This is a genomic window from Moraxella sp. K23 (assembly GCF_041154765.1).
Taxonomy (GTDB): Bacteria; Pseudomonadota; Gammaproteobacteria; order Pseudomonadales; family Moraxellaceae; genus Faucicola; species Faucicola tetraodonis.
In genome coordinates this window covers 692058-1614803 of the sequence record NZ_AP031595.1, presented here as the reverse complement: position 1 = coordinate 1614803, position 922746 = coordinate 692058, and the positions used below count along the sequence as shown (strand labels likewise).

General features: G+C 43.7%; 784 protein-coding genes, 11 tRNA genes, 3 other RNA genes, 7 pseudogenes and 2 riboswitches (2 of these 807 running past the window's edge). Of the genes and pseudogenes, 415 read left to right on the top strand and 390 right to left on the bottom strand.

The window, feature by feature from the left end:
* From nuoL to ACAM37_RS07075, 4 genes are all read left to right on the top strand, one after another.
* Positions 1-1559, top strand: partial view of an NADH-quinone oxidoreductase subunit L gene (gene nuoL, locus ACAM37_RS07090; protein WP_007115477.1) — the 3' portion only. Its footprint begins 343 nt before the window's first position; the window shows 1559 of its 1902 coding nt (coding positions 344-1902); its start codon lies beyond the left edge, outside the window; the stop codon is at positions 1557-1559.
* A 5-nt stretch (positions 1560-1564) separates the two neighbouring features.
* Positions 1565-3151 (top strand): NADH-quinone oxidoreductase subunit M, encoded by a 1587-nt coding sequence (gene nuoM, locus ACAM37_RS07085; RefSeq protein ID WP_007115478.1) that lies wholly within the window; start codon positions 1565-1567, stop codon positions 3149-3151.
* Positions 3152-4672 carry an NADH-quinone oxidoreductase subunit N gene (locus tag ACAM37_RS07080; protein WP_369625855.1) on the top strand — a complete coding sequence of 507 codons (1521 nt, stop codon included), beginning with the start codon at positions 3152-3154 and terminating at the stop codon, positions 4670-4672.
* A gap of 93 nt (positions 4673-4765) precedes the next feature.
* Positions 4766-5605, top strand: coding sequence for a ferredoxin--NADP reductase (locus ACAM37_RS07075; RefSeq protein ID WP_369625854.1), 840 nt, complete (start codon positions 4766-4768; stop codon positions 5603-5605).
* An 88-nt stretch (positions 5606-5693) separates the two neighbouring features.
* Here the strand turns inward: ACAM37_RS07075 and ACAM37_RS07070 are convergent, their stop codons facing one another.
* Positions 5694-6410, bottom strand: coding sequence for a hypothetical protein (locus tag ACAM37_RS07070; RefSeq protein WP_369625853.1), 717 nt, complete (start codon positions 6408-6410; stop codon positions 5694-5696).
* Positions 6411-6769: 359 nt separating this feature from the next.
* Here ACAM37_RS07070 and ACAM37_RS07065 point away from each other — a divergent pair, with 359 nt between their 5' ends.
* The 4 genes from ACAM37_RS07065 (at position 6770) to ACAM37_RS07050 (ending at position 10214) form a co-directional block, all read left to right on the top strand.
* The gene (locus ACAM37_RS07065) at positions 6770-7639 is read left to right on the top strand and encodes an energy transducer TonB (protein ID WP_369625852.1); all 870 of its coding nucleotides are present in this window, start codon (positions 6770-6772) and stop codon (positions 7637-7639) included.
* 30 nt (positions 7640-7669) lie between these two features.
* The gene (locus ACAM37_RS07060; RefSeq protein ID WP_369625851.1) at positions 7670-8374 is read left to right on the top strand and encodes an HAD family hydrolase; all 705 of its coding nucleotides are present in this window, start codon (positions 7670-7672) and stop codon (positions 8372-8374) included.
* Positions 8375-8475: 101 nt separating this feature from the next.
* Positions 8476-9571, top strand: a protein-coding gene (gene prfB, locus ACAM37_RS07055) for a peptide chain release factor 2 (RefSeq protein ID WP_099807750.1) whose coding sequence is annotated in 2 segments (ribosomal slippage) — positions 8476-8547 and positions 8549-9571 — 1095 coding nt in all. Because the reading frame shifts where the segments join, the coding sequence is not laid out codon by codon here.
* A 106-nt stretch (positions 9572-9677) separates the two neighbouring features.
* Complete coding sequence (locus ACAM37_RS07050; RefSeq protein ID WP_060994748.1) at positions 9678-10214, top strand: gamma carbonic anhydrase family protein; 537 nt, start codon at positions 9678-9680, stop codon at positions 10212-10214.
* Between the two features lie 96 nt (positions 10215-10310).
* Here the strand turns inward: ACAM37_RS07050 and ACAM37_RS07045 are convergent, their stop codons facing one another.
* From ACAM37_RS07045 to asd, 3 genes are all read right to left on the bottom strand, one after another.
* Positions 10311-11990, bottom strand: coding sequence for a hypothetical protein (locus tag ACAM37_RS07045; protein ID WP_369625850.1), 1680 nt, complete (start codon positions 11988-11990; stop codon positions 10311-10313).
* Between the two features lie 157 nt (positions 11991-12147).
* On the bottom strand, positions 12148-13602 hold the full coding sequence (locus tag ACAM37_RS07040; protein ID WP_369625849.1) for a type IV pilus assembly protein FimV: 1455 nt from the start codon (positions 13600-13602) through the stop codon (positions 12148-12150).
* Positions 13603-14044: 442 nt separating this feature from the next.
* Positions 14045-15187 (bottom strand): aspartate-semialdehyde dehydrogenase, encoded by a 1143-nt coding sequence (gene asd, locus ACAM37_RS07035; protein WP_060994751.1) that lies wholly within the window; start codon positions 15185-15187, stop codon positions 14045-14047.
* Positions 15188-15499: 312 nt separating this feature from the next.
* Between asd and ACAM37_RS07030 the strand changes: the two genes are divergently transcribed.
* The 5 genes from ACAM37_RS07030 (at position 15500) to ACAM37_RS07010 (ending at position 19571) form a co-directional block, all read left to right on the top strand.
* Entirely contained in the window at positions 15500-16630 is a 1131-nt protein-coding gene (locus ACAM37_RS07030; protein WP_369625848.1) for an endonuclease/exonuclease/phosphatase family protein, read from the top strand.
* Positions 16631-17131: 501 nt separating this feature from the next.
* Positions 17132-17884, top strand: coding sequence for a ribulose-phosphate 3-epimerase (gene rpe / locus ACAM37_RS07025; RefSeq protein WP_369625847.1), 753 nt, complete (start codon positions 17132-17134; stop codon positions 17882-17884).
* A 35-nt stretch (positions 17885-17919) separates the two neighbouring features.
* The gene (locus tag ACAM37_RS07020; RefSeq protein ID WP_227523097.1) at positions 17920-18228 is read left to right on the top strand and encodes a hypothetical protein; all 309 of its coding nucleotides are present in this window, start codon (positions 17920-17922) and stop codon (positions 18226-18228) included.
* A gap of 117 nt (positions 18229-18345) precedes the next feature.
* Positions 18346-18666: a hypothetical protein gene (locus ACAM37_RS07015; protein ID WP_007115494.1), complete on the top strand. Its 321-nt coding sequence runs from the start codon at positions 18346-18348 to the stop codon at positions 18664-18666.
* Positions 18667-18848: 182 nt separating this feature from the next.
* Positions 18849-19571 carry a hypothetical protein gene (locus tag ACAM37_RS07010; protein ID WP_369625846.1) on the top strand — a complete coding sequence of 241 codons (723 nt, stop codon included), beginning with the start codon at positions 18849-18851 and terminating at the stop codon, positions 19569-19571.
* Positions 19572-19667: 96 nt separating this feature from the next.
* Here the strand turns inward: ACAM37_RS07010 and rluB are convergent, their stop codons facing one another.
* Positions 19668-20531, bottom strand: coding sequence for a 23S rRNA pseudouridine(2605) synthase RluB (gene rluB / locus ACAM37_RS07005; RefSeq protein ID WP_036591148.1), 864 nt, complete (start codon positions 20529-20531; stop codon positions 19668-19670).
* Positions 20532-20922: 391 nt separating this feature from the next.
* Here rluB and ACAM37_RS07000 point away from each other — a divergent pair, with 391 nt between their 5' ends.
* Together ACAM37_RS07000 and ACAM37_RS06995 are read left to right on the top strand one after the other, a co-directional pair.
* A complete protein-coding gene (locus ACAM37_RS07000; RefSeq protein ID WP_369625845.1) occupies positions 20923-21084 on the top strand; it encodes a DUF805 domain-containing protein in 162 nt (53 codons plus the stop codon).
* A 50-nt stretch (positions 21085-21134) separates the two neighbouring features.
* The gene (locus tag ACAM37_RS06995; RefSeq protein WP_369625844.1) at positions 21135-22241 is read left to right on the top strand and encodes an RNA-guided endonuclease InsQ/TnpB family protein; all 1107 of its coding nucleotides are present in this window, start codon (positions 21135-21137) and stop codon (positions 22239-22241) included.
* Between the two features lie 13 nt (positions 22242-22254).
* On the opposite strand, the gene scpB is transcribed toward ACAM37_RS06995, so the two are convergent.
* From scpB to ACAM37_RS06965, 6 genes are all read right to left on the bottom strand, one after another.
* Positions 22255-22800 (bottom strand): SMC-Scp complex subunit ScpB, encoded by a 546-nt coding sequence (gene scpB, locus ACAM37_RS06990; RefSeq protein ID WP_062334329.1) that lies wholly within the window; start codon positions 22798-22800, stop codon positions 22255-22257.
* On the bottom strand, positions 22797-23585 hold the full coding sequence (locus tag ACAM37_RS06985; protein WP_369625843.1) for a segregation and condensation protein A: 789 nt from the start codon (positions 23583-23585) through the stop codon (positions 22797-22799). The genes scpB and ACAM37_RS06985 overlap by 4 nt, the downstream gene beginning before the upstream one ends.
* Complete coding sequence (locus tag ACAM37_RS06980) at positions 23582-24208, bottom strand: nuclease-related domain-containing protein (protein ID WP_076774466.1); 627 nt, start codon at positions 24206-24208, stop codon at positions 23582-23584. Before ACAM37_RS06980 ends, ACAM37_RS06985 begins: the two co-directional genes overlap by 4 nt.
* 7 nt (positions 24209-24215) lie before the next feature.
* Entirely contained in the window at positions 24216-24830 is a 615-nt protein-coding gene (locus tag ACAM37_RS06975; protein ID WP_369625842.1) for an O-methyltransferase, read from the bottom strand.
* Positions 24831-24840: 10 nt separating this feature from the next.
* Positions 24841-25932, bottom strand: coding sequence for a tryptophan--tRNA ligase (trpS, locus tag ACAM37_RS06970; protein WP_369625841.1), 1092 nt, complete (start codon positions 25930-25932; stop codon positions 24841-24843).
* Positions 25933-26050: 118 nt separating this feature from the next.
* Positions 26051-27040 carry an LpxL/LpxP family acyltransferase gene (locus tag ACAM37_RS06965; protein ID WP_282841620.1) on the bottom strand — a complete coding sequence of 330 codons (990 nt, stop codon included), beginning with the start codon at positions 27038-27040 and terminating at the stop codon, positions 26051-26053.
* 535 nt (positions 27041-27575) lie between these two features.
* Here ACAM37_RS06965 and ACAM37_RS06960 point away from each other — a divergent pair.
* The 3 genes and pseudogenes from ACAM37_RS06960 to ACAM37_RS06950 form a co-directional block, all read left to right on the top strand.
* The gene (locus ACAM37_RS06960) at positions 27576-29666 is read left to right on the top strand and encodes a carbon starvation CstA family protein (RefSeq protein ID WP_472826342.1); all 2091 of its coding nucleotides are present in this window, start codon (positions 27576-27578) and stop codon (positions 29664-29666) included.
* Between the two features lie 89 nt (positions 29667-29755).
* Positions 29756-30040 carry a YbdD/YjiX family protein gene (locus tag ACAM37_RS06955; RefSeq protein WP_007115971.1) on the top strand — a complete coding sequence of 95 codons (285 nt, stop codon included), beginning with the start codon at positions 29756-29758 and terminating at the stop codon, positions 30038-30040.
* 86 nt (positions 30041-30126) lie between these two features.
* Positions 30127-30213, top strand: a pseudogene (locus ACAM37_RS06950) (hypothetical protein); the annotation flags it as partial.
* Between the two features lie 124 nt (positions 30214-30337).
* Here the strand turns inward: ACAM37_RS06950 and ACAM37_RS06945 are convergent.
* From ACAM37_RS06945 to ychF, 16 genes are all read right to left on the bottom strand, one after another.
* Entirely contained in the window at positions 30338-30865 is a 528-nt protein-coding gene (locus ACAM37_RS06945) for an O-acetyl-ADP-ribose deacetylase (RefSeq protein WP_095355714.1), read from the bottom strand.
* Between the two features lie 62 nt (positions 30866-30927).
* Positions 30928-32796 carry a monovalent cation:proton antiporter-2 (CPA2) family protein gene (locus tag ACAM37_RS06940; protein ID WP_369625840.1) on the bottom strand — a complete coding sequence of 623 codons (1869 nt, stop codon included), beginning with the start codon at positions 32794-32796 and terminating at the stop codon, positions 30928-30930.
* Positions 32797-32813: 17 nt separating this feature from the next.
* Complete coding sequence (locus ACAM37_RS06935; protein ID WP_369625839.1) at positions 32814-33569, bottom strand: hypothetical protein; 756 nt, start codon at positions 33567-33569, stop codon at positions 32814-32816.
* A 314-nt stretch (positions 33570-33883) separates the two neighbouring features.
* Complete coding sequence (locus ACAM37_RS06930) at positions 33884-34924, bottom strand: cation diffusion facilitator family transporter (RefSeq protein WP_369625838.1); 1041 nt, start codon at positions 34922-34924, stop codon at positions 33884-33886.
* 131 nt (positions 34925-35055) lie between these two features.
* Entirely contained in the window at positions 35056-37296 is a 2241-nt protein-coding gene (locus ACAM37_RS06925) for a primosomal protein N' (protein ID WP_369625837.1), read from the bottom strand.
* 151 nt (positions 37297-37447) lie between these two features.
* Positions 37448-37828 carry a Rid family detoxifying hydrolase gene (locus ACAM37_RS06920; protein WP_099833696.1) on the bottom strand — a complete coding sequence of 127 codons (381 nt, stop codon included), beginning with the start codon at positions 37826-37828 and terminating at the stop codon, positions 37448-37450.
* Positions 37829-37855: 27 nt separating this feature from the next.
* Positions 37856-40021: an HD domain-containing protein gene (locus ACAM37_RS06915; protein ID WP_369626846.1), complete on the bottom strand. Its 2166-nt coding sequence runs from the start codon at positions 40019-40021 to the stop codon at positions 37856-37858.
* Positions 40022-40389: 368 nt separating this feature from the next.
* Positions 40390-40656, bottom strand: a complete 267-nt coding sequence (gene rpoZ / locus ACAM37_RS06910; protein WP_007116517.1) for a DNA-directed RNA polymerase subunit omega — start codon at positions 40654-40656, stop codon at positions 40390-40392.
* Between the two features lie 81 nt (positions 40657-40737).
* Positions 40738-41172: a ClpXP protease specificity-enhancing factor gene (locus ACAM37_RS06905; RefSeq protein WP_007116516.1), complete on the bottom strand. Its 435-nt coding sequence runs from the start codon at positions 41170-41172 to the stop codon at positions 40738-40740.
* A 25-nt stretch (positions 41173-41197) separates the two neighbouring features.
* A complete protein-coding gene (locus tag ACAM37_RS06900) occupies positions 41198-41809 on the bottom strand; it encodes a glutathione S-transferase N-terminal domain-containing protein (protein WP_007116515.1) in 612 nt (203 codons plus the stop codon).
* A 148-nt stretch (positions 41810-41957) separates the two neighbouring features.
* Positions 41958-42671 carry a cytochrome c1 gene (locus ACAM37_RS06895; protein WP_060994769.1) on the bottom strand — a complete coding sequence of 238 codons (714 nt, stop codon included), beginning with the start codon at positions 42669-42671 and terminating at the stop codon, positions 41958-41960.
* Entirely contained in the window at positions 42671-43888 is a 1218-nt protein-coding gene (locus tag ACAM37_RS06890) for a cytochrome b (RefSeq protein ID WP_175405749.1), read from the bottom strand. The genes ACAM37_RS06895 and ACAM37_RS06890 overlap by 1 nt, the downstream gene beginning before the upstream one ends.
* 19 nt (positions 43889-43907) lie before the next feature.
* Positions 43908-44492 (bottom strand): ubiquinol-cytochrome c reductase iron-sulfur subunit, encoded by a 585-nt coding sequence (gene petA, locus ACAM37_RS06885; RefSeq protein WP_007116512.1) that lies wholly within the window; start codon positions 44490-44492, stop codon positions 43908-43910.
* Between the two features lie 250 nt (positions 44493-44742).
* Positions 44743-45129, bottom strand: a complete 387-nt coding sequence (rpsI, locus tag ACAM37_RS06880) for a 30S ribosomal protein S9 (RefSeq protein ID WP_007116510.1) — start codon at positions 45127-45129, stop codon at positions 44743-44745.
* Between the two features lie 10 nt (positions 45130-45139).
* Positions 45140-45568 carry a 50S ribosomal protein L13 gene (gene rplM / locus ACAM37_RS06875; protein WP_007116509.1) on the bottom strand — a complete coding sequence of 143 codons (429 nt, stop codon included), beginning with the start codon at positions 45566-45568 and terminating at the stop codon, positions 45140-45142.
* 192 nt (positions 45569-45760) lie between these two features.
* Positions 45761-46852 (bottom strand): redox-regulated ATPase YchF, encoded by a 1092-nt coding sequence (ychF, locus tag ACAM37_RS06870; RefSeq protein ID WP_062334373.1) that lies wholly within the window; start codon positions 46850-46852, stop codon positions 45761-45763.
* Between the two features lie 314 nt (positions 46853-47166).
* Here ychF and rsmA point away from each other — a divergent pair, with 314 nt between their 5' ends.
* Entirely contained in the window at positions 47167-48021 is an 855-nt protein-coding gene (gene rsmA, locus ACAM37_RS06865; RefSeq protein ID WP_309592838.1) for a 16S rRNA (adenine(1518)-N(6)/adenine(1519)-N(6))-dimethyltransferase RsmA, read from the top strand.
* 50 nt (positions 48022-48071) lie between these two features.
* A complete protein-coding gene (locus ACAM37_RS06860) occupies positions 48072-48902 on the top strand; it encodes a symmetrical bis(5'-nucleosyl)-tetraphosphatase (RefSeq protein WP_309592839.1) in 831 nt (276 codons plus the stop codon).
* 31 nt (positions 48903-48933) lie between these two features.
* Here ACAM37_RS06860 and ACAM37_RS06855 read toward each other — a convergent pair whose 3' ends face one another.
* The 4 genes from ACAM37_RS06855 to ACAM37_RS06840 all read right to left on the bottom strand — a co-directional run bounded on the left by ACAM37_RS06855 (position 48934) and on the right by ACAM37_RS06840 (position 54983).
* Positions 48934-49455, bottom strand: a complete 522-nt coding sequence (locus tag ACAM37_RS06855) for a thioesterase family protein (RefSeq protein WP_369625836.1) — start codon at positions 49453-49455, stop codon at positions 48934-48936.
* 133 nt (positions 49456-49588) lie between these two features.
* Complete coding sequence (locus tag ACAM37_RS06850; protein ID WP_369625835.1) at positions 49589-51052, bottom strand: transglycosylase SLT domain-containing protein; 1464 nt, start codon at positions 51050-51052, stop codon at positions 49589-49591.
* 670 nt (positions 51053-51722) lie between these two features.
* Complete coding sequence (locus ACAM37_RS06845) at positions 51723-52499, bottom strand: Nif3-like dinuclear metal center hexameric protein (protein WP_472826312.1); 777 nt, start codon at positions 52497-52499, stop codon at positions 51723-51725.
* Between the two features lie 96 nt (positions 52500-52595).
* Complete coding sequence (locus ACAM37_RS06840; RefSeq protein WP_369625834.1) at positions 52596-54983, bottom strand: site-specific recombinase; 2388 nt, start codon at positions 54981-54983, stop codon at positions 52596-52598.
* Between the two features lie 299 nt (positions 54984-55282).
* Here ACAM37_RS06840 and ACAM37_RS06835 point away from each other — a divergent pair, with 299 nt between their 5' ends.
* The 9 genes from ACAM37_RS06835 (at position 55283) to ACAM37_RS06795 (ending at position 63273) form a co-directional block, all read left to right on the top strand.
* Entirely contained in the window at positions 55283-56446 is a 1164-nt protein-coding gene (locus ACAM37_RS06835; protein ID WP_369625833.1) for a DNA-directed DNA polymerase, read from the top strand.
* A 93-nt stretch (positions 56447-56539) separates the two neighbouring features.
* On the top strand, positions 56540-56887 hold the full coding sequence (locus ACAM37_RS06830; protein ID WP_313091703.1) for a PilZ domain-containing protein: 348 nt from the start codon (positions 56540-56542) through the stop codon (positions 56885-56887).
* A 287-nt stretch (positions 56888-57174) separates the two neighbouring features.
* A complete protein-coding gene (gene cmk, locus ACAM37_RS06825; RefSeq protein ID WP_369625832.1) occupies positions 57175-57924 on the top strand; it encodes a (d)CMP kinase in 750 nt (249 codons plus the stop codon).
* A gap of 137 nt (positions 57925-58061) precedes the next feature.
* Positions 58062-59732 (top strand): 30S ribosomal protein S1, encoded by a 1671-nt coding sequence (rpsA, locus tag ACAM37_RS06820; protein WP_050324503.1) that lies wholly within the window; start codon positions 58062-58064, stop codon positions 59730-59732.
* 271 nt (positions 59733-60003) lie between these two features.
* Positions 60004-60300 carry an integration host factor subunit beta gene (locus tag ACAM37_RS06815; protein WP_036603685.1) on the top strand — a complete coding sequence of 99 codons (297 nt, stop codon included), beginning with the start codon at positions 60004-60006 and terminating at the stop codon, positions 60298-60300.
* A 161-nt stretch (positions 60301-60461) separates the two neighbouring features.
* Positions 60462-60821: a lipopolysaccharide assembly protein LapA domain-containing protein gene (locus ACAM37_RS06810; protein ID WP_219330980.1), complete on the top strand. Its 360-nt coding sequence runs from the start codon at positions 60462-60464 to the stop codon at positions 60819-60821.
* A gap of 77 nt (positions 60822-60898) precedes the next feature.
* Complete coding sequence (pyrF, locus tag ACAM37_RS06805) at positions 60899-61600, top strand: orotidine-5'-phosphate decarboxylase (RefSeq protein ID WP_369626845.1); 702 nt, start codon at positions 60899-60901, stop codon at positions 61598-61600.
* A gap of 17 nt (positions 61601-61617) precedes the next feature.
* Positions 61618-62409 (top strand): metallophosphoesterase, encoded by a 792-nt coding sequence (locus ACAM37_RS06800; RefSeq protein WP_369625831.1) that lies wholly within the window; start codon positions 61618-61620, stop codon positions 62407-62409.
* A gap of 114 nt (positions 62410-62523) precedes the next feature.
* Positions 62524-63273 (top strand): histidine phosphatase family protein, encoded by a 750-nt coding sequence (locus tag ACAM37_RS06795; RefSeq protein ID WP_369625830.1) that lies wholly within the window; start codon positions 62524-62526, stop codon positions 63271-63273.
* A 92-nt stretch (positions 63274-63365) separates the two neighbouring features.
* On the opposite strand, the gene ACAM37_RS06790 is transcribed toward ACAM37_RS06795, so the two are convergent.
* The 3 genes from ACAM37_RS06790 to ACAM37_RS06780 form a co-directional block, all read right to left on the bottom strand.
* On the bottom strand, positions 63366-64532 hold the full coding sequence (locus tag ACAM37_RS06790) for an acyl-CoA desaturase (RefSeq protein WP_050324109.1): 1167 nt from the start codon (positions 64530-64532) through the stop codon (positions 63366-63368).
* 204 nt (positions 64533-64736) lie between these two features.
* Positions 64737-66380, bottom strand: coding sequence for a sensor histidine kinase (locus tag ACAM37_RS06785; protein WP_369625829.1), 1644 nt, complete (start codon positions 66378-66380; stop codon positions 64737-64739).
* A gap of 3 nt (positions 66381-66383) precedes the next feature.
* Positions 66384-67019 carry a response regulator gene (locus ACAM37_RS06780; protein WP_036603711.1) on the bottom strand — a complete coding sequence of 212 codons (636 nt, stop codon included), beginning with the start codon at positions 67017-67019 and terminating at the stop codon, positions 66384-66386.
* Positions 67020-67356: 337 nt separating this feature from the next.
* On the opposite strand from ACAM37_RS06780, the gene ACAM37_RS06775 reads away from it, so the two are divergent.
* From ACAM37_RS06775 to radA, 13 genes are all read left to right on the top strand, one after another.
* Positions 67357-67950 carry a 6-pyruvoyl trahydropterin synthase family protein gene (locus ACAM37_RS06775; RefSeq protein ID WP_369625828.1) on the top strand — a complete coding sequence of 198 codons (594 nt, stop codon included), beginning with the start codon at positions 67357-67359 and terminating at the stop codon, positions 67948-67950.
* A gap of 78 nt (positions 67951-68028) precedes the next feature.
* The gene (tsaE, locus tag ACAM37_RS06770) at positions 68029-68466 is read left to right on the top strand and encodes a tRNA (adenosine(37)-N6)-threonylcarbamoyltransferase complex ATPase subunit type 1 TsaE (protein WP_312535483.1); all 438 of its coding nucleotides are present in this window, start codon (positions 68029-68031) and stop codon (positions 68464-68466) included.
* On the top strand, positions 68459-70051 hold the full coding sequence (mutL, locus tag ACAM37_RS06765; RefSeq protein ID WP_369625827.1) for a DNA mismatch repair endonuclease MutL: 1593 nt from the start codon (positions 68459-68461) through the stop codon (positions 70049-70051). The genes tsaE and mutL overlap by 8 nt, the downstream gene beginning before the upstream one ends.
* A gap of 3 nt (positions 70052-70054) precedes the next feature.
* Complete coding sequence (miaA, locus tag ACAM37_RS06760; protein WP_369625826.1) at positions 70055-71107, top strand: tRNA (adenosine(37)-N6)-dimethylallyltransferase MiaA; 1053 nt, start codon at positions 70055-70057, stop codon at positions 71105-71107.
* 158 nt (positions 71108-71265) lie between these two features.
* Positions 71266-71811, top strand: a complete 546-nt coding sequence (gene hfq, locus ACAM37_RS06755; protein ID WP_369625825.1) for an RNA chaperone Hfq — start codon at positions 71266-71268, stop codon at positions 71809-71811.
* A 355-nt stretch (positions 71812-72166) separates the two neighbouring features.
* Entirely contained in the window at positions 72167-73135 is a 969-nt protein-coding gene (locus ACAM37_RS06750) for a KpsF/GutQ family sugar-phosphate isomerase (protein WP_313420947.1), read from the top strand.
* 57 nt (positions 73136-73192) lie between these two features.
* Positions 73193-73717 (top strand): KdsC family phosphatase, encoded by a 525-nt coding sequence (locus ACAM37_RS06745; protein WP_007116349.1) that lies wholly within the window; start codon positions 73193-73195, stop codon positions 73715-73717.
* A 178-nt stretch (positions 73718-73895) separates the two neighbouring features.
* On the top strand, positions 73896-74468 hold the full coding sequence (lptC, locus tag ACAM37_RS06740) for an LPS export ABC transporter periplasmic protein LptC (RefSeq protein WP_369625824.1): 573 nt from the start codon (positions 73896-73898) through the stop codon (positions 74466-74468).
* 195 nt (positions 74469-74663) lie between these two features.
* Positions 74664-75173, top strand: coding sequence for a lipopolysaccharide transport periplasmic protein LptA (lptA, locus tag ACAM37_RS06735; protein ID WP_099807794.1), 510 nt, complete (start codon positions 74664-74666; stop codon positions 75171-75173).
* A gap of 57 nt (positions 75174-75230) precedes the next feature.
* Positions 75231-75974 (top strand): LPS export ABC transporter ATP-binding protein, encoded by a 744-nt coding sequence (lptB, locus tag ACAM37_RS06730; RefSeq protein ID WP_007116346.1) that lies wholly within the window; start codon positions 75231-75233, stop codon positions 75972-75974.
* Between the two features lie 24 nt (positions 75975-75998).
* Positions 75999-76436: a PACE efflux transporter gene (locus ACAM37_RS06725; protein WP_369625823.1), complete on the top strand. Its 438-nt coding sequence runs from the start codon at positions 75999-76001 to the stop codon at positions 76434-76436.
* Positions 76437-76438: 2 nt separating this feature from the next.
* Positions 76439-77557: a GIY-YIG nuclease family protein gene (locus ACAM37_RS06720; protein ID WP_201664472.1), complete on the top strand. Its 1119-nt coding sequence runs from the start codon at positions 76439-76441 to the stop codon at positions 77555-77557.
* Positions 77558-77571: 14 nt separating this feature from the next.
* Positions 77572-78969 (top strand): DNA repair protein RadA, encoded by a 1398-nt coding sequence (radA, locus tag ACAM37_RS06715; RefSeq protein WP_278932375.1) that lies wholly within the window; start codon positions 77572-77574, stop codon positions 78967-78969.
* Positions 78970-79046: 77 nt separating this feature from the next.
* Here the strand turns inward: radA and ACAM37_RS06710 are convergent, their stop codons facing one another.
* The 4 genes from ACAM37_RS06710 to ACAM37_RS06695 all read right to left on the bottom strand — a co-directional run bounded on the left by ACAM37_RS06710 (position 79047) and on the right by ACAM37_RS06695 (position 82558).
* Positions 79047-79379 (bottom strand): hypothetical protein, encoded by a 333-nt coding sequence (locus tag ACAM37_RS06710; RefSeq protein ID WP_096488671.1) that lies wholly within the window; start codon positions 79377-79379, stop codon positions 79047-79049.
* 227 nt (positions 79380-79606) lie between these two features.
* The gene (locus ACAM37_RS06705; RefSeq protein WP_369625822.1) at positions 79607-80401 is read right to left on the bottom strand and encodes an ABC transporter ATP-binding protein; all 795 of its coding nucleotides are present in this window, start codon (positions 80399-80401) and stop codon (positions 79607-79609) included.
* 78 nt (positions 80402-80479) lie between these two features.
* Positions 80480-81385, bottom strand: a complete 906-nt coding sequence (locus ACAM37_RS06700) for an ABC transporter permease (protein ID WP_309592855.1) — start codon at positions 81383-81385, stop codon at positions 80480-80482.
* Between the two features lie 180 nt (positions 81386-81565).
* Positions 81566-82558: an ABC transporter substrate-binding protein gene (locus ACAM37_RS06695; RefSeq protein WP_472826341.1), complete on the bottom strand. Its 993-nt coding sequence runs from the start codon at positions 82556-82558 to the stop codon at positions 81566-81568.
* A 515-nt stretch (positions 82559-83073) separates the two neighbouring features.
* Between ACAM37_RS06695 and ACAM37_RS06690 the strand changes: the two genes are divergently transcribed.
* Positions 83074-83325 (top strand): hypothetical protein, encoded by a 252-nt coding sequence (locus ACAM37_RS06690; RefSeq protein WP_076774410.1) that lies wholly within the window; start codon positions 83074-83076, stop codon positions 83323-83325.
* Positions 83326-83451: 126 nt separating this feature from the next.
* Positions 83452-83583, top strand: a complete 132-nt coding sequence (locus ACAM37_RS06685; RefSeq protein ID WP_369625821.1) for a hypothetical protein — start codon at positions 83452-83454, stop codon at positions 83581-83583.
* Positions 83584-83681: 98 nt separating this feature from the next.
* On the opposite strand, the gene ACAM37_RS06680 is transcribed toward ACAM37_RS06685, so the two are convergent.
* Entirely contained in the window at positions 83682-84740 is a 1059-nt protein-coding gene (locus ACAM37_RS06680) for an ABC transporter substrate-binding protein (RefSeq protein WP_369625820.1), read from the bottom strand.
* A gap of 433 nt (positions 84741-85173) precedes the next feature.
* Between ACAM37_RS06680 and ACAM37_RS06675 the strand changes: the two genes are divergently transcribed.
* Positions 85174-85335 (top strand): hypothetical protein, encoded by a 162-nt coding sequence (locus tag ACAM37_RS06675; RefSeq protein ID WP_007116336.1) that lies wholly within the window; start codon positions 85174-85176, stop codon positions 85333-85335.
* 158 nt (positions 85336-85493) lie between these two features.
* Here ACAM37_RS06675 and metG read toward each other — a convergent pair whose 3' ends face one another.
* Complete coding sequence (metG, locus tag ACAM37_RS06670) at positions 85494-87584, bottom strand: methionine--tRNA ligase (RefSeq protein WP_369625819.1); 2091 nt, start codon at positions 87582-87584, stop codon at positions 85494-85496.
* 212 nt (positions 87585-87796) lie between these two features.
* On the opposite strand from metG, the gene apbC reads away from it, so the two are divergent.
* Both apbC and ACAM37_RS06660 read left to right on the top strand, forming a co-directional pair.
* On the top strand, positions 87797-89023 hold the full coding sequence (gene apbC, locus ACAM37_RS06665; protein ID WP_096488674.1) for an iron-sulfur cluster carrier protein ApbC: 1227 nt from the start codon (positions 87797-87799) through the stop codon (positions 89021-89023).
* Between the two features lie 128 nt (positions 89024-89151).
* Positions 89152-89961: a cation efflux transmembrane domain-containing protein gene (locus ACAM37_RS06660; RefSeq protein WP_369625818.1), complete on the top strand. Its 810-nt coding sequence runs from the start codon at positions 89152-89154 to the stop codon at positions 89959-89961.
* A 75-nt stretch (positions 89962-90036) separates the two neighbouring features.
* Here ACAM37_RS06660 and ACAM37_RS06655 read toward each other — a convergent pair whose 3' ends face one another.
* From ACAM37_RS06655 to ACAM37_RS06645, 3 genes are all read right to left on the bottom strand, one after another.
* Positions 90037-91362 carry an LD-carboxypeptidase gene (locus tag ACAM37_RS06655; RefSeq protein WP_369625817.1) on the bottom strand — a complete coding sequence of 442 codons (1326 nt, stop codon included), beginning with the start codon at positions 91360-91362 and terminating at the stop codon, positions 90037-90039.
* A gap of 61 nt (positions 91363-91423) precedes the next feature.
* Positions 91424-91711, bottom strand: a complete 288-nt coding sequence (locus tag ACAM37_RS06650; RefSeq protein WP_060994799.1) for a hypothetical protein — start codon at positions 91709-91711, stop codon at positions 91424-91426.
* A 110-nt stretch (positions 91712-91821) separates the two neighbouring features.
* Complete coding sequence (locus ACAM37_RS06645) at positions 91822-92367, bottom strand: hypothetical protein (protein ID WP_369625816.1); 546 nt, start codon at positions 92365-92367, stop codon at positions 91822-91824.
* Positions 92368-92503: 136 nt separating this feature from the next.
* On the opposite strand from ACAM37_RS06645, the gene dnaQ reads away from it, so the two are divergent.
* From dnaQ to ACAM37_RS06610, 7 genes are all read left to right on the top strand, one after another.
* Positions 92504-94216, top strand: coding sequence for a DNA polymerase III subunit epsilon (gene dnaQ / locus ACAM37_RS06640; protein ID WP_369625815.1), 1713 nt, complete (start codon positions 92504-92506; stop codon positions 94214-94216).
* 193 nt (positions 94217-94409) lie between these two features.
* Positions 94410-96101 carry a hypothetical protein gene (locus tag ACAM37_RS06635; RefSeq protein ID WP_369625814.1) on the top strand — a complete coding sequence of 564 codons (1692 nt, stop codon included), beginning with the start codon at positions 94410-94412 and terminating at the stop codon, positions 96099-96101.
* 18 nt (positions 96102-96119) lie between these two features.
* Entirely contained in the window at positions 96120-96938 is an 819-nt protein-coding gene (nudC, locus tag ACAM37_RS06630; protein WP_369625813.1) for an NAD(+) diphosphatase, read from the top strand.
* A gap of 130 nt (positions 96939-97068) precedes the next feature.
* Entirely contained in the window at positions 97069-97878 is an 810-nt protein-coding gene (locus tag ACAM37_RS06625) for an RnfABCDGE type electron transport complex subunit B (protein ID WP_369625812.1), read from the top strand.
* A gap of 81 nt (positions 97879-97959) precedes the next feature.
* The gene (gene nth / locus ACAM37_RS06620; protein WP_198510517.1) at positions 97960-98604 is read left to right on the top strand and encodes an endonuclease III; all 645 of its coding nucleotides are present in this window, start codon (positions 97960-97962) and stop codon (positions 98602-98604) included.
* Between the two features lie 199 nt (positions 98605-98803).
* Positions 98804-99337, top strand: a complete 534-nt coding sequence (locus ACAM37_RS06615) for an inorganic diphosphatase (RefSeq protein ID WP_065252420.1) — start codon at positions 98804-98806, stop codon at positions 99335-99337.
* Positions 99338-99468: 131 nt separating this feature from the next.
* Positions 99469-100842 (top strand): 3-deoxy-D-manno-octulosonic acid transferase, encoded by a 1374-nt coding sequence (locus tag ACAM37_RS06610; RefSeq protein WP_369625811.1) that lies wholly within the window; start codon positions 99469-99471, stop codon positions 100840-100842.
* Positions 100843-100965: 123 nt separating this feature from the next.
* Here ACAM37_RS06610 and ACAM37_RS06605 read toward each other — a convergent pair whose 3' ends face one another.
* The 10 genes from ACAM37_RS06605 to ACAM37_RS06560 form a co-directional block, all read right to left on the bottom strand.
* Positions 100966-101766: a 3-hydroxybutyrate dehydrogenase gene (locus ACAM37_RS06605; RefSeq protein ID WP_036589350.1), complete on the bottom strand. Its 801-nt coding sequence runs from the start codon at positions 101764-101766 to the stop codon at positions 100966-100968.
* Positions 101767-101832: 66 nt separating this feature from the next.
* The gene (locus ACAM37_RS06600) at positions 101833-102615 is read right to left on the bottom strand and encodes an acetoacetate decarboxylase (RefSeq protein ID WP_076774388.1); all 783 of its coding nucleotides are present in this window, start codon (positions 102613-102615) and stop codon (positions 101833-101835) included.
* Between the two features lie 218 nt (positions 102616-102833).
* Positions 102834-103550, bottom strand: a complete 717-nt coding sequence (locus ACAM37_RS06595; protein WP_369625810.1) for a 16S rRNA (uracil(1498)-N(3))-methyltransferase — start codon at positions 103548-103550, stop codon at positions 102834-102836.
* Positions 103551-103612: 62 nt separating this feature from the next.
* Positions 103613-103702: transfer RNA gene (locus ACAM37_RS06590), tRNA-Ser, on the bottom strand.
* 427 nt (positions 103703-104129) lie between these two features.
* On the bottom strand, positions 104130-104435 hold the full coding sequence (locus tag ACAM37_RS06585; RefSeq protein WP_313091573.1) for a CopG family transcriptional regulator: 306 nt from the start codon (positions 104433-104435) through the stop codon (positions 104130-104132).
* Between the two features lie 214 nt (positions 104436-104649).
* Positions 104650-105138, bottom strand: a complete 489-nt coding sequence (locus ACAM37_RS06580) for a hypothetical protein (protein ID WP_312384468.1) — start codon at positions 105136-105138, stop codon at positions 104650-104652.
* 32 nt (positions 105139-105170) lie between these two features.
* Positions 105171-105689, bottom strand: coding sequence for an IS630 family transposase (locus tag ACAM37_RS06575; RefSeq protein ID WP_369625809.1), 519 nt, complete (start codon positions 105687-105689; stop codon positions 105171-105173).
* Positions 105690-105709: 20 nt separating this feature from the next.
* Positions 105710-106090, bottom strand: a complete 381-nt coding sequence (locus tag ACAM37_RS06570) for a helix-turn-helix domain-containing protein (RefSeq protein ID WP_095357001.1) — start codon at positions 106088-106090, stop codon at positions 105710-105712.
* A 185-nt stretch (positions 106091-106275) separates the two neighbouring features.
* Positions 106276-106351, bottom strand: a tRNA-Asn gene (locus ACAM37_RS06565).
* Positions 106352-106532: 181 nt separating this feature from the next.
* Positions 106533-106608, bottom strand: a tRNA-Asn gene (locus ACAM37_RS06560).
* A 412-nt stretch (positions 106609-107020) separates the two neighbouring features.
* Here ACAM37_RS06560 and ACAM37_RS06555 point away from each other — a divergent pair.
* The 4 genes from ACAM37_RS06555 (at position 107021) to ACAM37_RS06540 (ending at position 108420) form a co-directional block, all read left to right on the top strand.
* Positions 107021-107470, top strand: coding sequence for an acyl-CoA thioesterase (locus ACAM37_RS06555; protein ID WP_050772869.1), 450 nt, complete (start codon positions 107021-107023; stop codon positions 107468-107470).
* Between the two features lie 8 nt (positions 107471-107478).
* A complete protein-coding gene (locus tag ACAM37_RS06550) occupies positions 107479-108153 on the top strand; it encodes a DUF2059 domain-containing protein (RefSeq protein ID WP_369625808.1) in 675 nt (224 codons plus the stop codon).
* Between the two features lie 87 nt (positions 108154-108240).
* Positions 108241-108316, top strand: a tRNA-Val gene (locus tag ACAM37_RS06545).
* Between the two features lie 27 nt (positions 108317-108343).
* Positions 108344-108420: transfer RNA gene (locus tag ACAM37_RS06540), tRNA-Asp, on the top strand.
* A gap of 365 nt (positions 108421-108785) precedes the next feature.
* Here the strand turns inward: ACAM37_RS06540 and ACAM37_RS06535 are convergent.
* From ACAM37_RS06535 to cydD, 7 genes are all read right to left on the bottom strand, one after another.
* Positions 108786-109490 (bottom strand): potassium channel family protein, encoded by a 705-nt coding sequence (locus tag ACAM37_RS06535; RefSeq protein ID WP_065263424.1) that lies wholly within the window; start codon positions 109488-109490, stop codon positions 108786-108788.
* 23 nt (positions 109491-109513) lie between these two features.
* On the bottom strand, positions 109514-111295 hold the full coding sequence (locus tag ACAM37_RS06530) for a TrkH family potassium uptake protein (protein ID WP_369625807.1): 1782 nt from the start codon (positions 111293-111295) through the stop codon (positions 109514-109516).
* Positions 111296-111427: 132 nt separating this feature from the next.
* The gene (locus ACAM37_RS06525; protein WP_369625806.1) at positions 111428-113341 is read right to left on the bottom strand and encodes a sensor histidine kinase; all 1914 of its coding nucleotides are present in this window, start codon (positions 113339-113341) and stop codon (positions 111428-111430) included.
* A gap of 62 nt (positions 113342-113403) precedes the next feature.
* Positions 113404-114072: a response regulator gene (locus ACAM37_RS06520; RefSeq protein WP_309593517.1), complete on the bottom strand. Its 669-nt coding sequence runs from the start codon at positions 114070-114072 to the stop codon at positions 113404-113406.
* Positions 114073-114203: 131 nt separating this feature from the next.
* Entirely contained in the window at positions 114204-115127 is a 924-nt protein-coding gene (locus ACAM37_RS06515) for a PepSY domain-containing protein (RefSeq protein ID WP_369625805.1), read from the bottom strand.
* 210 nt (positions 115128-115337) lie between these two features.
* Entirely contained in the window at positions 115338-117125 is a 1788-nt protein-coding gene (locus ACAM37_RS06510; protein ID WP_369625804.1) for an amino acid ABC transporter ATP-binding/permease protein, read from the bottom strand.
* 4 nt (positions 117126-117129) lie between these two features.
* A complete protein-coding gene (gene cydD / locus ACAM37_RS06505) occupies positions 117130-118827 on the bottom strand; it encodes a thiol reductant ABC exporter subunit CydD (RefSeq protein WP_369625803.1) in 1698 nt (565 codons plus the stop codon).
* 456 nt (positions 118828-119283) lie between these two features.
* On the opposite strand from cydD, the gene ACAM37_RS06500 reads away from it, so the two are divergent.
* From ACAM37_RS06500 to ACAM37_RS06475, 6 genes are all read left to right on the top strand, one after another.
* The gene (locus ACAM37_RS06500; RefSeq protein ID WP_369625802.1) at positions 119284-120912 is read left to right on the top strand and encodes a cytochrome ubiquinol oxidase subunit I; all 1629 of its coding nucleotides are present in this window, start codon (positions 119284-119286) and stop codon (positions 120910-120912) included.
* Positions 120905-122041 (top strand): cytochrome d ubiquinol oxidase subunit II, encoded by a 1137-nt coding sequence (gene cydB / locus ACAM37_RS06495; RefSeq protein ID WP_282849854.1) that lies wholly within the window; start codon positions 120905-120907, stop codon positions 122039-122041. Before ACAM37_RS06500 ends, cydB begins: the two co-directional genes overlap by 8 nt.
* A 32-nt stretch (positions 122042-122073) precedes the next feature.
* The gene (cydX, locus tag ACAM37_RS12225) at positions 122074-122286 is read left to right on the top strand and encodes a cytochrome bd-I oxidase subunit CydX (protein ID WP_007116301.1); all 213 of its coding nucleotides are present in this window, start codon (positions 122074-122076) and stop codon (positions 122284-122286) included.
* 270 nt (positions 122287-122556) lie between these two features.
* Positions 122557-123843, top strand: coding sequence for an ammonium transporter (locus ACAM37_RS06485; protein WP_454795025.1), 1287 nt, complete (start codon positions 122557-122559; stop codon positions 123841-123843).
* A gap of 107 nt (positions 123844-123950) precedes the next feature.
* A complete protein-coding gene (locus tag ACAM37_RS06480) occupies positions 123951-124703 on the top strand; it encodes a hypothetical protein (protein WP_369625800.1) in 753 nt (250 codons plus the stop codon).
* 252 nt (positions 124704-124955) lie between these two features.
* On the top strand, positions 124956-125528 hold the full coding sequence (locus ACAM37_RS06475) for a BLUF domain-containing protein (protein WP_369625799.1): 573 nt from the start codon (positions 124956-124958) through the stop codon (positions 125526-125528).
* Between the two features lie 159 nt (positions 125529-125687).
* Here the strand turns inward: ACAM37_RS06475 and ACAM37_RS06470 are convergent, their stop codons facing one another.
* The gene (locus ACAM37_RS06470) at positions 125688-126263 is read right to left on the bottom strand and encodes a BLUF domain-containing protein (RefSeq protein WP_369625798.1); all 576 of its coding nucleotides are present in this window, start codon (positions 126261-126263) and stop codon (positions 125688-125690) included.
* 159 nt (positions 126264-126422) lie between these two features.
* Positions 126423-126854, bottom strand: coding sequence for a BLUF domain-containing protein (locus tag ACAM37_RS06465; protein WP_369625797.1), 432 nt, complete (start codon positions 126852-126854; stop codon positions 126423-126425).
* Positions 126855-127025: 171 nt separating this feature from the next.
* Here ACAM37_RS06465 and ACAM37_RS06460 point away from each other — a divergent pair, with 171 nt between their 5' ends.
* Entirely contained in the window at positions 127026-127970 is a 945-nt protein-coding gene (locus ACAM37_RS06460) for an alpha/beta hydrolase (protein WP_369625796.1), read from the top strand.
* A 340-nt stretch (positions 127971-128310) separates the two neighbouring features.
* The gene (locus ACAM37_RS06455; RefSeq protein ID WP_369625795.1) at positions 128311-129765 is read left to right on the top strand and encodes an NAD-dependent succinate-semialdehyde dehydrogenase; all 1455 of its coding nucleotides are present in this window, start codon (positions 128311-128313) and stop codon (positions 129763-129765) included.
* A 103-nt stretch (positions 129766-129868) separates the two neighbouring features.
* Here ACAM37_RS06455 and pncB read toward each other — a convergent pair whose 3' ends face one another.
* The 4 genes from pncB to ACAM37_RS06435 form a co-directional block, all read right to left on the bottom strand.
* The gene (gene pncB / locus ACAM37_RS06450; RefSeq protein WP_369625794.1) at positions 129869-131062 is read right to left on the bottom strand and encodes a nicotinate phosphoribosyltransferase; all 1194 of its coding nucleotides are present in this window, start codon (positions 131060-131062) and stop codon (positions 129869-129871) included.
* A 91-nt stretch (positions 131063-131153) separates the two neighbouring features.
* Complete coding sequence (locus ACAM37_RS06445) at positions 131154-131660, bottom strand: flavin reductase (RefSeq protein ID WP_369625793.1); 507 nt, start codon at positions 131658-131660, stop codon at positions 131154-131156.
* Positions 131661-131680: 20 nt separating this feature from the next.
* Positions 131681-132736, bottom strand: a complete 1056-nt coding sequence (locus ACAM37_RS06440) for a methionine synthase (protein WP_369625792.1) — start codon at positions 132734-132736, stop codon at positions 131681-131683.
* A gap of 78 nt (positions 132737-132814) precedes the next feature.
* The gene (locus ACAM37_RS06435) at positions 132815-133792 is read right to left on the bottom strand and encodes a DUF1852 domain-containing protein (protein ID WP_369625791.1); all 978 of its coding nucleotides are present in this window, start codon (positions 133790-133792) and stop codon (positions 132815-132817) included.
* Between the two features lie 168 nt (positions 133793-133960).
* Between ACAM37_RS06435 and ACAM37_RS06430 the strand changes: the two genes are divergently transcribed.
* Complete coding sequence (locus ACAM37_RS06430) at positions 133961-134122, top strand: hypothetical protein (protein WP_156627573.1); 162 nt, start codon at positions 133961-133963, stop codon at positions 134120-134122.
* Between the two features lie 344 nt (positions 134123-134466).
* Positions 134467-135588 carry an energy transducer TonB gene (locus tag ACAM37_RS06425; RefSeq protein WP_369625790.1) on the top strand — a complete coding sequence of 374 codons (1122 nt, stop codon included), beginning with the start codon at positions 134467-134469 and terminating at the stop codon, positions 135586-135588.
* A gap of 134 nt (positions 135589-135722) precedes the next feature.
* On the opposite strand, the gene ACAM37_RS06420 is transcribed toward ACAM37_RS06425, so the two are convergent.
* The 6 genes from ACAM37_RS06420 to ACAM37_RS06395 all read right to left on the bottom strand — a co-directional run bounded on the left by ACAM37_RS06420 (position 135723) and on the right by ACAM37_RS06395 (position 141602).
* Positions 135723-137237 carry an OmpP1/FadL family transporter gene (locus tag ACAM37_RS06420; RefSeq protein WP_369625789.1) on the bottom strand — a complete coding sequence of 505 codons (1515 nt, stop codon included), beginning with the start codon at positions 137235-137237 and terminating at the stop codon, positions 135723-135725.
* A 245-nt stretch (positions 137238-137482) separates the two neighbouring features.
* On the bottom strand, positions 137483-137704 hold the full coding sequence (gene infA / locus ACAM37_RS06415; protein WP_007116282.1) for a translation initiation factor IF-1: 222 nt from the start codon (positions 137702-137704) through the stop codon (positions 137483-137485).
* Between the two features lie 127 nt (positions 137705-137831).
* The gene (truA, locus tag ACAM37_RS06410; protein ID WP_369625788.1) at positions 137832-138638 is read right to left on the bottom strand and encodes a tRNA pseudouridine(38-40) synthase TruA; all 807 of its coding nucleotides are present in this window, start codon (positions 138636-138638) and stop codon (positions 137832-137834) included.
* Between the two features lie 61 nt (positions 138639-138699).
* Positions 138700-139794 carry an asparaginase gene (locus ACAM37_RS06405; RefSeq protein WP_369625787.1) on the bottom strand — a complete coding sequence of 365 codons (1095 nt, stop codon included), beginning with the start codon at positions 139792-139794 and terminating at the stop codon, positions 138700-138702.
* Between the two features lie 8 nt (positions 139795-139802).
* Positions 139803-140429, bottom strand: coding sequence for an rRNA maturation RNase YbeY (ybeY, locus tag ACAM37_RS06400; protein ID WP_369625786.1), 627 nt, complete (start codon positions 140427-140429; stop codon positions 139803-139805).
* 3 nt (positions 140430-140432) lie between these two features.
* Positions 140433-141602, bottom strand: coding sequence for a PhoH family protein (locus tag ACAM37_RS06395; RefSeq protein WP_369625785.1), 1170 nt, complete (start codon positions 141600-141602; stop codon positions 140433-140435).
* A gap of 357 nt (positions 141603-141959) precedes the next feature.
* On the opposite strand from ACAM37_RS06395, the gene ACAM37_RS06390 reads away from it, so the two are divergent.
* Positions 141960-142036, top strand: a tRNA-Met gene (locus ACAM37_RS06390).
* Between the two features lie 202 nt (positions 142037-142238).
* Here the strand turns inward: ACAM37_RS06390 and putP are convergent.
* Together putP and trmB are read right to left on the bottom strand one after the other, a co-directional pair.
* The gene (gene putP / locus ACAM37_RS06385) at positions 142239-143726 is read right to left on the bottom strand and encodes a sodium/proline symporter PutP (RefSeq protein ID WP_369625784.1); all 1488 of its coding nucleotides are present in this window, start codon (positions 143724-143726) and stop codon (positions 142239-142241) included.
* A 209-nt stretch (positions 143727-143935) separates the two neighbouring features.
* Positions 143936-144772 carry a tRNA (guanosine(46)-N7)-methyltransferase TrmB gene (gene trmB, locus ACAM37_RS06380; protein WP_472826340.1) on the bottom strand — a complete coding sequence of 279 codons (837 nt, stop codon included), beginning with the start codon at positions 144770-144772 and terminating at the stop codon, positions 143936-143938.
* A gap of 127 nt (positions 144773-144899) precedes the next feature.
* Between trmB and ACAM37_RS06375 the strand changes: the two genes are divergently transcribed.
* A complete protein-coding gene (locus tag ACAM37_RS06375) occupies positions 144900-145847 on the top strand; it encodes a pilin (RefSeq protein ID WP_369625782.1) in 948 nt (315 codons plus the stop codon).
* A gap of 141 nt (positions 145848-145988) precedes the next feature.
* Here the strand turns inward: ACAM37_RS06375 and htpG are convergent, their stop codons facing one another.
* Positions 145989-147959: a molecular chaperone HtpG gene (gene htpG / locus ACAM37_RS06370; RefSeq protein ID WP_369625781.1), complete on the bottom strand. Its 1971-nt coding sequence runs from the start codon at positions 147957-147959 to the stop codon at positions 145989-145991.
* A 238-nt stretch (positions 147960-148197) separates the two neighbouring features.
* A complete protein-coding gene (ispH, locus tag ACAM37_RS06365; RefSeq protein WP_076774283.1) occupies positions 148198-149166 on the bottom strand; it encodes a 4-hydroxy-3-methylbut-2-enyl diphosphate reductase in 969 nt (322 codons plus the stop codon).
* 196 nt (positions 149167-149362) lie between these two features.
* Between ispH and gmk the strand changes: the two genes are divergently transcribed.
* Positions 149363-149980 carry a guanylate kinase gene (gene gmk / locus ACAM37_RS06360; RefSeq protein ID WP_007116269.1) on the top strand — a complete coding sequence of 206 codons (618 nt, stop codon included), beginning with the start codon at positions 149363-149365 and terminating at the stop codon, positions 149978-149980.
* Positions 149981-150019: 39 nt separating this feature from the next.
* Here the strand turns inward: gmk and ACAM37_RS06355 are convergent, their stop codons facing one another.
* Complete coding sequence (locus ACAM37_RS06355; protein ID WP_312384541.1) at positions 150020-150967, bottom strand: LysR family transcriptional regulator; 948 nt, start codon at positions 150965-150967, stop codon at positions 150020-150022.
* Positions 150968-151102: 135 nt separating this feature from the next.
* Between ACAM37_RS06355 and ACAM37_RS06350 the strand changes: the two genes are divergently transcribed.
* The 5 genes from ACAM37_RS06350 to ACAM37_RS06330 all read left to right on the top strand — a co-directional run bounded on the left by ACAM37_RS06350 (position 151103) and on the right by ACAM37_RS06330 (position 156424).
* The gene (locus ACAM37_RS06350; protein ID WP_369625780.1) at positions 151103-152341 is read left to right on the top strand and encodes an acyl-CoA dehydrogenase family protein; all 1239 of its coding nucleotides are present in this window, start codon (positions 151103-151105) and stop codon (positions 152339-152341) included.
* 127 nt (positions 152342-152468) lie between these two features.
* The gene (locus tag ACAM37_RS06345) at positions 152469-153536 is read left to right on the top strand and encodes a phosphotransferase family protein (RefSeq protein WP_369625779.1); all 1068 of its coding nucleotides are present in this window, start codon (positions 152469-152471) and stop codon (positions 153534-153536) included.
* Positions 153537-153544: 8 nt separating this feature from the next.
* Positions 153545-154309 (top strand): histidine phosphatase family protein, encoded by a 765-nt coding sequence (locus tag ACAM37_RS06340; protein ID WP_369625778.1) that lies wholly within the window; start codon positions 153545-153547, stop codon positions 154307-154309.
* 97 nt (positions 154310-154406) lie between these two features.
* Positions 154407-155210 (top strand): SDR family oxidoreductase, encoded by an 804-nt coding sequence (locus ACAM37_RS06335; RefSeq protein ID WP_099834483.1) that lies wholly within the window; start codon positions 154407-154409, stop codon positions 155208-155210.
* Between the two features lie 401 nt (positions 155211-155611).
* On the top strand, positions 155612-156424 hold the full coding sequence (locus ACAM37_RS06330; protein WP_369626843.1) for an SDR family oxidoreductase: 813 nt from the start codon (positions 155612-155614) through the stop codon (positions 156422-156424).
* A gap of 129 nt (positions 156425-156553) precedes the next feature.
* Here the strand turns inward: ACAM37_RS06330 and msrAB are convergent, their stop codons facing one another.
* Entirely contained in the window at positions 156554-158287 is a 1734-nt protein-coding gene (msrAB, locus tag ACAM37_RS06325) for a bifunctional peptide-methionine (S)-S-oxide reductase MsrA/peptide-methionine (R)-S-oxide reductase MsrB (protein ID WP_369625777.1), read from the bottom strand.
* A 326-nt stretch (positions 158288-158613) separates the two neighbouring features.
* Between msrAB and ACAM37_RS06320 the strand changes: the two genes are divergently transcribed.
* A complete protein-coding gene (locus ACAM37_RS06320; protein WP_369625776.1) occupies positions 158614-159921 on the top strand; it encodes a sensor histidine kinase in 1308 nt (435 codons plus the stop codon).
* 9 nt (positions 159922-159930) lie between these two features.
* Positions 159931-160491 carry a response regulator transcription factor gene (locus ACAM37_RS06315; RefSeq protein WP_369625775.1) on the top strand — a complete coding sequence of 187 codons (561 nt, stop codon included), beginning with the start codon at positions 159931-159933 and terminating at the stop codon, positions 160489-160491.
* Between the two features lie 211 nt (positions 160492-160702).
* On the opposite strand, the gene ACAM37_RS06310 is transcribed toward ACAM37_RS06315, so the two are convergent.
* The 8 genes from ACAM37_RS06310 to ACAM37_RS06275 all read right to left on the bottom strand — a co-directional run bounded on the left by ACAM37_RS06310 (position 160703) and on the right by ACAM37_RS06275 (position 167970).
* Positions 160703-160915 carry a cold-shock protein gene (locus ACAM37_RS06310; protein ID WP_007116258.1) on the bottom strand — a complete coding sequence of 71 codons (213 nt, stop codon included), beginning with the start codon at positions 160913-160915 and terminating at the stop codon, positions 160703-160705.
* A 321-nt stretch (positions 160916-161236) separates the two neighbouring features.
* Positions 161237-161956: a glycosyltransferase family 2 protein gene (locus ACAM37_RS06305; RefSeq protein WP_369625774.1), complete on the bottom strand. Its 720-nt coding sequence runs from the start codon at positions 161954-161956 to the stop codon at positions 161237-161239.
* A gap of 14 nt (positions 161957-161970) precedes the next feature.
* Positions 161971-162573, bottom strand: a complete 603-nt coding sequence (locus ACAM37_RS06300; RefSeq protein WP_369625773.1) for a class I SAM-dependent DNA methyltransferase — start codon at positions 162571-162573, stop codon at positions 161971-161973.
* Complete coding sequence (locus ACAM37_RS06295) at positions 162566-163387, bottom strand: PIG-L deacetylase family protein (RefSeq protein ID WP_369625772.1); 822 nt, start codon at positions 163385-163387, stop codon at positions 162566-162568. The genes ACAM37_RS06300 and ACAM37_RS06295 overlap by 8 nt, the downstream gene beginning before the upstream one ends.
* Complete coding sequence (locus ACAM37_RS06290) at positions 163375-164472, bottom strand: acyl-CoA dehydrogenase (RefSeq protein ID WP_369625771.1); 1098 nt, start codon at positions 164470-164472, stop codon at positions 163375-163377. The genes ACAM37_RS06295 and ACAM37_RS06290 overlap by 13 nt, the downstream gene beginning before the upstream one ends.
* A gap of 54 nt (positions 164473-164526) precedes the next feature.
* Positions 164527-165942, bottom strand: a complete 1416-nt coding sequence (locus ACAM37_RS06285; RefSeq protein WP_369625770.1) for an alpha,alpha-trehalose-phosphate synthase (UDP-forming) — start codon at positions 165940-165942, stop codon at positions 164527-164529.
* Positions 165930-166763: a trehalose-phosphatase gene (gene otsB, locus ACAM37_RS06280; protein ID WP_369625769.1), complete on the bottom strand. Its 834-nt coding sequence runs from the start codon at positions 166761-166763 to the stop codon at positions 165930-165932. The genes ACAM37_RS06285 and otsB overlap by 13 nt, the downstream gene beginning before the upstream one ends.
* A gap of 43 nt (positions 166764-166806) precedes the next feature.
* Positions 166807-167970 (bottom strand): zinc-dependent alcohol dehydrogenase, encoded by a 1164-nt coding sequence (locus ACAM37_RS06275; RefSeq protein ID WP_369625768.1) that lies wholly within the window; start codon positions 167968-167970, stop codon positions 166807-166809.
* 669 nt (positions 167971-168639) lie between these two features.
* On the opposite strand from ACAM37_RS06275, the gene clpB reads away from it, so the two are divergent.
* The 3 genes from clpB to ACAM37_RS06260 all read left to right on the top strand — a co-directional run bounded on the left by clpB (position 168640) and on the right by ACAM37_RS06260 (position 172362).
* Positions 168640-171237, top strand: coding sequence for an ATP-dependent chaperone ClpB (gene clpB / locus ACAM37_RS06270; RefSeq protein ID WP_369625767.1), 2598 nt, complete (start codon positions 168640-168642; stop codon positions 171235-171237).
* A gap of 106 nt (positions 171238-171343) precedes the next feature.
* Positions 171344-171919, top strand: coding sequence for a dCTP deaminase (gene dcd, locus ACAM37_RS06265; protein ID WP_007116249.1), 576 nt, complete (start codon positions 171344-171346; stop codon positions 171917-171919).
* A 200-nt stretch (positions 171920-172119) separates the two neighbouring features.
* Complete coding sequence (locus tag ACAM37_RS06260) at positions 172120-172362, top strand: hypothetical protein (protein WP_369625766.1); 243 nt, start codon at positions 172120-172122, stop codon at positions 172360-172362.
* Positions 172363-172421: 59 nt separating this feature from the next.
* On the opposite strand, the gene ACAM37_RS06255 is transcribed toward ACAM37_RS06260, so the two are convergent.
* The 6 genes from ACAM37_RS06255 to ACAM37_RS06230 all read right to left on the bottom strand — a co-directional run bounded on the left by ACAM37_RS06255 (position 172422) and on the right by ACAM37_RS06230 (position 182224).
* Positions 172422-174206, bottom strand: a complete 1785-nt coding sequence (locus ACAM37_RS06255; RefSeq protein WP_050324226.1) for an acyl-CoA dehydrogenase C-terminal domain-containing protein — start codon at positions 174204-174206, stop codon at positions 172422-172424.
* Positions 174207-174350: 144 nt separating this feature from the next.
* The gene (locus tag ACAM37_RS06250) at positions 174351-176144 is read right to left on the bottom strand and encodes an acyl-CoA dehydrogenase C-terminal domain-containing protein (protein WP_369625765.1); all 1794 of its coding nucleotides are present in this window, start codon (positions 176142-176144) and stop codon (positions 174351-174353) included.
* Positions 176145-176292: 148 nt separating this feature from the next.
* Positions 176293-178137: a putative bifunctional diguanylate cyclase/phosphodiesterase gene (locus tag ACAM37_RS06245; protein WP_369625764.1), complete on the bottom strand. Its 1845-nt coding sequence runs from the start codon at positions 178135-178137 to the stop codon at positions 176293-176295.
* A 2-nt stretch (positions 178138-178139) separates the two neighbouring features.
* The gene (locus tag ACAM37_RS06240; RefSeq protein ID WP_369625763.1) at positions 178140-179009 is read right to left on the bottom strand and encodes a 16S rRNA (uracil(1498)-N(3))-methyltransferase; all 870 of its coding nucleotides are present in this window, start codon (positions 179007-179009) and stop codon (positions 178140-178142) included.
* A 270-nt stretch (positions 179010-179279) separates the two neighbouring features.
* Positions 179280-180647 carry an adenosylmethionine--8-amino-7-oxononanoate transaminase gene (gene bioA / locus ACAM37_RS06235; RefSeq protein ID WP_369625762.1) on the bottom strand — a complete coding sequence of 456 codons (1368 nt, stop codon included), beginning with the start codon at positions 180645-180647 and terminating at the stop codon, positions 179280-179282.
* A gap of 401 nt (positions 180648-181048) precedes the next feature.
* The gene (locus tag ACAM37_RS06230) at positions 181049-182224 is read right to left on the bottom strand and encodes a helix-turn-helix domain-containing protein (RefSeq protein ID WP_369625761.1); all 1176 of its coding nucleotides are present in this window, start codon (positions 182222-182224) and stop codon (positions 181049-181051) included.
* A gap of 196 nt (positions 182225-182420) precedes the next feature.
* Here ACAM37_RS06230 and exaC point away from each other — a divergent pair, with 196 nt between their 5' ends.
* Entirely contained in the window at positions 182421-183932 is a 1512-nt protein-coding gene (exaC, locus tag ACAM37_RS06225; protein WP_282840895.1) for an acetaldehyde dehydrogenase ExaC, read from the top strand.
* Between the two features lie 265 nt (positions 183933-184197).
* Here exaC and lldD read toward each other — a convergent pair whose 3' ends face one another.
* From lldD to lldP, 3 genes are all read right to left on the bottom strand, one after another.
* Positions 184198-185346 (bottom strand): FMN-dependent L-lactate dehydrogenase LldD, encoded by a 1149-nt coding sequence (lldD, locus tag ACAM37_RS06220; RefSeq protein WP_369625760.1) that lies wholly within the window; start codon positions 185344-185346, stop codon positions 184198-184200.
* 126 nt (positions 185347-185472) lie between these two features.
* Positions 185473-186246 (bottom strand): FCD domain-containing protein, encoded by a 774-nt coding sequence (locus ACAM37_RS06215; RefSeq protein ID WP_369625759.1) that lies wholly within the window; start codon positions 186244-186246, stop codon positions 185473-185475.
* A 13-nt stretch (positions 186247-186259) separates the two neighbouring features.
* Entirely contained in the window at positions 186260-187933 is a 1674-nt protein-coding gene (gene lldP, locus ACAM37_RS06210; RefSeq protein WP_472826339.1) for an L-lactate permease, read from the bottom strand.
* Between the two features lie 615 nt (positions 187934-188548).
* Between lldP and mdh the strand changes: the two genes are divergently transcribed.
* The 3 genes and pseudogenes from mdh to dld all read left to right on the top strand — a co-directional run bounded on the left by mdh (position 188549) and on the right by dld (position 191820).
* Complete coding sequence (gene mdh / locus ACAM37_RS06205) at positions 188549-189679, top strand: iron-dependent methanol dehydrogenase (RefSeq protein ID WP_369626842.1); 1131 nt, start codon at positions 188549-188551, stop codon at positions 189677-189679.
* Between the two features lie 131 nt (positions 189680-189810).
* Positions 189811-190095, top strand: a complete 285-nt coding sequence (locus ACAM37_RS06200; RefSeq protein WP_369625757.1) for a hypothetical protein — start codon at positions 189811-189813, stop codon at positions 190093-190095.
* Between the two features lie 50 nt (positions 190096-190145).
* Positions 190146-191820, top strand: a pseudogene (dld, locus tag ACAM37_RS06195) (D-lactate dehydrogenase).
* A gap of 227 nt (positions 191821-192047) precedes the next feature.
* Here dld and metF read toward each other — a convergent pair.
* Both metF and ahcY read right to left on the bottom strand, forming a co-directional pair.
* Positions 192048-192890 carry a methylenetetrahydrofolate reductase [NAD(P)H] gene (metF, locus tag ACAM37_RS06190; RefSeq protein ID WP_369626841.1) on the bottom strand — a complete coding sequence of 281 codons (843 nt, stop codon included), beginning with the start codon at positions 192888-192890 and terminating at the stop codon, positions 192048-192050.
* 183 nt (positions 192891-193073) lie between these two features.
* Positions 193074-194462 (bottom strand): adenosylhomocysteinase, encoded by a 1389-nt coding sequence (ahcY, locus tag ACAM37_RS06185; RefSeq protein WP_369626840.1) that lies wholly within the window; start codon positions 194460-194462, stop codon positions 193074-193076.
* 476 nt (positions 194463-194938) lie between these two features.
* Here ahcY and ACAM37_RS06180 point away from each other — a divergent pair, with 476 nt between their 5' ends.
* Together ACAM37_RS06180 and ACAM37_RS06175 are read left to right on the top strand one after the other, a co-directional pair.
* Positions 194939-195748 carry a hypothetical protein gene (locus tag ACAM37_RS06180; RefSeq protein ID WP_369625756.1) on the top strand — a complete coding sequence of 270 codons (810 nt, stop codon included), beginning with the start codon at positions 194939-194941 and terminating at the stop codon, positions 195746-195748.
* 162 nt (positions 195749-195910) lie between these two features.
* A complete protein-coding gene (locus ACAM37_RS06175) occupies positions 195911-197368 on the top strand; it encodes an alanine/glycine:cation symporter family protein (protein ID WP_369626839.1) in 1458 nt (485 codons plus the stop codon).
* Positions 197369-197510: 142 nt separating this feature from the next.
* On the opposite strand, the gene ACAM37_RS06170 is transcribed toward ACAM37_RS06175, so the two are convergent.
* Entirely contained in the window at positions 197511-197969 is a 459-nt protein-coding gene (locus tag ACAM37_RS06170; RefSeq protein WP_159676132.1) for an Lrp/AsnC family transcriptional regulator, read from the bottom strand.
* 164 nt (positions 197970-198133) lie between these two features.
* On the opposite strand from ACAM37_RS06170, the gene leuA reads away from it, so the two are divergent.
* The 5 genes from leuA (at position 198134) to ACAM37_RS06145 (ending at position 203161) form a co-directional block, all read left to right on the top strand.
* Positions 198134-199864: a 2-isopropylmalate synthase gene (leuA, locus tag ACAM37_RS06165; protein WP_050324243.1), complete on the top strand. Its 1731-nt coding sequence runs from the start codon at positions 198134-198136 to the stop codon at positions 199862-199864.
* Positions 199865-200070: 206 nt separating this feature from the next.
* Positions 200071-200391 carry a YcgL domain-containing protein gene (locus tag ACAM37_RS06160; protein WP_369626838.1) on the top strand — a complete coding sequence of 107 codons (321 nt, stop codon included), beginning with the start codon at positions 200071-200073 and terminating at the stop codon, positions 200389-200391.
* Positions 200392-200457: 66 nt separating this feature from the next.
* Positions 200458-200913 (top strand): hypothetical protein, encoded by a 456-nt coding sequence (locus ACAM37_RS06155; RefSeq protein ID WP_007116910.1) that lies wholly within the window; start codon positions 200458-200460, stop codon positions 200911-200913.
* A 148-nt stretch (positions 200914-201061) separates the two neighbouring features.
* Positions 201062-201964 carry an AAA family ATPase gene (locus ACAM37_RS06150; protein ID WP_369625755.1) on the top strand — a complete coding sequence of 301 codons (903 nt, stop codon included), beginning with the start codon at positions 201062-201064 and terminating at the stop codon, positions 201962-201964.
* Between the two features lie 9 nt (positions 201965-201973).
* Positions 201974-203161, top strand: a complete 1188-nt coding sequence (locus ACAM37_RS06145; RefSeq protein WP_369625754.1) for a vWA domain-containing protein — start codon at positions 201974-201976, stop codon at positions 203159-203161.
* A 113-nt stretch (positions 203162-203274) separates the two neighbouring features.
* On the opposite strand, the gene ACAM37_RS12220 is transcribed toward ACAM37_RS06145, so the two are convergent.
* Positions 203275-203859, bottom strand: a complete 585-nt coding sequence (locus tag ACAM37_RS12220; protein WP_099833790.1) for a septal ring lytic transglycosylase RlpA family protein — start codon at positions 203857-203859, stop codon at positions 203275-203277.
* A gap of 413 nt (positions 203860-204272) precedes the next feature.
* Positions 204273-205418: a rod shape-determining protein RodA gene (gene rodA, locus ACAM37_RS06135; protein WP_159676136.1), complete on the bottom strand. Its 1146-nt coding sequence runs from the start codon at positions 205416-205418 to the stop codon at positions 204273-204275.
* A gap of 335 nt (positions 205419-205753) precedes the next feature.
* Here rodA and ACAM37_RS06130 point away from each other — a divergent pair, with 335 nt between their 5' ends.
* A complete protein-coding gene (locus ACAM37_RS06130) occupies positions 205754-206692 on the top strand; it encodes a D-Ala-D-Ala carboxypeptidase family metallohydrolase (protein ID WP_369625753.1) in 939 nt (312 codons plus the stop codon).
* Between the two features lie 39 nt (positions 206693-206731).
* On the opposite strand, the gene ACAM37_RS06125 is transcribed toward ACAM37_RS06130, so the two are convergent.
* Together ACAM37_RS06125 and ACAM37_RS06120 are read right to left on the bottom strand one after the other, a co-directional pair.
* On the bottom strand, positions 206732-208204 hold the full coding sequence (locus ACAM37_RS06125; protein ID WP_369625752.1) for a M16 family metallopeptidase: 1473 nt from the start codon (positions 208202-208204) through the stop codon (positions 206732-206734).
* An 82-nt stretch (positions 208205-208286) separates the two neighbouring features.
* A complete protein-coding gene (locus tag ACAM37_RS06120) occupies positions 208287-209801 on the bottom strand; it encodes a M16 family metallopeptidase (RefSeq protein ID WP_369625751.1) in 1515 nt (504 codons plus the stop codon).
* A gap of 314 nt (positions 209802-210115) precedes the next feature.
* Between ACAM37_RS06120 and ftsY the strand changes: the two genes are divergently transcribed.
* Together ftsY and ACAM37_RS06110 are read left to right on the top strand one after the other, a co-directional pair.
* Positions 210116-211327, top strand: coding sequence for a signal recognition particle-docking protein FtsY (gene ftsY, locus ACAM37_RS06115; protein ID WP_472826311.1), 1212 nt, complete (start codon positions 210116-210118; stop codon positions 211325-211327).
* Position 211328: 1 nt separating this feature from the next.
* Complete coding sequence (locus tag ACAM37_RS06110; RefSeq protein WP_219620315.1) at positions 211329-211874, top strand: methylated-DNA--[protein]-cysteine S-methyltransferase; 546 nt, start codon at positions 211329-211331, stop codon at positions 211872-211874.
* A gap of 19 nt (positions 211875-211893) precedes the next feature.
* Here the strand turns inward: ACAM37_RS06110 and ACAM37_RS06105 are convergent, their stop codons facing one another.
* Positions 211894-214557: an AAA family ATPase gene (locus ACAM37_RS06105; RefSeq protein WP_369625750.1), complete on the bottom strand. Its 2664-nt coding sequence runs from the start codon at positions 214555-214557 to the stop codon at positions 211894-211896.
* 303 nt (positions 214558-214860) lie between these two features.
* On the opposite strand from ACAM37_RS06105, the gene glpK reads away from it, so the two are divergent.
* The 3 genes from glpK to ACAM37_RS06090 all read left to right on the top strand — a co-directional run bounded on the left by glpK (position 214861) and on the right by ACAM37_RS06090 (position 218570).
* Positions 214861-216459 carry a glycerol kinase GlpK gene (glpK, locus tag ACAM37_RS06100; RefSeq protein WP_369625749.1) on the top strand — a complete coding sequence of 533 codons (1599 nt, stop codon included), beginning with the start codon at positions 214861-214863 and terminating at the stop codon, positions 216457-216459.
* A gap of 393 nt (positions 216460-216852) precedes the next feature.
* Complete coding sequence (locus ACAM37_RS06095; protein WP_472826310.1) at positions 216853-217860, top strand: endonuclease/exonuclease/phosphatase family protein; 1008 nt, start codon at positions 216853-216855, stop codon at positions 217858-217860.
* A gap of 20 nt (positions 217861-217880) precedes the next feature.
* Positions 217881-218570, top strand: a complete 690-nt coding sequence (locus ACAM37_RS06090) for a TetR/AcrR family transcriptional regulator (RefSeq protein WP_065252496.1) — start codon at positions 217881-217883, stop codon at positions 218568-218570.
* A gap of 93 nt (positions 218571-218663) precedes the next feature.
* On the opposite strand, the gene ACAM37_RS06085 is transcribed toward ACAM37_RS06090, so the two are convergent.
* The gene (locus ACAM37_RS06085) at positions 218664-218810 is read right to left on the bottom strand and encodes an entericidin A/B family lipoprotein (RefSeq protein WP_060994912.1); all 147 of its coding nucleotides are present in this window, start codon (positions 218808-218810) and stop codon (positions 218664-218666) included.
* 290 nt (positions 218811-219100) lie between these two features.
* Here ACAM37_RS06085 and ACAM37_RS06080 point away from each other — a divergent pair, with 290 nt between their 5' ends.
* Positions 219101-219625, top strand: a complete 525-nt coding sequence (locus tag ACAM37_RS06080; protein WP_099807880.1) for a tRNA (cytidine(34)-2'-O)-methyltransferase — start codon at positions 219101-219103, stop codon at positions 219623-219625.
* Positions 219626-219634: 9 nt separating this feature from the next.
* Here the strand turns inward: ACAM37_RS06080 and ACAM37_RS06075 are convergent, their stop codons facing one another.
* The 3 genes from ACAM37_RS06075 to tusD are packed head-to-tail and all read right to left on the bottom strand — an operon-like array spanning position 219635 to position 220779.
* Entirely contained in the window at positions 219635-219970 is a 336-nt protein-coding gene (locus ACAM37_RS06075; protein ID WP_369625747.1) for a TusE/DsrC/DsvC family sulfur relay protein, read from the bottom strand.
* A 5-nt stretch (positions 219971-219975) separates the two neighbouring features.
* Positions 219976-220308, bottom strand: coding sequence for a hypothetical protein (locus tag ACAM37_RS06070; protein ID WP_369625746.1), 333 nt, complete (start codon positions 220306-220308; stop codon positions 219976-219978).
* A 30-nt stretch (positions 220309-220338) separates the two neighbouring features.
* Complete coding sequence (gene tusD / locus ACAM37_RS06065; RefSeq protein WP_472826338.1) at positions 220339-220779, bottom strand: sulfurtransferase complex subunit TusD; 441 nt, start codon at positions 220777-220779, stop codon at positions 220339-220341.
* A 328-nt stretch (positions 220780-221107) separates the two neighbouring features.
* On the opposite strand from tusD, the gene ACAM37_RS06060 reads away from it, so the two are divergent.
* Positions 221108-222556: a glycosyltransferase family 4 protein gene (locus ACAM37_RS06060; protein ID WP_369625744.1), complete on the top strand. Its 1449-nt coding sequence runs from the start codon at positions 221108-221110 to the stop codon at positions 222554-222556.
* 147 nt (positions 222557-222703) lie between these two features.
* Positions 222704-223300 (top strand): phosphatase PAP2 family protein, encoded by a 597-nt coding sequence (locus ACAM37_RS06055; protein ID WP_369626836.1) that lies wholly within the window; start codon positions 222704-222706, stop codon positions 223298-223300.
* 32 nt (positions 223301-223332) lie between these two features.
* On the opposite strand, the gene truC is transcribed toward ACAM37_RS06055, so the two are convergent.
* The 6 genes from truC to ACAM37_RS06025 form a co-directional block, all read right to left on the bottom strand.
* Positions 223333-224145: a tRNA pseudouridine(65) synthase TruC gene (gene truC / locus ACAM37_RS06050; protein WP_369625743.1), complete on the bottom strand. Its 813-nt coding sequence runs from the start codon at positions 224143-224145 to the stop codon at positions 223333-223335.
* 70 nt (positions 224146-224215) lie between these two features.
* On the bottom strand, positions 224216-225604 hold the full coding sequence (locus ACAM37_RS06045; RefSeq protein WP_369625742.1) for an APC family permease: 1389 nt from the start codon (positions 225602-225604) through the stop codon (positions 224216-224218).
* Positions 225605-225855: 251 nt separating this feature from the next.
* Entirely contained in the window at positions 225856-226581 is a 726-nt protein-coding gene (locus ACAM37_RS06040; RefSeq protein ID WP_369625741.1) for a Smr/MutS family protein, read from the bottom strand.
* Positions 226582-226662: 81 nt separating this feature from the next.
* Positions 226663-227484 carry an indole-3-glycerol phosphate synthase TrpC gene (gene trpC / locus ACAM37_RS06035; protein WP_369625740.1) on the bottom strand — a complete coding sequence of 274 codons (822 nt, stop codon included), beginning with the start codon at positions 227482-227484 and terminating at the stop codon, positions 226663-226665.
* A 15-nt stretch (positions 227485-227499) separates the two neighbouring features.
* The gene (gene trpD / locus ACAM37_RS06030) at positions 227500-228630 is read right to left on the bottom strand and encodes an anthranilate phosphoribosyltransferase (RefSeq protein WP_369625739.1); all 1131 of its coding nucleotides are present in this window, start codon (positions 228628-228630) and stop codon (positions 227500-227502) included.
* Positions 228631-228757: 127 nt separating this feature from the next.
* Positions 228758-229384, bottom strand: a complete 627-nt coding sequence (locus tag ACAM37_RS06025; RefSeq protein ID WP_369625738.1) for an anthranilate synthase component II — start codon at positions 229382-229384, stop codon at positions 228758-228760.
* Between the two features lie 493 nt (positions 229385-229877).
* On the opposite strand from ACAM37_RS06025, the gene glnA reads away from it, so the two are divergent.
* The 5 genes from glnA to ACAM37_RS06000 all read left to right on the top strand — a co-directional run bounded on the left by glnA (position 229878) and on the right by ACAM37_RS06000 (position 234739).
* Positions 229878-231287, top strand: a complete 1410-nt coding sequence (gene glnA / locus ACAM37_RS06020; RefSeq protein ID WP_062330134.1) for a type I glutamate--ammonia ligase — start codon at positions 229878-229880, stop codon at positions 231285-231287.
* Positions 231288-231433: 146 nt separating this feature from the next.
* The gene (locus ACAM37_RS06015) at positions 231434-232222 is read left to right on the top strand and encodes a DUF4124 domain-containing protein (protein WP_369625737.1); all 789 of its coding nucleotides are present in this window, start codon (positions 231434-231436) and stop codon (positions 232220-232222) included.
* A 52-nt stretch (positions 232223-232274) separates the two neighbouring features.
* Positions 232275-232955, top strand: coding sequence for a 4'-phosphopantetheinyl transferase family protein (locus tag ACAM37_RS06010; RefSeq protein ID WP_369625736.1), 681 nt, complete (start codon positions 232275-232277; stop codon positions 232953-232955).
* A 272-nt stretch (positions 232956-233227) separates the two neighbouring features.
* Positions 233228-233440: a cold shock domain-containing protein gene (locus tag ACAM37_RS06005; RefSeq protein ID WP_007116878.1), complete on the top strand. Its 213-nt coding sequence runs from the start codon at positions 233228-233230 to the stop codon at positions 233438-233440.
* Between the two features lie 123 nt (positions 233441-233563).
* Positions 233564-234739 carry a DEAD/DEAH box helicase gene (locus tag ACAM37_RS06000; RefSeq protein WP_180949405.1) on the top strand — a complete coding sequence of 392 codons (1176 nt, stop codon included), beginning with the start codon at positions 233564-233566 and terminating at the stop codon, positions 234737-234739.
* 82 nt (positions 234740-234821) lie between these two features.
* Here the strand turns inward: ACAM37_RS06000 and ACAM37_RS05995 are convergent, their stop codons facing one another.
* The gene (locus ACAM37_RS05995) at positions 234822-235160 is read right to left on the bottom strand and encodes a septal ring lytic transglycosylase RlpA family protein (RefSeq protein WP_099807891.1); all 339 of its coding nucleotides are present in this window, start codon (positions 235158-235160) and stop codon (positions 234822-234824) included.
* A 340-nt stretch (positions 235161-235500) separates the two neighbouring features.
* Positions 235501-235861: a transfer-messenger RNA gene (gene ssrA / locus ACAM37_RS05990) on the bottom strand.
* Positions 235862-236097: 236 nt separating this feature from the next.
* On the opposite strand from ssrA, the gene ACAM37_RS05985 reads away from it, so the two are divergent.
* The gene (locus ACAM37_RS05985; RefSeq protein ID WP_369625735.1) at positions 236098-236913 is read left to right on the top strand and encodes a hypothetical protein; all 816 of its coding nucleotides are present in this window, start codon (positions 236098-236100) and stop codon (positions 236911-236913) included.
* A gap of 46 nt (positions 236914-236959) precedes the next feature.
* Here the strand turns inward: ACAM37_RS05985 and ACAM37_RS05980 are convergent, their stop codons facing one another.
* From ACAM37_RS05980 to ilvA, 3 genes are all read right to left on the bottom strand, one after another.
* Positions 236960-237709: a YebC/PmpR family DNA-binding transcriptional regulator gene (locus ACAM37_RS05980; RefSeq protein ID WP_369625734.1), complete on the bottom strand. Its 750-nt coding sequence runs from the start codon at positions 237707-237709 to the stop codon at positions 236960-236962.
* 145 nt (positions 237710-237854) lie between these two features.
* Positions 237855-239198: an ABC1 kinase family protein gene (locus tag ACAM37_RS05975; protein ID WP_007116873.1), complete on the bottom strand. Its 1344-nt coding sequence runs from the start codon at positions 239196-239198 to the stop codon at positions 237855-237857.
* Positions 239199-239399: 201 nt separating this feature from the next.
* A complete protein-coding gene (ilvA, locus tag ACAM37_RS05970) occupies positions 239400-240950 on the bottom strand; it encodes a threonine ammonia-lyase, biosynthetic (protein WP_065252514.1) in 1551 nt (516 codons plus the stop codon).
* Positions 240951-241174: 224 nt separating this feature from the next.
* Here ilvA and rpiA point away from each other — a divergent pair, with 224 nt between their 5' ends.
* Positions 241175-241864, top strand: a complete 690-nt coding sequence (rpiA, locus tag ACAM37_RS05965) for a ribose-5-phosphate isomerase RpiA (protein ID WP_369625733.1) — start codon at positions 241175-241177, stop codon at positions 241862-241864.
* Positions 241865-241996: 132 nt separating this feature from the next.
* Here the strand turns inward: rpiA and phbB are convergent, their stop codons facing one another.
* Positions 241997-242770 carry an acetoacetyl-CoA reductase gene (phbB, locus tag ACAM37_RS05960; RefSeq protein ID WP_369625732.1) on the bottom strand — a complete coding sequence of 258 codons (774 nt, stop codon included), beginning with the start codon at positions 242768-242770 and terminating at the stop codon, positions 241997-241999.
* 595 nt (positions 242771-243365) lie between these two features.
* Here phbB and glnE point away from each other — a divergent pair.
* The 6 genes from glnE (at position 243366) to ACAM37_RS05930 (ending at position 251226) form a co-directional block, all read left to right on the top strand.
* Positions 243366-246188 carry a bifunctional [glutamate--ammonia ligase]-adenylyl-L-tyrosine phosphorylase/[glutamate--ammonia-ligase] adenylyltransferase gene (glnE, locus tag ACAM37_RS05955; RefSeq protein ID WP_369625731.1) on the top strand — a complete coding sequence of 941 codons (2823 nt, stop codon included), beginning with the start codon at positions 243366-243368 and terminating at the stop codon, positions 246186-246188.
* An 86-nt stretch (positions 246189-246274) separates the two neighbouring features.
* Entirely contained in the window at positions 246275-247219 is a 945-nt protein-coding gene (locus tag ACAM37_RS05950; RefSeq protein ID WP_007116868.1) for a branched-chain amino acid transaminase, read from the top strand.
* Positions 247220-247315: 96 nt separating this feature from the next.
* A complete protein-coding gene (locus tag ACAM37_RS05945) occupies positions 247316-248146 on the top strand; it encodes a glycosyl transferase (protein WP_369625730.1) in 831 nt (276 codons plus the stop codon).
* Positions 248147-248153: 7 nt separating this feature from the next.
* Positions 248154-249245 carry a glycosyltransferase family 4 protein gene (locus ACAM37_RS05940; RefSeq protein ID WP_369625729.1) on the top strand — a complete coding sequence of 364 codons (1092 nt, stop codon included), beginning with the start codon at positions 248154-248156 and terminating at the stop codon, positions 249243-249245.
* A 16-nt stretch (positions 249246-249261) separates the two neighbouring features.
* On the top strand, positions 249262-250233 hold the full coding sequence (locus tag ACAM37_RS05935) for a glycosyltransferase family 2 protein (RefSeq protein ID WP_369625728.1): 972 nt from the start codon (positions 249262-249264) through the stop codon (positions 250231-250233).
* Positions 250234-250251: 18 nt separating this feature from the next.
* Positions 250252-251226 (top strand): capsular polysaccharide synthesis protein, encoded by a 975-nt coding sequence (locus ACAM37_RS05930; RefSeq protein ID WP_369625727.1) that lies wholly within the window; start codon positions 250252-250254, stop codon positions 251224-251226.
* A 109-nt stretch (positions 251227-251335) separates the two neighbouring features.
* Here the strand turns inward: ACAM37_RS05930 and ACAM37_RS05925 are convergent, their stop codons facing one another.
* The 4 genes from ACAM37_RS05925 to aspS form a co-directional block, all read right to left on the bottom strand.
* Positions 251336-252121: a hypothetical protein gene (locus tag ACAM37_RS05925; protein WP_369625726.1), complete on the bottom strand. Its 786-nt coding sequence runs from the start codon at positions 252119-252121 to the stop codon at positions 251336-251338.
* A 62-nt stretch (positions 252122-252183) separates the two neighbouring features.
* Positions 252184-252966 carry a glycosyltransferase gene (locus ACAM37_RS05920; RefSeq protein ID WP_472826309.1) on the bottom strand — a complete coding sequence of 261 codons (783 nt, stop codon included), beginning with the start codon at positions 252964-252966 and terminating at the stop codon, positions 252184-252186.
* A gap of 18 nt (positions 252967-252984) precedes the next feature.
* Positions 252985-253929, bottom strand: a complete 945-nt coding sequence (locus ACAM37_RS05915; RefSeq protein WP_369625725.1) for a lysophospholipid acyltransferase family protein — start codon at positions 253927-253929, stop codon at positions 252985-252987.
* Between the two features lie 22 nt (positions 253930-253951).
* Complete coding sequence (aspS, locus tag ACAM37_RS05910; RefSeq protein WP_369625724.1) at positions 253952-255772, bottom strand: aspartate--tRNA ligase; 1821 nt, start codon at positions 255770-255772, stop codon at positions 253952-253954.
* Positions 255773-256022: 250 nt separating this feature from the next.
* On the opposite strand from aspS, the gene sohB reads away from it, so the two are divergent.
* The 4 genes from sohB (at position 256023) to ACAM37_RS05890 (ending at position 261141) form a co-directional block, all read left to right on the top strand.
* Positions 256023-257015, top strand: a complete 993-nt coding sequence (gene sohB / locus ACAM37_RS05905; protein WP_369625723.1) for a protease SohB — start codon at positions 256023-256025, stop codon at positions 257013-257015.
* Positions 257016-257136: 121 nt separating this feature from the next.
* Positions 257137-257799 (top strand): DUF1543 domain-containing protein, encoded by a 663-nt coding sequence (locus ACAM37_RS05900; protein WP_219331126.1) that lies wholly within the window; start codon positions 257137-257139, stop codon positions 257797-257799.
* 134 nt (positions 257800-257933) lie between these two features.
* Positions 257934-260024 carry an AAA family ATPase gene (locus ACAM37_RS05895; RefSeq protein WP_369625722.1) on the top strand — a complete coding sequence of 697 codons (2091 nt, stop codon included), beginning with the start codon at positions 257934-257936 and terminating at the stop codon, positions 260022-260024.
* A 28-nt stretch (positions 260025-260052) separates the two neighbouring features.
* Positions 260053-261141 (top strand): type I glyceraldehyde-3-phosphate dehydrogenase, encoded by a 1089-nt coding sequence (locus ACAM37_RS05890; RefSeq protein ID WP_369625721.1) that lies wholly within the window; start codon positions 260053-260055, stop codon positions 261139-261141.
* Positions 261142-261246: 105 nt separating this feature from the next.
* Here ACAM37_RS05890 and purH read toward each other — a convergent pair whose 3' ends face one another.
* From purH to mrcB, 5 genes are all read right to left on the bottom strand, one after another.
* Positions 261247-262827 carry a bifunctional phosphoribosylaminoimidazolecarboxamide formyltransferase/IMP cyclohydrolase gene (gene purH, locus ACAM37_RS05885; RefSeq protein ID WP_369625720.1) on the bottom strand — a complete coding sequence of 527 codons (1581 nt, stop codon included), beginning with the start codon at positions 262825-262827 and terminating at the stop codon, positions 261247-261249.
* Between the two features lie 151 nt (positions 262828-262978).
* Positions 262979-263308: a helix-turn-helix domain-containing protein gene (locus tag ACAM37_RS05880; RefSeq protein ID WP_286130508.1), complete on the bottom strand. Its 330-nt coding sequence runs from the start codon at positions 263306-263308 to the stop codon at positions 262979-262981.
* Between the two features lie 253 nt (positions 263309-263561).
* Positions 263562-264740 carry a DUF3426 domain-containing protein gene (locus ACAM37_RS05875; protein WP_369625719.1) on the bottom strand — a complete coding sequence of 393 codons (1179 nt, stop codon included), beginning with the start codon at positions 264738-264740 and terminating at the stop codon, positions 263562-263564.
* Between the two features lie 235 nt (positions 264741-264975).
* Entirely contained in the window at positions 264976-265884 is a 909-nt protein-coding gene (gene prmA / locus ACAM37_RS05870) for a 50S ribosomal protein L11 methyltransferase (protein ID WP_369625718.1), read from the bottom strand.
* Positions 265885-266072: 188 nt separating this feature from the next.
* Positions 266073-268670 carry a penicillin-binding protein 1B gene (gene mrcB / locus ACAM37_RS05865; RefSeq protein WP_369625717.1) on the bottom strand — a complete coding sequence of 866 codons (2598 nt, stop codon included), beginning with the start codon at positions 268668-268670 and terminating at the stop codon, positions 266073-266075.
* 187 nt (positions 268671-268857) lie between these two features.
* Between mrcB and ACAM37_RS05860 the strand changes: the two genes are divergently transcribed.
* Positions 268858-271596: a heavy metal translocating P-type ATPase gene (locus ACAM37_RS05860; RefSeq protein WP_369625716.1), complete on the top strand. Its 2739-nt coding sequence runs from the start codon at positions 268858-268860 to the stop codon at positions 271594-271596.
* Positions 271597-271616: 20 nt separating this feature from the next.
* Here the strand turns inward: ACAM37_RS05860 and ACAM37_RS05855 are convergent, their stop codons facing one another.
* Entirely contained in the window at positions 271617-272540 is a 924-nt protein-coding gene (locus ACAM37_RS05855; protein WP_369625715.1) for a hypothetical protein, read from the bottom strand.
* A 360-nt stretch (positions 272541-272900) separates the two neighbouring features.
* Between ACAM37_RS05855 and ACAM37_RS05850 the strand changes: the two genes are divergently transcribed.
* Complete coding sequence (locus ACAM37_RS05850) at positions 272901-273686, top strand: DnaA ATPase domain-containing protein (RefSeq protein ID WP_312275777.1); 786 nt, start codon at positions 272901-272903, stop codon at positions 273684-273686.
* A gap of 77 nt (positions 273687-273763) precedes the next feature.
* Positions 273764-274444, top strand: a complete 681-nt coding sequence (locus tag ACAM37_RS05845) for a DUF2057 family protein (protein ID WP_369625714.1) — start codon at positions 273764-273766, stop codon at positions 274442-274444.
* Between the two features lie 84 nt (positions 274445-274528).
* Here the strand turns inward: ACAM37_RS05845 and gspM are convergent, their stop codons facing one another.
* From gspM to ACAM37_RS05805, 8 genes are all read right to left on the bottom strand, one after another.
* Positions 274529-275020: a type II secretion system protein GspM gene (gspM, locus tag ACAM37_RS05840; protein WP_312533365.1), complete on the bottom strand. Its 492-nt coding sequence runs from the start codon at positions 275018-275020 to the stop codon at positions 274529-274531.
* A 21-nt stretch (positions 275021-275041) separates the two neighbouring features.
* Positions 275042-276313, bottom strand: coding sequence for a type II secretion system protein GspL (gene gspL / locus ACAM37_RS05835; protein ID WP_369625713.1), 1272 nt, complete (start codon positions 276311-276313; stop codon positions 275042-275044).
* Between the two features lie 36 nt (positions 276314-276349).
* On the bottom strand, positions 276350-276802 hold the full coding sequence (gene sixA / locus ACAM37_RS05830) for a phosphohistidine phosphatase SixA (protein WP_369625712.1): 453 nt from the start codon (positions 276800-276802) through the stop codon (positions 276350-276352).
* A gap of 33 nt (positions 276803-276835) precedes the next feature.
* Positions 276836-278062 carry an NAD(P)H-dependent glycerol-3-phosphate dehydrogenase gene (locus ACAM37_RS05825; protein WP_369625711.1) on the bottom strand — a complete coding sequence of 409 codons (1227 nt, stop codon included), beginning with the start codon at positions 278060-278062 and terminating at the stop codon, positions 276836-276838.
* A gap of 88 nt (positions 278063-278150) precedes the next feature.
* Positions 278151-278723: a nitroreductase family protein gene (locus ACAM37_RS05820; protein WP_369625710.1), complete on the bottom strand. Its 573-nt coding sequence runs from the start codon at positions 278721-278723 to the stop codon at positions 278151-278153.
* 43 nt (positions 278724-278766) lie between these two features.
* Complete coding sequence (locus ACAM37_RS05815; protein ID WP_144917534.1) at positions 278767-279414, bottom strand: hypothetical protein; 648 nt, start codon at positions 279412-279414, stop codon at positions 278767-278769.
* 41 nt (positions 279415-279455) lie between these two features.
* A complete protein-coding gene (zapE, locus tag ACAM37_RS05810) occupies positions 279456-280577 on the bottom strand; it encodes a cell division protein ZapE (RefSeq protein ID WP_369625709.1) in 1122 nt (373 codons plus the stop codon).
* Between the two features lie 200 nt (positions 280578-280777).
* The gene (locus ACAM37_RS05805) at positions 280778-281476 is read right to left on the bottom strand and encodes an alpha/beta hydrolase (RefSeq protein ID WP_369625708.1); all 699 of its coding nucleotides are present in this window, start codon (positions 281474-281476) and stop codon (positions 280778-280780) included.
* Between the two features lie 269 nt (positions 281477-281745).
* On the opposite strand from ACAM37_RS05805, the gene ACAM37_RS05800 reads away from it, so the two are divergent.
* The gene (locus tag ACAM37_RS05800; protein WP_369625707.1) at positions 281746-282153 is read left to right on the top strand and encodes a hypothetical protein; all 408 of its coding nucleotides are present in this window, start codon (positions 281746-281748) and stop codon (positions 282151-282153) included.
* 68 nt (positions 282154-282221) lie between these two features.
* On the opposite strand, the gene ACAM37_RS05795 is transcribed toward ACAM37_RS05800, so the two are convergent.
* Positions 282222-282713 (bottom strand): hypothetical protein, encoded by a 492-nt coding sequence (locus ACAM37_RS05795; protein WP_007116834.1) that lies wholly within the window; start codon positions 282711-282713, stop codon positions 282222-282224.
* A 145-nt stretch (positions 282714-282858) separates the two neighbouring features.
* Here ACAM37_RS05795 and ACAM37_RS05790 point away from each other — a divergent pair, with 145 nt between their 5' ends.
* On the top strand, positions 282859-283284 hold the full coding sequence (locus ACAM37_RS05790; RefSeq protein ID WP_369625706.1) for a hypothetical protein: 426 nt from the start codon (positions 282859-282861) through the stop codon (positions 283282-283284).
* 79 nt (positions 283285-283363) lie between these two features.
* Here ACAM37_RS05790 and ppc read toward each other — a convergent pair whose 3' ends face one another.
* Positions 283364-286234, bottom strand: a complete 2871-nt coding sequence (gene ppc / locus ACAM37_RS05785) for a phosphoenolpyruvate carboxylase (protein WP_369625705.1) — start codon at positions 286232-286234, stop codon at positions 283364-283366.
* Positions 286235-286569: 335 nt separating this feature from the next.
* On the opposite strand from ppc, the gene ACAM37_RS05780 reads away from it, so the two are divergent.
* The 9 genes from ACAM37_RS05780 to ACAM37_RS05740 all read left to right on the top strand — a co-directional run bounded on the left by ACAM37_RS05780 (position 286570) and on the right by ACAM37_RS05740 (position 296533).
* Complete coding sequence (locus tag ACAM37_RS05780; RefSeq protein ID WP_369625704.1) at positions 286570-288552, top strand: propionate--CoA ligase; 1983 nt, start codon at positions 286570-286572, stop codon at positions 288550-288552.
* A gap of 61 nt (positions 288553-288613) precedes the next feature.
* Positions 288614-289222, top strand: coding sequence for a LuxR C-terminal-related transcriptional regulator (locus ACAM37_RS05775; RefSeq protein ID WP_369625703.1), 609 nt, complete (start codon positions 288614-288616; stop codon positions 289220-289222).
* Positions 289223-289328: 106 nt separating this feature from the next.
* The gene (locus tag ACAM37_RS05770) at positions 289329-290822 is read left to right on the top strand and encodes a CoA-acylating methylmalonate-semialdehyde dehydrogenase (protein WP_369625702.1); all 1494 of its coding nucleotides are present in this window, start codon (positions 289329-289331) and stop codon (positions 290820-290822) included.
* Positions 290823-290991: 169 nt separating this feature from the next.
* Entirely contained in the window at positions 290992-292152 is a 1161-nt protein-coding gene (locus ACAM37_RS05765; RefSeq protein ID WP_007116828.1) for an acyl-CoA dehydrogenase family protein, read from the top strand.
* Between the two features lie 41 nt (positions 292153-292193).
* On the top strand, positions 292194-292970 hold the full coding sequence (locus ACAM37_RS05760; protein ID WP_369625701.1) for an enoyl-CoA hydratase: 777 nt from the start codon (positions 292194-292196) through the stop codon (positions 292968-292970).
* 13 nt (positions 292971-292983) lie between these two features.
* On the top strand, positions 292984-293424 hold the full coding sequence (locus tag ACAM37_RS05755; protein ID WP_369625700.1) for a hypothetical protein: 441 nt from the start codon (positions 292984-292986) through the stop codon (positions 293422-293424).
* A 13-nt stretch (positions 293425-293437) separates the two neighbouring features.
* Positions 293438-294634, top strand: coding sequence for an enoyl-CoA hydratase/isomerase family protein (locus tag ACAM37_RS05750; RefSeq protein WP_369625699.1), 1197 nt, complete (start codon positions 293438-293440; stop codon positions 294632-294634).
* A gap of 34 nt (positions 294635-294668) precedes the next feature.
* Complete coding sequence (mmsB, locus tag ACAM37_RS05745) at positions 294669-295595, top strand: 3-hydroxyisobutyrate dehydrogenase (protein WP_369625698.1); 927 nt, start codon at positions 294669-294671, stop codon at positions 295593-295595.
* Positions 295596-295717: 122 nt separating this feature from the next.
* On the top strand, positions 295718-296533 hold the full coding sequence (locus tag ACAM37_RS05740; RefSeq protein WP_369625697.1) for a Cof-type HAD-IIB family hydrolase: 816 nt from the start codon (positions 295718-295720) through the stop codon (positions 296531-296533).
* Positions 296534-296636: 103 nt separating this feature from the next.
* On the opposite strand, the gene ACAM37_RS05735 is transcribed toward ACAM37_RS05740, so the two are convergent.
* On the bottom strand, positions 296637-297392 hold the full coding sequence (locus ACAM37_RS05735) for an IclR family transcriptional regulator (RefSeq protein WP_050324324.1): 756 nt from the start codon (positions 297390-297392) through the stop codon (positions 296637-296639).
* A 286-nt stretch (positions 297393-297678) separates the two neighbouring features.
* On the opposite strand from ACAM37_RS05735, the gene xthA reads away from it, so the two are divergent.
* The 3 genes from xthA to ACAM37_RS05720 are packed head-to-tail and all read left to right on the top strand — an operon-like array spanning position 297679 to position 299937.
* Positions 297679-298491, top strand: coding sequence for an exodeoxyribonuclease III (gene xthA / locus ACAM37_RS05730; RefSeq protein ID WP_369625696.1), 813 nt, complete (start codon positions 297679-297681; stop codon positions 298489-298491).
* Positions 298492-298520: 29 nt separating this feature from the next.
* Positions 298521-299735 (top strand): bifunctional glutamate N-acetyltransferase/amino-acid acetyltransferase ArgJ, encoded by a 1215-nt coding sequence (argJ, locus tag ACAM37_RS05725; protein ID WP_369625695.1) that lies wholly within the window; start codon positions 298521-298523, stop codon positions 299733-299735.
* Between the two features lie 19 nt (positions 299736-299754).
* Positions 299755-299937, top strand: coding sequence for an NF038104 family lipoprotein (locus ACAM37_RS05720; RefSeq protein ID WP_076775972.1), 183 nt, complete (start codon positions 299755-299757; stop codon positions 299935-299937).
* Positions 299938-300006: 69 nt separating this feature from the next.
* On the opposite strand, the gene ACAM37_RS05715 is transcribed toward ACAM37_RS05720, so the two are convergent.
* Positions 300007-300783, bottom strand: a complete 777-nt coding sequence (locus ACAM37_RS05715) for a TrmH family RNA methyltransferase (protein ID WP_369625694.1) — start codon at positions 300781-300783, stop codon at positions 300007-300009.
* On the bottom strand, positions 300783-301760 hold the full coding sequence (locus ACAM37_RS05710) for a class 1 fructose-bisphosphatase (protein WP_369625693.1): 978 nt from the start codon (positions 301758-301760) through the stop codon (positions 300783-300785). Before ACAM37_RS05710 ends, ACAM37_RS05715 begins: the two co-directional genes overlap by 1 nt.
* A 296-nt stretch (positions 301761-302056) precedes the next feature.
* Here ACAM37_RS05710 and ACAM37_RS05705 point away from each other — a divergent pair, with 296 nt between their 5' ends.
* Genes ACAM37_RS05705 through ACAM37_RS05695 form a run of 3 tightly spaced genes read left to right on the top strand, consistent with a single transcriptional unit; the run spans position 302057 to position 304835 of the window.
* Positions 302057-303040, top strand: coding sequence for an aspartate carbamoyltransferase catalytic subunit (locus ACAM37_RS05705; RefSeq protein WP_413816290.1), 984 nt, complete (start codon positions 302057-302059; stop codon positions 303038-303040).
* Positions 303041-303089: 49 nt separating this feature from the next.
* Positions 303090-304256, top strand: a complete 1167-nt coding sequence (locus ACAM37_RS05700; protein ID WP_369625692.1) for a dihydroorotase — start codon at positions 303090-303092, stop codon at positions 304254-304256.
* Between the two features lie 54 nt (positions 304257-304310).
* On the top strand, positions 304311-304835 hold the full coding sequence (locus tag ACAM37_RS05695; protein ID WP_369625691.1) for a DUF2127 domain-containing protein: 525 nt from the start codon (positions 304311-304313) through the stop codon (positions 304833-304835).
* 81 nt (positions 304836-304916) lie between these two features.
* Here ACAM37_RS05695 and ACAM37_RS05690 read toward each other — a convergent pair whose 3' ends face one another.
* Entirely contained in the window at positions 304917-306938 is a 2022-nt protein-coding gene (locus ACAM37_RS05690) for a YihY/virulence factor BrkB family protein (RefSeq protein ID WP_369625690.1), read from the bottom strand.
* 237 nt (positions 306939-307175) lie between these two features.
* On the opposite strand from ACAM37_RS05690, the gene wrbA reads away from it, so the two are divergent.
* Both wrbA and ACAM37_RS05680 read left to right on the top strand, forming a co-directional pair.
* The gene (gene wrbA, locus ACAM37_RS05685) at positions 307176-307781 is read left to right on the top strand and encodes an NAD(P)H:quinone oxidoreductase (protein ID WP_369625689.1); all 606 of its coding nucleotides are present in this window, start codon (positions 307176-307178) and stop codon (positions 307779-307781) included.
* Positions 307778-308200: a hypothetical protein gene (locus ACAM37_RS05680; RefSeq protein ID WP_369625688.1), complete on the top strand. Its 423-nt coding sequence runs from the start codon at positions 307778-307780 to the stop codon at positions 308198-308200. Before wrbA ends, ACAM37_RS05680 begins: the two co-directional genes overlap by 4 nt.
* 74 nt (positions 308201-308274) lie before the next feature.
* On the opposite strand, the gene ACAM37_RS05675 is transcribed toward ACAM37_RS05680, so the two are convergent.
* On the bottom strand, positions 308275-308943 hold the full coding sequence (locus tag ACAM37_RS05675) for an alpha/beta hydrolase (protein WP_369625687.1): 669 nt from the start codon (positions 308941-308943) through the stop codon (positions 308275-308277).
* A 245-nt stretch (positions 308944-309188) separates the two neighbouring features.
* On the opposite strand from ACAM37_RS05675, the gene hrpA reads away from it, so the two are divergent.
* The 14 genes from hrpA to lpxA all read left to right on the top strand — a co-directional run bounded on the left by hrpA (position 309189) and on the right by lpxA (position 328022).
* A complete protein-coding gene (gene hrpA, locus ACAM37_RS05670; protein WP_369626834.1) occupies positions 309189-313403 on the top strand; it encodes an ATP-dependent RNA helicase HrpA in 4215 nt (1404 codons plus the stop codon).
* Between the two features lie 322 nt (positions 313404-313725).
* A complete protein-coding gene (rimO, locus tag ACAM37_RS05665) occupies positions 313726-315204 on the top strand; it encodes a 30S ribosomal protein S12 methylthiotransferase RimO (RefSeq protein ID WP_309596435.1) in 1479 nt (492 codons plus the stop codon).
* 23 nt (positions 315205-315227) lie between these two features.
* The gene (locus tag ACAM37_RS05660; RefSeq protein ID WP_309593359.1) at positions 315228-315572 is read left to right on the top strand and encodes a DMT family transporter; all 345 of its coding nucleotides are present in this window, start codon (positions 315228-315230) and stop codon (positions 315570-315572) included.
* A 371-nt stretch (positions 315573-315943) separates the two neighbouring features.
* Positions 315944-316672, top strand: a complete 729-nt coding sequence (gene pyrH, locus ACAM37_RS05655; protein WP_095355537.1) for a UMP kinase — start codon at positions 315944-315946, stop codon at positions 316670-316672.
* Positions 316673-316711: 39 nt separating this feature from the next.
* Positions 316712-317266 carry a ribosome recycling factor gene (gene frr / locus ACAM37_RS05650; protein WP_007116803.1) on the top strand — a complete coding sequence of 185 codons (555 nt, stop codon included), beginning with the start codon at positions 316712-316714 and terminating at the stop codon, positions 317264-317266.
* A gap of 44 nt (positions 317267-317310) precedes the next feature.
* The gene (gene uppS / locus ACAM37_RS05645) at positions 317311-318051 is read left to right on the top strand and encodes a polyprenyl diphosphate synthase (protein WP_239742110.1); all 741 of its coding nucleotides are present in this window, start codon (positions 317311-317313) and stop codon (positions 318049-318051) included.
* 19 nt (positions 318052-318070) lie between these two features.
* Positions 318071-318958: a phosphatidate cytidylyltransferase gene (locus ACAM37_RS05640; RefSeq protein WP_369625686.1), complete on the top strand. Its 888-nt coding sequence runs from the start codon at positions 318071-318073 to the stop codon at positions 318956-318958.
* Positions 318959-319222: 264 nt separating this feature from the next.
* Positions 319223-320443, top strand: coding sequence for a 1-deoxy-D-xylulose-5-phosphate reductoisomerase (gene ispC / locus ACAM37_RS05635; RefSeq protein ID WP_369625685.1), 1221 nt, complete (start codon positions 319223-319225; stop codon positions 320441-320443).
* A 129-nt stretch (positions 320444-320572) separates the two neighbouring features.
* Positions 320573-321940, top strand: a complete 1368-nt coding sequence (gene rseP, locus ACAM37_RS05630) for an RIP metalloprotease RseP (protein ID WP_369625684.1) — start codon at positions 320573-320575, stop codon at positions 321938-321940.
* Positions 321941-322270: 330 nt separating this feature from the next.
* On the top strand, positions 322271-324664 hold the full coding sequence (gene bamA / locus ACAM37_RS05625) for an outer membrane protein assembly factor BamA (RefSeq protein WP_369625683.1): 2394 nt from the start codon (positions 322271-322273) through the stop codon (positions 324662-324664).
* Positions 324665-324677: 13 nt separating this feature from the next.
* Positions 324678-325190, top strand: coding sequence for an OmpH/Skp family outer membrane protein (locus tag ACAM37_RS05620; protein WP_197931422.1), 513 nt, complete (start codon positions 324678-324680; stop codon positions 325188-325190).
* 109 nt (positions 325191-325299) lie between these two features.
* Positions 325300-326352, top strand: a complete 1053-nt coding sequence (lpxD, locus tag ACAM37_RS05615) for a UDP-3-O-(3-hydroxymyristoyl)glucosamine N-acyltransferase (protein WP_369625682.1) — start codon at positions 325300-325302, stop codon at positions 326350-326352.
* A gap of 129 nt (positions 326353-326481) precedes the next feature.
* Entirely contained in the window at positions 326482-326997 is a 516-nt protein-coding gene (fabZ, locus tag ACAM37_RS05610; protein WP_369625681.1) for a 3-hydroxyacyl-ACP dehydratase FabZ, read from the top strand.
* A 248-nt stretch (positions 326998-327245) separates the two neighbouring features.
* Positions 327246-328022: an acyl-ACP--UDP-N-acetylglucosamine O-acyltransferase gene (gene lpxA, locus ACAM37_RS05605; protein ID WP_050324348.1), complete on the top strand. Its 777-nt coding sequence runs from the start codon at positions 327246-327248 to the stop codon at positions 328020-328022.
* Between the two features lie 127 nt (positions 328023-328149).
* Here the strand turns inward: lpxA and tgt are convergent, their stop codons facing one another.
* The 4 genes from tgt to ACAM37_RS05585 form a co-directional block, all read right to left on the bottom strand.
* Positions 328150-329286, bottom strand: a complete 1137-nt coding sequence (tgt, locus tag ACAM37_RS05600; RefSeq protein ID WP_369625680.1) for a tRNA guanosine(34) transglycosylase Tgt — start codon at positions 329284-329286, stop codon at positions 328150-328152.
* 67 nt (positions 329287-329353) lie between these two features.
* Positions 329354-329920, bottom strand: a complete 567-nt coding sequence (locus ACAM37_RS05595) for a hypothetical protein (RefSeq protein WP_369625679.1) — start codon at positions 329918-329920, stop codon at positions 329354-329356.
* Positions 329917-330990 carry a tRNA preQ1(34) S-adenosylmethionine ribosyltransferase-isomerase QueA gene (queA, locus tag ACAM37_RS05590; protein WP_369625678.1) on the bottom strand — a complete coding sequence of 358 codons (1074 nt, stop codon included), beginning with the start codon at positions 330988-330990 and terminating at the stop codon, positions 329917-329919. Before queA ends, ACAM37_RS05595 begins: the two co-directional genes overlap by 4 nt.
* Before the next feature lie 7 nt (positions 330991-330997).
* On the bottom strand, positions 330998-331579 hold the full coding sequence (locus ACAM37_RS05585; protein WP_201664270.1) for an acyl-CoA thioesterase: 582 nt from the start codon (positions 331577-331579) through the stop codon (positions 330998-331000).
* A gap of 115 nt (positions 331580-331694) precedes the next feature.
* On the opposite strand from ACAM37_RS05585, the gene ACAM37_RS05580 reads away from it, so the two are divergent.
* Positions 331695-332273: a DUF924 family protein gene (locus tag ACAM37_RS05580; RefSeq protein WP_369625677.1), complete on the top strand. Its 579-nt coding sequence runs from the start codon at positions 331695-331697 to the stop codon at positions 332271-332273.
* Here the strand turns inward: ACAM37_RS05580 and queG are convergent.
* The gene (gene queG / locus ACAM37_RS05575) at positions 332270-333397 is read right to left on the bottom strand and encodes a tRNA epoxyqueuosine(34) reductase QueG (RefSeq protein WP_369625676.1); all 1128 of its coding nucleotides are present in this window, start codon (positions 333395-333397) and stop codon (positions 332270-332272) included. The genes ACAM37_RS05580 and queG overlap by 4 nt on opposite strands.
* 70 nt (positions 333398-333467) lie before the next feature.
* Here queG and ACAM37_RS05570 point away from each other — a divergent pair, with 70 nt between their 5' ends.
* Complete coding sequence (locus ACAM37_RS05570) at positions 333468-335144, top strand: NAD(P)H-hydrate dehydratase (RefSeq protein ID WP_369625675.1); 1677 nt, start codon at positions 333468-333470, stop codon at positions 335142-335144.
* A gap of 111 nt (positions 335145-335255) precedes the next feature.
* Here ACAM37_RS05570 and ACAM37_RS05565 read toward each other — a convergent pair whose 3' ends face one another.
* A complete protein-coding gene (locus ACAM37_RS05565) occupies positions 335256-335690 on the bottom strand; it encodes a DUF4124 domain-containing protein (RefSeq protein WP_369625674.1) in 435 nt (144 codons plus the stop codon).
* 815 nt (positions 335691-336505) lie between these two features.
* Between ACAM37_RS05565 and ACAM37_RS05560 the strand changes: the two genes are divergently transcribed.
* The 8 genes from ACAM37_RS05560 (at position 336506) to ACAM37_RS05525 (ending at position 343968) form a co-directional block, all read left to right on the top strand.
* Positions 336506-338221 carry an acetolactate synthase 3 large subunit gene (locus tag ACAM37_RS05560; RefSeq protein ID WP_257619637.1) on the top strand — a complete coding sequence of 572 codons (1716 nt, stop codon included), beginning with the start codon at positions 336506-336508 and terminating at the stop codon, positions 338219-338221.
* The gene (gene ilvN, locus ACAM37_RS05555) at positions 338221-338712 is read left to right on the top strand and encodes an acetolactate synthase small subunit (protein WP_203171804.1); all 492 of its coding nucleotides are present in this window, start codon (positions 338221-338223) and stop codon (positions 338710-338712) included. The genes ACAM37_RS05560 and ilvN overlap by 1 nt, the downstream gene beginning before the upstream one ends.
* A gap of 48 nt (positions 338713-338760) precedes the next feature.
* Positions 338761-339777, top strand: coding sequence for a ketol-acid reductoisomerase (ilvC, locus tag ACAM37_RS05550; RefSeq protein WP_007116783.1), 1017 nt, complete (start codon positions 338761-338763; stop codon positions 339775-339777).
* Positions 339778-339925: 148 nt separating this feature from the next.
* The gene (locus ACAM37_RS05545) at positions 339926-340465 is read left to right on the top strand and encodes a hypothetical protein (RefSeq protein WP_369625673.1); all 540 of its coding nucleotides are present in this window, start codon (positions 339926-339928) and stop codon (positions 340463-340465) included.
* A gap of 212 nt (positions 340466-340677) precedes the next feature.
* Positions 340678-340890 carry a cold-shock protein gene (locus ACAM37_RS05540; RefSeq protein ID WP_007116781.1) on the top strand — a complete coding sequence of 71 codons (213 nt, stop codon included), beginning with the start codon at positions 340678-340680 and terminating at the stop codon, positions 340888-340890.
* A 469-nt stretch (positions 340891-341359) separates the two neighbouring features.
* Positions 341360-342109 carry an electron transfer flavoprotein subunit beta/FixA family protein gene (locus tag ACAM37_RS05535; protein WP_050324357.1) on the top strand — a complete coding sequence of 250 codons (750 nt, stop codon included), beginning with the start codon at positions 341360-341362 and terminating at the stop codon, positions 342107-342109.
* An 83-nt stretch (positions 342110-342192) separates the two neighbouring features.
* On the top strand, positions 342193-343125 hold the full coding sequence (locus tag ACAM37_RS05530) for an electron transfer flavoprotein subunit alpha/FixB family protein (RefSeq protein WP_369625672.1): 933 nt from the start codon (positions 342193-342195) through the stop codon (positions 343123-343125).
* Positions 343126-343332: 207 nt separating this feature from the next.
* A complete protein-coding gene (locus tag ACAM37_RS05525; protein ID WP_369625671.1) occupies positions 343333-343968 on the top strand; it encodes a hypothetical protein in 636 nt (211 codons plus the stop codon).
* Between the two features lie 87 nt (positions 343969-344055).
* Here the strand turns inward: ACAM37_RS05525 and corA are convergent, their stop codons facing one another.
* From corA to ACAM37_RS05510, 3 genes are all read right to left on the bottom strand, one after another.
* Positions 344056-345216: a magnesium/cobalt transporter CorA gene (gene corA, locus ACAM37_RS05520; protein WP_257621452.1), complete on the bottom strand. Its 1161-nt coding sequence runs from the start codon at positions 345214-345216 to the stop codon at positions 344056-344058.
* A 506-nt stretch (positions 345217-345722) separates the two neighbouring features.
* Positions 345723-346106 (bottom strand): DUF2237 family protein, encoded by a 384-nt coding sequence (locus ACAM37_RS05515; protein WP_050324360.1) that lies wholly within the window; start codon positions 346104-346106, stop codon positions 345723-345725.
* 44 nt (positions 346107-346150) lie between these two features.
* Entirely contained in the window at positions 346151-346744 is a 594-nt protein-coding gene (locus ACAM37_RS05510; protein ID WP_369625670.1) for a glutathione S-transferase N-terminal domain-containing protein, read from the bottom strand.
* 318 nt (positions 346745-347062) lie between these two features.
* On the opposite strand from ACAM37_RS05510, the gene ACAM37_RS05505 reads away from it, so the two are divergent.
* The 3 genes from ACAM37_RS05505 to ACAM37_RS05495 are packed head-to-tail and all read left to right on the top strand — an operon-like array spanning position 347063 to position 350499.
* Positions 347063-348358: an ATP phosphoribosyltransferase regulatory subunit gene (locus ACAM37_RS05505; RefSeq protein ID WP_369625669.1), complete on the top strand. Its 1296-nt coding sequence runs from the start codon at positions 347063-347065 to the stop codon at positions 348356-348358.
* A gap of 57 nt (positions 348359-348415) precedes the next feature.
* Positions 348416-349714: an adenylosuccinate synthase gene (locus ACAM37_RS05500; RefSeq protein WP_369625668.1), complete on the top strand. Its 1299-nt coding sequence runs from the start codon at positions 348416-348418 to the stop codon at positions 349712-349714.
* Between the two features lie 56 nt (positions 349715-349770).
* Positions 349771-350499, top strand: a complete 729-nt coding sequence (locus ACAM37_RS05495) for a sulfite exporter TauE/SafE family protein (RefSeq protein WP_007116771.1) — start codon at positions 349771-349773, stop codon at positions 350497-350499.
* Positions 350500-350501: 2 nt separating this feature from the next.
* Here the strand turns inward: ACAM37_RS05495 and ACAM37_RS05490 are convergent, their stop codons facing one another.
* The 4 genes from ACAM37_RS05490 to ACAM37_RS05475 are packed head-to-tail and all read right to left on the bottom strand — an operon-like array spanning position 350502 to position 353351.
* Positions 350502-351128 carry a LysE family translocator gene (locus ACAM37_RS05490; protein WP_369625667.1) on the bottom strand — a complete coding sequence of 209 codons (627 nt, stop codon included), beginning with the start codon at positions 351126-351128 and terminating at the stop codon, positions 350502-350504.
* Positions 351129-351169: 41 nt separating this feature from the next.
* The gene (locus ACAM37_RS05485; RefSeq protein ID WP_369625666.1) at positions 351170-351988 is read right to left on the bottom strand and encodes an ABC transporter permease; all 819 of its coding nucleotides are present in this window, start codon (positions 351986-351988) and stop codon (positions 351170-351172) included.
* Positions 351985-352701 carry an ABC transporter ATP-binding protein gene (locus ACAM37_RS05480; RefSeq protein ID WP_369625665.1) on the bottom strand — a complete coding sequence of 239 codons (717 nt, stop codon included), beginning with the start codon at positions 352699-352701 and terminating at the stop codon, positions 351985-351987. Before ACAM37_RS05480 ends, ACAM37_RS05485 begins: the two co-directional genes overlap by 4 nt.
* Before the next feature lie 56 nt (positions 352702-352757).
* Positions 352758-353351 carry a cob(I)yrinic acid a,c-diamide adenosyltransferase gene (locus ACAM37_RS05475; protein WP_369625664.1) on the bottom strand — a complete coding sequence of 198 codons (594 nt, stop codon included), beginning with the start codon at positions 353349-353351 and terminating at the stop codon, positions 352758-352760.
* A gap of 107 nt (positions 353352-353458) precedes the next feature.
* Between ACAM37_RS05475 and cysS the strand changes: the two genes are divergently transcribed.
* The 4 genes from cysS (at position 353459) to pdxH (ending at position 358854) form a co-directional block, all read left to right on the top strand.
* A complete protein-coding gene (cysS, locus tag ACAM37_RS05470; protein ID WP_369625663.1) occupies positions 353459-354907 on the top strand; it encodes a cysteine--tRNA ligase in 1449 nt (482 codons plus the stop codon).
* A 237-nt stretch (positions 354908-355144) separates the two neighbouring features.
* Positions 355145-356611, top strand: coding sequence for an IMP dehydrogenase (gene guaB, locus ACAM37_RS05465; RefSeq protein ID WP_369625662.1), 1467 nt, complete (start codon positions 355145-355147; stop codon positions 356609-356611).
* 202 nt (positions 356612-356813) lie between these two features.
* Positions 356814-358169 carry a phosphoglucosamine mutase gene (gene glmM / locus ACAM37_RS05460; RefSeq protein WP_282840999.1) on the top strand — a complete coding sequence of 452 codons (1356 nt, stop codon included), beginning with the start codon at positions 356814-356816 and terminating at the stop codon, positions 358167-358169.
* Between the two features lie 25 nt (positions 358170-358194).
* Complete coding sequence (gene pdxH / locus ACAM37_RS05455; protein WP_313060398.1) at positions 358195-358854, top strand: pyridoxamine 5'-phosphate oxidase; 660 nt, start codon at positions 358195-358197, stop codon at positions 358852-358854.
* A 55-nt stretch (positions 358855-358909) separates the two neighbouring features.
* On the opposite strand, the gene ACAM37_RS05450 is transcribed toward pdxH, so the two are convergent.
* Complete coding sequence (locus tag ACAM37_RS05450) at positions 358910-359629, bottom strand: Bax inhibitor-1/YccA family protein (RefSeq protein ID WP_007116760.1); 720 nt, start codon at positions 359627-359629, stop codon at positions 358910-358912.
* Positions 359630-359830: 201 nt separating this feature from the next.
* Here ACAM37_RS05450 and ACAM37_RS05445 point away from each other — a divergent pair, with 201 nt between their 5' ends.
* The gene (locus ACAM37_RS05445; RefSeq protein ID WP_007116759.1) at positions 359831-360763 is read left to right on the top strand and encodes an NAD(+) kinase; all 933 of its coding nucleotides are present in this window, start codon (positions 359831-359833) and stop codon (positions 360761-360763) included.
* A gap of 49 nt (positions 360764-360812) precedes the next feature.
* On the opposite strand, the gene ACAM37_RS05440 is transcribed toward ACAM37_RS05445, so the two are convergent.
* Entirely contained in the window at positions 360813-362156 is a 1344-nt protein-coding gene (locus tag ACAM37_RS05440; RefSeq protein WP_369625661.1) for a lytic murein transglycosylase, read from the bottom strand.
* A 253-nt stretch (positions 362157-362409) separates the two neighbouring features.
* Between ACAM37_RS05440 and ppnP the strand changes: the two genes are divergently transcribed.
* Positions 362410-362697 (top strand): pyrimidine/purine nucleoside phosphorylase, encoded by a 288-nt coding sequence (gene ppnP / locus ACAM37_RS05435; protein WP_050324377.1) that lies wholly within the window; start codon positions 362410-362412, stop codon positions 362695-362697.
* Positions 362698-362763: 66 nt separating this feature from the next.
* On the opposite strand, the gene ACAM37_RS05430 is transcribed toward ppnP, so the two are convergent.
* Positions 362764-363744 (bottom strand): pirin family protein, encoded by a 981-nt coding sequence (locus tag ACAM37_RS05430; protein ID WP_369625660.1) that lies wholly within the window; start codon positions 363742-363744, stop codon positions 362764-362766.
* Positions 363745-363901: 157 nt separating this feature from the next.
* On the bottom strand, positions 363902-365857 hold the full coding sequence (locus ACAM37_RS05425; protein ID WP_369625659.1) for an ATP-binding cassette domain-containing protein: 1956 nt from the start codon (positions 365855-365857) through the stop codon (positions 363902-363904).
* A gap of 104 nt (positions 365858-365961) precedes the next feature.
* Between ACAM37_RS05425 and ACAM37_RS05420 the strand changes: the two genes are divergently transcribed.
* Positions 365962-366237 (top strand): SlyX family protein, encoded by a 276-nt coding sequence (locus ACAM37_RS05420; RefSeq protein WP_309595980.1) that lies wholly within the window; start codon positions 365962-365964, stop codon positions 366235-366237.
* Here ACAM37_RS05420 and ACAM37_RS05415 read toward each other — a convergent pair.
* The 3 genes from ACAM37_RS05415 to ACAM37_RS05405 form a co-directional block, all read right to left on the bottom strand.
* Positions 366234-366632 carry a type II toxin-antitoxin system death-on-curing family toxin gene (locus ACAM37_RS05415; RefSeq protein WP_036604258.1) on the bottom strand — a complete coding sequence of 133 codons (399 nt, stop codon included), beginning with the start codon at positions 366630-366632 and terminating at the stop codon, positions 366234-366236. The genes ACAM37_RS05420 and ACAM37_RS05415 overlap by 4 nt on opposite strands.
* Complete coding sequence (locus ACAM37_RS05410; protein ID WP_007116753.1) at positions 366632-366802, bottom strand: hypothetical protein; 171 nt, start codon at positions 366800-366802, stop codon at positions 366632-366634. Before ACAM37_RS05410 ends, ACAM37_RS05415 begins: the two co-directional genes overlap by 1 nt.
* Before the next feature lie 82 nt (positions 366803-366884).
* Positions 366885-367982, bottom strand: coding sequence for a 3-deoxy-7-phosphoheptulonate synthase (locus tag ACAM37_RS05405; RefSeq protein ID WP_083106196.1), 1098 nt, complete (start codon positions 367980-367982; stop codon positions 366885-366887).
* Between the two features lie 329 nt (positions 367983-368311).
* On the opposite strand from ACAM37_RS05405, the gene lpxB reads away from it, so the two are divergent.
* Positions 368312-369700, top strand: a complete 1389-nt coding sequence (gene lpxB / locus ACAM37_RS05400; RefSeq protein ID WP_369625658.1) for a lipid-A-disaccharide synthase — start codon at positions 368312-368314, stop codon at positions 369698-369700.
* A gap of 76 nt (positions 369701-369776) precedes the next feature.
* On the opposite strand, the gene ACAM37_RS05395 is transcribed toward lpxB, so the two are convergent.
* Together ACAM37_RS05395 and purD are read right to left on the bottom strand one after the other, a co-directional pair.
* Positions 369777-371201 carry an ABC1 kinase family protein gene (locus tag ACAM37_RS05395; protein WP_369625657.1) on the bottom strand — a complete coding sequence of 475 codons (1425 nt, stop codon included), beginning with the start codon at positions 371199-371201 and terminating at the stop codon, positions 369777-369779.
* A gap of 186 nt (positions 371202-371387) precedes the next feature.
* A complete protein-coding gene (purD, locus tag ACAM37_RS05390) occupies positions 371388-372692 on the bottom strand; it encodes a phosphoribosylamine--glycine ligase (RefSeq protein ID WP_369625656.1) in 1305 nt (434 codons plus the stop codon).
* Positions 372693-372760: 68 nt separating this feature from the next.
* Between purD and ACAM37_RS05385 the strand changes: the two genes are divergently transcribed.
* A complete protein-coding gene (locus ACAM37_RS05385; protein ID WP_369625655.1) occupies positions 372761-373483 on the top strand; it encodes a ribonuclease HII in 723 nt (240 codons plus the stop codon).
* A gap of 213 nt (positions 373484-373696) precedes the next feature.
* On the opposite strand, the gene ACAM37_RS05380 is transcribed toward ACAM37_RS05385, so the two are convergent.
* Positions 373697-374152: a DIP1984 family protein gene (locus ACAM37_RS05380; RefSeq protein ID WP_065252602.1), complete on the bottom strand. Its 456-nt coding sequence runs from the start codon at positions 374150-374152 to the stop codon at positions 373697-373699.
* Between the two features lie 35 nt (positions 374153-374187).
* Positions 374188-375090, bottom strand: coding sequence for a glycerophosphodiester phosphodiesterase (locus tag ACAM37_RS05375; RefSeq protein WP_099833929.1), 903 nt, complete (start codon positions 375088-375090; stop codon positions 374188-374190).
* A gap of 147 nt (positions 375091-375237) precedes the next feature.
* On the opposite strand from ACAM37_RS05375, the gene ACAM37_RS05370 reads away from it, so the two are divergent.
* From ACAM37_RS05370 to pgeF, 3 genes are all read left to right on the top strand, one after another.
* Positions 375238-376275, top strand: a complete 1038-nt coding sequence (locus ACAM37_RS05370) for a hypothetical protein (protein WP_369626802.1) — start codon at positions 375238-375240, stop codon at positions 376273-376275.
* 144 nt (positions 376276-376419) lie between these two features.
* Positions 376420-377601, top strand: a complete 1182-nt coding sequence (gene prpF, locus ACAM37_RS05365) for a 2-methylaconitate cis-trans isomerase PrpF (protein WP_369626801.1) — start codon at positions 376420-376422, stop codon at positions 377599-377601.
* 67 nt (positions 377602-377668) lie between these two features.
* Positions 377669-378577, top strand: a complete 909-nt coding sequence (pgeF, locus tag ACAM37_RS05360) for a peptidoglycan editing factor PgeF (protein WP_369626800.1) — start codon at positions 377669-377671, stop codon at positions 378575-378577.
* A gap of 57 nt (positions 378578-378634) precedes the next feature.
* Here pgeF and ACAM37_RS05355 read toward each other — a convergent pair whose 3' ends face one another.
* The gene (locus ACAM37_RS05355; RefSeq protein ID WP_369626799.1) at positions 378635-380287 is read right to left on the bottom strand and encodes a peptidylprolyl isomerase; all 1653 of its coding nucleotides are present in this window, start codon (positions 380285-380287) and stop codon (positions 378635-378637) included.
* Between the two features lie 251 nt (positions 380288-380538).
* Positions 380539-383508, bottom strand: coding sequence for an LPS assembly protein LptD (locus tag ACAM37_RS05350; protein WP_369626798.1), 2970 nt, complete (start codon positions 383506-383508; stop codon positions 380539-380541).
* A 165-nt stretch (positions 383509-383673) separates the two neighbouring features.
* Between ACAM37_RS05350 and ACAM37_RS05345 the strand changes: the two genes are divergently transcribed.
* From ACAM37_RS05345 to ACAM37_RS05330, 4 genes are all read left to right on the top strand, one after another.
* Entirely contained in the window at positions 383674-384831 is a 1158-nt protein-coding gene (locus ACAM37_RS05345; protein ID WP_369626797.1) for an aminoglycoside phosphotransferase family protein, read from the top strand.
* A gap of 6 nt (positions 384832-384837) precedes the next feature.
* The gene (gene murU / locus ACAM37_RS05340) at positions 384838-385536 is read left to right on the top strand and encodes an N-acetylmuramate alpha-1-phosphate uridylyltransferase MurU (protein WP_369626796.1); all 699 of its coding nucleotides are present in this window, start codon (positions 384838-384840) and stop codon (positions 385534-385536) included.
* Positions 385537-385714: 178 nt separating this feature from the next.
* The gene (gene tkt, locus ACAM37_RS05335) at positions 385715-387712 is read left to right on the top strand and encodes a transketolase (protein ID WP_369626795.1); all 1998 of its coding nucleotides are present in this window, start codon (positions 385715-385717) and stop codon (positions 387710-387712) included.
* Between the two features lie 8 nt (positions 387713-387720).
* The gene (locus tag ACAM37_RS05330) at positions 387721-388458 is read left to right on the top strand and encodes a phosphoribosyltransferase (RefSeq protein WP_083106203.1); all 738 of its coding nucleotides are present in this window, start codon (positions 387721-387723) and stop codon (positions 388456-388458) included.
* A gap of 23 nt (positions 388459-388481) precedes the next feature.
* Here the strand turns inward: ACAM37_RS05330 and ACAM37_RS05325 are convergent, their stop codons facing one another.
* Complete coding sequence (locus ACAM37_RS05325) at positions 388482-389267, bottom strand: UDP-2,3-diacylglucosamine diphosphatase (RefSeq protein WP_369626794.1); 786 nt, start codon at positions 389265-389267, stop codon at positions 388482-388484.
* A 9-nt stretch (positions 389268-389276) separates the two neighbouring features.
* Entirely contained in the window at positions 389277-389786 is a 510-nt protein-coding gene (locus ACAM37_RS05320; protein WP_369626793.1) for a peptidylprolyl isomerase, read from the bottom strand.
* Between the two features lie 212 nt (positions 389787-389998).
* On the opposite strand from ACAM37_RS05320, the gene ACAM37_RS05315 reads away from it, so the two are divergent.
* Together ACAM37_RS05315 and ACAM37_RS05310 are read left to right on the top strand one after the other, a co-directional pair.
* Positions 389999-391750 carry a glutamine--tRNA ligase/YqeY domain fusion protein gene (locus ACAM37_RS05315; RefSeq protein ID WP_369626792.1) on the top strand — a complete coding sequence of 584 codons (1752 nt, stop codon included), beginning with the start codon at positions 389999-390001 and terminating at the stop codon, positions 391748-391750.
* A 355-nt stretch (positions 391751-392105) separates the two neighbouring features.
* Positions 392106-393140: a D-alanyl-D-alanine carboxypeptidase family protein gene (locus ACAM37_RS05310; RefSeq protein WP_369626791.1), complete on the top strand. Its 1035-nt coding sequence runs from the start codon at positions 392106-392108 to the stop codon at positions 393138-393140.
* A gap of 111 nt (positions 393141-393251) precedes the next feature.
* Here ACAM37_RS05310 and ACAM37_RS05305 read toward each other — a convergent pair whose 3' ends face one another.
* Complete coding sequence (locus ACAM37_RS05305) at positions 393252-393578, bottom strand: TraR/DksA family transcriptional regulator (protein WP_007116729.1); 327 nt, start codon at positions 393576-393578, stop codon at positions 393252-393254.
* 278 nt (positions 393579-393856) lie between these two features.
* Here ACAM37_RS05305 and ACAM37_RS05300 point away from each other — a divergent pair, with 278 nt between their 5' ends.
* From ACAM37_RS05300 to ruvA, 4 genes are all read left to right on the top strand, one after another.
* Positions 393857-395047 (top strand): phosphoglycerate kinase, encoded by a 1191-nt coding sequence (locus ACAM37_RS05300; protein ID WP_369626790.1) that lies wholly within the window; start codon positions 393857-393859, stop codon positions 395045-395047.
* A gap of 175 nt (positions 395048-395222) precedes the next feature.
* Positions 395223-395627 (top strand): hypothetical protein, encoded by a 405-nt coding sequence (locus tag ACAM37_RS05295; RefSeq protein ID WP_007116727.1) that lies wholly within the window; start codon positions 395223-395225, stop codon positions 395625-395627.
* Positions 395628-395841: 214 nt separating this feature from the next.
* On the top strand, positions 395842-396879 hold the full coding sequence (gene fba / locus ACAM37_RS05290; RefSeq protein ID WP_007116726.1) for a class II fructose-bisphosphate aldolase: 1038 nt from the start codon (positions 395842-395844) through the stop codon (positions 396877-396879).
* 107 nt (positions 396880-396986) lie between these two features.
* The gene (ruvA, locus tag ACAM37_RS05285) at positions 396987-397607 is read left to right on the top strand and encodes a Holliday junction branch migration protein RuvA (RefSeq protein WP_065252615.1); all 621 of its coding nucleotides are present in this window, start codon (positions 396987-396989) and stop codon (positions 397605-397607) included.
* A gap of 52 nt (positions 397608-397659) precedes the next feature.
* Here ruvA and accC read toward each other — a convergent pair whose 3' ends face one another.
* The 6 genes from accC to ACAM37_RS05255 form a co-directional block, all read right to left on the bottom strand.
* Positions 397660-399027 (bottom strand): acetyl-CoA carboxylase biotin carboxylase subunit, encoded by a 1368-nt coding sequence (gene accC, locus ACAM37_RS05280; RefSeq protein WP_096488859.1) that lies wholly within the window; start codon positions 399025-399027, stop codon positions 397660-397662.
* Positions 399028-399083: 56 nt separating this feature from the next.
* Positions 399084-399503 carry an acetyl-CoA carboxylase biotin carboxyl carrier protein gene (gene accB, locus ACAM37_RS05275; RefSeq protein WP_007116723.1) on the bottom strand — a complete coding sequence of 140 codons (420 nt, stop codon included), beginning with the start codon at positions 399501-399503 and terminating at the stop codon, positions 399084-399086.
* 168 nt (positions 399504-399671) lie between these two features.
* Complete coding sequence (aroQ, locus tag ACAM37_RS05270; protein WP_096488860.1) at positions 399672-400163, bottom strand: type II 3-dehydroquinate dehydratase; 492 nt, start codon at positions 400161-400163, stop codon at positions 399672-399674.
* 10 nt (positions 400164-400173) lie between these two features.
* Positions 400174-401355, bottom strand: a complete 1182-nt coding sequence (locus tag ACAM37_RS05265) for a tRNA nucleotidyltransferase/poly(A) polymerase-related protein (RefSeq protein ID WP_369626789.1) — start codon at positions 401353-401355, stop codon at positions 400174-400176.
* A gap of 83 nt (positions 401356-401438) precedes the next feature.
* Complete coding sequence (locus tag ACAM37_RS05260) at positions 401439-403745, bottom strand: NADP-dependent malic enzyme (RefSeq protein ID WP_050324403.1); 2307 nt, start codon at positions 403743-403745, stop codon at positions 401439-401441.
* A gap of 141 nt (positions 403746-403886) precedes the next feature.
* Complete coding sequence (locus ACAM37_RS05255) at positions 403887-405401, bottom strand: protein adenylyltransferase SelO (protein WP_369626788.1); 1515 nt, start codon at positions 405399-405401, stop codon at positions 403887-403889.
* A 314-nt stretch (positions 405402-405715) separates the two neighbouring features.
* Between ACAM37_RS05255 and ACAM37_RS05250 the strand changes: the two genes are divergently transcribed.
* Complete coding sequence (locus ACAM37_RS05250; protein WP_369626787.1) at positions 405716-407059, top strand: calcium-binding protein; 1344 nt, start codon at positions 405716-405718, stop codon at positions 407057-407059.
* 44 nt (positions 407060-407103) lie between these two features.
* Positions 407104-407784 carry a lipoyl(octanoyl) transferase LipB gene (gene lipB / locus ACAM37_RS05245; RefSeq protein WP_369626786.1) on the top strand — a complete coding sequence of 227 codons (681 nt, stop codon included), beginning with the start codon at positions 407104-407106 and terminating at the stop codon, positions 407782-407784.
* Positions 407785-407830: 46 nt separating this feature from the next.
* Here the strand turns inward: lipB and ACAM37_RS05240 are convergent, their stop codons facing one another.
* Positions 407831-408784: a LysR family transcriptional regulator gene (locus tag ACAM37_RS05240; RefSeq protein ID WP_369626785.1), complete on the bottom strand. Its 954-nt coding sequence runs from the start codon at positions 408782-408784 to the stop codon at positions 407831-407833.
* A 255-nt stretch (positions 408785-409039) separates the two neighbouring features.
* Between ACAM37_RS05240 and ACAM37_RS05235 the strand changes: the two genes are divergently transcribed.
* The 3 genes from ACAM37_RS05235 to ACAM37_RS05225 all read left to right on the top strand — a co-directional run bounded on the left by ACAM37_RS05235 (position 409040) and on the right by ACAM37_RS05225 (position 411705).
* Positions 409040-410158 (top strand): DUF805 domain-containing protein, encoded by a 1119-nt coding sequence (locus ACAM37_RS05235; protein WP_369626784.1) that lies wholly within the window; start codon positions 409040-409042, stop codon positions 410156-410158.
* Positions 410159-410426: 268 nt separating this feature from the next.
* Entirely contained in the window at positions 410427-410798 is a 372-nt protein-coding gene (locus ACAM37_RS05230) for a hypothetical protein (protein ID WP_099808000.1), read from the top strand.
* Between the two features lie 172 nt (positions 410799-410970).
* A complete protein-coding gene (locus tag ACAM37_RS05225) occupies positions 410971-411705 on the top strand; it encodes a hypothetical protein (protein ID WP_076776097.1) in 735 nt (244 codons plus the stop codon).
* 153 nt (positions 411706-411858) lie between these two features.
* On the opposite strand, the gene ACAM37_RS05220 is transcribed toward ACAM37_RS05225, so the two are convergent.
* From ACAM37_RS05220 to ACAM37_RS05210, 3 genes are all read right to left on the bottom strand, one after another.
* Positions 411859-413055, bottom strand: a complete 1197-nt coding sequence (locus tag ACAM37_RS05220) for a S1 family peptidase (RefSeq protein WP_369626783.1) — start codon at positions 413053-413055, stop codon at positions 411859-411861.
* Positions 413056-413141: 86 nt separating this feature from the next.
* Positions 413142-413744: a TerD family protein gene (locus tag ACAM37_RS05215; RefSeq protein WP_007116711.1), complete on the bottom strand. Its 603-nt coding sequence runs from the start codon at positions 413742-413744 to the stop codon at positions 413142-413144.
* A gap of 67 nt (positions 413745-413811) precedes the next feature.
* Positions 413812-414390, bottom strand: a complete 579-nt coding sequence (locus ACAM37_RS05210; RefSeq protein WP_007116710.1) for a TerD family protein — start codon at positions 414388-414390, stop codon at positions 413812-413814.
* Positions 414391-414933: 543 nt separating this feature from the next.
* Between ACAM37_RS05210 and tolQ the strand changes: the two genes are divergently transcribed.
* The 9 genes from tolQ (at position 414934) to purF (ending at position 423886) form a co-directional block, all read left to right on the top strand.
* Entirely contained in the window at positions 414934-415662 is a 729-nt protein-coding gene (tolQ, locus tag ACAM37_RS05205) for a protein TolQ (protein ID WP_369626782.1), read from the top strand.
* Between the two features lie 56 nt (positions 415663-415718).
* Entirely contained in the window at positions 415719-416186 is a 468-nt protein-coding gene (gene tolR, locus ACAM37_RS05200) for a protein TolR (protein WP_369626781.1), read from the top strand.
* A gap of 116 nt (positions 416187-416302) precedes the next feature.
* Positions 416303-417268 (top strand): cell envelope integrity protein TolA, encoded by a 966-nt coding sequence (tolA, locus tag ACAM37_RS05195; RefSeq protein ID WP_369626780.1) that lies wholly within the window; start codon positions 416303-416305, stop codon positions 417266-417268.
* A 126-nt stretch (positions 417269-417394) separates the two neighbouring features.
* The gene (locus ACAM37_RS05190) at positions 417395-418705 is read left to right on the top strand and encodes a TolB periplasmic receptor (protein WP_369626779.1); all 1311 of its coding nucleotides are present in this window, start codon (positions 417395-417397) and stop codon (positions 418703-418705) included.
* A 61-nt stretch (positions 418706-418766) separates the two neighbouring features.
* Entirely contained in the window at positions 418767-419771 is a 1005-nt protein-coding gene (locus tag ACAM37_RS05185; RefSeq protein ID WP_369626778.1) for a hypothetical protein, read from the top strand.
* A 74-nt stretch (positions 419772-419845) separates the two neighbouring features.
* A complete protein-coding gene (locus ACAM37_RS05180; protein WP_007116703.1) occupies positions 419846-420358 on the top strand; it encodes a DUF4870 family protein in 513 nt (170 codons plus the stop codon).
* Between the two features lie 277 nt (positions 420359-420635).
* Positions 420636-421679 (top strand): quinone-dependent dihydroorotate dehydrogenase, encoded by a 1044-nt coding sequence (locus ACAM37_RS05175; RefSeq protein WP_312177869.1) that lies wholly within the window; start codon positions 420636-420638, stop codon positions 421677-421679.
* A 24-nt stretch (positions 421680-421703) separates the two neighbouring features.
* Entirely contained in the window at positions 421704-422237 is a 534-nt protein-coding gene (locus ACAM37_RS05170; RefSeq protein ID WP_312177867.1) for a CvpA family protein, read from the top strand.
* Positions 422238-422350: 113 nt separating this feature from the next.
* Positions 422351-423886 carry an amidophosphoribosyltransferase gene (gene purF / locus ACAM37_RS05165; protein ID WP_369626777.1) on the top strand — a complete coding sequence of 512 codons (1536 nt, stop codon included), beginning with the start codon at positions 422351-422353 and terminating at the stop codon, positions 423884-423886.
* 38 nt (positions 423887-423924) lie between these two features.
* Here purF and ACAM37_RS05160 read toward each other — a convergent pair whose 3' ends face one another.
* The 5 genes from ACAM37_RS05160 to yajC form a co-directional block, all read right to left on the bottom strand.
* Positions 423925-424302: an AzlD domain-containing protein gene (locus ACAM37_RS05160; RefSeq protein ID WP_099808009.1), complete on the bottom strand. Its 378-nt coding sequence runs from the start codon at positions 424300-424302 to the stop codon at positions 423925-423927.
* Between the two features lie 61 nt (positions 424303-424363).
* Positions 424364-425071 (bottom strand): AzlC family ABC transporter permease, encoded by a 708-nt coding sequence (locus tag ACAM37_RS05155; RefSeq protein WP_369626776.1) that lies wholly within the window; start codon positions 425069-425071, stop codon positions 424364-424366.
* A 70-nt stretch (positions 425072-425141) separates the two neighbouring features.
* The gene (gene secF, locus ACAM37_RS05150) at positions 425142-426290 is read right to left on the bottom strand and encodes a protein translocase subunit SecF (RefSeq protein WP_369626833.1); all 1149 of its coding nucleotides are present in this window, start codon (positions 426288-426290) and stop codon (positions 425142-425144) included.
* A 125-nt stretch (positions 426291-426415) separates the two neighbouring features.
* Entirely contained in the window at positions 426416-428311 is a 1896-nt protein-coding gene (gene secD / locus ACAM37_RS05145; RefSeq protein WP_062330427.1) for a protein translocase subunit SecD, read from the bottom strand.
* A 154-nt stretch (positions 428312-428465) separates the two neighbouring features.
* A complete protein-coding gene (gene yajC / locus ACAM37_RS05140) occupies positions 428466-428810 on the bottom strand; it encodes a preprotein translocase subunit YajC (protein WP_409520150.1) in 345 nt (114 codons plus the stop codon).
* Between the two features lie 346 nt (positions 428811-429156).
* On the opposite strand from yajC, the gene ACAM37_RS05135 reads away from it, so the two are divergent.
* Positions 429157-429666: a hypothetical protein gene (locus tag ACAM37_RS05135; protein WP_369626775.1), complete on the top strand. Its 510-nt coding sequence runs from the start codon at positions 429157-429159 to the stop codon at positions 429664-429666.
* A 227-nt stretch (positions 429667-429893) separates the two neighbouring features.
* On the top strand, positions 429894-432950 hold the full coding sequence (locus tag ACAM37_RS05130) for a LysM peptidoglycan-binding domain-containing protein (RefSeq protein ID WP_099833957.1): 3057 nt from the start codon (positions 429894-429896) through the stop codon (positions 432948-432950).
* Positions 432951-433113: 163 nt separating this feature from the next.
* Here the strand turns inward: ACAM37_RS05130 and ACAM37_RS05125 are convergent, their stop codons facing one another.
* Complete coding sequence (locus ACAM37_RS05125) at positions 433114-433386, bottom strand: HU family DNA-binding protein (protein WP_007116691.1); 273 nt, start codon at positions 433384-433386, stop codon at positions 433114-433116.
* Positions 433387-433835: 449 nt separating this feature from the next.
* Here ACAM37_RS05125 and ACAM37_RS05120 point away from each other — a divergent pair, with 449 nt between their 5' ends.
* The 8 genes and pseudogenes from ACAM37_RS05120 to fdx all read left to right on the top strand — a co-directional run bounded on the left by ACAM37_RS05120 (position 433836) and on the right by fdx (position 440593).
* Positions 433836-434498, top strand: coding sequence for a hypothetical protein (locus ACAM37_RS05120; protein ID WP_309595935.1), 663 nt, complete (start codon positions 433836-433838; stop codon positions 434496-434498).
* A 206-nt stretch (positions 434499-434704) separates the two neighbouring features.
* A pseudogene (locus ACAM37_RS05115) lies at positions 434705-435136 on the top strand (Rrf2 family transcriptional regulator); the annotation flags it as partial.
* A 152-nt stretch (positions 435137-435288) separates the two neighbouring features.
* Complete coding sequence (locus ACAM37_RS05110) at positions 435289-436506, top strand: IscS subfamily cysteine desulfurase (RefSeq protein ID WP_369626774.1); 1218 nt, start codon at positions 435289-435291, stop codon at positions 436504-436506.
* Between the two features lie 84 nt (positions 436507-436590).
* The gene (gene iscU / locus ACAM37_RS05105; RefSeq protein WP_050324430.1) at positions 436591-436974 is read left to right on the top strand and encodes a Fe-S cluster assembly scaffold IscU; all 384 of its coding nucleotides are present in this window, start codon (positions 436591-436593) and stop codon (positions 436972-436974) included.
* Positions 436975-437082: 108 nt separating this feature from the next.
* Entirely contained in the window at positions 437083-437403 is a 321-nt protein-coding gene (iscA, locus tag ACAM37_RS05100; protein ID WP_065252641.1) for an iron-sulfur cluster assembly protein IscA, read from the top strand.
* Positions 437404-437454: 51 nt separating this feature from the next.
* On the top strand, positions 437455-438087 hold the full coding sequence (locus ACAM37_RS05095; protein ID WP_369626773.1) for a Fe-S protein assembly co-chaperone HscB: 633 nt from the start codon (positions 437455-437457) through the stop codon (positions 438085-438087).
* A gap of 175 nt (positions 438088-438262) precedes the next feature.
* Entirely contained in the window at positions 438263-440215 is a 1953-nt protein-coding gene (gene hscA / locus ACAM37_RS05090) for a Fe-S protein assembly chaperone HscA (RefSeq protein WP_369626772.1), read from the top strand.
* A 39-nt stretch (positions 440216-440254) separates the two neighbouring features.
* Positions 440255-440593, top strand: a complete 339-nt coding sequence (gene fdx / locus ACAM37_RS05085; protein WP_036597564.1) for an ISC system 2Fe-2S type ferredoxin — start codon at positions 440255-440257, stop codon at positions 440591-440593.
* A gap of 131 nt (positions 440594-440724) precedes the next feature.
* Here fdx and ACAM37_RS05080 read toward each other — a convergent pair whose 3' ends face one another.
* Both ACAM37_RS05080 and ACAM37_RS05075 read right to left on the bottom strand, forming a co-directional pair.
* A complete protein-coding gene (locus ACAM37_RS05080) occupies positions 440725-442593 on the bottom strand; it encodes a SurA N-terminal domain-containing protein (RefSeq protein WP_369626771.1) in 1869 nt (622 codons plus the stop codon).
* Positions 442594-442786: 193 nt separating this feature from the next.
* Entirely contained in the window at positions 442787-444478 is a 1692-nt protein-coding gene (locus tag ACAM37_RS05075; RefSeq protein ID WP_369626770.1) for an ATPase, read from the bottom strand.
* 222 nt (positions 444479-444700) lie between these two features.
* Between ACAM37_RS05075 and ACAM37_RS05070 the strand changes: the two genes are divergently transcribed.
* The 4 genes from ACAM37_RS05070 (at position 444701) to ACAM37_RS05055 (ending at position 449024) form a co-directional block, all read left to right on the top strand.
* A complete protein-coding gene (locus ACAM37_RS05070; RefSeq protein WP_007116680.1) occupies positions 444701-445399 on the top strand; it encodes a DUF8198 family protein in 699 nt (232 codons plus the stop codon).
* An 86-nt stretch (positions 445400-445485) separates the two neighbouring features.
* The gene (gene ubiE / locus ACAM37_RS05065; protein ID WP_369626769.1) at positions 445486-446517 is read left to right on the top strand and encodes a bifunctional demethylmenaquinone methyltransferase/2-methoxy-6-polyprenyl-1,4-benzoquinol methylase UbiE; all 1032 of its coding nucleotides are present in this window, start codon (positions 445486-445488) and stop codon (positions 446515-446517) included.
* A gap of 55 nt (positions 446518-446572) precedes the next feature.
* Positions 446573-447214 (top strand): hypothetical protein, encoded by a 642-nt coding sequence (locus tag ACAM37_RS05060; protein WP_369626768.1) that lies wholly within the window; start codon positions 446573-446575, stop codon positions 447212-447214.
* Between the two features lie 145 nt (positions 447215-447359).
* Positions 447360-449024, top strand: coding sequence for an ABC1 kinase family protein (locus ACAM37_RS05055; protein ID WP_369626767.1), 1665 nt, complete (start codon positions 447360-447362; stop codon positions 449022-449024).
* A 4-nt stretch (positions 449025-449028) separates the two neighbouring features.
* Here the strand turns inward: ACAM37_RS05055 and ACAM37_RS05050 are convergent, their stop codons facing one another.
* The 3 genes from ACAM37_RS05050 to rubA form a co-directional block, all read right to left on the bottom strand.
* On the bottom strand, positions 449029-449988 hold the full coding sequence (locus tag ACAM37_RS05050) for an alpha/beta fold hydrolase (protein WP_312523073.1): 960 nt from the start codon (positions 449986-449988) through the stop codon (positions 449029-449031).
* Between the two features lie 95 nt (positions 449989-450083).
* Entirely contained in the window at positions 450084-451523 is a 1440-nt protein-coding gene (locus ACAM37_RS05045; protein ID WP_369626766.1) for an FAD-dependent oxidoreductase, read from the bottom strand.
* A 20-nt stretch (positions 451524-451543) separates the two neighbouring features.
* Entirely contained in the window at positions 451544-451708 is a 165-nt protein-coding gene (gene rubA / locus ACAM37_RS05040; protein ID WP_036589380.1) for a rubredoxin RubA, read from the bottom strand.
* Positions 451709-452085: 377 nt separating this feature from the next.
* Here rubA and ACAM37_RS05035 point away from each other — a divergent pair, with 377 nt between their 5' ends.
* Complete coding sequence (locus ACAM37_RS05035) at positions 452086-452622, top strand: adenine phosphoribosyltransferase (protein WP_312114429.1); 537 nt, start codon at positions 452086-452088, stop codon at positions 452620-452622.
* A 115-nt stretch (positions 452623-452737) separates the two neighbouring features.
* On the opposite strand, the gene ACAM37_RS05030 is transcribed toward ACAM37_RS05035, so the two are convergent.
* Positions 452738-453676 (bottom strand): transaldolase, encoded by a 939-nt coding sequence (locus tag ACAM37_RS05030; RefSeq protein ID WP_369626765.1) that lies wholly within the window; start codon positions 453674-453676, stop codon positions 452738-452740.
* A gap of 407 nt (positions 453677-454083) precedes the next feature.
* Here ACAM37_RS05030 and pheA point away from each other — a divergent pair, with 407 nt between their 5' ends.
* The 7 genes from pheA (at position 454084) to ACAM37_RS04995 (ending at position 461718) form a co-directional block, all read left to right on the top strand.
* A complete protein-coding gene (gene pheA, locus ACAM37_RS05025) occupies positions 454084-455184 on the top strand; it encodes a prephenate dehydratase (protein WP_096488894.1) in 1101 nt (366 codons plus the stop codon).
* Positions 455185-455238: 54 nt separating this feature from the next.
* The gene (gene hisC / locus ACAM37_RS05020; RefSeq protein WP_007116670.1) at positions 455239-456324 is read left to right on the top strand and encodes a histidinol-phosphate transaminase; all 1086 of its coding nucleotides are present in this window, start codon (positions 455239-455241) and stop codon (positions 456322-456324) included.
* A 4-nt stretch (positions 456325-456328) separates the two neighbouring features.
* Complete coding sequence (locus ACAM37_RS05015; RefSeq protein ID WP_369626764.1) at positions 456329-457231, top strand: DMT family transporter; 903 nt, start codon at positions 456329-456331, stop codon at positions 457229-457231.
* On the top strand, positions 457232-459466 hold the full coding sequence (locus ACAM37_RS05010) for a bifunctional prephenate dehydrogenase/3-phosphoshikimate 1-carboxyvinyltransferase (protein WP_369626763.1): 2235 nt from the start codon (positions 457232-457234) through the stop codon (positions 459464-459466).
* A 125-nt stretch (positions 459467-459591) separates the two neighbouring features.
* Positions 459592-460590 carry an EamA family transporter RarD gene (rarD, locus tag ACAM37_RS05005; RefSeq protein ID WP_219331250.1) on the top strand — a complete coding sequence of 333 codons (999 nt, stop codon included), beginning with the start codon at positions 459592-459594 and terminating at the stop codon, positions 460588-460590.
* Positions 460591-460601: 11 nt separating this feature from the next.
* Positions 460602-461129 (top strand): dihydroneopterin aldolase, encoded by a 528-nt coding sequence (gene folB / locus ACAM37_RS05000; protein ID WP_369626762.1) that lies wholly within the window; start codon positions 460602-460604, stop codon positions 461127-461129.
* A gap of 40 nt (positions 461130-461169) precedes the next feature.
* A complete protein-coding gene (locus ACAM37_RS04995; protein WP_138019277.1) occupies positions 461170-461718 on the top strand; it encodes a 2-amino-4-hydroxy-6-hydroxymethyldihydropteridine diphosphokinase in 549 nt (182 codons plus the stop codon).
* On the opposite strand, the gene ACAM37_RS04990 is transcribed toward ACAM37_RS04995, so the two are convergent.
* Both ACAM37_RS04990 and ACAM37_RS04985 read right to left on the bottom strand, forming a co-directional pair.
* On the bottom strand, positions 461715-463415 hold the full coding sequence (locus ACAM37_RS04990; RefSeq protein ID WP_369626761.1) for a sigma 54-interacting transcriptional regulator: 1701 nt from the start codon (positions 463413-463415) through the stop codon (positions 461715-461717). The two genes, ACAM37_RS04995 and ACAM37_RS04990, sit on opposite strands and share 4 nt — an antisense overlap.
* A 159-nt stretch (positions 463416-463574) precedes the next feature.
* A complete protein-coding gene (locus ACAM37_RS04985) occupies positions 463575-463856 on the bottom strand; it encodes a subtilase-type protease inhibitor (RefSeq protein ID WP_007116663.1) in 282 nt (93 codons plus the stop codon).
* Between the two features lie 51 nt (positions 463857-463907).
* Here ACAM37_RS04985 and ACAM37_RS04980 point away from each other — a divergent pair, with 51 nt between their 5' ends.
* From ACAM37_RS04980 to iscX, 7 genes are all read left to right on the top strand, one after another.
* Positions 463908-464075, top strand: coding sequence for a hypothetical protein (locus tag ACAM37_RS04980; protein ID WP_369626760.1), 168 nt, complete (start codon positions 463908-463910; stop codon positions 464073-464075).
* A gap of 235 nt (positions 464076-464310) precedes the next feature.
* Entirely contained in the window at positions 464311-465360 is a 1050-nt protein-coding gene (locus ACAM37_RS04975; protein ID WP_369626759.1) for a ribonuclease Z, read from the top strand.
* A gap of 222 nt (positions 465361-465582) precedes the next feature.
* Complete coding sequence (locus ACAM37_RS04970) at positions 465583-466704, top strand: Re/Si-specific NAD(P)(+) transhydrogenase subunit alpha (RefSeq protein WP_369626758.1); 1122 nt, start codon at positions 465583-465585, stop codon at positions 466702-466704.
* A 43-nt stretch (positions 466705-466747) separates the two neighbouring features.
* Positions 466748-467110, top strand: a complete 363-nt coding sequence (locus ACAM37_RS04965) for a proton-translocating transhydrogenase family protein (RefSeq protein WP_050324454.1) — start codon at positions 466748-466750, stop codon at positions 467108-467110.
* An 11-nt stretch (positions 467111-467121) separates the two neighbouring features.
* Complete coding sequence (locus ACAM37_RS04960; protein ID WP_099834497.1) at positions 467122-468510, top strand: NAD(P)(+) transhydrogenase (Re/Si-specific) subunit beta; 1389 nt, start codon at positions 467122-467124, stop codon at positions 468508-468510.
* Positions 468511-468598: 88 nt separating this feature from the next.
* Entirely contained in the window at positions 468599-469111 is a 513-nt protein-coding gene (locus ACAM37_RS04955) for an acyl-CoA thioesterase (protein ID WP_203171874.1), read from the top strand.
* A gap of 13 nt (positions 469112-469124) precedes the next feature.
* On the top strand, positions 469125-469325 hold the full coding sequence (gene iscX / locus ACAM37_RS04950) for a Fe-S cluster assembly protein IscX (protein ID WP_007116656.1): 201 nt from the start codon (positions 469125-469127) through the stop codon (positions 469323-469325).
* 250 nt (positions 469326-469575) lie between these two features.
* On the opposite strand, the gene dapE is transcribed toward iscX, so the two are convergent.
* Positions 469576-470814 carry a succinyl-diaminopimelate desuccinylase gene (gene dapE / locus ACAM37_RS04945; protein WP_369626757.1) on the bottom strand — a complete coding sequence of 413 codons (1239 nt, stop codon included), beginning with the start codon at positions 470812-470814 and terminating at the stop codon, positions 469576-469578.
* Between the two features lie 186 nt (positions 470815-471000).
* On the opposite strand from dapE, the gene ACAM37_RS04940 reads away from it, so the two are divergent.
* Positions 471001-471615, top strand: coding sequence for a LysE/ArgO family amino acid transporter (locus ACAM37_RS04940; protein WP_472826330.1), 615 nt, complete (start codon positions 471001-471003; stop codon positions 471613-471615).
* Here the strand turns inward: ACAM37_RS04940 and ACAM37_RS04935 are convergent.
* Complete coding sequence (locus ACAM37_RS04935; protein WP_369626755.1) at positions 471601-472215, bottom strand: 2OG-Fe(II) oxygenase; 615 nt, start codon at positions 472213-472215, stop codon at positions 471601-471603. The genes ACAM37_RS04940 and ACAM37_RS04935 overlap by 15 nt on opposite strands.
* A 146-nt stretch (positions 472216-472361) precedes the next feature.
* Between ACAM37_RS04935 and ACAM37_RS04930 the strand changes: the two genes are divergently transcribed.
* The 7 genes from ACAM37_RS04930 (at position 472362) to ACAM37_RS04900 (ending at position 485593) form a co-directional block, all read left to right on the top strand.
* Positions 472362-473249: a 23S rRNA (adenine(2030)-N(6))-methyltransferase RlmJ gene (locus ACAM37_RS04930; protein WP_007116651.1), complete on the top strand. Its 888-nt coding sequence runs from the start codon at positions 472362-472364 to the stop codon at positions 473247-473249.
* A 129-nt stretch (positions 473250-473378) separates the two neighbouring features.
* Positions 473379-474308, top strand: a complete 930-nt coding sequence (gene pssA / locus ACAM37_RS04925; RefSeq protein ID WP_369626754.1) for a CDP-diacylglycerol--serine O-phosphatidyltransferase — start codon at positions 473379-473381, stop codon at positions 474306-474308.
* Positions 474309-474473: 165 nt separating this feature from the next.
* On the top strand, positions 474474-476135 hold the full coding sequence (locus tag ACAM37_RS04920; protein WP_369626753.1) for an alpha/beta hydrolase family protein: 1662 nt from the start codon (positions 474474-474476) through the stop codon (positions 476133-476135).
* Positions 476136-476606: 471 nt separating this feature from the next.
* On the top strand, positions 476607-479435 hold the full coding sequence (gene gyrA, locus ACAM37_RS04915) for a DNA gyrase subunit A (RefSeq protein ID WP_369626752.1): 2829 nt from the start codon (positions 476607-476609) through the stop codon (positions 479433-479435).
* Positions 479436-479608: 173 nt separating this feature from the next.
* Complete coding sequence (locus ACAM37_RS04910) at positions 479609-480304, top strand: glutathione S-transferase (protein ID WP_369626751.1); 696 nt, start codon at positions 479609-479611, stop codon at positions 480302-480304.
* A gap of 279 nt (positions 480305-480583) precedes the next feature.
* A complete protein-coding gene (gene aceE, locus ACAM37_RS04905) occupies positions 480584-483397 on the top strand; it encodes a pyruvate dehydrogenase (acetyl-transferring), homodimeric type (RefSeq protein WP_369626750.1) in 2814 nt (937 codons plus the stop codon).
* A gap of 81 nt (positions 483398-483478) precedes the next feature.
* Positions 483479-485593, top strand: coding sequence for a 2-oxo acid dehydrogenase subunit E2 (locus ACAM37_RS04900; RefSeq protein ID WP_369626749.1), 2115 nt, complete (start codon positions 483479-483481; stop codon positions 485591-485593).
* A gap of 103 nt (positions 485594-485696) precedes the next feature.
* Here ACAM37_RS04900 and ppsA read toward each other — a convergent pair whose 3' ends face one another.
* Entirely contained in the window at positions 485697-488063 is a 2367-nt protein-coding gene (gene ppsA, locus ACAM37_RS04895; protein ID WP_007116643.1) for a phosphoenolpyruvate synthase, read from the bottom strand.
* A 454-nt stretch (positions 488064-488517) separates the two neighbouring features.
* Here ppsA and ppsR point away from each other — a divergent pair, with 454 nt between their 5' ends.
* The 10 genes from ppsR (at position 488518) to kdsB (ending at position 498991) form a co-directional block, all read left to right on the top strand.
* On the top strand, positions 488518-489402 hold the full coding sequence (gene ppsR / locus ACAM37_RS04890; protein WP_007116642.1) for a posphoenolpyruvate synthetase regulatory kinase/phosphorylase PpsR: 885 nt from the start codon (positions 488518-488520) through the stop codon (positions 489400-489402).
* A 109-nt stretch (positions 489403-489511) separates the two neighbouring features.
* Positions 489512-491206 (top strand): Si-specific NAD(P)(+) transhydrogenase, encoded by a 1695-nt coding sequence (gene sthA, locus ACAM37_RS04885; protein WP_369626748.1) that lies wholly within the window; start codon positions 489512-489514, stop codon positions 491204-491206.
* The gene (rsmG, locus tag ACAM37_RS04880) at positions 491206-491853 is read left to right on the top strand and encodes a 16S rRNA (guanine(527)-N(7))-methyltransferase RsmG (RefSeq protein WP_007116640.1); all 648 of its coding nucleotides are present in this window, start codon (positions 491206-491208) and stop codon (positions 491851-491853) included. The genes sthA and rsmG overlap by 1 nt, the downstream gene beginning before the upstream one ends.
* 101 nt (positions 491854-491954) lie before the next feature.
* Positions 491955-492755 carry a ParA family protein gene (locus tag ACAM37_RS04875; RefSeq protein WP_314026745.1) on the top strand — a complete coding sequence of 267 codons (801 nt, stop codon included), beginning with the start codon at positions 491955-491957 and terminating at the stop codon, positions 492753-492755.
* A gap of 178 nt (positions 492756-492933) precedes the next feature.
* Positions 492934-494085, top strand: a complete 1152-nt coding sequence (locus ACAM37_RS04870) for a ParB/RepB/Spo0J family partition protein (protein WP_369626747.1) — start codon at positions 492934-492936, stop codon at positions 494083-494085.
* A 50-nt stretch (positions 494086-494135) separates the two neighbouring features.
* The gene (locus ACAM37_RS04865; protein WP_076776211.1) at positions 494136-494759 is read left to right on the top strand and encodes a MotA/TolQ/ExbB proton channel family protein; all 624 of its coding nucleotides are present in this window, start codon (positions 494136-494138) and stop codon (positions 494757-494759) included.
* A gap of 30 nt (positions 494760-494789) precedes the next feature.
* Positions 494790-495245, top strand: coding sequence for an ExbD/TolR family protein (locus tag ACAM37_RS04860; RefSeq protein ID WP_007116636.1), 456 nt, complete (start codon positions 494790-494792; stop codon positions 495243-495245).
* Between the two features lie 63 nt (positions 495246-495308).
* Complete coding sequence (gene msbA / locus ACAM37_RS04855) at positions 495309-497072, top strand: lipid A export permease/ATP-binding protein MsbA (protein ID WP_369626746.1); 1764 nt, start codon at positions 495309-495311, stop codon at positions 497070-497072.
* A complete protein-coding gene (gene lpxK, locus ACAM37_RS04850) occupies positions 497072-498175 on the top strand; it encodes a tetraacyldisaccharide 4'-kinase (protein ID WP_369626745.1) in 1104 nt (367 codons plus the stop codon). The genes msbA and lpxK overlap by 1 nt, the downstream gene beginning before the upstream one ends.
* A gap of 21 nt (positions 498176-498196) precedes the next feature.
* Positions 498197-498991, top strand: coding sequence for a 3-deoxy-manno-octulosonate cytidylyltransferase (kdsB, locus tag ACAM37_RS04845; protein WP_369626744.1), 795 nt, complete (start codon positions 498197-498199; stop codon positions 498989-498991).
* Between the two features lie 57 nt (positions 498992-499048).
* On the opposite strand, the gene ACAM37_RS04840 is transcribed toward kdsB, so the two are convergent.
* The 3 genes from ACAM37_RS04840 to ACAM37_RS04830 all read right to left on the bottom strand — a co-directional run bounded on the left by ACAM37_RS04840 (position 499049) and on the right by ACAM37_RS04830 (position 501520).
* The gene (locus ACAM37_RS04840; RefSeq protein ID WP_369626743.1) at positions 499049-500050 is read right to left on the bottom strand and encodes an LLM class flavin-dependent oxidoreductase; all 1002 of its coding nucleotides are present in this window, start codon (positions 500048-500050) and stop codon (positions 499049-499051) included.
* 70 nt (positions 500051-500120) lie between these two features.
* Positions 500121-501047, bottom strand: coding sequence for a LysR substrate-binding domain-containing protein (locus ACAM37_RS04835; protein ID WP_062330529.1), 927 nt, complete (start codon positions 501045-501047; stop codon positions 500121-500123).
* A 74-nt stretch (positions 501048-501121) separates the two neighbouring features.
* The gene (locus tag ACAM37_RS04830; RefSeq protein ID WP_312275622.1) at positions 501122-501520 is read right to left on the bottom strand and encodes a type II toxin-antitoxin system HicB family antitoxin; all 399 of its coding nucleotides are present in this window, start codon (positions 501518-501520) and stop codon (positions 501122-501124) included.
* 338 nt (positions 501521-501858) lie between these two features.
* On the opposite strand from ACAM37_RS04830, the gene ACAM37_RS04825 reads away from it, so the two are divergent.
* The 4 genes from ACAM37_RS04825 to ACAM37_RS04810 are packed head-to-tail and all read left to right on the top strand — an operon-like array spanning position 501859 to position 506481.
* Entirely contained in the window at positions 501859-503457 is a 1599-nt protein-coding gene (locus tag ACAM37_RS04825; RefSeq protein ID WP_369626742.1) for an AmpG family muropeptide MFS transporter, read from the top strand.
* Positions 503458-503461: 4 nt separating this feature from the next.
* Entirely contained in the window at positions 503462-504316 is an 855-nt protein-coding gene (gene prmC / locus ACAM37_RS04820) for a peptide chain release factor N(5)-glutamine methyltransferase (protein ID WP_369626741.1), read from the top strand.
* 43 nt (positions 504317-504359) lie between these two features.
* Positions 504360-505154 (top strand): HesA/MoeB/ThiF family protein, encoded by a 795-nt coding sequence (locus ACAM37_RS04815; RefSeq protein ID WP_369626740.1) that lies wholly within the window; start codon positions 504360-504362, stop codon positions 505152-505154.
* Between the two features lie 13 nt (positions 505155-505167).
* Positions 505168-506481: an ABC1 kinase family protein gene (locus ACAM37_RS04810; protein ID WP_369626739.1), complete on the top strand. Its 1314-nt coding sequence runs from the start codon at positions 505168-505170 to the stop codon at positions 506479-506481.
* A gap of 12 nt (positions 506482-506493) precedes the next feature.
* Here ACAM37_RS04810 and ACAM37_RS04805 read toward each other — a convergent pair whose 3' ends face one another.
* Complete coding sequence (locus ACAM37_RS04805) at positions 506494-508704, bottom strand: DNA primase (RefSeq protein ID WP_369626738.1); 2211 nt, start codon at positions 508702-508704, stop codon at positions 506494-506496.
* Between the two features lie 87 nt (positions 508705-508791).
* Positions 508792-509874 carry an outer membrane protein assembly factor BamD gene (locus tag ACAM37_RS04800; RefSeq protein WP_369626737.1) on the bottom strand — a complete coding sequence of 361 codons (1083 nt, stop codon included), beginning with the start codon at positions 509872-509874 and terminating at the stop codon, positions 508792-508794.
* Between the two features lie 244 nt (positions 509875-510118).
* Here ACAM37_RS04800 and ACAM37_RS04795 point away from each other — a divergent pair, with 244 nt between their 5' ends.
* On the top strand, positions 510119-511174 hold the full coding sequence (locus tag ACAM37_RS04795) for an RluA family pseudouridine synthase (RefSeq protein WP_369626736.1): 1056 nt from the start codon (positions 510119-510121) through the stop codon (positions 511172-511174).
* A 93-nt stretch (positions 511175-511267) separates the two neighbouring features.
* Here ACAM37_RS04795 and ACAM37_RS04790 read toward each other — a convergent pair whose 3' ends face one another.
* The 3 genes from ACAM37_RS04790 to ACAM37_RS04780 form a co-directional block, all read right to left on the bottom strand.
* Positions 511268-512083, bottom strand: a complete 816-nt coding sequence (locus ACAM37_RS04790; RefSeq protein WP_369626735.1) for a TIGR03915 family putative DNA repair protein — start codon at positions 512081-512083, stop codon at positions 511268-511270.
* Positions 512084-512167: 84 nt separating this feature from the next.
* The gene (locus ACAM37_RS04785; RefSeq protein WP_369626734.1) at positions 512168-513424 is read right to left on the bottom strand and encodes a putative DNA modification/repair radical SAM protein; all 1257 of its coding nucleotides are present in this window, start codon (positions 513422-513424) and stop codon (positions 512168-512170) included.
* Positions 513425-513608: 184 nt separating this feature from the next.
* On the bottom strand, positions 513609-514184 hold the full coding sequence (locus ACAM37_RS04780) for a hypothetical protein (protein ID WP_369626733.1): 576 nt from the start codon (positions 514182-514184) through the stop codon (positions 513609-513611).
* 348 nt (positions 514185-514532) lie between these two features.
* Between ACAM37_RS04780 and ACAM37_RS04775 the strand changes: the two genes are divergently transcribed.
* The 9 genes from ACAM37_RS04775 to ACAM37_RS04735 all read left to right on the top strand — a co-directional run bounded on the left by ACAM37_RS04775 (position 514533) and on the right by ACAM37_RS04735 (position 530201).
* A complete protein-coding gene (locus tag ACAM37_RS04775) occupies positions 514533-515729 on the top strand; it encodes an amino acid aminotransferase (protein WP_369626732.1) in 1197 nt (398 codons plus the stop codon).
* A gap of 297 nt (positions 515730-516026) precedes the next feature.
* On the top strand, positions 516027-516809 hold the full coding sequence (locus ACAM37_RS04770; RefSeq protein ID WP_219332871.1) for a vWA domain-containing protein: 783 nt from the start codon (positions 516027-516029) through the stop codon (positions 516807-516809).
* 61 nt (positions 516810-516870) lie between these two features.
* Positions 516871-518997 carry a protein phosphatase 2C domain-containing protein gene (locus tag ACAM37_RS04765; RefSeq protein ID WP_369626731.1) on the top strand — a complete coding sequence of 709 codons (2127 nt, stop codon included), beginning with the start codon at positions 516871-516873 and terminating at the stop codon, positions 518995-518997.
* Positions 518998-519000: 3 nt separating this feature from the next.
* On the top strand, positions 519001-521472 hold the full coding sequence (locus ACAM37_RS04760) for a hypothetical protein (protein ID WP_369626730.1): 2472 nt from the start codon (positions 519001-519003) through the stop codon (positions 521470-521472).
* 41 nt (positions 521473-521513) lie between these two features.
* Entirely contained in the window at positions 521514-522233 is a 720-nt protein-coding gene (locus ACAM37_RS04755; RefSeq protein ID WP_007115300.1) for an RDD family protein, read from the top strand.
* 50 nt (positions 522234-522283) lie between these two features.
* Positions 522284-524524, top strand: coding sequence for an FtsW/RodA/SpoVE family cell cycle protein (locus ACAM37_RS04750; protein WP_369626729.1), 2241 nt, complete (start codon positions 522284-522286; stop codon positions 524522-524524).
* A gap of 75 nt (positions 524525-524599) precedes the next feature.
* On the top strand, positions 524600-527623 hold the full coding sequence (locus ACAM37_RS04745; protein ID WP_369626728.1) for a hypothetical protein: 3024 nt from the start codon (positions 524600-524602) through the stop codon (positions 527621-527623).
* Between the two features lie 25 nt (positions 527624-527648).
* A complete protein-coding gene (locus ACAM37_RS04740) occupies positions 527649-529241 on the top strand; it encodes a hypothetical protein (RefSeq protein ID WP_369626727.1) in 1593 nt (530 codons plus the stop codon).
* A 57-nt stretch (positions 529242-529298) separates the two neighbouring features.
* The gene (locus ACAM37_RS04735) at positions 529299-530201 is read left to right on the top strand and encodes a pseudouridine synthase (RefSeq protein ID WP_203171908.1); all 903 of its coding nucleotides are present in this window, start codon (positions 529299-529301) and stop codon (positions 530199-530201) included.
* Between the two features lie 9 nt (positions 530202-530210).
* Here ACAM37_RS04735 and thiE read toward each other — a convergent pair whose 3' ends face one another.
* From thiE to ACAM37_RS04715, 4 genes are all read right to left on the bottom strand, one after another.
* Positions 530211-530873 (bottom strand): thiamine phosphate synthase, encoded by a 663-nt coding sequence (gene thiE, locus ACAM37_RS04730; RefSeq protein ID WP_369626726.1) that lies wholly within the window; start codon positions 530871-530873, stop codon positions 530211-530213.
* A 33-nt stretch (positions 530874-530906) separates the two neighbouring features.
* Positions 530907-531839 carry a lantibiotic ABC transporter permease gene (locus tag ACAM37_RS04725; protein WP_369626725.1) on the bottom strand — a complete coding sequence of 311 codons (933 nt, stop codon included), beginning with the start codon at positions 531837-531839 and terminating at the stop codon, positions 530907-530909.
* A 261-nt stretch (positions 531840-532100) separates the two neighbouring features.
* Positions 532101-532403, bottom strand: coding sequence for a polyhydroxyalkanoic acid system family protein (locus ACAM37_RS04720; RefSeq protein WP_007115308.1), 303 nt, complete (start codon positions 532401-532403; stop codon positions 532101-532103).
* A gap of 72 nt (positions 532404-532475) precedes the next feature.
* Complete coding sequence (locus ACAM37_RS04715; RefSeq protein ID WP_050325368.1) at positions 532476-533075, bottom strand: TetR/AcrR family transcriptional regulator; 600 nt, start codon at positions 533073-533075, stop codon at positions 532476-532478.
* 223 nt (positions 533076-533298) lie between these two features.
* Between ACAM37_RS04715 and ACAM37_RS04710 the strand changes: the two genes are divergently transcribed.
* The 5 genes from ACAM37_RS04710 (at position 533299) to ACAM37_RS04690 (ending at position 538707) form a co-directional block, all read left to right on the top strand.
* Positions 533299-534048 (top strand): SDR family NAD(P)-dependent oxidoreductase, encoded by a 750-nt coding sequence (locus ACAM37_RS04710; protein WP_369626724.1) that lies wholly within the window; start codon positions 533299-533301, stop codon positions 534046-534048.
* Between the two features lie 49 nt (positions 534049-534097).
* On the top strand, positions 534098-535759 hold the full coding sequence (locus ACAM37_RS04705; RefSeq protein WP_369626723.1) for an NAD(P)/FAD-dependent oxidoreductase: 1662 nt from the start codon (positions 534098-534100) through the stop codon (positions 535757-535759).
* A 6-nt stretch (positions 535760-535765) separates the two neighbouring features.
* The gene (locus tag ACAM37_RS04700; RefSeq protein ID WP_369626722.1) at positions 535766-536704 is read left to right on the top strand and encodes a DUF1365 domain-containing protein; all 939 of its coding nucleotides are present in this window, start codon (positions 535766-535768) and stop codon (positions 536702-536704) included.
* Positions 536705-536733: 29 nt separating this feature from the next.
* On the top strand, positions 536734-538218 hold the full coding sequence (locus ACAM37_RS04695) for a class I SAM-dependent methyltransferase (RefSeq protein ID WP_369626721.1): 1485 nt from the start codon (positions 536734-536736) through the stop codon (positions 538216-538218).
* A gap of 72 nt (positions 538219-538290) precedes the next feature.
* Positions 538291-538707 carry a DUF2177 family protein gene (locus ACAM37_RS04690; RefSeq protein ID WP_203171913.1) on the top strand — a complete coding sequence of 139 codons (417 nt, stop codon included), beginning with the start codon at positions 538291-538293 and terminating at the stop codon, positions 538705-538707.
* Positions 538708-538782: 75 nt separating this feature from the next.
* On the opposite strand, the gene ACAM37_RS04685 is transcribed toward ACAM37_RS04690, so the two are convergent.
* The 3 genes from ACAM37_RS04685 to ACAM37_RS04675 all read right to left on the bottom strand — a co-directional run bounded on the left by ACAM37_RS04685 (position 538783) and on the right by ACAM37_RS04675 (position 541234).
* Entirely contained in the window at positions 538783-539514 is a 732-nt protein-coding gene (locus ACAM37_RS04685; RefSeq protein WP_369626720.1) for an SDR family NAD(P)-dependent oxidoreductase, read from the bottom strand.
* 3 nt (positions 539515-539517) lie between these two features.
* Positions 539518-540561, bottom strand: coding sequence for an NAD(P)/FAD-dependent oxidoreductase (locus ACAM37_RS04680; RefSeq protein WP_369626719.1), 1044 nt, complete (start codon positions 540559-540561; stop codon positions 539518-539520).
* Between the two features lie 157 nt (positions 540562-540718).
* A complete protein-coding gene (locus ACAM37_RS04675) occupies positions 540719-541234 on the bottom strand; it encodes a fasciclin domain-containing protein (protein ID WP_083710815.1) in 516 nt (171 codons plus the stop codon).
* 263 nt (positions 541235-541497) lie between these two features.
* Here ACAM37_RS04675 and ACAM37_RS04670 point away from each other — a divergent pair, with 263 nt between their 5' ends.
* Positions 541498-542943 (top strand): FAD-dependent oxidoreductase, encoded by a 1446-nt coding sequence (locus ACAM37_RS04670; protein WP_369626718.1) that lies wholly within the window; start codon positions 541498-541500, stop codon positions 542941-542943.
* 83 nt (positions 542944-543026) lie between these two features.
* Here the strand turns inward: ACAM37_RS04670 and ACAM37_RS04665 are convergent, their stop codons facing one another.
* Positions 543027-544691, bottom strand: a complete 1665-nt coding sequence (locus ACAM37_RS04665; protein WP_369626717.1) for a fatty acid--CoA ligase — start codon at positions 544689-544691, stop codon at positions 543027-543029.
* Between the two features lie 272 nt (positions 544692-544963).
* Between ACAM37_RS04665 and ACAM37_RS04660 the strand changes: the two genes are divergently transcribed.
* The 3 genes from ACAM37_RS04660 (at position 544964) to ACAM37_RS04650 (ending at position 547473) form a co-directional block, all read left to right on the top strand.
* On the top strand, positions 544964-546151 hold the full coding sequence (locus tag ACAM37_RS04660) for a JmjC domain-containing protein (protein ID WP_369626716.1): 1188 nt from the start codon (positions 544964-544966) through the stop codon (positions 546149-546151).
* A gap of 12 nt (positions 546152-546163) precedes the next feature.
* Positions 546164-546835 carry a hypothetical protein gene (locus tag ACAM37_RS04655; protein ID WP_369626715.1) on the top strand — a complete coding sequence of 224 codons (672 nt, stop codon included), beginning with the start codon at positions 546164-546166 and terminating at the stop codon, positions 546833-546835.
* An 80-nt stretch (positions 546836-546915) separates the two neighbouring features.
* Complete coding sequence (locus ACAM37_RS04650; protein ID WP_007115322.1) at positions 546916-547473, top strand: hypoxanthine-guanine phosphoribosyltransferase; 558 nt, start codon at positions 546916-546918, stop codon at positions 547471-547473.
* 100 nt (positions 547474-547573) lie between these two features.
* Here the strand turns inward: ACAM37_RS04650 and recD are convergent, their stop codons facing one another.
* From recD to ACAM37_RS04635, 3 genes are read right to left on the bottom strand one after another with little or no spacing between them, the layout of a single operon-like run.
* Complete coding sequence (gene recD, locus ACAM37_RS04645; RefSeq protein WP_369626714.1) at positions 547574-549532, bottom strand: exodeoxyribonuclease V subunit alpha; 1959 nt, start codon at positions 549530-549532, stop codon at positions 547574-547576.
* A 29-nt stretch (positions 549533-549561) separates the two neighbouring features.
* Positions 549562-554091 (bottom strand): UvrD-helicase domain-containing protein, encoded by a 4530-nt coding sequence (locus ACAM37_RS04640; RefSeq protein WP_369626713.1) that lies wholly within the window; start codon positions 554089-554091, stop codon positions 549562-549564.
* A 25-nt stretch (positions 554092-554116) separates the two neighbouring features.
* A complete protein-coding gene (locus tag ACAM37_RS04635; protein ID WP_369626712.1) occupies positions 554117-558676 on the bottom strand; it encodes an exodeoxyribonuclease V subunit gamma in 4560 nt (1519 codons plus the stop codon).
* Between the two features lie 362 nt (positions 558677-559038).
* Here ACAM37_RS04635 and ACAM37_RS04630 point away from each other — a divergent pair, with 362 nt between their 5' ends.
* Positions 559039-559257: a hypothetical protein gene (locus ACAM37_RS04630; RefSeq protein WP_138019329.1), complete on the top strand. Its 219-nt coding sequence runs from the start codon at positions 559039-559041 to the stop codon at positions 559255-559257.
* Between the two features lie 24 nt (positions 559258-559281).
* Here ACAM37_RS04630 and ACAM37_RS04625 read toward each other — a convergent pair whose 3' ends face one another.
* Positions 559282-559953, bottom strand: coding sequence for a YoaK family protein (locus tag ACAM37_RS04625; RefSeq protein ID WP_312114306.1), 672 nt, complete (start codon positions 559951-559953; stop codon positions 559282-559284).
* Positions 559954-560139: 186 nt separating this feature from the next.
* The gene (locus ACAM37_RS04620) at positions 560140-560943 is read right to left on the bottom strand and encodes an enoyl-ACP reductase FabI (protein WP_060995757.1); all 804 of its coding nucleotides are present in this window, start codon (positions 560941-560943) and stop codon (positions 560140-560142) included.
* A gap of 190 nt (positions 560944-561133) precedes the next feature.
* Here ACAM37_RS04620 and folE point away from each other — a divergent pair, with 190 nt between their 5' ends.
* Positions 561134-561712 (top strand): GTP cyclohydrolase I FolE, encoded by a 579-nt coding sequence (gene folE, locus ACAM37_RS04615; RefSeq protein ID WP_369626711.1) that lies wholly within the window; start codon positions 561134-561136, stop codon positions 561710-561712.
* A gap of 245 nt (positions 561713-561957) precedes the next feature.
* On the top strand, positions 561958-563016 hold the full coding sequence (locus tag ACAM37_RS04610; protein WP_369626710.1) for an NAD(P)H-dependent flavin oxidoreductase: 1059 nt from the start codon (positions 561958-561960) through the stop codon (positions 563014-563016).
* A 78-nt stretch (positions 563017-563094) separates the two neighbouring features.
* Here the strand turns inward: ACAM37_RS04610 and ggt are convergent, their stop codons facing one another.
* The 5 genes from ggt to ACAM37_RS04585 form a co-directional block, all read right to left on the bottom strand.
* Positions 563095-564864 carry a gamma-glutamyltransferase gene (ggt, locus tag ACAM37_RS04605; RefSeq protein ID WP_369626709.1) on the bottom strand — a complete coding sequence of 590 codons (1770 nt, stop codon included), beginning with the start codon at positions 564862-564864 and terminating at the stop codon, positions 563095-563097.
* 235 nt (positions 564865-565099) lie between these two features.
* Positions 565100-566503: a siroheme synthase CysG gene (cysG, locus tag ACAM37_RS04600; protein ID WP_369626708.1), complete on the bottom strand. Its 1404-nt coding sequence runs from the start codon at positions 566501-566503 to the stop codon at positions 565100-565102.
* 103 nt (positions 566504-566606) lie between these two features.
* On the bottom strand, positions 566607-567242 hold the full coding sequence (locus tag ACAM37_RS04595) for a phosphoadenosine phosphosulfate reductase domain-containing protein (RefSeq protein WP_099834025.1): 636 nt from the start codon (positions 567240-567242) through the stop codon (positions 566607-566609).
* A 219-nt stretch (positions 567243-567461) separates the two neighbouring features.
* Positions 567462-568037 (bottom strand): DUF934 domain-containing protein, encoded by a 576-nt coding sequence (locus tag ACAM37_RS04590; protein WP_312175971.1) that lies wholly within the window; start codon positions 568035-568037, stop codon positions 567462-567464.
* A gap of 3 nt (positions 568038-568040) precedes the next feature.
* Positions 568041-569750 (bottom strand): nitrite/sulfite reductase, encoded by a 1710-nt coding sequence (locus tag ACAM37_RS04585; protein WP_312385405.1) that lies wholly within the window; start codon positions 569748-569750, stop codon positions 568041-568043.
* Between the two features lie 278 nt (positions 569751-570028).
* Between ACAM37_RS04585 and sat the strand changes: the two genes are divergently transcribed.
* Positions 570029-571285, top strand: a complete 1257-nt coding sequence (sat, locus tag ACAM37_RS04580) for a sulfate adenylyltransferase (RefSeq protein ID WP_369626707.1) — start codon at positions 570029-570031, stop codon at positions 571283-571285.
* A gap of 203 nt (positions 571286-571488) precedes the next feature.
* On the opposite strand, the pseudogene ACAM37_RS04575 reads toward sat, so the two are convergent.
* From ACAM37_RS04575 to ACAM37_RS04560, 4 genes and pseudogenes are all read right to left on the bottom strand, one after another.
* A pseudogene (locus ACAM37_RS04575) lies at positions 571489-572199 on the bottom strand (sulfate/molybdate ABC transporter ATP-binding protein); the annotation flags it as partial.
* Between the two features lie 41 nt (positions 572200-572240).
* Positions 572241-573095 (bottom strand): sulfate ABC transporter permease subunit CysW, encoded by an 855-nt coding sequence (cysW, locus tag ACAM37_RS04570; protein WP_224053998.1) that lies wholly within the window; start codon positions 573093-573095, stop codon positions 572241-572243.
* A complete protein-coding gene (gene cysT / locus ACAM37_RS04565; protein ID WP_065252716.1) occupies positions 573092-574003 on the bottom strand; it encodes a sulfate ABC transporter permease subunit CysT in 912 nt (303 codons plus the stop codon). Before cysT ends, cysW begins: the two co-directional genes overlap by 4 nt.
* Positions 574004-574236: 233 nt before the next feature.
* Positions 574237-575385 (bottom strand): sulfate ABC transporter substrate-binding protein, encoded by a 1149-nt coding sequence (locus ACAM37_RS04560; protein ID WP_083710830.1) that lies wholly within the window; start codon positions 575383-575385, stop codon positions 574237-574239.
* A gap of 254 nt (positions 575386-575639) precedes the next feature.
* On the opposite strand from ACAM37_RS04560, the gene xseA reads away from it, so the two are divergent.
* Both xseA and xseB read left to right on the top strand, forming a co-directional pair.
* Entirely contained in the window at positions 575640-577157 is a 1518-nt protein-coding gene (gene xseA, locus ACAM37_RS04555) for an exodeoxyribonuclease VII large subunit (RefSeq protein ID WP_099808092.1), read from the top strand.
* A gap of 23 nt (positions 577158-577180) precedes the next feature.
* The gene (gene xseB, locus ACAM37_RS04550; protein WP_036603655.1) at positions 577181-577375 is read left to right on the top strand and encodes an exodeoxyribonuclease VII small subunit; all 195 of its coding nucleotides are present in this window, start codon (positions 577181-577183) and stop codon (positions 577373-577375) included.
* Positions 577376-577443: 68 nt separating this feature from the next.
* On the opposite strand, the gene ACAM37_RS04545 is transcribed toward xseB, so the two are convergent.
* From ACAM37_RS04545 to ACAM37_RS04535, 3 genes are all read right to left on the bottom strand, one after another.
* On the bottom strand, positions 577444-579492 hold the full coding sequence (locus tag ACAM37_RS04545) for a potassium transporter Kup (protein WP_369626706.1): 2049 nt from the start codon (positions 579490-579492) through the stop codon (positions 577444-577446).
* A 153-nt stretch (positions 579493-579645) separates the two neighbouring features.
* Entirely contained in the window at positions 579646-581223 is a 1578-nt protein-coding gene (locus ACAM37_RS04540; protein ID WP_369626705.1) for a DHA2 family efflux MFS transporter permease subunit, read from the bottom strand.
* 8 nt (positions 581224-581231) lie between these two features.
* On the bottom strand, positions 581232-582533 hold the full coding sequence (locus ACAM37_RS04535; RefSeq protein WP_369626704.1) for an HlyD family efflux transporter periplasmic adaptor subunit: 1302 nt from the start codon (positions 582531-582533) through the stop codon (positions 581232-581234).
* Positions 582534-582828: 295 nt separating this feature from the next.
* On the opposite strand from ACAM37_RS04535, the gene ACAM37_RS04530 reads away from it, so the two are divergent.
* Positions 582829-583386 carry a TetR/AcrR family transcriptional regulator gene (locus ACAM37_RS04530; RefSeq protein WP_096488966.1) on the top strand — a complete coding sequence of 186 codons (558 nt, stop codon included), beginning with the start codon at positions 582829-582831 and terminating at the stop codon, positions 583384-583386.
* Positions 583387-583458: 72 nt separating this feature from the next.
* On the opposite strand, the gene ACAM37_RS04525 is transcribed toward ACAM37_RS04530, so the two are convergent.
* Entirely contained in the window at positions 583459-584571 is a 1113-nt protein-coding gene (locus ACAM37_RS04525; RefSeq protein WP_312175957.1) for a metallophosphoesterase, read from the bottom strand.
* A gap of 260 nt (positions 584572-584831) precedes the next feature.
* Between ACAM37_RS04525 and mnmA the strand changes: the two genes are divergently transcribed.
* Positions 584832-586007 (top strand): tRNA 2-thiouridine(34) synthase MnmA, encoded by a 1176-nt coding sequence (mnmA, locus tag ACAM37_RS04520; protein ID WP_369626703.1) that lies wholly within the window; start codon positions 584832-584834, stop codon positions 586005-586007.
* Positions 586008-586083: 76 nt separating this feature from the next.
* Here mnmA and ACAM37_RS04515 read toward each other — a convergent pair whose 3' ends face one another.
* From ACAM37_RS04515 to tnpA, 4 genes are all read right to left on the bottom strand, one after another.
* Positions 586084-586965 carry a metal ABC transporter permease gene (locus tag ACAM37_RS04515; protein WP_282849560.1) on the bottom strand — a complete coding sequence of 294 codons (882 nt, stop codon included), beginning with the start codon at positions 586963-586965 and terminating at the stop codon, positions 586084-586086.
* Between the two features lie 63 nt (positions 586966-587028).
* Positions 587029-587823 (bottom strand): metal ABC transporter ATP-binding protein, encoded by a 795-nt coding sequence (locus tag ACAM37_RS04510; RefSeq protein ID WP_369626702.1) that lies wholly within the window; start codon positions 587821-587823, stop codon positions 587029-587031.
* Between the two features lie 216 nt (positions 587824-588039).
* Positions 588040-589224, bottom strand: a complete 1185-nt coding sequence (locus ACAM37_RS04505) for a metal ABC transporter solute-binding protein, Zn/Mn family (RefSeq protein WP_369626701.1) — start codon at positions 589222-589224, stop codon at positions 588040-588042.
* Between the two features lie 227 nt (positions 589225-589451).
* Positions 589452-589862: an IS200/IS605 family transposase gene (gene tnpA, locus ACAM37_RS04500; protein WP_144917722.1), complete on the bottom strand. Its 411-nt coding sequence runs from the start codon at positions 589860-589862 to the stop codon at positions 589452-589454.
* A 48-nt stretch (positions 589863-589910) separates the two neighbouring features.
* Here tnpA and ACAM37_RS04495 point away from each other — a divergent pair, with 48 nt between their 5' ends.
* Both ACAM37_RS04495 and ACAM37_RS04490 read left to right on the top strand, forming a co-directional pair.
* On the top strand, positions 589911-591017 hold the full coding sequence (locus ACAM37_RS04495) for an RNA-guided endonuclease InsQ/TnpB family protein (RefSeq protein ID WP_369626700.1): 1107 nt from the start codon (positions 589911-589913) through the stop codon (positions 591015-591017).
* A gap of 130 nt (positions 591018-591147) precedes the next feature.
* Positions 591148-591927: a MipA/OmpV family protein gene (locus ACAM37_RS04490; protein WP_369626699.1), complete on the top strand. Its 780-nt coding sequence runs from the start codon at positions 591148-591150 to the stop codon at positions 591925-591927.
* A gap of 66 nt (positions 591928-591993) precedes the next feature.
* Here ACAM37_RS04490 and ACAM37_RS04485 read toward each other — a convergent pair whose 3' ends face one another.
* Both ACAM37_RS04485 and ACAM37_RS04480 read right to left on the bottom strand, forming a co-directional pair.
* Complete coding sequence (locus ACAM37_RS04485) at positions 591994-592263, bottom strand: hypothetical protein (RefSeq protein ID WP_369626698.1); 270 nt, start codon at positions 592261-592263, stop codon at positions 591994-591996.
* Between the two features lie 60 nt (positions 592264-592323).
* On the bottom strand, positions 592324-593199 hold the full coding sequence (locus tag ACAM37_RS04480) for a DNA/RNA non-specific endonuclease (RefSeq protein WP_369626697.1): 876 nt from the start codon (positions 593197-593199) through the stop codon (positions 592324-592326).
* A gap of 281 nt (positions 593200-593480) precedes the next feature.
* Here ACAM37_RS04480 and queC point away from each other — a divergent pair, with 281 nt between their 5' ends.
* From queC to rlmKL, 5 genes are all read left to right on the top strand, one after another.
* Positions 593481-594191, top strand: a complete 711-nt coding sequence (gene queC, locus ACAM37_RS04475) for a 7-cyano-7-deazaguanine synthase QueC (RefSeq protein WP_369626696.1) — start codon at positions 593481-593483, stop codon at positions 594189-594191.
* 107 nt (positions 594192-594298) lie between these two features.
* Positions 594299-594613 (top strand): hypothetical protein, encoded by a 315-nt coding sequence (locus ACAM37_RS04470; RefSeq protein WP_096488976.1) that lies wholly within the window; start codon positions 594299-594301, stop codon positions 594611-594613.
* A gap of 145 nt (positions 594614-594758) precedes the next feature.
* Positions 594759-595259, top strand: coding sequence for a peroxiredoxin (locus ACAM37_RS04465; protein WP_369626695.1), 501 nt, complete (start codon positions 594759-594761; stop codon positions 595257-595259).
* A 70-nt stretch (positions 595260-595329) separates the two neighbouring features.
* Complete coding sequence (locus ACAM37_RS04460; RefSeq protein WP_369626694.1) at positions 595330-596460, top strand: mechanosensitive ion channel family protein; 1131 nt, start codon at positions 595330-595332, stop codon at positions 596458-596460.
* An 82-nt stretch (positions 596461-596542) separates the two neighbouring features.
* Entirely contained in the window at positions 596543-598789 is a 2247-nt protein-coding gene (rlmKL, locus tag ACAM37_RS04455) for a bifunctional 23S rRNA (guanine(2069)-N(7))-methyltransferase RlmK/23S rRNA (guanine(2445)-N(2))-methyltransferase RlmL (RefSeq protein ID WP_369626693.1), read from the top strand.
* 57 nt (positions 598790-598846) lie between these two features.
* On the opposite strand, the gene ACAM37_RS04450 is transcribed toward rlmKL, so the two are convergent.
* The 3 genes from ACAM37_RS04450 to dusB all read right to left on the bottom strand — a co-directional run bounded on the left by ACAM37_RS04450 (position 598847) and on the right by dusB (position 601704).
* Complete coding sequence (locus ACAM37_RS04450) at positions 598847-599680, bottom strand: META domain-containing protein (RefSeq protein ID WP_369129151.1); 834 nt, start codon at positions 599678-599680, stop codon at positions 598847-598849.
* Positions 599681-599877: 197 nt separating this feature from the next.
* Positions 599878-600516, bottom strand: coding sequence for a peroxiredoxin (locus tag ACAM37_RS04445; protein ID WP_007115366.1), 639 nt, complete (start codon positions 600514-600516; stop codon positions 599878-599880).
* A 189-nt stretch (positions 600517-600705) separates the two neighbouring features.
* Positions 600706-601704 (bottom strand): tRNA dihydrouridine synthase DusB, encoded by a 999-nt coding sequence (gene dusB / locus ACAM37_RS04440; RefSeq protein ID WP_369626692.1) that lies wholly within the window; start codon positions 601702-601704, stop codon positions 600706-600708.
* A gap of 285 nt (positions 601705-601989) precedes the next feature.
* On the opposite strand from dusB, the gene rlmN reads away from it, so the two are divergent.
* The 9 genes from rlmN (at position 601990) to ACAM37_RS04395 (ending at position 613509) form a co-directional block, all read left to right on the top strand.
* On the top strand, positions 601990-603189 hold the full coding sequence (gene rlmN / locus ACAM37_RS04435; RefSeq protein WP_369626691.1) for a dual-specificity RNA methyltransferase RlmN: 1200 nt from the start codon (positions 601990-601992) through the stop codon (positions 603187-603189).
* A gap of 216 nt (positions 603190-603405) precedes the next feature.
* On the top strand, positions 603406-604356 hold the full coding sequence (pilW, locus tag ACAM37_RS04430) for a type IV pilus biogenesis/stability protein PilW (RefSeq protein ID WP_369626690.1): 951 nt from the start codon (positions 603406-603408) through the stop codon (positions 604354-604356).
* A gap of 1 nt (position 604357) precedes the next feature.
* The gene (locus ACAM37_RS04425) at positions 604358-605266 is read left to right on the top strand and encodes a helix-turn-helix domain-containing protein (RefSeq protein WP_369626689.1); all 909 of its coding nucleotides are present in this window, start codon (positions 604358-604360) and stop codon (positions 605264-605266) included.
* Between the two features lie 64 nt (positions 605267-605330).
* A complete protein-coding gene (ispG, locus tag ACAM37_RS04420) occupies positions 605331-606446 on the top strand; it encodes a flavodoxin-dependent (E)-4-hydroxy-3-methylbut-2-enyl-diphosphate synthase (RefSeq protein ID WP_369626688.1) in 1116 nt (371 codons plus the stop codon).
* A gap of 46 nt (positions 606447-606492) precedes the next feature.
* Positions 606493-607791 (top strand): histidine--tRNA ligase, encoded by a 1299-nt coding sequence (gene hisS / locus ACAM37_RS04415; protein WP_201664113.1) that lies wholly within the window; start codon positions 606493-606495, stop codon positions 607789-607791.
* 65 nt (positions 607792-607856) lie between these two features.
* Positions 607857-608684, top strand: coding sequence for a YfgM family protein (locus ACAM37_RS04410; protein ID WP_369626687.1), 828 nt, complete (start codon positions 607857-607859; stop codon positions 608682-608684).
* Positions 608685-608777: 93 nt separating this feature from the next.
* Positions 608778-610019, top strand: a complete 1242-nt coding sequence (gene bamB / locus ACAM37_RS04405) for an outer membrane protein assembly factor BamB (protein ID WP_369626686.1) — start codon at positions 608778-608780, stop codon at positions 610017-610019.
* 201 nt (positions 610020-610220) lie between these two features.
* A complete protein-coding gene (gene der / locus ACAM37_RS04400; protein ID WP_369626685.1) occupies positions 610221-611624 on the top strand; it encodes a ribosome biogenesis GTPase Der in 1404 nt (467 codons plus the stop codon).
* 34 nt (positions 611625-611658) lie between these two features.
* Complete coding sequence (locus ACAM37_RS04395; protein ID WP_369626684.1) at positions 611659-613509, top strand: sensor histidine kinase; 1851 nt, start codon at positions 611659-611661, stop codon at positions 613507-613509.
* Positions 613510-613562: 53 nt separating this feature from the next.
* On the opposite strand, the gene ACAM37_RS04390 is transcribed toward ACAM37_RS04395, so the two are convergent.
* From ACAM37_RS04390 to tsaA, 3 genes are all read right to left on the bottom strand, one after another.
* Positions 613563-614702: a D-alanyl-D-alanine carboxypeptidase family protein gene (locus ACAM37_RS04390; RefSeq protein ID WP_040403236.1), complete on the bottom strand. Its 1140-nt coding sequence runs from the start codon at positions 614700-614702 to the stop codon at positions 613563-613565.
* A gap of 223 nt (positions 614703-614925) precedes the next feature.
* Positions 614926-615318, bottom strand: a complete 393-nt coding sequence (locus ACAM37_RS04385; RefSeq protein WP_095355351.1) for an MCR_0457 family protein — start codon at positions 615316-615318, stop codon at positions 614926-614928.
* Between the two features lie 188 nt (positions 615319-615506).
* Positions 615507-616238: a tRNA (N6-threonylcarbamoyladenosine(37)-N6)-methyltransferase TrmO gene (gene tsaA / locus ACAM37_RS04380; protein ID WP_369626683.1), complete on the bottom strand. Its 732-nt coding sequence runs from the start codon at positions 616236-616238 to the stop codon at positions 615507-615509.
* 177 nt (positions 616239-616415) lie between these two features.
* On the opposite strand from tsaA, the gene ACAM37_RS04375 reads away from it, so the two are divergent.
* The gene (locus tag ACAM37_RS04375) at positions 616416-617192 is read left to right on the top strand and encodes a ferredoxin--NADP reductase (protein ID WP_369626682.1); all 777 of its coding nucleotides are present in this window, start codon (positions 616416-616418) and stop codon (positions 617190-617192) included.
* 72 nt (positions 617193-617264) lie between these two features.
* Here ACAM37_RS04375 and ACAM37_RS04370 read toward each other — a convergent pair whose 3' ends face one another.
* The 20 genes from ACAM37_RS04370 to ACAM37_RS04275 form a co-directional block, all read right to left on the bottom strand.
* Positions 617265-618716 (bottom strand): capsule assembly Wzi family protein, encoded by a 1452-nt coding sequence (locus ACAM37_RS04370; RefSeq protein ID WP_369626681.1) that lies wholly within the window; start codon positions 618714-618716, stop codon positions 617265-617267.
* Complete coding sequence (locus ACAM37_RS04365) at positions 618688-619242, bottom strand: sugar transferase (protein ID WP_369626680.1); 555 nt, start codon at positions 619240-619242, stop codon at positions 618688-618690. The genes ACAM37_RS04370 and ACAM37_RS04365 overlap by 29 nt, the downstream gene beginning before the upstream one ends.
* Before the next feature lie 5 nt (positions 619243-619247).
* Entirely contained in the window at positions 619248-620174 is a 927-nt protein-coding gene (locus tag ACAM37_RS04360; RefSeq protein ID WP_369626679.1) for an NAD-dependent epimerase/dehydratase family protein, read from the bottom strand.
* 52 nt (positions 620175-620226) lie between these two features.
* A complete protein-coding gene (locus ACAM37_RS04355) occupies positions 620227-621258 on the bottom strand; it encodes a WaaS/CpsH family glycosyltransferase (protein WP_369626678.1) in 1032 nt (343 codons plus the stop codon).
* Between the two features lies 1 nt (position 621259).
* Positions 621260-622399, bottom strand: coding sequence for an NAD-dependent epimerase/dehydratase family protein (locus ACAM37_RS04350; RefSeq protein WP_369626677.1), 1140 nt, complete (start codon positions 622397-622399; stop codon positions 621260-621262).
* Positions 622396-622998 carry a DapH/DapD/GlmU-related protein gene (locus ACAM37_RS04345; RefSeq protein ID WP_369626676.1) on the bottom strand — a complete coding sequence of 201 codons (603 nt, stop codon included), beginning with the start codon at positions 622996-622998 and terminating at the stop codon, positions 622396-622398. Before ACAM37_RS04345 ends, ACAM37_RS04350 begins: the two co-directional genes overlap by 4 nt.
* On the bottom strand, positions 622982-624079 hold the full coding sequence (locus ACAM37_RS04340; protein ID WP_369626675.1) for a glycosyltransferase family 4 protein: 1098 nt from the start codon (positions 624077-624079) through the stop codon (positions 622982-622984). The genes ACAM37_RS04345 and ACAM37_RS04340 overlap by 17 nt, the downstream gene beginning before the upstream one ends.
* Positions 624076-625395, bottom strand: a complete 1320-nt coding sequence (locus ACAM37_RS04335) for an O-antigen polymerase (protein WP_369626674.1) — start codon at positions 625393-625395, stop codon at positions 624076-624078. The genes ACAM37_RS04340 and ACAM37_RS04335 overlap by 4 nt, the downstream gene beginning before the upstream one ends.
* Positions 625396-625398: 3 nt before the next feature.
* Positions 625399-626253 carry a glycosyltransferase family 2 protein gene (locus tag ACAM37_RS04330; protein ID WP_369626673.1) on the bottom strand — a complete coding sequence of 285 codons (855 nt, stop codon included), beginning with the start codon at positions 626251-626253 and terminating at the stop codon, positions 625399-625401.
* Positions 626254-626270: 17 nt separating this feature from the next.
* Positions 626271-627557, bottom strand: a complete 1287-nt coding sequence (locus ACAM37_RS04325) for an oligosaccharide flippase family protein (protein WP_369626672.1) — start codon at positions 627555-627557, stop codon at positions 626271-626273.
* Between the two features lie 38 nt (positions 627558-627595).
* Positions 627596-629020, bottom strand: coding sequence for a mannose-1-phosphate guanylyltransferase/mannose-6-phosphate isomerase (locus tag ACAM37_RS04320; protein WP_472826329.1), 1425 nt, complete (start codon positions 629018-629020; stop codon positions 627596-627598).
* A 31-nt stretch (positions 629021-629051) separates the two neighbouring features.
* The gene (gene rfbC / locus ACAM37_RS04315; protein WP_369626671.1) at positions 629052-629606 is read right to left on the bottom strand and encodes a dTDP-4-dehydrorhamnose 3,5-epimerase; all 555 of its coding nucleotides are present in this window, start codon (positions 629604-629606) and stop codon (positions 629052-629054) included.
* A gap of 8 nt (positions 629607-629614) precedes the next feature.
* On the bottom strand, positions 629615-630511 hold the full coding sequence (gene rfbA, locus ACAM37_RS04310) for a glucose-1-phosphate thymidylyltransferase RfbA (RefSeq protein WP_369626670.1): 897 nt from the start codon (positions 630509-630511) through the stop codon (positions 629615-629617).
* Positions 630512-630514: 3 nt separating this feature from the next.
* Positions 630515-631429 carry a dTDP-4-dehydrorhamnose reductase gene (rfbD, locus tag ACAM37_RS04305; protein WP_369626669.1) on the bottom strand — a complete coding sequence of 305 codons (915 nt, stop codon included), beginning with the start codon at positions 631427-631429 and terminating at the stop codon, positions 630515-630517.
* Between the two features lie 32 nt (positions 631430-631461).
* The gene (gene rfbB, locus ACAM37_RS04300; RefSeq protein ID WP_369626668.1) at positions 631462-632529 is read right to left on the bottom strand and encodes a dTDP-glucose 4,6-dehydratase; all 1068 of its coding nucleotides are present in this window, start codon (positions 632527-632529) and stop codon (positions 631462-631464) included.
* A 22-nt stretch (positions 632530-632551) separates the two neighbouring features.
* Positions 632552-634483 carry a polysaccharide biosynthesis protein gene (locus ACAM37_RS04295; RefSeq protein WP_369626667.1) on the bottom strand — a complete coding sequence of 644 codons (1932 nt, stop codon included), beginning with the start codon at positions 634481-634483 and terminating at the stop codon, positions 632552-632554.
* A 44-nt stretch (positions 634484-634527) separates the two neighbouring features.
* Positions 634528-636696 carry a polysaccharide biosynthesis tyrosine autokinase gene (locus ACAM37_RS04290; protein ID WP_369626666.1) on the bottom strand — a complete coding sequence of 723 codons (2169 nt, stop codon included), beginning with the start codon at positions 636694-636696 and terminating at the stop codon, positions 634528-634530.
* A gap of 99 nt (positions 636697-636795) precedes the next feature.
* Positions 636796-637227 (bottom strand): low molecular weight protein-tyrosine-phosphatase, encoded by a 432-nt coding sequence (locus ACAM37_RS04285; RefSeq protein WP_369626665.1) that lies wholly within the window; start codon positions 637225-637227, stop codon positions 636796-636798.
* Between the two features lie 16 nt (positions 637228-637243).
* Positions 637244-638362: a polysaccharide biosynthesis/export family protein gene (locus ACAM37_RS04280; RefSeq protein WP_369626664.1), complete on the bottom strand. Its 1119-nt coding sequence runs from the start codon at positions 638360-638362 to the stop codon at positions 637244-637246.
* Between the two features lie 318 nt (positions 638363-638680).
* Positions 638681-638767, bottom strand: a tRNA-Leu gene (locus tag ACAM37_RS04275).
* A gap of 242 nt (positions 638768-639009) precedes the next feature.
* Here ACAM37_RS04275 and modA point away from each other — a divergent pair.
* Entirely contained in the window at positions 639010-639951 is a 942-nt protein-coding gene (modA, locus tag ACAM37_RS04270; RefSeq protein WP_369626663.1) for a molybdate ABC transporter substrate-binding protein, read from the top strand.
* A 40-nt stretch (positions 639952-639991) separates the two neighbouring features.
* Here the strand turns inward: modA and ACAM37_RS04265 are convergent, their stop codons facing one another.
* The 4 genes from ACAM37_RS04265 to ACAM37_RS04250 all read right to left on the bottom strand — a co-directional run bounded on the left by ACAM37_RS04265 (position 639992) and on the right by ACAM37_RS04250 (position 644472).
* Positions 639992-640411, bottom strand: coding sequence for an HIT family protein (locus ACAM37_RS04265; protein WP_095355331.1), 420 nt, complete (start codon positions 640409-640411; stop codon positions 639992-639994).
* A gap of 70 nt (positions 640412-640481) precedes the next feature.
* A complete protein-coding gene (locus ACAM37_RS04260) occupies positions 640482-641837 on the bottom strand; it encodes a serine hydrolase domain-containing protein (protein ID WP_369626662.1) in 1356 nt (451 codons plus the stop codon).
* Between the two features lie 97 nt (positions 641838-641934).
* Positions 641935-642831: a MaoC family dehydratase gene (locus ACAM37_RS04255; RefSeq protein WP_369626661.1), complete on the bottom strand. Its 897-nt coding sequence runs from the start codon at positions 642829-642831 to the stop codon at positions 641935-641937.
* A 258-nt stretch (positions 642832-643089) separates the two neighbouring features.
* On the bottom strand, positions 643090-644472 hold the full coding sequence (locus tag ACAM37_RS04250; RefSeq protein ID WP_369626660.1) for a 3-oxoacyl-ACP reductase: 1383 nt from the start codon (positions 644470-644472) through the stop codon (positions 643090-643092).
* Positions 644473-644797: 325 nt separating this feature from the next.
* On the opposite strand from ACAM37_RS04250, the gene ACAM37_RS04245 reads away from it, so the two are divergent.
* Complete coding sequence (locus tag ACAM37_RS04245) at positions 644798-646111, top strand: acetyl-CoA C-acetyltransferase (protein WP_369626659.1); 1314 nt, start codon at positions 644798-644800, stop codon at positions 646109-646111.
* 134 nt (positions 646112-646245) lie between these two features.
* Here the strand turns inward: ACAM37_RS04245 and ACAM37_RS04240 are convergent, their stop codons facing one another.
* The gene (locus tag ACAM37_RS04240) at positions 646246-646536 is read right to left on the bottom strand and encodes a YeaC family protein (RefSeq protein WP_160001629.1); all 291 of its coding nucleotides are present in this window, start codon (positions 646534-646536) and stop codon (positions 646246-646248) included.
* Positions 646537-646788: 252 nt separating this feature from the next.
* Here ACAM37_RS04240 and ACAM37_RS04235 point away from each other — a divergent pair, with 252 nt between their 5' ends.
* Positions 646789-648825, top strand: a complete 2037-nt coding sequence (locus ACAM37_RS04235) for an Lnb N-terminal periplasmic domain-containing protein (RefSeq protein ID WP_369626658.1) — start codon at positions 646789-646791, stop codon at positions 648823-648825.
* 36 nt (positions 648826-648861) lie between these two features.
* On the opposite strand, the pseudogene ACAM37_RS04230 reads toward ACAM37_RS04235, so the two are convergent.
* From ACAM37_RS04230 to ACAM37_RS04210, 5 genes and pseudogenes are all read right to left on the bottom strand, one after another.
* Positions 648862-648993 (bottom strand): annotated as a pseudogene (locus ACAM37_RS04230) (AEC family transporter); the annotation flags it as partial.
* A 12-nt stretch (positions 648994-649005) separates the two neighbouring features.
* Positions 649006-650112: an RNA-guided endonuclease InsQ/TnpB family protein gene (locus tag ACAM37_RS04225; RefSeq protein WP_099808147.1), complete on the bottom strand. Its 1107-nt coding sequence runs from the start codon at positions 650110-650112 to the stop codon at positions 649006-649008.
* Between the two features lie 160 nt (positions 650113-650272).
* A complete protein-coding gene (mnmG, locus tag ACAM37_RS04220; protein WP_201666268.1) occupies positions 650273-652159 on the bottom strand; it encodes a tRNA uridine-5-carboxymethylaminomethyl(34) synthesis enzyme MnmG in 1887 nt (628 codons plus the stop codon).
* 207 nt (positions 652160-652366) lie between these two features.
* Entirely contained in the window at positions 652367-652651 is a 285-nt protein-coding gene (locus tag ACAM37_RS04215) for a hypothetical protein (RefSeq protein WP_007117325.1), read from the bottom strand.
* Positions 652652-652826: 175 nt separating this feature from the next.
* The gene (locus ACAM37_RS04210; protein ID WP_369626657.1) at positions 652827-653771 is read right to left on the bottom strand and encodes a DUF3025 domain-containing protein; all 945 of its coding nucleotides are present in this window, start codon (positions 653769-653771) and stop codon (positions 652827-652829) included.
* A 305-nt stretch (positions 653772-654076) separates the two neighbouring features.
* On the opposite strand from ACAM37_RS04210, the gene ACAM37_RS04205 reads away from it, so the two are divergent.
* Positions 654077-655021, top strand: coding sequence for an RDD family protein (locus tag ACAM37_RS04205; protein ID WP_369626656.1), 945 nt, complete (start codon positions 654077-654079; stop codon positions 655019-655021).
* Here the strand turns inward: ACAM37_RS04205 and ACAM37_RS04200 are convergent.
* Positions 655018-655656, bottom strand: coding sequence for a methyltransferase domain-containing protein (locus ACAM37_RS04200; protein WP_369626655.1), 639 nt, complete (start codon positions 655654-655656; stop codon positions 655018-655020). The genes ACAM37_RS04205 and ACAM37_RS04200 overlap by 4 nt on opposite strands.
* A 90-nt stretch (positions 655657-655746) precedes the next feature.
* Here ACAM37_RS04200 and ACAM37_RS04195 point away from each other — a divergent pair, with 90 nt between their 5' ends.
* The 3 genes from ACAM37_RS04195 (at position 655747) to ACAM37_RS04185 (ending at position 658297) form a co-directional block, all read left to right on the top strand.
* The gene (locus ACAM37_RS04195; protein ID WP_369626831.1) at positions 655747-655959 is read left to right on the top strand and encodes a DNA gyrase inhibitor YacG; all 213 of its coding nucleotides are present in this window, start codon (positions 655747-655749) and stop codon (positions 655957-655959) included.
* Between the two features lie 93 nt (positions 655960-656052).
* Complete coding sequence (locus ACAM37_RS04190) at positions 656053-657237, top strand: aspartate aminotransferase family protein (RefSeq protein ID WP_369626654.1); 1185 nt, start codon at positions 656053-656055, stop codon at positions 657235-657237.
* Positions 657238-657364: 127 nt separating this feature from the next.
* Entirely contained in the window at positions 657365-658297 is a 933-nt protein-coding gene (locus ACAM37_RS04185; protein WP_369626653.1) for a manganese-dependent inorganic pyrophosphatase, read from the top strand.
* A gap of 62 nt (positions 658298-658359) precedes the next feature.
* Here ACAM37_RS04185 and ACAM37_RS04180 read toward each other — a convergent pair whose 3' ends face one another.
* Positions 658360-659319 carry a TerC family protein gene (locus tag ACAM37_RS04180; RefSeq protein WP_369626830.1) on the bottom strand — a complete coding sequence of 320 codons (960 nt, stop codon included), beginning with the start codon at positions 659317-659319 and terminating at the stop codon, positions 658360-658362.
* 436 nt (positions 659320-659755) lie between these two features.
* Between ACAM37_RS04180 and dinB the strand changes: the two genes are divergently transcribed.
* Positions 659756-660811, top strand: a complete 1056-nt coding sequence (dinB, locus tag ACAM37_RS04175; RefSeq protein WP_369626652.1) for a DNA polymerase IV — start codon at positions 659756-659758, stop codon at positions 660809-660811.
* A gap of 161 nt (positions 660812-660972) precedes the next feature.
* Here dinB and acnB read toward each other — a convergent pair whose 3' ends face one another.
* A complete protein-coding gene (gene acnB / locus ACAM37_RS04170; protein ID WP_369626651.1) occupies positions 660973-663573 on the bottom strand; it encodes a bifunctional aconitate hydratase 2/2-methylisocitrate dehydratase in 2601 nt (866 codons plus the stop codon).
* 390 nt (positions 663574-663963) lie between these two features.
* Between acnB and lipA the strand changes: the two genes are divergently transcribed.
* The 5 genes from lipA to ACAM37_RS04145 all read left to right on the top strand — a co-directional run bounded on the left by lipA (position 663964) and on the right by ACAM37_RS04145 (position 668570).
* Positions 663964-665052 carry a lipoyl synthase gene (lipA, locus tag ACAM37_RS04165; RefSeq protein ID WP_203171987.1) on the top strand — a complete coding sequence of 363 codons (1089 nt, stop codon included), beginning with the start codon at positions 663964-663966 and terminating at the stop codon, positions 665050-665052.
* A 112-nt stretch (positions 665053-665164) separates the two neighbouring features.
* Positions 665165-666052, top strand: coding sequence for an alpha/beta fold hydrolase (locus ACAM37_RS04160; RefSeq protein ID WP_369626650.1), 888 nt, complete (start codon positions 665165-665167; stop codon positions 666050-666052).
* Between the two features lie 196 nt (positions 666053-666248).
* On the top strand, positions 666249-666683 hold the full coding sequence (locus tag ACAM37_RS04155; protein WP_036598052.1) for an RNA-binding S4 domain-containing protein: 435 nt from the start codon (positions 666249-666251) through the stop codon (positions 666681-666683).
* 125 nt (positions 666684-666808) lie between these two features.
* Entirely contained in the window at positions 666809-667918 is a 1110-nt protein-coding gene (gene murB / locus ACAM37_RS04150; protein WP_369626649.1) for a UDP-N-acetylmuramate dehydrogenase, read from the top strand.
* The gene (locus tag ACAM37_RS04145; RefSeq protein WP_076774159.1) at positions 667893-668570 is read left to right on the top strand and encodes a YdcF family protein; all 678 of its coding nucleotides are present in this window, start codon (positions 667893-667895) and stop codon (positions 668568-668570) included. Before murB ends, ACAM37_RS04145 begins: the two co-directional genes overlap by 26 nt.
* Position 668571: 1 nt before the next feature.
* Here ACAM37_RS04145 and ACAM37_RS04140 read toward each other — a convergent pair whose 3' ends face one another.
* Positions 668572-668895 carry a rhodanese-like domain-containing protein gene (locus ACAM37_RS04140; protein ID WP_313421342.1) on the bottom strand — a complete coding sequence of 108 codons (324 nt, stop codon included), beginning with the start codon at positions 668893-668895 and terminating at the stop codon, positions 668572-668574.
* A 285-nt stretch (positions 668896-669180) separates the two neighbouring features.
* Here ACAM37_RS04140 and ccoS point away from each other — a divergent pair, with 285 nt between their 5' ends.
* Together ccoS and ACAM37_RS04130 are read left to right on the top strand one after the other, a co-directional pair.
* The gene (ccoS, locus tag ACAM37_RS04135; RefSeq protein ID WP_007117308.1) at positions 669181-669411 is read left to right on the top strand and encodes a cbb3-type cytochrome oxidase assembly protein CcoS; all 231 of its coding nucleotides are present in this window, start codon (positions 669181-669183) and stop codon (positions 669409-669411) included.
* A gap of 90 nt (positions 669412-669501) precedes the next feature.
* The gene (locus ACAM37_RS04130) at positions 669502-670446 is read left to right on the top strand and encodes a sulfite exporter TauE/SafE family protein (protein ID WP_369626648.1); all 945 of its coding nucleotides are present in this window, start codon (positions 669502-669504) and stop codon (positions 670444-670446) included.
* A gap of 416 nt (positions 670447-670862) precedes the next feature.
* Here the strand turns inward: ACAM37_RS04130 and ACAM37_RS04125 are convergent, their stop codons facing one another.
* The 5 genes from ACAM37_RS04125 to ACAM37_RS04105 form a co-directional block, all read right to left on the bottom strand.
* The gene (locus ACAM37_RS04125) at positions 670863-671066 is read right to left on the bottom strand and encodes an oxidoreductase-like domain-containing protein (RefSeq protein WP_007117306.1); all 204 of its coding nucleotides are present in this window, start codon (positions 671064-671066) and stop codon (positions 670863-670865) included.
* A gap of 69 nt (positions 671067-671135) precedes the next feature.
* Entirely contained in the window at positions 671136-674738 is a 3603-nt protein-coding gene (gene mfd / locus ACAM37_RS04120; protein WP_369626647.1) for a transcription-repair coupling factor, read from the bottom strand.
* A gap of 224 nt (positions 674739-674962) precedes the next feature.
* Positions 674963-676219, bottom strand: coding sequence for an alanine racemase (gene alr, locus ACAM37_RS04115; protein ID WP_314027694.1), 1257 nt, complete (start codon positions 676217-676219; stop codon positions 674963-674965).
* 165 nt (positions 676220-676384) lie between these two features.
* Positions 676385-676900 carry a ribonuclease E activity regulator RraA gene (gene rraA, locus ACAM37_RS04110; RefSeq protein WP_369626829.1) on the bottom strand — a complete coding sequence of 172 codons (516 nt, stop codon included), beginning with the start codon at positions 676898-676900 and terminating at the stop codon, positions 676385-676387.
* A gap of 44 nt (positions 676901-676944) precedes the next feature.
* Positions 676945-677658 carry an NAD-dependent epimerase/dehydratase family protein gene (locus ACAM37_RS04105; protein WP_369626646.1) on the bottom strand — a complete coding sequence of 238 codons (714 nt, stop codon included), beginning with the start codon at positions 677656-677658 and terminating at the stop codon, positions 676945-676947.
* 350 nt (positions 677659-678008) lie between these two features.
* Between ACAM37_RS04105 and rpsT the strand changes: the two genes are divergently transcribed.
* A complete protein-coding gene (gene rpsT / locus ACAM37_RS04100; protein ID WP_007117302.1) occupies positions 678009-678278 on the top strand; it encodes a 30S ribosomal protein S20 in 270 nt (89 codons plus the stop codon).
* A gap of 179 nt (positions 678279-678457) precedes the next feature.
* On the opposite strand, the gene adk is transcribed toward rpsT, so the two are convergent.
* From adk to ACAM37_RS04070, 6 genes are all read right to left on the bottom strand, one after another.
* Complete coding sequence (adk, locus tag ACAM37_RS04095) at positions 678458-679114, bottom strand: adenylate kinase (RefSeq protein ID WP_096489041.1); 657 nt, start codon at positions 679112-679114, stop codon at positions 678458-678460.
* A 261-nt stretch (positions 679115-679375) separates the two neighbouring features.
* Complete coding sequence (gene ccmI / locus ACAM37_RS04090) at positions 679376-680656, bottom strand: c-type cytochrome biogenesis protein CcmI (protein ID WP_369626645.1); 1281 nt, start codon at positions 680654-680656, stop codon at positions 679376-679378.
* Positions 680656-681180 (bottom strand): cytochrome c-type biogenesis protein, encoded by a 525-nt coding sequence (locus ACAM37_RS04085; protein ID WP_406877285.1) that lies wholly within the window; start codon positions 681178-681180, stop codon positions 680656-680658. Before ACAM37_RS04085 ends, ccmI begins: the two co-directional genes overlap by 1 nt.
* 47 nt (positions 681181-681227) lie before the next feature.
* Positions 681228-681803, bottom strand: a complete 576-nt coding sequence (locus tag ACAM37_RS04080) for a DsbE family thiol:disulfide interchange protein (RefSeq protein WP_369626644.1) — start codon at positions 681801-681803, stop codon at positions 681228-681230.
* Entirely contained in the window at positions 681790-683874 is a 2085-nt protein-coding gene (locus ACAM37_RS04075; RefSeq protein ID WP_369626643.1) for a heme lyase CcmF/NrfE family subunit, read from the bottom strand. Before ACAM37_RS04075 ends, ACAM37_RS04080 begins: the two co-directional genes overlap by 14 nt.
* Before the next feature lie 66 nt (positions 683875-683940).
* Positions 683941-685251 (bottom strand): DUF445 domain-containing protein, encoded by a 1311-nt coding sequence (locus tag ACAM37_RS04070; protein ID WP_203172000.1) that lies wholly within the window; start codon positions 685249-685251, stop codon positions 683941-683943.
* A 481-nt stretch (positions 685252-685732) separates the two neighbouring features.
* Here ACAM37_RS04070 and mrdA point away from each other — a divergent pair, with 481 nt between their 5' ends.
* Together mrdA and rsmD are read left to right on the top strand one after the other, a co-directional pair.
* Positions 685733-687712 (top strand): penicillin-binding protein 2, encoded by a 1980-nt coding sequence (mrdA, locus tag ACAM37_RS04065; protein ID WP_369626642.1) that lies wholly within the window; start codon positions 685733-685735, stop codon positions 687710-687712.
* A gap of 35 nt (positions 687713-687747) precedes the next feature.
* A complete protein-coding gene (rsmD, locus tag ACAM37_RS04060; RefSeq protein WP_369626641.1) occupies positions 687748-688371 on the top strand; it encodes a 16S rRNA (guanine(966)-N(2))-methyltransferase RsmD in 624 nt (207 codons plus the stop codon).
* A gap of 108 nt (positions 688372-688479) precedes the next feature.
* On the opposite strand, the gene ACAM37_RS04055 is transcribed toward rsmD, so the two are convergent.
* The gene (locus ACAM37_RS04055; RefSeq protein ID WP_007115268.1) at positions 688480-688725 is read right to left on the bottom strand and encodes a hypothetical protein; all 246 of its coding nucleotides are present in this window, start codon (positions 688723-688725) and stop codon (positions 688480-688482) included.
* Between the two features lie 385 nt (positions 688726-689110).
* Here ACAM37_RS04055 and ACAM37_RS04050 point away from each other — a divergent pair, with 385 nt between their 5' ends.
* On the top strand, positions 689111-690499 hold the full coding sequence (locus tag ACAM37_RS04050) for a deoxyguanosinetriphosphate triphosphohydrolase (protein ID WP_369626640.1): 1389 nt from the start codon (positions 689111-689113) through the stop codon (positions 690497-690499).
* Positions 690500-690607: 108 nt separating this feature from the next.
* Complete coding sequence (locus tag ACAM37_RS04045; protein WP_065263795.1) at positions 690608-691231, top strand: TetR family transcriptional regulator; 624 nt, start codon at positions 690608-690610, stop codon at positions 691229-691231.
* A 109-nt stretch (positions 691232-691340) separates the two neighbouring features.
* Here the strand turns inward: ACAM37_RS04045 and ACAM37_RS04040 are convergent, their stop codons facing one another.
* Positions 691341-696134, bottom strand: coding sequence for a translocation/assembly module TamB domain-containing protein (locus ACAM37_RS04040; RefSeq protein WP_369626639.1), 4794 nt, complete (start codon positions 696132-696134; stop codon positions 691341-691343).
* 160 nt (positions 696135-696294) lie between these two features.
* Positions 696295-699594: a BamA/TamA family outer membrane protein gene (locus tag ACAM37_RS04035; protein ID WP_369626638.1), complete on the bottom strand. Its 3300-nt coding sequence runs from the start codon at positions 699592-699594 to the stop codon at positions 696295-696297.
* Positions 699595-699723: 129 nt separating this feature from the next.
* Here ACAM37_RS04035 and ACAM37_RS04030 point away from each other — a divergent pair, with 129 nt between their 5' ends.
* Positions 699724-701046: an MFS transporter gene (locus ACAM37_RS04030; protein WP_369626637.1), complete on the top strand. Its 1323-nt coding sequence runs from the start codon at positions 699724-699726 to the stop codon at positions 701044-701046.
* A gap of 262 nt (positions 701047-701308) precedes the next feature.
* Positions 701309-702121, top strand: a complete 813-nt coding sequence (locus ACAM37_RS04025) for a M23 family metallopeptidase (RefSeq protein WP_135888950.1) — start codon at positions 701309-701311, stop codon at positions 702119-702121.
* A 123-nt stretch (positions 702122-702244) separates the two neighbouring features.
* On the opposite strand, the gene pdxA is transcribed toward ACAM37_RS04025, so the two are convergent.
* Positions 702245-703297 carry a 4-hydroxythreonine-4-phosphate dehydrogenase PdxA gene (gene pdxA / locus ACAM37_RS04020; RefSeq protein WP_135888951.1) on the bottom strand — a complete coding sequence of 351 codons (1053 nt, stop codon included), beginning with the start codon at positions 703295-703297 and terminating at the stop codon, positions 702245-702247.
* A 313-nt stretch (positions 703298-703610) separates the two neighbouring features.
* On the opposite strand from pdxA, the gene ACAM37_RS04015 reads away from it, so the two are divergent.
* Positions 703611-704012 (top strand): hypothetical protein, encoded by a 402-nt coding sequence (locus tag ACAM37_RS04015; protein ID WP_135888952.1) that lies wholly within the window; start codon positions 703611-703613, stop codon positions 704010-704012.
* 77 nt (positions 704013-704089) lie between these two features.
* Here ACAM37_RS04015 and ACAM37_RS04010 read toward each other — a convergent pair.
* A tRNA-Arg gene (locus ACAM37_RS04010) sits at positions 704090-704165 on the bottom strand.
* A 148-nt stretch (positions 704166-704313) separates the two neighbouring features.
* Here ACAM37_RS04010 and dnaE point away from each other — a divergent pair.
* The 4 genes from dnaE to cysE all read left to right on the top strand — a co-directional run bounded on the left by dnaE (position 704314) and on the right by cysE (position 710298).
* Complete coding sequence (gene dnaE / locus ACAM37_RS04005; protein ID WP_369626636.1) at positions 704314-707874, top strand: DNA polymerase III subunit alpha; 3561 nt, start codon at positions 704314-704316, stop codon at positions 707872-707874.
* Between the two features lie 172 nt (positions 707875-708046).
* Positions 708047-708391, top strand: coding sequence for an Hpt domain-containing protein (locus ACAM37_RS04000; protein ID WP_144917791.1), 345 nt, complete (start codon positions 708047-708049; stop codon positions 708389-708391).
* A gap of 24 nt (positions 708392-708415) precedes the next feature.
* Positions 708416-709252: an RNA methyltransferase gene (locus tag ACAM37_RS03995; protein ID WP_369626635.1), complete on the top strand. Its 837-nt coding sequence runs from the start codon at positions 708416-708418 to the stop codon at positions 709250-709252.
* Positions 709253-709371: 119 nt separating this feature from the next.
* Positions 709372-710298 (top strand): serine O-acetyltransferase, encoded by a 927-nt coding sequence (cysE, locus tag ACAM37_RS03990; protein ID WP_472826337.1) that lies wholly within the window; start codon positions 709372-709374, stop codon positions 710296-710298.
* A gap of 60 nt (positions 710299-710358) precedes the next feature.
* Here the strand turns inward: cysE and ACAM37_RS03985 are convergent, their stop codons facing one another.
* The gene (locus tag ACAM37_RS03985; protein ID WP_135888957.1) at positions 710359-711876 is read right to left on the bottom strand and encodes a S41 family peptidase; all 1518 of its coding nucleotides are present in this window, start codon (positions 711874-711876) and stop codon (positions 710359-710361) included.
* 23 nt (positions 711877-711899) lie between these two features.
* A complete protein-coding gene (gpmI, locus tag ACAM37_RS03980; protein WP_369626633.1) occupies positions 711900-713522 on the bottom strand; it encodes a 2,3-bisphosphoglycerate-independent phosphoglycerate mutase in 1623 nt (540 codons plus the stop codon).
* Positions 713523-713824: 302 nt separating this feature from the next.
* Here gpmI and ssrS point away from each other — a divergent pair.
* Positions 713825-714023: non-coding RNA, 6S RNA (gene ssrS, locus ACAM37_RS03975), on the top strand.
* A gap of 59 nt (positions 714024-714082) precedes the next feature.
* Here ssrS and ACAM37_RS03970 read toward each other — a convergent pair.
* From ACAM37_RS03970 to hemW, 8 genes are all read right to left on the bottom strand, one after another.
* The gene (locus ACAM37_RS03970; RefSeq protein ID WP_060995436.1) at positions 714083-715381 is read right to left on the bottom strand and encodes an NCS2 family permease; all 1299 of its coding nucleotides are present in this window, start codon (positions 715379-715381) and stop codon (positions 714083-714085) included.
* Between the two features lie 230 nt (positions 715382-715611).
* The gene (gene gspK, locus ACAM37_RS03965) at positions 715612-716835 is read right to left on the bottom strand and encodes a type II secretion system minor pseudopilin GspK (RefSeq protein ID WP_369626632.1); all 1224 of its coding nucleotides are present in this window, start codon (positions 716833-716835) and stop codon (positions 715612-715614) included.
* A 26-nt stretch (positions 716836-716861) separates the two neighbouring features.
* Positions 716862-717674, bottom strand: a complete 813-nt coding sequence (gene gspJ / locus ACAM37_RS03960; protein WP_369626631.1) for a type II secretion system minor pseudopilin GspJ — start codon at positions 717672-717674, stop codon at positions 716862-716864.
* Entirely contained in the window at positions 717671-718093 is a 423-nt protein-coding gene (gene gspI / locus ACAM37_RS03955) for a type II secretion system minor pseudopilin GspI (RefSeq protein ID WP_369626630.1), read from the bottom strand. The genes gspJ and gspI overlap by 4 nt, the downstream gene beginning before the upstream one ends.
* Complete coding sequence (locus tag ACAM37_RS03950; protein ID WP_369626629.1) at positions 718090-718752, bottom strand: pilus assembly FimT family protein; 663 nt, start codon at positions 718750-718752, stop codon at positions 718090-718092. Before ACAM37_RS03950 ends, gspI begins: the two co-directional genes overlap by 4 nt.
* 100 nt (positions 718753-718852) lie before the next feature.
* Positions 718853-719554 carry a TetR/AcrR family transcriptional regulator gene (locus tag ACAM37_RS03945; protein ID WP_369626628.1) on the bottom strand — a complete coding sequence of 234 codons (702 nt, stop codon included), beginning with the start codon at positions 719552-719554 and terminating at the stop codon, positions 718853-718855.
* A gap of 259 nt (positions 719555-719813) precedes the next feature.
* Positions 719814-720599: a TatD family hydrolase gene (locus ACAM37_RS03940; protein ID WP_369626627.1), complete on the bottom strand. Its 786-nt coding sequence runs from the start codon at positions 720597-720599 to the stop codon at positions 719814-719816.
* Between the two features lie 78 nt (positions 720600-720677).
* The gene (gene hemW / locus ACAM37_RS03935) at positions 720678-721826 is read right to left on the bottom strand and encodes a radical SAM family heme chaperone HemW (protein ID WP_369626626.1); all 1149 of its coding nucleotides are present in this window, start codon (positions 721824-721826) and stop codon (positions 720678-720680) included.
* 194 nt (positions 721827-722020) lie between these two features.
* Between hemW and ACAM37_RS03930 the strand changes: the two genes are divergently transcribed.
* Both ACAM37_RS03930 and ACAM37_RS03925 read left to right on the top strand, forming a co-directional pair.
* Complete coding sequence (locus ACAM37_RS03930) at positions 722021-723076, top strand: hypothetical protein (protein ID WP_369626625.1); 1056 nt, start codon at positions 722021-722023, stop codon at positions 723074-723076.
* 208 nt (positions 723077-723284) lie between these two features.
* On the top strand, positions 723285-724655 hold the full coding sequence (locus ACAM37_RS03925; protein ID WP_369626624.1) for an MATE family efflux transporter: 1371 nt from the start codon (positions 723285-723287) through the stop codon (positions 724653-724655).
* A 210-nt stretch (positions 724656-724865) separates the two neighbouring features.
* Here ACAM37_RS03925 and cysK read toward each other — a convergent pair whose 3' ends face one another.
* Together cysK and ACAM37_RS03915 are read right to left on the bottom strand one after the other, a co-directional pair.
* Complete coding sequence (cysK, locus tag ACAM37_RS03920) at positions 724866-725882, bottom strand: cysteine synthase A (protein WP_099834123.1); 1017 nt, start codon at positions 725880-725882, stop codon at positions 724866-724868.
* A gap of 211 nt (positions 725883-726093) precedes the next feature.
* Positions 726094-726993, bottom strand: a complete 900-nt coding sequence (locus tag ACAM37_RS03915) for a LysR family transcriptional regulator (RefSeq protein ID WP_369626623.1) — start codon at positions 726991-726993, stop codon at positions 726094-726096.
* Between the two features lie 263 nt (positions 726994-727256).
* On the opposite strand from ACAM37_RS03915, the gene ACAM37_RS03910 reads away from it, so the two are divergent.
* From ACAM37_RS03910 to purB, 7 genes are all read left to right on the top strand, one after another.
* Positions 727257-727655, top strand: a complete 399-nt coding sequence (locus ACAM37_RS03910; RefSeq protein WP_369626622.1) for a CidA/LrgA family protein — start codon at positions 727257-727259, stop codon at positions 727653-727655.
* Between the two features lie 42 nt (positions 727656-727697).
* On the top strand, positions 727698-728387 hold the full coding sequence (locus ACAM37_RS03905) for an LrgB family protein (RefSeq protein ID WP_050325538.1): 690 nt from the start codon (positions 727698-727700) through the stop codon (positions 728385-728387).
* 147 nt (positions 728388-728534) lie between these two features.
* Complete coding sequence (gene dapD / locus ACAM37_RS03900) at positions 728535-729356, top strand: 2,3,4,5-tetrahydropyridine-2,6-dicarboxylate N-succinyltransferase (protein WP_369626621.1); 822 nt, start codon at positions 728535-728537, stop codon at positions 729354-729356.
* A gap of 118 nt (positions 729357-729474) precedes the next feature.
* Positions 729475-729879 carry a carboxymuconolactone decarboxylase family protein gene (locus ACAM37_RS03895; RefSeq protein WP_060995450.1) on the top strand — a complete coding sequence of 135 codons (405 nt, stop codon included), beginning with the start codon at positions 729475-729477 and terminating at the stop codon, positions 729877-729879.
* Positions 729880-729951: 72 nt separating this feature from the next.
* Positions 729952-730674 (top strand): 7-carboxy-7-deazaguanine synthase QueE, encoded by a 723-nt coding sequence (gene queE, locus ACAM37_RS03890; protein ID WP_135888972.1) that lies wholly within the window; start codon positions 729952-729954, stop codon positions 730672-730674.
* A gap of 73 nt (positions 730675-730747) precedes the next feature.
* Positions 730748-731764 (top strand): multidrug resistance efflux transporter family protein, encoded by a 1017-nt coding sequence (locus ACAM37_RS03885; protein ID WP_284034189.1) that lies wholly within the window; start codon positions 730748-730750, stop codon positions 731762-731764.
* A gap of 80 nt (positions 731765-731844) precedes the next feature.
* The gene (gene purB / locus ACAM37_RS03880; RefSeq protein ID WP_369626620.1) at positions 731845-733227 is read left to right on the top strand and encodes an adenylosuccinate lyase; all 1383 of its coding nucleotides are present in this window, start codon (positions 731845-731847) and stop codon (positions 733225-733227) included.
* Between the two features lie 114 nt (positions 733228-733341).
* Here purB and nfsA read toward each other — a convergent pair whose 3' ends face one another.
* From nfsA to pepN, 6 genes are all read right to left on the bottom strand, one after another.
* Positions 733342-734118 carry an oxygen-insensitive NADPH nitroreductase gene (gene nfsA / locus ACAM37_RS03875; protein WP_369626619.1) on the bottom strand — a complete coding sequence of 259 codons (777 nt, stop codon included), beginning with the start codon at positions 734116-734118 and terminating at the stop codon, positions 733342-733344.
* A 55-nt stretch (positions 734119-734173) separates the two neighbouring features.
* Positions 734174-735037: an HpcH/HpaI aldolase/citrate lyase family protein gene (locus ACAM37_RS03870; protein ID WP_369626618.1), complete on the bottom strand. Its 864-nt coding sequence runs from the start codon at positions 735035-735037 to the stop codon at positions 734174-734176.
* Between the two features lie 117 nt (positions 735038-735154).
* The gene (locus ACAM37_RS03865; RefSeq protein WP_099834130.1) at positions 735155-736510 is read right to left on the bottom strand and encodes a solute carrier family 23 protein; all 1356 of its coding nucleotides are present in this window, start codon (positions 736508-736510) and stop codon (positions 735155-735157) included.
* Between the two features lie 39 nt (positions 736511-736549).
* Positions 736550-737305 (bottom strand): nitroreductase family protein, encoded by a 756-nt coding sequence (locus tag ACAM37_RS03860; RefSeq protein ID WP_099834131.1) that lies wholly within the window; start codon positions 737303-737305, stop codon positions 736550-736552.
* Between the two features lie 21 nt (positions 737306-737326).
* Positions 737327-738595 (bottom strand): YbfB/YjiJ family MFS transporter, encoded by a 1269-nt coding sequence (locus ACAM37_RS03855; protein WP_369626617.1) that lies wholly within the window; start codon positions 738593-738595, stop codon positions 737327-737329.
* 54 nt (positions 738596-738649) lie between these two features.
* On the bottom strand, positions 738650-741349 hold the full coding sequence (gene pepN, locus ACAM37_RS03850) for an aminopeptidase N (protein WP_472826328.1): 2700 nt from the start codon (positions 741347-741349) through the stop codon (positions 738650-738652).
* Between the two features lie 201 nt (positions 741350-741550).
* Here pepN and ACAM37_RS03845 point away from each other — a divergent pair, with 201 nt between their 5' ends.
* Positions 741551-742018: an MgtC/SapB family protein gene (locus ACAM37_RS03845; protein WP_072092957.1), complete on the top strand. Its 468-nt coding sequence runs from the start codon at positions 741551-741553 to the stop codon at positions 742016-742018.
* Between the two features lie 93 nt (positions 742019-742111).
* On the opposite strand, the gene uvrB is transcribed toward ACAM37_RS03845, so the two are convergent.
* Entirely contained in the window at positions 742112-744229 is a 2118-nt protein-coding gene (gene uvrB / locus ACAM37_RS03840; RefSeq protein ID WP_369626616.1) for an excinuclease ABC subunit UvrB, read from the bottom strand.
* Positions 744230-744670: 441 nt separating this feature from the next.
* On the opposite strand from uvrB, the gene metK reads away from it, so the two are divergent.
* Both metK and ACAM37_RS03830 read left to right on the top strand, forming a co-directional pair.
* Positions 744671-745837, top strand: coding sequence for a methionine adenosyltransferase (metK, locus tag ACAM37_RS03835; protein ID WP_007115720.1), 1167 nt, complete (start codon positions 744671-744673; stop codon positions 745835-745837).
* A gap of 88 nt (positions 745838-745925) precedes the next feature.
* A complete protein-coding gene (locus ACAM37_RS03830) occupies positions 745926-746237 on the top strand; it encodes a DUF3144 domain-containing protein (RefSeq protein ID WP_065263831.1) in 312 nt (103 codons plus the stop codon).
* 108 nt (positions 746238-746345) lie between these two features.
* On the opposite strand, the gene ACAM37_RS03825 is transcribed toward ACAM37_RS03830, so the two are convergent.
* A complete protein-coding gene (locus ACAM37_RS03825; RefSeq protein WP_369626615.1) occupies positions 746346-746705 on the bottom strand; it encodes a hypothetical protein in 360 nt (119 codons plus the stop codon).
* 372 nt (positions 746706-747077) lie between these two features.
* On the opposite strand from ACAM37_RS03825, the gene prpB reads away from it, so the two are divergent.
* The 4 genes from prpB (at position 747078) to ACAM37_RS03805 (ending at position 753685) form a co-directional block, all read left to right on the top strand.
* Entirely contained in the window at positions 747078-747971 is an 894-nt protein-coding gene (gene prpB, locus ACAM37_RS03820; protein ID WP_198510405.1) for a methylisocitrate lyase, read from the top strand.
* A gap of 90 nt (positions 747972-748061) precedes the next feature.
* The gene (prpC, locus tag ACAM37_RS03815; RefSeq protein ID WP_369626614.1) at positions 748062-749234 is read left to right on the top strand and encodes a bifunctional 2-methylcitrate synthase/citrate synthase; all 1173 of its coding nucleotides are present in this window, start codon (positions 748062-748064) and stop codon (positions 749232-749234) included.
* A 98-nt stretch (positions 749235-749332) separates the two neighbouring features.
* Entirely contained in the window at positions 749333-751939 is a 2607-nt protein-coding gene (gene acnD / locus ACAM37_RS03810) for a Fe/S-dependent 2-methylisocitrate dehydratase AcnD (RefSeq protein ID WP_369626613.1), read from the top strand.
* 90 nt (positions 751940-752029) lie between these two features.
* The gene (locus ACAM37_RS03805; RefSeq protein WP_313378615.1) at positions 752030-753685 is read left to right on the top strand and encodes a DUF262 domain-containing protein; all 1656 of its coding nucleotides are present in this window, start codon (positions 752030-752032) and stop codon (positions 753683-753685) included.
* 75 nt (positions 753686-753760) lie between these two features.
* Here ACAM37_RS03805 and serS read toward each other — a convergent pair whose 3' ends face one another.
* Positions 753761-755026 carry a serine--tRNA ligase gene (serS, locus tag ACAM37_RS03800; protein WP_369626612.1) on the bottom strand — a complete coding sequence of 422 codons (1266 nt, stop codon included), beginning with the start codon at positions 755024-755026 and terminating at the stop codon, positions 753761-753763.
* Between the two features lie 293 nt (positions 755027-755319).
* Between serS and ACAM37_RS03795 the strand changes: the two genes are divergently transcribed.
* The 6 genes from ACAM37_RS03795 (at position 755320) to ACAM37_RS03770 (ending at position 761372) form a co-directional block, all read left to right on the top strand.
* On the top strand, positions 755320-756006 hold the full coding sequence (locus ACAM37_RS03795; protein WP_204155898.1) for a YcxB family protein: 687 nt from the start codon (positions 755320-755322) through the stop codon (positions 756004-756006).
* A 272-nt stretch (positions 756007-756278) separates the two neighbouring features.
* On the top strand, positions 756279-756872 hold the full coding sequence (locus tag ACAM37_RS03790; protein ID WP_472826327.1) for a Dps family protein: 594 nt from the start codon (positions 756279-756281) through the stop codon (positions 756870-756872).
* 318 nt (positions 756873-757190) lie between these two features.
* Positions 757191-758324 (top strand): class Ia ribonucleoside-diphosphate reductase subunit beta, encoded by a 1134-nt coding sequence (nrdB, locus tag ACAM37_RS03785; RefSeq protein WP_369626611.1) that lies wholly within the window; start codon positions 757191-757193, stop codon positions 758322-758324.
* Positions 758325-758364: 40 nt separating this feature from the next.
* A complete protein-coding gene (locus ACAM37_RS03780; protein WP_007115706.1) occupies positions 758365-758625 on the top strand; it encodes a 2Fe-2S iron-sulfur cluster-binding protein in 261 nt (86 codons plus the stop codon).
* 269 nt (positions 758626-758894) lie between these two features.
* On the top strand, positions 758895-760799 hold the full coding sequence (gene rpoD, locus ACAM37_RS03775; RefSeq protein WP_076774107.1) for an RNA polymerase sigma factor RpoD: 1905 nt from the start codon (positions 758895-758897) through the stop codon (positions 760797-760799).
* A gap of 228 nt (positions 760800-761027) precedes the next feature.
* Positions 761028-761372, top strand: a complete 345-nt coding sequence (locus ACAM37_RS03770) for a YbeD family protein (protein ID WP_253852179.1) — start codon at positions 761028-761030, stop codon at positions 761370-761372.
* Positions 761373-761492: 120 nt separating this feature from the next.
* Here ACAM37_RS03770 and ACAM37_RS03765 read toward each other — a convergent pair whose 3' ends face one another.
* Positions 761493-763886, bottom strand: a complete 2394-nt coding sequence (locus ACAM37_RS03765) for a hypothetical protein (protein ID WP_369626610.1) — start codon at positions 763884-763886, stop codon at positions 761493-761495.
* A 228-nt stretch (positions 763887-764114) separates the two neighbouring features.
* On the opposite strand from ACAM37_RS03765, the gene ACAM37_RS03760 reads away from it, so the two are divergent.
* From ACAM37_RS03760 to ACAM37_RS03735, 6 genes are all read left to right on the top strand, one after another.
* On the top strand, positions 764115-765020 hold the full coding sequence (locus ACAM37_RS03760; protein ID WP_138018023.1) for an ATP-binding protein: 906 nt from the start codon (positions 764115-764117) through the stop codon (positions 765018-765020).
* Position 765021: 1 nt separating this feature from the next.
* Positions 765022-766371 (top strand): DUF2868 domain-containing protein, encoded by a 1350-nt coding sequence (locus ACAM37_RS03755; protein WP_007115700.1) that lies wholly within the window; start codon positions 765022-765024, stop codon positions 766369-766371.
* Between the two features lie 2 nt (positions 766372-766373).
* Positions 766374-766928, top strand: a complete 555-nt coding sequence (locus ACAM37_RS03750; protein WP_369626609.1) for a hypothetical protein — start codon at positions 766374-766376, stop codon at positions 766926-766928.
* Between the two features lie 31 nt (positions 766929-766959).
* Positions 766960-768522 (top strand): DUF3482 domain-containing protein, encoded by a 1563-nt coding sequence (locus tag ACAM37_RS03745; protein WP_369626608.1) that lies wholly within the window; start codon positions 766960-766962, stop codon positions 768520-768522.
* 164 nt (positions 768523-768686) lie between these two features.
* Positions 768687-769385, top strand: coding sequence for a VIT1/CCC1 transporter family protein (locus tag ACAM37_RS03740; RefSeq protein WP_369626607.1), 699 nt, complete (start codon positions 768687-768689; stop codon positions 769383-769385).
* A 215-nt stretch (positions 769386-769600) separates the two neighbouring features.
* On the top strand, positions 769601-771094 hold the full coding sequence (locus tag ACAM37_RS03735; protein ID WP_369626606.1) for an alanine/glycine:cation symporter family protein: 1494 nt from the start codon (positions 769601-769603) through the stop codon (positions 771092-771094).
* 90 nt (positions 771095-771184) lie between these two features.
* Here the strand turns inward: ACAM37_RS03735 and ACAM37_RS03730 are convergent, their stop codons facing one another.
* Positions 771185-772351 (bottom strand): MFS transporter, encoded by a 1167-nt coding sequence (locus ACAM37_RS03730; RefSeq protein WP_369626827.1) that lies wholly within the window; start codon positions 772349-772351, stop codon positions 771185-771187.
* A 488-nt stretch (positions 772352-772839) separates the two neighbouring features.
* On the opposite strand from ACAM37_RS03730, the gene ACAM37_RS03725 reads away from it, so the two are divergent.
* Entirely contained in the window at positions 772840-773856 is a 1017-nt protein-coding gene (locus ACAM37_RS03725; protein ID WP_369626605.1) for an alpha/beta hydrolase, read from the top strand.
* A 117-nt stretch (positions 773857-773973) separates the two neighbouring features.
* On the opposite strand, the gene ACAM37_RS12215 is transcribed toward ACAM37_RS03725, so the two are convergent.
* On the bottom strand, positions 773974-776313 hold the full coding sequence (locus ACAM37_RS12215; RefSeq protein ID WP_472826326.1) for a DEAD/DEAH box helicase: 2340 nt from the start codon (positions 776311-776313) through the stop codon (positions 773974-773976).
* A 527-nt stretch (positions 776314-776840) separates the two neighbouring features.
* Positions 776841-776937, bottom strand: an RNA gene (gene ffs, locus ACAM37_RS03715) — signal recognition particle sRNA small type.
* 312 nt (positions 776938-777249) lie between these two features.
* Between ffs and ACAM37_RS03710 the strand changes: the two genes are divergently transcribed.
* The gene (locus tag ACAM37_RS03710; RefSeq protein ID WP_309593444.1) at positions 777250-778041 is read left to right on the top strand and encodes an SIMPL domain-containing protein; all 792 of its coding nucleotides are present in this window, start codon (positions 777250-777252) and stop codon (positions 778039-778041) included.
* A gap of 73 nt (positions 778042-778114) precedes the next feature.
* Here the strand turns inward: ACAM37_RS03710 and pal are convergent, their stop codons facing one another.
* Both pal and ACAM37_RS03700 read right to left on the bottom strand, forming a co-directional pair.
* Positions 778115-778633, bottom strand: a complete 519-nt coding sequence (pal, locus tag ACAM37_RS03705) for a peptidoglycan-associated lipoprotein Pal (protein WP_060994275.1) — start codon at positions 778631-778633, stop codon at positions 778115-778117.
* A 233-nt stretch (positions 778634-778866) separates the two neighbouring features.
* On the bottom strand, positions 778867-779355 hold the full coding sequence (locus tag ACAM37_RS03700; protein ID WP_472826336.1) for a DUF6231 family protein: 489 nt from the start codon (positions 779353-779355) through the stop codon (positions 778867-778869).
* Positions 779356-779655: 300 nt separating this feature from the next.
* On the opposite strand from ACAM37_RS03700, the gene ilvD reads away from it, so the two are divergent.
* The 6 genes and pseudogenes from ilvD to ACAM37_RS03670 all read left to right on the top strand — a co-directional run bounded on the left by ilvD (position 779656) and on the right by ACAM37_RS03670 (position 788238).
* On the top strand, positions 779656-781557 hold the full coding sequence (ilvD, locus tag ACAM37_RS03695) for a dihydroxy-acid dehydratase (protein ID WP_099808222.1): 1902 nt from the start codon (positions 779656-779658) through the stop codon (positions 781555-781557).
* 258 nt (positions 781558-781815) lie between these two features.
* Complete coding sequence (gene alaS / locus ACAM37_RS03690) at positions 781816-784488, top strand: alanine--tRNA ligase (protein WP_369626603.1); 2673 nt, start codon at positions 781816-781818, stop codon at positions 784486-784488.
* 281 nt (positions 784489-784769) lie between these two features.
* Positions 784770-785561, top strand: coding sequence for a glutathione-dependent disulfide-bond oxidoreductase (gene yghU / locus ACAM37_RS03685; RefSeq protein WP_369626602.1), 792 nt, complete (start codon positions 784770-784772; stop codon positions 785559-785561).
* Positions 785562-785788: 227 nt separating this feature from the next.
* Positions 785789-787072, top strand: coding sequence for an aspartate kinase (locus tag ACAM37_RS03680; RefSeq protein WP_369626601.1), 1284 nt, complete (start codon positions 785789-785791; stop codon positions 787070-787072).
* A gap of 318 nt (positions 787073-787390) precedes the next feature.
* Positions 787391-787594, top strand: a pseudogene (gene csrA, locus ACAM37_RS03675) (carbon storage regulator CsrA); the annotation flags it as partial.
* 269 nt (positions 787595-787863) lie between these two features.
* A complete protein-coding gene (locus tag ACAM37_RS03670) occupies positions 787864-788238 on the top strand; it encodes a HopJ type III effector protein (protein ID WP_099808227.1) in 375 nt (124 codons plus the stop codon).
* 124 nt (positions 788239-788362) lie between these two features.
* Here the strand turns inward: ACAM37_RS03670 and tadA are convergent, their stop codons facing one another.
* The 3 genes from tadA to ACAM37_RS03655 all read right to left on the bottom strand — a co-directional run bounded on the left by tadA (position 788363) and on the right by ACAM37_RS03655 (position 790251).
* On the bottom strand, positions 788363-788911 hold the full coding sequence (gene tadA / locus ACAM37_RS03665; protein WP_472826325.1) for a tRNA adenosine(34) deaminase TadA: 549 nt from the start codon (positions 788909-788911) through the stop codon (positions 788363-788365).
* Between the two features lie 16 nt (positions 788912-788927).
* The gene (gene ung / locus ACAM37_RS03660; RefSeq protein WP_007115680.1) at positions 788928-789644 is read right to left on the bottom strand and encodes a uracil-DNA glycosylase; all 717 of its coding nucleotides are present in this window, start codon (positions 789642-789644) and stop codon (positions 788928-788930) included.
* A gap of 118 nt (positions 789645-789762) precedes the next feature.
* Positions 789763-790251 (bottom strand): MaoC/PaaZ C-terminal domain-containing protein, encoded by a 489-nt coding sequence (locus ACAM37_RS03655; protein WP_369626600.1) that lies wholly within the window; start codon positions 790249-790251, stop codon positions 789763-789765.
* A gap of 536 nt (positions 790252-790787) precedes the next feature.
* Between ACAM37_RS03655 and nrdA the strand changes: the two genes are divergently transcribed.
* Complete coding sequence (nrdA, locus tag ACAM37_RS03650; RefSeq protein WP_369626599.1) at positions 790788-793076, top strand: class 1a ribonucleoside-diphosphate reductase subunit alpha; 2289 nt, start codon at positions 790788-790790, stop codon at positions 793074-793076.
* 30 nt (positions 793077-793106) lie between these two features.
* Complete coding sequence (locus ACAM37_RS03645; protein ID WP_219331427.1) at positions 793107-793868, top strand: hypothetical protein; 762 nt, start codon at positions 793107-793109, stop codon at positions 793866-793868.
* Positions 793869-794126: 258 nt separating this feature from the next.
* Here the strand turns inward: ACAM37_RS03645 and ACAM37_RS03640 are convergent, their stop codons facing one another.
* Positions 794127-795890 (bottom strand): mechanosensitive ion channel family protein, encoded by a 1764-nt coding sequence (locus ACAM37_RS03640; RefSeq protein WP_369626598.1) that lies wholly within the window; start codon positions 795888-795890, stop codon positions 794127-794129.
* Between the two features lie 240 nt (positions 795891-796130).
* Here ACAM37_RS03640 and ACAM37_RS03635 point away from each other — a divergent pair, with 240 nt between their 5' ends.
* A complete protein-coding gene (locus ACAM37_RS03635) occupies positions 796131-796568 on the top strand; it encodes an HIT domain-containing protein (protein ID WP_369626597.1) in 438 nt (145 codons plus the stop codon).
* A 39-nt stretch (positions 796569-796607) separates the two neighbouring features.
* Positions 796608-797960 (top strand): adenylate/guanylate cyclase domain-containing protein, encoded by a 1353-nt coding sequence (locus ACAM37_RS03630; RefSeq protein WP_369626596.1) that lies wholly within the window; start codon positions 796608-796610, stop codon positions 797958-797960.
* A gap of 139 nt (positions 797961-798099) precedes the next feature.
* On the opposite strand, the gene ACAM37_RS03625 is transcribed toward ACAM37_RS03630, so the two are convergent.
* The 4 genes from ACAM37_RS03625 to recJ form a co-directional block, all read right to left on the bottom strand.
* Positions 798100-800337 carry an NADP-dependent isocitrate dehydrogenase gene (locus ACAM37_RS03625; protein ID WP_369626595.1) on the bottom strand — a complete coding sequence of 746 codons (2238 nt, stop codon included), beginning with the start codon at positions 800335-800337 and terminating at the stop codon, positions 798100-798102.
* 383 nt (positions 800338-800720) lie between these two features.
* The gene (locus tag ACAM37_RS03620; RefSeq protein WP_369626594.1) at positions 800721-801788 is read right to left on the bottom strand and encodes a TerD family protein; all 1068 of its coding nucleotides are present in this window, start codon (positions 801786-801788) and stop codon (positions 800721-800723) included.
* Positions 801789-801840: 52 nt separating this feature from the next.
* Positions 801841-802926, bottom strand: coding sequence for a helix-turn-helix transcriptional regulator (locus ACAM37_RS03615; RefSeq protein WP_369626593.1), 1086 nt, complete (start codon positions 802924-802926; stop codon positions 801841-801843).
* A gap of 292 nt (positions 802927-803218) precedes the next feature.
* Positions 803219-804997: a single-stranded-DNA-specific exonuclease RecJ gene (gene recJ, locus ACAM37_RS03610; RefSeq protein WP_369626592.1), complete on the bottom strand. Its 1779-nt coding sequence runs from the start codon at positions 804995-804997 to the stop codon at positions 803219-803221.
* A gap of 342 nt (positions 804998-805339) precedes the next feature.
* On the opposite strand from recJ, the gene ACAM37_RS03605 reads away from it, so the two are divergent.
* From ACAM37_RS03605 to ACAM37_RS03575, 7 genes are all read left to right on the top strand, one after another.
* Positions 805340-805828, top strand: coding sequence for a hypothetical protein (locus ACAM37_RS03605; protein ID WP_312115148.1), 489 nt, complete (start codon positions 805340-805342; stop codon positions 805826-805828).
* A 161-nt stretch (positions 805829-805989) separates the two neighbouring features.
* Complete coding sequence (locus tag ACAM37_RS03600; RefSeq protein ID WP_369626591.1) at positions 805990-807927, top strand: TonB-dependent receptor domain-containing protein; 1938 nt, start codon at positions 805990-805992, stop codon at positions 807925-807927.
* A gap of 285 nt (positions 807928-808212) precedes the next feature.
* Positions 808213-809469 carry a two-component system sensor histidine kinase NtrB gene (locus tag ACAM37_RS03595; protein ID WP_369626590.1) on the top strand — a complete coding sequence of 419 codons (1257 nt, stop codon included), beginning with the start codon at positions 808213-808215 and terminating at the stop codon, positions 809467-809469.
* 84 nt (positions 809470-809553) lie between these two features.
* Positions 809554-811332 (top strand): sigma 54-interacting transcriptional regulator, encoded by a 1779-nt coding sequence (locus ACAM37_RS03590; protein ID WP_369626589.1) that lies wholly within the window; start codon positions 809554-809556, stop codon positions 811330-811332.
* On the top strand, positions 811329-812312 hold the full coding sequence (locus tag ACAM37_RS03585; protein ID WP_369626588.1) for a serine/threonine-protein kinase: 984 nt from the start codon (positions 811329-811331) through the stop codon (positions 812310-812312). Before ACAM37_RS03590 ends, ACAM37_RS03585 begins: the two co-directional genes overlap by 4 nt.
* A 111-nt stretch (positions 812313-812423) precedes the next feature.
* Positions 812424-812508 (top strand) — tRNA-Leu (locus tag ACAM37_RS03580).
* 253 nt (positions 812509-812761) lie between these two features.
* Positions 812762-813913 (top strand): AAA family ATPase, encoded by a 1152-nt coding sequence (locus tag ACAM37_RS03575; RefSeq protein WP_007114975.1) that lies wholly within the window; start codon positions 812762-812764, stop codon positions 813911-813913.
* A 94-nt stretch (positions 813914-814007) separates the two neighbouring features.
* Here ACAM37_RS03575 and clpA read toward each other — a convergent pair whose 3' ends face one another.
* The 6 genes from clpA to proB all read right to left on the bottom strand — a co-directional run bounded on the left by clpA (position 814008) and on the right by proB (position 822095).
* Positions 814008-816467, bottom strand: a complete 2460-nt coding sequence (gene clpA, locus ACAM37_RS03570) for an ATP-dependent Clp protease ATP-binding subunit ClpA (RefSeq protein ID WP_369626587.1) — start codon at positions 816465-816467, stop codon at positions 814008-814010.
* A 500-nt stretch (positions 816468-816967) separates the two neighbouring features.
* The gene (locus ACAM37_RS03565; protein ID WP_369626586.1) at positions 816968-817453 is read right to left on the bottom strand and encodes an ATP-dependent Clp protease adaptor ClpS; all 486 of its coding nucleotides are present in this window, start codon (positions 817451-817453) and stop codon (positions 816968-816970) included.
* A gap of 42 nt (positions 817454-817495) precedes the next feature.
* Complete coding sequence (locus ACAM37_RS03560; protein ID WP_369626585.1) at positions 817496-818356, bottom strand: hypothetical protein; 861 nt, start codon at positions 818354-818356, stop codon at positions 817496-817498.
* A 289-nt stretch (positions 818357-818645) separates the two neighbouring features.
* A complete protein-coding gene (gene argC / locus ACAM37_RS03555; protein ID WP_312116362.1) occupies positions 818646-819713 on the bottom strand; it encodes an N-acetyl-gamma-glutamyl-phosphate reductase in 1068 nt (355 codons plus the stop codon).
* A 21-nt stretch (positions 819714-819734) separates the two neighbouring features.
* Complete coding sequence (gene hemE / locus ACAM37_RS03550; RefSeq protein WP_369626584.1) at positions 819735-820844, bottom strand: uroporphyrinogen decarboxylase; 1110 nt, start codon at positions 820842-820844, stop codon at positions 819735-819737.
* Between the two features lie 102 nt (positions 820845-820946).
* Positions 820947-822095 (bottom strand): glutamate 5-kinase, encoded by a 1149-nt coding sequence (proB, locus tag ACAM37_RS03545; RefSeq protein ID WP_369626583.1) that lies wholly within the window; start codon positions 822093-822095, stop codon positions 820947-820949.
* A 313-nt stretch (positions 822096-822408) separates the two neighbouring features.
* On the opposite strand from proB, the gene ACAM37_RS03540 reads away from it, so the two are divergent.
* Positions 822409-823290 (top strand): DegV family protein, encoded by an 882-nt coding sequence (locus ACAM37_RS03540; RefSeq protein WP_369626582.1) that lies wholly within the window; start codon positions 822409-822411, stop codon positions 823288-823290.
* Between the two features lie 74 nt (positions 823291-823364).
* Here the strand turns inward: ACAM37_RS03540 and obgE are convergent, their stop codons facing one another.
* From obgE to ACAM37_RS03520, 4 genes are all read right to left on the bottom strand, one after another.
* Positions 823365-824585: a GTPase ObgE gene (gene obgE, locus ACAM37_RS03535; protein ID WP_203172067.1), complete on the bottom strand. Its 1221-nt coding sequence runs from the start codon at positions 824583-824585 to the stop codon at positions 823365-823367.
* Between the two features lie 152 nt (positions 824586-824737).
* The gene (locus ACAM37_RS03530; protein ID WP_369626581.1) at positions 824738-826090 is read right to left on the bottom strand and encodes a glyceraldehyde-3-phosphate dehydrogenase; all 1353 of its coding nucleotides are present in this window, start codon (positions 826088-826090) and stop codon (positions 824738-824740) included.
* 126 nt (positions 826091-826216) lie between these two features.
* A complete protein-coding gene (locus ACAM37_RS03525; protein WP_472826324.1) occupies positions 826217-826810 on the bottom strand; it encodes a lipocalin family protein in 594 nt (197 codons plus the stop codon).
* 174 nt (positions 826811-826984) lie between these two features.
* Positions 826985-828016 (bottom strand): NUDIX domain-containing protein, encoded by a 1032-nt coding sequence (locus ACAM37_RS03520; RefSeq protein ID WP_369626579.1) that lies wholly within the window; start codon positions 828014-828016, stop codon positions 826985-826987.
* 152 nt (positions 828017-828168) lie between these two features.
* Here ACAM37_RS03520 and hemP point away from each other — a divergent pair, with 152 nt between their 5' ends.
* Complete coding sequence (gene hemP / locus ACAM37_RS03515) at positions 828169-828333, top strand: hemin uptake protein HemP (protein ID WP_007114963.1); 165 nt, start codon at positions 828169-828171, stop codon at positions 828331-828333.
* A gap of 108 nt (positions 828334-828441) precedes the next feature.
* On the opposite strand, the gene ACAM37_RS03510 is transcribed toward hemP, so the two are convergent.
* The 3 genes from ACAM37_RS03510 to orn all read right to left on the bottom strand — a co-directional run bounded on the left by ACAM37_RS03510 (position 828442) and on the right by orn (position 830252).
* Positions 828442-829206 carry an SDR family NAD(P)-dependent oxidoreductase gene (locus ACAM37_RS03510; RefSeq protein ID WP_369626578.1) on the bottom strand — a complete coding sequence of 255 codons (765 nt, stop codon included), beginning with the start codon at positions 829204-829206 and terminating at the stop codon, positions 828442-828444.
* A 10-nt stretch (positions 829207-829216) separates the two neighbouring features.
* On the bottom strand, positions 829217-829381 hold the full coding sequence (locus ACAM37_RS03505) for a hypothetical protein (protein WP_369626577.1): 165 nt from the start codon (positions 829379-829381) through the stop codon (positions 829217-829219).
* 319 nt (positions 829382-829700) lie between these two features.
* The gene (gene orn / locus ACAM37_RS03500; RefSeq protein ID WP_284034242.1) at positions 829701-830252 is read right to left on the bottom strand and encodes an oligoribonuclease; all 552 of its coding nucleotides are present in this window, start codon (positions 830250-830252) and stop codon (positions 829701-829703) included.
* A gap of 183 nt (positions 830253-830435) precedes the next feature.
* On the opposite strand from orn, the gene rsgA reads away from it, so the two are divergent.
* The 5 genes from rsgA to ACAM37_RS03475 all read left to right on the top strand — a co-directional run bounded on the left by rsgA (position 830436) and on the right by ACAM37_RS03475 (position 834148).
* Positions 830436-831506, top strand: a complete 1071-nt coding sequence (gene rsgA / locus ACAM37_RS03495; protein ID WP_369626576.1) for a ribosome small subunit-dependent GTPase A — start codon at positions 830436-830438, stop codon at positions 831504-831506.
* A 131-nt stretch (positions 831507-831637) separates the two neighbouring features.
* Positions 831638-832066, top strand: coding sequence for a rhodanese-like domain-containing protein (locus tag ACAM37_RS03490; RefSeq protein WP_007114958.1), 429 nt, complete (start codon positions 831638-831640; stop codon positions 832064-832066).
* A 134-nt stretch (positions 832067-832200) separates the two neighbouring features.
* Positions 832201-832461, top strand: a complete 261-nt coding sequence (gene grxC, locus ACAM37_RS03485) for a glutaredoxin 3 (RefSeq protein ID WP_036589920.1) — start codon at positions 832201-832203, stop codon at positions 832459-832461.
* A 142-nt stretch (positions 832462-832603) separates the two neighbouring features.
* Positions 832604-833035: a protein-export chaperone SecB gene (gene secB, locus ACAM37_RS03480; RefSeq protein WP_050325070.1), complete on the top strand. Its 432-nt coding sequence runs from the start codon at positions 832604-832606 to the stop codon at positions 833033-833035.
* A 312-nt stretch (positions 833036-833347) separates the two neighbouring features.
* Positions 833348-834148 carry a pteridine reductase gene (locus tag ACAM37_RS03475; protein ID WP_369626575.1) on the top strand — a complete coding sequence of 267 codons (801 nt, stop codon included), beginning with the start codon at positions 833348-833350 and terminating at the stop codon, positions 834146-834148.
* 76 nt (positions 834149-834224) lie between these two features.
* On the opposite strand, the gene ACAM37_RS03470 is transcribed toward ACAM37_RS03475, so the two are convergent.
* From ACAM37_RS03470 to folD, 6 genes are all read right to left on the bottom strand, one after another.
* Positions 834225-835577 (bottom strand): S1C family serine protease, encoded by a 1353-nt coding sequence (locus ACAM37_RS03470; RefSeq protein ID WP_369626574.1) that lies wholly within the window; start codon positions 835575-835577, stop codon positions 834225-834227.
* Positions 835578-835825: 248 nt separating this feature from the next.
* Positions 835826-837373, bottom strand: a complete 1548-nt coding sequence (gene lysS, locus ACAM37_RS03465) for a lysine--tRNA ligase (protein WP_369626573.1) — start codon at positions 837371-837373, stop codon at positions 835826-835828.
* 96 nt (positions 837374-837469) lie between these two features.
* Positions 837470-838564: a peptide chain release factor 1 gene (prfA, locus tag ACAM37_RS03460; RefSeq protein WP_076774066.1), complete on the bottom strand. Its 1095-nt coding sequence runs from the start codon at positions 838562-838564 to the stop codon at positions 837470-837472.
* 135 nt (positions 838565-838699) lie between these two features.
* Positions 838700-839857 carry a beta-ketoacyl-ACP synthase III gene (locus tag ACAM37_RS03455; protein ID WP_369626572.1) on the bottom strand — a complete coding sequence of 386 codons (1158 nt, stop codon included), beginning with the start codon at positions 839855-839857 and terminating at the stop codon, positions 838700-838702.
* Between the two features lie 266 nt (positions 839858-840123).
* Positions 840124-840834: a class I SAM-dependent methyltransferase gene (locus ACAM37_RS03450; RefSeq protein ID WP_369626825.1), complete on the bottom strand. Its 711-nt coding sequence runs from the start codon at positions 840832-840834 to the stop codon at positions 840124-840126.
* Positions 840835-840969: 135 nt separating this feature from the next.
* Complete coding sequence (gene folD, locus ACAM37_RS03445; protein WP_036589930.1) at positions 840970-841839, bottom strand: bifunctional methylenetetrahydrofolate dehydrogenase/methenyltetrahydrofolate cyclohydrolase FolD; 870 nt, start codon at positions 841837-841839, stop codon at positions 840970-840972.
* 223 nt (positions 841840-842062) lie between these two features.
* On the opposite strand from folD, the gene ACAM37_RS03440 reads away from it, so the two are divergent.
* Both ACAM37_RS03440 and ACAM37_RS03435 read left to right on the top strand, forming a co-directional pair.
* A tRNA-Cys gene (locus ACAM37_RS03440) sits at positions 842063-842136 on the top strand.
* A gap of 178 nt (positions 842137-842314) precedes the next feature.
* Positions 842315-842401 (top strand) — tRNA-Leu (locus ACAM37_RS03435).
* Between the two features lie 91 nt (positions 842402-842492).
* Here ACAM37_RS03435 and tfpB read toward each other — a convergent pair.
* The 3 genes from tfpB to ACAM37_RS03420 form a co-directional block, all read right to left on the bottom strand.
* A complete protein-coding gene (gene tfpB, locus ACAM37_RS03430; RefSeq protein WP_369626571.1) occupies positions 842493-844265 on the bottom strand; it encodes a type IV pilus assembly ATPase TfpB in 1773 nt (590 codons plus the stop codon).
* A gap of 102 nt (positions 844266-844367) precedes the next feature.
* Positions 844368-845837: a DHA2 family efflux MFS transporter permease subunit gene (locus ACAM37_RS03425; RefSeq protein ID WP_369626570.1), complete on the bottom strand. Its 1470-nt coding sequence runs from the start codon at positions 845835-845837 to the stop codon at positions 844368-844370.
* A 186-nt stretch (positions 845838-846023) separates the two neighbouring features.
* Positions 846024-847667, bottom strand: coding sequence for an ATP-binding cassette domain-containing protein (locus tag ACAM37_RS03420; RefSeq protein ID WP_369626569.1), 1644 nt, complete (start codon positions 847665-847667; stop codon positions 846024-846026).
* 141 nt (positions 847668-847808) lie between these two features.
* Between ACAM37_RS03420 and ACAM37_RS03415 the strand changes: the two genes are divergently transcribed.
* Positions 847809-848012, top strand: a complete 204-nt coding sequence (locus ACAM37_RS03415) for a type II toxin-antitoxin system VapB family antitoxin (protein WP_040403039.1) — start codon at positions 847809-847811, stop codon at positions 848010-848012.
* On the top strand, positions 848009-848419 hold the full coding sequence (vapC, locus tag ACAM37_RS03410; RefSeq protein ID WP_173846724.1) for a type II toxin-antitoxin system VapC family toxin: 411 nt from the start codon (positions 848009-848011) through the stop codon (positions 848417-848419). The genes ACAM37_RS03415 and vapC overlap by 4 nt, the downstream gene beginning before the upstream one ends.
* A gap of 1 nt (position 848420) precedes the next feature.
* Here the strand turns inward: vapC and ACAM37_RS03405 are convergent, their stop codons facing one another.
* From ACAM37_RS03405 to prmB, 13 genes and pseudogenes are all read right to left on the bottom strand, one after another.
* A complete protein-coding gene (locus ACAM37_RS03405; protein ID WP_369626568.1) occupies positions 848421-849443 on the bottom strand; it encodes an ABC transporter permease in 1023 nt (340 codons plus the stop codon).
* On the bottom strand, positions 849443-850492 hold the full coding sequence (yejB, locus tag ACAM37_RS03400) for a microcin C ABC transporter permease YejB (protein WP_060994387.1): 1050 nt from the start codon (positions 850490-850492) through the stop codon (positions 849443-849445). Before yejB ends, ACAM37_RS03405 begins: the two co-directional genes overlap by 1 nt.
* 47 nt (positions 850493-850539) lie before the next feature.
* Positions 850540-851340 carry a hydroxyacylglutathione hydrolase gene (gloB, locus tag ACAM37_RS03395; RefSeq protein ID WP_099834194.1) on the bottom strand — a complete coding sequence of 267 codons (801 nt, stop codon included), beginning with the start codon at positions 851338-851340 and terminating at the stop codon, positions 850540-850542.
* 14 nt (positions 851341-851354) lie between these two features.
* A complete protein-coding gene (locus ACAM37_RS03390; RefSeq protein ID WP_369626567.1) occupies positions 851355-853247 on the bottom strand; it encodes an extracellular solute-binding protein in 1893 nt (630 codons plus the stop codon).
* A gap of 146 nt (positions 853248-853393) precedes the next feature.
* On the bottom strand, positions 853394-854497 hold the full coding sequence (gene serC, locus ACAM37_RS03385) for a 3-phosphoserine/phosphohydroxythreonine transaminase (RefSeq protein ID WP_369626566.1): 1104 nt from the start codon (positions 854495-854497) through the stop codon (positions 853394-853396).
* Between the two features lie 121 nt (positions 854498-854618).
* Positions 854619-855503: a hypothetical protein gene (locus ACAM37_RS03380; protein ID WP_369626565.1), complete on the bottom strand. Its 885-nt coding sequence runs from the start codon at positions 855501-855503 to the stop codon at positions 854619-854621.
* Positions 855504-855578: 75 nt separating this feature from the next.
* Positions 855579-856682: a chorismate synthase gene (gene aroC, locus ACAM37_RS03375; RefSeq protein WP_369626564.1), complete on the bottom strand. Its 1104-nt coding sequence runs from the start codon at positions 856680-856682 to the stop codon at positions 855579-855581.
* 3 nt (positions 856683-856685) lie between these two features.
* Positions 856686-856988: pseudogene (locus ACAM37_RS03370) on the bottom strand (restriction endonuclease); the annotation flags it as partial.
* 36 nt (positions 856989-857024) lie between these two features.
* Complete coding sequence (locus tag ACAM37_RS03365) at positions 857025-857273, bottom strand: hypothetical protein (RefSeq protein WP_369626563.1); 249 nt, start codon at positions 857271-857273, stop codon at positions 857025-857027.
* Positions 857267-858043: a protein NO VEIN domain-containing protein gene (locus ACAM37_RS03360; protein ID WP_369626562.1), complete on the bottom strand. Its 777-nt coding sequence runs from the start codon at positions 858041-858043 to the stop codon at positions 857267-857269. Before ACAM37_RS03360 ends, ACAM37_RS03365 begins: the two co-directional genes overlap by 7 nt.
* A 2-nt stretch (positions 858044-858045) precedes the next feature.
* A complete protein-coding gene (gene dcm, locus ACAM37_RS03355) occupies positions 858046-858471 on the bottom strand; it encodes a DNA (cytosine-5-)-methyltransferase (protein WP_309596013.1) in 426 nt (141 codons plus the stop codon).
* A gap of 112 nt (positions 858472-858583) precedes the next feature.
* Entirely contained in the window at positions 858584-858781 is a 198-nt protein-coding gene (locus ACAM37_RS03350; protein WP_309596012.1) for a hypothetical protein, read from the bottom strand.
* 21 nt (positions 858782-858802) lie between these two features.
* Positions 858803-859858 (bottom strand): 50S ribosomal protein L3 N(5)-glutamine methyltransferase, encoded by a 1056-nt coding sequence (gene prmB / locus ACAM37_RS03345; RefSeq protein ID WP_472826335.1) that lies wholly within the window; start codon positions 859856-859858, stop codon positions 858803-858805.
* A gap of 633 nt (positions 859859-860491) precedes the next feature.
* Between prmB and ACAM37_RS03340 the strand changes: the two genes are divergently transcribed.
* On the top strand, positions 860492-861934 hold the full coding sequence (locus tag ACAM37_RS03340; protein WP_369626561.1) for a L,D-transpeptidase family protein: 1443 nt from the start codon (positions 860492-860494) through the stop codon (positions 861932-861934).
* Between the two features lie 136 nt (positions 861935-862070).
* On the opposite strand, the gene ACAM37_RS03335 is transcribed toward ACAM37_RS03340, so the two are convergent.
* Positions 862071-862292: a hypothetical protein gene (locus ACAM37_RS03335; protein ID WP_219331461.1), complete on the bottom strand. Its 222-nt coding sequence runs from the start codon at positions 862290-862292 to the stop codon at positions 862071-862073.
* A 424-nt stretch (positions 862293-862716) separates the two neighbouring features.
* On the opposite strand from ACAM37_RS03335, the gene ACAM37_RS03330 reads away from it, so the two are divergent.
* The 8 genes from ACAM37_RS03330 to yaaA all read left to right on the top strand — a co-directional run bounded on the left by ACAM37_RS03330 (position 862717) and on the right by yaaA (position 869233).
* Entirely contained in the window at positions 862717-863181 is a 465-nt protein-coding gene (locus tag ACAM37_RS03330) for a hypothetical protein (protein ID WP_369626560.1), read from the top strand.
* A 141-nt stretch (positions 863182-863322) separates the two neighbouring features.
* The gene (gene rpsF / locus ACAM37_RS03325) at positions 863323-863751 is read left to right on the top strand and encodes a 30S ribosomal protein S6 (RefSeq protein WP_007114929.1); all 429 of its coding nucleotides are present in this window, start codon (positions 863323-863325) and stop codon (positions 863749-863751) included.
* Positions 863752-863766: 15 nt separating this feature from the next.
* The gene (gene rpsR / locus ACAM37_RS03320; protein WP_007114928.1) at positions 863767-863994 is read left to right on the top strand and encodes a 30S ribosomal protein S18; all 228 of its coding nucleotides are present in this window, start codon (positions 863767-863769) and stop codon (positions 863992-863994) included.
* A 15-nt stretch (positions 863995-864009) separates the two neighbouring features.
* Positions 864010-864468 (top strand): 50S ribosomal protein L9, encoded by a 459-nt coding sequence (gene rplI, locus ACAM37_RS03315; protein WP_060994380.1) that lies wholly within the window; start codon positions 864010-864012, stop codon positions 864466-864468.
* Positions 864469-864742: 274 nt separating this feature from the next.
* The gene (dnaB, locus tag ACAM37_RS03310; RefSeq protein WP_369626559.1) at positions 864743-866164 is read left to right on the top strand and encodes a replicative DNA helicase; all 1422 of its coding nucleotides are present in this window, start codon (positions 864743-864745) and stop codon (positions 866162-866164) included.
* A 27-nt stretch (positions 866165-866191) separates the two neighbouring features.
* Positions 866192-867274, top strand: coding sequence for an alanine racemase (gene alr, locus ACAM37_RS03305; protein ID WP_369626558.1), 1083 nt, complete (start codon positions 866192-866194; stop codon positions 867272-867274).
* Positions 867275-867403: 129 nt separating this feature from the next.
* Positions 867404-868324 (top strand): ornithine carbamoyltransferase, encoded by a 921-nt coding sequence (gene argF / locus ACAM37_RS03300; protein ID WP_007114922.1) that lies wholly within the window; start codon positions 867404-867406, stop codon positions 868322-868324.
* 102 nt (positions 868325-868426) lie between these two features.
* Positions 868427-869233: a peroxide stress protein YaaA gene (gene yaaA / locus ACAM37_RS03295; RefSeq protein WP_369626557.1), complete on the top strand. Its 807-nt coding sequence runs from the start codon at positions 868427-868429 to the stop codon at positions 869231-869233.
* Positions 869234-869460: 227 nt separating this feature from the next.
* Here the strand turns inward: yaaA and groL are convergent, their stop codons facing one another.
* Complete coding sequence (groL, locus tag ACAM37_RS03290) at positions 869461-871101, bottom strand: chaperonin GroEL (RefSeq protein ID WP_007114919.1); 1641 nt, start codon at positions 871099-871101, stop codon at positions 869461-869463.
* A gap of 171 nt (positions 871102-871272) precedes the next feature.
* A complete protein-coding gene (locus ACAM37_RS03285) occupies positions 871273-871566 on the bottom strand; it encodes a co-chaperone GroES (protein ID WP_198001374.1) in 294 nt (97 codons plus the stop codon).
* Positions 871567-871968: 402 nt separating this feature from the next.
* On the opposite strand from ACAM37_RS03285, the gene ACAM37_RS03280 reads away from it, so the two are divergent.
* Both ACAM37_RS03280 and ACAM37_RS03275 read left to right on the top strand, forming a co-directional pair.
* Positions 871969-872664 (top strand): DUF3108 domain-containing protein, encoded by a 696-nt coding sequence (locus ACAM37_RS03280; protein WP_369626556.1) that lies wholly within the window; start codon positions 871969-871971, stop codon positions 872662-872664.
* 272 nt (positions 872665-872936) lie between these two features.
* Positions 872937-874340 carry an outer membrane protein transport protein gene (locus ACAM37_RS03275; RefSeq protein ID WP_369626555.1) on the top strand — a complete coding sequence of 468 codons (1404 nt, stop codon included), beginning with the start codon at positions 872937-872939 and terminating at the stop codon, positions 874338-874340.
* Positions 874341-874391: 51 nt separating this feature from the next.
* Here ACAM37_RS03275 and ACAM37_RS03270 read toward each other — a convergent pair whose 3' ends face one another.
* Complete coding sequence (locus tag ACAM37_RS03270; RefSeq protein ID WP_060994372.1) at positions 874392-875282, bottom strand: LysR family transcriptional regulator; 891 nt, start codon at positions 875280-875282, stop codon at positions 874392-874394.
* Between the two features lie 247 nt (positions 875283-875529).
* On the opposite strand from ACAM37_RS03270, the gene leuC reads away from it, so the two are divergent.
* The 5 genes from leuC (at position 875530) to ACAM37_RS03245 (ending at position 881297) form a co-directional block, all read left to right on the top strand.
* The gene (gene leuC / locus ACAM37_RS03265; protein WP_353550946.1) at positions 875530-876948 is read left to right on the top strand and encodes a 3-isopropylmalate dehydratase large subunit; all 1419 of its coding nucleotides are present in this window, start codon (positions 875530-875532) and stop codon (positions 876946-876948) included.
* A 9-nt stretch (positions 876949-876957) separates the two neighbouring features.
* On the top strand, positions 876958-877608 hold the full coding sequence (gene leuD, locus ACAM37_RS03260; RefSeq protein WP_007114912.1) for a 3-isopropylmalate dehydratase small subunit: 651 nt from the start codon (positions 876958-876960) through the stop codon (positions 877606-877608).
* A 302-nt stretch (positions 877609-877910) separates the two neighbouring features.
* On the top strand, positions 877911-878555 hold the full coding sequence (locus ACAM37_RS03255) for a hypothetical protein (RefSeq protein ID WP_007114911.1): 645 nt from the start codon (positions 877911-877913) through the stop codon (positions 878553-878555).
* A 130-nt stretch (positions 878556-878685) separates the two neighbouring features.
* Positions 878686-879756 (top strand): 3-isopropylmalate dehydrogenase, encoded by a 1071-nt coding sequence (gene leuB, locus ACAM37_RS03250; protein ID WP_060994371.1) that lies wholly within the window; start codon positions 878686-878688, stop codon positions 879754-879756.
* Positions 879757-879977: 221 nt separating this feature from the next.
* Positions 879978-881297: a L,D-transpeptidase family protein gene (locus ACAM37_RS03245; protein WP_369626554.1), complete on the top strand. Its 1320-nt coding sequence runs from the start codon at positions 879978-879980 to the stop codon at positions 881295-881297.
* A 54-nt stretch (positions 881298-881351) separates the two neighbouring features.
* On the opposite strand, the gene ACAM37_RS03240 is transcribed toward ACAM37_RS03245, so the two are convergent.
* The 7 genes from ACAM37_RS03240 to ruvC form a co-directional block, all read right to left on the bottom strand.
* Positions 881352-881576, bottom strand: a complete 225-nt coding sequence (locus ACAM37_RS03240; protein WP_369626553.1) for a hypothetical protein — start codon at positions 881574-881576, stop codon at positions 881352-881354.
* Positions 881577-881579: 3 nt separating this feature from the next.
* Positions 881580-882785 (bottom strand): RtcB family protein, encoded by a 1206-nt coding sequence (locus ACAM37_RS03235; protein WP_369626552.1) that lies wholly within the window; start codon positions 882783-882785, stop codon positions 881580-881582.
* 758 nt (positions 882786-883543) lie between these two features.
* Positions 883544-884053, bottom strand: coding sequence for a peptidoglycan-binding protein LysM (gene lysM, locus ACAM37_RS03230; protein ID WP_007114907.1), 510 nt, complete (start codon positions 884051-884053; stop codon positions 883544-883546).
* Positions 884054-884345: 292 nt separating this feature from the next.
* Entirely contained in the window at positions 884346-885449 is a 1104-nt protein-coding gene (locus tag ACAM37_RS03225) for a calcium:cation antiporter (protein WP_369626551.1), read from the bottom strand.
* A gap of 86 nt (positions 885450-885535) precedes the next feature.
* Entirely contained in the window at positions 885536-886933 is a 1398-nt protein-coding gene (locus ACAM37_RS03220) for an MFS transporter (protein ID WP_369626550.1), read from the bottom strand.
* A 100-nt stretch (positions 886934-887033) separates the two neighbouring features.
* Positions 887034-887894, bottom strand: a complete 861-nt coding sequence (gene purU / locus ACAM37_RS03215) for a formyltetrahydrofolate deformylase (RefSeq protein ID WP_007114904.1) — start codon at positions 887892-887894, stop codon at positions 887034-887036.
* 167 nt (positions 887895-888061) lie between these two features.
* Entirely contained in the window at positions 888062-888664 is a 603-nt protein-coding gene (gene ruvC / locus ACAM37_RS03210) for a crossover junction endodeoxyribonuclease RuvC (protein WP_060994366.1), read from the bottom strand.
* 255 nt (positions 888665-888919) lie between these two features.
* Here ruvC and ACAM37_RS03205 point away from each other — a divergent pair, with 255 nt between their 5' ends.
* The 4 genes from ACAM37_RS03205 (at position 888920) to ACAM37_RS03190 (ending at position 892554) form a co-directional block, all read left to right on the top strand.
* Positions 888920-889555 (top strand): FxsA family protein, encoded by a 636-nt coding sequence (locus ACAM37_RS03205; RefSeq protein WP_096489146.1) that lies wholly within the window; start codon positions 888920-888922, stop codon positions 889553-889555.
* A gap of 260 nt (positions 889556-889815) precedes the next feature.
* The gene (locus tag ACAM37_RS03200; protein ID WP_007114900.1) at positions 889816-890523 is read left to right on the top strand and encodes a CoA transferase subunit A; all 708 of its coding nucleotides are present in this window, start codon (positions 889816-889818) and stop codon (positions 890521-890523) included.
* A 17-nt stretch (positions 890524-890540) separates the two neighbouring features.
* Complete coding sequence (locus tag ACAM37_RS03195) at positions 890541-891170, top strand: 3-oxoacid CoA-transferase subunit B (RefSeq protein WP_007114899.1); 630 nt, start codon at positions 890541-890543, stop codon at positions 891168-891170.
* A gap of 169 nt (positions 891171-891339) precedes the next feature.
* On the top strand, positions 891340-892554 hold the full coding sequence (locus ACAM37_RS03190; protein ID WP_369626549.1) for an SEL1-like repeat protein: 1215 nt from the start codon (positions 891340-891342) through the stop codon (positions 892552-892554).
* A gap of 66 nt (positions 892555-892620) precedes the next feature.
* Here the strand turns inward: ACAM37_RS03190 and rnt are convergent, their stop codons facing one another.
* The 3 genes from rnt to ACAM37_RS03175 all read right to left on the bottom strand — a co-directional run bounded on the left by rnt (position 892621) and on the right by ACAM37_RS03175 (position 896059).
* Positions 892621-893349, bottom strand: a complete 729-nt coding sequence (gene rnt / locus ACAM37_RS03185) for a ribonuclease T (protein ID WP_369626548.1) — start codon at positions 893347-893349, stop codon at positions 892621-892623.
* Positions 893350-893394: 45 nt separating this feature from the next.
* On the bottom strand, positions 893395-894477 hold the full coding sequence (gene pyrC / locus ACAM37_RS03180) for a dihydroorotase (protein WP_369626547.1): 1083 nt from the start codon (positions 894475-894477) through the stop codon (positions 893395-893397).
* A 175-nt stretch (positions 894478-894652) separates the two neighbouring features.
* Positions 894653-896059: a hypothetical protein gene (locus tag ACAM37_RS03175; RefSeq protein WP_369626546.1), complete on the bottom strand. Its 1407-nt coding sequence runs from the start codon at positions 896057-896059 to the stop codon at positions 894653-894655.
* Between the two features lie 482 nt (positions 896060-896541).
* On the opposite strand from ACAM37_RS03175, the gene ACAM37_RS03170 reads away from it, so the two are divergent.
* Complete coding sequence (locus ACAM37_RS03170) at positions 896542-898650, top strand: hypothetical protein (protein WP_369626545.1); 2109 nt, start codon at positions 896542-896544, stop codon at positions 898648-898650.
* A gap of 76 nt (positions 898651-898726) precedes the next feature.
* Here the strand turns inward: ACAM37_RS03170 and ruvB are convergent, their stop codons facing one another.
* Both ruvB and ACAM37_RS03160 read right to left on the bottom strand, forming a co-directional pair.
* The gene (gene ruvB, locus ACAM37_RS03165) at positions 898727-899710 is read right to left on the bottom strand and encodes a Holliday junction branch migration DNA helicase RuvB (protein ID WP_007115934.1); all 984 of its coding nucleotides are present in this window, start codon (positions 899708-899710) and stop codon (positions 898727-898729) included.
* A 93-nt stretch (positions 899711-899803) separates the two neighbouring features.
* Entirely contained in the window at positions 899804-900256 is a 453-nt protein-coding gene (locus ACAM37_RS03160; RefSeq protein ID WP_369626544.1) for a hypothetical protein, read from the bottom strand.
* 456 nt (positions 900257-900712) lie between these two features.
* Positions 900713-900829, top strand: a riboswitch (glycine riboswitch).
* A gap of 31 nt (positions 900830-900860) precedes the next feature.
* A riboswitch (glycine riboswitch) is annotated at positions 900861-900994 on the top strand.
* Between the two features lie 139 nt (positions 900995-901133).
* On the opposite strand from ACAM37_RS03160, the gene gcvT reads away from it, so the two are divergent.
* From gcvT to ACAM37_RS03130, 6 genes are all read left to right on the top strand, one after another.
* Positions 901134-902267: a glycine cleavage system aminomethyltransferase GcvT gene (gene gcvT / locus ACAM37_RS03155; RefSeq protein ID WP_369626543.1), complete on the top strand. Its 1134-nt coding sequence runs from the start codon at positions 901134-901136 to the stop codon at positions 902265-902267.
* A gap of 114 nt (positions 902268-902381) precedes the next feature.
* Positions 902382-902768, top strand: coding sequence for an MliC family protein (locus ACAM37_RS03150; protein WP_128679871.1), 387 nt, complete (start codon positions 902382-902384; stop codon positions 902766-902768).
* A 247-nt stretch (positions 902769-903015) separates the two neighbouring features.
* Positions 903016-903396: a glycine cleavage system protein GcvH gene (gene gcvH, locus ACAM37_RS03145; protein ID WP_007115930.1), complete on the top strand. Its 381-nt coding sequence runs from the start codon at positions 903016-903018 to the stop codon at positions 903394-903396.
* A gap of 149 nt (positions 903397-903545) precedes the next feature.
* The gene (locus tag ACAM37_RS03140; RefSeq protein ID WP_369626542.1) at positions 903546-904280 is read left to right on the top strand and encodes a nitroreductase family protein; all 735 of its coding nucleotides are present in this window, start codon (positions 903546-903548) and stop codon (positions 904278-904280) included.
* Between the two features lie 110 nt (positions 904281-904390).
* On the top strand, positions 904391-907273 hold the full coding sequence (gene gcvP / locus ACAM37_RS03135; protein ID WP_369626541.1) for an aminomethyl-transferring glycine dehydrogenase: 2883 nt from the start codon (positions 904391-904393) through the stop codon (positions 907271-907273).
* 168 nt (positions 907274-907441) lie between these two features.
* Positions 907442-908833, top strand: a complete 1392-nt coding sequence (locus tag ACAM37_RS03130; RefSeq protein ID WP_369626540.1) for a GntP family permease — start codon at positions 907442-907444, stop codon at positions 908831-908833.
* Positions 908834-908894: 61 nt separating this feature from the next.
* On the opposite strand, the gene ACAM37_RS03125 is transcribed toward ACAM37_RS03130, so the two are convergent.
* From ACAM37_RS03125 to ACAM37_RS03115, 3 genes are all read right to left on the bottom strand, one after another.
* Positions 908895-910106: a ribonuclease D gene (locus tag ACAM37_RS03125; protein WP_369626539.1), complete on the bottom strand. Its 1212-nt coding sequence runs from the start codon at positions 910104-910106 to the stop codon at positions 908895-908897.
* Positions 910107-910188: 82 nt separating this feature from the next.
* Entirely contained in the window at positions 910189-910797 is a 609-nt protein-coding gene (recR, locus tag ACAM37_RS03120; protein ID WP_007115924.1) for a recombination mediator RecR, read from the bottom strand.
* Between the two features lie 146 nt (positions 910798-910943).
* Positions 910944-911273 (bottom strand): YbaB/EbfC family nucleoid-associated protein, encoded by a 330-nt coding sequence (locus ACAM37_RS03115; protein WP_007115923.1) that lies wholly within the window; start codon positions 911271-911273, stop codon positions 910944-910946.
* A gap of 179 nt (positions 911274-911452) precedes the next feature.
* Here ACAM37_RS03115 and ACAM37_RS03110 point away from each other — a divergent pair, with 179 nt between their 5' ends.
* Positions 911453-912217: an NAD-dependent deacylase gene (locus ACAM37_RS03110; protein ID WP_369626538.1), complete on the top strand. Its 765-nt coding sequence runs from the start codon at positions 911453-911455 to the stop codon at positions 912215-912217.
* A 99-nt stretch (positions 912218-912316) separates the two neighbouring features.
* On the opposite strand, the gene ACAM37_RS03105 is transcribed toward ACAM37_RS03110, so the two are convergent.
* Positions 912317-913558: an O-succinylhomoserine sulfhydrylase gene (locus ACAM37_RS03105; protein ID WP_369626537.1), complete on the bottom strand. Its 1242-nt coding sequence runs from the start codon at positions 913556-913558 to the stop codon at positions 912317-912319.
* Positions 913559-913715: 157 nt separating this feature from the next.
* On the opposite strand from ACAM37_RS03105, the gene ACAM37_RS03100 reads away from it, so the two are divergent.
* The 3 genes from ACAM37_RS03100 to dusA all read left to right on the top strand — a co-directional run bounded on the left by ACAM37_RS03100 (position 913716) and on the right by dusA (position 918136).
* The gene (locus ACAM37_RS03100; protein ID WP_369626536.1) at positions 913716-915413 is read left to right on the top strand and encodes a phospholipase D family protein; all 1698 of its coding nucleotides are present in this window, start codon (positions 913716-913718) and stop codon (positions 915411-915413) included.
* 299 nt (positions 915414-915712) lie between these two features.
* Positions 915713-917035, top strand: coding sequence for an MFS transporter (locus ACAM37_RS03095; RefSeq protein WP_369626535.1), 1323 nt, complete (start codon positions 915713-915715; stop codon positions 917033-917035).
* A gap of 132 nt (positions 917036-917167) precedes the next feature.
* Entirely contained in the window at positions 917168-918136 is a 969-nt protein-coding gene (dusA, locus tag ACAM37_RS03090; protein WP_369626823.1) for a tRNA dihydrouridine(20/20a) synthase DusA, read from the top strand.
* Between the two features lie 17 nt (positions 918137-918153).
* Here dusA and ACAM37_RS03085 read toward each other — a convergent pair whose 3' ends face one another.
* The 4 genes from ACAM37_RS03085 to ACAM37_RS03070 form a co-directional block, all read right to left on the bottom strand.
* The gene (locus ACAM37_RS03085; protein ID WP_369626534.1) at positions 918154-918888 is read right to left on the bottom strand and encodes a CPBP family intramembrane glutamic endopeptidase; all 735 of its coding nucleotides are present in this window, start codon (positions 918886-918888) and stop codon (positions 918154-918156) included.
* 29 nt (positions 918889-918917) lie between these two features.
* The gene (locus ACAM37_RS03080; protein ID WP_369626822.1) at positions 918918-919748 is read right to left on the bottom strand and encodes an alpha/beta fold hydrolase; all 831 of its coding nucleotides are present in this window, start codon (positions 919746-919748) and stop codon (positions 918918-918920) included.
* A 74-nt stretch (positions 919749-919822) separates the two neighbouring features.
* Complete coding sequence (gene sppA / locus ACAM37_RS03075) at positions 919823-920905, bottom strand: signal peptide peptidase SppA (RefSeq protein ID WP_369626533.1); 1083 nt, start codon at positions 920903-920905, stop codon at positions 919823-919825.
* Between the two features lie 91 nt (positions 920906-920996).
* Positions 920997-922746, bottom strand: the 3' portion of a protein-coding gene (locus ACAM37_RS03070; RefSeq protein WP_369626532.1) for a ComEC/Rec2 family competence protein. Its footprint extends 1088 nt past the window's final position; only the last 1750 of its 2838 coding nucleotides appear in the window; its start codon lies off the right edge, out of view; its stop codon occupies positions 920997-920999.

Below are 922746 nucleotides of genomic sequence, written 5' to 3'. Positions count from 1 at the left end.
ACGCAAGATTTTTTAGCTATATGAACCTGTTCGTCGCAAGTATGTTGTTACTTGTGCTTGCTGACAATTTAGTGCTGTTGTACTTAGGTTGGGAAGGCGTTGGTATCTGTTCTTACTTATTGATTGGTTTTTATTATCACGAGCGCGCCAATGGCCGTGCTGCGATGAAAGCCTTTACCGTAACCCGTGTGGGTGATGTGTTCTTAGCGTTTGGCTTATTTTTGTTGTTCCGTGAATTGGGTACGTTAAATATCTCAGATATCAATGCCAATGTATCGCAAATGCTAACGTCGGCAGGGTCAACGGTGACGATTTTTGGTCATAGCTATCCTACTATCAAAGTTGCGGCTGTGATGCTAGTGCTTGGTGCGATGGGTAAATCTGCACAAATTCCGCTACATTCTTGGCTTGCTGATGCGATGGCAGGTCCTACGCCTGTTTCAGCCTTGATTCATGCGGCAACGATGGTTACCGCAGGTGTGTATTTAATTGCCCGTTTACATCCTGTGTTCTTATTGACCCCTGATGTGTTGGCAAGTTGGGTGGGTATCGTTGGGGCAACAACATTGTTGGTTGCTGGTTTCTGTGCGCTTGCACAAACCGATATCAAACGTATCTTAGCTTATTCAACCATGAGTCAAATCGGCTATATGTTCTTGGCATTAGGGGTAGGCGCTTGGCAAGTTGCAATTTTCCACTTGATGACCCATGCGTTCTTTAAAGCTTTATTATTTCTAGGGTCGGGCGCTGTTATCTTGGCTTACCATCATGAGCAAAACATCTTTAAAATGGGTGGGTTGTTTTATAAAAATAAATTCCTATTTGCGGTGTTTGCGATCGGGGGTGGGGCACTTGCTGCGATTCCTTGGATTACGGTGGGTTATTACTCAAAAGATGAAATCATTTGGGAAGCCTTCGCATCAGGTCATATGAATTTATTTTGGATGGCAGTGGTGGGTGCGTTTTTAACCTCGATTTATACGTTTCGTATGATTTGGATTGTGTTCTTTGGTGAAGAAAAAACGCCTATTCACGATCTTAAAGGTTGGACATACTGGCTGCCGCTCGCGGTATTGCTAGTGTTATCAACTGCGGTGGGGGCGATGATTCATCCACCATTAGCAGGCGTATTGCCACAAAGTTTTAGCGTGATTCATCCTGAGGTAGAACATGGTAAGCACACGGCAGAAATGATTGTGATGGCTGCGATGTTGGCGGGGTTGATTGTGGGTGCTTTCTTGTTTGCCCTAGATAAAGGTCGCATCGTGAGTAAGTTTAACCAAACAGGTTTGGGCCGTGCGCTTAATTACTGGTGCTATCATGGTTTAGGTTTTGATGCTTTGTATGACATTGTATTTGTTAAACCATTCTTATTGATTGGTAAGTTGATTAAAATTGACCCGATTGACCGCACTTGGAATATTTTACCAGCCCTATCGTTGGCAGGTAACCGAGTGGCGACATGGTTCCAATCTGGCTCGATTCGTGGGTATGCTGCAAGCTTCGGTCTTGGCATGGCAGTATTGTTGGTGTTGGTAATGATGATGATAGGGAAGTAACAGTTATGCAAAATAATCTCTTATTACCCGCCTTGATATTTATTCCAATCATTGCAGGTTTTCTGTGCTGGTTGGTTGAAAAAGTTGATGAACGTTTACCTCGTTGGATTGCGTTCCTTGGCATGCTATTAACGTTTTTGATTACGGTAGCTATTTGGCAAAACGGTAACTTTATTGGTTCAGCACAAACCATTGCTGAGGTGACTGCTAAACCGACTTGGTTGGCAGAGTTTCAATTACCTTGGATGCCCTCATTGGGGGTCAGTTTCCATCTAGCCATTGATGGGTTATCGCTGTTGATGGTGAGCCTAACAGCCTTCTTAGGTATGATGGCGGTGGCGTGTTCATGGGGTGAGATTACTCGCCGTGTGGGCTTCTTCCATCTTAATCTACTTTGGAGCTTGGGCGGTGTTATTGGTGTTTTCCTAGCAATCGATATGTTCTTGTTCTTCTTCTTTTGGGAGATGATGTTAGTTCCTATTTATTTCTTGATTGCAATCTGGGGACACAATGCGATTGGCGGTAAAACCAAAGAATATGCCGCAACCAAATTCTTTATTTATACCCAAGCATCGGGTCTGATTATGTTGATTGGTATTTTGATTTTGGTGATGATTCATGCATCAACCACAGGTCAAATAACTTTTAACTATATGGACTTGCTAGGTACAGATCTTGGCAAATGGCAATACCCAATCATGCTGATGTTCTTTATTGGCTTTGCGGTTAAATTACCAATTTTCCCACTGCATGGCTGGTTACCCGATGCGCACGCACAAGCACCGACTGCAGGCTCGGTGGATTTGGCTGGTATTTTGATTAAAACTGCGGCGTATGGTTTATTGCGGTTTGTCCTACCACTATTCCCAGAAGCCAGTGCTCAGTTTGCACCGATTGCGATTACTTTGGGGGGTATTGGTATTTTCTACGGGGCTTGGCTTGCGTTTATGCAGCAAGATATCAAGCGGTTACTGGCTTATACCAGTATTTCACATATGGGTTTTGTGGTACTTGCGTTGTATGCCGGTACGTTAATTAGTTTCCAAGGCTTGATGATTCAAATGTTGGCACATGGTCTTAGCTCAGCGGCATTATTTATCATGAGTGGTCAGCTTTATGAGCGTCTACATACCCGTGATTTGAGCCAAATGGGTGGTATGTGGGGTCAAATGCGTTATTACCCACCGTTACTTATGTTCTTTGCCGCGGCATTATTAGGTATTCCAGGTACCGGTAACTTTATTGGGGAGTTCTTAATTCTGTTAGGTTCTTTTGCCTCGCATCCTGTGGCAGTGGTGTTTGCTACCTTTAGCTTAGTCGTTGCCGGTTTATACGCATTAATTATGATTTATAAAGCATTATTTGGTACGCCAACAGCGACGATTGAGAAAATGTCACCGATGCGTGATATCAATGCGCGTGAAGCGGCAATCTTGTTGGTGCTTGGGTTTGGTTTATTATGGTTAGGTCTATATCCCCAATCATTCTTAGATACCTCTGACCATAGTATGCACTGGATTAGTCAGGCATATCATGTCCAGCAAGTTGCACCTACTGCTCAAGAGCCATTTGCTCATATGGAGGTAAAATAGATGAATCCTATTATTCCATTTGCTAGCAATGTGCTCATGCCATTGTTTCCAATGATTTTAATTTCAATCACCACGGTGGTGGTGATGATTGCCATCGCCATGAAGCGTTCAAATTTTGTGGCAGGTACCATCAGTGTGATTGGCCTTAATGCCGCCTTGTTTGTTGTCCTTATACAATTATTGGGTGGCAATCCTGATAGCATGTTGCATGGTCTGTATGAATTATTTACGCCATCGCAAGGCTTGATTGCTCCCTTATTTGTAGTGGATAGCTTTGCCCAGTTCAATATGGTGATTATTTTAATCAGCTCGCTTGCGTGCTTTACCTTGGCGTATGGTTACATTGGAGGCTATCGCGATAATAAAGAAGAGTTGTATTTGCTACTGCTTATCTCAACATTGGGCGCGCTGTTTATGGTATGCGCTGATAACTTAGCTTCTTTCTTTGTCAGCTTAGAGTTATTGTCGGTACCGCTATATGGTATGTTGGCTTATACTTATGCGCGTGGTAAATCGTTAGAAGCGGGTTTTAAATACCTCATTTTATCGGCGACAGCCTCTGCTACCATGTTGATGGGTATGGCATTAATCTACTCAAACACAGGTACTTTATCCTTCCGTCAAATTGGTATGGCAATCGTACCCATGTTTCAAAATGGTATGATTATGCCGATTTTGGTGGTGGGGACTGCATTAATGTTATTTGGTATTGCCTTTAAACTCTCAGCAGTACCATTCCATACTTGGACGCCAGACGTTTACCAAGGTGCGCCTGCGCCTGTGGCGACTTTCTTAGGCAGTGTTTCCAAGGTAGCTATGATGGCATTAGGGTTACGTTTTTTACTGTCTACGGCAACCTTAGCCTTGCCAGCAATCAATACCTTGATTGTGGTGATTGCCAGCTTATCGATGATTATCGGTAACGTACTGGCGCTTCGTCAGCACAATATAAAACGTCTGTTAGCTTATTCATCCATTGCGCATATCGGCTATGTGTTAGCCATCGTCAGCGCCGTAAAAGTTGAATCGGCAGGTTTTGTCAGCCTTTACATGGCAGTGTATGCGTTTACCACCATTGGTGCGTTCGGTGTCGTGACTATCATGTCAAGCCCGTATAAACGTCAAGGTGAAGCAGAGTTAGTTGAAAACTTCCAAGGTATTTTTTGGCAACGTCCTGTACTGACCGCTGTATTGACCGTGATGCTATTATCATTGGCAGGTATTCCATTGACCGCCGGGTTTATCAGCAAATTCTTTGCGATTTTTGCTACCGTTTCTGCGCAAAGTTGGTGGCTCACTGCCATGATTATCGTGGGTAGTGCAATTAGCTTGTATTACTATCTAAATCTTATGGTCACCTTGTTTAGACGTCCCCAAGAAGTACAGCCGCACGATGCGGTCAATCATTGGGGTATTCAAGCAGGCGGCATCATGGTGTTGTTGGTGACGTTAGCGGTATTGTACTTCGGTATTTTCCCCGAAACGTTATCAAAAATTATCACGCTAGTTCGCATATATTAATCCAATTTTAGTACTGCGAATAAAAAAGCGTATCTTAGCTCATTAAGGTACGCTTTTTTGTTTATAATGATGCAAAAAAATGGTCAAAATAACATGTCAGATGATAAAAGTATTCGCGTTAAAGTGATTGAAGTGACTCGTTGGGCGCCCACCTTGCTAAGTTTTAAAGTCACGCGCCCCGATGGCTTTAAATTTACCGCAGGGCAATTTGTTAGGCTCGGTATCCATGGCAAAGATTTACAATATTTTGCAAACAACCATGAGACCAAGTTAATAACTTCTGAGACGCAAGATAAGCCCATTGACCTTGATGGCTATGTGTTTCGCGCGTATTCCGTCGCATCTTCGCCCTATGATGAATTTATTGAATTTTTCTCGGTGGTCATTCCTGAGGGGGAATTCACCAGTAAGGTTAATCATATCCAAGTGGGCGATAGTTTATTGCTTAATACCACGCCATTTGGCTACTTGACCTTAGCCCGCTACCAGTTACCCCTGCCCAATGATTTATGGTTACTGGCAACAGGCACAGGTTTAGCCCCATTTTTATCGATTTTAAAGACCATCGAGGTATGGCAGCAATATCAGCGCATTATTTTGGTGTACAGCGCACGCACCTCGCAAGAGCTGGCTTATCAAGCGGAGATTGACGCGATTAAGTCAATCTATGGCGACAATGGAGCAGCGTTTGTATTTTTGCCCATTGTCACGCGAGAAGCGGATTATGCGGGGGAAAAAGCGCGGATTCCCAATCTGATATTGTCGGGCAAGTTAACCGAGTTGGTAGGGCAGAAACTGGATAAAGAGCGCAGTCACGTGATGCTATGTGGTAACCCGCAAATGGTCGAAGATACCAAAGAAGCGTTAAAATCGATTGGATTGACCATGAATCGGCGCGGTGAAGGTAATATCGCCGTTGAAAACTATTGGTAAGCACCTCGTTAATTGGCAAAGCACAATCGGTAAAAAATCAGTAGAGCAAAAGCGGTAAAGGATGAGGTTTGATACCGATGAAAAAATTCTAAGCCGCTTTAGTTGCGTTTGCTGTTATTGCAGGATTATCCGCTTCAGTAATTAATTGGTCACTACTACCTATATTGAGAATTTCACCGACGTTGGCATTGGCTCTCAGCAGTAGTTGCTGTTCAGCAAGATAACCGTGATTAACTTGCACCTTGCGCAGCGTCGCCATGATTTTTTCGTTTTTCTTCAGCCAGCGACCAATATCGAGATACAAGATATCATCTTTTTGGTGCACCAAATTGATTTTCTCCAAAATCATGCCGAGCGGGTCTTTCTTTAACACCCGTTTAAAAAACCAAAGCGCTACATGAATCGCTTTTGATTTCACATAGGAATCTGAATACAAGCCAATGACATCAGTGTCAGTCAATTGCTGAAATACCAAGCGCTGGCGATAACGGTCAAATTGGGCATGTACCACACCTAAATTGACAGCAAGGTCAGCGTAGATGCCTTTATAGTTAACCGTTGCATACAGTCGAAGCCAGCCTTCATGAATCTCTAGATGCATGGCCAATATCGCTTTGACCTTTGCCACCACAAATTTTTGAATGGCATCGTTTAGCTGCTTTTCGGTGGCGGGCACGATAAACTCTTGACCGGCAAAATCTTCGATTTTCTCATACCACGTTTGCGATTTTTGCATCAGTTCACGTGCGATTTCTTCAGAATGGGTGGCAAAAAATTCATCCAGTTGCGTTTTGCTCGTTATCACGATCGTTTCTCATTTTTTATATTTGTATTGAAAGCTATTATTGTAGTCAGTTTTTGGGCATTGTAAAGTTGCTAATCATAAAGTCATTAATCATAAAGTCGCTGACCCGTCTACAAAAAATCTTGTACCAGTAATTGGTAAACATTGATTGCTACTTATTAATTGCTCACCACTGATTGCTAATGGCGTATGAATTTAGCTTCAGCCAAGGTTTGATTTAATCTATAATATCTGCGCGTTATAATACATGAGTGATTTGTATTTTTTTAGCAAGGTTGTGGAGATAGCGTCGTCATCGTTCAAAGGGTTATATTTTGTTGTATAGCAAAGACAGCCACAGTTATGTTTTTCAAAAGTTAATGCCACATACTACGGCTTGCAAAGACAGCGCCATGCTATTTGCTACCATTATGGCGGTGGCAATTCATGCGGCTGTTATTTTTGGTATACAATTTGAAGATAAAAGCTCACCAACCGCAGCGGTGCAAGAAGTCACCACGGTGTTGACCGAAAATCTGCAAAAGAATGAAAAGGCCGATTTTATCGCCAATGCAGGCCAGCAAGGTGGCGGTGAGTCCAACGAAAAGCTACGGCTTGAAAACAATACCATGAGCCCTTTAGAAGACGAGGCAATCAATGAAACCGATGATATCGTGAGTCAAGAACGCCAAACGCGCCAAGAAGCGTTTCAAGAAAGTTATCTACGTACCACGTTAAGCTTTGAAAAAATCCGCAGAGAAAATAATAATAAAAAACAAGATGATAGCGAAAATCTAGCCGCGCAAGAACAGCGAGTACAGGCACAAATTGCCACCCTTGAAACCAAAATCAGCAGTAACCGCCAATTACTAGCCAAAAAATCTGCGGTCAAAACTATCAGCAGCAACTCCACCACCACGGGTGAAGCCGCGCGCTATATCGAGAATTTTCGCCAACAAGCCTATCATATTGGTAACCAGCAATATCCCCAAGAAGCCCGCGCCAAAGGCATTAAAGGCGATGTCATGCTGATGGTGATTATCGAGCCTAACGGGCAAGTCAAATCTATCAAAGTCTTACAGTCATCAGGCGCTACCATCTTGGATGAAGCAGCAAAAAATTCGGTGCGTAAAGCCGCGCCATTTGGTAAGTTCTCAAAGGAAATGCAAGATTATTTGGAGCTGCGCATTATCCGTACTTGGCGATTTGGTGATACCTTAACCGTTGATGACCAAAACCCCGCAATTTAACTTTTTAATAACTATGATAAAGGCTGTCCTATGTCAACCGTACTACACAAAGAATTGGCGCTATTTGACCTCGATAACACCCTCATTGATACCGATAGTGACTATATGTGGGGCGAGTTTTTGGTCAAACATCATCTGGTAGAAGAAGCGCTGTATCGTGCTAAAAATCGGGAGTTTTATGAGCACTATATCGCAGGAACGCTCGATGCGGTCGTCTATAATGAGTTTGTGGCAGGCTTTTTAAAACAGCATACTTTAGCCCAGTTACATGAATGGCGTGAGCAATATTTGCAAGATGAAATCGCGCCAAAAGTGCGTCCAAAAGCGGTTAACGCTATCCAATCGCATTTACAAGCAGGGCACGATGTGGTAGTGATTTCTGCCACCAATGCCTTTGTGGTCAAAGCGATTGCTAACAAATTATTTTTGGTAGAGGAAGATAATATTTTAGCCACTGAGCTTGAAGTCACCGAGCAGGGGTACACGGGTAAGGTCGCAGGACAGCCAAACTTTAAAGAAGGCAAAATCATTCATTTAAAAAATTGGATTGCTCAAAAAAACGCACAAGGTATTACTTATACCAAAACTTATGCCTATTCGGATTCAAAAAATGATTTGCCGCTATTAGAATGGGCGGATGTAGCGATTGCGGTATGCCCCGATGATACTCTACACGCGCATGCCTTAGCGCATCATTGGGCAGTGGAAGATTGGTCGATGAAAGCACAGGCGTAGTAGGCGACAGCTAAGATTAATGGCGACAGCTAAGATGAATCCAGTGATAGATTCAGGTATAATAGCGCATTTTTCATAGTAACACGTTAAGGTAACCTCGCATGGAAATCAACCCGTATTTAGAGCATATCAAAGACTTAACTGACCGTGGCAACCAGCTTCGGGGGTATCTTTGACATCGAAGCCAAGCAAGAGCGTTTGGAAGAGGTCAATTTAGAGCTTGAAAACCCAGAATTGTGGAACGACCCAGAGCGTGCCACCAAAATCAGTAAAGAAAAATCGCAGCTTGATAATGTCATTGGCGTGATTACCGCTTTAGACGACAAGTTGGAAGACGCCAAAGCCATGATTGACTTAGCGGTGGAAGCCGATGATGCAACGCTATTGGCAGACGTACAAGCGGAACTCGATGAGGCCGAAGCCAAAGTCGCAGATTTAGAATTTAAACGTATGTTTAGCGGTGAGATGGATGGCAACAACTGCTATGTTGATATCCAGTCAGGCTCAGGCGGTACCGAAGCCCAAGACTGGGCAGAGATGCTGCTGCGGATGTATTTACGTTGGTGTGAATCACATGGCTTTAAAGCCGAAATCATGGAACTATCAGCAGGTGGTGTCGCAGGGATTAAAAGCGCATCGATTCATGTCAAAGGTGACTATGCGTTTGGCTGGTTACGTACCGAAATCGGCGTGCATCGTTTGGTGAGAAAATCACCGTTTGATAGCAACAACGGTCGCCACACGTCGTTTGCGGCGGTGTTTGTATCGCCTGAGATTGATGATAATATTGAGATTGATATCAACCCTGCCGATTTACGCATCGATACTTATCGCTCAAGCGGTGCAGGCGGTCAGCACGTTAATACCACCGACTCTGCGGTACGTATCACCCACCAACCGACAGGCATTGTGGTGGCGTGTCAAAATGAACGTAGCCAACATGCCAACAAAGACACGGCAATGAAAATGCTACGCGCCAAACTGTACGAGCGTGAAATGATGCAGCGTATGGAAAAGCAACAAGCGCTAGAAGAAACCAAATCGGATATCGGTTGGGGTAGTCAAATTCGCTCGTATGTGCTCGATGACTCGCGGATTAAGGACTTACGAACAGGGGTGGAAACTTCCAATACCCAAGCGGTGCTAGATGGCGACCTTGATAAATTTATCGAAGCGAGCCTAAAAGCAGGGCTTTGATTTAACTGCGCTGCCTACAATAACCCATTGCTAATTTATCCGCACTTGCTAAAATTAGAGGGTCAATTTTTTAGTTGACACTCTTTTTTTTTCATAAGGATTTGATATGCTGTACCAATGGCAAGACAAAAAACCCACTTATCAGGCACCCTTCACAGGCTGGGTCGCAGACTCCGCTGAAGTCATAGGCGATGTGCATTTAGCTGATAACGTCAGTGTGTGGTTTGGCGCGGTGATACGCGCGGACAATGCGCCGATTTATTTGGGCAAAAATAGTAATGTGCAAGAAAACAGTGTGATACACACCGATGAAGGTATCGCCGTCACCATTGGCGAAGGCGTGACGATTGGGCATTTGGCGATGCTACACGGTTGCACCGTTGGTGATAATAGCTTGATTGGTATCGGTGCGATTGTGCTCAATAATGCCCGAATCGGCAAAAACTGCATTATCGGTGCCAATGCGCTTGTCACCGAAAATATGCAAATCCCAGATAATTCCATCGTGATGGGAAGCCCGGCTAAAGTTGTCAAAACCTTGCCGCAGGCGCGTGAAGTGATGCTTCAACAATCAGCTTTACATTATGTTGAAAAAGCAAATGCCTTTAAAACGGGACTTAAACCCATAGCGATTGAGTATTAAGTTTTTTGCGTATTAAGTTGTTATAAAGTAATTCAAAAAAAATTTGACTAAAAAAAGGATAGTCACTTTACTATCCTTTTTTTATGCAATACATGATTAAGCAATACGTTGTCTCAGCGCTGCCGCACGTTCTACCAACGCCGTGTTGTTGCTGTCTTTGATTTCATCAAGCAAGCGTTTGGCACTGTCATATTCCCCTAAATTCACATACTGTTCTGCCAAATCTACGTTTAGCGTATCCGTGTCGATATCCTTAATGACATCGAGTATCTCTGATAAATCTTCAACAACTGGCGCAGTTGTTAGGCTTGCGTTATCTGCTATCGATGGCGTTTCAGGACTAGCGGTTGGGGTCGTAGTTGTCTGATTAGTTACTTGAGTAGCTGCATCATCAAAAGACAAATCAATCAAGTCGTCCGATGGGGTAGGCTCAGTGACCAAGACATTTGACGTACGGTCTTGGGCTTTGATCGTGTCATCGTCTAGCGCAAAATCAAACATATCATCTGAGATAAGTAGCGAGTCAGGTTGGCTAGGGGCTTTGACTTCTATAGGATCGCTGACTTTGGCCAAGTCAACGACAGGCTCAGCGACTGAGGGGGTAGCAGGCGTGGCTAATGTGGATGCTTCTGTAGTAGCGTCATTGGTTGGAGTAACCGTAACCGCTGGCTCAACGTTCAACTCAAAGTCGAAATCAAAATCATCTGCGAGCTTCTCAGCGCTCGGTGCAGCCGATGGGGTCGTTATCATTGGTTCTACAGCAGTAGCGGCAGGTGTTGATTGCGTCTCTGGTAAACTAAAGTCAAAGTCAAAATCGCTGTCGCTAATAGCATTGTTATTGTTATTGACGTTACTTGCTGACGCGGTTGTAACAGGTTCATCTATCGGCGCAAAAATTTCGGTAGGTGATTCTAGGGCAAGGGCAGCGACAGTCGCAGCGGTCGCGGGCTCTTTGCTAGGTGGATCAAAATCAAAATCGTCAAAAGTGAACTCATTTGATTGTGATTGCGCCGCTGTAGTTTCAGTGGGGAGAGGGGCTATTTTGGTTTCAGGTACATCGAGTGCAAAGTCAAAATCTAACTCGGTATCGGCTTTGCTGCTAATACCATCAACTGGGTTTGCTGGCTGTGCCACTTGAGTGACGGTCGGCCTGACAACATGTAAGGTGCTGTTGATTGCGGGTTTATCACTGTCTTGTTTAAACCCTGGCAAATCAAAATCAAGTCCATCAGGTTCAACCGCTTCAGCGGTATGGGTCATCGCTGTGCTGCGTGCATTTATCGATTGTTCTTCATCTACCAGCGTTTTTAGGTTATTGGCTTGGGTGGTGAGATCAATATCGTTCAGTGCCAATACCTCTAGGTAGAAGCTATTAAAGTGCTGATAATCTTTGGCTAAAGCATAGGTATTGAGCAAGGTAAAATTCAACTCACTATGTGAGGGGTGGTTTTTTAGCGCGCGACGTAACATTGTGGTGGCGCCATCATAGTCTTGGTTTTGAATCAATTGCTCAGCCGCTTGTAACTCATGATGTACATTCTCTGCAGTCTTGAGGGTTTGAGCAGCCTGCAAAGTCGATTGCGGCAGGTTAGGCGCAGCATAGGGGCTTGGATGCTGTGATTGACGTTGCAGTTCTAGTTCGCGTTGCTGCTCAGCCAACGTTTTTGGACGTTTGACTTGGGTCTGAGTATCAACCGTTGTCTGGCTCTTACCTTTTTTCATCAAGAAAACGCCAGCAATAACTACCAAAATCACTACTGCTGCGATACCTATCATTATCGGATCCATCTTTCACCTCATCGTTACGGTAGATAGTTATCATTAGGGCATAGCAAGATATGAGCTACCGCTTTATGCGACTAATGAATCACCACAAATTTGTTGTACGTTATGAAATGACACAGCACGCAGGCAATATCATCCATGCGCTATATTATTTTTTGTTTAACTCTTTTAAGCGTTTTTCTAATTGGGCAAGCTTGGTGTTTTGTATTTTCAAGCGATTTTCCGCGCCTACTAAGTCTTGATTGAGTTTGTTAACTTTAGTGGCTTGCTGGGCGGTGGCTTGGCGTTTTTGCTGCACTTGAGCCGCTACTTGGGATGACATCGCTTTGCCTAATTTGTTGTTGTTGGTACTTTGACCTTGCACTGATCCCTTGGTATGATTAGGTGCGATGATGGTCATTTCAGATTTTTTAGTCGCTGCGTATGGCCGCGGTGTTTTTTGTGCTTTAAGTGTCTTTTTTGTGGTTTTTAGGGTGGCTGGTTTTTTAGCAGCAGATTTTGCTGCGATGACAGATTTTTTGCTTGCGACACGTTTTTTGTTTTGACGATATCGTTGTCGCGCTTTATTGGCCGATTTTATCCCAATTTGTGAAGGGACTACTTTGTATTTTGGGATTTGTAATTGGGTATTGGCGACAAGTTTGGTTGGGTCATTATCGGGGAACGCGGTCGGGTTGGCTGCCATGATATCTGCCATCACTTGATCGACATCTTTGCGGTTTGCCGCTGCGATGTTACTGGCGATGGTCCAAAGGTTGTCATTGCGCTGTAATGTATAAGTGGTTGTTTCGCCAATGATTTGCGGGTTTTTGGCGCTATACTTAAATTTGGATTTGTCTAAAGGTTGATTGCCATAACCAGCTGCTGGGCTTGGTAATTGATTATTTACGGCGTTTGTTTGGATGGGATTTTGCGGTTGTGGCACGGCTGGCGTATAGACAGTGCCATTTGGCTGGACAGTTCGAACCGTTCGCGTCTCTTGGATACGCAGGTAGTCACTGTTTTCGCTAGCTTGCGTCATTGGGGCAGCGCCAGCGGGCATACCAGTTGTAGGTAAATTAGGCAGCTGGTTGATGGTGGTTGATGGTAACATTATCGGCTGCATGGGCATAGGGTCGGGCGACATAACAGGCAACTGCACAGGATTGGCCGAACCTATGACGATGTTTTGCGCAGGTGATTGCAAAGCCGTGGTATTGGCTTGCGTGGTGATTTTTTGTGCGCTGTCGATGGGCATCAACAAGGTTTTTGGCAGCGTTTTGGTTACGCCATTTTCCGTGATATTGAGCACCACATCGGTAAATGGGGCATTAATCGCACGTTTGGTGGTCAATACAATCTGACCGCCATTGCTACTGGTTGGGACAAATTTGATTTGAATATCGGCATCTTTTGACAAGCCTAGCTGGCGATATACATCAGCTTGGGCGACTGTGACAGAAAAAGTTCTTGGATTGATATCACTGACATTAATACTGGCGTTTAAAGGTTGGTTTTGTTGGGTTTGTACATAAGTATCGCCAATATTGACGGCATAAGCGACAATGGGAAGCGATAAGGGAAAACCCAATACCAAGTGTACAGAGTATTTTTGCCAAGACATAAAAAATCCTTGCTGAGGGTATCATAGCCTAGTTAGGGGTGTTAAAAAATGCCTACTTGTGTGGTCGCATGGTAGTCAATATACCGACAGGCAATATTCAAATATCAAATTAATCGATAGTCCAACAACTTGACAAAAGTTTCAGTCAAATTATCTGCTCAACTTTACACTTTTTGTCCAAAACTCTCAATAGTCTGGCTCGCTTATTATTGGCATAAAGCCCGCTGTTGATAGCAATTTGAGCGTGGATTGATGCTTGGATAATGACGCTGTACTATCAATACCCTGACAATACCCTGACAATACCCTGATAAAGGCAATTTCTGTTTACTGGTCATGGCGTTTTTTAGGGGTAAATAACGGATTAACACTATCAGGTTTATCTACTCAGGCATAAAAAAACACGCCTTAACAAGCGTGTTTTTTTTATAAAACCTTGGGTTTATAATTGATTGCGGATAATCGCAAGGGTGCGGCGTAATGGCTCTGCCGCGCCCCATAACAATTGATCGCCCACGGTAAAGGCAGATAAATATTCGCCCCCTAGATTCATCTTGCGAAGACGACCTACGGCAACTTTAAGGGTGCCAGTGACCGCGACTGGGGTTAAACGCTCAACCGATGCAGATTTGTCATTTTCTACCACATCTAGCCACTCATTACCACTGTTACGAAGCGCAGCTTCAATTTCTTCTAGCGGGATGTCTTTTTTTAGTTTGATAGTCAAGCCTTGTGAGTGACAACGCATGGCACCGATACGCACGCAGATACCATCAATCGGCACAATGTTGGCATTCGTCTTGTCTGCATCATTGCCTAAGATTTTGTTGGTTTCAACACAGCCTTTCCACTCTTCTTTTGATTGACCGTTTTCTAGTTGTACATCAATGTAAGGAATTAAGCTACCAGCAAGCGGCGCACCAAAGTATTGTTTTGGGAACTCGCTGCTACGTTGTAATTCGGCTACTTTACGGTCAATCTCTAAAATTGCACCTGCCGGGTTATTGAGTTCGTCTGCGACGCCATCATGGATGTAGCCCATGCCCTTGATAAGCTCACGCATGTTGTTGGCGCCCGCACCACTTGCCGCTTGGTAAGTCATCGCCGATACCCATTCAACCCAATCACGTTTGAACAACTCGCCAATCGCCATCAACATCAAAGATACCGTACAGTTACCACCGATAAAGTCTTTTTGACCATTTTTGATAGCGTCGTCAATGACATTGCGGTTGACCGGGTCTAGGACGATGATGCTATTGTCAGTCATACGTAGGGTGCTTGCTGCATCAATCCAGTAACCTGTCCAGCCTTTATCACGTAGCGGTTGATGGACTTCTTTGGTATAGTCACCGCCTTGACAAGTAATAATGGCATCACAAGCCGCTAAAGCCGCTAAGTCATGCGCATCTTCAAGCTTGCTAGGGGCAATGCCATTTGGGGTAGGGGCATCGCCACCGGCATTACTGGTAGAGAAAAACACGGGGGTAATCCCTTCAAAGTCGTTTTCATCCATCATACGTTGCATTAATACTGAACCGACCATTCCACGCCATCCGACCAAACCTACGCGTAGCTGACTCATGATAACCCTTCCTTACTGTAAACAAAATAAATAGTGCAGAAAATCCACATTGATTTTTCAATTAGTAACCTGTTACCTTGCCTGTATTTGTAAGATTTTGCAAGTGAATTTTTTTTTAGATGGGGCATCTATTTGGCTATAGGTAATATGCTGATAGCGATGTCACGGTGAAAAATAGCGTTTGGCAACACAACTGCAATTTATCAGCATTATTTTTGCGGCTACTATATCGCCATGCTATTGATAACAAGCTAATGATAAAAAGCTAATATTGACCAACGTGAACCGCAATATAACATGAAAGGATAGACAATGACGCTGTTGTTACAGTTGCTAGCAGGTTTTGTGGTTTTTGCAACTTTTTGGGCAACCATCCCTAGGTTTGAATGGTGGTTTAGGGTTGCTGATTTTCCCAGAAATCAATTGATTTTTTTGGGGGTGGTGGCGCTTATTGGCTTACTCTGGCTGGGCGCTTTTGACAGTCGTTGGCAAATTGGATTAATTTTGTTGCTGCTTATTGCACTGGCTATGCAAGCGTACATGGTGTTGCCTTATACGTTTTTGTGGAAGAAACAAGTGCAAACGGCAAAGCCAAAATCACGCGATTATCAAGTGAAATTGTTGGTTGCCAACGTGTTGACGACCAATCCAAATAAACAAGCTTTAATTGACCTTATCCATACCCATCAACCCGATATTGTATTGACACTTGAAACTGACCAAGCGTGGCAAGACGCCTTAAGCCCCATTGACGCTGACTATCCATTTAGTGTCAAAGTGCCACTCGATAACTTATATGGTATGCATTTGTACTCAAAGCTTGAGCTTATCAATCCCCAAGTAAAATATCTGGTGGTTGATGATATCCCATCAATTCATACCCAAGTTCGCCTAGCCATGGGAAAGGTTGTTTGGCTATACTGCTTGCACCCCATGCCACCGAGTCCAACCGAAGCGGATAAATCGGTGACACGGGATGCTGAGCTATTAATGGTAGGCAAACATATCAACGCCAACGATTTGACGGTGATTGTTGCAGGTGATCTCAACGATGTGGCGTGGTCGCATACCACACGCATGTTCCAGCGTATCTCAGGACTACTAGACCCTCGCATTGGGCGAAAATTCATCAATACCTTTCACGCCAGTTACCCATTTTTGCGCTGGGCGCTTGACCATGTTTTTCACAGCAATCACTTCACGCTGGTATCGATGGCGCGTATGCCGAACATTGGCTCTGACCATTTTCCCGTGCTCACTACTTTACAATATGAACCTGAAGTCATGGATGAGCAGCCTGAACCTTTGCCAAGCATCGCCGATCACCAAGAGGCGAAAGAAACCATCAAAGAGGGCGTTAAAGAAGGCGAAAAGCTATCGGAAGCTCAGACTGATAGCGCTAATGATGCTAGCAAATTATTGACAGGCGCATGCGAAAGTTAGCAGCGGGCAAGCTAAAACTGCATGTAAGCATTTGCTTACAACAGATTCCGCCTTTTGCGGCTAGTAACCAACGGTGCAACAACCTACAATGAACTCATCAACACAAGGATGATACCAAGGAATGGTAGTGTTGAGACGCTCAGGATGAGTAATATCATGGAAAGCCAATAATAATAACATAGTTGACATGAAGTGCCCTAAAACCCAAGTCTATTGCCCTAAGACTTGGGTTTTATCTTTTTTGGTACTTATCAATCATAATCTAGCCTAATTTAGCATAGTCTAGCTACCTTGTTTTGGCTACTTAAATACAAATGCTGCAAGGCTTATGGCAGATTTATTTTCACGGACAGCAAATAATCGCTGTCAATAGTCCTAGTCACCAAATATTAGCCACCAAATAATAGCTACCAAATAATAGTCACCAAATAGTCGAAGTTTTTTAAAATAATCTTTGCTAAAATATCCGCACTTTTTAATCAAAGCTGACGGACAATGACGATGAACCAGTCTGAAATTCTTGAAGACTCACCTAAACAAGCCCCTAATAAATTTGCCCATCCAAATAATGATAGCCAATTTTTGATTGCCCCTTCGATTTTGTCGGCAGATTTTGCCCGTCTGGGCGAGGAGGTCGAGAAGGTTATTGCCGCAGGTGCGGATGTGGTGCATTTTGACGTGATGGACAATCATTATGTCCCAAATTTGACCTTTGGTAGCATGATTTGTCAGGCGCTGCGTGATTATGGGGTAACTGCGCCGATAGATGTGCATTTGATGGTGTCACCGGTTGATAGTATGATTGAGCAGTTCTTAAAAGCGGGCGCTAGCATCATTACCTTTCATCCAGAAGCCACGCAACATGTCGATCGCTCGTTACAACTCATCAAAGATGGCGGCGCTGACTGTGGACTGGTGCTGAATCCTGCCACGCCGCTACACTATCTAGACTATGTGATGGATAAAGTTGACCAGATTTTATTGATGAGTGTTAACCCAGGGTTTGGTGGGCAAGCATTTATTGATGGCACCCTCAAAAAAATAGAAGCGGTGCGCGAAATGATTAGGCTATCGGGTCGCAATATTCGTCTTGAAGTCGATGGCGGTATCAAAGCCAGTAATATTCGTGCGGTTGCCGAAGCAGGGGCTGATATGTTTGTCGCAGGTTCAGCGATATTTAATCAACCTCATTATCGCCAAGCGATTGATGCGATGCGTGCCGAACTGGCTTTGGTCGGTCGCTTGCCAGCGTAAATGCTACACAAGCAATGATACACAAGGAAATTGGTATGGACGTTCAATCCCCATCTTTAGTACCCAAAGGGCTGACAATTGGACTGGCAATATTTGCGGTGTTGCTAGGGTTGGCAGGTTTTGGGTTTAGGTTGATGTTTGGCGATAGTTTCTCATCAATGCTGCCCTCACTGGTGAGCACCATTGCGATTTTTTGGTTGGGTATCCCACTGGCTTTTGTTGTGGGCTCGAAGGTGTTAAATCGCTACTCAGGGCGTGCACCGATTCAAAATCGCAATGCATTAACCTTGGGTTTGTTATTTAGCTGTGTGGCGATGCTATGGATGATGGCGGCATATTCGTAACGGTTCGCTCGGTGAGTCGGTACCCATCAAGACATTGAGATTAACGCCACAAATTGATGCTAGACATTGACGCTACACATAACACCAATCCTCAGTAATTATTTAGGAATTTATTGAATGGCATTGCCACATTATACTAAGCAAGAATTATCGATTTATCCCAGCAATCTTCCAAAAGGCTTAATCAACACACTGATAGTTGCTTGCTTGCTGTTAGGGTTGGCGGCTTTACGCAGTAGTAAGGGAATGCAAGGCTGGCTCAATGTCATCGAAAATTGGGTGTTTATGCTATTGTGGATTCCGCTTGCCGTCACCCTTTGCGCATTACCTTTTAAGTTACGGGATGACAGCTTTGAGCTTAAATTGGCGTATTATCTCGGCATGTTTGTGGCATTTTTATTTGAAATTAATAAACTTCGCTATTGGCATACCATGTAAACATGACGATTTAGGGTAAGTAATAGCTAAAAGTTTTGCGCAATACTTTTTTTGACCGATGAATTTTTAGGCTTAGCCAACGCTAACATGCTTGAATTTTTAAACAGTTGCATTCATAGTAATGCTATATTTGCTTTTTATAGGCAGGCTGTTATTGATAGACAAGCTGTTAGGGCGTATAGATGAATATTTTGCTCAGTGTTTTGTTGACCGTATTGATAAGCTTTTTGGCGTATCGATGGATAAGGCTGGCTTGGTATAAACTACATGATATGGCAGGTATTGAGGTCGGTATGTCTCAATATTCTGTGCCGTCCACAGCATCGCCGGCAAAACCAGAAACCATGCGCTTGGCGTACCAATCAAACATGCCAATTCCCAATACCTTCGGTAGTGATAGCCGTTTTAACTTAATGCCACCTGCTAGCAAAAATGCAAGCAATAAAAAATGGTTCAAAGCAAAAAATCAACAACCGCGATTATCTTCACCTTCGATTTTGGGTATTGATGGCGCGTCAATTGAACGTATGCCAACAGCTGCTGTGATGCTGCTTGATACAATCCATGATAAACTCATTCGTTATCAGGCGTGGCAACGTGACCAAAGTCAGTCAGTCAACCAACCAGACCACCCGCAAACCCAATGGTTGACTGAAAATAAGTTTGTGGTCAACCGCTTGATTGAGCAGACGATTCCCGAAGCTGTACACCAGTATGACCAAATTGCCAAATATCATCCCAGTCAGCTCAATCAAAAAATTCAGGGGGAGATGACCGCAGGCGAGATGCTCATTGAGGTATTGGCTCGGGTCAATCTGCAATTAGATGAATTGCTCAATGAGATGTTTAATGAAGTCAGCCAGCAATTTGCGTCAACTTACCGCTATGTCAAAAATCGCACGTAGTTGATGGTAGATTAACATTGGTATATTAAAATGAAAAAAGCGTATCAATTTGATACGCTTTTTTTATAACTTTCTTTTTTGTGAGTTTTATAGCGGTTAGCTGCTTCTTTTTTCTTTATCGCGGCGTAAGTGATGACCCCCACGGCGCGCTTTCAGCGGTTTTTTCTCAAAGCGTTCTTGGCGGCGTTTGGCAATGCCATAAAGCCCTGTGCCTTGGCGCGGGCGAATGTTGACAAGTCCTGCTAAGGTGTCAATCTCACGGCGATCTAGCTCAAGATAGCGACCGGTACGAAGCTCCCTTGGGAGACTGACAGAGCCGTAACGGATACGTAGTAATCGGCTTACTTTTAAGCCTTGCGATTCAAATAAGCGGCGTACTTCACGATTGCGACCTTCTTTGAGTTTGACTTGGTACCATTTGTTGATACCTTCACCGCCTTTTTCAACGATGTCATCAAACTGTGCCATACCATCTTCTAGCATGACGCCACGTTTGAGATTTAAGATAATCTCCGGGGTGACTTCCCCCATCACACGCACCGCATACTCGCGCTCTATTTCATTTGATGGGTGCATCAGACGGTGAGCCAGTTCACCATCATTGGTAAATAGCAATAAACCCGTTGAGTTGATGTCTAACCGACCCACCATTACCCAGCGGTCATGGTTCAGTGGTGGCAGGCGCTCAAACACCGTGGGACGACCTTCTGGGTCATGGGCTGAGCAAATTTCGCCTTCTGGCTTGTAATACATCAATATACGGCGGCGTTTTTCGTTTTCTGCGGTATAGCGTAGCAAACGTCCATCGACTCGGATTTCATCACCCTGTCCGACACGGTCACCAATGGTAGCGACAGTCCCGTTAACACTGACGCGACCTTCGCGAATCACATCTTCCATTTGGCGGCGCGAACCTAAGCCTAGACGGGCGAGGGCTTTTTGCAGTTTTTCGTCTTTCATTCAATAATCCTTTAATAGGTAGCAACATTTCACAATGTTGTGCTAGCATGAAACTTCATGCTTGTGCCTATTGTAGGACAAGCGATGGTTGAATGCTAGTATAAAGTCATGTGGCTAAATTTTAACCAGTATTTTAACCAAAAAGTTAACATAAATAATGTCACATTGTAAAAATTATTTTAGGTTATAATCATCGACATAAGTAAATTAATACAACTATAAGGAATAATAACAATAAAAGGGCAAATAGCCAATTTCTCGCCGCAACAGGGTCAAGGTATCATCATGGGGGATGATGGCAAAAATTACCCATTTACTAGCCAATAATGGCAACAAGCCACGGCACCGATGGTAGGACAACAAGTAGAATTTAGTGTCGATGCAGAGGGTTATGCGGTGGCAGTTGTCGGGGCTTATTTCTTTGGCGTTGATGATTCCCAATATCGCAGTCGGTGTTCGCTGTTTGCATGATGTTAATAAATCAGGTTGGTGGATGCTGATTGTCTTTATCAGCCGTTGCCGTAAAACCACCGACTTTAGGCGGTGGATATAAGGCAACTTGTACACTATAACGCTTGCATAAATTTTGCTAAAATAATTTGCATGAAAACACTCAAGCTACGCATACGAGATAAACATACTGATAAACTCAACCGCCTAAGCGGTTTAGTGAATTTCGTATGGAACTATGTGAATGACTTGAGTTACAAGCATCTGCAAAAGACTGGTAAATTCTTTTCAGCTTACGATTTAAACGAATACACCAAAGGTAGTGGTGAACTGCTAGGCTTACACAGTCAGACCATCCAAGCCATCAATGAAACCCACGCCAAAGCTCGAAAGCAATTCAAAAAAGCCAAACTAAACTGGCGAACCAACAACCCAAATTCAAAACGTAAATCATTAGGCTGGCTACCGTTTAAACAATCTGCCATCAAACACATCGCCACACACCAAACAGGTAAAAAAGGCTTAAAATCCACCTTACAGCTTAGTTTAGCCAAAGGGCAAAAGCTAATCATCGACCTATGGGACAGCTACAACCTTAGCCTATACCAAATCAACACATGCGAATTGGTACAAGACAGCCGTAACCGTTGGTATGCCTGTATCACTATCAAAGACTACCCTAAAACACAATGCGGTACAGGTAGCATTGGCGTTGACTTAGGCTTAAAAGACAGTGCCACTACCTCAAGCGGTGACAAACTCACCATCAAGCAAACGCTCAAATATGCCAAAGATTTAGCCATTGCTCAACGAGCTAAAAACAAACAACGTATCAAGGCTATCCATGCCAAAATCAAAAATACACGCCAAGACCTCATCCATAAATTCACCACCCAATTAGTCAAGGACAATGCCCTAATCGTGGTCGGTGATATTCAGAGTAATCAATTTAACAGTAAAAAAGGCAAACTCGCCAAATCGGTTTACGATGCAGGCTGGTTTGAACTCAAACGACAACTGACCTACAAATGCGAGAACGCAGGTTGCCGTTTTGAAATCGTGAATGAGAGATACACGACCCAGCGATGTTCGTGTTGCGGTGAAATCACCGCCAATAGTCCGAAAGGTAGAAAATCGCTTGGAATAAGAGAATGGATATGTGCTTCGTGTGGCACATGGCATGATAGAGATATCAATGCCAGTAAGAACATTCTTGCGGTCGGGCTTGACCGTCTTGTAGAAGGAATCCCCTTGCTTTAGCAAGGGGAGGAAGTCAAATCTCAAGCTGTTGCACATCAGGCAGCTTTGGTAAATCTTGCAAGCTTTTAAGCCCAAAGGCGGCTAAAAACGCTGGGGTAGTATGCAGTAGTGCAGGACGTCCCAGCGTATCGCGAAATCCTTGCTCAATAATCCAGCCTTTATCAAATAGTTGCCGTAAAATATTGCTCGATACAGTCACGCCACGAATTTGTTCAATATCGCCACGCGTCACCGGTTGTTTATAAGCAATCACACTTAACGTCTCTAATAACGCTTGGCTTAAGGTTTCTTGACGCTGGGGAAAAACTTGCTGAATAAGCGGGCTAAAGTCATTGGCGATTTGTAATCGGTAGCCGCTCGCGGTATCCGCTAAGGTTAACGCGCCTTGTGATAGACGCTGCTGCAAGACCGTGAGCGCCATGCTCAGTTGGTTTGGATTAATCGATAGCCAGTGACATAGCTGTTTGGCAGTAATCGGGGTTTCTGAGGCATGTAAAATCGCTTCGATAGATTTGCTATGCTGCTGGGCAAGCTGATGTTGTTGGTTAAAATCGGTCATGACGATGCCCATATCAAGGTTAGTTCGCTTACATCGGAAGATTCGTCATTTTGTTGTGCGACAAACTTTAGCATCCGTTGTTTTGCTAATTCTAAAATGGCGACAAAACTCACCACCACACCCAGTTTGCCTTGTGATTTATCTAATATGTCGTGGAAAGTGCCTTGACCACGACTTGTCAACATACGGCTAATACTTGCCATACGCTCTGCTAATGGCACGATATCGGCTTTGACATGGTGCATTTGGTAATCGGGTTTTAGCTGCATTTTGATTAAACTGTCGGCAAGCATGGTGGCAGGATAGGGTGCAATCTCTTTGGCTAGTATATCAGGGCTTGGCAAACTGGCGTATGCCAAAAATACATCGCGCTCAAGCCGCATTAATGCATCGATACGCTGACTGGCGTGTTTGATTTGGGCGTATTGTTCAAGTCTGTCAATCAGCTGCTTGGTGGGGTTTTTTTCATCTTTTGGCCGTTGCGGGCTTGGTAGTAACAATTCGCTTTTAATAGCAATCAAGGTACTTGCCATCAGCAAATAATCACCTGCCAACTCAAAATGATTGTCATCCAATTCCTCAATATAAGTCAGGTACTGCTCGGTAATCGGCAAAATCGCTGTGGTGGTGATATCAAAGTTATTTTTTTTGACTAAGTACAGCAAAAAATCCAGCGGGCCTTCAAACTGCTCCAGCCAAATGGCAAAGGCTTCAGGCGGAATATAGAGGTCTTCGGGCAGACTTTGAACAGGCGTCTCAAAAATTCGAATGGCTAAATTGGTCATTTGTGATGTTGTTTTTTTAGGTTTTGAATATGCTGATGGCGAGTTTTAAGCGTATTATCAAGACGATTTTTAGCCAATAATTGGCAGATTCGCTGAACTTGTATGTCGCTGAGTTTTTGTTGGTCAAATGACAAAATATAATCTGTGAAGTTTCCCAAGCGGCAAATATTGGCTGGAAAATTACTTTTTAATTCACATTCACCTGTAAATACAATAACTGAATGAAAAACGTCATTCGGTAACTCTAATAAATTCTCTAATGTTTTGATATGTTTATAATTTTGTCGTAACGGATTTTGGAAAAGATGTTTTTTGCCATAAATGTTTTGCGTCCATTTGGCATCTTTGACTTTACCATAAATCCACCCTTTATAGTTTTTAGTTTCAACTACGAAAATACCAAAACGCGACACATAAATATGGTCAATTTGCGTAGAACCTTCATCAGTTGCTAAAGTGACGTTTTGCAAATCATGGTAGCTATCATGTGGCAGCTTGCGATTAGCAGCTTTTTCAACCATTTTTTCGCCAAACCAACCTTTAAAAGTAGGCGATTTTAAAAAACTAATGATAAGGAAAAGAGGAATTAACCACCAAATTTGTTTTAATAATTCCCATAGCATTTTGTTTTTAATCCTTTGATTGTTTAACTGCTAAAAACAATCCTGCCCCAATTGATAGGGTAGAGCACAGATAGTTGTTGTCCTGTTCAAAGGCTGACAAAAACGCTGCTACTTCATCGGCATGAGAAATCACATTATCGACAATCAGCATATCGCCAAAGGTCAGTAACCGCTTAAAGTCAGCCACATAGTCGCCATAAAACCTACGCTCTGCATCCAAGAAAATCACATCAAAATGGGCGGTCGACTGACGTAAAAAATCCTTCGCATCGACTTGTTGTAGCGTGATATTGTGGTCAAACTGCAAGGTACGCAGGTGATTGCGAGCAGTTAGTAATCGCCATTCATCGATATCAATTGAGGTCAATGTGGCACTATCCGCGGTATTGGCTCGATTGATTTGGGCTAACGCATAGCCTAGCCATAGCGTAGAATAGCCCGTTGATGTACCAATTTCTAACATATTTTTAGCCCGCTTGCTGATAACCAGACTGGCAAGAAACTCGGCTGAATCAGGCTCAAGGTGGCGATGTCGGTTGAGACGGTTGGGCTGCGCATCGTCAAAGGCTTTATCGATTTGATAAAGCCTATCGGTATAGGCTTTAAAGTGTGCAAATGACATGAGTGACTCGTTATTTTTTGAGTTTGGCAAGGGGTTTGATACCAATGGCTTTTCGTACTTTTTCAAGGCGTTTGCGCGCATCACGGCGGGCTTTTTCTGCGCCCATTTGTAGGATTTCTTCCAATTCTTTTGGATTCGCCATCAATTCATTGTAACGAGCACGGAAAGGGGCAATTTCGCTGTTAATTTTTTCAAACAACACTTCTTTGGCATCCCCCCAACCGATACCTTGCTCAAAACGTTGACGCAGTAGTTGTTGTTCTTCTGTGCTAGCGAATGCACGATAAATCTCAAAAATCGTGGATTCATCGGGGTTTTTGGGTTCTTCTGGTAACTGTGAATTAGTAACAATACGCATGATGGCTTTTCGCAGCGCTTTTTCACCGTCTACTTGCGACTGATTTGATGAAGGGTTGCCAAATAACGGAATGGTATTGCCATAGCTTTTTGACATTTTACGACCATCAAGCCCCGTCAGTAGCGGCGTGTCATCATCTACCATGGCTTCGGGCAATACAAAAATCGGTTTTTCCGGGTCACAATAGCGAAAATTAAAAGTACCTGCGATATCACGTGCCATCTCGATATGCTGGATTTGGTCTTTCCCCACAGGCACATGGGTGGCATTGAACATCAAAATATCCGCGGCCATTAGCACAGGATAACTAAATAACCCCATCGAAATGCCAAAATCAGGGTCAGTGTCTGGCGTTTCACGGTTAGCATCTACGGCGGCTTTGTAGGCGTGCGCACGGTTCATCAAACCTTTAGCACAGTTACAGTTGAGTACCCAAGTTAGCTCTGGAATTTCGATAATATCCGACTGGCGGTAAAACACCACGCGCTCAGGGTCGAGACCACAGGCAAGCCACGTCGCGGCAATTGCCTTGGTCGATGCATGAATCGCCTCAGGGTCATGGCATTTGATGAGTGCATGCAAATCCGCCAAGAAAAAATAAGCGTCGCTTTCTCCGGTACTGGCGCCTTGTATCGCCGATTGTATGGCTGGGCGAATGGCACCGACGTAGTTGCCAAGATGGGGAATACCACTGGTGGTAATACCGGTTAAAATGCGGCGCGGCGCGGCTGTTTTATCATTCATGTTCAAAATTCCAAACAAAAGCAAAAAAAATACAAAATAGGCAAAAAAATTGTCCGCTAGTATAGCGGTTTTTGACTACAAATTCATGCCAAAAATTGGCTGAGCCCCATGAGCCAAATTAGCGGTAATAGCGGATACCCGTAGGCTGAGTTTTATAGCGCCGATGAAACCACATGTATTGGGTTGGGTCGATACGGATATAATTTTCTAATAGCTGATTGATGCGTTTGGCATCCGCTAATTCATCTTCGGTTGGGTAGTTGTCAATGATAGGCGAGAAGATAATGTGATAATGCGGTTTGCGACCCTTTGGCATCTCATCCGGGGTTTCCCGATAGAAATGCAATATCATCACGGCAGGCGGATTGGCTTTATTGCCCAGTTTTGCCATACGACGTGGTGCAGTCAAAGTGGCAGCGGGTACCCCAAAAAAGTCTGCCATCACGCCTTGTTTTAGCCCAAAATCTTGGTCGGGGGTGATCCATACCACATGATTATCTTTAAGATTTTTGGCAAAATGGCGCATATCGCGATGACTGATTTGGTCGCTATAAACCTTTGAGCGAGCATTGAAAATAAACCAATCAAGCAGTGCATTGTTTTGCGGTCGATACACCACATCCAGCGGGGTGAACATCGTGGTCAGTCGTCCACCCAAATCGAGCAAAGTTGAATGGATGCCAAGTAAAATCACCGCTTTACCTTGCGATTGGGCGTTTTTGACATGGTGCAGCCCTGATACGGTGACACAGCGGGTAAATACATCAGGTCGATACCACGCACACAGACTCTCAAACACACCCACACCGGCATTGATAAAAATCTTCTCTGCCATTTCTAAACGCTGATCTTCGCTGAGCTCTGGAAACGCCAATGACAGATTGGTCAAAGTATCGGCTCGGCGGCTTTTAATTAGTCCAAATAACAATTTTCCCAAAAAATGACCGATTTTAAATTGATAGCGCAACGGCAAATAAATCAATGGCAAAATCAGCGCGACCCCAAGCCAAATCCCCCAATATTGCGGCAACAAAAACTGCCACTGAAAAGGCTTACGCGCTGTACGGTTATCTGATTGCAGTTTTTGCAACTCGCTCACCTTTGGCATGCCTTCAAGTGTTACAGTTGACTGATGTAGCAGATTGGCATCGGCATTACTGGCAGTATCAACCGGAGGCATTTTGGCTGTTGGGTCAAACATTTGGGGCTTATGATTTTGGGTTGGTTTCATAGGGTATGTTTCATTAAAAAAAGCATAAAAAAATATAAGAAAAGACATAAAAAATGCAAAAATAAATGCCGTGGCAGTGACTCGGTCGATTAAGTTTGTAAAGCTGGTCAAAAAATATAAGCTAAAATGTACAGGCATTTAAGCCGATTGGGTCATTATACCAAACAACGACGCAGGCTAAAGCCAGTAAATTTAGTATATATTGGGTAACAGTGATACATTGAATGACGCATGACCACCAATCCATGTTACAATTTGCAAAATATTACAAAAAACTAGCAATGATTATTTAACGTAATTACATGTTGATTTAGTTCCATTTAACACAATTGCTTTTTAACATACTTGCGTTTATCTCTATCCTAGGATGATCTTCATATAAAAAGGAGTTGACATGCAGACAAATTCCGCAATGACAAGTAACTCCCCCATGCTATCAAAGATAGTATGGTTACTTGTTGCAGTTATTGGCGCAGTGGCATTAGGGACAATCGCCCTGCACCGCGGCGAAAGTATCAATGCGGTGTGGCTCGTCGCCGCTGCCGTGTGTTCGTATAGCATTGCTTATCGCTACTATAGCTTATTTATCGCCAAAAAAGTCTTTGAACTCAATCCCCGCCGCGTGACACCCGCTCATCGCCTAAAAGATGGCTTAGATTATGTACCTACCAATAAATACGTCTTATTTGGTCACCACTTTGCTGCGATTGCTGGGGCAGGTCCTTTAGTCGGTCCTATCTTAGCGGCACAAATGGGTTATTTGCCAGGTACGCTATGGCTCATCATTGGTGTGGTATTTGCAGGTGCGGTACAAGATTTTACTGTACTATTTATCTCGACCCGCCGTGATGGCAAGTCACTGGGTGAAATGGCAAAAGACGAGCTGGGTACTTTTACGGGTATTACGGTGATGCTCGGTGCACTCGGCGTGATGGTCATTATTCTTGCCGTACTGGCACTGGTGGTCGTTAAGGCGCTAGCGCACAGTCCTTGGGGACTATTTACCATCGCGGCAACGATTCCTATCGCGCTACTGATGGGCATCTACATGCGTTATTTACGCCCAGGTAAAATCATGGAAGTGTCTATCATCGGCTTTGTGTTGATGATGGCGGCGATTGTATTTGGTGGCGATATTGCCAAAGACCCTGCGATGGCTGAATTGTTTACCTTGACAGGTACCCAGCTGACTTGGGCATTGATGATTTATGGTGTGGTAGCATCGGTATTGCCTGTGTGGTTGCTGCTTGCGCCGCGTGATTATTTATCAACTTTTTTAAAAATAGGGGTGATTGTAGGTTTGGCACTGGCGATTGTCTTTACCATGCCAGAGTTAAAAATGCCTGCGGTTACCAAATTCATCGATGGTACGGGCCCCGTATTTAAAGGCGGGTTATTTCCGTTCTTGTTTATTACCATTGCTTGTGGTGCTATCTCTGGTTTTCACGCGTTGGTATCGAGTGGTACGACCCCAAAACTTGTGGATAATGAAGTGGATACTCGCGCCATTGGTTACGGTGGTATGCTCATGGAGTCGATGGTTGGTATCATGGCAATGATCTGTGCCACCATTCTTGACCCTGGTATGTACTTTGCGATTAATGCCCCAGCAGCGCTTTTAGGTACAACCCCAGAGACAGCGGCAGCCGCTATCCAAAAATTGGGGTTTGTAATTACCCCCGATGCGCTTACGACACTAGCGCAGCAAGTGGGTGAGAGCTCAATTATCTCACGGACAGGCGGTGCACCGACCTTTGCAATTGGGATGGCGCATATCTTATCGTCTATCTTTGGTAGTACCGCAATGATGGGGTTTTGGTATCACTTTGCGATTTTATTTGAAGCCTTGTTTATTTTGACTGCAGTCGATGCAGGGACGCGTGCTTGTCGTTTTATGGTACAAGACACCATTGGCATCGTGGTGCCATCGGTACGTGGCTCAACCAATCTAGGCGTGCATTTGCTTGCGACTTTGATTGCAGTAGCCGCTTGGGGCTTCTTTGTCTACCAAGGCGTGATTGATCCGCTTGGGGGCATTAACTCATTGTGGCCACTGTTTGGCATCGGTAACCAAATCTTGGCAGCGATGGCATTGACACTAGGTACCGCAGTTTTATTTAAAATGAAAAAACAAAAATATGCTTGGGTCACTGTGGCGCCCACGGTTTTCTTATTGATTACCTGTCTGACAGCGGGTTGGCAAAAAATCTTCCATGAAAATCCAGCGATTGGTTTCTTGGCGCAAGCGCACAAATACAGCGCCGCGATTGCCAAAGGTGAAGTGTTAAAACCTGCCAAAACCTTGGATGAGATGCAAACCATCGTATTCTCAAACTATGTGGATGCCGTGCTTTGTGGCTTCTTTATGATTGTGATGATTGTCATGATTTTCGGTACGATTCGCGCATTAACAAAAGCCTTGGCAAGTGATAAACCTACTGTGGTTGAAGGTGAGGCGATTTATGAAGATCCAAAACCCTTGAATATTTCTGCACCGCATTAGTGAAAAATTACCAGCAATTGCACAATATTGTATTGTGCAATTGCTTTGATTTCACCAAAACCATGCTGGGCAGATAGAAGGAGCGTCACATGAGTAATAATGCGTTAATCGCTAACTTGATTAAAATGACCTTAAAGGCGCAAAAGGAGGTAATTTTTAGCCCAAAAAATATGACCCGCCTAATCACGCTGGTCAAACGGATGCAACAAAGCTTTCGTTTGATGGTCGGTGTCCCTGATTATGCGACCTACGTCAGCCATATGCAGGAGCAGCATCCTGATCTAGAGCCGATGGATGAAAAGACCTTTTTTCGCTACTGCGTCGATGCGCGCTACCCGAGTAATGGCGGTGGCATGAAGCGATGCCCTTGTTAATCAAAAAACATTAAAAAAACAGTCTAAAATTAGGCTGTTTTTTATCAAAATTGAATTGTTAATTTTTGTAAATATGGCCAATGATTGTCGGCAAAAATGACCCAAGATTTATACACAATCGCCCGTTGGCAGGTCTGGTGGCAGTGTGTGTAGGCTCTCATATCATGCACCCTTAAGGCGGTTTATTGTTTCATTTTTCATGATTGCAAGTTGGCAGTCGCCCATGGATTTGGACATTGCGTTCAGATACTGCTTTGCGATAGTTAAGGCTTCGCCATCATGTAAAATTTGCATATTTTAATTTTCGGGTTGGACTAAATTTAGATAAAGCTGATAATTTTCTGCATCAAAACAGACAAAGATAATGTCTTCAAATTCATGATTTTCGTTTTGCTTGACGAAATCTTTTACGGTGTTTACCGCAATTTGTGCGGCTTGTTGTTTTGGAAAACGATACACACCCGTTGAAATATTGGGAAAAGCAATGGTTTTAACGCCGTTTTGCTCAGCAAGTTTCAGCGATTCGGTGTAACAGCTTGCTAGTAGCGCTGACTCATTTGACTGTCCGCCATGCCAAACAGGTCCGACGGTGTGAATCACATATTTGGCGGGCAAATTCCCTGCAGGGGTAATCACGGCTTTGCCAGTAGGACAACCGCCTTGCTCATCATGAATCACTCGACAAGCCGCAAGTAGTGACGTACCTGCTTTACGGTGAATAGCGCCATCAACCCCACCACCACCGAGCAATGAATTGTTGGCAGCGTTGACAATCGCATCAACAGCTAGGGTCGTAATATCTTGTTGTACGACACGGATTTGCATGCTTGTACCCCTTATGATTTTTAACATTTTAAATGTTCGTTTCTATTGATGGTTTGTTTGGGTTATTTTTTGGTTTGCGAGTAGGATTCATCAGCCAATTTTTCAAACCGCTCTTTTTCTTTATGGAGTTCATTTTTCGCGGTGGTCATATCGCTATCAAATAAGCTTTCGAGTTCTTGAATCGCCGATTGTGCTGAGGCAATCATCTCTGCTTCATCTTCATAGATGGCGCGCTGCCGTTCAATCAATGCGTCATCATAATCGCGGAACATTTGCACGGTTTTTCGCGCGGTTTTTGGCTCCATGCCCAATACTTCCAAGGTTTCGCGTGACATATCTAGCGAAGATAGGTAGGTTTCTCGCCAAATATACTTAACCCCCGCATCGCGCAAACGATAATAATGCTCACGGTTTTTGGCACGTGCCAAGATGGTCAGATGCGGATAATTGCGTACGGCATAATCGGCCACCGTTGCAGACAGCTCGATATCACCAATGGCAATAATAAAAACTTTGGCTCGTTGAAGCCCTGCTGCGCGTAGGATTTCTGGATTTTTGGGATTGCCATAGTATACTTGGTTACCAAATTTGCGGACGAAATCGACTTGGTTGGCAGATTTTTCAATCGCGGTAAATTCAATATTGTGCATGCGTAGCACACGACCGATGATTTGCCCGACACGTCCAAATCCTGCAATCACCACTGCGTGCTCATGGTTGGGTATTTTGTCGTATTCTTTACTGGGCTTAGCTTTGGCAAATATCGGATTACCAATTTTTTCCAGTAATAAAAATGCCAGTGGTGTCATTGCCATTGAAACAGTTACCACAAGGTTTAAGATATTTTGTTGTTCACGGGTTAACAGATGCTGGGCGGTCGCCACGCTAAACAGTACAAACGCAAATTCCCCGCCTTGCGCTAGCGTCACCCCAAGACGGATACTACTTTCGTTTTTGTTGCCCATGAGCCGTGCAATGATTGTCAGCACCACAAACTTAATGAGCATCAGCAATACTGCCAAGCCAATGATGAGGAAGGGCTTGGCGACAATTAATTTGACGTTGGTGAGCATACCGACTGACATAAAAAACAGCCCAAGCAGCAAACCTTTAAATGGCTCAATACTCGCCTCTAACTCGTGGCGGTATTCGGAGTCAGCCAGTAGCACCCCGGTTAAAAATGCCCCAAGTGCCATTGACAAGCCTATATAATTCATCAATAGCGACACACCCAGTACGATAAACAACGCCGTGGCGGTGAGCAGCTCGGTGGCGTTACTAGAGGCCACGAATTTAAAGAAAGGACGTACCACAAACCGACTGACAAATATCATGCCAGCAAAAATACTGATGACTTTGGCAAAATAAATCCAATCGTAATTTTGCTCTTGCGCGCCCGACAAAAATGGCAATGCGGCAAGTAAAGGAATAACCGCGATATCTTGAAACAATAAAATAGTAAAGGCTTGCTGACCATGCGTGGTGGCAAGCTGCTTTTTTTCACCCAATAACTGCAACACAAACGCCGTTGATGACAGCGCCAAGCCAAAACCGATGACAAAGCTATTTGATAGCCGAATATCTAAAAAATACCACGATAGCAGCATCAGCACCACGCCCGTGACAATCACCTGCAGCCCGCCTAACACAAAAATCTGTTGCCTAAGCGCCCAAAGCCGAGAGGGCTGTAGCTCCAAGCCAATAATAAATAATAGCAGCACGACCCCAAATTCAGAAAAATGCAGCAAGTCATCGGGGTTACCCGCAACTTTTAAAAAACTCGGACCCAGCAATAAGCCTGTAAACAAATAACCCAATACCGTGGCGATACCAAAACGCTTTGCAAGCGGTATCAAAATCACTGCCGCACCCAAAAAGATAGTTGCGTCAAGCATCATAGAACTATCAGCACTGGCAGCAAGCACAAACATACAAAACCTCAATATTTTTAATTTTTGACAAAAATTTTCCAAATCCCGTTATCGGCAATCGCATTTTTATAGGCGTCATTGCGTTTTTTACGGGGAGTCTGCCGACTGTCCACCACTTTAAAGTCTGCTAATGTTTGAATGACCAAACCTGTGCGATAAAAACGAATCCGTTCAGGCTCTAGCAATTCACCTTTGGGATTGCGACAAAACACATAAGCGCGTAAATCAATAAATTCACGATGCGCCACCAGCCGCACGTCTTCGCTTTTCGCTAAGGCATTTTCCATCGCTATTAAGTGGGCATCCTCATACGGACCGCATTTTTCAACCAGTGCACCCACCGAGCCAAAATTTTTGGACTCTTTGGCTTTGGTACGGGTCAAATGTAGTTTTTGCACATGATAAATAAACTGCGGTATCTCAAGGCTTGCGGGTAATGGCAGATAATCAGGCGGCAATCCTGCCGAAGGATAAAACGCTTTGGCGCGATCAATCAAAGCTTGCCAGGTTTGCTCATAGCTTTGCACCTCTGCCAAATTGCCTGCATAAATAGGCAAATCTTGAATTTGGGTCAGATAGGGCGGCGGAAAAAAATTATCCCGAAACTGGGTAATATCAGCTTGCAAGGTGGAGAGCAATAACTTGACCTGTTTTTTATGCGCCTTTTCATCGACCAGCAATGCTGAGGGATTGCCATTATCTGAGTGGTCTGAGACATCAGATTGGGTGAGATGCAAGTTGGGTGCCACAAAAGGTGCAGAACGGTGTGTCATACGCGTTTACCTCCAGTAAGCTATTGATTTTTATATAGATTTAATAGAAACCTAAATAGATATTAAATACAGATGTTTAATTGTTTGGCAAACGTTTAGCAAGCGTTTAGCAAATAAGGCTTGCCACAGCATGGTGCTGATTCATCCTAACATATTTAGCCTAAGTAATGCGCACAATTAAGTAATTAATCGTAAGAAAAATTAAATCGCCAAAGCCATTCAAACTAAAAATCCAAAATTACAAAAACCCAAAAACAAAACCAATGACGCTCAGCGGCAACATCGACTTTTTGCACTTCGGGTCAAAAAGTCGGTTAGTGCGCGTGCGCATGGACAGGGGTTGCGCTAGTAATATCACAATTAAACTGCGCGGAGTGCGCATGCAAATCACTCTCAAATTGAATGGTACTGTGCCCAATGCCTAAATGCTGTAACTCATGCTGTAAGTCTGATAATAGCGCATCAGTTTGCTGTAGGGTAAGCGAGCTTGGGACAATGATATGACAAGATAAGCTATGTAAGCCGCTGGTAATCGTCCAGATATGTAAATCATGAACCGATAACACGTTTGGGTGGGCAGAGAGGGTGTTGATAATAACGCTTTGGTCAATATCATTGGGCGCGCCTTCCATCAAGATATGGGCGGCGTTTTTGACGACAGCATAGCCACCACGAACAATCAGTAGCGCCACCAAAACACTCACCGCCGCATCTGCCCACACCCAGCCAAACAGCATAATCACGATAGCGGCAATTATCGCAGCCACCGAGCCGAGCAAGTCACTTAATACATGTAAATAAGCGCTTTTCATATTGAGATTATCGGTATCACCACCGTGCATCAGTTTGGCGACCACCAAATTGACGATAAGCCCAATAGTACTGATAACTAGCATACCCGTGGTAGCGATTTGTGGCGGCTGCTGAAAACGCAGCACCGCTTCATAGATAATACCTGCACTGATAATCAGTAGCGTCAGACCATTGATGAGTGCAATCAAAATCTCAAAACGGCGATAGCCAAAAGTTTTATGGGAAGTAGCAGATTTTTTACCGATGATAAACGCAAACAAAGTCATGGCAAGTGACACCGCATCACTAAACATATGACCTGCATCTGATAACAACGCCAAACTGCCAGTAATATAACCGCCGATGACTTCAACAATCATATAGCTTGCAATGATGGCAAACGCTATCGTGACGATACGCTGATTATCCGTATGACTGTGACTATGACTACTGTGGCTGTGACTGTGGTCAGCGTCCTCATGGCGGTGATTGTTGCCATGATTATGCTCATTAGGGTGCTCATCAGTAGGCTGCTTTGAATCTTGAAGCGGTTTTGGGGTCATTGTTATTTACTTACCCTAATTAATGGTAAAAATTAGCTAAATTGTAGCCCAATCAGCGACTTGAAAAAAGCCCATTTAAACATCAGCGTGAAATAAGCGCTTTAGCACAAGCAATTGTTTTGCAAGTCAGGTTAAGACCAACTCATCGGATCAATGTCAATCGATAGTCTGGCATACTTTGCCGATGGCAATGCAATCGTCTGTCGCCACCAGTCCGACAATAGCTGCTGGCGAACGTGGCGTGTTTTGGTCAAAATTAATAAATGCGAGTGATAGCGACTGTTTTTCTTTGCCATCGGCGCATCTACCGGGCCATTAACCGCAATACCCAAGGCTGTCATGTGCTGGCGTGATGGCAATAGCGCAATCGCTTGATGCAAAATTTGCTGATTGTTTTCTAACGATTTGCTTTCCACCCGTACCAAACAAGCGTAAGTCAATGGCGGCAATCCCAACATGCGCCGCTCAGCCAATAATTGCTGGGCAAAACTCAGATATCCTTCACGTACCAAAGTCAGTAACGCAGGATTTTCAGGTTGTAGGGTTTGTATCAATACCAGACCTGCTTTATCGGCACGACCTGCACGACCTGCCACTTGGATAATCAGCTGGGCAGTATGCTCAGGCGAGCGAAAATCTGAGGATAAAAAACCGCGGTCAGCATTGGGGATTGCCACCAACGTCACATTGGGGAAATGATGCCCTTTAGCCACCATTTGCGTGCCCACCAAAATGGCTTTGGGATTGTCAGCAATACGCTGATACACTTGCTCCCAACTGTTTTTTTTACGCGTGGTATCACGGTCAATCTGAATCACAGGCGCATCGGGGAAAAGCTCAGTTAACCCTTCAACCATCCGCGCAGTACCCATGCCTACGGGGTCAAGATTGCTACTACCGCAGCTAGGGCAATGTGTCGGGATGGCTTGCTGCCAATCGCAGTGGTGGCATTTTAGCATTGCCACTGGCTGAAAATGCACTGTCAAATGCGCATCACAGCGCGGGCAGTCTGCTTGCCAGCCACAAGCATCACACAATAAGATGGGCGCGTAGCCACGACGGTTTAAAAATACCAATACTTGCTCATCTTTATCCAACGTTTGCCGAATGGCTTGAATTAAGCTTTGCGCCAAACCGTTTTGCCATGCCTGTTGGCGCGCATCAATCAACTGCATGATGGCAGGTTTGGCGTCACCTGCACGCTGGGTCAAAGTAAGCTCGGTGAGTTTACCTTGTTGGACCAAATACAGGCTTTCAAGCGATGGCGTCGCGGTGCCCAAAATCACCGGACAATTAAGCTGAAAACCACGATAGAGCGCCACGTCACTGGCGTGATAGCGCAGTGAGTCTTGCTGTTTGTAAGATTGGTCATGCGATTCATCGACAATAATCAGCCCTAAATTGGCAAATGGGTATAACACTGACGAACGCGTACCGATAATAATTTGCGCATAGCCCAGTCGGCATTGTTGCCAGCCATCAAGCCGCACGGTGTCATTAAGTCCTGAATGTAGCATCAATACTTGGGCTTCAAATCGTTCGGCAAATCGTTGTCTGGTCTGTGGGGTCAGCCCAATTTCTGGCACTAAGATAAGCACTTGTTTGCCTTGCGCCAGTACCGTTTGCATCACTTGCAAATACACTTCGGTCTTGCCACTTCCGGTAATCCCATTGAGTAAAAAACCTTCATAGTGTGGCTGCTGGCAGGCGTGGGTGATTTTTTGCACCGCTTGTTGTTGCTGCAAATTTAAGGTGAGCGGCGTGGTGGCAAGCTTAGCAAGCTTGGGTAAAGATGGCATTTGATAAACAGGCGCAATCAGACCTTTTTGCTCAAATTTTTTTAAATAAGCGGGTTCAACGCCATTGTCTATCAGCGCAAACTCAGTTACAAGCTTTGTGTCATTGCTATGCGAATTACTATGCGAATTGCCATGCGAGTTGATGACCAATTCACATAAAGCAAATTGTTGGCGTTGTTTTTTGGCACTGGCGGAAAAATCCTCGTCAGTGGCATCGCGTAATTGTCGCCAACATAATTGTCGGTAGTCGAGCGTCATTCCTTGGCGAATCAAAGTCGGCAGCATGACAGAAAACACATCACCAAGCGGATAGCAGTAATAAGCAGACAGCCAATAAGCGAGTTTTAGCAATGCCTCATCGACAATCGGCAGCTCATCAAGTATGTCCAATACAGGTTTAATCGCATTTTGCGTAAGCTGACTGTGCTCGATATGCGCCACCACAATGCCGACCAATTTGCGCGCACCAAACGGTACTCGGACGCGGCAGCCAATCGCGGGCAACGCATCGCCCACAACGCGATAATCGAACACCGAATCAATGGGCACAGGTAAGGCAACTTGTATCAGCAAAACACACCTTTAAAAATTGTTGTAGGGTTGAATTATAGCCCAATTCTATACGTTAAACTGTGGTCAGATGGGCAAAAATTTGACATAAAAAAAGGCAAGTCTTGTAACTCACCTTCCATTTGAGCGGGTTAACAGTCATCTAAAACCAAAATCAATCTAAAACCAAAATCGCTTCAATTTCGACCACCGCACCTTTTGGCAAGGCAGCCACTTGCACCGCGGCACGGGCAGGGTAAGGCGCAGTTAGGCGCGCCGCAAAAATCTCATTTAAGGCAGTAAAATCTGCCAAATCAGTGAGCGAAACATTAAATTTCACCACATTGGCTAACGAACCACCTGCGGCTTGGCAGATAGCATCGATGTTTGACATGACTTGGTTGGCCTGATTAACAAAGCCATCGGCTAGGGTCATGGTGTTTGGGTCGAGTCCGATTTGACCTGAAATATAGACAGTCTTATCAACTTTCACAGCTTGTGAATAAGTGCCTACCGCAGCAGGGGCATTGTCAGTATGAATGATGTCACGGCTCATATTATTTCCTATTACAGTATGATGGGTTTATAAAATATCTTTATTTTTTGGCGCAGACGTGTTTTGGCTCTGAGAAAGTAGCACTTCGTCATTCCATTGATACAGTCTTACGATATTGGGGTAGCCCAAGAAGGTGCGTAGGCGCTGAATTAAGCTTGCAATTTGGTCACGGCTTTGCACCACCACAAACAGCAAGGTATAGCCATTACGCTGTTCGATATATTCAAAACCCGCCTGAGTATCACGCACAATAAAGATTAAATCACTGATTTGCTCATCGGTCAGGTTTTGATTAATTTTTAGCGCGGCATCAAAATAAATACGCTTGGATATCTCATCCTCACTGTTAGATACCCGCCAATGTAGGGGAATCACTTGGTATTCATTGACACGGCGAATTTCATCAATTGAAAAACATTTGTGTCGATGCACCACCAAGCCATTTTTCGAAATATGCCCGACAATCGGGTCGCCATACACAGGATGACAACAGCTTGAAAAATTCATCTCCATATTGGCGGCATCCGCAATCAAGCTTTGCGGTTGGTTAGCGGCATGGGCGCTGGCTTGGTTTTTGGCAAGCTGCTCTTGGGTTAATAGGCGCGAAACGGCAATCTGCGGTAGCAATTTACCTGTGGTAAACTCCGTAAAGAACGCACTTTTATCCTGTAAGCCACGCCAATCAAGTAGCAGTTGCCATTGTTCATCGCTCACATCAGCGAGTGAAAGATTTTGCGTTTTAAGCGCGCGCTCAAAGGCGGTTTTACCTTCGTGCTCTTTTTGCTCAGGATTTAAGCCTTTTAACCATTCAAACAACGCACGCCGCGCTTTATTGGTTGCCACAAAACCCAGCCACTCCGCTTTTGGAATCGCATTGGGGTCAGTATGAATTTTGACCCTATTGCCGGTTTTCAAAATCGTACCCAGTTTGGCTTCTACACCATTGATTTCAGCGCCCGTTGCACGGTTACCGATATGGGTACTGATAGTATAGGCAAAGTCCAGCGCTGTGGAGCCGCGCGGCAACTCATAGGCATCACCGTTTGGGGTATAGCAAATAATTTTACGTTCGTGAAGATAATCAATCAGTTTATCAACCACCGTCACCGCATCAGATGGCTGCTCTTCGATATCGCTTTCATTATCGGCAATCAAGTTTTGCAGATTGCGTAGAGAGGCCTGAATCACTGACTGGCTAAGCGGCGATGCGGCTTCACCCATCAAAATCCCTAAACGGGTGGTTTTGAGCATGGTTTTAGTCAGAATGACCACTTTGATGGTGTCATGGTCGTTTTTATAGGTAATGGTAAACGATTGGTTGCCCCCCGCACGCGGATGGCGGATATTATCTTCGATACACTCAGGCGCAATTTGGTATTTATTGATAAAATACTTGGCGATTTGGTCGCAGTCTTCCACTTTATCCATAACTAGCATAAATTCATAATGCCACAGCAAATCGGTGATTTCGCCGCGGTTTTTAAAAAACTGGCGAAACAAAGTCACGCGATTATCGACATCTTTGACATAACCTTTAACGCCCAGTCGGCTCAAAACAATATTTAAATAATTATGAATAGCTTCTTGTTGAAAGGTGCGCCCCAAACCATGCTGCATAAGTTTATCGGATAACTTGTTATACATAGGCGCATTTAGGCTGCGATAACATAAAATCTCGATATAGTCGGCTAAATCATTCAGCCCAAGCGTACGAGCAAACGGCACATAAAAATCCAACGTTTCTTGTGCGGTTGCCTGTTGTTTTTTCTCAGGCACCGCTTCGATGGTGGTCATATTGTGTAAGCGGTCAGCCAATTTGACAATCAACACGCGCGGGTCTTCTAGCGTTGCGGTAATAATGCGGTAAAAAGTCGCGGCTTTATTGATGTGTTTTTCATTGGAGGATTTTAATTTGGTGACACCATTGACGATTTGCGCAACTGCCTTGCCAAACTCTCGGGTCAAATCTTCTTCAGTGGTAGGCGTATCTTCCACGGTATCATGCAAAATCGCCGCCACAATGGTATCGACATCCATGCGAAAACTACCCAAAATCTCCGCCACTGCGATAGGGTGGGTGATATAAGGCTCGCCAGATTTGCGTTTATCTTTGATATGGGCTTGGTCGCCAAAGGCACAGGCTTTGAGAACAATTTGCTGTTCGTCATCATCCAAATAATCCAATACACGCATTAGGTCAAACTGTGCAATATCCACATCAGGATGGCTTAATTTTGGTAAAGTTGATATATTCAAAAATGTGCCCTCAACGTACGATCGATAGGTTTAACCTGCTAAAAAATTCATATTGTCCTGGTCAGCAGTTAACTCTATCATAAAAAACGGTTGGATAAAAATAGCTGGTATCAAACCAGCTAAAGTTAGCAAAAACGTATTATAAAGATATCTTAATTATTCGCAAAATTACTGCGAATTGTCAAGCTAAGTTACATATAATTCCACGTTTCATTCCACGTTTAATTCAACTAAAAAGTCACCTAAAAAAGGTGACTTTTTATAAAATAATAGTCGCTAACTAGTAACAGTGGCTTAAGCTACCATTAGAATCCATGACCACTTGAAATGCTCAAATCAACATGGTGAAATTTGTTAGGCAATTCGCGCTCAGGTTGATTTAAAATCTCTTTAGTCACAAGGCCCTCAGCGATTTCGCGCAGGGCAAGTACGGTTGGTTTATCATTTTCACGCTCAACCATAGGTTCTGATACACCGCGTGCGATTTGGCGCGCACGTTTACTGGCAATAAGAATCAAATCAAAACGGTTGTGGATATTTTCTAGACAATCTTCTACAGTGACACGTGCCATGACTATGGTTATCCTATTCAAAACTAAAAAAGTAATTGATTATTTTAACAAAATTAAACCCATATTGCCAGTGACAATGCACTAATCCAAGATTTTTAACCCTGCTTTGTTCTCACGTTTTGGACGTTGTGCGTCGGTGGACTCTGCTGGTTGACTGGCATTGATTTCAGATTGCGGGGCATTATCGTATTCCGTTGGGTCAAAGAACATGCCTTGTGAATTTTCTCTGGCATAAATCCCCATCACCGCTTGCATCGGTACCCATAATTCTTGCGAAACGCCGCCAAATCGCGCATGAAAATTAATAAAATCATTATTAATGACCAAATTACCTGTGGCACGACTAGCGATATTAAGTACGATACGACCATCTTGCACATATTCGACAGGCACCGTGACATTGGGCTGTGTCGTATCGACCATGATATGTGGGGTTAGGTTATTGTCTTCAAGCCATTCAAAAATAGCGCGTACCATATAAGGGCGAGTCGGGGTGAGTTGAAAGTCGTTTTCCATGATGATTCTCTTATTTTAATGATTACTATTTTAAACTAGTTTTAAAGGTTGGGCGATTAAACATCCGCTCCATATATTGATACAACGGACGGCATAGGTGCAGCGGCAATTCAATACCCATGGGTTTTAAGCGATATAAAATCGATGACAAAATGCAATCACATACACCCATGGTATCTGAAAGAAAAAAAGCTTTATGGGCAAACAGCGGCGCTATGGTAACCAGAGATTCAGTCAGTTGCTTTCTTGCAATCTTTGCTTGGTTGACATCTAATGTATCCTTATCGGTCAATAGCGTATCTGCCAATTTAATCCAATCTTTCTCAATGCGCCACCATAATTGACGGTATTGTGCCTTTTCAATCGGATTTTCAGGTAGCAGTTTGTTCTGATGATAGCGCTCTTCAAGGTATTCAAAAATAATGCGATTGTTATATAAAATCAATTCACGATGAATAAATACCGGCAGCGTGTTGTAAGGATTGATATCAGGTAAATCTTCGGCAAAATCCTCATCATCACGAATGTTCGTCTCGCTAAATTCTATTTTTTTCTCAAGTAAAACCAGTCTTAATTGGTGACTTAGATAGCCATCATCGGCATAAATCAACGGGGTATTCGAAGTAGGGGTCAACATAGTTAAAAATAATAAGCTGTATCAGCGTAAAGGATAAGCCTAGCTTAAAATGACTGAATTAGCAATAACTGTGAAAGTTATCATACCAATCAAGCAATAAATGCGCATAAAAAAAGGTAGCCTAAGCTACCTTTTTTTATATCAATCCTTATTTAACGTCTTTCCAAAATTCTTTATTGAGTAAGTACACTGGAATTAATAACGCAAGTAAGAATAAGATGACCCAAAAACCATATACTTTACGTTGGTGCGCTTGCGGCTCTGCCATCCACGCCATAAAGTTGACGATATCACCAATATTACGACGATATTCTTCTTTTGAGGTGTTCATTTGCATATCATGAAGGACGAACGGCATGGCAACATTCGGCAGTACGATATTGTTGGCACCCCAAGGACGACTTGGATCTTCATAGAAGGCTAACAAGTACGTATAAACCCAATCATTACCACGTAGACGGGTTTCAAGTGACAAATCAGGTGGCTGGGCACCAAACCAAGCTTTTTGAAGCTCTGGGTCCACGCCTGCATTGATATGGTCACCGACTTGGTCAGTGGTCAGCATCAAGTATTTTTCCACCAACTCTTTTGGAATGTCCAAGTCTTTGTACATTTTTGAGTAGCGAACATATTGCGCTGAGTGACAGCCTGCACAGTAACTCATAAATAATGAGGCACCACGTTGAATGGACGCTTTATTGGTCAAATCCACAGGAGCGGTTTCACAAGCCAAATGCGCGTCTTTACCCTCAACTGTTTTGTAGGTGCCACAGCCGCCTTCGCTAGCTTGTGCGGCTGTCGCGCCCAAACCTAGTGCAACTGTCAAACCCAATCCAGCAACTAATTTTTTAACCGCTTTCATTAGTGACCTCCAGTTACACGTTCAGGTGGCTGTTTGCAAGTTTCAATCGATGTATAGATTGGCATTAGCAAGAAAAACAAGAAATACAAAATAGTACAAATACGTGCCACAATCGTTGCGGTATCACTTGATGGAATTACCCCTAAGTAACCTAAGATCAAGAAACTAACAACAAAGATAGCAAGCGCAATTTTTGACAAAATACCCTTATAACGCATTGAACGCACGGGCGATTTGTCTAACCAAGGCAATACAAATAAAATAGCAATTGATGCTGCCATCACAATAACACCCGGCAGGGCTGAACCAAACATAGATGGGGTTGCACGTAACATCGCATAAAAAGGCGTATAGTACCAAACAGGGGCAATGTGAGCAGGTGTCTTAAGTGGGTTTGCTGCTTCAAAGTTTGGTGGCTCAAGGAAGAAACCGCCGCCTTCTGGGAAGAAGAATACCACGGTAAAGAAAATGATAAAGAATACCACGATACCAATCATATCATGTACGGTGTAGTACGGGTGGAAAGCCACGCCATCAAGGGGTACACCATTTTTATCTTTAAGTTTTTTGATATCAATACCATCTGGGTTATTAGAACCAACATGGTGCAATGCTACCAAATGAACAAATACCAGACCCACTAAAATCAAAGGAATCGCAACAACGTGCAAGGCGAAGAAACGGTTTAAGGTAATACCCGAGATGATATAGTCACCTTTTACCCATTCTCCCAATGCATCACCAATAAATGGAATCGCGGCTGGTAAATTTAAAATAACCTGCGCACCCCAGAAAGACATATTACCCCAAGGTAATAAGTAACCGAAGAAACCTTCTGCCATTAAGCACAGATAGATACCCATACCGATGAGCCAAACCAGTTCACGGGGTTTTTGGTATGAACCATACAACAAGCCACGGAACATATGCAGATACACGACCACGAAGAATGCCGAGGCACCAGTGGAGTGCATATAACGGATTAACCAACCACCTTGTACATCACGCATAATGTATTCTACAGAAGCAAATGCGCCTTCTGCACTTGGGTTGAACATCATGGTTAGCCAAATACCCGTCACTAACTGATTGACCAATACCACCATTGATAATACGCCAAAGAAGTACCAAAAGTTGAAATTCTTTGGTGCGTAATACTTTGACATATGGTATTCATAAGTTTCTGTCGCTGGAAAGCGCGCATCCACCCAATGCATAAATTTCTTTGCACTCATATTATGCCCCCACCGTTAAGATAGTACCGCTGATGCTATACTCAGGAACTGGCAAATTACGAGGCGCAGGTTGACCCTTAAAAACACGTCCAGCTAAGTCATACTTTGAGCCGTGACAGGGGCATAAAAATCCGCCAACCCAGCTGCTGCCACCCAAATCTGCTGCGCCGACATCAGGACGATAACCTGGTGCACAACCTAAGTGAGTACAAACCCCTTCACACACTAGAACTTCACTATTGTCTTTTGAGCGGCTATTATTTTTGCAGTAGTCAGGTTGTAATGAACCTTCTGATTTTGGATCGGCAAGTGATGATTCTACTTTTGATAAATTATCCATCATCTCTTTGGTACGTTTGACAAGATAAATCGGTTTACCACGATATTTGATAACAATCATTTGTCCTGCTTCGAGTTTGCTTAGGTCTTGGCTAACAGGTGCGCCCGCAGCTTCTGCTTTTGCACTTGGATACCATGAACGCACAAACGGCGTAGCAATAGCAGCGACACCGACTGCGCCCATAGCGGCAGTGGATGCGATTAAAACTCTTCGACGCTTAACGTCGACGCCTTCGGCATGGCTCATTAAGAACTCCTCCAGATTAATGAAGTGGGTAACCATATTCCCACACTGGGTTTGTGGCTATTGTAAATCAGTTGTTACAGAATTGCCACCTTAGCTGTGCCTAAATTACGCTAATTTTGCTATTTTATGCTATTTTTGCAATAAAATAAATTACCTAAGGTAAATAAAAAAGACCCTTGCAGTAAACAAGAGTCTTTTTTGTAAACGCCAAAAAACGCGGTCGATACGAGAATTTCGACCACGAAAAATATTAACGTTTTGAGAATTGGGGACGTTTACGTGCTTTACGTAAGCCCAATTTTTTACGTTCAACTTCACGCGCGTCACGAGTCACAAAGCCCGCTTCTTTAAGCGCTGGTTTTAAGGTTTCGTCTGACTCGATCAATGCACGGGTGATACCGTGGCGAATCGCGCCCGCTTGACCATTGATACCGCCACCTTTTACAGTCACATAAATATCATATTTGCTAGCAGCATCCAGTAATTCTAAAGGTTGACGAACAACCATTACTGATGTTTCACGACCAAAGTATTGATCAAGTGGTTTACCGTTGACGACGATGTTACCTGTACCCGCAGATAAGAACACACGAGCTGTTGAAGTTTTACGACGACCTGTACCGTAATTGCGTTCCATGTGTTACTCCTTAGATATCTAATACTTGAGGTTGTTGAGCAGTATGAGGATGCTCAGTACCTGAGTAAACTTTTAACTTTTTAATCATCGCATAGCCCAATGGACCTTTTGGCAACATACCTTTAACCGCTTTGTTAAGTACGTCAGCAGGTTTGTGTGCGATAAGTTTGGTAAAGTTAGTCTCTCTGATACCACCTGGGTAACCGGTGTGACGGTAGTATTTTTTGTCTTGCGCTTTTTTACCAGTCACGGCAACTTTCTCAGCATTAATCACAACGATATAATCGCCTGTGTCAACGTGAGGGGTGTAAGAAGGCTTATGCTTGCCACGTAAGCGTGATGCGATTTCGCTCGCCAAGCGACCTAATGTTTTACCTTCAGCGTCGACGATGTACCAATCGTGTGTCACTTCATGTGGTTTAGCACTGATAGTTTTCATGTTTAAAAACCTTTTTGAGTTAATAGTTGAGAGTGAGTGTCTGGGAAACGAGGGCTCTCAAAATTACGAACGCATATTATAGGGATTAAGATAGTGACTTGCAATACAAGTCAAGCATTTTTAAAAAATAAACTTGCAAAAAATAGGCAACTAAAATTGCCTATTTATATCAATCGGCGTATGCGTGCACAATCAGACATTAAATCTAAAGTGCATCACATCGCCATCTTGCACGATGTAGGTTTTACCTTCGAGGCGAGATTTACCTGCCGCTGCCGCGCCTTTTTCACCGTTGTATTCAATAAAATCATCAAACGCAATCACTTCGGCACGGATAAAACCACGCTCAAAGTCGGTATGAATCACGCCTGCTGCTTCAGGGGCAGTCGCACCGACTTTGACCGTCCAAGCGCGCACTTCTTTAACCCCTGCGGTAAAATACGTTTGCATATTAAGCAGCTCATAACCTGCGCGAATCACACGGTCAAGCCCTGCCTCAGTCATACCCATACTTTCTAAAAACTCTTGTTTTTCATCGTCATCCAGCTGGGCGATTTCAGATTCGATTTGGTTGCATAGCGCGACCACCAACGCATCATCTTTTGCCGCAAATTCCCGTACTTGGTCAAGATAAGGATTGTTGTCAAAGCCATCCTCGCTCACGTTGGCAATATACATGGTCGGTTTTAGGGTGATTAAACCATAACTGCGGATGATTTTTTTCTCATCCTCGTCCAGATTTGCCATGCGCGCAGGCTTACCATCGGCTAAAAATGGCTCAATTTTGTTAAACACATCCAGCATGGCTTTGGCGTCTTTATCACCGCCTTTGGCTTTTTTACCGACATTGATAATCGCACGGCTGACTGCTTCAAGGTCAGCTAGCGCAAGTTCGGTATTGATGGTTTCGATATCGGATAATGGGTTGACGCGCCCATCGACGTGAATCACGTTGTCATCATCAAAGCAGCGCACCACATGGGCAATCGCATCGGTTTCACGGATATTGGCTAAGAACTGATTACCCATGCCTTCGCCTTTGGATGCACCTGCCACCAGACCTGCGATATCCACAAACTCCATTGAGGTGGGCACAACGCGCTCAGGTTTGACGATATCGGCAAGTTGCTTGAGACGTGGGTCGGGTACGGGTACAATCCCAGTATTGGGATCTTTGGTACAAAATGGGAAATTTTCTGCCGCAATCCCAGCTTTGGTCAATGCGTTAAACAGGGTTGATTTACCAACATTTGGCAGTCCGACGATACCACAATTAAAGCCCATATAATGCTCACTAAATAAAGGGTTAGTTAAATTTGTTGCATTATAACAACTTAGTCATCAGAATTCGACAGGCGATTGACGCATCAAAAAATTGAACCATCAAAAATTTAACCCATCAAAAATTTGTAGCATGATATAAACTACAAAAATTTAAATTGAGCGATTGGGCAGATTGTTGTCATGAAATTGTCATAATGGAGCGTCAAGCTATGCTATAATTATCAGCTTGATAGTGATTTGTGTCTGATTACGGTGAGAGTTATCGTGTACTGCGCAACATTGATAATTATTTCATTTTTATAGGAATGTTTTGAGTGACAGTCTCTGCTTTTTTATCCCATCAGCCTAGAAAACGTTTTGGGCAAAATTTCTTACATGATCAGGTGATTATTGGGAGAATTATTGACAGTATTCATGCAGATCGCGATGATTTGATGGTTGAAATTGGTCCAGGCATGGGCGCGATTACTGAGCCGCTACTCAAGGAAGTCAATCGCTTGACTGTTGTCGAGCTTGATACCGATTTGGCAGACAGCTTGCGCATTCGCATTGGCGCCAATAGCAATGAGGGCTTAACCATTGTCAAAGCCAATGCCATGGAAGTGAATTACCGTGCGCTATTCCAGCAAATCATTGGCGATAACCCTAATGCTACCACCGACAAGAAAATGCGCATTGTCGGTAACTTGCCATACAATATTTCTACGCCGTTATTGTTTCATTTATTAAGTTTTGCCGATGTCATTGAAGACATGCATTTTATGCTACAAAAGGAAGTGGTGGATCGCATCACCGCAGAGGTGGATAGCAGAGAATATGGTCGCTTATCCGTCATGATGCAGTATTATTGTGAAACCGATTATTTACTGACGGTGCCAAATGGGGCATTCAACCCCCCACCCAAAGTGACGAGTGCGGTATTTCGACTCAGACCTTATCAACAAAAACCGATTGTGGCTGACGATGAAAAGCTGTTTGCCCTTGTGGTGCGTGAGGCATTTAATCATCGCCGTAAGACACTGCGCGCGATTTTTAAAAAATCGCCGATTTTGCCTGCGGTCACAGAACCCCAGCTTGTGGCATGGGGACTTAATCCACTGGCGCGTCCCGAGACCTTATCAGTACAAGATTTCGTGACTTTAGCAAACGGCATTGCGGCAAATGGTTAATTTTTTTTTGTAGCTGTTTAAAATTTTACTTTCAAGATGTATGAGGTGTTATGGGTTTTCGACATCAATTTGTCATTGGCGATATTCAAGGCTGTTATGCCGATTTGCAGGCACTGCTCAAGCAAATTGGGTTTGATGAACAGCAAGACAAATTATGGTTTGTCGGCGATATCGTTGCACGCGGTGAAGACTCGCTGAGCGCGCTGCGTTTGGTAAAACGTCTTTGCCAAGCTGGTGCTGCCGAAATGGTGTTGGGCAATCATGATATTAACTTAATCGCCGTATGGCGTGGTGTCATAAAGATCAAAAAAAAGGATAGAACCCAAGCGATTTTTGACGCCCCAGATTGTGATGAATTACTCAATTGGCTTCGTCGCCAGCCGCTGCTTGTCTATCCCAATGATAAAACCGTGATGGTGCATGCAGGCATCCCGCCAAACTGGAGTATTACCCAAGCAGCCATGCATGCGTCAGAATTGCAAACTCAGCTGCAAAGTAGCTTATGGCAACTCGATAGACTGCTGCCAAACCTGTATAGCGATACCGCTGTTCCTTGGTCAAATATGCTGACAGGCTACGCGCGTATGCGAGCGATTTGCAATTATTTTACTCGTATGCGCCTGTGTCAAATGGACGGCACGCTAGAGTTTAGCTTTAAATCCAGTTTGGATGATAAAATGCCAGAGGGGTTTCGTCCGTGGTTTGAATGGCAAGTGCCGCGCGAACGTAAAATCTTATTTGGTCACTGGGCGGCGCTAAAAGCCAAAGTGGATTTGGCAAATGCCAGAGCGACTGACGCAGGGTGTGTGTGGGGCGGCAGTATGATGGCATACCGCCTAGAAGATGAGCAAATTACCTGTCAAACTTGTAAAGCAAAATAACCTTTCTTTGTAAAGCAAAATGACCCTAAAGTTACCGAGCGAGCTGCAGCAGCTGTACAAATGCTTTGGGCAAACGGGTAGGGCGAACTTGGGTTTGCCCATTTTCATCTTTGCTAGTAGCCACGCATACAATACTTATCTCAGCTTTGCTTAACAGCTGCTGGTGGCTATCATAAATCCGCTGCTCAAGCTGTAATGACGCAGATTTACAGTCTGCCGTCTCAATCGCAACGGTGACTTCGCTATCAAGCAGAATCGGACGCAAATAGCGGATGTTGGCTTGGCTCACTACAAATTGGATATCAGGTTTGCCACTATCGCTATGGTGAGTAACGTCATGACTCACAGCCTCGGCTGAATGCGCTTGATAAAAATAACTGGTCATCCCCAATGCACGTAACCAGTCGCGGCGACAACGCTCAAAAAGCTTTAAATGATTGGCGTGATACACAATTCCGCCTGCATCGGTATCTTCTAAATAAATACGGTATTGGTTGGCATAAACAGGCTGAGTGCTTGATTGAGTGTGGGGCTGATTCTGGAGCTGGGTCACGTGGTATCCTTAGATTAATAATATTAACAATAAATTCAGTAATTTTTAAAAACCACAAAGTGATAGCATAAAAAAAAGAATGGCGTTAAACCATTCTTTTTTGAAAATTTGCCGTTTTTTATACACATACTCATCAAGTCAATTGACGATGATTGACTTTGTCTAATTTTAACGCCTCCAAATAACTGCGAATATGGGTGACGTAATCTAAGCATTGCACGTAACGGCTATTGCTTTGACTATTGACTTTCAAATACTGATACACGGCTGCCCAATTGTTGCCATCAATACCGCGCTTTTGCAAAATCTGCTGGATATCTTTAATCGCTTGTGGACCCATATTGTAAGCCGCTAGGGTAAACCATACCCGATCCGATGCTGGTACTTGGGCAAATTCATGTTGCAGCTGACTGAGATACTTAGCGCCGCCTTGGATGCTCTGCGTCGGGTCAGTCCTATTATCAACGCCCATCGCATTGGCAGTGGCATTGGTTAACATCATGATACCGCGCACACCCGTTGGCGAAGTGGCTTCTGCATCGAGATGCGATTCTTGGTACCCCATTGCCACAAGCAGTTCCCAATCAAGACGGTATTTGTTTGCTGTCTGCTTAAAAGATGGCTCATAGATGGGCAACACGCGTGTCATGGTATCGGCAAAATGTTGTTGATTAAACGGCTCTGCCAATGGTGTTTGACTATAAAACGCGGCTAAATGTTGATTACGGGTGAGCGATTGACCGCCACAAAGGAAGTTTTTTACATCGTCGTTGAGTTTGACATCGTTGGGGTTTAGCTGTATGGCAACATGCTCGTTGAGACCCTGCTTTGATAAATAATCTTTGTCACAGCTTAGACTCAGCGATGATAACGCAGTGGCGTTTTGGTAATCCGACCCATTGGTCAAGGCAATATCGGCTTTGCCCGTTTTGACAGCCGCCATCGCGTCCCCATCAGTGGCAAATACTTGTGTGCTCATGGTAACATCCAATCGCTTGGCATAATGGCGCATGACATCATAGCCAAAGCCGTGCTCAAAACCATCTTGAGCAAAATAGGTGGTATTACCATTGACGGTGGCAATACGCAGCTGCTTTTGAGATAGAATACTATCAAAAGTCGCCATTTTTGGTGCTGCAACCATGCTAGTAGGTGAGGCAAGGGTATTAGCATTGCCATTGTCGACTTTGTCAGTAACGCCCATCTGAGTGGCAACATAAGCTAAGGGCAAACCAATCCCCATCACAGCTGCCAGCTTTTTACTGGCACTCAACCATTTTAGCGGCTTGATAAAGCGATCAATGAGCCGAGCGGACGGATTAGCCAGTTGCCCCAAATCTTGCACGTGGCTAGGCACCGCTGGCACACGAGACTGGGCAATTTTTGGCGACATCACCCCACACAAACAAGGCTTGAATTGAATCGGAAAGAATTGCAAGCGTTTAAATTGGGTCGCGTATTTACTAAAGTGTAATAAAGGGTGTTGAAACGGGTATAAAGTTAAAGGGCTTAAAAATGCTTTGACCGACATCGAAATCGACGCAGGATAGGTCAAAGCCAAATCATCACAATACTCAAATGATGAGTTTAGCGGCATGTGTCACTCCACGGTGCACATACGTTAGATACGTTAAATTAATAAAAAACAACTATGCCAAATGAAAACATTTTATGAAACTAAGAACCGAATCGATAGTCACGCCCAGTACCCGTCAAACTAAGCACCAGTTAAACCTAGTACTAGTCAAAATAAGCACCAGTCAGCCAAGCCACATAAGTACATGGCTTAATCCAACTATCTAACTCTATCCTAAATCTAGCCAAAAAAGCTTCCATCCAAAATAGGTCGTTATTAACTTAACGCTAAAAAAAGAGCCAAACAGGTTGGCTCCCCTTATACCTAGGACGGTGATAAATCCCTATCCATCGTAGAGAACTATCGAAATAAATAATAATCAAGTACAACCCGAAAAAGGGTTAAAATTTTTGTAAGTACTGGCAAATTAAAAATTTTTTAATAAGCCCAAGCACTTACCTAAAGAATTTAACGTAGGGTAACGTATGGCACGCATAAAATAAATAAACAATAACAATATTTACTGCATGGCATTACAGTTAGTTATATGAAACAATGGGGGTATTGTAGTGAAATTAAAGTTACGCGTCATGTGGTTGACGGTAACGAAAGGCAAATTTATGATAAAAAGCGTAAAAAACCCGCTAAAATGCAATTAACGGGTAATAATTAGTCAATAAATTGCCCGATTTTACACAGGATTATCGATATCGACAAAATCAACGGTCAAAGCAAGATTTTCTTTGACATAATTCCCCAATGCAACCACACCACCTCGCTCGGTGGCATGATGTCCACAGGCAAAATAATCAATACCCAGCTCACGCGCTATGTGAGTCGTTCGCTCTGATACTTCACCGGAGATATAGGCTTGACAACCCATTTGTGCCGCTTGCTCAATCATATCCTGTGCGCCACCCGTACACAGACCAATGCGCGAAATTGTTTGATTACCCCCGGATAAATGTAGGGGCGGACGGGTTAAGGTAGTCGATAGTTTGTTGGTGAGAGCTGCAATCGACAACGGCGCTGCTAAATCCACGATATTACCAATCGGATGTTTTTCATTAGGGTATAGCGGCGACAAATCACTCCAGCCCAGCGCTCGCGCTAATTGGGCGTTATTGCCCAATTGGGGATGAGCGTCTAACGGTAAATGATAAGCCAGTAAGGAAATGCCGTGTTGCATCAACAAACGAATACGCTTGCCTTTCATGCCAATTAATGGCGCAGGTTCCCCTTTCCAAAAATAGCCATGATGCACCAAAATCGCTTGGGCATTGTGCGCAATCGCTTGTTCAATCAATGCCTCAGAGGCTGTGACACCGGTGAGGATGTGCTGTATCGGCTGCCCACCATCCACTTGCAGACCATTGGGACAATAATCTTGGAATTCATTAATTTTTAATAGCTCATTTAACCGATGCGCCAATTGAGTCGGACTCATTGAAGTTGCAGGTTGGTTCATTGTAGTTTCCAAAATTGTATCTTTCAAAATTCTGTCTTCCAAAATCGTATCTGCCAAAAAGTTATCATGTTTCTACAGTATTTAGTGTTTCATCAATTATTTAGGTAGTTTGCTTGCCGTGTCATTTGGGGTGATATTGTCGACCGCCTTTTGCACCACTTTTTCTTTAATTGCCTGTTTTTTCTCTGCAATTTCTTCATCAGTCAATTTTTCCGTATGGCTGATATTGTCGATATGGGGCATAGTAGCATGCGGATGTTCTTCTGGCTGTGATGTCAGGGCAGTTTTATGTCCTTTATTATTTTTACCATCGTTTGCAATCGGTTTGTCATCATAGATAATATTACCATCGCTATCGATGAGCGCATAGTTCATCGGCTGTTTACGCGGGATAAAAAAGTCAGAGGGTTGGGTCATCAAATGCGAGGCGACCAATTCAAATAAGAATTTCCACTCAAAGACTTTCACGTCACGCGCGCGTAGGGCGGTTATTAACGCGAGTGAAAAACTCACCAACAAGTTAATCATACCGATGACCATCACTCCAAATAGGCTAACCAAAATAATACCGATTTCTGGAAACTCGCCCGTGTTGGCATAAATATTAAAAATCCCATGAATAAAGTTGGCAGATGCAAAGGCAATGTGGCGAATATCGAGCGGCAAGCCAAAAATATAACCGATGGTCGCCGTACTACCTAAAAAGCAGCCGAATAAAAAGTTGCTCATAATCGCACCCAGATTGCGCTCGATAAAATCGCTAAAACGCAATAACGTCACAGGTCTCATTATCCGTTTGAGGGTAGGATGGTTGCGGATACGCTCACCAATTTTGTTGTGTACCGCAAGATTATCATAATAGCCTGCAATCAACCCTGAAATATACAAATACACCCCAGCAATCGCGGCATGAAAGATAGCAAGCGAGGTAAACGGGTTGAGATCATGCAGCAAGTGCTCTGCGCTAGCTTCCGATGTTAACGGACGACCCAGTCCATACAGCCACAGGGACGAAATCAGTAGCGCAATGGGCATTGCAATTGAAATATTACCCATAATGGCAATAAACTGGGTGCGCATGATATCAACGACCAATTCTGTCAATTTGGTAAATCGTGCCGCTTTGCGTCCTTTTACCTCTGAGATGGTTGAAGCAATCGCGGCAGCCGTCATGGCAGGCTGTTTGGTCGCCACTGTACCGCCAATGATATGAATTGCCACAAAGCCAAGACCGTAAATCATACTGTTTAAAAAAGCCACGCCAAAAGGTGCCAGCGGTAAGGATTTCCCTAGGATTTTAAGGGTCGCCATACAGCCGATGAGTAGACCACCCAATGCTGCTTTTTTATACATACGGCGATAGCCCGCTTTATCGGTACTGATATAATGCTCGCCGACCTTACTGGCAGTCTCAGTCACACGGCGCGACAAGAGCGCGGTATTGATGCCAAATAAATATCTAAAACTACTGCGGTGGTATGAATCTTCATACAACGTGTTAATGAGCTCTATGATGGTTTTTTTCTTGATATGATCGTTGTCAGATAGCAGTGACACCAACAATTCAAGACGCTGCAGGCTTTGCTCAAGGCGCACCAACATATTGGTGGTACGCACAGTAATACCGGTTCGATGTATACGGCGACGGATGTTTTGCATCATAGTACGCGCTTGGTCGGTCAACACTAAAATTTGACTGCTATCCACCTCAGGCTGTGGCATCGCTTGCTCATCCCCTGGCTGCATGCTGAGCTGGTATTGACTGACAAATTCAGCGACTTCGCGATTTAGCGCAATGAAAGTATCTTGATTGTCAATCGGATTGGGAAACGCCTTTATTAAATCAGCATTGAGCCCGATGCCGTTGATACGCGCAGTTAAAATAGTAATGGCTTTGAGCACATTGGCTTCAAGCGCTTGCACCAATGCTTCTTTGCCTGCGGGTACTTTAAGAATAAGTATCAGTTCAATCCACCAGCGCTCATGGATTAAGCGCACCCAGTAGCGAGTTTTTGGAGTGGCAAAAAACGCATTAAATAAGCCAATCAAATCGCGGTCATCGGGTACAGAGGGTAATAGCTTTTCACCGACCAAATCAAAAAATTGCGAAGTAAAGCCAGCGTCTGACAAGATACCCAAATCCGTGTATAGCGACACCTGACGATAACGACTAATCAAGGTAAGCATAAACACACAAAACCCTTCTGCCCACACACGATTGCCGCGCAATAGTCGAACGAATAGTGCCATCTGTTCATTGGCGGTCGTAGCATCATTTGCGCGGTTACGCAAGGTATCTAGCAGTTGTTTAAATAGGGTAACTTGCGGAAAGTCACGCAGCGCATTAATTTCGTTTAAAATAGTAGTTAAACGCGCTTCTAAGGTTGGCATCACCTTCAATTGGTCTGCCATATCCGCCGCATCATAACGATGTTGGGCATTGGGTAACGTATCTTGATTATTAGGTTGCGATAAATTCGTCAAACTAACCTCGAAGTAAACAGAAAATTGAATCGTTTTTTTAAATAGGGTGAATCACAACTATAAGAAAAAATACGAAAATAGATATCTTAAGATGAAAATTTAATCGACTCATCAGAAAAAATCCATCATTTATTTGCAACAAAAATCTTATGGGCCAAGGTTTAAAGACAGTAAGGGATAAAATAACGCGACGTGTTACCGCATTCATGTCTTCGAGAAAACAACCTGACTGATTATCCTAATTGATTATCTAGCTGCAGCGATTATACTATAGTTACTCTGTTGACTGATTTTTTTCTATGGCATCGACTATAACTACCCAAGCAAAAAGCACCAAACAACCCAATATCGAATCAACACACAATGAGGTAACCCAATACTACTATCCAGATCCCGTGAGCCAACAGGTGATACAGCAGTGGCTATTTATGGATTTACTGCCGTGGCAACAGGCAACTTGGCAGTATTTGACCACCCATATAGACGCCTTGCCGCACGCGATGTTGTTTGCAGGCAATGCGGGGACTGGTAAACGTGCTTTTGTGTATCGGTTTGTCGCATGGGCATTGTGTGAGAATCAACGGGACAATGTACAAGGTGTGGCAACTGCCTGTGGGCAATGCCAAAGTTGCCAATGGCTGATTGCCAATACCCACCCCGATCTTTATCAAATTCCCACACCCACCGTGGCGCGTGACGCGTCGCCCAAACCTAAAGTAAACAATGCTCTTGTGGCGCAAGCCCCAACCCATCAGTCAAGTTATAGCATCAAGATTGACGAAATTCGGGAATTACAGCCGTTTGTCACGCAGTCGAGTGGCGGATTAAGAATTGTGGTTATTCACCAAGCGGATGCGATGACTCTAGCAGCCAGTAACGCGCTTCTTAAGACATTAGAAGAACCTGCCGAAAATGTATTAATGCTATTAATTAGCGATAGTCCTTCGCAGCTACTGCCAACGATTCGCTCGCGGCTACAGGCATTTTCAGTGAGCCATGTGACCCCCGATCAGTCAATGCAAGCGATGCAGCAGTTATTGCCAAATACCGATACTGCGACGCTACAACAAGTCAATGGATGGTCTGGTTATGCGCCTTTTTTGGCACTGCAAATGTTACACAGCGAATGGTATCAACACCGCCAAACTTGGATAAACAGCTTTCAAGCGGTTCGTAGCGGGCAACGTACGCCTGTACAAGCCAGCAACTATTGGCAAAAAACGCTGACATTGACGGACTTTTTGTACTTGTCGCAAGCTTTGTTAATACCATTGGGGCAATTTGCCGTCGGTATCTCAGCGTCATCCAATGACTTAGATTTTGGCAAGCTGCAGCCACTACCGACATTAAAGCAAATTAGCCAATTACAACAGGTCATCGATCAAATCTGGCAAGATAGACAGCAACATATCCAAGATAAGTTATGCTATGATAAAATTTTTAGCACCATGCTTGATTGCTAATTTACTCAATTATCTATATTACCCAATTATCTATATTATTTATCATTCACCATACGTTGGTAACCCCATGCGTTAGTAAAAGGAACAGTGATTATGGCAATGCCATCTCGTGGCGGTATCACCACCATTAACTATGATACGATCGAAAAATTGTATGCTAGCTATCTGCCTTTTATTGAAAACGGTGCGTTATTTATTCCTACTAACCAGCAGCAACAACTAGGCAGTCAAGCCTTTGTGGCAATCACCTTGCCAAATTCGAGTGAGAGAATGCCGCTGCATGGCAAAGTGGTGTGGGTCAACCATCGCGCACAGGCACAGCGCCCTGCAGGCTATGCGTTACAGCTTGGCAAAGACGAAGCAGGGTTACGTATCAAAAACGAAGTTGACCGGCTGTTAGCGGGTCATATCAGCTCAGATAAACCCACCTTTACGCTATAAATTTTGGAAACTGTTGAACCTTTGGCAGTTTTAGCCTGTGATTGTTAGAAGCCAGCGATTGCTAAAGGTGAGCTTATGCTTAATCCGGTAAGTCGCTAGCTTTTTTTCTTCTATCGCGCAATGGTTAATCATCACTCTGCGTATCGGTGCATTTCTCGTTTTTAGTCCCTTTTTGCATTGGCAAAAAATGAGACGCAATTTAGTCAATCCTTGTGTCAAATTACTTGTATAAAATAGCTTTCAGGCGTAAAATATACGACTATTTTTGCTTTGTTCCTAAGAATGGCATGTCACAAACGTTAACGCAACCGTCTTTTGATCTAACCGCGAGCCTGCCCGTCATCACCATTGATGGCTCAAGTGGTGCAGGTAAAGGTACATTGACGGCAAGACTGGCAAAGCTGCTGGATTATCAAATTTTAGATTCAGGAGCGCTGTATCGGATTGTGGGGCTTGCAGCCCACCAAGCGGGTTTGTTAACGGACAGCATTGATGAAACTGCGCTAGCTGATTTAACCCAATCGTTAAAAATTGAGTTTGCAGCCGCAAAAGCGGGTTCTGAGCATGTGACAGTGCTCGTGAATGCCAACGATGTGAGCGAAGTGATTCGCACCGAAGAAGTGGGGAACTTTGCGTCAAAAGTCGCGGTATTTCCGAAGGTGCGTCAAGCCCTATTGGATTTACAAAAAAATATGGCAACGTCGCAAGGCAACCCAAAAAAGGGTTTGATTGCAGACGGGCGTGATATGGGCACAGTGGTTTTTCCCGATGCGGCGCTGAAAGTTTATTTGGTCGCATCCTCTGAGGCACGAGCCGAGCGCCGTGTCAGTCAGTTAACCCATGCTGGCAAACAGGCAGATTTTGAGGAAGTTTTGGCACAAATTATTGCGCGTGATGAGCGTGATAGTACACGCAGTGCTTCACCGGCTAAGCCTGCCGATGATGCGATAGTGATTGATAGCTCAGCCATCGATGCTGAGCAAGTGTTTAAGCAAGTTTGGCAACTGTGTGTTGAACGTGGTTTGACAATTAACTAACTATTTTTTAACTAACAGTTTTTAAAAATTTTATCGATTTTTTATAGGCACTAAAACCAGCCTTATGTTTATGAAAAATCTTAATTTGAACCGTACTGTGCTGGACAGGCTACGGCTATACAAAGGTAAATTTTATGATGGAATCATTTGCTGAACTGTTTGAAGCAAGCCAAGTACTTGACGTAGAACGCGGTGCAGTTATCTCAGGTACCGTAGTTGCGATTGATAGCGACTGGATTACCGTAGATACGGGTCTAAAATCAGAAGGTATCGTTGCGCGTTCAGAATTTTTGAATGAACAAGGCGAGCTTGAAGTAGCAGTTGGCGACCAAGTTCAAGTCGTTGTAGATGCGGTTGACAATGGTATGGGTCAAACCCTATTGTCACGTGAAAAAGCAAAACGTGCTGAAACTTGGAACGTACTTGAAAAACTTTATGAGAACAATGAGATCGTAACCGGTCTTATCTCTGGTAAAGTTAAAGGTGGTTTCACGGTTGATATCGGTTCAGTACGTGCGTTCTTACCAGGTTCATTGGTGGATACTCGCCCAGTACGCGACACTGCGCACTTAGAAGGCAAAGAGCTAGAATTTAAAGTCATCAAGCTGGATCAAAAACGCAACAACGTCGTTGTTAGCCGCCGCGCTGTGATGGAATCTGAAAATTCAGCAGAGCGTGAAGCACTACTATCTAACCTTGAAGAAGGTCAAGAAGTGGTCGGCGTGGTGAAAAACTTGACTGATTACGGTGCATTCGTAGACCTAGGTGGTATCGATGGTCTATTACACATCACAGATATGGCATGGCGCCGTATCAAGCACCCATCAGAAGTGGTTGAAGTGGGTCAAGAATTAAAAGTTAAAGTATTAAAATTTGACCGCGAACGTAACCGTGTCAGCTTAGGTCTAAAACAACTAGGCACTGACCCATGGCAAGACGTTCTTAACAACTATCCAAAAGGTACTAACGTTAAAGCACGTGTAACCAACCTGACTGACTATGGTTGTTTTGCTGAAATCGCTGATGGTATCGAAGGCTTGGTACACGTTTCTGAAATGGATCATACCAACAAAAACATCCATCCTTCAAAAGTAGTACAAATCGGTGACGAGATCATGGTTCAAATCCTTGATATCGATGAAGACCGTCGTCGTATCAGCCTAGGTATCAAACAAACCATGCCAAACCCATGGGAAGAGTTTGATAAGAACCACCAAAAAGGCGATAAAGTATCTGGTACTATCAAATCAATCACTGACTTCGGTATCTTTATCGGTCTAGAAGGTGGTATTGATGGTCTAGTTCACTTATCAGACCTTTCTTGGACTGAAAGTGGTGAAGAAGCGATTCGTAACTACAATAAAGGTGATACCGTTGAAGCGGTCATCTTGTCTGTAGATGCAGAAGCTAACCGTATCAGCTTGGGTATCAAACAACTTAACAGTGACCCATTCAACGAATACCTAGTATCAAATGATCGTGGTGCAGTAGTGAAAGGGGTAGTAACTGACGTTGATGCCAAAGGCGCTAAAGTAAAACTAGCTGATGATGTAGAAGGCTACTTACGTGCTTCAGAAATCCAACAAGACAAAGTAGATGATGCGACCACTGTACTGAATGTCGGTGATGAAGTTGAAGCGAAAATTGTTAGCGTGGATCGCAAAACTCGCGGTATCAACCTATCAGTTCGTGCAAAAGACGAAGCAGAGCAACGTGATGCTATCAAAGCATTAAGTTCAAATGCAGCAGCTGATACCCAACCAAAAACCATTGGTGACTTAATCAAAGAGCAACAACAAAACCAATAATCGGTTTTGTGAGTGATAAAAAAAGCGACTAACTTAGTCGCTTTTTTTTATTTTCACCTTTTAGGTAGCAAAATGGAATATTTAGTCTAAAAAAAGCCGCCGAATTTAAGGTGGTTTTGTTATAATATGCGAAGAAAAGTAATGAAATGTAATTTTTCATTATTAGAATTGTTAATAGATTGCTGGATAAACTTGAACTGTAACGAAGTTTTTAAAACCATCATTCTGTAATTTAGACTACGACAGTTACGTTTAGCGTGTTAGGGGTAGTATGGAAAAAGTGTTAAACAAATCTGATTTGATCACTAGATTATCAAGTGAATGTGAGAATATACCAGAAAAAACCATTGAGGATGCCACCAAGCAAATCATTGATTTGATGGTCGATACCTTATCTCAAAACGGACGTGTCGAGGTACGCGGTTTTGGTAGTTTTAGTTTGCATCATCGTGAGCCACGTGTGGCGCGCAACCCTAAAACAGGCGAGAAAGTTACCGTGAAAGCAACGGCGATACCGCATTTTAAACCTGGCAAAGCATTGCGAGAGGCAGTCAATCATCATCGTTAGTTGCGGTTTTTGAGCCATTTAACGTTGTTGAACTTACGCTATGGTTTAATATATGATTGATCAAAAAGAGTGGACAAAAAATCCACTCTTTTTTTTGAATTATCTGTAATAATAGTGGCATTCAAAAATGTAGATTGATTAAAATAACCAAGGAGGAAACTATGCGTTACCTGTTAGCGATTTTGTTGTTCGTGGTCGTTGGTTATTCATTGATGTTGGTATTGGTGAATAACAACCAAGTCGAAGTAAATTTACTGTTTAGCCAAGTGCCACAAATGAGTTTGGGGTTACTGCTGATTATTAGCATTGTTTTAGGGGTCATCGCGGGACTATTGATGGGGTTGATTTTATTTCGTGTGTTACAGATGAAACTGGAAAATCAGCGCTTATCTAAAGAGTTAAAGCAAACCCAAGAAAAATTGATGCAAACGCAGCATAATTATGAACAGCATTTAGCGCAAACTAGCAATGCAACGATTGCACCTACCGTAGCCAACCCTAATTTACCACCCGTACGATAAGCAATCCATACTATCATGTTAAAAAAAAGAGTCAGTTTGTTATGAATCAAGTGGCAGTACCGCAAGCAACATCACTCATCAAATCAGCCATCAAGTCACCCATTATCGTGGCATTGGATAACATGGATGACCGTCAGGCATTAAGCTTGGCGGATAAATTGGATCCTACATTGTGCCGGGTGAAAGTTGGCAAAGAGCTATTTACCAAATATGGTAATAGCTTAGTGACATCCTTACATCAGCGTAATTTTGAGGTGTTTTTGGATTTAAAATTTCATGATATCCCCAACACCACTGCGCAGGCGGTATTAGCGGCGGCTGATTTGGGGGTGTGGATGGTCAATGTACATGCCAGTTCGGGGCGCAGCGCCATGCAAACGGTGAAAGCGCGTCTATCAGCGCAAAACTACCAAACCTTAGTGATTGCGGTGACGGTGCTGACCTCTATGTCACAGCAAGATTTGGCTGAAGTGGGCATCACTGACTCGGTGGAACATCATGTCAAGCGACTAGCATTATTGACGCAGCAATCTGGGCTTGATGGGGTGGTTTGCTCTGCACAAGAAGCCAATGTGCTTAAACAGCTTTGCGGCAAGGATTTTCTGTTAGTCACCCCAGGTATCAGGCTGCCAGAAGACGCCAGTAATGACCAAACCCGCATTTGCACGCCCAAAGATGCCATAGCAAATGGGTCTGATTATTTGGTGATTGGGCGGTCAATCACGGCGGCAGCGGATCCCACTGCAAAACTGCAATATATCTTGGATACGTTAAAATAATCCATTTCGAGTCATGTATGCCAGTACGTTTTCAAGTGTTAAGTGATTTACATATTGATAGCTATGCAAGAAGGGATTTGCCGATTGGTGAAATCCCATACACAAATGCCGATGCTATTTTAGTAGCGGGTGACACATCCAATGGGCTTTTGGGCATCGAATGGCTCATCGGCGAATCGAAGCGACTTGAGAAACCAATTTTTGTGATTGTGGGCAATCATGAGTATTTTGGTCATAATATTCTTGAGTTAGATGCCCAAATAAAGGCATTGACGCAAGATACGCAAGTGCACTTTTTACAATGCGCGAGCTTTGAATTTATGGGTGTCAGAATTATTGGTACAACGCTTTGGACGGATTATCAATATCAACCACAAGATAATACGTTGGAGATTGCTCAGCAGTTTATGCGCGATTATCGCGAGATTTATTATGATAACCGACTGTTAACGCCCCAAGATACCGTATCTATTCATGAGCGGCAGCGGGCATGGTTACAAAATGCCTTAAAACAAAGCCAAAAAGATGCTATGCCCACCGTGGTGATGACACATCATAGCATTAGTCCATTATCTATCGCACCAAAATATGCCAATTTTCCCAGTAATGCGGGATTTGTTGTTGATTTGAGCGAATGGTTACAGAGCGATTTTGCGCCTGATATTTGGCTGCATGGACATACCCATGAAGCGTTTGATTATCAGCAAGGTCATACACGTGTTATTGTCAATCCCAGAGCCTACCCTAATGAAATCAGTAGTACCGGGATAGTTTTTGACTGGCATAAAGTCATTGAAGTCATGGTATGATTGGCGCGTTTGCCGCAGTAACATCCCATTTAATCGCTTAAATTTTTGACCTCATCAATTTATAGTATCAATTTGTGGTGCAAAGATAAAAAGATATAAGGAATGCGTATTTAAATGTCTAGTTCAATCAACACCATGCCTGCTCATTTACCGCCCAGTATGATTGACTCGGTCAAGCTACTGCCGAAACATGAGCGATTAATCCTATTTACTCGCCATTCATTACGCGAGATGTCAGATAAGAATGGCTTTGCCAGTTATGCATTACCACTAACACCAAAAGGTAGAGTGTTGGCGGAGTCTTGGGGGCGTTGGTTGGCTGCCAACTTAGATTACTCGATGGATGTAGATAGCATCAGTAGCCCGATACAACGTTGTATTGATACCGCGATTTTAATGCAAGCAGGGGCCGGCATCTCAAGGAATGTGTCGCACCAATCACTGTTGGTAGAGCCAGGTAGTTTGGTGGTTGACCATGAAGAAGTGAGTAAGGTATTCAAACAAATTGGTGCGCTCAATTTTATCAATCGTTTTTTGGCGGGCGACATGGCAGGGATTAAAGCGCCACATAAAGGCGGTTTGGATTTATTAGCGCTTTTATTTCAGCATCAGCCAAAGCACGGGCATTTATTACTGGCGGTTAGTCATGATACGCTATTGTCAGCGTTTTTAGCGGTGATGATGGGCGTGGGTGAAATTAGCTGGGATGATTGGCCAAAAATGATGGAAGGGGTGTTTTTGTGGTTTGATGATAAACCCTTTAGTGAGGCAAAAGTACATTTTATTTGGCGTGGACAGTGCTATGAACGCCGATTGATTGAATTGTTAGACCCATTTTCACCCTCTTATCCGTTACAAGACTAATCGGTACCCAACAAAACCATAAAAATAATAAAGGTAGGACTTTATCCTACCTTTTTTGACACAGTCAACCTTTAAACATTTTCATGTTTTAATCAAACATGTTTGCCTTTTAAATGATTAACCAAATTTTCAATTTGTTGAGCATGATTGCGAAGTTTATCCTCGATGCCACTAAACTGGTCTTTTAGCTTATCATCAACTTCATGAATACGCTGGGCGAACTCATTTTTTTTCATCTCAATGGCTTGCGTTTTTAACGCTTGCCATTCTGCAATCGTTTGTTTAAAGGCTTGTTGTTCACTGTTTAAACGATCTTTTATCACTTGGAAATCGCTGGTTAAATTCCCTGAAAAAGTCGCAACTTTTTTCTCAGCACGTTTGAATGCCATTTCTGTTTGCGCATGCTGAATAGTAACATCTGGGACACGTTTTAAATCCCAAGTCAAACCGATTTTTGACAAGCCATAAATAATCCATTTGCTAGGATCATATTGCCACCATTTTACCCCATTGCGATAGTCGTATTGGAAAAAGTGATGGTAGTTATGATAGCCTTCGCCCCAAGTGAAAATCGCCAGAATCGGATTATCACGCGCGGTGTTGGTATCGGTATAAGGACGGGTACCAAACATATGGCAAAGCGAGTTGATAAAGAAAGTAAAATGATGGCTTAACACCAAGCGCAGTAACCCTGCAAGTACTAAGGTACCTGCAACATCACCCACCATCCAACCAAACAGCGCCGGCAACCCAATATTGGCCAATAAAATCCACAGGGCATAATATTTATCTTGCGCGACTAACACAGGATCAGCTTTTAAATCTGGGATATTTTTGTAGTCATAGTGGCCGCTTGGGTAGTTTTTGAGCATCCAACCGATATGTGAGAACCAAAAGCCACGCTTGGCAGAGTAGGGGTCTTGATAGATATCATCGACGTGGCGGTGGTGCAAACGGTGACCGGCACACCAGTCAAATACTGACCCCTGAACAGCTAAGGTGCCGCCAATCAGAAAGAACCATTTGACAATCGGATGCGCTTGGTAAGTACGATGTGACCATAAACGGTGATAACCAACGGTAATACTTAACCCATTCCAAGCCATAAAGAATGCGAAAATTGCCCAAACTTGCCAACTGACGCTATGTGTCCACAAGTAATAAGGTACAATCAATAAAGCCGCCAAAGGCGTGCTAATTAAGACAAACGCAGGGATCCAATTGATGGGCGCGTTTTCAAAAGATTGAGGTTGTGCCATAGAGATAAATGTCCTGAGGATGATCAAAATACGACATGTATTTTTTTAATCATTGACGCTATATTGTACTGAAAAAATGGAAAAAAGTGAACACATATACACTCAAATTCCCGACAATTTTGCTAAATTGATATCGATAAACTTACTGTAATATGAATGCTTTAGCCAAAAAATTCAATTAAAAATTTTAGCTACAAAGATATTTTAGACGGATGGTAAAGTTTTGGTTTGACAAATAATCCGAAAGCAAGTTTGCCCCTCACTGGGCACATATTCTAGATTGGCATAATTCGCCTGACAAAAGGCCTGCGACAAATAAAGCCCCAGACCCGTGCCCTGATTATCGGTGGTAAAAAACGGATTAAATAAATACTGAATATTTTCTTTGGCAACGCCGTGACCCGTATCTATCACATCGATATGAATAGATTTGCCAGATTCATACACTTGAAGGGTGACAAAAGCATGAGGCTGGGTTTTGCTACTAAAACGCAGCCCGTTATTGATAAGGTTGACCAAAATCTGTGCTAGCTGATAGTTATCAAACATAAAGCCTTTATCAGTATGGCAGTGCAGAAAAATATTCTGCCCGCTAAAGTTTTCTTGTATAAAATCGTTTAGCCAAGTTTTGGGTTCAATATAAACAAAATTAGGGCGCTGCTGACGAGATAATTTAAGCACATCTTCGATGATTTTATTGACCCGAATGGTTTGGTGATAAATCATCTCATATAGCAGGATATTATCATCGGATAAGCCACTGTCAGCCTCATTAACTTCCTCCATTAATAATTGACTGGCTTGGCTAATGGTTGCCAGCGGGTTACGAATCTCATGGGCAATACTGGCGGATAATTGCCCCAGCGACGCAAGTTTTAACTGCTGCGCGCGGCTAAACTCGTGGCGTAAATCTTCAATAAAAATAATGGCATATTGCTGTCTTAATTGGGTGATACGAAGTCGCAAGTCATTAAAACTTTGGTGATTGGGCTCAATGCCAACGGCCAAAGGTGTGCTAGCAGTCGCTGCGCCGAGCCGCACTATTAAAGTTTCTTCAGGCTCTTGGATGATGGGTGCAAGTCTTGCGGCTAATAAGGGGGAAATGTCTAGTAAATTAAAATTATCAAGGGCCTTGGGCAGATGTAGTTGTTCGAGTGCGGTATCATTGGCGATAAAAATTTCTAAATCGTGGGATAATACCACCACCCCTTGGTCAATGATTTGCACGATTTTATTGTTGATGGCATTTAGCGCATTGACTTCATTGACTTGGCGCTCAGAGAGCAGCTCAATTTGTTTAAGCCGTTTGGATAACGTATAACTTAAATAAGCCACTCCGATAAAGCTAATCGCCATCGAAGCCACGTTATTAACCAGCGCGTAGTTCACATCGTTTTTTAGGGTTTGATAAAACTGCTGATAAATAACCAACGTGATGGCAAAAATAGTCAGCAAAATAGCTTGGTTGGAGCGCACCAACATAAAGGCCGCCGCAACTTGCACCAAAAACAGCAAAATCACTTGTAAATCATTACCACCGCTAAAATACAACATGGTAGTGAGTACCAGCGCATCGACAGTTAGCCCGACCATCAACAGCGGATTTTTGGGATAAAAATAATACAAAATAAATAAAGCAATACTAAAGAAAAAATAGAAAAAAGTGGGAAAAAGATTAATCAATACCCAATAGTCATGCTGTGCACTTTTTAATGCCCACATAAAACTAAAGGAAAAAAAGATAGCAATAATAATACGGTAAGCATTGTAGACGTTACCGATTTTTTTGGTTTTATCTTGGGTACTTGGCTTATCAAATAGCGATGAAAACGCAGGATTGGTAATCATGGTTTAGGGTTGAATCAAACCGTGACGCATAGCCAAATGGGTAAGTTTGACATCACTGTCGATATTAAGCTTTTCAAAAATACGATAGCGGTAGGTATTGACTGTTTTGACACTCACAAACAACTGATCGGCAATTTGCTGTGGACTTTTGCAATTGACCACCATCATCGCCACCTGCATTTCTCGCTCACTTAGCGCATCAAATGGCGACTCTGAATTGTCAGTGAATAAAATATCAGCAAGCTGCTCGGCAACATCGGCGCTAAAATAACGCCCGCCTTGGTGGACTTTTTTGATGCCTTTAATCATCTCATCAAGCGGTGTACCTTTGGTGATATAGCCACTCACCCCTGCTTTGATGAGCATGGATGGGTAGGGCTGCTGAACCAAAGAGCTGACCGCCAAAATCTTAGTATTTTTATCGGTTTGAAGCAGGCGCTTAGTGACTTCTAACCCGCCAATGGTAGGCATATTGACATCAAGTAACACCACATCGGGTTTTAATTGTTTGGTTTTGATAATCGCGGTTTCACCATCGGCAGCTTCACCAATTACATCAATGTCAGGGCTATCTGACAGCATCCGTACGATACCCATGCGGACTAAATCATGATCGTCAACGACCAATACTCTAATCATCATTTTTTATCTCCACCGCGCTTATCTATGCTTATCTTTATGCCAACAAAGTTTTGTATCAACAAGACTTTATATAAAAAAGAGTCAGCTAAAGAAAACTCATTTTTCAAAAATAACTGTCTATCCCCAAGTTTTTATATTAGCACAGTTAGCGATTTAAGACGTGAGTTACTGTCTTAAATGTGACTAGATTTTTTGTTTAGGTTATGGGTAAATTTAGGTAGGCAAATTTGCGTACATGACTAAAATTCGCTTAACTTGCCCAATAGCTTTATAATAGCTAGCATTCAAACCCTTATTACTGCTAAATTACTGCTAAAAAAATGCGAATCCCATTATGAGAATTAGAAAGCTGTTTAAATTTGAAAATGCCCATATCGTGCGCAATTGTAGCTCCGATCGCTGCAAGTACTCGATTCATGGGCATAGTTACCAAATCGAGCTGATTTTAGAAGCGCACCGCCTCGATCACGGGCAAATGGTGTATGATTTTGGGCTGTTAAAATCATCGATTAAAGACATCATTGATAGTTTTGATCATGCTATTTGTTTTTGGGATAAAGATGACCCTGACTATATTGACGCCTGCAAAAAATTTAGCGCGCGATGGATTAGTTTGCCCGTTTCGCCCTCGGCAGAGCAGTTTAGCCGCGTGGTATTTTTTTGGGCAAGAGAAATCTTAAAACAAACCCAAATGCAAAATGGCGAAACCGATGTCAAAGTGTATTCCGTCATCGCCCACGAAACAGCCACAGGCTATGCACAGTGCTTTGAAGAGGATGTCGATAATACCCAAATGGGCGCATTGACGCTAGGTGATTTTGAATTTAGCGAGCAAGTAAAAGCCGAATGGCATGACCCAAACATGTATGACAAATTAAAGAAAGGCGAAAAATTTTTCAATCCGACAGTGGTTTTACAAGTTGACTAAGCTGTTGGTATCTGACGGGGTCGTTGTAACGATTTTTGATTTAGGACAAACATTGGGCAAGCTGGGAAATTAATCGACATGAATAAAACTATCCTCCTAAAATCTGAAATCGACACCCAAGCCTTAGCCAAAGAGCTTGCCAAAATGAATTTAACCGGTAGCGTTTGGCTGTCGGGTGATTTGGGTGCGGGTAAGACCACGCTTACCCGCTATTGGCTACAGGCAATGGGGCATACAGGCGCGGTAAAAAGTCCGACTTTTACCCTGGTTGAACCTTATCGTATTACGCAGGACGATGGTACAATTAAGCCGGTTTATCATGCTGATTTATACCGCCTTAATGATCCTGAAGAATTGGAATTTATCGGCTTTTATGAATATCAAGATGAGCCAAATAGTTTGGTCATTATTGAATGGGCGAGTCGTGCAGCAGGCTATTTGACGCCGCCCAATGCCACCCTTGATATCAAACGCCTGGATGATGAACAACGAGAAGTGACGATTAGTTTTGCCTGACAACCGTATTCATAAATTATCCCCACTGCTTATCAACCAAATCGCTGCTGGCGAGGTAGTGACGCGTCCGGCTTCTGTGGTCAAAGAACTGATTGAAAATGCGATCGATGCCAAGGCTACTCATATTCGAATCGATATCAAACAAGGCGGGCTTGGGTTGATTCAAATTAGTGACAACGGCATGGGAATTCATCCTGATGACATGACGCTTGCAGTCACTCGCCATGCCACCAGTAAACTTGCTAATGTCAGCGAGTTGGTTGGTATTCATAGTTTAGGCTTTCGCGGCGAGGCACTAGCGAGCATTGCAGCGATATCGCATTTGACATTAACCAGTAGTCACAATGACAGCGGCATAGGGCAACAGCTGAGCGTGAGCGGTAGTGAGGTAAGCCAAGCTACTATTCGCCCTATCGTAAAACATCGCGGCACGTGTGTCAGCGTTCGCGATTTGTATTTCAATGTGCCAGGCAGACGCTCGCACCTAAAAAGTATTGCCACAGAATTTGCCCATATTGAACAAGTCGTGCAGCGATTAGCGATTAGTTTTGCCGATGTGCAGATTGAATTATATCATCAAGACAAATTGCGTTTTAGCTTAACGCAGTCAGCCAAAGCACCTCACCAAAATTTAGAGGGTGCTGCATTGCCTTTTTTGCCCGCGTTTAGTTTGGCGCGGCTTGAACAAGCGTTAAATTTGCCATTGGCTGAGATTGCACAGCCATTTTATTTATCGCTGCAAGGTTTACAGGCACAGACAGAGGATTTAAATGCCCAAGTCACCGGCTGGTTTTTTATCGCCCATAAAAATAATCTGCCAAAACTGATTTATATCAATCATCGTTTGGTCAGTGATTTGGCGATTAGTCAAGCCATACAAAAAGTGGGTCGCAAGCTAGGTATTGGCATCGATAATTCGCTACAAATGGGCTATGCGTTGTCTTTTGAGCTGCCTGCCGAGTGGATAAATGTCAATATTCACCCAAGTAAACAACAGGTCAAAATCCAACCATTGACCAATATATTAGCTTGGTTGTCTCAGCATATGCTAGCGCAATTGCAGCCTAAAATGACTGCGTTAAAAACCCTGCAACAGCAAGTTTACGTGATAAATACTGATGACAGTAACGTCGATAAATTTCAAAAATTGCCTGCAGGTGAAACTACGTCCATTCAGTATATAAAGACCAGTGAGATAAAGACGGGTGAGAAACCCAACGCCACCCATGAGCTAACCCATGTTGCCGAAAATCAGTCGCTTTATCAGCTAGTAACCAAGGGTGATTTTGATAAGTTAACTGATAGCGACTCGATACAGCTAGTGACCTTATTTGAAAACAAGCATGAATTTGAAAACCAGCATCAAACTTTTGCTTTAATTTTTTGGCAAGGATATTTTTATCTGCTTGATTTACAATATCATCATATAGACAGTTATGATAAAGCGTATGTTCAATCTTATTTGAATCAAGCTGCTTTTACCCAAATTACCGATAATGCCATTCGAGTCAGTGAAACTGACATGCTACAATGGCTGCTGTCGCATTCATCTAATTTCCAGTCATCTTCAGAATCCCCAGAATAAGCTATGATAACAGCCGATAAACAAGACGTGATTTGCCTGATTGCACCTACTGCCAGCGGTAAAACAGCGTTGGCGTACGAACTCTACGAAACAGGCAAATATCGTCTTATTTCGGTAGATTCTGCCTTGATTTATCGGGATATGAATATTGGTACCGCCAAACCGACACGTGAAGAATTGGCAAAGTATCCACATGCGCTCGTTGACATCATTAGTCCTGAGCAAAGCTACAGCGTTGCCCAGTTTGTCAACGATGTGGACTATCATATCAAGCTTGCGCATCAGCAAAATAAAACACCCGTGCTGGTGGGTGGAACGATGATGTACTATATGGCACTGATTCAAGGTATTAATGATATCCCAGCAACCTTGCCGGAGATTCGCCAACAAGTCAGCCAACTGATTGCCGAGCAGGGGATTGAACAGCTGCATGCTTATTTAACCCAGGTAGATCCTATTCTTAGTAAGCAACTCAAAACCACAGATACACAAAGAATTGGCAGAGCGGTGGAAATCTATCTACAAACAGGTAAGCCATTAAGCGCTTGGCAGAATCAGCCCGCTAGGGCGTTAGCCGACAATCCACATCAGCGTTGGCAGATTTTAGCCGTCATGCCCGATCGTGATTGGTTACACAAGCGTATCGCACTTCGGCTAGATATCATGTGGCAGCAAGGCTTTTTACAAGAAGTGATTGCCCTGCAACAACAGTATCACCTTACGGCTGATCTGCCATCCATGCGCTGCGTTGGCTACCGGCAAGCTTGGGATTTTTTAGAAAAAATACAAAATACAACAGTGTTTACATATGATAATAATGAAGAAAATTTTCATGATGATGTGGTGCGTTTTTTACTAAACACGCACAGCTCCCCAATTGAAGATTATAGACAAACTATGCAAAATGAGGCATTATATGCTACAAGACAGCTAGCAAAACGCCAATATACATGGATGCGTAAGCTAGTAAGTACACAACAATTGGTTGAGCGGTTTGCTATAACACCCTTAACAACTATTGATCAGGCAAGAACGCTGCTAATAAAAACAAGTTAAAAGCAGTGCTATGCTTGGATAATACTATCTAAGCGCTTGTTTAGTGTAGCTATTACCATTCGTGTTAAGCCAATAAGCTGTCATTTAAGGTATAATTAAAAAGTCGTCTAAAAATATAATAATTTAACTAACTTTCTGTTTATTTCTGGGAGAAACCTATGTCAAAAGGTCAAACACTACAAGACCCTTTCTTAAATTCTTTGCGCAAAGACCGTATTCCAGTGTCTATTTTTTTAGTCAATGGTATCAAGCTTCAAGGTCAAATCGAATCTTTCGATCAATATGTGGTGTTACTCAAAAACACTGTCAGTCAAATGGTGTACAAACACGCCATTTCGACGGTAGTACCAGCCCGTAATCCACGTTCAGCCACGCCAATGCCAGGGGCAAGTGGCTATGGTCAGTCTAGCCAACTGGGCTTTGGTCAAGCAGGCGGTTTTGAACAATCAGGCTATGGCGCAAATCGCACAGGATTTGCTAATCGTGGTGGCTTTGGCGATCGCGGTTTTGATGGCGGCGGTTATGACAATGACCAACGTGGCTACCCGCAGGAGCGTACAGGGTTTGCGCAAGCACCGTATGATCGCAGTGGTTTTGCTGACCGTGGTTTTGATAGCGGCTATGACAATATGAATTTCGAGCCTACTAAAGACGATGCCAATTTTGACGATGATGCCAACGGCAATGGTGAAGACAAGTATTAATTTTTAAATTCCAAATATGATACTAAGTGGCGAACCCTATCAGTGTTCGCCATTTTTTATAGCTTTTATAACTTGTCTTTTATAGTTTACTTGGAACTGATTTAGCAATGCCTAGATTGTTAATATAAACTCGATGAAATGTTGTCAAAATATGTATTTTCGGACTTATCCCGTGAATATTAGCTTAAATTACGCTATGATAATCAGAGTTTAAAAAATTTTAAATTTTTAGCTTTAAAGATTGTTTATGCTAACTATCAAACGCCCAAATAAGCGTATAGCAATAAGCGCATAAAGATAAGTGCCCAAAAAAAGCGCACCAACAGCCATCTTGAAAAATTAGTGAGGAATTATCTTGGATGCATCGGTTGATTATTTAAAGCATGCCAAAGACGCTATCAAAACAGAACAACATGCTTTAGATTTGCTGATTGAACAGCTAGATGAACGATTTGTGACCGCTTGCCATTTGATTGAAAACTGTCAGGGGCGTGTAGTGGTGACAGGCATGGGTAAGTCAGGGCTTATTGGTCGCAAAATTGCAGCGACTTTTGCCTCAACGGGAACGCCGTCTTTTTTTATGCATCCTGGTGAAGCAGGTCATGGCGACTTAGGCATGTTGGTCAAAGGCGATGTGTTAATTGGCATCTCGAACTCAGGTGAGTCAGATGAAATCCGCACGTTACTGCCCGTGGTAAAAAAACTGGGTATTCCGCTCATTAGTATCAGCCGTGACAAACGTGGTATTTTACCAAGATCTGCCGATGTGGCGTTGACTTTAGGGGCGTCTGAAGAAGCCTGTCCCCTTGGATTGGCACCGACATCCAGTACCACAGCTACTTTGGCACTGGGAGATGCGTTAGCGGTTGCGTTGGTGCATAGTAAGCATTTTACCTCAGAAGATTTTGCTTTATCACACCCTGCGGGGGCATTGGGTCGCAAATTATTAACCCAAGTAAAAGACTTGATGCATGTGAATAATCTGCCAACCATTCATGAGCACTCGACGCTTAACGAAGCCTTGTTCAGCATGACGGGTGGCAGACTGGGGATGACGGTGATTACCAATGCAAACAATCAAGTCGTGGGCGTATTCACCGATGGCGACTTGCGCCGTGGCTTAGCGCGCCAATTGGGGCTTGATACGCCGATTAGTGAGGTGATGTCAACCAATCCAAAGTCCGTCAATCCTGATATGCGTGCGTCTGATGCGCTGACATTAATGAATGAACAAAAGATAAATCAGCTATTAATCATTAATGATGATAAGACTTTAGCGGGTATTTTGACCTTGCATGAGCTACTGCATGCGGGTGTGAATTAATAGGCTTAAAATAACTACTTTTAAAGTAACTAGGCTTACAATAATAAGGATAAGGTCATGCAAAGTCTGCTCACTAAAGCAAAAAACGTTAAACTATTGGTCATGGATGTGGATGGTGTGTTGTCCGATGGAAAAATTATCTATGATGCCAACAGTGTTGAAACCAAAGGCTTTAATGTTCAAGATGGCTTTGGTATTCAGCGTATTCACCAAGCAGGTATTCAAACTGCCATTATAACGGGTCGCACTAGCGCCATTGTCACGCATCGCGCCAAAGAATTAAAAATTACCCATCTAGTGCAAGGGCGGGAAGACAAATTGACGGCGCTCAATGAATTGTTAGCTAATATTGGTATCTCGCTAGCAGAATGTGCTTATATCGGTGATGATTGGCCAGATATCAAAGCCTTGCAATCCGTCGGATTTGCTGTAGCCGTGGCAAATGCTAATGGCGAAGTCATCAAACGGGTCGACATGGTTACCACGCGCTCAGGCGGAGAAGGGGCAGTTCGTGAGTTATGTGATTTGATTTTAAAAGCAACGGGTCATTACGATGATATTTTGGCCAGTTATGTGGTTTAGGTCATATAACTTGGTTTAAGGGATTTATGCTAAGGGATTTGTTCTAAGTGATTTTTTTTGAAAGTGGTTTATTTTAAGTGATTTAGTTTAAGCAATTTGTTTTAAGTGATTTGCGTATGCGGTTTAGTGTGGTAACGTCCGTTTTTATCAAATTTTTTGGCAATGTTAGGTGGCAATCGTGTCAACAAAAACGCTATTTATTTTAGGCTTATTATTTATTATCGTATCGGCCTATTTTTATGCGCAAAACGATGCTCGCTTGACCCAAGTATCCCTCAAACCGACCGATATTGATTACCAAGCAGAGCAAATCAAAGCGCTACAAACGACGGAAACAGGTAGTGTTGGCTATCAGTTAATAGCGGCACAGGTAACCCATTACCAAAATGCCAATACCGCCGTGATGTCCAAGCCGCAGATTGTTATCCGTCCAAAAAATGAGCGTGAAGTAACCTTGGTGGCAGACCAAGCACAATTGGATGAAAATAAGCAGATTGCCAAACTGATAGGTAACGTGACCTTAACCAGCGTTCCGTTGCTCACCCAAAATACCAGTATGTCGAATTTGCCCGTTAAAATGATAGGTAAAAACTTTGTCGGTGACTTGGTCAATAATACAGTAATGACTAATGAACCGCTTACCTTTATCCATGGGAATAATCGGTTTGATGCCAAACAATTTAGTGGTGACTTGGCAACGGGTGATTACGGTTTTGGACAAGTGAGTGTGATGATTCAACCTGCACAGTAGCTAACCCTAACCCTAACCCTATCTCTATGGAGTAGAGTGGCTACTGTTAAGATAGTCATTCAGTTGCGATGTTGACGGGATTTAAGTGAGTATCAAAAATCTTTAACTTCGGTGCTAATTTAATCTATATTGTTGATTTTAAAATTTTTATATAAAAGGTTTAACATGATTGTGGTGAAGACTCGACAATTAATAATGGCTGGCGGTGTGTCAATTGCTGGCATCCTTGCGGCATCGAACGTGGCAAACGCCTTGCCATCAGACGCCAATGAGCCGATTCGGTTGTTGGCAGACAAAGCGACGTACAGTGAGCGCTCTGGGGTGACAAGCTATACAGGCAACGTCACCATCAGCCAAGGCACGCTCAAAATGGCGGCGGATAATTTAACCGTCAATTTGACGCAAACCCGCGCCATTGAAAGTGCAGTCGCAACCGGGCGTCCTGCCACTATTCAACAAATTGTGACACAAGAGAAGGGCTTGGCGAAAGGTCAGGCGAATCGAATTGATTACAATGTCAAAACAGGGCTTGTCACCCTCACGGGTAATGCGCGTTTGACCCAAAATGGCGGTAGTTTTTCTGGCAATGTTATCCATTACAGTCTAAAAGTGGGTGATATTGAGGCAAAAGCAGGGAATAACCAACGAGTTGAATTGGTATTTCCGCCACAAGCGACGAACCGTGTGGGCGTTCGTAATCGCTAGTATTGTTTAATCTGCTTTCGCTTTGTTTATTGCCATTGTTTAGTTCTAGGATTTATTATGTCACAACCGCAAGCCAACCAGACTCTAATCATGCAGCACCTTGCCAAACGCTATGGCAAGCGTTGGGTGGTTAAAGACGTGTCTTTTTCGGTAGAACAAGGACAAGTGGTTGGGTTACTTGGTCCAAATGGGGCGGGTAAGACTACCAGCTTTTATATGGTCGTTGGTCTGGTCAATATGGACAAAGGGCAAATACAGCTCGGTAATCAAGATTTGTCGGCATTGTCTATGCACGAGCGCGCCGCAGCAGGCATTGGCTACTTACCGCAAGAAGCGTCAATTTTTCGCAAATTAACCGTTGAAGAAAATATTCTATCGATTTTGCAAACTCGCACAGATTTGGATAAAGCGGGGCAGCAGCAGCAACTTGAGCAGCTGATTGGGGAATTTAATTTGGGTCATGTGCGCCACTCATTAGGGATGAGCGTGTCAGGCGGTGAGCGCAGACGCTGTGAGATTGCTCGCAGCCTTGCCTCAAATCCCAAGTTTATTTTGCTTGACGAGCCTTTTGCGGGAGTCGACCCGATTTCAGTAGGCGATATCAAAGAGGTGATTATTAAGCTCAAACAGCGCGGTATCGGCGTGCTCATCACCGATCACAACGTGCGTGAGACTTTGGCTATCTGTGAGCATGCCTATATTGTCAGTGAAGGACAAATTATTGCGGCAGGCACGCCAGAGCATATTTTAGACAATGAGTTAGTACGTAAGGTCTACTTGGGTGAAAACTTCATGGTCTAGCAAGATTGTTCAAGGCAAAACGTGATGACCACCAAAGCACGCATCTGGCAAGCGATTTTATTTGAGACAATCGCCATACTGCTATCATTAGGCTGGGTAAAATTACTCAGCTTTTTTGGCTTTACGGGTAGTGAATCGCAGCATAACTCAAGTATATTGGCGCTACTGATTGGCATTTCACTCATCGCCATGATTTGGACATTTATTTATAACTTATTGTTTGATAAATTTTTTACCGGTGAAAAACTGGCTCGACCGCTATGGCTACGGGTACTGCATATAGTGGGGTTTGAAGGTGGCTTGTTGGGCTTTACCTTACCACTGGTTATGTGGGTGATGAATATTGGATTGTGGCAAGCGTTTATGCTCGATATTTCGTTGACCTTACTTATTTTGGTATATGGGTTTGTGTTTTATTGGGTATATGATTGGGTTAGGGCGAGAATGATAAAAGGAAATTAAAAATGGCAGAAATCAGTAAAGAAAATATGGATTTTATATTAAAACATGCAATTCCACTTGAAGAAGTCTTTGATGCTACAGGGTGGAAATCTAAAGATTATAAAGAGTTTATGAAAGAAAACGGATATTTAGTTGCCTATGGTGTTACACGTTGCTCGAATGGCGGGCATGAATTAAGAACTCGTTATGGTCATTGTGTTATCTGTGACCCTGCAAAAATCGCTTACGTCAAAAGAAAGAATTTATCTGGATATGTTTATATCGCAATCTCTTTGGAAAATAAATTGTTAAAAGTTGGCTGTGCAAAGGATTACAAAAAGAGGATTTTCTCGTTAAACTCTCAACATTATGGCGAAATCAATGACTGGCAGTTAGTTGCTTATTCATATCAAGATAAGATGGGTGAAGTTGAGCATAAGATTCAGTTACAATTTTCAGATTATCAAGTTAAGAGACCGTTTAATAAGGACAATAAATCTGTTGAAGCAAGTGAAATTTTTGATATTAATTTACAAACCTTATTGAATAAAATTGATGAACTGGGTTATGAATTCGAATTTCCTAATCAAACACTAATTCAATTATTATCTAGCTCAAATACGAAAAGTAAACGCCCTAAAAAACAGATTTATCAAATCCCAATAGGCACTGTTCAAACTAACCCAACTAAAAACCAGTTAAGTCATAAAGAAAAAGTCACGATTGAAGCACAAAGAGCAACAATAGATGAGTTGATAGAAGAAGGTAGAAGGAAAGTTGAAGAAAAAGCTAGAGCTGATGCTATCGAGCAAGAGCAAAGACGATTAGAAGAAATCGAAAGAGAACGTTTGAGATGTAGAAAAATAGATGAAGACCAAAAACGTGCAGAAGCAGAAAGGATTTCTGTGGAACAGCAAGAGATAATAAAATGCACTAAAATGGAATGGGAGTATATTGAGAGTAGAAATATTTATACTGCAAAAAATTCCGTAGAGGAATATAACAGATCATCCCAAATAAACCCAATCAATACAATCAACAAATCGAAAATAGAAAGTCATAAAACTAGAGATACTATAGTATGGGTAGTTTGTATTGCAATCTTAATTAGCGTACTAATACTTATTTTCACAAATAAATAAAATAAAAGACAAAAATGGCAAAATCAAAATTATCCTATGTGTGCCAGCAATGTGGCGCAAACTTCGGTAAATGGTCGGGACAGTGTGCCGAATGTGGCGCCTGGAATAGCCTTGTCGAAGCGCCGACGGTCAGCATGCCACATCATAAACCTGTCACCAAAAAAGCCAGCAACTACGCGGGCGAACAATCGAGCGTCATGCCACTTAATGCAGTGCCTATGTCACTCGATACTAGGCTACCAACGGGTGTTGGTGAGTTTGATCGGGTGTTAGGCGGCGGCTTAGTAGCAGGTTCTGTGGTGCTGATTGGGGGTGATCCTGGTATTGGTAAATCCACTATCTTGCTACAGACGGCGATTCACATGGCAGAAAACCAAAGTCTAGCCGGCAGTGCACTGTATATTACGGGTGAAGAATCGTTGTCACAAGTGGCGATGCGAGCTAGTCGTTTGGGGTTACCCAATAACAACTTAAAAGTATTGGCAGAGACCAATGTTGAAATGATCTGCCAAGCCCTAACCCAAGAGCAACCAGCCGTCGCCATCATTGACTCCATTCAGACTTTGTTTACCGAAGCTATCCAATCCGCGCCAGGCGGAGTCAGTCAAATCCGTGAATCAGCGGCGATTCTGACGCGCTATGCCAAGCAAACGGGTACAGCGTTATTTTTGGTCGGGCATGTGACCAAAGAAGGGGCGCTAGCAGGCCCTCGCGTGCTAGAACATATGGTGGATGCGGTGCTGTATTTTGAAGGGCAATCAGACAGCCGTTTTCGAATGATTCGTGCGGTGAAAAATCGTTTTGGTGCCGTCAACGAGCTGGGCATTTTTGCCATGACGGACGCAGGACTCAAAGAAGTGGCAAATCCATCGGCGATATTTTTAAGTCGCTATGATAAACCGATTGCAGGCTCAGTGGTCATGGTTAGCCGTGAAGGTACCAGACCGCTACTGGTTGAAGTACAAGCGCTGGTCGATGAATCGCAAGGACAACCTAGGCGCATGGCATTAGGTTTAGATTATCAGCGCTTAGCCATGTTGCTGGCAGTCATGCACCGCCATGGCGGTATCCAAACCAATGGGCAAGATGTGTATGTCAATGTGGTAGGCGGGGTCAAGGTGCTTGAAACCGGCTCAGATTTGGCGGTGTTATTGGCCTGTGCGTCTAGTATCAAGGAAAAGCCTTTGCCTTATACCCTGGCAGTATTTGGTGAAGTGGGCTTGTCGGGTGAAATCAGACCTGTTCCCAATGGTCAAGAGCGTCTAAAAGAAGCGGTGAAACATGGCTTTACCCATGCGATTGTACCCAAAGCCAATGCACCCAAAACGCAATTAGAGCAATATCAAGGTCTCAAAATTATCGCGGTTGAGCGATTAGATGATGCGATTGATAGCGCCTTTAATTATCTATAAATAAAGGAATCATCTATAAATAAAAGATATAAAAAAAGCTGAAAAGTAATGTTTCAGCTTTTTTATAATTGACTTTTTTATTCTGCATCAGCCGCAAAATTAAAGTATTTGGATTGACTGCCAATGATTTTTTCAACTGCTTCAATCACTTCATCCACCACATCATCATACACGCCATAGTGAAGCTCATTGCGAAACGAGGTAAACGGACTTTTACGTAGACCTGAACGCACTTCAGTAATACCATTTTTATGGTAAATAAAATCAACTTTACCATTGGTATTTAATACACAGCTTAACCGTCCATCTTTTACCATCATATCTACGCGCTCTGGCATAAAGATGTATTCATTGACATTTAACGTTTTGTCTTCGACAGCTTTCGTAACAAGTGATTTTAAATCAAACATAATGACCTCAAAGGATATTGTTTTTTATAATTAAAATTGAGAAAAATAGCAGTATTGTCACTGCTTGCTTATCCAGTGTTATTATGAAGAATTAATTTATCACTGTGTGTAAAAAAATGGATAACTTATGTTATCCATCTTCATCATGTTAAGTGCTAGGGTTTATTTAACTTATTCTATTTAACCCACCGTATTTGACACACCGTATTTAATTGGGCGCAGTTAACTTAGCTTAAAATTAAGCTATCATCTTCTACCACTTCGCCACGGGTGCGTTCAAACATATTGAGTAAATCATGGACAGTCATGCCTTTGCGTTCATCGCCTGATACGTCTAGTACCACTTGCCCTTGGTGTAGCATGACGGTGCGCGTGCCATGATTGAGCGCTTGCTGCATGGAGTGAGTGACCATCATGGTGGTGAGATTGATTTCTTGGACGATTTTATCGGTCAGTTCTAAGACGAAAGCGGCGGTTTTTGGGTCAAGGGCAGCCGTGTGTTCATCGAGTAGTAAAATTTTTGACGGCTGCAGGGATGCCATTAATAGGCTAACCGCTTGGCGTTGCCCGCCTGATAATAAACCCATACGGTCAGTGAGTCGATTTTCTAACCCCAATTTTAAAATCGCCAGTTTTTCACGGAAAATTTCACGGTTTTTGTGATTCAATGCGCCTTTTAAAAAACGCGATTCGCCACGCTTGTAAGCAAGTGCCATGTTTTCTTCAATGGTTAAGGCTTCACAAGTACCTGCCATTGGGTCTTGAAAAACCCGTGCTACCCAATGTGCCCGTTGGTGGGCAGATTTTTTGGTCACGTCAATATTGTTTAAGGTGATTTTGCCGCTATCGACCCGAATCGTGCCAGCGACGGCATTTAAAAACGTCGACTTACCTGCGCCGTTGGTGCCAATGACGGTGACAAATTCACCCGCTTCAATACGCAGGCTGATGCCACGTAAGGCAGGGTTTTCGATGGGCGTACCAGGATTGAATGTCAATCGTAGGTTGTCTGCGTTCATCATAAGGCATTGTCCTTTTACTTTACTTTTACTTTATAAGTTGTTAAGTGCTAAAGCTAAAATCAACTATTTGATGCCAAGTTAAGCAGCATGCTTATGGCGATTGCTTAAGATTTTTGATTTGATTTTTGGCAGGATTAAAGCAATCACCACCAGCAGTGCGGTGACTAAGTTAACATCTTGAGGACCAAAACCAATCGCACGTAAGGTATCATTTGACAACGCAATTTGGATAAAGAATTTATAAAGAATCGCCCCGACAATAGCAGATAGGGTAATCCACAGCATTTTTTTGGCAGGGATAATGGTTTCACCAATGATAACGGCGGCAAGACCAATCACAATGGTGCCAACACCAATGGAAATATCGGCACCGCCTTGGGTTTGCACAAAAATCGCACCAGCAAGCGCAATCAGCCCGTTAGAAATCGCCATCCCAAGCAAGATACTTCGAGAGGTAGCAATCCCTTGTGCTTGTGACATTTTAAGGTTAGAGCCAGTTGCCCGCATTGCCAAGCCCATCTCAGTACTAAAAAACCAGTCTAGGAATAATTTGGCAGCAATCACCACACCACCAATCACCACACAGCGCATCCAATAGCCGTTACTATCAGTCACCAGTTCGCCAAATATTGTTGGCTCACCGAGCAATGCCAAGTTTGGCGCTTGCATAATACGTAGATTGACGGCATACAGCGCGACCATGACTAAAATACTGGAGAGTAGCTGTAAAATACCAAGTTTGACATGTAGCCAAGCCGTTACCAAACCTGCAACACCGCCAGCAAGCATACCAAAGATACAAGCCAGCCAAGGGTTGACATCCGCAATGATTGCCACGCCTGCGACAGCACCGCCTAAGGGAAAACTACCATCCGCGGTCAAATCTGGAAAATCTAACACCCGAAATGAAATGTATACGCCCAAAGCCACTAACGCATAGATTAGACCGCTTTCTAGGGCACCAAATAAAGCAAGTAACGACATAACTGTTCACACAAAAAAGTAAAGACCGCTTGTTAATTCAACAAGCAGTCAGGTGTTAAGGTAAACCAAGTGGCGTTAAGCGTAATGCGACTAAAGTACAAATACGCGCTTTGAAACTTTAGTTGCCACTGGGAAATTAAATTTGCAATCACATTAAAACAGCTAAAACTAACGAATGATTTATTGTTTAGCTTTTGGCGCAGGTTCTACTTCGGCTGCCTGACTAATTAACTCTTGTGGCAGCGTAATGCCAACTTCTTGCGCATGTTTTGGGCTAAGGTATAAGTCAAGCTTATTCATCGTGATAGGCTTGATGGTACCCGGTTTTTCGCCTTTTAGGACGCGTCCAACGATTTTACCTGTTTCGATGCCCAAATCTTTGTAGTTAATACCCATTGCCGCGACTGCACCACGGGCAACGGAGTCCGTATCGGACGCCACTAGAGGGACTTTGATTTCTTTAGCCGCTTGGTAAAGCGACTCATAAGCGGATACCACGTTGTTGTCAAGTGAGGTATAGATGAGCTGAACTTTACCTTGTAGACCGCGAGTGGCTTGGGGAATATCGGTAGTGCGCTGTGCAGGTGCCGCAACGATGTTGATACCCATCGGTTTAAATTTTGTTTCAAGCGCTTTCAGTACCACCGTTGAGTTGACTTCCCCTGGGCTGTATACATAGCCGACTGATTTGAGATTTGGTACGACTTTTTTCATCAGCTCAATCTGTGGCTCAAGTGGCAACATGTCTGATGCGCCTGTCACGTTGGTGCCAGAGGCTTCCCAAGATTTTATCAGTTTCGCTTCGACAGGGTCGGTAACCGCAGAGAAGATAACAGGAATTGAGTTGGTCGCTGCAATGACGGATTGCGCCGATGGGGTAGCAATAGCAACGATGGCATCGGGTTTATCCGCAGCAAATTGTTTGGCAATTTGACCGGCAGTCGCCGTATTGCCTTGGGCTGATTGGAAATTTACTTTTAGGTTTTGACCTTCTTTAAAGCCTTCGTTGCCAAGCTCTTCAATCACACCTTGACGAACGGCATCTAATGCTGGGTGCTCAACGATTGCCGTGATAGCAACAGATTTGGTATCGCCTGACGCAGCTGTCGTTGCGCTTGCTGTGCTTGCAGTACTGGCATCAGCTGTTTTATTGTTAGATTGGCTGCAGCCCATCAGGCTTGCCATACAAATTCCACCTAGCATCATTGCTTTGGTCAAACGAGAAACACCAAATATAGCGTTCAACATATATCACTCCAAAAATCCATCCATAGGGTAACAATTAAAAAGGTTATAAAAAGGTAAATCTTAAAAAGGAAAATCTTACACTTCAATAACAATATCCTACAGCATTGTTAAACATTATTTACATTTTATCAGCTAATTTTGCAGTCGCATAGCGTTATATGTATTAGGCAAGTTTGCCAATCATGATTAAAGCTTTGGGTAACTGCTTAAAAAGGCATTTTCTGATAAATTCCTATAACATAACAATCTGCCTCATTTCGCTAATGTATCATTTTTTAATAATAATTCGCTAAGTCATCAGCTAATTAATAAGTTATCGCGCATTGTTTTTAAGTAGAAAGAAAATTACCACAGCATTGTCATATTAAGTTACATTTTAATTTTATAATATAGCTTCATACAAAATTACTTATACAAGGTACAGACAAAGGTGTATAACAATGAAAAAATCGACATTATTAACTAGCTTACTTTTAGCGGGCTCGTTCGTGGCTTCACCCGTTGTTTTGGCAGACCCTGGTCATAGTAAGGCTCAATATAAACAAGACAAAAACTGGAAACAGCAACAGAAACACTATAAATATGACCGTAAAGAAAACCAACGTTACAACACAAACCATGATAGAGACCGCGACAGAGGTGATAATCGATACTACGATAGTCGTACGGGTCGCTACCTAACCCATGATTAGTATCGCCAATTACCCCCAGGTCTACAAAAAAATGTCGCACGTGGTAAAGCGGTACCACCAGGCTGGGCAAAAAAACTAGACAGTCGTTATTACAGCGTCAAGCGATATAATGACCGTAATGTCTATGTGTTAAATAACAGTGCTTATCGCCAGGCGAAGGTTATCAGTCGCCCGCGTCCAGGTGAAGTGCGCCTACGTGTTGACAACCGCGTACTTGATGTGCTTGAAGCGACACGTGTTATTTTAAATGTGCTTTAAATTTTTAAATGTGCTTTAAATAAGGCATCGTTTCACTGCCGAGTTTGAAGAACCCGTCTATTTAGTTAGGCGGGTTTTTTTTTATTTACCCATAACAATTATTTGTCAATTTTTCGCTCGGGTGTAGTATCAACGTTAATCGCGCCTTTTAATAGTTCAGGATTTAGTGTTAAGCCTTGGGCTTGTGCATGTTTTGGGCTCACATATAAAGTTAATTGGTTCATTACTTCGGGTTTAACTTGACTGACAGGCGTGCCATCCAAAATTTTGCCTACCATTTTGCCTGTGGTACGTCCAAAGTCATAATCATTGACGCCGAGTGCTGCCGTAGCGCCGCGGCGGACGCTAAACTCATCGGAGGCGATGATGGGAAGTTTTAGTGCATTGGCTGATTGCACCATTGATTCAAATGCCGACGCCACATTATTGTCCATTGAGGTATAAATCAACTGGGCTTTGCCGCCAAGACTGTTAGTTGCCATGGCAATATCAGTGGGACGGTTGGCTGGGATATCCACTAAGTTCATGCCACGCTTTGGTAGCGCAATGCTGAGTTTATCTCGCAGCGCCACCGAATTCATTTCACCTGCGCTAAACACATAGCCAATGGATTTAGCTGACGGCATGATTTTTTGCATAAAGTCGAGCTGCGGTGCTAGCGGTAATTGGCTGGATAAACCTGTGATGTTGGGCTGAGTCGGGGTGTTTTGTTGAGTAATAAGCTTGGCAGCCACAGGATCCGACACAGCTGTATAAACAATCGGTATCTCTTTGCTAGCGGCAGCCAACGACTGGGCAGTAGGGGTGGAGATTGCCACGATAGCATCAGGTTTATCAGCGACAAATTGCTTGGAGATTTGTCCTGCCGTTGCCGTATTGCCTTGTGCTGACTGAAAATTTACGGTTAGATTTTGCCCTTTGATATACCCTTCAGCAGCCAATTCATCAATAATACCTTGGCGAATGGCGTCGAGCGATGGGTGTGCCACAATCGCAGAAATGGCGATGGTTTTATTGGGTTTTTGGCTGGCAGTGGCTGAGGGTTTGCTAGACGTGTCTGCAGCTTGCGCGGGTGGTTTCTGAGGTGAGCAGGCGGCTAAAGATAATCCAATAATGGCGCAGATAGCGGACAATTGACCGTGTGTGAATGACAACATAGTATTCCCCAATCATCAAAATTGTTTTGTAAGCAGAGTATATCATTTCAACGTACTAGTTTGCTATAACATAAATAAAAGTTTGCGACTATGGCTAAATTTTTATGGATTAGAAGATTTTATAAGCTCTTTGATAAACAGTAGCTTATTAACAAAACCTTTTATGAATACCACTATATGAGTAGGTTTAATTACATAAAGTCCTTAATTGAAACATAAAGTATAAATATTATTTAATATTTCATGAAATTGTCATAATAAAATGGTATGAAAATCTTTCGATATCTTTTAGAATACAACTTCTACTCGCAGCATTATTTATCTTTTTTAAACGATTCGTTGCAGCGTTGATTAAGTTAAACATGTCTGTGCTTAGTAAAGGTAAATGATTCATAGATGGAATCATCGTACACTAACTCAACAAGGAGGCTATATGAACTCATCAAACTTGATGGCAGGCGTATTAGTAGTTGGTGCTATTCTACCTTCGGCTGAAGCACCCCATTATTGCCAATACAATAAGTCAGCTAATCCGGTTAGAGCCAATCGAAAATCTATACCCGTTCGCATTAGCGTTAGCAAAAGCGACCGTTAATCGGGCTACATTATCGATTTTTTGATATTTAGGATAGCTTAATAAAAAAACCGCTGGTAATTATCAGCGGTTTTTTGTTGTGATCAAAAAAATGATTAAGAATGTGTCAAAATGTTTCAGCTCATCGCAATCAATCACAGTTAAGCCAGTTAAGCCCATTAAGCAAGGGTCGCACCCGCAGGGATATGGTCATCTAGCGTAACCACGGTCAATTGACCCGCTTTTTCAGCCGATAAAATCATACCTTCAGAAATACCAAACTTCATTTTTCGTGGCGCAAGGTTGGTGACGCAGACCACGGTTTTGCCCACCAATTGTTCAGGGTTATAGAATTTGGCGATACCGCTAAACACATTGCGCGTTTTCACATTGCCCTGCGCATCTGTCTCACCCACATCTAGGGTAAATTGCAGCAATTTATCTGCACCTTCCACGTTATTGCAGGCTAGTACTTTTGCTACGGTCATTGTGACTTTGGCGAAGTCATCGATACCAATCAATGCTATATCGCCAGTGGATTGCTCGCTAGCGGCAGATTGTCCAGTTGAGGCTTGATTGGCGATAGCAGGCTGCTTGTTTAAATCTTCTTTTGAGGCGTCCACCATCGCAGCAACTTTATCTTTGTCAACCCGCTGCATCAATGGGGTAAAGGCGTTGATGGTATGCCCGACCAATAACGCATGACGGCTATCAAAATCTAGGCTGTCAACATTGAGAAAAATTCGTGCTTTTTCACACATCAATGGTAATACAGGGGCAAGATAAACCACCAATTGACGGAAGATATTAAGCGCGACGGTACACACCGCTTGTACTTCGGCTTGTTGACCTTCGACTTTGTTGAGTGCCCACGGTTTTTTGTCATCGATGTACTCATTGGCTTTGTCTGCGCACGCCATAATCAGACGCATGGCTTTGCTAAATTCGCGCGCTTCATAAGCGGCAGCGATGTCTTCGCCCGCATCAATGATTTGTTGCACCAAAGCAGGCTCGCTGATTGTCAGTGCCAGTTTACTGCCATGATTTTTATGGATAAACCCCGCGCAGCGACTAGCGATATTGACGACCTTACCCACCAAGTCTGAATTGACTTTTTGCATAAAGTCTTCGAGGTCAAGATTGATATCTTCAACACTGGCAGATAATTTACTAGCAAAGTAGTAACGCAAGTATTCAGGGTCAAGGTTTTGTAAATAGGTATCAGCTTTGATAAAGGTGCCGCGAGATTTACTCATTTTCTCGCCATTGACGGTCAAGAAGCCATGCGCATTGATGGCAGTTGGGGTTCTAAATCCTGCGCCTTCCAGCATCGCTGGCCAAAACAGGGCGTGGAAATACACGATATCTTTACCGATAAAGTGATAAACTTCGGTGTTGTTATGATTTTCTTTTGACCAATACTCATCAAAATTTAAGCCTAACTGCGCACCTTGTTGGTCACACAAGTTTTTGAAACTTGCCATATAACCGACAGGCGCATCGAGCCACACATAAAAATACTTGTCGGGTTCACTGGCTGGGGTGTTTGGGATTTTAAAGCCAAAATACGGCGCATCGCGGCTGATATCCCAGTTGGCAAGCCCTGCATCAAACCATTCTTGTAATTTGTTGGCGATAGAGGTCTGCAGGCGACCTTCTTTACGCGTCCAATCCTGCAAAAATTCGTTAAAATTTGGCAGGTTAAAGAAGTAATGGATGGATGATTTCAAAACAGGCGTTGCACCTGAAAGCGTTGAGTAGGGATTTTTGAGTTCGGTGGCATTGTAGGTCGTGCCGCAGACTTCGCAGTTATCGCCGTATTGGTCTTTTGCGCCACATTTTGGGCATTCGCCTTTGACAAAACGGTCTGCCAAAAACAAGCCTTTTTCTGGGTCATACAGCTGTTCAACTGCTTTGTGCGAGATATGACCGTTTTCATACAAGCGATTATAAATCAGCTGGGAGTAATGCTCATTTTCTGGGCTATGGGTTGAGTAGTAGTTGTCAAAATCAATTAAAAATCCCGCAAAATCTTTTTCATGGGAGGCTTTGACATCGGCAATTTGCTCTTCAGGGGTGACGCCGTTGGCTTCTGCTTTGAGCATAATCGCTGTGCCATGGGCATCATCGGCACATACATACGTCACTTGATGACCCAATGATTTCATGGCGCGTACCCAAATATCGGTTTGGATATACTCAACCAAATGCCCCAAATGAATCGGACCATTGGCATAGGGCAGGGCGCTGGTAACTAAAATTTTTCTCACAATACACCTGTTATTGATTTGTTTAAAAAAACGTTATTATTGCTGTATGATAGCTTAAATCGCATCATTTCCCAACCAATGGGCATCAATCAAACAAGAAAAATTACTTTTCACACAGATATGTTCAACCTGTCTCTGTGAAAATTGGCAATAAACCCCACTTAACAGGGGTTAAAATCGTTAAAATAACAACATTGGGGTAAGCAACTATCATGTTCAACTTTATCAAACCAAAAACCGTGGCTACAGTGGATGAGTCCACGCTTAATCAGTTATTTGATGACTACCGTGTCAATCACCAGCCAATTAGCCAGTATGTCAAAGGGTTTAAACAGCAAGGTAATACTCTGACATTGGATTTGCGCTTGCCCGATGACTGCAATCCTGAACAAATCCATCATGATTTGAGCCAAAAGCTGCATATCCATGGGGTCAGTGAGGTGAATATGAATATTACCTTGTTTGACAGCACTACTGCACCAAAACCTACCACCAAAGGCAGTGGCTCAACCCTACCCAAAACCACCAATGCCATGCCACCTGTCACTCAGGCTGCGCCACAAAATAACAAGTTAGTCACAGAAACCCCTGAACCTGCGATTGCCAAAAAAGCCACCACCCAAGCAGAATTAACACCGCATCCACGTATCGAGCATATTATTGTGGTAGCTTCGGGCAAAGGCGGCGTTGGCAAATCGACGACGACGGTGAATATCGCCTTAGCGCTGCAAAAACTGGGCAAACGCGTGGGCGTGTTGGATGCCGATATCTATGGCCCCAGTATTCCAAGTATGCTTGGCGTGGCAGGTCAGCAGCCGCAGCTGGAGCATGAGCAATTTGTACCGATTGCAGCGCAAGGTATGCCGATGCTATCTATCGGTAGCTTGTTGAGCGATGACACTACCCCGATTGCTTGGCGCGGTGCCAAAGCCACAGGCGCACTGATGCAGCTTTACAATCAAACCAACTGGCCAAATCTGGATTATTTGGTGATTGATATGCCACCTGGGACGGGGGATATTCAGTTGACGCTCGCCCAACGTATTCCTGTGACCGGTGCGGTGATTGTGACCACCCCCCAACATATTGCCTTACTGGATGCGCAAAAAGGCATTGAGATGTTCCGCAAAACCCATATCCCTGTGCTGGGCGTGGTAGAGAATATGGCGCTGCATACTTGTAGTAGCTGTGGTCATACCGAAGCGATTTTTGGCGAAGGCGGCGGTGATAAAATGGCAGCACAGTATCAAGTGCCACTACTGGGGCAATTACCACTGGCAAAAGGCATCCGCGAGCAAGCCGATAAGGGCGAGCCGTCCGTGATTGCCAATCAAGGCGCAGGCGATGAATTTGCCGACTATTATCTCAATATCGCTAAAAATATCGAAGCCAATATCGCCAAATTTGCCAAAACGCATGATAACAATCGGATTTTTTAAATTGAAATCTGATAGTCAATGCGAGCGTATTTGAAAAATTACAAGCCTGTTTTCATGTTAAAATTCAAACAGGTTTTAAAATAATATAAGCCCCAATTAACCATGTCTTCAATTCAATTAGATGAGTTATGCAAAAAACGCTATTTAAAATTGCTAAAATGGATTGCCCATCTGAAGAGCAAATGATTCGGATGGCATTAGCGCCCAATACCCGAATTCACTCGCTAGCCTTTGATATTGCCAATCGTCAGATGACAGTAATTCACGAAGGCGATGCTGCAGTGATATTGCAGCAACTACAGCCGCTAAATTTTGACAGTTCGATCATTGGCTCGGAACTCACCCAAGTGACTGATGCAGCCAATAGCAAAACTAGCAACGATCACCAACAAAGCAAATTGTTATGGCAAGTGCTTGTTATTAACTTGCTGTTCTTTATCATAGAATCCGTGAGTGGTTGGCTAAGCGGCTCGATGGGATTAGTCGCTGATAGTCTAGATATGCTTGCCGATAGCTTCGTATATGGGTTAGCGTTGTTTGCCGTGGGTCATTCGCTGCAAACCAAACAGCTGACTGCTAAGGTCGCAGGTGTGTTGCAGTTACTGCTTGCTGTAGCGGGATTGGTGGAAGTGGTGCGTCGATTTTTAGGTGCAGAGACGATACCAAATTTTGCGATGATGATAGGTATCTCGATGTTGGCGTTACTCGGTAATGCTTTATGTCTATATCTACTTCAGAAAAGTAGAAGTAAAGACGTACATATGCAAGCCAGTATGATATTCACGTCCAATGATGTGATTGTCAACTTAGGTGTCATCTTGACTGGGGTGTTAACGTGGTTTACCCAGTCGCGCTATCCCGATCTGTTGATTGGGCTCTTGGTCTTTGCCTTGGTCGCCAGTGGCGCGGTTAAAATTTTACGTTTGTCTAACAATTAATCTTGCAAGTAGCTTTGAAAGTAGTGTTTCAAGTAATTTTTCAAGTAAGCATGCAATCAATCTGCCGAAAATACGTTAGACGAATAATTTAGTTAAATCTAAATTGCCAAAGTTTGCATCGGTTTTAAGATGATAAAACTGGTTGAATGTCGCTTGATAGCCACTACCCACATTGTCAAGTGTGACAGGAACGCCTAACGGAAAATTAATGCGTCTTGCTACATGCCCAAAGGGGAAATCTGTGTAGATGGGTCGCCCTGTCGTTTGTTGGATGGTACGGATGACGGTATCAAAGGTGTAATCGCCATTGTAAGCATCACTGATACCGCTAAAATTAAATTTGCCCAGCACAATCGCTTGCTGTTTTGCCACAATACCTGATAACACCAAGGTTTGTAACATACGCTCGATACGGTACGGCTGCTCACCGGTATCTTCCAAAAACAAAATCCCGTTGTCGACAGCTGGCATATACGGCGTGCCCACCATTGCAGATAACACACTAAGATTACCGCCCCATAAGATGCCTTTTATCGGCTTAGCCAAGGGACGCGCAGTGTCACGATAAAGCTGAGTTTCTGGCACTTGGATACGCAGCTGGTTTTGGGTACAAAGGTTGATAAAACTTTGGATGGTATCAGTATTCACCTCTGTTTTGCCAAAGTCACTACTGAGCATTGCCCCTGCCACATAGGGGAGATGACCTTTGGCGTACATGGCAAGCTGCAAGGCAGTAAAATCACTAAATCCCATCAGCAGTGTGCCACGCTCTTTGAGTTTTTGCGTCAGCGTTCGCCACTGCTGATCACTTAGTTTGTTGAGCAAACGCATCGCGCCATAGCCGCCACGCACGCCGAGTAATATCTTAGGCAGCTCATGTACAGGTCGATTAAGTAATGCGGTAATATCGCCCAATCGCTCACTGTCTGAACCTGCAAAGCGCAAATAACGTCGGCTAATCACTTCTGGATTGTCGATATAAAATCCCGCTTGGGTGAGTCGGTGAATCGCCAGTAAGTTACGCTGTTCATCACTGCCAAATCCCGATGGCGCTACCAGATGGAGGTGGACACCGCGACCTTTGAGGGCTTCACAATTGGCTTTGATGGTCGCAAAGTCCCATTGGGGCCATTGGGGATTAATGGGCACTGTTTCCATGAGCGTATTGCCATTGGGCATAGCGCTTAGCTCGCCAAAAGCCATGTTATCAACATCGTTGTTTGACCCATACCGCTGTGAAGGTTGGCTAATCACTTGCCCGCTAATGGTCAAATCCGCTTTTGCACCCGTTACCGTCGCTGCCGATAGCGCTATCCCTGTCTTTAGCAGTCGGCGCCGCGTTAAGCCAGCCAAGTGGGTGGTAGTCATGGGGGCGTGAGTATTCGCCGTTTTTTGAGACATTTTATTATCCAAACAAATTCATCGACTTACAAAAAATCATGGTTCAACTAATCGGGTATGTTTAATCCGGTAGATTCATCTTATTGTTGGTATCTGCCGAAATACCATAGTAAAAGACCCCTGTCGCCACCAAACTCGATACCAACACAAACATCATATCAAGCGCAGCTTTGTGCATAACATATAAATTCAATAGCGCAAAGACCACGAGCGCGACCACAAAAAAAATCGCCGTGTATTGCCATTTTTTATCAGTTGGGATGGCGGCGTCTTTGTAGTGAAAATGACGGATACTAAAGCCACTAGTGTATGCCACTAAGCCTAGCACTAACCATGCAAAAAAATTCATCGCTTATTCTCTATTAATCGTTTGGGTTAAAATTTGGATGAGACGTATTAACTCAAGCATCAAATCAAGCAGCAAACCAAGCTCATCAAGTCAAGCAGCAACTCAGGTGATTACAGTTTGGTGGTTTGCTCGCATGCCACTTTATAGACAGTATTGCTACCTTTGTAGATATAACCCAGATACGGGCTGTCAAATTGCGGGTTTAGGCTTGCAAAACTATCGGTGATTTTGGCGAGCACGAACACGCGGTCGGGACGGGCAATGATTTTTTCTAAGTATTGATGTTCATCGGCTTTGATGTCAAAGTATTTTTGTATATCTGGGCTGTCAGTGGCGATGACTTGCATGGCTTCAGGCTTGTCCCAGTTTTTGCTGGGGTCGTTAAACTCGCGCATTTGCATGGCATAGTTGTCACCATTTTTGATGATTTTGATTTGGGCAGGTTCTGTATGGCTGACTGTGTAACAGCCCACAAACACATCATCGCTAGCGGCAGGTTGTGATAACGCTGGCGACTGTTTTGCGCCATCGCTGCTAGTCGTTGCAGGCGATTGGGGCTTGTTACAAGCCGCCAAATTTAGGCTTAGCGCACAGACCATAGCCATACCCAACTTGGTCAACACAGCTGACACGCGCGCACGAGATTTTTTTTGCATAGACGTCCTTTAAACCTGCAGATAGCAACTATAAGCGGTTATTATAGACGTTTTGGCATGGCTTTTTATGCTTTTTTTTCTTATACTGAGGGCTATTTTTTTTGATTGTTTTGCTGTTTCATATGGGTTGTTATCTATGTCAAATCATGCCTTAACGCCCCTTGTGGGTCGAACCCTTGCTTACACTGATGGCGCCTGCCGTGGCAATCCTGGTAAAGGGGGCTTTGGTGCTGTGGTGATTTTACCGACGGGTGAGCAAATTGATATTTGCGGGGGTGAGGCACATACCACCAACAACCGCATGGAGCTGATGGGTGCGATTGCCGCACTGGAAAATAGCCCAAAAGCGTTACCGATTCAAATCTGGTCAGATTCTAGCTATGTCATCAAAGGCATCAGCGAATGGCTGGCAGGGTGGAAAAAGAAACATTGGAAAAATGTCAAAAATGTGGAATTATGGCAGCGACTTGATGGGCTGTGTAGGCAGCGACAAATTGACTGGCAATGGGTCAAAGGACATGCCGGTCATGATGGCAATGAATATGCCGATAAACTTGCAAACCAAGGCATTGACCAACTACCCAAAAGCTTTAACAAAGTGATTAAAAACCCACCCAATCCTACCACTGATTTAGATGTTAAATCGGATTTTAGTGATAAAAACCCTGATTTTGATGATAAAAAAAAAGACCTGCTCATGAACCCAATGTCAACCGATAACAACCCAGTCCTCAATCACTCAGCGTTAACCCGCGATTTTGGCGATGCGTCTTTTGATGACGTGCAAGATATGGCGTTTGCCGACAGTGAGATAATGGGGGATATCTTTTTGCAGGCACTTGACGGTGAGCCAGCCCCAAGCACTATTCAAACAAGCAATACCCAAACAAGCAAGGCTCAAACCCGCCATACTCAAGCTAGCCATACTCAAACCAGCATCGATGTATCAACTCAATCATCGTTAGGGGGGCAGGCAACTGACTTACCAACAAGTGCTAACCCACATTTTGCGGTGTTCACCAACCCACAAGGGCAATTTGTCGCGCAAGATGACAGCTTGATTGCCCAGCGTCCCGTGTTTAACGGTATTACCAGCCAGCCCAACCCGACTTTTATACCTTTATTACCCATCGCCAAACACAAAGGCACTGCCAATCGCCAACTGATTCTCGATACTGAGACCACAGGGTTTGAAGCGCAAAATGGTGACCGTATCATTGAGGTCGGTGTTGTTGAGATGATTAATCGACGTTTTACCGGTGAAAAACTGCATGTCTATATCAACCCAAAAATTGAGATGGGTGAGGAAGTCATTCGCGTTCATGGCATTCACAATGTGTTTTTAAATGATATGCCCGTGTTTGAGCAAGTCGGTGAAGCGATTTATGACTTTTTGCAAGGCGCAGAACTCATCGCGCATAACGCGGGGTTTGACATGAGCTTTTTGCAAGCTGAGTTTGCGCGACTTGGCTTGCCTGATATCCACCAAACCGTCACTGTGACAGACAGCCTTGCCATCGCCAAACGCATGTTCGCAGGGCAGCGCAATACCTTGGATGCGCTAGTTAAACGTCTCAATGTCGGTAAACAAGACCGTACCTTCCACGGGGCGTTACTTGATGCCGAGATTTTAGCGGAAGTGTATCTGGCGATGACAGGTGGACAGGTTGCGTTGGCGATTGATGATGATGTCGGCGGCGGTGTCGGCGGCGCAACTGAGCATCAGCGTTTTAGCACGACTATCAAGCGCTTTTTAGCAAGTAGTGACGCTGAGCAGGCGCATCTTGAATGGCTTAACGCCTTAAAAGATAACAACCCGCAGCTGGCTGAAAACTGGGCGAGTATTTAACAATAAACAATGCCTTATTAAATTTTGTAAAAGCATTTCTTTGATGGGCAAAATTTCATGATAGAGTGTAATTATTGTGCGGGTGTTAACACTTTGACATAGACACTGGCATAGGGACGTCTTACAATAATCAGCAATAAGCGTAGCTGTCATTTTACCTTTATCAACTTAAAGTCATTTTGGATAAAAAAACATGAGTCTGCCAAGTCCTAACTCACAAAAACTAACGGCCACCAATTTTGATTTGCCTTCATTGCATTTATTAAGACCTGAGATTGCCGTGACGCTACACGATGCCGAGATGCATTTAAGTGAGTTTAATGACGACAGTAGTCAAGCGCCTTTGCTACTTGATTCCGTGGATACCTTGGCGCAATTGGCAAAAGTACTGCAGTTGATTCAATTAGAGGAAGGGTATGAACTTGCCAATAGTCTATCGGCAGGACTGCAAAAACTCTATGACGAGCGTGACCAAGCCAACCGTGACAAAGCTGGCAATGATATGATAATGGATGTGTCAGAAGGCATCATGACATTGGCGCGTTATATCGAGTTTGTATTACTTAAAGAGACCATTGAACCTTCGTTGTTGTTGCCGATTATCAATCAACTTCACAGCGATTTGAATCAGCCAGCGCTGCAGCTATCAGACTTAACTGGCCACAAAAACAGCAGCATCGCGATTGCCAACCCGGAACAAAATTACCAACCGTTAACATCACTCGGCATTGACCCAAAAAAATTAGTGGAAGCTTATCGCGCAGGCCTGAGCGTGGCGCTCACCGCACAAAGCAATCAATTATCGCCTAAAGAGCGAGACAAACTCAAAGCCATGCAAGCTGCGTGTGAAATGGTTTCAAAACGTACCGATAGTTTGTTTTGGCATGCTGCTGATGCGGCGGTATCAGATTTGGCAGGGGTGTTACCGCTTAGTAACCTGCAAAAGCGTGCGCTGATTTTTGTTGAACAACAATTTAATGACTATCTGCCTGTCAATGATTCTCGTTTTGCTGATTTGGTGCAGTTTGCCAGCTCAAGAGATAGCCAGCTTGCCTTGCAAGTTCAGCGCAAATTCTCAGCCAATACCTTAAACGAAACCCAGTTAACAGCCATGCGTCGCTTCTTATTTGGCCCTGACTGTGAAGTGACCAGTGCGCTCAACCACATCATCCAGCAAGAAATTGACTTGATTAAATCTGCCAGTGACAGTTATGCCCGCCAAGTTAACCTCAATTCAAGTACAGATGAGATTGATAGCATGGCCCAGCGTTTGCATGATTTAAGTAATGTGTTTAAAACCTTAAATTTAAATGAGGTTAGTGCGGCGCTGAATCAACAAACTGGCAAAGTAAAAACTTGGACGCAGCCAACGCCTAATGATTTTGATGAATTGCTTGGCACTTTAATGATGGCGGAAAATGCGGCGATTAACCTGGCAAAATCACATACCCCAGGTGCGGTAACATTGCCCGTGTACAACCAAACAATTTCGCTACATCAAATCGAAACGGCTCACAACACCCTCGTTCAAGAAAGCCGTACCGCCATTGCCACCATTGAAACTGCGCTCAATGATTATCTAAATGACACCGACAAAGATATTCTACATATCAAGCCTGTGCCTGATATCATGCGCACTATCTCGGGTGCTTGCTTATTTTTAAACTTACCTCGACAAAGCCAACTGCTCAAACGCGCTGCTACAGTGCTACAAAACTTAATCGAGCAACAGGGTGGTAAGTTGTCAGAGCATGAGCTTGCTAAAATTGCCGATATTGTGATGTCAGCAGATTATTATCTAGAAAGTCTTGAAACGAACAAACCCGCAGGCAATCATGCAATGTATGTCGGCTATCGCAGCTTACAACACATGCTTGTAGCTTAGGGTAATTTGGTAACCAATATGACCGCATTACACCATGATTTGCTTATTTGTGATAACGATAAGTTCGCTTGTATAGGCGGACTTCCTTTTTTTTATCGTTGTGAGGACGTGCCCGCTCAGGCCGTTAAAGTGGACAGCGATGAGGCAGGCAACAGTATTTATGCCATTGCCCATCAAGATATCGACTTGTCACAATTGCCAGAAGAAATTACAGGACAGATTGAGTTTCTGCGCTTTCGACATCTGATTGGCAGCCTTGATGCGCTACAAACCAGCCAATTAGCCAAAGCCATGCAGTTGTTACGCTTTCGTCAAGATCATCAGTTTTGTAGCCGCTGTGGTACGCCCACGGAGTTACACCTCATTGAAAATGCCACCGTTTGCCCTAGATGCCATTATCACCAATATCCCAGAGTACAGCCTTGTATCATCACCGCCATCATCAAAACCACCGCGGACAAACCACAGATTTTGTTGGCGCATCATCTACGGGCGACCGATAGCAAAATGTATACCGTGCTGGCAGGTTTTGTGGAAGTGGGTGAGAGCTTAGAGCAATGCGTGCATCGTGAAGTGATGGAAGAGGTGGGGTTATCTGTCAGCAATTTGCGCTATTTTGGCAGCCAACCGTGGCCTTTTCCCAGCAATTTAATGGTAGGCTTTATTGCAGAGTACCAAAGTGGCGATATCAGCATAGATAACAATGAGCTGATGGATGCCCAATTTTTTGATATAGATAGTTTAGATGAAAACGGCCCTATCATCCCGCCAAAAGGCACGATTGCTTACCAACTGATCGAATGGGTCAAACAGCATTACCAATCTAAAACAGATTGATTAAGTGATTTGTCTTGATGATTTGTCTTGATGATTTGTCTTGATGATTTGTATTGATAGGTTATAGGCGAAATAGGCATGAGCTATGCTAAAATATACACTGATGATTATAGTGAATAAAAATTGAGCCATGTCTGATTGCCAACCTGTTTTCGAGGTACCCAATCTATTTAATAATTTAAACCTAAATAGCCTAAGTATCGAGCATCAACGATTAATACAACAAATTGACCAAGTCCTGCCGCAAACCCAATGCGGGCTATGCGGTCATCCTGAAGGCTGTCTGCCGTATGCCACATCCATTGTCACACTGGGCGAGTCACATAACCAATGCGTGCCCGGTGGACAATCAGTTACTGACCAAATCGGCAAGTTGCTTGCGCGTATACCACTAACAGCTGAAGCATCAAAGTGGCAAACCGATCCCGCTACCAATCGTCCGATGGAAATGCGAGCCATCATTCGAGAAGAAGATTGCATTGGCTGTACCAAATGTATTCCTGCGTGTCCTGTCGATGCCATTATTGGCTCAGGCAAGCGTATGCACACCATTTTTACCGACCTATGCACAGGCTGTGAGCTGTGTTTGCCACCCTGTCCAGTGGACTGCATCGAGCTGGTGCCCTTCACACGGTTGATGGATGACGCGACAAGGCAAACCGAACAAGACGGATTACGCGCGCGCTATTACGCGCACCTTGACCGTATCGAACGCCAAGTCAATGACAATACCAATGCCAAACCTGTGGTCAGTATGGTACAAGCCAAACTCAATGATATCAAAGTCGATATCGATGCAGCAGCGGCTAAAAACGCCATTGAAGCGGCAAAACTACGCACCCAAATCAAAAAATTAGAAAAACAACTTGCCGTACGCGCAGATGACAATAAACAAGCCTTGGTGCAAGCCTTGCAGCAGCAACTTGCGACACTGCCATAACCTAAAGAGTGCATAATGGTTGCCAACATCAAACCAAAAATCCAAGTGCCCAAAACCGCAGAGACACCGCCCTCACGGCGCATGCCCAATAAAAACGTGTTGCCGTTTTTCCAAAAACTAGCCGCAGCCATTGAAAAACCAGAGACGGAGCTGGAATATCAGAGCAACTTTGAATTGTTGATCGCGGTCATACTGTCGGCACAAGCCACCGATGTCAGTGTCAATCTGGCTACCCGCAAACTATATGCCGTTGCCAATACCCCGCAAGCAATTTTGGATTTGGGTGAAGCTGGGCTAAAAAGTTATATCAAAACCATTGGGCTATATAATAGCAAAGCCAAAAATGTGATGAAATGCTGTCAAGACTTGGTGGATAAATTTGCTAGCGAAGTACCGCAAACCCGCCACGAGCTTGAAAGCCTAGCAGGGGTAGGGCGAAAAACTGCCAATGTGGTGCTTAACACCGCCTTTGGGCAGCCCACTATGGCAGTGGATACCCATATTTTTCGTGTCGGCAATCGCACAGGCTTGGCAACGGGTAAAAATGTGCGAGAAGTGGAAGATAAACTCATCGCACGCATACCACAGAATTATATATTGGACGCGCACCATTATTTGATTTTGCATGGGCGTTATACTTGTAAAGCTAGAAGTCCCGAATGTGGCAAATGCCCAGTGTATGACGAATGTATGTTTAAAGACAAAGCCAAGTTTATTGAAAAGTAAGTGCATTTAAATTGACACAGGATGTTAAACGACCAATTTTTTTAATTCCAAACTTGCCTATGGATATTCATAATTTCCTAGAAGTTGCGGCGGGAAAAAATAGAGAAAGCCAACAGACTTTGCTATAATCAACCCACTTTTAGGCTACTTTTTTACAAGCAGTTTTATAAACAACTTTACTAACAAAAAGGAAAAACTCATGGCAGATTTTAACCAAATTCTTGATGCGGGTGATGTTGATGGCGGCGTGATTAACGTGGTTATCGAAATTCCAGCGGGTTCAAACAACAAAATCGAATGGAACCGTAAACTTGGCGTGATGCAACTTGACCGCGTAGAGCCACAATTATTTGCCAAACCTACCAACTATGGTTTTATCCCACAAACCCTTGATGAAGATGGCGACGAATTAGACGCACTTATCATCACTGACACGCCATTACCAACAGGCATCTTTATGGAAGCCAAAGTCATTGGCGTGATGAAATTCGTGGATGATGGTGAAGTGGATGATAAAGTGGTCGTGGTACCTGCCGACGACCGCAACAACGGTAACGCTATCAATACCCTTGCAGATTTACCACAGCAGCTGATTAAGCAAATCGAGTTCCACTTCAATCACTATAAAGATTTGAAAAAAGCGGGCACAACCAAAGTTGAAAGCTGGGGCGACATTGAAGAAGCCAAAGCGGTGATTAAAGAATCACAAAAACGCTGGACAGAACAAGCCTAATGGCTGGTCTTGAATTTAGCTAACGCTTAAGTTTAAAAACCCTACTTACAAAGTAGGGTTTTTTATTGCTATTTAAGCCCTCGTTTTTTACAATAACGGCATTTTTTTATTAAGTTGTTTCAAGAGTCGTTATGCAAGCCACACCGTTATACTATCGTCTCGCCATGTCGCTGTTAAAGCCACTATACCAACTAAAACTTGCGAGTAAAACCACCTTGCCTAATGAAAAGCAGCAACGCTTTGGTCAAGTGTTTCCAAAGATTCATACCCGCCAGCCGATAATTTGGTGCCATGCGGTGTCACTCGGTGAAACCAATACCGCCGAACCGATTTTAAGAGATTTGCTCGCGCAAGGCTATGCGTTGTGGGTGACCAATACCACCCATACAGGCTTTAGCCGCGTCGAGCAGCTGTTTGCCCTTGAGATAGCAGCAGGTAAGGTGTACCATAGTTTTGTACCAGTCGATAGTAAAGCGGTGATTGATAAATTTTTGACCCATGTCCAACCCGTCGCCGCGCTATTTATCGAGACTGAATTGTGGGGCACCACGCTTGCTGAATTGAACAATCGTCAAATTGCCACGATTTTGGTCAATGGCCGCTTGTCAGAAAAATCTTTTAAGGGGTATCAAAAAGCTGCCAAGCTGAGCCAAAGTATGATGGAGAATTTAAGCCTTATCATCGCCCAAGACAGCGATTCTGCCAAACGCTTTCGCCAATTAGGCGCTACCAGTGACAAAATCCGCATTGCCAGTTCGCTTAAATGGTCTAGTAAAACCAACCCGTTGATGCTAAGCCGTGCCGAAAAGTTACGAGAAAGTTGGAACTTGTCAGATCGCGCCGTGATTTTGGCAGCCAGCACCCATGAAGGCGAAGAATTGGCAATTTTAGACAGTTTTTTAACCGTGAAAGCCCAGTATGCCAACCGTCATCCGCTGCTCATTATCGTGCCTCGTCATCCCGAGCGGTTTGATGATGTCGCCAAATTGATTGATTCAAAAAATTTGCCGGTGATTCGGCGTAGTCAAGATGGCGAACCTGCCAAAAATGAGAGCGTCTATCTGGCAGATAGTATGGGTGAGCTTGGCGTGTGGTATGCACTCTCAGACATTGCCATTGTCGGTGGGTCTTTGGTCAATATCGGGGGGCATAATCCGATAGAAGCAGCCATTGTCGGCAAGCCGATTATTATGGGGCAATATACCCAATCTTGCCAACTGATTGTAGATCAGTTAAAACAATCCGGTGCATTGATGCAAGTCAATGGTAGTGATGAATTAACGCAGCAACTGGCTCACTGGCTTTCCAACCCAAAATCTGCCCAAACCGCGGGTCACGTCGGGCAAATCTTAGCAGAAAAATATCAAGATGCGACCAAGCAACAACTTGCCATGATCATGCAATGTATCGCTGATAACAATGAACAGCTTATAAAATCAGAGATTCAAAAAATTGACCATGAACCTGTGGCGAGTGATGGTCGAAAGTTCATTGACGATCTGTAAGCCATGCATTAACCATTTATGTAGCGTGCAAACGCAAAAAAAAGGACTAGCCAAGCTAATCCTTTTTTATCAGTCAGTTTTGTAGTTTATTTTTGTACTTTAGTTTTATAAGCCAATAGTCGGCTATTTCATAAACCAGCCGTGACTTGCAATAAATGATTGACCTGTCATCGCATTGGTTGGGAAAGCCGTTAAAAATAAGGTTAATTGAGCGATATCATCGGTTGTGGTAAATTCACCGTCAACGGTTTGACCTAGCATCACGTTTTTCACCACTTCTTCTTCAGAAATGCCTTTTTCTTTGGCTTGTTCTGGGATTTGTTTTTCAACCAGTGGGGTTTTGACAAAGCCTGGACATACCACATATGAGCGCACGTTGTGGGCTGCGCCTTCTTTAGCCAATACGCGGGCTAGACCTAATAGCGCGTGTTTGGCAGAGACGTACGGCGCTTTTAGGGCTGAGGCTTCATGCGAGTGTACTGAGCCCATATAAATAACTGTACCTACTTTATCATTTTGATACATGTATTTAAGTGCCGCTTTGGTAGTCAAAAAAGCACCGTCTAGATGAATGGCAATCATTTTTTTCCAATCCGCGTAGCTAAATTGGTCGATGGGGTTGATGATTTGGATACCGGCATTGGACACTAAAATATCAATATCCCCAAATTCTTGTACCAGTTTATCCACGCCAGCATTTACCGCGTCTTCATTGGTCACATCCATGGCAATGGCAACCGCTTTGCCACCTGCAGCTTTGATTGCATCCACGGTTGCTTGCGCCGCATCTGGGTTGATATCTGCAATACCTACCGCAGCGCCTGCTTTGGCGTAGGTTTCTGCGATATCGCGGCCGATACCACTTGCAGAGCCAGTGACGAGTGCGACTTTACCGGTTAAATCAGTAGTGAGTTGAGTAGCCATATTTTTCTCCTTAAGTTTTTATGACAAAGTGGTTTTATGATGACGGTTTTACTTATTGAAAATTAATTATTGAAAGTTACTATCGAGACGGGCTTGCGCATCGGCAATGTAGTCCACCGCTACTTCACCCAACGCAAGGGTGAGATTAGCAATAATATGAGAGGTTTTGACGATTTCTAGCACAGGTAATTTTGACACGGGTGCCATCACATGGTCAAATAACTGTAAGGTAGCAGGTCCTGTATAGGCTGCTTTAACTTCTACATCGGTCAAATAATAGCGCACCAACTCGCAAATCCGCGGCGTGCCATCGACATGGGGAATAAGTTTTAACAAATAATTCGGCGTTTTTTCCATATTGGATTTGACGGTGGCTTTGTCCAGCTCATCATATTTATACGCCATAGTGCCTGTAGCTACGCGCACACTACCATAGTCGAGGGTGCCAAGTAGGGTGTCGGTGTTGTCGACGGTTAATACAGGCGATGCCATTTTTTTTGGAAAACCCCACAGCTCACGCCCGCCCGCGGTAGGTCCAAAGTCATCTAAAAACATACAATGGGTATAATTGGCATGACGGCCTTCGGCATCAATCACTTCAATCACTTGTCCCGATTCGGTATAGTTGCCAAAACCTGTGCTGTTAGGCATGCGGATAAACTCGTAACTCACCAGCGCGTCATCAGTGATTTGGAGTGGCTCAGGTACAATAGCGCGCAGTTTTTCGGGATCTGTGCGGTAGGTGATAATAAAGTATTCGCGGTCAAAAAATTCGTAAGGACCATTCGAACAAGGTGGGGCAGTAAAAGGCATAAACGTCGCGTTATCTAAGATATCACTCGCTTTCATGAGCTTTCCTTTTTATCTCGTTATATTATCTAGTCATGTTGTTTAGTTATGCAATATTATTTAATTTTATCGTTATGACATGAAGCAGGAAATATCATACACCCTTATGCAAAATCAATCCCAAGACAAAATTGTTATGATGTTGTAATGATTTTTCAGACTTGAGTCCGCTTAACTTTGGCGATAGCAGGTTATCTGACGGCAATATAGGGCTGTTTTTATTGGCTAGTTAACAGTGCATGACCGCAGAGCACACTCACGGCATTCTCAGTGCGTAAGATGCGATTGCCAATATGCGCCACTTGGCAGCCAGCGGTTTTGAATAATTCGACTTCATAATCGATCCAGCCGCCTTCAGCCCCAATCACTAGCACATGTGGCAGGGCATTGTCCCACACTTGGGTAAACTGCTCATTGGCATAAGGATGTGCCAAAATCGCCTGTTTACCTGCGATTAAAGCAGGTAGTTCATCTTCAACAAAGGGTTTTAAGCGTTTTTTGAGGCTCACGGTCGGGCTTACGGTATCACAGGCTTGTTGTAAGCCTTCATGGATATAGTTATCGAGCTGAGTTAAAAATGGGGTTTGCCAGTAGCTCTTTTCACTACGGTAACTATTGACCAAAATAATATGCTGGGCACCCATCGCCGTCATGTCCAAAAATAGACGACGCAATACCTTGGGGCGGGGAATTGCCAAAATAACAGTCAGCGGAAGTTTGGCAGGTGGCGCAATAGTACAGTGGATTTGTGATAATTCGATACTTGAATCGTGGATATTGCTCACAACCGCTGTGCCTAAATGACCATTTTTGATACCGACTTTCACCGTATCGCCCGATGTCACTTTAAGCACCTGTTTTAAGTGAATCACGCTCGTTTTATCATCAATAATAGCGGTCGATAAGGTATTTTGCGGTAAAAGAATGATATTCATAAGGACAAATCTTAGGCAATAAAAAACCCCAAAACTTAATTAAGTCAGGGGTTTTTTTAATATGGCGGAAGCTGAGAGATTCGAACTCTCGAAGGGCTCGCACCCTTGCCGGTTTTCAAGACCGGTGCATTCAACCGCTCTGCCAAGCTTCCAAATTGTGGTGGCTATTATATACAAGTGAAATAACAATGCAAGCATTTTTTTACGTTAATGCAAAAAATATTAGCAAAAGAAAGCTAAATAGAAAGTTAGATAACTATGCTGAACACCTTGGCTTAATACCTTGGCTTAATATCTGGGCTTCATAACTTGCGCTGATGTTAAGCAAAATATTGAAGCAAAAAACGCTCAAAACCCACCAATCCTGAGTCTAAAAATATTGATACAACGGGTTGTTTTAGTGCCTCCATGTAACCCATTACAGTTTAACAATAATGTTGAAAATTACCTTGCTGATACGTTATCACATTGTTAATAACTCGCTGCTCTGGCACGTTACATAAGTCTATAAAAGCGTTGGTAAATCTTAAAAAACCCAAAACATTTGCGTTTTGGGCTTTTTTATGGGGCTAAAAATGTTTAAGGTTTTGCCGTATCAGTTGCTTTGGCTTCTGACTCATTGGCTGTCTCTTCAATCGCTTCAAAAATTACCTCGTCGGATACCCCTTGACGCTTAAGCTTTTCGATAAAACGGCTGTCTTTAGCGAGTGAGTAGCCGACATTCTCGGCATCGAGTCCACGGCGAATATATAAGCGAATCAAGCCTTGTATACGTGGAAAACCATGGCTTTTGGCGACTTGGGTCAACAAATCCCGCATTTCTTCAGTGATTTTGATATGAATAGGAACCATGACTTGTTGATTTTTTTTGATTTTAGTAATCATTTGCATGCCTCGCGTGTGATCAATTTTTAGCAATCAAGCTAGATATAACCAAATTATCAATTAGACGAAAAATTTAGCGCAATTAGATATCTTTAACCTAGTGTAATTATTTCATTGGCGAGAAACAAGCAAGGCAAACGTAAAATTCCTACAAAAATCTTAGCCAAATGTTGGATTAGCTTAACGCTCGATGCGACCATCAAGCCAATTTTCTTTACAAAATTTGTTGTTCCCAATAGGTCTGTACCGATTTATCACATTGATAAACCTTCTCAACGATGCGATCGGCAGGGGCATTATTCACTTTTTTTACCAATTCAACCCACAGCTCAGGCGTACCGAATTCAATAATCACATTGAACAGGGGCGTCATATCGCGCTGCAACAGCGATTGGTCAATCATATATGCCGCAAACACACACGCTTTCGGGTTTTTATCAGCCACGGCGCGATAAGCCATGCCATCAAGCAAGGCTGGCACGGTGATTTTGAATTCTGGTAAAAGCTGCATGGCCAAATGCGCGCTATCAGGCAGCTTGATTAGCTCGATAAATTGGGTGATTAAGCTTTCATAGTAAGATTTATCATCTGATGACAGTTTACCTTGCTGCTGATCGCTCACTAGCTGGGTGATGCGGTCTTTATTAATCGCTTGTTGTAGGGTCAAAAATTGAGATTGGGTAGGGGAAAACGACAGCGTCATAAGTAGTATCTTATAGTATAGTTAAAACCGAATTATACCAAGCAACTTTCAACACAATCCTTAAGCGTATCAAAATTGCTTAGCGTTAAACGAACCTTTTGCTTAATCACTGCCCACAACTGCTCAATTGGATTGAGTTCAGGTGAGTAAGGCGGTAAGTACGTCAGTTCAATATTATAAAGTTCCGCAATTTGCTTTAAATCGCCACCATGATGAAATCTGGCATTATCCAACACCAATACACGGTTTGGATAATTTCCCTTATCATCTTTTGGCAAATCTCGTCCCAACGTGTGTAGCCAGTTTTCAACTATCACACGGTTACAACCACCTTCAAAGGTAACAGGAGCGATGAGTTTAAAGTCCTTTAATCGCATGGCTCCCATTAAGTTTAAGCGTTTACCCTTATTGGCATCGATTTTGGCATAACAAGGCTTGCCAATAGGCGACCAACTGCGGGTGTAATATTGCCTTTGATAAAATCCTGTTTCATCCATAAATAGGATGTTGTCAGCGGTAAGGCTCAAGGTTAATAGCAGTAAACCCAGCATCAGTTTAAACCCAATTTGCTTTAGTAAATCGGCTTGCTTAAAGAGCGGGGTCTTTTTTTAAAACTCCATTTGATTCGACGTAAGGTTTGTAAAAAGGCGTTATAGGAAATATTGATATCAGGATGGTCTTTTAAGTATTGTTCTCTAAGCTGTTTTGCGGTGTCGAATTCCTGAGCGTTAACGTAGTCCTCAAAGGCGATTAGGTCTGTGATAATGTGTTTTACGCCAACAGGTGCAAAGGGTTTTGGCTTGGTATTCCCTTGTTCTTGATAGAGCTTTATCCAGTCATCAAGGGTGTTGCGGTTGATTTCAAACAACCTAGCTGTTTTGCTTTTGTTGCCTGTCTTTTGCCAGTGGTTGACGGCTCTGTCTCGTAAGTCTTGGTTGTATATTTTGGGCATGGTGGTATTGGTTTAAAATGCTTATTATATTACAGTTTTAACTATAGTACTAGTAGTACTTTAGCAAGTGAGATAATAGGGTATCAAACAAAGGCGTATTAAACAGCAAATTGTTAAACTTTGCTCATAAAAAAACCCATTCACAAGGGAACGGGTTCAAAATATACAACAGAATTTGGCTTGATTGGCTCTCCAACCTGGGCTCGAACCAGGGACACATGGATTAACAGTCCATTGCTCTACCGACTGAGCTATTGGAGAACAGATAATCAAGTGGTGCGTATATTACTGAGATTTGAACAATGAGTCAAGCATTTTTAGCAAAAAATTCATGATGCAAAATGAATAATAGCAATCAAAATGATTCATAGCAATAACGATAGAGAAAAATTCTACATAAAAAAAAGACCTTTAACAAGCGATGTTAAAGGTCTTCTTAATATGGCTCTCCAACCTGGGCTCGAACCAGGGACACATGGATTAACAGTCCATTGCTCTACCGACTGAGCTATTGGAGAATAAGCGGTAGAATTTTTTGTTAAACCTGCAAAAATCATCGCAGCGTTTAAGTGGTGCGTATTTTAGCAAATTAACCGTGACTGTCAAGCCCTATATCAAAAAATTCTTTGGAAATTTTTATTTTTGACCAGATTGTAGCTAGTAATCAGTCAGTTACTGATTGGCTATTGTGATGATAAGACGAATTTGCTAGTTTAGCGGTTAATGCATCGCTGTATTGGCCAAGTTGCGTCCTAGCTACCTTGCCTCCTAGCTACGTTCTCACCGCTCGCTATGTTGATTCACAGCTATGCTAAGGTTGATAATTTTTTATAATAGTTGTTATATGAATTAAGAAGGATCTTCATTGTGGCCAATTCCGTTGAATTACACCAAAATTTGCAAGTTGCCCCTTTACAAAACGAACTTACCATGTCTGTGCTGATGACGCCTGATTTGGCAAACTTCACTGGCAATGTGCATGGCGGCGATTTATTAAAGATGCTTGACCAAGTGGCTTATGCTTGTGCCAGTCGCTATAGCGGTAGCTACGTGGTGACGCTATCGGTGGATCAAGTGATTTTTCGTGAGCCGATTCATGTAGGGGAGTTAGTCACCTTTTTAGCAAGCGTCAATTATGTGGGTAAAACTTCGATGGAAGTGGGTATTCGAGTGCAGGCAGAAAATATCCAAAACCGTACGATACGCCATACCAACAGTTGTTACTTTACCATGGTAGCGGTGGATAAATATGGCAAGCCCACCCGTGTGCCACCCCTTGAAATCAAAGATAGCCCACAAGAATGCCGCCAAAAAGCCGCGCAGATGCGTAAAGCATTACGTTTTCAAAGTAACAACATTCCCCAATGTGATATCGAGTAGACAGAAAAATGCGTCATAAATATCTCTCTAAAAAATCCAACAAACCGTTACGCCTATTATGGTCATTAACCGCTAAAAAGTTAGCAGGGCTAGCCTTATTGGTATCATCTAGCATGACTATGTTGGTTCATCCTGCTTGCGCGGAATTAATCATTCAAAACAACCCAGTCAATGGTCAAACACCAGTTACCACTATTAATGAATTGCAAACCCAGCCCACGGATGCATCGCTTGACAAGCTTATCAAGGTGCTACATATCGATAAAATGATTGATGAAATGCTTGCCCAACGTCAGCAAGCGGCCAATATGACGAAAGGGCTACCCCAAGAATTACCTACGGATGAAAACGCGGGTATTTTTAGCCGTCATGCGCAGAAACAGCTTAAAAATATCTTTGTTAAATATAGCACCGTCTTGGGACAACAATTAGACCAACCTATTTCTAAACAGCAACTGCAACAAGCTTATCAAGCGATTGCCAAAAAAACCTATACCCAAGCTGAAGTCGATGCCCTCAACCAATTTTATGAGACCCCAATGGGACAACGCATTTTGAGTAAACAATCGCAAGTTTCCAGTGAGTTTGTGCAGGTGATGATGCCGACCTTGATAGGTGACACAACCCAATTAGAAAAAGCGATGCCAAGCTTGCAAAAAGATATCGAAAAAATCTTTAAATAACTAGTTGACAATCCATGACAAGTCTATATAATACGCGTCACTTCGATGATATTGAAGCAACTTGATTGGCTAATAGATTGCCTGTCAGGGTCGTTAGCTCAGTTGGTAGAGCGTCTGCCTTACACGCAGAATGTCGGCGGTTCGAATCCGTCACGACCCACCAACCTCTATCATCGCTATCAGCTACCGTGCAGTGGTAGTTCAGTTGGTTAGAATACCGGCCTGTCACGCCGGGGGTCGCGGGTTCGAGTCCCGTCCGCTGCGCCACTTATTTTAGTGGATTTAAAAACGAAATTTTTAAAGTTTTATGCCTCAAATCTCCCCTGATTTGAGGTTTTTTTTCGTCTTGGTATTTAGTTAAGTAATTGAATATAAAAAATATTATTTTTTCGATAAATCTTTTACTTATCAACTGTGTCTTGACTGACTGATTGTTAAATTACCAAACATGTTCTGAAAGATAGGTTAGTAAAACTAACGTCACCAAATGCTTGTGACCAAAACGTGACCATTTTGTGACCAAAAATTTTGGCTGACGACCTACAAGGTCGCAAGCCGTTGTTAAAACACAAGAAGTCTATCGAAAATCAAAAACATTGGCGACAATGAATAAGTGCTTTGATGGAGTATTGTCAACTATTCTGTGAGGCGTGCATATACTTGAACAGCCGTCTTAAGTCATTGGTTTCCCCAAATAATACTAAAACTGTATCAGGCTCAATGACAAAATCTGGATGCACAATGCCATCGATTTTGGATTTTGTTTGATTTCGACCAAAACCAAATTGGGTTTGGTGAAATGAAATGGTGGTTAACAGCATCACATTAAATTGATTGATTAAATCAAGGGCGTGAACTGTTTTACCGTAAAATGTAGGCGGTGTCTGTATTTGAACGATACTATAATCGTTATCGAGTTCAAACGAATCAATTAAGCCAGTTAGCGACAGTTTCTTTGCCCAGTGGGTTGCCGCCTCGTTTTCAGGTTGGATGATGTCATCAACCCCCAATGCTTGTAGCACTTTTTCATGCAGTGGGTTAATGGCTCGGCTAATGATATATTTGGCATTAAGATTTTTGAATAGGGCAGTGACCATCACGTTTTGACCTTGGTCTTCGCCAATGGTAATGAGCACCACATCTGTTTGGGCGATGGGTAAGCCCGAGACGGCGTTTTCGCTGGTAGAATCGATACAAATCGTGTGCGAAATGGATTCTTTGTAGCGCTCAACTTTATCCATATCGATATCAATACCAATGACCTCATGTCCTTGACTGGTGAGTTTGGTGGCGAGTGATGAGCCAAAATTGCCTAGACCGACGATGATGTATTTCATATCTAAACCTTATCAATTTATTTTTAGGTGATAATAATCTCTTCGCTGGGATAGCGATAGCTTTGATGCCTTGGGCGATTTAATAACGCAATTAAGATGGTCAACGCCCCAACCCGTCCACAAAACATCAGACCAATCAGGACAGATTTGCTAAACGCACTTAAATGCGGGGTGATACCTAAGCTTAAACCCGTGGTAGTGTAAGCAGAAACACTTTCAAATAACACTTCTGTCATACTCATGTTGGGCTCTGCCCAGCGTATTAACGTACAACCAAACGCAATGATAATTACTGATAAACATATAATCGCAAATGCCCGCTTCACTGAGATATCCGCAATTTCACGACGGAATATTTCGATACGAGAATAGCCGCGTGCCAGTGACACAATATTGAGCACAGCGACCGCAAAGGTCGTGGTTTTGATACCACCGCCTGTAGAGTTTGGGGCTGCCCCGACCCACATCAATGCAATGGTAAGCATCACGGTCGGTGGCGCTAGCTGTGCCATGTCTACCACGTTAATTCCTGATGAGCGCGGTGAAGCCGCCACAAAAAAACCTGTCACAAGTTTGCCAATGACACTGGTATGCTCAGTTAAAGTACCTTGCCACTCAAATACAAGCACACTGACAAAGGCAAGCACTAGCAAGGACAGGGTCGTCACTAGACTAATGCGACTATTGATACTCAGTAGCCACGGCTTGGCACCATATCGTGAGCGGTTAGGAAACAACAGGCGCATCACCTGATGGCGCAAATATTCCACGACATTGGCAACTATCGCAAACCCCAACCCCCCAAACAAAAACGTCACCGCCACAACCATTTGTAACGGATAATTAAAGCGCAGTTGTAACTCATATAAGCTATCACTCATCGTTGAAAAACCTGCATTACAAAATGCAGAGATGGCATGAAAAACCGAAAAAAAGATGCGGCGATGGATACTCATAGGGACATCAAGCATACTGAGATAAATCGCTATGGCTGCCACGGACTCCACCGCAAAGGTGACCGCAAAAATTACTTTGAGCGTCTTTAGTACATCACTCATACGATTAGCTGAGGTCACATGCCCAATCTGTAGCTGTGTCTGGTAACTGATGCGTCCTCGAAAAAAATAACTAAAATAAGTGGCAAAAGTTAAAATCCCTAAGCCGCCCAATTGAAACAAACACATGATAATGATTTGACCCAATGGCGTAAAAAAAGCGCCTGTGTCTTTTACCGCCAGACCTGTGATACACACCGCACTCGTGGCAGTAAATAGAGCATCAACAAACGCAATATGACCATAAGTGGCATTTGGCATCATCAGCAAAAACGTGCCGAGCAAAATAAGCAATAGAAAACTTAAAATAAACAACTGGGCAGGGTGCGCAACGACTATCTTAAAGCTGAACTCCATCACCAATAACTTACGAATAAAAGAAACCAACAACGCAATTTTTATCAGCGATTTTTCAAACAGGAATTTGTATAAAAAAGAACTATTATCGGCAAAAAAATGTGTCACCAATAGCGCAATGACTAATAAAGCAATGGACAAATCAAACGTTAGCACAAGCTTTGAGCGTATACCTTTTTGCACATATTGACTCAATAACTCAATAAAATTAAGCCCAAGCACGATTAAATAAAACGTCGAAGCCACGCCATGCAACCAAACTTTAAAATCAAACCCTGTCTCAATAATCGCAAGCAATACAGCGAATAAACTGCTATAAAATACCAGTTTATTAAACACACCCGATGGCTTGTCATGCATTGAGTCTAGCGCATTTTTTTTATTTTTTTTCAATATAAAATCAAACATCGTAAAGTTGACTTCCGTTTTACCCAAGCATAGTTGTTGTACTTTATACCGCAATTATACGTTTGAGAAAACTAGATTGAGCAATGATTTAAAAAAAGCAGCGATGATTTGATAAAATTACGTTGTTTTTGAGGCAGGCTGAAACACCAAGGTTACCGTTAAGCCTTGGGTGGTGGCAGTGGTTTGGGCGTTATTCTCAACCACTTGCGTAGGACTCAAATAAATATCGATATGGGCTTGTTGACAAATTTGATAAACAATCGATAAACCCAAGCCCGTACCGCCAATTACCGTGAAACCTGAATGGGTACTTGTGTCTTTGGAGGAAAAAGATTTTTTGGCAGTATCACTATGGGTTTGTGTACTGCTTGGTTGTCCTTGTCCGTGTGCTAGGGATGCGCTCGACGCATTTTGATTGACGCGGTAAAAGGGTTGAAAGACGTCTTGATAATGGGCTGCATCAATGCCAATGCCGGTATCGGCAACTTGGACGATGAGTCGTTTTGCGCGGTGATTGAGTGTGTTGCTAGCGTTGTTCACCAACACAGGGGTCGGGGTCAATGCGTTGGCTAAGTTGGCATGGGTAGCATAGGTGTCTTGGGTGGCATAAGTGGCATAGGTCGAATCGGTGCTGCTTGATGTCTGCGTTAAGTCTTCGATAGTCATCTGGTCAATGACAACCGCGATATTGCCTGTGGTTGGGGTGTATAAAATGGCATTTTGCAGTAAATTTTTGAGGAGGATAAACAAGGCGGTTTCATCTACACTGACCTGCGTCGCGGACCCCCCCAGCGCGGTGAGATAGTTGTCAACTGACAGGGTTTGGTCTTTGCTATCGGCAATCGGAAATAGCAGTTTGATGGCTTCTCGTAGCACTGCGATTAAATCGGTGGGCGTGTTGGTGCGCTCGGTCAGCTGTGATTGCTGGGCGTCCATACGGGCAAGGGTGAGTAGCTGTTCCACCAAATGTTGATTGTGTTCCACTCTGACAGCGAGCTTATGAATGTTTTGTTTGAATTTGGCTTGCCTTGCAGGGTCGCTATACATCGCCGCGTCTTGACTGTATTTTTGCAGTTGTTGTACTTGCAGCGAGATGGCGGTCAATGGCGAGCGTAACTCATGTGCTGCATCCGCGATAAAGCGATTTTGGTTTTGGATATGCGTGTCAACCCGTTGTAACAACGCATTGATTTCAATGACCAAGGGCATGAGCTCGCTGGGCAGAATTGAGCGATGTTGGCTGTCAGTGGGTAGTTCGATAAAGCTGAGATCTTGACCGTGACGTTTTGCCATTTGCCTAGCTAATATCTGAATCGGACGCAATACGCGCTTTAATACCCAAGGCAATAGGGCAAGCAGCAATAGGGTCGTTAGTAAAATTGGAATAATAGATTGCCAAGCCGATTTTAACGCAATTTTTTTCTGCCATTCGACAGGTTGACGCACAAAAATCACCCGCCTTGGGGTGTCTTTACGAAAGACTTTCCAGATTTCACCATCGAGGGTTAATTCACTAAAACCGACAGGGGTGTTAATCAATTGCGGGTGAGCCATTGGCTCAATAAAATTGGTGTCAATTTTGCCAAAACGGGCCGGGAAGATATCAACTTGCACACCGTCTTTAACGCCTTGATACTGTAGTACGTTGCTTTCATCATTGGATGAGAAAACCGTGGTCGGCGTGCTACTGCTAGGGGCAGAAGCTATCTTAGCTGGTAGAGGTGGTCTAGGCGGTGGTAAGTCATGCGGTGCAAAATCGTTATCTGGGTTTGATAGACGCCTATTAGGCTTCAGGTTACGGGGAGGGGGTCGCAGGGCCGCGCGCGAGCTAACCAGCTCAGCAAGATAGCTAAGATTGGTTTCTTGTGAGGTATTAAACTCTTGATAGGTATAGCAAAATACCGCAATCTGTACCAAAATGCCAATCGATAATAACGTGCCAAGTATCCAAACCAACAATTGTTTTTGCAGTGATTTTTGCAACGATTTTTGCAAGGACAGGGCGGTTTTTGTAGGGGTAGTCATGGTCATTTTTGCGGCTATTTGGCGGTCATTGTCTGGATGTTTTTGAGCCTTTTTTCTATCGCTTTTTGTTAGTCTTGGGATTCGGCGCTGATATACCAGCCTAAACCACGGATGTTTTTAATCCGTTTTTGACCAATTTTTTTGCGCAGTCCATAGATTAAAAATTCAATGGCATTGCTCTCTATCCCAGCTTCCCAATTGTAGATAGAATTTTCCAATTCGCTTTTTGAAAACACTTTATCGGGCGCGGTCATAAAAGTGGTGAGCAGCATGTATTCTTTGGCGGTAATATCGATTTCTATGCCGTCACGTTTGAGGCGTTTGGCATTGATATCAAGGGTTAAGTCGCCGACTTGTAGGGTGTTGTGGCTATTGCCTTGTGAGCGGCGCACCAACACACGCATACGAGCGAGTAATTCACTCATCGCAAACGGCTTAGTCATATAGTCATCTGCCCCAGCATCCAGCCCTTTCACGCGGTCTTTGATTTGGTCTCGGGCGGTCAGCACCAGTACAGGCGTATCGATTTTGGCACTGCGAAGCGTCTCTAACACGCTCATGCCGTCAATTTCTGGCAAGCCCAAATCCAGCAAAATCACGTCATACGATTCGACTTTGAGGGTCAAAATCGCTTCTCGCCCATCTTTTGCCCAGTCTACCGCATAGGCTTCTTCTTCTAGACTATCAATCAGACTGTCGGCAATGAAGACGTCATCTTCGACGAGTAATACTCTCATTGGGTTACCTTTATACACGAATACTGTTAAACAAATAGACTATAACACAAAAAACCGCCATTCTAAGAATGACGGTGTTGCTCATAGTTGCTCATAGTTGCTCATAAGCAAGGTTGCCATTTGTCGCTCAATTATGGCTGAGTGGGCGCACGACGTTTGAAGTCGTTCAATGATTTGACATCGCTCACGGCACCTGTTTGGGCATCAACTTTTACATGATAGACTTCTTGACCTTTTACCACCTCAATTTGATAGCTTGGGGTTCTTGGTGGTTGATTTTGGGCAGGGTTTGGTGCAGGCGGCATGCCTGTATTGCCCATTTGTGGGTCTCTGTTAGGGCGGCGTTGACCGTCACGAGGACCATGACCCATTTTACCCCCTTTATCCCCACCTAAATGGGCGCCAATGGCTTCACCACCCACTTGGCTTGCTGCCAATTGCATGGCGCGTTCTAGGCTGATATTGGTGGCAGGCGGCGCAGGCGGTTGATTGTTGTTGGGGTTGCCCATGTTATTGGGGCTATTAGGGTTATTGGGGTTGCCCATGTTATTGGTGTTATTGGGTTGTGGCGGACGCGCTGGGCGTGATGGCCGTGATGGCCATGATGGCATAGTTGCTTGGGTCACTTGACCATTAGACGCATTGACGATATAGAGTTGTGGTTGACCATTCGCACTAAGGGTCATGACCCGGTAGCCGACAATGTTGTTATTGGCGTTGTTGGCGATACGGGCAGGGTTTGGGTTGGGTCGGTTGCTACTGTCATGATAGCGTACGCCAACGATGCGTGTGTTCGCGGCTTGTTTTTGTACCAAGGCGACTGCTTGAGAGGCACTGATGCTGGCATTGGCGGCTGCTTGTGCGTTGGCCTGCATGGCTTGTAAGCGTTGCTCAAAGTTCTTGGCATTGGCCGGATGGCGTTTTTGCATGTTTTGCGCTTGTGGTGCCGCTGAGGTACTAGCACAGGCGGTGACTGTCGCACCTGTAATGACGCTAAGCAAGGCTACACTAAGCCCAGTGGCTAAAAATGAGGGGTTAAATTTTGCTAAGTTCATAGGTTTTCCTGCGGTTGTTAATATAGTTGTTGATAACCCTTGATTGGATAGTACTATCATACAAAAATTAAGACAGCAGAGACTTAGCGATAACGCAGAATCAGGCTAGGTAGGTTATAGCAATCGGATTAAACAATCTGCTTTGCATAAACGCCTGCAGCAATGTTCAAAAATGTTTGTTTCAATTTTTTCGGATATCGAATCATTTTTTTAAATGAAAACATCAGGCTCAGGTAATTGCACAATATTAATTGGTTGGTCAATTTGCCAAAGATGGTGGGTGACAATGATTAAAATGCCTTGCTGCTGATGTTTTACCAGCATTTGCCACAGTGCTTCACGGCTTTTTTTATCAAGTCCCGCAAACGGTTCATCAAGCAGCAAGATTTTTTTTGGGCTAAGTAATAGCCGTGCCAAGGCAATACGTCTGGCTTGACCACCGGAAATGGCTTGCCCGTATTCCCCTAGCGGGGTCTGTAATTGTAGCGGCTGACTGCGCGCCCAGTCTTTGAGTCCAACCTTACCCAGCACTTGCCAAAGCTGTTCATCACTGGCATAGGTGTTGCCCAATCTTAAATTGGTCGCCAAGGTCTGGTCAAAAATATCAATCTGCTGCCCCAGATAACCTGTGAGCGCGGGCGTATTTTGTAAGGCTAGCCAATCCATCCCATTGAGCTCGATGCTGCCTTGTTGCGGTGCTAGTTCATGGGCTAGCACTTGTAACAGTGTTGATTTGCCCGCGCCCGAGCGCCCAGTAATCAATACAGGGATGCCTTGGGTGGCAGTCAAGCTGATAGCTTTGAAACCGACAATCGCCTGCGGCATTTTGCCAGCGAGCTGATGGATGGTGAGTGTGAGTGGCGCATTTAGGCGCGCAACATCAATGGGTAAAGGGGCTAAATCATGGTTTAAATGATGGCTAGGTTGTAGCGAAGGATTGAGTAATTCATTGAGTTGATGTTTTGCTGCCAAACTATTGCCAAGGGCTAGCGAATGGGTGACTAACGGCGCTAGCAAGTCAGTCATGCCCATGATACCGAGGAATAACGCAAGCAACATCGGCACACTGATGACAAGGGGCGTGTGATAAAAACCCACTAGCAAGCCGACCAAAACCGCTGCAATCAGCCACTGCATGATCAGCATGACCAATGACTGGGCGCGCTGGATGCGCTTTTGCTGATGCGTATGTTGAGTGTCGAGGCTGTTAAAAGCAGTCAATTCGGATTGCCAGCGCTGCCAAATCAATAAATGGGTAAGCGCCGATAGCGGATTGAGCAAACTGACACGCCTAGACTCTGCCAATGCCTGATGAGCGCGGGCGTGCTTGATACTGCGCCATGTCAGCATGGTAGGCAACATCAAACCTGCGATTAAAAATATGGTAATCAGGACGGGGTTAACATCATATTGATAAAGTAAAATGGCTACTAGCAAACTAGCAGTTGTCGCGACTAGCCAAGGTGATACCACGCGCAGTGGCAACTCATTGAGCACCTCAATATCATGGGTTAAACGGTGCATGGCATGGGTAGATTGTAGGGTACTTGATAAGTTTGCCAGTGGCAGCCGTGCAAACTGGTTAAAAAACCGCACTCGCAGCCGCTGCAACAAACCAAACACCGCATGGTGGGACACCATCATTTCACCATAGCGTCCTGCGGTACGTACCATCGCCATCACACGGATAATCGCTGCCGGTACTAGATAATTAAAACTGTGTGAGCCCAGCGCCACCATCCCTGCCATTGCTGCCGCAGAAATAAACCACCCTGACGTCATCAATAGCCCAATCACCGATAACGCAGTCATTATGCCTAACAAGGCAGCAATGAGCAATTTATCTAGCTGCGTGCTAAACAGCTGGTTTAAACGAAAGGTTTGATCACTGTTTGATTTTTTTTGCCGGTGAGTGTTGACACGGCTATTTTGATTAATATGCCTATTTTCACTAGCAAGTTTATTTTCACTATTTTTTTCACTATTAGAGTCTGTCATACCGTTACGCCTTCGCCAAAGTAGATGCAATATCAAGGCTTATTTGCCGATCCAGCCAAGGCAGTTTTGTGGCATCGTGCGTCACCCATAACACGGTTTTCCCCCTCGTCACTTGTTGTAATAGCGCATTAATCTCGGCTGCGGTGTCACTATCTAAATGCTCAGTGGGTTCATCGAGTAGCCAAAGCTGTGCGTCTTGCAAGAGTAACTGGGCTATTGCCAATCGTCGCTGCTGTCCACCGGACAAGCCGCTACCACGTTCACCTAACTGAGTATCTAGCTGATTTGGCAGTGCTTTTATCAAAGGTTTTAACCCCACTTGCGCAAGAATTTGCCATAGTTTGTCATCACTGGCGGTTGGGTTTGGCAGGCGCAAATTATCGGCGATACTCATCGGCAGTAGCATGGTTTGCTGTGACAAATAGGCGATTTGGTGGCGAAATTGCGTGGAATTGATGGTGTTAAAATTTTGGTTATTAATAAAGATATCGCCTTGATAGGCACAAAAACCCAAAAAAATTTGCAATAGGGTGGATTTGCCGCTGCCACTTTGACCGACAATCGCCAACCGTTCCCCTGCGGCAATAGCAAAACTTAACGGCGCGAGCCGTGTGCGTTGCTGATGATTGACCCAAATATTATCCGCGTCAATGGCAGGGGGCGCAGTTAAGATAGAGGGGTTAGCTTTTGTGTTTTCCGCTGACTGAAAAGCTAACAAGGGTGATAATTCGGCAATCGCGCCTTCCGCTTGCGCTTTGACATGATAATCCGCGCCCAACTGACGTAGCGGGGCATAAAATTCAGGTGCCAACAGCAGTAAAAATAGCGCCGACTGGTAAGGCACAGGCACCGTGTTTTTTTGCCAAGGTAAAATACCGATTAAACCAAAACCCAAATACACGGCAAGTAGCGCAATCGACAGCGCGGCTAACAGTTCTAGCGCTGCGGTGTTTAAAAACGCAATTTTGAGTACCGACATGGTGCGCATACGGTAGGCTTCGGCTGAGGCGTCTATATCTTGACTCGCGTGCCCGACAGCATCCAGCCGTTGCAGTGTGGCTGTGCCACGTAACCAATCCAAAAATCGCCCGCTCAGCTGTGCCATCGCGGCAAATTGTTGCCGACTTTTACGGGCGGTGGCATGACCAATTAATACCATAAATACAGGGACTAGCGGTGCGGTCAGCAGTAAGATCAGCGCCGCTATCCAGCTTTGGGTCGCTGCCGCAACTAATAGCATTATAGGTGTGGTCACCACAATCAGTCGCTGCAGATAAAAACGGCTGACATAGCCAGTTAAGGCGTCACATTGCTCAATCACCATACTGGCAAGCCCGCCATCACTGTCATACTGGTGGCGCGCTGCACCTACTTGTGCCAGTTTTTCAAGTAGCGTTTTTCGCAGGATGCTGGCTACTTGTAGCCCCGCGTCTAACGCCAGCTGGTCTTTGCAAAAATGCAGTAAAGGACGTAGCAACAGACATCCCATCAGCCACGGCAGATAATCAAAAAATACGTCAGTGGCAGGGCGGTGATGGGTAAGTTGTGTTAACCAATCTGCAAAGATGACCGCAATCAGCCAAGACTGCACAATCAATACCAGCGTAGAGACAACTGACAGCCCCCATGCCATATAAATCGGTCGCTTTGCCATAGCGGCATAGTGACGAAGGGTTTGGTTGACAGCAGACGTTTCAGACATGGTTGGTTAACAGTAATGACAAAATCAATGGACATATCATAGCGTATCAAGCGCAGGTTAGGTACGACAAATCATGTTCATCAAGACAATGAGACAAAAAAATGTAAACACATTGCCCACCAATGAGGGTTGATAAAACCTTGATAAAGGCATATAAAAAGCCATATAAAAGACAATTAAATAAGTAAAGCGATGAACGACCCCACTTTAAAATATTACCCTCAAGAGACCCATAAACTATCGCTCATTCAACGATTACCATCTTTGACAGGGTATGAGAAGATGGTAGCAGCAACGCAATACTCATCATAGTATTTTGTAGTCAGGTGCGACATTATGCCGCATGACAAATAATTTATAGATTTATATAATGTTTGTAAATAAAAACATTACCCTTTTTTAACCACGCATGAGGGTAATTGACATCTGAATTGGTTGTCAAACCAAGGAGTCAACATGATAACAGAACATCTAGTCGATATCTCCCGTCTGCAATTTGCAGTCACGGCGTTATATCATTTTTTATTTGTACCACTCACACTGGGCATGGTGTGGCTGCTGGTCATCATGGAATCGATGTACGTGATGACAGGCAAAGAAGTGTGGAAAGACATGACGCGTTTTTGGGGCAAACTATTTGGCATCAACTTTGCCTTGGGTGTCACCACCGGCATCACCATGGAATTCCAGTTTGGTACCAACTGGGCATATTACTCGCAATATGTGGGCGATATTTTTGGGGCGCCGCTTGCCATTGAAGGCTTGATGGCGTTTTTTTTAGAATCGACCATGGTCGGACTGTTTTTCTTTGGTTGGGATAGACTGTCGCGCGGACAGCATTTGCTGGTGACTATATTGATGGCGCTGGGTACCAATCTATCCGCGTTGTGGATTTTGATTGCCAATGGGTGGATGCAAAATCCGGTTGGCGCGGAGTTTAATTACCAAACCATGCGCATGGAAATGACCGATTTTGCGGCAGTATTGTTTAACCCTGATGCGCAAAACAAATTTGTGCATACCGTCTCTGCCGGGTATACGGTGGGAGCGACCTTTGTGCTTGCCATCTCAGCGTGGTATCTGCTCAAAAAACGCGATGTCGAATTTGCCAAACGCAGCTTTCAAGTCGCGGCGGCATTTGGTTTTGCGTCGATTTGTAGCACCATCGTGCTGGGTGATGAGTCGGGTTATTCTATTGGCTTGGCACAGCAAACCAAAATGGCAGCGATAGAGGCGATGTGGGAAACCGAGCCTGCGCCTGCCAGTTTTAATTTGATTGCAGATATCAACCAAGCTGAGCAAAAAAATAACTGGGCAGTGCAAATTCCGTATGTGATGGGCTTGATTGGGACGCGCTCGCTAGATACCCCGATTTTGGGCATCCATGACATCAAAATCATCAATGAAAAACGTATCATCAATGGTCAAAAAGCGGTGTTGCTACTGGAGCAATTACGCAGTGCGCCCCCAGGTTCAACCCCAAATCCTGTGACAGTGGCTGAATTTGAAAAGGTAAAAAAAGACTTGGGCTTTGGGTTATTGCTCAAACGCTATTCGCCAGATGTCAGCAAAGCTACGCCTGCCATGATTAAACAGGCCACCGATGCCACCATTCCGCCTATTGTCCCGATGTTTTGGTCATTTCGTGCCATGGTGGGCTTGGGCTTTTTATTGTTGGCATTGTTTACGATTAGTCTTTGGTCAAGTGTCAAAGGCAACTTTATCGAAAAACCTTGGCTGTTACGTTGGGCATTATTGATGCTGCCTGCGCCTTGGCTTGCTGCTGAATTTGGTTGGTTTGTTGCTGAGTATGGGCGTCAACCTTGGACGATTTATGGCATGTTGCCGACCTATTTTTCAGTCTCCAACATTAGCGTGGCGAATGTGTATGCCTCGCTGGCGGGATTTGTTGGTTTTTATACGGTGCTGCTGATGATTGAAATGTACTTGATGGTGAAATATGCCCGTAAAGGACCCGCCAGTCTAGGAACGGGCAAATACTACGGCGAAGACACTCACAAGGTTCATGTGAGTCCTTCATTAAATTTGAGCCCTAAGACAGCCGAGGTGAATCATGTTGTTTGATTATGAAACACTCAAAATTATTTGGTGGTTATTGGTCGGTGCGCTGCTCATTGGGTTTGCTATCATGGATGGGCATGATATGGGTGTGTGTTCGTTACTGCCTTTTGTCGGCAAAGATGATGAAGAGCGCCGGGTGATTATCAATACCATTGGTCCGCACTGGGAAGGTAACCAAGTATGGTTTATCACGGCAGGTGGCGCGATTTTTGCGGCATGGCCGATGGTGTACGCCACTGCCTTTAGCGGTTTTTATTGGGCGTTGATGGCAGTGTTGTGGGCGTTATTTTTCCGCCCGGTGGGGTTTAAATATCGCAGTATGATACACAATCCCACCTGGCGCAAAGCGTGGGACTGGGGGTTGTTTGTCGGCTCATTTATCCCGGCTGTAGTGTTTGGCGTGGCATTTGGTAATTTGTTTTTAGGCGTGCCATTTAGTTTTAATAACCATTTGGTATCGACTTACACAGGCTCATTTTGGGCATTGCTTAATCCATTTGCCCTACTGTGTGGCTTGATTAGTGCGTCTATGTTGATTATGCAAGGTGGGGCGTATTTGGCGCATCGCACCCTTGATGAGGTGCAACATCGTACCCTTAACTACGCTGCTATCAGTAGTCTGGTGATGGCGGTGCTGTTTGTGCTCGCGGGAGTATGGATACAATCGATTGACGGCTATCATATCACTAGCCACATTGACCCCCAAGCCTTGCCAAATGTGCTCAACAAAGAGGTGACGCGTCAAGCGGGCGCATGGATGGCAAATTATCATCAGTATCCGCTGGCATGGGCATTCCCTGTACTTGGTGTCATCATGCCGCTTGTCACGGCAATATTGCTAAAAGCGCGTAAAACCTTGACCGCATTTATTGCCTCCAGTATTGCTGTGCTTAGTGTGATTATGACCGCAGGGGTGGCATTATTTCCGTTTGTCATGCCATCCTCTAGCGATCCACGTTCAAGCTTGACGATTTGGGACAGTGTATCGAGTCATCTTACCTTGATGATTATGTTGTTTGTCGTGGTGGTGTTATTACCGATGATTGTAGGCTACACCAGCTGGGCATATAGCGTGATGCGCGGTAAAGTGACCAAGGCTTATGTTCGAGAGCAAGAGCATTCACTTTACTGACCCAAATCAAGGCAACTCAATAGGAGAACACAATGTGGTATTTTGCGTGGATATTAGGATTGGGGTTTGCGGTATTATTGGCGATTTTAAACGCGCTATGGCTTGAAAATGCCGATGCGCGTAATAAAGCCTTTAATCCAAAAGCTAAGGACGATAATCCCACCAATGATGGTACGGTGACAGAAGGCAATCCCACTGAAGATATCCATAAAACAGGTAAGACTTCAGATAACGAGTCCTTATAGCCATTAACCTCAACTATTAGCGCTTTAAGTCATCACGGCTTAAAGCGCTTTTTTATGCGTTGTCAAAACCCGCTATTTTTTAATCATTTTCTTATTTGGTACACAATTTGCATTCCCTGTCTTGGCAAAACTGAGTAATAATTGAGCGATAATTTTTTATCGAGGGCATAAGGGCATAAGGGTAAGAGCTTCATGAGAAAGTTAAACAATACGGTTCAACGGCATACCAGTAAACGGTTTAACAAAGCCTATAAATGGCTATTATCCGTGATGGTTTTTTATCAACATTCCTCGGTATACGCTGCGACGCCCACCAATGAGCAGCTATATGACTACCAAAATGTGATGTGGGTAGTTATTGGCGGTTTGCTGGTGTTCTTTATGCAGGCGGGCTTTGCGCTCATTGAAGCAGGCTCAGTGCGTAGTAAAAATACCGTGAATGTGTTGATGAAAAACTACACCGACATGGCGATTGGTGGATTAATTTTTTATATCTTGGGCTATGGCTTGATGGCAGGCAACAACCCGACAGGTTACGTGGGTCAAAGCGAGTTTTTACCAGAGCAGCTTAGCAATATGCAATGGGCACATTTGTTTTTTCAGATGATGTTTGCTTCCACCGCCGCCACCATTGCTAGTGGTGCGATGGCGGAGCGCATTAAATTTTCAGGGTATCTGATTGGTACGTTGATGACTTGCGGACTGATTTATCCAGTCGTAGCAAGTTGGGCATGGGGCGGCTATTATGGCGGTCAAGGCTGGCTTGCCCAGCTTGGATTTATTGATTTTGCCGGCTCTTCGGTGGTGCACTCTGTCGGTGGGTGGTTAGCGCTCGCGGGTATTATCGTCCTTGCACCGCGTATTGGTCGCTTTGGCCCTGATGGCACGCCGCGTTTGATTGCCGGTCATAATCTCACGCTTGTCACCTTGGGCGGCTTTATTCTATGGTTAGCGTGGTTTGGATTTAACGCAGGTTCTACACTGACCAGCTCAGGTAATTTGGGCAAAATCATGCTAAATACCCACCTAGCAGGGGTGAGTGCGGTGACGGCTTATCTGCTGATTTCAGGGGTGATGCGTAAAGCAATTTTATTAAGTGATACGGTCAATATCAGCCTTGCAGGGTTGGTCGCCATTACCGCAGGCTGTGCAACCATGTCACCTGTGTATGCGATTGTTACCGGTGGTGGTGCATGTTTGGCGTATTTGGCAGTGAAGCGGTTATTGGACAATGTTCAAATGGATGATGCGGTGTATGCCGTTGCCGTGCATGTGGGCGGCGGTGTGTGGGGTACGCTGGCAGCAGGGCTGTTTTATGAAGGTGATTTATTCAGCACCCAGCGTATCATCGTACAGCTGATGGGCATCGGGGCAATGTTTGTCTGGTCATTTGGACTGGGTATGGTGGTGTATTTTGTGATTGAAAAAACCATCGGTCTACGGGTACTTGCACAGCATGAGCAACGCGGGCTTGACTTTACCGAACATGCCGAAGGGGCTTACCCTGAATTCCAAGATAGCTTATTTAGTCAGCAAACGCTAACTGAGCGGCATTAGTTTTAAATTTTTGCGGTACCTGTCTGCTCTGTCGTCACAGGTACCCGACCCACCACAGTCATTTGCGTCAATTGTACTTTTATTAACTTTAAATATTTGGCACCGTCATGAACAAAGAAGCTACTATTAAATCTGCGTTAACACCGTTTTTAAAAGATGCTGATATACGTAAAGCCATGGACATCTTTCATAAAGATTATGCCGATATTACGCCTTACCAAATCCAGCGTTTTGTCCATGAAATTACGCAAGACAACGAAACCAAAGAATATCGCTCAAATATCCGTCGAAGTTTGATGAAAGCGCTGAGTGATTACCAAATGGGTGCAGCCAACCCCCAATCGATGACCCATGATATCCCTGATTTGGGGCAAAATAGCCCAGTAACTCACCCATCATCCAGTCAAGTAGCTATCTCTAACCAAAAACCTGACCCAATATCTAAACCAATATCTAGCCAAATAGCCGCCTTTGAGTTACTGATTGATAGTTTTATGGCGCAATTTTCACCATTATTGGGCAGCCAAATTTTAGACAGTGTCAAGCAGATGATTCATCAGCATCATAATTCATCAAAATCCCGTGGTTTTGGGCTATTAGCTCGCAGGGCAGAAACAAATCAGGCTTTAACATTAACCATGATTCACTTTTTTGATCAGTTTTTTGGTGGCGATAAACAAAGTGCGTTGACAATGTCCTTGACCCATGCGGATACAGCAGGATTTAGAACTATCTTATCGTTATTTTATCAGCAAGCGTGTCAATGGGCGGGGCCTACTGATGCAGATATGGCTTTGGCGCAGGCAAACAAGATTACCAAAGCCAAGTTTGACGTATCTTTGGTTGAAAAATTTATGTAGAATGCCATTTATATAAAATACTACGGATTGACAGTATCATAGTACAATTTTTATGCAGACCTAAAGATGCTAAATGGCAAGTTCCCAGTTCATTTTATTTCCAGCTCCATTTTAGAGGGTTTAGCACTGCGTTTGATGCTGTATTGTAGCTTAATTTTATGAGACCAATTCTAGGTTTTATGAGATTAAGCTTTTTTTAACCGATGAAAATTTATTGCCACTGGCTTCCCTCACAAGCTTTCGGAAAATGTCATGAATCATCAAATTCAGTATTATGTCTACGCCAGTAAAATAAATGTGACCCATATTTTTGACCATAATTTATTCACTGATATTCGCGAGCAAGCCCAGTCCAACAATCAACACCATCATATTACGGGGTTTTTATTGTTTAAGGATGGCAAATTTTTGCAGTATATTGAAGGTCAAAAAGCGCTCTGCGAGCAATTATTTAACAGGATAAAGCAAGATCGACGACATAAAGAGATAGTGGTGTTAGACCAAGGACAGTTAGAAAAACGCTATTATCAGCAATGGCTGATGAATTGTTATAACATGGATGAAAAAACCCAAACCCTTGAACTGCTTAATCTTCCAGATATGGTGTACGACTTTGATATTTATCATTGGAGCCAAGCTCATGTACATGAAGTGATGTCACTAATGGCAAAAAACCATTTGCTTGGCATGACACCCCAAACAGGCAGTTTTTTCTCAGTGGTTTATCGCCGCTTTATGGGGCAGAATAAAAAATATTTAATCATTCAACTGCTGATACTAGGTATGTTTTTCATCAGTTTATTGTTCTTAAAAAGCAACTATTGATAGCAAACATTGATTAACGCGATAGGGTATGAGCCGACAGTGACGATTACCAAACACTTAATAAAGACGTCGAAACAATTGAGCTTAAACCGCGTCGCTATCTTGCGCTTGCGTAAGCGTTTAATGGTTAGCCTTTTTTGCCCTCAGATTGGCAAAAATTTACAGCTCAATTAACAACATAAATATCACCAACCATGGCACCGTGATGACGGTAAGCATGAAAAAAAGGTGTTTTTTGACATGATGTTTGATGATGGCGCCGATATAGCTTCCGGCTTTGACTTGGTAGGGCGCAATATCAGCATCATCGCGCTCATAGAATGCGACCATCTCATTGAGTAATTGCTCGACCTGTTCGCTCTGCCATTGGTAGGTTTCAAACTTTGCTAACAGCTCGCTAATCACTGGGGTTGTATGGGATATGCCGGGTGTCACACATAGCATATCGCATTGCTTAAAGCGTTTAGCAGGGGTGGTACCTTGATGGATAAGATGAATTTTATGGTGGCGTTTATCATGGGTGGTAGCGAGGTACAAATTCGCTATATACATTTCACTACCTTCCATAAAATGCAGAAAGCGACCATCTTTAAATAGGATAAAACCCATGATGCCGGTTTTTTGATTGTTATCTTTGGCACTTTGATAAATTTGGGTAAATGTGCTGGGCTTTAAAGCGGCTGACCAAGTAAGCGAACTGGTATAAGTCAGGTAATAAGTAGGGGGAGACATCATCGTAGAACTCCTCAGCCATACTCTTTATATGTTACTTTGAGTGTAGCATAATAATTTTTAATGTTATTATTAATTTAGCATCTTTTATTAAAACTAAAGTATAACCCTTAATTCATACAAAAATAAATTAAAGTTTATAAATCTTTTTAGGGTAAAAATTTAATTATTTTTATGATGCTGTGTTTGCATATCTGTGATTAGCTCATTCACCTCCGGTGACTGCCAATCGGTGGGGTTAAACGCTTGAAATAGTCGCCTAATGGATAAATTATTCACATCCTTATCAATGTCAATACAGTACATATCCCATTTTTTGAACCGCGGCTGTTCCCGATGACCCTCGGTAATTATTTTTAAATTTTTATGGCGATAATCTTTGAGTAAATCTTGGTACAGGTGAGTGACCAATGCCTTGTCCCCTTCCAAATATTGAAAAAATTGCCCATATTTGAATAGCAAAAATCCCGTGATGTGTTGGGTATGATTATTTTGCCTAGAAATCTGCTCGATAGTTTTGAAAGTAAACGGATTAATCGCGCCTAGTAAGGTGATTTTACTGGTGTAGGTTAAATAATAAATAGCATTACACATAACGATATCCAACATAAGGTTACCGCTGTTACCAATTCACTACAGCAGGCATTTGATTAACGCTTATAAGCGATTATACTTAACAAAAAACCATCCTCTTACATAAATATTTAATCATTTCAAATTTAACGTCCAGATTTAAAAACTTACTTATTTAAAAAAGCGAAACCTATGCCGAATTCATCGACCCACGCTACAAAACACCTGTCATCCGCCACCGTCCGCTTGAATAAATTCAAACTTGGGGCTGCTGCGGTTATAGCCATGGTGGGGTTAAGTTTGACAGGCTGTCATGCCATGGCGACAAAAAACGCACCCATCGCAGCAAAAGCTGATAGCACTAGCACTGTGTCAAATGGTATTAAAACCATCAAAAATATTGCCTATGGCACAGATACCCGCCAACAACTCGATATTTATACCCCTGCAGACGGTCAGCGTCACCCTGTGTTGATATTTGTATACGGGGGCAGCTGGCAACATGGCAAACGCCAAACCTATGGCTTTGTCGGTAAGCAGTTTGCCAAGTCGGGCTACACCACAGTGGTGGTGGATTATCGCTTAGCCCCTGCAAACGTATTCCCAGATTATGTGCTCGATACAGCCAGCGCCATGGGTTGGGTGTATCGCAATATCGCTCAATATGGCGGCAATCCTAATCAGCTATTTGTCATGGGGCATTCGGCAGGGGCGTTTAATGTGGTATCTGCGGTGGATGATAGCCGTTTTTGGAAAACCACCGGCATTCCCAACAAGGCAATATTAGGCGTGATTGGACTAGCAGGGCCGTATGATTACGATTTTCGTAGCGGTACTACCAAAGTTGCCTTTCCAGCTGATAGCACCCGCCAGCAAGTGATGCCTGTGTATCATATCCGCCAAGATGTACCTCCGCATTTGTTGGTCACAGGTAGTAAAGATATGATTGTCTACCCACAAAATGCTGATAGCCTACAAAAAGCGCTGACCCAAGCAGGCGGCAACGTGGAGCGGGTACAAGTCCCTGCCACTCATGCAGGCGTCGTCATTGGTCTAGCAGCACCGTTACAGTCTTTTTATCCCACCTTTAACAAGGTCAATGATTTTATGCAGCGGCATTTGCTAACAGCGCGTTGAGAAGAATTTCCAACAAAAAGTATAAAGAGAAACTTTTAAGCAGCGGCAATTTTCACAGAATCATGCAGTCAAAGGCATACCACTGCTGAGCCATTAGCCTCAAATGCGATGAAAGAATCATAACCGAGTTGAGGTAACCGACTTGGTTTGCATTTTTATGCAATTATTTATGCCATTTACTCTCTAATCTTTGCTGCAATTTTTACCACCTAGACAGCTGCTGCAACATAATGACGCTATTGCAGGTAGCTGTTATCAGCTTATAATAAACGGCATTGACCTGCTTATCATAAAAAAGTTCTCAATATCCTCATAACAACATAACGAACGGGACTTCCTAATGCTACCACTCAAAGACCCAACCTTACTCAAAACCCAATCACTTATTAGCAACCAATGGACAGACGCCACGACAGGCGACACCATTGATGTCACCAATCCATTTGACAACCAAGTGATTGCCACTATACCGAGTCTAGAAAAATCCCAAGTCATCGACGCCGTTGCCATCGCCCACAAAGCGCAAATAGACTGGGCACAAAAAACCGCCAACGAGCGCGCAGCTATTTTAAACAACTGGGCGGATTTAATCGACCAAAATAAAGAAGATTTGGCAATAATCATGACAGCCGAGCAAGGCAAGCCAATGACCGAATCGCGCGGTGAAATCGGCTATGCCAATAGCTTTATTCGCTGGTTTGCCGAAGAAGGCAAGCGCATCTATGGCGACATCATCCCTAGCACCAACAAAGACCTACGCTACGTGGTGTTAAAACAACCGATTGGCGTATGCGCAGCGATTACCCCGTGGAATTTCCCCGCCGCCATGATTACACGTAAAGTGGCACCGGCATTAGCTGCTGGCTGTAGCATAATTGTCAAACCTGCCACTGAAACACCCTTGACCGCATTAGCACTGGGCGAACTTGCCATACGTGCAGGCTTACCTGCAGGCTTGCTACAAATCGTCACCGGCAAGTCATCCGTCATTGGCGAAGTGCTCACCCAAGATGAACGTATCCACAAATTGTCATTCACTGGCTCTACCGAAGTTGGTCGCGTGCTGATGTCACAATGCGCGTCCACGGTCAAAAAACTCTCGATGGAGCTTGGCGGCAATGCGCCCTTTATCGTCTTTGATGATGCCGACTTAGAGAAAGCAGCAACCGGTCTTATTGCTTCCAAATACCGTAACGCGGGGCAAACCTGTGTCTGTGCAAACCGCGTGTATGTGCAATCAAGTATTAAAGACAAATTTTTAGCCATCTTCAAACAAAAAGTCGAAGCACTAAAAATCGGTAACGGTATGACAGAGGGCGTAAATATCGGTCCACTAATTAATAAAGACGCCATGGATAAAGTGCAACATTTACTTGAAGATGCGGTAAACAAAGGCGCGATCGTGGTCACCGGTGGAAAAAAACACAGCGCGTCAGATTTAAGCTTTGAACCGACCGTTATCACGGGAATTACCGATGACATGGACATTGCTACCCAAGAGATTTTTGGTCCGATTGCGCCCGTGTTTGTGTTTGATAGCGATGACGAAGTGATTGCTCATGCCAATAACACGATTTATGGACTAGCGGCGTATTTTTATACCCAAAGCGTTGCGCGCTCGTGGAAAGTGTGTGAAGGACTTGAATATGGTATGGTCGCCCAAAACACCGGGCTGTTATCAACCGAAGTTGCACCGTTTGGGGGTGTCAAACAATCAGGCTTTGGGCGTGAGGGCTCAAAGTATGGGATTGAAGATTATGTGACTACCAAGTATTGGTGTATTGATGTGCAATAATAGTTCAATCGTCCAAGTTCATGGCATACCTTGCCATGATTGGGCGTAAGATTGAATGTGGGGATTTAGCTTATTGGTTTTTGCAATTAGCGCTTTAGGATTTTTACTCGGCAATATCAAATACTTGGCGCAGGTATGCCAAAAAGGTATCGTTGTCGGTCATGGTTTTGCCCGGGCTGTCGGATATTTTAGCCACCGATTGCCCGTTACATTCAACCAGTTTAAGGACGATGTTGAGCGGTGTTTGCCCCATATCATTGGTCAAGTGAGTCCCGATACCAAACCCAAGTTGGAAACGGTCGTTAAAATGCAAGTACAGCGCCCACGCCTTCTGCAACGTCAGCCCATCGCTAAAATTTAACATTTTGGTTTTTGGGTTGATTTTGAGTTGTTGGTAGTGCGCGTAGGCTTTTTCGCCCCATTCATACGGGTCGCCACTGTCATGACGCAGCCCATCAAATAGCTTGGCAAAATACAAGTCAAAATCGCGCAAAAAAGCGTCCATCCCGACCACGTCTGTTAATGCAATACCTAAGTCTCCTCGATATTCTTGAACCCAAGCTTCGAGTGCCGCTTTTTGGAAATTACGCAAGCGCACATCGAGTGCCTGAAAGGCTTGCAGAAATTCATGTGCCATTGTGCCAATTGGGGTGATACCGAACTGTTTGGCAAAATACACATTGCTCGTACCGCGAAATATTTCAGGCACTGCCATCAACCGCTCAATCACTTGTTCTTGCCAAGCGACACTATAACGTCGACGCGTACCAAAATCTGATACCAAAAACGGGACGTCATAAGCCGCCATTTGGCGACGATAATCTTGTAACAGTAGCAGTTTATCGTTTAGCCGTTGTTGACCGACTTGCCAAGCCGATTGCTGATCAAGGTGACTAAAATACAGTTCATTGACAATCGCCAACACAAAGATTTCAAACATCATCGCTTGAATCATCGGGCCTTCAATACGAATGTCTAACCGACCTTCGGCATCAAGGGTCGCTTTGATAAAACGCCGTTTGAGTTGAAATAATTCCAGATAATCAACAAAATCACTTTTGATAAAGCGCAGACCACGAAGGTATTGCAGCTCATCAGCTGTAAAGCGTAGTTCACAAAGCGCATCGAGCTCGGCATTGACTTCATCGAGTAGCGTTGAAAGAGGATAGGCGGTGTCTTCAAGGTTGCGACAGCGAAACGCATATACGCTATGCGTCTGTGGAAACTTGTGTAGTACCACTTGTAGCATGGTAAATTTGTATAAATCCGTGTCCAACAAAGACTTAATAATCGCCATTACCCATCCTAAATTCTGTAACTATTGATAAGAGTGACTACTTTAGCATTAATTCGCTTGGATTGTACAAAATCTGACTCGGTGCTTGGCATTATGGTTGGTTGGGCGTTTCGACTTTAATTTTATTGACGGCATGGTATTCACGGTTAAAATACACCAAGCCTGTCTGGTCTTTGCCTTGTTGTATGGCTTCGATACGACAAATAAAAATCCCGTGTGTGCCGACTTCTTGGATTTGCTCGATTTGGCAATCAAAGCTCACCAAGGCATTGTCCAAAATCGGTGATTGGGTCATCAAGGTATGCCATGTGCCATGCTCAAAGCGCGCTTGCGCTTCGAGTTTTGAGGCAAAAACCGCGGATAATGGTGCATGATGATCAGCCAGCACATTCACCGCCAATACCTTGTTTTGCACGAAATATTCATACGAGCGTGAGGCGGTATTCATGCATACCAGCAAGGTCGGTGGGGTATCGGTTACACTGCACACCGCCGATGCAGTAAAGCCATGACGACCCGCAGGGCCATCGGTAGTGACCACATTGACCGCAGCCGATAACATCGACATGGCATTTCTAAAATCAGTAACGTCAACCATTGTTTTTTCCAAATTACTTTTTAAATTATGAGGTCGTCCAATTGATGCGTGGCTAAATAGTCATTTCGGACGAGCTTGGTGCCTTGTGCTAAGGCAGACAGTTTGCCTTGTGCCACATGACGGGGGAGCGGTGCCATACCGCAATTGGTACAAGGGTACAAATTTTTGGCATCCACAAACTGCAAGGCTTTATGCAGCGTTTCTGCCACTTGTTCAGGCGTTTCTATCTGATGCGTCGCCACATCAATCGCGCCCACCATCACTTTTTTGCCACGAATCAATTCGATAAGTTCCATCGGTACGCGCGAATTTTGACATTCTAGCGACACCATATCAATCGCCGATTGCTGTAGTTTGGGGAAGATGGCTTCATACTGTCGCCATTCACTGCCCAAGGTTTGTTTCCAATCGGTATTGGCTTTGATACCATAACCATAACAGATATGGACGGCAGTGTCACATTTCAACCCTTCGATAGCACGTTCAAGTGCCGCAATACCCCAATCATTAACTTCATCAAAAAATACATTAAAGGCAGGCTCATCAAATTGAATAATATCAACCCCTGCCGCCTCCAGTTCTTTGGCTTCTTGGTTGAGTAGGGTGGCAAATTCCCAAGCCAGCTTTTCGCGGCTGCCGTAGTATTGGTCACTTAAGGTATCAATCATGGTCATGGGTCCAGGTAGCGCCCATTTGATAGGTTTGTCTGTGTGCTGACGTAAAAACTTGGCGTCCTCAGCAAATACCGATTGCGGGCGCGACACCGCACCTACCACAGTCGGCACACTGGCTTCATAGCGATTGCGAATTTTTACCGTAGCGCGATTGGCAAAATCAACCCCATCTAGATGCTCAATAAAGGTGGTGACAAAATGTTGGCGGGTCTGCTCGCCATCACTCACAATATCAATGCCTGCCGCTAATTGCTGCTGCAATGATACCAATAACGCGTCTTGTTTGCCTTGGACAAGCGCGCTGTCTGTCAGCTTCCAAGGTGACCAAAGTTGTTCAGGTTCAGCAAGCCAGCTTGGTTTAGGCAGGCTACCTGCCGTTGATGTTGGAAAAAGTGTCGTCATTGTTTTCTCTTTAATTGTTGGGTGTCAGCAAAAACTGCTTAAGCGACTTATTAAGCTACTTGGGTTAAGTTACTTGGGTTAAGCGACTTGGGAATTTAACCAGTTTTGTAATAAGGTTTGATAGGGTTTGATAAAGTGGGTTTCTGTGTATTGACCTTGTTGAATCGCTAGCTGGCTACGTTCTTCACGGTCATACTCGATTTTGGTCAGTGAATAATCCTCATGATTTAAACTGGGCTGATAGCTTTGACCTGCCACGCTATTGGCGTTATAAATCTCAGGACGATAAATTTTTTGGAACGTTTCCATCGTGCTAATCGCGCTGATAAGCTCAAGGTTGGTGTAGTCATTGAGCAAATCACCTTTAAAATAAAATGCAAAAGGCGCCACTGATTTTGGCGGCATAAAATAACGCACCGATAACCCCATTTTGCTAAAGTATTCATCCGTCAGCGAATATGCGTCTTGTACATATTCAGTGCCCAAAATCGGATGACAATTGGCGGTTCGGGTGTAGGTCTTAGTGGTCGATACACTCAGACAAATCACCGGGGGTTTGTTAAATTGCTCACGATAGGCAGGCGAGTTCAACACATACTCAAACAACTTGCCATGCAAATCCCCAAACCGCTCGGGCACGCTAAACGATGGCTGGTTTTTGTTATGCGCCAACAGCCATACACTAAAGTCATAATCGCGCACATAGGAAGAAAAACTGTTCCCCACAATGCCATCGATTCGCTGCTGGGTCTGGGTGTCAAAGATAACGGTTTTTAAAATCTCAATAGCCGGAAAGCTGTCTTTCGTACCAACAATCTCAAGATTGGCAGATACAATCTCAAGCTCGACCTGATAGCGGTCGCCAGTCACATTGTCCCAATGTGCCAAGTCATTAAATCGACGGTTAATCATTTGCAGGGTATTGCGTAAGTTTTGCTGGCGGTGTTCACCCCGTGCCAGATTGGCAAAGTTGGTAGTCAGCCTAGTATCTTTGGCAGGTTGGTAGTTTTCATCAAATGCAATGGTTTTGATATGACAATCAATCGGTAAAGTCATGTCTATAATCTCCGTAACAGTCGCGCAAAAAATTTTCTTTTAGCACCCTACGATTACTAAAAAATCGTCACGGCTAAAAGTACAAAGACAGTTATACGCTAAAATAAAGATGAATAAAAACGAATTAAAATTTAAAAATGATGAATTTTATTCATTTTAGGTTTTTTCTTGCATAAAGATTGGATTGCCACCCATGCAAAAAATGCCTGCCTTGCCAAGCCCGCTGAATCAATTGATAGGCAAAAAAGCGTCATTATTGGACAAGCGGCTTTATGTGACCTTGCCGTAAAACCACCGACTTCAGGTGGTGGATATAAGGCAATTGCTTAACTCTATAAGATTTACTATACTCATATCACTATATTTAATGTCTTGCACTCAACAGTTAAGTTAAGACTAAATTGCGAGTACGCAGTAACTTAACTGGTAAGGCACTCCAAACACACACTTAAGCTAATCCGTGTCTATTGACAATCCTAATGGTAGGATTAGTTTAAAATAAGAACCTTAAATGTACGGTGTGTCGTACGGGCGGTTGCCACTATTTAAGGTTTGCGGTGGGGCTTCACCGTCTTGCAGAAGGAATCCCCTCGCTTTAGGGAGGGGAGGAAGTCAAATTAAGATGGCAATATCATCTGTCATCATTCAAGCGTGCATCAAGCGATTTCCCTGTTATGCTATCTACCCCATCATCTGATAACAAATCGTCAAAACTATATATTAGGGTAGTGGTAGTTGGCATCGTTACCGCGTTGCATGGGCTGCTGCTATATCTATTTTTTCAGTACCAAACGCCATTAAAAATCAAACCGCAAACGACACAGCCGCTCGAAATTAGCTTTATCCAGCTGAAGCCTCACCCCTCACAGACATACCATTCACAACCGCCTGTGGTTATCCATCATGTAGACCCTGTCAAACAACTTTATCCTAGCGATAACACACAAGCGGCTGATATTAAGGAAAAACCGTTATCAACACCAAACCCTGTACCCGCTAAACTGGTGAATCACCCAGCAAAAGATAATAACCACAAGCCAATCGAACTCAGACCAACGATAGATAATTCGACTAACCAAAAAAAAGCCAGTCAACTTAAAACTTCGTTATCTACAGCAAGTCAAATTCAAACTGAAAATCAAGCAAAAACCCTGGATATTCCTAGCCAGCCATTACTGAACGCCCATAAAAACAACGCCCATTATGAACAACAGCAAGCGGCGCAAATAGAACGCAACATAAGTTCAAACACTAGCCAATCTCTTGCTCAACCCAAATCAGCTACTATCAAATCAGCTACTACCAAGCAAAGCCATACCAATACTGAATATGCTTTAAAACCTATAACTCACGATGAGCGTGCTGAATCATCTGCTAAATCATCTAAAGACTCGATGCGTTCTCAAATACAAAAAACGCCAAATCGGCCCGTTAGCCCAATTATTTCAGCTATCCCCGCTGTCCCAACTATTAATTCGTCACCAAAACCAGCAACACCCATCACCTTTGGCAATGCGGATGCAAGTTGGCAGAAAAGACCTAACACGCAGTTACCACCCAATTTATCCCGTATTGTGACACTAAAACAGCTATCCAGCCTACAAGTAAAACTCAATGTCAATGCCCAAGGTGGCGTGGAAAAATGCAGGATTACGCAAACATCGGGTGATCAAGAGGTGGATAAATTTATTTGCCAACAAGTTCAAAAAGCCAAACTTTACCCAAGAAAAGCCAATGGCATCACGGTACCAAGCATTGGTAATCTCACAATAGCACTGACCAATCTTGCAAATTAAACCATACGATATGTTGTTGAAGCGGCACCTATGTAATGATCATTAATGGCTTACTGTTTCAACAATTGATTAACTAGATACATAAAAAAGCCAACCTGATGAACAGATTGGCTTTCATGTTATTGAAAGTTAGCTTATTTCTTTTGGTAAGATAAACGTAGACCATATACCCAGCCATCATTGTCTTGGAAATCACCAACAATGCTACCATCAGGTAGTTTTGCTTTGGCATCACCAAACATTAAGTATTTAACGCCGCCTGAGATAGCCCATTCAGGTGTCAAATTGTATTTTGCTCCCAAACCCACATTCCAGTTACCCTCCACAGGTCCTAGAGAAGTGATGGGATTACCTGCGCCTGAGTCATAACCCACAGCGCCCGAAATAGCTAATTGTGGCGATAGTTTCTTACCTAGACCGACTTCAGCAGTCCAAGCGTCATCGTCATAAGAAACTAAATTTAAACCACTTGCGCTACCATAGATTTTTGGTTTAATCGCAAAATCGCTCCAAGGTACCCAACGTGCTTTTGCGGTTAAAAGGGTGGTTGGATTGATACCTGTTTGGAAATCTAAGTTAACAGATTTTGGCGTGGTGATAGTAATCTCATTGGTGCCCACACCCGCTGCACCAAGTGCAGGAAGATTTTCCGTCACATTAACATCGTGGTCGATTTCAGAGCGATAAGTTAACGCGGCTTTGAGTGCAATTTCAGGTTTTAAATAAGCAATACCAGCCATCCAGCCATAAGCCGTATCACGCGTAATATTTGCATCATAGCCAGAGGCGGTTTTATAAGCGTTACCACGTAAGTGGACATCACCTTCTAAACGCTGAATCGTAGGACCGCCATAAATTTGAATGTTTTTCTTTTCACCCAGTTTTACCCCTAACAGTCCTGTGAAATTTTGGCTGCTGATAGAAACGTTGGTGGCACCTGTGACTTTAGATAAATTTTGTGAAGCCGCTTGTGCGGTAGATAAAGTCTTAACTGCTTGTGTACCAGCCGCAACTTGAGTAGTACCTGCAGCAATCCCTTGTTGAAGTGCAGTAATTTGTGGCGTTAAAACAGGCGCTAATGCAGGGTTAGCAGCCAAAGCGGCTTGGGCTTGAGTCAATTGGGTGTTTGCTGCATCTAATCGCGCTTGCCCTGCAGTAACTTGATTTTGGATAGTTGAGATAGCGGTTTGCAGTTCTGTGGCATTGGTAACAGGCAGCGCAATACCTGCACTTTGCAATCCCGCTGCTGCCTGAGCATAGATACCATTTACTATAGAAGTTGGTGCACCAACAAAGTTGTTATCGCCAGAAAGCTCAACATTTGCGCCCCAAGGCTGGTCAAAAAATGCCCCTACGCTGATGGTGTCATTGACATCGGCTTTTGCGCCAAAATTTAAAAACTGGTAATCGTCGGCCATATCAGGGACATTGCGACCAGCGGTAAAGTTTGCGTCAGTTGTCGCAACTTTTGCGTTATCTTTACCCTCGATTGTTGGATCGATGGTAACGTGCTCAACATAGGCAAAAGTACCTTGCTCGGTAAAAGCCCAGCTGGGTTGAGTAGAGCGGTCTAGACCGGCTGCGTTTGCGATAGAAACAGTAGAAAGCGTAGCAACAGCTAGCGCAAGAGAAGAAATTTTAAATGACATGTGAAGCTCCCTGTTTGATTTTAATCCTCACGTCTAACAGCTAATTTAACAAAAACTTATCAATAAATTAGAATTGACGTAGTACCTTCCTTTGGTTAGGTAAAGAATAATCAAAATTTTAACAATTGACAACCGTATAATCACATTTTTGTAAGAATTTATTGACCTGAGCAGTCACGAAAAAAAGAGGGTTTTAACTCAATGAGTTAAAACCCTCTTTTTACTGACTATATGTGCCTAAACAACTATCGACCGCGATAAGTAATACGTCCTTTCGACAAGTCGTAAGGTGTCATTTCAACTTTAACTTTATCGCCTGTTAAGATACGAATATAGTTTTTACGCATTTTTCCAGAAATATGCGCAATAATTTCATGCCCATTTTCTAAACGCACTTTAAATAATGTGTTAGGTAAAGTGTCGACCACTTCGCCTTCAAATTCAATTACATCGTCTTTTTTTGCCATAATACCTATATCTATGAGTCAAATGTATAAATGCAGATTATACGCTGATGCGTGTGTTATCGCAACTTTTAAGCCCTAAATCAATCAATTGAAAAAAACAGCTAAAGGATTTGCGCGCATCGCGACCTTATTCAGCCAAATTTAGCCAAATAGGGGATAGCCTTGTTGCCGGTAATAGTGATTGAAATTGGGGTGGATATAGCGCGTTGATAAAGTACAGCCCATCGGCAGAAGCCGTCGCTGCCGCAAGTGACCGATTTTTGCTAAGTAGCAATGCTTCAATCCATGCGACTGGCTGTTCACCGCGCCCAATTTCAAATAACGTACCCATAATATTTCGCACCATGTGATGCAAAAAACCATCGGCTTGGATATCCAGTACCAATAGCTCACCATGCTGAATCAATTTGGCAAAATGGACATGGCGCACAGGCTGGTTAGATTGACAGGAAGCGGCACGAAAACTGGTAAAATCATGAGTGCCTTCTAGATAGGTCGCTGCCTGCTGCATCAGTTGGACATTAAGCGGGGCGTACTCATGAGTAATTTGCTGATTGAGTATCGCAGGTCGAAAGGGGTGGTTAAGGGTAATATAGCGGTAGCGTCGAGCAATGGCAGAAAAGCGCGCATGAAACTCAGCAGGCATCACTTGTATCCAGCGCACCGCGATATCATCAGGTAGTAGAGAGTTTGCGGCACGCAGCCAATTATAAGGCTGACGGGTGGCACTGGTTTGAAAATGGGCAATCATATTTGACGCATGGACGCCGGCATCAGTACGACCCGCAGCAATAACTTCTATGGGTTCATTGGCTATCTTTGATAACGCTGCTTCAACATGCTGCTGAATACTATCAACTTCTTGTTGTCGTTGCCAGCCGCGATAGCGAGTACCAATAAATTCGATGCTGATCGCATAAGTATTTACAGTCATAAAAAAGCCAATTTTGCCAAAACCTACGATAAAAAAGCCTAGTATAACAACTAATCAGTTATTAGGCGACGGTGTGGGTATCTTTTAGACAATGTGTCCAGCGCTGACGGCGGCGAGCAGGGGTGTCATAACTGCCAATCAACCAAAGCAGACGCGCAAATATCGCAGGTAAGGTCAACCGCCCAGTCATCAAAACCTCACACTGAGCCAGCCATGCCCCCGCCTCATACGCTTGGCTGACGCCGCCATACGCGCATTGGGTGGTCACTGCAACCAGACAGCCTTGTTTTTTCGCCTGTAATAATTGGTTTTTAATGGATTCGGCATATGGCACATTGCCTGCACCAAATGCCAAAATAATGATGGCATCAGGTTTTTCAGACAATAAATTATCCAAGCGAGTGGCGAGCAACTGCGTATCCACGGGCGTCAAATAGAGTGTGGCAATATTGGCATGGGACAAGCTGTCAAAAACTTGCGGCAATTCACTCAACCGATCTTCTAGCCAAAGTTGATGCTGAGCCTGGGTGATTTTTGCGGTATAGCTATTGGCGGGATAACCAGCACGGTGGTGCCCCACAAACGCCATTAAATCATGGCTATGAATTTTTTGCACAGTTTGCGCAGGCCAATCTTCACCAGAAAAACACACCCGCACCCCAGGCTCACCATGACGGGCTAGTTTGCAAGCATCAAATAAATTCTGCGTGGCATCGCTCTGCGCGTCGATGAGATAATCGGTTAATACATTGCTATCAAGCAAAGGTCTCATTGCCCCTGTCACCACAATACTGATATGACTACCCGCGAAACACTCTGCCAAAAAAGCCGCCAGGTAGCTGAGCGTATCCGTGCCTGTTAGCACCACAAATTGGCGAAGCCCTTGCGCAATGGCTTGTAGTATCAATTGATAAAAATGCGCAAAATCGGCAGGCGTTAACTGGCTACTGTCTTTAATGACCTCATTATCCAATATCCGCCAATCCACAGGGTCATGTGCATGGTTTGGATAGGTGGCAAAATGGGTTTGTAAAATCTGTGATAACACAGGTAAGAAAATATCGGCATCTAAGCTGGCAAGCGGTTTGCCATAACTGCCAAAAGTGCCGCCCGCGTAGATGATGCCAATACCTGATTTGGTGATAGATTTACTCAATTGAAATTTTACTCATAAGGGTTGGCAACGGATAACTTATCAAGGACAGCGATTTCAATCGCTTCCATTTCATCTTGCTCAGCTTGCCCAAGTTCATGGTCAAAACCCAGCAAATGCAGCATCCCATGCACCAGCAAATGGGTCAGATGTTGCTGAGTCGTCTTGCCTTGCTCAGCGGCTTGACTGACCACCACCGCATGGCAAATCACTAATTCACCTAGCGGCAATGCGGGCAGTAATTCTAGCACAGCTTCAGGCAATTCACTGGCATAAGATAAAATATTGGTGGCGTAGTCTTTGCCACGCGCATCTAAATTGATAGCGCGAGCTTCCACAGGCTCCGTGACATAAATTTCTAATTCAACGGTTTTTTGAAAGATAAATTCACCCAGTTGACTAGGTATCTCAGTAGTGTCTTGATGAGTTTCAAAATACTGCAGAACTTGTTGCAAAATAGCGACAATCTTGTCTTGTCGGTAGAAGGCTTCAAGTTCGCCAAAATTTGGCAGTTCAATTAAGTCTTCGGCAAAACTAATTATCACTTGACTCATCGGAACTTGACTAAGCGGCGCTTGCGGCAAAGCGCCTGCTAAATCACCTGTTAAATCAATTTGGGTTGGCAAAGCTGATGACATAAGCTACTCCGCGATACCTATATCAATGGGTGTGTTATCAATCGGTGCTTTATCAATCGGAGCATTGTTATCCGTCACCCCGATAGCCGAGCTTGCGGCTTGGGACTGTGCTTGGCTTTGTTCAAGTAGGCGCGATTGCTTTTTGGCTTCTTTAATCGCTTCTTGCGCTTCATCGTATTTATCGTAGGCTTGCACGATTTTTTGAACCAATTGATGGCGTACCACATCTTTGCTATCAAACCGCGTCACATGAATTTCTTCAATATCCGCCAAGATTTCTAGTGAATGCCGCAAGCCTGACTTGGTGCCGCGAGGTAAATCCACCTGTGACATATCGCCCGTGATGACCGCACGTGAGCCAAAACCCAAACGGGTCAAAAACATTTTCATCTGCTCAGGGGTGGTGTTTTGTGCTTCATCCAAAATCACAAATGAGTTATTTAAGGTACGACCGCGCATGTAGGCGAGGGGGGCTACTTCAATGACTTGTTTTTCAATCAGTTTTGCCACTTTTTCAAACCCTAGCATTTCATATAAAGCGTCATAAAGTGGGCGTAAATAAGGGTCGATTTTTTGGGTCAAATCACCCGGTAAAAAGCCCAGTTTTTCCCCTGCTTCTACCGCAGGGCGCACCAGCAAAATACGCTCAATCTCATTGCGCTCTAGCATATCCACCGCACAAGCCACCGCCAAGTAAGTCTTACCCGTCCCTGCAGGACCTACGCCAAACGAGACATCAGAGAGTAAGATTTTTTTGACATATTGCTGTTGGTTGTAACCGCGGGGGATAATTTTTCCTTTACGGGTTCTCAAACTAATTGGGGTGAAATCAGTACTATCTGCGCGCTCGCTGCCATTTGCGCTAGCGGCATCATTTTCTAGCGCTAAATCTTGCTCACGGCTAAAACTCGTTTGCACGAGCAGGTGCAAATCTTCTGGCGAGATGACGTCGTTGCTTTGTGCTTCATCGGCAAGCTGTGCCAAGATACGTTCAGCACGTGCGACTGAATCAAGCTCACCTGAAATCACAAAATCGGTTTTGCGTTGGTGAATGTGGACTGATAGACGATGTTCAAGGTACTTAATGTGGTTATTGTATTCGCCAAGTAAGGTTTTGAGTTGGTGGGCTTTTAGAGATGATAAATCGACCGTTCTGCTGATAGTATCGCTCAAGAGTGCTTCCTTTTATGGGTTTTTATAGTTGTGATAAATCATAAGGTTGAGAGATTAGGGGAGTATGACAGTAACCAATATAATATTTTGGCACGTTGATACTATTATGGTAAATATATGCAAAAATTCAAGTGACGTTCACGGGTTTTTGTCATTTCAAGTGATTTTGAGGTCGACACGCAGCCAATACTCAGCCAATGCTCAGCCACGACAGGCAAAAAATTAAATTTTGAAAAAATGAAAAAAAATGTGACAAAATGCTTGACGACATAGGGTTAAATACGCATAATATGCACCCCATGACAGGCAAGAAATACTTTCAAAATTCTGCCTAAATCCTGCAAATTTGCCAAACATGGCGATGTAGCTCAGCTGGTTAGAGCGCACGACTCATAATCGTGAGGTCAAGAGTTCAAGTCTCTTCATCGCCACCATTTGCAAATAACTTAACGCCCAGTATTTTGATAAGTCCCGTATTTTGCTAAGCCAAGCATTTTGATGTTTGGCTTTTTTGTTGCTTGTCATTTGGTTGTTTGTCATTTGACAATAAAAAAATGAAAAAGAAAAACAAAAAAAGGGCGATAGCTGTATCACCCTTTTTGTCATTTAAATGACTATTCACATTGTCATTCAATATTAACGAGCATCGTTATAGGCTTTATTGGCATCATCAAAACGTGCCATGACTTTGTCAGATGCGGGCGTTAACAGCGACACCATATAGATGGCAATCATGCCTAAAATAAAGCCTGGTACGATTTCATAAAGACTACTACCGGTTAATGGTTTCCAAGCGATGACCGTCAACGCGCCTACAAGCATACCCGCCAAAGCACCTGTGCCAGTCATACGTCGCCAAAATAATGACATCAACACCACAGGACCAAACGCTGCGCCAAAACCTGCCCAAGCATAAGAGACCAATCCCAACACTTTGCTGTCTGGGTTTTGGGCGATGACAATGGCAATTGCTGAGACCAAAAGCACCATGAATCGACCAATCCAAACCAACTCTTTTTGCGTGGCAGTAGGGCGAATAAACCCTTTATAAAAATCTTCTGTAATCGCGCTTGAGCATACCAATAGCTGACAGCTGAGGGTACTCATGACCGCCGCCAAAATAGCCGACAATACCACACCGACAATCCAAGGGTTAAATAACAATTGTGCCAAACCGATAAAGATACGCTCGTTGTTATCTTTTAAGATAGCAGTTTGTTCAGGATGCACCGTCATATAGGCAAGCCCAAAATAACCGACCGCCACCGCGCCTGCTAGGCATAAAATCATCCAAGTCATACCGATACGACGGGCACTATTTAGTGATTTGACCGAATTTGCTGCCATAAAACGCGCCAAAATATGTGGCTGACCGAAATAACCCAAGCCCCACGCAGCCGCACTGATGATACCGACGAATGACGTACCAAACAGCAAGTTACCGTAGTTTTTGTTATTCGCTTGTGCCGCCATACTGACTGCCGCATGAATTTCATCCATACCGCCTAAGTTTAAATAAACCATGATGGGCGCAAATACCAGCGCAAAAATCATCAAACTTGCCTGAATAGTATCTGTCCAGCTTACCGCCAAAAATCCTCCAATAAAGGTATAGATAATGGTGGCAAAAGCCCCTAGCCACATAGCCGTGGCATAGTCAATTTCAAACAAGCTTTCAAATAGCCGCGCACCTGCGACAATGCCTGAGGCGCAATAAATCGTAAAGAAAAACAAAATAATCGCCGCCGAAGCAATTTTAATCAATTTATTGTTGGCGCCAAAGCGGTGGTGAAAGTATTCAGGCAAAGTCAGCGCATTGTTATTAAACTCAGTATGCACCCGCAGTCGACCCGCCACTAAAAGCCAGTTAAAATACGCACCAATCACCAAGCCAATTGCAATCCAAGATTCACTCAGCCCCGATACATAAATCGCCCCAGGTAACCCCATCAGCAGCCATCCTGACATATCTGACGCACCCGCCGACATCGCGGTCACAAAACTGCCCAGACTACGGCCACCCAAAATATAGTCATCAAAGTTACGCGTGGCAAAATATGCCGCAAACCCGATGCCTAATACCAAAATCAAATACAACGTAAATGTAATATAAACGGGTGTCATCCCATCACTCCTAAGGTCATCCCGATTCAAGGTAATAAAACCACTAAAAATTGATAGCAGTCATAGAGATTTTACGTGGAATCACACGCTAATCGACATCCTGATAGATACCATCTAATAACGAAAAGTCACATTGTAGAAAAATTTTAGGCATAAAAAAAGGATAATCGCTGTGATTATCCTGTGTATGGCATAAAATTGTCAACGCGCTAAACTTTGCGATACATAATATCGTAAATAGCGCGACCTTCCTCCATACCGCGTTTTTCAAATTTAGTCAGGGGACGAAAATCGGGGCGCGGCACAAAGTTACCTATACCTTCGCTGTTTTTGCCTTCGACGTTTGCAAACGCGGTTAAACCATCCATGACTTCAATCATCCAGTGGGCATAATGTTCCCAATCGGTGGCAGCATGAAACATGCCGCCTTTTTTAAGCACCCGTTCCACCACCCTCATGCGATCGGCACTGACAAAACGGCGTTTGTAATGGCGCTTTTTTTGCCAAGGGTCTGGGAAATACAACTGCAGCGTGTCAATATGCTCCGCCGGTAATTGCTGCATCAGGGCAATGGCATCGCCACTGATGAGTTTGAGGTTATTTAGACCGATTTCCCCTGCCAAAAATGCACAGTTACCCAGTCCTGCCTCATGCACTTCAATGCCGACAAAGTTTCGTGTTGGGTCATTTTTTGCCATTTCCACCAAGCTTGTGCCCATACCAAAGCCAATTTCAAATGTCAAAGGCGCATCAGGGTTTGAAAATAGCTCACGCAAATTGGTTATGCCGCCGATATCCATTGCTTGTATTGCATCCAAATTGGGCTGGACAAAAAAATGGGCAAAGTCTGACTGTAACCCAGCTTCTGCCTTTTTGCCCACATGGGTTTTGCGCTTCATAAAAGTTTGAATGGCGCGATAGTGCGGGGATGAATCAAGGTTTTCATCACTTGGTTGTAGGGCAGTGGATGGATTGGGAGACAGCAATGGTGTATCGGGTTTAGCCGCATCGACTGTCTCAGAAGTTTGGGTATGTTGGGGTGTCATCATTTGCAAAAATCGTAGTTGGTGTGATAAAGGGTGGTTGTGATAAAATTCGGCTATTATAAGTGAAAACCCCAAAAAGTGAAAACCTCAACAAGTGAAAACAACCAATGGATAATCCCTAATCGCCATGTTATTTCTTGAAAAAACATCACCGCCGCCATTTTGGCAGCCACAGCTAACTGATAAACAGCGTCTGATGTATGACAAAGCCTTTATTGGCAATCGTTCGCAGGCGTATTATCTCAAGCGTTTTGCCCAGTTTGATAAGGCAGGGCGATTGACGGCAAAGTGGCATTGGGCAGGGTTTTTGATGACGTTTCCTTGGCTGTTATACCGTAAGCGATTCTTAGATAGCATTGTCTATTCGGTGGCGGGATGGTCATTTATTCAGCTTAATGTCACCATCATTTTGGTAGCGATAGAGTACTTATTGATACGCAATCTTGATGAAGCGATTCGTATGCCGCTACGTATTGGCATTGGGCTTGCGATTTGGCTGTTTTGGTCGGTAATGGTAGCACGTTGGAGCGATGCTTATTATTATCGGATGGCGCGCCGTGAAATCGCCGATGCCATTGAAATGTATCCGCGGGATGAAGAAAAACAGCTCGCTCATATCCGCAGGCATGGCGGTGTAAGTTTGGTGGGTTTGGCGCTGGCGTTTGGGTTTTATGCGTTTTCTTTGTTTGTGATACAAGTGCAGTTTTTACCGATTTATGCCAAACAAAAAGCCAATGCCACGCTGTTTGAAGTGCTTGATATCGTAGAAAGCGCACAGGGACGAGTCGATGCCATCTACAAAGCTACCGGTCAATGTCCTGTCAATACACCGCTAAGCACAGATAACCAAAAAGTGGTGTTAAAAGTGCTGACCCAAGCAGAAAGCGTTCCAACTGAGAGTCATTGTATGATTCAAGCGACAGTACGAGGCGTGCCGTTTCCTAATCGCTGGCTCAATGGTCAGACACTAACCATGTACCGCATTGGTGATAGTACAGTCGATGGTAGTTGGGGCTGTATCACCTCACTCAATCGCAAGCAAATTCCCAAACAGTGTATGCTTGCCGAGCGCTGATAAAATAGTGGTGCTTACAACCAGTAGCCGATGCGATGGCGGTGGTTTTCAAAAAAAACGAAGCCTAAGTAACAGACTAGGCTTCGTTTTTTGTTTATCAGTTTTTATTTATCGGTTTTATGTTGAGGTCAGCAAAATAACTTACTTCATCAACAACGCATTGACGCGTTTTAGATAAGCGGCTGGGTCTTCAAGCTGACCGCCTTCAGCAAGTAATGCTTGGTCAAAAATCACTTGCGCGAGGTCATCGAACTGCTCTGCGCTTTCCAATTTTTGAATGAGCGGATGGTTTGGGTTGACTTCCAAAATTGGCTTGCTCTCTGGCACAGGTTGCCCCATTTGTTTGAGCATTTGCATCATCTGTGGCGATAGTTCACCATCTGCAGTTACTAGCAAAGCAGGGCTGTCGACAAGGCGATTGGATACGCGCACATCTTTAGCCCGGCTACCTAACACGCCTTTGAGTTTTTCTACCACAGGCTTGAAGGTTTCTTCCGCTTTTTTGGCTTCTTCCTTTTCGGCTTCATCGGTCAAATCACCCAAGTCTACCGCGCCTTTGGCGATGTTTTGTAGCGGTGTGCCATCGTACTCAAACATAAAGTTCATTGCCCATTCATCAACGGGGTTGGTCATCAAGATGACTTCAATGCCTTTTTTCTTGAACACTTCAAGTTGCGGACTGGCTTTGGCGGCGGCAAGGTTTTCAGCTGTTAGATAATAAATCGCCTTTTGACCGTCTTTCATACGACCTTTATAGTCGTCAAAGCTGGTGACCACATTGTCATCAGTGGTAGTGGCATAGCGCAATAATTTGGCAATTTTATCCATATTGCTCTGGTCTTCACCTAAGCCTTCTTTTAAGACGTTGCCAAATTCAGCATAAAACTGTTTATATTTTTCTTGTTTTTCAGCTTCATCGCTATTGGCTAGGCTAGCTAGCACGGTCAATATACGGCGGGCGTTACCATCGCGGATAGATTTGACATCGCGAGACTCTTGCAGGATTTCACGGCTGACATTGAGCGGTAAATCAGCGGTATCAATGACCCCTTTGACAAAACGCAGGTACATCGGCAATAACTGCTCGGCATCATCCATGATAAATACACGTTTGACGTACAGTTTTAGACCGTGTTTTTGCTCACGTTGGTACAGGTCAAACGGCGCTTTTTTAGGGATATATAGCAGCTGGGTATATTGTAGACGTCCTTCGACACGGTTGTGCGTCCAAGTTAGCGGCTCATCATAGTCATAGGTAAGATTTTTATAAAATTCTTGATACTCTTCATCTTCAATTTCTGAAGGTGAGCGCGTCCATAGGGCATTGGCTTGGTTGATGGTTTCCCATTCAGCGGTGGTTATCATTTGACCTTGGGGTATCTCACCTTTGGCAGTTTCGCCCCCTGCTTCTGAATTAGCAGTTTTTTGCGCGTCAGTGAGTTCTTCTTCTTGCCAAACTTCTTTGCGCATTTGGATGGGCAAGCTGATATGGTCAGAGTATTTATTGACTAAAGATTTGATTTTTTGGCGGTCAAGGTATTCGCTGTGTTCATCGGTGATATGTAAAATCACGGTCGTGCCACGGGTAGGCTTTTCGATGGTTTCGGTAGTAAATTCACCGGTACCGTCTGAAACCCAGCGTACACCTTGGCTGGCAGGCTCACCTGCTTTACGAGATTCCACCGTGATGGTGTCCGCTACGATAAAACCCGAATAAAAACCCACCCCAAATTGACCAATCAAATTGCCGTCTTGTTTTTGCGCATCGGATAATTTTTCTAAGAAAGCTTTGGTGCCCGATTTGGCAATAGTACCCAAATGCTCTACCGCATCGGCTTCATTCATACCGATACCATTGTCAATAAAGCTGATGGTTTTGGCATCTTTATCAATATCAATGCGAATGCGTAGTTCACTGTCACCTTCATACAGCGCATCGTTTTGATTGCCTTCAAAGCGCAACTTGTCACAGGCATCAGAGGCATTTGAGACCAGCTCACGCACAAAGATATCCGCATTTGAATAAAGCGAGTGGGTGACTAGATGTAATAGTTGCGCGACTTCAGCTTCAAAGCTATGTTTTTTTGGCTCAGGTTTGTTCGAATCTGCCATAATGAGTAACTCCTAAAAGTAAGAATAAAAATAATTAACCCAATTTATGATGGTTCGTTGTCATAGTTAGGGTGAATGTAAAACTATTTCAAGCACAAGCGGCACAATTTTTTAATTTTTAAAAAATGAAAATAATGATGCAAGCAGGATTTAAATATTCAATAATTAAATGACCAATAAAAAGCCGAGCATACTTATACTCGGCTTTACTTGCCATCTATCCGATACTATATCTCTTTTAAATCTTGGATTCACTAGGATTAGACAGTTGGGGTGAGCGCAACGCTTTGGGCAAGCTAAAGGTCACGTTTTCCAAAATACCTGATAATTCTTCAGGTTTTTCGCCGCCCCAAGATTGTAAGGTATCTAACACTTCTTGAATCAATACTTCAGGCGCGGACGCACCCGCAGTCACGCCTACCGTATCCACGCCTGCAAACCAGTCTTTTTGCATTTCGCCCGCATTATCAATCAAATGCGCTTTGGCGCCCAAGCGCTCCGCGAGTTCACGCAAGCGGTTAGAGTTGGATGAGTTGGGTGAGCCAACCACTAACACCACTTGACAACGCGCCGCAAGCTCCTTGACCGCATCTTGACGGTTTTGGGTGGCATAACAAATATCATCTTTACGCGGCGCATGGATTTTTGGGAATTTATTTTTTAGCGCATCAATCACTTCTGCGGTGTCATCCATCGATAGGGTGGTTTGGGTGACAAATGCCAAATCAGTATCCGTCGGTAGGTCAAGATTGGCAACATCCACCACATCTTCAATTAAGTGAATACGCCCACCGTATTGTGGATCGAAGCGCCCCATCGTGCCTTCTACCTCTGGATGACCTGCATGACCAATCAACACCGCGTCTACGCCTGTTTTAGCAAATTTATTGACTTCGATATGGACTTTGGTAACCAGTGGGCAAGTGGCATCAAACACCGTCAAATCACGGCGTTCGGCTTCATCTTCCACGGCTTTGGAGACGCCATGCGCTGAAAAAATCACAATCGCCCCATCGGGCACTTCATCCAACTCTTCGACAAATACCGCACCGCGATTGGCAAGGTCTTCCACCACAAACTTGTTGTGTACCACTTCATGGCGCACATAAATAGGCGGTTCAAAGCGCTCAAGGCAGACATTAACGATTTCGATGGCTCTATCGACCCCAGCACAAAAACCACGGGGATTGGCGAGTAAAATTTTCATAACACAGTTCTTCAGTCATTGATGATTCATGTGGCTAGTTTACCATGAGTTCATACACGCAAAATATGTTAAACGTAAAAAATCAGCGAATCGGTATTCAATGGCTAAATTACGCAGAAATTGTTAGCAAAAATTGCTAAAATAGCCGATTCAAAAATGGCTACTACTTATTTAATCAAACCCCTAAGGATATGTCATGACCAAAGGCTCATTATTTATCATCACCGCAGCAAGCGGTACTGGCAAAACATCGCTGGTCAAACAGCTGATTGCAACGACCAATGACTTGGCGGTTAGTATCTCGCATTCGACTCGCAAGCCACGTCCTGGTGAGATTGATGGGCAGCATTATCACTTTGTCAGCCGCGAGATATTTGCTGATATGATTAAGCAAGGTGAGTTTTTGGAGCATGCCGAAGTGTTTGAAAACTACTATGGCACCGCCCAGTCCACAGTAGAATTTATGCTGAGCAATGGCTTAGACGTCATCTTAGAAATCGACTGGCAGGGCGCGCTGCAAGTGCAAAAATTACGTCCCGATGCCACGACCATTTTTATCCTACCGCCCGACCGCCAATCGCTGCGCCAGCGGCTTTCCAATCGCGGACAAGACAGTCAAGAAGTGATTGAAAGACGTCTTGCCGGTTCGGTCAATGAAATGTCGCAATACGTGAATTTTGATTATGTGGTGATTAATGACAATTTCGACGTGGCATTAGCGGAGTTAAAATCAATCATCATCGCCAATCGTTTGACTCTCGCTAAACAGCAAGAGCGTCACGCTGGCCGTATTGAGCAGCTATTGTCTGAATAAATCATCAATAGCCTATAAATAATCAATAAGCGCAACGCGCTAATGAAACGCACTAAAAATCTGCTGTCTTAGCCACCCATACAGCGGGTCAACCTGTTGTTGTTGGTGCCAATAGCCGTGTAACTCGATATGGGTCAATTCAATTGGCAAATCCAAAATCTGCCAGCCTTGGGCGGGTGGCAAAAATGTGGTGGCTAACTGGCGCGGCAAGGTAAGCAATAGCTTGTCTTGTTTTAGCAATTGAAAAGCCGTGGCATAATGTTGGCAACGGATTTTACTCTGCCGCTGCCAACCTGCTTTGGACAATAAACTATCTTCAATCGACAGACCTAGCCGCCTTGATGACACAGTTATATGTTGACTGGCAAAATACTGGGCTTGGGTGATAGTTGGTTCATTCGCCAATTCAGCCGCAAAATTTGGCGCATACAACACCAGCACAAACTCATCTCGCAACAAGGGTTGATGCACAATCTCACTATCCACCACCCGCGCCACATCAATGGCAAAATCCAGCTGTCCAACTTTTAGTTCATGCGCGAGTTCTGAGCGATTGAGCCGGCTACTGGTGATTTGACAATTGGGCAGGACTTGATGAATTTGGCTGACCAATTTGTTAAACACAATCAATTCAATTTCATCGTGCATGGCAATCGTCAACGTAGCAAAGCTCTGCTGCGCCAGCTCGCCAAGTTTGTCCTCGCTCAATAAATGGTTAGTTTGAAATATTTGTTCGAGATTTTCAAAGCTTTGTTTGACCGTGGGATAAAGCCGTTTGGCATACAGGGTGGGGTGCAGTTCACCTTTTTCCCGATAAAAAAGTTCGTCCCCCAGCGCTTGGCGTAACCGACCTAACGCATGGCTAATGGCAGATTGGCTCAAATGCAAAGCTTCTGCAGTATGAGTAAGATTTTTAAGCTCAAAAATATAAATAAATAGCCTAAGCAAATTTAAATCAAGCTGCTTTAACGGGTTTTTATGCAACATTTGGATAACACCAGATATACCTCAGTTGTATGAATTTTATTTATAGTATTCTACTAATTAAAATCATTTTATTCATGATAATAAATCCGTTAAGCTGATTCAATGATTGTTTTAGCCAAATAAGGACAACGCCCAATGGAATTCCAACTTAGCGATAAAGCAAAAGATTACATCGCCCGTACTAAAGCATTTATTCAAACCGAAATCGAACCGATTGAAGCAGAATTTTGGCAAGCGGCGCATAAGCTTAATCCCACAGGCGATTGGACGACTTGGCAATGGCCTGCCAAACTTGAAGAATTAAAAACCAAAGCCCGTGCGCAAAATCTTTGGAATATGTTTTTGCCAGACGAGCAACTGGGTCAAGGATTAAGCGTGCAAGAATACGCCCATATTGCTGAGTTGTCTGGCAGAAGTCTTATTGCACCGCATGTCTTTAATTGTAATGCCCCAGATAGTGGCAATATGGAATTGATTTGGCGCTACGGTAACGACGCCCAAAAAGAGCAATGGTTAACGCCGTTATTGGCAGGCGAGATTCGCTCCGTGTTTGGCATGACAGAGCCTGCAGTGGCCAGTAGTGATGCCACCAATATGCAAGCCACGGCGATTGTTGAAGGCGATGAAATTGTGCTCAACGGTCGCAAATGGTGGTCATCAGGTTTGGGAGATCCAAAAGCTAAACTTATTATTTTTATGGCACACACCCCAGACGAGAGCAAAGATCGCCACCATCAGCACACCATGGTGCTGGTGCCAATTGATACCCAAGGCGTCAAAATTGAACGTATGCTCAAAGTGTTTAATGACTATGATGCACCGCATGGACATGGCGAAATGCGTTTTGACAACGTGCGTGTGCCACTTAGCAATGTCATCGGCGGGGCAGGCGAGGGATTTGCGATTGCCCAAGGGCGCTTAGGACCGGGTCGGATTCACCACTGTATGCGCTGTATTGGCGCTGCAGAAAAATCGCTGGAGCTTGCCATCGACCGCGGGCTAAGCCGTAGCGCATTTGGCAAACCGCTGCTTGATTTAGGTGGCAACCGTGAACGTATCGCTGACGTCCGTGTCAAAATTGACCAAGCGCGTCTGTTAACCCTGTATGCCGCCTATAAAATGGATAAACTCGGCACCAAAGCGGCGTTAACCGAAATCTCAGCGATTAAAGTGGTCGCCCCAACGGTATTACAAGAAGTCGTCGATATGGCGATTCAGCTGCATGGGGGGATGGGTGTGAGCCAAGATACGCTGTTGCCGATGTTTTTTAACCAAGCCCGCAGCCTACGCCTTGCCGATGGACCTGACGAAGTGCATAAGGGCATGATTGCCAAACTGGAAGTGAAAAAACGCCAACAAGCGACGACCAAATAACTAATAGCTAGTTAACAAAAAAGATAGCCAGCTAACAAAAAAGGCGTAATGTCAGGTTACGTCATTTTGCTATTTGATCTAGTTAAAAATACAAGTTAAAAAACAAGATAAAAACAAGGATGAAATTATGCTTGATACTGCGAACCCAGTACGCAAAGGCGAAGAGATTGACAGCAATGCGGTCACCGAGTATTTAATGAGCCAAGGTATCGCTTTGCAAGGTCAGCCAGAAGTCACCCAATTTTCAGGGGGCGCATCCAACTGGACATACCGCCTAAAATATGCCAACCGTGATTTGATTTTACGCCGCCCACCCAAAGGTACCAAAGCCAAATCCGCCCATGATATGGTGCGTGAGTACAAAGTTCAAAAAGCGCTACAATCACAATACCCACGCGTCCCCAATATGGTCGCCCTGTGTACCGATGACCGCGTGATTGGTTGCGATTTTTATGTCATGGATCGCATCGAAGGCATTATTCCCCGCGCCAATTTGCCAAAAGCGTTGACGTTAAGCGAACAGCAAGTCAGCGAACTATGCCGACAGGTGGTCGATGCACTGATTGATTTACACAAGGTCGATTACACCCAAAACCCTGATTTGGTGGCACTTGGCAAAGGCGAAGGCTACTGCGAGCGTCAAGTTATGGGCTGGGATAAACGCTATGAGCAAGCCCGCACACCTGATGTGCCTGATTTCGCCGATGTGCGTCAGTGGTTAACAGCCAACACCCCAACAGATGTCAAAACTAGCGTAATTCATAATGACTGGCGTTTTGACAATGTGATTTTAGACCCAAACAATCCAACCAACATCATTGGCGTGCTTGACTGGGAAATGGCAACGATAGGCGACCCCTTGATGGATTTGGGCTGTGCGTTAGCTTACTGGATTCAAGCCGATGACAATGCGGTGATGAAAGCTACGCGCCGTCAGCCGACAAATCTGCCAGGCATGATGACCCGTGCCGAAGTGGTCGAATATTACCTACAAAAAACGGGCCTAAAAGTGGACAACTGGCACTTTTACGAGGTGTTTGGGGTGTTTCGCTTGGCAGCGATTGCGCAGCAGATTTATTACCGCTATTATCATGGGCAGACGGATAATCCGGCGTTCAAAGATTTTGGCGTGATTGTCAATGCCTTATACGAGCGCTGTGTCGAGCTTATCGAAAAAAATAATCATAAATCATAGGGATTTTCATGAAACTCATCAGCCTTGTCCGTCATGGGCAAGCGTCATTTGGCGCAGACAATTATGACCAACTGTCCCCAAAAGGTGTCGCTCAGACCCAGTGGCTTGGTGATAGTTTTCGCCAGTCAGGTCGGCAAGTGCACGCGCTGATGTCAGGCAGCATGGCGCGCCAAAAAGACAGTCTCAAGCATTTTTTAAGCCATTATTATGTCACCCGTGAAGGCATTGAACTGACCGAAATCACTCACCATGTGCAAAACATAGCAAATCCCAGTTTGACCATGCCGCTATTGCTCGGTGAAGATAGCAGTTTTAATGAGTTTAATCATGAGCAAATTCTTTATAAAGCGGGATTGCCATTTGCGGATAAAGCCAGTTTTATGGCGTATTTGTCCAGTCAAACACACCCTGAAATTAGCTTTACTGAGATTTTTACCCAAGCCATGAGCCGTTGGCAAAGCGGTCAATATGACAGCGACTATGATGAAAGTTGGCAACACTTTTTGCAGCGCACTTGGAACAGTTTTGAGCGTTTAATTGCCCAAACTGGCGAGCATGAACATGCGATGGTATTTACCTCAGGTGGCGTGATTGCCAGTATCATGCAGCAAGTGATGAAACTATCGGATGTCCAAGCTTTTGATTTGAACTGGCATATCGCCAATGCCAGTGTGCACCAATTTCGCGTGAGTGACCAAGGTGTTTTTTTACAGACCTTTAATGAGTTTAGCTATTTGTATCAACAAGGCGAGCAGATGGTGACTTGGCGCTAAGGTTTATTTTATCAGCCTATTATTTAAAAATTTAAGGAAGAATTAAGGAAAAACAATGCAAACACTACCGGAATTACTGCAGCAAATTCAAACCACAATGACACCCCCGAACACTGACTTATCGCCTTTTATCGATAACCAAGTGGGCAAGGGCAAAACCATTTTGATTACTGGCGCAAGCTCGGGGCTGGGGGCAGGCATGGCGACCCATTTTGCTCGCATGGGCTATAATTTGGCAATTTGTGCGCGCCGTACCGAACGCCTAGAACAACTCAAAGCCAACCTGTTAGCGGATAATTCGACGATTAAAGTCAGTGTCAAGGCACTCGATGTGACTGATTATGCGCAGGTTTTTAAAGTGTTTCATGAATTTGCCGAAGAGTTTGGCAAGCTTGATCGTATCATCATCAATGCAGGGGTCGGTGAGGGTCGCCGTATTGGCAAGGGTAATTTTGATATTAATCGCAAAACTGCCGAAGTCAATTTTATCTCAGGTCTTGCCCAGTGTGAAGCGGCGATGGAAATTTTTCGCGCCCAAAATAGCGGTCATTTGGTGGTTATTTCAAGTATGTCGGCGTTCCGTGGTCTGCCAAAACACATGTCAGTGTACGCGGCAAGTAAATCAGCGATTGCACAGCTTGCTGAAGGGATTCGCGCCGATATGCTGATATCTGAGTTACCGATTAAAGTGTCAACGATATATCCAGGATATATACGCACTGAGATTAACGAAGGCGCTAAACCGTTACCCTTTGAAGTGAGTGAAGAAATCGGCACCAAAGCATTGGCAATCGCAATTGAAGGCGAGCCTGATGAAGCGTGTGTCCCTGAACAACCGTGGACACTGATGAGTGATTGGATGAAAAACGCCCCACTGACATGGGTCAATGGTTTGGCATAAACTAAAAAGTCGTAAAAAACCCAAATGAGACCTTGCGCTAATTTGGGTTTTTTATTGTCTTAATATAGGGTACTGCCAGCCTGTATATTTGCCTTTGGCGACAGATTTAACATCACCGATTAGGAGTGTGTTATAAAAAATAATGAGTGTGAAGCGCTAACTAGTATGAAGGGCTAAATCGTATCAGTCATCATTAACCCTATCGCCATCCTTGTTTATCTTATGTATTTAACGCCTATAATGATATTTGCAGTAGGCTAAACAAGGGTCGTAATGATAAAATCAGCGACTCTTTGATGATTTTTTATTTATTATTACGATAACTGAGTGGTACAGGCAACCAAACGATGAAAAAACTTGAAAACGCGCTACAAAAAATTGATAAATACGGTCAATTTGTAATGAAAAAACTGGTCAATCGCCGCTCATTGGCTGAGCTACAAGGTATCGGTCAAGGCAAAACCGTATTGATTACCGGTGCTAGTTCAGGGATTGGCGCGATGATGGCACGCCGTTTTGCTTATCTAGGCTATGATTTGGCAATTTGTGCCAGACGAGAAAAGCGATTAAATGCGTTAAAGCAAGACATTGAAAGCAAGTATCCTGTCAAAGTCTCTGTCAAAACTTTGGACGTCACCGATTATAAGCAGATTTTTACGGTATTTGATAGCTTTGTGAGTGACTGCAAAACCCGAGGGAAAACCATTGATAAAATTATCGTCAATGCAGGGGTGGGCGATAGCCGCGTCATTGGTCATGGACGCTTTGAGACCAATCGCCATACCGCGGAAGTCAATTTTATCGCAGCGATTGCCCAGTGTGAGGCGGCGATGAAGATTTTTCGCCAGCAAAACAGCGGTCAGTTGGTGGTCATCTCAAGTATGTCAGCGGTTCGTGGTTTGCCCCGTCATCTTACCACTTATGCCGCTGCCAAAGCGGGACTGGCAAATTTAGCCGAAGGCATTCGCGCTGATATGATGCAGGAAAAACGTCCGATTACTGTCACCACCATTTACCCCGGTTATATCCGTACTGAGCTCAATATCGGTGCCAAATATTTGCCGTTTGAAAGTACAGAAGAAGAGGGCGTCGAAGCGATTGTCGAAGCGATTGAAGCCAAAGTAAATGAAGCCTTTGTCCCAGCATGGCCTTGGCTGCCGATTGGGATTGGTATGAAAATATTGCCGCTCAGGGTGATGACCAAATTTTTATAAGCCCATTTTTAAAAAATTTTAAAGTCTCAGCATAATCAACAACGCCTTATTAAAAACGCATTGGCAGCTGATGGCTTGTCAAAGCGTTTTTGATATCGATACCAGTCAACGTGCTGCCTAGTTGACTGGCTATTTTACCAAGGGCATAAGTGCACCATAGCCCGCCGCTTGCATGTCTGCCAAAGCGATAAATTGTAGCGCATCGCCATTGATACAGTAGCGTAATCCGCCTTTATCCTTGGGACCATCATCAAACACATGCCCCAAATGTGAGTTGGCGACCCGTGAGCGCACTTCCGTTCGTGTCATGTTAAAACTGCTATCGGTTGAGGTGGTAATGACGTTTGCGCTAATGGGTTTGGTAAAACTCGGCCAGCCACACCCCGAATCATATTTATCGGTGGATAAAAACAACGGCTCGCCACTGACGATATCCACATATAAACCTTTAGCAAACAAATGGTCGTATTGATGGCTAAAGGCGCGCTCTGTAGCTGCTTTTTGGGTGACATCATACTGCGCTTGGGTCAACCGACTTTTTACATTTTTATCGTAGTTTTGATAGCGGGTAGGATTGAGCGCCTCGGTGACTGTCGTGGCAGGCGCTAAGGCTTTGATAACGGGAATTTTTTGATTGGCAAGGCTAATATCAATATGGCAGTAGCCATTGGGATTTTTGCTCAGATAATCTTGGTGATAATTTTCTGCGTCATAAAAATTCGCCAAGGGTTTATTTTCTACCACAATTTTTTGCGGATATTTTTTTGCCAAATCGGCAAGGGTTTTATCAATGATTGGCTTATCATTGGCATCGGTATAATAAATGCCGGTGCGGTATTGCGCCCCGCGGTCATTGCCTTGTTTGTTGAGACTGGTCGGGTCAATCACTCGCACGTAGTACGCCAAGAGGGTCTCAAGATTGGTTTTATCGATATCATAAATAACTTTGACGGTTTCTGCGTGCCCTGAGCCTGCTATCACCTGCTCGTAGCTCGGGTTCGCGCTATTGCCATTGGCATAACCCGATATCACATCGACCACGCCATCCACGCGCTCCATATAGGCCTCTAGTCCCCAAAAACAGCCACCCGCTAGATAGATAGTATGCGTGCGAATCGGGGTTTTACCATCTGCTTGATAATACACACCGTTATGGTTAATCGGTGCTAAAGCTTTGATGCTAGCGGCTTGCTTGCTAGTTTGGTTATTAGCCTGCTCATCAGCTTGGTCAGACTGGCTAGGCGGATTTTTTGCTTGATTCATGGCTTTGAGTTCTGCAAAGTCGTTGCTAGCATTGTCTGATAAGGCTTGTATTTGTGCTGGGGTAAGATTGCCTTTGACCAGTTTTAATAAATTGCCTTGTTTATCTAAAATCGCAAAACTGGGATAGACTTGCACGCCAAATTGTTTAATCAGCTTGCCATAGTTATCCATAAGCACCGGTAGGTTAGCATAGTCTTTAGTAAGCACTGTGTACCAAGTTTGAAAATCTTGCGGGGATTTTTCACTCAAATGACCTGGACTGACCACGCTGACGACATTCATATTGGGATACTGCCGTGCCCATGCGTCGCTTTCTTGGAGCGTTGCCAAACACAGCGGGCACCAGCTTGCCCAAAATTTCACCACAGTTGGCTTGTTGGGATCGATCACATGACGACCCATTTTACCTAATTTTGGGTTAATTTGGCTCAAACCTTGTAAGGTCGCTAACGTATCAGTCGGCAATAAATCCGCTTTGCTAGTAGCACGCGCAGAGCCAGCGTTTTCTTTGGCATTCATTTTTTGACAGCCAAGCAACAGCAGGCTGCTGATTAATAGGGTAACGGTTAAATTCTTAGCACTTTGAGGAAAATTGACCATGGTACATTTCTCATCTATTTATAAAGCGTCAAAGATAGCGGTGAGTTGGCACTCAAATAAATTTTTGATTACAAACATAAAGTGAGCCTTTATCTGATTGTAACTGAATCAGCAAATAAGCACACTTTAAAGTTTTAAAAATTAACATTAAAAAAATTATGCCATCATCCATAGGGTTTAAGGAGAAAACTTTTGGTGCATTTGTAGTTATCCTAGTATTGACTAGCCATTGATTTACTTTTGACACGTTAATTCGCTCAAAGTTCGCTCAAAGTGCGGCTGCTTCATGCTAAAATCTTGTTTTATGGTTCGTCAAAAGTTTGCCCATGCATCAAGCCATCAAGAACGTCGCAAAAGCCCCCATGATTGCTCGCTATACCTGGTTAGCTATTATGGTCGCCGCCATGATTTGTGCCGACCAATGGGGCGTTGCCAAACAGCAAATCAATCATCTGCTCACGATTACCATTATTTATGGGATAAGCGTTGAACTGACTAAACGCTTAATGGTTATTCGACAATTTAATCCCCAACACTCTTGGGTCACAATGGCGGGGTTTATCGGGGATTTACTGGCGTGGTCAGCCTTTATTTATTATTCAGGTGGGGCCGCCAATCCGTTGATTACCTTATTTTTAACGGTGATTGCTGTGGCGTCTATGGTGATGCGCACCGTGCACATCATCGGCTTGTCGGTGCTGTCAGTTGGGCTGTACACGCTGTTATGGTATTGTTATGTGCCGCTGACCCTTAGCCACCATGATCATGCGGTGGGTCAAAAACTCCATTTACTGGGTATGTTTGGGGTGTTTATTTTTGCGGCAATCATGTTAACCGCCTTAACGGTTTATTTTAAACAAGCGATGAGCCGCAGTTATCAGGCGCTTGAGAAAGCGCAGCAAGCTATTCACCAACAACGTCGGTTGCTTGCCATCAGTAGTCTTGCGGCCAATATCGCCCATGAGATGAGCACGCCGATTGCGTCGATGCAATTACTGAGCGATGACATTGCCCAGCAATTAGAGGAAGACGATGAATTGTTGGATGATATTAAACTGTTACAGTCACAAATCGACGTCTGCCGCCAATCGCTGCACAAGCTCAAATCCCACATCCAATCCAATGCGCTGCCGCCAGCGCAATCTGAGCCATTGGCATGGGTCACGTCATCAAATTTACCAACGCTACTGCCCAAAGTCGTCAATGATTGGCAATTTATCAACCCTCATGTTGAAGTAGCACTCAATGTACCACCACAACCGATCGCTGTGCCCTTGAGTGAAGAACAGCTGTATTCTATTGTGATGAATATGCTCAATAATGCCATGCAGGCACAAGCCACAAAGCTTGCTATTAGCCTACAGCTTGCTCAAAACGTAATGATTATTATTGAAGACAACGGACAGGGTATCGACAGTAGCATGGTACAGCGTATCCAACACCAAACCGCCATCGAATCTGATCATGGCTTAGGACTTGGCTTGACGATTGCCAAAACGGTTATAGAATATGTTGGCGGACACCTTGAGCTGACCAATAAGCAAAATTCACCCGTGAAAAAAAGGTTAGATGATTCAGGTACGTGCGTAAAGATAACTTTACCAGTAATCGATGCGCTCGCCAGTTTATTGTAGGAGAATAGGTTGCAACATTCACCCCTGTTAACAGAGACATGGCTTATCATTGATGATGATGAGGTGTTTTGCCGTATTTTAAAAAAGTCATTGGAAAAACAGGGCAATCAGGTATTAACGGCCAGCAATGCCGATAGCGCGCTACAACTGGCAAAGAAGCAATTACCCAAGTTTATTGTATTGGATCTCAACATCGGTGATGACAATGGTATTCATCTGATTGAGCCTTTGCTCGCTATTACCCCCACCGCCAAAATTTTAATGCTTACTGGCTATGCCAGCATTGCGACCGCCGTCAGTGCAGTCAAAATGGGCGCGTATCATTATTTGCCTAAGCCGTGTAGCCTCGATGACATCTATAAAGTATTGGACATCGTAGTAGCCCCTACAAAGTCAATCGGTAGTGCCACAGATGAACGTTTGTCACTTGAACATCACGAATGGGAATACATTCACCAAGTATTAGATGAATGCCAAGGCAATATCAGTGAGGCCGCGAGAGTACTAAAAATGCACCGGCGCACACTACAGCGCAAACTACAAAAAAAACGTAAAGTGGATGCGCAATAACCTTTTTTAACCGCACACAGCAGCCCACAAATTATCGGCCGAGTCAGTCAAAGAGTTGGGTGAGCACAAAACACAAAAAAAGCGCTTATAATAAATAAGCGCTTTTTTGATAGCTATTTTCTGATATCTAGGCAAATGGCTAATTACTCAATGACGCGTTATTCACGCAGTCACGATATCAGACCATTTACGATAGTAGGCTTAGCTAACCTTAGATAGCAACGATATTGCTAGCTTGATCGCCTTTTTGACCTTGGGTCACAACGAAAGATACGCGTTGACCTTCGCTCAATGTTTTGAAACCTGAGCTTGCGATTTGGCTATAATGTGCGAAAACGTCTTTGCCGCCATTGTCTTGTTCGATAAAGCCAAAGCCTTTTGATTCGTTAAACCATTTTACGGTGCCGTTTACAGTATTTGACATAGGATTGTCCTTGATTAGATAGATTTTAAAAGTGGTCATCTGACCCTAAAGCTGGAACTAAGCCACAACACGATTCTATTCGGTATGAAAGAATTGCGGCAGTTTTGATACACGATTGACTTAAAATCTAGGACACAAGCGTAATGGAAACGAACTTAGAATAGACTTAATGTAATGCGATTGAAACTTCTGACTGCTTTCTAGCTGTTGTCCAGTATATAGTAATACCGGCAGATAGCAAGGAATATCACAATAGTTTTGTAAGTGAACTGTGTTAAAGCCAACTTTTTACCTTTATTTCATTCAAAGGCTGGTTTTCATTTAAGCCGAAGGCTGATTCTCTAGACCCCTTAAAAAATGGGCAAACCCTTCCTCAGCGCGGGCGTCAAGGCGACTGCTAGTCACCACACGTACCAAATTACTCCAAATAATGGGTAAATTGGCTTGCTCAAATTTTTTGACCAAACGTACATCTTCATGGCAAGTTAGTTCATCAAAACCACCCACCGCCAGATAATCTTGACTGGCAAAGCTCAAATTTGCCCCGTGGATATGGCGATGATTCATACAATCTTGATAATGGGCGAGGTATTGCTGTTTGGTGCTCTCTGACAATGCATCCCAACAATCGATGCTCACTACGCCACATATCATGGCTGTGGGCGTAGTTGTAGGCTCAGCTTTTAGATGTTTGATTTGTGCAACTAACCAATCAGCTTCCACCATACTATCAGCATCGGTGCAAGCAATCCAATCCGCCCCTTGCTCAATTAAGTAGCGCACGCCCAAATCCCTGACTTTACCCACACAGCGAAACTCACAGCGCAGCCAATCTACGTGGGCGTTTTGTACGTTTGATAAGGTATCATCATCACAGCTATCTAGCACGACCACCGTTTGTACCACTATGTCGCTTGATAGCTGTGCAATCGCCTGTTTAATCGCATCCAAACACGCGCTGATGCTATCGGCTTCATTATGGGCAGGGATGACTATGCCGATTTTTTTGGGTCGCCGCTGTGTGACTGGAGTATTTGCCATGATGCTTTTCTCAGTTATTCCACTAGATTTTCTTGCTTGGCAAGGCTTTGGTGATTGGCTTGCCAAATGGTCAACAAAAAATCTTGGTCAATCACATGACTTTGCTGAGGGTAGTGCAGCTGTTGTTGCAAACTGTCGTGGACTGTTTCGCCTGTCAGTTGAAACCCGTCAATCGGATAGCGCCAATGACAGGCTAAAATCACGCCATTGTCGGTCAATGCGGTGTTGAGCCAAGCGATGACTTCGGTCAGGGCGTCAGGCGCCAAGTAATATAAAATCTCACTGACTACAATCAAATCAAATCGCTCACTGGGCAAATCCTGCGGTATCAAGCCTTGCATAATTTGCACATGCGCCTTTTTTTGCAGACGCTCACTGGCAAGTTTGACTGCCTCAAGTTGCCCATCCACACACCGCAAATAATTGCAGCGCTGGGCTAACTGCTCACTAAATACCCCATTGCTACAGCCAAGTTCAATCGCCTTGGCAAAATGCGGATAGGGCAACAATGACAAGCAAATCGCGCGTTTTCGCACTTCATACCAGCGTTTTTCATATTGCCAAGGGTCGCTACTATCGGCATAAATTTGGGCAAAATACGCTGACACATCAGTCATGAAGATATACCTCAAACGGTTGGCTAAGCCTAGTTAACGTGGTATCTGACAAAATAGGCGCTGTTCCCGTTGTTGGGTCAGCATAGATTTGACTGCTAAAACAGCGCATGGCATAACTTTTTCGCTGCGCCTGCAATTCGCTTAAATCAAATCGCCATGCCTTGTGCCAGGGAATACGGCTATCGCCGGGCTTTGCCCAATGCCATGCCCAAATCAGCACTTGATAGCAGGTCAAATTTAGGCGGCTTTTAAATGTATTGGCAAAACGCTGCACCACTTGCCCAGTGCCTTCATGGTCGGGATGACCATCGTACGCAAATGGGGTGATTAAAATATCAGCGGGCTGAATCAGCGATGTTAACTTATCAAAAAAATCCGCTTGCCGCCCAAAAACTTCGCCATCAGGAAAATTCAAAGTAGTCATCGACACATTGGGCAAATCCAAACTGCTACCCAGCGTTTCAAGCGCAAGCTGGCTTTCAAGTGCTCGGATTTTTGCCAGTTTGTCAGTCGGATACAGCGGTGAATTAGGGTGGCTTTTTTCGCCCTGGGTAACACTAACAATCAATACCTGGTTACCTTGAGCCACCAACGCTTGCAGCAGCCCACCACAGCCTAAAATCTCATCATCTGGGTGCGGCGCAAAAATACACACGCGCCGATGGGTAGGGAAATGGGTCGATATATCGAGTCTGGTGAGACTATCTAACCCTTGCCAGGCTTGCCAGTCTTGTGCAGAGGTGCCGTCGCCTGCAATCAAACGGTCACCCACAATCGGATGCAGTAGGGCGAGCTTAGAATCTACAGTTGCCATAATCCCCCTTGTGAATCGCCTAGCTGTTCGGCAGTCAATTTGCCAATCGCTTCACTGTCAAATGCGCCATGGGTTTGACGGATAAATACCGATAAATCTGCCGCTAGCCGTGCAAAATGGGCGTTTTTACAATAAGGCGTTGCGCCCAAGGCTTTACCAACTTTTTCAAGCACTAGCATGGCGGTAGTCTCCACTTGCGCTCTTAAGATACGGATGGCGAGTGCATGACTTTGGCTCGGCTCACTATCGATTAATTGCGCAACTTGATAAAAGTACGATTGGGTGACACTGAGTGCTTGCGATACTTCGCCAAGATAAAGTGCTTTAAAGGCTTGGGGTTTTTGCTGAAAACTCTCCAATAAAAACTGTGCCAACTGCGCTACCGCGCCATACCAACAAGCCGCTACCCCTGCCGCACCCTGCCAAAATCCTGGGCGGTCAAGATAAGGGCTGCTACCTTTGGCAATCGCATTTGACATGACTTGGGTGGCGTTAGCGCCTTTTAGATGGAGCGTGGCTGTCGCCGTGTAGGGCATACCTACCGCATACCAACCGCTGTCATCAATGGTGATTTGCGGTTGCTTCATGGTTAACATCAGCAATTGGGCGTTATTATGGGCATCTCGGAAACTAACCAAGCCATGATCGACAAAGGTCGCACCCGAACACCACAGTTTTTGTCCCGTACATGTTTTGCCATCAAAACGCAGTGGCTCATCACCGCCTTCTGCTGCCCATACTGCCCATAGGCCATCAGCGATATCGTCCACGCCCAATTCTGCCAGAATCGCCAATGCATCAAGATGCGACTCAAAAAATTTGACCAAGTTCAAATCACAAGCCGCAACCTGTGCCAATACTTGCCAGCGCTGTAAAGTATGACCGTCAGCAGGCAAGGCAATTTGGGCGGACAAAAGCACCAACTGTGACAAAGTTTGCTTTAATTGTGTCACATAAGCGGCATCGCTTAGTTTAGGTGATTTATCAACCGTTCTGCGAAAGTCTTGCAAAATAGCGGTGATTAATTTACTCAAGTCCGATTGATGATAGTCGGTAGGTAAAGCATGATCCAACACTGGTGTCATTGTGAGTTTCTCATTGGCTGTTTTATGGTCTATTTTGTTGTCTCTGTGATTGGGTTATGGAGTTTTATCCCTGTGGGTTAAATCTGCCAAAAAATGCGCTCGCCACGTGTCAATATCGGTCTCATAAATGCCCCGTAGTAGCGATTGGTGACGTTTTTCCCGTTGTTGTTTGGTCATGGTTAATGCTTGGTATAAGCCTTCTATCATACTGTCGTTGCTATTCGGGTCGACCAATATAGCTTGCTGTAGTTGGTGCGCTGCCCCCGCATTTTTAGACAAAATCAAAATCCCTGCGTTTTGTTCATCCTGTGCGGCAATGTATTCTTTTGCCACCAAATTCATGCCGTCTTTTAGCGAATTAACCCAACAAATTTGGCATTGCCTAAATAACGGCATTAAATTGTCATGACTGACAGGGTCTTCTTGATAGATAATCGGTTGCCAACTGGCAGTAGCAAATTGGCTATTAATTTGCTCAACTAGGGTATGCACTTGTTGTCGTAACTGTTGATAGGTTTGAATATCGAGACGGGATGGGCAAGCAATTTGATACAGCTGAATCCGTTCAAGATATTGTGGATAACGCTGCAAAAAGGCGGCAAAAGCTTGTAAGCGTTCAGGAATGCCTTTGGTGTAATCCAGACGTTCCACCGCTACAATCGTGGTGATAGTTGAAGTGAGATTTTTTAACACAGCTGGGTCTGACAGCGGTTGACTGGCAAGCTTATGAATATAGAGAGGATTGATACCAATGGGATAGGCTTGTATTAAGGTGGTATGATCGCCATGGCTAATGAGTGTACGCCCATTTGTTTGCGTAATCTGGATGGCGTGGGGGAGTAGCTGCTCAATCACCGCGGCACAATTTTGAGCGTCTGGTTGAGTTTGTAATCCGACGACGTCATAATCAAGTAACTGATTGATTAACGTTTGACCATAGGTCAAAAAATCCCACACCCATAACTGGGGAAATGGAATATGTAAAAAAAAGCCAATGCGCTGTTTCATGCCTAAGTCACGGCAATGCCTTGCTACCGCAAAAAAATGATAATCTTGTATCCAAATCATATCGTCAGGCTGCGCTATTTGCTGTAGTTGTTTGGCAAACATACGACTGACAGCTTGATAAACGCTAAAATCTTCACTACTTGATACAATCAAATCCGTGCGGTCATGCATCCCCGCCCAAAGTCGATTATTGGCGTAACCACAATAATACTTTTCATATTGCATGGGTGAAAAAGCCGTCGTGACATAGGTGACTTTATCATGCTGCTCAGTCGCAAATTGATTGACGGTATCGGGCATATCGCTGATATTTGTCACTACTTGACCGTTCCAACCGACCCAAATACCGCCATCTTTGGCAAGGGCTTCTTGAAGCGCTACTGCCAACCCCCCTGCCACAGCTTTAGGTGACTGTTTATTAGGTAAATTAACCCGATTCGATAATACAATCAACTTTGACATAGGGTCAATAATCCTTGAAGTAACGCGGTAACCGCTGAGACATCGCTCACATAATAATGGGCATGGGTAGGTTCATAACCGACTTTGACACCAATTCCTTTGATATCACTACCTTTCTTATTGGGTGTATTACCATAACTTTGTACAGCAATAAATCCTGCTTCATCGGTCACATCATCGCCGATAAATATCGGATGGCAATGAGGATGATAGTGTTTTAAAACATGGTTAATGGCACTGCCTTTATCGACCCCTTGCGGCAATAGCTCATACACACATTTGCCTGCTTTAAGTTGCCAATCATTAAAATCTTGCCCAATAGCTTGCATGATAGTTAAAGCGTTATCGGCAAGTTCGGGATGCTCACGAAAATGCAGTGCCACACCAAAAGGTTTTTGCTCAATGCGCCAGTGTGGATGATCACCAGTGGCGTTAATGACGCTTTGATTAATTTGTTGTAGCTGCGCTAAATCGATGTCCACCAAAGAATAGCTATCGATTAGCGTATCGCATTGCAAACCATGACTACCAATCACCGGCAGTTTTAACGGCGCTGTCAAACGCCTAGCGTCGGCAACTGAACGCCCCGTTACTAGCCAAATGGGTATATGATTTTGTAACTGCGCTAAAATTGCTAAATTATCATTGCTGATAAAACTTTGCTGGGGATCGGGGTGAAATTCACTCAGTGTCCCATCAATATCTAACAGTAGCAACAAACCAGAAACCCCTTGCACAACTTTGGCTAAATTATTAGCTAAAAGTTGTGAGGGGCTAGTGACTGAATGATTAATCAGGGTATGAAGGTGACTCACACTCATCTTATATTTTTATCATTCCAAATCTATCCATGACAAGGTAAAATTACGGTGTCAAAATCACTTTTCGACACTCTTCTTCACGTTTATCAAAGATTTCATAACCTTTTGCCGCATCCGATAGATTCATACGATGGGTAATAATCGCTTCAGGCGATAAATCCCCATTTTCAATATGCTCAAGCAGTTGTGGCAAGTATTTATGTACATGAGTTTGACCCATTTTAAAGGTTAACCCTTTGTCAAACGCATCACCCATCAAGAAACCATGAATCGGACCTGCATACACCCCAGGAATACTGACTGTACCACCACGGCGTACCGCTGCTATACACTGGCGTAATGCCGCGCCACTTGAGCCTTCAAGCTTAAGCGTCGTTAATACCGTTTCAACCACGCTGCCTTTTGATTCAAAACCAACGGCATCAATCACCGCATCGACACCACGATGCCCCGCAGTTTGCTCAATAATTGCTTCTGCGGCATCAACTTTGTCAAAATTGACAGGAATTGCGCCATACGTATCTTGTGCGTATTGCAGACGATAGTCATTGTGGTCAACGATGAATATTTGTGCCGCGCCTAACATTTTGGCACAGGCGGCTGATAGCAAGCCCACAGGTCCTGCACCATAGATAGCCAAAGTCGAACCTTTGGTGACATTGGCATTCGTCACTGCTTGCCAAGCAGTCGGTAAAATATCCGATAAGAACAACACTTTCTCATCAGGCAATGAACCTGGGACTTTAAAAGGACCAAAATTGGCTTTTGGGACGCGCACATATTCTGCTTGTCCACCAGGCACACCGCCGTATAAATGACTAAAACCGAACAACGCCGAAGGTGGCGGAATAAGCTTTTTGTTCATCGCCGCGCCTGGACCCTCGTTGGTGGTCTCACAGGCTGCCATCAAATCATTTTGACAAAAAAAGCAGCTACCACAGGCAATTACAAAAGGTATCACCACGCGATCGCCTTTTTTTACCGCCGTGACGTCAGCGCCCACTTCTTCGACCACCCCCATAAATTCATGACCAAAAATATCGCCTTCTTCGGTCGCAGGGATTTTGCCACGGTATAAATGTAAGTCCGAGCCACAAATGGCGGTAGCGGTAACTTTTAAGATAATATCATCTTTGGCTTGTAACTGTGGGTCGGGAACATTGTCGACTCGAACATCTTTGGCACCGTGGTAGGTTAATGCACGCATGGGTATTACTCCTGGTTATTGTTTTGCTGTTATTGTTTTTTGACTGTTATTTCACCAAATAAAGCAGCGCCACTGAACTAATATGTTATGGAGCGTTATCATTTGATGTTGTGCAGAGTAACATGCGCCATGCATGGTTGTTGTCTATTCATGTAGTAGATAGGTTAATGTAATGTAAGTAATCTTAAAATAAACCATTGAAAATATTATATAATTTTAATAATTGTCCATAAAATTTTAGTATCAATTTTTAGCTATGGCTTAAACTTTGGTTCGCGTAATTTTTTTAAAAAATAACGGTCAAGGCGGCTAATAAAAATCAAGCCGCTAATTCGCTATTAGGTATTAAAAGGAAACGCATATCAGCCAACAACAAAAACTCAGTCAGTAAAACTGATTAGGTGTATCCCTTTGGAAGTTATGCATTAAGCCAAAATTTGTTGGTTTATGACTTTATCTACATTTTTATTGTCAATTTTTAATAGGTAACACGATGAATTTTGCAAGCTATTGACCCAAGTGATAATTGAAAACACAGCCATCATCAATCATCAAAAAAAACATTGACAATCAAAAAATTTTAAAGGTGGATATTGAAACGATTTATCAAAACACCATATCAATTTTAGTTCAAAGCTAATTAGTTTAAAGCTAAAAGGAAAAATAATAATGCAATTTGATAGATTTACTAATGCCTTACAAAACGCGGTTCAGCAGGCACAAACGCTTGCTGTCACTCGTGATCATACCGCGATTGAGCCGATTCATTTATTGTCAGTGCTACTCAATGAACCGAGTAATGCCAATGTGTATGAACAGGCAGGCGCAAACTTGAATCAGTTAAAAACAGACGTGCAACAATCGCTCAACAACCAAGCGGTGATTGGTACACCCACAGGTGATGTCAATCTCAGCCCAAATACGGCTAAGATTTTAAATCTAGCAGAGCGCCACGCGCAAAAAGCGGGCGATCAGTTCTTATCTACTGACTGGGTGCTGGTTGCCCTAGCAGAGACGGGCGACACCGCAAAACTGCTCACAAAAGCAGGGGTCAATGAGCCAAAACTAAGACAAGTCATTAATTTTATTCGTGGGGGTGATAAAGTGGATACACAAAATAGCGAAGACCAACGTGATGCCTTAAACAAATATACCATCGATTTAACCGCACGTGCTGAATCGGGCAAACTTGACCCCGTGATTGGGCGTGATGACGAAATCCGCCGTACCATTCAAGTATTATCACGCCGTACCAAAAACAACCCGGTGCTCATTGGTGAGCCGGGTGTAGGTAAAACGGCCATTGTTGAAGGATTGGCACAAAAAATCGTCAATGGTGACGTGCCAGAAGGCTTGCGCAATAAACGCGTATTATCGCTTGATTTGGGCGCACTGATTGCAGGGGCAAAATTCCGTGGTGAGTTTGAAGAACGCCTAAAAGCGGTACTTAACGACCTAGCAAAAAGTGAAGGGCAAGTCATTTTATTCATTGATGAAATTCATACTATGGTAGGTGCGGGTAAAGCCGATGGCGCGATGGATGCGGGTAATATGCTCAAACCTGCGTTAGCGCGTGGCGAGCTGCACTGCGTGGGCGCGACCACCCTTGATGAGTACCGCCAATATATCGAAAAAGATGCCGCCCTTGAGCGTCGTTTTCAAAAAGTATTGGTTGATGAGCCTACCGTGGAAGATACCATTGCCATTTTGCGCGGTTTAAAAGAGCGTTATGAACTGCATCATGGGGTCGATATCCAAGACAGTGCGATTATTGCCGCGGCGCGGATGAGTAACCGTTATATCACTGACCGTATGCTACCTGACAAAGCTATTGACTTGGTGGATGAAGCGGCTAGCCGTCTAAAAATGGAACTTGATAGTAAACCAGAAGCCTTGGGAAAATTAGACAGCCGTTTGATTCAGCTCAAAATGCAACGTGAAACGTTAAAGCATGAAGATGACGAGGGCGCAAAATCCCAGCTAAAATTGCTCGACACCCAAATCAGCGAGCTTGAAAAAGAATACGCAGATTTAAATGAAATTTGGCAAGCAGAAAAAGCCCTCGTTAAAGGTAGCCAACAGCTCAAAGATGAGCTTGATAAAGCGCGTATCGCCTATGAAAAAGCCCAGCGTGAAGGTGACTACGAGACCATGTCAAAACTGCAATACGAAACCATTCCACAACTGGAAAAACGTATTAAAGATTCTGACTTGGCTGAGCAAAAAGAGCAAGCAGGGGAAGCGCCAAGCGTCAAACTGCTACGTAACAAAGTCACCGAAAACGAAATCGCTGAAGTCGTTGCTGCTGCAACAGGCATCCCTGTTACCAAAATGATGCAAGGCGAACGTGAAAAAATGCTGCACATGGAAGAAAAATTGCATGAGCGCGTAGTCGGTCAAGATGAAGCGGTACAAGCAGTCGCCAATGCGGTGCGCCGTAGTCGTGCAGGGCTGTCTGACCCCAATCGTCCTAGCGGTTCGTTCTTGTTCCTAGGTCCGACAGGGGTGGGTAAAACTGAATTGACCAAATCATTGGCAAGTTTCTTGTTTGATGATGAAAATGCCATGATTCGTATTGATATGTCTGAATTTATGGAAAAACACAGTGTCAGCCGTCTTGTCGGTGCACCCCCAGGTTACGTGGGTTATGAAGAAGGTGGGGTATTGACCGAAGCGGTACGCCGCCGACCCTACAGTGTGGTATTGTTTGATGAAGTAGAAAAAGCGCATCCTGATGTGTTTAATATCTTACTGCAAGTGCTAGACGATGGTCGCTTGACCGACAGTCAAGGTCGCGTTGTGGACTTTAAAAACACCGTCATTATCATGACTTCAAACCTTGGTTCGCATAAAATCCAAGAAATGGCAGGCGATAGCTACGAAGAAATCAAAGCGGCAGTGATGAATTCAGTCAATCAGCATTTCCGCCCAGAGTTTGTCAACCGTATTGATGAAATCGTGGTGTTCCATCCATTAGGGCAAGAGCAAATGGCGGGTATTGCAGATATTCAACTGTCACGCTTACGTAAACGTCTTCAAGAGCGTGACATGAATATTGTATTGTCAGATGAAGCCATGACTCAATTGGTCGCTGTGGGTTATGACCCTGTGTATGGTGCAAGACCGCTAAAACGCGCCATCCAGCAAGAAATCGAAAATCCGCTATCAGTCAAATTGTTATCGGGTGAGTTTGTGGCGGGTGATACCATCAAAGTGGATGTCGATGCCCAAGATAAATTGACCTTTGATAAATTGCGTATGAGTTAATTTTCTCACCAAAAAAAACGGCTCTCACTCGAAAGCCGTTTTTTTTCGCCTATGTGTAGCAAATTACAGTATAATTCTGCCTAAATTTGAAATTTGAGGAAACAAAATGTCGATCAAATCCGACCGCTGGATACGCCAAATGGCACAAGAGCATGGCATGATTGAGCCATTTGAAGCAGGTCAAGTACGTGTGGGCGAACAAGGACAAAAATTGGTCAGCTACGGCACCTCAAGTTATGGTTATGATGTCCGCTGCGCGCGCGAATTTAAAGTATTTACCAATGTCCATTCTGCCATCGTTGACCCAAAAAACTTTGATGAGCGTAGCTTTATTGATATCGTGGGCGATGAGTGTATCATCCCGCCCAACTCATTTGCCTTGGCTCGTACTGTCGAGTATTTTCGTATTCCCCGCGATGTATTGACCATTTGTTTGGGAAAATCTACCTATGCGCGCTGCGGTATTATTGTCAATGTCACACCGCTTGAGCCAGAATGGGAAGGGCATGTGACGCTTGAATTTAGTAATACCACCAACTTGCCCGCGCGTATCTATGCCGGCGAGGGTGTGGCGCAAATGCTATTTTTCCAAAGTGATGCGGATGATGTGTGCGAAACTTCCTACAAAGACCGTGGTGGTAAGTACCAAGGTCAAATGGGCGTGACCTTACCCAAAGCGTAAATGGCAAACGATAAGCAGTAAGCAGTTACATAGACCCACTTCGGTGGGTTTTATATTTTATGGCGTTAATTTGTTAAACGCTCAAATTTTACACGAGCTTACAACTGCTTTAAGCTTTCTATTTTTGAATATGTCATACTAACGATGCGCTAACGCTATCGTTTTAACATAATAATACCGCACATAAGAAGGATAACACCATGATTGAACTAAGTAATAACTATGTCGCGCTAAATTTGGCAAAATTCATCTATGAAGAAGAAGCCAAACTCACGCCAAATAAACACCAAGAAGAAAGTGATATCAAAGAATATATTTTTGAATTATATGAAGAGTGTGTTGCTGTCGTTGAAGAAAACGACTCAGCGGATTTTGAATATGAAGACTTCGATTTTGATGAAGATGAATCGTTGGCAGATGACGATGACGATATGCTTCGCTAACATGTTAATTCATAAAAAAATCGGCTCAAGTGGCCGATTTTTTTATGTTTAAGTAGGGATTAAGCAATGGTTGCCGCAAAATAATCGCGGTCGAATGCTGTGATGGGTTGGCTTGTTGCTTTTACCATCGCAATATGCGCATCTAAGCGTGGCAACATACGACCGACATAGTAATCTGCTAATTTTGCTTTGTTGGCATAGAAGTCGCCTTCTTTGCCATTTGCTGCTTCAACCATCAAGCCAAACATATAAGCAAAGCTGACATAACCAAAGGCTTGTAAGTAATCAACCGCACAGCCATTGATTTCGTCTTTGTTGACCGCTGCCGCTGCCACAACCGCTTTGGTTAAGTCTTCAAGTTTATCCGCTGATGTTAAAATTGCTTGTTTGATGGCATGGTCTGCGTTCATGTTATTGGCAAAATCACGCATTTCTTGCACATACGTTGTCACAAACGCACCGCCGTTTTTCACCACTTTACGACCTAATAAGTCAAGTGATTGGATACCATTGGTCCCTTCATAAATTTGCGAGATACGGGTGTCACGTACGATTTGTTCCATACCCCATTCACGGATATAGCCATGACCACCAAAGCATTGCTGTGCATCAATTGACGCTTCAAGACCACGGTCGGTTAAGAATGCTTTAGCAACTGGCGTTAATAAGGCAACACGGTCATCAGCAGCTTTTCTTGCAGCAGCATCATCGGTATATTTGTTGGTATCAAGTTCTTTGGCGACATACATCGCAAAGCAGCGTGAGGCCTCACTGATGGTTTTAGCATTTAACAGCATACGGCGAACGTCGGCATGAAATACGATTGGGTCAGCGGCTTTGTTTGGTTCTTGGATGCCGCTATCGGCGCGACCTTGGATACGGTCAAGGGTATAAGCTGTGGCGTTTTGATACGCTAACTCAGCGCCACCAATACCTTGTAACCCCATTGTCAAACGCTCATAGTTCATCATGATAAACATGGACGCAAGACCGGTATTTTCTGCGCCTACCATAAAACCTTTGGCACCATCAAAGTTCATGACGCAAGTCGCTGACGCCTTGATACCCATTTTGTGCTCGATAGAGCCACAGCTTACCGCGTTACGCTCGCCCAATGAGCCATCCGCATTCACATGGAATTTGGGTACGATAAACAATGAAATCCCTTTTGAGCCTGCTGGGGCATCTGGGGTTTTTGCCAATACCAAATGGATGATGTTGTCCGCTAAGTCATGTTCACCTGCGGTGATAAAGATTTTGGTACCTGTGATACTGTAGCTACCGTCTTCGTTTGGCACGGCTTTAGTTTTGATGATACCCAAATCCGTACCTGCGTGCGGTTCGGTCAAACACATCGTACCTGTCCATTCACCTGAGTAGATTTTTTCTAGGTAGGTTTGTTTTTGTTCTTCAGAGCCTGCGTTGTAGATACACATGCACGCACCACCCGATAGGTTTGGATAGAGCGCAAATGATTGGTTGGCGGTAAATACCATCTCTTCAGCGAGCATAGTCACCATTTTTGGCATGCCTTGACCGCCATGATTTGGATCGCCGCCCAAACCAATCCAGCCGCCTTGTGCATATTCGTCAAATGCTGCTTTAAAACCAGTTGGGGTTTTTACTTTGCCTTCACCTAGATATTGTGCTGCTTCTTCATCGCCTGAGCGGTTGATGGGCAGTAACGTATTTTTAGCAAATTTTGACATTTCTTCTAAAATCATATTGACCGTATCACTGTCAACATGGGCTAACTGTTCATTTTTTTGCCAAAAATCGGCTGCATTGAATACATCATTTAAAATGAATTTCATGTCTTGAATTGGCGCATTATAAATAGGCATATTATTTCCTTTTATGGGTTAGCTCGTAATTCGAAATGAGACAAATCCTTAAATAGCTTTTGCTACCTAAGGATTGAATAAAAAATTATACTATCAATGATTCTATCATAATTTTATTACTACACTGGAAAGCTTAGTAAAAAATTAGAATTGGAATTCGTCAACTTCCATAGTCATGTATGGCTCAAGCCCTGTATCAATACGTTTGACGTAAGTTAAGGTGCGAGGCAATAGTTTTGCAAAGTAGAATTGAGCAGTTTTGATTTTCGCTTGATAGAATTTGGTCTCAGTGGTGTCGCCTTGGAGCGCTTGTTGAGCGACTAACGCCATACGAGCCCATAGGTAAGCTAGGGTGATGTAGCCACTATAGTACATGTAGTCAACCGCCGCTGCACCCACTGCATCAGGGTTTTCAGTGGCTTGCATACCAATGCGAGCAGTCAAATCGCCCCATTCTTTATTCAGACGTGCCAGTGGACGAATGAATTCACCCATCGCATCGTTGTCTTTGTTTTCTTCACAAAATTGATAAATGACTTTGCTAAAGTTAGCTAGCATTTTACCTTGTGAACCCAATACTTTACGACCTAACAAGTCGAGTGATTGGATTTCAGTGGTACCTTCATATATACAAGCAATACGCGTATCACGTACGTTTTGTTCCATGCCCCATTCACGGATAAAGCCGTGACCACCATACACTTGCACACCGTGATTGGCTGCTTCATAACCTGTTTCAGTTAAGAAAGCTTTCGCAATTGGGGTTAAAAAAGACAACATTTGGTCAGCGTAAGCTTGTGATTCGCCTTCACCTTTAGTTACCACATCAGAGAATTGTGATAGATAGTAGACGAGGGCACGGCCACCTTCAGCAAACGCTTTACAAGTTAATACCATGTTGCGCACTGCTGGATGGACGATGATTGGGTCAGCCACTTGTTCTGGCGCTTTTGCACCGCTTAATGCGCGCATCGCAAGACGTTCTTTGGCGTAGCTTAAGCCACCTTGGAAAGCCAATTCCGCCGCAGTGAGACCTTGAATCGCAGTACCAATACGGGCAGTATTCATAAAGGTAAACATACAATTTAGACCTTTGTTTTCAGGTCCAATCAAATAACCTTTGGCTTTATCAAAGTTTAATACCGCAGTTGCAGAGGCTTTGATACCCATTTTGTGTTCAATCGAACCACAGGTAACAGGGTTACGCTCACCGATAGAGCCATCTTCGTTGACATTGAATTTTGGTACGATGAACAATGAGATACCTTTGGTACCTGCTGGCGCACCCGGTAAACGCGCTAGTACGATATGGACAATGTTGTCTGCCATGTCGTGTTCGCCCGCTGAGATAAAGATTTTTTGACCGGTGATAGCGTATGAACCGTCTTCATTGGGTTCAGCTTTGGTGCGGGTAATACCTAAATCAGAACCTGCATGTGCTTCGGTCAGACACATGGTACCTGTCCACTCACCGCTGACGAGTTTCAATAAATATTTTTGTTTTTGTTCATCGGTACCGTGGTGTTCTAGCGTACGGATAGCACCTTCAGATAGACCTGGGTACATTGAGAAAGACCAGTTAGCCGTACCTACCATTTCACTGACCGCTGAACCCAATGACAATGGCATACCTTGACCGCCAAATTCTTCATCGGCACATAAAGAAGGAAAGCCTAATTCACAGTATTGTTTATAAGCTTCTTTAAAGCCTTTTGGCGTATATACATTACCATTTTCAAAACGACAGCCTTCTTCATCGCCTGAACGGTTAAGGGGTGACAATTCTGCTTCTGAGAAGCTTGCACCTGCTTCTATGAAACTATCAATCGTTTCTTTATCCGTATGGGCATAGCTAGGAATGGTTTTGTAGTGATCTTCAAATTTTAATAATTCATGCATGACAAATTTCATATCACGAAGCGGTGCTTTATATTGCATACGATATCCTTGATTAGTGTCTTAAAAAGAAAAAAACCTACCCCAATACTAAGGTTTTATATCTCTAAGATAGGAAAATTTGACAAAGGTGACAAGGTACTAACATGACTATAGGGTCATAAAAAAATCTAATTAGTCTAATTTAAACTTATAGCAAATAGTTTGGTTTATAGTTGGCTTTAAGCCACTCAGTAGTATCTTGACTAGACATGGGTTTACCAAAACCAAAGCCTTGAATCAAGTCACAACCAAGGCTACGCAAATATTCGATTTCTTCACAGTTAGACACCCCCTCAGCCAAGGCCTTCATGGATAACGAATGCGCCATCTCAATCACTGATTTGACAATCACTTGTTTTTTTGGGTCTTGTAAAATATCCGTGATAAATAAGCGGTCAATTTTGAGCATATTAATTGGATATTTAATCAAATATTGCATCGCAGCAAAGCCTGTACCAAAGTCATCAATCGATATACTAAAACCATACTGACGCAGTTTTGCTAGCATCACCTGCGCTTTTAATTCATCATGAATTTTGCAGACTTCGGTGATTTCAAAACTGATTAATTGCGCAAGCCAACTATATTGCTGTATCGTCCCTTCAATAAACTCAATAAATTTGTCACTAATCAATTGACGACTATCAATATTGATACAGATGAGGCAGTTATAGCCCATCTCACGCCATGTCAAAATCTGCTCAATACAAGCTAAAACAATTTTTTCAAATAGCGCCTGCGATGACTTATCGAGCACCTCATCCAAAAAATCGTTGGGATAGAGAAGTCCAAGGGTGGGATGCTCCCAGCGCACCAGCGCTTCAAACATCGGCAAGTCAGGCTGTGCAAACGCTAACTTAGGCTGAAAATAGGGCAAAATTTGCTGTTTTAATAACGCATTTTTAAAGGCACTGAGCAAATGAATGTCTTTAAAATTGCCTTTTTGCTGGTTGGCATCATACCAAACACAATCTTCATCACTGATAAGCCGCGCATGTTTTAACGCCGTGTCTGCTTGTAACAGCAATGTCTGAGCATCTTGGGTATGAGTGGGGAAAACCGAAGCACCAATCGACAACCTTAAATAAATTGATTGGTTGTCAATGCTAAAAGGTAAGTCAAATAACTGTTTGAGCGCTGCCACGTAGTGATGCGCGGCATTAAGGTGTTGTACCGAAATCATCGCCGCAAAGCTATCACCCCCAAACCGCGAAAAAGTGACTAAACTGGCACCCGAAATTTTTAAGGATTTTACCCGTTTGACAAAACCCTGAATCAGCGTATTGGTGTTTTCAATGCCAAGGCTGATGTTAAAAGACTGTAATTTATCAATATTGATGCGTAGCAATACCCCCATGCACTCACGCTGATTATCGGCTGTCTGGTAGTAGTCAATACAGCTTTTTAATTTGTCATAAAAAGTATCATAATTGGGCAGACCCGTTAATTCATCATAATTGTAGAGATGTAAGGTATGGCTAAGCTGCGCATCTTTTTTGGTTAAATTGGTAAGTAGCCCTACATACACCACCCGATTATCATCGACTTCACACACGCAGATATCTAGCCAAACCGCCACTTCAGGTGAATTGTGATAAGAAAGCACTAAATTGGTCGAAATTGATTGTCGATTATCCAGTTTGGTAATGATGGCGGCAATCGCTTGCTGTAAGTGTGGGGCGTAGGTCTTATACGGATAAAAATAAAACGGGCTACCTATCACCTGATCGCGTGGCAAGGCGGTAATGTTTAAAAATTGCTGATTGACACAGATAAAACGTAGCTGTTCATCAAGCATAAAAATGCCATCATGGATTTTTGAAAAAACCGAGGCAAACACCGCATTTTGATGTTCAAGCGAAATTTGTTGATCAAAAAAATGGCTATCGACAATAAACCCATACTCACGTAAATCACCATGACATAACTTATTAGCACCCACACAGCAATCACGAGGGTGTTTTGGCATGACTGATTTGTTATTCGGTGGCATGATTATTCCTGTGCAACAGTCAAAGTTTGATGTAGCGTTAACAATGAAGACAATGCGACGACAGGGGCTGTCTCAGTTCGTAGCACACGCTCGCCAATTTGCCAAGGCATAAAACCGCGCTCGATAGCTTGCGTTATTTCTTGCTCTGAAAACCCACCTTCGGCACCAATGAGTAACCAAAATTGGGCTAAAGAACACTGTCTAAACTGGTTTGTTATATGGGGTAGTGGGTTGGGATATGGGGTATAGGGCGTGATGGGTTCAATACCGTTCTGCTGAATGTCGTTACCTTCAATTTGATTACAAGGTGTCACTAAGCCACTGTCATCAGGAGGAACGGCTAAAATTAATTTGGTCACGTTGGCAGAAGTGTGCACGCCTGCTGGCTCATCAATCCAGTCGCTAAAAGCTTTTGGTGCCAGTAAGTTTGGCACGATATTAAGCCCACATTGTTCACAAGCCGATACCGCAACCTGCTGCCAATGGGCGAGCTTTTTAGCGGCTTGGTCTGCTTTTAGGCGTACCTCGCCATGTTGGCTTGTGAGCAGTTGAATCGATGACACCCCAAGCTCTGTGGCTTTTTGAATGGCATAATCCATACGCTCGCCACGGCTCATCACCAAGGCAATGTTGACAGTAAATGGCAAATCCCGATTGATCGGATTAAAGTCGTTGATGGTAACGTGCGCTTGTTTTTTAGTGATATCCGTTAAAGTGACGGTATATTCACCACCTTGACCATCAAAAAATAACGCTTGTTCACCGATACTTGCTCTTAACACTTTACACCAATGATGAAAAATATCTTCGGTCAAAGGCACAGTGCTGCCAACTTTTAGCGAATTTGGTTGGTTATAAAAAAATCTACGCATAAATCATCTAAGTAAGTTTCAAGATTCAGTTAAGTTAGTTAAAATGCCTACATAAGTTAAATATTTTTTGACGATAATCTCATGGATTATACGTTAAATATTAGCAATGTAGGCATAAGCTGTGAATTCTAATACAATTTTTTATAATACAGTAAGAATTGAACGTTTGTAATAAATCCTAGCTCTTGAGAATAGATTATAATGACCAACATTTATTTACAATTAATTGGTTAATTAGTCAGTAAATTTCATGAAACGTTAGCAAAGGTGTTAAGGCAAATCAATCGCTTGCAACGAGCCTTGGGGTATTTGAGGGATATGGTCATAAAGCTTTTGCAAACAACGATTTAATATGCCAAAGATGTGCCCAAGCTCTGCTGGGGTGGTGCAATAAGGCGGAATAAGATAAACATGGTTGCCAATCGGACGAATCATCACGCCTTGATCAAGGCATAAATTGGCAAAAGCTTTGCCCAAATTTTGAGAAAAATCCAAGGTAAAAGCTGGAATCATGCCGGTTTGACGTGCAAACTTTATGGGTAAATTGGCATCAACTAATTGCTGTAAGCCATCAGCCATCGCTTGGATAAGGGATTGGTTGTGTAGCAAGACATTATCGCGTTCAAACAGTTCAAGCGATGCCAAAGCCGCGCTACAAGCCAATGGGTTGCCAGTAAAACTATGCGAATGTAAAAAGCCTTTTTCCACTTTATCATCATAAAACGCTTGATAAACATCATCGGTTGTCATGACGCAAGACATTGGCAGATACCCTGCCGTTAGACCTTTTGACAGACAGATAAAGTCAGGGCAATAATCGTCTTGTTTATCCGCATCTGCCAAGGCTAGCATTTGTTCTACCGCAAACATAGTACCTGTACGACCAAAACCCACGGCAATCTCATCATATATCACATGGATGTGATAATGGTACGCAAGTTTGGCAACGCCAAGCAAATAATTAGCAGAATACATCGCCATGCCAGCCGCTCCTTGTACCAAAGGTTCAAGGATAATCGCACAGATATCGCGAGATTTTTCTGCCAAGATGCGTTCTAGTGCATCCAAGCTTTTTTGCTCATGCAGCTGCGCTGGGATGTCGTCAGGGCTGAAAATATGCGCGGGGGAAGGAATACGAATTTGACTGACAATCAAATCTTTGTATTGCTCACTAAACAGCGGGATATCTGTCACCGCAAGACTGCCAACGGTTTCACCGTGATAACCGTGTTCCAATGAGATAAATTTGGTTTTTTGCGTTTGTCCTGATTGCTGCCAGTACTGCAAACTCATCTTAAGTGCGACCTCCACCGCCCCTGAGCCACTGTCAGCAAAAAAAGCTTTGGTGAATGATTTGGGCGTGATGGCAACCAATTTTTCTGCAAGCGTCAAAATCGGCGGATGAGTGACACTAGCGATTAAAGTATGCTCAAGCGTATCGAGCTGCTGTTTTATTTGTTCGTTGATAAAAGGATGGCAATGTCCATGTAAATTGACCCACCATGAGCTAATCATATCGTAATAGGCGTTACCGTCCTGATCATATAATTGATTGCCTTGAGCTTTGACGAGGTGGAGTGGGGGATTGTTTTCAAGGGCTTGCATCTGTGTGCAAGGAAGCCATAACGCGTTATTCATAAGGATCTCAAAATTTTTTGTCACATTGTAGCACTTTTGACCCAAGAAAAAACGCTTGAAATCGCAAGCCTTCTAATGCTATAAGCGATAATGGTAATAATAGGAACGGTAATTATCACAGAATTTACGTACGATAAATTTTCGATAAAAAATACACAAGCATTACCACCCAAAAGTGCATAGAGGCATGCTATCTTTTATCTATCTTGACAGGTCGATGATATTTTAGAAATGCTTGCACGCATAGCAACTAGACAGGGTAGTAAGGGCGGGAAGTCAAGAATAAAACACAACCAACGGTTTGGTGGGGGTATCACCCATATCGAAAAAGCCTGGCAACGGCTTTTTCAACGAAAAATTCGTGATTAGGGGAAAATTGACGGTTAAGCAAAAATTGATGGTTACCGAGTTGACAGTACCTCTAAATGTTGCTGAATGGGGAGGTTATCTGGCATTAACTCAATCAACCTTTCTATGGCATCGCTAGCATCGGGGCAATTTGACAAATGCATGAGTAATAAGTCAACCTGATCTGAATGATAAATGGCTTGGCTCAAGCGAGCTTCCAAACAAGTGCGCCAAGTGCATAAAAAAGGGCTTTCAGTTTTGCTAAAAAATATACCGGTATACAATTTGAGGGCGGCTTCTAAATAACCTGCATTTAATGATTGTTCAACCCGCAAAAAATCACCATCCACTGGCATTAATAATCGGTACGGACGAGAACCCAATAAACCAGTAAGCGTATCACGTAACTGCGACATTTCAGTCTTTAGCGTACCTTGTGATACTTTACGCTCACCGTAGATTGCTTGGTGTAAAGCATCTAAGCTCATACCTTGGGGGCAAAGTGCTAACACTGTCAATATCTCGACTTGCCGAGGGGTCAGCCGCAAGGTTTTACCATTGAATATCACGCTGGGTTCATTAAATCCTTGAATATACAGATAGTGTCTTTGGCACTCATTTAAAGCAGATTGTAAAATACTGGCACAGCGTTCAGCAGCAAATATGCCAAAATTATTGTGATTCTGCCAAGTGGTCGATAAATCCAGTACGCCAATGACCTGCTTGGTATGCGGTTCAATAATAGGCGTGGCGTAACAGACCCATTCGTGAACCGAAGGCATATAGTGTTCATTGGAAAAAACACAAGTTGATTGCTGCGTTTTTAGCGATAAAGCGAGCGCATTTGTGCCAACTTGGCTTTCCCCCCAGCATCCGCCTTCAATGAAGTTAACCGCTTCGGCTGCTTTTTGCATAGACTTGCTGGCAGTCGTCCAAATAATCGTACTACCGATATCAGCCACAGCCATCACCATGGAGGATTGCAGCGTAATATGTTGTAATTGATTTTGACAATAGTCTAAGGCTTTTTTTAGATAATACGATTGATCGCTTTTGGTGGCGTTAATGGGTGCTTGTTGGCGCTCAGTTGGAATGTTGGCACTGTCTGAGCGATGCCATGACTGAACGATACTTTGTTGGATAAGATCTGCATTATTATCGGTAAAGGTAATGTTAAAACGCTTCTTATCAATCCGATGCCTTTGCTCTAACAGTCTATTTTTATTCATATTTTAAAATATCCTAATTCACTAACCAATCCTTGGTTTTTAAAATAAGCTATCCTCAATAGTATAATGTCCATCCCTTATTGTAAAGAATAATTAAACACCTACCTTTTACCTACCGTTTCTGTAATAATATGAATGTGTAACCACCAACTGCACGAAGCAGTTTATCTACCAACTGACAAAAGGAAATGTCATTATGCGTTATGCTGACCCTAATACTGACGGTGCTAAAATCAATTTTAAAGAAAAGTATGACAACTTTATTGGCGGCCAATGGGTTGCGCCGGTTAAAGGTGAGTACTTTGATAACATCTCACCCGTCAACGGCAAGCCCTTCGCCAAAGTCGCCAAATCAAGTCCAGAAGACATTGAACTTGCACTTGATGCCGCCCATAATGCTAAAACTAAGTGGAATGCGGCTTCACCCACAGAGCGCTCTAATCTATTATTAAAAATCGCAGATCGCCTTGAGCAAAATATTGAGTTATTGGCAGTAGCTGAAACGTGGGAAAACGGTAAAGCTGTCCGTGAAACCTTGGCTGCGGATATACCACTTGCCATTGACCATTTTCGCTACTTTGCGGGTGCAATTCGCGCGCAAGAAGGCGGTGTTTCACCCATTGATGATGACACGGTCGCTTATCACTTTCATGAGCCTTTAGGTGTGGTTGGACAAATCATTCCTTGGAACTTTCCAATTTTAATGGCTACCTGGAAAATCGCGCCTGCACTAGCCGCGGGTAACTGCATTGTCTTAAAACCCGCCGAGCAGACGCCTGTGAGCTTATTGGTGCTTGTTGAATTGATTCAAGATTTGCTACCAGCAGGTATTTTAAATATCGTGAATGGGTATGGCGAAGAGGTGGGTAGTCATTTAGCTAGAAGCCCACGCATCTCAAAAATTGCCTTTACTGGCTCAACCCCTGTCGGTCAGCTTATTATGAAGTATGCGACAGAGAATATTATTCCAGTTACTTTAGAATTAGGTGGTAAATCACCCAATATTTTCTTTGCCGATGTCATGGATAAAGAAGATGATTACCTAGAAAAAGCGCTTGAAGGTTTTACTATGTTTGCGCTCAATCAAGGTGAAATATGTACCTGTCCTTCGAGAGCCTTAGTGCATGAAAGTATCGCCGATGCCTTTTTGGCGAAAGCCGTAGAACGGGTAAAACGTATTAAAACAGGTCACCCATTGGATACGGAAACGATGATTGGTGCGCAAGCCTCTCAGGAACAACAAGACAAAATCTTAGGCTGTATTGCTACAGGTAAACAAGAAGGCGCCGAGCTTTTAACAGGTGGTAATGCAAGACATGAGGTGGGTGAAGGTTATTATATCGAGCCGACGATTTTTAAAGGCAATAATGATATGAAAATCTTCCAAGAAGAGATTTTTGGCCCGGTATTGTCTGTGACAACTTTCAAAGACTTTGATGATGCCATGCGTATTGCCAATGATACTATGTTTGGCTTAGGTGCTGGCGTGTGGGCACGTAGTGGCAATACTGCTTACCGTGCAGGGCGTGCTATTCAAGCTGGGCGAGTATGGACAAACTGTTACCACATTTATCCAGCCCATGCCGCATTTGGTGGTTACAAGAAATCAGGCATCGGGCGTGAAAACCACAAAATGATGCTAGAGCATTACCAAAATACCAAAAATTTACTGGTCAGCTATTCTGAAAAACCGATGGGCTTCTTCTAGAATTTGATAGGTCATAAACAACAAAAACCGCTCTCATAGAGCGGTTTTTTTATCGAAAATAAAAAGTATCAATATTAAATTCATTTACCATCGCTCAATCAACCATTCATCATAAGCGGTTATTGCGCCATGAAGTTGATAAATTTAATGCACTTAGTGGCGCACTTAGTTTAAAAAACTTGTAGTTTAGCCATAAAATCTTAGCATTTACCAAAATAAAAAAATCCCATAAAGATGCTAAGGTTGACTAGTCACTGTCAGTCTATCAAGTCAAAGTACTAAAATCTACCAAACAGTCTCGACTGATATCTTGAATTCGGTTTGCACTGGTCAATGTCATTGCCACGCGCATTTCTTTGTCTATCAAGTTGAGTAAATTGGTCACCCCAGCCTCACCATCGGCGGCTAGCGCATAGATAAATGCACGTCCTAACATACATAAATCTGCTCCCAATGCCAGCATTCTCACCACATCTAAGCCATTACGGATACCCGAATCGACCAAAATTTTGATATCACCTTTAACAGCATCAGCAATTTTGGGTAGGGCAGTGGCAGTTGACATCACACCATCAAGCTGACGCCCACCATGATTGGAAACCACGATACCATCAGCGCCAAAACGTACTGCATCTTTGGCGTCTTGAGGGTCAAGAATACCTTTGATGACCATAGCGCCATCCCAAAAATCACGAATCCATTCTAAGTCTTTCCAAGAAATCGAGGGATCAAAGTTATTACCGAGCCAACCAATATAATCCTCTAAGCCAATCGCTTTACCAAGATATTTAGAGACATTACCCAAGTCATGGGGTCTTCCTAGCAATCCCACGTTCATTGCCCAGTGCGGATGGGTGCACGCTTGTAGATAGCGACGCATCGCGGCATTGGGTCCACTCATGCCCGAGTGCGCATCACGGTATCTCGCCCCAGGTACAGGCATATCGACGGTAAACACCAGCGTTGAACAGCCTGCTGCTTTGGCGCGCTCCAGCACATTTTGCATAAATTTACGGTCACGTAACACATACAGCTGAAACCACATAGGGCGATTGATTTTTGGAGTAACTTCTTCGATAGGGCAGACTGATACCGTTGACATGGTAAATGGAATGCCTTTTTTGTCAGCAGCCATGGCTGCTTGGACTTCACCACGGCGAGCATACATACCTGTCAAACCCACTGGCGAGAGTGCCACAGGCAAAGACAGCTGCTCACCAAAAATCTCAGTGGATAAATCAAGCTGCGTCATGTCTTTTAATACCCGCTGACGTAAGGCAATACTCGATAAGTCTTCAACATTACGTTTTAGGGTGTATTCTGCATACGCGCCACCATCAATGTAGTGGAATAAAAAAGGGGGTAAACGACGGCGCGCCGCTTCTCGGTAATCATTGGCAGAAGAAATAATCATAATATCCCTATCTTAACTATATTATTAATGGTAGAAATAGCCACGTGCATTCAAACCTGTTTACACTAAAGTACGTTTATAAAATGCGCCTGCATTAACAGGCATCAGTATTAAAAAGCATCAGTATTAAAAAACATCAGTGGCCAATCGGGAAACTCGCTGTCTGCGAGCCGTTGCCTCATCAATCTTGGCAACCTGTTTTATCACAAACTCAATATGCTCACCCACGGCTTTGCGAGCTAATTCACTATCACGCGCGATAATCGCATTCATCATCGCCATGTGCTGCGTGTGTAAAGTTTCAAAGCCATAATGCTCGGTGTAAATCTTTCGCCGAGCTAATACCACGTTATGTCGCAGTAGGTGAAAAACATTTTTCATCATCTGCAACAATACCGCATTTTGGGAGGCTTCAGCAATCGCTAAATGAAAATTGGCATCGGCAATAGCGGCTTGTTCGGTATCGCCATGCGCCTGATTGTTTGCTAACTGCTCGTAGTAAAAGCGGATTTTTTCAATATCTTGTTTTGTAGCTCTTTGGGCAGCATACCAGGCTGTACCGCCTTCTAGTACAATTCTTGCTTCTTGCACATCTAGACGATACAGGGGATCGGCATCTAATAACGGGGTCAGGGTTTGTAATATCAGATTATCAGACAGCGCCACAAGGGGTTGGGTGTGTTTAATTTTTTGCACATCTTTGACAAACGTTCCCGACCCAATACGACTTTCGGTAATACCGACACTATTCATCTGCTGTATCGCTTCACGCAGTGCGGTACGAGATACACTTAGTCGCTCACACAAATGGCGCTCGGCAGGTAATCTATCGCCATTTTTTAGCCCTTCACGGTCTATTAGCGAAATTAATTGTTCAATAACCTGCGTTGCAACCTTCATACCTTACCTATCATTATCCGTGTGGAATCATCCAAGGCACGACATACGCTTGTAGCGTGATGAGCACGCCCATCATAATGGTAAAAATAATACTATGTTTGACGGTAAATCTGAACAAGTCCGACTCTTTACCCACCAAACCTGTAGCGGCACAGGCAATGGCAATGGATTGCGGGGAAATCATTTTACCAGTCACACCACCCGAGGTATTGGCTGCCACTAACAACACCTCAGGCACACCAATTTGCTGAGCAGTGGTGGCTTGAAGGGCGGCAAACAACGCATTGGCTGACGTGTCTGAGCCTGTCAAAAACACCCCTAACCAACCCAAAAATGGTGAAAAGAAGGTAAAAGCTTTGCCCGTGTGTGCCAATGCTAATGCTAATGTAGCAGACAACCCCGAATAATTGGCGATAAACGCAAACGCCAACACCATACCAATAGAGTAAATCGGGGTGCGTAGTTCTTTAACGGTCTCGCCAAACGTCGATAACGCTTCTTTAGGACGCATTTTTAGCATCACGATAGAGATAATCGCCGCGAGCACGATGGCAGTACCTGTTGCCGAGAACCAATCAAATTTATAAATGGCCGCATAGTCGGTAATCTTGGTGACGACTGGGGGCAATTTTTGTACTGCATTGTGCAAATACGGCACATTGATACTCATCACCATATCGACTAATGCGCCATCAGGGTGACCATCTTTGCCTTTAACAAACAAATCTTTAAACGGCTTAATGCTCCACAACGACACCATCGCGGTCAAAATCGCAAACGGCATCCAAGCTTTGATGATTTGAGCGGGCGAGTAATGGGTGTTTGGCGATGTTACTGATACGCTTGTGGTATCACCCATCTGATTTTTGCCATCGACTTGATTTTCAAAACGGAACACATGCTTGGGCTGCCACACTTTAAATAGCAACGTCAAACTAATTAACGAGGCAATAGCAGCGGTAATATCAGGCAACTCAGGTCCAATGTAGTTTGAGGTCAAAAACTGCGCAATGGCAAACGACCCACCACCGACCACAATCGCTGGGAAGGTTTCACGAACCCCGCGCCACCCATCCATAATCGCCATAATCCACACTAATACAATCGGCACAATAAAAGGTAACTGGCGTCCGACCATTTGGCTGATGGCATGGGTTTCTACCCCAGATACTTGTCCTGCCACGATGATTGGAATCCCCATCGCACCAAAAGCAACAGGGGCGGTATTGACGATGAGGCAAAGTCCAGCCGCATACAAAGGCTTAAACCCTAAGCCTACCAATAACGCCGCCGTGATAGCCACGGGTGCACCAAAGCCTGCTGCACCTTCCAAAAAAGTACCAAAGGCAAACCCCACCAATAACATCTGTAAGCGTTGGTCTTCGGTCAGCGATAAAATACTGGAGCGGATAATATCAAATTGCCCTGTTTTTACCGTGACTTTGTATAAAAACACCGCCCCGATAATAATCCAGGCGATGGGCCAAAGTCCGTAGAAGAATCCATAAATCGCGGATGATAGCGCTAATGTCACCGGCATTTGGTATAAGAATAGGGCAACAAGCAACGCCAAAACAACGGTAATAGTGCCTGCAACACTACCTTTTAAACGAAATACCGCTAAGGCTAGAAAAAAGAAGATAATTGGGATAAGGGCAATGGCACTTGAAAGCCAAATATTACCCATGGGATCGTAAATCTGTTGCCAATGTTGCATCATTTCCTCCGTGAAATAATTGGTATTACCAAAATAGTCGAGGTGTCTTTAATTAGTGAAATAATAAAGAATATTACACCCTAATTCAATTAAATTTCAAAAAAACAGCGATATTTATAAGGTTTTTTGTAAATTGGTAATACCAATTTTGATAGTAATATGACTTGTTGTGTGACCGGATACAAAAAAGCTTTGTGTTGGAGTCAGTAGAGATTCAAGGTTTTGCTGTCAGGCTGCGTGATGGAAGCTATGCAGTGTGTTGCTGTAAGGTTGACAGCATAAACCATGAGGGACATAGCGCAAGTAGCGTGCTTTATTTTTTCAAAAGACATTAACTCTAGTAACTTTTTGACTAAGGTAGGTTAATAGTAGGTAGAGCGCATTGGATGACTGAACTAAAATCAAGTCATAGTGATTTTATAAGAATATATTTTATAAAAATATATTAGTACATCCTATCTAGTTGTAATGATGAAAAAAAACTAGACGTATGAATAAAATTACTATACACCCCTAACATAAAAGATTAAAAGGAATTTAATCATGGCTTATAAGCAAATCTCCGATTAAACCAGTGGCTTTTTTATTCCCTGCGTATCATTATTTGGACCTGGCTGTGTCAAAGAAGTGGGCTCAAAAGCCAAAGACCTAGGTGCTAAAAAAGCGCTTATTGTAACTGACCAAGGGCTGAACAAAGCAGGTGTTCCAGACATTATCATTAAACATTTAAGCGAACAAGGTATTGATAGCTACGTATTTGCAGGCGCAGAGCCAAATCCAACTGACAAAAATGTCCACGATGGCGTCACAGCGTATCAGGATAACGGCTGTGATTTTATCATCTCATTGGGTGGTGGTTCGTCACATGACTGTGCAAAAGGGATTGGTCTAGTGACGGCAGGCGGTGGTCATATCCGTGACTATGAAGGTATTGATAAAAGTAAAGTGCCAATGACACCATTGATTGCTATCAATACCACGGCAGGCACGGCATCAGAGATGACACGTTTTTGTATTATCACCAATACCGATACCCACGTTAAAATGGCGATTGTAGATTGGCGTTGTACACCACTCATTGCTATTGATGACCCTCGATTGATGACTGCTAAACCTGCATCTTTAACTGCGGCAACAGGTATGGATGCGCTAACCCATGCGGTAGAGGCGTATGTATCGACTGCTGCAAATCCGATTACAGACGCTTGTGCTGAAAAAGCCATACGAATGATTCAACAATGGCTGCGTCAAGCAGTAGCAAATGGCGAAAATATTGAAGCGCGTGAGGCTATGAGCTACGCCCAATACTTAGCAGGCATGGCGTTTAATAATGCCTCGCTAGGTTATGTACATGCAATGGCGCACCAGTTAGGTGGATTCTACAATCTGCCACATGGTGTCTGTAATGCGATTTTGTTACCGCACGTCTGTGAGTTTAACCTGATTTCAACACCTGAGCGTTATGCAGATATTGCACAATTTATGGGCATCGACATCAAAGACATGACTCGAGCAGAAGCAGGTAAAGCAGGCATCAATGCAATTCGTGAGCTATCCCAAGCAGTAGGTATTCCTACAGGACTCACTGAACTTGGTGTCAAACAAGAAGACCTTGCCATCATGGCAACCAATGCCCAAAACGATGCTTGTATGCTCACCAACCCACGCAAGGCAAATCATGATCAGGTCGTAGCAATCTTTGCCGCTGCTATGTAAATGTAACATCAACCTAAGACATACTCACAGCAGTGAAAAAGGGGACTTTAATAGTCTCCTTTTACATTAAGCGCTGATACAAAGCGCATAAATTTTTGCGTAAATTGATTAAAATATAGTAGCATAAAGGGATGAAACAAAAACTCATCACTCGCTTATACCACTGCCAATACTTACGGTTAACCCAAGAAAGCTACACACTTAGCCACTATGCCAAGCATCATCTAACACAAAATCTGGTAGTAAAAAATCTAGTAGCACAAATCAGCGATAACCGCCTCTACAATCGAGCCACCGATGGTAGACGCATACTTGACCCTCTTAATGCGAAGCCCAGTCATACCATCGAACACAATCCTATCTTTGATAAAACCAGACCAGTTCAGCTATCAACAAGTCAATACAATCGCCAATAAAACCTCATGGCGCATTTAAACAATAAGTTTAATCAATAAGGATATTTATCATGTTAAAACAGTATAAGCCGACACTCGATAAATTAACGAAGATCGTCGGGAAGTCTCATGTACTCATCGATGAACAAGATACCCGTCATTATCGACAAGGTATACGTTTTGGTGAGGGAAAAGTGTTGGCTGTGGTATGTCCAGGTACTTTACTCGAACAATGGCAGGCACTACAAACAATTATTGAGGCAGATTGTGTGGTAATTATGCAAGCTGCCAATACAGGACTGACAGGCGGCTCTACACCTTATGGTGATGAATATGATCGTCCAGTCATCATTATGAGTACTCGGCGCCTACAAGGTATCCAAGTGATTTTAGATGGCAAACAAGTGGTGTGTTTACCAGGCGCAACTTTGGATAATCTTGAGCGTACTTTAAAACCTTATAATCGTGAACCGCATTCTGTGATTGGGTCATCATGTATTGGGGCTTCAGTTTTAGGTGGTGTGTAACAACTCAGGTGGCGCACTGGTACGTCGTGGACCTGCTTATACTGAAATGGCGTTGTATGCCCGTGTCAATGAATCGGGTGAATTACAATTGATTAATCATCTAGGTATTGATTTAGGCAACACGGCCGAAGAGATACTCACCAGACTGCAAAAACAAGACTATAAAACCAGTCAGATAACCACCCAAACCACTCAGCTGGCATCAGACAATCGTTATGCGCATGACGTTAAACAAGTCGATGCAGACAGTCCGGCTAGATTTAATGCCGATCCGACACGATTATATGAAGCATCGGGTTCAGCGGGTAAAGTCTGTGTGTTTGCGGTGCGACTCGATACCTTTGAAAAAGTTGAGAGTAAAGTTTTTTATATCGGCTCAAATGACCATGATGACTTAACGGCCATACGTCGTTATTTGCTGACATCACTACCAAGCTTGCCGATTGCTGGGGAATATATTCATCGTGATGCCTTTAGTATTGGTGCAAAGTATGGCAAAGATACTTTCTTGTTTATTGAACGTTTTGGCACGGTGAATATACCCAGAGCATTAGCCCTCAAAGATCGCATTGACGGGTGGCTAGAGAAAATCAAGATACGGGGTTTAACTGATCAAATTTTACAAGCCATCACTTTTTTCTTACCCAGTCATTTACCGCAGCGCATGCTAGCGTTTCATCAGCGTTTTGAGCATCATTTGATTCTACGAGTAGATGAGCAAAGCGCAGAACAGACACAGCAGTTTTTAAATGAGTATTTTGCCTGTACGGAGGAAGAAGGTCGCAAAGCTTTCTTACACCGTTTTGCGATTGCAGGCGCGGCGATACGATATCGTGATACCCACCGAGCAGAGGTTGAGGATATTGTGGCATTAGATATTGCGCTGCGACGTAACGATAGAGAATGGGTAGAAAAAATCCCCGCAGATCTAGAGCAACATATGTTGCATAAATTATATTATGGGCACTTTTTTTGTCATGTATTTCACCAAGATTATATTGTCAAAAAAGGCACTAATCCACTGGATATTGAGCATCAGATGTGGCAGCTGCTAGACGAGCGTAGAGCAGAATATCCCGCAGAGCACAATGTGGGTCATTTATATGTTGCTAAGCCAGCATTAGCCAATTTTTATCGAAAGCTAGATCCTACCAACAGCTTTAATGTGGGGATTGGTCACACTTCAAAGTTAAAATACTGGCGCAAATCTAACGTATGACGACATTTAACTAGGTAAGCATAATTAGGTAAGCATCCGACTATCAGGGCAATCGCACTATAAAATTTTACCCAACAGTAACTGCTCAAGATAAACTGTTCCAGATAAATTGTTTAAGATAAGCGTTATTTTGCGATGCCCCGATTTTACGGTGTTAAACAGACAGTTTAACATCGCCATGCTCATTTTTTGTTTACTGTCAGATAGTGCGTAATTTCTATACGCACTTAAACCAACCCGAGCGCTTCAATCAGTTGTTTATTTGGGCTGACTTGGTTCATGCTGTAAAAATGCATTGACGGCACGCCTTCGGCAATCAAACGCTCACATAGATTGATCATCACTTCAAACCCAAATTGACGGATGGCTTTTTTGTCATCGCCATAGTCGGCAAGCTGTTTACGGATAAAACGTGGAATATCTGCCCCACAGCCATCGGCAAACCGAATCAAGTTTGACGCATTGGTGATGGGCATAATGCCTGCGATAATCGGAAACTCATCTTGTGTCACCCCTTTTTTGGCAAGGGCATCTCGCAGATATAGATAGCTGTCAGCGTTGTAGAAAAACTGGGTAATCGCTTCAGTCGCGCCTGCGTGGTATTTATTCAGTAAGTTTTGGATATCGGCCTCAAAGCTTTTGGCTTGCGGGTGCATTTCTGGATAAGCAGCGACTTTGATACGAAAATAATCACCGCTATGCTCACGTATGTATTTAACCAAATCGACAGCAAACGGCAGCTCGCCAAGACCCACCATACCCGATGGCAAATCACCGCGCAGCGCCACCAAGCGATTAATGCCTAACGATTTATAATAATCCAATAACTCGCCAATTTTGGCTTTATCATCGCCAATACAGGATAAATGCGGGGTAATGGGCGTGTCACTTTTTTCACTCAGTGCCTTAACGATACCTAAGGTACGCTCACGGGTTGACCCACCTGCGCCATAGGTCACGCTAAAATATTGAGGTTTTAAAGCATTTAATTCATCAAAGGTTGCCAATAATTTGGTTTGACCGTCATCGGTCTTGGTGGGGAAAAACTCAAAAGAAAACGGCGTTGTCATGGTGGTCATGAAAGTATCCAAAATGCTAAAAAAATAGCACCATTATAACGGGTATAACAGTAAAAAAATTGAATTTTTTAGCATAAACATTGAGTTAAACTGCATAAAAAAGTCATGCTCGTTGGCATGACTTTGATTGAACCTTTAACAAATAGTATTTTTAGCTATTAGTATTTCTAGCTATCAGTATTTATAGCTATCAGGTTTGAAAGGACCTTCAACTGGTACACCGATATAATCGGCTTGTTGCTGCGTTAATTTAGTCAGTACCCCGTTAAAGCCTACGACCATCGCCGCTGCCACTTCTTCATCGAGTTTTTTTGGCAACACTTTGACGTATAGATTGTCCGCTTTTTTGTCCGCAGGCAAATCGGCAAATTTTTCTTTAAATAAATGCATTTGCGCCAATACTTGGTTAGCAAAAGAGCCATCCATAATACGTGATGGGTGACCTGTGGCATTGCCCAAATTGACCAAACGACCTTCAGACAATAAAAGCAAGTAATCGTTTTCATCTTCTGAGCGATAGACTTGGTGTACTTGAGGCTTCACTTCCACCCATTTCCAGTTGTCGCGCATGAACTGGGTATCAATCTCGGTATCAAAGTGACCAATATTACAAACCACTGCGGTGGCTTTTAAGGCTTTTAACATATCGCTATTACAGACATGGTAGTTACCAGTGGTAGTGACCACCAAGTCAGTATCTTGCATGAGGGTTTTGTTGACGCCTTTGGCAGGGTCACCTTCCACAAATGGCGAGACCAATTCATAGCCATCCATACAAGCTTGCATACCACAAATTGGATCGGCTTCCGTCACTCGTACTATCATACCTTCTTGACGTAGGCTTTGAGCAGAACCTTTACCCACATCGCCATAACCGACAACAAGCGCACGACGACCCGCTAAAAGCATATCGGTACCACGTTTAATGGCATCGTTTAGGCTATGACGACAGCCATATTTGTTGTCATTTTTTGATTTGGTCACTGCGTCATTGACATTAATGGCGGGTACTTTTAGCGTGCCTGCATTGAGCATTTCAATTAGACGATGTACCCCTGTTGTTGTCTCTTCTGAGATACCGTGGATGTTGTCGAGCATTTGCGGGTAGTCGTTATGAATTAGCGCCGTCAAGTCACCGCCATCATCTAAAATAATATTGGCATCCCACAGCTTGCCCGTGGCTTCACCACCTTCAAAAATCTGCTGACGAAGACACCATTGGTATTCTTCCTCAGTTTCGCCTTTCCAAGCAAACACAGGAATACCGGCTGCTGCGATGGCGGCAGCGGCATGGTCTTGGGTTGAAAAAATATTACAAGAAGTCCAGCGCACTTCTGCACCCAGCGCCACGAGCGTTTCAATGAGCACAGCCGTTTGGATGGTCATGTGGATACAGCCCACAATCTTGGCGCCTTTTAAAGGCTGCTCGGCTTGGTAGCGTTGGCGTAAGCCCATCAAAGCAGGCATTTCAGTTTCAGCCAGTTTGATTTCTTTGCGACCGTAGTCGGCAAGGCTAATATCGGCAACTTTGTAATCAGAAAAATTTGAATCAGTAGAATTGATAGACAGGGACACTGCGTCCACTCCTTAAAACCGGTAAAAAAAGTTAAAGTAAAAACGCAGATGCCGTTATTTATTTTGGATTTATTTTGGTTAAAACACAAAAAACGAGCCTAGCGCAGGCAAGCAAATATAAATTAAGCGAACCTTAAGCTGCAGCATCTCTCGATAGGCGTATTGTAAAAAAAATTAACATAAAAGTCATTCTCTTAATTGCAACATCAACTTAAGTCTTTTAAAAAAGCAACATTTTTGATAAAATATTACACTTCATCCAATGTAATTACATAAACATATAGAAAAGTTATACAAAATTAAAAGACATTGCTGAAAAATTACGTTTTAATATACCTAAGAGAAACGTAACAAAATATGTCAACTAATTTACTTTTTCTTTATATGTCATTCATCGCTTGAAAGTCTTTTAGATTTTTAAGAGAAATGGTAAATTTACTTTATCTTGTCCTTAGGAGATTTATATGAAATTTTTGAAACTAGCGGCTATTCCTGCTGCTTTAATCGCAACTTCTGCTTTTGCTGAAACTGTCGTTGTTGATCAACAAATTGTTGCACAGCCTGTTGCCGTATCTACTACCACCTACGATCCAAACTTAGGTGTAGTAAAAAACACAACAACTCAATTGGTTACTGGTACTAGAACGTTTTTTGATACCGTAACACATCCTGCTGCTATCAGTGCCGAAGTAGGTACTTTAGGTTATGGTGCCAATATTGGTTGGGCGCTAAACGATAAAACTGAGCTTGTAGCTGGTTGGGCTGGCGGTGATATTGGCGATTTAAAAGACACCATCGAAATTGAAGATGTTGAATATGACTTAGAAACAGATTCAAGCAACCCATATATTGGTGTGAATTTACGTCCAGCTGGAAATTGGTTTACTGTGGGTGTTGGTACGATTTTTGGTGACAACGAAATCACCTTGAAAAAACAAGCGACTGAAACCAAACCAGTTAACATCAATGGTAACACTTACTATGGTAACATTGAAGCGTCAGCTGAAAATAAAAACACTATGAACCCATACTTAACTATTGGTTTCCGTCCTAATATCACTAATAACTTTGGTGTATTTGGTGAAATCGGTGCAGCTTATACTGGTGGCTTAAAAGTGACTGATGCTAAAACACGAGTTCTAGATACCAACGGTGAAGAAATTGCAAAATTTGACAATAATCGTTTAAAATCTGATTTACAACAAGATTTGGATGATTCAAATTATTCAAAATGGTACCCAATCGCTAAAATCGGTGCAACTTACCGTTTCTAATTTGTTAGCGTAAGCTGTAGAAAAACGACACTTTTGGTGTCGTTTTTTTTCGCCGAATCATTGCCAAAAGTTTGCTTTATTGATACTATCCGCTATCAATTTTTGAGGCTGGATTTGTTGATGTATAACAAAGATTTAGCTTGCTTGGCGCAAGCAAGTGTGATGGATAGCATTCATTGTAGTGTCAATCTTATCAGTTCACCCATGTGGGATTGGTTGGTGTGGATTTTGATTTGTATTGGTGTGTTTTTTACCGTCATGACAGGGTTTGTTCAATTTCGTTTATTTGGACATAGTGTCAAGAATTTGCTGGCTAGTCGAAGCACCGAGCATCACGAGCATAGTGAGAGTATCTCATCGTTTCAAGCGTTTATGACAGGACTGGCGAGTCGTGTCGGTACAGGGAATATCGCAGGGGTTGCTATTGCCGTGAGTGTTGGCGGACCGGGTGCGGTATTTTGGATGTGGTTTATTGCCTTGATTGGGATGGCATCGGCATTCGCTGAGTCGTCATTGGCACAATTATTTAAAGTGCGAGATGCCAATGGGCATTTTCGCGGTGGACCTGCTTACTATATCCGTCAGGGTTTAGGGCAAGGTTGGCTAGGTGTGGCATTTGCAGTGAGTCTGATTTTGTGCTTTGGCTTGGTATATAATGCCATTCAAGCCAATACCATTGCCCAGGCCGTACAATCAGCGGTCGGTTGTACGGGCGATAATACCTGTGCTTTATGGGGGACTGGTAAACATATTGTGGCGATATTGTTGGTTATTATTTCTGCACCGATTATCTTTGGTGGGATAAAACGGGTTGCCACCATTTCAGAAATGCTAGTACCTGTGATGGCAGGGGTATATCTGCTGATGGCGTTGTATATTATTGTGACCAATATCACCATGATTCCACAGGTATTTAATTTAATTTTGACCGATGCTTTTACTTTTAATGCGGCAGCGGGTGGGGCATTAGGTGGTTTGGTATCGCAGTCGATGATGCTTGGGATTAAGCGGGGTTTGTACTCTAACGAAGCAGGTCAAGGCTCTGCCCCCAATGCCGCTGCTGCTGCGGATGTGCCTCATCCCGCCACACAAGGGCTTATTCAAAGTTTGGGCGTTTTTGTGGATACCATTATTGTCTGTTCTTGTACCGCGTTTATTATTTTATTATCAAAATTACCCACCGCTGATTTGACAGGGATTCAATTGACCCAAGCGGCATTAGAAAGTCATGTGGGTTCATGGGCGCAAATTTTCCTAGCGGTAGTGCTGTTCATGTTCGCTTTTTCGAGTATTATTGGCAACTACGCCTATGCCGAAACCAATGTGCAATATCTTAAGAATCATCCAATGATTTTAAATATCTTTCGTATTTTAGTGCTCGCCTTTGTGTATTTTGGTTCTGTGGCTGAAGTGCCTATGGTGTGGGATATGGGGGATTTGATGATGGCGATTATGGCGTACATTAATCTTGTTAGTATCGTTCTGTTGTCAAAATATGTGTTTATTTTGGCAAAAGATTATTCCGCTCAAATCAAATCAGGTGTTAAGCATCCTGTTTTTAACATCAATAAATACCCCGCCATGAAAGCCAAAATTACATCGGGAATTTGGGAAAAATAACGATTAGACAATAAAAAAAGCCGTTGGTTATCAATGGCTTTTTTATTGTTTGGCTGGGCATCATAAGCGAGACCGATACATAAAATAGTGCGTTTCTTTATAGGTTTTTAAAACAGGGTTTAAAACAGCCTTTAACACCCAATCAGATGATTGATTTTTCAAATACCTGCCGTAATTCAAAACTGGTATGTACTTGTGCGATACCTTCAATACGGTTTAGACGATGCAATAAAAATTCTTCATAATGCGCCATATCTTTGACCAAAGCTTTGATAAGATAATCTTCGCTGCGCCCTGTCACAATACTACAGCTGACCACTTCAGGAAATTCTCGTAGTTTTTTTTCAAAATTGCTAAAGCGTTCTGCCGTATGTTTATCCATGCTAATGGCAATATAGACTGACAGTTGATAACCTAATTTTCTAGGGTCGGTGGTGACACTATAACCCGTGATCACACCGGCATCCTCTAATTGCTTGACTCTGCGCGCACAGGGGGTAGGGCTTAAGTTTACGCTTTCTGCCAATTCAAGGTTACTCATGCGTGCATTTTCTCGTAATAGCGCTAAAATTTGTCTGTCTATTTTATCTAATGAAGTCATGGCAAACTCTCAAAATTAGTGATTTTAACTAAACAATATAATTATAGTAGCCATAAATATCAAATTCTGTGTTTTTTATAGCAAAATTTAGTTACTTCAACTACAAAAAAATGGATATAATTTCATCATAGAATTTTAAGTAAAATTAAATGTGGAGAATTAGCATGTCAATACAACCCAAAAACGCGGCTTTTAATCATAAAAAATACCAACCCTTTGCATTTGCACCAAAGATGACCCAGCGTACTTGGCCCGATAAAACCATCACCAAAGCACCCATATGGACGTCGGTGGATTTGCGAGATGGTAACCAAGCCTTGATTGAGCCGATGAGCATTGAACAAAAAATGCGCTTCTTTGATTTGTTGGTGCAAGTGGGTTTCAAAGAAATTGAGATTGGTTTTCCCTCAGCGGCGCAGGTCGAGTATGACTTTACCCGCAAATTAATCGAAGGCGGACACGTACCCGACGATGTGACCTTGCAAGTATTGGTGCAGGCACGCGAACATTTGATTCGCCGTACCTTTGAGTCGCTAAAAGGTGCCAAACGTGCCATCGTCCACGTGTATAACTCAACCTCAAAAGTGCAGCGCGAAAAAGTGTATCAAAAAGATTATGATGACATCATTGCGATTGCGGTTGAAGGTGCAACATTATTGCGTGATTTGGCGAAAGAATACCCTGAAACCGAATGGATTTTTGAATATTCCCCTGAAAGTTTCTCGCAAACCGAGGTCGATTTTTCGGTCAAAATCTGTGATGAGGTGTGTAAAGTTTGGCGCCCGGACTTAGGTCAAAAAGTAATCTTTAACTTGCCATCAACCGTAGAAAGCTCAACGCCCAATATCTATGCCGATCAGATTGAATATTTTTGCCAAAACTTACCCATGCGAGAGCATGTGATTGTGAGCCTTCACACCCACAATGACCGTGGCTGTGCTGTGGCTGCCAGTGAGTTGGGTTTGATGGCAGGGGCTGACCGTATCGAAGGCACGCTTTTTGGCAATGGCGAGCGCACAGGCAATATGGACATCATGGTCATGGCGATGAATATGTATAGCCAAGGCGTAGACCCACAGCTTGATTTTAGTAACATGAGCGAAATCGCCCAAGTGGTGAGTGAGTGCAATCAGTTACCGATTCATCCACGCCATCCTTATGTGGGCGAGTTGGTATTTACCGCTTTTAGTGGCTCGCACCAAGATGCCATCAAAAAATCGCTAGATTATAACGAGCAAAATGCCGAAGCTACCCAAGGCTTGTGGGATGTGGCATACTTGCCGATTGACCCTGCTCATATCGGACGCGGCTATCAAGATGTTGTACGTATCAATAGCCAGTCAGGGAAAGGTGGTGTTGCTTATATCTTGCAACGTGACTTTGGTTTTCATTTGCCGCGCTGGACGCAGATTGACTTTAGCCGTGTCATTCAGCAAGAAGCCGAAAGCCGTCAGACAGAATTGACATCAGATGATGTCATTAGCGTGTTTGAAGACACCTATTTGAACCAATCTACTTTGGCGTTGCAAGATTATGAAATCAAAAACACCGCTGGCTCAGTGAGCTTTTCAGGCTCTGTACGCATGGGAGATGACATCATAGACGTTGTTGGTAATGGCAATGGTCCGTTGTCTGCCTTTATCAATGCCATCTCTGCCAAATTGAACAAAAATATTCACGTTATCAACTATGCAGAGCATGCATTAACGGTTGAAAGTCAAAGCCCGCTCACCCAAAATAACAGTGATGCCAATGCCGTTGCTTACTTACAGTTGAATATTGAAGGTGAGATTTATTCAGGTATCGGCACTTGCTCAAGCACCGTATCAGCAATGTTAAAAGCCGCATTGTCTGCGTTGGCACAAGCGCAGATTGCCGATACTGAGCATCATTAATTAGCTTTTATAAAGCGCAAATTTATCAGTAGCTTTTATCCCCAAAAGAGCAATTGCCCTAGTTGCTCTTTTTTTATGGGCTAACATGTGAAATGCCTAGATTAATAGTAAACAGGGCTAATAGCAAAAGGGGTGCAATTCCAGACATACTATTTTATGGTATGATAGAGGTACTTTAAATTTTACCGTAATAATAGAGTTGTATGATGCATTGCGATATTTATAAATTTAGCAAAAAAGATGACCTGTATGTGTACATTGCTCGCCCAAATTATCCCAATGACACTGACGAGATTCGTGATTGGCTATCGGTGTTACCCAAGGATTTTCGCCAAGCGATTGGACGCGAAACCTTTGTGATGCATTTGGATTTGGCAAATACGCCAAAGCTTGCACGGGTCAGTAAAGCAGAAGTGTTAGAAAAATTACAAAGCCAAGGGTATTTTGTGCAAATGCCGCCTGAAGATGTGCTGTTACGCCAAGCAAAATTGAATATGGCAGAAGCGCAGCAGAGCAAGTGGCAATAGCAAAACTTTAACCAAATGATTTGAATCATGCTAAAATAAGCTATCTATTTTTGGCAAGGCAAAATTATGTTTGCATTTTTATCACTCGACCAAATCGGTAATGTGCTAGGCGAAATCATCATTTGGTGGGCGCAGCTGGTTCAAGGTGTGCCGCCAGACAAATTACCCTTATATGCTTATGTGGGATCTTCCATTGTCGTATTACTGCTTTGGATTTTAGTGGTACGGATTTTGCCAAAAACGCTTGCAGGCTTGAGTTGGATTATTCTATTTGCGATTTTGCTCACGCCCACCACTTCCCTTGGCACCCCGCCTGACATCGCACCAGCGAGTATTTCCGTGGTGTATGGGATTTTACTCAAAGATCCAGCAATTATCTTTAATGGGTTGCTACCAATTATGGTTGTCATTACAGTGGGCTGTATTTTGGGTTTTATTTGGCAAATTCTTCGAATGGGCATCGATAAAACCAACAAAAAACATGCGCTAAATAACGCCAATATCAGCCAGCCTAGCCGCTAAGCTATGATAGTGATAAGCCAGCAAGCTGTAACCGCTTAACTTTTTATAGCTTAATCTTTTACAGCTTAACCTTTTACTTATAGCTTAACTTTCCCTAAAACTTATGATAGTCTGAAACTCATTTTTGACGATTATCATAGGTTTTTTTATGTCTGACCATCAGCAAAATGCTGCCATCCAAAATAGCGTCACCCAAAGCAGTTTTGCAAGCACCGATAGTTATATCGCCACTGACAACCTAAAACTTGCCGTCAACGCTGCGATTCAATTGCAAAAACCGTTACTCATCAAAGGGGAACCTGGCACGGGTAAAACGCTACTGGCTGAAGAAGTGGCAAAAAGTTTAGATATGCCACTGTTAACTTGGCACATCAAATCAACCACCAAAGCTGAACAAGGCTTGTATGAGTACGATGCGGTATCACGCCTGCGGGATAGTCAATTGGGCGATGACCGCGTGTATGATATTGCTAACTACATCAAGGCAGGCAAGCTATGGCAAGCATTTACCAGTCCTGAGCGTGTGGTACTGCTCATTGATGAGATTGATAAAGCGGATATTGAGTTCCCCAACGACTTGCTACATGAGCTCGATAAAATGTCATTTTATGTGTATGAAACTGGCGAAACGATTACCGCCGATCATCGTCCTGTCGTTATTATCACGTCAAACAATGAAAAAGAACTGCCTGATGCCTTCTTGCGTCGTTGCTTTTTTCATTATATTGATTTTCCTGACCAAGCAACCATGCGCGAAATTGTGGATGTGCATTTCCCCAATCTACAGGCAGACTTGGTGGATGAAGCACTCAAGGTGTTCTACGGTCTACGAGAAGTCAAAGGCTTAAAAAAACCGCCATCCACTTCTGAATTGGTAGATTGGATTAGTTTGCTGATGGCCGATGATTTGCAAGCGGGCAGTCAAAATGCGATTGAGCGGTTGAAAAATCCAAGCGATAACTTACCACCCATGGCGGGTGCGTTGTTAAAGAATGAAAATGACTTGAGTTTACTTGAACGTATAGGCTTTATGCTGCGTCGTAGTCGATAGGGGATTGGTGTGTTTATCAATCTTTTTTATACCTTACGCACATATGGCGTGCCAGTTTCCACTCGTGAATTGCTAGACCTTTATGCTTTGCTAGAAACAGGCATTGTGTTTGCCGACCGTGAACAATTCTACGAGCTGATTCGCCTATGTATGGTCAAAGACGAAAAATACTTTGATAAATTTGACCGTGCCATGGCAGATTATTTTGAAGGTATTGATACACTCGATATCGACGAGCTGATGGCAAAATTGGGTAATATCCCCAAAGAATGGCTGGAACTTAAACTTGACCCCAACAATCTCACCGAAGCCCAGCGGCGCCTACTCAAAAAATATGGTTCGCTTGAAGCACTCATGAAAGCCCTAGAGGAACGGCTAAAAGAACAAAAAGAGCGACACCAAGGCGGTAACAAATGGGTTGGTACAGGCGGCTCATCGCCTTTTGGTGCGTATGGCGACCATCCTGAAGGTATCCGCGTGGGTGGTGAAAGCCGAAAACGCTCAGCGGTCAAGGTGTGGGAGCAGCGCAAATACCGCGATTTGGACACGGATAACCAGTTAGAAACCCGCTCCATGCATATGGCACTGCGAAAACTGCGTAAATTCGCCCGTGATGGGGCGGCTGATGAGCTTGATATTGGCTCAACCATCAAGAAAACCGCGCAAACGGGGATGCTCGATGTGCAGCTGCGTCCCGAACGCCGCAATCGTGTCAAAGTGCTCATGCTATTTGATATCGGTGGTAGCATGGACAGCTATATCGAAGCCTGTGAGCGCTTATTTGCCGCTGCCAAAAACGAGTTTAAGACGCTTGAATTTTTTTATTTTCATAACTGTGTGTATGAATATGTTTGGACAGAAAATGCCCGCCGTAACGCCAGTGCCGTGCCCACATTAGATGTGCTACACAAATACGGCAGTGATTATCGGGTGATTTTTGTCGGTGATGCGGCAATGTCGCCTTATGAGTTGCTATCTGTCGGCGGCAGCGTTGAGTATATGAGCCAAGATACGGGGCAGGCGTGGCTAAAACGTATCACTAACCACTTTGATAAAGTCGCATGGCTCAACCCTGAGACACCAAGCTACTGGCAATATACGCAAACCATCGGCTTAATCAAAGATATCATGCAAGGTCATATGTACCCGATGACCTTGCATGGTATTGAAGATATGACCAAGTATTTAGCGCGGTAGTATTGTTAAGGCAATTAAAAAAGCATGAAACAATTTCATGCTTTTTTTGTGCTGATAGGCTGCTAGTTTACCTAAATCTGCTAGTAACCTAGAAGCTGCTAGTTAGCTAAACATTAGTTTGGACCGGCCACACGCTCAATAACGACGTTGCCTGTACCCGTGCTTGCTAAGCCAATTTGTTTGGCGGCGGCATACGATAAATCTAAGACACGGTGGCTTGAGAATGGACCGCGGTCATTGACTTTTACCACAACGCTTTTGCCGTTTGATTTGTTGGTTACTTTGATATAACAGTTCATTGGCAATGAGCGATGGGCAGCCGTCAACGAATTGGAATCAAACGTATCGCCGCTAGCAGTTTTACGACCTTGAAATTGACGACCATACCAAGAGGCGACACCCGTCTGGCTAAAACGATTGACCGTATTAGATGCAACGGCAGAAAGACGCTCTAACACGTCTGCATCTTTGCTAGCTTGTGAAGTGTCTTGGCTGATAAGTTGGCTTTCTAAGGCAAGGTTGCGAGGTTGACGCGCGGATTTGACTAAGTCTGATGCATTGTTGTGCTGGCGGGTTAACTCATTAAGTACGTGATCTAAATTGCTCGTGGCTGCTTGGGTAGTTGAGCTAAGCGCCGTCACGCCACAAAAGCAAAGTAACGTCGCTACGTTAGCTAGATTAGATTGACGTTTTGACATAATGTCCTCTGAACAATCGCTCTTTACCATGAGCGCCTTATATTTGGGAGCGCATAAGCCTTGATATGTCATGCATACAAATCGCTTATAGGGCACCAAGAAAATTTATGAGATTTAACAATTAGTTTACAAATTTTACTTTGTTTCGGTATGTAATTGTTCAATCTTGATGACCCACAATAAGCAATTACGCGGTTAAAATCACGATTTATTTAGATAAACGGTATAAAAAAACAGATAAACGGTAAAATTATTAAGTTTTACCATCATAATTATTTAAAAATACTCATAAAAAAGATATCTTTTATGCTAACCATTTTACGTTTTTTACATTTAAAAATACCTATTTACATAAAGAATTTTTTATAAATAGCCTATTTACAAACGAAAAATTTTTGAAAATAGTATAAGAGTTATTTAACATTATGCGAGGCAATTGACATCACCAAACCAAATCCTGCCATCAAAGTAATTAACGCAGTACCGCCGTAGCTGATAAATGGTAGAGGAACGCCGACAACTGGCAAAATACCTGCCACCATGCCTGCATTCACAAACACATAGACAAAAAATGACATGGCAATCGCGCCAGAAAGTAATTTGCTATAGACAGCAGTATTGGAGTAAGCAATAAATAAGGCACGGCATAGAATACAAAAATACAGGAACATCAGTAAACTGACACCGATTAAGCCAAACTCCTCAGAAAAAGCCGCAATGATAAAATCGGTGTGACCTTCTGGTAAAAAGTGTAGATGAGATTGTGTGCCTTGCAAGTAGCCTTTACCTGTGAGTCCCCCTGAGCCAATCGCGGTTTTTGACTGCATGATATTCCAGCCAGCCCCCAAGGCATCGCTTTCAGGGTCTAGCAAAGTCAGGACGCGTCTGCGCTGGTAGTCGTGTAACAGGTATTCCCAAGCCACAAAAACAAAGGGAATAAACAGCGCCACCGCAGAGCCAATCATCCACCAAGGTAAACCCGATAAAAACAGCACAAATAAGCCACTAGACGCCACCAATAAAGAGGTACCCAAGTCGGGCTGCTCAGCAATTAGTAGCACTGGAATACCAATCGCCACTAGCGTGATAAGGACTGTCGATAAACTTGGTGGCAAGTCGCGTTTGGATAAAAACCAAGCAGTGAGCATCGGCATGCCCAGCTTCATAAACTCTGACGGCTGCACACTACCAAACCCAGGAATATCAATCCAGCGCTGCGCACCCAGTCGCACCTCGCCAATAATTTTGACCAATATCAGTAACGCCACGCCACCCACATAAAAAAACGGGGTAAAATCACGGTAAAGACTGGGCGGGATTTGTGCCATGACAATCATTACCACAAACGCGATGGTAAAACTAATGGTTTGACGGATGACCATTCCCATGTCTTGAGTAGAGGCACTATATAAAATGGCTAAACCAAATAAAGCTGTGACAAACAATAGCATCAATAACCAAGGGTCTAAATGCACGCGCTGCCAAAAGGAGGGTAGACTGTCATTACCAAAGTGATGAGCTTGCCTAGAAAAACGGTACTGTCCAATCTTATCTACCATACACACCAAACATCAAATTAACCCGGTGACAATAAGTCTGTAAAAAGACACAAAAATAGGCTCAATAGTTTATATGGCTTAATGTGATTTTGGTAGTCTTAATAATGTAATAGTTTATAACACTTGTTTCATAGAAATAAGTCACTATATTAAGTGAGCTATTAATTGACCTTAATTATGTAGTGAACATAACTATTAAGTAAGTAAAAATTAGGTTAAGTGAAAATAATTATCAGGTAGGCATGATTACCTAAGTATATCAAGCCTACTTTTTTGACAGTTGCTCATAAGTCCGTGGTGTTTTTCCATTTTGACGAAACGTGAATAGGCAGTCCATGACACATCAAAACAAGACCAAAAATAAACCAAGCATTATCGAAGACAACGCGCAAACAGCCCAATATACTAAGCCCGAGAGTGCCAAAACCAAGAATATCAACACTACAAAGACTCAGAATACCAAAACCAAGATTTTAACAGGCATTGTTGGCTCAGGGACGATAATGACATTGCTTATCGCCTGTAATCACCCCGTCACACCCGTCGATAATCGAAAACCTACCACGCCCATTGTTCATCAAACCCAGCCAAACCCTAAAAATACCACTGTCACACAGACTGACAATATGCGCGGTCTTATTCTCAACCGTCAAAACCCAACACGACCTACAACAGACTATCGCGCACTCAAAAATAGCACACGATACAATAGTAACGTCGTTTATACCAATGATGCAGATTTTAAAGATTGGTTAGCTAGCCACAGTTATCAGCAATCAGAAGTGTTGGCTTATCAAAATTATTTGCAAAGCCAATTAGGCACCATTCCGCCGATGGATCAGTTAATCACGAGTGCTAGAGATGCACGGCGCTGCGGTTTTGAGCCGTATGAAGTACCGCCTGCATCGCTATGGCAAAATATCGTACCCACCCTGCAAATGCTGCAGCAACTGCAAAAACAAGGTTATTTACCGTATTCGACAGTGATACGCTCCGTGTATCGCAATCCTGCATTGAATGATTGTGCGGGCGGTGCAGGCGAGAGTAAGCACATGACCAATGGCGCAATTGATATTTGGATACCTGAAAACGAAGCCAATAAATGGGCGATAGAAAGCACCTTTGATGTGCTTTGCCAGTTTTGGCAGTCCAACGGGCAAGCTTATAGTTTTGGACTTGGCTTGTATCCGACAGGCTCGGTGCATCTTGATACGCAAGGCTTTCGAAAATGGGGCGCAAGCCATAGCTCAAGCTCATCACCCTGCCGTTTTTAACCCTAACGCAACTGTTAACCCGTTAACCTTTAACATGGGCTATTTAGCGGTTGTTGTTGTGTTTGGCGTGGCGTTACCAACCGTCACAATCAAAAACTTGTTAGGGTCAATGAGGTCTTTATAGCTTTGATTGACAGCGTTAAGGTCGGCGCGTTGTACGCGCGTCACGTACTCGGTCAAGTAACTATCTGGCAGCTGATAAAACCCCATCATACCAATCGTGGCATTCATGGCGGCATTGCTAGCAAAGCTAGTGGGGAAACTGTTGATTAAACTGTCTTTGGTTAAAGCCAATTCGTTTGGCGTTACCCCTTTTTCTAGGGTGTTTTTGATGACTTGCTTGGTCGCCTCAATTGCTTCTTGCGACTTTTGGTTACGGGTAGAAAAGCTAATGGTATAGCTACCTTGGGCAAGCATCGGCGTGGTGCTGCTATAAATGCCATAGGTGAGCCCGCGTTTTTTACGGATTTCTTCCATCAATCTGGCTTGAAAATTGCCGCCCCCGACGATTTCATCGGCAATGGCAAAGTTGGTTTGATGCTGCAAGCCTAAGCTATCCGTCACGCGTTTTTGACCCAATTGCCCCATCAAGACGGTGGTCTGGGTGCTGTCAAATGGGATATGAATCGTTTTAGCGGCGCTCAAAGGTTTGGCATCGGCAAGCTTTGGGGCAGCTGTGCCAACAGGCATTTGAGCGGTTAGCTGATTGGCAAGCGCCCGCGCGCGCTCAAGACTGATATCGCCTGTAATGGCAATATTTGCGTTGTTCGCCACCAAAAACTGCTGGCTAAAAGCTTTAAGATCGGTGGCATTAATTTTGGCAATGCTGTCTTCTGTGCCTTGGGTGGGGTGGGCGTAGGGATGATTGCCATAAAGCGCGTTAGCAAAGGCTTTGGTTGCGATGCTATTTGGATCTTCTTTGGCTTGTTGCAGACTGATTAGATACTGGGCTTTGGTACGTTCAAAATTTTTGTTTGGAAACGTAGGCTGGGTCATCATATCGCTCATTAAACCAAGCGCAGGGGATAAATGCGCTTCATCGGATAGACTGCGCAAACTCACAATAAACATATCTTTATAAGCCCGGGCAGATAAATCAATCCCAAGCTGCTCACTGGTCTCGGCAATCTCATCTTCGCTTTTATGGCGTGTGCCCTGATCCAGCATACTCGCGGTCAGACTGGCAATCCCAAAACCGCCTTTTTTAATGGCTTCATCACGAGCTGAGCCCGCATTAAAATACACACTGACATCCACAATCGGTAAATGATGGGTTTGTACCAAAGCCACTGGGGTACCCGAATCCGTCGTAAAGTGGATGATATGCGGTAATGTCACTTTTAACGGCGCCGTGGTTTTTAGACTGGTTAACTTGTCTAAAGCGGCAATGGGTGCAGTAGGGTCAACATTGCCACTACTGTGAGCATCGCTATGGGTGGCAGGTTCTGCATAGCCCGCTTGCGTGGCAATGGTGGTCATTAGTAATAAGATTTTAGCTAAGCGTGGTTTCATTTTTTTTCTCAACATTCTAAGGATGGTCTGACAGCAATGTGGGCAAATTAAGTCAGGATAAGTTAAGTTACTGGTTTTATAGTTATTTATTGGGTTTATTTTCTTTTACCACATTGAGCACGGTTAGATTGTCGTTAACCAAATATTTGCTAGCGGCAGCGTGTAAGTCACTTTCTGTGATGGTATCTAAGGTTTTGGGTAGGTTAAACACCATCCGATCATCAAGCCCAATGCTGTTTAGACTGCCAATCATCTGCGCTTGTCCGCTGATACTATCTTGGCTATAAATTAAGCTGGTCATGGTGTTGGTTTTGGCACGGGTCAGTTCACTTTGTGCAATCGGTTGGGTTTTAAGCGCGTCAATCTCATCCATGATTGCTTGTTTGGCTTGGGCAAGCGTCACGCCATCTCGTGGGGTGGCTTGGATTAAAAATAGCCCATCGCCCCGACTAAAGGCACTGTAACCACTGCCGACTGAGGCTAGTAGCTGTTTTTCCCGTACTAGGCGTTTTTCTAGGCGTGCAGATAGACCGCCATCGAGCACATCGGCTAGTAGTGATAGACTATAGGCGGTTTTGGGGTCTTTTGCTGTGGTAAGCGTAGGCACGTTAAACGCCATCATCACCATTGGCACTTGCACGGGTAGTTGCATGGTTTTTTCTTGATAACCACGAAAGCCTGGCTGTATCACACTGGGGCGCGTTGGCAGGGTTTGCGGTTTTTTATCGGCAAAGTATTTTTTGACTTCATTGATAGCCTCTGTCGGATTGACATCGCCCACGATCACCAAGGTCGCATTATTGGGTGCATACCATGTTTTATACCAATCGGTTAGGTCTTTTAATCCAATGGATTCGATTTCTGCCATGGGACCAATGACCGATTCCCCTTTGGGGCTATTGGGATACGCCATTTTGCTAAACTGCTCATAGGCGCGGGCGTTTGGGTTATCATCGGTCCGCTGGCGGCGCTCTTCCATCACCACTTGGCGCTCAGCGGTAAAGTCGCTGTCCTTTAGCTCTAAATGGCTCATCCGATCGGCTTCAAGCTCTAGGGCGAGCGCTAAACGATTGGCAGGGAAAATTTCATAATATGCGGTGTAGTCATAGCTGGTAAAGGCATTATTGCTACCGCCAAATTTGGCGATGAGGCGTTCAAAATCTGCTGAAGACACGTTTTTTGTTCCCTTAAACATCATATGCTCAAGCAAATGTGACATACCGCCTAAGTTAGTGGGTTCATCCGCGGCACCCACGCGATACCATACTTGGCTTATCACCACAGGGGAGCGGTGATCTTCTTTAATAATCACCTTTAAGCCATTAGCCAGCGTATATTCATGGCGCGTTGCTGCCCTATCGCTGTCAACATCTGTGGGGCTTGGTGTTTGCTGGGTGGTGTCAGTTACCGCGTTAGCAGTTGGGTGGGCGTTAATAGGCGTATTGGCTACAGTCGAGGTAGTTTTGGTCGGCATGGTTTTGGCTGCGATGGTCTGCGCAGTGCTGCAACCTAATACACTGAGCGCATAGGTCAGGGTGGCAGCGAGGATGGTAAGGTTAAAAAATGTAGGCTTTGACACAGGGTTTCGGTTTAACATAGTTTCTCTTTAATTTTTTAATCTGGTTTTTCTGATTGTGGTGCAATGGGGTTTGCGGGCATTATAAAAGATAAACCATGATAACGGATGTTGGCATTGATTGCTATTTGAAAGGCCATTGCACGATTAAATACGACTAAGTACGGGCTGCAAATTTTTAGCGCAACAAGCTGTGAACGGATAGTTTTTTGCAAGACCATGATTAATCTGAGTGTAAGGGATTGACAGCATGTTTATTTCAAACTGCGAACAAACACTGTTATAATTTTATACATCTCAATATTTTAATGACAAATTTAACCATAGGCGATGATATGAGTAGCAACCAATTTAATAACAATGCTTCTAATAAGGTGGTAATTAATTTTAATAACCAACCGACTAATTTTGATGATGCTACGATGCCCAATCTGCCTGTGCAAGATGTGCCAATTATTGAAACGCCGCGTATCGCTGAAGCCGCCCAAACATCAACGCTGCAAGCACCTGTGACCCCTCAATCTGTGTCACCAATGCCGCAAAGCCAACACCAAGGGCAGCCTGCAACCACACAGCAGCCATCTGCCAATACGGCTGAGCCAACCGCAGAACCTGAACAAAAAGGGGGCTGGTTTAGCCGCATGAAGCAAGGCTTGTCAAAAAGTCGTAAAAACTTGACCGAAGGCTTAACCAATATTTTGATTGGTGGTAAAGAAATTGATGATGAGCTACTTGAAGAAGTCGAAGACCAACTGTTGGTCGCCGACATCGGGGTGAATGCCACCAATCGCATTATCAAAAACTTGACCGAAGCCACTGCCCGCGGTGATTTGATTTATTCTCATTCACTGTATAAAGCGCTACAAAAAGAACTAACCGATATCTTGACACCCAAAGTTGCGCCACTGGTGGTGGATGCTAGCACAAAACCGTTTGTCATCTTGGTCGTTGGGGTCAATGGCGTGGGTAAAACCACCACCATCGGTAAACTTGCCAAACGTCTGCAAGGCGAAGGCAAATCAGTGATGTTAGCAGCGGGTGATACGTTCCGTGCGGCAGCCACCGAGCAATTGCAAGTTTGGGGGGAGCGCAATAATATCCCTGTTGTCGCCCAAGGTCATGGCTCAGACAGTGCCTCGGTGATTTTTGACGCCATTCAATCTGCCAAAGCCCGTGGCATTGACGTGCTGATTGCCGATACCGCAGGGCGTCTACAAAATAAAACCAATTTGATGGAAGAGCTAAAAAAAGTGATTCGCGTCATGCAAAAAGCCGACCCGACAGCGCCGCATGAATCCATGATTGTGCTTGACGCGGGTACAGGACAAAATGCCCTAAATCAAGTAGAAATATTCAATGAAGCAGTGCCATTGACAGGCGTGACCGTCACCAAATTAGATGGTACCGCAAAAGGCGGCGTGGTATTTAATATCGCTGAAAACACCAACGTGCCGATTCGTTTTATTGGCGTGGGTGAAAAAATTGATGATTTGCGCCCATTTCAAGCCGATGATTTTGTCAAAGCGCTATTTGAAAAAGATGAGTAACATGATAATGACGTCTTATCAACTTGCGAAAAATTTGCCAACGGTGACGCTTGTGGCGCATCAAGGCTGTTTGATTGCGCTCGATTGGCATACGCAAAAGACCCAAGCCCTATTAGCTAAGCTGTTAGCCAAGTTCAAGGTAAAAGTAGCCGTCATGAATTCGGTAGCGTTAAGTCACTCGATTGATGCCGATGCAAAAGTGCTAGTAGAGACCATCACCCAGCTAAAGGAGTATCAGGCAGGTCAGCGACAAGTTTTTGATATTCCCTTAGATTTATCCACAGGCACACCCTTTCAGCAAAAAGTTTGGCAAGCATTACGACAAATCCCTTACGGTCAAACAATCAGCTATGCACAGCTTGCGCTACAAGTGGATAATCCCAAAGGCTTTCGCGCAGTCGCGCAGGCCAATGGTCGCAACCCACTAAGCCTCATTATTCCTTGCCATCGCGTGATTGCCAGCGATGGCAAATTGGGCGGTTACACCGGTGGGGTTGAGATTAAGCAAACATTGCTTGATATAGAGCAAGCAAGTTATCAGCGATAAACAATAACCCAATGAGGCGTTATTGTTTGTCATCTGCATCTTTTTCTTCCCAAGTTTCTAAGCGTTCATAAATACGACCATAAACGGTATTTTTACGATACTTGCCTTTTTTGGTCATCTCATCAGGCGCCAGACCTGTCAATAGATACATGGCTTCATTGACATGCTCTACGGCATAGATGGTAAATTTACCTGCCGTCACGCTATCGATGATATCTTGACGTAGCATCAATTGCGCCAAATTGGCTTTGGGTACAATCACCCCTTGTTTACCCGTCAAACCTTGCTCGACACACGCATCATAAAACCCGGCGATTTTGGCATTGACGCCGCCGACCGCTTGGACTTGACCAAATTGGTTCATCGAGCCAGTCACCGCCAAGCTTTGATTAATCGGGGTTTGCGATAGGGCAGATAATAGTGCGCAGGTTTCGGCTACTGTCGCGCTATCGCCATCGATACCGCCATAACTTTGTTCAAAAGCCAGCGATGCGGTAAAGTTAAGCGTGTGGTCTTCTGCAAACAGCGCTTTTAGGTAACTACTCATAATCAGCACGCCTTTGGCATGGATAGAGCCGCCTAAATCCACATCGCGCTCGATATCAACAATATCGGCATGCGCGGCACTGTGATGCACTGACGCTGTCAATCGAGCAGGCATACCAAACTCACTATCTGCGTAGCTGATGACTGTCAGCGCATTGATTTGACCAATCGCTTTGCCTTGGGTGCTAATCAGCTGTTGCCCTTTTTCTAGCTCTTGCCAGAACAATTGCCGTAAATAGCCCGAGCGGTGACGAATATCCTCAATGGCTTGGCGGACATGGCTAGCGGTTACTGTGTTTTCAGGCGTAAGCTCTGATTGATTGATGAGCGCATGACGATTGGCTTCGAGTAATAGCTGTGCCAATCTGTCCCCATGTAGGCTTAACTCATGCTGGTCTTCTGCTTGCTCGCTGAGATAATCCAATAAACACGCCAAAGCGGTGTTATCAAACGTTAGCAATTGGTATTTGCTTATCATATCGGCAATTTTGGCGGTCATCGCTTGTTCGTTGGCGTGACTGCGTACCACGCGATCATGAAAATCTGCACGGATTTTGAATACGGCATTAAATTCAGGCTCAAAATCTAGCAGGTCATAATACAAGTCTGGTTCACCGAGTAAAATGACTTTGACATCAAGCTTAATCGGTTGTGGCTCAAGGCTGATACTGCCGGTCAGTGTCAGCATTTGCTCAAGGCTCGACATCTTGATTTGGCGGCTTTGCAGCGCGCGTTTGAGACCTTGCCACGCATACGGATATTCAAGCAAATTAGTTGCTTCAAGCACCAAATAACCGCCATTCGCACGATGCAGTGAACCGGCTCGAATCAGACTGACATCCGTTGACACGGTGCCCAAATGGGTAATTTGCTCGACATGACCGAGTAAATTTAAATGGGTAGGTAAGTCTTCAAACACAATCGGTGCGCCTTGATCGGACGCATGGCTTGCAATCACATTGACAAAATAGCGCGCTGGCAATGGCGAGAAATGGCTAGGCAAAAACTCTTCATCATCTTCATTGATGATTCGTTCTACATGATTGACGATATCGTCATGCACGTCTTGCAAATACTTACGAACCTTTGGTAAGGCTTGATACTTGTCAAATAACGGCTCCATCAGAGGTTTTAAGGTACGCCGAGTCAATGAATGGTGTAGCGCTTGCAGGGTCTGATTGGCTTCATCTTCAATTTGCTCAAGCTCAACGGTCAGTTGGCTCAAGCGTTTTTGCATGTGGTTCTTATCTTGATAATTGGCAACATACGGCGATTTTGGGGTTAAGCCAAAGCTGGCTTGATTGGTTGCGCTCGAGGTATTATTAGAGGTGCTAGTTGTGGTGCTAGAGGTTTGAGTGGCTTTAAGTGGTAAAACTGGCGCTTTGCCACTGGATTTTTGGCGACCCAATTTATTAACAGGTTTGATTGATAAATAACCATCGCTTGGCTCGATATCATTGTAACTGTCATTGTCATTGCCATCGGCTCGGTTGTCACTAAAATCCGATTTGATAAAAATCGGTTTATTGTCTGAAGGTCGCAGCGCCAATGCAAGTGAATACTGTTTACCTTCTTCATGCAGCGCATGATAGACCTGTTCTTCACGAAGGCTAATTTCATTCTTTATGGCTTCTACTTTACTTTGGTAGTGCTCACTGCGAAAACGCTGATTGAGCTGACGCTTGGTGGTTAGCCAAAAGGTTTTGACATCTTCTGCTAATTGCTTGCCCATGCCAGCAGGAAGGTCAAGCGCAATCGGGGTGCGCGCATCAACAAAATTATGCACATACACCCAGTCATTGGGCGTGGGTTTTTGTTTGGCGTGTGCTTGAAGCAGGCGAGTGATTAAGGTGCGTTTGCCCAGTCCGTTTTCACCTGCAGCAAAGATATGATAACCATTGGCATTGATATCAAGCGCAGTGGCAATCGCTTTACACGCGCGCTCTTGCCCAAAGCCAATCTCAAGCGTTTTGGTATGGTGGCTATCTTTTGGCAAGGTCGCTGGGTCGGTATAACGGCGCAAGTGCGAGATTGCAACAGGCTGTAAATTGTCAGATTTGATGGTATCGGTAATGATAGCGGCGGATTTTGAAGTCACAGGGGCAGTACGAACAGATTTTGCAAGGGTATTTTTCATAAAACAAGTTTCATCAACGCATTAAAAAGCGGTAGTGGGAAAGATAAACAATGACAGTGACAGTTAGAGTGACAGTGCTTAGGGTCTGAAGTCTAAGGTTTAGGGTCACTTATAGTTAACAGATAGGTTTTGGTAAGTGGTAATAAAGTATCAGTATGATGTGGTTTTTTGTTGATAAAATCAATGGCTATTTTTTCGTGAATCGTTGCCTTAAGGTTTCAGCCGCAGTAATATAAAAGTTGATGGGTAAGTATTTGCTAAGATAACATATTGACGCTTAACACAATCGTTTGAGACAACAACATGGCTAAAACAGAAAACGGATTTATTTTAGCGCTAGATCAGGGCACCACCTCAAGCCGCAGTATTATCTTTGATAACCAATTAACACCCATCGCCATCGCCCAAAAGCCGCTTAATATCATCACCCCAAAAGCCGGGTTTATCGAGCAAAATGCCAACGACATCTGGCAAACCCAAATTAGTACCGCCCAAGAAGTGATTGCCAAAGCAGGATTGTTGGCGACAGATATCTCAGCCATCGGTATCACCAACCAACGTGAGACCACCATAATTTGGCATAAAAAGACGGGTAAGCCTGTCGCACCCGCCATTGTCTGGCAAGATAGACGTACCCATCAGTGGTGTAGAGACTGGCGTGATAAAGGCTTTGACGCCAAAATCCAACAAATTACCGGACTACGTATAGATCCGTATTTTAGTGCCAGCAAAATCGTATGGCTGTTAAACCAAAACCCTAAGCTTCGCCAACAAGCGCTAGCAGGTGAGTTGGCTTTTGGTACCGTGGATAGTTGGCTACTGTTTAACATGACAGGCGAGCATAGCATTGATATCACCAATGCCTCACGCACCATGCTGATGTCTTTGCAAACAGGTGACTGGTCTGAGGAGTTATTGGATTTATTTGATATTCCCAAAACCATGTTACCTACCATCAAGCCATCGGATGGCGATTTTGGGGTCACCAAACAAGGAATGTTTGGCAAACAAATCCCAGTCACGGCAGTGCTGGGCGATCAGCAAGCGGCATTGTATGGGCAAGGCTGTAACCGGGCAGGGATGGCAAAATCCACCTATGGCACGGGCTGTTTTTTATTAATGAATACCGGCGATAAGCCCTGTGTCAGTCATCAGCAATTACTCACCACCGTCGCTTGGCAAACCACAGAGGCGAATCACACTCGTCAACCTAACCGGCATGAACCCTCAGGTAAATTGCCCAACTTGTTAAAACCTTTACAAAATTTACAACGACATAAAAAAACAAGCGTCACGCAAACCCAATATGCGCTTGAAGGCAGTGTGTTTATGGCAGGTGCCATCGTGCAGTGGCTACGCGATAACTTAGGTATGATAGCGCGCAGTGAGGACGTTGAAACCTTGGCGGCGCAAGTACCGGATAGCCAAGGAGTGACCTTGATTCCTGCCTTTACCGGGCTTGGCGCACCTTACTGGCGAGCAGATGCTACCGCAAGACTTATCGGGCTGACCCGTGGCACTACCAAAGCGCATATCGCTAGAGCCGCCTTAGAAGCCATTGCGCTGCAAGCTTATGATGTGTTAATCGCCATGCAAAAAGATAGCCCTGTGCCATTGCACGAACTGCGCGTGGATGGGGGCGCTGCCAATAACAATATCTTAATGCAATTTCAAGCCGATATACTCAATGTCCCTGTGCTGCGACCGACGACCACTGAGAGTACTGCAAAAGGGGTAGCATTATTGGCAGGGCAAGCGGTGGGACTATATGATGACACTAGCATTGGTGAAAATTGGCAGCTAGACCGTATCTTTGAGCCTAAAATGGCCTTGTCTGAACGCCAAGCCATCGTGGAGCGTTGGCAGTTTTATATCAATCAACTATTAAACGAACAAAATTAAAGCAAGAAAATCATTACATAGCTCTAAAAAATAAAAATGATGTAAAAACAAATAGTTAACTATATAACAAATTTTTTAAAGACTCGACACGAGAGTGATTTTCGTTAGCAAATAAGGTGATTAAGTAAAAAAAAGCGCTTTATGTACCCAATTTTTAAACCCTGCTTAAAAATATCAGCAAATTTTGGCTAAAAATAGTGATTTTTTGTGTAGAAATTGGATAAAAAAATGTATAATGCTGCAAAATTCGACACTGCGTTGACAGTGATGAAAGTTACTATGATATAAATTATTATGATAAAAGTTACGAAGATGAAAGTCAGGAAATTTTTTTGGACAACGTTGGTATAAGCAAGCAGGGATAACTGGTAACTAAACATTAAGGATATGACAGTGGATAATCAATTTGTTATCGCTACGGCAAATTTACTTAACTTTGCACTGCCCAATCGGGTTTTTTACCGAAACCAAGATGCGTATACGCCACAGCAATATCAACAAAAGATTAATGCACTTGCCCCCATCTTTCGGCAATTGCAAGCTGATATCATTGGTTGCCAAGAAATTTGGGATGAGCAAGCACTGATTGACTTATGTCGTGCGGCCGGTCTCAATGACTATCATGTCACTGTGCCACTAGCCAGTAATCAGCCAGATAGTCCATTAACCCAAGGACGAGGCGCAGTTGGCACCCCGAGCGTAGGTTTGGTATCGCGTTTTGAAATTATTAACACCCAATTGCTCACGCAGATGCCTGCGATTGCGTTGTTGGACGTTCCTGATGTTGGGCTTTATCAACAATTTAACCGTCCCCCGCTGATTGCCGACATCCGATTGCCAAATGGCATGGTGGTCACCGTGATTGTGGCGCATTTAAAAAGTAAACGCCCTGAGTTTTTAGAAAACGCGCAAGGCGAGCCGTTAGAAGATCGCAATGATCCGCTAATTCGAGTCCGCGCCAAGCTGCGCAGTCTGTGTATGCGGGCAGCGGAAGCGGCAGGCATTCGCCAAGTGGTCATCGAAAAACTGTCACACAACAACCATCCGCTGATTTTGTTAGGGGATATGAATGATGTGATGCAAAGTGTCACTTGTCAACTTTTAAGCGAATCGGGCGAAGTATTTTATGATAAGTCGATGCGGGATATCGTGCTATATGATGCCTCTACGATACAAAGCCGTATGCACTGGCTTAAAGATGTGGCGTACACACATATCCACCAAGGTATGCCAGAAGTGCTTGACCAGATTTTGGTATCTGAACAGTTTTTAGCTGATAGTAAATTTAACATCGGCGAAGTATTACAAGTTGATTATTTTAACGATCATCTCAAATTTATTGTAGAACAACGCCCAACCGATCATGGATTGGTACGGGCACAAATTAAACTTTATTCATAATCAGTCGATAGAGAGGAAATATGTCAAGCGCTTATGATGAAAAAATTGAGGATGTGTTAGTGGACTCTGAGCTCGCTCGCCGCTTGGTCCCTAACAAATTCAAGTTCACTAGCCAGCAAGGTCGTTTACGTCGCCAAAAATTATTAGCCGCTGCCAAAGAATTGAGCGCGACCCGACCTGTCAGTGAGATTAGTTTGGCTGATGTGTGTGAACGAGCGGACATTCCCAGAGCTTCGGCATATCACTTCTTCCCAAACGTTGAAGCGATTTTTTTGGCATTACGTTTTTTAAATGCGATAGAAATTTTTAACAAGCTTGAAAAAGTGGATGCCAAACAATTTAGTCGCTGGCAGGCTTATATCACCACAGTCATTGAGACAGGCGTTGATATTATTCAATCTGATTTAACGGTTGCCCGTTTGATTTATGAGACCAATACCCCAGATTTTGAGGGCAATGCGTTTGGTAGTGAAATCGAAAAAAGCCTTGCCCAAATGGTGTATGATAAGTTGTCTGAGCATTATAAAATGCCGGCTTTAGAAACCATTCATCAGCAATTGTTAGTCGCATACGGTATCATTAATGGTATTTTTATTTTAGCCTATCGCTCAGAAAAAGAAATTACCGATACCTATCGTCAAGAAGCGATTACAGCGGTGATTGCTTATCTACGTTGTTATCTACCTGAAAATTTGCCAAAAAACGGCTAATTTTATAACCTACTAGGGTTTTAAGCGATAGGCAATACAAGAGGTAATAAAAAACCCATCAGCGAGATGGGTTTTTTTACTTAAACAGAAAATCTACGACTTGATTTTATTTTGAGTATTTTGTGCGGTATTGGTTACTGCGTCACCTGTTTTTGATACGTCTTTACCAAAACCTTTGACTGTATTACAACCTGTGACAGCAAACATAACAGCGATTGATGCAGCGATTAATTTTTTCATTTTAAATTTCCTCAGATATATCCATTATTTTTTAACAGTTTTTAGCTACCAGGTTAAATCATGCGACTTTATTGATTCATAGAAGATTGGTTCATAGAAGTTAAAATAAAGTAAAACATGCTTGGTAGAGCCATGGTAATGCAGGTTAGTCTAACGTCGCTATAGCGTTAATGTAACCAAAACTATCAAGTTGTAAAAAAAACTTAAATTTACGCAATAAGTATAGGTTTTTTGTAAATTAATCTTCGCATTTAGCGCTTTTTTATTTCAATCTGGTTAAGGATGTCGACATGATTCATGTGGTATTAGTTGAACCCAAAATGCCAAGCAACACAGGCAATATTATTCGGTTATGCGCCAATACGGGCGCAACGCTACATTTGGTTGAGCCACTAGGGTTTGAGTTAGAAGATAAAAAATTACGCCGAGCAGGGCTCGATTATCATGAATGGGCAAATGTCAAAGTACATGCCAATTGGCAGGATGCGCAGGACAGTCTAAGCCAAAGTGGGGTACAAAGAATCGTTGCCTTGACTACCAAGCTTAGCAAGCCTTTATATGATGAAGATTTTACGCAACTGGCAAATATCGCTTTGGTATTTGGGTCAGAGACAGCCGGGTTACCCGAGCCAATTCGCGCGGCAATTGGGCAAGACAACTGGTTGCGTTTGCCTATGTTGCCGACCTCTCGCAGTTTGAATTTGTCTAACAGCGTGGCAATTACATTATTTGAAGTTTGGCGTCAGCAGGGGTTTGGCGGTGATAACGGTCACAGTATCGGTTATGACAATCTCGTCCCTTATGACCCAAAATAACTTCAAAATTTATAAGCAATTTGCAGGTTTGGGCAACCCTGCAATGCGGTTGACATGACGCGCGACAAGACCTGTGTTAAACATGGCTTGCAGTTTGGTGTTATCAATCGCCAATGAGGGCAATTGCTTGGATAAAAACTTGATTAAAGGACGGGTCGTCGGTGGATGACTATATAAATCATAATATTGACGCACCGCAGCTATGATTTGATAGTGTTCAGGGGTTAACGTGACATCCAGCGTGTTCGCCAATTGTTGGGCGATATCTGGTGACCACGTTTGATGAGCTATCAAATGACCGTCTTGGTCAAGGGCGGCTTGGTCAAGTTCGGGAAGTTGGGTCATAGTGTTTATAAGTCAAAAGTGGTATCAAAATTAGGCGGTGTGGTTGGCTTTAGCGTTACTTGAGCACACCAATCAAAGTCTGCTGAAAGGTTCGCTTGCCATGCTTTGAATCTATCAAAATCCGCTAGCGCCAGCCAAGCGGGCGCCATATCATACATGTCAAGGGATGCCAGCATATGGGCAAGCTTGCTCGTGGGCGCATCAAGTAGTAAGTTTAGCATGCCATCACCGATAGTCAGCTGAACTTGGTGATCAAACGCCGCCAGCGCAAACGCCATTGATAAGGCTTCATGACAAAGCAAAAACGTGTCAGCGTGAATATTAATGATAATTTTCATAGTAAATCGCTATCGCTAAACCCATCCCAATTAAAACTGATAAACCGTTTTTGCACTGTGCAGATGCATGGCTAATTCACCCAAACCGACTAATTCAAAGCCATCTGCCAAATTGTCACCTTGTAGCTGATGTCTAGTCGCATTTTCAGCATCTGTTACCCCGCGAGCCAAAGCGGCACTCACACACACTTGAATGGTTAAATTATGACTCATAGCAAAGTGTTGCCAATTTTTTGCCAAATTTTCGATATCATCGGGCAGCCAAATTAATCGGTTTGCCAACATCACCGCATCACTATATAAGAAAATTTTAAAATCGGTAGTAGTCAACGGGTTTTGCTCAACGGTTGTTTTACTATCGTTTGCACATAGCGATTGGGCGCATTCAAGCGCTCGTTTGGTGAGCGGATGACTAGGCGCATGTGTCATCAGCATCACAATCGGTGTATCGAGCGTCGAAGTATTGGGCATGGCGGTATTATTCGATGTAGTTATCAAATCAGTCATTTAACCATCTATAAATTAATCTATAAAGCTGCAATCTGCTCGCTATTTTAGCAAAATCGACCCCTATTTGCGATGCAATTGTCATCAAACTGTTATCAAATTGACATGAGGTTGTCAATGGCGGCTTATAAGCTTAACCCATGCAAAGGATTGATTTAATTTACCGAAACGGCTTTTGTAGTCAAATAAAGCAGTCGGTTGTAATGGTTGATAACATACTATGAGTGACAACACTGTAAACACTAATTTGTACCAGGCTTCGTCTGACACTCAGACGACGTCAGCAAATCGCATGAATCCCCCAACTCAAGTTGCAGGCACGCCTTTTCATGACAATAGGCCATTATTGCATATCGCTTTGGTGACTGAAACTTGGCTCCCCGATATCAATGGGGTAGCCTCAAGCGTTTATCAAATCATGCGCGAACTCAAATCGATGGGGCATCGCATCACGTTGATTCGCCCCAAACAAAGCGATGAAGTCGAACAACATACCCTAACGACAGGGCTTAACACTGCGGCTGTTACCACTGATTTGCAAGTGCCAAGTTTGCCCATTCCCTATTACCCGCATCTGCGCATGGGGCTGCCTTGTTACCGATTTTTAACGAAGCAGCTGCGCAAGCTTCGTCCTGATATCGTGCATATCGTGACGGAAGGTCCTTTGGGGCTTGCGGCGCTGATTGCTGGCAAACAGCAAAGCATTAAAGTCTCTTCAGGTTATCACACCGCGTTCCATGATTTTAGCCGATATTTTGGCTGGAAAGTTGTCTCAGTGCCTTTGCTTGCGTATATGAAGCGTTTTCATAACCAGTGCAATGCTACGTGTATTCCAAGCCAGACCACCCAACATCAGCTCGCTGAATTTGGTTTCAAGCATTTGTACCAAGTCGGTCGTGGCGTTGATACAGCGCGCTATGCACCGAGCAAACGTAGCCAAGCATTACGGCAAAGCTGGGGCGTGGGCGAGGGTACCACAGTGTTAATGTGTGTGAGCCGTGTTTCCCCTGAAAAAGGTATGGATACCGTCATTAAAAGCTTCAAAGCGCTACAATTACAGCAGCTGCATCGTCATGTCAAATTAGTGATTGTCGGTGATGGACCGTACAAAGAAGCGCTCGTTAAACGGCATGCCAATGATACAAGCATTATTTTTGCAGGCTTTAAAACAGGTGAGGCGCTGGCAAGTTATTATGCCAGTGCCGATGCTTTTGTATTTGCTAGTCAAGTGGAAACTTTCGGTAATGTCGTCACCGAAGCGATGGCATCGGGTTTGCCAATTTTTGCCTATCATGATGCGGCTGCGGCGCTGTTGGTGGATGATAGTTGTGGTAAAACCGTAGCGCTTGGGCAAGAACAAGGCTTTGTAGAGATGGTTAGTGAATTACCCAAACAACAACAGCTTGATCAGATGCGATTAGCTGCGCGGCACAAGGTAGCCGCTTTTTCTTGGCAAAAACCTGCCCAAGAAATGTTGACCATGTTTTATGAGGTGCTATCAATCCAGACGAACACTCTAACCGCTAGCCCAGTGACATCAGCACTTTTTTCTTCTCAAGCGTCAGCTCAACATCCGCTAGCGGATTCAACAATCGTCCTCATACCTGAGTCAGTTCACCCGACTGTCGTGGCAAAAAACCACCCCCGATATAGTCATTCACCCCAAAATAGTCACTTAAACCAAAATAGTCACCCAGCCCAAAGACCCGCTGAATCTGCCGCGTTTTTCTCCAAAACGTGAGGTTCAAATAGGCAAAAAAAGGATGGCGCCATGAATCACCCCATCAATCAATCCATGAATCAACCCATAAAACAATCCAAACTGTCACTTGCCAATTCAGAACTCACCTGTACCTCTGTTAGCTCTGTCGAAAACTTACCCAATTTAATGCGCAATTATTATCAATTTTTGCACAGTAAACCTAAACTATATCATTTGCAAAAGCGCGTGCTGCAATGGGATACTCGCTTATGTTTACGGGTAAATTTACTGTCGCAATTGAAGTTTTTTGCGCAGTTTTTCAAAACCATCAGCCGCTTAGGCGATGGTTGGTTTTGGGCGCTATCGACGGTAGTGATGTTAGTAGCGTTATTCTCACAAGGACTGGTCGCTAGTATCGTCGCTATTAAAGTGTGTGCGGTGTTACTCAGCAGTTTTTGCGGTTATTTGCTGTATAAGTATCTAAAAGTGCACACAGTGCGTCCACGCCCTTACCAAGTACACCAGACCATTACTTTAGGTGAACGGCCTTTAGATATATTTAGTTTTCCATCGGGACATACGCTGCAAGCGGTATTGTTTACCATCATGATAGGTCATCAAGTGCCGATGATGTTATGGGTGTTGCTGCCATTTACGATGCTGGTGGCATTATCGCGCTTGGTGCTTGGGTTACATTATCCCACCGATGTGTTGGTGGGGGCAGGCATTGGTGCAACATTTGCGACCATCGGCAGTAAAGTGAGTGATTACTTGGTTGCGTAAATGATGTCGCCAAATAATGATATCGCAAACTATTAAGGCAAATGAAAGCCAAACTGCGCACACATCGTTAACCAATCTGTATCCACAGGTGCAGTGATATCAACACGCCGATTGTCGGTCAGTCTATGAAAAGCCAAGGTATGGGCATGTAACATCAAGCGATGCACGCCGATATGTTGACGGATAGCACGATTTTGGTGATGATCGCCATAACTGGTATCGCCAATAATTGGATGAAACACATGCTTCATATGGCGACGTAGTTGGTGTTTTCGTCCGGTAATGGGCGTCAATCTAGCCAGGCTAAAGCGTGAAGTGGGATAGCGTGCGCGCGCTTGAAACGGCTGTTCAGTTGTTGCCAAGCATTGCCAGTGCGTTTGCGCAGGTTGCAGTAAGGTTAATTCAGCAGGGCTGCTAAGGACTTCATCAAACATTTCTGTCGAACTAAGCTTTCTTTGTTGCAGCGCCTGCAAACTTGGTTTATCACCAATTTTATCCAAAATTTGTGTGAGCGGGTAATCAATCAGCCCAGATGCCTGCTGGGATGTCTGCGCATTCACTGTCAAATATCCGCGCACGATGGCTAAGTAAGATTTTTGCACTTGCCTGTTTTCAAATTGCTCACACAGTTGACGCGCTGATTCGCTTGATAAAGCAAACAGTAGCACCCCCGATGTCGGCCGGTCTAAGCGATGAATCGGATAAACATATTGACCCAGTTGATCGCGTAGGGTCTGCATCACAAACTCGGTTTCATGACGGTCAAGCCAGCTTCGATGAACGAGCATACCCGCAGGCTTATTGACTGCCACACAATGTTCATCTTGATATAAAATTTCTAACATAGCGTTTTCCCAAAAGCCACAGACATAAAAAAGGTCAGAATCGTATCTGACCTTTTCACCACGTTAACCATTATTCATGTTCGTTGTGCATCGGTGGATGACGCTTAAAGCCACCGGTTTTAAACGCCAAATAGATAAGACCGATTACTGCCCAGCTTAAACCCATTTTGATAGCGATTGGCTCACTTTCTTTCCACATCAGCGCAACACTGATAAAGCCCAACAGCGGCACAATCAAATACATAAACAAATCATAGGCACTGTGGTAGCGTTTTTCACGGATGATGTAGGTCGCAATCACGGATAAGTTAACAAAACTAAAGGCCGTCAACGCCCCAAAACTAATCAAATGCGCGATGACATCAAACTCAATAAAACCCGCGGTTAAGGCAATCACACCCGCGATATAGATATTGTAGGTTGGGGTCAAGTATTTTGGATGAATATGACCAAAAATACGTTTATTAATGACCCCATCACGCCCCATTACATACATCAAACGAGAGACACCGGCATGCGCAGAAATACCTGACGCCATCACCGTGACAATTGCAAAGCCCAGTACAGCGGCTTGAAACGCAGAACCACCGACCAACATCAAAATATCTGGCTGGGTAGCAGCCACATCTGGGAAATATTTGTCAGGGGTTTGCGGGAAATAAATCTGCATAAAGTAAGTACTAATGATAAACACAATACCTGCAATCAATGCCGTCAAGAAAATTGCTTTTGGTAAGGTTTTTTGCACATCTTTGGTTTCTTCTGCCAATGAGCTTAGTGAGTCAAAGCCTGTGAAAGAGAAACATAAAATGGTTGCACCACTGATGAGTGCCGTCATGTTGGCAATATCACTCCAAAACGGCTTTAAGCTCCATAATTGGTAAGCTGCATCATTGATGGTGCCGTCCGCATTGGTGCCTGCCATCAATTTGCTATACACCAACCACGTAAATACACCAATAATCAATAGCTGAATAAACACAATCCAACTATTAAAATAAGCCACGACTTTGGAGCCATGCACGTTAATCCAGGTCATAAATCCCGTCAGAATAAATACCCAAATCCATTTGTTGACATCAGGGAACAGCGCTTCAAGATAAATCACCGCTAGGATAATATTCACCAAAGGTGACAATAAATAATCCAACCAAGAAGACCAACCCACCATAAACCCGACATTGGGATGAATCGATTTTTGCGCATAGGTATATGCCGAACCTGCCGAAGGATAACGACGAATCATGCTACCGTAACTTAGCGAGGTAAGCAAAATAGCAATCAATGCAATAATATAAGATGTTGGAACGTGCTGATGACTGGCTTCAGAAACCAAGCCAAAGGTATCAAATACGGTCATGGGCTGAATATACGCCAAACCAATAATGATAATGTGCCAGAGTGCCAATTGGCGTTGCAATTTAGCGGGCGAATTAGTCGCAGTGGTGGTATTGTTCAAAGTTACCTTTCTCCTATACCCAGTGGTGTTAAAAACAGTCAGCTGTCAAAAGTCAAATGGGCGCTGTTTTTAGCCAGTTGAGAGTAGATTAATGCAGCGCATTTAATCCATGAAAAAAAAGAGCCTATTATAAACAAAAACTAAGAATAAACTATGAACAATTAAAAAATCTCGTTAAAAAAATCATGCATGGATTGTTCTATGCATGATTTTGTAAAATTTAATCTATAGTCAAAATAGCAGCACAATAGTTATTGGTCGCGATTGGCTTTTTCGCGTTTTTTGAGTAACACCAATACTGCACCATTGCCACCTTGTGCCGCAGGCGCTGAGCAAAAAGCAAGCACTTCAGGAATCTGACGCAACCAGCCATTGACGCAAGTTTTTAAGATACTATCAATGCCCTTGCCATGAATGATTTTTACGCAATTTTCATTGTTTTTTTGAGCCTGCAAAATCAACTGACTCATGGCTTCACGCGACTCTTCAATGGTAGCACCATGTAAATCTACGGCATCATACCAGCGAATCTTGCCTTGTTTGAGGTCATTAAACACTTTGTTTTGTAGCGTTGCGGTTTTATAACTTAAATAAGCATCGCCAGATACCGGGTTGAGCAGCGCTTGCATATCAGACAATACATGCCCGCTATCATCGTCACCGCCGACTGCCGCCGCGCGTTTGGCTAGCGTTGTGGCATCAAGCTTATTGCCAGCGTTGTTTTTATCCGCCAAGTTTTTATCTTTGATTGGCTGCACGCCTGACATGGCTTGCATAAATAGCAATTTATCATCATCAAGATGTTCGCTATTATATTTTTTAACTTGTTTGGCGACTTGTTGCTTGCTCAATAAACCCACGGTTTCAGTCGGTTTGCCGTTTTCATCGGTCTCTTTGGTTTGGCTGCGACCTTTACTCAGTTCGGTTTTAAGCTGCTTTAACTGGTCTTGCATTTCTTTAGAAAATAAATTTGCCATACAATAACTCTATCAATCGGTATAAAAAATAGGGCGTTTATCGATAAAATGCCCTAACATCAAATATTTAACTTGGCTATTTTACGCATTTTGTTGCGATTGTGCCAATAACTTTGCTAAAGCACTACCTGCATCGCCTGTTTTCATAAACTGCTCACCAATCAAAAACGCATGGATGTCATGGCCCAGCATCAATTTTACATCCTCTGCCGAATGAATCCCGCTTTCTGTCACCAATAAGCTATCTTGTGGAAACAGTGTTTTTAGGCGTAGGGTAGTGTCCAAACTCACATCAAAGTTATGTAGATTGCGATTATTAACCCCATACACGTTTTGACGATGGGCGGGCAAGCGTAACGCACGTTCAATTTCTAGCTCATCATGACACTCAATGAGTACACTCATGCCAAGTTTTAACGCCAATTCATGCAGCTCAGCGGCTTGCGCATCTGATAAACACGCCATAATTAGCAAAATACAATCTGCCCCAAGCGCACGTGATTGCAAAATGTGATACGGCTCAATCATAAAATCTTTGCGTAGCACAGGTAGGCTTACCGCTTGGCGTACTTGCAATAAATACTCATCCGAGCCTTGGAAATAATTCGTATCCGTCAATACCGATAAACAAGCGGCACCCGCTTGTTCATAGCCGACTGCGGTGGCGACAGCATCGAAATTAGGGGCAATGACGCCTTTGGATGGCGAGGCTTTTTTGACTTCCGCAATGACACGGATACCCGCTTTGCGCAAACTGCCGGCAAAATCACGGATGTCATCGCGGTTCGTTGCGGCAATTTGCTCAAGGTCGTGCCAAGATTGTTGTTGCTTGGCTTTGGTTAGTTCTTGGCGTTTGGTTTCGACAATTTTTTGTAATACCGAGGGGACTGCTTGATGAGGCATGGTTTTTCCAAAAATTTAATGAGAGGTGAATTGCTGAGTAAAGCTTGCTAATACTGCCATTTTTTGCAAGGCTTTACCACTGCTGATGATATCTTGTGCCATGGCTACGCCTTGTTTTATGCTATCTGCTTTACCTGCTACATAGATGGTCGCACCGGCGTTCAAGGCAATCATATCCGCTGCTTTTTTGGCGATGGGGGTTTTATTGGGATTGTTAGCGAGTGCTTCGCGGATGAGCGCTAGGCTCTGTGCTGGACTGTCAATGATCAAGCCTTTAAGTGTTTGCGATTCGATACCAACATCTTCAGGTTCGATATCATACACGCTGACTTTGCCGTCTTTAAGTTCAGCCACGTGGGTATAAGTCGCCAGTGAGATTTCATCAAGGTTATCCACTGAGCCGACGACTAGCACATGCTCTGCGCCAAGGTTTTTGAACACATTGGCAAGCGGTTCGCACAGCGAAGGATTAAATACCCCAATCATGGCATTTTTGACGCCCGCCGGGTTGGTCAAAGGTCCCAAAATATTAAACACCGTGCGTGTTTTTAGGGTACGGCGAATGGGCATCGCGTGTTTCATTGCGACATGGTGATTGGGCGCAAACAAAAAACCAATACCATGGGTTTTAATCGACTGGGTAATCTGCTCGGTATTTAGTGCCAAATTAATACCCGCTTGCTGCAGCAAATCGGAACTGCCCGATTTGCCGGAAACGCCGCCATTACCATGCTTGGCGACATGACAGCCAGCCACTGCTGCGACCATCGTAGCGGCGGTAGATACATTAAACAAATTCGCGCCATCGCCCCCTGTACCTACAATATCGACGACGTTGGGCACATCCGACAAATCCACTTTAATCGCCAGTTCCCGCATCACTTGGGCGGCGGCGGTAATTTCTTCGATGCTTTCACCTTTCATACGCAGCGCAGTAAGCAGCGCGCCCATCATGGCATCGGGGCATTGACCTTGCATGATGGCTAGCATAACGCCGCGCATTTCTGCATAGGTCAGGTCAATGGTATTGATGGCACGATCCAGCGCGGTGGTAAGTAGTAGTTGGGTTTGCTCTGGGGTTAATGGTTGGTTGTTTTCAATAGCCGTGGTAATGTCACCAAGATAGGGCGTTACAGTATGGGTCATGTCAGTCTCGTATGAGTTTTATGGCTTACACTTTATATATCATTGTACTAGTATACTATAACAAAGCCAGGTTTGAAAGCCAAGTTTTAAAGCCAAACTTTAACCCGCAAAACTCAATTATCCCAGTCTAATAGTTAGCGTTTTGATAGTTTTCATGGTTTTCATAGTTAGCTAAAAAATTTTTCAAAATCGTATACCCATGCTCACTCAAAATAGATTCTGGATGAAACTGCACCCCTTCAATCGGCAATGTTTGATGCCGAATGCCCATCACAGTAGGGGATGGCAGCAAATTATGTGGATGAATATCATCACACCATGCGGTAACCTCTAGGCAAGCAGGTAAACTGTCTGTGGCAATCGCTAAAGAATGATAGCGAGTGGCGTTAAAAGGTGAGGGAAGTCCGGCAAAAATCCCTTGATGGTGATGAAAAACTTGCGACACCCGCCCATGCATAATCGTTGGGCATCGAATGATATGGGCGCCAAATGCTTGCCCAATCGCTTGATGACCCAAGCAAACGCCTAATATAGGAATAATGCCGGCACAGTCTTTGATAAAACTCAACGTATTGCCTGCATCGCTTGGCGTGCAAGGTCCAGGGCCAATGACCAAATAATCGGGATTTAAACGAATGATATCTTCACTGCTGCAAGCATCATTGCGCCAGACTTCAACGGGTTGCCCCAATTGCTCAAAATACTGCACCAAATTGTAGGTAAAACTGTCGTAGTTATCAATAAAAAGTAGCAATCCAGAAACCCTATCATGTAATTATTGGACGATGGTTAGCCGATGAAAAAACTTCACCATTATTTTAATCAAGTATTTTATCACAACCATTCTACAAGTGACTGAAACCGAATAAGTGAAACAGAGTCGCAGAAAGCAATGTGAATGATTTTCACTAAAATAGTTAAACACATATTTTATGCACCATAAAAGTGAATATTAATGAAGTTCTAATTAAAATAGTGCAATTCTTGCAGCCGCATAGCCATTTGACGGCTAGATAGAAGGATAGTAACGTGAGGCAACTTTATAATCCAATCACTGCTTAAATAACTAATTGAATTATATATAAAAATTTAATGTTTGGCATGATAGCGCAAAAGTTGGCACATAACTTGAAAGTTTAAATTCAACAAGCACCACTTTGTTTATCTCTTGTCACAGCACCGAAAAGAGTATAAAGTGGCGTAACGTTTTTTTAATCATTTTTTGCGTAAGTAAAAGGAAACGAGCAATGTCGAATAAATTTTTAGATTTAATCAAATCTAGCGAAGCAAAGTGGGTAGATTTTCGCTTTACCGACACTAAAGGTAAAGAGCAACATGTAAGCTATCCAGCTGACAGCATGGACGAAGACATTTTTGAAGAAGGTAAAATGTTTGATGGTTCATCAATTGCTGGTTGGAAAGGCATTGAAGCGTCAGATATGATTTTGATGCCAGATGCTGATACCGCATTCGTCGATCCTTTCTTTCGTGAAACGACCGTTGTTGTGACCTGTGACGTTATCGAGCCATCAACCATGCAAGGTTATGACCGTGACCCACGTTCAATCGCGCGACGTGCCGAAGAATACCTAAAATCAACGGGTATCGGTGATACCGCATTCTTTGGTCCAGAGCCAGAATTCTTCGTATTTGATGATGTAAAATGGTCAATCGACATGTCAGGTGCCCGTCACACCATCTCAGCTGATGAAGCCGCTTGGTCAACCGATAAAGAAATGGAAGGCGGTAACTATGCGCACCGCCCACGCGTCAAAGGCGGTTACTTCCCAGTACCACCTGTTGATAGCTCACAAGATATGCGCGCTGATATGTGTGCCGCGGTAGAAGCGATTATGGGTGAAGGTCGTGTTGAAGTCCATCACCATGAAGTTGCCTCTTGCCAGCTAGAAATCGGTGTATCATTTAACACCCTAGTTCGTAAAGCGGACGAAGTACAACAGTTCAAATATGCGGTACACAACGTTGCCCACGAATATGGTAAGACCGCGACCTTTATGCCAAAACCGATGGTTGGTGATAATGGTTCAGGTATGCACGTTCACTTGTCAATCCAAAAAGATGGCAAAAACACCTTTGCCGGTGATGAATACGCAGGGTTATCAGAAACGGCGCTTTTTGCAATCGGTGGTATCATCAAGCATGCTCGTGCATTAAATGCCATCACTAACCCCTCAACCAACAGCTACAAACGCCTAGTACCGCATTACGAAGCGCCTATTAAACTGGCTTATTCAGCGCGTAACCGCTCAGCGTCAATTCGTATTCCATACGTGGCAAGCCCGAAAGGCAAGCGTATCGAAGCACGCTTCCCAGACCCAGCAGCTAACCCTTACCTTTGCTTTGCCGCATTGTTGATGGCAGCGCTTGATGGTATCCAAAACAAAATCCATCCAGGTGAAGCCGCGGACAAAAACTTATACGACCTGCCACCAGAAGAAGAAGCATTGATTCCAACTGTGGCAGAGAACTTGGAAGTTGCGCTTAAAGCGTTAGAAGACGACCATGAATTCTTAACCAAAGGTGGCGTATTTACCAAAGAAATGCTTGACGCTTACATTGCCTTGAAAAAAGAAGAAGTAGAGCGTTACAACGTATCAGTTCATCCAATCGAATTTGATATGTACTACAGCTGCTAATAAGTTCGCTTTTCAAAAAGCCCAACTTCACAATAAGTTGGGTTTTTTTATGTGAAATTTTTAGGCTAATAGGCAAAATTATTTAGGGATTGATTATCAAGCTTGCTAAAATATGCACAATAATGGGTTTTGAGGGGAGGGCTTATATGATTTTGACAAAATATAGTACGGATAATAAATATAGTACCGATAATAATAGTAGTTTGCGCTATAATTATAACTTTGCACTTATGGCTTCAATGTTATTGCTGTCACAGTTAAGTCATGCTGAAGTGTATAAGACGACAACCTCAGAGGGTCAAGTGGTATATACCGATAATATCAATACCGCTTATCAATACAATAAAAACAGCAAAAATATCAGCGTATTAGATAAATTACCCACCCAATCACAAGTATCTGCGACGACCAATCAATCCGCAACGACATCTAATAGCTTGAACAATCAAGTTGATAACGCAGCGAGTACGGCAGCTGACAATCGTTTGCCTAATAGTTTAGGTGATAGCTTAACTGCTCGCTTAACTGAGCGCTTATCCACCCAATCCATCTCAGCAAGCCAGGAGGGGGATTATATATTAAAAATTGTATCGCCTGAAGCAGGGCAAACGCTGCGACGTGGTAGTCAACCAATTGAGATTAACGTTGCCTTGACACCGAGTTTAAAGACAGGGGATAGAATCGTCTATCAACTCAATAACCAAACCTTAGCAACTATAAAAGCAACTAGCTATACTATCGCTACTACCACGCTCGATCCTAACCCTTATACCATTACTGTAAGCGTTGAAAACGTCTTAGGGGAAGTCATCGCGCAAGACACTCGCGCTATCAATCTCATCAGTAATAATGTACTGTATCAAAAAAAACGTAAAGCGATTGCGCAAGCACAAAAGAAGAAAGCCAATCAACCTTGGTATAAAAAAATACTTTAATACTTTAAGCTATCGTTAAATTTGCTTATACCATAAGGCACTACCATAACTAATGCAACTTTATCCAATCAAACACCATAGCTGGGTGGCTATTGATATTCATCATAATTTGGGTGAACAGGCTACCCTATTAACCCATAAAGCAGGGTCAAGCAATAAAGTAGGGTTAACCAATAAAGCAGCATCAACCCATAAAACAGGGTCGATGTCTTGTCGTCACTTGCTAAAAAACCTACAGCAAGCGCTCAATCTGACAGGCGAGTTAATGGATACAAACTTTCCTTATCATTTTATAACGGCTGACGGTTACACTTGGTATGTCAGTTTTAGCCATAGCCGCCAACATGCCGCAGTGTTGATTTCGCCCTATACAAATATCGGTATTGATGTTGAAGATAGCGCAATTAGTCATCAGGTTGCTTCGCGCTTTTTTTCACCCCATGAATATCAATGGTTGAATCAAAAGCCTGTAGTCAATCAAGCAGTTTTACGAAACCTACTATGGCGACTTAAAGAATGTGCCATCAAAACCCATCAAAATGCCGATAAGCAATTAATAAAAGAATTAAAGCATGATGTGCTAGATGAATGGGGCGAGGAAGTTATCAATCAACTCATTGGCGTCAATGAGATAAATGCTAAAGATAAGCCCATACAATGTGTGCAAACCGACGCTAAAATAGTTGGCAATTTTAGTAGCAAACCTTGCAGTTTTATTATTGTAAATCGTTAAACAAGGCTAAAAAATCGCTGTTTAAAAAAATAACCAATTCTTACGAAATTACTTTTTTTTGTAAAAAACCCATGCTATGATTGCTATAAGAACAATTTACTATGTAAGCGACATTGTAGAGAAATGTTTTAACAAACTATTACAAAAGCTTAACTAGTACATTAATTAGCAGGCGTAGGTAGTAGGTAGCTCAACTTAACTAGGCGTAACTGTACTTGGTTAAAAAACTACTTTAAAAACCTACCATTAATAGTGTTAAAGGAAGTTATAATATGTCAGTTCGTGAACAAGGCATTGTAAAATGGTTTAATGATTCAAAAGGTTTTGGATTTATTCAGCGTAATAGCGGTGAAGATATTTTCGTTCATTTCCGCGCGATTCAAGGTGACGGCTACCGTTCACTTCAAGATGGTCAAAAAGTTGAATTCATCGTGGTTGAAGGTCAAAAAGGTCTTCAAGCTGAAGAAGTTACCAAAGTCGAATAAGTTGAGCCAAAAAGGGGTTGAAGTGTTATTTTGACCTTTTTGCAAACCAAGTTGAGGTAATTAACTTGGTTTTTGTTGTTTCTCATAGCCAATGATTGATTGGTCAAAATAGGTTAACTCTCTGTGTTTCAAACTTTCTCACAATTACCCCTTCATCCAGCGCTTAAACAAGCGATTGATCAATTAGGCTATCAAACGCTAACCCCTATCCAAGCGCAAATATTGCCCAATACACTCGCTGGGCAAGACGCCATTGGGCAGGCACAAACAGGTACAGGTAAGACAGCAACGTTTTTACTCACCATCATCAATGAATTGCTGAATAATCCTATAAACCCTGAGACTGATGGCGATCGTTTTTTGGGTGAAACCCGTGCGCTGGTGCTCGCGCCGACTCGAGAATTGGCTCAACAAATTTATCAAGATTGCCTTGAACTCACCAAGTTTACCGAACTGCATACCGTTTGTTTGCTCGGTGGCACAGACTATGAGACGCAGTCAAAGCAGCTGCATCAAAAGTTTGTCGATATCATCATCGCCACCCCAGGTCGTTTGATTGATTTTTGCTTTCAGCACCATGTGTATCTCGATCGTCTTGAAATTTTGGTATTAGATGAAGCAGATAGAATGCTGGATATGGGGTTTATACCTGATATCAAACGCTTGATTCGTATGATGCCCGCCAATACGCATCGGCAAACCCTGCTTTTTTCCGCTACCTTTAACCAAGATGTGATGAATTTAGCTTATCGCTGGTTATATCAGCCGATTTTTGTAGAAATTGCGCCCGAACAAAAAACCAGTCAAACCATCGAGCAGCTGTTTTTTACCCTGATGGAATCGGATAAACTGGCGGCGTTACAGCAAATTATTGAAAAAATTTCCCCCAAGAAAATGATTGTCTTTGCCAATCGTAAAGACCAAGTCAAGCGCCTGTATGACAAACTTAATCGTCAATATAAAGTAGTGATATTGTCAGGGGATGTTATCCAAGCCAAACGCGAGAAGTATTTGGCACAATTTCGTCAAGGCGATGCCAATATTTTAGTGGCTACGGATGTCGCAGGGCGAGGTATTCATGTGGATGATGTGGCTTGTGTGGTCAATTATACGCTGCCAGACAGTCCTGATGATTACGTTCATCGTATCGGTCGCACCGGTAGGGCAGGCAATAAAGGCATGAGTATTAGCTTTATCAGTGAAAACGACGGGTTTAACTTGCCGGCTATCGAGCAATACTTGGATGAAAGTATCAAAATGCAGCAATGGTCGAATGATACGCGTTTTTTAGAGGATTAAATTTTTTAAGTGATAAAACATGAAGGGCGCTATCAATCAATAGCGCCCTTTTTTACGGTAAAATACATTAATAAAAATAACGCTATAATCTAACGATATCGACTTTAGCAAGGCCGTTTGAAAGATTAGCAATTCTACTAAAAGCACCTTTTGACAAATCTAGGGTACGGCCATATTTGCCAAATCCCCCTGTGTCAGTCACGCGTACCACTACACTTTTGCCGTTGGCTTTGTTGGTAACTTTGAGCCGGCTACCTAATTTGTGCACATTGCTGGCGGCAGTCAGTGCATTTTGATTGAATTTCTCGCCAGATGCAGTGGTGCGACCATGATGCTTACCACCATACCATGAAACAACATCAGCATTGGCTTGCTGGGTGACTAAAGTAGTAACAAACAAACTGGCAATGATATATTTCATCGGATGTTCCTTTTATCAATTAAAGCGGTCAATAATCTGACTACTTAAAGGTATCAAGGGGCATTTCCCGTGATTTACATATTAAAAACAAAGTAATATTGTTTAATATCACTTAAGCGGTGTGTATTCTAATTACAAAGTTATGTTATTGCAAAGATTTTATTGTAAACAAAATCTTCAATATCGGATGTATTTTGCTAAACATATAAATTATGTAACTATATTAGCTAGTTTTTCTAACCTGTTGATTTTGTGTAAAAATGATATCTTAAGTAGCTAATCGGATATAAAAAATGCAAAAAAAAGAGAATGCAAGTTATTGCATTCTCTTTTTTATATATGGTGGAGATGGCGGGAGTTGAACCCGCGTCCGCCAGCACTACGCCCATGACTCTACATGTTTAGATTCTGTCTATGTCTTTAATGGTTGGCGAACCGACAGTCAGGATGCCAACCACGAGCCTCTTAAGTTTTGCTCAAATTGGCGAGACAACAATTTAAGCTATCCATCGTGCGTTCGCTTCAAGGAGAGCAACCAGACCAATGGCAATCTGTGCCGTCCCAAGCAGCCCTTAGGCTGCTAGAGCGTAAGTTTCGTCGTTTGCGACTAGTTTAAAATGTATATTTTATTTACGAGTGGACATACTCACTCGACATGCATCATTGAGTTTCATTACCAGCGTCGAAGCCAGAACATCCCCAAATGAACTGTGAATTATATAAGGTTAGTAGCTCAAAATACAAGGCTAAACGTCATAATAATTAGGTAAATTACTAAAAACACACATAGCAATCTAATATCATCCGAATTATTGTCATGAGTTTGACGTATTGAGCTGATAAGTTAACGTGTTAAAGTGGTTAAAATTATTTTGATAAAATTTTATTCAAAAAACAATAGATTGGGTAAATTGAACAAGCTACAGGTGATTAATGGATGACAGGGAACAAAAAAAATTCGCCAAGCATCATGCGGATGTCACAAAATCAGCTTAAACGCCAACGTGAGTGGGTGTATTTGGCGCATTTTTTAGCCATGCTGCATTTACATCCTGCCAAAACCATCTCAGGTACGGATGATGGTAATGAGCCAGATTTTACCTGCATTTTTTATTGTGACAAAGGTGAATATGTAATTGGCATCGAATTAACCACTTTGCCAAGACTACGCGATAGACTCGGTAATGACAATTTAATGTTAAAACGTTGGTACTGGCAGTCGCTACTACAGGTGTCAACCAAATTGACACCAACGCGGTTTAATGGTGAGGGCGAGATAGTAGGTGCCAAGGCTAATTGGGCCAATTGGGCCAATTGGGCTAATTGGGTCAATTGGCAAAAGATTGATAATCGTAATATTTCAAATATATCGCAGCAATTCATCGAGCCATCGAATGATTTGCCACATCCTACGCTCAGTAGTAAATTACAAAACGGTATTGCCAAAACCATGCGTTGGTTACCCAGTGCGTTTTTTACCGATATGGCCAATGAAAATGAAGATTTACCGATTGATTCCTACATCAATCAAAGTGATATTGATGCGGTGATGAGCAAAAAAGCGCATAAAGTCCAAGCGTACCGCAAAAAAAGAGCGTTGGATGAAGTGTGGTTATTGATTCATACCAATGAACAGCAAGAAAAGGGCGTATTAACTTTTGACACAAGTGAAGTATTGCATCACGGTAGTGAGTTTAATCGAGTATTTTTAACCTTATATCCCACCACGACACTGCTACAAATTGCTCAATAAAAAAGGCTAAATCTACATTTAGCCTTTTTATGCTTAAAAATTTCATTTAATCATCGAGTTGTTCCATGACATCATCAGTAAAGTTGACGTTGGTATAGACTTCTTGTACATCGTCCAAATCTTCTAGCATATCAATCATTTTCATGATTTTTTTAGCGTCTTCGACATCAGTAACATCCGCCATGGTTGAAGGGGACATGGTCACTTCTGCGTTGTCGGATTTTAAACCGGCTTTTTCTAAGGCATCCATCACGTCACCGAAATTCTCTGGCTCAGTGACCACGGTGATACTATCACCGTTATTTTCAATATCGATTGCCCCTGCTTCAAGCGCGACTTCCATGATGGTGTCTTCTAGCGACACATCATCAAAGGTAATTTCACCGCGTTTGCTAAACATATAAGCCACTGAGCCTGATGTACCCAAGTTGCCACCATTTTTGCTAAAAGCGTGACGCACTTCGCCAACGGTACGGTTGAGGTTATCCGTCATGGTCTCGACAATCACCGCAACACCGCCCAAGCCATAGCCTTCATAGGTGATTTCTTGCATGTTGTCATTATCACCGCCGCCTGCACCACGTTCAATCGCTCGTTTTACAGTGTCTTTGGTCATATTAACTGAGTTGGCTTTTTCCACCGCCGCACGCAAACGCGGGTTACTTGCTGGGTCTGGGTCGCCTTGTTTGGCAGCAGAGACCAGCTCACGAATGATTTTGGTAAAGATTTTACCTTTTGCCGCATCTTGTTTGGCTTTACGGTGTTTGATGTTTGCCCACTTGGAATGTCCGGCCATGAGTGTATCCTTTATCTAACTATCTAACGTAACAATCTAATTTTCAAAATTTTGCGTGCGCTATTATAAACGAGCAACCCCGATTTTTGATAGGGGGTTGCGCTTATGTCATCGCAGGAAATGTTATTGAAAGTTAAAATCAAACCTAAGGGCGAGGCGAATCATCAGGTCGTGGCAATGTCGGCAAATCAATATAGCGGTGTATCAACTCACTTAAATCAATGGTTACTTTTAAATTGACCAAGTTCCAGTACTGTCCAGAAATGGTTCGATCAAGCATCATGGTAAGTGGGGCGGGTTGAAAGCTTTGCCAGTATTTAAGCGACTCTTTTGCTTTGGCAATTGCTTGAAAATGGGTTTGGCTGGTGGCAAAATCGTAAGGCGTGTGTTTGGATAAATCAAACAACTGCGTAAAACCATACGGGGTCAAACCAATCTGCAACCAATCGTTATAAAAGTCTGTGGGCAGTGGTTCATCATTGTCTTTTTTGATGCCAATGCTGACCAAATCTTGCTCAAGCGCTGTCACATCACCGCTCAGGCAGTGGATGGCAAAGCGTTTGAATAACGCAACTTCGTCATGGCTGTAAGATTTGATACCACCAAAGTCATAGGCGATGACCGAGCCATCGGGGCGAAACGCAAAGTTACCTGGATGGGGATCACAATGCAGACGATACAGTTTGAACAATTGACCGGCACTAAAATCAAATAAGCGAGTGGCGATTTTTTGCTTGATGTCATTGTCCCAAGTGGCAGCCACTTCGAGCTTTTCACCCAGTTCTTGTGATAGGGTTAAAATCCGTTTGGTCGAATGGCTATGAAAAACTTTGGGAATAATTAGCCCATCATCCTCACTGTGAAAACTGCCAAAAATTGCTAAATTATGGGCTTCTTTGCTGTAGTCAAGCTCGTCATACAGGCTATCACGGATTTCTGCAAAAATTTTATCTTGCAAGGTTTTATCCATATTAAGCACGCCCGTTATCTTAAGCGCCAAGCGAACGTGTTTTAAGTCACTGTCGATGCTGGTATCAACATCGGGGTATTGCACTTTGACTACGACCGCTTCACCGGTTGGCAACACCGCTTTATGGACTTGACCGATAGAGGCTGCCGCAAAAGGTGATTGCTCAAACTGGGCAAACAACGCCTCAATCGGTTGCCCCAATTCTTTTTCCACCTGCTGTTTGATGACGGCAAACGGCATGGGCGGCGCGTCTTTTTGTAATTTCTCCAGCGCTTTTGAGACTTCAGGCGGAAACACATCTTTATACTGCGAGGCAATTTGACCGACTTTCATCACCGCACCTTTCATTTCGCCTAAGGTGTCGGCGATTTGCAGCCCTACGGTTTGCAGCATTTCGCTCCGGGCTGTGAGTTTATCTTCTTCAGAGCCTGCAAAAGACTTAATAGAATTTTTGGCTGCTTTCCCTGCGATACTGGCAGTCATACCCGCAAGTTTTAAAAAACGTTTTTTTGATGACATAGTAATTGTCTTATAGCAGAATTTTTTAATTAATTTATCAGGTAAATTATAAAGTTTTAAGTATTGAGATTAGCAGAAAATGGCTATTTTTGCTATGTACTGTGCTGAAATTTAGTGAATTTTGTGCATAGCTTGGCATAAAAAACTTGGCACAAAAAAAGGTGCCACGATGACACCCTTTTTATCCAAATCATTAAAAAACTATTGTAAAAATAAGCGATAGCCCAAGTTATCGGTGAGGTTTTCGCACTCATAGCCAATGTCTTGCAGCTTAGCAAGTAATTGCTCGGCGGTTTGCTCACCCATTTGAATGCCCGCTAAGATACGCCCTTCAGCCGCCCCATGATTGCGATAGTGGAATAAAGAAATGTTAAACTGTGAGCCCAATTTTTCAAGGAAGTTGAGCAGCGCGCCAGGACGCTCGGGAAATTCGATGCGAAATAATTGCTCGTCTTTTAATCCCGCGTGTCCGCCGATTAAATAGCGAATATGGGTCTTGGCAACTTCATCATCGGTCAAATCAATCGCGGCATCATCGGCTTCATTGAGTAACTGGTGGATTGCTTTGCGCTCTTTTTCCCCTTCTTTGAGGGCGATACCGACAAAAATATTGGCAGCGTGATGGGCGTAGTTGGGGTTGGTGTTGATGCGGTAGTTAAATTCGGTGATGTTGCGACCTTTAAGTGAGCGGCAAAAATCCAAGAAGGCGCCTGTGCGCTCAGGAATGGTCACCCCAAAAATCGCTTCTTTTTTCTCACCAATTTCGGTACGTTCAGCGATATAGCGTAAGCGGTCAAAATTCATGTTGGCACCACATAAAATCGCCACACAGTTTTTGCCTTGCAAATTATGATCTTCGATGTATTTTTTCATACCCGCGACTGCCAACGCGCCTGCAGGCTCAACGATGGTGCGGGTTTCATCATACACGTCTTTAATCGCCGCACACACTTCATCATTGCTACAAGTGACCACATCAGGCTCGACCACGGGACCTGAGTTATCGCTTTTTGGCATACGGCAGACGTCAAACGGTATTTCACCCAGCTGCGCGACTGCCACCCCATCGACGAACAACCCCACTTGGGGTAAGCGCTTGCGTTCACCGGTATCAAGCGCGATTTTTAAACAGGCTGCTTCTTCTGGCTCGACCGCCACGACTTTGACATGCGGTGCAACTTCCCCCAAAAACGCTGCCACACCTGAGATTAAGCCACCGCCACCAACCGCAACAAACACATATTCCATTTTACGCCATTGTTGTACTAGCTCCATGGCAATGGTGCCTTGACCTGCGATGACCAGTTCATCGTCATACGGCGGGATAAAGGTCAAGCCATCGGTTTGGGCGCGTTCAATGGCATAGCGGTTAGATTCATCAAAACTATCGCCATATAGCACCACATTACCGCCCAAGGACTTGACGGCACTGACTTTGATATCGGGAGTGGTAGTCGGCATCACGATAATGTTATTGAGTCCCAAGCGGCTAGCCGAGAAGGCAACGCCTTGCGCGTGGTTGCCGGCAGAGGCACAAATCACGCCTTTGGCTTTGTCTACTTCGCTTAACTGGCTAATTCGATTGTAGGCACCCCGCAGCTTAAAAGAAAACACTGGCTGAAAATCTTCACGTTTAAAACGAATATCGTTGTTAAACCGTTCACTGAGTTTTTTGGCGGGTTCAAGCGGCGTTTGAATAGCAGCATCATACACGGTCGCTTGAAGGATAAGGCGTACCCAATCTGATAACATAATAATGACCTAAGTTTGAAAAATACGTTTGAAGATTTATTTTTACGCTCTGTGTGCTTTTATAACCAAAACACAGCAAATCGTTAGAGAAGTAAAAAATAAGTGATTAGATTAGGACTTTAGGGTTTAGCTTGCAAGTGCTTTTACGGTAAAATAAGTTGGGTAATTGATAGCATTAAGTTTTCTATCTGTTTTTTTGATAAATTCCTAACAAGGCTGGGTCTATGAGTACGATGAATGCAAGCACGCAACAACAACAAAAACAAGCCGTGGCAGCAGACGCGTTAAAATATATCGAATCAGGCATGATTTTGGGCGTGGGGACGGGTAGTACCGTCAACTGCCTCATTGAATTATTGCCAAAAGTTAACCTAAAGGGCGCTGTGGCAAGCTCAAAGGTCACCGAAAATAAGCTCAAAGCCCTCGGTATTGAGGTGATGGATTTAAATTTCACGGGCGAGTTAGACTTATATATTGATGGTGCCGATGAAGTAAACGAGCACTTACAGCTAGTCAAAGGCGGTGGCGGCGCTTTAACCCGTGAAAAAATTGTTGCCGCCGCATCTAAGCAGTTTATTTGCATGGTGGATGAAAGCAAATGGGTGCAGCAATTAGGCGTTGGCTTTCCACTACCGATTGAAGTGTTGCCGCAAGCGCGCTCATATGTAGCGCGTGAGTTGGTGCAGCTTGGCGGTGAGCCGGTCTACCGTGAAGGATTTGTCACCGATTATGGCAATTTGATTTTGGATGTTTATGGCTTAGATATCGGCTTGGACATTGAAAAGGTAGCAGCGTTTGAAGCAAAGCTAAACAATATCGTTGGGGTGGTGTGTAATGGGTTATTTACTGCACAGCACGCTGATATCTTGCTGATGGCAACGGCAGAGGGCGTAAAAAAATTAACAGCCAAGTAAGTTGCCAGTAAGTTAACGGTCGTTAGTAATGTTGTCATTCAACAAAAAAGACCAAGTCACGATGACGGGTCTTTTTTAGTTCATAACCAATTTAGTTTATAACCGCTAATGGCAAGCTTGATGGCAAGCTCATTAGTGCATGTATTGACCACCATTTACGTTGATGGTCTCACCTGTAATATAAGCAGCGCTATCGCTTACCAAATACAACACTGCAGCGGCAATCTCTTCAGGTTGGGCGATACGACCCATTGGGATGCCTGCTTTGATGCTTTCCATCACTTTTTCCGGCACCGCCATCACCATTTTAGTACCCGTATAACCCGGTGCCACCACGTTAACGGTCACCCCAGATTTAGCGCCTTCTTGTGCCAACGCTTTACTAAAGCCGATGATACCCGCCTTGGTGGCTGAGTAGTTGGTTTGACCAAACTGACCTTTTAAGCCATTAATTGAGCTGATACTCACGATACGCCCAGATTTTTGCTCAAGCATTTTGTTAAATACGGGTTGGGTGACCGTGAATAGTGATTTTAAGTTGGTATCAATCACCTCTGACCATTGCTCATAAGTCATTTTTTTGAAAGTCGTATCACGGGTGATACCTGCGTTATTTACCAACACATCAATGTGACCTGCTTTTTCAATTGCATCAACAATGGCTTTGGTGGCTGCTTCATGGTCGGTGAGATTGGTTTCAACAAAGGTGAAATCGCTGGCATTCATGCCTTCTTCTTTTAACCAAGCTTCGCCGCGGTTGACCGTGCTATCCGCTTTGTGGGTGTAGGTTGCAATGATGTGATAGCCAGCTTGGATTAGCGCATGACAAATAGCAGTGCCAATACCACCTAGCGCACCTGTTACGAGGGCAATTTTTTTATTTGCAGTTGAGTTGTCCGTTGTCATCACAGTACGCTCCTTGTTTGTTGTGATTGTTGGTTGTAATAAAAAATTCAATGATTAGGATAGCTTATAAGATAAATATGTTGGTTTTTTTACAATTAAACATGCGGCTAAAAAATCAGTCACACGCGATTGATATCAGGGTCAAAAAAAAATATAAACCGAATATTCACATAAATTTATTGACTTTTACTTCCTTGTTTTTTTCATCATATATGAAGATTTGATAACTACCAATATTTTTTACGTTTTTATTTTTATTACAAACATTTTGCTACGCGCAAACGAGTATTTATAGGTTTATGTGCTAAAAAAATTTGCAACAATAGCGGTTTGTGCTAGGCTATAAGGATAACTTTAAGCAATGTAAGGTTGAGCAAAATACCCTGTATCAACTGCACTTAATCAAGGCTAATTGCAAAATTTCTTGCTTGATGGTACAAAGTTGGCTTAATTTTACAAACTTGATTGGACAAGATTGATTGTACAAGATTGAGTGTATGAACACGCAAGCGTGAATGCTTAGTACTTATATATACCACGATGAGGTGGGTCTGTTTATTTAGTCTGTTTATTTATTTGCCATACGGAAATTAGAATGCCGCAACTCTTACCGACGATAGAACAAATCGCTGTATTACAGCAAGCTAGTAATTTTGGCTATCAGTATTGGCAGACTAAAACAAACGTTGCACAAAGCTTTTTAAAAAGCTATCCGCTTACCCAAACGCTCGATGTTCAACATATCAAAGATTTAATACGCGATTATACGCTGGATGAAGATTACCAATTGGCGGATGAAGCAAGCGTGATGCGGGGGCTGCGTCATCTACGCAATTTGTTGATGGTGCGCTGGATTTGGCAAGATGCATTAAATCTGATTAGTCTAGAGCAGCTGACATGGGAGCTATCAAAATTTGCCGATTATTGTCTCATCTTTGCCAAAGACTATGTGTATCAAGATTTAATCAGTCGCTATGGCGAGCCGTATTTTTTTGATGAAAAAAATAAACCACACAAGGATGATTTAGCCATCATCGCCATGGGTAAAATGGGGGCAGAAGAGCTCAACTTATCCAGCGATATCGATTTGATTTTTGTCCATCAAGGGCAAGGTGAGACGGTGGTTGACCCGTTAAAACAACAAGGGTCAAAAGCTGCTAAATCCATCGATAACAAGAAATTTTTTACCAAATGGGGTCAAGGCATCATCAATCTGCTTGATAAAAACACCCAAGATGGTTTTGTATTTCGCATTGATATGCGCCTGCGTCCTTGGGGCGATGGCAGTGATTTGGCAATTCATTTATCGGCACTGGAAAAATATTTTGCCCAACATGGACGGGCGTGGGAGCGATTTGCTTGGCTAAAAGCCAGAATCGTCAACCCTGTCACCTTTAGCGATAGCTTAAAAGCCCTTATCAAGCCGTTTGTATTTCGTTATTATGTCGATTATAGTGCCTTTGCCGCCCTACGTGAGATGAAATCGCTGATTCAAAACCAAGTCGAACAACGTCAAGATACGGACAATGTCAAGCTTGGGGCAGGTGGTATCCGTGATATTGAGTTTATCGTGCAGTCGTTTCAGTTGATTTATGGCGGGCGTGTCAGTGATATCAAAGTAAAAAACTGCCTACAAGCGATGAGCCAACTGGAAAAACATGGCTTTATCGATGCTGTGACCCATGAGCAATTGGCACAAGCCTATCGTTTTTTACGCAGATTGGAGCATGGTATCCAAGCCATCAATGATGAACAAACCCAGCGACTACCACAAGATGCCATGCAGCGACATCAGCTTGCCCAAGTGTTGGGGTTTGCTGATTGGGCGGCATTGTTAGCCAAACTCAATGAATACCGCCAAATGGTAAAAATACCTTTTGACGAGCTGGTCAGTGATCGTCAGCAGTCTGATGAACAATTGCAAGTGGATCATCAGCACAATTTATCTGAGCTTGAGCAAAAATTAAGCGCTGACAATAAAGACAAATTAAACCAGTTTTGGCAAAGTAAGCTCATCGCAGGGCTTAGTGAAGAAGCCAAGACTCGCTTAAATGCTGCCTATCCGATTCTAATCAATGGGTTGTTACATTCTGATTTAAGCGAAGATGCAATCAACGTGGCGTTGCCTAGAATGTTGACACTGCTAGAGGCGGTAAGTCGTCGGTCAATTTATTTGGTCATGTTTGTCGAAAACCCAACGGCAGCCGCCAAATTGATTCCCATGTTGGCAGCAAGCCCTTGGATTGCGAGCGAATTGGTCAGTTATCCTGTTTTGCTGGATTCATTTATCCGTGAAAAATACCGTCATTTACCTGATAAGGCAGAACTTAGTGACATCTTGCGTCAGCAGTTGTTACGGGTAGAGCCTAATGATGAAGAAGGGCTACTCAACGCCTTTCGTTTTTTCAAAAAAACCCAAGTCTTGGCAGTGGCGGCGAGTGATGTGTTGGCGGATAGACCGTTGATGAAAGTCTCTGATTCACTCACCTTTATCGCTGAAGTGGTTCTTGAAAAAGCGTTGCAACGGGTATTTGGTGAATTGGTAAAAAAACATGGGTATCCTGTTAATGCCCAAGGCGAGCCTGTGAGTGAAGCGCATAATGGCTTTGCGATTATCGGTTATGGTAAGCTTGGCGGACTTGAGATGAGTTATAGCTCAGATCTTGATCTTGTGTTTATTCATGACATTGATGAAGAAGCGATGACGCTCGGTGAAAAACCCATCAGCGGTATGAAGTTTGCCGCACGCCTAGCCCAAAAACTGATGAATTATTTGACCACCCAAACGCGCGATGGCCGTGTCTATGAGATTGATATGCGCCTGCGTCCTTCAGGTCAAGCGGGTATGATGGTGGTTTCTACCCATGCGTTTGAACTTTACCAAATGCACAAAGCTTGGGCGTGGGAACACCAAGCGTTGGTTCGCGCTCGTGCGATTTGTGGCGATAACCGCGTGATGACGCGATTTGACCAGATTCGTAAAGAAGTATTGTGTCTGCCGCGCGATAAAGACAGTGTCCGTATCGAAGTATCCACCATGCGGCATAAGATGCAAGACCATTTGGGCAGCAAACCGCACACCAAGCAGCAAGGATTATTTCATCTGAAACAAGATGCAGGCGGATTGGTTGATATTGAATTTATTGCCCAGTTTGCTGTCTTGGCGTATGCCAATAGTTATCCTGCGTTGGCAGTTTGGAGTGACAATGTGCGTATCTTTGAAGCGCTTGCCAAAACAGGTATTATCGAAACCGAAATATGCCAACAGCTAACGCACGCTTATCTTCGCATCCGCAGTATGACGCATCGCTTGGCTTTGGCGGAGCAGCCGATACTGGTAGATGAAGCCCAGTGGCATGAACTACGCAGTTTTGTTGATGCGCAATGGCATCGCTTAATCGGGCAGCGTCCAGAATAGATGTAACATCAATTTTTATTTAAACAAAGCACTTTTTATTTCAAACAAAAAATTTTTTATCTCAAACAAAAAACTAGGAGTAATCAATGGCAACAATTCCCAGCATGGCAGACCGTGATGGTTTTATCTGGATGGACGGCAACATGGTAGACTGGCGTGATGCCAAAATCCACGTATTAACCCATACACTGCACTACGGGATGGGCGTATTTGAGGGGGTTCGAGCCTACAAAACCCATGATGGACGCACGGCGATTTTTCGTCTAGAAGACCATACCCAGCGCCTGCTAAATTCCGCTAAAATTTTCCAGCTTGCTGTACCCTATTCGTATGAGGAAGTATTACAAGCACAAAAAGCCGTGGTACGTGAAAATAACCTTGAATCGGCATACCTACGCCCATTGATTTGGGTCGGTTCTGAAAAATTGGGTATCGCTGCCAAAGATAATAGCATTCACACCATCGTTGCCGCTTGGGTTTGGGGTGCTTATCTGGGGGAAGAAGGTATGGCAAAAGGTATCCGTGTAAAAACCTCAAGTTTTACCCATCACCATCCAAACGTCACCATGTGTAAAGCCAAAGCCGTCAGCAACTACCCAGTATCTATCATGTCAAACCAAGAAGTCACCCGTCATGGCTATGATGAGGCGGTATTGATGGATACCCAAGGCTATGTTTGTCAAGGCTCAGGGGAAAACTTATTTTTGGTCAAAGACGGTGAGCTGCATACCCCAGATTTGTCAGGGGGTGCATTGGACGGCATTACCCGTCGTACGGTGATACAGTTTGCACAGGACTTGGGCATCAAAGTGCATGAACGTAGAATCACCCGTGATGAGTTTTATATCGCGGACGAAATCTTTATGACAGGTACTGCCGCCGAGATTACCCCAATTCGTGAATATGATGACCACGTCATTGGCTGCGGCGCGCGTGGTGAAATCACCGAAAAACTGCAAAGTCTATTTTTTGATGTGGTGCAAGGCAAAAATGATAAATACGCGCACTGGCTCAGCTACGTGGATGAATAACTCAGTAAACTGTTTATAGGTGATATTTAAAGGATGGTTATGTTAAAATAGCTATCCTTTTATTTTGACTAAAATCCAGTCTATTAAGGCAACAACATGACACAGCAAGCAGCCAGTACACCAAAACAAGTCATTTGTATCAAATGGGGCAAAAAGTTTGGTGCAGAATACGTGAATAAGCTGTATGGAATGGTAAGCCGTAATATCACCCCGCCGTTTCGCTTTGTCTGCTTTACCGATGACTCAAAGGGTATAAGAGCTGAAGTTGAATGCCAACCACTACCCATCATTAATTATACTATACCTGTGGGTACGTCAGGGCAGTGGGGTAAATCACGCCTTTGGAGCAAGCAGCTAGGTGATTTGACGGACAATGTGTTGTTTATGGATTTGGATTTGGTCATTGTGGACAACATTGATGGCTTTTTTGACTATCTACCAGAACAAGAAGTAGTGATGACTCGCAATATTACCAATCCACTAGAGAAATTGGGTCAAACTTCACTATTTCGCTTTCGGGTAGGGTGTTTATATCCATTACAACAGCAGTTTTCAACTAACCAAATGGCGACCATTGAAAAGTACCGTTATGAACAGCGTTTTGTCACAAAAAATGCGCCAAATGGTGCATTTTTTTACCCAAAAGGGTGGGTCAAACATTTTCGCTATCAATGCCGCCGTAATTTTCCATTAAATTATGTCTTGCCTCCCAAAAAACCCGTAGGTACTAAAATAGTGATTTTTGCTGGGGGTGAGCTAAATCCGCCTGAAGCCATTGCAGGCAAATATCATCCAGATTATCCTAGTGATATGAAAGCTTATCTTAATATGCTAAAAACGTCCCCTGAAGCCAAGAAAAAACCCTTACGCCATCTTCGTTATTTTATTCTACCGAGTAAATGGGTCGAAGAAGCTTGGCGCGAGTAAAAGCGTCATGAAGAAAATCAGAGTTTTGCATTTTGTAACAGGGGGGTTTTCGGGCGCAACCAGTGTGGCGGTGGATATTATAACGGGCCACCAAGCCTACTCAGATATCGAAAGCTTATTGGTGCTTCGTCAAAAAAAGACGACTACGTCAGAAAAATTAGCCAGCCTTGAAAAAAAAAGCATTAACTATCAATTAGTTATCAATAGTCCTCACTTTGCAACGAGCAAACAGCTTCAACAAATCATCAAAGAGTGGCAGCCTGATATTTTGGTGGCTCATGGTTTTCCAGAGCATATCATAGGTAGAGCTGCAGGAAAAAAAGCCAACGTACCGCACATGGTACAAGTTGAGCACAATTCTAAAGAACGCTATACCTTTATCAAACTATGGCAAACCCGTCACTTAAGTCAATTTACTGATAGCGTCGTTGCGGTATCCAAAGGGGTTGCACAAGTCCTTAACAAACAGCAGCTTAAAGCGCCTATCATCGCCATAGCTAATGGCATTGATCCAAAGCGATTTGACAGTGAGCCAATGCCAATTAGTAGCCGTAACAAGGATATTATTATGGTTGCCCGCTTTGCAAAAAGTAAAGACCATGCAACGCTGATTGAAGCATTAAACCTACTAAAACAAAAAAACATCACCCCAACACTGACGCTTGTGGGTAGTGGTAAAACAAGCTATCAAAACTTAGCCGATAAATTAGTCAAAAAATATGGCTTATCTCAGCAAGTAACATTGATAAATCATAGTAATGAAATACCGCAGCTATTGGAAAAACACAAAATGTTTGTCATGTCTAGTCGTTTTGAAGGGTTGAATTTGTCAGTTATTGAAGCGATGGCGGCAGGCTGCTTGGTGATAGGCAGTGATGCTGTGGGCGTCAATGAGCTTATCGAACATAAAAAAGATGGGCTTGTTTTTTCTATTGGCGATGCACAAACATTGGCAAAACAGCTTGAAAGTGTTTTGACCAATCCATTAAACTTTGAAACGATGACTATTCAAGCACGGCAAAAAGTATTGTCTTACTATACCAAATCGCGGATGCTCAAAGACTATTATGACGTTTTTACCGAAATTATGAATCGATAAATGAGTAGGTTATAACATGCAAAGCCAATCCAAACCTATCACTATCAGTATCCTAATACCAGTTTATAACGTTGCTGACTATGTTGAAGAATGCCTAAATTCTATATTGGCACAAATTGACGATAATGCCGAAATTATCGTCATGAATGATGCTTCAACTGATAACAGTTGGGAAATGTTACAAACCTATCAAACCAATCAAAAAGTGACACTGGTGCAAGCACCTCACAACCGTGGTCTGTCAGGTACGCGTAATGCGCTCTTGCCTTTAGCAACCAATCAATATGTTTGGTTTATAGATTCTGATGATGCGATGCACGATGGTGCATATACTAAAGTAGTGAATGCATTAGCATCAATGGATGTAGATATGCTAGGTGGCAATTACATGGCATGGCGCGGCGATAACAAACGTCCAAAAAAAGCCTTTGTCGGTCCAGCTAATCAAATAATGAATAATGACAGTCTGCAATTTATTAAAAATATTGTTGAAAACAATAGCAATCATGTTTGGAACAAAATTTATAAACGCTCAGTGATTAAAGATATAGGTTTTCAAGAGGGTAAAAAGTTTGAAGATATTTACTATATGACGGATTTGTCAAAAGTTATCAAAAATTTTGCTTTTATTGACTATCCACTAATTGATTATCGTGAGCGTACAGGCTCTATTGTTCAAACAATTGATAAAAAATATGTCGATGATTATCTTGGGGCGTTTCTTTATCGCGTTAATCATTTAAAAGCTGATCTGCATGAAGACCTATTTTTTCAAAACTATCTATATTATAAAACTTACAATCGTTATGCAGGGTTGGTAAAAAAGCTAAAAGACAATCAACAACTTGATATGCTTAACTACCTAAAAGACCATTTTAATATAAACTTTGATTACATCCGACGATGTATCGGTCGACAGATTGGTTGGATACGCTATCAAAAGCTTGATTTTAAACATCGTCAAACTGAAAAAATTTTAAGCCAATAAGTTGATAGAGGGGTATCAATGAGATTTGTCTATGAGAATTTTAGAAATAAGTCATTTAAGCCTTTATATAATGCACTGGTACCAAAATCCTACCGTAAAAAATGGCACTACAGTTATTCAGAAATTCCTACACAAATGCGTGTGGCTGAATTTTGGCAGGATGCTATTGCAAAATACCAAAAGGGCGAGATAGCTCACTACAATTTGACTATTCATAAACCAGAATTAGCGGGTAAAAAAATCATTTGGCAGTATTGGGCTCAAGGAATGGATAACTTGCCAGAGCTTGCTAAGATTTGCTTTCATTCAGTTGATTGCTTTAAAGGCGAATACACGGTAATTAGGTTATCTGACAAAGATATTGCTAATTATTTAGGTTTTCCTGAGTTTATTGCAGAGAAACGTTTAAATAGTGAATTTAGACCTGTCTTTTTTTCAGATTTATTAAGAGTGGCATTAATCAATAATTATGGTGGCATTTGGCTAGATGCTTCGGTTCTTATGACAGCACAGTTACCAGAAGATTTAATTCAATTGCCTTTTTTTATGTATTCAAGGGAAGATCATTCAGAGAACAAAGATTGGGGACTAGTAGCTGATCATTTGTATTTTAATTGGGACACTAATTTTAAAGTTAAATTTTTAAGTAGTATTGTTTTTGGCAAACCAAAAACAGCGTTGAGTCAAACTTTACAAGACCTACTTATTTATTACTGGCAAACCCAAAATAGCATTGAACACTATTTCTTCTTTCAAATTTTAATCAATGAATTAAAACAGACAAATGCAGTTGCATTTGATTTTCCTGTGGTAGATGATACTTACCCACATCTTTTACAATTTGATTTAAATAAGCCATTTGATAAAGTGCGATACGACTATATCATTCAAAAGAGTTCATTACATAAATTAAGTTTTCATAAGAAATCAAACGATTCTAATAACCAGACATTCTATCATTATATTAAGCATCAGTTCCTGAATGGTTACTGAAGTTTTTAAATACACCAAACCAATCACCCCGACCGATATCAAAAAACATAGTCACTAGGCTGATTTCATTCTTATCTATTTTTAAACTCGCTGCTTAATATTAAATTAATCACCACTGATAACCCCAATCTTCGGTATGTAGCTGTTTAATCAGCGAAAAGGCTGAGGGCGTATCATGTAATCGATATAACACAGTTAAAAGAAATTGAGTGGCAAATGCATCGACTTTTTCAAATTTTAAAAAACGCCTACGCATCTGCTCAAGCGTATCATCACTCCCTAAGCGAAAAAAGGTCAAGCCGTCATATAGCACTTGATGCTTAGCATATAATGCATTCACTTTAGGTGGAATTGGTACCTGATTATCGGTTAATAAAAATAGCTGGGTCTCATAAATTTTTAGGGTATTAATAACACTGACCACATTCATCAAAATTGCTCGGCGCAAAGGACTTTCGCTAAAATCAATAAACGTATCGGCTGCAGATACCAGCCATCTTAACGACAGCTTTTCGAAAAAAAAGCCGTTATGCGTCTGCCAAAGTAATTCAAATAGTGTAAATGTCTGTTCAGGCTGATAACCCCGTCGCAAAAGGACAATCAGCAAAGTATGATAAAACAGCAACTCAGATTGACCGATAAACTCAAGTTGTAAATGGCGTAGATGCTGGTACAAATTATCAAAGCATTGCGGTTCATAATGTTGTAATTGCACAGCATTAAAAATGGCAGTATCACTTTCATCACATAAATGTGCATTATCATGATAAATCTTTGCGATGATAGACAATTCATCAAAGCCAATGAACTGTGATTGTAGCGAGTCAAAAGTCTGCGCGTGATAAGCAGCTAGTATTGGTGTTGCACCCAATAATTTATTATTTTGACGCATCATGGTGTTCGCACATAAAGTAGAAAACAGTTGCTTAAGCAATTAAAAGGGTTACTTTACTGATATCAATACCAATAATCCCTAATCCAGTTAGTGGGTAATACCTTGCGATACCACTTACCGCTTTTGCCAATAATAGCATCAGGTGGATTCACTTCCCCATGAAAAATCACCATTTTAGCCCCTTTAGGCAAAATCGGCGGTTTGACAAAACTTAAGGGAAATGGCTGCACACATTGGTATTTAAAGCTCACGCACCAAGACGCATCCCAATATTCAAGGTGATGATGTTCACGCAAATAATTGGATAGATAAGCTTGCTCATGGCGTACTTGGCTACGAATCTTGTCAAAATTTTGCTCAAAATTTGATAACAGATTTGGGTAAGTATGTTGTCCGACTTTAAAGCGATACACAGATGAATTACCCACCATGCGCCACGGTTTTTTCCAATCACGGATAATCACCACACTGTCATCGTGCTGCGCTTGATAAGTAAAAAAGCAATCAATATTATCGACAATCACAATATCAATATCCAAAAATAACGCCGTGCCTTTTAAATCATATAATTCAGGGCTAAAGGTGGTCAGTTTTTTCCAGCCACGTTCAGGAATATTACTGGGTAAATTGAGCTCAGGAATTGGGTAGCATTTGACGTTAGCATCTATCCCTGTGCTATCATCGGTCAAACATACCATTTGAAAGGGCAACGTTAAATGTCTGTTAACCATATTGTACAGGCGATTAACATACTCAGCACCATATTTGGTGCCCCATTTCATACAAATAATGTAACGGTTTTCATCAGGCAAAGCAGGCGCTGAAGTGTAATTTGGTAAAGTCATAAGTAAATGATTATCATATTAAGTAAGCGAATTGATAATATCATGATTGCTAAGTTTTGGATAACGCTGGCGAACCGCTAATGCGATGGATGGTTTGGCATTATAAATAACGGGAAATCCTGGCACACGTTTAAAGCGCTTATAGCCCCACATGTATTGACTGGGGAAACGGCCAATCATCCGCTCGATGGCGTGGTTCATCGCGGTTGTTGCTGTCACCATGTTTTTATCATACAAGGCGGGGTCAGTTAGCTCATCACAATAAATATCAAAGCCTTGACCATCGTCACGGCGTACACAGGTCAAACCTACCAAGCTACATTTGGTTTTACTGGCTAATTTGCTAGCTAAGGTACTGGTCAATGTCGGAATGCCAAAAAACGGCACCACTTCACCGCCAGATGGGTCAGGGACATGGTCAGGCAATATGATACTAAAACCGCCTGCTTTTAGGGTTTTAAAAATCGCTTTGACCCCAGTCGCATCGGTTGGTACCAAAGTTGCGTTTAGGCGCTGACGCCCTTGCAGCACAAACTGATTGGCTTGTTCACCTTTGACGGGTTTATACATGATGGTGGGTGCGCCAAACTGGTTGAGCCACGCATTCATGATTTCCCATGTTCCCAAATGCGGCACAATTGCAAGCATGCCATTGGGATTTTGTAAGCCGTGCATTAAAACTTGTTGATGATGTACGGTATGGATTTGTTTAACCGACCACGTAGGTGGCATTGCCCAGCTTTTAGCCGATTCCACCATGTTTTTGCTTTGATTGGCAATACAGGCTCTGGCAAGCTGGTCACGCTGGGTTTCGGTGAGTTCAGGATAGACAAGTCGTAAGTTAGTATCTACCGTTTTCATGATACTTTTGTCACAACGAAGTGAAATGATAAAGCTTGCGATATGTGCCAATAGATATAGCATCCACATTGGCACATATTTGAGGAGAGTAAAGGCATTCATCTAATTAAAGGTGTGACCTTGATTAAGATTGTGGCGCTTTACTGTCTTTTTCGCGTATACGGATACCCAATTCACGCAGTTGTTTGCCATCCACAGGCGCAGGGGCTTCAGTCAGCGGACATTCAGCCGTTTTGGTTTTTGGGAAGGCGATGACGTCTCGAATCGATTGTGAGCCTGTCATTAGCATAATTAACCGGTCAAGACCGAATGCCAAACCACCGTGCGGTGGCGCACCGTATTTTAGCGCGTTAAGTAAGAATGAGAATTTCTCTTCGGCTTCGGCTTCAGAAATACCCAAGGCTTCAAATACCGCTTTTTGCATATCCAAAGTATTGATACGCAGTGAACCACCACCGATTTCAGTACCGTTTAATACCATGTCATAAGCGATAGACAGCGCGGTTTCTGGGTTGTTTTTCATCGCTTCAACCGTGCCTTTTGGCTTGGTGAAGGGATGGTGAACCGACGTCCATTTACCCCCCAGCCCATCACCACTGTCGGTTTCTTCAAACATTGGGAAATCCACCACCCAAAGCGGCGCCCACTCACAGGTTAGCATATTTAGGTCCAGACCCAATTTGACACGCAGCGCACCCATGGCATCATTAACGACTTTGGCTTTATCCGCGCCAAAGAATATGATATCACCGGTTTGCGCCTCAGTACGTTTAATCAGCTCGACCAATACTTCATCGGTCATGTTTTTGATAATCGGTGATTGCAGGCCTGATTCTTTATCGACACCGTTGTTGATGTTGCTCACATCGTTGACTTTGATATAAGCCAAACCTTTTGCGCCATAGATGCCGACAAATTTAGTATATTCGTCAATTTGTTTACGGGTAAGGTCGCTACCCTGTGGCACACGAAGCGCCACCACACGACCTTTTGGGTCTTGGGCAGGGCCTGAGAATACTTTAAATTCCACAGACTGCATGATATCAGCTACGTCAATTAACTTCATAGGAATACGCAAGTCTGGCTTGTCAGACGCATAATCACGCATGGCTTCTGCGTATGTCATACGCGGGAAGGTATCAAATTCAATGTTCATCATGGTTTTGAACAAGTCTTTTGTTAATCCTTCGGCAATGTTCATGATATCTTCATCACTTAAGAATGAGGTTTCGATATCGATTTGGGTAAATTCTGGCTGGCGGTCAGCACGTAAGTCTTCATCACGAAAACATTTAGCAATTTGATAATAACGGTCAAAACCTGCCACCATCAATAACTGTTTAAATAGCTGAGGCGACTGTGGTAGGGCATAAAACTCACCATTTGACACGCGGCTAGGTACCAAATAATCACGCGCGCCTTCTGGGGTGGCACGGGTCAAGATAGGGGTTTCTACATCCAAGAAACCTTGGTCATCTAGGTAACGGCGAATGGTTGATGTCGCTTTGGCACGAAACTTCATACGCTCTTGCATCTCTGGACGGCGCATGTCTAAAAAGCGATATTTTAGGCGCAGTTCTTCAGAAACGTTGGTAAACTCATCATTGAGGGGAAATGGCGGCGTCTCAGAAGTGGCGATTGTTTCGATATCTTTGGCCAATAACTCCACTTGACCGCTGGTCATGTTTTTGTTTTCAGTACCGGCATAACGCTGACGCACACGACCGGTAATTTTGAGCACATATTCAGAACGCGCGCTATCTGCTGTAGCGAATGCTTCTGGGGTATCTGGGTCGATGACCACTTGCAGTAGGCCTTCACGGTCACGCATATCCAAGAAAATAACCCCACCGTGGTCACGGCGACGATGCACCCAACCGCAAATAGTGATGGTTTGGTCGTTTAAGTTTTCGGTGACAAGCCCGCAATAGTGTGTACGCATCATAATGAAGCAATCCCAATATTTTTCGTAATGTACGAAGTAGCAAAAATTTTTATAAACGAATATTATGCCTTGTTTACTCAAATTTCACAATATGAAACACGGTTTATCATGCATCTCTACTAGCCATGCCTGTCACAGACATTTCGCGAATATTGTGTGGATAAGCGATTGAAAACAGCAAAATAAACGCTATATAAAACCCATTGTGTCAATTTTTTCCTTAATTAGAGCCCTTAATTAGAGAGTTATTATGCTATTTCAAAACGCCAAACATCCGCTTGAAATGAAAGTCACCCATTTAAATAAAGTCAAAGCCCAGCGCAAACAACAATTACAATTGCAAATGGTGGATGATAAAGGGTTAACATCACTCATCAGCCGCGCATTGACAGACTTGACGAAAAAAGACAATACCAAAAAAACCCCCTCAAAATTTGGTATGTTTAAAAATAAAACCGCCAACAAAAATTGTTTTGTGCTAGATTTTCATGGCGATATCAAAGCCACTGAAGTACAGCAACTGCGTGAAGAAATCAGCACGTTATTGACGGTCGCGCAAGCTGAAGATGAAGTCATTGTGCGCCTTGAATCCTCAGGTGGCATGGTACACGCGTATGGCCTCGCTGCCGCCCAGTTGGCACGTATCAAAGAAGCAGGGCTACACTTAACGGTTTGTATTGATAAAGTCGCCGCCAGTGGTGGCTATATGATGGCGTGTGTGGCTGATAAAATTTTGGCGGCGCCATTTGCGGTGGTGGGCTCGATTGGTGTGGTGGCACAAGTGCCTAATTTTCATGATTTATTAGAAAAACATGACATCGATGTCGAAGTATTTACCGCAGGTAAATACAAACGCACGGTAACCGTGTTTGGTGAAAATACCGAAGAAGACAAACAAAAATTCCAGCAAGAACTGGAAGAAACGCACAAACTATTTAAAGACTTTGTGCGTAAATACCGTCCAAATTTGGATGTTGAACAAGTGGCAACCGGTGAGCATTGGTACGGTGAAGATGCGATAACGCGCAATTTGGTCGATGCCCTGCAAACATCGGACAGTTATATCTTAGAAAAAATGACAAATAGCGAATTGTATGCCATTCAATCTCGCCAAAAACCGACCATCGCGCAAAAGCTAGGCATCTCGCAAGCGGCACAAGCGGTGGTAGCGACGGCGATTGATAAACTACCAGATGCGTTGGCAAAGTTAGAAAGCGCTAAAATGCCGATGGTTAAAAAATAACCGTAAGATAAAATAATAAAAACCTGTGGTGATAAAACCTGTGACAAAAACCCGTGACGAAAACCTATGAGGCTTGGCAGGTTTTTAACTTTTTAATGGCGAAACATTTGGGCGTATAACTATGAAACTATTTATGTTAAAAATCGGGGCGCGTCCCCCAGGACGACTCATTGAACAGCATGATGTGATGTTTGTGATTGCAAATAGCCTAAGTGAAACAATTGAGAGTGTCAATCAGCACTGGCCGGCAGTCAAAAACAACTGGCACTTAGACGCATGGCGAGAAGTGAAGCGGGTGGGTGATTATCAAATTTTGTTGTCGACAGATAGCTTGTCAAAGGATGGATTGTCAAAAGATAACGCGCTTGCAGATAACATATTTGCAGATGATAGGGTAGATAACAAATTAGATAGTCACGGCAAACAACTTTATTTTGTCAATTTAGGCGGTTATCTACCGGGTCAATTTGAAGAATTCCATTATAAAACACTTGTGGTAGCTGAGACGCTAGGTAAAGCAACAGCGCAAGTTAAAAAAACGGCATTTTATCAAGACTATACATTTGATAATGTGGATACCGCCAAAAGCGGCGTGGCAACCAGTCATGTAGATGATAAGTATCAACTCGACTTGGATGATATTCACTGTGTGGCCGATTTACTGCCAAAAGACGTGGCATTAACCATTCAGCCATTAACCGAGCCTGAAAAAAATCAGTTACCTGACGATGCGCTACATATTGGTTATTTAAGTCTCAAGCAAATCAAAACCATGATTGACTAACCCGTGAAGCGTTTGATGGCGTATTTTGGTGCTGTCAATCATTGCCTTTCATAAGCTTTGCCTTTATAGTAGGCTCATTTTTAACTCGCTTTTTTTAACCCCTTCTTTTTATCTACAAAAGCTCTTTATAACCAATGAAACAAGCCACCGCCCTTGATATCCTTAAAACTGGTAAAAATGTATTTTTAACAGGCTCAGCAGGGGCGGGCAAGACCTATACCATCAATCAGTATTTACATTATTTGCGCGCAAGGGATGTGGCGGTGGCGGTGACGGCAAGCACAGGTATTGCTGCTACCCACATGAACGGCATGACCATTCACAGCTGGGCAGGCATCGGTATCAGTAATGAGTTAACCGCCAAAGACATCGCCCGCATCAAAAAACGCACGGTGGTTGTGGAGCGCATTGAACGCACCAAAGTATTGGTGATTGATGAAATCTCAATGCTGCATCGACAGCAATTTGAGCTCATTAACCAAGTGCTACAAGCCATCAAAGAAAACACATTGCCGTTTGGTGGGATACAGCTATTGGTCGCCGGGGATTTTTTTCAGTTGCCGCCGATTGGTGAGCCCCATGAGAGCAACCGCGATAAATTTGCCTTTATGGCGCAAGCTTGGCTGGATGCAGATTTTCAAATTTGCTATTTATCCGAGCAGCACCGCCAAAAAACTGACAAAACAGCGGTGGCAGGCAACAGCTATTATGGTTTGGATTTAAATGCGATTTTAAATCAAATTCGTACCCAGCAGTTTACCCCCCATATCATGCCTGCTTTGACCGCTACGGCCGAGCATGTGCTAGCCGACAACCGTACCCGACTGTTTACCCATAATGTCAACGTGCAAGCCATCAATGAGCAGGAACTTGGTAAACTTACCACAGCGGCGCATACTTTTCGCGCTTGGGGAGAAGGCGATGAAAAGCTCGTAGAAACGCTAAAAAAATCCGTACGCAATACCCCAGAACTCGTGCTCAAACTTGGCGCAAAAGTGATGTTTATCAAAAACAACACCGAGCTTAATGTTTCAAATGGCACCATGGGCAAGGTAGTTGATTTTGTTGCCACCACCCTTAAACAACCAAATAAACAAACAGACGATAGCGCAGTAAAAAACAGCCCATCAAACAATCACCCATCTGAGCCGCTCGATGAACAAGCGCTAGCAGCAGATGCAAGTGCCTTGCTCGATGCCATCGAACAAGAACAACAAGCCGATATGGCAGACTTGCTGGATGAAGCCAATGGCGGTCAATCACAACAAACTCGCCCCAGGGATGAGGAGAGGGATGAGGATGATACCGCCGCGACAGGCACGGCTGATGACAAACTGTCCGAGTTACTTTACCCCTTAGTTGAACTCAATGACGGCCGCAAAGTCATCGCTGAATATGATTCATGGCGTATTGATGATGAAGAGGGTGAAATACTGGCTGCCTATTACCACATCCCCTTGACGCTAGCGTGGGCGATTACCATTCACAAAAGCCAAGGCATGACGCTGGATGCGGCAGAAGTGGATTTGTCAAAAACCTTTGAAAAAGGGCAGGGCTATGTGGCTTTATCACGGTTAAAGCAGCTATCTGGACTACAATTACTGGGCGTCAATGAATTAAGCTTACAGCTTGATCCCTTAGCGCGCGGGGCTGACCAGCGATTTCAAGCGATCAGTGCAGAGCAAGAATGTGAATTTTTGACGCGCAGTAAAAAACAGCTCAATGACCTTCATCGTGAATTTATCATTCAATGCCGGGGTACGCTGGATAAAGAAAAAATCGCTGCGTATGAAAATCGCGCCAAACAACAGCAAAAACTGATGGAAAAACGTCGCCATGCTGTACAGCAGCTGCAATCTTTGGCGGATGATGCGGCAGGCGTTATCACCCCCACGGTGCTGGAAACTAAAGCCTTGTTGGATGAAAGTTTGACCATTGCAGAAATTGCGCAAGCCCGTAATCTAGCCCAATCAACCGTGATGGGACATATCGAGAAAATTGCTGAGCATTTTCCCCGCGCTAACATAGCGCATCTACGACCTGAGGACAAATGGCTACAGCCGATTGATAAGGCGTATCAAAAAATAGCCAAACGTGATGACAAACGCGATAAAGATAACGATGGCAAAATCAAAATTCGTGCGATTGTCGAAGAGTTAAGAAACGCCTATTCTTATAATGATGTCAAACTTGCCTTGTTGTTTTTAAAACCGCATGGCAATTGAGCACTTGTCTAGTAAGGAATATCCCTGATTGAATGCTTCTACCATCAAACCTTTTAACATCGCTATTAATGGCTTTGGTCGTATTGGGCGCAACGTGTTACGTGCTTATATCGAACGGTTTTGTCAAAATCCTTTACAATTACAGCCGTTAAATATCGTCGCCATCAATGATATTGCTGAGCCAGCAACCCTGCTACATCTACTCAAATATGACAGTACCCATGGTCGATTATCGGCGGTCAGTGATATCCATGTTGAATTAAAAACAGTGGATTTGGGGGAAAAACAACAGCATTTCTTGCTATTAAGCCAAGGAGAATTTCGGCAAAAAATTGTATTGATACAGCAGCCCATTGCCAGCAAATTACCTTGGCAAAAACTGGGTATCGACATGGTGCTTGAGAGCACGGGTCATTTTCGCAGCTATGAACAGGCGTCGCAGCATATTATGGCGGGCGCCAAGCAGGTGATGATTGGGGCTGCTCCGTTTGATCATGTAGATGCCAGTATCGTAGTGGGCGTCAATGACCATGAGCTTAGCCGTGATAAAAAGATTTTATCCAGTGTGTCGTGTACCACCCAAGCGCTCGTACCTTTACTATATGTATTGCATCATGCCTATGGTATCGAATCAGCAATGATGACCGAAATCCATGCGGTGACCGCTGACCAAACTGTGCTTGACCAAGTCCACCGTGATTTGCGCCGTGCACGGGCTTCTGGGCATAACATTATCCCAACCACATCAAGTAGTATCGCTGCGGTCAATCGGGTGATGCCGCATATGGCAGGCAAGGTGAATGGGTATTCCATTCGCGTACCGACCATGGATGTCGCGGCAATTGATGTGACATTTACCTTTGACAAAGCCACGGATGTCACCGCTATCAATCAGCTGTTAAAACATGCCAGTGAACAAGATTTATTGGGTATCATGGATTACAGCGATGAGCCATTGGTGTCCAGTGACTTTATCCATGATGCGCATTCATTGGTGATTGATAGCTTACAGACCATGAGTGTGGGGCGGCAATTTAAAGTGTTTGCTTGGTATGATAATGAATGGGGCTACGCCAATCGCATGCTCGATATTTGCCAAACCTTAGCCAAACTCTAAACCTAAGCTCAGCTATAAACACTAACGAAGCTATAAAAAGAAAAAAATTATCAATTAAAAAAGGCGAAACCTAGTCAGTTTCGCCTTTTTTATGCCTAACAAAAATTAATGTCTAAAATGACGCATACCGGTGAACACCATCGCAATGCCATGTTCATCGGCTGCAGCGATGGTTTCGTCATCGCGCATGGATCCACCTGGCTGGATAATCGCCTTAATCCCCACCGCTGCGGCATTGTCAATACCATCACGGAACGGGAAGAAGGCATCTGATGCCATCACCGCACCCACAGGCGATAGACCAGCGTGCTCAGCTTTAATCGCGGCAATACGGGCTGAGTTGACACGGCTCATTTGCCCTGCGCCTACCCCAATGGTACGCCCATCTTTGGCATACACAATCGCATTGGATTTCACATATTTGGCGACTTGCCAAGTAAACAGCAAATCATCGAATTGTTGCTGAGTCGGCTGTACTTTTGTCACCACTTTTAAATCATCTAAAGTAATTAAGCCCAAATCTTGCGCTTGCACCAATAAACCACCGGTGACGCGTTTGAAATCAAACTGGGCTTGGCGCTCACTTGGGTTTGGTAATTCACCGCAGACTAACACGCGCACATTTTTCTTGGCAGATGTGACATCGAGTACACCATCGGCAATGCTTGGGGCGATAATGACTTCAACAAATTGCTGATCCACAATCGCTTTTGCTGTTTTGATATCCAGCTCACGGTTAAAGGCAATGATACCGCCAAACGCCGATTCTGGGTCAGTGGCAAAGGCTTTTTGATAAGCATGGGTTAAATCGGCATCCACGGCCACACCACAAGGATTGGCGTGTTTAACAATGACACACGCAGGCATATCAAACGATTTCACGCATTCTAACGCCGCATCGGTATCTGCGATGTTGTTGTAAGATAGTTCTTTACCTTGTAATTGTTTGGCGGTGGCAATACTGGCTTCTTTTTGACCATTTACCTGCGCTTTTTCGACATAAAAAGCGGCTTGTTGATGGGGGTTTTCACCATAGCGTAAGTCTTGCGCTTTATCCATTTGTACGTTAAAGGTACGCGGGAATTGGTCAGCCGATTCAAAGCTTTGCAGGCGATTGCCTAAAAAGTTGGCAATCATACCGTCATAATGTGCGGTATGCTCAAATGCTTTTACCGCTAAATCAAAACGGGTGGTATCACTGATGTGACCGTTTGCTGTCAGCTCACCCAAGATTGCTGCATAATCGTTGGGGCTAGTCACGATGCTGACATGGTCATGGTTTTTTGCCGCGGCACGCACCATGGTAGGGCCACCAATATCAATGTTTTCGATGGCGTCTTCTTTGGTGACATTTGGGTTGGCAACGGTTTGGGCAAATGGATAGAGATTGACAACCACCATGTCAATGCGGTCGATGCCATGTTCTTGCATAATAGCATCATCCGTGCCGCGGCGACCTAAAATACCGCCATGAATTTTTGGATGCAGGGTTTTTACCCGACCATCCATCATCTCTGCAAAACCTGTGTATTCTGCGACTTCAGTCACTGCTAAGTCATGTTGTTTGAGTAGTTTGTAGGTGCCGCCCGTGGATAGTAGACGAAAACCGTGGGTGATTAGACCTTTGGCAAAATCCACAATACCCGATTTATCAGAAACAGAGAGCAATGCATAAGCTTGATTCATAATTGACTCGACTCGTTGACAAAAAAACACTGGGTGCAGAAAAAACAAAAAGTCAGTTGTGGCGAACTGACTGATTGGCTTTCATACCCCGACTCTATTAATCCCAAAATATGGCGATATCTTATCATAAAAAAGCGGGTATTTTTATCAATTATAATAATTGGTGGGTTTTGAGTTTTTTACGCAATGTGCCGCGATTAAGTCCCAAAATCTCGGCGGTTTTGGTTTGATTGCCGCGGGTATGTTCAAGGACGACACTGATCAGCGGTTTTTCAAATTGTGACAACATAAGCTCATAAAGCTGGGTCGGTTGTTGTTCTTTTAAGTTATCGAAGTACTCTCGTACCACAAGCTCAATGTGATGAGCTAGGCTTGCGCTAGGAGAAGTTTGCGATGGGGTATGGGTAGTGTAGGGATTAGATGGGCTATCTGACATATTGGAATACTTGGCGCGATTTTGTAAAGCAACAGAATTGGGCATAACAGATTCTCAAACTAAATTTGATTACAAATTTATTGAATAATTCGTTAGTTAACAGATTAAATAAAACTTAAATATCAAGACGAATAATAAAGTTATTAGTACTTATACTAAAACAATTATGAAACTGATAGCAAGCTTAAGTTGTTTACAATATGTAAAATTCTGCGATAAATACTAGATACTAGAGGCTTGGTGTATCAATATTGGAATGAAGCTAAAAAGAAGATCAATTGAATGAAGCCAAAAAAATTTAATAAATCAGCTCAATATTAGCGGCTTGAACTTTGGTTTTTGGAAAGTCAATACGCAATTTGACGGGTTTTATTTGATGCGGCATCAAATAGTTGTTACCCGCTTCTAGATAGTCTGTAGGGGTAAGTAGCGTCTGCGCGAGTATGGTGTTGCCACTGCGTAGTGAAACCTTAACACTTGGGTAGACAATATTATTATCCGTGGTATTGGTCAGAGTAAATACCACGTCAGTCTGTCCCGCTTGTTTTGATGAAGGGGCAAGCGCTAGCATCTGCACATCAATAAGACCCGTATCAGCGATAGGCAATTGACAGGCAGGGATTTTATGGCAAATATTTGAGAGCACGGCCGCGTTTGCTTTTGAAGTGATTAGGGTGTCGATGTTAAAAATAATATATTGCGCGGCTAACAAAAAGACTAATAATAAGCTACCTAATCCCCAAATAATGCTCATATTAAAAATTTTTGCATTCGCCAATTGCTGCGAGGAAACTTGTTGTGACAAGCGTTCATCAATCTTTTGTTGATAGGCTAACAAATCTGCTTGTTGCTCACTACGAGTATCAATCGGAATTTGGTCAAAAATATCTGTGTTAAACACCCCATCCATGCTTCGCTTGGCGCCGGCTGTGTCGTCCGCTGCTTCGTTGTCATCCGCTTGTGCCATTAAGCTTAGCAGCCAAGCCTGCTCATCGCCTAACGTCTCGTTATCTTGGGCGAGGTCTATCGCTTCAACGGCGTCCTCATCGCCAATCAATACCTTGGGATTGCTATTTTTGGCTATGGGTAGTTGGTCAAAATTGTCTATAATCTCTAAGTCATCTATGGTGCTGTTTGATTTAGCATAGGCTGATTTTGTATGAGATTGTGACAAGGGATAGGGTGAGATGGGTTTAACGGGTTCATCGACAATGAGATTGCCGGCTTCATCAAGACCTGACTCATCGTCAAATAAAATCTCCTCAGATTTATCATCGATGAGCGCTGAGGGCGTCTGAGGGTTTGGGCTTGAGAGCGGATTGTTGTTAGCAAATTTTTTTTGTTCTAGCTGTTCAGTAGCTGAGAAAATGGTTTTGCAATAGGAACAACGAACGTACCCATTTTTAACGGCTAACTGTTCATCATTGATTTTAAATGCGTGTTGACAGTTTGGGCATTTAGCATTGTACAAATTCATCGCAACATCACTTCCCTTTTAGCATTTTTAATTTGCGTCTTTGATTGTTAATAATGTCGTGTGTTAAATCATTTAATGACGAATAAAAAATAAAGTCAACAAATTTCCTAGAATTTATGTTCACTAGGCTGCTAGGGAAGTTACTAGCTATGTTGTTAGGCTGTTACTAGGCTTTGACGAGCAACCTGACAGCCTTACCGCCTTGTAAGGCTTTTTATAATAATCGCGACTTGTTCTACTCGCGGCGAAAACCCGAGAGGCGATGCCAATGTCTATCTTCCTGCGCGCTAAAGGTAAATTCGCTATTCATCTCAAAATAAGGCTGATAGGCAGCTTTTACATCTTCCACTTGGTTTTCAATCAGACCGGCTAACACAATGCTACCTTGAGATTTCAATAATGTCGCAAAATAAGGGGCAAGGCTCATTAGTGGTTTGGCTAAAATATTTGCGGTTATCAAGTCCACGGGCAAAATAGCCTGCTCTTTACAATAGTCACTAAATTGCTCAGGTAAAAATGCTTGTAGTTTGTCAGCCACATGGTTGCGCTCGGCATTTTGATGGGTAGCTAATACCGCTTGGGGGTCAATATCGACCGCATACACCTGTTTTGCCCCTAGCAAAAGCGCCGCAATGCCCAAAATACCTGAGCCGCACCCATAGTCAATCACCACTTTACCTTGCAAAGGTTGTTCTGTCAGCCAATCAATGCAAAGACGGGTGGTTGCATGGTAACCTGTGCCAAATGCCAAGCCTGGATCCATGATGATGTTAATCGCATTGGGGTTCGGCGGTGACATCCATTTGGGCACAATCCAAAGTCCATTGGCACATTCAATGGGATGGTAGTTCTTCATCCACTCACGTTCCCAATCTTTGTCATCCACTCGGCTGGTCCACACGCGTGTTGCCACCACATCATTGGCGATATCTTGACTCAAAGTTTCCAGATTACAGTCGCCATCAAATAGCCCAGTCACAATCACATCATCCCACAATGGCGATTCACCGGGCAATGGTTCAAATAGCGGTTGGTCACCTGCATCATCTAAACTGATACTGAGCGCATCGGCTTCTAGCATCAAGGTTTCCGCCAGTTCGGCTTGCGATTTTTCGCATTGAATATGTAATTGCTGCCAAGGCATAAACAGTCCTTAAAAATAAAAAGTAAAATAAAAAGCTAAAGGGTATGGCTGGGTAGTATAAACGCATTCAGCCAAAAATGCGATGTGACTCAAAAATGAAAACGCCCATGTTATTGCTTGGCGCACCCAAGCCAAAACACCTAGCGGTAAGGGTAAGGACAAATAAGAAGGTTCGCCTGTTATCGTCTCTAAAACATTTCTTTGACCGATTTTTCTAACCAAGACTGCGAGCGCGGCGCCGCATTGAGTGGTTGGTTGTTATTGGTCGGGTCGCCGCCGTTATTAGGGGTATTAGGGTTAGTCTGGGTATTCCCCGTATAGCCACCCTCATTTTGGTAGGGATTGGCTGCAGGTGGGTTATTGCCAATGGTGTCTGCCTCGGTTTGTCTGCGCTCAATATTGTCATAGCGCTGTTGTTGGCTTTGTCCAAACTCACTCATTGCCTGTTGTTGCTGTGCGGCAAATCTAGCTTCTTGCTCACGTTGATAAATTTGCACCGCGCATTCACTACTATCTTGCGGTAGATTGTCAGTATCAACAGGTACATAGATGGCATTTGGACATTTTTCATGGGATAATTGTGATTTGCCGTTTTCCATCCATAGCCATTCGATATTGCCTGGCGCGATGAGATTAACTGGCGTAAGCTTTTGCTGCTTCATAAAATTCATCCACATCGGCAAAGCGCCATTACCGCCACTTAGACCTGTGGGTTTATTGTCATCTAAACCGACCCAAACAACGCTGACCACATTGCCACTATAGCCTGCAAACCACGCATCGCGATAATCATTGGTAGTCCCTGTTTTACCTGCAAGATTGAGATTGTCACCGAGCGATAGCGCCGCTTTGGCGGTACCTTGCTTGATGACCTGCTGCATGGCGTAATTGGTGAGATAGGCAGCCGTGGGGTTAATGACTTGCTGATTTTTTTGTTCCATGCCCTGAACCACTCGTCCTTGATCATCAATAATCGTGCGAATGGTATGAATTTCATGACGCAAGCCACCTGTTGCCAGCACTTGATAAATCCCCAACATATCCATGGGTGATAGATTCACCGCGCCAAGCAAGGTAGATGGATAATTAGGCAATGGACTACTGATACCCATACGGTATAATTGATTTAAAAAATTGGGAATACCGACTTCCATGCCCACACGCACCGCGGCTTGGTTATAGGAATTGGCTAAAGCACTGGTGAGGGGGATAATACCGTGACTGCCGCCACCGTAATTGCTGGGTGTCCATGTCTTACCATCGGTCATTTTTAGCACAATTGGGCTGTCATCGACACTGCTTGATAAATTGTAACGACCCTGCTCAAATGCGGTTAAGTAAATAATCGGTTTGAGTAAAGAGCCAACTTGGCGCTTGGCATCGACGGCGCGATTAAAACCGGTAAAATCACGACTACTTCCCACCACAGCGAGCAGTTCACCGTTGTTGGGATTGGCGCTGACTAGGGCAGCTTGCAAATTAGTGAGCTGTTTTGGATTACTTTTTTTTAACTGATTGACGCTTTGAATGACCGCACTGGTAGCGGTTTTTTGAACATTGGGGTCAAAACTGGTAAATATTCTTAAGCCTTCGTTTTTGAGGTCGTTGGCATCATAGGTACGGGTAAGTTCTCGTTTGACCACGTCGAGATAATCAGGAAAACGCGTTTTACCAATCACAGGATTGTAAGAAATGCTCAGTGGCTGTTGCACCGCTTCATCATATTGTTGTTGGCTGATTTTACCGGTTATCAGCATATTACTCAGCACCACGTTACGGCGTTTTAGGGCAGCATCGGGGTAGCGTAGCGGATTGTACTGGGTAGGACCTTTGGCAAGCCCTACGAGCATCGCCATTTGGTCGAGTCGAAGCTCTTTTAGCGGGCGGTTAAAGTAAAACTGCGAGGCAAGCCCAAACCCGTTAATGGAGTGATTGCCATTTTGACCTAAGTTAATCTCATTCATATAGGCTTGCAAAATCTCACTTTTGGTGTAATGCATTTCCAGCAAAATCGCCATCACCGCTTCATTGGCTTTACGTTTGATAGTGCGGTCTGAGTTGAGATAGAAGTTTTTAACCAGTTGCTGGGTGATGGTGGAGCCGCCTTGGCGTGAACCGCCCATAAAATTGCTATAAATGGCACGTCCTATCCCGCGGATAGACACGCCGTGATGCTGATAAAAACTGCGGTCTTCTGTTGCCACCAGCGCATCAATTAATGGCTGTGGATAATCATTGATGGTTAAAACGATGCGATCTTCATTGTTGTCTGGATAGATACCGCCAATAAAAATGGGCTCAACCCGCGCCACACCTGATGGATTGGGACGGGTACTTTGTAATTTTTCAATTTGGTTATCTTTGAGCGTGACCTTAATAATTTGCGATGGTTCAGTATCGTTGGCGGCAAATTTAAATTCGCGGGTATGAATATAGTACTCGCCATTTTTTTTGCTATAAGTCCCGGCATTGTCATAGTTTTTGTCAGGGGCATAGGTGAGTAAATTTAACCAATTTTCCAATTCATCATCGCTAAGGGGATTGCCCACCGTCAACGTTAACGGTTGCGAGTACACTTTTGCAGGGATATTCCAGCGTTTGCCCTCAAATTTTTGGGTGATGACATTATCTTGGCGCACCAAATATAACCCAAGCAAGACCAAGCCGACCAATACTGCCACCACAAAGATAAAGCTCAGGATAAACATCCCTTGTTGGTTTGAGCCATGCTGGAATTTAGGCGAGTTTAGGCGATTTTTAGCGGCAGAGATAACGGTTGAATTCATACAAAAATGCGTCACGATCAAGGGTATAAAAAAGTGCTTTATCATGACCCAAAATACGCCAAAATACAATGTCAACATCGTGCTATTTTGCCACGTTTATACAGGATTTTTAAACTTTAATACACGGTTTTGGAGTACAATAACAGTCATTTTTGGGTGAGTTAGGGTTTTTGCCCTAGGGGTTTTGATGATGCCAAACAATAGCCAATTTGGGGCAAAACAATCGGATAATGAACGGTCGGTTGTGACCGATGCGCCTAGCCGTACGCCTATTGAGGTAGATAGCAAATTTACTACCACATATCAAGATGTGGAGCTGGTGTTGCCAGAAGAAGGGCATTGTTTTCATTGTGGCGACCCGCTACCAAGCCCGCCATTTTTTACCCATGTATTGGGTGAAGATCGGGCGATGTGCTGTATGGGCTGTCAGCTTGCTTCGCAAAGTATCATCGAGGCGGGGCTTGAGCAATACTATCTTGACCGCAGTGAAATCAATCGTACCGCCAGTCTCCCTGATTCGTTATATCAGCTGCAAGCGTATGACCACGATGATATCAAATCGCAATTTATTTACCATCAGCAAGGGCAAAGCGTTGCTGAGCTGTCAATCAGCAATCTGCGCTGTGCTGCCTGTAGTTGGCTGATTGAAACCCAGTTGTATCGCCTTGATGGCATGGATACTTGCCAAGTCAATCTCACCAATCAACGGATGCGCGTGGTGTGGGATGAGAAAAAACTGCCGATTAGCCAAATTTTGGCAAATGTGCAAGCCATTGGCTATGATGCCAAACCCTATCGGCAAGATACCCATGAAGCGATGCTCAAGCGAGATAATCGCCGTATGTTGTTTCAACTGGGCATTGCGGCATTGGGTGCCATGCAAGCGATGATGTTTGCAGTGGCGCTATATTTTGGGGAATATTCAGGTATCGGCGTCAACGATCGGCAATTTTTACGCTGGGTATCGCTGTTTGTTAGTATTCCTGTGTTTTTGATTGCAGGGTTGCCATTTTTTCAATCGGCATGGTCAGCGATTAAAGCCCGCCAAGTCAATATGGATGTGCCGATTAGTATCGCCATTGTCATTACCTTTTTGGCAAGTTTATATGCGACATTGACCAGCACAGGCGAGACTTATTATGACTCGGTTAGTATGCTGATATTTTTCTTATTGGCGGGTAAATTTGTCGAGCACAATGCCAGGCTAAAAGCTGCCAATTTAGCCAATGATTTGGTAGTCGTCGAGCCTGTGTTGGTGGCAAAGCTGGGTCATGAAGCGCCGTTAGCGCTAGAGAATATGGATGTCTCACAAGTGACGCTGTATGCCAATCAATATAAAGACCTTTTTTATCAGTCACTGAGTGTAGACCCTGCCAACAGGGGTGATAATGAGCAAATGGTTTCGGCCCAGTCGCTAAAAGTTGGTGATATTGTCCGCATTGATGCCGGTAGCAGTATCATCAGTGATGGTGTTTTGCTGTCAGATAGTGCCACGGTGTCCGAAAGTTTATTGACCGGGGAGAGTGATTTAATCGTCAAACGCTTGGGCGATAGCATTGTGGGCGGTAGCCAAAATGACAGTCAGCCGTTTGTGATGCAAATCACCACATTACCCAATGACAGCCAAATGGGCGTGATTGATAGGCTAGTGAATCGCTCACTCAGTGAAAAGCCACAAATCGCCTTAAAAGCAGACAAACTGGCGCGCTGGTTTGTTGCGCGGGTACTGGTGATTGCCAGTATGGTGTTTTTGGCATGGTATTTTATTGAGCCGAGTCATGCCATTTGGGCAACGGTTGCCGTATTGGTCGCTACTTGCCCCTGTGCCTTGTCATTGGCCACACCCATCGCATTAACCGTTTCTACCAATCGATTAGCAAGCCTGGGGTTTTTGGCGACGCGCGGGCATACCATTACCACACTCGCTGAAGTCACCCATGTAGCGTTTGATAAAACCGGTACATTGACGTACGGTCAACCCAACTTGATGGCGATTGAAACGCTGGATGTACCGTATAGTGTTAAACAAAATCCGTCAGTGGATTTTACTGAAGATGACACCAAAAACCAAGACGAGATAAAAAACCATTTTTTAAGTATTGCAGCGAGCCTTGAAGTGGGTAGTCGTCACCCTATTGCCCATGCGTTATTGACAATGACTCGGCAAATGCATTTGCCCGCTACCAGCGATTTGGTACACATTCCGGGGGGCGGTCTGCAGGCCACGATTGATGGGCTAAGTTACCGTCTAGGTCATCATGGTTTTGCAGTTCAATCAGGATTAGACGATGGGTTGCTGCCAAATCTGACCAAACACCAAGCCAGCACCAGTGTGACCTTATCAAGACAAGATAGCCTAAGCAAAAAATGGCAACCACTGGCGCATTTTTATTTTCATGATAAAGTCCGAGAAGGCGCCTTAGCTACCATTAAACATCTCAAAGACCAAGGCGCGCAGGTGCTGATGCTCACCGGTGACCCTAGTGCTCAGGCGTTTGAGGTAGCGCGCGAGCTTGGTATTGACACGGTTTATAAAGGTCTTACCCCAAATGATAAAGTACAACATTTAAAAGCGCTGCAGCAGCAAGGACATATCGTGCAAATGGTCGGTGATGGGGTCAATGATGCGCCGGTACTTGCCGCTGCCAATGTCTCAACCGCCATGGCAGGGGCGGCAGATTTGGCGCAAGTCTCCAGTGACTCTTTGGTACTCAATGGTGAAATCCAAGCCGTGGCAAAAGCACGTGAAGTGGCGTTCAAGACCGATCGCATTATTGCCCAAAACTTCAAATGGGCGCTCGGGTATAACTTTATCGTACTGATACCGGCTGCGTTAGGCTATGTGCCGCCTTGGTTGGCTGCGATTGGTATGTCATTGAGCTCACTGTTTGTGGTGCTCAATGCCTTACGTCTCAAACGCGCTTAACGGCGCAATTTAACAAAGCTTTATGCTTTTGGCTTACTAAAATCATACGCCGTGACTATTTGCGCGTTTTTGGCAAAATCGATGAAATAATAGAAGTATTTATCATTCTCATCAATCACCCGATCGCCGTTGGTATCAGCTTGGGTTGAGAAGTAAAAACGCTTGCTCTCAGGCAGCCATTTATAATGTTTAAAATATTGATTATTGGGCGTGAGTTTCAATAAATTTTTGCCATTTAAATCGCTTAAATACAAGGTAAGCTGCTGATCGAGATTGGTTTTATTGTCATCATCATCAGCTATCTCTTTGACTTCATAGATAAAATAGCCTAAGAGTAAGGTATTGCCGACTTTGACTGCCAATGGGCTGGTTGCTTCTTTCGCAGCTTGCGGTTGGGTAGGTGCAGTTTGCGTCATGGCAGCTTTTTTCTGCGCTGTTTTGTCATCTGGGCTTAAATCTACCAAGGGCGTGTGCACCGCTCTTATCACAAAGTTATCTTGTGGAAACAGCCGGTGTACTTGCCCGGTTTTTAACTCTTCAAACACAATATTGTAAACACTGCTTTGAAAATCATAGGGTGCAACTTCTTGAAAGTAGCTGACAGGTGATTTTTTAGCATCACTGGCATCGCTGTCATATTTGCGATTGATGGGCACTGACGGAATAATCGGATGCAGTAGGCTTGGCACACCTGCCAAGTACAAAGGAAAATCCATGCGTTTTAACCCGACTGTGGCAGGTGGGATACTGGCTGGGGTTTGGGCAATGATGACTTCAGGTACGTTAGACGGTGAAGGGGCAGTGTCGCTGGCTTGGTTAGTTGTCTCGGGGGTGGGTTGGCAGGCGGTAAGTCCCAACCCTAGCCCCATAGCGCTCAAGGTACTCAAAGTGATATGTAATGGTCTAAAAAAATTCACATCACGCCATTGGTTCACAAAAGACATAAGAGTCTCCATTACAAAGATAATCAAATATACTACTAAAATGATAAGACATGTACAATCTTTGGTTATATCATCGCATTCAGCGCTATAATGGCATTGACTGTTTTTGCCTTGAGTGTTTTAAAAAGTAAATAAGAAAGGTAAGTAAATTTGAAATAACCCGACACGGGGCAAAAGGCGCGTGAGTAGCTATTTCATAAATTTAGGTTATAATAGTCAAAATTTAGTTAGACGCTTGAATTTTTTGCTTTTAAACTTTTAAACTTTTAAGCATAGAGCGGCTAACTGGGCAGCACTATTTGTATAGTGGTTTATGATTTATTTTCAAAAAGCGATATCTTACTGATTGCGAGTGCATGAATGTCGGAACAATTAAGTCTAAACTTAAATATCAAGCAGTCCGCGAGTATCAGTGACTTTAGTGGTCCAGGCTGGGTATCCATCATCGATGTGGTGCGCCAAATGCATGTAGGGCTATTGACGCAGCTATATCTATACGGCGAGCGCGATACAGGTAAAACCCATCTACTCAACGCTATCTGCGAATCCTTTCGTGATATCGACCAATCTGTTATTTATCTATCGCTGCGTGAACTGATAAACGCCAATATGGATGCCATGGTGTTGTCATCGCTAGAGAATACCACAGTGATTGCGCTTGATGATATGGATGAAATTCAAGGTCATCCTGAGTGGCAAGAAGCAGTTTTTCATCTGATTAATTTATCGCAAGAATACGGTAATAAAATTATTTTTGCCAGTCGGTTGCCGGTCAAGGCGTTAAATTTTGAGCTGCGAGATTTGCTATCAAGGCTTGCGCGAGCCGCAACTTTTCAGTTGCCAACGGGCAGTGATAAGCTTGATAGACAGCTGATTTTGGAATCGGTATTACGCCGTCGTCATTGGCACTTTGACCCGCGCATTATTGACTATTTGCTCAACGAAGGCCCACACCGCATCGGTGCGATGTTGGCAGTGTTAAACGAATTGCAGCCATTGTTTTCCAACATGGAACGCACCCCATTAAACAAAGTGACCAAAGCCAAAATTCAAGATGCGATGAACATCATTGATAATTTAACGCTCAATTTTGAATTGGCGGACTTTGATGAAATTGCAGAAAATGAGAATTTTTTAGATTTTTGACCGGGTTTGTCATAGGAATTGCGTGATAAATGGGTTAGAATCCATTAACAGTTTGATGTAAAACAACAGGATATCCTATGAATAAACAGTACTTATGGACGGCTGCCGCGTTGACTGCGGGCGTGTTAGCAACCACACAAACATTTGCCCAAGTCACCTTGAATGTTGCTGATAATACCGTGGTGACCGCCATTAATGGTCAAGAAGTCAAAAACGGCTTGCTTTCAAAACCGCAAAAAACCTACAAACTTGAGCCAGGCAAACATGTAATTACTGCCAAGTACAATCGGTTGTACGAGCTGCGCGGTGACAATCACGATGTGTTACGTTCAAGCAATATTAGCGTTCCAGTAGAGCTTGCCGACAATCAAACGTATGTGTTGGATATGCTAGGTCAACCAGAAGACTATAATGCCGCCAAAGAATATGTCAAACAACCCACACTAGCGGTGCTACAAGGCAAGCAAGTTATTGCAAGTCAGCAAGCTACATCCAGCAGTAGTTCAAGCATTTTTAGCGGCTTGGGTAATGCGTTAGGCGGTGTGTTTGGTGGTAGCTCAAAAGCGGTTGAAGCCAATCAACAAACCATCAATGCCTTAGGACAATCAGGGGGCGCGATTCCCGCAATCAATCAATCTGGCAATCAACCTGTTGCGACCACGGTCAGTTCATCGGATAGTCTCGATCAATTTATGCAGTTATGGTTAAGAGCAACGCCAGCAGAGCGTGATAAAATCCGTCAGTGGGTGCAAAAATAATCACCCCATGCGCCCCCATGCGCCAAAAAAACGATGCCAAGTGCATCGTTTTTTATGGTCATTTAACATTACTTGCTTTTACCATTAGTTAATAGATAAAACAGACTGTACTTCAAGTTTATCGAGGGCTGGCTGGTTGATTTGTAGTTGCTGGATGCGAATACCTTGTTGTTCAAACTGATTAAATATATTGGTGATTACGCTCGCCTGCGCGTGACTAAAAGCAACTTGGATAGTATTGCCATTCTCGACCACTTGCGCATTGACAATACCTGATTGGCTAAGTATTTGTTTGATAGCATCGGCTTGACTGACTTGTTGGGTTTGGTTGGGATTGATGTTACCTGCTTGACTGCGTAGCCAAAACACATCTGCCATGGTGTCATCGTATTTTTTTTGTGCTTGGTTGGCTTGGCTATGCAGCGTCCAACCACCGACACCGACCACAAAAAAAAGCAAGAACATTGCCAATATCAGCAGCGCAATCTGATCACGACGTGATAAATTTTGAAAGGCATGAGCCAAAGGCGTGGTTAGTTTTTGCAGGGATTGGCTCAGTGAGGCTTGCAGTTTCATAAATTCATCTCAGTCGTAGGTTTATTCTGCCAATTCAATATCTATCATGGCAAGGGTACTGCCAGCAGAAGTTGGCGCCACTGCACTGGAAACCGCACTGGCAGTATTGGAAGACATTGCAGCGGGTATCGCGGCATCCACAGACCCTAGCTTGGCTTTTATGCCTTTGTTTACCATGTCATTGACGGCTTTGTTTAATGAATCGGCGCTTGATGATAACAGCTGCAGTTGTAAGTGATTATTTTGAAAATTAAGCTGCTTAGCAGTCAGTTGGTATTGCTGCAATACCGGCTGTATTGACGATAATGTCTCAAGTACGCTTGGCGTGGCTGATTGCTGGGTGGTTAATTTGCCAGATAACTGTCGTTGTAGGGTGAGTTTGCTACTAAGCGGCTCATTGGGGAACCACTGGGCATATTGCTGAGCTAGCAAAGTTGCGGCTTGTTTTTGCGCTTGGTTGTAATAATACCAACGAAGTGCATCGACCACAAAGGCTGTCAGCAGGGCACAAACTGTGATTAGGGCGATGACTTTGGCATAAGGCGCAAGCGTCGTTTTACCTTTGATTGTCGCAAAGTTAAAAAAATGTCTGACCGGGTCTTTGATTGGGGTAGGCAACAACTCAGACGATGCAATGGATAAATTAGGCATACTGGCTAACTGCTGGGCAACGGTTTCATCGTGAAAACCCGTTAAATATAGCGTTTCTAGCATGGGTAATTTGGTGAGTACCAGCGGTAAAAAACTAACCGCCATGCCGTGATAAGTATGTAGTTTTAATAACTGGGTATCTGCATCTTGGTAGTAGACCGCGCTTGTGGTAGGTATAGCCCTAGTATTCATACTAGTATCTATTCTATTATCTATGGTCGGTAGCAATAAAAAATCTGGCAATAAAGCGACTATCTCAATACCCGCCAACGAGGCAGCATTGATCCATGAATGAATATCGGCAGCATGAAGCCCAAACAACGCGGGTAACTCGCTATTGCTGACCGTTGGCTGAATTTTGACTTGTAAATCGTCTACCGACCCAATGCTGATATCTTCAAATAAATAGCGTCTGCCGGTGTCGCCCAAAGCGTTGAGCTGGCTTGCTGAAAGGGTAGGCTGGATTGTTAATAAACTGACACTAGGAAAATAGAGACAGGCTTGTAGCTTGGCTGATTGCGTGGTTTGCAGATTAGCAAGGGTCGCAAGCGTTTGCCAATCGTCAGCCGTTTGCCAAGTCTGGGTGGTTTGTTGCCATAAACGTAAGGCAGCATGCTGAGTTGGCAACCAAATATGAATCACAGAAGTGTCCTACACAAAATTGACAAATTAAATCACCTAACAGGTGGGAACAAAGCGTTTAATCTCAGCGGCAAGACTGGGTGCCAATATACCCATATCATACACACGCGCTTCAGCCAGCGCAAAACCCTCTAGGGGTTCATCCGTGAGAATATGGGCAATTTTAGCAATGATATTCATATGACAAACCACCACCATGCAGTCGCCAACCAATTCGCCTAGCGCATCCACTGCGATGTCTGCATCGTTATCAGGGGTGATGCCCTCATACGTGGTCACAGGCACATGGGGAAAAAATTGCTGGATTTTGGCAAGGGTTTGCTGGGCGCGGTTGTAAGGACTGACGATAAAATGATCGGGCTCAAAGTTTTCGGCAAGCCATGCTGCGGTCTGTGAAGCTTGGGCTTGACCCAGTGCTGATAAATTTCTTTCATGGTCTGGCAGGGTATAAGCGCCTGCATCGCCATGACGAACTAAAATTAATTGCATGTATCTACCTAAAAATATTTAAAGTTATGTTTGTTAGTTATGCTTTGGCTGCACTTGATGCGGCATGACAAATTCCACATCACTTCTAAATCCTGCTTCCATTAAGTTTAACGCAACCCCAAGCGGCGCTTTGTCTTCATAGATAATATCGTGCAAGGCATGGGTAATTGGCATATAAATACCCGCTTTCATGGCTTTTTCATTCACCTGCTGGATAGTATTAATCCCTTCAGCGGTTTGCCCCAGTTTTTTGATGGCTTGGTCAAGGCTCATGCCACGCCCTAGCATATTACCAATCTGGTAGTTACGGCTTAAGGTCGATGAGCAAGTTGCATACAAATCACCCACGCCCGACAACCCCAAAAAGGTCAGCGGATTAGCCCCCGCTTGGACACCAAATCGGCTCATCTCCGCCAATGCGCGGGTTAATATCATGGCTTTGGTGTTTTCCCCGATGTCATAGGCAGCGGCCATGCCCATGGCAATGGCATAAATATTTTTAAGCGCGCCGCCAAGCTCCACGCCAATTAAATCATCACTGGCAAACACGCGAAAAAATGCACTGTGCAGCGCTGTCTGCACGGCAAGCCGTAGCGCTGCAGATTGGCTGGCAATCACGGTGGCAGACGGCATATTATTCATGATTTCTTTGGCGAGATTGGGACCGCTCATCACGCCAAAAGCCACATTGGGTAATTCATCTGCGATCACATCACTCATTAGCGCAAAGGTATCTTTTTCCATACCTTTGGTTAAAGACACGATAGCTTGAGCGCTGATAAAAGGCGCAATTTTTTGTAAGGTTTCGCGAAAAGCAGCGCTAGGCACTGCCACAAAAATCAAATCTTTACCTTTGACGGCTGCTTGCAAATCATGGGTAAATTGCAGGCGCTCATCGAGCTTATGGTCGGGCAAATATTTTTTGTTGATATGGGTTTTTTGCATCGATTTGACGCTGCGCTTATCGCGTACCCAAAGCGTGACGTCGCAGCCATTTTTGGACGATAGATTTGCCATTGCCGTACCAAAACTACCACCGCCCAGCACGGCAATTTTGAGGGGCGCAGGCTCGTTGGCGAGCTGATTGTCTAAGTCTGTCTCTACGTCTAAGTCTTTCTCTAATAGCGCTGTGGTGTCAGGTTTAGACTTTTTGACCGCTTTTTCAATGACGTCGGCAAACAGCTTACTGGCTTTTTCACGATTGACATTCAGCTTTTCTAAATTTTCACTTAGATTGGTTGCTAACTGGGGTTTTTTCATTGAAAATCCTTGAATCCACTTGTCCTGCAAATACTGACAACAGGGCACCCTTTACATGAGCAAAATATAAAAACGGCTAGCTTAGCCGTTAGTTTGTGCCATTATCATAAACAATAAATGGTGTGACGTCTATCTTAGAACGCGGCGGGATGGTCGACACGGCTGTGCCAACATAGACAAAAGCAATGACTTGGTTATCAGCGGTTACATTAAACAGTTGTTTGATTGCAGGCGCATTGGCAAGTGGACCGGTGCGCCATACGGTGGCAAACCCTTGTGCCGACAAGGCGAGCAGTAGATTTTGCACCGCACAACTACTTGCTGCTATTTGTTCCCAATGGGGGACTTTATCATGGGGTTTAAAATCGGTGACACACGCGATAATCATCGGCGCACGCAGTGGCATGTTTTCGGCTTTGTTGAGGGTTTTCTCGTCGGTTTCACCTTGTGCCATCGCCGCATTTTTTAACGCCGTGCCTAAGTTGTTGAGCGCTTGGTTTTCAAGTACAATAAAACGGTACGGGTTTAAATCCTTGTGATCGGGGGCAGATAGGGCGACTTCAATCGCTTGTTCGACTTGCTCGCGGTTGGGGGCAGGGGCGACAAGGTTGCCGATTGAACGACGTGATTTGATAAAGTCTAAAATTTCTTGCGTTTGCATTTTGATTTCCTTGTTTCTTAAAGATTAGAATTATATTCTTATATCACTGAAACTCTAATTGTGTTAAATAATCATAAGTTTGTCTTTTCTTAGTCAATAACTCGTAGTTTTGATAACGCTTGTTGTATCTAGGTGTTAAAACTAATTTTTTATCTTTAAAGTCAGCGACTTTATCATTGAATAAGATGATGATTTTGTTATCTTCATTTTGAATACTTTTTACATAAGGAAAATCCGTCAAAGCAAGTTTTGAGAAGTTAATATCTTGTGATTTTTTGGTATTTAATTCTTCAGTTATCTGATTGACAATATTCACTAAGTTACTTTTTAAAATATAGTCACTGCATGACTTGATGGCGGTAGAACGTAATAGGTTATATTTAGGCGTTTTTTGAACTTCGGTAATTTGTTTAGCGGTAAGCGTTGATGGTGCAGTGTTTGCTAATTGAAGATCCACACTTTCTTGACACATATTAGGGTCGTAATTAGAATATTTTTGACGAATATAAGCTTGAGTTTTATCCATCTTTTCCAACATGTCAGATTGCTGAATTTCGCTTACACTTTGAGCAAATTGTTGATATGCAGGACTGTTTTTATCTTGCATATCTTGGTAGCTAAGATTATTAGTATCTGCTAATACCAAATTTGTCGTTAGCATTGCTATTAAAAATACAAAAACGCTTTTCATAAAAACTCTCTTTAAAATGTGCTGACTTGTTCAAAATAAGATCAAGTTTCAATATCTTTTTTGCTATCATCCAATCGGTGTTCCGCTTTTAAATACTCTTCCGATTGCATTTCAAGTAAGCGTGAGCGCGTGCGTTCAATCTCAAACGCCAATTTTTGCCCTTGATACAATTCCAAAATCGGCTGTTCTGCACGTACCAAAAGCTTGACGCGGCGATCATAAAACTCATCGACGAGGTAAATAAAGCGCCTTGTCGGGTCAGCGATAATATCGTTGAGTATAGGCACATCGTCCACCAGCACCGTGCTAAACTCATTGGCGATTTCAATAAAGTCACTGGCTGAGCGCGGCTGCATACATAACGCCCGAAAATCAATGTACAAGGTGTTTTCGGTGCGACCTTTGATGGCGATATCACGACCATTGATATGAATGGGGTCTTGGATAATGTGTTGGTTGTTGCTTAGCGCGGTAAAGCGGTTGGCAAGCCAGTGGATGTTTTCTTTGGTCAACGGAGACACGTAAAGTTCGGCTTGCTGCAATACGCGCAGACGGTAGTCGATGCCACTGTCAATGTTCATGACCGTACAGTTTTTTTCAACTTCGGCAATGGCAGGTAAAAAACGGTCACGGTGAATACCATTTTTATATAAGCCATTTGGTGCGATATTTGATGTGGCAACCAAGGTGATGCCTTTTTTAAATAGCATGGTAAACAAATCACCCAAAATCATCGCATCGGAGACATTGGAGACAAAAAATTCATCAAAACAAATCACATCCGCTTCATTATGGATGATATCGGCGACTTTTTGTAGCGGGTCTTGTTGACCTTGTAGCTTGTTGAGCTCGGCGTGTACCCGTTTCATAAAGTGATGAAAGTGTTGGCGCATTTTGTTGTCGGCGGGCACCGACTCAAAAAACATATCCATCATCCAAGTCTTACCACGACCCACGCCGCCCCACATATATAGCCCTTTGGGCGGCTCAGTACGTCTTAAAAAGCTAAACAGCCCACGTTGTTTGGCGCGGTTGTCCATGATTTGTTCATAGACATTGTCCAAATAAGTCATCGCAGCGCGCTGCTGTGCGTCTTCGCTAAACTCACCAGATTTTAGCGCAAGCTCATAGCGTCGTAAGGGTCGTAAATTTGAGTTGGGCATGTTATTTCTCAGCGTAAATTAAAAAGTTGTCAAAATTCCATTTCAGCGTGCTTTGACGTAGGGGTATTAAATAAATAGATGCGATTAAATAGACGGCATTAAGGTGCCAAATAGCTCACGATGTCAAATACACCAAAAATCCGAATCAAAAACACCCATCAAAAACACAAATCAGGAACTAGGATAAAATAAAAACTGCGTTATTTGCTACTTAGCGCTTCAAGCAGCTGTTTTAATTCCCCTAATTTACCATGAAAAAAATGCCCTGTATCGTCAATGATGTGCGTTTGAATACCAAAGTTTTCCCCAAATTGTTGTAGCGAGCTTGGCGCAATCACTTCATCATTCGCGCCATAAATCATAAAGGTTTGCGCGGTGGGCAGTAGCAAATCTGAGGTGTCGTTTTTTTCAATAGAAGGGGCGATGAGTGCCAAATTCGTGATGTCAAAATCATCGACTCCCAAAAATGCGCCTTGTTCATTGACAAGCTGAGCAAGCTTGGCGGCGACAAATCCGCCAAACGAAAATCCGCCAATCCATAGCTTGCGCGCCTCGGTTTGGCTATGAATCCATTGCAGTACGGTTAACGCGTCTTCGATTTCACCTGTCACATTGCCATACTCGCCCGTTGACTGACCCACACCGCGAAAATTAAAGCGTACCACGTGCATGTTTTGGTCGCGGGCAAAACGATACATGGTGGTCACCACCTTATTCATCATCGTGCCTTCTTGCAATGGGTTTGGATGACAAAGAATGGCAACACGCTCAACCGACGCGGCGTTTGGGTTAGCAACACCCGTTGAGTCAGCTTGCCAAAGCGCGTCAACTTCAAGCTTACCGCAAGGGGCATCTATTAATTGCAAATGGGTTAATTGTGAATGGGCAGGTGAGCGCATAATCGTCCTAATCTCAGCAAAAAACTTTAAAAAAACCACCCATCATGCTAACCAATTTCACCCAAAATAGCTAGTTTGAAAATCAACAAACCAGCCAATTGTTGCGCGGATTTTATGATTTGTAAGACCACTTGCGGCGGCTTAATTTTTACCACACACTAATACAAGCCACCGACCAGATTCTATTGTTGAAATGGTGAGTTTGCCTGGATTATTGATAATTGATGAGAACTTTAACACCGCTATTGAAAAGGGACAGCCTGCAGATCATGAAATCATCTCTCAAACCGTCTTTATTAAACATCACCACATTAAAAATCACCCCATTAAAAATCACAACTGCCGCGCTGGTTGCAGCAGTGAGCTTATCTGCTTGTCAAAGTACACCAACTAATTTACCCGTGCTACAGCGCGCGAACAACACCCTAGAAACCACTGGGTTAGGCAAAAGCAAAAATATCGCCAAAGTAAATGCGTTACATATCGCAACCGAGCAGTGCCGCGGAAAATCGCCCATCGTGTTGACTGATAACTACCAGTATAATGGCGTGTTGGATGAAAACATGGGACGCGCGGCTGACCAAGCCATAGGCATGATTGGCAGCGTGTTTGGTAGCAAAAAAACCCTTGCCCGCGATGATGATTACGAATATACCATCACCTTTAAATGCCCCTAATTGTCAAAGTCAAATCATCTATCAATAAAAAAAGGTTAGGAGCGTTCCTAACCTTTATTGTTGTTGCATCATTGGCGATTTAACAAATGCTGATTGAGCTGTGCAATCACCGCTTTATCGCCTAACTGATTGATACTGTCACGAATTTTTGGAATCGGCTCGGCAGCAATCGGCTGACTATCAAATAGCTTTAACAACCGCAGTTGTAATGCTGGCTCACCTTGCTCAATGACAATATCTACGAGGGTAGGCACGTCAAAGGGCAAATCCGAAGTTGACTGTGCCATTGCTACCGCATGATAAGCGCCATGTGGGTCTTGGTCGGTTATGATACGGGTATTTACGGCTCTATAAGCTTTTTCTGAGGTACCGCCTAAGACATTGATTTTGTGTAAACAGTTAAGCGCAGAATTATCTTGTAATTGTGCAATAGCGATGATGTCTTCAGCCTGCTCTTGCAAATAGGCGCGTTTTTGTGCCAGTGCCTGTAATTGCTGCTCAGTCAGTGGCTCAGCGTTTTCGGTTTTTTTTAAGTTGGCATTAAATTGAATTTCTGACATGGCTATCCCCTTATTTATATGGTTATTAGATAAGGGTTTTTTTTATAAAATCAAATCCACCGGTTAAACGAGCGCATTTTAATGACAATCAAGCTATTTAATCACAATCCAGTTACAATGAATCAGAATCACAAAAGGGCGTGCTATGTTAGTGTTAACACTAAATCCTGACTATATCAGTGTAAGGTTGCAAGATAACCTATGGGACATTGGGCTTACGCTAAAAGTAATTGCAGAGACATTGTACGTGTTGCCACCCACCGAATTGGCATGGGAAACGGCAATTATGCGCATAGAAGATGCTTTTTCACCGCTAAAACCTAGCTTGCCCAAAGATGAATTATTAAAGGTGATAGGGGCAGAGGATTTACGCTTGCTAGCGTTTGAGCAAGATGACAATGGCGGCTATATTCGGGCTGAGATACTAGAAAAAGCTTTTGCAGTGCTGGCGGGCTATCGCTCGCTGCAAGATTTGCCTGCTATGCCCAATGACCTAGCGTTTTATGCAAAGGTATTGCTATTACGAGAATGGGTACACCATTTGGATTTTGATAAGGTTTATTTGGGTTAATTGTCATCAATAAAAAAATCGCCAGTACTCAACCAGCGATTTTTTAAAATAAGTAATTTAAGGCTGTTTTGAACACTTACTAACCAGTATTTCTTAAGCCTTGGGCAATACCATTGATAGTTAAATGAACCAAGTTAAGCGCTGCGGTATAAGACGTTTCATTATCGCTCGTCGCTTCATTGGTGGTTTCAGTGGTAGACCTTTCATCAGTAGTCGCTTCATCAGCAGTCGCTTCGCGAAGTTGTTTTAGTAAGGCGACTTGCAACCAGTTCAACGCATTCAAATACGGCAGGCGTAGCGCAAGTGAGCGTGCCAATGTACGGTTGTCATCCAGTAGTGTTTCTTTATTGGTCAGTGTCAGCAAGGCTTTAAGGCTGCGGTGATATTCTGCAGTAATGAGAGCAAAAATAGCGTTGGCTTCAGTGGCATCGTTGGCAAGCTCAACATAGGCTTGGGCGATTTCGATATCGGTTTTTGCCATCACCTGTGCCATATTTGATAACATGGCTTGCATAAAGGCGCTATGTTGGGCGTTGTGTTGCAGTTTTGCTAAGTTTTCTGGGTTATCTGCAATCAGTTTTTCGACTGCGGTGCCAAAGCCATACCACGCTGGCAGCATCAAGCGATTTTGCATCCAAGAAAATACCCAAGGAATCGCGCGCAAATCTTGAATACGCGCCAAAGACTTGCGACTAGCAGGACGTGAGCCAATATTTAAACTGGCAATTTCTTTGACCAAACTTGTCTGCAAGAAATAGTCAATAAAATACGGCTGAGTGATAAGCGCGCGATAGCAATTAAAGGCTTCATGCGATAATTGATTCATTAGGTCGCTATCAGGGCTTTCGCTATGGCTTGGCAATAGGCTCGCTTTTAGCGTTGCAGCAATCAGCGTCTCAAGGTTGCGTTCCGCGTTGCCCGCATCGGCATATTTTGCGGTAATAACTTCCCCTTGCTCGGTAATGCGGATTTGACCATCCACTGAGCCTTCTGGTTGTGCCAAAATCGCTTCAAATGACGGACCACCACCACGACCCACGCTACCGCCACGACCGTGGAATAAACGCAGTTGAATGGCATATTTTTCTGCCATTTCGACTAGCTGAATTTCGGCTTGGTATAGCGACCATTGACTGGTGACATAACCACCATCTTTGTTACTGTCTGAATAACCGAGCATAATCTCTTGCAGATTGTCACGACTGGCTAGCACCGATTTGTACCAAGGTTTATCCAGCAATTCACTCATGATGCGGGTACTGTTTTGCAGCGCCTCAATGGTTTCAAACAATGGCACAATATTGATACGGCTCACGGGTACGCCATCTTTGACCAATAATAGCCCTGATTCTTTCAATAACAACGCCAATGCCAACAAATCACTCACTTGTTCAGCATTGGAGATAATACTTTGGGTAATCGCTTTGTCACCAAAGCGATTTTTGATATCGGCTGCGGCTTGAAAAATCTCTAGCTCGCGCTGGGTTTGTGGCTCATAAGTGATATAGGGGTTATATAAAGGACGTGCAGTTGCCAATTCACGCAGCAGCACACGTTGACGCGCGGATTCAGACAAAGAAAGATAATCTTCTAAATCGGCATGTTTGAACAAATCATGGACGGTTTCGGCATGAATCCCTGAGAATTGGCGCAAGTCCAATGGCATCAGATAAAACCCAAATACTTCCACGGCGCGGATGATATCGGTGAGTCGTTCATTAGCCAGTAACTCACTGCCATTATCCACCAATGACTGATAAACAACGTACAAATCATCTAAAAACTCGTCACAATCAGCGTAGGGCTCACTAAGTCCAAAGCGACAACCGTAAGACAAATCAAACGTATGCGAGGTAGCGACTAAACGTGACGAGATAAACCCGATGGCGCGGCGATAAGGCTCTTCTTCTCTAGAGATATTATCTTCTTTGGATTGCTCGGAGAGTGCCAGTACCGCATCGCTCACTTTCACATGGCGGATAGATAGCGGCAACTCTTGGTACAGCTTGCCCAGTTGGTCACGATAAAAGTAAAACACCGTCGCCGCTTGGCGTTTGAACGCATAGCGAAGCGTATCGGCTGATACAAACGGATTGCCGTCACGGTCGCCACCAATCCAACCACCGATATTAAGTAAATTTGGCATGTCAGTGTCGGGGAAACGCTCTTTTAACTGATAATCTAATTTACGATACAGACTTGGCAAGGCTTCAAAAAAACTTAAATCAAAATAGGCAATGCCATTGTCGATTTCATCTTTGACAGTAATTTTAAAATGGCGGGTTTCATTGGTTTGCCACTGCGACAATAACGTGGCTTCTAGTTGCTGCTCGATACGATGACGTTGGTAGCCAATCGCAGTGTGGTATTCCTCAAGTAAAGCACGGATTTGACGGCGCAGTGATAAAATCGTTTGACGCTGTACTTCGGTCGGATGCGCGGTCAATACCGCACTGATAAAGGTATCATCAAGCTGTGCTTGCAACTCATCGCTGTCAATCCCTTGGGCTTTTAATTCATCAACCACATGGGCAAAACTACTTTTTGAGGCAGATTCGTCTTGTTCGTGGGCAAGGCGGCGGCGCTCATGGTGCATGTCTTCGGCGATGTTAAACACTTGCGCAAATAAGCCGCAAGCCCGAATGAGATTCTTGCGCTGTTGATGGTTGAGCGTTGGCAAAATGGCTTGAATAGTCTGCTGGGGGTCTTCGCCATTTAACAGTTTATTAATGGTTTGTTTGACCGGTTCTGAGGTTTGCTGCTCAACGACCGTTATCAGCACACGGCTAAGTAACTGGGTGTCCGCTAGCAAAGGAGAGTCTTTATCATTGTCGATAAGCTCAACAAGTGCCGTATTTGACGGATGCGAGTTTAAAGGGGTTAAGCTTAAAACGTGAGGCGGTGCAAGGCTTTTTTCATTTTCAGCTGGGTTGGCGTTGGTCTGGCTCATGACTTTTCCCTTATTTGCTTTAGTCTAAAAAGTGTAACAGGACAATTATGTTAGCACAAACTATTATCACTATAAGAAATACTAATCGTTAAAAATCCGAAATATAAACAGCGCTAAAATTATTTTGGCAAGGCTTGACGTTAGCAAGTCTATTTGCTATATTCAAAACGATACAAAACGTATCATTTGAGTTTATAAAATGAATTCAAGGAGTGAATTCAAAGAATGAATGCAATGATAGGCTTTGCTAAGCAATAAGATATTTTGCCAACCTCTGAAAACCAAACCTGCAAGCGACTTTCACCATCCGTTAAGATTCTAGCTAAGGACAGCCAATGAGTTTCTCTGACTTATACAATCAATCCATCAACGACAAACAAGCCTTTTGGGGCGAGCAAGCCAAACGAATCTATTGGCATCAACAACCCACCCAAATTTTAGATGATAGTAAGCTGCCCTTTGCCAAATGGTTTGTCGGTGGGGAAACCAATTTGTGTTACAACATGGTCGATCGCCACCTTGAAAACCGGGCAGAGCAAGATGCCTTTGTATGGGTGTCTACCGAAATCAATGCTGAAATGATTGATAATTACCCCAATATTCAGAAAGCTTTTAAGGCACTGGGCAACCCTGTTGAACTGTATACCGACTATGCCAAACGCCGCTTAACGTACAACGATTTATACAAAGAAGTAAACTATTTTGCCGATGTGCTAAAACGTCATGGCATCGACAAAGGCGACCGTGTTGTCATCTATATGCCGATGATTTTGGAAGCAGCGTATGCCATGCTCGCTTGTGTGCGTATCGGGGCGATTCATTCGGTAGTATTTGGCGGATTCGCCTCGCATAACCTCGCTGTACGCATGGATGATGCCGAAGCCAAAATGGTGATTACGGTCGATGCAGGGCTGCGCGGCGGCAAGCTCATTAATTATAAAAACTTGGTCAATAAAGCGGTCGAAGAAGCCAAAGTCAAAACCAATGTGCTGGTGATTGACCGTGGCATTATGCCATACACAGCTGAGCCGCAGGACATCGACTATGCTACTGAGCGGGCAATAAGTGCCGACAACAATGCCATAGTCGATTGTGTTTGGCTAGAGTCCAATGCGCCATCGTATCTATTATATACCTCGGGCACGACAGGCACACCCAAAGGCGTACAGCGTGACACAGGCGGCCATGCGGTAGCCCTGGCCACCGCGATGGATTTTGTCTATAACGGTAAAGCGGGCGAGACGTTTTGGGCGATTTCGGATATCGGTTGGGCAGTGGGTCACTCGTTTAGCATCTATGCCCCGTTACTGACAGGCATGACCAGTATTATTTATGAAGGCTTGCCAACCACGCCAAACCCAGGGATTTGGTGGCGAATTGTCGAAGCTAATAAAGTCAATATTTTGTTCACCGCACCGACAGGCGTACGGATGCTGCGTAAACAAGACGAAATGTGGATGAGCCGTCACGATATCTCAAGCCTAAAATCATTCTTCTTGGCAGGTGAGCCACTCGATGAGCCAACTGCCCAGTGGCTAACAGGTCACATGGGCGTGCCAATCATTGACCACTATTGGCAAACTGAGTCGGGCTGGCCCATCCTAAGCCATGCCCCAAAATTTGCAGACAATCCCGACCACAAGCCACACAAACAAGGCACACCCGGCTATCCGATGTTTGGATTTGACGCCAAAGTCATCAATGAAACCACAGGCGAACCCTGCCAAGCCAATGAAAAAGGCATGCTGGTGTTAGCCGCACCTTTACCACCCGGTTGTTTGGCCACCGTTTGGCGAAATGACGAGCGTTTTATCAATGGCTATTTTTCACTACTCGATGGCAAACAATACGCAACATCAGACTATGCGGTGATGGATGAATACGGCTACTACTATATTCTAGGGCGAACCGATGATGTCATCAATGTGGCAGGTCACCGTTTGGGTACCAAAGAAATCGAGGAAGCCATCGGTCATCACCCCGAAGTCGCCGAATCAGCGGTGGTTGGTATCCATGACGAGCTTAAAGGTGAGTTACCCATTGCCTTTTGTATTCTAAAAAATCATGACTTAGTAGCAGAAACCGAAAACCGTTTCCGCATTGAGCAGCAAATCGTGGGTGAAGTCGCAAGACAGTTGGGCGCCCTTGCTAAACCTGCGGCTATTTATTTTCCCAAAGCTTTACCCAAAACCCGTTCAGGCAAAATCTTACGCCGCTCTATCAAGGCACTGGCGGAAGGCAAAGAAACAGGCGACATGAGTACGCTGGATGACCCAACCGCGATTGAGGCGGTCAGACAAGCGATGGCGGATTATTAATGGCAATCGATAAGTTATCCACCAATAAGTTGTCAGGGCTTAAAAATCAGGGGTGATTGTGATGGAAAATTATGCCTTACTGGCTTTTAAGCACGCGCCCACGCCGATAGTGGTATTAAGCTATCGGCGTATCAAAGCGCTCAACGATGCCTTTGCCAATTTGTTCGGTTATGCGCACGATGAGCTACTCAATCAATCGATGCAAAAATTGTTTCCCAGTGTCGAAGATTTTGAAAAAATTGGCAAAGAAGCATTAACAGGTTTGGGATTACAGACCAATATGCATTACTGCGATGAGCGCTTTATGCGTCACAAAACAGGGGAAATATTTTGGGCAACTACCCACGGACGCACCTTAACCCCAGATGACCCATTCAAACTGGCAATTTGGCATTTTGAAAAAAAACCGCAAGTATCGTCCGAATCGCAGCTCACCGCACGTGAAGCCCAAATTGCGCAATATGTGGTCAATGGCTATACCTGTAAAGAGATTGGTAAGTCACTTGGTTTATCCCCCAGAACCATTGAAGTGCATAAAGCCAACTTAATGAAAAAACTGGGCGCTCGCAGCAAAGGTGAGCTAGCCTCAAAAATTATTGTCATTAACCCTATGGCAGCCGCCCAGCAAAACCACTCTAGCAAAACTACGCCAGAAAAAATACTTAAGTAATTAAGTATTATTGACAGTACCCCCCAACTCATTCACACTGTTTTGCAACGCGTTTAACGCTATCAAACGCTATACACCCAACACGGTAAAAACAAGGATTGTTACGATGACTACCCAAACTGTAAAACAACTCATCAACGGCGAATTTGTCGAATCAACCACTAGTGAGTGGATTGACCTGACCAACCCAGCCGCCCAACAAGTGATTGCCAAAGTACCCCAAACTACCCCCGATGAAATCAACCAAGCCGTCGCGGCGGCGGCAGAAGCGTTCAAAACCTGGCGCAAAACCCCAATCAACACGCGCTCGCGCATTTTCTTAAAATACCAACAACTGATTCGTGACAATATGGACGAGCTTGCCGCCATGCTCACCGAAGAACAAGGCAAAACCCTAGCCGATGCCAAAGGCGATGTGTTCCGTGGTCTTGAAGTCGTCGAACACGCCTCAGGCATTGGCAATCTGCAACAAGGCGCGTTTATCGAAAACGTAGCGACTGGCGTGGATATGTATAATATTCAGCAACCACTTGGCGTATGTGCGGGTATCACCCCGTTTAACTTCCCCGCCATGATTCCACTTTGGATGTTCCCAATGGCGATTGCCACCGGTAACACCTTCGTATTAAAACCATCAGAACAAAACCCGATGGTCACCATGCGCTTGGTAGAGCTGGCGTTAGAGGCGGGAATTCCAAAAGGCGTGTTAAACGTAGTACATGGCGGCAAAGACACTGTTGATGCCATTTGTGACCACCCCGATATCAAAGCCATCTCATTTGTGGGTTCTACTGCCGTCGGCACACACGTCTATAACTGCGCCAGCCAAGCAGGCAAACGCGTGCAATGTATGATGGGGGCTAAAAACCATGCGGTCATCCTACCCGATGCCAATAAAGAACAATGTCTTAACCAACTAGCTGGTGCCGCATTTGGAGCCGCAGGTCAGCGCTGTATGGCGTTATCCGTGGTGATTCTAGTCGGTGAAGCCAAAAACTGGGTGGGTGACATCGTGGAACGTGCCAAAAAATTGGTGGTGGCAGCCGGTAAAGATGACAAAGACTTAGGGCCTGTGATTTCAAAAGCGGCCAAAGCGCGTGTTGAACGTCTAATCCAAGCGGGCGCGGATGAAGGCGCACAAGTCCTGCTCGATGGTCGTGGTATCAAGGTGGAAGGGTTTGAGAACGGTAATTTTGTCGGACCGACTATTTTGGATAACGTCACTACCGATATGACTTGCTACAAAGAAGAAATCTTTGGACCGGTGCTTGATATCATGTATGCCGATAGCCTAGATGAAGCGATTGCCATCATCAATGCCAATCCAAACGGTAATGGCACGGCTATCTTTACCCAATCAGGTGCGGCAGCGCATAAATTTCAACAAGATATTGATGTGGGTCAAGTCGGTATTAATTTACCCATTCCGGTGCCACTACCGATGTTCTCATTCACCGGTTCTCGCGCCAGTAAGTTGGGTGACTTAGGTCCTTATGGCAAACAAGCGGTGCAGTTTTATACCCAAACCAAAACCGTCACCGCGCGTTGGTTTGATGATGAAGCCAGTAAAGGCGTGAACACTACCATTTCATTAAAATAAATAGACGTTAACAATTAATATTTCGTGATTAAGACTGATTGAATTGAGCTATCAGGTTAAAAACGTTATAGCCAATATAGCCAAGCGTCGCGATTTTGCATTAAGTTAAAGCAACGCTTGGCAACGACTGATGGCATGGATGTAATTTAGCCATAAAAAGGAATTTACCATGAATTTTTCTCTCACCGAAGACCAACAAGCTTTTGCTGATTTGGCTGCTCAATTTGCCGCTAAATCGCTTGCGCCCAACGCTGCCGAATGGGATGCCACAGGCTATTTTCCCAAAGAGGTGTTCAAAGCCGCCGGTGAACTGGGCTTTATGGGGCTTTACACCAACCCTGATTTTGGCGGACTGGGCTTGCCGCGCCTTGATGCGGCGATTATCTTTGAAAAACTGGCGTATGGCGATACGTCAACCGCCGCATTCATGACCATTCACAACATGGTCGCTTGGATGATTGGCGAGTTTGCCAAACCCGAGGTTGCCGAAAAATACTTGCCTGAACTATTAGCGGGCGAAAAATTGGGTAGTTACTGTTTGACAGAGCCTAATGCTGGCTCAGATGCGGGTTCATTAAAAACCAAAGCGGTCAAACAAGGCGACTATTACCACATTACCGGGCAAAAAATGTTTATCTCTGGGGCAGGGGCGACCGATGTGCTTGTGGTGATGGCGCGCACCTCCGACAATGGGGCAAAAGGCGTGTCTGCCTTTATCGTCGATGCTAACAGCGATGGCATCAGCTATGGCAAAAATGAGCATAAAATGGGCTGGAAAAACCAACCGACCGCGGCAGTGCATTTTACCGATGTTAAAGTCCCTGCCGAAAATCTACTGGGTGAAGAAGGACAGGGCTTTACCTTTGCCATGAAAGGCTTGGATGGCGGGCGTATCAATATCGCCACGTGTGCGGTGGGTACGGCTCAAGCTGCCCTTGACCGTGCCGTGCAGTATGTGCAGGAGCGTAGCCAGTTTGGCAAAACCCTTGACCAATTCCAAAATGTGCAGTTTAAACTTGCCGATATGCTCACCCATTTGGTGTCGGCTCGGCAGATGGTGCGATTGGCGGCGTATCATTTGGATAGTAAATCGCCCGATGCCACGGCGTATTGTGCGATGGCAAAACGCCTTGCCACGGATTTGAGTTTTGATATCGCCAACCAAGCGCTGCAGCTACACGGTGGCTATGGTTATCTACAAGAATATCCGCTAGAGCGTCATGTGCGCGATTTGCGCGTTCATCAAATCCTTGAAGGCACCAATGAAGTGATGCGGATGATTGTGTCTCGCAAAATGATGGAAGATGGGGCGTTGGCAAGATTGCAATGAATTTAAAGGCATTTTAAAAAGAATTTTAAAAGGAATTTACCATGTCAAATTATACCAATTTAAAATTAACAATCGACAATCACATTGCGGTTTTGACGCTCAACAATCCGCCTGCCCACACTTGGACCAAGGAGAGTTTAGCCAGTTTAAAACAACTGATAAATGATTTAAACTCCAACAAACAAGTTACCGCTTTGGTAGTACATGGCGATGGCGAAAAGTTTTTTTCCGCAGGGGCGGATTTAAACAGTTTTGCCAGTGGTGACAAAGGTCAAGCCGCGGAGATGGCGATGGCATTTGGAGAAGCATTTGAAGCGTTATCGGATTTCCGTGGCGTGTCGATAGCCTGTATCAACGGCTATGCCATGGGTGGCGGTCTTGAATGTGCGTTGGCGTGTGATATCCGCATTGCTGAAAGCCATGCACAAATGGCACTCCCTGAGCTATCTGTTGGCTTATTGCCGTGTGCAGGCGGTACGCAAAACTTGCCGTGGCTGGTGGGTGAAGGCTGGGCAAAACGGATGATTTTATGCGGTGAGCGTATTAAGGCAGATAAGGCGCTGCAAATTGGTTTGGTGGAAGAAGTCGTGGAAAGTGGCAAAGGGTTACAAACGGCTTTAGAATTGGCTCAACAAGTGGCGAAGCAATCCCCTGATGCGATTGCGTCAAGCAAGACTTTGATTATGTCGGCACGTTATCAGCCACCAAGTTTTAACTGGATAAAGGAACGTGAGTTATTTATTAAGCTGTTTGATGGCGATAACCAACAAGAGGGCGTCAATGCGTTCTTAGAAAAACGCTCGCCACAGTGGAAATAAACAAAAACTATTTATGAGTGAAATTCAACTATTCTTCATAACCGATATTACCAATTTAATTTTTGCATATGAGCACCCATTAAATGAAGAATGGGAAAATAAATTACTAATAAAAAATCATTACACTTATATTGATGATAAATTACTTAGATATTTAGCCGATAGTTTAGAATGGGTTAATTTTAGTGTTGATGAGAAAGACGTAGTTTATCAAGGATTAGATTTTGAAGGTGTGAATACGCTTTATCCAAATCAAATTACTAGTTTTAAAAAGTTAATTTTGGCTTGGATTGCACTTTTTGAAAATGCAAACCAAACATTTGATTTAAACCGTTTTAACCAACCTCAAACTTTTGATAAATCCACTGTTTTAACGCAACTTTATCAATTAGTTGAGTTTTGTCAAATTGTTGAAAATAACCCAAATAAATGCTTAGTACATATCGGACTATAATAGGAAAATAAAAATGAGCGAGGAAAATCAACAACCTGTAATATTTGAAACGATAGCCACCCACTGTGGTCACCACATCGGCACAATGACATTGAACGACCCGAAAGCCCTAAACGCCCTAAGTGTCGATATGTGCAAACTGATGGCAAATCAGCTCGCCAAGTGGGCAACCGATGACAACATCGTCGCTATTTTGCTAAAGGGAAGTGGCGACAAGGCGTTCTGTGCAGGGGGTAATATCCGCAAACTGTATGACAGCATGATTGACACCCCGCCCCAAGTGCCTATGCAGCAGCCCAATCCGTACGGGGTTGAATTCTTCGAAAACGAATACAGTCTATACCGGCAAATGCACTTCTACCCAAAACCGATTGTCTTGTGGGGTAATGGTATTGTCATGGGCGGTGGCATGGGCTTGATGGCGATGTGTAGCCATCGTATCGTCACCGAAACTACCCGTTTTGCCATGCCAGAGATTACCATCGGCTTATACCCTGATGCCACAGGTTCGTGGTTTTTGGCGCGCATGCCTGCCAAAATTGGGCTGTTTTTGGGCTTGACAGGGGCGAACTGCAACGCCAACGATGCGATTTTCTCTAGCCTTGCTGAGTATGCGGTGGCAAGTAGCGAATACGACAAAGTGCTTGACGCGCTAAAACAAGCCAATTGGCAAGCTGACAACAGTTTACATGATATCGCAAGTCAAGCCTTAGCCAAAATTCATCATACCGAGCATTTAGCAGAGAGTCATTTGATGAAGCATTTTAATACTATCCAAGCGCTAGTAAACAAAGGCTCAGTGCATGATATAGATGCAGCGTTGCGCGATGACAACTTTACCAAAGTCAACGGCGAAGCGGATAAATGGCTCACCAAAGCGGTCGAGACTTATCAGCACGGGTGCCCTGTTAGTGCGGCATTAACGGTTGAGATGTTTAAACATGCCAGCAAATTATCGCTTGAGCAAGTGCTATATATAGAGATGAATGCGTCGCTACATTGTGTTAATTACCCCGATTTTCGTGAGGGTGTACGCGCGTTACTGATTGATAAAGACAAATCGCCAAAATGGCGTAAAACCCTTGATGAATGCGATGCCCGCTATATCCAGTCACATCTTGCGCCAGCTTTTCCCAATAGCGAACATCCCTTTGAGTCTTGGTTGGGTAGCGATTCGCTCTCAGCAAAATTAGCCAAACTTGCTGTATAAAGTTTACAAACACCACAACATACAAGGAATGTATATGCCAAATAATCAACAAACAGCCATTAAAAAAATTGCTTTTATCGGACTTGGTAATATGGGCAAACCGATGGCAGAAAATCTCATCAAAAATGGCTTTGCCTTAAACGTATTTGACCTAAACACCGCCGTGCTAGACGACCTTGCCAAACAAGGGGCAAACGTGGCGACTTCACCTGTGGACGCAAGCAAAGAGGTGGATATGGTCATCACCATGTTACCTGCAGGTCAACATGTCAAAGAGGTGTATCTGGGTAAAGACGGTAATCTAGGCTTGCTCGATGTGGTGGGTAAAAATACCTTGCTGGTCGATAGTAGTACCATCGCAGCGAGTGATGCGCGTGAAGTTGCGCAAGTCGCGGCAGAAAAAGGTATTGGTTTTATGGATGCGCCCGTATCAGGCGGTACGGCAGGGGCAGCAGCAGGGACACTTAGCTTTATCGTGGGCGGGCAAGCTGAGCAATTTGAGCAGGTCAAACCCGTTTTAGAGGCGATGGGAAAAAATATCTTTCACGCGGGCGAGGTCGGTGCAGGTCAAGTCGCCAAAATCTGTAATAACATGCTGCTTGGTGTGATTATGACAGGGACAGCAGAAGCCATGAATTTGGGCGCCAAAAACGGCTTAGACCCAAAAGTCTTAGCCAGTATTTTGTCAGCCAGCACCGGTCGTAACTGGGCGCTAGAAGTGTGTAATCCGCATCCCGATGTTGGTGACGCCATGCCATCAAGCCGTGGTTATACCGGTGGATTTATGAGTAAACTCATGCTCAAAGACATGAACCTTGCCAAACAAACAGCCAATGATACCAAGGTGGTGACGCCAATGGCAGACCAAGCGACGGCGCTTTACACCAAACATAGTGAGCAACATGGGGATAAAGATTTCTCAAGCATTATGGCGCATTATGATGCGAACGTTCTGCAATAAGTTTTGGCATTTAGCAAAAAGCTAGGATTTTTTTCTGGCTTTTTTCTGATCGTTAATTCAAAAGTTAACCCAAAAATAGGGTAGAATTAGCGTCAATCCTAATTTATCGCATTAGTTTTATTATGTCTAAGCCAACAGCACGCCCCAAAAAACCAAAAATTGTCTTTTTTGATATTGATGACACGTTGTACATCAAGCAGCAAGAAAGGGTGCCACAATCCGCGATTGAGGCACTCAAACAATTAAAGCAGCAAGGCGTTATGGTCGCTATCGCCACCGGTCGGGGTCGTGCGGTTTTTCCCAAAGCGGTGTATGAGCTCATTGAAACCGTGGGTATCGATGTGCTGGTCACCATCAACGGTCAATGCAGTCATCACCAAGGGGAATTGTTAGCGCATTATCCGATGACCCCTGCGCAAATTAAACTGATTACCGATTATGTTGAATCAAATAATTTATCCTATGCCTATATGACCGATACGGAAATTATCGCGTTAGCGGAAGATGATGCGCTGTCAGAAGCTTTGAATTCGCTTAAAATAGCTTACCGTACTGCCCGTCATGATGACATTGATTTGTCGATACCTATTTATCAAGTCGTGGCATTTCATCCTGACAACACGCAGGTAAATTTTGAATTTCCCTCGACTTTAAAAATCATGCGCTGGCATAAAAACGGTATCGATATTCTAGATGCTACGGGCTCGAAGGCACGCGGCATTGCGCAGGCGCTCAATAAACTGGGGCTGGATTTTGAAGATGCGATGGCATTCGGCGATGGGGTGAATGATATCGAAATGTTACAGACAGTCGGCTTTGGCGTGGCGATGGGGAATGCCCATGCCGATGTGAAAGCGGCGGCTGACTATGTATGTCCAGCTGCGTGGGAAGATGGCATCTATCAGGGCTTACAACATTTGGGTTTGTTGCCACATTGATGAGGCAGCAAATGATTAAGCCCCGCCATGTTATATAAAATCTATCAATAAAATCGCTTTGAGCGTTTTAACTTTGCCTTGTCAAAACTGTCAAGGATAACATTTAAATTTCCCCAAAAAACGCATCTCGAATATCATCCGCAGCTTTTTGCATATCCGGTACAAACCCAATCAAATCCTCGAGGGATTTGCGTGTTTTGGGTGCGGTTGTGTACAGTGAGCCGATGTAACGACCTTGGGTGTCATTGATTGCCACAGCAATTGAGACCGCTTGGGCAATATATTCTTCATCAGAAATTGCATAGCGCTGCTTGGCTACCTGTTCAAGGCTTTGATTGAGCGCATCCCTATCGGTAATTGTGGCAGGGGTGATAGCGGTTAACGATAAATTTTTTAGTAGCGTGACCCTATCATCTTTTGTGAGCGTACTGAGGTAGATTTTACCAGCCGCCGTACACCAAATGGGTGCTTGCGAATCAGTGGGCATATACACTTGTAAGGCAGAAGGACAAGGTACGCGGTCGGTATATACCATGTTGACGTAATAGGGTACCGCCATGCCACAGGTTTCACCGATTTTATCGACCAGTCTTTGCAAAATCGCAAACCGCTGAATCGCCACTTGCTGGCTTTGCCAAAGATGAATCGCCATATGCCGCGTACGCGACGCAGGCACAATCGTACCATTGATATCGACCCGCACAAAGCCTTCTTCTTGCAGCTGCTGTATCAGCCGGTGCATGGTTGGTTTTGGAATATCCAAAATCTCAGACAAATCCAGCGGGGATAAAGGACGCTGTGCCGCAGACACGGCTTCGATGATTTTTAAAACACGGGTAATAGAAGAAACTCGAGCCATTATATTGTCTTTTTAAGTCTAGGGTCAGCACGTCGCCAGAAAAAATTGAAAAAAATATTTTGCAAAGTTAGCAGTGATTAAAGTGCAAGGTTTTTTGATTATACCAAAATTTTTTTAAACTTCACCTGCTATTTGCGGGTTCATCATGCATAACCTCAGTGTTGCAGACCCAATTTGCTTTCAAATTGAGCTTGCGGGCAATATCCGCTAATATAGTCGGCATTTAACGCTTAACCAAGCCATATTTATCAATACCAAGACATATTTATCAATTTGGGGAAAACACATGCCGCGTTTTGTCAGTTTTAATATCAATGGATTGCGGGCGCGCCCACACCAGCTTGAAGCCATTCGCGATATTATCGCGCCCGATGTCATCGGGCTACAAGAAACCAAAGTACATGATGAAGCATTTCCGCTGCAGAGCGTGCAGCAATTGGGCTATCATGTCGAATTTTTTGGGCAAAAATCTCATTATGGCGTGGCGTTATTATCACGACAAAAACCTATTTTTGTACAAAAAGGCTTTCCAACCGATAGCGACGATGCGCAGCGACGATTTATCCATGCGCGCTATGATTTTAATGGCAAATATATTGATGTGCTTAATGGCTATTTCCCGCAAGGTGAAAATCGCAAGCATGAAACCAAATTTCCGATGAAGCGCAAATTCTATGCCGATTTAACCGACTATATCTTGCAGCTTAAAGCAGAAAATCGCAGTATGATTTTGATGGGGGATATGAATATTGCGCCGCTTGATTTTGATATTGGCATTAGCGAGGATAGTGTCAAACGTTGGCTAAAAAATGGCACGTGCTCGTTTTTGCCAGAGGAGCGAGAGTGGTACCAAGCCCTGCTAGCGACAGATTTGCATGATACTTATCGGGCGTTATATGCCGACGGTCAAGCGCTGAGCTGGTTTGATTATCGCAGCAAGGGATTTGACGATGAGCCAAAGCGTGGGCTGCGCATTGACCATATCTTGATGACGCCTGATTTGGCGGATAAGCTCAACGGTGCAGGCGTCAGCTATGATTTGCGTGCCATGGAAAAACCCAGCGACCATGCCCCGATTTGGGCAGATTTTTTGGATTAATCAATTAAACAACAGTAAGGAGCGCTCTCATGCCAGTTGGCAATGTCGAACTTGTAAAATTAAACCCAGTGAAAGGGGTAAAAATTGGCATCACCGAAGCCCACGTGCGCTACGCAGGGCGCAAAGACTTAACGGTTTTTGACATCATAGCGGGCGCAAATACCGCGGTTGTCACCACGCAAAACCAATTTTGTGCCGCGCCTGTGCAGTTGCTGCGAGAATTTATCGGCAAAGACAGTCCGCGTTATTTGATTGTCAACACGGGCAACGCCAACGCTGCCACGGGTGAAGACGGTAAACAGCGTGCCAAAACAACGTGTGTGGCACTGGCAGAAAAAACCGGTGTCGCAGCCGAGCAAGTATTGCCTTACTCCACCGGGGTGATTGGGGAAATCTTGCCGGCGGATAAAATTATCGCAGGGTTAGACAGCGCCTTAGCCAATTTAAGCGAAGATAATTGGCTTGGCGCCGCCCACAGCATCATGACTACCGATACCACACCAAAAGGACATAGCGAACAAATCACGATTGATGCCATCACCTATACCGTGACAGGTATCTCAAAAGGGGCTGGCATGATTCACCCCAATATGGCGACCATGCTTGGCTTTGTGGCAACCGATGCCAACATTGAGAAAACATTGCTACAACATATCTTGACCGACACGGTGAATCAGTCATTTAACCGCATCACGGTGGATGGCGACACCTCAACCAATGACTGCTGTACGTTGATTGCCACAGGACAAGTTGGGGAGATGATTGACAGCGAAAATCACCCGCATTATCAAGCGATTTATCAGGCGATTAACAATGTGATGATTCGAATCGCTCAATTAATTGTACGCGATGGTGAAGGGGCAACCAAATTTATCACGGTCAAAGTGACAGGCGGTGAAACCTCTGAAGAATGTGCCAAAATCGCGTATGAAGTGGCGCATTCACCGCTGGTAAAAACCGCATTTTTTGCCAGTGACCCAAATTGGGGACGTATTTTGGCAGCGGTAGGTAAAGCGGGCGTGATGCTCGACCAGTCAAAAGTGGCGGTATCACTCGATGAGGTGCGTATCTGCGAGCGCGGCGGCTTGGCACACGACTATACCGAGGCGCGTGGCAGCCAGGTGATGAAGCGTCCTGAAATTACCATTCATATTGAACTGGGTCGCGGGCAGGCGAGTGATACCGTATATACCTGTGATTTATCATACGAGTATGTCAAAATCAATGCTGATTATCGTTCTTAAAGTCAATTAAAGGTAACGAATGAAAAAACTAACCACCCTGCTTTTTGTGCTGACCACCGCTGTTATCTTACAAGGGTGTGTGCATAAAGTTGTCACTGTCCCTGTCAAAGTTGCCTATAAGACCACCAAAGGGGTGGTCAAAGGCACGGTAGCCGTCGCTAAAGCGGTGATACCAGGTGATAGTGACGACAAAAAAGACTAAACACAGGCTGTCTAGTGATGTATGTCACACTCATTCACTGATGGCATTGATGGCAATTATTTATGGCAATCATGCGTAGCGTCTTTGCCGCAACATTTCATACAGACACAGTGACCCTGCTATCGCCACGTTTAGGCTTTCTTGACCATTGGGCTGGGGTAGGGCGATCGGGGCAGATTGACTAAGTAACCTCTCATCGACGCCTTGTCCTTCATGTCCCATAATCAAGGCTAGCGGTTGTCTCAAATCAGTCTGATAAATAATATGATCGGTATGTGAGCTCGTGGCAAACATCGGCACTTTGACCTTCATCAAAATCTCATCTACGCTGATGCCTTCATAAATCGTTAAACTAAAATTTGCCCCCATGCCCGCTCGCAAGGTTTTGGGCGACCACGCCGATGCGGTGCCCATCGTACAGACAATGGTTTTAATTCCCACCGCTGAGGCGGTGCGAAATAGTGTACCCAAATTGCCATTATCCTGCACGCCATTGATGATTAAGCAATCGCTGGTAATGGGCTGATTAAAGTCTAAATGCGGCATATCAATCATCGCCATGATGGGCAGGCTCTCGCCCAGCGTGCGAATCTCTTTATACAAATTATCGCTAATCGTTAACGTTTTCACATTGTTAAGACGATTTAATAGCCCAATAATTTCGTCATTGTGCAAACCGCTTTCGCTGACAATCACGGTGTCAGGCGTGAGACCAGTATTTAGATACGCTTCAAGCAAATGTGTGCCTTCTATCACGGTTTTGCCCAGTTTTTTACGCTGGCGCGACCCAGTGAGTAGCGCATGGGCAGTTTTGATGGTTGGGTTGTCTTTTGAAGTGATGAGCATTATTTGACTTCTTCATGTAATTTTTTCACATATTCAACTTCGTTTTTTGCCCCCAGTACCACAGGCACCCGCTGGTGGATACTGGTCGGCTCGATATCCAAAATACGGTTGATAGCATCGGTACTCATACCACCCGCTTGCTCAATCAGCAAGCTCATCGGATTGGCTTCATACATCAGACGCAATTTACCTGGTTTATCAGGGTGTTTGGTGTCAAACGGATAGCTAAAAATCCCCCCACGGCACAAAATACGGTGAATATCGCCCACCATCGCCGCCACCCAGCGCATATTAAAGTCTTTACCGCGCACGCCAGTTTTACCTGCCGTAAACTCATCAATGTAACGCTGCATCGGTGGCAACCAATAGCGATAGTTGGAGGCATTAATCGCATACTCTTTGGTGTCTGCGCTAATTTGCACTTGGTCTTTGATTTGCACAAACGCTTTGGTGTCTGGGTCAAGACTAAACATGGCGACACCCTTACCAAGCGTGATTGACATCACAGTTGAGGTGCCATACAAAATATAACCCGATGCCAACTGCTCAGTCCCTTTTTGCAAAAAGTCCTCATCCGTCGCAGGGTGACCTTGGCGGTGGTAGGGTAAAATCGAGAAAATTGTACCGACTGCCATATTAATATCGATATTGGATGAGCCATCAAGCGGGTCAAACAGTACTAACACGTCGCCATCTTGATTGGCAGGGGTGGCGTTATCTAATTCTTCAGAGGCCACACCCGCGCAGTGTGGATTGCTGCTCAAAGCGTCTAGTAACAAATCATTGGCAATGACATCGAGCTTTTTTTGCTCTTCGCCCTGCACGTTTTGGTTACCCGCTTCGCCCAAAATATCTGCGAGAGCGCCGCGTTTGAGCAAGTCGCTGATTTGAATGCCGACTTTGGTAATGGTGGTAATGATGTCGGCAACGGCAGGTTGGGCGTTTTGCGCGGCAAGATAAGTTTCAAGATTTGACATAAGTAGACCTTATTATAAAATTATAAATTAACACCCTAAGCCAATCATATACGATTAAGCAGTGTGAATTTAGACCTGATGAATTAAAAAAAATATAGACAATTTGCCGCAAATTGTAGCACTTTTTGACCCGTCTTATCAGCGATAATCGCAAAATATTGGCGTATTTATTCCAGCCGATTTACGGTAAAATAGGCAAAATTTATACAAATAACAACAAATCTAGGTGGCTGATGAATATTTTAAACACCCAAACCCTATCCAACGAAGCGCTACAGAGCAAGCTTGATCAAGCGATGGCAAAGCCAGAACTGACCGCAGCAGGCGATTTGCGGCATTTTATCGGTGTAGAAGGGTTATCCAAAGCCCAGCTGATGGCCATCATCGAAAAAGCCAATGGTTACTTAACCGACAATGCCGGTCGCCCCAATAGCATCCGTAACAGTGATGAGCTTGAAGGCTGTACGGTGATGAATTTGTTCTTTGAGAATTCTACCCGTACTCGCACCACCTTTGATGTGGCTGCCAAACGTCTTGGCGCCAGTGTCATCAGTATCGATATTGCCAAATCCAGTACCCAAAAAGGCGAAAGCTTACGCGATACGCTGTGGAATCTTGAAGCCATGACAGCGGATATCTTTGTGGTGCGTCATTCATCGAGTGGGGCTGCGCATTTTATGGCAACCGAAGTCACCCCAAACATTGCCATCATCAACGGTGGTGACGGCTGGCACGCGCATCCGACCCAAGCGATGCTCGATATGCTCACGATTTATCGTGAAGCGCCAAGACCGTTTGAAGAATTAACGGTAGCGATTATCGGCGATATCAAGCATAGCCGCGTTGCCCGTTCGGACATTGCAGCACTCAAAACATTGGGGGTCAAAGAAATTCGCGTCGTGGCGCCAAAGACATTATTACCAAAAGGCATTGAGCGTTATGGTGTCGGTGTCTATAACGATTTGGACGCGGCGGTAGTTGACTGTGATGTCATCATTGGTCTACGTATTCAAAATGAGCGTATTGGCTCGCCTTTGTTGCCATCGACATCCGAGTATTTTAAAGCGTATGGCATCACTACCGAACGCCTTGCCCTTGCCAAACCTGACGCGCTTGTGATGCATCCAGGACCGATGAATCGCGGTGTTGAAATCTCATCAACTGTTGCCGATGGTGAGCAATCGGTGATTTTAAAACAAGTCAATAACGGCATTGCGGTACGTATGGCGGTGTTGGCACTGGCTATGCAAGGGCAACGTGCCGCACGCAGCGCATCTTAAATTTAGCGAAAAAAATGACAAAGTAGGCAAAACCAAAGTAGGCAAAACAATGACGCTTCAAAATCTTTTACCTGCCAACTGGCAATTTGATACCACGCAGCTTAACCCTATCGACAGCGAGGGCAAATGGCTATTACCGCCGCTGGTGGATTTATGTGCGCGCCTGCGTGAACCTGGGCACCAGTCGCATGGTACACTAAAATCAGAAGGCGCCGCGGCTCGGAAAAACGGTTTTTTGCATGTCGTTATACCACCTGATACCAATCCTGTGCTTGAGAACGGCTCGTTACTGGCAGGCTTGCGGGAGCGGGCTTATCAAGATGGCGGCATCTATCTGCATGTGTTAGGGGCGATGACCGCAGGTCTTGAAGGTGAAAAACCCGCCAATATGCTTGGGCTGAAGCAAGGTGGCATCATCGGGGTCAGCAATGCTCGCCGCAAATTCGCCAATGATGACGTACTACTGCAAGCCCTTGATTATGCAGCGACTTATGACATCAAAGTATTTTTTTACCCTGATGAACCCAGTCTATCCAAAAACGGCGTCGCCCATGATGGCTACATCGCATCTTATCACGGCTTGGCAGGGATTCCTTGGATTGCTGAAACGGTGGCGTTATCCAAGCAGCTGTTGATTGTCGAAGAAACAGGCGTATCGGCACATTTTGGTCAGCTGACCACCAAATCCTCGATTGATTTGATTCGCTGGGCGAAACAAAGGGGCTTGCCCGTGACCTGTGATGTGGCGATGCACCAGTTACATTTGACCGATGATGCCTTGATTGGTTTTAATGCTTTGGCGTATGTGTTGCCGCCCCTGCGTTCCAATACAGACAAAAAAGCGCTGCTAGAAGGCTTGCAAGATGGCACTATCGATGCGATTTGTAGCCACCATGAGCCATTGGCAAAAACCGCTAAACAAGCGCCATTTGCGGAGTGTAAACCCGGTATTAGCAATTTTGATACTTTTATGGGGCTCGCTTGTCAATTGGTCAAAGAGGGTATTTTGACCCCAGCGCAGCTAGTAGAAAAAATTGCACTCAACCCTGCCAAAATCGCTGGCATTGAAGCTAGCTATCATCAAACGGGTGGGGCGGTGCTAGTTGACCCCAATCTGACTTGGACCGTGACAAAAGAATCGATGATATCGCAAGGCAAAAATACGCCATTTATCAATAGCGAACTGACAGGGAAAGTCGAGCAAGTCTATTTTTAGGCTTGTTTGAAGCTTGTTTTAAGTTTGTTTCAAGATTGGATACGGTAATGAATCATGCCAAAGGCATTTAAGCAGTTAGCCCCGACAGTGCCAAATAGGCATCATGCCAAGAATGCTATCATCATGGTCGCTATCTATGAGTTGGTAAAAGGACTGGTAGCGTTAGGGGTGGCGGCTATTATTTTTGTAGGGCATGATAAATTGCAATGGATTGCGCGGGTGGTTTCACAGGCGCTGCATCGTATCATGGGTATGGCACTGCACCACCAAATAGAAGCGCTGAATCACTATGCTTGGGTTGCAAACCAAAATTGGCAAAAAGCCTTTTGGATAGTCGTAGGCTATGCGCTGCTGCGTTTTGTGGAAGCCTATGGTCTTTATCGAGATAAGATATGGGCGTATTGGTATAGTGTTTTGGGCTATGGTGTGTTTTTACCGCTTGAAGTTTATGAGTTATTTAGCCATCGGTTTAATTGGCTTAACTTTTTGATACTGCTAGTAAATATCGTCATTGTTGTGGTGGTTTATCGCAATATGCGCGCCAAAGGGTTATTGGGTAAAAAGATGACACAGGCTTAAGCTATTGATAAAAAAAGCGAGTAAAAAAGGGCAGAGTCTGCCCTTTTTTACTCGCCAAACTAGCTGTTTTTACTTCCCAAACTAGCTGCCGGGTTTATCATCATCCGTGATGATTCTTGGATCTTTTTTTTCAGAGTGCTGTTGAATCTTTTTAGCGATAAAATTAAACGGATTGTAGGGACTTTCTAACACTGCAGCAGGAACAATCTGACGAATTTTAGCCATCACTGCCGTATTGTCACCTTTTGGTTTGTCATCATCCGCTAGGATTTTTGATTGGACTGTTTGGGTGGTGGTAATTTCATTACTAAAACTCGTGTCATCTAGGTTACTGATATCCCAACGCATATTGTCAAAATTATTGGCATTCAAATAATTGTCAATCGCAAATTTATGCTCGTCTGTGGCATTGCCATTTTGTGGGGATGAGGGAGTCGCTTTGTTTTCGCTATGACTGTCGTATTCACTATTACTTTCTTCAAGCGTTTTTAGCGGATGTTTGTCATCTAACCCATTATCATTTGACAGGCGAGTGTGATTATCATGACCTTGCTTAGCAACTGATGATTCATGTGATAATTCATCCGATAACTCATCGTTATTTAGGGCATTAAAATCACGCGGTTGACTCGATAAGCTACCCTGACCTTTAAAATCAAGCGTACCATCAAAGCCAGTCGCTTGCTCGGCGTCAGTTTCTTTGATGCGTTTATCTTCATTGACCACGTCACTGACTTGCCCCCCTGATAGTCCTGAGCCTTCGCGTTGACCGGCTAGTTTGTTGCCTTTACCTTTATCTTTTTTTCCTGTATCTGGCTCGATGTCTTCGGCATTTGGGGTCTGACGCGGTGCGATACTGTCAAAAATACTTGCCATCGATACATCAAAATTATATTTGAGCATGGCTTCACCACGGGCTAAGGTATTAATCCACTGCACAGTCCAAGGCGCGTTATTTTTAAGTTTTCGCAAATCCTTTTCATGCGGTAAAGGATAGGGCATATTTTGATAAAAATCCCAAAAACTATAATCATCGAGCGAGCGTTTAAGCACATATTCATCTTTGTCACTGGTGGTGATGAGATTGTTATCTTGTAAAAAGCTAATATAAGTGTACCAATTTGGCATCTCTTGGCGACCTAGCACATCACGCAGACCGGCTTCGGTGACGACATTGCCTTTTTTATGCTCACGGTATAACACGTTTAGCATATCCATCAAGCTAAACAAGGCATGACGGGGAAAGATTTCTTTGGTCTCAAAAATGGTCAAGCAGTAGCTGATTTGCACCCCAAGCAGGATAATATTCCAAGAAATATAAATCCAAAGTAAGAACAACGGCAAAATCGCAAACGCCCCATACACCGCTTTATAACTGGTAAAGTTGTCAACAATTACGCCAAAGGTGAGTTTTAAGATTTCAAAGATAATCCCAACCACAACACCAGCAACCAGTGCATGTTTAAAACGTACTTGGCAGCGTGGTACAAACCAATACATCGCCACCAAGCCCATTAGTACAATCGCAATGGAGCCGATTTGCACCCAAATCGCCCAGTCAATCCCGTAACCGCCAATTTTTTGATTTAAAAAACTCAGACTTTGCACCGTACTTGAGATAATCATGACGATGGCAAGCACAATAGGCAACAGGGTAATAATCACCCAGTAACGTACAAGATTGAGCCAGCTGGTCTCTTTTTTTTCAACACGCCAAATTTGGTTAAATGCGGCTTCAATCGTCGTCAAAGTGGAAATGGTGGTAAAAAACAAAATACCCACACCGATAATGGTTAAATTGGAGGAATTACTGGTAAATTGGTTAAGATACTTGGTGACCTGTAATCCAGTACTGGGCAAAATATTGCTAAAAATCAAGTTTTGAATCTGCTCACGCGCTTCTGCTAACTGCGGGATGGTGGAGAGAATCACCACCAACAAGGTTAAAATCGGCACAATAGACAGCAGCGTGGTATAAGTCAATAACGCAGCTTTTTGGCTACAATTATCATCGATAAAATTTTTGATAAGGTACATCAAAAACTGCACCCATTTATGTTTAAAAATGGATAATTTTTTTAGTTTGGCAATGAGTTCATTCATAGTAGTTCTTATTGATAAAAAATTTCAAAGTTTGACCATCAAATCGGCGAAAAAGGCAGTGATTGTATGGCAGTATGGTATCATATTCAAAAAAATTGTTTATTGAATTACTGTGAACAGTTTTGGTGTTTTGCAATTGGCAATCTGGCTAGTAGATTGTTTTGACCTTGCTATCAAAATTTATTTACTCAAACTAGCTTGACGTAACAATTATCAAAATTGATGTGAGAAAAAACCATGAGTCAACCTTATATTTTAGTGTTGTATTACAGCCAAAATGGCTCGACCAAAGATTTGGCGTATCTGGTCGCACAAGGTATTGAAGATAGTGGCACAGGCATAGCCGCTCGGATTCGCACGGTACCCAAGGTCAGTAGCGAGACTGAAAAAGTTGCGCCAAGTATTCCTGATGAGGGTGACCTGTACGCCAGCATGGATGACTTAAAAAACTGTGTGGGATTGGCACTCGGCAGCCCCACCCATTTTGGCAATATGGCAGCATCAATGAAGTATTTTTGGGATAATAGCGTCACAATTTGGCTCGCGGGGGATTTGCAAAACAAACCAGCATCTGTATTTACCAGTACGGGTACCATGCACGGTGGGCAGGAGACGACATTAACTAGCATGATGACGCCGCTACTGCATCATGGCATGGTGATTGTGGGAATTCCCTATAGTGAGCCTGCGCTCAATACCACGAGCCAAGGTGGCAGCCCGTATGGTGCAAGCCATGTCAGCGGCGCAAAGCATGACCACATCATGAGCGCGGATGAAAAAACGTTAGCCATCGCCCAAGGTCAGCGTCTAGCCAAAATTGCCAAGGCATTACAAGCGTTATGAGAAAAAAAGACCCACACTCACTATCTGCGCTCAAACCCATTTACCCCATCCACCGACGCTTAACCATAGTATGGTGGGTTTGGCTGGGGTTTCGATTGCTGGCAGTACCGTTATTGACGCATTGGTTGGCAAGTGCAAAGCCTGCTATGGTCGGCGGGATTGCTTGGCAAGCTTTGTGGTTGATACCCGCGCTATTATCAACGCCTTATATCGTGAAAGGCAAAAGCCCATACGCGCTATTGCTGCTAAGTATGCTCACTTTTGTATATTTGGGCGGCAGTGGTATGGTTGCACTAAAATACGGCTATCAAACGCATTGGGGGTTGATGGCTGTCTGGTTGGTGGATTTTGTTTTATTGGGTTTGGTCAATTACTGGTTATTTATTTTGTTAAAACGACTGCCAAAAATGAATGGCTAATTGCCAAAAGAGCGTACCCAAGTCACCCAGTCACGTACGCTCTTTTTATGCTAAAAAATTATGCTAAAACATCGTTAGGCCAACACATCATTTAGCCATTTACCGATAATTTTGAGTTGCGGCATACATACTTGGTGCGCCATCGGATAGCTGTAAAACTGCGGCTGATAACCTTTTGACTCAAGCCATGCTTTGGCTTCTTGCCCAAGCTGTACTGGGACGACAGGGTCTTGTGTGCCATGATGAATGGCAATGTTTAGATTTTTATTGGCATCACTTAAAGTTAGGCTGTCTTTGGTCGCTAAATAAGTCGATAGGGTTAACAGTCCGGCTAATGGTTTGTCATAGCTTAACGCCGTTTGATAGGCGACCGCACCACCTTGTGAAAATCCTGCAATCACGATATGCTCAGGCGATACACCGCGCTCGGCTTCACGCGCGATTAATTCTCCAATCGCGCGGGCGGATTGTTCAATCTGTGCGGTGTCGATTTTGCGGTCCAGTGACATTTCTAAAATATCATACCACGCTGGCATCACATAGCCTTGGTTGATGGTTACAGGAATGGCGGGAGCATGCGGAAACACAAACCGTATGCCATGGTTGCCATCGAGTCCTAAGTCAGGGACGACCGGTTCAAAGTCATGACCATTTGCGCCCAGTCCATGTAGCCAAATCACGGCTCTGTCAATCGGCAAGTTATTAGGGTTGTGAATGACTTCAACCGTTTTTAATAAACTCATAAATTCTCCTTTCATGTGAAACACAAATGTCATAAAAATTAATTGTCATAAAAATAATTAGCCGATAGCTTAAAAATAGGGATAACGCTTGATTTTAGCTTATTCATACCACATTATCTAGGCAATGTTTACCATAAGAATAGCCTAAGTGAATGAAAGAACTTATATCGACTGCTGTACCATTAAATGATCCTCAACTAGACAAGCCCCAAACAGACAAGCACCATGGTGTAAAATTACCTGTCATGGCAAAAGACAGCTATTATCTGTCACGCCTTGCCCAACAATTAAAACAAATCAAAGACAAAGAAAGCGAAGACTATACGTCAAGATTTGACCGCTATCAAAAACAACTCAAACACTCGCAAGACAGGGTGCAAAGCCGTATTGCCAGTCTGCCAACGATACATCTCAACGAAGACTTGCCTGTCAGCCAACAAGCCGATAGACTCATCAAAGCCATCCAAGACCACCAAGTCATCATCGTGGCAGGGGAGACAGGCTCAGGCAAAACCACCCAATTACCTAAGATTGCCATGCTTGCAGGGCGAGGGGTAACAGGGCAAATCGGACACACACAGCCAAGACGATTAGCGGCGCGTAGTGTGGCAAATCGCATTGCTGAAGAACTAGGGGAAACGCTCGGACAGACAGTGAGCTTTAAAGTGCGTTTTACTGAGCAAGGCTCATCCGATTCTATTGTCAAACTGATGACCGACGGTATCTTGCTTGCCGAAATGGCGCATGACAAGTTTTTGAGCCGCTATGATACCATTATCATTGATGAAGCCCACGAGCGCAGTCTTAACATTGACTTTATCATGGGTTATCTCAAGCGTCTATTGCCAAAACGTCCCGATTTAAAGGTAATTATCACATCGGCAACGCTCGACACAGCAAGGTTTAGCCAGTATTTTTCTAGTATTGATAGTAAAACCAAACAAGCGACGCCCGCGCCTGTGTTTGTGGTTGAAGGTCGCAGTTATCCCGTAGAAGTGCGCTACCGTCCGTTGACGGAGGAGATTGTCACAGGTTCGGATGATGATAGCTTTGATGATGTCGAAGAAAACTTGCCGCGAGCGATTACCGCAGCGGTGGAAGAGTGCTACCAAGACGCTGCCAGCAAAGGACATGCTGACCAAGCGGATATTTTGATTTTTGCGGCAACAGAAGCGCAAATTCATGATTTGGCAGATATTTTAAACCAATATGCCCCCCGTCATACCCAGATTTTGCCGTTATTTGCCCGTCAAAGTTTTGCCGAGCAGCAACAGATTTTTCACCCGACAGGCGGTCGCCGCATTATCATCGCCACCAACGTTGCCGAAACCGCCTTGACCGTGCCCAATATCCGCTACGTCATAGATTTGGGATTTGCTCGAATGTCACGCTATGACTATCGCTCGCGGGTACAACGCCTGCCGATTGAAGCGATTAGCCAAGCTGCCGCCAATCAACGAAAAGGTCGCTGTGGTCGTGTCGCGGCGGGCGTGTGTATCCGTTTATATTCAGAAGAAGACTTTACCAGCCGTCCTGAGTTTACCGAGCCTGAAATTCTGCGTACCAATTTGGCGTCGGTGATTTTGCAAATGGCAAACTTGGGTCTGGGTGAGGTAGAAAACTTTGACTTTATCCAGCCACCCGACAATCGACTGGTCAATGATGGGCGTAAACTATTAGAAGAATTGGGTGCGATTGCCACTAAAAAACCTGAAAATAGCCTAAGCATAGCCAATGACAGTGACAATGACAAAGGCAAAGGTCAATCCAAACGCCATCCAAATCAACTCACCAAAGTCGGTCAAATGATGGCAAAAATGCCCATAGACCCTCGTTTGGCACGTATGCTGATTGCAGGTGAGCAATACGGTTGTTTAAAAGAGCTATTGGTGATTGTATCGGGCTTGTCAGTGCAAGACCCTCGAGAACGCCCGAGCGATAAGCAAACCCAAGCCGACCAAAAACACGCATTATTTCGCCAAGCCGACAGCGATTTTTTATTTTATCTCAGCCTTTGGCAGGCAATTCATGGGGCTTTATTTAAAAGCGGTGGATTTAAAAGCGATGGATTTAAAAGCAGTGGTCTTGACCATCAAAAAAATGGAACGCTAGATGATGAAGCCGCGCCAATCGCGCAAAGCCCGTATGAAAACGACAAATTAACCAACAGCCAACGTAAAAGCTTTGCCAAAAAACATTTTTTGAGCTCGCCGCGTTTACGTGAATGGCAACAAACTCATAGCCAGTTATTGCAAATGGTGGATGGCTTAAAATTAACAATCAACCAAGAGCCCGCCAGTTATGTGCCTATTCACCGAGCATTGCTCACGGGTCTGCTGTCGTTTATTGCCCAAAAAGTCAATGATGTCGATAAAAGCGGCAAGCTAATCAAAGCCAAACGCGGGGAGTATGTCACCGCGCGTCAGCACAAAGCCAAGATTTTTCCTGCCAGTACTTTGTTCAAACAAAATCCGCTATGGGTGATGGCATTTGAGGTGGTTGAGACGTCGCAGGTGTTTATGCGTACCGCTGCCAAAATCGAGCCAGAGTGGATTTTGGCGATGGCAGGGGATTTGCTCAAATACCATTATTTTGAGCCGCATTGGTCAGCCAAAACGGGGCATGTCAAGGCATACGCCCAAATCAGCTTGTTTGGTCTGATTGTGGTACACAAACAACTGATGAATTATGAGCGGGTTAATCTTACCGAGTCTCGAGAAATCTTTTTGCGAGATGCCTTGGTCTTGGGCAATTTAAATGCCCCGTCCACAGGCGATGGTAAAAAGGGCAAATTGCCGCCATTTTTGCAGCATAATATAGATAAAGTCGCTGATGTCTCCTTGATTGAAGATAAGCTGCGACGTCGAGACTTGCTGGTTGATGAAGAGCAATTATACGACTTTTATGCCAAGCGAGTGCCTGAGCATATCGCTAGTCGCAAAGTATTTGAAGATTGGCGAAAAGAGGTAGAAAAGACGGAGCCACAGTTTTTATTTTTTAGTGATAAAGATGTGCTCAACGAACAAGCACCTGCTACCCAAGCTTTCCCAGAAACGTGGCAACTGGGTAATCTGAAACTACCCCTGTCGTATATTTTTGACCCGACTAGCGACGATGATGGCGTGACCATTAAAGTCCCGCTCGTTGCCTTACCACAGGTTGATGCGGTTGAATTATTATGGGGTATTGCAGGGTGGCGCTATCAGCTAGTTTTGCAGCTATTAAAGACGTTGCCAAAAGATATTCGCCGGCAAATCGTGCCCGTGCCCGATACCGCCAAACAAATTTTTGATACGCTTGAAAAAAACCACCATGGCGGACTGCTAAGGCAACTGTGCCAAGCCTTAAACCAGCGCGGTGTGCGTGGCGCAAACAACCAATTTGTAGAGCCAAAAGACTTTAACCCAAGCGAGGTTGAAACCTATTTGCAGCCACAAATTGCGCTGGTTGATGACAAAAACCGCCTGATTGAAAAAGGGCGAGATATTGACGCATTAAAACTGCGTCATCAAGTCACCACAAGTCAAGCTGTCGCCAGTGGTAAAGGTGTACATAGCGAGTTTCCCGAGCATTTTAACTTTATGCAAAATCGCCACAGTGCAGGCGTGATGATCAAGCAGTTTTCGGCACTGGTTGCTGATGGACAGCCAAGCTATACCGATAAAAAGGCTGTGTCTATTCAGCAATTTACCGATGTCAGTGTGGCACTCAACAAACACCGTCAAGGCTTGCTTGCTTTAATCGGCAATGAGCTCGGAGCAAAAGCCCGACAGCTTACCAACCAAATTGATAAAAACTTTAAACTTGCCTTTGCCCCACTCGGTGAGCTTGACAGACTCAAAGATTTGCTGATTCATGCCACGCTTGATGCCACTTTTGAAAAATTTGTTGCAGAGTTTGACCATGAAAAATTCACGGCAGGGATTCATGATAAAGAGTTGGTGATTGCCATCAATCAGTTGCCTTTGACGTTGGATGAATTTAACCAAGCCAAAGCCGTGGTGCTTGCCAATTTCTTGAGCGTTGGGCAAAGTGTACTAGCCCAACTAAAATCGGTGTATGAGCAGTGGCAGCAAGTTCGCCAAAAACTGCTACTACTTGACCGTGATATTTTTGAAGAAAGTATCGAAGATATCGAAGACCAGCTCGACGATTTGAGTTTGTCGGATTTTGTGTATCGCATGAGTTATCAAGATTGGCAGCAATATCCGCGTTATTTGCAGGCATTGTTGGTGCGACTTGATAGGCTTGAGCACAATTTGGATGCCGATCTTGATGCCGTGTATCAGCTTGATAAACACATGGAAAGGCTATCTGTTAAGGGTAATGATGAGACAATTATGCCGTATCGTTGGTTGGTTGAGGAGTTTCGGATTCAGCTGTTTGCCCAGCCGATGAAAACCCGCATGCCTGTCTCAGATAAACGCCTAGAAAAATTGTGGGATGAGTTGAATGGTTAACAAAAAAATCCGTCAAAATTTGGCGGATTTTTTATAAAATTTTGATTTAAAATAATTTTCATAAAGTTTGCTTGAACTAAAATCATGACCAATAGTGTTTTTTGCAGGGTATGGCTTATATTGAATAGTCATGATGGGGAGTGCGGCAGTTGGTAGGGATTTTTACAAACAATAGGTTATCAACAATAGATTGATTTTTTTAGCATTTGAAATTTTTACCTATACAGTTAATTTGAGCCGATGAAAAATTAAAAAGTTGATTTGGTAAAAACAGCAAAACCTAGTAAAATAGTCAGATTAAATTATTTTCAAAGTGACGTCTATGCCAAGCCAACCGCAAGTTTTTAATCCCCAGTCTACCAATAAACCTGCCACCCATCATCAAGCCAACCACAACGAAAACCGTACTGTAGGTCAAAGCGCCAGCCAAACGGCGCACCAACTGGCTCAAGATATCGCAACGACAAAAGCGCCTAAGATTGGTTTTGTGTCGCTTGGCTGCCCCAAAGCCTTGGTGGATAGCGAGCGCATTATCACCGAGCTTAGCCGTGATGGCTACCAAGTCGCCAGTGACTATGATGGCGCAGATTTGGTGGTGGTCAATACTTGCGGCTTTATCGAATCTGCGGTGCAAGAATCGCTTGATGCCATTGGTGAGGCGATTACCAAAAACGGCAAGGTGATTGTCACCGGCTGCCTTGGCAAAGATGCCGAAAAAATCAAAACCATGCACCCAGCCGTGCTTGCGGTGACTGGCGCACATGCCTATGAAGAAGTCGTCAATGCCGTGTCGCATTATGTGCCAAAACCTGCACCATCAAAAACTTACGACCCAAAAATCGACCTAATCAATGATGCGGGCATTAAGCTTACGCCAAAACATTATGCTTATGTCAAAATATCCGAAGGCTGTAACCACCGTTGCACATTTTGTATCATCCCAAGCTTTCGTGGTGACCTCGTTAGTCGCCCGATTGACAGTATCATGACTGAAGCGGCTGCGCTCAAAAACGCAGGCGTCAAAGAGCTTTTAATCATCTCGCAAGATACCTCAGCCTATGGCGTTGACCTAAAGTACAAAACCAGTTTTTGGAATGGCATGCCCATCAAATCCAAATTTTACGATATGTGCGAGGCACTCAATCGACTGGGGATTTGGGTGCGTTTGCATTACATCTATCCTTACCCGCATGTCGATGCTGTGGTGAAACTGATGAGTGAAGACAAGCTACTGCCATACCTTGATATCCCATTCCAACATGCCAGCCCCAATGTGCTCAAAGCCATGAAGCGCCCTGCGCATAGCGAAAACGTACTGGCGCGTATCAAAACTTGGCGCTCGATTTGCCCCGATATTGTCATTCGCTCTACCTTCGTGGTGGGTTTCCCTGGGGAGACAGAGGAAGATTTTGAATATTTGCTTGACTGGCTCAAAGAGGCGCGATTAGACAGAGTGGGGGCGTTTACCTATTCAGAAATAGAAGGCGCGGCGGCAAACGATTTGCCAAACCCTGTGCCAGAAGCTATCAAACAACAACGCTATGAACGACTGATGGCGCTACAGCAACAAATCAGTGCCGAAAAACTGGCTGAGAAAGTCGGTAAAACCTTAAAAGTGCTGGTGGATGAGATTGATGAAGAAGAAAATATCGCCATTTGCCGTAGCTATGCTGATGCGCCAGAAATTGACGGTCACGTGTATGTAGATAATATTGATGCATCAGTTAAAGTCGGTGAATTTTTGACCGTCACCATTGATGAAGCAAACGAGTACGACCTTTTTGCCAGTTTCACAGCTTAACTCTTATAAGGATAAAAATTGTCATGTCTCAAACAATGTTAGCGTATGGTTTTTTAGCAATTGCGATTGTCAGTGAAGTGACTGGTGCAACTTTTTTGGCAAAATCAGAGGGGTTTAGCAAACCCTTGCCCACTATTATCACCATGATTTGTTTTGGCATTGCTTTTTATCTTCTTTCACAAGTCATAAAAACCATACCACTGGGGATTGCTTATGCCATTTGGTCAGGGGTGGGTATTGTGTTAACTGCTATCATTGGTTACTTTATTTTGGGTAATAAACTGGATTTACCCGCCATCGCAGGTATGAGCCTAATTGTATTGGGTGTGATTGTGATTAATCTGTTTTCTCATTCAGCCACGCATTAGTCACGTTTTAATAATCCACACATTAGGGCGTGTCCCTAATTCGGAACAAAGTATTTTTAATGGCCTAAAAATGCCTAAATCTGGCAAAACTGCGTTAAATTGTTTGACAATATTCCAATATTATCTGCACAATTTGCCTTGTTTTGCTGGCGATTTAGTCTATTTTTAGCCTCATTATCCAAATAGGGACACGCCCTAATATAGTACCTTAACAGTTTAATGGCTAAAGCTGACTGAATTTTCAAGGTTAGAATAAGGTAAAAATTAAAATGACTGTTGAAATTATCTTTACACTATCTAAAAACCGTTAATTTTGTTAAAATTTCGCCATTTGCATTATTTGTTATCCAACAGCCAACAAGAGGTCAACCATGTCTGATAAAGCTCCCCGTTACCAACGTATTTTGCTCAAACTCTCTGGCGAGGCCCTGGCAGGCAAAAATGATATGGGGATTGATTCAGGCGTATTAGACAATATGAGTCTTGCGATTGCCCACTTGGTAGGATTGGGTGTGCAAGTGGGTATCGTGGTCGGTGGTGGCAATTTGTATCGTGGCGCTGCGCTACAAAAACAAGGCTTGGTGGGCCGTGTCACAGGCGACCAAATGGGTATGCTTGCGACCGTGATGAATGGCTTGGCGATGCGTGACGCCCTAGAGCGCCGTAATATCAAATGCCGTTTGATGTCAGCCTTGCCAATTGGTGAAGTGACTGAAAACTACAGCAGCCGCAATGCCATTCGCTATTTAAAAAACAATGAAGTGTGTGTGTTTGTCGCAGGTACCGGCAATCCGTTTTTTACCACGGATACCGCAGCATGTTTACGTGGCATCGAGATTGAAGCCAATTTAATCCTAAAAGCCACCAAAGTCGATGGCGTGTATAACAAAGATCCAAATAACCATGACGATGCCGTCAAATACGACGAACTCACCTTTGACCAAGTGCTAGATCAAAAATTGGGGGTGATGGATTTGACTGCGATTGCGTTGCTGCGTGAGCATAACGTACCGCTGCAAGTATTTGATATGGCAAAACCCAACGCGCTGCTTCATGTGGTGATGGGCGAGGCAGAAGGCACCAAAGTTATCAATTACTAATTTCTAAATTTGACATACAGAGTTTTAAAAGGATGCAACATGATTAACGATATTAAAAAACAAGGTGAAGACAAAATGAAAAAGGCGATTGAAGCCTTGGAAAATGCCTTTAGTAAATTACGTACAGGGCGCGCCCATCCTGGTATTTTACAGGGTGTGATGGTGTCTTACTATGGCTCTGAGATGCCACTTAATCAAGTGGCGAGCATCAACGTTGAAGACTCGCGTACCCTGTTAGTGCAGCCTTTTGACCGTAGCATGGTGCAGGCAGTGGACAAAGCAATCCGTGAATCAGATTTGGGTCTCAACCCAATGAGCGCAGAAGTGATTCGGGTACCACTACCCGCATTGACAGAAGAAACCCGTAAAGATATGCAAAAGTTGGCACGTCATGAAGCCGAAGAGCGCCGTGTATCTGTGCGTAATGCCCGCCGTGATGCCAACAATGCCTTAAAAGCCTTGGTAAAAGACAAGCAAATCTCAGAAGACGATGAACGCCGCGCCAATGACGACATCCAAAAAATGACCGATAAATACATTGATAGCATTGATAAAATGCTCTCTAGCAAAGAAGCAGAGTTAATGGCCGTTTAATCGTTATTTATCCAATAAAAGAACCAATTCATAAGAAGTAGGTCATGGTTGAGTCAAAGGCAGCAATGCCACAACATATTGCCATCATTATGGATGGCAATAACCGTTATGCCAAAGCACATGGGCTACCAACCGGTGGCGGGCATATTGCCGGCAAAGATAATTTAGACCCTTTGGTTGAGCATTGCATGGATATTGGTATACGTGCGTTGACGGTATTTGCTTTTTCTAGCGAAAATTGGCAGCGCCCAGCCAATGAAGTGGCGCTATTAATGAAGCTGCTTGAGCAAACCGTCCATGACCAATTACCGCGGATGCTGCGTCATCAAATTTCTTTGCGCTTTATCGGCGATAGGGATGCCTTGACGCCGCATTTACGCGCGATTATGCAAGATGCAGAAGAGCAAACTGCCCATTTCACTAAGATGAGTTTGGTGATTGCCATCAGCTACGGCGGTCAATGGGACATCGTCAATGCCTGCCGCCAAGTTGCCAAGCAAGTGGAACAAGGCGCGCTTACTGCCGATGCCATTACCCAAGACGATTTTGCACGCCACCTGTCACTATCGGATTTACCAGCCGTTGATATGTTAATCCGTACAGGGGGTGATTACCGCATTTCTAATTTTTTACTTTGGCAATGTGCGTATGCTGAGTTATTTTTTACCGAAACGCTTTGGCCAGATTTCAAGGCGGCTGAATTAGACCAAATGATTGATGTTTTCATGGGTCGTGAGCGTCGATTTGGTAAGACCAGCGAGCAATTATTAGGTTTGGGCTTTTAGTTAATCAATAGGAATTGTCATGTGGGAACGCATTAGAACCGCCATTATTTTGTTAGTGATTGTTGGCGTTGCGATGTTTGCTACCCGCGAGCCTATTTTGATGTTGCCGCTATTGTTAGTCGGTGCAGGTTTTGGGGCTTTTGAGTGGTCAAAGCTCATGCCGTCACTTGAACGAAATCCCGACAGTTATGTACCGCCTACCACCCAAATGCCGACCAAACCTGCCAAACCAATTGATTATATGTATACCCTTGTGATGCTAGGGATTGTCAGTCTGTTACTGGTGATGGCAAAGCTGACTGGCAGCATAGCCTCTTGGGTATTTTTTTGGATGGTTGCGGCGCTGATTTGGTCGGTAGCGATTGGCTGGATTCGCCATTATCCCAACAATACGCAAGCTTGGTATGGTAAGCATTTGTACATCATCGGTATGATTATACTGTCATCCGCCATTACTGCGATGTATTATCTGTGGTCACTTTCAGCTTGGTGGCTGCTATATGTGTTTGTATTGGTGTGGTGCGCGGATAGCGGCGCTTATTTTGTCGGACGAAAAATTGGTAGACGCAAGATGTCCCCACACGTCTCACCCAATAAAAGTGTGGAAGGCTTATTAGGTGGACTTGCTACAGGCACGCTTGTGGTGATTGGCGTCTCTTTTGGGTTGTTAAACGATTGGTCGATGCTGGCCATTGGCGTGTTTTTGCTCTTATCGCTGATCACTATCATCATGTCCGTGTTCGGTGATTTATTTGAAAGTATGCTAAAGCGCCATGCAGGCGTCAAAGATGCCGGGGCATTGTTGCCAGGACATGGGGGCATTCTTGATCGTATTGATTCGCAGCTTTCAGCCGTGCCAATTTTTGCGTTGGGGTTTTGGGCGATGAAATTTTACGGCTTAATTTAATGCTACATTGCGTTTATTTTTCAAAAATTTTCACATCTGCTTAATATTAATTTGTTCAATTCCAATCTAGCCAATATCAATTTGTTTAATTCACTAATCAATGCAAGCTTGTGTTTCATCCAATCTTTTTTGCGCAACTGCTTGTTGATTGATGCTTAAAAATCTTCTCGCGTGTTAATATGCTTATCACAGTGGCAATTTGCCGCTGTAAACGTAAAATGTTAGGTTTAACCGCCGTCTGCCCCAACTTACTAGGTCATTGTAATGCTATCTTCAACTCACACTATACCGCAAAAAAACATTGCTATTATGGGCACAACTGGCTCTATCGGCGATAGTACACTATCGGTCGTCAGTCAGCATCCTGATTTGTATAACGTGGTCGGGGTGACAGGGTTTTCGCGGCTGGATAAACTGTTGAGTATTTGTCAGCAATTTAAGCCAACTTATGTTTGTGTTGCCAAAGAAAAGGAAGCAACATTTGCGCAGATGCTCAGCGAGGCTCATCTAAACTGCAAGATTTTGATTGGTGAACAAGGTCTGGTTGAGCTTGCCACGCTAGCAGAAGTGGACATGGTGGTTGCGGCCATCGTCGGCGCTGCAGGCTTGCCGTCAACACTGGCAGCGGCTAACGCGGGCAAAACGATTTTGCTCGCCAATAAAGAAGCATTAGTGATGGCAGGTGAGCTGATGATTAAAGCCGTCAAGCAGTCAAATGCCAAATTGCTGCCAATTGATAGTGAGCACAATGCCATTTTTCAATGTTTGCCTACTGCAGTACAACAACAACGCAATGCCATTCATGATGATAACCATGGTATTAAAAAGCTTTGGTTAACCGCCTCAGGTGGGCCATTTTTACACAAAACACTTGACGATATGAAAGGCGCCAGCGTCGCAGAAGCCGTCAAGCACCCGAACTGGTCCATGGGGCAAAAAATATCAGTAGATAGTGCCACCATGATGAATAAAGGCTTGGAGCTGATTGAAGCGAGTTTTTTATTTGATATGCCCGTCTCTGACATTGAAGTGGTCATTCATCCGCAAAGTATCGTGCACTCTATGGTTGAATACAACGATGGTAGTTTTTTAGCGCAGCTAGGCAGTCCTGATATGCGTACCCCCATTGCCCATGCTATGGCATACCCCAATCGTATCAGCAGTGGGGTGGAACGATTAGATATTTTTAAGTTAAGTAATTTAAATTTTGTCCGACCTGATTTTGAAAAGTTTAAATGCCTAGGGTTGGCTTATCAAGCCATGCAACAAGGTAGCTATGCGTGTATCGCCTTGAATGCCAGTAATGAGATAGCCGTTCAAGCGTTTTTGGACGGTGACATCCGTTTAACCGATATTGCTGATATCAATGAAAAAGTACTATTGCAAGCCGAAAAACAGCCGATTGGGTCATTGCAAGCAATTTTGGCGGTCGATAAACTAAGCCGTGAACAAGCACACCAATGTATTGCCGATTTAAACGCTTAAATAATGCTTAAAAAAAGCTTAAAAATAGTTGGCAACACTGGTTGATAATCGTTAAAAATGACTACATAACTTATTAATATACCGATAGTTAAATTATTTTTAGCCTGTGATTTTGTCAAAAGGATACCCATGAATTTCATCTTGACCGTTTTAGCTGCGATTGTGGTACTAGGACCTTTGGTTGCGCTACATGAGTGGGGGCATTACATTGTTGCTCGGCTATGCGGTGTCAAGGTATTGACCTATTCAATTGGGTTTGGTCCAAAGCTGCTAAGCTGGACAAGTAAAAAAACTGGGATTAATTACGCTGTCTCTGCGATTCCGCTTGGCGGCTATGTCAAAATGCTCGATGAGCGAGAAGGCAAAGTTAACCCGGCCGAACGTCATTTAGCCTTTAATACCCAACAACCTTGGAAAAAAATCGCCATCGTCGCAGCAGGTCCGGTGATGAACTTACTAATTGCGATTTTTTTGTATTGGCTGCTATTTATCACACCAACCCAAGTATTGGCTACCAAAGTCGGCAGTATTTTGCCCAATTCACCTGTCAGTCAAACCAGTCTCACAGTTGGTGACGAAATTGTTGCGGTCGATAATAAACCCATTCAAAGTTGGCAGGATATTAACTATGCGTTAGCCGATCGCATGGGCGAGTCGGGACAAGTTAATTTAACAGTGAATGGCGCGCAAGGTCCAACCAATGTTGCCGTGCCGATACAGCGCTTTATGAAAGTAGAAGCGGGTAAAGCAACCAACCCCATTGATAGTCTAGGCGCGATTCCGTGGCAACCAAAAATTCCTGCGGTGGTCGGTGAAATTGTCCCAAATAGCGCTGCCGCGCGTCAAGGTCTGCAAGTCGGTGATACCATCACCCGTGTCAACGGTCAACCGGTGAGCGATTGGCTGGCGTTTTCACAAGTTGTCAAATCAAGCCCCGAGCAGTTATTAACCCTTGAAGTACAGCGCCAAGGCAAAATTACTACCTTACAAGTCATGCCACAAGCAAAAAAAGATGCTATGGGCAATCGATTTGGACAAATTGGCGCAGCGGCGGCGGCATCTAAGGTTACGCCGCCACCTGAGTATATTAAAACCATTCAATATACGCCCATCCAAGCGGTGGAAAAATCCGTGCATCAAACTGTCGATTTAAGTGCCATGACCCTCAAATCAATGGGTAAAATGTTGACCGGCACCATTGGGGTTGAAAACCTATCAGGTCCCATTACCATTGCCAAAGTCGCCAATCAAAGCTTTAGCATCGGTTGGGAAGCGGTATTGTCATTTATGGCGATTATCAGTTTAAGCCTTGCTGTGCTCAATTTATTACCCGTACCTGTGCTTGATGGCGGGCATATTGTTATGTATGCCTATGAGGCTATTTTTGGTAAACCCATGCCCGAAAAAGTACAAATGATGGGAATGAATATTGGTTTAGTTTTGCTTGCAGGTTTCATGCTGTTGGCGATTGGTAACGATATCTCACGCTTGTTTTAATCGACCCAAATTTGACTAAAATATTGATTTGTAGTTTTGTTTTTTCGCTAGACTTTACGCAAAATTTAGCTTACCTTATGCCAGTAAAATTTATTTACGGATCTCTTGTACTTTGATAATACAAGCTACACATCAAAGACAAACTATTACTAGAAGTTTAATTAAGTCACCCTTTTTGATAGCATTTGTCATTTTTAGCTAACTAAACTTAGATTACCAAACCTAGATACAAACCTAGATAAATACCTTTGGATAACTAATTTTGGATACCTAAAAGTGACAGGTTTCATGCATTATCTTTGGGCAGTCGTCAATTCGGAAACAAGTTATATGCGAAATTCAGCGTTATTTTTGGTTGCACCGTTAGCACTCGTTACCTCGTATGCACAAGCGGCAAATTTTACCGTGAGCGATATTCAATTTAATGGATTGACACGGGTATCCGCTGATAACCTCTATCCCGTGCTTGCTGTCAATACCGGTGAAGTAGCAAACGATGCCAATATCGCAGCTAGTATCAAAGCCCTCTATGAAACTGGCAATTTCTCAGACGTTAAAGCATCCCAATCAGGCAATAAATTGGTATTTGATGTGGTAGAGCGCCCAATTATCGCAAGTGTCACTTATGATGGTAATAAACTGATTCCAAAAGAAGCATTGACCGAAGGCCTAAAACGTATTGGCATCGTAGAAGGCAATGTGTTAAAACAGGCGACAGTTGAGCAAGTCCAAAATGAGCTAAAACAGCAATACAATCAGCAAGGTTATTATAATAGCGAAGTTACGGTGACCCAAACGCCTTTAGACAATAACCGCGTTGCGCTTAAATTTAATTTTGTTGAAGGTAAAGCGGCGCGTGTTGTCGATATCAAGGTGATTGGTAACAAACATTTTAGCGACAAAGAAATCAGACAGGCGATGAGCATCAAAGAAAGCTCATGGGTCAATGTGATTAGTAAATCTGACCGCTATGCCAAAGAAAAGCTTGCGGCAAGTTTAGAAAATGTCACCGCCATGTACCAAAATGCGGGCTTCGTCAAATTCACCATCAATGATGCCACCATTAATTTAAGTCCAGAAAAAGACAAAGTGTTTATTGAGATCAATCTTACTGAAGGTGAGCAATATAAATTTGGCAATGTCAACTTTATGGGTACGCCCAACTATGACACCGACAAGCTTCGTAAGCAAGTAGCATTTAAGCCAGGTGAGCGTTATTCACAACGTCAAATGACGACAACTTTACAAAATCTTGGCACACTGTATGGTAACGATGGCTACTATTTTGCCCAAATCCGCCCAGTGCCCCGTATCAATGAGGACACTCGCACGGTAGATGTCGATTTCTTTATTGATCCTGTGCGTCCTGTGTATGTGCGCCGTATCAATTTTACCGGCAATAATAAAACCGCAGATGAAGTATTGCGCCGAGAAATGCGCCAAATGGAAGGCGCATTGGCCGCCAATGAAAAAATCGATTTGTCGCGCACGCGTTTGATGCGTACAGGCTTCTTCAAAACTGTCAACATGGATGTCAAACCTGTCCCCAACACCCCCGATCAGGTAGATATCAATGTCGCAGTAGAGGAGCAGCCATCAGGTACCAGTACCATTGCGGCTGGTTATTCACAAAGTGGTGGTATCACCTTCCAAGCAGGTTTAAGTCAATCTAACTTTTTGGGTACAGGTAATCAGGTCAATATTTCGTTATCGCGTTCTCAGACGTTAGATAGTTATAATTTGGGCTATACCAACCCGTACTTTACGCCAGATGGGATATCGCAAAGTGCCAGTATCTATACACGCAAAACCAAATATGACAGAAAAAACATTTCAAACTATGTAACAGACTCGTATGGTGGCACCTTAGGTTTTAGCTACCCGATTGATGAAAATAAGAGTTTAAGTGCTGGTCTCACACTTGATAGTACCAAAATCAAAGCAGGCGCTTTGTTAGCGGTATCAAACTATCAATACTTAAAAGACGAGGGCAATCTTGAAATAGGTTCAGACTCCGATGGCAATGAATCATTCGAATCAGACCCATTTAATACCGCGAGCCTAAATTTAGGCTGGAATATGAACACGCTTGACCGTGGGCGTTTTCCAACCAACGGTATGTCCCATAACGTCAATTTAGAACTGGCCTTTGGCGATGCCACTTACCAAAAACTGGTCTATCAAGGAAACTACTATCGCCCATTCCTAAAAAATACCGTACTACGCGGTTATACCAAGTTAGGATATGGTAACGATTTACCTTTCTGGAAAAATTTCTTCGCAGGGGGTTATGGCTCAGTGCGTGGTTATGAGAATGCCACTTTAGGTCCTACCAGTAATCGTTATTACCCAGTGAAGAATTATAGTGGGGTCGATAATTACCCAGAAGAGATTGGCGGTAATGCACTCGCGCAAGTGGGTACTGAATTAATCTTGCCGATGCCGTTTAAAGGCGATTGGGCAGACCAAATCCGTCCCGTGTTATTTGTTGAAGGGGCACAAGTGTTTGACACCACCAATAAATATGACCAAAAAATCACAGTGGGTGGCAATACCGTATCGCTATTAAATGAAAAAGACAATAACATGCGTTTTAGCGCGGGTGCAGGCTTCACTTGGATTACCCCAATTGGTCCAATCTCATTAAGCTATGCCGTTCCGCTCAATGATAAAGATAAAGATAAAGTCGACAATGTACAGTTCGAAATTGGACGTACATTCTAAAAGGTCTATGTATATGAAAATAATCACTCAGTTAGCCACAGCAAGTATTTTAAGTGTATTGGCAATGCCAGTGTTTGCCAATACCGTTGCGGTTTGGAATTCCCAAGTTGCCATTAACAATACTAACATCGCCAAAACCAAAATTGGCGTGGTGCAAGCGGCGGTCAAACCAAAGCAGCAGCAGCTTGATAGCTACAAAGCGACCATTGAGCGTTTGCAAAAACAATATGCCACGCAAAACGCTCAGATGACCCAAGCACAAAAGGATGATTTGCGTAAGCAAATTCAAACCAACCTACAAAATTATGAACAGGTTGCCAGTCAAATCCAGTCCATCATTGATGCCAATGAGGCAGAAGTGATGCAGCGAATTGTCCCCAAAATCCAAGCCATTAAAGAAAATATTGTGCGTCAAAAAAATATTGATGTGCTCATTGATAATCGTGATAGAACGGTTAGTTATGTCAAACCTGAATGGGATGTAACGGCAGATTTTACCAAAGCGATTAACGATCAAGTAAAATAATATTTTTTAAGCTCAGAGGTTTTAGCAAAAACGCAATATTCGACTATTGCGTTTTTTATTTTGTGTGTAAAATTAAGGCAAATTTTAAGCAAACGATTGGAGTAATCAAATGGCGTTCACCATCGCACAAATTTTGGATTTTTTAGCTAGTGACGTCATTGACCAAGGGGATGCAAATACCCGCCAAAATTTGCAGAAACAAATTTCCAAAATCGCCGCCCTTGACGATGCCACCGATACCGATATCACGTTTATTGCCAATTCTCTATTTGAATCAAAATTGCAAACCACGGGCGCGGGCGCCGTGCTAGTCCCCGCATCTTTGCAGGAAAAATGCCCAAGCCATAGCGTTGCCATCGTGGTCAAATCACCTTATGCCGCGTATGCCAAACTGACCGCATTGTTTGAACCGACGCAAGCGTATCATCAGACAGTCAACCCTAATTTATCGGATAGTTTGATTCACCCGACTGCCATTTTGGGTAACAATCTGCAGTTGGGCGACAATGTGCGTATTGGGGCGTATAGCCAAATTGGTGATAACTGCGTCATTGGTGATGGCGTCAAGATTGATGCCCAAGTCAATATTCAGCCCAATGTCGTGATTGGCGAAGGTAGCTTAATCGCGCCGCACGTGTACATCGGTCATGATTGTGTATTGGGTAAACATGTCAGCTTGCATAGTCATGCCAGCATTGGCAATGACGGGTTTGGCTTTGCGCCTAAAGGCAGTACAGATGAAGCAGGTTGGCAAAAAATTCACCAATTAGGACGAGTGATACTGGGCGATCATGTCAGCGTAGGCAGCCACACCTGTATCGATCGTGGTGCGCTGAATGATACGGTTATCGGTAATCATGTCATTATCGATAATTTGGTGCAAATTGCCCATAATGTAAAAATTGGTGCTGGCACGGTGATTGCAGCGTGTGTTGGGATTGCTGGCAGTACAGAAATTGGTAAACGCTGCATGATTGGCGGGGCATCAGGTTTTGCAGGTCATATCAAAATTTGTGATGATGTCACGATTACCGGCATGACGATGGTGACCAAATCGATTCACCAACCGGGTGTATATTCTTCAGGCATGCCAGTGATGCCCAATAGCTTATGGAAAAGAGCGTATATTAATTTTAAGCAACTTGGCAAACCAAAAAGTTAATCGTTACCTTTATCCATCAAATAATTTGAGAAAACAACTGTAAACTCAATCTTAAAACCGTTACAATAGCTATTTCTCACAAATCTATTTTTTTGATAAAGATGATTTAAAAGTATAAAGGATATATCCATGGATTTTGATAAGTTGATTGATGAAGACATCGCTGGCCTTGCACAGATTGGGGTGACATTACCTCTCAATGCCGTTGTGTTACGTGATTATCTGCCTCACCGTTATCCTTTTATGCTATTAGACAGAGTCACTGCGGTAAAACCCAATGAGTGGATTACCGGTCTTAAGAACATCACCATTAACGAGCCTTTTTTTAACGGTCATTTCCCTGAAGAGCCTATCATGCCAGGCGTCTTAATGATTGAAGCCATGGCGCAGGTAGCGGGTGTACTGGGTTTTATCAGCAAAAATGTCAAACCACGAGATGGCTATATTTATCTGTTCGCTGGGGTCGATAAAGTGCGTTTTAAACGTCAAGTCATCCCCGGTGATCAGCTCATTTTACGTGCCGAAAAAACCATGGAGCGTCACAGTATCTATAAATTTAGTTGCACAGCTTGCGTGGGCAATGAGTTGGCAGCCAGTGCAGAAATCACCATTGCAGAGCAGCGTACCCAATATCACCAGACATGACTTTAACATCATTTTTACATGACTTGAATAAGGCGCATTTTGAGTAAGCTATAACGATAAAATCTGTTTAAGTTAAGCAAAATCCTTGATAAAAATGGCATACTTTAGTAAAAATGCTATAATGTCGTTTTTATTTTAACCTGCTGTTTATAGTTAGCTTTGCCTATGGGTTCAGCTAAATCTATATATTTAGTTATTTTTGATGTATTTAGTTCTTCTTGAATAGCAGGCTGGTATAAGGATTTTTCATGACGATTCACCCAACGGCGATTATTGATGCCACTGCAACGATACACCCGTCGGTCAAGATAGGGCCGTATTGTATTATTGGTGAACATGTCACAATTGGGGCACAGACCGTGCTTCACCCCCATGTCGTCATTAGCAAGTTTACCCGTATCGGTGAGCGTAACCAGATTTTTCAATTCGCTAGCATCGGCGAAGATTGCCAAGATCTCAAATACCAAGGCGAGGAGACGTGGCTAGAAATTGGCGATGACAATCGCATTCGCGAAGCCTGTAGCATTCATCGCGGCACGGTACAAGATAAAGGCATCACACGCGTTGGTAGCCGTAATCTGTTTATGGTCAATACCCATATTGCGCATGATTGCGTGATTGGGAGCGACAACATTGTGGCTAATAATGTGGGGATTGCAGGGCATGTCCGCATCGGTAACCATGTGATTGTCGGTGGTAATTCAGGTATTCACCAATTTTGTAGAATTGATGATTATAGTTTGATTGGTGGTGCAAGCTTGATTTTAAAAGATGTTGCGGCTTTTAACATGGTATCGGGCAACCCTGCCAAAAGCCATGGTCTTAATATCGAAGGCATGCGCCGCAAAGGTTGGTCAAAGCAAACCATCGATTATCTGCGCCAAGCTTATCGGGTGATTTTTCGTTCAGGACTGACCAAGGAAGAAGCCATTGTAGCAGTGACCGAGCAGCTATTACCCCAAGAACCTTTGGTACAATTGCTATTGGATTCCCTGATTCATAGTGAACGTGGTTTAGTCAGATAACGTGGTAAGATAAGGTTGTAAGAAAGGATAGCGTTGCTATTTAGCGTATTTTAGCGTATCAACAGCAGCATCTGAAAAGTAAAAAAGAGCCAAATCGGCTCTTTTTTTATGTGTTTTTAGGTGGTTTTTAGGTCAAATGCAAATCAGGTTTTGGTAAGTTTTGCTGCTGATAAAAAGTATCGACAAACGCATCAAACTTATCATCTTGAATGGACTGACGGATATCTGCCATCAAGCGCTGATAGTAACGCAAATTGTGTATAGTACCCAACTGTGCCGATAGCATTTCATTGCACTTGAACAAATGATGCAAATAGGCGCGGCTGAAATTCTGACAAGTATAACAATCACATTCGCTATCAAGCGGACTTTGGTCAAAACGGTGCACCGCATTTTTAATTTTAACGGCGCCAAAAGTGGTGAAATAATGACCATTTCGCGCATTACGGGTTGGCATCACGCAATCAAACATATCAACACCGCGGCGTACCGCTTCCACGATATCTTCAGGCTTACCCACACCCATCAAGTATCTGGGCTTGTCGGCTGGCATATCATCGGGTAAGTAATCAAGCACCGCCATCATTTCTTCTTTTGGCTCACCGACTGACAGCCCGCCAATGGCATAGCCATCAAAGCCAATAGCGAGCAACCCTTCTAGGGACTTTTCGCGAAGGTTGCGATACATACTGCCTTGGATAATACCAAACAAAGCATTCTTGTTACCCAGTTTTTCATGCGCATTTTTACAGCGCTCGCCCCAACGCAGCGATAGTTCAAGCGATGTATCCGCTTCGCTAGGCGTTGCAGGATAGGGCGTACACTCATCAAACTGCATGACGATGTCTGAGTTGAGTGAATATTGAATTTGCATCGATATTTCGGGGGATAAAAACACCTTTGCGCCATCAATCGGCGAGCGAAAATGCACACCTTCCTCTTTGATTTTACGCATTGCGCCAAGGCTAAAGACTTGAAAACCGCCGGAATCAGTTAAAATCGGCTTGTTCCAACCGATAAAGTCATGTAAGCCGCCAAATTTGTCAATGACATCGGTCGTTGGGCGCAGCCACAAATGAAAGGTATTGCCTAAGATGATTTCGGCGCCGATTTCGTGGATATCCCGCGGCAGCATGCCTTTGACGGTGCCATAAGTACCGACAGGCATAAAGGCAGGGGTTTGCACATCGCCATGAGCGAGATGAACCGTACCACGGCGAGCACGGCTCTCGCCTGTAGCGTTTTTATGTAAGGTGAATTGCATATTTTGCTTTAGTAAGTTTTGCTAAAAGGCGGTATTATACCATTAACTTACGTGGCTGAAAATGCTATTAATTTTTAGTTTTTTTAATATCAATGGTAATAAAAAATAACAGGTAAGACAAAACACAAAGCGTGCTAACCGCATAAATAATCACCACCCAAAGCGATTGCTTTTTTCTGTGTTCAATATGCTTGACTGCATCGGCATAATCATAAATTACTTTGCCATCGATTGAAAGTTCGTATAAAAGACGTGTGGCATCGACTTGCGATGTTTTTTGTAATGATGCCCAATCAAGGCTAACTGTTTGATTTTCTAAAGGTAAATAGTTATGCAAACAATCTTGAATATAAGGTGTGAATGGACATTGATAAAATCGTAAAGTATTTTCTGATACCACCGCCATATTTGGCAAATAGATAAGTTTGCTGTTGATTTGTTGATAAGGGGTGAATTTAGCCGTACCTTGCGAGTGAAAAAGTTCAGTTTTAGCAGGAATTGGATAGTTTAAAATCATAACTGCAGATTTAAGCGTACTAAAAAAAGCAATGCTAACTGCTAACCACAAACCAACGATTAGGTATAAAGACAATGCAGTCATTTTATTAACAAGCTGAGAAATTACTAACATCATTCTACTTTATCTAACAACATGGCATCACCGTAACTAAAGAAACGATAGCGTTGCTCGATGGCGTGCTGATAAGCCTGTTTGATAGGCTCACTGCCTGCAAACGCTGACACAAGCATCAACAGCGTGGATTTTGGCAAATGAAAATTGGTGATGAGCTTATCAATCACCCCAAACCTAAATGATGGATAAATAAAAATATCGGTGTCACCTGACCAAGCCGATAGCATCGGGTTTTCAAAACTGGCGGTTTTTTGAAACGCCGTTTCTAATACCCGTGTCACAGTGGTACCGACCGCAATCACTTGCCCGCCACGGGCTTTGGTTTGGTTAATCAAATCGGCAGTCGCTTGGGGCAACTCGGCATATTCTGAGTGCATTTTATGGCGCAAAATATCCTCTGTCTTGACAGGGGCAAATGTGCCTGCACCGACATGCAAGGTGACAAAGGCGGTATTGATGCCCTTGGACTTGAAGGCAGCCAATACGTTATCATCAAAATGCAGGCTTGCGGTCGGTGCGGCTACGCTGGCAAGTTTGGTTGGGTCATGAAATACCGTTTGATAACGGGTTTCGTCATTGTCATCGGCATGGCGCTCAAAATAGGGCGGAATCGGTAGTTCGCCATAGTGCTCAAGCACAGGCAATATCGGTTGGTCAAACGCTAGCAAAAATAAATTGTCCTCACGCCCCATTACTGTGGCATGAATGTTACCATCGGCAAGGCTCAACGTTTGCCCTTCTTTTGGGCTGCGGCTGGCGCGTACATGGCACAAAGCGGTGTGCTTTTGGTTGCTACTAGCATCATCGGGCAAAATACGCTCGACCAATACTTCGACCGCGCCGCCACTGGCTTTTTGCCCAAACAGCCTTGCTTTCATGACCTTGGTGTCATTAAACACCACCAAGTCACCACTATTTAATAGCTCGGGCAAATCCACAAATTGTTGGTCTTTGGGTTGACCATGGGCAGGCAAATACAGCAGTCGAGAGGCAGAGCGCACCGCTAACGGATAGCGGGCAATGAGTTCATCGGGCAGTTGATAATCAAAATCATCTAAAGTTAAAGGCATTTATGGGTTACTCGGTGATAGCAGAATCTTTGGTAAGGTGGACATTGGCTTTAGGAAATGGGCGGATTTTATCGGCGTCCGACCAAGCTTTGACCCAGTCATCAGGTGGCATATTGATATCTTTATAATCCAATGCGCTGAGCACTTGCTTAGTTGGCAAAACCTTGCCTGTCACGATGTTGGTGATACCAGTGCGCAGCAGCGCAGAGCAAGTCGGCTGACCTTTGACCCACATGCTTTGCTCGATATAAAACCAGCGCTCATCAACGGCTATAAGTCGGGTTTTGATGGTGACCTTATCAAATAAACGAACACGCTTACGATATTGGATGGTACTACCAGCGACTACCAGCCCCCAGCGATGCTTGAATAATTTTTTGGCAAGTCCTGAGCGAATGGCAAGATCGTTTCGCCCCAAATCAAACAGCGTAAAAATACGCCCGTTGTTCATTTCAAAAAAATTGTCAATGTCGTTGATATTAGCGGTCAAGGTGATTTCGCTGGTATCGGTTAATTGAAGCGAATGACCTTGTTTTTGTTTAATCGCGCTTTTGATGGCATGGGTGCCCAGTCGTAAAAAAGGATACATGGTTGTTCTCAATCTAAATTTGTGCCACATTATAGGGAAATCGCGCTTGTTTAGCAAAATTTGTCACTATAATTACCCGACAAGTCACTATAATTACTCTACACAAGGAAAGCAAATGACCAATCAATCACAGGTAGCAGCACAACCAATATCATCAGACGCTAAAAAGGTATTAGATTTTTGGTTGCAGCAAAATACTAAGCCATTTTGGTTTGCCAAAGATGAGGATTTTGATAAAACGGTAACGGCTAAATTTTTAGCCACACTTGAGCAAGCCAAACGAGGCGAGTTAGGGGATTGGCGAGCCAGTACAAAAGGGCGACTGGCAGAAATCATTGTATTGGACCAGTTTTCGCGCAATATTTTTCGAGATTCTTCACAAGCTTTTGCCCAAGATGGCATGGCGTTAGTATTGGCACAAGAAATCGTCAAACAGCCAGATTTTGACAAGTTAAATCAAGACGAACGCAATTTTGCTTTAATGCCTTTTATGCATGCGGAATCGGCAAATATTCATCAGCAGGCGTTGCCACTGTTTAAAAAATACGCCAGTGCCGATACGTTAGCGTTTGAATATAAGCATCAAGCCATTATTGAGAGATTTGGGCGTTATCCGCACCGCAATGCGATTTTGGGTAGACAATCCAGTGAGGAGGAAATCGCCTTTTTACAACAACCCAACTCGTCATTTTAACTTTTATTAAGTTGTTGCTTAATCGCCCAATCAATATGTTCTTGTGTGTTTTCGCTTAGCATGGGGCGTTTTTGTTGCAATTTTTCAATAATTGCTTGGCTAAATGGTGCATTGCCCAAGGCTACCGCCACATTGCGCATAAAATTGTCGTAGCCCGTGCGGCGAATCGGCGAGCCTTCAGTTTTTGTCAAAAAATCCTGTGCATCCCACGCCCATAACTCAAGCAGTGACATATCATCTAAACGGTGACGCGGATTAAAATCCTCAATCGTCGCTAATCTGGCAAATTTATTCCAAGGACAAATCAACTGACAATCATCACAGCCAAAAATGCGATTGCCAATTTTGGGGCGAAGTTCTACAGGGATTTTGCCATCTAATTCAATGGTTAAATACGAAATACACAGCCGTGCATCGACATCATAATGCCCGGTGGGTGTTCTGCGGATGGCATGGGTAGGGCACACATGAATACAAGCACGGCAACTGCCACAATGCGATAATGTGGTTTCGATTTGCTTTTTATCCTCTGCCAAAGGCAAGCTGGTGAATAATTCCCCCAACACAAAAAATGACCCTGCTTGTGGGTGAATCAGCAAGGTGTGTTTGCCTGTCCAGCCCAAACCTGCTTGCTCAGCCAACGCGCGCTCAAATATAGGCGCGGAGTCGCTAAAGGGGCGAAATACAAAGTCGTTGGCATATTGCGGATAATCGGTGGTCAGTTTGTCTTGAATCAGTCTGGCTAGGGTTTTTAATAACCCGCGCATGGTTTTATGATAATCACGTCCTCGAGCATAGCGGGCAATAATCGCTGAGTTGGGGCGCTCGTTGTCTGGCACACTGCGTTTGGGCGGCGGCGTGACCAAATAATCTAAACGCACGCTAATGATACTTTGCGTCCTGTCAACTAACAGGGCAGGGTTAGCACGTTTATCATGATTGTCTTCAAAAAACAGCATATCCCCATGTTTACCTTGTGCTAACCAAGTTTGCAAGGCATCAAGCTGTTTTACAAAGATGGGATTGGCGGGATGGACAAAGCCACAATCAGCAAACCCCAACGCCTTGGCTTGCGCCTTTATCCAGCCCTTGAGAGCATTGAGTTCGTTTGTAGTGTCCAACATGCCAACAACCAGGTAAAATTAAAATGCTATTATAGCAAAATAAACACCTACCACATCATTGGAACATCTTATGCAAAGTAATGCACGGACGGATAAAAATACTGTGATGCAAAACGCCATTGCCTTATATAGCCCCAAACAAATTTATGACCTTGAAAAAAGCTGGTTTAGCAAAAATGACAGTTTTGCCTTAATGCAACAAGCTGCATGGCAACTTGCACACATCATCAAGCAGGAAAGTAGCAATCAAAAAGGCAGTCACCCTCAAAAAAGCAATCACCTTCAAAAAAGCAGTCACTCTCAAAAATCGGTATTGGTAGTGGCAGGCGCGGGTAATAATGGCGGCGATGCTTGGTTAGTGGCGCATTATGTGAACAAGCTTTGCCCACATTGGTCAATTACCGTAGTACAAGTCGCAGCGCCTAGCACCGTCGACAGCCAAACAGCAAAGCACATGTACCTGTCAAACTGTGCAAATGCGGCAAAATATCTGACGTTGACAGCATTTTTACAGCCATTTTATGAGCTTGGTTTAAGCTATCAGTATGATGTGGTGATTGATGGGTTGTTGGGGATTGGAATTGATGGCAAGCCTAGCACTGATTATCAAACAATCATCAATTGGATTAATCAATACCGCAAGCAAGTTCACGCTTGTCAAGTCATCAGCATCGATGTACCCAGCGGACTTAATGCCGCTACGGGCGAAGTGTACGATGACATTGCGATTAAAGCAGACAAGACACTTTGTTTAATCGGGCGAAAAGTCGGTCTGCATATCGGGGATAGTAAAGATTATGTTGGCAGCGTTATCGATGTGTCTTTGCTCCCTATTGAGCAATCAGGCATCTTGTTACACACGAAGCTACCTAACTTGCCACAACGTCAGCAGGTGAGCCATAAAGGTACGTATGGTCATGTACTCATCATCGGTGGCAATCGGCTACAGGATGGGCATGGCATGGCAGGGGCGGCGATATTAGCCGCCAGTGCAGCATTGAGCAGTGGTGCAGGCAAAGTCACTGTTGCCTGTCATGGTGATTTTCATGCATCCATTGTCACCGCTTTGCCCAATGCCATGACCGCGGATTTAAATAATATCGCTAGCGTCATCGAGCTGATTAACGCGGTGGATGTGGTTGCCATCGGCATGGGTTTGGGTAGAGATAAAGCAACGTTAGAGTTATTTAACCAGTATCTTATAGCCATCCAACAATCAGAAAAGCTATGTGTTATTGACGCTGATGGTTTATACCATTTGGCAGATTGGGCAGGCACGAGTGACGCTTTAAATGCGCCAAGTCAACCACGATTGGGACAGTCAAACCAACGGTTTTACCTAACGCCGCACTCAGCGGAAGCAGGACGTTTGCTCAATCAACCCTATGCTGACATCGATCGAGACAAAATCAGCGCGATTCGGGCATTAGCTCACCAATATGGCGGCAATTGGCTTATCAAAGGGGCACAAACGATTGTGCTTGAAGGTGCGAGTCTTGAGCGTGCCAGCATTGATATTTGCGGCTTGGGTAATGCCGGTATGGCAACGGCTGGCATGGGCGACTGCTTGGCAGGTCTGATGGCGGGCTTATTGGCGCAAGCAATTGCCGCACCCATGCTAACCGCCGTGCTCATACATGCCAAAGCGGGTGATATGTTAGCAGAAAAAATGGGTGAATATGCTTTGCAGGCCAATCACATGGCATCGGCAATCGGTGACATCATCCATCAAATCACGGACGATTAAAATCACGGCAGGTTAAGAACGTTCAATAGAAAAAAGGTGAGAATTCACTCACCTTTAACCTTTACACACCTTTAATTTTAATTGAATGCTAAAGTCATATAGCATGCAAAGTTATTTACAGTATTGGCTCACTGTTTGCGCGACTTGCTGACGGCGTAGCTCAATTTCACGACCATCTAAATATTTACGTTCACCTTTATTATCCATCTCATAGACGCGCCCGCCTTGGTTTAAGTTGGCAAGGGTACTTTGTAAGGATTTGCAGCGCTCCGCATCTTGCTGTTTTTTGAGTTGCTGATTTTGTGCTTCAAGTTCAGCAGCGCGTTTTTGATCGGCTGTCAGCGTCAGTGTTGGTGATACACCTGATGCAGAACCTGTGCTATTGCCAGCGGTTGCAGGTGTGCGACTACTAGGTCCAAGTTCACGGGTATTAACCACTTGCACTTGTCGCAAATTAACACCATTGGTCGGCGCATATTGGCTATAATGCGGCACACCATTTTTGTCAGTCCATTTGTAATAAGTGGCTGCATTTGAACTTGCCATAACGAATGGTGATAACATGAGTGATAACAAAAACAGTGGCTTTAACATTGTTTTTCCTGTGCAAGAAACGAGAAAATTATGTGATAGCCTATCACAGCTTGATAGCTTTTAGCAGTAAATTTCGACAAGATAATCGTTTAATCTCTTAAATGTGATTTTCTAAAAACGGTTGGCTCAATCAGTCCGAGATTTTAAAGTTTATCAAGCCTTAAAACCAAGCCCTAAAACCAATCCTTAAAACCAAGCCTCAAACGATTCATTTACCTATAACTAAAAGTTATAAATTCTAGTAGCTTTTTTTTATTGACAAGTGTTAAAAAAACTCACATCATAAGTCCTCTACTGGTCGTTAGTAACAATTATCGTTGGTTACTAATTGGTAAAATCTAAGCTGATTGGCGCTATCCGCTGATTAGGCTCTACAATTGGATGAGAGCATTTTTTACCGTTGTTGTTGTTTATGAATCTAAAAAAGAATCTAACAACCCTGACTTATCGGTCAACAAAGACAAAAAGTAGCCATCAATTTATACATTACGTCATTTTCGTGATGCTTTCTTTTTTGGTTATCATGCTTTTTGCCCTCGTCTGATTTGTTCACTGTTACCTTATGGCAGTGTTGAAGATTCTTGCTAATCATTTAGCAATTTTTATCTAAAACAACTTCCCAGTATCATTTTTGAAGACGACCATAAAAGGTGATGACAGTGACTCAAACTACCCAAGCTCCCAATATGACGGGAGAAAACCAAACGGCTCACGCTGCACCCAATTTTGACAAAAAAACCGCCAAAGCCTCAGCAGGTGAACCTGTCATGATGTCTGGTGCAGAAATGCTGGTGCAAGCGCTAATTGACGAAGGTGTTGAATACATTTTTGGCTATCCAGGCGGCGCCGTGTTGCATATTTATGATGCTTTGTTCAAACAAGATAGCATTGAGCACATCCTCGTGCGTCACGAACAAGCAGCGGGTCATATGGCAGATGCTTATTCCCGTGTCACAGGTCAAACAGGGGTGGTATTAGCGACATCAGGTCCAGGCGCCACCAATACGGTTACTGCCATCGCAACCGCGTTTATGGATTCCATTCCGATGGTTATCATCTCAGGTCAGGTGCCTTCAAGCCTCATCGGTGATGATGCGTTCCAAGAAACTGATATGATTGGTGTGTCACGTCCTGTCGTCAAACACAGTTTTCAAGTACGTCATGCCAGCGAAATCCCAGAAATCGTTCGCAAAGCATTTTATATTGCAAGCTCTGGTCGCCCAGGTCCTGTGGTGATTGATGTACCTAAAGATAAAACTGCGCCTAACGAAAAATTCCCTTATCATTTCCCTGAGTCGGTCAGTATGCGTTCTTACCAACCATCGGTTCGCGGTCATTCAGGACAAATTCGTAAAGCCATCGAAACCTTAATTGCAGCCAAACGCCCTGTTTTATATTCAGGTGGTGGCGTGATTGCGTCAAACGCAAGTGCAGAATTAACCGCATTGGCCCGTTTACTTAATTTGCCTGTGACTAATACTTTGATGGGATTGGGCGCTTATCCAGGGTCGGATAAACAGTTTTTAGGTATGCTTGGGATGCATGGTACGTATGAAGCCAATATGACCATGCACAATTCAGATGTGATTTTGGCAGTGGGTGCGCGTTTTGATGACCGTGTGACCAACAATACGCAAAAATTCTGTCCAAACGCTAAAATTATCCATATTGATATCGACCCTGCATCAATCTCAAAAACCATCAACGCACATATCCCGATTGTCGGTGATGTAAAAAATGTGCTAAGCGATATGCTCGCCGTATTAACAGAAAATAACGGACAGCTTGACCAAGCCGCGCTAAATGATTGGTGGGCGCAAATCAATGAATGGCGTAAACGTCATGGTCTACGCTATGACAAAGACGACAGCCATGGCATGAAACCACAGCACGTTGTTGAGCGCTTATATGAGTTAACGCATGGTAAAGCTATCATCACATCTGATGTGGGTCAGCACCAAATGTTTGCCGCCCTATACTATAAATATGACGAACCCCGTCAATGGTTAAACTCAGGTGGGTTAGGCACCATGGGGGTAGGATTACCTTATGCAATGGCAGCCAAACTTGCTAACCCAGAGCGTGATGTGGTCTGTATCACCGGTGAAGGCTCAATTCAGATGAATATCCAAGAGCTATCAACTTGCCTACAATATAACTTACCCGTAAAGATTTTAAATCTTAACAACGCCCAGTTGGGTATGGTAAAACAATGGCAAGACATGATTTATGAAGGTCGCCATTCGCACTCTTATATGGATTCATTGCCAGATTTTGTCAAACTTGCAGAAGCTTACGGTCATGTCGGTATCCAAATCACTGACCCAGCCAAACTTGATGAACAACTTGCTTATGCCTTATCCCTCAAAGATCGATTGGTATTTATCGATGTGCTAGTCGATAAAAACGAGCATGTTTATCCAATGCAATTAGCAGGTCAGTCAATGCGTGATATGTGGTTAGCCAAAGGGGAGCGTACCTAATGAAACATTTAATTTCTGTCTTAATGGAAAATGAATCAGGGTCACTGTCTCGTGTGGTTGGCTTATTTTCACAACGTGGCTACAACATCGAGACATTGAACGTCGCGCCAACCGATGACCCGACTTTATCGCGTTTGACCTTGACCACAGATACCGATCAAAATAAGATTGAGCAAGTGACCAAACAGTTGCACAAGCTGATTGAAATCGTTAAAGTAACCACGCTGACCGATAGTGTACATATTGAGCGCGAACTCATGCTGATCAAAGTGCGTGCCACGGGTAGCAACCGTGAAGAAGTGAAGCGCTGTGCGGATATCTTCCGTGCAAGTATTGTTGATATCACGTCCAATGTCTATACCATTCAAATTGTCGGTGACACCGCAAAATTGGACGGCTTTATCGAATTGATGGGACGTGAACGCATTTTAGAGGTAGTACGTTCTGGTGTTATTGGTATCGCTCGGGGTGAAAAAATCCTCAGCGTCTAAATTTACCAACCTTTTAATAGTAGTTGTTTTTTACACAAGGAAATAGTTATGAACATTTTTTATGATAAAGATTGTGATCTATCAATCATCCAAGGCAAAAAAGTTGCGATTATCGGCTATGGCTCACAAGGTCACGCGCACGCATTAAACCTAAAAGACAGCGGTGTTGATGTCACCGTAGGTCTTCGTAAAGATTCATCATCTTGGAAAAAAGCAGAAAATGCCGGCCTAAAAGTGGCTGAAGTAGAAGAAGCCGTCAAGCAAGCTGACTTAGTCATGATTTTGACTCCTGATGAATTCCAAAAACAACTTTACAATGACGTGATTGAGCCAAACATCAAACAAGGCGCCACGCTTGCATTTGCCCATGGTTTCTCAATCCATTACAACCAAGTGGTACCACGCAAAGACCTAGATGTCATAATGATTGCGCCAAAAGCACCGGGTCATACCGTGCGTAACGAATTTGCCACAGGCGGCGGTATTCCTGATTTAATCGCCGTTTACCAAGATGCGTCTGGTCAAGCCAAACAAGTGGCGTTATCTTACGCGATGGGCGTCGGCGGTGGTCGTTCAGGTATCATCGAAACAACGTTCAAAGACGAAACTGAAACGGACCTATTTGGTGAGCAAGCGGTACTTTGTGGTGGTGCGGTTGAGCTGGTCAAAATGGGCTTTGAAACCTTGGTTGAAGCAGGTTATGCCCCAGAAATGGCTTACTTTGAATGTCTACACGAATTAAAATTGATTGTAGACTTGATGTACCAAGGCGGTATTGCTGATATGAACTACTCAATCAGTAACAACGCAGAATACGGTGAATACGTGACAGGTTTAGAAGTTATTAACGATCAATCACGTGAAGCGATGCGTAATGCCCTAAAACGTATCCAATCAGGCGAATATGCAAAAATGTTTATCGCTGAAGGTATGTCAGGTTATCCATCAATGACAGCGCGCCGTCGTCAAACCGCTGAGCATGAAATCGAAAAAACAGGTGCCAAACTTCGCGGTATGATGCCTTGGATTACCTCAAGCAAAATCATCGACAAAGAGAAAAACTAGTTTTGCACCCAGTTAGTTTTACCAATGGCATCATACCCAATTGGTAAAACTAATAAAATGACAATAACCCTGCGCTGTGTAAAGTTACATAGACAGGGTTTTTTAGTATAAAATAATGGGTATCGATATAAAGTTTATGAGATTTGTTTTGAATATAGCGTCTGTTTGGCAGTTGTCGACTGCAACTTTTTTACACACTTTTAGCGGTATGAGTGCTTTGCCTGCATTGGCAAATCCTTTGAATTACCTGATGGGGGATAGCTATACGTTAAATTGGCAAGCAATTTATCTGGTCGGTACGTTAATTGTCGCCCTACTGATTGCCTATGAATCCATAGTTTTGAAGAAAAACTTAGGAAAATTGCCGCAATCAACGTTATTTAGCGTGAGCTCCATATTAGAAACTGTGTGGCTTATGGTATCTGTGGTCGCCGTATATTATGGCGGATTTAGTAGCATCGCCAAAGTCGTGCCATTTGCCTATATTTTATATAGCATATTTGGTTGGATTTATGGATTTTATCTACTCAAAGACCAGGTGGGTGATATTAAAGATGTCGATGACATGAGTATGCCCATCAAATATATGGACTATAGCCTATCATTTTCACTGGTGATTACGGTGACCAGCATTGCGATATTTATCAATATGTTGATGAACGGTGTTATCGCCTTTAATCTAGCTTAATAAAGTCAATTTAAAATCCCTTTTTAATTGTAACTTTGTGGTAAAAAGTTCAAAAAATAGTAGGTGAAACGCTAAAACTAGGCTATACTGTGATTATTCGCTAAAATACACTTAACAAATTTTTGGCGATGACAATTTATAACACCCTGTATTTACCTAAGTAATTGCAAGCGTTATAGATAACATAGTTAATTTTTAATGTAGGATTTTTTATGTCAGATAAAGCTACTGGTACTGTAAAATGGTTCAATGAGAGCAAAGGTTTCGGCTTCATCGCTCAAGACAATGGCGGTCAAGACGTTTTTGCTCATTACAGTGCAATCCAAGGTTCAGGTTTTAAAACACTTAAAGAAGGTCAACGTGTGAGCTTCGTATTGAGCCAAGGTCAAAAAGGCCCACAAGCCGAACAAATCGAAGCACAATAATAATAACTACAAGCTTAATTGTTTGTTTATTAACTGCTTATCTTAATTAGCTTGCAATAAAGAAAAACAACCAGACAATAGGTTGTTTTTTTTTGCGCGTTTGTTTTGTGTTCAATGTTTATATCAAGCATAAGACATTGTATGTTGAATATTTAGTTAAAAAATTTCCCTAATTATTTTAGTTATGATATATTCGAAAAATTCAAGAATTTTTGATGTATTCAAACCATTTTTTTATGACTTAAAATTCATAGGATTTTCTTGATTTGTTGGGTAAGTTATCGCAACATATATTATTAACGAAGATAATGGGTATTGTGAGTATTCACAGTATACCTATACTTTTTAGCTTGCTAAGTTAGCTCACCAAGCTAGTTTAAGTTAAAAAGAATAGGATGTTCATTTTATCATGACTGGGGATACTTGGATTTATCCTCCTTTTTTAATTCATATAACAAACGAGGAACGTATGAAAGCATTAGTTGCTGTTAAACGTGTAGTTGACTATAACGTAAAAGTTCGTGTAAAAGCGGACAACACTGGTGTTGACTTAACCAATGTTAAAATGTCTGTAAACCCATTTGATGAGATTGCTGTGGAAGAAGCTGTACGCCTACAAGAAGCGGGCGTGGTCTCTGAAATTGTTGTTGTATCTATCGGTCCAAAAGAAGCACAAGAACAAATCCGCGGCGCAATGGCACTGGGTGCAGATCGTGGTATTTTAGTTGAAACGACCGACACTGTGCGTCCCCTACAAGTGGCAAAAATTTTAAAAGCGATTGCACAAGCAGAAGCCGCTGACATCATTTTACTGGGCAAACAAGCGATTGATGATGACAACAACCAAACAGGTCAAATGCTAGCGGCATTGATGGATGTGGGTCAAGCAACCTTTGCATCCCAAGTAAAAGTCGACGGTGGTAGCGTCAACGTAACACGTGAAATCGATGGTGGCTTACAAACCGTTCAGTTATCATTGCCTGCGGTTATCACCACTGATTTACGTTTAAATGAACCACGTTATGCCAAACTGCCTAACATCATGAAAGCGAAGAAAAAACCATTAGAAGAGAAAAAACCAGAAGATTATGGTGTTTCTACCGCTAGTAACATTCAAATCGTAAAAGTAACGCCACCTGCAGAACGTAAAGCGGGTGTTAAAGTTAAATCGGTTGACGAGTTAGTCGATAAATTAAGAAATGAAGCTAAAGTTATCTAATTATTAGTTATCTAATCATTTAACTACCTTCAATTTAATTCGTCATTTAACGATAGCGATTATCAAATATTAAGGAAAATCTCATGGCAATTTTAGTATATGCAGAACATGATAATAAAGAGCTGAAAAAAGCAACACTCAACACCGTAACGGCAGCAAGCAAAATCGGTGGCGATATCGTTGTATTAGTTGCAGGTCTTGGCTGTGAAGCCGTGGCAGAACAAGCCGCTAAAGTAGCGGGTGTTTCAAAGGTGCTTTGCGCAAGTAATGCTGCTTTTGAGCATCAACTGGCTGAAAACGTTGCTAAACTCGTGGTATCGCTTGCAGGTGATTATAGCCATATCGTTGCACCAGCAACAACAACAGGTAAAAACTTCTTACCACGCGTTGCCGCTTTGTTAGACGTCAATATGCTAACTGATGTAACCGCTGTAATTGATGCAGAGACATTTGAGCGTCCAATCTACGCAGGTAACGCCATTGCAACCGTTAAAGATACTGAAAGCAAAAAAGTTATCACAGTTCGTACCACCGCATTTGATGCAGCGGCAGCGGAAGGCGGCGCAGCTAGCATAGAACAAGTAAGCGCAGGTGACGATGCGGGTAAATCAAAATTTGTCGGTGAAGAGTTGGCAAAATCTGATCGTCCAGAATTGACTGCTGCAGAAATTGTTGTATCAGGTGGTCGTGCATTAGCCAGCGGTGAAAACTTCACCAAATATATTGAGCCACTCGCTGATAAGCTAGGCGCTGCGATGGGTGCATCACGTGCGGCAGTTGACGCAGGTTATGTGCCAAACGACCTACAAGTGGGTCAAACGGGTAAAATTGTCGCACCAAACCTATATATCGCCGCAGGTATCTCAGGTGCTATTCAGCATTTGGCAGGTATGAAAGATTCAAAAGTTATCGTTGCCATCAACAATGACCCAGAAGCGCCTATCTCTCAAGTGGCTGATTATTTCCTAGAAGGTGATATTTTTACAATCTTGCCAGAACTAACTAGCAAATTGTAATTGCCGCTATCATAAGCTACCAAGCGATAAATATATAGGCGATAAATATAAAAAAACCTCATACTTTTTGAGGTTTTTTTATTTGCTATTTATTGACTAATCACTGACTTAATTGTCGCTAAAAGTATATTGATTGTTGTATAGCGACTAGGTAATATAATAAAAATTATGGGATTTTATTGATAGCAAATTTTTTGGGAATAAATTGTGAAAATGGATTTAAAAAAATTCCGTACAGAGATGCAGCAGCGGCTTAGCGAGCAGCAACTAGACAATGTGAAAGTACGTCCCTTTATCTGTTCAGGGTCACCCCTTAATTGCAAAATCATGATGGTCGGCTACAATCCAGCTCGCGAAGTTAATTTAGACGTGTTTGATGCCGATATTTGGCATGATGACATAGGGTTTGATCGTGAATCGTTTGCTGAGCATTATGACATCGCTAGCTACAATGATGATTTACAGTGGAATCGCAACCATATATTTCAGCAAAATTTGATTGATGAAATCTCAAATCATCCTGTGATTGAAACTTACCTTTATAGTGTTATCACCCCCAAAAAGACTTTATTAAGCCCTCAGCATAAACACACGCATCTATTTGATTGGCTATATAGCATTTTAAAACCTGTCTTAGTCATTACCCAAAATATTGATGTAATTAAATATTTTGAGCGAGAAGCCAATAAAATTCTGGTGAGAAATACTTTTAATGCCATCACTTATCGAGATTTACACTGTGTGATTTTGCCCATCAGCCATTTATCCAAAAAATGGAATGACACCGAAATGTACCATTTGAAAGAAGAAATTGATGAGCTGTTTAATTTAATTGATGTATAGACAATTATTTGTCATTGACAAATTAATAGCGCAATAAAAAAAGCTTAACAGATGATGCTGTTAAGCTTTTATAATTAAAGATAAAATTTATAACCAACCTGCCTTTTTAAAGCGATAGTAAAGCGTGAAACAAATGGTCAAAATAAATGCCAACAAAATATAGTAGGCATAATGCATTTTTAGTTCAGGCATATTGTCAAAGTTCATCCCATAAATCCCTGCTACGGCAGTCGGGACCGCGAGGATACCTGCCCAAGCGGCAAGTTTTCGTACCACCTCATTCTGACCCATATTGACCACTGCCATGTAAGTATCCATAGCAACACTGAGCATTTCGTTGAGTCCATTGACCGCATCGAGCGCACGCAGTAGATGGTCATTGACGTCGCGAAAATACGGTTTGGCTTGGCTAGGGAAACTTGGAATCAAATCAGTCTTTTTATGATTGATAAAAAAATTACAGATATCTTGTACGGGCAAGATGACAGCACGCATATGTACAAGCTGTGATTTTAATTCATACAAATTGCGCAGTGTATGCTTGTTAAAGTTTTCAGAGAAAATTTCCCGTTCTTGCTCACGCAAATAACGCCCTAATTTTTCAGTGATAGGTAAGTAGTTATCGACGATAAAGTCTAGGATGGCATGCAGCACAAAGATGGGTCCAAGGCGCAATTTTTCTGGTCGGCGATGGCAAAAATCTCGCACACTTTCGTAGCTATGAGAGGCACCTTGACGAATAGTGATGATATATTGCTTGCCCATAAAGATGGCCGTAGTGCCATAACGAATGGTATTTTCGGTCAATTTGGCGGTTCGTACCACCACGAACACGCTATCATTACCATAGCTTTCAACTTTGGCGCGTTGATGCTCAGCGAAAGCATCTTCAATGGCAAGTTCGTGCAAGTCAAATGCCTCTTGAACTTCTCGAATGGTTTCGATACTTGGGTCGTGTAGTCCTACCCAAACAAACACGTTGTTGTTGGATAGTTCGCGGCGCACATCATCAAGCTCAATCTCGCCGATCTTTTCCCCAGATTTACGAGAGTAGGCGAAGCAGTTGGCAATCTCATTTTTCCCTTTAAAGCGATCTTCGGTGATTTCAGCTTCAGGGTTGTACTCAGGGGGTGGTACATCGGTAGGCGCATAGACTTCGACAGTGCTATCATCGTCATAATCTTCGCCATAGATATAACTATCATCACCATGCAAATCGAGTTCTTCATCAGCGATTTCATCATACATGACATCCGCATTGGCGAGGGTAAAAGCATCTGCAGACATATCATGTGGCGGATTAAGCGTTGAGGCTAAAGGCGGCGTTACGCGCTGGGTCGTCTGAGTGGGGTGCTCTAATAAATCGTCGCTGCGTTCAGATAAATTTTTGTTTTGGTGGGGTGGCGTCATAACCAAAAACCTCGCTATCACGATTTGAAAGAGTTGTATCAGATCGAATAAATGTGTCCAGTCGTTATCAAAGTACTAAAAGGTAGCAACCACAAAACAGCAAGTAAACATCAAAGTAAGCCACTTCGCCTGTTTGTTCTTGCTATTTTGTAATTCTCAGTTATTTTTAAACGAATAAAAAAAGAAGTCATGCATTGACAATGCAATCGTACCGCTAAAATTAGATGGATAATGATAACAGTGAAAAATGACAATCTCAAGATAATTATACATGTCAATCCCCTAAAACCTAGTTGAATCTAGTTAACCATGGACTTAGCAACGGTCATTTTTTCACTATCGCCTTAAATAGCGTACTGCTGCAGTATCTCTATATTTACTAACTCTAAGAGACTCTCATGACATGCGGCAAGCTTTAGCGGCGGCGCAACCCCCGCATCCAATGCTTCCACCCAGCGCAGGGCACACACGCACCAAAAATCATTGGGCTGCAGCCCTGGAAAACCAAATTCGGGTAAAGGCGTCACCAAATCATTGCCCTTGGCAACAGAAAATTCCAAGAATTCTCGGGTCATTTTGGCGCAAACCGTGTGTAAGCCGACGTCACCAGCGCCGGTATGACAAAAACCATTTCGATAATAACCTGTTAATGGGTCAAAACAGCAACTCGCTAGTGCGGTACCCAGTACATTGGTTTGGTTTAATTCAGCTTTTGGATGATAGGACATAATGAGCTCTTTTAATGTTTTGATTGGTTTAGATGGAAGATTGGCTAAAGTTTAAAGATAGATGTTGGTAGTTTTTCTAAAGCAGTGCTCTGAGTTTTTTGCATGAAATCTCGCTGGTAAAATTGCTCCAGTGCCGCTTTGTTTGCCTCAGTGACTGCCTTGTCAAACACCTCAGCCAAACGTAATTTTAAATACCCTAAGGCAATGCCAAAAAAGATTTGGCCGAGCGCATCGCTTTGTGCATCGAGCTGTGGTGCATTGGGGAGTAAATTCGACAATAGACTGGTCGAGCGCTCAATAAATGGATGTGGGGTAGCAATTGATGGCTGAAAGCGCTCGGTGGCAAAGGCGCGAACAGTTTGGTTGATAATGCCGAGGCTCAGGCTTGTTAAAGCGGCAGATTTTTCATCAGCAAAAATTTGTGGCATCAGGTGCGCCAAAATCACACTGCTTTCGGTGACGAGTAATTGATTATCGGTGAGCAGGGCAGGTACTTGGCTAAAAGGGTTGACCGCTAATAATTCTTGTGGGTTTTCCCAAGGCATGACAAATATAAGCTCGGCATCGATTTGCTGGCGTAAACAGGCGACCATCACAAGACGGGCGAAAGGGGAAGTGGTTGAGACAAAGAGTTTCATGAGTAAATTGGATTTCCCTATAATGATTGCATGGCTGTAAGTTTTAATAAATAAGTTTCAATAAATAAGTTTCAATAAAATTTTATAGGAGTTTAGCATAAAAAATTGGGCAATAAAAAAATGCCTAACCCCAGTGAAGCTATGATACAATGAAAAGGAAAAGTGCCCTTATTTTATTCTTTGCTTATTTTATTTTTGTAAGTGCCCTTCTCATCGATTATTCTATGATTTTACATGGTAATTCATGGTCTATGTTTTCATATGGCCGCTTGTTGTCATGTCTAGTGATATATCATTTAATCATCCTTAGGATTTATTGTGTCAAATTTAGCATCAAATTCCACCAATGTGGCAAATCAGTCTGCTTTTTATCTTAATACAAAAAATACTTGGCTATTACCCGATGGGGTTGTCGACTTACTATCAACCGAAGCGGTAAAGCAAGAAACCCTGCGTTATCAATTGACCCGTATTTTAATCAGCCATGGCTATGAATTTATTAGCCCGCCTATGATTGAATATACCGAAAGCTTGCTCGGCTATGCGTCTGAAGATGTTAAATTACAAACTTTTAAAATCATTGATCAGCTAACCGGTCGGCTCATGGGGGTACGCGCAGATATCACCCCACAAATTGCGCGGATTGATGCGCGTCTTCACAATAATCAAGACACTAGTAACCCATCAAAATCAATTTCCCGCTATTGTTATGCAGGGCATGTAATCTATACCATGCCAAAGGGCTTATTTGGTTCGCGCACCCCGCTACAGTTGGGCGCTGAGATTTTTGGTACCGATTCACTAGCCAGTGAAGTGGAGCTATTAGATGTGCTATTTACCTTGTTAGATAGTACGGATGTGATTGCACGCTCGCATATTGATATTGGTCATGTGGCGATTTTTCAGCAGCTTTGCCAGCTTGGCAGTGTACCTACGCATCTGCAAGAAAAACTAATTGAGCTCTATGCTAATAAAGCATTACCCGAGCTGAAACTTTTGACCAGCAAAATGCGCCAGTTTGGCGAATTTGCCAACGATTTTTATGTGCTTGGCGAGGCAGGTAATGACTTGCAAAAACTGAGCGAACGACTCTCAAGTCAAGCCAAACACGATGCTATCATTGCCAAAGCTTTGTCTGATTTGACTTATTTGGTGAGCTATCTTGAAGAGCACTGGGATGCCAATGTCAGTGTCGATGTCACAGGATTGGGATATCACTATCATACAGGCGTTGTCTTTAATGTGTACGTGGCAGATGAGTCATTGCCACTGATTCGTGGCGGTCGTTTTAGCAATCATTTTCATCATGAAGTTGATAATACCGATGCCGTGCGTTCCGGCGTTGGCTTTAGCTGCGAGCTAAACCGTTGGCAAAATCATATCCAGGTACATGAGCAGCCTTTTACCGTGGTACCTTATAGCCATGTACAAACTATTTTACATGTACCCAATCATCCTGATGCGCCAGCGCTCAAACAAGCGATTGACTCACTACGCCAAGAGGGGCATCGGGTGATGATTGCGCTGGATGAAACCGATGAACCTGAGCAAACCACCCATCGCTTGCAAGTAGCGAATGGGGTTTGGTACTTAGAGCATTTGGCAGAAAATTAATTTTTAAGCTGTCATAAACTTGTTTTTAGCAATTACTTTGATAAAAGGTGACTTATCATGAAACATACGGGAAAAAACGTCGTTGTCCTTGGTAGCCAGTGGGGCGATGAGGGTAAAGGCAAAATCGTTGACTTATTGACTGAAAAAGCCAGTGCGGTGGCGCGCTATCAAGGCGGTCATAATGCCGGTCATACTTTAGTCGTTGGCGGTAAAAAAACCGTATTACATTTGATTCCATCGGGTATACTACGTGAAGGGGTTACTTGCTATATCGGTAATGGCGTGGTGCTAGCCCCAGATGCGCTATTAAAAGAAATGCAGTCACTGGTTGAAGCAGGCGTGCCTGTGCGTGAGCGACTACGTATTTCGCCCAACTGCCCACTGATCATGCCACAACATGTAGCGCTTGACCAAGCCCGTGAAGTCAAACGTGGTAACAACAAAATTGGCACGACCGGGCGTGGTATCGGCCCTGCCTACGAAGATAAAGTAGCGCGCCGCGCGTTGCGTTTTGCTGATTTGTTGCGAGCTGACTTTGCCGATAAACTAAAAACTAACCTTGAGTTCCATAACTTTGCCTTGACCCAATACTATGGGGTGGACGCAGTCGATTTTGATGCGACCTTAAAGCTGGCAGAGGAATGGCGTGATGCGCTAAAAGACTTGGTGGCTGATGTGACGGGCGAGCTTGACAAGCTATGCAAAGAAGGCAAAAACTTAATGTTTGAAGGCGCACAAGGTACCTTGCTTGACGTTGACCACGGCACTTATCCCTTCGTTACCAGCTCAAACACCACCGCTGGCGGCGTGGCGACAGGTACCGGTCTTGGACCCTTGTACTTTGACTATGTATTGGGGATCACCAAAGCTTACACCACACGCGTGGGGGCGGGTCCCTTCCCAACTGAGCTATTTGATGATATCGGTGAGCACATCGGTACTGTGGGTCAAGAATTTGGTGCTACCACGGGCCGCGCCCGTCGTTGTGGTTGGTTTGATGCAGCGATTCTACGCCGTGCTGTGGTACTAAACTCCCTATCTGGTATCTGCTTGACCAAGCTTGATGTGTTAGATGACCTTGAACAGCTCAATATCTGCACAGGTTATGAGTTGCCAAGTGGGGAAGTTTGCGGCTCTAGCGATGCGGAGTTTTACGAGAACGTGAAACCTATCTATGAAACTTTGCCAGGCTGGAAAACGAGCACCGTGGGCGTGACAGAGTATGACAAGCTACCTGAAAATGCCAAAGCTTATATCAAGCGCATTGAGCAGCTTATCGAGTGTCCCGTTGACATTATCTCAACAGGTCCTGACCGTGCCGAAACCATCGTGCTACGCGACCCGTACGATGCCTAACCCTTATTCATCAAAAAACCCGATGTGATGTCGGGTTTTTTATTTTAGGGTAAAAAATGCTGAATGATAGCTTACTCGCCTTAGCCAATTTATTAACCTCTGCTCTAACCGCTATCACAGGCGTGGGCGGCGGCATGATACTCATTGGACTGATGCCATTTTTTGTGCCTGCAGCAGCGATTGTGCCAGTGCATGGCGTGACCCAGCTCGTTAGTAATGCCACGCGCGCTTGGTTTGGTCGGGATGCCTTAGACTTCACCTATTTTTGGCAATTTTTGGCGGGCTCATTGACGGGACTGTTGGTATTTGGCGTGTTAGTACGCTTTATCCATTTAGAGCTTATTCCGTTATTTATCGGCATTTATATCTTACTAATAACTTGGTCAAGCACTTTTAACCGCGTGATTCGCCGTTTTGAAAGTTTCTTTTTGGTCGGATTTGCACAAACGGGCTTGGGCGTGTTTGTTGGCACACCGGGTCCGCTCAATATCGCCATGCTCAATAAGTACTATGATGATAACAATGTCGTCGTTACTACGGGCGCCTTGATGATGACGGTGGTGCATACCGCTAAATTGATAGTTTATGTGGCGATGGGATTTGTGTTTGCCGATTATTGGCAATTGCTAGTGATGATGGTCATCATGGCAACTGTAGGCTCATGGCTTGGTACCCGACTGCGCCATAAAATCCGTTTAGACTGGCTAGAAAAAATCCTGCCGTATCTACTCACCCTCATAGCGCTCAAATTGATTGTCGATATCGCCCGTCACTATTTTTTTTGAACCTAATGCCAAAAAATCTCAGTAATAAGCGCGATGGCGATGATAATAAATATCAAGCCACATAAGCGATTAAGCCACATCAAGCGATTGCCCAATTGCAGCCAATCCGACAGTTTTTTGCCGCTCATGGTATAAACCAGTTGCCACGTTATCTCAATCATAAAAAAACCCACCGTGAGCATGAGGTATTGCGGCAGTAAAGGCGCGGAAAAGTTGATAAATTTGGGGAAAAATGCGGCAAAAAACAAAATCGCCTTGGGGTTGGACAACGACACCCAAATCCCTGTTTTAAACAGTTGCGCGGGGGTCGGTATCACCTGTAACTGGTCACTGTGCAATTCGCTGTCAGCTTGGCGCCAAGATTTTATCCCAAGATAGGCTAAATACAGCGCGCCCACGACTTTGATAATGGTCAGTAAAACAGGCGCGTTGGTACTGATAAGCCCTAGCCCTAACAGTGACGTTGTCAATAAAATAAATAAACCCATGCTCAGCCCTGCCAACGTCCACAGGGTTTTTTTGATGCCATAATTGACACCAAATTGGAACGCTAATAGCATATTAGAGCCAGGCGCTGCCGAGATAAGGCAAGTACTGATTAAAAAAAATAAGAAATTTTGCAGGGTCATTAGAATTTTTAGTAAATAAATGAAAGATAGCCAATTAACGGTTAATGAGAAGTGTTGGCAGAGGGTGGAATGACAAACTGCCACTCCGGGTTAAAAAACCGTCGAAAAATCAGCAAAGTCGCTATTGTACACCCTAATGTACTGCTGGTGGCAATTAAAAACAGGGTAATAATTTGATAAAGCACGGCTTGGTGCGGGTCTGCGCCTGCCAAAATTTGTCCTGTCATCATACCCGGCAAGCTCACTAACCCCACCACCATCATGCTATTAATCGTCGGTGTGATACCATTTTGAATGGCAGCAATGACATAGGGTTTTGCAGTTTCCCAAGGCGTGGCGGACAATGCCAAATAGGTATTAATCATACTTTGTTCGCGATGAAAACTGCTGACAAGTTGGTTCATAGAGAGTGAGACAGCGGTCAATGAATTACCTAAAATCAGCCCCAATAACGGTATCATGACTTGCGGACGAAACCAGCTAGCCGCGTTGTCTGACAATATCCACCCACCACCAAATATAGCCACCACCCAACTACTGACAAACACCGCCACCGCCGTATCCCAAAATAACCCTTTATAGGGTTTGTTAACCCGATTTTTGGCAGCGATAGTGGCGACAATCGACATAAAAGTCAAAATCGCCAACACTTCATACCATTGCTCTCTGGCAAAAATCCACGCAAGTACCAGTCCAATTAAGCTTAGTTGAACCACCGTGCGAAAACTTGCAATAAGCAGGGATTTGACGATACCCAATTTCAACCAAACACTGATTGCCATCACCAGTAATAATGCCAGACTTGCTAGCGCCACTTGTAGGTAGGAGATAGCGGGCATGGTGATTGCTAATATCATCATGGCTGATTGCCTTGTACTATGGATGCGCGTATTTTGCTATCGATTGTTAACTCGTCATTGCTCAATTGACCATTAGCCATCGTCCAGTGGCTAGTGCCAATCGCCAATAAGCGCTGAATTTGGGTCGGCTCATGGCTGATCCACACCACGCTAGCATTGGGGGTGGATTGATACCAGTGGTTAATCAATGTTTCGACTTGGTGGGTGGTAGTGGTATCAAGGGAAGCAGTAGGCTCATCGAGTAATAAAATGGTCGGGTGCAACTGTAGCGTGCGTAATAAGTTGACAAGCTGTTTTTCGCCACCCGATAAGCTGCGGCTATCTTGCTGTAAAAACTGGGGTGATTTGCCAAGGTTAACTAGGTGCTGTTCATGCCAAGATACATCGAGTTTTTTGTCTTTATACAGTGCAAAGCTAAAGGGCAGGGTCAAGTTATCTAAGACGCTGCCCTCAATCATCTCACTTAGTTGCGCAATATAGGCCACCTGTGAGCGCCAAGTAGCTGGTGTCAAGTCGGTCAAATTTTTGCCGTTTAATGTAATGTGACCTGCTGACATAGGTAATAGGCTTGCTAGTAGCTTTAGCAGTAACGATTTGCCACTGCCAGACTGCCCGGTGATGATAATAAAGTTATGGTCATGGATTTCACCTGAAACATGATTGACGAGTGTTCGATTGTCGATTTGGTAAGACAGTTGGCTAAATTGCAGCATGGCTTTTTGAAGTATAGTTTTTTTAATGTATAGCGTTTTAAAGTATCGTGATAGAGTTATGACAGGGTGGTTTTATCCCAAAGCACTTCTTGACCGGCATCCAACCGAGCAACGACACGCGCCAATACAAACAGCCAATCGGACAGACGATTGATAAACTGTAGACTGAGTGGTGAGACATTAGCATCCCGCGAGTTTAATGCCACGAGTAGGCGCTCAGCGTCTCGGCAATAACAGCGAGCGATATGCACTTGGCTGGTCACAATGGTACCTGCAGGCAAGATAAAATCTTTGAGGGGTGGTAAATGGGTGTTCCACTCATCAATTTGATTTTCAAGTTCTATCACATAGTCTATCAAAATCCCGCGGTATTCGGGCATAGCAAGTTCACCCCCTAGATTGAAAAGCTGGTGCTGCAAGCGGCTTAGCTTAGCATCAAATTGGGAATGGTTAGGTTGGTTTTGGCTATTTTGAGTATGGTTATCTTGACTAAGATAGCCCCGCAATAAACCGATTTGGGAGTTTAATAAGTCAATTTTGCCCATGGCGTCAAAGCGTAAGTCTGCCTTAGACACCCGTGAACCATTCGCCATGCCAGTGGTGCCGTCATCGCCCGTTCGGGTGTAAATCTTTGATAATCGATTGCCCATTATAGAGACCTTAAAGTGTGAAATATGCCAAATCATAGCACTTTTAACAAAATTTCGGTATGATAACCGATTGTCTTTTTTACCCAACTTGCAAAGGTGACTATCCCATGACACAGCTGACACAGCCCATGCCGATTACCATATATGACTCGATGAGTGGACAAAAACGCCCATTCACGCCCTTAGAAGCAGGCAAAGTTGGCATGTATGTCTGTGGGATGACGGTGTATGATTATTGCCACATTGGTCATGCACGGGTCATGGTCGGCTTTGATGTGGTCGTGCGCTGGCTGCGTCATATTGGCTATGATGTCAATTATGTGCGTAATATTACCGATATTGATGACAAAATTATTAACCGCGCTAAGGACAATGGCGAAAGTATCTATCAGTTGACAGACCGCTTTATCAAAGCCATGCATGAAGATGCTGATAATCTGGGCTGTGAGCGTCCTAACAGTGAGCCAAAAGCCACGGATTTTATCCCACAGATGCAGCATCTAATTCAAACGCTGGAAAGCAAAAATTTAGCCTATCAAGGCGCAACGGGCGACGTCTATTATGCGGTCGAAAATTTTGCTGAGTATGGCAAACTCTCAAAACGTCGCCTAGCCGATATGCAAGCGGGTGCTAGCGAGCGGGTGAATGTTGAGACAGACAAAAAAAATCCGTTTGACTTTGTATTGTGGAAATCTGCCAAACAAACAGAGCCATCTGAGACCAAATGGCAGTCGCCTTGGGGGGTGGGTCGCCCAGGTTGGCATATCGAATGCTCGGCAATGAGTACTTGCTGCTTGGGCGACACCTTCGACATCCACGGCGGCGGACATGATTTACAGTTTCCGCACCACGAGAACGAAATTGCCCAATCTGAAGGCGCAACCGGTAAAACCTATGCCAACAACTGGATGCATGTGGGCTTTATCAATGTTGACGGCGAGAAAATGTCAAAATCACTGGGTAATTTCTTTACCATTCGCGATGTGATGGGGCAGTTTCACCCAGAGACCATTCGCTTCTTTATTTTATCGAGTCATTATCGCAGTCCAGTGAATTTCTCAGATAGCGCGCTTAAAGAAGCCCAAACCAGCCTCACGCGTCTGTATCAAGCCTTAAAATCTGTAGAAAGCCTCACCGAACCAGCCGGCGAGATTGACGAAACCCCATTTGAAACCCCTTTTAATCAAGCGATGTGCGATGATTTTAACAGTGCAGGGGCGGTGAGCGTATTATTTAGTCTAGCGCGTGAAATCAACAAAGCGGTCAATCTCGAAACCGTTGAAGGCAATGCCCAAGCGCTGGCGTTAGCAACATTGCTAAAAGATTTGGCACAACCGCTCAATATTTTACAGCTTAATCCAACCGATTTTTTACAAGCGAAAGTGGGCGAAACGACCGGGTTAAGTGATAGCGAGATTGAAGCATTCATCGAAGCGCGCAAGCAAGCCAAAGCGGATAAAGACTTTGCCAAAGCTGACCAAATTCGTAATGATTTGAAGGCGCAAGGCGTTGAGCTAGAAGACGGTAAAAATGGCACGACTTGGCGCCGTGTTTAAGCTGATTTTAACCCGTCACCATTTAAATCGCTTGATAAAATAACCAATTTTAGCTAGAATAGACGGTTAATCAAAAACTAAACGATGGTGTCAATTGAATATACCAATGACAACACGCTAAATCCAAAGGCTGGGCAGGGAACTGTTCAGCCTTTTGCGGTTTTTTGGCTGTCAAATTTTTCACCACGACAAAATTTAAATTACTATTTAACTACTCTTAACTGCTCCGAGGTCTTTATGTTACGAATCGTTGATGAAGCACTTACCTTTGATGATGTGCTGCTACTACCTGCTTATTCTGAAGTCTTGCCTAAAATGGTAGATTTAAAAACCCGTTTGACACGCGGTATTGAGCTAAATTTACCCATCGTATCTGCCGCGATGGATACTGTGACTGAATCGCAAATGGCGATTACCATTGCCCAGCTTGGCGGTATGGGTATTTTGCACAAAAACATGGACATTGATTTACAAGCCATGCAAGTACGCCGGGTGAAAAAATTTGAAGCCGGTACGGTTGTTGATCCTATCAGCGTATCACCTGATACCAGTGTGGGCGAATTGCTTCGTATCACCAAAGAAAACAAAATCAGCGGTGTGCCTGTGGTAGAAGGTAATCAAGTGGTCGGTATCGTCACCCACCGTGATATCCGTTTTGAAAATAACCTAAGCCAGCCTGTTCGCAATATCATGACCCCAAAAGAAAAATTGGTGACAGTCAAAGAAGGCGAGCCCACAGAGAATATCAAACGTTTGCTACACGAACACCGCATCGAAAAAGTGATTGTTGTGGATGACAATTTTCAATTAAAAGGCTTGATTACTGTCAATGACTTCACCAAAGCTGAAAACAACCCAAATGCTTGCCGCGATAGCAAAGGTCGCTTACGTGTTGGCGCTGCAGTGGGTACGGGGGCAGATACCGAAACCCGCGTTGAAGCGCTCATCGCTGCCGATGTGGACGTGATTGTCGTAGATACCGCACATGGTCATTCAAAAGGCGTCATTGATCGCGTGGCTTGGGTGAAAAAGAACCATCCAAACATCCAAGTGATTGGCGGTAATATCGCCACCGCTGATGCGGCACTCGCTTTGCGTGACGCGGGTGCCGATGCTGTCAAAGTGGGTATCGGTCCGGGCTCTATCTGTACCACGCGTATTATCGCAGGTATTGGCGTGCCGCAAATTTCAGCGATTAGCAACGTGGCTGATGCGCTAAAAAATGACATTCCACTGATAGCCGATGGTGGCATCCGTTTTTCAGGCGATATGGCAAAAGCGTTAGCAGCGGGTGCCTCTTGTATCATGGTGGGTTCTCTACTTGCAGGTACCGAAGAAGCGCCAGGGGAAGTGGAGCTATTCCAAGGTCGCTACTACAAAGCCTACCGCGGTATGGGTTCGCTAGGTGCGATGTCAGGACAAAACGGCTCATCCGATCGTTATTTCCAAGACGCCAAAGAAGGGGTAGAAAAATTGGTACCCGAAGGTATCGAAGGTCGCGTCCCTTACAAAGGTCCAATGAACGGTATCATCAACCAATTAGCCGGTGGCTTACGTTCGTCAATGGGTTATACAGGCTGTGCCAATATTGAAGAAATGCGTAGCAAACCACAATTTGTGCGTGTGACTTCGGCCGGTATGAAAGAATCTCACGTACATGACGTGCAAATCACCAAAGAAGCACCGAATTACCGTGTAAACTAAGTGATACGTTGATTGCACTAAAACTGGGTTAACTACCCAGTTTTTTTTTATGGCCCAATTTATCGCCCAAAGTTTTTATAGCTTAAAGTAACGTGTTGCGCCATCACCCATAAAAACAAACAGATATCGCAACATGCGTGAAATTTTGCTATGCTAAAATTTTATATTGTGATAACAACAACGGGCGACAAAGGAGAATTAAATGAGTTATTTTGGTACTGATGGTATTCGTGGTAAGTTTGGGGAATTTCCGATACATCCGCAGTTTTTAATCAAATTAGGCTATGCCACGGGTAAAGTGCTGCTAGCTAACCAAGCAGCTCCAAACGAAAATCATCGTCCCAATGTCGTCATTGGTAAAGATACACGGCTTTCTGGCTATGTTATTGAAGCCTGTCTGCAAGCAGGATTTAACGCCGCAGGGGTAGATGTGCATATGCTAGGCACCATTCCAACCCCTGCCATCGCGCATTTGACCCGAAGTTTTCACGCTGATGCAGGCGTGGTGATATCCGCATCCCACAATCCGTTTTATGACAACGGTATCAAATTTTTCTCTAATGAAGGCAAAAAGCTGTCAGATGAAATTCAACAAGCCATCAATGAAAAAATCGATGAAATCAAAGATATTAATGTTGTTATTGATACCCCAGAAGCGCTTGGCAAAAGTTATCGTGTGGAAGATGCCAAAGGCCGGTATATCGAGTTTTGTAAGGGCACTTTCCCCTACAATCTAAATTTAAATGCCCTAAAAATCGTCGTTGACTGTGCCAATGGGGCAGGATACAGCGTCGCACCCCGTGTATTACGTGAGTTAGGTGCGACCGTCATTGCCATTGGCGATAAACCCGATGGCATTAATATCAACGACAATGTCGGCTCTACCCATCCGGCAAACTTGCAACAAGCGGTGCTTGACCATGAGGCCCAAGTGGGTATTGCGTTAGATGGCGATGGCGACCGTATCATCATGGTCAATGAAAAAGGCGAGTTGGTTGATGGTGACGGCATTTTATATATTTTAGCCACCCAAGCAGAGCAACAAGTCGATGGCGTGGTAGGTACCTTGATGACCAACATGGGTCTGCAATTAGCGTTTGACAAAGCGGGCATTGCCTTTGAACGCGCCAAAGTCGGCGACCGCTATGTCATGCAAGGGCTTGAAAAAAATGGCTGGGTACTGGGCGGTGAGTCATCAGGTCATATTTTAACCCTAGATAAAGCCAGTACGGGCGATGCCATTGTAGCAGGTCTACAAGTGCTTGCGGTGATGGCGCAGAGCAAACAATCATTATCAGAGCTGATGAAGGGTTATACGCAGCTACCACAAAAATTGGTCAATGTCAGATTGGCGCAAAAACAAGATCCCTACACCTTCCCAGAATTGGCAAATGCGTTTAAAGATGCCGAAGAAAAATTGACAGGACGGGGTCGTTTACTGATTCGTCAATCAGGTACAGAGCCATTGATTCGGGTAATGGTCGAAAGCGATGATGAGATTGAGTGTGATATGCTAGCCAATGAACTTGCTGAAAAAGTACGCCAAGTGATGGCGTAAAGTTGACATTTTATAAGGATAAAACATGAGTATTGATTTTACCAGTCAACGATTATCGTATGAGCAAGGCGAGCTTATCGAATCACACTTGCCGGAGCAGCCGTTTAGCTTACTACAAACTTGGGTGCAACAAGCAATTGATGCCAAGCAAGGGGAAGCGTATGCGTTTTCACTGGCGACTTGTGGCCGTGATAGGCAGCCAAGTGTGCGCACTTTACTGATGCGTGAAATTATCCAATTGGAAAACGCGGGCATTGGCCTCGTGTTTTATACCAATTATGACAGTGCCAAAGGCTGTGATTTGGCGACCAACCCCAATGCTGAAGCATTATTTTTTTGGCCAAGCCTAGAAAGACAAATCCGTCTTACCGGCGCTGTGCAAAAGGTTAGCCGTGAACAATCCGCGCAGTATTTTCATAGCCGCCCCCGCGACAGCCAACTAGCCGCTTGGGTCAGCGAGCCACAAAGCAGCGTGGTTGCTAGCCGCGAGGTAATGGAAGACAAATTTGCTCAATTAACTGTGCAGTATGGAGACAACCCAATTCCTTTACCAGAATTTTGGGGAGGCTATCTGCTGACGGTAGAAAAAATTGAATTTTGGCAGGGTAGAGCCAATCGTATGCACGACCGCATTGTTTATTCGCTAGCTGACGAGCAATGGGTGATGGAACGCTTATTACCTTAAACTACAAGCCATAAAAAACACGGTACTTTAAACCGTGTTTTTTATTTGATAAAACTTAGTTTTGCAGTGAACGCAGTAAACGCACAAATTCAATATACATCCACACCAGTGTTGATAAGATACCAACGCTTAGTACCCATTCATAGCTTTCATCCACCCCTGCAGCATAAGCTCGCTCAACGCTATCAAAATCTAATAACAAGCTCAGTGATGCAATCACAATCACCAGCAAGCTAAAACCAATACCCACCACGCCACCGCTAAACAAATACGGCAGTGAGCTACCAAATAGGCTAAACCCGATTTGTACCAGATACACCAGCATAATAGCAATCACAGCAGACATCATCACAGAACGAAATTTTTGGGTCACTTTAATCACGCCACTGCGATAAAGCGCCAGCATCACTGCAGCGGTTACAAAAGTTGCGACCAACGCCGTCGGCGCAACTGTGGGAAACTTAATACTAGCAAAGAGAGAAATCGCGCCAATCACGATGCCCTCTAAAATGGCATAGGGAATCGCCAGTGTTTTAGCTATGTGGGGTTTTGAGATAATTACCATACTCAATACAAAAGCCACCAAGATACTGGCTAAAGCCGCTACACTAACAAAACCTGAAGTGACGCCACTAGCTAGGCAATAGCCAAAAAATCCAACACCCGATAACGTCGTCAGACCTAGCAGAAAAGAGGTTTTTCGAATGACCCCTTTGACCGTCATCGGTGTCGTACTAACCGCAAGTTCAGCACGAGATATAATCGGATTTGCCATAAAAATTTGCTCCCAAGAGTTAAAAACTTTCAAAAGTTAGTTATATATCGATCGCCTTAAATTAGCAAATAGCAATGAGTTTGTATACATTAACTGCACAACGAAGATTAGCAATTTTGTAATATAAAATACTGATTGGGCATAACGTGAGCCAGTAAGCTGTGATAAAATAGCTTAATCTTTATCAGTTAATTTTCTGCTATGACGTCCACACTTATTCCCAATCCTGCCTTTGGGCGTATCGGCATTATGGGTCGTGCCAACAAGCCAAGTGTCATTCAAAGTATCTACCAAATTTGTGACTTTTTTCATGAGCAAGGGTTGCCTTTATTAATTGACCATCAGACGGCACGGTTGCCGGCATTGAGTTTTGCACGTTTGGGTGACATTGCTACTATTGAGCGCAGTTTGCTCGGCGGTGCTTGTGATTTGGTCATTGTGGTCGGTGGTGATGGCTCGCTGCTACATGCGGCGCAAGTACTCGTCAAACACAAAGTGCCAGTAGTGGGGGTGAACCGCGGACGTTTAGGGTTTTTAACTGACATTTATCCTGATGATTTAAACGTAAAATTGACCAGTATTTTACAAGGTCATTATCAGCTTGAAGATCGATTCTTGCTAAAGATGGAAATCCGTCAAGGTGCACATGTGATTTATGAAGATATGGCGCTAAATGACATTGTGCTGCATGCAGGCAAGTCAGTGCATATGCTAGATTTTCATTTAAAAATTGATGGGCTTAATGTCTATCGTCAGCACAGTGATGGTCTGATTGCCTCCACACCGACGGGTTCCACCGCTTATGCGCTATCAGGTGGCGGGCCGATTATTCATCCTAGTATGGATGCCATTTGTCTGGTGCCCATGCATCCACATACCTTATCAAGCCGCCCGATTGTGGTCAGCGGCAACAGCGAAATCAAAATCCGCATCCATAAAGATAACCGCACCCAGCCGATGGTGAGTGCAGATGGGAAACCATCGGTGCCGCTTAACCAAAACCAGCGTTTAGTGATTCACAAGCATCCGAACAAACTTACACTATTACACCCACCTGGGGTGGATTTTTTTGAAGCTTGCCGTACCAAACTCGGCTGGAATAGCTACGCTGAAGAATTTAGTATGGATAATTAAATAAAAAAGCCACCGAATGATTCAGGTGGCTTTTTTATGACAAAATACCTTAATTAATCAGCCCACTTGCCGAGCGTTTTGAGATGAATCCATCTGGGATTTGGTTATGGTCGGCTTGCCAGCGCTGAAATGCCAATTTGGTATTGGTGCCTACGACGCCATCTGACCCTTTGGTATCATAGCCCATTGCCGTCAAACGCTGTTGCAGTTGGCGTACTTCATAAGTAGCAAGTGGCTGCTCATAGCGTGGCCAAGATTGCTGCAAGCCTGGCTGCCCGATAATAGCTTTGGCAAGTAAGCTCACTCCCATAGCATAATTGGAGGAATTATTGTATACCTTAATGGCATCAAAATTTTTGGTTAATAAAATCGCAGGACCCTCTTTACCTGCAGGGAGCCACAATTCTGCCATCGCATCCATCGGCGCATTTGGGGTGATAAATTGAACACCTAAATTTTGCCAGTCCGCCATGGTTTTTTTGGTACTGACCTGGCGATAATCAAAACCATTTGGTAATCGTACCTCATAGTACGAGCCCATGCCACGCTGCCAGCCGGCATTTTTAAGATAGCTTGCGGTAGAGGCTAACGCATCAGCGGTATGCCAAGGGTTACGATGACCATCACCATTGCCATCTACTGCTTCATCTAACCAAGTTTTGGGAATAAATTGGGTATGTCCCATCCCACCTGCCCAAGAGCCGCGCAGTTGCGACCAATCAATATCACCACGCTCAAGCAGCGACAACAGCGCTAGTAGCTGATCCTCTGCAAAACTGCGGCGACGACCATCATATGCCAATGTCGCCAAACTATTGACCAGTGATGAGTTGCCTGTGCCTTGACCATATGAAGATTCCATGCCCCAAATGGCAGTCACAATAGAGGCCGGCACACCATACTGATTTTCAATGCGATCAAGTAGCGCGCTTTGGCTGGCAAAATTGCGCTGACCCCCACTGACTCGACCACTCGACGCGGCACCATCGATATATTCCCAAGGCATTTTGGCAAATTCAGGCTGTCCTTTATCCAGTGATACCACTTGCTCGCTGTAGTTAGCACTGGAAAGCAAGCGTTCAACATCAGCACGGGGGTAACCTTTTTGCACGGCGCGTTCAATAAAATCCGATTTCCACTGATAGAAGCTGCTGTATTGATTGGTTGGAACAGTCACAGGTGGCACGGGCGTGACTTTAGGTGGTACGGTAATGACCACAGGGGCAGTCGGTAACGTACCTGGTAGTTTTTGGGGTTGGGTCTGAATAGGTGCTGATGAACAAGCTGCCAACAATGCCGCTAAGCTGACAGGTAATGCCAGTTTTTGACCACCCAAACGATGCGACAAACAGAGCGATAAAGCGACGATAGACGACGGATATTTAACATACATAGAGCAATAACCTCAATTAATACAAGCCAAATGCGTACAAACATAACAACTGTGGTAAAAAAATTGAATATAGCACAAAAATAGGAAATTTTAATTGTTAAGGAATAATTGATATAAAAATACTACAAAAATTGTGGTAAAAGTATTTGCCAAATTTTGGCAGTTTTGCCAGTGTTTTTGGAAAATAGGATTGATAATTGGGCAAAAAAGTTTATGATAATCGGTTTATAGCAGCTAATTTTGAGGAATAACTATGCTAAAAGTAAATCAATATTTTGATGGGAATGTGGCATCAATCGGTTTTCAAACAGCCACCTTACCTGCGACCGTGGGCGTGATGAAAGTAGGCGAATACGAGTTTGGCACGAGTCAATTTGAAACCATGACCGTCATTAGCGGGGCTATCTCGGCATTGTTGCCAGACCAAACTGACTGGCAAACTTTTAAAGCCAATGAAACCTTTACCGTCGATGCCAACCAAAAATTCAAGGTAAAAATTGACGAAGAAACGGCTTATCTTTGCACTTACCAAGATAAATAATCAAGATAAAGTAAGTAATAAAAAAGCGATATCAAATCCATGATATCGCTTTTTTTAACCAAAAATTTATTGAATACCGCCGAATTTTCCCGCATTAAAATCTAAGATAGCTTGACGGATTTCGGCTTGGCTATTCATCACAAAAGGCCCATAACCCACCACAGGCTCATTAATCGGCTCACCACTCATCAGCAAGATTTTCGCTCCCGCTTTGCCCGCCGTTAAGCGTACAAAATCTTCGCCCGTTTCGCCACTTTCAATCTCAAAAGTGATTAATTGATTGGCGTGTGCTTGCTGGTCGTGATCGGCGTTGATGATCACATCGCCTTGCATCGACAATAACAACAAATTGTGAGTGCGAGAAATCGCGACTTCTATCGAGCGATTGGGTTCAATGCTAATATCCCACAAGTTAATAGGGGTAAAAGTCGTGCCAATGCCGCGTGCCTTATTGTCACCCTGCTGAGGAGCTTGGGTATTGACAGTAGGGGTAAACTCCCCAGCAATTACCTTAATTTGTCCTGCATGTAGTCCTTCATCATCATGTAGACTGACCACAGGCATATCATCATTGCCAAGATGTTGGTATTTGGCAGGCGTGGTTTTATCTTTGGCAGGTAGATTGACCCAAAGCTGTACCATGCTAAAATCACCGCCTGCTTGGCTAAATTCAGGGGAGTGAAATTCCTCATGAATCACGCCATTGCCCGCCGTCATCCATTGCACGTCACCTGTCTTAATAGTACCGCCACCGCCACTAGAATCACGGTGGGAGACTTCACCTGCATAGGCGATAGTTACCGTTTCAAAGCCTTTGTGCGGATGTTGTCCGACACCGCGAGGGGCTTGAGTATTGGGTTCGAAATACTGTGTTGCCGCATAGTCGAGCATTAAAAAAGGATCGGTGCGTTTATCACCCACCATGTGATTGAACATCGGGTTGACATGAAAACCATCACCCACCCAATGGGGGCGCGGGGCGGCATGGATTTTGTCGACTTGTCGGTAAGTTTTATTGCTATTTTGCTTGCTATTTTGCATGGCCATGATTTTTCTCCTTATTGATAGCTATAATATAGGAGCAAAAAGGCTATTTTCAAGTATAAATTACATAGTATTGTTGATTGTAAATATTAACTAAAATAAAAGATAAAAAAAGGCAAAGTTAATTGCTAACATTGCCTTCATAAATTATTTAATGATTTTAATCATCAAGTTCTGACCATCGTGCCATTTTTTCAAGTAACAAATCATCAATCTCGTTGAGACGTTCACTGGCTTGGGTAGCGGCTGCCATATCACTCACAAACCAGCTGCCATCGGCTAATTTGTCTTGAATTTCAGCTTGCTCTTGCTCCAGTAGCGCGATTTCATCGGGGAGACTATCCAATTCACGCTGCTCTTTGTAGCTCAGTTTCTTCTTCACGGTATCAGTTTTTGGTGCATCAGTGTTAATGGCTTCTTTAGGCTTTACTGTTGTCTTTTCTGATTTGTCCGCTTTGGGTTTAATCGCTTGTTCACGGGATTTTTGCGTCAAATAGTCTTGATAGCCGCCCACATATTCTTTGACAATGCCATTGCCATCGCTATCTTCATCAAAAACCCAAGTTGATGTTACGACATTGTCCATAAAGGTACGGTCATGGCTAATCAGTAAGATGGTGCCATTAAAGCTATCGACGGCTTCTTCTAACAGCTCTAGGGTTGCCATATCTAAGTCGTTGGTCGGCTCATCAAGTACCAAGATATTTGCAGGTTTTAGTAGTTGTTTGGCTAGCAAAACGCGGTTGCGCTCGCCGCCTGACAAGGCTTTGACCGGTGTTCTGGCGCGTTCTGGGGCAAATAAGAAATCTTGCAAATAGCCGATGATATGTTTCTTTTTACCCGCCACTTCTACAAAATCAGAACCTTCTGCGACGTTTTGTACCACGGTCGCTTCTAGATCAAGTTGGTCACGCAGTTGGTCAAGAAAGGCAATTTGTAGATTGGTGCCTAATTTTACTGAGCCAGATTTGGTGATATCAGGCTGTGGAATATCCAAAATCGCATGAATGAGCGTGGATTTGCCAACACCGTTTTTACCGATAATACCAATACGGTCACCACGCATGATGCTGGTGTTAAAATCTTTTACCAAGGTTTTATCACCATAACCTAGATTGAGGTGTTTGACATTGGCAACCAATTTGCCGCTATTGTCGCCATCGTTCATGCTGATATTAACTTGTCCGATTTGCTCACGGCGGGATTTACGTTCTTCACGCAGCGCCTTTAACGCGCGCACGCGACCTTCATTGCGGGTGCGGCGCGCTTTGATACCTTGACGAATCCACACTTCCTCTTCAGCCAGTTTTTTATCAAAATTGGCATTGGCTTTTTCTTCGGCGCTCAGTTGTTGTTCTTTAAGTTCTTGGTAGCGGGCATAGCCTTTATTGACATTGCCTGCTTGCTTAGTGACGTCATAACTGCGTAGAATGCCGCGGTCAAGTTCGACAATGCGGGTGGCGATTTTGTCAATAAACGAGCGGTCATGCGAGATAAACAGCAGGGTTAATCCTTGCGCGTTTTGTAAAAATTGCTCAAGCCATTCGATACTTTCGACATCCAAATGGTTGGTCGGCTCGTCAAGTAGTAGCACATCAGGTTTGGTAATCAGCGCACGGGCAAGCAGCACACGGCGTTTGCGACCGCCCGATAATTCACTAATATCGGCATCGCCGTCCAAGTTCATCATGGACAGCATGGTCTGTACTTCGCGGGTCAAGTCCCACCCATGGGCATCATCAATTTTATGCTGCAAATCTGACATTAATTCGCAGGATTTCATGTCACCGCTAGCGCATTTGTCGCTGGCTTGCTCGTAGGCCGTCAGCCATGTTGCCACGTCACCAGCACCTGCCATAACGATGTCGCTGACTTTGCCCGACGTTTCTGGAATGTCTTGCTCGAGCATGGCAATTTTCAGATTGCCACTGATTTGGAATTCGCCACTGTCAGCCTTGACTTGACCGCTAATGACCTTAAATAAAGTTGATTTGCCTTCACCATTGCGCCCAATCAAACAAACGCGTTCGCCTTGTTCGATATTAAAATCAATACCGTCCAAAATCGGTGCAATACCAAATGCCAAATGAATATCTCGTAAATGAATCAGTGCCATAACTTTCTCAAAGTTTAGTAAAAATGTTTGTATAATAGGAAAATGCGGCTATTGTAGCAGACTTTATGGCAAAAAATTGTAGGGAAACTTATGAGGCATTCTAAATGAGCGAAAAAGATCACCAAAAACAGGCAAGCGATGAAAATGGGTGGGTTACCATGGTGGAAAAATTAACCCAAGCGTTGATTGATTTACAAACGCAAGTGCTGTTTATGGAAGATACATTGGATAAACTTGATAATATCGTCACCGAGCAAAGCCAGTTGATTGCTGACCAACAACGGCAATTACAGCTACTTTATCAAAAATTGGAAACTCAAACGCAAGGCTCACAAATTCAGCCGTTTGATTTGTTGAGCGATAAACCGCCGCATTATTAACCTAGTCTACTGCTCGATGCATATTGAGAATAAAGGATATCGGCGAACTCGGATTCAGTCACTTCCCCGATAACTAAATCTCGCATCGCATCGGCTAACAAAATGTGGTCAATCGTGATTTCAAAATCATTTAATGACAAATATTCTAAAGCAACCGCAAGACCTGTTCGTTTATTGGCGTCAGATAATGCATGAGCTACAGCGATACTTGTTGCATACTTCGCTGCAATCTCAAAAATATCATTAAGTTCACCATATACAATGGCATTATCAATTCTCGCTAAAGCACCTTGTAATTTGCCAATGTCTGCTTGCCCCTTCATACCTTTTTCTGTTGAAAGGATATAGGCATTTATTTCAATAACCCGCTCAAATGGGAAAAATATTAACTCCATTACATATCTGCTAGGCGTTTAAAGGTTTTGTTATGAGTGCGTAGAACTAGTTTGGTTTCCGATTTGATAATTTGCATACCATAAATACCTGACAAATCAAGTTTTTTAGTGGGCTTAATGGCAGGACGTTCTACGATTTTGACGCCATATTTTTCCAATTTTTCGCTCATGTTTAGACCCTAATTTCATCAACAAAAAAACCGCTACAAATTCATTATAGCGGTTAATTAAATTTATTCAAATGCTAAAGGCTTAATCATTCAACTGGCGAGTGGGTAATACATCCTTAATGGCGTCACGTAAATCATGCATCGCTTTGACTGTGGTATCCCAATCGATACAGCCATCGGTAATAGACTTGCCATATTCAAGCTGGCTCAAATCCGCGGTCAAATCTTGACGACCGCCTTTAAGATGACTTTCAACCATCATCCCAATAATCGAGCGATTACCGTGTTTGATTTGCTCAGCGATATTTTGAATGACCATCGGTTGCAGGTAAGGGTCTTTATTTGAATTGGCATGGCTTGAGTCAATCATGATTTTGCCTGAGACTTTACCTTTAGCAAGTTCATTTTCCGCTTGGGCAACGGCAGTGGCATCATAATTGGGTTTGCCATTACCGCCACGAAGCACCACATGACCGTATGGATTACCTTTTGATTGAATGATAGACACCAGACCATCGGCAGATAGACCCAAAAAGCTATGACCAGATTTCACCGCTTGCATGGCATTGACAGCCACTGTCATACCGCCATCTGTACCGTTCTTAAAGCCGACTGGACAAGACAGACCTGAAGACATCTCGCGGTGAGTCTGACTCTCAGTGGTACGTGCGCCAATCGCTGACCAGCTGATTAAATCTTGGATATACTGCGGTGTATTGGGATCAAGCGCTTCGGTTGCACAAGGTAAGCCTTTTTCATTCAAATCAAGCAGCAGTTTGCGCGCAACACGCAAGCCCTTATTGATATCAAAGCTATCATTCATGTCTGGGTCATTGATTAAGCCTTTCCAGCCCACCGTGGTACGAGGTTTTTCAAAGTATACACGCATCACCACATAAATACTGTCTTCAATTTCTTTGGATAAAGCCAACAGTTTATCGGCGTATTCATGGGCAGCGTTGACGTCATGAATCGAGCAGGGACCAATCACCATCAATAAACGTTTGTCTTTACCGTCTAAAATATTACGCACGGTTTCACGACCTTTGGTCACCGTCTCGATAGCTTTGGGGCTCAATGGTAGTTCGTTTTTTAATTCCGCAGGCGTCACTAGCGGTAAAATTGCTTCAATATTCACATTATCTACATCAGCGATATCAGTTTTGGCAAAAGTTGTCATAATTCTCACAGGCTGTTGGCAAAAATTTAAAAAATCACTATAAACCAAAAAATTTATAATGTCATTACTTGAGTCAGTAGGAAAGCCTACTTTTAGTTTGGCAGTTGATAAAATATTTTGTCAATGTTCAAAATCTGTTTGGTCAAAGTTTTTTTGGATGTTTGGGTAAGCTGCATATCCTATAGCAATAGTATAACAATTATTGTATCAGTATAATAGTACAAAATAACAAATAACTGTCATTTAAATTTTTTGATGATTTTACTTTTCATCTGTTTACCCCTAAAATATTTTTTCAAAATGATAACCAAACAAGGCTGTTTAATCTCATGTACGCTAACGCCCCTGCACAAACCATTTCAGACCTTGCTGCAAACGCCGCACTCGCAACCGATATTGCTAACCCAAGCGCAGCCAGCTTTTCTAACCTCAGCGAAGCGAGCTTTTCTAACCTCAGTGAACAGAATTTGCCGCAAAACGTTGCTAAAAGCAAGTTTCAGCCGATTGTCATTGGTATCGTAGCAGGCGAGGTCTCAGGCGATGCGCTGGGTGCAGACTTCATGCGCCAGATGAATAATTTGCGTGATGACATTGTGTGGGTGGGGGTGGGTGGCGCACAGATGCAAGCGCAGGGGCTTAACTCAGTGATTGACATGTCTCGTTTGTCGGTGATGGGCTTGGTGGAAGTGGTCAAGCATTTGCCAGATTTGTTTAAAGCACGCGATGAGATTTTGGCAGCGTTTAAACAAAATTCAATCGATATTTTTGTCGGCATTGATGCGCCTGATTTTAATTTACGATTGGGTGAACGGTTAAAATCAGCGGGTATTTATTGTGTGCAATATGTCAGCCCATCGATATGGGCATGGCGGGAAGGGCGAATTGAGAAAATCAAACGCGCGACCAATTTGGTGCTGTGTTTGTTTCCTTTTGAGTTGTCTGTGTACCAAAAACATGATCATCCCGCCGTGTGTGTCGGGCATTCACTCCTCAAAACCATGGATGACAATTTACTTACAACGCCCATGGACGAGCTTCGCCGTGAGTTGATTTGGGATAATCCCACCTATCATCAGTTTTTTGTCAAAATGGGCGAGCTTGAAATGAGTCATCTCATTGCAGTGATGCCAGGCTCAAGACGCAGTGAAATCGATGCGATTTTTCCAAAAATGCTCAAAGCCATTCATCAACTGTTGATTATGGATGATAAGCTATGCTTTATCGTACCAACGGTCAACGAGCATCTACTGACTATCGTAGAGCAATATCTAGAAGCCCAATCAGCGCAGGTGCGCCATCATGTGACAGTGAGCTGTGATGAAACACAAGCGGATTTTAGCCAACGGGTGATGGCGGCGTCAGACTTGGTGCTGCTGGCATCGGGTACCGCCACGCTTGAAGCCATGCTACTGGGTAAACCGATGGTAGTGGTATATTCACTCAATAAAATGACCTTTTGGCTGGCAAAACGCCTAGTCAAAGTGCCGTATGTGGCACTGCCTAATATTTTGGCAGGTCGAGAAATCGTACCAGAATTGCTACAAGAAGACGCCAACCCAGACAATATTTGCCGTGTGGTACAGCAATCATTAAAAGTCAAAAACTATAACGAGCAGCTGCGAGATTTGCGGCAAACATCAGAGTGGCTGCGTGAGCAAAGCAACATCAATCCCGCCAATGCGGTGATTGATAATTGGCTGACGTGGAAAAAACAGTAAAAATCTCAGGCAAAACTCAGGCAAAATTTGACGTTTTATCAATTTGGGCACGGTGATATTGATGGTAAACTTACACCTAATCTTCTGATGTGAAGGTTGCTATCAAATCATGGGCTTTGGTTCTGGCATCAAGCACCGTCATAAAGGTATAAGCGCCAATGAATTTACGGCTAATAAACATCAGCTCTTTAGGCGGCACGCTAAAGGATTTTGAGGTCGCTGATTTGCTGGCAAGCTTAATGACACGGTTATGTAAATCACTTTGCGCCCAAATATAATTGCCATGTACATCCAGTGCATGGGGTGGAATTGTCGGATTACGACTTGGCAAACTAAAGGGTTCACTGGCAAGTAAACATAGCTCTACCATATCATTTTTCACCGAATCGCTAAGATTAGCAAAGAATTCAAAATGCTCGCCTGCTTGATCAATCGCTTGGCGCATTTTGCCACGGTCGTGGAAAACCCCTGCCAACAGCAAATTACGGGCGATGAGTAGCAGATTGTCATCAAACTGACGAATCGCGCCAAAGTCCAATAACACCAATTGGTCAAGCTGTGTATCAGGCTGCTGTGTATTAGGCTTTTGTGCAAGGCGAATCAGATAGTTGCCAAAATTGGGGTCGGTCTGCATATCCCCCCATTCAAAAATCTCACGCAGCATAATTTCAATCGACGCCTGCCCAATCGCATTGCGTCTTTCTTGGGGCAGTGCAAATACTTGCTCATCCAAAATCGACACGCCATCTTCATAGGTCATACATAGCAGCCGATCGGTGCTATAAGCTTTGAGGATGCGCGGCACCACATAGCGACTATCGCCAACAAAACGTTGAAAAAATAACTCAGTGGTGTCTGCTTCTAGGAGGTAGTTGACTTCATGATGTAGCAGGTCACGAATTTCTTCAAACCAATCATCGAGTTGGCGGGTTTGTGGGACAACATTGGTGACTTTAAGCAGTTGGCGGAACAAATCCAAATCACTGTCCACGGCATCAGCGATATTGGGATACTGCACCTTAAACACCACTTGTTCGCCCGTGGCTTTATGAACCGCTCGATGCACTTGCGAAAGTGAGGCGGTGCCAATTGGGGTATGGTCGATATCAAACTCATGGATGGTATCGCCCAATTCGGTTTGTAGCGCTGATTCGATAATTGACCATGAAAAAGCAGTCGTCTGGCTGTTCAATGTCTGTAAGGCTTCTGTGATTTCAGGTGGTAAAAAATGCTCACCGTAAAGGGCTAACATTTGACCAATTTTGACCACCGAGCCTTTGAGTTTACCCAGCTCATCCACCAAATACTGGGCTTGCTCACGCATAAAAGCTTGTTTTTGTACCGCTTTTTCTTCCTTTGATTTGAATAATCCAAAGGCACTATTGGTCGCCCATCGTCTGCCGATATTGAGCGATGCTTTGGCAATCGATAACCGACGGTCAAGCGCCGAGGTTTTGAGCTGTTCAAGCGGTTGGTTATCGTAATTTTGCGGATTTGCCATACAGGGTGCCTAATGTTTTTGAAAGAAAAAGCCAAATAAAAAGCAAATCATTTTAACACATGATTTGCTTTGATTGTTGTTACCGATTTTTAATAAAGTGGATAAACACTTAGCGTAACCACTTGGCGTAACCACTTGATTTAACACAGTGGCTAGAGGTCTAAATGCCATCTTATTGGTTGTTGGTTATTCGGCGCTAGATTGAATAGCGCGCCAACCGATATCACGGCGATATTGCATACCATCAAAGCTAATAGCACCACAAACTGCTAAGGCTCTGGTTTGCGCATCCAAAATATCGTCACCGAGCGCCGTCACGCAAACCACACGGCCGCCATTGGTGATAATTTCACCATTATCAAACGCTTTGGTGCCTGCGTGGAAAACTTTGACATCCATATCCGTTTGCCCATATTGTGAGTCAAGCGTTGGTAACCCATGGATGACATCGCCGCTACTTGCGCTTTCTGGATAACCTTTGCTAGCCAGTACCACACCCAAGGCAGGACGCTCATCCCACTCGGTTTGTTTGGGGAGATTGCCATCCAACCCTAATGCTATCAAATCGACCATTGAGCCTTTTAGGCGCATCATAATGGGCTGTGTTTCTGGGTCGCCAAAACGGCAGTTAAACTCAATCACATAGGGGTCATTATGGTCATCAATCATCAAGCCTGCATACAAAAATCCTGTATAAGGTGTGCCATTGGCATTCATGGCATCGACCACTGGCTGAATCACACGGGCAATCACCTTGTCATGTACTTGCTGCGTCACCACGGGGGCAGGTGAGTAAGCACCCATCCCGCCTGTATTAAGACCGGTATCACCTTCGCCAATACGTTTGTGGTCTTGGCTGGTTGCCATCGGCAAGATATTGTTGCCATCTATCATACAAATGAAGCTGGCTTCTTCGCCTTGCAAGAACTGCTCAATCACCACACGGCTGCCCGCATCACCAAATTTGTTGCCCGATAACATATCATTGATAGCGTCAACGGCTTCTTGTTCGCTCATCGCCACAATCACGCCTTTACCTGCGGCTAAACCATCGGCTTTGATGACAATCGGCGCGCCTTCGGCTTTCACATAAGCAATCGCTTGCTCGGCATCGCTAAAAGTTTGGTATTTGGCGGTAGGGATATGGTGTTTTATCATAAAATCTTTGGCAAATGCTTTTGACCCTTCAAGCTGCGCGCAATACGCCGTGGGTCCCCAAGCTTTGATACCTGCTTTTGTTAAGTCATCGACCATACCTGCCACAAGTGGCGCTTCAGGACCAACCAACACAAAGGCAATATCATTGTCTTGGCAAAATTGAATCACTGCCGCATGGTCTTTGACGTTTAAATCGACATTTTGTAATTTGTGTTCAAGCGCTGTGCCTGCATTGCCATTGGCAACAAAAACTGTGCTAACTTTGCTATCTTTGGCGCATTGCCATGCCAATGCGTGTTCACGTCCACCTGTGCCAATTACTAAAATATTCATATTGTTTCCTTAAAAATGTAAAATAGCTGTATCGTAGGCATTGTAACAAATTTTGGGATCTAAATTAAATGACAAAGCATTTTATTATTGGCGTAGATGAGGTCGGGCGAGGTCCGTTATTGGGGGATGTGGTGGTTTGTGCGCTCATCTTCGATAAGGCGATTTTATCTATCAAAGAAGATAGCCTAAGCACTGATTTACACACGGCTGATAGTGTAGGTATTAGCCACAATCATCCGCTAAGTGCGCTAACTGACTCCAAAAAACTGTCAGAAAAAAAACGAGAAGCATTATTTTCCTTGATTGAACAAACGGCGAGTGCGCATCAGGTTGTCAAAATTTCTGCCAGCTTAATAGACCAGCTCAACATCTTACAAGCGACATTACTAGGCATGAAACAAGCGGTGGCAGGCGTGATGGCGCAAATGTTAGCGCAATACCCAACGGCGACCTTTAGTGTCATGGTGGATGGCAATAAACTGCCCGTGTTGTTTGATTTGCCCAATTATCAGCAAATTACCCATGAGCAAGCGATTGTGAAAGGGGACGGCAAACATGCGTGTATCAGTGGCGCCAGTGTGATTGCCAAAGTGACGCGTGACCGAGACATGGTGGCGTTGTCAAAGTTATATCCTGATTATGGCATTGAGCAGCATAAAGGCTATCCCACCGCCGCCCATATCCAAGCGATACAACATTACGGCATTTTGCCCATGCACCGCAAAAGTTTTGCCCCCATCAAACAGAGGATTTTAGACAAAAAAGGTGAACATACAGTCAATATCCGGTAGTAATGAGTGCAGGTCTAAAGTCGCCTTTTGGGCGAGTTTAACTAGTAAAGTGTGCTGAGCATGACGAGTAAAAAGATGGTCTTGCTCGCAGACCTGCAAGCTGTGCCCGATTTGTTTTCAACCTCTCGGTGGACAGCGCGCCAAACAAGGTCTGATAGTCGCCCTGTATGTTCAAATCCATCATAGCAAATTGTAGGCTTTTTTCAAACTAGCTTATACTAAATCAATCTGCCAATTAGCGGCTTGCAATTGGATATTTAAGTTTCTGAGTTTGACCGCTATGTCATCTGCTTGTTTTTGCAGTCTGACCGGTTCAATCACTTTTTGCCATTTAATTTCTCGATAGCTATAGCGATCGCCTTCCGTCTTAGCATTATCAATCGCAGTTTGCAGCAGGCGATGGCGTTCGGCAAGTTCATCACGCTTGACTAAAGTGCTGAGCATGGTTGAACCGTCGGGCATGACAGCGATGGCATTGGTGCGATGGATATGGTCTATTAACGCATACAGCTCGCTCATGACTTGATTGGCTTGTAGCAGCAGTTCATTCGGGTTTTCACTTGGGGTATCGCCGTCTTGGACTTTGACGTTTTCAGCAATGCGCGATTTCAAGCTGGCGAGCTTTTTTTGCATATCGGCACGTCGTAACAAAGCTTCTGCAAGTTTCATGGTTATCTCCTGATTGGTCAATTTAGTGGGTCAATTTAAACGTTAAAATCATATAATTGGGTTAAAAATTGGGTAGGATAATCTGTAATCACACAATCCACGCCCATCTCAATCAAGTGTTTTGCCACATCAACCTCATTTACCGTCCAAGCAGTGACTGTTAAGCCATATATTTTGGCAATTTCCAACAGGGTTGGGGTGATAAGCGGATAATAAATGCCCACTTGGCTACAGCCTAACGCACAAGCGCGATTAAAGGTTTGCAATATTAAGTTTTTACCCGCTGCATCAGGCGTCGGCAAAAAAGCAATTTGGCTTGCCATCATGGTTTCGGGTTCAAGTGTTTTAGGCTCGAGTGTTTTAGGCTCAAGTGTTTTGGGTTCAAGTAATAAGCCTGTCGGAAAGTGAAAATTTAAAAATTGCTGTTGGTTTTGAATTTGGTACAAAATATCGGTATCAAAACTGGTCAAAGTGATGGGTAAAGCTTGCCATATTTCTTGTGATAATAGCCTAAGCAGATTTTTAACCAACAAGGCTGGATGAGTTTTGGCATGGGTTTTGATTTCCAGTTCAATATGGCAAAAGTGTTGCAGATAGGGTGGTAAATCGTCTAGCAACAATACGTGATGTTTTAAAAACCCGGCTTCAAAACGTTGGGAAAACCGCCCATAGTCCGATTGCACAATGGCGCCTAATTCAGCCCATGTTTTATCAGCAATCCACGATTGTTGTCTTGCAAGCCGATTTAAGGTTTCATCATGTACCACCACAAATTTGCCATCGGCGGTCATTTGAACGTCAAATTCAACCCCATCAAGCTGCTTACCCTGTTTTTGCAATTGCTGCACGTAGGCAAATCCGTCTTGACAGTTCTCTAGCCGTTCAGCCCGAGCAGCACGATGACCAAGTAAATAATACGTTTGATTTGGATGGCGCATACGATGGCTCGCAATAGACAATAAAATTTTATGACTACTAAAAATTATTACAACTAAATTTTATTATAAATAATAGTGAACAACTAGCCAATTTGCAAAACTTTGCTTTATAATGGCATGGTAATAAATTCTGCGTGAAGGTGCCTTATGTCTATGATTTTCCCACAAAATACGTTGTCAAAAAAAATGCGTACGCCGTTATTGTTGGCGTGTTTTGCCTTAGCCGTCGTGGGATGTAGTCGCAATGAGCAAAAAGACGAGCAAACTGGCAGTGCTGCAAGCAGTGAGCAAAAAACAATTGAAACGTCTGATATTGCCTGTAACAATGAGAAGGCAACTAGTGCCATTCACAGTTATCTGGTCAATCGCATCGACCAACAAGCCAAAAAACAGTCTGACATCATCCAGCAGCAAGCAGGGACGATGGTTGATATGACTATCTTGCAAAATGGCTTGTCGCAAGTCGCAATCAATCTAGAGAGCGTGAATGGTAGCAATGGTAAATGCCAAGCGACGGTGTCGTTTAATATGCCTCAAGCGCAGCTCGATAACGCGGATAAAATTTATACCCGTCTAAAAATGCCCGTCGCCGCCGAGCAAATCGCGTCGCGTGGTTATCAACTACAAAATAGCACGTTGGTGGCAAACAATGTTGGGTTTGGTCTATCAGCCAGTGGCGCCAATTACCAAGTCAATAGCACCACAGGCGACGATGTGATTGGGCTAGTCGGTGAGATTATGGCAAATTCGGCATTAGCGCAAACGCTGACCCAGCCATCTAATACGCCCTTAGCCGGTTCTTCGGCAGGCGCCATACCCGTTGTACCAACAGTGACTAGCAAACCCAGTGTCGCTGCCAACAACAGCCAAAATTCAACGACCAAACCTGTCAAGAAACAAACCACAGAAGAACCAAAAACAGACAGTGAAAAAAACGACAGCGAAAAAACCAAGACTGACGTGACCACCACATCAGACAAGAAAAACACAGCATCAGATAGCGCGGATAAAAAATCGGTAAAAAAATCTGAGGCCACCACCGCAAATGCTGATAGCAAATCAACCGCTACTAAGTCCGCGGCTAGCACAAGTACAGAAAAATCGACCAAGCCAGTATCGCATGAAAAAGTCCCAACCGACACCAATGTAAAATTAACCATTGAAGAAAAAAATGAGCAATACTAAGCCGTTATCTACTATGAGATGACGTGTTTAACGTATGTCACCCAGTCATCAATTTGTTTTAGCATGTTTTTGGTGTAGTAGTGTGACTAAACATAAAACAAATTGATGCGTCAATTCTCTGCCTGCCACCATAAGGATATGAACATGGCCCATTTTGCCCCACAAATCGCCGTTAAAGCTACCTATATGCGCGGTGGTACATCAAAAGGTACTTTTTTCAAGCTTGATGACCTACCTGAACGCTGCCAAACCCCAGGGCAAGCCCGAGATAATTTTTTACTGCGGGTGGTGGGTAGTCCAGATCCGTATGGTAAGCAAATTGACGGTTTGGGGAATGGCTCATCATCAACCTCCAAAGTGGTGATTTTGTCAAAAACAGATGTTGCCGATCATGATGTGAATTATTTATTCGGTCAGGTCGCCATTGATAAAGCGATGATTGATTGGTCAGGTAACTGTGGAAACTTAACCGCGGCAGTCGGTTCATTTGCGATTGCCAATGGGTTGGTGGATGCCAGTAAAGTGCCCCAAAATGGCATTTGTGAAGTGCGTATTTGGCAGCAAAATATCAGCAAAACCATCATCGCGCATGTGCCCATGACTGATGGTCAAGTGCAAGAAACGGGCGATTTTGAGCTAGATGGTGTGACTTTCCCAGCAGCCGAAGTCAAAATTGAATTTATCGACCCTGTGGACAGCGATGGCGATATGTTCCCGACGGGCAACTTGGTTGACAAACTGGAGGTACCTGAAATCGGTGAATTTGACGTTACGATGATCAATGCAGGTATCCCAACGATTTTTTTAAATGCCAAAGACTTAGGTTTTACGGGCGCTGAGCTGCAAAAAGACATCAACAGTAACCAAGAAATTTTGGCTAAGCTTGAAAAAATCCGTGCCCATGGCGCAGTTAAAATGGGACTGATTGCAGAGTTAACAGAAGCCCAAACCCGTCAGCATACCCCAAAAATTGCTTGGGTTGCACCGCCCGCTGATTATACCGCCTCTAGTGGCAAAGCAGTCAATGCAGGCGATATTGATTTGCTTGCCCGCGCGATGAGCATGGGTCAACTGCACCATGCCATGATGGGTACAGCCTCGGTTGCGATTGGCACCGCAGCGACCATTAAGGGTACGCTGGTCAACCAAGCGGCCGGTGGCAAAGCGTTGTCTGAAGTACGCTTTGGTCACCCATCAGGCACGCTACTGGTCGGGGGTGAGTCCTCGCAAGTGGATGGCAAATGGCAAGCAAAAAAAGTGTCTATGAGCCGTTCAGCGCGACGTCTGATGGTGGGTGAGGTGTATGTGCCTGGCGATGCGTTTTAATCGATAAATCATTCAGAAGCCAACTTATAGCCTAATACCTAAGTCCCCAATACCTAAGAGCCCAATAATGACAGATAAGCACTCACACTGGATTGAACTAACGCAAGCACCGAGCCAAGGGGTAACCGTGGTTCAAACCCTATCTGGCTGTGAGTCCCTGCCAAGCAAGTCAAGTAATTCAAGCAGGTCAAGCAATGATTCAGTGGGGCAGTCTAGTTTGAATGCTATGTATGGTCAATTCAATCTAGGCTTGCATGTAGGGGATGATAGCATGCAGGTGCATCAAAATCGTGCGCACTTGCTGCAATCCTTGCAACAATATCATCCCACATTAAAGACCGTTCATTGGCTTAATCAAATTCATGGTAATGACGTTTATCAGGTTACTGATAAAATTGGCACAGCAGCGATATCTGCTGATGCGCATATTACTCGTTTGCCTAATGTTGCCTTAGCGATTATGACAGCAGATTGTGTACCCGTCATGATAGCCACCGATGCGGCAGATGATAATAAGCTGATTGCGGCGATTCACGCTGGCTGGCAAGGTCTTAGCAAGGATATCATTGCAAAGACCGTACAAAAAATGGTACACCAGTTTGACTTTGCCGCGGGGGACAATGCGACTGCCGAAATACAGAAAGTCACTCGTGGGTGGCATGCTTGGATAGGCGCTAGCATCGCACAATCGAGCTATGAAGTGGACAGTCGTGTCAAAGATGCCGTGTTATCAGTGTTAAACGTATCTGAAGCTGTCGCTAACCAGTTGTTTCAGCCAAATGCTGATAAGGTCGGTCATTATTTTGCCGATTTGCCTGCAATAGCAGAATTACAGCTCAAGGCTTGTGGTATTCATCAGGTGCATAAAAGTGGTTTGGACAGCCATGGTGATGCACGATTTTATTCGTATCGTCGTCAAACCCAGCATCAATTGCCTGCGACAGGTAGAATGGCAACGCTGATTTTTATGGACTAATTTAATTATAAAAAAAGGCAGTATGTTAATCCTACTGCCTTTTTCGTGAAAGCTAAATTATTGCATGATTTTAACGTAAGCCTGCGCTCTTAAATCCTGCATCCAATCGTCTAGCGCTTGCGGTGCCATACGTTGGTATAGGATTTCGCGCGCCATGTTTTTACGATAGACATCACTCACATCTTTTTGGCGTTTTTCATCGACTTTAACAATATGCCAGCCAAATTGTGATTGAAATGGCACAGAATAGTCATTTACCGACGTTTTTTTCATCATTGCTTCAAAGCTTGGTACCATATCACCTTCACTGACCCAGCCCAAATCGCCGCCGTTACTGGCGCTTCCCGGGTCTTTTGAATAGGTGCTCGCTAAGGTAGCAAAGTCCTCACCTTGACGCAGTTTTTCATAGATAGTGTCGATCTGCTGTTTTGCCATGTCAGCGGGCAGGGCAGTCGATGGGCTGATTAAAATATGGCGGGTATGCCATTGATCGATGATTTTTTGTTGACCGCCGCGTTTATCGACCAATTTAATCACGTTATAACCTTCTGCCGTGGCAATCGGGTTGGTAACTTGCCCGACTTCAAGGGCGGTGATGTTTTTTGACAGTTCTGTCGGTAACTCTGCCGCGACGTGGTAGCCCATATCGCCTCCTTGAATTTGCGCGTTATAGTTGGTTTGCGCGTCAGTCATGATTTGCTCAATATTGGCATTCTCAGCTTGCAAGTTTTTGGCAATTTGGGTGGCTACGGTCAGCGCTTGTTTTTTTTGTTTGTCGCTGGTTTTACCTGCGGCATCGGCTACAAAAGGCACGCGAATATGTAAGGTGCGATATTGTGATTTTTCTAAAGCGTTGCTCTCTGGTGATTTTAAGAAGTTATCGACATCTTGGTCTGAGATTTTGATACGGCTGGCAAGTTGCTGCTGCTGCAAAGTTTGTATTGCCAAGTCTTCACTGACTTTTTGACGCAATGCTTGGTAACTACCTGCGCGCTGGGCATCAAGTTTTTGCTGGAATTCGGCAAGGCTTGCGACCCCGTTTTGTTGCGCCAAATTGGTCAACGCAGCATTCACTGCATTCTCTTCAGCCTGCAGTCCTTGGTGTTTGATGATATCAAGCTGAATTTGCTTAGTAATTAGCTGATCCAATACTTGCGGATAAAGTTGCTGCGCCGGCGGTACAGTTTTATTTTGCGCTTGAAGCTGTGCAGAAGCTTGAGCAACCGCGCGATCCAACTGGCTGCGTAAAATAGGGGTGTCGTTGACAATAGCAATCACGCCATCAATGACCTGATCTTGCGAGTTGCTAGTGACGACAGGCGTTGCCTCAACCAATGAGCTGGCGACCTCTGGTGCTACGGGCGCAGGTTGAGAGACAGCCGGTGCAGTTTTTTGAGTGGTAGGTTTTGAGCCGCTGGTTTTGGTGTTAGCTTCAACTGATTTGGCAGCGTTGGTGGTTTTGTTTGCTGTCACAGCTTTGGTTGATTTGCTTGTGGTTTGCGCTGCAGATTTGGTGCTAGATTTTTTACTAGATTCCACCGTCGTTTTGCTGCTGGTTGTGTTGGTTTTAGCGGTTACCGCTGCTGCAGTCACGGCTTGCGCGTTCAATGTTGGCATGACCAATAGAGCGCCATATATCAAAGCGCTAGTGAGAGCAGATAGGGTGTTACGGGGAAAATTGGGTAAATTATGCATGACAGCATGGTTCATGGCATGTATCCTTAAAAAAAATAAAAACCAAAAAATAAAAAAGTAAATTTGATCACTCAAAATCGTAGCAAAACCATTTAGCTTAAATGACGGGTCTTTGACCGAGTGGCTTAGATGTTGCTAAATAATATTGCTAAGTGATGTTATAAAGTTTGGGTCATTTTATACAATAATATTTGCTGGCGTATGTCTGTATGATAATAAATCCTAAAAAACCTCAAGTTTTAGGCAGTTTTTTGCGTAAAAGGCGTTTAGTATTTAGGGTCATAACCCAATACCCGATTACGCATCAAGCTAGCCAGTCGACCGTCACCTTTGTTGGATAACCCATTTAAGCTAATTTCTGCCATGATAGCGTGGTCAGCACTGTCTTTATCACTTAATTCATCGTAATAACGGCGAGCATAAATCGATAAGCCATAACAACAGCTATCATAAGTAAAGCCCGCTAACACATCACTAAAACGACTTTTCTCATTGTCGTATTGGACAGCCCCTAAAAACTGCCAATTATCATTAATAGGCAAAACAGCAGAGCCTGTGAAAGCAGAGAGGGCTTTTTGTCCAAATCTACTCTCATTGCGTTTGATATACCCTAAGTTATAAAGGCTATTGTAAGTTGGCGCATAACGAAATTGGGTGTTGATATAGTTTAAATCAGCGTTGTCATCAACCGAGCCATCTAAATCCACCCAAAAATCTTGACGCGGTTGGGTGCTTACCTGAAAAACGGTACCGGTATTGTCAATTTTTAACCCATCATCGGTATTGTCAAGATGTACCCGAATATCACTCAAATAAATTTGTTTACCCACGCTAGCATCCAAGCGAGTCAAACCATTGCCATCAATATAGCGATAATTTAATGATGGGGTTAGATGATTGTTGTCGGGCAGGCGATCATATCCCAAAAACCATGAATCTTCATACAATTGCGAAAAATTGAGCGATGCCAAACGGGTATTAAAGTTGGGTACGTCAGTCTGGTCTTTATAGGGCGAGTACACATATTTTAGGCGCGGGCTTAATAACTGATAGCCGCCTAAGGAGTCATCAAATTTACCAAACGGAGTGCCTGCTTTAAAAAAATTTAAGCCACTGTCAATACTAAACTGCGGTACAAAAATAGATTGGCTTTTGCTATTTTTATCCAGTCCATTGGCGTCGGCTGATTCTTGGTCAAATTGGGTATAAAGGTGCTGTAAACTTACTGACGGGGTCACATATCCCCAAGTCCGCATCATTGGGTAGGCGGCAGTGAGTTTGTTATACAGTCTGCCACCACTTTGCTCAGGCGCAGAGCCATCATCGATTGGGCGTTTAAAATAGGCAAAATCGCTGATACCCGTCAAATCAAATTGGGTCACCCAAGGCACACGATATTTGACCGATAACTGCGGCAGACGGTCATACGGTTTGTCTTTGTCCAAGATTTTTTCTGAATTGGTTAAATTACGATCCAGTGTTTGAAAGGTTTCAATCTTGGCAAGCGCAGTCAAATAGTCATTGTAATAATTGGCTTGAATGCGGCGCGGTAAATTTAATTGAACGGTTTCATCACCCAAGGTCTCAAAATCGTTTAAGAATTTAGGATCTGAGACATACTGATATAGCGCATCAATGGACAGGTTAGGGATATCTTTTGACTGCCAATGATGATTATAATAAAAGCGCTTACGGTCTTCATCATTGTACTGTTTGTCGTTTGGCAGATAAGAGCCTGTCAAGCTACCATAACCAAATTTTTCTGTCAGATAGCGAAACTCACCTGTCAACATCGGATTGCGGTCAGTAAAAATGGTTGGCGTGACAGTGGCATCGTAATTTGGCGCTAGATTAAAGTAATAAGGTAACTGTACATTAAAACTCCCTTCCGTACTAAAGCCGCCGCGTGGTAACAAAAAACCACTGGTGCGGCGATCGTCAATCGGAAAGTTGAAATACGGCAGGTACAATACCGGGGTGTTTTTGACTTTTAACGTGGCATTATAGGCTTCACCGCGGCCCGTGTCGGTATTGATATCGATGTTTTTGGCATTAATCTGCCAAGTTGGATTGTCAGGCGCGCAGGTGGTAAACATGACATCGTCAATTTCAACGCGGCTTTCATCGACTTTATTAAGCCGTTTGGCATAACCATACGCTTGTAGCGGTACGCTGGCAAACGCCACGTCTTTGGCGGTTGCTTTGGTGCTATCCGTTTGGTACGCCAGTTCATCGGCAACGGTAATCAGTCCCCCTTTTGGGCTATCTTTAAGGCTTACACGTGGGTTACCGTTTGTCGATTGGGTACTTTGCGCGGCATCCACCAACAAAACATTACCTTGAGCGGCCGCAATGCCATCTTGCACGTTAACGACCACTTTATCGGCAGAGATTTGCTGACGACCTTGATTGATTTGCACATCGCCTGACAATTCAGCGTAATTTTCATTGTCATAATACCCATAGTCAGCCGAGGCATAAATTGGGAAGCTGCTATTGGGTTGGTCGGTAGCAGCTGCCGCTAATGCCTGTTGTTGATAGATGGTCGAAGTGGGATATACCCAGTTGCCATGACACATGGCGTCTTTTCGGGTGACTGCTTTTGATTGCGTATTTGCTTGAGCACCTGACTGTTGACTATCAGGCGCGAGCGGGTTCAGCAAATTTGGATTAGAAGTTGGATTAGCAACCGTGGCGTTAGTATCGTCCGTGGTTTGCGGGGTTTTAGGTTGATAAAAGGTTTTGAGCTTATCTAGACTGGCTTGCTGCTGTTGATTTGGGGTAAAGTTGGGACGAGTACGCGCAGAGTTTGGTTTGATGTCAGGCGCGCTAATCGGTGTGATACCTTGATTGGTGGTTACATCGACAGTAGTGGTGCTGTCTGCTGTGGTGGCGATACTACTATCGGTATCGGGCTTTGCAGCTGAGGTATCAAGGTTTTGTTTTTCAATACTCTGTGATTCAGTGGTTTGTGACTCAATGTTTTGAGCTTCTGTGCTTTGTGCTGCCGCTGTATCAGTCGATTCCGTAACGGCGGCTGTCGGCAACACCGCAAGTGCTGAGGTTGAATACAAAGTAGTAAACATCGCGCCAAGTGTCATCGCTAAAACATTGGTATGTCGATAAATTTGGTGTAATGATTGATGCAGGCATGTAGGCTGGGTTGGCAAAGACGAATGTGAAGTTAAACGATTAGAAGTTGACGAAATAGGCGACAATTTCACAGATTTTTTCATTAGACATTTACCAAAGACGCAATATAAAAACCTTCACATCATATCACTAGCGTCATCAATATACTATTGCAAAAGATGTTTAAAATTGCAAACATGTTAGACGCTACTTGAGAGATACGCAGATTTTCGGTAGCATAACTTATTTTTATTGAGTAAGCCCATCTTATGAACCATCCTGCCGCACAACTTGCCAACCAAGACCCTTGCGATAGCGCAGCTTCGCCATCAAATACCGAGCCATGTGAACAACAGCCACTTGAACAACAATCACTTAAGCAACAGCCACTTAAACAACAGTCACGTGAACAACAGCTGCACACTTGGTTGACCCAAGTTTTTCAAAATCAGTCATTGCAGCATGAAAAAATACCTGGTGATGCCAGCTTTCGCAGCTATCATCGCTTAACTGTCGGCAATCAACACTATATCGTGATGGATGCGCCACCAGAAAAAGAATCGGTGAAAGAATTTATCGCCGTGGACAATTTAATGGCAGGTCATGTGCATGTGCCAAAAATGATTGCCACGGATGAACAGCAAGGTTTTATCGTCCTTGAGGATTTGGGAAACACGGATTTTGCTGATGTCATTGCCAAGGATTTAACGGATGCAGGCGAGCTGGCAAAAACTGCGCGCTATTATCAGCAGGCAATGCAGGCAATTTTGGCGATTCAAAAAATTGATATCAATGATGCCAAAACTGTTATACCAAGTTACGACGATGCTCTGCTGCGCCGAGAAATGGGCTTGTTTAGCGAGTGGTTTTTACCCTATATCGGCGTGACGATGACCCCAGACTTAGAGACGCTGTGGCAAGATTTGCAGTCTGATATTATCCAGCAAGTCATCGCGCAGCCTCAAGTGGTGGTGCACCGTGATTTTCACAGCCGTAATTTGATGGTATTAAATCACAGCGATGAGTTGGGCGTGATTGATTTTCAAGATGCTGTCATCGGTGCCTACACCTATGATTTGGCGTCTTTATTGCGAGATGCCTATATCAATTATGATGAAACATGGGTCAATACGCATCTGGCTCATTATCACCAGTTGGCGCAAATTGACAAAAGCTTGGCAGAGTTTACTGTGGATTTTAATATCATGAGTATGCAGCGTCATCTCAAGGTATTGGGAATCTTTGTACGTTTGTTCGAGCGAGATGGCAAAGACCGTTATTTGGTCAACCTGCCCAAAGTTTTCAATGATTTATTAACTTGTCTAAAAGCTATCACCCAATGGGATGAGCGTCCTACTTTTGATAAGTTTGCTGATTGGATGACCGCCGTTGTTGAACCTGCTTTTCATCAAAAAATCCAAGGATAAAACCCCATGTCAACCACCATCACCCAAGCCATGATTTTATCCGCGGGTAAAGGCACTCGGCTGCGCCCTTTAACCTTGACCACGCCAAAACCGCTTGTCGAAGTCGGCGGGCAGCCGCTTATCGTATGGCATATCAAAGCGCTCAAACAAGCGGGTATCACCGATATCACCATCAATGTGTCATGGCTTGCTGACAAACTGCTAAATGCAATCGGGGATGGCAGTCAATACGGTGTCACCATTCATTGGTCGATTGAACCAGAAGAACCGCTTGAGACAGCAGGCGGTATCAAGCTGGCTTTGGCTACTGGTAAATTAAAAGACCAGCCATTTATTTTGGTCAATGGGGATGTGTGGACGCCTTTTAATTTTGCCCAGCTAAGCCAGCTTAATCTAAACGATTCGCAGGCTTATTTGCTACTCACCGACCAAGCGACGCACAACCCAACAGGCGATTTCGCCTTAGAAAATGGCATGGTCAAGGCAGAAGGTGCGCCAAAATATACTTTTGCAGGGATTAGCGTAATGTCACCAAGATTATTGGATACGGTCAAGGCAGGGGAGACTGCGCCGCTTGCGCCACTACTTAAACAAGCCATGCAAGCCGGTTTGGTGATGGGGGATTTGCTGAGCGATGCATGGGTCGATGTAGGCACGCTTGAGCGCTTAGAAAATTTGAACCAAAAATTGTCGGCTAACAAGTAATTTGACAGAAAATTTCATCTTTTGCCATTTTGCTTTTATTTGAAAGCCGAGCAAACTAAACGGTTAAAGCTAAAAAAATGACCCAAAACTGTGATAAAATTTGTCACAGTTTTATTTTTAGCATGTTACATACGACAAAATTTAATTCTGTACTTAATTCTGTGATATAGGAAAGCCAATGACAACCCCAATTTCTGAACGTCGTCTTGCCAACGCCATCCGTACCCTAGCCTTTGAAGCGGTGCAAAAAGCCAATTCTGGACATCCAGGCGCGCCGATGGGCATGGCAGATATCGCTGAAGTGTTATGGCGTAAGTTTTTAAAGCACAATCCAACCGACCCAAATTGGCTAAATCGCGACCGTTTTGTGCTTTCAAATGGTCATGGCTCAATGTTGCAGTACGCTTTGCTACACTTGACGGGATATGACGTTAGCATTGAGGATATCAAAAATTTCCGCCAATTGCACTCTAAAACACCCGGTCACCCTGAATATGGCTATACCGCAGGTGTGGAAACTACCACAGGTCCCTTGGGTCAAGGGATTGCCAATGCCGTAGGTTTTGCGATTGCAGAAAAAACCCTAGCCGCGCAATTTAACCGAGATGGTCACCAAGTCATCGACCACCAAACCTATTGCTTTTTAGGTGATGGTTGTTTGATGGAGGGTATTAGCCATGAAGTTTGCTCATTAGCCGGTACGCTGCAACTGGGCAAATTGGTTGTATACTATGATGACAATGGTATTTCGATTGATGGTGACGTCGAAGGCTGGTTCTCAGATGACACCCAAAAACGTTTCGAAGCTTATGGTTGGCAAGTGCAAAAAGTTGACGGTCATGATACCGATGCCATTACCCAAGCGACCCAAAATGCCATAGCTGAAAAAAATAAACCCTCACTCATTATCTGTAAAACCGTGATTGGCGCAGGTTCACCCAACAAGCAAGGCTTGGAGGCCTCACATGGCGCACCCCTTGGCGCGGATGAAATCTTGCTCACCCGTCAAGCACTCAAGTGGGATCACGAAGCCTTTGAACTTCCAGACGATATTTATGAAGGGTGGGACTGCACAGTTAAAGGTCAAGCGCTACAGCAATCATGGGAAAGTGAGTTTGATGCTTATAAAGACGCTTACCCAGAGCTTGCCAGTGAGTTACTTCGCCGTGTGAATGGTGACTTGCCAGCAAATTTTGAGACACAAGCCCAGGAATTTATCAAGGCGTGTCAAAATAACCCAGAAAACATTGCAACGCGTAAAGCCAGCCAAAATTCAATCAATGCCTTACAGCCATTATTGCCAGAGCTGCTGGGCGGTTCTGCTGATTTGGCAGGGTCAAATCTGACTTGGTTTAAAAATGCCAAGGCGCTCGAAGATGATGCGGCAGGTAACTATATTCACTACGGTGTGCGTGAATTTGGTATGACGGCGATTGCCAATGGTATAGCCTTATATGGCGGGTTTATTCCGTATGTGGCAACGTTCTTGATGTTTATGGAATATGCGCGCAATGCGGTGCGTATGTCAGCCTTAATGAAACAACGCGTCATTAGTGTCTATACTCACGACTCAATCGGTCTGGGTGAAGATGGACCTACTCACCAACCTGTAGAGCAGTTGTCAAGTCTGCGTGCCACCCCAAACCTGCATACTTGGCGCCCGTGTGATACGGTCGAGTCAGCCGTGGCATGGGTAGAAGCCTTGAAGGCAAAATCAACCCCATCCGCGCTGATTTTTAGCCGTCAAAACCTACCGCACCAAGCGCGAGATATCGAGCAAGTAGCCAATATTGCCAAAGGTGGCTATGTACTAGCCAAAGAACAAGGCGAGCTACGTGCCGTCATCATCGCCACAGGTTCAGAGATTGAGCTTGCAATGAATGCTTATACTGAGTTGACTGCCGAAGGTTTGGGCGTGCGTGTTGTATCAATGCCGTGTGCTGAAGTGTTTGCCAAACAAGAAATCAACTACCGTGACAGCGTGTTACCACCCCAAGTGCGTGCGCGTGTGGCGGTTGAAGCCAGCCATATCGATTATTGGTACAAGTTTGTAGGGCTTGATGGTAAAGTCGTGGGTATGACCACCTTTGGTGAGTCTGCCCCTGCCAAAGACTTGTTCCCATACTTTAACATCACCACTGATGCGGTGATTCGAGCTGTAAAAGCGGTTGTTTAAGCAATATCATGGATAGTATATATGCTAAAAGAACAACTTGGGTGGATTTTCCACCCATTTTGGTGTTATATGCTTTAAATACATTGAAAAACCTCGATGAAGATCTGTATATACAAGCCAAATCGGGTAATGAATTATCCGCTATTAAACTTTTAACTCAATTGATGACACAAAAGGATATAGCAAGTATCAAGCATTGCTTACAAGGAAAATCTCCTATTATCGCTCCTGTATTAGCGATAGAATTTTTGGGAAATAATAGACTTCCAATGGTATTTGGTCAAATTCTTGCCAATGAGTTAAATCTGCCCATCACCTTTGATATCGTACAAGCTGTAAAAGCGAACCATACTAAGGCTAGTGCTTATGAGCGAATCGTCAGACAAGCTATTTTTACTGGCGAAGTTGAACGTGGTCGAGAATACTTAATCGTTGATGATACAGTGGCGATGGGTGGGACATTAGCAGGACTTAAAGGCTATATAGAAACAATGGGCGGTAAGGTAATTCAAGCAGTTGTATTAACTGGCTATCAATTACCTTTTTTTGATATTGTTCCAACCCAAAAAATGATACAATTAATTCAGCTTAAACATCCTGATTTAGCTCAATGGTGGCAAAATGAATTTCACTTTCCTCTCGAATACCTCACAAGCGGTGAACTCGGGCATTTCAAAAAACCAAAATCACTTGACGAAATCAGAAATAGACTCATTGAAGCAGGACTTCAAAAGAGCCTCTATTAATAGTCAAAAAATTTTAAAGATGACTAAAGTGGTAATAAGATAATCGAGGTTTCATCAATAAGACAAATTTCAGCAAGTACCTGATTATCTCTAATCCGCCAATCGCCGAGCACCAACCGTTTCTTATCGCCAATTTGATGAACAGCAGGGCGGTGAGTATGCCCATGAATCAGTATATCGGCTTTTTGCAAGGCTTGTCTCACGGCTTGTTCATTGACATCCATGATTTGCAGGGATTTTTTGGCATTATCAGTTTTGCTTTTTTGGCGTAAATCTTGCGCGATTTGTTGGCGTTTTTTGATGGGTAGCGCGAGCAAAATTTTTTTAGTGATAGGATGTTGGATGATTTTGCGAAAGCGTTGGTAACCTTTATCATCGGTGCACAGCGCATCGCCATGTTCTAGGCGAACTTTTCTGCCATTGAATGTCAAATAAAACGGCTCAAAAATCAATTGCCCGCCAAACTTGTCGCAAAATTGTTGCCCAAGCAGAAAATCCCGATTACCATGCATGATAAAAATCTGGCAATTTTTATCAGATAATGCTTTGAGCTTTGCTATAATCGGCTGAAGCGCACCTGTTAAGGTGTCTGTATCGGCAACATCATCCCCTAGCCAAGCTTCAAACCAATCACCGAGGATAAAAAACTGTTTTAGGTTGGGCAATAAAGCCAATTTATCTAAAAAATCTAAAAAAGCCTGCCCTAAAGGATTAGTGGCAGGCTCATTTATGCTCAAATGTAAGTCACTGATAATAACCTGCGTAATGGCGGAGGGATTATCGGTGACCAAATCTGCAAAATGTTGCATACAAAAAAATTATTTTTCAATTACTTTTGCATGGGTAATCACCACAGGCGTGGTTGGTACATCAGCGTGGAAACCGTATTTACCAGTCGGTACACCTTTGATTTTATTGACAATGTCCATGCCTTCAATCACTTTACCAAACACCGCATAGCCCCAGCCTTGTGGGTTTTTGCCTGAGAAGTTTAGGAAACTATTGTCTTTTACATTGATAAAAAATTGCGCAGTCGCTGAATGTGGATCAGAAGTACGTGCCATTGCAATCGTGCCGAATTCATTTTTTAAGCCATTATCTGCTTCGTTTTGGATTGGGGCATTGGTAGATTTTTCTGTCATGTTGGCGTCCATACCACCACCTTGAATCATAAAACCGTCAATGACGCGGTGAAAAATCGTGCCATCATAATGACCTGATTTAACGTATTCTAAGAAGTTTGCCACCGTGTTGGGGGCTTTTTCTTGATTGAGTTCGATAACGATGTTACCCATGGTGGTTTCTAATTCTACGTATGGCATATCCATTGTGAGCTCCTAATGGTTTTTATGGTTAAAAAAACGTATCTTGCAATTGTTGTGGCTATCCTAGCGATTTTCAATCAAAAAGTCAGTATTTAGTTTGCAAAGTTGGCAAAATTAAATGTTTCAATTAAATTCATTTAAGTTTTTTCGATGTCAAAAAACTGCTAGAATGGCAGATTAGTTCAACATTTTTGTAATAGGTAAGGGGCAACCAAATGACGGCGACGACCGACAAAAATACAAAAACCGACGATACAGCAACCAATGGTGAAAAAAATGACTTTATCCGTGCGATTGTACGCGATGACCTTGCTTCGCAAAAATATAGCCAGATTGTGACCCGTTTTCCACCCGAGCCCAATGGCTACTTACATTTGGGTCATGTCAAATCTATTTGTCTCAACTTTGGGCTTGCCAAGGAGTTTGCAGGGCTATGTAACCTACGGTTTGACGACACCAATCCTGATGCTGAAGATCAGGAGTTTGTAGATAATATCAAAGATGATGTCAAATGGCTTGGTTTTGACTGGGCAGGCGAAGCGCGCTATGCGTCCAGTTATTTTGCTCAATTGTATGATTGGGCGGTGAAATTAATCAAACAAGGCGATGCCTATGTTGATTTGCAAAGTCCTGAGGAGATTCGTGAAAACCGCGGCAATTTTGGTCAAGTAGGTAAAAACTCACCATACCGTGATGCCAGTGTTGAAGAGAATTTGCAACGCTTTGACGATATGAAACTTGGCAAATATGGCAACGGTGAAGCGGTGCTTCGTGCCAAAATCGACATGGCAAGCCCCAATATGAATATGCGCGATCCAATTTTGTATCGTGTCATGCACCAAGCGCATCACCAAACAGGCGATGATTGGTGCATTTATCCCATGTACGATTATGCTCACCCGTTGTCAGATGCAATCGAAGGTATTACGCATTCGATTTGTACCCTAGAATTTGAGGACCACCGTCCATTTTATGACTGGGTGGTAGATAAAGTGGGCTTTGCCAAAGAACCACACCAATATGAATTTGCACGCCTAAACGTAAACCACATTTTGACCAGTAAACGCAAACTCAAAAAACTGGTTGAAGATGACTTGGTGAGCGATTGGGATGATCCTCGTATGCCGACAATTGCCGGTATGCGCCGCCGTGGTTATACCCCTGAAGGCTTGCGGGATTTTTGTGACCGTGTAGGCGTGAGCAAGTCAGACGGTGTGGTGGATTTTGGCTTACTCGAGTTTAGTATCCGTAACTCATTAGAGCATGTGAATCGTGCAATGGCAGTGCTAAACCCGCTAAAAGTGACGATTACCAATTTTGATGAAGCGGTTGCCAATGTTGAAACACTCAAAAAAGACAGTGTAAAAACTAAACTCGACAATGGTGTTTTATGGTTGACCCAGCCTAAAAATAGCCATGATGACAGCCAAGGTATGCGTGACATTCCTTTTACCAAAGAAATTTATATTGATAAAGGGGATTTTGAAATCACGCCGCCTGAAGGCTATAAACGTTTATCACCGCAAAACCCAGAAATCCGCTTACGCAATAGTTATGTGTTAAAGATTGAGGAAAACATCACTGACGACAATGGCGAAGTGGTAGGCTTAACAGCGACTATTGACCCAAAAACGTTGGGCAACAATCCAGAAGGTCGTAAGGTTAAAGGTGTGATACATTGGGTGTCAGCCAGTCTAGGTGTACCTGCGAAGGTACGTCTGTATGAGCAGCTGTTTAACCAAGAAGACCCCGCCAAAATTGACATCAATAATTTAGCCGCAGAGATTAATCCCAATTCACTACGTGAAGTAGATGCCATTGTCGAGCCTTCTTTATCACAAGTCAATCCAGGCGAGCGGTTCCAATTTGAACGCGAAGGGTTTTTTGTGGCAGATAGTAAAGATTATTCACCAGAGCATTTGGTGTTTAACCGTATTGTGACCTTAAAAGACAGTTTCAAACCATAAATCATCGTTAAATTATAAATTAGCTGGCATAGTAATATGTCAGCTTTTTTATTAAAAGATATCTTAACCTATTGTTACTTATGGTTTTATTATTGTATTAGCTAAACGCTTTTTTTGTTTTTTTACATGCGTAACATATGTACTGTGCTAAACTACTCATCGTAAATTTAAATCAGTCTTGCGTAATCAATCCGTTATTCTTGTTAGATTTTGTAACTTTTAATGGCTTGATTTTAATGGCTATTAGGCTTAAGGTATCGTTGTTCATCTGTTTTTCGTAAATATATTGGTAGTTTTGGTAACTGTATGCTTTATCCAACAGCAAGTTAACCATGATTTGATTGAGAGTGTTGAAATGAAAACATTGTTAAAGAAAACGTTGTTAGGTGCTGTCATTGCACTGGTTGGCGTACAAAGTAATGCTGAATTAAATATGCAGACAGGTAGCCAAGCTAAAGTTAGTTGGGGTGGGCAGGGTAGTTTAGACAAAGCCCGTGCCATCATGTATAACAGCACGCCACAGACGACAAATTTTAATAGTGGTAATTACAATAACTATAATAATGCATACAGTGAGGATGATAGCTACAATCCAGCGTGGTCTCAAGATAGCACACGGGCTTCGGGTAGCTATTTTGCCAATTCCAAAGGCGCTTTGGTAGTGGATGCGTTAACGGGCAATACCATTTATGAAAAAAATGCTGATATCGCCCGTCCGATTGCCTCAATTAGTAAATTGATGACAGCTGTGGTGGTGGCGGAATCAGGCGCTAACATGAGCGAAACATTGACGATTAGTTCATTAGATTTCAAAACCCCAAAACAATCGGGTAGTGACCGTCTAAAAGTTGGCGATCAGCTTAATCGTGCTGAAATGCTGTTGATGATGATGATGAAATCGGAAAATCCCGCGGCTAAAGCATTAGCACGTACTGACCCTATGGGCTATGATAATTTTATCAGCCGTATGAACCAAAAAGCGCGTGAATTGGGGATGACGCAAACCCGTTATTATGACCCATCGGGTTTGGATTCTCGGAATGTGGCATCACCGCGTGATTTGGCAATTTTGGCGCGCTATGCTTATAAGCATAATTTAATTAGCCAGTTTAGTACTACGCCTAGCCGCCAATTTGGGGTAAATAATATCAATTCAGGTTATCGCACGGTTGCAGCGCGCAGTACCAATTACATGGTGCGCGATGGTTTATACAATATTGGCCTATCAAAAACAGGTTATATTCGTGAAGCGGGTAACTGTGTTTTGTTTGAAACCAATGTCGGTAATCGTCCAGCCATCGTAGTGTTATTGGGCGCCAATGACTCAAAAACCCGTTGGAACGATGCAGAAAACATTATTGCTAATTTAAGCATGCGCCGATTTACCTAATCAATTCGCAATTTACTGACTGATTTTTTGATAAAAAAGCAAGGATAACTGTCCTTGCTTTTTTTATGGGTGCAAAACTACCAAAACCAGCTATTTGGTGTGTTTTATAAGCTATTTAGCGTGTTTCATACAGGTGGTTGCAAAGGGTACTGCTTCCAGGCGCGCGGGCTCGATTTCTTCACCGCTGACGGTACAAATACCATAAGTCCCATTTTCGATACGAAGTAAGGCATTATTCACCAATTCAAGGTTTTGCTTGGCTTCGACTAGCAAGTTTTTACGTACATCGTTTTGCTCATTAATCACCGCTTGGTCATCCCAATCTTGGGTCATATCCGTATCAGGATTTTGCATATCATTTTGGATTTTATACACGCGAGTTTGGTATTCTTGTTTTAGGTCAAGTAATCGTTGTTTTGCTTTGTCAAGGTCAACCATACGGCCTCCAATTTGATAATAAAATATTGAACGCAGTGCTGCATTCATGTTTTTGTTCTTATAAGCTTATCATCAAGACCCTTCTTAATAAAGTAGTAATATAGTAGTAATACCGTGTTATCACCTTGCGTGGCGTTAGTTGATAGCACCAATAATGTTAAAAATACTCAAAATATGCTAATCTACGCTTATTTTTTCATTCAATTTTTGTTGTCATGTGACAACGTTTTATCGACCCCTACGGGTCACCATCCTGTTGTTAACTTAGAGGTTAATCCATGCAATTTGCTCGTTTAAACGATATTGATGTTTCTGACAAAACAGTTTTAATCCGCGAAGATTTGAATGTACCGTTAAAAGATGGCAAAATTGCCAATGATGCCCGCTTAAAAGCAAGCTTACCCACTATTCAGTTGGCTTTAGATAAAGGTGCAGCGGTTATCGTGTGTTCGCATCTAGGTCGCCCAGACCCATCAAACCCTGAAGCCAAATATTCGTTGCAGCCAGTGGCAGATTATTTGGGCGATGCTTTGGGCAAACCTGTCAAATTAGTGACCGATTACGCCCAAAATAATGTGACAGTAGCCCCAGGTGAAGTTGTGCTACTGGAAAATGTACGTTTTAATGCGGGTGAGAAGAAAAACGATGCCGCTTTATCTGAACGCTATGCCGCTTTATGTGATGTATTTGTGATGGATGCTTTTGGTACGGCTCACCGTGCCGAAGCGTCAACAGAAGGCATTATTGCCAAAGCAAAGACTGCTTGTGCAGGTCCATTGTTAGCGGCAGAACTTGATGCATTAGCCAAAGCTTTAGATAACCCAGCCAAGCCCATGCTTGCGATTGTTGGTGGCTCGAAAGTTTCTACGAAGTTAGATGTGCTTAAATCATTGGCAAAAATCTGTGACCAAATCATTGTAGGTGGTGGTATTGCCAATACATTCTTGGCAGCCAAAGGTGCCAATGTTGGTGCATCCCTATATGAAGCCGACATGGTGGAAACTGCCAAAAGCATTATGCAAGAGACCCATGTATTACTACCTGACGAAGTGGTCGTCGCCAAAAAATCACAAATTGATTTTGATGATTTTTTGGGCTCGCTAGAATCTGCCGATGCCGTAACCAAATCGGTCGATATCATTGCAGATGATGAAATGATTCTAGATATTAGTGCAAGCAGTGCGGCGAAACTTGCCGATGCGATTAAAAATGCCAAAACTATCTTATGGAATGGTCCTGTAGGCGTATTTGAAGTTGATAAATTTGGGGAAGGTACCAAAATCGTCAGTGAAGCAGTCGCAGCAAGTGAAGGCTTTAGCATTGCAGGCGGTGGTGATACGCTCGCTGCGATTGATAAATACAAGGTCGCCGATAAAGTAAGCTACACATCAACCGGGGGTGGGGCGTTCTTAGAATTTGTGGAAGGTAAAACGCTACCTGCCGTGCACGCACTGAGCCAACGTGCCTAAACGCTAATAATCATTGTCATTAATTCAGCGATTTAAATTTATCATGGCTGAATTAATGTAATGTTAAGTTAATATTTGTATGGTAAACATTGTAATTAATTGCACCAAAAATATATTGTCGATAAGATATTATGCAAGTATGTATACCCATATGTTTGGCGTTTAAGGAATTAATATGTTAAAACGTAATTTAGTATTGGCAACTTTATTAGCCACTTTATCAATCACGGCATGTAGTAAAAAAACGGAAGAAGCTGCAGCTAACGGTCAACCTGAAGCCGCAGCAAGCGCAGCGGGTCAAGACATTAAAGACGCGACTGCAAGTGCCGCCAGTGCAACAGCAAATGCAGGTGACGCAGTTGCCAGTGCTGCTACCACGGGTGCCGCGGTTGCCCAAGGCGCAGCAATCAACGCGACTGAAGCTGTTGCCAATGGCGCCGCGCAAGCCACCGAAAACGTAGCCTCTGCTGTAGCGACTGGTGCAGCCAATGTAGCCCAAGGTGCAGAAGCGGTTAAAAACGATGCAGCAAATAGCAATACTGATATTCAAACAACCGTGCCAGAAAAACAAAAATACTAAATTTAGCATTCAGCCTAAAAAAGCCCCAAAATCATTTTGGGGCTTTTTATTTTATTGAGTTAACTATTTTTTCATAATATCAATCATTTCAAAGTTATTTTTTTGAATTTAAATTGTAGTGCACTTCTGTTATACTCAAGCCTTGTCCAACATGGCAAAACCCAATTTTTCTAAAATTTTCAATTGATTATTAACTTTACTAAGAGAAAGTAATATGGCTTTGATTTCTTTGCGTCAGCTTTTAGACCATGCAGCAGAAAACAACTATGGTGTTCCTGCATTTAACGTCAATAACTTAGAGCAAATGCGTGCCATTATGATGGCAGCCGATGAAACCAACTCACCTGTGATTGTGCAAGCATCGGCAGGCGCACGCAAATACGCAGGTGCCCCATTTTTACGCCATCTTATTTTGTCTGCCATTGAAGAGTGGCCACATATTCCAGTCGTTATGCACCAAGACCATGGAACTAGCCCAGAGGTTTGCCAGCGTTCAATCCAATTGGGTTTTTCATCAGTGATGATGGATGGCTCATTAAAGAGTGATGGTAAAACCCCTGCAGACTATGATTATAATGTGGCAGTGACGCGTGAAGTGGTAAAACTCTCTCATGCTTGTGGCGTATCGGTAGAAGGTGAAATTGGCGTTTTAGGTAGTCTCGAAACGGGTATGGCTGGCGAAGAAGATGGCGTAGGGGCAGAAGGTAAACTTGACCACTCACAGCTATTAACCAGTGCGGATGAAGCTGAGCAATTTGTTAACGATACCCACGTCGACGCACTAGCGATTGCAGTCGGTACTAGCCACGGGGCGTATAAATTTACCCGACCACCTACCGATGATATCTTATCGATTGCACGTATCAAAGAAATTCATGCCCGCATTCCTAATACTCACCTCGTGATGCACGGCTCTTCAAGTGTGCCACAAGAATGGCTTAAAGTGATTAATGAAAATGGCGGCAATATCGGTGAGACTTATGGTGTGCCAGTTGAGCAAATTGTAGAAGCCATCAAACATGGTGTACGTAAAGTTAATATCGACACCGATTTACGTCTGGCATCAACCGGTGCGATTCGCAAATTCCTCGCTGAAAACCCAGCAGAGTTTGACCCACGCAAATATTTTGCCAAGACTATCGATGCGATGAAAGCGGTTTGTATCGATCGCTATACCGCATTTGGTACGGCGGGTAATGCGGATAAAATTCGCCCAATTAGTCTAGAAAAAATGGTTAGTTTCTATAACTAAACACTAGAGCTAAGTTTTAGCCAATGACTAAAAAGCATGACATTCAAGTGGGTTGACTGAGGTTGCCCACTTTTTTATTGGATTAAATTATTTGTAGTGAGTCATCAATGATAGGATTAATTCAAGGGCAAGTGCATCATCTAATGGCACCTACGGTAGTGCTGATGACCACAGCCGGTGTTGGGTATGAAATTGAGATGCCGCTCAATGCATTTTGCCAAGTACAATTAAATCAGTCCGTCACCTTGTGGACACATTTTTTGGTACGAGAGGATGCTCAGTTGTTATTTGGGTTTTTAAGCCATAGCGATAGGGAAGTGTTTAGACTGTTGCTTAAAGTCAATGGGGTGGGGGCAAAGATGGCGTTGGCAATGATGTCAACCGTAACGGTGCAGGAGTTGCACCAGTTTGTGATGAACAATGATGAGCTCGCATTGACGCGTATCCCAGGGGTTGGCAAAAAAACCGCACAGCGATTGATTGTTGAATTAAAAGACAAAATCAAGCATTTAGGTGATACGTCAGGTTTTGCCCCTTCATTGCCATTAGAGACCGATAGTGGCAATGAAGGCATTATTATTGCTGAAGTCGAAGCGGGGTTGATTGCACTAGGATATCGCGATAAAGAAGCGCAAGCTGCGATAAAACTGGCAAAATCTGCCATTGATTCACCGTTAACCATCCAAAATCTGCTTAAAGCGTCTCTTAAGAATTTGGCGATGAATTAAAATTGCATAAAAAAAAGAGGCGCAAATGACCCTCTTTTTTTCACCATTAACTTTATTCTTTTTCGGTTTTTGACGCATCTGGCTGAGATAATAAGTTTTTTTCTAGATAATGAATGTTTTGCGCTTGTTTACAAAATGCCTTGTCTTGCAAAATCACATCGCGATGCAATGGCATATTGGTTTTGATGCCTGTAATAATCAGCTCATCAAGGGCATGGCGAAGCTTGGCAATCGCTTGCTCGCGGGTTTGCCCATGACAGATTAATTTGCCAATCAATGAGTCATAAAAGGTAGGAATGGCATAGTTGGGATAAAGGTGCGAGTCAAAACGTACACCGCTACCATTTGGCATAAAAAAGTGGGTCACCGTACCGGGTGAGGGCATGAAAGTCACAGGGTCTTCGGCATTGATACGGCACTCGATGGCATGACCGCGAATTTCTATTTCGTTTTGACGATACGATAACCCATAGCCAGATGCGATTTTAAGCTGCTCAACCACCACATCAATGCCGGTAATCATCTCGGTGACAGGATGTTCAACCTGTACGCGGGTATTCATCTCAATAAAGAAAAATTGCTCATCTTCATATAAAAATTCAAACGTCCCTGCACCGCGATAGTTAATTTGCTCACAAGCGCGGACGCAAGCTTGCAAAATGGGTTCTTTGATATCCTCAGGAATCTCTGGGGCAGGGGCTTCTTCAAGCACTTTTTGGTGACGACGTTGTAGCGAGCAATCGCGATCAAATAAATGAATGGCATTGCCTTCGCCATCACCTAAAACTTGCACTTCGACATGGCGTGGGTTTTTTAAAAAGCGCTCCATATAGACGCTATCATCTCCAAACCACAATTCGGCTTCTTGTTTGGCGGCTTGCACTTGAGACAATAACTGCTCAAGGCGTTCAACCACGCGCATACCACGACCACCACCACCCGCTGCCGCTTTGATTAACAGAGGAAAACCAATGGCTTTAGCTTGTTCTTCAGCGTTAGCCAGAGTGACGCTACCCACTGAGCCAGGGACGGTAGGCACACCGGCTTTTTTCATGGCGTTGATAGCGGATATTTTGTTACCCATTAAGCGAATGTGCTCAGGCGCAGGACCTACAAAGGTTAGCCCTGCCTCTTCCACGCGTTCGGCAAATTCGGCATTTTCAGATAAAAATCCATAACCTGGGTGAATGGCATCAGCGCCAGAGATTTCTGCGGCTGTTAAGATAGTATCGATATTGAGATAGCTTTGACTGGCATTGGGCTTGCCAATACAGATGGATTCATCAACGAATCGAAGGTGCATTAAGTTGTCATCTGCAGTTGAGTAGACGCCCACCGTTTGGATGCCAAGCTGCTTACAAGCGCGAACAATGCGAAGCGCAATTTCACCACGATTGGCGATCAGTAATTTTTTTATCATTGCTATCCCTAATTTTTATCGATAATCAAACTTCAAATATACAAAAAAGTTAAAAATTAAGACTCGTAACGGACAATCGGTTGACCAAATTGCACCACATCGCCGTTTTGTACCAAGATTTCTGCAATGATACCGCTCTGGGTGGCTTCAAGCGGGTTCATGATTTTCATGGCTTCAATAATGCCTAAACTATCGCCTGCTTGTACTTGTTGACCGACCTTGATAAATGGAGCGTCATTAGGACTCGGTGCAACATAATACACCCCAACCATCGGTGATGTTTCTACCATGCCAGATTTTACAGGGGCAGCATTAGCGGTTGTCGTGGTGGTTGTAGTTGCTGTGACGGGTTGAACATTCGCTTGGGGTAAATGGCGGGAAATAGAGACCTTTTTATCGCCATCTTGTACGGTTAATTCTGCTAACGTTCGCTCTTCCATTAAGTCAATAAGTTGCTTGATTTTACTTATATCCATATCCTAACTACCTTAAAATTATACGCTTTATAGACTACTAATTCATAGATTGCCGTATTGTAACAAGATTTTTCTAAAATAAATAGATATAGCAGGGTATATTTGTGTACGTTTGTACACTTAAAATTTGCTGCCATGTTGCTATTGATTTTAGGCTAAATTGTATTGCTACTGATATTTTTGAACCAGATAATTAAACGCTGCAGTATAGCCAAAAGCGCCCATACCACAGATGACGGCTTCAGCTTTGTCACTAAAATAAGAATGCTGTCGAAATGGCTCACGCGTGTGAATATTGGAAAGATGAACTTCTATAAAAGGTTTATTTACGGCGAGTAGGGCATCGCGAATTGCTACCGATGTGTGAGTAAAGGCAGCGGGATTGATGATAATCGCGTCAATCAGCTCGTGAGGATTTGTGGTCAATAAACCGTGATGATGGATTTTATCAATGAGGGCAGATTCTTGATTTGTTTGAAAACAGGTGAGTTTGACTTGATGCTTGCTGGCTAATTGTCTTATATCATCTTCAATATGTTGTAGGGTTTGAAATCCGTAGATTTCTGGTTCTCGCTTGCCAAGCAAATTGAGATTGGGACCATTTAATACTAACACATGGGTTAGTTGGGTCTTTGTTGCTATTGCTGTCGTTGTCGTCATGATGCTTCCTTTATCGTGGGTGATTTAAAATTTCCTCAAGTTTTTGCAGCCTTAACTTGTCAATGGCTTCACCGATCTGTTTGCCGGTCAGCTCACTTGCCACATCTTTGGCAGAAATTTGCGTTAATTGCGTTTTGATGGTGGCTAACAGCGCGGTTTGTTTGACCTGTTGATAAAGATGAACGACTTGTAAGGCTTGCTCTAAAAGTGAGGTGTCTTTAAGGCTATTAGTTAATCTTAACAGTTCAAATAATTGCTCCGCAGTTAAGTGATCGAAATTTTTTAATTCATCAAAATGCTCAATAATAAATAACCCCAATCGCTCAGTGTTTTTTGGTACCTTTAAACCTTGGCAAAATTCTAAATACTCAGTGGTTCGGTTATTAAGCTGCTGATCAGACTTAAAGCAGGTTGCAACCAAAGCAAACTTCATGACGTTGTCCGCTTGTTGCTCTCCCGCCATTCGCAGCGCAGATAACATTAATTGCCATTGCTTAGGATTATCATTCGATGCTTGATACAATTTTGGCATAATGACATCAAGGACATTAAGCTGATAAAGCGTCTCAAAATAAATATCCGACCAAGCTTGCGTTAACGCTTTTGACGTCTCTGACCATACCCGCTCAGCGACAAGATGACTCAGCTCACCTGCGGCTTTCATTTGGCTGGTAAGTTTAGCGGTTGACTCATCGACTGTAAATCCGAGCGGGGCATAACGACTGGCAAAACGGGCAAGGCGCAATACACGTACCGGATCTTCTGTAAAAGCGGCTGACACATGGCGTAATTTTTTTTGCTCAATATCTGCTAAGCCACCATACGGGTCAATGATATCGAGGGCATCAAATTTGCCCTGTTTAAAACCACTGTCAAACAAGCCGTTGACTTCTATGGCCATGGCATTGATGGTGAGATCGCGCCTGACTAAATCCTCTTCTAAGGTGACAGCAGCGTCAGCGTGTACGTGAAAACCAAGATAGCCGTTACCGCTTTTACGTTCTGTGCGAGCCAGTGCATATTCGTCATGGGTGTTTGGATGTAAAAAAACCGGAAAATCGGCACCTACTTGCGAAAATCCCAGTTCCAGCATCTGCTCAGGCGTTGCGCCGACTACCACATAATCTTGTTCAGTGACCTCTCGCGCTAATACATAATCGCGTACCGCACCACCGACCAAATAAACTTGCATGATTACCCCGATGTTTTAACTAAATTAAACCCATAAAAAAACCAGTTTAGAGCACTAAACTGGTTTTATCAATCAACACAAAATTATTTTGCCAATTCTTGCGCTTGCGTTACCGCTACAGCAGTCATGTTGACGATACGACGTGCTGTCGCAGAAGATGTCAAGATATGGACAGGTCGTTGCGCTCCCAATAACAATGGACCGACAGTAACACTATTGGTCGCGGTTTTTAGCAAGTTAAATGCGATGTTAGCCGCATCTAAGTCTGGCATGATGAGTAGGTTGGCTGAACCCGTAAGCTTACTAAATGGGAATGAGGCATGGCGGATACGGTCATCAAGCGCGGTATCACCATGCATTTCGCCGTCAAACTCAAAATCAACATTCATATCGGTCAGTAAATCATAGACTTGACGCATTTTTTTGGCGCTTTCAAAGTCAGATGAACCAAAGTTTGAATGTGATAACAATGCCACACGCGGTTCAAGACCAAAGCGGCGGACTTCTTGCGCTGCTAATACCGTCATTTCCGCTAGTTGTTCAGCAGTTGGGTCTTCATGCACATAAGTGTCAGCGATGAACAAGTTACGACCTTGAATCAATAAGGCATTTAACGCATAAAAATCTTTAGCATCTGCTTGTTTTTTGATCACATTTTGCACGTAGTTTAGGTGCAAGTGGTATGAACCAAACGTACCACAAATCATACCGTCAGCATCGCCACGTTCAACCATTAGCGCGCCAATCAAAGAAGTTTTACGGCGAACATCACGACGTGCCAATTCAACCGTCACACCATTGCGTTTGTTCATCTCATAATAAAACTGCCAGTAGTCTTTGTAACGTGGATCGCTTTCGATGTTGACTAGTTCATAGTTTTCACCTGCCACCATACGTAAGCCCAACCGCTGGATTTGGTTGGCAATAATGGTTGGACGACCGACCAAGATAGGTTTTGCCAAGCCTTCATCCACCACCACTTGCACTGCCCGCAATACGTTTTCATCCTCACCTTCACAGTAAACAATACGTTTTGGCTCTTGTTTGGCACGGGTGAAAATAGGTTTCATCAAGAATGCAGAGTTATAAACGAACTCTGAGAGTTTATCGCGATAAGCACGCATGTTTTCGATGGGTAACGTGGCAACGCCAGAATCCATTGCCGCTTTGGCAACCGCTGGTGCAATTTCCAAAATCAAATTTGGCTCTAGCGGTCCCGGGATTAAATATTCGCGACCAAAACGTTGGGTTTCATCCACCGTTTTTTGACCTTTTTGTGGGGTGGCTTCCACATGTGCCATGGCAGCAATGGCTCGCACGCAGGCAATTTTCATTTCTTCGTTGACGGTCGTGGCACCGACGTCAAGCGCGCCACGGAAGATATACGGGAAACACAGTGCGTTGTTTACTTGGTTTGGATAGTCAGAGCGACCTGTGGCAATAATCGCATCGGGACGCACCGCTTTGGCATCTTCAGGTAGAATTTCTGGGTTTGGATTGGCTAGGGCAAAGATAATGGGATCTTGCGCCATGCGTTTTACCATATCTTGGGTCAGCATGCCAGCGGCAGATAGACCTAAGAACATATCCGCGCCTTCAATCACATCCGATAGGGTTTTGGCTTCGGTATCGCGGGCATAACGCTGTTTTGACTCATCGAGGTTTGCTCGGTTGCTGGTGATGATGCCTTTTGAATCGCCTACAAAGATGTGTTCTTTTTTTGCGCCCAACGCACAAATCAAATCTAAACAAGAAATTGCTGCGGCACCTGCACCAGAGACCACAATTTTAATATCTTCGATTTTTTTGCCGGTAATTTGTAGCGCGTTTAATAACGCCGCAGACGCAATAATCGCGGTGCCATGTTGGTCATCATGGAACACAGGGATATTCATGCGTTTACGCAGTTCTTTTTCGATATAAAAACACTCAGGTGCTTTGATATCTTCAAGATTGATACCGCCGAAGGTAGGTTCTAAAGAGGCAATCGCTTCGATGAATTTATCCGGATCGTTTTGTGCCACTTCAATATCAAACACATCAATGCCGGCAAATTTTTTGAACAGCACGCCTTTACCTTCCATCACAGGTTTTGATGCCAAAGGACCGATATTACCCAGTCCTAGAACAGCGGTACCATTGGTCACCACGCCGACTAAGTTGCTACGAGCGGTATAAAGCGCGGCTTTTTTGGGGTCTTTTTCAATTTCTAGACAAGGTATGGCAACGCCAGGCGAATAGGCAAGTGCCAAATCCCGTTGGTTGGCAAGTGCCTTGATGGGGGTAACAGAAATTTTACCTGGGCGTGGATTGGCATGATAATGCAAGGCGGCTTGTTCAAATAATTCTTTGTCTGATAAGCCATTGTTGGTCGGCGATAATTTATCCATAATATCCTTCGTTGCGACAGTCGTTTTCGAATCGTAGTGTTCGCTATTCTAGCACTATTGACAGATTGATGACTAGTTGAGTACCGGCAAAAAATAAAACTAGTTAGGTAAAAAATCGCGCTAACGACCTTGCCTCTCACCTCAAGATGAGCAGCTGACGCATATTTCAGGCGCATCTGCCAACGGTGGCTCGGTGTCACTTGGCTTGGCTAATGCACTAACTTGGTAAGGATTAGCCAGTAGCTGATACAGTCTATTTACCTCGCTCATGTCATTTTGTTCAGCCAATTCAATGGCTTGCTGTGCCATGCTGTTTCTTAGGACATACACGGGATTGTGGCTCATTACCAACGGCAAAGAATCCTGCTGTAATTTGGTATGGTAGGTAGCAATCCAATCCGCTAAGGTGGCATTGGCTTGACCGTTACCGCTGCTAATTGAAATTTTCAACTGATTAAGTAAATTAAATTCATGTAATAGGTTTAATTTATCATTAGGTTTGGCGTCAGCAACGATTGCTACTAGCGCTCGCAAGCTATTGGTAAAGTCGAGTTTGTTTTGCTGCATGATCTCCAAGTACTGCAAAGCAAAGTCACAGTTTTCTTCACTGATGGCTAAGCCAAATTTTTGGCAGAGACCTTGCTGATAATACTGATAAAAAATCTCACCAAAACTGTCTAAAATGTCGGTTAACTGCTCGCGCGACAAGGTTTCTGGCGGATGATTGGCGGTCAGTTTTTCGCCATTAAGGCGTAAAAATAAGGTAATCAGACGTGACAAATTCCAAAGTCCAATGGAAGGCTGGTTTTGATAAACATAACGCCCGTTGTAATCAGAATGGTTGTTGATCCAAATCGGATTAAAGCGCTCCATAAAGCCATAAGGACCAAAATCAATGGTCGCACCGGTGATAGATAAATTGTCGGTATTCATCACCCCATGGGCAAAGCCAATCAGCTGCCAATCAGCAAGAGTTTTGGCAGTTTTATCAACCACTTGTCTTAAAAAATCTTGAATGGGCGTGTCAGTGTCAAAACAGTCGGCGAAATAGGTTTTGATGACATAACGGGTAAAATACAGCAATAAATCAGGCGCATAATTTGCCACCCATTCAAAATGCCCAAAGCGAATATGACAATCTGCGGTACGTAGTAGCGCAGCGCCGCGTTCACGTGTCTCACGGTTGACAGGGGTATCTGAAACCACAAAGCCCAGCGCGTTGCTAGACCGAATACCCAAGCAATTAAGCGCATGACCTGCCAAATACTCTCGCACGACGCTTCGAATCACCGCACGACCATCCCCCATGCGCGAGTAGGGGGTTAATCCTGCCCCTTTCAGATGTAAATCCGTTAATTGTCCGTCTTTATCGATTACCTGCACGAGTAATAGACCACGACCATCACCTAATTGCCCTGCCCATTGCCCAAATTGGTGTCCAGCATACGCCATGGCTAATGGTTCAAAGCCGTCGGGAACGATGTCGCCGCCCAAGATTTCGACCCAATGCTGCCTTAAAAATTCATCATCAGCCCAGCCAATTTGGTGGGCGACTTGCGGGTTGAAATGCCCTGCTTGCGGGTTGGTGAGCGGTTTGGGGGGTTGTTTATGATAAAGCCTTGGATCGAGCGAGGCATACGAGTTTTCGATTTTCATAATTTTTCCATTTTTATAGGCATGACTAATCTGGAGGTTAAATGCCCCTGTTTAGGGCGTTTTAAGTCATTAATTGCGCTATAATAGCGCGTTAACAGCCGGCTGAAAATTTGATTAAGCTTGCTGACGTTTTTTAAAATTTATATTGCTTACTATACCTTTATCCGACGATAGGGTCTGTGCAATAACTGTGCATGAATCATTACCGCTGTAAAACTCACTTTTTGCTGTCATTAAGTGTTACTTGTTAGAAGATCCGCTTAAAAAAAGCAGTTAAAAAACTACCTAAAAAGCCACTTACGTAAAGGAAGGTCATGCCTGCGTTAGATCTGAACAATCCCAACAATGTTTATCTGGTTCAATCGGGATTTAATGTCCAAGATATCGAAAAATCGCCTACCTTGGTCAATTTGCTCAATCGATTTCAAGGTAACTTACTCATTGATGAGCAAGATACCACCGTTGGTGTCGGCGCAAAAGCCTACGGCAATACCATTCATATTGCTAAAAGTTATAAAAATTTTTTGAACATCGCCCATGAGCTAGGGCACGCAACCGGTCAATACCAACAAATCAATAGTGATAAAGACAATTTGTATCAATTTGATACGCCACAAGCCTATGGCATGGCACGCGCCAAAGCGGAGGGTGAGGCAACTTATTATGAGTTTTTGGTGGCAAAAGAATTGGGGTATCAACGGTTTGTCAAACCCTTGTGGCTCGATAACGCGGCAAAACCGCAAGATAAAGATGTGTTTACTGAAGTCGATGAAATCATGCGCCAAGCAATCAGTGAAAACGATAAAATAACCCAATTGGCAGTGCTCAATCAGAGCATGTTGCCCAGTGGGCAGCTTCACGCGCCACTTTATACGTATGATGAATACAATACCTTGGTGTTCTTGAATAACCGTTTTGCTATTTCGCGTATATCGCAAGATTATCAGCAAGCATTTGGCAAGCCACTGGATTGGAACAGTTATGAAGCCAAATCCCTTGCCAATAAAGCTAACCAGCATTTTGGCACCTTAGCTAATGACGTCATCATCAATCACCATATTGACGGTTCTATACTTGGACAGCAGGGCGTGGGGGATTTATTATGGGGTAGTCAGGGGGACGATGTGCTAGTGGGTAATAGCGGTCAAGATAGGCTGCTAGGCGGTGCTGATGATGACGTGCTCATCGGCAATGCCGGTGATGATGTGCTAGTGGGTGGCACGGGCAATGATTTATATTATTTCACCAAAGGATTTGGTCATGATACCATCATCAATGCGGGCGGTGGCAAAGATACGCTTTATCTTGCGGATAGAGCCTATGACGAGCTCAGCTTGGTCACTCAAGAAAAGCAGGACTTAACGCTGGATTTTGCAACTAGTTCGCCCAATAACAACGAGAACAACCATACGCCGACTGACGATCAACTTACCATCAAAGATTTTTATTTGGGCGGCGATAATGCCAGTTTAGCCATCGGTTTTGCAAAAAGCGGTATCGCCAACCCTGCGATGCTGATGCCAGTCAGTCAATTAACCAGTCAATTAACAAATTTTGGCTCAGTCGCGCAGCGTGATATGACTGATTATCAGCCAGTGCTAGAAAAATCTCTTTTACAACTGGGCAAAGTCAATCTTACTGCTACAAACGACAAATAAGCGGTTTGTCACACAAACACAAAAAGATACTGCAAGGAAATGCGATGTTACCATTAGAAATTAAATATTTGCAAAACGCTCAATATGAACCCACCCATGCGGCGATGCTGGCGCGCGTGTTATCACGTATCGAGCAAAAAAAATCTGCCAGCAGCGAGCAGGCGCAGCTTAGCGCTGATGAGTTATGGATTGTAGATCATGATAATGTGTTTACACTGGGTCAAGCTGGCAAACCTGAACATATTTTGCAAAGAGATAATACCCCCATAATCCACACCGATCGTGGCGGTCAAGTCACTTGGCACGGTCATGGGCAGTTGGTGGTGTATTTTTTATTTGATTTAAATGCCTTGGGGTGGGGCGTGCGCGATTTGGTCAGCAAAGCTGAAAACATCATCATTGATGTCATCACGCCTTATTTGCCGCCAGATTTTTATGCCAAAGCGCGTGCAGATGCGCCAGGGGTGTATGTGTATAACCAAGACGATTTAGAACTTGGTAAAATTGCCTCACTGGGATTTAAGATAAAACACGGCTTTAGTTATCATGGCATCGCCATCAATGTACAAAATGATTTGACCCCATTTCAAATGATTAACCCTTGTGGCTATGCCGGCATGACCATGTTGCGTCTAGAAGATTTTGCGGACGTGGATTATCAAGCATTTACCCATCAATTTATCAGCCGTGTCAACCAAGAGCGTCAATTTAGCCTAAGCAAATAAAATTTTACTAAAGGCTTAAATATAAGAGCCTTTAATATAAATGTCTTTAATTTAACGATTGATTAGAGTAGGTAATGCCTTTAGCTTCATACACTTGGTAAGTCGCCTGCAGTAAATCATCAATATACGGATTAGATTGGTGTGCCAGTACATTCATAAAAATCGGGGTTGTCGCATCTTCGTGACGTAGACGATGATAATGAATTTGCTCGGTACGGACGGTTTTTAAACTATCAGGCACTAAGGTGATACCTTCACCTGCCGCCACCAAGCCCAAAGCAATTTGGATATCGCGCACTTTGGTGGTCAAATGAGGTGACAACTGATAGCGGGCAAACAAATACATGAGTTGGTCAGTTTCGCCATTAAATAGCGGATTTTGCAGCATTGGCAAGGGCGTGCGATGATACAAAATGAGGGTATCTTCTAGCAACTCTTTGAATGCGATGCCGATATCATCGGGGCGTGTTGCCAAGGGGTGCGCCATCGGCAGCGCCACCACAAAGCGCTCATGGCGTAAAAATATCTGTTGCACAAAGTTGTCACTGTGCCGAAATCTTCCAAACCCTACATCGATGTCTCCCGACTTTAGCGCTGACATTTGCTGCTCTGAATTGATTTCGACCAGCTTGATATCCAAATTGGGATGTCGCTGTTTGACTGTAGAAATAATCTCAGGCAACAAACCATATAGCACTGAGGCGACAAATCCAATCGTGAGATGATTGGTTCGATGCGGTTGGGCAAAGCGCTGAGTCAACTCACTGGCTTGCTCAAGTTGCAACAATATTGGCTCAATCTGTGCCAAAAAAAAATGCCCTGCTGCAGTTAAGGTCATTGGGCGGTGATAGCGATCCAGCAGCTCGACACCCAGCTCGCTTTCAAGTTGCTGGACATGGCGGCTTAACGATGGCTGCGATATAGCCAAGGTTTTGGCAGCTTGGCTAAAACTGCCTGCTTTTGCCACTACCACAAAATAAGTGAGTTGTGAAATATCCATATCAATACTCAATGATAATTACAGCGTTGTGTTATCGGGGTTAAAAGCTGTTTACTCATTCAATAAATTTGCTATCAAGCCAAACCATTAAATCAATGTCACTAAATCAATGTTACAAAAAATGTCAAATTTATGTCGCCATTTCAAGATATTCTAACCAATATATTATAAAATTTGGGCAATACTACGTTAAAAATATTATGCTAAAAACCTTACGCTAAAAAAAGTTTAAACCTCTAGATTAAGTTGCTCATTATGGCCATCCGTCTACCCAAGCCAAAAAAAGCCCAGTCTTTACCCCCGATTGAACCCAGTTTCGATAATGTGCATCAAGTTGATGAAATAATTGAAACTGAAGTTGGTACGTCTTTTGTCACGTTAACCGAGCTGCATGAAGGCTTTAATAATCGTCGGTTTTTTGATTGGCACGGTCGGGTTAGCCGTGTTCAGTTTTTAGCGTATTCCACCTTCAATGCGTTGATAGCATTAATGCTGGTCGCTTTGCTATTTGTGATGATTGGTGGCTTTCAAGGCATGGTAAATGCCAGTAGTGAGCAGTTGCCGATGAGTTTGCTTGGTGCAAGTAGTATTGGTGTGGCGGTTTTGTTTTATCTACAGCTTGCCGTTAGCAAACGCCGCTTCAATGATCTTAACAAAACAGGGTGGCTTGCGCTATTGATGCTAGTCCCTGGGGTAAATGTCTTAGTTTACCTTTACTTGCTAGCAGTCAAAGGCAGTGAAGGCGCCAATTATTATGGCTTACCTGCTAGACCTGCTAGCCAGTTAAAAACGGTACTGATGCTATTGATTCCGCTGTTAGTCATGTCACTCATCGGTTTGTTAACCCAAGTTGTCGTGCCCAGTTATCAGAGTTATCACAGTTACCAAGCGATGAAAAATAATAGAGACACTCAAAACAATGTCATTGTGACGGCAGCAAAACCTAGTCAATCGTCACAGGCATTGCCTGCAACTGCTTCCGCTGTTGCCGCTTCGACCACTCAACCAGAGAATTTAAGAACAGAAGCGGTGGTAATTACCGGTGAGCAATTAGGGAACGGCGTGGCTTCCACCCCACAACCCACCGCGCCAGCGAATGTCAATCCCGCTATGACCACCAATCAAGTGTCAACAGATACACTTGCCAATACGCCAAGTAGGACTAATCAGATGCCTGAGGCGCCAACTGACACCGCTAATCCCAATACCCTAAATCCTAATAGCTCAAATTCCAATAACCTAAATCAAGGTTCAAATGAGCGCGCGCAGACGGGCAGTAATCCAACAACGAATGCCATGGGCAGTCAAGGGGTGGTTTCTTATGAAGACTTTGTCAAAGCCTCTGAACAACAAATATTCATCGATAGAAGATAAGTTGTTTAAAGTAAAGGTTAAATAAATGGTTTAATCATGACCAAAATATAAATTAACTGTCAATGAGTTTAATTATTAGTGGTTTACAAACGGTTTCAAATCTGCACATTTGCTAATACAAGTTAGCTGAGTATAACAAAACCACAATCAAACCTATGATTAAATAACGCCGCGATATCCCTATAATGTTACTTATCAAGAAGGGGTATTTAACATGAAGATTAACAAAACATATGACAATATAAGGAGTGGCTTAGCATCTCAAAGTTTGGCGTCTCAATTAGTTTTTGGTGACGTGGGTGAGAGTGATTATAGTCAGGCAACTATTAAATCCCTATTACCGCGCTACGATAGTCAGCAAACATATTTGGCAGATTGCCCGTCTAATTTCTTTACTATGCAAGATGAGGACAATCAATTAACCAAAGACTTGCGGTTTAAAGATAGCGTTAAAAAGTCTGCAAAGCTACCAAAAAAGCTACCAAAAAAATCAGCCAAAGATGATTTAGTGGATGATTGGGCAACCGATAATAAAATCGATGATGAGTCTTGGCGCTATCATCGTAAATGGCTTAGTACCGTCTTTATGATTTGGTTCTTTTTAGCGGTCGCCTTATTGCTAAACGCTGCTTATTATTAACTGTAACTTTTAACTACCACAGTTTTTTTGAGTAATCATTACATTTCACCATGTAATGATTTTTTTTGGCTCAAATAAATGAAAAAAGTTTTATAATAAAGCTATTATGATGAAAAAAATCATTTAGATAAACAAACCATTTAGATAGACAAATCATTTAAAAGGAAATCCCTTGCCAGTCACTCAAACGGATGTTAATACACAAACTATAGCCAAGAGTACAAACAATAACACAATCATAGATTTGCTTGCGCTTATCACTGATACCATGCCGCAGTGGAAAGTGCATCGGTGTCAAGTGACGGACGTGCTTATCTCACAGCACCGGCCTATGAAGTTTATTTACCATTATGAGTATTTATCCGACCTACTCAAACTGCAACATCCGCTAAATGGTCAATTGCTAGCAAGCTTTGATCGATTGCTGACGCGAGAGCAATTTGCGCAAATGCTTGGCATTCATCTCCACCAAGTTGTTAATCCTTGGCAAATAAAGTTTGCTGGCAAATTGGTGGTGTTTTATCAACACCCTGACATTGCATTACGCTTGCATTGGGTGAATACCATCAAAACATTTGAGCCCATCTATCTACAATCAAAATTATCTCAAGCAGAATCGTTGCCCTATGCGATTGATAATGCTTTTACCAATTGGCAGATTACGGGGGTGGAAATTATTCAAAAAAATCCACAGGTTGAGCTTGTGTATGACAGCGATGACACCAATGGCAATGGCGTCCAATCCATTTTGCCTTCCACCCAATTTGTGCCTGTGCCTAAGCCGTTAGCCAATTGGATGATGGCATATTTTCAGTCGCATCCCGTCATTGCCAATGAATGGTTGGCGCTAATTAAATCAGAAGCGCAATCTTATGCCCAAACACAGCATTTTATTGCCGACCCGTGAATAGCCACCAAAAATCTAGACACATTTAGTCATCTGCTGCAGCTTTAGCGCTTGACTAAGTGATTTTTTAATCTTTATGCGTCTAGAGTGTTAACTTTTTTGATTGTATATCTTCTCTGCTGACTCCGATAAGTTCAGTCTGATAAAAAGCTGTCACGCCCCACAGCCAACTAACCACAAAGCAGATTTACTCTGTTTGGTAATCTGAGGCGTGGATAGCGGTAGCGGTGTTTGGCTAATAGTGTGGGTAAGCTCGCTCACATTAACACCGCAACTGGTTAAAAGCGCAGATAATAATTGATATTTGACTGCATAATTCATGTTCTGAGTATTGGCAATGGTATGGGTAACCATACCGACGACCTCGCCTGTGGGAAGCAGGAGCGGACTGCCACTTGAGCCAGGCTGAATTGGCGCAGTAAACTGCATAAAACGAATATCATTGCCAATGCCTTGTAGCCCTGCGATATTGCCTTGGGTGACTTGTAATTGACTACCAAGACCTGTTAGCGGAAAACCAAGCGTGGTAATCTGCTCACCCAGCAAATCATAGCCACGTTCTCGCAGAGGCAGATAACTTGGTAAAGGCTGATTGACTTTAAGTAACGCTGTATCACTACCTTCATCTGCTAGCACCACTTGGCATTCCATGTCGGGATAACCTTGTTGACGCAGTGCGATTTGCGTTGCCCCGTCCACCACATGCTCACAAGTGAGTAAATGATAGGGGTCAATCGCAAAAGCTGTCCCAGTCCAAGTGTCACCTGGCTGAGGGCGAGGACGTCTGTTGTCTGGTAGGGCGTGCAAAACGTTGCCTGTCGTCATGTTATTAGGGTAACGGGCGTCAAGGCTGATTTGTAAACGTTCGGCAAAATTGGCTAGACTTTGACTAGATGTTTCCGCGAGTGCTCGGCATTTATATTGCCCATTACGCTGGTAGATCTCCAGTACAATACTGGCTTTGATATGGCGCTCTGGGGTATGAAACGCATAGTCAATATCACTACCGACTTTGATACCCAGATCATTGACTTCCACGGCTGGGGCAATCACACTCGCGTCTTGGTAAGCATACACGATCAGTTGCAGATACTGGGTTTGATTTTGTGAAAACACATGGGCTAAGTCTAATGTCCAAACATGGCTTTTCTCACTCTCGACTGTCAGCGCTGCCCAATCTTTGCTTTCATGCAGATAAGCAGGGCTGGTAGTTGCTCGGCGACTCGCGTCCATCGCTATCCAAACGCAGCCCATCTCAATCCCAAAACGATTGGCATTTTGGCTAGTTACTGTCACTTGGCAAGGCGTGTGGGGGATAGGCGTATTTGCCCCAAGTACCAAAGTTGGCATCGTGTTTCCTTATTATTTTTTTTATTATCCGAATAAAAAAATACCCCATTGACAGCAAATAGGGTATTGTTATCTACAATTTAAATTTAGGCATGTGGTGTAATGGCAGGCATCAAATCATGAAAGGTACGACCACTGGCAATTTCACCAATGGCATGCATTTTCCATTCACCATTGTGGCGATAAATCTTTGCTAAAATCAGCGCGGTATGACTGCCTTGGGCTGATAAGTTATAGCGAGCCACTTCGCTATTATTGCCGGCATTAACGATACGACAAAACGCATTGGCAACTTTTTCAAACGTTTGACCCGTAAAGCTATTGACGGTAAATACCAGTGACTGTACATGAGCAGGGACACGAGATAAATCGACATTGATGACTTCATCATCGCCATCCCCTGCGCCTGTGCGGTTATCGCCTGTATGAACGATACTACCGTCCTTTGACTGCAGTTGACCAAACCAGATTGCATCGATGGGCTGTTTGCTCGCGTCAAACATAATGCAAGATGCATCCAAATCGATACTATCATTACTACCGCCGCCACCGAATAGACTGCCCAAAAAGCCACCGGATTTTGGGGTGGATGCAACATCCCACCCTAGACCCATTTTGATACGAGTCAGTGCCGTGCCTGCTTCTTTATCGAGAGAGATTTTTTGCCCTTTTTGTAAACTAACCGCCATCTTCATATCCTTTATTTAATGAGTTTTTATCATTATTTTAATGGTAAATTGCAGCTTAAAATCCGATTCAGCCGATATTTACGCCATATTGTTGGCACATAGCTGCTAAGCCACCTGCATAGCCTTGACCCACCGCACGAAATTTCCATTCGCCATTGTGTTTATAGACTTCGCCAAATACCATGGCAGTTTCGATTGAATAGTCTTCTGCTAAGTCAAACCGTACTACCTCTGCCCCTGTTTCTTCATTGACCACACGAATGAAGGCATTGGATACTTGACCAAAGTTTTGATTACGAGCTTGGGCATCGTGGATGGTCACAGTAACAGCAATTTTTTCAATATCGGCTGGTACTTGTGACAGGTTGACTTTAATCACTTCGTCATCACCGTCACCTGCCCCTGAGCGGTTGTCCCCGGTATGTTCAACTGCACCGTTGTCAGATTTTAGTTGGTTGTAAAAAATAAAGTCATGGTCACCGCGTACTTTGCCTGTATTATTAAGCAAAAATACGCTGGCATCTAAGTCAAACTCTGCCCCTGATGTGGCACGCTCATCCCAACCTAGACCAATTAATAACCGTGTTAGGGTAGGATCTGTTTTTGACAGGGATAAGTTACCGCCTTTATTAAGTGAAATAGCCATTTGTATCTCCTATATTATAATATTGAATTAGCTAAAATTTTTCTGAGGGTGTTTTCCTCCCTTAAATTAAACAATTATCTGTATAAAGTCAAAGCTCTATTCTTTAGCTTAACGCTTTATACAAAAAATATTTTAAAATTTTTGAGGTATGCTTAAAAAAAACGGAAGAAAAATATTTACTAAACTTGCATCCTAAACCAGAGTTTACCATGAGTAAGAAAAGAGTAGAACACAGCGACACCTATAAGGCTGAAGCCCGCGCCAAAATCAACTGATGGCAGCCTTGTCACCTGCGGGAATTTCTAATACTTTGACCGTCAAGCTGCTTGATAAAATCTACCAAAAGTTTTTATACGATTAGCCAATGTTATTGGTTACAATATGCTTATGTTAATTCTAGTGCTCGACCTTATAATTGCACTAGTTTTTGGTTTTAATCGGGTATGGCTGGCAGGCTGTTGACAAGCTGGCATCAAAATATGTAGTGATTTATATTTAGTTATTTATATTTAATTATTTAGATGGTTGGGGAAGCATAACTTTATGGAAGGCTCGATTGATCTCGTTAGTTTGGTGACGCATGCCAGTATTTTCGTCAAAATTATCATGGGCATTTTATTATTTGCTTCTTTGTTGTGTTGGGTCACTATTTTTCGTTTAAGCAGTCGTTTGGCAGTTGCCACGCGCGCCGATAATTATTTTGAAAAAACCTTTTGGTCCGGGGTTGAATTGCCAACCCTATACAAAGGCGTTCAAGGTAACCCAGATAGAAGTGGACTTGAGCAAATCTTTTTTATTGGCTTTAGTGAATTTTTAAAACTGCTCAAAAACACCCAAGCACGTAGCGACGTCATTGAAGGCGTCGAGCGCAAACTTCGCGTTGGCTTAGGGCGTCAACAACTTGAGCTTGAGCAAGGATTGCCGTTACTAGCCAGTATTGCTTCGGTCTCGCCTTATATCGGTCTGCTTGGCACGGTCTGGGGGATTATGACGGCTTTTATGGGCTTATCGACTTCTGCGCAAGCCACACTGGCTGCGGTTGCCCCTGGTATTGCCGAAGCCTTGATTGCCACGGCGCTCGGGTTGTTTGCTGCGATTCCAGCGGCACTGGCTTTCAACCACTTTACCGCAAAAAACGATAAAGTTTATCAAAGTCGTAGCCTGTTCTGTGATGAGATGACAGGCATGTTGTTGCGACAAACTGTGGATACGGCTACCAATTTACCGACAGGGCTGAATTCACCTGCTATGATGCCACCGCTCGCTCGCTAGATAAACGCTAAATGCTAAATAAATGTTAGATAAATTTTATTGAACAACTTGACACTATGAAAGCAAACCCTTACAGCCGTAGCCGTCCACAAAAACTCAATGCAGGTATGAATGTGGTGCCTTATATTGATGTTATGTTGGTGCTGCTGGTCATATTTATGGTGACCGCGCCCATGCTAACGACGGGAGTGGATATTGATTTGCCAAAAGCGCAAACCAAATCACTACAGCAAGGCACGCAGTTACCGGTGATTGTGTCGCTAAAATCTGATGGGCAGCTATATTTAAGTACCCAAGACAAAACCGATGAGCCAATGAGCGAAGCGGCGTTAATTGCGACTTTGAATAATTTGCAATCTCAGCCTCAATACCAGTTCGATGGTAAGCCCAATGTCAATGTGATGATTAATGCCGATCAAAATAACCAATATGGTGATATTATCCAATTGATGGCAAACTTGCAGCAAGCGGGCATCCAAAAGGTTGGCTTGTTAACGGCACCGCCAAAACCAGCCAGCAAATAGCCTTTTAATCAAATGGCTTTTTAATGAAGTAGCTTTTTAATCAAGTAGCTTTCTAATACGATGACCTTTTAATTTTTGATTGAACATTTTTGCTAGAATAAGGAAATACTGAGACGATGTATGCTGAAGTGACCTCAGTCTATGTACCCGTCAAAACACCCGATTACCCGGTATGGGCGATTGTTCTCAGTGCCATTGCCCATGCGTTGGTGGTTGGGTTATTGTTTTTCTTTTATCATAACACCCCGCCAGCGCCCATGGAAACCTCGTTGATTACCCCTGAGCAGTTGTCGGCAATGCAACAGCAAATCAAAGCCAACCAACAAAATGAGCTTGCGCAAAACCAAGCCACGGCTGGCGAGATGGCTGACGCTCACACACCGTCTTTAAATTCGCAAACCCTATCAACTGTGCCAATGAATACGCCCCATTCGACATCAACCAATCAAATTGAAACGGTTAAAAATACGTTAGCCGCCAAGCAGGCGCAATGGGAAAAAGAGCAGGCGCTATTTGCTGAAAAGCTAGACCGAGAAGTAGCAGCTGAAAGACAGAGCGTGATTGATGAATTAAACCAGCGCAATGAAACCCAGCAGCGAAATTTGCAAGATTATAAAATTGCCGAAAGCAATATTGATGAGGTAAAAAACGAAATACGCGCCAACAATGCCGCCTACAATAAAAATCTCAATGCCAATAGCGAGCGGCAAAGTGACAATAATATAAAATCACTGGATTTGGGTAAAGATGGTCAATCTACAGGTGCAGCGCAATCACAATCATCTGGCGGTCAAGGTTCTAACAGACGTGGTGGTGCATCGGGTGGGAGTTCGGCAGGCTATGTCAGCCAAGTCATGGCGATGATTGATGCAAATTGGAATGTACCAACCAATAGTAATGGCAATTCATTAACGGCGTCATTTAGCATTGCTGCGGATGGTACAATCAGTAATATCACTATTCGCGGCAGTAGTGATGCCGCTTTTAAAGCAAGCTTACAACAAGCAATCAACCAATCAAGTCCGCTGCCGCCCCCGCCAAATGGGGCAAGAACCATGACGGGCAATTTTAAAGCCAAATAGTAAAGTCAAATAGTAAAGCTAAACAGTGTTGTAGCGCCTAGCCTTGCCCAATCTTTTTTGGCGATTAAAACAATGCTATTATTTTAAAACCACTTTTTTAATAATTATAAATGTTGCAGGCTAATTATGAACAAGACTTTTTTGAAAGCGGCAGTCATTGCCTTGGCTACCACTGCGATGCCACCTCTAGCGAACGCTGCCGATAATGTTGACTTTACTCTAGTCAAGCAGGCACCACGCTCTAACTTGCAAGTCGCCATTGTGCCGTTTGCAGGGGCAGAGAGTATCTCGGGCATCATCACCAATGATTTGACCAATTTGGGGCAATTTACTTTAGATAGTAATTTACCAGAGCGGCCTCATAGCAGTAGTGAAGTCACTTTGCCTGTCTGGCAGCATAACGCCGTGCCTTATTTGGTGGTTGGCAATACGCGCAGCAATCGTGGCAATGTTGAAATCAATTTTGAAGTGATTAATGTGGCGACAGGCGAGGTGATGCAAGGTCTGCAAACCGTCACCAGCAAAAATAACTCACAAAGTTTGCGTATGGCAGGGCATAAGGTTGCTGACCGTATCTATGAGATATTGACAGGCATCAAAGGCGATTTTTCTGGGCGCATTGCGTATGTGGTTGAAACAGGCAAGCCCAAAAACCGTGTGTCACGTTTGGTCATTTCTGATGTGGATGGGTTTAACCCAAAAGTGATTTATGAGTTTAACGGTACCATTAAAACCCTAAATACCTCTGCTGACAATCAAACCTTTACTTTCCAAGTTCAGCCCGACACGCTAGGCTATCCGCAGGTCATGTCTGCCAATATTGTCAGTGGGGCAGTCAGCAATTTGACGAATTTTAAAGCCATGAACTATGGCGCATCCGTGAGTAAAGATGGTCGCGTGATATTTAGTAGCAGTTTTGAGAATGGCATACCGCAGATTTATTTGGCGCAAGGTGGCAATTCTCGTCGCTTGACCAATGACCCTGTGGGGGCTATTTATCCTAGTTGGGCGCCTGATGGGCAATCATTTGTCTACACTTCAGATAGAGCCGGTGGCAAAAAAGGCGGTAATAAAGGTCAAATTTATCTATACAATTTGGCAACCGGTAGTGAGCAGCGTTTGACAGGCGGCGGACTGAGCAGTATGGGGCGCATTAGCAATGATGGTAAAAAAATGTCCTATTTGTCGGGTGCCAATCAAGGCGTGGTGATGGATCTAGGTTCGCGCTCGGTAACCGCTGTAAATAACGTTGGGTTAAGTGAAGCCCCAGGTGTCTCACCCAATGGACAACACTATATTTACTCCAATAAAAATGTCATTACCATTGTATCCAATGGCAAATCCATCAGCATTAGCCCATCCCAAAATGGCGTACCCAATGGCTTGATTTATGGACCACTTTGGCTCAATCCAGACGCCAATAATGTTTTACCTTAACGAAACTTCAAATAACATGAAGCATGTTTATCTCTTACCCCGTTTATGGTGCGCCGCTGTTATGGCAATTGTCATGGCAATTAGCTTGGCGATGACAGGGTGTCAGACCATGCATTCGCCATCAACAAACATATCTAGCACCTCCTTGCAAAGTTCGACCTCACTGCCCAAAGTCATAGCGACTGCGCCAACCAATTTGCCGCACATGGATGCTAGCCAGCTGTCAGGCAAGTTAATTTTTATTTATTTAACCGGATTTGGGGAAAATCGCCAAGCGCAGCTGATTGAAACCCAAATCGATGGCAGCGACCCAAAGACTTTGTATAAGGTCAATGGGACGATAATGAGCTTATCCGCCAGTCGCTTAGGCGACCGCCTGATTTTTACGGTTCAAGCAGGCAACAGTTATCCTCAAGTCGTTATCCTTGATAGAGCGACTTTGCAAGTCACTGAGATTTCTGCAGTTTCTGGCAGACGCACCCATAATTTTAGTGGCGCAATCTCCCCTGATGGGCGCCAATTGTTACTAGCAAATAGCCAAATGGGCAATCCAGAGATTTTTTTGACCGATAGCAGCGGCAATGTAAAACAACAACTGACGCATCAACCAGCAATTGATTTAGCCCCTGTGTGGTTGCCAGATGGTCAATCCTTTATATTTACGTCGGATAAAGCCAAATTTTTACAACCGCAACTTTATCAATACTATTTTGCAAAACAACAATTTTTGCCTTTAAACTTGCCTGGTAAAACCAATGCCATAGCTCGGATTAGTCCCTCGGGGCGTTTAATCACTTATGTCAGCGATAATAGCCAAGGCAGGCTTGCAGATATGGCAACTAAAAAAAGCATCGCTATCAATAATGAAGGATTGGCTGAACCTGCCAACTTTTCGCCCGATGGCAACTATTTGTTGTATTCGGCAAAAAACCGCATAAAAATCATCCCAGTACCGACTTTTGAGTCATTGAGATTGCAGCAGTCGCCTGCTAGCTGGACAATCGAGTTTGCCGATAGCAACCACCAACCATTTACCATTCGAGAGCCGATTTGGGTAACACCCTAAAGTCCATAACAATCAATTGAAATTCTAGTGTATGACCCGATAAAAAAAGTAATAATCATTAATGGAAAATTATAATGAACCTAGAAAAACCAACAGATGCTCACACACCTGACCCAGCCAATCCACAATTTGGTAGTGGGGCGAATGGTTATCCATCAGCGTTACCGCAATACACGCAGCTTAGTCAAAACTTACCGGTGACCCAAAGCCAAATCAGTTATAACCACATTACTTATGCGTTGGCGCTGTTTAGTTATTTTACTGCGGGACTGACTTGGATTATTCCGATTGTGATGAATTACTTAAAGCGCGATGAGGCTAGAAACACGTGGCTTTATAGTCACTTTGATTGGCAAATCAAAACGTTTTGGTACAGTATATTTTTTTGGGTGATTGGTTTTGTCATGGTGATTTTTGCGACTGGCGGGCTATTTTTTGGCGCCGCCGTTGATAGTAATCATACGATGGGTGGTAGTTTTATTGTCGGTGCTTTAGGCGGCCTGATAATCGTCGCCACAGTCTTATGGCATCTGTATCGCATTATTCGTGGTTGGATTGCCTTGTCAAATGGTCGAGCTGTGCCTTAGTCTTTGATTATAGGACGTTAAAAGCTAAATCCTGCAATCTATATTCTAAATACTCTGGGTTGATAGCTGATATGGTAGTTAATATAGCGGTGAAGCAAAGAAAATTGCAGGTGTTTATTTAGCGTCAACACTGATATAATAGCTTTTCTGATTTTGACGAGATAGTCTAGACAGCACGTCAACGGGTGCTATCTCTCAAGCTAAATAGGTTAGTTCTGCTTGTATAAAGGGCAGAGTCAATTAGATTCACCCATGCAATGTGAGTGCTTATTCAACTATGTATGCCTTTCTTCGTCCGTTCTTATTTAACACCGATCCTGAAAAAGCCCACGAAATCACGTTATCATTACTCGAAAAATCGCAAAAATTTGGGATGCTCGGGTTTTTGTACGGTAAGCAAGAATTGACGACAGAATGTATGGGGTTAACCTTTACCAATCCGGTTGGTTTGGCAGCCGGGCTTGATAAAAACGGCGAATATATCGATGCGTTAGCGGCATTGGGTTTTGGCTATATCGAAATTGGTACGATTACCCCAAAACCACAGCCTGGCAATGACAAACCCCGTCTGTTTCGTATCAAAGAAGCCCATGCTATTATCAATCGCATGGGATTTAACAATAAAGGCGTCGATTATCTCATTGAGCAAGTCAAGCGTGCAAAATATCAAGGTATTTTGGGTATTAACATTGGCAAAAATGCCAGCACGCCAGTTGAAAATGCCCTAGATGATTATATTTATTGTCTTGAGCGCGTGTATCCTTACGCGTCTTATATTACGGTGAATATTTCCTCTCCCAATACCAAAAACCTGCGTGACCTGCAAAGTGGTGATGCGCTCACGGCGCTGCTTGATGGTATCAAATCACGCCACAGCCAACTCGCTAGCCAACATCAGTATTATGTGCCATTAGTGCTGAAAGTTGCCCCAGATTTGGAAGAAGACCAAATTGATTATATTGCCAAAGAATTGGTGCGTTTTGATATTGATGGGCTGATTACCACCAATACCACCCTAAGCCGTAATGGGGTAGAAGACTACAAAACCAGTCAAGAAGCAGGCGGGCTATCAGGTCGACCACTCAGTCACCGTAGCACCCAAGTTCTTGAGCAGTTTGCTGAACGCTTACCGAGCTCAGTGGCGCTTATTGGCGTAGGCGGTATTGACAATGGTCAACGTGCGGTTAAAAAGATTGAAGCAGGTGCGGATTTGATTCAGCTCTATAGTGGTTTGATTTATGAAGGACCTGAGCTCATTCAAACCTGTGTGGAAGCCATTGACGGTTATCGTTTAAGCCAACATTCACCTTCTACTTTGTAAATCCCATGATACGAGCTTAACCTGATGACTTTGTTAGATATGCTAGTGTTGTTTGTATTGTTTATGGGGTTGTGGCAGGGATTTAATAATGGCTTGATGCGCTCACTGGTGGGCATGTTTGGTTGGCTATTGGCACTGCTGCTAGCCAGTTATTTGGCAAAACCTTTAGCACCGTTTTTTGTTTCGCTGACTGGCTCAACTGGCCTTAGTATCATTGCCGCATTTTTGGCAATTGGCTTATTTGTCATCGTGGGACTGCAAATCGTATTATGGGTGATGAGTAAAACCTTGCAGGGGCTTAGACTGAGTATCCTAGATAAATTGGCGGGCGCAGGGTTTGGCTTGGTCAAAAATTTGGTCATTGTGTTGATGCTGCTCAGTTTATTGGCGCCTTTTGTCAGTCAACGTGACTTTTGGCAGCAGTCTAAGTTTGCCAATGCGCTACTGCCAATGGCACCTTTTGCCACACAAATCACCCAACAGCTTGCTGCCAATCTGGGGAAAACCGCTTTCGAAGGAATAGGGCAAATGGGCAATAGCATTGGTAAGTTTGACTGACGGCTAAAGTATTGTAATTGTCAGCCGGCAAAAAAGCTAGTTTCATTCAATTTTCATCAGGTCTCTTTTCATCAGGTCTCATAGCCATCGGTGAAAAATTAAAGGGGTAAAATATGTGTGGAGTTGTCGGTATAGCCGCTCACAGTGAAGTTAATCAAATGCTATACGATGCGCTGACTATGCTGCAGCATCGTGGGCAAGATGCCGCGGGTATTGTGACATGTCAAGATGGCCGTCTGTTTTTGCGTAAAGAAAATGGCATGGTGCGCGATGTGTTCATGACACGTCATATGATGCGTCTTGTCGGTAATCAAGGCATCGGGCATGTACGTTACCCAACAGCTGGTACGTCTAGCAGTGCGGAAGCTCAGCCTTTTTATGTCAATTCGCCGTATGGTATTACCTTGGCGCATAATGGTAATTTGACCAACGCAGAAGAGATTGCCAAAGAACTGTTTATGGAAGATATGCGCCATATTAATACCGATTCTGATTCAGAAGTCTTGCTCAATGTGCTAGCGCATGAGATGCAAAAACTCGGTATCCAGCATCCAAGCCCCGATGATATTTTTGAAGCGATGACATCCGTCTACAAACGTATCGAAGGCGCGTATGCGGTAGTCGCTATGATTACGGGCTATGGTATTTTGGCATTTCGTGACCCCAATGGCATTCGTCCGCTGATTTTTGGTCAACGATTAGCGGAAAATGGCGGTTTTGAATATGTGGTGGCATCTGAGTCAGTTGCGTTAACTGCATTGGGTTTTGATATCGTTCGAGATGTGAAGCCCGGTGAAGCGATTTTTATTGATGAAAACAATAACTTCTTTAGTCGCCAATGTGTCGAAGCCAAAGAGTTTAGACCTTGTATTTTTGAATACGTCTATTTTGCCCGCCCAGATTCGATTATTGATAATATTTCTGTTTATAAAGCCCGTATGCGTATGGGCGAGTCGTTAGCGCAGAAAATCATCAAAGAATGGGGTGAAGATCACGGTATTGATGTGGTTATTCCTATTCCCGATACCTCACGTACTTCTGCGATGGAACTGGCTCAGCATCTAGGCGTAAAATACCGTGAAGGCTTTATGAAAAACCGTTATATCGGTCGCACCTTTATTATGCCAGGTCAACAGCAGCGCAAAAAATCGGTACGTCAAAAATTAAGCGCGGTGCCTTTTGAATTTAGAAATAAAAACGTATTGTTGGTCGATGATTCAATTGTACGTGGCACGACTTGCCACGAGATTATCCAAATGGCACGTGACGCAGGCGCCAATAATGTGTATTTTGCCAGTGCCGCGCCACCGGTCAAATATCCCAATGTGTATGGTATTGACATGCCAGCGCGCAATGAGCTGATTGCCTCAGGTCATAGTGTGGAAGACGTTTGTAAAATCATCGGCGCGGATCGTTTGATATTCCAAGATTTGGATGATTTGATTGAAGCGGTACAAGACAAACACAGCGATGCCAAAAAATTTGATTGTTCGGTATTTGATGGCAAATACATCGCCGGTGGTATTGATGAAGATTATTTGGATGAATTGCAGCGTAAACGCAGTGATAAAGCCAAACAGAAAAAATCTGGTATACAAGACGTGGCTGATACGCCTGTGGATATCGTCGGGGTGCAAACCGAGGTATAAGTTATCCTTCATAAAAAAAGCCCAAGTAGGGCTTTTTTTTATGGGGATTGAAAACCTATCAGATTCAATCCCCATAAAAACCCATTAAGGCTAGCAATCCCCACCAGCATACTTAGCAGTAATTGCTTTTTCCAATGATAGCTGAGCAACACCACTAAAAGCGCCAATATCTCTGCCACAAGTAATGGCGATAAGCCCAGACTCATACTCATAGGCTTAGGCTGCTGCCAATGCAATGAAGTTAAAATCAACAGCGTCATCACGGATAATGGCAATGCTTTATTCACCGCGAGCAACAAGGGCGCATCCAATAATCGCTTTGGCAAAATTATTGGGGTGATGCGGGTGAGAAAAGTCACCAACGCCATGGCAAAAGTAGCGGCGACTAAATAAAAGTTATCAGGTGGTGTGTTCATAATATTCTAACGATTAATGGATAAATTTTTTGGCGGTTGAGCTGTCAGATAGTTTGAACTGTCAGAGAGCTTGCTCATGAGCAGATTTATTGCTCATAAAAAAGTGGATGATAATGAGTCCCAAACTCACGCAAATCGCTGATAGTAAAAGCCAATCGGATATAAAATAAAACGCCGCTGTGAACGCAATGATGGCGATGAAGATGGGATAGTAAGCCTTGACTGCTTTAAACTGCTCGTAGGCTAAAATAGCAAACAAGCACACTAACGCAAAATCCAAATGGGGCACCCAATCATTGAGCCCTGCACCCAGCATAATGCCTAATATGGTACCGATAACCCAATAACACTGATTGAGCAAACTCACAGGTAGTATGAGTCTTTGGCGTTCATTTTCATCAAGGGTGGTTAATACGGAAAAAGTTTCATCGGTTAACGCAAACAAGCAATAAAATCGACTGATAGGATTGGTTGGTAATTGTTTTAACAAAGGAATGGCATAAAAAGCATGGCGCAAATTTATCGCTAAGGTATTGCTGGCGAGGGTTGAGATTCCAACCCCGCCCGCTAACAGCGTAATAGAAGCATATTGCGCCGCACCCGCGTATAACACCACACTAGATAAAATCGCCGCCCATATAGGAAGTTTTGCTGCCACAAACAACACGCCAAAGGCAATCCCTGCAGGGATATAGCCCATTGCCACAGGAAAACTTACTTTAAACGCCTGTTGCCATAACCCATTTTTCATCAATTCATTTTTCATCATTGCTATTCTTGTTTAAATTCTAGCCATAAAAATACCCTAGCAAGTAGGGTATTTTTGCCGCTCAAATCATTTATTGATTATCTAATACTTTGTTGTCATACATAGGCGCATTGCGGTCTTCAAAAACCACTTCGTCCTCAACAAATTCTGGTTTGACTTCGACAATAAAGTCTTTGCGCGACATACCGAGCCACAGTGGAATCGCACTGGCGATATACACCGATGAGAAAGTACCTAAAATCAAGCCAATGAGCAATGCTACTGAGAACCAATGTAAGCTTTCGCCGCCAAGCAGCAGCATCGCGACCACCACCAGCAACACTGTTGAAATGGTCATAATAGTACGACGTAGCGTTTCAGTGAGCGATAAATTGACAATTTGCGCTGGGCTAGCACCACGAACACGGCGAAAATTCTCACGGATACGGTCAAAGACGACGATGGTATCGTTAATCGAGTAACCAATCAATGATAACACGGCGGCAAGCACGGTCAAATCAAATGGCCAGCCAAAAAATGCGAAAATACCCACGGTGATAATACTATCATGAAATAACGCCAACACCGCGCCTAAGGCTAATTTGGCTTGGAAGCGCACCATCACGTAAATAAACATACACAGTAATGCCAGTGCCGTTGCCCCCAAGGAGCTGATATAAATCTCATTACCTACTTGACTGCCAACCACGTCAATGTTCTTGATGGTGGCATTGTTGTTGGGTAAATCTAACGCAGTATCGAGCGAGTTTGATAACCCTTCGATTTGTTTTTGCGGTGGCAGGCGTACCAAAATTTCTTTGTTACTGCCCAAATATTGCACCACACTGTCATTGATTTTATGGCTTGATAAGGCTGACTGAACTTGGGCTTGTTGCACCGGTTGCTCATAAACAACCGTGGCTGACACACCGCCAGTAAAATCCAAGCCTAGATTTAAACCTTTGGTTAAAATAGCGACCAAACCCAGAATCGTTAAGATGGCGGATAATATGGCAAAAGGTTTAGATACCTTTAAAAAATCAATAATACGCCGACCGGCAAAGAATTTTTCACCGCCAAAATCCTCTGCCGAAAATTCAGCGCTGGTAGCGTTAGCCACCGCCAACCCAGCGGTTTGGGTTGCAGTGTCGGTAGGTTGAGCAGGCTGCTTGACTAAATTTTTATTCACCCCTTTACCATTACGGCGCGGCGTTTTGCGGTGCTGTTTATTTGATGCCATTTCATCACTACGACGTACGCCGAGCTCTGAGAGTTTTTGCTCGGGGTTGATGGGTTCTGAGCCGTCTAAACCGTCTAAACCGTCTAGATCCTCTAACTTGTCATCATTCATTATTTATTCGCTCCTTAACCAATACTTAGGCGTTTGACAGTTTTGCGGTAGCCATAAGCTAACTGTACCAGTGCACGCGTGACGGTCACTGAGGTGAAGATAGAGCTGGCAATACCAATGGCTAAGGTGACAGCAAAACCTTTAATCGGACCTGTACCAATCGCAAATAAAATAAATGCGACAATCAAGGTAGTTAGCTGCGCATCAAAAATACTGGTAAATGCGCGGTTAAAACCCGCCACAATCGCAGATTTAGGTCTGGCGCCGTTGGCAAGCTCTTCGCGGATGCGTTCAAATATCAGCACGTTGGCATCCACCGCCATCCCGATGGTTAACACGATACCTGCGATACCCGGCAATGTCAGGGCAGAACCAATCAATGACATGATGGCTAAAATCATCATTAAGTTAAAAATCAACGCGATATTGGCAATCAAACCAAATAAACGATAAAAGATAATCATAAATAAGAACACGAGTAAGTAGCCGACTTGGGTAGAGAACATACCTTTTTGGATGTTATCTTGCCCCAATGATGGACCAATAGTACGTTCTTCAACAAAATACATGGGCGCCGCTAGCGCACCTGCACGAAGTAACAAAGCCAGCTCTGAGGCTTCTGCATTACTATCTAAGCCCGTGATTTGGAAAGTTGAGCCAAAGACGCCTTGAATGGTCGCTTGATTGATAATATGGCTTTCTGCGTAAGGTGTTCTTACTTCTTTATTTTGACCCGTCACTGGGTCTGGCTGGAAGGTGACACGCTGCTTATTTTCAATAAACAGCACCGCCATTTGTTTGCCCACTGATTTTGCTGTGGTGTTTTGCATCAAACGACCACCCGCGTTATCCAGCGTGATATTCACTTGGGGGCGACCATTTTGATCCATCCCTGCTTGGGCGTCTTGTACATTTCGACCGGTGACCACAGCTTGACGTTCCAATAAGGTTTTTTGTGGGCTATCGACTTCACCAAATGAATAGGCTTCAGTGCCTGCAGGCAATACCCCAGATGGATTGGCTTGGAAAGTATTGTTTTGGTCAGACACCATACGAAATTCTAGATTGGCAGTACGACCAATGACCCGTTTGGCTTCTGCGGTATCTTGTACCCCGGGTAATTCCACCACAATACGGTTGGCACCTTGGGATTGCACCACGGCTTCAGCCACGCCTAGCTCATTAATACGGTTTCGTAAAGTCGTCAAGTTTTGGGTGACCGCATCTTGAGATATTTGTGAAATCGTCGACTGGGTCAAGGTCATGTTAATCGCTGGACCCCCCGCATTGATGAGCGGTTGTAATTCGTAATTTGTCCCAAAGCGACTACGTAACACATTAATGGCTTGATCACGCGCGGCATTATCGACAAAGTTTAAAGTCAGATTATTTTGCCCTGCTTGTAAATTGGTCACGGCAATTTTTTGGTTGCGTAGCTCTGTACGAATATCTCGAGTTAAGTTTTCCAAACGCTGAGAGACGGTTTTGCTCATATCGACTTCTAGTACAAACCGTACACCACCCCGCAAGTCCAAGCCTAATTTAATAGGCTTACCGCCAATATTACGTAGCCATGCTGGCGTGGTTTGTGCCAAGTTTAGTGCCACCACGTAATTGTCGCCAAGCTTTTCTTTTAGCACTTGTTGCGCTTTAAGCTGCGTTTCAGTCGACTCATCACCAATTTTTAACAAGGCTGATTTACCATCAAAACTGTTGTTTTTGGTTGGAATATTGGCGGCATTTAGGATGGTTTCCGCTTGTTTTAACACATCATTGGTCAATGTGGTACTAGCGGAAGCCCCCGTGATTTGAACGGCGGGCTTGTCTGGGTAAAGGTTTGGTAGGGCATACAGGGTGCTTAGTAGCAGCACAATGCCGATTAAAAAGTATTTCCAAGCAGGGTAGTGCATAATCTTGACTTCTTAAACTTGATTTTTTTAGGTAACTAGTTGTTCTACAAGGTCTATTAACCGCGATCAACAAGGCAGTACAATATTATAATAGCCAGTTGGCAACTTAACAGAATGCTAGGTCGCCAACCTGACAGGTGAGCTGCATCAGCAATTATTTAAGACTATCAATGGTGCCCACAGGCAATACCGAAATGATTGAGGCACGTTGCACCATCACCTCTTGGGTAGTGTTTAATGCCACAACCGCATATTCACCTTGAAGCTTTTTGATTTTCCCCATCAAGCCACCGGCAAATACCACTTCATTGCCTTCTTTAATGGCATCAATCATTTGACGATGCTCTTTGTTACGACGGCTTTGGGGTCGGATAATGATGAGGTAAAAAATAGCAAAAAAAGCCAATGGCAATAGCATTTGCATGATGGTGGAAGCACCCGTTCCAGTAGGCGCTGCCGCCGCACCTTCCGCATGGGCAGATTGGATAAATGCTAAAATAGCGGTAAGTAGCATAGTTGAAATACCTTTAAATTGAAATTTAGTCATAAAATGGTGATAAAAACAACCTGTAATGATAACCGATTTAGCCAAATTAATAAATGATTAACCCTTGTTTGCTGAAATAATTCACCGCCGTAAAAACGACGATTGATTCGGCAATCTAGCGATTTTGGATAATTTTGGATAATATGGTCACAGGATTTTATCAGTATTATTCACTATTTTATGCTTGATTATTAACAATCAAGTAACAATAAAGTTAATGGTTATGCTATGCTTAGTTGTAACAAATTATTTCTTTTAGGGTCAAACAATTGGGTGTTACCAATTGAAGGAAAATCTCATGACTATCACGTTAAATTTTCAACCGATTGATAAAATCCGAAAGCAAGTAAAGTCAAAATTATGGTTAGGGTTAGTCATGGCGACTTCGTTAACCGTCCCAACGCTGGCAAACGCTGAAATCACCCAGCGTGATATCGACAATTACGGTACTGCAATGGCGGCTGCAGCAAATGCTAAAAGTATTTCGCGCGTTGCAAGCCTAGTGGCAGATGATGCCTTGATATCCGTGTCGCGTAAAGGAAAAACCACCACTTTAAATAAAAGCAATTATCTAAACCTGCTGCAAAACAACTGGTCAAAAGCAACGCAATATGGCTATGATATCCAATTAAACAATGTGGTAATTAGCGGTAACCGTGCCAAAGCAGATGCGATAACAACAGAAGTCATCGTCGAAAATAACGTGACGACACGTTTAGTAACAACTTCACGTATTACCTTTGCTGAAAGCGGTAATTCGGTGTTATTGTCTAGGGCGATTAGCCAGCTTGTAATTGAAAAGCACTAAGTTAGTGGTATTAAAAGTGGTGTTAAACAGGGTGGTGCAAAAGTTTTGTGCCACTTTTTTTATGGATTCTAGTATAATTTCAGCCAATATTTAATTTCACTGGCTTGAAATCACAGCCGTTTTTTTATTTATAATGTCAAATTTTAGCTTATATTCTTTCATAGTGTTACGCTATGAGATGGGTATATGTCCTACATCTAAATTGCAAAAAAGAGCTAGGAATCATCATGTTGCTTTCGATAAGCCATTCATCAAAAAAAACTATCAAACCGTTAAGTTTAGCTATTTCCTCTATTATTTTGGCAGCCTGTAGCAGTGCGCCAACCACCAGCACCACCAGTCCAGCCGGTAAACCTATGATTGGATCATCCAGTCACAGCAAAAGCACGGTGCGTAGCGCGCAAGAAAATGCGGCGCTACTGGATATGGATAGTTTGGATGAACTGGAAGGCCTGCTTGAAGCCACCGACATGAGCATGGTAGAGAATAACGCTTTGTTGGTTCAGCGCTATGGTAATTTGTGGGATAGACTGCGCGTCAATTTTCGTATGAACTCGAATGTGTACGATCCGCGTATTGAAGCGCAAAAAAGTTGGTTTATTAGCCGCCAAGACTATCTAAACCGATTAACAGCGCGTGCTAGCCGCTATTTATACTACACAGTGCGCGAAGCTGAACGTCGCAATATCCCAACAGAACTGGCATTATTGCCTGTGATTGAAAGCTCTTATGACCCCAATGCCAATAGTAACGCGTCTGCTGCAGGGTTATGGCAGTTTATTCCAAGTACAGGCCGTATTTATGGGTTGAATCAAACCAGCACCTTTGATGGTCGACGCGATGTGATTGAGTCAACCCGTGCCGCTTATGACTTTTTGACGGCTTTGTATAACCAGTTTGGGAGTTGGGAGTTGGCATTGGCATCCTACAATGCCGGTCCAGGCCGTGTCCAATCCGCGATTAATTATAATGCAGCACGTGGTCTACCAACGGATTATTGGTCGCTTAAGTTACCTACTGAAACGATGAACTATGTCCCTCGGTTTTTGGCTGTGGCGCAAATCGTCAAAAATCCGAGCACCTACAATGTGTATTTACCCGCAATTGCGAACCGTCAGCATTTTAGAAGTGTCCCTGCCAATGTTGGCGTGAGCTTGCACGAAATTAGCAGCCTGACAGGCGTAAGCTACGATGAACTGCGCGCCCTAAATCCTGCGTTGATTGCAGGTACGGTAGATATGTCGGGCCCAAGCCGTATTTTGATTCCCAATGATCTCAATGAGTCAGTTGACCGTAAAATCACCCAATTACGCGGTAATGGTTATATGAGTCAACAAGGTTATTTGGCAAACAATAGCTATGTCACGCCTAAAACTGTTACACCGACTTATAACACACCGACCACAAATTTTGGCAATCAAACCCGAAATACAACCACAAGTCAGGGTGATTCACTGAGTGCTGCCAAACAAGCCTATAGTAAAAAAGAAACAGTTAACTTGCCATCCTCTAGCAGCGATTTGGCGGCGATGGCAACTAGTATGGTTAAAAACCAAACCACGACTTATATCGCCCCCATTCCTAGTACACCAAGCATCCAAAGCCGCAATACAGTAATCAAAGAACCACCGATTACCGCCACTGAGCAAAAAATAGTGACCGCTGAAATGCAATCTACCAATACATTACCAACCACTTCAGCCGTTGTTACTGCCAACAACACCGTGGTGCAAGAGCCGCCTTTATCCAATCAAGAGCGTAACTTGATTGCTAAAGAAATTGAAAAAACCGCACCACAAGTAGAGCAAGCGATTAACCCTACCGATGGTAATATCAAGCTCAATGCTATTCAGACTCAGCAATCTGTGCTAGAAGCCAAAGGCGAAACCAAAAAACTCAGTTACGAAGAACCGCCAGTGGTGTTGCCAAAAGAGGTCAAAATTACCCAAGCGTCGAGCTTAAATGGCAAAGCCCCAAACACGGCGCAAGCGACCACGAGCAAATCCAATACCACCAGTGAAAGCAAAGCTGTCACAGTTAGCAAGCAAGCTGCCAAAAAACGTCCAAGTGGCACACGCAGCACCTATCAAGTCAAAGCTGGCGACACCTTGGCAAATATCGCCAGTCGCATGGGTGTAAATTGGCGAGATATCGCTGAATGGAACCAAATTGACCCAAATGCTGCCTTGCTAGCAGGTTCAACACTTTACTTATACAACGCCAAGCCTATCGAACCCAAAGTAGCAGAATCGCCAAAACGTAAAGCCAATAGCTATATCGTGCAAGCGGGGGATACCTTGACAGGCATCGCCGACAAGTTTGATCTAAATGTCAGTGAGTTAGCAAAATTCAATAATTTACCAGTCACTTATCAAGTGCGTACCAACCAAAACTTGTGGTTAATTCCAGACAAAATGCCAGAGCCGCCAGTGGCACAGCCCGCAGCGCAAAAGCCTGCCCCTGCTAGAGCTGAAGTGCAACCGGTATCAAGTCGTTATACGGTTCAGACGGGTGATACCTTATCGGGTATCGCTGATCGACTGTCCGTATCGCCCAAAGACATTGCCGATGTCAACGGTTTTAACACCAATTATCGTGTGCAAAAAGGACAAGTCATCATCGTGCCTGTCACAGTTGAAAAGGTCAAATATGCGCTAGCTGGCAAATCGATTAACTACACGGTACGTCCAGGTGATAGCTTAGGTAGCGTCGCCAATAACTTTGATTTAACGGTAGCAGACTTGGCCAAAGCCAATTATCTAAAACCGACGGCAAATTTAATTCAGGGGCAAAAACTGGTTATTCCTCAAGCAGGATTGGGTACGGTGGCTAGCGTGACAGCGACCCGCGAACCGATGAGCAAGCAGGACTCTGCAAAACCAGAGAGCAAAAAAGAAACAAAAAAAGAGACCAAAACAGCCAAAGATACCCAATCAGAGGATGATAACAAGCCAGCGTCAAAACCAGTAAGCAAATATAGCCGTGGTGATACGCAAAGCTACCAAGTAAAATCTGGTGATAGCCTGACAAACTTGAGTGCAAAATATGGCGTTTCCAAAAGCGAACTTGCCGCTTTAAATAACTTAAAAGGTAATGAGTCGTTATTGATTGGTCAAAACATCAAAATCCCGAAAACCACAACAACCTATAAAGTCAAAGCAGGCGAAGGCTTAATTTCTTTGGCAGGACGCTTTGGCATCAGCCCTAAAGAACTGGCTAGCTTAAATAACTTGTCACCAACGGCCTCGCTAAAAGTGGGTCAAATCATTACGGTGCCAAAATAGGTTAACTATAGTTTATAAAATAAGAAAACCACTATGTAAAAATAGTGGTTTTTTACTTAAGTTTTTACTCATTTTTTATACTTAGTAAGGAAATTATAAGGCAATAAAAAAGCGTATTTAATTAAAAATACGCTTTTTTAGCTTATAAAGAGATAAGGGTTAATTAGTTAACCATATCTTTTAAACTTTTACCTGCTTTAAAGCTTGGGACTTTGCTTGCTGGGATTTGGATTTCTTCTTTAGTTTGTGGGTTACGGCCAGTACGTGCTTGGCGTTCTTTGACACTAAACGTACCAAAGCCAACGAGCGATACAGTATCATTAGCTTTCATCGCTTCGCCAATCGTTGCGATAAAGGCATTTAATGCTTCAGTTGATTGGGCTTTAGAAAGGCCACTTTTTTTAGCAATGCTATCAACTAATTCTGACTTATTCATAAGAATATCCTTCAAATTTTTAGGGATGAAAATAAACGTTATATATACAAAGCACACGCTTGGCAATTAATTAGGCTCAAAGCCTTAAGTATCAAGTGCTGCATAAGTAATTATGATTCGATTATAAGTAAACTCCAACGGCTTCACAAGCAGTTTAAGCATAATTTCTGTGGAATTAAGCATTGATTAACGTGTTTTTGCAAAATATAGTGGTTAGCACACCAAACGATAACATTTTTTTTCAACAAAAATCGCTAAAACTTGTTATATAAAACCATATGGCTAAAATCAATCTAGCCATTATGCTTTTATTAGCAGCCAATATGAATATTGAACGACTAGCATTGTTTTATACCAGACTTACAATAATTAATGTTATTAACAACCTTTTGAAGTTACACTATCGACAAATTACAAAACCCATATTTGATTAATTTTGTGGAAATTTAATGAACGATAATTTTCAAACTTCGACCAATGCCCCAAGCAATATAGCCACGACAGCGCTCAATGTGGTATTAGTGATTATTGAAACCTTGCTGACCCTGTTGCTACGTTTTGACGCAGATCTTCGTAAGGTTGTCTATCCTTTAGCCACTACCAATACCGTCGTCCGTATTCATGCTTATGTCCCAAGCGTCACTTTTTATATGACCTTTACGGTTAATGGTATTTTGCTAGACAGCCAATTACAGCCTTCTCAGCAGGTCGATGTGACCATCAATGGCTTTACTTGGCAAATTGCACAGAATTTATTTACCAACCAGCCTAAAGCCATCGAGCAGCTACAAATTCGCGGCGAAGCACAAAAGATGGCAGAGGTGAAGGCTTTTTTACATCAAATTGGTATCAATCAGCTATTACAAGTCATCACAAAGGCAGTCAAAGGCGATAAAGACAAGCAAAAAACCAAAAAGCCTATCAAAACCGATGCTGACTACAAACAACAAGTTGAGACACTCAATAGCCAAGTCAACGCCGCAAATCTACAAATAACAGCGCTTGAAGCACAAATTGTAGAATTAAAAAGTAAAAATCAATGGATGAAACGCGCGGCAATCGCATTTTTTGTATTATTCGTTATTTGCGCGATTGGCTGGGCGGTAAAATAACAACTATTGCCTGCATTGCTTTGATTAAAGTCGCTTATCATTAAACAAATAAATCTGAGAAATAAATAAATCCGAGCGTTTTAGTAAGAATTAATCTTGACTAAAAGACTCGGATTTTCATATAATAGTCCTACCAACCATAAAACGCGTTTTCACAATTTACGATGCTTGAACAGATTTAAATTTTTAACTTAAGTGGGGCTATTATGCGATTGACAACCCGAGGACGCTATGCAGTGACAGCGCTGCTAGATTTGGCATTGCAAGAGCAAAAACATGAATTGGCTGTGTCATTGTCTGATATCGCAAAACGTCAAGAGATTTCTATTTCTTATCTTGAGCAGTTGTTTTCTAAGCTGCGTAAAAAAGGTTTGGTGGTAAGCACTCGTGGGGCATCAGGTGGTTACCATATTGCCAAACCCATCAATGAAATCTCAATTATGAGTATTATTTCAGCAGTTGATGAGTCGGTTGATGCCAGAGCTTGCGAAGGTAAAGGTAACTGCCAAGATGGCGCTATGTGTTTAACCCATGATTTATGGAATGGCTTGTCAGAGCAAATTGAAAATTATCTGTCCACCGTGACATTAGATACGCTTATTAATCGTCAAATTATCCGTGAGATTTCTGAGCGTCAAATTTTGATGGTTGAAGACATGCAGGATAAAAATCAGTCTGCGGTAAAGCCGATGACAGAGGCACCCGTATCGCAACGATCAAAGAAAATCAGCAATAAAGTTAGTAACAACAGCAAAACCTTACAACAAAATTCTGGGGAGAATTTGTTAGCATGAATAAATTAGTCTATTTAGATTATGCCGCGACCACACCAATTGATGAGCAAGTCGCCCAAAAGATGATGAAATACATGACCTTTGATGGCGTGTTTGGTAATCCTGCCTCGCGTTCGCACGGGTTTGGTTGGCAAGCTGAGGAAGCGGTTGAAACTGCCCGTGAGCAAATCGCAGAATTAATCAACGCCGATCCACGTGAAATTGTATTTACTTCAGGGGCTACTGAGTCAGACAATTTGGCGATTAAAGGGGCGGCGCAATTTTATAGTGGTAAAGGTAAACATATCATTACCAGTAAAATTGAACATAAAGCTGTGCTAGACGTCTGCCGTGAATTAGAAACAGAAGGTTTTGAAATTACTTATTTAGACCCACAGCCAAAGACAGGTCTGATCACGGTTGACCAAGTGAAAGAGGCTATTCGTGAAGATACTATTTTAGTGACCCTAATGATGGTTAACAACGAACTTGGCACCCTAACAGATGTTGCGGCGATTGGTGAAATCACACGTGAAAAAGGTATTATTTTTCATGTCGATGCGGCGCAGGCAGCTGGTAAAACTCCGATTGATTTAGAGGAATTAAAAGTTGATTTGATGAGTTTTTCTGCCCATAAAATTTATGGCCCTAAAGGTATTGGTGCTTTATATGTTCGCCGCAAACCACGTGTGCGTCTAAAATCTCAAATGCAAGGTGGTGGTCATGAGCGTGGTATGCGTTCAGGTACTTTGGCAACGCATCAGATTGTGGGGATGGGTGAGGCCTTTGCCATTGCGGGCAAACGTATGGCAGAAGATGAAGCCAGATTGACAAAACTGCGTCAACGTCTGTGGGACGGGTTAAAAGAGCTTGATGAGGTTTATCTTAATGGTGACATCAATCACAGCATTCCAAACATCGTCAACATCAGCTTTAACTTTGTAGAAGGCGAATCGTTGATGATGTCATTGAAAGATTTTGCCGTGTCATCGGGTTCTGCTTGTACGTCAGCGACGCTTGAGCCTTCGTACGTATTACGCGCGCTTGGATTGTCAGATGAGCTTGCTCACAGTTCAATTCGTTTTAGTTTGGGTCGCTATACCACCGAAGAAGATGTTGACCATGCGATTGCTGAGATGCGAACTGCGGTTGAAAAATTACGTGCTTTATCACCGCTTTGGGACATGTATAAAGAAGGCGTTGATTTAAATAGTGTGGAATGGAACGAACATTAATTTGTATTAAAAATTCATTCAATTTAATTAATAATTAAAGATTAGTCAGTTACGTTTGACGTAACCAGCCAAAAGGAAAATGAAATGGCCTACAGTGATAAAGTGCTTGACCATTATGAAAATCCACGCAATGTGGGAAACTTAGATAAAGATGCCAAAAATGTCGGTACCGGTATGGTAGGCGCGCCAGCGTGTGGTGATGTGATGCGCCTGCAAATACAAGTGGGTGATAACGGTATCATTGAAGATGCGCGCTTTAAAACCTATGGCTGTGGTTCAGCTATTGCCTCAAGCTCATTGGTCACAGAATGGCTTAAAGGCAAAACCCTGGATGAAGCTAGCGCAATTAAAAACAAAGATATCGCAGAGGAGCTAGCCTTGCCACCGGTTAAAGTGCACTGCTCAGTGCTGGCAGAAGACGCCATTAAAGCAGCGATTGAAGATTATAAATCTAAAGCCAATGCTTGATTGATTGTGCGATTCTAAAAGTCTTATTGACTCATCCTCAATAAGACTTTGGCTCAGTTACTTAAAGTGAGTCGCTTAAAGATTGAAATTAGTAGATGGGGTAGTAAAGTGATTGAATTATCAAACGATGCAGCTCAACATGTACGCGATTTTTTACAAAACCGTGGTCATGGCGAAGGTATCCGTGTGGGTATCCGTACCGCAGGTTGTTCCGGCTTAGCGTATGTACTGGAATTTGTTGATGAGCCAGACCCTAACGATCAACGTTTTGAAAGTAATGGGGTTAGTGTATTTGTCGATCCAAAAAGCTTAGTTTATCTTAATGGTTTGAAAATGGATTTTGTCAAAGAAGGTCTCAATGAAGGCTTTAAATTTAGTAATCCAAACCAAAAAGGTGAGTGTGGCTGTGGTGAATCTTTCACCGTTTAGTTTTTAATATTTTTTGTCAGTATAGTGATGGCTCGGTAGGGGAAGTTGAAAATGGTTAATTATTTTGAGTTGATGAATGTACCCCAACAATATCAAATTGATATAGCCAAACTTCAGCAGACCCTTCGCCAACTTCAATCTAAGTTCCATCCCGATAACAATCTTGATGCGTCTGTATCTGAGCAAAACCTTTCGCTATCTGCTAATACGGATGGTTTTTTGCGTGAATCAATCGCCAAATTATCCGCACTAAAGCCTGAGCAAGCGTCTGCTATTATTAATGAAGCCTACAATACGCTTAAAAACCCCGATTCTCGCGCGTCACATTTATTGGCACTCAAAGGCATTTCACAATCTATTAATCAGCCGATTCGTGATTTGGACTTTCTAGACGATGCCATGTCATTTCGCATCGATTTAGACGATGCTGATGGCCAAAGTATTACCTTGCTTAGCAAAAAACTTACCGAATGGCTAAATAATTATCAACTTGCTTTTGACGAAGTTTATCAAAAAATTGATAACTCAGATGCAGCTGAGGCCAATGATGATGCCTTAACCAAGCAAGCGATAGATATCATTCAAAAACTGCAGTTTTTGGTTAAACTGCAAGCAGATGTGGCAAAAACCACCGATGAATTAGCCAAGCAAAATTTTGATAATGATGACGATTTGTATGTGTAATTCATGATTAAAGGGTAAGCCGTCCTAGCATTGGTTAATTTATTTGGTTTATCATATTTTTAATTTATAATACCATCCGTTTTGACTTTCAATAAAGATACAACCTAAGCTAAAGATATAACCTAGGCTGGTTTTATTTTCAAATTATTTTTTCTATTTTTAATTGGTCCAATTTATGTCGTTATTACAAATCGCTGAACCCAATCAAAGTGCCAAGCCCCATGCGCATCGTTTTGCTTTAGGAATTGATTTAGGAACCACGCGCTCACTGGTAGCGGTAGTCCGTTCAGGCGAGCCACAAGTGATTGGCGATAAAGTTAGTGAGTGTCAATCTAGTGACAATAACGCCAATGACGACAGTCAAATTGCTAATCAGGTAAAAGGTATCGATTGCCAAAAGCTTTTACCCTCGGTGGTGTATTTTGGCTTAGATGACAATGGTAATCCAGAAACTTTGGTAGGTAGTCATGCTGAAGCAATGGCAGAACAAGCACCAAATCATACTGTACGCTCGGTCAAACGGTTTATGGGTCGAAGCATCAAGGATATTAAGTTCAATCATCCCTATGAATTAGTCGGTGATGTGGATGTCATGCCAAGTATCCAAACCCCACAAGGTGCCAAAAATCCTGTTGAAGTATCAAGTATCCTGTTAAAACATCTGTATGATCGGGCAAAATTGGCGTTACCTGACAATAGTATTGTGGGTGCGGTGATTACGGTGCCGGCTTATTTTGATGAAGCACAGCGCCAAGCCACCAAAGATGCGGCTAAATTGGCAGGCATTCATGTGATTCGATTATTAAACGAGCCGACGGCTGCCGCGATGGCGTATGGGCTGAACCAAGCACAAGACGAAGCGTATCATCTCATTTATGATTTGGGCGGCGGCACGTTTGATGTATCGGTGTTAAAGCTCAATCATGGTGTATATGAAGTGCTGGCAACGGGCGGTAATAGCGCACTGGGTGGCGATGATATTGACCGCTTGATCGCTAATTGGCTCATTCAACAAACAGGCCTGTATCCTTCAAGCATTGATAACCATCAAAAACAACTGCTAAACGTACAGGCTCGCACGCTTAAAGAGCAGTTGTCAAAAGCAGACCAAGTGACTGCCGAAGTTTCACTGAACGGTCAAACTTTTGACATTGTGTTAAACCAAAGCAATCTTCGTCAAATCATCCAGCCAGTGACTGACCGTACATTAGCGGTGTGTGCGCGAGTGTTACGTGATGCTGGACTTGAGACGTCTCAGCTTGATGAAGTGGTATTGGTAGGTGGTTCCACACGAATGCCATTGATTCAGCAAATCGTGGCAGAAACGTTTAACCAATCGCCACTGTCACGCATCAATCCCGATGAAGTCGTCGCGTTAGGCGCAGCCAAATATGCCGACCAATTAATCGGACAACAGCAAAATACGGTATTGCTGCTTGATGTCACGCCTTTATCTTTAGGGCTTGAGACCATGGGCGGTCTCACTGAAGTGATTATTCCGCGTAACACGCCCATTCCTGTGACGCGTAAACAGGTATTTACAACCTATCAAGATAACCAAAATGGTATGATTATCCATGTGGTACAAGGTGAACGCGATACGGTGGCTGACAATCGCTCGTTAGGGCAGTTTAAACTGACTGACATTCCAGCGATGAAAGCAGGGTTGGCGCGTATCGAAGTCACTTTTCAAATTGATGCTAATGGTCAGTTAACCGTCTGGGCTAAAGAGTTGACAACGGGAAAAGCAAGCCAAATTCAAGTCAAGCCGTCTTATGGGTTGTCAGAAGATGAGCAGGAAAAAATGCTCAAAGCAGGCTTTGATTTTGCCATGCAAGATCGACTGCAACGTAGCTTGATTGAAAGTCAAGTAGAAGCAAAACGAGAATTGTTGGCGCTAGCATCTGCGCTTGCAGAATTTGGCTTTTTGTTAAGCGATGAGCAGAAAAATACGCTGCAAACCTCGATGGCTGATGTTCAACAGGCGATTGATGGTGCTGAACAAGCCCAGTTAGAAACAGCGAGCGCGCAGCTAAAAGTTCATAGTGATGATTTTGCTGCACTTATCATGAACCAAGCGGTCAATGAAACCATGAAAGGCACTTCAACCGCGGATTGGTCAAATTAATTTTGAATACATAAGACTATTAATCGTTAAGAGATTGCTATGCCAAAAATTACTGTATTACCGCATCACCAAATTTGCCCTACTGGCGCAGAGATTGAACTCAATGAAGGCGATAATCTATGCCGTGGTTTGCTAGAAAAAGGCGTGAAAATTGAGCATGCTTGTGATATGTCAAAAGCTTGTACTACTTGCCATGTTATCGTGCGAAAAGGGTTTAATAGCTTGGAGGAAATGGACGATATCGAAGCTGATTTGCTAGATCGTGCTTGGGGGCTAGAGCCAGATTCAAGACTGTCTTGCCAAGTCATCATTGAAGATCAAGATTTGACGATTGAAATTCCAAAATATACCATCAATCACGCCTCTGAAAATCATTAATACCAACCGATAAAAAAAGGCTTACTAATCATGGTTAGTAAGCCTTTTTTGATGGCGCTACGTATCGCTAAACACTCTTTATTGCTAGAACAAGGCGCTGACTCATTCAGCGCATATTTATTCATAGCATATTATGGCGCAGCAGTCTGCGGTTTAACCGTGACTTTAGTGATGGATTTTAAGTATGCTAAATAATCCTCAAACTGAGACTGACCGATATTTTCGCGCACGATTTGGGCAGTTTGTTGTTTGACTTCGGGTGTGATTTGCGCGTTGTCATTGCTAATAACCCCACCAACAATCACGCTCGCACCCGATACAGTAGGCCGCGTCATGACCGCTAGTTGATTGTTCACAGCAGGTTGACTAAATGCCACACCACGCTCGTCATCGCTGAGTTTGCTGTCTTGTCGAGTCACAATCCCCAAATCTTGGAATGGGGTACCCGCCGCCGCAATTGAATTGGCTTGTTTGACTTTGGCAGCGATGGCATTGGCCTCTGCCACGGCTAAACTTTTTGCTTTCTCTTCAATAAGTTTGGCTTTAATAACCGGCTCGGCTTCTGCTTGTGTCATGAGTTTGCTAGTGCGGTGATTGGTTGATTGCAGCCATACCACTTTATCAGAGACATCAATACCGACTGATACACTGCCTTCTTGCAGCGCGAGTGGCTCAAATGCCGCCGCTACAATGGCAGGTTGATTGAGAGCAGACGAGTTATTGGTTTTAGGGTAGTTTTTAATCGATTTGGCGGTTAATTTATAGCGATTGGCAAGCTCAGTGATAGTAGCGCCAGCAACTGCGTCATTATTGATTTTACCAATCAAATCTTGATAGGCGGCTTCACGCTTTTGCGCCATAATTTGTTCGGTTAACACAGGTGCCAAGCTTTCAATGGTTGGTGGGGTTTGACCATTGATTTTTACCAATTTGAATAAATGATAGCCATAGTTGGTTTTGATGGGGCTCGTGACTTGACCGACTTTTAGGGTCTTGATTTGGGTCATGATGGTGTCATAATCATTGGGGAACATCGACTGGGTAATCGGACCGATATTGCCGCCATCGTTTTTACTGCCTTCATCTTGCGAGTACTGTTTGGCAAGCGCTGCAAAATCCGCTTGATTGGCATCAAGTTTACTTTTTAATGAGGTTAAGGTGGCTTGTGCTTGAGCGCCATTCATCAAAATCATTGCCAATTCGTATTCGGTCTGGTTGTTGCTATTTTTCAAATAGCTTTGATACTGTTGCTGCAATTCCTGAGCCGTTGGGGCAGCAACAGGCAGGGTATTTTTATTGAGTTCTAAATAAGTTAAATCCACCATATCACTAGATTTAAGTGTCGCTTGGTTTTTTTGATAATAACTTGCAATCTCTTGCGGCGTTACTTGTACCTGCGGCGCAAAGCTGTGCCAGTCCAAACGCAGCACTTGCACAGGGCGAGACTCAGACTGCATTGACATAAGTTTATCAATACTCCCTTGCGCAAAAATCCCTGTATTAATAATACCGCGGCTAAAGGCAGTCACTAACAAGTCTTGACGAACCGAATCAAATAATTGTTCTTTGGTCATGCCGCGACTGGTTAAATAGCTAGCAAACAATTCATTAGAAAATTTTCCGCTAGCGTCTTGAAAGGTTTTTTCAGCCATCAACATTTGGGTGATGGTGGCATCTGACACAGTAAAACCAAGCTGGTTGGCTTGGTTGATAATCAAATAACGGTCAATCAAATTGTGCAGCATTTGCTCACGTAATTTATCGCTATTAAGTAGGCTTGCATCGCCATTCACTTGCTCAAGCAACGTTTCGCGGCGATTGTTAATCATGGTTTGCAAGGTAGCATTATCGACATTTAACTCTGCAACTTTGGCGACAGCATTGGGGTCATCTCCGCTACGGACAATTGACTCAAACCCCGTGATGGCTAAAGGAAGTAAAAAAAGAACGAGCAAGGCTTTGCCCATCCAACCTTTTAAAAAATTGCGTAAAGATTCCATATTGCTCACTTGCAGTTTAGATGGATTTATTAAGGATAACTAATCAGGCTAAATAATCAAATCAAACACGATATTATAGGGGAACTGTCCACCAAAATCATTATCTTTCATCAAGTTGGGTAGACAGTTTTAAGATATAGCAAAATAGTAAAAAGGCAGACTGTGAACAGTTTATAAATTTTTAGATAACGCTTTATAAATTCTTAGATAGTTCCGAAATAATAGCGTCAAGGATTTTGAGTCTTGCGGTATATTTATCATCGGTGGCAATCACATACCACGGGCGCTTTTTATGGTGGGTTAAATGAATCATGTCGGAAGCGGCTTGCACGTACTCATGCCATTTGGCGCGGTTACGCCAATCGTCATCGGTAATTTTAAACTGCTTATTTGGTGTCTCTTCACGCGCTTTAAAGCGTTTAAGTTCTTCTTCCTCACTGATAGCGAGCCAAAATTTGACCACAATGGCATTGCTCTGTACCAAGTCGTTTTCAAAGCGATTGATTTCGCCATAAGCACGTTGCCAGTCTGCCTCTTTTGCAAAGCCTTCAATACGCTCAACGAGTACCCGACCATACCAACTACGGTCAAAAATGGTCACTCGGCTATTATGCAGGCGTTGTTTGAGTAAGGCGACGCATTTATTGCGTTTAAATTTTTGCGATAAATACGCTATATCCACATCTGCCATTTCATCATGGGGCAGGCGCGTCCAAAAACGCCACAGATAGGCGTGTTTTAATTCGTCTTCGGTTGGTGCAGAGATAGCGTGGATGGTAAATTCACGCGGGTCGAGTGGTGCAATGATGCGGCGTATCGCGCCGCCTTTGCCTGCCGCATCCATGCCTTCGAAGACAAAGAGGATATGGCGCTGACCTCGCTCACGAATCAGTTCAGCGAGTATATGTTGTTTGCTATGCAGTTGTTTTTTATAATCTGCTTTTTCTAATGCTTGGTTATCGACGTTAACCAACTCATCAATCAGATGGGTTGGTTTAAAAGGCAGTGAGGTGGGTTTAACAGGATTTTCATCCTTTTTAGGGTTAGCTGATTTGTCGGCTTTTTGGTGGTTGTCTTGGGCATCATCGGCTGCAGATAGTTGGTTCATGGCTTGCAGCGCTGCTAATACAACATTCGCAAATTGGATGTTTGAGGCATCGATATCTTGTCCATCTATGTGGTGCCAGCTTGATTGTAACCCCATAAGCTTGCTGCTAAAGCGTTTAAAACGTTTCACGTCTTTTTTTCGAAACCAATCTAAATGGTACAACTGCTCAGGGTCAGGCTCTTCATCGCTCAAGCGTTTTTTTAGGGTTTTGTTATCGACCCAAAACCAGCATTTGACGATATCGGTGTTGTTATTGACCAAATCTTGTTCAAACGCTTCAATGTCTTCAATCATTTGCTGTAAGCGCTGTTCATCTATATCATCACCACAGTCAAACACATAACGAATCAAGTCAGCGTACCAGTTGCCAAAATACACGGCAATTTCACCCTTTCTAGGCAGTTGCCATGTGTGACGCTGCCAAATCGGTTGGTAGCGGCTGGGATGCTGTCCCATAGTGGCGTGAACCTTGATATAGCGTGCGTCCATCCATTCGGTTAGCGCTTTGACCGCTTCGCCTTTGCCCGAATTTTCCATACCATTCACCAAGATTAGTAACCCGCGCGAGTTTTTGCCAGCGCGTTGCTCGCGTAGGGTGGTTTGCTCGGTAATTAAGTCAAAACTTAATTGTGCCTCAAGCGTCGCAGGTGGCGTTTTGTGAGCGTTATCGGTTTTGGCAGATTTGGCAGTGTTATTAGTGGGTGCAGACGCGGCTGTATTATTATTCAAGTTGTTATCTAAGCTATTATCTAAACTGTTGCTATTTTGCGTTGGCATACGACCTTCTTAGGGAAATACCCGAAATTTTGCTAATGACCGCTTCATTTTTTTAAAAGATAGCAGTTATCCTACCGGTGAACAATTTACGATTTGTATTTTTGCTGGATTTACATTAAGGTAATGCGTCACAAAACTTCATTTTACTGTGGGTTTATACAATGGATAAACTGCAGTTTCTCTGTTTTGAATTTAAAAATTTTGCAAAAAAATCGAGGCCCTATGAGCAGCTTAAGCCAATTAGAACAAGATTTAAAACAATTTCGCGCCCTTCCATACCACAGCGATACCCAGTTAGCGCAAAAACTCAGTGAAGTACAAGCCTGGCAACGCGGTCGTATTCATAAAACCCACCAAGCGTTATTTGCCAGCGCCAACAACCAAGCCATGGGGGAATTTTTAATTGACCAACTATATGGGGGCGAAAAATTCAATGTGCTCGCTGAACAGCTAGAGCGCATGGTGCAAAAGGCTGAAAAATTAGAAAAATTTATCCCTGCCAATGCCGTGAGCACAGGGGCAGCCGGTATCATCGAAGCGATTAACGCCATTAAGCTTGATTTACAGCTTGCTCAGTATTTACAAGAAAATCATTTATCCGTGGATGAGCCATCCATGATTAAAGCCTATCAGTCCGTGAATGCAGAGTCGGCAAGACGCCAGCAGATTGCTGACCTCAAACAAATGTGCTATCGCACCGATAAATATCTTAAATCATTTATCTTACAAAAAGCATTTTCACTTGCCAAAGGCACAGCGTACAAAAAAGGCTTTCAGCCATTATATGACTTTATCGCCGAAGGTTTTGCTGCCATTAAACCAATTAAAAGTATTGGTGCATTTATTGAGCCATTTTGTGAAAAAGAGTTGCAAATCATTACCAATGTGCATGCTGGCAAAGAACATCCTTTTGATGTTTAGTGATAAAATAGAAAAAAATTTTGCAGTACCTTTGCGCTTTTAACTTTGCCAATTTTTGATTGGCGATGACCTCACTAGGAAACCACATGAACGACAATAACCATAATTCAATCCAAGACAGCTTGGTAAAAGACAGCCTCCAAGCCAATGACAAGCTCAATAGCCAAGTACAACAGTCACTGACAGCTGACACCACCATCAACCGTCAATTTACTGGCACAGCTGATTTGCCAGAATCTGTGCCGCAAGGTCAGCAGCTCACTCGCCCTGCAACCGCTACCCCAAATGATGCTATCCCCAATGAGTCGTCAGCGCAATCAACTAGCGGTTTTGATAAATCAGCTATCGACAATCCGCATACCGAAGCCACTGATGGTAATGAAGAAACCCATTTTGGCTACAAAACCGTCAAAAAAGCTGAAAAACAACAAAAAGTAGCAGAAGTGTTTACCTCTGTTGCCAAAAAATACGACATCATGAATGATTTAATGTCACTGGGTATTCATCGTCTGTGGAAGCGCTATGCCATCAGCCTAACGGGTGTGCGTGCAGGTCAACGGGTGCTAGATATCGCAGGCGGTACAGGTGACTTGGCGAAAGCCTTTAGTAAAGAGGTCGGTCGCACAGGTCATGTGGTATTGGCCGATATCAATGAAGCGATGCTAGAGGTCGGTCGTGAGCGTCTGCTCAATGCAGGCTGTAGTAACGTCGACTTTGTACTTGCCAACGCTGAGACGCTGGCACCATTTGATGATGAAAGTTTTGATTTGGTGACAATTAGCTTTGGGCTACGCAACGTCACTGACAAAGACGCGGCACTGCGCTCAATGTATCGGGTGCTCAAAAAAGGCGGACGTCTGCTGATTTTAGAATTTTCAAAACCTGTGTTTGAGCCATTTGGTAAAGTGTATGATTTGTATTCATTTACCGCATTGCCACTCATGGGTAAATTGGTGGCGAATGACAGCGAAAGCTATCAGTATTTGGCAGAGTCTATCCGTATGCACCCAGACCAACGCACTTTAAAAGGCATGATGGAAGACGCAGGGTTTGTCAATTGTGACTATAACAACCTAACAGGCGGTATCGTGGCGGTACATCGTGGGTTTAAAAAGTAACTGATGACGAAGAATATAATAGCTCACTGAAATTTATATACTAAAAGAGAATCAGATGTTTATTGTATTACTACTCGCAGGCATTGAAAAAGTGGTTAATCTAGCGATTGCCACTGACCCCATCACCCAAACAGGGTTACAACCGTTATCGGGTAAAGTTTTGCGCCTAGTGATGGCAGAGCCAGCCATTGAATTTGATACGATTTTTAATGATGACCACATTCGCTTTGAACCTGTGACGGTTGATGTTTTTGAACCTAAAGGTAGCGCTGTGGTAAGCAAACCTGATTGTGTTGTCAAAGTAGACAACCCTGTGCATTTGCTCAGTTTGATGGGTGACCCACAAGGCAATCTGCCGATTGAGGGCGATTATAAAGTGCTGATGCAAGTCAAACAGTTAGTCGCCGGGTTTGACCCTGATATCATTGGTAAACTGCAACCGCTGATTGGTCTGCCGATGGCAAGTCAACTGTCTAATCTGTTAGCCAATCTAAAAGGCACAATCGCTACACCTGCCAAAGAGATGTTTGCCGATATTGCCAATATCAGAGACTGGAAAATCAACGATGCAAGTATTGATGCCAATGTAATCCATGAGTTAAAACAACAGCTACTAAAACTGCGGGCGGATATTGAACGTGAACAAGCCAGACTCGATGCCATCAAGCAACAGCAAGCGGCTTTATTGGAAAAGTAGATTGCAAAAGTAAATTTATTGCAAAATTCGCTTTTGCACAATCAAAATGACGGGTTAAATCCCCGTCTTTTTTTTAACCATTAAAAAATTGCTTATATCATGCTAGAATTCCCACCATTGATAAGCTTTCTAACGAGTTGCCAACGTGTTACTAAATCATCGCAAACGTCTTTTACAACTGTGGCGCATTGCCGCTCATTATCGTGTTGATACCCATCTACCTATTGAAGAGACGCCGCAGCTTGAGCCCATTGCCAAACTTATCCGTATGCACCCTGCCAGCTATTTTCAAAAACCTCATCCAGACGGGGTAAGGCTGGCGCTTGAAGAGATGGGCACGCTGTTTTTAAAATTAGGGCAGCTGCTTTCCACGCGTCGTGATTTGGTCACCCCTGAAATTATTGAGCAGTTGGTGCATTTGCAAGACAGGGTGAAACCCTTTAGTGTCGATACGGTTATCGAGCAAATTGAACAATCGACAAAAAAAGGCGGTTTGGGGCAACCTATCAATCAGCTATTTGCTAGATTTGATGGCACACCGTTAGCGGCGGCATCTATCGCCCAAGTACACACCGCACGCCTGCATGATGGGCGTGAAGTGGTGGTCAAAGTCGTTCGCCCAACCATCCGTGAACAGATTATTGAAGATTTTGAATTATTGCGAGATTTGGCAGGGTGGGCGTCAGCACGGATTGAAGCGGCGCGTGCCGTACATATTATCGATATCGTTGAAGATTATCGGCAAGTCTTGCTCAATGAGCTTGATTTAACCCTTGAAGCTGCCAATACCACCCAAATGCGCAACAACTTTTTGGGTTCATCGATGATGTATGTGCCTGAAGTGTATCAAGCCAGCAAAAACATCATGGTGATGGAGCGCATTGTTGGGGTGCCGATTTCGCAAACCCAAGTATTTGATGCGCTTGGATATGATAGGGCGGCACTTGCGGCAAAAGGATTAACGATTTTTTTCACCCAAGTGTTTCGAGATAATTTCTTTCATGCCGATATGCACCCTGGCAATGTGTTTGTTGAAACGCTGCCAGCCGATACCCCAAGTCCCAATCCCCGCTATATTGCCCTTGATTGCTCAATCGTGGGCGAGCTATCTAAAGCTGACCAAATGATTGTGGCAAGGCTTTTATTATCGGTAATGAACAATAACTTTACCGGTCTAGTGGATATCATTGCTCGGGCAGGCTGGATTCCACCCAATACCGATAAGTACGCCCTCATGCGCGATATGCGCCGCACCGTGTCACCGATGATTAGTAAGCCAATCAACGACATTGATTTTGCAGGTGTGCTCATGTCGGTGCTTGATATTGCGCGTCGCTATCATTTGGATATACCGCCGCAGTTGATGCTGCTGCTTAAAACGTTAGTGCATGTGGAAGGTCTAGGACGGGATTTATACCCTGAGCTTGATATCTGGTCGCTCGCCAAACCGATTTTGACAGGCTGGGTGAAGCAGCAATTTGACCCGATGCAAAAAATTGGCGAGCTACGCAAGCAATTACCTGAACTGTTACTGAGTCTCAATGACATGCCACAATTGCTAGATAATAGTTTGCAAAGTCTATCAAATCTGGGGGGGCACCAAGATCAGCAGCTGCGTGAAATACAGCAAATTCGCTCAGATATGCTCAAAAGTCGTCAGCAGGATTGGCTTGCGGTGCTTGGGTTTGTGGGTGCTTTATTCATCGCGCAAATGATCGCCAGTCATGCCGTTTGGCAGGTGAGTAGCTGGCTTGCGCCAATTTTTTATGTGATTGCAGTGGTGTTTGTATTATGGCGGTTATTAAATTAGCGACTTAAGCATGCTTCATATAATGATCGGCTAGCAGTTTGACAATCGTAGGGATAAAGGGTTTTGCCAAATCATGTCCCATGTCTTTAATCAAATGAAACTCACTGTGCGCAATCGCTTTGGCAATCGCCCGACCATGCGCCGATGGCACCAGCCCATCTTTTTCCCCATGAATGATAATGGTCGGCTGTTTGATTTTTTGGTCGAATTTAACAATAGAGCCAGTGGCTAATATTGCTTGCAGCTGCTGAAGCGCGCCACGGGGATGATAACTACGTTCAAACCGCAAGCGAATGAGCCGTTCTACTTCCTCTTCATCCACATGATTGGGCGAGCCGATACGCTGCATACACCACACGCCGTATGCGACCACGTCATCAATTTGGGTGGTTTTGGGATGTGACAGTAGGGTTTGCAACTGCTTTGGCTTGGTGGGTGGTAAAAATGGCTTGTTGTTACTGGTAAACATGAGACCCAGTGTCGACACGCGTTTTGGGTATTTGGCAGCCAAAATTTGCGCAATCATCCCGCCCATAGATGCCCCCACCACATACACATTGTTCAACGCTAACTTATCAAGCAAGCGGCGGGTATCTTCGACCATGTCAAATAAGTTATACGCCACAGGAAAATGACGGTTCGTCAAACCCACTTGCATACGCAGCATCATTTTGACATTGTTGACGGGAAAACGGGGGAAGGGTCGGGCGATTTTTGAGGATAGCCCGATATCACGATTGTCAAAACGAATCACAAAAAAGCCTGCGTCAATCAAGCCTTTGACAAAACTATCTGGCCAAAACACCAACTGCGAGCCTAAGCCCATAATCAGTAGCAAGGGCGGATGATCAGGATTGCCACCAACTTCAACACACAGTTGTAATTCATCACCGATATCAATTATGGCACTTTGCATAAAGTCCGTAATCACTGAGGGTTCAAAATTAAATTTGGCTAAATCCATAATTTATTCCAAAAATATCAATCTGCTAGTGGGATGTTGAATGAACTTGCCGCATTAGATGACTCGTTGCACGAGCGTGGCAACTAATATAGTTACTAAGACAGCCAATCCGCCACTTGCTTGGTTAACGTTAAGCGCTGTTTTGCTGCTTCTTTACCGGCTAATACAAATCCTAAAATGCTATTAGAGTCATCTTTTGGGTGGGCGGTCATGACCATTCCATCAGTGGTTTGGGTCGTTTGCCAATACAGTTGATCATCACTGTACTGCCCCGATACAGGTAATACCACCAAAGGTAAACTAGGTGTTTTGATAGCCACTGGCATGGCAGGATACGCCACTTTAGTCGGTGCCATGTGGGGTTCAGCCAGGGTTTTTGCCAACGCTTTGGCTTGGTTCATCAATGGCATGACATAGGGCATATAGCTGCCCATCACGTTGGCACAATCGCCAATGGCATAAATATGCTTGGCTGATGTGGCTAGGTACGCATCGACCTTGATGCCTTGCTGCACGGTTCTTGGCAAATGGGTTATTGTAGGATTGATGTGCTGTGACGATGCTATGGCAATGTTCGCTGATGCGGCAAGGTCAGTATTAGCCACCAAACCAATCGCTATCAAAACAATATCCGCTTCAAAAGTTTGTGATTGCTTATCCCTGTCAAATGAGATGGTCACGGTTGCATTATCGCTTGTGTCAATATTTGTATTAACGTTTGTCGTGATACTGGTGATATCAGTGCCTAAATAAAATGTCACCCCTGACTGAGTCAAAGCGTCTTGTAGCATGATACTTGCTTGGCTAGGGAGTTGCTGAGCCAGTGGGCGTGCCGCTTTATCAAACACTGCCACTGTGATGTCAGCGGTCGGGTTAGCTGGATTTTGACCAATCAAATCATTGGCAAATTCACAACCAATCAACCCTGCACCAATAATCGCTACCTTAATGGGCGCTGATTTTTGAGATTTTAGGGTGTTTAGACGCTGCTGAAAGCTTTTATATTCATCTAAATGATTGACGGCAAAAATGGTTTGATGATTGACCGCTAGATTGGGTAACAGTCTAGAATGCGCGCCTGTCGCCAATACCAAATCTCGATAAGCAAGCGTTGTTTGAGACGCTTCATTGACTAACGAGCGAACCACAATGACTTGTTCATCGGTATTAATATCAGTGACTTGATGAAAATTTAATAGGGTCAAGTTTAACGTTTCTGCCATTTTTGCCGCGCTCGCATTGGCGATGGTGTCGGCAAGTTTGTTTTGCGCATAGGCATTTGACAAGGTTGGCTTGGCGTAGCTATCACCACTGTCTTGACACACCATGACGATAGGCAAGCTAGTCGTTAGCTTTCTGAGCTCACGCGCTAGCGTATAGCCCGCCATGCCTGAACCAATAATAATTACAGGTTGTGGTTGTGTATTTGATAGTTGCGCAATAGGCGCGTCATTTGAACTGATACTGTCTAAGCTTATACTATTGTCACTGGCACTATCGACACTCGCACTATCGACATTGTTAGTTGATTGCATGATAAAACCCTATTTATTTATTATAGTTCAATCATTTCAAAGTCCACTTTGCTAACCCCACATTCAGGGCAAGTCCAATCTTCGGGAATATCTTCCCAGCGTGTGCCCGGAAGGATGCCTTCTTCTGGGCAGCCCAATGCCTCATCATACACCCAACCACACACGATACATTGATATTTTTTCATTGATAACTTTCCCTATATTAGTGGTAACTTTTGCTATTGAAGATAAGGATAAAAATTGCAATTACAATGCCGAGCAGTATGTTAACCATGCAAAACTCACGCAATCATCTAAAATTTAACTTGCGATAGTTTACAAGTATGCACTGAAACAAGCAAGCCAATGACAGACAACATTCAATCCCATATCGTAAATCTTTAAATCAGTTTGCCCAAGCCTAGCCTATTAATATGGTTAAAGTAAATACTTAATGCCATCCATGACCTTGATTGGCTCAGCAGGAAAAAATTGCTAGAATGAGGCACGCTTGAGCAATTTTTATTTAATTTTTACTTAATACTTAATTTTACTTAATTTTTTACTTAACTGGGTCAATCCTATGCAATCGACTATCACCCCTGATTCAACACACCCATTTTGGCAAATCATCAGAGTGGTACCTGATTTTCCCAAACAAGGCATTGCGTTTTATGATATCACGCCATTATTGCGCGCTCACGTCAATGCGGTAATCGATGCGTTACTGGCAGCGATACCACAGCCAGTATTTGAGGCGGTTGATTGCTTTGGCGCCATTGAAGCGCGGGGGTTTATTTTTGCTAGTCTGTTGGCGGGTCGAACAGGCAAAGGCATGGTATTGGTACGCAAGGAAGGCAAGCTGCCACCGCCTGTGGCGAATAAAAGCTATGCCCTAGAGTATGGTAGTGATACTTTAGAGATGCAGGCGGGACTTGCGCCGGCGAATGTGTTGTTGGTGGACGATATATTGGCGACAGGCGGTACTTTGAGCGCCGCGGTGGGGCTTTGTGAAGCCGCAGGGCATCAGGTGTTAGGCGCACTTGTACTGCTTGATTTGGTGAATTTGCATCAACCGCTAGATATGCCACTTTATACCGTGTTGCAAGCTAAAGGCTAATGGGGTGGCATAGGGCTAATCATGATTAAAGAACATGATTAGCCGCTAACAAAAATTTAATGAACTAAGCTTCATTCATCAAAGTTTTAATGAATAAAGCTTTAATTAACAAAGCTTAGTTAATCAAGCCTCTCAAGGTTTGCTCTAACGCTTCTCGAGCTTGGATAAAGCCTTCAATACCAGCAGATAATAATTCTTGGCTGATAGGATCAAGCGCATGTTGTTCGGCAAATTGTGTCTCATCGAGGGTTTGTTTTTTGAGGTCAATAAATTTCATGTCTGGGAATAGCTGACGCTCGACTTTGACGTCCATCGTGGCAAGTTGGTCTAGCAAATCAGGCGCAATCGTTAATAAGTCACAACCTGCCAAAGCTAATATTTGCTCAATGCTACGAAAACTCGCGCCCATGATTTGGGTGGTGTAGCCATGCTGTTTGAAGTAATGATAGATAGTTTTGACTGAGCTCACGCCTTTATCACGGCTGATTTCGATGCTATCGAGTCCTTCGTCTTTTTTCTGCCAATCCAAAATCCGTCCGACAAATGGCGAGATTAAGGTAACATCGGCATCGGCACAGGCTTTGGCTTGGTGCAAGCCAAATAGCAGCGTCACATTACAATGGATACCTTGTTGCTCTAACGCTTTGGCGGCTTGAATGCCTTCCCACGTGCCAGCGATTTTGATGAGTACGCGTTTTTTATCAATCCCAGCGGCTTCATACGCTTTGATAAATTGCTGCGCTTTGACAATTGTGCCATCGGTATCATAAGACAACCTTGCGTCAACTTCAGTGGAAACACGACCATCAATCAGTTTTAAAATTTCGGTGCCGATATAAATGGTGAGCTCATCAATCACCGCGTCGATATCATTGGGGTATTTTTTTAATGTCTCAATTAAAATAGGCTGCATTTGTGGCGCTGACAGTGCCTTGGTAATCAAGCTTGGGTTAGTGGTCGCATCGACTGGTTTTAAGCGGGCAATCGCTTGCAAATCCCCAGTATCTGCCACAATGGTTGTCATCATTTTTAGTTGGTTTAAGCTGCTCGTCATGTACTTTCCTAAATGTCAAATTGCTGCATGTCACTGATAACCTATCACCGACAAAATAGTATGGTTTCATTCAATATTGTTTAACCTATGTCAAAAGCTATCACAAACATTGTGACAATCGCTAGTTTTTTTTCTATTTTGCCAGTATTTGTTGAGCGTCAAGCAGAAAAATCCAATTTTTTTTAGGGTATGCCAAAAATATTGTGTCTATATCAATAATTGTGATGAAAAAGCGCCGAGCGAAACTCGATTAACAGGCGTGATTTGTGCTAGTATTAGGCAATTTCTGCTATAAAGCCATTTGGTAACTTTATATATTTCAAGGTATATTTCAAGCTAGGCTGCCTGTGATTTATGACCCTCAATCCTATCGCGCAGGTCAGTGTTGACTGTTGAGTTGTAATTTTATGAATGAACAAACGATGAGCAATGATGAATTAATGGGACTTCGCCAAAAAATCGATGAAGTGGATGAAAAAATCCAGCGATTAATCAACGAGCGAGCAGGCTATGCGGTGCAAGTAGCCAAAGCCAAAAAGACGCAAGAGGACAATCCGATTTTTTATCGCCCAGAGCGGGAAGCACAGGTGCTAAAAAAAGTGATGGCGCGTAATGAGGGTCCACTCCCTGCCGATAAAATGGCACGTTTATTCCGCGAAATTATGTCAGTGTGTTTAGACTTAGAAGCGCCACAAAAAATTGCTTATCTGGGTCCTGCAGGCACCTTTACCCACATGGCAGCGCTGAAGCATTTTGGTAAAGCTGCCACGACAGTGCCGCTATCGACGATTGCTGATGTGTTTCGTGAAGTGGAAGCCGGCTCTGCCATGTATGGCGTCGTCCCTGTGGAAAATTCGTCAGAAGGGGTGGTCAACCATACGCTTGATGGTTTTTTATCCTCCGATCTAAAAATCATTGGTGAGGTAGAATTACCGGTGCATCATCAATTTTTGGTGGGTGAGCATACCAAAGTGGGCGCAATTTCAAAAATTTATGCCCACAGCCAAGCGCTTGCCCAATGCCGCCAATGGTTAGATACCCATTATCCCAATGTCGAGCGTGTGGCGGTCTCTAGCAATGGTGAAGCGGCGCGCCGTATCAAAAATGAGTGGCACTCAGCCGCCATTGCAGGGGAAGTGGCAGCAAGCGAATATAATTTGCACAAACTATTTGAAAATATCGAAGATACCCCGTCCAATACCACCCGTTTCTTAATCATTGGCCGCGAAGCAGTAGCGCCGTCAGGTCAAGATAAAACCTCGATTTTAGTGGCAGCCAAAGATCAGGCGGGTGCGCTGATTCAAATACTGCAGCCACTAGCAAAACATGGGGTATCGATGACCAGTATCGAAACCCGCCCAGAGCGTCCAAACAAATGGGCGTATGTGTTCTTTATTGATATGCTCGGTCATATTGACGATGCCAATATGCAAGCAGCGCTCGCTGAGATTCGCCCGCAAGTCAAAGATTTACGGGTATTAGGCGCTTATCCAAAAGCGGTGATTTAACCGTTTTTGGCAATAAATTTTTATCAGTATCAATCATCAACTAAAGGTTTTGATATGACGATCCAATCGGTCAATCACAGTATTGAGCAGTTAAAAGCTTATGAAATGGATAAATCCAATGAAGAGCTGACCCGTGAGTATGGCTTGGGTGACATCGTTAAATTGGCGAGCAATGAAAACCCCACGGGCTGCTCGCCACACGTGACCTTGGCAATCACGTCAAAACTGGGCGAATTATCGCGTTATCCTGATGGCGCAGGGCAGGGGCTTAAACAAGCGTTAGCCGATTTTTTGGGCTGTGAAACAAAACAAATTGTGTTGGGTAATGGCTCTAATGAGTTACTCAATAACATTACTGCAAGCTTTGCCGATGGCGATGATGTGATTGTGTATTCTCAATACGCGTTTTCGGATTACGAATTGGCGTCTTTGGGTATCAATGAGCGAACCCAACAAGTCGCTGCCAAAAATTTTGCTCATGATTTGCCTGCGATGCTTGAGACGGTCAATCAAACCGCCAATTGTAAAATGGTGATCATCACCAATCCCAACAACCCCACAGGCACCGTGCTCGCTAAAGATGATCTGATTAAATTTATCAAAAAAGTGCCATCGGAGGTGATGGTGGTGATTGATGAAGCTTACATCGAATTTGTGCCAACACTCAGCTGTGTAGATTTGACCCAAGAATATGACAATGTCATTGTGCTACGTAGCTTTTCCAAAGCTTATGGACTGGCAGCCCTGCGCATTGGTTATGCAGTAAGCAGCGCAAGCATTGCTGAGATTTTAAATTATACGCGCCAGTCGTTTAATACCAGTACATTGGCGCATGCCGCCGCCACAGCAGCGATTAAAGACCAACATTTTATTAACCAATATTTGGCGTTTAACCATGAGCAAAAACAAGCCTTGTATGATGGCTTGGATAGCTTAGGTGTCGTCTATGTCAAATCAGCGACCAACTTTGTGATGGTCAATGTCGGTGATGGCATGGACATCTACCAAACATTGATTGAGCAAGGTGTGGTAGTGCGGCCGATGGTTGGCTACGGTCTGCCAGCCTGGATACGTGTGAGTGTGGGTTTGCCTGAAGAAATTAATCGTTTTTTAGATACGTTGGCGCAGGTATTGAGCTAGGCCAATGTTAGAAAAAAAGTTAGAAAAAAATCGTGAAGTATTTTGGCATTTTTTAGCGTTATTTGTGGTCATCGTTTGGGGAACAACATTAGCAAGCACCAAGGTGCTGCTGGCGGATATGTCACCCATTCAGATTTTGCTGTATCGGTCGGTATTTGCCTATGGGTTATTGTTTGCCATGTCACCTAGACTGCAAACCTTTAGCAGTGCAAAAAACGAAGTGTTGTATTTCTTGTCGGGGCTGTGCGGTATCACCTTGTATTTTTTGCTAGAAAATACCGCATTACTATATACCTATAGCAGTAACGCGGCGCTGTTAGTCACAGCATCACCTTTGTTTACGGTGCTGATTGCCAGTTTTATCATTAAAACGCATGCCTTTAGCAAGTTGCTGTTGATTGCCTGTGTGATGGCGTTGGTTGGCGTAGCGTTGGTACTGGCGAATCAGCCGATGAGTTTAACCAATGGCATGCTAGGTAATATTTTGGCGCTATTAAGTGGGTTGGCATGGTCATTTTTTGGGTTTGCTAACAGTGCCATCAAAGATGAACTGAACCCGATGGTACGCATGCGTAAAGTGTTTTTGTATGGCATAATCACCGCGTCGCTGTATATGCTTGTGACAGGTGAAGCCTTTATCAATCTTCATGCGTTTACACCCATTAATCTGGCAAATTTGCTGTTTTTAGGTGGTATCGCTTCTGCTTTGTGTTTTGTGTTATGGACCAATGCCAATAAGCATTTGGGCGTGGTGAAAACCTCGCTGTATATTTATTTTATTCCGTTCATTGCGGTATTGTTGGGCGTGGTTTTATTGGGTGAAACAATAACTATCAGCACTATCTTGGGTGGGATTTTGATTGCGTTGGCAGTCTTTTTAGCAAATTATAAAAAATCGGTAAGTTAAATGTTTGAAAAAGTGTGTTTTATTGGGCTAGGGCTCATCGGCGCAAGTTTGGCACAAGCCATGCGTGATAAAAAATTGGTCAAATCAATTGTGGCGGTCAGCCGTTCACAATCAACCATTGATAAAGGTATCAACTACGGACTGCTTGATGCAGGATTTGATGATGCTGCCCTTGCGGTGCAAGGGTCAGACTTGGTGGTGATAGCCACGCCGGTAAAGGCGGTCAAAAAAATTTTTGAACAAATCAAACCCTTTATTACCGATAAAACCATCATCATGGATGTGGGCAGTACCAAAGGCAATATCATTGCAGACGCCAGCGCGGTGTTTGGTGACGATATGCCCAAAGGTTTTGTGCCCGCCCATCCGATTGCCGGCGCAGAAAAATCAGGGATTGATGCGCGTAATGCCAAACTATTTGATAACCACAAAATCATCTTAACGCCCCTCGATACCACGAGCAAACAAGCGGTTAAAAAAGTGATTGCGCTATGGGCACAGACTGGCGCAGAAGTGGTGACCATGTCAGCGGATTATCATGATAAGGTGCTCGCGCGTACCAGTCATTTACCCCACTTGCTAGCCTACAATCTAGTTGCTCAACTAGCCAAGCACAACGACAATATGGATATTTTTCGTTTCGCGGCGGGTGGCTTTCGGGATTTTACCCGTATCGCCGCCAGCGACCCAACCATGTGGCATGATATTTTTTATGCCAATAAAACCGCGTTACTCGATGCCATTGATGAATTTAGTGAGCAATTAAGCCAGTTGAAAGCAATTATTGAAACCAATGATTCTGAGCGGATGCTGGGTATATTGACCCAAGCCCAAGCCGCTCGACAACATTTTGGACATATGTTAAATAAAACGCCTTATTTGGAAAAACAAGCCATGAAGCAAACTTACGTTATCGCCCCAGCGCAACAATTTGAAGGCAGTCACACCGTCGCAGGTGACAAGTCTATTTCTCACCGTTCGATTATGTTTGGTTCGTTAGCCAAAGGCACCACGACGGTGACAGGGTTTTTGGAAGGTGAAGACGCACTCGCTACTTTGCAGGCCTTTCGCGATATGGGCGTAGTGATTGAAGGTCCAAACCAAGGCAGAGTAGTGATTCATGGGGTTGGATTACATGGGTTAAAACCCTCGCATGATCCGCTATACATGGGTAATTCAGGCACCAGTATGCGCTTGTTATCAGGTATTTTATCAGCACAAAAATTTGATTCGGTGATGACGGGCGACCCGAGTTTATCCAAACGTCCAATGGAACGGGTCGCCAAGCCTCTGCGGGAGATGGGTGCCAAAATCCAAACCACGGGCGAAAAAGGCACGCCGCCGATTAGCATCACCGGCAATCAAACTTTGACAGGTATCGGCTATGAAATGCCGATGGCATCAGCGCAGGTGAAATCGTGTTTGCTGTTAGCAGGGCTATGGGCACAAGGTACTACCACGGTGATTGAGCCAGAAGTGACGCGCGATCATACCGAGCGCATGCTGACGGCATTTGGTTATCCTGTGACAGTGTCAAAAGTGCACAATGGCAATCAAATCAGTGTGACAGGGGGCGGCGAATTAACGGCATGTGATATCGCAGTGCCTGCTGATATTTCATCTGCGGCATTTTTTATGGTCGCAGGCGCCATCGCCCAACAAGGCAATGTGACCATCAAAAAAGTGGGCATCAATCCCACGCGCACCGGCGTGATTGATATCTTAAAGCTGATGGGCGCTGATTTGACATTGACCAATGAAACCACCGTTGGCGGTGAGCCAGTTGCCGATATTGTGGTGAAATCTTCAAAGTTGCAAGGTATTGAGATTCCTGAGCACTTGGTGCCACTCGCCATTGATGAATTCCCTGTGTTGTTTGTGGCAGCAAGTTGTGCCACGGGGAAAACGGTGCTACATGGCGCAGCTGAACTACGCGTTAAAGAATCTGACCGTATTCAAGTCATGGCAGATGGGTTAAAAACCTTAGGAATTGCCTGTACCGTACTCGATGATGGCATTGAAATTGAAGGTCGCGGTGATGTGGCACAGGTATTTGGCGGTGGTGAGATTGAATGTCACCATGACCATCGCATTGCCATGAGTTTTACTGTGGCAAGTTTGCGCGCAAGCGATACGATTACCATTCATGGTACCGAAACGGTCAATACTAGCTTCCCTAACTTTGCTGAACTGGTCAATAGTGCAGGATTGCAAGTTAAAGTAGTGACTGACTAAACCCTAGGTGAGCTAAATTTGTATCACTGTCGCAAGTCTTTACATGGATGACATGAAAACTAAGATAGACTATGACTTTCTTAGTTTTTACTTTTTTATAAAAAATAAAATTTATCGTTGTATTAATGAAAAATCAAATCCCCGAACATCAAATCCTTAAAAGTCAAATCCCCCAAAGTCAAACCATTGATATCATCAATAGTGACATTCCGACCCGTGCCGTTGATATTACTGACCATGAAAAACCAACCGTAGTGACCACCCCCAAAGGCGTATTGACCGCACTGGCTGCTTTTTTGATTTGGGGTTTTTTCCCCCTGTATTTTAAGCTACTCAAAGAGTATGATGCGATTGAAATCATTGGGCATCGAATTATTTGGACGTTTGTCACGATTTTACTGATCATGACAGTGACCAAAAACTGGCACTGGGTAAAAGTGATTCAAGCCAACCCAAAATGGCTACTTTATACTGCCGTTTCGGGTGCGATTATCTCAGTCAATTGGTTGGTGTACGTGTGGGCGGTCAATCATGATCAGATTTTGGAAGCCAGTTTGGGCTATTATATTGGTCCGTTGATGGGTATTTTACTATCCCTTGTGGTCATCAAAGAAAAACTGCGTCCTTTGCAATGGATGGCAGTGATTTTGGCAGCGATAGGTGTGGCGATTCAGTTAGTCGTGCTGGGTAAATTGCCGTGGGTATCGTTAGTGTTAGCGAGTAGCTTTTCTGTGTATGGTTTGATGCATCGCCATACCCCGCTTGACGCACTGTCTGCGATGTTTATTGAAACGGCATTATTGGTGCCGGTCTTTATTGGCTGGTTTGCTATGCATAATGTTGCTAGTAGTCAGTTAGATTTTTGGCTGTCGCCATCAATTTTTTTATTGATGATTGCAGGGCCTGTGACCTTGATACCTTTGCTCATGTTTAATAAAGCCACCAAAATGGTTAATTTTAGCTTATTGAGCTTTTTAAATTATTTGACCCCGTCCATGATTTTTTTATTGGCGATATTCTTGTATCATGAGCCTTTTAACATTTATAAATTGATTACCTTTGCCTTTATTTGGACAGGGTTGGTATTTTTTAGTTATGATTTAATCAAACAACGAAATACCTAACGAGAGTAAAAATGACTACACCAGAAACCACCCAACAAACTAACCTTGAAACGCCCCATACTAGCACGCAAGCACCCACACAAAAAACCATGCATGAATCACTATATTCAGCGGCGGATGCCTTGCACGCGATTGCAAACGAAAAGTCCAACAATCAGCCAATCAAACTGACCGGTAATTCAACGGACACGGTATTTGTCAAGGGTCTCAAGGTCGATGCTGTGATTGGCGTGTATGAGTGGGAGCAGCAAATAACCCAACCGTTGATTTTTGATATTGAAATGGTGGGCTGTCAATACCAAGCGTCGCAGACTGATAATATTCAAGATGCCATCAATTATAAAAGTGTCAGTGAGCGCGTGGCTGAAGTGAGCATTGCCAATAAAGTCGCGCTGTTAGAGCGGTTAGCGCAATTGGTCGCTGAGATGATTTTGGCAGAATTTGCCCCAGAAAAAGTCACAGTGACGATTCACAAACCCACCGCCATCAAACAAGCCGATAGTGTCGGGGTTAAAATTACCCGTTTTCAGCAAAATTAATTAGCCTAAGCAAAAAATATGTTTATTTGAGCATTTGAGTATGAGTGTACCACCGCGTGATGTCATAGTCATCGAAGCCTGTGTTTTGTCATTAGCCAGTAATGTCAAACAACCTTATTATTTACAAAAAGCCAAAGACTGGCTGCAAAACTTTGGCACTTTGACTCTCAGTGCGATTCATAGTAATGAAGATACTTGTAGTGATAACAATTTACACGACGATGTAAACAAGCAAACATCCAATACACCGGTTTATTTTAACCAAGTGGCTTATTTAGACTTTGCGCAGCCAATCGATTATTGGCAATGGCTACAACTCACCAAGCAGTTTGAACAGCAACAAGACAGACTTCTGTACCAAAAACCCGCTGTTACGTTAGACATCGATATCATTGCGGTAAAATGCCTGCATCAAATTGACAATATCGACCAAAGCCTCGATGAAAAAGGCAATCGATTCATGCTATTCGCCCAATCCGAAAACCAGTGGTTAGGCATCCGCCGGCGTTTTCCACTAGCTTGTTATGACCACGTAGGGATATTGGATTTATCAAAAAATATCGATTTGTCCTTTATCCGAAGTTTTTAATCCTCATCGCTATCACTATGAATATCACTGCCACTATCAATGCCCAATTTTTTCATACGGTAGCGCAGTGAGCGAAACGTTGTATTTAATAATTTGGCGGCTTGGGTGCGATTCCAACCACTGCAGTTGAGTGCTGCGATAATGACTTTGCGTTCTTGATTCATCAAATATTCTTCAAGCCCTTCGGCAGGCAATTGACCTTCTTCAGCGGCGGGCTGGGCTAAATTAGGCGCATTGATACCCCCTATAGGCGCGTTTAAGGTTAACGCTTCATGGGTTAACGCTTCATGGTTGGATTGGGTGGGTGTGGGCGCAAGTTGAATATTGGGTTTGACTTTGTAACCACTTGCAAACAAGTTGCTGCTATAGGAAGTATTGATGGGGCTGTTGGAAGCGGATTTAGGCTCGGCTAAGGGCTCAACTTTTGGCGCGCTAGGTTGACTCGGTATTGATAAGACGGGGTGATTGGAGTTTTCTGTGATTTCATGAGTTTTTTGGGTTTCATGGATTCTAGGAGTGTCAGCCGGTACGTTGGCGGCTGATAATGGCAAATTTAAATGATGGGCTTCAATCACATTATCATCAGCTAGGGTAATCGCGCGTTCTAAGATATTTCTTAATTCACGTACGTTGCCGGCAAAGCGATGGTTTGTCAATTGAACCGCGGCTTCATTCGATAATGTCAGTGGCTGCGCTAGTCCCCAATCGTCTGCAATCAAAGAAATAAAATGATTGGCTAACAGTAAAATATCATCACGCCGTTCATTGAGACTGGGTAATTTTACTTCAATCACGTTGATGCGATAATATAAATCTTGTCTAAATTCACCCGTTTCGACAAGCTTAGCCAAATTTTTATGGGTAGCGGATAAAAGGCGCACATCCACGGCAATCTCTTGGGTGCTCCCAATGGGGCGGATTTTCTTTTCTTGTATCGCGCGTAATAATTTGACTTGCATGGAAATCGGCAAATCCGCTACTTCATCCAAAAATAGCGTACCGCCATTTGCTTGTTGGAATAACCCTTCTTTGTCTGCGGTAGCGCCCGTAAAGCTGCCTTTTTTGTGCCCAAAAAACTCGCTTTCCATCAACTCTGATGGGATGGCGCCGCAGTTAACAGGCACAAAATTGGCAGAGCAGCGTGGGCTTAAATCATGAATGAGCTTGGCAACGACTTCTTTACCCGTGCCCGATTCCCCCCACAGGAATACGGGCGCTTGGCTACGCGCCAATTTTTGGATGGTGGTTTTGAGCTGGGTAATGGCGTTAGATTGTCCGATTAAGCGATTGCTAAAAGGATCATAGACTTCTTTACAATTAAGTTTATGGGTATTTTCTGCTACTTTTAAGGCGTTTTCGACCAGTTGGCGTAGCCGTGATAGCTCAAGTGGCTTGTTGACAAAATCAAAGGCGCCCAATTTTAACGCTTCAATCGCCAAATCCATGCTACCGTGGGCGGTAATCACTGCCACGGGGGTTTTGGCATAATTTTTACTGATAAATTTAACGATATCTAGTCCTGTGCCATCAGGAAGTTTAAGATCGGTTAAGCAAAAATCAAAATTATACGCTTGAAGATGGCTGATGCCGGTGGCATAGTCATAGGCGACTTTGGATTCTATGCCCATTTTTTTGAGTGTCATCTGCATCAAGCGACACAAATCTACTTCATCATCAATAATCAATGCTAATGACATACAGATGCAAAACCTTTAACACAAAGTAATTAGAGGGATTATAGCTCTTCGCTTGTTTTATCGTCAGTCAGCTATGGCAAAACAAGCTAGTGCAGACGTTATGGTGGGCTAACTTATGATAGCCCAGCTATTTGCTAGCTCAGTCGCTTACTAACTCATTCACTTGCTAGTCTCTGCCTCACAAGCACCTTTGGTGACGCTCATAGTCTTGTCCATAGCATTGACGCCATTATTTGCCATACAAGCGTTGCCATAGGTTTGATAGCGGACGATGCCATTATTGATAGTTTTGACGCAGACAGGATCATATTGCATGGTGCACATCATCTCAGGTTTCTTGATGGGCTGAGGCATAGGTTGGGGGTTTTGCTGATCTGAGCTAACAGCTTGGCAGCCAAATAAACTTAATGAGAAGCATAATGGGGTAAAAAACTTGAACATAGCATTCCTTATTTTGTTCCGTAAGTGATACAAGAGATGATATAAGCATCATTGAGTATACCAAAACTCAGTGAAATCATCCGCAATAATAACCCGCTTGCCAAATTATTATTGCTATTATCTGTTACCAAATCTTTAAAACGTAAACGGGTGAAGCGCGATGACAGCCGTTGCGCCCGTAATAAAGCACGCCCCAAATCCGCCTATCAACAAGTATAAGGCCGAGGCTTAAAGCAGAATTGTCCAATTCGCCAGACACGATATAAGGGATAAAGGATAAAAGACAAAAGCTAAAGGCTAATGGTTAAAGGCTAGGGGTTAAAAGAAAGCTTTGAAGTCATTGCCATAGCCCAGTCAAAAGTTGTTGTGAAATTTGTTAGCGCATTTTATTTTATAGTTAAATTGATAAACATTCACTATAACGATGTAACACTCGTTTGATCAAGAGGTAATCATGTTAACACTCACTTTTTTGGGCACATCAGCAGGGATACCCACCAAACACCGCAACGTCACCGCGCTTGCTGTATCACTCATCAATCCTTATAGCAAAGCAAAAAATGTGCCTTGGATATTGGTGGACTGTGGGGAAGCCACCCAGCATCAATTACTCAAAACCCCGTTGTCCGTGATGCAACTAGCGTTAATTTGCATCACCCATGTGCATGGCGACCACTGTTATGGCTTGCCAGGGTTACTGGCAAGTATGGCGATGAGTGGACGCAAGCACCCATTAACCCTTATCGCCCCACAAGCCATTGCTGATTATCTTGCCGCCGTGCAAGCCACGACAGCGCTGATGATAAGTTTTGACATTCATTTTATCGCAACTGAAAATAGAGTGCAGGGGGATAGTTACCAACCTGTCACGCTGGATTTGACAGACGACCATCAGCTACAAGTTGACGTGATTGCGCTATCCCACCGTATCCCTAGCCATGCCTTTAAATTCACCCAGCGCCTGTCCAAAAAAACCTTATTAACCCAAAAACTCACCAAGCTTAACGTGCTAGATAAACGGCTATGGGGCAAACTTAAATACGGTATTGACGTCAATCTAGATGATAACACCTTGCTAAAATCCGCGGATTTTGTCACCACCACGCTGCATAAAACCGTGCTAATAGTCGCAGGCGACAATGACTCACCTGAGCTATTAGCCGATGCTATATCAAATACCGATGTGCTAGTACACGAGGCGACTTATACCCAAGCAATCGCTGATAAACGAAAAGTAGCCCCTAACTATTTTGACCCCATGCATTCAACCGCCAAGCAAGTTGCCGAATTTGCGCAGCTATCACAATTAAAAAACCTAATTTTGACCCATTTTAGCGCGCGTTTTCAACCTTTTGATAAACCTAGCAGCAAAACTTTGAATATGTCAGATATTCGAGCAGAAGTTGCTGCCAGTTATCAAGGTAACTTTTGGCTTGCCCAAGATTTTGATGAATTTGAAATCGACAATGGCAACGTTAAAAAACGCAATACGCAAATAAACTAATCCTCAGAAAGCTATCTTGTTAAAAGAAAATTTTATAAAAATTTTCATTGATAACTTTTTTTTATACGCATCAGTCAAATTTACTTGTTATCCCGCCTAGAATTGTTTTGCATAATTAATTATATTTATGGTAATTTAATTATCATTTTTTTAATTTATAACTGTCTTAGCTAATGGTCAGTTGTGGATTGAGAAGCCAACCGAACCGCTTGAGGAGAGTGTATGCAAATTGGTGTACCAAAAGAAACTGCATTGTATGAAAATCGGATTGCGATTACCCCCGATACCATCAAAAAGTTCATCAAGTTGGGTCACAGTATTGTGGTCGAACGCGATGCGGGTAAAGGTTCGTTTATTACCAATGATGCGTTGCAACAAGCAGGGGCGCAAATTGTTGAGGATGCGATCTCAACAAGTGATGTGGTGCTCACGGTCAATAGCTTGCCGATTGAACAAATCAACCAGCTAAAACAAGAAGCGATTGTCATCGGCATGATGAATCCGTATCGTAATGCCAATTTGCAGGACTATGCCAATCGCCACGCCAAAGTATATGCCATGGAGCTATTGCCCCGAACTTTGTCGCGGGCACAAAACATGGACGTGCTGTCATCCCAAGCCAACTTGGCAGGTTATAAAGCGGTGATTTTGGCTGCCAACCAGTTTGGTCGTCCTTTCCCCATGTTTATGACATCGGCAGGGACAGTGAAACCTGCGCGTATTGTTATCCTAGGCGTGGGCGTCGCGGGTCTGCAAGCAATTGCAACCGCGCGTCGTTTGGGTGCCGTTGTAGAAGCCAGTGACTTACGTCCCACCGTGCGCGATCAAGTGGAGTCAGTCGGTGGTAAATGGCTCGATGTCCCCATGAGCGATGAAGAAAAAGTTAAAGCCAAAGACACAGGCGGCTATGCCTGGACACCGTCTGAGCAGTATATCAAAGACCAAGCTGCGGTTGTCGATAAAGCGGTCAGCCAAGCAGATATCGTGATTACCACGGCTCAAATTCCGGGTCGCAATGCCCCGCGTTTGATACACCAAGCTACCATCGATAAAATGAAATCTGGCTCAATTCTACTCGATATGGCAGTGGAAACAGGCGGTAACGTGGAAGGCTCAGTGGTCGGACAAAATATCATCACCCCAAACGGTGTCACCATCATGGGTGTACCCAATATTCCATCGACCTTGGCGGCGCAGTCATCGGCATTGTATGCCAATAATTTATATAACTTTTTTGCAACCTTGATGGATGACAATAAAGTGTTTGCGCTCAATCCAGAAGATGAAATCCAAAAAGCCTTGCTGGTTACTAGCCAAGGTCAAGTATTGTTAGCCAGTCGCTAACCTAATTTTCATTTAATTTTACCTATCGAGGTTAGGAGGTTTTATGTTATTGACCCTATTAGCGTCTGCGACATCTGCCACCCCATTTGTGGCAATCTTTAGTATCTTTGTTTTGGCTATTTTTGTGGGTTATTACGTGGTTTGGGGAGTAACACCTGCACTGCATACCCCGCTCATGGCGGTGACCAATGCCTTATCCAGTATTGTCATCGTCGGTGCCATGCTGCAGACCGTCAGCATTGATGGCAATATGTTTACCCCAACAAGTCTTTTGGGGGCGTTTGCGGTGTTTTTAGCCAGCATCAATATTTTTGGTGGTTTTTCGGTAACGGAACGTATGCTTGCGATGTTTAAATCAAAAGATAAAAAAGCCAAAGCTGAGCCAAATAAAGAAGGAAATGCTTGATGAATGAGAATTTGAATTGGGTCGCCCAACATGCGGATTGGTTTTATTTGATTGGTGCGGTGCTATTTATTTTAACCTTACGGGGTTTATCAAGCCCAAAAACCGCCATCCGCGGTAACCGATTCGGTATGATAGGTATGGCGATTGCCATTATCACCACCTTTTTCTTGGCACCCAGTCCGGTATTTGTATTAATTGTTGGCGCGATGGTACTAGGCGCGGTGGTCGGTACTTGGAAAGCACGCACTGTCGCCATGACGCAAATGCCAGAAACCGTGGCTTTGATGCACTCTTTAGTCGGTCTATCGGCAGTTGCCATCGCACTAGCGAGCGTGTTGCATACCGGAGCTCAACATGACACAGTCGGTCGTTTTGAGTTGTTTGTGGGCTGTTTTATTGGTGCGATTACCTTCTCAGCATCCCTGTTTGCTTTTGGTAAATTGGCGGCAAAAAGCTGGGCAAAGACGCTTAAAGGCACTTGGGTAAAACCTGTCCAAGCGCTATTGTTCATCGCGATGTTAGCGTTTGGTATTATGTATTTTACCACCCAATCTATGCCAGCGTTTTATGCCATGACCATTTTGGCTATTATTTTTGGCTGGATGTGGATTGCGCCGATTGGCGGCGGTGATATGCCTGTGGTGGTATCGCTACTAAACTCATTTTCTGGATGGGCAGCAGCCGGTATCGGTTTTACCCTAGGCAACTCAATGCTGATTATCGCAGGGTCATTGGTCGGTTCATCTGGGGCGATTTTGTCCTACATTATGTGTAAAGCCATGAACCGTTCACTGCTCAACGTATTGTTTGGCGGTATGTCAAGCAGCTCAGCCGCTGCGACAGAAGAAGATACGGGACCCAAAACTTACCGTACAGGCTCACCTGAAGATGCCGCCTTTATGATGGAAAACTCTAGCAGTGTCGTCATTGTGCCAGGTTATGGTATGGCGCAAGGCCGCGCCCAAAATGCGGTAAAAGAGCTTTATGAAATGCTTAAAGAAGAAGGCGTGGACGTGCGTTTTGCGATTCACCCCGTGGCAGGTCGTATGCCAGGTCATATGAACGTACTATTGGCTGAAGCAGATGTACCGTATGAAGACATCTTAGAAATGGATGAAATCAACTCCGACTTTGCCGGTACAGACGTTGTGCTGATTATCGGTGCCAATGACGTTGTCAACCCAGCGGCAAAAGACGATCCAAACTCACCTATCTTTGGTATGCCAATTCTTGAAGCAAACAAAGCGCAAACCGTGATGGTCATCAAACGCTCAATGAGTGCCGGCTACGCAGGTCTTGATAATAGCTTGTTCTACATGGACAAAACCATGATGATCTTTGGCGATGCCAAAAAAGTAGTAGAAGACATGATTCGCCATATCAATGGTACAGGTCACTAAGTTTTTGTAACTTCAATCAACCCTGACTAACCAGTTTAGTCAGGGTTTTTTATTTGCTATAATCAGGCGGATATCACAAGGAAAATTCATGAATTTATTACTTCGTTACCTTATCTTATGTTTGATGCTAAAATCCGATAAAGCAAAGTCATCCAAACCAAGCTATAGCGATGCGATCATCCGCTACTATCGGATTTTGCCACATGATATGGGGTTTCGTCACCATGTGCCTAATTATCGCTACTTAAGCTTTATTGAGCTCAATATCCAGCAGTGGCTGATGCAGCAACGTCCAACGGACAAGCTAGGTTGGGTGATTGCATCGCAACAATTAACTTATATCAAAGAAAGCTTTTTGTTTGATAAATTGGCGCTTCGCAGTCAATTATTGGCTTGGGATAAAAAATACCTGTATTTTCGCCACGAGTTTTGGGTGAAAAATGACTTAAATGTGGTGGCACTGACCAAAATTGTATTGATGTTGGATGGGCAAGTGCAACCGACCAGCGTCATTGTACAGCAAGATGAACAAGCTCATCCTGTCATCAAAACTTGGCAAGACAATCTTAACGAAATCAAAAAACTCACCCCCATCAAATAACTGGAGAAAAAATATGTCCCTCAAATGGAACGACACGTTAGAAATTGCCATTCAACTTTCTGAAAAATACCCTGATGAAGACGTGCAATATATTCGTTTTACCGATTTGCATCGGTATGTGACGCAGTTGGAAGAATTTGGCGATGACCCAACCAAATCGACCGAAAAACAACTAGAAGCGATTCAAATGGCTTGGCTAGACGAACTAGATTAAGCTGAATGCTAGATTCTTCTTCATACTAGATTGTTAATGAGCAGTAGCTAAATTAATTTACCCATGAAAAATGACCCGCACTTGCTTAATGCGTCAGCCAAAAAGTAACGGTCTTTGATGTCATTTGACTTGGGTGAATAATCATTTGGCTTGGGTAAATAATCAGTTGCCACGCCCACGAAGATTGCCATTTCAGCAAAATTAGCCGTATCACTGGGTTGTTAGCATGCAGTATTTGGGTTAACAGTATTTAGTCTAACAGCAAGTTTTGTAATATTTGCTCATAAATTGCGGCAAGTTTACCCAAATCTTCAACCTCTACACACTCATCAATCTGGTGAATGGTTGCATTACGCACGCCAAGCTCAACCACTTCAGGCGACCTATTGTCAACGTTCAAGGTTGCGATAAAACGACCATCTGAGGTGCCGCCTGTGGTTGAAAGCTCTGTATCTGTCCCTGTCACGGCTTTAATCGCGGATTGACAGGCGCCCACGAGGTTGCCTTGTGGCGTCAAAAATGGGTTGCCCGATAGTTTCCAATTGATGTGATAACTGGCTGCACCGTCTTGAAAATGCTTGTCAAAAATCGCATGGGTAGTTGCTTTAAGTTTCTCATCGTTGGTCTCAGTGGAAAAACGAAAATTAAACTCGGCGCTTAAAGTTGCAGGAATCACATTGTTAGCCCCAGTGCCTGCATGAAGGTTGGAGATTTGCAGGGTGGTGGCAGGAAAATACGCATTGCCATTGTCCCAAGTTTGGCTACAAAGCTCGGATAGTGCTGGCAAAGCATAATGAATGGGGTTAACTGCCAAATGCGGGTAGGCAACATGGCCTTGTTTGCCGGTCACCGTCACAACGGCGCCAAGCGAGCCACGGCGACCATTTTTGATGATATCACCCAAAGTGTGAGTACTAGAGGGTTCGCCAATCAAGCAATAGGTGATGGGTTGGTTGCGCGATTGCAATGTTTCCACCACTTTGACTGTACCGTTGACCGAAGGACCTTCTTCATCAGCGGTAATTAAGAAAGCAATTGAACCGTGATGATTGGGGTGCTTGGCGACAAAATTTTCAACAGCGACAGTAAATGCCGCAATCGCTGTTTTCATGTCTGCAGCACCACGCCCATACAGTATGCCATCTTTGATAGTAGGCTCAAATGGCGGATAGGTCCATTGGCTGACATCGCCCGTGGGCACGACATCGGTATGTCCTGCAAAACATAATACAGGCGCCTGCGCCTGCCCACGACCTTGACGGATTGCCCATAAGTTTTTGACTTCTGCTTCGCGTCCTGTCGCGCCTTTTTCACCAAAGTATAAAAACTCACAATCAAAGCCAAGGTGGTTAAGCCGCTCAGCCAGTATATTTTGACAGTCAAAGTCAGTCGGCGTCACTGATGGCTCGCGCATCAGCTGTAAACTTAGTGCTAAGGTCTGCGCTTGAAGGTGGTCTAAATCAGTGGCGTTACTGGCGTAATCAGTCATTGTCGTTTCCTTAAAATCTCTCAAAAAGCTCGCTTATTTGCGCTGCATATTAGCATAAATTAGCGCCTTAGCGGGTTGCATTGTTCGCAATCGCTCAGCATTTTGGCTACAATACGCTTTTTTTCTCACTGCGCTTTTTTTCTTACTGGGCTTTTTTGTGTTTTTTGCGAATGTTACTGGGGACATGTGGTACCAATGAATATCTCTACTTTTTTAATGGGCATGAGCGTGTGCTTTTCGTTAATTTTGGCGATTGGGGCGCAGAATGCATTTGTGCTTAAACAAGGGCTAAAACAACAATTTGTGTTTATCGTGTGTTTGATTTGCGCATTATCTGATGCGGTGTTGATTACCGGTGGCGTGTTTGGTTTTGGCAAGCTGATTTCACAATTTCCGCTGATTATCACCATTGCCAAGTACGCAGGGGCGTTGTTTTTAATTGTGTATGGTGCCCGAAGTTTTATTGCCGCTTATCAATCAGACCAATCGCTCGTGGCGCAGGGTGAAGACGTTGGTAATTTAAAACAGGTGATTGCCCTGTGCTTGGCGTTTACTTGGCTCAATCCCCATGTGTATTTAGATACGGTGATTTTGCTTGGGACGATTGCGTCACAGGTTACCGATAAATTGGCGTTTGCGTTGGGTGCAATTTTATCATCGTTTATCTTCTTTTTTAGTTTGGGTTATGGTGCGCGTGTGCTGCAGCCGCTATTTGCCAAACCACTGTCTTGGAAAATTCTTGATATCCTCATCGGGGTTGTGATGTGGGGGATTGCGGCAAGTTTATTACTGGCTAATTAACCCATCTTTTCTCATCCAAGTGGCAATGGAGAAGCGTTCACGATGGGTGATTGCGACTTGATGGACTAAGTTACTGTTAAAAATCACCAATCTGTTACCTTGGGGCTGTAATTGTTGCTGTGTATCATGTTGGTCGATGACGACAATTTCACCGCCATCGTGCGCGCCCCAACCCTCATTGAGATAAAAAACCGCTGATAACACACGTTCATCACGACCTTGCGGGTTGTCTGAATGCCACTGATAACCAAACCCTGCAGGGTAGCGGGCATAATGGGCTTCACTACGGCGAATGCCGGTGTATAAGGTTTGATTAAAAAATTGCGCGAGCTCATTAATCGCTTGTAGATACTGCATACCAATCGGACAGTGCTCATCAATCCAGCGCGTGCTATCCCCGCGAATGCTAGTGATTCGCTCACCCTGCGTCAAATTGGCGGCTTGGTAATCCATCAAGCCACTCTCTTTTTGTAACGCCTGAAAAAATTTGACGTCAAAACAGTCATCTAGCACGATAAACCCGTCATTAACCAAACCGTCAAGCTGTGCGTCATTTATTTTTTCAAACCAATTGGGCAGGATAAAATTCAACTCTTGCATGTGCGCTGTGTTTCCTCCACTATTGTTTAAACATTTAACTGGGCAATTTTTAGCAAAAACTTGTAGCAAAAACTTGTAGCAAAAACTTCGCCAATTTTTGATAGCTATGCTACCATACCTGCTAATTTGTTTACGAAAAATTTATTATGAATTATCAACACAGCTACCACGCGGGCAACTTCGCTGATGTGGTAAAACACGTTTTATTACTCCAATTACTTGAGATGATGAGCGCCAAGCCAAAACCTTATTATATTTTGGATGCGTATGGTGGTCGCGGTTTGTATTCACTGGCCAGTGATGAAGCCAAAAAAACGGGTGAAGCCATCCATGGTATTACCAAACTGCTAGCGCAAGATAACAGCCAAGCACCACAGGCGGTGCAAACTTATCTACAAGATATTGGCTACGCCAAAAAATTCTACGATAAGCATGTGTATCCAGGTTCACCTTGGTTTATTGCCCATCACATCGAAAAACAACAAGACGCTCACCCAGAGATTAACAATCGCGCCGAAGCGTTTGAATGGAAAGCAAGCGAATTTGATGCGCTCAACTACCAACTGCACCAATTGCCCATTGGCGTGCAACATCGCAATGCCTATGAAGGGATTTTGGCGGTGCTACCACCGCAAGAAAAACGCGGGTTGATTTTAATCGATCCCCCCTTTGAACAGGAACACCGTGATTTTAGCGCATTGGTAGATTTGTTGGTCAAAGCGCATAAAAAATGGTCAACCGGGGTATTGGCACTTTGGTACCCCATCAAAAACAACGATGCGGTTGAGCTGTTTTATAAAAAAATGAAACGCACCGAAATCCGCCGTCAGCTGGTGCTTGAGCTGAATATTTTTCCTCCTGATTTGCCGATGGGTTTAAATGGGACGGGTATGTTGGTGATTAACCCACCTTGGCAATTTGATGCTAAAGCCGAAGAGATTTTGCAATATCTACAGCCAATTTTGCAGCATCCTGAAAGCCCACAAATGAGCGTAGAACAGCGCACCAAAGTACAATGGTTGGTTGGCGAATGATTTCACGCTTGGCGGGTTAACTGGTCACAAAACCCGCCAAATTTCGCAATTTGTTACCGAGCTCGATGCACCTAGCGACAGATGATTTATTATAGACGACCTGCAAGAGACAACCTGCAAGGATAATCAATGAATAACGATAATAATAACCAACCAACCCTTATCAAGACGCCCATCGACGCATTACAACAGCCGCAACAGCCGCAACAGCACATTAAGGATATTAATCCAATTCAGCTTGAGCATCAGCGTAACCGTGAATTGGCAGAAACCGATGACTACGATGGGCTCACCTTTGAAGTCATTGAAAATGCGCGTGTCGCTGATAAAACGATTGCGCAAAAAGGCGTTTATTTAATTCCCAATTCATTTACGCTATTGTCGCTGCTTGCGGCATTTTATTCGATTACCCAAAGCGCGTTGGGGGAAGGGCATTATATGCGTGCCTGTGTGGCGATTTTTATCTCGGCATTGCTAGATGGGTTAGATGGTCGGGCGGCAAGGCTGTTCAATGCACAAAGTCCCTTTGGCGAGCAGCTAGACTCGCTAGCTGACTGCATCGCGTTTGGACTTGCGCCTGCGTTATTGATTTATCATTATGCGTTAGAGCCGTTGGGGCGTATTGGTATCGCTTGCGCCTTTGTGTATGCTGCCTGTGCCGCGCTGAGACTGGCGCGTTTTAATGTACAAATTGGTGTTGTTGATAAAAAATACTTTGTCGGGGTAGCAAGTCCGTTAGCCGCTATTTTAGTCACGACGTTTGTGATGGTGCATATGGATTGGCAAGTTGAATTGCCGGCGACCAGTCCCGCTTTTCAAATCTTGGCAGCCGTTTGGGTGGTGATTGCCGGCTTCTTGATGGTGAGTAATTTAAAATACTATAGCTTTAAAGAGTTTGATAAAAAGCGTGTCCCCTTTGTGGCACTCATCTTGATTGTGTTTGCGCTCGGTATCGTGCTGTATAATATTCCTGCAGGATTGCTCGCGATTAGCGTGATTTACGCCTTATCGGGCCCAGTAACTGCGGTTTGGAGCAAGCTTAAACGCAAACCTGTTTAGGGCTACTTTAGGTTTTTGTTTCAGTAGCAATTTTTTTTAGAAACGGATGTTCAAATAGTACAAAAACTGGCATAATGAGCGTATCGTTTTCATGCCCGTTTTTTTGGGTAACATGATGCGTTGTTCAAGGATATAAACCATTAATTTCCTCATAAGGAGTATGAGATGCACCGTCAGTCTGATTTAATCCACCCTGCTTTTAACCTAACCAAAATTTTTATCTCGGTGTGGTTGGCCTCAACTTTAGCCGCTTGTGGTAGCGACAATGATTCCGCTACAACGCCACCTGCCAAAACAGGCGTTGCTTCACTGCCCACAGGTAATTTAATCAAAGATCCATTAACGACCAAAAATCTCACCGCCAGCGCCTTAACCCAGTTATTTAATACCACAGATCCCGATTTTAGCCAAGTTGCAGCCACGCCCAAGTGCGGTGTGCGTGTAGAATACATGCAATATGATACCGTCGATGTCAAAGGTAATAAGACCGATGCGACGGGTGCTGTGTTTATTCCGACAGGCACGGATGCAGACTGTAATGGCAATCGGCCAATTGTACTCTATGCCCATGGTACGGCAACGACCAAAGCCTATAATTTTGCAGAAGTGGGTAATGCCAACAATGAAGCAGGACCAGACGCGACATTGTTAGCGGCTTTGTTTGCAGGGCAGGGCTATGTGGTTATCTCACCCAATTATGCAGGTTATGACAAATCAAGCCTAGCTTATCACCCGTACCTCAATGCCCAGCAGCAGTCACACGAGATGGCAGATGCGTTAAAAGCAGGCAGGGAAGTGGTACGCCGCACGGGCAGTGCAACCAATGTCGCTGACAATGGCAAATTGTTTATCACAGGTTATTCCCAAGGTGGCTACGTCACCATGGCAACCACGCGCTATCTTGAAACGCTCAAAGAACCTGTGACAGCGGCGCTGCCAATTTCTGGACCCTATGCCATGGAAGCATTTGGTGATGTGGTATTTGGTGGCAAAGTCATGCTCGGTGCGACGTTTTTTAATCCGCTGATGGCTCGCAACTATCAAGAGCAGTATGGCAATATTTATGCCAAACCCAGTGACATGTTTGCGCCAGCCAATGCCGATGAAATCCCCTCGCTACTGCCTAGCGCCAGTACGACTGAGCAGCTAATTTCAAGTGGCAAATTGCCTGCCTCAGCGATGTTTCAAAAAGCCCCAACGGGCAATTCAACGCTCGATACGTTATCACCGTCTGACCCAGCATTTAGCTTTGGTTTTGACACGACGCATTATTTAGTCAAAAATGACTACCGATTAGGGTACTTGGCGGATGCCCAAAAAAATGTCGATTGGGCAGTGCCTTATTTACAAGGTTATACCAACTATAGCCCAGTGCCTGCCACAGCACCTGAACATCCACTACGTAAAGCGTTAAAAGCCAATGATTTGCGTGGCTATTTACCCACAATGCCTGTTATTATGTGTGGTGGCAACCAAGATCCGGTGGTGTTCTTTGACGTCAATAGTAGCTTGATGAAAACGCTATGGGACACAGATACTAATAAAACTAGCACGACCAAGTTGGGAATTATTGATATTGATATCACCAATCGCGCCACGCGTCAAAAACCGGTTTATCAAACGTTAGGTTTTGATACCGTCAACAATAATAGCATCCAGTCTCAATCAGAAAAAATGCAAGCAGGATTTGCTAGCAAAGTGCAAAATATTGCAGCGATTGCGGCTGCCAACGGGGGCAATCCATCACAAGCCGTCGCTATGCAATATCATGATTTAGTCACGCCGTATTGTATGGGTGTGGCACAGACATTGTTTAGCCAGTTCTAAGTTTAGCCAGTTCTAAATTGGCGATAGCCTGAAACTATAGCCAATTAACCAACACGCACTTAACTGATACCCATTTAACAAAGCCTGTTTATCAACAGGCTTTGTCATTAAACAGTTTATTTTATAGATTATTACAATAGTTGATTAAGATAGCTAGTAAAGTTTGGGCAGTTTACCATGGGGGTAAAATAACACCCATCAAAGCATGATATTTTGATATTACCGTCGGCATTTGGCGGTGAGTTAACTGCTAAATCATGCGTTTTATGCTATAATTATTCCTTTTTACTATCCTAAAATATAACGTCATCTGTGTTACTTTTTTAAAGGTTTTGATTGGGGTTTTTTGCAGCTTTTGGTCAAAATTGCACATTGCTTTTAAACGCATGGTTGTTAACTTAGCTATCGCCTTGAAAAGTAAAATAAATAAGATGACTCGTATATTTAAGTAGCTTGATAAAAGGAGCGTGCATGTCCACCGATTCCGTGAGCCCCATTGGCATCGTCGATGAATTAAAACAATCTTATCTCGACTATGCCATGAGCGTAATTGTCTCCCGTGCTTTACCTGATGTGCGTGATGGGCTCAAACCTGTTCATCGCCGTGTGTTATACGCGATGCATGAATTATCAAACGACTTTAACAAACCTTACAAAAAATCGGCGCGTGTGGTCGGTGATGTTATCGGTAAATACCACCCACATGGCGATACTGCAGTGTATGACGCGATTGTGCGTTTGGCGCAGCCGTTCTCAATGCGCTATATGCTCATCGATGGTCAAGGTAATTTTGGCTCAGTGGATGATGACCCTGCCGCAGCGATGCGTTATACCGAAGTGCGCATGCAAAAACTTACTCACCAAATGCTGGGTGATTTGGATAAAGACACTGTGGATTGGGAGCCAAACTATGATGGTTCAGAGCAAATGCCAAGCGTCATGCCAGCCCGTATTCCAAATTTGCTTGTTAATGGTGCCACAGGCATTGCGGTGGGTATGGCGACCAATATGGCGCCACACAATCTGACGGAAGTGATTAATGCGTGTTTAGCGTATGCCGATGATCCGCACATCTCGGGTGAAATGCTTATGCAGTACATCACCGGTCCTGATTTCCCAACAGGCGGTATCATTTATGGCCGCTCAGGCATTGTCGATGCTTATCGCACCGGTAAAGGTCGCTTGCATTTGCGCGGCAAATATCACATCGAACCGATGAGTGAAACGGGCGCCAATAAAGAGCGTGAACGTATTGTATTTACCGAGATTCCGTATCAAACCAATAAAGCAAAACTGATTGAAAAAATCGCAGAATTGGTACGCGATAAAAAACTTGAAGGCATTAGCGAGATTCGCGATGAGTCAGATAAAGATGGGATGCGTATTGCCATTGACTTAAGACGTGGTGAAAACGCGGAAGTCATCGTTAACAATCTATTTATCCAAACGCCTTTAGAATCAAGTTTTAGTATTAACATGGTTGCCTTAGATGAAGGACAACCCAAAATCATGACGTTGCGTGATTTAATTGCCGCCTTTATACGTCACCGCCAAGAAGTTGTGACTCGCCGTACTATTTATGAGCTCAAAAAAGCACAGGCGCGTGGTCATTTACTCGAAGGACTAACCATTGCCCTTGCCAACATTGATGGTATTATTGACACTATCAAGGCATCGGCAAACCGCCAAGAAGCCCGCGATAACTTACTAACCAATACTTGGCAGTCAGGTGGCGTGATTGCCATGTTAGAGGCAGCAGGCAGTCATTCGATTCGCCCTGATGTGATTGAAGGCGAAGACCTAAACGCCCCATATGGCCTGATTGATGACAACCAACATTATCGTCTATCGCCTGACCAAGTCAATGCTATTTTGGATATGCAGCTGCACCGTTTAACAGGGCTAGAGCAAGACAAGCTACAGCAAGAATTCAAAGAAATCTTGGCACTCATTGCGCAATTACAAAGCATTTTGGATAACTTTGACCAATTAATGCAAGTCATCAAAGACGAATTAATCCAAATTCGTGAGGATTTTGGCGATGCGCGCAAAACCCAAATCGTCGATAGCCGCAGTGACTTTAGCCGTGCAGATTTGATTTCTGAACAAACCGTTGTGTTGACTGTTTCACGTACAGGTTATGCCAAAACCCAGCCTATCAGCGACTATATCGCCCAAAAACGCGGTGGTAAAGGCAAGTCAGCCACTGCCATGAAAGCAGATGACGTCATTGACCATATGGTGGTCACATCGACGCACAACAACGTGATGATTTTTACCGATCGGGGCCGTGTGTTTGGGTTACAAGTGTTTGAAGTGCCTATTGCTAGCCGTGGTTCACGTGGCCGTCCGATGGTCAATTTGATTGCGCTCGATGCCGATGAAAAAGTCACCGCCATCTTACCCGTGACCGAAGACGACAAGCAGAATGACAATAGCTATGTGTTCTTTGCAACCGCATCGGGCATGGTAAAACGCGTCCAATTGTCACAATTTAAAAACCTTCGTGCCAACGGACTTCGCGCTGTTGAACTCAACGACGGCGATAACTTGATTGGCGTTGCCATTACCGATGGCGAGCAAGACATCATGTTATTTTCCAACGAAGGTAAAGCCATTCGCTTTAATGAAAGTAAAATCCGTGCGATGGGTCGTACCGCAAAAGGGGTACGCGGTATGCGGGTGACGCTACTTGCCAATCAAGGTATCGAAGACGAGGACACCGAGCTTGAAGACGATAGCCAAGATGACCAAGACAATGACAGTGTTGTTGCGGTTAGCCGTGTGGTATCGTTGGTTGTTGCCCCACAACAAGGCGAGATTTTATGTGCTTGTGAGCGGGGCTTTGGCAAACGCACACCTGTCTCTGATTTCCCTGTCAAAGGTCGTGGCGGTAAAGGCATTATTGCCATCAAAACCACGGCGCGTAATGGCGAGCTGGTGCAGGCATTAGCGGTAACCGATGCCGATGATATTGTGCTGATTTCTGATGCAGGCACGCTGGTGCGTACACCTGTCGGGCAAATCGCGCAAACAGGTCGTAATGCGCAAGGGGTCACCCTGATTCGTATTTCACAAGATGAATCATTGGTTTCCATCGCTTTGGTTGAAGGCGGTAGTGAAGATGAGCTGGACGAAGATAGCTTAGAGGCAGAATTGGCTGACAATATCGCGCAAGACAGCGCTGATTTACCAGACAGTGCGGATTTGCACAGCGCTGATTTACAAAACATCGAGTTGTCTGAAGCCTTGCAGCAAGATGGTTTATTAGAAGCCGATGCACAACAGCTAGATAACTAATTTGTAGCCTTGCTATTTATAACCTCGCTTTATCAAACCAGCTTATCAATCAATAAGCTGGTTTTTTTTCGCTGAATTCTACAATTTCGCAACAGCCAGCAAGTTTAAAGCCTTATAAAATTTAAAATTATCTTGTTCCAACAATCCTATTACATTAAAAGACGAGTATACCCATGTCAAAACTGCATCTACACCACCTTGAAAAATCCCGTTCATTTCGAATTCTTTGGCTATTAGAAGAATTAGAGCTGCCTTATCAGTTAACCAAGTACGAACGCCATCATGGTTTGGCGCCCAAGTCTTTGCAAAAAATTCACCCGATGGGTAAGGCACCTATCCTGCAAGATAATGGAAAAACGCTGATTGAATCGGCCAATATCATTGAGTATTTGATTGATAACTATGATAAGTTAAGCGACCCGCAAGATGCACAGCCAATCTCACAACGGGTGCTGAATAAAAAATTTCGCCCAGATTATGGCAGTGAGGCGTATGAACAGTATCGATATTGGCTGCATTTTACCGAAAGCTCGTTGATGCCCTTGCTTATTATCCGACTGCTATTTGCTACCATGATAGAAAAATCACCGATAGGTATCAAACAAGTGGCAAAATTACTCAAATCGGGGATAGACAAATCTTATCTGAATCATTCATTAACCGAGCAGCTCAAAATGCTAGATAAGCATTTGGGGAGTAATGAATGGCTTGCTGGCAACCAATTTAGCGGCGCTGATATACAGCTTGAATTTGGCATAAACGCCATGCAAGAAACCCATAGTTTAGAGGCAAAATACGCCAATATTCACAATTGGTTAAAAAAATGCCAAGCTCGCCCAGCTTATCAAAAAGCGGTTGATAAGTGTTGATGGTTGACTGTCAAGCGATTTAATGCTTTTATTGCTTTACTTTGTTGATAAATTTACTATACGGTCAGAAAAAACAGTTGTTTTTTCACCTTTATTTCATAGCTAAATACCTATTAAAAATTAGGGAAAATACATAAATATTTTTTTCATGTAAAATATTGCTATCGCTATTTATAACAATGTTTTGTGTCTAATAGTTGAATACTTTGAGTCGTTTACAACCTAGCTCCATTCTAGGTTATTTCCATGGATGGATGCCATTGCCAGAAGGAACGAAAAATGCAATATCAGTATTTTAAAGACCCTGATAGTCAAGAAACCCAAGAATGGCTTGACGCCTTTGATTCGGTGATCAAGTCAGTGGGAAAAAAACGTGCCACTTTTTTACTAAAAGCCATCTATGATAAGGCGGTACAAGAAGGATTACGCGTTAACCGTCTTGACACCGCTTACATCAACACTATTCCTGTAGAAGATCAACCCTCTTATCCCGGTGATTTAACCCTAGAGCGTAAAATTCGCGCTATCATTCGTTACAATGCGGTGGCGATGGTGATGCGTGCCAACAAAAATGACGACGACTTAGGCGGTCACTTAGCGACGTTTGCCTCTAGCGCAACGTTATACGAAACAGGTTTTAACCATTTTTGGCGCGCAGCGAGTGAAAGCTTTGGCGGTGATATGATTTATTATCAAGGTCACGGTTCGCCAGGGATGTATGCTCGCTCATTTTTAGAAGGTCGATTGACTGAAGAGCAGCTGACAAATTTTCGCCGTGAAGTAGGCGGCAAAGGGCTATCTAGCTACCCACACCCTTATTTGATGCCTGACTATTGGCAGTTCCCAACCGTGTCGATGGGTTTAGGCCCCATTATGTCGATTTATCACGCGCATGTGCACCAATATCTTGAAAATCGCGGCTTGATTCCAAAAGAAGGTCGCAAGATTTGGGCATTCTTGGGCGATGGTGAAACCGATGAGCCAGAGAGCTTAGGTGCTATCTCACTAGCCGGTCGCGAGAATCTAGAAAATCTGATTTGGGTGATTAACTGTAACTTACAGCGCCTGGATGGTCCGGTGCGTGGTAACGGTAAAATCATCCAAGAGCTTGAATCTGTGTTTCGCGGCGCAGGCTGGCGGGTGATTAAAGTCATTTGGGGCGGTAAATGGGATACGCTACTAGACAAAGACCATACGGGCGCGCTCAAACATCGTATGCTTGAGACCCTCGATGGTGAATACCAAGTGTATAAAGCGCGTGATGGTAAATTTGTCCGTGACTATTTCTTTGGTAAATACCCAGAACTTGCCGAAATGGTCAAAGATTGGACTGACCAGGAAATCCAAAATTTAGACCGTGGTGGTCACGACCCGATGAAAGTGTATGCCGCATTTAGCGAAGCCATGAAAGCCAAAGGTCAGCCGACGGTGATTTTGGTTAAAACCGTCAAAGGTTATGGCTTATCTAACCAAAGCCAAGCGGTCAACAAAACCCACCAAATCAAGAAACTCGAAATTGATTCATTAAAATACTTCCGTGACCGTTTTGATTTGCCATTTACTGACTCGCAGCTTGAAGAATTGCCGTTTTATCGTCCTGATGAAAATTCTGCTGAAATCCAATACCTTAAAGGTCGCCGTCAAGCACTGGGCGGACATTTGCCCAATCGCCGTAGTGGTCATATTCCACTCGATGTCCCAGGATTGGAGATTTTTGACAAATTACTACAAGGTAGTGCAGGCAAAGAACAATCTACCACCATGGTATTTGTACGCTTGCTAGCCGCACTGCTAAAAAATAAAGCGCTGCAAGAGCGTGTGGTGCCGATTGTTCCTGATGAAGCCCGTACTTTTGGTCTTGAAGGTATGTTCCGCCAATTGGGTATCTACTCGGCATCGGGTCAAAATTATACCCCTGAAGACCATGAAGCCTTGATGGGTTATAAAGAAGCCAAAGACGGTCACATGCTTGAAGAAGGCATTAATGAAGCGGGTGCGATGAGTGCGTGGATTGCGTTAGCGACCAGTTATTCAACCAATGCGTTGCCGATGATTCCTTTTTATATCTATTATTCGATGTTTGGTTTCCAACGCGTCGGTGATTTAGTTTGGGCGGCAGGCGATATGCAGGCGCAAGGGTTCTTGCTTGGCGGTACCGCAGGTCGTACCACACTTAATGGCGAAGGCTTACAGCACCAAGATGGTCATCAGTTGATTCTATTTAACACGGTGCCAAACTGTGTCACTTATGACCCATGTTATGGTTATGAGCTAGCGGTGGTCGTACAAGATGGTCTGCGCCGTATGTATGGTGAAGGCGAACGGGTTTTCTATTATATCACCTTAATGAATGAAAACTACGAGCAACCAGCCATGCCAACAGGGGTAGAAGAAGGCATCAAAAAAGGCATGTACTTGCTCAAAGATAATGGTTCAAAACAAGTGCAATTGCTAGGTTCAGGCGTGATTTTACGTGAGGTTGAAAAAGCCGCGCAAATTCTCGCTGAAGAATTCAATATCAATGCCAACGTGTGGAGTGTCACAAGCTTTAATGAACTCACCCGTGAAGGCATGGCATGTGATGAGTACAATCGTTTGCACCCACTAGATGAACAGCGTACGCCTTGGGTTACTGAACAACTTGCACAGCATGAAGGTATTGTGGTCGCTGCCACCGACTATATGCGCATTTTCTCTGAACAAATCCGCGCCTATCTACCAGACAGTCGTCCGTATGCCACCTTAGGTACCGATGGTTTCGGTCGTTCGGATAGTCGCCGCCAATTACGTAGTTACTTTAAAGTGGATGCTGCCCATATTGTGGTAGCAACGCTCAAACTATTGGCAGATGAAGGTGAGGTTGATGCGCGTTTGGTCAAAGATGCGATTAGTAGCTTGGGTATTGATGCCGATGCCTCACCGGCTTGGTATCCTCAAGTACAAATCGACCACTCCCCAGATGCCCCAGCGATTTTAGGCGCGCATCCAAACCCTGTACCAACCTTGGTTGAAGAGGATGATGAAGCCATTTCAGCAGACGGCAAAGCAGAAGATAAAGCCGATGCGCCAATGCTTAACGACAAACCTGAATAATAGAAATCAATAGTAGGTAATCAGCCACGTATTAGCGGCTAATTGCCCACTCAGTAAAAATAAAAATTTAAGGATAAACCCATGGAAATCAAAGTTCCCGACTTAGGCGTTGATAGCGCTGAAGTCAGCGAAATTATGGTCAAAGTCGGCGATGTCATCAATGTGGACGATAACATTGTCTTATTAGAGTCTGACAAAGCCTCTGTAGAAGTACCTGCGACATCAGCAGGGACTATCACAGCAATTAGTCTTCAAATCGGCGATAAGGTCAAAGAAGGTGATGTGATTCTCACCATCGATAGTGCAGGCAATAGCCAATCCAACACTGCACCCGTAGAGCAACCTGCGCAACAGACAGACCAACAAGTAGCCCAATCTAACGAAGCTAAAGAAACTAAAGAAGCTAAAGAGACTAAAGAGGCTAATGCGACTTCATCGCAAGCGCCGTCTATGGCTGCGTCAAACCAATCACAGCCCACATCTACATCAGCTGAAGCAACTTATACATTGCCAGATTTGGGTGTCGATAGCGCAGAAATTAGTGAGTGGTTGGTCAAAGAAGGCGATACTGTCACTGCTGAACAACCGCTAGTATTGGTTGAATCCGATAAAGCATCGGTCGAAGTACCAGCACCTGTTAGCGGAAAAATTGTCAAATTCTTAGTCAATGCAGGGGATACGGTCACCAATGGTCAGGACTTTATCGTGATGGCCTCCCAATCAGCTACGCAACAGTCATCATTAGCCAGTGACCCATCAGAACAAGCTGCCAGTCAAGCCACTTTAGCTGCAAACCAAAATCAGCCACCCGTTCAAACAGTATCTGCCCCTCAATCATCCACACCCGCTGGTAAACAAACATTCGGTTTGCCCGATTTAGGGGTAGAGTCAGCACAGATTAGTGAGTGGATGGTCAAAGTAGGCGATGAAGTTACAGCCGAACAACCGCTAGTATTAGTAGAATCTGATAAAGCATCGGTTGAAGTTCCTTCGCCAGTCGCCGGTAAAGTGGTTGAATTACTGGTTAACCCTGGTGATACCGTCACCAATGGTCAAGACTTTGTTGTGATTGAAGCGGCGGGATCAGTGCAATCCGCATCAAGTTCAGCTTCACAGCCGCAAGCGACCACCCATACTACTCAGCAAGCAGTCGTTAAAACGCAAAATACCGCGTCGACTTCAACTAATAGCGCTACCACGACAGCTAGCCAGTCAAGTTCACAGTCAAAACTGTCTGAAGCGCAAATTAATGCCAAAAACGCTGCGGTTTATGCCGGTCCTGCGGTGCGCAAACTTACCCGCCAATTGGGTGTTGATGTCAGTGAGGTGACTGGTACGGGCGCTAATGGGCGTATTGTCAAAGAAGATGTGTTTGCTTATGTCAAGAATATGATAAAAGCAGTTAGCACACCTACAGCAGCAAATAATATCTCTGCGCCATCAGCGGCTCGCTCAGGATTACCTAATTTACCCGATATGAGTAAAACGGAAATTTGGGGAGAAATTGAGCGCCAAGATTTGACCCGTCTACAAAAAGTCTCAATTCCACAGCTTAATTACAATACCTATTTGCCACAAGTGACCCAGTTTGATTTAGCAGATATTACCGATGTAGAAAAATTGCGTGGCGACTTAAAAGATGAGATGAAAAAAGAAGGCGTGAGTTTAACTATTCTGGCTTTCATCATGAAAGTAACCGCTTACGCGCTCATGCAACATCCAAAATTTAACAGCCATTTAAGCGATGACAATACCCAAATTATCATCCGTAAATCTGTGAATTTAGGCTTTGCCGTAGCAACCGACGATGGTTTAACAGTACCTGTCATTCAACATGTAGAGCAAAAAGGCATCAAGCAACTAGCGATTGAAATCGGCGAGCTTGCCAAAAAAGCGCGTGATAAAAAACTATCTGCCAAAGAGTTAACCGGCGCGTCATTTACGATTTCAAGTCAAGGCAATCTTGGCGGTACTTATTTTACGCCGCTGGTTAATTGGCCACAAGTTGCGATTTTAGGCATCAGTGAATCTAGTATTCAGCCACGTTGGAATGAGACCAAAGGCGAGTTTGAGCCACGTTTAATGCTACCGTTGTCATTATCGTATGACCACCGTGTGATTAATGGTGCGGACGCTGCGGTATTTACCCGATATATTGCAAAATTACTAGCAGATCCACGCCGCGTGTTGTTATAAATTGCAGCGCAAAAAAACCTAGCGTGTCATGTGCATGCTGGGTTTTTTAATGCCCAAAAAAAGCCCTTAGTCAAAACTAAGGGCTTTATGAATGCCAACAAGCTTATTTTTCGGTTTTTGCTAAGAAGAACCAAGTGTCTAACACCGAATCCGGATTCAATGAAACAGAAGTAATACCTTGTTCCATTAACCACATCGCTAGGTCTGGATGGTCAGAAGGGCCTTGTCCACAGATACCGATATACTTGCCTTGTGCGTTACAGGCATCGATAGCCATTTTCAGTAGTTTTTTAACCGCTGGGTCACGTTCATCAAATGATTGAGATACGATACCCGAATCACGGTCAAGACCAAGCGTTAACTGGGTTAAATCGTTTGAGCCGATTGAGAAACCATCGAAGTATTGTAAAAACTCTTCTGCTAACAAGGCATTGGTTGGCAACTCACACATCATGATGACGCGTAAACCGTTTTCACCACGTTTAAGACCATTTTTCTCAAGCAGTTCTAGTACTTTACGTGCTTCTTCTGTCGTACGTACGAATGGAATCATAATCTCAACGTTGGTTAAGCCCATTTCATCACGAACACGTTTTAATGCACGACATTCTAATTCAAAGCAGTCACGGAAATTTTCTGACACATAACGGCTGGCACCACGGAAACCGAGCATTGGGTTTTCTTCAGAGGGCTCATAGAGTTTACCGCCGATTAAGTTTGCATATTCATTCGATTTAAAGTCAGACATACGTACGATAACTTTCTTATCTTTAAATGCGACAGCTAGGGTTGAAATACCTTCAACCAATTTATCAACGTAGAAGTCAACCGGTGAAGCATAGCCTGCCATACGCTCTTGAATCGCTTGTACGATTTCGCGTGGTAGGGTGTTCATGTTAAGCAGTGCCTTTGGATGCACGCCAATCATACGGTTGATGATGAATTCTAACCGTGCTAGACCCACCCCTTCATTAGGGATTTGGGCAAATCCAAAGGCGCGGTCAGGGTTACCGACGTTCATCATAATTTTAAATGCCAAGTCTGGCATTGACTCAATTGAGTTGTTTTGGATTTCAAAGTCCAATTGACCTTCGTAGATATAACCAGTATCACCTTCTGCACAAGATACAGTGACGGCTTGACCATCGGTCAATAGGTCAGTGGCGTTACCACAACCCACGATGGCAGGGACGCCCAATTCACGCGCGATAATTGCCGCGTGACAGGTACGACCACCACGGTTAGTGATGATAGCAGCGGCACGTTTCATGACCGGTTCCCAGTCTGGGTCAGTCATATCAGAAACAAGGACGTCACCTTCTTGTACTTTATCCATTTCATGGATTGAGTTGACCACGCGTACAGTACCTGCGCCGATACGTTGACCAATTGAACGACCTTCACAGATGACATCGCCTTTTTCTTTAAGGATGTAACGCTCCATGACATTTTGGCTTTCACGGCTTTTTACTGTCTCTGGGCGTGCTTGCACAATGAATAATTTGCCACTGTCACCATCTTTTGCCCATTCGATATCCATCGCATGACCATAATGTTTTTCGATGATTAATGCTTGTTTGGCAAGTTCAACCAATTCTTCATTGCTCAGTGAAAATTGGTTGCGTTCTGCTTTGTCCACTGGGACTATTTTGACTGATTTGCCAGCTGAGTGCTCGTCCGCATAAACCATTTTTTGTTGTTTACTGCCGAGGTTGCGACGGATTACCGCAGGTTTGCCGGCATTTAATAACGCTTTTGAAATGTAGAATTCGTCAGGGTTCACCGCACCTTGCACGACCATTTCACCCAAGCCATAGCTTGCGGTGATAAATACCACGTCATTAAAACCGCTTTCGGTATCAATGGTGAACATCACACCTGAGGTGCCTGTCTCTGAACGTACCATGCGTTGTACACCAGCTGATAAAGCAACACCTGCGTGCTCAAAACCTTTGTGAACGCGGTAAGCGATGGCGCGGTCATTGTATAAAGAAGCAAAGACTTCTTTAATAGCAATCAAAATATTGTCAATACCACGGATATTGAGGAAAGTTTCTTGTTGACCAGCAAATGAGGCGTCTGGTAAATCCTCAGCAGTCGCTGATGAACGAACCGCAACAGCGATGTCCTCGCCTTGGCTCATCTCGGCAAAGGCATCACGGATTTCTTGTTCAAGATCTTTAGGCAACTCTTGCTCAATAATCATGTCGCGGATTTTTTTACCCGTGGCAGTCAATGCCGCAACATCATCCACATCCAGACCTTGGAGCGCGTCTTTGATTTTGTCTTGAAGACCTGTACCGATTAAGAATTTGTTAAAAGCTTCAGACGTTGTTGCAAAGCCACCTGGTACGCTTACCCCTAAATCCGTTAGGTGACTAATCATTTCACCTAATGAAGCGTTTTTACCGCCTACTTTGTCAATGTCGTTTTTGCCTAACTTGTCGAGTGAGATAACTTGTGCGTTCAAGGTGATAACTCCGTGAAATAAAGATTATTTTGAAAAGATTATAACGGTATTTCGTAGAAAATTCATCTTAAAAAATGATTTTCTAGCAAAAAATTTATAATTTTAAAAAAACTGTCAGCGATCAACAATTCAACTAAAATTTTGCTTGGATATCTTTGAGTTTAAGGGGATAAAAAACGTAGATAAGCCTTCAATGACAATAACTGATGGCTAATTAAGGCAAATTAAGCATCGATTTGTTAGATTAAAGCCTACAAGTCACGTATAATAACAAACTCTCGACCTGTGAGACAAACGATAGTGTCTGCACTGATAACGACATTAATAGATGACATTCACTGCAAAAGATGCAGTTAATGAGTGAGGTTAACCCCCAGTGTCAGTAGTGTCAGTTTAAACCAGTATTAATTTAAATTAGTATGGACGCTTCTTGTCATTTTTTGGATAATTTTTCATGACCATTGAGCAAATCAAAGCCACGATTCAAAATAAAGACGCCTTAAATTTTGCAAATTCGCAGTCGTTGCGAAGTGTGTTTTTTATCTCCGATGGTACCGCGATTACGTCTGAAACCCTAGGTCGTTCTATTTTAAGCCAATTTCCCACGGTACCATTTGAGACCCGGGTTATTCCTTATGTTGATACCCTTGATCGCGCCGATGAAGCGGTCAATCAAATCAATCTTGCCCACCAACGTGATGGGGTAAAGCCGCTAGTCTTTGATACAATCGTTGACCCTGTGATTCGTGAGCGAATCAACGGTGCAGATGCCTTTAACTTGGATATTTATGAAGGCTTAATTAGTAAAATTGCCGATGAAATCAAAGTACAACCTGCACCGCATACCGGTCATGCGCATGGGGATGTCGATTCTGAGAACTATAAATCACGTATTGATGCGGTGCATTTTGCTTTAGATAATGATGATGGCGCGCGTACCACCCATTATGATGCGGCAGATATTATTTTGATTGGGGTGTCACGTTCGGGCAAAACGCCTACCTCTTTATACCTAGCGTTGCAATTTGGTATTCGTGCGGCGAATTATCCGTTGACTGAAGATGATTTATATGAAAATTCGTTGCCCAAAGCGTTAAAGCCTTACCGTGACAAACTATTTGGTTTGGTGATTGACACCGATCGACTGGTAAAAATTCGTAACGAGCGCCGTGCAGGTAGCCGCTATGCAAGTTACCAGCAATGCCAGCAGGAATTGCGCGCCATTCAAGGTATTTATATTTCTCAAGGGATTCCAAATATTGATGTATCAACGATGTCGATTGAAGAAATCGCGACGCGTATTTTACAGATGACGGGGTTAAAACGCCGAATTGGTTAGTTTGATTTCTTAACATACGGTTGATTTATCGTATTTTATATTCAATTTAAAAATTTTTTATTCATTATCTTTTTTATTCATTATCAAGGCTTAAAATATGGGAGCTAATATGCCAAAAAAACGGATTAATGACAAAGTCACTCAAATTCCCCCTACAAACAATGAAAACGAAAACATCTGTGATTCCAACACACAGTCAATTATTGAGCCTCAAGAAAATATTACCGAAATTTTGGCAAAACCAACCAAAACTGAAATTTCGGACTCTGATAAAAAAGCCAATACCGTCAGTATCAGTGAAGACGATGATAAGGTAAAACATTTTGATGATGCATCGGTGCATTTTGATTTAATTAGCCCGCTGGATAACACCCGTATCAATTTAAAGCGTTACAAGCGTCAAGATGCCGTTAGCCATGCCTATGATTATGATGCTATTGTGATTGGGGCAGGACCCGCGGGTGAAGCAGCAGCGATGAAAATCGCCAAATCTGGACAAAAAGTTGCCGTGATTGATCCACGCAAACAAGTGGGGGGCAACTGTACGCACGTAGGCACGATTCCGAGTAAAGCATTGCGTCAGTCGGTGTTTAATATTATCGGTAATCGCCGCGATCCTATCTTAAACCAAGGCATTGACTATCATCAAATCCCACTCAATAAAGTATTAACCAAAGCGCGCGAAGTGGTGCGTAATCAGGTAGAAACCCATACCCGTTTTTATGAGCGCAACCAAATTGACTTAATCAATGGTTGGGCAAGTTTTAAAGATACCCATACCATTCATGTTGATATGAGTGATGGTACCGAGCAAGACATTACCTTTGAACAAGCCATTATTACCGTGGGTAGCCGTCCTTATCGCCCTGATTTGTTAGATTTTAGCCATCCTCGCGTGTTTGATTCTGATAAAATCCTGCAAATGGATTATGTGGTACAGCGCATTATTATTTATGGTGCGGGCGTGATTGGCTGTGAGTATGCGTCTATTTTTACCGGTCTTGGCTATAAAGTAGATTTGATTAATACCCAAGAGCAGTTGCTTAGCTATCTGGATGATGAGATTTCTGACGCATTGTCGCATGACTTTAGACAATTTGGCGTATTGATTCGCAACAAAGAAGAAATCGAACGGCTAGAAACTTATGATGACTGCGTAATTTTATACCTAAAAAGTGGTAAACGCATCAAATCAGATGCTATTTTATGGTCAAACGGTCGCTCAGGTAATACCGACAGTCTCAACCTTGCCGCCATCGGACTCACCGCAAACAGCCGTGGTCAACTCAAAGTCAACGAGCATTACCAAACCGATATCCCAAATATTTATGCAGCAGGGGATGTCATTGGCTGGCCATCGCTGGCATCGGCAGCTTATGACCAAGGGCGCTGCGCTGCTGCTTATATGGTAGGCGATGAAAATGCACAACCTGTTCGCAGTGTGCCAACGGGTATTTATACCATTCCTGAAATTTCAAGTATTGGTAAAAACGAACAAGAATTAACCGCCGAAAAAGTGCCGTATGAAGTCGGTCAAGCTTTCTTTAAACACCTTGCCCGCGCACAAATCATCGGTGAGCGTAGTGGGGTGTTAAAAATACTGTTTCACCGTGAAACCTTAGAGATTTTAGGTATCCATTGTTATGGCAATCACGCCTCTGAAATTATTCATATCGGACAAGCCGTGATGGAAAGTAAAGGCGGCAATACGCTAGAATACTTTGTCAATACTACCTTTAACTACCCAACGATGGCAGAAGCCTATCGCGTTGCTGCACTCAATGGTCTTAATCGGGTGTTTTGATGGCGCAAATTAATGTAAAGCTACAACCCCAGTACGTAAAATTACAACCGCAGTTGCAACAAGCACTCTCTGAGTTAAAGTTGCCACTATCGGATGAGCAGCAATTACAGCTACTGTACTATCTACAGCAGCTGTTGTTTTGGAATAAAGCGTATAATTTGACCGCTATCAAAGATGACCAACAGGCATTAATCAAACATATCTTTGATAGTTTGTCGATTGTGCCATTTTTGCCAGCCGGTGATTTGCTAGATATTGGGACGGGTGCGGGTTTGCCAGCGGTGATAGTTGCTATTTGTCAGCCACAACGTGCGGTGACAGCACTCGATAGCAACCAAAAGAAAATTCGCTTTATCAAACAAGTCGCCAGTGAATTGGGGTTAAAAAATCTGACACCGGTTGCCAGTCGTATCGAAGCACATGAAGGCACTTATCAAGTAATTACCTCAAGGGCGTTTGCGTCGCTGGTGGATTTTGTCACCCATAGTCAAAGCAAATTGGCAGACAATGGTATCATTTGTGCCATGAAGGGGGTTGAACCCATTGATGAGATTCAAGCGCTTCAAAATGAGTGGCAAATTAACACCCAAGTGTTAACCGTGCCAAAGCTCTATGAATCACGCCACTTGATTTATTTGCAAAGATAAACACCCCATTTCAGCCAGTTTTACCGGTATTAGGGTTTGAAAAACTGGCTGTTTTTGACTACAATTTTCAACCTTTTTATCAACACATTGCGAGACAGTTCATGGATATTTTAGCCATTGCTAATCAAAAAGGTGGGGTGGGCAAAACCACCACCGCGGTTAATTTGGCAAGTGCACTGGCACATCGCCGCAAAAAAGTTTTACTGATTGATTTGGATGCCCAAGGCAATGCGACCACGGCATCAGGACTGGATAAACGCGAGTTAGAGTACAGTATTGCTGATGTGCTGTTAGATGATTTGCCAATCCATGAGGCGATTGTCAAAACCGCAAATGGGTTTGATATTGTCGGTGCCAACAATGAATTGTCAGGCAGTGATTTGCATTTAAGTCAAAAGCCTGAAAACCATGCAATTTTGTCAAAAGCCATGCAGCAGCTCGCTGATATGCCTGCCAAAAACGGCCGCGCGACTAAGCCGTATGATTTTATCGTGATTGACTGCGCCCCGAGTTTAAGTTTACTTACCATCAATGCAATGTGTGCCACATCAGGGGTGATTATCCCGATGCAATGTGAATATTTTGCATTGGAAGGATTGGCGGATTTATCGCAAACCATTGAGCGTTTGAAGTCGCTAAACCCAAAACTGCATATCCGCGGTGTGTTAAGAACCATGTTTGACCCGCGTAACACCTTGGCAAATGATGTTTCTATGGAATTGATTGAGCATTTTGGTCCGATTTTATTTAATACCATCATTCCCCGTAATATTCGTCTAGCAGAAGCACCGGCGCACGGCATCCCTGCGCTTGATTATGAGATGAATTCAAAAGGCTCACAAGCGTATATTCGCCTTGCCAATGAAATTATCAAGCAAAGTCGCCAATTCCAACTTGCCTAGCTTAAGCTGTTTAGGCACTTTTTTTGTTAACTTGTTGGCAAGTGCGCACTGGCAAAAGCAATGAAAATATTTTTCAAGCTATGGCGAATCTGCTAAAATAGCCAGTTCAAAAATGGCGGCATTGGTTTAATTTTTTATCAGTCATTTTTAACTATTTAATGGCATTGGGAATTTCGACATGGTTAAAAAGCGTGGATTGGCATCAAATCGAGGACTTGATGCGTTACTCGGCTCAATCAAAACAGAAAAATTGATTACCGGTAATCTAATCGATGCGAGTGTTCGAGCCGCTGTCGATGACGCGAAAAGCGCTGAAAAACTAAATGCCAAGTCAACCGATGATGGGCAAAATGTCTCGGATGATGAATCAGCCGAAGCTAGCGACACTATAGCTGTAGCCAAAAAATCGCCTACATCGGCGGTAACCCCCAAACCATTCACCGCAAAACCCGCCAAAACAGTAACGTCAAATACCGATAACACACCCATAAATAACGATGCCAATAATAGTAGTAATGTGGCTGGGTTAAATTTGATGCATATCAACGTCGCGTATTTGCAGCGTGGCAAGTATCAGCCGCGCATTGATTTGGACGAAGATGCCTTGCAAGAGCTGGCAACGTCTATCAAGCAGCATGGCGTGATGCAGCCCATTGTGATTCGACCCTTAGCCAAAGTATTGCCCAATTCCCCGATTACCCATGAAATTATCGCGGGTGAACGTCGCTGGCGTGCGGCGCAAATTGCAGGTCTAACCCATATACCCGCCATCATGCGCCCAATGTCAGATGACTTGGCAATCGCTTTGGCATTGATTGAAAACATACAACGGGAAGATTTGAGCGTCATGGAACAGGCTGCCGCATTGCAGCGTTTTCATGATGAATTTGGCATGAGTCATTCGCAAATTGCGGATGTGGTCGGTAAGGCGAGAACAACGGTTTCTAATTTGTTGCGTTTGAACCAATTACATGACGATGTCAAACAAGCGCTAAATGAAGGGCAGATGGATATGGGGCATGCCAGGGCATTATTGGCGCTGTCATCCAAACAGCAGCCGGTTATTGCCAAAAAAATTATACAGGGTCAATTGACCGTTCGTCAGACTGAAGCGTTAGTCAAAGACATTTTAAATCCAAAAGCGCCGACACAAAGCCAAGAAATTGATTATGATAGGCTGCGACTAAACCAACACCTCTCTGAGCAACTCGGTGCCGTGGTAAAAATCAAAGGCTCCTCAAAAGGCAAGGGGAGTATTGAGATATTTTTTCACAACGAAGAGGAATTACAAGCTTTGATTATGCAGTTCCAGTCGCAACTTGCGCATTAGATTAGTTTTCTCAATTGATTAGTCATTGACAGGCAAAGGCAGTATAACGAATGTGGGAATTAGTTAAAGCAGGCGGTTGGTTGATGTGGCCCATTGTCCTATGTTCGATTTTGATGTTGATTATCATCATTGAGCGCGCGATAAAACTTAAAGTCAGTACAGTGACACCCGCTCATCTGCGTGAACAATTGATGCAGCATTTGATTGAGCAGGGCGATATTGATCGTGAATCGCTTGAGAATGTCAAACTCAATTCGCCTTTGGGTGATATCCTTGCTGCAGGACTCATGAATCGCCAGCATGGTATTGATTCAATGACCATGCATATGGAAAACCGCGCCAGTATCACCATCCACCAATTAGAAAAACATATTAATATGCTGGGTACCATCGGTGCTATCGCCCCATTATTGGGTCTTTTAGGTACGGTACTGGGGATTATTTCATCCTTCTTAGCCATTACCGAAGGCGCAATGCAAGATCCGACCTTGCTGGCAGCTGGCGTATCACAAGCGCTGATTACCACAGCAGGGGGTATGCTGGTTGCGATTCCTGCGGTGATGGCGTACCGTATTTTTCAGCGCCGTATCATTGATATCAATGCGGCGTTTGAACAAGAAGCGGGTTTGATGATGCAAGAATTACTGGACAATGGTCTAATCACGCCTCGTTAATGGCGTGTAGCTGTGTAAAAGAGTCAACCCATGCGATTTCGTAAACCCACGGTCGAACCTTTAGAAATCAATCTTACCCCGATGATTGATTGCTTGCTGTTTTTGATTGTTTTTCTACTGCTGTCGACCACTTTCAACCATTTTAGCAAACTCAATATCATTTTGCCGCAAGCAGAAGGCGTACCGATTACTGAGAAAAGCAAACGCATTGAAATCGCGGTGCAAAAAGATGGTAGCTATTTGGTCAATGGCATTGCTTTATCTGGCAATGGCGAAGCTGAGTTGACGGCAATGATCCGTCAAGAAGCGGGTGAAGACCGAAAGCAGCTATTTGTTATCTCCGCCGATGCCGATACCAGTCACCAATCGGTGGTTAAAGTGATGGATATAGCGGGTAAAATGGGCTTTATGAATTTAAATATCAGTACTGTGATACCTGTCACTTCGCTCGATAGTAATATTGCCCCAGCGCCAGATGTCAAATAATTTTTATGGTTCAATTTACTGATACAATAGCTGTTAAGTCGTTCTTTTATATATTGAGATGCCATGACCGTTTCAAAACCTTCCAATGCTCACCCACGTTGGCAGACCTATCGAAGATTGCTAGGTTATCTCAAGCCGTATTGGTGGGCGATGACGCTAGTCGTCATTGGCTTTACCTTAAATGCAGGCACCGAAGTGGGCATTGCCAAGCTGGTCAAATTCATTATTGATGCGATTAATGATCGTGATCAAGCGCATATCAATCTTTTTCCAGCTTTAATCGTATTGTTGTTTGTACTGCGCGGACTTAGCTCATTTTTGGGTAATTACTTTAGTGCAGTGATTTCACGCAATGTCGTCTATCAGCTGCGTATGCAAGTGTTTTCAAAATTGCTCAGATTACCCAGCCAATTTTATTTGAGCCACAATGCCGGTCAGATTTCTGCAAAATTAATCTTTGATGTCGAGCAAGTCACTGCGGCGGGTACCGATACGCTCAAAACCTTGTTACGCGATGGTTTGACCGTGATTGGATTGTTGGCGTTTTTGCTTTACAGTAATTGGAAATTAAGCCTGTCGTTGTTTGTGGTATTGCCGCCGATTTTATTGTTAGTCGGTAAAGCCAGTAAACGCTTTCGCAAGCTGTCGCGCGGTATTCAAAAGTCCATGGGTGAAGTCAGTCATATTACCAATGAAGTCATCACAGGCTACCAAGTGGTCAAAAATTATGGCGGTCAGCAAAACGAGCTGACAAGGTTTAATAACGCCTCTTTAACCAATCTTAAACAAGGGCTAAAGGTGGTGGTAACCAATAGCATCAATACGCCATTAATTCAATTATTGATGGCGTGCGCGATGGCTGTGGTGGTATGGATTGCATTAAGACCAAACGTATTAGGCGATACCACCGCAGGCGAGTTTATCGCTTATATCAGTGCCGCAGGGCTACTGAGTAAACCCGTGCGCTCGTTGACCGATATTAATCAAGGCTTACAAAAAGGTTTGGCGGCGGCGGATTCTATATTTGAGATGCTCGATGAAGCCGAAGAAAAAGACACAGGCAAGGTTGAAAAAACCCTAACCGGTAAAATAGTACTTAACAACCTAAGCGTCACTTTTGAGGATGGCAAACAAGCGCTCAACAACGTAAATTTGGTGGTCAATCCCGGTGAAACCGTGGCGTTAATCGGTCGCAGTGGCGCCGGTAAAACTACCCTAGTCAACTGTCTGATGCGCGCGCTAGAACCCACAAAGGGCAATATTTATCTTGACGATGTCGCTATCGAAGATTTGACATTACATTCGCTGCGTAGTCAGATTGCCAGCGTCAACCAACAAGTGGTACTGTTTGATACCTCTATCCACAACAATATCGCCTATGGCGAATTATCTAATCGAACCTCGGAGCAAGTGATTGATGCTGCAAAATCAGCCTTTGCGCACGATTTTATCATGCAGTTGCCGCAGGGTTACCAATCAAAGATTGGCTCACAGGGTCTGCAGTTATCTGGCGGACAACGCCAACGCTTATCCATTGCACGCGCCCTGCTAAAGGATGCGCCTATCTTGATTTTGGATGAAGCCACGAGCGCGCTAGATAACGAATCAGAATTTTATATCCAAAAAGCGCTGGAGCGCGTCATGCATGGCAGAACCACCATCGTTATCGCGCATCGATTAACGACCATCCAAAATGCCGATAAAATCGTGGTCATGGATAACGGTGAAATCATCGAAGTCGGTACCCACGACAGTTTGCTAGCCGCGCAAGGTACGTATGCCAAGTTGTATGAGCGTCATTTTGAAGAGGACATATTGTCAAGCTAATGCAACAGACACTACTACAGGCGTGGCGCAACAAATCTCTGTGGCTATGGTTGTTATTGCCCGTGTCTTGGTTGTATGGGTTGGTTTTTTGGCTCAATAAAACTATTTATCGACTAGGGCTAAAACCCGTTTATTATCCCAAGGTGCCCGTCATTGTAGTGGGCAATATCACGGTTGGCGGTAGTGGTAAGACGCCGCTAATCATTGCGGTGGTAACTTACCTGCAGCAAAAAGGGCTGACAGTCGGCGTCATCAGTCGTGGCTATGGTGGACAAGCCAAGCTGATGCCTTGTATCGTGACAGCAAATTCAAAGCCCAGTGAGGTTGGTGATGAGCCGTGTCTGATTGTGCAGCGTACAGGCGTGCCAATGGCAGTCTGTCCAAACCGGGCTCAAGCAATTGAGTTATTGCTTGAGCAATTCCCAAGCATTCAACTTATTTTGGCGGATGATGGACTGCAACATTTTGCCTTGGATAGGGATGAAAACTGGATTGTCGTCGATGCCGATCGCGGCTTTGGTAACCGCCAGCTATTGCCCACAGGCTTTCTGCGCGAACCGATTAAACGCCTGTATCAGCCCAATACCACCGTCATATTTCATCAAAGTGATTGGCAGGATACTCAGGCTTTAACCCATTTTTCAAATAGCCTAAGCAAAAATAGTCATAGCATATCACCCGATATTCGTATGCGTTTGCTACAAAAACCGCTAGAACCTTTATTTAAAACACCTTTATTTAAAACGCCTGCGCAAGATAGTTTACCTGCCCAACAAGTGATTGCCATGACGGGGATTGGATTGCCGCAGCGTTTTTTTAATAGCCTAAGCCAATTAGGATTTGACATCATACCGATGCCACTAAATGACCATCACACTTATAGTTTGCAAGATTTTGCCAACTTGCCAAAGTTACCGATTATCGTCACCGATAAGGATGCAGTCAAATTGCGTGTTTTGTTCGCCCAAGGTCATGAAAAAAATGACATTGCAACAAACATCTGGGTGTTACCGGTAGAAGCCGAATTATCAGCCGCCTTTTATGCGTTAATCGACCGACAAATCGGTAAATTGGTTGCCCTAGCTGACAATGCTGACAATTAAAAAACTTGTAGGAAATACAATATGTTAAAACATTTGGTCATACCGGCCCGTCTAAAAAGTACCCGACTACCCAACAAACCGCTGTTAGAAATTCATGGCAAACCGATGATTCTATGGGTGATTGATCGTGCCAATGCGGTGAAATCGGCGGGAATTGCCGATGATATTTTTGTGGCAACCGATGACGATAACATCGCTAAACTGTGTCAAGACTATGGGGCAGCTGTCATCATGACTGACCCCAATCATGCGTCTGGCACTGATAGGCTTGCTGAAGTAGCTAGGCTTCAGCAGTGGTCAACTGAAGATATCGTGATTAATATGCAAGGCGACGAACCACTCGTGCCTGCAGGACTTATCAAACAAGTGACTGAGCTCCTGCTACAAAAAAAAGATTGCGTGATGGCGACTTTGGCTGAACCCATCCAAAGCGTTGAAGAGTTTTTACGGCCATCGGTAGTCAAAGTCGTCAAAAATGCCCACAAGGAAGCCTTGTATTTTAGCCGAGCACCGATTCCTTGCGATCGCCATACAGCATTGTTGACCGACCAGACAAACAATGATGAAAATAGCGCGCCAAAAAACGCTTACCGACACCTAGGCATTTATGCTTATCGGGTCAGTTTGTTACAGCAATTTAGTGTTTGGCAGCAAGGCGAGCTAGAGCAGCTTGAATCATTGGAGCAATTGCGTATTTTGGAGCAAGGCATGCGTATCGCCATTGATATCGCTTCAGAATTGTTGCCGCCCGGTGTAGACACGCAAGAGGATTTGGATCGGCTCAATGAGTTGGCTTTATCAGAATTATTGAAATAATAAAAAAGCCCAAGTTAATCTTGGGCTTTTTTGTGGTTTGCGTTTTTATGGTTTTGATTAGCTGTTTAAGCTAAATAAATCAAGCGATTTCACCAAAGATAAGGAGTTGAGGCGGGCTTGTTGGTCATAAATATTACAAGTGACAATCAATTCATCAGGGCGGATAGTCTCAAGAAAATGGTCAAGTTTTGGTTTGACACTGTCAGGTGTGCCGACAAACGAAATTGCCAACGACGATTCAACCATGTATTTTTCTGCAGATGTCCAAAAAGCATCAATATTCTCAATTGGTTTTGGCATTTGTGAGGGTTTACCACGGCGCAAATGGACAAAACTTTGCTGCGCTGAGGTGAATTGGTAAGCGGCTTCCTCATCGGTGTCGGCCAATAGCAAGTTACTTGCTACCATCACATAAGGTTGTTGCAAGTAGCGAGACGGCTTGAAATTCTCACGGTACAATGTCACCGCTTGGGATAACATCTGCGGCGCAAAATGAGACGCAAATACATAAGGCAAACCTAATGCAGCAGCGAGACTGGCGCCAAATAAAGACGACCCTAAAATCCAAACAGGAACATTTAAGCCATTAGCCGGCATGGCAGTCACTGTCTGACCATCGAGCGGGTCAAAATAATGCATCAGCTCTTGCACATCTTGCGGGAAGTTTTCGGCATCATTCGTGGTGCGGCGCAAGGCACGGAAGGTTGCCCCATCCGTACCAGGGGCACGGCCCACGCCAAGATCGATACGTTCGCCATACAAAGTAGCTAACGTACCAAACTGTTCTGCGACCACTAAGGGCGCATGGTTAGGCAGCATGATACCGCCTGAGCCAATTCGTATTGTTGAGGTGTGAGCGCCAATATGAGCTAGCAACACACTGGTTGCGGTACTGGCAATGCCACGCATGTTGTGGTGCTCAGCCAGCCAATAGCGGTTAAAACCTACTTGTTCGGCAGTTTGGGCAACAGTCACCGCTTGCTTAAGCGCGTTTTTAGCGTCACTGCCTTCAGGTACAGGAACAAGGTCTAAAAATGAAATAGGGATTTGTTTGGTCATCTTTGTCATCATTGTAGTCATCATAAAAAGAATAGTAGTCCCTTTATAATGGCGAATCCAAAAAAATCAATCACCCAAATTGTTGCTGACAAATATCAATGAAAGCTTTGCCAAAATTACGGATATCCCCATCGACACGGGTGGCTATCCACGTCACATGTTTTCCAAAAATTTTCGTTGGAATTTTGACAAGATTGCGATAATGCTGACCTTCAAATGCCATTTCAGCGATCGTGCCCACGCCCATACCAATACCGACATAGGTACTAATCACATCGGCATCCAAAGCAGTAAGTACAATATTAGGCGTCAGCTGTGCCGCGCTAAAGGCTCTATCAATCGCACCACGGCCCGTAAAACCGCCGTGATAAGTGATAATCGGATATTTCGCTAAGGTTTGGATATCAATCTCAGTGCGACTCTCAAGCTCATGTCCCACTGGCACAATAACATGATGATACCAATCATAATAGCGAATACAGTGTAGATTATCGTGCGCAAGCAGCGATTCAGTTGCGATGCCAATATCGGCTTGACCTTGTGCCACCATATTGGCAATCGACTCGGGGTCAGCTTGATGTAAAATCAGATGGACATTGGGAAATTGTTGTTTAAAGCGCTGTACCACCCAAGGCAACACATAACGTGCTTGGGTATGGGTCGTGGCAATTGACAACTCACCCTGATGGGGATTTTGAAAATCTAAAGTTAAATTTTCAATCGACCTTACTTCCACAAAGATTTTCTCAATATGCGGCAGTAGCAGCTCCCCGATAGGAGAGAGACCCACCAATCGCTTACCCTGCCGCACAAAAACTTCTGCTCGAAGCTGACTTTCGAGCGCGGCAATATGCTTACTAAGACTGGATTGACTGGTGTGTAATACTTTGGCAGCTTGGCTTAGATTGTAATTATTAATCACAGTCTGCCAAACGGTTTCAAGTTGTTTGAGTTGGATTTGTAAATAACGTTGATTGATGACAACATTGATTGCCATAAAATGACCTTAATAAAAAAACGAAATAAAAATGCTCGCTTTATGAGCTTGGTTGAACTTAAATATTAACAAAATTAGCCATTAGACTGATTTTTTACATAGCTTTTTAATGCCATTAACACGATTTTATCAAGTGACTCGTCAGCAAATTGCTCAGTGGCTTGAGAAATAAGCTGGCTGGGTAACTGTAAAGTGACTTCGACGGTTTTTCCCATAATTCGTGATAACTCAACACTCACGATGGCCCAAGTATAGCCTGCGTATTTAGGTTTTATCAAATGCTCGGTGACAGACGAGGGCTCAGGAATCGGTAAATCTTCTTCAATTAGGTGATATAAATGGCTCATCACCGCCATACGTGTATTAGACACTGCGCCTGCCATGCTACTATCGACTACAGATATGCTTTCAATATCAGGTACCGTGACATGATAGGCATTATTTTGCTGATAGATAGCAATCGGGTATTGCATAATTTGCCCCAAAGCCGTTAACAGCTAACAACTGACAAAAAGGTTGAAAGTCATCGCAGGGTGTCAAGTATAGCATATTACCATAAAATAGCAGGTTCAAAACCTAGCTGCTTAAGTCAGGCCTATTTAATAGGCCTAAAATTTAAGGAATTGATTAATGTGACAAGTATACAGACATTGACTCAGTTATTGATTCAGTTGTATTGCCACCTTGTTTCAGATATCAACGTTTCAGACATCTATAATAATTTTAGTTTGTCTACACCTAGAAAACCGCTACAATAGCAAGATTTTAATGAAGTTTTGTGGTAAATCGTGCGTGATCAGTGAGAGGTAACATGCAAATATCAAAACAACCTGTGTCAAACGACCAAGCGGCGCTACCCAGCGAAAGCTCAACAGGCACAAAAAAGTCTTGGGGCGAAGCCATCAAAGCCTATATGGACAAGCGCGCTTGGGTGATGTTGCTATTGGGTTTTTCTTCAGGGTTGCCTTATCTATTGATATTTTCTAGTTTGTCAATTTGGCTCAAAGAAGCAGGGTTTGATATCAAAATTATCACCATGTTTAGTTGGGCGATGCTGGGGTACTCGTTTAAGTTTGTTTGGTCGCCCCTCGTCAATGCCGTGCCGATTCCACTGTTAACCAAAATGCTAGGCCAACGCCGTAGTTGGCTAGTTGTGGCACAAATTGTGGTTGCCTTTGCAATTTTTATGCTTGGTAGTTTCAATCCCACCAGTGATGTTGTACTTGATTACATGGCATTTTTTGCCGTGTTGTTAGGTTTTTCAGCGGCGACACAAGACATTGTGATTGATGCTTATCGCATTGAAATTGCTGAAAAATCTATGCAGCCCGTACTCTCTGGTATGTTTATGGCAGGCTACCGAATCGGTCTGATTGTCGCAGGGGCGGGAGCGCTGTTCTTGGCAGAATATTTTGGCTCGACCAAAGCCACTTACAACTACGCTGCTTGGCAGCAAACCTATTATATTATGGCATCTTTGATGCTAATAGGGGTTGTCACCACCCTTTTGATTAAAGAACCCACCGTCACCCGGGTGCAGCATGAACGCCCGATGTCGGATTATTTTCAACTGTTTTTACTATTTTTAATTTCAGTGATTGCGTTGATTGCCAGTTTTATTGTCATCGGTCATGTGCTTCCAGAGACTGAGTCAAAATTTTTGGGCTTTGTTTATGAGAGTATTAAATTTATTGGCGCTGTTGTTATCGCCATTAGCACCGCTTTAGTGTTATTAAAAGCCAAAATCATCAAAAAGCAAGTCGCGGTTGACATGTGGGTCGCACCGATTCAAGACTTTTTCATTCGGTATGGGAAAAAAGCCGTATGGCTGATTTTATTGATAGGCTTGTATCGTATTTCAGATATTGTGGCAGGTACGACGTCAAACTTGTTTTATGTCAATTTAGGCTTTAGCAAAACCGATATCGCCTTGGCGGTCAAAACCTTTGGGATGGGGATGTCAATTGTAGGTGGTATTCTAGGCGGCTTGCTTGCCGAGCGTTTTAAAATCATGAACGCTATGTTGATTGGTGCTATTTTAGCTTCAGCCAGTAATTTATTGTTTGTGATTTTGGCGGGCAAGGGACATGATTTTTTTTACATGTACTCAGCAGTGATGTTTGATAATCTCGCATCAGGTCTAGCAAGTGCTATCTTCGTCGCCTTTTTATCGGTATTGACCAATATTCGCTTTAGCATGGTACAGTATGCACTGCTTAGTTCATTGATGACGTTAACACCAAAGATTTTAGGTGGCTACTCAGGTGCGATGGTAGAAACCATGGGGTATCCTGCTTTCTTCACCTTTACTGCACTGATTGGCATTCCTGTGCTGTTGTTGATTTATATGGTAGATAAGCATGTGATGAGCCAAGATGCGACAAGAAGCGATAACATCACCCATGAATAACTCAATGTCATCTTACACTATTCAATCATTGTTGGCTGTACCAAGCACGGTTGAAAAACATATCCGCAAACAGTTGCTGGGTGAGTATCTTCATGTAGGACAAACTTATCTTATTACCCATGATGGCGAAATGGTGACTGCAACAATAGCCACTCAATATTTTGCTGCGCTAGAGGAGTTGATAGCCGGCAAACCATTCGCTTATGTGCTAGGTAAACAAAGTTTTTGGCAGCATGAGTTTTTAGTCAATCAGCATACTTTAATACCGCGTCCTGATACCGAGCGGTTGATAGAGGCGGTGCTTAACCATCATAGAAATAGCCTAAGCAAACCAATGAATGTTTTAGATTTAGGCACGGGGTCAGGTTGTATTGCCATCACGCTGGCAGAGGAATTTAAAAATTCATCCGTTAGTGCAGTAGACAAATCACCTCAGGCACTGAGCGTTGCAGCACAAAATGCTAAAAGACTAGGGGTTAATAATATCGCGTTTTTTGAAGGCAGTTGGTATGAACCCTTTATGACAACCAATGCAGATGAAAACAACAAATTTGATATCATCGTATCTAATCCTCCTTATATCGATCCTAACGATCCTCACTTGGCAGGCTTAACCGATGAACCCGTTAGCGCGTTAATCGCGGATAATAAGGGCATGGCGGATATCTGTCATATTGTCAAAACTGCCCCACAATTTTTACAGCCTCATGGCTTATTAGCGATTGAACATGGGTATGACCAGGGCGAACAGGTTAGGGGCGTGTTTTTGTCAAATGGCTTTGGCGAGGTAATCACCGTCAAAGACTATGGGGACAATGAACGGGTAACGCTAGGTGTACTAATTAGTGTACTAAATTAATGGGGCTAAAATAGCCTAAGTAAATATGTGAAATTTAACTACTATGTCAAAACAAACAGAATTAACCGATGCAGAAATGCTACGCTATGCCCGCCAAATATTGCTAGAAGGATGGGATATAGAAGCACAAACGCGGCTAAAAAATAGCTGTGCGATTATTATTGGCATGGGCGGGCTAGGCTGCCCACTTGCAGAAACCTTGTGCCGTGCTGGTATTGGCAAACTACTGATTATTGACGATGATACGATTGATGAGAGCAATCTGCAGCGGCAGTCGTTGTTTACCCCTAACGATATCGGTCAATCTAAAGCGCTGGTAGCCAAAGCTAAATTACATGAAATCAATGCATTTTGTGAGGTTATCGCCATACAAGCACGTTTAACAGCCGATAATTATCAACAAATGGTTGAACAAGCGAAAATAAATAGCCTAAGCAAATTAATCTGTGATTGCACAGATAACTTCAAAGCACGAGACCTCATTAATACCATCGCTGTCAAGTCAAATTTGTCATTATTATCAGCCTCCGCCATTGCGCAAACCGGGCAACTGGCATTATTTGCGCCGCAGCAAGGTTGCTATCATTGCTTATTTCAAGGGGCAGGGGATGATGAGCAAACGTGTGCTACTAGCGGTGTGCTTGCCAGTACCACCCAAATCATCGGCAACCTTCAAGCCCAAGCGGCTTTAAGTTTTTTGGGACTGGGCATCAATCCTATAGCGCAAACGTTATTGCTATGGAACGGCAAAACCATGAATCTTAAAAAACTTCACTATCGTAAAGACGCTAACTGCGAGATTTGTAGCCACCCATCCGCTATCACAGACGTAATTTAAACTAGAGTTAATCATGCAAAAAAATCACTTTTTTAAAAAATCCTTAAATGTCATTCAGCGGGTCGGAAAAACGGCAACCGTTGCTGGCAAAGCAGGGCTGCGTATCGCCCAAGGTGAAAAAATGACCCCAACGTTGCTGCGCCAAAGCTTTGAAGAGTTGGGTACTACCTATATCAAAATCGGTCAGTTTATTGCCAGTACCCCGTCCATCTTTCCCCGCGAATATGTGACAGTATTTCAAGGCTGTCTGGATCAAACCACGCCCATGCCTTATAGCTATATTGAAGGCGTCTTAAGAGAGGAGCTGGAAAAAGACGGGCAGACATTAGAAGATATTTTTCAAAGTATTGAGGTCAAACCGCTAGCGTCTGCATCCATCGCCCAAGTTCACAGTGCTATTTTAAAAAATGGCGATAATGTGGTGTTAAAAGTGCAAAAACCTGAAGTAGATACCATCATTCAAACCGATTTAGGCATGATGGTTGGGTTGACTAAACTGATTGATAGTATCGCACCATCGCTAAAATTTGCCAGTATTTCACCCATTATTGATGAAATCCGTTTGCGCATGGCAGCAGAAACGGACTTCTTACAAGAAGCCAAAAACATTGATGATTTCCAAGATTTTTTGAAAAAAACCGACAATCATAAAGTAGTCGCGCCCGATGTTTATCATGATATCAGTACCAAAAAAGTACTTGTCATGACACAGTTTTTTGGGGTGTCGATGATTGATGATGCTGCCATGCGTCAATACTGCAAATACCCAGCACAGGTGATGACAGATACTTTAAATACGTGGTTTTCTAGCTTGATGCTGTGCAATAGTTTTCATGCTGATTTGCACGCAGGTAATTTGATGTTGTTGACTGATGGTCGTATTGGCTTTATTGATTTTGGGATTGTCGGTAAACTTGAACCCAAAGCCTGGCAAGCCAGTATGGGCATGATGGATAGTTTTGCTAAAGAAGACTATCGCGGCATGGCGCATTATATGGTTGAAATGGATATGACCCATGCGCGAGAGCAAGTCAATGTCGATGTCCTTGCCCAAGATCTTGAATCAGTGATGAAAAAAATCTTGGCGGAAGATAGTTTGTTTATGGGCAAAACCATTGACCAAACCATGCCAAACCGATTAAAAGATCATACTGATGAAATCAATCAAATGTTGCTTGAAATGGTGGAAGTCGGTAAACGCCATGGCATTCACTTCCCAAGAGATTTTGCGCTACTGACCAAGCAACTGTTATATTTTGACCGTTTTATGAAAGTACTTGCCCCTGAAATGGATATGTTTCATGATGCGCGGATTAAAATGGCATAAACACGCCATGAATTAATCCTCTTTGCGCTGTAGCCATGTTCTAAGCCAAGTTGAAATCGCTTGGTGGTGTTTGATACATAGGCTCAGCGCCTTTAAGTCTGCTTTTAGGGTTTTTTGTTCGCGCTGTAGAGTTTCTAACATCAGTTGAACCACCAACTCTGTCACCAGGTCTGAGATATCATCAATATTGCGCTGACTAAGTTCTTTAAAAAACCGCGCCCAATGTTTGATAAGTTTATTTTGCTGCTCTGATGTCAAGCCCGCCAGTATAAAATGTGCTTTGGCATTGATTCGCTCGTAAGTTGACCATTTTGGGTTATCAAAATCCTGCAATCTTGATTGAATGGTTTGAATCCAAGTAATCAACTTCAATAGTTCTTCATCGGCAATGGCTTGCCAAGTTAGGCAGCAACTTTCATCATAGTTTTTGCAGGGCGTATCCATGGCATGAGTGATACCCTCAGTGTCACCCGTTAAATTTTCGTCCAATCGAATCGGGGCTGTTGCTTTGGTAGATGGGTGTTTCGGCTTAAAAACATTAGCCGCTTCGCTGCGCTGATAAATATCACGGATGACAGATTGGCTAATGCGGTTATTTTCCAGACTGCCTAACAGCTCTGGCTGAAACAAAAAACACAGCTGCAGATGCAGTTGTACCGTCAATTCGCTATCAAAATTGAGCAGGGCATCTTGCGCTTGCCGTGCTTGGTTTTTTCGCCCCAATCCCATTTTGTTCTTGATGTCTTCACGCAGCAACCAGCCATAACTGCCTTTTGGCAGTTTTTGGGTCAGCGCAGAGAGCTGCTGCAAAATCTTGCTGCGATTTTCAGGGGTATTGGTAGGATATTGACGCGTCAGACTTGAGTACAAATACGCTGATAGGGGAACGGCTTGGGCGATTTGTTGCTGCATCGCTAACATACCATGCGCTTTGACATAACTATCAGGGTCATGATTATCTGGCAGTGTCAAAAAGTGTAATTCCTTGCCATCAGTGAGCGCAGGCAAACCCACCTCCATGGCGCGCCACGCGGCTTTTTGTCCTGCACTATCGCCATCAAAACTTAAAGTAAGTATGGGATTAAATTGCAGCAATCTTTCGATTTGTGATTGCGCCAGCGCTGTTCCCATGGAGGCAACTGCGCCATACACGCCCGCTTGATGAAGGCTTATGACATCCATATAACCTTCAACCACCAGCCAGTCTTTGGCTTTGGCCTTGCGCCCTTCAAAAAGACCATACAACACGGCTTGTTTATGAAATACAGGTGAATCTGAAGAATTGATATACTTGGGCTGCTCATCATCCGACATGGTGCGACCGGCAAAGCCGATCACCCGTCCTTGTTGGTCGCGAATGGGAAAAATCACCCGATTGCGCAGCAAATCAAAATCACGCCCATTTTGCGAAGTGCGCACCAATCCTAAGATTTTTAAACCTTCAATGTCTTGAGGGAAGGCTTCTTCAAGATGTTGCCAACCATTTGGGGCAAAACCCAAGGCAAATTCGTCGATAGTGTGCGGCGTCAGACCACGTTTGAGCAAATAATGTTGGGCAAAGCTATTTTGCTGTAATTGATGTTGATAAAACTGGCAGATTTGGGTCAGTAAGTCGTATAAACTCGATGAACTATCCTGCGGACTGCTATTACCCAAGTCATCAAAGGGTGAAAACCCGCCAACGCTTGCATCATCATACTCACCAAAAGGGATAAAGCTGGCATCTAAGTTATCAGATGTTTGAAAATCATCAAAAGCGTCTATCCACAAAGCCTCTGTATTGGTAATAGCCGGACGCTCGGCAACATCTGAGTCAGAGAGGGTTTGAGTGGAACTTTGAGCCAGATTTTGATGAGAGGATGCCCTTGCTTGCGATACAGCAGGTTTGGGTTGAATGGGTGTTTTTTTATAGGTATGCGATTTGTTGACAGGTTCTTTGGGCAGCTCAATCCCCGTTTGACGGGACAGTTCTTTGAGTGCTTCGCCCGCAGTGAGGTTTTCGTACTCTTTCAAAAAGGTGAGCGCATTGCCGGCGACACCACAGCCAAAACAGTTATATAACCCTTTTTGCGGATTGACAAAAAATGAGGGGGTTTTTTCTCCATGAAAAGGGCAACAGCCTTTGAATTCATTGCCCGAACGTTTGAGCTCCACATGCTTGCCAATAATCTTGACGATATCGGCATTGGCAATGATTTGATCAATGATGGCATTGTTACTCATGGTAAAAAGCGCATTTCCAGTTAAAAATTAGCTGATTGAAAAAAAATAGCTAGGATAAACCTAGCTAATGTTAACGGGGTTTATAGATTATTTGACTTGACTGGTATTGTCAGGTGGCAGACCCAAACCAATTGTGGTCTCACGTGGTCTTGTCGGAGTTTCATCATTTGCCGTGGTAGCCGGACTCGGCAAGCGCATTGCCGCAGCTTGCTGAGTTGAAGTCTGAATCACTTGTGGCTTGGTATTGCCTGAGTATTGCCCCGACTGCTGGGCTAGCCCTTGAACAGCAGCATTTTTTGAACTTTGACCCAGCACGCCCAATGTGGCTTTATTTAACCAGTTTGAACCGGTACGAGTATTATCAAGCTTGACGTTGCCACGCGCATCAATCAGACCAGGATAGTTGATACGAAGTAGTTGTTTATATTGATTGGCGGTATCTGTCATTCCCAGTTTGTCATAGCTATAGGCGATAGTTGCAATAGACTCTGGAATCGCTTCGCTTTGTGGATAGTACTGAAACACCCATTTAGCACGGTTGGCAGCTGCCACATAGGCTTTGCGTTTAATATACCAGCGCGCTACATCCATCTCACTTTCTGACAATTGGTTATAAATATAACGCATACGTAGCGCAGCGTCTGGGGCATAGGCACTATTGGGAAAGCGATTAATCAGTTGCTGAAAGTTATTAAAGGCAATGCGCGAATAGCCCATATCACGGTGTGCAGGATTAAGTTTGGTGTATTTCATTACGCCGCCTGAGGCTGCCTGCATATTTGAGATGCCGCGAACATAGTACGCATAGTCAACTTGCGGGTTGGATGGGTAAGACTGGATAAAACGATCAGCACTGGCAATCGCATCCAAATAATCACCATGTTGGTACTGCGCATACATCAAGTCAAGTAACGCTTGCTCGCTGTAATCACCCACAGGATAGAAAGTCCGTAAATCGTTTAACTGGCTAATCGCTTTAGCAAGGTTGCCTTTTTTGATATTGTCAGACGCCGCTTGGTAGTAGCCTTGCTCGCTTTTTTCAGCTTTGGTCGCGACGACTTCGTCTTTGCCACCAAACAATTTTGAATTTTTTAGCGTTTGACAGCCAGATAAAGTGGTCAAAGCCAGAGTAATTGCGGTGACACCCACAACTTTGGAAAGATGATGCATACGAACCTCAAATCTATTGCAAAAATATTTGCCCATCATAATACTTATTATTCAAAACTGAATGCAAAATATTGTATTAAAAATTTCACTAAGTCTATCACGAAACGTTATACTTTGTGACCTATCCGCGCATATTAATTTTGCAAATCCCTATACCCTAACTCTGAACTGTTTATGACCACGCCAATCGCCTCACATCCGAGCAAATCCAATCGAATCAAACATTGAACCTATAACTGAATCTATGACTCAAAACAACACCAATCAACTCGAAGAAGAATGGGAAAACCTGTCACAACCACAGCCAAGCACTCAAAACTTGCAGACCCACGACGCTGGCAGTCATCAAATTGTCCAAAATTATATAGTCAACTCTGAGCAAATAGGGGAGCGCATTGATAAAATTGCTGCCTTGATGTTTAGCGATTATTCGCGTGAGCAAATCAAAAACTGGCTTGAGTCAGGCGAACTAACCGTAAATGGCGCAGCGCAAAAACCCAAATATCGTCTTAAGCCCAGCGATGTGCTAATGCTTAAAGCGAGTTTGACCGCTCAACAGCAAGATTTGCCCGAGAATATCCCACTTGATATCTTGTATGAAGATGAGGCGGTGCTAGTCATCAATAAGCCAGTAGGTTTGGTCGTCCATCCTGGCGCAGGCAATGGGTCGGGTACGCTAGTCAACGCGCTGCTTTTTCATTATCCTGACAGCCGCACGCTACCTAGAGCAGGATTGGTACATCGCATCGATAAAGAAACATCGGGTTTAATGGTGATTGCTAAAGACAGTCAAAGCCAGCTGCATCTAATTAATCAGCTTAAAGACAAATCCGTGTACCGGCTTTATCAAGCGATTGTGTTAGCGTCCGCGGCTGAGCTTGCCCGCCATCGCACCATTGACGCCCCCATTGGTCGCCATCCGACCCAGCGCACTAAAATGGCGGTGGTGGGTAGTGGCAAACCCGCTGTCACCCATCTTGAGAAAATCACAGCGATAAGCGACGCTGTCTCATTGGTCAGCGTCCGCCTTGAAACAGGGCGTACCCACCAAATCCGTGTACACTTATCAAACTTGGGTTTTCCGTTGCTCGGAGATCCGCTCTATGGTGCAGCTCGTAAAAATGCGATATTGTTAAAAACTTTGCATGACGACCAAAAACACATCGTGCAACAGTTCCAGCGTCAGGCACTACATGCTTATGAGCTTGGCTTTATCCACCCAAAAACAGGCGAGCCTATTAAAGTGCAAGCACGCCTGCCCGAAGACATGCAAAAATTACTCGACACCCTAAAGCCCTAACAAAGCCATAACTTTTTACCGTTATACGACTTTGATTAAATGACTGAGGCGTTATTGAGGCGTGTTAGCGGGCAATTAGGGTACGCCCCGCTATTAACCCATTTTTTCCGTCAAATATTTCCAATAGCGTTTTGGTAAATACTGAATATGCAGCTTGCGATTTAACCGCTCTTTGATGGTCACGTGGGTAAAATATTTTTGCCAAAGCGTTTGGTATTGTTGTTCTGCCTTGCTATAAAATTGCTGCGGATGCAGTAGCGCTTCATCATCTACATCAAAGATGATATGGACTTGTTCGCTGGGATCATCATGAGCGTAATAAATACCAAACCCGCGTTTGATATCATAAATCGCCCAAGTCTGATCGGCATAGCGTTCTTTAAAATGCTGATGCAAAATGGGTAATACATTAAAATCGGGTTCAACGCGCGCAAAATATACCGATTTGTCGATATCTGGCATTTGCATTTGTTCAAATCGCACAAACGCCTGCATACGGTGGCGCTCACGCCCGACCATTTTGATAAGCTTGCTCACTGCCATCACATCCGCATGGGTATAATTCTCCCACACATCAAGGTTGGGATTGGACAATTGAAACCGTACCACCCCAAACAGATGACTATACACGGTAGGCGATTCTGATAAAAAGCCCCACAGCAGTTGCCGCATACCGTTTTTGCCAAAGACGTGCGCTAATTTATCACTCACCCGTAAAGTTTTGGCTTCATCGGTCGCGACGGTGACAGTGTCTTGCCAAAAATTGGGCACCACTTCATGCTCGGCTTGAATGGTCACAATCGGGGTGTGCTGCCAACCATTCTCATAAATGGTGAACACACACGTGAGCCAGCCTTCAAAGCTGCCATCAAAGATTAAAATGGGGGTCTCAGCCGTCACTAAATCCATAAAAGATTGACCTTTTGCACAGTGGACTTTAAAACCTTAATTTTAAAAGATTGATTTTAAAAAATTAATTCTAAAATAATAATGCTAAAACAACGCCAATTGACCATGCCGTTCGGCTTTGAATTTGGTTTGGGTCTGCGCCAGTACATAATCGCGAAAGTTATCCTGGGTTAAATGACTTAAATGCTCATTGCGACCTTTGAGTGCGATAAAGTATTTGGCACGGTTTACGGCAGCGCCCATTTGCTTGAGATGTTCGAGCGTCAAGGTCGAAAATTTTCGTGCCTGAACAATTTTTTTGGCGGTTCGGGTACCAATACCAGGAATACGCACAATCATTTTGTAGGGCGCGGTTTGGATATTGACGGGGAAATGTGACTTATTACGAATCGCCCAAGCCAATTTGGGGTCACAGTCCAAATCCAAAAACGGATGGTCATCGGGTAGAATTTCTTCTGCTTCAAATCCATAAAAACGCATTAACCAATCCGCTTGATACAAGCGATTTTCTCGCACCATCGGCACAGGGGTACCCAAGGCGGGCAAGCGATTGTCACTGAGCATAGGCACATACCCTGAATAGTACACCCGTTTTAGGTTATATTCTTGATAAAAATGGCTCGATAAACGGATGATTTGTAAGTCGGTCTCTTGCGCTGCGCCCACAATCAGCTGGGTACTTTGACCCGCTGGGGTAAATTTTGGGGTATGTTTGTGTTGTTTTTTACTGTCTTTAAACACCACGATTTGTTCTTGCACCACTTTCATTGGGGCTTTCATATCGTCATGGTTTTTTTCAGGGGCGAGCAATGCCAAGCCAGATTTGGTGGGGATTTCCATATTAACGCTTAAGCGATCGGCATACAACCCTGCTTCCTGCATCAGCTCAGCAGACGCACCGGGAATGGTTTTTAGATGAATATAGCCATTGAATTTGTGCGCAAGGCGCAAGGTTTTGGCGACACGAACCAATCGCTCCATGGTATAGTCGGGTGATTTAAAAATCCCTGAGCTTAAAAACAAGCCTTCAATATAGTTGCGCCGATAAAACTGCATGGTCAAATCAACCACTTCTTCGACAGTAAATGCTGCGCGCGGCGTATCGTGACTGCGCCTTGAGGTACAATACGCGCAATCGTAGATACAATGATTGGTAAACAATATTTTTAATAAGGAAACACAGCGGCCATCTTCGGTATAGCTATGACAAATACCCGAGTTAGCCGTGCCGAGTCCTTTGTTATGATTATCACGTTTGCTGCCACTTGATGAACAGGAAACATCATATTTGGCAGCATCGGCTAAGATGGATAATTTGTCTTGCAATCTTTCATAATTCATCGCGTAAACCTTGCATATCTCATATATCAGCGGATAAAAACATAAAAAATAGGTTGCAAAATTAAACTTAAGATGAGTATTTTACCTTATCAGCGGCTAAAAATATGGTTAAAAAAAAGCAAGACGACAACGTGTGACGTCTTGCTTTTGATAGATTAATTAATTAGTGACCACAAATTACGAATTACGGATTCACGATAATAGCCGGTGCGGGCGTGACAGGCACGGTGGTCATTGTCGCTATCGCAGGCGTTGATGCCGGTAGCAATACGGGAGTTGTCGTAGTAGTAGAAACAACCGTAGCAGGTTTTGACACGGTTACTGTCGCGCCTGAGCCTGTTTGTACCGTCACTGGGGTGGTGGTATTGACATTCGATGTTGACACTACAGTCGTGCTAGGCAGTGTTGTAATAGGCGCTGTTGTTACCACAGGGGCTGTGGTAGTGACGACAGGCGTAGAGGTAGATGTAGAGATAGTGCGATAAGTCGGCGTCGTGACAATTTGTGTCGGGTAAAATGGCATACCGTCAACGATGGTAAATCCATTAGGGCGAACCATTACCGTATCGCTCGTGCCATCTATATGTTGATTGACAATTGTTGTGGTTTTTGGTGCGACGCGTGTCGTGGTTACCGTTGTCGTTTTTTTGGCGGCGGCTTTAACGGTGCGCGCATGACTCGAGGTTGCCACGGCACTCATAGCAATCACCGCAACTGTCGCGGCAACGATTTGGGATTTTTTTATAGCGGTCATCATCATGTTGTGTTTCCTCAAAAATATACACGGAATTGATAAAATTATTATGCGCATATTGTTGATAGAAATATAAGTTATAAATGTAAATAACACAGAAAATTTGCAATTTATGCGATAACTGCTGTGAAAAAATGTAACTGCATGGGTAGGTTAACCCATTGAACAGGACACTTTAACAGGGCTGAATTTTTGCTAATTAAAGCGCTTAGACCAGCAAAAAAATAGGCGTGACGGTTGTTTTATTGGGTTACAAGGTTTATCCTTATCCGTTGACATTGAATATTTGGGCAATGCCACGTTAGCGTAAATTTTTTAGCAGTCAAACTTATCAATTAAATGTAGGAGCTATTCATGTTTTCACATGTAGAACCGTATGCGGGTGACCCGATTTTGGGGTTGATGGACAAGCATAAACAAGACCCACGTGCCGACAAAGTTAATTTGGGTGTGGGTGTATATTTTGATAATGACGGTAAATTACCCGTCCTCAACTGTGTGCAAAAAGCTGAAGCACAAATCGCTAATCCACCAAAACCACGTCCCTATCTGCCAATGGACGGTCTGCCAGGTTATCGCGCTGCTTGCCAAAACCTATTGTTTGGTAAAGACGCACAAGTATTAAAAGACAAGCGTGTGGCAACCACAGCGACCATCGGTGGTTCAGGTGCGCTCAAAGTCGGGGCTGATTTTATTCATGCTTGGTTTCCACAAGCCAAATGCTATGTGTCTGACCCAACGTGGGCAAACCATATTGGTATCTTTGAAGGGTCTGGTTTTGCGGTGGGCAAATATCCCTATTATGATGCAGCGACCAATGGCATCAAATTTGATGAACTCATTGCTTTCTTAAACACCTTGCAAGCCCATGATGTGGTGTTGCTGCATCCCTGTTGTCATAACCCAACGGGCGTTGACTTGACCCAAGCGCAATGGGATCAAGTGCTTGAAGTGGTAAAAGCGAAAAACTTGCTTGCCTTTATGGATATTGCTTATCAAGGCTTTGGTGAAGACATGGATGCAGATGTCTATGCGATTCGCAAAGCAGTAGACATGGGTTTGTTGTTCTTTGTCAGTAACTCATTCTCAAAAAATCTATCACTGTATGGTGAACGCGTTGGCGGTTTATCTGTGGTGTGTAAAGACGAAGCACAAGCCAAAGCGGTACAAGGTCAATTGCAGTTCAATATCCGCCGCATTTACTCAAGCCCACCTTCGCACGGCGGTCACGTGGTTGATATCGTGATGAATGACGAAGCGTTATTCAATGAATGGGTACAAGAAGTGTATGTGATGCGCGATCGTATCAAAGACATGCGCCAAAAACTGCGTGACAGTTTAGAAGCCAAATTACCGGGTCGCAGTTTTGAATATATCACCAAGCAAAACGGTATGTTTAGCTATACCGGTCTCACCCCTGAACAAGTAGCGCGCATTATCAAAGATTTTGGTATCTATATGGTCGCTAATGGGCGTATCTCGGTTGCCGGTCTAAACGCTAGCAATATCGATTATGTAGCCAATGCCATGGCAGAAGTGTTAAAAGACTAAGCTTATTAGATAAACCTGTTGAAGGCGCTTATTAAATAAGCTTGTTAAAAAACTAAGATAGCTTAAATAATCAAAACCCTTAACCGCGTGTTAGGGGTTTTTTATAACTTACAATTTATAAGTGATGGTTTATGACTTATGATTAACGGTTCGGGGGAGTATTTAAGCCCTTTTGGTAAGATTGTAGAAATATTTTTGAGGGTTGTTAATTAAATCCCCACAAAAAACCTTGCTTTTCGTATCGGCTTTTGCTGAGATACCGATTACAATAATTTTTATAAAAATAGGATATCTTTTATGGTCGCCCACAACCCCATACCCAATTTTCAAACCGCAACTGAGTCTACGCCACCATCCATCCCGCAAGCCCTCACCCCCCAGTTTCGAGAAATCGACTACGGCAATAACGTTGCCCAGCGTACCCTGTGCGTTCTGGTGTTAGATTTGTCAGGCTCAATGGCGATACGCTCAGGCAATGGTGACAAACGCCGTATCGATATGCTCAATGAAGGGATTGAAGCGTTTTATCATGATTTGATGAAAGATGAAACAGCACGTAACCGTGTGCGTTTAGCCATTGTCATCGTAGGCGGGGTCAATGACACTGCAGAGCTGATGATGGACTGGACGGATGCGATTGATTTTTTTCCGATTAAATTTCGTGAAAATGGCATGACGCCGCTCGGACAAGGTATGTTACTTGCGCTCAATTTGATTGAGCAAGAGCGTATCAATCTACGCGACAACGGTATCAATTATACCCGTCCTTGGGTTATTGCCATGACAGATGGTCTGCCCACCGACAGCCAAGATGTGTGGCAGGCGGCTATCAATCAATGTCACCAAGCGGAGCAAAATAATCAATGTATTATTTATCCGATTGCCATTGACGCAGGCGTGCAAGAAGTTAAGATGCTTAAGCAACTGTCGATTTTAACCCCCCCTGTGCATCTCAACTCCGTTAAGTTTGTCGAATTTTTTGTGTGGTTGTCCGCGAGTCTTAAGACCGTCTCACAATCTGCGCCTGGGGAAACCGTGCAATTAGGGAGCATCTCACCGTGGGCGACCATTCAAAGTTGATAGTAAAGACAATCACCTGCAACGCTCATGATAATAAAAAAACCTAAAAAAACTGGGGATAATGATGAACCAAACCACGGATTTGTTCGCGCCAACATCGCAATTATCAGTCCAATCATCTTGGCAAATGTATGGCGCATCCAGTATTGGTAAATCCCATATCGACAGCAACCTGCCCAATCAAGACAGTATCTATTTGCAAAAAACCCAAGACGGTATAGCGGCTGTGGTATGTGATGGGGCGGGCTCGGCAAAATTTAGCCAAGCGGGGGCAGCGTTTTTTAGTCAATCAATTGGAAAAATGCTGCTCAGTCTCGGTGTGGGTCTCAGTGTTAGTCACAGTGTCAGTATCAGCGGCATTGCGTTTGATTTGGTGCAAGTCAAACAGCAAATTATCGAGCAATTATCACAAATACGCCTCGACCTGCAGTCACAGCTGACCGCTGAATCGAGCCTAAGAGATTATCACACCACCTTTACTGGGCTACTCATTCATTCAAATCATCAAGCACTATTGGTGCAAATCGGTGATAGTCCCCTCATCACTAGCCAATTTGTTGTCCGCCATCCTCACATTGATTATTTTACCAACTTGCAAGTGTACGGGGATGATAGCAAGAATGAATACGTCAATGAGACGCATTTTATCACCCAAGACAATTGGCAATCCTTCTTACGGGTTGAGTCCATTGATTTATCGCAAGTGGATTGCCTTGCACTGATGTCGGATGGCTGTGCGGACTTGGTATTTGAAGGCGCAAGTGTTACGCCCAAAATTTACCGCCCTTTTTTTGGCAACTTGCTGTTTAATTTAACCCAAAGTCAATGCTCACAGCAGGGCAGCGCGATTATTGAACAGGCGCTTGGCAACCCTGCCACCTATCGATTAACCGGTGATGATAAATCCTTGGTGGTGTTATTAAAAAATCAACCGCATTATCAAAGCCTTGAACCGATGGTTGAGGGGCAAAATGAAACCCTAGAGAATGACACTATAGTGACTGAAATCATAGCGACCGCACCAAACAACCCCACGGTCTGGCATACCGATGCTGTCAATCATAAAAATACCCGCGCCACTAGCACACCTCATGACGTAGCATTTAATGACATAAGCTCTCATAACATCAATAACATAGCGCCTAACCCAAAGCCGCACGCCAGTGTTGTACAGAGTGCTCCTGCAACGCCAGCTGCCACAACGTCACAGGTGTTGCCCCCTTCGCAGTCCGTCAGTGACGCAACTAAACAGCGGCGTAATACTGCTATGATGGCTGGCGCAGTGATGCTCATTGGTACAGGTATATTGGGCTGGATAAATAAAGATCGCTTGCTGCCCACGCAAACTGTCAACAATGCCAATACTGCAGCATCGGTGGCGAGTACAACGCCCACCTCGGCTATAACGACCCCACTGATCGCGCACGCACTGGGTGATTCCTATGCCATTAACTTGACCGAAGCCGCAACGGTTACCGAAAGTGGCAATCCGAGCGATGATCCCATCTTTAAGGTAATAATAGCTAGCCCGCAAGGTCAGTCTATCGATGTCATCGAGCAAAAATCTAAACAAACAAGTAGCGCTAAAACTAAAAACGACAATAAAAACGAAAACAAAAATAATGCGAATCAGCCCTTATTATCCGCCACTGTGACCACGGTGGTCGCTAATAAAAACCCAACGGTTGCCAGTGGTGCAGCGAGTACAGCTTTGCAAAACCAACATACCGAGACTGAGGCTACTTTGGCGGCTACTTTGACCGACTCACAATTTAACAATCATGCTGTCAAACTTGCGGCTAAAGCAAGCTGCTTGCCAGTTACCGATACCCATGATTTGACAAGTTTAGGGGTCACCATCCAGCCCACGATGCATTACTACAACTGCCAAATTAGCTTGCCTATCAAATCGATAACGAGCCAAATAGCTGGGTTAAGCAAAAAGACGGAAATCTTGGATAGTCTGACGCTTGATAACGGGTTATCAGAAATTTTAACTAGCTCTACCAGCCATACAGCAGCTACCGCCTCTACGGGTTTGCCTGCTAGCACGGTCAGCGATTCTAGCGGCAATCAGCAAATACAGCTATACTATTTGGGTATTACTGACACAATAAATCATATGAGTGCCACTGCTAGCACTGAGTTAGCCGCTTTACCCACCTCATCTGCCAATCTTAAGAGATAGTTCATGCCGTATTTAATTGCAAACAATCAGCGTATCACCATTGATTTGCCTATCTCTCATGAGATCGGCTCTGGCGGTATGGGCATTGTCTACCGTCTTGGTAATGTGTTAGGCACGGGCAATTTGGTGGCAAAAATCTTTAAAAATCCCATCGACCCCAAAAACCCCAGCCTTGCCAAACTACAAGCCATGATGGCGCGCCCGCCTGAGCATATTTATGAAGTGATTAATGGGGTAGGGTATACCCAGTTTGCTTGGGTGAGACATCTGATTGTCGGCGAGCATGATGAGCTCATTGGCTACGCCATGCCAGAGCTGGATTTTGATAGGTCGTTATCGCTCAATCCTTTTATGTACCCCCGAGAGGCAGCAAAACTGACCGCGTATCAGCAGAGTCTCAATTATCGTGTACAGCTGTGTGCCAATATTAGCGCCTTGATGGCCGACTTACATGGTCATGGGCATGCCTTTATTGATTTTAAAGAAGCCAATATACGTCTGATGCCAGAGCCAAGCACGGGCATGGATGATGATTATAAAGGCTTTATCGTTGGGTTTATCGACTGTGATAGCTACCGTATTACTGCCAGTGATGGCAGCGTTTATCCAAGCCCTGTCATCTCACCTGAAATGACCAGTCCTGAATATCATGAACACAAAGATATTGGTTTATTGGATGAAAAACACGACCGTTTTGTACTGGCGATTGAGCTGTTTAAAATTTTAAACAATGGTATTCATCCGTTTTATTTTATCCCTGTCTCAGACCGATTAAAAAATGCCGCCCATCGCAACACCGACCAATTTATCAAAGAGCGGCTATATGCTTACGGCTTGCAGCCACAGCCAGAAATTGCACCGCTAAAAAACAGTATTCATGTGTGTTGGGATGACCAAACCCGTGCGCTGTTTGATAAAGCGTTTTTATCCACCCATGCAACTGATCGTCCAAGCGCCGCCGAGTGGGAAAACCATCTACGCGGATTGGTTCAACACCGACAGTTTAAAGTGTGTGAAAATTATCCCAATGATGCCAGCCACATTCATTTTGTCGGTAAACCCTGTCATCGCTGTCTTTTTTTAACCGTACCCAATAACCCGTTAACCACGCCCGTCACGCCTGTACCCGCCATCAGCGCTGCAGCGACAACCAGCGTCTGGCAAACCACGCCCACCCGTGCTTCTGTAGCGTCCACTGCCGAAAATCACCCAAATCATCAGCCAAGCGCGGCTTTGACCGGTTTGATGGATGATGAAACATTGGCAACTAATCGTCGGCTTGAGCAATCGCTCAATACTCAGGCAAGCAGTCACAGGGTCACACCGAGCCAGCCCATCAATGTAGTCAATGCAGTCGATGACGCGACCCAAACAACGGCGACTCATTCAATGGCGATGCCAGACACAATGGCAGATACGATGACAGCACCCACTTCGCCACCGCATACCACTGCCACCGGTGAGGTATCTGTCAAAAAGCCCTCTAAAGGGTGGCTGATAGCGATGATTGCTGCCCTAATTGCTGGCCTAGTGGCAATCGGTGGCTATGGCGTATCAAGGTTAAAATCCGCCTCAACACCAACAACATCACAATCCGCCACTAACAATCAGTCCAATAATGCCCAAGCGGCAAGTACCGATGATAATTCACAAAAAAAACCAAAAAGCCAAAATAGTTACAGCACCATCATCAAATCGCTGCCGACTGCAAAAACCACTATGACGCAAGCGCTTAAAGCGCAAAATGGCTTTTTTTCTTCCTCGTCGCAAACTAGCGTAGCCAAGCTGTATCAAGACACGCTCGGTATTAGCCCTGAGTTTTTTGATAACGTAGTCAAGGTGGGTGAGTTTGCCGAGCCATCGCTCAAACAGCTGCAAGAGCTGGGTTACAGCCAAGATATCAATGCGACAAAGCAATACTCGCTTGAAGCTTTTCGCAACGCGGATATGGGCTATTTTAAACAGCAGCCCACGAATAAAACGCTCGCCAAACAACTCAATGAAGCGGCAAAAAGCTATTACTGGCGCAAAAAAGACCCAAAAGCCGCCGCTTATCTTCAAGCGCAAGCAGTGAAATACAATCCTAACCAAGGCGAATATGTCGCCAATTTCGCTTATTATTTATTTAAAAATAGCTATCCTTATAGCAAATCTTTTTTGCTATATGCGCTACAAACGCCGCGTGATAGCAGCAAATACCCCAATACTTATATGATTGAATTGGCAGCGGCAATGGCACTGCAAGCGAGTGATGACAAAGGCGCGGTGGGGTCGTTATTGGCACAGTTTTATACCACGGACGATCAACAAAAACGTTGCCAAAACATGTTAAATTATCCGCAAACCTATCCAGAACTAGTACCCATCGCCGAGAAAGTGTTAGCCATTATCGACCAGCAAAACAGCAGCGGCGCCAATCCTGTGCCCGCTGAGTGTTTGCCGCCATATAACTGGGTCGTTGGATCGTCAAATTAGTTTATCAAATTGAAAATATGAAAATGGGGTAGTAAACATCTATGATTATTGTCTGCCAACAATGTGGTCAAAAATTACCAAAAACTGCGGTTATGTGCCCAAATTGTGGCAGTCGTCAGTTTGCGCAACAATCTGATAATCATACTCAGCCGCAGCAAGCGAATTCGTTTGTACAGTCAAGTGGCTATAATGCCTATGACAGTGCCTATAACGCGCCTCAGCCCTCTCAGGTGACCCAGCCCGAACATTATGTCGCTCCCGCAGTACAGCCACAGCAACCTAGCCAATACCCAACGCCAGCTGTCAGTCAGCTGCCTTCAACCGCGCTACAGACTCGCAAGCCTGCTTATACCATGCTGTATGCAGGTTTTGTGCGCCGCGCATTGGCTTATCTATTTGATTTAGCGTTAGTCAGTTTATTATTGGGATTGGCTTATCAATTATTGTTGCCACAGATTTTACCCCAGCTTGGCATTCGTGGGTTTACCGATCAAACGCTTGCCTTGATAGCGTATGGATTTTATTTATTTTATATGACGTTATTGACCTGTTTGGGACGACAAGCAACGGTGGGCAAGGTGATTATGGGTATGTGGGTGTTTGGTATGCAGGGACAACGGGTTAATTTTTTCCATGCGTTAATCCGCGAAACCTTAAAGCTTATCTTATTGCCATTTGGTTTTTTGATGTGGTTTACCGCCCGTAAACAAACGCTGCATGATTTAATCGCGCGTACGGTGGTGTTGTATGACCCCAATTAATTTTTAAACAGGGATAGCAATAAAAAAAGTTAATCAATTTGGAAAACCCCATGCTAAACATAGTGAGTCGTACAAAAGCCAGCAAAAAACCTAACGCCAAAGCGCAAACGTTGAGCGAAATCATAATTTTAGCGGTGGTATGGCTCCTGTTAATTGGCGCATTTTTACTGGCAGATTACGCCCATTCACCCAAACTGCAGCGTTATCAACTCGAACTCACCAGCTATACTGAAGGCATCGCCAAACCGCAACTGCTCAGCAAATATTGTGGCGACAATGTCATTACTAATCTGTATGACAACCGTAATGACCCCAATTATGGCATGACTCAAGCCTGTGCCCAAGCCAGTCAGCCCGCACAATTAATGAGTGAGGCAAAGCAACATTTTACCAAAACCCAACAAGCCTTAGCGGCCGCATGGCAAGCCCAAGGCAAACAGCAACGCCAAACCGAGCTGGTTGAAAATGAAACCGAAGTGAATTTGGGTGGCGATAAACTCAGCAATCGCCAAGATTGGCTACACCTTAACGCTAGTGGGCAACTCGATAGTTTAAACAACCTAATGGCGGTAAAAACCGATAAATTATCCCCTGCCGACCAAGCTAATTTTGCCGTGTCAATGCTTGCGGTCGCCGATGGCAATCGACGTTTTGCCTACAATCGCTTGTTTAGCAATCAGCCTGCTATTGCCAAACTGTTAAATCAATCAGCAAATGATGTTGCCAGTATCTATGACGCTAATAACAACCAACAAAAAGCCCTGCAAGCGAACAATTTACTGCCGTTAATTGGCACGCCCACCCATTGGGGAATGCTCGCTCAAGTGTTTATTTGGTCATGGGTGACATGGGGCTTGCTATGGCTGTCGCGGCGTAAGCATTGGCTGGAAGTGCTGCCAATAGCCATCACTGTGTGGGGATTGGTCATTGCGGGTGTTAGCCATACGGTGATATTGCCGATGATGGTGGGGGGCGTGCTGTTTTGCGTCGGCGTGCTACTGAGTGTATTGACGATTTTTTCGCCCATACGTCGGTTGATGGAAAAATTCCCCGACAACCGTGCCATGCTGTCATCTATGTGGATTTATCCGTTGTTTGTAGGCTTTGCCACCTTTGGCTTGATGATTTTATTTGATTTAAGCACCCGTAGTTATTTGTCACTACGTTATATTTTCCTCAATCATTTCAAAGATTTGTTTTGGTGTTTTGTGTTTATTAGCCTGGCTCGCCCGATTAGCAGTTTGCTGAGTTGGGGGCTTAAAATCCTCGTTGCCAATAACTTACTACACAGCAGTTGGGGCAATGTTAAATCGGCGATGACTAAAGCGCGTGTGTGGCTACTTGCCTTTGCGGTGGGCTATTTGGGCTTGGCAGTGTTGATTCACAGTGACAGTGCGAAAGTCGCTGAACTGTCAAAAATTTGGCTGATGGTGTTTTTGGGCGTGTTTTTGGCGATTAACCAACGCGGCTTGATTAATCATTTGTTTTTCCGCTCCAAAAAAATGACCCTGCTGCTTGCTTTTTCGGTGGTGTTGCCGTTTATCGCACTGGGTATTGCCAATGAAAAAGGCACCATGCTGGTATTTTTGTTTTTGTTTACCTTTTTGGTGGGCGTGGCGCTATCCAACAAAATTTTCCAAATGGGCGGACGGGGTTACATTTTGGGCGTGTTGTCGAGTACCGCGATTTTGCTTTTGCTGATGATGGTGTTGGTGAATTTAAGCGGATTTGATGCGCGTACTGCCGAGCGGGTCAATGCGTGGGTCAATCCGTTTGTGGCGAGCAACGATCAGATGGCGATTTTGCATTGGTTTCGCGATAGTGTGCCGATGATTGGCTATGGATTTGGCGATATTCCGTGGTGTGGTTATCACTTAACAAACAGCCATTTATCGGGCTGTCAGGGCGTGCCGCTACAGATGCAAAGCGACTATACGATTACCTCGGTGATGGCAGTGGTGGGTATCGGGGCCAGTGTGGTGCTGATGATGGTGTATTTTGCGTGGCTTGCGCTCATTGCCCGTCAGCAGATGGCGTTCGCCAGTGAGCAGATGAAATCACGGCTGTTATCGGGTGGTTATTTTTTGCTGGCGTGGGTGATTTTGCTGTGGGTGGTGATTACGGTGTTTCAGGCACTTGTCACTATTTCAGGGAATTTAGGAATTTTACCGCTCACGGGAGTGACGTTGCCGTTTTTAAGTTATGGCACCAGTAATTTATGGCTCAATAGTATTATGCTCAGTTTGGCGCTGTTTCAGCCAAAGTTGATGTTGGACGGCAATAAACCGTAAACCTTATGCTCAATAACTTATCCAATCGTAGAAACGTCAAATTTTAGTAAGGCTTGCAAAAATTAAAGGTTCAAAATGACCGAAAACCAAACCCCGAAAGACGAAAACAGTCAAGAAACTATGAACAGTGGCAAGTTAGAAACTGTCAACAACACAGGTTCTGACACGCTGTCACAGGACGAAAATGTCGCTGATTCAGTAGATGTTGAACAAATAACCACGCCTGCCAATGCCTCCGACAATACGCAAGCAACTGAAACAAAAAATACTAACAAAAAAATCAAAAACGACGGTAAAGTTGCTAGTTTTCGGGTTTCTCAAGCGCTTTACAAAACCATTTTGACCAACTTACAAGTGATTTTGGTGGTGTTTGTTGTCGGTCTCATCGGTTGGCTGGCGTGGTATCTCTCGCCCTTAACCGCCTCAAATACCACGTACAATGCAGAGGCGAATGAAAACGCCGTGTCACTTGTCGTCGATAATCTGGGGATGGCAGACGTGGTCAACCAAGCCAACAGCCAAAATATTAATACCCAAAGTGCAAACGCTAATATATCAACTTCGGTCAACGCCACGCCTGCCAAAACGTGCGATTTAACTCAGCCCAAAAATCAGGCCCGTTTTACCGACAGTATCAACCGAGTCAATCAAAGTCTGCTCAGCTTGTATCAGCAAAAACGTCTGGCCAACCAATACCAATTGCAAACTGCCAGCCTTTGGCAACAAGCCTGTGAGCAACATATCAACGAAGATGCGTTAGCCTTTGCGCTAAAAACGCTTGCCAGTCCTGAGCGATTGTTGCAGCTACAATGGCGAGAACAACAGCCCAATCGCCGCAATCAAAACGACCCCAATGTCGCCCATATGCCAATCAATTGGCTCACCCAAACCAACCCTTGGTATGGGCTACCGGGCTGTGTGTACATCAAAACCGCCAAAACGGCGGACAATCAAACAGGCTACCTGTACGTCGATAATCGTGGCAATACCATGACTGACACAGGTGACGTTGACCCATTAACCCAGCTTTGTAATAACCCTAGATTGATTCCGGTGTCGGTCAAAGCATTGTTGGCGAAATCATTGACAGGGGCGGTGAATTTACCCAATGCACCAGCATCTGACCCAAATAATGCTTTTACTAAAACCAAAAACGATATTCAAAACCAAGCCAATGGCGTGCTGCAAACCCTACAAGATAAACCCACGCAAGACCCGAAAAAACGGATTGCCTCCACCAGCAAAGCCGAGGTTGCTTTACCGACCAATCTAGGGTTGATGTATAGCGAACTGTCCAACATTCACGCCAGCCATTTTGACCGTCAGTTACTGGACGCTTATCAAAGCTACCAACAAAAAAATGATCAACGCAGCTGGTGGCAAAAACTCACGGCACCGCCAATCAATAGTATCAATATCGATGGCTCGGATATCAAAATCGGCTACAACATGGCGTTAACCTTGGATCCCGCTGTACAAACAACCGCCCAACAAGTAGCGGATTGTGTCACCAATAACCCCAATGGCGCGGACTGTAATAACGTGCTATCGCCTGCGTTGCAAAACGTCGCCAATGGCATGTATGAGAACGCCTTGGTACGCAGTATCGGTATCGCGGTGATTGACGTCAAAACCCAAGGCGTGCTTGCCCTTGCCAGCGCTGACTCCAACTGCTACCGTGCCGATAATGGCGATACCACGATTAAGCCCACAGGTTGCCCGATACTGTGGAAAAAAGACTGGAGCAAGCAAAATCTCATGAACCATGCGTTATACCAAACCGTATACCCAGGTTCGACCGTTAAAACCGTACAAGCATTGGCACTGGTACGCGCCAATCCACGGTTTAAAAATATGCAAACCTCTGAAGCGCAATATCTCAAACAAGTGATAGCAAGCTCATCTACCGAAAAAGTGGCGAACTTTTTATATTGTCAACGCACGACCAGTGCGATGTCATTGCAACGTGACCGACAAGGCGTTTGCCCGGGTATGCCCGCCTTTAAAAAAGCCAGTGATGACATGGGCTGGAGTGTGAATTGTGCCGATAAAGGGGGAGTGAATTGCGGATTTAAAGATTTATTGTTTGGTAAAGCCTATAATAGCGACCCGATGCTACAAAGCCGCTATTTTTCAGGTGTACTGCTCACCGATGGCAAGCAAGATTATACCACCAAACAATTACAATTTACCGAAAGCCAAGTGGCAAGCTGTGTCAAAGCCAATGGTGGACGTATGAACGGGGCGTGTCGTCAAGGGGGCGATATGCTCAATGCCAGCATGAACCAAGTGTTTGGCGCAGGTAATGCCAAAACCTCGGTACTGGGTGTGTCGGATATGTTTACCAATCTGCTGATTGCCGATAATGGCGCGACCCAGCGTCGTGGCGTGCATTTGATTGAGGATTTGTGGGGCGTCAATCAAATTCCACTGCGTCCTAAAGCCTGGCGAGGCGATGCCCAAAGTCAGGAGACATTGACCACAGCTACCAGCCAACTCGGCGCCATGCCACTGGGCATCAATCAATCTGAGGCCCGCGGTGCGCTCAATTTATTATCAGGTACGTTGCTAGCAGGCACAGGGCTGGGCGGCGGCAATGGCACAGGTTTCACTGCCTGTAACCAAGCGATTGGCAGCTGTGCATGGACACAGGGCGTGATGGTGGGCAAAACAGGCACACCCGGCTTTAACTATCCAACCACACAAAACGGTCGCAGCTTTTATACCCCCAATGTCACCGTCAGTATGGTGGCAAATCTGTGTAACAATGCGGACATTCGCGCAGGCAAAACTCAGCCATCGGTGGCGTGTTATGCTCGTCCGTATAAATGGTTTGTCTATGGACTAAAAGATAAAAATGGCAAATGGGATAAAGCGGTAGCGGTATTGGTCGAACGTAACTGGACTAAAAACGGCTTGGTCGATGACCCTCGTGATGGCATTAACCGAGCGGTACAGGCAGGCATGATATTAGCCAAACAGATGTATCAAAGCTCAGCGATTAGCCGTCCTGCCAGCGCCAAGCCACTGGCTGATTCAGTGGCTAGTCCAGTGACTGATACTACGCAAGCTGTTAAAAAAACGCAAACCCATCAATAAAAAATTTCACCATTAAGAGTAAATTATGGCTTACATCACCACCAATCACCGTTTTATCATTGACGACAAACACCCAAGCGATGTGTTTGATGAAATGGAAAATTTCTTTAGCCTATACACCACCGCCATTGATGACTTACAACGGGTGAGCGTTCAGCTGTCCGTGCCGACGAGTTTTGATATCACTGCCAATAAGAAAATGGCAGAAAGCTACCGACACTTTACCCAATCGCTCAAATACACCATGCCTGATATTCATATTTTGCCGATTAAAACCCATACCCCCCAAACAGCGGATGACGACGACATAGCCAGCCAAGCAGATAATTCGGTCATTTTGCTGATTCAACGGCTTGACGGCTATGCGCTAGATGACGAAGACGAAAACCCCAGTCTATATAGAAGTGTGTTAGGGCGACTGATTCCACGTTTTGCTGAAGAAAAATCCGAGGTGGGATTCTACCCTGAACGTGCCCCCATCACCTTGCCTGAGCCTATCGGGCAACCAGCGCCTTCAGCCCCGATACCGGTAGCGCCGCAGCATCCAACCCAACCTGTTTCGCCACAACCGCAGCCTGCTCAAGCGTATCAAACGCCTGTGCAACAGGTTACCATGCCGAACCAGCAATCAGCCATACCGCCTTCAAACCCCAACCCAGTACCCGCAGTTGCGCCGATGCAGCCGCCGATGGTGAATACTGAGCCTGCACCACATAAGCCACAACCTACGAGGGTGCAAGCGCCAATTCAAACGCCAACAGCTGCGCCCAAGCCGATGGTCACTGTGTTGCCAAACATCCAAACATCCGCCAAGCCGTATCAAGATTTATTGACCGATGCGATTATGGCAGCGGCGAAACAATTGGTGGATAAATCCCAAGTGATCACTCAAATCACCTTAAAATCTAATGATGGACTGACAACCGCGATGGTGGAGCAGTTATTTAGCAGTTTTAATCATGCCCATGAACCCACTAATACCCCGCATGATGCCATTGATTTGGTATCTTACGGTTATGAAGTATTAAAACCCAAGCTTGCCACAATTGGGGTGACTTTGTCCGACGAAGCGCAATTTGGGTTAAAAGCCAAAGTGCAAGCCAAGCCAACTGATATCGCACGCTTGCAAAAAGGTGAGGTATTTAGCAATGAGATTAAACTGGGTGTTAAATTCCTGACTCAGGCACAGCCAAACTCAAATCATCATATCGCAGCAAGCCCGCCGGCTTTTAGTGCTGCTAGTACTGCGCCACGCCAAGCGCAAAGCAAACTGCCACAGTTGAACCAAAATCTACAGCAGATTGTTTTGACCATAAAATCTGTGGATGGGCTAGGGGAGCACCAACAAAAAGTACGCGAGTTTCCGATTGTGTTTGCCAGTCGCGAGGCACAAATCGCGCATGCCTTACGTCTATTTGCCGCCAATGACCTAAAGCTTGCTAGCGGCGTGTATTTTGCAATTGTCGAATCTCAAGGACAGCTGCTGATTGATGAGATTGACCCCAACATCAGCATTACCCGAAACGGTCAAACCATCAACCGACATGATGTTTTGCTGCCCAATGATGTGCTAAGCATTAATCATACGATAACTGTGCAGTTGTTGTTAGCCCAATAAATGGGCGTAAATTAAAACAGAAGCGATAAAGTGATTTTTTAAGATGATAGATTTAATATGATACAGCGTGGCATGAAACCCAGTAAGTTATATTTACCCCATGATAAGTCGTTTATGGGTGGGCGGCTTATCGATTATTTGGCAGCGCATTTTTCTCATATTAGTTTGGCAAGCTGGCAACGACGATTTGACAGCGGTTTAATTAGTCTTGAGCGTGGTGAGCCGCTCAAACACGATTCGCCCTATTTGGCAGGGCAAACCATCTTGTACTATAGGCAGGTTGAGAATGAGCCTATCATTCCATTTGAGCCCCATATTCTTCATTTGGATGAACATTTACTGGTGGTCGATAAACCGCATTTTTTACCCGTTACACCGTCAGGTCGCTATGTCAGCCAAACCCTACTAGCCAAATTAAGAAATCATCCAGATTTACAGCAGTTAGCCGTGAATGATATTTCACCCTTGCATCGGTTGGACAAAGACACGGCAGGCGTGATGTTACTATCGGTTAATCCAAGTAGCCGAGCTTGCTATCATGCGCTGTTTGCCGATAGACACATACACAAAACTTACCACGCCATAGCACCGACTCGCAGCGATTTAAGTTATCCCTTTCACATCCATTCCAGACTTGAGCGTGGCGAGCCATTTTTTTTGACCAAGACGGCGCAAGGTGAGCCCAATGCGCACACTATGATTGAATTGATTGAAAATAACGGGGCGTTTAGTTTATACCGATTAACCCCGGTGACGGGCAAAAAACACCAATTGCGGGTGCATATGGCAAGTTTAGGTATGCCGCTGTTAAATGACAATTTTTATCCCACTGTCAAGACCCAAGGCAGTAGCGATTTTACGAAGCCTTTGCAACTGTTGGCAAAATCCATCGCGTTTATTGACCCTATCACCCAGCAAGCAAGGCGTTTTGATAGTCAGCTACGGCTGATAAAAATCTAAGTGATTGATTTATTTGATTTTTATCATTTCTTTAAGCTGTTCACTGGCGAGTTTGACATCTTTTTGCCCCAAAATTGCAGAAACGACCGCCACGCCGTCAATCAGATGCTCAATAGACGTTTCGGCAGCTTGCAGCGCTTGTTGTAAGGCGGGCAGGGTGGTGTGATTGATGCCACCAATGGCGACAATCGGAATACTTACCGATTGTCGAATATCATTTAAGGTTTCAACGCTGACTGTTTTGGCGTCTTGTTTGGTGCTGGTGGCAAACATCGCGCCAACGCCCAGATAGTCTGCGCCGTCTGCTTGCGCTTGGATGGCTTGCTTGGCGGTGCGCGCGGAAACCCCAATGATTTTATCTTTGCCTAAAATTTGCCGAACCACGCCACACGGCAAATCACTTTGACCGATATGCACCCCATCGGCCTCAACTGCGAGGGCGATATCGACACGGTCATTAATCAGTAATGGCACGTTATAGTGGTGGCAAATCGCTTTGATACGCAGCGCGCGCTCATAGAACGCTTTGCTAGCAATCGCTTTTTCTCGAAGCTGCACCAATGTCACGCCGCCCAATATCGCTTGTTCAACGGCTTGTTCAAGCGTTTGCTGTTGCAGGCAATTGCGATCTGTGACCAAATATAGCCGATAATCAGCACGGTTATGCATCATGTTTGACTTCCAATATCATATTGAACATCAGTATTATTTCAGGCTGGCTTGGCTGTCGATAGTATGCCATTTGACCATTTTTTTACCCAATAACGGCAAGCAAAACGAAGGCAATTGGTATGCCCCAATCAGCGGTAAAAACATCGCACCCATAAACGGCGTGGTGATGGTATACGCCAAAAACACATTGCGGCCACCGCAAGCCAGCGCAGAGATAATGGCGTTTTCATAGCCAAAGCGGCGGTATAAAAAATAGGCAGAAAAGTAAAATACTAACGACAAGGCAGTGCCCAAACCAAATAAGCTTAACGCCTGCATGGGATTGGTGTCAAAGGTATGTCTAAAGCCCGACATCAATCCAAGCGGAAACATCATCAGTAGAATAATGTTAAACTTGGCAATTTTTGGATAATAAGTATTGAGCTTGTCACGGGGAATATATTGGCGTGCCGCGACCGCCAAAATCATGGGGGCGATAATGTAAATTAATAACCGCTTAATATACAGTACAAAGTCTAAATGGGCGTCCTTGCTGCCAAGCAACCACAATATCACCAGTAAGCTAACAGGCATCACCAACGTGGCTGTGATGGTTTTTGCCATGGCTAATAGTGCATCAAAACCCACTGCATTCACAATAGCGCCCGTACCAAATAGCGGTGCGGTGGCTGACAGACCCGCGATAGCCAACAACAAATCACCACGGACACCCAGTAAATAAGCAATCAAGGTCATCGCCAAGCTCATCAGCGCACTTTGGAAGATGGCAAACCCCCAAACATATTGCGTCGTCATGCGTCTAATTAGCTGAGTTTGGTCAATGCCCAACAAGGTAAAAAACATCAAGAAAAATAAAATCTGCGGCAGAAGCCCAAGGACAAAATGCGACAAGTCAGGAAATATAAATCCAATCACGCCAAACAATGGCATAAAAATCGTACTGTGACGGGCAATAAATCCAATCATGATAAATCCTTGGCGATTTTAATGATAAACAAACAAACCATAAATAAATAAATAAATAAATAATTGAGTGAGCATACTACTCATTATTGATTGATAAATGCAAATGGTTTTGCTGCTAATTGTCATTTCAGCATTAAATTAATCACTGTGCCATACATCTCGTTTTTGACGCCGATAGCTCTTATTTCGCATAATGTATATTATGTTAAATAAAATAATTCAAGCTAAACTCTAACTGCCACTCAAACCTCACTGTATCTGCTAACGGTCTTTTACAGCTTGCAATGCATTATCAAGATTTTGATTCACCGTCTTTTCTATCAGCGGCAAAAAACTTTTGAATAAAAACCCAAGCTTTGCTTGCATATCAAATACTTTATCATCCACTGTTAATGTACCTGTCACACCGGCACGAGAAAAGTTGACGCGTATTTGCTCATCACTGCGCACTACATCGCAATGCATTTTATAGTCTTTTTCTGCTGAGACAATCCAGTCTTCGGTTATCTCAAAGGCTTGCGCTTTACTAATGCCATGCTCACGATGAATCACAAAATTACTCATACTTTTCTACTTTTTTTCTACGCTGTCTTGGATTTTTAGCTGTCTATTTTTAGTGGTCTGGGTTAGCTGAATTTAGGTTAGCCCTTCAAAACACGTACGGGTCACGATAGCAATAATCTCATCATCGTTATACAGCTGCGATGAGCGTAAAAACCCGAGTACAGGGTCACAAGCTCTGGCATATAAGGTATATAAAATTGCCAGTCCTGGTATGTTGCTTTGCAAATTGCCCTCTGCTTGCGCTTGCTCAATCCATTCACCGATGCTATCTGACAACATGACCAAGTTGTTGGTGTAATCATCATTGGCAATTAGCAGCTCGCGCAGCTGGGAGTTTTCACTCGGCAGATTCGGCATTTTTTGCGCTAGTTTTAGTCGCATCGCCCACTGTGTCAGCGCTTTAAGCTTATCGATGGCGGTTTGGTCGGTCGCGTTTAGCTGATTGATGACCTCAAGCGCTTTGTGCATGATATCAACCAGCGCCGCCATGCCTAGCGCTTCTTTACTGGGAAAATGTCGATACAATGACGCCTTGGCAATGCCCACCGTATCAGCAATCTCATCGACGGTCATCGCGTCATAGCCTTTGGTGGCTAACAAATGGTTGACTGTTTCAATAATCAGCGACTCACGCTCTAGCATCATTCGCTGTTTAAACGTTAACTTTTTCATCACAAGTTTCTAATGTTTTTCAGGTTTCTAATATTTATGAGGTTAAAAATTAGCTAATATTATACTACAAATGTTTTTATGATACTTATTATTTGATTATATACCAATAATTATATTTTTATACTAAATAGTATAAAACCTATTGCTAACTATCCGCTACTCTTTTATAGTATGCGGTAAGTCGTTTTCAAAATTTTGTATTGAGTTGTTATATTGAGTCGCTATGATGTCAACCTCCAATCCCTCAAAGCCTTTATCCATCGTCATCACAGGTGCAACCTCAGGCATCGGTTTACAGTTGGCGATGGATTATCTAAGCCAAGGGCATGATGTGTATACGGTGGGGCGAAACAGCGATGTTTTGCACACGTTGGCAACGATGGGAGCAAAAACGATTCAGCTTGACTTAACCGAGTATGATGCCGTGATGCAAGCTTTTAGCGACATTAAAACGCTAGATTTATTCATCGCGGCGGCGGGTGTTTGCGAATATATCGACATGCCAAACTTTGATTCGCGGTCTATCATGAGGGTGATGAACGCAAATTATGGCTCGTTAGTGCATGCCATCGAAGCGCTACTACCCGCCCTCAAGGCAACTAAAGGTAAAATTGTCACCGTCGGCTCTGCTTCTGCTTTGGTGCCCTTTGTGCGTGCAGAGGGGTATGGTAGCTCAAAAGCGGCAATCCATTATCTGAGCAAAACCTTGCAAATGAGCCTGCAACCTTATGGTGTCAAAGTGGCTTTGGTAGTACCGGGCTTTGTCAAAACGCCGATGACGCTACAGAACGACTTTCCAATGCCTTTTTTGCAAACCGTACAGCAAGCCAGCCAAGCCATTCAACAAGGGATTGCCAATGATGATAATGTCATTGAATTTCCGCAGATATTGGTACAGCCCTTAAAGCTGTTGTCGCAGTTACCTGATGCAGTATGGCATTTTGTGGGCTCAAAACTTTCTCATACAACTTAATCATTTGACTTGTTAATCATTTGACTTGGCTTTAAAGGTATATCCGCACATGGCAGTGTTTACAAAAAAATCCCCGCACTCTAATTACACAGTCCCCAAACCTGTAGTGGCTAATCCTATAGTAGCCAAGCCTACTAAGCCAAATATTACCACACCAAAGATTGCCATTATTGGCAGTGGTGTATCAGGGCTAACATGTGCGTATTATCTCAAAGACAGTCATGCAGTGACGATGTTTGAAAGCAATGATTATTTAGGCGGGCATGTCAATACGTTGGATGTCACCGTTACCGAGCGCTCAGCTTTTAAAAATCCGTTTAAACCATCAACCGAAAAAGTCGCTATCGATACAGGGTTTATTGTATTTAATGAGCGTACTTACCCCAATTTTATTCGCTTGCTTGATGAACTCAACGTGCCATTTCAAAAAGCTGAGATGAGTTTTTCGGTTAAAAATACTTATATTAATTTTGAATACAATGGTCACACTTTAAACAGTCTTTTTTCTCAGCGTCGCCATGTGCTAAGCCCTCGATTTTGGCAATTTGTTCAGCAGATTTTACGCTTTAATCGCGAGACCAAATCACTATTAGCGAATTTTCGCCAAGCCGATAAAATGCAGCAAGCGGCTTTAAGCCAGCAAACACTCGGGGATTATTTAGACAGTCATGACTATGGCGAGTTGTTTAAAACCAACTACTTGGTGCCGATGGTATCTGCGATATGGTCGATGGGAATGGATGATGCCAAGCGTTTTCCCCTACTCTTTTTTGCCCAGTTTTTTGATAATCATGGTCTGCTAGATGTGGTCAATCGGCCGCAGTGGTTTACCTTAGTGGGCGGCTCAAAGCAATACGTCAATGCCTTAATCACTCGGCTTGTTGCAGCAGGTACAACCCTGTATATCAATACCCCAGTGCAATCGGTCACGCGTGGCAAGGATGGCGTTAGCATTGAATTTATTCATCAAGGTAAGCGTCAAACCCAAGTGTTTGATGACGTTGTATTTGCTTGCCATGCCGATGTAGCAAGACGTCTACTAGCTGATATCACTGAGACAGAATCGGCTATTTTAGGGGCTTTTGAGTATACAGATAACGAAGCGGTTTTGCATACTGACACCCAAGTTCTACCCAAAAAACCGCTGGCTTGGGCAAGTTGGAATTACGCGATAGATAAACCCACCGCGCGCGTGGCTGACCAAAAACCTATATTGACGTATCACATGAATATCCTTGAACGATTGACGGCAAAACATAACTATTTGGTGACGCTTAATACGCCGATTAATGAGGCGCATGTTATCAAACGTGTGGATTATCGCCACCCTGTGTATGACAACAAAATGACCGATGCCCAAAAACGCTGGCATGAAATTTCAGCGAAGCGGCATACCCATTTTTGTGGTGCTTATTGGTTTAATGGGTTTCATGAAGATGGAGTAAAAAGTGGCTTGCGGGTATGCCAAAGTTTGGGGGTGGATATCGACATTTTAGTCACTACCAATATCACAGCTGCCTCAACCGCTGCACAAATCAAACGGCTATCTAAGCCCAGCAAACCGTCGGCAAAATTTACCGTATCAAAGTTACCGAGCCACGCTGATAAAAAACGCTCGGTGCCGCAGCGACGGCAAGTAACCGCCACGACCAACCATGCGTTTTGCCAAAATCTAGCGCATGATGGTGTGTGCAACACCCCTCAAAGGTAAATCATCATGACATTTGCCCATCAAATCCTGCAAGGTGTGACTTGGCATGCCAGACAAATCCCTACCCGTCATGAATTTCATTACCCCTATCGGTTTTGGGCAGTCAATTTAACCCAGCTAGCGGACAATCCATTACCTAAGGTCAATATGGGCGCTAGTGATGTGCCAAAATGGTTGCCCCAATGGCTGAAAAAATTGCTGAAAAAATCGCTGCAACAATCATTGACTCTCCCTCTGCTATCGCAGCACCATTGGGCGCTTTATCAATTCCATCAAGCAGATTATTTTGCTATCAATCGATTAGACCCCTCTTTGGACAACTGTCTAACCGCTTCAGTAGGACAACCTGCGCCATCGGCTAGTTTATTGGTCAAAGCCCAACAAACTTGGCAGCAATTGACTGGCAGTCAGCCGACTGGCGAGGTGGTGGCTTTGGTCGTGTTACGTAATATGGGTTGGTATTTTAGCCCAGTTAATTTTTATATTGGCTTTGATGAGAACCACCAGCCAAGCCATTTTTTGGCAGAAGTCTCTAACACCCCTTGGAACAAACGCCATTACTATGGTTTTTTACTCGCAGGTGAAAAGACCTTGTACCAACATGACAAAGGTTTTCATGTATCGCCTTTTAATCCCATCAATCAGCAATATCATTGGCGTGTTGAGATTCACCCTAAACGCTATGCATCGGCAAATGACAATCCCGAGCAAAATGGCTTTGATGTTGTGATTGATATTGGACTGACAGATAGCCGCGGAAAAGTGTTTAATGCAGGCGTGAGTCTAACAGGCGTTCAATTAGACGAGGCTTCGGTGGTAACGGCGATTAAGCGCCGACCCTGGATGAGTGCCACATCGCTACTGCGAATTTACTGGCAGGCTTTTAAATTATACGTGCTAAAACGTGTGCCTTATCAAGCTTATAACCAACGTTTACCCCAATAGTTAACTGAAATTTTTTATGGGAATTGACTATGACACCGTCTTCTTTAGAGGCTAAAAACACTGCAACTTCTCACCCGTCAAATCACCTATCAAAAGGTAAGGAGACTTTGGTGAAACGCCGTCAATCTGATTTAGCCAAGCGGCGCTCCCTTACGGATTACCTACCCAACCCAATTGTTGACCATCTGTTCACGCCCGTTCAACAAAGTGCGGCAAAAGCAGCGCGGCAAATAATATTTTTATTGCTATCAAAGCTCAAACGGGGTCATCTAACCGTGATTGAAACCTTCCATCAGTCTGACGATATAGCAACTAAGGCAGCGACTAAGGCAGCGACTCATAAAACCTTCGGTGTTAGGGTAATGAATACTGAGCCTGTAACACAGTCGCCAGTGAGCGATACACAACGAACGCTAGGGGAACAAATTGGCAATCATCCTTTGGCAGTGACACTCACCATTCATTCACCGCAGGTGTATCAACACCTATTAACAGGCGGTTCGATTGCTTTTGCTGATGATTATATTGATGGTTTGTGGCAAGCCGATGATTTAACAGCATTTTTACGCTTGATTGCCCGCAATTTGACCCTCATCAATACCATCGAAGCCAAATTTGCCAATGTGACCAAACGCTGGGAACACCGCCAACACCGCAATCGGCATAATGATAAAAACAATGCCAAATCCAATATTTTAGCCCATTATGATATTGGCAATGCGATGTATGCATTATTTTTGGATGAGCGCATGATGTATTCATCGGCAATTTATCCGACACCCTCATCAAGCTTGGCGGCAGCACAAACCCACAAGTTGGCAAAAATTTGTGAATTAGCTGAGTTAACAGCTGACGACCATGTCATTGAAATCGGCACGGGCTGGGGTGGGTTTGCTATTTATGCCGCCACCCAATATGGCTGCCGTGTCACCACCACAACTATCTCAGACGCGCAGTATGAAGAAGCCAAACGCCGCATTGCCGCTGCCAATCTAACCGACAAAATCACCCTGCTAAAACAAGATTATCGTGAGCTTACCGGCAAGTATGACAAGCTGGTCAGTATTGAAATGATTGAAGCGGTGGGTCATGAATATTTGCCAGATTTTTTTGCCCAGTGTAATCGACTGCTCAAAGATAATGGGCTGATGGTATTACAAGCGATTACCTTTAATGATCGGGGTTATCAAAAATATTTGCTCGCGGTGGATTTTATCCAAACCCATGTTTTCCCCGGCGGGTGTTTATTGTCTAACAGTGAAATTCTTAGCCAAGCGCGTGACCATACCGATATGCAAGTAACGTCATTGGTTGATTATGGCTATGACTATGCCCGTACCTTGATTGATTGGCGCTATAACTTTATGCAGGCGCTACCGCAGCTCAAGGCGCTCGGCTATGACGATGCGTTTATACGTTTGTGGCATTTTTATTTTGCGTACTGTGAAGCCGGATTTTTGGAAAAAACCATTGGCGTGGTGCAAGTACGCCTTGAAAAAGCCCAATACCGTTAACCCAATTTGCGCGGCAAAGGGTTCAGGACAATGGGTTCAGGACAATTAATAACAGGACACAAGGATTTAGCAATGGCACCATTAAACTATCTGTGGGTATATCTGATCGCCGTCGTGGTATTTTTGGGCATTGATGCCGTATGGCTTAAAACCATGACTCAACGCTTTTATGCCCCGCGCATTGGACATTTACTCAGTGAATCACCCAACATGACCGCAGCAGGCGTGTTCTATCTATTTTATGTTTTTGCGCTTTGCGTGGTGGTCATCTACCCGCAGCTAAAAGCTAACGCGTCATTAACGGTATTGGCAGGATATGGGGTGGTCATTGGGCTGATGGCATATGGGACATATGATTTCACAAGCTTAGCATTACTTAAAGGTTATGATAAAACTGCGGCACTGGTTGATTTCATTTGGGGCGGCTTGGTCACAGGATTAACTTGCGTAATTGTGGCCTTCATCTACAAAAACTGGTTGGTGGATTAGCCTTAAGCTAGGTACGCAACTACAGCCCTAATACAAGGCTAAGGTACAACTTCAAAGGAAAATTTTAAGGCTGATTTAAGGCAAAATTTCTTTGCCGTCCCAAGCCCAAATTTTGCCCGAATCTTTGGGCGTGAGCTGATGCAAAACCTTAAGTAAACTTTGTGCGGAAAACGCTGCGGTAAATAACTTGCCTTCTGCTACATTTTTTTGAAATGGTTTGGATAACTCACTGTCTACCGTGCCGGGGTGCAAAGCAACAATAATCGCGTTGGGGTTTTTTCGTTGCAGTTCGATGCTTAAATTTTTAATGCCCATATGTAAACTTGCTTTTGCCATCCGGTAACCATACCACCCGCCCAAGCGATTATCTGAAATACTCCCTACCCGTGCCGACAATACGGCAAATAGCGACTGTGAGGATTTGTTTAAAGCGGGCAAGGCGTATTTGGCAATCATCATTGGTAATACCGCATTGACATGGAAATATTGATGCAGCTGATCGGCTGTGATATCACGCAGCGATTTTTCAGGCGCGATAGGTTGAGTGTCGATTTTAGAGTCATGTAATAATCCAATCGCCACAATGACACTGTCCAACGCTTGGGTGCTACTTATCGCTTTGATAAGCGCGGCGATAGCCAGCTCATCATCAAAATCAATCTGATGAGGGACGATATGAGGGTGGCTAAATGCCGGGGGTTTTCTGGCAATGGCATGAATGGTGGCATTTGGATAGGCGATAGCTAAACAATTACAAAATGCCTTTCCAATCGCGCCAGAAGCACCAAATATGGCGATATGTTGCATAAGCTACTCGCTTTTTAGTAATTTAATTATCGCTTTTGCCAGTTTTTGACCACTTAAGTAAGCAGACTCGACATCACCCTTAAGTAGCCAGTCCCCACAGACACCGATGTTTTGGTCGTTATCTAGTAGATAGCCTAACTGGTGGTCACCTGATTGGGGGTTAACCTCTTCGCCTGTGGCATAGCGCCAATGGTGTATGTCTTTGTGTGCTGCAGTCGATAAATCGATACCCAATATTTGACTCGCCGCTTGTGTCAAATGGTTGATACAGGCAGTTTTATCTTCCTCAATATGTCTATTGGTCCATGCTGGGGTACTATGAATCACAAGGCTATAACCGCCTTTTCGATGGGGTTTTGCACTATTGACGATAATTTTATCGATATCCTCACCCTCGATTTTGGCATATTCATAGTCTAAAGCCAGCGGTGTATCAAATCCCAGCATCAGCACACTACAGGGCATAAGCGCATATTTATTCAACACTTTGGTATGTAGCGATGTCTGAGCAAAGCTTTTTGCTTGTTCCACAGGCATCGCCGAAATAATCCAATCAAATTGACCCAATGTTTCACCCTTGTCACTTAACAACTCCCAACTATTAAAAATCGGATGATGGTCAATGATAGAGGCTACCCTAGTATTACGCTGCACAGTTAAGCCACGGGCGAGATGTTTACCAATGGCATTCATGGCGGGTATGCCCACATAGTAGTCAGAATAACAGTCAGACACTCTGGGCACGGAGTGTGGTTTGGTAGATACAGTAGATACAAAGGAATTATCGGGGGTAGCTTGGTCAACTGCCCATACTGCAATCACCCCTTCAGTGAGTAATTGATTGACAAAACCTTGAAAATCGTCGTCACTGGCAGTAAACGCGGCAACACCATGATCAAAATAAAATGGTTCGGCACGACGCGTTGCCAGTCGCCCACCGATGCCACGGGATTTTTCAAAAATCACTACGTCGTGCCCTGCTTGTTGTAACGCTTTACCACAAGTTAACCCTGCCAATCCTGCACCGATAATGGCAATCCGTTTCATAGTTTTACCCGCTCTATACGATTTTTGAAAGTTAAAAAAATAGCGATGACTCGTATCACCGCTATGCCATCAGACCAATAAATTGTTGGCTACTATAACTAAAGATAACTATGGATCAAGACAACAATTTATGGCCGATAACTTTATCTATGATAACTTATCTTTTTGGCAATATGACACGGTCAATCACATGTACCACACCATTGCTCGCTTTGATATCTGTGGTGACAATGTTGGCAACACGTCCATTGGCGTCTTGTAATTTACCATTTGAAGTCACCATGACGTTTTGACCTTGTAAGGTTTTAACCATACCTGGCTTGACATCTTTTGCCATCACTGTGGCTGGCAGCACATGATAAGTTAACACAGATTGCAATAACGGTTTGTTTGCAAACAATTGCGCTTTGGTCATACCGAGCTCAGCAAGTAGATTGGCAAACGCAGCATTGGTAGGCGCAAATACCGTGATGTTTTTAGTAGTCGCGACGGTATCGGCTAAACCTGCGGCTACCACCGCTTCAACTAATATTGAAAAATCTGGATTTGATTTTGCTACATCAACAATGTTAGCTGCGTGCATCGGTGCATGAGCGGTATGGGTTGGCGTCGTGGCACAACCGGCTAATAACGTAGTAGAAATCGCTGCTGCTAGGAAGGCTTGTTTTAACATACTTATTTTCCTTACTTAATTATGATTGTTGGATAAAATACAGGTCAGCTTTTTAAGCTAAATTAACTTTAACTGATAATATTAGAATTTTCAATATGTTTTTATACTAAAAAGTATAAAAAATACTACTTATTTTAATATATACTATTGGGTAAAATTCATTAACAACAAAAGCGACAATGACTGCATAAATGTCACAGTAACTAGATTATTTTCCGCTACAATTTATTTCTTCATTTTGGGCAACGCATAAGGGCAAAATTATGTACGTTAATTCAAGTATGCAATCACCGACCGTAGCAGTGATTGGCGGTGGTTCAGCAGGTTCTACGATTGCTATACGGCTAGCAATGGCGGGCATCCATGTGCATCTGATTGAAAAAAATGCCAGCCTTATCAACGCCCCACCCATGTGTCATCTGCATGCAGGTGGCAATTTGTACCGCGAAATCAGTGATGAAGATTGCCGTATGTTGATGCGCCAATGCATTGATATTGCCAAGTTATATCCAGAGAGTATCGATGTGCGCCCCACTCTCATCACGGTGCCAAAACGCGATAACAGCACCGCCACTGACTTACTGCCACGTCTTGATATGTTAACGGCTTACTATCAATCATTGGTAGATGCTGACCCTAGCAACCAAGTGTTGGGCAAAGTCCAAGATTATTACCGAGTGTATGACAAGCAGCAAATTCAACAGCTGATTCAATTAGAAGCTAAAGACATTCCGAGCACCATGGATGAGTGGGTTGTGGCGGCTCTTAAAGTAATGGATTTGGAAAAACTGCAATACCCCATCATTGCGGTGCAAGAATTTGGCTGGAATATCTTTAGACTTTCTGCCAGTGCTTTTTTACAATTGCAGCGCCTACAGCGCGCTCAGGTACATCTAAATGCCCAAGTTGATGATTTAAAACGTCATATGGATGGCTGGCAAGTGTCATTTACCGATGAAAATGGTGAGCTTCAGCGTATCTATGCCGATTTTGTGGTCAATGCTTGCGGGTTTAGAACTGGTATTATTGATGACAAAGCAGGCGTGCATATCAAACGCATGGTAGAATTTAAAGCTTCTTATATCAGTGAATGGCATGATTATAAGGGGCGTTTGCCTGAGATTATTTTTCATGGTGAGCGTGGTACGCCCAATGGCATGGCGCAGTTCACCCCTTATCCTGATGGGTTTTTTCAGTTACATGGCATGACTGAAAACATCACTTTATTTAATGATGGGTTGACCAAAGCCACACAAGAAAGCAGCCAACCGCCCATTAATCCACAATACCTAAGTTATATTGAAAACGGCTGGGAGCCAAACGCCCTAAAACAGCGCACCCAAAACGCCATAGATTATGTCAGTGAATTTGTGCCAAGTTTTCGAACTGCACAAGCGGGAAATAATGCGTTATATGGTGGGCAGCAAGTACCGAGTGATGATATTACCGTGCGCGTCGCAGATTTGCAGGTGTTTGCCAAGCTGCGTTATGCGGTGGCAGAAAATGTGAAAGCCAATTCTACCCTAGATGTGGCGGATAAAGTCATGGATGCGCTAGTTGACGCTAATTTAATAGAAAAATCTGCTTGCAAGCGTCCCAACTGGCACAAAATTGATGTCAATGAGGTCAATATAGTCGCACGCGATATTGCCAAAGCCCGACATTACCCGTTACCGATGGCAAAAGTCAATCAACGGTTAATGGTTTGATGGATTGCTGGCTTGATAAAAAAGGTAGAAAAAATTCTACCTTTTTTACTTTGCTTTTTAATTTATTATGATTAAGTAACATTCTAAGCAAATAACCCTTGCGCATATTGATCGCGGATGACTTTTTTGTCAATTTTACCCACGCTGGTTTTCGGCAATTCCGTGATAAATTTCACATCCTGCGGAATACCGTATTTTGGCAAATGACCGCGCTCATACGCTTGTTGCGCAATCGCGATGATGTCTTCAGCTTTGGTGTCTTGATGATCGGGTTTGAGCACAATCAATGCCATCGGACGCTCACCCCAGCGCTCATCAGGAATCGCAATTACAGCAATGTCGGCAACGCTTGGGTGTAATGACATGATGGTTTCTACTTCAAGTGAAGAGATCCATTCGCCCCCCGATTTGATGACATCTTTTAGACGGTCGGTGATTTTGACGTTGCCTTTTGCGTCCATCCAACCGATGTCTTGGGTATGCAGATAACCACCTTCCCACAGCTCGTTGCCTGCGTCTTGGTTTTTGTAATAACTCTGCGTCAACCAAGGTGAACGCACCACGATTTCGCCTGTGGATGTGCCATCGTTTGGCATACGTTTGCCATTATGCCAGATTTGCAAATCGACCAATGGCACTGGTGAGCCAGACAAGCAGCGATGCTCAATTTGTTGTTCTTCACTCATGTGTTGGAATGTTTCATCAAATTTGACAATGCTGATAATAGGACAAGTCTCTGACATGCCATAACCCGTAGACACTTCGATGCCGCTGGCTACAGCCATTTTGGCAAGCCCTTGATTGAGTTTAGAGCCACCGACGACCATTTTTAAGCCGTTGAATTTTTCTTGGCGTTTGTTGATTTCACCCAGTAGCATTTGCAAAATCGTTGGCACCCCATGGGTGGTGGTAACATTGTGTTTTTTTACCAAGTCAACCATGGTGGAAGGCACATAGCGACCCGGATAGATTTGCTCCAGTCCTAGCATGGTTGCGACAAAAGGAAACCCCCAAGCATGGACATGGAACATAGGCGTCATTGGCATATAGACATCCGAGTAGCGCAGCCCTTGACCTTCGATATTAAGTGCATTGGCAATTGCGACGACGAGCGTATGCATGACGATTTGACGATGGCTAAAAAATACGCCTTTGGGATTGCCTGTTGTACCGCTGGTATAGAAGGTTGTGGCAATGGTGTTTTCATCAAAATCTTCAAACTCGTACTCATCGCTGGCTTGTGCTAGCATGGCTTCATATTCGCCTTGGGCGTATGGGGGCATTGGCGTGTTGTTATCATCCAACCAAATCACATGCTCGACCGATGGCGCATCTTGGGTATGGCTTTTGATCATCGGTGAAAATTCTGAATTTAACAGTAGCGCTTTTGGCTTGGCATGATTGATGGTATATAGCACTTTGTCTTCTGACAAACGCACATTGACGGTTTGCAAGATATAGCCACACATCGGAATGGCAAAATAACATTCCAAATAACGGTGTGTATCCCAATCCATGACTGCAACCACATCGCCTTTTTGTAGGTTTAAGCCTTTTAAGACATTGGCTAAGCGATTGACACGTTTGAAAAACTCATGATAGGTGTAACTGGTTTTGTCAGCGTAATGGATTTTTTTGTCGCCAGAGACCACTTTGGCGCGAGACAATAAATTTTTGATAAGCAAGGGAAAACCATAAGCTTGGTCGGCTTGTAGGTAGTTTTCGTGCTGATTTAAAATAGCTGTCATAGAACATTCCTTTGTTGTGGTATAACTGTTGTTGTATAAACAACGAGTCAATCAAATATTGCTCGTCTAACTTTCCTGTGAGTACTTCCTTGTGAGTATTGACTATATACGAGCGTTATAACCAATACAACCAAAAATATGAAACTTTCCAGTTCAATATGTTTCATATTTTTACGCTTTTTTTACACTTTGGTGAAAAAAATTTTATTATAGGATTTTGGTATACTGCCTTTGCTATAATGCGCGTTACCTATCCCACTGAACGAAAAAATATGACCCAGCATTTTTGTTTGCCTAGCGATATCAGCCCCGAACAATTTTTGAGCGAGTACTGGCAAAAAAAACCACTGCTAATCAAACAGGGCTTGCCGCAATTGGTGGGTATGTTTGAGCCAGACGATATCATCGGGCTTGCCCAAGATGAAGACGCCACTGCCCGACTCATCAGCGAAAATAACCAGCAATGGTCACTTAAAACCAGCCCTCTTACCGCCAAAGATTTTCAAAAACTGCCAAAACATTGGACGGTGCTGGTGCAAAATATGGAACAATGGTCGCCAGCGCTTGGCAACCTATGGCATGCGTTTGATTTTATTGCGCAGTGGCAACGTGATGATATCATGGTGTCGTATGCGCCCTCAGGTGGCAGCGTTGGCAAGCATTATGACAATTACGATGTCTTTTTGGCACAAGGGTACGGCAAACGTCATTGGCAATTGGGCAAGTATTGTGACCAAACCACCCAATTTGAAGCAGGTCAACCGATTCGTTTGATGAATGAGATGGGCGAGCTGATATTTGATGAGGTGCTTGAGCCAGGCGATGTGCTATATGTGCCGACCAATCTCTCCCATTACGGGGTCGCCGTTGAGGATTGTTTGACTTTTTCCTTTGGCTTTAGGCGCCCTACTCCATTACAGCTGCTCGATAGTTTGGCGGATGTCGCTACCCATTTTGATGATTTAGCCATTCCCCTCAAAATCAACCAACCCCCCGCAGTTGCAGGCGAGCTGTCTATAGCCAGTATTCAAGATATCAAAGCGCAGCTGATAGCGCTACTAAACTCTGAACTTGGCGATGAAATAATCACTCAAGCGATTAGCGAAACGGTAAGCAAACGGCAATATGAGCTGATGCTCCCTGACACGTATGCCGATATTGATGAGATACAAAGCGCCTTGGCAGCGGGTGCGGTCATCAGGCAAGATATGTCTAGCCGCATTATCTTTACCCAAACCCAAGCGGATTCACAAACTCAAGCAAAAATTTATGTCAATGGCTGTGCCATCGATGCAGACGATATGCCCGCTAACGCGCAAACACTCCTCATTCGGCTCGCCAATGGCGAATCCGTCGATGAGCAAATTTTGCAAGCAGCTGATGTCGAAACTGATATAATTTGTGATTGGATAGAAAATGGCTGGGTAGTGATTGATTACCTTGAAGAAATCATTGGATAACGAAAAAATATTATGAGCTATTATTTTGGGTTTACCCCTTCCGTAGAATTGAGCGCTACCATTGATAAGGCGTATGAGCTGATTACTAGCAAAAGTAGCGAACGTTATGACGTTTATCGCGATAAAATCACCCAGTTGACCAGTAAAGAGCTGATGGATGCGCTACTGATTAAATTAATCGAATCGCTACCGGATGATTCAGAACGAAAAGCGCATTTGATTAAAACCGCAGCAACCATTGAAGCAACTAGCGATAAACTCATTAACACACTATTAAGCCCTACAAAAAATGAAGATGTGTTACCTAGCTTCGATTTTTTTGACCAAAAAGTGTTAAAAAATACCCAATCGGGTGAGCGTCGCATCTCAGTACCACTCACTGACGAGCTGGCAAAGAGTTTACTGACTAGCATAGAAAATGTCCAAGCAGGTAACGGGCTTGAAGAGCAGCAAAATTTGATTCGCTTATTTGGCGAGCTAACCAAAGCCTGTTTGCAGCATTTTTTGGTCGATTTTACCAAAACGCTCAATTTAAACATGCTCAAACGCGCAGCAATTCCAGTGACCGATGGCATCATCGTCAAAGTCATTGATATCGCGCTACGCCGTTTAATCCCACAAATGCCACAAGAATCGCTGGAGCGTTTTACTAAACATTACCAAGCGTTAATATTTAACAATTAGGTATTGCTAACCGTTATTATTCAATTGGCTAAAACTGCGTTACAATAGCCCACTTATTTTTTTAAATTAATAGGTCCAGCATGAATCAACTTAGCAATCAGCAAATCGAAGAAGCGCTACGCAATTCTGAATGTCTTATCAGTAGCTTTGAAGTGAGTAGTGCTTACGAGCGTTTGGCAGCCAGTGTCAACCTGCACTATGCAGGTCAAAATCCCATTGTGATGGTGGTGATGAATGGCGGGTTGATTCCAGCAGGTCAACTGCTTACCCAGTTTACTTTTTATCATCGTATGTACTATATCCATGCTACCCGCTATCGCAACAACCAAGGCACCAATGAACTTGAATGGAAATTCAAACCTGAAATTGATTTGGCGGGCGAAGATATTTTATTGATTGATGATATTTTTGATGAAGGCATTACCCTAAAAGCGGTGGTGGACGAGCTGGCAAAAGAAAATCCAAAATCTATCCGCACCTGTGTGCTACTCAATAAACTCCATGACCGAAAAGTACAAGAGTTTAAAGTCGATTTTGTGGGTCTCGATGTGGCAGATCGCTATGTGTATGGCTGCGGTATGGACTATCACGGGTATCTACGCCATATGCCAGGGATTTATGCGTTAAAAAATGTGTAAAGCTGCTTGTCATAAATAAAAAGGTATCATTGGATACCTTTTTTATGGCGTATTTTTTTAGAATATACCTTTTATGATGTCTGTTTTTATGACCTATCTTTTATGGCGTGTTGTTGAGATGATCAAATTGTAGTTGTAAGCCAGTTTGTCGCACCGCTTTTTGCGTCACAGCTAACTCAAAATTCTCTTTAGCGCTATATATGGATAAGGCGGATTTACTACGCGTCACCGCTGTATAAATCAGCGCTTGGCTTAGTAGCCTTGTATGGGCTTTATCAATACAAATGGCGACCGTTAGAAATTCTGAGCCTTGTGACTTATGAATGGTCATCGCATAGGCATAGTCGCAACTTTCCCGGCTTAATCGCTGAATAGGTATCACTTTTTCTGCAAAACACGCGTACAACTGCCCTTGGTACAACAGACAAATCGCAATATCGCCATTGAATAACCCCAACTGATAATCATTGTTTTGAATGATAATCGGTAAACCGTGATAAAAGTAAGCTTTGGTTCGCGTAATTTTGGAAAACTCGGTAAAAGCCAGGCTCATCTTTTGGTTGATTGATTGGGTGCCCAATTGTCCTTGATGACCTGCACACAGAATGCGGTAACTATCAAATACCTCAAACAGCCCTTTTCGATTATTCGCTTCAAAAATATTGACGGGCTGGCTGTACCATTGCTGCATAAGCGCAAAAAATGGATGATAAGGTTTCGCTAATTGGCTGAAAACAGCAGGCAAACTCGAAGACGCATCAATTGGGTAAAAAGGAATATTGGCTGTTTGCTGTTTTTTACCAGCCAAGTCGGTTGGATTTTCACTTTGAGACGGCTTAATTGCTTGCAAATCAATGGGTTGTAATAATCGCTGGATGAGCTTTATTTTTTTAGCGGCAGGCAAATTTTGCTGAATGGCGAGAGCAAACTGACCGACAACTGAATTTGAATCAAAGCGTTTTGATTCGGTCAATTCCGTGATATAAGGCTGCAAACGCGTCACCGCGCACAAATCTGATAGAACCGACCCTGCATCTACCGCAGCCAGCTGATTGGCATCACCCAACAAAATCAGCCGACCCGTGGGTTTGATAGCATCAACCAACTGACTGGCAAGCTCAAGCCCTAGCATGGACGCTTCATCTACGATAATCAAATCATCGGGTAATGGATTTTTGGCGTGATAGCGTGGTGTGCCATCACTACCAATACCCAACAGTCGATGTAAGGTTTTTGCATTGTCCAAAGTGATTTCTTCATCTTGCAAACTTTTTTGCAAGCTTATTCGTAATGACTCTTGCATACGCTGCGCTGCCTTCCCTGTAGGTGCAGTCAAGGTGATAGATAAAGGTGGTAAATTAGGGTCCTGTTTTCTTTTATGCTCGTGCTCCTTTTGCAGCGTGGTTACCAACTTCGCCACGGTAAAAGTTTTGCCCGTGCCAGGTCCACCGATAATGATACTCAGTGCGTGTTGGCTTGATTTTTCTATGGCGAGCTGCTGCATCGTATTGGGCGCCAAACCGTTATCGACTTCTCTTGATGAAGATATACCATTGAATGCCGCCACTTTTCTATGGGCAATTTTCATCAACTGCTTGGCTAACGATTGCTCTGCGTACCATTGCCGATGCAGCCAAACAATGTAGCTAACTTGCGTTTCACCAACTCCATCAACTGATTGGGCGAGTTTTTGAAGAATGATAGGTGTATTGGTGTCATGGTTGCGTAATTCATCACCTACCCCTATTACGCTTGCCCAGTTATCGTCCGTCAACTCTGCAATGAGTGATTTTTCATCTTCATTGTTGACCGTCATTTCATACACAGTATGTCCTTCTGACAGTTGTTCATTGATTTGGTCAAAAATTTGCAAGATTTTTGGTTTTTCTTTTGTTTTTGTACTTTTATTTTGATTTTCTTTGCTTAGGCTATTTTTATTGGTTTCTGTTTTATTTAACTGTGATTTTTGCTGCTTGCGGTATTGAATAAAATTGGCTAATTGGGTTAATTTGGCAGTTTCTTCAAGTGCAGCGGTTGGCTCAGTCGTGTTTGTTTTCATAATAAATTCTTTATGCGTAATGGTTAATTTTAATTGTCATTGGGATAGCCGAACATATCATCTAATGCCAAGATAAAGTCACTATCAAACTGTTTTACTAGCTTTCCACGGGTGTCATGCTTGGGTGACATACCGCGTAAAAAAGCATATTCGACCGCACCCAAATGGGTATTGATGTCATAATTGGGTAGTCGTAACTTTAAATAGCGATGCAGCGCCACTTGGTAGATGCTCGCTTGTAACCAATAACTATGCGTGGTCATCGCGTCATATAATGCTGCTTGGTTATAACTGTCGAAATCACTGCCAAGATAATTGCTTTTATAATCGACGATAAAAAACTGTGTGCCGTGCTGATACACCAAGTCAATCTCTCCTTTAAGATACTGCCAAACCATGGTATTGACTTCTTGGCTCTGCAATTGCAGTGGGATATCAAATTGATGAAACAACGTGTTCAAGTCGCTAAATGACAAATGCTGATTTAAGCGTAAATTAAACCCTAATTCAGCAACTTTTTGGTTATATTTTATATTGACCAGCGGCACTGCCGAAGCGGCTAACGGCGTATGGATGATGTCATCTAGCCAATCCACCAACGCGATATAATCAGGCTGCAAATCATCAATGTTGATATCATGCCAGTTGCCATACTGCCCTGCACTACTCTCTTTTGTAGAAAAATAATTGCTCGGCATTTGGTAGCGTCTTAACGTGCGATCCACCATGACTGACCAGCGTTTTAACTTGTCTGCTCTGGCATCTTGCTGTTGTGGCACCGCCAACTCAGGGGTTTCATTGTAGTTATTGGCGATGTCTTCTAAGATACTATGTAAAAAAGTCCCTGGGTTTGTGCCTTTTTCAAAGTTAAATCTAATTGAGTTGACCTCGTTACTTGGCTCCCCCGATAGCCTGTTATTGGCGATAGTCAATACGTTAGTTTGCGCCGCTGACAAAATATCATCATCTTGCCTGTCTTCGGCATTGACCACTGTGTCAACGCTGGCATGGTCAATATAACGAGACAATGCGGTAAAACTGGTATTCGCCCATCCCTTAAAGGTATCGATGGTGATGACTTTGATGATTTCATCGTAATCAATCTTAGCGACCGTAGCGTTTTGCTCATTTTGCCTATTTGTTTTGGGTGTAAATTTTAGCTTTGAGTCATAGTATTTACTTAGGCTATTTGAATCTATGATATGGGTCGTTTTAGTCAACGTTTCTTTGACAGCAAATTTTGCCAAATCGTCCATAAAAGGCGCCAAAGCAGAATTTTTCACTGCAGATTTTTTGGCGACAGTCACAAGATACACTTGTTCTTTTGCACGGGTAAGGGCAACGTACAATAATCGCAATCGTTCCTCGTAGGCAGATTGGTCTTCAATAGCGACATAATTGATTGAATTGATTGGATTGTTATCGGCTATTTGGCTGGGCAACGCGGTTAATCGGCGGCTTAATAGCGGGTTATCATTGTTTTGCGTCAATTTTTGAGTGAATTGGGGCGCTGCTTGATGGGTGGTTTGTATACCATACAGATATAACGGCGCACCATAAAACTTGGCTTTACTCTCCCCGGTAAACCCAACCACAAATACTATCGGAAACTCCAAGCCTTTAGAGGCGTGAACCGTCATCAGTTGCACCCCTTCATCAGATGGCAAGCGCTGCTGCGTTGACCAATCTTCTTTAGGCTGCTGTTGCACTTGGGCGCAGAACCACTCAAACAGTTGATGCTTGCCTACCTGTCCATTGAACTGATCGCTGATAATATCTAACAACTGGCGCAGATCGATGAGCAATCGCTCGCCATTTGGATGTTTGGCGAGGCGCTGCCAAAAATTGAGTGTGATTTGGCTGGGTAAAGTAAGCGGTTGATTGAGCAGCCACTCTATAGCCACCAAAAAACTGTGTTTCTGCCACAATTCGCTGGCGGTCAATACCAATTGCTGAATCTCAGCCAAACTGGTGTTTGTTGACGCTTGATGAGCTTGAGGATCAGAGTGAGCTTGTCCTTGCGCCGCTTGGGCGTTAGTTTGATTAAGCGCATCATACAACTGGTTGATTTGTTCAAGGGTCAGCTGAAAAAAACTAGACAACATCAAGGATTTTAATTTTGATTCGCTAAATGGCGTCAACAGCACGCTTTGCAAGGTCATCAAATCAACACTCATGCTATCGCCAAAGACACTTTGACTACCGCCTCTGACCGTCGCAATCCCATGATGATGTAAGCGTTTTTCGATGGTATGAAGTTCACTGTTTTTGACTGCCAACACACAAATATCACTCAGCGTCAAGCCACGATTTTGGTAGCTTAATGCTTTACTATCATCAAATAAATCAAAAATTTGCGCGGCAATCGCATCGGCATAATCCACCGTTTTTTCATCAGTTGATGAGATGATGTCATTCGAGGAGTCAGTATCATTTGATATGCCGTCATTCTCGGCTACTGCCACCATTTGCTGACTATAGGGCGCTTTATATTCGATAGCAATATGATTGAACGCAGGTAAGCTTACAGCTTCATTTTCCGCCGCATTGCCGACAACTAGCTCAGTGGTTTGGCGCGTGGCAGAGATTTTGCGATAATAAATTTCACGCCCCATAAAATATGGCTGTTGGTTAACATTGGGCAGCTGGTCGGCTTGATTTGGGTCAATATCTTGCTCGCCAACGCCATACCAGTGATTGAGGCTATCAATCAGTGCTGCCGATGAGCGATGGTTTTGGTTGAGTGACTTGGGCTGTTCCGGAAATAATTTTTTTAGCGTGGTGTAGTTTTGGACGTCCCCGCCGCGAAATCCATAGATTGCCTGTTTAGGATCCCCTACCAACAGCAAAAACTGCGAAGGTGTGTGATATTTTCTAGCCTTTGATTTTTCTGCTTTATCTGCTGTCTCTGGCTCGAAATCTTGTAAATAAACCCTTTGAATCAGTAACGCTTGTTCGGTGTTGATATCCTGCGATTCATCAATTAAGGCGATGGGATACTGATGGCGAATATAACGCGCTAACGACTGACCTTTTTTGCCGGATAACGCATCGTTTAAGCGCGCCAATTGTAAGGCAAAGGTAGTTAGCCGCTGTGATTCAAGGCGTTTTGGTAGGTGGGTACGCACATAACGGCTGATAAACTGGATAAAGTAAAAATTTACTTGTTTAAAGTAGTCTTGCAAGGCTTGCGTTTGTTGGATAAGCTGCCAAATGTTGTCCACGATATCAAAGGATTTGAATGTAGCGCTTTGCTGTTCTTTTTTGCTATTAAAGCCTTTATCGTTGGCGTATAAATCTTCAATGCCATCTAGTACCTTAGCTATATTGCCAACTTTGTACATAGCAAAAACATTGGTAATGTCACCCGTGCTGAGTAAATTTTGCAGATTTTTAATTTCGTTAAAGTGTTTATGAAGTTTATTGCCAGCACTAAACCCTTGCGCTTTACGAAAGTCACTATCAAAATATGCCTCAAACCCACTATCATTATCATCTGCAATCGACTGTATCAGCGCCTTGATAGCAGTAGTATCAAACGTTGTCAATGTTACCGTATCGATATCAGCGGTATAAAAATTCAGCGCGCGATTGACCGCCTCGTAGTAGTCATCAACCGGTAAAAACACGTTATTGTCAAACATCATCGGATATAATTCAGGCATATTGACATTGACCTGCGCCATAAATGCCCTAAGTTGGTCGTGAATCATACCCTTGATGATGCCGCTGACATCATTACTGATTTGCACCTCTGCAGAAAACCCCGTTTCGCTACTATATTCTCTTAGCCACTTTTGACACAAACTATCGAGGGTACTAACAAATAAGCGATCAAGCTGGTTGAGTGCCAATGTGGTGCGCTGCAGTGCGATACGAAAATTGACGGTGTTTTTGGCAGGTTTATGGGTACTGTTTTCACTATCATCAGCGGTTGGCTTTGGGGTATTTAGGCTTTCTTTCGGGCTAACTTCTGGGCCTGCTAAAGCGGTTACATCTACCGGCAAACCAAAGACTTGTTTGGCGACCCAGTCGATTAAGTGTCTATTGATAGGGTCTTGGTACTTACCCAGTAAATTTTTTTGTGCCGCAAGCGCTTGCACCTGCGCAATAAAATTTGCATATTTTTGCACAGCGATAGCTTTGCTGCTATCCAACTCACTGTCGTTTAACGGTGTAAATGTAGAATGATTAATCATTTGCAGCAATTGATAAAAATCTTGCAAACGCTCACGAATCCGCTGGCGCATTTCGGCGGCGGCACTTCGCGTAAAGGTCGTGGCGATAATTTTTTCACACGGCTGCCCGGCTTGCACGATTAGTCGCAACATCACGCCCGTCAACGTCCATGTTTTGCCTGTGCCTGCTGAGGCTTCAATCAAATGACGCCCCGTCAATGGCAAAGTGACTGCAGGCGGGAGTAAAGACTCAGCGTCTTCTTTAATGCGTGCTTCGTCGATGTTTGTTTGAGTGTTTGTTTTGATATTTGTTTTGATGTTTGCCTCGATATTTGTTTCACTACTTACTTTTATGCTTGGGGTATGAATATCGTGTTTCATAAGATTTCTTTGATAAAAATGCGCGTCATGCTTCAATGAGTTGGTGCAATTCTTTGACCATGGATAACATAGGCTCATAAATCAGCGCGCCCAACGTCTGGGCAAACCCAATAATCACCGATGGTTTATAATCGCCGATTAAATGCTGCCAAATCGGGTAGTCAAACTGATTCACATCCACAAAATTAAAATTACTGTCTTTTAGCCAATCACCTAGATGCTGGCTGGCTGGTGCCTCTGGCTGCTTTTGTTGTTTTTGTAAAAATGACAGGCAAAAAGCGGGCGGTACAATGGTTACGACGCTATCAATGAGTTGATACACCATCACAATATCCTGCAAATAACCACAAGCTTGCTCACAAGGGATGGCAGGTAAATATACGGTTTTTTTATTGCTAAACTGCCATAGCGAAAAGCCATCATTTAGCTTTGCTTGTTGAGCCGTGGTGCGGCGCAGCACTTGCCAACATAAATGATGCAGCCAAAATTGCAACAGGTATTTTTCTTTGCCAGACGTTGGCAAATAATTTAACCAATAGCTTGGATTGGCAGCTGCTGCAACCTTATCTTCAATTGATTGATACGGTTTATATAGTGGCAGGTTGGCAGTGATGACCCAGCTTTCTTTACTGTTCATCAGTCCCGCTTGTTTATCCAGCGCCAAGGCGCTAATAGCGATTCGCTGCTCTTCACAGGGGGTTAACGCCGTTGCCACCCATTGGATGACTTCATCGGTGTTTTGTATATCTAATGCCCCAAATTTATCTGAATAAAAATTCCCTAACAACTTTGCCTCAGTAGCCTCGAGCTGTTGGCTGATGGTTTTTAAGTGATGAACAAAATCCTGCAAATCTTTTTTGAGTTGTTGCTGATTTTGCTGCAACGATTGGTAGCGATTCACCCCGGCTGGTAATAACTCATTGATAGCGATGTTGATTGATTGTTGAGCCATCGATTCTTGAGCAACTGATGTTTGCGCGTTTGCTGCCAGTTTCATCTCGTTGCTATGAGTATTATGGGTATTATCGCTTTTATCGGACAAGGCTTGTGCAAAAAAAGCATCTAACAAAGATTTACGCAACAACCAACCATCTAACGCATCCAAGGTTAACGATTCAAACTCGTTATCACCGCTATCATTGTCACCTTGGACAGAAATAGCAATGTTTTGTGCTTTCACAAAGGCTTTGGCAGGATCGGCTAGGTTGCCAACGATTTTACTCAAGTTGACATAATGCTGCTGCGACTGTTCAGGCAGGTCGGACAAACGCTTTTTCAGTTGTTGCCACTGTGATAGCCAGTCAGTTAGTTGCTTTGTATCCCAAACTTGCACGATTGGCTGAGTGGACGTAGCGTTTTTATCTTGCAGCGCCGTATAAAGATTGTGCCAAATTTTGGCAGGTGGGTACAGGGCAGTTTTTGACAGCTTGATTTGCTGGTCTAAGCTGGCTGTGGTTTGGTGTAAATCAGCGGATACCCCATCGTCATTAATTTGCTCATGACTTTGAATACCTTTATCTTTATGCTCAGTTTGCGGCAATTCAAAATAACTTTTATCAAATGGCAAGGCGGCATGATGGGTGACCAAATACGCTTTTACCCATTGTTCAAAGTTGGTTGACTGGGGATTTGGGGGATTTTGAGAATTGTTGCTTAGGCTATTTTGGTCGTTATTGGGGTCAATGATTACGTCATCACTCGCCATTCGGTTTTGCAAAAAGTCGAGTAATTCCTGTACGGGACTGGCAGGTAAATGCTCGTGGGTATCTGTGGTACTTTTACCATTATAAAATATCCAGCACGCTTGCTTGGCGCACAGCAGCGCATCCAAAAACGCACCTAAATCGTCATCTTCACGAAATCTGTCACCGCGAATCGGCAATCCTGCCTGCATTAAGTTATAACGGTTTTGCTGCTCTTGCTTTGGAAACTCAGATAAATTTAAATTGAGCATCACCACCAACTTATACGGCAGGCTGCGCACTGAACCGATACGGGCAAAGGTAATTACGCCAGAGGGCTCGGCACTTACTTGCTGATTGATAATCGATTGGGCGATGTTTTCGAGTACAAAAGTGAGTTTAAGTGGCAAATTCTCGGTGTCAATTTGCTGCACTGGCTCGGTAGCTGGGTTGGGGTTTTTTGCGGTTTTGATTTTCACCGTAGCGAGGTATTTGCTATTGGCTTCGATATTTTCTTTTAGGTCATTTTGTGCGGCAAAAATCGCGCGCCACGCATTGGTTTGATTAAATAGGCTAAATTTTTGTTGAATGAGCTTTTCTATTTGGCTTAGCCAGTCAGGCAAGGTTTTAACGTCAGTACCTAGGTGACGATTGTCATCCAACGTTTGATAAATATCACACAGCACAGCGACGATGTCGGCATCTGCCATGGTCAAGTTTGTCAGTGGTACAAACTTCTCTACCACGCCAAAGCTATTGGTATACTCGCCAAAACTGACCACCGTGGCTTTGGGCATCATCACGCCAGCGACCAAGCGCTCAAGCGCGTAAGCAAAGGTGTATCGATAGTCATCATCGGCAGCACTTAAGGTTTGCTGCAAATGCAGCTCGTCAAACCCGCGAATAAATCCCGCCTGAGTCAGCAAATCACAAGCACGGGTCATCTGCTCCAAATTAAGCCCAAAGCTTTCATATAGTGGCGCTAGCATCAACCAATCAAATACTTCACTACGCTGAAACCGAGCGCCTGCCCGATTGAGCAGCGTGTAGTACCCTGTAATCGCTTGCCAAAGCAGGTTGATATCTTTTGCCACCACGCCTGTCACTTTGGCTGGCAACTGATAGCCATCGCCGCCCACATGTTTGGGGAACGTGGCTTCGATGATGTTTTGGTGGGTTTCGATATCGGGCAATAATACCAAAATATCTGATAACGCACGTCTATCCCAAGGATCGGTGGGAATCTGCGCGGGTGTGGCTTGCATATCGCTATAATTTAGCCACCCGATAATCATACTGCGTAGCACTTCAAGCTGGCGCACCATGCTATGACAGACATGAATGGCGATACTGGTATCAAGTGGTTTGGGTCGCCATTTTTCCACGTTATCAAGTTGCTTGTTGGATTCTTGCTTGAGTCTGTCTTTGATGGCTTTGTATAGACCAAGTGTGGATTCGATATCTTTCAGACCATTACTTTGAATATTGGCAAGCTGCTGCTGTAAAAGCTGGGTTTGCTGCGCGAGATTTTGGCGGCCATCTTCACTCGCTGCTTTTGCTGCTTTTGTTTCCTCGCCTTTCACCAGTTTAAGCATGTCATTGATTTTGGCGGTGGTTGCGACTTCTTCTAGCATTAAGATGTCATGTTGGATAAATTCAAGTAACGTATTGGGCGGTGTGTTATCAAAATCATCTTGCCATAGTACATGTTCATATTCATTACCCGATAAGCTTGCCAGCATGGCAAACACTTCACGCGATTGTTTGCCAAACCGTGACAACAAAGTATGGCCATAATCTTTTAGATACCAAGCGTCATGCTTGCTGGCATCGTCTTCCATTTGCATCTGCATGAGCCAGTTTTTATCGACGATATCTGCCCAAAATTGCTCTGATGGGTTAAAGTGTAAAATCGTGACGTCGGTTAATACCCCTAAGCGTTGTAAGTCCAGTAACTCTGTCGGCGGTAACTGCTGCAAAGTAAATAAAAACACGTGCTTTGGTAACTTGCTACGACTGATGTTGCGGATACGGGTGTCTGAATGGTTTAATGCCTGCCAAAACTGCTGATGGAGCTGCTCGCGAAACCGGTAATCATCATCAAACAGCTGCCGCCATAAAAATCGCTGCGCCGCTTCTAGTTGTTCGTAGTGCTCAACGAGCCAGTCAGGCGTCTCAATGGCGTTGGACGCATCCCGCCCGTTTAAGCGGTTATGCAGCGCATCTTTTTTGGCAATCATGTCACTCACCGCGACAGGCTTGTCTTGCCCCCAATTACTGAGCCACTGCGGGCGATAAGTCATGTAGCGATTGAGCATATTTGCCATATCACTGGCTAGCTGCCAGATGCGTTGATCTTGGGTTTGCAATTCAGCAGATTGGCTAATCACGTCATTAGACAGTAGCGATTGGTTATTCGCCCAGCTCAAACTGTCAATGGTGGCGGGTGTATCAGGTGCAAAACCAGTCGTATTTGGGCTATGCGCTTCTTTGTCTTCAACTAGCGGCGATAAAAATGGATAAAGCGGATGTTGCGGCTGCTCCACAATGGCTTGTCTGTACTGGGTTAAATAGCCAAAGATTTGCCACTGCATGACGTTTTTGGACAGCATTGCCACTTCTGGCACGTCTAATATATCGTCGTCGTCCGAGATGCGCGCATAGGTTCTTAACACCCGCTGCATCAGTCCCAAAAAATAGCGACCCCAAAATTCGGTGGTTACTAAGGTGCTGATGCCTGCCTTATCTGCGACTTGTTTTTTTAACCACTCCCCCATGACTTTAGATGGCACAATCACCTGAAATGGCTCAAAAATTGAGCTTTGATAACTGGGATTTTTGTAGGCCTTTAACAAATGGTCAAATAGCTTATCGACTTTATTGCTTTGTATAATCGTTAGCATGCAGTAAATACTCAAGAATTTTTATAGATAGTAAGTGAGTCGCTCAAAAAATTATACAGCAAAAAAAACACCTCACCATCACCGCTCAATGAAAAAATCGCCCGAAGTGCCACAGTCACGACACCCAGTGTCGCTAGCATTTTGTCAATCCCCCTAACTTACTTAACAGTTATACAATCCAAAGCATGCAATACACCGCAACAAAGTGATAAACTTATCCCTACATCACTCATGAGTATGTTTTTGGTTACGTTTCATCTTTAAGTGTTGTAAGCCATTTGGTTTACTTATAATATTAAGCTTATTAGGTCTAACGTATAAAAGAAAACAACCGTATAAAAGACGACAACAAGGAGACGACCGTGACTGACAATACTAACGCTAACCCTACCGACAAATCTCAATTAGACAACGCCCAATCTGATGTTGCCAATGAAGCGATGGAAGGCATCAATCGTACCGACATCAACCAAGATAATGCGAGCACTCCTACCTCTAAGGGCTCTGATGAATCGCTACTTGATATGCTACATGAGGCGAAAAAATTCGAAGATGAAGATGAAGATGAAGATGAAGAATAAGATAAAATCAAACGGTTAAGGTCGCTACTTAGCCGTTTTTTTACGGGTTAATAAATATACTTGATAAGCCAGCGCTGACGATAATACAATCACAATGGGTAACATCAGCGTCATGTATTTATAGTGGATATAGCCCAAAGCACCCAATACCCCGCCCCCGCAAAAGCTATACCATATCATCGCTTGAAACACGAACATTTTCTTATCAATCGGTCTGCCCGCCAGCCAATTACCCAAGGCTGAGCCCATATCTGAGGTCAATCCTGTCAAATGGGTGGTGCGAATCACGGCACCGCTATAGGTCGCGACCATCGAATTTTGCAAGCCGCAAGCCATGGCGGCAAACACCTGCCCCCAAAATGACTGGTAGCTAAATAAAATCAAACTGATGATTAATAAACTTGCTTCAATTAACAAAGCGTTGCCATAGCGCTTACCTTCTTTTAATGCCGTACTACCCACCACAAAGCCACTGATAACTGCCCCAGATAAAAACGATAACAGCACGATACAAACCATTGCCATCTGCTGGTAATGCTGTTCCGCCAATGCTGTAGCAAATAGCGTCACATTGCCCGTTACATGCGAAGCAGATAAGTGCGTGAAGCCGACTAACGCGGTGCTATTGATACACCCTGCATTGAACGCCAGCACGCAGCCACCCCATAAAATCCACTTAGGTAATTTATTAATCATTAGATACCGCCATCTATCAGTCTTTAGCTGACTTGCCAAACATGTTAAGCCTGACGAAAAATGGTAAGCTTAACCAGACGGCTTTGCAATCCCTATCCAAACATCCATCAAAAAAAGTAAGCAAAAAACAGCAAGCAAAAAAAAGAGCAACCATGGTCGCTCTTTTATCAACTACTCGCCTAAAAATCAGTCCTCTACCTGCATCATCACTTGTTCAGAGAGCGCCACGGTATTAAAACCTGCATCGACAAATAAAATCTCGCCGGTGATACCAGACGCCCAAGGCGATAACAAGAACATCGCGGCATTACCCACTTCTTCGATATTGACATTGCGCTGTAGCGGTGACATTTTGGCATTGGTGTCGAGCATTTTACGAAATGATTTGATACCGCTTGCCGCCAAGGTACGAATTGGACCGGCAGAAATCCCATTGACACGGATACCTTCGCTACCCATTGAGCTGGCAAGGTAGCGAATGCTCGCTTCCAGACTGGCTTTGGCTAGACCCATGACATTGTAGTTTGGCAACACATGGATACTGCCTTCATACGTCAAGGTTAACAGCGAGCCTTGGCGTTTTGCCAGTAACTCACGGCTGGCTTTAGCAAGCGCCACAAAACTGTAGCTACTAATATCATGGGCAATAGCAAAGCCCTCACGGGTGGTCACTTGAGTAAAATCACCATCTAGCTGATCGGCAGGGGCAAAACCAATGGCATGTACGACCCCATCAATGCCCTCTGGCCAGTGTGCAGCAACTTGGGCAAAACACGCTTCGATTTCGCTATCTAACGCCACATCACACGCCAATACCTTCTCTGCACCAAAAGTTTCGGCTGCCATATCCACGCGTTTTTTCATTTTTTCATTCGGATAGGTCAAAATTAAACTCGCGCCTTCACGATGTAACGCTTCTGCGATACCCCAAGCAATCGATAATTTACTGGCGATACCGGTAACAACGAAACGCTTCCCTGTTAATAGCATGATTTTTCCTTATGTTTCAGTGAACGAATATGCACTATAATAGCTCAAAATTAGGGGTTAATTCTAGCAAAAAACCCAAACAAAGCAAATTTAGTGATTTTCATGGCGTTTGTGACAAAAATCACTTTACAAATAGTGGTAAAGCGTTAAGCTATGCCTATTTTTTTTAAACTTAAATGTTATCATGACTATGCCTGCAAATTTTGACGAGATTATCCAACAAAACAGTGATGCCTACCGCACCCTTATTGCATCAACAGGGGAAGACTTAGCACGTGAAGGACTACTTAATACCCCAGAACGTGCCGCTAAAGCCTTTAGTTTTTTGACCCAAGGCTACCATCAAGATTTGGTCGAAATTACCAATAACGCGATTTTTCCAACTGACAATAATGAACTGGTCATGGTAAAAAATATCGAATTTTATTCGATGTGTGAGCATCATATGTTGCCTTTTTATGGCGTTGCCCATGTGGCGTATCTGCCCGATGGCAAAGTGATTGGACTGTCAAAAATGGCACGTATCGTGGATATGTACGCTCGACGTTTGCAAATTCAAGAAAACCTAACCCGCCAAATCGCCCAAGCGGTGATGGATATGACAGGGGCAAAAGGCGCGGCGGTGGTGATGGATGCCGCGCATATGTGCATGATGATGCGCGGGGTGATGAAACAAAAATCCGATACCCGCAGTATGTCACTCCTGGGCGAATTCAAACACAATACCGAGGCAAGACAAGCGCTGTTAATGGCGATCCCAAGCACCTAATATCTAGACTTGGTACCTAAACTTAGCGCCCAAACAGTCAACCTAAGTTAACTAGTCAAAAAAGCCCCATTGATGTTACTGGGGCTTATTTATATTCAGCCGATTTATAACGGACATATAGCGCTTTTCCATATAGTGCTTTTCAATATCATCTATTGGCGATACACTAAAATGGTTTTCGATTTTTGCCCTGTAAAACCATAACATTGAGACAAACACATTAAAACAATAACAAGGAACATAAAATGATCCATCATACCAAGGCGATTAACAGCTTTCTTGACTACGTTAAAGTTCAATTGCCCATCATCCAAGCGCCGATGGCAGGTGTCCAAGACAGCAAACTTGCTATCGCCGTGAGCCAAGCAGGCGGACTTGGCTCACTGCCTGGCGCCCTGCTCAGCCTACAAAAAATTGAAAGCGAAATTAAGGCTATTCGTGCTGCGACTGACGCCCCCTTTAATGTCAATTTTTTTGCGCATCAACAACCTGACTATACCCAAGCAATGCAAGAAAAATGGTTTAATGCCCTACAACCTTATTATCACGAATTTGGTTTGACGCAAGATGAGATAGCCACGACTGGTGGACGTCAGCCATTTACCCATGAACAAGCAGCGCTAGTGGCGGATTTAAAAGTCCCTGTGGTGAGTTTTCATTTTGGGCTACCGGACAAAGCTTTGTTAAATGTCGTCAAAAAATCTGGGGCGATTGTGGTATCCTCCGCCACCACGCCTGCAGAAGCACGCTGGTTGCAAGCCAATGGGGCGGATATGATTATCGCACAGGGGTTGGAAGCAGGTGGGCATCGGGGTATGTTTTTAAGCCAAGATGTAACGCTGCAAGCGGGCACTTTTAGCCTATTACCCAATATCATCCGCTCTGTCAGTTTGCCGGTGATTGCGGCAGGCGGCATCAGCGACAACGCTACCGCACAAGCAGCGTTTGCTATCGGAGCCAGCGCAGTACAAGTAGGTACTGCATTTTTGCTGGCAGATGAGTGTGATACCAAAGACTTTCACCGCAAGGCACTGCAAAGTGAGCGAGCCGAACACACGGCTTTAACCAATCTATTTAGTGGCGGCTTAGCACGCGGGATTGTCAATCGCTTTATGCAAGAAACGGGGTATATTAGCGAGTCTGCACCGCCATTTCCCCATGCATCGTTCGTCAGCAACCCCATTAAAGCCAAAGCCGAAAGTATGGGAAGTGATGAGTTTAGCTCACTGTGGGCAGGGCAAAATGCGAGATTGGCGAAAAGTGGTACAGCAGATAAAATTATTCAAGATTTACTTGGCCACTAATTGCAAAAAATAATCTTGATATATTTTGTTAGTAAAAAAACGTGAGTCGCAGCACTCACGTTTTTTTTAATGAACAGTTTAGAAACCTAATGTTTTACCATCAGGATTTCTTGGGTCAGAGTAGCCATAAAACCCAGAATCATCAGCTTGAATAATTTGAATACGTCCCATTGGTGCTTTAGTAACAACTTTATGACCTTTGTCTTGCAACAATTTTATCGTATCAGGACTAATGCCTGCTTCAACTCTAAGCTCATCGGGTAGCCATTGGTGATGAACGCGTGGTGTAATTATCGCTTCTGCTGGATTCATTTCATGGTCAATCGTATTAACCACACTTTGCAATACAGTCGTGATGATACGAGCCCCACCTGGACTACCTGTCACCAGCCAAGGTTTATTATTCTTCATGACAATCGTTGGTGTCATTGAAGAAAGTGGACGTTTTTTTGCTTCAATCGCATTGGCAGTACCACCCACTAGACCAAACGCATTTGGCACACCGGGTTTCACTGAGAAGTCATCCATTTCATTATTGAGTAAAATCCCTGTGCCTTCTACAACAATGCCACTACCAAAGTTAAGATTTAATGTATAGGTGACAGCAACGGCATTGCCCGCTTTATCCATGACGGAAAAATGCGTAGTCTGGTCACTTTCATAAGGTTGTGGTTTACCAGGTTTAATGTCTGATGAAAGTCTTGCTTTATTATCATCAATCGTTTTGACCCGTTCATTAGCATATGCTTTCGATGTTAAACCTGTGACAGGGATTTTGACAAAATCCGGGTCGCCCAAATATTCTGAGCGGTCAGCATAGGCTAATTTCATACTCTCTGCCATGTGGTGAATATTTTTGGCACTATTTACCCCATCTTCTTTGATAGGGTAATGCTCAAGCATATTTAATATCTCAATCAAGTGTACACCACCCGAACTTGGGGGTGGCATGGTAACAACTTTATAGCCTCGATAATCACCAATAATTGGCTGGCGCTCAACAACTTTATAGGCTTTTAAATCTTCAAGTGCCATTGTGCCGCCATGTGATTGCATTTCTTTCGCAATTTTTGTGGCGATTTCACCTTGATAAAATGCTTTCGCCCCTTGTTTGGCAATCAAACGCAATGATTTCGCCAAGTCTTTTTGTACCAACAAATCACCAGATTTCAGCGGTTCACCGTTGTTGAAAAAAATCGCTTTGCTAGATGACCATTTACCCAGTGTTGATTTTTCTTCTTTTAACGTCTGTGCCAATACATCACTGACAATAAACCCTTTGTCTGCAAGCTTAATGGCAGGCTCAAGCACTTTAGATAATGGCATTGTACCCCATTTTTTTAGCGCGTATTCCATCCCAGCTACTGTACCAGGCACACCTGAAGCGTCATGCGTGAACAATGATTTTCCATCAATAACATTACCTTGATTATCAAGGTACATATCACGGCTGGCTTTGGCTGGCGCAATTTCGCGAAAATCAATGGCAACATCTTTGCCAGTTTTATCATCATGCAACACCATAAAACCACCACCACCAATGTTGCCTGCATTTGGCAAGACGACTGCTAAGGCAAATCCAACCGCGACTGCCGCATCGATAGCATTCCCGCCTTGTTTTAATATATCCAAACCAACTTGGGTTGCTAACCCTTGCTCGGAAGCCACCATACCATTTTTACCATACACGGGATGAAAGATAGCATTACTGCTATCGTAGCGATTTGCAGCTAACTGGCTAGCATTGGTGGCGGGTTTTGGTAATAGTTTGCTTTGGGCAATGGGTGATATCACCAACATTAAAGCCAATGACAGATTGGTTAAAATCAGTTTAGGTTTTAGTCGCATGTCCCTATCCTTCTAAAGTAATAGTTGATGTTGTAGCAGATACAAATAATATGTATCACTACAATATACATAAATCCTTTCACAAAAAACGTCATATTAAATTGTGACAAAAATATTTCTGTTATCTGACCAATTCGTTAATTTTTCTAACGGATATTTAAGTTATAAGTATTTACCACAATCTGTAAGCTTTTTTAACTGCCATAGCCCTTCAATTAAAGATTGCTATAGTTTATTAAGATAGTTTATTAAGTCTGTGATGTAGCTTAACCACATTGCCCATAATTAAAATCGCTGGGGCGGGTAAGTTCGCCTCGGCTTGTTTTGCCACGATGGTCTCAAGCGTGCCTGTCAAAACTTGCTGATGCGGCAAGCTGGCATTTGACACAATCGCAATCGGTGTACTGGGATTTTTTCCTGCGTCAATCAAGCCACTCGTCAATTTATCAAGCTGTTTTAATCCCATATAAAAAACCACGGTTTGGTTATCATCGAGCCAGCTGGCAAAGTCTTCATTGATGGTATCCGTCTTAAGAGAGGCGGTAACGAACTTGACAGAGTGCGCATACGCACGGTGAGTCAATGGAATACCGGCACAGCTTGCCGCCGCGGTGGCTGCAGTGATGCCGGGCACGACTTCAAACGCAATCCCAGCTGCAACCAATTGCTCGGCTTCTTCGCCGCCCCGCCCAAATACATACGGGTCGCCGCCTTTGAGACGTAACACGCGTTTTCCTTGCTGCGCCTGTTCCACGAGTAGCTCATTGATTTTTTCTTGCCTTACCGCATGATCACTGGCTTTTTTACCCACGTAGATTTTGGTGGCATCACGCCTGCACAGATCGAGAATCTGCGCTGAAACCAAATTATCATAAAATACCACATCCGCTTGTTGCATCAATCGTAGCGCTTTAAAAGTTAGCAAATCAGGATCGCCTGCCCCTGCACCCACAATGTACACCTTACCAAGCTGGGCTTTATCTGTCGGCTGGTTGTTGGCGTGCTGCTGTAGCAAAGTTTCAAGTTGGCTTTCAGCTTTGCTTAGGCTATTTTCATTGCCTTCGAATACCGATTCCGCCACTTGCCCTTCAAAGGCTTGTTCCCAAAACTTACGTCTAGCCGTCACATTGGGCAATGCAGCTTTCACTTTATCGCGAAATTTACCGGCCAATCCTGCCAATTCACCATATTGCGGTGGCACGACTGTTTCGATTTTGGCGCGCAGCAGTCTTGCCAGCACAGGGGCTTTGCCTGCACTGGATACCGCAATGGTAATCGGATTGCGGTCAACGATGGCAGGAAAGATAAAGGTACATAGCGGTGGATTATCGACGACATTGACTGGGATAAAACGGGCTTCACAGTCATGAAAAATCTGCGCATTCACCATTTCATCATCGGTACAAGCAATGACGATGGTTTGTTTATCCAAATATTTTTGCTGATAAACATCGTTAATCAATTGATGACGAGAATCGCTAAATTGCGCGGTGAGCCTTGGCTCATAGCTAGGTGCGACAAAAGTGATAGTTGCCCCAGCCTTATCGAGCAAATCCGCTTTACGCAGTGCCACTTCCCCACCGCCAACCACGAGTACAGGGCGATTTTCTAATTTAAAAAATAGCGGTAAGGTATTCATAGACATTCTCAACATTAGATAGTGACAAGAACAATAGTGACAAGAACAATTAAGCTGAACCGAAGTTCAGCTTAACATTTTCATACATACTGCCGATCAAAAATTATAATTGTGTGTGTAGACCACATTCACGGTTCTCTTCTACTTTAGTAGGGTCAAAGTAGTCATGTTCATTTGGCAAATCATGCTCTTTTAAGTAAGCTTCTAGGTCATCTTCTGACCAATGGAACAATGGCGCTACTTTTAATACGCCGTCTTTACTTTCTGACAACACGTCAAGCGATTGGCGAAATTCCGTTTGGTCTTTACGAATCGCATTAATCCACACGTCAGGGGCAATTTCTTTTAACGCACGTCCAAATGGCTCAAGTTTCACTTGCTCAGTGAATTTTTCGTGCGCTGGGTTGTTGACACTAGGTATACCATTGAACTCAACATCACGCCAAGCTGCGGTTTGTTGTGGCAAATAGGTAATCACGTTTAAGTTTAGACGTTTAATCAAATCTTGGGCATGGCGATAAGTCGCTTCAGTGTTATAGCCAGAATCCACAAACAATACTTTGATATCAGGACGTTGTTTGGCAACCATGTCTAATAATACCACTTCGTAAGGGCGAAAGTTAGTAGTGATGATAGGATTACTACCTTGTGCCAGTGCCCAAGCAATGATTTCCTCTGCGGTTTTGCCGTTCAATTCTGCGTTGGCTTTGTCTAGGTCGATATTTAGTTTATTGCTCATTGGATTTCCTAATGTTTTATGGTGAAAAATTGGGATACGCTATGCTAATCAATTATGCGATGTTTAAAAAATGATTTTTAATGATATTATTATGAAAATTTAGAATTAACAAATTGACTGGAAATGCAGAAACCAGAAGTTAGAAACGACAAGGTAGCAACGGGCTAACATTAAAAAAGCGAACCCTTAGATTCGCTCAATCTTAGCATGATTCAACAATTAATTAGCAAAAATCGGCAATTGCGTCACACTGCGACCTGTATAACGGTGTTTGATATCGACAAAATAATCAAACCAACTGGGGTTAAAATCGCTGTCATCAATATCAAACTCACTAAACCCTACTTCGGTGAGCAGCTGCAACGTATCTGGCAAGATATCACCGCTAGCGCGCAACACAATAGCGGAGTTATAACTAGGGTGTTGCTGAATCTTTTGCGCCAAACTATAACCGCGTCCATCACGAAAACCATGAAAATCAATCACAATCACCGACAATAGCGGCATCACTTTGACAAAGTCCTGGTGCAAAAACTGATAATCACTAGCACCCGATAAAATAATACCCAGTTTTTTATCGCCCAACCGATGGGACAATGCTACCAAATCATCCGCTTCTAACTGCGGTTTTGGCGGATTTTTCTCGCTAAATTCGACAGGGCGATAGTCCACCAAAATTTCGGTGATATCTGTGGCATACTGGGATGGGTCAATGTGCTCGATTTTTTGCTCATGAATACTCACGCTCACTGACTTGACATTATCAATCACTTGGCTTTGGTTAATGAGTGCCATGGCTTATCCCTCCACCGGCTGTTCTGATTTGTCACGATATACATACTCTTTAAATGGCTCAATGCCGATACGATCAACCACTTCGGCAAATGTTTCGCTACCAAAGTCGGTGTCCGCCGCTTGGCGGTATTTAAGATAGACTTGCAGGATATCATCCACTGTCGCCGCAACTGCATCGACAGGCACGGATTTACCCAAAATATCGCCTAATTTGGCGTTTTGACCCGATCTACCACCGAGCGAAATTTGGTACCAATGCTCGCCTTTTTTGTCCACGCCCAAAATACCGATATCTGCAACATGGTGATGCGCACAGGCATTCATACAGCCTGACATGTTTAGGCGAATTTCACCAATATCATGGACAAAGTCTGCGTCTTGGAAATATTGATTCACTTGGTTAACGATATTTAAGGTGCTGGCATTGGCCAATGAACAATAGTCAAAGCCTGGGCATGAGATAATATCCGTCAATAAGCCAATATTTGGGCGGGCAAGGTGGTATTGTTTGAGCACCTGATAGACGTCATATACATCTTCAAGTTTGACGTCCGTGAGCACCAAGTTTTGATGATGGGTGCCGCGCACTTCACCAAAGCTGTATTTATCCGCCAAATCAGCCACCACGCGCATTTGGGTAGCGGTGATATCGCCGGTATCTTGCATAAAATGTTTGAGTGAGATAATCACCACGTGATAGCCTTTGACTTTATGCTCGCGGGTATTTTGGTTAAACCAACGCACAAACTCGCTATCTTCAAACTGGGTAGCCAGTTTGTCTTGGCTAGCTTGTAATTGTTGTTGGCTGAATGTTTGGTACGCCGGCTGTGGAAAGAAGGTTTTAGCGTGTTCAATTTGTTCAGCTGTCAGTGTTAATGCACCGTCTTTATTGTGTTTTTCCCAATCTTCTTCCACGATTCGTGAAAACGCTTCGGCGCCCATACTTTCAACTAAAATCTTGATACGCGCTTTGTATTTATTGTCACGGCGACCGTATTGGTTGTAGACACGTAAGATGGCATCTAAATAAGAGAGTAAATGGCGTTCAGGTAAAAACGGACGAATCACTTTGCCAATCACAGGCGTGCGCCCTAGACCACCGCCCACAATCACTTCAAAGCCAATGTCACCTGCGTCATTTTTGACCACATGCAGGCCAATGTCATGAAGCTGGGTCGCTGCACGGTCTGAGCAAGTACCGATGACTGCAATTTTAAATTTACGCGGTAAATAGGTAAATTCTGGGTGAAACGTTGACCATTGGCGAATGATTTCACAATACGGGCGCGGATCGGCAATTTCATCAGCCGTCACACCGGCAAACTGGTCAGTGGTGGTATTGCGAATACAGTTGCCCGAGGTTTGAATCGCATGCATCTGTACCGATGCCAGCTCTGCCAAAATATCGGGGACCTCTTCTAATTTTGGCCAGTTAAATTGCATATTGGTACGGGTGGTGATATGACCATAGCCACGGTCGTATTTTTCGCTGATGTCGGCAAGTTTACGCAGTTGATACGTCGCAAGCAGACCATAAGGAATCGCCACGCGAAGCATCGGCGCATGACGCTGAATATATAGACCGTTCATCAGGCGTAATGGCAAGTACGCTTCTTCACTGAGCTCGCCAGCCAAAAAACGTCGGGTTTGGTCGCGAAACTGCTCGACCCGATCGTCTACCAATTGTTGGTCAATTGCGTTGTATTTATACATGCGGATTCCTATGTCACTAATACAAATTGTAATTACAAATTCTAATTACCAATTAAATTTAAATTTTAGCTTTTGCAGCTATTTCAACTGGGTGAAATTTTAACCTGCCTATCATAAATGCCCAAGGGGTTTTTAGTAAATTCCATTTTTACATAAATATATCGAATTACTGCATTTATTATTGCGAACTGCAATATTCTATTATACGCTACCTTAATTTTTTTGAACCGTCTGTTTTTTTGACACGTTAATTTTGACACGCTAATATAGGAAATCCGATGAGCCAAAGCGCCACTTCAACTCTCCATTCTCTAAGCCAACTGGTCCCACCACACGGTAGTGACACATTAAAAGAAAAATTACTTAAAGGCGATGCGCTAACCGCTGCCCAGCAAAAAGCCAAAAATCTCCCAAAAATCCAAATCAGCTCCCGTGAAGCCGGTGATTTGATTATGCTCGGTATTGGCGGCTTTACCCCGCTAGATGGTTTTATGAACCAAGCAGACTGGCAAAGCGTATGTGATAATATGCATTTAACCACTGGCGACAATGCGGGCGTATTTTGGCCTATTCCTATTACCCTATCGACCGATGCTGCCACTGCCGATACGCTAAACCCAGGCGATGACATTGCGCTAGAATACCAAGGCGAAATCATGGGGATTTTGACCTTAAGCGAAAAATACCGCATTGATAAAGCGCACGAGTGCCAAACCGTCTTTGGCACCACAGAACTTGAGCATCCAGGCGTTGCCATGGTGATGGCGCAAGGTGATGTCAACCTAGCGGGCGATGTGGTGGTGTTAAGTGAAGGTGAATTCCCGAGCAAATATGGTGATATCTACCTCACCCCGGCACAAACCCGAGACATCTTTACTCAAAATGGCTGGAAAACCGTCGCTGCCTTCCAAACCCGTAACCCGATGCACCGCTCACATGAGTACCTTGCCAAAATCGCCATTGAAATCTGTGATGGCGTACTCATTCATTCATTGCTTGGCGCATTAAAACCTGGGGATATTCCTGCAGATGTACGCCAGGAAGCCATTGGTACATTAATCGACCATTACTTCCGTAAAGACACCGTCATCCAAGCAGGCTATCCACTGGATATGCGCTATGCAGGTCCGCGTGAAGCATTATTACATGCCTTATTCCGTCAAAACTATGGCTGTAGCCATTTGATCGTCGGGCGTGACCATGCGGGCGTGGGTGATTACTATGGCGCATTTGATGCGCAGCATATTTTTGATACGCTCAAACCGAATGATTTAATCACCCAACCGTTAAAAATTGACTGGACATTCTGGTGTGATGCTTGTGACTCGATGGCATCGACCAAAACTTGCCCACACGATGCCAGCCATCACGTCAAAGTCTCAGGTACCAAATTGCGTAAAGCCCTATCTGAAGGGGAAGACGTGCCTGATAACTTTAGCCGTCCAGAAGTGTTAGCGGTACTTCGTAACTACTATGAAGGCTTAGAAGATCATCAAAAACATAAAGTTGAGTTAACAGGTCACTCTGCAAAATAATTATTGTGGGGTTTCATTTATCAATCGATAAAAAGGGTATGTCATAATACCCATTTTTTTATCTAACCTTTAGCAAAAAAATTAGCAATAAAAAAAGAAGCACGCGGCTTCTTTTTTTATTGCTTAACATTGCTTAACTAAGCTAAATTCAATTAAGGCTAAATTTAACTAGGCTAAATCACATATTCGACGTGCGAATCTTGCAGAAAATTGGCAACAAAATGATTCGAGGGATGATTGACCAGCGTCTCGTAATCCCCAATTTGCACGATTTGACCTTGGTTCATGACCACAATTTCATCGGATAATTCTGCCGCTTCTTCTTGGTCATGGGTCACTAAAATACTGGTGACACCGAGCTCATGATGAATTGAGCGCAGCCAAGCGCGTAATTCTTTACGCACCTTGGCATCGAGTGCGCCAAATGGCTCATCGAGTAACAACAGCTTTGGCTCTACCGCTAACGCACGCGCCAATGCGATACGCTGACGCTGACCGCCTGAGAGTTGATGCGGGTATTTTTTTGCGGTTTGGGATAGTTGGACGAGCTCCAGCAGATAATTGACCTTTTTGCTGATTTCCGCGTTGCTTAAGCGTTTGTTTTTTGGCATGACGGTCAAGCCAAACGCCACGTTATCAAACACGGTCATATGGCGAAATAACGCGTAATGCTGAAACATAAAGCCGATATGACGCTGCTGCACAGGGACATCGGTCACATCTTCACCATCAAACAAAATACGCCCCGTATCGGCAAGCTCAAGCCCTGCGATGATGCGCAGTAAGGTTGTCTTACCGCAGCCTGAAGGTCCCAAGAGCGAGGTTAGTTTGCCCGTCGGTACGGTTAAATTGATCGGTTGTAGTGCAGTAAAGCGACCAAACTGTTTGGTGATATCACGGATTTCAATACTCATGGTATTCTCTTAACTTTTTTACTTTTTAAATTGCAGCAATGTTATTCATCATTGCCAGACTGACGTTTAGTCAACGCCTGCTGCACGATTAAGGTAACGAGCGCCAACAACGCCAACAAACTCGACAACGCAAACGCTGCCGTCATGTTGTATTCATTGTAAGCAATCTCAACCAATAGCGGCATGGTATTGGTTTCACCGCGAATATGACCTGAGACCACACTCACCGCGCCAAACTCACCCATCGCACGGGCATTGGTCAGAATAATACCGTATAGCAATGCCCATTTGATATTAGGTAGCGTCACCCGCCAAAACATTTGCCAGCCTGAGGCACCGAGTGTTAATGCCGCTTGCTCTTCACTGCTGCCCTGCGACTGCATCAGCGGAATCACTTCACGTGCCACGAATGGAAAAGTCACAAACATGGTGGCAAGCACGATACCGGGAATGGCAAAAATCACTTGAAAACCAAAGTATTCTAGCCAGCCGCCAAGCCAAGTATTGGCGCCCAGTAGTGCCACAAACATCAAGCCTGCAACCACAGGCGACACCGAAAATGGCAAATCTAGCAGCGTGGTGAGGAATTGTTTACCTTTAAAATCAAATCGGGTCAATAGCCAAGCTAATGCAATCCCAATCACGGTATTAATCGGCACCACAATCAGCGCCGTAATCAAGGTAAGCTTGATGGCCGATAATGCCTCATGATCGGTCAAGGCAGCCACATACAACTGCCAGCCAGATTTTAAGGCTTCATAAAATACCGATATCAGCGGAATCACTAGCATCAGCGTCATAAACGCCACCGCAATGCCAATTAAGGTATAACGTAGCCATTTTGGCTCACGGGTTGCGGCTTGGGTTTGGTAAGGATATTGGCTGCTATCTATCATACACTTGCCCCGCCCATACGTTTGGTAAATAGCCACTGCAAGGCATTAATGGCAAATAAAATCACAAACGAAATCATCAACATAAACAAAGCAACCGCAGCAGCCCCCTGTACATCAAAGCTTTCAAGCTTACCAATAATGATTAACGGCAAAATCTCAGATTTCATCGGCAAATTACCCGCAATAAAAATCACCGAGCCATACTCCCCCGTCGCTCGCGCAAACATCATGCCTGAGCCCATCAGCAAGGCAGGATACAACTCTGGTAATATGACCCGTCTAAAAGTTGTCAATCTACCAGCGCCCAGCACCGATGCCGCCTCTTCATATTCTGGCGACAGCTCCGCAAGCACAGGTTGCACCGCACGCACAATAAACGGCAAACTCACCACAATCAGCGCCAACCAAATACCGATAGGAGTAAAAGCAATTTTAATGCCGAATGGCGCAAAAAACTGCCCGATTAAACCATTGGGTGCATACAACGTTGCTAGCGAAATACCCATCACCGCCGTTGGCAAGGCAAAGGGCAAATCCACCAGCGCATTTAAAATCGACTTTCCCCAAAACTCGTAGCGCACCAATACCCATGCAATCAGCGTACCAAACACCAAATTGGTCAATGTCGCTAGCAATGACATTTTTAGCGACAGTTCAATCGCTGCCTTGACGCGCGGCTCGGTAATGGTTTTGATAAATCCTGCCACGCCAATATCGGCGGCCGTCATTACCATTGCCACAAATGGCAATAGCACAATAATCGACAACGCCAACACACTGATGCCCAAACTCAAATTAAAAAACGGCATGATATGGCGCTTTTTATTGCGTTTTAAGGGTGAATTGGGTGTTTTAGGCTGATTGTTTGATGTTAAATCGGCTTGATGGTTAGCATTGATGCTTGCCATGCAGGGCTTCCTTTACTAATAATCGGTAGGCAACGTCAGAATTTAAACTAATAAACATACAAAAATAAAAATTCAAAAATAAAGATACAAAAAGCTCTGTACCCAAAATCTTAAGCACGGCTATAGTACCATCTCACTTTGATTTTCCAAACTATATTTATGCGCTTTAAATATTCTTAGCTAGAATAAAAAACCAGAGCCGAACTCTGGTTTTGTGAGCTTAACACAGCGAACTATTTTGCAGCAGGTGCCGATGCTATGGTGCTCGTTGGGCTGGCTAGCTGATCAAAGACACCCCCATCTTTGAAGTATTTGGTCATGATATCCGTCCAGCTGCCAAATTCGGCATTAGGACTAAAGCTGGTAAGCGCGGGTAATTTATCTTGATTTTTAGCCAGTACCGCAGTGTCGCTTGGGCGCAGGTATAAATCTGCCGCCAATTGCTGGGCAGGCTCGCTCCATAAATAATCAAGATACGCTTTCGCTGCGTCGTTGGTGCCTTTTTTATCGGTCACTGATTTGACAATCGCCACGGGGTTTTCTGCTGATATGGTGTAGCTTGGATAAACAATTTGCACATCGCCTTTACCAAACTGTTTAACCGCTAGGTTGGCTTCGTTTTCAAAGGTGACTAACACATCGCCAATTTGACGTTGTAAGAACGTGGTAGTCGCCGCACGCCCACCATTTTCATACACAGGTACGTTTTTGAGCAACTCTTTGACAAAGTTTTTGGTTTTACTTTCATCTTTATTAAAACTATGTAAGCCGTAGCCATACGCACCTAAGAAAGCATAACGCCCATTACCCGTGGTTTTTGGATTGGCAAGTACGATTTGTACGCCTGGTTTTGCCAAATCAGACCAGTCTTTGATTTGTTTTGGGTTGTCTTTACGCACCAAAAACACGATGGCACTGGTATAGGGTACTGCTTTGTTTGGGAATTGGCTTTGCCAATCTTGTGCCACCAAGCCTTTTTTCACTAACAGCTCTACATCTGAGCCTTGATTCATACTGACCACGTCTGCTTGCAGACCATTGGCAACTGCGAGCGCTTGTTTACTAGAGCCGCCATGCGATTGCTGGATATCAACGGTTTTGCCGCTATTTTTGGCTTCGTAGTCTTTGATAAACAGGGGATTGTAGCTTTTATAAAAGTCACGCGCGACGTCATAAGAGACATTGAGCAGTTTAATACCACCTTTATCGCTTGCACCTGCATTTGATTGCGTGGCGGCTTGACCTGAAGCGGCTTGTTGGTCTTGCTGGGTGGGCGCACGTGAACAGCCCGCTAGGCTCACGCCTAATAACGCCAGACTTGATAGCACAGCTACGGTTTTGTGTTGGACCTTAGTTTTTTTTTGAAAATTAACAGTCATCATGGTCACCCCTCATCTCAATGTATAAAAATCAATATATAATGTTAAATTCATACTATTTTACAAAAAAAGCGTCGACAAAAAAAACAATATTATTCTTTATTCATATTCCACTTCTGAATATTACATCATAAAATATAATGTAATATTTAAAATTAACAGCTTAACAGGCTCTATCAAACCTGAATCACAAATGTCACGTTGTCAGCGTTATCATTTTCCCCTACAATTTTATTTTTAGTTAACAAGAATTCTCCATGGCAAAAGCTTCCAAAACCGTTATCAAATCAATTGAAGATCAGCTCGCACGACTGGATTTGCAAACCACCTCATTAAACCAGGCTGATGACGTATTTTTGGCGCTGCTTGACGATAGTGAGCCTGATCATAAAGCAACTGCAAAGCGTGGCAGTGTTGATAACTTAAGCGATTATGACTTTAGCGAACAATTAGCCATTCAAGACCGCGATAGCCAACTGCAACAGGCATTAAGCGATACTATATTGTCACTAAGTGATTATCTATCCGCTGTGCAGTTGGTGATTAGTGAAACGTTTGCCCATACCGTTTGGGTGAAAGCTGAAATCCGTAGTCTGTCAGCCAAAGGCGGTCACTATTATTTTGAATTGGCGGATAAAGATATGGAGGGCAAAGTCACCGCCAGCTGCCGCGGCACGCTATGGCGCGGTCAAGCAGCCAAAGTACTGTCAAAGTTTGAAAAAAACACTGGCATGAGCCTTGAGCGAGGCTTGAATGTATTGCTCAAAGTCTCAGCCACGTTCCATGCCCAATATGGCTTTTCTTTAAACATCGTCGATATCGACCCCACTTACACACTGGGCGATTTGGCAAAGCAATACCAAATGATTTTAACCAGACTGCATGAAGAAGGGCTGCTCGATCTCAATCAATCGCTCCCGATGCCGTTTGATATTGAGCATGTGCTCGTCATCGCGCCTGAAAAAGCCGCAGGGTTGGGCGATTTTCGCGCGGATGCCGATAGACTTGCCAGCACAGGGGCCTGTATTTTTCATTATGAGCACGCCACCTTTCAAGGCAATCACGCCCCTGAAGATATCCGCCAAGCCCTCATTAAAGGCATGAAAAATCTGAGCAAGCAGCATATTACCGCAGATTTAATAGTGATTATCCGAGGTGGTGGCGCGGTGGGCGATTTGGCGTATCTCAATGATTACGAACTTGCCGCGCTGGTAGCGGAGCAGCCGATACCGGTCTGGGTCGGCATTGGTCATGAGCGCGACCGCGTCATGCTAGATGAAGTAGCACATCAAAGTTTTGATACCCCATCCAAGGTTATCGCAGGCATTCGCAATCATTTACTCACTATTACCCAGAGCGCCAAACAACATTTTTTGACCATCGAGCAAATTGCTAAATCCAGCATCTTGCAGGCACGCCGTGATAGCGAACAACAACTTACTAAGATACAATCGGCAGCGCAGCGACAATTATCTGCCGCTAAACTTGCCATGGACAACCAATTTGTACAGATTCGCCAACTTGCCTATCAGCAAATCACCACGGCTCGTCAATCGACCGATCGACTGCGTGAGATGACATTGTTACAGCACCCGTCAACCGTATTAACCCGTGGCTATGCGATTATCAGAACCTCCCATCCTGCCTCAAAAGATTCAGCATCAAATACGGTGATGACTTCGATTGCCCAAGCTGAACCCAATTCAACCATAACCATTGAGCTACATGATGGCTATCTACAAGCCACTGTCAATGTCAAACACCCTAAAAACTGACCTATCTATCAACAGGAACAACCATGACCGAGCCAACTGATTTTAAAAGCGCCTATGAGGTGTTAAAAACAAATGCACAGCTGTTGCAAAATAGCCAAGAGCCCAATATTGACGCGCTGATGACCATTGTAGCGCAGTCCATTGACGCCTATAAAGTATGCCAAGCGCGAATTGATGCCGTCGAAGCCTCGCTTAATCAAGCATTTGAAACAGACTAAGTTTCAATCAAGCAGAAAAGCAGAAAAAAAAGCCACTATCGAAGGAATGGCTTTTTTATGTTGGGCATTTAAATTTCTACTTTGGCGCCCATTTCTACCACATTGTTACTAGGAAGTTTTAGAAATTCAGCCGCGGTGCCGGCATTACGGTGCATATGGGCAAACAATTTTTCACGCCATAATGCCATACCTTTGATGCTCTCAGATGCCACCACTGCCTCATGGGATAAGAAATAACTTACCTTGGCAGGATCGAAATCAAAGTTAAATTGCTGAATGTGTTTGAGCGAATCTGGCACATCAGGGTCATTTTTAAAGCCAAAATTGAGTACCACCTTCCAGCAATTGTGTCCCAAATAGGTCACTTCACTACGTTTACTAAGACCCACCCAAGGGGTTTCTAAGGTATTAACGGTGACAAAGATATTGTACTCATGCAAGCATTTATTGTGCTTTAAGTTTTGTTTCAACGCCACGGGCACGATATCGACTTCAGAGACCATAAATACGGCAATGCCTTTGATTTTTTTGATATTTTCAAAGAGCACTTGGCAACGCTGATTGATTAAGATTTTCTCTTGCAGTAACGCTTGCTGATTTTGCAGCTCTTGGATATTCTCAAGTGGCGCGTTTTCAATATCTTGGGTCAGCTTTTCTAATTTGCCTTGCGTCGACTCCAGGGCTATTTGTAAGCGTTTATTGGTAAAACTACCAAACAAGTCATCCAAGAAATTTTTTAAGTTAATTTGCCTTGTGGTATGGGCAATTCTCACCAAGTTACGCCCATCTCGCCAAGTCATCATGAGCACAAACATGACGCCCCCTAACAACAATGGGAACCAGCCGCCCTTGAGTAGTTTGAGCAGATTTGACGCCCAAAACAAGAAATCCACCACAAAGAACAATGAGGTCGCGGCGATACACAGTAGCAATGGGTATTTCCACGCATAGCGAATCACAAAGAAGGTCAATATCGTGGTAATCAGCATATCCGTACAAACCGCAATACCATAAGCGGCCGCTAACGCACCGGACGATTTAAACATCACCACAGCAAACGCAATGGCGATAAATAAGCCCCAGTTAATCGCTGGAATATACACCTGACCCACTTCTTTGACATTGGTATACACAATACGCATACGCGGTAAAAAGCCCAGTTGCACCGCTTGTTTGGTGATACTAAACACCCCAGAAATCAGCGCTTGTGACGCAATCACTGTCGCTAAAGTTGCCATCACCACCATCGGCATACGCATGGCATCTGGAATCATCAAAAAGAAGGGATTGGATTTGCCATCGGGATTGGCGAGTAAAAATGCGCCTTGACCAAAATAATTGAGCAGCAAGGCGGGCATGACAATGGAAAACCACGCGATACGAATCGGTTTTTTGCCAAAATGCCCCATATCGGCATACAAGGCTTCACCGCCTGTCACACACAACACAACTGCCCCCAAGATGATAAAGGCGAGTGTCGGATTGGTCATCACAAACTGATAAGCATAGATGGGATTGATGGCTTGTAATATTTCGACATTGTGCTGGATATGATAAACCCCAATACCCGCAATCAACAAAAACCATAGCACCATCACAGGTCCAAACAGCTTGCCAATACCTTTGGTACCAAATTTTTGCACAAAAAACAATATGAACAAAATGGTCAGCGTCGCAGGAATTACCACACTATGCAGCCTTGGCGATACCACCGTCAAACCTTCTACTGCCGATAGCACCGAGATGGATGGGGTAATCACCCCATCACCATAAAACAAGCAAGTACCAAATATCCCCATGGTCATGATGATTGCGTGCAATTTTGGGCGATGTTTCACCGCGCTTGATGCCAAAGCGAGCATCGCAATCAGACCGCCTTCCCCTTTATTGTCGGCGCGTAGCACCAACGAGATGTACTTAAGACTGACGATAATGGTGATAGTCCACACAAATAACGACAGCACCCCATAGATATTGGCAACATTAAAGGCGACATGACCAGAATTAAAAACTTCTTTTACTGAATACAGTACACTGGTACCGATATCGCCATAAACGACCCCGATTGCCCCTAACGTCAGTGCAGGAACCGAGGTTTTAGCATGTGCTTTACTCATAAATTAACGACGCAATTTGATAAGATGGATTATTATAAGTCCAATTATAAAATTGCGGTTAAATTATATTTTGTAACCAAAGTTATCTATGTACTTGACGATAGTAACATTTTATTAGCGTCAATTTGAGCACAGTAGCTTAACCCCTTATTTTTAATGGTGAAATGGCGGTTTGGCAAGCCAAATCATACCAATCAATAATAAGAACACCAAGCCAAACACATAAAAAACCTCATTTGAGCCAATAATCAGCGCCTGTTGGTTAATATTTTGGTTGATGAGCGCCAGCGTTTGTTCATAACTCATACCAGACGCTTGCAGGCTTTTTGACCACGCATCAAAATTGGAATTTTGGGTGATACTTTCGGTCAAATAAGTATGGGCATGATTGCTGCGTCTTTCCCAAACAGTCATCACCATTGAAGCGCCAATCCCGCCCGCCAAGGTTCTCACAAAGGTGAAAATCCCTGTCGCTGCCGCCATTTTATGATGCGAAATGTTGGAGAGTGCAATGGTAGTTAAGGGCATAAAAAACATGGCAGTACCCAGTCCTTGGATAAACTGCGGCCAAAACACATCCCAAAACGTCATCTGCGGATTAAAATCACTTCGCCATACAAAGGTGGCACAATAGATTAAAAAACTTAACGTCACCAAGATGCGCATATCAATGTTTCGCGCGTATTTACCGATTAAGGGCGTCAACAACACCGGGAAAATACCAATCGGAGCCGCTGCCAACCCTGCCCAAACCGCGGTATAGCCCATGGTCTGCTGCAGCATGACGGGCAATAGCACAATGGCGCCCATATATAGCAAAAATGCCAAGCTAATCACCGATGTGCCAATGGTAAAATTGCGGTCTTGAAAAATCGACAAATCAATAATCGGATGTTCCTCACCGCGCTCCCAAATTATCAAATAACTCAAACATAAAACGCTAATGACGGCTAAAGCAATGATTTCAGGGGAAGCAAACCAATCGAGCTCACGCCCACGATCCAAGAAAAACTGCAGTGCACCCACCCCAACAATCATCAAAACAAGGCCTACTTTATCAATATCGGTCTTGATGACAGGCGTTTCGCGGTCTTTAAGTTGTTGCCATGCCAAAATGATGGCGACAATGCCAATCGGAATATTGATAAAAAATATCCAGCCCCAGTGATAATTGTCGCAGATATAACCGCCCAAAATCGGACCTAATATCGGTGCGGTGACGACCACCATAGCAAATAATCCAAGCGCCATTGCCCGTTTTTCAAGCGCAAAAGACTGTAATAATAGGCTTTGTGCCAGTGGAATCATCGGACCTGCTACTGCACCTTGCGCCACCCTGGCAATAATCAGCATCGTCAAACTATGGGACACCCCGCATAGCCATGAACAAAATACAAATAAACTTGCCGACACCAAAAACACTTTGACCGAGCCATACTGACGAGCCAACCACCCTGTGAGGGGAATAGATATCGCGTTGGACACGGCAAACATGGTAATCACCCATGTACCTTGTGAGGTCGCCGCACCCAAATCCCCTGCGATGGTCGGTAATGCCACATTGGCAATGGTCGAATCAAGCACCATCATAAACACCGCCATCGATAGCGCAAAAGTCACAATCGCAAGCGGCATCCCTGATAAAGGCGGGGGTTGATTTAGCTGACTACGGGCTGGACTATCAGTCGCTGGCTGCTCTGTATCGATATTGGGTGAAATTGCTTCCGCCATTTTTCACCTCACGATTGGTTTTGCTGGATAATTTGTTGGATAATTTTGGTCGCGCCTGACATATCGACTTGCGGCTGCAGCTGGGCAACAGGTTTGTTGCTAGCGGTCGCGGTAGCCACCTGCGGTTTGCCTTGTTGGTCTCGGCTATCAAGCTCGGCATGCATACTTAGCCCCACGCGTAGCGGATGCTGTTGTAATTCTTTGCTATCGAGTGCAATTCGTACAGGTAGAAGCTGGGTGACTTTAATCCAGTTACCGGTGGCGTTTTGGGCAGGCAAAACCGAGAACGCACTGCCTGTTCCTGCTGATAAGCCAATCACTTTGCCATGATAAATAATCTCTTTACCATATATATCTGATGTTAAATTCACCGCTTGACCTAGGTGAATGTCTTTAATTTGGCTTTCTTTAAAATTGGCATCAACCCACAAATCATGTAACGGCACAATCACCATCAAAGGCGTGCCTGCGCTGATTTTTTGACCTAATTGCACACCGCGTTTGGCAATTTGCCCATCGATGGGTGCTACAATCTGGGTACGGTTGAGATTGAGCCAAGCGGTTTGGATATTTGCTATCGCGGTTTGTACCGCAGGTTGTGATAGCACATCATTTTTACCTAAATTGGCGATTGTCACATTGCGCTGCGCTTCGGCAGTCACAACGGCAGAGCGAGCGGTGGCTTGCTTGGCAACTGCCGCATTGAGCTGGGCTTGGGCTTTTTTGACAGTGTCGGCAGCATGCTGGACTTCTTCTTGCGATACTGCTTGACTTGCCATCAAAGCGGCGCGGCGTTGATAGTCAGATTGTGCGGCAAGCAGCGCAATCTTGGCAGATTCAATTTGTGATTGCACTTCATTCATCGCAGTTTGTGCTTGCGAGATATTGACATCAGCTTGTTGGATGGTTGCGGTTTGGGTTTTATACTGTCTGATTGCTGTGCGCAATTGTGCTTTGGCGGTTTCAAGGGCTAAGCCATTATCCGCTTGGTCTAATGCTACCAAGGTTTGCCCGGCTTTGACCATATCCGTGTCATTGACCCCAATCGCCGTCACCGTCCCCGATATTTGCGCGTTGATTTGTACTTGGTTGCCGCTCACATAGGCGTCTTCGGTACTGACTTGATAGCGCCATTGGTTAACGTATAACCATAACGTCACCGCAGCAATCGCTAAAACAATCAAGGTAAATAACAATAGGTTTTTTTTACGTTTGGATTTGGCGGGGCGTTGGGTTGTGTTATGCGTAGGTTCTAGTGTCGGTACTGGTTCGGGGCTATCATCAACCCCAGTCGGCATGGTTTCAGCCATTTTTTCGTCCTTATCGCTAAACTTGAGTGGCAAAATCTAAAAAATCCGACGGTTGACAGACGGATTTATCCTAGAAAATAGCTCGATTATGTAATTTAATATGCTTAATGGGTGGCAATATAAAACTATCCTAAACAGCCATCAAGCATCAAATAAAACATAAATGTTGCATAAGAATACAGTTAGGTAGATAATGTTGTTTATTGTAAAAATTTTGCGCAATTCGTGCGATTGCTAAAATTTAAAGGCTAAGACATAAAGCGTATGATAAAGAGCGTAAGGATACCAAAAAGCGATGAACGAAAATGATTTACGGGTCATTAAGACTGAACAACATATCGAGCAAGCTTTTCTGGCATTACTGCAGCAGAAACGTTACCGCGCCATCACGGTCCAAGATATTTTAGATACTGCAGCGATTAATCGCTCAACCTTTTATCGTCATTATGCCAGTAAAGAGGCGCTGGCGGAGAAAATGGTGAGTAATTTTCGCCAAGTGTATGAGAAGTTTTTAACTGAACGCTTTAGTGTCGCCAGTCAAGAAAATTTACTGATGTGTTTGGAACAATTTTGGGCGTTTATTCACGCGCAAAAACAACGCATACTGGCTTTTTGGCAAATCAAAACCCCAAATATCCATTTATATGATGATATGTATGCGTTAATCAAACAAAATTATATTGAGCATGCTAAGCGTCATGGACGCCCAGGCGACTTGGAGTTTCAAGGGCATACGTATGCAGGGATTATATTAAATAATTTAAGTTACTGTCTGCAGCAAGACCACCACATATCACTCGAGGATATTCGTAGCAACATACAACTGATGATGCAGACAGTGTCTATACAGTAATCTCTCATCATCATAATCTGCAATAACCTCGATACGCTCATTAGCAGCCAGTTTTAAGCGCTAAAGTCCTCTTTAGGATTTTTTACCGACTAAATCAATCACCCAAAGCTCCGCTTGCGAGCCTAGCCGAAACGGTACTCCCCAAAAACCATACCCCGAGCTTACAATCACATCGGTATTGTTGATACGTTCATAGCCGTAACCCAAACGATTTAAGAATTTGACAATGAAATTGGCAGGAAATATTTGCCCATTATGGGTATGTCCAGACACTTGCAAATCAATCGGTAATTGTACGTTTTGTTCAATCTCATTGGGCTCATGGTCAAGTAAAATTATCGGCTTATCCGTATTTGACGGTATTAAGTCCTTGGTCGCTTTACGATAACTGGCATGATTATCCAGTCGTCCTACCAACCAAAACTGATTATCAACCAACACTTTGTCATCTGCCAATAAGGTAATATTGGCTTTTTGGATCGCATCGCGAATCTCGCCTTCATGCCCATACATGTCATGATTACCTAGTGTGGCATACGCGCCCATTGGCACTGCTCTTGCTAGTTGTTGCAGCGCGGGCTGCATATTTTGCGAGGTATAATAATCAACATTATCATCCATGATATCGCCAGGCATGAGCAGCAGTTGCACGTTCTGTGCTTTTACCATATCGGTTAATCGGTTAATTTGCCGCTCACCGACCATTAGACCCAAATGCAGGTCTGAAACCATCCCAATCCGAATAGGTTTAGCAAGTGGCTGATTGGCAGTCAAGGTGATATGACGAATGGTGGGTGTATAAGCATTATAAATACCCATCAACACCATGCCAAAAAACACCAGCGGCAACAAAATGCGTTCCCCGTAAATTTGATAACTCACGGCATTAAAAAATTGCGGGGCAACTTTCATCAACACCAAATTGATAATGCCCACCGCCACCATCGACATGATGACAAACCACAAAATAGTCAGCCAAGTCATAGACAGCTTAAGCCCAAAGCTCGTCAATCGTGCGATGCCAAATACCAATAACGCATTACTTATCACAAATAGACTAATCATCAAATAGCGAGAAGAGCGATCGGATAACCAAGACCCTGCCCACCACTGCAGCCCCCGCCCCGCGCCATAAGTAAACAATTCAAACAACAATACAATGACGGTCAGAAATATCCAACGCATACCAGCCCCAAATTTTTTATCATAAGTAAAGGTTATATAAAGAATGTTTGTGAATTTACAATGTCGCTTTATCTATTAAAGCCAATCAGTGAATTTGAAAAAATCAATTAATATAATTTGCGCATTAAAAAACCCAACTTACGAGAATAAGTTGGGTTTTTTCGATATCGGCTCATCCGATAACGGTATTGTGGCAGGTTTATTAATTTTTAACAAGCAATAAATTTGCTATAATAACGCTTTTGGCACTTTTAAAAATTATGACTTATTCAACTGCTGTTAATTTATCTGATATGGCGAGCCCTGCCAAAACCCGCGTGATTGTGGGGATGTCAGGGGGCGTTGATTCTTCTGTCACCGCCGTTTTGCTCAAACAAGCAGGCTTTGACGTTGAAGGCTTGTTTATGAAAAACTGGGAAGAAGATGACGGTACCGAGTATTGTACCGCTATGACTGACCTTGCCGACGCGCAATCGGTCGCCGATAAAATCGGCATTAAGCTACATACCGCCAACTTTGCCATGGAATATTGGGATCGCGTATTTGAGCATTTTTTGGCGGAATATAGCGCCGGTCGCACCCCAAATCCTGATATTTTATGCAACAAAGAAGTCAAGTTTAAAGCCTTTTTGGATTATGCGCTAACTTTGGGGGCGGATTATATTGCCACCGGTCACTATGCGCGCCGCGGTTTTAGTGATGAAAATGGCAAAGCGCCACTACTGCGCGGACTTGATAACAATAAAGACCAAAGCTATTTTCTGCACGCGGTGGCAGGCGATAAAATCGCCAAAACCTTGTTCCCTGTGGGTGAGTTAGAAAAATCTGAAGTACGCCGTATTGCTGAGCAGTATGATTTAGCGACTGCGAAGAAAAAAGACTCTACGGGTATTTGCTTTATCGGCGAGCGACGCTTTAAAGACTTTTTACAGCAGTATTTGCCCGCTCAAAAAGGCGATATCTATACCGATGATGGCAAAAAAATCGGCACCCACGATGGCTTAATGTATTACACACTCGGTCAACGTGGGGGTATTGGTATTGGTGGGGTCAAAGATAGAGATGAGGCGCCTTGGTTTGTGTTGCACAAAGACTTGGATAATAATCGCCTGATTGTTGGTCAAGGGCATGACCATCCGATGTTACAATCCACCGAATTGACTGCCTATAAGCTTGACTGGGTGGTTGATGCACCCGCCCAACTGTTTACTGCCCAAGGCTATCGCTGTACCGCCAAAACGCGCTATCGTCAGCCCGATCAAGCCTGTACAGTTTTTGCCCTTGATGAAACGGGTGACACCATAAAAGTGGTGTTTGACGAGCCACAGCGCGCGGTGACACCCGGTCAGTCTTGTGTGTTTTATCGAGATGACATCTGTTTAGGCGGTGGCGTTATTCAAACCATCGATGCCCCTACTAGCCTAGCTGAAGTTTAAAGTTTAAAGTTTAATACACAGTAAGATACAAACAGCGCAAATTGATACCATTTGCGCTTTTTTTATACCCTGTTGATTAAGAAAAGTTTTTTGCGGCTAAGCGTTTATTCCACCCTGCTTTTTTTCGTAGGTAGCCAATTCCCCAGCAGCTTAAATAAATCACAAACGAAATGGTGGTAATATAAGGTGAAATCGGCAGTCCAGGTCCTAACGATAGTAATATCCCGCCGACCCCAGCGATGATGGCAAACAGCATGGACAACAAATAGACATAGATGGGTCTAGCCGTCACTTGACTTGCCGCGGCCGCAGGTGTGATGAGTAACGATAATAGCAGCAATGCACCGACAAACTGCACACTTACCGCCACCACAAGACTCAGCGCAAACATAAACAGCAAAGATAAAAATGTTAAATTCAGATGCTGCGCTTGGGCAACTTGCGGGTCAACTGCGGCAAATAACATGCGCTGACCAAATATGGCAATGATTGACAGTACAATCACCGCAACCACTAACATCGACTGCAATTCAGCGGGCGTGATTGCAACAATTTGCCCGGTTAATAAGCCAAATTTATTGGAGGAGCGCCCTTGATACAAGGATAAAAACAACACCCCCAGCCCAAGCCCGAATGGCAACAAAATACCCACCACTGAGTTGCGGTTTTTGCCATCAATCCCCATGACCCCTAGCACCATGCCAGCCGTCACCGCCCCAATGACGGCACCTAGCGTCACTGAAGACCCTAACCATAAGGCACACGCCGCCCCTGCAAACGACAGCTCTGCTGTCCCATGCACGGCAAACGCCATGTCCCGTGCCTGAACCATCGGTCCCATGAATCCCGCCATCACACCCAACAATACCGCGGCCACGATGGACGTCGACACCAAGGGCAACAGCTCAGCAAAGTTATCAAAATTGATGATGGTATGTAGCCAAGTTGTGAGCAGCATGTAAATTCCAAAAGTTAAAAAACCATCGAATGTGATGGCTTGTTTTTGATTGAAGCAAATAAATTAGCGAAATCGATTGATTAAGTCGACACCACCGAGCTTGGCAGTCGCATTTTCAAGATACACCACTTTATCTACCAAAGGTATAATCGGCTCGAGTTCATGGCTAATCATCAAAATTGCGGTATGATGTGCTTGTTTGCGATGGGCTAAAATATCACTCACCACATACTGGCTTGCCACATCAAGGCTCAGCAGCGGCTCATCCATCAACAAAACATCAGGCTCAGCGACCAAGGCTTGGGCGATACGCATGCGCTGCTGCTCACCACCCGACAGCATGGTAAGTGGTGCATCACAAAATGACTCACCGCCGACTTCCGCAATGGCTTTATCCACCAAGTATTTTTTTTGTTTTGCTGTCTGCCAAAAACCGCCCAAGGTTTTTTTCGGGCTAAATAGACCAAACAAATAATTTTCCCCATCTAGCCCTAGCTGCACCAAGTCCCTACCCCGAATCGGTAGTTTTGGCGCAAAGTCTTTGAGCTGAGGCACATAGCCCACTCGAATATCTTTGCCAAGCGTGATTGAACCACTTGATAGTGGCACAAGTTTGAGTAAACTTCGCAGCAATGTCGTCTTGCCTGTACCGTTGGCGCCGAGCAATGCCACAAATTCACCGGATAAAATCGAAAAATTGACATCCTGCCAGAGCAGACGTTGCCCAAAGTGCATACTGGCATCTTTGACTTGCAAAATGATTTGCTGTGACTGTGGCAGTTTGACAAACGATTGGCAATGAATAGCCTGCGCAAACTGCCGCTCGCTACTGGGTATTTTGGTGGTTGACATGGGCATGGTGGCTACTTCTTCATCCTAACGGCAAGATTAACGACAAGATCCTAAAGGCGAGGATGGTTGATTGGCAATATCACATTGCAAAAAATCTGGGCTAAAAATTAAGCATTATAAGCGATAACCCGCCAACACTATACCCATTAACACAAATTTTTCCCCAAACGCATTTATAGGCAGCCTAAAAGTTTTAGGCTACTATTTTTAGGCTAGTTAAAATTAGCGCGTCGCTGCTGCAAAATCATCCAGGGTTTTTTCAATAAATTGCGTATAGCTTGTCACGCCATCGGGCAGCGTTTCATAGACCGCCACAACTGGGACTGTTGATGCCTTCGCCAATGTGATGAGTTGCTTTGAGGTGGCATCTTCGGTCTGGGCATTGACCACCAACAGGCCGACTTGTTTATTGCTCAGCAGGCTTTTGCTGTCATTGAGCACTTTGACCGATACCCCTGCATCCGTCTCTGATTGCACGACATAAGCTTTTGGCGTCATATCCTTGATGCCCATATCGGCTAGCAAATACCCAGTGACAGGCTCAGTAGCAAAGGCAGTGATGGCTTTTTGCTGTCCGATTTGTTTGGCTTTGACTTTAAGCACATCAATTTGCTGGATAAAGTGTTGGGTATTTTTTGCATAAATTGCTTGATTGGCAGGTGATGTTGCCGCCAATTGCTTGTTGACCGCTTCAGCCACTTTTTTTGCTGTATCAAGGGAGAAAAACACGTGCTCATTGAAGTCACCGTGCGAGTGACTATGTACTTCGCTGTGCACTTCACTGGGCCCCTCACTGAGCACGTGAGGATGATCAGATGGTTGCGGATCAGCGGTCTTTATTTCTTGTTGAGTATCGTGTTGGTGTTGGTCGCTGGCAGGCTCATCTGCCGCATTGTCCGTGTTAGGCGAGAGTCCTGAAAGTGCGACGGCATTAATCACTACAGGTTTGTGACTTACCGACTCAGCTAAGCTCATACCCCAATCATCATAACCGCCACCATTGACCAGCATGACAGCGGATTTAGTGATATTAAGCTTGTCGGTCGCTGTGGCTTGATAATCATGCGGATCTTGTGATAAATCATCGACCCCCACAATCACGTTAACTTTATCTCCCCCGACCGCTTTAGCCACCGAACCCCACACATTGGTGGTGGCATACACCGTGGGTAATTGGGTATCAATAACGGGGTTTGATGAGACTGTTGTAGCTGAGCTATTTGATGCGGATTGATTTGAGGCTGATTGCGTTGAAGGGGATTGATTATCAATTTGCTTTTGGCAGCCTGTTAATCCTCCTAATAGGCTCATCGTCAATGTCACCCCTGCAATCGTGGGGGTTTTTAGTAGCCTTAGTAGTAAAGGTCGGCTAAAAAAAGCATATTTGTTAATCAATGCGTTTATCATGCTGGGTCGCCCAATCAAGTATTGAGAAGATTAAAAATGTTATATTATAACATTTTAATAGTGTTCTCAAGGTAGCTCAATAATTTATGCTGGCTTGGATTTCATCTATCGCACCTTTAAATTCAACTATTTGCGCTGACCTTTTTATCCTCTGTTGCCGTAAAACCACCGACTTCAGGCGGTGGATATAAGGCAACTCCGCAATCATGCTTACACACAGATGGTATTTAGTGCGGTGTATTTTGCTGTTCAATGTACTGGCGGATAATCTCAACTGGAGGACCACCACAACTACCTGCAAAATAACTAGGCGACCACAACGCATCGCCCCATAACTGTTCTTTGATAGACGGATATTCTTTCTTACGCAATAACCGACTAGACACGCCTTTCAAGCTATTCACTAAACTAGAAATAGCCACTTTAGGCGGATAAATCACCAGTAAATGCACATGGTCACTTTCACCGTCAAACTCTACTAGTTGCGCCTCAAACTTTGAACAAACTTTCTCAAAGATAACCTGCATGTCGTCTAAAATCTCTTTAGTGAATACTTTTTTGCGGTATTTAGCCACAAAGACCAAATGCACATGAAGATTGTAAACAACGTGCCTACCAATTCTTAAATCGTTTGACATATATTTAGACCAACTATAGAATATAAAAATCTAATTATACTTGAACCCATGAAAACACTCAAGCTACGCATACGAGATAAACACACAGCAAAGCTTAACCGCCTAAGCGGTTCGGTTAATTTCGTGTGGAATTATGTCAATGATTTGAGTTATAGACACCTACAAAAAACTGGCAAATTCTTTAGTGCTTATGACCTAAACGACTACACCAAAGGTAGCGGTGAGTTACTTGGTTTACATTCTCAAACTATTCAAGCCATCAATGAAACCCACGCCAAATCGCGTCGCCAATCCAAAAAAGCTAAATTGTCATGGCGAACCAACAACCCAAAATCAAAGCGTAAAAACTTAGGTTGGCTACCATTCAAACAATCCGCCATTAAGCACATTGCCACACACCAAACTGGTAAAAAGGGCTTAAAATCTACCTTACAACTATCTTTAGCCAAAGGGCAAAAGCTAGTCATTGATCTATGGGACAGCTACAACCTTAGCCTATATCAAATCAACACGCTGGAAATTGTCCAAGACAGCCGTAACCGTTGGTATGCGTGTATTACCGTCAAACAATACCCTAAAACTACTTGCGGAATGGGTAGCGTTGGGATTGATTTAGGCTTAAAAGACAGTGCCACCGCCTCAAATGGCGATAAACTACAAATCAAGCAAACGCTCAAATATGCCAAAGCGTTAGCCACCGCCCAACGTGCCAAAAACAAACAGCGTGTCAAAGCGATCCATGCCAAAATCAAACATACACGGCAAGACCTAATCCACAAATTCACCACCCAATTAGTCAAAAATAACGCCCTAATCGTGGTAGGTGACGTTAAAACCACCCAATTTAACAGTAAAAAAGGCAAACTAGCCAAATCGGTTTACGATGCAGGTTGGTTTGAACTCAAAAGGCAACTGAATTACAAATGCGAGAACGCAGGTTGTCGTTTTGAAATCGTATCAGAGCGATACACTACCCAAACTTGTTCGTGTTGCGGTCAAATAGACAGCAACAGTCCGAAAGGTAGAGCAGGTTTGCGAATAAGAGAATGGACTTGTGCAACGTGTGGCACACGGCATGATAGAGATATTAACGCCAGTAAGAACATTCTTGCGGTTGGGCTTAACCGTCTTGTAGAAGGAATCCCCTCACTTTAGGGAGGGGAGGAAGTCAAGCCATAATAAATTCATCACATTGCTGTATGGTTCACAGGCAAATCGGTTGTTATTTTCTACGCTTTACGCCTGTCAGCACTTTTTGTATGACCCACTCTCACAGGATGTTTTTATGAAACTATTTTTCGCGCCTTGTCTGGTACTTGCCAGTATATTGGGCACAACATTTGCCTACGCAGCCTCCATGCCATTGGATACCAATGCCCGCTTTAAACTAGGGTTAAACGCGTCAATCAACAATTACGCGTACGACAAGGACAATGATGTTACGATAATGCCACAGGCATTTTATGACAACAATCGACTCTACATTGAAGGCAGTGAAGCAGGTTATTATCCCTACAAAGACGCACAAAACGAATGGCGATTAACCGCAAGCTACGATAGCCGTTCATTTGATCCAGACGATGCGAGCACAGCGGCTTTAAAAGGACTTGATGAGCGTAAATGGTCTGCTATGGTAGGTACAAGCTATATGCGCATCACCCCGTATGGTGGCTTTAAAGCGCAAGTGGAAACTGATGCATTAGGTCGCAGTGATGGTACTAGCGCAAAAGTGGCGCACTTGAGCAGATTTAAAGCAATGGACGATAAAATCACCATTTACCCTGAGTTAGGACTGCAGTGGTACAATGACAAGTACAATAATTATTACTTTGGTGTTTCTGAGCAAGAATCGCTACGCACAGGAATAACAGGGATAAAAGCTTATAACGCTGATAGTAGCGTTACCCCCTATGTCAATGTCAGTGCCAGTTACGCCATTTCGCCACGTTGGAGTGCGTTTATCAGTCAGCATTTAGAGTATTTGAGCGATGAGCAAAAAGACAGCCCACTGGTTGATAATCGTGTCGATAGCAAAACTAAAATTGGCTTTAACTATCAGTTTTAATGCCTAGCTTACCCATAAATAGCTGCCCATAAAAAGCGCAAATTGTTTGATTTGCGCTTTTTTTCTTTATAAGAAAGGGTTATTCACTTCGTCCACGTGCGATGCTTGCTGCTGTTGCGTGGCAGATTTTTCTAGCGTTTGCGCTTGATGGGCTTCTAAATATGCAATGATTTGGCTCAACACATCTTGCAATTGTCTTGCCGTGGCTAAACTTTGTTTATCCAACGTAAAGGTCGCACTGCCATAGAGATTGACTTGCTCTCCTTGATTCTCAAGGGTAAATTCGCCCAATCCGACGCTTTGGCTATCATTTTGAAATGGTTTAAAAGCACTCATCTTTTTCCCCTGTTTAGTTGCTGATTTGCTAGTTTTTGACTTGCTAATTACTGCTTGTGGTTATGGTGCAATAGTCGCTACATTGCTTGGCAAACTGGGAAATGCATTGACCCCGGTGCGTTTTTTAAGGGTGCTTAGGCTAATTTTTTCAACGGTTCCGCTATCATCATTCGGGCTAAAAAATGCCATCGCTTGATGTTGTGATGGCAAATATACCGCTTTAAAAAAATGCGATGGCACCAGCACACGATTTTTTAGCCGTTTGACTTCCGGTGTTAGAAATGCCACCCCTGTCACCACATAAGCTGAGCCGTATTGGTTGGTCAGGTTGCGAGTTTGTGTTTCAATTTTTACCCAAGTTTTACGGTTGTTGTCAGGTGTTTGTGGGGCAATATTGGCTAAACTAAAGCTATCAAATTGTGAGTCCGTGTTTGCCATATCAGCATTGGGCGCTAAATGCCCTCTGTCAAATCCGGTACGGGTATAATCGCTCAATAAGCTACGCACCTCGGTTGGCAGGCGAGTTTCTTCATGAAAGTTATCCTCTCTGACCAAGGTTTTGGCAGCCGTTATTCGTTGTCGTGTTAAATGCTCAGCGACCCAAATCGGGGTTTTGGTGACACCCGAATACATCACCGCGAAGCCATTAAAGCACAGGGGGTAGGTTTTTTGCGATAGCTTAGCAGTAATTGTCGGCTGGGTTTTCTCCAAAAACTCGCTGGCGCATTTTTGTAGCGCCTTGTCTAGCGAACGCGTGGTGAGTGCTTGGGTATCTGGGTTCGCTTGGGTGTTAGGAATAGTGGCAGGGGTATTAATAGTATTGCTATCGGGCTTGGCGGTTGAGGGCGCAACACTACAACCTGTCAAATACAGCAAGCCAACGCTTATGGCTGATAAGATGGCAGTATGGCTAACAAAATGGGTTTGAACTATCATGAGTGACCTTAAACAAAGAAAAAATAAAAAATGATGCAATGACGACAATGGTATGGTTTGGGCTAAAGTGTCAGATAACGTAGTTTAAAGCTCGGTTTAAAACTTCTTGGTTATTTTATAAGTTTTTTTAGTGGAATACGCAAATATTTACTGGCAGTGATAGCAGTTTTTTGAAATGTTTTTTGGCTAATATTGCGTTGACTACTTTTATCCCAATATTTTCCCATCAACAATTGCTTCAGTTCTGATAAAATACACCTTTTGTCGTTAGTAAATTCTCTATGAGTACATCAACCACACCACAAAACGCCGTCGTCTTACTCTCGGGCGGGCTAGATTCCGTGACTTGCCTTTACTGGGCAAAAGCCAATTATGCCAACGTCACAGCGGTAAGCTTTAACTACGGTCAGCGCCACAATAGCGAACTTAATGCCGCCAAAAAAATCGCTGTGACTGCCCAAGTCAACCATCGTATTATCGATATTGATTTGGCACAATTAGGTGGCTCAGCGTTGACCGATGCTTCGCTGGTGGTACCCGATGCCAAACAAACAGATTTTAGCGATAATCAGCATAATGACAGCATTCCAATTACCTATGTACCCGCGCGTAATACCATCTTTTTGTCATATGCGCTGGCATTGGCAGAGGTGACACAGTCTAATGCCATTGTGATTGGCGTCAATGCAGTCGATTACTCAGGCTATCCTGACTGTCGTCCTGAATATATTGCAGCCTTTGAAAAGATGGCAAATCTCGCTACCAAAGCTGGTGTGATGGGCAATCCTCTCCACATTGCAACGCCATTGTTGCATTTAAGTAAAGCAGAAATCATTAAGCTCGGGGTATCGCTGGGGGTGGATTATGCATTGACCGTCTCATGCTACCGCGCAGATAGCGAAGGACGCGCCTGCGGACACTGCGATAGCTGTTATCTACGTCAGCAAGGTTTTTTACAAGCTGAAATAGATGACTCAACGATTTATCAGTAATCTATCATCATCAAATCCTGCCAGCTTTATTGCGTCAACGGTAAAGCTAGCCATTGTACGATTGAACACCTGCTGTTCTATACTGCTGTCTCTTATGAGGATAAACTATGAAACATTCAGCCATCGTGACCCTATTTGCTAGCATGGTTTTGCCGTTTGCCGCACATGCCGCCAACCCACAATACGTCAATGCTTGCGCCACCCAAATGACCGATAAACACATCACTGATGCCGCTTCTGCAAAAAAAGTATGTACTTGTGTGGTAGATGAACAAGCAAAAATCACCCAAGCGCAAAAAAATGAGCTTGATACCTGGGTAAAAAGTGGCAAAGATGTTCGCCAAAACAAAACTTTCCAAACTATCAGTGCGCGTATGAAAGCGTGTGGCAACGGCGTTAAATTTAATAAAGCCCGTCCCTAATCGGCTACAATCAAGTCCATAATCGATAGAGCCGCGCCACCAGACCAGTTGTTTACTGGTCTTTTTTTGTTTTGTCGCATGAAGAAGTTTGTACTCAATCTGGCTTTCTGATATTGTTAATTCAATTTTTGCTTGGGAAATGCCCATGACTCAACTACCCAATTTTTTGGTCACCACGGTTGAAGCGGATACCAGCGGTCATTCTACAAATAAGCCGCAATTTATCCAGCGTCAAATCAACCTGCAAGACTACGCAAAGCAGTCAGATAAAGGTTTGATTGTGTATTTTTATCCAAAAGACAACACCTCAGGCTGTAGTGGGCAAGCGCAAGATTTTAGCCAGCATTTGACCCAATTGCAGCAGCTTGGCTACCAAGTGATTGGCGTATCAAGAGATAGTGTCAAAAGCCATGAAAAATTTATCGCCAACCAACAGATTAATTTTGCACTGGTGAGTGATACCGATGAACAGCTTTGCCAATATTTTGGCATCATTGCTGAAAAAAAATTGTACGGTAAAGTCAGCCTTGGCGTGGTGCGTTCAACGTTAATTTTCGATAACGCAGGCAAACTGGTTCATGAGATGCGCAATGTCCGCGCCAAGGGGCATATGGATAAATTACTTGCGATATTGCCCACCCTTTAACCCAAACTAACCTAAATTAACCCAAACGCCTTATTTTATTTTGATTTTTTGACTCGAGATCACTCATTGTATGTCCGTGAACCAATTTTTTAAAAATATCTATCACGACTTGTATTATGACGTCTATAAAGCAGTCGGTGGTTCGCTCGAAGACGAAGCGGTTAATTGGCCGCTGTATCTCTCCAAACTTGCCAGCACAGGCATCAAAATTATGGTGCTGTTGGCAATTTTGGGCGTGGTCTATCGGTTAAGTTTATTGCTCATCAATTCTGCCCGTTTTATCGCCAAAGACAGTAAATACAGCCAATCGCTAAGGCTCATCGCACGGTTGATGTGGTTGTTTTCAAGTTTGCTTGCGGTGATGAGTCAGCTTAATTTTGAACCTGAGACAGTCAAAGCCACTGCCAAAGCCGGTATTTGGTCAGTGATTTTTTATATGGCGTGGTACAACCTCGGCTATTTGATGCAAAAAATGCTCAAAAATTATGGGCTAAACGCGTCGATTGAACAACTACTGCACAATTTGTTGTCCATGCTCATCATCGTATTATGGATTGCCTCGGTGATGTCGCAGTTTGGTTTTGATATTGTGTCTGTGGTCGCAGGTCTTGGAATTGCAGGTATCGCAGTGGGTTTTGCGGCACAAGCCACACTTGCCAACTTTATTGCCGGTATCACCATTTTGATTGAGCAGTCATTTCAAGTCGGTGATTGGGTCAGCATCAATGAAAAAGAAGGCAAAGTGGTGCAAATCGCCCTGCGCACTACCCAAATTTTGACCCGTGACAATATCACCGTGATTTTCCCCAATTCAACCGTTGCTTCAGCCGAAGTCATTAATTTAACTGCCAAAAATCTGATTCGTTTTGATATTGAAGTGCGTATCGCGTTGGAAGCGGATATCGAAACTGCTCGCGCTATCATTCTCGATATTTTAGCCAACACCAAAGAGGTATTAGAGCGTCCTGCGCCCACGGCGACAGTGGATAAAATTGGCGATTTTGGGGTGTTTTTTATCGTGCGGTTTTGGGTCAATCCGCCACACGTATCTCGAATGCCATTTATCAAAGAAAATCTACGCGAACAAATCAAAGTAGCACTCGATGATGCCGGCATTGCCACACCTTACCCTCATATGCAGCTTTTAATGCCAAGCGCAATGCCAAGCGAAGCAGCCCCATCGGTAAAAACTTGCCCATAATTTCAGACATTCTGTCATTTGTCCTTTGCTAATCATGCTAAAATACGCCATTAATCAACTTTGACTTTTTTTGGCAGTATTTATGACAGACAGCAATACAACGCCCGTTGGGCAAACTTTTCACATTGTCATCACTTGTGCCGATGGGCTAGAGATTCCCCTGCAAACTGAGCTGGCAAGCTTTGGTATAGATACACAAATTGAGCGCACGGGTCGGCTGATGGCGACATTGACGCTAGCGCAGATTTATCAAGTTTGTCTATGGTCTCGTGTGGCATCGCGGGTATTGTTACCACTGGGCAAAAAGAACATCAATCCCGAGTACGATATTGCAGAACAGCTCTATACCTTTGCCAAAACTGTCAAATGGACCCAGTTATTTGATTTGGAGCAGACCTTTGCGATTCGTTTGACCCTAGATAAGCGCGTACAAGCCAACCAGCAATTCACCATGCTGCGCGTTAAAGATGCGATTGCTGACCAATTTAATGAGCAGTTCGGTCGTCGCCCCAATGTCGATAAAAACCCCGATTTTGGCATTGTCGCTACGGTGGGTGACAAACAAGCTGAATTGTATTTAGACTTATCAGGTACCAGTTTGCACCGCCGTGGTTATCGTGCTGCGATGACTGAAGCGCCACTCAAAGAAAACTTGGCGGCTGCCCTACTCTATAGCGTGAATTTTCACACCACCCAATTTGACAGTATTGTCGACCCGATGTGCGGCTCAGGCACGCTGATTATTGAAGCCTTGCTGATGAGCGCAGATTATGCCGTAGGACTGGATAAAGCCGATAGCCAATTTGGGTTTTATGCATGGCAACATCATGATACTGCCCTTTGGGAGGCTATGGTGCAAGACGCGCAAACCCGTTTTCATCATCGCCTAAATGCCATGGCAAATGGCGAGATGCCCGCGGTATTTGCTTTTGATATGGACTCAGGCGCGGTTCGAGCCACGCATAAAAATTTAATCGCCGCAGGTTTGACGCCTATCATCAACCGTATTACCTTGCAGCAGCGCTCACTGGCGACCCTTAATTTGGCACTAGAAAAACAAGTCAATGGCTGGGTCAATCCCCTGTTTATCACCAATCCACCCTATGGTGAGCGTCTGGGTGAAGAAGAATTGATTAAACCCTTGTATCAAGGCTTGGGAAAAAAATTACAAGCCCTGTTTGCAGACAGCCCTGCCAAAGTGACTTTGGGTGTCCTCGCTGCCAAAGTTGAACAAGCCGACGTACTACCCCTTGCCGAGCCAAAAACCCTACGCTGTCATAACGGTGCTATCACCGTTTATTTTCGTTATGGTGAGCTGTTAAAGAGCAAAGATACACCGTTGATTACGCGTTTTGAAAAGCGTGAAATCGCTGTAGAAGAAGGTCAAGATTTTATCAATCGACTACAAAAAAATCTTGCCAATCTGCGTAAGCTGGCTCACAAACAAGCCGTGACCAATCTGCGGGTGTATGATGCCGATTTGCCCGACTTTAAAGTAGCAGTGGATGTATATGGCGAATTTGTGCATGTGCAAGAATATGCTGCCCCCAAATCAATCCCGTTAGAAACCGCCAAAAAACGCTTTAATCTAGCGCTGCATGGCGTGCGTGAAGCCTTACAAGTGAACCGTGAGCAAGTGTTTATCAAAACCCGCGCCCGCCAATCGGGCAATGAGCAGTATGAGAAAAAAGCCAATTCGGGTAAATTCCATGTGGTCAGCGAGCCAACCGCCAACAACCAACGGGCGTATTTTTTGGTGAACTTTAGCGATTATTTGGATACGGGGTTGTTCCTTGACCATCGCAGCCTCCGAAAAATTATCGCAGAAAACGCACGCGGTAAAACGGTGCTTAATCTGTTTGCTTATACTTGTACTGCCAGCGTTCATGCGGCATTGGGCGGGGCAAAAGCGGTGACATCGGTGGATTTATCACAAAACTATCTGGATTGGGGACGCAAAAATTTTGCCCTAAACGGCTTGCCAGATTTGCCAAGCTACCAGTTTATTGCCCAAGATATTTTTGAATGGATTAAAAGCAATACTGAGCAGTACGATGTGATTTTTATCGATCCGCCGACTTTTTCTAATTCCAAGAAATTTCAAGGTACGTTTGATGTGCAGCGCGACCACGTACCGCTCATCAACCGTGCCATGAATCGCCTATCCTCTGATGGCGTGTTGTATTTTTCCAATAACTTTACCAAATTTGTGCTAGATGACGAAATCAACAACCGTTATCACGTTGAAGAAATGACCAACCAAACCATCGGCTTTGATTTTGATAGTAAACGCCCTATTCACCAGTCATGGGCGATTCGCCACAAATAATTTGCCAATAAAAAAGCGATGACTCGTATTAGCCATCGCTTTTTTTGATGAGTTCGGTTATTTTGCCAGAGTCTTGGTTTCAATCACACTATCAAGCTGATAAAGGTTGCCATAGCCTTTGGTATCGGTGGGCGGTGTGCGATAGCGAGTCAAGCGTAAAACCCGCTGTGCGCTTTCGTCATGACGATAACCCATGATAGGCGCATCGAGAAGATACCATTGACCCACCGCTGTCTTTAATCCCTGAGCGTCATAATTGATGTCACGCACTTCTAGGCATTTTCTATCCGTTACCTTATCGCAATACTGCCATTTGGGCTTGACCTCCAAAAATACGGTTTCCCCTTTGCCGTATTTTACTTCAGGCTTTAATTTACCTACCCACTGAAGCCAGCTACCATCAGCCGTGGTTTGCCACAATACTGCATCTACTTGAGTTTCCATTATTTGTAGCTCACTTGGGCTTTGCATCTGTTTAGCAAGCCATTGTTCCGGTGCTTGCAATTCACCACAACCCATTAAAGTACTAATACCTATACCGATGGGTTGCATGGTATTTTTGCTTAGGCTATATTGATTTGATAATTGGTTACAGCCTACATTATAGGTTATGTGATTTTGGTTAAAGTTTAGCGTGACTTTGCCATTCTGTGTTTGCAAGTATGAACCATTCCACGTAATCGGATCTGTGCTATTGATATTGTTAAGCTGCCAATCATAACTCTGTAAAGAATTAGTGGTGGGGGTAGAGCCGATAAAGATGGGCAGCTGCACGTACGGCACTCTTTCAATAGGTGCTGATAGGTTAGTATTCACCGTTTGGCAACCCGTCAGGGCAAGCATTAGCAATGCGCTGGTTTTAAAGCCGCCTTTAACTTGATTGTTTATCATTGTTTATATCCATTATTAGACCATTAATCGAAGTTTAGCCAAATATTTATGGTTACTCAGCATCCGTTCTGTAAATTTAGTTCAGTACCTTTAAGTTTAGTTGAGTATCTTTAATGGGAGAGTTGGCATAAAAAAACCCAGTCAAGCGACTAGGTTTTTGATTTTAAACTTAACATAAACAGTCTTAACATAAACAGTTATTTATTCGGTTGTGGCGTGGTGCGCAGATAAGGCTTGATTTCTTTATGACCTTTTGGGAATTTCGCCGCGATTTCTTCATTTTTGACGCTCGGCGGGATAATCACATCGTCCCCGTCTTGCCACTCAACTGGGGTTGCAATGCCATAATTATCTGACAATTGCAAGGCATCAATCACCCGTAAAATTTCATTGAAGTTACGACCTACGGCGGCTGGGTAAGTGAAAGTTAACCGCAGTTTATGCTGTGGATCGATAATGAATACACTACGAACCGTGTGCGTGGTTGACGCGTTTGGGTGAATCATGTCGTAAGCTTCCGATACTTTTTTATCGGCGTCTGCAATGATGGGGAAATTCACCTCGCAGCCTTGGGTTTCTGAGATATCGCCTGCCCAAGCTTTGTGATCTTCGACGCTATCGACTGATAATGCGATCGGTTTGACATGGCGCTTTTTGAATTCATCACCCAATGATGCCGTGCGTCCTAACTCCGTGGTACAAACTGGGGTAAAGTCTGCCGGATGTGAGAATAAAACCACCCAGTTATCACCTTGCCAATCGTAAAAATTGATATTGCCTTCGGTGGTTTGTGCGTCAAAATTTGGTGCCGTGTCGCCAATTCGTAATTGTGCCATCGCTGACTCCTTATGATTTGATTTGATCTGATTTGATTAATAATATGTGGTTATTGTTTGATATCGGTCTATCACAGAGACTCAGCAAAATTTTAACAGATTTTAAATTCATCAATAATGACTTTTTGCGAATCTTTGTTTCTAAAAAGTCATAAGCGCGCTACGATTGACTGTTTTATAGTGGAGGTTTTAATCAAATTTCGCGGTCTTTAAAAACCGCGCAACCACGTTAAACTGCCCAGTGGTGGTATCTTCTTCATACATGGCTTGGCGAAACGCATTGGAATTGGCAATGCCTGAGGTATACCAAGCAATATGTTTACGAGCGATACGACACCCCGAGTATTCACCATAAAACGCATAAATCTCTTGCAAATGGCTTAATACAATCTCTTTTAACTCATCCATTGTTGGACTGGGCAAGACTTCACCGGTCTTTAAATAATGCGCAATGTCGCGAAAAATCCAAGGCTGTCCTTGCCCTGCTCGCCCAATCATAATGCCATCAGCGCCTGTTTGTTCATATACTTGTTTGGCTTTTTGCGGGCTGTCGATATCCCCATTGACAATAACAGGAATGGTGAGAAGATTTTTGACCTCTTTAATTAACTCATAGCGAGCGCTGCCCAAATATTTATCTTCCCGGGTGCGTCCATGTATCACAATCATGGCGATACCTGCCTCTTCTGCCATTTGTGCGACACGCAAAATATTTTCTTCGCCATTGGCATAGCCTAGACGGGTTTTTAGCGTGACTGGCACATCCACTGCATTGACCGTGGCATCCAATAGTCGCTTGACCAAGTCTTCATCTTTGAGTAGCGCTGAACCAGCAAGCTTTTTGCAAACTTTTTTTGCCGGACAACCCATATTGATATCGACAATTTGCGCCCCATTGGCAACTTGATAGCGAGCCGCTTCGGCGATTTTTTCTGGGTCAGACCCAGCGATTTGCGCAGAAATAGGCGCGATTTCACCCTCAAAATTGGCACGATACAGCGTTTTGTGATGGGCAAATAGCGTGGCATCAGAGGTCATCATCTCTGACACAGCATGCCCTGCGCCAAAGGACTTAGCCAGCATGCGAAAAGGCTTATCAGTGACGCCTGCCATCGGGGCAACGATGATGCGGTTGGCGATGGTCTGGTCGCCGATATTGAGGGGAGTGAGCAATGGATGGTTGGACATAAAAAAACCAATGATGGGCTCAAAAATGGGGGAACATTATAACTTTTAATGGAAGTGGTTATTGGCATTTTTATGCCTAATCATGATAATTCTTATTATCGCTATTTGATTCGTCGCTATTTGATTTGTCGATATTTTACCCATTTAGCGATGCCAATTTGGGCAATATATGAGAGGTAAAGATATTGTATATAAAGCCGCTGACAAGTCACTATGTTTTACCATGACAAATAGTTGAGATTTTAGTATACTATCTTGTTTATTTGACACGCTTATACGACCGCTATGACCCAAATTCCTGTCATTCAAAACCCAGAAATGGTCAATCCCCAAGACCTTACCGCAAAAACCAATCTACTTGGCATGAGTAAGGCTGAGCTTGGACAATTTTTTGCCAATCTAGGCGAAAAACCGTTTCGCGCCACCCAAGTGATGAAGTGGATTTATCAGTTTGGCGTGACCGATTTTTATCAAATGACGAATTTGTCCAAAAAACTACAAGAAACATTGGACGAAGTGGCAACTGTCACCCCACCTACTGTCAAGTTTAAAAAATTTAGCGAAGATGGCACCCGTAAATGGGTATTTGAAGTAGCAGGTGGCTCGCTGGTCGAAACTGTACTCATTCCTGCTGACGATAATAAACAGTTTGGACGTAAAACCTTGTGTATTTCATCACAAGTCGGCTGTGCGCTTGACTGCTCGTTTTGCAGCACCGGCAAACAAGGCTTTGAGCGAGACTTATCCCCTAGCGAAATTATCGGACAGCTGTGGGTGGCCAACCAGTCTTATATGGAAAATGTGCCTGTCACTGAACGTGAAAATCGGGTTACTAATGTGGTGATGATGGGCATGGGTGAACCGCTGTTAAATTATGAGCCTGTAGTAGCCAGTATGTCATTGATGCTCGATGATTTTGGTTTTGGCTTGTCCAAACGCCGCGTCACCTTATCAACATCGGGCATCGTGCCAAAGATGTATGAGCTCGCCAAAGACATTGATGTGGCACTTGCCATCAGCCTACATGCACCCAATGACGAACTGCGTAACGAACTGGTACCCATCAATAAAAAATATCCACTTAAAGAGCTGATAGCCGCCGCCAAATCTTATGTATATGACGAAAACCCCCGTCATAAAAAGCACGTCACCATCGAATATGTGATGTTAAAAGACGTTAATGACACTGATGAACACGCCCGCCAGCTGGTCAATCTACTCAAAGATTTGCCCTGCAAAATTAATTTGATTCCGTTTAATCCGTTCCCGCATGCGCCTTACGGACGCTCTAGTAACAATCGTATCCATGCGTTTAGCAATATCTTGAACCAAGCAGGCTTTGTCTGTACCATTCGCCAAACCCGTGGCGATGACATTGATGCGGCATGTGGACAACTGGTCGGGCAAGTCACCGATAAAACCCGCCGAGCAAAACAATGGCAAGAAAAAGTGTCCAAAACTTTACAATCTAAAGCGTCTTATTAAATCTTTTATCATTATAATAGTTTGGCGTGATAAAGGCGCAAGTTAGCCTTATCGGTTGGTGTTATCATGGTTTTTTTGCTATAGTAATAGCCATTTTTCCATTTTTAATGCTAGGCTTGTTTTGCTATTGGGTTTTATCGACGATTAAAATTGGTTATCGACTGTCAAAATTTTTAATTATTCAATTTAGTTCATTTGATTATGAGTAAGTTTGTTATGCCACCATGTCACTCACGTCAAACTCATTTATACCACAGTCAACCTGCTATTTTGTGTCAATTACACGACAACGATATAGATGACGATAAAATGCCGGGCAAATCAAATTTTTTATCGAAGGTTTTTGCGGTAGGTATGATTGGCCTTTCAAGCTTCAGCCTTTGCCTAACCGGTTGTACCACTACCCGACAAGTCACCACGCAGACAGTTACTGCCAGTGACCCCAGTCGTTGGGAAAAAAATCCAGAAGAAATCGCCAGAATTCGCACCGCGATTGCCGCTGAATATATTCGTGGTGGTAAATTAGACGATGCCAAACGACAGTTAGAGAGTGCATTAAAGTCTTATCCAAAGTCAGCAGAAGCCAATGATATGATGGGCGTGTTATTGCAGCAAGAAGGCAGCCCGCGCAATATGCAAAAAGCCGAAGCTTATTTTAAAAACGCCATCGCCCTCAATCCTGACTTTAGTCAAGCAAACAACAATTATGGCGTCTATCTCGCCCAACTCAGTCGTAACCAAGAAGCGATTGCCCAGTTTCAAATTGCGGGTTCTGCCTTAGGGTATGACGGTCGTGCCAGTGCGTTAGAGAATTTAGGGCGTACGGCATTAAAGGTAAAAAACAAACCACTGGCGATACAATCATTTATCAAAGCGCTCGATGCCAACCGCCAAAGCATCGTCGCCCGTACAGAGCTTATTGATATTTTATTGGCCGATGGCAAATTTTTGGAGGCGCAGGCACTGTATAATGATTTGGTTAAAATTATTGGTCAAGCCAACCTTGACCCGCGCACTTTATCGCAAGGGATTAGGCTTGCCAAACTTGCGAACAATCCTATGGAAACACAAAAATTAGCGCAGCAGCTTTTAGACCGCTATCCACTAAGCGATGAAGCAAAGCAGATTCGTTCTGGACTTTTAACCCCAACGTCAACTTGGAAATAAGATGGAAAACAGCAATAACACCGACAATCAACAAAACTCTACCCCTGTTCATGACACAACCCAACTGTTGGGTCAGCGTTTTAAACAAGCCCGTGAGAAAAAAGGCTTATCGATTGACGATGTGGCTGCCAAAACTTTCATTTTAAAAAGTCATCTTCGGGCGCTTGAAGCCAATGATTTTGACGCCTTGCCACAGCCTACCTTTGCGCGCGGTTTTGCCACTACCTATGGGCGTTTTTTGGGTTTGGATAAAAATCTGGTCGCGCAAAGTTTTGATGCCCAGTACCCCGCTACCCTCAAACAAAAATATGCCACGGTCATCAATGCCCCGATGCAGCCGATGGGCACGCTTAATCGTGAAGCGCGTCCCAGTGTGCGTATTAACCCTTTTGTCATTGGTGGGATTTTATTGGTATTGGGGCTTGCGATTTTTATTTTTAATAAAGTTAGCAAAGCACATAATGACTCGGTTGAACAAGCGCCCGCTAGTGCTGTTGCCAGTATGCCAACCCAAGACCAAATCAGCGGTGCGTCGCTTAACAATGCAGGCTCAGCGATTGTGACAAACACGGTGACTGCCAGTGGGTTACCCGCAACCGGATCTGCCATTACTGGTGTCGCGGTGAGTGCTGATAACGCCAGTGGTACAGCAGCGACAGGGCAAGCTGGTGCCAAAGCTTCGATTGACATTTTTGTGAAAGACACCACCAAAATCACCATTGTGGATGCGACAGGCAATACGATTTTAGATGGCGAGCAAGCACGCGGTAGTTACCAATTGACAGGTCAAGCGCCGTTTCAAGTCAATATCGACAAAGCCAGCAACGTGAGCTTGGATTTGAACAAACAACCGATTAAATTAAGCAATTATGCCCAAAACGATAAAGCCAATTTTACGTTAAAACCTTAACGGCTTATCACTTTAAAAATACGCTAAATCATTCGTTATAATAGTTATAATAATAGGAACGCCTATGTCAGCGCATAACCCCATCAAACGTAAACTCACCAAAAAAATCTACGTCGGTAATGTCGCAGTAGGCGGTGACGCCCCCATTAGTGTGCAAAGTATGACCAATACTGATACCTGTGATGTCGATGCCACTGTGGCACAGATTCAGCGCTGTGTCGATGCCGGTGCTGATCTGATGCGCGTCTCCACCCCTACCATGGAATCCGTTGCCGCCTTTGCCGAAATCAAAAGACAAGTTTCTGTGCCCCTGGTGGCAGACGTTCATTTTGATTATAAAATTGCACTGGCGGTGGCTGATGCAGGTGCAGACTGTTTACGTATCAACCCAGGTAATATCGGCAATGAACAAAAGGTGCGCGAAGTGATTGCCGCCGCTAAGCATCATGGCATCAGTATGCGCATTGGCGTAAACGCGGGGTCACTAGAAAAAGACATCCAAAAAAAATATGGTGAACCCACGGGTGAAGCCATGCTTGAATCGGCGATGCGCCATATTGATATTTTAGATCGTAATAACTTTGATCAATTCAAAATCTCAGTCAAAGCCAGTAATGTGTTTTTGACCATGGATGCGTATCGGTTGATTTCTGCACAAGTTGACAATCCCCTGCATTTAGGTGTGACAGAAGCGGGGGTATATCGCACAGGTACCGTTAAGTCTGCGATTGCGTTAGGCGGACTACTGCTAGAAGGTATTGGCGATACCATGCGTATTTCGCTAGCCGCTGAGCCAGAAGAAGAAATTAAAATCGGTTTTGATATCTTAAAATCACTCAGTATCCGTAGTAATGGGGTGAATTTTATCGCCTGCCCCAGCTGCTCACGCCAAGAGTTTGATGTGATTCGGGTGATGATGGACTTAGAAAAACGCCTAGAAGATATCCGTGAGCCAATGGATGTATCGGTGATTGGCTGTAAAGTCAATGGTCCAGGGGAAGCCAAAGAATCGGATATCGGCGTGGTGGGTGCTAGTCCAAATAGCCTAGTATATAAAAATGGGGAAAAATCACATTTGATTGATACCACCAAGCTTGCTGACGAGATTGAAGCCATGGTCCGTCAGAAAGTGGCTGAACGTGAAGCGCAGCGCGCCAATGAGATTTTACGGGTTAAATAATTTTTGTATCGTTTATTTTTTAGTTTGCATTTTTGGGAAATTGACCATGTTAAAATCCATTAAAGGTTTTAATGATATCTTACATATTGAGACAGAATCTACGCGCCCATCGAGTGAGTGGCGCCAACTTGAAAGCAGCCTTATCGATGTGCTCAATCAATTTGGCTTTGAGCAAATTCGCCTCCCAATCGTTGAAGAAACCCAGCTATTTGCCCGTGCGATTGGCGATGCCACTGACATTGTCGAAAAGGAAATGTATAGTTTTTATGACAAATCCAACCCACCCACGGCATTGACGCTACGCCCTGAAGGCACGGCAGGCGCGGTACGTGCCGTGGTGGAGCATAACTTATTGCGGGGTGACAATCCAAAACTTTGGTACATCGGGCCTATGTTTCGCTATGAACAACCGCAAAAAGGTCGTTATCGTCAGTTTCACCAATTAGGGGTTGAGAGTTTTGGCAGTGAATTAGCGGATGCTGATGCCGAGCTCATTATCATGACCTACCAAATGTGGCAAAAATTGGGTATTTTAGATGTGGTTCAACTTGAGATTAATAGCTTGGGTGAGATAGACGAACGACTGGCGTATCGCCAAGCCTTGGTGGACTTTTTAACCGATAAAAAATCTCAATTGGATGAAGATAGTCAGCGCCGCTTAACCACCAACCCACTACGCATTTTAGATAGTAAAGATAAAAATACCCAACAAATTTTAGAGAACGCCCCAAAGCTTGCTGACTTTTTGGGGGCAGCAAGCCAGCAGCATTTTGAAGCCTTGCAACAGTATCTTAAAGCAGTCGGCATCAATTTTGTGATTAATCCAAAACTGGTACGCGGTTTAGATTATTACAATAAAACCGTATTTGAATGGACGACTGACCAGCTAGGTAGCCAAGCCACGGTATGTGCTGGGGGGCGTTATGATGGGCTTATTGGACAAATCAAAGCCATTGGCAGTGATAAACCAGCCGCTTCCGAGCCGGCAGTAGGTTTTGCCATGGGGCTTGAGCGTTTGTTGTTACTCATGCAAAAGGTGCATCCGTTTGAGGCAACACCTGCCTGTGATGTATTTGTGGTCGCCCATCCTGATGTTTACACCGATGCCATCAAATTTGCCCATGAGCTACGTACACGACGCTCAAATCTTCGCGTGAAAATGGCAAGTGCCACGAGTTTAAAAGCGCAAATGAAAAAAGCCGACAAATCAGGTGCGCACTTGTCAGTGATTATCGCGCAAGATGAAGTCGCTAACCAGCAAATTACCATCAAAAAAATGGCAACCGGTGACCAAATTACGGTCGCGAGTGACACACTCTTTAGCGAAAATCCAGATTTTATCTAATCTATCTGATTGAGCCAAATTTGATGGTTAACTTATATCAGTAATTTTTTGAAAGGCTTTATGTAATGGTTAAAGACGTACAACCTAAGCTAGTGAATGATGAACAGCAATCCTTAGGCGCGCTTAAACAATATGGTGGCTATATTGTATCCGCCATTATGTTGGTATTAGCGGGCTATTTTGGCTGGAGTTACTGGCAAAAGCATGGCGGCAATATAGATAGCGCAGCGGCGAACGATTTTGCCAAAATTCAAAGCGACCAAAACAACATTGAGACCCTAACCACCCAAGCTGCCACCGATACCAAAGCACAAGCGCAACTGACTACGGCGCAAACCAATTTGGACAAAGATTTGAGCGAATTTGTGGCTAAACATGATAATTCGGTTTATACATGGCAAGCCTTGATGCTGCAAGCCAAACAGCAAACCGATAAAAATGATCTAAAAGCGGCGGCGGCAACGCTACAAAAAGCATCTCAGTTAACGCTGAAGGATGATGGGCTAAAAGCCATTGCCATTTTGCGCCAAGCACAAGTGCTATTGTCAGACAATCAAGCGGATGCGGCACAAAAACGCTTACAAAGCCCCTTACCTGCTGCCTTTGAAGCCAGTAAACTTGAGATTTTGGGGGACATTGCCAACCAACAAGGTGATAAAAAAGCGGCGGCTACTCATTACCAAAAGGCTTGGCAATTGATTGAACAACGTAATCAAAACAACCCAAACCCCCAAGACCGTGCATTGCTACGTATCAAAATGGAAAGCCTAGGCTTAAGCGTCAAACAACCTGATTTAACAGGCGGCGTACTCGCTAAGCCTACCCAAGCTGAAAAAACTGCCCCTGCTGCAGCAATCGCATCTGCGCCCGCAGTTGCGTCAAGCACAAAATAGGCACACATAGCTAAAAAATAGGCAAAAAATCTTAACCTGACAAAACTCTTAAATGGCAATATTTAAATTTCACCGTACGTTACGAGATAAACAATGACGACCATAACAACAACAAAATCGACACCCTTATCGACAAACTTAATGAAACCTGCCGTATTTGCAACCGCCTTGGTGGTAGCGATGACCCTGACAGGTTGTGACAAGTTTAAAAAATCTGACAATGTCCATAAACCTGCCGCACTTGTGAAACTCGCTAGCAGTCAAAATGTGATTTCTCCACTGTTTAGTCAAGGCAGTAATACAAAAGTTAGCAAACGCTTTGGCAGTTTGCGCAATAAAAACACCATCAGCCAGCAACCTACCGCCTTTCGCGTGGCGTATGACAACAATGGCTATGTGAATGCGTTAGCAGACGGTAGCGTGCAAGCGTTTGATGGGCAAGGCAAAGCGCTGTGGAGCATTAAGCTCAAACAAGGCCTAATGTCAGGGGTGGCGCTAGATGAACAATCTCGTGTAGCCGTGGTTAGTGACAGCAAAGGGGTCATCATTGCGTTAGATAGAATGACTGGCAAAGTTATTTGGAAAACGCCTTTAGACACCGCTACCCTATCCCCTGCCCTCATCAGCCAAAACCGTGTCATTACCCTTGGCAATGATGGTAAAATTAGTGCGCTGTCGCTAGAATCTGGCGCGCCTATTTGGAATTTTAACACCCAAAATCCAAATTTAAGCGTTCGCGGTAGTGCCACGCCGATTTTGTTCAATAGCAATATGGTGCTGGTTTCGACAGCCGATGGTCGTATCCATGCGTTAAACATCGATAATGGCGTACCCATTTGGTCAAAACGTTTTGGTATCAGCAAAGGCAGTAGTGATATCGAAAAAATTTCTGATATTGATGCCACCCCCGTGCTCGATGGCAATATGCTGTACGTTGTGTCTTATAGCGGTCAGTTAGTCGCTGCTGATATGGCTTCTCAGCAGCTTAGTTTTGTTAAAGAGTTGGCGAGCCTAAAATCAGTCGGCACAGATGCTAGCCAAGTTTACGCCACTTCGCTTGATGGCGAGTTGGTGGCGATGGACAAAATGACAGGCACGGTTAATTGGCAAACCGATAACTTGTCTTATCGTGGCTTAAGTAACGCGGTGAGTATCGGCAACTATGTGGTAGTTGGTGATGCCATGGGTTATTTGCATGTATATGACCGCGCTTCAGGGGCATTGGTTGACAGAAAACAAGCCAAATCCGACGTTGCGGTATTACAGTTTATCAATAACCGTTTGATTGCCCAAAGCGCAAATGGCGCATTTAGTGTTTGGCAAGTAAATCGTTAATTGTTAAACTGTTCAGGCATTTAGCAGTTTTGGCGAGTGGATGAGCAGCCCATACTGATAAAAGTGTGAGTTTAAATGACAACCCAGCATTGCAGCGCGATGTTGGGTTTGTTAAGTTATAGAAATAATGAATTTTTCAAGCATGTTTAAAATCTTGCTTGTTGAAAATCTTGCTTTTTAAAAATTTTGGAAATTAAATTTATGAAACCAGTTGTTGCCTTGATTGGCCGTCCGAACGTTGGCAAGTCCACCCTATTTAATCAGTTGACCCGCAGTCGTCAAGCCTTGGTTGCTGATTTGGCAGGTCTTACCCGCGACCGTCAATATGGCGATGCAACCTTTGAAGAAAAATCCTTTATCGTCATCGATACCGGTGGTATTGGCGAAGTGGATGAAGGTGACGGCACCATTGATGACTATATGTCGCACCAATCGCATACCGCTATCCATGAAGCCGATATCATTGTATTTGTGGTGGATAGCCGCGCAGGTATCACAGGCGCCGATGAAGTCATTGCCAAACAACTTCATACCCTTGGCAAGCCGGTGTTTTTAGCCGCCAATAAAATGGATGGCGTCCATGAAGCGGCGATTCATGAATTTTATGCGTTAGGTTTTGGTGAGCCATTTTCTATGGCAGCCAGTCACGGACGTGGGGTGGGCAATTTATTAGAAGCCGTCACTGCCAATATGCCTACCGATGACCAAGAAGAACAAGCACCTGATGGCTTACGTATCGCCATCATTGGTAGACCCAACGTCGGCAAATCTACGCTTGTCAATCGCTTGCTCGGTGAAGAACGCGTGGTGGTTTTCGATATGCCAGGTACCACGCGCGATAGTATTTATATCCCTTATGAGCGTGACAACAGACATTATGTGTTGATTGATACCGCAGGCGTGCGTCGCCGTGGACGTATTGATGAAAAAGTTGAAAAATTTTCTGTGGTCAAAACCTTGCAAGCCATCAAAGATGCCAATGTAGTCATCGTGGTCATTGATGCGCAAGAAGGTATTACCGATCAGGATTTGAACTTGTTGGGCTACGCCTTAGAAGCGGGTCGCGCGATGGTACTTGCCATCAATAAATGGGACGGGCTTGACCAAGACCAAAAGAATTTTGTCAAAATTGAAATGGATCGACGTTTTAACTTTATCCCTTATGTAAAGGTTCATTTAATCTCGGCGCTTCATGGGACGGGCGTTGGCAATCTTTACCCATCGATTCACCGTGCCTATGATGCTGCGATGTTTGATATTTCCACCAGTCGATTAACCCAAATTCTGCAAGATGCGGTTACTGCACACCAGCCCCCTATGGTAGGCGGGCGACGTATTAAACTTCGCTTTGCGCATTTGGGCGGTCATAATCCACCGATTATTGTGATTCATGGCAATCAGACCAGCCAAGTGCCAAACAGTTATCGTCGCTATCTAGAAAACGAATTTCGCAAGGTATTCAAACTTGAAGGCACCCCGATTCGGGTTGAGTTTAAACAAAACGCCAACCCTTACGCAGGTCGCACTAATACCATGACGGATGCGCAAAAAGAACGTAAACGTCGAGAGGTACAAAAATTCAAAAAGCGCGGCAAAAAACGTTAAGGCGATGTTAGTTGGCGTTTTAAGGGATGAGTGAATGGTACAGAAGACTTTAGGTTATCAAATTGGGGTAAAGCGTATCGTTGCAATACCCTTTTTATTGGTTTTATTTATTTGCCTTGCGATTTATACCTTAGTCGACTTGACCCAAACCGTGCAATCTGAAATCAAACAGGCGAGTAAGATAAATTATCTACTTGCCCAGTCTATTGCCAGCAGTCCTAACAGTGTGACAACCGCTAGCATTGACACACTATTAAGCGAAATGCCGCAGTACGAAAGCATTGTGTTTTTTCCATTTGATCAGCAGCAGCATCCGACCACCCGTCCAATTAAAGTTACTGAAGTGCTTTTTGAGCGCTATTACGGATTGAGCGAACCTGTTAAAATCAATTTGTTAAAATTAACGCCCAATCAAAAAAATACTAAAGTAGACCAGCTAATTGGCTATAGTAATCTTACCCTTGACCTACAAACCATTCGCCAGCAATGGTTTTGGCAACATTTACCGTTAATGCTTGTGCTATCATTTATTGCGCTGCTAAATTTGTGGTTTGTGGTGCAGAAGGTGCAAAATTTAACCAATCGTTTGCCGAAACTTGAAAATTTAAGCCATCAAATTTTGCAAGATGAGTTTTCACAGGCAGAGGCGTATAAGCTGCCAAAAAGTAATGAGGCTTGGGTATTTGAAAAAGCCTTGGTGTATTTGCTCAACAAGCGCAAGGCGCAAATTACCCAAATCAACACCCTGCGCCAAGAAAAATATGACCTTGAAGAAACCCAAATTAAGCAGCTTGAGCATAGCTCAAAATTTGAAAATATTTTGATTCATGAGTTTAAATCCTCCGTGAGTCGTATCGAATCGGGTCTACAGCTATTACACAATCAATATATCAGCGCTGAGCAAAAAGATGCCGTTGAAATTATTAGTTTGGGTAAAGATGATTTGAATGCTAAGCTGGATCAAATCATCCAAATTAACCGTATCGATAAAGGTCAAACAGGCGTCGGCGCCTACCAATTTAGTCCAACGGGGTTAATCACACAAATTGTCAATGATTACCAGCCTTTGGCTGCCGAGAAAAATATCACGTTAAAAGCAAAGCCCTATCATGCCGACTATGTCCTAGAAGGCGATATTCAAAAAATCACTTTGATTATTAGCTCATTGGTAGAAAATGCGATTAAATTTACCGATAAAGGCAGCATAATAATCACCTCGCAGTTGCAACATTTACAAACGCAAGTACGGTGGACGCTGCAGATTGAAGACACCGGCATAGGCATTGCCAAGGAACATTTAGAGCTAATTTTTGAACCTTTTTTCCAAATTAATCCTGAAATAAAACATACCTCCTCAAATAATTCTGCGGGATTATTTCTAGTGAAAAAACTACTAGAACTCATGAAAGGCGGTATTACAGTTACCAGCGAACCTGATGTGGGTACGAATTTTCAGGTATCGTTACTGCTAAAAGATTGGAAACACAACTATGAACGCAATTTATTGCTAAATAAACATATTGTCGTTTGGTATCACTATGAAGATTTATTCGAAAAAGCCAAACGCATGGAAAATGCCGGTGCTAAAGTTGAGACGTTTACCAGTAGCGAACTTCTTGAAGATTATTTGTCCTCTCATACGGTGGATGCGCTGTTTATCTCGCGAAATATTCATTATCAAGCGATATTAGACTTTGTCAGCAAATTTCGTGAGCGTGAAAATAAAGCCAGGGTCACCATTATTTGTGTTTATGACAGCAAAGCGTTAAATCCGCATACCATTGAATTACTAAAAATAGCTGGGGTGGATTATTTTGTGAAAAAAGAAGTCATAGACGAGCGACTCGATCAATATATCAAAGAGTTGTCCAATATATTGAGTTAAATTTTGAGTTAAAAAAACCCTTCGTTTCATGTGAAGGGTTTTTTCTTTGTAATTTAGAATAAACCTTTAAAGAACAGTACGATGTGTTGCCACATACGTTTAAAAATTCCAGCTTCTTGAACTTGGGTTTCCGCGACCAATGGGACAGACGCCACAGGTTTGCCATTGAGCATAGCCACCAGTTTACCCACTTCTTGCCCCTGCGCTAACGGCGCTTTGACATCGGCTGGCAAATTGACCACGGTGCTGATTTTTTCTTGATCCAATTTTGGCACTAGTACTTGTAAATTGCCTTTGCTGACGACGTTGACTTTATCGACAGCACCGAAGTTGACTGGCACGCTGCCGTAGCTTTTTTGGGCAGGGGCGGCAATTTTAGTAGCAAAGTTACTAAATCCCCAGTTGAGTAAGTTGCGCGATTGGTCTGCGCGCTCTTGAGCGCTTTTAGTACCCATAATCACTGAAATCAGACGCATATCACCGCGTTTACTCGATGCTACTAGGCAGTAACCTGCTTCGTCGGTATGTCCTGTTTTTAGGCCGTCTACCGTTGGATCAGTGAACAACAGCGCATTGCGGTTGCCCTGGGTGATGCCGTTATAAGTAAATTGTTTTTGGCTATAGATGGGATAATACTTTTTGCTGTTTTTAATAATGGCTTGAGCGAGTTTCGCCAAATCTTCGGCAGATGCTTGATGGCCTTCTTGTGGCATACCGGTCGCATTCATAAAATGGGTATGGGTCATGCCAATTTTTTTGGCTTCTTCATTCATCAAATCTGCAAACGTGGTTTCGCTACCGCCAATGTGCTGTGCCATCGCTTTTGACGCATCATTACCCGATTGGATAATGATACCTTTTAACATATCAATCACAGGGGCGGTTGTGTTAACAGGAACATACATACAAGACTCTTCACTTGAGCCTTTACACCACGCTTCAGGAGTCATGAGGATGGGTTCGTTTTCTTTTAATGCCCCTGATAGCAGCCGCTGCTCAATGATATAACTGGTCATCATCTTGGTCAATGATGCGGGTGGGAATGGCTGCGCGGCATTTTTTTGAGCCAATACCGTACCCGTATCATAATCAATTAGGATAAAAGCAGAATTGTCTAGTTCAGGCTGTTGTATGGCGGCATTTGCCTGTACAGTTGTGGCAAAAAAACTGGCGGCGACAAAAGTGCCGACCATCAGACGTTGGGTATATTGCGGTATTACGATTGCTTTCATCTCACTCACTCTTGGCTCAAATCAAATGCGACCTGTTTGCTTGGACGCTTGGTAAAACAAATTGCCTATATTAGCAAAAAAAATCATGATTCAACACTGTATTCGGTCTAAAAATCAACGATTTATCACAAATAAAACCCCCTAAATCAGTTAGGGGGTGGATAGCCTAGGTTGACTTAAATTATTAGTTACTGTTGGCAAGGTCTTTGCACAGTTCAAGATTCTCCGCTTTTGGATAACTGAGTGTCCATTGGCGAGTTTCATTCAAAATTTGCTTGTAATCTTGCTGAGAGGATAAGTACTGCACCGCTAAACGAGGATCGCTGATGGTCGGCATTAATTTTTTCAGCTCGACATTATAAGCGGTGTTAAACCCTGTTTGTTGTGATTTATTAAGCATGGGTGGGCAGATTTCTGACAACACTTGTAATACTGCCACTTCTTCTTTGGTGGTCGATAATTCTGACATATCGATTGCGATGGTATCGTTATTTTTATCTTCAGCGATACCACTCACGGTGACGCCCATTAACAGCATGCCTATCATAGCTTGACTGATTTTGCCCAGTTTAATCATACGGTGTCCTAACGTTATCTAAGTAAAATACAGCCCATATCATACTAAATAATCAAAAAAAATATAGCGAATAATCACGCTATATAGTCAGTATTTTGTGAACAAGTAAAAATTTTTGAAACAGTTTAGCAATATACGGCTAGGTAAAAACTTCGGCATCATCCATGTTACGGCCTAGTTTACACGGTCTAGTTTAATAGCTCAATCGCTTGAATTTGCAAAACACGCTCTGCTATCTGGCTAAAATGAACATCGACATTCTGATAACGCATAACAAATGTAGTATTAAGCGCTTGCTGTCGATACGCAGGTCTAGGGTCTTGCGCAATGAGTTGCTCGATGTTTTGCCAATCTGTTTGATTTAGCTGACTTTTTACTGCAATATTGGATAAATCAGGCAATAAATCTGGATGCCAATGCACCGACTTGATGATGGGTTTTTGGCTGGCATACCCAGCAATCGCGTCATCGATACTATCGCTATAAGGCAAATACGGTTTGATATCAATGACTGGCGTGCCATCTATCATATCGCCGCCGATGATATGCAGCCTCAAACCCGCCTCACTGTTTTCAATATGCGAAAATTTGACCACTGACAATCCAATATTTGCCGGTCGATACATACTTCGACTGGCAAAGACCCCTATCTTTTGGTTGCCACCAAGTCTAGGTGGACGAACCGTTGGCTGAAAATTTGACTGATTGGGATTGATTCGATTTTGATGAAATTGCCAAATAATCCAAAGATGACTAAATTGGGCAATGCCTTCAAAAGCACTGAGCACATTGTAGGGCGGCAACATGCTGATAGTAGCGTTGATATCGACAAGATTAGGCTGGCGAGGTGTGCCAAACTTTTGCTTAAGTGGGGAGTTCACAATGCCGATAATCGGCAGGGTAATTTGTTGTGGTAACATAATAGGTCGTTAAAATATGATATTTTAAACTATGATTATGCCATTTTTTTACGCCCAAATTCGACTAAATCATCAAAAATTTGCTATCATATCGCCCCAGAATGTCAATATTAACCCGCTTTTTTTATCCTTTATCCAGTTTTATTTTTATTTATGACCAATACAAGGTTGGGCGCTATGTCAAAATTTTATGAAGAAACCGTTACCTATGTGCATCATTGGAATGACACATTATTTACCCTAAAAACTACCCGTAATGCAGGTTTACGTTTTAGGAATGGTGAATTTGCCATGATTGGTCTGGAAGTCAATGGAAAACCTTTGATGCGTGCCTATTCAATTGCCAGCACCAACTATGATGAAGAGCTCGAATTTTATTCTATCAAAGTCCAAGATGGTCCTTTGACGTCGATTTTACAGCATATCAAAGTGGGTGATAAATTATTGGTGAGCAAAAAACCCACTGGCACCCTCGTGCTTGATGACCTAAACCCTGGCAAGCATTTGTATATGTTAGCAACGGGTACAGGCTTGGCACCATTTTTGTCACTTGCCCGTGACCCAGAAGTGTATGAGCGTTTTGAGAAAGTTATCGTGGTGCATGGCGTACGCTATGTGAGTGAGCTAGGCTACCGTGAGATGTTTGAAAAAGACTTGTTTGAAGATGAGCTGCTAGGTGAATACGTTAAAGATAAACTCATCTATTACCCCACGGTCACGCGTGAGCCGTTTCGCAATGAAGGGCGTATGACTGATTTAATGAAATCAGGCAAGTTGTTCCAAGATATTGGATTACCACCCATCAATCCAAGCGATGACCGCGCGATGATTTGCGGTAGCCCATCTATGAATAAAGACGTGGCGTCACTACTCGATGAATTTGGTCTTAAACCATCACCTCGTATGGGTGGTACGGGTGATTATGTGGTTGAACGTGCCTTTGTCGAGCAATAAAAGTTGAACAGTAAAAGTTAAACCGTAAAATCATAAAAAAAGCCCTACTTGGGCTTTTTTTATAACTCAAAATTAGTAGCTATACTCTAACACCAAATTACCACCCGCATCTTTATCATCGCTGATGCTGTCTTTTTTACCCCAAACACCCAGTTTAACCGAGGTTTTGTCATTGTATCTATGTTTCCAATCGGCTTCGACAATATCCAAATCTTGCTTGGATGGAAAAGCTGAATTAATCACTTGATTAGACTGATTCACTTTGGCGTTGGCGTATTTTAACCCGAGCTGGTTATTAGCGTTAATATTACCTGATAGCCCCACACTAATGATTTTACCATCCCCACCAATCGGATGACCTAGCGGCAAGCCCTTTTGATAATAACCATCTTTATAAATGCTATGGGTGTAAATAGTATTGGTTTTATCAAGGTCATAGTAAGTATTCGCCCATTCTGCATGCCAGAGCCAAGGCCGTTGAAACAGCGGAATCGTACCTTTTAACCCTGCCAAATACGCCTTTTTAGTAGGCAAACCCCCTGCTTCATCTTCCCCAATAAATTCACCATAGACACTCACCGGCACATTCACCAACGGTTTTAAATTTAGCTGTGCATCGATGCCTGCAATTTGATCAGATATATCTGTGGGTGTATTATAGGTATTATCGTAACGACCCGTTAACGCCTTTCCAAGCGATTTTAACGACTCATCCCTTCCGTCACCGCCCCAAAGCAATGTTCTAGATGCACCGATTTGAAAGGCTTCATGCGGTTGAAAACTTGCCCGCATACCGATGAGCTTTGTATCAGGCACTGCCTGATAATCTTGTAATTGACCGGCAGTAATTTGATAATTAAAATTACCCAGTTTTGATAATACAGGAAAATTAATAGGGCTATTATTGGCACGCTGCATTAAAAAGCCCGTGACAGGTCTAGCCGCATCACTGCGAATTAAACTGCCATCCACCCCGTTGCCCCACCATACCGGAATACTACCAAAGGCAAGGCGATGATTACCTAATTTTGTACCGATGTAGCTGCCATCAAGATTAGACGACTTGCTAGGCTCATCATCATCGACATTTAAGGTGCCTTGAATTTTATAATCAATGTTCTCACCTGCATGACTATAAGAAATACTAACACCCAAAGGCGTTACCGTATTGCCTTCTGTATTAAATCCGCTAAACACCGCGCGCTCGTCACCATTGACGTTGCTCACTATTTGTAGCTTGGATACGTCGTTGGCTGCAAGCTTTTGTTTAACTTGACTAATTAACAGTTTGTCATTGTCTGATTTGGGCTGCGCTTGACTCAAGGCTGTCTGTATGGCTTCTGAACTAATCGGCCATGTTGACATATCAACATTTAGAACACCATTGAGTTTTAAAATCTCAAGTGTTTGACGTAGCTCACTATCAATTTGAACCAATTGACCTGCATGTGCAGAAAAACCACACAATAACCCCACACTAATTGCTAAAGGCAACTTAAGAAATTTTATATTGTTTAACTGCATCACCACTTCCTTTACCCAAAGCTGTTTTCATAATATAGCCAAAATATTTTTTTAGTGACAAGCTGTCAATCATCTCTTTATCTGTTTCGGCTAGTAATTTTGGCGTTGACATATCAATATTATTAATTTGTGCTAAACCCGTGATGCCAGGTAAAACATCATATACACCGAGTTTATCTCGCTCTTCAATCAACTCTTGTTGATTAAATAAGTTAGGTCTTGGTCCGACAAAACTCATTTCACCTTTGAGCACATTGATGAGTTGTGGCAACTCGTCCAATTTGGTTTTGCGCAACAATTTTCCAAGTGGCGTAATAGCAGCACTGTCAACCAAATGACTCGCAACGGATTGGGTTGCCAACTTCATGGTACGAAACTTGATAAGCTTGAACGCTTTCTTATTTTTACCCACTCTTTCTTGAATAAATAAGGGAGAACCTGTATCAAAATAGCCAATCACCACCACAATAATCATAATCGGCAAAGTGACTATCAATCCGATGAGAGCGAGCAAAATATCTAACAATCTAATCATTTTTTATTATCCCGATATAAATTCCCAACTTCTTTCAGGGCATTCAAACTATTTTTGGGTGGATGCCAATTAAAGAATTTTTTTGCTTTACGATTATCTATCTCTAAGTTTCCGTACAGCTGCTCAAATATGCCGACCTTACCAGTTGCATCTGCCAAAGTACTTAGCAATTTGGTTGGCACAGGTAATAGTATCATGGATTTACCCATACCTGAGCTCAAGCACTGTATTAATTGTTTAGTGGAAATCACTTCATCGTCAGCGATTAAAAAAGTTTCATTAATTTTAGTATCATGATAAATACAGGCAGTGATAAAACTAACCAGATTTTCTATCGAAATAAATGAACGCTGATTGTGAGTACAACCAAACGGTAAAAACTGTCCCAACTTGATTAGCATCAACAATTTTGAAAAATTACCAGGCGCATCGTGCGCATAGATAAGTGGCGGTCTAATAATGACTAAATCGGTCTTCGTATCTTTAAAAAGCTCTTCTAAAGCAACTTCCGCTTGATACTTAGAAATCGTATAGTCATTAATAGGATTGGGCGTATCTTGCTCGGTAAAAGCCTTACCATGGGTACTATTCCCATTTACCCCAATTGAACTCATAAAAATAAATCGCTTTACATTAGTCTGTAAGGCTTTACGAGCCAATTCTAGTGTGCCATCCACATTAATTTTTTTAAATTCGTCAACACTATTATTTTTGTTGTGAGCAATCCCTGCAAGATGAACGATAACATCAGTATCTTTGGGTATAGCAATATCAAAAAAGTTATTGCTAACAATCTGTTGAACCGATGATGGCAGAAGGTTACTTTTTTCTCTGACACACGCAATGACTTCATCGGTTTTGGATAGGTCATTAACGAGATATCGCCCGACAAAACCTGTAGCACCTGTTACTAAAACACTCATAAGATTACTTCTTTGATAATGTAAAGTATTAATTGCTTCTTTATAAAACTAATTACCAGTTAGTTTGTGTACTAATATCGAATATCTCTAAGCACCAACCTTTTAGTGACATAGCTTGGAGCATTTCTGAGGATATAGGCGAAAATGGTATGCAAAAAAAATCTTTATTAATTTTTGGATTATTTCTATCAATTACTAAAATATTTTCAGGTTTATAAAATGGATATTTTTTAATGTCTACATTAGTAGTAACCAATTTACAATTCGCTCCTAATGCTTCAAAAGTTCTCATTGTTAGTCCCTTTTGATTAGGATGATTAATATCCAAAATAGCCTTTGACTTTTCAAACAAGCGAATAATTTCATCGTGGGATAATGACTTGAAAGAAATTTTATCTCTATCGAAAATCTTAAAGTCATTGTTGAAATGTTTTTTAAGTTCAAATAAGGCTCTACTAGGAGAGTAATAGAATGTAAACATTTTTAATCCGCTTTTGCTACATTCCATATTTACTTTTTCAGCCACATTGTATCGATCTGAATGAGCTGTTCCTATGAAACATAAATCATATTCAAACTCATTTCTATTTTTCTTACCAACTTCTTCATAATCACTAGCAAAGAATAAGGGGCGAAAAGAAATATTATATTTTTTTGCATCTTCACGATCAAAACTATACTTCTTATCGAACAAAGGAAGAATATCTAGTCCTGCGGAATTATTATCAAATGAGTCCCAGGTATAAAAAATCAATTGAATATTTGGGTTATTTTTCTTAAGAAATTCTATGAAAAACTTGGGTGTGGTTTCTCCCTTTATTAAAAAAAAGTAATCATATTTTTTCTTGCCTAATTTTTCTATAAGCCCCATAAAATACTGTGTAATACTATATTGAATCAGTGATTTTTTTAATCTTATCGCTGCTTTAGTATAAAAATTATTATGTGGTCTCTCATCATACCAATCAACTTTTGCACCCAAATTCTCTAAAGATTCTTTTATTAAATTTTCATAGTTAAAAAATTTAATAGACATAAATAAAATTTCTTTATTATTTAAATCTCTTTTAGAAACATCCATCATACTATTTATATAATCCCTTGGCTTTCATCTCATCAATTGATTGTTGATAGTTATCTTTCTCGACTTCTTGGGTATTCACCCATTGGGCAAATTTTTGTAAGCCTTCCACAAAGCTAACTCTTGGGATAAATCCTAAAAGCTGATTTATTTTGCTTAAATCGGCATAATTATGTCGAATATCACCCAATCGATAGTTCCCCGACACTTTAATCGGCACGTCAATTTGATAATTTTTGGCAAGTTCATTGGCGACGGTAACAACATCTGTTGCGACCCCTGTACCGACGTTAAACACTTGATTGTTCGCTTCTTCTTTTTCAATACCTAAGATAGTAGCATCAACAACATCATCAATAAATACAAAATCTCGGCTTTCTTTGCCATCTTCAAAAATATTTATACCATTGCCATTTTTAATTTGAGTAGAGAAAATTGACAAAATACCTGTATAAGGATTTTTTAGCGATTGTCCTGGACCATAAACGTTTTGATAACGGAATGCCACACCTGCGATGCCAATTGTAGGACAAACTGTCATTACCATTTGTTCTTGATTTTGTTTGGTAATGCCATACACAGAAGATGGATGAATTTTCGAATCTTCATCCGTACCCACTAACGTCAAAGCAGATGAGTTAGGATATTTTACTTCAAAATCCCCTTTATCCATGTCAATGGCTTCACGCTGTGTCGGATAAACCGCACCAAGTTCTGGACTAATATATTTTCCTTCGCCATAGATTGAGCGTGATGATGCTACAACAACTTTTTTTATGGGATAATCACCATTGACCAATAAATCAAGCATCAAAGCTGTACCGTTGATATTAACATCAACGTATTTTTGGACTTCATACATGGATTGTCCCGTGCCAGTTTCGGCGGCAAAGTGCACAATCGCATCTTGGTTCTGTAGTGCTTTTTCCCAGTCTGATTTATTAGTGACTGAGCCGAATATAAAATTCACTTTGTCTTTGATACTCAGATATAGTGGTGATGTATTTTCTGGATTGCTGCCATGAATTTGGGGCGATAAATTGTCTAATACGGTCACTTGGTAGCCTTTAGCGATTAGTTTTAACGCAAGATTAGATCCAATAAATCCTGCACCCCCGGTAATCAATATATTTTTAATAGTCATATTCTTTCCCATTGATTGGTTTCAAAGTTGAATTTTTTTATTGGCTTGGCTGGCGAACCGACAGCAATAACATTTGGCGGTAATGATTTAGACACTACTGAATTAGCTCCTACAATTGTACCTTGACCAATGGTTACACCTGGCAACACTGATACAAACTCTCCCAGCCAAACATTATTTTCAATTTTAACGGGTTTGACTGATAGCGGTCTACCAATGGGGCTGGTCAAAGGATTACTGTCATTTGAGTCCCCTAAGTAACTACCATGCGAGCAATCAGAAATATAAATTTTACTCGCCATTAGCACATTATCACCAATTTCTACAGATTTGGCTGCGGTAATGTGTACGTAATCATTCATTTGAACATTTTCACCAAATTTTAAGACCATTTCACCTGTATCATCAATTGGAAAGCACTCTATCCTACAGCCAATACCTGTCGTCAAATTTTTGCCAAAATCAATATTTTTTTTATTTCGGATATCGATTGGGAAACGAATAAGACGTGCTTTACTAAATGACATTTTGGTTAAAACCAAATTTTTAGACAATTTTAGTAAACCCAAGATACCATATTGATCAATTTTTCTCATCATAAAGCTCTTTATAAAATTCTAAATATTGTTTGGCAGTATTATCCCAATCAAATTTTTTAGATTGAACAAAACCCTTCTCAGTCAAACGTTCTCTGAAAGCATTATCTTGCAGTTTATTAATTGCGTCAATGATTGAGTCTGGATGCTCAATATTATATATCAGCTCATAATCCCCAGCCACTTCTGGGATAGAAGAATTATTAAAGGCAATCACTGGACATTTGGTTTTCATTGCTTCAACAATGGGTATGCCAAATCCCTCATAAGAAGAAGGATAAACGAGTGCAAACGCTTGATTATATAAATAGTTTAGCTCTTCATTACCCAGTTTGCTTAATTGCAGATAATTATCGCCCAACTTTGCTTCAACCGCTTTTTTTTCAGCCACACTCAATGCTTCACCTACAATGACTAATTTGAGCGAGTCTAAAAATTTACTAGCTGCTTCAATGGCGAAGTCAAAATTTTTGTAATTCGTACGATGACCTATATATAGCAAATATTTTCGGTTAGCCAATGCTTCGAATCTTGGATTAACTTTTGATATATCAAATGCTTTATCAATATGATAAAAATCGTTACTTACTCCATTATATATCACTTTTATCTTAACTTTTTCTAAATCTAGATTGGGGCAGAAATGTAACAAGTCCTTCTTAGTATTTTCCGAGATACAAATGACACCTTTAGATTTGCTAACAGCGATTCGCTTCTGAAGCAAATTTACTTCTCTAGCTAAACCTTTTCTAAACTTCTCAGTAGTAAAGTCATGTATTGTTGTAACGTTTATAGCTTTTTCTGAATTTGAAAATCTAAAGTAGCTTGAATGAAAAATATGTTTTTCTTTAATTTTCTCAGTAAAAGGAAGATATCTTCTTATCTTTAAACTAAACTTTGACTCTTGCTTCACAGGGTTAAGCTGTAATGTTTTCCTAAAGATATTATCAGTTGGTTCTTTTTGGTCAAAAAAGATATTGTCATTATTCAGTACACTAAACCTTTTAAGTAATTCTGTCCAATAGACAGAACCGCCACCAGACCTCTGTAAAGAAAAAATTATATTGTCAAATACTAGTTTCATTTTAATCTCAGCCTGTGTAATAGAAAAAATAGAGAAATAAATATAAAAGTATACAGAAACGTAGCCATTTCACCTCTACAAAAATCAATTACCAATGTAAAGAATATAAAATTTAAAATTTGATTTTTATTGTTTTGCAGCTTTATAAGAAACCTTCCAATTAAAACAAAAACACCATAACATCCAATAAACCCAAAATTAATAAAAGCCTCTGTTACTGGACTATAAGCTAAACCAATTGTAGTATTATTTCCAAACATCTTTTTCAAAGTTTGATTTGCAAGAGACTCAGGTTTACTAGGAAATATACTTCTTGGAATAAAGATTGTGATAGAATTAACAATATAAGTACCCCCATAATTAAAATTATATATGTAAACATTCCTTCTATACTCTTCAATTTCATATTTTGTTGTAAAAAATGGATAAACAAACTCGTTATTCAATAAAGTATTAGTCACATTCTCATTAAAAGAAATTTTAACACCTGTATTGGCGCGCAGTGTGCCAAGGTAATTAAAACCAAATATTATAGTGATAACTATAATAAATGATGATAAACCAAAATTAATGTTCTTAAGGTTAACGAAGACCCAAAATACCCCTAGGATAATAGGTACAAAATCTCGTCTATTCCCTACACTTAACTGCATAATAATATAATATATAAGTAATAAACTAGTCGTAACCACAATTAGCTTACTAATTTTTTTATGGTAATATACAAAATAATTAAATATGCCAATTATTAATAACCCTACTACAACGTCCACTTGACTTAAACTATCAAACATTTCAAGTCTGTTTTCAACACCATTATTATTAAAACTAAACAAAATTCCAAGTTTATAAAAAAATATGGTTTTGTATAGAATCAATACAATCAACACACTTATTAAAAATGTCACATATATATTAGATTGCTTGTCACAATTTAAATTGTTTAGATATGACTTCCTATATTCGTTCTTAATTCTCTTAGTAATTATACCGACTGTTAATCCATTTATAGCTAGTCCATAGGCCAAAGTGGCAAAATAAGTTCCTTCAGAAATTGATTTATCTATAATTATTTCAATTAAAGAGTTAAACAAACCGTATAAGAAAATGAATAACAGTAATAAAATTGACGTATTATTTGCTAATAACGACGTATTCTTATTTTTGATAACTGAGAAAGCCAAAAACAATAAATATATATAAGTGACTATGAGGAAAGAATCATTTTTATTATAAAATAAAACTATAATAATTATTGACAAAACAAAAAATTGTAATAACCCTATACGATGAAATAACTCTCTCAATTTAAACATAAACTAAGTTCTCTTTAAACTTCTCTTAGCAAACAATTTGCCTATCTTGAGAGACAAATATTCTAGCTCATAATAATCCGACTTTGTTTTATCTGTAAAGTTGTAGATAATTGACGCAATCTTACTCATATATAAACGTTTGTAATATTTGGCGTCAAATTCATGCTTATGGCATAAATAGGCAGTACCACATCTATACTTGAAAACTCTGTTTAATGCTGATATATCACCTTTAGACAAAATAACCTGTGGATGATAAAACTTTATGTCAGGTGAATAAAAGGCTGTATAATTAGAAGTTGTAAGAATCCTGTAAAGCCAATCAAAACCTTCCTCAGCACCGAAAAACTCTCCTACCCCCATATTTTCATCAAAAAGATAATCATTAAATATTTCCCTTTTACAAACAACTGTTGCCTCAACGAATCCACCTAACATATTAGAACGATCAAGCTGATACTCACTTTTTCTGAATTTTAATACACTATCTTCATCTTTTTCATCAATACATTTACCAAAGACCATATCACATCTTTTTTCATTTAATAAATCCAATGCTTTTTCGTATGTATCCTTAAAAATCTTACAATCGTCATCAGGAAAGCTTATATATTTCCCTTTAGCCAAGCAGACCCCATAATTTTTCGCCTTTGAAAGCCCTTTAAAAGATACGTTTTCTTGAAAAATAGGTAATATAATTTTATATTTATCGATTATATCAGTTAGAAAAGACTCTGGATTTTGATCTACTATGATAATTTCATAATCAAAATCTAGATTTGCCACTAATATAGAATTAAGAAGCATATCTAACTCTGTTTTTCTTCCTAAGGTTGGTATTATGATAGATAATTGCATGAATTATAACCTTTCCATTAAAAATGAAGCTTATTTTTTATAATAATCTGTTTAGAATTTAATAAAAGACTTTTTTTAGTAACATAAACACAATACAGAATTTCTAATATGCCTGAGATAGCAATGGCAAATCCTACAATGAATATATTTTTATTAGCAAATAACATACCAGCAAAGCAGATAAGAAAAAACGAAAGCATTGCTATTGTTTGATTCTTTACAATTTCTTTCTGTAAATTATTTGGTAAAAATACGAAATTGATATATGCTCCAACTACCAACCATGACATAATGGTAACACTCAAGAAAAGCGAAAGAAAATAAGCCTCGCTCATTTCTTCTCCCCCTAAAAGCTTTACCGCATGTTTTCCAAATACTACTATTAAAACAATAGCTATAGTTGACAATATATACTCATACTTAAGGATTTTTTTGACAACATAATCATTAATGTTAGTTATTAACTTAGGAAAAATCGCTGCATTAATACTAGAAAAAATAACTCTTGGAACTATAATAATTTTGTTTGCCAAATCATAGATTGCTACATCTCTCATCCCCAAGTATGAACCAATTATAATAGGAATACTATATTCTTTTATTGTACCAGCAAAAGAACTAAAGAAAAAAGGTTGAGCCTCTAACAACAATAATTTAATTTCTGATGCACAAATTGTACAAAATTCAAACTTATACTCTTTTATTGTGCTAATAAAAATATATACAGCACCTATTAAACTAGTTGAAGTTATAATAAAACTATATACATAAATATCAGATGGCTCTTTTACTAATAAAAAAATAAATGGTAGAGACAACATTTTGGTAACAAATTGAATTAAGGTGACCCGCTTCATATTTTGTATACCTTGAAAAAACCATTGTGGCACCAAAATATAAGAATAAATCTGCAAATAAGATAAAGTAAAAAGTAATTTATTTGTGCGAAAGAATGGTACTGTAATTAAGAAAATTATAAATAGGACTGTAGTAATTAAAAAAAGTAAGTTTTTTGCATATAAAATTTGGACAAAAATTTTATTCAAATTATTATTTTTATGTGTGCTCTCTGCTACTTTCTTTGTTGCAGGTAAATCGAAACCAAAGTTAATTATGAATATAAAATAGGCAGCAAATGAAGATGCAAATATAAAAATTCCCCATGCATCCATTTCTACTTTTCTAATAACATAGGGATAAATTAAAAGATAAAAAAAGGAGTTCAGAAGCTGAAGGGCTGTCATAAAAAAGTAGTTTTCAATTACTTTTTTATTATTTGTTAAAACTTCTTTAATTTTTTTCACATAACACCTACAGGACTCAATAATAACTAAAACAAGCCTTATAAACGCCCGTATTTATCTTCAAATCTCACAATATCATCCTCACCTAAGTATGCTCCTGACTGTACCTCTATAATCTCCAAAGGTATCTTGCCTGGATTCTCAAGTGCATGGACAACACCAGCAGGAATATAAGTAGACTGATTTTCTGACAACATAAAACTTTTATCACCGTTAGTAATCAAGGCTGTGCCACTTACAACAATCCAGTGTTCAGCTCTGTGATAATGCATTTGGACAGATAGCTTAGCACCAGGCTTTACAGTAATTCGCTTTACTTGATAACGCTCACCATTATCGATACTATCATAACAACCCCAAGGACGCTGTACCACTCGATGATTTAAGTATTCCGACCTACTGCTTTTTTGCAAAGTTTCTACCACAGTTTTGATAGCTTGTGAATTATTTTTATTGGCAACTAACAATGCGTCTTTAGTGTCAATAACAACCAAATTATCCACGCCCACAATTGAAACTAACTTCTCATCACTATAAACATAAGAATTATGACTATCGTGATTAATGACATCACCGATTAATACATTATTAGCATCGTCTTTAGCTAAATTTTCCCAAACTGCATCCCAAGAACCAATATCAGACCAACCAGCGTCCAGCTCAACCATAGCTACATTGTCTGCTTTTTCCATAACAGCATAATCAATTGAATCATTTGGACAATCTTGAAAAATTTGCTTATCAACTCTAATAAAGTCCATATCATTTTCTACTGACGCTACACTTTTAGCGCAATATTCATAAATATTTGAAGAATAATTTTTTAGAGCTTCTAAATAACAGGAAGGCTTAAACATAAACATCCCACTATTCCAAAGATAGTTATGAGATGCCAAATACTCTTCTGCAGTTGCTATATCAGGTTTTTCAACAAATCTCGCAACTTCAAATCCATTAGCAAGCGATTTACCTTTTTGAATATAACCATAACCAGTTTCTGCTTTTGTAGGTACAATGCCAAAAGTTACCAGCTTATCGTCGATAGCCAAGGCTTGAGCTTTATTTATACTTTGTTCAAATGCTTCTTGATTTTTAATAACATGATCAGCTGATAAAATTAGTAATGTGATATCGTCTTCAGCATAAAGTTGATTTGCAAGCAAAGAAGCTAAGGCGATTGCTGGTGCAGTGTTTTTACCCACAGGCTCTAAAATAATCTTTGCATTACCACAACCAATCTGCCTAAGCTGTTCAGCAACAATAAAACGATGCTCTTCATTACAAATCACAATGGGTGGCAGTTTATCAAGCGAATCAATTCTCTTCACCGTATTTTGCAGCAATGAATTAGCCGAGCCATCTAATGCCAAAAATTGCTTCGGATACATTTTTCTCGATAATGGCCATAATCTTGTGCCTGAACCGCCTGCCAATATAACTGGTTGAATTTTATTAATTATCATTTTTTTTACCTTTATCAATTTTATAGCACACTTAAAAATCTTTAAAAGTCCCTGCTGTTTTATCTTTCTCGTTAATTAATAACTCATCAATGTTAGCAAATTGCCAATCAATCGCTAAACTTTCATCATTCCATAAAATGGCATCTTCACAGTCTTTGGCATAATAATCTGTGGTTTTATACAAAAACTGGGTATTATCTTCTAGTGCCACAAACCCATGAGCAAACCCTTCCGGTATCCAAAATTGTTTATGGTTGTCACCACTAAGTTCCACCCCTACCCACTGTCCATAGGTCGGTGAGCCTTTACGAATATCTACGGCAACATCCCATGCTTTACCTTGAACCACGCGTACAAGTTTGCCTTGTGCATGGGGTGGGATTTGGAAGTGCAGCCCACGTAACACGCCTTTTTTTGACATTGAGTGATTATCTTGTACAAATTTTGGCACGGGTAACCCACGCTCTGTCAAAGCTTCGGCAAATTTTTGCTCATTAAAACTTTCCATAAACCAGCCACGTTCATCGCTGAATGCTTTCGGTTCGATGATCAATAAGCCATGGATTTTGGTTTCGATAATATTCATTGCTATCTCTAATTTTTCGTAGATTTTTCTTGATACAGCTTTAGCAAATATTGCCCGTATCCCGTTTTTTTGAAAAACTCACCACGCTCTTTTAGCTCATCTACAGTAATCCAACCATTATTAAAGGCGATTTCTTCAAGACAAGCCACCTTAAGACCTTGGCGATGTTCAATGGTTTGCACAAACTGACTCGCTTCAATCAAAGAGTCATGTGTCCCTGTATCGAGCCAAGCAAAGCCGCGACCTAACAGCTCAACATTAAGCCCACCTTGTTCCAAATACACATTATTAACATCGGTGATTTCTAACTCACCACGGTGCGAAGGTTTGATATTTTTGGCGATCTCAACTACTTGGTTATCATAGAAGTAAAGTCCTGTTACTGCATAACTGGACTTAGGCTTTGCAGGTTTTTCTTCAATGCTTAATGCTTTACCTGAGTTATCAAATTCCACCACGCCAAAGCGCTCTGGGTCATTAACGTAATAACCAAAAACCGTTGCGCCTGCTTGTTGCCCACTGGCACGTTTTAATTTTTCACTAAAACCTTGACCGTAATAGATATTATCACCCAAAATCAAACAAACATCATCATTGCCGATAAATTCTTCACCTAAGATAAAGGCTTGTGCCAATCCATCAGGTGAAGGTTGTACTTTGTAAGATAATTTGACCCCAATTTCTTTACCATCACCCAGTAATTTTTCAAAATTTGGTAAATCTTCGGGTGTTGAAATAATTAAGATATCCTTAATACCTGCAAGCATTAACACAGATAATGGATAATAAATCATCGGTTTGTCATAGATTGGCAATAATTGCTTTGACGTACCCATAGTTATCGGGTAAAGACGAGTACCTGAACCCCCTGCCAAAATAATGCCTTTTCGATTTTTTTGGGTCATGTGCTATTCCTTATTTAATAATTCTGTAACGGTATATGCTACGCCCTGCTTCCAATCTGGTAATTGTAGCTCAAAACGTGCCTGGATTTTTTCATTATTGAGTCTTGAATTTAAAGGACGTTTGGCAGGCGTGGGATAATTACTGGTTAAAATGGGTTCTACATGTTGAATCGTCAGTTTTTCGCCTTGCTGATCTGCCAAGTTAAAAATCAATTTGGCATAGTCATACCAAGTCGTTACCCCTGTCGGCACAAGATGGTAATGACCCCATAAGCTTGCCTTGACTGATTCATCTTTTAATAGATAATAGCGAAGCGCTTGTGCAGTTACATCAGCAATAAGTTCAGCAGAAGTAGGCACACCATGCTGGTCATTGATGATTGTTAGATGCTCTTTGGTTGCGGCTAAACCAAGCATAGTTTTGATAAAGTTCTTGCCGCGACTGGCATAAACCCATGAGGTACGAAAATTTAAAAATTTCACACCGGTTTTTTCAATGGCAATTTCGCCATCACGTTTGGCTCGACCATAACTATTGACTGGTGCCGTGCTATTATCTTCTTGCCACGGTACATCACCTGAGCCATCAAATACATAATCCGTGGAATAATGCACTAGTAAGGCATCTATCTGTTGGCACTGCTCTGCCAAATTTTTAACGGCTAAATGATTGATTAAGTCATTTTGCAGTTGCTCACTTTCCGCTTTATCAACAGCGGTATAAGCCGTAGCATTGATAACAATATTGGGCTGTATGCGGGCAATTGTTTGATTGATTTGCTCAAAATTACTGACATCGCCACAATCACCTTGGTTATTGATATGACGGTCTAATGCAATCATCTCACCCAATGGCTGTAAAGCACGCTGTAGCTCCCAACCAACCTGACCATTTTTACCCAATAATAAGATTTTCATCTTCATTTTCCTTTATATCGAATTTAATCTTACTATTGGTATTGTTTTTCGACCCAGTGTTGATACTCACCAGATTTTACATGATTAACCCAGGCTTGGTTTGATAAATACCACTCAACGGTTTTTTGGATACCTGATTCAAAGGTTTCTTGCGGTTGCCAGCCAAGTTCCTTATTTATTTTTGAAGCATCAATGGCGTATCGTAAGTCATGTCCTGGTCGGTCTTTGACAAAGGTGATTTGCTGTGTATAGGATTGCCCATCCGTTCTAGGTTTAATGTTATCCAAAATTGTACAAATCGTTTTTACTACGTCAATATTTTGTTTTTCATTATGGCCACCGATATTATAAGTTTCACCTACTTTGGCAGTAGTAGCTACTAAATACAAGGCTCGGGCATGATCTTCAACATACAGCCAATCACGAATTTGCTTGCCATCACCATATACAGGTAACGGCTTGCCATCTAAGGCATTTAAAATCACCAAGGGAATCAATTTTTCAGGAAAGTGATAGGGACCATAATTATTGGAACAATTGGTTATCACAATCGGTAAACCATAAGTGCGATGCCAAGCGCGTACAAGATGGTCGGAACTGGCTTTGCTGGCTGAATAAGGCGAGCTTGGACTATATGATGTCGCTTCGGTAAATAAATCTTCCGTACCTTCCAAATCGCCATAGACTTCATCAGTGGAGATATGATGGAACTTGAAACGCGATTTCTTATCTTCTGCTAAATTTTGCCAATAATTTCGGGCAACTTCTAAAAGAGTATAAGTCCCGATAATATTGGTCTGAATAAAGTCCATCGGCCCATCGATCGAGCGGTCAACGTGCGATTCAGCTGCTAAATGCATCACAATACCGGGTTCAAAGTCATCAAACGCCTTTGTCATTGCCACTTTATCACAGATGTCAGCATGTAAAAACTGATAGCGCGGATTATCATTGACTGATGCTAATGATTCTAAATTGCCCGCGTAGGTCAATTTATCAACATTTAATACTCGATTATCTGTATTATTGATAAGATATCGTACCACTGCAGACCCAATAAAACCTGCACCGCCAGTAACTAAAATATTTTTATTTGTCATAAATTAAATCCATCATAAATTATTATTGCTTAGGCTTATACCCTTCTACATATTTAAAGAACTGCGCTCTAAGCCACTGCGTATTTTTGGTAGTATTATTTTGGGTTTGTACATCATTTATTACGTTTGTTATTTCATCAAAGCTATAAAAATGTTCTTTGGCTTTCATAATTAAAGGATGCTGGGTCTTCTCTATATTATCCCCATCAATAATCAGCTCTTCATACAGTTTTTCACCAGGTCGTAACCCTGCAATGACAATTTCAATATCGCCATTCGGATTATTTTGGTCTTTAACTTTAAGTCCACTCAACGTAATCATGCGTTTAGCGAGATCCATTATTTTAACAGGCTCACCCATATCCAGCACGAATACCTCGCCACCATTTGCCATCGCACCTGCTTGGATAACGAGCTGAGCAGCCTCAGGAATAGTCATGAAATACCTTGTCACGTCTGGATGTGTCAGGGTGATAGGCCCGCCAGCTGCAATTTGTTTATTAAACAGTGGTACGACAGAACCCGATGACCCTAATACATTACCAAATCTGACCATACTGATAGTGGTTTGTGATTGGTCTGCAGCCATCGCTTGGCAGGCTAACTCTGCCATGCGTTTGGTCGCGCCCATGACATTGGTTGGTCGGACGGCTTTGTCAGTGGAGATGGCCACAAAAGTCTCTACGCCCGCACTCACTGCGCCTTGTAGCGTATTAAACGTACCAACAAAATTATTGATTACACCCTCGTATTCGTTACTTTCGACGATAGGGACATGTTTATAAGCGGCTGCATGGTAGATGGTTTGAACGTCGTACTGGTTACACAACAGTTCAATAATTTTTTGATTGGTAACACTGCCTAGATGAACATAGAGCGGCGTTACAGTTGGTAGTTGTTTTTCCTGCTGAATATGTTTGGCAAGTTTTTGTAGTTCACCATGTATGGCGTAAAGCGCATACTCCGACAGTTCAAATAATACCAAGGCTCTTGGTTGCTGCTTTAAAATTTGGCGACATAACTCACTGCCGATTGAACCGCCTGCTCCTGTCACCATCACAACTTTATCTTTGATGTTTTTGGCAAGCAGCGATGTGTCTGGTTTAACCGTATTGCGTTGTAGCACATCTAGCACATCAACCGGTTTAATATCTGATAATTTAATTCGGCCACTGGTGATTTCTTCCAAACTTGGAATTTCACTAATTCTAACTGGTACGTTTTCTAATTGCTTGATAATACGCTCTTGGATATGACGCTGATGGCTAGGTAATACAAAAAATACATGATTAACTTCTAATTCTGTAATTAAAGACTCAAGGTTATCTTTAGGATAGACTTTAACCCCTAATACCCTAGCACCAATGAAATTATCATTGACATCGATAATCCCAACTATTTTAAATTGGTGCGTTTGATGCAGCACATGCATCAAATCTTTGGTGATATGACCCACACCGTAAATTAATACATTTTCTTTTTTTTGTGTATAAAATTCAGGATGTAAGGTTCTTGAAATAATAAATTGCAAAACAATTCGGCTATTCCATATCCATATATAAAGCAAAAAAACATGGATAGCGGTCGCTGCTCTAGGGATATCAGGCGTTACCTCTAAAAAAATCAGTATTTGACTAATTAGTAGATAACCTAACAAAACTACGAGCGCCCAGCGCATACTCTCATCTTGAAAAACGCGGATAACATGCGAGTAAAACTTAGTAACCGCTAAAAAGATAACAGGTAAAGCGGCAAGTAGCATAATTGACAAGATATTGGTATGAAAATCAAATTTTGCATACCTCAGAGCAATCGCTAATATCAAAGTAATAATAGATGCAATATAATCTATGACAAACAGACTCACTACTTTTAGCCAGCGAGGCTGCTCAATCGCACTGGATAATACGGTAAAAGCTAAAGGCGCTTTAGCAGCGTTAGTTGTATTGCTCATATAAAACCTAGTAGATGATATGGCTATGGTTCATCTTTATATCGTTAATTTTTTGATTTGTATTCATAACCATAGTGATAATTATAGGCGCCAATTAAAGACTGCTTAGCATCATTGAAAATAATCCCTTCTACTTTTACATTCGCACGTTGTAGTTTTTCGACTGCATAATTCACTTGTTTTACGTTTGAAACGTCATATCGTACCACAAATAAGACTGAATCCACCAACTGCCCTATCGATAGCGCATCTGATGTGCCCATGACTGGTGAAGTGTCGATAATGATATAATCATAAAACTGACGATAAAAATCTAGAAGCGCTTTCATTTTTCCATTTAATAATAATTCTGAAGCGTGGCTGTGGCCTTTGCCCCTAGGTACAAAATGCAGATTTTCATATAGCGTGGTTTGAATCATATAGCTGCTATTAGCCGCATCAATCGTATCATCAACCAAATAATCAACCAATCCATTGATATTTGGCAAATTAAATCGATCTTGCAGATGACCTAACCTAGCATCCGCGTCAATTAACAGGACACGTTTGCCTGTTATCGCCATTGCCACGGCAAGATTGGCAGCAATAAATGACTTACCAATACCAGGTCCTGCACTAGTCACTAACAACGTATTGCCATCAGTTTTTGTTGCATTAAACAATAAATGAGTGCGAATAGACTTAAAGCCTTCACTGACAACCCCTTCAGGTTCAATTTGCTCAACCAACGGAATTTTAGTTGATTTACTTTTTAACAACCGCGTTAATCGAGGCGAATGAGGAATGACACCAATCACCGGAATATCTGTATTGTTCTCTAATTCTTCTAGATTTTTCACACCCGCAAAAAGCAATGATTTTAAGAAGGCCAGTCCGATACCTAACATCAAGCCTAAAAGTGTCGCAATTAGGACAATTTGTGCTTTTTTTGGTGCGATAGGTTCATAGGTGTTAATAGGTAAATCTATGATGCGTACATTACCCAATTGTCCAGATTTGACAATTTGTAATTGCTCGTAATTTTTGAGCATATTTAAATAAATTTCATTGCTAATCTTAACATCACTCGATAATTCTAAAAACTGACGTTGAACCTCTGGAATACGCGTAATATTTTGTTTAAGAGCATCTTCTTTGTCTTTTAGCTCTTGTATTTGCATATTTAATTGCTTTAATACCGGATATTCATCCGTATAGCGCTCGGATAATTCGGCTCGTTTCAGCTCAAGTTCACGAAGGTTGGTTTCAATCTCAGATCTTACTTTGATAGCTAATTCGGCTTCTTTATCGATATCAACTGTCGCATTTTGCTCACGAAAATTATTAAATTTTGCTTCAGCTTCCGCGAGTTTCGATTTGAGTTTAGGCAGCTGCTCTTGCATAAACGCAAGAGTTTTAGTCGTTTCCGCGCTACTTTTATCAAGATTTTGCGTTTCATACATTTTAACGATGCGCGTTAAGGTATGGGTGATTTCATCTTGATTAGCGCCTGTAAGTGAAGCGTCTAGAATGCCCGTTTGTTTACCTTTTTCAGCCACCGCAAGATTTGCTCTAAGGCTATCTATCGCCTTAGCCGGTGTAAGTTTACTCAAGTTATAAGAATAACCCGGGGCTAATGAGGTCACTTGAATATCAATATTACCCGCACTCGTTTTAAAACGCGATGCGGTTGCAACTTTACCCGTAAACTCTACGCCATCCGGAGAGATCAGTTTAAAATTTTGGCTGTCAATTGCTGTCAACACGAAATTCTTGTTTTGATAAGCTAATGGTACATTAAATTCAGCTATCCAAAGCCCCACCTTTAAGTTACCCACACCATTGTCTGTATGACTAACTAGAACACTTTTCTTGGTAATTAATTTGTCTAAAAAACTGTCTTTAAGTTGATTGACCGTTAAATCCAAATGCAATTGGTTAATCACAGGCCACAGAATCATGCGAGAATTGATGATTTCTACTTCCGTCTGTGCAGAACCATCTTGAGCGTTTAGAAGACCGGCAACATCCTCGCCTAACGCAGAAACGCCTGAGGATTTTTTGTCGACTTGAATCAATGAGTTGGTTTTATAAATTGGCGTTGCCGATTGGGCATAGTAAATACCGCCTAATAAACCAAGTAACAGCATTGATAAAATTAATTTCCAATGATTTAATAAGACCGCGATTAACGCTCTTAAATCAATTTCATCATCATTTACTTTCTGATCCATGCTTACTCACTTGATGCTAAACTACGATAAATACATTTTAATTGTTACAGAATAAATAAATTTTGCTGATAATTTCGCAAAATTTGCTAGCGTCAGAATTTACGCTAATTTATCCTTCCAGCTTTCTATGGCTCTACTAAGCACTGCTCGACTTTCATAAAATTTTTCAATGGGTAGTTTGTAAGGATCGGCTACATTTTCATTTATCCAGTGACCAATCCGATATACTTTTCCACGTTGGCTTGAGTAATTTTGTTTTAGCCAATTCTCTTGATCTTTGGACATACAAAGTACTAAATCAAAGGTTTGCATCAATTCTTGAGTAAGCTGCTGGGCGCGATGACTACGCATATCAACATTCCATTCATCCATCACTTGAATGGCTTTTTCATCGGCCCCTTCGCCCACTAACGCGCTTAATCCCGCTGATTTAACGATTAGATTAGGGTGCTGTTTCTGTAATAGCGCTTCACCGATGGGGCTACGGCAGATATTACCGACGCATACCACTAAAATTTTTTTAAATGACATCGTTAATTTCCACTCGTTAAAAACTGCTAGCTACACTTGTAATTGAAGTTAATGGTAAGATTTGACTGATTACACGGTTCCAACGCGTTAGGCCTGTTGGGTCTACATACACGACATCACCCGGCTGCATTTTGAATCGATTTGCAACCGAAAAATTTGTAATAGAAGTTAAATCAATATGATAAATATTTGACTCGTTTTGGTAGCTGTTTTCTCTTAGTACGTATACCTTTTTGGCATTTGCAGAGGTAGGCACCATACCATTGGCTTCCCCAATGGCACTAATCAAACTTAATCCATTTTCAGGAATTTGGATCGTACTAGGTTTGGTAAACTCACCCATTACCGTGACTTTATGATTGGTAATATCACCGACTTTGATAGTATCACCATTTCTCAAATATAGCGAGTTTGGGGAGTATCCGGCATTTTGTAGTGATTTAAAACCAAAGTTATAGCTTCTACCATCGCGTATCAGCTGAATATTGTCGGTATCTGAGGTGTTGATTGTACCGCCTGCCATACTGATGGCGGTATAAAGATTGACGGGCTGATCTGCAATGTCATATTGTCCAGGCGATTTTACCTGGCCATCGACATAGAACTTATGCCCACGATAGGAAAGAACTTTCACCTGAGGATCTGGGTGTTTAAGATAGCGAGATAAACGGCTAGCTATTTGGTTGGTGAGCTGTGAAACTGTTAACCCTTCAGCTTTCACTCGTCCTATCATTGGAAACTGCAAAAAACCACTCTGGTCGACCAGGTAGCCATTGGCATAAATATTATTCCCTGTCGATTGAACGACAGGTGTGATTTCAGGATATGCTGGTAAGAATATTTGAACCACATCACCTTTTGCAATTGTACTATAGGTTGCAGCGGATTTTGAGACAGGCGGAAATGAGAGTGTTCTCGGCCCTAATAGGTTAGGCATAGGAATATTATTTGCCGACAGTTCGGTCACATTAAACCGCATGCCATTATCTGCTACAAATGACACGGGTTGGTCGGGTACTGTCGATTCAGGCAATTTACCAACATTCATACCGCTAGTAATTGCTGTCTTAGAGCTACATCCAGCAAATGAAAGTGCAAAAATGATAGGAGATAATTTTATAAGCTTTGCTAACATGTGACAATCTCGTAGAATAAAAACTCGTAGAATAAAAAGCAAAATCTAACAGTATTAACCAATATGGTGCGTAATTGTAATAAAAGTTTAATGATACACACTTGTAAATTTTGTAAATTTAAGTAAGCGACATAGCTATCATGACCTATCACTTTATCATGTTAACTATTGAAAAAAGCATTAACTCTTATTTTCAATAATATTTAATCCATTATAGCATTATAGATTTGCTTGATAAACAGTTAAACATAACATCTTAATCATTTATATAGCAATTTTAACTCAAAAAAAAAGCCCCTGTAATTAGGAGCTTTAATTTGGTACCAGTGGTCGGACTCGAACCGACACGCTTTCAAAGGCAACGGATTTTGAATCCGTCGTGTCTACCAATTTCACCACACTGGCATAGATGGCTATAGCTTGTTAGTTTATCTGTAATCGGCTATGTGGGGTGGTATTTTAGCAACTTTATTTTTTTTTGCAACAACTTTTTAAATTATTTCTGCCTAAAAACAAAAAATACCTAAAAAATAATTTTTCAATAAAATCGATACGTTTTTTACACACTCACTTACCACTTTGTATAGTATTCTTGCCCGCCACTTAATCATAATATCGCTAAAAACTCGGGTTAAATTTTTTAATTTATGACTTTTAATCAACCTGCCACGATCTGTTTTAACACAATGCTATGTATTATTACAGCATTCATAGCAGGTTGTAATTCTTCAAATAACAATCAGAATTCTACTGCGGCCAATAACCAAGCTAGCAAAGAATCTGCCAAAACTATTTCAAACAATGCACCTGTTGCCTCTTCACCCAAAGCGATTGAAAATCTACATATAGCCGCTTTTTCTAATCTTCGCATGGTATTGCCTATCTTGGTATCAGATTTTAACCACAATTATCCGAATATAAAGATTCAAATTACCTTTGAGCCCAATGCTGCGCTGTATGATAAGGTCAATGCCAATCCTCAAAGCTTTGATATTTATTTAGCGGGTAATCAGAGTTATCCAAAGCAAATGCTTGCCAGTGTTAAGGGTGTTAAAGCAGCGCCTTTCACTTATACCCGGGGTCAGCTAGTGCTTTATAGTCATAAATACCCCATGGACATTAGCCCTACAACCACGCTTGATCAATTGATGCTCGACAATAAACCCTTTAGTTTAGCGATAGCCAATCCAGAGAATTTAGCTTATGGCGTGGCAGCAGAAGCCTGGTTGGTCAATCAAAACCTTTATAATAATATCAAGCCTAAGATTGTATATACCAATACCCTAGATGAAACTTTTGCGTTAACGGATAGTAGGAAAGCAGATTTTGGATTTGTAAGCCTCTCGCAAGTATTGAATAAACCCAATAACATTGCCCTGCAAAATGTCAATACACTAAGCAATAACTATTTGATACTGCCTAAAAATAGTTATCCGCCAATTCTGCAAGATGGCATCATTTTGAATCACCCTAACACCAGTCAAATCTTTGTGGATTATCTAAAGTCGGTAAAAGCACAAGATGTTTTAACCGATGCGGGGTTTTTACCGATTTGTACCTCGACAACTATCTTACCTGCTTGCAAATAGGGGGTTGGGTGTTAATTATCCGCTACTTGCAAGTCGCGAATTAATTTGCAATCGCTGATTTTAATTGATTAGCCAGCGCTGCTAGACGCTCATGATCGCCTTGACGATCTTCATGCAATCCAAGATGATAAATACTGCTTGGAATCAAATGAACGTGGTAATGAAATACCGATTGTCCTGCCTCAGCATTATTTAACTGCATCTGCACAATACCTTGGCGATTAAATACCTTGCGCTGCGCTGCCATGACTTTTTGCGCGGTGCTGAAAACTGCCGCTATATAATCGGTTGGCATATCCGACAATTCAACGGCCTCACATTTTGGAATCACTAAAACATGCCCTTCTGCCATCGGCATGATATCCATGAAGGCAAGCGTTTTATCATCTTCATAAACTTTATGGCTAGGAATCTCACCACGAAGAATTTTGGCAAAAATATTTTGATTGTCATACTGCATTGATTATATTCCTTTTATTGTTTAAATGCGGCTAAAAAACGAGGCTAAGAAATAATCCTCAGCAATTAGGCTAAACAAAAAAATCTAATATGGTTTCATTCAAGATAAATTGTCGATCATCACCCAGCATAGTGACATCATAATTATGTACAAAGCTCACTGCTAATGCGCGACTGGGATCACACCAGGCCATAGACCCATTATACCCCATATGTCCAAATGCATCAGACACATCATGGAACAGACTAAACACACGATGATAACCGAGTCGCCACGCCATTACCGCTGGCATGATTTTGTCAAATTGCTGATTATGAATGGTTGAAAGCGCCTTAAAAACAGCAGAACTGATTAACGTTTTACCTTGCCAAACGCCGCGATTTGCAAGCATAGCGTAGACTGTTGCCAACGCTATCGCGCTGGCTACTCCATTTGCGGCAGGAATTTTCGCCTGCAGGGTGACAGGGTGATAATAATTAAATTGTCTGCTACCGATGGGTACCAGCGCAGATTTATAGTCTTCGATATTGATATTAGCAGGTTGAAAATACAGCGCGTTAATGGCCTGCGTTGTCAAAGGAGAGCCCGATTGAGACAATGTTAACCACTCGGGGTAAAAAGGCAAGGATTGATAAAATTGTAGCGTTGAGTCAGCATCTTGAGTGAGTAAAGGTTTAGCTTGAGTCTCTTTGGCACGTATTTGACCTGCCACCTGTTCAACTTTGTCTTTGGGTACCCCAAAGTAAGCTTGACCGATCAAATCGAGCGGTTCCAATAAATAATATTCTAGGGCTTGCTGCAGGGGCAATTGGGTTACTTTTTCAATCAGCCCACCCAATACCCAGCCGGATACCAAGGCACTATAAGCCGCGCTAGAATCCGCATGGGAAGCCACGTTAGATTGAGTTGACTGATTGACAGATTCTTTATTAGCTGAAATATTAGCTGAACTATGCGTAATAGTTGGACTATTTAATGCCATTTGCTCAACATTACTGAGCATCAATTGCCAATCTAGCATATCTTTGGCATGTTCGGTAATACTGACAATATTAAATAATCCCGACTCGTGGGTTAGCATATCACGCAAAGTGACGCTATCTTTGCCATTTTGGGCAAACGCTGGCCAATAGCTAGCCAGAGTTTTGTCATACGCTAAAAGATTTTGACTCACTAAAATATGAATCAACGTAACCAGTATCCCCTTGCCTGTCGAAAAATTCAGCGACAGGGTGGATGGTTGCCAAGGGGTAATTTGCTGGTTAGTTTTATCAATATTTGCGATACCGTGAGCCAATTGAGTGACCGCTTTACCTTGATGAAGAATGACCAGACTGCAGCCACCTACCTTTTGATTAAGATCAAATTGTGATAACAGTTGTGCTAGGTTTTGATTGAGCGCTTGATAATCCATTAAATCTTTCATTGCTTCAATAGCATCCTAAAAAATCCTGTGCTAAAAAACACTTTGCTAAAAAATAGCCGCTTAACATTGAACCTTTATTGAAATTTTTCTGTCGCTATTATTTAGCCTGCGCTTGGGTTATTTTCCCAATCAAATTGGCTTTTGGTGTAGTAGGATCATACACACCAAAATCCACCTGCTCGTCACGATTATCAAACTTTGCGATAAACTCCACTTCAGAGGGCAAAAAAATCGGCAATTTAAACGTTACATCACAGGTAAAGCTCTCTGGCAAATCGCCCAACGCTCCCAAACATTTGGCTTTTGTCCACATGCCATGGGCAATCGCTTTTGGAAAACCAAATGCCTTGGCAGATAAAGGATGCAAATGAATTAGATTAAAGTCCCCAGAAATAAACGCATAGCGACGCCCAATATCTTCAGGAATTTCCCAAAATTCATGCATATCATTATCATCCAGTGTGGGCTTGGCTTCTACTTGCGTCGTCGATGATTTTTGAGTCGTTTTTTGACGTTTTTGGCGTGATAAATACGTTGAAGTCCCTTCCCAAACCAGCTCATCTTTTTCAAAAACTTTAGTCACAAAATCAAATTGCTTACCACGATCATGGTCGCGCAGGTTAGCAAAGCTCACCGCCATTTTAAAAATTGCGCTATCTTTAATGCGCCGATATTGGGTAACACTGTTTTGCACATGAATCAAGCCGAGCATCGCAAAGGGAAATGGCTCTTTGACCATCATGTTCATCTGTAACGACTGCGACAGCACCGCAAAATACGTCGGCGGCACGTAGCTATTATTTTCAAAACCACAAATCCTGCGGTAATCGGCTAAATTATCATGGTCGATTTCAAGCGTATTGACGCTATAAGTAGCATTGGGCAACACCGCATTAGCTGATTTTTCTTGGTCGCCAATGGGTAAAAAACTTTTGATAATATTGGCATAGGTGGTGTGCGGCTTTGGCAAACGACTAAAATTTTGGTCTGACATACAGACTGTCCTTACTTTTTTACTTTTTAAGCTTGAGCCAAAAAATGGCTATTTGATTAGATAGTATTCGGGGTATATTCCATTACTTTTCATTACCGTCAGATCTCAAAATCTGAGAACTTAACTTATTATAATCGAATGTCACAATCTAATTGTTGATTTTTTGCATAAAGCTTAGTTTAAGTTTGACTTAGAAAAAATGATGAAAAAAAATCAGTAGCGATATTTTCGATACTGATTTTTTCAGCCCTTCAATAATTACGCACCCAACACACTTTGACCACAGACGCGGACAATGTTGCCATTGACGCCGCCCGATGCAGGGCAAGCCAGCCAAGCAATGGTCTCAGCCACATCAATCGGCAAACCGCCTTGGCTCATTGAGTTCATCCTGCGACCTGCTTCTCGAATCGCAAAAGGTATGGCAGCGGTCATTTGGGTTTCGATAAATCCTGGGGCTACCGCGTTGATGGTAATACCGTTCTTCAACGTAGGCGCAGTCGCTTGTACCGCGCCAATCACGCCAGCTTTGCTCATGGCATAATTGGTCTGTCCCAAATTGCCGGCAATACCACTAATGGATGATACACATACAATTCTCGCGTTTTCATTGAAACTGTCATGACTGAGTAAATAATCATCAATTTTTTCTTCCGCATTGAGATTGACGTTCATGACGGCATCCCACATGTTATCATCCATTTTTGCCAATGTCTTGTCACGGGTTATGCCGGCATTGTGGACAATACCATCTAAGCCGCCACGTTTGGCTGCCGCTGCGGCTATTTTTTCACCGGCATCGTCGGCTGTGATATCTAATGTTAAGGTAGAGCCGCCTATCTCACCTGCCACTTTTTGCAAGTCCGATTGCTGTGCAGCCACATCGACACAGATGACATGTGCGCCATCACGCGACAATACTTTCGCGATGGCTTCACCAATACCTCGGCTCGCACCAGTCACCACCAGTGTTTTACCTTTTAAAGGCTTTTGCCAATCAACCGTGACTGGGTTGCCTTCACCCACTCTCACCACTTGTCCTGACACATACGCAGAACGCGGTGAGGCAAAGAAACGAAGCGTAGATTCAAGGTTTTGCGCCGCATTTGGGTCTACATAGATAAGCTGGCTTGTGATACCGCGTTTAAATTCTTTACCGACGGATTTGACAAATCCTTCTAAAGCACGCTGGGCTGCTGCCTGTGCGATGCTGGTGCATTTTTCAGGTGGCAAGCCAATGACGATAACGCGACCTGAGCGGTCAATCGAACGCGCAATCGGATGGAAGAAGTTGTAAACTTGTTTCAGCTCATGGGTTGTCTTGATACCTGAAGCATCGAAAATAGCCACTTTAAAATACTGATTCGCGCCAAACTGCTCAGCGTCAATCTGAGCATTTTTTAAAGCATCACGCGCTGACTCATTGGGGTCTAGATAGACATCCGCTTGCACATTGGCCAATACTTTGGCGATGTCATTTGCCAGGACAGCGTTTTCACTGACCCCAAAGATGACACTGCCTGTCACAGGTGCTTGCTCGTCTTTATAACGTTCAAGACTAATTGGCATTGGTAGACCCAAGTTTTGGGCAATCTTACGTCCCAATGGATTTTGCACAAATTCGGAATAATGGTCTGACATAAGGACTCCTTTGTATAATTTGTTTTGCTTAGGCTATTAGATGAGACTAAATTTAACAGAGCTACTAAACATAAATACTGTGTAAATTTTATACCAATCAAGCAACCTTGAACAGTCATATCAAATAAAATTTTATTGGTTTTATTGATTTATATAAATTATCGTTATATATATACTTTTAGGCGATATTTTTGTCTACGTTTTATGGTAACATCACTGCAACTTAAAAAGTTTAGTTATTTTTAAAAGATTTCGTTATTTTTAAAAAGTTATTTGCTTTAAGCTTAGCCAATTTTTTTAATTGATTGCTCAAAAGGACTTTTCTATGGACAATTTTCAACACCCAACTCAACAGCCTGCTGGAAAAAAGGTCGCTATTTTAGGTGGCAACCGTATTCCATTCGCTCGCTCAAATGGTCAATATACCAATGTCAGCAACTCTGAAATGTTGACAGCTGCGCTTAATGGCTTGGTGGAACGCTATAACTTACAAGATAAACGCTTGGGTGAAGTGGTGGCAGGCGCGGTCATTAAATTAAGCCGTGATATCAATCTCACCCGTGAATGTGTGTTAAGCACGGCGTTAAGTCCGCAAACGCCTGCTTATGATATATCACAGGCGTGTGCTACGGGACTACAAGCGGCTTTCGCGGTGAGCAATAAAATCGCCTTAGGGCTGATTGATTCGGGGATTGCAGGCGGTGTGGACACCACTTCTGATGCCCCTTTGGGCATTGGTGATGGGCTGCGTAAAGCGCTGTTAAAACTTAATAATGCCAAAACCAATAAAGAGCGCTTGCAAGCGTTATTAAGCATTAACCCAAAAGACTTGATTGATGCACCGCAAAATGGTGAACCTCGCACCAAATTATCGATGGGTGAGCACCAAGCCATCACCGCACTTGAATGGGCGATCACTCGTGAAGCACAAGATGAGTTGACCTTTAATAGCCATAAAAACTTGGCACGTGCGTACGATGAGGGTTTTTTTGATGATTTAATCACGCCATTTAAGGGTTTAACACGCGACAATAATCTACGTCCTGATATTTCGTTAGAAAAATTGGCGTCATTAAAACCTGTATTTGGTAAGAAAAATGCCAACCCGACCATGACGGCGGGCAACTCAACACCGCTGACCGATGGCGCGTCTTGTGTGTTATTAGGCACAGATGAGTGGGCTGCAGCGAATGGATTAAAACCGCTTGCTTATCTCACCTACCAAGAAACCGCTGCGGTTGATTTTACCGGTAAAAAAGGTGTTAAAGAAGGCCTCTTGATGGCACCTGCATATGCTGTGCCACGTATGTTGGAACGTGCCGGATTGACGCTGCAAGACTTTGATTATTATGAAATTCATGAAGCATTTGCCTCACAAGTATTGTCTACGCTTGCTGCGTGGGAAGACGAAAGTTTTTGCAAAGAACGCTTAGGTCTTGATAAGCCACTCGGCGCGATTGACCGCAGTAAACTTAACGTAAATGGCTCATCACTTGCTGCAGGGCATCCGTTTGCCGCAACGGGTGGTCGCATTCTTGCTAGCGCCGCTAAACTACTGGATCAAAAAGGATCGGGTCGTGCGCTGATTTCTATCTGTGCTGCGGGCGGACAAGGTGTGGTCGCCATTTTAGAAAAATAATCAACTAGCTAATACCAAGTACTTATACTTAAGTACTTATACCTAAGTACTTAAGTATTCAAATAATTGATAAATAAGTACTTAAAAAAATAGTGTAAAAAAGGCGAGATAATGCACTCGCCTTTTTTTATCGCCTAACTAAATTTAATCGGTTTTTCACCGTCCTCGTCCTGCGGTTTATTTGGGTAGTGATGATCATGACCGATATCACAGTCTTCTGCCGCTTTTTTGGGTCGATGAATATAGCCAGTGCGCTCTTCGACGCCCAAAAATTCATGCTCCCACACCATCACCGCTTGCATACAAGTTTGACGCTGTTCTTGCGTCAACTTTCGACCATCTTCCCATTTGCCAAGCGAAATCGCTTGACGAAATTTTTCAACAATTTCAGGCGTTAACGCTGATAAAATCGCTTGTTTATCCATGACCCAATTGTCCTTATACCCTTCAATAAATCACAATAGTTTAAAAAAATTTTGCTAAATAATTAAAAAATTATAGCAAATTAAGCGGATAAAATCTATTTGGCAAGTTATCTTATAGCCAGCTAGCTGCCTACAATGATGTGATTACAAATTGGGCAATGTTAATTTGCACACAGATATTATATGCTTTGCTTATCAAAAGTTGTGAAAACTTAGCTTATAAAAATTTACCTTATAAAATAGAGCACCGCCATGAACTTTCTCAAATACAGCTATCATCAACACGCTGTAACCCGTGTTTTTAATCAAAAAAAAACAGCTTTTAATCAAAAGCAGTTGGCTAAAGCAGTCTTTGTATTGAGCCTAATATCCGCTCAACATTATGCGTTAGCAGCGCCTGTGTCACATGTATCGCCTGCGCCCGCTCAGCAATTCTCGTCACATACAGCCCTATCTACGCCGACGCCTACTGCCGCCACCCAAGCACTGCAAACGGCATTGACATCAGCCCATAAGCAAAACTTAGCTGCGCAAAAAGCGTGGCTGCGGTTGTTGTATTATCCTGAAAACATCACCACAAAACAGCTCTTTGAGAGTCGGGTCAACAATCGTTTTAACTCACAAGCGAGCCAACGACAATTTTTTGCCAGCGCGCAAGGCGCCAAAAATCCACAAGCAGAGCTTGATGAAATCCTCACACAGTTATTTCACCCTACCAAAAAAAATAATGCCTCTGTCCAATGTCGCTTTCCCGCTCGTACACAGTGGCTCATTGAAAACTTAACCATCGATACCTCAACCATCCCTAATCAACATTGCGATGCACTCGATTCATGGCTACAAAAAATCAATCCCCAATCTGTCTCATTAATTTTTGCCAGTGAGTATTTAGATAGCCCACCGTCTGCATTTGCCCATAGTTTTTTGCGATTTGATAATGCCGACCTTAGCAATCAATACTATTTGAACTTCACCCCGAAAGTCAGCGACGGTGAGCATTTTTTAAAATTTGCTTACAAATCCAGTATCGGTGGCAATGCGGGCGAATTTACCATGACCAATTATCAGCAAGGTATTAAAGAATATTTGCAAGATAATGGGCGCAATGTATGGCAATATCAGCTCAATCTTACTGATAAACAGGTTAAACAACTTGCCTATCGAACTTGGGAAATTAAAGACCAAAACCTGCCCTATTATCTGTTATCCGATAACTGCGCCTCTGAAATTTTGGTGTTACTAAATTCTATTTTTCCTGATAAAAATTTTTTAGTGAATCACTCCCCAATGATTTCCCCTGCCCAAGTGGTACGCATGTTAAATCGCGAAAATTTGATTCGCTCTACCAATTTTAGTCCTTCAACACCGACTATTGTGCAAGCGCAATTAAACGCCCGTAACGCGGCAAATCATCCCAAGGCTTTTAACAATCCCCATCAAGATATAGCGTCAAGTCCTCAGATATTGCCTAGCCGCGACAATCCTGTACTGGCTAATCCTTTAAGTCGATTTGATATCGGGGTTAGCCAGCATTCGTTTGATAGGGTCAGTGGACGACCTAAATTAGATAGTAACCAGGCTATCACGTTAAATTACCGCATGGTGTACCGCGATGCGTTGGATAAAATTGATGGCTATCCCATAGGCTCACAATTGACGGCATTAAATATCGGTCTTAGCATCCATGACAACGCTGACCACCAAGATACCGTGCAACTTGAGCAGCTAGGATTATTTGATGTGCGTTCATTGCATCCGATTAATAGCGCAAAAAAAGGCAATTCTTGGGGTGGCAATATTGGCCTACAGCGAGTCTTTGACGGTATCAAGGGTACTAGCAGTAGCAACAAAGATGACCACAGCGCTACAGACAATCATTTGGTCGCAAATATTAGCGGTGAATTTGGTAAAAGCGTGGCAATCGGTAGCGCTGCCCCAAATACAGGCGATATGCCCGCCAATATTTGCTATGGCTTGGGTACTATTGCAGCGCAGTTTGGTAAGGGCTTATATCATGGTTATCGTGCTGGGCTTGGCGTCAATATTGGGTGCAATGCAGAATTGCGTCCAAATTGGCGTGCGATATCGGAATTAACACTGCCGTTTTGGTTAAGTGGCGACAGCGATAATGAAAGTTACTGGCAGCCCAAACTCAGTATTGGTAGCCAATATGATATTAATCAAACCAATGCGATTCGGGTCACCGCTAGCCGTGAATGGTTGCCGAAGTCCGACATTATCGATAACGTTGATGAGGTTGCGCTAAAATGGCTACACTATTTTGAATAATCTATTTTGAATAATCTACGCCTAGCCAATTTTATGCTATGCCAAGCCAAAATGGCGCAACAATGCCATGCCGATGGCTAGACTAAACATGGAAAACACGGTAGTAAATCCTAAAATATTGGCGGCTAATATTTCATTGCCCCCCATGCTGCGAGCCATCACTTGACTTCCTCCCCCTCCCTATCGTTCGGGGATTCCTTCTGCAAGACGGTCAAGCCCGACCGCAAGAATGTTCTTACTGGCATTAATATCTCTATCATGCCATGTGCCACACATTGCACAAGTCCATTCTCTTATTCGCAAGCCTGCTCTACCTTTCGGACTATTGCGGTCAATTTGACCGCAACACGAGCAAGTTTGGGTAGTGTATCGCTCTGATACGATTTCAAAACGACAACCTGCGTTCTCGCATTTATAGGTCAATTGTCGTTTCAGTTCAAACCAGCCTGCATCGTAAACCGATTTGGCGAGTTTGCCTTTTTTACTGTTAAATTGGGTAGTTCTAACATCACCTACCACGATTAGGGCATTGTCTTTGACTAATTGGGTGGTGAATTTGTGGATTAGGTCTTGGCGTGTGTTTTTGATTTTGGCATGGATTGCCTTGACACGCTGTTTGTTTTTGGCACGTTGGGCGGTGGCTAACGCTTTGGCATATTTGAGCGTTTGCTTGATTTGTAGTTTGTCGCCATTTGAGGCGGTGGCACTGTCTTTTAAGCCTAAGTCAACGCCAATGCTACCTGTACCGCATTGTGTTTTAGGGTAGTCTTTGACAGTGATACAGGCATACCAACGGTTACGGCTGTCTTGCACCAACTCGCAAGTGTTAATTTGATATAGGCTAAGGTTGTAGCTGTCCCATAGGTCGATGATTAGTTTCTGCCCTTTGGCTAAAGATAGTTGTAAGGTGGATTTTAAGCCTTTTTTACCAGTTTGGTGCGTGGTAATGTGTTTGATGGCGGATTGTTTGAATGGTAGCCAACCCAAGCTTTTACGTTTTGATTTTGGGTTGTTGGTTCGCCATGATAACTTAGCTTTTTTGAATTGTTTTCTAGCTTTGGCGTGGGTTTCGTTAATGGCTTGAATAGTTTGAGAATGTAAACCAAGTAACTCACCGCTACCTTTGGTGTAGTCGTTTAGGTCATAAGCACTAAAGAATTTACCAGTCTTTTGTAGGTGTCTGTAACTCAAATCATTGACATAATTCCACACGAAATTGACCAAACCGCTTAGGCGATTTAGTTGGTCTTTATGTTTGTCTCGTATGCGTAACTTGAGTGTTTTCATAGGATTATTTTAGCAAAATTTATGCAAGCGTTATAGTGCATGAGTTGTCTTATATCCACCGCCTAAAGTCGGTGGTTTTACGGCAACAGAGGATAAAAAAGTCCCAAGTATGGCACATACCAATACCATGGGACTTATCGAGCATGAGCATGGCTTAAAGTTAAGAGCTTAGCACTTCACGCGCTTTTTTGCTTTTTTTAATCATCATTGCCAAAAGCTGTACCGCAGCTGGCGTGACCCCGCTAATGCGACTGGCTTGGGCAAGCGTCGTTGGGCGCACTTTTTCAAGTTTTTGCACGATTTCATTGGAAAGCCCAGAGATATCATGATAAGTAAAATCGTCTGGAATCAGCGTGTGCTCAAGTTTTTTCATCTGACCGATTTCAACTTGCTGACGATCGATATAACCGGCGTATTTGACACCAATTTCAATTTGCTCGCCCACTTCGGCAGACACGGGAGATTCGGTCAATTCGCTAATATCATCAAATGACACGTTTGGACGTTTTAACAAATCAAGCGCGTTATTCTCTTTGGTCAATACTTCGCCGGTTTTATCGATAAATGATTGACCAAGCGTATTAGTGGGCGTTGCCCAAAGCGAGCGTAAACGTGCGGTTTCTTGCTCAATCGCTGTCATTTTATCGCTATACACTTGCCAGCGCGCATCGTCCACCAGTCCTAAGTCACGCCCAATTTCTGTCAAGCGTTGATCGGCATTGTCTTCCCGTAGCAGCAGACGGTATTCGGCACGACTGGTAAACATACGGTACGGCTCTTTGGTACCATGAGTGATGAGATCATCTACCAACACACCGATATAGGCTTGGTCGCGGCGCGGTGTCCAAGCATCTAGTCCTTGGGTGCGACGTGCAGCATTTAAGCCAGCTAAGATACCTTGCGCAGCGGCTTCTTCATACCCTGTCGTTCCATTGATTTGACCGGCAAAAAATAGGTTATCAATCGATTTGGTCTCAAGGCTTGGTTTAAGATTTTGTGGGTCAAAATAATCGTATTCAATCGCGTAGCCAGGACGCAAGATGTGCGCATTTTCCAGCCCTTTCATGGATCGGACTAAAGCCAACTGAATATCAAATGGCAGACTGGTTGAAATCCCATTGGGATAAAGCTCATGGGTGGTCAACCCTTCAGGCTCAATAAAAATCTGATGGCTGTCTTTATCAGCAAACCGATGAATTTTATCTTCAATCGAAGGGCAATAACGGGGACCAATGCCTTCAATTACGCCTGAATACATGGGTGAGCGATCCAGCCCGCTGCGGATAATGTCATGGGTGCGTTCATTGGTATGGGTGATATAGCAGTTGATTTGGCGCGGATGCATGGACACATCGCCCAAATATGACATGACTGGCAGTGGTGTATCCCCGGGCTGCACGGTCATGACACTAAAATCTACCGTGCGCGCATCAATGCGTGGGGGCGTGCCTGTTTTGAGGCGTCCAACCGGCAGCTTGAGTTCACGCAATCTATCTGCCAAACGGATAGAAGGCGGATCGCCTGCACGTCCACCTTTGTGGTTTTCTAGTCCAATATGAATAGTACCACCTAAAAAAGTGCCAGAGGTCAACACCACTGCCCCGCAAGCAAATTCAATCCCTGATTGGGTAACCACGGCTACCGCTTTGCCGTTTTCAACCAAGATATCATCCGCCGCTTGTTGGAAAATATCCAAGTTTGGCTGATTCTCTAAGGTATGGCGAATCGCCGCTTTATATAAAATACGGTCCGCTTGCGCGCGTGTGGCACGGACAGCGGCACCTTTACGGCTATTTAACACACGAAACTGAATCCCTGCTTTGTCGGTTGCAAGCGCCATAGCGCCGCCCAACGCATCGACTTCACGCACCAAATGCGACTTGCCAATCCCGCCAATCGCAGGATTACAGCTCATCTGTCCCAAGGTTTCAATATTATGCGTAAGTAGAAGCGTCTGTTGACCCATGCGCGCAGCCGCTAGCGCCGCTTCTGTGCCAGCATGACCGCCACCAATCACAATTACGTCGTAGATTTTAGGGTATTTCATTGTGTCACCCATGATTCGCTTGTCAATAAAAACTGACAATTATACCATGCTTAAACGGCTATCGATTATTTTTTTATCAATGCCAATCATTGAGTATTTGGGGTGATACTTTGCTTTAATAATTACCAACGACATGACGAAAAAATCTAACTCATAAAAAAATCCAAGTTATTCGGCTTGGATTTTGATTGATTCGCGGATTTATAGTTATTGTGAATCGATTTGGCTATCGCGGATGATTAGTAATTCATCTTTTAGACTTGTGACTTTAAGTTCGTTGGCATCATTAAACACTTGGATATTAGCGCCTTTGCTATCTTTATAATCTTTGTGACGACGAAAGTTGTGCTCAATTTCAAAACGAACCACCGTCTCAAGCAATGATTGTAATTCTGCTAAGGTATAGTGTTCCCACTGAATTTCAAGATGGGGGGCTAATTTACCTGTAATCATACGAACTTTATTATCAATTTTGACGACTTTGGTGGTCATGCTGATACTCCAATATTTTTATTAGTCATTATGAGTTTCATCAATAAATGCGGCTAGATGAACTAGAAATTGCTTTAATGCTAACGGATTAACCGGCTTTTATCAAGCAAGATTCATAGACTGGGTAATCACCCCCAACCACTCTAGCCACGGTTATAAATTTTCTGGTCACTTATCAGTCATGTAATGAAAAAATAGGCGCGCTAAAAGCTCTTGGACGCCTGAAAACAGCCTCATCTTGATAAAATTCTGGTATCACATTGTCATCACTATAGCCAGGGATACCCATCACAGGTAACGGCTGAAAGCTTTTGGATGATAGCTTAACTGCATTATCCGCTAAATATGGCATTGCCAGTTGTCGAAATAGCTTAGCAATTGCGGTATCAAGCTGGTTTCTCTGACTGTCTATGGATTGCTCAAACCAACCCTCATCTACTAAAATCAGCAAGGTATGACTGGTGATATTTTTTCTTGGGTTAACCAATTTTTCAAGCAGGGCATGACCAAATGGAAAAAAGGCAATGGTACGATGTTGACCCAACCAATTTGTTCTATGAGTGACCAAAGCTGCGTGCCATTTAAATGCTTGTAACTGTTCAAGCAATAGTTTATCTGAACTCACCACAATGCCGCCATTTTCATCAAATACGGTTAACGCATTACGCAGGGCTGTTCTGGCGTTATGAATACCATGTCGCAAAATATCTTTGGCATGAAGTTCGTTAAATACCGCTTTAGCCTGCGGAAAATTCAGCCAAATTAAACCGTTCAGCAAATCATGGTGATTGTCACGGGTTGGAATTTTCCCTGTGTTGGCAATAAAACTCTCATAAGCCTCATCCTCAGGCAGACACGCTTGGTCAACAAAGCGAATCGGTAAGTTTTCAAAATTGGCTATACGGCTGGCGTTTACATCCTCAAATCTATCCAAACAAGCATTCAAATTTTCAACAATATTGATAGCATTGATAGCAGGGGCATGACTATGTGTTGAATGACTGCATGTTGCATGGCTGGGTTTTGCGTCAAGCTTGGGAAAATTCGGAAAATAAGTCAAATAGTGATACCAAGGTTTATCAAAATCAATGATGGCGTTGGTGGGATGAGTCGCTGACATAAATACAATCTGATAATATAAGAATAAGAATAAGAAAAATAATCGTAGGCTGAACGAAAAATATTAGCATACTTTTGGTTAACCCCATGACAGATAATTACCACCTACCAATCATTACCAGCCAAGCATAGCTAATGGTTTAGATACTGTTGACTTCAATTCATCAAGCTATTGCGATTTTTTGAATGGCATGTTTGTATAACCTGTTTTGCATAATAAGCGATTTTTAGCACGATGTTGCAAAACATCATATAATAAGATACAGTCATTCAAATTTTACCACCCAGTAGAAGTAGAGTTATTACATGCATATTTTTCTAGCTCGCAATAATGTGCAAGCCGGCCCTTATACCCTTGAACAACTCAATCAAATGCTTGCGACAGGGCAAGTGTTACTCACTGATTTGATGTGGCATCAAGGGATGGATAACTGGAACACAGTCAATGCGATGACGGATGGGCAATTTTTTTACCGTCCAACGATAGATGAAAGCCTGCCAGTCGATACCCACCAACGTGAGCAGCCCGCTTCTGATGAAGCAGATTATATTATTAACAACACGCCTAATCCTATATCGCCTTCAGAAGACGCTGAGAATGTGTGGGATCGGTATTCAGCAAATAACCCGTACAAATCCCCTAACCCTACCAAGGTCACTTTGAGCAAGAAACTTGGCTCCAAGCAAGACATTGCCCATGCCAAAAAACAGCTAGACCTTGCCAGCATCGGTAGCCGTATCGCCGCAAAATTGGTAGATACCCTACTTATGGTATTGGCGTCGTCGCCGCTGTTCATTTCCCTTTACAACAGCCCAAATTTTGATAAATTACTCAAATGGGCAGAAGCAGGACAAACCCGATTGACGTCTGCCCAGCAGATGGAACTCATGTCAGCGTTACCTGAGCATATATTGCTGCTAACCAATATTTTAGTATGGGGCTTAATCATTGCGCAGGTCCTATTATTGATGCGCCGTGGTCAGACCATCGGTAAGATGATAATGGGCATCCGTATTTTGGATCGCAAATCCAATGCCATTCCTGGATTTTTTAACTTAATCATTATGCGTTGGTTATTTACCACATTGGCTTACTCTTTATCGATTTTTGGTTTGGTTGTGTTAGTTGTTGATTTGGTCATGATGCTCACCAGCAAAGAGCGATTAAGCCTACATGATAAAATCGCCAAAACTTATGTGGTACGTGCCGATGACACCCAAACCACGCCCCTTGCGTTAAAACCTGATTAGAGTAAATTAAAATCATCAAACCGTGTGGTATAACCATGCGGTTTTTTTATGGTCAATTGCCAACACGCCTCGCCACGCGCTAGGTATTTCACCTCAAAATGCGTGCGTTCACTATGATTGGGTACTTGGGTTTTCTCCACCGGTACTTGCCAAACCGTCTGTGCTTTATGCTCAGCTTCATCAATATAACTTTCAATATTACTGGCAATTATAAGCTCGCCATTTGGTTTTAACCGAGACAGTAACCACTCAAAAAACGGCATGTTAAGCCAGCGTTGGTTGGGGTTATGCGGCTCTGGATTGGGATAAAGAATAAATACCCCTGACAAGCTTTGCGCGGGTACAGCATGGGTGACCCAAGCAATGGCATCAGCATGAATAGTGGTTAAATTAGACAACTTCGCTTGATTCGCCATTTTTTGCATGGCTTGATATTTTTCTGCGGTACGTTCAATCGCGATAAGATGGGCATTGGCATTATGGCTGGCAAAACTCAAGGCATGCTTGCCTTTCCCTGCACCGATTTCAAGAAAAATGGCGGGTTGCTGCCAAAATGTTGCGGCAAGTGGCTGAAAATCTCTGGGATGACGGATACGATCGGGTTGAAACGGTCTGGTAAATTGATGACTTAGCATGAACAGTCGCTTGATTCGCCCAAAAAAAAGGATTTATAGTATACTATGGCAAATAATCCGATACACCATTTTTCAGAATACCTTTTGTTTATGTCTAAAACCGAGCCGACCCCATCAAATGCACCTGTCAAAACTTACCCCTGTCCGCGCTGCGGCAAACCCACCGTTTGGGCAGATAACCCCACCAAGCCATTTTGCAGGGCCCGCTGTAAGCTCATTGACTTAGGCGCATGGGCGAATGAGGACTATAAAGTCGGTGCAGAAGACACCCCGTTTAGTGACGAATTAGACGCTTTTAAATAACGTAGATTTGATTGGTTAGTGATTGCGCTAGCTATGATTTGCTAACTATGACTCGCTGACTATGATTCGCTAACTATGATTAAAGGAATCCCCATGAGCTCTTATTTACTCCCCACCTATAAACGCCAGCCCATTAGCTTTGTTAAAGGTCAAGGTAGTTACCTTTATACCGCTGACGGAACACCGTATTTGGATGCGTTAACAGGGATTGCTGTCTGTGGACTGGGGCATTGTCATCCGCGTGTCACTGCTGCGATTGCCGATCAAGCCGCAACGCTTGTGCATACTAGCAATCTTTTTGGTATTGATTGGCAAGAGCGCGCGGGTGAAAAGTTATGCCAAGTCGCAGGCATGGATAAAGTGTTTTTTGCCAATAGCGGTGCTGAGGCCAATGAAGCAGCATTAAAAATGGCGCGACTGTTTGCATCAAATCGTGGGCAAACCCAAGCCAAAGTGATTGTGATGGAAAAATCGTTTCATGGACGTACCCTACTGACCGTATCCGCCACCGCAAATCCAATGGCTAGAGCAGGATTTTTTACCTTAGATGATGATTTTATTCGTGTGCCTTTTGGGGATATTGAAGCGATTAGCCAAGCGATTGCCGATAACGACAATGTTTGTGCTGTGATGCTTGAGCCTATCCAAGGTGAAAGTGGCGTCAACACTGCGACCAATGGCTTTGATTTTTTAACCCAAGTTCGCAAAGTTTGCGATGACCATGACTTACTAATGATTTTAGATGAAGTGCAAACGGGCAATGGTCGTACGGGGCGATATTTCGCTTATCAACATTCATCTATCAAACCTGATATTTTGACCACAGCAAAAGGGTTGGGGAATGGTTTTCCTGTGGGTGCGTGCATGACCAGCGCAAAAGCCAATGATATTTTTAGTTATGGCTCACACGGCTCAACGTATGGTGGTACACCGCTTGCTTGCCGTGTGGTTAGCGAAGTGATTGATGTCATTGATGATGAAAATATGATGGCAACTACCTTGAGCAATAGCGCAGCATTGATTGAGCAAATCACCAGCGAGCTGGGTAGCGAAGGGGTTACTGTACGCGGAAAAGGCATGATGCTAGGGGTGGTGATGCCACAGGACCGCGGCATTGCATTTGATACTTTAGTCGATAAAGCGCGTGACAATCATCATCTAATCATCAATGTGGCAGGCGGTAATGCCATTCGTTTATTGCCACCGCTCAACATGAGTGCCGATGAAACCGCCCAAATCGGCGAGCGCCTTATTCACCTTATCCAATCAGCCATGTAGTTTTTTTGCACTTAATGGTAAAGTTAGCCGATTAGTCAATATCGGCTTTTTCATCGCAAACTTGCCAGTCAACCGTTTGATTTTGACAAGATGATATAATAGCTGTGTTTTATATTGGGGTAATTTTATGACAACCATTGCTGTTTTTGGGCACAAAAAACCAGATACCGATGCTATCGTATCCGCCATCGTCATGACCTATTGGCTCAATCAACAAGGCATAGATGCCAAAAGTTACCGCTTAGATGATATCAATCAAGAAACCAAATTTTTAATTGAACTTGCTAAAGTCCGATTACCAGAATTACTCACCCATCTTGAACCTGACCAACTCGCTGCTTTAGTCGATCATAACGAAAGCCAGCAATCGATTGCCAATCTAGCAGACGCCCATATTTGTTACCTTGTCGACCATCATAAACTTGGTGATTTGACCACTGCCGAACCTGCCTATATTCGATTTGAACCTGTCGGCTCTACCAGCACCATTTTATATCAAATGTTAAAGGAAAGAAATTTGCTGATTTCTCAGCAAATGGCAACATTGATGGCAGGTGCAATCATATCTGATACGCTTAATCTGACAGGTCCTACCACTACAGACAGTGACAAGCAAGCGTTACAAGCAGTCATCCACCTTGCAGGGATTCACGATATAAACAGCTTTGCCAATCAATTATTCGATGCAAAAAGCAATATCAGCGACTTAACGGATGATGCGTTAGTCACTACCGATTATAAACAGTTTATTTTCTCAAATAAAAAATGGGCAATCGCTAGTATCGAAACTGTTAAACCTGATGGGGTGTTGTCGCGCATTGAGGGCATCCAACAAGCCAGTGAGCTAATCCGCCAAAGAGATGGCTTGGATTATATGCTAGTTATTATTGTTGATATTTTAAAACAGCAATCTTGGGCGGTTGGTAGCAACGATGCACAAAATGAAATCATTGAGCAAGCATTTGATACCAGACTCAATGATAAATTGCTTGATTTGGGTAACTTGGTCAGCCGAAAAAAACAATTTGTGCCTACTTTAGAAGCATTTTATGCCAAATAGGCAGTTTTTAATTCACAAAAAAGGGCTAAATTGTTAGCCCTTTTTTTATTCAAAAATATTTTTTATGGTTCAACTTTACCCAAATTCGGAAACTTTACCGATAAAATTGCTGTCACTGTTAGCACGGTGGCAATAAAGCCTAACGAGATAGCCATCGGCACATGGAACACATCAAGCAGCAGCATTTTAGCGCCAATAAACACCAAGATGACACTAAGCGCATAAGGCAATAAATGGAATTTATCCGCCAAACCCGATAACAAGAAGAACATCGCTCGTAGACCCAAAATAGCCAGCAAGTTTGCCGTCAAAACAATAAATGGGTCGGTAGTGACCGCAAAAATTGCAGGAATCGAATCCACCGCAAAAATCACATCTGACAATTCAACCAAGATAAGCACCACCGCTAACGGGGTAAAATATTTTACGCCATTTTTGATGATGGTGAATTTATCACCGTGCATATCATCAGTGACCCTCAGATATTTTTGCAAAAACTTATACAGCCCTGACTGCTTCGGGTCTGCTTGGTCGTCATGGTTTTGCCACATTTTCACCCCGGTGTAGAGCAAGAACGCACCAAAAATATATAAAATCCAGCTAAACTCTGTGACAAGCCAAGCACCTGCAAAAATCATCACCGTACGCATGATGATAGCACCCAATACGCCATACAATAAGATTTTACGCTGCATCACTGGGTTTACCGCAAACGCCGCAAAAATCATCAACCATACAAAGACGTTATCAATGGCGAGCGATTTTTCCAGTAAATATCCTGTAAAAAACTCCCCTACTTTTTGAGTGGCGATAGCACCGCCAAAATTCTGTGATAGATACCACCATAGACCGCCTGCAAACAACACAGACACGCCCACCCAAATGGCACTCCAAATACCCGCCTGTTTCATCGAAACCGCTTCACCATTTTTTGGGGTTTTAAAGGTAAAAAAATCAACCAATAACAGTATCGCTACGATAGCAAAGAACACGGCATACAGCATGGGACTGCCAATGCTCATGGGTTCTGTCATTTGATTTACTGCTGCAAGTAACATTATCGCTCCTTAGTATGCATTTACAAACTATGGCTGGCAATAAGTCAAAGGATTTTGGAAAAACGCTAAGCACAAAAAAACCTTGACTCACACCGACCAAATATGTGGTTGTGTTAAGTCAAGGTCTGGCTTACTATTTGATAATTAGCGCAATATATGGCTAAAAAATAGCTGATTTACCGGTAAGCGGCTACTTACGTAATGACGATAAATCACAAACTGTTAAAGTGAGAAGTTACTCCCCTTGATAGCGATAATGTAGCAGATAAACGATGACTTATCAATTGAATTTATCAATCAGTAAGTTTTGAATTTATTGTTTATGTTAGCTAGCGTATTTAGCGTTTAGACAATTAATTAAATACTTTCCCCATACAGTTAGGATGATAAACTAACACCCATGCGTAAAATTATTCATATCGATATGGATGCGTTCTTTGCCAGTGTTGAGCAACGGGATAATCCTGAGTTACAAGGTAAACCATTGGTGGTTGGCGGTGATCCCAATGGGCGCGGCGTCGTCGCAGCAGCAAGTTATGAGATACGCAAGTTTGGTGTGCATTCTGCCATGTCATGCTATAGAGCCCGTCAGCTATGTCCACAAGCAATTTTTGTCAAACCACGCTTTGAGGTATATCGTGAAGTCAGTGAGCAAATTCGTGCCATCATGCACCAATATACGCCACTGGTCGAACCTTTATCACTCGATGAAGCGTATCTAGATGTCACCGATAGCCCGTATGAAAAAAATTCTGCGACACTAATCGCCAATCGCATTCGCCAACAGATTTTGCAACAAACACAGCTGACCGCTTCAGCCGGCGTGTCTTACAACAAAATGCTTGCTAAAATCGCGTCAGATTTGAATAAACCCAACGGTATTGCGGTTATCACACCTGAGCAAGGATTGGACTTTATCGCCAATTTACCAGTAAAAAAATTTCACGGGATTGGCAAAGCCACCGTCAAAATGTTGCATGACATGGGTATATTTACAGGATTGGATTTACGCAATACCCCAGCGGACGTATTAAAACAACGCTTTGGCAAACGGGGTGATTTCTTTTACCAAATTGCCCACGGTATTGATAATCGAGAGGTTAAAGCTGAGCGCAAACATAAATCTGTCGGTTCCGAGACAACGTTTGTCCACAATACCATGGATGATAAAGTCATTGTGGCTGCCCTATATCGTGAAAATAGCCAAGCGTTTAAAGATTTACAAAAAAAGCAGCGTTACGCTCGCACCATCACCATTAAAATCAAATACAGCGATTTTAGTGTGATTACCCGCTCTCATAGTATTTCCTCCCACTTTGAACAAGAATCTGATGCCCATTATTGGATTCAATGGCTATACGACCATACCCCAAAACTTTTACCCGTACGTTTGGTTGGGGTGACTTATTCAAATTTGTTGCAAGCTGAAGCCTCGCCACAGATGCCATTATTGTAAGGCACTAAAAGCCAAATTTTGCCAAGATATTTTTTAGCTAAACGTTCAAAAAATTTTATATAAAACCTAACTACAGCAAAACCCTGCTATGTTGCAGGGTCTTACTTTATTGTTATCCTACTTAATTAAAATTAGATGAGCCTAACTTAACTTAACGATGGTTAGGTAAGCTGTGCTACGTTAATTTTATTTGCTTCTTCAGTATACTCGCTCATACGGTCGAAGTTTAAGTATTTGTAGATATCAGCTGACATGCTGTTAAGCTTACCAGCATATTGTTGATATTCTTCGTTGGTAGGTAGTTTACCAAGTACCGCAGCCACCGACGCCAACTCTGCAGAAGCCAAGTACACGTTGGCACCTTGACCTAAACGGTTCGGGAAGTTACGTGTCGAAGTTGATACGGCGGTTGATTTTGGTGCGATACGCGCTTGGTTACCCATACACAGTGAACAACCCGGCATTTCAGTACGTGCGCCCGCTTGTGCATAGACGTTGTATAGACCTTCATCCATCAATTGACGTGCATCCATTTTTGTGGGTGGTGCAATCCATAGACGTGTGCTTAAGCTACCCGCAGGTACTTCTTTTAACAACGCGCCCGCTGCACGGAAGTGACCGATGTTGGTCATACATGAACCGATGAATACTTCATCAATCTTGTCGCCCGCAACGTCAGCCAAAGTTTTGGCGTCATCTGGGTCATTTGGACAGCAAAGAATCGGCTCTTTGATGGCGCTCATATCGATAGTGATGTCAGCGGCATATTCTGCATCTGCATCAGCACGTAATAACGTTGGGTTGGCAAGCCATGCCTCCATACCTTTGATACGGCGTGCAATGGTACGGGCATCGCCATAACCTTCAGAAATCATCCATTTGAGTAGGGTGATGTTTGACGTTAGGTATTCTTTTACTGATTCTTCAGACAGGGTGATAGTACAACCTGCGGCTGAACGTTCGGCAGAGGCATCTGATAATTCGAATGCTTGTTCAACAGTTAAGTCTTCTAAACCTTCGATTTCTAAGATACGGCCGTTAAATACGTTTTTCTTACCGGCTTTCTCAACGGTCAGTAAACCTTCTTTGATGGCTTGGTAAGGAATGGCATGTACCAAGTCACGCAAGGTGATACCAGGCTGCATTTCACCGACAAAACGTACACGAACTGATTCTGGCATATCTAATGGCATTACACCGGTTGCTGCAGCAAACGCCACTAGACCTGAACCTGCTGGGAACGAAATACCCATTGGGAAGCGGGTATGTGAGTCACCACCTGTACCAACGGTATCAGGCAATAGCATACGGTTGAGCCATGAGTGAATAATACCATCACCTGGACGTAATGATACACCGCCACGGTTCATGATGAAGTCAGGGAGTGTGTGCTGAGTTTCTACGTCGATTGGTTTTGGATAGGCTGCCGTATGACAGAATGATTGCATGACCAAATCTGCAGAGAAGCCTAAACAAGCCAAGTCTTTTAATTCGTCACGGGTCATAGGACCTGTGGTATCTTGCGAACCCACGGTGGTCATTTTTGGTTCACAGTAGGCACCAGGACGAATACCTTCTACGCCACAGGCTTTACCGACCATTTTTTGCGCTAAAGTATAGCCTTTACCGGTGTCTGCAGGTTGTTCTGGTTTTGCAAAAATGTCAGACGCACCCAAACCTAGATATTCACGGGCTTTGTTGGTCAAGCCACGACCTACAATCAATGGAATACGACCACCGGCACGCACTTCATCGAGGAGCGTTGGTGATTTTAATTCAAAAGTCGCAATCACTTCATCAGAATCATGTTTGGTGATTTTGCCGTCATGTGGGTAGATATCAAATACATCACCCATGTTAAGTTTGCTAACATCCACTTCGATAGGTAATGAGCCCGCATCTTCCATGGTGTTGAAGAAAATCGGTGCGATTTTACCACCCAATACCAGACCGCCGGCACGTTTGTTTGGCACGCCTTGGATGTCGTCACCCATTAACCATAACACTGAGTTGGTCGCTGATTTACGGCTTGAACCGGTACCGACCACATCACCCACATATGCCAATGGAATACCGTCTTTTTTCATCTCTTCGATTTGTTTCATCGGGCCAATCACGCCGTCTTGGTCTGGCACAATGCCTTCACGCGCATTTTTTAGCATGGCTAATGCGTGAAGGGGGATGTCTGGACGTGACCATGCATCTTGGGCAGGTGACAAATCATCGGTATTGGTTTCACCGGTGACTTTGAAGGTTTTGTAAGTGGCTTTTTTTGGTACTTCTGGACGGCTGGTGAACCATTCGGCGTTTGCCCAAGATTGTAATACCTCTCTGGCCACTTCATTACCCGCTTCCGCTTTTTCAGTGACATCATTAAAGGCATCAAATACCAATAAGGTTTTTTTCAGCGCGTCGCCCGCAGCTTTCGCCAATTCTTTATCATCTAATGCTTGAATTAATGGTTCAACGTTGTAACCACCTTGCATATGACCCAGTAACTCAATCGCTTTTAGTTTTGAAATCAGGGGAGAAGTGGTTTCGCCTTTAACGATAGCTGCTAGAAATGCCGCTTTAACATACGCTGCTTGGTCAACCCCAGGTGGAATACGGTTTTCTAATAAGTCTACAAGTGTTTCTTCTTCACCCGCTGGTGGATTTTTTAATAGTTCAACCAAATCAGCCGTTTGCTGTTCGTTAAGTGGCTGTGGCACAATACCCTGTGCCGCACGGTTTTCGACGTGTTTACGATAGTTCTCTAGCATGAATCGTCCTCATAGTCATGTAAGATTATTGTGTTAACCATGCGTCTGAAAGCCCTCTTCACAACACAGTTGAATTTTGAAATGGCTACTAGCCAGCATGGCTTTGGCTAAAAAATTTAACCCTTCTAATATACTTGAAATGTGATGAAATGTTAATGAGAAAATACGTTTTTGTTAACATAGCCATTATTTTTTAAAAAAATAGCCCAATAATTTTTAATAAATGCGTTTAAGCCGATTATCGCTTTTTTTACTAGGATGGAAAATAACTTTGGCTCTGTACTTTAAACAACAAAGCTTATCCCAAAATAGTTTAAATTCGTCAGCATAGATTTCTGTTATAATAACCCCCTAAAATCTGCTAAGTGAATTCAAGGATTAATCATAGCAATGACCGACACTGTACAAACTTTTGCCCCTTCAACGCCGCACACCGATAGACCCATCGCTCGTGACAAATCAAATTGCGACAAGCCCAAACGTCCCGAAGTGGGTGAAAAACTACGTGGCCATGATAAAGTTGCCCGTATTCCGATTAAAATCATTCCAACGGTAGAAACCCCAAAAAAACCTGACTGGATTCGCGTCAAACTGTCATCGCCGAGTGAAGTGGCGCGCATTAAGTCAACCTTACGTGAACAAAAGCTATATACGGTGTGTGAAGAAGCGGCCTGCCCCAACCTCCCCCAATGTTTTGGTGATGGCACTGCAACCTTTATGATTATGGGAGATATTTGTACCCGTCGCTGCCCATTTTGCGATGTGGCGCATGGTCGCCCCAACGCGCTCGATGAGCTTGAGCCGATTCACACCGCTGAGACCATTGCCGGTTTAGGGTTAAAATATGCGGTGATTACCTCGGTTGACCGAGATGATTTGCGTGACGGCGGCGCGGAACATTTTGCCAATGTCATTAAACAATCTCGTCAGTTAAGCCCTAATTGTTTGATTGAGATTTTAGTCCCTGACTTTCGGGGTCGTGAGCAAGTGGCACTTGATATCTTAAGTAACACAGCGCCTGATGTGTTTAACCATAATATCGAAACCGTGCCACGTTTGTATAAAGCGTTTCGCCCAGGGTCGGATTATCAGCATTCATTACAGCTGTTAAAAGATTACAAAGCGCGTCGCCCGGATATCGTCACCAAATGTGGTTTTATGGTGGGTCTTGGCGAGACTGAAGAAGAGGTTTACGCCTTACTGGATGATTTAAAGGCGCATGATGTCGATTTAATTACCATCGGTCAATATTTGCAGCCAAGCAAATCGCACGCCCCAGTTGATAGATTTGTACATCCTGATGAATTCGACCGTTATACTGCACACGGTAAAAAATTGGGCTTTGCGAATATTTGGGCAGGCCCGATGGTGCGCTCAAGCTATTTTGCCGATCGTCAATATTATGGTGAGCCTTGCCCACGTCCTACCCGTGGTGCCAATCCGTTATCAGAAGCGGACATGAAAAAATCAGGCTGTTGATTTATGCGTTGATATGTGCATTGATTTGTGAATTTGTGCGTTGATTTAAAGCCGTCATTAGACGGCTTTTTTATGCTACCCTAATTATAAAATAACTCACAGGAAATCTGCGATGAATAATAACTACACATTCTATTTGCCTAAGGTGACGCCTGTTGCTACGTTACTAATTGTACATGGCATGGCAGAACACCAAAGGCGGTACCAACCCTTTGCGCAATTCTTAGCAAATCATGATATTGCGGTGTTGACGTTTGACCATTTAGGTCATGGACAGCAAGCTTATGACAAGGGTTGCTTAGGCTATATGGGTAACCCCAATCCTGCTGAGTTGATGATTGACAATGTGATGGCGCATGCAGAGTTAATCGCTGAAAAATACCCTGATATCCCCCATTTTATCTTGGGTCACAGTATGGGGTCATTTATCGATCGCTGTATTTTGCAGCGCTATGGTGAGCGATTTGCGGGCGCAGTGATAATGGGTACCTCAGATTTTAATCCGTTGGCAAATTTGTTTGTGCCTGTAACCAAAAACCTTAATCACTTTACCACGCGCCGCACCAATCCGGTATTGGATAAGATTTTAAACCAATTTAATAACCTACCCTTTAGAAAAGAACCCGATTTACAAGGGTTTAATTGGCTGAATTCAGATCCCAAGCAAGTAAAAGCCTACCTTGATGACAAGCTTTGCGGCTTTCAGTTTACCAACAATGGCTATTTTGCGCTCATGTCGTTGATGCAAACAGGCACCAATAAGCATTGGTATCAACAAGTACCCAGGCAGTTACCACTGCTATTTGTCAGCGGAAAAGATGACCCTGTTGGGCAGATGGGAAAAGGCATTCCGCGTATTGTCAAACGTTTGCAAAAAAATAATTTTTCCTCGGTGAGCATGCAGCAATATGAAGCGATGCGCCACGAAATCTTGCTAGAGCCTAATCACCAACAAGTGTATGACGATATTTTGGCTTGGCTCACTCACCATATCAATTAGCTTAAAACCCCTGAGCCTTACTAATGAGTCTGACTGTTCAGTGTTTAAGCAGCGTTTTATAACTGTCATGACGAATAGACTATTAGCCTCGCTTTAACACCGCAGTTGCTTGTTAGAAATATCGATGTGACGTATTGAAAGATTTGAAAAAACAACCATTTAATCTAAAGTTATTCATGCAGTTAAGCTATAGGAAATGTCATTGAGTACAACTGATAAAATTAAAGTGCGTTTAGATAAATGGCTCTGGGCAGCAAGGTTTTATAAAACCCGTACCCTAGCCAAGGAAGCGATTGAATCGGGACGGGTACACCATTTTGGCAATCGCGTCAAGGTTAGTAAAGAAATAGCGGTGGGCGATGAATTGACGATTCGCCAAGGGTCAGCCAATCATTACACCCAAAAGACGGTCAAGGTGCTAGCGCTGTCCGAAGTGCGCGGCAATGCCACAGCCGCCAGTGTGCTTTATCAAGAGACCGATGCCAGTATCAGTCAACGAGAATTTTTCACCGAACAGAAAAAACTTGCCAATCTTGCCCGCCCTGATCATCGCCCAAATAAAAAACAGCGTCGTCAGCTGAGCCGTTTTAGGGATATTAACCATTTTGGCAGTGATGAAGAAGGTTTTTAATTGGCTGTCATGGGGTCATAAAAATCCCGATTTTCCCTGTCATATTTCGTTATAATAAGCACTTTATCATTGCACTAGTCATTGCACTGGCGATGAGCAACTCTGCCAATTATTAACGATATTTTATGACCAATTTTTTTGAACCTAACCCTGTGCAGGCTAATGCTAGCTATGTGGATATTAGCGCATACAATACCATGGCATTGGCCTGTCAAGCCAAACAATTTATCCGTTTAACTCATCTGTCTGATATTGAGCCGACTTTTAAACAACTGGCAGCCCATCAACAAGCGTTTGTTGTGCTATCTAATGGCAGTAATATCATTTTGCCTGAAGTGTTGGACGCGGTTGTTGTGTCGCCCAGTCTTCAAGGTAAAACTATCCTGTCTGAAGATAGCCAAACCATAACACTTGAGGTGATGGCTGGCGAGGATTGGCATACGCTAGTAGTAGATACGGTCCATCAAGGTTGGTATGGACTGGAGAATTTGGCGTTAATCCCAAGCTGGGTCGGTGGTAGTCCCGTGCAAAACATCGGCGCATACGGGGTACAAGCTGAAGATGTGATAGACAGTGTAAAAGCGTTTCATATACCGAGTTTAACGTGGCATCATCTAAGCAAAGCTGATTGCCAATTTAGCTACCGTGACAGCCTGTTTAAACAGCAAGCCGGGCAATGGCTCATTACCAGCGTCATTTTTACCCTCAGTAAAACTGCTAAACCCAATACCCAGTACGGCGATGTGGCAAAAGTTGCACAGCACTATGCGAGTCAAGCTGGTCGCGATGAAGTCACACCCGTGGATACCATGAATGCCATCATCGACATTCGTCAAAGCAAACTGCCCGATATCAACGACTTACCCAATTGTGGCAGCTTTTTTAAAAACCCCATCGTCGCCAAATCTCAAGTTGACCAGCTACTACAGAGCTACCCCAATCTGGTGCATTATCCTGTCAAAGATGCCCAAGGCAATTTGACTGATTACTGCAAAGTTGCGGCTGGCTGGCTTATTGACCAATCAGGGCTTAAAGGCAAAGGCATTGCCCCAATTTTAACGCATGTAAAACAAGCCCTAGTATTGACTAACCATGCGCCAAAAATTGCAACGCAACGTGATGTTGCCAAAAGTATGCAATTTATACAAAATACAGTGCTTGAGAAATTTGGGATAAAATTGGAAGCTGAACCGGTTTGGATTGAATCTGATGGTAGCATTCGCCAAGCTCATTAGTTATCTTGAGCGATTTTTTTCAACCATCAAACGGATTTTGACCGTTGTTGTATTGGTGGGGTGTTTGGTTACGCTCAGTTTTTTCACACCGCTGTTTTCTACCATTGTGTTGTTTATCTTAGATTGCTATCGCCTGCCAGAATCGGCGGTTAGCGTCAATCCTGCAACAGCGATTGTAGTGTTAGGTGGCGGATTAACCAATAACCAGCAAAATGAGATTGTGATTAACCAATTCACCGAAAGTCGATTGATTAAAGCAAGCCAAGTGTATCAGCAGACTGGCTTACCCATCATTATCAGTGGTAAGGAGGCGCCATGGATGGCAAAGTGGCTGCAAAAAAAAGGCATTATGTGGATAGTGGCAGAAAAAAACAGCTTTAACACCTGTCAAAATGCAAAATACACCGCAGAAATGTTCAATGTCAAACAGGTGATTTTGGTAACAGACGCTTATCACATGAACCGTTCAAGACGGCAGTTTGCCATCAATGGAGTGTCTACTATTCCAAGTATCGCCCCATTACCAAAGGCAAATGATTGGCAGCATTTTGATCAGAATCTGCAGCATTCAAGACGTGCCTTATATGAATTATTGGCATTCGCTCGCGATCTTGTAAAACCCCAATACGACTGCCAACCGACCAATAAATAACTTATTTTTGAATCTCTACATTGGTGTAGCCAGCTGACTGCAAGGCAGATTTGGCTTGTTGGGCACGACCGCCACCACGGCTATACACTTTAATGGTATCTGATTTTGCAATCCCTTGCGCCGTTATTTTGGCAAGTAATTCACTGTGTGGAATATTAATAGCACCTGCGGGATGATTCACAGAATATTCTTCTGGGGTACGCACATCAATGACTACTGTCGCCGCGTTTGCTGTTGGCATCAATAATGCGCCCACCATAACAGCCGCGCCTAAGGCAAGCAACTGTTTCTTTGAAAGCTTAAAGATTTTAGGCATCAACATCATAATTTCCTTGTAGAATTTTGAGTTTTAAAACCAAGTTAAACCTCAATGTTTAACCCACTATGATTATAGCATTCATTGTTCGCACTCAAATCACTGAGTTGCTTTGATTTGCAACCCATGTGTTTGTTTTGTAAGCATACATTCGGCTATTGGATGACTCTTTGATTACTCATGAATTACTCAGGCCACGCTGCGACATTTTGCCGCATTTATTTATGCCAAAATAAGCGTATAATGGTTTTTTTAACTTAATTCGTTTGTTACGCCAAGTAATGGGGATGCCCGATGCAAAGCATGTATTTTTTGATTCCTATTAGTCTAGTGCTATTTGTATTGGGTATTTTTGCGATTTATTACGCCATCAAATCACGCCAATTTGATGATTTGGACAATGAATCTCAGCGGGTCATTTTGGATGACAGACAATTTCGCCGCGAACAATTGGGGCAAAATCCCGCCAAGCCTTCATCTTCTCATCCCCCAAAAATACAAGACCCTACTGACGAGCAAAAATAACGCGTTGGTCTTATCTTTCTTCCTGCTGATTTCTTTCTATTGATTTATTTACTTTTTTTGAAAAATTTTTAGACTTTTTTGGAGCATTTTATGACCTGGGCATTATTTTTGGCAGCCTTTAGCATGGGATTGTTCGGCTCACCGCACTGTCTGGGGATGTGCGGTGGCATTGTGACGGCATTTGGGCTGTCGATGCAGCATGTATCTGATAGCAAAAAAAATGGCTTGATTTTGACTTATCATTTGGGACGCCTCATCAGTTATGCCTTGCTTGGATTGATTGCCAGTCTTGTTGGGGTGGCAATCTTTCAGTCCATTATGAGTAATAGTGCGCCAAGAATTGTACTGGGTGCGGTATTGGTGTTGATTGGGCTTGCGATGCTTGGGTTACCGCTGTTTAACGAGTTAGAAAAGTTCGGGATGCGCTTTTGGCAATCGCTTGCCCCGCTACGCAAAAAAGTTTTTCCGATTGATAGCTTTGGTAAAGCTTTGTTTGCTGGCTTGCTTTGGGGATTTTTGCCGTGTGGATTGGTGTATGGTGCGCTCATGATGGCGATTGCTGGCAACAACATCGCTACAGGGGCGGCTCTGATGTTTGTATTTGGGCTGGGTACGATGCCGATGTTGATTGCCACGCAAAAAACTGTGGGGATGCTACAGTCAAGTATTAAAAATTTTCGCCTTCGCCAAATTAATGGGGTGATTATGATGTTGTCTGGGCTTGCGGTGATTTTTATTCCGATGATGATGCACCATAACCATAACCATAACCATGGTTCACATAATCAAAGTTCACACAGTCATGCCATGAATGAGACGAGTATGAACCACGATATGTCGACAATGAATTATTCTGCGTCTCATCCTGCTTCTGTGACAGCTTCGACTAGTATGCCTATGAACCATAATAATATGAGTGATGATATGAACCATAATATGAGCCATAACATGAATCACGACATGCACAATATGCAGGATATGAACGATAAGCACCATGAGGTGGCGATGCCTGCCAGTACCAGTCATAATCACTAGTCATTAATCATTCATTTATATTGCCAAAAAAAACAAACCTCTTAATCGGTATATTAAGAGGTTATCGGTTGCGAATTTTTACGTTTTACGCTTAACTTGCAGTTTAGTTTACATTTCTACCGCGTCATCGCCTTCGTCAAGGTAGATGATATCGGTTTCATATTCAAACGCTTCATTTAACATATCTAACATTGTTTACTCCTATCCTTCTTTATCCAATGATTATGGATTTTTTATTAATTTTAAGGCTTCTGCCATTTTTTAGTTGTTTACTTACTACTTACTATCTATTTTACGTTATCAATGCAACTTCATAACGTCATGATATTTAACGTGAGTTTGATGACAGTAGCATGAAATTCATGTGACAGGAATACGAATTTACAAAAAATTACTTTTATTGAAGAATACTCCAGCTACTGAGCAGGTTTGTCGGTGCCGTAAGTAGTTTTAGGCACGCTTTTGAGTCGCTGTTGCTGTTCGTCATACGCTTGTTTTTGAACGCGGTAAATTTCATACACGCATAGTTCTTCGCAGCCGTTGTCGCAACATTCCCAGTCTTCGGGATAGGTAGGTTCTTCAATCAGGCGTTCGCCATTAGGTAATTGATTTTCCATCATTTTCTAAATCTTCTTTTTCGCTATAACACGCTTATGATGAGCCAATAATTATTTATTATCAGGTCATCATCACGCTTTTAAAGATAATTTCTCTATGAGATTTTTTACCGCGTCAATCCGTCCTTCTGCTGTAGCAAGGGCTTTGTCGTCCATCATTTTTAGCCCTGTCGCTCCATTCATTTTAAATTTTTTCGGATTCGACTGAATAAGCCCAATAATGGTAATGGCTTCCACAGGGGTGCTTGGTGAAAATTCAAAGGTGACTTGCCGCTCATTGCCATCAATCTTGCTTATCTCCAGCGCTTCAGCCATTAAGCGGATTTGGTGAATGGCAAATAAATTTTTGGTCGGCTCCGGCAAACTGCCAAAACGGTCTAGCATTTCGCTGCGGATGCTAATTAGGCTGTCATAGTCTTCAGCATTGGCGATTTTCTTATAAAACAATAGCCGCTGATGCACATCACCCAGATAATCTTCAGGAATGAGTGCCGACAAATGCAGATTAATATCACTGGTTAGCGATAATGGGGTGTTCAAATCAGGTTGTTTGCCTGCTTTGATGGCTTTGGTGGCACGGTTTAGCATATCCATATACAGGTTAAAACCAACCGCTTGCATATTGCCGCTTTGGTTTTTGCCCAGCAGCTCGCCCGCCCCACGAATCTCAAGGTCTTCACTGGCAAGCATAAAGCCTGCCCCCAATGTATTGGCACGGCTAATGGCATCTAGGCGCTTTTGGGCGTCGCTGGTCAAGCCTTTAATAGACGGCACAAGTAGATAACAGTAAGCTTGGTGGTGACTACGCCCAACGCGGCCGCGCAGTTGGTGAAGCTGGGCTAGCCCGAATTTATCGGCACGGTTAATGATAATGGTATTGGCATTGGGGATATCAATGCCTGTTTCGATGATGGTGGTACACACCAATACATTGTGTCTTTTGTGGTAAAACGATTGCATGATTTGCTCAAGCTCTCGTTCTTTCATCTGACCGTGAGCCACTGCCACCCGAGATTCGGGCACAAGCTCTCGCACGGTTTCTGCCATGCGCTCAATACTTGCCACATCGTTATGCAGTAAAAACACCTGTCCGCCACGCAATAATTCACGCAAAATCGCTTCTTTGAGTAAGTTATCAGACTTTTGCATGACAAAGGTTTTAATTGCCAACCGCCTTGCCGGGGGCGTGGCAATAATCGACATGTTGCGCATACCCGATAACGCCATGTTCAGCGTGCGCGGAATGGGTGTCGCGGTCATTGATAATACATCAACATCCGATTGCATGGCTTTGATACGCTCTTTATCTCGGACGCCAAAACGGTGTTCTTCATCGACAATCATCAGACCTAAGTTGGCAAACTTGACATCTTCCTGCAAAATACGGTGGGTACCGATGACGATATCCACTTGCCCATTTGCCAAATCTGCTAAAATTTTGTCGTGTTGTTTTTTGCTGCCAAAGCGAGAAAGCGACTCAATACGAATGGGCCAATCGGCAAATCTATCCAAAAAGTTGTCTTCGTGTTGCCCAGCAAGCAGCGTCGTCGGTACTAGCACTGCTACTTGATACCCTGCTTGCACCGCAATAAAAGCGGCACGCATCGCCACTTCGGTTTTACCAAAACCGACATCACCGCACACCAGCCTATCCATGGGCTTATTTTGCTTCATATCAAACTTAACCGCCTCAATGGCATTGGCTTGGTCGGGCGTTTCTTCAAACGCAAATTGACTGGCAAATAAGTCATATTGGATTTGGTCAATTGGGAAGTTAATGCCCACTTTGGCATCACGGCGGGCTTGCACGTTGAGCAGTTCCGCCGCCACATCATGAATTTGGCTGAGTGCTTTGGCTTTGGCTTTATCCCATTTACCGCTACCTATGGTATGAAGCGGTGCGGTTGCCGAGTCGCCACCTGCATAACGGCTGATAAGCTGCAGATTTGCCACAGGCACATACACACTGGCATCATCTGCGTAGGTGAGATGAATGAACTCTTGCAGTTGCCTATCAATCTCAAGGGTAATCAAGCCTTGATAACGCCCAATGCCAAAATCAATATGCACCACAGGGTCGCCGATGTTAAGCTCACTGACCGATTTAACCAAAAATTCATCAGACACATCGCTTTGGCGACGGCGGCGAGTCTGTAACACCTGCCGTCCAAACAACTGGGTTTCTGAGACAATCGCAAACTTATCGGGGAGTAACGCACCTCGTTCAATCGGTGCAATGGTCAAGGCAATCGCATTACTATGCGCCTCATCCATGTTTGCAAGAAAATCGGTCAATCCTGAAACACTTTGCAAATTAAAGCGTTTTTGCAACAGCTCCGATAAAATCTCACGGCGACCCGCAGTTTCGGCAACCAATAATATCGGTTTAGCAAACTGCTCGCGAAATGCAATCAGTCTTTGTAGTGGCTGAGCAAGTTTGTGGTCAACGGTTAAATCAGGTGGTGTGTCAACCAATGCATTGATTGCCCCTGCTTTGGTGTCATCAATCGGTTGTTCGCTGGTGATAATGCGAGGATATTGGGCAATTTTTTCGTTAAAGATATGTTCTGCCAGATACAAATCTTGCGGTGCCACAATCGGTTTTTCGATATCGTGCCTGCGGTCATTGTAGCGAGTTTGGATTTGTTGCCAAAAATTTTGGTAAGCCGTCTCTATTTGATTATCGACGATAAACAAGCTATCTTTGGGCAAATAACTAAAAAAATCCGAGCCATTTTGCCAAGTATCCGCTTCAAAGAATAACGGCTGATAATACTCCACCCCCGCGGGTGCAATGCCGTTCATCACATCGTTAAACAGCTCAAAACGGCGGGCGGATGTGTTAGCAAAGGTGCTGGCAAAATTGGCGCGAAACGTTTCTTTACCCTCATCCAGGGGAAATTCTCGCGCGGGTAAAATCTGAAAACTGGTGATTTTACCGATGGTTTCACCCGATTTTTTTTGACTATTGATAAACTTAACATATTGATGGGGGTCACTGTCTTTTAACTCATCCAAATCCGCTTGGGTCAAGCTACGCTGGGTTTGCGGGTTAAAAAAACGGATACTCTCAATCTCATCATCAAATAAATCAATGCGCACTGGGAATGGCTGACCAATGGCAAACAAATCAATCACGCTGCCACGCACCGCAAATTCCCCAGGCTCAAAGACATTATCTACCGCATGATAGCCCGCGGTTGCCAGTTTTCGACGTTCGGTTGCCACATCAAAGGTGTCCCCCACTGACAAATCAAAGTGTTGCCCCAATAGCCATGATGCAGGGGCGACGCGGTGCATTAAAGTCTGCACCGAAATCAGTAAAATACCATCAGTTGGCATATGGGTAAGCAAATGAATCCGCTCAGAGACAATGTCATGGTGCGGTGACAACTCGTCATAGGTAAGCGTTTCCCAATCGGGAAATACATGGGCATCGACCCCACTAAATGCCAACTCTGTTTCAAGCTGATTGAGCTGATTTTGGTCACGGGTCACGACCACTTTTAGGCGGTTCTGCTGACCGCTTTCGCTGCTGGTGAGGCTAGTGAGCCATAAGGCTTGGGTCATGCCTTGAAGGTTGCCCAGCCATTTTTTGTCATGCTTAGCATTGTCAAACAACGATTGGTTAAGGCGAAAGGAAAGATGAGACAGTGGGTGTGTAGCATTCGTCATTGTTATCGGTCTTTTGGTTATAAGTCTTTTGAATTAAAAAGGCAAAAAAGAATGACGTTATTGTGGGGGTTTTTGCTGCAAAATTAAAGCTAAAATAGCAGTGTTTTAGCAGACTTTTTGGCAATAACACTTTATCCCTGCAATGCAGCAATCTAGCGTCTTTTACCAAAGTGATATGCAAAAAAACACCGCCAATTTGACGGTGCTTTTTTGTCAAGTTGACGTTATTTTTTGAGCCATTTGGTGATTTGGGCTTTAACAAATTTGGGATTTGAGTTACCCCAGTTGGCGTAGATTTCGGTAAAGAGTGTACCTGTAATATCTTCGATTTCCGACTGGGTGATTTCGACATTGCCTTGTTTACCAAAGATAACCACCTCATCCCCTGCCTTGACATCGGGGTAATCGGTGACATCGACCATAGTGGTATTCATCGAGATTTTGCCCAATGCAGGGACTTTATGACCATTAATTAAGACATGACCTTTGTTGGTAAAGGCGCGACGGTAGCCGTCTGAATAACCGAATGGTAAGTTTGCCAAATAGCTATCTCGTGTCAAGGTATAAGTACGGTCATAGCCAACAGTTGAGCCTTTAGGATAGAAATTGACGCTAGCCACACGGCTTTTGAACGACATAATGTAGTTGAAATCTGGACGTTCATAGTAAGGCTCGCCAAACAAAATCCCTCCTGGACGCACCATATCAAACCAACCTTCTGGCACGTTCAGTGACACAAATGAGTTCGCCGCATGGATGGTGAGTTTTTTACGGTCGAGTTTGGCGGTTTTAATCAGCCAATCGGTGTTTTGTTTAAAACTAGCCAACCCTTTTTGTACATCGGCTTTATCTTCAACAGGAAAATGGGTCATGATACCGACGATGTGGAGATTTTTAAGCTTGGTAATTGCCAAAGCGTCTTGTCTAGATTTCTCAATGCTCAAATCTAAGCCGTTACGGTCCATGCCACCGTCGTTGAGTGCCATATGAAAATTAATGACCACGCCCGCTGCTCGTGCGATATCACTGGCAGTTTGGGCTTGTTTAAGGGTACCAAATAACTCTTCGACATTGTATTTTAAGCCGTCTTCAATTTCTTGGTTGGTCGCCGTACGCACCCGCATCACTCGTCCTTTGTAGCCGTGTTTGCGGGCGATACGGGCTTCCTCGTTACTGGCAATGCCGATACAAGGCACTTGATGTGCAATCACGGTAGGCATCAAATTATCAATGCCAAAGCCATAAGCATCGGCTTTTAAAATCGCACAGATTTGGGATTTACCGCCTAAATGCGCGCGCATCGCTTCAATATTATGCCCGTACGCCTCAGTATCTATTTCAAGCCAAGCATTGGTATTGGCAAGATTAACGATATGAGGATTATCGCCAGCATACGTTAGCGCGGGCGCGGCTTGCGCGGGCGCAGCGTGATACATAACGGTGGCGATGGCAAGCGATAGCAGAGTTTGATGTAGTTTCATAATAATTCCCAAAATGATATGACAATAAAAAATCAGAAAAAGTACGCGCTTTCATGCGCTGATGTTACCGCAGTCAAGCTATATAATCAGTTAATATATCAACAATTGATACGGTTTTTTAACCAACCTAGGTTGCTTTTTAGTTTAGTAGCTTAACTTAGCTCATTAAAGCAACGATGTCGTACTCACAATCATGCCATTATTATCCGCATACACAAAATCGCCATTATTTATCGTCATTCCGCCAAAATTGAGCGTCACACCCACATCGCCCACACCCTTGCGATTGGATTTGCGGGGAATGGCGCCGAGCGCTTGTACGCCGATTGGCATTTTGCCCATATCATCCACATCTCGCACACAGCCATACACAATCACGCCAGCCCAGCCATTATCAACCGCGCTTTGTGCAATCATATCGCCTAGCAAGGCGCAGCGCATTGATGCGCCACCGTCTACCACCAAAACTTTGCCATTGCCTTTCTCATCTTTGCCATTCGTGGCTAACAGCTCTTTAACCCGGCTATTGTCTTCAAAGCATTTGACGGTTACCACTTCACCGCCAAATTTTGTGTTACCGCCATAACTAAAAAAGCGTTTGCCTTCCATGTTGGGTGCACAAACTTGACATTCTGGATTATCATCTAATAAATCGCAGGTAATAAAATTTTCTAAGGTCATATTGCTCATCATCGTTCCTTAAGTCAATCGTTTTTTTGGGAAGGTTAGTTTCTAAACCGCGTCATCGCTAGCATTTCAAAGTTACTGATAACTTGGGTTTTCTTGACGGTATCGACGCGATTAGCACATTTTTCATAGGTATGTTTGATGTGCCAATTGTTACTCACCAGCGCCATTGCCATCGCTACCCTATCGGCTTCTATGGGACGGACAGGCAGTTTTTTAGGCACAATAGGTTTGATGAGTTTATACGCCGTCTGCGCGATGGTTTCAAGTTTACGATCATCGTGTTTGCCAAGCAGCAAAGAGGGACGAAAAATTGCCAACTCTTGAAAGCCTAAATTGCCAATCGCCGTCTCAAGCTCACCTTTGACACGGTTATAAAAAAAGCGACTATCGGCATTGGCGCCCATTGCCGATAACAAAAAAAACCGCTCTACGCCTTTTTGTTTGCAAGCTTTGGCAAATTCGACATTATAGGTAAAGTCGATTTGTCGAAAAGCCGCTTCACTACCCGCTTCCTTAATGGTGGTACCCAGACAGCTAAAAGCATCGGTGTCTTTACCAATCGACAGCGCAGACACAAATTCATGCATTTGATTAAAATCTTTAAGCTGGTAAAAATGCATCGAATCACTCAACCCTTTTGGCTGAGAGCGCGCAATGATAATGACTTTTTGATAGAGACTGCCAAGCTGAGTGAGTAATGAATTGCCTACCAACCCGGTTGCACCGATAATTAATGCTGTGCGCTGCATAAAACAATGACCTCAGTATGAATATTTTATGAGTTTTTAATGTCATTTTATTTAATCACAGATAATCAAAACTTTCACCTACAAATACGTTTTTTTCAGCGTTGGTGGGCATTGCGCGATGGTTTTTTGGTCAACAGACGAAATACGCTGAATAATCTGCCGAATAAGTTGTCATTGTAGCGTGAGTTTGCTAAAATAGCGGGCTTTAAATCCGCTTGATATCGTTAATTGTGTTTCCGTGTCTAGTGATTCAAGGATTCAAGCAACCCTAACTACCCGTGTCTGTAATAAGCGAATGGCTGCTCACTTACTAACAGATCGATTTATATTGCAAATCCAAGGAGATTTACGTGGCAAATTCTGCACAAGCTCGCAAACGCGCTCGTCAAAACGTTAAACGTCGTCAATTAAAAGCATCACAACGTTCTATGGTTCGTACTTTCATCAAACATGTGGTAAAAGCCGTTGAAGATAAAAATTACGAAGCAGCGACTGAAGCTTACAAAAAAGCAGTTCCAGTGATTGACCGTATTGCTGACAAAGGCGTGATTCACAAAAACAAAGCAGCACGTCATAAAAGCCGCTTAAACAAAGCAATTAAAGCCCTTAAAACTGCTTAATTGTTTGTTGCATTAAAAAAGCCAATTCATATTGAATTGGCTTTTTTATTGAGACTGATTTAGCTATAAAATTGATTTAGTTATAAAAAAAAGCTGAAATCAAAATTTCAGCTTTTTATTTAGCTTACCTAATATTAATTTTCTTAAAAACCCATTGACGCTTTTAATCATGGTTTTAATTATGCTTTTAACTCGGCAAGGACTTGTTCACTGACTTTATCAATCGCTTGTGTACCATCAAATTTAGCATAGCGCGGCGCATTTTGACCTGATTTTGCCAAGTCTTGATAAAAACCAACCAAAGCTTCTGTTTGGTTATGATAAGTCGCTAAACGATCGCGGATGGTATCTTCTTTATCATCATCACGCTGAACCAAGTCTTCACCGGTTTCGTCATCTTTACCTTCCACTTTGGGTGGATTATAGACCACATGGTACACGCGACCTGAAGCAGGATGAGAGCGACGACCTGACAAACGAGACACGATGTCTTCATCAGGTACGGCAATTTCTACCACGTTATCGATGTGTACGCCTGCATCCGCTAACGCTTGCGCTTGTGGAATGGTACGCGGAAAGCCATCAAAAATACAGCCGTTGGCACAATCTGGCTGCGCAATACGGGCTTTAACTAGGTTGATAATTAAATCATCTGAGACAAGTCCGCCGGCATCCATGATACTTTTGGCTTGTTTGCCAAGCTCAGTACCTTCTTTGATAGCGGCACGTAGCATATCACCTGTTGAGATTTGTGGAATATTAAATTCCTTGGTGATGATTTGTGCTTGGGTACCCTTACCAGCGCCAGGTGGCCCTAAAAGAATAATACGCTTCATAAACCTATTCCTTAAGTCGAAATTATTAAAATCGCCCTATCTCATTACTGCAATAGCAAAAAAGACCCACAAATGGTGTGTTCGAATAACTAACAGTTTTGAAATACTGGGTTAACAATACTCGTTAACCGCTAAAATCTCAAGCAATTTTTGCAAAATAATTTAAATTGATAGGGGTATTAAAAATAAAAATGTGGCAAGATTTAATTCACTTCCTAATCAATTAAGCCCCTATTCAATCGAGAGATTTTTCATAACCATTTAAGGCACGATTTTATCAATCAATACCGTTGTCGAGTCAGCCGTTTTCTCTAGCGGTACGGGGTTACTCGTCAAGTCGCCACTTTGCGGCATGGCGTCACCTGAAGCACTAACACGGGCAGTAATCACCAATGGCTCATTCGTGCTAATCGCCGAGCTTAAGGTCATCGTTGGCATAATGCTATCGTTATCGCTGATATTGATTGCCATACCATTGATGGTTAAGCTATCTGCTGACAGTTTTTTGGCAGCAACAGGGGGACCACCTGCCATCTTGCGCACATTAACAAATAAGCTTTCGCCTTTTTTCACCCGCCCTAATATCTCAGGGGTGACTTTGACATTGACTGTAATCGCCTGTTCGCCTTGGGCTTCACGCTGATTGATAGTCTGCTCAAGTTCAGATAGGCTGCTTAAGGCTTGGGTATGATCGCCAGGACGCGCTTGGATTTCGGTGCGTAGCAGTTCTACCCATTTTCGAGACTGCGCGTAATTGCCCGCTCGCATTTCACCCATTGCCATCAGCATCTGTGCGCCTTGGTGTTTGGGACTTTTGGCTAGAATATGCTCAACCACTTGACGGGTTTTGTCATCCATTACCCCGCCTTGGGTAAAAAAGCTAGTTTGCGCGTAGGTAATGGCGATTTTTTCATCATCAGGATTGAGACGATACGCCCTTGCCAAAGCTTCAATTGCTTGCTCGGGTGCTTGCAAGGCTACAAACACTTCAGAGAGACGAAACCAACGTAGCGGATCGGTGGCATGATGATGCACGTTGGTTTGCATGGCACTAATCAGTCCCACACTGTCTTTGGTTGCCCATTCTGGCGGGGTATCGATTTTTGCGGTCAGCAAATCATCCGCGACTTGTCCCAAGCGATTTTGTGCATCCCATAATTGATAGACGGGCGTGCGATCGCCAATCATCACATAAGCCATCACAGATAATAGCGGAATCCAGATGATAACTATCAGACGGCTTTTCCAATTGGGGGTAAAATGGCTGGTATCTTGATTGTCACTGATGTCTAGTAATTGACGCTCTAACGCCAGTTTTTGGGTTTGATAAGTCGCCTCATCGATTTGACCCTCGTCAAAATCGGCATCAAGTTCTACCAACCGTTGTTTAAATACTTCAATATTGAGCGTTAGTAACTGATTATCAGCGCGATTGGCGATGGCATGATGGTCTTGGGTTTGCAACCAAGGTAACAGAATAAATACCGCAAGCGTGATAGCAAACAAAAGTGCGACAATGATAAAAATAATTAGCGTTGACATTAATTTTCCTTACCGACTGCTTGATTGATTTCACTAGTTTTAGCATTGGCAGCATTATCATTGGCGTTTAACAAATCTTGTAATCGCTGTTGTTCGGCGGCTGAGAGTGGCGCATAACCCTCTTCTATGGGATTGGCGATGACAGCGGCACGTTTTGACGAATTACGGTTACGAATAAACCAAGCCAGCATCACAAACACCAACAACACAGGCGGAAAAAACCATAAAATCCAGGTGGATGGGCGCACAGGTGGTTTGTAGCTAATAAAGTCACCGTAGCGCTCATTCATATACTGGCGAATTTCGGCGTCGGAACGACCGTCTTTGACCATGTCATAAGTCTTTTGTTTTAAATCTTGTGCAATTGGCGCATCGGAACCTGCCAAGTTTTGATTTTGACATTTTGGACAACGAAACTCTTCGATAAGCGCACGATACTGGGCTTCTTGGCGCGGGTTGTCAAATTGGTAGGTATCAATATTTGCCCAAGCCGATATGGATAACCCTGCGACTAACAATACCATAGCCATCGCCCTGACTATCAAATGAAGAGTTTTTGAAAATGTGATACTCATTGGCACACCTCACGGATTTTAGCATCGGCGGCTTGTTCACGCAGCGCAGTCATACAAGGCAATACTTGCTTGTTGTAGCGATCTTCGTTGATTTCACCCAAGATATGCTGGCGCACATTGCCTTTGCCATCAACCACAAACGACTCTGGCACACCCGTCAGACCCAAATCAATGCCAAAATTCCCTTCTTTGTCTTGCACATTGAGGGTAAATGGGTCTTCATGGGTGTTGAGATAATCAAGCGCGTCTTTGGTTTCATCTTTATAATTGACTCCAACAATCGGTACGCCTGTCTTTGACATTTGCAGTAAAAACGGGTGTTCAACTTTACAAGTCACGCACCAAGACGCCCATACATTGAGTAAAAATGGCTGTTTGGGTAGCTGTGCTTGGGTAATCATTTGTGACGGGTTACCCAAAGACGGTAAGCTAAAACTTGGCAAAGCGCGATTGAGCGAGGTATTGGTTACTACTGTGGTATCTTTGCCCAACCGCGTATAAAACAGCGCAATGATAATCAAAAAAAGCACCAAAGGAATCAAAAACCAAAGTTGTCTTTTACGCATTGCCATGAGCACTCTCCTGACCTAACTCACTGTCATTTTTTACTAACACGGGGGCGTTTGCCGCTGCTGTGTTAATCGCTGCTAAATTCCCCGACTTGTCATCATTTATATCAGCAAGTCTCGGTAGTTTACGATAGCGTTTATCAAACATACTTAAAATCGCACCGAGCGCCAGCACAAAACCGCCCCACCACACCCAGCGTACGCCAGGTTTGATATAGATACGCACCGCCCATTTATCGGCAGTCGCTTCCGTTTGATTCACCCCTAAAATCGGCTCACCCATTGCCATGTAGATATCTCTTAATGGGTTGTACTGGATAGAAGCTTCGGTCATGGGCATTTGACTGACCACATAATGGCGTTTTTCTGGATAAAGGGTGGCGACTATTTGGTTATTTTTACGAACACTGACCACCGCTTGGGTGGCATCAAAGTTGGCGCCGCGAATTTTTTTTAGCTCATCCATCGTGAACTGGTAGCCCTGTACTTCAACCGATTGGTTTTTTTGCATGGCAATGTCTTTTTCGATACTTAGGCTTGTGGTAATGGCAATGCCCATCACGGATAGTAAAATACCCAAATGCGCTAGCTGCATTCCCCAATAGCCCATGTGCAGACGTTTCAGCCCAGCGCCCAGCGAGCGCGCGTTACGGGTTTTGTCTTTGATATCAATCACCATCCATACCAACACCCATAAACACAGTGCCGCTGACATAAAGATGTTGATATTGATGCCACTCACCAAGAAATAGCTTAAAACCCCGGCTAACACAAAACAGCTGGCTAAAATCGCCAAGCCTATACCCAACAATGGACGAGTGTCTTTTTTCCAACGGCTGACCGGTCCAATGGCTAAAAACAACAACAATAACCAAGTTAACGGCACAAATAACGCATTAAAATAAGGCGCACCGACCGATACTTGACCCAGTTTTAACGCATCGGCTAACATTGGATAAAGTGTGCCAATCACCACCACGATGGTTGCGACTAATATTATAATGTTATTGATGACCAATAATGTCTCACGAGATTTAAGCTGATAATGGCTTTCTTGGGTCAAACGCCAACCGCGCCACGCAAACATCGCCAGACCGCCACCGATTACCACGCCCAAAATCACTAGGATAAACAGACCGCGGGTAGGGTCTGCGGCAAATGAGTGAACCGAGGTAATGACCCCCGAACGTACCAAAAAAGTGCCCAATAAACTCAAGGCAAAAGTGAAAATCGCCAACATAATCGTCCAAGCTTTGAACACGCCGCGCTTTTCAGTAACTGCCAATGAGTGTAATAATGCGACCCCACCGAGCCAAGGCATAAAAGACGCGTTTTCCACAGGATCCCAAAACCACCAGCCGCCCCAGCCAAGCTCGTTGTATGCCCACATTGAGCCAAACACGATGCCAAGTGTCAAACAGCTCCAAGCCGCTAGTGTCCAAGGACGCGACCAACGCGTCCACACCGCATCTAACCGACCCGCCCACAATGCTGCCATGGCAAAAGCAAACGGTACTACCGCGCCCACATAGCCCATATACAGCATCGGCGGATGAAAGATCAATCCGGGGTCTTGCAGTAGTGGATTCAAATCTTTGCCATCCACGGGGATGCTGGGTAGACTGCGATTAAAAGGTGACGACACAAAAATCACCATGCTTAGCATCATCATTTGCACAAAGGCTATAATCACCAACACGCGTGCGCGCATGGCAAGCGGCAAGCTTCGACTAAAAACGGCCACCGCCGCGCCCCAAGTCGCCAAAATGGTGACCCACAGTAACAGTGAGCCTTCATGCCCGCCCCACGTGGCGGATAGACGATAGTACCAAGGTAGCAGAGAATTTGACTGATTGGCGACATAAATCAACGTAAAATCATTGGCATAAAACCCATACATCAGGCACAAAAATGACGTACCGGTTGCCAAAAACTGCGCAATGGCAAAACTTCCCGCCAGTCGTTGCCAAGCAGGTTGGTGTTTAAACACCCCCACTGCTGGCAAAATAACCTGTAAAATGGCAATCACCAAGGCTGAAATAAGCGCAAAATAGCCCAATTCAGTAATTAACATACCCACTGCTCCTATCGCTGTAGTGGTTATCACACTGTAGAATTTTCACCAAAAAAATGGGTCAAACTAATAAAACACTAATATCAAATGTATCCAGCCCGCCAAAAACCCTGTCACACCGCCCAAAATAATCAGTGTTAATTCATCTTCACGAAAGGCAGGACGCAACAGATTTTGAAATTCATTGGGCGTCAATGCGCGAATACGGTCTCGAAACAGCCCAAAGATTTTTTCTGCGCGGCTAAGGTTTAGCTCAGGATTACTCATCGGCACCATAGTCGCTGCAATTGACTTATCAATAATCACGTGTCTGAGCTGACCAAACTCTTTACGACCCAAACCAAATTTCAAGCTTGTTTGAATCACCTGTGATTCCAACATTGGGTTTAGGTGTTTTTTAATCAGCTCACGCGTTTGCATCGCACGGCTGCCATACATCATTTCATACATGATGTTTTTGAGCGTGACCAAATCTTTGACCACAATCTCAGCAAACACCTCAGAGACCTCAGGCTGGCGTTTCATAAAACCACCTTGCCAGTTAAATTGTCCCATATGCGGTTTTTCAAAGCGGATAAACGGCAGCGATTTGCTAAAACTAAAAAATTTGGGATAGCGATAATAATGCGGCTCAATCGGATTAAACACCATCCAGATGGCAATCCAATTGGTCAACAGCCCCCAAATCGCGGCAAAAAACGGCACCGTCCAATGCTGCGGCACAAACCAAAAAATCGCCATCTGCAAAATACCAAATACAAACCCAATCAGCGCACTGATATGCCAAATAAAATTAATCTCTTTTTGACCTACCTTCAAAAACATCCGCACCATCAGCGCACGGTCGCTTTCCATCTTGTTGACAATCATCTCGCGCATATCAACCAAGTTTTCGACATTGTAGGTCAAGTCGAGCACCAGATTTTTCATGATGGCTGGCAATTGCTCGTGTCCATAGGCATAGATACGGCGTTTGACAGCAAAAGGCAGATTCGCCCATAGCGTTGCCGAGCGCTCATTCATGATTTCATCAATCAGCAAATCCAAGTTTTGGTTCATGGTTTGGCTGATAAAATCCGCCACTTCTTCAGGGTGCATGGCTTGGAAAAACTCATCGAGCGAGCCAAGCTTGGATAAAGTTTGGTCAACGATAATCCCGGATATTTTACCCGCTTTGCGTGGCACAATGCCCTGCCAGCCGATACCGCCGCCTGGGAAACCTTGAATCTTAATGCCCCAAAAATGAATGGGATAAAATAGCATCTTGAGCGCCATCCATACATGCGCCCAAGTCACGATTGCTGTCACAAATGGAATGGTCAGCATGGCGAAAAATTGCGGATGGGTTGCAAGCTTGTGCCAAATTTCTGCAAACATATCAAAAAAGCTCACATGGTGAAAAAGCTAAAATCAAAGGACCATAAAACCGAGATGACATTACAAGGTTTGCTTGACAACGTCTGTAGTATGGGTGCGTTAATATGGGTGCGTTCAAACCGCTAGATTTTAGCACAGAAAGATATATTTTGCCTGAAGAAGTTATATTTTTAGCGGTTTTGATTCCCTATGTTGCCATCCATATTGCCGTCAATACTGCTATCATAATTTGATACATTTTTTTGTCAGCAGCCGTTAGTTATTTGCGATTTTGACAGGATTTGGGCATGCTAATTTGCCACATTTTATGCTAGTATATCGCTCTTAAATTTTGATTTTAGCCATCAGACTTAAGCCACCCATACTTAAGCCACCCATATAGGAGCTTAGTAGCTGGGTGATATCCCTATATTTGCATTAAGCTAAACGTTCATCGCACCGCGACCCTTTTTAAAACCGTTCTAATTGCTGTTACCCACTTATGAAACCACCCCATTCTTCAGATATGCAACGTGAAAATCTTATCTTTCGCCGCCGGGTAATTTTGGCATCAGTGTTTGTTTTTTTGGGCTTGGTTGGCTTGATTGTACGCTATGCTTATCTACAAATTTATACCCACGACCAGTACGTCACCCAGTCTGACAATAATCGTATCAAACTGGTTTCTGCGCCGCCCAGTCGCGGCTACATTTATGACCGGAACGGCGTAATTTTGGCAGATAACCAGCCTGTTTTTACCGCTGTTATCAGTCCTGATGAAATTGACAATCCTGACAATACCTTGGCACTACTCACCCCGATTTTTCAGTTGACACCTGAAGAAATCAGTGAAGCTTCAAAAGCCCTTAAAAAAAGTAAAAATGAACCTGTCACCATTAAAATCGGACTTACCGAACAGCAAGTTGCCCAGTTTAGTGAACGTAAACCGTTTTTTAAAGGCGTGACAATTCAAAGTAAACTTACGCGCACCTATCCCTACAGCGATTTATTTGCCCATGTGATTGGCTATGTTGGGCGTATCAGCGACAATGATAGTAAAAAGCTGGATAAAAAGCTGTATGCAGGCACCGATTTGATTGGTAAAACAGGGATTGAAAAATATTACGAGTCGCTGCTACTGGGCAAACCCGGTTATCAATCAATTGAAACCAATGCCTATGGCGATATCATCAAAAAACTCGATACCAAACCGCCCATTCCCGGCAATGATATTTATCTAAGCCTTGATTATGGCTTACAAAAATTGACCAGCGATTTGTTAAATGGTAAACGCGGCGCAGCGGTGGCTATTGACCCCAACACTGGCGAGATTTTAGCCTTTGTGAGCAACCCAAGTTTTGACCCCAATCCCTTTATCACTGGAATTAGTAGCAGAGAATACAAGGCACTGCAACAAGACCCCGACATGCCACTGTACAACCGTGCGCTACAAGGGCAATACCCCCCGGGTTCTTCTATCAAACCGATTGAGGGTTTGGCAGGGATTCATTACGGCATAATGGGATGGGACAGTAGTATTTATGATCCGGGTTATTTTAGTCTGCCTGGCGATAGCCATAAATTTCGTGACTGGAAAAAATCGGGTCATGGTAACGTCAATTTGCATAAATCCGTGGTCGAATCTGTCGATACCTACTACTACAAGCTGTCTTATCAACTGGGTATTGACCGGCTTCATGATTGGATGACGCGTTTTAATTTTGGTAGTAAAACAGGGATTGATTTGCCGGGAGAGAAAACCGGCGTCTACCCTTCTACTGAATGGAAAATGAAAACTTACAAAAAAGCCTGGTTGCCTGGGGAAACCATTTCTGTGAGTATTGGGCAAGGGTATTTTTTGGCGACACCCTTACAGATTGCCAATGGTATCGCCATGCTAGCCGGTGATGGACAGCATTTAACCCCCCATCTGCTTAAAAAATCCACCGGTGCCGAACATGTCACCCCTATTGAAAAGCCCGATGGTAAAATTCAATACAACGGTAACCCCAATGATTGGCAGCGTATGCACCTAGCGATGGAAGATGTGGTCAAAAAAGGCACAGCGCATAATATTTACACGCCAACTTATCGCATCGCTGGCAAAACAGGCACAGCGCAGGTCAAATCTATCGCACAAGGTAAACGCTATAACGAAGCCGCGCTTGACTCGCGTCACTGGGATCATGGCTGGTTTGTTGGTTTTGCCCCAGTAGAAAACCCGCAAATTGCCATTGCCGTTATCGTAGAAAATGGGCGCCATGGTGGCTGGGTAGCGCCAATTGTGCGTAAAATGATGGATTACTGGCTCATTGATAAAATCAAAAAACCGATTGTGCCACCGTCCCCTGAAGAACTTGTCAAAATCAATGCCGAAAAACAAGCTGCCAAATTGCAACGTGAAGCGTTAGTTTTGTCAGGTAAACCTATTATCGCAAAACCCAATACCGCCAAACTCACTGCAGTGGGTGGCGCTGACTGACGTAATGCAGCTGTCCAAACTATGATGTCCGAACTATGATGTCCAAAATTAGCAAACGACCCAATAAAGCGACCAAATCCCCGCCAGTTTCTCACGTGCGTATTATCGGCGGCGAGTATCGTCGGCGTTTGGTAGCGTTTATCGATGCCGATGGGTTGCGACCAACCCCCGACCGTGTCCGAGAGACAATATTTAACTGGCTTGCCGATGATTTAGTCAATGCCAAGGTACTAGATTGCTGTGCTGGTAGTGGGGTTCTCGGTTTTGAAGCCTTGTCGCGGGGTGCCAAGCAGTTAACTTCTATCGAGCCTATCCATGAGCAATGTAGGCAAATTAAAGCCACCCAATCCCTGTTAGGTATTGCTGATACAAAAATTGTGACAATGGAAGCTACGATACAACATGCCTTAACACAACTGGCAAACACCGAGCCGTTTGATGTGGTGTTTATCGACCCGCCTTATCAACTAGCGTTATGGGATACAATTTTGCATGGGTTAATCAACCATCAGTTAATTCATCCGCAGACATTACTGTATATCGAAAGCGATCAAGATCATAGCCACCTGTTAGAATCTTTTACCGCGTCACTTGAGCCACTTAAATATAAAAAAATGGGGCAAATTTTTGCCGGCATTTATCAGCTAAAAGCGCTTTAATTTAAAGCATTTCAATTCAAAGCCCTTGAACTTAGCCATTAAAAAACCGACTGGATTAACCCAGTCGGCAGATATAATAACCATTCACGCCTAATAGCAAACCCACTATTAGCTTTTAATGCATATACCCACTTGTACGGCAGACGCTGACGGACATAAATATTTTGATGACTGTCCTTTTAAGTTGTTGGCTTCATACAGATAACTGACCCCAACCACCATCAAAAATGTCACCACGAGCGCTAACATAATCACCAGCACAACACTATGAATGTTGATTTTGGATTGATGGCGCGTCACTTCTACACTATCATCGGCATCTTTATCGTTCGTATTGTTAGCTTGATGGATCATAAATTGTGTCCTAAAAAATTTGAAATTTAACCGATTAAATTTCATCGTGTTACTTAGCAACTATCCATATACGACATAGACCGAAAACTATGCGTGGTAGGGCTATAAAAGCAATTTACAAAGGTAATCAAATATTACATTTATCTTATATTGATTACATTCTACAATGTATTTATTACTAAATTATAACAATAATAAAAAATTACACAATTGTTTTATCAGAAAAGTTCCTATTTGGTCATTTTTTGCGATAAATGGTATAGTGTCGTCAAATCTTTGAAAAAATATTCATCCAAACTGGTTAATAATCAATTATCTAGCTAGAATCAATTAGCTAGTTAGTTAATCCCATCCACCCCATTTTTCTGTAAGACTGAAAATAATAATGAAAAAAAATACACACAAGCAGTGGCAAGCGCTGTTATCTGCCAAACCTATCTATCATAGCAATCAGTTTACCCAATCCAAGATGTCAAGGACGGCATTTCATAAGGACTATGACAGGCTGGTTTTTTCGCAATCTTTTCGCCAATTGAATCAAAAAACCCAAGTGCATCCGTTAACTCATGAGATGGGTATTCATACCCGCTTAACCCATTCGCTTGAAGTGTCTTGTATTGGTCGCTCGCTAGGGATGATGAGCGCGGAGAAACTCGGTAATAACTTGCCAAGCGGCTTTACGATTTCGGACATGGGAGTCATTGTGCAGGCAGCTTGTTTGGCACATGACATCGGTAACCCCCCGTTTGGGCATGCAGGTGAGCAGGCGATTCGAGATTGGTTTTTTCAGCCTGCGCAGCGCCAATATCTAAGGCGGCTTACCCCACGCCAGCAAATAGATTTATTAGCGTATGAAGGCAATGCGCAAGGTTTTCGACTGCTGACCCGTAACGAGCATCATCCCGATGAAGGTGGCATGCGCTTGACAGCGGCGACGCTGGGCGCTTTTATGAAATACCCTTATCTTTCCACCCCTATCAATTCAGTCAGTGACAGTGACTTACTGCCCTCGCCCTTAACGCTCAAGAAATTTGGCTGTTTTGAAAGTGAAGCGCCGTTTTTGCATGATTTGGCGGAGCAGCTGCGACTACCCAAGACCCTAAGAGGTTATGCGCGGCATCCATTGGCTTATTTGCTAGAAGCCGCCGATGATATCTGTTATGCGCTGATTGATTTGGAAGATGGGATTTTACTGGGTATGTTAGCGTATCATGAAGTTGAGCCACTGCTGCTCAAACTCGTCGGTAAACGGCTTGGGGTACCATCTGAAGTCACGACTAATGCGCCTATCAGCCAAAAATTAGCCGCACTACGGGGGCGAGCAATGCGGCGATTGGTAGACAAAGTCACTGATGCGTTTGTTGCCAACCAAGCTGCTTTATTGGCAGGTGAGCTGACGGGCAGCTTATTTGACTACTGCCCCAATAACGTACGCAGTAGTATCAGTGAAGCCAAAAGCCTAGCCCATACCCGTATTTTTCAACATCCAAGCAAAGTACGGGTTGAAATCATGTCGAACCGCTGTTTACATACGCTACTTGATGCGTTTATGCCGCTGGCGTTGACGGGTGATTCCACAGACAGTATTTCTCAGTTTGAGCAATTACGACTGCTTAATCTATTAAATGCCCATTTAAGCAATGTTAGTCGGCAGTTAGGGGATGATGTTTATCAAAATATGTTGTGTATTTTAGACATGCTGACTGGCATGAATGATCATGAAGCCTATCGGCTCGCGCAAGCATTAAAGGGCAATTGGTCGGTGAATATTTAAACCTCATCGCTGAGCTTCAATCATCAATCGTCAATCGTCAACGATTGTATATTTGGCGTTTTCGGCTTAGAATATTTTTCCTTATTTAACCCGCTGATTGGATACCTAATGACTAGCCGTGACTTGCAAAAACGCCAAACCCGTCAAGCCTTTTTTCAATCGGTGCTTCAGTTATCGAGGTCAGGGCATGCGTTTTCGTCGATTTCACTTCGCCAGATTAGCCGCGAAGTGGGCGTAGTGCCAACGGCTTTTTATCGACATTTTCAGGATATCGATGAGCTTGGCACCTGCTTAGTCAATGAAGAACTCGGTCACACGCTGCAAAGTCTGCGCGATCATTTGCAGCTGGGTCGCACCCGAACGCATGAAGGTCAAATTGCCTCAAGCGTGGGTTTCTTTTTAGAAAGTGTGGAGCACGCGTCATTGCACTGGCACTTTATTGTCTCTGAGCGCTATGGTGGCAACCAAGCTGTGCAAAATGCACTTGATGAGCAAATCAGCTTGTTTGCGCAAATCATGACCGATGATTTGGCGATGCAACCTGCCTTTGGACATTTAAATCAAGAAGTACGCTTGTTGATTGCAGATATGGGCGTGAATATGTATTTTTCTTGGGTGTATCAATGGCTCAAATTTGACCCCACAGAGGTACAAGGTAAACAAGATTATCTCAATCGCTGTATCAAACAGGCGCAAGTGCTGTTTTATGGCGTCCGTAATTGGTGTCCTTAACCAAAACTTAAGCTAAAAAACAGTAAAACCAACAAACCGTGAAACCAACAAACAGTGAAACCAAAAAAGGCTGAGCATTAACTCAGCCTTTTTACTGTTTATCAACCCATTAATAGCGCCAGTTATAAATCAAATCGACAGAGTTATTGATGGCAGATTTAGACTCAATATACAAGCGTCTTGTTAATTGATAACGCATACTAAGCTCAGGTCGCGAGGTGAACACGCCTACCCCATAGCGTATAAACAAGTCTGGCGTGATATACCCTGTTAGACTGACCAAAGTATCATTGCCCGAGCCATTGGCGTCTAACGTTAAACGCTGCAACCCAAATGCCTGACCAATTTGGTTGGTAAATTTGCGCGTTCCGCTTAAGCCATAACTTAACCCTGCTGCGGCAATGGTATTGTTGACGCGGTTTCTAAAGTCTTGTTCGTTGGTAGTTTGACCTGAATTGTTATTTAGGCTACCCGTCACCAACGCATTCATCGCCTGCTGTTCACTGAGTCCGCCATTATTAAACACGGTGATACTTGGCGTGCTGGCACTACCTTTGACTTTGACGCCCACTTGTACACCTTGCACATCTTTAACTGCCTCTACGTTTAGCAGTGGTTTCATCACTTCACCATTGAACCGAACTTGCGCAAAGTTTAGATTCAAGCTTTGCCCAAACACTTCGACTTTTGAGCGGCGTGATACTTGCACCACCCCTTCTGCTTTCATGGTGCCTTGACCGCGCTGGGTGATATGCAGCGCACCCGCCAATGGTAAGCGTGCCCCAAAACCTTGGAAACTTATGCGCTCGCCGAGATCGACACCCACATCCGCGTTGATATTCCAAGGTTGGGTGACTTTTAGTACGTCATCAATCTGACCCATCAAGCGTCTATCAATCACGTTAACATCTGGGGATTTGCTCACCACATTGCCTGTGGCCTCAGGGGGGCGAATGGTGGCGCGAGGCACATCAATCACGCCGACGATATTCACGTAGCGCTGGCTAGGTTTGACAATCACATCAAAAATTGGATTAATAATGGCAGTAATCGCAGGCGGCTGACTCACTTGCAAGTCTTTACCTTGCAGCTTCAGCTTGGCTTGCAGCTCACGTGTCCAGTCAACTGTACCGGTAATGGTGCCTTGACCATCGCCTGCACTGGCAAAAGACCCGTCAATAGAGGCTTGATTGCCTGCCACGTGCGATAACACATTAATCTTATCAAAGCGCATCGGCACGCCTGTGATGCTAAGACCGGCATCTTGTAGCTCAATATCGCCAACAAATTTGGGCTGCATTAATGAACCACTGATTTTACCTGCCACTAGACCGTTACCTGTCAAACGTTCAAACGATGGGAAGAAAGGTTTAAATACCGCCAAGTCAATATCTTGAAAAACAACGGTGCCTGAAATCGGTTTTGACTGTATGTAGGGATTGACGGTGGCGTCCAAATAACCATTGCCCGCGCCATTGGCTGTTTTGATATCTGCACGAAGTTTTAGCCCGTCTGCGGTTGAACGCGCAATGACACTGATACGCTCATAGGCAATGGTCGTTGGATTTTCTTCAGGGGTTTGTGCTGCCGTACCAAATACGCCGTTATCGGTAAAGAAGCTGGCATTGATACTGGGTCGTTGGTTCTTCTGCCAATGAACGAGTGCGGTGCCGTTGAGTTTTCCTGACCAAGCGATATCACGCGGCATCACCACAGAGAAAATTTGGCTATCAATTTGTTGCACGCTGACATCGACATTGCCTTGCTCATTACTCACAACGAGGTTGTTTTTTAGACAAAGGCTGCCGTTTTGCCCAACCATTTGCCAGCAGTGTGCCGCCATTTGCACATTCAGGTTTTGCCAGCCCAATAGCATTTGTGCGGGTTGTAGCTGTTGCAGCTTGGCATATTTGGTACCAATTTGTCCATTACCGAGCAGACCCGACCACTGTTTTTTGGCAAGATCGATACGACCTTTGAGCGTCGCTTGCACTTGTCCTTTGGTACTATCTGCTTTGACATCCAAGGTGTGATTGTCTTGGGTACCGTTAAAATACAGTTGCACAGAGCGCAGCGGTTGATTGGCGATGTTGATACCCGTTGCAGTCAATTGCAACTGACTGGGTGATTTGGCAAGATTGACCAATTTACCGGTGACTTTGGCATCGAGTACCACAAAGTTTGGCAGTGAAATGTTACGCCCGACTAAATCCACATAGATGTTAGGCAGGGCTTGGTTGTTATCTTGGGTTAAGACAATACCGCCTTTAACGATACCTTTTAGCTGCGGCATGAGCTGATTGAGTGTGCTGATATCGACACTGGTCACCAGTTGGTTTTGGTTGCCATTGGCGGTGATGCGATTGCTACCCCATTGTACCAGCAGATTATTGGCTTGCAGACTTTCAACAAGACGGCGGATTTGTCCGTATTTTTGATTATTGGCGCTATTTTCAATGACTTGGCGCAGCGTGCTGAGGTCTTTTGGCAAATTCAGTTTTGCGGTCAATTGACCCGTTGCCAATAATGGTTGATTTTTTAGTCTGCCTTTGAGGTTCATATTGGCGATATGAATGTACTGAGCGCCTGCCCGCCAATAGCCATCGGTATTGATGGTGCCGGTGATTTGGCTTGGCAGACTTGGCACAAAATAGCTGGCATCAAAATTTTTCATGTCGGCATTGATATGCCAGCCGATACCATTGGTCATATCAATGCTACCGTTGGCATTGATATAGCCTTCTTTACCTTGATGGCTAAATTGATTAATTTTAAGCTGTTGTGGCGTGCCTGCAATATCAAATTTAAACGAGCCTGCGGGTACGTTTGGCGCATTGAGGCTACCATCAAATTTGGCGGCGATATAAGATAACTTATTGCCGAGTACATCGGCACGTACTTTGCCTGCGCCTTTTAACGCTAAGTGTTTTTTGCTATTGTTGGCGCCCAATAAATCCCCTGTCATGTCAATTTGGTTGATAGTGACATCATGACGGTTCAACACCGCTCGATTGGCTTGGCGGATCTGTTGCAGGGTGCCGCTGGCAACCACATTGCCCGTTAAGTCTTGCAGCGGGATGCTATTTAAAATGCCGTGTGCGTTTAAATGATTGGTTTTGGCATTGATTTGCCAAGCTAACGGCTGATTGCCGCTCGCTAGTTTAATTTTACCATTGCCTGCCAAATTACCTGCCACGCCTTGATACAGCAATTGAGTGATATCAACCAGCTGACCTGTTTTGTTGACATTGACTTGATAATTACCGCTTGGGGCTTGATTGAGCTTTAGTATATTGGCATTGACTTGGGCTTGTACACTGCTGGCTCGCTTGCCGTCTGCCGGCTGAAAAATCACGTGCGCTTTGCCATTGGGACTGTTAAGCTCACCAATACTCGGTAGATTGTGACGTATTAGCTGTTGCCAATTGGCATCGATTGTATAAGGTTTACGGTTGCCTTTGGCTTGTCGGATATCGGCATTGATAATTTCACCATCATTTTGGCGCAGATTTGCCCGTACTTGCATCGGCAATTTATCGGTTGCCACATCATAGACGATGCCTAATTTGCCTGTTAAAGTCTCTGGCGCATAGGGGGCGATGTCTTTTGGCAACAACTGACGAATGTTAAAGCCATTACCTGTATTCATCAGGGCAATACGGGTGCGGTCATGCCAATCAATCGTGCCTTGACTCGTTAATGTGCCTTGCGCGACTTTAGCCGTGAGGTATTCGATACTGAGTTTTTGATTGGCGATCACGCCGCGACCTTGGTAATGCCCATCGGGGATATCTTTGGCAGTCAAATCAGCATTGATACGCAGCTGGATATTATTGGTCACCCCTGTCGCGGTCGCTAGTCCATTTTTTAGGTGGATGTTTTGACTGGTGGCATAGGGTAATAACACATCTTTCCATTCAAGTTTGGCATTAAATGGCGCGTTTTTATCCATCGGCTGCGCTGTTACATGCCCAGTAACATCCGATTGATTGTATTTACTATTTATATCCGCGGTCAAAAATTTCAAACTGCCTGTGGCATGGGTATCAAGCGCATCGACATACACTTTTGACAATGAATTGACGATGACCAGTCCTGTTACATCCAGCGGATAATCCTGCTGCAGGTCAATTTTGCCTTTGATTTTATCAACGCTTAATAAATTGTTATACGCCAATTTGCCTTCGCCAACCGTGATTTGGGTATCATACCAAGTAAACTTTTGGATATGCGCTTGTTTAAAATCGATGGGGTCGCGAGTCACTTGCTGATAGCGCACTAAATTTGCTTTTACATCATCTAAGGTTAAGTTAACAGGCAGTGCAATGCGTGGGTAATCAAAGGGTTTATTGGAAGGGGTTTTTTTATAGGTGATGACCATGCGATTGATGTTGGCTTCACGCAGATGCACTTGTTTATTGATAAGGGCGCGCCAGCCAATTTTGACATAGGCTTTATCAACGGTGACTTCGACATAATTTTTGGGGGGATTGTCAGGGATTTTAACATCATACACCCAGATACCATCACGAAGATTGCCTTTGCCGTATGTTAGGCTGATACCTGTTTCTTGAACGATGGCATTGATAAGTAACCGTGTACCCCACGGGGTGCCGACGGCATAATAAGCCCCTAACAAAATTGCAATCAAAATAACGGCTAACACCATCACAATTTTGCTGATAAAACCCTGTCGATACCAGTGCCGAAGCCAACCCGCCTCTTTTTTTGCAGGGTCTAAATCATCACTGATTGCCGTATCCGAGTTTTTTATGTCTAAATCTTTTGCTGCCAGATTTTTAGCTGCTGGATTGTTATCTACCAACGATTTATCGTCAGGCTTAGTGACATCTGTATCTGTGCCATCTTCGGGTAACGGTTCGTTGTTGTTGTCGTCTTTCATTAATATCGCAAATCAATCGTTGGCTAACTACAAAAACACAGGTTCTATGCGCTGTATATGGGCGGTATATTGGATAAACCTTCCATACTAGCAAAGTTTTATCCAAAAATCTTGACTAAAAACCTTGCACAAAATAATGCCGTGATTTTTAGCCAAACTGTTATAGCGGTGAACCGATAAAGAAGTGTAAACGGACATCGTTGTTATCGCCTGTCAGACCTTTTGCCACATCGAGCCGTACCAAGCCTATCGGTGATTGCCAGCGGATACCTGTACCGATACTGACCGCCGTTGCGTTATCATATTCGCCAGTTGTATCATACGCATTACCAAAGTCAGTAAACACAGCGCCACGAAAGCTCGGTCTAAACTCATAGTTATACTCTGCTGAGCCTACCGCTAAGGCATCACCGCCGACTAAGAAATTTTCGCCGCCATAGGTCGGTGCTAAACTATCGGTGTTGTAGCCGCGGATACTAGAATCACCGCCTGCAAAAAAGCGTGAACGATAAGGCACATCATAAAAATCACCGCTATATAGATAGCCCAAATCCAGTCGCCCAATCACTTGTTGTTTGTTATCTTTGCCAAAAGTATACATCCCCGTGCCACCTGCACGTAGAATGGCCATATTGGTGTCACTCAGTGCCCCTTTAGCACCGACTTCAAGCGAATAACGTTGGCTATAACCCCACATTGGCGTCAGCATATTGTCTGCTACCGTTTTATTAATTGCATAACCCGCTAACAAGGCTTGTTGGGTATAATCCGATGCGTAGTTGTTAAAAGGATAAGGCAAGCTATCGGTGCTATATTTTTCAGGATCGACTGTGAGTTTATCGCCGCGGTAGCGCAGCGAATAGGTGCGATTCCAACCACTATCATGATAAATATTGCGGGCGATACTGGCATAGACCGTGTCCGCTTCAAAGGTGTTGACTAGGTCATCAACTTCTTTGTGTTGATAGCCGACTGTGCCTGTTAGTTTATCGTTGAGGGGATGCTTATAGGGTAAACTGGCATTAAATTCCACCGCTTGATCGACTTTAGATAATGCTACTGATGCCCCAGTCTGCAAGCCACTTCGGTTAACCAAGTTGTTTTGATATTTACCAGTCAAGCGCACGCCCACATCCGTTTCATAACCCAAACCCAACTGTGCCTCATGCGGCTTGGTGGCATTGAGTACCACATAGGTTGGGATTTGCTTTGTTTCATACACTTGTTGTGGCGTGAGCTTTGGTATGACTTGGTCTTCTCGTGGTTTGATAGGTAAGTCTTTGTCTTTATCCAGTTTTTTTGCCGTTTTACTGACCGCATTGGCGATGACCACCAGCGGATTTTTACTTTTATTTTCAGCCTCGGGTGATAACTCCATATCTTCGGGTGCGGCCAATAAGTTTTTGGCTTTTCGGCTGATGGCATTGAGACGTTGTTCGGTCGAGTCATCGACTTCAAATTGAATCGGCGCAATGTCATTGGGGTCTTGCACCTGATTGACGGTTTTTTGTGTCGTGCTATCGACAGTACCTGCGGATTGAAGTTCCGATGACTGATTTTGAGATGAGTTACTTTGAGCTGAGTTGCTTTGAGATGCGAGACTTTGATCGGTTGAATTGGCGGGTGAAATACCGGCGGCTGTATCAGAAGTGTCAGCGGTATTGTCGGCTGTGGTATTGCTGCTGTTGGCATCGCTGAGTGTCGCCGAGCCCGATTGTTCAAATGCGATATCACTTGCTGCTTCGTCCGATGGCATGATGACATCCACATCCACCCCATTAAAATAACGGGTGGCAGTCAAGTTGTTGGTAAATTCGCTGACAAAGGGTTGATAGTAGGCATCGCCTTTTTGGTACGTCATTAAGGCTTTCATTAGCTTTGGCTTTAAAGGCAGTTTATCTGGGTCATCGGTCAAATTGCCTTGCTTATCAATGCTATATATTTTTATATCATCAAAGTGATAGCGAGTCTTTGTGTCATAAATTAGGTCAACATCCGCGGTATTGTCCGGCAAAATAATATCCACCGAACTATTGAGCCATTTGGCATCGAAGTAACCATTGGTTTGCGCGACACCTTCAATCGTGGCCTTTGCGGCTTTATAGATACCATGACTGAACACATCCCCTTCTTTGGGCGGGATTTCTTTTTCTATCACAGGATACACCGGCAGGGCGTTATCGCCTTCCCCACCTTCACCACGGATATCAATGATGCGATTTTGCACGATGACGGGTTTGCCGACCTCTAAGCTGACTTGGATATTGTCTTTGCCTAGATGTTTAAAAGCAATTTTAGTGTCATAAAAACCCACCGCCTCTGCCGCATCTTTGGCAATTTGGCGTAATTTGTTCACACTGGCATTAAAATCCGACACCGATTCGACGGTCACTTTTTCCAATGCTGCCTTGATATTGCGCGCAGGCTCAAGTTTGGCATCTGCATTGGCAAAGCTGATATCAATATAGTTTAGCCCTTCGCCGCGACCAATGATTTTGTTCTTCAAACGCGCCACGATGCCTTGCGACTCTGCGGTCACGGTTGAGTTGGCTTGTGGGGTGGTCAATGCCGTTGTTTGCTGTTGATAGGCGGGCAAGTAATCATTGGGATTGATGGTGTCGGTGGATTTGATATTGCTGGCATCATTGGCAACGCCTTGATTACTAACATTCTGATTAGCAACATTTTGGTTAGCGATATTTTGATTAGATAAATTGGTTTGCTCGCTCACCTTTTGATTAATCGCGTCGAAATTCTGTTTTTCGGCGGTCAGCTGCTCAGTGACTTGCGCTTGGGATTGGGTATTTACGGGTGCAGGCTTGCTATTGTTGATTTGATTGGCAACCGACTGCGGTGTTGCTTGGTCTAATGCTTTACTGTAGCCGACACTAGGTTGATTTTGTTTCAACGTCGCCACAGGTTGGTTAAAATTATTAAAGTCTGCCAAGGTCTGATTATCGAGCTGTTGACCAATTTTATCTTCAACACGCTGCTGATTGAGTTGATACAGATAAGGCTGGGCGGTGTTGGCATCGGTTGTGATGCTGTCTTGCGCAGTTGCCGCAGGGATGGCATTTTGCGCCGTGCTACCCTTGCTGTCATTGGCGGTGGTCTGCGCTGCGCTGCTAGTGGTTAGCGTGCTATTCGTCGCTGAGCTATTAGCTAAAGTATTAACTGTGCTGTGAGCTGAAGTATTAGCTAAACTATTAATAGTAGCTGACATTATTGGCGTTTGTGCCCCCCAAGCAGGCACTACACCCACACTAACCAAGGTAATTGCCAAACGTATGGGGGTCAAGCGAAACAGCGAATGATTTGATACGCTAGAATGGGCGGGGCTCTGGCAAGGATTTGACGGACAAGGATTGGACGATAGTGGAGAGCTGGCATAAAAAAAACTAAACGGGTTATCGGTCCATGGGGTTGACGGACGATAGGGTAGCAAATTTATTGGTTTCATGATAAAAATCAAATCCTTGAGCGAGCACTAGGCGATTTTAGCATAAACATTTTACTAACCAAACATTTTCGCAACCCTTTGTAAAATATTTGTTAAGATAGTCATCATCAGACATTTCTAGGATTGCTCATGAGTACCCAATTTGCGCTTTTTAAATACAAACGCTTTAGCGCCATGTTTGCTACCCAGTTTTTAGGGGCATTTAATGACAATGTATTTAAGCAAGGTTTGATTCTAGTACTGACCTTTATGGCAGCGGCAAAATTGGGGATGCGTGTCAGTTTGCTCAACAATCTGGCGGCGATGCTATTTGTATTGCCGTTTTTTTTGTTTTCCGCCTTGGCGGGTCAAATTGCTGATAAATATGAAAAATCTTGGCTGACAAGGCTGATTAAAATCCTTGAAATCGTCATCATGGTAGTTGCCGCATTTGGGTTTGTGTTTGAGATTTATCCGCTATTATTTGTTGCGTTATTTTTGATGGGCACCCATTCGACGTTTTTTGGTCCTATCAAATATGCTTATCTACCCCAAGCCATGACTACCGATGAGTTGGTAGGAGCCAATGGGCTGTTCCAAATGGGCACGTCACTGGCTATTTTGACAGGGATGATGCTGGCTGGCGTATTGATGAAATTAGACAGTCCGCTGTTTTGGATATCTGGGGTGACGGTTTTTGTGGCGATTATGGGCTACTTGGCTTCTCGGTTTATTCCCGTCATGACTGCGCCACAGCCTGATTTGACCATCGACTGGAATATCTTTCGTACTAGCTGGCAAACCATCGCCAATCTATATCGTTTGCCGATTATGTGGTTTACCATTTTGGGTAATAGTTGGTTTTGGTTTTATGGTGCCACGTTTTTGACCCAAGTACCTGAATTTAGTAAGTCTATTTTGCTAGGCGATGAAAGCGTCGTGATATTTTTATTGACGCTGTTTTCTGTCGGTACGGCGCTCGGCTCACTGTTATGTAAAACGCTGACCAAAAACCAAGTGAGTTTAAAGCTGTTGCCCTTTGGGATTGCAGGATTGACGATTTTTGCGATTGACTTGTATTTCACGCTTTCAGCGATGCATTTGCCGCCACTCGCCAACAACGCACACTATAGTATCGGTATGATTTTTGCCACGCAGGGTGCTATGCGTGTGTTTGTCGATTTGTTTTTATTGGGTTTTTCAGGCGGTATTTATATTGTACCTTTATACGCTTATATGCAAGCTTATTCACCTGAAACAAGCCGTGCTCGCATTATCGGTGCCAACAATATTTTAAATGCCGTATTTATGGTGGGTTCGGCGATTTTTTCGATTGTTTGTTTGACGCTAGTTAACGTGAGCCTGCCGATGCTATTTGCGATTGTCGGTGTGATAAATTTGATCATGGGCATTTGGCTATTTTTAAAACTAAAAAAATATAGCCCTGCCAAGCCCTTTATGATTCATGAATAACACTCTATCGCCCTATTTAATCGCCCCGTTAAATAGTCAGTATAAATAGCTAGCAATGCTAGGCAATGGATGAATGGCAAGCAATGGATAAATAAGGGGTTTTGCGCCATTTTTTCATTTGAGTCCAAAATGTTGCTATTTGTTATCGTTTGGCAAAGAAACGTTGTTGTTAACTTCAGTTACTTTGTAAGTGGTTAAAAGTTAGTTACTATACCCTGACTTGTTGTAATTTTTTTTGTATCACTTGCTAGGAATGACTGTTATGCTTGCCACTTATAAAACCCTGTGCACGCCCAAACTGGTAAAACTCAGTGCGATAGCCTGTACGGCGGTGTTGATGACCGCTTGTGCTTCACAGAAGATCACGACCGTGGATAAGCGCCCTGTGTATGTACGGGGTGTCCCCAACTATTATATTGTCAGAAACGGCGATACTTTAAGCAAAATCGCCACCACTTATGGACTAGATTATCGTCGGGTTGGCGCGCTCAATGGGCTCGATAGCAACTATACCATTTATCCAGGGCAACGCTTGATTTTAACCTCAGCAAGCAATCCCACTTCTTATCGCCCAACAACCATTCGCCCGGTGACGGTCAATCAATCATCCCGCCCGTCTAACCCGACTTATTACCCGCCTAGACAAGCCAATAATTCATCAACCCCGTTACCGATGCCAAACCAAGTCATCGTGCCAACCAGCAGCTTGTCACAAGGTTGGTTACGTCCTACCACTGGCAATCTATTGCGACCGTTTAACCAGCAAACAGGTACGCTGGGTATGTGGTTTGGCGGACAAGCCGGCGCAAATGTTGTCGCCAGCCAGCCAGGTACGGTGCTGTATGTCGGTAGTGATTTGCCAGAATATGGCAAATTGATACTGATTCAGCACAACAGCGACTACATTAGTGCCTACGCGCATTTGGGAAATTTTGCTGTACAAGAGCGCCAAACGGTGCAAGCGGGTCAAACCATCGGTACCGTTGGGACGGACAATAATTTGAATCAACCTGCTGTTGAGTTCCAAATTCGTTATCGTGGCACGCCAGTCAATCCTGCCAGTTATTTAAAATAATTAAATAGCTGCTTAAAATAGTTAAAAATCTATTTAAAATATCGCAATAAAAAAGCCAATCCATGACGATTGGCTTTTTTTGTGAGCCTAATTATCGGTGAGGATAATTATCGGTGAGAATGATTAAAGGGCAATCGCGGTCGCCATGTTATTGGCATAGCCAATCGCATGATACAGACTATCGGCACTCGCTTTGCCTGTCCCTGCCAAATCCAGCGCCGTGCCATGATCGACTGAGGTGCGAATATAAGGCAACCCTAAAGTGATATTCACCGTTTCGCCAAACCCATGTGATTTGAGCGGCGCCAGTCCTTGATCATGATACATGGCGATAATAGCATCGGCAGTGGCGATATGCTTTTGGGTAAACAAGGTATCGGCTGGCATCGCCAAACTAATATCGATACCTTGATCGCGATAGTGCTGTAACACAGGATTGATGATGTCAATTTCTTCTCTGCCTAGATAGCCGCTTTCCCCAGCATGAGGATTGAGTCCACAGACCAATATTTTTGGGTGAGTACGACCAAATTTTTGCTGACAATCATGGATGACAATATCAACGGTTTTTGCCACTTCTTCGTGGGAAATCGCATCGGCGACCGCTCGCAGGGGCAAATGGGTGGTGACTAACGCCACTTTCATCAGGTTATTGGCGAGCATCATCACCACTTTATCCAGCCCCGACTGCTGCATAAAAAATTCGGTATGCCCCATAAAATCTGGCAACACAGTCATAATCACCGATTTTTGTAGTGGCGCGGTGACAATTGCAGCGACTTGTTTGCTGATGGCGAGCTTATGCGCCAGTTGCAGCTGTGCGATGACCATTCGCGCGTTATGCGGATTTAGCTGCCCTGCTACCACAGGTTCTGCTGTCGGCACATCCACCACCAAAATAGTGTCATGCGCTGACGGTTGAGCAATTTGCGCTAAATCTTTTAACTCATGTAACTCATCCATCGCTAACTGTTGAATCACCAACCCCTGTTTTACAGCGCCTTTTTGTTTGAGCTCACTATACCTTTCTTGTAGCGCGTTGATATCTGCCAACACAATGACAGCGCGATTGGGCAAATTTAATTGCTGTTTGTCGGCAAGCATCAATATGATATCCATGCCGATGCCCGCAGGTTCGCCCGAAGTAATTACTAAGGGAAGACTTTGAATGGTCATTTTTATACCTTTTGATAAACACTGATAAAGCTATCAGTTAATATTTTATGAATTTATTACCAAGGATGGGGCTTATGGTTAAGTTGATAAAATAGTCTCATGTTAATGAGTTCAACTAAAACCCTAATTAAGCGGATGATTGTTAGCGATTACCAATGGTTTGATTAAATGAAATCTAATTATTTGGGTAATGTTAAGTAAGTATTGTATACCCAATGAGTTTGCTATTATTAACTTAATTTAAATCAGTGTATAATAGCACTACACTTTACTGTCAATCCTGTATTTTACTGTTGTTATCAATGGAGTCCTTATGGCTACCTACAAACATATTAACCAAAAAGTTGAAAAAATGTGTCAGCAATCTGGAGATTTTTCAGTTCACGTACCACAAGTCATGCAGCGCCGCATCTATATGATGGCAAAACAAAACCCCCTCAACAATGCCAAAGAAATGAAAGAAATGGAACGTATGGTGACTGAAAAACCCATCGCATTTTTTGAATCTTGGACGCAAATGGCTTGGCAAGCGCTCGTTGCCCAGCAAAATATTGGGCAATTAATGTTTTCAAATTGCATGAAATTAAGCTTGGGTCAACCGATTTCATTGGAAAACTTCTTTTATGCTGTCAACCAAGAAGCCCTGCATGTATTGGAAAAAGGGATGCACCCTATTTATAGCCGCGTGGCAGCCAATGCCAAACGTTTAAGTTAAGTTTTACTTTTTTCAACCAAACCCAATAATTTTTTATTGGGTTTTTTTATTTTTATAGGTTTTGATGTCAAAAAAACTGGTACGCCCAGCGGGACTTGAACCCACGTCGGTCGCTTAGGAGGCAACTGCTCTATCCAGTTAAGCTATAGGCGTAAAGGTCTGCTATTTTAGCATATTAAATCGTAAATGCTTAGCATCCGCTGATACTTTTTAGGCATTTTGTTGCTGATTTTGTAGGTTCGCAGTTTGGCAATTCATAGTATAATAGTGGGCTAAAGACGAACCGCGATAAAGGCAATCCATGGCATTTGTACACTTTGGTATTCACACCGAATTTTCTATCACTGACTCGATTGTACGCATCAAAGCGCTGGTCAAAGCTGCCAAAGCCGATAACCAACTGGCGCTTGCCATTAGCGATTTATCCAACCTGTATGCCACAGTCAAATTTTATAAAGCTTGCTTGGATGCCGGCATTAAGCCAATTATTGGCTCAGAGGTTTTGCTTGAAAATGATAGTACGACAGTAACGCTACTTGCCAGCAACCAAATCGGCTACAAGAATTTGACCAATATCGTGTCAAAGGGCTTTGTCGATGGTCAAGTAATGGGCAAACCGATTATTCAGCGTGACTGGATTTTTGAGCGCAGTGAAGGGGTGATTGTGCTGTTCACCGAAAAATCAGACGTCGGTCAAGCCATGTTATCAGGTCACCCAGAAAAAGCCGATAGCCTACTACAACAATGGCAAACCATATTTGCCGATCGTGTCTATTTTGCCATTAAACGCACCCAACGCGCCAACGAAGACCGTTTTATCGAGCAAGCCATTCGCATGTCCAATACCTTTGATGTGCCTATCATTGCCCATAATGACGTGCGTTTTTTAACAGAAGATGATTTTGAAGCGCATGAAGCACGGGTGTGTATCGCCAATTCGCAAGTGCTTGCCGACCCCAATCGCCCACGTGATTATTCCTCTGAGCAGTATTTAAAAACCCAAGATGAGATGACTGCCCTGTTTAGTGACATGCCAGCGGTGATTGATAACACCTTGGATTTGGCAAAACGCTGTAACGTCATTATTCCTATGGGTCATCACGATTTACCCGAATTCCCCATTCCCGAAGGCGATACCATTGAAACTTTCTTTCGGCGCACCGCCCAAGAAGGTCTAGAAAAACGCCTTGAGAAACTCTACCCCATCGAAAAACGCGACGACAGTTGGGCAGAAAAACGCAAGCCGTATGATGCGCGTTTGGAGTTTGAACTCACGACGATTTTGAATATGGGTTTCCCCGGTTATTTCTTAATCGTGATGGACTTTATCCGCTGGTCAAAAGCCAATGATGTGCCTGTAGGTCCTGGTCGTGGCTCAGGCGCGGGGTCATTAGTGGCGTATTCGCTCAATATCACCGACTTAGACCCGCTAGAATATGACCTACTGTTTGAACGGTTTTTAAACCCTGAGCGGGTATCCATGCCAGACTTTGACGTCGATTTTTGTATCGAAGGGCGCGACCGCGTCATTGATTATGTGGCGCAAAAATACGGACGAGAAGCAGTATCCCAAATCATCACCTTTGGTACGATGGCGGCAAAAGCGGTGGTGCGTGATGTCGCGCGCGTTCAAGGTAAATCGTATGGTCTTGCTGATAAAATCTCCAAACTTATCCCCAAAACCCCAGGTATTTCGCTGGCTGAAGCGGTTGAAGCTGAACCGCAGCTCAAAGATTTGCTTAACAATCCTGACAACATGGATTATGAAGATGCCAATGAGATTTGGGAAATGGCGGTACGGCTCGAAGGGATTACCCGGGGCGTTGGTAAACATGCAGGGGGCGTACTTATCGCGCCGACCAAAATTACCGATTATAGCGCCATCTATTGTGATGAAGAGGGTCATCCCGTCAGTCAGTTTGATAAAGACGATGTGGAAGCAGTTGGCTTGGTAAAATTTGACTTTTTGGGTCTGCGCAATTTAACGGTGATTAATGCGGCGGTTAAAAATATCAATGCACGCCGCGCTAGAGAGCAACAGCCGCCGCTTGATCTTGAGACTTTACCCTTAGACGATAAACCCACCTATACGCTGCTACAAGATGCCCATACCACGGCTGTATTCCAGCTTGAAAGTACCGGCATGAAAAAATATTTGGCCAAGCTTAAACCGACCAATATTGAAGACGTTATCGCCATGTGTGCGCTGTACCGCCCGGGTCCACTCGATGCCGGGATGGTCGATATGTACATTGACCGTAAACACGGCCGCGAAGAGGTCATCTATGACCATGACCGACTTGAGCCGATACTGGAAAATACCTATGGGGTGATTGTCTATCAAGAACAGGTAATGCAAATCTCACAAGCGATGGCAGGCTATAGTCTAGGCGGTGCCGATATGCTACGCCGCGCGATGGGTAAGAAAAAACCTGAAGAAATGGCAAAACAGCGCAGTATTTTTGTGGAAGGGGCAATTGATCAGGGCATCGATGATAAACTTGCAGGTGGCGTGTTTGATTTGATGGAAAAATTTGCCGGCTACGGGTTTAACAAGTCACACTCAGCGGCATATGGTGTGTTAGCCTATCAAACCGCCTATTTAAAACACTACTACCCTGCCGAATTTATGGCGGCGGTCATCACCTCGGATATGAATAATACTGATGGCGTGGTGTTTTTTATCAATGATTGCCGCGAAAATTTTGGTTTAAAAGTAGAAAACCCCAGTGTTAACCACTCCAATTGGGCGTTTGTGCCGATCAACCCGACGACCATTGTGTATGGGTTAGGCGGTATTAAAGGTGTCGGTGAAGGTGCCGTAGAGTCTATTGTGGAAGCGCGAAACGCGGGCGGTGAGTTTACTGATTTGTATGATTTTTGCCGCCGTGTTGACACACGAAAAGTCAATAAACGCACCCTTGAAGCATTGGTTAAAGCAGGCTGTTTTGATAGTTTTGCGCCAAAATTACGACCTGATTTGCCTGCGGATGAAGCTTATCACATCCGTGGCGCGTTACTTGCCGAATTACCAAAAGCGGTACAGGCAGCCGAGCAACAGCGCAGCAATGACAGCCTAGGGATGATTGATTTGTTTAGCGATATACAAGAAGTCACTGCGCCGCCCCCATTGCCCCGTGAGCCTGTTTGGACAGATGCTGAACGCTTAAAAGGCGAAAAAGACACGCTAGGACTTTATCTCACTGGTCACCCGATTGATAGTTATCGCGATGAGTTAAAACGCTATACGCCAAAGACATTGGGCGATTTAAGCGAAACCAGCTATGGCGAAACCGTATTTTTTGCAGGCTTGATACTCGATGTGGCAAACTTTGGTAATCGCTCAGTGATTACCTTAGATGACGGTACAGGTCGTATCGAAGTGAGTTGTTATGCCGAGCGTTTTGCCCGCGTCAAAGATAAGCTTAAAGTCGAAACCGTGGTGATTATCGACGGCTCTATTCGTGAACGCGATGGCACGTTTTATGCCAGCCTACAAGAGGTAATGACTTTAACCGATGCGCGCAAACGCTGGCTCAAAAAAATCAGCATCAAAATTGCAGGTCATGATATGGCACTGTTTGAACAGATACAGCAATTGTTAGCGACCGCCAATAACTCAACAATTCATTACTTATCGCATCAGTTGAATCACCCTGCCGACAATGCCCAATTTGTGGACAATCAGCCCGCCAATGCATCGGCGCAATTAGGGGTACCGATTAATCTATGTGTGTATAACGACTATGCGATTGCCCATCTTAATATGCCAACGCATTGGCAAATTGTGCCGACAGAAGAGAATTTTGGCAAACTCAAAAGCTTGGTCAATGAAGAAGATTTGCATTTACATTTTAGTTAGCGTCTGATTTTGGTGAATTTGGCCGATAAAACCATCATGCGATAAACGTTTGTATCCTTTAAACTGACTTTCATCAAAGTTTTGATAAAATTCAATGAGATATGGGCTAAAATAAGCCAATCAAATTTAATCAATGATGTTTTATTTAATGTCCCATCAACAGGAAACTCATATGACTCAGCCATCCCATATCAGCTTACCCCAGTTTGAAGAATTAAGAGCGTTACTTGACGAAGATTTTGTCGATTTGATTCATACTTATATGCAAGATAGCTTACAACGTTTATCGGAAATGGAGACAGCGTATGCTAACTTAGACAACCGTTTGGGGTATAATGCAGCGCACGGCTTAAAAGGCGCTAGCTCTAACCTTGGCGCTACCGAGCTGACCGAACTTTGTTATAAACTGCAAGAAATCTGCCGCACGGGTCATATCAATCAACACCAACAATTGATTGAAGAAATCAAAGCGGAATGCCATGCAGTGAATGACCAAATACAATCACTTATTGCGTAACGACTGGCTAAAATTTGACGACCCATGGTAACGACTGACACTAACGCTCCCCAGCAACCCTTCTCAACCCTTGCAGCATTTTTAGCTGGTATTCGCATTGTGATGGTAAATACCACCTTGCCTGCCAATATCGGCTCTGCCGCGCGCGCCATGCACACCATGGGTCTGACGCAGCTCACGGTAGTGGCGCCCAAACTACCGATTGATGAAGATGCCTATGCCCATGCCGCAGGTGCCAAAGCAATTTTAGATACTGTGACTATTTGTGACACCCTTGAGCAAGCCTTGCAAGATTGCCACTGGGTGATTGCTACCAGTAGTCGCCAACGCCATATTCCAAGACCCGTATTATCGCCCCGACAAGCGGCTGAATTGATGGTCACTAATTTTCAAAACCTTGGCGATTTAATGACAGACTCTGCGCATCGCAATTGGCAACTTGCTATTGTGTTTGGTCGTGAAGATCGCGGTTTGACCAATGAAGAGCTGCAATTGGCCGACTACCATATTCAAATTCCTGCCAATGCGCAGTATGGGGTGTTAAATGTGGCAGCTGCGGTTCAAGTGATTGCCAGCGTTTTTTACGAAACTGCCGAATTGGCATTGACAGCAAAAACAACGGCTGAAAAATCCATTGATTTGACTTTTCGCCAGCAGTGGGATGAGCCGCCTATCTCAAATGAGCAGCGTTTACAGCTAGAAAATAGGCTGTTGGCATTGCTGGAGAATTTAGATATCTACAACCCTGCCCAATCTAAAGTGATGCCTCAGCGTATTAATCGACTGCTTAGTAGATTACAGCTTGATATCAAAGAATATCAGTTACTGCAAGCCACCATCGCAAAATTACTTAAATCCTAAGCTTGTTTAAAATTTTCAAGCAATTGATGAGTTCGTGATATCATAATCACTTAAAATTTTTAAAATCGGTAGTCAGTATGTTGTCCGTCATCCAAAATTTATCCAAAAAGACCCAGACCATCAAAGCAGAGTTACAAGAGGACATCCAAGCGGTATTTGACCGTGACCCTGCGGCACGTAACACCCTTGAAGTGCTGTTGACTTATCCTGGCGTCCATGCGCTATTGATTCACCGTGTCGCCCACAGTATGTGGCAACACAATAACAAAGGCTTGGCACGGTTTGTATCCTTTGGCAATCGATTTTTGACCGGGATTGAGATTCACCCTGCAGCAAAAATTGGGCGTCGATTCTTTATTGACCATGGCATGGGGGTGGTCATTGGTGAAACCGCTGAAATAGGTGATGATGTTACCTTGTATCATGGCGTCACGCTCGGTGGGGTATCATTAAATGAAGGCAAACGCCATCCCACACTGGAAGATGGCGTGGTTGTCGGTGCAGGTGCCAAAGTATTAGGCGGATTTACCGTGGGTAAATATGCCAAAATCGGCTCCAATGCTGTCGTTGTCAAAGAAGTGCCTGCCGGTGCGACCATGGTAGGCGGTGCCGCGCGTTTGATTCATGATAAAGCCAAAGCAGAGCAAATGGGGCTTGATAGCTTGGCAAATAATGGGGTAACCCCAGCTGACGACTATATCGAAAAAACCGTCATCGAAAAAACAACCGATGCTGAGCAGATGAAAGCGGTTGAACAAACCTATATTAATACTTCCGCTACCAATGAGGATGATTGCAATAAAATTAAGTTAGAGCAAGCGGGCGTTTTTCATCAATATGGGATTGACCCCAATACCCAAGACCCTGTGGCAATGACTTTTATCAAAATGCTCGAGCACATTCGCCAGTCTGAAGCACGCCTTGATGAATTGCAAAGTGCGATGTGCAAATTGGATCCAAATTTCTGCAAAAAACACTATACCAAACTTGATGTGCGTGATTTGGATGCCGTCGATCCGCAATTTTTTATGGAAGATGAATTGTAAAATAAATTCCACCCGATGATAAATATGAGAGGTTATTAGGTGACTGCTTAGGTGATTAGCTTAGAAAGACTGGGGCGTTGGCGTAGGTTTAAGTAAAAATTGATTGCTTCGTTTGGTGGTTTGCAAATCCGCTAATACCTGATCTAGCCAACCCGTTTCTGCACCCGTCAAAGTCACATCGGGTTTGACGCCTACGCCATCAATTTTCTCGCCTTTACTTGAGTAATAATGAGCGACCGTTAGCTTTACCGCTTCGTTGTCATTAATGGGTACAATGCTTTGGATAGAGCCTTTACCATAGCTAGTTTCGCCATACACCTTGGCACGTTGGTTGTTTTGTAGCGCACTGGCTAATACTTCAGCCGCCGAAGCAGAATAACGATTTTGCAACACGACCAGCGGTAAGTCGGCAAATTGGGCTTTGCCGTGCGTGCGCATCACCTCTTGTATGCCCTGACGATTTTTAATCTCCACCACCACTTTATCGTTCATAAATAAGCTTGCGATATCATTGGCAGCTGACAACACGCCACCTGGGTTATTGCGCAAATCGAGTACCAGCACGTTAAACGGCTGATTTAATTTGGTAAGTGCCATTAAAAATTGCTGCTGAGTATTGTTTTGAAATACAGGGATTTGCACCACCGCAATACCATTAATGATGTTGGCACTCATGGCTTGTTGTTGGACCAAGGTTCTTTGCACCACCACCAGATGTTTACGACGACCTTTATCCGATACCAACAACCGAGCCGTCGTCCCTGCGATGCCTGTCAGCAGCTGATCGACATCTTGCGAGGTTCGGGTGCTGTCTAGCTTATTATCATTGATTTGATGTAAATAATTGCCAAGCTGAATACCCGCTTTTGCAGCAGGCGAGTTGGGGAGGACGTCATCAAACACCCAGCTATCTACATCGGCATGAAAACTCACACTCACGCCAATACTGCCAATATCGCCTTCGGTAAACAACCTTAAGTTTTCAAACGCGTTTGCATCCAGATATTCAGAATAAGGATCGAGCGCAGCTAAAGTGCCTGCCATCGCGTTGGCAAACAGGGATTCATCATCGACATTCGTCACATAGTTTTGACGGATGATATCAATCATTTTGACAAATTTTTCGACCGTGACGGGTGATACCGCCCCCAACGCCACTTGCTGGATTTGCCCAGAGGCTGGCGCGATGGGCTGAGTCGCTGGATTTGGCTGAGTGGCGGGATTAGTCACCATAGGCGTGGTTGACGTAATATCCACTTCCCCGCCATCGTCAGCGCCGTCATCCGTCAAATTGTCGTCATCAGCGCCATCGGGTATACCATCATGTGCATTCACCACACTAACGGGCACGGCAGTAGGATTGACACCTGCAATCGCCTGAGTGATTGCAGGTTTTAATGCCGTTTTATTGTTTTTTGCCGCAACTGAGGCGGCAGAAGTAACAGTTGGTTTGACAGGCGCACTGACAGTCGGTCGGCTAGCAGCATAACTCAATGAACCTATCCCCCACAATGCCAGCACGATAACGTGTCTTTTGAACGTAAGGTTGGATAGTGGTTTGAGACGCTGCGTTACCATAGGATAGTTGTACCCATTAACTGTTAGTTTGCTACGACTAAGCTTTCACCTGTCATTTCGGCAGGTTTGGCAAGGTGCATTAAGTCCAATAGTGTTGGCGCGACATCCGATAGCTTACCACCCGTGCGAATGTGCACGGTGTCAGGTGCTTGCTCATTGACATAAATAAATGGCACTAGCTCTGTGGTATGCTGGGTGTGCACCTGTCCGCTATCATAATCCTGCATTTGCTCGACATTGCCATGGTCAGCGGTGATCAGCAAATGCCCCTGATTGGCAATCACACAATCGGCAATGGTTTTCACACAGTTATCTAACGTTTCGACAGCTTTGACAGCGGCATCGAACACGCCGGTGTGCCCTACCATATCGCCATTGGCATAATTCACAATCAGTACATCATACGCGCCCGAATTGATGGCATGGGTCAATTTTTCAGTGACTTCTGGCGCACTCATTTCCGGTTGTAAATCATACGTAGCAACCGCAGGCGAGTTGACCAAAATACGCTGCTCCCCTTCAAACTCTGCTTCGCGCCCACCACTAAAAAAGAAAGTCACGTGCGCGTATTTTTCGGTTTCAGCAATGCGCAGTTGGGTTTTACCTTGCGATTGCAAATACTCGCCCAATGTGTTGGTTAGCGATGTCGGTTCAAAGGCGATACTGGTCACGTCATTGTTTTGTAATTCATCGGAGTATTTGGTCAGCATCACAAATTTTGACAGCGTTGGCAGTTTTTCACGCGTAAAGCCATCGAAATCAGCTGAAACCAGTGCTTGGCTAATTTCGCGGGCGCGGTCGGCACGAAAATTCATAAAAATCACACTGTCATTGTCTTGGATAGTACCAAAGTCAGCGTTTTGGTTAGCATAACGCACCCAAGTCGGTTTGACGAACTCGTCACTTTCACCTGCGCCATACGCTACGCTAATCGCCTCAGCGCCTGACTGCACCACCCGTTCTGCTTTGGCTTGGGTCAGCAAATCATACGCTTGCTGTACCCGATCCCAACGTTTATCCCGATCCATTGCAAAATAGCGACCAATAAGACTGACCAAATAAGCCGTGCCCTCATATTGCTCGTTAAGCGTGGCAAGCGCTTGTTGTAATTGTGCAACATAATTGTCCGCACTTTTAGGTGGCGTATCACGGCCGTCCAAAAATGTATGGATAAAGACCTGCTTTGCACCCTGCTGCAATGCCAGCTCCACCATCGCGACAATATGATCTTGATGCGAATGAACTCCCCCGTCGGATAACAATCCCATGATATGCACATTGGCTTGTCGGTCATTGGCAAGCTGCACTGCTTCGGTTAATGCAGGGTTGCTAAAAAATTGTTGTTCGCGGATTTCTTTATGAATACGAGTAGAGTCTTGATACAAAATACGACCTGCACCCAAATTCATATGCCCGACTTCAGAGTTACCAAATTGCCCTGCGGGTAAACCCACGTCTTCACCTGATCCTGAAATCAACCCATGGGGATAATGCTGATACAAATAATCAAGGTTTGGGGTGTGCGCCGCGGCAATCGCATTATCACGCTGATCTTCGCGATGTCCAAAACCATCTAAAATCATCAACACATGGGGGATTTTTTTAACCGTCGATTGATGGGTAACCGAGTTAGACGCTTGATTCATTGTTGCCTCTAGAAAAGCTAAAATAAGGAAAATACAAAACTGGTATTAAAAAAATTTTGAAAATTATAGCATAGCTCGCTCCATCTCTTTAACCCAGATTTTGCGTCATTCTGTTAACTGCAAAGCCTGTTAAATGCTAAGCCTGTTAACTGTTAACTGCTAAGCGATATGATGAGAGCAAAAACCTTGTGATGTGTGTTGACGATTTCAATGGTATTTTGACCGTCAACTTTGATTAATTTAATCAATCATTGAATTAACGAGCGAGCTTTTGCATCATCTTAGGTAATCTGCTACAATGCGTGCATCTGGGGTATTCGCCAGTTTATGGTTTTACCTGAGCTGATAATTTATATAAGGGTATGCGTTCTTTTCACTTGTTGTGCAAGCCTGCATCCAGCTACGCTGCGATGATTCAGGAAGCCTTAAGAGTGGTTGCCATACCCACCCTGAACGTTACAGTTCATGGGTTCACATAGACAGCGGTACTCTGGACCAAAATTAAATAAAAAACCATCTAACCCAATTCGGCTAGATGGTTTTTTTTGCTCAGCCATTGATTAACTCAAAAAAATCAATTTTGCCAATAAAATCACCGTTAACACCCAAACCGCAGGGCTAACTTCTTTATAACGCCCACTCACCAATTTGGCAATGGTATAGGTAATAAAACCTAACGCAATCCCATCCGCGATTGAGAAAGTAAGCGGCGTCAACAGCAGCACTACCGCGACAGGTGACGCTTCGGTCAAGTCATCCCAATCAATCTCACGCAGCGTAAATAACATCAATACCGCGACATAAAAAATCGCCCCTGCCGTCGCATACGCAGGAATCATCCCAGCCAATGGCGCAAAAAATAACGCCAATAAAAATAACACACCTACTACAATCGCGGTCAAACCGGTGCGTCCACCTGCTGCCACGCCGGCTGTGCTTTCTACATAACTCGTTACCGATGAAGTACCTAGCAATGACCCTGCTACAGCCGCCGTTGAATCAGCAAACAAAGCTTTACCTAGATTCGGGATTTGACCGTCGGTAGACATTAACCCGGCTTTTTTGGTCACGCCGATTAATGTGCCTGATGTATCAAATAACACCACAAATAAAAAGGCAAAAATCACGCTAACCATACTCACATCAAGCGCACCTGCAATGTCTAACTGCATAAACGTCGGTGCAATCGATGGCGGCATTGATACAATCCCTGAGTAATGGGTTTCCCCTGCCAACAAGCTAATCACCGTCACAATCAAAATTGACAACATCACTGCCGCAGGGACTTTACGCTGCACAAATACGACAATCAGAAAAAAACTCAAAATCGCCATCGCAGGACCAAAATCGGTGAGTTTGCCCATGGTCACAAACGTAGCGGGACTCGCCACAATGATGCCCGAGCTTTTAAGCGCAATAAATGCTAAAAACGCCCCAATCCCTGCCACGATACCTTGTTTAAGGGTATAGGGAATCGCATTGATAATCCATTCACGCAGTTTAAAGGCACTAATCAGCACAAAGAGCAAGCCTGAAATAAATACCGCCCCCAACGCCACTTGCCAGCTTTTACCCATCCCCAAGACCACGGTAAAGGTAAAAAACGCATTTAGACCCATGCCAGGTGCCAATGCCACGGGCAAACGCGCAATCAATCCCATCAAAAAACAGCCCAGCGCTGAGGCTAGACACGTCGCCACAAATACCGCCCCTTTATCCATCCCAGCTTTTGCCAGCATGTCGGGATTGACAAAAATAATATAAGCCATGGTCAAAAAGGTTGTCAGACCTGCCAGAATTTCAGTTTTTATCGTTGTATTGCGGCCATCTATGCCAAAATAGCGCTCGATTACATTCATCTATATTCACCCAATTTATTCATCCAATTTATGCGTCTAGGTTACATCTAGGTTGCATGTGTATCCGTTGTGTTGACAACGCTTTTGTGCCCATTTTCTGCCCCATCGTCATTCAACAACACCCAAGAAAAACCCCTTATTTTACCCTAGAATACGCCAGCAACAAATAACTGATTAAAATAAACATAAAATAACTAAGAATTTTGAAGCCAATTTATTGCGCTGCAGCATTATTGGGCAAAGGGTAAAAATTGGCGGTTGTAAGTGATGAGTTGTGGTGGCGTGTTATTTTGCGTGCCATTTTGCATGTTAGGTGGTGCTGGCATGGTTGTCGCTGACACACCAGAAGCAGGCGCTGGGTCATTGTCAGCTTTGGGTAAAATCTTAGCAATTTGGCTATGCAAAAAAAGCTGCTTGTCGTCACTTTTGACGCTGACAACGACGTGAAAACTTTGACTTTGGGTGGATAACAGCTTGGCGATGCGTGCTTTGTTACGCTCGTCAATCTGGGCAAAACTTGGCAGGGCCCACAGTTGACTCAAGTTTTGCACCGGTAGGTTGTTTTCTCGGGCATTTGCCCAATTGATAATTGCCGTATCGTCGATTTGGTGGGTAGCTGCCACATTTGAAGCTGCGCTAGTGTCTTGCCCAGATTGTGAGTTGCCATCGCTGTCCGAACGGTTTGAGCCTTGCGGATAGTTGCCGCTGGCTTCGGTAGGTAAATTCACCAGTATGCTTAATAGTTCGGGCTTCACTGTGTTGATATTCATGGGCAGATAGTATGGCACTGCGGTCAGGTAAGGCGCTAATTTTTGCAATCCTTCGCTATCCATACCGCGCACATGTTGCAATTCATTGATTGAGGTAAAAGGCTGGTTGGCAATACCCATCGCCATTTTTTTGCCCGTACTTTGATAATACGCTGCTTCTGCGCCACCATCGGCACGGGTGTCACTGTCTGGGTCTTGCCAATCGAGCACCGCCATCGCAATGTTGGGCGATAAGCCATTGGCTTGTAACAGCGCTTGAAAAAAAGCCAGTGCCGTATCGTCCACGTTGCCATCGTGATACAGGTTATTAATATTAAAACGGCTGGCATCATCGTCGATTTTAATGTTGACTTTGGCTTGATTGATGGTTTGCTCAGCTATGGGTTTTGCCCAAGCGTCTGTCAAACTATCGACTTGGTTGACTTGGCTGTCTTGCGCGATCAAATTGGTCGCCATAGCTTCGCCTGCCAAGGCATATTCTCTAAGCTGCCCTTGACCTTTGGTTAGCTCAAATTCTCGAATCATCACTTTTTGATTGGCAAGCATACTGCCTGCCACGATGGTAATCGCCACCACCAACAACAAAATAGTCAGTAGCGCCATCCCTTGTTGCCCATGCCGATATGGCGGGTTTGCTATAGTAACATTTGCAAAAATTTTAGACAGAGGGCGGTTTGTTGGCATGGTGTATTTGCTAAAATTTGATTGCATTATGGGTTGGGCGCGTTTGGCGGTGTACTGGGTAACGCAAATCGCCAAGTAATCGGCTCGCCTTGGTAACTAAAACTAAGCTCGATGCCGCGTGGTAACTGCTGATAAGGCGTTAAATCTATACTGTTTTGCAAATTGCCATTTTGATCTGTTACATTATTAAGCGTGTTAGGAATCGGATTGGTTGCAGCATTCGCCGTTTGATGGGTGTTTTTTTTCGCTTGTATTTGCTGAACTTTTTGCAGGGTAGCTTCATCTGGAAAAACACTCACCGCGTCAGGCGTCAATGCTCGCCAACTGGCATCCTTGATACCTGTCAATAATACACTGGTTGCAGGGTTTTCGTTGTTGTCGTCTAACTGGTAAAAACGCCGTTTTGTCAGTGTTTCCCCCGCCACCGAATATTGTATTTTTGCTAGCATAGGTGACGGCTGATAACGCGGATCGGGCGCGGCAAAACGGATAAAACTCATTTGTGACGCATTTAATACGAAAGTTGGCGTCATAGCGTCACTATTGGTCGATGCCGTATTATTGTCAGTCGCTGACAGGATTGGCACTGCCACATAATTACTGGTTTGTGCCAAATCTTGCGACAGCTGTAAATAAGCATAATCGAGCTGTGATAATGATTTTTGATGTTGGTAGCCGCGCTCGCGACTTTTGGTCAGACTATCCATAATCTGCCATCCCGCCAATGCCAGCATCGCAAAAATCACCAATGCAATCATCAGTTCAATTAAGGTAAAGCCTTGCTGAGATGTTTTATGCGGTGCTATTGCAGCAGAGGAAGAAATAAAAAAAGGGCTCACAGCGTTGTCCCCATATCCTTTACCAGCACCGCATCAATATCCACCACGTCTTTTTTTGCGCTGCCATCGACAATAGGTGCTACGCGAATATGAATGGGTTGGGCAAAGCCTTGACTGGTTTGTATGGTTTGCGGTGAGATAACCACTTGCCATTGACGGCCTTGCGAGGTGATTTGCCGAGTATCGGATGCGGTGAGCCAAGTTTTTTGTACTCGTAATTCTGCCAGCGTGTTTTGCGCCACATAATAGCCAAAGGTTCGTGTTTTCATGTTATCCACAGATTGCACATAACTGCGACTAGCTTGGCTGGCTGATATCGCAACCACCGCCAAAATCGCTAACGCCACCATGACTTCAAGTAACGTAAATCCTTGCTGATGCTGTCTGATAGCCAGTCTATTTGAGGTAGCCACAGTCATTTTGCCACCTCGATTGCCCCAGCTTGGTTGACGATGATGGGATTGCCAACCACAAAAGTTTGTTTGTCGGCATTGGTTTTTTGGATGCTGATTTGCACCGGTGTCGCCTCACCTGTCCCAAACCACATCACAGGCGGTGCTTCGCTGCCGCTTAACCAGTTGGCGGCAGGTTGGGTATTTTGGGCGGCGGTGGTGTTAAATGGATTATCCAGTGGGCGGATTTTGACGTCAAGGTTGTCTGGCACATCTAGCGGTGCGATTTGTTTTTCTATCACCCATTGTGGGGGCGCAGGTTGCGAGGTTGTTGCGGCATTGGCATTGCGAACAGCACTTTGAGCATTAGTAAAAGCGTTTTCTAATTTAACCACCACCAGCTGATTGGGCGCGTCATTTTGCGGCAGTTTTATTGCCAACCCATAGGGCTGCATGCGTTCCGTTGATAACAAGCGTACATAATTAAGATTACTGGTCAGACGCTCATAAAACGCCGTGTTTCTACGATTTTCACTACCCCCTACCGATAAGCTCATCATCCCAGCAAAAATAGATAAAATGACGATGACTACCATAATTTCTATTAAGGTAAAACCTTGTTGCCCACCCATCGCACTGGGTGCGGGAGTGAAAGTTTTACAAGACCGACCAAACAGCAATCGCATCGTCATGCACTCAGACAAAATAGGGATAGTTTATAAAGCTTAACCGGGGGTGATGATAGTTAACTAGTATTCTTTGACATCTACTATTTGACATTTACTATTATTTGACATTGCGCGGCGTTAGGCTTGACTCAGTCTGTGAATTTGCTGTATGAGTAGCGACGCTAGGTGGGTTTGCCCCAGTAGGCGCATCGACTGATTGTACCGCAGCAGGGTATTGCTTGGGAATGTCTAAAATATGCTGAACCAAGGCAAAACGTAAAGTATCGCGGCGACCGAGATAGCGTTGATAAAAACTAGAATTCAGCAGTCCTGCACCGCCTTGACCCATCGCCCAAATGGTTGACAGATAGTCTCGGGTACTCATGGTGCTGTGTAGCGATTGCAGGTATTCAGCCGTGGTATTGATTAATCGCTTCATGCGTTCACGGCGAATTTCATACAACTGCGAAAAAAGCTTATTAAGCCCTACGGCAGAATTGGCTAAGCGTTCTTCGATTTGGTTGAGTAATATGGCTTTTTGCGGATTGATCAGTTGAAACAGCGTAAGACGTGCCACGCCTGCGGCAGGACAATCCCCGACTTCGCTCAGCGCAAGTAGTTGTTGCTCATGACGGATAATGATGCGTAAAAACAATTCATCTTTGCTGGTAAAATGCTTGTAGAGCGTACCTTTGGCTAAGTCTAGCTGCTCGGCTAAACTATCTAGCGTGATATCACCTTCCCCAGACTCTAATAGCAACTGCTCGGCAACTGCTAATATGACTGCTTCACGATTTTTGAATTGTTGTTGACGACTCATTGATTACTCCATCAGTCTGTTCTAGTAGCCCCTATTGTTGACGAGACCCGTTACATCAACCCATCTACGCACAACTGTTAAATGATAAAAAAATGCTCGCTTAATAACCTTGCATAGTAACTTTGCTTACTAATCTCGCTTAGCAACATAAGAGCAAGGTTGCTACGTATGATACATGACTGATGAGTCATTGCCAAATGTTTTATCACATAAATTTTATTACCTACTTAACAAAGTATAAAGATTTCGTTAACTATTTTTAAGCATATTGATGTAATAATGTGTCAAAATTTTGGTGAGTTAAGTGCGCGAACTCATCCATTGGCATATCATAATGCTTGGCGAGAAAATCGGCCACATAGGGCACAAAAGCAGGCTCGTTAGATTTACCGCGTTTGGGCACTGGCGCAAGGTAAGGGCTATCCGTTTCAATCAAAATGCGATCTTTAGGCAGTTTTTTCGCTACTGCTTGTAGTTCAGTGGCGTTTTTAAAGGTCACAATCCCTGATAAAGAAATATAAAAGCCCAAATCCAAGGCTTTTTTGGCAGTGTCATAATCTTCTGTGAAGCAATGAATAATGCCATGCTCGGCTTTTTCTGCTTTTAATAAATCCAATGTATCGTGCTTGGCCTCACGGGTATGGACGATAATGGGTTTTTTTAGGTGCTGGCTCGCATGAATATGGCGGGCAAAGCTCGCTTTTTGCTCTATGCTGTTTTCTGTTGACCAATAATAATCAAGCCCTGTCTCGCCAATTGCCCAAACATGCGGCTGATTTGCCATTTCAACAAGTGTTTCAACCGTTGCACTTTTTAGCATGGCAATGTCTTCGCACGGATGCACGCCCACACTCATCCCCAACGTTAGCCCGTCAATTTTCGTATTGATAATCTCATAAATAGCATCGTATTCATCCAGCTCACACATAATCGCCATAATCCGCTGCACATTGGCATTCTTGGCGGCTTGTAAGACTTGACGGATATCACCTTGATATTTTTCTAAATCCAAACGGTTTAGATGCGCATGGGTATCGGTAAACATATTACTCTCTTTTTTTAATTGATTGACGCTTAAATAAGGCTGCGGTGCATAAATTCAATCAAATGCACCGTCAAAGCGTTAGTCATCCGGTAAAAATTCTTGCAGCACTTGGTTTAAAAATAAAAACCCTTGCGCTGTGCAGTGGATATGGTCACCGTTTAACTCAACCAAACCACGATTGTGTAGTTTTATCAATTGCGGCTCAATGACTGACCATGCCAAGCCTGTTCTCTCTATCCAAAACTTTTTGGGTACGCCATTTTTTAGCCGCAGCCCATTCATCATAAATTCAAACGGTAAATCAGACGGCTCGATGGCTTGCCAACCTATCGCCGACTGATTAACCCTATAATCTTTTGGTAAGCGGGATTTGCTAAACCGGTAAATGCCATCAGGCCGCGTAACTTTACCATGCGCGCCTGCCCCAATCGCCAGATAATCGCCAAACTGCCAATAGTTGAGATTATGCTGACTGGGCTGAAAATCCGCCTGCCTTGACCATGCGGACACTTCATATTGCACAAATCCATTGGCCTTCAAAAGCTGAGCGCCTTGCTCAAAAATGTCCACCAATATCTCGTCATCGGGCAAAATCGGTGTATTGCGATAAAACACGGTATTGGGCTCAATGGTGAGCTGATACCACGAAATATGCGAAACGCCCAAATCAATCGCTTGCTGCAAATCGCTCAGGGCATCTGCCAATGTCTGATTGGGCAAGCCATGCATTAAGTCGACATTTAACTTTTTAAACCCTGCTTGCTGGGCATTGGCAATGGCTAAAAGCGCTTGCTGCGGGTTATGAATCCGCCCCAAGGTAGCAAGTTTTTGGGTTTGGAAACTTTGTACGCCAAGCGACAACCGATTGATACCGACCGCTAAATACTCATGAAATGGCGCATGCTCCACGGTGGCAGGATTGGCTTCCATGGTGATTTCACAATCGTGAGTCAGTGTTAACTGAGCATTGATACCCGCAAAAAGCTGCTGATATTGCGCAATCGGCAGTAGCGATGGCGTGCCGCCCCCAATAAAAATGGTGGCAATCTTGCGCCCTTGTACAAAGCTTAGCTGGGTTTTTAAATCCTCTAATAAGGCATCGACATAGCCTTCAAAATCAATCGGTGTACGGCTTTCATGTGAGTTAAAATCACAATACGGGCATTTTTTAACACACCAAGGAATATGGATATAAAGCGATAAAGGGATAAGGTTTGGATTTGGCATTAATCAGTAACTAATTCATTTGATTGATAATTTAACACGCTATAGCCAATAATTTTTTGATGATAATCGTTACTATTTGGCTATACTTTAAAAAATAACAATGGTAGCATAGCCCCAAACTTTTATTTTGATTTTATTTAATAATTTATCGCTATTTGTTATTGCTATTTTATTTATTCTCGAGGATTGTCATCATGTCATATACCCAAGTGCCTTATAAAAAAGCACCTTGTAAAAAAGCGTCTTATAAAATAGGCATGCTAACTGCGCTCACCATCGCCCTATCTGCGTGTGGCGGCTCAGGTAGTGAGACTGTCGACAATGCCCTAAACGATGCCAACGATAGTTATAAAAACATTGCAACGGATGTCCGCGATGCCTATAAAAAAGTCGAGGATAAATTAACCAATAAAGAAAAAAGCATGGCAGAGATTTTACAAAGTATCTTTTTGCCCGAAGACAGCTTAGATAATTTTTTGGACAAAATCACCCCAGAAGGCGGTAAAGGAGGGTTGTATGTTGGCTATTTTGTAGAAGACAACGACAACGAGCCCAATGATAGCGACCTGGGTGTGGTGTATTTTGATATTGGCAATGATTATGCCGCCTCAGTGTATGGTCAAATGAGCTATCAACAAAAAACTTGCCAAGACCCAAACACCTTAACCACAGAAAAAAACGCTATTAAAACTGACGAAGCGATGGGTGGTGTGCTGTCTGGCACACTCGACCCAGCAGCAAAATTTGATAATACGGTTCTTAAATTTTTACAGTTTGACGAATTAAAAACCTCTGTGGCGGGCATGCCATTTAATGGCGATTATGATAGCAATCGCGATTATTGGGATGGTCAATATAGTTATCAGGTCGGTGTCGATTTTGGCAGAGAATTATCTGACAATAAAGACGGCTGTGATGTCAACTATACCTTAGGCGGCGATGGCGATTTTAAAGTATTGCCACTCACTGCTACTGTCGGCAATTTAGGCGTTAACATTACGGGGACAGGTAGTACCCTAAACCTCAATTGGACTGCGCCTGCTAATACGGCTCGCACGCTTGTCACCCAAATCAACTTGGATAAAGCCACTGACCGCGGTATGGGTTTTGTACGCACTAACCAATTAACCTACGGCACTACTTTTACACCGTTTGTGGATGCCACCAAAGCCAATTATGCGTTTGTGGTACAAACCTTTGATGCGACTAATAAACTGACAGGCTATCAAGCCATGATTAAAGCGCTTTAAAAGCTACTGTTGAAGAAAGCCTTTATCAAATTGTAGCGACATTTGATAAAGGCTTTTTTATGTTGATGCTATTACAATCAAACGCTAACTTTTTTGACCTGTTAATTTGCTGACCTGTTAAACAATAAATTAAACAATAAAAAATCATGCCACAAAATCTGTTAAACTGCCGCCTTTATTGAATTTTCAACGAATATTTGGTCATTACATGCTGTCAGCTATTGCTCGTCAAGACTTAAAACAATTATTTGTCTTGACCTTACCTATTTTAATCACCCAGATTTGCCAGTCAGGGCTCGCCTTGGTCGACACCTTACTCGCTGGGCAAGTCTCCGCGCTAGATTTATCGGGCGTGGCAATCGGCGCGGGTATTTGGATGCCCACGTTTTTGCTAGCAGTTGGTATTTTGCTTGCCACCACGCCATTGATTGGGGAAGCGATTGGTCAGCAGCAACTACAAAAAGTGCCGTTTATTACCCAACAATCGCTGTGGCTGGCGCTTATCATCGGTATGATAGGGTTTGTGCTGGTCAATCAGCTGCATTATTTGTTTGATTGGATGAAGGTACCGAAGGATATTCAGCACATCGCGCAAAAATTCTTGTTTGGTATCTCTTTTGGGTTTCCTGCAGTCTGTCTATACACCTCGCTGCGCTGCTACACCGAAAGCTTAAAACATCCCACCGTGGTCATGGTGATTAGCCTCATTGGTTTGATTTTAAATGTGCCGCTTAGCTATGCGTTTATTCATGGCGTCACCCTCGGTGAAACTGTGCTAATTCCTGCTATGGGCGGCGCAGGCTGTGGTTTTGCCTCTGGGATTGCGTTATGGATAAATTTATTGATGTTGGTAAGCTATTTGACTTTGAGCCCCCAGCCAGATTTTGCCAACCAACGCTTTTTTGCCAATTTTGCTGGCATGGATGTTGCTCAGTTGCGTCAGCAATTATCGATCGGTATTCCCATTGGTATGTCGATTTTTTTTGAAGTGAGCGCGTTTAGTCTAGCTTCCATTATCATCAGCCCACTGGGTGAAATCGCGGTGGCAAGCCATCAGGTAGCGTTGACGATTTCATCGCAGTTATTCATGTTCCCGTTTTCAGTCGCGATGGCGCTCACCATCATGGTGTCTAATCGCTATGGCGCCAAAGATTACCGAGCGCTTAAACGTATCAAGCTCATTGGCATTGCCGTAGCCACGTCATTTGCGGTGATTAGCATGTTGTTAACTGCCATTTTTCGGCAAACGCTGCCAACTTTCTTTAGTGAAAATCCCCAAGTGATTCAGCAAGCCGCGCTGTTGTTATGGTTTGCCACCGTGTATCAGTTGTTTGATGCCTGGCAGGTCAATTTTGCGGGGATTTTGCGCGGTATGCAAGATACCACAGTGCCGATGTTTATCACCTTGTTTTGCTATTGGGTAGTGGCGATTCCGCTGGGTACCTATTTGGTGCGCCATACCGATATGGGTGCTAAAGGATTTTGGATCGCGCTGGTTGCAGCGCTGGGATTGGCGTCAGTGCTGTTAGGAACGCGTTTATTACGTCAGCAAAAACGCTTAAAAATGGCTTGGCAATAAAAATAAGTCGGTAATAAAAATGACTTGAAAAAAATGAGTGGCAATGATTAGCAAATTCGCTTAGGCTATTAATTGTGGGTTATTCGTTATGGGTCATGGGTTGATGACAATATTTGGGTTATTCAACCGATGATTTTATAGATATTTTAAATTAAAAATAAAGTAAAAAAGGGCTAACTAACGCCCTTTTTTATCGTTCATGAAAGCTTGTTAATTAAAGTTTTCGCCAGTGAAGATACCATCAAATAGCACACTGGTTAAATAACGCTCACCACTGTCTGGCAAAATAACCACAATGGTTTTGCCTTGCATCTCAGGGCGGCTTGCTAGTTGATACGTCGCCTGCAGCGCTGCACCGCAAGAGATACCACATAAAATACCTTCTTGGGTCATCGCCCTTCTTGCCCATGCAATCGCATCATCGCCAGTTACTGTGATGACTTCATCAAGCAAATCAAGCGCAAGATTTTTTGGGATAAAGTTGGCGCCAATCCCTTGGATTTTATGGGGACCTGGGGTAATAGGTTTGCCTTCACGTGTCTGGGTAATAATCGGTGATTCCGCAGGCTCAACCGCGACGGTATAAAGCGGCTGATGTTTGATTTGTTTAAAATAACGAGCGATACCCGAAATCGTCCCGCCTGTACCCACGCCTGCGACTAGCGCATCGACCTTGCCCGCTGTGGCATTAAAAATCTCAGGTGCGGTGGTTTTGACATGGGTGTCTTGGTTGGCAGGGTTATCAAACTGTTGCGGCAAAAAGTATTCGCCAGGATGGTTGTCATGGATTTCTTGCGCAGCTTCCACTGCACCTTTCATACCTAGCGAAGGCTCAGTGAGCACCAAGTGTGCGCCCAACGCAGCCAGCACTTTACGGCGCTCCATACTCATTGAAGCTGGCATGGTCAGCGTGATTTTATACCCTTTGGCTGCTGCCACAAACGCCAACGCAATCCCCGTGTTGCCACTGGTCGGCTCGATGATTTGCATACCTGGCTTTAATAACCCTGCTTGCTCGGCGGCTTGCACCATGCCCGCACCAATTCGGCATTTGACCGAAAACGCCGGGTTACGGCTTTCGATTTTGGCAAGCACGGTCACCCCCTGTGGCATGATATGGTTAAGACGGACCAGCGGCGTGTTACCAATCGCATCGGCATTGTTGGCATATACCGCTGTGCCAAGGTTGGCGGGTGCGGTGTAGTGATCATCAGGTTGTTGTAGCATAGGTATTCCCTTTTTTTGAGATATTGTTGAATGATTTTACGGCAGTGATCTTGCGGTGTCTAACGCCATTTGGTAAATTCCATATATCAAAAAGCATTAACGCACGGGGCTATAACACAAGGCTGTAACACAAAGCCGTAACACGAGACTCTAAGCAGGTCTATCAAATGTTTATAACCTGTCGATTAATCTTTCCTATTAAACTTTCCCATTAAATTTTATTATTAGCTTGGCGCTGTACTATGTTTAGCCAAGCTTGCATCGCTGGGGTCAGCGGTCGGTGTTTTCGCCATGCCATCACCATTTGCCAAGTCAAATTGGGCTGGACGAGCGGCAGGCAAACAAGCTGTTTGTCATCGAGTTTATCGGTATAATATTTGGGCAGTAGCGTCACCCCCATGTTTTTTTTCAACAATGTCGTCAGTAGTTGCCATTGGTTGGTGTGGCAAATGATATTGGGTTCAAAGCCAAGTTTTTGGCATTCTTCGACAATCATTGAGGTAAATGACGAATGGGACGCAAACAACATCAACGACGCATTTTTTAAAGATTTTAAAGTCACTTGTTTGATGGTATTGCCCATATGCTGCCGGTGTGCCACCATCATAATGGGATAATCGCATACCGGGATATAATCAAAGTCCTCTTCAATCGGTTGCATCAAGGTACACACATCAAGCGTATCATCGAGCAAGGCTTGTTTTAACGACTCTGCGCCATCTTCTAGCAACGACAGCTCAATATGGCGATAGGTTTGATAAAACTCAAAAATCGCATCGCTCAACAACTCACCCCCGAGCGGTGACAACCCTAGCCGCAGCTGCCCGCGATCCATGTGCTGATATTGCGTCACCGTCTGCTCAAGGTAGCCGACATGTTGCAGCACAGTCTGCGCCTGCTCATATACCAATGCACCAATTTCGGTCAGCGCAATATCCCGCTTGCGGCTCATCAGTTGCTTATCAAAGAGCGCCACGCCCAGCGTATCTTCCAAATTAGAAATGGCTTTGGTGACTGTCGGCTGCGTCAAACTCAATGTCTCGGCAGCATGAGAAAATCCGCCGGTCTTCACCACAGTGATAAAGCATTGAAGTTGTTTTAAGGTCATCATGTGTTTGCACTGCCCAAAATAGCTTTATAGTGTTATAGCTTTGTTTTTTAGCTTTATAATTTTATAGTTTTGTAGCTTTATAGATTTTACGCATAATTTTAAAACTATTATTCATATTTTTTGTTAATGGGTTTTTTATACTAGATACCTTAATTATTGATGACTTTTTTACCATGAAACGCGCTATGAATCTTTCAACTTTTCAGCAGATTTTCCCCCATAAACTGGTGCCCCATAAACTGCTATCACATAGAATAGACCCTATGTTACAACAGCCTCTGGTCAAAATTTTACTGCAAATCACCCTCATTGGTGTGGTATGGGGCTCAGCTGACATCCTCAAAAAGTTATTCAACCTCCCTATGTCATCTGGCATTGTAGGGCTGTTTTTGATGCTGGGATTGCTATTAACTGGGGTAATTAAACCCAACTGGGTCAATATCGGCGCGAAGTTTATCTTGGGCGAGTTGGTGCTGTTATTTATTCCGCTGATGATGTCGATTACCCAATATCAGCAGTTATTTTTTGCTAAAGGTTGGCAGCTGATGATTACCATTGTCGTGAGTACGGCACTGGTGATGCTGAGCTCTGCCATCACTTTTATGCTAGGCAATCGTGTTAAGCGCGCGTGGTATCGCCGTACACACCATACACATCATTAATCATTAATCATTAATCATTAATCATACCAATCGTAATTTACTATGAATATTATCTCTATCGGCTGTTTAATCTGGACTATCTTGGCGTATGTTTTAGCAAAGCGGGTCTATGCCCGTTTCCCAAAATTTTGGCTCAATCCTGCCATCACAGTGGCGACGGTAACGATTATTTTGATGATTGTGCTTGGGATTTCTTACCAAACCTATTTTGCCGATACTGCTTGGATTGTTGAGTTGTTAGGCCCTGCCACCGTGGCATTTGCCATACCGATTTATCAGTATCGTCAATTGATTTACCGCTATGCTGTCGTGCTTGCGGTGTCGATTGTGGTGGGCATGTTGGTGGGTATTGCTAGCATCATGGTGTTTGCTAGCGTGTTTAAATTTGATGCCACCCTCACCTACAGTTTGATGGCACGGTCAATTTCTACCCCATTTGCGATTGATTTGGCGCAGCAGATTCATGGTTCAGCGGCGCTCGTGTCGCTATTTACTTTAATTACTGGGGTGGTCGGCATGGTGATTGGCGATATGGTACTGGCATGGTCAAAAATTCGTTTTCATCTTGCCCACGGCGTGGCATTTGGTAATGCATCACATGGTTTTGGTACCGCAAGAGCCAGTCAGCGCCATGAAAGCGAAGGCGTGATTGCCAGTTTGACGATGGTATTGGCAGGGTTGTTTATGGTGTTTTTTGGCCCTGCGCTGATTCATTTAATGACGGCTATTTAACCCATGCTTTTTAATACGTGCTGTGATTTTACAATACCTCAAAGCTGTCTACTTATGAAAACTTGCCAAAATGACGTATTAATATTTGCCAAACAAAATAAAATTAGCGACAATGACCTACCTTTTTTTGGATTGTAGGAAAAAATTATGTCATTACAACAGATTATTGAAGATGCGTTTGAAAACCGTGCCAACTTCAACCCCAATGACGCCACCGACGATGTGCGTGCCGCCGTCAATGAAGTGCTCGCCCAGCTCGATGCAGGTACCTTGCGTGTGGCAGAGAAAAAAGACGGTGAATGGATCGTCAACCAATGGGTGAAAAAAGCGGTATTATTATCCTTTCGTCTGAATGACAACCGCATCATGAATGGCGGTCGTGACCTGCAATTCTTTGATAAAGTCGAAACCAAATTTTCAGATTGGGGCGATGAACAATTTGCCAAAGCGGGTGTGCGCGTGGTGCCACCTGCCGTCGCGCGTAAAGGCTCATACATTGCCAAAGGCGCTATCTTAATGCCATCTTACGTCAATATCGGCGCCTATGTCGATGAAGGCACAATGGTCGATACGTGGGCAACGGTGGGTTCATGCGCCCAAATCGGTAAAAACGTTCATCTATCAGGCGGTGTCGGCATTGGCGGCGTCCTTGAGCCACTACAAGCCAACCCCACCATCATTGAAGACAACTGCTTTATCGGTGCGCGCTCAGAAATCGTTGAAGGTGTGATTGTTGAGGAAGGCTCGGTGATTTCGATGGGCGTGTATATCGGTCAATCAACCAAAATCCTAGACCGCGAAACGGGCAAAATCAGTTACGGCCGTATTCCTGCAGGGTCGGTGGTCGTGTCGGGCAGTTTGCCAAGCAAAGATGGCTCGCATAGCTTGTACTGTGCGGTAATCGTGAAAAAAGTGGACGCGCAAACCCGCTCTAAAACCTCCATCAACGATTTGCTCAGAATGGACTAGATTTTTAGTCAAGATAACCGTAAATTATTTAAAGCAAATCAGCCATGGTTTGCTTTTTTTATAGCCTTCAGCAAATTTTATAACGCTTATCTTTATAGCCTTTATTAAAGGAAACAGTATGTCATCACAACAAAACACCGCGTATGACAACGGCATTGCGGTACGCAAACAAGTCATGGGCGAAGCGCATGTGGAGCGTGCCATGTCACAAGTCACCGAATTTACTGCACCACTACAAGACTGGATTAATGAACACGCGTGGGGCTCAACATGGCAACGCGACGGCACTGATGGCAAAGGAATAGACCGCAAAACCCGCTCACTAGTCACCCTCGCCTTTTTAATCGCGCAAAAATCCCCAACAGAACTAAAAGGGCATATTCGCGGGGCGATTAATAACGGCGCAAGTGTAGCAGAAATTCAAGAAGTGCTACTGCATAGTCTACCTTATTGCGGTGCACCAGCGGCTCAAGAAGCCTATCGTGCTGCAGTGGACGTGTTAACCGAAATGAAATTGCTTTAACCGCTGAACACAAAGATTTATTGGCATAAATTTGATAAAATAAACGCTAATTTTTATTAGTTAATCACATTTATGCCAAATTCAACGCTACCCATCCGCAATACCGCCATTCCCACCACTGACCCCGAAGCAGGACTTAAAGTCACTGAGATTTTTTACTCGCTGCAAGGTGAAGCCTTGACCGCAGGATTACCGACGATTTTTATTCGCTTGACTGGCTGCCCGCTGCGCTGCGTGTATTGTGATACCGAATATGCCTTTGTCGGCGGCGAGCGCATGAGTTTGGCAGGGATTTTGGCAGTGTGTCAGAGTTTTCCGTGCCAGCGTATTTGTTTGACAGGTGGCGAACCTTTAGCCCAGCCCAATGCAATCGCTTTGATGAACTTGCTACTGGCGCATGGCTACGAGATTTCGCTTGAAACTTCGGGCGCGCTGTCCGTGGCAGAGGTGCCAACGGCAGTCTCTAAGGTCATGGATATCAAAACCCCAAGCTCTCAAGAAGCCGATAAAAATCTGTGGCAAAACCTCCCCTACTTAACTGCCCATGACCAAATCAAATTTGTCATTATGAATCGCGACGATTATGACTGGTCAAAACAAATCCTCGCAGACTACCAACTGGATAAAAAAGTCGCGACGGTATGGTTTTCTCCGATGTTTAATGTGGAAGAACGTCAAACCAATATACCTACCCTTGCCACTGACTTGGCAGAATGGATACTTGCCGATGCGCTGCCAGTGCGTTTTCAACTGCAACTGCATAAAATCATTTGGGCAGATGCCAAAGGCAAATAGCCGCTGCCAAATAGCCACTGCCAAATAGCCGCTGTCAAATCGTTAGAATACAACTTAGGGAAATATCAAGCCAATGGGAAAAATGATTGTTTGGGGGCTGATTGCGTCGGCTTTTTTTAGCACGTCGTTTGTACTGTATCAATTGATGAGTGTACAAGGCGGACATTGGTTTTGGTCAGCAAGTTTTCGCTGTTTTTTTATGTGGCTGTTGTTATCGGTTTTTATTTTGCTGCAAAACAAATTGAATCCGTCCAAGCTGATAGCGCTATGTAAACTATTTGCCAGTCATTGGCAGTTTTGGTGTGTGACGGGCGGTATTGGGCTTGGCACATATGGACTGCTGGCGTTTGCGGCAGATTATGCGCAAGCGTGGGTGATTGCCGCAACCTATTTATTCACTGTGGTGGCAAGCTTGGTGGTGCTGAGTTTTTTTGGGCAATCATTTCAAAAAAAAGTCATTGTGTATTCGGTGATTGTATTTATCGGTGTGGTACTTGCCAATGTGGGTGAAGGGTTAAGGCATAGCACGAGCCAAGGCACTGATTGGCATGCTTTGTTGCTATTTGGTGCGCTGCCTGCCTTTATTGCCAGTTTTTGTTTTCCCTTAGGTAATCAATTGATTTGGCAAGCAGCACAACCCAAAGGGCACTCTACCCATCCTACCGATGCAATAAGCAAGGCAGCGAACAATGAAACGAGCAAATTGCTACAAAAAGTACCGCAAGTGACTTCCCCGCTGCTATCAAATCCCTTGCATAAAGTCTGGCTGATGTCGCTAGGGTCATTGCCAATATGGTTGGTATTAGGCATCATGGTACAACCGCCCGCGCCCAGTGTCTCACAAATGACCATTAGTTTTTTGGTTGCCTTGATGGCAGGTGTGCTAGGTACGACCACTTTTTTACATGCCCGTAGTCTTGCCAAACAGCCACAACAACTGGCCGCCGTCGATGCCACACAAGGCAGTGAAATTATTTTTGCGTTGTTAGGCGGTATGTTGCTGCTGCACACGCCCATGCCATCAGGCTTAAGTTTTGTGGGGATTGCGTTGGTGATTATTGGGCTTGTACTGTTTGCCAAGCAACGCTAGCGGTAGTCCACGTTGTCATAGTTTGCTATAATGCAGGCACTTTTACATTAACCCTTTATTTAACCAATTAGGATTATTTGATGAATACTTTGACCGCTCTTTCACCTATTGATGGTCGCTATGCCAGTAAAGTGGATAGTTTACGTCCTTACCTGTCAGAATTTGGCTTGATTCATGCCCGTGTGACGGTGGAAGTGCGCTGGTTGCAGACCCTTGCCAATCATGCAGATATTCATGAAATTCAGCCTTTTTCGGCAGCGACCAATGAGCGCTTAGACGCGATTGTAGCCAATTTTAGCGAAGCAGACGCGATGCGTATCAAAGACATCGAACGCACCACCAACCATGATGTCAAAGCCGTTGAATACTTTTTAAAAGAAAAAATTGCCGACATCGATGCGCTAAAAGACGCGGGTGAATTTATCCATTTTGCCTGTACCTCTGAAGATATCAATAACTTATCACACGCATTGATGTTAAAATCTGGTCGTGACGTACTGGCGCAATCGATGCAAAAAATCATTGATGAGATTGCCGCACTCGCCGAAACCCATGCCGACCAACCCATGCTCTCACGCACGCATGGGCAAACCGCGAGCCCAACGACTTTGGGTAAAGAAATGGCAAACGTGGCGTACCGCCTGCATCGCCAACTCAAGCAATTTAATAACGTAGAATTGCTAGGTAAAATCAATGGTGCAGTGGGTAACTACAACGCCCACCTGTCAGCCTATCCACAGATTGACTGGGCAAAAAATGCCGAGCACTTTGTCACTAGCCTTGGGTTGACCTTTAATCCGTATACCACCCAAATTGAGCCACACGACTATATCGCCGAATTGTTTGACGCGCTGCGCCGTTACAATACCATTTTGATTGATTTTAACCGCGATGTATGGACCTATATCTCCTTGGGTTATTTCAAACAAAAACTCAAAGATGGCGAAGTGGGCTCATCCACCATGCCACACAAAGTCAACCCAATCGACTTTGAAAACTCAGAAGGTAATCTAGGTATTGCTAATGCCATGCTCGCGCATTTGGGTGAAAAACTGCCGATTTCTCGTATGCAGCGCGACTTGACCGACTCGACAGTCCTTCGCAATATGGGGGTAGGTTTTGCTCAAAGTTTGATTGCCTTTGACGCCTGCTTAAAAGGTATTGGCAAATTAGAGCTTAACGCTAGTCGTCTCAATGAAGACCTAGAACTTGCACAAGAAGTATTGGCTGAGCCAATCCAAACCGTGATGCGTCGCTACAATGTTGAAAAACCTTATGAGAAACTAAAAGCCTTGACCCGCGGTCAAGCCATGACTCGTGAGATGATGGTCAACTTCGTCAATGGTGATGAACTGGCAGCGGTACCAGAAACTGAGCGTCAACGTTTGGCTGATTTGACCCCTGCCACTTATACAGGTAATGCAGCACAGCAAGCCAAAAACTTAAAAAATTTATTAAAATAAGACTTTTTCGCTCATCAAAAAGGACGCTTAGGCGTCCTTTTTTTACGTGATTTTTTTTTAAATCGAGTTTTTTACAGAATTTTTTTTAGGTGAGTTTGTTGATTAAACTTTGGGTTATTTTTTGGCATAGCCTTGTTGGTTAAGATAAGGCAGCACCTCGGGACGGACGGGTTTGTCCAAATAACTTTCAATGGTTTGCACCCAATCTGACCCTGCTTGCCCACGCGCCGCATAATAATCTGCAACGGTTTGGTTATACTGGTCTAATGCGGATTTGTCAGCGGGTTCATATTGGTTGGTGGAAACTACCAATGCCTTTGGCAAACGTGGACGCATGGCAGGGTTTTGGTCAGGATAACCCAATGCCATGCCAAATAGCGGCACCACGCCTTGTGGCAGTTTGAGTATGTCGCCCATCCGTCTGATGTCATTGCGGATACTGCCCAAATACACACCACCCAATCCTATGCTCTCAGCCGCTAGTAGCAGATTTTGCGCCATAATGGCTGCGTCAACCGCACCCACAATGGTGACTTCAGTCCAATCAATTTGCGCATTGGGTACAAGGGTTTGATGGCGGTGGTTGTCCATACAAAAAATTAGTAGCTCGGCACACTGCTCTACATAGGGATGACCGTATTTTTCCCCGTCTTTGGCTTGCTGGGCATCGGCGCAAATACGGCGGATGTCATAGCGCCGCTTTGCATCTGTGACTCGAATGATGCTTGCTGACTGCAAAAATCCCGATGATGAGCCTGCCATCCCCGCTTCGATGAGCTGCTCAAACGTTGCTGCATCTATTGGCTGGTTGGTGAATTTGCGAATCGAGCGATGATTGAGTATCGTCTCTAGGATGGGTTTACTATTACTATGCTCACTAAGTGTTGTCATGATTTTCCTTGTTATGGTTTATGTTGTTATAAGTTGGGTTAGGGTTTGATTAGCCTTAGGGTTGGTATTTTTCAATCAGCTTTTGCGCTTGCACAATTACCGGAGTATCCACCATCTGTCCATCCATGGCAAATGCAGCAAGTCCTGTCTGTGCATAATGATCCACCACTTTTTTGGCAAAGGCAAGCTGTGCTTGGCTGGGTCTAGCCAGTGCATTGACAATAGCGACTTGGTTTGGATGAATACATAGCATCCCTGAAAAACCCAAATCGCGCCACCCGTTGACCCGCTGGGTCAAACCGTCATCGTCATTAAAAGGCGGGTACACGCATTCAATCGGTGGGGTGAGCGCATTGATAGCACTATGCAAGCTTAGCTGATAACGGATTTGGTTGGCAACCATCTGCCCAGCCTCGCTGTCTGCGCGCACGCCCAATTTTTCACAGATATCCAAAAAACCAAAACTGAGCGCAGTCAAGCCTGCCGCAGCGGCGATGTCGGGTATATTTGCCATGCCTTTGGGTGTCTCAATCAAGGCAATCATGGGTTTGGCGAGCGCATGACGGACGCGGTCAATCTCTAGGGCGTGCTCGACTTTGGGTAGCACTACCCCAATCACGTTGTTCATTGCAGACGCTGGCAAAGATTTGAGCAAATCAATATCGCCCGCTTGGTGGTTACTACTTGCGGCATTGATACGCACCCAAACAGGCTGGGCATCGGCACCGCTTAGATAATTGACCACATTGTCACGCGACTGCCTTTTGACACTATCACTGACCGCATCTTCTAAGTCAATTATCACCGTATCTGCGCCACGGGCAAAGGCTTTTTCCACCCGCTCAATATTGATGGCGGGTACAAACAAATAACTGGTTGCACTCAATCCTTTGGGTTTTGCTACATTGTTTTCGCTCATGCGACATCCTTTTTCGTCCATTTTTGGTGACATATTCTTTTTGGCAAACAACTTAAACAGCTTATCAAACAGCTTATCAAGCAACAACGCCCTATCCAAAGTAGCGCGTTTTTTAGCTTATTTTAAAACCGTCAATTTGGCTTTTTCACTGCGGCTAAACAGTAAATTTAACACGATGGCGACCACTGTCGCCGTACCGATACCACCCAAATTAAATTGTCCAATATGTAAGCTAAAATCGCCAGCCCCCATAATGACGGTCACCGCAGCAATGATTAAATTAGCATTTTTGCTAAAATCAATGTGATTATCCAGCCAAATTTTGACCCCTGCTACCGTGATAAGCCCAAACACCACGATCGAAGCACCGCCCAGTAACGGCGCTGGGATGGTATGAATAAGCGCGCCAAATTTTGGTGACAGCCCCAGTAGCACAGCAATCAAGCCTGCCACCACAAAAACCGTAGTCGAATACACTTTGGTCACTGCCATCACGCCGATATTTTCCGCATAGGTTGTCACGCCCGTACCGCCCATACTCGATGACATCGCCGTACATAGACCATCAGCGAAAAACGCCCGTCCCATATAGGGCGATACCGCTTGTCCTGTCATGGCTTCTACCGCTTTGATATGTCCTAAATTTTCGGCGATTAAAATAAAGGCAACCGGGGCAATCAAAATTATTGCGTTGATATCAAATGTCGGATGATAAAAATTCGGTAATCCAACCCAAGCTGCTTGGGCAACTGGGGTAAAATCAATCGGCTTGCCATACCCAAGCACATTGGTGAGCACAAAATATGCCATATACGCCAATAGCAATCCAATCAGTAGCAACAAACGACGTAGCATACCGCGGCTAAACACAGCGACCGCACTGATACACAGCACCGTCATCAACGCAACCCAACTATCAAACTGATTTCCCGATACGCCTTTGATAGTCACTGGCGCCAAATTTAGCCCGATAATCATCACAATCGCACCGGTTACCACAGGCGGCATGAGTTTCTCAATCCAGCTAACCCCTGTTTTCATCACCAGTAATCCGACCATGGCATAAAAAATACCACAGACAAAAATACCACCGAGCGCCACGGATAAATTACCATTAAAGCCTGAGCCTGTATAAGCCGTCGCGGTAATCACGGGCGCGATAAACGCAAAACTTGACCCTAAATAACTGGGTACTCGCCCACCCGTCAAAAAGAAAAACAGCACCGTACTGAGCCCCGCCATCAAAATCGCAAGGTTAGCATCAAATCCCATCAATAACGGCGCAAGCACCGTTGCCCCAAACATCGCAAACGCATGTTGCAGCCCAAGTAGCACACTTTTATCAGCAGGTAAATACTCGTGGATACGGACAGGATGATGATCTAAATGCCCATCGTAAGGCTGCCATTTTGGGAACCAGCCGCTATCATTGCCGGTATTTTGATGGGTGGGTCGTCTTTGCGAATTTGCCATAATTTTGCTCTCATCTGTCAACTGCGCGAATTTTACACGTTATTTTTGTTTTGTCAAAAAACCCTGCGCTTTGAGCCAATCTTCTGCAGCAGCGACATACGGTTGACTATAGTAATCGGCAAATTTTTGACGGTATGGCTTACGCTCACGCGCTTCATTAAACGCCAAAATGGTTTGCTCGTAATCGGCGAGCATTTGTGGCAAGTTTTCAGTATTGTATTGGTTTTCAAAATACACCGCAGATTTTGGCAAACGCGGTTTTAGGCGCATTTCCACGCTAGGTTTACCGATACATAAGCCAAAAATGGGATAGGTATATTTTGGTAGCTGAAGCAGTTCGATTAAGTCATTGGCAATCATACGCAAACCGCCAATCGGACAAGTGGCATAACCCAAACTCTCTGCCGCCACCGTGGCATTTTGTGCCGCCAATGCCGTATCGGTAGCCAGCGTAATCAATGTATCACTATCCTTAAAACCCTCAAAGCTGCCGTCATATGCTTGACTGCTCAAATAGGAGCGATAGCCATCCATCACAAATACCAAAAACACACTACATTGGGCTATTTGTGGGTTACGCGGTTGCAAATCGACGATTTTTTGACGTAACGCTTTATCACTGATGTTGATAATGCTGTAGTGCTGTCCGTTTTGCCAACTTGGCGCTTGCTGGGCGCATTTGATGATGTCATTTAATTGCGAATCTGGCACACTCGCGCTACTGTCAAATTCTCGATACACCCGATGATTTTGTAAAAGCTCAATGGTTTGATTACTCACAGTTTGATTACTCATGGTTGCCCCGTTAAAAGTGATTTAAACATGACTTGAGGATTGTTGATGTTGATACGGTCGCCAAAGTAGCGCCACCCCAATAAGCAAAACAATAGCTGAGACGGGTAACAACGCCAGCCAAATATTGTTGCCTGTTGCAACTAGCGCGGTTAAGGGTCCGATAAGCTGCCCAAAGGCAAAACTTGCGGTCATCAGCGCACTTAAATTGTATTTAGGGTAGTGCGTGACTTGGCTTGCTGCCACTTGTAGCCCTGCCATCGTCACCACCATAAAAGTGCCGCCCACCATCAGCGCTGACAACATCAAACCTGCCAACGACTGCCAAACCGCAGGCAATAACGTACCAACCGCCATGATAATTTGCGACACTCGCCAAACGCCGAGCAAAGAAAAATTGTTATAACGGTGTTGTAACCCCTGCGACAATACTACCGACAAAGCCGCCGCCAACCCAAAAAACGGCCAAATCAGCAAATAACTTTGACCCGATAACCATTGCTTGGCGATTTGTGGCAAAAAAGTCGCAGGTAAAATATAGCCAAACCCAAATAAGCCGTAGGCGGTTAATACATTCGCTAATTTTAGCTTGGCAGGTGGGGGTATGCTAGAAGAGGTAGGATTGGTATTTGTGGCTTTGGTAGGGGTGGCTTCGGTAGGGTTGGCTTTGGCAGCAGCTGTTGAGGCAAACTGCGAGTTGATTTTCGCCAGCAGAAAGGTGACAAGCAGAGTGGCGAGCAGTGCAATCACGCCTAGATACTGCCATAATCGACTCGATAATGGACTCAATGATGACTGAGCCGCGATAGTCACCGTCGCTGATTGAAAAATAAAATAGCTACAAATCAATCCTGTGAGGGTGATACCAATACCCACACCCGTATAAATCAAGCCACTGCTGGCTACCTGTCTTGATTTTAACCAATTGATTGCAAACGCACTGATAGATACCAGCACCCAAGCGCTTGCCACACCCGCCAAAAAGCGTAACACCAGTAACCAGTCAAAGCTGCTTAGCGAAGCCAGCCAAGTGGTGAGCGTCACTAAGGTAAGACCTAAGACGACAAAAAGCGGATGTCGCTTACTTTTAAGCAGTGACAGTGCCCCGACCAAATAGCCAATATAGTTGCTACTTGATAACCACGCCGTTTGCGCAAGATGCACCGTGCCTTCTTGTATCATCAAAGGCAAAATCGGTGTAAAGGCAAATCGTCCGATTCCCATTGCTACCGCAAGCGCGGTACTCGCTAGGATAAAGCAAAATATAATCTGTTGTCGGTCAGATTGTGACATTTTGCGTTACCCCTTGATTTTATTGACACGGCTTTCAGCGTTTAAGCTTGCATTTTAAAGATTATTGAGCATACTTTGCAAGGTTTCCTTCACATTTTTGGACGACATATTAGCTTGGCTTAATATCAAAGCCTGTTTAACTATTGACTTTTTGTCTGCTACCAAGGCATTCCAATTTGATAAACCTTGAATCAAACGTGACGCCAATAGTGGGTTACGTTTATCCAAATCTTGCATCATGCTCAAATACTGCTCAACGCCCTGCTGTGTCCAAATTTTGGTAGGCTGCGCAAGCAATCCGCCGAGCACCGCACGCACCCGGTTTGGGGTATTGATATCAAAGTCTTGGTGTGAGGTTAACGCAAAAATATCGGCAACGCTCGCCTGACTGTCATTGGCTTGGACGCCAAACCATAAATCCATCACCAATGCATCATGATGAAAGCGTTGGTAAAAATCGGCAAGCCATTCGGCTTTTTGGGGCAAGCCATGCGCCACCGCCGCATTTAACGCGCCTAAACACTCAGTCATACAAGACGCTTGTTGGTATTGGGTCATCGCCCAGTGTTTGGCATCACTCACGCCTGCCAATAACGCCATATCCAGCACCACATTTCGCCATGCCCGCACGCCCATGGCTTCGGCTGTATCTTCATACGTGGTAATCGGCAGTTTGGCATACGCACTTTGCCAAATGTCTTTAAGCTCTACCGCCACAGCTTTTTTGACCGCTTGATGACGGGCACGAACTTGGCTAGGGTCATAGTCGGTTTGAATCGCACTGCCCAGCTCTCGCTCGCTTGGCATATCTAGTAACCGCGCCGCTAGCATGGGATCGGTTTCTGATAGCGCTGGCAGACTGGCTTTTAATGCCGTGATATAGGCATCGGTATCGGCATTTTGCAATAAAATACGATTGACCAACAACTGTGCCGCTTGCCAACGGTTAAAGCCATTGGTCTCATATTGCATCAAAAACGCCAAATCATCATTGCTATACTCAAAATTGAGCTGAACAGGCGCGGAAAAATCACGAAGCAATGACACCACAGGGTCAAAATCCGCTGTGGTAAACAAACCATCAAAGTTAAAGGTCTGACTGTCATCGCGCAGTAACACCAAATCTTCTTTTACCAGTTGTCCAGTGGCACGGTTAAAAATCGCCATTTTGATAGGAATCGGCAAAGGTTTTGGTGCAGGATAGCCTGCCACTTGGCGCGTGTGTTGGCTTAGCGTCAAGATAAGCTTGTCAGCTGTTTTTTCAAAATGCCCTGATAACGTCGGTGTACCTGGCTGGGTGTACCAATCAATAAATGTTTCAATACTTGGGTCTGCAATGCTCAGTGCAGATAACAAATCTTCTACCGTTACCGCTTGCCCGTCATAACGGCGAAAATATTCGTCCGTGCCTTGGCGGAATTTTTCTTTGCCAAGCGTATTGGCAATCATGCGCACGATTTCTGCGCCTTTCTCGTACACTGTGGCAGTGTAGAAATTATTAATCTCGACAAAATGGTCAGGGCGTGGCGGGTGCGCCAATGGGCTAGCGTCTTCAGGAAACTGCGCCGCTCGCAATGTTGCCACATCATCAATCCGCTGTACCGCAGGGGAATGCAGACTTTCGGAAAAAGACTGGTCACGAAACACGGTAAAGCCTTCTTTTAGGCACAGCTGAAACCAGTCACGGCAGGTAATGCGGTTGCCCGTCCAGTTATGGAAGTATTCATGGGCAATTACCGCTTTGACATTAAAGTTACGGCGATCGGTGGTGGTCTCTGGGCTAGATAGTACGCAAGCGGTATTAAAGATATTTAATCCCTTGTTTTCCATCGCGCCCATATTAAACTGGCTCACCGCCACAATCATATAGCGGTCAAGGTCATACGCCCGTCCGTAGTTGTCTTCGTCCCATTTCATTGAGTCTTTTAACGCTTGCATGCCGACATGGCACTGCTCGATGTTTTCATGCTTGGCGTATAATTCAAGCAGCACCTCACGCCCTTCGCTAGTGGTGTAATGGTCGGTCAATACGTCCAAATCTGCCATCACGCAAGCGAATAGATAACTCGGTTTTTTGGTGGGGTCTTGCCACACCGCAAAATGACGGTCGCCCGCAAGCTCCCCTTGGTCGATTAAATTACCATTGGCAAGCAGCGTTGGGTAAGTTTTATCTGCTTCAATGCGTGTGGTGAAGGTAGCAAGCACATCGGGACGGTCTGGATAAAAGGTGATTTTACGAAACCCTTCTGGCTCACACTGGGTACAGAACATTTTGTCCGCCCCTTCCCCTGCTTGGTATAAGCCTTCTAGACTGGTATTGGTTTGCGGCACGATGGTGACGACGGTGGTAATCTGACAGGTGTCTGGCGCGTTAACAATCGTTAGGCTTTCTTGGTCTAGTTGGTAGTCGCTTTCGCTTAAAGTTTTGCCGTTTAAGGTAACTGATTCAAGTTGTAATTCTCGTCCAAAGAGTACCAAATCGCCTGCCGTGTTTCTTGTCATGTCAAGATTGGCGGTGACGGTTGCCTGCTTTTTATCAGCGCTATCAAACAACTCAATGTTAAGGTCAATGTGATTGACGCTAAAGACCGGCGGCGTGTAGTCTTTTAGATAGATTTTTTGCGGTTGATTATTATTTAATTGGTGACTATTTAAACTGGGGTCTGGCGTGGGTATATTGATGGGTACATCGGGCATTTCGGTGTTTAATAACTGTGGGTTTTCGGTTTGGTTGGTTTCGGTGACGTTGGTCATGGTGAACTCTTTTTTTTACTCATAATGTATCAATGTGCGGTTATTATGCCATAGTTCAACAGCGGATTTTAAAATCTGTGCTAACTTGCTAAAATTGCAGTCTATTTAGCACAAGTGGATAGATTCTGATAACCCTTGCGCAACGAAACTGTCTGCTAATTGTGATAATGTTTTGTTACGATCGTTAAATTTGGTGGTGTCATGATAGGGATGTTAGAGAGTTTATTTGATTTTGATTGGGACGTCATGTTAGCGCATACCGTTCAAATGGCGCTTGCGTTTGGGTTGGTATTGCCGGTTGGGTTTAACCGTGAGAGCAGCCGACAAAGTATCGGGCTACGCACTTTTCCTTTGGTGAGTTTGGCAAGTTGCTGTTTTACCTTGTTGGGTTTTGAATTAAATGGCGATGATGATAGTCTAATGGGGGAAGTGCTAGGCGGAATTATTACTGGCATTGGTTTTGTGGGAGGCGGCGCGATTTTACAAAAAGATGACCGTATTGAAGGCACCTCAACGGCGGCAGCGATTTGGGCGGCAGGCTGTGTGGGCGTGGCAGTGGCGATGGGGCGGCTAGAGATTGCGGTATTGATTAGTGTGTTTATGGTAGGGATTTTTTATTTCGTTAGTCCGTTAAAACAAAAACTTAGTAAGGAAAATGATGATGTTTAATGTAAAAAGTTGGATGACAGCTTAAACTTGCCCCAAGAAAAGCTGATACTTTTCTTGGGGTAGAACCGCTAATTTAGCACCCATTGTCCATCATCATTGCAACACAAACTCCCGTAAACTTACTACTTTATCGCGCACTTTTGCCGCTTCCTCAAACTTCAAATCACGCGACAAGGCTTTCATCTCTTTTTCTAACCGTGCAATCTCTTTGGCCAGCAAATCAGGCGAACGCAAAATCGAAATATCCACATCGGGGAACGCATGGGTGACCGCAATCGCTTGGTTATCATTCGGGGCTTCTGCCTCGCCGGTGTCGATTTTATCGGTAATCTGACGGCGAGCGGATGTCGGCGTGATGCCATGTTCTTCGTTATACGCCATCTGTTTGGCACGGCGACGCTCGGTTTCTTCCATCGCCTTTTGCATACTTGGGGTAATGCTGTCAGCGTACAAAATCGCCTTACCATTGACATGACGCGCGGCACGACCGATGGTCTGAATGAGCGAACGCTCCGAACGTAAAAAGCCTTCTTTATCCGCATCAAAAATCGCCACCAGGCTCACCTCAGGCATATCCAAACCTTCACGCAACAGGTTGATACCAACCAGCACATCATGCACGCCTGTACGCAGTTCATGGATGATTTTCATCCGCTCCACCGTGTCGATATCCGAGTGCAAATAAGCGACTTTGATGTTGTACTCTTTTAGATAACCGGTCAAATCTTCTGCCATGCGTTTGGTGAGCGTGGTAATCAGCACTCGCTCATCTTTGGCTTTACGAATGTTGATTTCCGATAGCACATCATCAACTTGGGTCAAGACAGGACGAATCTCAAGCTGTGGATCAACTAGACCTGTCGGACGTACCACTTGCTCAACGACCTGCTCGCTATGCTCAAGCTCGTATTGGGCAGGGGTGGCTGACACAAAAATGGTCGCAGGGGTAATACGCTCCCATTCTTCAAACATCAGCGGGCGGTTATCCATTGCAGATGGCAGGCGAAAGCCATAATTGACCAAGGTTTCTTTACGACTTCTATCGCCTTTGTACATCGCGCCGACTTGTGGCACGGTTACATGGCTTTCATCAATAAATAGCAAGGCGTCGGGCGGAATATAGTCAAACAACGTCGGCGGTGCTTCACCCGCAGGACGTCCCGATAAATGGCGCGAATAGTTCTCAATGCCGTTACAGTAGCCAAGCTGTTGAATCATTTCCAAATCATAAGTGGTGCGTTCTTTGATACGCTGGGCTTCAATCAGTTTGTCATGCGCTCGAAAATACTCAAGGCGTTGTTCAAGCTCGGCTTTAATAGTGCCACTGGCTCTTTCTAACTTGTCTCGTGGGGTGACGTAGTGTGATTTTGGATAGATGGTAATGCGTGGCACACTGCGCACGTTCTTGCCTGTCAACGGGTCAAACCAAGTGATTTTTTCCACTTCATCATCAAACATACTGATACGCACCGCAAGCTGTTCAGACTCAGCCGGGTAAACATCAAGCACTTCACCACGCAAACGGTAAGTACCTCGCCCAAAGTCAAGCTCGTTACGGGTATATTGCAGCTCCACCAAGCGTTTGAGCATGGCAGTGCGGTCGATTTTGTCGCCCACCACGATGTGGAGGAGCATTTTTAGGTAACTTTCTGGGTCACCCAAACCATAGATACAAGACACTGATGCAATGATAATGGCATCACGACGTTCGAGTAGCGCACGCGTGGCGGACAGTCGCATTTGGTCGATATGGTCGTTGATGGCGCTGTCCTTTTCGATAAAGGTATCGCTAGCAGGTACATACGCTTCAGGCTGATAATAGTCGTAATAACTGACAAAATACTCCACAGCATTGTGCGGAAAGAACGCCTTAAACTCGCCATATAGCTGAGCGGCAAGGGTTTTGTTGTGTGCCATGATAATGGTGGGACGCTGGCATTGGGAAATCACTTTTGCCATGGTGTAGGTTTTACCTGAGCCTGTCACCCCCAAAAGCAGCTGACCGTGCATGCCGCGCTCAATGCCATCAACCAATTTGGCAATCGCTTGCGGTTGGTCGCCTGAGGGTTCAAATTCGGTCACCATCTCAAAGGGTTTACTTGAGATTTGGGTGCCACTGGCATTGACACCGGTAATTTGGGCGTCATCTTGGATTTGGCGGGCAAGTTGGCTAAGTTCACGTTCGGAGCGGGAAGATTGAGGTGGTCGCATTTTATTGTCTTTATCGTAGTCACAGATGGGTAAATAATGGGGTTGATGGGTGAGAAGTTAAAGCAAAATAACGCGAAATATTGTATCAGTGATTGGGTTTATCAAAAAAGACCACCCATTAACAAACCACCTATCATCAAACTTGTTAAAATTACCCCATTAGCCTATTCCAGTTAGGCATTTAAAAGCATTAGGTTAATTTGGCAAAATCCCTTATAATATCCCCTGACTTTTTCCACTTTAGCGGCAGTGACTTGTATGAGTCATTTTGCTATTAGTCATATTAATCATTTTTTCGTTAATCATTTTGCAAACTTGCTCGTGCTGTATCGCAGTCCGTGACTTTCTATTTTTGCTTTGTTCTCGTTTTAAAATGTAAAATAGAGATAGGTTTGCAAAGCGATTAATTTTCTATCACCCTTGATGTAATGAGAAAATTAAATGCGTGAATATCAACTATTTACCTCTGAATCTGTCAGTGAAGGTCACCCAGACAAACTCGCTGACCAAATCTCTGATGCTATCCTTGACGCCATCCTTGAGCAAGACATCCATGCGCGTGTGGCGTGCGAAACCTTGACCAAAACAGGCGGCGTAGTGCTGGCGGGCGAAATCTCTACCACCGCCAATGTTGATTTTGAAAAAATCGTGCGTGATACCGTCCTGCGCGTTGGCTACAATAGCTCAGAATTGGGCTTTGATGGCGCCACCTGTGCGGTTATCAATATGCTTGGCAAACAATCCCCAGAAATCGCCCAAGGCGTTGACCGCTCGCGCCCTGAAGAGCAAGGTGCCGGTGACCAAGGTTTGATGTTTGGTTATGCCACCCATGAAACGGATGTGTTGATGCCTGCCCCTATTCAGTTTTCCCATCGTTTGATGGAAAAGCAAGCTCAATTGCGTAAAGACGGCACATTAGCTTGGCTGCGTCCCGATGCCAAAGCGCAAGTCACTGTACGCTATGATGGCGATAAACCTGCGTTTATTGATGCGCTGGTACTATCAACCCAACACGATCCCAGTATCTCGCAAAAAGACTTGCATGAAGCGGTTATGGAAGAAATCATTAAGCCTGTCATCCCAGCCGCGATGCTGCATAAGGACACGAAGTATCATATCAACCCAACAGGGTTATTTGTGATTGGTGGTCCTGTGGGCGATGCAGGTTTGACGGGTCGTAAAATCATCGTAGACACGTATGGCGGCATGGCGCGTCACGGCGGCGGTGCGTTCTCAGGTAAAGATCCATCAAAAGTTGACCGCAGTGCAGCTTATGCAGGGCGTTATGTTGCCAAAAATATCGTAGCGGCAGGACTGGCGGAGCGCTGTGAAATTCAAGTAAGTTATGCCATCGGTGTAGCAGAGCCAACCTCTATTTCTGTCAACACTTTTGGCACGGGCAAAATCAGCGATGACAAGATTGTCGATTTTATTCGCCAGCATTTTGATTTACGTCCGTATGGCATCACGCGTATGCTTAACCTACTCCAGCCCATGTATGAGCAAACGGCGAGCTATGGTCACTTTGGTCGCCAAGGCACTGAAACCGCTTTTACTTGGGAGCGTACTGACCGTGCAGCACTACTTAGAGCAGACGCAGGTTTATAATTTTATTGACGTAGTACAAGATTTGTAGGGTGCGTTTTACGCACCTTTTTAACGTTTTATTGATGGTAGAAAATTGTAGAGAAAAATTATGAGCGAAAACACCAACCAAATCACCGAAGAAATGAATGCGTTTTATGAGCGCGCTGATGAGTTTATTCAGCTTGCCAATACCCTTCGCACCGATGATATACACGCAGGTAAAATCAATGCCTCCATGCTGTATGCGGTCGCGCGTTTTAGCGCATGGACAGCGGCAACGGGCTTTGTCAAAGGCGCTGATTATGCCAAAGAAAAGCAAGATATTATCGAACATTTCACTAAGAATTTTGAGCGTATGCTGTCGGATAATATCGATGATTATGCCGAAAACTTCCAAAAATATATGCAAATTGGTAATTGATTGTAGTCCAACAACACAAGCATTTCATTAAAAAAGCGTATTGAATCGTCATACGCTTTTTTTATTGCAGCGCTTATCATCTAAACCCACAATTATTTGAGCAATTAATTATTTAAACAATCGATAAAACAACCAACCTATTATCAGGATGACCAAGATAATCACACTCACGCGTTTCACCCATCTTGGCAATAACGGTAGGGTGATATTTTCTTGCTCAAGATGATTATCTAATCCTTGTGTCAATGTGCTAAAGCCTTGTTCTTTAGTCTCTACTGATGGCGCACGATGGGCAGTAGGCGGCGTTTGACTGTTTGCCGCTAACACTTGATTTTCATACGCATCAATTTGTTGTTTTGCCTCATCTAGGCTAATCCCCTGCTCTTGGGCGTGGGTTTTGATGGCGATGACGTAGTTTTTTTTATCGACCAGTTGTTTGATATGACTCGGTAGCATTGATTGTGCCATAAGTAATTCCTCAAATTTTAACCTGTATATCATGCCTAGTTTGTTAAACTTATTTTAGAAGAATGTAGCAACGGGCGCCTGTTTATTGTAAATAAATGTAAATAAACGCTTCATACTTTGCGCAAAATATTCATGTTTTAAAAGTTAGAGCGACTAATTATGTAAAAATAGAAGTTTACTATTCAATTTTCGCATACTGTTATTTTTACTTAACTTAATTTTTAAAAATGGCGTACTGACGGTTAGTTTTTTTGTGCGTATACTTATGGATATACTAAGGCAAAGCAGCAAATAACCTGCCCTACACCTAAAGCAGGGCTGATTAACCCTAACTTTGCTATTTCCCCTTCAATCATGTAAAAAGGAAGCAACATGGCACCTATCTCTGCAGGTCGCAAATTCCGTGACGCCATCGAGTCTGAAAAAGCCGAAGGTCGTCCCCTTCAAATCGTTGGCACTATCAATGCCTACACTGCCATGATGGCAAGCCAAGTCGGTCATAAAGCGATTTATCTCTCAGGTGGCGGTGTTGCTAACGCCTCATTTGGTTTGCCTGACCTCGGTATGACGAGCCTTAACGATGTATTAACCGATGCCACCCGTATCACCAATGCGGTTGACACGCCATTATTGGTTGACATCGACACGGGTTGGGGCGGCGCATTTAACATCGCCCAAACCATCAAACAAATGGAAAAAGCAGGTGTTGCCGCGGTCCATATCGAAGACCAAGTGGCGCAAAAACGCTGTGGTCATCGCCCCAACAAAGAAATCGTCTCAACCAGCGAGATGGTTGACCGCCTAAAAGCTGCGCTGGATGCCAAAGTTGACCCAGATTTTGTGGTGATGGCACGAACCGATGCGCTGTCAGTGGAAGGTTTGGATGCTGCGGTTGAACGTGCGGTGGCGTTTCGAGAAGCAGGCGCAGACATGATTTTTGCTGAAGCATTGACCGATATCGCCATGTACCGCAAATTTACCGACGTGTTAGACATTCCTGTGCTTGCCAATATGACTGAGTTTGGGCAAACCGACCTTTATAGCACCAAAGAGCTGTTTGATGTCGGCGTTGACATGGTACTTTATCCATTATCTGCGTTTCGTGCGATGAACAAAGCCGCCCTCAATGTCTACCAAGCCTTAAAAGATGAAGGCGTACAAACCTCCGTGGTCGACACCATGCAAACCCGTATGGAATTGTATGATTTCTTAAATTACCACTCATATGAGCAAAAATTGGACGCATTATTTAAATCAAAAAAATAATTGGCGAACTATGCTCAACACTTAATGCCAAACACTTAAGGCTAAACACTGAATGCCAAACACTTAATAAAGCTAAAAAGGAGTTTTACCATGTCAAAAGACACCCCAGTGACAGACGCGACTGACAACAAGCCAAAACCCAAAAAGAGCGTTGCCCTATCAGGCGTACCCGCCGGTAACACTGCCCTATGTACCGTAGGTCGTACAGGCAATGACTTAAGCTATCGTGGCTATGATATTTTGGATTTGGCAAAAGACAGCGAGTTTGAAGAAGTGGCGCACCTACTGATTCATGGTCATTTGCCAAACCGTCATGAGCTAGCGGCGTACAAGAAAAAACTCAAAACCCTCCGTAACTTGCCGGTCAATGTACTGGCGGTGCTTGAAGCCTTGCCTGCCCACGCCCATCCGATGGATGTGATGCGTACCGGCGTATCGGCACTGGGCTGCACCTTGCCCGAGCGTGAAAGCCAACCTACCTCAGAAGCCCGTGATATCGCCGACAAGCTTATCGCCTCATTAGGCTCAATGCTACTGTACTGGTACCACTACAGCCACAATGGCAAAGTCATCAGCCTTGAGAGTGACCAAGACAGCATTGGTGGTCACTTCCTTGAGCTACTACAAGGTGAAGCCCCCAGTGAATCGCATATCAAAGCCATGCACATCTCGCTTATTCTATATGCTGAGCATGAGTTCAATGCGTCAACCTTTACCAGCCGCGTGATTACGGGCACTGGCTCGGATATGTACTCCGCCATCTCAGGCGCAATCGGTGCGTTAAAAGGTCCAAAACATGGCGGCGCCAATGAAGTGGCGTATGACATCCAAAAACGCTACCGCAATGCCGACGACGCAGAAAAAGACATCCTTGAACGTCTTGAGAAAAAAGAAGTTATCATTGGCTTTGGTCACCCTGTGTACACCGTGAGCGACCCACGCAACGTGGTCATCAAAGAAGTGGCACGTAACTTATCCAAAGAAACTGGCGACATGACCCTATTTGATGTGGCAGAACGCCTAGAAAGCGTGATGTGGGACAACAAAAAAATGTTTCCAAATCTCGACTGGTTTTCAGCGGTCAGTTACCACAAAATGGGCGTACCCACTGCCATGTTTACCCCATTATTTGTGATTGCGCGTACTGCTGGCTGGTCAGCGCACGTGCTTGAGCAACGTGCCGATGGCAAAATCATCCGTCCAAGTGCCAACTACACAGGCCCTGATGACCAAAAATTTGTACCGCTGGATGAGCGTCAATAATTAGCATTTTAATCGTATATAAAGCCTTTCAGGTCAGCCTACCCATTGATTTGAAGGGCTTTTTTTCTAATAGATTATTAATTTTAAGGTTAAGCCAAATGACAAGCCAATACCGCAAACCCTTACCCAATTCTGATTTGGAATACTACGACACCCGCCAAGCGGTGAATGATATCACCCCAGACGCGTATGACAAACTTCCCTACACCTCGCGTATTTTAGCTGAACAATTAGTGCGTAAAGTCAGCGACCCGAATGAACTGACCGCTGCGCTCAAACAGCTCATCAACCGTGAGCGTACGTTAGACTTTCCTTGGTACCCTGCGCGTGTGGTGTGTCATGATATCTTGGGTCAAACTGCCCTTGTGGACTTGGCAGGCTTGCGTGATGCCATCGCTGAGCAAGGCGGCGACCCAAGCAAGGTAAACCCTGTGGTACAAACTCAGCTGATTGTTGACCACTCGCTTGCTGTGGAATGTGGTGGTTATGACCCAGATGCGTTTGAAAAAAACCGCGCCATCGAAGACCGCCGCAACGAAGACCGTTTTCACTTTATCAACTGGACAAAGACTGCCTTTGAAAACGTCGACGTGATACCAGCCGGTAACGGCATCATGCACCAAATCAACTTGGAAAAAATGTCACCTGTTGTTCAAGTGCAAAACGGTGTTGCTTACCCAGATACTTGTGTGGGCACAGACAGCCACACGCCACACGTGGATGCGCTGGGCGTGATTTCGGTGGGTGTCGGTGGACTGGAAGCAGAAACCGTTATGCTTGGTCATCCATCAATGATGCGCCTGCCTGATATCGTTGGCGTACACCTAAAAGGCAAACGCCAAGCAGGCATCACCGCCACCGATATTGTGTTGGCATTGACTGAGTTTTTGCGTAAAGAGCGCGTGGTCGGTGCCTATGTGGAATTCTTCGGTGAAGGCGCAGACAGCCTATCCATCGGTGACCGTGCCACCATCGCCAACATGACCCCAGAATATGGCGCAACCGCAGGGTTATTTTATATTGATGGGCAAACCATCGACTATCTACGCCTCACAGGTCGTGAAGACAAACAAGTTGAACTGGTCGAAAACTATGCCAAAACCGCAGGGCTTTGGTCATCTGACCTGGTCAATGCCGACTACGAGCGTGTGCTTGAGTTTGATTTGTCACTCGTCACCCGTAACATGGCAGGTCCTTCAAATCCTCATGCGCGTGTATCGACTTCTGAGCTCTCTGCCAAAGGCATTGCCCATGCCGAAGGTGAAGCCGTGCCTGAATCGGAGAATGGCTTAATGCCTGATGGTGCGGTGATTATCGCGGCTATCACCTCGTGTACCAATACCTCAAACCCTCGTAACGTGGTGGCAGCGGCATTACTTGCCAAAAAAGCCAACGAACTTGGCTTGACCCGTAAACCTTGGGTGAAATCATCCTTCGCCCCGGGCTCAAAAGTGGCTGAACTGTATTTGCAAGACGCTAACCTATTGCCAGAACTAGAAAAACTCGGCTTTGGTATCGTGGCATTTGCCTGTACCACTTGTAACGGTATGTCGGGTGCGTTAGATCCTGCGATTCAGCAAGAAATCATCGACCGTGACCTGTATGCCACGGCGGTGCTCTCAGGCAACCGTAACTTTGATGGACGTATCCACCCGTATGCCAAACAAGCCTTCTTGGCAAGCCCGCCGCTGGTGGTGGCTTATGCGATTGCAGGGACGATTCGTTTTGACATCGAAAAAGACGTGCTTGGCGTGGTCAATGGGAAAGAGATTCGCCTGATTGATATTTGGCCATCGGATGAAGAGATTGACGCGATTGTGGCAAAACACGTCAAACCTGAACAATTCCGTCAAATCTATATCCCAATGTTCAACCTTGACCGCAGCGAAAAAGCCGACAGCCCACTCTACAACTGGCGACCCATGTCAACCTATATCCGCCGTCCACCCTACTGGGAAGGCGCGCTAGCGGGCGAACGCACCCTCAAAGGTATGCGTCCACTCGCCATCCTGCCTGACAATATCACCACCGACCACTTGTCACCGTCCAATGCGATTTTGGCAAGCTCGGCGGCAGGCGAATACTTGGCAAAAATGGGCTTACCCGAAGAAGACTTTAACAGCTATGCCACTCACCGCGGCGACCATTTAACCGCGCAACGAGCCACCTTTGCCAATCCAAAACTGTTCAATGAAATGGTGAAAAATGACGATGGCAGTACCAAACAAGGCTCACTGGCTCGCGTTGAGCCTGAAGGTCAAGTGATGCGGATGTGGGAAGCGATTGAGACTTATATGAACCGTAAGCAGCCGCTGATTATCATCGCCGGAGCGGATTATGGTCAAGGCTCTAGTCGTGACTGGGCTGCCAAAGGCGTGCGTCTGGCAGGGGTGGAAGCGATTGTGGCGGAAGGCTTTGAGCGGATTCACCGTACCAACCTTATCGGTATGGGTGTGCTGCCGCTTGAATTTAAAGCTGGGACGACGCGTATCACGCTAGGGCTAGATGGGACTGAGACCTATGATGTGATTGGTGACATCTCGCCACGTTGTGATTTGACGCTGGTGATTAATAAAGAAGGCTCGCAGCCGCTTGAAGTGCCTGTGACCTGCCGTCTTGATACCCAAGCGGAAGTGGATACTTACAACGCTGGGGGCGTGTTGCAGAAATTCGCGCAAGACTTCTTAAAAGGTGAAGTGGCGTAGTTTTTACTTTTCAATTGTTTAACTTTTAAAAGCCGAGTATGATAAATGCTCGGTTTTTTTTCTAAAAAGGTTTTTTATTAGGGTAATAATATGTCAAATACTATCCATTCAGGTATGCTTTCCATTAATGAAGTTTTTGAAAAATGGTTTTGTATTCCCAACTATCAACGTTCCTACGTTTGGGAAAAAGACCAAGTTATAGATTTGTTAGATGATATCAGTAGCGCTTATGAGAGAAATGCCGATAGTCAATATTTTTTAGGCTCTTTAGTATTACGGGAAAACAAGGATAGTAATAAATCTTATATTGAGCATGACGTATTAGACGGTCAACAGCGTTTAACAACTTTGTTTTTAATCAGTGCCGTGATTCGGGATTTGACAGATGATGAAGATTGTGAAACAACGGCAAGCGGGTTTATTTATCAAAAGGAAAACAAATTTAAAAATATTCCTGAAAGTTTACGCATAGTCTTTGATATCCGTGACAACGTTAAGAAATTTATAAATGAATTTGTAAAGCCTAAAGGGGGTACACTTAAACTCGATGAATTAAGAAAAATCGTCAAATACACCAATAATATTTCCATTAAGAACATGGCGAATACAATTATTTTTGCTCACAACTATTTAAAGAATAAAGATTTTGATAGTTTGTTTGCGTTCTTATGTAATAACGTTGTTTTAATCTATGTATCAACTGAGAACCTTGATGATGCATTTAAATTATTCACAGTGTTAAATAATCGTGGCGTAAAATTAAGAAATGCAGATATTCTAAAAGCGGATAATCTAAGCAATGTTCCAGAAAATCTACAAGATGGCTATGCAAAACAATGGGAAGACATTGAAAGTTACTTCGGTGAAGATTTCGATAAATTTTTATCGCACTTGCAAAGTGTTTTAGTTAAAGAAAAAGCACGTCTAAGTCTACTAGATGAATTTGAAAAAAATATTTTTTTAGCAGAAAGACTCAACAAAGGCGATGATTTCTTCAATTTCATTAATAGATATAAAGAAAATTATGAATATCTTTTTGATACTACTCAAGATAAACAACTAAAAAGTTTATTAATACTGATGCAAGTAGGTTTTGAAAGTGATATTTGGATTGCCCCATTACTCAAATATTACGATAAATTCAAGGAAGAAAATTTAGTTAAATTTGTCGAAAAACTTAATAACAAATTTGCCAGTGATTGGATTAGCCAACTAACCCCTACTGAAAGAATCAAAAATATGAATGAGATTGTCAATAAGATTGATAATGCTAACAATTCAGAAGAAATATTACAGGATACTGCTCTAAACATTAACAAAGAAGCGTTAACTGCATTTATTGAAGGTAATGTTTATGGCAAACGCCCTACTCGCTATCTCTTATTGAGATTAAATTACCTCTATAGAGATGTTGATACGGTACTTTCTCTGCCAGAAACCATTAGTATAGAGCATATCTTGCCACAGAATCCAAAAGCAGATAGTCAATGGAAAGCCGACTTTGATGACGAAGCAAGGGAATTATGGACTAATAAACTGGGGAATTTAATTATTCTTTCTCGTAGAAAAAACTCTTCTCAAAGTAATTTGGATTATGAGAAGAAAAAGCAAAAATATTTTAAAGGGAATGTTAACCTAGGGCGTTCAGCTTTCATAATGTCAAAAAGCACTTGGCAACTAGATGATTTGCAAGAAAATCACAAAGATGCAGTAGCTAAACTTAAAGAAAGTTTTGATATTAAATGAGAGATTTACTTTTAATGTTTACAAATACAAAAAAAACAGCCAGTCAAGCAACTGGCTATTTTTTCACTGTTACCACTAACCAATCACATCAACGCCCATATACGGACGCAGCACTTCAGGCACCGTGATAGTACCATTCGCATTTTGGTAATTTTCCATGATGGCCAGCAGAGTACGACCCACCGCAAGACCTGAGCCATTTAACGTATGCACCAGCTCGGTTTTTTTGCCGTCTTTAACACGCGCTTGCATACGGCGCGCTTGGAAGTCACCACAGTTTGAGCAGCTAGAGATTTCACGGTAGGTAGTCTGAGAAGGTAGCCACACTTCGATGTCATAGGTTTTCACCGCGCCAAAGCCCATATCACCACCACACAGCACAATCACCCGATACGGCAAACCAAGCTGCTGCAAGATATATTCCGCTTGTCCTGTCATGTCTTCTAAGGCTTGCATTGAAGTCTCAGGATGGACGATTTGCACCATTTCGACCTTTTCAAACTGGTGCTGACGAATCAAGCCACGGGTATCTCGCCCGGCACTGCCCGCTTCACTGCGAAAACAGGGCGTATGGGCAGTCACTTTGATGGGCAGAGCTTCAGGGTCTAGGATTTTGTCACGCACACTGTTGGTAAGTGGCACTTCTGAAGTAGGAATTAAGTAATACTCTTTTTCACCGCGCAATTTGAACAAATCTTCTTCAAACTTTGGTAGCTGTCCTGTACCAAGTAGGCTGTCGGCATTGACCATATACGGCACATACATTTCAGTATAGCCGTATTTGTCGGTATGGGTAGTAAGCATAAAGGCAATCAAGGCGCGGTTGAGTTTGGCGAGTTGACCTTTTAGCACGCTAAACCTTGAGCCAGTCAGTTTGGCCGCCATTTCAAAATCAAGTAACCCCAAATCTTCGCCCAAGTCGCTATGGTCTTTGACCTCAAAATCAAATTGGCGTGGTTCACCCCATCGACGCATTTCGACATTGTCGTTTTCATCTTTACCTGCCGGCACGCTGTCATCAGGCAAGTTTGGGATGGTTAAAGCTGCCGCTAGAATTTTATCTTGCAAGGCTTTGAGCGCGTCTTCCGCTTGTTTCATGTCGCTACTGATGGTTGCCATTTCTGCCATCAAGGCGTCAGTATTTTCGCCATTGCGTTTCATCAAGCCGACTTGTTTGGCGCCCGCATTTTTTTTGGCTTGTAATTCTTCGGTTTTGACTTGGATGGATTTACGCTGTTCTTCGACTTGCTGCCAAAATGCTTTATCAAGCTCATAGCCGCGTTTGGCAAGTTTTTCGGCGACCGTGTCTAGTTCTGTACGCAGTAATTTTGGGTCGATCATGGCGATAAGTTCCTTAAATTGTTCAAACTTGAGTTAAAGCAGCAAAATGGCTGTTGATATCAGCGTGTATGATACCAAGATTGCAGCGATTTTTCACGGTAGCGACTAGAAATACACGGCAAATTGACAATTTACCGGTATGCGCTTATCGGCGTTAGGCCTTCGCTACACTTGCGGTAAAACAAAAATTTATCAAAAAGTGCGTTGTTAGGTTTATTTTTGGGTCAAGGTTGGGTAAGATAAGCCTTCTTTTATCGTTTTGTAACTATCGTTTGATAGTGAGTGAATTGTTTATGGCGCTGTACCCTTACACCCTACAACCTGTGGATTTGAATCTGACCGAGGACGAGTTTCGTCAAGCACAGCTACAGCTGTTTGATGCCAACAACCAAACTTTGACCAAAATCACCCCAAAAACTTGGGCAATTTTGGCAGTCATTGTGGTGCTAGCGATTTTAGGTCTGATTTTTGTGCACGGTTATTCCACCATTATTTTTTGGTTGATGCTCGTGGGTGTGGTAATTTATTTGCTGGCGCGTACTTACGGTCTTAAATGGTATGTCAAACGAGAATTTGAAAAACAAATGGCAAGCCAAAGTATGCCCCCAGAGATGCAACAAATCAAGCTTGGCGTACAGCAGCACGGGGTAGTGATGTCCATGCCTGCCCCCAACATGCCCGCCATGCCACGCGGCTACAATCAGCCTTTGGTACGTAGCAGCGGTATGCAGCAAGCGGTTATCAAATGGGATAGTGTCACCAACTGGCAAGAAACGCCTGACTATATCTTTATGATGTTTGATGTCAAAAATCCAAAAACGGGTGAAAGCCAACAAGGTAGCCAAATCGTCCCCAAACGCCTTGCCAACCAAAAATTCCCGATTGATACCCTACGTCATCATTTACAGCAAAACATCGGACAACCAGGTTTTGATTTAACCGACAAACCGACTGATAAATATTTCCCGGAAAACAATTAAGACTAAGACAACGATTAAGAAAAAACTAATTATTGATGACCACAAAAACTGCAGCCAAGAAACTGCAGTTTTTTTATGGCAGCAAGCAAAACTATTTACCAAATTTGCACACAGCTGCGCCAAATGTTTGATATTATTTTTAGGGTAATACCGTACATTTTAATTGATAAAATTAAACGTACTGATAAAAACGATTAATTTTAATAACAGATTGTTTAGGCTTACAATTAAGTCCTAAACAAATAAAAATCATCATTTTAGGAGATAACAACATGGCAAAACAAGCCACAACAAAGCAATCAGCAACCAAACAAGACTCAGAACAATTAGACAATACCGATAAATCAGGTGAAAAAGTGACTACCTCCAAATCTACCGCTTCCAAATCTGCCTCAAGTAAAACACGCGATATCAGCTTAGCCGCTGCAGACATGAGCGCCATTGTTGAGCAATTAAATACCTTATTAGCCAATTATCATATATTCTATACCAATGTTCGTGGCTATCACTGGAACGTGCGTGGCTCAGATTTCTTTACCCTCCATGTGAAGTTTGAAGAGTTATATACTGCGCTGCAAGTCCAGATTGATGAAATTGCTGAACGCATTTTGACCTTACAAGGTACACCACTACATGCTTATAGCGATTTCTTGAAAATCTCAAGCATCAAAGAAGACAAAAACGTCTCTGACGGTGTGGCATGTGTGAAAGGTATTTTAACAGGTCTGACTATGACCATCGCTAAAGAACGCGAAATTATTGACCTAGCGGATGAAGATGACGATCAAGGCACTGCCGACCAATTGACTGCCTATGTGCAAGAACAAGAAAAATTGGTGTGGATGTACAATGCCTATCTTGGCTAATCGTCCCATCTGACCAAAAAGACGGCTTTGACAGTCGTCTTTTTTATTGCGTGGTAAAATAAAAACACAATATATAGATTTTCAAATGTCAATGAATTTAATTACTAATTTTTTGATATAAAAATAGTTATATATTTCAATATCTTATGAATTTTATCCTTAAAAATCAAATCCTTGGGTGGATTGCAATTTCTATATGTTGTTATCTATAATAGCCAAGCATACTAGCCAGTTAATGCACTTGTTAGCTGATAGCATTTGTTAGCTGATACTGCTACGCCACTTGTCTTGAACTTTGATTGAAGAAGATTCACCGCTATGTCATATTCCATCTTTTGCCAAACCAAAAATGACCCATTGCTTGAGCCGATGTTTTTTGGTCAGCCTGTCAATGTGGCACGTTACGACCAACAAAAATTCCCTGTTTTTGAGCAGTTGATTGAAAAGCAATTGTCGTTTTTTTGGCGTCCAGAAGAAATTGACGTCTCCAAAGACCGCTTGGATTTTAGCAACTTGTCAGTGCATGAACAGCATATCTTCTTAAGCAACCTAAAGTACCAAACCTTGCTTGATTCGATTCAAGGTCGTAGCCCTAATGCCGTGCTACTGCCGCTGGTGTCGATTCCTGAGTTAGAAACCTGGATTGAAACATGGTCATTTTCTGAGACCATCCATTCTCGCAGCTATACCCACATTATTCGTAACGTGGTCAATGACCCAAGCAAAGTATTCGACGATATCGTTGACAATCCTTTTATCCTAGAACGTGCGACAGGGATTGCCAAGTTCTATGACGAGCTGTATCAACTATCTCAGCTATATAACCTATACGGTGAAGGTCGTCATGTCATCGATGGCAAGCCCGTCGAGGTTAATTTACGCCTGCTTAAAACCAAATTGTATCTATGTTTGGTGGCTATCAATGTGCTAGAAGCGATTCGTTTTTATGTGTCGTTTGCTTGTTCATTTGCCTTTGCTGAGCGCAAACTGATGGAAGGTAATGCCAAAATCATCAAAATGATTGCCCGTGACGAAGCGCTTCATCTAAACGGCACCCAGCATATGATTAATTTGATGCAATCGGGCAAAGATGACCCTGACATGGTAGAAATCGCCCAAGATTGCCAACAGCAAGCCATTGAAATTTTCAAAGACGCGGCTGAACAAGAAAAGGCATGGGCAAAATACTTGTTTAAAGATGGCTCAATGATTGGCTTGAATGAAAATATCTTGGTGCAATACGTCGAGTACATTACTAACCTACGTATGGATGCGATTGGCTTACCGCCGATTTTTGGAGCGATTAAAAACAACCCAATTCCTTGGATCAATGCTTGGCTGTCCTCAGACAACGTGCAAGTCGCGCCCCAAGAGTCAGAAATTACCTCTTACTTAGTCGGTCAAATTGACGCAGAGCTGAGTGATGATGCGTTTGATGATTTTGAATTGTAATTCGTCATACGCTTATTTTATTTAGGCAATATAATCGATTATGGCATGGATTTTTACCAACAACACGCAGTTTTATCTGCATGACGCCGAGACGTTGCTACAAGGTATGCTTCGCTCAAAAATCCCTGCCAATCACCAATGCCTTGAAGGTTATTGCGGTACTTGTAAGCTCAAATACCGCCGTCGCCACCATGACACCCGTATCGAATACATCAATGAGCCACTGGTGATGTTAGATGATGACGAAATCCTACCCTGCTGTTGTCAAGTCAGAGGGGCAATCGAGCTTGATATCGATTGATTTAACAAAATAACCCGCCAAAAACTGCGCGAAATGCCGCATAAAGCGAAAACTTACCCGCTTTGCCTTTAATTTTCTCCCCGCGAACCTCATAAATCGCTATAATAATAGGTTGACTACCGCTTTTTAATCATACTAAATCTTTATTTAGTCCTCGACTGTCATTTGCAGGGTGTATCCCTTGATAAAAATGAAGAAATACAGTCATTAGCTTATTTGTCGTGCTATTACATTATTTATTTTTTTAACCAATATCAAAGCGAGCCCTCATGAGCGAACATTCAACTTCTCAATTAGCCACGCTGATTCAATTAGGTAAAGAGCAAGGTTATCTCACCTATGCTGAGATTAATGACCAACTCCCCGAATCGGTAACTGAAAGTGACCAAATTGATGATATTATTCAAATGCTCACAGACGTTGGCATCAAGATTTTTGAGACCGCGCCTGATGAAGACGACATTATGCTTAGCGATGATGCGGATGATGACGAAATTGCTGTCGATGAAGCCGCCGCGGTACTTGCTTCAGTAGAATCTGAGCCAGGTCGCACCACCGACCCTGTGCGTATGTATATGCGTGAGATGGGTACGGTTGACCTACTCACCCGTGAAGGCGAGATTGCGATTGCTAAGCGTATCGAAGATGGTATTCGAGATGTACAACATGCTATGACCTTTTGGCCAGGTACGGTGGCCATGCTCATTAATGAATACCACCAAACCTTTGAAGGTGAAAAGAAAGTCTCGGATATTATTACCGGTTTTCTTGACCCTGAAGCCGCTGATGTCATCCCGCTTGCCGATGACGAAGAAGTGGAAATCGCGTTACCGATTATCAAACCCAAAGTCAAAGACGACAAAGCCGAGGATGAACTCGATGATGAAGCCGAAAACGCCGATGAAATCGAAGAAGCCGATGGCGAAGTCAGTGAAGATGCCGATACTGAAGAAGCGAGCGGTCTCGACCCTGAAGAAGTACGTCTGCGCTTTGAAGAATTAGAGCAATTGTTCACCAAGGTCAAAGATTTGTTAGCCACCCATGATCGTGATAGCGACGTGGTCAAAGCGGCGATGAACGAGCTTGCCAACTGCTTTATGCTATTTAAGCTCAATAGCCGCGTCTCTGACAATATCATGGATATGATGCGTGAGGTGTATGAAGACGTGCGTAAAAACGAACGTCATATCATGAAACTGGTGATTCGCCGCGGTAAAATGCCAAAAGATGAGTTTCGCAAAACCTTTCCGCATAATGAAACCAACCTTGACTGGCTCCCTAACCGTATCGCAGGCAAACCTGCCTTTGCCGACACGTTAGAGCGGGTACTTGATGAAGTATTACAGTATCAAGGGCGTATCCAGCAGCATGAGCAAAATCTTGGCATGAGCATCGACCAAATGAAAGTGGTCGCACGTAACATGTCTGTGGGTGAAGCCAAAGCCCGCCGCGCCAAAAAAGAAATGGTTGAGGCGAACTTACGTCTGGTCATCTCGATTGCTAAAAAATACACCAACCGCGGTTTGCAATTCCTTGATTTGATTCAAGAAGGCAACATTGGCTTGATGAAAGCGGTAGATAAATTTGAATATCGCCGTGGTTATAAATTCTCGACCTATGCCACATGGTGGATTCGTCAAGCCATCACCCGTTCGATTGCTGACCAAGCCCGTACCATCCGTATCCCTGTGCACATGATTGAAACCATCAATAAAATCAATCGTGTATCGCGCCAGCTATTACAAGAAATGGGACGTGAGCCTACCCCTGAGGAATTGGGCGAACGCTTAGAGATGGACGAAGTCAAAGTCCGTAAAGTACTCAAAATCGCCAAAGAGCCCATCTCAATGGAAACCCCAATTGGGGACGATGAAGACAGTCACTTGGGTGATTTTATTGAGGACTCGAGCATCTCAAGCCCAGTGGATGAAGCAACGGCACAAGGGTTAAAAGAAGCTACCCGTGAAGTGTTAGCCAACCTCACCGAACGTGAAGCCAAAGTGCTTAAAATGCGCTTTGGTATTGATATGTCTACCGACCATACCTTAGAAGAAGTGGGTAAACAATTTGATGTCACCCGTGAGCGTATTCGTCAGATTGAAGCCAAAGCGCTGCGTAAACTGCGCCACCCTTCTCGCTCTGAACATTTACGTTCATTCCTAGAGAATGATTAATGTTATATCCATCCAAAAAAGCCGAGACAATGTTCTCGGTTTTTTTATGGGCGAGTTTGTGAATGTGGTTTTTCTATAAATGTGGCTTTTTATGAATTGGGTTATGAATGGGGTTATGAATAGATTTATGAATGGCGCTTTTTTCAACGCCAAACTCTAATGTCTTGAAATTATCGGTTTTACCCTCATTTAGACCCTAAAGAAATTTATACAACCTTAGGTGATGCTATGAACGATAAAACAATTACACTCAATAACTTGGAAGCCGCTGCATGTAGTACGCGAGCGGCGAAACCTACGGATATCCAGCACCCAGAATTGTGGAATTTTCCTATGGATTATCCGCTTAGCATCATCGGTCATGAGGGTCACAAAGACACGCTACTCGATGAAGTAAAATTAATTTTGGGTAGTTTATTTCCTGAATTTGATTTAGCAAGTTTGACTATCAATCCATCGCGTACCGGCCGTTTCCACTCCGTACGCGCTAATGTATATTTGACAGAAGCCGAGCAAGTCAATAGCTTGTATAAAATGCTCGATGAAGCGGCAAGTATTCGTACTGTATTATAAACCTGTCATGGTTAAAAATGGCACGAGTGATTGACGTACAAAAAGCGGGATACATCAGTTATTCCGCTTTTTTTATCTGTTTTATATGGGTCATCAGCAGTTGATGCTTCGTTTGTCCGCTTATTGGCTCAAAAGTAACAACTGATAGGCAGCTTTGTAGGCATCATAATTAAAATCATAGCTCGCCTCAAAATGAGGTTTGAGTTTTTCAATTAACTCATCATCTTCATCAGATAGGCTGATATGCTTGGCTTGGGTCTGCATGTCTTCGATAGCGATTTCGCCGAGTAATTGATTAAACTTATCGCGCGCCTGCTTTTGCTTGGCAATATCGGCAGCCGTCATGCGGACGGGTGCAGTATCAGCGTAGCTAGATTGCTGGCTCGCTGCCTGTTCCTGGGCGGTGGCTGTGTCGATTTTTTCACAGATTTTAGCAAGGCGGGTGCGTGATGTTTTATCAAGTTTATCTGTGTCCAACAATAGCGAACAAGCTTGTTGTTCTTCGCTTTCCTCAACAACGTCTACTGCAGCTTCCGCCGCCACTGCATCTGCGCTTTCCACATCGCTGGGTTTGTCACTGATAGTTTGATACAACTGGCTAAATATCTGGGCGTCAGATTTGCCTTGCGCTTTAAGTCTAGCAATCTGTTGCAAGTATTGTTGATTGCGATAGGTTTTATCAACAATCCCTGCGATATGTTCAGCAAGTTCCTCATCGACATACGCATCAACGTCTGTAACCGCCTTTTGCTGACGGCTATCAGTATTCATGACCGCATAATTATCGGCCTGTATTTTTGCAAGTTTGGTTGCAGCGGCGTTTAGCGCCGCCATATCTATTTCATTGAGGCTTGCTTCATCTTTTTGCAACACAAACTGGTAGGTATAAAGGGTGACAAAGGTCTCGACAAACCCTTTGTTTTGTTTGAGCAAGCTATAGGACAAGGCTTCTAAATTTTTATCACTGTCAAAGGTTTTGGATTGTTTTGTCGCCGCCCATAGATTGTTATCTTTTGATGCTTGGTGCCAAGTGATTGCCTTGTTGAAGATATCAGGATTGACGCGGGCTTTGCCATAATCATAAAAGTTAACCACTGTGCGCATTTGGGTCTTGGGCTGATCGGTTGTCGGCGTGGTTTTTTCAAATGATGGCAAATCACTCATTGCCACCATATTGAGTAGTTGATTTTGGCGGTTGAGTCCATAGCTGATACGGATGTCGTCATCCATTGAGATAAAGCTGCTATCTGCCTCTTTGCTTATCTCAGCTTGCAGCGCTTTAAAGGCTTGCGGATTGGTGTCGATGATTTTTGCCAGTGCGGCAGCACTGACCAATTTGTCTGATTGGTATTTGTCAAAGGCTGCTAAGGCTTTTGCAGTTTGACCCAATTCTTCACTGATTGATTCGTCTGTGGTTGGCTCATCAGTGGTTGACTCGTCGGTGGCTGTTTGAGTCTCTAAACTGTCCATTGCCTCTGCAGCATCGGCACTGGCTGGGTCAGCAGCGCTGTCATCTGATTGCGCGCGCATTTTATCAATAGCTTCATACAGGCGCATGGCAGATTCATACGCTTTTTCCTCAACGCTTGCCAACTCATGGCTGTCAAAGGCTTTTTTCATCAGATACCGTGGGCTAACGGCAAGGCTGCCAAGCTGCTTTAGCTCATCATCTTTGACAAAATCGGCTGGATTGATGAATGATTTTAGGTAGCGCTTATTGACGTGGAAGAACAACAAATACTCCGCTAGCATTTGATTGTAGCCAATGCGGTAGCCAATGCGCTGGCTCACACCTTTGGCTTTATCTTCAGTAGTCAAAGCCAATGACTGATAGTCGCTTTCTTTGGCAAGGGTGGCATTTAGCAGTGACATCTGTTCAAATACCTTGAATAAGGCTCTTTTATCTATCTTTTTATCTTTTAGCAGTTTGCTATAGTCATACTCAATGTACCGTCCATCATATTGCGGGTCGGTGGCAAACTCAGAGAGTCCCGACAAGTCAGCATATACTTTGGAGCGCGCAAAATCAGCCGCAAGCGGCACTTTAATAAACGCCCCTGCATTGTTCTGCACGTAGCGAAATTCTGGTACGATTGACATTTGCCCTCGGCGAAGATCTACCACACCTGTGGAGGCAAACTCAAAGCGCTTGGTTAAAATATCCATCACTTGCCCCACTTCGCTTTGTTCACGGGTTTGGTGATTGACCCCCTCTGTGACCAAGGCTTGTTGGCGAGCATCAAGGTGCTGTGCTTTGCTCAGCTGCCCGATAAGTTTCAAACGATTAGGGCTTGCAGCTAACGCTTGTGCGCTACGTAAGGGCGGGCGCACCACATTGACTCGATAGTCATAAGCATAGCTTTGGCGACTGAGCAAATTTTGGTTGGCTTGCAACACACGTTGAGACAGCGGTTGACTCGCGCTAGGCTGTGTGGCACAGCCATGAATCCCCAGCATGACGATGGCAAAAGTGAGAGGCTTGATACAAAAGGTGATGGCTTGTTGCGCATTCATTGATCTTCCTTAACAAATTTTATTATAGAGCCTATCTTTATAACTGAATTGATTTTTTTTGTAAATAAATAGCCAGTGTTACGCTGCCGTGTTTACAAAGATAATGGGTAATCTAACGGAGTTTTGCTATCATACGGATTAAATACCGCAAAAACGCTTAAAAACTACTCATTTAAAAACTAATCACTTAAAACTAGTCACTTAAAAACCACTCAGAAGAACCCTTGTATGTCGCAACTCACTCTACCCGCTAATCTTAGTTTACCCGCTAATTTAGAACACTTACTCACCCAATTTTTACAGGCGCAGCTGCCCAAGCCCATACAACTTGACCCAAGCGTGCTTGCCTACCGCTGGCAATCCAATAGCCGCACGGGCAGCGGTGAACTGCTGCCTTTAACCGTGGATTTGCGATTGACATTGGATGATTTGCTTGGCATTGATGGGCAAAAAAATAAACTGGTTCAAAACACGCGCCAGTATTTAGCAGGCTTACCTGCCAATCATGTACTCATGACAGGCACACGTGGCGCAGGAAAATCGTCGCTCATTCGGGCATTGCTCAATCAATATAAAGCGGATGGTCTTCGTATTATCGAAGTGTCACGAGATGATTTGGTGATGTTAGAGCCGATTCGCCAAGCGGTACGAGACCTTCATACAACCCAGCCCAATCATGGCTGTCATTATGTGGTGTACTGTGATGACTTAGCGTTCAATGGGCAAGATGAGAATTATCGCACGCTCAAAAGCGTGCTCGATGGCGCGCTAGACAGCGAGCAAGACAAGATACTGGTCTATGCGACCAGTAACCGCCGTCATCTATTACCGCAACTGATGAAAGACAATGTGAGCATTTATAATGGGCAAACCGATGAAGTCAATCCGTATGAGACGATTGATGAAACCGTGTCGTTGTCTGACCGCTTTGGGCTGTGGCTATCATTTCATCCGATGACCCAACCTGTGTATTTAGATATTTGTGCGCATTATTTGACGCAAGCAAGTTTGCCCTTTGATGAGGCAGCAAAAGCAGCTGCCTTACGCTTTGCCAGTGAACGCGGCGGACGCTCTGGGCGCGTGGCTTATCAGTTTAGTCGGTATTTTATTGGGATGAAAGGGTTGGAAAATTAACATGTACACATCTCAAGACCAACTGACCGAACTGGTGCGCAGGCTGGAAGAAAAACAGCATATTTTTGCCGCTGACCCGATCCTTATCACGGAAAAACTGCAACATGAGTCGGGCGAACCGCTGAGCAAATTGCGCCGCCGTGCCACACGCATTGATAATGATGGCAAACTTGCGCATCTACTCAACACCATTGACACCCGCGTCAATGGCATGATTTGGGGATTGACTGTGCTGTGGTTTATTTTGGGCTTTGTCGCGTTATTTGGGTTGATGCAAGCGCAGGTGGTGAACTTTTTTTATGTGCTAGCCAGTTTATTAGGGTTTAATACCATTATCTTGCTGGTTTGGCTCGGTTGGATGCTGTTCTCACCGCGCAATAAACCCAGTTTTTTTGGTACTTTTTTTACCCCGGCAACCCTAGTGCGTGGCAAAGATATTGTCACCCAAACGGCGGTTGAACTGTATCAAGACCAGCTTAATCACGCTGGCACCAAATGGTACGTCAGTCGTATCAGCCACCAGTTTTGGTTAGCCAGCCTATCGGGAATGTTGGTGTCATTAATTCTATTGTTATTGGTCAAAAATTATAATTTTGTGTGGGAATCAACCCTACTACAAGACAGCAACGTGGTAGAAGTGGTCAAGCTGATGTCTTGGCTCCCGCATTGGGTAGGCTTTCCTACCCCAACGGCACAAGATATTATCACCGCGCAGATGAATCCTGAAACCACGCCACAGATGATTTCGTTTCGCTGGGCGATGTTATTAATCGGTAGCCTACTGATGTACGGTATCGTGCCACGTTTGCTCGCATGGCTATGTTGTCTGGTGATGGTGCGCTCAAGTCGTATGAAACTTGATATCAAACAGCCGTACTATCAAAAAATTATCGATTTTTGGCAGCGCAAAGTGATTGACCCCGATGACAGCCCTGCTGAGCAAAAACCTATCGCGCCCACTGCCCAAATCAGCCTAGCCAATAAACTTGCCGTGTTACTCGAGTACCCGCAAGCCAACCCGCAATGGTATGCCAAAACCGTCGGCATGGCTGCGCAAAACTTTGGTCGTATCGATGATCGTGATGACTTGGAAAAACTGATTGCCTACCTTCAAATCAACCCTGTTCAAGTGCTCGTCGGTATCTCCAATCTCGCACTCCCCGACCGTGGCACCCTGCGAAAACTCGATAATATCGCAAGCGCGGCAAAAGGCGGTATGATTGTACAACTGCTCGATGCCAATCAAGGCTACCTGCCGAGTCCGAGCGAAATTGAAACCATCAAAGCCCGTCAACTACAATGGGAAACCGCGCTGGCAGAACGCCAGATTGCCCTAGTAAGAGAAAATTAACCATGAATGCCACAATCAGCTATGCCGATGTGATTAATAGCATTGCCCAAACTGCTGCACAGCTTACGCTTGCAGCGCAAAGCGCTTTTGTGCAAAATCTACTGCGTCAATTTGTGCAAAATTTACCAGCCGACTGGCTTGACAATGAACTCGACAGTGAAAAACTCCACTATCAAGCCCTGTTTGACATCATAAACAGGCAAACTTGGCAAACCGCTAGCATCGAACAGGCGCTAAATGCGCTCGATGACATCATGTTTACTGGCGATAGCTATCCACACAGCACCAGTGATGCGATTTTGCTGATGCTTGATATGCTGGGGTTTTATCTATCTTTAACAGCCATGGAAGAAAAATCCGAAGTAAGTGATGGTTGGGTGATTTTAACTGCGGAAGGCTATTTGGATTATTACGACCAACTGGCAGAAGATAGTAGCGAAAACACCGACGATGTTGCCCATAGTTTTGATGATTGGCTGGCACATCCACTGACCCAAACTGCTTTCAATCATGTCACCCATGCCCTAGAATTTGCCAAAAGAACTTGCCAAAAATAGCTCGCGCTGAATATATAAAGGTTAACAAATAATGGATAACAAAGACATAACCACCCAAGAAAAATTGACAATTGATTTAACCAAAGATTATTTGCCAGCAAATACCACCTTGCCAGTGGCGGTGGCTGAAAGCGCGACCCACCCAAGCGGTGACATTGCTACGCAATCGCCTAACCATCCATTAGCCCAAGCTGAACAAAACCCCTATCGCAGCCGCAAAATCAGCATTGGCGAAAATGAAGCGTTAAAATTGGCGGTGGTGGGGCATACCAATACCGGTAAAACTTCGCTACTACGCACCCTATTGCGTGATATGTACTTTGGCGAAGTCAAAAATGCGCCTGCCACTACCCGCCATGTGGAAAAAGCCATGATCAATGACAGCCAAACGGGGCAAGGCTTGGTGGCACTGTATGACACGCCCGGTCTAGAAGATGCGTCAGGGCTACTTGATTGGTTAGAAGACAACACCGCTGCCCGCCGTGACGGTGTGGAGCGGTTACAGCAATTTTTGGCAAGTGTGCCTGCGCAAGATGAGTTTAGCCAAGAAGCCAAGGTCATTCGTCAGCTGATTGCCAGTGACATGGCGGTCTATGTGATTGATGCGCGTGAGCCTGTGCTCGGCAAATATAAAGATGAGTTGACGGTGCTGTCATGGTCAGCCATCCCCGTCATGCCCGTATTTAACTTTACCAAGGGTCAAGATAGCAATATCAATGAATGGCAGCAGATGCTCGCGCGCCGCAACTTACATGTATCTACGCGGTTTGACTCAGTGGCGTTTGAATTTGATGATGAAATCAAACTGTGGCAAAACTTAGAAACCATGCTGATACAACCTGAAATTATCAAACAGCTGATCGAGCGTCGTAAAGCCGATTGGGATGATTTGTACGATGATGCCAATATTATCATTGCGCATTTTTTATTAAACGTTGCCGCCTTTGTTGAAACCATTCACGAGGAGGATGACCCGCTGCCTACCTTACAAAAAATGCAAGAAAAAGTACGCCAAGCTGAACGCAGTATGCAAGATGAACTGCTAAACCTTTATAAATTTTATGACAATACCGTCACCACCACACCGCTTGAGCTGACTGAATATCGCCGCGATCCGTTTGATAAAGAGGTACTAGCCAGTTATGGGATTCGTACCACAGGGGGTGCAGCGGCAGGCGCGTTGATTGGACTGGGTATTGATGTCGCCACCCTTGGCACATCACTGGGGCTAGGTACGGCGCTCGGTGGTTTGGCAGGTGGCTTACTGTCAAACACCAGCACGATTGCCGACAAAATCAGCGGTGTCAAACGGCTACACATAGACCCTGCTACCCTGACCTTACTGGCGACTCGAGCGATGGATTTGCTGACTGCGCTACGCCATCGTGGTCATGCGGCGACTGATAGCATCATGGCGAACCAATCGCTCGCGCCTTGGTCAGTTGATAGATTGCCAAGTTTGCTCAAAAAAGCGCGGGGTAAGCCCGAATGGTCATCGCTCAACACAGGCCGGCAAGCCACTGTGTCTGCCAAACAGTCGCATGCGCTGCGCGATGAGGCAGCTTGGCAACTATCACGCCAACTAAGACGCTGACTTATCAACCTACAAGCATGATAAAAAATTTGGCTGAAAATTATCTAGCCTTGTTAAGCGTATTATTTGTTAAGCCCATCATAAGAATTTATTAAGCTAATTTTGTTATTTTTACTTTTTAATATTTTAATCTATGTCAATTTTTTGTTTTTGAGGGCAATACCGTGTATCCAGCACATCATGAACCGCATTTTAGTAATCGCAACAACTGGCTTCGCGCGACCGTGCTCGGCGCCAACGATGGTTTGATTTCCACCGCCAGTCTATTGATGGGGGTGGCGGCAGCGCAAGTGGACAGTCATACCTTGCTGTTGACCGGGGTAGCCTCGCTGATTGCTGGCGCAATTAGTATGGCAGCGGGCGAATATGTCTCCGTCTCTTCGCAAGCGGACACCGAAAAAGCCGACTTGGCAAAAGAAGCCTATGAAATTGAGCACAATTCAGACCGCGAGCTAAAAGAACTGACGCATATTTATGTTCAGCGCGGCTTAACGCCTGTTATGGCATATGATGTTGCGGTAGCACTCACTGCTCACAATGCCCTAGAAGCGCATGCACGCGATGAAATTGGACTTACCGATACCGCGTCCGCCAATCCCCTACAGGCAGCCGTGGCATCGGCTTTATCTTTCATCACAGGGGCGCTGCTACCGGTGCTGTGTATTTGGCTGTTACCAAAACAATATTTGGTCGGCGGTTTGGGCACAGTGACCTTGATAGGATTAGCATTTTTGGGCTGGTTATCGGCGTATTTGGGCGGTGCCAAAATTTTCCCTGCCATTGTGCGGGTGGTCATTTGGGGCGTTATCGCGTTGGTTACTACTAACCTTATCGGTGAAATGTTTGGGGTAAAAACAGGTTAGTCAATCACTTTTTCTCGCATTATTTATCGCCAATTTTTATCATTACCATTTGCAAAACCAATTTTTTCTTATAAGATAAGAAAACTGTAATAATTCAGCAAGTTTATAGAAACTTTTATTGGGTGGTAGAGTAGCGTTTCTATAAATTAAACAGTTGGCAAATAGCGAAAAATCCTATGGGGTTTTAGCTTTCTACGGTAGTGGGAGATAACGTTATGCAAGATTTTGTCAATGCGATTAATGATTGGGTATGGAGTCCCGCATTAATCTATTTATGTTTGTTGGTTGGTTTATATTTTTCGATTCGTAGTCGTTTCTTGCAATTGCGTCATTTTGGTCGCATGATTCGATTGCTGATGGACGGCAAAAGCAGCGATCAGGGGGTGTCTTCATTTCAAGCACTCGCTATGTCACTCGCAGGTCGTGTGGGTACAGGCAATATTGCCGGTGTGGCAACGGCGATTACTTTTGGTGGTCCTGGTGCATTGTTTTGGATGTGGATGGTAGCCTTCTTGGGCGCCAGTACCGCATTCGTTGAGTCAACGCTTGCGCAGATTTATAAAGAGCGTGATGATAAAGGCTTTTTTATCGGTGGTCCAGCCTATTATTTTGAAAAAGCGCTGGGTCAAAAATGGTACGCGGTGTTATTTGCGATATCGGCAATCGCGGCTTGTGGTTTATTGTTACCAGGCGTACAGGCCAATTCGATTGCTGAAGCAATGAAAAATTCCCTAGGTATCGAACCTAGCATTTCAGCCGCGGTAATTGCGGCACTACTTGGCTTTATTATCTTTGGTGGCGTCAAGCGTATTGCCTCCTCGGCTGAGTTGATTGTACCTTTTATGGCACTTGCTTACATCATCGTGGCGATTGTTATTATCATCATGCATATCGGTCAATTACCTGATGTGCTAGCGTTGATTTTCCGCTCTGCGTTTGGTATGGATTCTACATTTGGTGCTGTGTTGGGTCTTGCCGTTCAATGGGGGGTGAAACGTGGCGTTTACTCAAATGAAGCCGGTCAAGGTACAGGTCCTCACCCATCGGCAGCCGCTGATGTGTCACACCCAGCCAAACAAGGGTTAGTACAGGCGTTTTCAGTATATGTCGATACGCTATTTGTTTGTTCGGCGACAGGTTTCATGCTAATCATTACCGGTATGTATAACGTACAAGACCCAGCCAATAAAGAAGCCTTCTTGTATCAAGGTGTTAAAGGCGTTTCGGCAGGTCCAGGTTATGTGCAAACTGCGATGGAAAACATCATGCCAGGCTTTGGCTCAGTGTTTGTAGCGATTGCTTTATTCTTCTTTGCCTTCACCACCATCATGGCGTACTACTATATTGCAGAAACCAATATCCGTTATCTCACTCGTAGCGTGAAGCTAAATTGGGCCATCCCTTTACTCAAAGTAGTGATTTTATTCGTGGTAATTTATAGCTGCTTAAAAACCGCCGACTTGGCGTGGGCACTAGGCGACTTGGGCGTTGGTTTGATGGCATGGCTAAACATCATTGGTATCTTATTCTTGCAAAAACCTGCGTTTGCCGCACTGCGTGATTATGAAGCACAGGTCAAACAAGGCAAAGATCCAATCTATGATGCGCGCGCCAATGGCGTACAAAATGCGCCTATTTGGGATGAAATTTCAGCCAAATATCGTAAAGAATTTGGTGAACATCCCAACCATGATCGCTTTGTACCCTAATTTTAATATGTGACTGCTTTAATGCTTTCACTTAATAACCGTTAAAAAAAATAAGCCCCATTGATTGGGGTTTATTTTTGTGATGAATGATTATCTTTTGATTGGGATTTTAATTAATCCAAAAAACGCAATCAGTAAGGCGATGACTTGTACAGCCAGCAGCGTATAGACTGTATATAGCCATTTGCCTTGTGCATATGCCAGACCACACGCCCACGCACCGATACTACCACCGATGTAGTACGCCATATAATATAAACCTGATGCCAGTGACCGCCCTTCTTTGACATTCACCGCGATATAAGTAATGGTCGCCGATTGGGTAATAAATACCCCAGTTGACATTACCGCAAGCGCCACAATAACCAAAGAAATAGGCGCAGCCAGTGTCATCAGCACGCCCATCATCGAAATCATCACGGCCACGCGCACCATACGGGCAGCGCCGTATTTGGCAATTAAACTACTCGCAATCGGTGTGACCACCACACCAATCAAATACACCGCAAAAATGTTAGCAAGCCCTGCACTTGATAGATTGTAGGGTGCGTCTGCCAAGTGCAAATTAACATAGGTAAAACAGCCCACTAATGAAAACAACACGCATGCGCCAAGCAGTCCTGCGGTCACCACATAACGGTTGCGCAGATGTTTACTTAGCATGTGCAGCGCCGATGTAAAATTTGGGTTGGCATGAAAATGACGTGAGCGCGGTAATAACCAAGCCACCAAGCCAGCGCCTAACACCGTTAACACGCCCATGAACAAAAAGCCTTTTTCCCAGCCGATAAGCTCTTCTAAATGCCCCAAGATAAAGCGCCCTAAAAATCCCCCAAATACTGTACCTGAGACATAATAGGACATCATTTTTGCCATCTCTTTGCCGGCGTACTCTTCCCCGACATAGGCAATCGTCACCACTGTAATGCCAGGTACCGCCAACCCTTGCATAAATCGCCAAATAACGATGCTAGAGAGTGAGTCAGACAGCCCAATCATCATCGTGGGTATTGCCATAAAGGCAATGGATGCCACAATGATATTTTTACGACCCACGGCATCAGACAACATCCCCATAAACGGTGACATCATGGCAATGGCAATCACCGTCGCCCCAACTGTCATGCCCACTTGCGTTTCGGTCGCTGAGAACGCTTGCATCATAATCGGCAAAATCGCTTGAATCGAATAAACCTGCAAAAATGCAAACGCGCCAATCATGCCAATCATGATTTTGACTATCAATGAGGGTGGCATTGTCGGTGGTTTGGCATTCGGTTGTTGAGAGGGCGGTTGTTGAGAAGGCGGTTGATTTTGCGGTTGGCTATGGGGTGGATTGCGGCTAGTTAAGTTAATGGATGTTAGTGTGTGAGTATTAGTATCGGTGTCAGTGAAATGATTGGAAGAATCTAAATGCCCAGTGGCATGTTGTGGTTGAGAAGTCATAGGTGACCTTTTTACAAAGTATTGCCTGTCATAAAAATGCCTATACTAGCACTAAAGCGCGGTATTTATTGTTAAAAGAAGTTTAACCCTAAGCCGTACTTTGCAAGCCCTTCACGTTAATTAAAGGTATTTAAAGGCCTTCAATGCCAAATTTGGCGTCCTAGAGTGTAATATTTTTAAAAGATGACTATTTGTCAAAACATCAGTATTTTTCAAAACATGACTATCCAGCCATGACAAAACTGCAGTAATATTTAGCACATTGTGGAAGTTAACCTTAAAATCAATAGGATTGAATTATGCCGGAGAATTTAAAACAGCCAATGCCCGCTGCCATGCAAGCGTATTTGACACAGCTGCATCAAGTGATTGTTCCGTATCTGTTAGCGCAAGGGGTTACGCCCAATGCCATCAACGCACGTGAGGCGTTAGCCAATTTGACAACCGCATTTGTCACTGACGCACCCAACATGGCAAAAATCATCGATACGGTGCTGGTGACGCCAAGCAATTTTCGTGGTTATAACGTATCACTTAGGCTATTTGTACCGAGCAACTGCCCCCTGCCAAATGAACAAGCAGCGGCTGACGTGCCGGTAATGGTGTATTTTCATGGTGGTGGTGGCATGACAGGCAGTGTCACTGTGTATGATAAACTCTATAAAAAATTGGCTGAAGCGACAGGCTGTGTGGTGGTAGCGCCCGAATATCGCCTTGCGCCAGAAAACCGCTACCCTGCGGCGATTGATGACGCCCACGCGATTTTAACCTATTTAACAGCGACCCTACAGCAAGTCGGTTATGCCTGTAACGGCAAGCTTATCATAGCAGGTGATAGTGGTGGCGGGGCAATTACTGCCACCTTGGTGCAAGATTGGCTTGCCAACCGTGTGAGCACAGACTTAGCTATCACCCATCAAATTTTGATTTATGCCAGTCTAGACTACACCATGTCACAGCCCTCGATTAAGGAAAATAGCACGGGTTATTTACTGGAATCCAGCAAAATCCGCTGGTATTTTGACAATTATTTTTCAGCATATGATGACCGTGAGCTGAGCTCACCGTTTTGGACCGATGTGGCTACCCTACTGCATCATTCGCCGTATCAAGCCCCAAAGACACTGCACCTAACGGCTGGTTATTGTCCGCTGCGTGATGAAGATATCGGCTATCATGACGTGTTACAAGCCGCAGGCGCGCCATCCCAACTCGTCCATTTTGCAGATATGCCGCACGCGTTTTTGAATATGGAAAATCTGTGCCCTGAGCAATGCAAACAACTGTATCAAACCGTTGGCGAATTTTGCCAATAACACAACGCCCCACAAAAACTACACAGCCGGATAAAATTTGCCCAGTCTGATGACAAGCCAAAATAAGCTACCCAAAAAAAAGCACCCAATTCGGTGCTTTTTTTTACTGATCATAGCTTATAGCGGTTTGCCTGTGCTATTGCGACGGCTACGTTTTGGGGCATCCCAACCATCTTGTTTGCCAGCAGGTTTAGCTGATGGCTTGCTTGATGAGGCGTAACGGTCAGACGATGACTTAAATCCTTCCGATCTTGACGATTTACCAGCAAATGGTTTATCTGATTTTTTGAAACCCTCAGATTTAAACCCGTTTGAGCGTGAATCGCCAGCACGTTGACCCTCTTTTGCCGGATACGGTCTGTCGCTACGTTTTTTAAGCGGTTGACCAAAGGTTTCTTCTACGATTGGACGTGGCTTGCGAGCGCGGTCATCGCCACGGAACTCGCTAGAGCGGTCGGTCTTTTTGGCAAAAGGTTTGTCACCAAAACGGTCATTTTTTTCAAAGCGGTTAGGACGCTCGCCATGACGCTCACTGCTGTTACGGTCAGTGTTGTAACGTGGTTTATCACCTTGATAGCCTTTAAAGCCATCTTTGTTAAAGCTACGGTTATCATCGCGGCGACGATCTGCATACTCACCTTGGCGAGGCTCACGATTGCCTTGGCGTGAATCACGGTCAAAATTTGGTTTGTCCGATGATTTAGCGGCGCGGTGAAAATCGCCCTGATTATTGCCATGACGGTTATCTGAATCGCCGTGACGACGCGGCGCACTCGCATCATCACGCCCAAAACGACTATCGCTGTTGCCTTGGTGACCTTTGTCAAAACGCTCGCGTTTTTCAAAACGTGCCGAACTATCGTTGCTCGCTGATTTACCATAGCGTTCTTGGTTGTCAAAACGTGGCTTGTCCGCAAAACGACGCTCGCTTGAAGGTCTGTCGCTTGAACCACCAAAACGTTGTGAGCGACTGCCGCGGTCATCACGACCGCCACGGCTATCACTGCCGCTGCGACCACGACCGCGACCGTCACGACCATTAGGCTTACCACGACCTTCAAATTTTTCCACAAAACGCGGTTCTAAGCCTTCAACTTGCGCTTCATTGATATCACGTTTTAGGTAACGGGCAATATTGCCAAATTGACGACGGTCATCGCGACTACATAGGTTGATAGCAATACCAGTACGACCGGCACGACCTGAGCGACCGATACGATGCACATAATCTTCTACTTGGCGCGGTAAATCATAGTTGAATACATGGGTAATGTTGGGTAAATCAAGACCACGTGCTGCCACGTCTGTTGCTACCACGATGTCAAATTTGCCACTGCGTAGATCTGAGACGATACGATTACGCTTGCTTTGTGGTAAGTCACCATGCAGATAACAGGCTTTGTGTTCCCATTGTTGTAAGCGCTCAGCGACTTCTTCACTGCTGCGTTTGGTCGCGGTAAAGATAATCGCTTGACCACGCTCTGGGTCACAGATCAGCTGCTCTAATAATTTATTTTTGTGGTCAAAGTTGTCACAGAAGTACACTTTTTCATCGATGTGTGCGGTTTCAACTTTGATGTTGATACGCTCTGGGTCTTTGGTAAAGCTTTCAGCGATTTTACCGACTGGACCATCCCATGTCGCAGATGACATGATGGTTTGGCGATGCGGGGGTGTGGCTTCCAAAATCGCATTGATATCATCGGCAAAACCCATGTCTAGCATACGGTCTGCTTCATCAAGTACCAACATAGTCAAATCAGATAGGTTCACACGCTGCGCATTGATATGATCTAGCAAACGACCCGGCGTCGCCACGATGATTTGTACGCCTTTTTTCAGCGCACGGATTTGACCACTGTATGCCGCACCACCCACAAGTGGCACACTGTATAAATCTTTCATGGCTGAGCCATATTTGCGGATGCTGTCTTGTACTTGGTTAGCCAGCTCACGCGTTGGTGTCAAAATCAACGCTTGTACGACTTTTGGCTGTTGGCGACCACGTTTGCCACTTGCGGTTTTTTCTGCCGCTTTTTCTTTGGCTTGTAGTTCACTTAATTGATGCAAAATTGGTAATACAAACGCAGCAGTTTTACCACTACCTGTTTGTGCTGATAATAGCAAATCACGGCCCGCTAATGCAGCAGGAATCGCGCGCGCTTGGATAGGCGTTGGTATGGTATAACCCGTTGCGACAATACTTTTTAGTAATGAACCTGAAATACCCAGTGCGGTAAAACCATTTTCGCTAGGGTTAGCATCGTCAGTCGTTGGCGCATCTGTTGCTACAGTATCAGTCGCTACAACATTCGTTGTCGCAGTTGCTTCTGTGTCATCAACTGGGGTGTTGTCAGTAGGCTGATTGCTATTGGCTTGGCTATTGCTATGAGTATGGCTAAAAAAATTATCGATTGAGCTATCAGCAAAATCTGTGGTTGAATTAAAATCAGTCATGTAAGTCCTTAAAAAATAAGTTAATCAAAGTGTCGGTGGTAACCTTGATTGAAAACACGCAACAAGCAAAAGCCCTCAAGCTGACTGCACTTTCAAAATGGATAAGCAAAATGAATAGGCAAAATTATCAGCTATCATTAATCACAAATATCGTGTTAATCGCTTTAAAGCATTGTAATCGTGTCTGGAAGACTTATTTTCGCTATAAAAATAGCGACAAAACCTACTGTCAGACTTATCAAAACTTTTGAAACAGTAAAACCATCAAAAAGTTCGTATCGCGGCATTCATAAGAATGCTTAAAAAAATACAATGCTAAATATTAGGTTATCATCGGAAGATTATCAGCGCTTACAATAGCGCGCTTGATATATAGGCAGATGGATAAGCTAGATTAATTGGAAAATTGACGTTGCTCTTAGCGTTTAGGTAGCGTATATGAGTCATTATTGGTCAGTTTTCTTTCGCAATTAAAAAACTTACCAAGTGAAATAGGCATCAAAAACACCTACTTAAAAAAGTGATAACCCCACTAGCACATCTTCGGCACACTGGCTGGCTGCTACCGTTGCTACCTTCCGGTCCTGGCGGGGTTCACAGCAGCTAGTTGCGAAGCTACCAATGGGGTTACCGAAGCGGTATTCTAGAGAATTTGGCAGCTAAATGCAAACTATTTTTATCATATACACCAAATTTTTGTATTTATTTCACTTTTACACACGCTAAACCATTACCAAGCAACATTTGGGTAAATTTTTGTCCACCTTCTTACCCTTTTTCTACAATTCTTTCGCTGCAAATGTTACAAAATATTTTATAATGCCCATTTAACAACATATTGAATGAGCTAAATAGCAGTTTAATCAGCAACAGATTCATGCCAACCCATATAAAGAACCACTAGAAAAAACTAGGAAAAAAACAATAGGAAACACTATGACACATTTAAGCACCACGACTAACAATCATCCCAATCATACAATGACCAAAGGTATTGCAGCCAGCTTGCTTGCTATGGCGACACTATTACCTTTTACCAGTGTTTCAGCCGCTACCTACCCTGTGAACCCATCCCCTGCGAACCCATCAATGACCAATACTTTAAACTACGGCTTGCTTAATTTTGCTGCCTCAGCGAGTAAAAAAGTCAGCAATGACCAAATCAATGCGACCCTCAGCAAAACTGTGCAAAACAAATCAAGCAGTGAGGTGGCTAATCAAATCGCTACCACGTTGAACCAAGCGGTTGCCATTGCCAAAAAATACCCACAAGTGCAGGTCAGTACGGGCAACCAAACCACCTATCCGCAATATGATAAAAACCAAAAAATCATTGGTTGGACGGGGAGTGCAAGCTTGAATTTAAAAAGCACTGACACAGTCGCCGCTAGCAAATTGATTGCCGAATTGCAAAGTTTTATGACGGTTGATGGATTAGACTTTAGCGTGTCTGATGCCGCGCGCAAAGCCACCGAGCAAGAATTGATGATGGAAGCTTCCAAAAACTTCCAGCGCCAAGCGCAAACGCTGCTGCCTGTTTGGGGTGCAAAAGGCTATCAGTTAGTTTCGTTGGAGTTTAGTCAAGGGGGCGATTATCGTGCACCGCGCGCGTATGGCAGCGTAATGATGCTAGAAGCCGCCAGTGCTAAAGTCGCTGACCAAAACTTCCAAGCGGGCGATAGCACCATTACGGTCACTGCCAATGGTACCGTTCAACTGGTCAAATAAACCGATTTTAACCACAAAAAAACCTGTTGAATTAACAGGTTTTTTTGTTTGTCTTTTACTCACTAAGCAATACTTAGTAAGAAATTTCTGCACGGCGGTTTTTTGCCCATGCTGATTCGTCATGACCGGGATCGGCAGGTTGGTCTTCACCGTAGCTGATGGCTTCCATACGTGAAGCTGATACCCCTGACGTAGCTAAGTAGGCTTGGGCGGCTTGGGCACGGCGCTCACCCAATGCCAGATTGTATTCACGGCTACCACGCTCATCGGTGTGACCCGCAATAGCGACACGGGCACTTGGGTTGGCTTGTAAGAATTGCGCTTGTTGATTTAACACGGCTTGACCTTGAGCGTCGATTTCACTGCTATCAAAGCCGAAATACACGGTATTTGGGTTAGCACCCGCGGCAGTGATGACTGACGTCGAGTTTGTTACCACAGCGCCACCGTTATAGTAGCCTACGCCACCGGGTACGCCCATCGGCGCAACCACCACTTCAGACGTGCCAGTACGTTTGGCAGAACACCCTGTTAAGCCGATGGTTGCCATCATCGCAGCAGCGCTTACTACTTTTAGCATCGTTAATTTCATAGTCTTTCCTCAAAAATTATTATTTAACGCGTTTACCTATTTTGTTACTTTTCGATAGAGTAAATCAATCTCGCGCTTTTTGTAAACAGTGTTACTGTAAATTTAGCCAACTTTTTCTCAAAGTTTTCAAAGCAGTTTAATTTTTGGATTAAACAAGGTGCTCAAAAAAATTTACCGCTTATAAGATAAGTGATAACAACAAAAACTGTCTAAAACAGTGATATCTAAAACCGCTACCAGCGAAACTTATTCCATAATTCAGGGTTTGCCCAAAACTTGCTATTAAACCAATCTGGCAAATGTTTATAGTCAAACAGATTAAATTGCCATACTTGGTAGTTTGTTGTTTGGTGAGCTGGGTCATTCTCCACAATCGGCTGCTCATGTAATCGGCTAAAGCCAAAGCTCGCTACATCCACACCTGTTGCCGGCTCGGATAAGTCTTGCACCACCAAACAATGCTTGGCAAACAAGTCGCGACAGCGCTGAATGATTTGGGTATCGATAGCGCTATCGTTTGATAATATTATCACTGCCAAGTCATAGCGTTTGGCAAACCGATGCGCGATAAACGCTTGATAATCAAACGCTTCCCAACTCACGGCTTGATCAATAGCTTCATCAATGGCTTGAATTTGGCTAAAAACCGACTGCGTGTCATTACCAATAATCAGCCCAGTGAGCTGTTGATTTGCTGATGCGGTATTTTTATCTTTGCTCAAATCATGTTTGCTTAAACTATCTTTACTTAAAAATGCCAGACTTTGTCGGACGACATCCGTAATGCTTAAGGTGGGATTGGTCAAAATAAAATCCTTTTGATGAGTTTTTATTAGATACTGTTGATAGATACGGCTGAGTGATAGCTGTGATATAGCAATAATAAGGGTGGCTAATATGCCATTCTTTAAAACCAATTATAACTATCTATCATGAGCCATGACTAGCCCTTTTGGTCGAGACAGAGTACACTAAGTGCTAAATTTATCACTTGTATTGACTGTTAGAAATAAGGAACAACCATGCCACAATATCGCTCAAAAACCTCCACGTCTGGCCGCAACATGGCGGGTGCACGCGCACTTTGGCGTGCAACAGGTATGACGGATGAGGATTTTAACAAACCGATTATCGCGATTGCCAACTCGTTTACCCAGTTTGTACCCGGTCACGTACACCTAAAAGACTTGGGTCAGTTGGTTGCCCGCGAGATTGAAGCGGCAGGTGGTGTTGCCAAAGAATTTAACACCATTGCGGTGGATGATGGTATCGCCATGGGTCACTTGGGTATGCTCTATAGCTTGCCAAGCCGTGATTTAATTGCTGATAGCGTGGAGTATATGGTCAATGCCCACTGCGCCGATGCGCTGGTTTGTATCTCCAACTGTGATAAAATCACCCCTGGTATGCTCATGGCAGCGATGCGTCTCAATATCCCAACGATTTTTGTGTCGGGCGGTCCAATGGAAGCGGGCAAAGTATTGGCATCCACGTTGGGCGATGGACATACCACCCATGAAACCGTGATGAATGAATTGGGTGAAAAAATTCGCAAACTTGACCTAGTCGACGCCATGATTGATGCGGCAGATGACTTGATTAGTGACGAAGATGTGGCACAAACTGAGCGCTCTGCTTGCCCAACTTGTGGCTCATGCTCAGGCATGTTCACCGCCAACTCAATGAACTGTTTGACCGAAGCCTTAGGCTTATCTCTGCCTGGTAATGGCTCGTTACTTGCCACTCACGCCAAACGTAAAGATTTATTCTTAGAAGCAGGTCGTCGTATCGTGGCACTTGCCAAACGTTATTATGAGCAAGATGACGCCAGCGTATTGCCACGCTCAATTGCGACCAAAGCGGCATTTGAAAACGCCATGAGCCTTGATATCGCCATGGGCGGCTCAACCAACACAATTCTACATTTGCTTGCCGCTGCCCATGAAGCCCAAGTGGATTTTAAAATGGCGGATATTGACCGTCTAAGTCGCCGTGTGCCTTGTCTATCGAAAGTTGCCCCTGCGACGCAAAAATATCATATGGAAGACGTGCACCGTGCTGGGGGTGTGATGGCAATTTTAGCCGAGCTTGATCGCGCAAACCTACTGCAAACCGATGTGCCCACCGTTCATAGTACTTCACTCAAAGCAGCGCTTAGCCAATGGGATATCATGAATCCTGATAATACCGAGGCACGTGAGCGTTATATTGCAGCCCCAGGTGGGGTACGCACCACGCAAGCCTTTAGCCAAAACAATGCGTGGTCAAATCTTGATGTCAACCGCGAATCTGGCTGTATCCGCAGCAAAGAATTTGCCTACTCACAAGACGGCGGTTTGGCAGTATTGTTTGGTAATATCGCTGAACGTGGCTGTGTCGTCAAAACAGCGGGCGTGGATGACAGCATCCTAAAATTTACCGGTCGTGCCCGTGTGTTTGAAAGTCAAGACGATGCCGTGGCTGCCATTTTGGCAGACCAAATTGTCGCAGGTGACATCGTGGTGATTCGCTATGAAGGTCCAAAAGGCGGCCCTGGTATGCAAGAGATGTTGTATCCCACCTCTTACCTAAAATCAAAAGGTCTGGGTAAAGCCTGTGCGCTACTTACTGATGGTCGTTTTTCAGGGGGTACGTCGGGTTTATCCATCGGTCACGTCAGCCCAGAAGCCGCTGAAGGCGGTACCATCGGTTTGGTCAATGAAGGCGATACCATCGAGATTGATATCCCTAATCGCTCGATTCATTTGGCAGTTGATTTTGCCGAACTGGAAAAACGTCGAGAAGCGATGGTGAGCCGTGGCAACCAAGCTTGGAAACCTGTCAATCGTGAGCGCCAAGTGTCAGCTGCCTTGCGGGCGTATGCAGCGATGACTACTAGCGCAGATACCGGCGCGGTACGTGATGTCAGTCAAGTAGAGCGGTAATTTTTACTCCCACCTACATTGCTATAAAAAAATTGTCAAAAAAGATCGATGGTACTTATCGGTCTTTTTTTTAGCCCCATGAAAAACGTTGCAAACCTCATACTTGACACCCACTGTTTTAGATGCCATGTGCGGTTTATAAAAGGTGCTATCTATAAAAGCATTATCCACATCGAATGAATTCTGCTAAAATACAATGTTTACATTTTTTTGATAATATATGCCAAATTTAATTTTGAAATATCTTAAGGAGCCGCTGTGAGCCGTCCGTTTTCTTCAGCCGATATACGTCAAGCTTTTATCAATTATTTTGCCGAAAATGGTCATACCCCAGTGGCATCATCGAGCCTAGTCCCACACAATGACCCTACCCTGCTATTCACCAATGCCGGTATGAACCAATTTAAAGATGTGTTCTTAGGGATAGACAAACGCGATTATAAACGTGCAGTATCGTCGCAAAAATGTGTACGCGCAGGCGGTAAACACAATGACCTTGATAATGTCGGTTATACCGCGCGTCACCATACGTTTTTTGAGATGCTCGGTAATTTTTCGTTTGGCGATTATTTTAAACAACAAGCCATCCCATTTTGTTGGGAGTTTTTGACATCGGATCAGTGGCTTGGTCTGCCAAAAGACAAGCTGTATGTCACCGTGTATCACACCGATGATGAAGCCTTTGATATTTGGCATAACGTGGTGGGCTTGCCTGCCGAACGCATCATCCGTATTGGTGATAATAAAGGCGGTCAATACCAATCGGATAACTTTTGGGCAATGGGTGACACAGGTCCTTGTGGTCCTTGTACCGAAGTATTTTATGACCACGGCGAGCATATTTGGGGCGGTCTGCCAGGTACGCCTGAAGAAGACGGCGACCGTTTTGTCGAGATTTGGAACAACGTCTTTATGCAGTTTAACCGCCAAAAAGACGGCACACTTGAAAAACTGCCTGCGCCAAGTGTCGATACGGGCATGGGGCTTGAGCGTATCAGCGCTATCATGCAAGGCGTGCACAGCAACTATGAAATCGATATGTTTACCCATCTCATGCAGCACGCGGCGCAAGTGATTGGCTTGCCAAACGATATCGACTTACAGTCTGAGCCATCACTCAAAGTGCTTGCCGACCATATCCGCTCGGTTTCCTTCTTAATTGCAGATGGCGTATTGCCAAGCAATGAGGGCCGTGGTTATGTGCTGCGTCGTATCATCCGCCGCGCGGTTCGTCATGGCAACAAATTAGGCGCTAATGACAACTTCTTTTATAAGCTCGTCGCGCCGCTTGCCCAAATCATGGGCGATGCCTACCCACAGCTTCGGGAACAGCAAGCCAACATTGAGCAAGCCATCTTAAAAGAAGAAGAACAATTTGCCAAAACCTTATCACAAGGTCTTAAACTGCTATCCCAAGAATTAGATAGCTTAAAATCTGGCGATACTTTATCGGGTGCAACGGTGTTTAAACTGTATGACACTTACGGTTTCCCTGCCGATTTGACTGCCGACATCGTGCGCGAACGCGACATCAGCATTGATGAAGCCGGTTTTGAGCAAGGCATGGCGCAGCAACGCGCCCGCGCCCGTGAAGCGGGTAAATTTGGCGTTGATTACAACCAATTGATTCAAGTCGACAGTGCCACTGAATTTTTGGGGTATGACAAAGCAGAACACAACAGCACTATCACCCATTTATACCTTGAGGGCAAATCTGCTGAACAATTGCAGGAAGGTGATGAAGGGGTCATCGTATTATCGGCAACGCCTTTTTATGCGGAAGGCGGTGGTCAAGCGGGTGAATTGGGTGACATCCAAACCGAAACCGGCGTATTTGAAGTCCAAGACACCAAAAAATCTGGTCAAGCCATCATCCATCATGGCGTGGTCAAAATGGGCAGTATCCGCCAGGGTCAATCAAGCGAAGCACGCGTCGCAAGCCAAGTACGCGCCATGAGTGCCAAAAACCACTCCGCCACTCACCTACTGCACGCTGCCCTTCGTGAGTATCTTGGTACAGGCGTCACCCAAAAAGGGTCATTGGTCAATAGTGAGGTGTTGCGTTTTGACTTCTCGTATGACAAAGCCTTGACTGAGCAAGACATCATCACCATTGAAAACATCGTTAACCAACAAATCCTTGCCAACCAACCTGCCACTGTAGAAATGCTCAGCATGACGCAAGCGCAAGACAAAGGCGCGATGGCACTGTTTGGTGAAAAATATGGTGACACGGTTCGCGTATTGTCGATGGGTACGATAGATAAAGACGGCAAGCCTTTCTCCATCGAACTATGTGGTGGTCTGCATGTACAGCGCACGGGTGATATCGGCTTATTCAAAATCGTCAGTGAGCAAGGTATCGCGGCAGGCATTCGCCGTATCGAAGCGGTGACAGGCATGGGTGCAGTCAACTATGTGCAGCAAGGTGAAAAACAGCTCAATCAACTTGCCAGTCAACTCAAAGCGAAGCGCGACGAAATCGCCGACCGTGTCAATCAAATGACCGACAAAACACGCGACCTTGAAAAACAGCTTGAGCGTTTGCAGCAAAAATTGGCCAGCAGCCAAGCCAAAGACTTAATCAACAACGTGCAAGATATCAATGGACAAAAAGTGCTGATTGCAAGTTTACAAGGCATGGATGGTAAAGCATTACGCACGATTGCCGATGACATGAAGTCAAAATTGCATGATGGCATCGTGGTGCTCGCGGGCGTGGCTGACGATAAAATTGCGCTGACTGCCAGTGTCGGCAAAGACTTAACCAGCAAAATCAAAGCGGGCGATATCATCAAACACTTAAGCGAGCAACTTGGCGGTAAAGGGGGCGGTAAACCTGACTTTGCCCAAGGCGGCGCAACTGATGTGGCAGGATTGCCAACTGTATTAGATGCGCTACCAAATTGGTTGGCTGAGCGACTTGCCTAATTAAAACTACACCTAAAAAAACGCCGAATGACTTATTCGGCTTTTTTTATGCGGCTATATTTATGCGGCTATATAAGGTATGCGTTTAATTAGGCTTAATCAAAGCGTTATTTACTTTAGCCAAACATTCGGTATTATAAAGCCTAAAGCACATTGTGTATAATCGTCTCTATAATCGCATTTATAGTCGTGTCCATAATCACATCTAACATCTTATCAACCAACGAAGCTTTAAATCATGCTTATAGCTTTAAAATACTCATAATCAATAAGGAAACATCATGGATAATCATTACCAGCCCCCCAAAATTTGGACAAATGATAGCCAAAACGGTGGCAAATTTGCCAGTACCAACCGCCCCACCGCAGGAGCGACCCACGAGCAACATTTACCGATTGGTAAAAACCCTTTGCAGCTTTACACTTTAAACACCCCAAACGGCATCAAAATCAATATCTTACTTGAAGAATTGGCAGAGCTCGGTATTGAAGGCGCACAGTATGACGCCTACAAAATTGACATCATGAATGGCGACCAATTTGGCTCAGATTTTGTTGCCATCAATCCCAATTCTAAAATCCCTGCACTGGTGGATAACAGCGTTCATCCACCGATTAAACTGTTTGAATCAGGGGCTATCTTGCTATACCTTGCCGAAAAGTTTGGGCAGTTTATCCCAGCAGACACCGCCAAACGTGCCGAATGTTTGTCATGGTTGTTTTGGCAAATGGGCGCTGCGCCGTATGTCGGTGGCGGCTTTGGGCATTTTTATGCGTATGCGCCAGAGAAGTTTGAATATGCCATCAATCGCTTTACCATGGAAACCAAACGCCAATTGGATTTACTCGACCAACATTTAGCGACTCACACGTTTATGGTAGGTAATGACTACAGTATCGCGGATATCGCGATTTGGGCATGGTATGGTCAGTTGGCACTGGACAAATTGTATAACGCTGCTGAGTTTTTACAAGTACAAAACTACACCCACCTGCAACGCTGGGCAAAAAACCTGCATGACCGTCCTGCCGTGCAACGCGCTATAACCCTACCTCTACAACCGATTGCCTAAACTGATAACTTTTGGTTCATAATACCCATCCAATTTTCAGCCAGTCATTTGGGGGTTTTTGGCAATTTTGCCTTGCCCCAAAATTGGGAAATATGGTATAAAGTACCGTTTAATTTACGTTTCGTGACATTGTAAACAATCTGCTAAGCAATCCATTAGGACTTGGTATGGCAAGTCTTGGATAGCGATGGCAAACAATGTGCGCGATATTATAGGGTGTATTGACAATGGCTTTAATCGTACAAAAATACGGTGGTACGTCGATGGGTAGTATCGAACGTATCAAAAATGTGGCACAGCGCGTCAAACGTTGGCACGACAATGGTCATCAAGTGGTGGTTGTCGTCTCTGCCATGAGTGGTGAGACCAATCGCTTGATTGATTTGGCACGTCAAATCAGTAAAGAACCAAACGCTCGTGAATACGACCAAATGGTGTCAACCGGCGAGCAAGTATCGATTTCTTTACTTGCTATGGCACTCAACGAAATTGGTGTGAGCGCCAAGTCAATGACGGGCGGACAAGTGGCGATTCGTACCGATGATAGTCATACCAAAGCTCGTATCCAACATATCGATGATAGTCAGATTCGCGCCGCACTCGATGCTGGTATGGTCGTTGTGGTGGCGGGTTTTCAAGGCGTGGATGAAAAAGGTGACATCAACACCTTAGGTCGTGGTGGCTCAGATACTACAGGGGTTGCACTGGCTGCTGCCCTATCTGCCGATGAATGTCAAATCTATACCGATGTCGACGGCGTGTATACTACCGACCCACGGGTGACACCAAAAGCCAAAAAATTATCAAAAATTACCTTTGAAGAAATGCTAGAAATGGCAAGCCTTGGCTCAAAAGTGTTGCAAATTCGCTCGGTTGAATTTGCCGGCAAATACCAAGTACCACTGCGTGTTTTATCCAGTTTTGATGAAAACGCCGATGGTAAATTCGATGATGATTTTAAAAATAACGTAGGTACATTAATTACCACCGATGAGGGAGACAGCATGGAACAACCAATTATTTCGGGCATCGCCTTTAACCGTGACGAAGCTAAAGTATCTATCTTAGCAGTGCCTGATCGCCCTGGTATTGCGTCATCGATTTTAAGCCCGATCAGTGCTGCCAATATCGAAATCGATATGATTATCCAAAACATCGCAGAAAACGGATTGACCGACTTTACCTTTACCGTTAATCGTGGGGATTTTGATAAAACCCTAGCGATTTTGGGTGACAATCTTGCTGAGATTGGCGGCAAAGAAATCGTGAGCAACAACAATGTGGTTAAAGTATCACTGGTAGGTGTTGGGATGCGCTCACATGCAGGCGTGGCAAGCAAAATGTTTGAAACACTGGCAGAAAACAACATCAATATCCAAATGATTTCTACCAGCGAAATCAAAATCTCGGTACTGATTCAAGAAGAACAACTGGAAAAAGCGGTTAAAGCGCTACATACCGCTTTTGGTCTTGACCGTGAAGACGGTGAAAGCAAGGTTGCTGGATTATAAGAAATTTGTAATTCTCCACAAAAACAAGGTTAATATCCGCGTTTTGCGGGTGTTAACCTTTTTTTTATTTCAGCATTTCGTTTATAATGGCATCTCGTTTATTGGGCACAAACGCAACTGACCCCTCAATGCCTATTTTGACTGTTGGCAAATAGCCGCCAAGCATGATGAGTTGGCTTAAATTATGCCCTTGCAGTCTGTCTTTAACGTATCATTGGGCAATGATACATGATAATATATTTGACGAATTTAGCTAATTTATCGTTGAATCATCATAGGACATTGATGGTACCTGTTGCGACATAAGGAGTGTGACGCATGTTAATTTTGACTCGCCGCGTTGGCGAAACGTTAATGATAGGTGACGAAGTGAGTGTCACCGTACTGGGTGTAAAAGGTAACCAAGTCAGATTGGGCGTCAATGCGCCAAAAGACATTGCCGTACACCGTGAAGAGATTTATCAAAGAATTCTACATGAACGAACTGGGCATGAACGAACTGGGCATGAACGCATGGGTTATGATACTCACCCAGTTGATTTTGCCGCCCATGATAGAATAGGTCAAGACCGCAGTGGTTTTGGGGCAGCCAGTCATGAGGCCTTTCCCCAAGAGCGCAGTAAACCCTCTCAACCGCGTAACAGCGGTCAGCAAATGCGTCATTTAGAAAACCGTGTGGAAAACCGCGGTTTTGGTCAGACCAACAATAATTTTAACCCAGCTTTTGATCCGTTTGAGGACGATTATTTTAACCGTTAATCACCTTATTTATTTTGACTTTTGGAGTAACTATGAGCGCTATTGATAAGCTAGAACTATCAAAACTATTAGCTAAACTAGAAAACAAATCGCTAGATTTTGCTTCCGTGCTAGCTATCATCGATAGTTACTATGACTATCGACCAACTGAGTTTAACAATGGCGAAGTGCACAATGCGGCGGGTGAAAATGAAGGCAGTGCGAAAGTGTTTGGCTTTGCCCTACTCAACCATTTGACCCAACAAGATACGCTAAAACTGTTTGCTGAGCACTATGACAGTGTTAAAGCAGAGCCGAAAGGTACGAACCATGCCAATATCCGTAACTTTAGCTTTTTTGGCTGGCAAGGCTTTTTGATGCAGCGTAACTGTTTAACGCCAAAAGCATTAACACCAAAAGCGTCATGACATTCTCTAACATGCTTTAGTCTAAAAATCTAACTGTTTTTTGCGTCAAACAAGGCAGCCGATGGGTTGCCTTTTTTTATCCAATATTTTTTATTTTAAAGAATGGTTTTGAGAGACTCATTGGTTATTGGTTTGCCCTTAACTGCTCGCGCAGTTGTTTTTTTTGCTCACGACGATGGCGAAAAAAATCCTGCAACAACGCGCGACTTTGCTCTGCCATTAGCCCCTGTTCTACGGTCAAAAAATGATTATAGAACGTCACTTGGCTAAAATCCTGCTGGCTGACAATCATGCCTGCTTTCGGCTCTGTCGCTGCAAACACCAAGCGCGATACTCTGGCATGAATAATCGCTCCTAGACACATGGTGCAAGGCTCAAGCGTGACAAACAGTTCACAATCCGCTGGCAGACGGTAATTATCAAAATATTGACATGCTCGCCTTATTGCCACTATTTCGGCGTGGGCAGTGGCATCATGACTTAAAATCGGTTGATTGTAGCCTTTGGCGATGATGGTGCCTTGATGCACAATCACGGCACCCACTGGCACTTCCCCCAGCTGTCCGCCCTCGGCTGCAACGTCAAGCGCCGCTTGCATAAAGGCATAATCGGTGTCACAAAAGTCGCTGTCACAAAAGCCGCTTTTATAATAGTCATGCTCACTTGCACTCATTATGATACCACCCAAACTACTGTGGCAACTGCCAATCTATCGGGCTTTTGCCGTGCGCCATCAGATAATCATTGGCTTTGGAAAAAGGGCGCGTGCCAAAAAAACCACCCCGATTGGCACCAAGCGGTGATGGATGCGTGCCTGTAATGATTAAATGCTTAGATGTATCGATAAAACGGCCTTTTTTCTGTGCGTAACTCCCCCATAGGATAAAGACACAGTGCTCGCAGTGCTGATTGACAGCCTCAATCACCGCATCAGTGAACGTTTCCCAGCCAATACGCTGATGACTGCCGGCCTGCCCTGCTTCTACGGATAACATACTGTTAAGCAGCAGCACCCCTTGGGTTGCCCAATGGGTTAAATCGCCATGTTTTGACGGCGCGATACCCAAATCGGCGGCAAGCTCTCGTAAAATATTTTGTAGACTTGGGGGTTTGGGGATGGCTTTGGGCACGGAAAAGGATAACCCCATCGCTTGTCCCGCGCCATGGTACGGGTCTTGCCCCAAAATCACTACTTTAACCTGCGACAAAGGCGTCAAATTAAACGCATTGAACATTTGACTACCCGAGGGATAAATCACTTTTTGCGCATGATATTGATCTCGCAAAAACTGGCGAATCTTATCCATATTGCTGCTGGTTAGTTCTGTCGCCAAGGCGTGCTTCCAATCGTCCGGCATTTTGACATTGGCTAAAATTTGTTGTTGTTCAGGCGTTAATGTTTTCATGGTTTATCTGCTATCAAAAAATTATAAAAAAAGCCAAAGAATTTCTTGGCTTTATTGTAGCAAATAATTGTCATCAATAACTGCAACACTTCTATGTTGTCTACTCTATACCGGCTGATTATTCTGTGAAGGTTTGACGTAGGGTAAAATCGTCTAATTTGACCGCTTCACGGCTGGTTTTTTCAGTGGGGGGAATTACTTGCGCTTCGCCTGTCACTACCGCTTTACCGTCTTGATTAGTCACTTGGCAATCTAACACCACCCATTTTTTGCTATCGTCTTTACTTTTCACGGTCAAGGTCGCGGTTAAAGTATCATCGATATGCACAGGACGACGAAACGACAAGCTTTGGTTCAGATAAATTGTCCCCAAGCCTGGAAATTTGGTACCAATCAAGGCTGATAATAGACCGGCTGTCCACATACCATGCGCAATCACGCCTTTAAACTGGCTCTGCTCGGCATACTCATTATCGAGATGCGCAGGGTTGTAGTCATGGGTAACAAGCGCAAATGCTTTGACATCATCTGCGGTCACTTGGCGGGTCATGCTGGCAGTTTGCCCGATAGTTAATTCCTCATAGGTAAAATTACTAAAAATTGTCATTGTCCGTCCTTTTGTTTTTGTTGATTAATTTTATAAAAACCACGATTACAAAATCGTTTTGATGGTTTGACTATAGTTCGACTATAGCATAAATTTTTCAATTTTTTATGACAATGACTACGCATTCATCAACCCATCTGATTTTAATAATTACAAATTTTTTATCTTTTTGCTTGACTTGATGAACTGCTAATAAAATCAAGCGTCTAGCATTTTTGCAGAAAAATAGGCAAAAAATTGAAAAAAATACAAGCTAGAATTACAAATTTTTTTACGCTATATTGTGCGAAATAATAAAACAACCCCTAGATATAGTAGTTTTTTGCAAAATCTTGCAATAATACGGCAATGACTTTGCAATGTTACATAAGTGACGTGGCCTCGGCTCAAAAGCCGTCGTTAAAAGCGGCATACACACTCACTATACTTTCGGTTAGCTGTTTTACTTGGCATTTTTATCTCACCACCTCTCACTCAGCGCCTTTTTAATATATACACATATGACGTTGATAAACAGGTAAAAAAAGGAACGTATTATGACTCGTACTGAAGATATCCTCGTGCAAAAACGCGATGGGCGTTTGGAAAAAATTGATTTGGATAAGATTCACCGAGTCATCGAGTGGGCAGCAGAAGGGCTCGATAATGTGTCTGTTTCGCAAGTAGAAATCAGCTCACATATCCAGTTTTATGACAAAATCACCACCAAAAGCATCCATGAAACCATCATTAAATCAGCCGCGGATTTGATTTCTGCAGCAACGCCTGATTATCAGTATTTGGCAGCGCGATTGGCAATTTTTCATTTACGCAAAATCGCATTTGGTCAGTTTGAGCCGCCGCATTTGTTTGACCATGTCACCAAACTGACCCAAGAAGGTCGTTACGATGCGCATATTTTGCAAGACTTTAGCAAAGAAGAATTTGACATACTCAATGACTATATTGACCACAACCGTGATTTGAGCTTTGCGTATGCCGCCGTCAAACAAATGGAAGGCAAATACTTGGTGCAAGACCGCGTCACCAAACAAGTCTTTGAAAGCCCACAATTTTTGTATATGCTCGTTGGTATGTGTCTGTTTGCCAGTTACGACAAGCAATATGACAAGGCTTCGCGATTAGATTATATCAAGCGCTTTTATGACACCACGTCTACTTTTAAAATCTCACTGCCAACGCCAATCATGTCGGGCGTGCGTACACCATCGCGTCAGTTTAGCTCATGCGTACTTATTGAATGTGATGATAGCTTAGATAGTATCAATGCCACCACCAGTGCCATCGTGCGTTACGTGTCACAGCGTGCCGGTATTGGTGTCAATGCGGGTCGTATTCGCGCATTAGGTAGCCCAATTCGTGGCGGTGAAGCGCAGCACACCGGCTGTATTCCTTTTTACAAACTATTCCAAACTGCCGTTAAATGCTGCTCACAAGGCGGTGTGCGCGGTGGTGCAGCGACCTTGTTCTACCCGATTTGGCATTTGGAAGTGGAAAATCTGCTGGTGCTCAAAAACAACCGCGGTGTAGAAGACAACCGTGTTCGCCACATGGATTATGGCGTACAAATCAATAAAACCATCTATCAACGTTTGATTAAAAATCAAAATGTGACCCTGTTTTCACCATCGGATGTGCCAGGTTTGTACGATGCTTTTTTTGCCGATCAAGCCAAGTTTGAACGTTTGTATGAGCAATATGAGCAAGATGCATCCATTCGCAAACGCAGTGTGCCGGCGCAAGAGTTGTTTAGCTTGATGATGCAAGAGCGTGCTAGCACGGGTCGTATCTATGTGCAAAACGTTGACCATTGTAACACCCACAGTCCGTTTGACCCAAGTGTTGCGCCAATTCGCCAATCCAACCTATGTATGGAAATTGCGCTACCGACCCAACCGCTTGACAACATCAATGATGAAAGCGGTGAAATCGCCCTTTGTACGTTATCAGGCATTAACTTGGGTGAAATCAACCAATTAGAAGACATCAAAGAGCCGGCGGAACTGATCGTGCGCGCGCTAGATGCGTTGCTTGACTACCAAGACTACCCGGTTATCGCTGCTAAAAATGGCTCTATGAAACGCCGCACGCTAGGTATTGGTGTCATTAACTACGCCTATTATCTTGCCAAAAATGGTACCAAATATTCAGATCCTACGGCGCTCGGTTTAACCCATCGCACTTTTGAAGCCTTACAATATTATTTGTTGGTGGCGTCCAATAAACTGGCTAAAGAGCAAGGCGCGTGTCCTGCATTTGGCGATACCACGTATTCACAAGGTATTTTACCGATTGATACCTATAAAGCAGATATTGATGCGATTTGTAATGAGCCGCTGCAACTCGACTGGGAAGCACTACGTCACGATATCAAAACCCACGGTCTTCGCAACTCAACCTTGACCGCCTTGATGCCATCAGAAACCTCTAGCCAGATTGCTAACGCAACTAATGGCATTGAGCCACCGCGTGGTCTGGTATCTGTCAAAGCATCAAAAGACGGTATTTTAAAACAAGTGGTGCCTGAGATTGATAAGCTCAAAGATCAATACGAGCTATTATGGCAAATGCCAAATAACAAAGGTTACTTGAGCCTAGTGGCGATTATGCAAAAATTTATTGACCAAAGTATTTCAACCAATACCAACTACGATCCAACCAAGTTTGAAGATAGCCGTGTCCCGATGAAGGTGATGATTCAAGACTTGTTGATGGCGTATAAATTGGGCGTTAAGACGCTGTATTATCATAATACCCGTGATGGCGCCAATGATGCCCAAGACGACCTTGAAAATGGCTGTGCTGGCGGTGCTTGTACGCTGTAATTTTAATAATTTGAAAATGAGTTCAAAAATATGAGTAAGTCTTGTTTTGTAGTAATGGCTATTAGCAACCAGAAACATAATGATAGGGAAGTATCATCTAATGATTTAAGGAAGCTCTATGACAATCTTATTAAGAAGGCAATAAAAGATGCTTACCCAGCAATAGAAGTCATAAGAGCAGATGAAGTAAATGAACAAGGTACAATTACCAATGATATTTTAACTAGATTATTATTTTCTGATTTTGTTATAGTAGATATTACATATCCTAACCCAAACGTATATTATGAGTTAGGAATTAGACATTGTAGTCGAAATGGAACTATACTGATAAAAGATAAAAATGTGAATGTTTCTGCTCCTTTCGATATTTCTCATGAAAGATATATTGAATATGAGAACACTACTGAAGGATTAAACGAGCTAATAACTCAGTTGAAAGAAAAATTTAATTGGTTTGATAGAAATAAAAATCAACCAGATAATCACGTTTTACTCCATGCTAAAAACAGTAAATTCAATTTTCCACAATATGGTGAAGAAAATGAAATAATAAAAATGCAGGAAGAAGGCTTGAATCAGGTAATTAGTGCAATAATTGATTCTGATATTTTATTTAATAATTTGATAGACGGTGTGACAGCACATTCCAATATTAGAGATAATAATTTGTTAAAAATATTTAACGGTATTAAAGAAGATAAAGAGGCTGTTAAAAAATTAATCTCAGGATTTATGAAGATGGGTGTAATTACCCCACAAATGATTACACAAAAATTGTTAAACTCTTAATTATGAGTGGATGTTTTTCATCTCCCAAATTAGAGATCAGAATTTATAATTTGTCTAATTAGGATATATATTACTTTTGAAGCGTAAATTACTACTGATCTTTAATTGCTTTTATAGCATCACCACATTAGCAGGCTGTTCACTAATGCCGCAAACATACGACAGTCCGATTCCTGTCTATGTTGACTTGGGTGATGCCACACCTGCCACCACCCTGTCCAATTCAAATTCAAAAGCCAATGTCAAAACTATGAGTCACTAAGGCTTGGTATCAGGCTTATCCGATTGTGCCAGTTTTTCTGACGCCGCTACTTTATCTTTTACAGGTACAGTATTGGCAAAATTTGAATAGGTAATATCAATCGGTTTGCCCATCATCACACGGCTGGTCGGTAACGCATTTTTGAGTCCCACTTCTTTCATCATCTCCGCGATTTTTAAAATCATATCGGTTTGTTTTTGATTAAAATCCATCGCGCCTTTTACATTGAGATAGCATCGCACTTCAACAAGATACGCGTCTTGCTGAGTGCCAGAGATACGCACTTGATTCCACACGCTGTTGGTATCAGGATGATTGGTGATATAAATTTGTGTTTGCTCCATAAATTCACGTAATTTATCGATGTCGCTATCACGCGAGATATAGAACACTTGCGAAAAATGAAACATATCGCGCTGCGAGACATTTTCAATGCTCATCGATGAGAAGTTACCATTGGGAATCGTTACCACCGTGCGATCGGTGGTACGCAGACGGGTGGAGCGGATACCGATGTCTTCAACCGTACCTTCTTGCGTGCCAAAGCGGCAGTAGTCGCCCACATTCACAGGCTGGTCAGCAACAACCGATACGCTGCCCACCAAGTTTTCAACCGTTTTTTGTGCACCCAAGGCCAACGCCACACCACCAATCCCCAATGCGGCAATACCTGTGGTTAAGTCGTAGCCTAAATTACCCAAAATCACAATGGTCGCAATCGCAATCAAAATCAATTTTACGACTTTTCGCAGCAGATTTAGGACAGATAGCCGCTCTGGATGATGGTTATTGCTGGCATAGTTTTCTGCACGTTTAAAAATCAAATCCAAAATACGTAAAATCAACCATACCATGGATACCCAAGATAAAATATCGGCAAGGTTGGACGCCATATTACGCACAACCAAATTAATACCCACCAAAATCATGGCTTCTTTGATAATCAGCGCTGTCATTACCATTGCCGCTGGTACGACCACGCGCCCATCAATCGGAAATTGCTTTTCTTTATCTGGGTGAGTCGCTAGATAAATCCGCGTGATAATCATATATAAGATTTGGCTAATCAATAGACAGGCGAGATAAATCGCTATCATGAGCGCAATCACTGCCCCGATGTGCCCAAGACTATAGCCTTTAATATCTTTCTCAATCCATTGTTTTGGAATGTACTTTTCTACCAGTGTCGGCTGGGTAACGAGTGATAACGACGCAACTTCTTGCAAGGTTTGTTGTGAAATCAGCCAAATATTGGTGCCGTTAGATTGTTTGACACGCTGCATTAAGATGTCGATACTCTTTTTGTCAGCGGAGGGATTGTTGATCTCCCCGACCTTATCGAGATTGGGCGCTAGTTTGTCATCGAGATTGCCGGTAGGGTCATTGCTAATTTGTAGCTGCTCGTTGATACGTCCGCCGCTATCGAGTGCTGATTTTAAAGATTCGAGCGTGCCACTGGGGTTTTTGGTAGAACTTAAATCCACATAACGGCTGGCGAGCATCCAATCACTTTTTGCTAAAGCTTCAATAAAGCCTTGCATGCTGCCGCGGGGGGTGTCACGCCCAAAGGTGTCTTGTGGGGTTGCCGTGCCGCTGGCGCTACTGGCTGATTTGCTGCTATCAGCCGCCCATACAGCGGTAGGTTTGACACTGGTGATAACCATGAGTAAGGCAAACAATGCCATCATAAAACAACGGCGGTATAAAGATGCTGCATCAGCATGATGCTGACATTGGTTAAGAGACTTTGACAACTGCATAAACTTCCCAAAATTTGTAAAACGCTCAGACATAGTTAGGCTAATACTTAGACTAATACTTAGGCTAATAGTTAGGCTAGATGATAACGGCCTTGCTTTATGCTTTAAGAAATCTTAAATTGCAATGCGCTTATTCTGAATAAAGTATTTCGTCTTGTAGGTATAACTGCTAAAATACGCGAATTATTTGATTTTATCAGTTTTAAATTCCAAAAACACTTTTAAATGCATTGAGTTATTATGTTTAATTTACATCCACAACTAGCAAAAGATACTTTTTTGGTGGGCGAATTTCCGTTATCTACTTGCCGCTTGATGAACGACTGTCAATTTCCTTGGTTGATTTTAATTCCGCGTGTACCCGGTATCAAAGAATTATACGAACTATCCGCCAGTGACCAAGCCCAGTTTTTACGTGAATCCAGCTGGCTATCAAGCCAGCTTGCCAAAACTTTTCAAGCCGACAAAATGAACATCGCCGCGCTTGGCAACCAAGTGCCGCAATTGCATTTTCATCATATCGTGCGCTACCAAAATGACATTGCTTGGCCCAATCCAGTATGGGGTAACCCAGCCATCCCTTATACCCCTGAAGTGCTCAGCCATATGCAGCAGACACTGATGATGGCACTGCGGGGTCATCGTGATATGCCATTTGATTGGCAAATAAACGTCTAAAAAAATTTTCACCACGAGGCACGAGGTAGACAAACTAAATTGCGTGAATCCATTCAAGGTCTTTCGACCAATCTAAAAAGTCCGAAATTCATTGAACTGGCGGCATTTTTTATTTTATTGCTTACCTTAACCTCTCTTGATGTACCGCCTATTTATCATACGCTCAGTATTTTGCTGTTGGTAGCGGGCGTTATTGTCACTACGTTGAGTGTTATCCGTCCCCATCACTACATTACTTCGGCCAGTGTATTAACCCTGATGGCGTTGGCAACGGGTATGTTGCAGTTTAACTATATCCCAAGCCTTGCGTTATGGTTGTTGATTTTAATTCGCCTGATTTTTTCAGATACCAAACATACCGTTTCGTTGGTATTATTAACCGTAGCAGTAGGTCTACTTAGTCTGATATTCGCGCATTTTTTATTACCTGCCATTAGTTTGACAGCCAAGCAAGAAGATATTTTAAATTTCGCCATTGTATTTACCGATATCTTGATTGTTGGTTATCATATTTGGTCCATGGTAGTTCGCTTACGCCAAAAAAATCAAATGCTTGCGCAGCAGCAGGCACGGATTGATACCTTAGTCAAGGTAACCAATAAATTAACCCGTTTTTTGCCTCCCCAGATTTGGCAGCCCATTGTCAAAAATAACACCAAGGTTGAAGTCATTAATCAACGTCGCAAGCTAACTATTTTGTTTTCGGACATTGTTGGCTTTACCGATTTGTCGGATCATATTAGCTCCGACCATTTAGCCAATATTTTAAATACTTACCTTGACCGTATGACCCAAGTGAGCCAAAAATATGGGGCGACCCTCGATAAATTTTTGGGAGATGGCTTATTGTGCTATTTTGGTGATATGGGTGGTAATGACCGTGATAACGCGATTGCTTGTGCCAGTATGGCCATTGAGATGCGCCGTGAGATGGAAGTGCTGCGCCACCAGTGGCGATTACTCGGTTTTGAAGGGCTGCACGTACGTATGGGTATCAATACAGGGTATTGTTATGTCGGTAATTTTGGCAGTCGCAATCGTATGACTTATACCGTGGTTGGAAAAGAAGCGAATTTTGCCTCTCGCCTTGAATCTGCCGCGCAAAACAATCAAATTTTGATCAGTGAAAGTACGTTTAATTTAATTGGTCATGTCCATCATTGCCAAGCCGTGGGGCAATTTAAATTTAAAGGCTTTCAAGATGCCATGAATGTGTGGGAATTGCTCGAACCCAACAGCGAATCTATAGAGCAAACCGATTGGGTGGACTTTAGTTTACCTGGGTTTAATTTGCATTTAAATTTTCATGATATTCGTAATTATGATAAAAATGATATTACTAACCAACTAAAATCTGCATTGGCGCTTGTTGAAGAAAAGCACAAACAATGATGTTGACGGTTTTGGCTGACCCATTTTTTAGCTCAGCTATACTCTTAGCTTAGCTATGTTCAACCATTTACAGATACTAAAAAAGCCAGACACTAAAAAAGCCGAAGCATTCAGCTTCGGCTTTTTTTATACTATTGAACTAGGCATCAAACGAAGCCAATGCTTGGTTAAATGTCGCACTCGGGCGCATCACTTGGTTTAGTTTTTGTTGGTCTGGTTTATAGTAACCGCCAATATCTGCACCTTGACCTTGAACCTCATTTAATTCCGCCACGATTTTGTCTTCATTTTCTGACAACGCTTGAGCCAGTGGTGCAAACTTGGTTTTAAGCTCGCTATCTTGGTCTTGGTTCGCCAATTCTTCTGCCCAGTATTTGGCTAGATAATAATGGCTACCACGGTTGTCGAGCTCACCGGTACGACGCGATGGTGATTTGTCGTTATCCAACAATTTACCCGTTGCCAAGTCTAGGGTTTTTGCCAGTAATTTTATGCGTGGGTTGTTTTCTTTAATCCCTAAGTCTTCTAAAGATACCGCAAGCGCAAGCATCTCACCGAGTGAATCCCAGCGCAAGTGGTTTTCTTCAACTAACTGCTCGACATGTTTTGGGGCTGAACCACCTGCCCCTGTCTCATAGAGACCACCGCCTTCCATCAATGGGACGATTGATAGCATTTTGGCTGACGTGCCTAATTCTAGGATTGGGAACAAGTCAGTTAAGTAGTCACGCAAGATGTTACCTGTGACTGAGATGGTGTCCAAACCACGCGCCACACGCTCAAGGGTATAACGCATCGCACGAACTTGAGACATGATTTGGATATCTAGCCCTGTGGTATCATGCTCTTGTAAGTATTTTTTCACTTTCTTGATAAGTTCATTTTCATGTGGGCGGTATGGGTCAAGCCAGAAGATAGCTGGCATGCCTGAGTTACGTGCACGCGTCACTGCCAGTTTTACCCAGTCGCGAATTGGCGCATCTTTAACTTGACACATACGCCAAATATCGCCTTCTTCAACATTTTGCGACATCAATACTTCGCCTGTCTCAATATCAGTGATATTGGCAACGCCTGCCTCTGGGATTTCAAAAGTTTTGTCGTGAGAACCGTATTCTTCCGCTTTTTGTGCCATCAAACCTACGTTTGGTACGGTACCCATGGTCGCTGGGTCAAAGTTGCCATGCCATTTACAGAAGTTGATGACTTCTTGGTAAATACGGGCAAAGGTTGATTCTGGCATCACTGCTTTACAGTCGTAAGGCTTGCCATCCGCTGCCCACATTTTACCACCATTACGAATCATCGCTGGCATTGAGGCGTCTACAATGACATCATTTGGCGAATAGAAGTTATCAATTCCCTTCGCTGAGTCAACCATCGCCAATGCGGGGCGATGCTCTTGACAGGCATGCAGGTCACGGACGATTTCTTCACGGATAGTAGTCGGTAAGGTTTCGATTTTTTCGTATAGTCCTGCCATACCGTTGTTAACATTAATACCTAGTTCGTCAAAGGTTTTGTTCCATTTTTCGAATGCATCTTTGTAGTACACTCTCACGCAGTGACCAAATACGATAGGATGAGATACCTTCATCATCGTGGCTTTGACGTGTAAAGAGAACAGGATTTTACCTTCGCGGCAGTCTTCTAGCTCTTTTTCATAAAACTCGATTAAGGCTTTTTTGCTCATAAACATCGAGTCAATCACTTCACCGTCTTGTAGGGCAACTTCTGGTTTTAGCACCAAAGCTTTGCCACTATGGGTGATGAGCTCCATTTTGACTTTGCGCGCTTTATCAAGGGTCATTGATTTTTCGCCATGGTAGAAGTCCCCTTCTTCCATATGAGAGACGTGGGTTTTTGACCATTGTTTCCATTCACCCATTGAATGCGGGTGTTTTTTGGCATAGTTTTTTACGGCAGCGGGGGCACGGCGATCTGAGTTACCTTCACGTAATACGGGGTTCACCGCAGATCCTAAACATTTACCATAACGAGCTTTGATGGCTTTTTCTTCGTCTGTGGTTGGGTTTTCTGGGTAATTAGGAATGTTGTAGCCTTTGGCTTGTAACTCTTCGATACATTCTTGTAGCTGAGCCACTGAGGCACTGATATTAGGCAATTTGATGATATTGGTGTCTGGGTCTTGGGTTAACCGACCAAGCTCAGCAAGATTGTCGGTCACTTGTTGTTCTGGGGTCAGGTAGTCGGAGAACTCTGCCAATACACGCGCGGCAACGGAAATATCGGTTTTGGTGATTTCAACGCCAGCAGGTTTGGTAAATATTTCAATAATAGGAAGTAGTGAATAAGTCGCCAGTAGCGGTGCTTCGTCAGTTAAGGTATAGATAATATTTGACTTTCCACTAGCCATAGAGAACCTCTTTTATATGAATGTTAATTGAGACACTAGATGATGCATCTAGCAGCGTGAGAAATTTCACAGTAAGCATTACTAATTATGGGATAAAATGTGATTGACCATTTTAAACGCAAAGTATACGGTTACCGCATAATGAGTCAATAATGTATCTAGGAATACCTATATTTAGGAGAAAAATAATGCAGATACGATGTATCCCTATCGATTAAGACAATCCCTTTTGTTGCTCATAGTGTACCACAGTATCACAGTGTCGAATATATCCAATCACTGACAGACGCTATGGCAACGTCGTCAAATGTATAAATTTTTGGCTTTAAAATTGCTTCGTTATTTTACCCCTGAGAAACAATAAGCTTACGCTACACGCCCTGTCATCTGGCCGTACGTACCAATTTTTCACTCACTTCTTTTTCCATTAGCGCCATCTTGTTATTATCTAAAGGTTGATGCTCGGTATTATAGCGCCAACTATCGGCAGAACGGGTCAGACTGGCAAACCATAATGCCTTAGTCTCAGCTGGCAGTTTAGTAAAAGCCAACTCACTAATCACATTACCTTCATCATCACTGAGCTGACAAGACGCTTGTTTCGCTTTGCTAAGCGCATAGCCATGATAAGATGACACGATCATCACCACATGAAATACTTGCGGGGGGAGCTTACTTAAAAAAAGCACCATACTTTCTTGATTGAGGTTGACATCATTGACCTTGGTGCTTTGATTGTTGTCAGGGTCTTCTTTGCGGTCATCGATAGCGCCTAATGGTTTTTTGCCCAATAATTCATCGCCTTGATGACGCACTGATTGCGCTTTATCACGGACATTTTTGAACCAAATGGTTTCGATTACCTCGCCATATCGGTTACAAAGTAAGCAGGATAAGTCTAGATCCATGGCTTGCGTGCGTTTTTTAAATTTATTGTAAAGCCCTGCTTTTGGCATCTGCGTGTGCTGCCATTGCACGGTAAAATACCACTGCTTGAGTACCACATCCATATGCTCGACAGCTGTACCTGTCGCTGTTTTATCATCTTCAAGTTGATCGTCTTGGGTGATTGCTAGCTGATGACTTTTTTGCAAAATCTTGTCATCAGTCATTGAGTTGATTTTTGGCGTTTTCTGTAGCGAATGGTGTGGCAGCGAGGTGCTTGATACTACTCCCTCATTGGTGTTTTTATCGGTCAAATTGGGTGAGTTGACGGGCGCTATTATTTCAACCGTTGGCGCTGGCGTTGGGTCAGCAAACTGCGTCGAAATAATCTGGTACGTTTCTGTGGTAGTGCTGGGTGTCAGATTATCAGGCGATTTGACAGCGTTAACAATCGGCGAATCGTCCGTCAAATCACTGTATAAAATCGTGGTTTTTGGGTTGCTAGGCTGCTGTGAACTGGTGTCGGCACTAGTGGATTCAAGGGTGTTATTATCAGTATGTTTCATAAGATTCTCGAAAAATCGGACAAAGTAGTTAGTTTACTTGGGCGTTTGTTAATTATTCGTTTATTGTTTGGATGGTGGGTTGTTGATTAGGCGCTTGTTGGTTTGGCGTTTGGGTTTCAAAGACGGCGATTGATAAAATCTCAGGCTCGATTTTTCGCAGTCCTTTACCAAAACCACGTAGCCACCATACTAGCTGAGAGGTCATGTTTACTGTGGCTGTGATATGCAATCCTTCGTCATCTTCCCAGCTTTGCTGATCGGTTGATAATGGGCTTTCAAGCAAACTTGCCCCCGATAACGGATGAAACAGTAACTGGACTTGCTGCGTGGGCGGCTCGTGGTTGTTTTTTTCGCTGTCAGGCACGAGTTTTTGGAACAACGGGTAATTAAACCCCATCGCGCCTGTGTTGATGTAATTGTCTAAATTAAAATCTTTTGGGGTTTGCGCGTCGCTTGCGCTCACTTCCGCACTTTCAAAACGGTGCAAAGCAAATTGGCGCACATCGTCAGACGCTCTGTCAGTTCGCGAGGCAATCAAGTAAATCACCACACCACGCTGCACAATGGCTAGCGGATTTAAGGTGTATTTTTGCGCTTCCTCTCGCCCACGCGCTTTATAACAGGCGATGAGTTTTTTATTTTGAAACAACGCGTCATAGACGGCGTCTTTGGCGGCTGGATTGACCGATGGCGGGATGAGCGGTTGATTGGCTGACAGGATACGCACTCTATCAAGCCAAGTGTTTGCCACTTTGCTTTCTTTAAGTTGCCGATTCGCTAGGTCAAACCACGGAATCAATTCATCCAAAATAGCCGGCGGTAATAGCTGGGTCAAATTATGGCGCATCATACTAAACGCCACTGCTTGCGACAAATTCATGTGCGGCAAGCTTTGCATCGGTGCATCTTCACGCCAACGCCAACCTTGTGGATTGGTGTTGTTTTTTTCAATCGGAAAACGCGTTGCCAAGGCGTTTAAATCTCGCTGAATGGTGCGCAAACTGATATCAAAACCCATCAAATCAAGCTGTTCTTTGATATGGGTGGTACCGAGCCAACGTTTACGATCCAGCTGTGAGAGGATTTGCCATTGCCGAGCCGTCGTTGCGGTTGCATTGTTGGCAAGCGATTTACTCATGGCAATTCTCCATACGCAGGTAAAAGACATATAATTAAAAAACAGCCAGTTAAAAGATATCCAGTTAAAAGACAAACGCTTAAATAATAAATAATATCTAGCTAAGCGCCAAAGCTTTATTCAAAATTTAAAAAATTAACGCCACAAATTAACACCTTGATACCTGCATAATTTATCAAAATTTAGCGCGGTATAGGTGATAAATTATATTAACATGTCATTTTATGTCGTTTATCATCTTTATTAGGTGTTATGGTTATCAGATTGTGTATGAATCAGCAAAAACGCTTGTCTAGAGGAGTACACCCTTTTTTACCCTTAACTGTAATTTGGTTTGTCCATTAAATAAATTTTTCTCAAGCTCATAGAGTAAATGCACTTTTGACACACTGCGATTGATAGCAGACAAAGCTATCGCGTCGAAGTCAGCATTAAACCAAATCGCTTCAATCGTAAAAGGCACATCGGGATACGATAACCATAATTTTAAATGGCGCTCTTTTAGCACCCGATAATCTTGCACCACAAACACCCCATCAAATATCGGTGGCACAAACCCATGTCCCCAAATAGCCAACGTCTGCAAGCTATCTACAAAATCGACCGTGAATTCACCGGCTGCCAACTCGCCATCGCTATATAACGTCTCTGCAAATACCTCATCCGCCACCGCTGCAATTACCTCATCAAACGCTTTACAAAATGGCTCAAAGTTTTTCCGTTTGATGGTCAGGCCTGCCGCCATCGCATGCCCACCAAAGTGGCTAATGAGTTCGGGGTAGGTTTGCGCGACTGATTCAATGGCATCACGGATATGAATGCCTTCAATGGAGCGTGCGGAGCCTTTGATAGGATTGTCATCTTCAATCAACGCCGTATCAGCAGGGGCAAACACGATAGCGGGCACATGGTAGCTTTCTTTTAGCCTGCCTGCGACGATACCAATCACACCTTGGTGCCACTCATCTTGATACAAAATAATACTGCGTTTGCGCTGCGTTACTTGATTTACAGCATTTTGCTCCGATGGATTCTCAAGCGTCGTTAATACACTATCGGCTTGTTGTCGCATGCCCTGCTCGACTTGGCGGCGCTCTTGATTGAGTTTATCGAGCTGATGCGCAAGCCGCTGTGCCTCCCCCCAATCATCGGTCAGTAAGCAGTCAATGCCTATCCGCATACTATCCATACGACCTGCGGCGTTGATGCGGGGTCCTAAAATAAAACCAAAATCTTGAGCCGTGATGTCGGCTGCCTGCCGACTCGCCTGTTCCAACAATGCCAAAATACCCACACAGCAACGACCTTGCTTAATGGCTTGGATACCTTGGTGCACCAAGATGCGATTATTTTGGTCTAATACGCCCACATCCGCCACCGTACCAAGTGCCACCAAATCAATATAGCGACTCACTTGGGTGGTGGATTTGTTGGCTTGGCGTCTGACTTTGGCAAGATTGCCTAGCACATAAAATGCCACCCCAACCCCTACCAATGATTTACTAGCAAAATCACAGCCCAGCTGATTGGGATTAACCACGGCATCCGCGTTTGGTGTCGCCTGCGTCGTCAGGTGATGATCGGTAATAATCACCGTTAGCCCTTTGGCTTTGGCAAGTTCGACCCCCGCATGGCTAGAGATACCATTATCAACCGTGACAATCACATCAGGATCATAGGTTTCAATACCTAGCGCAACAATTTCTGGCGTCAGTCCATAACCGTACTTAAAACGATCGGGCACCAAAAACTCAACCTGCGCGCCCATTTCACGGAGCACCCTTACCATCAGTGCAGTGCTGGTCGCGCCATCGCAGTCAAAATCACCCACAATCAGTATTTTTTGCTGCGTATCAATCGCCTTGTCAAGCAGCGCTACTGCCTTGGTAATGCCTGTAAGCGAATTTGCAGGTAACATCTTATTAAAGGAAGTGTCTAAATTAGCCACATCTTGCACGCCTCGCCCAGCCAAAATACGTGCTAATGTCATCGATGTCTGCGCCAAGGGCTGTAAATCGCGGGGAATCTCGTCAATATGGGTCGCACTAAAACGGGGAGTCACAGTCAACATAAATTTATCATGGTTGTCAAATAAAGTAGAGAGAACAAACTAGCATAATGATAGTGAATAGGCAAAATTACAACAGCGAAACGGTGAAAAACATCTCATCAGCTTCCGTAGCTATTTGTGCGTTTTGCATATCGTAATAATGCCACTACAAACCATTAGCATTTTTTTGCAAAAAGATGCTTATTGATACGTTTACACTCAGTTATAATCAAACCAAAGAGTCCTCACTTACCATTAATGAAACAGTATCAATGACCATTAATGAATAATCATCTCTTGTTGCAAGCGTTTTGCAATACTACCTTTACTATTGATAATTGAAATTTTTTAGAAGGAAAAATTATGTCAGCAGAAAATTTGACCAAAACCATTGACCCAAAACTTGACTTAGAAAAAATCAAACGCGAATGCGAGGCGATGATTAAAAGTAAAGCTAAAATGTCTGCTGTGGCAGCAGTTGTCCCAGTGCCGTTGCTAGACGTTGCGGTTGACGCAGGTCTATTATCAAAATTGCTACCTGAAATCTCCGCTAAATTTGGTTTAATTGAACCCGCCCAAGCAGCGGTAGATTTGAACAACGGCGCGCAAATCAACCAACTAAAAGATAAAGCGGTGGATTTTGCAGGACTAGTGGTGACACGCAGTATTGCCAAAAAAACTTTCCAAGGCTTTGGTAGCCGTATTATCGCCAAGCAAGTCACCAAATTTGTACCGTTTGGTGGTCAATTAGTGGCGGGTACCATCGGTTATTTGATGTTTAAAAAAATTGCTGAAAATCACATCAATGAATGCTACCAAAAAGCTAAAAAATTACAGCAGCAAGCAAGCTAATTGTTGATATAAAGGCTTGTATTAAAACCCCTTTAGTTACTAAAGGGGTTTTTTATTGAAAAATTCTCAAGCTTTAATGAGCAATGACCAAGCGAAAGTAATAGCTTATGTAACGATATTTTTCTACAATGTGTCTTTAAACTATTTTTTTGGGTCAAGTTATGCGTCATACCTGTCAGACATCACTACGTTTTATCAAAAGGCCATTTTTTAATATCCATCCAATCACGCAAAGCGTCTTGGTGATTATTGGCATGTCCATGACTGGTGTTAGCGCTCATGCAGCGACTAGCGAAGCTGCTATTGGCGAAGCTGAAACGACTTTGCCGAGCCTTACTTTTACCACCACGGCAACCAAAACGCCGACGCTTGTCAAGAATACCATCGCCCAAACCACTGTGATTGATGAAGAACAATTGCAACGTTATCGCGGTCAAAGCGTGATAGATGTACTTCGTGGACAAGGTGGCATATATGTTACTCAAAATGGTGGGGATGGTGCGAGCAGTGGTGTCAGATTGCGTGGTTACTCCAATAGTCAAGTCTTAGTATTAATCGATGGGATTCGTTACAGCTCTGCAACCGCAGGTGGAGCAGCATTATCGCTGTTACCAGTCGACCAAATCGATAGAATAGAAATAGTTTATGGTGCTTCTGGCTCAAGTCTTTATGGCTCAGATGCGATGGGCGGCGTGATTCAAGTCTTTACTAAAGGTCAAAACGCCCAACAGTCTAATGTCGCATTGACTGTTGGCGGCGGCACAGAAAACAGCTATAAAGGGCAAATTACAGGACAACTGGTTAATTCTGCAACGACTTTAAGCCTTTCTACGGGTTATGAAAAGACCAATGGCATTGACGCGACGAAACCTTACGCTCAGTTCGGCATACATCATGCTGACAAAGACGGTTTTGAGTCCAAAAACGCAAGTTTGGTCGCCAAGCATAAAGTCAATGACAATGTTGAAATTGGAGCAACAGGATTATTTGCAAAATCCACTACAGATATTGATAGTGGTTCAGAAGTGCCAAACGCGTATGCTGACCAAAAAAACGCGGCTGTCTCAGCTTTTGCCGATTATCAACAAGATAAACTGTCTGCAAATATTAAATATGGTCAAAGTTATGATAAATCTACCACGTATGATGGTGCAGATTGGCAAACAGGTCGCCTAGACGATGTAATCAATACGACTCAGAAACAAGTAACCATACAGCTTGGCTATCAGTTGCCACTCGGTAAGCTTATCGGTGGTTATGAGAATTTAAAACAAGAAGTTGATAGCTCTAATGATTATGACGTGACTCACCGCACTATCAACAGTGAGTTTTTGGGATATCAGCTCGCTCAAGATAAATATGATGTGCAATTAAATGTGCGTCACGATGATAACTCACAATTTGATAGCAAGACCACCTACAATGTGGGCGGTGCGTATCGTCTTAGCCCCAACACTCGCATTGGTGCATCATACGCAACCAATTTTCGTGCCCCCACATTCAACGATTTGTATTGGCCAGGCTCAGAAAATCCCAACTTAAAACCTGAAACCAGCAAAAATGCAGAAATCTTTATTGAAAACAGCAATCATCATCAACACACACGCGTAACAGCCTACCAATCTAAATTTACCGATAAATTAGCTTGGGTAACCACCGACCCACTTACTTATGCAGGTCAAATGCAAAATATAGATAAAGCGGATATTAACGGTATTTCGTTAACCAGTGACTGGCAGTTAAATAATACTTTATTTGGTCTAGGTTATGATTATCTAGATACTGAAGATAAAAAAACGGGCAAAGAATTAATTTATCAACCCAAAAACAAAGGTATTGTTTACCTAGGCTATCAACAGCCAAAATATGACATTCGAACGGAGGTACAATACGTCGGAGAGCGTTATCGTGATGCCAACAATTCACAAACTCTAGACAGCTACACCTTGTTGAACCTGACTGGGAATTATTATGTCAGTCCCAACCTAACCATTAGCAGTCGTCTTAATAATCTCACAGATAAAGATTATGAGACCGTTTATGGCTACCGCCAAAAAGGCATTAATTCATTCGTCTCACTAACCTACCAATGGTTCTAAATTTTTATAGCTACAGTACATCAAAGGGCATAGATTTTATGCCCTTTTTTTATATGTCTTTTTTTAGCAATTAGGCTTTAACTTTTGCACTATTTTGGTTCAAAATATATCATACTACGATTAGCACGTTGCTATAAATGAGTGATTTTTTAATATCAAATGACTGATTTGCTGCCCATCACTCTAATTATTTATCTGTTATGACAATAATCCAAAAATTATCCAATAGTTTATTGGCATTTAAATTGCACTTTAACCATTGCTCAAATTTGTGGTAGTTATCCAATGACCCATCCTACTTTTTTACATAGTCTCGAATCCAACCAGAACCTGTTTGAGGACATGTTCAATAACCTACTATCGGGGTTAATTGTCGCTGACAGCAACTATGAGTGCGTCTATATCAACGCGACGGCTGAGCAGATTTTGTCAGTCAGCCAGCACCATTTACTTCATAAAAATGTTATCGATATTTTAACCCCCGCAAACTATGAAAAATTACTAACGCAAGCATCAGAGCAATCGCATACGGATGATGACCCGATAACCCATAAAAAAACCAAAGCACAGGTCAAATTGGCGCTGCAAAACCAATTTGAACATACCAAAAAAATGTACCAAGCATTCATCCATCATGATTGCACCATTTTGGGGCTAAGCGCTCAAGGGATTGGTGCACCATTATTGGTCGATTATGGGGTTTCCCCGTTAGAAACCGAGGCGGGTTTTTTCTATTTGATTGAAATTTGGGCAAAAGATCGCGAAAGTCGTATTCAGCAAGAACAATATCAAAATCACCAACATTTAATAACCCGCCAAATGATTCGCAGTATGGCACACGAAGTCAAAAACCCTTTAGCCGGCATCCTTGGGGCAAGCCAACTGCTTGAGAAGAATTTTAATCAAATCATGAAATCTGATGGGATTGTCCGCTATATTAACGACACCCAGGCGCAAAAGGTCGCCAATTATCTCAGTATCATTATGGATGAGACCAGACGACTCAACAATTTGGTGACCCAATTGCTGGGCGCGCCAAATTTGCCCAACTGGCAAGTAATCAACGTGCATGAGCCACTGCAGCATGTGCTAACGTTGGCAGAGATACAAAACCCCAATATTAGTCTAGTCAGAGACTTTGATTTATCGTTACCAGAAATCACCGCTGATAAAGACCAGCTGGTACAAGTATTTATGAATATCGTCAATAATGCGATACAAGCGCTCAATGAAAATGACATTGTGTCGCCTAGCATCACGGTAAAGACCCGTATTCAGCACCAACAAACCATTGGCGATATACGACATAAAAGCGTATTGCGGGTTGATTTTATTGATAATGGCTTGGGCATTGATAGTGAGTTGTTACCGCAAATTTTTTATCCTTTAGTGACAGGACGCGCCAATGGTACGGGTTTGGGGCTGGCACTTGCTCATGACATTATTCAGCGCCATCAAGGACAAATCAGCGTGACCTCTCAGCCAGGTGAAACCCTATTTACGATTTTTTTACCTTGGCAAATTCGGCAAATAACCAAATGATAGTTTAAGCGTGATACACCACAGCATCATGACTGATCGGCTATGAATTTTTAAATACTACAGTTTCCCATATAGGGTTTTTATATGACTTATACCAATAATAAAACGCCAACCACCGAACCTATTGTTTGGGTCATCGATGACGACCAAGCGTTACGTATGATTTTGGAAGATACGCTGACAGATAGTGGATTTCAAGTGCAAACCTTTGGCAATGCGCAATCGGCGTGGCGGCTACTACAAGATAGTGGGCAAGACAGCCAAGCGAAGAGTGGCAATAGTGCCTCCTTACCAAGTGTTATCGTCACCGATATTCGAATGCCGATGATGAACGGCTTGGACTTTAGCAGTAAAATCAAACAAGCCTTTGCACAAATTCCTGTCATCATCATGACCGCGCATGCTGATGTGCAGTCTGCGGTGGATAGCTATCAGTCAGGCGCATTTGATTACTTACCCAAGCCGTTTGAGTTAGATGATGCCATTGCCATGGTGAAAAAAGCTTGCCTGCAAAGCCAGTCAAACCAAACACAAAAGCGCAGTAAGTCTGAGAACTACAACGACTCTCTGATCCGTGATGCACAGCAGCCACCAACTGAACCCGTGACAGCCGAGCCAGAAAAAGCCCCCACCAACCCATCAGGCATCATCGGGCAATCGATTGCCATGCAAAAAGTATTTCGTGCGATTGGTCGCTTGTCGCATATGCCGATGACAGTCCTCATCACCGGCGAATCAGGGACGGGTAAAGAGCTGATTGCCAGTGCCTTACACGAACATTCGCCACGCAAATCCAAACCGTTTATCGCGCTCAATATGGCGGCGATTCCGCATGATTTGATTGAAGCTGAACTATTTGGTCATGAAAAAGGCGCGTTTACAGGTGCGACTACCACGCGCCAAGGGCGTTTTGAGCAGGCGCATGGCGGCACTTTATTTTTGGATGAAATCGGCGATATGCCTTTACCGACCCAAACGCGTTTGCTGCGCGTCTTAGCAAATGGTGAGTTTTACCGTGTCGGTGGGCTCAAACCCATTAAAGTCGACGTACGTATCATCGCAGCGACCCATCAAAACCTAGAAACTCTGGTGCAGCAAGGCAAGTTTCGTGAAGATTTGTTTTATCGGCTCAATGTCATTCGACTGGCGCTACCTTCCCTACGTGAGCGCCGCGAAGACATTCCGCTGTTAATCGATTTTTTTATGCAAAATATCGCCAAAAGCATGCATACCTCGACCAAAACCATCACGCCGTCTGCGATGCATATTTTGCAAAGCTATCCTTGGCAAGGTAACGTGCGTCAACTTGAAAATACCTGCCGCTGGCTCAGTGTGATGACAACAGGGCAAACCATTCAGCCGAGTGATTTGCCACCCGAGATTTTACAAGCGTTTGAATTACAAGATAGCAAGCCTGTAACTACGCGTGAGCCCAATACACATACGACACATAACTATCAGCCTGACACTCAGTTTGAGGCACCTGCTAGCGAACATCCGTCATCTTTGCCAGCTCCGAGTAACAGCCCCAGTGCTAGTGCTAATCTGAATGTCCATTCGAGTGAGCTGCCAACGCCTTTATCCGCTACGACGGTCATACCGACCTTGCACGCACCACAAACTGGCGCAACCGCAGATTGGATCACGCCACTGCAAATTTGGGCACAACAAGCATTGGCTGAAGGACAGTATGACATATTGCAAACCGCTTATCCGATGTTTGAGAAATGTTTGCTTGAAGTGGCACTCGCCCATACTGCTCAACATAAAGGACAAGCGGCTGACCTACTGGGTTGGGGGCGCAATACTGTGACCCGAAAATACCAGCAGTTGATTGAAGGCAGACCCGTTAAGCCATCATGATTGAGACAAGGTCAACTCACCCAGCACTGGTTATCATAAAAAATGGCTGTCAGTCGCTCGTTACTGACTTACAGCCACTATCAGCTTCAAATCCACTCAACCATACCGAGCTTTGGTATGGGGTATGGCATTCAACTCACTCCCCGCCTACTGCCGTTGTCGTTAAACAATTACTACCTCACTTTAATGCAACCAATCTCGCCCATTTTGAGCAGGAAATTAACGCCCTTCATCATTGCCAAAGTCTAGCGATTTACAGCACCCATGCGACAAGCGGCATTCCCACGCTGTATGCTTCAAACCTTCTACCTGATACCCTCATCTTTGACCAACAGCAGCCGCAGCAATCTGTTAGTCCGTGTCTAATCATGTCGTATCATCCAGGCGAGACGTTAAAATCCTTGATATATGCGCATGCTAAATTGCCACTACTCAGTCTTCAGCAAAAAATGACCATTTTTTTACATAGTTGCCAAGTGGTCAACCGTTTACATCAATTTGGGCTGATGCATTTGGATCTCAAACCCGCCAACTTTATTGTAAAACCCAATCTTGAAGTGGTGTTAATTGATTTTGGTCTGAGTGATTTTGATTTTAGTGATATTGGTGTTAGCGATTCTAGGGCAAAGAATGACTCACTCAACTGCAAAACTTACACCGCTGGTACACCCGCCTATATGAGTCCTGAGCAATTCACAGGACAGCCTGTTGACAAGTTTAGCGACTACTATAGTTTGGGGGTGATATGGTACGAATTATTGATGGGATATCTGCCTTTTATGGCAGCTGATTATCCGGGTTGGGCAATCGCGCATTGCCAACAGCCCGTGCCTTTTTTATGCCCAAATCATCAGCTATCAGAATTTGCTTGCCAAGCTTGCCAGCCTTTTATCGACAAGCTGCTGGCAAAACGCGTGGAAAACCGTATTAATGACTTATCGAATATTATCAATGCGCTAAAAATTTTACTTAACCAATAAAAAAATGCGATTTTTTTAAAAAACCCCTTGCCAAAGCGAAATTTTTCTATATAATAGCCAACCACAAAGACACTGATACAAATATTGAGTCAACACTTTGAGGCAACTCATGGGGCTGTGGCGAAATTGGTAGACGCACTGGATTTAGGTTCCAGCGCCGCGAGGTGTAAGAGTTCGAGTCTCTTCAGCCCCACCACTCAAATCGGTATTAGTTAAATTAACCTGCCTCTCGCAGGTTTTTTTATGCCCAAAATTCCTGTCTATCTTATCTCAGCATTGCTTACTTTTAGCCAGTATGTTGCTCACTGTGTTGCTAAAAAATTTTTAACTGATTGCCAACTAGCTACTTTTTAACTTGCATCTAATATTAACTGCCCCATCTCTATAGTTAGCTTGTTTATTGCTAACTACGTTAATTTTTCTACTGCCTTTTATAAGCCTATATTCCTATGAAAATTTTACAATCGCCCTATTATCAACCCCGAAAGCTGCTCAGCGCCTCCTCTGAGCCGCCCTATACCGTTCAACTCATTGAAGACAACCTCCAATACGCTAGCAAATATAACCCTTTTGAGTCGCTACTCGATGATATTTTCCCTGGGGTGCATGTTGGCAACCATGATATGGTAATTCGCAAAGAGCAGCTCAAAGATTTTGAGCGTTGCACCGATTTTACCACCGTTGCCTATTCGCATAAAAATAATACCTTGTATGAGCGTGAAGCTTGTTATTTTCATCCCAAATATGAAGTGTTTATGCTCACCAATGAAGATTTGTCCAATGACTATGACGAATACATCTTTGAATCAGGTCTGTTAAAAGTCGTCAGTATTTACTATATTTCGACCAATCCGCATTCGGCGGCGAGTGTCAAAAACGTGTTTGATGAATACTTGCAAAAGTATGTATCGCAAGAGGCTAAAGTATCGATTTTACTCAAAGAAGTCCATGGTTTTGTGTTTAAAACCCATCGCATAAAGCCATTTCCCATCAATTTAGATACCATGTATCACGAGGATTTTCTGCCCGTGCATCAGCATATCAAAGAGTCACTCAATCATGATGGTAAAGGCGTGGTACTGCTGCATGGCGTGGCGGGCTCAGGTAAAACTAACTATATCAAATGGCTAACCAGCCAAGTGCCTAATAAAAAATTCATCTTTGTGCCCACTACCATGATTGGGTATTTGACCAACCCTGAATTTATGTCACTATTGGTGGATAACAAAAACTCGGTATTAGTGCTTGAAGACTGTGAAAACTACATTGCCGAACGTAGCATTGATAACGCCAATACCGATGTGGTATCGGCGATTTTGAACATTGCTGATGGTATGCTGTCGGATGTGTTGGAGTGTCAGTTTATTTGTACCTTTAACTCCGATATCTCAAAAATTGACCCCGCGCTGCTGCGTAAAGGTCGATTGATAGCTGAGTATAAATTCAAAGAATTGTCCGTTGAAAAATCCAACGCGTTTTTGGCATCGATTGATAAAGCTATCACCGTCAATAAACCGCACTCATTGGCAGAGCTAACCAACATGGATCATCTGTCCTATCGAGAGAAACAAGCAGAAAAACCCAAATTTGGTTTTGTGTAATTATTAAGCGCATTTATTAAGTATAGTCGTTAAGTATCATCAGTAGGCATAAAAAAAAGGAGCTCAGTGGCTCCTTTTTTTATACTAGATATTACTAAACATTATCGATTTGCTTTTCATCAATGGGCACAAGCTCAATCGCTGTTTTATCGGCATTCATACGAATCGAAACCGTACCGCCATTGACCAAATCACCAAATAATATTTGTTCTGCCAATGGTTTTTTGATTTCATCTTGAATCAAGCGGTTCATTGGGCGTGCACCCATGAGACGATCGTAACCTTTTTCTGCCAGATAATTTCTCACCTCATCATCAATTTCAAGCACCACTTTCTTGTCATCAAGCTGGGCTTGCAGCTCAACCAAGAACTTATCAACCACAGATACAATGACATTTTGATCCAATGGGTTAAATTGAATGATGGCATCCAAACGATTGCGAAACTCTGGGGTAAACATCCGTTTCATCGCTTCACTATTGTCGCGGCTATGGTCTTGTTTGGTAAAGCCCATGCTGTTGCGACTGATGCTATCAGCGCCGACATTGGTGGTCATGATCAGTATCACTTGTTTAAAGCTTGATGTGCGGCCGTTATTGTCGGTGAGCGAGCCATGATCCATCACTTGGAGTAGCAAGTTAAATACATCAGGATGGGCTTTTTCAATCTCATCTAGCAATAGCACACAATGCGGAAATTGATTGATTTTTTCGGTCAATAAACCACCCTGATCAAATCCCACATAGCCTGGCGGTGCCCCAATCAATCGTGAAGCCGTATGTGCTTCCATATACTCAGACATATCAAAACGAACCAGCTCAATGCCTAATAAATTCGCTAACTGACGACTGACTTCAGTTTTACCGACACCGGTAGGACCGGCGAACATAAACGAACCAATCGGTTTATCATCTGGTTTTAAGCCTGCACGTGACAACTTGATGGCATCTGCCAAGTTTTTGATGGCTTCATCTTGACCAAACACCAAATGTTTTAGGTTGCTTTCAAGATTTTGTAGCACCGATTTGTCATCCGTTGAGACTGATTTTGGTGGGATGCGCGCAATTTTTGAGATAATATATTCAATTTGTGGGACATCAATCACCACCTCGCCATCTTGTTGTGCCGCGTCAATCACTTTATTATCGGCTTCGCTTAACATAGCTTCAGGTTCGACAACACCATCCGCTGCATGGCTAGCATCCAAATCATCGACAAGTGCGTCTTCATCCACCACAGGCTGATTTGATAGCTTGTCATTTGCGACATTATCAGTGGATTGATTGCTGTCCACACCAGATTCAACCTGATTTTCGGCTTGTTTTTGCAAGCGAACAAATGCACCCGCTTCATCAATCACATCAATCGCTTTGTCAGGCAAAAAGCGTTCGTGAATGTGTTTCACCGCCAGATGCACCGCACTTTGTAGCGCCTGGTCGGTATAGCTCACGTTATGGAATTTCTCATATTGTTTTTTCAGACCGCGTAGAATATCAATCGTTTCATTAATGGATGGTTCGTTGACATCAATTTTTTGGAAACGACGACTTAAGGCATGGTCTTTTTCAAACACTTGGCGGTATTCGGCAAAGGTGGTTGAGCCGATACAACGCAGCTCACCTGATGCCAACGCAGGTTTGATTAAATTTGACACATCCATATTGCTGCTCATCGATGAGCCTGCGCCAATAATCATATGAATTTCATCAATAAATAAAATCGCATTGGGCTTGGCTTTTAAGGCATCTAATAGCGCTTTCATCCGTTTTTCAAAATCGCCGCGGTATTTTGTACCGGCAATCAGCGCACCAATATCTAAACTATAAACCACACAGCCTGATAATGGTTTCGGTGCTTTGTCATTGACAATTAGCCATGCCAAGCCCTCAGCAATTGACGTTTTACCCACCCCTGGGTCACCCACCAGTAGTGGATTATTTTTGCGGCGACGGCATAAAATCTGCGCGGTACGCTCGATTTCTGCTTGGCGGCCAATTAACGGATCGGTGCCACCTGTAGAGGCTTTTTGATTGAGATTAATGGTAAATTCAGTCAATGGGTCTTTATTGGCTTTTTCACCCGCTTCTTCAGTTTCAACACTGGTTAATTTGTCGCGTACTTTTTTGTCTTGACCATGCGATAGGTACTGGGTCAACTCAAGTCGCGTAACTCCTTGTTTTTTAAGCAGGTACACCGCGTAGGTATCATGCTCTGAGAACATAGACACTAGTAAATCTGAGCCTTCTACCAAACGGCTGCTGGCAACCGATTGCACATGAAAAATCGCACGCTGCAAGATACGGTCAAAACTGCGCGTTGGTTGTGGCGAGTAATCTTCGTTGATATCGACCGTTGGGGTATGTTCATCAATATACTGGGTCAAATCTTTGCCAAGCTGATCCACATTGACTGCACAAGCCACCAAGGCTTCTACCGCATTTTCATTCTCTAACAGTGCCAATAGCAGATGCTCGACCGTTAAATATTCGTGTGCACGCTGTTTTGCGAGTGTCACTACCAACCGCAACGTGCTTTGTAATTCTAAACTTAACATAAGATGTCCTTAATACTTGTCACCGACGGTTTTTGATTTTGCCCTACTTGAAAAATCATGCGTTATCTAATTGATTGGTTTGATGTCGTTATAGGTGTTGATGGTTATTTGCGTTGATGTTTTCTCAAGTTTCATTTGCCGTCACCTCAGCACCAAATATCTTATGGATATCTGGCTAATCATGCTAAGTTCGGTTAAAAGGAAGTAAAAATGAAAGATGACAAAATGGGAAAAATCAAAATCATTACGTTTAATATAATGACATTGCTAATAAATTCAAGTGATAAAACGTAGTTAATGGCGGGTTTTAAAATGGCAAAAAACTTTAATGGTAAATAAAAAATTCAATGGTAAATAAAGAATACAAAGACGGTACCATTAAAAATACAGTAGAAGAAGGTTAAGATAATGGGTCAAGAAACATTGATAAACAAAATTAAGAAATTAGGCTGAGCGACAAGGTTAAAAGCTTAAACAAAAGGTTAAATAGCAAAATGCCACTAACCTTGCGGCTCAATTTGACTCAATAACGGATAGCCTGCCTGACGCGCTTCACGGTTGACCGTTTGGGCTTTGGTTTCTGCGATGTCTTTAGGGTATATACCGGCAATGCCTTTGCCTTGTTGATGAATGGCAAGCATAATACTGATAGCTGAATCTAGCGAATGTTTAAAATGATTTTGTAAAACATCCACCACAAATTCCATCGGTGTATAGTCATCGTTATACATGACCACCGCATACATCTGTGGTTTTTTCAGTTCAGGGTCAGCCAATAGCACATCTTCGACGGGGTCGGTATTTGGCTCGCCTTCTATGTCGGTCAAACGGGCTGGCAATGAATTTGGTGATTGGCTAGGTGGCTGTTTAGGGGACTGTTTAGGGAGTTGTGTTGGCAACCATGCCGGTAGATGCCAATCCATATTCGTGGTGGTTGGCTGTGACACAACTGATTGACGAGAAAAGTTAAGCGTTTGAAGCATCATTAATTGAACATTTACCTAAGATTAGATTAAACATTGATTATACTACTTTGCAGCAGTGGTTGTGGCAGGTTTTTGCGTATTGGCTGTGCTTGCCACTGGCGTGCTATCGGTCGAACTCACAGGTCGTTTATCCGCTTCAGGCGTTTCTTCAAGCGTATAGGGCATGTTATCAATCGGTTGACCGAGTTGCCAATCATACACTTGTTCAGTTTTTTGGTTGCCGGCGGTTAATTCAAGTTTCACTTGTTTGGGTACAAAGTTTTTGGGCATCAAAAAACGCCCGCGAATTCTTGCAATCCCATGAATCGAATAACTATTGGGTTGCAATGGTACTTCGACCATATTAACTTCATCGAGCAAGGTCAATTTTGGTATCAGATTTTTTGGCTGATTTGATGGATCGACCATACCGACATCAAAGCGGTATTCATAGGCATTTTCTGGCAATGGTGCGATTTTTGCCCCGATGACTTGTAAACTCATACCGCCTTTTTTGGCAAGCGACGTGGTTAAGAATTGCTGACCTTGTTCAAGCTGTAAGTTGGTGACTTTTAGATCTTGAATATCGGTACGCAGCGCTGATAGGTTCGCCAAGCTGATATCACGCTCTTGCTGCGCAGTGGTTAATTGGCTTTGTAACGTATCAGATTTTAGCTTTAATGATTTAATGTTTTCTGCTGAGATTTCAAGACCTGCGGCGGTTTTTTTCGCTTCTTCAGCAGCAAAGCTCAAGCCGCGATGATAACCAATGCGTTGACCTAACACCAGTGCAATGATGGCAACTAACAACAAACTAACCCCAAACGCAATCAGCCACCCCGACACCTTGTTGGGTTGGGCAATATAATTGCGTTGTGCTTCTGGCAAAGATTGAGAAGAGTTATTATCTTCGGGCAAATCCATAGAGATACTCAAATTGAAAAACGATCAAAACATGGATAATCACAGTACTGATGATAGCTCAAAAAGGGTTGATGAATATGACATCCATTAAAGCGAACCCCATTATAAACAAAAATTATGATGAATTCAGCTAAATTTATTGACTGAAAAAATAATAAAGTTAGCCCATTTCATCATAGCGTCATATTTTTTTGGCTAAAAAAAATAAAGCAATGCTTGTTATGGCATTAACATTTTTAAATAGGCTGACCATAAATAGCTTAAGAAAACCACTTATTAAAGAAATAACTTAAGGCACGACGGCAACTAACGCCAACCCTGTTTGCTCTGCAAGCCCAAACATCACGTTCATATTTTGCACGGCTTGTCCTGCCGCACCTTTGACCAAATTATCTTGTACCACCAAAATCGTCGCCATCGGGCTATTTTCTAGTGTTTGCACCGCAATTCTTAAATAGTTGCTACCCCGTACACTACGGGTATCTGGGTACATCCCTTTTGGCATGACGTCTACAAAATATTCGTTTTGATAGCTGGTTTCATATAAAGATTGTAAATCTAACGCTTGACCCGCCGCCGTCAAGCGAACATGAATCGTGGTAAACATACCGCGAATCATGGGTACTAAATGGGGTACAAAGCGGATATCATGCGACTGAAAGCGTTTGCTTTGACCCAATATTTGGTCAATCCCTTGGGTAATCTCTGGACCGTGACGGTGACCCGCTACGCCATAGGCGCTAAAACTATCCGATGTCTCGCTAAATAACAAATTCATTTTGGCTTGGCGACCCGCACCTGAGACGCCTGATTTGGCATCAATAATAATCCAAGGCTCAATCAATGCCTGCTGTTGGCTGTTTTGGGCGTCGATTAGTGGTTTTAATCCCAAAATCGCCGTGGTGGGATAACAACCTGGGTTACCAATGACCTTGGCTTTGGCAATGGCATCACGATTGACTTCAGGTAACCCATACACAGCGTCTTTTAAAATATCGGGGCAAGCATGTTCAAGTTTATACCAAGCTTCAAAATCTTGTAGCGACTGCAAACGAAAATCTGCCGCCAAATCGATGACTTTAGTGCCATTTTCGGTTAAAAATCTGGCATGCTTCATCGCGACGCCGTGGGGAGTAGCAAAAAATACCACATCACATGCGGCTAATTTTTTTTCATCCAAATCCGAAAACGTTAAATTGGTCACGCCCCGCAAACTTGGAAACATATCATCGACGCGCCTGCCCGCTTCTGAGCGCGATGTCAGCATCGTCACTTGTGCCTGTGGATGACGACTCAATAGTCGAATTAGCTCTACGCCAGTGTAGCCTGTGCCACCGACAATACCTACTTTGATCATGGTCGTCTCCTGATGTTGGTATTAAAGTTTATATTCATGCACCGCATCAATAAAAGCTTTGGCATGGTCAGGATTAACCCATTGGTTAATGCCATGACCTAAGTTTGCTATATAACCTGTTTTGTCACCGAGGCTATAGGCGTCTTGTAACATCAAATGCGTCTGCTGGCGAATATGCTCAGGCGATGCAAATAATGTCGCTGGGTCAAGATTACCTTGTAGCGCAATGCCTGTATGCAGCTTTTTATGCAATTTGGTCAATTCTTTTTGCTGTTCAAAGACGATGCTGCGCGCTCTATCCAAGGGCATCGTCCAATCAAGTCCTAGCGCATCCGCGCCACTGTGGCATTGGGTATCTAACCACAATCCGCCACCTTTGGTAAATAGTACCACAGGTACCTCTGGGTATTTTGCTTTGATTGCCGCGACAATTTTAGTGTTGTAATGGTGTGAGAATTCAACAAATTGGCGATGCGCCAATGCCCCGCCCCAACTATCAAAAATTTGTACTAACTGCGCGCCTGCTGCTATTTGCGCTAGCAAATAATCAATCACGGCATCGGTGATTTTAGCGAGCAGCGCATGCAAGGTGTCAGGTTCGCCATACAACATGGCTTTGGCATAGCGGTATTCTTTAGAACTACCGCCTTCAATCATATAGGTCGCCAGCGTCCACGGACTACCTGAGAAGCCAAATAATGGCGCACGACCTGCCAGCGCATGACGAATACTGGTCACCGCTTTCATCACATAGTCGAGTGCATCTGCCATCACGACGTTTGGCAATGCTTCAACCTCTGCCATGCTTCTGACAGTTTTGTGAAATTTTGGACCTTCCCCTGCCTCAAAATACAGACCCAAACCGAGCGCATCAGGAATGGTTAAAATATCACTAAACAAAATCGCCGCATCCAACTCAAAACGGCGAAATGGCTGAATGGTGACTTCCGTCGCCAAATCGGTATTTTTACAAAGCGATAGAAAGTCGCCGGCTTGGGCACGGGTTTGTTTATACTCAGGCAAATACCGACCGGCTTGTCGCATCATCCACACAGGGGTCACATCCACAGGTTCAAAACGCATGGCTCTTAAAATGCGGTCATTTTTTAACGTCGGAAAATTATGGGTCATGTCATTGCCTTTAAAAATAATCTTGGATAAAAATACTATTGGGTAAAATTAATATTGTATCAGTCTAAAAGTAGTTAAATTTCAATCAAGAATTGTCGAAAATTATACGATAATCGCCATATTATCACGATGTACCATCACGTGCCGTTCCTCATTTTTACCCAAAATCGCTTCGATGTCGCTATTGCGTTTGCGAGCGATGCGCTTAGCTTCATTTGATGAGAAATCCACCTGACCGACCGCGATACGTACCCCTGTTTTATCAACGCACTCCACTACATCGCCCTCATCAAAATCACCTTGCACTTCAATCACCCCGACAGGCAATAAGCTTTTGTTATTTTTAATGATGGCATCCACTGCGCCATCGTCAATCACCAAGCGACCTGCCATACGCAGATGCGCGGCTAGCCATTGTTTTTTGGCAATGCGTTTATCATCGTCATTGGTGGTGAGCATCGTACCTAAGGATTCCCCTTTGACCACGCGATTAATCACGTTATCGATGCTGCCGCTGACAATCACGGTGGGACAACCACCCATTGCCGCAAGCCTTGCCGCACGAATTTTGGTAATCATGCCGCCACGACCCAATTTGCCGCCATCTCCCGCCACGTCAAACAAATAATCTGCCATTGCCCGCTCAGTCTTAATCAGCTTGGCATCCGGGTTGGTGCGAGGGTTATCGGTGAATACGCCTTGCTGGTCGGTCAATATAATGTATAAATCAGCTTTGACCATGGCTGCCACCATCGCACCTAGACTGTCATTATCACCAAATTTGATTTCATCGACACTGACGGTGTCATTTTCGTTAATGACCGGTAGCACGCGCCATTCAAGTAGCTGATTTAACGTACTGGCGGTATTGAGATAACGATTTCGATTGGCAAGATCGTCATGTGTCAGCAGCAATTGTGCGCTTTGTACACCATACTGAATCAACGCCGACCACCAAGTTTCAATCAAGCCCATCTGCCCAATGGCGGCGCAGGCTTGCAAGGCTTGCAATTTTTTGGGGCGTTCTTCCAAATTCATCCGCACCACCCCTTCTGCCACTGCCCCTGAGGACACTAGCAATACTTCATAACCTTCATTATGCAGCTTGGCAATTTGCTTCGCCCATTCATAAATTGCGGTACGATCCAAGCCTTTACCATTATTGGTCAGTAGCGATGAACCAATTTTTACCACAATGGTGTTGGACTTAAGGACTTTTTTAGTTGAGCTAGGTGAGGCGGTGGCAGTCATAAGTTGGCAGTCATAATCAGTCAAGTGCAATTTTTTAATCAAATTAAATGCCATAATGGCTTGGCAGAGCATTGTAACAATTTTTACTGGCTTTATAAATGCTAATCGATGCCGGTAGCCGTTAAATATCACACGTTTTTGTCATACGCATTTTTATCCCAATTAAATAGCAACCATTGAAAAAACAAATTGACATTGTCAACTAAAAAATATCGACTTGAGGTTTTCTCAATTTAGATGAGGATAACTTGCTATCAACTTTGCTTTTATATAAATTTGCTCATCTTCATGGGCTACTGGGTTTATCAAATTTATGAAAAGAGCTGTTGTCACCACTTCCTCATCTTGTCTTGAAGCCCTTGGATTGTCGCAAGGCATGGACATTCTGCGCTTACACGTAAACATCAATAACGTTGATTTTATCGATGGTAAAAATATCACCAGTGAACGTCTAGCAACCATCATGAAAACCAACCTCAAATCGGTAGCGAGGACATTTCCGCCATCCATCCATGAGATGCATCTGTTGTTTAATGATTTGATTGCTCGCGGGGTCACTGAGGTATTTGTTTGCGGTATCTCGTCCAAATTTAGCCAAACCTTACCCATGCTAGAAGAACTCAAAGTACATTATGCCAATCGTCTGCACATCTTTGTGTATGACACCAAAACACTCAATATTGCTGAAGGGGCGCTGGCGTACGAGGCAAAAGTGTTGATTGAACAAGGTGAATCGTTTGAAAACGTGGCAAAAAAACTTGACGATTTGCGACGTCGCAGTGAATTTTTATTTACCCTCAGTGACTTGGACTATATTATTCGCAACAAAAAATTGTCCGCCCCTGCCGCATTTGTTGCCAACTTATTTGATATCAAACCGATTATGCAAATTAATCAAATTGGCGAGATTATCGCGGTGGAAAAAGTGCGCAAGCTTGAAAAAACCCTGATCACCATGGGAAAAACCATCGAAAAATTTGCCGCAAATCAACCCGCGTTTATCTATTTGACAGATACGGGGCATCATGAAAGCACCGAGTATCTTAAATATTTATTGGCGACCCATTTTGGTTGGCATGATTTACCTGTTATTCGCGTGTCGACCATTTCGCTCGCCAATCACGGCTTGATGGGAACAGGCATTGGGGTGTTTTATGGTGAATTACCCCACATTGTCAAAGCATTAAAAAAATGACCTGTCCTTATCTAAATTTATCTAATAAAAAAGGTTAGCCTGTGCTAACCTTTTTAAAGCTATTTCCATCACCGCTAAGGTGCGTATACTACTTCCACGCCATCATCGTCATCGTAGTCGTCGTCATCAAAATCATCTTCATCCAATGCGCGACCTTCACGCTCAGCTTTACGTTTGGCACGATACGCTTCTTTTTGCTCTTCCGTATTGGCGCGCACTTCCGCTTCCAGTCGTTCAAAACGCAACCGCTGACTTTCAGCAAAGTCGGGATCAGTTTCTTCCATCTCGCGCTCTTGCTCGATTTCGTTCATCAAATGCCAAACCACGGCATCAACCCCTTCCCCGGTGAGCGTGGAGGTACGAAAAACCATCCCTGTCCAACCAAGCTCTGCCACGATATGAGTGCAAAGTTGGTTTAATGACTCTTCGGGCACTTGGTCGATTTTATTTAAAATCAAAATCTGTGGCAGTTTTGACAGCTCTGGCGAGAATTTTTCTAACTCATTAAAAATCACTTGGGCGTTTGCCACAGGGTCACTACCATCAATGGGCTGTACATCGACAAGATGCAATAATCGACGGGTACGAGCGACGTGTTTTAAAAAGCGAATGCCCAGTCCAGCCCCTTCAGAGGCGCCTTCAATCAGACCTGGGATATCTGCCATAACAAATGAGCGGTGCTTACCCACATCCACGACACCTAGATTCGGTACCAAAGTGGTAAACGGATAATTGGCAACTTTGGGTTTGGCAGCAGAGACTTGACGAATAAAGGTGGATTTACCCGCGTTTGGCAGACCGATAAGACCTACGTCCGCTACCACTTTTAGCTCAAACTTCAAGACTTTTAATTCACCTGCAAAACCTGGGGTGGCACGTCGTGGTGCTTGATTGGTGGAGGTTTTAAAATGGGTATTACCTTGCCCGCCGTCACCGCCTTTGGCAATCCTCGCCGTTTGCCCTTTTTTGGTCAAGTCCGCTAAAACCTCACCTGTTTCGGTATCAACCACGGTGGTACCGATGGGCACAGATAGATAGATATCATCCGCGCCACGACCTGAACAGTTTTTGGCACCACCATTTTCGCCGCGCTTGGCATCATAGCGACGCGTAAACCGGTAATCGACGAGGGTGTTGGTGTTGTCGTCGCACACCACGTACACATCACCGCCTTTGCCGCCATCACCGCCATCGGGACCGCCTTTGGGGACGTATTTTTCTCGGCGAAAACTGACGATACCATTGCCGCCATCGCCTGCTTTGACTGTTACGATTGCTTCATCGATAAAACGCATTGAAGACTTTCCTTAAATTCTTGAATAACCAAATATTATAGCATGAATTTTAGCAAGAAAAATTTGAACTCAATCGATGTTTGAAATTTTATTCAATAAAAAACCGCCCAAACTTGAGCGGTCTTGTAATCGTTCTTAACGATTAGGAACACTTAGGCATTTTTTGCCATGGTTTCAGCAACTCGCAATACTTGAGTGCTATAGCCCATTTCGTTGTCATACCATAGGTACATCACTGCACGGTTGTCTTGCGCAAGCGTAGATTTGGCATCCCAAATCGCCACTTTTTCACAGCCAACAAAGTCGGTAGAAACGGCTTCATCAGAATCTGAGTAAGCAATTTGCGCTTGCCATTGTTCGCTCTGACTGGCTTCTTTGATAAAGGCATTGAGTTCATCGCTTGAATTGACCGGGTTTTTGAAATTCAAATTCAAAATCGCCAGGCTCACGTTTGGCGTTGGTACACGTACTGAGCTACCTGACAATTTGCCTTTTAATTCTGGAATCGCTTTACTGACCGCTTTGGCAGCACCTGTGCTAGTCATCACCATATTTAAGGTTGCAGCACGACCACGACGCTCGGCTTTATGGTGGTTATCGACCAAGTTTTGGTCATTGGTGAACGCATGGATGGTTTCCATGTGACCGTTTTCAATGCCGTATTTATCGTTTAAGAGTTTAAGCGTAGGGGTAATCGCATTGGTGGTACAGCTTGCCGCTGACACGATGGTATCACTGCCGATGGTATCATCATTGACATTATAGACGATGTTTTTGATATCACCCGACGCTGGGGCAGTCAATAGCACTTTTTTGGCACCTTTTGACTGTAAATGCTTGCCAAGACCTGCTTCATCTTTCCATTTACCGGTGTTGTCGATGATTAAGGCATTGTCGATACCATAAGACGTGTAGTCGATTTCGCTTGGGTCAGAAGCATAAATGACTTTGATAAAACGACCGTTGGCGATGATACCGCTGTTTGCTTTATCAACCACCACTGAGCCATCAAACCAGCCATGTACCGAGTCACGCTCAAGCAAGCTTGCACGTTTTTCCAAATCTGCTTCACCGGCTGGACGGACGACGATGGCTTTTAATTGTAAGCCTTTGTCTGAGGCAGGACGGCTCATCAGCAAACGAGCCAAGATACGTCCGATACGACCAAAACCATACAACACGACATCAGTCGCAGGCACTTCGTCACCGCTAGTAAAGCTGTCGGCTTGTTTGCCTGATTTGAGCGCTTGACCCAAGTCCACCGTGGTATGGCTTAGATTTTGGTCGTTTAACGCGGTGGCGAAAGCGAGTGTATCAGCGATGTTAAGGGCGTTTTTGTCATGATGGGCGATGATATCAACAAGGTTTAGTGCAATGCGGTTGCCAAAAAACAACACATTGACGCCTTTATTGGCTAGGGTATTTAGTTCAACTAATAATTGAACCGCTTGGGCTTCTTGATTTTTGCGATTAGTGAGGTGGTCTTGGTAGAGATTGGCAGACATAGTATGACCTTTTTTTGTGAAGGAAAAATAAAATCTGTGGAAAATGCAGCAAGAAATAAACGCCTAAATTGTAACGGAATTTAGGCGTTTTAGCAATTTTAAAGCAGGGTGTTTCAACTACCTAGATTATCGGCTATTTTGTACGGTTTTTTGCAATTTACTGACATCGTAGCCTTGAGATTTTGCGGTAGCGACCATTGTTTGATAAGTGTCTTCATCCATCGTGGGTGTGCGTGACAAAATCCACAAGTATTTTTGATTTGGCGTACCCACCAACGCATGGCTATAATTGGGGTCTAAAGCAAGCACCCAATAATCGGCTTTACCCACAGGCAACCAACGCAATCCTTGAGGCAAGAAAGTAACTTTAAGTTTACTGCCACTGTCGCCATTTTTGGTGGCCTCACCAATGCTTTGCATGGGTTTGCCATCTTTGCCCATACATTGGTTATTGACTTCCACCTTGCCTGTCGGTTGTAGGGTGTAAGTGGCGGTGACATCACTGGCACAGTTACGCTGAAAAAACATCGGCAAACGGGCAATTTCGTACCATTTGCCCGCATAACGATTTAAATCAACGCTTTGCACTGCCTGAGCTTTACCAACGCCTGTGGACTTGGCGGTGGTTTCGGTTGTCGGTGTAGTGGAACAAGCACTCATCGCAATTAATGTACCTGCAATACCTGCCGCTGCTAGCGTTTTTTTACTCATTATTTTCATTGTGTATGTCACCTTAGTTGGTCATTGTGATTGGTGATTCTAGATTGGTGGTTTTATTAGTCATTACAGTACTCATTTTAGCCTAAAATAAACGCTCAAACGGTGACTATTGGGGCATTTTTTGTCAGCCAGTTGTTACAGCTAATATGCTATTGTCAACCTGTTGGCTACTTTTTATACCTTGTCGACCAATAACCGAATACCCGCAATTCCCATTGCCCCATGCTCATAGGCGGTGGCTAAATCTGCCTGCCCCACCCCGCCCAGCGCAAATACCGGTACATCACAGATTTTTGCCAATTCACTCAAGGTTTGCCAGCCCATGCCCCCACTTTGAAAGGTTTCTGGGTGTGTCGGAGTGGCTTTCACCGGGGATAAAAAACAGCCCATTACAGTATGCGAGGTTGCCAAGGTATTTAATCTGCTTAGGCTATGCTGGTCATGACAACTGGCAAAATAGCGATAATTTTTTGATAAGCTTGAGAAATCAAGCGTCATGAGTTGTTGGTGATTCAAATGCACCATGCCGTTTTTTAACGACGCATCTAAATGCTGAAATAAGCGCTCAGGCAAGCACTCAAATAAGCACTCAAGTGTTGCATATTGAATAATCGGGGTGATATCCGCCCTCATCGTTAGTAAGCCATCAATCATAGCGGTGGCATTTTCACCACTGGTTTGCGGGCGAAGATAAAAATGGGCACCTTGGGGCAGTTTTTGGCTATAAAAATCAACCCACTTATCCACACCAATGAAGTGATCTAAGGGCTGCGTGATATAAATCGTAATAGGCAATCTCAACCACTCTAAAATGCGGGCATTGGCATCGGGCAGCGGGTACTGATTAGCAACCAAGTCTGACTGATGAACCCATGTGACGGCTTGACCCTCCTTGCCTTTACCCTGTTGTAACCCCTCAAACTGCGCTTGACTCACTGGAATTTTAAAAACGTGCAATGCCACGCTTTTATCAGCATAATCATGGCGTATCACCCCCATTTTGACTGCGATATTTTGCGCGATATCCAAACCAATCTCTTCATGGACTTCACGGATTAACCCTTGTGTTGGGGTTTCAGCTGGCTCAATTTTTCCCCCGACAAATTCATAGCGATTGCCTTGGTGTTGACTGGCATGGCGAAATCCGAGTAGATATTGATTGTTAAAATGTATCACCGCGACTGCCACATTAACGACTTTTGACATATTTTTCTCAAACTATTGATTTTCACCCATTATAAAGCATTAAATTTGATGAAAAAGTGAAAAAAGTCACTTGACGACTAGCTGAATATAAATGATAATCATTATCAATTAAAAACACTATTCGCCTCATCTTCAGAGAAAAGGAGTATCCCATGCTACACTTATTAAATCGCGCCAATCTCATCCAACAAAGTTCCTTGCCAACGCTATATTCCAATCATTTATTTGCGCTGACCAAAGAGATTCGCATTCAGCATGACGGCGAAGAATACCGTCTTCGATTGACCCGTAATAACCGCCTAATACTCACCAAATAGTGACTCACCAAATAATCTCGGTGAAATTGTTAATAAAAAAAGCCAATCTTTCTCAGATTGACTTTTTTAGAGGGCTAAGTTGATAGTTACCGTTAACAATCACCTGAATTAACCCATGCGAATAGCCCCGTCCAAACGAATAACGTCGCCATTAAGATAGCTATTTTCGATGATGTGTGCCACCAATTTAGCAAATTCTTCTGGGTTGCCTAAACGTTTGGGAAAAGGCACGGCTTGCTCAAGACTGGTACGGGCAGCTTCTGGCAGGCTTGCCATCATCGGTGTGCCGAACACCCCTGGGGCGATGGTCATGATACGTATTTGATGACGCTGCAGCTCACGCGCGAGTGGTAAGGTTAAGCCCACCACACCTGCTTTGGATGACGAGTAACTGCCCTGCCCGACCTGACCATCGAATGCGGCAATTGAAGCGGTGTTGATAATCACACCTTTATCTTCGTTACTGTCTGCAGTATTCTTTGCCATCGCAGCCGCTGCCAGTCGCGCCACATTGAAAGTGCCGATGAGGTTAATCTGGATACCACGGGTAAAGGTGGTTAAATCGGCTGGGTTGCCTTCCTTGTCCAGTAATTTTTGCACCACCACGATACCGGCACAGTTGATTGACCCTGATAATTTACCAAATTTGTTCACACCCGCCTCAATCGCATTTTTGACATCCGCTTCGCTGGTGATGTCACATTTTGCAAAAATCACGTTGTCGCCCAATTCAGCCACTAATTTCTCACCGGCTTCTTGGTTCAGATCGGCGATGATAACATTTGCGCCATGCGCCACCAAATAACGGGTTGTCGCCTCACCTAGACCTGACGCGCCGCCTGTGACCAAAAATGTATTATTTTGTACTTGCATTGTTTTTCCGTTAACCTGTTATTTTTGTTGGTGTTAAAAGCAGTGGGTTTATGTGATTAAATTTTTCACGGTTATGGCTGTCGGTGTACGGGGCAGCATGGTTGATACCCGATCGCCTTTTTTCACCCCCAAAGAAATAAACAGATTGCGGGGTTTGGGTGTCAATATTGTCCATGACAGGCTCCTAATGTCGTCCATGAGATAGGAATAAATGCCAGTGTCAACGGTCACCCACTGGCTTAAAATAACGCTGACTTGAAATAGCGCTGATTTGAAATAAATCTGGCTTGAAATAAATTTGAATTGATACAACCAGTTTTTTTTACGATGGGCTCGCAACTATCGCTGATTTACACTCGCGCTGATTTATTTGTATCTCGATTTACTTGTACCAAGTCAAGCTAACAAATTCCTTTTGTCAGCTTATAATGCCTAAAATTTTGGATAATTTCAAGTATTATGATATGAATTGTATCGTTTTAAAAATTTTACTATTAACCAATAAATTTAAAAAAATGCTCTTTATAGTGGCGCAGTTCACGAATCGAATCACGGATATCATCCAGTGCCAAATGATTGCCTTTTTTCTCAAAGCTTGACAAAATATCGGGGCGCCAGCGATAAGCCAGCTCTTTGACCGTTGACACATCTAAATTGCGGTAATGAAAAAACCGCTCAAGCGTTGGCATTTGACGTGCCAAAAACCGTCTGTCTTGGCAAATCGAATTGCCACACATCGGTGAGCGTCCTGCTTCCACATATTTACTCAAAAACGCAATGGTTTCGGCTTCGGCTTGCGCCATCGTCACGTTACTACGGCGAATACGGTCAATCAGTCCTGATTGCCCATGTTGGCGCGTGTTCCAATCATCCATGCTGTTGAGCACAATGTCAGGCGTATGGATGGCAAACACAGGACCTTCGGCTAAGATATTGAGTTCACTGTCAGTCACTATCGTCGCTATCTCGATGATGGTATCGTTGAGGGTATCTAGACCTGTCATCTCAAGGTCAATCCAAATCAGATGTTTTTTATCAACCGCCATACTGTTGCCTTTTCATACTCTTTAACAAATAATCCGCCATCTTAGCAGATTTTACAGGTAAAATATCGGTTTTGTTGGCGATTGCTCATGCGTGCTCATGTAGCGAGTCTAAAGATATTGCAAAATTTTATAAGGTGTTAGTATGGTAAAAAATCCCCTAGTGGCTGGTGTAGTAGATAGCGTATGGCGTTAATCCGTAAACGTAAACTCACTGACCAGCAAACCCGCCGTATCCAAAAACAACAAAAATCCCAGCAAGTGCTGGACGATGCCCAGCTGATGGATGGCATTGTCGTCGCAAACTTCGGCAAGCAGCTCGAAGTCCAAGCCACTAGCCTACCGCAAACCCTGCCTGAAAAACCGATTGTCGCCGCTGACGAGCCAGAACCTTTTTGGCAACCCATCACTCTGCACAGTGTTTGGCGTTGTCACACCCGTACTAACTTGCCACTGATTGCCACTGGGGATAAAGTCCGCTTTGTCGCTGACCCAAATACAGGACTTGGGCGCATTGAAGCGATTTATGATAGACAAAGTATCATCAACCGCCCCGACCGTTACCACAAGCTCAAGCCCATCGCCGCCAATGTTGATATTTTAGCAGTCGTATTTGCGCCGCTGCCGCTACCGTCTGCCCAGCTGATTGATAGGTATTTGGTGGCTTGCCATCACTCAGACATCACCCCATTGCTAATTTTAAATAAAGCCGATTTGTTGGCAGATGGTAGTCATAGCGAGGTGACAGAGCTACTGTCAGCCTATCAACAGCTTGGCTACGCCACCTTGGTGACCCAATCGAGTGGTGACTTAACCCACCTAAAAAACACCGTTGCCGGCAAGAATGTGATTTTTGCTGGTCAATCAGGGGTTGGTAAAAGCAGCTTGGTCAATCAGTTATTGCCTGCCGCGGGACAATCAGTCAATGAAATTTCAACCATTTCACAGTTGGGTCAACATACCACCACTACCAGCCGATTTTTAGCGTTTGACCCGATGGCGCTCAGCAAAGGTGCCATTATTGATACGCCCGGTATTCGCGAATATGGGCTTTGGCATTTGACCCCTGATGATATTTTGCAAGGCTTTATCGAGCTTGCGCCGCTTGCCCCCTACTGCCGTTTTCGCGATTGCAAACATACCGAGTCCACGCCCAATTGTGCGATGTGGCAGGCAGTAGCAGACGGACAGGTGCTAGCAAGGCGGGTGGAGAATTTGGTACTCCTGCAACAAGAAGCGGCTTCGCAGGATTTTTAAGCTTGCGATTTTAGACTAAATATTAGACTAAATAAAAGTTTCTTAAAATTGACAACTACCGTTATAATACAGTCAATTTTTTATGGGCAATCAAACGATAATTTTGAAGCAATGCCCCTGTGGAGGATATCTTGGAACGTTGGTTTGAGTTTATGGGTCATCACCCATTTTTATTTGGCACCATGTTTGTGCTAATTGTGCTATTTTTTATGCTTGAGAACAAACGCGGCGGCAAAAAAATCAATCCAAATGCAGTGGGCTTAATGGTCAACAACCAAAACGCTCAGCTGATTGATATCCGCCCACGAAAAGATTTTGAAAAAGGCTATATCAAAGGCAGCCGCAATATCCCGTTTACTGAGCTAAAAGATCACGTTGACGCACTTCGTAGTGCTGACCATCCTATTATCATCGTTTGCCAAATGGGTATGACCGCGGGTACCGCAGTGGCAATGATTGGTAACGACAACGTTTATCGTCTCGATGGTGGTATTACCAATTGGCAAGCCGCAGGTTTACCTTTAGTGGTAGAAAAAACCGTGTCCGGCAAAACCAAATAAGACTGGTTGGCTGTTCACAATTTGAAATTTGAATCGCCAAGCCCCATAACCATCAATAACGCTTTATTATCTCATCGGTATCTGATAATAAGCTTTTAACCCATTTTAAAAAATCTAGAAATAAGGAGATTGTTATGGCTATGGTGAAAATTTATACCACACCGACTTGCCCCTACTGTATGCAAGCTAAAATGCTATTAAAAAACAAAGGCCAAGCATTTGAAGAAGTTAACATGTATGATGTGACCACAGAAGAACGTCAGGCATTGGCGCAAAAAACCAATAATTATCGCACAGTACCGCAAATTTTTATTGGCGATAATTTCATTGGTGGTTATGACCAACTCGCTGGTCTTGAGCGTCAAGGCAAACTTGATGGTTTATTAGCGGATTAATCGTTCGCAGATTAAAAAAATTTACTAGATAAATCACCCACATTATAAATACAGTTGATAGTTTTTAGACTAGTTTTTAGAAAAATTTAAAGCTGTCATATTGTTATAATTCCCGTAAAAACAGTTAATTGAGGACACTATCATGGCAGACGAACAAAACTTACCACAACTGGCGCTAGAACGTATCTATGTTAAAGATATGTCATTAGAAGTACCGGGTGCAGAGGTATTTACCCGTGAATGGCAACCAGAGCTTGATATCAACCTATCAAGTGCCGCTGAAAAGTTGGATGATGACCACTACCAAGTGATATTGACGGTTAATGTGACTGCTAATAACGGTGGTGAAACCGCGTTTATCGCAGAAGTACACCAAGCGGGCATCTTTATGTTGCAAAATATCCCTGAAGAACAATTGGGAGCAATTTTAGGTGCGTATTGTCCAAACGTATTGTTCCCTTATGCCCGTGAAGTGGTCAGTGACATTGTGACCCGTGGTAGCTTCCCACAATTGTTACTTGCGCCAGTCAATTTTGACCAAGCCTATCAACAAACGCTTGAGCAAGGTAACTAATTTTTTTTAAAGTTAACTATTTTAAAGCTAACTAATTTTTAAGTGTAAAAAATTAAGAGCAGGATAAGCCCTGCTCTTTTTTTATGTAAATTTAAGGTAAATTGTTAGGACTTGGTGCGCCATTTGGTGATGCTTTGGCTAAAGGCATGGGTGCTTTGCTGATAATCCTGCAGCGCTTGATAAAGTTGTGTCGCTCGTTCAAGGTGTGTGATAATCATGGGGTTTTCCAATCCCAACCCATTGGGCTCATAGGGATTAAAGCATAAATGATTAAAACGACAAAACGCTTAATCAAATAAACATAGGTAGCAAATGATGTTGAATCCAGCCGCGATAAGCGAATTATCCAATCCGTGCCGTGTGGCGTGTGTCACAGGTGGCGCCAAACGAATTGGTCGGGCGCTTGTGCTGGCACTGCACCAAGCCAATTATAATATCATTATCCATTACCATACCAGTGAATCAGAAGCCATTGAACTTGTTAATTACTGTAATGCCATTCGCCCACAGTCAGCAAAAAGCGTGCAAGGGGATTTAGAGGATTTTGAAACGCTGCCACAATTGACTTGGCAAATAATCAACAGTTTTGGTCGATTGGATTGTTTGGTTCATAATGCCTCACGGTTTTACCCGACGCCCTTTGGTCAAATCTCTGAGCAAGACTGGCAAAATTTATTTTTGACCAATGCGCAAACCCCGTTATTTATCAGCCAATATTTATACCCTTATCTAAAAAAATCGCAAGGCTGCATTATCAGCATTTTGGACATTCACGCCAATGGCAAGCCATTTGGGGGTTATACGGTCTATAACATGGCAAAAGCCGCGCACCAAATGATGGTGCAGTCGCTAGCAATCGAACTAGCGCCCGATATCCGCGTCAATGGTATCGCGCCGGGTATTAACATTTTACCCATAGAGGGCTCTGAGCAAGCGCTCACCGCTGAAACGATTGACAAAATCTGCCGCGCCGTACCGTTAAAAAGAATTGGCACACCGCAAGATATCGCGCAAGTGGCGGTATTTTTGGCAGCTGCCCCGTATATCACAGGGCAGATTATTGCAGTGGATGGCGGGCGTGGTTTGACCTTAGCTGGCAATGAAAGCAGGTAATAACAGCAGGCAGCCAGAGCAAGTAAAGCACCTGACTAACCGCAACGCAGCAAACTTTTGAAGTTTTGAATAACGTTTAATGATGTTTTTTCAGTAATTCCATTAACTCTGCTCGAATGTCATCCTCATTGGTGGTGCCATTTTGATTAGCGCTGTCATTATTTTGGTCAAAGTTTTGTGACGTGGGTAGCTCGGTCAAAGTCTCTTGGGGTTGTCTTTCGCCTAGGGTCACATTGACGCTACTTTGCGCTTTATTACGCATCACTTGTAGATTAACCACACTGTTGGGTGCTTTACGTGCGACCATTTGAATCAGCGTGTTGGCATCATTAACAGGTTTATTATCCATTGCGGTGATGATATCCCCTTTTTGCAAGCCCGCTTTGGCGGCAGGACCATCACGCATCACGTTCATCACTTCAACGCCCTGGGTGTCATCGCTGAGTTTGGTTGGGTCTTTCATCGAACTTTGTAATTCAATCCCAAGCCAGCCGCGGTGCACTTTACCATCTTTAATAATGCCATTCATCACAAGCTTAACAATCTCGGTAGGAATGGCAAATCCAATACCCATCGAGCCACCTGAGCGTGAAAAAATCGCGGTATTGATACCAACCAGCTGACCATAAGCATCGACCAGCGCACCCCCTGAGTTACCGGGATTGATAGCGGCATCGGTTTGGATAAAATCTTCCACTGTGTTGATACCCAGTCCCGTGCGCCCCGTTGCCGAAATAATACCTTGGGTGACGGTTTGACCGACCCCAAATGGGTTGCCAATTGCCAACACCACATCGCCCACTTGGGTCGACTGTTCACGAAATCCTAAGGGTTTCAGCCCTGTCAAATCAACCTTAATCACCGCCAAATCACTTTCTACATCGTTGCCGATGACTTTTGCCGTTGCCTTGCGACCATCATTGAGCATCACGATAATGTTATCGGCTTTAGAAATCACATGCGAGTTGGTGACGATATAGCCATCTTGCGAAATAATGACACCCGAGCCTAAATTGGTATTATCGCTCTCGCCATTGGGGATACCGTGATATTCAAAATAGCGGCGCATCATCGGGTCATTCATATAGGGATGCTCCTCGATTTTTTGCGTGGTATAGATATTGACGACTGACTGGGCAGCGACAGCGACAGCATTGTGATAAGATGCCACCGCAGCATTTGGATTTTCACCGAGTTTTTTGGTATCGACAGGCTCAGATTTCGGCGGCTGCCAACCGGGCTGACTGGCTACCACTGCTTGATTTTTTTGCCAAGGCAGCTGTGGCTTGGTCATCATCCACAAACCCGCCAACAGCACTAGCAGTAACAAAATCCAGGGTAGTATTAGAGTAAATTTGCTAGGTTTACGATACGTAGGCGGCAAAACGGGTGGGGTTTCCAAAGGCTTGTCTGAACGGGGGTCTGTCATAGTCAACGTTTCTCAACGATAGGTCAGAAAATAGACGGGTTTGAGCGAAAAATACAGTTTAGTCTAACACTGATTATTTGGTGAGTTGAGCCGATTTTTTATTAGTTTTGTTTCAAAAGATATCTTTGATATTACTGGCTTCAATGATGGCTGGCTTCGATGCGGACTGGATTATCATAAAAAACCGCCGTCATTATTGTGACTGCGGTTTTGAAAGCTATCGCTATATTAACGCTGTATTGGCATTTTTAAACGTCTTTGCGACGCATATGCGGAAACAAAATCACATCACGAATACTTGGTGCATTGGTAAATAACATCACTAAACGGTCAATACCGATGCCCTCGCCTGCAGTGGGTGGCAAGCCATAGGACAATGCTTCGATAAACTCTGCATCATAATGCATCGCTTCGTCATCGCCTGCGTCTTTCTCAGCCACTTGTTGTTTAAAACGCTCTGCTTGGTCAATCGGGTCATTCAACTCGCTAAAGCCATTGGCAATCTCACGGCCACCGATAAACAACTCAAAACGGTCTGTGATATCTGGGTTTTCATCGTTACGGCGTGCTAGCGGTGAGGTTTCGGCAGGATATTCTGTGACGAAGGTTGGTTGACGCAGTTTGGTTTCTGCGGTTTCTTCAAAGATGATGGTTTGCAGTTTGCCAATCCCAAAGATATCTTTAACGTCTTGTTTGAGTACGTTTTTGGCATAATCCGCTAGATAATCACGGTCTGCAATTTTGCTCATGTCAAAATTATCCGCGTATTTTTCAATCGCTTTGGTCATTGGCAAGCGTTCAAAAGGTGCTTTGAGGCTAATTGCTTCACCTTGATAATCAATCTCCGTAGTACCTAAAATATCGTTTGCCAGTTTTTCAAACATATTTTCAGTCAGTTTCATCAAATCTTCGTAATCGGCATAGGCTTGATAAAACTCAATCATGGTAAATTCTGGGTTGTGACGCGCCGATACCCCTTCGTTACGAAAATTACGGTTAATCTCAAACACACGCTCAAAACCACCCACGACTAGACGTTTTAAGTACAGTTCTGGCGCAATGCGTAAAAAAAGCGGCATATCAAGCGCGTTGTGATGGGTGACAAATGGACGAGCCACCGCACCGCCTGGAATAACGTGCATCATCGGGGTTTCGACTTCCATATAACGCTCATTTAGCATATACTCACGAATACCAGCAATGACTTTACTACGGATAATAAAGGCGTTACGGCTGTCTTCATTGGTCATCAGGTCAAGATGACGGCTACGATAGCGAGCCTCAGTATCGCTTAACCCATGGAATTTGTCTGGCAGTGGGCGTAGTGATTTGGTCAATAACTGTACTTCGGTGGCATGCACAGATAATTCACCGGTGTTGGTACGAAATACATAACCTGTCACACCAATAATGTCACCGATATCCCATGTTTTAAAGTCATTATAAATCTCTTCGCCCAAGTCGTTTTTGCTGACATAGGCTTGGATACGCCCTGTCATGTCGGCAATGGTGACAAAGCTGGCTTTACCCATCACCCGTTTGAGCATGATACGACCGGCGACAGTCACCATGACTTTATCGCTGTTTGCCAATGTTTCTTTGTCTTTATCGGCAAATTGCTGCTGCAAGTCTTGGGCGTATTCTTTGCGTTTGAATTGGTTTGGGTAAGGGTTTTTACCTGCTTGTTTGATTAAATCAAGTTTGCTGTGACGTTGTTTGATAAGTTCGTTGACGTCTTGGCTGTCTTCCACATGCGCTTCGGTTGCTGCATTTTCAGTTTGGTTTTGCTGTGACATGATGTTTTCCCACAATTTTAGTTACACTATCAAAAGTTAAAATTTTTATGCCAAATGGTAAAAATAAAGTTTTATCCTATTAATCCAACATACTCGTTATTCTTCCCCACTTACCGAAGCCATCAAATCGGCTTGGTGCTCACGCAGTAGGCTGTCAAGTAACTCATCTAAGTCACCCTGCATAATGGCATCGAGTTTGTACAAGGTTAAATTAATACGGTGGTCGGTCATACGCCCTTGGGGAAAATTATAAGTGCGAATGCGCTCCGAGCGGTCACCACTACCGACCAAATTGCGACGCATATCACTTGACGCATCAATTTGTTTTTGTACTTTTTCTTGCTGAATTTTGGATACCAACATTTTCATGGCTTTATCGCGGTTGGCGTGTTGGCTACGCTCTTGCTGACACTCGACCACCGTACCTGTTGGAATATGGGTAATACGCACCGCAGAGTCGGTTTTATTGATATGCTGACCACCTGCCCCACTGGCACGATAAGTATCGATACGCAAGTCGGCAGGGTTGATATCCACGGTATCGTCAATTTCAACCTCTGGCATCACTGCGACCGTGCAAGCCGAAGTATGCACCCGTCCCTGGCTTTCAGTCTCTGGCACCCGTTGCACCCGGTGTGCGCCCGACTCAAATTTTAAGCGGCCATACACACCCGTACCCGATACGCGGCTGATGATTTCTTTATAGCCGCCATGCTCACCTTCGTTCTCGGACAATACTTCCACTGTCCAACCTTGGGTTGCCGCATAACGCTCATACATCCGGAACAAATCGCCGCTAAAAATTGCCGCTTCATCGCCGCCCGTCCCTGCTCGAATCTCTAAGAAGGCAGGCACTTTATCATTCGGGTCTTTAGGCAGCATCATCACATTGAGCACGTCTTCAAGCTCATTGATGGTGTCTTTGGCGGCTTGGATTTCTTCTTGCGCCATTTCTTTCATGTCGCCATCACCCGTTGCATCCGACAGCATTTCTTCAGCGGTTGCCAAATCTTCTTCCGCTTGGCGGTATTTGCCCCAGACATCGACCAATGCGGATAAATCACTGTGCTCAACCGATAATTCACGGAATTTTTTGTTGTCATTCATAGTTTCTGGCTCAGACAGCATGGCGGTGACTTCTTCGAAACGGTCAGACATTTGGTCAAGGCGAAAACGTAAAGATTCTTTCATAATAATTGGCTTAAAAATAATGGCTTAAAATTTTTGGCTCAATTTAGAGCTTAAAAATAAAAATGGCAAAATAATCGGATATTTTGCCACATTTTGGGGGGATTTGCATGAGTTTCGTGAGAGGCAATAAAAAGCTTAGACTTTTTTGACCAACACACCTCCAATTGAGTAACCTGCGCCAAACGAGCAAATCACCCCCAAATCACCCGATTGCATATTTTCTTGGTGCTTGTGAAACACAATCATAGGGCTGGCTGAGCTGGTATTGGCATATTCCGCCAGTACCATAGGCGCAATCGACTTATCCGCTTCTTTGCCCAATACGGTGCGTAAAATCAAATCAATCATGTTGGCATTGGCTTGGTGCAGCCACATTTTTTTGAGCTGTTTGGGCTCAATGTGGTTTTTATGGAGCAGTTCAAGGATTAAATTGGACACGGCAGGACATACTTCACGAAATACTTTGCGACCTTCTTGCAAGAACAATTTGTCGGTCACAGGTGCGTCGATATCAGGATACATCGGTGTGCCAGCGGCTAAGAATTCACTGCGATCCAAAAAGCCGTATTCATTTTTAATATTGGTTGAAAACTGGGTAAACAGATGACTATCTAAAATTTCATAGCCTTTGGGTGTGGCTGTTTTTTCGTCAATCTCTTCGATAATCGTCGCGGTTGCCACATCGCCAAAGATAAAGTGGCTGTCACGGTTGCGCCAGTTGAGGTGCGCTGAGGTGATTTCGATATTGACCATAGCGACACGTTTGGCAGTGCCAGCTTTAATCAGACCGACCGCTTGGGCGATACCAAAGGTTGCTGCGCTACAGGCGACGTTCATATCAAAGCCAAAACCGCCTTGCATACCAATGTATTGTTGGATTTCGATGGCGATGGCAGGATACACGCGCTGAAAGTTTGAACAAGCAACAATAATGCCGTCTAAGTCTTTACCTTGTAGACCTGCATTGTCCAGTGCTTGTTTGAGTGCATCTAGACCCATTTCTGCCATGATGGACATCTCTTCGCCAAGCTTGCGATAAGGAATCACAGGCGCCATGATATCTGGATTTAAAATTCCGTCTTTTTCCATCACATAGCGAGATTTGATACCTGAGGCTTTTTCGATAAATTCAGCCGTCGAATGCACGAGTGCCGTCTTCTCACCACGGGTGATGGCATCGGCATTTTTGGCATTATAGTTGTCAACGTATTGGTTAAAAGTAGTGACCAACTCTTCGTTACTGATGCTGTAAGGCGGGGTGTATAATCCTGTGGCAGTGATACAAATACTCATATTAGGATTCCTTTTCTAAACGTAAAACGGCAAGGTAATCATCTAGCTGTTGTTATCAATAATAATGCCGCGATGCATGCCATCGGGGATGGTATTGAACAAACAGATGATTAAAAATAGGGGTGTGGCTTATTATGCCTTGAAAATAGCGATAATGCGATAACTATGTTACAAATTATTTCATAGCCTTAAAGGTACAGAAAACAAAGGCGAGGGTTTTTTGCGAACATACACTCCATACTACTGTATCCCTGCTACTGTCTGGGTCAATCGGTGCTGCGATAAAGCACTACTTGGTTAAACTGCTTGGCTTCGTCCATATCGGGCAAAGTGGTTGTGTTATCTAACGTCGTTACCTTGTGGTAGCGCGGGTGAGCAAAGTTTTTGACGCGGCTATCAGCGACCCAAACCTCATGCGCGTATTGTAAGAACACATCTAATAATGGCAAATTGGCTTTGTCATACAGCACATCCGCGACCAACAGCACATCGACTTTATCCATGCCAAATTGCTGTTTTAACTCGAATAAATTATCTAGCAGCTCAGCCGTTACCCCATTTAATTGCGCATTGGCTTGGCAGCTAGTTAGGCTCACGCTATCGATATCACAGCAAATGACTCGTTTGGCACCGGCCATTTTTGCGGCAATACCGACAATCCCCGACCCTGCGCCAAAATCCATCACCACTTTATTGCGCACCATCTGTGGCTGCTGCAAAATATACTGCGCCAACACTTGCCCTGACGCCCATGCAAACACCCAATATGGACAATTATTCCACAGATTTTCTATCACCGTTGGCGTCAAATCTTCATGACAAAAATCTGCATCAATGAGCCATAAATAAAAAGGTTGATTCGGCTTAGATAGTAACGGCACATATGTCTTGGCAAGATTAGCGCTAGGCAACACTTGCTGCAATGCGGTAATCAGTCGATGAAAAACGATTGACGCGTCAGAAGCATTTGATGGCATTGAATTTTTATAAGCGGAAGTTTCAGCATCAGTCACGTAAAGATTTCCAGTCATGAGTCATAGTGAAAAAATGAATACAAAAAAAATGCACAAAAAAAGGAAGCTTTAAACACTTCCTTTTTTAATTCAAACCCATTATTTTGCTGCTGCTTTTTCTGCCGCTTCTACCGTTTGACGGATGAGTGTATTGATGGTCATTGGACCTACGCCACCGGGCACTGGGGTATAGCTTGAGGCAATAGCTTCGATACCTGTCAGCTCAATATCACCCACGCCACCGCTCGTACCATCCGCATGGGTACGCGGATGAAACCCTGCATCCACCACCACGGCGCCCGATTTAATCCAATCTTTTTTGATAAGTTCTGGTTTGCCCACAGCACCCACCACGATATCCGCTTGTTTGACCAATTCTGCCAAATTCTGGGTACGTGAGTGGCAAATGGTCACGGTACAGTTGGCGTTTAATAGCATCATCGCCATCGGTTTACCCAAAATCGCGCTACGACCTACGACCACCGCATGCTTACCAGCAAGCTCAACGCCGTTTTTCTCTAATAAATACATAATACCTTGCGGGGTGCAAGAACCATACGCAGGCTCACCCATCGCCATATTGCCAAACCCTAAACAAGTCACGCCATCCACATCTTTTGCCAGTGCAATGGCATCAAAACAGGCACGCTCATCAATTTGGCTGGGCACAGGGTGTTGTAGCAAAATCCCATGCACGTCTGGATTGTTGTTAAGCTCGGCAATTTTTGCCAATAGTTGCTCGGTGGTGGTGGCTTGTGGCATGGCAACTTTTAAAGAATCCATACCCACACGTTGACAGGCATTGCCCTTCATTTTGACATAAGTTGCAGAGGCAGGATCATCACCCACCAAAATCGTTGCCAAAATCGGCGTGCGTCCAGAGTCTTGTTTTAACTTGGCAACCCGCTCGGCAAGTTCAGCTTCCATTTGTTTGGCATACGCTTTGCCATCTAACACTGTCGCAGTCATGGTGGTTCCTCAATCAATAACGAATCGGTCAACAAAAAGTCGGTTAGCAAAAAATTTGCGTTATTTTAACCGATTTTGCGGCGTGATAACATCCATTGAAAATGTTTAACCGCTAAATTAGCGCTCAAATACCCTTCACCATCCTTCATTACATCGCTCAAATGGCTAAAAAAGTCCTTGCACTTTTAAAAATTTTTGCTATCATAGCAAACCTAAATGAAATGGCTGGGTAGCACAGTGGCCATGCATCGGATTGCAAATCCGCGGACGCCGGTTCGATTCCGGCCTCAGCCTCCATTTTCATTTTGCGGTACTATTGTTTTATTATTATGGGTGTTTTGTTATTATGAGTCAGCAATAAACGCGAAAAAATATCGTAAAAAATTGCTTGCAAAGTTAACAAAACTGATTATAATAGCACCCACTTCTGACACAGACACCACACGACGCCAAGCGTCAGTGCTGTGACTACCCTGCCCGGGTGGTGAAATTGGTAGACACAAGGGATTTAAAATCCCTCGCTCTTACGAGCGTGCCGGTTCAAGTCCGGCCCCGGGCACCATTAATTAAGCCTAAACTTTGATGTTTAGGCTTTTTTGTTGCCGGTTATTTTTTAACTTTTACTTTTTGTCTTTCAAATAATGGTTAGCTGCCTAATTTAACGGCACCACTCTCATCACTTCTTCAAACGTCGTCACCCCTTCGGCAATCTTTTTCGCGCCTGCCAGTCTTAACGGTTGCAACCCATCTTGGTAGGCTTTTTGCGCGATTTGCGACAAGTCAGCGCCTTCGCTAATCAATTTTTTAAGCGTATTACTGAGCACCATGATTTCATACAATCCCACTCGCCCAAGATACCCGGTATTACGGCAATGTTCACAGCCCACGGCATGATTGATGCTATCTGGGGCTGCGGCTTTCCAAGGACTGACTAACGCCTGCCAAGTCTGCTGCTCAATGTCATTCATGGGTTTATTGGATTTACAATGCGGGCAAAGGGTACGCACCAAACGCTGTGCCATGATGCCCAAGATGGTCGCTGAGGTTAAAAACGGCGCCACGCCCAAATCATGCAGCCTTGTTAACGAACTGGGTGCATCATTGGTATGTAAAGTCGATAACACCAAGTGCCCAGTCAGCGAGGCTTGTACCGCCATTTCTGCGGTTTCGGTATCGCGAATCTCGCCAATCATGATAATATCGGGGTCTTGACGCATCAATGAGCGAATACCATCAGCAAAGGTCAAATCAATATTGTTTTGAATTTGCATTTGGTTAAACGACGGCTCCACCATTTCAATCGGGTCTTCAATGGTACAGACGTTGACTTCTTCTGTCGCCAGTTTTTTGAGGGTACTGTACAGCGTCGTGGTTTTACCCGAGCCTGTCGGACCTGTAACCAAAATAATGCCATTGGCTTTCCGCGTCATGTCATCCCATTTTTGTAAATCTCGCCCTGTGAGCCCCAACTGTTCAAAAGAGCGCACCAGTACCTCGGGGTCAAATACCCGCATCACCAATTTTTCGCCAAACGCAGTGGGGAGTGTCGATAACCGCAGCTCGGTTTCTTGACCTTTGGGGGTACGGGTTTTGAGCCGTCCGTCTTGCGGTTTACGTTTTTCAGCGACATTGAGTCTTGCTAAAATTTTTATCCGAGCCACTACCGCGGTCATAATTCCAGTCGGCATTTGATAAACGGTATGCAAAATACCATCGATACGAAAACGCACGTTGCTTTTATCTCGGCGCGGCTCTAAGTGAATATCACTGGCACGCTGGTCAAAGGCGTACTGTAATAACCAATCGACAATTTTGACGATGTGTTGGTCATTGGCATCGGGATTTTCAATATTGGCGGCATTGCCCAGTTGTAATAATGCTTCGACATTGGTGATATCGGCATCCGCGCGTTTTTGCTGATGGTTTGCCCCGGCAATGGCTTTGGTGACTTGATAAAATTCTTGGCGATAGCGGTTGATTTGCTCGGGACTGATTAATACGGTTTTGATTTTTTTGGGCGACACGATATGCTGAATATTGAGCTGCCAATCTTGATAAAATGGCTGGTCAGTACCGATTTCCACCGTATCTTGGGTGACGGCGACTGGCAAAATGTGCTGCGAGCGCGCATATTCAAATGACATAATTGATGTCACTGAGGGCACATCGGTTTTCAGCGGGTCAATACGTACATAATCAACGCCTGCTTTTTGTGCCAACCAGCGATTGAGCTGGTCAAGACTGAGCGCGATGTGCGTGGTTTTATCGACTAGATGAAAGCCTGCAATCACTTGCAGGGGATGCAAGGTTTTGCGGTTATGGGTCATCACCAAATTATAATCACGTTGGTCAATGATGCCCTCTTTTAGCAGTTCATCAAGACACCAACGGGTATCAATTATCATTGAAAAAGCATTGGAGAGCATAGGTTTTCCAAAACGATTGCGCCCATAGCAATTAGCGACAATCTAGGGCAATCGGGTTAAAGGATTAAAATTATCATAAAAATGAGTGAAATATAAGGCCGACTACTGGTATAGTCCTTTGCCATCAGATCGGTGCAACCGCAAAAAATACAGCCCAGATAAAATCGTCATGATACCCAAAATGATAAAACTGTATGAAAATGCGGTTTGCGTCTGTGCCAGTGAGGCGCGAGCGGGCGTCAGTAAATGTAACAGCATCGCCCCAAAGCCAATCCCAAAACTAATCGCCAACTGTTGGTTGACCGACAATAAACTATTGCCACTGCTGGTTTGACTTGGGCGAAGCCGTGCGATACTGATGGTGTTCATCGTGCTAAATTGTAGCGAATTACACGCCCCCATAAAAGTCAAAAATGGCACACTTAGCCAAATCGGCGTGGTTTGATTGAGTTGTGATAGCAGCATGATATTAACCCCAATCAACAAGGTATTGCCCGCCAATGTTCTACGATAACCAAATCGCTTCACAATACGCGTGACTAGCGGCTTGGTCAACAGTGCGCCCACCGCAATCGGTGCCAACATCCAGCCCGCTTGTGACGGCGAATAGCCCTGCACCACTTGCAGCAGTAGCGGCAGTAGAAAAGGAATCGCACTCATCCCCAAACGGGTCAGCAAATTGCCAACAATGCCCACCCGAAAGGTACGCACTTGAAATAAATCCAAGCCAAATAGCGGTTGTTGCCCATTACGCGATTCTGAGTATTTGGCGTGATAATAATAGCCAATGAGCAGCATAACCGCCAATAAAGCAACCATCACGGGAAAAACCGCTGAAGCCAGATTATCGGCATGAATGTTATTGGCAAACTCGAGTGCAAAGGTAAAGCTTGCCATCGCGCCACCAAACAGCAAAAATCCAAGCAAATCCATGCTGGGATTGCGCTGTAGATAGTTGGGCATCAGTTTCCACCCTGCCCACATCCCCAACGCACCCATGGGAATATTAATCAAAAAAATCCAATGCCAGCTTGCCAGCTCCACCAAATACCCCCCGACCAAAGGCCCAATCACTGGCGCAATCATCGCAGGCATCACCGCATAATTCATCACCGACAGCATACGTTCTCGCGGATAGCTTTTAATCAGCGTTAACTTGCCCACAGGCATCAGCATCGCACCGCCCAATCCTTGCACCACGCGAGAAAAAATTAGGCTATTGAGCGTTGGTGACACCGCACACATCATCGAGCCTGCGGTAAACACGCCAATTGCCACCATAAAGGTGGTCTTAGTGCCATATTTATCAGCAATAAAACCACTAATCGGGGTAAAAATTGCCAAAGTAAGCGCATAGCTAATCACTGTCCACTGCATTGATAACGCAGGCTGATTCAAATCATGCGCCATCGCAGGCAAAGCGGTATTGAGCACCGTTGAGTCTAAAATTTGCATAAACAAAGCGATTGCCACCACGATTGGCAAATATTTGGTTTGCGCGGGCGTCAAGGCTGCTATAGCAAATAGGTCATGCTGTGGCTTTTTGTCTTCGGTAATAATGGAATTTGGCATGGTTAACTTTTAACAATTGCTAAAGGGGCTGTAGTGAAGTGCATGTAATCAAGTAGCTATATAATTGCTTGTAATAAAATCACTAGGGTTAAATGACTAGGATAAATTGGCTATAAGCAAGCAAACTTACGTAACAACGTGTTTCACAATAATTGTTAACTTTCTAATGTTTTGACAGCAAATCCGCTAGTTTTCACTGCTGTGCGCAATTAGGGCAGTCACATAGTGATTTTGTGGTTGGGTGAAGATATTGTCTGTCGTATCATACGCTTGTGTCTCGCCATTTTTCAATACCAGTATCGTTTGACACAATGCCTTAACCACCTGCAAATCATGGCTGATAAAAATATAGCTTAAGCCAAATTTTGCTTGAATATCTCGCAATAACTTCACTATTGCCACTTGGGTGCTGCTATCAAGCGCGGATGTGGGCTCATCGAGTAACAAAATTTTGGGTTTCATCACCAACGCCCGCGCAAGTGCCACCCGCTGACGCTGACCCCCTGAAAGCTCATGCGGATAACGACTGACAAAATCTCGTGGCAACCGCACCGTGTCTAAGGCCGCTAATACCGCTTTTTCACGCTCCGTTTTTGCCATACCTTGGATGCTTAGCCCTTCTTCAATTATCTCAAACACACTAAACCGTGGATTGATACTGGCATATGGGTCTTGAAATACCATTTGCATATCCGAGCGATACGGTAAAAAGGCTTTATTCGACAACGCTAAAACGTCCGTCATGTGAGCATTGGCTGACAGCAAAATCTGACCTTGCACCTTGGCAGCATTCGCCAATAATTTGATGAGTGCCAAAGCCGTGGTGGTTTTGCCAGAACCCGACTCGCCCACTATACCCAAGGATTGACCTTGCGTAAGGGTCAAATTTAACCCTTTAACCGCCTCAAACCATTGGGTGGTTTGACCCAATATATTGTTTTTTTGGGGGAAAGCGATGGTTAACTGTTTAACTTCCAAAACGCTGGGTGAATTGGCAATGATGGGCAAACTTTTTCCAAAATCTTGATAAATCAATGAGCGAGTATAATCCTGCTGCGGCTGGTCAAAAATCGCTTGGGTTGCCCCCTGCTCCATGACCTTGCCTTGCTGCATGACGATGAGATTGTCACTGTAGCGTTTAACAAGGTTTAAATCATGGCTAATCAAAATCATCGCCATGCCCCGCTCATTTTTTAGGCGGTTGAGCAAGCCCAAAATCTCATGGCGTAAAGTCACATCTAAGGCGGTAGTCGGCTCGTCAGCGATGATGATATCAGGGTCTTGCGCCAGTGCCATCGCTATCATGATACGCTGTCGTTGTCCACCCGAGAGCTCGTGCGGATAGCGCGCAAGTTTGCTTTCAGGGTTGGTAATATTGACTTGGGAAAGCAGCGCTAGGGTACGCTGTCGCCAGTGTTTTTTTGCCACGCCAGCCAGACTTAACGATTCGGCGATTTGTTTGCCCACCGTGTGCAAGGGGTTTAAGGCGGTCATCGGTTCTTGAAAAATCATGCCGATGCGTTTGCCACGGATTTGGCGAAAAATATTTTCGGTTTGTTTAGGTTTATTTTTATTGCTTAGGCTATTTTTTTCAATCGGTAAACTGATTGCTTGGTCGGTTTGGCTATCTGTTAAACTGGCTTGTCCTGTGATACTTAGGCTATTTGGCAGCTGTCCGAGTAAGGCTAGGCTTGAGATGGATTTGCCAGAGCCAGATTCGCCGACAATGGCGAGCGTTTCGCCTGTGTGGAGTGTGTAAGTTAGATTGTTCACTAAAATCTGATTGGCGGATTTGATAGTTAGGTTTTTGACTTTGAGTAACTCGCTCATTTATCATTTCCTTGAATGGTCGAACTTTTATCCGTATGCACGAGCGTCCCCGCCACAAAACCTGAACTCATATTCTTATCCTTTTAACTATTTATTAAAATGTGTATAATATCAAAGAATCATACACAAAGGCGAAATGATATGCGAACTAACATCATAATAGATGACAATCTAATGCAACAGACCCTACAAGCCACAGGCATTAAAACTAAAAAAGAAGCCGTCGAACAAGGGCTAAAGCTACTGTTGCAAAAAAGCCAACAACAAAAAATCCGTGACTTACGGGGCAAACTGCACTGGGAAGGCGACTTAGCCGAGATGCGTAAAACAGGTGTTGAAGCGTGAACTTGCCTATCATCGCTGATACTAGCGTTTGGATAGACTATTTTAACGGTCATTCAACACCTCACACCGATTTTTTGGACACGCAACTTGAGGCAAGTAATGTGGCGATTTTTGATGTGATTTTGATGGAAATCTTGCAAGGTTTTCGCCTTGATACCGACTACAATCAAGCCAAAAATGCCCTTGATAGTTTACTATGTTACGATATTTTAAACCAACAAAATGCGATTAAATACGCTGATTATTACCGCCAATTACGCAAGCAAGGCATTACCATTCGTAAAGCCAATGATGTGATGATTGCTAGTTTTTGCGTTGAACATCAATTACCCCTGTTATTTTGCGATAGGGATTTTATTCCGTTTACTCAGCATTTTGGGTTGATTTCTGCATTGAATTTTAGTTAATTCAAGACTGCCGTGGGTCAAACGCATCTCGCAGCGCTTCCCCAATAAAAATCAGCAGCGACAACACAATCGTCAAACTAAAAAACCCAGCCAAAGCCAGCCAAGGGGCATCCAAATTATCCTTGCCCTGTGAGATTAGCTCCCCCAAAGACGGCGACCCTGCCGGCAAGCCATAGCCCAAATAATCGAGCGTGGTGAGTGCCGTGATATTTGCCGTCAAAATAAACGGCAACTGCGACAGACTCGACGACATGGCATTAGGCAAAATATGGCGAAACATAATCTTGCCATCACTCACGCCCATCGCCTTTGCCGACCGCACATAATCAAAATTTCTTGCTCGCAAAAACTCAGCACGCACCAGACCAACGAGCCCCATCCAGCCAAAGAGCAGCATTAAGCCAAACAACACAAACACGCTTGGGCTAAACAGACTGACCAAAATAATAATCATAAACAGCTGTGGTAGACCGCCCCACACTTCCATCAGCCGCTGACCTACCAAATCCGTCCAGCCGCCAAAATACCCTTGCACCGCCCCCACCGCAATGCCAATGATTGATCCTGCCACCGTCAACGCCAACCCAAATAATAGCGAGACACGCAAGCCATACAATACCCTTGCCAGCACATCTCGACCTTGGTCGTCGGTACCGAGCCAGTTTTGGGCATTGGGCGGCGCAGGGAACGGCACATCACGACTCACACTAGGCGTTTGGTCGGCAAACGGTATCACCGGCTCAATCATGTAGCCATGCTGGTTGATTAGGTCTTTGACCACAGGGTCTTGATAGTTGGTTTCGGTTTCGAACACACCGCCAAAGGTGGTTTCGGGGTAAGACTTGACGATGGGAAAATACCAGTGATTTTGGTAATTGACCAGTATCGGCTTGTCATTGGCGATAAGGTTTGCCCCCATACAGGCAAGGAAAATCAGGCTAAACATGATGAGCGAAAAAAATCCCAACCGATTACGCCGAAAGCGGTGAATTCGGGCTTGCCAAACAGGATGTTTTATCAGCATTAGCGACCCTCAAAATCAATACGGGGATCAATGAGATGATAAGTCACATCACTTATCAACTGCAAAATCAGCCCCATCAAGGTAAAAATAAACAACGTGCCAAAAATCACCGGATAATCGCGTTGCCCAATCGCTTCAAACCCCAGTCGTCCCAAACCATCCAAATTAAAAATTACTTCAATCAAAAAATTGCCGGTAAAAAATATTCCCACAATCGCCGACGGCAAGCCTGCAATAATAATCATCATCGCATTGCGAAATACATGACCGTATAGCACTTTTTTTTCGCTTAACCCTTTACTGCGAGCAGTCAGCACGTATTGTTTGTTCAATTCTTCCATAAAACTAAACTTGGTCAAATACGCGAGTCCCGCAAACCCGCCAATCGTGCTTGCGGTGATGGGTAATGCCAAATGCCAAAAATAATCTTTGATTTTGCCAAACGTGGACAGCTTATCAAAATTCTCACTCACCAAGCCTTGTAGCGGAAAAATCTGCCAATAACTTCCCCCTGCCAACATCACCAGTAACACCACCGCAAGCACAAACACAGGCACGGCATAACTCACCGCAAGCAGCAACGCGGTGGTTTTATCCATCAGTGAATTATGGCGTCTGGCTTTGGCAATCCCAAGCGGCACAGCGATTAGATAAATCAGTAGCGTACTCCAAAGCCCTAGCGAAATCGACACGGGCATTTTATCCAAAATCAGCTCGCCCACCGGTTTGCCTTTAAAAAATGAGGTACCAAAATCGCCCTTGGCATAGCTTGTCAGCATGAGCCAAAACCGCTCGGGCGCGGGTTTATCAAAGCCATATTGTTTTTTGATAGCCTCGACCATGTCTGGCGATAAACCGCGACTGCCTTGATAAGTGGTCGTTGACAGCTGGGTTTGGGTGGCGCCCTGTTTTTGTTCTGCTTCAATTTGGGATATTTTTTGCTCGACAGGACCGCCCGGCGCCGACTGGACAATGGCAAAATTGGTGAGCAGAATCAAAAACAAGGTGGGGATGATTAACAACAGCCGTTTAAGAATATATTTGCCCATGGTTATCCCTCATTATTAGCCTTAATGGTTACCTTTAATTGTTGCCCTTAAAAGTTATTTTTTAGTTGGCGTAAGGCTTTAAATATCTCAAACGGACTGTCATCCTCAATTCCTGTTTGCGTTTGTACGGTTTTTATCATCTCATCACTGGGTGCAATCACTGCACGTATAAATGGATTGATGGCTTTTTCATCGGCTAACGAGGTTGGCAAAGTTGGCGTATTTTGCTGGCGTAACTCACTGTCATGCGCTATTGCCTGTGCAATGGCTGGGTTATTCGGCTCGATAAACTGGGCAAAGTTAAGATTTGACAAAGTATACTCATGGGCAGGATAAAATAGCGTTTCATCGTCATGTAACTGTGCAAAACGGTCAAAACTTTCAAACAACGTCTCAATCGTGCCGGTGAAAACACGGCCACAACCTGCGCGAAATAGCGTATCGCCACAAAAAATATGCAGACGGTTATCAAGCGTCACTAAATACGCTAAGTGATTTTCGGTATGCCCTGCCACCTGCCACACCTGCACAGGACTGCCCCAAGCGGTTAATTCGCGCCCTTCAGCGACGGGGATTAAATGCGTGGCATTGATTAATGGGTGAATATTGACGTGTGCAAAAATCTGTGCGTTTGGAAACGCATTTGCCAATGCTGTTACGCCGCCGATGTGGTCGCTGTGATGATGGGTTACCCATATTTGGGTAATAGTTAGATTTTCACGGTTGACAAACTCTAAAACAGGCTCAGCATCGCCAGCATCAACAATAATCACTTCTTGTGTTTCATCGTTGATAATCGCCCAAATGTAGTTGTCAGTGAAGGCTGGGATTGGGTGGATTTTTAGCATTGTTTTATTCCTTATTATTTTCCTAAATACTGCATGACTTGTGCTTGTTTGTCTTTGTTCGCCCACCAATAATCGATACCGATGGCATTGCTTGGCAGCTGCCCATGTTCATAAAATTTCCAATACGCCACATTGTCAGTATGCTTGCCATAAGTCGGCACGACATAATAGCCCGCCCGTAGCAGACGGTCTAATACTTTGCTGTACAGCACAATATCGTCACGATTTTTCGACACTATGAGTTTGGCAATCACCGCATCAATGGCTTTGTTTTTGATACCCGCTGAGTTTTGGTTGCCTTTTTCGTCTGCGGCTTGTGAGCCCCACATATAGGTTTGCTCAGCGCCAGGTGACAAACTTTGGGCAAACATATCGATAATCATGTCGTAGTCGTATCTGCGAGTGCGCTCTAGGTACTGGGGGACATCGGCTTGGCGAAAGCTGGCATCAAACCCGAGTCGTTGCAGGTTACGTAAAAAAGGCAACACAATGCGCGCATTCTTGTCATCGGCGGATAAAAATTCCAGTTTGGCGGGCTGACCATTGGGCTGATACAGTTTCATATTTTGGTATTTAAAACCCGCTTGTAGCAGCAATTCACGCGCTTTTAATAAATTGTCTCGATTAAATCCATCGCCAGTTGATTTGGGGGCTTGCCAATCGCTTAAAACAGCCTGTCTTTGAATAGACTCAAGGTCAGATAATAGCGGATTGATAACCGCCAGTTCTTGAGGCGTTGGCGTGCCGGTGGCGGCAAGCGCTGACCCATGAAAAAAGCTTTGCAAGCGTTCATATTGGCCATAAAACATGGTTTTATTGAGCCATTCAAAATCATACGCCAGTGTCATCGCTTGGCGCACCCGAATATCTTGAAAAATCGGTCGGCGCAAATTCATCACAATCGCTTGCATCGGTACGGGATTGTTATTGGCGATTTGCGCTTTGGTGATCATGCCTGCTTTGACGGCAGAAAAGTTATAACCCGTCGACCATGTCCGCGCTTTGTTTTCGGCACGGAAAAAATATTCGCCTGATTTAAAGCCTTCAAATGCCACTTCGGGGTTTTGATAATACACATACTTAATTTGGTCAAAATTATAACGACCGACATTTACCACCACGCCTGCGTCAGGTTTGGCGCCCCAATAATTGGGGTCGCGCACATAGGTAATGGCACGTCCTGCATCGATTGAGCCGACTTTATACGCGCCACTGCCCATCAGTGGCGTCAGTCCGACTTTATCAAAATAGCCATCAATCGATTTTTTTGACCAAATCGGCATTTGTGCGACGGTCAATTTGATTTCTTGATTGTCTTTAGATTTAAAAATAAATTTGACGGTTTGTCGATCTATCACTTGGGTTTCTTTGACATCGGATAAATAGCTACGCATACTCATCACGCCTTTTGTGAGCAGTGCATCCATACTGGCTTTGACATCTTGCGCCGTCACAGGCGTGCCATCCCAAAAATAGGCTTTGGGGTTGATGTGATAGATAACCCAGCTTGGGTCATCTGGGTCATAAGTGACTTTATCCGCCAGTAGCGGGTACTGCACAAACGCTTCAGAAAGCGAGCCTGTCATCAAACTTTCAAACAAATAATCGGTGCCGGTCACAGGTGTACCGACATCAATCCATTTATTGATGCTGTCAAAGGTGCCGATGGCAGATAGGCTCAACACACCGCCTTTGGGGGCGTTGTGATTAGCATAGGGTAAATGTGAGACATGGGCAAATTGCGCGGTGCTGTTGTGAGCGATAGACGTGCCAGTGATGATAGCAGTATTGGCAGCAGAGGCTACCACTAATAAGCCCAGCACCCAGCATTTTTTGCCAAATGTCTGGCGAGTGATTGCCCTCATCCAGTGGGCTGGTTTTATCGCCCTGTCTTTTTTCACTTGCATCCCCCCTGACCCCTTCAACTATTTTTCAAAAACCCTTGGTATTGCTAGCTGTTATCTCTCATATGCCCCACACCCACTAACTATAAAAAAGACTTAACAAGCATTTTAGCTGTTAAGTCTTAATGTAGCACGATTATTAAATCTTTTTATACGCTAGTTTGTTCAAACTGCTGCATAAATTTGATTAACTTTTCAATGGTCGCCAAATCAATCGCGTTATAAATACTGGCGCGCATGCCGCCCACTGTACGGTGCCCTTTAAGATTCAACAATCCGGCTTCGTCGGCTTTAGCTAAGAAGGTTTTATCAAGTTGACTATCTGCCAAGGTGAAGGGTACATTCATGATTGAGCGGTTGTCTTTGTTGACAGGGTTTTGGTAAAAATCGCTTTGGTCGATAAATTCATACAGCTTTTGCGCTTTTAACAAATTTTGTTGATAGATTGCCTCGACACCCCCTTGCTCAAGTAACCACTCAAACACCAAACCTGCCAAATACCAAGAAAAAGTTGCTGGGGTATTGACCATCGAATCATTATCGGCTTGGTTTTTATAGTCCAAGATACTTGGGCAAACTAAGTTGGCATGACCGATCAAATCATCACGGACAATCACAAGCGTCAAACCCGCAGGACCGATATTTTTTTGTGCACCTGCATAAATCAGTCCAAATTTTGATACATCTATTGGGCTAGATAGGATGCAAGATGACATATCCGCCACGATGGGTACATTGACCGCTGGCACATCAAACATCGCCAAGCCATTAATGGTCTCGTTGGGGCAATAATGGAAATAATCGGCGTTGTCATTAAGTTGCCAGCTATCACGTGGAGGGACAATAGTATAGTTGCTGTCTTTGGCAGAAGCGACGACATTGATTTTGCCTAGCCCCGCTTGCTCATAGCGTTTGGCTTCGCTGATGGCTTTTTTAGACCAAATGCCGGTGTCTAAATAATCAGCCTCCCCTTTGAGTAAATTCAATGGAATGGCTGAAAACTGCAAGCTTGCGCCACCTTGCAAAAATAGCACTTTATAATTGTCAGGAATGTTCATCAGCTTGCGCAAATCCTGCTCGGCTTTTGAGGCAATGCCCACAAATTCACTGCTACGGTGGCTCATCTCCATCACCGACATGCCTGAGCCATGCCAATTTAACAATTCGGCTTGCGCTTTTTGTAGCACCGCAGTCGGCATAGACGCTGGGCCTGCACAAAAGTTAGCAACACGTTGATCAAAGCTGACACTCATAGCACGTTCCTTTTTATCGTGTGAAATGTTATCGTGTGAAATGACATAAAAAAATACTTTACCACAATCTGGCTAGTCGATGAATCATAAAGATGCGTCATTAATCGGCAGCTTATTGGGTTTACCTTGATAGCAACTGCCAAAGTTGTCGTTTTAGGCGATAATCATCGAGCATATCCAGCAGATAAGGCAGACGCTGTATCGGTTGTTCATCTAGACAGTCAGGCAATGGTGTCAATGCCCCCACCTTGGGATTGCCTTGATTGATACGGTATAAAAACCCCGAAAATCCTGCAACTGCCATCGGGTAGCTGCTCATTAATTGCACCGTGGCTTTGGGTAAATGCTGGCTATCGGTGAGCAAGGGAAAGTTAAAAAAATGCACTGACGCTTTTAATCCACTGATGATTTGTTGCCATAACTGCTGTTGGCGGCTGTCCGTTTGCAAAAAATGACTGTCAACCACCAGTGTCCACTCACCCACGACTATCGCCTGCACATCAAAACTGGCAGTGAGTAATTCATCATTGAGCTGTTCATTATTGAACCGTTCATCACTGTGCCCGGCATCACTGTACCCATCATTATTTGGCGCAGGGTCACTTTTTAAAGGTGAATCATGGGGTAAAGATGAATCATGCAGTAAAGATGAATGATTGGGTAAAGCTACATCATGGGGGTGAAAATTTGCCAGACTCGCTGGCGGTAATTCTACTGCGCTATCAACGGCATCATCTGCAATAACAGGATGATTGATGTCTGGGGTTTTTTCAATGGGCGCAAGTTCGCTCGTTAACCCAGTTTGAGCTGGTGGTAACTGCTGTGGCATGGCAGCAAGGGTCTCAACCGCTTGATAGGAAGAAACAACCTCAAAATCTTCTAGATTAGCAAACGTTTTGACAGGGCAATCTTGGCGCACCCAACGTGTAATACCCATCTGCGCCAGTATTTCGCTTTGCCAGGCATGGTACTGCTGCTCATCAAGGGTAAGGTCAGGCACAGTCATACCAATGTTAACTCAAGTTGAATGGGGCAACGCATTGTAGCAACCTTATAGCAACCAAATACCCCTATTAAAAAATTATACAATCGGGGTGAGCGGCACAGTGACATCTGCATTTTGCCCACGATGACGCAGATAATGGTCTAACAGCACAATGGCAAGCATGGCTTCTGCTATCGGCGTAGCACGTACACCGACACAAGGATCATGCCGCCCTTTGGTTAGCATCTCTAGTGCATTGCCGTGAATATCAATACTTTGACCCGGCGTAGTGATACTGGCAGTAGGTTTTAGCGCAATACTCACTACTATCGTCTGACCCGATGAAATCCCCCCTAAAATTCCCCCGGCATGGTTGGCATTAAAGCCGTCCAAGGTTAACTCGTCGCGAGACTCATGCCCAAACTGTCCCGCCACTGCCATGCCATCGCCAATTTCAACGCCTTTGACTGCATTGATGCTCATCATCGCATGAGCTATATCCGCATCAAGCCTGTCAAACACAGGCTCACCCAATCCCACAGGTACACCCGATGCCAATATGGTAAGCTTTGCGCCACAGCTTGTTCCTTGCTCACGGCATTGGGTAATCAGCTGCTCAAACTTTGGCAAGGCGTCTATATCCGCACAAAAAAATGGGTTGCTGTTGACAAAGTCCCAATCAATCGTATTTTCAGGTATCTGTTTGGCAACCACATCACCAATCTGGGTCACATAACCGCGGACTTCTACCCCCAGCCGTTGTTTCAAATATTTCTTAGCAATCGCGCCCGCTGCCACTCGCATTGCCGTTTCGCGCGCTGATGAGCGACCACCGCCACGATAGTCGCGAAACCCATATTTCATGCTATAAGTATAATCGGCATGGTTGGGACGAAAGGTGTCTTTAATATCGCTATAATCTTTGGATTTTTGGTTGGTATTGCGAATCAAAAGCCCAATAGAAGTGCCTGTCGTTTTACCCTCAAACACGCCAGAGATAATTTCAACTGCATCGTCTTCACGGCGCTGGGTCGCAAATTTTGACGTGCCCGGCTTACGACGATCCAGGTCAATTTGCAGATCTGCTTCGGTTAAAGGCAACCCTGGTGGCATACCGTCAACGATTGCCATAAGTCCTGCGCCATGTGATTCGCCACAGGTGGTGACGGTAAAAACTTGCCCGATGGTGTTGCCTGCCATTTTTTAATCTTCTTCTGTAGTGATTGGTTCATCTTTCATAAAACTTTCAAAAGCACCAAAAGGGGCTTTATCAATCTTGAAAGTTCTCTCGTCTATTTTACTTACAATAACACTATCAAAATCCATTAGTTCTAAGCGTTCCATTGTTAATAACTCGCCTTCTTTGACTTTTAATGATTTTCTTAAAAGCCAGTCAGCTAAAGCTGAATTTGGGTTGGTCATCAACGCTTTGCCCCCGTCTTGACAAACTTTTGCTGATAACTCTTTTCTGTCTGGCGTAATTAATGTAAATGGCGTATCTCTTGATGGAAAGAAATTAGGGTAATTAGGATACTATTTAATTTAATGGCAATAGTGCATTATAATGTCATTAAATCCATCTTGATGTTCATTCATAATAATTTTTGACACCAGCATATTTGTAAAGCTATAAATCTCTTCTCTCGTATAAAACTTATCAAGAAAATTCATCTCATTGTCTGAACAATCAAAATAAAACTCAATTTCTTCACGAATACTGTCTGCGTAAGAACCATTTTTATTATTTAAACACTCGAAAAATATATGTTTTTTATGTTCAAAATCTAGCATATTTCACAATCCAAATGATATTCTTTAATAAGCTTTGACTGTAAAATAACTTCTTTAAATCTCAGCTCATTAACAGGATTTTCAATAGTTAAAAATCGTGGTATCTCATTTAAATTTAATACCAGAGTCAAAATATAATCGTGCTTAAATTCTTGAGCCTTAATATACTCGTTTTCAGTTAGTCGAACTTTTCCTTTATTTTGACGAATACCTTTAACTTCAGCTAAATATTCGGTTGAGCGTGTTGAAATTTGGAAATCATAGCCATCACCAAATAATCTTGCATCCTGTAAGACCCCACTACGAAATATTTCAATCGACTTAAAATTGTTCATAAAATATAATTCGGCTTCTAGTCCTGTTTCTTGCATTCTCTTGAATTTAGTTTTTGTAATTGGTGCTATACTGTGTTCAGCTATAAAACTTGAGATATTATATTCATTACTCAAAATTAACTTAACAATATTAGCAAAATCAATCACATTTTCAGAGCCAAATAAGCTATCAATTAGTAGTTTGCGATGTTCATAAACTTCTTTTTTCTGCCACCAGCCTAGTCTGCCATTATCAAAATAAGGGTCAAATAAATCTTGACGATTTTTAATGACACTTCTAGTTTCGACAATTTCAAAATCTACGAAATATTGATAAAACTGTTCTTTTGTTTTACATCCAAATTGCTGAATAAAATCATTATTAAATTTTGCTAATCCATAGCCCAATAAATTTAGCAACTCATAATGTTCATGTTTATTGCTTTTATTTTCCATTTTTAGCTCATATAAATATTTAATCTATCTAAAATAACATTAAAGGTATTACCTTTATCATGTGATACCAAATTTTTAACATTTTCCAAAAAAACAACTTTAGGTCTATGACTTTTAATGATTTGCTCAATATCAAAAAACAAAGTGCCACGGCTATCAGAGAAGCCTTTTTGATAGCCTGCAATCGAAAAGGCTTGACAAGGAAAACCTGCACACAGAATATCAAATTTTTGTGGTATTTTCGCTTTCGTTTCAGCTAACGTAATATCACCAAATGGCATTAACCCATGATTCACAAAATAGGTTTTCTGAGCATTCACATCAATTTCACTTGCAAATACACATTTGCCGCCTAATTGCTGTAAGGCAAAATGAAAGCCCCCAATCCCGGCAAATAAATCAATAAAGGTAAATTTTTTTACACTCACGTTATTATCTCAATTTTAATCATCTTCAAAAGGAATAGGTCGACTACTAATTGTGCGCAGGGGTAATTCAAACTCTATATCCGCAACCGCAGGGTCAGCATTGGCAAAAATATCATATAAAAATATCATATAAAGATGGCTTTTTTATAGACTGCTGTGGCATCTCAAAATCTTGCTTTTTAGCCATTGTTTCAAAAGCAGGATTGAGCGTTGCCACAACTTTGCCATTGCTAACAATTTCAACAGGGGTTTTGGCTTCTGTGAGTTGCTGTTGAACGACCATAGGTAATTGGCTTAATTCTAAAATCATAACTCCCCCTACTAAATCAAATCACCCATTAACATACTGAGCAAAATATTCCCGATTCTCCATCAATTCATCATAATCCATGGCAAAAATCCCATGCCCGCCATGCGCAAAGGTTAACCAATCAAACTGAATTTCAGGATAGGCTTGACGCAGTGCCCATTCACTATCCCCCACCTCGCACACCAGCAAGCCGTCACGAGTCAGATAATCTGGGGCGTTGTATAAAATATGATGCACCAAATCCAAGCCATCCTGTCCCGCTGCCAACGCGTGGTCTGGCTCATGCAAGAACTCGGGTGGCAAATCTGCCATCGTTGCCGCATCGACATACGGCGGGTTGGTCACAATCAAATCATATTGATTTTCTGCAGGTACTTTTTCAAATAAGTTTGACTCAATCAAATTGACTTGATGGTTCATATGATGATGTTCCACATTGACCGCTGCCACTTCCAGCGCGTTTTTATCGATATCACTGGCATCGACCATTGCATCAGGGAAACGGCTTGCCAAGGCAATGGCAATACACCCTGACCCTGTACACAAGTCCAGCATACGCTCTGGTTGTGCTAACTGCTTATCATACAATCCGTGGTCATGAAATTTTTTGTCATTAGTAGTGCCACTGATTTTTTCAACCAAATCATTCGGCTCAAAATAGGGATAAAACTGCTGGCGAATCAGCTCAGCAATTGGTGAACGTGGAATCAATACCCGTTCATCCACATAAAATGGCAAATCGCAAAAATAAGATAAATTAATTAAATAACTTAAAGGTTTGCGTTCTACGATACGGCGCTGCAGCAATGTCAATACTTCTGATTTTTCGCTATTGGTCAGGCGACAATCTAAAATTTGCTCATCGGCAGACCAATCAAGTGACAAGGTTTGTAGCACAATAGCCGAAGCCTCAGCAAACTCATCTGTAGTACCTTGCGCGACTACCACATCATGCTCGCGTAATTTACTGACCCCAAAACGGATAAAATCGCGAATCGTTTTTAGGGTTTGGTGGGCTTCAGCAAACTCTTGTTGCATGGTGTCAAAAATGTCATCTGACTCGGTTTCTTCATCCATATCAAGTGCTTGCAAATCGATTTGCAAATCGTCAAAATTTTGTGAATCTTGATTTTGGTCAAAAGATGGCGTGTGAGAAACATTGGCTGATGCAAATGGCGATGATGACATAGTGGTTAACCTAAAAAATTTTGAATTAAAATTATAATATACTTTGATTTTTTTACAAATTATTTAACAAGCTAAAGTCATTTCACAACTTAAAGCTTCGCAGATTTGTACCCTTGAATATTTAATTATTAAGTTATCCTATAAACATTGCAAGCACGCCTATTGCCAATAGTGCAAAACATTTTACACACTTTTTAGCTTTATTTTGCTATAAGAATACAGCTTGGTTAAAAAATTTTACCATTATCTATCGCGCGATTTGTTAATGTTAAACTTAGGATAGATAAATTTATCTATGGAACAATTTGACTATAGAAATTCAACTAAAGAGCAGTTTAACTACGGCGCAAGGTTGTTAAACGCCTTGGCAAACGCTACTTAGATTGCCGTGCTGCCAACAAATGAGCCATTGCCCGAAAAGTTGGTTTTTATAGTATAATTGCTGCCAATTTATGCTTTTATTGTACGTTATTTATATTGTCCCTTATTTTTATTTGTTATTGCCGATTATTGAGTCAATCTATGAAAAAATTTGTACTATCTACCCTAGCTTGTCTGATTGCCAATCAAGCATTTGCAGCCACCAATACGGTCTCAGACACCACCGCCACCAAAAAAACGACCACGACTAAAACTGCCACCACGAAAGCGGCTAGCGCCTCTACCGCAGCCGCGACTGCTATAAAAACCACTACCGATAGTAAAACGGCTAAAAAATCGCAAAGCAAAGCCGCAACCACTACTGCTAAAAAACCGCAAACAGCCAAGCCCGCAGCTAGCGTCACACAATCTACCGCTACACCGAAAGTCGCCTCGGCTACTGCAATGACGGCAGCAAAACCAACGCCAGCAGCAACCGATATCCCTTTGACCGCAATCCCAGCCACCACCACGGCATTAGGCATTAAAGAAGACGCCACCCAAACAGGTATCGACAGTGACTATACCTCGGGTGCAGGTGTCGCAGGCGCGAGCTCTGAAGAAGTCAACAATACTACGACGGCTGCGCCAACTTTTGACCCGACGACGGTAGGTAACAATAAAACAGCAACGACACCTGCCAGTTTTTCTACCCTAAATTTGTCTGACTACGCACAGCTAGTCAATAGCGCCGACTGGAAACCTGGTCAAAATGTTAACTCAGCAACGACCTTAAAACTTCAAGCCTTGTTAGATTGGAATCATGCTTCACCGGGTCCGATTGATGGCGGCTGGGGTATGAATGCCAAAAAAGCGCTCAAAAATTTCCAAGCCATGCATGGACTACCCCAAGATGGTCGTATGAGCGCGGAAGTTTGGAAACTGTTAAATGAAAAAATCCCTGCCAATCAGCCTGTGTTGGTCGGTTATACCTTGACGCAAGAAGATATTAAAGGTCCGTATCAGCCAACACCGAGTGGTAGTGAAGCCAAATCTAAAATGAAAGGTCTATACTATCAAGACGTCCAAGAAATGTTGGCTGAACGTTTCCACATGGATATTCGCTATCTTAAAAAGCTTAATAGCGATAAAAAATTCACCGTGGGTGAAACCATCACCGTCTTTAACCCAGGCGCGCCGCTCAATGAGAAAATCACCCGTTTGGTTGCCAAAAAAGCCGACAATATCTTATACGCTTATAATGGCGATAGATTAATTGCCACTTATCCTACCACGGTCGGTAGTAGTGATACACCGTCTCCTACGGGTACCTTTAGTATTGTCAATCGTGTTAAAAACCCTTGGTACCGCGCCAGTAGCGGTGAAGGCAAAGATAAAAAAGTGTTTATGTTGCCGCCAGGACCCAAAAGTCCAGTCGGTGTGGTATGGATGGGACTGAGTAAACCCTCATACGGGATTCATGGCTCGCCCGTTCCTGAAGGCATTAGCCGTCAAGCCTCGCACGGCTGTGTTCGCTTAACCAACTGGGATGTGCTTGAAGTGTATGCCAATGTTGATACAGGTACCAAGGTAGATTTACAGTAGCTGTTGAGCTACAGCGTTTAGCACCGTAGTCTAGCGTGAGTGCTACACTTTTAACTTTATTAGCCATAAAAAAACCGCTTAGCTTTTGTTAGTTAAGCGGTTTTAGTGATTTTAGTTGTTTATCGAGCGTACTTTGTTATCGCGCAACTGGGGTTACTGGGGTTTTGGCAATATTCAGTGTTTGCATTTTTTTGGCGACAATCCATGCAATTGGAATAGATAGGATTAAACCGACAATCGCTGTGGCTATAATGTGTGGAATTTGGTCAAAACCAGTTACCAGCGCAATGGTCATTAAAACACCGATAGTCACACCAAAAGCGATTGTAAAAATTGCGCTAAATAATTGCCAGTTCATAACAACTCCTTATCATTGTGTAAATAGATGTATTTGTTACGTATAGTTATAATCCAATCCCACACTCAATACAAGGGAAAAAAAGATTAAACAAATGCACGACCTAAAACAATTGGTTATCAATTCCACATTTTTAGTAAGGTTTAATTTGAATCAAATTTATTGAGAAATCTAAAAAACTCGCGTTTTTTTCCGATTAATATCACCGAGGTCGAGGAATTTAATTGGCTTTATAAACATTGATGAAAAAAAATCCCACCCGATTTTTTAAGATTAATGTCACATTTTTTAGTAACTATTTTTAGTAACTATGACCCAATAACATGACTTGGTTAAAAAATTTGGGTAAAAAAATTTTCTGTAATCTGCTATGTTAGCGGTGTTTATCAATTGTTTAACACAGTAAAGGACAGAAGTATTTAACATGCATCAACAATTTTCTTTTTTTGCCGCTATCAAGCCATCTAAACGCCTAGCTACTAAACGCCAAGCTACTAAACGCATAGGAAGTGCCGCTGCAGTGATTGGCTCAGCCCTTGCCTTGGGCGGCTGCGCCTCTACCACAGGTAGCGGTGTGATGGATGCTAATAGCACCATCGGCACTGCCAACAATGTCGGCATGGCGATATTTAAAGCCGCGGTGAATCAACAATGCCAAACTCAATTACAAAATAACCAATACTGGCGCTTGGGCAGTGTATTGATGACTTCCGACAAGCAAGCAGAGGTAGCGAGCAATGTCTGTAGCTGCGTCAGCGAAAAAGCCCCGCAGTCCGTCACCATTGTCGATTTGACCACAGCAGCAGTTGACCCGACCGCGCGCAATGTCATTGTGGCGCGCGCCGTATCTAATACCTTGCAGCAATGCGTGGGCGAATTTGTTAAGTAAATATTAACTTGCTACTGAGTGTGCGCTACTATATAATAGCGCACCTTGTTTATACCAATTTAGATGATTCTAACTTAGGTGCATTCAATCTCCTTGCTGTTGACACGGGGTCAACGGCTGTATAATCCGTGAGGAGTCTTTATGAGACATTATGAACTGGTATTATTGGTTCACCCAGACCAAAGTGACCAAGTGGTTGGCATGGTTGAGCGCTATATCAACTTAGTAAAAGAACAAGGTGGTGCTATCCATCGCCTAGAAGATTGGGGTCGTCGTCAATTAGCTTACCCAATCAACAAAGTTCACAAAGCTCACTATGTGCTATTAAACATTGAAGCGGGTCAACAAACGCTTGATGAGCTTGAAGAATTATTCCGTTATAACGATGCTATCATCCGTAGCTTAGTTATCCGTCGTGACGAAGCGATTACTGAAGAATCACCATTAGCAAAAAGTGCTGAAGAAAAACGTGCTCGTAAAGCTTCACGCCGTAACGATACAGCTCAAGATGACTATCAATCAAATGATGATGAGTCAGAAGTTGATGCTGAAGACAACAACGACGAATAATTAAGGAGACTAATCATGGCACGTTTTTATCGCCGCCGTAAATTTTGCCGTTTTACTGCTGAAGGCATTACCCATATCGATTATAAAGATATCGAAATCCTAAAACAGTATGTCACTGAAAGTGGCAAAATCGTACCAAGCCGTATCACTGGTACTTCAAACAAATATCAACGCCAATTGGCTGTAGCAATCAAACAAGCACGTTATCTTGCGTTGATTCCTTACACTGACAGCCAAAAATAAACCGAGGAGTGATATATGCAAGTTATTTTATTACAACGTATCGCTAACCTAGGTAAACTAGGCGATACTGTTAATGTAAAAGCAGGTTACGGCCGTAACTTCCTTGTACCACAAGGTAAAGCATTACCAGCCACTGCTTTTAACATCGAAAAATTTGAAGCACGCCGTGCAGAACTTGAAAAAGTAGAAGCCGATGAATTAGCCGCTGCTAATGCCCGTGCTGAAGCGCTACAAGACGTTAATGTTATCATCCGTGCAAAATCAGGTGATGAAGGCAAACTATTTGGTTCTATCGGTACTCGCGATATCGCCGATGCCTTAACCAAATCTGGTTTACCTGTTGACCGTTCAGAAGTTAAATTGCCTGAAGGTGCATTACGTCAAATTGGCGAATATAATGTTGATATCCAATTACATCACGATGTAATGACCAACATTCAAGTCACTATCTTGGCAGAAGATTCAGCTGCTTAATTGATAGTTTACTTTAAAAAAGAGATGGCTTTGCTGTCTCTTTTTTTTATTGTTTACGGCGTAAAAATTCAACAAAAAAGCCTAAAATTCAAGCTGATTTCATTCAAAAAAATTGCCGTTTTTTTATATTTTTCTCATTAGAATTTGAATGGTTTTTTCGGTATATTGACTGTTCTATTTCGATGCGTGTGTTAGACTCACAATTTGCAAACGATAACTTTTAGCAAACTTTTGCCCTTTCAAACTATTTAAAATAACTTTATCACAGGTCATCATGGCAGACGATAAAACCAAAGAGAACGATCTTAAGAATACTTCGCTGACGCAGCATCAACCGCACAGTATGGACTTAGAAAAGTCCGTCCTAGCGTCGCTGATGAGCCTTGAAGAGTCGTTTGATCGCATCTCAGATATTATTACCAAATATGATTTTTATGCACAGCGCCATCAATATATTTTTGATGCCATCTCTCATCTTGCCAATGCCAATGAGCCCTATGACGCCACCATGGTGATGGACTGGCTCGATATGCAAAAACTGCTTGAGCCTGCGGGGGGTAGCGATTATCTAGGCGATATCCTATCACAAAGCCCAGCGACGCTGTTTAACTTGACTGCTTATGCACAGCGGGTCAGGGAATTTTCGACTTTACGCCAAATCATCAAAGCCGGCAGTCATATGCTAGAGCTTGCCTTTGACCCAAAAAATCAAAGTGTCAGTGATATTTTAGACACCGTTGAAAGCGAAATTTTTGCCATCAATGAAACCCATAGCCGCCAATCTAAACACAAGGGTCCTACCCAACTGAGCGATGTTATTACCAATGTTGTCGATAATATCCGAGAACTTAAAGACCATCCTGAAGGTATGATTGGGCTTAAGACGCCGTTTGAAGAACTCAATAATAAAACCCAAGGGCTGCAAGCAGGCGATCTCATTATCGTGGCAGCACGTCCTTCGATGGGTAAAACCACGTTTGCGATGAATTTAGCAGAGAGTATTTTATTTCATACCGATTTACCGGTGGTGGTGTTTTCAATGGAAATGCCTGCCGAGTCAATTGTGATGCGTCTATTGTCCTCTTGGGGGGCCATCAACCAAACCCATTTGCGCTCAGGTCAAATGAATGAAGATGAATGGGGTAAACTCTCCAATGCCATCGCCCATCTGCATGCTAAAAAACTGTATATCGATGACAGTACTGCGCTACCGCCATCTGAGGTTCGTTCGCGCTGTCGCCGTATTGCCAAAGATAATGATGGCAAACTTGGGATGGTAATGGTCGATTATTTACAATTGATGAAAGTCCCAGGCTTAGGCGACAACCGCGTGGGTGAGATTTCGGAGATTTCACGAAGCTTAAAAGCGCTTGCCCGTGAGATGAATTGCCCTGTGGTGGCTTTATCACAGCTAAATCGGAGCTTGGAGAATCGCCCCAACAAACGCCCGATTATGTCGGACTTACGGGAGTCGGGTGCCATTGAGCAGGATGCCGATTTGATTATGTTCATTTATCGTGATGAGGTTTATAATGAAAACAGCGATGCTAAAGGCACAGCTGAGATCATTATTGGTAAACAGCGTAATGGACCTATTGGGACAGTGCGCCTGTCCTTTGAAGGGCAATTTACCCGTTTTGGTAACTTAACTCCTGATTTTTACCAAACCGCTTCCTTTAGCGAACCTGATGAATAAAAATTTTACTGCAACAAGGTCAAGATTGTGCGTCAAACCAGCATCACCATCGATTTAGCAGCGCTTACCCATAACTTACAACGCGTCAAAGATTATGCCCCGACCGCCAAGGTGTTAGCCATGGTCAAAGCCAATGCCTACGGGCATGGCGCCGTCAACTGTTTACCCGCCGTAGCACAAGCCGATGCCTTAGGTGTCGCTTGTTTGCAAGAAGCGATAGAACTGCAACAGGCTGGCTGGCAAAAATTAATGGTAGTGATTGAAGGCGCGTTTTCATTAGCAGAATGGCAATATTGTATAACGCATCAAATCGAATGCGTGGTACATCACCAACGCCAATTAGACTGGGCGTTGCAGCAGCCTGCTAAAACGGGCGCAACCGTCTGGCTAAAACTAAACACTGGCATGAACCGCCTTGGCTTTACATCGGATGAAATCAAGGAAATTGCTCAGCAATTAACTGAGGCAGGTTACGAAATTGTTTTGACCACCCATTTTGCCAACGCTGATGTCATCGATCATCCCAATAACCAACAACAGTTTGAGTTATTTGATTCCACCCTACAAATGCTACGTGACCAAGTAAACCCGGCGATTAAAGGCTCATTGTGTAATTCAGCAGGGATTGTGAACTGGTCAGACCGCTATTATGATTGGGTGCGCCCAGGCATTATCTTGTATGGGGCAACACCTGTAAATCATGCCACTGCCAAACAGCTAAATCTGCAACCTGTCATGCATTTTAACGCCAGTATCATGGCAATTCATACGCTAAAAGCGGGCGATAGCGTGGGTTATGGTAGTCGCTGGACTGCCCAAGCCCCAGCGCGCATCGGCATTGTCAGTGTGGGTTATGCCGATGGTTATCCAAGGGTGATTAGCGATAATGCGTATGTCGTCGTCGCAGGTCAACAGGCGCCTATCATCGGTCGCGTGGCGATGGATATGTTGATGGTTGATTTAACCCATACTACCGAGGTAAACCTTGACTGCCCTGTCCAGCTTTGGGGGAACGCACCGACCATTGATGAAGTGGGTAGCTGGAATGATACCATTAGCTATGAGCTATTAAGCGTGGTCACTCGACGTCCAACGTGGATTTATCAGTAATAGCTGTTAGCTATGTGACGGATGTTAAAGTGACACAAATGCGTCAATTTGCTAGACAGTTTGGATAAATCCGCTATACTGATAGTTTACTGTAATGTTTATTGACAAAATTGGGATGTAGGACAGGCAATGAGTACCCGCCATTTTTTGACGTTATTGGATTTTAGCAAAGAAGAATTGATGCAAGTGATTAAACGCGGTAGCGAACTGCGTTTGATGCAGCATGAAGGGGTTATTTATCAGCCTTTTGTCGGTCGTACCTTGGGGATGATTTTCGAAAAATCGAGCACCCGTACCCGTATTTCGTTTGAAACAGGGATGGGACAATTTGGCGGTCATGCCATATTTTTATCACCTCGTGATACCCAGCTCGGCCGTGGCGAACCGATTGAAGATTCGGCACGTGTTATCTCACGCATGGTCGATATCGTCATGATTCGCACCTTTGAACACAGTATTGTTGAAAAATTCGCCCAGTATTCGCAAGTGCCTGTTATCAATGCACTTACTGACGAACAGCATCCTTGTCAGCTACTAGCCGATATCCAAACCTTTATGGAGCACCGTGGCAGCATCGAAGGCAAAACGGTGACTTGGATTGGGGATGGCAATAATATGTGCGCTTCTTTTATCCATGCCGCGCATCAATTTGGCTTTCAATTGCGGGTTTCCGCCCCTTATGGGTTTGAACCTAATGCCGACCTCATCAAACAGTATTCGCACTGTGTCGAGCTGGTCGAAGATGTTAATGAGGCGGTCAAAGGCTCGCATTTGGTTGCCACCGATGTATGGGCAAGTATGGGACAAGAAAGCGAGCAAAATACTCGTGCGCGGCGATTTGCTCAGTATATGGTGACCCGTTCATTACTGGATAAAGCCGATCCAGACGTCTTGTTTATGCATTGTCTGCCTGCCCACCGCGGCGAAGAAATCTCCTATGATTTGCTTGAGGATCCGCGCGCTGTGGTATGGGATGAAGCCGAAAATCGTCTGCATGCCCAAAAAGCGCTGATGGAATTTTTGTTAACCGATAAAATCAAACTCGCCTAATCTATTGAGCCTGGGCGTTATCTTTGCGCCCTGCTATGCCATTATCATTATATTAACCGCTCGAATTCTTAACCAATAAAATAAAGCAAACGGAACATAGCCATGTACTTTGTGCTCTCGCCTGCCAAAAATTTGAATGAAAAAAATGATTTACCTTTTGATTTTAGTCAGCATTATACCCAGCCTGCTCTGATGGCGCACGCTTGCGAATTGATGGGCGAATTAAAAACATTAGCGCCAACCGATTTGTCGGCGTTGATGAGTATCTCAGGTAAACTTGGGCAATTAAATGCCGTGCGCAACCAAAATTGGCGATGGGATACTACCCAGCCATTTAGCACCGATCATGCTGACATACCTGCTAAAGCGGCGTTGTATTTATTTGATGGCGATGTCTATACAGGTTTGGCAGCGCAGCAAATGACTAAGCAGCAAGTCCATTATTTAAATGAGCGATTAGGTATTTTATCTGGGTTGTACGGCTTGTTAAAACCGCTTGATTTGATGCTACCTTATCGCCTGGAAATGGGCACAAAGCTAAAAAATCCCAGAGGCGATAATTTGTATCAATTTTGGGGCGATACGATTACTGATTTAATCAATCAACGCATGGCAGAAAATAAACACAAAGTTTTGGTAAACTTGGCTTCCAACGAATACTTCAAGTCGGTCAATCCCAAAAAAATTACGGCTGATATTATCACGCCTCGCTTTGAAGACGGCAAAGATGGTCAATATAAAGTGGTAAGTTTCTATGCCAAAAAGGCACGCGGCTTGATGGTGCGTTTTGCCGCTGAAAATCAGCTGACAACCGCGCAACAGTTAAAAGACTTTAACTTGGAAGGCTATCAGTTTGTTGAAAATGCTTCAAGCTCAACTGAGTATGTTTTTAGACGGGATAATGATTAACTGCGCCGCCATTTAACGCAAAATATTCGCCCATAAATCCACACTCATACTATCTTTTAACACATTTTTATTGAATACACCGATGGTGTTGGCTTGTGGTAGTGAAGCGGTCGGTAGTTCCATCGTCATGGTTGTGATAATTTCCCTAATTAAAAAACCCTATTAAACCGAAGTTTAATAGGGTTTTAATTTTAGCTAAATGGCTTGAGTAGGATATAATCTTTAGATTACATCATGCCGCCCATACCACCCATGCCGCCCATACCACCCATGGCAGCAGCGCCAGCGTCGTCTTTTGGCAGGTCAGTAATCATTGCTTCTGTCGTAAGCATCAAGCCTGCCACAGATGCTGCGTTTTCAAGCGCTGAGCGAGTGACTTTGGCTGGGTCTAAGATACCCATTTCAAGCATATCGCCATATTCACCAGTCGCTGCGTTGTAACCGTAGTTACCTTGACCGCCTTTGACTTGGTTTACCACCACAGATGCTTCATCACCTGCGTTGGTCACGATTTGACGAAGTGGGGCTTCCATCGCACGGCGTAAAATGTTGATACCCGCGGCTTGGTCGTCATTGTCACCATTGACATTGTCAAGCGCAGAGATAGCACGAACCAATGCCACACCACCACCTGCTACAACGCCTTCTTCGACGGCAGCACGAGTTGCATGCAAGGCATCATCCACACGGTCTTTTTTCTCTTTCATTTCAGTTTCAGTCGCCGCACCGACTTTGATAACTGCCACACCGCCTGCGAGTTTAGCAATACGCTCTTGTAGCTTTTCTTTGTCATAATCAGAGGTTGATTCTTCCACTTGGCGACGGATAGAGGCAACACGATCATCGATTTCAGTTTTTTGACCGGCACCATCGACAATCACAGTGTTTTCTTTACCAACCGTCACTTTTTTGGCAGTACCTAATACTGATAAATCCGCAGTTTCTAAGCTCATGCCCAGTTCTTCTGATACAACTGTACCACCCGTTAAGATAGCGATATCTTGAAGCATCGCTTTACGACGGTCACCAAAACCAGGGGCTTTGACAGCACAAACTTTTAAACCGCCGCGCATGTTATTCACAACTAAAGTTGCCAAGGCTTCGTTTTCAACATCTTCAGCAATGATCAGTAAGGCTTTACCAGATTTCATCACGTTTTCAAGCAGTGGAATCAATTCACGGATGTTGCTGATTTTTTTGTCGACTAACAAGATTAATGGGTTTTCTAGTTCAGCGGTCAATGTATCTGCTTTATTGGCAAAGTATGGGCTGATGTAGCCACGGTCAAACTGCATACCTTCAACGACTTCAAGGGTATCTTCAAAGCCTGAACCTTCTTCAACAGTGATTACGCCTTCTTTACCCACTTTTTCCATCGCCTGAGCGATTAAGTCACCGATAGTTTGGTCAGAGTTAGCTGAGATAGAGCCAACTTGCGCGATGGCTTTGGTGTCATTGGCTGGGGTTGAAAACGCGTGGATTTGTGCAACAACGGCACGCACACCTTTATCGATACCACGTTTTAAGTCCATTGGGTTCATGCCAGCGGCAACTGATTTCATGCCTTCTTGCAAAATCGCTTGGGCTAAAACAGTCGCTGTGGTAGTACCGTCACCTGCAACATCATTGGTTTTGCTTGCAACTTCACGAACTAGCTGTGCACCCATGTTTTCAAATTTGTCATCAAGTTCGATTTCTTTAGCCACTGATACGCCATCTTTAGTGATGGTTGGTGCGCCAAAAGATTTATCGATAACCACGTTACGACCTTTAGGACCCAATGTTACTTTAACCGCATTTGCCAATACGTTGACACCGTCAATCATTTTTGCACGGGCATCAATACCAAATTTTACATCTTTAGCCATGTTAAATTCTCCAAATTATAAATTTTTATTTGTATAAGGTAGTCCAAATTGCTACCACGGTTGCTATCAATTATTTTACCAAGTACTTAACCAGTTAGATTAAGACTAGGTAAATTAAGACTAGATAAATTAGCATTTAGATAAAAAACGATTGTTTAGAGCAATGACTGATTAACCTTCAATCACACCTAATACATCACTTTCTTTCATAATCAATAATTCTTCACCATCTACTTTAACCGTTGAGCCGGCGTATTGACCAAATAGTACTTTGTCGCCAACTTTGACATCGAGCGCACGTACATCGCCGTTTTCACGGATTTGACCATTCCCTACTGCAATGACTTCACCTTGAGAAGGTTTTTCTTGGGCACTGCCTGCTAGTAATAAACCGCCAGCCGTTTTTTGTTCTTCTTCGCTGCGACGCACGACGATACGATCATGTAAAGGACGAATTGCCATAATCTACTCCATAAATTAACTGTTAAATTATTGTTTGAAAGCCGTAGTTAGCTTTGAAAGCTGTGATCAGCTCAGAGGTTAGCTCAAAAGACCACCGCTATTTTGCCGACCACAAAAAGATGATAACTATCTGTTTACATAAATAATCCTATGCTTATCACATGTTATCAATTCACTGTCTAACAGTGGGGATGTCTGCCAATTTGTTCAAGCAGAAAATTACGAAATTTTGCAATTTGTTGTCAATTTTTTAACTACCTAGCCCAAACACTTCATAAAGACTGTCGTTTATTGCACAATTACAATCTTTTGTTAACTGGCTTGTATTTGCTTGCCGTCAATACTACTGTATGCATACCAAACAGATTTAACCTTATCTTATGAACGTTATTTGATGGATGAAACATGAAAAATTCTTTAGTAAAAAAGCTAGCCGTAGGTATTTCACTCGTGTCAGCGATGGCTATCACCTCTATGGCGAATGCAGCAGTTGCCCCTTTTAATGCAACCTATAATTTTAATATTGAAGGCAAATACAATGGTACCGCAAGCCGTGTATTGACCCAAACTGGCAATCAGTATTTTTATAATGTTAATGCAAGTGTCGGTAAATTAGCCAGTGCCAAGCAAACCGCCAATTTTGTCAATGCCAATGGCGCTATCTTACCGGTGAGCGCGTTAACCCAATACAAAATTTTGGGGGCGGGTCGTACTACCACCTTAAACTTTAATAATGCAAAAAAACAACTGGTTACCAATTATAAAGGTCAAAACAAAGTCATTGCTTTGCCTCAGCCTGCTTATGATGATTTGAGTTTGGAAATTCAAATTCGCGAGGATTTAAAAGCAGGCAAATTCCGTGGTAACTATTACATGGCAGATCGCAATACCGTTGAAGCGGTGCCCTTTAAGAAATCTGCCATGACTCGCATTACCGTGCCAGCGGGCACTTTTGACGTGGTGCGTATCGATCGCGTGCATGATGATAAAGACCGTCAAACCAGTTTTTGGTTAGCCCCAAAACTTGATTATTTACCTGTCAAAGTGGTTCAAAACAATGATGGTAAAAAAATGGAAATGAATTTGACTAGAGTAAATTAATACTTTGTTATTCTTTGACTCAAACACCGATTATATTAATCGGTGTTTTGTTATGTTTATGTCACTATAAATACGCTATTAGTGACTTATCAGGTCAGAAATTGGCGCTATTTTTGTAAGCCATAAGTTGTCAAGGCGTAAGTTTTTAACTATTCTTTGTGGGTCCATTGGAAGGCCTCACTATCCTGTCTAAGTTTCTCATATCTGTTAGCAACCTTTAGCAAGCTCTCCAATTCGCACTTTATCAATATCCATGTAAAAGGGAGTATTTCATGTCATTAAGATTGCAATCCTTAACACTCGCTATTGCCAGCATTTCATTTGCTAGCGCTGCCCAAGCCGCGGGGCTTGACCGCTCAACTCAGCCAAGTTGGGGGTTTACGCAAGATGGCACTTTTGCGTACATCGAACGAATCACCATCGACCCATCGATTAGTGGCAAAGACAATGCGGCCACCACCCCTTCGCCAACTACGTATGAAGAAGGTCGCGATATTAATAACATGGCGCTAAACTATGATTTTATCAATTATGGGGCAAAAGCAGACGTCAACGATAAAGTCAGTGTGGGTGTGTTTTTTGACCAGCCGTGGGGCGCGGATGTTGAGTTCACCGGCAATAATAACTTTGTTAATGGTACAGTCAGCGCGCAGCAGGTTATTGGTGCAGGACAAGCGGCGCTAGCAGCCGCCACAGCTGCAAAAACTGCCGCCGCCGCTGCAAAAGCAGATCCAACCAACCAAACACTCGCTTATAATGCAGCTAACGCGGTTAAAACCGCACAGCAAGCAGGGGCAGCCTACAATCTAGCAAGCAATATCGCTCAGCATCCCAACGAAGGTACCAATGCCTCCGTTGATAGTAAAAACTTCACGGGTTTGGTGGGTGTCAAATTTGGCGAAAAAAATAATTGGCAAGTATATGGCGGGCCGGTATTACAAAAATTAGAAGGTGAAGTACATTTACGCGGTAAAGCCTACAATTCTACCCAAGGTTATGATGGCATCTTTGCCCAATCGAATGGTTATGGTTGGATGGCAGGTTTAGCCTATAGCAAACCTGAGATTGCGCTTAAAGCGGCGTTGACTTATCGCTCTGACATTGATCATGACACCGTAGCGTATGAGTCCATGCCTGCAACTGGCAAATCAGGCAGTTATGACATGACCATCACTACCCCAAAATCCGTGAATGTTGACTTTCAAACAGGTCTCAATCCAACCACCCTATTGACCGCAAAACTGCGCTGGGTACCTTGGAGTGATTTTTCAATCAAACCGCCTTTGTATAATGCAACGACCAAAAAAGCCACCGGCGCGGATTTTAAACCCCTATATCCCAATGGTTTAAACTTGATTGATTACTCAGATGATGGCTGGGCAGCAGAAGTGGACTTGGGTAAAAAATTAAGTAATCAATGGGCGGTATCAGGCTCAGTGGGTTGGGACAGCGGCGCGGGTGATCCCACCACCACCTTAGGGCCTGTCGAAGGTCATTGGAATGTGGGTCTAGGCGCCAAGTACAATGTTACACCCGAAGTCGCCGTGTCGGCAGGCGTGAAATACTTGATGTTTGGCGATACCAAATCAAAAATCCCCAATGGCGACTTAGTGGGTGATTTCCAAAACAACGATGCTTGGATTTATGGGCTGCGTTTAACTTATCAGAAGAAGTAAGCCCCATAAAAAAAGCCTATCACGTTGATAGGCTTTTTTTATGTCGATCCATTAATCACGATGTTTACCATCCATCTCTAATCCTAACATGTCAAGCAAGGCTGCCATACTTGCAGATACCGTGATATTGGGGTTAGTAACCAATCCCAAATAGCGTTGCAACTCAACAGGTGTATCCATATTAATCGGCTGTAAATCTTGATTGACTAACGTTTGTGGTAACACCGACCAGCCTAGCCCAACCGATACCAACATACGAATCGACTCTAGCGGATTGGTGCTCATCGTAGCATACGGTTTTAAGTTATATTTGGCAAATTCGGCTAAAGTGATTTGACTGGTAAAGGTATTGGCGGCGGGTAAAATCGCTGGATAGTTGGCCAATTGCTCAAGCGTCACGTTCATTTTATGCGCCAGTGGCGATAAAATGCCGGTCACAAAATGCAGCGGATCTGACCATAGCATATGATAATTTAGACGTTTATCATACACAGGGGGTAGGGTTAAAAAAGCCAACGACAAGTCGCCATCAAGGACTGCTTTATGCGCTTGCTCAGAATCGACAAAATGCACTTCCAGCTGTACTGCAGGATAGCTTTGGATAAATTGTTTGAGGACAGCTGGCAGATGATGTAAGCCAATATGATGACTGGTACCAATAATCAGTTTGCCTGATACCGTTTGCTGGCGGTTTTTAAGATTAATTTTTAGATTATCGTAATCATCTAGCCAGCGTTTGGCATGGGGTATCAAGTCATGTGCCGCTTGGGTTGGGATAATACCACGACCCACGGTATCAAAAAGGGTGACATCAAATTCGTCTTCTAAGTTTTTGATACGCTTACTTACTGCAGGCTGTGTAATAAATAATTTATCAGCCGCCTGCGAGATACTACCTGTTTGCATAACCGCTAAAAAAGTATTTAAATTTGTGGTATTCATCTTTCCCCCAACAATAAAATCCTACCATTTGATATAAATAAAAGTTTCATTCTTTAAAAAATACATTAAATAAGATTATAAGATAACGTATGGACAAATACAATTTATTTAATCGTCCAATACATTCCTAAAATTTTCATAAAATATAAAAATCATCAATTAAAATTATCATTTTTCTTTGTTATAATGGCGTTATTGTGTACCCGATTACTACGCCCCTTTATAAAAAAACCATAGGATATGTGTCATGGCAGCGCAAACGCTTTATGATAAACTTTGGCAAGACCACTTAGTCAATCAACGAGACGACGGTTCTAGTCTTATCTATATCGACCGTCATTTATTACACGAAGTCACAAGCCCGCAAGCATTTGAAGGCTTGTCATTGGCAAATCGTGACCCTTGGCGTTTGTCAGCAAACGTCGCCACCCCTGACCATAATGTTCCAACAGTGGCAAGCGAACGTAAAGAAGGGGTGGCAGGTATTAAAGATGACGTCTCTCGCTTGCAAGTAGCCACACTCGATGAAAACTGTGCCAAATTTAATATCACTGAATTTACCATCAATGACGTGCGCCAAGGTATTGTGCATGTGGTAGGCCCAGAACAAGGTTTGGTATTACCTGGGATGACAGTGGTGTGTGGCGACTCACATACCGCAACCCATGGTGCATTAGGCTGTCTTGCCCACGGCATCGGTACCAGTGAAGTTGAGCATGTATTGGCAACGCAGTGTCTTGTGCAAACCAAGATGAAAAATATGCTTATCAAAGTCGATGGTAAATTGGGTGAAGGTGTCACCCCCAAAGACGTGGTACTAGCGATTATTGCAAAAATCGGCACCGCGGGCGGGACAGGCTACGCCATTGAATTTGCAGGCGATGTGTTCCGTGACATGAGCATGGAAGGACGTATGACCGTGTGTAACATGGCGATTGAAGCCGGCGCACGCGTTGGTATGGTGGCAGTTGATGACACCACCATTGAATACGTCAAAGGTCGTCCCTATGCGCCTACCGGTGAAATGTGGGATAAAGCCGTGGCTTACTGGCAAACCCTACACTCAGATGGCGATGCCGTGTTCGATACCGTCATTGAAATGGCAGGCGCGGACATCGCACCCCAAGTATCTTGGGGCACCTCCCCTGAGATGGTGGTTGATATCAGCGCGCACGTCCCTACCCTAGATGCCGCAAAAGATGACGTCCAAAAAGAGGCTTGGACACGCGCCTATGAGTATATGGGTTTGACCGCGGGTCAACCGGTCACTGACATCAAAGTCGATCGGGTGTTTATCGGCTCTTGTACCAACTCACGTATTGAAGATATTCGCGCAGCGGCGGCGGTTATCAAAGGTCGCAGAGTCGCAGATAGCGTCAAAGAAGCGATTGTGGTAGCTGGTTCTGGGTTGGTTAAACAACAAGCAGAAAGCGAAGGGCTAGATAAAATCTTTACCGCAGCGGGTTTTGAATGGCGGGAGCCAGGCTGCTCGATGTGCCTTGCCATGAATGCGGATAAATTGCAGCCAAAAGAACATTGCGCCAGTACCTCCAATCGTAACTTTGAAGGGCGTCAAGGCAATGGCGGACGCACCCATTTGGTCAGCCCTGCCATGGCAGCTGCCGCCGCATTAGCCGGTCATTTTGTTGACGTGAGAAATTATTAAGGTAGAATTATGAAAAAATATACCCTTGAGCAGGGCATTGTCTGCCCACTAGATCGCTCAAACGTGGACACTGACCAAATCATTCCAAAACAGTTTTTGAAATCTATCAAACGCACGGGGTTTGGTGCCAATCTATTTGATGAATGGCGTTATTTGGACGAAGGCTATCCTGGTCAAGACAATAGCAAACGCCCCATTAACCCTGATTTTATTTTGAATCAGCCCCGTTATCAAGGTGCTAACATTTTGCTTGCGCGTAAAAACTTTGGTTGTGGTTCAAGCCGTGAGCATGCCCCTTGGGCGCTCGAAGAATACGGTTTTCGCACGGTGATTGCGCCAAGTTTTGCCGATATTTTCTACAATAACTGCTTTAAAAATGGCATGTTGCCAGTGATTTTAAGCGAAGATGCGGTCAGTGAATTGTTTGCCGAATGTTTTGCCCAAGATGGCTACCAATTAACCGTGGATTTAGAAAAACAGCAAGTGATTTCACCCTCAGGTAAAAGCTATGCGTTTGACGTCGATGAATTTCGTAAGCACTGTCTGCTCAACGGTTTAGACGATATTGGTCTTACCTTACAGCAAGCTGATAGCATCAAAGCGTATGAAGAGAACGCCAAACAATCACGCCCTTGGGTATTTGGCACAGGCGCGGCTTAAAATGCTGCTTGGTTAGGTAAATGTCCACTGTTAGTAGCGTTTCATCATTGATGATTTATCATTGATAGTTTATCCATCATGTATCCCATCCTGCGTATAAGCCGTGTCTAAAGAAGCATTTTTTGACAAAGGCATTTTTTGACAAAGGTTGGCATATTGGTTATGTTAGTCACATTTTAGCGTGCCTATGACTGTGTTTAAATCATGGCATCATCCGCCATAATTATCATCGTCTAACTATGGCAGCCACCCTGTTACTGCAATATTTTAGTTGCCTTTTTTGATTTGAGGGAATAACGACCATGATGTTTACGAAGCGCTTTTTTCGCCCTGACTGTTTGCCTGTTGTAGGTATAGCCATTGCGATTTGTTCGGCAGTGGCGCTATCTGGCTGTCAATCAATGACAAAGCAGCCAAGCGCACGCGCCAAACCCTCAGTGGTAACAGCGCCGCAACCGATTGCTGCAGGCAAAAGCACCCTAAAATGTACCGGCATTTATGCCTGTGAAATCAATCGTATTGGCACGTTGTCAGTTATTAATCAATCGACTCACACCCCGAGCGCTACACTTGGCAACCATAGCCAAGAGACCAGCCCAGTGACCGTCACACCTTTGATGAGTAAGCCGCAGAGCAAATCTACTATACCAAATTACTTGGTAAGTTTTCCCAGTGGTCAGCACGTGGTTGCCACCCGTTTTTATTTGGATGAGGATTTGACGACGGTTGAAAGTTTTAGTTTTATCCATCGTTTTGAAAGCGGTAAACGCTATGAGCTCAAAGCCTACCGCCAAATTCAAAAGACCGATTATAGTTTGCTAGCGCAGTCTGCCCCAACGCCCCTGTGTATTGATTTGTATGAAAATGCCAAACTTACCAATCAATGGTGTAAAAAACCTAATCAGCAAGGCGCTTTATCGAATGAATTTATAAAGATTGCTTTATAGATGCGCCTTAAAGCGTGACGCAAAAAAGCGTCATTCAATAATGCCTGATTCGATTATTTTTTAGAAACTAACAAAATTTTAAAAGCTGCGTTGTCAGCAAAAAGTTGTGGATTAACGTGAAGGAAGTAACATGACAAAACAGATCGCCGTATTACAAGGTGATGGTATTGGTCCTGAAATCATTGGACAAGCTGTCAAAGTATTGGACAAATTAATCGAGCAAGGCTTAGACGCTCGCTATGAGTATGGGCTGTTAGGTGGCTCAGCGTATGATGCGCATGGCTCACCCTATCCAGAAGCTACCCAAACCCTGTGCCGCAAGGCTGATGCGGTATTGCTCGGTGCTGTCGGCGGCCCACAGTATGATAGCCTTGAACGCTCAGTGCGCCCAGAGCGTGGATTACTGGCGATTCGTAAAGACTTAAATCTATTTGCCAATCTTCGCCCAGCCATTCTTTATCCAGAGCTTGCCAATGCCTCAACTTTAAAACCTGAGGTGGTATCTGGGTTAGATATTTTGATTGTCCGTGAGCTCACCGGCGATATTTATTTTGGTGAACCACGCGGTATTCGCACGCTTGAAAACGGTGAGAAAGAAGGCTATAACACCATGAAATACAGCGAATCAGAAATTCGCCGTATTGCCAAAGTCGCTTTTGAAGCGGCACAAAAACGCGGTAAAAAACTCTGCTCAGTTGATAAAGCCAACGTACTTGAGACCACAGAGTTTTGGAAGCAGATTTTCACCGAAGTCGCTGCCGAATACCCAGATGTTGAATTGACTCACATGTATGTCGACAATGCAGCGATGCAGCTGGTCAAAGCCCCAAAACAGTTTGATGTGATTGCCACAGGCAATATTTTTGGCGATATTTTGTCAGATCAAGCCTCAATGCTGACTGGCTCTATTGGTATGCTACCATCCGCGAGCTTAAATGACACAGGTAAAGGGCTATATGAACCATCGCATGGTTCTGCCCCTGATATCGCCGGTCAAAATAAAGCCAATCCATTGGCAACCATTTTGTCATTGGCGATGCTGTTACGTTATAGCCTCAATGATGAAGCCCGTGCCACGCAAGTTGAGCAAGCGGTGCAAAAAGTATTGCAGCAAGGGTTACGCACAGGCGATATCTTTGAACAAGGCACCACGCTGGTTTCTTGCTCAGACATGGGTGATGCGGTCATCGCTAACTTATAATATTTGATTATCCTAATTTTTATCGTGCGTTAAAGGTAGTGTTAGCTGGTCTAACCTGCCTTTTTTTATGCCATTTTTGCCAACATTTTTTTGAAAAATTTGTAAAATCCTGCTTATCTTCAACCGAGTTTTGCTATAGTATGCCATTATCGTTTCTCTAAAACTTCGATGACCTTTCATCCCATCCTTCTTTGCTAAATTTTTCTTAAATTTCAATGACTATGTCTTCTTATTATAAAATTTTACCTTGCTTTACAAGCATCGTGCTTGCTATCAGTTTATCTGCCTGTCAACAGTCACCCAATCAAGCGATGGATGTACCTACAGTTCCGACAGCAAGTACTACAGCTAGTACTGCAGCCAGTACAACCGCAAGTATCGCTGCCTCTTCGCCTGCCCCAACACTAAAAGCCAATGTCAGTCAACAGTTTATTGGCACAAGCTTGGTGCAGCAACGACTGAAACAAGCCTTGCCAGAGATTGCCTATACCACTGATAATTTACCAATGGTTGCCCAGCAAGTAAACCAAGTGAGTTGGTCACCCAAAGGCGCTATTGAATTAAAAACCATGCCTGCCTCTGCGGTGGTGGCGTCACAAGCCGCATCAACCGCATCTGCTTCAGCGACCCAATCTACGCCAGGTTTTCAATCAACTATTGACTACTCTGCGCTCAAACAATCGGCTAATGACAATCCGTCATCCGTGGCTGACAAAGACACGTTACCATCAAAACAAGTGTTCATTAAGCCTGATGAACTGCTGGTATTTAAGACCCAAGCACTGCTTAACTGGCATGGGCATAGTGTGGGTGCACTGACAGGAATAATGAATAAAAACACCATCAAAGCGATGCAGATTTTTCAGCAAAAGCACAATCTGCCCGTAACCACCACGATGGATGAAGCCACTTGGTCAGCGTTAACCAGCAACGAGACTTTAAATAAGCAGCCGATTTTTATCAATTATCAGCTAACGCGCGATGATTTGGTGATTACCAAAGCGCCCAAAGACATGCAATACAAATCAGCGCGTGAAGCAGTAGCTGAAAAGTTCCATATGAGCCAAAAACTGGTAAGTCGATTAAACCCCACCACGCCACTCAAAGCAGGTAACGTTATCACCGTGTACAATCCTTATCAGCCCAATATGACGGAAGTGACCAAGGTTGTGAGCGATAAAAAGAAAAATATCTTGTACGCCTATGCTGCTAGTGGTGAGCTCGTTGCAAGCTACCCGACAACAGTCGGCTCTAATTACACCCCCTCACCGTCTGGCAGTTTAAAAGTTAAAAACCGGGTATTAAACCCCACCTATAATACTGATTTTTCTTCCAAAGAAAAGTGGCTACCACCAGGACCTAACAATCCTGTGGGGCGCGCTTGGATTGGGTTGTCAAAACGGGGCTATGGTATTCATGGCTCGCCTGAGCCTGAGTTAATTAGCGCACAAAAATCACACGGTTGTGTGCGTTTGACCAATTGGGATGCGCTAAGTCTGTATGGCACGATAGCCGATGGCGCGGACGTGGTATTTGAATAAGTTTATATTGTATAGGCTTGAAATAAACACCCCAAAATCTGGGGTGTTTGGTTATTACGATTCCTGTCGCCAAACTTGTTTTCGCAAATCCTGCTTGGTCTGCCTGCGTTGTTTTTTACGGGCGATTTCGACATCGTCTTTTTCATGCAGTCCGCCTTTTTGCAAAAGCGGATTTAACGCCAAGTAATTACGGGGTTTAACAGCCAAATTGGATTGAGTGATTGACGGATTTTTATCCAGTTGCTCGCCCAATTTGATTAATTGTTTTTGGTTTTTCATGGTTTATCCTTTAATACACATCACTTGTTTGAGCGTATGGACGACTTCGACAAGCTCCGACTGATTCGCCATCACTGCATCAATATCTTTATACGCCTCTGGAATTTCATCCATCACGCCCTTGTCTCTACGGCACTCCACGCCCGCCGTCTGTGCTTTTAGGTCATCAAGGTTAAAATGCCGAATCGCTTTGCCACGGCTCATGCGTCGCCCTGCCCCATGTGAACACGAACACAACGCCTCGCTATTGCCCTTGCCTTTGACGATATAGGATTTTGCCCCCATCGAGCCAGGTATAATACCAAGCTCACCCTCGAAAGCAGAAATTGCCCCTTTACGGGTGACGTACACGTCCTCACCGTAGTGATGTTCTTGGCTGACATAATTGTGATGGCAATTAATCGCCTCTTTGGTCAGGGTAAAATGTGGCAGTTCACGCTGTAGCACATTGATAATCAGCCGCATCATTTCACGGCGATTCTCCAACGCATAATCCTGCCCCCATTGTACCGCCTCAAGGTAATCGTTGAAACTATGGGAGCCTTGGGCAAAATACGCCAAATCACGGTCAGGTACATGCCCAAAGCGGCTTTGCTGTTCCTTTTTGGCAAGGGTAATAAAATACTCGCCAATACAGTTGCCAATGCCGCGACTGCCCGAATGCAGCATCACCCAGACATCCTCATTTTCATCGATACATAGCTCAATAAAATGATTACCACCGCCCAGCGTACCGAGCTGCTTTGCCCAAGTTCGCTCAAAGTTGCGCAGCATTTTGAGCAGCCCCTTGTGCTTATCGGTGATGCGCTTTAAGCGTTTGGCAAGTGGGTCAAGCGTAGTCATTTTCACCGTGATGGCTTGGTGCTGGTTAAAACCGACAGGAACTTTGGCTTCAATCGCTGCACGGATTTTAGCTAGATTATCGGGCAATTGGTGGGCTTTGAGCGACAGTCGCACCGCGTTCATGCCGCAGCCGATATCCACACCCACCGCCGCAGGAATAATCGCATCTTTAGTCGGAATCACACTACCCACAGTCGCACCCTTGCCCACATGCACATCAGGCATTACCGCAATATGGTGATGGACAAATTCAAGCTGGGCAAGATTACGTAACTGCTGGATGGCTTCTCGTTCAATATCTTTGGTAAATACTTTGACAGGTACGCCATGTTGCGCAGATTTATTTAATACTAATTGAATACTCATATATTTTTTCTGTTTAAATGCTAAATTCACACCCTTAAAATTTTTAGCGTAGCAAATTTAGACCAATAAATGATAATTAAAAATTTTTGAAATAACTTTGATAAGTAAATTTAAACAATAAAACGTCGTCCAATCGTTTAACACGACTGGCAAACAAGACTGACACACATAAATGCGTTTGAAAAACTACATGCTCTGAAAAAGTTTTTTGTCGCAAGGTGCGTTTTAGCTATCCGACGATTTCTGTGACATGTAAAAATAGGGGCATGGAAAAATAGGGAAATTTTAGACAACAAAAAACCCAAATTATTACCATCACAATAAACACAATCAAAAGCCAATCTTCGCTTTATTCTCAGACAGTTACTATTGATGGTGATACTTTGGGTTTGATAAATCAAAATCGGTAAATCTAGGGCGTATCGCATATACGCTGTTAAAAAACCAAATTTTAATTAGTTAAAACAGACGGCAGACACATCAACAGTGTTGTTTAGACGTTTTACGTTGTGAGTAAGTACGGACATCATGTGTCTCCTTTTTCCCTTTTGCTAGGGTGGCGGTTTTGGCGATGGTACTAACATCAGAATGCCAAAACAGAGCGGAAATAAAAATTTGATTGCATTCACAGTTTGATATGTTATCAAAACTAATGAATCAGCGACATACTATAAAACTTTATTTGTCGATATGCAAATTTTTTTATAAAAAAACCAGCGACAGGGGTCACTGGTTTTTTATAAGGCTTTTGGTAAAAATTAAGCTGGGATACGCAGTACTTGACCTGGATAGATTTTATTTGGGTCAGATAATAATGGTTTGTTGGCTTCAAAGATTTTATTGTATTGGTTGGTATCGCCATACACTTCTTTTGAAATTTTTGACAGCGTATCGCCTGATTTCACTGTGTACATACGAGATTCTGGCTCTTGCGTCGCAACCGTGATGTTGTCTTCCACTTGTGCAACATACTGTACATTACCTGCCGCTAGAATGGCTTTTTCGCGCTCTGCTTGGTTAGCAGCAGAACCATTAATAGTTACTTTGTCAGTGTTACCGTCATAGTTGACTGATAGATTGTCAATTTTGGCATTTTGTTGGATGCGCTGAATCAATAAGTTTGCAATCTCTTGTGCAGATGGCTCAGTAGAAGCGGCAGGCGCTGCGGTTGGTGCAACATTTGATGCAGGTGTCGATGCTGGCGCAGCGTCTTTGTTACGATGAAAAATTTTATCGCCGATGTCTTTTGCAAAACTAAATAGTCCCATTTGTTTTTCCTTATGTTGTAATATTTTAATTCACGCTTTTTAATATACGATTTTTAATGTCTGGTTTGTTGAAACTCTTAAATGACCGTTTCAACACCTCAAATGACTAGAATGACCTCTAATCACTACAACGATAATCGTGTTAATGATGGCGTTATTCTAGTTGCCCTCTAGATTAGCAAAAACTTAAATCGATGAGCATAAGTATTTAGTAAAGGAATGTTACTGATTGCAAGTATCCTTTCATTTATTACGTCATTTATTACGCCAATTTTCTATGCCATTTATTCCTTTAGGGGATAATGGAGAAAAACACAAAAGTGGCTAACATGACCAAATGAATGATGCCATGTAAAAAAGTGGTGCGCCCGGTACTTAAAGTATTGATAGTTATCATCAGCGTAATGACTAGCATTAGCCCTTCTTTGGCAGACAACCCAAACATAACGGGCGTTGCGGTGAAGATTGAATAAAGCGCGATAACAGGAATTGTCAACGAAATAGACGCTAAAGCCGAGCCTAACGCCAAATTTAAACTGTTTTGCAGCTGGTCGTTGTAGGCAGCTTTTAACGCAGCAATAGATTCAGGCAACAGTACCAAGGCAGCAATGATAATCCCTAACACGATTTTTGGCATACCCATCGCCAGCAGCGCCGCTTCCATCGCAGGCGACAACATCTTAGCAAGACCCACCACCGTCACCAAACTGAAAAACAAAAATCCCACACTCATCGCCGTGGTTAGCGCATTATCACTGTGATGCTGATCATCTACACCGTCGGCAATAAAATAATCTCGGTGACGAATGGTTTGGGTAAAGATAAATGCGGCATACAAAATCAAACAGCAAATCGCTACAAACATTAGCTGAGCGCCAATCATAAAACCGCCTGCGGCAGAGGTGGTAAAATTGGGTAAAATAAATACGATTAATGCAATCGCCAATAACACACTAATTGCTGCTTTACTGCCATGCAAACTATAACGCTGTACATAATTTTTGATACCACCAATTAACAGGCAAATACCAATAATCCCGTTACAAATCAGCATCACTGCTGCAAATACCGTATCACGGGCAAGCACCGCCGCATCGGTGGGTGTGCTACTACTCATGAGTGCCAAAATAAGTGCCACTTCAATCACAGTGACCGCCAATGCCAAAACCAACGTACCAAAAGGCTCACCCACTTTGTGAGCAATCACCTCAGCATGATGCACGGCAGCAAAAACTGACCCCATCAAAAAAATCGCCGTCACGGTATTCATGATGATACCCGAGGGATGCCAAATCAAATGCACCGCAAGCACTAAAGCGGCAATACTTGGTGACAATAACGTCCAAATGGGTAAATTGATATTAAATTTTTGGTTCAGCCAAAATGTTTTTGCCATATCCCCTCCGCTCTGTATATGTTTCTTAATTTATCATATAAACAGATAATATGGTCAAAAATATCAAAAATCAATTAAAAATGAAATTATTTCTCATTATTTTGTAATTTATGCCAGTAAATTATTGGTGCAAGGCACACAAAGCCAATCAACATACTCACCCAAAAATGCCATTGATAGCCCAAAAAATGCGCCATATAGCCGCTGGCAAAATGCGCTGAGCCGCCCAACACCGTCAACAGACAAACCTGCACAGTAAAATCACTCCCCGCATTGGCAGGGCGTGAATAATGCATAATGGTCGTGAGCATCGCAATCAGCGCCAACGATGCACAAAAATGCTCCAGCGCATTGACGACATAGAGCCACAAAAAATCCGTCAGTAACTGATGATAAAACCCATAAGCGACCAAGCCATATAACCCTGTGGTCAGCGCTTGGGCAAGATTAAAATATAGCAGTGACGTAAAGTGAGTGAGTCGTTTCATCAAAATTGTGGCGACCCCTGCCCCAGCGACTGAGGCCGCCGAGCCCAAAATAGTTGCCCAAAAGCCAATTTGCTGCAAGTTGAGTCCAACATCGACCATCATCGGTTTGACCATACCGCTTGAAATGCCATCAGCAATTTTATAGGTCAATAACACCCCTAGCCAAGCCAGCATCTCACGCGATGACCAAAAATATTGATAATGGTGGCTCAGGTAATTTTTTAGCGCCTTAAAACTGCCAGATTTTGCTGCCTGCACTTGTTTTTTTGGGGGTTCAACCGAGGTATTGGCGTGCTCTTTAAAAAATATAATGGGCACGGTATTCATTGCCACCAAAGCCGCCATGGCAAGAAAACTATTACGCCAGCCCCATTGTTCTAACAGCATCAGTAAAACACCGCCACCGACGATAAGCCCCAGCCGATAGCCGATGACTTGTACCGCATTGCCTTGGCTTTGGCGATGATGGTGATTGGTCGTTTGATTCACCGAATCAAGAGTAGGTGCAGGCATATCATGGGTCAGCGGTTCTTTGGGCGCCATAGCCGTTTTAAGCAAACGGGTTGCTAGCCCATCCGTCGCCACATCGTGTGTCGCCCCAATGAGGCTTAAGGTAAATAACATCCCGTACAACGTCATCACCGAACTGGTTTGTGCCAAATTATGCGGTTCAAAAAACGCCACCGCAACCAGTATGACAATCGACAGCCCTTGCATCGGCAAAATCCAGCTTTTGGCGCGTCCGATTTTCTCTGAATAATAGCCGTCCACCACAGTAGCCCAAAGGAATTTAAGCCCCCAAGGTACCAAAATCAGCCCTGACCAACCAATGGCAACCAGTGAGACTTTGTATTCACGTAAAATCGCTGGCAAGGCTTGGGTGATAAATCCTGCGGGCAAGCCTTGAGCCAAGTATAAGGTGAGCAGTAAGCCCAAGGTTTTATAGTGGGTCATACGAGTGTTGGATCGTGGCGCTGGCGACTTTGATAACGGCATAGGACTACCACAGGTAGATTATTTTTATAATGAGAAGGGCGTAAAACCTACGCCCTAATAACAAGATAAGTTGCAATGACAACAAATAACAGATGAAAAATTAGTTAAATACCACCGTTTTATTGCCTGTGACAATCACACGGTTTTGTAGATGCCAACGCACGGCACGGGTCAGCACGCTACGCTCGACATCTTGTCCAATCGCCCGCAATTCTGCCACATGGTGGCGATGGCTGACACGGTGCACGTCTTGCTCAATAATCGGTCCTTGGTCAAGGTCAGCTGTGACATAATGCGCGGTGGCGCCAATCAGTTTGACCCCTTTTTCATACGCTTGGCGGTATGGATCAGCGCCGACAAAGGCTGGCAAGAATGAGTGGTGAATATTGATAATTTTCATGTGCCAAGCGGCGGTAAATTCAGCGGACAAAATCTGCATATAGCGCGCTAGCACCAACAAATCACAGTCTTTTACCAGCGCTTGAATTTCGGCTTCTGCTTCTACTTTGTTGTCTTTGCTCACAGTCACTTGATGAAATGGCACACCAAAATTTTCTACCGCTTGGCGCAAATCATGATGATTACTGACGACACAGGTAATCTCACAATCTAGTTGTCCTTGTTGCCAGCGCCATAGTAAATCAAGTAGCGCATGGTCGTATTTGGACACCAAAATCGCCACTTTTTTACGTTTACTATTATCAAATAGTTTCCATTCCATTTGATAGATGCGAGCGACGGTATGCTCAAAACTGCCTTTCATATTATCGATGATATTGTCTAAATCATTGATAGCCATTTCAAGGCGCATAAAATACTGACCGCCTTCGGGCTCAGTCGAGTATTGGTCAAGGCTGATAATATTGGCGCCATAACGATAAAAAAATTCGGATACAGCTTGCACAATGCCTGCGCGGTCTTGGCATTTAATCAATAAAGTTGCAGTAGCTAGTTGGCTCATGAGGTACTTCTTGTGTTCAATTTTCAAAAGATGCCATTGTAGCGATTTTTATGCTGACAAAGAAGTCTAAACCCATCAAAAGCCTTGTGGGATATAAAAATTTTCTTGAGATTGGCGAACCTCACTGCCTTTTAACCTAACTTTTAACCTATCTTTTAACCTGCCTTTTAACTTAAATTACCCAAATCAACTTCGGTCAAGCGCCAGCGCCCTTTTTTCTTTGAGCGTCCACCTGCGCTTTGACCAGCGATTACCGCTGCCCCACCGAGCAATTTATTCAGTGTCTGGCTATGATAGGCATGACAAATCGCACACGCTAACCCATCTGCCGCATCCGCTTGCGGCTGTATCTCAAGGCTCAACAAGCGCATGACCATAAGCTGAATCTGCTCTTTGTCTGCCGCGCCATAGCCACATACCGCTTGTTTGATTTGCCGTGCGGTATATTCAGCTACTTGCAAATCTTTGGCAACCATGGCGGCAATCGCTGCACCCCGCGCCTGCCCAAGCTTGAGCGCGGTATCGGGGTTTGATGCCATAAATACTTGCTCGATGGCGGCGGTCATGGGTTCATTGGTGTATTTTTGATAATGCTCAACGATACGGCTAATCCCATCAAATATCCGCTTGAGCCGCTCTGGCATGGTTTCCCCTTGGCTGTAAGCATGAATCGTGCCTGCATCCAAATGTTCAAGTTTATCTCCACTCAACCGAATGATGCCATAGCCTGTCAGACGTGAGCCTGGGTCAATACCAATAAAGATACTCATAAAAAATGCTCGTAAAACATGCTCGTAAAAAAAGATACCCACAAAACAACTTTGCTAAAAATGCAGTCAAAGCTAAAAATATCGAAGCTAAAAACGAAGTCAAATTATAGCATTTATCAAAAATTTAACGAAAAAATTGCTGAATTTCAAAAAACTATTTGATAGTTTTATGCATTACCCCCATCATTATTGCATTGGTTAATGATTCATCGTTTGTTCTTTATAGTTTATTCACAATTTAGGAATCGTATTTTCATGGGAAATATAGTTGGGATTGCCATTGTCTGGTTGATTATTGAGATGCTAGTTTGGTATCTAATCGCACAATTTGTCAGTGGCTGGTGGGTGTTTTTGTGGTTTGTCGTAGCGGGCTTTGTGGGTGCCGCACTCATTAAAAAAGGCATAGCCACCTTAAAACCGATGGCTGGACAAGCGCAAGCTGCCATGCTTAACCCTGCCATGCGTCCCAATGAAAATTCCGTGGTTAAAGCGATTGCTTTTGCGGTGGCAGGTATCTTGTTGGTACTGCCAGGTATTTTAAGTGATATTGCGGCACTTATTGTGTTATTACCCGCGGTACAAAATAAGTTTAAAGCCTTTGCCAAAGACTATGCCACTAAAAACCCAGAAAAATTGATGCAAATGATGGCAAGCAAAATGGGCGGTATGGATCCCTCAAAAATGGGTGGCTTAGGGGGTCTTGGCGGCATGGGTGGACAAAACCCGTTTGGCGGTCAAAATCCATTTGGTGGTATGGGTGGACAAAATCCGTTCGGGGGCTTTGGTAGCAAAAATAACAACGGCGGTAAATTTGGCACGACCATTGACGGACAAGCCAAAACGGTCAACTCGAACGCCAAACGCATCACCCGCTCTGCCAATGATGACTAGACAATCGATAAAAAATTGACTATTAAACATTAATAAATTTAAGGCATCCCTAGTATGCCTTTTTTTATGCCCTATTTTTGCGAAAAACTGGGTTTACTTTTTGCAAAAATTCATGCAATGTGATTTACTTAAGACAAAATTTGTTATATAAATTCTATAATGATACAATCTGTTTCGTTTTAGAATTTTTAGGTTTGAGCGTGATTTTTATTTTTGGTAAATGATATTAACAACATTGGTTAGCGACAAGGAGTGAATGTATGACCAGCAAAGTATATGACAGCGCAGCTGCGGCACTTGAAGGCGTCATCAAAGATGGACAAACGATTGCGGTGGGTGGTTTTGGTCTGTGTGGTATCCCCGAAGCTTTGATTGAAGCCTTGCGAGATAGCGGCGTTAAAGATTTGACCTGTATCAGCAATAACGCTGGTGTCGATGGCTTTGGTTTGGGATTATTGCTAGAGACTCGCCAAGTCAAAAAAATGATTGCGTCGTATGTGGGTGAAAACAAAGAATTTGAACGTCAGTTTTTATCGGGTGAATTGGAAGTGGAATTGACCCCACAAGGGACACTGGCAGAAAAACTGCGTGCCGGGGGTGCGGGTATCCCTGCGTTTTTTACCGCAACTGGCGTAGGCACCCAAATTGCTGAAGGTAAAGAAGAGCGTGAATTCGACGGTCGTCAATATATCCTTGAGCGCTCATTAGTCGCTGATGTGGCACTGGTCAAAGCCCAAAAAGCCGATAAAGCAGGCAACTTGATGTTTAACAAAACGGCGCGTAACTTTAACCCAGATGTCGCCACGGCAGGCAAAGTCACCATTGTTGAAGTTGAGCAGTTGGTGGAAACTGGCGAGCTAGATCCCGACCAAATTCATTTGCCGGGTATTTATGTGCATCGCATCGTAGTCAATGCCAACCCAGAAAAACGCATCGAAAAAGTGACCACCAAAGAACAGACAAACTAGGATATAAGGAGATTACCATGGCATGGACTCGTGAACAAATGGCACAAAGAGCCGCAAAAGAACTACAGGACGGCTTTTATGTCAATCTAGGCATCGGTTTACCGACCTTAGTGGCGAACTATATTCCAGAAGGCGTCAACGTTTGGCTACAATCAGAAAATGGGCTGCTTGGGATTGATGAATTCCCAACACCCGATAAAGTTGACCCAGATTTAATCAATGCCGGTAAACAGACCGTCACCACAGCGACCGGTGCGAGCTTTTTTTCAAGCTCACAATCATTTGCCATGATTCGTGGCGGCAAAGTCAACCTTGCCATCTTAGGGGCGATGGAAGTTTCAGACAATGGCGATCTTGCCAACTGGATGATTCCTGGCAAGATGGTTAAAGGCATGGGCGGCGCGATGGACTTGGTCGCAGGCGTTCAACGCGTCATTGTATTGATGGAACATACCAACAAACATGGTGAGCCAAAAGTATTGGCTGAATGTACGTTACCCCTGACAGGCAAAAAAGTGGTGAATCGTATCATCTCTGATTTGGCCATCATGGATGTGACCGATAACGGTCTAAAACTGGTTGAGCTGGCAGACGGTGTCACGTTTGAAGAATTACAATCAAAAACGCCCGTAACCATTGCCCAATAATTGCACTATAACACCTGCAAGATAACGACTGTAAGATAGCGCTGTTACAAGTCAGCGTTAAATTGCCATTAAAAGGACAGTGATGCTGTCCTTTTTTATGGTTTTGGCTTTTTTACTTTCGGTGATTTGTCCTCTATAATGACATCACTATCAACATTTATCCAACACCATGATTGCATCTCACTTCTCTCATTCAAAATTTGTCACCGATGAAGATAATCCGCTGATTGATCGTAAGTATCCCAATGAGATGGCTGCCGATGACGGCGTGGCATTGCCGCAAATTTATCGGTTTGACTTTACCGAGGTGCCAGATTTTAGCCAAACAGTGATGCAAATCACCCCGGTGATGGATAAGTCCAATGTAATTGATACAGCCAATGAACATAAAGCGGTATTGGAAAATGTCACCCCTGCTACTGATAAATCTGTGCACATGGCTGAACAAACGGCGTCATCGGTGCCGCCCACTTCGCTCAAAAACCCTCTTACTTCTCAATCGCTAACCAGTAAAATCCCATCAAAAACACGCTCAAATCGCCAAGTCATTGCGCAAGCAAGAGCCCAAGCCAAACAGATTGAACAGCAAAAACAACAAGAAGAACAGCAACGCCAAGCACAGGAAATCGCGCGCTATCAGGCAGAAGTTGAAGCCGCGCTACTCAATCCCACACTGCATGAAGGACTGCTCAATCAGCGCAAATCCATTGCCGAATCACAGGCAGTGGTCAACAAACATGCGATTTTTGGCGAGCTTGCACAGGATTTGCAGACCATTCAATGGCTTGATTCAGACATTACTCAGCAAAACCGAGCAATGTATGAAAAAGCGGTTGCACTGATTCAAACAGCGCAATCAAGTGGCAATTTATTAGAAAATAATGTATTAGAAAACAGTGTACTTGAAGACAATGTACCAGCAGAAAATGTAGTCGAAAACACTCTATCAGCAGATAATTTGTCAAAAGCTGTACAAATAATTGATGAATTTGCCGAGAATGGTCTTGCTGATGCATTGCTGCGCCAAGCGCTGTGGCTATTTGAAGGCAATCACTTACTCAAGATTTCTCAAAATTCGCAACAAGCCTTGCTACTGTTGCAACAAGCAGCCTCGCAGCATGATAATCGTGCGGAGAAATTACTCAGTAAACTCTACTATGCAGGACATGGGGTCGAGCAAGATAGCGAGATGGGCAAATACTGGCTAGAGCTGGCTGCGGCACATGGTCACCCTGACGCCATACGCATTTCACAAGGTATTGCTACCCTTTCATTACTAAAGCAAACCCAACGCGAAGATACTAGCTATGGCAAAAAAATGGCGCTTGCGACTGCGGCGCTGATTATGTTCATGATACTGATATTTGTGGCAGTTAAAGTTTAAAGATTTGGAAGAATGACGTGATTTGGGATTAAACAAGGTTAAACATGCAAATTACTACCAAAAAATTTAGCCATCAGTAGGGTCGTCAGATGGCAATAGTACGCCCTCGTCATCACTATCCTTATGCTCATCACGCTCCTCATCATTAGGCTCATCGCTCGCCAAGTTTGGCGTCAGCATCGGATAATTGTTTAAGATATAACAAAATAATTCAGCCGTTTTTTGGGTGTCATATAAGGCAGAATGCGCTTCATTACCATCAAATTCTAGTCCAGCGAGTTTGCACGCTCTCGCCAATACCGTTTGACCAAACGCAAGCGCGGATAAGGTGACGGTATCTAACACGGAGAACTGGTGAAATTGGCTTTGATTTTTGCTATTGGTACGCTCAATTAAAGCATTTAAAAAGCTGAGGTCAAAATGCGCATTGTGCCCTACCAAAATGCACTTGGTACATTGGGTCGATTGACGCACCGTTTTTAAATATTTAAAAATACGGCGAATGGCGGTTTTTTCATCTTCGGCAATGGCTTTTCGCATCGGGCTGTGGGGATTAATGCCGGTGAATTGCAGGGCACGCGCTTCAAGATTTGCCCCTTCAAATGGCTCAATATGGGCATTGACCGCTTCACCTGGGTAAAAACGTCCGCTATCATCCATCAAAATTGGAATACAGGCAATCTCAAGCAAGGCATCGGTTTTTGGATTGAACCCTGCTGTCTCTACATCCACCACCACGGGCAAGTAATTGCGAAAACGGTTGGCAATAGTCATGGGTTCAGTTGTGGCGGTCATACGTTACCTTGCGGAAAAAAAACAGAAAAAATAAAGGGTGAAAAATCATACGGCTAAATTAAATTGCATCACTTTCCAGTCCAGCGTTTGTCCAGCCATCAGCGGGGTCAAATCTTTACCGTCAAGATAAGGATAATGCTCGGGGACTTGCCATGCTTCACGCACCAAGGTCACTTTATCACTATTGGTAGGTAAGCCATAAAATTTTGCCCCGTGAATACTGGTAAAGCCTTCTAACTTGTCAAGTTTGCCCACGCTGTCAAAGGCTTGGGCATACAAGGGCAGCGCAATCGATGCGCTATAACAGCCTGCACAACCGCAAGCATTTTCTTTGGTATGCGTCGCATGGGGCGCAGAGTCAGTACCAATAAAGAATTTGGGATTGCCACTGGTTGCCACATCTAGTAATACTTTTTGGTGACTTTGGCGTTTTAGAATCGGCAAGCAATAAAAATGTGGTTTAACGCCGCCCACCAGCAGGTGATTACGATTAAACAGTAAATGCTGCGGGGTAATCGTCGCTGCGACATTTTTGCCCTGTGACAACACAAAGTCAGCGGCATCACTGGTGGTGATGTGTTCAAAGACGATTTTTAGTTTTGGAAATTTATCAATGAGATTGACCATTACTTCATCAATAAAGCGTTTTTCACGGTCAAAAATATCAATATGATGGTGCGTCACTTCACCATGAACCAACAGCGGCAAACCCAACGCTTCCATCTTGGCAAATACATCGGTGCAATGATTGATATGGCTCACCCCATCCGCAGAATTGGTGGTCGCACCTGCAGGATATAACTTGACTGCTTTTACTACACCTGAATCAACGGCGGCTTCGATGTCTTCTGCCGTCAGTGACTCCGTTAAGTAAAGCGTCATTAATGGCTCAAATTGCTGGGAGATACTGTCATTGGGCACTTGCGCTAAAATACGCTCACGATAAGCGATAGCATCAGCGGCGGTTTTGACGGGTGGCACCAAATTTGGCATACAAATGGCGCGGCGAAAATTGGCAGCCGCATGGGGCACCGTCGTGGCAAGCGCCTGCCCATCCCGTAAATGAATATGCCAATCATCAGGGGCAGTAATAGTAAAAGTATTGATAGGTGCGGTCGCTGCGCTCATGATTTCCTCGAAAAGCTTTGAGAGTGCCTTAAAAAAACAACGTCAAAAACCGATAATTGAAGCGTTGAAAAACTTGTGCATCATAGCAGTTTTAGGCAAAAAACGACATGAAAATATTTTCGAGCTAGTCAGACTCATAAACAATGTGTCAATTTATGTCGTTGTGCTAAACAACTTAATTTGTATTGAATTTATTGCTAGGTTTTTTATCTGTTTTATTATTAGCCTTATCGTCGGGCTTTTTGACCGATTTTTTGTCAGTGGCGGTTGTTGACGATGAGGCTTTCTGCGCTTTTTGTGGCGATTTTTGTTTTACAGTTTTATCGTTAGCTGCTGATTTTTTGCTAGCGCTAGTGGTTTTTTCAGAAGGTTGCTTGTCGCCTTTGGTCGCTAAGTTAGCTTTTTTAACATCTTTTTTAGAGTCAGCATTAGAGTCATTGCCAAAATCCGGGCTGGTGGTTTTTTTGCGCTCTTTGTTAGGCTGCTTTTTATCTGATTTTTTCGTGTCTTGCGCTTTTTTAGCTTGCACTGAATGCTTATTATCTTGTGATTTGTGATTATCTTGCGGTTTATTATTCTCTTGTAATTCAGAGATAACTGCTTTTTTGCCACGCTCATTCATTGTTATCGGATTAGTCATATCCGCTACCGAGGCGACTTTTACTATCGCCACATCGTGATAAACTGGGTGTGCCACTGACATTTTTGCTGAGGGTTGGGTGGCGGCAGGCTTATCTTTGACGCTCACCAACGCGCCTATTCCGCCAAAAACGGCGACAGATAATACAGTGGCGGTCGCAATCCAATTTTTTTGTAACTTATCTATCCAATGAGCGGGTTTGCGAATTTGCGGTTTGGCAAAAATACTGCTGGCCGAAAGGGCTGTTTGTGTGTTTGATGTCACGGTTTTGTTTATTTGGCGGTTGCCGGTTGAAATCACCTGTTGATTGAAGTGAGCATGCGGGATGGTTATTGGCGCAATGTTAAAAAAATTGGACGCTTTATAAACAGTCATTTGCTGGACAATATGCTGTTGATAGACAGGCAAGTCCGCAATATTTTGAATTTTTGACCATGTTAATTGCTGTTGCTGCATTGCTTGAAAACTGACAGCGCGCCTAAAACCCACTGCATTCATCAGCCCTGTATCTTCTGGTGACATAAAAAAAACCGGCTGCATCGCAAGCCACTCAGTAATCTGCGCTGAGTCTATGGTATTTTGTAGCGAACTTATCGTATCTGCCAAATTTATCACCGCCAATGCAGTGATAGTCTGCCAAATAGTTAACAGGTTATCTAAGGGCAGATGGGTTTTTTCCTGTAGCACGCCGGCAATCATCGTTTTTTGGGTTTCATCATCAAACAACTGCTCAAAAATCGATGGGCTATTTTTAGACAGTTGTTTTAGGGTTACAAAATTAATGCCGTTTTCAGTCAAATTTTTTGTAACTAAAGCAGTGAAAAATTCGGGGATAAAACGATTTTCATCTGTTACCTGTGGCAAAGTTTGATGGACTAATGACGGATTTTGCTGAATTTTTGCCGATAACTGATAAAGCACGACTTTTAATAGCTCAGGCATGACTTTTCTTAGATAACAAATTGATACGTGTGACCCATCTGCGACTAGCGGTAGCAATGGTGGCAGAGCGTTTGCCCAAAAATGATATAACGATATATGGTCAATGATATTACAAGGTGTTGAAGGATTTTTTGACAGCATTTTTTGTCACTTAATTTACATTTTTTGGCATTGGGGTGGTTAGTGAGTTTTTAGCAATATCGTAGATGTAGGGCAACTTCTTTATACGCCCTCTAAAAAAATAGCGTTAAATTTAGAAATCTTGTTGATACTTTATAATTTCAATTCGATTAAATTCATCAAATTATGATTAGAATTTGTTGTAACTTTTGTGCAAAATTAGTAAAGTAGATAGCATCAAAAATTATATTTTAGCATCAATCACGTAACATTTTCTGCTCATCGAAAAATTGGTAATTTTTTCTGATTCTATTTATCTCTATCGATTTATTTAGCAGCCTTACTCACTTTAGGATAACTTTATGGCTATCTCTACCAACCTAATCAAATCCTTTCAACTCTCTGCATTGACGACCGCACTTGCCCTCGCTGGTTGTGGCGGTGGTGGCGGTAATGATACATTGCCGCCGCCTGTGAAAGGCGGTGGTACTGGTTCAACATCCACGTCAGCAATTAAAATAAGTGCGATTTCCCTGATAGATGTTAATGGTAAAACCACTATGACGGTTAATAGTTCGGGGGTTAATGCTAAACTTACGGTAACAGATGCTAGCGGCAAAGCCGTTAGTGGGGCTATGGTGACATTTACTGCAACAGGTGGCGTGACATTTGGTACTTCCAATGGCGCCGTCTTAACCAATGCCAATGGCGAAGCATCAATTTCTGTGAAACCAACCAATACTACGGATACAGGTGCTTATTCAATATCAGCCACGGCAGTTTACAATGATACAACCGCTACTACCGCTGCCTCCAACTTCTCACTACAGCCTGCTAACATTTCTTTATCTTCTCTGGCAGCTTCAAATACCTCACTATCATCAGGTGGAACAACAAATATTACATTAGTGACTTTAGATGCTAATACTAATACAGTACTTAACGACATAGTTGTCAATTTCTCTGCAACCTGTGGAACTTTTACCAACAATTCTGTTACTTCTTCTAATCAAGGTAATATTACGACAACCTACAAAGCCATCAATACCGATGGTAAATTGTGTGAAGGCACCCAAACTATCACAGCAACCAATTCTACTGGTACCGTGTCAAAAACCATTGCTTTAAATATCGCAGCTATTCAAGCAAACTCAATTATTTATAGTACGGATAAAAATGTCTCATTAGTTGCCCGTGGTAGCGGCTCTTCAACTACAGATACGGTTGAATTCACTGTATACGCCAATGGCACACCTGCAGCAAACAAACAAGTAATTATTAGCAAAAACTACGCTCCAACTGACTTTAGTTTTGGTACATTAAACAATCAGTCTGATGTTATTTTAACGAGTGATTCGGACGGTAAAATAACTCTAAATGTATATCCAGGTAATCTGCCTGGACCTGTTGAGCTAAAAGCAACTTTAGCAAGCAATTCGTCAATTTATGCTTTATCAAAAAATTTAACCGTAGTCAATAGTCGTGCTTCACAAAATGGTGTGACCCTAGCCTTTGACAAAAATGTTTTATTAAACAATACGGCTGATAGCACAACTATCACTATGCGTTTAACAAATAGAAATGGTACTAATGTACCTGCTGGTACGGTCGTAAACTTTATTGCAGAAGGCGGTAGAATTACCCCTAGCTGTTCAACCGATACAAATGGTGAGTGTAAAGTTATTTTTACCTCTCAAAACCCTCGTCCTATTGATGGTCGTGTCAGTGTACTTGCTTATTTAGAAGGTGATAAAGATTATTATGATGTGAATGGTGATAACGCTTATACAGCAGGCGTTGACACTCTGACTAGAAATATTGGTGATGCCTATCGTGATGATAATGAAAATAACTCTTACAATTCAACCATAGGCGAATTTATTTATCGTCGGGGAGCGACTGGCAGTTGCGGTAACACTTCTTTCATTGGTATTAGTCTGCCTACTGATTTTATTCAACCTGATCCAGGTAATATTTTAAATCGCTCTCTACTTACGTCAAATATGACTAACTTCTTATCATATATTGCTCAGCCCAATATTGATAATACTTGTGATACAGGATTAGCAGCAACATTACGGCATCAAGAAATATTTGGTCTTGCGGATGAAACACCTACTTTTGATGGTTTTAATAACAGTACTATCTCAGAATCAGGTGGAGTATTTTATATGTATGGTAATAGTGAAAAATCTGTTTCGATGCCATCAGCTACCACTATAAGTGCATCTGTCGAAGATAATACACCAAATAATAGCAAAGTTTGTACCCTAGATAAGCTATTTGGTAATTTAACTGTACCAAATGCTGTGGACCTTTATACAGTTAATTCATTTGGTAATTTCTTTGAAAAAACTAAAGATGTAAGATATAAATTAGCCTTAAAAGACTGCGATACTAGTGATTATGTTAATCTTACTGTTACCGCTCCAAATGCCAAAGTTACTACCTCACGAATTACTCTGAAATAACTAAATTAAAAAGTTGGTTAAAATCCCCTTACACAATGTAAGGGGTTTTTGTTTGTCACTCCAAAAATTCAAAAAACTAAGTCAACATCCGCCCCCGTGCGGTGCGTACGATATAGCCTTGCTGAATCAGATACGGCTCAATCACATCTTCAAGAGTGCCTCTATCTTCTGCCAAAGCCGCCGCAATCGACTCAACCCCCGCAGGTCCCCCATTAAAACGCTCCTCTAGCATCTCAAGATAACGTCTATCAAGATTATCAAGCCCGCGTTTATCAACTGCCAGCATATCGAGTGCGCTATGGGCAATTTCAGCGGTGACGGTGCCATCGCCTTTAACTTGGGCATAGTCGCGTACGCGGCGTAGCAACCGATTGGCAATACGCGGTGTACCGCGCGAACGTCTAGCGACTTCCACTGCCCCTTCTTTGGTCATAGGCACGTTAAGCAATCCAGCCGATCTTGTGACAATGGTCGTTAAGTCCGCCACATTATAAAACTCCAATCGCTGTACAATACCAAATCTATCGCGCAGTGGCGAGGTCAACAAACCTGCTCGCGTGGTCGCAGCCACCAAAGTAAAAGGCGGCAAATCAAGCTTTATGGAGCGTGCAGCCGGTCCTTCGCCAATCATAATATCAAGCTGAAAATCTTCCATCGCAGGATACAAGATTTCTTCAATCATCGGGCTTAAACGGTGAATCTCATCAATAAAGAGCACATCACCAGGCTCTAGATTGGTCAGCATTGCTGCCAAATCACCCGCGCGTTCAAGCACAGGGCCAGACGTCGAGCGCAAATTGCCGCCCATCTCACGGGCGATAATGTTGGCGAGTGTGGTTTTACCCAGTCCAGGCGGTCCAAATATCAAGGTATGGTCGAGCGCTTCTTTTCTCGATAATGCCGCGTTAATAAACACGCCCATTTGTTCTTTGACCACAGGCTGACCGATATATTCAGCGAGTAACGCTGGACGGATATTATTGTCATTCTGGTCTTCTGAGCGCCCCATCGGACTAATCAGACGTTGCTGAGAATTGGCACTTGAAAAAGGTGGAATCATAAGTATTTGACACTAGTTACAAGTTTTAACGAGGATAATAGCACTGGCAAATCTTGCCAGTGCTATGGGATGTAGAGAGAAAAAGTAAAAAATTTAGGGCAATACACGCTGCAATGTCATATCACATCGGGTGCCTTGACTGTCCTTGCACCACTGCATCTGCTCGCCTTGCTGTTTCACATAAGCGACCAAAATATCGCCCGTCTGGTCAACGCGATTGCCAGAACAGTCTGTTGCATTGTTATCATATTGGGTCTGAATCGCTAGTGCAGGTAAGCCATCCCCTGTGTCGGCGTACAAATATTTGCCATACGTAAATTCCTGACCGCTTGAACCGATAAACTGCTGATCGCGCCCAAAATTATACCGCTCTTGGCAACTTGACTGCGCAGCGTCGGTTTTATCAAGTTGCAGCTGCCACTGTCCTGCGATATTTGGCAAAATATGAGTCGACACTTGCGCCACTTGCTGTTGGGTTTTGCTATCATCGGGCAACGTACCCCCCATTGCTAAACTGGTTAAAATGCCTATCAACGAAATATTCATCAAGTCCATCGTTATTTTATTCCTTTTATCATGCCATCTTTATAAGGTAACAACCCAACTCATCTACCAGTTCTCAATCAGCCAATTTGCCCTCAGCGAGGTTAGAATTGACGTTTATAGTAACTTTTAATAAATTTTGGTAAAAATTTTTGGTATTTGGGGTTAATATTCAAAGATATTCAAAATGTTAAAGGCTAAATTATTCTGCTTTTAATGGGGTCAGCGCGCAAAATTTTAACCCAAAACCACAAAAATTATTTAAGCACTTTAGTTAAACACTTTAACTTTATTTAACTACTTAAAGTTTCATGTTCATCAATGGCTTTAATCATACTTGCTTTTGGCTTTATTTGCTATAACACAATCACCCTCATAATGCAGTCTTGCTAAAACATCAGCCGGTCATAAAATCTGTGCAAATTTGCTTGTCAAAAAGTTAAAAACCCAGCATAATAATCGAAGATGTCAGGAGAGAATGTTGTTTTGTTTTTCATCAAATTATGAAATACCAAAACCATCACCGAAGGCGTAAAGACCCTATAATCGCTCAGGTAAAAGGACTGGAATCGTAAATTTTGGCAGTGGCGTATGCACTGCATCAAAATATAACAAATCTGGAGAGTGTATTGCTTTGCAATGCCACCGAAGGGGAAAAGATTGACTTGTCTATTTATAGTATAAGAAGTAAGAAGTGACAAGTCGATTGAAAATCTCAGGTAACAGGACAGATAGGGCTGATAGCTACCGACATAAAGTTGGATTAGTTTTAGTGCTCTATTGATGTGCGATGTTTGGCTTTAGCGTTTTATCCCACGCTATTAAACCATCAAATCAAACATCAAACCGTTATTTGATTTTACCCACTCAAGGATTTGCCATGTCAGCCACAGACAAGCCTTTAAACCGCACCCCTTTTTATCAATCCCATATCGATAGCAACGGCAAAATCGTTGACTTCTCTGGTTGGGAATTGCCTATCCATTATGGCTCACAGATTCAAGAACATGACGTTGTGCGTACGGATGCGGGCATGTTTGACGTGTCACATATGGTCGTGACTGACATCACCGGCAAAGATGCCAAAGCTTGGCTGCAAAAACTGCTCGCCAATGATGTCGCCAAACTCAAATTTGTCGGTAAAGCGCTTTATTCTGCCATGCTAAACGAAAACGGCGGTGTGATTGATGACTTAATCGTTTACCGGATGAACGATGCAGAGACCGAGTATCGTATTGTATCAAATGCCGCCACCCGTGATAAAGATTTGGCACAGTTTGACAAAATCGCCAAAGACTTTGCTGTCACCATTACCGAGCGCCCAGAACTTGCTATGCTTGCGGTACAAGGCCCCAATGCTCTGCAGAAACTGAGCCAAGCCAAACCAAATTGGGCAGATAGCCTAACTACCTTAAAACCCTTTGTGGGCAAAGATTTGACCGACATTGAAGGCGTAGATTGGTTTGTGGCGCGTACCGGTTATACGGGTGAAGACGGCGTTGAAGTCATTTTGCCACAAGCACAAGCCTCAGCATTTTTTACCTTACTCAAAGACCATGGCATCGCCCCAGCAGGATTAGGTGCCCGTGATACATTACGTCTTGAAGCGGGCATGAATTTGTATGGTCATGAGATGGATGAATCCATCAATCCGTATGAATGCGGTATGGCGTGGACGTTAGCGGTAAAAGATGATCGGGATTTTGTGGGTCGTGAGGCTATGCAAGCCAAACAAGACCAAGCGATTGCTGAGGGTAATGACGTCATGCAAGTAGGTTTAGTGCTAGAGTCACGTGGGGTACTGCGTGAAGGCATGACGGTCACGCTAGACAATGGCAAAACTGGCGTAATCACCAGCGGCACTTTTAGCCCAAGCCTAAAACAATCGATTGCGATTGCCCGTATTCCAAAGACGACGGATACAGCAGCCACCGTTGATTTGCGGGGCACACCGACGCCAGTACGTATCATTTCGTTACCGTTTGTTAGAAATGGCAACAAACAATTCAACTAAGATTTTATCATGTTATGATGGATTTAGCGCTTATTAATGAACAACATTCAAATAATTAGTCAGCGTAATTTGAAAAACCCATAATAAATTCATCCTACTTTAGAAGGTAAAATCATGAAAAAGTTACTGTTTGTTGTACCGTTTTTGGCAAGTTTGGCGGCCTGTACCTCAACTCCTGTGGCACAGCCTAGTCCGTCACAAGTGTTGGCAATTCAAGCAAATTCACAAACCTTTAAATGTGACAATAACACTGAAGTTGTGGCATTCTATGGCCAAGAAAACGGCAGCAATGTCGCTAATTTAAAAATCACCTCGCCAATGCTCGGTCTAAACCAAGCCGCGATGGTATTAAAACAAGATGTATCAGGCTCGGGTAACCGCTATACCTTGTCGAATGCCACCAAAACTACCATGTATGATTGGGGCGTTAAAGGTGCAGAAGGTGCGTTAACCGTGACCTCACAAGGACGTGATTATAACTTTGTGTGTAATACTATTTAATCCCATTTACTTGTTGAATGGGTTAAACCGCTAAGTTGGTTGTTAAGGTTGGTCGATATACATTGTATCGACCAAATTTTTGTTACTTATGTTTGTTAAATTACTAAGCTTTTAAATACTAGGCTTTTAAATACTTAGCTTTTAAATACTAGGCTTTTAAACATGTTTAGTAAACAGGCGCCAAGTGTGACTGCTTGGCTAACAGCCTTTTATTTTCACCCCTACTTTCGCTTTGAGGAAAATAGTTATGAGCAATATTCCAGCAGATTTAAAATATGTGGCTAGTCATGAATGGTTACGCCAAGAAGAAGACGGCACTATCACAGTTGGTATTACTCACCACGCCCAAGACTTGCTCGGTGACATCGTATATGTTGAATTGCCTGAAGTGGGTGAACACGTTGACGTGGATGCTGAAATTGCCGTGGTCGAATCTGTAAAAGCTGCCTCGGATGTCTACGCCCCCATCGCTGGTGAAATTCTAGCAGTCAATGAAGCATTGGTAGATGCGCCAGAAACCATTAATGAAGACCCTTATGGCGAAGGTTGGTTCTTTAAAATCAAACCAGACAATGCCGATGATTACCAAGGCTTGATGGACGCAGACGAGTACCAAGATAGTATTTAATTATCTTTATCTCATCGCTTTTATCTAATCGTTATAGAGTCTAGCACTAAGGTAATCGCTTGATTACCTTAGCCTGTTGTCCTATCAATTAACTGTAACGCATCCTTTATTTTGAACGCATCCTTTATTTTGTTAACTTGAGAGCTGATATGTCAACACTTACCCCGCTTGCTGACCCAAAACAAGCCAGTTTTTATGAGGTGGTGAGCACTCGCCGTTCGGTACGACGCTTTACCAAAACGCCCATCAGTGATGAGGTGCTGAACGCCTGTCTCGATATGGCGATGTTAGCGCCTAGCTCAAGTAATTTACAGCCTTGGCAATTTTTTGTGATTGAATCAGAAGAAAAGCGCCAAAAAACTGTGACCTATTGTATGAGCCAAAATGCAGCAAAAACCGCCAATAAGCTGATTGTCGTGGTCGCTCGTACTGACACGTGGCGTCAACACGCCAAAGACAATATCAAGTATTTTCCTGTCAAACCTGTACCAAAACCTGTGCAAGATTATTATGGCAAGCTTATTCCACTGACCATGACGCGCGGTGTGATGAATGTGTTCACCCCTGCCAAATGGGCGCTGACGCAAGCCACTCGCAAAGTCAGAGGTGCGATGGTTGACCCCATCTATGATGCGCAAGACCTTAAAAACTGGGCACTCATTAGCACCTCACTGGCTGCCGAGAATTTGATGCTCGCCTTGCGTGCCCACGGTTTTGATAGTTGCCCGATGGGGGGATTTGATGAGCCACAACTCAAAAAATTGCTTGACCTCAATGAAGAGCAGCATATTTGTATGGTGATTGCTGCCGGTGAGCGCGACGAGCGTGGTATCTATAGTGAGCAATACCGTTTTGAGCGTGAGCGCTTTATCGTTAAGGTGTAATATCGTTAAAGTGTAATTTTTATCCATTCAACCGATGTTTGTCATGGTAGCCATGACAAAACCTGCTATTTTTATTTTCAATGTTTTATCAGACGCTAAAGGAAACTTGAATGAGTCAACCGTCTTTTCAATCATTTGCTGATTTATTCCAATCATCAGAATTTATTCATCGTCATGTTGGCCTTAGCCAAGATGAAAAAGAAGCAATGCTAAAAGCCGTCGGCGCTGACAGCATGGCAAGCTTTATTGAACAGACGGTGCCAGCTTCGGTACGTCTTAGCAAAGAGTTAGATTTACCCCTCAGTATGACTGAGCATGATGCCTTGGCAAAGTTGCGCGGGTTGGCGGATAAAATCAAGGTCAATAAAAGCTATATTGGCTTAGGCTATTATCCGACTCGCCTACCTGCGGTGATTCAACGTAATGTGCTTGAAAACCCAGGCTGGTACACGGCTTATACCCCTTATCAAGCGGAGATTGCCCAAGGTCGTTTAGAGGCATTACTTAACTTCCAACAAGTTTGTATTGACTTATCAGGTCTTGAATTGGCGGGCGCAAGTTTGCTTGATGAAGCGACTGCGGCGGCTGAAGCGATGGCGATGGCAAAACGCGTGGGTAAAAGTAAATCTAACCAATTTTTTGTTGATAGCCGTATCTACCCTCAAACCTTAGATGTCATCAAAACCCGTACCAAGTATTTTGGTTGGGAGGTAGTGGTTGGTGATTTTGACGTTGCCAAGAATGGCGATTTCTTTGGCGCAATTTTCCAGTACGTGGGCGCGCAAGGCGATGTGGTTGATTTAACTGATATCATCAGTGCGGTCAAAGCCAAAGGCACGCAGACAATCGTTGCTGCTGATGTGATGAGTCTGGTACTTCTTAAATCACCGGGTAGCATGGGTGCGGATGTGGCACTGGGCAACACCCAGCGTTTTGGTGTGCCGATGGGCTTTGGTGGTCCACACGCGGCTTATTTTGCCTTTAAAGACAGTGCCAAGCGCTCTGCCCCAGGTCGTATCATTGGCGTATCGGTGGATGCTCAAGGTAAACAAGCCTTGCGTATGGCACTACAAACCCGTGAACAACATATCCGCCGCGAAAAAGCCAACTCAAATATTTGTACATCGCAAGTGTTACTGGCCAATTTGGCTGGGATGTATGCGGTGTATCATGGTCCTGAAGGCATCAAACGTATCGCCACCCGCATTCATGCGTTGGCAAGCGCTTTTGCCCAAGCCATCAAACAAGCTGGTATGTCGATTGTGCATGAGCAGTTTTTTGATACCGTGTTGGTGAACACCCAAGGTCAAACTGAGCAAATCTATCAAAATGCCCTCAATATCGGCTATAACCTGCGCAAAGTAGACGATAACCATATTGCCATTGCCTTTAATGAAACCAGTGATGCAGCGGATTTTGGTGTGCTCACGCAGTTATTCACAGGCGTAGCGGCTCAATTATCCGATGATATCAGCTTGTCTTTGCCAGCATCATTGCTACGTACCGATGCGATTTTAACTCATCCTGTCTTTAATCGTTATCACACCGAACATGAAATGCTGCGTTATTTGAAAAAGCTAGAAAACAAAGACTTGGCGATGAATCATAGTATGATTTCGCTGGGTAGCTGTACCATGAAACTTAATGCCACTAGCGAAATGCTACCGATTACTTGGAATGAATTTGCCAATGTGCACCCATTTGCGCCACGTGAACAAGTGGGCGGCTATATTGAAATGATTGAAGGCTTGCAAGAGCAACTCAAAGCCATCACAGGGTTTGATGCTATCTCTATGCAGCCAAATTCAGGCGCGTCAGGCGAGTACGCAGGACTATTAGCGATTCGTCGTTATCATGAAAGCTTAGGTCAACCCAACCGTCATATCTGCCTAATTCCGCGCTCCGCTCACGGCACCAATCCTGCCACAGCACAAATGATGGGGATGGAAGTCGTCGTGGTAGCCACCGATGAGCGTGGTAACGTTGATATTGCCGACTTGACTGAAAAAGCGGAAAAATACAGCGACAATTTGGGCGCCTTGATGATTACTTACCCTTCGACGCACGGTGTGTTTGAGGAAGGTATCCGTGATATCTGTGACTTGATTCATCAACACGGTGGTCAAGTGTATATGGATGGCGCTAACATGAACGCGCAGGTCAGTATGATGCAACCTGCGGATGTCGGTGCTGACGTCCTACACATGAATTTGCACAAAACTTTCTGTATTCCACACGGCGGTGGCGGTCCTGGCATGGGTCCTATCGGTATGAAATCACATTTGGCGCCTTTTATTGCCAACCACGTCGTATCTGCGGTACCCAATGCCCAAGATGGCATGAGTGCGGTATCGGCTGCCCCGTTTGGTTCAGCCAGCATCTTGCCTATCTCATGGATGTATATCACCATGATGGGTCGTGATGGCTTGGTGCAAGCGACAGAAGCTGCGCTATTAAATGCCAATTACACGGCTATGAAATTAAAAGACCATTACCCTGTACTTTATAGCGGTGAAAATGGTCGCGTCGCCCATGAATGTATCATTGACATCCGCCCACTAAAAGCCGAAACAGGTATCACCGAAGTTGATATCGCCAAACGCTTAATGGATTACGGATTTCATGCGCCTACCATGTCTTTCCCTGTGGCAGGTACTTTGATGATTGAGCCCACTGAGTCAGAAAGCAAAGAAGAGCTAGACCGCTTTATCTCAGCCTTAATTCAAATCAAAGCTGAGGCGATGAAAGTTAAAAACGGCGACTGGCCAGCAGATAACAACCCACTGGTGAACGCACCACACACCGCGCAAGTGGTAACCGGTGACTGGGATCGTCCATACAGCCGTGAAGAAGCCGCCTATCCACTTGCCTATGTACGTGACAATAAGTTTTGGCCATCGGTGAGCCGTATCGATGATGTGTATGGCGACAAAAACTTAATCTGTTCTTGCCCCGATATCTCAAGCTATGAGAATGGTGAAATCGCAGAGTAAACTTCAATCAACACTTACCGTATTTTTTACAAAGGCCATGCAAAAATGTGTGGCTTTTTGCTATAAAGCCAATTGCGAGTCAAAAGAATTCTGCTATGATGCAGGGACTCAAAAAATTTGTAATCACTACGCATTACTTCAAACCCATCATAAGTCAAGGATGACATTATGTTTAGTACCATTGCGATTATTATTTCGCTCTTTCTATTAATGTATTTTGCCTATCGCGGCTATTCTGTATTAATTTTAGCGCCTTTGATGGCCACCCTAGCGGTTGCGCTGTCAGGTGATATTCTAAGCGCACTGCCTATCTACACCACCGTTTTTATGAAAGCGTTGAGTGGCTTTTTATTGAAGTTTTTTCCCATATTTTTGCTCGGGGCGGTGTTTGGTCAGCTCATGGCAGATTCTGGGGCTGCCACAGCGATTGCCAGAACGGTGGTTAATAAATTAGGCGCGAATAAAGCCATACTGGCTGTGGTTTTGGTCTGTGCGATTTTAACCTATGGCGGTGTGTCGCTGTTTGTGGTGGCTTTTGCCATTTATCCGATTGCTAAAGATTTGTTCAAGGCAGCAGGGGTGCCAAAAAGGCTGATTCCAGGGGCGATTGCGTTAGGGTCATTTACCTTTACCATGACGGCGTTACCCGGGACACCGGCCATTCAAAACGCGATTCCCATTCCCTATTACGGTACCAATGCCTTTGCCGCACCCATACTGGGTATTATTGGTTCGCTCGTGATGTTTGGCTTGGGTATGCTGTGGCTGCAACGACGCGCCCATAGCGCCAAAACGGCTGGCGAGGGATATGGTATTCATGAAGATGATGAGCTGCATGCTAATAACCTAGACCCCCATCACACCTCTTTTATGGTGGCGATGATTCCTTTGGTATTGGTCATCGGCATAAATGCCTTGTTAACGTATGCGGTTTTTCCGAGTATGGATTTCTCTGCACTGCAAGCGCAGTTTAAAGACTTGGATATCAAGGGCGCTTTGGGACTTTGGTCAATCATTATCGCTTTAGTCACCGCGATTATTGCTTTGATTGTGCTGCGCCTAGGCAAATGGACGAACTTGCAACACAGTCTCAATAAAGGCACTTATAGCTCCATGTTGCCTATTTTTAATACAGGCTCAGAAGTCGGTTATGGTGCGGTAATTGCAACATTGGCGGGTTTTGCAATTTTACGTGATAGCGTGTTAAATCTATCGCCTAGCAATCCATTAATCTCAGAAGCTGTGGCTATGACTACCTTAGCGGGCATCACCGGTTCTTCTTCTGGTGGCTTGAGTATCGCGCTGCCCATTTTAGGCAAAGAATATTTGGCACAGGCCGTGGCGCATGGGATAAATCCTGAATTATTGCATCGTGTCGCAGTGATGGCAGCAGGTGGCTTAGACACGCTACCGCATAGTGGTGCGGTGATTACGTTATTTGCCATTTGCCATTTGACCCACAAGCAATCTTATAAAGATGTCGCCATAGTGACGATGGCAATTCCGCTGATTGCGGTGACGGTGGTGATTGCTTTGGGTACCATGCTGGGTTCGTTTTAACCTGTTTATTTTTAAGCCATTTAGTAGTAAAAAATCCCACTCAGCGGTGGGATTTTTTTATTTATTCAGCGGTCGTTTCATGGTCAATAGATGGCGGGTTGTTGGCAATCACCGTATCTAAAATGGGTAAAATCTCTGCCATAATCCACGCTTTGCGCCACCCACTCAGCCAAGGGCTTAATGCCGGTTTTTCTGCTGCGACAGCATAAGCATACAGCTCTGACAGCCATTTTTTTCGCATCAATACTGTCTCATCAATTGACAGGGTTTGCCCATGCTGCTTAATCGCTCTTTCCAGTTGTTTTTGCACATTATTAGACAGACTGCGATACGGTAAGGGCAATAGGGCTGGATAAGCTGCGTCATCTTCTTTTCGCACCTTATCAATCAGCGTCAAAATCTCTTGACCATACATGCGAATCACATTGGGCTTGATACTGGTAAAACTTAGCTGCTTCATGCTAAAAGGCGGTTTTTCGATGATTTCACGGAGCGCCTGCGGGCGCAGGATAAAAGTGCGCGGTCTATTGATTGATTTGGCAAGTTGTTCGCGCCATTCGCACAGCGTTTGCAGCATTGCCAGTTGCTCGCGATTATCGCGGTAATCAGCGACACTCAAGTACAAGGCGTTATCAGGCGTGGTAAAGTTGGCAAAAATTTCTTGCGTATAGCTTTGACAGTCTTCAACTGCGTATTGCCATAAGCCTTGTTCTGTCAACTGTGTTTTGATGGCAACAAACATCGGCAATAAATAACGCACATCGTCTACTGCATAGCTTTCTTGCTCAGGCGTTAATGGGCGCTGCAACCAATCTGATTGGCTTTCACCTTTATCCACATGCACAGCAATCGTTTCTTGCAGCGATTTTTGATAGCCAAGCGAGTTTTCACCAGTCAAAAAACCCAAACCAATTTGGGTATCAAACACATTGCGCAGCGCAGGCAAGTTGGAGAGTAAATAATAAATCCCCAAATCTTCGCCACACGCATGTAACACCACGGTGGGTATATCCGCTAACACTTCCCAAAATTCTTCTAAATACAGCTTTGGCGCGTCAATCAAATAAATCGCTTTGCCTGTATTGATTTGAATCAGCGCAAGAATGGGAAAAAAGGTGTCGCGCTTGATAAACTCAGTGTCTAACGCAATGGTATCGACTTGCTCTAGGTCATCGAGCAGGGCAAAAAGCGCGTCCTGAGTTTTCACCCAATGGATTGGCAAGTCATGAAGTTGTTGTAATTGGGCTGGGCTTAACGGGTTTTGGATGAGCATAACTTGGGTCTTGTGGACGGATAATTTAAGCGTATTTTATGATGAATCTAGGATTTTGTCTTGTCAAACTGATGAAAAGATTTTATAACCGTCCACGATTTTGCAGGGCTTGACCCAGTGTCATACTATCTAAATATTCAAGCTCGCCGCCCATCGGAATCCCTTGGGCAATCCGGCTGATATGGGTAACGTAAGGCTTGACCGCTTCACTGATAAAATGCGCGGTGGTTTGCCCTTCTACCGTAGTACTGGTTGCCAAAATAATTTCTTCCACCGGGGTTTGCGCGGCTTGGTGTTGTTTTAACAGCCCAATTAGCTGATTGATGCCGAGCTGCTCCACACCAATACCATCAATGGGTGATAAATGCCCGCCAAGCACAAAGTATTTACCGTTAAACCCAGCGGTTTGCTCGATTGCCATCATGTCTGCTGCCGTCTCTACAATACAAAGCACGCGCTCATTGCGGCGCGGATCGCTACATATCGGGCAAATATCTTCATCTGATAAACCACGGCATACTTGGCATTGCTTGATATCATGCATCGCTACAATCAAGGCTTCGCCCAATGCTTGACCTTGCGGGCGCTTATAGCTAAGCAAGTGCAGTGCCATCCGCTGGGCAGATTTGGGTCCGACCCCAGGTAGTACTTTGAGTTGTTTTACAAGTTCATCAAATTTTGGCGTAAGCATAGGCGCATTCTTATAAAAATGATAAAAAATAAAAAAAGCTGACAATCAATTATCAGCTTTTTATGGGGTTTTGCCTGTCTAATCGCAAGGCAATTTTCCACTATTTTATAGCGCTACTTTATAAGCCTAGTATAGCCCTAGTGGGTTTAAAATAAACCATTCATCCCTGGTGGTAAACCCATGCCGTTGGTGGCACTCGCCATTTCAGTCTCGTGTAGTTCATCGGCCTGACGCACGGCATCATTGATAGCAGCGGCAATCAAATCTTCAATCATATCAGGGTCATCTTGCAGTAGGCTAGGATCGATTGATAAACGTTTGACCACATGGCGACCATTCATGGTGACTTTCACCAAGCCACTACCCGCTTCGGCATGTACTTCTTTTTCTGCCAGTTTTTTCTTGGCATTTTCAACGTTTTTTTCCACTTGCTTTTGCATCATTTGCGCTTGTTGCATGAGGGCTTGTAAGTTCATGAGTGTTCCTGTTTGTTTCTAATGTTAGTGGCTCATTGTAGCGAATTTGACCGCAAACTGTCTATTGCTAATCGTTAGCCCAAATTTTTAACCTAAAACTGCTGATCTAAAATCATTCACATAAAAATGCTAAGATAACATCACTACCATAAACCCATTAACAGCAAGAAACTACGACTATGACAACAACTACACCCGCATCGCTAGAGGTCGCTCTCTATAAATCCGCTAGTGTTATTAAATGCGCCCAAAATATTGCCATTCTGACGGGGGCAGGTGTCTCGGCTGAAAGTGGCATTTCGACTTTTCGGGATAAACTTACCGGACTGTGGCAACAATACCAAGCCGAATATTTGGTCAGCATTCAAGCGTTTGAAAAGGAGCCTGCATTGGTGTGGCAATGGCACCAATGGTGGCGTGGACAAATCGCCGATAAACAGCCCAATCCTGCCCATTTTGCCTTAGGTGAATGGCAAGCATTGGCAAAGCAGCAAGGCAAAACTTGGACGCTGTTTAGCCAAAATGTCGACAATCTGCATGAGCAAGGCGGTGCCACGGTGGCAAAACTGCACGGGGATTTGGCCAAAAATCGCTGCCATGATTGCGGCAAACCGTATGACAAAGCCATTGCTATCACAGACACTGAGCTAAAGCATTGTGAATGCGGCGGTTTGATTCGCCCGGATATTGTGTGGTTTGGCGAGATGTTGCCACAGGAGGCTTGGCAAAAGGCAGAAACGGCAACGCTCAATTGTGATGTATTGGTGAGTATTGGCACATCAAGCGTGGTTTATCCTGCGGCGGGCTTGATTGATTTGGCAAAACAACAGGGCGCAACCGTCATCGAGATTAATCCCAATCCGACCCACACCACAGCGGTTGACATCGTGTTACCCGACAACGCGGGGAAAATATTGCCGTTGTTGGTTAATGCGATGAAATAAAAAAGCCAGATAAAAAAGCGCTATAAAACAGCGCCATAAAAAAGCCAGTAAATTTTGCTACTGGCTTTTGGGTTCTGGCTAATGGGTTTTGACTCTATATTAGGCGAGTGTATCCAAACCGCGTTTTAAATCAGCGATAATGTCATCGACATCTTCAAGCCCCACCGAGAAGCGAATTAAGCCTTCGTTCACGCCTGCCTCGATTCTTGCTTCAGGTGTCATGCGAAAATGGGTCGTCGTTGCAGGATGGGTAATGGTGCTTTTGGCATCGCCTAGGTTATTGGTAATCGAAATCATGTTGGTACTATCAATAACATGCCACGCTGCTGCTTGGTCAGCCACCTCAAAGCCAATAATGGCGCCAAACGCACCGCCTTGCACATTTTTGAGTGCCGTGTGTTGGCGTTTAGCGATGTCATGGGATGGGTGATCGGGCAACCCTGAAAAATGCACTTTGCTGACTTTTGGGTGATTGTGCAAAAATTTAGCGATTTGATTGGCATTTTCGCAGTGGGCTTTCATACGTAGCGACAAGGTTTCTAGACCCTTTAGCAACACCCACGCATTAAATGGCGATAGACTAATCCCGCCGGTACGCACTACCCCAAAGGCTTTTTCCATCAAGTCATTGTTGCCGACCAATGCACCGCCTAGCACACGGCCTTGACCGTCAATATATTTACTGGCGGAATGCAATACCACATCCGCCCCCAACATCAAAGGTTTTTGAATGGCTGGGGTAGCAAAGCAGTTATCGACGATTAATAGTGCATCGTGATTATGCGCGAGCCTTGATAAAAAGCTTAAATCGGCAATTTGCGCCAAAGGATTGGAGGGGCTTTCGCAGTACAGCACCTTGGTATTTGGCTGCATCGCCTGTTGCCAAGCGTCATTGTCAAAGCAATCGACATAACTTACCTCAACGCCAAACGCTTTAAAGTAAGTATCAAACAGGGCGACGGATGAACCAAATAATTGCTTGGCTGCTAGCAGATGGTCACCGGCTTGCAAGTACGCCAAACACATGGTCAAAATCGCGCCCATGCCTGATGCGGTTGCCACGCAGCGCTCGCCTTCCTCTAACGCTGCCAATCTACGCTCAAAAGCGCGTACGGTCGGATTGGTATGGCGCGAGTAGACATTGCCTTTTTTATTGCCATTAAAATGGTCGGCGGCATCGGCGGCATTGTTGTATACGTAGGAGCTAGTGGTAAAAATCGCTTCGTTATGTTCGCCTTCATCGGTACGGTGATAACCGCCACGCACGGCAATGGTTTGGTCGGCATAGTCTAGGCTTAAATCAAGTGCATCACTTTGCCAGTTGGGGTCTAATTGGGTCATAATGTTACATCTTTTGTGCATCAAATAAATTATGATAGCATAAGTTGGATTTGACGGTGGATTTCAAGTCAGTATTTTATGCAAAAACGCCGTGACAACCAACTTTTCTTAGGCGAGCGCCACGTTAATCAGTGATTTTTTTAAAAGGATTCAGGCTTTGGTAGCAGCATTTTATTCGGTATCTGTTGGCTTTGTGAGACTAGCATCGCAAAAACTCACGCCCAAAATTGTGACATTTTGCTTGCCATTGCTATTTACGCTGCTACTTACGCCACTGACCGCTTGTCAAATGCTGCCGAACAATCCCCATATCGCCGCTACGCCAACTGTATCAACGCAGCTGCCAGGTGCGCAAAAATTTTCCGAAAAATCGCGTATACAAGGTCATTATTTAATCAGTCGTATCAGTGCCAGCAAAAACCCCTCACCGAGCAAATTTTCCGGTTATTATCCGCTGATTGATAGCAGTGATGCGTTCGCCTCACGCAGTATTTTGACCGAAATGGCTCAGCAGACCATCGATATCCAATACTATATTTGGCACAACGATGCAGCAGGACAATTGATGCTTAAAGACTTATACCAAGCCGCCAATCGGGGTGTCAAAGTACGATTGTTACTCGATGATTTAAATACCAATCCTGAGCTTGACCAACAGCTACTTGCCTTTGCGGCGCATGCTAATATCCAAGTGCGATTGATTAACCCCAAATTGGTGCGTAGCTTTACCCCCGCCAATTTTGTGGTAGCACTGCCCCGCTACCAACGCCGCATGCACAATAAAAGCATGACCTTCGACCGCCAGTTATCCATCATTGGTGGGCGCAATATTGGCGATGAATATCTGCGTAAAGATAGCATCGCTGAGTTTGCTGATTTGGATGTTTTGCTTGCCGGCAAAGTGGTCAACCAAATCAATGATAGTTTTGAAGATTATTGGGATAGTCCTCTATCGTATGATATCGAGCGTTTGGTCAAACCCTCAAAAAATCCCGATCGTAATAAAAGCGATGAGCCATTTTTGGGGACTTTGACGGCGATTGCACCGGTCAACAGCCAGTCCCATCTGCATAAAAGCTCGCAACTTTATCGGGTACAAAATGGCGCCATAGTCGATAAACAACTGTATAACAAAAAAATCCAATTTCGTTGGCAACCGATGCAGTTTTTGGCAGATGATGTCAAAAAACTGCTTAATCAAGATGATAAAGATAGCCGATTGGTATCCAAGCTTCGGGCCCGTATTGGCACCCCAAAACAGCAATTGACCATTGTCTCATCGTATTTTGTGCCCACTGACTTGGGCGTACTGCAACTAAGCAAACTCATGGAAAACGGGGTAAAAATCAATATTTTTACCAACTCGTATGAATCAACCGATGTGCCTATCGTGCATTCCGGGTATAACGTGGCACGCGTGCCGATGCTCAAAGCAGGAATTGGACTGTATGAGCTAAAATCCTCTGCCGATGCAGACTTTCGCCGCAAAAAACGTAGCTTATATCGCAGTAAGTATAGCACCAGTTTGCATACCAAAGCCTTTGCGGTGGATGACAAATATACGTTTATCGGTTCTTACAATGTGGATCCGCGCTCTGCCAACATCAATACTGAGCTTGGTGTGCTGATTGAAGATAAAGCGCTTGCCAAATCCTTTCATAATACGTTTGATAACTCTATGCTCAATATCAGTTACCGCGTACATCTTAAGGATAATGAACAACTGATGTGGCAAACCCATGATGATAAAACCAATAAAAAGCTTATCAGCTTGGATAAAGAGCCGCATATGACGTTTGTCAATGGACTTTGGCTAAAGATTTTTTCTGCCTTGCCATTTAAGCGCTTATTGTAAGCTGATATATTACAAAAAACACACATTTTTGATAGTAAAAATAGTACCAAAATCACTATAGTATGCGGTTTCAAAAAGTAATATATCTCAACTGTTAAATCATGACGTTTGCTTGTAATATTTATTTAAATAATTAAATTTATTACAGTTTTGATAAATTACTGTTCAATTTGTCAAGTGATTTAATTTATCAGGTGAATAGTGACGAATTTAATTCTTTAGCGCGTTAGATAACCTATCTGTCCATTGATTATAAAGCTTGCAGACCTTTAGCCAGCTTCTAGGTGATATTGTCGACTATGCCATTTTTTCATGATGCCAACGAAGAAATTAGGGATTTAAATCGCTACGAAAAAAACGTGGTGTATTTAACGATTTTTGGGGCTTTTTTTGCTTCCTTTGATTTTACAATTTATTTTTATTTTAATGATAGTATCAATCAAGCTTTTTTCCCAGAAAATATACCTGAGTCATTAAAGTCGATTTGTTTTTTGCTGCTGATTTTAGCCGGTTATATGTCAAGACCGCTAGGCGGTTTGATATTGGGTGATATCGGCGATCGCTATGGCAGAAAACATGTGTTGCTGTATAGTTTGCTATTGGTGGGTGCGTCTGGTTTAGTGATTGCCTGTTTGCCTAGCTATCATCATATAGGTGTGGCAGCGATTGTTCTCATGCTATTATTGCGTTTAATTCAAGGCTTTGGCTATGGGGCTGAGGTGCCCGCTTCATGGGTCTATATTGCTGAGCATATGCCACGTCGTCAATTAGGGTCAGTGTGTGGCGCCCTCATCAGTGGAGTGATTTTGTCGACTTTGATGGGCAATATTTTAAGCGCCACGTTATCAAATATGCTCACCCCCACCCAGATGCAATCGTATGGTTGGCGTATTCCTTTTGTCATCGCCAGTATCGGTACGCTATTTGCGGTGCTGTTACGAGCCAAGCTTGAAGAAACCCCGCTTTGGCTGATGGCTAAGTCTAAAAAGCGCTTGGTTAAACGTCTGCCAATACGCCGAGCTATTATCAAATACCGTTATGGTACAGTGATGACGCTGGGTTTGTCTTGGTTTACCGCCAGTGTTTATTTGACGATTTATTTGCTTTTACCGATTTTGGGCATCCAGTTTTTTGATGTCGATACCAGTTTGATGATGATATCCAATGGGGTGGGTATTATCTTTGGTGGATTGGGGGCGTTAACCTATGGTTATTTTGCCGATCGTTTTAACTCAGGTCGTGTATTTACTTTAGGCTGTATATTTTTAAGCATTGCCAGTGTTATTTTCTTTGTTTCACTAAAAAACAGTAGTGAGCTATTACTGATTAATTATGCGATTTTAGGGTTTTTCTCTGGCGTGATTGGCCTAGTCCCAAGTATTTGTGTGCGTCTGTTTCCGGTTGGGGTACGCCTAAGTGGTATTAGCTTTAGCTATAACGTAGCATATGCATTGGCAGGCGCATTATTGCCTGTGCTATTGGTTTATTTTTCACATAAATTAATGCTTTCAAGCGCCTTGTATCTGGTGTTTGTCTGTGTGATTGGCATTATCATGGGTATGTTGTTGACCAATTTGCATGGTTTGTATCGCATGGAAGATAAGCGGCTGATGAATTCCTAAGCTTTTTTATCGCTGATAGTTGTTTTACCATCGCTTTTTTTAGCGCCCGCTTTTATTGATTAGCTGATAGATTAGCTATAGATTAGCCACTTTTTTGAATATTTGCCTATGACACTGCCTATAACCCTGCCTATGACCACAATGCAGCATAAACGATTGTCCACCGCACCGATGATTGATTGGAGTACACGCGATTATTGTTACTTTGCTCGATTATTCAATCCTTATACTTACCTTTATACTGAAATGATCAGTACCTCGGCGATATTGCAGGGCGATACAGACTATCAGCTGCGATTTTATCCCAATGAACATCCTTTGGTGCTTCAGCTTGGCGGCTCAAATCCTGACGAATTGGCGCGCTGTGCTAAAATCGGGCAAGACTACGGTTACGATGAAATCAACCTAAATGTCGGCTGCCCGTCCGATCGGGTACAACATTACAAAATCGGGGCGTGCTTGATGGCAGAGCCCAAATTGGTAGCAGATATCGTCTCTGCGATGCGTGATGCGGTGGATATTCCCGTCACTGTCAAGCATCGCATTGGCATTGATAACTTTGATAGTTATGAGTTTATGGCGGATTTTGTAGATCATGTGGTGAAAGCAGGTTGTCAGCATGTCATCGTCCATGCGCGCACCGCTTGGCTACAAGGCTTAAGCCCTAAACAAAATCGTGAAATTCCGCCCCTTCGCTATGAGGATGTGTACCGCTTAAAGCAGGATTTTCCCGATGTATTTGTGGAAATCAATGGCGGTATCACCACTATTGATGAAATCAAAACCCATCTGACGAAAGTCGATGGTGTGATGATTGGGCGTGAAGCTTATCACAACCCTTATATTCTAGCCGAAGCCATGCAGCTGTGGGACGAGCCAGTACCTAGCCGAGCGGATATTTTTTATCAATTACTGGATTTTTTGGCAGCCAGTGACGCGCGTGGCACACCATTGACGGTCATTATGCGCCATTATTTAGGCTTGTTTCAAGGATTGACAGGCAGTCGTAAATGGCGTCAGGCACTTAGCGGGCAAAAATCCCTCTCGGTTGCCCAGGTTCGTGAAGCGGGTGAAGCGGTTTTGGCGTTAAATGCGGGTTAAAAGTTAGCTAAAAAAGACTAGCCGTATAAATACTGTCCCATCGCCAAGCCATTATTCATCATATGCAACACCACAGGCAATAACAGTGACCCTGACATGATACGCCCATAGCTAAATAACATCGCTAGACAAAAAATCCCCAACAACTCGACCACCCCGTATTGCATATGAATCACCGCAAATACAATACTGGTCAGCACACTGGCACCCCACATACCGAGCTTTGAGCTGGCAAGCCCTGTCCACATAAACCCGCGAAATATCACTTCTTCATAAATCGGCGCAAATACCACCATCGCCAGCACAAGCAGCCACCGTGGATGTGCGGACTCAGCAAGATTGTCCATAAACATCATGGGCTCGCGACCCAGCCAGACGGTGACTAGGTTGATGATAACATTTAGCACAATCAGCAGCGCGCTACATTGTAACAACTGATACCAAGTAAAGGATTTAAGGGCAAGATAATCTTTGATACGGCTGTTTTTAAATCGGATAAACAAATAAACGCAGCCGAGCACCATGGCTAAGGTAAAGCCTAGCGCTAGACTCATTAAGGTGCCGTTTTCACTGCCCTGCAACACTTTTTCAGCGATATCCAAATTTGCGGCATCTTGTAGCACCCATGGTGCAAATAACACCACGCCAATCAATTGACTGGCAAAAAACACCGCTAATAACACCATAGATAGCACAATGGTCTTTGGCAAATCGTAGATGGGGGTACTAGGCTGTAATGATAAATTTTGCACATTAAACCCTTTAATGGATGTTTGTGTTGTTACTGGATATCATGATTGACTGAGTGAATAAGCGCTTTGATTCGTTGAACCGTACTGGCTGGGTACTCTAGCGGGAACATGTGCCCCCCTTCATGCACTTCGAAATCAATGCCCATACGCTGTTTGACCAGCGCAGGAAACCCGCGTTTGAGAAACAGGCTATCTTTACCAGTTATTTGCTTGGCAGGGACAGCCGGCGGATGGTTAGGTTTTTGCCAGTATAGCGAGGGGTTGGTACGAAACACCGCCACTTCCACCGCTTTTGGAATGGTAAGCGTCACTTGCCCATCTGCGGTATCAGTCAAGCCATAACCAATAAAATCATTAAAACAGCGCTCATCAAAGTGTCGATAGAATGCTTTATGCCGCAGATGCTCGTAGGCGACTTCACGACTTGGCCATATATCACGGCGATGGCTTGATAGACCTGCAGGCGTGAGCCTATCTACTAACCGTGGGCTAAAGCGTTTTGCCCAATGCAGTGCCATCGAATAGTAGCCATGAATGAGGGGTGGGTCTAAGGCAATCACTTGGCTAAATAGCTCAGGCGCTTGATAGCTGGCTTGCAGCGTACACAATGCACCAAGCGAATGCCCTAGCCCGATGACCTTGGTTTGCCCGCGGGCGCTTAAGTGCGCTTGGATGCTATCAATCACTTGTTGGGTCAGTTTTTGCCAATGATTGTCAACCGGATAACGCGGGTCAATGCCTAACGCTGGAATATAGACAATATCAAATTCATCACTCAGCAAATCAAACAGATATTGATAGGTTCGTGATGGAATCCCATTGGCATGCGCAAAGTGTATCAGCGGTTTTTGTCCTGCCACTTCTATGCCTGTCGCTAGATGCGCAGACAGCAAACGATGGGCTAATGGATGCTGGCTAATCTCAGATGACATGGCTATTGCATCCCTTTGTCATTTGCAGCCGCGTGGGTTAATTGGCTGGCAAAGCCTTTGGAGACCGTTTCGCCAAACCCATAGCCGATTTGGCTGGCAAATTTACCCAACACTTTTTTCACCGGGTCTTCTGGGTTATATTCCACGACATTGTCTAGTTTTAGCTGAGACTCAAGGGTGCTGATGCCGCCTTTTTTATCCGCCAAACCGAGATTAATCGCTTGCTCACCACTCCAGAATAACCCAGAAAAAAGCTGATTGGCGTCAGGGTTTTTGAGGCGATTGCCGCGACCTTGTTTGACAGCATTGATAAAATGGGCGTGGGTGTTATCCAGCACACCTTGTACATGTTGGCGCTCAAACTCGGAGAGCGGGCGACTCATGCTTAAAATATCTTTGTGCGCACCGGCTGTCATGGTGCCATCTTTAACGCCTAGTTTATCCATCAAACCTTGGACATTGTAGCTTGGCATAATCACGCCGATTGAGCCGACCAAGCTTGAGGGATTGACCCAAATTTCATCAGCTGCAGATGCGATATAATACGCGCCTGAAGCCCCCATATCTTCGATAACGGCATACAGTTTTTTGTTAGGATGGGCTTTTCTCAATTCGGTCATGGTTTGCCAGATTTCATCGGATTGTACAGGCGAGCCACCCGGTGAGTTGATGCGTAATGCTACCGCTTGCGCTTGGTCGTTGTTAAACGCTTCTGTCAATGCCTCGCCCACCGCTTGACTATTGGCTTCATTGTCGCTGCTGATAACGCCTTTGACATCGACGACGGCTAAATGCGGTTTGCTCATATCGATATCACTCATGCCACTTTTGGCAGAACCACTACAGCCTTTGGCTACCGCCGCGCCAAATAGTAGCACATAGCCCAAGGTGATGAGCTTAAAGAAAATACCCCAGCGTCTTGCACGGCGCTGCTCCACAAGGCTTGCCATGAGGGTTTTTTCTAGCAATTGCCATTCTTGGCCTGCGTATGGCGGATTGGGTGGCAAGTTTTGTGCATGGTTTGGTTGAACAGGTGGCTTTGATTGTGAGGGGTGGTTGGGATCGGGTGGCCAATTATCTGACATAAAAGTTCCTTTGCAATAGGTAATTTACCGCCCATGATAGGGGGAAGCGGTCAAAATTACAATCACTCCCTTGTAGCCAAATCGTCAATTATCAGTCCGTATCATCTGGGGCGAGCGTGTAAATTACCGCGCCCACTTGATCGGCATACAGGACTTCGAACGAGTGTTCGGCAGGCTTATCCACTGACCAACTAGCCAGTGATAATTGGCTATCTTCTCCCAGTTTTTGCGACTTATATGTGCCTGTGACCACATGCAGCAAGGAAGGTTTTGTCAATGCTAGCCACGATGGTTTAATGGATAAATTATAGGGCTGAATGAGTAAATGGGTCGCCGACACCGTGCATAATTTTTCAGTCATTTGCATCGGAATATCGCTATTACCTGCCAACATCAGCACATCGTAGGGTTTGCTGGTTGGCGGCTTGAAACGGATGCGAATATAACAGGTTTGGGTCGCTAGCTTTTGCTCATCAGTTAAGGCTAAATTCAAGTGCCATCCCGACACCGCTGTGATTTCCAAGCCATCTTGTTGCCAACGTTGGGCGGTTTGGCAACTGCGGGGTGTAATCGCACGAAAACTTGTAGATACACCCTTATCTGTCACATCAAGCCTGCTGTGTTCGACATCATATCCTGCCAGCCAGTAGGCTTGAACAGGCACATGGATTGCCAGTTGCTGCACCAGCTCATTGACGCGGACACTGGGCGTTTGACTAATCACGCCAGTTAATCGGTGAACCTGCTGATTTGCCAACAGCGGATAAATATCACGGTTCAACAGCGAACTGATTTCTTCATCAGCCGCAACATTACGGATAGCTTGTTTGGTTTTCAAAAAATTGGGTTTATCCGCCTGCGCGGCTTTGATTTGATTGTCCGACAAAATAAGCCAGCTATCATCGCCTTTCTTTAATAAACTGATTACCAGTTTAGGGTTATCACCAACTGCCAAAGTCGGCTGGTTGTCATTTAGGCTGCGCTGCTGCAGTGGCAACAATATCAACAGGATAGCCAGTGGCAACATCAGCATTCTAGGCAACAAGCCTTTTAACAATCCCAGTAGCGCAATTAACAAACACAGGGCAAGCTGGGTTTGTGACAAGGCGAAAAATGATTGTTTGGCAACACCCGTGTCGATAAGTTTGTTAAGCAAAAGATGAAATACATTGAGCAGGGTTGTCAGGATCGACCAAATAATTTGACTTAGCCAATCGCCCACCACAGGTAGCCAACTAACAACGCCTGCCAACATATCCAAGGGTACAACCACTAAGCCTAAAAATGGTACGGCTAGCAAGTTTACCAAAATGCCAATGACAGATACTTTGCCAAAAAACCACACCACGATGGGCAGCATCCAAACAAACAGCCAAATTTGCAGTTTTAATAACGCCTTGAATTGATGGCTTATGGTTTTAACAAAACTACTCAGCACGTTGGCGCGTGCAGTAGGCGCTAGTAACTGACTAACATTGTTAATTTCAGCGGCGCTAACTGTCCCTATTGTCTCGCTAAATTTTAACAGTAAAACCACCGCTACAAAGGACAACCAAAACCCTGCTTGCCCGACTGCGGTCGGTTCTAGCCAAATCATGCCTAGCGCAACCCACGCCAACAGCCGATAAGCAGAAAAATTAACCAATAACTGTTTCGACAGCGTGAGCAGTAACAGCATCCAAAATGTCCGCTGGGCAGGTATCTCAAACCCCACCAGCAGCGCATAAAACCCTGCCATCACCACACTCACCCAAAGCACCAATAAACTACTCGGTAATTTGACCAACAACTGGGGCGCAAGCCATTTAACGAGCCATAATACAAGAATGGATACGATAGCG

What these genes read in the sequence shown, in the direction of transcription:
- ACAM37_RS05755 (WP_369625700.1), top strand. Translation starts at nt 292,984, where the DNA reads ATGAGTGAAATTCAACTATTCTTCATAACCGATATTACCAATTTAATT.
- ACAM37_RS03520 (WP_369626579.1), bottom strand. Translation starts at nt 828,016, where the DNA reads ATGTCAAAAGTCGTTAATGTGGCAGTCGCGGTGATACATTTTAACAAT.
- ACAM37_RS06595 (WP_369625810.1), bottom strand. Translation starts at nt 103,550, where the DNA reads ATGAATATCATTCTTTTACCGCAAAATACCTTATCGACCGCTATTATT.
- ACAM37_RS06975 (WP_369625842.1), bottom strand. Translation starts at nt 24,830, where the DNA reads ATGTCATTTGCACACTTTAAAGCCTATACCGATAGGCTTTATCAAATC.
- ACAM37_RS06290 (WP_369625771.1), bottom strand. Translation starts at nt 164,472, where the DNA reads ATGACACCAGTGTTGGATCATGCTTTACCTACCGACTATCATCAATCG.
- acnB (WP_369626651.1), bottom strand. Translation starts at nt 663,573, where the DNA reads ATGCTAGAGAACTATCGTAAACACGTCGAAAACCGTGCGGCACAGGGT.
- ACAM37_RS04685 (WP_369626720.1), bottom strand. Translation starts at nt 539,514, where the DNA reads ATGCAACATATCGCCATATTTGGTGCTTCTGGCGCGATTGGAAAGGCA.
- ACAM37_RS03510 (WP_369626578.1), bottom strand. Translation starts at nt 829,206, where the DNA reads ATGCAAGTACAAAATAATACATTTTTGGTCACAGGCGGCGCGTCAGGT.
- ACAM37_RS06555 (WP_050772869.1), top strand. Translation starts at nt 107,021, where the DNA reads ATGTCTGTGCTGATGACGCCTGATTTGGCAAACTTCACTGGCAATGTG.
- ACAM37_RS04450 (WP_369129151.1), bottom strand. Translation starts at nt 599,680, where the DNA reads ATGATAAACAATCAAGTTAAAGGCGGCTTTAAAACCAGCGCATTGCTA.
- ACAM37_RS05950 (WP_007116868.1), top strand. Translation starts at nt 246,275, where the DNA reads ATGGCAACAATTCCCAGCATGGCAGACCGTGATGGTTTTATCTGGATG.
- rraA (WP_369626829.1), bottom strand. Translation starts at nt 676,900, where the DNA reads ATGACCTTAGAAAATTTTATTACCTGCGATTTATTAGATGATAATCCA.
- ACAM37_RS04510 (WP_369626702.1), bottom strand. Translation starts at nt 587,823, where the DNA reads ATGCCCATGTCAACCACCAAAATACCCAGTAGCGAGCGGCAGTTTGCG.
- ACAM37_RS05095 (WP_369626773.1), top strand. Translation starts at nt 437,455, where the DNA reads ATGGTTAATTATTTTGAGTTGATGAATGTACCCCAACAATATCAAATT.
- ACAM37_RS06625 (WP_369625812.1), top strand. Translation starts at nt 97,069, where the DNA reads ATGTCTGATTGCCAACCTGTTTTCGAGGTACCCAATCTATTTAATAAT.
- lysS (WP_369626573.1), bottom strand. Translation starts at nt 837,373, where the DNA reads ATGTCACAGCAAAACCAAACTGAAAATGCAGCAACCGAAGCGCATGTG.
- ACAM37_RS06655 (WP_369625817.1), bottom strand. Translation starts at nt 91,362, where the DNA reads ATGTCTCAAAAAACGGCGAATACTCACGCCCCCATGACTACCACCCAC.
- ACAM37_RS06155 (WP_007116910.1), top strand. Translation starts at nt 200,458, where the DNA reads ATGTTTGCATTTTTATCACTCGACCAAATCGGTAATGTGCTAGGCGAA.
- pyrH (WP_095355537.1), top strand. Translation starts at nt 315,944, where the DNA reads ATGTCTGATAAAGCTCCCCGTTACCAACGTATTTTGCTCAAACTCTCT.
- ACAM37_RS05300 (WP_369626790.1), top strand. Translation starts at nt 393,857, where the DNA reads ATGCAATTTGCTCGTTTAAACGATATTGATGTTTCTGACAAAACAGTT.
- ACAM37_RS04495 (WP_369626700.1), top strand. Translation starts at nt 589,911, where the DNA reads ATGAAAACACTCAAGCTACGCATACGAGATAAACACACAGCAAAGCTT.
- pal (WP_060994275.1), bottom strand. Translation starts at nt 778,633, where the DNA reads ATGAAATTAACGATGCTAAAAGTAGTAAGCGCTGCTGCGATGATGGCA.
- rlmN (WP_369626691.1), top strand. Translation starts at nt 601,990, where the DNA reads ATGACCCAAATTCCTGTCATTCAAAACCCAGAAATGGTCAATCCCCAA.
- ACAM37_RS04225 (WP_099808147.1), bottom strand. Translation starts at nt 650,112, where the DNA reads ATGAAAACACTCAAGTTACGCATACGAGACAAACATAAAGACCAACTA.
- leuA (WP_050324243.1), top strand. Translation starts at nt 198,134, where the DNA reads ATGTCAATACAACCCAAAAACGCGGCTTTTAATCATAAAAAATACCAA.
- ACAM37_RS06180 (WP_369625756.1), top strand. Translation starts at nt 194,939, where the DNA reads ATGAAATTTTTGAAACTAGCGGCTATTCCTGCTGCTTTAATCGCAACT.
- kdsB (WP_369626744.1), top strand. Translation starts at nt 498,197, where the DNA reads ATGTTAAAACATTTGGTCATACCGGCCCGTCTAAAAAGTACCCGACTA.
- ACAM37_RS04375 (WP_369626682.1), top strand. Translation starts at nt 616,416, where the DNA reads ATGTCAAAATTTTATGAAGAAACCGTTACCTATGTGCATCATTGGAAT.
- ACAM37_RS05045 (WP_369626766.1), bottom strand. Translation starts at nt 451,523, where the DNA reads ATGCAATCAACTAACAATGTCGATAGTGCGAGTGTCGATAGTGCCAGT.
- ACAM37_RS07065 (WP_369625852.1), top strand. Translation starts at nt 6,770, where the DNA reads ATGCCACATACTACGGCTTGCAAAGACAGCGCCATGCTATTTGCTACC.
- ACAM37_RS06960 (WP_472826342.1), top strand. Translation starts at nt 27,576, where the DNA reads ATGACAAGTAACTCCCCCATGCTATCAAAGATAGTATGGTTACTTGTT.
- dinB (WP_369626652.1), top strand. Translation starts at nt 659,756, where the DNA reads ATGCGTAAAATTATTCATATCGATATGGATGCGTTCTTTGCCAGTGTT.
- wrbA (WP_369625689.1), top strand. Translation starts at nt 307,176, where the DNA reads ATGAGTCAACCTTATATTTTAGTGTTGTATTACAGCCAAAATGGCTCG.
- folE (WP_369626711.1), top strand. Translation starts at nt 561,134, where the DNA reads ATGCCTGCAAATTTTGACGAGATTATCCAACAAAACAGTGATGCCTAC.
- ACAM37_RS04490 (WP_369626699.1), top strand. Translation starts at nt 591,148, where the DNA reads ATGAAACTATTTTTCGCGCCTTGTCTGGTACTTGCCAGTATATTGGGC.
- ACAM37_RS05380 (WP_065252602.1), bottom strand. Translation starts at nt 374,152, where the DNA reads ATGAAACTTGCAGAAGCTTTGTTACGACGTGCCGATATGCAAAAAAAG.
- ACAM37_RS03380 (WP_369626565.1), bottom strand. Translation starts at nt 855,503, where the DNA reads ATGACTGTGCCTGACCTTACCCTTGATGAGCAGCAGTACCATGCCTGG.
- ACAM37_RS06520 (WP_309593517.1), bottom strand. Translation starts at nt 114,072, where the DNA reads ATGAGAGTATTACTCGTCGAAGATGACGTCTTCATTGCCGACAGTCTG.
- ilvN (WP_203171804.1), top strand. Translation starts at nt 338,221, where the DNA reads ATGAAACATTTAATTTCTGTCTTAATGGAAAATGAATCAGGGTCACTG.
- xseA (WP_099808092.1), top strand. Translation starts at nt 575,640, where the DNA reads ATGGCAAAAGCTTCCAAAACCGTTATCAAATCAATTGAAGATCAGCTC.
- gmk (WP_007116269.1), top strand. Translation starts at nt 149,363, where the DNA reads ATGACCAAAGGCTCATTATTTATCATCACCGCAGCAAGCGGTACTGGC.
- rplM (WP_007116509.1), bottom strand. Translation starts at nt 45,568, where the DNA reads ATGAAAACTATCAGTGCTAAACCACATGAAGTGACACACGATTGGTAC.
- ACAM37_RS05370 (WP_369626802.1), top strand. Translation starts at nt 375,238, where the DNA reads ATGTCTATGATTTTCCCACAAAATACGTTGTCAAAAAAAATGCGTACG.
- rpsF (WP_007114929.1), top strand. Translation starts at nt 863,323, where the DNA reads ATGAGACATTATGAACTGGTATTATTGGTTCACCCAGACCAAAGTGAC.
- ACAM37_RS05220 (WP_369626783.1), bottom strand. Translation starts at nt 413,055, where the DNA reads ATGCCAACTTTGGTACTTGGGGCAAATACGCCTATCCCCCACACGCCT.
- ACAM37_RS05935 (WP_369625728.1), top strand. Translation starts at nt 249,262, where the DNA reads ATGCAAAGCCAATCCAAACCTATCACTATCAGTATCCTAATACCAGTT.
- ACAM37_RS03340 (WP_369626561.1), top strand. Translation starts at nt 860,492, where the DNA reads ATGAAAAAATTTGTACTATCTACCCTAGCTTGTCTGATTGCCAATCAA.
- ACAM37_RS06120 (WP_369625751.1), bottom strand. Translation starts at nt 209,801, where the DNA reads ATGTTAAACCGAAACCCTGTGTCAAAGCCTACATTTTTTAACCTTACC.
- exaC (WP_282840895.1), top strand. Translation starts at nt 182,421, where the DNA reads ATGCGTTATGCTGACCCTAATACTGACGGTGCTAAAATCAATTTTAAA.
- ACAM37_RS05255 (WP_369626788.1), bottom strand. Translation starts at nt 405,401, where the DNA reads ATGAAAATCGAAAACTCGTATGCCTCGCTCGATCCAAGGCTTTATCAT.
- lpxD (WP_369625682.1), top strand. Translation starts at nt 325,300, where the DNA reads ATGGCGTTCACCATCGCACAAATTTTGGATTTTTTAGCTAGTGACGTC.
- ACAM37_RS04345 (WP_369626676.1), bottom strand. Translation starts at nt 622,998, where the DNA reads ATGATGAGAAAAATTGATCAATATGGTATCTTGGGTTTACTAAAATTG.
- bamA (WP_369625683.1), top strand. Translation starts at nt 322,271, where the DNA reads ATGCGAAATTCAGCGTTATTTTTGGTTGCACCGTTAGCACTCGTTACC.
- cysT (WP_065252716.1), bottom strand. Translation starts at nt 574,003, where the DNA reads ATGGCAAGCATCAATGCTAACCATCAAGCCGATTTAACATCAAACAAT.
- lldP (WP_472826339.1), bottom strand. Translation starts at nt 187,933, where the DNA reads ATGGGTAATATTTGGCTTTCAAGTGCCATTGCCCTTATCCCAATTATC.
- ACAM37_RS03910 (WP_369626622.1), top strand. Translation starts at nt 727,257, where the DNA reads ATGTTACAACAGCCTCTGGTCAAAATTTTACTGCAAATCACCCTCATT.
- gloB (WP_099834194.1), bottom strand. Translation starts at nt 851,340, where the DNA reads ATGCTAAAAATCCACCCAATCCCAGCCTTCACTGACAACTACATTTGG.
- ACAM37_RS06475 (WP_369625799.1), top strand. Translation starts at nt 124,956, where the DNA reads ATGAATCATCAAATTCAGTATTATGTCTACGCCAGTAAAATAAATGTG.
- accC (WP_096488859.1), bottom strand. Translation starts at nt 399,027, where the DNA reads ATGATAAAAAAATTACTGATCGCCAATCGTGGTGAAATTGCGCTTCGC.
- ACAM37_RS06425 (WP_369625790.1), top strand. Translation starts at nt 134,467, where the DNA reads ATGCTATCTACCCCATCATCTGATAACAAATCGTCAAAACTATATATT.
- ACAM37_RS03170 (WP_369626545.1), top strand. Translation starts at nt 896,542, where the DNA reads ATGGCTATCTCTACCAACCTAATCAAATCCTTTCAACTCTCTGCATTG.
- pssA (WP_369626754.1), top strand. Translation starts at nt 473,379, where the DNA reads ATGAATAACGATAATAATAACCAACCAACCCTTATCAAGACGCCCATC.
- hemW (WP_369626626.1), bottom strand. Translation starts at nt 721,826, where the DNA reads ATGCCAAATCCAAACCTTATCCCTTTATCGCTTTATATCCATATTCCT.
- glmM (WP_282840999.1), top strand. Translation starts at nt 356,814, where the DNA reads ATGAGTTATTTTGGTACTGATGGTATTCGTGGTAAGTTTGGGGAATTT.
- ispG (WP_369626688.1), top strand. Translation starts at nt 605,331, where the DNA reads ATGTCAGCGCATAACCCCATCAAACGTAAACTCACCAAAAAAATCTAC.
- leuB (WP_060994371.1), top strand. Translation starts at nt 878,686, where the DNA reads ATGACAAAACAGATCGCCGTATTACAAGGTGATGGTATTGGTCCTGAA.
- ACAM37_RS04675 (WP_083710815.1), bottom strand. Translation starts at nt 541,234, where the DNA reads ATGTTAAAACAAGCCTTCCTAGCAGCAGCGATTTCTACTACGTTATTA.
- ACAM37_RS03195 (WP_007114899.1), top strand. Translation starts at nt 890,541, where the DNA reads ATGGCATGGACTCGTGAACAAATGGCACAAAGAGCCGCAAAAGAACTA.
- ispH (WP_076774283.1), bottom strand. Translation starts at nt 149,166, where the DNA reads ATGAAAATTTTACTCGCCAATCCCCGTGGTTTTTGTGCTGGGGTCGAT.
- ACAM37_RS04410 (WP_369626687.1), top strand. Translation starts at nt 607,857, where the DNA reads ATGGTTAAAGACGTACAACCTAAGCTAGTGAATGATGAACAGCAATCC.
- lldD (WP_369625760.1), bottom strand. Translation starts at nt 185,346, where the DNA reads ATGATTATTTCTTCTGCCAATGATTACCGAGAAGCGGCGCGCCGTCGT.
- der (WP_369626685.1), top strand. Translation starts at nt 610,221, where the DNA reads ATGAAACCAGTTGTTGCCTTGATTGGCCGTCCGAACGTTGGCAAGTCC.
- ACAM37_RS06965 (WP_282841620.1), bottom strand. Translation starts at nt 27,040, where the DNA reads ATGCCAAAGGTGAGCGAGTTGCAAAAACTGCAATCAGATAACCGTACA.
- ACAM37_RS05695 (WP_369625691.1), top strand. Translation starts at nt 304,311, where the DNA reads ATGCCAAAGGCATTTAAGCAGTTAGCCCCGACAGTGCCAAATAGGCAT.
- hemE (WP_369626584.1), bottom strand. Translation starts at nt 820,844, where the DNA reads ATGACCCATAATTTTCCGACGTTAAAAAATGACCGCATTTTAAGAGCC.
- htpG (WP_369625781.1), bottom strand. Translation starts at nt 147,959, where the DNA reads ATGGCAGATTCGAACAAACCTGAGCCAAAAAAACATAGCTTTGAAGCT.
- ACAM37_RS06515 (WP_369625805.1), bottom strand. Translation starts at nt 115,127, where the DNA reads ATGAACTTAGCAAAATTTAACCCCTCATTTTTAGCCACTGGGCTTAGT.
- ruvA (WP_065252615.1), top strand. Translation starts at nt 396,987, where the DNA reads ATGATAGGATTAATTCAAGGGCAAGTGCATCATCTAATGGCACCTACG.
- ACAM37_RS03670 (WP_099808227.1), top strand. Translation starts at nt 787,864, where the DNA reads ATGAGCGCTATTGATAAGCTAGAACTATCAAAACTATTAGCTAAACTA.
- ACAM37_RS12220 (WP_099833790.1), bottom strand. Translation starts at nt 203,859, where the DNA reads ATGTCAAAACGTCAATCTAATCTAGCTAACGTAGCGACGTTACTTTGC.
- adk (WP_096489041.1), bottom strand. Translation starts at nt 679,114, where the DNA reads ATGAAGCGTATTATTCTTTTAGGGCCACCTGGCGCTGGTAAGGGTACC.
- ACAM37_RS03505 (WP_369626577.1), bottom strand. Translation starts at nt 829,381, where the DNA reads ATGGACAATATTGACACCCAAACCCCGCAATCTGTTTATTTCTTTGGG.
- ACAM37_RS03795 (WP_204155898.1), top strand. Translation starts at nt 755,320, where the DNA reads ATGGCGCTGTACCCTTACACCCTACAACCTGTGGATTTGAATCTGACC.
- ACAM37_RS05495 (WP_007116771.1), top strand. Translation starts at nt 349,771, where the DNA reads ATGCTGAATGATAGCTTACTCGCCTTAGCCAATTTATTAACCTCTGCT.
- ACAM37_RS05920 (WP_472826309.1), bottom strand. Translation starts at nt 252,966, where the DNA reads ATGACTTTACCAAATTACACTTCAGCGCCTGCTTTGCCTGATGAAAAC.
- ACAM37_RS05420 (WP_309595980.1), top strand. Translation starts at nt 365,962, where the DNA reads ATGAGCGAAAAAGATCACCAAAAACAGGCAAGCGATGAAAATGGGTGG.
- ACAM37_RS03475 (WP_369626575.1), top strand. Translation starts at nt 833,348, where the DNA reads ATGATGTTGAATCCAGCCGCGATAAGCGAATTATCCAATCCGTGCCGT.
- ACAM37_RS03560 (WP_369626585.1), bottom strand. Translation starts at nt 818,356, where the DNA reads ATGGATTTGCCCGAAGATAATAACTCTTCTCAATCTTTGCCAGAAGCA.
- ACAM37_RS06110 (WP_219620315.1), top strand. Translation starts at nt 211,329, where the DNA reads ATGATAATGACGTCTTATCAACTTGCGAAAAATTTGCCAACGGTGACG.
- ACAM37_RS06435 (WP_369625791.1), bottom strand. Translation starts at nt 133,792, where the DNA reads ATGACTTTACCGATTGATTGTCATATCAAAACCATTGCATTTGATGAA.
- ACAM37_RS03825 (WP_369626615.1), bottom strand. Translation starts at nt 746,705, where the DNA reads ATGGCACAATCAATGCTACCGAGTCATATCAAACAACTGGTCGATAAA.
- ACAM37_RS03945 (WP_369626628.1), bottom strand. Translation starts at nt 719,554, where the DNA reads ATGAGTCGTCAACAACAATTCAAAAATCGTGAAGCAGTCATATTAGCA.
- ACAM37_RS03255 (WP_007114911.1), top strand. Translation starts at nt 877,911, where the DNA reads ATGATGTTTACGAAGCGCTTTTTTCGCCCTGACTGTTTGCCTGTTGTA.
- ACAM37_RS04395 (WP_369626684.1), top strand. Translation starts at nt 611,659, where the DNA reads ATGGTACAGAAGACTTTAGGTTATCAAATTGGGGTAAAGCGTATCGTT.
- ACAM37_RS04710 (WP_369626724.1), top strand. Translation starts at nt 533,299, where the DNA reads ATGATGTCAACCTCCAATCCCTCAAAGCCTTTATCCATCGTCATCACA.
- yghU (WP_369626602.1), top strand. Translation starts at nt 784,770, where the DNA reads ATGGATAATCATTACCAGCCCCCCAAAATTTGGACAAATGATAGCCAA.
- ACAM37_RS06585 (WP_313091573.1), bottom strand. Translation starts at nt 104,435, where the DNA reads ATGATTACTAAAATCAAAAAAAATCAACAAGTCATGGTTCCTATTCAT.
- ACAM37_RS04250 (WP_369626660.1), bottom strand. Translation starts at nt 644,472, where the DNA reads ATGTCAGACCATTATTCCGAATTTGTGCAAAATCCATTGGGACGTAAG.
- prpB (WP_198510405.1), top strand. Translation starts at nt 747,078, where the DNA reads ATGGCACCTATCTCTGCAGGTCGCAAATTCCGTGACGCCATCGAGTCT.
- argC (WP_312116362.1), bottom strand. Translation starts at nt 819,713, where the DNA reads ATGATCAAAGTAGGTATTGTCGGTGGCACAGGCTACACTGGCGTAGAG.
- rfbB (WP_369626668.1), bottom strand. Translation starts at nt 632,529, where the DNA reads ATGACAAATAAAAATATTTTAGTTACTGGCGGTGCAGGTTTTATTGGG.
- trpC (WP_369625740.1), bottom strand. Translation starts at nt 227,484, where the DNA reads ATGCCTCATCAAGCAGTCCCCTCGGTATTACAAAAAATTGTCGAAACC.
- ACAM37_RS06055 (WP_369626836.1), top strand. Translation starts at nt 222,704, where the DNA reads ATGCGCAATTATTATCAATTTTTGCACAGTAAACCTAAACTATATCAT.
- ACAM37_RS03150 (WP_128679871.1), top strand. Translation starts at nt 902,382, where the DNA reads ATGAAAAAGTTACTGTTTGTTGTACCGTTTTTGGCAAGTTTGGCGGCC.
- ACAM37_RS06635 (WP_369625814.1), top strand. Translation starts at nt 94,410, where the DNA reads ATGAGTCTGCCAAGTCCTAACTCACAAAAACTAACGGCCACCAATTTT.
- ACAM37_RS05750 (WP_369625699.1), top strand. Translation starts at nt 293,438, where the DNA reads ATGAGCGAGGAAAATCAACAACCTGTAATATTTGAAACGATAGCCACC.
- nfsA (WP_369626619.1), bottom strand. Translation starts at nt 734,118, where the DNA reads ATGACAACACTTAGTGAGCATAGTAATAGTAAACCCATCCTAGAGACG.
- accB (WP_007116723.1), bottom strand. Translation starts at nt 399,503, where the DNA reads ATGGATATAAGTAAAATCAAGCAACTTATTGACTTAATGGAAGAGCGA.
- ACAM37_RS04190 (WP_369626654.1), top strand. Translation starts at nt 656,053, where the DNA reads ATGAGCTCTTATTTACTCCCCACCTATAAACGCCAGCCCATTAGCTTT.
- ACAM37_RS03280 (WP_369626556.1), top strand. Translation starts at nt 871,969, where the DNA reads ATGAAAAATTCTTTAGTAAAAAAGCTAGCCGTAGGTATTTCACTCGTG.
- ACAM37_RS05125 (WP_007116691.1), bottom strand. Translation starts at nt 433,386, where the DNA reads ATGAATAAGTCAGAATTAGTTGATAGCATTGCTAAAAAAAGTGGCCTT.
- ACAM37_RS03415 (WP_040403039.1), top strand. Translation starts at nt 847,809, where the DNA reads ATGCGAACTAACATCATAATAGATGACAATCTAATGCAACAGACCCTA.
- murU (WP_369626796.1), top strand. Translation starts at nt 384,838, where the DNA reads ATGTCAACCACCATCACCCAAGCCATGATTTTATCCGCGGGTAAAGGC.
- cydD (WP_369625803.1), bottom strand. Translation starts at nt 118,827, where the DNA reads ATGTCTGAAACGTCTGCTGTCAACCAAACCCTTCGTCACTATGCCGCT.
- ACAM37_RS05925 (WP_369625726.1), bottom strand. Translation starts at nt 252,121, where the DNA reads ATGATGCGTCAAAATAATAAATTATTGGGTGCAACACCAATACTAGCT.
- ACAM37_RS03450 (WP_369626825.1), bottom strand. Translation starts at nt 840,834, where the DNA reads ATGCCATCAAATGCTTCTGACGCGTCAATCGTTTTTCATCGACTGATT.
- ACAM37_RS05540 (WP_007116781.1), top strand. Translation starts at nt 340,678, where the DNA reads ATGTCAGATAAAGCTACTGGTACTGTAAAATGGTTCAATGAGAGCAAA.
- ACAM37_RS06860 (WP_309592839.1), top strand. Translation starts at nt 48,072, where the DNA reads ATGGGTTTTCGACATCAATTTGTCATTGGCGATATTCAAGGCTGTTAT.
- ACAM37_RS03540 (WP_369626582.1), top strand. Translation starts at nt 822,409, where the DNA reads ATGAAAAGAGCTGTTGTCACCACTTCCTCATCTTGTCTTGAAGCCCTT.
- corA (WP_257621452.1), bottom strand. Translation starts at nt 345,216, where the DNA reads ATGTATGATGAAATCGCTGATGAAGAACTCGATTTGCATGGTGATGAT.
- prpF (WP_369626801.1), top strand. Translation starts at nt 376,420, where the DNA reads ATGGCCCATTTTGCCCCACAAATCGCCGTTAAAGCTACCTATATGCGC.
- ACAM37_RS04205 (WP_369626656.1), top strand. Translation starts at nt 654,077, where the DNA reads ATGCATATTTTTCTAGCTCGCAATAATGTGCAAGCCGGCCCTTATACC.
- ACAM37_RS04355 (WP_369626678.1), bottom strand. Translation starts at nt 621,258, where the DNA reads ATGATGGATGTTTCTAAAAGAGATTTAAATAATAAAGAAATTTTATTT.
- sixA (WP_369625712.1), bottom strand. Translation starts at nt 276,802, where the DNA reads ATGCAATTAATTTTAGTTCGTCATGGCGATGCAGGCGCTTATACCCTG.
- ACAM37_RS06080 (WP_099807880.1), top strand. Translation starts at nt 219,101, where the DNA reads ATGATTCATGTGGTATTAGTTGAACCCAAAATGCCAAGCAACACAGGC.
- ACAM37_RS05440 (WP_369625661.1), bottom strand. Translation starts at nt 362,156, where the DNA reads ATGTATGTTAAATATCCGTCGTCTATCGTCGCTTTATCGCTCTGTTTG.
- ACAM37_RS06455 (WP_369625795.1), top strand. Translation starts at nt 128,311, where the DNA reads ATGCTACCACTCAAAGACCCAACCTTACTCAAAACCCAATCACTTATT.
- rseP (WP_369625684.1), top strand. Translation starts at nt 320,573, where the DNA reads ATGAATTTCATCTTGACCGTTTTAGCTGCGATTGTGGTACTAGGACCT.
- ACAM37_RS05075 (WP_369626770.1), bottom strand. Translation starts at nt 444,478, where the DNA reads ATGCCAACGCAAAATAGCAACAGTTTAGATAATAGCTTAGATAACAAC.
- ACAM37_RS03270 (WP_060994372.1), bottom strand. Translation starts at nt 875,282, where the DNA reads ATGAATACCACAAATTTAAATACTTTTTTAGCGGTTATGCAAACAGGT.
- ACAM37_RS04130 (WP_369626648.1), top strand. Translation starts at nt 669,502, where the DNA reads ATGACCTGGGCATTATTTTTGGCAGCCTTTAGCATGGGATTGTTCGGC.
- tsaA (WP_369626683.1), bottom strand. Translation starts at nt 616,238, where the DNA reads ATGTTACCACAACAAATTACCCTGCCGATTATCGGCATTGTGAACTCC.
- ACAM37_RS06920 (WP_099833696.1), bottom strand. Translation starts at nt 37,828, where the DNA reads ATGAGCCGTGACATCATTCATACTGACAATGCCCCTGCTGCGGTAGGC.
- ACAM37_RS06720 (WP_201664472.1), top strand. Translation starts at nt 76,439, where the DNA reads ATGGCAGAAATCAGTAAAGAAAATATGGATTTTATATTAAAACATGCA.
- ACAM37_RS04055 (WP_007115268.1), bottom strand. Translation starts at nt 688,725, where the DNA reads ATGATCCATCAAGCTAACAATACGAACGATAAAGATGCCGATGATAGT.
- tolQ (WP_369626782.1), top strand. Translation starts at nt 414,934, where the DNA reads ATGGAAGGCTCGATTGATCTCGTTAGTTTGGTGACGCATGCCAGTATT.
- fdx (WP_036597564.1), top strand. Translation starts at nt 440,255, where the DNA reads ATGCCAAAAATTACTGTATTACCGCATCACCAAATTTGCCCTACTGGC.
- rarD (WP_219331250.1), top strand. Translation starts at nt 459,592, where the DNA reads ATGAAAAATCAAATCCCCGAACATCAAATCCTTAAAAGTCAAATCCCC.
- ACAM37_RS04445 (WP_007115366.1), bottom strand. Translation starts at nt 600,516, where the DNA reads ATGGCACAATTACGAATTGGCGACACGGCACCAAATTTTGACGCACAA.
- ACAM37_RS03405 (WP_369626568.1), bottom strand. Translation starts at nt 849,443, where the DNA reads ATGCTGATAAAACATCCTGTTTGGCAAGCCCGAATTCACCGCTTTCGG.
- hisC (WP_007116670.1), top strand. Translation starts at nt 455,239, where the DNA reads ATGACGATCCAATCGGTCAATCACAGTATTGAGCAGTTAAAAGCTTAT.
- ACAM37_RS05760 (WP_369625701.1), top strand. Translation starts at nt 292,194, where the DNA reads ATGTCAAATTATACCAATTTAAAATTAACAATCGACAATCACATTGCG.
- recR (WP_007115924.1), bottom strand. Translation starts at nt 910,797, where the DNA reads ATGCTTACGCCAAAATTTGATGAACTTGTAAAACAACTCAAAGTACTA.
- leuD (WP_007114912.1), top strand. Translation starts at nt 876,958, where the DNA reads ATGAAAAAATATACCCTTGAGCAGGGCATTGTCTGCCCACTAGATCGC.
- ACAM37_RS05515 (WP_050324360.1), bottom strand. Translation starts at nt 346,106, where the DNA reads ATGTCCTATCATCCAAAAGCTGAATTAAACCAAACCAATGTACTGGGT.
- ACAM37_RS04965 (WP_050324454.1), top strand. Translation starts at nt 466,748, where the DNA reads ATGTTATTGACCCTATTAGCGTCTGCGACATCTGCCACCCCATTTGTG.
- ACAM37_RS05930 (WP_369625727.1), top strand. Translation starts at nt 250,252, where the DNA reads ATGAGATTTGTCTATGAGAATTTTAGAAATAAGTCATTTAAGCCTTTA.
- ACAM37_RS06460 (WP_369625796.1), top strand. Translation starts at nt 127,026, where the DNA reads ATGCCGAATTCATCGACCCACGCTACAAAACACCTGTCATCCGCCACC.
- ACAM37_RS06900 (WP_007116515.1), bottom strand. Translation starts at nt 41,809, where the DNA reads ATGTTGACCCCTACTTCGAATACCCCGTTGATTTATGCCGATGATGGC.
- purH (WP_369625720.1), bottom strand. Translation starts at nt 262,827, where the DNA reads ATGAATCAAGCTTATGCATTGCTCTCTGTTTCTGATAAATCGGGTATT.
- ACAM37_RS04075 (WP_369626643.1), bottom strand. Translation starts at nt 683,874, where the DNA reads ATGTTAATTACTGAATTGGGCTATTTTGCGCTTATTTCAGCCTTGGTG.
- ACAM37_RS05510 (WP_369625670.1), bottom strand. Translation starts at nt 346,744, where the DNA reads ATGAAACTCTTTGTCTCAACCACTTCCCCTTTCGCCCGTCTTGTGATG.
- metK (WP_007115720.1), top strand. Translation starts at nt 744,671, where the DNA reads ATGCGTGAATATCAACTATTTACCTCTGAATCTGTCAGTGAAGGTCAC.
- ACAM37_RS05690 (WP_369625690.1), bottom strand. Translation starts at nt 306,938, where the DNA reads ATGAATGAACTCATTGCCAAACTAAAAAAATTATCCATTTTTAAACAT.
- infA (WP_007116282.1), bottom strand. Translation starts at nt 137,704, where the DNA reads ATGGCAAAAAAAGACGATGTAATTGAATTTGAAGGCGAAGTGGTCGAC.
- ACAM37_RS06510 (WP_369625804.1), bottom strand. Translation starts at nt 117,125, where the DNA reads ATGACAGACTCTAATAGTGAAAAAAATAGTGAAAATAAACTTGCTAGT.
- ACAM37_RS04720 (WP_007115308.1), bottom strand. Translation starts at nt 532,403, where the DNA reads ATGAGTAATTTTGTGATTCATCGTGAGCATGGCATTAGTAAAGCGCAA.
- ACAM37_RS04670 (WP_369626718.1), top strand. Translation starts at nt 541,498, where the DNA reads ATGTACGTTAATTCAAGTATGCAATCACCGACCGTAGCAGTGATTGGC.
- prmC (WP_369626741.1), top strand. Translation starts at nt 503,462, where the DNA reads ATGTCATCTTACACTATTCAATCATTGTTGGCTGTACCAAGCACGGTT.
- ruvC (WP_060994366.1), bottom strand. Translation starts at nt 888,664, where the DNA reads ATGAGTATCTTTATTGGTATTGACCCAGGCTCACGTCTGACAGGCTAT.
- argF (WP_007114922.1), top strand. Translation starts at nt 867,404, where the DNA reads ATGAGTACCCGCCATTTTTTGACGTTATTGGATTTTAGCAAAGAAGAA.
- ACAM37_RS05530 (WP_369625672.1), top strand. Translation starts at nt 342,193, where the DNA reads ATGGCAATTTTAGTATATGCAGAACATGATAATAAAGAGCTGAAAAAA.
- folD (WP_036589930.1), bottom strand. Translation starts at nt 841,839, where the DNA reads ATGACTGCGACAGTGTTAGATGGCAAAGCGTATGCCAAACAAATGGAA.
- ACAM37_RS05210 (WP_007116710.1), bottom strand. Translation starts at nt 414,390, where the DNA reads ATGGCTATTTCACTTAATAAAGGCGGTAACTTATCCCTGTCAAAAACA.
- gyrA (WP_369626752.1), top strand. Translation starts at nt 476,607, where the DNA reads ATGTCCACCGATTCCGTGAGCCCCATTGGCATCGTCGATGAATTAAAA.
- dnaB (WP_369626559.1), top strand. Translation starts at nt 864,743, where the DNA reads ATGGCAGACGATAAAACCAAAGAGAACGATCTTAAGAATACTTCGCTG.
- ACAM37_RS06955 (WP_007115971.1), top strand. Translation starts at nt 29,756, where the DNA reads ATGAGTAATAATGCGTTAATCGCTAACTTGATTAAAATGACCTTAAAG.
- ACAM37_RS05825 (WP_369625711.1), bottom strand. Translation starts at nt 278,062, where the DNA reads ATGAAAAAACCCCAGTTAGCAACCAATCTAAGTGAAAATTTAGAAAAG.
- ACAM37_RS05385 (WP_369625655.1), top strand. Translation starts at nt 372,761, where the DNA reads ATGACAAAGCATTTTATTATTGGCGTAGATGAGGTCGGGCGAGGTCCG.
- ACAM37_RS04545 (WP_369626706.1), bottom strand. Translation starts at nt 579,492, where the DNA reads ATGAGTAAAGCACATGCTAAAACCTCGGTTCCTGCACTGACGTTAGGG.
- ACAM37_RS04155 (WP_036598052.1), top strand. Translation starts at nt 666,249, where the DNA reads ATGTCATTGAGTACAACTGATAAAATTAAAGTGCGTTTAGATAAATGG.
- ACAM37_RS04840 (WP_369626743.1), bottom strand. Translation starts at nt 500,050, where the DNA reads ATGACCAAACAAATCCCTATTTCATTTTTAGACCTTGTTCCTGTACCT.
- ACAM37_RS06375 (WP_369625782.1), top strand. Translation starts at nt 144,900, where the DNA reads ATGTTATTTCTTGAAAAAACATCACCGCCGCCATTTTGGCAGCCACAG.
- hrpA (WP_369626834.1), top strand. Translation starts at nt 309,189, where the DNA reads ATGGCAAAAGACAGCTATTATCTGTCACGCCTTGCCCAACAATTAAAA.
- tsaE (WP_312535483.1), top strand. Translation starts at nt 68,029, where the DNA reads ATGAATAAAACTATCCTCCTAAAATCTGAAATCGACACCCAAGCCTTA.
- ACAM37_RS05010 (WP_369626763.1), top strand. Translation starts at nt 457,232, where the DNA reads ATGTTTGAAAAAGTGTGTTTTATTGGGCTAGGGCTCATCGGCGCAAGT.
- ACAM37_RS05700 (WP_369625692.1), top strand. Translation starts at nt 303,090, where the DNA reads ATGACGCTTCAAAATCTTTTACCTGCCAACTGGCAATTTGATACCACG.
- ACAM37_RS03095 (WP_369626535.1), top strand. Translation starts at nt 915,713, where the DNA reads ATGCCATTTTTTCATGATGCCAACGAAGAAATTAGGGATTTAAATCGC.
- ACAM37_RS05820 (WP_369625710.1), bottom strand. Translation starts at nt 278,723, where the DNA reads ATGCAAACGCAAGAAATTTTAGACTTTATCAAATCACGTCGTTCAATC.
- hscA (WP_369626772.1), top strand. Translation starts at nt 438,263, where the DNA reads ATGTCGTTATTACAAATCGCTGAACCCAATCAAAGTGCCAAGCCCCAT.
- ACAM37_RS03655 (WP_369626600.1), bottom strand. Translation starts at nt 790,251, where the DNA reads ATGACAATTTTTAGTAATTTTACCTATGAGGAATTAACTATCGGGCAA.
- thiE (WP_369626726.1), bottom strand. Translation starts at nt 530,873, where the DNA reads ATGATGCATAACCGTGCTGATTATCGGCTATATTTGGTCACAGATCGC.
- ACAM37_RS04540 (WP_369626705.1), bottom strand. Translation starts at nt 581,223, where the DNA reads ATGGCGGAAGCAATTTCACCCAATATCGATACAGAGCAGCCAGCGACT.
- ACAM37_RS04690 (WP_203171913.1), top strand. Translation starts at nt 538,291, where the DNA reads ATGGCACCATTAAACTATCTGTGGGTATATCTGATCGCCGTCGTGGTA.
- ACAM37_RS06775 (WP_369625828.1), top strand. Translation starts at nt 67,357, where the DNA reads ATGAGAATTAGAAAGCTGTTTAAATTTGAAAATGCCCATATCGTGCGC.
- msrAB (WP_369625777.1), bottom strand. Translation starts at nt 158,287, where the DNA reads ATGGTCAATTTTCCTCAAAGTGCTAAGAATTTAACCGTTACCCTATTA.
- ACAM37_RS05805 (WP_369625708.1), bottom strand. Translation starts at nt 281,476, where the DNA reads ATGCGCTCACCTGCCCATTCACAATTAACCCATTTGCAATTAATAGAT.
- ACAM37_RS06930 (WP_369625838.1), bottom strand. Translation starts at nt 34,924, where the DNA reads ATGACCCCAAAACCGCTTCAAGATTCAAAGCAGCCTACTGATGAGCAC.
- ACAM37_RS04290 (WP_369626666.1), bottom strand. Translation starts at nt 636,696, where the DNA reads ATGGATCAGAAAGTAAATGATGATGAAATTGATTTAAGAGCGTTAATC.
- glnE (WP_369625731.1), top strand. Translation starts at nt 243,366, where the DNA reads ATGCCGCAACTCTTACCGACGATAGAACAAATCGCTGTATTACAGCAA.
- ACAM37_RS04335 (WP_369626674.1), bottom strand. Translation starts at nt 625,395, where the DNA reads ATGTTTAAATTGAGAGAGTTATTTCATCGTATAGGGTTATTACAATTT.
- ACAM37_RS05345 (WP_369626797.1), top strand. Translation starts at nt 383,674, where the DNA reads ATGAACCATCCTGCCGCACAACTTGCCAACCAAGACCCTTGCGATAGC.
- ACAM37_RS04525 (WP_312175957.1), bottom strand. Translation starts at nt 584,571, where the DNA reads ATGCGTTGGATATTTCTGACCGTCATTGTATTGTTGTTTGAATTGTTT.
- ACAM37_RS04360 (WP_369626679.1), bottom strand. Translation starts at nt 620,174, where the DNA reads ATGAGTGTTTTAGTAACAGGTGCTACAGGTTTTGTCGGGCGATATCTC.
- ACAM37_RS06980 (WP_076774466.1), bottom strand. Translation starts at nt 24,208, where the DNA reads ATGCTATGGGAATTATTAAAACAAATTTGGTGGTTAATTCCTCTTTTC.
- nrdA (WP_369626599.1), top strand. Translation starts at nt 790,788, where the DNA reads ATGACTCGTACTGAAGATATCCTCGTGCAAAAACGCGATGGGCGTTTG.
- ychF (WP_062334373.1), bottom strand. Translation starts at nt 46,852, where the DNA reads ATGGGCTTTAATTGTGGTATCGTCGGACTGCCAAATGTTGGTAAATCA.
- sppA (WP_369626533.1), bottom strand. Translation starts at nt 920,905, where the DNA reads ATGTCAGATAATTGGCCACCCGATCCCAACCACCCCTCACAATCAAAG.
- ACAM37_RS04320 (WP_472826329.1), bottom strand. Translation starts at nt 629,020, where the DNA reads ATGATAATTAATAAAATTCAACCAGTTATATTGGCAGGCGGTTCAGGC.
- ACAM37_RS04515 (WP_282849560.1), bottom strand. Translation starts at nt 586,965, where the DNA reads ATGCTGCTCACAACTTGGCTACATACCATCATCAATTTTGATAACTTT.
- ACAM37_RS04145 (WP_076774159.1), top strand. Translation starts at nt 667,893, where the DNA reads ATGGTAGCATTCGCCAAGCTCATTAGTTATCTTGAGCGATTTTTTTCA.
- ACAM37_RS05320 (WP_369626793.1), bottom strand. Translation starts at nt 389,786, where the DNA reads ATGGATATGCCATACGTAGAATTAGAAACCACCATGGGTAACATCGTT.
- ACAM37_RS06320 (WP_369625776.1), top strand. Translation starts at nt 158,614, where the DNA reads ATGCATCAAGCCATCAAGAACGTCGCAAAAGCCCCCATGATTGCTCGC.
- dnaE (WP_369626636.1), top strand. Translation starts at nt 704,314, where the DNA reads ATGGCATTTGTACACTTTGGTATTCACACCGAATTTTCTATCACTGAC.
- ACAM37_RS05260 (WP_050324403.1), bottom strand. Translation starts at nt 403,745, where the DNA reads ATGGATAAATTATCGCCGACCAACAATGGCTTATCAGACAAAGAATTA.
- leuC (WP_353550946.1), top strand. Translation starts at nt 875,530, where the DNA reads ATGGCAGCGCAAACGCTTTATGATAAACTTTGGCAAGACCACTTAGTC.
- ACAM37_RS06660 (WP_369625818.1), top strand. Translation starts at nt 89,152, where the DNA reads ATGCAAAAAACGCTATTTAAAATTGCTAAAATGGATTGCCCATCTGAA.
- ACAM37_RS03330 (WP_369626560.1), top strand. Translation starts at nt 862,717, where the DNA reads ATGCATCAACAATTTTCTTTTTTTGCCGCTATCAAGCCATCTAAACGC.
- queE (WP_135888972.1), top strand. Translation starts at nt 729,952, where the DNA reads ATGCCAAATTCAACGCTACCCATCCGCAATACCGCCATTCCCACCACT.
- ACAM37_RS05860 (WP_369625716.1), top strand. Translation starts at nt 268,858, where the DNA reads ATGATGCCAAACAATAGCCAATTTGGGGCAAAACAATCGGATAATGAA.
- ACAM37_RS05900 (WP_219331126.1), top strand. Translation starts at nt 257,137, where the DNA reads ATGAAACTATTTATGTTAAAAATCGGGGCGCGTCCCCCAGGACGACTC.
- ubiE (WP_369626769.1), top strand. Translation starts at nt 445,486, where the DNA reads ATGAACGACAATAACCATAATTCAATCCAAGACAGCTTGGTAAAAGAC.
- ACAM37_RS06300 (WP_369625773.1), bottom strand. Translation starts at nt 162,573, where the DNA reads ATGACTGATGTGTCAGCGTATTTTGCCCAAATTTATGCCGATAGTAGC.
- ilvD (WP_099808222.1), top strand. Translation starts at nt 779,656, where the DNA reads ATGCCACAATATCGCTCAAAAACCTCCACGTCTGGCCGCAACATGGCG.
- ACAM37_RS07075 (WP_369625854.1), top strand. Translation starts at nt 4,766, where the DNA reads ATGTCAGATGATAAAAGTATTCGCGTTAAAGTGATTGAAGTGACTCGT.
- ACAM37_RS04245 (WP_369626659.1), top strand. Translation starts at nt 644,798, where the DNA reads ATGGACAATTTTCAACACCCAACTCAACAGCCTGCTGGAAAAAAGGTC.
- ACAM37_RS06915 (WP_369626846.1), bottom strand. Translation starts at nt 40,021, where the DNA reads ATGCGTGTATTGGATTATTTGGATGATGACGAACAGCAAATTGTTCTC.
- ACAM37_RS06355 (WP_312384541.1), bottom strand. Translation starts at nt 150,967, where the DNA reads ATGTTGCATAAAAACCCGTTAAAGCAGCTTGATTTAAATTTGCTTAGG.
- ACAM37_RS07080 (WP_369625855.1), top strand. Translation starts at nt 3,152, where the DNA reads ATGAATCCTATTATTCCATTTGCTAGCAATGTGCTCATGCCATTGTTT.
- aceE (WP_369626750.1), top strand. Translation starts at nt 480,584, where the DNA reads ATGCAATATCAGTATTTTAAAGACCCTGATAGTCAAGAAACCCAAGAA.
- frr (WP_007116803.1), top strand. Translation starts at nt 316,712, where the DNA reads ATGATTAACGATATTAAAAAACAAGGTGAAGACAAAATGAAAAAGGCG.
- ACAM37_RS05770 (WP_369625702.1), top strand. Translation starts at nt 289,329, where the DNA reads ATGACTACCCAAACTGTAAAACAACTCATCAACGGCGAATTTGTCGAA.
- ACAM37_RS04665 (WP_369626717.1), bottom strand. Translation starts at nt 544,691, where the DNA reads ATGACAGCTATTTTAAATCAGCACGAAAACTACCTACAAGCCGACCAA.
- ACAM37_RS03160 (WP_369626544.1), bottom strand. Translation starts at nt 900,256, where the DNA reads ATGAATATTTCGTTGATAGGCATTTTAACCAGTTTAGCAATGGGGGGT.
- ACAM37_RS05585 (WP_201664270.1), bottom strand. Translation starts at nt 331,579, where the DNA reads ATGTATCCTTTTTTACGACTGGGCACCCATGCCATCAAAAGCGCGATT.
- rpsR (WP_007114928.1), top strand. Translation starts at nt 863,767, where the DNA reads ATGGCACGTTTTTATCGCCGCCGTAAATTTTGCCGTTTTACTGCTGAA.
- ACAM37_RS06305 (WP_369625774.1), bottom strand. Translation starts at nt 161,956, where the DNA reads ATGGCAAATACTCCAGTCACACAGCGGCGACCCAAAAAAATCGGCATA.
- ACAM37_RS06945 (WP_095355714.1), bottom strand. Translation starts at nt 30,865, where the DNA reads ATGCAAATCCGTGTCGTACAACAAGATATTACGACCCTAGCTGTTGAT.
- ACAM37_RS06600 (WP_076774388.1), bottom strand. Translation starts at nt 102,615, where the DNA reads ATGAAAGCGAGTGATATCTTAGATAACGCGACGTTTATGCCTTTTACT.
- ACAM37_RS04330 (WP_369626673.1), bottom strand. Translation starts at nt 626,253, where the DNA reads ATGCAATTATCTATCATAATACCAACCTTAGGAAGAAAAACAGAGTTA.
- grxC (WP_036589920.1), top strand. Translation starts at nt 832,201, where the DNA reads ATGGCTATGGTGAAAATTTATACCACACCGACTTGCCCCTACTGTATG.
- ACAM37_RS05945 (WP_369625730.1), top strand. Translation starts at nt 247,316, where the DNA reads ATGACACAGCAAGCAGCCAGTACACCAAAACAAGTCATTTGTATCAAA.
- prmA (WP_369625718.1), bottom strand. Translation starts at nt 265,884, where the DNA reads ATGCCTTGGCAGCAATTACATATTCAATGCGAAAAATCGCAAGCCGAA.
- ACAM37_RS03790 (WP_472826327.1), top strand. Translation starts at nt 756,279, where the DNA reads ATGGCAAAACAAGCCACAACAAAGCAATCAGCAACCAAACAAGACTCA.
- ACAM37_RS06850 (WP_369625835.1), bottom strand. Translation starts at nt 51,052, where the DNA reads ATGCCGCTAAACTCATCATTTGAGTATTGTGATGATTTGGCTTTGACC.
- ACAM37_RS04085 (WP_406877285.1), bottom strand. Translation starts at nt 681,180, where the DNA reads ATGGTATTGTTAGTCGCAGGGTTATCCATATCGGCTTGGGCAAATATT.
- ACAM37_RS05780 (WP_369625704.1), top strand. Translation starts at nt 286,570, where the DNA reads ATGAGTTTCTCTGACTTATACAATCAATCCATCAACGACAAACAAGCC.
- scpB (WP_062334329.1), bottom strand. Translation starts at nt 22,800, where the DNA reads ATGACCGATTTTAACCAACAACATCAGCTTGCCCAGCAGCATAGCAAA.
- ACAM37_RS05915 (WP_369625725.1), bottom strand. Translation starts at nt 253,929, where the DNA reads ATGAATGCCTTTACTCTCCTCAAATATGTGCCAATGTGGATGCTATAT.
- ACAM37_RS07050 (WP_060994748.1), top strand. Translation starts at nt 9,678, where the DNA reads ATGCTGTACCAATGGCAAGACAAAAAACCCACTTATCAGGCACCCTTC.
- argJ (WP_369625695.1), top strand. Translation starts at nt 298,521, where the DNA reads ATGCCAGTTGGCAATGTCGAACTTGTAAAATTAAACCCAGTGAAAGGG.
- ACAM37_RS06105 (WP_369625750.1), bottom strand. Translation starts at nt 214,557, where the DNA reads ATGAAAAATACCCTTGCAAAATCTGTTCGTACTGCCCCTGTGACTTCA.
- zapE (WP_369625709.1), bottom strand. Translation starts at nt 280,577, where the DNA reads ATGCCCAACTCAAATTTACGACCCTTACGACGCTATGAGCTTGCGCTA.
- otsB (WP_369625769.1), bottom strand. Translation starts at nt 166,763, where the DNA reads ATGAGTGTGAGTCACCTTCATACCCTGATTAATCATTCAGTCACTAGC.
- ACAM37_RS04390 (WP_040403236.1), bottom strand. Translation starts at nt 614,702, where the DNA reads ATGGTCGGCACTTTTGTCGCCGCCAGTTTTTTTGCCACAACTGTACAG.
- ACAM37_RS05295 (WP_007116727.1), top strand. Translation starts at nt 395,223, where the DNA reads ATGTTAAAACGTAATTTAGTATTGGCAACTTTATTAGCCACTTTATCA.
- ACAM37_RS06705 (WP_369625822.1), bottom strand. Translation starts at nt 80,401, where the DNA reads ATGATGAACGCAGACAACCTACGATTGACATTCAATCCTGGTACGCCC.
- ACAM37_RS05190 (WP_369626779.1), top strand. Translation starts at nt 417,395, where the DNA reads ATGAACAAGACTTTTTTGAAAGCGGCAGTCATTGCCTTGGCTACCACT.
- folB (WP_369626762.1), top strand. Translation starts at nt 460,602, where the DNA reads ATGACTACACCAGAAACCACCCAACAAACTAACCTTGAAACGCCCCAT.
- ACAM37_RS04255 (WP_369626661.1), bottom strand. Translation starts at nt 642,831, where the DNA reads ATGTCAGACCAAAATTTTAGTCGTTTGCCAAAGCCGCACACCACCTAT.
- ACAM37_RS05535 (WP_050324357.1), top strand. Translation starts at nt 341,360, where the DNA reads ATGAAAGCATTAGTTGCTGTTAAACGTGTAGTTGACTATAACGTAAAA.
- rubA (WP_036589380.1), bottom strand. Translation starts at nt 451,708, where the DNA reads ATGAAAAAATATCAATGTATCGTGTGTGGTTGGGTGTATGATGAGGCA.
- ACAM37_RS06040 (WP_369625741.1), bottom strand. Translation starts at nt 226,581, where the DNA reads ATGGCAAATTTATTTTCTAAAGAAATGCAAGACCAGTTAAAGCAGCTT.
- ilvC (WP_007116783.1), top strand. Translation starts at nt 338,761, where the DNA reads ATGAACATTTTTTATGATAAAGATTGTGATCTATCAATCATCCAAGGC.
- ACAM37_RS06695 (WP_472826341.1), bottom strand. Translation starts at nt 82,558, where the DNA reads ATGGGCTGCAGCCAATCTAACAATAAAACAGCTGATGCCAGTACTGCA.
- asd (WP_060994751.1), bottom strand. Translation starts at nt 15,187, where the DNA reads ATGAGTCAGCTACGCGTAGGTTTGGTCGGATGGCGTGGAATGGTCGGT.
- ACAM37_RS04535 (WP_369626704.1), bottom strand. Translation starts at nt 582,533, where the DNA reads ATGGCTGAAACCATGCCGACTGGGGTTGATGATAGCCCCGAACCAGTA.
- ACAM37_RS03830 (WP_065263831.1), top strand. Translation starts at nt 745,926, where the DNA reads ATGAGCGAAAACACCAACCAAATCACCGAAGAAATGAATGCGTTTTAT.
- ACAM37_RS03590 (WP_369626589.1), top strand. Translation starts at nt 809,554, where the DNA reads ATGACTTATACCAATAATAAAACGCCAACCACCGAACCTATTGTTTGG.
- prfA (WP_076774066.1), bottom strand. Translation starts at nt 838,564, where the DNA reads ATGAAAGAATCTTTACGTTTTCGCCTTGACCAAATGTCTGACCGTTTC.
- ACAM37_RS03615 (WP_369626593.1), bottom strand. Translation starts at nt 802,926, where the DNA reads ATGAGTAAATCGCTTGCCAACAATGCAACCGCAACGACGGCTCGGCAA.
- ACAM37_RS05240 (WP_369626785.1), bottom strand. Translation starts at nt 408,784, where the DNA reads ATGGATATTTCACAACTCACTTATTTTGTGGTAGTGGCAAAAGCAGGC.
- ACAM37_RS06005 (WP_007116878.1), top strand. Translation starts at nt 233,228, where the DNA reads ATGTCAGTTCGTGAACAAGGCATTGTAAAATGGTTTAATGATTCAAAA.
- clpA (WP_369626587.1), bottom strand. Translation starts at nt 816,467, where the DNA reads ATGTTAAGTTTAGAATTACAAAGCACGTTGCGGTTGGTAGTGACACTC.
- ACAM37_RS05980 (WP_369625734.1), bottom strand. Translation starts at nt 237,709, where the DNA reads ATGGCCGGACATTCCAAGTGGGCAAACATCAAACACCGTAAAGCCAAA.
- guaB (WP_369625662.1), top strand. Translation starts at nt 355,145, where the DNA reads ATGTTACGAATCGTTGATGAAGCACTTACCTTTGATGATGTGCTGCTA.
- pilW (WP_369626690.1), top strand. Translation starts at nt 603,406, where the DNA reads ATGCCACCATGTCACTCACGTCAAACTCATTTATACCACAGTCAACCT.
- mrcB (WP_369625717.1), bottom strand. Translation starts at nt 268,670, where the DNA reads ATGAATTCAACCGTTATCTCTGCCGCTAAAAATCGCCTAAACTCGCCT.
- obgE (WP_203172067.1), bottom strand. Translation starts at nt 824,585, where the DNA reads ATGCGTTTTATCGATGAAGCAATCGTAACAGTCAAAGCAGGCGATGGC.
- ACAM37_RS03350 (WP_309596012.1), bottom strand. Translation starts at nt 858,781, where the DNA reads ATGATTTTAGAATTAAGCCAATTACCTATGGTCGTTCAACAGCAACTC.
- tolA (WP_369626780.1), top strand. Translation starts at nt 416,303, where the DNA reads ATGTATGCTGAAGTGACCTCAGTCTATGTACCCGTCAAAACACCCGAT.
- radA (WP_278932375.1), top strand. Translation starts at nt 77,572, where the DNA reads ATGGCAAAATCAAAATTATCCTATGTGTGCCAGCAATGTGGCGCAAAC.
- ACAM37_RS06780 (WP_036603711.1), bottom strand. Translation starts at nt 67,019, where the DNA reads ATGATTAGAGTATTGGTCGTTGACGATCATGATTTAGTCCGCATGGGT.
- ACAM37_RS04865 (WP_076776211.1), top strand. Translation starts at nt 494,136, where the DNA reads ATGTGGGAATTAGTTAAAGCAGGCGGTTGGTTGATGTGGCCCATTGTC.
- fabZ (WP_369625681.1), top strand. Translation starts at nt 326,482, where the DNA reads ATGGATTTTGATAAGTTGATTGATGAAGACATCGCTGGCCTTGCACAG.
- nth (WP_198510517.1), top strand. Translation starts at nt 97,960, where the DNA reads ATGCCCAATAAAAACGTGTTGCCGTTTTTCCAAAAACTAGCCGCAGCC.
- ACAM37_RS03730 (WP_369626827.1), bottom strand. Translation starts at nt 772,351, where the DNA reads ATGCCACCCTCATTGATAGTCAAAATCATGATTGGCATGATTGGCGCG.
- ACAM37_RS06215 (WP_369625759.1), bottom strand. Translation starts at nt 186,246, where the DNA reads ATGAAGGTTGCAACGCAGGTTATTGAACAATTAATTTCGCTAATAGAC.
- ACAM37_RS07030 (WP_369625848.1), top strand. Translation starts at nt 15,500, where the DNA reads ATGACGCTGTTGTTACAGTTGCTAGCAGGTTTTGTGGTTTTTGCAACT.
- ACAM37_RS03600 (WP_369626591.1), top strand. Translation starts at nt 805,990, where the DNA reads ATGCGTCATACCTGTCAGACATCACTACGTTTTATCAAAAGGCCATTT.
- ACAM37_RS03425 (WP_369626570.1), bottom strand. Translation starts at nt 845,837, where the DNA reads ATGCCAAATTCCATTATTACCGAAGACAAAAAGCCACAGCATGACCTA.
- ACAM37_RS03755 (WP_007115700.1), top strand. Translation starts at nt 765,022, where the DNA reads ATGTACACATCTCAAGACCAACTGACCGAACTGGTGCGCAGGCTGGAA.
- ACAM37_RS06985 (WP_369625843.1), bottom strand. Translation starts at nt 23,585, where the DNA reads ATGACCAATTTAGCCATTCGAATTTTTGAGACGCCTGTTCAAAGTCTG.
- ACAM37_RS03805 (WP_313378615.1), top strand. Translation starts at nt 752,030, where the DNA reads ATGTCAAATACTATCCATTCAGGTATGCTTTCCATTAATGAAGTTTTT.
- petA (WP_007116512.1), bottom strand. Translation starts at nt 44,492, where the DNA reads ATGAGCCATGCCGAAGGCGTCGACGTTAAGCGTCGAAGAGTTTTAATC.
- ACAM37_RS03855 (WP_369626617.1), bottom strand. Translation starts at nt 738,595, where the DNA reads ATGTCACAATCTGACCGACAACAGATTATATTTTGCTTTATCCTAGCG.
- ACAM37_RS03390 (WP_369626567.1), bottom strand. Translation starts at nt 853,247, where the DNA reads ATGCAAGTGAAAAAAGACAGGGCGATAAAACCAGCCCACTGGATGAGG.
- ACAM37_RS05315 (WP_369626792.1), top strand. Translation starts at nt 389,999, where the DNA reads ATGACGGCGACGACCGACAAAAATACAAAAACCGACGATACAGCAACC.
- dusB (WP_369626692.1), bottom strand. Translation starts at nt 601,704, where the DNA reads ATGTCCAACCATCCATTGCTCACTCCCCTCAATATCGGCGACCAGACC.
- ACAM37_RS03530 (WP_369626581.1), bottom strand. Translation starts at nt 826,090, where the DNA reads ATGTCTGCCAATCTCTACCAAGACCACCTCACTAATCGCAAAAATCAA.
- ACAM37_RS05155 (WP_369626776.1), bottom strand. Translation starts at nt 425,071, where the DNA reads ATGATGAAAAATGAATTGATGAAAAATGGGTTATGGCAACAGGCGTTT.
- ACAM37_RS05405 (WP_083106196.1), bottom strand. Translation starts at nt 367,982, where the DNA reads ATGACAACTTTTGCCAAAACTGATATCGCTGATGTAGATAATGTGAAT.
- ACAM37_RS04195 (WP_369626831.1), top strand. Translation starts at nt 655,747, where the DNA reads ATGTCTAAAACCGAGCCGACCCCATCAAATGCACCTGTCAAAACTTAC.
- queG (WP_369625676.1), bottom strand. Translation starts at nt 333,397, where the DNA reads ATGTTGGACACTACAAACGAACTCAATGCTCTCAAGGGCTGGATAAAG.
- ACAM37_RS06240 (WP_369625763.1), bottom strand. Translation starts at nt 179,009, where the DNA reads ATGCGTAGATTTTTTTATAACCAACCAAATTCGCTAAAAGTTGGCAGC.
- ACAM37_RS05735 (WP_050324324.1), bottom strand. Translation starts at nt 297,392, where the DNA reads ATGGCTCGAGTTTCTTCTATTACCCGTGTTTTAAAAATCATCGAAGCC.
- tusD (WP_472826338.1), bottom strand. Translation starts at nt 220,779, where the DNA reads ATGCCCAATACTTCGACGCTCGATACACCGATTGTGATGCTGATGACA.
- gcvP (WP_369626541.1), top strand. Translation starts at nt 904,391, where the DNA reads ATGAGTCAACCGTCTTTTCAATCATTTGCTGATTTATTCCAATCATCA.
- ACAM37_RS03125 (WP_369626539.1), bottom strand. Translation starts at nt 910,106, where the DNA reads ATGCTCATCCAAAACCCGTTAAGCCCAGCCCAATTACAACAACTTCAT.
- ACAM37_RS03470 (WP_369626574.1), bottom strand. Translation starts at nt 835,577, where the DNA reads ATGACAGACCCCCGTTCAGACAAGCCTTTGGAAACCCCACCCGTTTTG.
- purB (WP_369626620.1), top strand. Translation starts at nt 731,845, where the DNA reads ATGAATACTTTGACCGCTCTTTCACCTATTGATGGTCGCTATGCCAGT.
- ggt (WP_369626709.1), bottom strand. Translation starts at nt 564,864, where the DNA reads ATGCGACTAAAACCTAAACTGATTTTAACCAATCTGTCATTGGCTTTA.
- ACAM37_RS05620 (WP_197931422.1), top strand. Translation starts at nt 324,678, where the DNA reads ATGAAAATAATCACTCAGTTAGCCACAGCAAGTATTTTAAGTGTATTG.
- ACAM37_RS04465 (WP_369626695.1), top strand. Translation starts at nt 594,759, where the DNA reads ATGACTCAACTACCCAATTTTTTGGTCACCACGGTTGAAGCGGATACC.
- ACAM37_RS06130 (WP_369625753.1), top strand. Translation starts at nt 205,754, where the DNA reads ATGACACATCAAAACAAGACCAAAAATAAACCAAGCATTATCGAAGAC.
- ACAM37_RS06675 (WP_007116336.1), top strand. Translation starts at nt 85,174, where the DNA reads ATGAACTCATCAAACTTGATGGCAGGCGTATTAGTAGTTGGTGCTATT.
- ACAM37_RS06230 (WP_369625761.1), bottom strand. Translation starts at nt 182,224, where the DNA reads ATGAATAAAAATAGACTGTTAGAGCAAAGGCATCGGATTGATAAGAAG.
- nudC (WP_369625813.1), top strand. Translation starts at nt 96,120, where the DNA reads ATGACCGCATTACACCATGATTTGCTTATTTGTGATAACGATAAGTTC.
- hisS (WP_201664113.1), top strand. Translation starts at nt 606,493, where the DNA reads ATGTTAAAATCCATTAAAGGTTTTAATGATATCTTACATATTGAGACA.
- rpoZ (WP_007116517.1), bottom strand. Translation starts at nt 40,656, where the DNA reads ATGGCACGTGTCACTGTAGAAGATTGTCTAGAAAATATCCACAACCGT.
- ACAM37_RS06245 (WP_369625764.1), bottom strand. Translation starts at nt 178,137, where the DNA reads ATGCCACCGAATAACAAATCAGTCATGCCAAAACACCCTCGTGATTGC.
- ung (WP_007115680.1), bottom strand. Translation starts at nt 789,644, where the DNA reads ATGAAAACATTAACGCCTGAACAACAACAAATTTTAGCCAATGTCAAA.
- ACAM37_RS04750 (WP_369626729.1), top strand. Translation starts at nt 522,284, where the DNA reads ATGCTAAACATAGTGAGTCGTACAAAAGCCAGCAAAAAACCTAACGCC.
- ACAM37_RS06465 (WP_369625797.1), bottom strand. Translation starts at nt 126,854, where the DNA reads ATGTGTAATGCTATTTATTATTTAACCTACACCAGTAAAATCACCTTA.
- ACAM37_RS04485 (WP_369626698.1), bottom strand. Translation starts at nt 592,263, where the DNA reads ATGAGTGCTTTTAAACCATTTCAAAATGATAGCCAAAGCGTCGGATTG.
- ACAM37_RS04800 (WP_369626737.1), bottom strand. Translation starts at nt 509,874, where the DNA reads ATGCATCATCTTTCCAAAGTTGTGGGTGTCACCGCAATTACTCTGGCT.
- ACAM37_RS06605 (WP_036589350.1), bottom strand. Translation starts at nt 101,766, where the DNA reads ATGGCTACTCAACTCACTACTGATTTAACCGGTAAAGTCGCACTCGTC.
- ACAM37_RS03970 (WP_060995436.1), bottom strand. Translation starts at nt 715,381, where the DNA reads ATGAATGTAATCGAGCGCTATTTTGGCATAGATGGCCGCAATACAACG.
- xseB (WP_036603655.1), top strand. Translation starts at nt 577,181, where the DNA reads ATGACCGAGCCAACTGATTTTAAAAGCGCCTATGAGGTGTTAAAAACA.
- sthA (WP_369626748.1), top strand. Translation starts at nt 489,512, where the DNA reads ATGCCAAAAAAACGGATTAATGACAAAGTCACTCAAATTCCCCCTACA.
- ACAM37_RS05560 (WP_257619637.1), top strand. Translation starts at nt 336,506, where the DNA reads ATGATGTCTGGTGCAGAAATGCTGGTGCAAGCGCTAATTGACGAAGGT.
- ACAM37_RS03950 (WP_369626629.1), bottom strand. Translation starts at nt 718,752, where the DNA reads ATGCGATTGCTGTTTGGTCGGTCTTGTAAAACTTTCACTCCCGCACCC.
- ACAM37_RS06795 (WP_369625830.1), top strand. Translation starts at nt 62,524, where the DNA reads ATGTCTAGTTCAATCAACACCATGCCTGCTCATTTACCGCCCAGTATG.
- ACAM37_RS05050 (WP_312523073.1), bottom strand. Translation starts at nt 449,988, where the DNA reads ATGGATTTAGCCAAATTTAATTTTGAACCCTCAGTGATTACGGACTTT.
- ACAM37_RS04265 (WP_095355331.1), bottom strand. Translation starts at nt 640,411, where the DNA reads ATGCAGTATGACAATCAAAATATTTTTGCCAAAATTCTTCGTGGTGAG.
- ACAM37_RS04765 (WP_369626731.1), top strand. Translation starts at nt 516,871, where the DNA reads ATGATGAACCAAACCACGGATTTGTTCGCGCCAACATCGCAATTATCA.
- ACAM37_RS06690 (WP_076774410.1), top strand. Translation starts at nt 83,074, where the DNA reads ATGAAAAAATCGACATTATTAACTAGCTTACTTTTAGCGGGCTCGTTC.
- ACAM37_RS05130 (WP_099833957.1), top strand. Translation starts at nt 429,894, where the DNA reads ATGTTGCTTTCGATAAGCCATTCATCAAAAAAAACTATCAAACCGTTA.
- ACAM37_RS07015 (WP_007115494.1), top strand. Translation starts at nt 18,346, where the DNA reads ATGGCATTGCCACATTATACTAAGCAAGAATTATCGATTTATCCCAGC.
- ACAM37_RS04825 (WP_369626742.1), top strand. Translation starts at nt 501,859, where the DNA reads ATGCAAATATCAAAACAACCTGTGTCAAACGACCAAGCGGCGCTACCC.
- mnmA (WP_369626703.1), top strand. Translation starts at nt 584,832, where the DNA reads ATGACTTATTCAACTGCTGTTAATTTATCTGATATGGCGAGCCCTGCC.
- ACAM37_RS05135 (WP_369626775.1), top strand. Translation starts at nt 429,157, where the DNA reads ATGACTATCACGTTAAATTTTCAACCGATTGATAAAATCCGAAAGCAA.
- ACAM37_RS03275 (WP_369626555.1), top strand. Translation starts at nt 872,937, where the DNA reads ATGTCATTAAGATTGCAATCCTTAACACTCGCTATTGCCAGCATTTCA.
- bioA (WP_369625762.1), bottom strand. Translation starts at nt 180,647, where the DNA reads ATGAATAACGCGTTATGGCTTCCTTGCACACAGATGCAAGCCCTTGAA.
- ACAM37_RS03780 (WP_007115706.1), top strand. Translation starts at nt 758,365, where the DNA reads ATGGCATGGATTTTTACCAACAACACGCAGTTTTATCTGCATGACGCC.
- ACAM37_RS06500 (WP_369625802.1), top strand. Translation starts at nt 119,284, where the DNA reads ATGATAACAGAACATCTAGTCGATATCTCCCGTCTGCAATTTGCAGTC.
- ACAM37_RS05880 (WP_286130508.1), bottom strand. Translation starts at nt 263,308, where the DNA reads ATGCCCAATTCTGTTGCTTTACAAAATCGCGCCAAGTATTCCAATATG.
- ACAM37_RS07020 (WP_227523097.1), top strand. Translation starts at nt 17,920, where the DNA reads ATGGACGTTCAATCCCCATCTTTAGTACCCAAAGGGCTGACAATTGGA.
- ACAM37_RS07040 (WP_369625849.1), bottom strand. Translation starts at nt 13,602, where the DNA reads ATGTCTTGGCAAAAATACTCTGTACACTTGGTATTGGGTTTTCCCTTA.
- ACAM37_RS03225 (WP_369626551.1), bottom strand. Translation starts at nt 885,449, where the DNA reads ATGGCAAAAACATTTTGGCTGAACCAAAAATTTAATATCAATTTACCC.
- ACAM37_RS04790 (WP_369626735.1), bottom strand. Translation starts at nt 512,083, where the DNA reads ATGGATTTAGTGACGGCTGAGACCCCCATTTTAATCTTTGATGGCAGC.
- ACAM37_RS05415 (WP_036604258.1), bottom strand. Translation starts at nt 366,632, where the DNA reads ATGGAGTTAATATTTTTCCCATTTGAGCGGGTTATTGAAATAAATGCC.
- acnD (WP_369626613.1), top strand. Translation starts at nt 749,333, where the DNA reads ATGACAAGCCAATACCGCAAACCCTTACCCAATTCTGATTTGGAATAC.
- ruvB (WP_007115934.1), bottom strand. Translation starts at nt 899,710, where the DNA reads ATGATTCCACCTTTTTCAAGTGCCAATTCTCAGCAACGTCTGATTAGT.
- ACAM37_RS05975 (WP_007116873.1), bottom strand. Translation starts at nt 239,198, where the DNA reads ATGTCATCAAAAAAACGTTTTTTAAAACTTGCGGGTATGACTGCCAGT.
- ACAM37_RS03905 (WP_050325538.1), top strand. Translation starts at nt 727,698, where the DNA reads ATGAATATTATCTCTATCGGCTGTTTAATCTGGACTATCTTGGCGTAT.
- ACAM37_RS03645 (WP_219331427.1), top strand. Translation starts at nt 793,107, where the DNA reads ATGAGTAAGTCTTGTTTTGTAGTAATGGCTATTAGCAACCAGAAACAT.
- lptB (WP_007116346.1), top strand. Translation starts at nt 75,231, where the DNA reads ATGTCACAACCGCAAGCCAACCAGACTCTAATCATGCAGCACCTTGCC.
- rluB (WP_036591148.1), bottom strand. Translation starts at nt 20,531, where the DNA reads ATGAAAGACGAAAAACTGCAAAAAGCCCTCGCCCGTCTAGGCTTAGGT.
- cysS (WP_369625663.1), top strand. Translation starts at nt 353,459, where the DNA reads ATGACACAGCTGACACAGCCCATGCCGATTACCATATATGACTCGATG.
- truC (WP_369625743.1), bottom strand. Translation starts at nt 224,145, where the DNA reads ATGTTAGAAATTTTATATCAAGATGAACATTGTGTGGCAGTCAATAAG.
- ACAM37_RS04350 (WP_369626677.1), bottom strand. Translation starts at nt 622,399, where the DNA reads ATGACTATTAAAAATATATTGATTACCGGGGGTGCAGGATTTATTGGA.
- ACAM37_RS03915 (WP_369626623.1), bottom strand. Translation starts at nt 726,993, where the DNA reads ATGATGACCTTAAAACAACTTCAATGCTTTATCACTGTGGTGAAGACC.
- ACAM37_RS04640 (WP_369626713.1), bottom strand. Translation starts at nt 554,091, where the DNA reads ATGAAACACGATATTCATACCCCAAGCATAAAAGTAAGTAGTGAAACA.
- ACAM37_RS06710 (WP_096488671.1), bottom strand. Translation starts at nt 79,379, where the DNA reads ATGTTTGATTTAAAATCACTTGTTACGAAAGCTGTCGAAGACAAAACG.
- ACAM37_RS05720 (WP_076775972.1), top strand. Translation starts at nt 299,755, where the DNA reads ATGAAAAAACTAACCACCCTGCTTTTTGTGCTGACCACCGCTGTTATC.
- ACAM37_RS06835 (WP_369625833.1), top strand. Translation starts at nt 55,283, where the DNA reads ATGGCATCGACTATAACTACCCAAGCAAAAAGCACCAAACAACCCAAT.
- ACAM37_RS05170 (WP_312177867.1), top strand. Translation starts at nt 421,704, where the DNA reads ATGACTTTGTTAGATATGCTAGTGTTGTTTGTATTGTTTATGGGGTTG.
- ACAM37_RS03220 (WP_369626550.1), bottom strand. Translation starts at nt 886,933, where the DNA reads ATGCCGTTATCAAAGTCGCCAGCGCCACGATCCAACACTCGTATGACC.
- gpmI (WP_369626633.1), bottom strand. Translation starts at nt 713,522, where the DNA reads ATGAATCAAGCGTCTAACTCGGTTACCCATCAATCGACGGTTAAAAAA.
- dapD (WP_369626621.1), top strand. Translation starts at nt 728,535, where the DNA reads ATGTCATTACAACAGATTATTGAAGATGCGTTTGAAAACCGTGCCAAC.
- recJ (WP_369626592.1), bottom strand. Translation starts at nt 804,997, where the DNA reads ATGTTGACTGTGACTCCCCGTTTTAGTGCGACCCATATTGACGAGATT.
- ACAM37_RS06485 (WP_454795025.1), top strand. Translation starts at nt 122,557, where the DNA reads ATGGTTTTTTATCAACATTCCTCGGTATACGCTGCGACGCCCACCAAT.
- ACAM37_RS03865 (WP_099834130.1), bottom strand. Translation starts at nt 736,510, where the DNA reads ATGGCAAATTCGCAAAGACGACCCACCCATCAAAATACCGGCAATGAT.
- mmsB (WP_369625698.1), top strand. Translation starts at nt 294,669, where the DNA reads ATGCCAAATAATCAACAAACAGCCATTAAAAAAATTGCTTTTATCGGA.
- modA (WP_369626663.1), top strand. Translation starts at nt 639,010, where the DNA reads ATGACTTTTAATCAACCTGCCACGATCTGTTTTAACACAATGCTATGT.
- ACAM37_RS04280 (WP_369626664.1), bottom strand. Translation starts at nt 638,362, where the DNA reads ATGTTAGCAAAGCTTATAAAATTATCTCCTATCATTTTTGCACTTTCA.
- ACAM37_RS05710 (WP_369625693.1), bottom strand. Translation starts at nt 301,760, where the DNA reads ATGTCAAATCTTGAAACTTATCTTGCCGCGCAAAACGCCCAACCTGCC.
- ACAM37_RS04920 (WP_369626753.1), top strand. Translation starts at nt 474,474, where the DNA reads ATGCACCGTCAGTCTGATTTAATCCACCCTGCTTTTAACCTAACCAAA.
- rpsI (WP_007116510.1), bottom strand. Translation starts at nt 45,129, where the DNA reads ATGGAACGCAATTACGGTACAGGTCGTCGTAAAACTTCAACAGCTCGT.
- rimO (WP_309596435.1), top strand. Translation starts at nt 313,726, where the DNA reads ATGCCAAGCCAACCGCAAGTTTTTAATCCCCAGTCTACCAATAAACCT.
- ACAM37_RS06575 (WP_369625809.1), bottom strand. Translation starts at nt 105,689, where the DNA reads ATGCTGGGTTTACTGCTATTAACCTTGAGCCTTACCGCTGACAACATC.
- ACAM37_RS03860 (WP_099834131.1), bottom strand. Translation starts at nt 737,305, where the DNA reads ATGAGTAATCAAACTGTGAGTAATCAAACCATTGAGCTTTTACAAAAT.
- ACAM37_RS04795 (WP_369626736.1), top strand. Translation starts at nt 510,119, where the DNA reads ATGACTCAAAACAACACCAATCAACTCGAAGAAGAATGGGAAAACCTG.
- ACAM37_RS04070 (WP_203172000.1), bottom strand. Translation starts at nt 685,251, where the DNA reads ATGTTTGCAGAAATTTGGCACAAGCTTGCAACCCATCCGCAATTTTTC.
- tgt (WP_369625680.1), bottom strand. Translation starts at nt 329,286, where the DNA reads ATGCAATTCACCTTACATAAAAACGCTACAGGCGAGAGCCGTGCTCGC.
- ACAM37_RS05740 (WP_369625697.1), top strand. Translation starts at nt 295,718, where the DNA reads ATGTCTAAGCCAACAGCACGCCCCAAAAAACCAAAAATTGTCTTTTTT.
- ACAM37_RS03640 (WP_369626598.1), bottom strand. Translation starts at nt 795,890, where the DNA reads ATGCAGTTGTCAAAGTCTCTTAACCAATGTCAGCATCATGCTGATGCA.
- ACAM37_RS06170 (WP_159676132.1), bottom strand. Translation starts at nt 197,969, where the DNA reads ATGACTTCATTAGATAAAATAGACAGACAAATTTTAGCGCTATTACGA.
- ACAM37_RS05875 (WP_369625719.1), bottom strand. Translation starts at nt 264,740, where the DNA reads ATGAATTTGTACAATGCTAAATGCCCAAACTGTCAACACGCATTTAAA.
- ACAM37_RS05845 (WP_369625714.1), top strand. Translation starts at nt 273,764, where the DNA reads ATGAATAAACAGTACTTATGGACGGCTGCCGCGTTGACTGCGGGCGTG.
- ACAM37_RS06285 (WP_369625770.1), bottom strand. Translation starts at nt 165,942, where the DNA reads ATGTCAAAGTTGATTGTATTATCGAATCGGGTTAATTTACCTAATAAA.
- nuoM (WP_007115478.1), top strand. Translation starts at nt 1,565, where the DNA reads ATGCAAAATAATCTCTTATTACCCGCCTTGATATTTATTCCAATCATT.
- ACAM37_RS05565 (WP_369625674.1), bottom strand. Translation starts at nt 335,690, where the DNA reads ATGGCAAGTTCAAATGCAGCCACTTATTACAAATGGACTGACAAAAAT.
- ACAM37_RS06070 (WP_369625746.1), bottom strand. Translation starts at nt 220,308, where the DNA reads ATGAAAATTATCATTAATATTCACGCTGACACGTTTTTGCTTTGTCAT.
- ACAM37_RS06995 (WP_369625844.1), top strand. Translation starts at nt 21,135, where the DNA reads ATGAAAACACTCAAGCTACGCATACGAGATAAACATACTGATAAACTC.
- ACAM37_RS05595 (WP_369625679.1), bottom strand. Translation starts at nt 329,920, where the DNA reads ATGATGTTAGTAATTTCTCAGCTTGTTAATAAAATGACTGCATTGTCT.
- ACAM37_RS06255 (WP_050324226.1), bottom strand. Translation starts at nt 174,206, where the DNA reads ATGCCTATTTATAATGCGCCAATTCAAGACATGAAATTCATTTTAAAT.
- ACAM37_RS06060 (WP_369625744.1), top strand. Translation starts at nt 221,108, where the DNA reads ATGAATCCCCCAACTCAAGTTGCAGGCACGCCTTTTCATGACAATAGG.
- secB (WP_050325070.1), top strand. Translation starts at nt 832,604, where the DNA reads ATGGCAGACGAACAAAACTTACCACAACTGGCGCTAGAACGTATCTAT.
- ACAM37_RS05450 (WP_007116760.1), bottom strand. Translation starts at nt 359,629, where the DNA reads ATGGCAAATCCGATTATATCTCGTGCTGAACTTGCGGTTAGTACGACA.
- ACAM37_RS05035 (WP_312114429.1), top strand. Translation starts at nt 452,086, where the DNA reads ATGCAATCGACTATCACCCCTGATTCAACACACCCATTTTGGCAAATC.
- ACAM37_RS03360 (WP_369626562.1), bottom strand. Translation starts at nt 858,043, where the DNA reads ATGGAAAATAAAAGCAATAAACATGAACATTATGAGTTGCTAAATTTA.
- ACAM37_RS06440 (WP_369625792.1), bottom strand. Translation starts at nt 132,736, where the DNA reads ATGACGACACTTTTTCCAACATCAACGGCAGGTAGCCTGCCTAAACCA.
- ACAM37_RS04035 (WP_369626638.1), bottom strand. Translation starts at nt 699,594, where the DNA reads ATGAAACCAATAAATTTGCTACCCTATCGTCCGTCAACCCCATGGACC.
- tfpB (WP_369626571.1), bottom strand. Translation starts at nt 844,265, where the DNA reads ATGCTCTCCAATGCTTTTTCAATGATAATTGATACCCGTTGGTGTCTT.
- rfbD (WP_369626669.1), bottom strand. Translation starts at nt 631,429, where the DNA reads ATGAAAATCTTATTATTGGGTAAAAATGGTCAGGTTGGTTGGGAGCTA.
- ACAM37_RS05070 (WP_007116680.1), top strand. Translation starts at nt 444,701, where the DNA reads ATGAGCAGCTTAAGCCAATTAGAACAAGATTTAAAACAATTTCGCGCC.
- ACAM37_RS05775 (WP_369625703.1), top strand. Translation starts at nt 288,614, where the DNA reads ATGGAAAATTATGCCTTACTGGCTTTTAAGCACGCGCCCACGCCGATA.
- putP (WP_369625784.1), bottom strand. Translation starts at nt 143,726, where the DNA reads ATGACACCCGTTTATATTACATTTACGTTGTATTTGATTTTGGTATTA.
- ACAM37_RS04740 (WP_369626727.1), top strand. Translation starts at nt 527,649, where the DNA reads ATGGCTTACATCACCACCAATCACCGTTTTATCATTGACGACAAACAC.
- ACAM37_RS03725 (WP_369626605.1), top strand. Translation starts at nt 772,840, where the DNA reads ATGCCGGAGAATTTAAAACAGCCAATGCCCGCTGCCATGCAAGCGTAT.
- glpK (WP_369625749.1), top strand. Translation starts at nt 214,861, where the DNA reads ATGGCTAAAACAGAAAACGGATTTATTTTAGCGCTAGATCAGGGCACC.
- rodA (WP_159676136.1), bottom strand. Translation starts at nt 205,418, where the DNA reads ATGGTAGATAAGATTGGACAGTACCGTTTTTCTAGGCAAGCTCATCAC.
- queC (WP_369626696.1), top strand. Translation starts at nt 593,481, where the DNA reads ATGAGTACATCAACCACACCACAAAACGCCGTCGTCTTACTCTCGGGC.
- ACAM37_RS04370 (WP_369626681.1), bottom strand. Translation starts at nt 618,716, where the DNA reads ATGCAGTTAAACAATATAAAATTTCTTAAGTTGCCTTTAGCAATTAGT.
- ACAM37_RS03620 (WP_369626594.1), bottom strand. Translation starts at nt 801,788, where the DNA reads ATGAAACATACTGATAATAACACCCTTGAATCCACTAGTGCCGACACC.
- ACAM37_RS06090 (WP_065252496.1), top strand. Translation starts at nt 217,881, where the DNA reads ATGTCAAGCGCTTATGATGAAAAAATTGAGGATGTGTTAGTGGACTCT.
- ACAM37_RS05330 (WP_083106203.1), top strand. Translation starts at nt 387,721, where the DNA reads ATGGATAGTATATATGCTAAAAGAACAACTTGGGTGGATTTTCCACCC.
- ACAM37_RS04050 (WP_369626640.1), top strand. Translation starts at nt 689,111, where the DNA reads ATGAAAAAAAATACACACAAGCAGTGGCAAGCGCTGTTATCTGCCAAA.
- ACAM37_RS05570 (WP_369625675.1), top strand. Translation starts at nt 333,468, where the DNA reads ATGCAAAGTAATGCACGGACGGATAAAAATACTGTGATGCAAAACGCC.
- ACAM37_RS04815 (WP_369626740.1), top strand. Translation starts at nt 504,360, where the DNA reads ATGTCAAAACAAACAGAATTAACCGATGCAGAAATGCTACGCTATGCC.
- ACAM37_RS06160 (WP_369626838.1), top strand. Translation starts at nt 200,071, where the DNA reads ATGCATTGCGATATTTATAAATTTAGCAAAAAAGATGACCTGTATGTG.
- ACAM37_RS04870 (WP_369626747.1), top strand. Translation starts at nt 492,934, where the DNA reads ATGGTTAAAAAGCGTGGATTGGCATCAAATCGAGGACTTGATGCGTTA.
- ACAM37_RS04735 (WP_203171908.1), top strand. Translation starts at nt 529,299, where the DNA reads ATGATACAGCGTGGCATGAAACCCAGTAAGTTATATTTACCCCATGAT.
- clpB (WP_369625767.1), top strand. Translation starts at nt 168,640, where the DNA reads ATGCAATTTGATAGATTTACTAATGCCTTACAAAACGCGGTTCAGCAG.
- orn (WP_284034242.1), bottom strand. Translation starts at nt 830,252, where the DNA reads ATGGCGGTTGATAAAAAACATCTGATTTGGATTGACCTTGAGATGACA.
- ACAM37_RS05705 (WP_413816290.1), top strand. Translation starts at nt 302,057, where the DNA reads ATGGCAAAGCCAGAACTGACCGCAGCAGGCGATTTGCGGCATTTTATC.
- xthA (WP_369625696.1), top strand. Translation starts at nt 297,679, where the DNA reads ATGCCGCGTTTTGTCAGTTTTAATATCAATGGATTGCGGGCGCGCCCA.
- ACAM37_RS05215 (WP_007116711.1), bottom strand. Translation starts at nt 413,744, where the DNA reads ATGGCGGTTAGTTTACAAAAAGGGCAAAAAATCTCTCTCGATAAAGAA.
- ppnP (WP_050324377.1), top strand. Translation starts at nt 362,410, where the DNA reads ATGCTAAAAGTAAATCAATATTTTGATGGGAATGTGGCATCAATCGGT.
- ACAM37_RS04660 (WP_369626716.1), top strand. Translation starts at nt 544,964, where the DNA reads ATGACCCAGCATTTTTGTTTGCCTAGCGATATCAGCCCCGAACAATTT.
- ACAM37_RS05855 (WP_369625715.1), bottom strand. Translation starts at nt 272,540, where the DNA reads ATGTCTTTTGTGAACCAATGGCGTGATGTGAATTTTTTTAGACCATTA.
- aspS (WP_369625724.1), bottom strand. Translation starts at nt 255,772, where the DNA reads ATGATGCGTACACACTATTGCGGGCTTGTCACCGAAAACTTAAACGAC.
- purU (WP_007114904.1), bottom strand. Translation starts at nt 887,894, where the DNA reads ATGAGCCAACTAGCTACTGCAACTTTATTGATTAAATGCCAAGACCGC.
- cysK (WP_099834123.1), bottom strand. Translation starts at nt 725,882, where the DNA reads ATGCTACAACAACCTGATGATCACTACACCGCACCCGCCAACCTTGGC.
- ACAM37_RS06905 (WP_007116516.1), bottom strand. Translation starts at nt 41,172, where the DNA reads ATGGAAAACGACTTTCAACTCACCCCGACTCGCCCTTATATGGTACGC.
- trpD (WP_369625739.1), bottom strand. Translation starts at nt 228,630, where the DNA reads ATGACCCATACTGTAACGCCCTATCTTGGTGACATTACCACGGCTATT.
- ACAM37_RS04860 (WP_007116636.1), top strand. Translation starts at nt 494,790, where the DNA reads ATGCGATTTCGTAAACCCACGGTCGAACCTTTAGAAATCAATCTTACC.
- ACAM37_RS06260 (WP_369625766.1), top strand. Translation starts at nt 172,120, where the DNA reads ATGATTGAACTAAGTAATAACTATGTCGCGCTAAATTTGGCAAAATTC.
- tkt (WP_369626795.1), top strand. Translation starts at nt 385,715, where the DNA reads ATGACAACCCCAATTTCTGAACGTCGTCTTGCCAACGCCATCCGTACC.
- ACAM37_RS05480 (WP_369625665.1), bottom strand. Translation starts at nt 352,701, where the DNA reads ATGCTGCAATTTAGCCAACTGTCTTACCAAATCGACAATCGAACACTC.
- ACAM37_RS04460 (WP_369626694.1), top strand. Translation starts at nt 595,330, where the DNA reads ATGTCCGTGAACCAATTTTTTAAAAATATCTATCACGACTTGTATTAT.
- ACAM37_RS03235 (WP_369626552.1), bottom strand. Translation starts at nt 882,785, where the DNA reads ATGAGTATTCAATTAGTATTAAATAAATCTGCGCAACATGGCGTACCT.
- ACAM37_RS05790 (WP_369625706.1), top strand. Translation starts at nt 282,859, where the DNA reads ATGTTAGTGTTAACACTAAATCCTGACTATATCAGTGTAAGGTTGCAA.
- ACAM37_RS03605 (WP_312115148.1), top strand. Translation starts at nt 805,340, where the DNA reads ATGTCAGCAGAAAATTTGACCAAAACCATTGACCCAAAACTTGACTTA.
- iscU (WP_050324430.1), top strand. Translation starts at nt 436,591, where the DNA reads ATGGCCTACAGTGATAAAGTGCTTGACCATTATGAAAATCCACGCAAT.
- ACAM37_RS06935 (WP_369625839.1), bottom strand. Translation starts at nt 33,569, where the DNA reads ATGACACACCGTTCTGCACCTTTTGTGGCACCCAACTTGCATCTCACC.
- ACAM37_RS06890 (WP_175405749.1), bottom strand. Translation starts at nt 43,888, where the DNA reads ATGCATTGGGTGGATGCGCGCTTTCCAGCGACAGAAACTTATGAATAC.
- ACAM37_RS04985 (WP_007116663.1), bottom strand. Translation starts at nt 463,856, where the DNA reads ATGTTCAAGTTTTTTACCCCATTATGCTTCTCATTAAGTTTATTTGGC.
- ACAM37_RS06700 (WP_309592855.1), bottom strand. Translation starts at nt 81,385, where the DNA reads ATGTCGTTACTTGCTTTATTTGGTGCCCTAGAAAGCGGTCTAATCTAT.
- ACAM37_RS06200 (WP_369625757.1), top strand. Translation starts at nt 189,811, where the DNA reads ATGAAACAAAAACTCATCACTCGCTTATACCACTGCCAATACTTACGG.
- ACAM37_RS06015 (WP_369625737.1), top strand. Translation starts at nt 231,434, where the DNA reads ATGATTTTGACAAAATATAGTACGGATAATAAATATAGTACCGATAAT.
- ACAM37_RS04975 (WP_369626759.1), top strand. Translation starts at nt 464,311, where the DNA reads ATGTTAACACTCACTTTTTTGGGCACATCAGCAGGGATACCCACCAAA.
- ACAM37_RS05660 (WP_309593359.1), top strand. Translation starts at nt 315,228, where the DNA reads ATGTCTCAAACAATGTTAGCGTATGGTTTTTTAGCAATTGCGATTGTC.
- ACAM37_RS05500 (WP_369625668.1), top strand. Translation starts at nt 348,416, where the DNA reads ATGAAACATACGGGAAAAAACGTCGTTGTCCTTGGTAGCCAGTGGGGC.
- ACAM37_RS05015 (WP_369626764.1), top strand. Translation starts at nt 456,329, where the DNA reads ATGTTAGAAAAAAAGTTAGAAAAAAATCGTGAAGTATTTTGGCATTTT.
- trpS (WP_369625841.1), bottom strand. Translation starts at nt 25,932, where the DNA reads ATGAATGATAAAACAGCCGCGCCGCGCCGCATTTTAACCGGTATTACC.
- ACAM37_RS05765 (WP_007116828.1), top strand. Translation starts at nt 290,992, where the DNA reads ATGAATTTTTCTCTCACCGAAGACCAACAAGCTTTTGCTGATTTGGCT.
- ACAM37_RS04595 (WP_099834025.1), bottom strand. Translation starts at nt 567,242, where the DNA reads ATGAGCAATAAACTAAATATCGACCTAGACAAAGCCAACGCAGAATTG.
- hfq (WP_369625825.1), top strand. Translation starts at nt 71,266, where the DNA reads ATGTCAAAAGGTCAAACACTACAAGACCCTTTCTTAAATTCTTTGCGC.
- ACAM37_RS03745 (WP_369626608.1), top strand. Translation starts at nt 766,960, where the DNA reads ATGGATAACAAAGACATAACCACCCAAGAAAAATTGACAATTGATTTA.
- ACAM37_RS03895 (WP_060995450.1), top strand. Translation starts at nt 729,475, where the DNA reads ATGTCATCACAACAAAACACCGCGTATGACAACGGCATTGCGGTACGC.
- ACAM37_RS06725 (WP_369625823.1), top strand. Translation starts at nt 75,999, where the DNA reads ATGACCACCAAAGCACGCATCTGGCAAGCGATTTTATTTGAGACAATC.
- ACAM37_RS07010 (WP_369625846.1), top strand. Translation starts at nt 18,849, where the DNA reads ATGAATATTTTGCTCAGTGTTTTGTTGACCGTATTGATAAGCTTTTTG.
- rpoD (WP_076774107.1), top strand. Translation starts at nt 758,895, where the DNA reads ATGAGCGAACATTCAACTTCTCAATTAGCCACGCTGATTCAATTAGGT.
- pdxH (WP_313060398.1), top strand. Translation starts at nt 358,195, where the DNA reads ATGAGTATTGATTTTACCAGTCAACGATTATCGTATGAGCAAGGCGAG.
- ACAM37_RS03575 (WP_007114975.1), top strand. Translation starts at nt 812,762, where the DNA reads ATGAAAATTTTACAATCGCCCTATTATCAACCCCGAAAGCTGCTCAGC.
- secD (WP_062330427.1), bottom strand. Translation starts at nt 428,311, where the DNA reads ATGCACTACCCTGCTTGGAAATACTTTTTAATCGGCATTGTGCTGCTA.
- ACAM37_RS06150 (WP_369625755.1), top strand. Translation starts at nt 201,062, where the DNA reads ATGTCTGACCATCAGCAAAATGCTGCCATCCAAAATAGCGTCACCCAA.
- sat (WP_369626707.1), top strand. Translation starts at nt 570,029, where the DNA reads ATGAGCCAAAGCGCCACTTCAACTCTCCATTCTCTAAGCCAACTGGTC.
- ACAM37_RS05490 (WP_369625667.1), bottom strand. Translation starts at nt 351,128, where the DNA reads ATGACCCTGCAAAATTTCTTATTTTTTTTAATCAGTACTTGCCTTATC.
- yejB (WP_060994387.1), bottom strand. Translation starts at nt 850,492, where the DNA reads ATGGGCAAATATATTCTTAAACGGCTGTTGTTAATCATCCCCACCTTG.
- ACAM37_RS04780 (WP_369626733.1), bottom strand. Translation starts at nt 514,184, where the DNA reads ATGATGATGACCGCTATAAAAAAATCCCAAATCGTTGCCGCGACAGTT.
- ACAM37_RS06010 (WP_369625736.1), top strand. Translation starts at nt 232,275, where the DNA reads ATGCAACTTTATCCAATCAAACACCATAGCTGGGTGGCTATTGATATT.
- gcvT (WP_369626543.1), top strand. Translation starts at nt 901,134, where the DNA reads ATGTCAGCCACAGACAAGCCTTTAAACCGCACCCCTTTTTATCAATCC.
- ACAM37_RS03635 (WP_369626597.1), top strand. Translation starts at nt 796,131, where the DNA reads ATGTTTAATTTACATCCACAACTAGCAAAAGATACTTTTTTGGTGGGC.
- ACAM37_RS03105 (WP_369626537.1), bottom strand. Translation starts at nt 913,558, where the DNA reads ATGACCCAATTAGACCCCAACTGGCAAAGTGATGCACTTGATTTAAGC.
- ACAM37_RS03585 (WP_369626588.1), top strand. Translation starts at nt 811,329, where the DNA reads ATGATTGAGACAAGGTCAACTCACCCAGCACTGGTTATCATAAAAAAT.
- ACAM37_RS04930 (WP_007116651.1), top strand. Translation starts at nt 472,362, where the DNA reads ATGAATTATCAACACAGCTACCACGCGGGCAACTTCGCTGATGTGGTA.
- secF (WP_369626833.1), bottom strand. Translation starts at nt 426,290, where the DNA reads ATGGCATCAAATAAACAGCACCGCAAAACGCCGCGCCGTAATGGTAAA.
- ACAM37_RS03115 (WP_007115923.1), bottom strand. Translation starts at nt 911,273, where the DNA reads ATGAACTTACAAGCCCTCATGCAACAAGCGCAAATGATGCAAAAGCAA.
- ACAM37_RS03205 (WP_096489146.1), top strand. Translation starts at nt 888,920, where the DNA reads ATGGGAAATATAGTTGGGATTGCCATTGTCTGGTTGATTATTGAGATG.
- pgeF (WP_369626800.1), top strand. Translation starts at nt 377,669, where the DNA reads ATGACAGATAAGCACTCACACTGGATTGAACTAACGCAAGCACCGAGC.
- tnpA (WP_144917722.1), bottom strand. Translation starts at nt 589,862, where the DNA reads ATGTCAAACGATTTAAGAATTGGTAGGCACGTTGTTTACAATCTTCAT.
- pdxA (WP_135888951.1), bottom strand. Translation starts at nt 703,297, where the DNA reads ATGACCATTCAAAGTCTTCCCTTAGTAATTACTTCGGGCGAACCTGCG.
- dusA (WP_369626823.1), top strand. Translation starts at nt 917,168, where the DNA reads ATGACCACAATGCAGCATAAACGATTGTCCACCGCACCGATGATTGAT.
- rsmD (WP_369626641.1), top strand. Translation starts at nt 687,748, where the DNA reads ATGATGTCCAAAATTAGCAAACGACCCAATAAAGCGACCAAATCCCCG.
- ACAM37_RS04760 (WP_369626730.1), top strand. Translation starts at nt 519,001, where the DNA reads ATGCCGTATTTAATTGCAAACAATCAGCGTATCACCATTGATTTGCCT.
- groL (WP_007114919.1), bottom strand. Translation starts at nt 871,101, where the DNA reads ATGGCTAAAGATGTAAAATTTGGTATTGATGCCCGTGCAAAAATGATT.
- hemP (WP_007114963.1), top strand. Translation starts at nt 828,169, where the DNA reads ATGCTACACTTATTAAATCGCGCCAATCTCATCCAACAAAGTTCCTTG.
- ACAM37_RS06470 (WP_369625798.1), bottom strand. Translation starts at nt 126,263, where the DNA reads ATGATGTCTCCCCCTACTTATTACCTGACTTATACCAGTTCGCTTACT.
- ACAM37_RS05580 (WP_369625677.1), top strand. Translation starts at nt 331,695, where the DNA reads ATGACCAATCAATCACAGGTAGCAGCACAACCAATATCATCAGACGCT.
- ACAM37_RS03625 (WP_369626595.1), bottom strand. Translation starts at nt 800,337, where the DNA reads ATGGCTAGTGGAAAGTCAAATATTATCTATACCTTAACTGACGAAGCA.
- ilvA (WP_065252514.1), bottom strand. Translation starts at nt 240,950, where the DNA reads ATGTTATCAGATTGGGTACGCCTTATCCTTCAAGCGACCGTGTATGAT.
- ACAM37_RS05305 (WP_007116729.1), bottom strand. Translation starts at nt 393,578, where the DNA reads ATGGTTGACCTTGACAAAGCAAAACAACGATTACTTGACCTAAAACAA.
- ACAM37_RS04610 (WP_369626710.1), top strand. Translation starts at nt 561,958, where the DNA reads ATGATCCATCATACCAAGGCGATTAACAGCTTTCTTGACTACGTTAAA.
- ACAM37_RS05325 (WP_369626794.1), bottom strand. Translation starts at nt 389,267, where the DNA reads ATGCAACATTTTGCAGATTTGGTCACCGATAATCCCTCCGCCATTACG.
- ACAM37_RS06810 (WP_219330980.1), top strand. Translation starts at nt 60,462, where the DNA reads ATGCGTTACCTGTTAGCGATTTTGTTGTTCGTGGTCGTTGGTTATTCA.
- ACAM37_RS04180 (WP_369626830.1), bottom strand. Translation starts at nt 659,319, where the DNA reads ATGAGCATTGGCAGTCCCATGCTGTATGCCGTGTTCTTTGCTATCGTA.
- gcvH (WP_007115930.1), top strand. Translation starts at nt 903,016, where the DNA reads ATGAGCAATATTCCAGCAGATTTAAAATATGTGGCTAGTCATGAATGG.
- ACAM37_RS06295 (WP_369625772.1), bottom strand. Translation starts at nt 163,387, where the DNA reads ATGGCAACTGTAGATTCTAAGCTCGCCCTACTGCATCCGATTGTGGGT.
- bamB (WP_369626686.1), top strand. Translation starts at nt 608,778, where the DNA reads ATGACGACCATAACAACAACAAAATCGACACCCTTATCGACAAACTTA.
- ACAM37_RS04705 (WP_369626723.1), top strand. Translation starts at nt 534,098, where the DNA reads ATGGCAGTGTTTACAAAAAAATCCCCGCACTCTAATTACACAGTCCCC.
- ACAM37_RS06085 (WP_060994912.1), bottom strand. Translation starts at nt 218,810, where the DNA reads ATGAAAAAATTAATCGCTGCATCAATCGCTGTTATGTTTGCTGTCACA.
- ACAM37_RS06310 (WP_007116258.1), bottom strand. Translation starts at nt 160,915, where the DNA reads ATGTCAAATACTGTAAACGGCACCGTAAAATGGTTTAACGAATCAAAA.
- ACAM37_RS04745 (WP_369626728.1), top strand. Translation starts at nt 524,600, where the DNA reads ATGACCGAAAACCAAACCCCGAAAGACGAAAACAGTCAAGAAACTATG.
- ACAM37_RS06335 (WP_099834483.1), top strand. Translation starts at nt 154,407, where the DNA reads ATGACACCCCCGAACACTGACTTATCGCCTTTTATCGATAACCAAGTG.
- rplI (WP_060994380.1), top strand. Translation starts at nt 864,010, where the DNA reads ATGCAAGTTATTTTATTACAACGTATCGCTAACCTAGGTAAACTAGGC.
- dnaQ (WP_369625815.1), top strand. Translation starts at nt 92,504, where the DNA reads ATGTCAAATCATGCCTTAACGCCCCTTGTGGGTCGAACCCTTGCTTAC.
- ACAM37_RS07000 (WP_369625845.1), top strand. Translation starts at nt 20,923, where the DNA reads ATGCGGTGGCAGTTGTCGGGGCTTATTTCTTTGGCGTTGATGATTCCC.
- nrdB (WP_369626611.1), top strand. Translation starts at nt 757,191, where the DNA reads ATGTCATATTCCATCTTTTGCCAAACCAAAAATGACCCATTGCTTGAG.
- ACAM37_RS05850 (WP_312275777.1), top strand. Translation starts at nt 272,901, where the DNA reads ATGTCGGAACAATTAAGTCTAAACTTAAATATCAAGCAGTCCGCGAGT.
- gspI (WP_369626630.1), bottom strand. Translation starts at nt 718,093, where the DNA reads ATGACTGTGGCTACCTCAAATAGACTGGCTATCAGACAGCATCAGCAA.
- ACAM37_RS06275 (WP_369625768.1), bottom strand. Translation starts at nt 167,970, where the DNA reads ATGCGTGCATTAACCTACCACGGTGCCAAAGATGTTCGAGTCGACAAT.
- ACAM37_RS05800 (WP_369625707.1), top strand. Translation starts at nt 281,746, where the DNA reads ATGAAATCATCTCTCAAACCGTCTTTATTAAACATCACCACATTAAAA.
- ACAM37_RS04990 (WP_369626761.1), bottom strand. Translation starts at nt 463,415, where the DNA reads ATGTCATTAGCATTGATTATTGATGATGAAGTAGATTTGTGTCGCTTG.
- ACAM37_RS04125 (WP_007117306.1), bottom strand. Translation starts at nt 671,066, where the DNA reads ATGATGGAAAATCAATTACCTAATGGCGAACGCCTGATTGAAGAACCT.
- pyrC (WP_369626547.1), bottom strand. Translation starts at nt 894,477, where the DNA reads ATGAGCGCAGCGACCGCACCTATCAATACTTTTACTATTACTGCCCCT.
- ACAM37_RS04655 (WP_369626715.1), top strand. Translation starts at nt 546,164, where the DNA reads ATGAGCTATTATTTTGGGTTTACCCCTTCCGTAGAATTGAGCGCTACC.
- ACAM37_RS04805 (WP_369626738.1), bottom strand. Translation starts at nt 508,704, where the DNA reads ATGAGTAACAATGCCATCATTGATCAAATCATTGCCAATGCCGATATC.
- ACAM37_RS04955 (WP_203171874.1), top strand. Translation starts at nt 468,599, where the DNA reads ATGAATTTATTACTTCGTTACCTTATCTTATGTTTGATGCTAAAATCC.
- ACAM37_RS04680 (WP_369626719.1), bottom strand. Translation starts at nt 540,561, where the DNA reads ATGAAACGGATTGCCATTATCGGTGCAGGATTGGCAGGGTTAACTTGT.
- ACAM37_RS06330 (WP_369626843.1), top strand. Translation starts at nt 155,612, where the DNA reads ATGAAAAAACTGGTCAATCGCCGCTCATTGGCTGAGCTACAAGGTATC.
- ACAM37_RS06680 (WP_369625820.1), bottom strand. Translation starts at nt 84,740, where the DNA reads ATGTTGTCATTCACACACGGTCAATTGTCCGCTATCTGCGCCATTATT.
- ACAM37_RS05160 (WP_099808009.1), bottom strand. Translation starts at nt 424,302, where the DNA reads ATGAACACACCACCTGATAACTTTTATTTAGTCGCCGCTACTTTTGCC.
- ACAM37_RS03420 (WP_369626569.1), bottom strand. Translation starts at nt 847,667, where the DNA reads ATGAGCGAGTTACTCAAAGTCAAAAACCTAACTATCAAATCCGCCAAT.
- serS (WP_369626612.1), bottom strand. Translation starts at nt 755,026, where the DNA reads ATGATCGACCCAAAATTACTGCGTACAGAACTAGACACGGTCGCCGAA.
- cysG (WP_369626708.1), bottom strand. Translation starts at nt 566,503, where the DNA reads ATGAATACCTTACCGCTATTTTTTAAATTAGAAAATCGCCCTGTACTC.
- prpC (WP_369626614.1), top strand. Translation starts at nt 748,062, where the DNA reads ATGTCAAAAGACACCCCAGTGACAGACGCGACTGACAACAAGCCAAAA.
- ACAM37_RS04340 (WP_369626675.1), bottom strand. Translation starts at nt 624,079, where the DNA reads ATGAAACTAGTATTTGACAATATAATTTTTTCTTTACAGAGGTCTGGT.
- ACAM37_RS05175 (WP_312177869.1), top strand. Translation starts at nt 420,636, where the DNA reads ATGTATGCCTTTCTTCGTCCGTTCTTATTTAACACCGATCCTGAAAAA.
- ACAM37_RS05355 (WP_369626799.1), bottom strand. Translation starts at nt 380,287, where the DNA reads ATGAACCATGCTGTCATGCATAATTTACCCAATTTTCCCCGTAACACC.
- ACAM37_RS06800 (WP_369625831.1), top strand. Translation starts at nt 61,618, where the DNA reads ATGCCAGTACGTTTTCAAGTGTTAAGTGATTTACATATTGATAGCTAT.
- ACAM37_RS04900 (WP_369626749.1), top strand. Translation starts at nt 483,479, where the DNA reads ATGGAAATCAAAGTTCCCGACTTAGGCGTTGATAGCGCTGAAGTCAGC.
- uvrB (WP_369626616.1), bottom strand. Translation starts at nt 744,229, where the DNA reads ATGCGACCACCTCAATCTTCCCGCTCCGAACGTGAACTTAGCCAACTT.
- ACAM37_RS04835 (WP_062330529.1), bottom strand. Translation starts at nt 501,047, where the DNA reads ATGGCAATCAATGTTGTCATCAATCAACGTTATTTACAAATCCAACTC.
- ACAM37_RS04650 (WP_007115322.1), top strand. Translation starts at nt 546,916, where the DNA reads ATGAATCAACTTAGCAATCAGCAAATCGAAGAAGCGCTACGCAATTCT.
- lpxB (WP_369625658.1), top strand. Translation starts at nt 368,312, where the DNA reads ATGTACGCTAACGCCCCTGCACAAACCATTTCAGACCTTGCTGCAAAC.
- ACAM37_RS03240 (WP_369626553.1), bottom strand. Translation starts at nt 881,576, where the DNA reads ATGAAAAACCAAAAACAATTAATCAAATTGGGCGAGCAACTGGATAAA.
- ACAM37_RS05030 (WP_369626765.1), bottom strand. Translation starts at nt 453,676, where the DNA reads ATGACGAGCAGCTTAAACCAACTAAAAATGATGACAACCATTGTGGCA.
- ACAM37_RS06790 (WP_050324109.1), bottom strand. Translation starts at nt 64,532, where the DNA reads ATGGCACAACCTCAATCTTTTGAAAACGCGCCCATCAATTGGATCCCT.
- ACAM37_RS03565 (WP_369626586.1), bottom strand. Translation starts at nt 817,453, where the DNA reads ATGATGCTTCAAACGCTTAACTTTTCTCGTCAATCAGTTGTGTCACAG.
- ACAM37_RS05235 (WP_369626784.1), top strand. Translation starts at nt 409,040, where the DNA reads ATGGCCATCCGTCTACCCAAGCCAAAAAAAGCCCAGTCTTTACCCCCG.
- mrdA (WP_369626642.1), top strand. Translation starts at nt 685,733, where the DNA reads ATGAAACCACCCCATTCTTCAGATATGCAACGTGAAAATCTTATCTTT.
- ACAM37_RS05395 (WP_369625657.1), bottom strand. Translation starts at nt 371,201, where the DNA reads ATGGCAAATCCGCAAAATTACGATAACCAACCGCTTGAACAGCTCAAA.
- truA (WP_369625788.1), bottom strand. Translation starts at nt 138,638, where the DNA reads ATGACTGTAAATACTTATGCGATCAGCATCGAATTTATTGGTACTCGC.
- rfbC (WP_369626671.1), bottom strand. Translation starts at nt 629,606, where the DNA reads ATGAATATTATCGAAACCAAAATCCATGGCTTATTGATCATCGAACCG.
- ACAM37_RS05895 (WP_369625722.1), top strand. Translation starts at nt 257,934, where the DNA reads ATGAAACAAGCCACCGCCCTTGATATCCTTAAAACTGGTAAAAATGTA.
- ACAM37_RS03750 (WP_369626609.1), top strand. Translation starts at nt 766,374, where the DNA reads ATGAATGCCACAATCAGCTATGCCGATGTGATTAATAGCATTGCCCAA.
- rpe (WP_369625847.1), top strand. Translation starts at nt 17,132, where the DNA reads ATGAACCAGTCTGAAATTCTTGAAGACTCACCTAAACAAGCCCCTAAT.
- ACAM37_RS03870 (WP_369626618.1), bottom strand. Translation starts at nt 735,037, where the DNA reads ATGAGCGAAAACAATGTAGCAAAACCCAAAGGATTGAGTGCAACCAGT.
- ACAM37_RS03335 (WP_219331461.1), bottom strand. Translation starts at nt 862,292, where the DNA reads ATGAACTGGCAATTATTTAGCGCAATTTTTACAATCGCTTTTGGTGTG.
- ACAM37_RS06345 (WP_369625779.1), top strand. Translation starts at nt 152,469, where the DNA reads ATGCTTGATACTGCGAACCCAGTACGCAAAGGCGAAGAGATTGACAGC.
- ftsY (WP_472826311.1), top strand. Translation starts at nt 210,116, where the DNA reads ATGAGTAGCAACCAATTTAATAACAATGCTTCTAATAAGGTGGTAATT.
- ACAM37_RS06895 (WP_060994769.1), bottom strand. Translation starts at nt 42,671, where the DNA reads ATGAAAGCGGTTAAAAAATTAGTTGCTGGATTGGGTTTGACAGTTGCA.
- ACAM37_RS03190 (WP_369626549.1), top strand. Translation starts at nt 891,340, where the DNA reads ATGATTGCATCTCACTTCTCTCATTCAAAATTTGTCACCGATGAAGAT.
- rpiA (WP_369625733.1), top strand. Translation starts at nt 241,175, where the DNA reads ATGAGTACGATGAATGCAAGCACGCAACAACAACAAAAACAAGCCGTG.
- ccoS (WP_007117308.1), top strand. Translation starts at nt 669,181, where the DNA reads ATGCAAAGCATGTATTTTTTGATTCCTATTAGTCTAGTGCTATTTGTA.
- gspM (WP_312533365.1), bottom strand. Translation starts at nt 275,020, where the DNA reads ATGAAACTGCAAGCCTCACTGAGCCAATCCCTGCAAAAACTAACCACG.
- ACAM37_RS05475 (WP_369625664.1), bottom strand. Translation starts at nt 353,351, where the DNA reads ATGGGCAATCGATTATCAAAGATTTACACCCGAACGGGCGATGACGGC.
- ACAM37_RS05995 (WP_099807891.1), bottom strand. Translation starts at nt 235,160, where the DNA reads ATGAAATATATCATTGCCAGTTTGTTTGTTACTACTTTAGTCACCCAG.
- ACAM37_RS06250 (WP_369625765.1), bottom strand. Translation starts at nt 176,144, where the DNA reads ATGCAATATAAAGCACCGCTTCGTGATATGAAATTTGTCATGCATGAA.
- mfd (WP_369626647.1), bottom strand. Translation starts at nt 674,738, where the DNA reads ATGACGAATGCTACACACCCACTGTCTCATCTTTCCTTTCGCCTTAAC.
- pheA (WP_096488894.1), top strand. Translation starts at nt 454,084, where the DNA reads ATGAATGAACAAACGATGAGCAATGATGAATTAATGGGACTTCGCCAA.
- ACAM37_RS05445 (WP_007116759.1), top strand. Translation starts at nt 359,831, where the DNA reads ATGACGTCCACACTTATTCCCAATCCTGCCTTTGGGCGTATCGGCATT.
- lpxK (WP_369626745.1), top strand. Translation starts at nt 497,072, where the DNA reads ATGCAACAGACACTACTACAGGCGTGGCGCAACAAATCTCTGTGGCTA.
- apbC (WP_096488674.1), top strand. Translation starts at nt 87,797, where the DNA reads ATGTTCAACTTTATCAAACCAAAAACCGTGGCTACAGTGGATGAGTCC.
- rsgA (WP_369626576.1), top strand. Translation starts at nt 830,436, where the DNA reads ATGGCGTTAATCCGTAAACGTAAACTCACTGACCAGCAAACCCGCCGT.
- ACAM37_RS06550 (WP_369625808.1), top strand. Translation starts at nt 107,479, where the DNA reads ATGCGTCATAAATATCTCTCTAAAAAATCCAACAAACCGTTACGCCTA.
- ACAM37_RS04560 (WP_083710830.1), bottom strand. Translation starts at nt 575,385, where the DNA reads ATGATGACTGTTAATTTTCAAAAAAAAACTAAGGTCCAACACAAAACC.
- ACAM37_RS05940 (WP_369625729.1), top strand. Translation starts at nt 248,154, where the DNA reads ATGAAGAAAATCAGAGTTTTGCATTTTGTAACAGGGGGGTTTTCGGGC.
- ACAM37_RS05185 (WP_369626778.1), top strand. Translation starts at nt 418,767, where the DNA reads ATGGCAATTGTCATGGCAATTAGCTTGGCGATGACAGGGTGTCAGACC.
- iscX (WP_007116656.1), top strand. Translation starts at nt 469,125, where the DNA reads ATGTCCCTCAAATGGAACGACACGTTAGAAATTGCCATTCAACTTTCT.
- ACAM37_RS03455 (WP_369626572.1), bottom strand. Translation starts at nt 839,857, where the DNA reads ATGAGTATTTGTATCACTGCCACAGGATTATACACCCCGCCTTACAGC.
- ACAM37_RS04625 (WP_312114306.1), bottom strand. Translation starts at nt 559,953, where the DNA reads ATGATTAATAAATTACCTAAGTGGATTTTATGGGGTGGCTGCGTGCTG.
- pncB (WP_369625794.1), bottom strand. Translation starts at nt 131,062, where the DNA reads ATGGCGATTATTAAGTCTTTGTTGGACACGGATTTATACAAATTTACC.
- ACAM37_RS05080 (WP_369626771.1), bottom strand. Translation starts at nt 442,593, where the DNA reads ATGGAATCTTTACGCAATTTTTTAAAAGGTTGGATGGGCAAAGCCTTG.
- ACAM37_RS03930 (WP_369626625.1), top strand. Translation starts at nt 722,021, where the DNA reads ATGTCATATACCCAAGTGCCTTATAAAAAAGCACCTTGTAAAAAAGCG.
- ACAM37_RS07060 (WP_369625851.1), top strand. Translation starts at nt 7,670, where the DNA reads ATGTCAACCGTACTACACAAAGAATTGGCGCTATTTGACCTCGATAAC.
- trmB (WP_472826340.1), bottom strand. Translation starts at nt 144,772, where the DNA reads ATGACACCCCAACATACCCAAACTTCTGAGACAGTCGATGCGGCTAAA.
- ACAM37_RS04295 (WP_369626667.1), bottom strand. Translation starts at nt 634,483, where the DNA reads ATGAGCAATACAACTAACGCTGCTAAAGCGCCTTTAGCTTTTACCGTA.
- ACAM37_RS04425 (WP_369626689.1), top strand. Translation starts at nt 604,358, where the DNA reads ATGGAAAACAGCAATAACACCGACAATCAACAAAACTCTACCCCTGTT.
- ACAM37_RS04015 (WP_135888952.1), top strand. Translation starts at nt 703,611, where the DNA reads ATGGCTACCTACAAACATATTAACCAAAAAGTTGAAAAAATGTGTCAG.
- ACAM37_RS04385 (WP_095355351.1), bottom strand. Translation starts at nt 615,318, where the DNA reads ATGATTAAACTGGGCAAAATCAGTCAAGCTATGATAGGCATGCTGTTA.
- lipB (WP_369626786.1), top strand. Translation starts at nt 407,104, where the DNA reads ATGTTACCATTAGAAATTAAATATTTGCAAAACGCTCAATATGAACCC.
- ACAM37_RS05250 (WP_369626787.1), top strand. Translation starts at nt 405,716, where the DNA reads ATGCCTGCGTTAGATCTGAACAATCCCAACAATGTTTATCTGGTTCAA.
- ccmI (WP_369626645.1), bottom strand. Translation starts at nt 680,656, where the DNA reads ATGTCAACGCTAATTATTTTTATCATTGTCGCACTTTTGTTTGCTATC.
- cydX (WP_007116301.1), top strand. Translation starts at nt 122,074, where the DNA reads ATGTGGTATTTTGCGTGGATATTAGGATTGGGGTTTGCGGTATTATTG.
- ACAM37_RS04810 (WP_369626739.1), top strand. Translation starts at nt 505,168, where the DNA reads ATGCAAAAAAATCACTTTTTTAAAAAATCCTTAAATGTCATTCAGCGG.
- ACAM37_RS04620 (WP_060995757.1), bottom strand. Translation starts at nt 560,943, where the DNA reads ATGCTATTAACAGGGAAGCGTTTCGTTGTTACCGGTATCGCCAGTAAA.
- ybeY (WP_369625786.1), bottom strand. Translation starts at nt 140,429, where the DNA reads ATGTCATCAGCTTTGCCAACCCAAATTGATTTAACAGGTGATTTAGCA.
- ACAM37_RS03735 (WP_369626606.1), top strand. Translation starts at nt 769,601, where the DNA reads ATGCAAGATTTTGTCAATGCGATTAATGATTGGGTATGGAGTCCCGCA.
- alr (WP_314027694.1), bottom strand. Translation starts at nt 676,219, where the DNA reads ATGAAACTACATCAAACTCTGCTATCGCTTGCCATCGCCACCGTTATG.
- gspK (WP_369626632.1), bottom strand. Translation starts at nt 716,835, where the DNA reads ATGCCAACAAACCGCCCTCTGTCTAAAATTTTTGCAAATGTTACTATA.
- ACAM37_RS06535 (WP_065263424.1), bottom strand. Translation starts at nt 109,490, where the DNA reads ATGAAATACATCATCGTCGGTCTAGGCAATTTTGGCTCATCACTCGCC.
- ACAM37_RS03200 (WP_007114900.1), top strand. Translation starts at nt 889,816, where the DNA reads ATGACCAGCAAAGTATATGACAGCGCAGCTGCGGCACTTGAAGGCGTC.
- ACAM37_RS06340 (WP_369625778.1), top strand. Translation starts at nt 153,545, where the DNA reads ATGAAACTCATCAGCCTTGTCCGTCATGGGCAAGCGTCATTTGGCGCA.
- ACAM37_RS04285 (WP_369626665.1), bottom strand. Translation starts at nt 637,227, where the DNA reads ATGTCATTTAAAAAAATTTTAGTGGTATGCGTCGGTAATATCTGCCGT.
- ACAM37_RS05060 (WP_369626768.1), top strand. Translation starts at nt 446,573, where the DNA reads ATGTTTATTGTATTACTACTCGCAGGCATTGAAAAAGTGGTTAATCTA.
- ACAM37_RS05180 (WP_007116703.1), top strand. Translation starts at nt 419,846, where the DNA reads ATGAACCTAGAAAAACCAACAGATGCTCACACACCTGACCCAGCCAAT.
- ACAM37_RS06645 (WP_369625816.1), bottom strand. Translation starts at nt 92,367, where the DNA reads ATGCAAAAAAAATCTCGTGCGCGCGTGTCAGCTGTGTTGACCAAGTTG.
- ACAM37_RS05265 (WP_369626789.1), bottom strand. Translation starts at nt 401,355, where the DNA reads ATGCAAGTTTATTTGGTCGGTGGTGCGGTACGCGATTATGTATTAGCG.
- ACAM37_RS03245 (WP_369626554.1), top strand. Translation starts at nt 879,978, where the DNA reads ATGTCTTCTTATTATAAAATTTTACCTTGCTTTACAAGCATCGTGCTT.
- ACAM37_RS06845 (WP_472826312.1), bottom strand. Translation starts at nt 52,499, where the DNA reads ATGAACCAACCTGCAACTTCAATGAGTCCGACTCAATTGGCGCATCGG.
- ACAM37_RS04505 (WP_369626701.1), bottom strand. Translation starts at nt 589,224, where the DNA reads ATGATAAACGCATTGATTAACAAATATGCTTTTTTTAGCCGACCTTTA.
- uppS (WP_239742110.1), top strand. Translation starts at nt 317,311, where the DNA reads ATGGTTGAGTCAAAGGCAGCAATGCCACAACATATTGCCATCATTATG.
- ACAM37_RS06525 (WP_369625806.1), bottom strand. Translation starts at nt 113,341, where the DNA reads ATGACCATGACTACCCCTACAAAAACCGCCCTGTCCTTGCAAAAATCG.
- rsmG (WP_007116640.1), top strand. Translation starts at nt 491,206, where the DNA reads ATGGCGCAAATTAATGTAAAGCTACAACCCCAGTACGTAAAATTACAA.
- ACAM37_RS04040 (WP_369626639.1), bottom strand. Translation starts at nt 696,134, where the DNA reads ATGAAAGACGACAACAACAACGAACCGTTACCCGAAGATGGCACAGAT.
- yaaA (WP_369626557.1), top strand. Translation starts at nt 868,427, where the DNA reads ATGTACTTTGTGCTCTCGCCTGCCAAAAATTTGAATGAAAAAAATGAT.
- ACAM37_RS05675 (WP_369625687.1), bottom strand. Translation starts at nt 308,943, where the DNA reads ATGAGTTTATTAAAAACGGTTGAAGTCATTCACAACCCTAATAACTTG.
- ACAM37_RS04030 (WP_369626637.1), top strand. Translation starts at nt 699,724, where the DNA reads ATGAGTACCCAATTTGCGCTTTTTAAATACAAACGCTTTAGCGCCATG.
- ACAM37_RS05815 (WP_144917534.1), bottom strand. Translation starts at nt 279,414, where the DNA reads ATGAAAAGCGTTTTTGTATTTTTAATAGCAATGCTAACGACAAATTTG.
- ACAM37_RS04875 (WP_314026745.1), top strand. Translation starts at nt 491,955, where the DNA reads ATGGATATTTTAGCCATTGCTAATCAAAAAGGTGGGGTGGGCAAAACC.
- ACAM37_RS04995 (WP_138019277.1), top strand. Translation starts at nt 461,170, where the DNA reads ATGAGTGTACCACCGCGTGATGTCATAGTCATCGAAGCCTGTGTTTTG.
- ACAM37_RS04725 (WP_369626725.1), bottom strand. Translation starts at nt 531,839, where the DNA reads ATGATTGGATTTATTGCCCGTCACAGTACGATTTTTATGCCATTGTTT.
- ACAM37_RS06445 (WP_369625793.1), bottom strand. Translation starts at nt 131,660, where the DNA reads ATGGTTGACGTTACTGATTTTAGAAATGCCATGTCGATGTTATCGGCT.
- ACAM37_RS05680 (WP_369625688.1), top strand. Translation starts at nt 307,778, where the DNA reads ATGAGAAAAAAAGACCCACACTCACTATCTGCGCTCAAACCCATTTAC.
- ACAM37_RS04240 (WP_160001629.1), bottom strand. Translation starts at nt 646,536, where the DNA reads ATGGATAAACAAGCGATTTTATCAGCGTTAACGCCTGAAATTGTTGAA.
- mnmG (WP_201666268.1), bottom strand. Translation starts at nt 652,159, where the DNA reads ATGAAATACCCTAAAATCTACGACGTAATTGTGATTGGTGGCGGTCAT.
- ACAM37_RS05640 (WP_369625686.1), top strand. Translation starts at nt 318,071, where the DNA reads ATGTGGGAACGCATTAGAACCGCCATTATTTTGTTAGTGATTGTTGGC.
- ACAM37_RS03770 (WP_253852179.1), top strand. Translation starts at nt 761,028, where the DNA reads ATGAACGATAAAACAATTACACTCAATAACTTGGAAGCCGCTGCATGT.
- ACAM37_RS05485 (WP_369625666.1), bottom strand. Translation starts at nt 351,988, where the DNA reads ATGATGATATTAGCAATCACCATGCCCGCTATCTCCTACCTACAAGTG.
- ACAM37_RS03365 (WP_369626563.1), bottom strand. Translation starts at nt 857,273, where the DNA reads ATGCTAGATTTTGAACATAAAAAACATATATTTTTCGAGTGTTTAAAT.
- ACAM37_RS04715 (WP_050325368.1), bottom strand. Translation starts at nt 533,075, where the DNA reads ATGAAAAAGTTAACGTTTAAACAGCGAATGATGCTAGAGCGTGAGTCG.
- ACAM37_RS05350 (WP_369626798.1), bottom strand. Translation starts at nt 383,508, where the DNA reads ATGAAAAAATCTGTGAAATTGTCGCCTATTTCGTCAACTTCTAATCGT.
- recD (WP_369626714.1), bottom strand. Translation starts at nt 549,532, where the DNA reads ATGAAAACAAACACGACTGAGCCAACCGCTGCACTTGAAGAAACTGCC.
- ACAM37_RS04105 (WP_369626646.1), bottom strand. Translation starts at nt 677,658, where the DNA reads ATGCAGCGCACAGCATTAATTATCGGTGCAACCGGGTTGGTAGGCAAT.
- ppc (WP_369625705.1), bottom strand. Translation starts at nt 286,234, where the DNA reads ATGAGCCAGACCAACGCCAACCCAGCTGAAAATGAAAAAAGCCTTGCA.
- ACAM37_RS03995 (WP_369626635.1), top strand. Translation starts at nt 708,416, where the DNA reads ATGGTAACGACTGACACTAACGCTCCCCAGCAACCCTTCTCAACCCTT.
- ACAM37_RS04590 (WP_312175971.1), bottom strand. Translation starts at nt 568,037, where the DNA reads ATGGCACTCATTAACCAAAGCCAAGTGATTGATAATGTCAAGTCAGTG.
- sohB (WP_369625723.1), top strand. Translation starts at nt 256,023, where the DNA reads ATGCTATTTCAAAACGCCAAACATCCGCTTGAAATGAAAGTCACCCAT.
- ACAM37_RS04210 (WP_369626657.1), bottom strand. Translation starts at nt 653,771, where the DNA reads ATGTCAGCGACTCATCCCACCAACGCCATCATTGATTTTGATAAACCT.
- pepN (WP_472826328.1), bottom strand. Translation starts at nt 741,349, where the DNA reads ATGACCAACGTCACCGAAACCAACCAAACCGAAAACCCACAGTTATTA.
- ACAM37_RS04000 (WP_144917791.1), top strand. Translation starts at nt 708,047, where the DNA reads ATGACTCAGCCATCCCATATCAGCTTACCCCAGTTTGAAGAATTAAGA.
- ACAM37_RS03175 (WP_369626546.1), bottom strand. Translation starts at nt 896,059, where the DNA reads ATGCCTGAGCTATTAAAAGTCGTGCTTTATCAGTTATCGGCAAAAATT.
- ACAM37_RS04755 (WP_007115300.1), top strand. Translation starts at nt 521,514, where the DNA reads ATGATTATTGTCTGCCAACAATGTGGTCAAAAATTACCAAAAACTGCG.
- ACAM37_RS06785 (WP_369625829.1), bottom strand. Translation starts at nt 66,380, where the DNA reads ATGATTACCAATCCTGCGTTTTCATCGCTATTTGATAAGCCAAGTACC.
- phbB (WP_369625732.1), bottom strand. Translation starts at nt 242,770, where the DNA reads ATGACAACGGACAACTCAACTGCAAATAAAAAAATTGCCCTCGTAACA.
- msbA (WP_369626746.1), top strand. Translation starts at nt 495,309, where the DNA reads ATGACCGTTTCAAAACCTTCCAATGCTCACCCACGTTGGCAGACCTAT.
- ACAM37_RS07045 (WP_369625850.1), bottom strand. Translation starts at nt 11,990, where the DNA reads ATGATAGGTATCGCAGCAGTAGTGATTTTGGTAGTTATTGCTGGCGTT.
- ACAM37_RS05795 (WP_007116834.1), bottom strand. Translation starts at nt 282,713, where the DNA reads ATGTCAGAAATTCAATTTAATGCCAACTTAAAAAAAACCGAAAACGCT.
- ACAM37_RS04215 (WP_007117325.1), bottom strand. Translation starts at nt 652,651, where the DNA reads ATGACCACCAAAGTCGTCAAAATTGATAATAAAGTTCGTATGATTACA.
- ACAM37_RS05430 (WP_369625660.1), bottom strand. Translation starts at nt 363,744, where the DNA reads ATGGCCATGCAAAATAGCAAGCAAAATAGCAATAAAACTTACCGACAA.
- ACAM37_RS04080 (WP_369626644.1), bottom strand. Translation starts at nt 681,803, where the DNA reads ATGGCAATGCGTAAAAGACAACTTTGGTTTTTGATTCCTTTGGTGCTT.
- lipA (WP_203171987.1), top strand. Translation starts at nt 663,964, where the DNA reads ATGACCGACACTGTACAAACTTTTGCCCCTTCAACGCCGCACACCGAT.
- cysW (WP_224053998.1), bottom strand. Translation starts at nt 573,095, where the DNA reads ATGATAGATAGCAGCCAATATCCTTACCAAACCCAAGCCGCAACCCGT.
- ACAM37_RS04910 (WP_369626751.1), top strand. Translation starts at nt 479,609, where the DNA reads ATGTCAAAACTGCATCTACACCACCTTGAAAAATCCCGTTCATTTCGA.
- rnt (WP_369626548.1), bottom strand. Translation starts at nt 893,349, where the DNA reads ATGACCGCCACAACTGAACCCATGACTATTGCCAACCGTTTTCGCAAT.
- ACAM37_RS06830 (WP_313091703.1), top strand. Translation starts at nt 56,540, where the DNA reads ATGGCAATGCCATCTCGTGGCGGTATCACCACCATTAACTATGATACG.
- ACAM37_RS03925 (WP_369626624.1), top strand. Translation starts at nt 723,285, where the DNA reads ATGCTGTCAGCTATTGCTCGTCAAGACTTAAAACAATTATTTGTCTTG.
- ACAM37_RS04235 (WP_369626658.1), top strand. Translation starts at nt 646,789, where the DNA reads ATGAACTTTCTCAAATACAGCTATCATCAACACGCTGTAACCCGTGTT.
- ACAM37_RS03110 (WP_369626538.1), top strand. Translation starts at nt 911,453, where the DNA reads ATGACAACAACTACACCCGCATCGCTAGAGGTCGCTCTCTATAAATCC.
- ACAM37_RS03985 (WP_135888957.1), bottom strand. Translation starts at nt 711,876, where the DNA reads ATGGTAACGCAGCGTCTCAAACCACTATCCAACCTTACGTTCAAAAGA.
- ACAM37_RS06580 (WP_312384468.1), bottom strand. Translation starts at nt 105,138, where the DNA reads ATGACGCTGTCGTTTTCCCCTACCCAATCTCAATTTTTGACCCTACAA.
- ACAM37_RS05110 (WP_369626774.1), top strand. Translation starts at nt 435,289, where the DNA reads ATGAATAAATTAGTCTATTTAGATTATGCCGCGACCACACCAATTGAT.
- ACAM37_RS06940 (WP_369625840.1), bottom strand. Translation starts at nt 32,796, where the DNA reads ATGTTTGTGCTTGCTGCCAGTGCTGATAGTTCTATGATGCTTGACGCA.
- lpxA (WP_050324348.1), top strand. Translation starts at nt 327,246, where the DNA reads ATGACGATTCACCCAACGGCGATTATTGATGCCACTGCAACGATACAC.
- cmk (WP_369625832.1), top strand. Translation starts at nt 57,175, where the DNA reads ATGTCACAAACGTTAACGCAACCGTCTTTTGATCTAACCGCGAGCCTG.
- purF (WP_369626777.1), top strand. Translation starts at nt 422,351, where the DNA reads ATGTGTGGAGTTGTCGGTATAGCCGCTCACAGTGAAGTTAATCAAATG.
- ACAM37_RS06125 (WP_369625752.1), bottom strand. Translation starts at nt 208,204, where the DNA reads ATGAAACCACGCTTAGCTAAAATCTTATTACTAATGACCACCATTGCC.
- dapE (WP_369626757.1), bottom strand. Translation starts at nt 470,814, where the DNA reads ATGACTGATTACGCCAGTAACGCCACTGATTTAGACCACCTTCAAGCG.
- ACAM37_RS06350 (WP_369625780.1), top strand. Translation starts at nt 151,103, where the DNA reads ATGGAATTCCAACTTAGCGATAAAGCAAAAGATTACATCGCCCGTACT.
- ACAM37_RS06175 (WP_369626839.1), top strand. Translation starts at nt 195,911, where the DNA reads ATGGATAGCATTCATTGTAGTGTCAATCTTATCAGTTCACCCATGTGG.
- ACAM37_RS06570 (WP_095357001.1), bottom strand. Translation starts at nt 106,090, where the DNA reads ATGCCCAAAATATACAACCAAGACTTACGAGACAGAGCCGTCAACCAC.
- ACAM37_RS04585 (WP_312385405.1), bottom strand. Translation starts at nt 569,750, where the DNA reads ATGTATAAATACAACGCAATTGACCAACAATTGGTAGACGATCGGGTC.
- ACAM37_RS04530 (WP_096488966.1), top strand. Translation starts at nt 582,829, where the DNA reads ATGAACGAAAATGATTTACGGGTCATTAAGACTGAACAACATATCGAG.
- aroC (WP_369626564.1), bottom strand. Translation starts at nt 856,682, where the DNA reads ATGGCAGGCAACACCATCGGGCAAGTTTTTACCGTCACCACCTGTGGC.
- ACAM37_RS04935 (WP_369626755.1), bottom strand. Translation starts at nt 472,215, where the DNA reads ATGCAAGAGTTGAATTTTATCCTGCCCAATTGGTTTGAAAAAATAAAT.
- ACAM37_RS04470 (WP_096488976.1), top strand. Translation starts at nt 594,299, where the DNA reads ATGAAACATTCAGCCATCGTGACCCTATTTGCTAGCATGGTTTTGCCG.
- ACAM37_RS06075 (WP_369625747.1), bottom strand. Translation starts at nt 219,970, where the DNA reads ATGACCCAACTTCCCGAACTTGACCAAGCCGCCCTTGACCAAGACGGT.
- ACAM37_RS04140 (WP_313421342.1), bottom strand. Translation starts at nt 668,895, where the DNA reads ATGATGTTGATGCCTAAAATCTTTAAGCTTTCAAAGAAACAGTTGCTT.
- ACAM37_RS04160 (WP_369626650.1), top strand. Translation starts at nt 665,165, where the DNA reads ATGAATAATAACTACACATTCTATTTGCCTAAGGTGACGCCTGTTGCT.
- metF (WP_369626841.1), bottom strand. Translation starts at nt 192,890, where the DNA reads ATGACAACGCCGTTTTCTTTTGAGTTTTTCCCCACCAAGACCGATGAC.
- ACAM37_RS03595 (WP_369626590.1), top strand. Translation starts at nt 808,213, where the DNA reads ATGACCCATCCTACTTTTTTACATAGTCTCGAATCCAACCAGAACCTG.
- queA (WP_369625678.1), bottom strand. Translation starts at nt 330,990, where the DNA reads ATGCCTTTAACTTTAGATGATTTTGATTATCAACTGCCCGATGAACTC.
- miaA (WP_369625826.1), top strand. Translation starts at nt 70,055, where the DNA reads ATGATAACAGCCGATAAACAAGACGTGATTTGCCTGATTGCACCTACT.
- ACAM37_RS04200 (WP_369626655.1), bottom strand. Translation starts at nt 655,656, where the DNA reads ATGCTAAGTCATCAATTTACCAGACCGTTTCAACCCGATCGTATCCGT.
- glnA (WP_062330134.1), top strand. Translation starts at nt 229,878, where the DNA reads ATGTCGAATAAATTTTTAGATTTAATCAAATCTAGCGAAGCAAAGTGG.
- ispC (WP_369625685.1), top strand. Translation starts at nt 319,223, where the DNA reads ATGCTATCTTCAACTCACACTATACCGCAAAAAAACATTGCTATTATG.
- ACAM37_RS04635 (WP_369626712.1), bottom strand. Translation starts at nt 558,676, where the DNA reads ATGCTAACGATTATACAAAGCAATAAAGTCGATAAGCTATTTGACCAT.
- ACAM37_RS04700 (WP_369626722.1), top strand. Translation starts at nt 535,766, where the DNA reads ATGACATTTGCCCATCAAATCCTGCAAGGTGTGACTTGGCATGCCAGA.
- ACAM37_RS06420 (WP_369625789.1), bottom strand. Translation starts at nt 137,237, where the DNA reads ATGTCATTTAAAATTTCTTCTCTTGCGCTAGCTGTTGCTACGCTTTCT.
- ACAM37_RS03845 (WP_072092957.1), top strand. Translation starts at nt 741,551, where the DNA reads ATGATAGGGATGTTAGAGAGTTTATTTGATTTTGATTGGGACGTCATG.
- ACAM37_RS03140 (WP_369626542.1), top strand. Translation starts at nt 903,546, where the DNA reads ATGTCAACACTTACCCCGCTTGCTGACCCAAAACAAGCCAGTTTTTAT.
- ACAM37_RS04785 (WP_369626734.1), bottom strand. Translation starts at nt 513,424, where the DNA reads ATGAATTATGAAAGATTGCAAGACAAATTATCCATCTTAGCCGATGCT.
- ACAM37_RS05375 (WP_099833929.1), bottom strand. Translation starts at nt 375,090, where the DNA reads ATGCGCCATCCAAATCAAACGTATTATTTACTTGGTCATCGTGCTGCT.
- ACAM37_RS06615 (WP_065252420.1), top strand. Translation starts at nt 98,804, where the DNA reads ATGGCAGATTTTAACCAAATTCTTGATGCGGGTGATGTTGATGGCGGC.
- tolR (WP_369626781.1), top strand. Translation starts at nt 415,719, where the DNA reads ATGAAAGCAAACCCTTACAGCCGTAGCCGTCCACAAAAACTCAATGCA.
- ACAM37_RS06610 (WP_369625811.1), top strand. Translation starts at nt 99,469, where the DNA reads ATGCAAGCCACACCGTTATACTATCGTCTCGCCATGTCGCTGTTAAAG.
- ACAM37_RS06815 (WP_036603685.1), top strand. Translation starts at nt 60,004, where the DNA reads ATGGAAAAAGTGTTAAACAAATCTGATTTGATCACTAGATTATCAAGT.
- aroQ (WP_096488860.1), bottom strand. Translation starts at nt 400,163, where the DNA reads ATGACGACAACGACAGCAATAGCAACAAAGACCCAACTAACCCATGTG.
- ACAM37_RS04770 (WP_219332871.1), top strand. Translation starts at nt 516,027, where the DNA reads ATGGTCGCCCACAACCCCATACCCAATTTTCAAACCGCAACTGAGTCT.
- lptA (WP_099807794.1), top strand. Translation starts at nt 74,664, where the DNA reads ATGGCTGGCGGTGTGTCAATTGCTGGCATCCTTGCGGCATCGAACGTG.
- ACAM37_RS04970 (WP_369626758.1), top strand. Translation starts at nt 465,583, where the DNA reads ATGCAAATTGGTGTACCAAAAGAAACTGCATTGTATGAAAATCGGATT.
- purD (WP_369625656.1), bottom strand. Translation starts at nt 372,692, where the DNA reads ATGAATATTTTAGTAATTGGCACAGGTGGACGTGAACACGCATTGGCA.
- serC (WP_369626566.1), bottom strand. Translation starts at nt 854,497, where the DNA reads ATGAGTGTCAGCTTTGATCAACGTGTTGCTAACTTTTGTGCAGGCCCA.
- lysM (WP_007114907.1), bottom strand. Translation starts at nt 884,053, where the DNA reads ATGGGACTATTTAGTTTTGCAAAAGACATCGGCGATAAAATTTTTCAT.
- ACAM37_RS04695 (WP_369626721.1), top strand. Translation starts at nt 536,734, where the DNA reads ATGACACCGTCTTCTTTAGAGGCTAAAAACACTGCAACTTCTCACCCG.
- ACAM37_RS03885 (WP_284034189.1), top strand. Translation starts at nt 730,748, where the DNA reads ATGGGAAAAATGATTGTTTGGGGGCTGATTGCGTCGGCTTTTTTTAGC.
- ACAM37_RS05425 (WP_369625659.1), bottom strand. Translation starts at nt 365,857, where the DNA reads ATGGCACTGATTCATTTACGAGATATTCATTTGGCATTTGGTATTGCA.
- prmB (WP_472826335.1), bottom strand. Translation starts at nt 859,858, where the DNA reads ATGGATGAAGAAACCGAGTCAGATGACATTTTTGACACCATGCAACAA.
- ACAM37_RS03130 (WP_369626540.1), top strand. Translation starts at nt 907,442, where the DNA reads ATGTTTAGTACCATTGCGATTATTATTTCGCTCTTTCTATTAATGTAT.
- rlmKL (WP_369626693.1), top strand. Translation starts at nt 596,543, where the DNA reads ATGACAGACAGCAATACAACGCCCGTTGGGCAAACTTTTCACATTGTC.
- ACAM37_RS03680 (WP_369626601.1), top strand. Translation starts at nt 785,789, where the DNA reads ATGGCTTTAATCGTACAAAAATACGGTGGTACGTCGATGGGTAGTATC.
- ACAM37_RS03710 (WP_309593444.1), top strand. Translation starts at nt 777,250, where the DNA reads ATGACACATTTAAGCACCACGACTAACAATCATCCCAATCATACAATG.
- ACAM37_RS06650 (WP_060994799.1), bottom strand. Translation starts at nt 91,711, where the DNA reads ATGAATTTTTTTGCATGGTTAGTGCTAGGCTTAGTGGCATACACTAGT.
- ACAM37_RS03760 (WP_138018023.1), top strand. Translation starts at nt 764,115, where the DNA reads ATGTCGCAACTCACTCTACCCGCTAATCTTAGTTTACCCGCTAATTTA.
- ACAM37_RS03940 (WP_369626627.1), bottom strand. Translation starts at nt 720,599, where the DNA reads ATGTTTACCGATACCCATGCGCATCTAAACCGTTTGGATTTAGAAAAA.
- ACAM37_RS03525 (WP_472826324.1), bottom strand. Translation starts at nt 826,810, where the DNA reads ATGAAAATAATGAGTAAAAAAACGCTAGCAGCGGCAGGTATTGCAGGT.
- ACAM37_RS04480 (WP_369626697.1), bottom strand. Translation starts at nt 593,199, where the DNA reads ATGATAGTTCAAACCCATTTTGTTAGCCATACTGCCATCTTATCAGCC.
- rfbA (WP_369626670.1), bottom strand. Translation starts at nt 630,511, where the DNA reads ATGACCCAAAAAAATCGAAAAGGCATTATTTTGGCAGGGGGTTCAGGT.
- dcd (WP_007116249.1), top strand. Translation starts at nt 171,344, where the DNA reads ATGTCGATCAAATCCGACCGCTGGATACGCCAAATGGCACAAGAGCAT.
- ACAM37_RS06745 (WP_007116349.1), top strand. Translation starts at nt 73,193, where the DNA reads ATGCAAAGTCTGCTCACTAAAGCAAAAAACGTTAAACTATTGGTCATG.
- ACAM37_RS12215 (WP_472826326.1), bottom strand. Translation starts at nt 776,313, where the DNA reads ATGACTGATTTTAATTCAACCACAGATTTTGCTGATAGCTCAATCGAT.
- rpsA (WP_050324503.1), top strand. Translation starts at nt 58,062, where the DNA reads ATGGAATCATTTGCTGAACTGTTTGAAGCAAGCCAAGTACTTGACGTA.
- ppsR (WP_007116642.1), top strand. Translation starts at nt 488,518, where the DNA reads ATGACCATTGAGCAAATCAAAGCCACGATTCAAAATAAAGACGCCTTA.
- ACAM37_RS04830 (WP_312275622.1), bottom strand. Translation starts at nt 501,520, where the DNA reads ATGCAATACCCGATTGCTATCTATCAGCAAAATAATGCCTATCATGTC.
- ACAM37_RS03765 (WP_369626610.1), bottom strand. Translation starts at nt 763,886, where the DNA reads ATGAATGCGCAACAAGCCATCACCTTTTGTATCAAGCCTCTCACTTTT.
- ACAM37_RS04775 (WP_369626732.1), top strand. Translation starts at nt 514,533, where the DNA reads ATGTTTTCACATGTAGAACCGTATGCGGGTGACCCGATTTTGGGGTTG.
- ACAM37_RS05985 (WP_369625735.1), top strand. Translation starts at nt 236,098, where the DNA reads ATGACAGGGAACAAAAAAAATTCGCCAAGCATCATGCGGATGTCACAA.
- ACAM37_RS05410 (WP_007116753.1), bottom strand. Translation starts at nt 366,802, where the DNA reads ATGAGCGAAAAATTGGAAAAATATGGCGTCAAAATCGTAGAACGTCCT.
- ACAM37_RS05120 (WP_309595935.1), top strand. Translation starts at nt 433,836, where the DNA reads ATGAACGATAATTTTCAAACTTCGACCAATGCCCCAAGCAATATAGCC.
- proB (WP_369626583.1), bottom strand. Translation starts at nt 822,095, where the DNA reads ATGACTGCCACCGCCTCACCTAGCTCAACTAAAAAAGTCCTTAAGTCC.
- ACAM37_RS05310 (WP_369626791.1), top strand. Translation starts at nt 392,106, where the DNA reads ATGAAAACATTGTTAAAGAAAACGTTGTTAGGTGCTGTCATTGCACTG.
- ACAM37_RS06480 (WP_369625800.1), top strand. Translation starts at nt 123,951, where the DNA reads ATGAACAAAGAAGCTACTATTAAATCTGCGTTAACACCGTTTTTAAAA.
- ACAM37_RS04045 (WP_065263795.1), top strand. Translation starts at nt 690,608, where the DNA reads ATGACTAGCCGTGACTTGCAAAAACGCCAAACCCGTCAAGCCTTTTTT.
- ACAM37_RS04260 (WP_369626662.1), bottom strand. Translation starts at nt 641,837, where the DNA reads ATGAAAGATTTAATGGATTATCAAGCGCTCAATCAAAACCTAGCACAA.
- murB (WP_369626649.1), top strand. Translation starts at nt 666,809, where the DNA reads ATGACCAATTTTTTTGAACCTAACCCTGTGCAGGCTAATGCTAGCTAT.
- ACAM37_RS04025 (WP_135888950.1), top strand. Translation starts at nt 701,309, where the DNA reads ATGCTTGCCACTTATAAAACCCTGTGCACGCCCAAACTGGTAAAACTC.
- ACAM37_RS05715 (WP_369625694.1), bottom strand. Translation starts at nt 300,783, where the DNA reads ATGCTCATCACTTCAAAAGACAACCCAACCATCAAAACTGCCCATGCG.
- ACAM37_RS04185 (WP_369626653.1), top strand. Translation starts at nt 657,365, where the DNA reads ATGACAACCATTGCTGTTTTTGGGCACAAAAAACCAGATACCGATGCT.
- tadA (WP_472826325.1), bottom strand. Translation starts at nt 788,911, where the DNA reads ATGAGTGCAAGTGAGCATGACTATTATAAAAGCGGCTTTTGTGACAGC.
- fba (WP_007116726.1), top strand. Translation starts at nt 395,842, where the DNA reads ATGGCTTTGATTTCTTTGCGTCAGCTTTTAGACCATGCAGCAGAAAAC.